Raw genomic sequence first — 918,896 nt, forward strand, 5'->3', positions numbered from 1 at the left:
GTAATCGCCCTGGTGATTCGGCAAGCCGCGGCTGCTGAAAGCGAGCTGCAGTTTAACCCCGCGTTTCTCAACGGCGAAAGCGCAAACGGCGCCGATCTCGCCTGGGTGAACGCCGGCAGCGCGCTGCCTCCGGGCGATTACAACCTCAACGTGTATATCAACACCCGGTACGCCTTCACAGGGAATGTCACGTTCCGCGCTGCTGAAAACAGATCGGGCGAAGCGCTGCCGTGCCTTACGCCAGAGCAGTTCGCCGCGCTTGGGATTGAAAGCCGTCAGGAAAAAGGGGATGCGCCTTCGCCTGCCCGGGGCTGCATTTTTGTCACCCGGTCAGTTGCCGATGCCCGGTTCGATTTTGACCAGAAGACCCTCACCCTCAGCTTCACCGTGCCGCAAAGCGCGATGCGCAACGTGCCACGCGGGTACGTCAGCCCCGAGAGCTGGGAATCAGGAATCCCTGCCGCATGGCTGAACTACGTGGTCAACGGCGCGAATAATGAATACCGGGGCGAGACGCGCACGCGGGAACAGCAGCTGTTCGTCAGCCTCAACAGCGGCGCCAACCTTGGCGCATGGCGGCTGCGTGATTTCACCACGTGGACCAAAGAGGGTAACGAACTGACCCACGTGCAGACCTGGCTACAGCGGGATATCCGCGCCCTGCGCGCTCAGGCCTATGCGGGGGAAACGTACACCTCGTCGCAGGTGTTCGACGCCGTTGGCCTGCGTGGGGTAGCCCTGAAGACCGATGACAATATGCTGCCCGCCAGCCTGAGCGGGTACGCCCCTGAAGTGCGCGGCATCGCGCGCAGCAACGCCACGGTGACGGTTCGCCAGAACGGTAACATCATCTATCAAACCTCCGTTCCGCCGGGGGCCTTTGTGCTGAAAGATCTCTATCCGACCTCTTCCGGCGGCGATCTCGCGGTCACCATTCAGGAGAGCGACGGCAGCCAGACGCGGTATACCCTGCCCTTTGCCAGCGTGCCAAATCTGGTGCGTAACGGTCAGGTGAAATATGCCCTGGGAGCGGGGAAATACCGTCCGGTGGGCAATCAGATCTCGCCCTCCTTCGGCCAGGGCGAGCTGTTTTTGGGCTGGCGATATGGCCTCACGTTTTATGGCGGGGCGCAGTTTTCCGATCGCTATCGCGGCCTGGCCTTCGGGATCGGGCAGAACCTCGGCCGCTTTGGCGCGTACTCTCTCGATCTGACCCATGCCAGGAGCCAGCTTGCCGATAATCAGCGCTACACCGGCGATTCGGTGCGCCTGCGGTACAGCAAGCTGCTGAACAATACCGGTACGCGGATCAACTTCTTTTCGCTGCGGTACTCAACGGAAGGGTTTTATACCCTCAGCGATACCGCGTGGAAGAGCATGGCGGGGGGAGCGCCGAAGCAGACCGTGGAAGCGGATGGCACCGTCACCACCCACTACGATTCGGTGTACAACCTGCATATGGCGCGTAAAGCCAAAAACCAGCTGCTGGTGTCGCAGCCGATGGGCGAGTACGGCTCGCTGTCGCTGTCATGGGATCAACAAACCTACTGGAACACGTCGAAAACCACGCAAAGTTTGCAGTTCGCGTGGAACGCTACGTTTCGTAACCTGTCGCTTGGCATCAGCGCTCAGCGAAGCTCGAGCCTGTACGACAGCAGGAAAGATAACCTCCTGGCGCTGTCCCTTTCGGTACCGCTGGGCAACCCGGCGCTGTCGACGCGTCTTCGCTTTACCGCCACCCATGCGGACCCGGCCGGCACTACCGCCAGTACAGGCGTGAGCGGATATCTGCCGGGGCAGGAGAACCTCTTTTATAGCGTCAACCAGCGCTACAGCGCGCAGCAGCACTACGGCGGCGATGCCGCGCTGCAGTATGAAGGCGCATGGGGAGACTATAACCTGGGCTACAGCTACGCCGGCGACTCCCGCAACCTCAGCTACGGAATGAGCGGCGGCGCGGTACTGCATGAAGATGGTCTGACGCTAAGCCAGCCGCTCGGGAACACCAATATTCTGGTGAAAGCGCCGGGAGCCGGCAACGTCACCGTGCTCAACCACAGGGGCATTAAAACCGACAGCCGGGGCTATGCGGTGATCCCCTACGCCACGCCGTATCGCGTCAATCAGGTTGCGCTGGATGTCACAACCGTTGGCAGCGACGTGGAGCTGGAGAACGCCATCGTCAACAAAACGCCGACCGACGGGGCACTGGTTCGCGCCACCCTCACCACGCGTCAGGGGGCTAAAGCGATGCTGATCGTGCGTCATGCGAAGGACGTGCTCCCGTTCGGCGCGCTGGTCTCATCAGAGGATAACTACGCCAGCGGTATCGTCGGCGATGGCGGCAGCCTGTATCTGACCGGCCTGTCAGCAAAAGGAACCTTAAACGCCGCGTGGGGACGCGGCAGCGGCCAGCGCTGCACCATTCACTACGCGCTGAACGCGCAGAATTATAACGCCCGCACCGGGCTTTATTCACAGGAGGTGGTATGTCAGTAACCGTCCGGTTTATTTATCTGGCCCTGCTGCTGCCGATCGCCGTTCCGGTGCGCGGCTATGACGTGCTGGTCTCCGTTACCGGCAGCGTCATCGGTAATACCTGCATCGTCGCGGAAGCGTCGAAGGAGCAAAACGTGCCGCTGGGCACTCCCGGCATCAAACAGTTCAGCGAGACGGGCGCGGTCAGCAACGTCAAAACGCCCTTCGCGCTCAGGCTTGAGGAGTGCGGGCCGACCTTTGCCGGAGTAAAAATTCGCTTCAGCGGCAGCCCGGATAGCGAGAACCCGCAGCTGTTGAAGATTGCCGACGGCGGCGCGACCGGCGTGGCGGTGCAGATCCTCGACCGCGACGGCGTACCGATCCCGCTGGACGCGCAAACCCGCACCTACGGCGCGGCGGGCGATGAGAACGTGAACATGACGTTTTATGCACGGCTGGTCGCGACCGGCGCCCCCGTAACGGTCGGCGACGTTTCCGCCGTGGCTACCTGGACTACGGAGTATCAATAATGCGTATTTTTCTGACGATCGGCTGGCTGCTGGCGTCGACCAGCGCGCTCGCAATGGAGTGGAAATCAGATATCGTGCTGTCACCCCAGCCGATGACCTACAGCGGCCCGGCAGACTCCATCACGCCGGGTAAAATCATCGGCTCAACGTGGAGCGCCACGGCGAATGTCCAGGAGGTCTTCTGGTGTGGACTGGTGTTTACCTGCAATAAAGGCACGCTGGAGCCGGGAAGTAGCGCCATATCAAGCGGCATGACGGTTACCCTGGACGGGGTAAATTACACCATTTTTGAAACCGGCGTGCCCGGCGTGGGGTACATCATCGGGCTGAAGGACTTCAACGGTACCACCTGGGTACCGCTGCAAACCGGCGTCACCCAGAGCTATCCCGCAGACGGCACCAACGGCTATGCCACCTCTTTGGGCTGGTCGGCAAAAGTGACCTTTATCAAGACCGGTACCGCCCTGAAATCCGGCGTTTATCAGACCGGCACCCTCAACGCGGCGATCCTGACGGCTTACAACAACGAAGTGAAAACCGCGCAGGTGATCATCAACCCTACCACCATCACGGTGACGGCAAGCGGCTGCACGGTGGGGGCAAAAAGCGCCAACGTTGAGCTGGGCGCCATTGACGTCCATACCCTGCCCGTGGTTGGCAGCACCTCGCCGTCGGGGGAGTTTACCGTCAGCCTGAGTTGCGATGAGAACGTGGCGGTTAACGCCGTCATGACCGATCAGACCACGCCGTCAAACACCTCATCGGTCGTGTCGTTGACCGGGGACTCCACGGCCTCCGGCATCGGGGTGCAGTTTTACTATAACGGCACCGGGCCGCTGACGATGGGGCCGGACAGCTCGGCCGCGGGCACGGGGGGGGCAGTTTTATATCCAGACCACCGGTGCGGCACAAACGCTGTCGCTGCCGTTCCAGGCGCAGTATATCCGAACCGGAGAACTGGTCCCCGGCTCGGCTAACGCGCTGGCGAGCATCACCTTTTCGTATCAGTAGGCTTAGTGCTTAACCCACACCAGCTGATCGACCCGGAAGCCCAGACTGCGTGCGGTATTCAGGTAGTCCTGTTTTACCGCATCCGGGATGGTCGGGGTGCGCGATAAAATCCACAGGTAGTCGCGGTTCGGGCCGCTGACTAGCGCATACTGGTACTTATCGTCCAGCCTGATCACGTTATAGCCGCCGTAGAACGGGCCGAAGAACGATACCTTCAGCGCGGCCGTGGTCGGCTCGCCGGTAAAGTAGGCTTTACCTTCGCTCTCGTTCCACTTGTTCTTCACCGGATCGTAGCCGCGGTTAAGCACGCTGATGCCGCCGTCGCTGCGCTTGCCGTAAGTCGCAGTGACCTGTTCCAGACCACGCTCGAAGCGGTTTTCCAGTCGGGCGACTTCATACCATTTGCCGAGATAGCGGCTGGCATCGAAGCCTGAGATGGGCTGCACGCCTTTCGGCGGCGTGGGAGATTTACAGGCAACCAGCGTCAGCGCAATGGCGACACCGGTAACAACAGGCCATAGCCTCATGAGAGCTCCTTTCTTTTACGCGGTTGGAAGTTAAGTGTAGTGCACCGGTGAGGTGCTTCATCTCATCATCAAATATTCGTAGTATATTGAGATTATTCCTTCTCTTCGGATGCAGACATGGCTTACTCCATCGGCGAATTCGCCAGACTCAGCGGCATCACCGCCACCACGCTGCGGGCGTGGCAGCGCCGCTATGGTTTACTCAAGCCAGAGCGCACGGACGGCGGCCATCGCCAGTACAGCGATGAGGACGTTCAGCAGGCGTTAAAAATCCTCGACTGGGTGAAAAAAGGCGTCCCCATCGGCCAGGTAAAATCGCTGCTGGAGCGCCCCGTCCCGCGTCGCGCCAACAACTGGCAAACCCTGCAACAGACCATGATGCAAAAATTGCAGGAGGGAAAAATCGAATCCCTGCGTCAGATGATTTACGACGCCGGACGCGAATACCCTCGGCCGGAGCTGGTGGCTAACGTGCTGCGTCCGTTGCGCAGCCAGATATCAGCCAACGTCGCCGCCGCCATGACCCTGCGCGAGATCCTCGACGGGATTATCATCGCCTACACCTCGTTTTGCCTTGAGGGCGACAAAAAAGCGCCGGGCGATAACGTTCTCATCAGCGGCTGGTACCTCAACGACCCGTGTGAAATCTGGCTCGAAGCGTTAACGCGCACCGGCCAGGGCCACCGCATCGACATCCTGCCGGTTCCCCCTGCCGCGCTGGCGCCGGAAATTTTCCCGGATCGCAAATGGCTGCTGGTCACCAGCGGCAAACTCACCGCCGCGCGGAAAAAACAGGCCTCGCAGTGGCAACAGCAGGTTTCCCTTGAGGTAATTATCCTCTGATTATTTTCTGCTGTGGCAAACTTCACGAAAAGTTGAATATTTTTCCGCGCAGCGAGTGCTAACGTTTTCCTGTCACCCATTACACACAACAGGAAAACGCGATGAAAAAAACACTCCCACTGCTGATGCTCTCCACCCTGGCCTTCGCCCCTGCCGCCTTCAGCGCCCCGGCAGGCACGCTCAGCGTGCACGTCCTTGACCAGCAAACCGGTATGCCGCCATCGGACGTTACCGTCACGCTTGAGAAGCAGCAGCAGGACAAGTGGACCCCGATTGCCAGCGGTAAAACCGACCACGACGGGCGTATCAAATCACTCTATCCGCAGGATCGGGATATGGAGCCTGGCGTGTATAAAGTGACCTTCAAAACCGCCGATTACTTCCACGGTAAAAAGCTGGAAACGTTCTTCCCGGAAGTTCCGGTTCTGTTCACCGTGACGCGTACTAACGAAAAGCTGCACATCCCGCTTCTGCTCAGCCAGTACGGTTACTCGACCTACAAGGGAAGCTAATTGCCTTTGATTTTAAAGACTATTAAAAAATAATTCCGCCAATACTTGGACAAATACTCATTGTTGTGTAACTTTTAGATATGAGATCGGGAGGTGCACACCATGACAACAAAACCTGTGCTGGGTATTAGCGGATGTTTGACCGGCTCCGCCGTTCGCTTTGACGGCGGGCATAAGCGTATGGGCTTTGTAATGGACGAGCTGGCCCAGTGGGTCACTTTCCGGCCCGTTTGCCCCGAGATGGCCATCGGTCTGCCTACGCCTCGTCCGGCGCTGCGCCTGATCATGACCACTAGCGGCGAGACAGAAATGCGTTTTAGCAAAGCGCCGCACGATGACGTTACGCAGAAAATGGCCGACTTCACGCGCGATTATCTGCCAAAAATCGGCGATTTGTCCGGTTTTATCGTCTGTGCAAAATCACCGAGCTGCGGCATGGAGCGCGTGCGGCTGTATGATGAAAACGGCAACCGGGGCCGCAAGGAGGGCGTCGGGCTGTTCACCGCCGCTCTCCTTGAATCCTGGCCGTGGCTGCCCGTAGAGGAGGATGGTCGACTGCACGATCCGGTGCTGCGGGAAAACTTTGTTGAGCGCGTCTTCGCCCTCCACGAGCTGAACGTGCTGCGTAAAAATGGCCTGACGCGCCGCGCGCTGCTGGACTTCCACAGCCGCTATAAGCTTCAGCTTCTGGCGCATCATCAGGCAGGCTACCGTGAAATTGGCCCGTTTGTGGCATCGCTGCACGAGTGGGACGATCTGGACGCGTTTTTCGTGGCGTATCGCGAAAAGCTGATGACGATCCTGAAAAAGCCCGCGTCGCGGAAAAATCACACTAACGTGCTGATGCACATTCAGGGCTATTTCCGTAACCAGCTGAACAGCCGCCAGCGCGGTGAGCTGCGTGACGTGATCCTGCACTACCGCGACGGACTGCTGCCGATCCTCGCGCCGCTGACGCTGCTGAAACATTATCTGGCCGAATACCCTGACCGGTATCTGATGACGCAAAACTACTTTGATCCCTATCCTGATGATTTGGGTCTGCGTCTGGCCGTAACCTGATAATAAAGAAGCGAAGGCCCCGTTGACCCACAGAGGCCCAAAGCCGTACCCCGTTTAGACGACACCTCATTGTCGTCTTTTTTTGCACTCCGCGCAAAACACTGTAACTATATACAGGTTAAGACAGCACCGCGGAGTAAACCAATGATCAACACCCTGCATATTCAAAACTACCGCTCGATTCGCGACATGTCGCTGGAGCTGGAACAGCTCAACATTGTTTTCGGCCCCAACGGCACCGGGAAATCCAATATTTATAAGGCCATTTACCTGATGCACAGCGCGGCGCAGGGGCAATTTTCCCAGGCACTGGCGAACGAGGGGGGCATTTTGAAGGTGTTCTGGGCGGGTCAAACCCGTAGCGATCGGCTGCGGCGCATGAACCTGGCGGTGGAAACCGAAACCTATGAGTACGAACTCCAGGTCGGGTTTGTGGAAAAGCTGCCCTACCCCTCACAGTTTCAGCTCGATCCGGTGATCAAAGAGGAGTCTATCTGGCTGAGCGGCCAGCACCGTCGCCCGTCGTCACAGCTGATGAAGCGCAGAAATCAGGCGGTCTTTCTCAATAACGTTCATCATGAAAAAGTGACCCACAGCGGCACGCTGTATGAGAACGAATCGGTATTCGGGCAGCTCGGTGAACCGCACCTCTACCCGGAAGTGTCGCAGATGCGAGAGTCCCTGCGTAACTGGCGCTTTTATCATGAGTTTTCCGTCTCATCCGGCTCGGCGATCCGCGCGCCGCAGGTGGGCTTCCGCTCCCCGGTGCTGGCCAGCGACGGCGCGAACCTTGCCGCCGCGTTTCAGACCATTGTCGAAATCGGCGACGAACTGCTCCTGATGCGCATCCTCGACCAGGCCTTCCCCGGCTGTGTGTTTTACAGCGACAACACCGGCGGACGCTTTCGCATGATGATGCAGCGCGAGGGCTTAAGCCGCCCGCTGGAACCGGCAGAGTTCTCCGACGGCACCCTGCGCTTCCTGTGCCTGGCGGTGGCGTTACTCAGCCCGCGGCCACCGGCCTTTATCGCCCTCAACGAGCCGGAAAACAGCCTGCACCCGCAGATGCTGCCCGCGCTGGCAAGCCTCATTGCCGAGGCCAGCCGCTACTCGCAGATCTGGCTCACCAGCCACTCGCCGCAGCTGGCACAGTTAATTGAAAAGCACCGGTCGTTTTCGCTGTATCAGCTGTCGATGGTGGAGGGCGAAACGCGGATGGAGCGGTTGGGGTAGTTGCCAGGAGACGTTACATTGACCTGGCCTACAGGCGAGTGCGGAACGTCTTACGCCACTCCGCCGGACTGACGCCAAAGCGCGCCTTAAACTGCTGCCGGTACGTCACCGCGGATAAAAACCCTACCTGCTCGGCGACGTTTTCGATGGGCAGATTGCCGGACTCCAGCAGGATCTGGCTGCGCCGCAGGCGCTCGGCGGTGAGCCAGTCGGCCACGCTCATCCCCGTGGCCTTGCTGAAATGGCGGGTCAGCGTCCGGCGGCTCATCGAGACGATTTCCGCCAGCGAATCCAGATTGTGCGGTTCGGCAATGTGCTGCTGGAGGTAGTCAATCAGACAGTTGATCCGCCCGTCGCGGGTATCCTTCGGCACCGGCTGCGCAATGAACTGCGCCTGCCCGCCCTCGCGGTGCGGCGGCACAATCATCCGGCGGGCAATCTGATTGGCGGCCACGCTGCCAAAGCGCTGGCGGATGATATACAAACAGCAGTCCAGCGCGGCGGCGGTACCCGCAGAGGTAATAATATTGCCGTCAGCAACATAGAGGGCGTTGATATCCAGCCGGACCTGCGGAAAGAGCGACTGAAACTGGCGTTCAAACTCCCAGTGGGCGGCGGCCCGCTTGCCATCAAGGATGCCCGTATAGCCCAGCACGAACGCGCCCAGGCACAGCCCAACGATTTCCGCCCCGTTGTTTCGGGCCTGAATCAGGCTGTCGATCAAGGCCTGGGGCGGACGTTCAAAAACGTGCTGCCAGTAAGGCACCACCACGATATCCGCTTGCCCCAGGGCAGTAAAATCCTGCGTCGCATTCAGTGCAAAACCGTCATTTGAGGTCAACATGCCGGGTTTTTCGGCGCAGATTGTCACGTTAAAGCGCTTTTCACCCGACACCGTATCGCCGAACAGAATGCAGGGAACGGAGTAGTGGAACGGGCTAAACCCGTCCACCGCGACGATAGCAACGTTGATGAGTGGCATCTGTCTCTCCTTTCCCTTCAGAGGCTCAGAATATAACGGTTTCGCCGTCCTGGGGAATGCTTACCGCGTCACCGATCTGATTGGCTTCAGCGTACTCACGCAGCGCGCGGCGGGTCAGCAGACAATGGTTAATGGCCTCCATATGGGTCGCCACAATTTTCGCCTGAGGCAGCAGGAAATGCACGTTAAGCAGGTCTTCCTGCCCCATGATGATCGGCCCAAAGCCGATGACGTGGGCATAACCGGCGTTGAGCACGACGACATCCGGCCGGTGCTTTTGCAGATCGGCCGCAACCTCATCGCGCCAGATCGTATCTCCGGCAATATAGAGCGTTTTTTCGTCGAGATGGCGTAATACCACTCCGCAGGCTTCGCCCAGCCGTTCCGCCAGTTCCGGAACGGCGTAGGCGCGATCGGTTCCGTGCTGGCCGCCGTGGGTTTTCGCTATGCGGATATCGCCAAACGACGTTTCATCGGTCATGACCGTCAGGTTGTTAAATCCCTGGCCGCGCAGCAGCGCGGCGTCGCTATCATTTTGCACGTAGATCGGCTTATCTTTGGCGATCAGCTCAACGGCGTGCCGATCCCAGTGATCGTCATGGGTATGGGTGACGATCACGGCGTCGGCATCCAGCAGCGTATGAACGTCGACCGGAAGCTCGACCATCGGGTTGCGAATATCCGCGCGCGCCGTGCCGGGAAAGCCCGGATAAGCGCCCTTCGGGGCCAGCATCGGATCGATTAAAAAGCGTTTTCCCGCATAGGTAATCAGCTGGGTGGCATTGCGTATTTGGGTGATGTTCATGGGCTATCCTCCGGTTGGTATGAGAAGGAGAATAGCCGCATGCTGTCGTTTAAAATGTGGGTTACAGGGCGATGATCGATGAAATCGGGTCAATCGATAAACCGCTTGCGCACCCTTTCCAGCGGAGCAATCAGCAGGTTGATAAGCGGCTTACGATCGATAACGATATCGGCGTTAACCGTCATCCCGCCCATCAGCATGCGCTTTTTCTTGTCCGGATCGGTAAACCAGGAGGGAACGCGCACTTTGGCCAGGTAGTAGTTTTGCCCTTCCTGCAGCGGGATCAGCGCCGAATGGGCATCAATGTTTACCTCATAGAAATCGGACAGCGTTGCCTCCACCGATCCGTATTTGTCCACGGGCCAGGAGTCAAAGCGCAGCTTGACCTTATCGCCTTTCGCCACGCGCCCCACCCCCGTTGCCGGAACATAAAGGTACCCTTCCATCGTGGCCGCGGTATTTTTACGGATCACCACCACCACCTCGCTGTTTTGCGTAATGGCCCGGCCGGGCGGGAAGTTAATCGCCACCACGTAGCCATCCGCAGGGGCAAGCATGGCCATGGTCGAACTGCCCCGGCTGGACAGGTTACGGTCGATTTCGCTGATGCGGTTTTTCACGTACAGCTGCTCCTCGCTCAGGGAGTCGATTTGCGACTGGGTGCTGTCGGTCAGGCTGGTTTTGCGCGCCTCAAGCTCAAGGATCGTGCTCTCCTCCAGCGTCAGGTTGAGCTGCGCGTTGAGCACATCGTTGTGGCTTTTATCGAGGTCCACTTTAGAAACATAGCCCTTTCCGGAGACAGATTTCCACGCCTGGTAGGTGTCGGTGCTGTTTTTAAGCAGCGCGCGCAGCTTTTTCACCTTATCGCGGGAAACGGCTATCTGCCGGTCGGTAAGGCTCAGCTGCTGGGCCAGGTTTTTGCGGTACGACGCAATAGAATCCTCAATAGCCTGAATGCGCTGCTCGCTGCGCTTTTTCTCGGCTTCCATCTGCTGGCGGTCAAACTGCACCACCGAGCCCTGCTTGCCGCCGTAGTCCTGCGACACGGTGAACAGCGGATCGTTTTCCTTCACGTACTGGCCCGGGCGCACGGCAAAATCAACCAGCGTACCGGACTCCCGGGCGCGCACTTCGACATCGCCCTGCGCCGGGATCAGCACACCGCGAGCCAGCGTGGTTTCCGAAAAATTAAAGACAATCGCAAAGACCAGCAGGCAGAGGAAAAAGGAGATGAACAGCGCCAGCACGGTTTTCAGCCGCGGCGCGTTGATGTGGTAACTTTTTGAGAAGTGGTGCGGGATCAGCGCCCGACGCTGTCGGCTTCGGTTTTTTAATTTCACGATATGTCATCCATGATAAATCACTGAAAGATCGTCCCAGGCACTCCAGAGCGTGGGGGTTTTGCGCAGCGCGTTTAGCGTGTCGGTGGCCGCCTGACGGTAATCCTCCGGCGCATACGCCTGGCTTTCCAGCGCAAATTCCGCCGAGTGCAGCGAGCAGACGGGCAGAAGCGTGCGGATACGGTAGCCATAGCGCGATAAAAAGCGCGTTGAGACATCCGTTAACCCTGCCTTTTGATCGCCCGCCTGAGTCATAAACAGCGGCACGTCCGGCAGGCGTTCGTCCATCAGCAGCACCGTCACCAGGCGATGGGGGGCGAAAAACGAACCGGCGCGCCGTTCTTCATGTGCCGCCATGAGCTTATGCAGCGCGGGGTGGCGGGTAATAAACTGAAAGCGTACATCCTCTGGCGCGGTGGCGAGCAGCGCATCCACGATCAGACCAAAGCCCGCCCAGCGCATCCCCAGAAGCAGGGTGCGGGGCGAGCTGTAGAACCCCTGCGCCTGCGTCCACCGCGCGACATAGGCGTGCAGATCGAAGCGGACGTTGCGCCGCCATAGCGCGGGCGGAAAGATCTGCTCCACGAAGTTAAAACCGCTCAGCTCATGGGCGTTCTGATGCAGGAAATCAGCCGGGACGTCGGCCTCCGGGCAGCGCATAAACTGGCTGTAGTTTTGGGCGATCCGGTTTGCCAGTAGGGTGCGCCCGGCCTGGCGCGCGCAGAGCCGGGCATAGAGGCGCGGCAGAAACATCATTGCTCACTCTCCCGCAGGGTTCCGTTTTCCATGGTATAGAGACGCCCGTGGCAGCCCACCACATCCGGCGAGTGGGTGACAAACACCAGGCCAATCCCCAGGCTTCGCAGGTTCGCCAGCACCTTTTGCGCGGTCGTCTTATCCAGGTTCGCCGTCACTTCGTCGCAGAGCAGCAGCTTCGGCTGGCTGTACAGGGCGCGCGCCAGAACCAGCCGCTGCATCTCCCCGGCGGAGAAAAAGGTGTTCCCCGGCAGCATTTCCGTTTCGTAGCCGTGCGGCAGGCGGGCAACGACGTGGTCCACCTCAGCCAGCCGGCACGCGGCAATGACCTGATCTTTATCCGGCGCGCTGTCAAAGCAGGCGATGTTGTCCAGAATCGAGCCGGTGAAGAGAATATCGTCCGCATGTACGATGCGGATATGCTGGCGCAGCGAGGAGAGATCGCACTCCTCAACGGGGATCTTATTGATCCGCAGCGTGCCTGACGACGCCAGCAGCATGCCGGAGATCAATCGCAGCAGCGTGGTTTTCCCCGACCCGCTCTGGCCGACAATGACCGCCTCTTCGCCCTGCTGCAGGATCATGTTGATATGCTGTAGCGTGGCCTCCCGGCCAGGATAGGCAAATGACACGTCCTCAAACTGCAGACAGACCGGCGAGGTCACTATCCGCTTACCAAACTGGCTGGTCTCTGAAGGGGCGAACAGCAGGTCGCCCACGCGATCCAGCGGCCCCTTCAGGGCATTTTTGTCCAGCAGCTTTTGCGCCACCTGCACCATGGCGTCTGAAAAATAGCGTTTGTAGCTGATGTAGGCGTACAGCATCCCGATACTCATCTGCCCTTCCAGGATCAGCCACGCGCCAAAGCACACCACCAGCAGCTGCTCGGCATTGATCACCAGCAGCGAGGCCACGTCAAAGCGGGCCAGCAGCCGCTCTTTTCGCATCAGCCCGGCGATGTGTTCGCGCTGGGATTTGTCCATCACCGCGTCCCGGGCCTGCTCCATGTTGTTCGCCTTGAGCGTGATGATCCCTTTCTGCGTCTCCACCAGCAGGGATTCATACTGGGCGGTGCGCTCGATGGAGTCATCCACCGCGCGCTGGTACGGGCCAATCAGCGAAAAGCGGATCAGGAAAAACACGCCCATCAGCAGCATCGTCAGCACCGCAATTTTGACGTTATAGAGCAGCATAAACAGCAGGCTGGTCACGGCGATCAGGCTGGAAAAGAGAATTTGCACGTAGCCATTGCTGATGAACTCCGCGCAGGCGTGGAGCGATTTTTCAATGGCCAGCACGATGCCCGGCGGACGCGAGCGGAACCAGCTGGTCTGGGTGCGTAGCATGTAGTGCCGGACGGACTGGCTCAAGTCGTCATAGGCAATGTTACGCATCAGGATCTCAAGCAGCTGCTTGAGGAATTTACCGATGACTTCAAAAATAAAGACGATAGCGAAGATCGCGGTGAGCAATATCACCAGATCGCTGTCGCTGCGGGAAATAGCCTCGTCCATGATCAGCTGTACGTAGGTGGGGCTCGCCAGCATGGTGATGAGGGTAAAGATACAGAGCACAAACAGCAGCAGCTGGCGCTGGAACAGGCTCGGAGATTTATTGGCCAGGCGCCCGAGGGTCAGCTTTTCATCCGGAGATTTCTTTTCGAAACACGGCGTGGGCTTAAGCTCAAGGACATAGCCGGAAAAGAGTTTTTCCGCCTCTTTCAGACGGTAGCGGCGCACGCCGCTGGCGGGATCGTGGACGGTCACGCTGCGGCTGTCGATCTTCACAATCACCACGAAATGGTTGCCGCGCCAGAAGGCGATGAGCGGCAGCTCAGACGTTTCTATTTCAGTGATTTCGCCTTTTAGCACCCGGCCGGACATATTCTTATCGCTGGCAAGGGTCATCAATTCCGCCATTGAGGTTCCCGCATCGGCGGAAACGGAAATCTCCCGGCGCAGCTGGCTGACAGAGACATGGTGCTCGTAGTGCCCCAGCACCATCGCCAGGCAGGCCAGCCCACATTCGGTAAATTCATGCTGGCGAATAACAGGAGTCTTACCCTGCTTTTTATACTGAAAGAGCGAAAACATAATTATCCGTGGCTGAAATAAAAAAATGGCCCGGCAATGCGGGCCATGCGTACAACGTTCTTCACGCTTATGCGCTGAAGAAACCGCCGATGAAGCCGCCCACCAGGCCGAATACGCCGCCGATGGTGCCGCCCAGCGCGCCTAACATCTGGCTGCCCGCGTTATAGCCTGCGCTTGCACCCTGAATAGCGGCCGCAAACGGATCCCAACCACCGATGATGTCCTGTGCTTTTTTGAAATCGATAACTTGCATGATACTTTTCCTGTAAACGTGAATTAGTTGTAGCTACCAACCAGCGCGCCCAGGAAGCCCATTGCGCCACCCAGAATTCCGCCAACCACACCGCCAACCATGCCCATGATGCTCGCGCCGGTGTCGCAACCCAGCTGTGCACCCTTAACCAGACCAGCGAACGGGTTTAACGCGCCACCGATAATATCTTTCGCTTCTACGAATGAAATCGCTTTCATTTTTTTCTCCTGTAGTTATGGATCTTTAGCATGTTGCTAAAGGCTAATTTCCTTTTATGAAGGAAAGCGGTTGCTACGGGCAGGTGGTAAGCGGAATGATTTTATTTCCATAAATAATCATCCGCTTTGCGGCCTGTCCGGCATTATCTATTTCCAGCCGGTGCCCCGGCGGAATATATTTTGAATTGTTATATTGCGTGCTGCATCCGACCGAGGAAACATATTTAAAATAGGTATTCCCGGTATTACTCACCACCCCGTTGCTAAACGCATAATCAAAATGTCGGGTCCATGGACGAACAATCAAAATCGCCTCAAGCGAGACCACCACATCCGACTGGATGCGCTGGCCTTTGCGCGTGACAACCTTTGCCTGGAGCGGCGTCTCGGTGAATTTTACGCGATAATATCGCTCTTTATTGTCGTGCGGGCCGGTATAGTAAAATTTAAACCCTGCCCGCTCGCCGCTCCCCAACGTTAATTGCTTTGGCGAATACATGACTTCGCCATCTTTTATTTCAGTTTCTTTTCCCTTCTCTTTAGGAACGTCTACCTGGATAAGCGAGACGGTATAATTCTGGCGCTCGCTGGTATCATTTTTTATGGGCTGAAAAACAACTTCTTTCTCAGGCAGAAAATCAATATTCAGACTTTCGATAATTAAAGCATTTGCCCCTGTGGAAATGAAGCAATTTATTGCAAAAATAGCCAGGAATTTTGCAGTCATGGTTGATTAATTCCAGGATGCACTAACATCTATTCTTCCCTGCGCGGTAACTTCGCCAAACCAGCTATTTCCGTCGTAGGTAGTTTTCGAGACCGGGTTATCCATAACAAACTGCAACACCAGCGGCGTTTTCCATAGCCACATATCGGTCACGCCGGAGCTCATTTTGTCCCACTCTTCCGGGTGCGTAGCAGGCGCGGGGATCGGCAGCACTTCGCCCTTACAGTTATGCGCCATGCTCGCCTGGCTTTTCCCCACCAGCACGTTGCCCGGAATGGGAACCGTAAAACCGTTGCCGCTGAAGGCGCAGTAGTCCACCCCGTTCAGGCTTTGGGTTGGCCCGGTTACTTTTACCGTGACCGCGATCGCCGCATCTTTTTGCGCGCCGCTGTAGGTGATGGTGTAGGGGATCTCAATCGGCGTTTCGCCTATGGTGCCTTTTCCGGAGCCACCCAGACCGTCAGGATCGAGGGTGTAGTCCGGGTTATCGGGCACAATTTCCAGACCCGGCTCGATAGGGTTAATCACCAGTCCGCCGCCGGGCTGGAAGCAGAAGTCCGCCGCCAGCGAGCTGTTGCCCGGCGTCAGGCACAGGCTGACGATATTGCCGATGCTGCTGCCGTCCCCCGCCTGCGCCACGCTCAAAATCAACGCCTTTGGCAAAAAGATCTTAAGGTACGCTTTGCCGCCGTTTTTCTGCGGCGCCGCGAGGAACGTGTTCGCCAGCACGCGCGTATCGCTCAGGATGCCGCCGGAGATGCTGTACCAGGTGTTTTCATCGAAGGTCAGCTCCGCGGCAAGCCCGGTACCGCCGTTCATGTGCGTTTGCAGCACGCTGTTTACGCGGGAGGAGGTAAGCGCCAGCCCCCCCGTTGTAGCCGGAGATATCTTCACCAATAAAGGTGTACTCGAGCAGGTCGCACAGCACGCCAGACACCGTGTTACGCGTGTATTTTGTGCAGGTGGCCCCCGTCGATCCGTCAATAATCGTCACTTCGCCGCTGATCGGGTCAATCCCCAGGTTAAGCGCCCTGGAGTTGGTCATCGTCAGCGTGCCCACCTTGTGAAGCGTATTGGTGGTGGTGACCTTGTTGATCGAGCTGATTTGCGGCGTGGAGGTGATGGTCACCTCATCGCCTGGCGCGGCGTTAAGCAGATAGTTGAAGAACGGATCGCCCAATACCCAGCGTCCATAAGACGTGCCGGACTCCATCACCGGAGGCTTCACCACCATCGACGTGTCGGTATAGCTGGTCGTCGGGGTGTAGCCCGCGGTGCCGCAGGACGAACACGCTGTCCCCTTAAAGAACGGCGAGGCGCTTGAGCCGGTCACCGAAAAGTCGATGGTCAGCGCGCTGCCTGCCGGGCCGTTGAAGCTGTTGTCCGGTATATAGGTGGCGATCCCGTTATTCGTTTTCGCGCTCAGCGTCGGCCACTCGCGCGAACCGTGTAAAAACGCGGTCGAGGTGCTGTTCAGGCTAAACAGCCCGGCGCTGTTTCCCGTGCCGTCGTTATCCGGGTTATTGATGGCGAAGTAGGGCAACTCCTGCGCACAGGCCGCCGCGCTCATCAGCAGCAAATTAAGAGCGAATATCTTTTTCATCGTCACGTTCCAGCGTTCCTTTTGCTTCCTGCCAGACGAAATCGCCTTTATTACAGGAGATGTCCCCGAGCCACAGCGCGCCGCGGTTAGACTCAATATCCAGACGCACCTCGCAGACGCTGTCGTCCGGCGTGGCAATACTCAGGACAGGGTTATTCTTATCAACGTCAATCACAAAGCGTCCGTCGTTTTCTGTACGGGTCAGACCGACGTGGTTTTTGATTTGCGTGGCGCCAATCGGGTTACCGTTTGCATCAACGAGACGACCAAACAGGGTGACGATTTTCTTCACCTGCGGCTTCATCACCACCGTATTGCCCGGATAGACGGTGATATGGCGACGCGCGTTCGCGCCAATCTCATAGCTTTCCGTACCGGTTTCACTGTTCATCACCTCCAGGTCATAAGCCTGGTATGCCGGCAGCGACAGCCAGGTTTTATCCCCTTTGATGCGTTCCGCACGCCCATTAAGCTTCAGCGTCAGGGCTTCATCCGACTTAAGGCCGGTGCTGACGATCACCCCTGCGCTTTCGGTGCCTTTCCCGGCGGCGATCGCCTCTTTGGACCAGCCCACGCTGCCGTCGCTGGTCAGCGTGGAGTTCCAGCCTTTGCTCATGCCGCTCTGGACGCTGAGAATGTTGCTGTTCCACGGCGTGTCGAAATTCACGCTGCCGCCGCCGCTTACGCTGCGATCCTGGCGGCTGTTGAAGGCCTTCGAGACGTTGGCCGTGGCCGACTTCAGGTAATCGCCCTCAAACTGGCGGCTGGCGCTGACGTTCAGCGCCGTACCGGTATCACGATTGTGGGAGACCCCAACCGACACGGTGTTTCCGATCGGTATGGCGAAATCGAGCATCACATAACGATCTTTCTCCTCGTAATAGCCGTCGTATTTGTTCCGCGACATCCCCACGCGCAGGCGCGCCGTGCCGTAGCGACCGGCGTAAAGCCCCTGGGAGTAATCCAGCTGGTAGCGTTTATAGCGATAAAGGTCGTCTTCCTGGCGCATCACGCTCAGGTTGCCCGCAGAGGGCAGCCCGAACGACGGCAGGCTGAACGAGGCGCCCCAGGTGTTGCCCTTGCTCTCATAGATGTCGAGGAACTTACCGCTGGAGAGCTGTTCATGGGAGTACCAGACCGAACCGATCTGCCACGGCAGGCTGAGGTTCGCGCCGTAGTTGGCGCGGTACGTCCCGTCGGACGCGGCCATGGTCTGGGTATTAACCGAGAAATAGCCCGTCAGGTTCAGGGAGGCCCACATCTCGCCGACGATGTGTTCCCGCATCATGTAGGTGGAGGCGTTCCAGTCGACCATCCCGCTGCGCTTGCTGAACGAGGCCCCCACCAGCGACATGGTGTCTTTATGTTTGGTGTCGTAATCGTAGTAGTACGTGTTGTCCTGCTCGTTTTTGCGCTTCGCGTATTTTTTATAGTTAACGACGGACTTATCGCGGCTATACATCCCGCCCCACATCTGCCAGCGCAGCGTTTCCGACACGTTGCTGGAGAACGGCTTATTTACGGTGTACATGCTGCGCGACACGGTGCGGCTGCCGCTTACCACTTCGACTTCGATGCTGTAGATCCCGTAGGGCAGGCTGCTGGTGTCAATTTCATGGTTGCCGACGTCAAAGCGCTGGATGCCGATAAGCTGCCCGTCCCGACGAATGCGGGCCTCCCCCGCCGTAGGGAAGTAGACCACTACCGGCGTCAGGGAGAGCGTGTTATCGCGCTTGCGCGAGTTGGCCTGGTTGCCCATGGAGACGCCGTAGACCTCACCGCCGGAAATACCGCTGACGCTTGCCAGGGACTGCATCGCCCAGCCGTTCAGCATGCCTGCGGCGTAGCGCATCCCCTGATAGTCGCGCTCCCACATGACCGCGTTCATCTGGGTGTCGCTGCTGCTCTCGTTGACGTAGCCAGAGCCGTCGATCAGCAGGTGATCGACGCCCATCGAGATCCAGTTTTTGGCATTCAGATAGCCGGATGACCAGCTTTCGCCGTAGCCGCTCTCGGTGTGATACGCCCCAAGGTTGTAGGAGAATGTCCCGCTCAGGTCGTCGGGCGTCGGGGCATCAGTATCCACCTCACGCGGACGAATATTCACCCCGTAGTCGCTCTTCGACAGGTTCAGCAGCAGGCGCATTTTTTTCTGATCCAGCTGGAACGCTGAACCCGCGCTTACCGGAATGCGCATCTGGTCATCAAACTGCTTATCGTTAATGCTTTGCAGCAGCGTCCGCATCTCTTTTGACAGGCGGATGCCGTTATCGGACTCCTGAACCTGAACGTCCCTCAGCCCCAGCTTGCGATCTTTTGCAAAGAGCGTCACGTCACCGATACGAACGTATTCGCTCGCCGTGCCTTCGCGATTCCCTTGTTGCGCTGCATGAGGACGCGCATTCACCAGATAGACGGGAATTTTGATCCCCTGCTCCAGCAATCCATAAAGCGAGTCGGGAAAACGGTAATTAGCGATAACCACGGAGCTTGAGGCTGCGTACGCGAGCGCGGGCAGCGTGCCGGATGCGCAAGCCATCATTACCGGCAACACTAATTTATTTTTCACCATGCATCCTTACTTAACAGGAATGAACTGTTTCAGGTCCCATATTCCGAGATGAAAATGGTTATCCGTAATGTTGATATCCTCGATAGCGCGCGAGGTTTCCGGCATCAGGTAGAAGTTTTTGGTACACGGCGTTGTCGGGGATTCCGGGTTCGGCTTCAGGCAGGTCCCGGTCGCGTTGACGCGAAAAGAGGTGTTACCTTTATTGGTTATTTTTCCCGCCACGTAGACGAAATCGATTTTCTTATCCCGGGGCTGTACCACCAGAATGGTGCTCACCACCGCGCGCGTCATGCCCGTGCCGTATTTTGGCGAACCGTTGTCCACCTCTTCGCTCACCCCCTCATCCGTGAAGGTGATACGGTAGTAACGCTCTTTATTGTCGGCATTACCGTGATAGTAAAATTTGACAATATTGCTGGTACCGGCGGGCATCACCATGCGTGTCGGCGTCAGCAACAGCTCGTCCACTTTCTCCGGGTTAATCACAACACCTTCATCCATCGGGCTGCTGATCCGCTGTGCGCGAACAGAAACAATACGCACGCTGTCTGCTTCGTTTTTTATTTCCTTGGCGGTGGAGTCAGCGTTCGCTGGAATAATGGTGGTGACTTTTCCCACATTAATGGCCAGCGCGGAGGAAGAAATAAACAATAAAAATAAGAAGGCGGATTTGAGGTTAAACATGCTATTTCCCTAAACAGGGGCTTGCGCCCCTGGATCGATCAGGCCTTAGCCCCAGGTTGCGCGGAACGCAACAGAAACGGTACCTTCCCACAGGCTGTTGGTCAGGTCTTTGAACTCTTTCGCGGTACCCGCGTTGTCCTGAGCGGAGTCAACGTAGAAGACGAATTTGTCCTGGCCGGTAATTTCGGTATTTGCCGCAGCACCTGCACTGGTGGTCAGGTTCCACAGGCCAGAAGACACGCCGGTGTTGGAAGAAGAATCAACCAGCGTGGTCCATGAGGTAGATTTTGCGCCCACGGTGCCACCGATAGAGCCCAGGTCGTTACCGCCCCAACGCGCGCCCACTTTCAGCTTGGTCGCTTCACCGCCCACGCTGAACAGGGTGTTGTTTGAATCGTCGAGGATAGCTTCGAGCTTAAAGCTGGTCGCCGTAGAGTGATCGCCACGGATAGCCACGTCAAAAAGACCGGTATCGGTGTTGAAAGATTTGGTATTGGCGCTGTAAACAAAGTTCAAAGCACGCGTTGGCGTAACCACCAGATCGGATTCGCTGTCTTTGGTTGCGGTTGCCTGCCAGGTGGCAGAAGCGGTCGTTTCTGCAGCATTAACTGCACTCAGGGCAGAAACAGACAGCAGGGAGCCCAGAACGATAGCGTTCAGTTTGTTCATTTATTTAGTCCTTCAAAAAAGAATCCACATGTATAAAAAGGGGAGCCCCTTTTTCGAGGCGGAGTATAGACAGCCGCAAAATAACGAGGCAATACAGAAAAATTCACTCGGCGATAAGCAACAATAAAAAGAGAAATAAATTCCCCGTATCTTATTGTTACATATTGAGTAAATTAGTCTTTTTTTTGGCGATAGATAAATATCGATTTTTTCATCGAAGCGAAATATCAGGATGTTGGCACGGCCACGCACATCATTACAGGTAAAACCAGCCCCTTAATTAACCACGCTTGTTTTTTGACGCTGGTAATATAGAAGAAGTTGATATTATCAAGTAACATTTCGTTTACAACACCGTCAGGTGCCATATCGTCTTCAGATTTATTCAGCTTTTTATCCTTGATATAAAAAATATTACTCCCGTCGACCTTTTCCACGCTGAGCGTGTAATTCCTGTCGATCAGATAGCTTTTGCCCTCTTTCTTCAGTACGCCTTTATGGATAACCGTCACCATATCTTTACTGTTAAACAAGAAGAGCGTGGTTAATGACATATCGGTTGAATCACCCGTGGAATAGGTTTTCCAGGAAATCGTATCTGACTGGCAGCCAAATCCTTCGTCCTGGGTTCTCGTTAAATAGACCCATACCAGCGTGATAACAGACAGCAGTAGTACGATACCGAACATTACACTCATTTTAGTCCTTGACATATTTTAACTCCCGGTCAGGCTTCTGTAAGAAATGCAATTCTTATAATCGTCGATACTGTCCTGTTGATAACAGATAGCCAGAAAATAATTTTCCATCTGCGACTTTTTAAACCTGGAATAGTAAGCGTCCGCAACTTGATGCTGGCAGTCGATATGCTGCTTCGCAATGACCTCTTTTACGTGATTAAAGTAGTGCTGTCGCGGCTGGAACATATTCTTATCGATAAGGTATACCGTACACCGGTCCACTTTACCGAGCAGATGCATATCAGAATCATTCATGCTGTCGGCATAGGACACGCGCTGGTGCAGCAGTAATATGACGGCGCCGATAACCAGCACCAGCAACAGCATTCCCAGCGAAATTAAGAGCGCGGGCACCGTTATTATTCGCTTAGGCGGATCCGCGTCTTTCTTATGCAGTAAAGCGTCGTTCACTTCAGATGCAGATTGTTCGTTAAGAGCGGGAACAACCGGCGGCCTGACCGTGTGATGCTCAATATACGCGGCAAGGCTGAAGCCCTTGCCGCGTATGGTTTTTATCAGTAAAGGATCGCACCCTAACGTACGAAAGGCTTTTCTGATTTCACTTATGGCAACATTCAGGCTCACTGAAGAGCCGGAGAAACCGTGATCCTCCCAAACCTTTTTTATCAGGTCGTCTCTGTCGAGCGTTTTACCATTATTGATAATAAGTTCATAAAGCAGACGTCCCGCCTGGTTAGATAACTTAATGGAAGACTCCTCTTCTCCATTAATCATGATCATGCCGGTGTCTACTTCATAAAGCATTGTGAGATCAATGAGATACTTCATATTATTATTACGCCATTGTTAAATTTTTGTGCATTTGCCAGGCAATAATAAGTCTAAAGTTTGTGTGGTCAAGTCGCGTGATATTAATTGAGAGAGGAATTCATAAAGCTTCATTAATTAACGATTATTAAATCATTAATAAATTTCTTCCAACATGAACATTTAGGTTAAAACTTTAAGAAAAACGAATACTCAAGATTATAATCTTAAATATTAGAATATGTTGGAATAATGTTTCGCTATGTACATTTTTAGTGCAACATAATATCGTCAAAGCATCCTCCCGAGTCGCTAAGCGTCTGGCCGGTGTGTCAGGGAGATGTGCAGCCGATGAACATTCTTTTTAAATAAAACAAATCTTTATGGAGTTTATCATGTTCAAATCGATCATGACCGTATCTATGCTGGCCGCAGCAATCGCTTCTACCAGCGCTGTGGCTGCAGACAATTCTGCGGGTGGTGTCATTAACTTTACCGGCGCAATTACCGATACAACCTGTACCATTAACGGCGGAAAAAGCGCGGACTTCACCGTTGCGCTTTCTCCTATTTCGGTAAAAGATGCCGGTACGACGGTTGGCCTGATCACTAAAAATAAAAAATCCATCGCGCTGACGTTCTCAGGTTGTTCACCTGCCGCGGGCACCACCGGCACGCCGCTGAAAGTCTATTTCTCAAGCGCGGATAATATCTCTACCGACGGCAAATACCTGCTGAATAACACGGTTAACGAAAACGATACCAGCGTTGCGCGTAACGTTGGTTTTGCGTTAGTGAAGCCAGGGTCGTCTACGCCTATTGCCCTGAACCAGGCTTACACCACCGATATTATGGGTACGGCGACCGCGCCGGATTCTGAAACCCTGACGCTGGACGTTTATTACTACAAAACCAACGCGGCTGCCGCAACGGTGGGTGAATTAAGCTCCAACGTTACCTATACCATTTCCTACCTGTAATATTAATTATTCAGGCTCTGTTTTCGCAGAGCCTGTATTGAAGGTTGCAATCATGCGTAAGGCAATTTTGCTGGCAGGCCTGCTGCTCAGCACGGGTCACTCATGGGCCAATATTGTCATTAATGGCACCCGTGTCCTTTATCCAGAAAATAATAAAGAGGTAATTGTCCAGTTAATGAATACGGGCGATGCGCCCGCTCTGGTACAGTCCTGGATAGACGATGGCGATATTAATTCAACGCCGGAAACAGCAAACGTGCCGTTTCTGCTTTCGCCACCGGTAATAAAGGTCAGCGAACATAATGGTCAACAGCTTCGCATTAAGAAGCTTCCGTCCAGCTTGCCTGCGGATCGCGAATCCGTCTTTTTCCTGAACGTTCTCGACATTCCGCCAAAGCCTGAAAATTTGCAAAATCAGAATACCGTACAGCTGGCCATTAAATCACGCATCAAGCTGTTTTATCGGCCCGCTGCGCTCAACGGCACGCTGGAAGACGCGGTGGCAAAACTGACGCTCGCCGCCGACGGGGATCGCTTCCGCATTACGAATAACAGTCCGTACCATATTACCATCGCCAATATTTCACTGGGTAAAACGAAATTACTCCAGGAGTCCCCGATGGTTTCCCCGTTCGGGCAGCTGACGGTTACCGCAAAGCAGACGGTTAAGCGCGGACAGCGCTTCCAGCTGATGTATGTAGACGATCTCGGCGCGTATAAAACCCGGACTATCACCAGTCAGTGATCGGAAAGACTCACCATGAAAATGAAACAAAACAGACTCTGTCTGCTGGCAGTCTGCTCGCTTCTGCTTACGCATAAATCAGGGGCCGTCTCGTTTGATCCCTCCCTGCTTGCTGGCGCATCCGGTGAGTCCGATCTGTCTCGCTTTTCCGAAAACAACGTCATGCCTGCCGGCAATCAGGAGATGGATATCTACGTGAACGGCAGCTGGAAGGGGCGATATACCGTGGTCTACGGCGAGCAGCGTGATGACATCCGCCTCGCCTGGAAAGATGCCCGGACGCTTGGCATCAACACCGCGTCCGTTCCCGCGCCCGCCATTGCGAATGGGCAGGTCCAGCTGCGCGATTTGGTTCAGGGCGGCGACGTGAAAACCGATACCGGCACCCTGAGCCTGGCGCTCACCGTTCCCCAGGCGGCGGTACTACATACTGAAGAAGGGTACATTGCCCCGCAATTCTGGGATGAGGGGATACCGGCGCTGATGCTGTCGTGGAACACGACCTGGTACAACACCCGCGCCAAGGGCGCGGCGAAAGACACAAACGATGATTTTTATGCCGGGCTGGATTCCGGCGCCAACCTGTTCGGCTGGCAGTTTCGCGACAGCAGCACCTGGCGGAAAACGGCCAGCGGAGAGAGCAGCTGGCAGAACAATACCCGCTATCTGCGCCGTCCCCTGGCCTCGCTGAAGTCCAACCTGACGCTGGGTGATTTTTATATTCCGGGCGATCTGTTTGATTCGCTTCGCGTACGCGGCGCGTCGCTGGCATCGGACATGAAGATGCGCCCAAATTCACAGCAGGGATTTTCGCCGGTGGTCCACGGCGTTGCGCGGACTAACGCCCTGGTGAAGGTTATCCAGAACGGCAACGTGATCTATCAGGAAAACGTTCCGCCGGGCCAGTTTACGCTCGACAGCATTCAGCCTACCGGTTCCGCGGGCGATCTGCTGGTCGTGGTACGCGAAGCCGATGGTTCCCGGCAGTCCTTCACGGTGCCGTTTTCCGCCGTGCCCGGCATGCTAAAAGAGGGCGTGAGCCAGTACAGCGTGGTGGCGGGCAAGGTGCATCAAAACACGCTCGACGCCGAACCCGCCTTTCTGCAGGCCACGCTGCGCTACGGGTTTAACAACCTCATCACCGGGTATACCGGGACGATTTTTAGCGATAACTACCAGGCCGGGCTTGTCGGTACCGGGTGGAACCTTCCCTTTGGTGCCGTCTCGTTCGACGTCACCCACGCAAAAACGACCCTACAGGATCGCTCCAGCAGCGGTCAGAGCTATCGCGTGTCGTACAGCAAATTTATCGATACCACCGCCACCAACTTCACGCTGGCGGCCTATCGCTATTCCACTAAAGGCTATTACAGCTTCAGCGACGCGCTCTATTCACGTGAAGGTTATCAGCGCCTGAGAGAACAGTACGACAATTACGAAGAGCGGTTTGGCGTTGCGCCCGACATGTCGCTGAGCACCTGGGATGCCCTGCGCGCGGCGCAGCCCAAAAACACCTTCACGCTTAACCTTAACCAGCGCCTGCTCGATAACTGGGGCACGGTGTTTATCTCCGGCACGCAGCGCGATTACTGGAATTCGCAGCAAACCTCACGCGAATATCAGATGGGCTATTCCAACGCGATTGGCCGCGCCAGCTACACCGTGTCGGCCAGCCGGGTACGTAATAATGATAGCGAACAAGAGACCCGCGTTTACCTCTCCCTCAGCCTGCCGTTCTCGCTGTTTGATAACAATGCGTGGATCACCTCCAGCCTGACGGCCAGCGATTCGCATTACGAGCAGAGCAATATCAGCATGAGCGGAAACGCGATGGCGTCGAACCGCCTGAGCTATACCCTCTCCGGCAGCAACGCGCGCGGTGGAAAAAACGCGGCGAGCGTGAACGCGGCGTATCGTTCTAACTTTGCGACGCTGGGCGGCTCTTACAGCGAATCTTCCGACTATCGCCAGACCGGGCTCAGCGGGCGCGGAAGCCTGGTGGCCTTCCCGTGGCACGTTCTCGCCTCAAACGAAACCGGCACAACCATGACTATTGTCGATGCGCCTAAGGCCGAGGGGCTGATGGTGAACGGCGATGAAAGTATTGTGACCAACCGCGACGGCGTGGCGCTGGTGCCTTACGCCACCCCGTATCGTAAAAACGCCATTACGTTAACTGAAACGGAAAACAGCGCTGGCGCGGAAGTGATCGGCAACATGGCGAACGTGGCTCCCTACGACGGGGCGGTGAGCTATGTCCGCTTTGAAACCGACAAACGCCAGTCGTGGGTGCTTCGCGCGGCGCGTGCCGACGGTAAGCCCCTGCCATTCGGAACCGAAGTCCTGGACGAGCACGGTGGATCCGTCGGGTATGTCGGCCAGGCCAGCGTGCTTTATATCCGCGCTGAACAGCCGCCACGCGCGCTCAACGTGCATCTTCGCGGCGGTAAATGCGAAATTTCCGCGCCGGCATGGGGGCTGGACGGCTCGCCATCGGTCTGCCAATAATTACGGGTTATCAATATGATACGTTTATTTGTTTTCCTGCTTCTTTCCAGTATCAGCGGGTTGAGCTATGCCACCTGCTCCGGCAGCAGCATCGTCTATGGCACGCCCATTTCGGTCGATTTATCGGATAAGCTGAGCCCCGCCACGCCGACCTGGACCGGAAGCTTTACCACGCAGTACAGCGGCACGTTCAACTGCACGACGGGCAACAGCCAGTTTTCATACACGCCTATCCTGTCGACCGACAGCCAATACGCCACCATCCTCGGGTTCAGCAATAACAAGTATATGGTGCGGGCGGAGATCACCAATCCTCCGGCCAATAAAACGCTGGCCGCCAGCGGAAGCCATACGGCGGCTGAGCTGAACACGCCGTTTACGGTTCGCTTCACCCTCGTTAGCCAGAGCGGCACCACGCTTACGGGCGATACGGCGAACATGAGCGACGTTCTGTTCGTCAGCGATATGAGCGGATTGTCGTTTCTGGAAATCGTCCTCTGGCCAATCAATCAGGTCATCAAAATCGCCCAGTGGTTATTCAGCGGGTTCAAGTGGCCTTACGACAACCGCGATATGTTCGGTCAGCCGATGATCATCAAATATGCGCCGAAGCTGACCACCTGTTCGTTTGATAACGCGGGACTGACCGTGGCGCTTCCGACGCTCGGCATTCCCCAGCTCAGCGCATCCTCCCAGCCGGGGCTGACGCCTTTTTCACTCAACATGAGCTGCCAGAACGTGGGGGTTAACGGGAATTCCGACCGGACAATCGAGATGTTCCTCTCCAGCACGCAGCTGCTGTCAACCGACAATTCGGTGCTGATTGACGGCAGCAGCGGCGCGGCGCAGGGCGTTGGGCTACGGCTGATCAAACGTGATGCCCCACAAACGCCGGTCACCTTCTCCACCTCCACCACCAGCCGCGGTAACGCCACGATGCTTTTCAGCGTGGCGGCCGGCGCGGCCCTGAGCGAACATTTCACTATACCTATGGCGGCGTACTATTACGCGTGGGCACCCGCTCAGGCAAGCCAGGGCAAGATCAATACCTCGGCTACGCTGAATATTATCTATCCCTGACGGGACCCGTGCGGGCAGGCTACTCCTCCATTTTTCCAACCATATGCAGATACTTAATCAGTTCGCTATGGTTGGAAAGATTCAGCTTTTTCATCGCATTGTGCTTCTGCGTGGCAATAGTGCTGACGGAGCGGTTGCGATGACGTGCAATTTCAGTCGTTGAAAAACCCTCCACGATAAGATGAAGTACCTCCCACTCTCTGGCTGAAAGAATGGAACGCGATCGCGAACCTGCCCGCATTGCCTGCCTGAGCCAGGAAGAGATCAGCGGTTTTGGCATTTCCGTCATGAGTAACGCGGGTATCTCCTTCTTCAGTTCTGAAAACTCATCCTGCTGGCTAATGGTCAGCTCAAATTTCATCTGTAGCACTTTTTTTAACAGCCCGTACGGCAGTTCGGGCACCAGAAGCACCCGCCTGACGTTATGCGTTTTGCATAAGGCGGTGAAACGGCTGCTGACTTCAGTGCTCCACTCCTTATGATTCAGCAGATAATTAAATTCGGTTAAAAAAATATCCACACCATTATCAGCAACGGCTGCCAGTGCCTGTTCAGTGGAATCGACCAGATTAATTTTCAACACGTACTCGGGTAAAAGGTCATGCAGCGCCTGGAATATTATCTCTTTAAAGATATTTATTTTGTAAAACACCATTACTCTTACGATACGTTCAGTATTAATCATGTCATGTCTAAATTATCGTGACCGGAGGAAAAGGATAATAGTTTATGTCCTCACCACTCTCAACCTCTACGCGCCAGGATTTTATCCTTCTCGTGACTAAAATTCTGAACGAGTACATTAAATTTATAGAAAATATTCTATTTTATTCTGCAAGCTTCTCATGCCTGAATGGCCAGACCTGCAAATAATCCTGCCGGGATCACAGAACCACGTACAAGGACGGTATCAAAACCGTTGAAAAACCGTGGGTTACCCACATTAAAAACCACCCCAATGGTTATTAAGCTCTAATTTTCAGAATAAAAAGCTGCCGTGAATATTATTAGAAGATTAAAAGAATTACATTTATCATTAAAACCGCTTTTCAATTTTATCTTTTGTTAATAACAGGCAGTAGCTTTACTCAACAGTTTGTATTGGCTTACATTGATGCCATCGCACAACACTATTTAAACGGTGTTCACTACTCTTTGTGTAATAAGAAATTGCGCGTCCGCCAGTTTCTCTTATACGGACTGTTTACTCAGCGAAAGGAGAATGCCAATGCAAAATAAAAAAACAATTCATGTTGCTGTTGTCGACAGCTGCGAATTCACGATGATTGGCCTGCAATCGCTTGGAAAGCGTGAGCCTGATGAAAAGCACGATGTTATTTTCCATGGATTCACCCATATCGAAGAGCTTGCAAATTGCGAACAGCTTTTTGATATCATCATTTATGATCCATTGAATACGCGTCATTTCAGGGTGACAACCAATGACGACATTCTCTGTATTAAACAACAGCAAAAAACGGCGAAGATCTATATTTATTCGCTGTCTGCGGGCTATTTAAAATTCAAGCACGTTGATGGCGTCATCAGCAAAAGGGTTTCCCTGGGCGATATCAAAGCGCTGTGGCAAATACTGATGAGCCAGACGCCGCAGGAATCGGGCCGCTATAACGTCGGCATGACAACCCGTTTACGCACGCCGGCAAGGCTGTCCAGCGAGGAAGCCAGCGTACTGCGCGGCTACTCCTGTAATCTTAAAACCAAGCAAATTGCCCGACAGCTGGGCTGCAACGTCAGGCTCGTTTATTTTTATAAAAACAATGCCATGAATAAGCTGAAAGCCGTGCGCGGCCCGTCTTTTTATCAAAGCATTCGCTGGATCCTGAATTAAGTGTGTGACCGTGTGTCGTTTGCCTTTTGTTCCCGTGTCCGCGGGAACCTTTTTTGTTTCTGAAGGCTGCTCCATGTATACCGTTCTTCCCTCCCCCGTATTGCAACGTATCTCAGGGCTGCGATTCCAGCCGCTTGTCGATCTCCGGTCGGGACAGGTTGTTGCGCATGAAGTTCTCGTGGAGATCCCGAACGTCAATCTTGAGGTGTTGTTTGCCTCGCTGCCTTCGCGCAGCGCGCTGCAAATCTTCTTCTGGCAGGCCAGTACCCTTTTACAGATACCCGGCCGGGACGCCTACTGGCTTAACCTCCCGGCAGAACATCTTCTCGACGAACGCGCCATCCGGCTATTGCTCGCGTTACGTCATCAGCAGCGGTTAACGATTGAAATTCAGGATCCCCTTACCCCCACGCGGCTGAGTGAGGCGGAGCAACGTCGCCTCTGTGCCACGCTTGTTCGGCTAAAAGAGGCGGGCTGGAAAATCTGGCTGGACGATCTGACCCGGGACCTGGCAGAGGAGTACCGGCGCCTCGCCCTTCCGCTGGACGGCGTGAAGATCGACCGCTCAGCGCTGAGCGGTGATGCACCGCTTGCCCCGCTGGTGAAGGACATCAGGGCCGGTATCGCTCGGTCTGTACTTATTGAAGGCATTGAGAACTCGCGGGATCTGGCGCGCGCCCGCGCGTCCGGTGCGCAGCTTGGACAGGGTTTTCTGTGGCCCGAAGGCCGAACGGACGCCAGCGTAACGCGATGAAGGCCAGCGGATCGCGGGCCTTCAACTCGCGCATTACCAGCCCGGCACCGCTCCGCCGTTGAAAATCGTCTCTGCCGCTTTTGCCACTTCAGGCGACTGATAGGACTGAATAAACGCCTTCACGTTCCCGGCATCTTTGTTGTCTTCACGCGTGACGATGATGTTCACGTAAGGCGAGTTTTTATCTTCAATAAAGACGCTGTCATGCACCGGAGAAAGCCCGGTTTGCTGGAGATAGGTGGTGCTGATGATGGCCACATCCACCTTCGGATCGTCCAGCACGCGCGGCAGCTGCGCCCCTTCCAGCTCCATAATGTTCAGGCGCTTAGGATTCGCGGTAATATCCAGCGCCGTCGGCAGCAGGCCCACGTCCGGCTTCAGGCTAATCAGCCTCTCTTTTTGCAGCAGCAGCAGCGCGCGGCCAAGGTTTGTCGGATCGTTGGGAATGGCAATGGTTGCGCCGTCCTTCAGTTCAGAAACCGATTTAATCTTGCGGGAATAGCCTGCCATCGGAAAGACAAAGGTGTTCGCCACGGCAACCAGCCTGTAGTTATGCGCCTTATTATCTTGCGCGAGGAACGGGCGATGCTGAAAGACGTTGGCATCCAGTTCCCCCTGACTGGTGGCATCGTTGGGCAGCAGCGAGCCGCTAAAGCCTACCAGCTCCACGTCCAGACCGTATTTCTCTTTCGCCACCTTTTTGGCGACTTCCGCCACGTCCTGCTCGGCGCCGTTAATTACGCCGACCTTAATGTGTCTGGCATCACTGCTGCTTTGATCGCAGCCCGCGAGCAGCAGGCCAGCCAGGATAAGCGCACCCAGTCGAAGTTTCACGAGACAGTTCCTTTTGATAAACGTTTTAAAGACTATATCGACAACGAGGCGGCAGGCTAAAAAACGAAAAGGAATCAGTAAGAGGGATAAGTTATATATGTTTTTGCAACGTATTCGGAAGGATGCAGGCTCGGTAAGCGTAGCGCCTCCGGGCGATGACGCTTACGAAGCTACCGTCCAGTCTTCTACGGTAAGGTTTTGCACCATCCCGAATGCGCGGTCGTTCGTAACAATCGTTGTGCCACGGCTGATGGCATGTGCCGCAATAAGCTGATCCAAATCGCCCATTACTTTCCCTTTTTTTTCCATTGCTGCACGAAGTTCACCGTAGGTGGCCGCGGCTGCGCTATCCCAGTCGCAGATAGTGATGGTTTTAAGAAATTCCATTATGGTTTCGTGCAGCTTGTTGTTTTGCTTTTTGGCTACGCCATAAAGCAATTCAGCCTCCGTTACGCTTGAAATACACATCTTTTCTGGCGTGATGTGCGAATATCGGTTTACAACCTCAGGATGCTGCCTCACCAGATGGCTTACGATGTTAGTGTCCAGCATATGCAGCATCTTCTACAGCCCTTCGAGAGGATCTCTTGTCGTATAGCTTTGATTACGCTCCTCTTTACTCAGAAAAGAATCAGGCACATGCGTTTGTTTGAGCATACGCAAAAAGTTATCCCTGTGCCGTTCTTTCTCAGACCTCGCCGTCAAAACCACATTCCCCTCTGCATCCCGTTTGATGTAGACACTCTCCGTTTCAAACGCAAATTCCGTCGGCAAGACCACGACCTAGTTTCGCCCTTTTTTAACGAGTTTCGCTGTGCGCTCCATGGCAACCTCTGTAGGTTTATTGACCAGCCCACAGCATGCGCTAACGTCCCGGGAGGCGACAAGGGAGACATCTCAAATTCAGAAAGCGACTCGCAATAATTAGCGGTATCGCTAACGTTACTGGTCCTTGCGCAGCGGCGCCTCGCGCTGGCCGTGATGGGCAACGGCATCGGCGGCTAAAGGTTTTTCGTCAGATAGTGTCTTTGCATCCCCTCATAAGGGTAGTCCTGCAAAGACATTTGTAGCCGGTAGCCCTGTTTCTCATAGAACGGACGCGCCTGGAAGCTGACCGTATCCACCAGCGCATGCCTGCATCCTTTGCGGCGGGCGTCGTCTTCGGCCGCTTTGATAAGCTGGCTGCCAACGCCGGAACCGCGCACGCTCTCGCTGACCCACAGATAATCAATATTCAGCCAGTCGCCTTTACGCACGCCGATCAGCCCACCCAGCATGACGCCGTTATCGTCTCGTACATAAACGCCTGTATCGCCGCTGAAGTTCGAGAGATCTAAAAACTGCGCGTTATAGGCGCGCAGCCCCGTTAATAATTCTTCTTTTTCTTCAGAAGTAACGTTATCTGTAATACTCAGGTGCATAATACTCTCCTTATTTTCAGCGCAATCTGAATATCTCACAGTTTAAAGTTCATAAAAACTCCTTATTTTCTCCATTGTTTATACCAGGAAATATTTATTCAATATGTAAATAAAAAAAAGCCTTTCCAATAGACTCCTGAAACGTATAATGAGAACGATCATTCTCACTTTTACACGGTAGCACACGATGAGCACAACGCTGGAAGAACGACAAAAACTGCGCCAGGACGAGATCATCACCGCCGCGCGCCGCTGCTTTCGCGCCAGCGGGTTTCACGCGGCCAGCATGTCGCAGATCGCCAGCGAGGCGAAGCTCAGCGTCGGGCAGATTTACCGCTATTTCAGTAACAAAGACGCGATTATTGAAGAGATGATCCGCCGTATCATCGACTCGCGCATCCAGGAGATGCAGGGTAAAACGCTGGTAGAGGGGATGCCGCAGGCACTTGCCTGGCGACAGACGCTCAACGAAGACGACGATGCGCTAATGCTTGAAATGTCCGCCGAGGCCACGCGAAATCCTCATGTTGCCGCCATGCTGACAGAAGCCGAATCACGTATGTTCGCCAACGCCTGTGGGCACCTGAAAAAGCAGTTTCCCCACCTGAGCGATGAACATATTCGCTGCTGCGTGGAGATTACCGCCGTGATGATCGAAGGCACCATTTATCGTCGGCTCACGCCGTTAAAAGTACCGTCAGAACAATTAGAGCCGATTTATCAGAATATTTTAAATATGCTTTTCTCTGCGAAGTAATCGCATGTGAATAATTAAACGAGATAAGTAATTTCTCGTTTTTAACATTTCTGGCTTAGCCAGAGATGCGGTATCGCTGTGCCTTTAAATAGCCCTCCTCCATGTTAAGCGATTAACGGGGCAGGCTTCGTTCACCCTGGAAAAAGATTATGAAAACCATAACAACCTCCATCGCAGCATTACTCCTCCTGACCGGGTGCGATAATGCACAAACGTCTTCTCCCCAGCACCCTTTGCCGGAAGTGGGGATTGTCACGCTCATGAGCCAGCCCGTGTCCGTGGTCAGCGAGCTGACCGGCCGCACTACCGCCGCGATGAGCGCCGAAGTGCGCCCGCAGGTGGGCGGCATTATTCAGAAGCGGCTTTTTACCGAAGGCGATACCGTTAAAGCCGGGCAGGCGCTGTATCAAATCGATCCCTCCAGCTACCGCGCCGCTTACGATGAAGCCGCCGCCGCGCTGAAGCAGGCGCAGGCGCTGGTCCAGGCCGACTGCCAGAAAGCCCAGCGCTATGCGCAGCTGGTGAAAGACGACGGCGTATCGCGTCAGGATGCGGAAGACGCTAAATCCACCTGCGCGCAGGACAAGGCCAGCGTCGCGTCAAAGAAGGCCGCGCAGGAGAGCGCGCGCATTAACCTCAGCTGGACCACCATCACCGCACCGATTGCCGGACGCATCGGGATCTCGTCCGTTACCCCCGGCGCGCTGGTAACGGCCCAGCAGGATACCGCGCTGGCGACCATTCGCGGGCTGGACAGCATGTACGTTGATTTAACCCGCTCCAGCGCCGACCTGCTGCGATTACGCAAGCAAACCCTCGCCAGCAACAGCGATAAGCTGAACGTGTCCTTAATTCTCGAAGACGGCAGCACCTACAGCGAAAAGGGCCGCCTGGCGCTGACCGAAGTGGCAGTGGATGAGTCTACCGGCTCGGTTACCCTGCGCGCCGTCTTCCCGAACCCGCAGCACCAGCTTCTGCCGGGCATGTTCGTCCGCGCCAGAGTGGATGAAGGCATCATGAATGACGCAATCCTCGCGCCGCAGCAGGGCATCACCCGCGACGCCAAAGGCACCGCCACCGCGCTGGTAGTGAACGCCAGCAACAAGGTAGAGCAGCGCCAGCTCGAAACGGGCGAGACCTACGGCGACAAATGGCTGGTGCTGAGCGGCCTGAAGGCCGGTGACAGGCTGATAGTGGAAGGCACAGACAAAGTCACCGCCGGGCAGGAAGTGAAGGCCGAAGAGATGAAAAACGCCGGAGGGAACGCCTGATGTTTTCCCGTTTCTTCGTGCGTCGCCCGGTTTTTGCCTGGGTGATCGCCATTCTCATCATGCTCGCCGGTGTGCTGGCGATCCGCACGCTGCCGGTCGCGCAGTACCCGGACGTCGCCCCGCCGTCGATCAAAATCTCTGCCACCTACACCGGCGCCTCCGCGCAGACGCTGGAGAACAGCGTAACGCAGGTGATCGAGCAGCAGCTCACCGGGCTGGATAACCTGCTCTACTTCACCTCCACCAGCAGTTCGGACGGGTCGGTGAGCATCTCCGTCACCTTCGAGCAGGGAACTGACCCGGACACCGCGCAGGTGCAGGTACAGAACAAAGTCCAGCAGGCGGAATCGCGCCTGCCGACCGAGGTGCAGCAGTCCGGGATCACCGTTGAAAAGTCCCAGAGCAACTTTCTGCTGATCATGGGCGTGTATGACAAAACCGACACCGCCAGCAGCTCGGACATCGCCGACTGGCTGGTGAGCAATATGCAGGATCCGCTGGCGCGCGTGGATGGCGTCGGGAGTTTGCAGGTGTTTGGCGCGGAATACGCGATGCGTATCTGGCTCGATCCGGCAAAACTGGCCTCTTACTCGCTGATGCCTTCAGACGTGCAGAGCGCAATTGAAGCGCAAAACGTGCAGGTCTCCGCCGGTAAGATCGGCGCGCTGCCCTCGTCGAACGCCCAGCAGCTGACCGCCACCGTGCGCGCCCAGTCGCGCCTGCAGACGGTCGATCAGTTTAAAAACATCATCGTGAAGAGCCAGTCCAGCGGTGCGGTGGTGCGCATCAGCGATGTCGCCCGCGTGGAGATGGGCAGCGAGGATTACACCGCCACCGCGAAGCTGAACGGCCACCCGGCGGCGGGTATGGCGGTGATGCTTTCACCTGGCGCGAACGCGCTCAACACCGCGACGGCGGTGAAGGATAAAATCGCCGAGTTCAAAAAGTCGATGCCGGAAGGCTACGACGTGGCCTACCCGAAGGACAGCACCGAGTTCATTAAGATTTCCGTTGAAGACGTGATTCAGACCCTGTTTGAAGCCATTATCCTCGTGGTCGTGGTGATGTACCTGTTCCTGCAAAACATCCGCGCCACGCTGATCCCGGCGCTGGCCGTTCCGGTGGTTCTGCTGGGCACCTTCGGCGTGCTGGTGCTGTTCGGTTACTCCATTAACACCCTGACGCTGTTTGCAATGGTGCTGGCCATCGGCCTGCTGGTGGATGACGCCATCGTGGTGGTGGAAAACGTCGAGCGTATTATGCGCGACGAAGGGCTGCCCGCCCGGGAGGCCACCGAAAAATCGATGGGCGAAATCTCCGGCGCGCTGATCGCCATTGCGCTGGTGCTCTCTGCGGTATTCCTGCCGATGGCCTTTTTCGGCGGCTCGACCGGGGTAATTTACCGTCAGTTCTCGGTCACCATTATTTCGGCGATGTTCCTCTCCGTAGTCGTGGCGTTGACCCTGACGCCCGCGCTGTGCGGCTCAATTCTGAGACACTCGCCTCAGCACAAGAAAGGTTTCTTCGGCGCGTTTAACCGCTTCTACAGCAGGACCGAGCAAGGCTATCAGAACAAGGTGCTGCGCGCCCTGCGACGCTCCGGCGGCATGCTGGTCATCTACGCTCTGCTCTGCGGCGCCATGGGCTTCGCCATGCTGAAGCTGCCGGGCAGCTTCCTGCCGACGGAAGACCAGGGCGAAATCATGGTGCAGTACACTCTCCCAGCCGGCGCAACGGCGGTACGTACTGCCGAAGTTAGCCGTCAGGTGCGAGAGTGGTTCCTCACCAAAGAGAAAGCTAACACCAACGTTATCTTCACCATTGAGGGCTTCAGCTTCAGCGGCAGCGGCCAGAACGCCGGGATGGCGTTTGTCTCCCTGAAAAACTGGTCCGAACGTAAGGGTGATGAAAACACCGCCCAGGCCATTGCCCTGCGCGCCACGCAGGAGCTGAGCGCCATCCGCGATGCCACTATATTTGCGATGACGCCGCCAGCGGTAGACGGCCTTGGCCAGAGTAACGGCTTTACCTTTGAGCTCATGGCTAGCGGCGGCACCGACCGTGACACGCTGCTGAAAATGCGTAATCAGCTGATTGCCAGGGCTAATCAGGACAGCTCGCTGCACGCGGTGCGCGCCAACGATCTGCCGCAGATGCCGCAGCTTCAGGTCGATATTGATAACAACAAAGCGGTGTCGCTGGGGCTTTCCCTGAGCGACGTCACCGATACCCTCTCCAGCGCCTGGGGCGGTACCTACGTGAACGACTTTATCGATCGCGGCCGCGTGAAGAAGGTCTACATCCAGGGCGACAGCGACTATCGCGCCGTCCCGTCGGATCTTAACAAATGGTACGTGCGCGGCAGCGACAGCACCATGACCCCGTTCTCCGCCTTCGCTACCACGCGCTGGGAGTACGGTCCGGAAAGCCTGGTGCGCTACAACGGCTCGGCGGCATATGAGATTCAGGGCGAAAACGCCAGCGGGGCCAGCTCCGGCACGGCAATGAGCAAAATGGAGCAGCTGGCAAACAGTCTGCCGTCCGGCAGCACCTGGGCCTGGAGCGGTTTGTCCTTACAGGAGAAACTGGCGAGCGGCCAGGCGATGAGCCTCTACGCCCTTTCCATCCTCGTGGTGTTCCTGTGTCTGGCGGCGCTGTATGAGAGCTGGTCAGTACCGATTTCGGTCATCCTGGTGATCCCGCTTGGCGTGCTGGGCGCGGCCGTGGCCGCCTCCCTGCGCGGCCTGAACAACGACGTTTACTTCCAGGTGGCGCTGTTGACCACCATCGGCCTGTCGTCGAAGAACGCCATCCTGATTGTTGAATTTGCCGAAGCCAAAGTCGCCGAAGGTTACTCCCTGACGCGCGCCGCCCTGCGTGCCGCCCAGACGCGTCTGCGTCCCATCATCATGACCTCGCTGGCGTTTATTGCAGGCGTAACGCCGCTGGCGATTGCCACCGGCGCGGGGGCCAACAGCCGCGTGGCGATCGGTACCGGCATAATCGGCGGAACGCTGGCCGCGACGCTGCTGGCGATCTTCTTCGTTCCCTTATTCTTCGTACTGGTGAAACGTCTGTTCTCCGGTAAGCACGCAAACCGGAGGTCATAATGTTTCGTGTAACCGTATTAACGTTAGCGCTGCTGAGCGCAGGCTGCGTGTCTTTAGATCCAACGTATCAGCGCCCGGACGCTCCCGTTCCGGCAACCTTGCCCGGCGCGCACGGCGAAGCCACCGCCGTAGTAAGCCAGTGGCAGGAGGTGATGAACGATGCGCGGCTGAAAAGCGTGGTAACGATGGCGCTGAACAGCAACCGCGACGTGCAAAAAGCAATTGCCGATATCGACGCCGCCCGCGCCCAGTATGGCGAAACGCGCTCGTCACTCTTCCCGACGGTGGACGCAGGCCTGAGCCATACCCGCAGCCGCACGCTGGCAAGCGGCGTCGCCACAAGCGACGAGGCCAACGGCGCGGTCTCCAGCTTCGAGCTGGATCTGTTTGGCCGTAACCAGAGCCTCTCGCGCGCCGCGCGTGAAACCTGGCTTGCCAGCGAGTTCACCGCCCAGAACACGCGCCTGACGATGGTCAGCGAGCTGACCACCGCCTGGGTGACGCTGGCGGCGGATAACAGCAACCTGGCGCTGGCGAAATCCACCATGGAGAGCGCGGCGAACTCGCTCAGGATTGTGAAGCGCCAGCAGGAGGTGGGCGTGGCGGCCGCCACGGACGTCAGCGAGGCGATGGCGGTTTACCAGCAGGCGCGCGCCAGCGTTGCGAGCTACCAGACGCTGGTGATGCAGGATAAAAACGCCCTCAACCTGCTGGCGGGCGATACGGTGCCGGACAACCTTTTGCCCGGCACGCTGGAAAGCCTGGGCGACAACGCCATCACGCTGATCCCGGCGGGGGTCAGCTCCAGCGCGCTGCTGCGTCGTCCGGATATTCAGGAGGCGGAACATAACCTGCTGAGCGCCAACGCCAGTATCGGCGCGGCGCGAGCCAACTTCTTCCCGTCGATTTCGCTCACCGCCAGCGCGGGCGTCGGCAGCGATTCGCTGTCATCCCTGTTCAGCCACGGCATGAAGGTCTGGTCGTTCGCGCCGTCCATCACCCTGCCGCTGTTTAGCGGTGGCAACAATATGGCACAGCTGCGCTACGCGGAAGCAGAGAAGAAGGGGCTGATCGCCACCTATGAGAAGACCATCCAGAGCGCGTTTAAGGACGTGGCGGACGCGCTGGCGCGCCGTGAAACCCTGAGCGAGCAGCTGGATGCCCAGCGTGAATACGTGGCGGCCGAGCAAAAAACGCTGGACGTGGCGACCCGCAGCTATAAGGCGGGCGCCGGGGATTATCTGACGGTGCTCACCGCGCAGCGGTCGCTGTGGTCGGCGCAGGAATCACTGATTGCCTTACGGCAAACCGATCTGGAAAACCGCATCACGCTGTGGCAGTCGCTGGGGGGTGGGATTGAATAAACCGGATACGCGGCGAGTGGATTATATGGAGGATTATTGAGTTTTCGCCGGGTGGCGCTGCGCTTACCCGGCCTACATCACACGTTTAACGTTTCCGCACGTCCGGAATAATTAAATCCCCGCGCAGCACGTAAGATCCCAGCATCTGCGTTTTTTGATTCAGCCAGGTCACGATGCGCGCCGCCATGGCGTCCATGGAATACTCGATAGCCGGGATCACCGGAATTCCAGGCAGATGCAGCGACCCGGCCAGGCTAAACACCATGATGTCTTCCGGTACCGATTTATTAAACGCCTGAAGCTGCGGGATCACCCTCTGGGCTTCCTGCTCGTCCGCCACCAGCAGCGCGTTGAAGTTCAGCGTCGACGCGTTGTTGAGCAACTCCTGAAGCGCAACGGACGACGAGGTTGCGTCCATGAACACGAGGTTGCGATTAAAGGGCAGGAAGTTTTTCTCCAGCGCGTGTTTGTAACCGAGCAGCACCTGGTCGGCAAACCCGCTGCCGTGGGGGTGGATCAGCGCAATCTGGCGACGCCCCTGGCTGGTGAGGTAGTTACACGCCGTTTCAGCAGCGAAAGCGTGATCGAACTGGATGCTGTTGGCGTTATCGGCTTCCATACAGTCGACCAGAATGACGTTGTCCATGTCGACGTCCAGCGGGAAACGCGCGCCAATGACCAGGATGTCATCGCAGAGCCCGCAGGAGAGCTCTTCAAGGGCGTTCATCACTTCCGTTTTGGTGTGCGCGAAACGCAGCAGCAGGTGTTTTTGATGCTGGCTGAGGTGTTTTTCCAGCGCATACAGGTAACCGGTGGTCTGGTTAATATTTTCCTGCGCGCAAATCACCCCAATGCACCCCGTCGACTGACTGAGCAGCGACTGCGCAATCACGTTAGGACGATAGTTCAGCTCATCCACCGCTTTCAGCACGGCCTGACGGCTGGCCTCTTTTACGCCACGTGACCCACTCAACACTCGCGATACCGTGGCTTTAGACACCCCGGCCAGACGTGATACATCATTGATTGTCGACATCTTTTTCCCCTGGCAGGCCATCCTCGCGCCTGCAAATTCCATAACCGCTACGGCTCACATTATAGCCAGAACGGAGTATATCCGTTTCCGTTTTCCATGGAAACCGATTTTCCGTTTCCACTCAAATTGACGTTAAAACAGCCAAATTATGTGACCCACATCCGGTTAATTAGCGTCATAAGTAGTGGATATTGATGGTTGTCACACTTCTGTCTTTTATGAATGGAAACCGGTTTCCGTATCATGTCCAATCATCCTCGCAATAACTTTTTACATTTTGAGGATGGTTGTCGATGTTCAAGATTATGCTGTGCTGTTCTGCCGGGATGTCCACCAGCCTGCTGGTCAGCAAAATGATCGATGTTGCTAAAGAGCGGGGCTTGCCCGTGAAGATTGATGCGTACGGCGTGTCCGAATTTGATACGCAGTTTCCGCAATACCAGGTGGTTCTTCTCGGACCGCAGGTGAAATACATGTTAAAGACACTCTCAGACAAGGCGGCGACGCAGGGTATTCCGGTGCAGCCCATCGACATGATGGACTACGGCATGCAGCGTGGCGATAAAGTACTGGACTATGCTCTGTCGCTCATCGAAGCGGCACACTAAAAGGTGTTCACATGAGTTCGTTATATCAATCCATGGTCGCGGTTATTGAGCAGTCAATTACCCCGCTGGCCGCAAAGCTTGGCCAGCAAAAGTATGTGATTGCCATCCGCGACGGCTTTACCGCCGCGCTGCCGTTTATGATCATCGGCTCGTTTATGCTGGTGTTCATCTTCCCGCCGTTCTCGGCGGATACCACCAACAGCTTCGCCCGCGGCTGGCTGGACTTCTCCGAGACCTATCGCGAGCAGCTGATGCTGCCGTTTAACCTCAGCATGGGCGTCATGACCTTCTTCATTTCGGTGGGGATTGGGGCGAGCCTGGGGCGCCAGTTTAACCTCGACCCGGTGATGTCCGGCCTGCTGGCCTTTATGGCCTTTCTGCTGGTTGCGGCGCCGTATGCCGACGGCAAGATCTCAACGCAGTATCTGTCCGGCCAGGGCATCTTCACCGCGCTGATTACCGCTATCTACTCCACCCGCGTCTATGCGTGGCTGAAGCAGAACAACGTGACCATCCGCCTGCCGAAAGAGGTACCGACCGGCGTGGCGCGTTCGTTCGAGATCCTGATTCCGGTAATGGTGGTGATCGGCACGCTGCATCCGCTGAACCTGTTCATTGAAGCGCAGACCGGAATGATTATCCCGCAGGCGATCATGCACCTGCTGGAGCCGCTGGTGTCAGCGTCAGACTCCCTGCCCGCGATCCTGCTCTCCGTACTGCTGTGCCAGATCTTCTGGTTCGCCGGTATTCACGGGTCGCTGATTGTTACCGGCATCATGAACCCGTTCTGGATGGCGAACCTCTCTGCTAACCAGGCGGCGCTGGCCGCTGGCGCAGCGCTCCCGCACGTTTATCTGCAAGGCTTCTGGGATCACTACCTGCTGATTGGCGGCGTAGGCTCCACGCTGCCGCTGGCGTTCCTGCTGCTGCGCAGCCGCGCCACGCATCTGCGCACCATCGGCAAAATGGGCGTCGTGCCCAGCTTCTTTAACATTAACGAACCGATTCTGTTTGGCGCGCCGATCATCATGAACCCGATGTTGTTTATCCCGTTCGTGTTCGTTCCGCTGGTCAACGCCTGCCTGGCGTACGGCGCAACAAAGCTCGGCTGGCTGGCACAGGTCGTCTCGTTAACGCCGTGGACCACGCCCGCGCCGATTGGCGCCTCGTGGGCGGCAAACTGGGCGCTCAGCCCGGTGATTATGTGCCTGGTGTGTATGGTGATGTCCGCACTGATGTACCTGCCGTTCCTGCGCGCCTATGAGCGTACGCTGATGAAAAACGAAGAGCAGAAAGCCCAGGCAACCGTCGGTGCAGCTGAAACCGTAAGCCAATAAGTCAAAGAGGAAAGGACATGAAATACGCATTTCCCGATAATTTCTGGTGGGGCAGCGCAAGCTCCGCGCTCCAGACCGAAGGGACACGAGAGGGCGAAACCACGTGGGATTACTGGTTTGCCCGCGAGCCGAACCGTTTTCACAACGGTGTGGGGCCGCAGCACACCTCCACGTTTTATCAGCACTGGAAAACGGATATTCAGCTGTTAAAGCAGCTGAACCACAACAGCTTTCGCACCTCGATTAGCTGGGCGCGCCTGATCCCCGACGGTATCGGTGAAGTGAACCCGGAAGCGGTCGATTTTTACAATCAGGTCATTGATGAGCTGAATGAACAGGGCATCACGCCGTTTATTACCCTGTTCCATTTCGACATGCCGATGGCGATGCAGGAGATCGGCGGCTGGGAAAACCGCGACGTGGTAAACGCTTACGCCCGCTATGCGCAGATTTGCTTCGAGCTGTTTGGCGATCGCGTGCTGCACTGGTTTACCTTCAACGAGCCGATTGTGCCGGTTGAGGGCGGTTATCTGTACGATTTTCACTATCCGAACGTGGTGGATTTTCGTCGGGCAGCGACCGTGGCCTATCACACCGTATTGGCCCATGCGAAGGCCGTTCAGGCTTACCGCGCCGGGCATTACGCGGGGGAGATCGGCATCGTGCTGAACCTGACGCCGTCATACCCGCGTTCGCAGAATCCGGCAGACGTGAAGGCGGCGCACATCGCAGACCTGATGTTTAACCGCAGCTTCCTGGACCCGGTCCTGCGCGGTGAATACCCGGCAGACCTGGTGGCGCTGCTGAAATCCTACGATCAATTACCCGCCTGTAAACCGGAAGACGGTTTCCTGATTGCGGAGGGGAAAATCGACCTGCTCGGCGTGAACTACTATCAGCCGCGTCGCGTGAAGTGTCGCAACAGCGCGGTAAACCCGCAGGCGCCGTTTATGCCGGAGTGGTTCTTCGATAATTACGAGATGCCGGGCCGCAAGATGAACCCGTACCGCGGCTGGGAAATATACGAGCCGGGTATTTACGATATTCTGATTAACCTGCGCGACAATTACGGCAACCCGCGCTGCTTTATTTCCGAAAACGGCATGGGCGTCGAAAATGAGCAGCGCTTTATTGAAAATGGCCAGATTAACGATCGGTACCGCATCGATTTTATTTCCGGTCATTTAGCGTGGCTGCACAAAGGTATTAGCGAAGGCTGCAATTGTCTTGGCTACCATATGTGGACGTTTATAGATAACTGGTCGTGGTGTAATGCCTATAAAAACCGCTACGGTTTTATCCAGCTCGATCTGGAGACGCAGCAGCGCACCATCAAGAAAAGCGGGGAGTGGTTTGCCGCCACCGCCTTAAATAATAGCTTTGATAAAGAGTAACCATGATGATCGCACTAGAAGAAGCCGTAATGGAAATTATCGTCAACGCCGGTCAGTCCCGCAGCCTGTGCTTTGAAGCCCTGCACGCGGCGCGCCAGGGCAACCTTGACGAAGCCAAAAGCCTGCTGCGCGAAGCCGACGGCTACGCGCGCCAGGCGCACAAGATGCAGACAAAACTGATCGAGCAGGACGCGGGCGAAGCCCGCCAGCCGATGACGTTAATCATGGTGCACGCGCAGGATCATTTAATGAACTCCCTGCTGGCGCGTGAATTATCCGAAGAGATTATTCATTTATATCAGAGATAGCCTATGACGAAATAACGTTACCGTAAGACCTCCGTACCTGAAAATATAAATCACTCTGTTTCTGATGATAGCGACATATTCTGTCTAATCGGAACGAGAGGATTATTGTCTGAATAAAATGTAAATTAATAGAGACGACAATGAAAAACAGTAAAAAACTTCCATTAACCATGGCGGTTATCGCCGCGCTTTGCCCAATTTCCGTGCTCGCACAAGAATTCACGCAGGAGCAAATCGACGCCATTGTGGCGAAAGCGGTGGATAAAGCGCTGGCCGAACGGCAGGCGAAAATGGACGCGGCGATCGCGAAAAAAGCGGACGTGGTAACCGAACCGCAAAGCGCGGCGCAGTCCCCGGATATGGCGATCCCGTTCGGGGTTAAATTTACCGGCTACGCCCGCTACGGCGCGCACTTCCAGGCCGCCGATCAGAAATACGTGGCGGTAGACGGCTCCTACAACGGTGCCTCCGCGATTGGTCGTCTGGGTAACGAAGGCAACGGCGGTGAATTCCAGCTCTCCAAGGCCTTCAAGGGTGAAAACGGCGCCGTCTGGGACATCAACGTGATGATCGACCACTGGGGTGACGAAGTTAACCTGAAAAAAGCCTACGCGGGCGTGACCAACGTTATGGCCTCCAACCCGAACGCCTACTTCTGGGCCGGTCGGGACTTCCACCAGCGTCCGCAGCAGGGCATTAACGATTACTTCTGGATGAACCACGACGGCCAGGGCGCCGGGGTGAAGAACTTCGACATCGGCGGCGTGCAGTTTGACGTCGCTGCCGTGGCGGCGGTGGAATCCTGTAGCCCGGAAGTGATGGAGGACGAAGCGAACCCGTCGCGCATCACCTGTACCGGCGGTTCCGGCACGGGCGATAAAGGCAACTACGCCGCCACCTCTAAAATCCACGGCATGAAGCTCGGCCCCATCGACATGGAGCTTTACGCCAACTACGGCTTCGACTCTAAGGCAATCGAGAGCGACGAGCGCCTGAATGCCTGGCAGGGGGGCGTGGTGCTGAGCCACACCAACGACAGCGGCGTGAACAAAGTGATCGCCCGCTACTCTGATAACGCGGACAACAGCGTCTTCAACAAGACCGAGGATCTGACCACGGTCTACGCCAGCTTCGAAGGGCTGTATAAATTCACCCAGGCCACGCAGGTGGAGTACATTCTCGCCTTCCACGACTATGACAACAGCCGCGATGACGCCGACAATCGTAAGAACTACAACGCGATTGTGCGCCCGATGCACTGGTGGAACGACGTTCACTCCACCTGGCTGGAAGCGGGCTGGCAGCACGTTGACTACGATAACGGCGGCGACAACAAGGGCTGGAAGCTGACTCTATCCCAGAACATGTCTATCGCCATGGGGCCGGAGTTCCGTCCGATGCTGCGCTTCTACGTGACCGGCGGCAAGGTGGATAACGAACGCACCGCGCGCGTGAACAACACCAAAGACGAAACGCTCGACGACTTCAACGTCGGCGCGATGTGGGAGGCGTGGTTCTAAGCAAGTTAGAAGCAAAACGGTGTTTCCCCCCTCTCCCCGTGGGAGAGGGTCGGGGTGAGGGCATCAGGCCGCACACAACCATGCTATGCTGTTGGCCAATTAACGACAACATCGCAGGGGAGAACATGGGGTCCACACGTAAAGGGATGCTAAACGTCCTGATCGCCGCCGTTTTATGGGGCAGTTCCGGGGTTTGCGCGCAGTACATCATGGAGAAAAGCCACATTTCTTCGCCTTACCTGACCATGATTCGCCTGCTGTTTACCGGCGTGATCCTCCTGACGCTTTCCTTCGTTCACGGCGATAAGATTTTTTCGGTCATCAAAAACCGTAAAGACGCCATCAGCCTGCTGTTTTTCTCGCTGGTCGGCGCGCTTACCGTGCAGCTCACCTTCCTGCTGACGATTGAAAAATCCAACGCCGCTACGGCGACCGTGCTCCAGTTCCTGTCGCCAACCATCATCGTGGCGTGGTTCGCCCTGGCGCGGAAGAAGCGTCCCGGCGTGTTTGTCCTGTCGGCGATTTTGACGTCGCTGGTCGGCACCTTCCTGCTGGTCACCCACGGCGACCCAACCTCGCTCTCCATCTCGCCTGCCGCGCTGTTCTTCGGTATCGCCTCGGCCTTTGCCGCCGCGTTTTATACCACCTATCCGTCAACGCTTATCGCCCGCTACGGCACGCTGCCGATTGTCGGCTGGAGTATGTTGATCGCCGGCTTAACGCTGACGCCGTTCTACGCCGGACGCGGCACCGCGTTTGTTATAGACGGCAGCCTGCTGCTGGCGTTTTTCTACCTGGTGGTGATCGGCACGGCGCTGACGTTCAGCCTGTACCTGAAAGGCGCGCAGATGATCGGCGGGCCGAAGGCAAGCATTCTGAGCTGCGCCGAGCCGCTGAGCAGCGCGCTGCTGTCGGTGATTTTACTGGGCGTGGCGTTTACCCTTCCGGACTGGCTGGGCACGCTGCTGATCGTGTCGTCGGTAGTGTTGATTTCGATGGATTCGAGAAGACGGGTTCAGACATCGGCATAAGCGAATGTCCCCTCACCCTAACCCTCTCCCCTATGGGGAGAGGGGACGGCCCGGTGCAGTCTTTTCACCCTCGCCCCAGTGGGGAGCGGGCCGGGGTGAGGGGGGAATTTACGACTTCGCCTTCACTTTCCCCGCCACCAGCAGCGCGGTCAGCAGCATCAGCGTGCCGGAAATGACCAGCGGAGACGTCAGCCCCAGGTGGTCGAGCGCAACGCCGCCCACTGCCGCACCGCAGGTGTTCGCCAGCTGGATCACCGCCACCTGAATCGACCCGGCTTTTTCCGCCTGATCGGCAAGCGAGCGGGTGATCCACGTCGACCAGCCCACCGGCACCAGCGCAAAGGCAAAGCCCCAGATAATCGCGATGGCAGACGCCACCCACTTATCGCTGCCCCACAGCACCAGCACCGCCGCGCTTATCGCCAGCACCAGCGGCGCACCGGCCAGCGCCACCTTCAGCGAGCGCTTCAGGAACTGGGACGACAGCGAGGTGCCGACAAAGCTGGCGATACCGAAGCTCAACAGCACCAGCGTCAGGCCGTCCACGTCAAAGCCCGCCATGGTCATATACACCGGGCGAATATAGGTAAAGAAGGCAAACTGCCCGGCAAAGGCCATGAAGATGGCGGTCATCCCCGCCAGCACGCCCGGGCGTTTAAGCAGGCTGAACATGTTCTGTTTGTGGTGCGCCGCCTCACCCGGCAGGGACGGCAGCGCCTTCCACACCCAGATAATGCACAGCACGCCCATCACCGCCGCCGCGTTAAAGACGTTACGCCAGCCGATAATCCCGCCGAGGAAGCTGCCCAGCGGCGCGGCAATCACCAGCGCGATGGAGACCGCACCGAAGATAACGGACAGCGCTTTCGGCACGGTGCGCGCGGGCACCAGGCGCATGGTCAGCGAGGCCGACATCGCCCAGAAGCCGCCAAGCCCAAGACCCAGACAGGCACGGCCGAGCAGCAGCAGGGTGAAGCTTTCAGCGAAGGAGACCAGCAGGCAGGAGAGCGTCAGCAGCACGCTGAACAGAATGACCACCTTACGGCGGTCGATGGTGCCGATAGCCTGGGTAATAAACAGGCTGGCGAACATCGCTACAAACGCGGTGACGGTAACAGACTGCCCCGCCACGCCTTCGGAAATGCCCAGATCCTGCGCCATCGGCGTCAGCAGGCTGACCGGCAGAAACTCAACGGTAATCAGGCAGGCTACGCAAAACGCCACGGAGAAAACCGCCGACCAGTTGGGGCGTGAAACCTCTTTGGCCTGCGGCGGGGTCGTGGGCTGGATATGTTCTGTCATGGCGTCACCTGAGATAAAAACGTGCGGAAAAGTCGCGCAGTTTATCATCAAAAGTGTGACGAATTTAACGTTTCGACAACTTTTCTTGCATCGCTGCATTCGCCAGCCCAACGATCCACTCCTGGTGCCCGTTGATCATCGGATTCGGCACGGTGCGAGCAAGTTCCTGTGCAGGAACGCCTTTCTGCGACTCCTGAGTCAGAATACGGACGCGGTTTCCCGGCAAGTCCTCAAACAGCCAGGCGTGGATCACATCCAGACGCGAGCTGGCATCGCCCTCCACCCAGCCGTGCCAGGCGATCCGTGCGGCTTCGCCGTCAACGGGCGGAACATACTCCGTGACCTGCGCCTCAACCGGGAAGCCAAAGGTCGTGAAGCGGAAGCGGGCGCTGGCGCTCAGTTCCGGACCGCTGCCGTCGTGAAAACGAATATCTTCGGCGTTGCTGTAGTAGTTCGGCCACAGGGTGGTGTCGTTAAGCTGCGCCCAAATCTCTTTTGCGCTCAGCCCGGCGACGATGATTTCGTTGGATGCAAAGTTATCGGTTGTGCCTGGCAGGTAGTCGTTTGGCCAGATAATGGCGGATTGTTTCATGGTTCACCTCATCATCGAGTGGATGAAGTGATGGTGCGCCTGCGGCAGATATAAATCTAATGACGATGCTTTATACTCTTCATCACGTTTCGTGATATCAGTGCAGATAAAATACGCCCTCTTCCGGGAGGAAAAGCTGGTTATAGCGCAGCTGGAAGGCGTTAAGCTCCTGCGGATCGGGCTCTATCTCGCGCATGAAGCCGAGCGCGAGGCGGATTTGCGCATCGGTGATCGGTGCGGCCAGGCGGGCTTTACGCAGCATGCGGTGCCAGGTATGCAGATTCTCCTCGCTCCCGTCGACGATGCAGACCTGCCAGATAAGCAGGACCTGGGCGGCGTTTTGCAGGTGCGCTTCGTCTGGGCGCTCAAGGTAGCGGATAAACTCATTGCCCGGCGTTTTACCGAACTGGTCGATCATCGACTCGACCGGCATCGGGGTGATACCCAGCCGTTCGCTTAAACGTTTGATGGCGCGGCGGGAATCCGAGGTCAGGACACGAAACCCAACCACAAACACCACGGCAAGCGTTGCCAGCATTATCCAGACCATGCGTTCTCCTTAGACTAGCCGCCCATCATAGCGGGAAACGCAACGCGTCGACAGCGGGCAGCGCCATAATAGTGAACGGAAAAGAGGTAGCAAAACACCATGAAAGCGGATCTGCGCACGCTGGATCTAAACCTGCTGAAAACGCTCGACGCTCTGCTGGATGAACGCAGCGTCACCCGCGCGGCGGCGCGTCTTGCTCTGACCCAGCCCGCCGTGAGCGGCATGCTCAACCGCCTGCGGGACTACTTCGACGATCCGCTCTTTATCCGCGCCCCGCACGGCATGGTGCCAACCACGCGCGCGGAAGCGCTGGCCGCTCCGGTGAAGCGCATTCTCGCGGATATCGACGTGCTGCTTCAGCCCGTTGCCTTTGACCCTAATACCGCTCGCCTCACCTTCACTCTTGCCGCTACGGATTATGCACTTCGGGCGGTTGTTGTGCCGTTTATCGCCGCCCTTAAAACACAGGCGCCTGGCATACGCGTGCGCGTGGTGCCCGTTACCCCCGGTAGCCTTGTCAGCCAGCTTGAGCAGGGCGCTATTGACGTAGCGCTTATCACCCCCCCACACCACACCCGATGAGCTTCACAGCCGTGCGCTTTATGATGAACGGTACGTATGCATGATGCGTGCCGATCATCCAAACGCCGGAGAGCCAATGACGTTAGACCGATTTTGCGCCCTTGAGCATGTACTGGTCTCTTACGAGGGAGACGGCTTTCGCGGGGTAACCGATAGCGCGCTGGAGAAAATTGGCCGAACGCGGCACGTGGGACTCTCGGTGAGCCACTTTTTGGTTCTGCCGGACGTGCTGGCCCTCAGCGATATGATTGCCGTCGTGCCGTCACGCATCGCGGAAAATCAGACGGGAATGTTCATCTGCGAGACGCCAGTTCCCGTGCCAGGCTTTACCAAAAGCATGGCCTGGCACGGCAGAACGCACCGCAATCCCGCGCAGGCGTGGCTGCGCGGGCTGTTACTGCAAACCAGTCAGCGGGCCTGAAGCCCCTTAAGCAGCGCCTCGTGGAAGCGCTCAGGATCCTGCATCTGCGGCGCGTGGCCCATGTCGTTAAATTCCACCAGCGTCGCGTGCGGGATGCGCTTCGCCGTCTCCTTCCCCAGCACCGCATAGTTGCCGAGCGTTTTGCGGATCTCAGGCGGGGCGAGATCTTTCCCGATGGCGGTGTTGTCCTTCGTGCCGATCATCAATAATACCGGCATGCTGAGTTCGCTAAATTCGTAGATCACCGGCTGGGTGTAGATCATGTCGTAGAGCAGCGCCGAGTTCCAGGCCACACGTTCTTTTCCCGGCCCGTTGTTCAGCCCGGCGAGCATGGTCACCCAGCGTTCGTATTCCGGCTTCCACTCTCCGGCATAGTAGGTATTTTTCTCGTACTGACGAATGCCGTCGGCGCTGACCTTCAGCTCGCGCTGGTACCACTGGTCGACCGTAATATGCGGCACGCCGCGCGCTTTCCAGTCCTCCAGGCCTATCGGGTTGACCATCACCAGCTGCTCCACCTGCTGCGGCCACATCAGCGCGTAGCGGGTCGCCAGCATGCCGCCGGTCGAGTGGCCGATAACCGTCACGCGATCGACGCCGAGGGTTTTCAGCAAGGCGTGGGTGTTATCCGCCAGCTGCTGGAAGGTGTACTGATACCGCTCCGGCTTGGTGGATTTACAGAAGCCGATCTGGTCGGGGGCGATCACCCGATATCCGCTCGCCGACAGCGCGCGGATAGTACCGTCCCAGGTGCCGGCGCAGAAGTTTTTGCCGTGCATCAGCACCACGGTGCGGCCGTTGGGCTTTTCCGGCTTCACGTCCAGATAAGCCATATCCAGAGACTGTTCTTGCGAGGTAAACGTAAAGTGTTTTACCGGCCAGCCGTAGTCGAAACCTTCCAGCTTCTCGCCGTAGGTGGGGGCATCCGCAGCCATTGCGGGGGTTGACAGCGCCACCAGCAGCGCCAGGCAGGATAATCGTCGGGTCAACATGCAAGCTCTCCAATAGCAAAAAGGGCTAAGGCTGCGCGAAAGGCGGCAGCAAAAACACTGTAGAGCAAGGAGAGGAATGGGTGTGTAAAGCGGGGTAAAGACTGGAGATTCAAAACAAAAAAGCCCGGCATCACACGCCGGGCAAAGAAGTTACCTGCACACTCAGGCCGCTTTTAATTTCTGCTTCTGCGCACGATTCTCACGGCGAATCTTACGTTCTTCCAGCACCGCCACCATCGCCATCAGGACGATACAGCCAATCGCTGCCGCATCCAGCGCCGCGAAGGTGCCCGCCCAGCCGGTGAGGCCGAAAATCGGCGTGCCGTCGGCGATCATCCCCAGGCCCAGCTTGGCGAAGCTGTCGCCGATCAGGTAGGCGAAGGTGCCTTTGATCCCGTCGGCGGCGCCGATCGCTTTTTTCGGCACGAAGCCGACCGCCGCCACGCCAATCAGCAGCTGCGGGCCAAATACCAGGAAGCCGAGCGCGAACAGGGACGCCAGGTAGACGTACTGGTTGCTGGCGTGCTGGTACACGCCGAGCGTGGCGATAATCAGCGCCAGCGCAACGCAGGCCACCAGCGCGCGTCGGCCGTTGGCGAGATCCGAGAGCCAGCCCCACAGCAGGGTGCCGACCAGCGCGCCCACTTCGAACAGGGTGAAGCCCTGAATCGCCACCTCTTTCGAGAGCTTCAGCTCCTGGAAGGCATACACGGTTGACCACTGGTCGATACCGATGCGCACCACGTACAGGAAGATATTTGAGAAGCACAGCAGCCAGATCACTTTGTTTTTCAGCACGTATTCAACAAAGATCTGCCATTTGGACATCTCGTTCTCTTCAGTCTCTTTGTCCTCTTCGCTGATCTCCTCGCCGAACAGCTCTTCGGCTTTGCCGAGGCCGTAAGATTCCGGGGAGTCGCTGCCGAAGCGCAGGCCGATAAAGCCAACGATCAGGGCGATAATCGACGGGAAGATAAACATGCCGATCACGTGGCCGTCGAACAGGACGTTCGCGCCGAACAGCGCCACGCCTGCCGCACCGGCACCGCCGAGGTTGTGGGAGATATTCCACATGCCGAGGTACGACCCGCGCTTGCGCCGCGGGGTCCATTTGGTGATCGTGGAGTAGCTGCACGACCCGCCGGTGCTCTGGAAGAAACCGCTCAGGGCGTAGAAGGCGATCATCAGGAACAGGCTAACGGAGCCTGCGCCCATGCTGGCGCTGAAGCCAAGCATACAGATGGCGGAGAGGATCAGCATAAACGGCAGGAACTGCTTGGTGTTTTTACCGTCCGCGTAGTAGGACACAACCGTTTTCCCCACCCCGTAGGTGATGGAGAAGCCCAGGCCAATCATCCCCAGCTGCGTCATGCTCAGCCCGTAAGTTGAGATCATGTCGTTCTGGGCGATGTTAAAGTTCTTGCGGATCAGGTACATGGTCAGGTAGCCGATAAAGACCACCAGATAAGACTGCATGAACGGTTTGAACCACATCTTGCGCCGCACGTCGAGCGGCAGATCCAGGGTCGGTTTGCGCACCTGATTGAGGAAGGCCAGCATGGTTGGTTTACTCCTGAGCTGATTTTTACCGCATTGTAAAAATCAGCCGGGAGAGATGCCTGAGACAGCGTCCAGGTAAAACCGGGAAAATGTCTTAGTTTTGCGCCTCCCGGCACCAAAAGGTGAAGCGCATCACATCAAGCTGGCTTCACGCGGCGCCTGCGCATGCAAAAACGGCAGCAGCAGCAGGGCCGAAATCCCCGCCGCGATGGCGATCACCGCGAAGAATCCGCTCCAGTGCCAGATGTCGATTATTCGCGCCAGCGGCCAGCCGGAGAGCGACGCCCCCAGGTAGGCGAACAGGCCGACAAAGCCCGTCGCCGCCCCTGCCGCCTCTTTGTGCGAACACTCCGCCGCCGCCATGCCGATCAGCATCTGCGGGCCGAACACGAAGAAGCCGGTGGTGAAGAAGCACGCCGCCTGCATCACGTAGCTGGCGAACGGCATCAGCCACAGCGAGCCGACGGAGAGTAGGATCCCGGCGGCAAAAATGAGGTTCATCGGGCCGCGGTTGCCGTTGAACAGTTTGTCCGAGCCCCAGCCCGCCACCAGCGCGCCGATAAACCCGCCCAGCTCGAACATGGTCACCGCCGAGTTGGCGGTCACCAGATCCACACCCAGCGTCTCGGACATGTACAGATTGCCCCGGTCGTTGATGGCCGCGCGCACCACGTAGACCAGCACGTAGCAGAGCGACAGCAGCCAGATGTACGGGTTTTTCAGCACGTATTTGGTAAGGATCTCCTTGCGGGACAGCCCCGCCCCCTCCTGCTGCTGGGCAATCTCCATCTCGTCGTGCCGCCAGTCGCCTACCGGCGGAAGCCCCACGGTTTGCGGCCTGTCGCGCAGCCGCCAGCAGAGGAACAGCCCGGCGAGGATCGCGAGACAGCCGGCAATCATCATCCCCGCGCGCCAGCCGTAGTGCAGCGCCGCGGCACCGACCACCATCGGGATCAGCGCCCCGCCGACGTTATGCGCGGTGTTCCAGATGGCCCACCAGCCGCCGCGCTCGTTGCGCGAGTACCAGGCGGTGAGCAGGCGGGCACACACCGGCGCGCCCCATCCCTGGAAAAAGGCGTTCAGCGCCCACAGCAGGGCAAAGGCCCACAGCGAGGTGGAGAAGCCAAACAGGATGTTCACCACGCCGGTGGCGATCAGCCCGAATCCCATAAAATAGCGCGCGTTGGAGCGGTCGCTGACGATGCCGGAAAGGAATTTCGACAGCCCGTAGGTGATATAAAACAGCGTCGCCAGCAGGCCGATATCGGTGCGCGCCATCACGCCGCTGGCGAGGATCTCCGGCGCGGCGGCGTTGAAGCTTTTGCGGGTGAAGTAGAACAGCGCGTAGCCGAGCCAGATAGTGACGAGGATATGGCGTCGCCAGTAGCGGTAGCGGGCGTCGATTTCCGCCTTATCGCGTATCGGGGCTGCGTCGACAGGGGTGTTAAACATGGTGACTCCGAAGCGGCAGGCTGACGCTGACGCGCGTCCCGTGGGTGCAGGAGATGTTCAGCGTGCCGCCCAGCGCCTTCACGCGCTCGCGCATGCCCGCCAGGCCAAATCCCTGCTGGCCGGAGCCCGGCGGCAGGCCGCAGCCGTCATCTTCAATTACCAGCATCAGGCGCTCGTCCTGCTGCCAGCCCTGTATCGTCACCGCGCTGGCGCTGGCATGTTTGACGATATTGTTCAGCCCTTCCTGACAGACGCGGAACAGCGTCACGCGCTGGCCTTCGCTCAGCGCAGGTTCATCAATGCGCCAGTCGAGGTGGCTGACGATCCCGCGGCTTTCCAGCTCCATCTCGCGCATCAGGGAGCGCACCGCCTGCGCCAGCGAAAGGTCGTCGAGCTGCCGCGGGCGCAGCCGCCCTAACAGCCGGCGCACCGAGTCATATACGCCTAACGAAAGCTGTTCGATATGCGCCCCGCCCTGCTTCACGCCCGCATTTTCCGCCGCCAGGCGCTGGACGATGCCCGCCTGCGTGCGGATGGCGGTAATGGTCTGGCCGATATCGTCGTGCAGCTCGCGCGCCACCTCCTGCCGCACGCTCTCTTCGGTCTCCAGCAGGCGTTCAGCCAGACGGCGGTTGCGCGCCAGCTCGGTTTGCAGGGAGAGGTTCAGCTCGCGCAGACGCTGAATGCCCGCCCCGAGCAGCAGCCCGGTCAGGCTTTGCGCCAGCAGCGAGAGCAGTAAATCCACCGGATGGTCGTGCCAGGTCTGGCTGGCGATCAGCGCGATGGCGTTCATCAGGGTCGCAATCAGCGCTCCCTGCCAGCCGTAGTGCCAGGCAAGGGCAACGATCGGCAGCGCCAGACAAAACGGCGTGAAGCGCGATAGTTCAGCGGGCAGGCCAAGCTGTAGCCAGAGGCTAACCACAAACAGCAGCAGATACCAGATGAGGTGCCGGGCGCGCCAGTTGACGGGCTGAGACACCAGCGCCGGGCCGAGCGGCTGCCATACGGTGCTGGTGAGGTAGTGCCAGAAAACCAGACAGGTCGGCGCCAGCGTCAGGCCGCCGGTCAGGGTCAGCAGCAGGGCGTTGAGCATCTCCTTGTCGCCCACCCACGGCAGGGACTGCAGCAGCGCGGCGGCAAATAGCGCCGCACCCTGACGCAGCAGCGTGCGCCAGTCGCGCTGGTGGCGGTAGCGGGAGATAAGCGCAACCGGGAGGAGCGTGAGCACGCTTCCGATCGTCAATAACGGCAGATGCGCCAGCGCCACCTCCCGCGCCAGCCAGATCAGCATCAGCCACTCCGCGCCAAGCAGCACCGGCCAGTAGCCGCGCGGGCATTGCAGCATTAATCCAAGACGCAGGCCGAAGGGGAACAGCAGCACCGCCAGCTCCGGGCGCTCCACCAGATGCAGGCTGATGCTCCACAGGCAAAACCACGCGGCGGAGAAGATAAAAAAGCTGGCAACGACGGCGATCAGCCGCGAAATCAGCGGGTTCATTGCCATCCGTCAAACATGCGGCGCGCCAGCTCAACGTCGTTGCTGACGTTCAGTTTTTCCATCAGGTTGGCGCGGTGAACGTGAACGGTTTTTGGCGACAGGCCAAGCTCTACGGCAATCTCTTTCACCGTCATCCCCTGGGCAAGCTTTTCCGCCACCTGACGCTCGCGTTTTGTCAGCGGATCCTGCCGTCCGGCCGCCAGCTTGATGGCGATATCCGGCGTCAGGTAGCAGCCGCCGGTAGAGACGGTGCGCACGGCGGCAATCAGCTCGTCCGGGCTACAGCGTTTGGAAAGGAACCCGCGCGCGCCCGCGTTGAGCGCCTGCTCCACCAGCGCCGGGCTGTCGTGAACCGAGAGCATGATGGTCGCCATCCCTTTCGGCAGCTGGCTTAACAGCTCCAGCCCGGAGAGATCCGGCATGGAGATATCGCAGATACACACCTGTACCCCGCGCCCCGGCAGGCCCGCCAGCGCTTCGCGCCCGGAGCCGAACTCGGCCACCACCTGAAAATCCGGTTCGAGGTTTAAAAGCTGGGCAAATCCGGAGCGGACGATTAGGTGATCGTCGATAAGGGCGATGGTGGTCATGGCGCGTTCCTGGCGGGCGGATAAAAAAACGCGCTTACCTTAACGATAAGCGCGCGGGTGTTCAAGCAATGAGCGATTTATTCGAAGAACACCGCAATTTTGTTAAACATGGTGGGATCGGACTGGTTGCGCACCACTCTGGTGACGTCTTCCAGCTTGTCGATTTGCGCCATCATCTGCTCCAGACGCTGGTCATCGTTGACCAGCAGCCAGATGCGGCTGTGCTCGCTGCCCTGAATCGGCAGACAGAGAATGCCTTCCACGTTAAACGCGCGGCGGGCAAACAGCCCGCAGACGTGCGTCATGACGCCAGGGTGGTTGCGGACGGTGAGTTCCAGAATGACGTTTTCATGTTGTTTCTGCATGGCTTATTCCCCCACCATCTCAGTATTTGCCGCACCCGGCGGCACCATTGGATACACTTTTTGCTGCGCGTCGATACGCACGTGGATCAGCGCCGGGCCAGGGCGGGAGATCGCCGCCTGCAATGCCGCGTGGGCGTCCTCTTCCGCGTTCAGATCGCAGGTGTGCAGGCCAAAACCGGCGGCAATCTGCATAAAGTTGATCGTCCCCGGATAGGTCGCGGCAAACACGCCCTGCTTGTAGAACAGACTCTGCTGCTGGTGCACCAACCCCAGCGCCTCGTTGTTCATCAGAATGATTTTGACGTCCAGCTGGTTTTCCGCCGCGGTGGCCATCTCCTGAATGTTCATCATCAGACTGCCGTCGCCGGAGAAGCAGATCACCTTGCGGTCAGGGTTGGCGAGCGCCGCACCCACGGCGGCAGGCAGGCCAAAGCCCATGGTGCCGAGGCCGCCAGAGGTCAGCCACTGGCGCGGACGGTTAAGCGGATAGGCCTGGGCGGTCCACATCTGGTGTTGCCCCACGTCGGTGGTAATAATTGCGCTGTCGTCCACGCAGGCGGCCACGGCGTTAATCAGCCCGTAGTGGCTCAGCGGGTCGCCTTCGGACGGGATGGCCCCCGGGAACTCGCGCTGCAGATCGGCCACCAGCTGACGCCAGTCGGCGCGGTCAGTTGCGTCCGTTTGCGGGATCAGCTGCGCCAGCACTTCCGCTACGTCACCCTGAATCGCCACGTGCGGCTGCTTGATTTTACCCAGCTCGGCGCGGTCGATATCCACGTGAATGATCTTGGCGTTCGGGCAGAACTGCTCGGTTTTGCCGATCGCCCGGTCATCAAAACGCGCGCCCATCACGATCAGCAAATCAGCCTCCTGCAGAATATAGTTGGTGCTGCGCGCGCCGTGCATGCCCAGCATCCCCAGAGAGAGCGGGTGCGCTTTGGGCAGCATGCCGAGCGCCATCAGGGTCATGGTGGTGGGCAGGTTAGCCTTTTCAGCGAACTGACGGATTTCATCCGCGGCGTTGATTGCCCCGCCGCCCAGATAGAGCACCGGACGTTTGGCTGCGTTAATTATGGCCGCGGCGTCGCGCACGCTCTCAGCGCTGAATTCGGGCGCGGACGCGCGGGCGCCCGGCTCCGGCAGTACGTCGATCTCAATTTCTGCGGTCTGGACATCCTTAGGAATGTCTATCCACACCGGGCCCGGGCGGCCAGACTGCGCAATGCGGAACGCATCGCTGATAACCTGAGGAAGCTCGCTGATATCGCGAACTAAATAGTTATGTTTGGTGATGGGGATAGAGATGCCGTAGGTATCCACTTCCTGGAACGCGTCGGTACCGATCATCGAGGACGGCACCTGACCGGTAATGCAGATCAGCGGAATGGAGTCGAGACGCGCGTCGGCGATGGCGGTCACCAGGTTGGTTGCGCCCGGCCCGCTACAGGCCATGCAGACCGCCGGTTTGCCCTGCGTACGCGCCATGCCCTGAGCGATAAAGCCTGCCCCCTGCTCGTGGCGGGCCAGCACGTGGCGGATCTGCGTGCTCTGGCTTAACGCATCGTACAGCGGCAGCACCGTGCCGCCAGGGATGCCCGCAACCGTGGTAATGCCCTGTCGTTCCAGTAAATGAACAATCAGCTGCGCGCCTGTAAAGCGCGTCTTTGAGGATGTTGTGCCCGAACTTGCCATGCTCCAGTCCTTTTATGGGCCGACTTTCCGGGGAGGGGTCCTAAACGAAAAACCCCGCCCGGTTTGCGCCGGCGGGGTTTTGGATTCGTGTGTTGATCCAGTCCCTACGGCGCATTGCCGACGACCACCACCACACGCACGACGACCACTGCGGCTGGTTGCGCAGTTTTTAGTAGGGTCGCGGTGTTCATGGATGCAGTCATGGGGGACCTGTGTTTAGAATCATTGATTGAATTTATACAAACACAGGTTTTCGTACGTGACAATGGAAATATTTTCATCTGTGCAAAAATGCGTCAGGGATCACGTTTCGTTTGTTGGGTGATGAAACGGCGAGCAGCCGTTTTTTTATTCAATAAACAATGCAGGCGAAACGCCAAAACGGGCCGCCAGTTTTTTAATATGGTTCAGCGTAAGTTGGCGCTGCCCGTTGAGAACCCTCGAAACCATTGATTTACTGCCTATTTCATCCTGAAAGTCTGAGAGCGTAAGTTTGTGCTGATCCATAAGGGTTCGTAAAACTGCAATCCCCACAGGAACAGAATCTATCTCCTGGCGTAACGCGACAATTTCGGGTCGATTCGCTTCGTAACGACTAATTCTTGCACATACGATATCCAGCAGAGGACTGCCGGGCTCATTCATAAGCAGATATTCAACCAGCTCAAGTGCGTCCTGGTAATCCTTCTCGTTCGGATGTTCACCCAGTAAAGGAACAGCCGCGACAAGATCATGCGTAGCCTTCATTGCATCAGCGACGATCATCATTTCTTCCCCTTAGTGCGATGTTTCTCCGTAAAACGGTCATATTCCTTATGAGTAAAAACATGGCGCACATAAAACTTCTGGCTTTCAAAAAATATGAGAGCCACTACTCTGAGATTGTTGTTTGCAATATCAATAACATAATGCTTATCGAGATACTTGAAGTTATCCAGTGTTGGAAAAAGCTTTTTCAGCACGGCGGGCGTTGGGCAATGGCTCTTCTCGATAACTCGTCCTAAAAAGAGGAGCTCTTCCCTGTGTTGCGGAAACTGACTTACCGCATCCAAAATTGCCTTCATCGAGATTAAGTGCATACTGCATGCCTGCCGCGTCCGTTGCCATTATGGCAACGATAACATCCATTGCCAATAAGTCAACGAGAGGCAGCATTTTTACGACAACAGAAAACAAAAAACCCCGCCTAAGCGAGGTTTTTTTCAGAGTTTTGCGGTTGGTCGCCGCAGAACACACTGTGTTACGTCAACGCAAAAAGTATACGCGATCGAACACGAACGCGCAATTCCGGCACGGATTTTGACGTTTTTGAGTATGGATTGCCTTCCACATTTTGTCCACAAAATACTGTTCATACATACAGTATTTATCTATACTGAGTATGTTCGCAGTGAGCGAGGGGGCCGCAGTTCTACCGGCGCAACGAAGTCCTGGCTGAAACGGGTGGTGCCGTCAGTGCCTTAACCCCTGAAGTGAGCACACTGTGTTACGTCAATCCAGGTGCTGGCAACAGGCGGCGGAAAGGTACGCCAGCATCGTGCTCCTTTTAACCAAAAGGAGACGCGTATGAGCGTCGTGGATATGGTCATACTTATCCTCAAACTCATTGTTGCTGTACTGCAACTGCTTGATGCTGTCCTGAAATTCATTCGGTGATTCAGGTTCAAGCCGCACCTGAGAGGGGCGGGTAACCGCCCCTCTTTAATAACGAGGGAATGCTATGTCGCGTCTGTTAATTGAGCCTGTCACACCGGACGAGCCGGGGTATATTGCCCTGAAGGCCGAGAGTATCGCCTTAAATTTCAGCATGCTGCGCAGGCTGGAAGAGAACTGGCAGCGTGGAGAAAATCGTTTTAACGCGCCGGGCGAAAAGCTACTGGGCGCGTTTCTCAACGGCAGGCTGGTGGGCGTGTGCGGCCTTAACCGCGATCCGTTCAGCCAGCAGCCGCGCGCCGGGCGCATTCGACATCTCTACGTCAGCGAGAAGTGCCGCGGGATGGGGATTGGTAAACAGCTTTTAACCGTGGTGATGGCCGACGCCAGCATCTGGTTTGATTTTCTGAATACCCATGCGCCGGACGCTGCGTTCGGGTTCTATCACCGGGCGGGTTTTACGCTGGTCTCGGACGAACCCCGGGTAACGCACCGCCTGTTTTGCGCGGTGTAGACGGGTAGCAGCATCGACGGGTGAATGTTACAGTTGTATGACATTTCGCCATCCGGTACGCCATGACCATCACCGTTTTCTGCATTCTGCTGTTCGCCGCACTGCTGCATGCCAGCTGGAACGCCATTGTTAAAGCCGGAACGGACAAGCTCTATTCCGCCATTAGCGTCAGCGGCTCCGCCGCGCTTATTGCCCTGATTTTACTGCCCTTCTCTGCGCAGCCTTCCGCCGCCAGCTGGCCATATTTGTTCGTCTCCTGTGCCTTACAGGTGGTGTATACGGTTCTGGTGGCAAAAACCTATCAGGTCTCCGACATGAGCCAGACCTACCCGCTGATGCGCGGAACCGCCCCGCTGCTGGTGGCGCTGGCCAGCGTGCTGATGCTCGGGGATAGCCTCTCCTGGCTCGCCTGGACCGGTATTGGCACGATCTGCCTTTCTATTCTGGCGATGTCGATGCATGGGCGCGTGCAGTCACGCAAGGGGATCTGGCTTGCCCTGCTGAACGCCTGTTTTATCGCCGGGTATACGCTGGTGGACGGTACCGGGGTGCGGTTAGCGGATTCCGCGCTGGGCTACACGCTCTGGACCTTCTTCATGAACGGCGCCTGCCTGCTGGGCTGGGCGATGGTGGCGCGCCGCCGTGAAGCGTCCGGCTACCTGCGCCTGCACTGGAAAAAAGGATTGCCCGGCGGCGTTGCCACCATGGGCTCTTACGGCCTGGCGCTCTGGGCGATGACGCAGGCGCCGCTGGCGGTGGTCGCGGCGCTGCGTGAAACCTCGATTCTCTTCGGCACAGCCATTGCATTTGTGCTTTTAAAAGAGAAGGTTAGCGGCCTGCGCGTCGCGGCGGCGCTGGGAATTGCCGCTGGCGCGATCCTGCTGCGCCTCGCGTAATCCACTGGCAACATTAGTTGCCGATCTTGTTTACAAATCCTGCCTTTTCCGCTTTTCCCATTCACCACGACAATGCTTAAATTGTCATCTCTCTGTGGTAGATTCCTCGCGCATTTATGGGAATGCGTAGTCACTTATTCTTCATTTCTCTCTTTTGGCAAAAGTATTCAGCGACATGAAAAAGCAACGGAACGTGAACTTATTGTTGATGCTGGTGTTACTCGTGGCCGTCGGTCAGATGGCGCAAACGATCTACATTCCGGCTATTGCCGATATGGCAAAAGACCTGAACGTTCGCGAAGGCGCGGTTCAGAGCGTGATGGCATCCTACCTGCTGACCTACGGCGTTTCGCAACTCATCTACGGCCCGCTCTCCGATCGCGTCGGGCGTCGCCCGGTGATCCTGGTGGGTATGAGCATTTTCATGGTGGCGACGGTGATTGCCATTTCTACCCATAGCCTGACCGTACTGATTGCCGCCAGCGCCCTTCAGGGCGTGGGCACGGGCGTCGGCGGAGTCATGGCGCGTACCCTGCCGCGCGATATGTACCAGGGCACCCAGCTTCGTCACGCCAACAGCCTGTTAAACATGGGCATTCTGGTCAGCCCGCTCCTCGCGCCGCTGATTGGGGGGCTGCTGGATACCGTATGGTCCTGGCGCGCCTGCTACGCCTTCCTGCTGGTGCTGTGCGTGATTGTCACCTTCAGCATGGCGCGCTGGATGCCGGAAACGCGGCCGCAGGACGCGCCGCGCACCCGGCTCATCACCAGCTACAAAACGCTGTTCGGCAACGGGGCGTTTACGTGCTACCTGCTGATGCTGATCGGCGGTCTGGCGGGTATCGCGGTATTCGAGGCCTGCTCCGGCGTGCTGCTGGGGGCGGGTCTGGGCCTGAGCAGCATGGTGGTAAGCATTCTGTTTATTCTGCCGATCCCGGCGGCGTTCTTCGGGGCATGGTTCGCCGGTCGCCCGAACAAGCGCTTCTCCACGCTAATGTGGCAATCGGTCATTAGCTGCCTGCTGGCCGGGCTGATGATGTGGATCCCGGGGCTGTTTGACGTCATGTCGGTCTGGACGCTACTCGTCCCGGCGGCGCTGTTCTTCTTCGGTGCGGGCATGCTGTTCCCGCTCGCCACCAGCGGCGCGATGGAGCCGTTCCCGTTCCTGGCGGGCACCGCGGGCGCGCTGGTGGGCGGTTTGCAGAACATCGGTTCCGGCGCGCTGGCCTGGCTGTCGGCGATGATGCCGCAGACCGGGCAGGCTAGTTTAGGTTTGCTGATGACCTTGATGGGGCTGCTGATTTTGCTGTGCTGGCTGCCGCTGGCGTCGCGTGTTCCGCATCACGAGCAGCCGGTTTAACCGCACGATGGCCCGGCTTCTCGCCGGGCTTTTCACAGACGGGCGCAATCATCGCCTGCAATAACGGCTCTGGCGCAGGCCGCCAGGCGCCCTCTTCCCCGTCGTAAAACTGGAAATCGGCGTTCAGCGCATACGGAATTTTCGCCTGCTGCAGCTCGCAGGCCATAAACGTTGCGAACGCCATTTGCGAGGCGGTTGGCGTCAGGCTTTGTGATTCTCCCACGCCCCAGCCGCCAACCCAGCTGACGTGGCCGGTTTTTTGCTGCCAGCGCAGCGCGGTAGTGATGCGGTTACGGATCGCCGCTTTCTCCGCCGCCGTGCCGGAGGTCCACGGGTATCTGCCGTTAATTTTCAGCGGCCCCCACGGAAAAATATGCCACTCCGCCAGCAGGTAGTTCTGACTATGGGCAGGCAGCTTCAGGCTGGATAAATCCTCCGGCGCGGCGCGCAGGCGCGGTGCGATGAAGATCATGCGCTGCGGGTCGATGTCGTGGATTGCCTTAATGCTTTTTTCATAGACGCGGTTTAACGACGCGAGGTTGTGGTTCAGCCTGTCGGTTGGCTCGTAAATGAGGTCAAAACCGAGGAGCGGGTAGCTGTGGCTGAAATAGTGCGCCACGGCAATCCACCAGCCGATCGTCTCTTTCTCGGTATCGGCTTTCGGGTCATTTTTATATTCATCGGCCTGATAAGCAACGATTGGGATCACTCCGTACTGCCTGCAGGCCTCCACCAGCTTGCGCAGGTGAATCAGCCGCGCTTCCGTCGGCTCGCCCGCCACACGAATACGCACGTGCGTTATGCCCTTCGCCCGAAAATCGCGGACCACCAGCGGGTCGAACTCGCGGATGCCGCGCTCGGTGCGCGCCCAGTCCACGTCCATCCCCACGCCCAGCAACTGCGCGTATCGGGCAGCCGTGAGGGGCGGCTCAGCGGCACAGGCCCAGCCGGAAGCGATCGCTAACAGGGTGACAATGAAAGCCTTTAGCACGGTTTATCCAGGACACATCAATAGCATTACCTGTATTTAGCACGCTTTTTCACATTTGGTGTAGCGCCAAAGCGTAATAATTCTTCAGCCTGCCAGCTCCCTCAGCCAGCCGATAAAGGCATCGATTTTCGGCCACTGGCGGCCGGGAAGCGTGGAGATGTAATAGTGCTGATGGCATTTGAGAGCCTTGCTGCCAAACGGGGCAATGAGCTCGCCCCGCTCAAGCCGCTTTCTGCCCATCGCCACGCCCAGGTGATTAACGGCCGCGGTAATCGCTAAGTCTGAGCGATCGAAACCCATCCCCGACGATGGCGGCATATTCACCGCAAAATGCTGCGCCCAGCTTAGCCATTCATCCGTGCCGGTATCATTGCTCCAGGCCTGGCGGTCGTGCAGCAGCGTGCAGTGGCCGAGCTGCGCCGGGTTTTCCAGCAGCGCATGCTCGCGGGCATACGTCGGCGAGCAGACGGGCAAAATCTCTTCGTCCATCAAAAAGTGATGGGAGACGTGGTTTGGCGGCGTATCGTCGAAGTAGAGCGCCAGATCGATCCCCGTTCGCTGCATGTTAACGTAATCATTGCCGGTCAGGACGGTGAGCGAAATCGACGGGTAGCGGCGGGTAAAGTCGCCCAGCATGGGTACCAGCCAGCACTGGGCGATAGACGGCCGTGAATAGACCGTCAGCGTGCCGGAGAGCGCCTGGTTTTTAATATCCAGGATCTCCTGATTCAGGGTGTCGAGGGACGATTTAAGGGTCCAGTAAACGCGCTTTCCCTCCTGCGTCAGCTCCACCTTACGGTGCGAGCGGATAACAGCTGAATGCCCAGCTCCTCTTCCAGCAGGCTTATGCGGTGGCTCACCGCGCTGGGTGTCAGGGACAGCTCAGCGGCTGCCAGCGCAAAAGATTCATACCGGGCCGCCGCTTCAAAGGTGTGCATTTTTGACAGCTGCCAGCCGTTTAGCCGTCGCTTATCTTCCTCCATCGCCCTCATCTCTTCGTGGTTGGTTCAATCTGGTTCACCTGAAACGTAATTTATATCATTTGTCAGTACGCCTCTTTTTTTTGCTTAATACCGGATGAAACCCCTTGCGAAGAGATGGACGATGAAAAGCGCAACGATCAACGCGTTAACCGCACAGTTTCCTCTGGTTGAGGACCTGATTGCCCTGAAAGAGACCACCTGGCTTAACCCGAAAACCACCACGCTTGCCGAAGGGTTGCCCTACGTCGGGCTGACCAAAGCCGACGTGGACGACGCGCACGCTCGCCTTAACCGCTTTGCGCCGTATCTGGCGAAAGCCTTCCCGGAGACGGCCGCCACGAAGGGGATTATTGAATCTGAGCTGGTCGCCATTCCGGCAATGCAGGCGCGGCTGGAGAAAGAATCTGGCAAATCCGTTCCCGGCACGCTGCTGCTAAAAAAAGACAGTCATCTGCCGATCTCCGGCTCGATTAAAGCGCGCGGCGGCATTTATGAGGTGCTGGCCCACGCGGAGAAGCTGGCGCTGGAAGCCGGGTTGCTGAGCGTGGAAGACGATTACAGCATCCTGCTGGAGCCGCGCTTTAAGGACTTCTTCAGCCAGTACAGCATTGCGGTAGGCTCAACCGGCAACCTGGGGATGTCCATCGGGATCATGAGCGCGCGCATTGGCTTTAGGGTGACGGTGCATATGTCTGCCGACGCCCGCGAGTGGAAGAAGGCCAGGCTGCGCGGCCACGGCGTGACCGTCGTGGAGTACGAGCAGGATTACGGCGTGGCGGTGGAGCAGGGTCGTAAAGCAGCGGAAAGCGATCCGAACTGCTTCTTTATTGACGATGAGAATTCACGCACCCTGTTCCTGGGCTATGCGGTGGCGGGCGAGCGCCTGAAGGCGCAGTTTGCCGCACAGGGGCGCGTGGTGGATGCGGAGCATCCGCTGAACGTCTATCTGCCGTGCGGCGTTGGCGGCGGCCCGGGCGGCGTGGCGTTTGGCCTCAAGCTGGCTTTTGGCGATAACGTGCACTGCTTCTTTGCCGAGCCGACCCACTCGCCGTGCATGCTGCTGGGGGTTTATACCGGCCTGCATGACGAGATCGCCGTGCAGGATCTGGGCATCGACAACGTCACGGCGGCTGACGGGCTGGCGGTAGGTCGGGCGTCCGGTTTTGTCGGCCGCGCGATGGAGCGCCTGCTTGACGGGTTCTATACCCTGTCCGATCAAAGCATGTACGACATGCTCGGCTGGCTGGCACAGGAGGAGGGGATCCGTCTGGAGCCGTCGGCGCTGGCGGGGATGGCCGGGCCGCTGCGCGTGCAGTCTGATGCCGGCGTTACCCATCTGGTATGGGCAACCGGCGGCGGCATGGTGCCGGAAGGTGAGATGGCGAAATATTTAGCAAAAGGCCGATAATCGCAGGCCCGGTAAGGCATAGCCACCGGGCTTACAGGCTCACTATTTGCTGAATATGCGTCACCGCAAACAGCAGTGACAGCAACAATACCGCCAGCGCGATCAGGAACTTGTCCCGCACGGCTTTCGGCTGCACAAAATCGCTTTGGGCCACATCCATCAGGTTACGGCTGCGGGTGTAGCGCCATAAAATGAGGGCCACCAGCGCCAGCACCACCAGCGCGATCCAGAATGGCCCTCCCGTGCGGTGCCAGTTGTGCTTTATCGCCAGGGCGATGAGCGCGCCATATCCCAGCAGGGTCCGCAACCACGCGAGCGAGGTACGCTCCGGCTGCAGGCCGGGATCGGCTTCGCGGCGCGCTTTGCGGCTATCCGGCATAGAACACCAGCACCATCACTACGCCAGCGACGGCCAGCAGTATCGTACTGATGATGAGCAGGCCTCGCGTATAGGGGAGATCCTGCTTCAGTCGCATCGCCTTTTCATTTCGCAGCCAGCGCAAATAGCCATAAATCGCCAGTACGCCCGCAAACAGGCACAGCAGCAGGGCGAGAACTTCGCGGATCAGCGGGGTAGCAAAATCGGGAGCGAGCTGGTCAAGCCCAACGCCTGCGGCCAGAAAGCCCAGCGACGTGCGGATCCACGCTAAAAAGGTACGCTCGTTTGCCAGAGAGAAGCGATAGTCCGGTGCTTTACCGAGGCGGGAAAGTTTCATGAAGGCTCCTTGTCTTGCTGCGGGCAGGCTTCAGCATAGCGTAAATTGGCAGGGACAAGGAGACCGGCATCGGGCGATGCCGGTCAGCGAAATTAGCCTATTCCCCAGAACAACACCGCCAGTAGCTGCGGGGTGATGATGCGCAGGAACATCACCAGCGGATAGACCGTGGCATACGACAGCGCCGCCGCGCCGCTGGTGGCGTGCAGATTATTTGCAAAAGCCAGCGCGGGCGGGTCGGTCATCGAGCCCGCCAGCATGCCGCACAGCGTCAGATAGTTCATTTTAGCGAACGTTCGCGCCAGTATCCCGACCGTTAGCAGCGGGATAGCGGTGATAAAAATGCCGTATCCTACCCAGCTGATCCCGTCGCCGTTCACCAGGGTATCAACAAAATCGCCGCCCGATTTCAGCCCTACCACCGCCAGGAACAGCACAATGCCTAACTCGCGCAGCGCCAGGTTAGCGCTCGGGGGCATAAACCAGTAAAGCTTACCGATGGAGCCGATACGCCCAAGGATCAGCGCCATTATCAGCGGTCCGCCCGCCAGACCCAGCTTGAGCGCAACCGGGAAGCCGGGCACGTACAGCGGAATGGAGCCAAGCATGACGCCAAGCCCGACGCCGATAAATACCGGCAGCATCTGCACCTGCTGAAGCTTCTGCTGCGCGTTGCCCACCATGTCCGCCACCGCATCAATGGAGGCCGGACGCCCGACCAGGTTGAGAATATCACCAAACTGCAGGCTGGCATCCTGGCTTGCAACCAGCTCGACGCCGGCGCGATTAAGCCGGGAGATCACGACGTCATAGCGCTCTTTTACCTGCAAATCGCGGATTTTCTTACCTAACACTTTCTCGTTGGTGACCACCACGCGCTCCACGCGCATGTCCGTACCGCGGGTAGAGAGCGAGGTATCCACCTCCTGGCCAATCACTAGCCGCGCGTTGTTTAAATCCGCCGGCTGTCCTACCAGGTGCAGGAGATCGCCGTGCTGAATAAGGGTGCCGGGCGAGGGCACCATCAGCGTTTCATCCCGTTTCAGCCGCGAGCAGATAATGGTTGCGCTGTTCAGGATGGGTACGTCCTGAATCGCCATATTATTAAGGTTAGGGTTTTCGACGCGGATGTTTATGGTTTTGATCAGCGTATGGCCGTTGGTCGGCGTGCTTTCATGGTCCTTTGCCTCCTGCTCAACGTTAACGCGAAACAGCACGCGCACCAGCCACATCGAGAGCAAAATGCCGCAGATGCCGAACGGATAGGCCATGGCGTAGCTCATGCCCATCTGATCGACGACGTCGAAAGGGATACCCAAATCGCGCAGAATTTGCTGCCCCGCCCCGAGCGCGGGCGTGTTGGTGACGGCCCCGGAGAAGATGCCCAGCACCACGGGCAGCGGGATGGCAAAGAGCTTATGCAGAATGGCGGTGACCAGCCCACCCATCACGACAATGCCGAAAGCAAAGAGGTTGAGCCGTAAACCGGAGACGCGCAGCGAAGCGAAGAAACCCGGGCCCACCTGAATACCGATGGTATACACAAAGAGGATCAGGCCGAACTCCTGGATGAAATGCAGCATATCGGCGCTGAGCACCCACCCAAGCTGGTCGGCAAAATGGCCGACGAAAATCCCGCCAAACAGCACTCCTCCGATGCCAAACCCGACGCCGCGGATTTTGATATTCCCCAGCCACAGCCCCACTACCGCGACAAGGGCCAACACGCTGACGGTTAACGCGATATCACTCATGATCCACTTCCTGTGTATAACCATAGGTATACTAAGGATTCTCTCAGAGCTGGCGGCGGCTGTATGGGCGATGGCGCACAAAAAAGCCCTGCCGGGGCAGGGCTTTAACTTTTCACCCTCTCCCTGGGGGAGAGGGTTAGTGTGACACAGCTATTAGCTGTTCAGCGCCGGACGCTCGCTAATGGCGATGCGCTGGGGCGCAATGGCTTCCGGCACGTTACGGGTAAGATCGATGTTCAGCAGCCCGTTAGTGAACGTCGCGCCGGAAACTTCCATATGGTCTGCCAGGGTAAAGCTCAGGCTAAACGGCTGAGTTACCAGCCCCTGGTGCAGCCATTTGGTCTCGGTTTCCTGTTTTTCCGGCGACCCTTTCACGGTCAGGCGCGTGCCCTCAAGCTGAATGTCGAGATCTTCCTGACGGAATCCGGCCAGCGCAAGCGTGATGCGGTAGTGGTTATCGTCGCTTTTTTCGATGTTGTACGGCGGAAACGTCTGCTGTTCGGTCGCGCTTTGCAGGGCGTTAGCCAGTTTGTCAAAACCAATCCACTGACGCAGCAGAGGGGAAAAATCATAGTTACGCATACTAAATCTCCTTCTGAGAAGCGAGTTCGGCACAGTTTAATTTTGTGCACAATTGTTCCTGCAAATCCTTATGGATTCGCATATGCTCCCGTTACGGCAAGCAGTTTCAGATGGGCCGCTTTCGCGACCCGCACAATTAGTTGATTTCGATACGGCGCGGTTTTTTCTCTTCCGGAATCACACGTTCCAGTTCAATAAACAGCAGGCCGTTGACCAGGTTCGCGCCTTTAACGTGAATGTTTTCAGCGAGCTGGAACTTGCGTTCAAAGTTGCGCTCGGCAATGCCCTGGTAAAGGTAGGTACGTTCTTTCTGCTCGGCCGTATGGGAGCCTTTCACCACCAGCAGGTTATCCTGCGCGGTGATCTCCAGTTCGCTCTCTGCGAAACCGGCAACAGCGATCGCGATGCGATAGTGGTTTTCGTCAACCAGTTCAACGTTGTAGGGAGGATAGCCGTTGCTCTGGCTCTGATTGTTTTCTAAGTGGTTGAACAGGCGATCGAAACCAATGGCAGAACGGTATAGCGGAGAGAGATCGAAATTACGCATAGATTAAAACTCCTGAAATCAGCGAGAAAATTTAGCCTTCCACCATGGACAGGCTTCTGTTTCCCCGAACACCCATCAGGCGCGTTCGTTATCGGGTTACATTCTTAAAATGGGTCTGGTTACGGGCTTTTCAAGCGTATTTATGTGAGATTTTTTTGCACTTTGCTGGTTGTCGCATAGACTCAGGGGCAACAGCACAAAGGGTTAAATTGCGATGGCCTCCACAGTGCGGACGTTTTGCGCTGTCCATTTTGTACCAGCCTCGCTATAACCCTGAGTTGCAGGTCAATGCCGTGCTAATAATGATGACTGAGTGATGATGAGAAATGTTCTGATTAAGCTGGCGACGTTCAGCGGGGTTGTTTTACTTTGCGGGTGTTCGAGCGTGATGTCTCACACCGGCGGTAAAGAAGGAACATATCCAGGGACGCGCGCCAGCGCCGCAATGATCTCTGACGATGAGACGAACTGGGGCACCAAATCTCTGGCGATTCTTGATATGCCATTTACTGCGGTTGCCGATACGCTTCTGCTGCCGTGGGACATGTTCCGCACCGACAGCTCCGTGCGCTCGCGCGTGGAGAAAAGCGAGCAGGAAAATCTGGCGACCAACTCCGTCATTCCGCCCGCCGCGATGCCTCCACGCTAGTCCCGTGCGGTTTCCGTTAGCCACAGCTGGCGGAAACCCGCTTTATCCTCCATCCACGCGATAAAACGCCCGTCCGGCGAAAACACGACGGCGTCAGCAGACGGCGGGTTGCCATGATCGGACGTCAAAAACGTGACCTCACCGGTCCGCGCATCGCAGCAGGCAATGCGGCCTTCAAGCACAAAACCCAGCGCGTTGCCGGAAGGATGCCAGTTGAACGCCGACTGAATGTCGCTCTCATTGTGGGTTAACTGGCGCGGCTCGCCGCCATCAGGTGCGATAAGCCACAGCTGTACAACGCCGCTATCGTCGCGCATTAAAAACGCAATCTGCGTCCCCTGCGGGTTGCTGCGCACCCAGTGACGCGGCACATTAACCAGCCCCGGATACGCCTTCTGATGGGTGAAGGTTAAGCGGCGCTGCGTTATGCCCGCAGGAGGCGCGGGCATGGTTTCCGGCGTTCCCTGCAATGGCGCATCGCCCGCCCGCTTCCAGCCCTGCTCGTCCTGGGGCAGATCGACAATAAACAGTTCGGGTACCTTTTCGCCTTTCGCAGACAGGGTATCGCCAATAAACGCCAGCCTGCCGTTGCCCACCCAGCCCTCTTCATAGGCGCGGCCGATCTCATCGCTGCCCGGTTTTGGATCCGGCGTGGTGCGGCTCACCAGCACGCTCCAGAAGGTGCCGGCGTATTCCCGTGGATGGTTTCCCTGCGGGTGCACCGGGCCAAAAGGCGTTGCCACCCCGACGTTACGCAAATCCAGCTTCGGATCGCGCTCGTGCAGCACGTGGTCGTTATAGGTAAAGCTGACGAACTGCCCGTTCGGGCTGAAGACGTGGACGTGACTGCCGCCGCGCAGCGCGCCGGCCGTGTAAGGCGCGGTGATATCCATCGCATCAAGGTTGCTCACCTGGCCATTGTGCGCAATCACCCCCTGACGATGATGAAAATCATACTGCCACTCTGCGTCCGGGTTTTTCGGGCCGTGGATAAAAACGTATTTCTCCTGTGCCGGATGAACGGTCACCACGCCAACGTGCGCGCCGTCAGTGGCCCGGTAGATCACGTCAACCTCGCCCGTAAAGACGTTTACCCGCTCGATGGTTTCACCGGTGAACGACGCGCCTGACGGGCGCACATCATAAGCAAGCCACTGGCTGTCCGGTGTCCAGGTATTGGTATTGGTGAGCTGGTGGTTGCGGGAAGCGAAGGTGATTTGTTTCATGGACGTACCCTGATGCGCGGTTTTCGCATCAGGGTAAAACATCCGAAGGGATTAGCCTACTCGTTTCACGTCGCCCACCAGCAGGATATAGGAGAGCGCCCCGATTAGCGCCACGGCGGAGATGTAGACCAGAGCCGGACCAAAGCCGTAGTCCTGCGCCAGGTAGCCGATGACCAGCGGCACGGTGATCCCGCCCAGACCGCCTACGAAGTTGAACACGCCCCCGGTCAGGCCGATCAGACGCATCGGCGCCAGAGACGACACCAGCGACCAGGTGATGGAGGCAAAACCGTTTCCGAAGAACGCCACCGCCATCAGGGTCATAATCCATACCGGATCGTTGGTGTAGTTAGCGCCCATGATGCAGGTAGAGATCAGCAGCCCGCAGATAATCGGCGTTTTACGCGCAACGCCCAGTGAGAAACCTTTTTTCACCAGCTTGTCCGCCAGCCAGCCCGAAAGCAGCACCCCGAAGAAGGCCGCCAGGAACGGCACGGTGGTCATAAAGCCCGCCTTCAGCGCGGTTATCCCCTTCTCCTGGGTCAGGTAGTTCGGGAACCAGGTGAGGAAGAACCACAGCGTCGACGTGACCGCAAACTGGCCCAGATACACGCCCACCAGCTTACGATGGAAGACCAGCTTCCAGTCCGCGCGGGTCAGCGGCTGACGCGCCTCTTTTTTCACCGGGGCATCGCCGTCCACCAGACCGCCACCGTCGCGGATGTAGTCCAGCTCGGCTTTGGTAATGCTTTTGGTCAGACGCGGCGGCTGATAAAACTTAAACCAGATAAGCGACCAGATAATGCCGATCCCGCCGGTGACGATAAACACCCAGTGCCAGCTCAGCAGCTCCTGGATCCAGATTAGCAGCGGCGTCAGGAACGCCAGGCCAACAAACTGCCCGGAGGTGTAGAAGCCCACGGCAGAGGCACGTTCATGCTCCGGGAACCAGCTGGTCACCATGCGGTTGTTGGTCGGGAACGCCGGCGCTTCAAACACCCCGGTGATGGCGCGCAGGCCAATCAGCGACATCAGCCCGGTCGCGAAGCCCTGGAACAGGGTCGCCACGGACCAGCCTAAAATGGCGATGAAGTAGGTCAGACGCGACCCCACGCGGTCCAGGAACCAGCCGCCGGGGATCTGGCAGAGCGTATAAAGCCAGGCAAACGCCGAAAAGACATAGCCCATTTCCGCTTTGGTGATCCCAAACTCTTCCTGAATATGGGCCGATGCCACGGCAAGGTTGGCGCGGTCTACATAGCAAATGACCACGGTAATAAAAATCATAATTAGCGTCAGGTAGCGGCGACGCCCGGTCTTTGTAGCAGTAACTGGAATATCCATCGCAATCTGTCTCCAGATTTTGGGCATAGCGAAGCCGCTCACCATGCCCTGTAATTTACAGAGGGTGTATTTGGTTTTTTTAATTAAAAACGTAAACAGAATGCGCTAAATAATTCGTGCTGGGGTAAGAAAACGCAGCCAACGCATCACCAGCGCGAAGTATGACGCGCATTTACCATTCCGCTACGCTGCCATCCTCATGGCGCCACAGCGGGTTACGCCAGTCCGGCGTATTTTTACTCAGCTCAATGACTTTGGCTTCGTCAACTTCCACGCCAAGGCCCGGCTTCGTTAACGGTTTAAAGAAACCGCCTTCCATGCTGAAGTCTTCTTTGTTTTTCACAAAGTCGAGCAGCTCCGCGCCCTTGTTATAGTGAATACCCATGCTTTGCTCCTGGAACACCGCATTACGGGAGACAAAGTCGACGTGCAGGCAGGCCGCCAGCGCAATCGGCCCGAGCGGACAGTGCGGCGCCAGCGCAACATCGTAGGCTTCCGCCATGCCGGCAATTTTGTAGCATTCTGTGATGCCGCCCGCATGGGAGAGATCCGGCTGCAGGATCGCAACGCCGCCCGCCTCCAGCACGCGTTTAAACTCGAAGCGCGAGAACATGCGTTCACCCGCCGCGATTGGAATGTGCGTCTGTTCTGCCAGTTTCGGGTAGTACTCTGCCTGCTCGGCCAGCACCGGCTCTTCGATAAACAGCGGGCGATACGGCTCCAGCTCTTTGATCAGCACCTTAGCCATCGGCGCGCTGACGCGTCCGTGGAAGTCCAGGCCAAACTCAATCTCGTTGCCGAAGGCCTCGCGGATTTGCGCCACGGTATTCACCGCCCGGTCTACGGCGCGGGAGTTATCGACAATACCCATCTCTTCGCAGCCGTTGAGCTTAAAGGTATCGAACCCGATGCCGCGCAGCTTGTGTATGCCGTCGATCACCTCTGCCGGACGGTCGCCGCCTACCCAGCTGTAGGCCTTGATTTTGTCGCGCACCAGGCCGCCCATCAGCTGCCAGACCGGGGCATTCAGCACTTTGCCTTTGATATCCCACAGCGCCTGGTCGATACCGGCGATGGCGCTCATCAGAATCGGGCCGCCGCGGTAGAAGCCCGCCCGGTACATCACCTGCCACAGGTCGTTGATGCGTGCCGGATCCTGACCAATCAGGTATTCCCCCAGCTCATGCACGGCGGCCTCAACCGTGCGCGCGCGGCCTTCAATCACCGGCTCGCCCCAGCCAACCACGCCTTCATCGGTTTCGATCTTCAGGAACATCCAGCGCGGGGGTAAACGGTACGTGGTGAGTTTGGTTATTTTCATTGCACTGCCTCTCGATACGCTTTCACAAATGCTGCCGCCTGCTGCGCGGTACGCTCCACGGACTGTCCGGCGCGATAGAGATCGCTGCCCAGCCCAGCGCCCGCGCAGCCTGCCTTCATCCACTGCGCCAGGTTTTCTGGCGTTACGCCGCCCACGGCAAAGACCGGCACGCTGGCGGGTAAGACCGCTTTCAGCGCTTTGATGTAATCCGGGCCAAAGGCCGACGACGGGAAAATTTTGAGCGTCTGCGCGCCCGCATCGAGAGCGGTAAAGGCTTCGGTAGCCGTAGCGCATCCCGGGCAGACGGTCATGCCGTAGCCCACCGCCCGGCGGATGACCTCGGGGTTGATGTTGGGGGTGACGATGAGTTTGCAGCCCATCTTCGCCAGCCTGTCCACCTGCTCCGGCTGTAACACGGTTCCCGCGCCAATCAGTGCTTTATGACCAAACGCATCCACCACGGCCGGAATGCTTTTTTCCCATTCCGGGGAGTTGAGCGGGATTTCCACCGCGTCGAAACCGGCGTCGATAACCGCGCCGACGTGGGCAAGCGCCTCATCGGGCGTAATGCCGCGTAAAATTGCGATAAGGGGAAGACTAGTTTGCCACTGCATGAGCGATGCTCCTTATTCCTGCCTGAAATGCCGTGTCGCCTTCCACCGCAGCAACATCCCGACCGACGGCGCGAAACGCCTGCCGGTAACGAGACGTCAGCGATGAGCCCGCGACGAGGGTGATGGTCTGCTGCCCGGCGAACGCGTCGGCCAGGGAGGCGACTTCCGCGCCAATCAGCAGGCCGGACAAAAATTCGCTAACCTCCTCGCGCGGGAGATTTCCCAGCACGTGCGAAGCGCGAACCTCAAAAATCTGTGGCAAAACGGCAGGGGAGGCGATCCCACGCTCAAGCCCGGCGGCAAACGCCTCCGGCGACGGAACCTGCTCAGGTAAACCGGCGCCCACCAGCGAATGCTTAAGCAGCAAATGGTGTAATTCGCCGGTCATTACGGTGCGAAAATCATGAATTTGCCCGGCATCGGTCTGCACCCATTTGCAGTGCGTACCGGGCATAACGTAGACGGAAGAGGGAGAGAGAGCGCGCGCGCCGAGCAGCTGTGTCTCTTCGCCGCGCATCACGTTATGGTTATCGTCGCGAGAGACGCACAGGCCGGGAATAATCCAGACATTGTCGTCAACGGACGTTAACTGCTCGCCAATGGCGGCAAATTGGGCCGGAACAGGCAGATAGGGGGCAACCTTCCAGCCCACGTTACTGCCGACCATTCCCGCCATCACCACCGGCGTAGCGCCGTCGCGCCAGTCTTGCGTCACCTCTGCTAACACCGCCTCCGGGGATTTACCGTTCAGGCGCGTCACGCCCGCCTCTGATTGCCTGCTTTCCAGGCACTGCTCGCCCTGGTACAGCCAGGCGCGCAGGTTGGTCGATCCCCAGTCAATTGCGATGTAGCGTGATGTCATGTGATTTCCTTCAACCTTCGTGTTGAGCTGGCAATCATGGTGAGAGCCGCCTGCTCTGCCGCATCGCCGTCCTGATGCCGTATCGCATCGAACAGCGCTTTATGTTCCTGGAGCGTTTTCGGCATGTTGGCCTCATCGCCCATCCAGGTACGTTCAAATACCGCTCGCTGTAGCGAGCTGATCGCCACGCTAAGCTGCTGTAACACCGGGTTATGCACCGACTGCAATACCGCCTCGTGATAGCGTATATCCGCCTCGTTGAACGCTTCCCGGTTCTGGTTATTGGCGATCATGTCGTTTAAAGCCGACTCAATCTGCGCCAGGTCGCCTGACGTTGCGCGCTCCGCTGCCCATCGGGCGATGGCCGGTTCCACCAGGTTTCGCACTTCACTCATCGCGCCGATAAGCCGCGGGTCGTAGTCGTTTTCCAGCACCCACTGCAGGACATCGGTATCGAGGTAGTTCCACTGGTTGCGCGGCGCGACAAACGCGCCGCGATAGCGCTTCATTTCAATCAACCGCTTCGCCATCAGCGAGCGGAACACTTCCCGGATGATGTTGCGCGAGGTTTCAAACTCTTCGCAAAGTTCGGCCTCCGCCGGCAGCGGCGAACCGGGAACGTATTTACCACCCACAATCTGAGTGCCCAGCGTGATGACAATGCGATCGGTTTTATTGAGTGTCATGGAGAGTCCTTGTGCTCTGTAAGTCCATCACTACTTTACCGCGACCGCTGAATTTCGCCTCACTTTTGCAGTACAAACGTGAAGCCTTTCGCCTTTGCCGTGACGATAATGTAGTACAATCATTTAATGTTGTACTACAATCCAGATCACAAAAAGAACAATTCAATAAATTCAGGGCCAAAAAAAGCCCCGGTTGATAACCGAGGCTGATGATTACGGGCAACTGCTAGGACAGGACAAATTTCTCAATCGCGTAAGCCACGCCGTCTTCCAGGTTAGATTTGGTGACGAAGTTCGCCACTTCTTTCACCGACGGGATCGCGTTATCCATCGCCACGCCCATGCCCGCATACTCGATCATCGCGATGTCATTCTCCTGGTCGCCCAGCGCCATAATCTCCTCAGGCTTGATGCCCAGCGCATCGGCAAGCGACTTCACGCCGGTGCCTTTATTGACGCGTTTATCGAGGATTTCGAGGAAGTACGGCGCGCTTTTCAGCACGGTGTATTTCTCTTTCACCTCTGCAGGAATGCGCGCGATGGCTTTGTCCAGAATCGCCGGCTCGTCGATCATCATTACTTTGAGGAACTGCGTCGCCGGGTCCATTTTTTCCGCTTCGCAGAACACCAGCGGGATGGTCGCAACGTAGGATTCATGCACCGTGTAGTAGCTGATATCGCGGTTAGCGGTATACAGCGTAGTGCGATCGAGCGCGTGGAAGTGGGAGCCCACTTCGCGGGAGAGTTTTTCAAGGAACAGGTAGTCATCGTAGCTCAGCGCAGTTTGTGCCACCGTGCTGCCATCTGCGGCCTTTTGTACCAGCGCGCCGTTATACGTGATGCAGTAATCGCCCGGCTGATTCATGTGCAGCTCTTTCAGGTAGCTGTGCACCCCGGCATACGGGCGGCCAGTGGTCAGCACCACGTTCACGCCTTTTTCGCGGGCGGCGGCGATCGCGTTTTTAACGGCGGGAGAGATGGTGTGGTCAGGCAGCAGCAGCGTGCCGTCCATATCGATTGCAATGAGTTTGATAGCCATGTGTTCCCCAGGATGAATGAGTGCTACCTCATGCTAACGCGATTAAGCACACAAAAATAGAGCTACATTGCGCAACGGAAACACCCCTTTTACGCTTATCCTGGGGAACGACAACTTACTTGCGGGTAAGGACGATTTTACCAAACGCACCGCGATCCAGATGTTCAAGCGCCTGTTCAAGTTCATCAAAGCGGTAGCGATGCTCAATCACGGGCTTGAGTTCCATCACATCCACGGCGCGGACGAAATCTTCCAGCGCACGGCGGTGCCCCACGCCAATGCCCTGAATAACGGGGGATTTCAGCAGCAGTTCGCCAGCAGGCAGGGAAATGTCCGTTCCGGCCAGCACGCCAATGACGGAGATACGCCCGTGAACGGCTACCGCGCGCAGGGAATGCTTCAGGTTCTCCCCACCTACGGTTTCGATAATATGGTCGATGCCGCGATCCTGCGTGAGCGCCAGCGTATCTTCTGCCCAGTCGCCCTTCAGCCGGTTAATACCCTGACTGGCCCCGAGTTCTTTGGCCTGCGCAAGTTTGTCATCGCTTCCCGAGGTGACAAACACCTCCGCTCCGTGCGCTTTTGCAATTTGCAGGGCAAAGATCGCCACGCCGCCCGTTCCCTGAACCAGCACCGATTGTCCGGCTCGCAAGTTCCCGCGCTCCACCAGCGCGAACCAGGCGGTAAGCCCTGCGCAGGGCAGCGTGCTGGCCTCTTCGTCATTCAGCGTCTCCGGGGATGCCACCAGCGCGCTTTCCTTCACAACCACATACTCGGCCAGCATCCCCGGGAAGTACCCTCCGCTCGTTTTATAGGGCAAATTACGGGCGTCCGCCTGCGGCTTACCGTCGATCCACTCCGGGAAGAAGGTTGAGATAACGCGAGCGCCGGGCTGGAACCGCGTCACTCCTTCACCAACGCTGTCCACCACGCCCGCCATGTCAGATGCCGGAGTGAACGGGAAGGAAAGCGGAATCGGCATCGTGCCTTCAATCACCATTTTATCGCGAAAGTTGAGCGCAACGGCATTCACCCGGACGCGCACTTCACCCGGGCCTGGCAGTGGCACCGGCTCCTGAATGAGTTTGAGGCTATCGCGCCCGAGGGCGTTCATAGACCAGCGCTGCATTGTCTCTGTCATTTTTTCTCTCCTGCCATCAAATAAGCTATAGGACTGACAGTCTACCGTTGACACATTGTCGCCAGTGGCGATAACTTTTCCCATAATTGATGACGCAGTGGATACAATCTATGACCGATACGCTGAAGGATATTCCTGTCTTTGTGGCCGCCGTTGAGGCGGGAAGTTTTGCTCAGGCCGCTGTTCGTCTGCACCTGTCGCGCTCTGCGGTAGGAAAAAGCATCGCCCGCCTTGAAGAGCGGCTGGGCGTACGTCTTTTCCAGCGCACCACCCGCAGCCAGAGGCTTACCGACAACGGCGCTCTGTTTTATGAACGCTGCCTGCGTGCGCTGGAGGAAATTCGGGGCGCGGAGTCGCTGCTTGAAACAGGGAAGCAGCAGGTCAGCGGCCGCCTGCGCGTCGCCATGCCGGTACTGTTTGGTCGCCAGTGCGTCGCGCCGCTGCTGATAGAACTGACGCAGGAACATCCCGGGCTTGAGCTTGAAATGTCATTCAGCGATCGCGTGGTGGATCTGGTAGAGGAAGGCTTTGATATGGCGGTACGTAACGGCACGCTACAGGACAGCAGCGTGCTGGTCGCCAGAAGGCTGGGCGAGCACCGCATGGTGCTGTGCGCCGCTCCGGATTACCTGATGAAGAACGGCCAGCCGGAAAACGTTGCTGATTTACCTCACCACACTGCCATTAACTATCTGCGATCGGGCAGAGTGCTACCCTGGCAACTGATGGATAGCGAAGGGAGATCGCACACCTTTACTCCCCGCTCATCGCTCAATATGGATGATTTACAGGCAATCTGCGACGCTGCGCTGGCCGGACACGGCCTTGCGTGGTTGCCCTGCTGGATGGCCCGCAGAGAAATACATCAGGGAAAACTCATCCCGCTTTTAAAGCAGGCACCGGACGTGCGCTTCGACGTTCATGCAGCCTGGCAACAGACGCCGCATCTGCCGCTGAGGGTTAGAATTGCTGTCGATACGCTTGCCAGCCGTTTACCGTCAGTGCTGTCGCTGGATATGCCTGCGCCCATAAAAAAGCCGCGCTAAATGCGCGGCCTGAGTCGTGCAGTATAACAACGATTAAATATCGATATTCGCCGCTTTCAGGGCGTTCTCTTCGATGAAGGCACGACGTGGTTCAACCGCGTCGCCCATCAGGGTCGTGAACAGCTGATCCGCTGCAATCGCGTCTTTAACGGTAACGCGCAGCATGCGGCGGCTTTCCGGATCCATGGTGGTTTCCCACAGCTGATCCGGGTTCATTTCGCCCAGACCTTTATAACGCTGAATAGAGAGGCCGCGACGGGACTCTTTCACCAGCCATTCCAGCGCCTGCTCGAAGCTTGCCACCGGCTGACGGCGCTCGCCACGTTCGATGAACGCATCGTCTTCGATCAGACCGCGCAGCTTCTCGCCCAGGGTGCAGATACGGCGGTATTCCGGACCGGTCACAAACTCGTGCTCCAGCGGGTAGTCGGTGTCGACGCCGTGAGTACGGACGCGAACAATCGGCTCGAACTGCTGCGCCGCGTTCTGCTGAACGTCAAACTTCCACTGGCTGCCGTGCTGCTCTTTCTCGTTCAGCTCGCTCACCAGGATGTTTACCCAGCGGGTCACGGCCTGCTCGTTGCTCAGATCGGCTTCGGTCAGGGTTGGCTGATAAATCAGCTCCTTCAGCAGCGCTTTCGGATAGCGACGCTCCATACGGCCAATCATTTTCTGCGTGGCGTTGAACTCGGAGACCAGACGCTCCAGCGGCTCGCCGGCCAGCGCTGGCGCGCTGGAGTTTGCGTGCAGGGTCGCGCCATCAAGGGCGATCGCGATTTGATACTGATCCATCGCGTCGTCATCTTTAATGTACTGTTCCTGCTTGCCTTTCTTCACTTTGTACAGCGGCGGCTGTGCAATGTAGACGTGGCCGCGCTCAACGATTTCCGGCATCTGACGATAGAAGAAGGTCAACAGCAGCGTACGAATGTGCGAGCCGTCGACGTCCGCATCGGTCATGATGATGATGCTGTGATAGCGCAGCTTGTCCGGGTTGTACTCGTCGCGACCGATACCGCAGCCGAGCGCGGTGATAAGCGTCGCCACTTCCTGAGAAGAGAGCATCTTGTCGAAGCGCGCTTTCTCAACGTTGAGGATTTTACCCTTCAGCGGCAGAATCGCCTGGTTCTTACGGTTACGGCCCTGCTTCGCAGAACCGCCCGCGGAGTCCCCTTCCACAAGGTACAGTTCAGACAGCGCCGGATCGCGCTCCTGACAGTCAGCCAGCTTGCCCGGCAGGCCGGCTAAGTCCAGCGCGCCTTTACGACGGGTCATTTCACGGGCTTTACGCGCCGCTTCTCGGGCACGCGCCGCATCGATAATTTTGCCCACCACGATTTTCGCGTCGGACGGGTTTTCCTGCAGGTAGTCGCTCAGCAGCTCGTTCATCTGCTGCTCAACCGCCGATTTCACCTCAGAAGAGACCAGCTTGTCTTTGGTCTGCGAGGAGAACTTCGGATCCGGCACCTTCACGGAAACAACAGCAATCAGGCCTTCACGGGCATCGTCGCCGGTGGCGCTGACTTTCGCTTTTTTGCTGTAGCCTTCTTTGTCCATGTAGGCGTTCAGGGTACGGGTCATCGCCGCGCGGAAGCCCGCAAGGTGAGTACCGCCGTCGCGCTGCGGAATGTTGTTGGTGAAGCAGTAGATGTTTTCCTGGAAGCCGTCGTTCCACTGCAATGCCACTTCCACGCCGATACCGTCTTTTTCAGTGGAGAAGTAGAAGATATTCGGGTGAATTGGCGTTTTGTTCTTGTTCAGGTACTCAACGAACGCCTTGATACCGCCTTCGTAGTGGAAGTGGTCTTCTTTGTTGTCGCGTTTGTCGCGCAGACGAATCGACACGCCGGAGTTCAGGAACGACAGTTCACGCAGGCGTTTCGCCAGGATGTCGTACTCAAACTCGGTAACGTTGGTGAAGGTTTCCAGGCTCGGCCAGAAACGCACCATGGTACCGGTTTTCTCGGTATCGCCGGTAACGGCCAGCGGGGCTTCAGGCACGCCGTGCTGGTAGATCTGGCGGTGAATTTTGCCTTCGCGCTGGATAACCAGCTCCAGCTTCTGCGACAGGGCGTTTACTACGGAAACCCCTACGCCGTGCAGACCGCCGGAAACCTTATACGAGTTATCATCGAACTTACCGCCTGCGTGCAGAACGGTCATGATCACTTCCGCAGCAGATACGCCCTCTTCCGGGTGAATACCGGTTGGGATGCCACGACCATCATCGGTAACGGACACGGAGTTGTCCGCATGGATCGTGACCACGATGTCTTTACAGTGACCCGCGAGCGCTTCGTCGATAGCGTTATCTACCACCTCGAATACCATGTGGTGCAGACCGGTGCCGTCATCCGTGTCGCCGATATACATACCCGGGCGCTTACGCACCGCATCCAGTCCTTTCAGGACTTTGATACTGGAGGAGTCATAAGAATTCGACATCAACGTTTCTCGCTCATTTCAACTTGGGTTAATCCGTTATTTTACCCTTTTCCACGGTAAACATCTTCGAATTTTCGTCCGACATGTCCATAACGTGTTCAGCGCTGATAGCGCTGACGAAAACCTGCGACTGCGTGGCTTTTAAGCGGCTGGCAAGCAGCCCGCGCCGCGCGTCGTCAAGTTCCGAGGCAAAATCATCTATCAGGTACAGGCAGCGTCGTCCGCTTTCGCGGGTGAGGAACTCCCCCTGCGCCAGGCGCAGCGCGCACATCAGGAGCTTTAGCTGCCCGCGCGACAGCGTGTCTTCTACCGGTGCGCCGTCAGCACGAATGCGGAAATCCGCCTTGTGCGGGCCGTGCGCGGTGTAGGTCAACATGCGATCGCGCTCGAAGCTTCTCTCTAACACCTCGGCATAATCCGTCTCTTTCTCCCAGCCACGCTGGAACGAGAAGGAGAGAGAGAATTCGGGTAAAAACTGTTTGCAGGTGTCGGCCATGTCTTCGGCGATACCCGCGCTGTATTCGGCACGCCAGCGGCTGATTTGTTCCGCAAGAGGAATTAATTCCATGTCCCATGGGCGCAGCTGGGCGTAGCGCGTGACCTGACGCAACGCGGCGTTACGCTGCTTAAGCAGACGCTTCAGGTTGCTCCAGGCGTTAAAGAAGCCGGCTTCGTTGTGAAAGCATCCCCAGTCGAGGAACGCTCTTCTGTATTTGGGGCCGCCGTTGAGTAAAGTAAACCCCTCCGGCGTAATCAGCTGCATCGGCATCAGCAGCGCCAGCTCCGCCACCTTGTGGCCGTCGGTGCCGTCGATGCGTACCTTGCTGTCGCCCTGCTTGTCCTTGGTCAGGCCGATGGCGGTTTCCCGCTCAGCGCCCTGTAAACGCCCGTGCAGAACAAAGGATTCCTGCTCGTGGCGAATCACGCGACCAATCTGCAAACTGCGAAACGCCCGACCGTGGCCGAGCGTATAGATGGCCTCAAGCACGCTGGTTTTGCCGCTGCCGTTTGCGCCAACCAGAAAGTTAAAGCCAGGGGATAAAGCGAGATCCGCGCTTTCGATATTGCGAAAGTCGCGGATCAACAGACGGGTGAGCGACATTACAGTCTCATTGGCATGACAACATAAGCCGCGCTTTGGCTGGCCGCATCTTCAATCTGTACGCTCGAAACGGAGTCAGTCAGCAGAATGCGAACGTTCTCGCATTTCAGTGCATTGAGCACATCCAGCACGTAGCTGACGTTGAAGCCGATTTCCATCTCAGCCCCGGCGTAGGTGACGTCCAGAATCTCTTCTGCCTCTTCCTGCTCCGGGTTATTAGCGGTGATTTTGATCTGGTTTTCACTCACGTACAGACGTACGCCGCGGAATTTCTCGTTAGAGAGAATGGCCGCACGGGCGAACGCCTGCTTGAGGATGTCGCAGCCCGCTTCCAGCGTTTTGTCCGGGTTTTTCGGCAATACGCGGCGATAGTCAGGGAAACGACCGTCAACCAGCTTCGACGTGAAGACAAAATCACCCACGTGTGCGCGAATGTTATTGCTGCCAATCTGCACGCGCAGCGGCGTGTCGCCACCGTCGAGCATACGCATCAGCTCAATCACGCCCTTACGCGGCACGATCACCGAATGGTTTGGCAGTGAATCGCCAATCGGCATAGAACAGACCGCCAGACGGTGCCCGTCGGTGGCCACGGTACGCAGCTCTTCGCCTTCGGTTTCGAACAGCATGCCGTTTAAGTAGTAGCGAACGTCCTGATGCGCCATCGAGAACTGCGTGGCTTCAATCAGACGCTTCATCGTTGCCTGCGGCAGGGTAAATTCAACCTCGCTCTGCCAGTCGTCCAGGTTCGGGAAGTCCGCAGCGGGCAGCGTGGAGAGTGAGAAACGGCTGCGGCCAGAGCGCACCAGCATGCGGTCGCCCTCCAGCTGTACGGCAATTTCAGCACCTTCCGGCAGCCCACGGCAGATATCAAAGAATTTACGTGCCGGAACCGTGGTCGCGCCCGCGTCGTGCGGCTGCGTCAGCGTAACGCGCGCGATCATTTCCATTTCCAGATCTGTGCCGGTCAGCGACAGCGTACCGTCCGCGACCTGAAGCAGCAGGTTTCCGAGAATAGGCAGCGTTGGGCGGCCACCTAATGGGCCACTCACCTGTTGCAGCGGTTTTAATAAATGTTCACGTTCAACGGTAAATTTCATAGCGTCACGATGATAATGTTCTGATTAAATTGGAAAAATCTTCTTTTATGTCGTGGCTTTCTTCGCGTAACTGCTCAATCTTGCGACAGGCGTGCAGCACGGTCGTATGGTCACGGCCACCAAACGCATCGCCGATTTCCGGCAGGCTGTGGTTGGTTAGCTCTTTTGCCAGCGCCATCGCCATCTGACGCGGACGCGCCACCGAGCGGGAACGACGTTTAGACAGTAAATCTGCCACTTTGATCTTGTAGTACTCAGCCACCGTCTTCTGAATATTGTCGATGGTGACCAGTTTTTCCTGCAATGCCAACAAATCGCGCAGCGCTTCACGCACAAAATCGATGGTGATCGCACGACCGGTAAAATTGGCGTTGGCGATAACGCGATTCAGTGCCCCCTCCAGCTCACGAACGTTGGAACGCAGGCGCTTGGCAATAAAGAACGCCACTTCACCCGGCAGGCGAATGTCGTTCTCGTCGGCTTTTTTCATCAGGATCGCGACGCGGGTTTCCAGCTCCGGCGGCTCGATCGCCACGGTCAGGCCCCAGCCGAAGCGGGATTTCAGACGATCTTCAACGCCGTTGATCTCTTTTGGATAACGATCCGAGGTCAAAATGATCTGCTGATTGCCTTCCAGCAGGGCGTTAAAGGTGTGGAAAAACTCTTCCTGCGATCGTTCCTTATTGGCAAAGAACTGGATGTCATCGATCAGCAGTGCGTCAACGGAACGGTAGTAGCGTTTAAACTCTTCGATCGCATTGTTTTGCAGGGCTTTTACCATGTCCTGAACGAAGCGCTCGGAGTGCATATACACTACTTTGGCATTGGGCTTACGCGCCATAATGCCGTTACCCACCGCGTGCAGCAGGTGCGTTTTACCGAGACCCGTGCCGCCATAAAGGAACAGCGGGTTGTAAGCACCACCGGGGTTATCGGCAACCTGGCGGGCCGCCGCGCGCGCCAGCTGGTTCGATTTACCTTCAACGAAGTTATCGAACGTGTGCTTCACGTTAACGTTAGAGCGGTAGGTAGGCTCTGCGGGGGCCGGAACGTTATCCCAGCCCTGACGAGCCGGTGCAACACGCGGTGCAGGAGCGGGCGCCGCCTGAGCAGGGGCTGCCACATTGACAACTTCACGAACGGTTTGGGTGACCGGCTTTGTGCCCACTTCAAAACGCAGCTGTGGGGCATCTGATCCGCAGAAATCGTTCAGCAGTCCATTGATGTTATTAAGGTATTTATCCCTTACCCAATCGAGCACGAAACGGTTTGGCGCATACAAAGCCAGCGTGTTATCGCTCAGTTCCGCCTGCAACGGGCGGATCCACATACTGAATTCTGTGGCTGGTAACTCATCCTGCAATCGGGCAAGACACTGCTGCCAAAGCGAAAGTGACACGGCGGACTCCACTCGAACAATAAAAGAAAACTATTGAATATTCATGATTGTTGGCGCACATCGACATGACCCTGTGCAAAAGGGGGACGTGCGAATTGCTATCTGCAATTAAATCCTGACCAGGATCCTGGGATCCCAATCGGGACCGCGGATCATAGCCTAAACTGAGACAGAGATCTTCTGTTTCTCACAGATTCTTCCCGATTTATCCACAGGAAGATCCGAAACCGGGTAAGTGTAAACGATCCTGACGCGAGTGCCCCGCGATTTAGCGCGCATATTGGAAAATTTAATGAGCACAGACCTTTTTTGGCTTAAATGATCTAACGAAGATCCGGGACGATCCTTGCGCTTTGTGGATGACGCCGTATAATCCTCGACCCGGCGCGTGAGGCTCATCTTCCTGCGTCGTTCGCTGCTCATTTTCCACGCAAAATAGTGCGGAAATACGCAGGAAATAAGGAAAGAGAATTGACTCCGGAGTGTACAATTATTACAATCCGGCCTCTTTAATCACCCACGCTGAGGCGTTAGTCGTTCGAAACTCGTTCGGGTATACGCAAAAGTCAGTGAATTTATTCAAGTTTAGGTAGAAATCGCCATGAAACGCACTTTTCAACCGTCTGTACTGAAGCGCAACCGTTCTCACGGCTTCCGTGCTCGTATGGCTACTAAAAATGGTCGTCAGGTTCTGGCACGTCGTCGTGCTAAAGGCCGCGCTCGTCTGACCGTTTCCAAGTAATAAAGCTAACCCCTGAGTGGTTAAGCTAGCATTTCCCAGGGAGTTACGTTTGTTAACTCCCACTCATTTCACTTTCGTCTTCCAGCAGCCACAACGGGCTGGCACGCCGCAAATCACCATCCTCGGCCGCCAAAATTCGCTGGGGCATCCCCGCATCGGTCTCACAGTCGCCAAGAAAAACGTTAAGCGTGCGCATGAACGCAACCGGATTAAACGTCTGACGCGTGAAAGCTTCCGTTTACGTCAACACGAACTGCCTTCGATGGATTTCGTGGTGGTGGCTAAAAAAGGGGTTGCCGACCTCGATAACCGTGCTCTCTCGGAAGCGTTGGAAAAATTATGGCGCCGCCACTGTCGCCTGGCTCGCGGGTCCTGATAGCCCTCATCAGGGTCTATCAACGCCTGATTAGTCCGCTACTCGGGCCACATTGCCGTTTCACCCCAACATGCTCAAGCTACGGAATTGAGGCATTGCGCAGGTTTGGAGTGATAAAAGGCAGTTGGTTGACGGTGAAACGCGTATTAAAATGCCACCCTTTACACCCAGGTGGAGACGACCCCGTCCCTCCAGGACCCTTTGATACCAGAGAACACTAACGATGGATTCGCAACGCAATCTTCTTATCATCGCTTTGTTGTTCGTGTCTTTCATGATCTGGCAGGCATGGGAGCAGGATAAAAATCCTCAACCCCAGCAGCAGACCACGCAGACCACGACCACCGCAGCGGGTAGCGCCGCCGACCAGGGCGTACCGGCCAGTGGCCAGGGGAAACAGATTACGGTTAAAACCGATGTGCTTGAGCTGACTATCAACACCCGTGGCGGTGATGTTGAGCAGGCGCTGCTGTTGACCTACCCGAAAGAGCTGAAGTCTACCGAACCGTTCCAGTTACTGGAAACCACGCCTGAGTTTATCTACCAGGCGCAGAGCGGCCTGACCGGTCGTGATGGCCCGGATAACCCGGCTAACGGTGCGCGTCCACTGTATAACGTCGAGAATGACACATTTGTGCTGGCTGATGGTCAGAACGAACTGGTTATCCCGATGACCTACACCGACGCCGCAGGCAACACCTTCACCAAAACCTTCACCCTGAAACGCGGTGAGTATGCGGTGAACGTGGGCTACAGCGTACAGAACGCCGGTGAGAAACCGCTGGAAATCTCTACCTTTGGTCAGCTGAAGCAGTCCATCAATCTGCCGTCTCACCGTGACACCGGAAGCAGCAACTTTGCGCTGCATACCTTCCGCGGCGCGGCGTACTCCACGCCAGACACCAAGTACGAGAAATACAAGTTCGACACCATTGCCGATAACGAAAACCTGAACGTCAGCTCTAAAGGCGGTTGGGTCGCAATGCTGCAACAGTATTTCGCAACGGCGTGGGTACCGAATAACGACGGGACGAATAACTTCTACACCGCGAACCTCGGCAACGGTATTGCCGCTATCGGCTACAAGTCTCAGCCGGTTCTGGTGCAGCCGGGTCAAACCGGTAAGCTGGCAAGCACCCTGTGGGTTGGCCCGGAAATCCAGGACAAAATGGCTGCCGTTGCGCCACACCTGGACCTGACCGTAGATTACGGTTGGCTGTGGTTCATCTCTCAGCCGCTGTTCAAGCTGCTGAAGTTCATCCACAGCTTCCTGGGTAACTGGGGCTTCTCCATCATCGTTATCACCTTTATCGTTCGTGGCATCATGTACCCGCTGACTAAGGCGCAGTACACCTCCATGGCGAAGATGCGTATGCTGCAGCCGAAGATTCAGGCAATGCGTGAGCGTCTGGGCGATGACAAACAGCGTCAGAGCCAGGAAATGATGGCCCTGTATAAAGCAGAGAAAGTGAACCCGCTGGGTGGTTGCTTCCCGCTGCTGATTCAGATGCCAATCTTCCTTGCGCTGTACTACATGCTGATGGGTTCCGTTGAGCTGCGCCACGCGCCGTTCGCCCTGTGGATCCATGACCTGTCCGCACAGGACCCGTACTACATCCTGCCGATCCTGATGGGCGTGACGATGTTCTTCATTCAGAAGATGTCTCCGACCACCGTGACCGACCCGATGCAGCAGAAGATCATGACCTTTATGCCGGTCATCTTCACCGTGTTCTTCCTGTGGTTCCCGTCAGGTCTGGTGCTGTACTATATCGTCAGCAACCTGGTGACCATCATCCAGCAGCAGCTGATCTACCGTGGTCTGGAAAAACGTGGCCTGCACAGCCGCGAAAAGAAAAAGTCCTGATTCGGTAAGTTAACGCTAAAATAAGGGCGGTCGATTGACCGCCTTTTTTATTTGTACTGAACGAGAGCAACCATGAGCCATAACGACACTATCGTCGCCCAGGCAACCCCACCGGGACGAGGTGGTGTAGGCATTCTGCGCATCTCCGGCCTGAAGGCGCGCGAGGTGGCCGAAGCGGTGCTGGGTAAACTGCCAAAGCCGCGCTACGCCGATTATCTGCCGTTTAAAGATGCCGACGGCACCCCGCTGGACCAGGGCATTGCGCTGTGGTTCCCCGGCCCGAACTCCTTTACCGGTGAAGACGTGCTGGAGCTCCAGGGCCACGGCGGCCCGGTGATCCTCGACCTGCTGTTGAAGCGTATTCTGACCCTGCCGGGCCTGCGCATTGCGAAGCCGGGCGAGTTCTCCGAGCGTGCCTTCCTGAACGACAAGCTCGACCTGGCGCAGGCCGAGGCGATTGCAGACCTGATCGACGCCAGCTCCGAACAGGCGGCCCGCTCCGCGCTGAACTCGTTGCAGGGGGCCTTCTCCGCGCGCGTAAATCATCTTGTGGAAGCACTTACTCACCTGCGAATCTACGTCGAAGCGGCTATCGACTTCCCGGACGAGGAGATCGACTTCCTCTCTGACGGCAAAATCGAAGCCCAGCTCAATCAGGTGATGAGCGATCTCGACGCGGTGCGTGCCGAAGCGCGTCAGGGCAGCCTGCTGCGTGAAGGGATGAAGGTGGTGATTGCCGGACGCCCGAACGCCGGGAAATCGAGCCTGCTGAACGCCCTCGCGGGCCGTGAGGCGGCGATCGTGACCGACATTGCCGGGACGACCCGCGACGTGCTGCGCGAGCATATCCATATCGACGGCATGCCGCTGCATATCATCGACACCGCCGGGCTGCGCGATGCCAGCGACGAGGTTGAGCGTATCGGTATCGAGCGCGCCTGGCAGGAGATTGAGCAGGCCGACCGCGTGCTGTTTATGGTGGACGGCACCACGACCGACGCCGTCGACCCGGCGGAGATCTGGCCGGACTTTATCGCCCGTCTGCCGGCTAAACTGCCGATCACCGTGGTGCGTAACAAAGCGGACGTGACCGGCGAAACGCTGGGCATCAGCGATGTGAATGGTCACTCACTTATTCGCCTCTCGGCGCGCACCGGAGAAGGCGTGGACGACCTGCGTAACCATCTCAAGCAGAGCATGGGCTTTGATACGAGTATGGAGGGTGGCTTCCTGGCGCGTCGCCGTCACCTGCAGGCGCTGGAAGAGGCGGCTCGCCATCTTGACCAGGGTAAAGCCCAGCTGATCGGCGCCTGGGCGGGTGAACTGCTGGCGGAGGAGCTGCGTCTGGCACAGCAGAATCTGAGTGAGATCACCGGAGAGTTTACGTCGGACGATCTGCTGGGAAGGATTTTCTCGAGCTTCTGTATCGGTAAGTAATTCCCGCTAGCACAGGGTGATTTCCTTTCAGGAAATCACCATTGTCCAAATGGCAACTCGCCTATTTACCGCCATCCCCCTATTCTGCATGCCTGCATCTATGGGGGATATATGGCTCGTTTTCTGTTTTGTAGTTTTGCGCTGGTTCTGCTTTATCCGTCCGGCATTGATATGTATCTGGTGGGTTTACCGCACATCGCACGAGATCTGGGGGCCAGTGAGGCACAGCTGCACATCGCCTTTTCGGCCTACCTTGCAGGGATGGCGTCCTCAATGGTGTTTGCGGGAAAAATCGCGGATAAGGCCGGGCGTCAGCCCGTCGCCATTACCGGTGCGATCGTCTTCGCGCTGGCATCCATACTCTGCTCTGTCGCGCAGGGAAGTCCCCTGTTCCTGACCGGACGTTTTATTCAGGGCGTTGGCGCGGGCGGCTGCTACGTGGTGGCGTTTGCCATTCTGCGCGATACCCTGAGCGCCCAGCGCCGCGCCAAGGTGCTCTCAATGCTGAACGGCATTACCTGCATCATTCCCGTACTGGCACCGGTTATAGGCTACCTGATCATGCTCAAATTTCCGTGGCAGAGCCTTTTCTGGACCATGGCGGCAATGGGCGCCCTCGTCTTTATCCTGTCCGTGACGGTGCTGAAAGAGACCCACCCCGGTTCGCAGCAGTCCCCCCATACCGCAACCATCCATCCGGCTGAAAAATTGTTGAACCGCTTTTTCCTTAGCCGACTGGCAATCACCACGCTTAGCGTGGCGGTGATCCTTACCTATGTAAACGTTTCCCCGGTTTTGCTGATGGAGACGATGGGCTTCGATCGCGGCGAGTATTCAGCGGTGATGGCGCTAACCGCGATGGTCAGCATGGCGGTCTCTTTCTCAACGCCTTTTGCGCTCAATATTTTTCGCCAGCGCACGCTGATGCTGACTTCGCAGGCGCTGTTCCTTGCCGCCGGCGCGATCCTGGCAACCGCCAGTTCGCACGCGCTGATGCTGGTGGGCATCACACTGATTTGCGCCGGGTTTTCCGTCGGCTTCGGCGTGGCGATGAGCCAGGCGCTTGGCCCGTTCTCGCTGCGCGCGGGTGTCGCAAGTTCGGTGCTGGGCATTGCCCAGGTTTGCGGTTCGTCGCTGTGGATTTGGCTGGCGGCGGTGATCGGCCTTAGCGCGCTGAATATGCTGATCGGGGTTCTGATTGGCTGTAGCATACTCTGCATCACCTTACTTTTGGTCATTCAGCCCGCGGCGAACTATGAAGAAGCCCATCCGCAATCTCGATCTTAATCTTTTACTTTGCCTGCAGCTCCTGCTTCAGGAGCGCAGCGTCACCAAGGCCGCGAAGCGGATGAACGTGACGCCCTCCGCGGTGAGTAAATCGCTGGCGAAGCTGCGCGACTGGTTCGACGATCCGCTGTTTGTGAAAACGCCGTTAGGGCTGCTGCCCACGCCGCTGACGGTGAGCCTGGAGCAGGATCTGGCCGACTGGATGCAGATTGGCAATCAGATCCTCGATAAATTCCACCACGATTCGCCCGGCGGCCTGAACTTCGAGCTGGCCGCGGAAACGCCGCTGATGTTGATCCGGTTTAACGATCTGCTGGAGCAGGTTAATCAGCGCTATCCGCAGGCCACGGTGAAGATGCGCCACTGGGATTATGACTCGCTGGACGCCATCACGCGCGGAGAGGTCGATCTGGGCTTTACCGGTCGCGAAACGCATCCGCGCTCGCGGGAGCTGTTAAAGCTGATGCCGTGGTTTATTGACTATGAAATCCTGTTCAGCGACCGTCCCTGCGTCTATTTGCGGGAAGATCACCCGGCGCTTCAGGATGAGTGGAACCTCGAGACGTTTCTGCGCTACCCGCATATCAGCATCTTCTGGGAACGCAGCGATACCTGGGCGCTCGACGAGGTGCTAAGAGAAATGGGCCGGGAGCGCAATATCGCCATGAGCCTGCCCGGTTTTGAACAGTCGATGTTTATGGCGGCGCAGCCCAGCCATCACTATATCGCGACCGCGCCAGGCTACTGCCGCCATTACAACCACCTCCACCAGCGAAATCTGATCTGCCTTCCCATCCCCATCGATGAAGCGCAGGCAGAAAAGCTGACCGTGCCCTTCACGCTGATCTGGCATAAACGGAACAGCCATAATCCGAAAATTCTCTGGCTACGCGAGACGATAAAAGCGCTGTATACCGCGCCAGGTCAGGTTTTCGCCTAAGATAATGTAAAGTTCGGTCCTCAGGCTTCTCATATTTCCATTTACTGATTAAAACAGAAGCTGAGTTAAGCGATAATCATGTAACCGTTTAACCGAATACGACCATTATCAGGGAGCGAAAAATGGCTACGCACTTTGCACGAGGGACATTAACAGAAGGGCATCTCGTATCGGCCAGAGTTTCTTCAGCCTGCCACAGCGAGGCACTCAAGCTACCAGAACACCGCAGGACGCGGTTTTTAGCCTCCAGGGCACTCCTCGCTGAACTGCTTTTTATGCTGTACGGCACCAGCGAACTACCGGACATCATTATCCAGCCAGAGGGACGTCCGGTGTTTGCGGACCCTGCGCTGCCCCGTTTTTCCATTGCTTACACAGGCAATATAGTTGGCGTCGCCCTGACCACGGAAGGCGATTGCGGACTGGATATGGAACTGCAGCGCGTGACGCGCAGCTTCCACGGTGCCAACGCGCTTGATGAATACCCGCTCTCCAGCAATGAAAAGCTGTGGGTACGTAACCAGAACGATCCCGTTGAAGCCAGAGCGCAGCTCATCACCCTTCGCCAGAGCATCCGTAAACTGAGCGGCGCGGCGTCAGACGACGCCAGCCTGTTGCAGCTGCTTCCCGGTTCCGGGCGCCTGCGTGCCGCGAAAGCGTCGCTGGTAGAGGCGCTCAGCGACGCTGAGGACGTGCTGATCTGGTCCGTTGCGGTTACCCCCGCCATCGAACGACTAAAAGTCTGGGAGTTTGACAGTATACGCGGCTGGCGTAGTCTTCCGGATGTACCCGAGCGCGCCAACGAGCCCGCCGCGCGCCTGATACGATTAACCAGTTTACCGGCAGAAAAAGCATATACCCTTAGCTGATCCGTTCAGGGTCATCATGATGAAACAGGAGTAATCATGTCTGATACGTTGAAAGTTGTTACGTTACTGGGGAGCCTGCGCAAAGGTTCGTTTAACGGGATGGTTGCCCGCACGCTGCCGCAGCTGGCACCGGCTGGAATGGAGATTAGCGCCCTGCCATCAATCGGCGACATCCCGCTTTATGATGCTGATGTTCAGCAGGAAGAAGGATTCCCGCAAAGCGTGGAGGCAATAGCCGAGCAGATCCGCCAGGCCGACGGCGTGGTGATCGTGACGCCAGAATATAACTATTCGGTACCGGGTGGCCTGAAGAACGCCATTGACTGGTTATCCCGCTTACCGGAGCAGCCGCTGTCAGGCAAGCCGGTGCTGATCCAGACCAGCTCTATGGGTGCTATCGGCGGCGCGCGCTGCCAGTATCACCTGCGTCAGATCCTGGTGTTCCTGGATGCGATGGTGATGAACAAGCCGGAATTTATGGGTGGCGTAATTCAGAACAAGGTCGACCCGCAGACGGGTGAAGTGGTGGATCAAAGCACGCGCGACCATCTCTCTGGCCAGCTGACGGCGTTTGGGGATTATATCAAGAGGGTGAAGGCTTAAGGTGAGGTGCGGGCTGATGCCCTCACCCTGGCCCTCTCCCACGGGGAGAGGGTACAAACACTAAAGCCCTTTTCGGAGAAAAGGGCTTGCTGTTTATTTGGCGTCGATGAACACAATCTTCAGCACAAACAGCAGCGCCACGATGATGACGCACGGGCTGAGTTCGCGGAAGCGGCCGGTGCCGATCTTCATCACGCAGTAGGAGATAAAGCCCAGCGCGATACCTTCGGTAATCGAGAAGCTGAACGGCATCATTACCGCGGTGATAAACGCCGGAACGGCTTCCGTTAAATCTTCCCACGTCACGCGCGCCAGGCTCGACGTCATCAGCACGCCGACATAAATCAGCGCACCCGCAGCCGCGTACGGAGGCACCATCCCGGCAAGCGGAGAGAGGAAGATCACCAGCAGGAACAGCAGCCCCACGACTACCGCCGTCAGGCCGGTACGACCGCCCACGGACACGCCGGAAGAGGATTCAATGTAAGCGGTAACAGACGAGGTGCCGATGAAAGAGCCGGCGACGGAAGAGACGCTATCCACATACAGCGCCTGCTTCATGCGCGGGAATTTACCTTTTTCATCTACCAGACCCGCTTTATCGGTCACGCCGATCAGCGTACCGGAGGAGTCAAACAGGTTGACCAGCATGAAGGAGAAAATCACCCCTGCCAGGCCCAGGTTCAGAGAGCCAGCCAGATCGACGTGGCCAATCACGGTGGAAACGCTCGGTGGCGCAGAGACGATACCGTTGTAATGCACGTCCCCCAGCATCCAGCCCAGCAGCGTGGTCACAATGATAGAAACCAGCACCGCGGCATGAATGTTGCGCGACGCCAGGATCGCGATAATAAAGAAGCCGAGCACGCCCAGCAGCACGCTGTGGGAGGTCAGGTTACCAATGCTCACCAGGGTTTCCGGGTTCGCCACGATAACGCCGGCGTTTTTCAGCCCCATCATGCCGATGAACAGACCGATACCGCTGGTGATGCCTACGCGCAGGCTCACCGGGATATTGGCAATCATCCAGTAGCGCACGCGGAAGATGGTCAGCAGCAGCAGGCCTACCGCACCCCAGAAAATGGCGCCCATACCGACCTGCCACGGCAGACCCATTGCCTGAACCACCACGAAAGCGAAGAACGCATTCAGACCCATTGCCGGGGCCAGCGCCACGGGCAGGTTAGCGAAAATGCCCATCAGAATGCTGCCAAGGGCCGCGATCAGACAGGTGGTTACAAAGACGGCGCTGGTGTCCATGCCAGCCACGCCCAGAATTTGCGGGTTAACAAAAACGATATAGACCATCGTCAGGAAGGTAGTAAAACCGGCGATCACTTCGGTGCGTGCCGTTGTGCCGTGCTCGCGCAGTTTAAACACGCGCTCAAGCAGACCCTGACCAGACGTCTGGGTAGTGTGTTGTTGACTCATCATCAATTTCCGAACAAGGAGGGAAAATTCGTCGCTATCCTATACCAAAATGCGACAATAGTGGCGGTTACGGGATACTTTTTTCATTGATTTTGCTTATACGGCAACGATTGCGTCTCGTTAAACTGTCGTACGTAAACGTTAAACTTGTTAAAAGGGAAGGGCATGTCCGGAATTGAAGCGGTATTTTTCGACTGTGACGGTACGCTGGTGGACAGTGAGGTCATTTGTTCCCGCGCGTATGTCGCCATGTTCCAGGAATTTGGCATTACGCTCGATCTCGAAGAGGTGTTTAAACGCTTTAAGGGCGTGAAGCTGTACGAGATCATCGACATCATTAACGAAGAGCACGGTGTGGATCTGGCGAAAGCGGATCTGGAGCCGGTGTACCGCGCCGAGGTCGCACGCCTGTTCGATGCCGAACTGGAGGTGATCGCCGGGGCTAACGCGCTGCTGGATGCGATGACGGTGCCGATCTGCGTGGTCTCTAACGGTCCGGTCAGCAAAATGCAGCATTCACTCGGCAAGCTGGACCTGTTGCACCACTTCCCGGAAAAACTGTTCAGCGGCTACGATATCCAGCGCTGGAAACCCGATCCGGCGCTGATGTTCCACGCGGCGAAAGCGATGAACGTCAACGTGCAGAACTGTATTCTGGTGGATGATTCTTCTGCGGGCGCGCAGTCGGGAATTGATGCGGGAATGGAGGTGTTTTACTTCTGTGCCGATCCGCACAACAAGCCGATCGATCATCCAAAAGTGACCACCTTTACCGATCTGGCGCAGCTGCCTGCACTGTGGAAGGCGCGCGGGTGGGATATTACGCGGTAAATGAAAACAGGGCGGGTATGCGCTACGCGCCACCCGCCATAACCCTTACTCTTTCGGATCTTTACCCGCCAGCAGCTTGTCCAGCTCGTCGCCGCCCACGTGTCGGAAATCCTGACCCTTAACGAAGTAGAAGATGTATTCACAAATATTCTGGCAGCGGTCACCGATACGCTCGATTGAGCGCGCGCAGAACAGCGCGGTCAGAACGCTTGGAATGGTGCGTGAATCTTCCATCATGTAGGTCATCAGCTGACGCACGATGCCTTCGTATTCCTGGTCAACTTTTTTGTCTTCACGGTAGATACGAACCGCTTCGTCCAGATCCATACGCGCGAAAGCATCCAGCACGTCGTGCAGCATCTGCACGGTATGGCGACCAAGGGACTCCAGGCTCACCAGCAGCGGCTGGTGCTGCTGAGAGAACTTCTCCAGCGCGGTGCGGCAGATTTTATCCGCAACGTCACCGATACGTTCCAGCTCGGCGATAGTTTTGATGATCGCCATCACCAGGCGCAGGTCGCTCGCCGTCGGCTGACGCTTCGCAATAATGCGCACGCAGGCCTCGTCGATGGCCACTTCCATCATATTGACGTTTTTGTCGCCTTCAATGACGCGCTTCGCCAGCTCGCTGTCCTGGTTATGCATCGCCGTGATCGCATCAGAAAGCTGCTGCTCGACCATGCCGCCCATGGTCATCACCTGGGTGCGAATGCTTTCCAGCTCTGCGTTGAACTGGCCGGAAATGTGTTTATTAAGATTGAGGTTGTCCATGGTTTCTCCACATGCACTGAGGCAAATCAACCGTAGCGGCCAGTAATATAATCTTCGGTTTGTTTCTTCGCGGGCTTGGTGAACAGATCGTCCGTGTTACTGAACTCAATCAGCTCGCCCAGGTACATAAACGCCGTGTGGTCAGAGCAACGTGCAGCCTGCTGCATGTTGTGGGTAACGATCACCACGGTGTAATCCTGCTTCAGCTCGGTGATCAGCTCTTCGATACGCCCGGTTGAGATCGGGTCCAGCGCTGAACACGGCTCATCAAGCAGCAACACTTCCGGGCGAATGGCGATACCGCGCGCAATGCACAGACGCTGCTGCTGACCACCGGAGAGAGAGTACCCGCTCTGGTGAAGTTTATCTTTGGTTTCGTTCCATAATGCGGCCTTGGTCAATGCCCACTGCACGCGCTCGTCCATATCCGCGCGGGAGAGTTTCTCAAACAGACGCACGCCGAAAGCAATGTTGTCATAAATCGACATCGGGAACGGCGTTGGTTTCTGGAACACCATACCCACTTTCGCACGCAGCAGGGCGATATCCTGGGTATTGGTCAGGATGTTGTCACCGTCCAGCAGAATTTCACCTTCTGCGCGCTGCTCCGGATAAAGCGAATACATCTTGTTAAAGGTACGCAGCAGCGTGGATTTACCACAGCCTGACGGACCGATGAATGCCGTCACCTGGTTCTTCGCGATATCCAGGTTGATGTTCTTCAGGGCATGGAATTTGCCGTAGTAGAAGTTCAAATCACGAACCTGAATCTTACCCGGGGCAGTATCAACCATACTCATTGACTCATTTCCTCATTCGGCGCCGCGATGTGCCGCGCCGTAAAAATTTAACCGTGTTTCTTCTTCGCGAAAATGACGCGCGCCAGAATGTTCAGCAACAGTACGCAAAGGGTGATGATCAGCACCCCGGCCCAGGCCAGCTGCTGCCATTCCGCGAATGGGCTCATCGCAAATTTAAAGATCGTCACCGGCAGGTTGGCGATCGGCTGCATCATGTCCGTGCTCCAGAACTGGTTGGAGAGCGCGGTAAACAGCAGCGGTGCGGTTTCACCGGCGATACGGGCGATAGCCAGCAGGATACCGGTCATGATCCCGGAGACGGACGCTTTCAGGGTAATCGCCGAAATCATCTTCCATTTCGGCGTGCCCAGCGCGTAAGCCGCTTCACGCAGGCTGTCCGGCACCAGTTTCAGCATGTTTTCAGTGGTACGAATAACGATAGGCACCTGTAGCAGCGCCAGCGCGATCACACCCGCCCAGCCGGAGAAGTGTTCCATTTGTGCCACCACGATAGTGTAAACAAACAGACCTACCACAATCGACGGGGCAGAAAGCAGAATGTCGTTGATAAAGCGGATGACTTCAGCGATCCAGGACTTACGGCCGTATTCCGCCAGGTAGATACCCGCCATGATGCCCAGCGGCGTACCGAAAACGGTCGCCCACAGGATCAGCAGGCCACTACCCGCCAGGGCGTTTGCCAGACCGCCGCCCGCCGTGTTCGGCGGCGGCGTCATCTCGGTGAACAGCGCCAGGGACATTCCATCAATACCGCGGGTAATGGTGGACATCAGGATCCAGATCAGCCAGAACAGGCCGAATGCCATCGTTGCCATCGAAAGCGTCAGCGCAATGCGGTTTTTAATCCGGCGCTTTGACTGCATTTTACGGCGAGATTCCGCAAGCTGGGCGGTGTTTTGCATGTCGAGAGTCGCCATTAGCGTGCCCCCTCATTTTTAGCCAGACGCATAATCATCAGCTTGGAGATAGCCAGCACGATAAAGGTGATAACAAACAGGATCAGACCCAGCTCCATCAGCGCCGCGACGTGCAGACCCGATTCGGCTTCGGCGAATTCGTTCGCCAGCGCGGAAGTGATGCTGTTCCCCGGCATATACAGCGAAACGCTGTCGAGCTGGTAGGTGTTACCGATGATAAAGGTCACCGCCATGGTTTCGCCGAGCGCGCGGCCTAAACCCAGCATTATGCCGCCGATCACCCCATTTTTGGTGAACGGAAGAACGATGCGCCAGATCACTTCCCAGGTGGTGCAGCCGATGCCGTAGGCCGACTCTTTCATCATCACCGGGGTTTGCTCGAAGACATCGCGCATTACCGCCGCAATGTACGGAATAATCATGATGGCGAGGATCACCCCGGCCGCCAGAATACCGATACCGAACGCCGGGCCTGAGAACAGCGCACCCACAAACGGAACGGCAGAGAGAACGTTACCCACCGGCTCCTGGAAGTACGTCGCAAACAGCGGAGCAAAGATAAAGAGACCCCACATGCCGTAAACGATGCTTGGAATGGCCGCCAGCAGTTCAATGGCGATACCCAGCGGACGTCGCAGCCAGCCGGGTGCCAGCTCCGTCAGGAACAGGGCAATACCGAAGCTCACCGGAACGGCAATCAGCAGGGCGATAAAGGAGGTGACCAGCGTGCCGTAAATCGGCACCAGCGCACCGTAGATATCGTTCGGCGCATCCCACTCTTTGGTCCACAGGAAGGAGAAACCAAATTTCTGAATGCTCGGCCAGGAGGAAAAGATCAGGGACACGATAATGCCGCCCAGCAGCAATAGCACAATCAGCGCAGCCAGTTTGACCAGGGCGCTGAAAATCATGTCACCTTTTTTACCCGGAGGGTTAAATGCAGGCTTGGTTGCAGCCATAAATTACTCTTCTTTTTGAGACGTTTTACGAATATGCCCGGTGGCGCTGGCGCTTACCGGGCCTACAGTCTGAACCGTAGGGCGGGTAGGCGTTAACGCCGCCCGCCATCTTCGTTAACTATATCCTGTTAGTACAGTGCTTTACCGCTGCTGTCTTTCACGTTGGTTTTCCATGCAGCACGAATCTGCTCAACCACGCTGTCTGGCAGGCTGGCGTAATCCAGGTCATTAGCCTGTTTGCCGCCGTTTTTGTATGCCCAGTCGAAGAACTTCAGCACTTCAGCACCCTGCTCAGGTTTCTTCTGATCTTTGTGGACCAGAATGAAGGTGGTGGAAGTGATTGGCCATGCATCATCGCCTTTCTGGTTGGTCAGGTCCTGAGCGAAGGATTTGCTCCAGTCAGCGCCTTTGGCGGCGTTGGCGAAGTTCTCTTCGGTCGGGCTAACCGGTTTGCCGTCAGCAGAGACCAGTTTGGTGTAGGCCAGATTGTTCTGCTTAGCGTAGGCGTACTCTACGTAGCCGATGGAGCCAGGCAGACGCTGCACGAATGCGGCGATGCCGTCATTGCCTTTACCGCCCAGGCCGGTTGGCCAGTTAACGGTAGAGCCGGAACCCACTTTAGATTTCCACTCTTCGTTAACTTTCGCCAGGTAGCTGGTGAATACGAAGGAGGTACCTGAACCGTCGGCGCGGCGAACCACAGCGATATTCTGCGAAGGCAGCTTAACGCCCGGGTTCAGCTTAGTGATGGCTTCGTCGTCCCATTTTTTGATTTTGCCCAGGTAGATGTCGCCCAGGGTTTTGCCGTCCAGCACCAGCTCGCCTGATTTCAGGCCAGGGATGTTAACGGCCAGCACAACGCCGCCGATCACGGTCGGGAACTGGAACAGGCCTTCCTGATTCAGTTTCTCATCAGACAGCGGAGCGTCGGATGCGCCGAAATCAACGGTATTCGCGGTAATTTGTTTTACGCCACCGGAGGAGCCGATACCCTGATAGTTAACCTTGTTGCCGGTTTCTTTCTGGTAGGTATCCGCCCATTTGGCATACACCGGCGCAGGGAAGGTTGCACCAGCGCCAGTCAGGCTTGCTGCTGCGAAGGCAGAGAAAGCGCTCAGAGATAAGGTCGCGGCGACAACAGTTGCGACAGTGGTACGCATAACTTTCATAATGTCTCCTGCAAGGATTTCGTAAATCATTGTTTAAGTGGCTACGATGAGCAAAATAGGACAAACAGGTGACAGATAAATGTACGAATTATGACAGTTTTATGACAAAGAAAATTTCACTTAAAAACAAGTCAAACTCTCTTTATTTATCAAGAGATTACCAGATAACATGACAGCCTGTTTTCAGTAATATTTTCTTTATGTGACACTGATAAAATAGCTGAAAATGACGGATTGTCATAAAAAAGGCCCCACCGGATGGTGGAGCCTGGAAGGATTATTCTACGGTAACGGATTTCGCCAGGTTACGCGGCTGGTCAACGTCGGTGCCCTTGATCAGCGCGACGTGGTAAGCCAGCAGCTGCAGCGGTACGGTGTAGAAGATCGGCGCAATCACCTCTTCCACATGCGGCATCTCGATGATGTGCATGTTGTCGCTGCTGGCGAAACCGGCATCTTTATCCGCGAAGACATACAGAACACCGCCACGGGCGCGCACTTCTTCGATGTTAGATTTCAATTTTTCCAGCAGTTCGTTGTTTGGTGCCACGACAATAACCGGCATATCCGCGTCGATCAGCGCCAGCGGGCCGTGTTTCAGTTCCCCTGCGGCGTAAGCTTCAGCGTGGATGTAGGAGATCTCTTTCAGCTTCAGCGCGCCTTCCAGCGCAATCGGGTACTGATCGCCACGACCCAGGAACAGGGCATGGTGTTTGTCAGAGAAGTCTTCAGCCAGCGCTTCAATGCGTTTGTCCTGAGACAGCATCTGCTCGATACGGCTCGGCAGCGCCTGCAGGCCGTGCACGATGTCGTGCTCAACGGAAGCATCCTGGCCTTTCAGACGAGCCAGTTTTGCCACCAGCATCAGCAGAACGGTCAGCTGAGTGGTAAACGCTTTGGTGGAGGCCACGCCGATTTCGGTGCCCGCTTTGGTCATCAGCGCCAGATCGGACTCACGCACCAGCGAGGAGCCCGGCACGTTACAGATTGCCAGCGAGCCCAGGTAGCCTAGCTCCTTAGACAGACGCAGCGCCGCCAGGGTATCCGCCGTTTCGCCAGACTGGGAAAGGGTGATCATCAGGCTGTTACGACGCACCGCGGATTTGCGATAGCGGAATTCAGAGGCAATTTCCACGTCGCACGGCACGCCAGCCAGAGATTCAAACCAGTAGCGAGAGACCATACCGGAGTTGTAAGAGGTACCGCAGGCCACGATCTGAATGTGCTCAACCTTGCCCAGCAGCTCGTTGGCGTTTGCGCCCAGCTCGCTCAGATCCACCTCACCGTGGCTGATGCGCCCGGTCAGGGTGTTTTTAATCGCGTTTGGCTGCTCGTAGATCTCTTTCTGCATGTAGTGACGGTAGGCGCCTTTGTCGCCCGCGTCGTACTGCAGGTTTGATTCGATCTCCTGACGCTTAACCTGCTCGCCTTTGGTGTCGAATACGGTCACGCTGCGACGCGTAACTTCGGCAATGTCGCCCTCTTCCAGGAAGATGAAGCGGCGGGTAACCGGCAGCAGCGCCAGCTGGTCGGAAGCGATAAAGTTTTCGCCCATGCCCAGACCGATCACCATTGGGCTACCGGAACGCGCGGCCAGCAGCGTGGACGGATCGCGGGAGTCCATAATTACCGTGCCGTAAGCACCGCGCAGCTGAGGGATAGCGCGCAGCACCGCTTCACGCAGCGTACCGCCCTGTGCCAGCTCCCAGTGTACGAGGTGAGCAATCACTTCGGTGTCAGTTTCAGAGACAAAGGTATAGCCGCGCGCTTTCAGCTCTTCGCGCAGCGGTTCGTGGTTTTCGATAATGCCGTTATGCACTACCACAATGTGTTCAGACACATGCGGGTGCGCGTTGCCTTCAGACGGCTCGCCGTGGGTCGCCCAGCGGGTATGCGCGATACCGGTGCCACCGTGCAGGGAATGTTCTTCCGCGGCCTGGGCCAGCATTTGCACTTTACCGAGACGACGCAGACGGGTCATATGACCTTCTGCATCAACAACGGCCAGACCGGCAGAGTCATAGCCACGGTATTCCAGACGACGTAAACCTTCGAGAAGGATTTCAGCAATATCACGCTGCGCAACTGCGCCAACAATTCCACACATAGTTAGATTTCCTGATTATGGCGTTATGCCATGCGTTGTCGCTGACCTGTATTTGCCCTTTCCGGGCGCCCCGAGCCTTGTAGAGAGTGGGGTTATTGTTATGGGTACTGCCTGTGGGGGGAGGATTATATTATCCCCTCACCCCGGCCCTCTCCCCATAGGGGTGAGGGGTGTATATTGTCGTTACTTTTTCTTCACCGGGCGTTTCCAGCCCTGCTTGTGTACCTGTGGCACGCGGCTTAACACTAACTCGTTATCCGCTACGTCGCGCGTTACGGTCGTTCCGGCAGCAATGGTCACGCCATTACCTACAGTGACGGGCGCCACCAGCTGCGTGTCTGAGCCAACAAACACGTCGTCGCCGATGATGGTTTTAAACTTATTGGCACCGTCATAGTTACAGGTGATGGTACCTGCACCAATGTTCACGTTATCGCCAATTTCTGCATCGCCCAAATAGGTCAGATGACCAGCCTTGGAGCCTTTGCCCAGACGCGCTTTTTTCATTTCGACGAAGTTGCCCACGTGAGCGCCTTCCAGCAGCTCGGCGCCCGGGCGCAGACGCGCAAATGGACCGATGGTGCACGCCGCTTCAAGATGCGCATCTTCCACCACGCTGTACGGGCTGATTTCGCAGTCGTCACCGATAATGCTGTTTTTAATCACGCAGCCGGCGCCAATTTTGACGCGATTGCCCAGCGTCACGTTACCCTCCAGGATAACGTTAGTATCAATTTCAACGTCGCGCCCGTGGGCCAGCGTGCCGCGCAGATCGAAACGCGCAGGATCGCGCAGCATCACGCCCGCCAGCAGCAGCTTTTCAGCCTGCTCGGCCTGGTAAATACGCTCAAGGCGGGACAGCTGCAAACGGTTGTTAACCCCGTCCGTTTCGCTGATGCGTGCCGGATGAACGGCGGCAATTTCACGCCCTTCACGGTACGCCATCGCAATAATATCGGTAATGTAGTACTCACCCTGGGCGTTGTTGTTGTCGAGCTTCGACAGCCAGCGCTTCAGATCGGCACCGTTCGCAATCAGGATACCGGTGTTGATCTCCTGAATTTTACGCTGCGCTTCGCTGGCATCTTTATGCTCGACAATTCCCGTCACGTTGCCGTTTTCACGGGTAATACGGCCATAGCCGCTCGGATCGTCCAGTACAACGGTTAGCAACCCAATGCCGCCCTGCGGTTTGGCTTCACGCAGGCGAGTCAGGGTTTCTACAGAAATCAACGGGACGTCGCCGTAAAGCATAAGGATATCTTCGTCATCGGCGAAGAAGGGTGCAGCCTGCTGCATTGCGTGACCGGTACCGAGCTGTTCTGCCTGTAGCACCCAGTTGAGCTTATCGTCATGCAGCGTTTTTTTCAGCAAATCACCGCCATGGCCATAAACCAGATGTACCTGGCTGGCACCTAATTCATTTGCTGCATCAATGACATGCTTCACCATAGGCTTTCCTGCCAGTGTGTGGAGCACTTTAGGAAGATCGGAATACATGCGGGTGCCTTTGCCAGCGGCAAGGATGACCACGCTCATCGCATTATTCAACATACGCGTCCTGACTGTAATTTATGTGAGAAGTTAAACCCTTTGATGTTGAAAATTCTACATATTTTGCGCAAAAAAATGGAGTGGTGTTAAAACGTTCAACATCGGCCTGTAATGGCTATTTGAGGCCATCTTTAGGGGCTGAGTAAACCCCTTTTTCTCTGGAATATAGCATTCCCACGGTAAGTAACCAGCAGCGACAACAGGTTAGCTATTTTTTTGCTGCATGAATAAAGTTCAGCCCCTGGACGGAGCCATAAAAAAAGCCAGCCTGGGAACCAGACTGGCTTTTGTGCTTTTCAAGCCGGTGTTACATCGCTTTTTTGGTCAACTCGATAACGCGCAGTTTGGCGATCGCTTTGGCCAGCTCCACAGACGCCTGAGCGTAATCCACGTCACCATGAGAGCTGCTAATGTGCTCTTCAGCCTTACGCTTCGATTCCAGGGCTCGCGCTTCGTCGAGATCCTGGCCACGAATAGCGGTATCGGCCAGAACGGTCACACTGCCAGGCTGCACTTCAAGAATGCCGCCGGACAGATAGATAAACTCTTCGTGACCGAACTGTTTAACGATGCGGATCACACCAGGCTTAATGGCGGTGAGCAGCGGTGCGTGACCCGGGAAAATACCCAGTTCACCTTCACTACCCGTTACCTGGATTTTCTCGACCAGACCAGAGAACATTTGTTGCTCTGCGCTGACGACGTCCAGGTGGTAAGTCATTGCCATATCACCCTCCGATTAAGGCGTTAAAGTTTTTTGGCTTTTTCCACGGCTTCTTCGATGGAACCAACCATGTAGAACGCCTGCTCTGGCAGGTGATCGTATTCGCCTTCCATGATGCCTTTAAAGCCACGGATGGTGTCTTTCAGGGAAACGTATTTACCTGGAGAACCGGTGAATACTTCCGCAACGAAGAACGGCTGGGACAGGAAGCGCTGAATCTTACGCGCGCGTGCTACCACCAGTTTGTCTTCTTCAGACAGTTCATCCATACCCAGGATGGCGATGATGTCTTTCAGTTCCTGGTAACGTTGCAGCAGGGACTGTACGCCACGCGCGGTGTCGTAGTGTTCCTGACCAACAACCAGTGGATCCAGCTGACGGCTGGTGGAGTCCAGCGGGTCAACGGCCGGGTAGATACCCAGAGACGCGATCTGACGGCTCAGTACCACGGTTGCATCTAAGTGAGCAAAGGTGGTTGCTGGAGATGGGTCAGTCAGGTCATCCGCAGGTACGTATACCGCCTGAACGGAGGTGATAGAACCGGTTTTGGTAGAGGTGATACGTTCCTGAAGAACACCCATCTCTTCCGCAAGCGTTGGCTGATAACCTACCGCAGAAGGTATACGACCCAGCAGTGCGGATACTTCCGTACCGGCCAGGGTATAACGGTAGATGTTATCAACGAACAGCAGAACGTCACGGCCTTCGTCACGGAACTTCTCAGCCATAGTCAGACCAGTCAGCGCTACGCGCAGACGGTTTCCTGGTGGCTCGTTCATCTGGCCGTAAACCAGGGAAACTTTGTCCAGAACGTTGGAGTCGGTCATTTCGTGGTAGAAGTCGTTACCCTCACGAGTACGCTCACCTACGCCCGCAAACACGGAGTAACCGGAGTGCTCGATCGCGATGTTACGGATCAGCTCCATCATGTTTACGGTTTTACCTACACCCGCACCACCGAACAGACCAACTTTACCGCCCTTCGCGAACGGACACATCAGGTCGATAACTTTGATGCCGGTTTCCAGCAGTTCCTGAGAGCTGGACAGCTCTTCGTAGGAAGGTGCCGCGCGGTGGATAGCCCAACGCTCTTCTTCACCGATGTCGCCTTTCATGTCGATTGGCTGACCCAATACGTTCATGATACGACCCAGTGTTGCTTTACCTACCGGGACTTCGATCGGGTGCTCAAGGTCTTTAACTTCCAGACCACGACGCAGACCGTCGGAAGAACCCATGGCGATGGTACGCACGATACCGCCGCCGAGCTGCTGCTGAACTTCCAGCACCAGGCTCTCGTTACCATTCTGTACCTCAAGCGCGTCGTACACGCGTGGTACGGCGTCCTGAGGGAACTCGACGTCCACCACGGCGCCGATTACCTGGACAATCTTTCCAGTAGCCATCTTGAATCCTCTACGTAATTCGTAAACCTGGTTAAACCGCGGCGGCCCCCGAGACGATCTCGGTGAGTTCCTGAGTAATGCTGGCCTGACGAGCTTTGTTGTAAACCAACTGCAGCTCTTTAATCAGGCTGCCGCCATTATCGGTCGCGGCTTTCATCGCCACCATTCGTGCGGCCTGCTCGCTGGCCAGGTTTTCTACAACGCCCTGATAAACCTGAGATTCAACGTAACGACGCAGCAGGGTATCCAGCAGCGGTTTCGGATCGGGTTCATACAGGTAATCCCAGGCTTTCTGTTTCAGCTCGTCATCTTCTGATGCCGGTAAAGGCAGCATCTGAGTGAGCGTTGGCACCTGAGACATGGTGTTAATAAATTTGTTGCTGACAACGTACAGTCTGTCCAGACGGCCTTCATCATAGGCCTGCAACATCACTTTAACCGGGCCGATCAGTTCGGACAGGGACGGGTTATCACCCATACCGGTCACCTGAGCGACAATGTTGCCGCCAACGGAGTTAAAGAAAGAGACGCCTTTAGAGCCAATCAGTGCCAGATCGCACTGAACGCCTTTATCGGACCAGCCTTTCATATCCGCCAGCAGTTTTTTGAACAGGTTAATGTTCAAGCCGCCACACAGACCACGGTCAGTCGACACCACCAGGTAGCCTACGCGCTTAACGTCGCGTTCTTCCAGGTAAGGGTGCTTATATTCCAGATTACCGTTTGCAAGGTGACCAATCACTTTGCGCATGGTCTCTGCATAAGGACGGCTGGCCGCCATGCGATCCTGCGATTTACGCATTTTGGAAGCGGCGACCATCTCCATCGCTTTAGTGATCTTTTGCGTGTTCTGGACGCTTGCGATCTTACTACGTATCTCTTTTGCGCCGGCCATGAGCTTCTCCTCAATGCCAGGCGGCTTGTCCTGAGACAAGCCGCCGGACGATTACCAGGATTGGGTTGCTTTGAAGGAATCGAGGATAGCTTTCAGCTTGCCTTCGATTTCGTCGTTATAGCCACCGGTCTGGTTGATCTCTTGCATCAGCGGAGCGTGATCACGGTCGACGTAAGCCAGCAGAGCGGCTTCGAAGCTACCGATTTTCGCCAGTTCCACATCTTCGAGGTAACCGCGTTCAGCCGCGAACAGTACCAGGCCCTGCTGAGCAACAGACATTGGAGCGTACTGTTTCTGCTTCAGCAGCTCGGTCACTTTCTGACCGTGGCTCAGCTGTTTACGGGTTGCTTCGTCCAGATCGGATGCGAACTGAGAGAACGCAGCCAGTTCACGATACTGTGCCAGCGCGGTACGGATACCACCGGACAGTTTCTTGATGATCTTGGTCTGAGCAGCACCACCAACACGGGATACGGAGATACCCGGGTTAACCGCCGGACGAATACCGGAGTTAAACAGGTTGGTTTCCAGGAAGATCTGACCATCGGTAATGGAGATTACGTTAGTCGGAACGAACGCAGAAACGTCACCCGCCTGGGTTTCAATGATCGGCAGCGCGGTCAGAGAACCCGTTTTACCCTTCACTTCACCTTTGGTGAAGTTCTCGACGTATTCCGCGTTAACGCGGGAAGCACGCTCCAGCAGACGAGAGTGGAGGTAGAATACGTCGCCCGGGAATGCTTCACGTCCTGGTGGACGACGGAGCAGCAGGGAAACCTGACGATAAGCAACGGCCTGTTTAGACAGGTCATCGTATACGATCAGCGCATCTTCACCGCGGTCACGGAAGTATTCGCCCATTGCGCAACCGGCGTATGGTGCCAGGTATTGCAGTGCAGCGGATTCAGAAGCGGTAGCCACAACAACGATGGTGTTAGACAGCGCGCCGTGCTCTTCCAGTTTACGAACCACGTTGGAAATGGTGGACGCTTTCTGGCCGATAGCCACGTACACACATTTGATGCCGGAGTCACGCTGGTTGATGATGGCGTCGATTGCCATCGCGGTTTTACCGGTCTGACGGTCACCGATGATCAGTTCACGCTGACCACGACCGATTGGGATCATGGCATCAACGGACTTATAACCAGTCTGCACTGGCTGATCAACGGACTGACGGTCGATAACGCCCGGTGCGATAACTTCGATTGGGGAGAAGCCATCGTGCTCAACCGGACCTTTACCGTCGATTGGCGCACCCAGGGTGTTAACAACACGACCCAGCAGGCCACGGCCAACCGGCACTTCCAGAATACGGCCAGTACACTTAACCTTCATGCCTTCGGCGAGGTCAGCGTATGGACCCATCACAACTGCACCTACGGAGTCGCGCTCCAGGTTCAGTGCGATAGCGTAACGGTTACCCGGCAGGGAAATCATCTCACCCTGCATACAATCGGCCAGGCCGTGGATGCGGATAACACCGTCACTTACAGAAACAATAGTACCTTCGTTGTGAGCTTCACTCACAACACTGAACTGAGCAATGCGCTGCTTGATCAGTTCGCTGATTTCGGTGGAATTCAGTTGCATGCTCCAGTCCCCTTAAGACTGCAAGACGTCTGCAAGGCGCTCAAGACGGCCGCGTACGCTGCCATCAATGACCATATCACCCGAGCGGATGATTACGCCTGCCATTACAGACTTATCGATTTTGCAATTCAGCTTAACTTTGCGTGACAGACGTTTTTCCATCGCGGCAGTGATTTTCGCAAGCTGTTCGTCACTCAGTTCAGTCGCGGAAGTTACTTCAACTTCAGCGGTTGCTTCACTAAGGGCACGTAAGTGCTCAAACTGCTCGAGAACATCCGGGAGCACACGGAGACGACCATTTTCTGCCATTACCTTAATCAGGTTCTGGCCGTTGGCATCCAGTTGCTCTCCGCACACGGCGATAAACGACGCGGCGAGAGTTTCAGGTGCTAACGCACCGGAAAGCAACTCGGCCATTTGTTCGTTTTTCGTCACCTCAGCGGCAAACGCCAGCATGTTCTGCCAGCGATCGACATTTTGGTGTTCGACAGCAAAGTCAAAAGCTGCTTTGGCGTAGGGGCGAGCTACCGTAACAAATTCAGACATCAGCCCCTCCCTCCTTACAGTTCAGCGACAAGTTTGTCCACGATGTCGCTGTTAGCAGCTTCATCCACGGAACGTTCGATGATCTTCTCGGCGCCAGCAACAGCCAGAATCGCAACCTGCTTACGCAGTTCTTCACGAGCACGTTTACGCTCAGCTTCAATTTCAGCCTGAGCCTGTGTCACGATCTTAGTACGTTCCTGTTCTGCTTCAGCTTTGGCTTCGTCCAGGATCTGTGAACGGCGTTTGTTAGCCTGTTCAATGATTACCTGAGCTTCAGCTTTCGCTTTTTTCAGCTGGTCTGTCGCGTTGGCCTGTGCAAGGTCCAAATCTTTCTTAGCGCGTTCTGCGGAAGCCAGACCGTCAGCAATTTCTTTCTGACGTTTTTCGATGGCAGCCATTAAAGGCGGCCATACATACTTCATGCAGAACCAGACAAAGATAATAAACGCGATGGCCTGGCCGAGGATTGTTGCGTTCATGTTCACAGCACAATACCTCTTAAATTTCTGTGGCTTGGGGTTTTAAAACAACTACTACGCGACAGCAAACATCACGTACAGACCCAGACCTACAGCGATCATTGGGATTGCATCCACCAGACCCATAACGATAAAGAACTGAGTACGCAGCAGAGGAATCAGATCCGGTTGACGCGCTGCGCCTTCCAGGAATTTACCTCCGAGGATGCCGATACCGATCGCAGCACCGATAGCCGCCAGACCCATCATCACAGCGGCAGCCATGTACAGCAGATCCATATTCAGGTTTTCCATGACAGTCTCCAGTTTGTTTCAATTAAAACGTAGTAGTGTTGGTAAAAAATCAGTGCTCTTCAGACGCCATCGACAGATAGACGATCGTCAGAACCATGAAGATAAAGGCTTGCAGCGTAATGATCAGGATGTGGAAAATGGCCCATGGCACATTCAGAATCCACTGTGACCACCACGGCAGAAGACCCGCGATCAGAATGAAAATCAGCTCACCCGCATACATGTTGCCGAACAGTCGCAGACCCAGTGAAACAGGTTTGGACAGCAGGCTAACGCCTTCCAGGATCAGGTTGACCGGAATAAACGCCCAGTGGTTGAACGGCTGCAAGGTAAGCTCTTTCACAAAGCCGCTTACGCCTTTCATTTTGATGCTGTAGAAAAGAATCAGGATAAACACGCCCAGCGCCATCGACAGGGTGATGTTCACGTCCGCAGACGGAACCACGCGCAGAGCAGGCAGACCGAAGACATGCTCGCCGATCCACGGCAGGAAATCGATAGGCAGAAGGTCCATCAGGTTCATCAGGAACACCCAAACGAACACGGTCAGGGCCAGCGGAGCAATCAGCTTGCTCTTACCATGGTACATGTCTTTCACGCTGCCATGAACGAAGCCGATGATCATCTCAACGAACGTCTGGAATTTCCCTGGAACACCGCTGGTCGCCTTTTTAGCAACGCTGCGGAACATGGCCAGGAACAGAAGACCCAAAACCACCGAGAAGAACATGGAGTCGATGTTGATCGTCCAGAAGGTGGCCGGGGGGTGATGTGGATCCACCAGCGAGAATGTACGCAGGTCCAACTGAAGGTTATTCAGATGGTGACCTATGTAATCCTGCGGCGTCATATTTTCTGAAGCCATGATGCCTTTTACCCTTTGTTATTGATTACAGCTGGAGCCAGAACTTGTACCACCAGCACCAAAACCCACGTTGCTATCAGCGGCATGAATACCACTTTCAAAACCGCCAGCGCCATCACCAGCAATGCAAAGGTCAGCAACACCTTACACACTTCGCCGAGAGCGAAGGACCAGGCCACGCGGCCTTTGGCAGGTGTATGCGCCTGATGACGCCAGGCAAAAATCATAAACAACACGTTTGGCAGCACTACCGCCAAACCCCCGCACGCGGCGGAGATGCCCCAGAAGGGGTCTTTGAGGCTAAACAGCAGTCCACTTGCTATCACAGCCAGAAACTGAATGAACAGAAGCTTACGAGCAACGTTTCTACTCAAGAGCGACACAGACATCACGTTTTTACTCCTGCTCCCTTCGAGGTATGCCGCGTGTCGTATAAAACGTCCTTTAAGGCTCAGAGTCAAGCATCAAAAAGCGGTCAAATTATACGGTGCGTACCCGTGATTTCAAACATTAAGTAGCGAAAAGGTGAATAAATGTTTAAATATTTTTCCCCAGCGCTATTTTTCAACTTTTGACCAAAGCGTCGACCTTCAGGCGAAACTGCAAACAGCGCGAAAACGTTGATGATAAAGCGTGCACAAGATCACAAATTGCACATTTGCGATAAAGTTGTATTTATCAAAGACGTAAAACGCTTTATTCCATCTTTATGAAATTCAAGATAAAAATTCGCAACTATTTTTAAAACAGGCTTATCTACAACAAAAACCTTTTATTGACATTCTTAATAAATATTTAACATCACATTCTGGTTGCCAGCACCCACTTTTAGCAGGCTGATATTTTCATTGTTGATTATCTTCATGGTGAATGAATAAGATAAGGTTAACCACAAGAAAATCCATAGTAACAACAAGGTTAAATTAACCAGCGTCCGTTCTGGCTGGAAGTGCTGTTTTTTAACACGATCAGAACAGCACAAATTCCACATTTTTTATTAATTTTTTAAAAAGAGTTTGGCTTAATTATAACCAGATGGCGCTCGCCATCGAGCTGAGGAATCTGGAGTTTCTCAATGGATTCGACAGTATAGCCGTCCGGAAGCAGCTCAATTTCATCACCCGGCAGTTGACCTTTAAGCGCATAAAAACGGCCATTTTCTGCAGGCAGGTGCTTACACCAGCTCACCATATCGTTGAGCGAGGCAAAGGCACGGCTGATAACCCCGTCAAACGGCGGCTCTGCCGGAAACGCTTCTACCCTGCTCTGCACGGGCGTAATGTTTTCCAGCTTCAGTTCATGCTGGACCTGGCGTAAAAAGCGAACGCGCTTGCCCAGGCTATCCAGCAGCGTGAAATGACTCTCCGGACGGACAATGGACAACGGAACCCCCGGCAGGCCCGGACCCGTACCTACGTCGATAAAACGTTCACCGTTAAGATACGGCGCCACCACGATGCTATCGAGAATATGGCGAATCAGCATCTCGTTGGGATCGCGTACGGAAGTCAGGTTGTACGCTTTGTTCCATTTGTTCAGCATATCGACGTAGGCCACCAGCTGGTTTTTCTGGTGATCGGTGAGCGAAATACCTGCCTGTTCCAGCAGACGAGAGAGTTTATTGAGCACGGTGAATACCTGTTGAGATACTTAAGCGGCGGGTGACGCTTCGCTAACCCGCCCTACGGGGTTCAGTAAGCCCGGTAAGCGCAGCGCCACCGGGCAATATTCAGGGCATTACGCACTACGGCGGAGCATGCCCTGCTTTTTCAACCACACCAGCAGAATCGAAATCGCGGCGGGTGTGACGCCGGAGATACGCGAGGCCTGGCCAATCGACACAGGTTTGTGATCGTTCAGCTTAGCGATCACTTCGTTGGAAAGGCCCGTCACCTGACGATAGTCCAGCATTTCCGGCAGCAGCGTATTTTCGTTGCGCTGCTGTTTCTCGATCTCATCCTGCTGGCGCGCGATGTAACCTTCGTATTTCACCTGAATTTCGACCTGCTCAGCCGCTTCAGCGTCTTCCAGGCCCGGCGCGAACGCCGTCAGTTTGACCAGGTTCTCATACGTGACTTCCGGACGACGCAGCAGATCTTCACCGCTGGCCTCACGCGAAAGCGGCGCAGTTAAGTGAGCGTTTACTTCGGCAGCGGTTTCCGCCTGCGGGTTTACCCATGTGGTTTTCAGGCGCTGACGTTCCTGCTCAATGCGTTCCAGCTTCTCGTTGAAGCGCGCCCAGCGTTCGTCATCCACCAGACCCAGCTCGCGGCCCATTTCGGTCAGACGGAGGTCGGCGTTGTCTTCGCGCAGCATCAGGCGATATTCCGCGCGAGAGGTAAACATACGGTACGGTTCTTTGGTACCCAGCGTGCAGAGATCGTCAACCAGCACGCCCAGATAAGCCTGGGAACGCCCCGGTGCCCAGCCTTCTTTCTCGGCAGAGAAACGGGCGGCGTTCAGACCGGCAAGCAGACCCTGCGCTGCGGCTTCTTCGTAGCCGGTCGTGCCGTTAATCTGGCCCGCGAAGAACAGACCCTGGATGAATTTGCTTTCCAGGGTTGGCTTCAGGTCACGCGGATCGAAGAAATCGTACTCAATAGCGTAGCCAGGACGAACGATTTTCGCGTTCTCCATGCCCTGCATTGAGCGCACTATCTGCATCTGCACGTCGAACGGCAGGCTGGTGGAGATGCCGTTTGGGTAAATTTCGTTAGAGGTCAGCCCTTCCGGCTCGAGGAAGATCTGATGCTGGTTACGATCGGCAAAGCGCATCACCTTGTCTTCGATCGACGGGCAGTAGCGTGGCCCGATCCCTTCGATCACGCCTGCGTACATTGGGCTGCGATCGAGGTTATTGCGGATCACGTCATGGGTTTTTTCGTTGGTATGCGTGATGTAGCACGGCACCTGCTGCGGATGTTGCGCCGCATTGCCCATGAACGAGAACACCGGCATCGGATTATCGCCGTGCTGCTGCGCCAGTACGCTGAAATCGATAGTGCGCGCATCAATGCGCGGCGGCGTACCGGTTTTCAGGCGGCTCACGCGCAGCGGCAGCTCGCGCAGACGACGTGACAGCGGAATGGACGGCGGATCGCCGGCGCGGCCACCGCTGTAGTTATCCAGACCGATGTGGATCTTGCCATCCAGGAATGTCCCGACGGTGAGCACCACCGCTTTAGCGCGGAACTTAAGCCCCATCTGGGTCACGGCACCCACAACACGATCGTTCTCAACGATAAGATCTTCAACCGCCTGCTGGAAGATCATCAGGTTCGGCTGGTTCTCCAGCGCGGTGCGCACGGCCTGACGGTAAAGCACGCGGTCTGCCTGTGCACGGGTGGCACGTACAGCCGGACCTTTACTCGCGTTTAGTATCCTAAACTGAATGCCAGCGCGATCGATCGCTTTCGCCATCAGGCCGCCAAGTGCATCCACTTCTTTTACCAGGTGTCCTTTCCCAATGCCGCCAATCGCCGGATTACAGGACATTTGTCCCAGCGTGTCGATATTGTGTGTCAAAAGCAGGGTCTGCTGACCCATTCGCGCTGCGGCCATTGCGGCCTCAGTGCCTGCGTGACCCCCGCCAATGATGATGACGTCAAAAGGATCCTGATAAAACATGGTGGTCTGCCTCGCGTAAAGCGGTATGAAAATGGATTGAAGCCCGGGCCGTGGATTCTACTCAACTTTAGTCTTTCGAGAAAGCATTGGGATCCTGGGCTATTAAAAAGAAGATCTTTTTATTTAGAGATCTGTTCTATTGTGATCTCTTATTAGGATCGCAGACCTTTGTGGATAAGTCCGATCCAATAAATAAGATCATGCAGTTAGGAAGGATCGTTTGCTGTGAATGATCGGTGATCCTGGACCGTATAAGCTGGGATCAGATCGCCACTTTATACACAGGGCGAAAACAGTCTCAGGGTTATACTTTGGATAACTACGGCTTAATACGAGCTTTTAACCAGAGTTATCCACATCTGATCGCGCGATCTTTAATCGTTTTTGAGTAAATTTTTCCATTCACCCAACCAGATCTCGGCTGGATCTTCCGGAATGTCATGATCGAGGATGTTGATCTTCGGCGTTTCACCCAGCTGTTTTGCTCCGCAAGCGGTCACCGCAGCTTCGACTTTCTCTATTGCACCACAGAACGTGTCATATTCACGGCTGCCGATCCCGACTGCGCCAAACCGGACGTTTGACAGATCGGGCTGTTGTTCCAGCAGTTCGTCATATAAAGGTTGCAGGTTATCCGGCAGATCGCCCGCGCCGTGCGTGGAGGTGATCAGCAGCCAGACCCCGTCAGTCGGGAGATCGTCAAGCAGCGGTCCGTGCAGGGTTTCCGTGGAAAAGCCCGCGTCTTCCAGCTTCTCGGCCAGATGTTCCGCTACATATTCAGCACCGCCAAGCGTGCTGCCGCTGATAAGAGTAATGTCCGCCATTGATCGCTCGCTCAGATTAAGAGGCGGACATTGTACGCTGTGAACGAGCTGGGATCTACCTGTGGAAAATGTGGGAATGAATTTGCCCGATCACGGGCGGATAGTACGCATGATCGGGTTTTGCAGGGAGATCAGCGTCTCGGTGGACTGAATTTCATCGATTGTTTGGATCTTGTTGATAAGTACCTGCTGAAGGGCGTCGATGGATCGGCACATCACCTTTATAAAGATGCTGTAGTGCCCGGTGGTGTAGTACGCCTCGGTGACCTCATCCAGCGCGTTCAGCTTCTCGAGCGCGGAAGGGTAATCTTTGGCACTTTTGAGAATAATGCCAATGAAGCAGCAAACGTCGTACCCGAGCTGCTTCGGGCTGACATCAATGCGCGCGCCGGTGATGATCCCTGCCTGCTTCATTTTCTCTACGCGCACGTGAATCGTCCCGGGGCTGACGCCAAACTGTTTCGCCAGTTCGGCATACGCGGTGCGCGCGTTGGCCATCAGCGCTTCCAGGATGCCGCGGTCCAGATTGTCGATCTGATAATTTTCCATAGCTTTTTCTTATGAAGATTAATGAATATGTCTATTCTAGCGCCTTATTTTAACGAATCAAAAGTGAAGGCGCCTTTTTGTTGATGGGTTATTGAATCAGGTGCCGGTTCTGTTGCTTAATCATTACTAACAGGACGCAGGAGTATAAATAATGAAAACCGCTTACATCGCAAAACAACGCCAGATCAGTTTCGTAAAATCCCATTTTTCTCGCCAGCTGGAAGAGAAGCTTGGCCTTATTGAAGTTCAGGCTCCGATTCTGAGCCGCGTGGGTGACGGGACGCAGGATAACTTGTCTGGTTGCGAAAAAGCGGTACAGGTGAAAGTGAAAACACTGCCAGACGCCCAGTTCGAAGTGGTTCATTCACTGGCGAAGTGGAAGCGTCAGACCCTGGGGCAACACGACTTCAGCGCGGGCGAAGGGCTCTACACGCACATGAAAGCCCTTCGCCCCGATGAAGACCGCCTCTCCCCGATTCACTCTGTCTACGTTGACCAGTGGGACTGGGAACGCGTAATGGGTGACGGCGAGCGCCACGTCGGTACGCTGAAATCTACCGTTGAGGCAATTTACGCGGGGATCAAAGCGACTGAAGCCGCCGTGAGCGAAGCGTTTGGCCTGGCACCTTTCCTGCCGGATACGATCCACTTTGTTCACAGTCAGGAATTGCTGAGCCGTTTCCCGGATCTGGATGCCAAAGGCCGTGAACGGGCGATCGCCAAAGAGCTGGGGGCGGTATTCCTGATCGGCATTGGCGGCAAACTCTCTGACGGTAAACGTCATGACGTCCGCGCGCCGGATTATGATGACTGGAGCACCGTGGGCGAGAGCGAGTATGCCGGTCTGAACGGCGACATTCTGGTCTGGAACCCGATACTGGAAGATGCGTTTGAACTCTCGTCTATGGGGATCCGCGTGGATGCCGAAGCGCTGAAGCGTCAGCTGGCCATTACCGGAGATGAAGATCGTCTGAAGCTGGAGTGGCACCAGGCGCTGCTGCGCGGTGAAATGCCGCAGACCATCGGTGGCGGTATTGGCCAGTCTCGTCTGACCATGCTGCTGCTGCAGCTGTCCCACATTGGCCAGGTGCAGTGTGGCGTCTGGCCGCAGCAGGTACGTGAAAGCGTCGGCTCTCTTCTTTAACTAGCGTCGCCAGCGTCTGAGCAGGCGGCTACGCAGCCCGGTATCAAAGCGCCAGATATGATCGAAGATGCGCATGATGCCGGGTTTTCCATGGGCCGACATCGCCACCGCATGAAAACGGTGCTGGTGAACGCGCTGCATCTCCTTCACCTTATTCACCACATCGTCCGGCAGCCGCTGGGCAATAAAATCGGAAATCACCACCGCATCCGCGTCGTACCAGTCGCCGCCCTGCATGCGTTCAATGATGCTGCGAAAACAGCTGGCCAGATCGGTGCCCCCGCGAAAGCGCTGGCTTAAAAAGCGGATCGCCTGCTCCAGTCCCTGTGAGCTGGTCAGTTCGTATCCCACCACTTCGCTGGAAAATAACATGATGTAGCAGCGACGGCGGTCGGCAAGCGCCACGCGCATCAGTGCCAGGCAGAACGCCTTTGCGCACTGTTCATTGAAGCCCCCCATCGATCCGGACGTATCCACGCAGACAATAAAAGGCCCGCGCGGCTGCTCGTCAAAGTCCTGATGCACAACCGGGCGCTGGCCGATCTTCTCGCGCCAGGCTTCGCCATGCAGCCGATAGGTGAGCAGCTGTTTTTCCACCAGCCGACGATAAAACTCGTACTCCAGTTCGGTCATTCCCAGCGTGCCGAGTTCCGTAGGCAGCAGGCGCAGGATGTCATCACCTTGCTGTAATCCATCCACCTGCTCCGGCACGGTGGAGGGTTCGCGTACCAGCGTGCGGAAGGTTTCCATCGGCGCATCTTTCTTTGGGACCGATTTGGCCTCCCGGGAGCGGCCCAGCTGTTCCGCGAGCTTCATCAGCTCCGGCTGCTCTGCCAGAAAGTCGCCGTACTTCACGATCAGCTGATAATCGCCACGCTTTAGCTGCCCGGCACTCATATCCCAGAGCCGTCCGGCAGCGTTTTCATTCTCCACCAGCACCTGTTCCAGCTGGCCGCTTAACGTCATTCGCTCCTGCACTTCGCTGAGCAGCTGTTCGCGCTCCTCCTCCAGCAGCTGCTGGTTAAGGGTCGTGGCCTGCACCACAAGGCTCAGCCGCCAGCGCTGTAAAAAAAGCGTGTGCAGCGCGGGCGTGAAGGTAGGGTTGTCCGTGACCAGCGCTCTGGCCTGGCCGGCAAACGGGGATTGAACGTTATCAAGCAGAGCCAGGGTTTGCTGAAGCCGGGCAATAAACTGCGGCGTAGAAAGCCGCTGGCACTGCTGATAGCCGGCAACTTCCTCTGTCAGCTCCGGCGGAACTTCCGTCTCCTTAAACCGCTGCCGCAGGTTATCGCGCCAGCGTGGGAGATCGTCCGTCATTGCCCTTTTGAGCTTCGGGAATTTTTCAAAGAAGGCCGCCAGCTGCGGTGAAGCAAGCAGGGTGATAACAACCTCTTCGATTAAACCATCCTCGCTAACCGCCAGCATGACGTTGAGCGTGTCCAGCGTTAGCATTGACGCGCCTGTTTGATCTGCGCGCCAACGTCCTGAAGGCTGGCTTCAATGCGGCCCAGCCAGTCGCTATGGATAAAGAGGCATTTCTGCTGCTCGCTGAAGCGCGTGTGCTGCCGGTGCCATTCGGCATCCAGCGCTTCCAGCTGCTGTTTGATCTCCTCCGGGATACTGTCGGAGGCCGTGCCCGGCAGCGCAAGGCGCGATCCCTGAAGGCTGACGTCGCGGATCACCAGATGCTGGCTGCTGTCGACTTCCATCGTCAGCGGCTGGGCAAAGCCAATTCCGTTGAGCTTGCCGCGGATCTCGCCGCCTTTATCCAGCCACTGCGCCAGCGCGACACGTTCGATCGTCACGTGCACTACCTGCATATCATGCAGCTTCAGCTGCTGCTGAAGAAGCAGGGTGAGCGAGTCATCGGTCAGTTCGGCCGGCAGTTCATAGTGCGGCTTACGGGCGAACATCCCGCCGAGGCGGTTCACCTTTAGCGCGGTTTTATCGCTTTGCTGCTGCTGGAGCTGGAGGCGGCGTTGGGCAATCGCTCCCAGCTGGTTAAGCATCGACTGCTGGCCCCACGCGTGTCCGGTCATCAAAACGTCCAGCTGCTGCTGCATCAGGTTCATCCCTTCGGCGTCGTGCCACAGGCAGTCTTTCAGCAGGATCAGATCGACTGGCGCGACGGCATCGCGACCGCTGAACAGCGCGCTTGCCTGAAGCAGGCGAATCGCTTTTTTCCAGCGACGATCGGAGACATACGGCGCGGAAGGCAGCAAATCAAGCTGCTGGCGCAGCATGAAGATAAGCTCAAATACGCTATCCGGCAGCTTTATCTTGCCGATCTCCTCCTGCCACTGGTGGTATTCCTCGTCCGTCACCTGCAATGACGCTGCCACCGGGTTTTCGTTTTCGTCCTGCTGGCTCACCAGCATTGAACGGAAGTTCGACTTGTCCTGCACTTTATCCAGCCACAGGCGGATCAGCATGCGGTCATACAGCGCTTCCAGGCTGCTGTCGTCTTCGGGCAGTTCGTTTGACGCTGCCACCAGCAGGCGCATGGGGATCTTCTCTTCGCTCGCGCCGTTGCGGAACCGGCGTTCGTTGATCGCCGTCAGCAGGGTGTTCAGTATGGCCGGACCGGCTTTCCAGATCTCATCAAGAAAGACGATTTCGGCTTCAGGGAGATAGCCCGCCGTCAGACGCTCATAGCGTCCCTCATCCTTTAACGCCTGAATAGAGAGCGGCCCGAACACTTCTTCCGGCGTGGAGAAACGGGTCATCAAATACTCAAATGCGCGGGCGTTCTGGAATGCGAACTTGAGGCGGCGCGCGATCAGGCTTTTGGCAATGCCCGGCGGTCCCAGCAGAAATACGCTTTCACCGCTCAGCGCCGCCAGTAAACAGAGGCGAATGGCGTGGCTACGCTCGAAAAGGCCTTTCTCCAGCGCGCTGCTGAGGCGGGAAATTCTTTCTGCTAATAAATGTGAGTGAGCCATAATAGTTTTGCATCCTTTCGCCGTCGTGGCGGCTAATTGAAGCGAGTATAGACGTTTCGGTCTGGCCTGATAATAGGCTGAAGTGCGGCGCTATTTTCTTTGCGCTACATTAATGCGGCAGCATTTAGGGGTACGATTTTGCATTGAATCGTGCATACTGTGCGCTTTTTGTGGGCCAAGGGACTAAGCACACATTTGTTATTCAAACGAAAAGACTGGTCTATGAGCACTGATAATAAGCAATCATTACCCGCAGTAACGCTTGCGGCGATCGGGGTTGTCTACGGTGATATCGGCACCAGCCCGCTTTATACGCTTCGTGAATGTTTGTCCGGTCAGTTTGGTTTTGGTGTAGAGCGCGACGCCGTATTTGGTTTCCTCTCGCTCATCTTCTGGCTGCTAATCCTGGTAGTTTCCGTTAAGTATCTCTCTTTCGTTATGCGTGCTGATAACGCGGGCGAGGGCGGTATTCTGACCCTGATGTCCCTTGCCGGACGCAATACGTCGGCAAGAATGACCTCCGTGCTGGTCATTATCGGCCTGATAGGCGGCAGCTTCTTCTATGGGGAAGTGGTGATAACGCCGGCGATTTCGGTGATGTCAGCCATAGAGGGGCTGGAGATTGTCGCGCCGCAGCTTGATACGTGGGTCGTTCCACTCGCTATTATCGTGCTGACACTGCTGTTTGCCATACAAAAACACGGTACCGGTCTGGTGGGCAAGCTGTTCGCTCCTATTATGCTGGCCTGGTTCCTGATCCTGGCGGCGCTGGGCTTGCGCAGCATTATTGCCAACCCGGATGTCCTGCATGCGCTGAACCCGATGTGGGCGGTGCATTTCTTCCTGGAATATAAAGTGGTGTCGTTCGTGGCGCTGGGTGCGGTGGTGCTTTCCATTACCGGCGTCGAGGCGCTGTATGCGGATATGGGCCACTTCGGGAAACTCCCTATCCGCGTAGCGTGGTTTAGCCTTGTCCTGCCTTCACTGGTGCTGAACTACTTCGGCCAGGGCGCGCTGTTGCTTGAACATCCTGAAGCGATTAAAAACCCGTTCTTCCTGCTGGCTCCTGACTGGGCGCTGGTCCCAATGCTGATCCTGGCGACGCTGGCGACGGTGATTGCCTCTCAGGCGGTGATCTCCGGCGTGTTCTCCCTGACGCGTCAGGCTGTGCGTCTGGGCTATCTCTCCCCGATGCGCATTATTCATACCTCGGAGATGGAGTCAGGCCAGATCTACATTCCGTTCGTCAACTGGCTGCTCTATTTTGCTGTGGTGATTGTTATCGTCAGCTTCGAGCACTCCAGTAACCTGGCGGCGGCGTATGGTATCGCCGTGACCGGAACGATGGTGTTGACCTCTCTGCTCTCCACCACGGTGGCGTACCGTAACTGGCACTGGAATAAGTTCCTGGTCGGGCTGATCCTGGCCGGTTTCCTCTGCATCGACGTACCGCTGTTCTCAGCAAACCTCGACAAGATTGTCTCCAGGGGCTGGCTGCCGCTGACGCTGGGCCTGGTGATGTTTATTGTGATGACGACGTGGAAGAGCGAGCGTTTCCGCCTGCTGCGTCGTATGCACGAGCATGGTAACTCTCTGGAAGCGATGATCGCCTCGCTGGAGAAATCCCCGCCGGTGCGCGTGCCGGGTACCGCGGTGTATATGTCTCGCGCGCTGAACGTGATCCCGTTTGCGCTGATGCATAACCTCAAGCACAACAAGGTGCTACACGAGCGCGTGATCCTGCTGACGCTGCGCACCGAAGACGCGCCGTATGTACACAACGTGCGTCGCGTGCAGATTGAGCAGCTATCGCCGACCTTCTGGCGCGTGGTGGCGAGCTACGGCTGGCGCGAAACGCCGAACGTGGAAGAGGTGTTCCACCGCTGCGGCCTGGAAGGGTTAAGCTGCCGCATGATGGAGATATCGTTCTTTATGTCGCACGAGTCGCTGATCATCGGAAAACGCCCATGGTATCTGCGCCTGCGCGGCAAGCTGTACTTGATCCTGCAGCGTAACGCCCTGCGCGCCCCTGACCAGTTTGAAATCCCGCCTAACCGCGTGATTGAGCTGGGGACGCAGGTCGAGATTTAAGCCTCCGTGTGGCCTGATGCGCTTTCCAGAGTAAGAGGGCGCAAACATAAAAAACGGTAACCTCAGGGTTACCGTTTTTGCATTTACCTTCTGCCTCATTTCACTTAGCGAAACGTTTCGACTTCGATCACAAATCCGTTACGTCATGATGGTTTTCTGAACACTCTTGCGGCTACACTGTTTTTAGCGAAACGTTTCGCTAGTGGAGCAAAAAATGAAGAAAGGCACAGTACTCAACTCAGAAATCTCATCGGTTATTTCCCGCCTTGGGCATACCGATACGCTGGTGGTTTGCGATGCAGGCTTACCGGTTCCGCGCAGCACAACCCGTATCGATATGGCGTTAACGCAGGGCGTACCCTCGTTTATGCAGGTACTGGAAGTGGTGACCGCGGAGATGCAGGTTGAGACGGCCATTCTCGCCGCGGAAATCAAACAACATAATCCGCAACTCCACGAAACGTTGCTCACGTTTATTGAGCAACTGCAACAGCACCAGGGAAACACCATTGAAATTCGTTACACAACGCACGAGAAGTTCAAACAACAAACCGCAGACAGTCAGGCGGTGATTCGCAGCGGGGAGTGTTCCCCGTATGCGAATATCATTCTCTGTGCTGGCGTCACCTTCTGAGGCCATCATGGACGCATTACTGCAACTCAAAGGGATCGATAAATCGTTCCCGGGCGTAAAAGCCCTCTCCGGCGCGGCGCTGAACGTTTATTCCGGACGCGTGATGGCGCTGGTGGGCGAGAACGGCGCCGGCAAATCCACCATGATGAAAGTGCTGACCGGGATCTATCAGCGCGATGCCGGTTCACTCGTCTGGCTGGGTAAAGAGACCACCTTCAACGGCCCGAAATCCTCGCAGGAAGCGGGTATCGGCATTATCCACCAGGAGCTAAACCTGATCCCGCAGCTCACCATTGCGGAGAACATCTTCCTGGGCCGCGAGTTCGTTAACCGGTTCGGAAAAATCGACTGGAAAACCATGTACGCCGAAGCGGACAAACTGCTGGCGAAGCTGAACCTGCGCTTTAAGAGCGACCGGCTGGTGGGGGACCTCTCCATCGGCGATCAGCAGATGGTGGAAATCGCTAAGGTGCTGAGCTTTGAGTCGAAGGTCATCATTATGGATGAACCGACCGACGCCCTGACCGATACGGAAACCGAATCCCTGTTCCGCGTTATCCGCGAGCTGAAATCGCAGGGCCGCGGCATAGTATATATCTCTCACCGCATGAAAGAGATCTTCGAGATCTGCGACGACGTCACCGTTTTTCGCGACGGCCAATTTATCGCCGAGCGCGAAGTGGCGACGCTGACGGAAGATTCGCTTATCGAAATGATGGTGGGACGCAAGCTTGAAGATCAGTATCCGCGTCTGGACAAAGCGCCGGGCGACATCCGCCTGAAGGTGGATAACCTCTGCGGGCCGGGCGTAAACGACGTGACCTTTACCCTGCGCCAGGGCGAGATCCTCGGCGTCGCAGGCCTGATGGGCGCGGGGCGCACCGAGCTTATGAAAGTGCTCTACGGCGCACTGCCGCGCACCAGCGGTTACGTCACTCTTGACGGCCACGAGGTGGTCACCCGCTCGCCGCAGGATGGCCTGGCGAACGGCATTGTCTATATCTCCGAAGACCGTAAGCGCGACGGCCTGGTGCTGGGCATGTCGGTAAAAGAGAACATGTCACTCACCGCGCTGCGCTATTTCAGCCGCAGCGGCGGCAGCCTGAAGCACAAAGATGAACAGCAGGCGGTCAGCGATTTTATCCGTCTCTTTAATGTTAAAACGCCGTCGATGGAGCAGGCGATTGGCCTGTTGTCCGGCGGTAATCAGCAGAAAGTGGCGATTGCCCGCGGGCTGATGACGCGCCCGAAAGTGCTGATCCTCGATGAACCAACCCGTGGCGTAGACGTGGGCGCCAAAAAAGAGATTTATCAGCTGATTAACCAGTTTAAGGCCGACGGTCTGAGCATCATTCTGGTCTCTTCCGAGATGCCAGAAGTATTAGGCATGAGCGATCGCATTATCGTCATGCATGAAGGGCATCTCGGCGGTGAATTCACTCGCGAGCAGGCCACCCAGGAAGTTCTGATGGCTGCCGCTGTGGGCAAGCTTAATCGCGTGAATCAGGAGTAAGAAGATGACTACCCAGGCTGTTTCTGGTCGCCGCTATTTCACAAAGGCATGGCTGATGGAGCAAAAATCGCTGATTGCCCTGCTGGTGCTGATCGCGATTGTATCGACCATGAGCCCGAACTTTTTTACCGTTAATAACCTGTTCAACATTCTTCAGCAGACTTCCGTAAACGCCATTATGGCGGTGGGGATGACGCTGGTGATTCTGACTTCGGGTATCGATCTGTCCGTCGGTTCCCTGCTGGCGCTCACCGGTGCGATTGCCGCGTCGATTGTCGGTATTGAAGTCAACGCGCTGGTGGCCGTTGCCGCTGCGCTGGCGACTGGCGCGGCGATTGGCGCGGTAACCGGCGTAATTGTGGCAAAAGGCCGCGTGCAGGCGTTTATTGCCACGCTGGTGATGATGCTGCTGCTGCGCGGCGTCACCATGGTGTACACCAACGGTAGCCCGGTGAATACCGGCTTTACCGAAAACGCCGATCTGTTTGGCTGGTTCGGTATCGGCCGTCCGCTGGGTATCCCGACGCCGGTCTGGATTATGGCTATCGTCTTCCTGGCGGCGTGGTACATGCTGCACCATACCCGTCTGGGCCGTTATATCTATGCGCTGGGCGGTAACGAAGCGGCAACGCGTCTGTCCGGCATCAGCGTTAATAAAGTCAAAATTATCGTTTACTCCCTGTGCGGCCTGCTGGCGTCTCTGGCGGGCATCATCGAAGTGGCGCGCCTCTCTTCCGCGCAGCCAACGGCGGGTACGGGGTATGAGCTGGATGCCATCGCGGCAGTGGTTCTGGGCGGTACCAGCCTTGCTGGCGGTAAAGGTCGCATTGTTGGGACATTGATCGGCGCACTGATCCTCGGTTTCCTGAATAATGGTTTGAATTTGTTAGGTGTTTCCTCCTATTACCAGATGATCGTTAAGGCAGTGGTGATTTTGCTGGCGGTACTGGTAGACAACAAAAAACAGTAACTGACGACACTACAGGACATCTTAGATATGAACATGAAAAAACTGGCTACCCTGGTTTCTGCTGTCGCGCTGAGCGCAACCGTAAGTGCTAACGCCATGGCGAAAGATACCATCGCGCTGGTTGTCTCAACCCTGAACAACCCGTTCTTCGTCTCCCTGAAGGACGGTGCGCAGAAAGAAGCGGACAAACTGGGCTACAACCTGGTGGTGCTGGACTCTCAGAACAACCCGGCAAAAGAGCTGGCGAACGTTCAGGACTTAACCGTTCGTGGTACCAAAATCCTGCTGATCAACCCAACCGATTCCGACGCGGTAGGTAACGCCGTGAAGATGGCAAACCAGGCGAAGATCCCGGTCATCACCCTTGACCGTCAGGCAACGAAAGGTGAAGTTGTCAGCCACATCGCGTCTGATAACGTACTGGGCGGTAAAATCGCCGGTGATTACATTGCGAAGAAAGCCGGAGAAGGCGCTAAAGTTATCGAACTACAGGGCATTGCCGGTACGTCCGCTGCGCGTGAGCGTGGTGAAGGCTTCCAGCAGGCCGTTGCTGCGCACAAATTTAACGTGCTGGCGAGCCAGCCGGCAGACTTCGACCGTACTAAAGGTCTGAACGTTATGCAGAACCTGCTGACCGCGCATCCTGACGTGAAGGCCGTGTTCGCTCAGAACGATGAAATGGCGCTGGGCGCGCTGCGTGCGCTTCAGACTGCGGGTAAAACTGATGTGATGGTTGTCGGATTTGACGGCACTCCGGATGGTGAAAAAGCAGTAAATGATGGCAAACTGGCTGCGACCATCGCTCAGCTGCCTGAGCAGATTGGCGCAACTGGCGTGCAAACTGCCGATAAAGTGCTGAAGGGCGAAAAAGTTCAGGCCAAATACCCGGTTGACCTGAAGCTGGTCATTAAGCAGTAAAAGGCGATTCAGGCAGTCGCTGGCTGCCTGAGGGACACCAAATAAAAGAAAAGTGTGGCATACGCCACCGGGTAATACCGGTGGCGCTCTCAGATGGACAGCTCATACATGAAAACCGCAGGCAACCTCGTCGTCCTTGGCAGTATCAATGCCGATCACATTCTCAACCTTGAAACGTTCCCCACGCCGGGCGAAACCGTCACCGGCAATCAGTACCAGGTGGCGTTCGGCGGTAAGGGCGCAAACCAGGCGGTAGCGGCCGGGCGCAGCGGGGCGAATATCGCGTTTATCGCCTGCACGGGCGATGACGATACCGGCGAGCGCGTTCGCAAACAGCTGGCCAGCGACAATATCGATATTGCGCCAGTCAGCGTGGTTGAAGGGGAATCTACCGGTGTGGCGCTGATTTTCGTCAACGCGGAAGGTGAGAATGTCATCGGTATTCATGCGGGGGCCAATGCTGCGTTAACGACAGAACGCGTCGAAGCGCAGCGTGAAATCATCGCCGGAGCGGCAGCCCTGCTGATGCAGCTGGAGTCGCCGGTTGAAAGCGTGCTCGCCGCCGCGAAAATAGCCCAGGAAAATCATACCTCTGTCGTACTGAACCCTGCGCCTGCCCGTGTATTATCAGACGAACTGCTGGCGCTGGTGGATATCATCACCCCGAATGAAACCGAAGCGGAAAAGCTGACGGGGATCCGCGTGGAAACTGATGACGACGCAGCGCGTGCAGCAAAAGCGCTGCACGACAAAGGCATCGGCACCGTGATTATCACCCTCGGTAGCCGCGGCGTGTGGGCAAGCGTCAACGGCGAAGGCCGTCGCGTACCGGGCTTTAAGGTGAAAGCCATCGATACCATCGCCGCTGGAGATACCTTTAACGGTGCGCTGGTGACGGCGCTGCTGGAAGGGAAAGCGATGGATGACGCGATCCGCTTTGCGCATGCCGCCGCCGCGATTGCGGTGACGCGTAAAGGCGCTCAGCCTTCCGTGCCGTGGCGTAAAGAGATCGATGAATTCTTAAGTCAGCAGGGGTAACGCTTGGCCACAATGAAAGATGTCGCCCGTATGGCGGGTGTTTCTACCTCGACTGTTTCCCACGTTATCAATAAAGATCGCTTCGTCAGCGAGGCGATTCGGGAGAAAGTTGACGCTGCAATAAAAGAACTCAACTATGCGCCGTCGGCGCTGGCGCGCAGCCTGAAGCTCAACCAGACGCGCACCATCGGCATGCTGATCACGGCCAGTACCAACCCTTTCTATTCTGAACTGGTGCGCGGCGTGGAGCGCAGCTGCTTTGAGCGCGGCTACAGCCTGGTGCTGTGCAATACCGAAGGGGACGAGCAGCGCATGAACCGCAATCTGGAGACGCTGATGCAAAAACGCGTCGACGGGCTGCTGTTGCTCTGTACCGAAACGCATCAACCTTCGAAAGAGATCATCCAGCGCTACCCTTCTATTCCCACGGTGATGATGGACTGGGCGCCGTTCGACGGTACCAGCGATCTGATCCAGGATAACTCGCTGCTGGGCGGCGATATGGCGACGCAGCATCTGATCGATAAAGGTCATACCCGCATTGCCTGCATTACCGGTCCGCTGGATAAAACCCCGGCGCGCCTGCGGCTGGAAGGCTATCTCTCTGCAATGCAGCGTGCGGGGCTTGCCGTTCCTGATGGTTATCAGATCACCGGCGATTTTGAATTTAACGGCGGATTCGAGGCGATGCAGAAACTGCTGGCGCAGGAGATTCGCCCTCAGGCGGTATTTATCGGTAACGACGCGATGGCGTTTGGCGCGTATCAGGCGCTGTATCAGGCCGGATTACGCGTTCCGGAAGATATGGCGATTATTGGTTACGATGATATCGAACTGGCGCGCTACATGACGCCGCCGCTGACGACGATTCATCAGCCTAAGGATGAACTGGGCGAGCTGGCCATTGATGTGTTGATCCACCGCATGGCGCAGCCCACGCTGCAACAGCAACGGCTGCAGCTTACTCCTGTTCTGATGGAACGCGGTTCGGTTTAGCCTTTTCCTTGTGACGCTCTTTAATCAGGTTCTGGCCATCTTTCGGTTTTAACAGCACAAAGACCAGCGCCGACACCACCGTAAGCGCGCCCATGGTGATAAAGGTATAGTGGAACTGCTCCACGGTATTGGTACCGTCAAACCCTTCATAAAACCGCAGGACCGCGGCGCTCACGGCGACCCCGAGGCTGATCGACAGCTGTTGGGTCACCGCCAGTACGCTGTTGCCGCTGCTGGCGTTCTCGTCGGTAAGGTCCGCCAGGGTTATCGTATTCATCGACGTGAACTGCGTCGACATCGCCATCCCCAGCACAAACAGCGGCAGGATCAGCATCCAGATGGGTAACGCCGCAGACTGCAGCGAGAACTGCGCAATCATTAATCCAATAAATACCGTTACGCCAACCAGCGTCTTACGATAGCCGAACCAGCGCAGCACCTGCGTAACCGTGGATTTCGCCAGAATCGATCCCATTGCCGTGGGCGCCATCATGCAGCCCGCGATCAGCGCCGGGTAGCCAAAACCGACCTGCAACATCAGCGGCATCAGGAAGGGTACGCAGCCCGTGCCCAGACGTGAGGCAATATTGCCCGCGATCCCGACGGAAAATGTTCGGGTATTAAAAAGGGATAAAGAGATAAGCGGCGTCGGGTGGCGGCGCGCGTGACGTATATAGAGAAGGAACAGCAGAATACCGCTGAGGATAACGGCAAGCGCCAGCCACGTTTCCACGATTTTCTCGCCGAACAACTCCATCCCGCTGGAGAAGAGCACCAGGCTCAGGCCAAACAGGAAAAAGCCGCCCATATCGAAGCTGCGTCGAGGCGTGGTGAAGTTCGGCATGTATTTGCGGGCGTAAATCAGCCCGGCCACGCCAATCGGAATATTAATCAGGAAAATCCAGTGCCAGCTTGCCCAGGTAACCAGTACCCCGCCGAGTACCGGACCAAGTATCGGACCGACCAGCCCCGGCATGGTTACAAAGTTGAGTACCGGAAGCAGTTCGCTGCGCGGATAGGCGCGCAATAACGCCAGGCGAGCGACGGGCATCATCATCGCGCCGCCAATACCCTGCAGCACGCGGAAGATAACCAGCTCCGTCAGGGAGGTGGAGAGGGCGCAGGCCAGCGAGCCAAGCGTAAAGAGCGTGACCGCCACCATAAAAACTTTTCGGGTACCGAATCGATCGGCCAGCCAGCCGCTAACCGGAATAAGCATCGCCACCGTCAGGGTGTAACTGATGATGGCTGACTGCATCGCCAGCGGAGAACGGTTAAGGCTCTGTGCTATTGCGGGAAGTGCGGTATTGAGGATAGTGGCATCCAGTGCCTGCATAAAGAACGCCATGGCTGCAATCCACGGCAATCCGGCCATACTGCGCGCTTTTTTCTCTGTCATTTATTTACCTGCTGGTGGGTTGGCGCGGCCAGCAATGCCTGGCACGCACTCAGGGCTCGCTGCCCGTCGCTCTCCTGAATAGCATCGACAATCGCCTGATGCAGATCCAGCTTCACCACCTCATCCTGCGTAATAGAGGTAAAGTAAGTGTGGTACACCGAATGGAATAAAGAAGCAAAAGACGTCAGAAACGGATTCGCGCTCATATTATAGATATGCTCATGCCAGGCCATATCGACCTCGACCCAGCGTTCGCGGTTAAAGTGTTTTTTCAGGAACACCATCTCTTCCATTAAGGTATTGAGCTGCGCTTTTTGTTCTGCGGTGCCGAGCGTGGCGGCAAGCAGGCAGGCCTGCGGTTCAAGACTGCTGCGCATGACCAGAAAGTGGTCGACGACCTGGTTAAAATTATCTTCGGTCATCCACCAGGTGAGTAACTCCTGATCGAGAAAGTTCCAGTTCCCCTGTGGCATAACGCGGGTGCCAATGCGCGGACGTGGTAACACCATCCCTTTCGCCGATAATGTTTTCACCGCTTCACGAACGGCGGTACGGCTTACGCCAAACCGATCGCCAAGTTCCATCTCGCTGGGCAGGATGCTGCCTGGGGCATATACACCTGCCAGGATCAGCTGAGCCAGCTTCTCTGCCAGCACGTACGACAGGTTTTTTTGGGCTGCCAGCTGTTGTGCGCTTAATGGCATCGCTTTTATTCCTTAACTATTCTTGCCGCTAATTATGCCACCTCAGGTGTGATTGTGGTTGCAGATACATCAAATAGAACAATTTGTAGCTTGATCTCATCGCTTTTGGTGAAAAAAAACACGGTCAGAAACTTTTTTTAAATTACCTCTTGTCACTTCGGAAGAACTCCCTATAATGCGCCTCCACTGACACGGAACAACGGCACGCAAGCCGCCGGGTCAGCAGAGAAAAAGCGAAATAATCGCTTGACTCTGAAGCGGGAAAGCGTAATATGCACACCCCGCGCCGCAGCGAAAAACGAAGCGGCACTGCTCTTTAACAATTTATCAGACAATCTGTGTGGGCACTCAAAGTGACATGGATTCTTAATGTCTTCGGACAATAAATGAATACCAAGTCTCTGAGTGAACATACGTAATTCATTACGAAGTTTAATTCACGAGCATCAAACTTAAATTGAAGAGTTTGATCATGGCTCAGATTGAACGCTGGCGGCAGGCCTAACACATGCAAGTCGAACGGTAACAGGAAGCAGCTTGCTGCTTTGCTGACGAGTGGCGGACGGGTGAGTAATGTCTGGGAAACTGCCTGATGGAGGGGGATAACTACTGGAAACGGTAGCTAATACCGCATAACGTCGCAAGACCAAAGAGGGGGACCTTCGGGCCTCTTGCCATCGGATGTGCCCAGATGGGATTAGCTAGTAGGTGGGGTAACGGCTCACCTAGGCGACGATCCCTAGCTGGTCTGAGAGGATGACCAGCCACACTGGAACTGAGACACGGTCCAGACTCCTACGGGAGGCAGCAGTGGGGAATATTGCACAATGGGCGCAAGCCTGATGCAGCCATGCCGCGTGTGTGAAGAAGGCCTTCGGGTTGTAAAGCACTTTCAGCGGGGAGGAAGGCGGTAAGGTTAATAACCTTGCCGATTGACGTTACCCGCAGAAGAAGCACCGGCTAACTCCGTGCCAGCAGCCGCGGTAATACGGAGGGTGCAAGCGTTAATCGGAATTACTGGGCGTAAAGCGCACGCAGGCGGTCTGTCAAGTCGGATGTGAAATCCCCGGGCTCAACCTGGGAACTGCATTCGAAACTGGCAGGCTAGAGTCTTGTAGAGGGGGGGTAGAATTCCAGGTGTAGCGGTGAAATGCGTAGAGATCTGGAGGAATACCGGTGGCGAAGGCGGCCCCCTGGACAAAGACTGACGCTCAGGTGCGAAAGCGTGGGGAGCAAACAGGATTAGATACCCTGGTAGTCCACGCCGTAAACGATGTCGACTTGGAGGTTGTGCCCTTGAGGCGTGGCTTCCGGAGCTAACGCGTTAAGTCGACCGCCTGGGGAGTACGGCCGCAAGGTTAAAACTCAAATGAATTGACGGGGGCCCGCACAAGCGGTGGAGCATGTGGTTTAATTCGATGCAACGCGAAGAACCTTACCTACTCTTGACATCCAGAGAACTTTCCAGAGATGGATTGGTGCCTTCGGGAACTCTGAGACAGGTGCTGCATGGCTGTCGTCAGCTCGTGTTGTGAAATGTTGGGTTAAGTCCCGCAACGAGCGCAACCCTTATCCTTTGTTGCCAGCGGTCCGGCCGGGAACTCAAAGGAGACTGCCAGTGATAAACTGGAGGAAGGTGGGGATGACGTCAAGTCATCATGGCCCTTACGAGTAGGGCTACACACGTGCTACAATGGCGCATACAAAGAGAAGCGACCTCGCGAGAGCAAGCGGACCTCATAAAGTGCGTCGTAGTCCGGATTGGAGTCTGCAACTCGACTCCATGAAGTCGGAATCGCTAGTAATCGTAGATCAGAATGCTACGGTGAATACGTTCCCGGGCCTTGTACACACCGCCCGTCACACCATGGGAGTGGGTTGCAAAAGAAGTAGGTAGCTTAACCTTCGGGAGGGCGCTTACCACTTTGTGATTCATGACTGGGGTGAAGTCGTAACAAGGTAACCGTAGGGGAACCTGCGGTTGGATCACCTCCTTACCTTAAAGAACCTGCCTTTGTAGTGTCCACACAGATTGTCTGATGAAAAGTAAACAGCAAGGCGTCTTGCGATTGAGACTTCAGTGTCCCCTTCGTCTAGAGGCCCAGGACACCGCCCTTTCACGGCGGTAACAGGGGTTCGAATCCCCTAGGGGACGCCACTTGCTGGTTCGTGAGTGAAAGTCACCTGCCGTCATATCTCAAAACTGACTTACGAGTCACGTTTGAGATATTTGCTCTTTAAAAATCTGGATCAAGCTGAAAATTGAAACGACACACAGCTCATGTGTGTTCGAGTCTCTCAAATTTTCGCAAGTCGACGATGAATCGAAAGAAACATCTTCGGGTTGTGAGGTTAAGCGACTAAGCGTACACGGTGGATGCCCTGGCAGTCAGAGGCGATGAAGGACGTGCTAATCTGCGAAAAGCGCCGGCGAGGTGATATGAACCCTTGACCCGGCGATGTCCGAATGGGGAAACCCAGTGCAATTCGTTGCACTATCGTTAGCTGAATACATAGGCTAACGAGGCGAACCGGGGGAACTGAAACATCTAAGTACCCCGAGGAAAAGAAATCAACCGAGATTCCCCCAGTAGCGGCGAGCGAACGGGGAGCAGCCCGGAGTCTGAATCAGCTTGTGTGTTAGTGGAACGGTCTGGAAAGTCCGACGGTACAGGGTGATAGTCCCGTACACGAAAGCACACATGCTGTGAACTCGAAGAGTAGGGCGGGACACGTGGTATCCTGTCTGAATATGGGGGGACCATCCTCCAAGGCTAAATACTCCTGACTGACCGATAGTGAACCAGTACCGTGAGGGAAAGGCGAAAAGAACCCCGGCGAGGGGAGTGAAAAAGAACCTGAAACCGTGTACGTACAAGCAGTGGGAGCCTCTTTATGGGGTGACTGCGTACCTTTTGTATAATGGGTCAGCGACTTATATTCTGTAGCAAGGTTAACCGTATAGGGGAGCCGAAGGGAAACCGAGTCTTAACTGGGCGTTAAGTTGCAGGGTATAGACCCGAAACCCGGTGATCTAGCCATGGGCAGGTTGAAGGTTGGGTAACACTAACTGGAGGACCGAACCGACTAATGTTGAAAAATTAGCGGATGACCTGTGGCTGGGGGTGAAAGGCCAATCAAACCGGGAGATAGCTGGTTCTCCCCGAAAGCTATTTAGGTAGCGCCTCGTGAACTCATCTTCGGGGGTAGAGCACTGTTTCGGCTAGGGGGCCATCCCGGCTTACCAACCCGATGCAAACTACGAATACCGAAGAATGTTATCACGGGAGACACACGGCGGGTGCTAACGTCCGTCGTGAAGAGGGAAACAACCCAGACCGCCAGCTAAGGTCCCAAAGTCATGGTTAAGTGGGAAACGATGTGGGAAGGCACAGACAGCCAGGATGTTGGCTTAGAAGCAGCCATCATTTAAAGAAAGCGTAATAGCTCACTGGTCGAGTCGGCCTGCGCGGAAGATGTAACGGGGCTAAACCATGCACCGAAGCTGCGGCAGCGACACTATGTGTTGTTGGGTAGGGGAGCGTTCTGTAAGCCGTTGAAGGTGTGCTGTGAGGCATGCTGGAGGTATCAGAAGTGCGAATGCTGACATAAGTAACGATAAAGCGGGTGAAAAGCCCGCTCGCCGGAAGACCAAGGGTTCCTGTCCAACGTTAATCGGGGCAGGGTGAGTCGACCCCTAAGGCGAGGCCGAAAGGCGTAGTCGATGGGAAACAGGTTAATATTCCTGTACTTGGTGTTACTGCGAAGGGGGGACGGAGAAGGCTATGTTAGCCGGGCGACGGTTGTCCCGGTTTAAGCATGTAGGCGGAGGTTCCAGGTAAATCCGGTACCTTTTAACGCTGAGGTGTGATGACGAGGCACTACGGTGCTGAAGTAACAAATGCCCTGCTTCCAGGAAAAGCCTCTAAGCATCAGGTAACACGAAATCGTACCCCAAACCGACACAGGTGGTCAGGTAGAGAATACCAAGGCGCTTGAGAGAACTCGGGTGAAGGAACTAGGCAAAATGGTGCCGTAACTTCGGGAGAAGGCACGCTGATATGTAGGTGAAGCCCCTGCGGGTGGAGCTGAAATCAGTCGAAGATACCAGCTGGCTGCAACTGTTTATTAAAAACACAGCACTGTGCAAACACGAAAGTGGACGTATACGGTGTGACGCCTGCCCGGTGCCGGAAGGTTAATTGATGGGGTTAGCGGCAACGCGAAGCTCTTGATCGAAGCCCCGGTAAACGGCGGCCGTAACTATAACGGTCCTAAGGTAGCGAAATTCCTTGTCGGGTAAGTTCCGACCTGCACGAATGGCGTAATGATGGCCAGGCTGTCTCCACCCGAGACTCAGTGAAATTGAACTCGCTGTGAAGATGCAGTGTACCCGCGGCAAGACGGAAAGACCCCGTGAACCTTTACTATAGCTTGACACTGAACACTGGTCCTTGATGTGTAGGATAGGTGGGAGGCTTTGAAGCGTGGACGCCAGTCTGCGTGGAGCCAACCTTGAAATACCACCCTTTAATGGCTGGTGTTCTAACGTAGACCCGTAATCCGGGTTGCGGACAGTGTCTGGTGGGTAGTTTGACTGGGGCGGTCTCCTCCCAAAGAGTAACGGAGGAGCACGAAGGTTGGCTAATCCTGGTCGGACATCAGGAGGTTAGTGCAATGGCATAAGCCAGCTTGACTGCGAGCGTGACGGCGCGAGCAGGTGCGAAAGCAGGTCATAGTGATCCGGTGGTTCTGAATGGAAGGGCCATCGCTCAACGGATAAAAGGTACTCCGGGGATAACAGGCTGATACCGCCCAAGAGTTCATATCGACGGCGGTGTTTGGCACCTCGATGTCGGCTCATCACATCCTGGGGCTGAAGTAGGTCCCAAGGGTATGGCTGTTCGCCATTTAAAGTGGTACGCGAGCTGGGTTTAGAACGTCGTGAGACAGTTCGGTCCCTATCTGCCGTGGGCGCTGGAGAATTGAGGGGGGCTGCTCCTAGTACGAGAGGACCGGAGTGGACGCATCACTGGTGTTCGGGTTGTCATGCCAATGGCACTGCCCGGTAGCTAAATGCGGAAGAGATAAGTGCTGAAAGCATCTAAGCACGAAACTTGCCCCGAGATGAGTTCTCCCTGAGACTTTAAGTCTCCTGAAGGAACGTTGAAGACGACGACGTTGATAGGTCGGGTGTGTAAGCGCAGCGATGCGTTGAGCTAACCGATACTAATGAACCGTGAGGCTTAACCTTACAACGCCGAAGATGTTTTGGCGAAGAGACAGACACTCAAATTTCAGCCTGATACAGATTAACAGAATTTGCCTGGCGGCTTTAGCGCGGTGGTCCCACCTGACCCCATGCCGAACTCAGAAGTGAAACGCCGTAGCGCCGATGGTAGTGTGGGGTCTCCCCATGTGAGAGTAGGGAACTGCCAGGCATCAATTAAGTGAAGAGGCCATCCGGAAGGATGGCCTTTTTGCGTTTTGGGGTTTTCCCTCCTCCCCTGTGAAAGCGGGCGTCAGACCGCACCGCACCTCAAAATAAACTCCGCAATCTCATCCACATTATTTAAATCCAGAACCGGTACTTCCAGAGGCAAAGCAACATCACTCGCCACTGCAATCACGTGCTCATCAAGCGTTAATTCGCTGACATCATGTCCGGCACCGCTTCTGAACAGCAGGATCTTAGGCACGGCCTCATGCTTAAACCCCTCAACCAGCACCAGATCCAGCCTGGAATGATCCATCCGACTGACCAGATAAGCGAGATCCAGCGGCGCTTCATCCGGTGTTTCTGTCATCAATGCCCAGCGCTGATTACTCGCCACCATCGTTTGCGCAGCGCCAGCCTTGCGTAGCTCATAGCTGTCTTTCCCCGGCTTATCGACATCCATGTTATGGTGCGTGTGCTTAATCAATCCGGGACGAATGCCTTTGGCGCAAAGTGCTGGTATCAGTTTTTTTAGCAGCGTGGTTTTTCCGGTACCACTCCAGGCTGAGATCGCTAAAACGGGTATCATGTCTTCTCCTGCATCATCTGCAAATCTTCCGTGGTGTTCACGTTCACAAACGCAGATTTCATGTCGCTGAAATCAACGGAATGCCCACCGGCCTGGCGCATAAATACCATTACCCGCCGTTCTCCTGCGGCCAGGTAAGCTTCCAGCGCAGCCGTTAACGAGCGGTTCATTAAAGCGATAGTTGGATGATCGCGCTCGCCGTCGTGTACCCATACGACGGGAGCATCACCGCGCCGCTGCACCAGACGTTCAACCAGACAAGACGGGATACAGGGCGTATCGCACGAACAAAAGAGAAACCACTCGCCCCGCGACTGCTGCATAACGGAAAGCATTCCCGCCAGCGGACCGGGGTAATTGAGCTGGTTATCCTGATAAACCGGATATCCACTGCGCTGGTAGATGTCGAGATGCCGGTTAGCGCTGATTGCCATCGACGAGACCCGATCTGCCAGCGTATCAGCAACATGCTGCCATAACGGTTTGTCGTTCAGGAGCTGAAGCCCCTTATCTTTTCCGCCCATTCGCGTTGCTCTGCCACCGGCCAGAACGACCCCGATGATTTCCTGGCGTTGATTCACGAATATCGCCTCTTTTATTGTGGGATTGACCCTGCTAACGTGTCTCTCTAAATGAAAGGAGCACTACCATGAAATGTAAACGTCTAAATGAAGTCATTGAACTCCTCCAGCCGGCATGGCAGAAAGAGCCAGAGCTGAATCTGATGCAATTTTTACAGAAACTGGCCAAAGAGTCAGGTTTTGATGGCGAACTGGCAGACCTTTCTGACGACATCCTGATCTACCACCTTAAAATGCGCGACTCAGCTAAAGATGCTGTTATTCCTGGTATTCAGAAAGACTATGAGGAAGATTTTAAAACCGCACTGCTGCGCGCCAGGGGCGTAATTAAAGAGTAAAAGCTTGTAAGCGGAGCCACCGAAATCGCCACAAGATGATATCCTGAATCATTCGTATAATTTCCGGATGATCGGATGAACGACCAGGCTTTTACTTTCCAGACATTACACCCGGATACCATTATGGATGCGCTGTTCGAGCAGGGTATTCGTGTGGATTCCGGGTTAACCCCTTTAAACAGCTATGAAAATCGCGTCTATCAGTTTCAGGACGAAGAGCGCCAGCGCTTTGTCGTAAAGTTTTACCGCCCGCAGCGCTGGTCCGCAGAACAAATTCAGGAAGAGCATCAGTTTGCCCACGATCTCCTGAATGATGATGTTCCCGTTGCCGCTCCGCTCGCATTCAATAACCAAACGCTGTTGACCCATCAGGGGTTTTACTACGCGGTATTTCCGAGCCTGGGTGGAAGACAGTTTGAGGCGGATAATATCGATCAGATGGAATGGGTCGCTCGCTATCTGGGGCGTATTCATCAGACGGGACGTAAAACACCGTTTATGGCCCGTCCGACCATTGGTGTTCAGGAATATCTCATCGAGCCGCGACATATATTCGAAACGTCGACGCTAATTCCGAAGGCGTTAAAGGATAATTTCCTCGCGGCGACCGATAAGCTTATTGATGCCGTAAAAGCCAGCTGGCGAGAGGAAATTACGACGCTGCGTCTGCACGGTGACTGCCACGCCGGGAATATTCTCTGGCGCGACGGCCCGCTATTTGTCGATCTCGACGATGCCCGTATGGGCCCAGCGGTTCAGGATCTGTGGATGTTGCTCAACGGTGATAAAGCCGAGCAGCGCATGCAGCTTGAGACCATAATTGAAGCTTATGAAGAATTTAGCCCCTTTAATTCAGACGAAATTGCCTTGATAGAGCCTTTACGTGCGATGCGTTTTGTTTATTATCTCGCGTGGCTAATCAGGCGTTGGGAAGACCCGGCGTTTCCCCGAAATTTCCCCTGGCTTACCGGGGAGGATTACTGGCGCAACCAGATATCCACATTTACCGAGCAGGTTAAGATTTTGCAGGAACCACCTTTGCAATTAACGCCGATGTATTAATTGGACACACCCAGGAGAGAGTTAATCATGAAAAAAATTTGGCTGGCGCTGGCTGGTATGATTCTGGCATTTAGCGCATCTGCTGCGCAGTTTACCGACGGCAAGCAGTACATCACGCTGGACAAGCCTGTTGCTGGCGAGCCGCAGGTGCTGGAGTTCTTCTCGCTCTACTGCCCGCACTGCTACGAGTTTGAACAGGTACTTCATGTTTCTGATAACGTGAAGAAAAAACTGCCGGAAGGCACCAAAATGACCAAATATCACGTTGAGTTCCTTGGCCCGCTGGGTAAAGACCTGACTCAGGCGTGGGCGGTTGCAATTGCGCTGGGTGTGGAAGATAAGATCACCGCGCCAATGTTTGAAGCCGTACAGAAAACCCAGACCGTGCAGACCGCCGCAGATATCCGCAAAGTGTTCGTAGATGCCGGTGTGAAAGGTGAAGACTACGACGCGGCCTGGAACAGTTTTGTGGTGAAATCCCTCGTGGCGCAGCAGGAAAAAGCGGCTTCAGACCTTCAGCTGCAGGGCGTTCCGGCGATGTATGTTAACGGCAAATACCAGGTGAATACGCGTGGTATGGATACGACCAGCATGGATATCTTCGTACAACAGTACGCTGATACCGTGAAGTATCTGGTTGAGAAGAAGTAACAGACATAACGAAAACGCCGGTCACTGACCGGCGTTTTTGTATGAAGATTTAATACTCGCTATCTGCTCGTCTTTCTCTTTCCAGAGCGTATTAAGCCAAAGCTGGAAACGACGTTTGAAGTTTTTATCGTTTACGTAATCACCATGCAGTGCCGTGTCGACCGGCACCAGATCAACACGAACAACAATACGCGTCAGCTTGCCGCTCAGCATATCGTAGAACGGCGTCCTGTCGTTCTCGGGATAGCAGAGCGTCACGTTCAGCAGCTTATCGAACTGTGCACCCAGCACGTTGAGCGCCATGGCTATACCCGCCGCCTTTGGCGGCAACAGGTTCTGATAGGGGGAGCGAGTCTGCTGGCGCTTCTCTTCGGTAAAGCGGGACCCTTCAACGAAGTTAACTATCGTGGTGGGATGCGCGCGAAACTTTTCGCAAGAGCGGCGCGTGGTTTCAACATCCTTACCACGGCGTTCCGGATGACGAAGCAAATAGCTGCGCGAATAGCGTTTCATAAACGGCATATCCAGCGCCCAGCAGGCCAACCCAATAAAAGGGACCCAGGCCAGCTGCTGCTTCAGAAAGTACTTATTCATCGATATGCGTTTGCGAAACAGCACGCACAATACAACGATGTCGGCCCAGCTGTGATGATTGCAGATCAGCAGATACCAGTTCTTTTTGTTCAGCATGTCGAGACCCTGAACATCCCACTTAAGCCAGGGGTTAAGGTGCAGCAGGATCGCCAGCCCTTCACACCAGCAATACATCATAAAATTACAAAAAGCAGAAACCGCGCGCCATACCGCAGGAACAGGCAACAGCAGCTTAATTATTCCGGCAATAATGATCGGCACAGAACAGGCGATGGTAACCAGAATGGTTAAAATGACGCTAAGCAATAATGTTATTGCAGCGAGTATTTTCGACATAATCATTTTTTTCAGATAGTTAGCTGTAAATGAGCAGCCGGCTATCCGGTGCTGGGTGCCGATCTTATCAGAAATTCGCTCACAGCAGGGCGCTTTCAAGCGAAGAGGCGGCGGTCCGTGCCTCATGGCAGCGAATTTATCCATGCAGGAAGCGTGTTTACGTCTTATATCCACAAAGACTAAATAACCATCAGCAAGGGGTGATCTCGCTCGATCGTTAATTATTATATTGATTTCATTGGGTAAATTAATATAAAACCTCAAGCTTAAAGAACTGTTATTCACCTGTATTGAAAATATTCACAAACTTATCCACAGTTTGATTTTGCGAGCGATCATCACGATCGCAAAATCTTTTCCGCTATCAGGCGCTAAAACCTGATGTTTTCATCCTTCTGTGGCATCCTTTATCCATAAATTAATTAAAGGCACGGACATTATGGTTCAGATCCCAGAAAACCCACTTATACTCGTCGATGGCTCTTCTTACCTTTATCGGGCGTATCATGCGTTTCCTCCTCTGACCAACAGCGCAGGAGAACCTACCGGCGCAATGTACGGCGTGCTGAATATGCTGCGCAGCCTGATTTTGCAGTATCACCCAACGCATGCGGCTGTCGTCTTTGATGCGAAGGGCAAAACCTTCCGCGACGAATTATTCGAACACTACAAATCTCACCGCCCTCCTATGCCTGACGATCTGCGTGCGCAGATTGAACCGCTGCACGCTATGGTGAAAGCAATGGGGCTGCCTTTGCTGGCTGTCTCGGGCGTTGAGGCTGACGACGTGATTGGCACCCTGGCGCGTGAAGCCGAAAAGGCAGGCCGCCCGGTGCTGATCAGTACCGGTGATAAAGACATGGCGCAGCTTGTGACGCCGGGGATCACGCTGATCAACACCATGACCAACACCATTCTGGGCCCGGAAGAAGTTGTCGCCAAATACGGCGTACCGCCAGAGCTCATTATCGATTTCCTCGCCCTGATGGGAGACACCTCCGATAACATTCCTGGCGTACCGGGCGTGGGCGAAAAAACGGCTCAGGCGCTGCTGCAAGGGCTGGGCGGGCTGGATACGCTATACGCCGAGCCTGAGAAAATTGCCGGGCTTACCTTCCGTGGCGCAAAAACCATGGCCGGAAAGCTCGCCGATAATAAAGAGGTGGCTTACCTCTCCTATCAGCTGGCCACCATCAAAACCGACGTAGAGCTGGAACTTACCTGCGATCGGCTTGAAGTACAGGAACCCGCCGCCGATGAACTGCTTGGCCTGTTCAGGAAGTATGAATTTAAACGCTGGATCACCGATGTGGAAGGCGGTAAATGGCTCCAGGCTAAAGGAGCGAAACCCGCGGCTAAGCCGAAGGAAACCCTCGTCGTAAATGCCGAAGAAGAGGCAGAAGAAGCGGCGACAGCGCTCTCCTTCGATAACTATGAAACCATTCTCGAAGAGTCACAGCTCGTCGCCTGGATTGAAAAGCTGAAAAAAGCACCGGTATTTGCGTTCGATACCGAAACGGACAGCCTTGATAACATTTCTGCCAATATGGTGGGCCTGTCGTTCGCGACGGAGCCGGGTATTGCAGCCTACGTTCCTGTTGCTCACGACTATCTGGATGCGCCAGAGCAGATCTCGCGCGAGCGCGCCTTAGCGCTGCTGAAGCCAATTCTGGAAGACGAGAAAGCGCTGAAAGTCGGTCAGAACCTGAAATTCGACCGCGGCATTCTGCAAAACTACGGTATCGAACTGCGTGGTATTGCCTTCGACACCATGCTGGAATCCTACATTCTGGACAGCGTGGCGGGCCGTCACGATATGGATTCCTTATCGGACCGTTGGCTGAAGCACAAAACCATTACCTTTGAAGAAATTGCCGGTAAGGGCAAAAATCAGCTGACCTTTAACCAGATTGCGCTGGAAGAAGCAGGCCGCTATGCCGCGGAAGATGCTGACGTTACGCTACAGCTGCACCTGAAGATGTGGCCGAAATTGCAGAAGCACGAAGGGCCGCTGAACGTGTTTCAGAACGTTGAGATGCCGCTGGTGCCCGTGCTGTCCCGCATCGAACGCAACGGCGTTAAAATCGATCCAACGGTGCTGCATAACCATTCTGGCGAACTGGCGCAGCGTCTGACGGAGCTTGAACAGAAAGCGCACGAGCTTGCGGGCGAGGCGTTCAACCTGTCGTCACCGAAACAGCTGCAGACCATCCTGTTTGAAAAGCAGGGTATCAAACCGCTGAAGAAAACCCCGGGCGGCGCGCCTTCAACCTCTGAAGAGGTGCTGGAAGAACTGGCGCTGGACTACCCGCTGCCAAAAGTTATTCTGCAATACCGTGGCCTGGCGAAGCTGAAATCGACCTACACCGATAAGCTGCCGCTGATGATCAATCCGAAAACGGGCCGCGTGCATACCTCATATCATCAGGCTGTCGCGGCAACCGGGCGACTTTCGTCGACCGATCCTAACCTGCAAAACATCCCGGTGCGTAATGAAGAGGGCCGCCGTATTCGTCAGGCGTTTATCGCGCCAGAAGATTATCTGATTGTCTCCGCGGACTACTCGCAAATTGAACTGCGCATTATGGCGCACCTGTCGCGTGACAAAGGCCTGCTGACGGCATTTGCCGAAGGGAAGGATATCCACCGGGCGACGGCTGCCGAAGTGTTTGGCCTGCCGCTGGACAGCGTGACAAACGAACAGCGTCGTAGCGCAAAAGCGATTAACTTCGGCCTTATTTACGGTATGAGCGCATTTGGCCTGTCACGCCAGCTCAATATTCCGCGTAAAGAGTCGCAGAAGTATATGGATCTCTACTTTGAACGCTATCCGGGCGTGCTGGAATATATGGAACGTACCCGCGCGCAGGCGAAAGAGAAAGGCTACGTTGAAACGCTGGATGGCCGTCGTCTTTACCTTCCGGACATCAAATCCAGCAACGCGGCGCGCCGCGCTGGCGCTGAACGCGCTGCTATCAATGCCCCGATGCAGGGCACTGCGGCAGACATCATCAAACGTGCAATGATTGCCGTTGATGCCTGGCTGGAAAAAGAGAAACCGCGCGTAAAAATGATCATGCAGGTACACGATGAGCTGGTATTTGAAGTTCATAAAGACGACCTGGAAAAGGTCTCTCAGAAGATCCATGAACTGATGGAAAACAGCATGAAGCTGGACGTGCCGTTGCTGGTGGAAGTGGGTAGCGGCGAAAACTGGGATCAGGCTCACTAAGCGTTATCGGAATAACGCGCGTTTTATGTAAGTAAGCAACATAAGTACGCGCGTTTTGTGACGATCATTAGAATTCCCTATGTAAAGAATGAAAAAAAACTACAAAAAGTGCTTTTTCAGGCGACAAAAAAAGAGTAGAGTTAACGACGTAGGGTACAGAGGTAAGATGTTCTATCTTTCAGACCTTTTACTTCACGTAATCGGATTTGGCTGAATATTTTAGCCGCCCCAGTCAGTAATGACTGGGGCGTTTTTTATTGCGGCAAAGAAAACGTCAGGCAAAAAAAAGCGCGGTCATCGCCGCGCCCATCGTTACTCTGCTTCCGCTTCTGTCGCCGGTTCCAGATCGTTGAACCAGCTGTCGAGTTTCTGACGCAGCTTGTCCACGCCCTGCTTTTTCAGCGAGGAGAACGGCTCAACCTGCACATCACCGTTGAACGCCAGCACCGCTTCGCGAACCATGTTCACCTGCGCTTTGCGCGCGCCGCTCGCCAGCTTATCCGCTTTTGTCAGCAGCACCAGCACCGCAATATCGCTTGCCACTGCCCAGTCAATCATCTGCTGGTCGAGATCTTTCAGCGGATGGCGGATGTCCATCAGCACCACCAGCCCCTTCAGGCACATGCGTTTTTCCAGGTATTCACCCAGCGCACGCTGCCATTTGATCTTCATCTCTTCCGGCACCTGCGCGTAGCCGTAGCCCGGCAGGTCGACCAGGCGTTTGCCTTCAGCCACTTCAAACAGGTTAATCAGCTGGGTACGGCCAGGTGTTTTTGAGGTCCGCGCCAGGTTTTTCTGATTGGTCAGCGTATTCAGGGCGCTGGATTTTCCCGCATTGGAGCGGCCAGCAAATGCCACTTCAATCCCTGTGTCTGAGGGCAGGTGGCGAATATCGGGCGCACTGGTGACAAAATGCGTCTGTTGGTAGTTCCAGGTAGTCACGTGGTCGTCTCCAAAAATCGTAATCTGCGGGGATTATACCTGAATGCGGACAAAAGGCTTTTCCCATCGTCATTGACGTGTGAGCGTAAACCCTGAGAAATGTGAGACATCTGCTCCTGAGGTTATAAGACATTTAAGAGAAATCGCAGGCCTCAAAAATGTCAAACCATTAAAATTCAAAGAGTTGATAGTGAGTAATATTCTGAAAATCCGGTTTTGTACCTTTTCGTTGCTTGTGCGTTTAGTGAAACAAGGTAAAGTGTGCGCCATGGCGAGGATGCCAACAGGATTACGACTTAAGGACAAGGGTCAGGAGCGCCAGGAGGCGAAGACTCAGGATTGTCAGGATGACCGGCGCCTTGGAGGCGTTTTAACAGGAAACGGAACCGTATCACGGACGGTAGCAGCCAAAGGATAAACAGGGTTTGTTGTAGGTAAACAGGGAATGTGTAACCCGTTAAGGGTTGTGAGTCAGGAAAAAAGGCGACAGATTGCTCTGTCGCCTTTTTTCTTTGCTTGCTTTCTGCTAGATTTCGCCGCAATTCTATACTGAAGAAAACGACTTAAAGATAAAACATCATGAAAAAACCGACCTCCGCAGCGGGCGCGAAACGCCCTGCAAAAGCACGCCGCAAAACGCGCGAAGAACTGAATCAGGAAGCGCGCGATCGCAAACGCGATAAAAAACATCGTGGCCATGCTGCGGGCAGCCGTGCTAACGGTGGCGGTGCCGCGGGCGCTTCTGCAAAAGGCAAACAGCAGAAAGATCCTCGTATCGGCAGTAAAACTCCCATTCCACTGGGCGTGACAGACACCCCGGTCACTAAGCAGCACAAACCAAAGAGCGAGAAACCTATGCTTTCACCGCAGGCTGAGCTGGATTTGCTGGAGAACGATGAGCGCCTGGATGCGCTGCTGGAACGTCTTGAAGAGGGTGAAACCCTGACCGCTGAAGAGCAGACATGGGTGGATGCCAAACTGGATCGCATTGACGAACTGATGCAGAAGCTCGGTCTGTCGTACGACGATGAAGAAGACGAAGAGGAAGACGAAAAGCAGGAAGATATGATGCGTCTCCTGAAAGGTGGAAACTAACATTTGCACCCGGCAGGTACGCTTGCCCTGCTTATAACCCTTCCGGTTATATGTTATCTGGTGTGGTTATTCGTTAAACTACGGCGGTTGTCGCGGCGACAGAAGTGGCTGCGCACCCGAATGATGGCCCGCAACGGAGCCAGAACGGGCCGCCGTATACGAACGCGACACCAACGGAAGGAGTGAGCATGTCTGTACCATCTATCGACTGGGATTTGGCCCTGATCCAGAAATATAACTATTCCGGGCCGCGTTATACCTCATACCCCACCGCGCTGGAGTTCTCCGGGGCTTTCGGCGAGGCGGATTTCCAGCAGGCCGTTGCGCGCTATCCGGAACGCCCGCTGTCGCTCTACGTCCATATTCCGTTCTGCCACAAGCTCTGCTACTTCTGCGGCTGCAATAAAATCGTTACCCGCCAGCAGCACAAAGCCGATCGGTACCTCGATGCGCTCGAGCAGGAAATTGTGCATCGCGCACCGCTGTTTAAAGGACGCCTGGTGAGCCAGCTTCACTGGGGCGGCGGCACGCCAACCTACCTGAATAAAGCGCAAATAAGCCGCCTGATGGCGCTGCTGTGCGGCAACTTCACGTTTAACGACGACGCCGAAATCTCGATCGAGGTTGATCCGCGTGAAATAGAGCTGGATGTACTGGATCACTTACGCAAAGAAGGATTTAACCGCCTGAGCATGGGCGTGCAGGACTTCAACAAAGAGGTGCAGCGCCTGGTAAACCGCGAGCAGGACGAAGCGTTTATTTTCGCCTTGCTTAACCATGCGCGTGAGATCGGCTTTACCTCGACCAACATTGATCTGATTTACGGCCTGCCGAAGCAGACGCCGGAGAGCTTCGCCTTCACGCTAAAGCGCGTGGCTGAACTCAACCCGGACCGCCTGAGCGTCTTTAACTATGCGCACCTGCCGACGCTGTTTGCTGCTCAGCGCAAAATCAAAGATGCGGATCTGCCCTCCGCTCAGCAGAAGCTGGACATTTTGCAGGAAACCATCGCATCGCTGACAGAAGCGGGCTATCAGTTTATCGGCATGGATCACTTTGCCCGCCCGGATGACGAGCTGGCGATTGCCCAGCGTGAGGGCGTGCTCCACCGCAACTTCCAGGGCTATACCACCCAGGGCGACACCGATCTGCTCGGAATGGGCGTCTCCGCCATCAGCATGATCGGTGACTGCTATGCCCAGAACCAGAAAGAGCTGAAGCTTTACTACCAGCAGGTAGACGACACCGGCAATGCGCTGTGGCGCGGCATTGCGTTAACCCGCGATGACTGCATTCGCCGCGACGCGATCAAGGCGCTTATCTGCAACTTCCGTCTTGAGTTCAGCGACGTGGAGACGCAGTGGGATCTGACGTTCAGCGATTATTTTGCGGAAGACCTGAAGCTTCTGGCGCCGCTGGCGAAAGACGGGCTGGTGGATGTGTCGGAGAATGCGATTGAGGTCACGCCGAAAGGACGTTTATTGATTCGTAATATCTGCATGTGCTTTGACGCTTACCTTCGGCAGAAAGCGCGTATGCAGCAGTTCTCGCGGGTGATTTAAGGCGCAAAGCCGGGTAAGCGAAGCGCCACCCGGCTTTTCATCTGCAACGCGCTAGCTAAACAGCCCAACCAGCGCCGCGCACAATACCGCAGCTACGGCGGTTTGCGGCGTGTGGCTTTCAGCTGCTCCGCTCGACAGTAAAGACACTAGTGATTCCAGCATGATGGTCCCCCCAAATTTCCGGGCACGATCATACAAAACTCATCGGAACAGTAAAGCGCAAAATAACGACAGTTTGCGCTCAATTAATCATCTTTACACAGCGGTAACGATCACTCCATGCCCAGCTCTTTCAGCTTGCGGGTCAGGGTGTTTCGACCCCATCCCAGCAGGCGAGCCGCTTCCTGCTTGTGTCCCTGCGTATGGCGAAGCGCGGTGGTCAGCAGCGTGCGCTCCATTTCAGGCTGAGCCTCAGAAAGCAGGTTTTGATGACCGGAACGCAGCGCGCGATCCGCCCACTGCGCCAGCAGCGTCGCCCAGCTGTCCGGCAGGGCGTGTCCGGTACTGCTTTCCGGCACGGTGGCTTCAAACAGCTCTGCCGGTAAATCCTGAATCAATACTTCCTGTCCGGCGGCCATCACCGTCAGCCAGCGGCAGGTATTTTCCAGCTGACGCACGTTGCCCGGCCACGCCAGACGGGTGAGGGCAGCATCGGTTTCCGGGTGAAGCTGCTTGGCTTCTACGCCCAGCTCGCGGGCTGCCACCTGCAGGAAGTGGCGTGCCAGGCGCGGAATATCTTCCCGGCGCTCGCGCAGCGGCGGCAGATGAACGCGGATCACGTTCAGGCGATGGAAAAGATCCTCACGGAATTTCCCCTCCTGCACCCGCAGCTCCAGGTTCTGGTGCGTCGCGGCGATAATACGCACGTCCACCTTCACCGGGGCATAGCCGCCCACGCGATAAAACTGGCCATCCGCCAGCACGCGCAGCAGACGGGTCTGGACATCCAGCGGCATATCGCCGATTTCATCGAGGAAAAGCGTGCCGCCGTCCGCCTGTTCAAAGCGTCCCTGACGGATGGTATTCGCCCCGGTAAACGCCCCTTTTTCGTGGCCGAACAGCTCAGATTCAATCAAATCCTTCGGGATCGCCGCCATGTTCAGGGCGATAAAAGGCGCTTTCGCCCGCGGGCTGTGGCGATGCAGGGCGTGAGCCACCAGCTCTTTACCGGTCCCGGATTCGCCATTAATCAATACACTGATGGATGAACGCGACAGGCGGCCGATGATGCGAAACACGTCCTGCATGGCCGGCGCTTCACCGATGATGTCCGTCGTTGGCCCAAAGTCGGGGGCGTTGCGGGGCTGCTGTTGCTCCTGATAGTGGCTGATAGCGCGCTCAACCAGCGCAACGGCTTCGTCAATATCAAACGGTTTTGGCAGGTAATCAAACGCGCCCTGCTGGTACGCGCTGACGGCGGCATCCAGGTCGGAGTGGGCGGTCATTATGATGACCGGAAGCATCGGGTGGCGCTGTTTGATCTGCTTTAAGAGCGCCAGCCCGTCCATCCCCGGCATGCGAATATCCGAGAGCAGCACGTCCGGCGTTTTGGTGGTGAGCGCGTCGAGCACCTCGCTGCCGCTCTCAAACGTCGTGCAGCTTAATCCCGCTCCCGTGAGCGCGCGTTCAAGCACCCAACGGATGGAGCTATCGTCATCGACTACCCAGACTATCCCTCGTTGCATAAACGTCACCTTTATTTTTTAATTGGCAGGAAAACCGAGAACTCGGTATGTCCCGGCCAACTGGTAAATTCAATTTTGCCGGAGTGTTGGTCAATCAGGTTACGGGCAATGGATAAGCCCAGCCCGGTGCCGCCTTCGCGACCGCTGACCATCGGGTAAAAGAGCGTATCCTGCAGCTGCGGCGGAATACCCGGCCCGTTATCTTCCACGTCAATACGTGCCGCCAGGCGATAGCGAACGCCGTGCAGCGTCAGCTGGAACGCGGTGCGGGTACGCAGAATGATTTCGCCACCCTCCGGGCCCAGCGCCTGCAACGCGTTACGCACGATGTTTAGCAGCACCTGCTCAATCTGGTCCGGGTCGTGCGCCAGCTCGGGGAGGCTTGGGTCGTAATCACGCACCAGCGTGACGTTGTCCGGCAGCTCCATCGAGACGAGTTTCACCACCCGCTCAGCGACCTTGTGAATGCTTTCCGATACGTGCATCCCCGGCTGCTGGGGCCCGAGCAGGCGGTCGACCAGATTACGCAGACGGTCCGCCTGCTCAATAATGACGTTGGTATACTCCGCCAGCGCAGGGTCGGGCAGCGCTTTGGTCAGAAGTTGCGCCGCACCGCGTAAGCCGCCCAGCGGGTTTTTGATCTCATGGGCCAGCCCGCGCACCAGGTCGCGCGCCGCAATCTGCTGCGCATGCTGAAGCTGCTCCTGGCTGAGACGACGCTGGTTATCCATCGGCGCCATTTCCAGCAGGATCAGGCCGTCCGGCAGACGCTGTGCCGTGAGGGACAAAATATGAGAGCGTCCGTCGATCACCAGCGTCACTTCGTTATCGGTAAAGCCCTGGCCCGCCTGCAAACTCTCGCGCATCAGGCCGATATTCAGCGAGAAATAGCTCAGCAGTTCCGGCAGCGGCGTGCCAAACAGCTTTCGTGAGCTTTGGGCGAGCAGCTGCTGCGCCGCCGGGTTGGCGTAATGCACCGCCAGCTCGTCGTCGACCAGCAGGATGCTGTTAATCAAAGAATTGAGGATCTGCCCAGCATCGGGCAGCGTGCCAGTTGCCATTCAGCAGTCTCCTGGAGTTGTTGCACTATTTTAGTGCAGTATAGCGTTTTAGAGGTAAAAAGCGCGTGAGATCAGGTTGTTGGTGGAGAAAAAAGCCCATCCGAAGATGGGCTAAAGTTTCCACGGCAACTACCCCCGACGCGAAAGCGCCGGGTAAAACAAATCAATTAAACGCTGTAGTACAGCTCGAACTCAACCGGGTGCGGCGTCATGCGAACGCGGTCGTTTTCTTCGGTACGCAGCGCGATGTAAGCGTCGATAGCTTCATCGGTGAACACGCCGCCAGCGGTCAGGAACTCGCGGTCTGCGTCCAGCGCCTGGAGGGCTTCTTCCAGAGAGCCGGCAACCTGTGGGATCTCTTTCGCTTCTTCTGGCGGCAGGTCGTACAGGTTTTTATCCATCGCTTCGCCCGGGTGGATCTTGTTCTTGATACCGTCCAGGCCTGCCATCAGCAGCGCTGCGAAGCACAGGTATGGGTTAGCCGCCGGATCCGGGAAGCGCACTTCGATACGACGCGCTTTCGGAGATGCCACCACCGGGATACGGATAGAAGCAGAACGGTTACGGGCAGAGTACGCCAGCATTACTGGTGCTTCGTAGCCAGGGACCAGACGCTTGTAGGAGTTAGTGGTTGGGTTCGCCAGGGCGTTGATCGCTTTAGCGTGTTTGATAACACCACCGATGTAGTGCAGCGCCTGCTCGGACAGACCCGCGTACTTGTCGCCAGAGAACAGGTTAGTACCGTTCTTGGACAGGGACATGTGGCAGTGCATGCCGGAACCGTTGTCGCCAAACATTGGTTTTGGCATGAAGGTCGCGGTTTTACCGAAACGGTGCGCAACGTTGTGCACAACGTATTTGTAGATCTGAATCTCGTCCGCTTTTTTTGTCATGGTGTTGAAGCGGGTGGCGATTTCGTTCTGGCCAGCCGTTGCCACTTCGTGGTGGTGCGCTTCAACAACCAGGCCCATCTCTTCCATGATCAGACACATGGTAGAACGGATGTCCTGTGAAGAATCGACCGGAGGAACCGGGAAGTAACCGCCTTTCACGCCTGGACGGTGACCTTTGTTACCACCTTCGTATTTGGTGGAAGAGTTCCATGCGCCTTCGATGTCGTCGATAGCCACGTGGGAACCGGAGATGGTCGCGCCGAAACGGATGTCGTCGAACAGGAAGAACTCTGGCTCTGGCCCGAACAGAACGGTGTCCGCGATGCCGGTAGAACGCAGGTACTCTTCAGCACGTTTTGCGATGGAGCGTGGATCGCGGTCGTAGCCCTGCAGCGTGCCTGGTTCCAGGATATCGCAGCGGATGATCAGCGTAGGCTCTTCGAAGAACGGGTCAATGAGCGCGGTGGTAGCGTCTGGCATCAGAACCATGTCGGATTCGTTAATGCCTTTCCAGCCACCAATGGAGGAGCCGTCAAACATTTTGCCTTCTTCAAAGAATTCGGCGTTCACCTGATGAGCAGGGATAGTGACGTGCTGTTCTTTACCTTTGGTATCGGTGAAGCGCAGATCAACAAACTTCACTTCATGTTCGTTCAGCATCGTCAAAACGTGTTCAGCGGACATACTTAACTCTCCAGATTGGTCATTGTCGTCGTGGTAACGAGGTCTTCAAATCGGCTGGGCTGCCATATTTTTACTGTATTTCTGTAAAGCGAAATCTGTGCCAACTTTTAAAACACCCCCAAAAGGCGTTATCATGCGCACCATAGTGCAGAAGGGCTGCACCACATTGGATTCTTTGCACCATTATAGTGCTTCGATGTGAACATTGAGCACCATATTGGTGCAATTTACGTTAAAGTGCCCTTTTACCGCTCCGTGAAAGCGATCACAAAGCATCTCTGCAATACTTGTTTGCGGGGGATGTTTGTGATCCTGTTTTGTAGTGCGATTAATCCGTGTACAATAACGCGCTATTTCTAAATGCCTGAGGCAAAGTTGTGATCGAAAAATTGCGTAATATCGCCATCATCGCGCACGTCGACCATGGTAAAACTACCCTGGTTGATAAGCTGCTGCAGCAGTCCGGTACGTTTGATGCTCGTGCCGAAACTCAAGAGCGTGTGATGGACTCCAACGATTTGGAGAAAGAGCGTGGGATTACCATCCTCGCCAAAAACACCGCTATCAAATGGAATGACTACCGTATCAACATCGTTGATACCCCAGGGCACGCCGACTTCGGTGGTGAAGTTGAGCGCGTGATGTCCATGGTGGATTCCGTGCTGCTGGTGGTTGACGCATTTGACGGCCCGATGCCGCAAACGCGCTTCGTGACCAAAAAAGCATTTGCCCACGGCCTGAAACCTATCGTTGTTATCAACAAGGTAGACCGTCCAGGCGCGCGTCCTGACTGGGTTGTTGACCAGGTATTCGACCTGTTCGTTAACCTCGACGCGACCGACGAACAGCTGGACTTCCCTATCGTTTACGCGTCTGCGCTGAACGGTATTGCCGGTCTGGATCACGAAGACATGGCTGAAGACATGACTCCGCTGTACCAGACGATTGTTGACCGTGTTCCTGCGCCAAACGTTGACCTGGAAGGCACGCTGCAAATGCAGATCTCCCAGCTCGACTACAACAACTACGTTGGCGTTATCGGCATCGGCCGTATCAAGCGCGGTAAAGTGAAGCCTAACCAGCAGGTCACTATCATCGATAGCGAAGGCAAAACCCGTAACGGTAAAGTCGGTAAAGTACTGACTCACCTGGGTCTTGAGCGTATCGAGAGCGACATCGCTGAAGCTGGCGACATCATCGCCATCACCGGTCTGGGTGAACTGAACATCTCCGACACCATCTGCGATCCGCAGAACGTTGAAGCGCTGCCAGCCCTGTCCGTTGATGAACCAACCGTATCCATGTTCTTCAACGTCAACACCTCTCCGTTCTGTGGTAAAGAAGGTAAGTTTGTTACCTCTCGTCAGATCCTTGACCGCCTGAACAAAGAGCTGGTGCACAACGTTGCGCTGCGCGTTGAAGAAACGGAAGACGCTGATGCCTTCCGCGTTTCCGGTCGTGGCGAACTGCACCTGTCAGTTCTGATCGAAAACATGCGTCGTGAAGGTTTCGAGATGGCGGTTTCCCGTCCGAAAGTTATCTTCCGCGAAATCGATGGCCGTAAACAAGAGCCATTCGAGAACGTGACGCTGGACGTTGAAGAGCAGCACCAGGGTTCTGTAATGCAGGCGCTGGGCGAGCGTAAAGGCGACCTGAAAAACATGAATCCAGATGGCAAAGGCCGCGTACGTCTCGACTACGTGATCCCAAGCCGTGGCCTGATCGGCTTCCGTTCTGAGTTCATGACCATGACGTCCGGTACCGGTCTGCTGTACTCCACCTTCAGCCACTACGACGACGTTCGTCCGGGCGAAGTGGGCCAGCGTAACAACGGCGTACTGATCTCCAACGGTCAGGGTAAAGCGGTTGCGTTTGCGCTGTTCGGTCTGCAGGATCGCGGTAAGCTGTTCCTGGGTCACGGTGCTGAAGTTTACGAAGGCCAGATCATCGGTATTCACAGCCGTTCTAACGACCTGACGGTAAACTGCCTGACCGGTAAGAAACTGACCAACATGCGTGCGTCCGGTACTGACGAAGCAACGGTTCTGGTTCCACCGATCAAGATGACCCTGGAGCAGGCTCTGGAATTCATCGATGACGACGAGCTGGTAGAAGTGACGCCTCAGTCAATTCGTATCCGTAAACGTCACCTGACCGAGAACGATCGTAAACGTGCTATGCGCGGTGCGAAAGAAGAGTAATTCGGTTATGCCGTAGGCCGGGGAAGCGCGTGCGCCACCCGGCAGGTTAAAAAGCCGCTGAGAGATCAGCGGCTTTTTTTATTAAAACGAATAGCGTAATCCCAGGCGAATCCGGTACTGCTCCCGGTTGTAATCTCTCCATCTGTCCAGCCACTGAAGCTCGAGGTACGGCAGCCAGTTTCTGTCGATCCTGTAGCTGAACTTGTTGGTGATTTCCCAGTGATGGTCTTTGCCATTTTTGCTGTGGTAATCATTTACCCGCTGGAAAAAGTGCGGCTCAAAGGTGTAGAAAAACACCTCCGTCACTTTGAAATTCCAGTAGTTAACAAATTCGTGCGTGTCGTTCTTGTCCATCTGCCCGTTATAGTCCGGCGTGTCGTAGTTGTTATGGTTAAAGCGATAGCGGAGCGTCAGGTTGAACCCGTCCGTAAATTTGTAGTTGGTATCTAAATAGACCGCGCCGCCTGAGCCTGCGCTGCTGTCGTTAATCAATCCGCCGGGCTGGAAGGTAAGTTTGTCGGTTGGTTTAAAGAGCGGATACCACCCCTCTATTTCGTTATAGCTGTGCTTTAGCTCATCCCATTTCCCCACGTTATAGGCGTTGGTGAACATCAGCCCCGCGCCCATATCGAAGTTATAGCTGGCGCGCAGGATAACTTCGTGCAGCTCAGAGGCCGTATTGTATGCTTCGCGGGTTTCGACATAAGCCCCGGCAAATACCGGGCAGGACACAGACGACACGATCAGTACAGTGATGATTCTTTTCATAATTTGTCCATGTATCAGGTACAGAAAGGCCTCCCTCCTGATTAACAGGAAGGAAATACTGGCCGGTTTTATTGTTATAAAGTGACTGCTGACGCTTTATTGTTGTTGGTTATCTCAGGGGTATGTGCTGACTCTTTTTTCCGTTTTCCAATCTCCTCAATAATAAAGGCGAAGCGCGCTTCGTTGAGTTTATAAAACAGCCCCATGGTCACGGCGGCAACTATCGCCAGGCCGCACGGCCAGAGGAAAATCAGCTGACGCAGGCCCAGCAGCGTGCCCGCGCTCTGTACCGCATGGGGAACGTAGCCAATCTGGGTCAGCATGATGCCGGGCAGAAAACCGGCGAGCGCCGCGGAGATTTTGCGCGAGAAGGTATAGCCGGTATAAACCGATCCCTCGGCGCGGATGCCGGTTTTCCACTCGCCGTAATCGACGGTGTCCGGCACCAGCGCCCAGTTCAGGCTGTTAACAAACGCGGTGCCGAAAAAGGCCATGCAGGAAAACAGCACGAACAGCAGGGAGCTGGTCCCCCAGAAGAAGTTCAGCACGTCGCCTACCGCCCACAGCGCCAGCCCGCCCAGATAGACCGGCTTCTTGCCAAAGCGCTTCACCGCGCCGGGTACCAGAAACACGCCAATCAGAATGCAGCCCATGCTGAAAAAGCCCATCCACGACAGCAGATGCAGATCGTTCAGCACGTATTGGGTGTAATAGACCTGGATCGCCAGCTTGATGTTAAACGCGGCGAGGGTGCACAGGTTGGCGATACACAGCACCAGCAGCGGCGGATTGCGGAATATCGCGCAAAACGACTTCAGAATACCCGGCTTATGGTGATCGGGCGCGATCTCCACGTAACGCTCTTTTACCCCGCTGTAGCACCACCACATGCAGAACAGGCCGCCGGTGACAAACACCAGCGCGGCCACCAGATAGCCGAGGGAGGGCTGGCTGACGAACAGCGCCTGGATGGGCATAAAGCCGACGGTGCAAAGCAGTAGCCCCACCGTTGCGCCGCCCTGACGCCACGCCGCAAGCTGCGCGCGCTCGTTCGGGTTTTTGGTAATGGCCGGGACCATCGCACCGTAGGCGCAGTTCATCAGGCTGTAGCAGAGGCCAAACATCATGAAGAGCGCGGTGGCGAGGGTCGCTTTCACCGTCAGGCTAAAGTCGTTGGCCATAAACTGCGCCGCGGCGACCAGCGCCACCGGGACGGAGGCGTACAGAATGAATGGCCGGAATTTTCCCCGCGCGCCGATATTACGCCGGGAGTCCAGCAGCACGCCGGTCAGCATGTCGGTGAACGCGGTAAAAAACTTCGCCACCAGGAAAATAATGCCGCCATAGAACGCGGGCATGCCCAGCTCGTCCGTGTAAAACTTCAGCAGATACAACGTGCCAATACAGAGCATCAGATTCGAGCCAAAATCGCCCATCCCGTAGGCGCACTTCTCTCGCAGGCTCAGTTTCAGGGTTAACGGATCAGTATTGTGTGTCATGGTCGATCCTCAGAGCGCCGCGCAGGGGCGCCCTATCACGTCATTTATGCCGTACGTTTGCGCAGTTCGATCTCTTCCACGATGCGCACATACATCTTCTCGTTGAGGTTGTAGAAGCAGCCCATCGCCACAATGGTGATGACCGCCAGCAGGCTCGGATAGATAAAAATCAGCTGCCGCAGCCCCTCAACCGTTCCGGCGGACTGCACCACGTTGGGCACATAGCCGATCTGCGTGAGCATGATCCCCGGGAAGAAGCCCGCCAGCGCCTGCGAGACCTTACGGAAGAAGGTAAAGCCGGTATAGACCGTCCCCTCGGAGCGCACGCCGGTGCGCCACTCGCCGTATTCCACGGTATCGGACACCAGCGCCCAGTTCAGGCTGTTCACGAACGCGGAGCCGAAGAACGCCAGGCAGGAGAACGCCACAAAGCTCACCGAGCCGCCGCCGAAGAAGTAGTTAAGCAGATCGCCCGCTACCCAAATCATCAGCCCGCTGATGTAGACCTTTTTCTTGCCGAAGCGCCGCACCGCGCCGGGCATCATAAAGACGCCGATAAAAATACAGCCCATGCTGAAAAAGCCCATGTATGACAGCAGGATCGGGTCGTTCAGCACGTACTGCGTGTAGTAAACCTGGATGGCGAGCTTGACGTTAAACGCGCCCAGCGTGCACAGGTTGGCGATGCACAGGATAAACAGCGGACGGTTCCCGGCAATGGCGCGAAACGACTGCAGCAGGCCCGGTTTTTGCGCCGGATTAGCAGGCTGCGTCTCGACGTAACGCTCGGTCACGCCCTTGTAGCACCACCACATAAAAAACAGCCCGAACAGCGAGAAAAGCGTGGCGGCAAAGATATAGCCAAGCTGGTCGTTGCCCTCGATAAGGTTCATTACCGGGACAAAGCCCACGGTACAGAGCAGCAGGCCCAGCGTGGCGCCGCCCTGACGCCAGGCGGCCAGCGAGGCGCGCTCGTCCGGGTTTTTGGTAATGGCGGGCACCATCGCGCCGTAAGAGCAGTTCATCATGCTGAAGAACAGGCCGTACAGCATGAACAGCACCGTTGCCATTACCGTTTTGCCGGTTATCTCAAACGGCGTGCCGACGAAGTTGGCAATCGCCAGCAAGGTCACCGGGAAGGCCGCATACAGCACGAACGGGCGAAATTTTCCTTTCGGGCCGATCCTGCGCCGGGAGTCGAGCATGATCCCGGTACCCATATCGGTGAAGGCGGTAAAGAATTTGGCAATCAGGAAGATGATCTCGCCGTAGGCGCCCGGCAGGCCCAGCACGTCGGTGTAAAATTTCAGCAGATACAGCGTGCCGATATCCAGCAGGATGTTAGAGCCGAGATCGCCCATCCCGTAGGCGAGTTTTTCTTTAAACGGCAGGCGCAGGGTTGCCGGATCGGAAGTATGTTGACTCATTATTGTTCTCCGCCTGCCCGCAGGCTTTCCTGCGGGCGAGCCTTATCAGATATGACGCAAGGTGCTAAACAGATCTGCCCATTCGCTTTGCTGGCGATAGAAGACCGGCGGTTTGCCGAGCTGGGCATCAACGGTCACGTCACCGCCCTGGCTGATTTCCCCGGTCCACGCATTCACCCAGCTGTCCTGCGGCAGATAGAGCGTCCAGTCGCGGCGGCCCTCTTCATGAACCGGCGCCACCAGCAGGTCGCGGCCAAACAGATACTGGTATTTCAGCGTGTAGGCGCGCGCGTCGTCCTCGTAGTGCAGGAACAGCGGACGCATCACCGGCAGGCCGCTTTTCGCGTTCTGCGCGACGGCGGCTTTGATATACGGCTTCAGGGTGGTGAATACGTTGGTCATGCGCGCAAAGTGCGCGATGGTTTCAGCGTCGCCGTCGAACTGCCAGTTATCGCCGGGGCGGTTGCCCTCGTGGGTACGCATCATCGGCGTAAAGGCGCTGAAGTCGCACCAGCGCAGCAGCAGTTCCTTGCTGCGCTTCATCTCGAACAGGGTGGTATAGCCGCCGATGTCGCTGTGGTGCAGCCCGTGCCCGGTCATCGCCAGCGACAGCGCCGCCGGTACGACGGACGCCAGACCGTCGTCCAGGCTCCAGTCGACGTTCTGATCTCCCGCCCACATCATTACCGAGTGCTTCTGGCTGCCGGTGTAGCCCGCGCGCATGAAGAACAAAATCTCCCCAAGCTTGCCGGTCTCTTCCAGCGCCTCGTAGTTACATTTCGCCCACAGTGCGGGCCAGGCGTTATGCATAATCTCCGCGCTGACGCCGTTGTGCAGGAAGGTATCGGTCGGCAGATATTCCCCGAAATCGGCCATCCAGCCGCCGCAGCCCAGTTCAATCAGGTTCTTTTTGATGACCTCTTTGTACCAGCCGTAGGCTTCCGGGTTGGTCAGGTCGATAACGCCCGCGTAGAACTCGCCGAATTCGACGTGGTAGTCCTTGCCGTCAGCATCTTTGGTCAGATAGCCGCGTTTGGCCGCCTCTTCGCAAAGGTCTCTGTCGCTGGCGACGTACGGGTTGATATAGGAAAGAAACTGCACGCCTTCCTGCTTCCACTGCGCAATACGCTCGTCGAGCTGCGGATACAGCTCGCTGTTCCACTTCCAGTTCCACATCACGCGTTTACCGAAGGAGGTCATGCGAATGCCCGACCAGTCCTGCGCCCAGATGCCGTTCACCTTTACGCCGCCCTCGCGCATGGCGTCGAGCTTCTGCTGACACACCCCGGTGCCGCCCTGAATACCCAGCGTTACGCCGTCGTAAACCCAGTCCGGCAGCTCTGGCTGTCGCCCCAGCAGGCCGGTAAGTTTTTCCAGCAGATCGACGTAGGTTTCCGCACATTCGAAGCGCAGCGTGGCGTTATTCTCCCAGAACGCCAGCTCGTGAAAGTCCGGCGCGCTGAAGTCGAAGTTCATGTAGCAGCTGTTGTCCACGTGGCAGTAGTACTTCCGGGTGCTCACGAAGGTAGGCTGGGGGAAGAAGGTCCAGTAGTAATCGCCGCCCGCGTTCTCTTTGCAGTCGGCCTGCCAGGTCACGTAGGTCTGCTTATTGCGGCCTACGCCCTGCTCGCTGGTCCACAGCGGGAACGGCTTGCCGCGCAGATCGAAGTACGAGAACTGCTCGCCGCAGCCGTAGATATGCTCCTCCGGCTGCGCCGCCAGCCGCAGCCAGATGCGGTTATGGCAGGTGGCATCATTTTTAAGCTTCAGCTCCAGACGGCCTTCTGCATCCACACCCACCAGCAGCGTGGCGCTCACCGCGTCGCCGCGGGTAAAGCAAATCGCCCAGTCCGCGCTTTGCCGCGTGACGGTCGCGTCCGTCAGGGCAATCTTTTCGTTGAGCTTGTCCTTAATGCTGAAGTTGCCGCGAAACATCTCGATATCGGCCTCGCCCGCGCCGATCCACAGGCAAGGCTCGTCCGTGGTGTGGGACAAAATCAGTCGGTTCTCCCAACTGAGGGTGAAACCATTTTCGTTATTTTTCAGGTCAATATTGTGTAGGGTACGCATAAAAACTCCGTCTTTATTATTTGGCCTGGCTATCCAGTAATCCGGCGGCTACGGCAGGGGCTAAGCCCGGCGCCAGCGGCAGGCGGGGGATCACCAGGCAGTGCAGCAGATGATAAATATCCTGCTTGCCGTCCCAGACTTTGGTGGTCACTTCGTTATTAGTGTCCAGCTCCTGCCACCAGGATCCGTTCTCGTAATCCATCAGGTATTTGATGCAGTAATCCCACCATTTCTGATACCAGGCTTCGTACTGCGCCTCGCCGGTCACGGTGTAGAGGGCGTAGGCCGTACCCATCGCTTCGACGATCGGCCAGCGCACGCGTTCGCGCACGATAGGCTTGCCGTCCCAGCCTACGGAGTAGACAAAACCATCGGCCCCGTCGGGCGCCCAGGCGTCGCGGATGGTGGCGTGGAACAGCCCTTTCGCATCTTCCAGCAGCCACGCCGGCGGGGTTTCAAAGCGCGCCTCCAGCGCGGCGCGCAGGTGCAGCATCAGGCGGCCCCACTCGATCCAGTGCCCCGGCGTGCCGCCGTAGGCGCGGAAGCGGTGGGCGGGGTTATCGATGTTGTAGTCGCGGATCGGGTTCCAGTCGGTGTCGAAATGCTCGTTAACGCGATACTCACCTTTGCGCGCCACGTCGTGAATAATCACCGAGGCGATGCGCAGGGCGCGGTCGAGCCATTTACGATCGTGGGTTACGTCATACACGATGAGGAAGGCTTCCACGGCGTGCATGTTGGCGTTACCGCCGCGGTAATCTTCCGTTTTGCTGAAGGCTTCATCCCATGACTCCAGGCACATCTGCTCCCGTTCGCTCCAGAAGTAGCGCTCAATCACCTCGATGGCGTCGTCCAGCAGCCTTCGCGCCTGCGGATGGCCGGTGGTCACGGCGCTTGCCGCACCGAGCAGCACGAAGAAGTGCTGATAGCCCTGCTTGGAGGCATCCACCACGCCTTCATCGTTAACGCAGGCGTACCAGCCGCCGTGCTGTTTGTCGCGCAGCGGGCCGTTGAGGGCATTGATGCCGTGCTCAACCAGGGCGTACGCGCCGGGACGTCCCATGTTCGCCGCCACCGCGTAAACGTGCAGCATACGGGCGGTGATCCACAGATGCGTGCCCATATCGCTGCGAACCTGTCCGTTATTGCCCAGCCAGCCAAAGCCGGTCGGTACGGCGGCGTTTTTGCCGAAATCAAGAATGCGGTCGGTCTCTTGTTCGAGCCAGCGGTTGTGGCTCAGGGTGTTAAACCATTTCATGTTCGGGTCCTTTCTTAACGGCGAGCCATCATTTCGTCGACGATCTCACCCAGACGCTGCAGTTTTGGTACGGAAATATCGCGGAGCATCAGCCCGGTGTCCGGCAGGCCAATCACCGATGACCAGACGGCGCGTCCGGCTAAAAAGCCCGATGCCCCCGCCTGCATCGCCACGCTCACGGCGCGCGGGAATAGCTTATCGTCCACGCCGGAGGAGAGGATCACCCACGGCATGGCGATGTTCTCGTTCAGCCTCTGCGAGGCCGCCAGCAGCTCCTGCTGCGTGCCTTTGCCAAACAGCGGCATCTCCACTTTGTAGAGGTCGGCACCGCTGTTGCCCAGCTCTTTGGCCGCGTCGATAATCGCCTGCTCGCGGTCAAACGCGGCACCGCGGCGCGGCGGACGCACAACCGGCTCGATAATGCTCAGCAGCCCGCTGTTGTGGCACAGCGTGTTGAACGCCTTCACCATCTCAAGCCGCTGCTGCGGATCTTCATCGCTGCGCCACAGCACCAGCAGCTTCAGCGCCTTGCCGCCGTCGCGTTTCACGGCCTGAGCGTCGATGCTCTTGTCTATCACCACGCTGTCGACGGGAATACCGTTCCCCGGAATAAACTCGTCGGCCGCCACAATCATCGCGCAGCTTTTTGCCACGGCCTGCTGCTCCACAATCTGGCGATAGCAGAACTGCTGGTCGACGAGAATGGCAGAGGCGTACGGGGACAGAATTTTCGCGGCATTGACCTTAAAATCCGTCAGGTGCTGGTCGGTTACCGGCACCGGCGCGCCTGCCGCGGCAAACATCAGGCGCATCGCTTCGCGCTGATCCACGGCCAGCATCGCAAAACCGCCGGAAGGTCGGGTGATATCTTTCAGGGTGTACATCGTCATTCTTCAGTCCTTTCGTATCAGTGTGATTTTTTCAGCCCGGCAGATGCGCGAACCTGTTCAAGAATGGCCGTCCAGTCTTCGCGCCCGCGCCCGGCGGCGCGGGCCTGGCTGTAAACTTCGCGGGAGGCCGCGCCCAGCGGCATCGGCACGTGGAGCTGGTTGGCCACGTCCAGGGCGATCCCCAGATCTTTATGCGCAAGGTCGATCATAAAGGCGGGGGAAAGATCCCCTTTCAGCACCTTATTCGGCCATGAGGTGGTGAAGTGGCCTTTACCCGCCGGCGTGCCGCTCATCACCTTCAGCGCCACCTCAAAGGAGAGGCCGAGGGCTTCACACAGCACGGCCGCCTCGGCGGAGAGGGCGTTCAGGGCGATACTCATGTAGTTATTGATGAGCTTCACGCGGATGCCCATGCCCGGGCCACCGGCGTTAATCAGCTCGTTGCCCATCGCCATTAATAGGGGGGTGGCGCGCTCAACCTGCTGCGCCGTGCCGCCTGCCAGCAGGAGCAGCGTGCCGGCGATGGCATGGTCAGACGTGCGTCCGACGGGCACGTCCATCAGGCTGAAGCCGCGGTCAGCCATGTCGCGGATCAGCGCGTCGGTTTGCAGGGGATGAATGGTCGACATATCAATCACCAGCGCGTCGCGGGATAACCCTTCGCATACGCCGTGCTCGCCGAACAGTACGCTGCGCACCAGGTCGCCGTTGGGCAGCATGGTGATGACGAACTCGGCATCCGTTGCGGCCTGCGCGGGCGTTGCCGCCGCCTTCGCGCCGCTCTCCACCAGGACCTGAACCGCCTGCGGGTTCACATCAAAGACCTGAAGCCGGTGACCTTGCTTCAACAGATTCTTCGCCATTGGCGAGCCCATCTGCCCTAAACCGATAAATGCGATTGCTGACATGCCTCTCTCCTGTCATATCGTGTCAATTTCTGCGCGTTTGTGTTGTCTGTTTTTGATCGTATTTGTAATTTATAGTCAAAAAATTGACAGGGGTCACTTTTTAAACATTTGCTGAAATTAAAATGAAGGCATCAGAAATCGCAGAAGGAATCACCATGACTCGCATTGCTTGTGTCGGCATTACCGTGCTGGATCGCATCTGGTATCTCGATGATTTACCGAAGGTAGGTGGGAAATATGTCGCAAAAGACTATACGGAAGTGGGCGGTGGCCCGGCGGCAACGGCTGCGGTGGCAGCGGCGAAGCTGGGCGCGGAAGTGGAGTTTATTGGCCGGGTGGGGGACGACGATACCGGCCGACGGCTGCTTGCGGAGCTGGGCTCCCTGGGGGTGAATACCCGCTTTACGCGCGTAGTTAAAGGTGCCCGATCGTCACAGTCGGCGGTGCTGGTGGACGCGAGCGGGGAGCGCGTCATTGCGAACTACCCCAGCCCGGATCTCCCTGCTGCGGCAGACTGGCTGCATGAAATCGACTTCTCTCAGTGGGATATTGTGTTAGCGGACGTGCGCTGGCATGACGGGGCAAAACAGGCGTTTACCCTTGCCCGCCAGCGGGGCGTGCCGACCCTGCTTGATGCGGATGTTACCCCGCAGGACATCGCAGAGCTGGTTGCCCTGAGCGACCACGCGGCCTTCTCCGCGCCGGGACTGCGGCGCTTAACGCAGCGGGATGAGGCCGAAGAGGCGCTGAAAAAAGCACAAACGCTCACAAATGGACACGTATACGTCACCCAGGGGCGAGACGGCTGCTTCTGGCTGGAGAACGGCGCGTTATGCCATCAGCCGGGCTTTGAGGTGAACGTCATCGATACCACCGGCGCAGGCGACGTTTTCCACGGCGCGCTGGCGTTCAGCCTGGCCCAGCACTCCGCCGCCGCAGACGCCGTGCGTTTTGCCAGCGCCGTCGCCGCGCTGAAATGTACCAGGCCCGGCGGGCGCGCGGGTATACCCGACTGTGATCAAACCCGCTCTTTTTTGTCACTTTTTGTATAAAATGCGGGGCGTGATGGTTTTCAGAGGACAGCCCATGAGCCTTACCGAACTGACCGGCAACCCGCGCCACGATCGTCTGCTGACGCTGATTGCCGAACGCGGCTATATGAACATTGATGAACTGGCCCAGCTGCTGGATGTGTCGACGCAAACGGTGCGCCGGGATATCCGCAAGCTCAGCGAGCAGGGGCTGATCACGCGGCATCATGGCGGCGCGGGCAGGGCATCCAGCGTGGTAAACACGGCATTTGAGCAGCGCGAAGTCTCGCTTACCGAAGAGAAACGGGCGATTGCCGAAGCGATTGCGGACTATATTCCCGATGGCTCAACCATTTTTATCACTATCGGGACGACCGTGGAGCACGTTGCCCGGGCGCTGCTTAACCATAATCATCTGCGCATCATCACCAACAGCCTTCGGGTGGCGCACATTCTTTATAAGAATCCGCGTTTTGAGGTGATGGTGCCCGGCGGTACGCTGCGCCCGCACAACGGCGGCATTATCGGCCCGGCGGCGACGGCATTCGTGTCCGGCTTTCGGGCGGATTATCTCGTGACCAGCGTGGGGGCGATTGAACACGACGGCGCCATGATGGAGTTTGACGTCAATGAAGCCAGCGTGGTGAAGGCCATGATTGCCCATTCCCGCCACATTTTACTGGCGGCCGATCATACGAAATACCACGCCTCCGCGGCGGTTGAAATCGGCAACGTGGCTCAGGCAACGGCGCTTTTCACCGATGAGCTGCCCGGCCCGGCGCTGCACAACCATCTTAAATCCAGCAAGGTTGAGGTTGTCGAGGTGCATTCAGGAGAAGAGCAGCAGGCTGGCTGATCGTCATATGGCCCGATATTCCGTTTCGGGCCGTTCCTCTCTTTAAGCTGAATCTGGCGCATAGCTAAAGTTTCTCTTTCCCGCTACAGTTAGTTTTCCACGGCGAAAGGAGATAAACATGCTTTATATCTTTGACTTAGGAAATGTAATCGTCGATATCGATTTTAACCGGGTGCTGGGCGCATGGAGCGATTTTAGCCGTGTTCCGCTGGCGACGTTAAAGCAGAATTTCGCGATGGGCGAGACTTTCCACCTGCACGAGCGCGGTGAAATTAGCGACGAAGCGTTCGCTGAACGTTTCTGTCAGGAGATGGGGCTCTCGTTGAGCTACGAGCAGTTTTCCCACGGCTGGCAGGCGGTATTTGTCGCGATCCGCCCGGAAGTGATCGACATCATGCACAAGCTTCGCGCGCAGGGGCATCGCGTCGTTGTGCTGTCGAATACTAACCGTCTGCATACCACCTTCTGGCCGGATGAATACCCGGAAATCCACGCGGCGGCAGATAAAGTGTATCTCTCCCAGGAGATGGGGATGCGTAAACCGGAGGCGCGGATCTATCAGGCGGTGTTGCAGGAGGAAGGATTCACGGCGGCGGATGCGGTCTTTTTCGACGACAACGTCGATAATATAGAGGGAGCTAACCAGACAGGTATCACCTCAATTCTGGTGACCGGAAAAGAGACGATACCGAACTACTTTGCGAAGCAGTTATGCTAAAAACCGTTCATCAAAAAGCCAACCACCACACGCGCCCGCTGAGGGCGTGGCTGAAGCTCCTCTGGCACCGCATCGATGAGGACAACATGACCACGCTGGCGGGCAATCTCGCCTACGTGTCGTTGCTCTCGCTGGTGCCGCTGGTGGCGGTGGTTTTTGCGCTTTTTTCCGCGTTTCCGATGTTTGCCGATGTGAGCATGCAGCTTCGCCACTTCGTTTTCGCGAACTTTATTCCTGCCACCGGCGACGTTATCCAGAACTACATAGAACAGTTTGTGGCTAACTCCAGCAAGATGACGGCGGTGGGGGCGTGCGGGCTTATCGTCACCGCGCTGCTGCTGATGTACTCCATCGACAGCGCGCTCAACGCCATCTGGCGGAGTAAAAAAGTCCGGCCGAAGGTGTATTCCTTTGCCGTCTACTGGATGATTTTAACCCTCGGCCCGTTGCTGGCGGGGGCAAGCCTGGCCATCAGCTCCTATCTTCTTTCGCTGCGCTGGGCGAGCGATTTAAACAGCGTGATTGATAACGTGCTGCGCATCTTCCCGCTGATCCTGTCGTGGCTCTCGTTCTGGCTGCTTTACAGCGTAGTGCCGACTATCCGCGTACCCAACCGGGACGCGGTTATCGGCGCGCTGGTGGCGGCGTTGCTCTTTGAGCTGGGCAAGAAAGGATTCGCGCTTTATATCACCATGTTCCCCTCCTATCAGCTGATTTACGGCGTGCTGGCGGTGATCCCCATTTTGTTTGTCTGGGTCTACTGGACGTGGTGTATCGTCTTGCTTGGTGCGGAAATAACTGTCACTCTCGGGGTCTACCGGGAACTCAAAAAAGCAGCAGAAGCTGAAAAACAACAAGAAGCAGACCAACCATGATTGCATTAATTCAGCGCGTAACCCGTGCCAGCGTCACCGTGGCGGATGAGGTGACGGGTGAAATCGGCCCAGGACTTTTGGTGCTCCTGGGTGTCGAAAAGGATGACGACGAGCAAAAAGCCAACCGCCTGTGCGAGCGCGTGCTGGGCTACCGCATTTTCAGCGATGCGGAGGGCAAGATGAACCTGAACGTCCAGCAGGCTGGCGGCAGCGTGCTGGTGGTCTCCCAGTTTACGCTGGCCGCCGATACCGAACGCGGCATGCGCCCGAGTTTCTCAAAAGGCGCGGCCCCGGATCGCGCAGAAGCCCTTTACGAATATTTTGTTGAGCGCTGTCGCCAACAGGAAATGCCTACACAAACCGGACGATTCGCTGCGGATATGCAGGTATCGCTGGTAAACGATGGCCCCGTCACGTTCTGGCTCCAGGTATGAGCCAACTGGCGGCCTGGCCGCGGGTAACAAGAGAGAGTACAGCTATGTATCACCTTCGAGTACCGCAAACGGAAGAAGAATTAGACGCTTATTACCATTTCCGCTGGGAAATGCTGCGCAAGCCATTACATCAACCGAAAGGATCTGAACGCGACGCCTGGGATGCAATGGCGCATCACCAGATGGTGGTTGATGAAGAGGGTAACCTCGTCGCCGTGGGGCGTCTGTATATCAACGCCGACAACGAAGCCTCTATTCGCTTTATGGCCGTTCACCCCTCCGTTCAGGACAAAGGCCTCGGCACGCTGATGGCGATGACGCTGGAATCCGTCGCCCGTCAGGAAGGGGTGAAGCGCGTGACCTGTAGCGCCCGCGAAGATGCCGTCGAGTTCTTTGCTAAGCTCGGTTTTGTGAATCAGGGGGAAATCGCCGCCCCGCAAACCACGCCGATCCGTCACTTCTTAATGATCAAACCCATCGCCACGCTCGATGACATTCTCCATCGCGCCGACTGGTGCGGGCAGCTCCAGCAGGCCTGGTATCAACACATCCCGCTCAGTGAAAAAATGGGCGTGCGCATTCAGCAATATACCGGGCAAAAATTCATCACCACCATGCCGGAAACCGGCAACCAGAATCCGCACCATACCCTTTTTGCCGGCAGCCTGTTTTCGCTGGCCACGCTCACCGGATGGGGGCTGATATGGCTCATGCTGCGCGAGCGTCATCTGGGCGGCACTATTATTCTCGCCGATGCCCATATCCGCTACAGCGCGCCGATCAGCGGCAAGCCGAGCGCGGTGGCTGACCTGGGCGCGCTGGGTGGCGATCTCGACCGTCTGGCGCGCGGCCGTAAGGCACGCGTGCAGATGCAGGTCGAGCTGTTCGGGGATGAAACCCCGGGCGCGGTGTTTGAAGGCACCTATATCGTGCTTCCCGCTAAGCCGTATGGCGCGTATGAAGAGGGCGGAAACGAGGAGGAGTAATCTCCTCTTTGCTAGCGTCTGGCTTGATTAATTCGCCAGGCGATATCCCGTAAAACATCTCGCGCTGACTGGCTAACCCCGCCAAGCTGAATGAAGCCATGAATAACACCCAGCCATCGCTGAGCGGTACACTTAACTCCCTGCTTCGTGAGGCGCTGAAAAAGCGCCTCACCTTCATCGCATAGCGGATCATACTCAGCGGTAATAATGTGAACCTGCGGCAGACCGCTAAAGTCTTCCCGCCACAGGGGGCTGATTTCAGGATGCTGACGATCGGCTCCAGCCAGATACATTTCATAGCCACTCAGAAGGGTATCGCGCGTAATCACATAATCCATGCCGTTGAGGGTATAGCTTTCAAAGCTGGCCGTGGCGTCGAGCATGGGGTAGATAAGAATGAGCTGCGCCGGCTCCCAGAGACCTTTGGCCTTGAGCCGAAGCGCGGTTACCAGCGCAAGATGGCCTCCCGCACTGTCTCCACAAAGCGTAATCCGGTTATTATCCACGCCTAATTTCTCTGCGTTTTGCCAGACTAGATCCGCCGCTCTTTCTGCGTCGTCATGCGCAGCGGGGAACGTATGTTCGGGTGCGAGTCTGTACTGAACCGCAATGACCCGGCAGTTACCGTAAAACGCCAGCTGACGAAGCTGATTATCATGGGTTTCAAACCCACCGCTAACAAAACAACCGCCATGATAGTAGAGGGCAGAAGGTAACGTTTCAGGAGCATTGAGAGGCGAAAAGATCCTAAAGGTCATCTCCTCAAGAACAAACGTTTCAACCTGAACGCGCGTTTCTGTCTTCCCGGCCAGCGCCGTACTGGCTACATACCCGGCTCTCCGGTCATCAATACTCTGCTTTCGCGATGAAGGCCGCCCTGCTGCAATAAATCCCAGTACAAGCTTATCAATACCCTTTTCCAGAGCCATGGTTATGTCCTTTAGCTGTATGCATACACAGTCTTATAACCTGTATTAATTCGGAAGAAAACAATCAACGTGGGTGAAAACTGAGATCTGGAAAAAGGCTCGCAAAATCCTGCTTCATTCATTGAATTCAATGGATAAGTTACCGAAATCTCAATAACGTATTTCTCACAGGGGTACGTCATTGACGTACATTGGAGATGTGTTACTCTAAGCCAATGGCGTATATTTTATGCTATTCATTGAAACGGATATCTTCACAGAAGACGTCAAAACGTTACTGGATGACGACGAATACCATAAGCTTCAGGTTTTTCTGGCAACGCAACCTGATTATGGCGATCTGATCCAGAATACGGGAGGCCTGCGAAAGATTCGCTGGCTTTCAGGGGGCCGGGGAAAGCGTGGTGGAGTAAGGGTTATTTATTTTCACCGTACGCGCGAGTTTGAAATCAGGCTGCTGCTTATCTACCGCAAAGGGATCAAAGATGACCTGTCCGCGGGGGAGAAAGCCATTCTGAAAAAGATGATTGAGAGGTGGTAAATGGATAAGGCGCTATTTGAGCGATTAACCCATAGCATTGCGCAAATGAACGAGATTGCCGGAGGCCAACGTGCGCCGTCGCGCACCTTTCAAATCGATGCGATGAAAATCAAAGAAATTCGCCAGGCGTCCGGATTGTCGCAGAGTAAATTCGCGAACTTAATCTCGGTCAGCGTTGATACGTTGCGTAACTGGGAGCAAGGCAGACGCTCGCCAACAGGGCCGGCTAAAGCACTGTTGCGCGCCATAGCTAACGACCCTCAACATGTCATCCCTGCGCTATCGCAGTAATTAGCCCGGCTGCACAGAGGCTCACCGGGCTTTGGTGGAGATTACTCCCCTTCACCCGGGAACAGGAACGGGTTGATAGAGCTACGGGCAAAGCCCTCCTGCTCCATTTTGGCGTCCAGAATCAACGAGGCGAGATCGTCGGCCACCGCTTCGACTTTCGGGTCTTTTTCCTGATACAGAATCTTCAGGTAGGTCCCGCAGTCGCCGCAGCTTTCGGCCTTCACCGCCGCGTCTTCATTTTCCAGCGACCAGTAGTTCAGATCGCGAGTCTGCTCGCAGTTGCTGCACTTCACGCGCACCACGTGCCACTCGGTTTCACACAGGTTGCAGTGCAGATAGCGCAGCCCCTGAGTGGTGCCGATCTGTACCATGCTGGAAACAGGCATTGAGCCACACACCGGACAGAACTGGCGCGCTTCGCCGTATTCGGCGCGGGCTTTACCCGGGATCAGGCTCGCCATTTGCGCCCAGTAGAGCGACAGCGCAGCCCAGATGAACGGCGCTTTATCGCTGCTCACCAGCGAGAAGTCGGACGCGAACAGCGCGCTCGCCATCTCTTCCAGCTCCTGATCGGAGGCTTTTTCCAGGTTCTCAATGACCGCCAGCGCCGTGCCGCTCATCTCGGGCTTCAGCTCGGCAATCAGCGAATGCAGCAGCTTATGCCAGTGCTTGTCGCGCGGCAGGACGTGAATGTCCAGCGGCGGCTTGCCCTGCTCGTTGGCTTCTTTGATGCGTGCGGTGAGGTCCATTTGCAGCGGGTGGTCGTACAGCACCACTTCCTGCGCATGGGCTACCAGCGCGGCAAAACGCAGAAAATCGCCCAGCGGGTTGTTCTCTGCCAGCTCGCGCAGGCGCTCTGCGCGGCGGTTGTAGAGGTTCTTGAGTCTGGGGAATAACAACGGCGGAATATACTCCGCCGTACGTTTCTCGCTCGACCCCAGCTCATCTTGCGGGATTATGCGAATACTCATTCAGATGACTTTTCCTGTTTCTGGCGGACTTCACGGTACCAGCGCGGGTGATGTTTCTTCGCCCACGTTTTGGTTACCCATCCTTCCACCATCGCGGTAATGGTGCCTTTCACCCAAAGGGCGGCGTAAATATGCACCATGATAACCACAATTAACGCTACTGCGGCAAATGAATGCAGCATCAGCGCAAATCGGATCACCGGGATTGAGAAAGCAGGCGCAAAATACGGACGCCAGATGATCACGCCGCTCACCAGCAACAGGACCAGGAAGATAATCGCCGCCCAGAATACGCATTTCTGGCCGAAGTTATAGCGCCCGGTATCACCTACTTCCTCGTTGACGACGATCTTACGAATATTCTTCGCCCAAAAGATATCATCCCGATTGATTAGGTTATGGTGCCAGTAGCGGAAAAACATGATGATAAACGAGGCAAACATCACCACACCCACGAACGGGTGAAGGATGCGCGCCAGCTGCGGCGTACCCAGTATCTGCATCAGCCAGTTAAAGGACGGGAAGAAGAACCCCAGCCCGCTTATCGCCGCCAGCATGAAGCAGAAGGCGGTGACCCAGTGGTTGATACGTTCCGGCGCGGTGTAGCGCACGATGGTGTCACGTTTTCTCATTTGCGCACCTCGTCTTTCTCTTCATGCAGGTTATCGTCTTCCTCTTCCGCGCGGTTCGGACCAACACCGACGTAGTGGAAGATGCTCGCTGCGAAGGTGGCAGCAAAACCGACCGCTGCCAGCGGTTTCCAGATGCCTTTCCAGAACTTCACGGTGGCGCTGATTTCCGGATTCTCCGGCAGGCCGTGATACAGATTCGGCTTGTCGGCGTGGTGCAGCACGTACATCACGTGCGTGCCGCCAACCCCGGCCGGATCGTACAGGCCAGCGTTATCGTAACCACGGGTTTTCAGCTCGCCCACGCGCTCGGCCGCCAGCGTCTTCATATCCTCTTTGGAGCCAAAGTGGATAGCGCCCGTCGGGCAGGTCTTCACGCACGCTGGCTCCTGGCCGACGTTTACGCGGTCAACGCACAGCGTACATTTGTAGACGCGGTTGTCTTCCGGGTTCATGCGCGGCACGTCGAACGGACAGCCCGCGATGCAGTAGCCGCAGCCAATGCACTGCTCGGACTGGAAGTCGACGATACCGTTGGCATACTGAATGATAGCCCCTTCTGACGGACACGCCTTCAGGCAGCCCGGATCCGCACAGTGCATACAGCCGTCTTTGCGGATAAGCCATTCCAGTTTGTCGTTCTGCTCCACTTCCGAGAAGCGCATTACCGTCCAGGACTTGGCGGTCAGGTCCGCCGGGTTGTCGTACACCCCGACGTTGTGACCCACTTCGTCACGGATGTCGTTCCACTCCGAACAGGCCACCTGACAGGCTTTACAGCCGATACAGGTGGTTACGTCGATAAGCTTCGCCACTTCCTGCTGATGGTCCCGCGCCTGAGGCGCGGGCGTGAAACCGTTAGTCGCGGAACGACGGATAATATCCTGAGATTGATAAGCCATAAGTCGTCTCCGTTACACCTTTTCCACGTTCACGAGGAAGGCCTTAAACTCCGGCGTCTGCGTGTTCGCATCGCCGACGAACGGCGTCAGGGTGTTCGCAATGAACCCTTTCTTCGCCACGCCCTCATAGCCCCAGTGGATCGGAATACCGATGGTATCCACCTGCTGACCGTGAACGTTCAGCGTGCGAATACGCTTGGTCACCACCGCCTTGGCTTTGATGTAGCCACGGTTGGAGGAGACCTTCACGGTATCGCCATGGGCAATGCCGAGCTTGTTCGCCAGCTTCTCGCCGATCTCCACAAACTGTTCCGGCTGCGCGATGGCGTTAAGCAGCGCGTGCTTGGTCCAGTAGTGGAAGTGCTCGGTCAGACGGTAGGTAGTACCCACGTACGGGAACTTGTCCTTTTTACCCAGCGCTTCAAAGTCGCCCTTGAAGATACGGGCTGCCGGGTTAGAGACCACGTTCGGGTGCAGCGGGTTAGTGCCCAGCGGCGTTTCAAACGGCTCGTAGTGTTCCGGGAACGGCCCTTCCGCCATCTTGTCGATAGCAAAAAGACGGCCCATCCCTTCAGGCTGCATGATAAACGGCCCGACATCGCTGCCCGGTGCGGCAGTGCTGTAGTCCGGAATATCCACGCCGCCCCATTTCGCGCCGTCCCACTTCAGCAGCTGACGCTTCGGATCCCACGGGTTGCCCTGCGGGTCAGCGGATGCGCGGTTATAGAGGATGCGGCGGTTCAGCGGCCACGCCCATGCCCAGCCGAGCGTATTGCCCAGACCCGACGGGTCGGCATTGTCGCGGTTGGCCATCTGGTTGCCTTTCGGCGTCCAGCTACCGGCAAAAATCCAGCAGCCGCTTGAGGTGGTACCGTCATCGCGCAGGTGCGCGAAGGTGCTGAGCTGATCGCCTTTCTTCGCCAGAACCGCACCGGTAGCTGGGTCGATAACGTCCGCCAGCGCCTTACCGTTGCTCTCCATCGCCACTTCTTCCGGCGCTGGGTTTTCTGGCGTCGAGTAGTTCCAGGTCATGTTCAGAACCGGTTCAGGGTTCGCGCCGCCTTCAGCCGCGTACATCTTACGCAGGCGTAAGAAGATACCGGCCAGGATCTCGCCGTCGTTCATGGCGATGCCCGGGGCGTCCGCGCCTTTCCAGTGCCACTGCAGCCAGCGGCCGGAGTTGACGATAGAACCGTTCTCTTCCGCGAAGCAGGTGGACGGCAGACGGAACACTTCGGTCTGAATTTTCGACGGATCGACGTCGTTCGATTCACCGTGGTTCTGCCAGAAGGTCGAGGTTTCGGTATTGAGCGGGTCAATGGTCACCAGGAACTTCAGCTTCGACAGAGACTCGACAACCTTGTTCTTGTTCGGGAACGACGCCACAGGGTTGAAGCCCTGGCAGATGTAGCCGTTGACCTGGCCCTGGTGCATCATCTCGAAGTACTGGAGTACGTCGTAACCTTTGTCCCACTTCGGCAGCCAGTCAAAGCCCCAGCTGTTTTCCGCCGTCGCCTTGTCGCCGTAGAAGGCTTTCATTAGCGAGACGAAGAACTTCGGATAGTTGCCCCAGTAGTTCACCTGGCCTTCGAGCAGCGGTTTTGGCGTGCTGGCCGTCAGGTAGGTTTGCAGGTCGGTCTGTTTCTCGCTTGGCAGGTTCATGTAACCCGTCAGGCTTTGCGACAGCAGGCCGAGGTCGGTCAGACCCTGAATGTTGGAGTGGCCGCGCAGGGCGTTCACGCCGCCGCCTGCCATCCCCATGTTGCCGAGCAGCAGCTGAACCATCGCCATGGTGCGGATGTTCTGCGCGCCGATGGAGTGCTGCGTCCAGCCGAGCGCGTACAGGAACGACGCGGTTTTATCCTTCGCGCTGGTTTCCGCAATCAGCTCGCAGACCTTCAGGAAGTCCGCCTTCGGCGTTCCGCAGATGTTTTCCACAACGTCCGGCGTATAGCGGGAAACGTGCTCTTTCAGCAGGTTCCACACGCAGCGCGGGTGTTGCAGGGTGGTGTCGCGCTTCGCAAAGCCGTTTTCGTCCAGCTCGTAGTTCCAGCTGGTTTTGTCGTATCTGCGTTTTTCGGCGTCATATCCGCTGAACAGACCATCTTCGAAGTGGTAATCCTCGCGCACGATCAGGCTGGCGTTGGTATAGGCTTCGGTGTATTCGCGGTTGTATTTTTCGTTGGTCATCAGGTACAGCAATACGCCTGACAGGAAAGTGATGTCAGTACCTGAACGAATAGGGGTGTAGAAATCCGCCACTGACGCCGTACGCGTAAAGCGGGGATCGATCACAATCAGCTTCGCACCGTTGTGGATTTTGGCTTCCATCGCCCAGCGGAACCCGACAGGGTGCGCTTCAGCGGCGTTACCGCCCATCACCACGATAAGGTTGGCGTTCTTGATGTCGACCCAGTGGTTGGTCATCGCACCGCGACCAAATGTTGGAGCAAGACTTGCTACCGTTGGTCCGTGTCAGACACGCGCCTGGTTGTCGACCGCGAGCATGCCGAGTGCGCGCGTGAATTTCTGGGTTAAATAGCCGGTTTCGTTACTGGACGCTGAAGCACACAGCATCCCGGTGGAGAGCCAGCGGTTAACCGTGACGCCGTCGGCGTTTTTCTCAATAAAGTTGGCATCGCGGTCTTCTTTAATGTGTTTTGCGATGCGGTCAAACGCCTCTTCCCAGCTAATTTGCTGCCACTTGTCGGAGCCAGGCGCGCGGTATTCCGGGAATTTGAGGCGGCTTTCGGAGTGGATAAAGTCCACCAGACCGGCCCCTTTCGGGCACAGCGCGCCGCGGTTGACCGGGTGATCCGGGTCGCCTTCGATATGGAAGATAGATGCTTTGGCGTTTTTCGCACCGTCGCCGAGGCTATACATCAACAGCCCACAGCCGACGGAGCAGTACGTACAGGTGTTACGGGTTTCGCGGGTACGCAGCAGTTTGTACTGCCGCGTTTCCGCCAGCGCTACGCCGGGCGCAAAGCCCAGTGCCGCCGCCGTGGTGCCTGCCATACCGCCAGCGCAGATCTTAAAGAACTGCCTTCTGCTGACCTGCATGGGTCACTCCTTGTTCGACATTGCTTATATATGGAGTTTTTACTTCGCGGTTGAGAATGGACCGCAAAGGAGAAAAATTTGCGTTAATCCCTCATGTCTCCGAGGGATATGCCCAGAATACCACAATGTCGGTACGCCTGTTCCAACGGCGTTAAAACAAAGTGAACGTATTATCACTCCATTGATTATAAAATGTGATATCAATCACAATATTAACCCTGCATGTTAAAGGGGTGTAGCAGGGGGCAGGTTGCACCGCTCCCAAGTGAGTAGGTAAACTTGTCGAAGATGGCTGCTGAAAAGTTGATCCATACTATGCGTATCGCCTGTGATTTATGCTGCAATAGCAGGCTCACTTCCGTGGTTGTTCAGGAATACCGTTGTGTCTAAACAAAACCGTGCTACCCACGCGTCGCCACTGCCTGCGGGCATCGTGGAACTGTCGGTGCACAGACCGCCCCACATTTCGCATGCCACGCCGGATTTTCTGGCGGAAGAAGTTCCCGTTGCCCTGGTGTACAACGGTATTTCGCACGTGGTGATGATGGCCTCGCCGAAAGATCTTGAGCTGTTCGCCATTGGTTTTTCCCTCTCGGAAGGCATCATTGCGCATCCGCAGGAGATCTACGGCATGGACGTCGTGCAGGCCTGCAACGGTCTTGAAGTGCAAATTGAGCTCTCCAGCCGTCGCTTTATGGGGTTGAAAGCGCGCCGCCGCGCGCTGGCCGGACGAACCGGCTGCGGCGTGTGCGGCGTTGAACAGCTTAACGATATCGGCAAGCCCATTGTCCCGCTGCCGTTTACCCAGACGTTTAATCTGGCGCATCTTGACCGGGCGCTCGGGCACCTGAACGACGTGCAGCCTGTCGGCCAGCTCAGCGGCTGTACGCACGCGGCGGCGTGGGTTTTGCCGTCCGGGGATATTGCAGGCGGACATGAAGATGTGGGCCGTCACGTGGCGCTGGATAAGCTGTTAGGCCGCCGCGCACGGGAAAGCACGCTCTGGCAGCAGGGCGCGGCACTGGTTTCCAGCCGCGCCAGCTATGAGATGGTGCAAAAGTCCGCGATGTGCGGGGTAGAGATCCTGTTTGCGGTGTCGGCGGCAACCACGCTGGCGGTGGAAGTGGCGGAGCGCTGCAACCTGACGCTGGTGGGTTTCTGCAAGCCGGGAAGGGCGACGATTTATACCCATCCACAGCGGTTAATAGTTAATCAGTAATTTTGAATGATAATAGCAAATCCTTCCGCTATCAGTTGAACGGGATGAGGACTAATATTTATCTCATCAAGGCACGGTGCCTTACCTAAACAACTTAACGAAAGGGTTTAAATCATGAAAAGCATCAAAACTTTTGTCGCTGTAATCGCTCTGGCTGCTTCATTCGGTTCTTTCGCTGCACAGACCGTCACCGCTTCCGCCTCCACGCTGGATGGTGCAGAAGCGAAAATCGCCGCACAGGCTCAGGAAGCGGGCGCGTCATCCTACAAAATTACCCAGGCGTTCACCGGTAACCGCGTGCACATGACCGCTGAACTGAACAAATAAGCCGTATTGCCACTGTCCCTCGCTCTTCGGAGCGGGGACAGGTGTAAATTAAATATTGCTGCCAAAGGCTTTACCCCTCCTTATTTCCGCTTTATTGTCTCCTCTGTTTATCCTTCGTCGTTAAATAAACCTCTAAAATAATATTTCTAACCGGGTTGGCGATAATATTATTTAAATCTATGCTTTTTCTCACCCGAAGCAATTTTCTTGCTTGTTATATTCGTTTTTTAAATGTTTGATCTTAATAATTAAGGAATTCCTCAGGCGTTAATCCTAAAGATGAAGCAGATAATTGATAGGGGTTATTGATGCTGGTATTTTCCTGCAATTAATATTGATTTTCTAACCCTTTGGTCAAATGTTTGTATTTGGCTTTATTTGTACTTCACCTTAATAAGGAAATTGAATGAACGCGCTTATCAAAAAAGGAGTGCTGGCCACAGCGTTAGCGATGTCGGTTAATACGGCCATGGCTGCACAAAGCATTGATATTAAAGTAACAGGTAAAATTCTTCCGTCATCCTGTACCCCAGCCTTCCCAAGCGGCGGCGGTATTGCTGACTTTGGTACCATGAAGGCGGCATCTCTCAATTCGACCAGCATGACCCCGCTGGCGGACATTAAAGAAATTCCCGTTACCATTACCTGTGAAGAGGCCACGCGTGTTGCGGTGAAGTTTACCGATGCGCGTGACGACTCTTCTCCTACAGAAAGTGTCAAAATTAATAGTAATTTTTCGGGTTCACCATTTTATATGTTTGGCCTGGGATTGTATAACGATAAAAAAATTGGTGCCTATGCATTAGCGTTATCCCGCACGCAAGGTGTTAACACCAACGATACTGGCGAATCGCTTTACCCAATGGCGAGCGTAGATGCTGGTAAAACCTGGGGCACTAAAGGTATCGACTATTTGCAGATTACCAGCAATAACTCTGAAATATATGGATTTAGTACGGAGAGATCGGGTACCGAGCTTTCTGCTCAAAGTAAGATCAACTTCAAAGTTGCTGTAAGCGCCACAATTAACCCAACCAACGATTTAAACGTTACGGATGAAGTGACGCTGGACGGTTTAACCAACGTAGAGCTGGTTTACCTCTGATTATCGCACTGCTGATAATTCACTGCTCCTCTGATTGGGGGAGCAGTCTCCATCAATATTAACGGACTAATATTATGATTCTCTCTAAAAAAACGTTGCTCTGCGTTTGCCTGTTTTCGTCGTTGCAGACGTTTGCCGCCGGTATGGTGCCAGAAACTTCTCTGCTGTTAATTAACGAAGACGAGCGGGGAGCGAGCATGGATGTGAAAAATAGCGACGATACCGCCCAGCTTCTCTATACCCGCATTGTCGATTTACCGGACGATCCAAAACCCGGCGTGGTTGTCACTCAACCGGTGGTGCGCATAAACGCCGGAAAAACGCAGCGCGTACGCTTTGTCTTAAAAGACAGCGCGGAAAAATTAAAAACTGAACACTTAAAGCGCGTCATCTTTTCCACTATTCCGCAACGAGAGCAGAATAAAGTGAAAATGGTTTTCAGCCAGAATCTGCCCGTCATTATTCGCCCGGCAGGTCTCGACGTGAATATGGAGCCCTGGAAAGATCTGCGCTGGCAGATTAAAAACGGCAGCCTGACGGTGGTAAACGATACCCCTTATGTGGTGCGTATGGAGCAACACGCCACGTTATTACCGTCACGAATTAAGGTCAAATTCGATAAAAGCTATATTCTTCCCGGCCAGACGATGATAGCGGCGTCGGATAACAAAATATCAGGGCAGAATAACAAGGTAGAAATGTACCCTGCTACCCGCTTTGGCTATAAAGCCGGTTCTTACGTTGCTGAATTAAAATAATAACAGACGGAGCGGTCATGATAATTTCCACCTGTAAAACAGGCGTGCTGGCATTTTGCCTGAGCGCGGTGGCGTTCGGCATTCGTGCAGAAATTCATCCAGCTACAGCGCCCGCTATAGAGCTGGCAAGAGCCTTTTTCGATACCGAAGCGTTAAAACAGAGTGGTCTCGATCCGGCAATTGCTGACTATTATGCCGTCTCCCCGCGATTTATACCGGGCTATCATAATGTCACCGTGGTAATTAACGGCAAAAAGCGCGGCATTATGCCCGTGAAGTTTAATGACGAAGGTCTTCCCTGTATTGATGGGGAATTTCTGGACGCCGCCGGGTTATATAAAAAAATCAAGCGTGAAACCTGCCCCTTAATTCATCAGTACTGGAAAAACGCGACGGTGGTCACTTCTCCGGACGTCGACGAAATTTCGCTGGTTGTTCCGCCAGAGGCCATTAACCCGGAAAGCGGCCGCCAGGTGGCTGACGTGCGCGGCGGACGCGCGGCTATGCTGAACTACTCCATGTTTGGCACCCATTACGACTTCGATGATGATAAATCCGATCGCTTTCAGTCTTCGTTTGAGTTTGGCTTTAACGCCGGCGACTGGATTGTGCGCAGCTCGCAGTTTATCAGCGACGGCAGCGGCATGGACTTCGAGAGCGAATCGCTTTATACCTATGCACAGCGCACCTTTACCGACTACGGCGTGATGGTTCAGGGGGGGCAAATTAACATCGCCAACAGCCGCTTCAGTATGCCGGGCATTTATGGCGTACAGATGATGCCGGATAACGCCCTTCAGCCTGGCTATAGCAGCGGCATTGAGGTGAGCGGTATAGCCCGTAACGCCCAGGCGCGCGTGGACATTCGCCAGGGCGGACAGCTGATTTTCTCCACGCTGGTGCCGGCCGGGCCGTTCACCTTAAGCGATGTACCCATTGCCAACCTGAATACGGATTTAAGCGTCACGGTGGCGGAAACCGACGGCAGCGAAAGCCATTTCACGATCGCCGCCAGCACCTTTCGTAGCAACCACGTGGGCCGCGCGCCGGGCTTTTCCCTGGCCGTCGGGCGTGCGGAGGATATGGAGACGAGTTTTGCGCAGCCGTGGATTGTCGCCGCGTCAAACGGCTGGTCCATTAACAGCCGGATAAACTTTCTCGCCGGCATGGTGATGGCGGATAACCACTATTACGGCTTCTCCGCCAACGTTGACACCGTGCCGATGCAGCATATGTACGCCTCGCTGGGCTTTCTCGGCTCTATTGATAACCTTTCGCAGACCGATGGCAACAAAACCACGCTGGATGTCGGCTACGCATTGCCGTGGGGGCTCGGCCTGTCGCTTGGCGGGAGCTACGGTACGCCGAAGTACCGGGAAATGCAGGAGCTTTACAGCGACGACGACGATTACTCGACCACGAAATACGACACCAACGTTGGCGTCAGCTGGGCTAACACGACGCTGGGCCGTTTCTCGCTGAGCTATTACAACAACCAGACCTGGAACAGCGAATACGACAGCCGCCGCATCATTTCGTCATGGTCCCGGTCGTTCCGCTATTTCAACGTCAGCGTAAACTGGGAGTCAGACATCAGCCACGGTGATAAGTACGCCAGCGACAGCGATATGTTTTACGTGAACGTCTCTGTGCCTCTGGGCCGCACCGGCGTATCCACCAACAGCTGGTATCGTGAAAACGAGGGCAAAGCCTCTTACGGCACCCGCGCCATGGGGTCACTTAACGATGAAAATACCTACACAGTGGGCGTCTCTCAGGATCGCGACGACAGCGTAACCAGCTGGGATGGTTCGCTGAACAGTAACCTGCACTACACCACGCTCGCGTTAGGGTTTGGCGGTGACAATGAAAGCAACCGTAACTCCTCGATCGCGCTGAGCGGCGGCGTTGTCGCGCACGGTGATGGCGTCACCTTCTCTCCCTATCCGGTGACGGATACCTATGCGGTTGTGGCGCTGGACAAGCCCGTTGCCGGGGTGGCGATCGGCACCCCGCGCGGCAACGTCTGGACGGACAAATGGGGCAGAGCGGTTGTCCCCGCCCTGACGCCGTTTAGCGAAAGTACGGTTGAGATAGATACCCAAAGCCTGCCGGGCAACCTGGACGTCAGCAACGGCCACGCGTCGCTGAAGGCCTCCCACGGGGCATTTGCTCACTGGAAGTTCACCACCCTGAGCCAGCGCCGCGTGCTGCTGAACATTACGCGCGCGGACGGCACGCCGTTACCGAAAGGCGTCTCCGTTGTGAACGGCAAAGGGGAGTACATCACCTCTGCACCGGAGGACGGCATCATCTTCCTGAATGATATTTCCGCCAGCCAGACGCTGTACGCGAAGCTGGATACTGGCCGCTGCACGCTGAGCTTTAGCTTACCGGAAGCGGACCCCACTCAATTCTACGAGGAGATAAACGGAAAATGTCTCTGATTATTCGTCGCACGTTTTTACTGCTGCTGGCCTGCGTCGCCCTCAGCCATGCTCCCTCCGTCCTGGCAGAAGAGGAGTGTCAGGTCGTTTCTTCAGTGAAGAGTATCAATAATGGTCTGCTGCGTCGGGAGACGATGCGCGAGGTCAGCACGGATATTGGCGGAAAAACGTACCGGGGCTACGCCTCGTCAGAGCGTGAGATCCAGGTGTCGGCGATCTGCCCGGACGCGCGCAGGATCCGACTTCAGGTGGACGGCCCGGCCCGTGGAAACAAGGCGTATCGCTTCAGCGACAGCGGCGTGCTGAAAATCGCGGCTAAAGAGGCCCGCATGGATAATGGTGCCGTGCAGCTGGCAGCCGTGCCGCGCGGTTCGGCGCAGATAACCGCGGGCGCGGCGGAGGTCGTGCTGCCGCCGGATATGTCTCTCGTGGCGGTGAACGGCAGCGAGGTGGCGGGCAAACAGCTGGTCGTTACGCTCTCCGTGGTCACTTATCTTAACGATAGCGCGTTTAAGACGGGCAATACGGCGGAGCTCGAAGAAATGCTGACGGTGAATTACGTTACCCTCGCGGCGCAGTAAACGCCGCCTTGCCCGACGGACGCGCGCTGTCGGGCTTTTTTACTCTATTCCTGCCAGGCGCAGCAGCGCCGTCACTACCGCAGCCGCCACGATCACCACAATCAACGGCATTTTGCGCCAGGCCAGAAACACCGCAAATCCCACGCCAAGCACGCGCGCCATCCCGGCAAAATGTTCCCCTTCATAAAACGTTGTCGCCAGCGCGACGGAGAACAGCAGCACCGTGGCCGCATCTGAAAGCAGCGCCTGCGAGCGTTCAGAAAGCGCCAGCCGGCTGCCGAGTTTGGCTCCGCCAAGACGCATCAGATAGGTTCCCGCAGATAAAATGGCGATGCCGAGGATAAAGACCGTCATGTTGTCCATTATTTTTTCCTCGCGGCGAGGCCGAGTAAAGAGAGCAGTACCGGTAAGCCCACCGGAGCGAACGGCACGGCGGCCAGCGACAGCGCCGCGCCGCTGCAGGCGCGGACAAGCGTGGTGCGGTTTTTAAATGCCGGTACCACTAGCGCCAGCAGGATCGCCGGAAACACCGCGTCCAGCCCGATGGTTTCCGGGGCAGGCAGCAGCGTGCCGACCAGCGCCCCCAGCACCGCCCCGAGCGGCCAGACGATCGCCACGCCCAGGCCGCACAGCCAGTAGGCCGCCTTTCGCTGCTCGGCGGTTTTTTGCGACAGGCCGAACACCACGCTTTCATCGTTCATGATATGGCAGCCCAAAAGGCTCAGGCCGCGCTTGCCCACCAGGTCGCGCACCGTTACGCCGAACGGCACGTGGCGGGCGTTCACCAGTAAACCCGCAGCGGCCGCCGCCAGCGGGTTGCCGCCGCTCGCCACGATGCCGATAAACATAAATTCAGACGCGCCCGCCAGCACGGTGAGGGAGAGGACAAACGGCACCCAGAGCGGGAAGCCGTAGGCCATCGCCAGCGAGCCGTAGGACATGCCGACCACGCCCACCGCAAGGCAGACCAGGACAATCGCTTTTATCGTGTCGCCTTTCAGGCAAGAGAGGTGATGTTTCATACCATTTTAGCCATATCGAACGTATTTCCATTATAATGAACGCATCAAAAACGTTTTACAAGACGAACGATTCGTTCGTTATAGAGAGACAGAGGCCGTTTCTATGACGCAGCCAATCAGCGTAATCGCCAAAAGCCTGGTGCGGGAACGCCTGCGAACCGGGCTTTCGCTGGCGGAGATTGCCCGCCGTGCCGGGATCGCCAAATCCACGCTTTCTCAGCTGGAGTCCGGCAACGGCAATCCTAGCCTGGAAACGCTCTGGTCGTTGTGCGTGGCGCTGGATATTCCCTTCGCCCGGCTTCTGGAGCCGCAGCAGCCTGCCACGCAGGTGATCCGCCGCGGCGAAGGAACAAAAGTGGTCGCCGGGCAGGCGAACTACGAGGCTATTTTGCTGGCGGCGTGTCCGCCGGGCGCGCGTCGTGATATTTATCTGCTGCTGACTCAGCCGGGAGCCGACCGTATTTCCCAGCCGCATCCGCCCGGCTCGGTCGAACATATTATCGTGACGCAGGGGCGGGCGATGGTTGGCCTGGTCGACGCGGCGGAAGAGCTTGGTCCGGGAGATTACATTTGCTACCCCGCCGACCAGCCGCATATCTTTAAGGCGCTGGAGCCAGACACGCACGCGCTTCTGGTGGCTGAACAAAATTAACGAAGATACGGAAAAATCATGTCGCTTAAAGCCATTGCTAAAGAACTGGGGCTGTCCGTCACCACCGTCAGCCGCGCCCTCAACGGGTATGATGACGTTTCTGCCGAGACGCGCGCCCGCGTGGAGGCGGAGGCCCAGCGCCGTGGCTACCGGCCTAATACCTTTGCCCGTCGCCTGAAGATGGGCAAAATTGACGCCGTCGGGCTTGTTTTCCCGGTCCATCCCGTTCCGCTCAATAACAGCGTATTTATGGACATGGTCGGCGAAATTAGCCACGAACTGGCGCGACATGAGATCGACCTGCTGCTCATCGCCGATGACGATCTGGCGGACAAGCACAGCTATATGCGCATGGTGCAAAGCCGCCGCGTGGACGCGCTGATTGTGGCGCACACGCTGGATCACGATCCGCGCCTGGAGCAGCTTCAGGCCGCCGGGTTTCCGTTCCTGGCGCTCGGGCGCAGCCAGCTGCCGCAGCCGTACGCGTGGTTCGATTTTGACAACTATGCCGGCACCTATCAGGCCACCCGATGGCTGATTGAGAAGGGCCATCAGTGCATTGCCCTGCTGGGCGAAAGCAACAATCAGGCATTTATTACCCAGCGTCGTCAGGGCTATCTCGACGCGCTGCGTGAAGCGGGGCTTTCCAGCGAGTGGCTGCGCGCCATGCCGCCTTCGCGCCGCGTGGGGTATGCCACCACGAAAGAACTTCTCTCTCTGCCGCAGCCGCCCACGGCCATCATCACCGACTGCAATACCCACGGCGACGGCGCGGCAATGGCGCTGGCGCAGATGGGACGCCTGTCTGGTGAAAACGCCGTCTCGCCGGTGGTCTACGACGGCTTACCGCAGGACAGCATTGTGGATGTCGACGTTGCGGCGGTGATCCAGTCAACCCGTCAGGGCGTCGGGAAACAGATTGCCGGTATGGTGCGCCAGCTGATTAACGGCGACGACATCAGCACGCTTCAGGTGCTCTGGCAGCCTGAATTCTCCCCGGGCCAGACGGCCTAAACTACGCAAAATTCCAAACTCGATCACAGATCCGAAACGTTTTGGTTTGTATCCGAAACGTTTCGGATCAACACTCAGGACATCCCGATGACAGGAGATGTCTGATGCAAGATTCCGTATTTCGACTCGTAAGCAACGCTGTGGACGTGGTAATAAAAACGCGCCCGTTCGCCGAAATTCTCTACTGGGGGCCGCACCTTCAGCACTTTTCGCCGCAGGATGCCGCTACGCTCGCGCGCCCGGTGGCCAACGGCAGGCTTGATGTAGATTCACCGGTTACGCTGATGGCCGAGCTGGGGCACGGCCTGTTTGGTTCCCCCGGCATTGAGGGGCACCGGCAGGGGCTGGACGGCTCCCCGGTTTTCAGCACCACGGACGTGCAGCAGCAGGGACAGACCCTGACGATAACGGCAGAAGATGAACACGCGGGCCTGCGCCTGACCAGCGAGCTGGCGCTGGACGCCAGCGGCGTGCTGGTCGTGCGCCACGGCCTAACCAACCTGAAATCGCAGGCGTGGCAGGTGGATCGTTTCGCCGTTACGCTGCCGGTGGCCGAGCGCGCGCGGGAGGTAATGGCCTTCCACGGACGCTGGATCAGAGAATTTCAGCCGCACCGCGTCATGCTTGAGCACGACAGCTTTGTCATCGAAAACCGTCGGGGTAAAACCTCCCACGAACACTTCCCGGCGCTGATTTCGGGCACGCCGTCGTTCAGCGAAATGCACGGCGACGTCTGGGGCGTTCACCTGGGCTGGAGCGGTAACCACCGCCTGCGCGCGGAGGCAAAAACCGATGGCCGCCGTTATATGCAGGCCGAAGCGCTCTACCTGCCGGGTGAAATGGCGATTGACGAGGGCGAAACGCTCTGGACGCCGCGCCTGTATGCCAGCTACTCCGCGCACGGGCTGAACGGCATGAGTCAGCAGTTCCACCGCTACCTGCGCGACAACATCATCCGCTTCCCGGAAAACAAACCGCGTCCGGTACACCTCAACACCTGGGAGGGGATCTACTTCAGCCACGATCCGGAATGCATCATGCGCATGGCCGACGAGGCCGCGGCGCTGGGCGTGGAGCGCTTTATCATTGACGACGGCTGGTTCAAAGGCCGCAACGACGACCATGCCGCGCTGGGCGACTGGTATCTGGACGAGAAAAAATACCCGAACGGCCTGACGCCGGTGATTAACCACGTTAAACGGCTCGGCATGGAGTTTGGCATCTGGGTTGAGCCGGAGATGATTAACCCGGATTCTGATTTATACCGCGCGCATCCTGACTGGGTTCTGGCGCTGCCGGGATACGCGCAGGCGACCGGACGACACCAGCTGGTGCTTAACCTGAACATTCCGGAAGCCTTTAATTACCTGGTGGAGCGCATGAGCTGGCTGCTGGGCGAACATGCGGTCGACTACGTGAAGTGGGACATGAACCGCGAACTGGTGCAGCCTGGACACAACGGCAAAGCCGCCGCCGATGCCCAGACGCGCCAGTTTTATCGCCTGCTGGACGTGCTGGGCGAGCGCTTCCCGCACGTTGAGTTTGAATCCTGCTCGTCCGGCGGCGGACGTATTGACTATGAGGTGCTGACCCGCAGCCACCGCTTCTGGGCGTCCGACAATAACGACGCGCTGGAGCGCAGCACCATTCAGCGCGGCATGAGCTACTTTTTCCCGCCGGAGGTGATGGGCGCGCATATCGGTCATCATAAATGTCACGCCACCTTCCGCCAGCACAGCATTGCCTTTCGCGGGCTGACGGCGCTGTTTGGCCATATGGGGCTGGAGCTGGATCCGCTCACCGTGGACGCGCAGGAGCGCGAAGGCTATCGCCATTACGCCGCGCTGCACAAGCAGTGGCGCGAGGTGATCCACCGCGGCACCCAGTGGCGCGTGGATATGCCGGACGCCACCACGCTGGCGCAGGGTATAGTGAGTGACGACAGGAAGCACGGACTGTTTATGGTCAGCCAGCTCGCGATGCCGGATTACACCCTGATGATGCCGCTGCGCATGCCGGGGCTGGACGCCAGCGCGCAGTACCGCATCACGCTGCTCGATCACCCGAATATTCAGATTACGGGAGAGGGCGGGCACACCATGCGCAAGCTGCCGGCGTGGATGAACGCGCCGCAAACGGCGAGCGGTGAATGGCTGATGCAGGCGGGTATTGCGCTGCCGATTCTGGATCCGGAGACCGCCATTCTGATTGGCGTGGAACGCGTGTAAGGGTGACGGGCCGGGGAGCCGGCCCTCCGTTGAGGATAAAAATAATGAACACAACAACCTGTACCCACAAAGACAACCCTAACTTCTGGATTTTTGGGCTGTTCTTCTTTCTCTACTTCTTCATCATGGCCACCTGCTTTCCGTTTCTGCCTATCTGGCTGTCGGACATCATCGGCCTGAATAAAACCCATACCGGCATCGTTTTCTCCTGCATTTCGCTCTCGGCTATCGCCTTCCAGCCGGTGCTGGGTGTGATTTCGGACAAGCTGGGGCTGAAAAAACACCTGCTGTGGATTATCTCGGTGCTGCTGTTTCTCTTCGCGCCGTTCTTTCTGTACGTCTTTGCGCCATTGCTGAAAACCAATATCTGGCTGGGCGCGCTGAGCGGCGGGCTGTATATCGGCTTTGTCTTTTCGGCCGGGTCGGGAGCGATTGAGGCCTACATCGAGCGCGTGAGCCGCAACAGCTTTTTTGAATACGGCAAGGCGCGCATGTTCGGCTGCCTCGGCTGGGGGCTGTGCGCCTCAACCGGCGGCATTCTGTTCGGCATCGATCCGTCGTACGTTTTCTGGATGGGATCGGGGGCGGCGCTGCTGCTGATGCTGCTGCTGGTGGTCGCGAAGCCGAAGCCCAACCAGACGGCGCAGGTGATGAACGCCCTGGGCGCGAACCAGCCGCAGATCACCGCCAGAACCGTGTTCAGCCTGTTCCGCCAGCGCAGAATGTGGATGTTTATTCTGTACGTGATCGGCGTGGCCTGCGTGTATGACGTTTTCGACCAGCAGTTTGCCACCTTCTTCAAAACCTTCTTCGCCACGCCGCAGGAGGGCACCCGCGCCTTTGGTTTTGCGACGACGGCGGGAGAAATTTGCAACGCCATCATCATGTTCTGCTCGCCGTGGATCATTAACCGCATCGGCGCGAAAAACACGCTGCTGATCGCCGGGGTGATTATGGCGACGCGCATCATCGGCTCGTCTTTCGCCACCACCGCCGTGGAAGTGATTGCCCTCAAGATGCTGCACGCGCTGGAGGTCCCGTTCCTGCTGGTGGGGGCGTTCAAGTATATTACCGGCGTGTTTGATACGCGTCTGTCGGCCACCATCTACCTGATTGGCTTCCAGTTTGCCAAGCAGTCGGCAGCGATCTTCCTCTCCGCCTTTGCCGGGAATATGTATGACCGGATCGGCTTCCAGGAGACGTATCTGATGCTGGGCTGCTTCGTGCTGGCGGTTACGGTGGTGTCGGCGTTTACGCTGAGCAGCAGGCAGGAGATTGCCGCTGCCGCGGGCGCGGCAGCGTTAACCGGTCAGTCCAGGTAAAACACCTCTTTCAGCCCGGCACTCACCGGGCTGTTGTCGGGGTTCGACGGCATCACATCGCGCATGTGTTTCCACCAGCGCTGGCAGACGTCGGTATTCGCTACCGCGTTCCAGCGCTCCTCCGATTCAATCTCCACGGTGGCAAACAGCAGGCTGCGTTCACCGTCGAGATAAATGGCGTAGCGGTGCGCGCCGTGGTCTTTCAGCACCGATTCCAGCTCGGGCCAGATCGGATTGTGGCGGCGCGCGTACTCCTCGTGCGCGTCCGGGTTAACCTGCATGACAAAGGCTTTGCGGATCATAATGCCTCCAGGTAGAGCTCGCGAATTTCGTCGCGGCTGGCGGTGCGCGGATTGCACGGCGCGCACGGGTCAGCGAGGGCTTTATCCAGCCAGCCTTCGATATCGGCTTTGCTGACGCCAAGCTGGCTGAAGCCGGACGGAATGCCGACGCGGGCGCTCAGGTCGCGAATCGCCTGAATCGCTGACGTGCTGGCCGCCTCGTCGCTCATACCCTGCGTGTCGACACCCATCGCCTGGGCCACGCGGGCAAAGCGGGCTACGGCGTTCGGGCGGTTAAAGTTTTCGACGATCGGCAGCAGGATGGCGTTGCACACGCCGTGCGGCAGGTTGTGCGTCGCGCCCGGCTGGTGCGCGAGGGCGTGCACGAGGCCGAGGCCAGCGCTGTTAAACGCCATGCCCGCCAGGTATTGCCCAAACGCCATCTGCTCGCGTGCTTCCAGGTTATGGCCGTTGTTGACCGCTTCCGGCAGCCAGCGGTTAATCAGGCGAATTGCTTCCAGCGCGTTGGCGTCGGTCAGCGGGTGCGCGCCAACGGAGACGTAGGCCTCAACGGCGTGGGTTAACGCGTCCATGCCGGTGGCGGCGGTCACGGAGGCGGGAATATCGAGCATCACGCTGGCGTCATCCACGGCGATATCCGGGATGATGTTCGGGTCGATAATCACCTCCTTCACCTGGCGCGCGGAGTCAATAATCACCGCGTTGCTGGTCATCTCCGCCGCCGTGCCCGCGGTGGTGTTGATCGCCACCAGCGGCACGCCCGGGTTTTTCACCTTGCCGACGCCGGAGTAGCCCGTGGACGGGCCGGGGTTAGCGGTGAGGATCTTAATGGCTTTGGCGGTATCAATCGGGCTGCCGCCGCCGAAGGCAATTACATAATCACACTCCGCGTCCCGGTACGCTGTGAATCCTTTCTGCACCAGCGCTTCCGTCGGGTTCGGGAACACCTCGTCGAACAGGTGATACGACATCTGATGGGCGTCCAGCGCGGTAAACAGGCTGTCGAGCAGGCCCAGCTTCACCAGCTGGCCGTCGGTGACAATCAGCGCTTTTCCCCAGCGCTTGTTTGCCACCAGCCTGACCATGTCGCCGATTGCGCCCGCGCCGTGCAGGCTGATTTTTGGAAGTGCCAACATAAAGCTCATGATAATTCTCCTTAACTATCGCCAGTACCGTCCGGCCAGCGAGGGGTTACGCGTATAATTCCAGCGCTGACCGTAGCGGGCTCACGCCGAAGCGCTTGCCGAGCGCGATAAGCTCTTCGCGGGTAATGGTTTGCTTCATACCGCCCATGGAATAGACCTTCACCAGCACCTCCGCCGATTTTTCAGCGGTGTCGATCAGGCCAAAGGTTTCATCCAGCGTCGGGCCGCTGCCGAAGACGCCGTGGAACGGCCACAGCACCAGCGAATGTTTTTGCATATCTCTGGCGGTCGCCTGGCCGATCTCGTCGGTACCCGGCACCATCCACGGCAGAATGCCGACGCCGTCCGGGAAGACCACCAGACACTCGGTGCTGCCTTCCCACAGCTTGCGGGTGATAAAGTCCGAGCTGTTTTCCAGCACGTAGGTCAGGGCGATCAGGTTGGTGGCGTGGCAGTGCATGATCGCGCGGTCCTTGCCGTTGGTCGCCTTAATGCGCTCGCAGTGGGAGAGGAAGTGTGCCGGCAGCTCGGACGTTGGCACCGCGTCGTCCGTCAGCCCCCACAGAATGTGGTAGCCCGCGCCGTCGCTGTCCACCTTCACCACGCCGAGGTTGGCCTGCGGGTCGAGCTGGACGTTGCGGAAGAATTTGCCGGAACCGGTGACGATAAACGGCGTATTTGCGAGCAGCGGCATGGGCTGGCTCAGGGCGATATAGCGCGGCTTCTGATGAAAATCGGCGGCGAACGGCTCGATATCCGCGTCGTCCAGGCGCAGCGTGAGGTTGCCGCCGTTACGCTCGTCCCAGCCCTTCAGCCAGGCGTCGGAGGTGGCTTTGATCATGCCCTGGACGAACCAGGAGGTAGTGATGGTCTGCATAGTTTTCTTTTCCAGTTATCGCGGTGAGGTGAAATCCCTCACCCTAACCCTCTCCCCAAAGGGGAGAGGGGATGGTTTGCTCCCTCTCCCCTTTGGGGAGAGGGCAGGGGTGAGGGGGCAGTTACCCGCGCTGACTCAATACGTCTTTTTCATACGCCCGCACGTTTTCCAGCCACTGGCTGCCTGCCGGGGCGTCGTGACGCTGGCAGTACATTTCCCACACCGCCTGCCACGGCAGGGATTTTTGCTCTTCCAGCAGCGCCAGGCGCGCGGTGTAGTCGCCGTTTGCTTCCAGCTGTTTCAGCGCGGCGACTGGCTCCAGCAGGGCGCGCAGCAGCGCTTTCTTCATGTTGCGGGTGCCGATCACCCACGCCGCGATGCGGTTGATGGAGGCGTCGAAGAAGTCGAGGCCAATGTGCACGCGGTCAAACAGGTCATGGCGGATGATTTCGCTGGCAATCGCCTGGGTTTCGTCATCCAGCAGCACCACGTGGTCGCTGTCCCAGCGCACCGGGCGGCTGACGTGCAGCAGCAGGCGCGGCACGAAGAGCATGGCGGCGGAGATTTTGTCGGAGATCACTTCTGTTGGGTGGAAGTGGCCGGCGTCCAGGCACAGGGCGGTCTGGCGGCTGGTGGCGTAACCCATGTAGAACTCGTTCGAGCCGACGGTGTAGCTCTCTGCGCCAATGCCGAACAGCTTGCTCTCCACCGCGTCGATGTGGTGCGCCGGGTTCAGCTTTTCGCTGATGGCTTCATCCAGCGCGGCCAGCAGGCGCTGGCGCGGAGCCAGACGGTCGACGGTGATGTCCTTCATGCCGTCCGGGATCCAGATGTTCATCACCGACGGCGTGCCGAGCTGCTCGCCAAAATACGCCGAGACGCGGCGGCTGGCCTTGACGTGGTCGATCCAGAACTGACGGATGTCGTCGTTGGCGTGGGCGAGGGTAAAGCCGTCCGCGCTCAGCGGGTGCGAGAAGCAGGAGGGGTTAAAGTCCAGGCCCAGCTTGTGAGCTTTCGCCCACTCCACCCAGTTCTTAAAGTGTTCCGGTTTGATCTCGTTACGCGCCACCGGCTCGTCGGACTCCAGATAAATCGCGTGCAGGTTCAGGCGTTTTGGCCCCGGGATCAGGCTCAGCGCCAGCTCCAGATCCGCACGCAGCTCGCTCGCGCTGCGCGCTTTGCCCGGGTAGTTACCCGTCGCCTGAATGCCACCCGTCAGAGAACCGCCCGGGTTCTCGAAGCCGGCCACGTCATCGCCCTGCCAGCAGTGCATGGAGACCGGCAGACGGTCGAGCTGGCGCAGCGCCGCTTCGACATCCACGCCGACGGCGGCGAAACGCTGTTTAGCCAGGTCCCAGGCTTGTTCAAGTTGAGTGGTCATGCGCAAAGCTCCTTAGTCAGTCGTTTTTGCTGAAACTGCGCCCGGTAGCGGGCAATTTCATGGCAGGGATTGGGGGTGAAGGTGGTCAGACGGGTGTTCGCGGCGACCACCGAGCGGAAATCGTCGACGTCTGAAAGTTCGTCCAGGGTCATCAGCTGAATGCCGATATTGCCGAGCGTCGAGGCCTCCACCGGACCCGCCACCACGGTGATGCCGCAGGCGTCAGCGCAGAGCTGGTTCAGCAGCTGGTTCTGACAGCCGCCGCCCACGATATGCAGCTGGCTGAACGGTTTACCGCGAAGGCTCGCCAGCTCGCTCAGGATGTCGGCATAGAGCAGGGCCAGGCTGTCAAAAATACAGCGCGCCAGCTCGGCAGGGCGCGAAGGCACCGGCTGCCCGGCTTCAAAACAGGCGGCCTGGATTTCGGCGCTCATGTGCACCGGGTTGATAAAGCGGTCGTCGTTCGGGTTGATCAGGAACGTGCAGGCCTTCAGCTTTTCGGTTTCTGCGATAAGCGCAGGCAGGTCGGCAATGTGCTGCTCTTTCAGCACCCGCTGGAGCAGCCACAGGCCCATGATGTTTTTCAGCACGCGGTAGCGCCCTTCGGCACCGCCTTCGTTAGTGATGTTCGCCGCCAGTGCGGCGTCGCTGGTGTACGGCGTTTTGCTCTCAAAGCCCATCAGCGACCAGGTGCCGGAAGAGAGGTAGGCCGCGTCTTTATCGGCCAGCGGCGATGCGATCACCGCGCTGGCGGTATCGTGGCTGGCGACGGCGACAACCGGGATGGCGTTCCCCTGCGGGCAAATCCACTGACCGATCACGTTACCCGGATGGGTCGGCGTGCCGAACCAGGAAGGCGAAGCGCCGGTCCAGGCAAGCAGGGTTTCATCCCAGCTATCGGTGTTGATGTTGACCAGCTGCGTGGTGGTGGCGTTGGTGTATTCCCAGTTCTTGTTGCCGGTCAGCCGGTAGCTTAAGTAGTCCGGGATCAGCAGCGCGTGCGCCACCTTTGCGGCCAGCTCCGGCTGCTGCTCAACCAGCGCGCGCAGCTGATACAGCGTGTTAAACGGCAGAAACTGAATGCCGCTGCGGCCGTAGATGCTGTCCTTGCCAAGCTGCGCGATGGCGTGCGCCATCAGCCCGTCGGTGCGGCCGTCGCGATACGAGACGGGCAGGCCGACGCGTTCGCCGTGGCCGTCGAGCAGAACGTAGTCCACGCCCCAGGTATCAATCCCGATGCTGTCGATGCGAATGCCGTCGTTGCAGACGTTGTTCAGCCCGATGCGGATCTCCGCTTCCAGGGCATCAATATCCCAGGTATCAAAGCCGTCCCGTTTTTGCAGGCAGTTGGCGAAGCGGTGCATTTCGCGAAGCGTAAGAGCGCGCTGGCCGCAGTCCCAGGTGGCGAGCATTACGCGGCCGCTGGATGCGCCTAAATCGACAGCCACACAATGGCGAAAAGTCATGGTCAGGTCCCTTCTTAAGTCATTAGCGCTGAGTGTAAAAAAGGGAAGAAAAGACCACCTTCTCGTCACTGACAGCCCAAAACTCGCGCTGGCAAGAAAGCAAAGATGAACGTGAGGGAGTTCACAGTTTCCAGGAATGGCGGGGTTTTCGGGCAGTGTGACGCTGACCGCATTTCCCGATCTTTCCGCCTGTTTCTTGAAAAATCGGCAGCTTTTGCGCGGTTTGCTGTCAAAAATTTAAGGTGAGCGCGAAAGGCCTTAATTACTATTTTGAGAACTTTTCTCATTGGTGGAGGCCGTTATGACCGTACTGCACAGCGTCGATTTTTTTCCTTCGGGAGCGTCTCCGGTCGCGATTGAGCCACGGCTTCCTCAGGCTGCGTTTCCAGAACATCACCATGATTTTCATGAGATTGTGATTGTGGAGCACGGGACGGGCATTCATGTCTTCAACGGCCAGCCGTATACCATCAGCGGCGGCACGGTGTGCTTCGTTCGCGACCACGACAGGCACCTGTATGAACATACCGACAACCTGTGCCTGACCAATGTGCTCTATCGTTCGCCGGATGCGTTCCAGTTTATTTCGGGGCTGAACCAGCTGTTGCCCCAGGAGCAGGACGGACACTATCCGTCGCACTGGCGGGTAAATCAGTCCACGTTGCAGCAGGTGCGCCAGCTGGTGAGCCAGATGGAGCAGGGCGAAGACGGGCAGGAGACGCACGCTATCGTCACCCGCGAGCTGCTGTTCATGCAGCTGCTGGTGCTGCTGCGCCGCGGCAGCCTGGTGGAAGGCCTGGAAAATAACGACGCGCGGCTGAACCAGCTGATGGCCTGGCTGGAGGACCATTTTGCCGAGGACGTGTGCTGGGAGACGCTGGCGGAGGATTATTCGCTGTCGCTGCGCACGCTGCATCGTCAGCTTAAGCAGCGCACCGGGCTGACGCCGCAGCGCTACCTTAACCGCCTGCGCCTGATCAAGGCGCGCCATCTTTTACGCCACACCGACGAAAGCGTCACGGATATCGCCTATCGCTGCGGTTTCGGCGACAGCAATCACTTTTCGACCCTGTTTCGCCGGGAATTCAGCTGGTCGCCGCGCGATATCCGGCAGGGGAAAGACGCGTTGCTTCAGTAACGCGAGGGCAATCACCGTTTTCAGGCCGCAAAAAGGCTAATAATGTCCGGTTATTCACCGTAGAGGTTGTGGTGTGGCCGCTCAGTTAATTCTTCGCAAAGATGATTTTTTCGCCTCCGCGAGTCAGGCCGTCGCGGTGGCGGACCGCTACCCGCAAAACGTCTTTGCCGGGCACACCCACGAGTTCTGCGAGCTGGTGCTGGTGTGGCGCGGCAACGGTTTACACATCCTCAACGACCGGCCCTACCGCATCACGCGCGGGGATCTGTTCTACATCCGCGCCGAAGACAAGCACGCCTACGCCTCGGTTAACGATCTGGTGTTGCAGAACGTCATCTACTGCCCGGACAGGCTCAGGCTGAATATCGACTGGGCGGCCAGCATCCCCCGTTTTCTTGATGCCGGCGGCGAACCGCACTGGCGCTTAAGCAGCAGCGGCATGGCTCAGGTGCGCCAGACGATCTCCCAGCTGGAGCAGGAGAGCCAGAAAAGCGATCCGGTGGCTAACCAGATGGCGGAACTGCTTTTCGCCCAGCTGGTTATAACCCTCAGGCGCCATCGTTACGCCACCGATAACCCCTCCGCTACCGCGCAGGAAGCGCTGCTGGACAAGCTGATCGCCCGGCTCGCGGGCAGCCTGAACAAAAGCTTCGTGCTGGAAAAGTTTTGCGAGCAGGAGCAGTGCAGCGAGCGCGCGCTGCGCCAGCAGTTCCGCGCCCAGACGGGGATGACGGTGAACCACTACCTGCGCCAGCTGCGCATCTGCCACGCCCAGTACCTGCTGCAGCATACGGAGCTGATGGTCAGCGAGGTGGCGATGCGCTGCGGCTTTGAGGACAGTAACTACTTTTCGGTGGTGTTTAACCGCGAGGTGGGGATGACGCCGGTTCAGTGGCGTCATCACAGTCGAAAGGCGGCCTGATCAGCTCGCCATGCCGAGGCCGACAATGTTGGCGGCAATGATAATCACCACGCAGCCCAGGCTCAGCACGCCCACCGGACGACGCCCGGCGTTATTCCACTCCTTCAGCACCAGCCCAACCAGCCCGCCGCACAGGACGTAGAAGCTCATGTGCAGCATCCAGCTTATGTAGTCGTACTGCGGGGGAATGCTGGCGTGGCCCCAGGCGTAGAAAAAGAACTGCAGATACCACATCAGGCCGCCAAGGGCGGAGAGCAGCACGTTGGTGATGATTAAGGATTTTGCCAGCGAGAAGTCGGCTTTTACCGACAGATTTTTCACCTTTGCCAGACGAATAAAGCAGAAGCCAAGGTTTACCAGCGCGCCGCCGCCCATGATCACCACGTAGCTTGGCAGGGCCACGTACAGCGGGTCGACGCCCAGCGCGGCGGCCGCTTCGTGCATGGGCTTCGCCGCGTTCATGGCGAACGACATGCCCGCCGAGAAGATGCCGCACATCACTGCCAGCAGCAGCCCTTTCTTCAGGTTAAAGTCTTCGGCCTTGATGCCCATCCTGCGCTCTTTCAGCTGGCCCGCACGGGTGACGATACCCACGCCGATCACCGCTACCAGCACGCCCAGCAGGGTCATCCGCCCGCCCTGAGTGTTGATCAGCACGTCGAAGTCGCCGTTGAGGATCGGCGTCATCAGCGTGCCGACGATCAGCGTAATGCCAATCGCGATGCCAATCCCCATCGACATGCCGAGGTAGCGCATGGTCAGGCCGTAATTGATATTACCGATGCCCCACATCGCGCCGAACAGAAACACCGGCAGCAGGGTGGAGGCACTGAAGGAGGAGAAGTAGCCCCAGAAATCCGGGAGCAGCATGGCGCTGATGGTCCAGGGCAAAATCAGCCATGAGACCGTACCGCCAACGGACCACATGGTTTCCCATGACCAGCCCTTAATCTTTTTAAACGGGGCATAGAAACAGGCTGCACTGGCCGCGCCTATCAAATGCCAGAAGATACCCATCGTAATCGCATGATTCATTTTTACATCCTCATCGTTTTTATAGTCGGTGGCTTCCCGCCGACCTGATGAGTGTAAAAATTAGGCGGTTCAGTAACCTTGAGAAGGTTGCCGCACTTTTGTTCAGGGTGGCAATTATCACGTTAAGCAGGTGAGCAGACTCACAATTTTGTGATTTATCGAAACGCGAATAACCTTATAAAAACTACGGCATTGATAATCATTTTCAATATCATTTAATTAACTATAATGAACCAACTGCTTACGCGGCATTAACAGCTGTGCCGCCCGACACTAATGGAGAGGATTATGAGTTATACACTGCCATCCCTGCCGTATGCCTACGACGCACTGGAACCGCATTTCGACAAGCAGACGATGGAAATCCATCACACTAAACACCACCAGACCTACGTGAACAACGCGAATGCTGCGCTGGAAAGCCTGCCAGAGTTCGCAAACCTGCCTGTTGAAGAGCTGATTACCAAACTGGACCAGCTGCCGGCAGACAAAAAAACCGTGCTGCGTAACAACGCTGGCGGTCACGCTAACCACAGCCTGTTCTGGAAAGGCCTGAAAACCGGCACCACCCTTCAGGGCGACCTGAAAGCGGCTATCGAGCGCGACTTCGGCTCCGTTGATAACTTCAAAGCGGAATTCGAAAAAGCGGCTGCAACCCGTTTCGGCTCTGGCTGGGCGTGGCTGGTGCTGAAAGGCGACAAGCTGGCGGTTGTTTCTACCGCAAACCAGGACTCCCCGCTGATGGGTGAAGCTATTTCTGGCGCATCCGGTTTCCCAATCCTGGGTCTGGACGTGTGGGAGCACGCTTACTACCTGAAGTTCCAGAACCGTCGCCCTGACTACATCAAAGCGTTCTGGGATGTAGTGAACTGGGACGAAGCAGCAGCGCGTTTCGCCGCTAAAAAATAAGGTTGCATTGACGCCTGTGAGAAGCGAGTCTGATGACTCGCTTTTTTTGTATCTGAAGGAGTAGAGATGCATTACCCGGTGAATGTGTTTACAGGCAAGGTAAGGGAGTACGACGGCAGCCGCCCGAGCGCCATCGCCAAGGTGCAGGTCGACGGCGAGCTGACGCTGACCGAGCTTGGCCTGGCGGGTGACCAGCAGGCTGAAAAGAAGATCCACGGCGGGCCCGAGCGCGCGCTGTGCCACTATCCGCGCGAGCACTATCAGCACTGGAAAACCGAATTTCCTGAACAGGCGGACCTGTTCGTCGCGCCGGCGTTTGGTGAAAATCTGTCGACCGAAGGGCTGACGGAGAAGAACGTCTTTATCGGCGATATTTACCGCTGGGGCGATGCCCTGATTCAGGTGACGCAGCCACGCTCGCCGTGCTTCAAGCTTAACTACCATTTCGGCATTCAGGATATGTCGGCCCAGCTGCAAAACGCGGGTAAAACCGGCTGGCTGTACCGCGTGGTGCAGGCGGGAGAGGTTGCTGCGGATGCGCCGCTGGCGCTCGCCTCACGCCTGAGCGATGTCTCCGTGCATGAGGCCTGCGCCATTGCATGGCATATGCCGTTCGATGACGAGCAGTATCATCGGCTGCTGTCGGCGGCGGGGCTGTCGACAAGCTGGACCAGAACGATGCAGAAGCGGCGGATAAGCGGGAAGATCGAGAGCAGTTCGCGGAGATTGTGGGGTAAATAATGCCCCTCACCCCGGCCCTCTCCCCAAAGGGGCGAGGGTGAAAAGACCGCACCGAGCCGTCCCCTCTCCCCTATGGGGAGAGGGTTAGGGTGAGGGGATTACGAACGCTTATACAGCGGCAGCCACAGCGTTAACCGCAACCCGCCCAGCGGGCTGTCATCGGCCTTCACCCAGCCGCGGTGCTGCTGCATGGCGGTTTCGACAATCGCCAGCCCAAGCCCCGTACCGCCAGATTCACGGTCGCGCGCTTCGTCTGTACGGTAGAACGGACGGAAAATTTGCTCGCGATCTTCCGGGCTGACGCCTGGACCGTCGTCGTCCACGATGATGGTGATCCCGTCTTTATCCACCGAAAACGCCACTTCAATCTTCGTATGGGAATAGCGCAGGGCGTTACGCACGATATTCTCCAGCGCGCTTTCCAGCGTGTTGGGGTTACCGTACAGCGGCCACGGGCCCGGCGGGAAATTGACGGTGAAGGATTTGCCCATCTGCTCCGCTTCAAACGCCGCGTTGTCCAGCACCTCGTGCCACAGCTGATTGGCTTTCACCGTTTCGCTCACCAGCGCGTTTTTCTGCTGATTGCGCGACATCACCAGCAGATCGTTGATCATGCTGTCCAGGCGCTGGGCTTCCGTCTCAATACGCTCCAGCTCTTTGCTCTCGCCGCTGCGGCGACGCAGCAGGGCGGTACCCAGCTGCAGGCGCGTGAGCGGCGTGCGCAGTTCATGCGAGATGTCTGACAGCAGGCGTTGCTGTGCGGTCATCATGCGGTCAAGAGCGCTTACCATCTGGTTGAAGCTGGTTCCCGCGGCCAGAAACTCCTGCGGCCCGGATTCCAGCTCCGGATGCTGCCTCAGGTTGCCCTGTGCCACTTCGTCCGCCGCGTTTTTCAGCTTACGCGCCGGTTTCGCCAGGCTCCATGCCAGCCATAACAGCAGCGGAGAGCTGACCAGCATCGTGACAATCAACAGCAGAAGCGGACGGTCAAACAGCAGGTTGATGAAGTCGGACTGGGAATTGCTCGCTGGGCGAATCAGATAGAGCTGGTAGTTGTCTTCCCCATCCCGTACCGAGAAAGGGCCAACCATCTCTACCCGACCATATTTCTTTTTCTGTGGGTGATCGGCGTTATCCGCCTGGCCAATAAAGTTGCGGATAATCTGCATCTCATTGCGATCGGCCCCAATGACGCGGCCTTCGCTGGTCACCAGCAAAAGGCGTTGTCCGGGGGGCGCCCACTTGTCGATAGCGCGAAACAGCCTGCGCCACCACATTAAATCGTTCGGCGGATCGTTTGCCAGCTCCGCTTCCACGTGCTGCTCGATCATCACGCCCTGACGTTGCTCGCTGTCCAGCAGCTCCGTCATCTGGCGTGAGTCGAGTTTTGGCAACATCAAAACGAGCATTAAAACCAGTGCCAGCGTCAGCCAGAAGATGGCGAAGATGCGGGCGGTTAAGCTGCCTATCATGAAGCGGAAACCATCAGATAACCGCGACCACGCAGGGTTTTAAACCACGGATGACCGTCTTTACGCTCCGGCAGCTTACGGCGGAGGTTCGAGATATGCATATCGATAGCGCGGTCAAACGGCGTGAGGCGTTTACCCAGCACTTCCTGGCTTAAATGCTCACGCGAAACAACCTGGCCGAGATGCTGCGCCAGCAGATACAGCAGGGTGAACTCGGTGCCGGTCAGCTCAAGAACTTCACCGTCGAAGCTCGCTTCCTGACGGCCCGGATTCAGGCTCAGGGAGTCAACTTCCAGCGTTGGTGAGCTGTTGTCGGTATTCTGCTGCTGCTCGCTCCAGTGGGAACGGCGCAGGATGGCGCGAATACGGGCCACCAGTTCACGATCGTTGAACGGCTTAGGTAAATAGTCATCCGCACCCAGCTCAAGGCCGAGTACACGGTCAAGCTCGCTGCCGCGCGCGGTCAGCATGATAACGGGGGTCTGGTGTGTCTGGCGAAGCTCTTTCAGCGTATCAATACCGTTTTTCTTCGGCATCATTACGTCGAGCAAAAGTAGATCGATGCTGTCGTCAAGGAGACTCAGCGCCTGTTCCCCATCATGGGCAACCAGGACGTTGAAACCTTCCATGTCGAGCAACTCCTTTAAAAGGGATGTGAGCTCTCGGTCATCATCAACTAACAGGATTTTATTCATTGTTTAAATACCTCCGAGGCAGAAATTACGACATCAAGGCTATCTAATCCATGACTTTACGTTGTTTTACACCCCCTGACGCATGTTTGCAGCCTGAATCGTAGACTGTCTCTCGTTGAATCGCGACACGAAAGATTTTGGGAGCAAGTGATGCGCAAAGTTACCGCTGCCGTCATGGCCTCAACGCTGGCGTTCAGTGCGTTTAGCCAGGCTGCTGTAGCTATCAACAGCGATAACGGTTCCTCACTGGAGGGCGCAACGCAGCACAGCAGCCAAAGCCATATGTTTGACGGCATAAGTTTAACCGAACATCAGCGTCAACAGATGCGAGATCTGATGCAGAGGGCACGACACGATCAGCCCCCTGTTAATGTTAGCGAAATGGAGACAATGCATCGCCTTGTCACCGCAGAAAATTTTGACGAAAGCGCTGTACGCGCTCAGGCAGAAAAAATGGCGCAGGAACAGGTTGCCCGCCAGGTAGAAATGGCGAAGGTCCGCAACCAGATGTTCCACCTGTTAACGCCCGAGCAGCAGGCGGTTTTGAATACCAAACATCAGCAGCGTATGAACCAGCTGCGTGAGGTTGCACGGATGCAGCGAAGCTCAGATATGACGCTTTTCAGTAGCAATAGCAGTACCCGTAGTAACCAGTAAACCCTGTTTTCCTTGCCATAGACACCATCCCTGTCTTCCCCCACATGATGTGGGGGTTTTTTTTGCCCGTCGTTCAGGTTTGTTAACGCTTTATTCATCCTTTCACTCCACCACCATCCGTTATACTAGCGCCATGGCATGACAGGAGTGTTTATGAATCAATCCTATGGACGGCTGGTAAGCCGGGCCGCAATAGCCGCGACGGTAATGGCGTCGTGTTTGCTGATCATTAAAATTTTCGCGTGGTGGTACACCGGGTCGGTCAGTATTCTGGCGGCGTTAGTGGACTCTCTGGTGGATATCGCCGCCTCGCTGACCAACCTGCTGGTGGTGCGCTACTCGCTGCAACCGGCGGATGAAGAGCATACGTTCGGCCACGGCAAAGCGGAATCGCTGGCCGCGCTGGCGCAAAGCATGTTTATTTCTGGCTCGGCGCTGTTCCTGTTTTTAACCGGCATTCAGCACCTTATTTCGCCTTCTCCGATGAACGATCCGGGCGTTGGCGTGGTCGTAACGGTAGTTGCACTTATAAGCACACTTGTTCTTGTAACGTTCCAGCGCTGGGTAGTAAGAAAAACACAAAGCCAGGCGGTACGGGCAGATATGCTTCATTATCAGTCTGATGTTATGATGAATGGGGCTATTCTTATTGCGCTTGGTCTGGCCTGGTATGGCTGGCACCGGGCCGACGCGTTGTTTGCGTTAGGGATAGGGATCTATATTTTGTACAGCGCGTTGCGCATGGGGTATGACGCGGTACAGTCGCTTCTGGACCGTGCGCTACCCGACGCAGAACGCGATGAAATTTATAACATCGTGACCTCCTGGCCTGGCGTCAGTGGTGCCCACGATCTTCGTACGCGGCAGTCAGGGCCGACCCGCTTTATTCAGATTCATTTGGAAATGGAAGACAACCTGCCGCTGGTTCAGGCGCATATGATAGCTGAACAGGTGGAGCAGGCGATTTTGCAGCGTTTCCCTGGGTCAGACGTCATTATTCACCAGGATCCATGCTCGGTCATTCCCAGGGCGTTTGAGCTTTCGTAATTCGTTGTAAAAAAGTGAGCCAGACCAGCATTTTGTGGATAAATTACCACCATATGGCCTGACCTGAATCAATTCAGCTGGAAGGGATTGATATACTATTTGCAGTATTCGACGGTTGAGCAGTTTCTTCCGGCAGCAGATTTCAATTTTGCATTCCTAAGTTCAGAGGTAGTCATGATTAAGAAAATCGGTGTGTTGACAAGCGGCGGTGATGCGCCGGGCATGAACGCGGCAATTCGTGGGGTTGTCCGTGCAGCGCTGACGGAAGGTCTGGAAGTTTTTGGTATCTATGACGGTTATCTGGGTCTGTATGAAGATCGCATGGTTCAACTCGACCGTTACAGCGTGTCTGACATGATCAACCGCGGTGGTACATTCCTCGGCTCCGCGCGCTTCCCGGAATTCCGTGACGAACACATCCGTGAAGTGGCTATCGAAAACATGAAAAAACGCGGCCTGGACGCGCTGGTGGTTATCGGCGGCGACGGCTCATACATGGGTGCAAAACGTCTGACCGAAATGGGCTTCCCGTGCATCGGCCTGCCTGGCACCATCGATAACGATATCAAAGGCACCGATTACACCATCGGTTACTTCACCGCGCTGGGTACCGTTGTGGAAGCTATCGACCGCCTGCGTGATACCTCTTCTTCGCACCAGCGTATTTCTATCGTTGAGGTGATGGGCCGTTACTGCGGTGACCTGACCCTGGCGGCGGCCATTGCCGGTGGATGTGAGTTCGTGGTGGTTCCGGAAGTGGAATTCAGCCGCGAAGATCTGGTTGCTGAAATCAAAGCCGGTATCGCGAAGGGTAAAAAACACGCGATCGTTGCCATCACCGAGCACATCTGTGACGTTGATGAACTGGCGAAGTACATCGAAACCGAAACCAAACGCGAAACCCGTGCGACCGTTCTGGGCCACATCCAGCGTGGCGGTTCCCCGGGTCCATACGACCGCATCCTGGCGTCCCGCATGGGCGCGTACGCTATCGAGCTGCTCCTGCAGGGGCACGGCGGCCGTTGCGTCGGCATCCAGAACGAACAGCTCGTTCACCATGACATCATCGACGCGATTGAAAACATGAAGCGTCCGTTCAAAGGTGACTGGCTGGACTGCGCGAAAAAACTGTACTGATCGGCATTCAGGATAAATGCAAAACGGTAACCCCAGGGTTACCGTTTTTTTTGTGTGCTCCCTCTCCTGTGGGAGAGGGCTGGGGTGGGAGCATCAGGCCAATCATCCAGTTTTTTATTCCCTCACGTTATAGCCAATCTTTTTTTATTCTTTAATCATCGATTCGCTTTCTGGCACGCTGCATTCATCAAAACACTGCATAAGAGAGCCGGGCGATGAACAAATGGGGCGTGGGGTTAACATTATTGCTGGCATCGACCAGCGTACTGGCAAAGGACATTCAGCTACTGAACGTGTCGTATGATCCGACGCGTGAACTGTACGACCAGTACAACAAGGCCTTCGCGGCGCACTGGAAGCAGGAAACCGGCGATAACGTGGTGGTTCGCCAGTCTCACGGCGGTTCCGGCAAGCAGGCGACGTCCGTGATCAACGGCATCGAAGCCGATGTGGTCACCCTCGCGCTGGCCTATGACGTGGACGCGATTGCCGAACGTGGCCGTATCGACAAAAACTGGATCAAGCGCCTGCCGGATAACTCTGCGCCATACACCTCGACCATTGTCTTCCTGGTGCGTAAAGGCAACCCGAAACAGATCAAAGACTGGAACGATCTGGTTAAGCCGGGCGTGTCCGTCATTACTCCGAACCCGAAAAGCTCCGGCGGCGCACGCTGGAACTACCTGGCGGCCTGGGGCTATGCGCTGCACCACAACAGCGGTGACCAGGCGAAAGCGCAGGACTTCGTCAAGGCGCTGTTTAAAAACGTCGAAGTGCTGGACTCCGGCGCGCGCGGCGCGACCAATACCTTCGTTGAGCGCGGCATTGGCGACGTGCTGATTGCCTGGGAAAACGAAGCCCTGCTGGCAACCCAAGAGCTGGGTAAAGACAAGTTTGAGATCGTGACCCCGAGCGAATCCATTCTGGCCGAGCCGACCGTCTCCGTGGTCGATAAGGTCGTGGATAAAAAAGGGTCCCGGGCGGTGGCGGAAGCTTACCTGAAATATCTCTACTCGCCGGAAGGCCAGGAAATCGCGGCGAAAAACTACTACCGCCCACGGGATGAATCTGTCGCGAAGAAGTATGAAAACGCCTTTCCGAAGCTGAAGCTGTTCACTATCGATGAGGTGTTTGGCGGCTGGACGAAAGCGCAGAAGGAGCACTTCTCTAACGGCGGCACCTTCGACCAGATCAGCAAGCGTTAAGCGTTTCACGACGCACGACACGGTTACCCGGTGTGAGAAATCCACCGGGTTTTTTATTTGGTCATCATTTTGCGTTACTCTTTTGCCTTTATTGAAAACAGGGAACGCGTTGTGAAAAAAATTATCTTATCGATCCTGATTATTATCGCCCTTGCCGCAGGCGGCGTGTACTGGATGAAAGCGGGTAATCCGAATGCGTTGCGCCATATCGTTCTCGACCAGTGTGTGCCCAACCAGCTGCAAAACCATAATCCGGCGCCGTGCGCAGAGGTGAAGCCGGATGCCGGCTACGTGGTGTTTAAAGACCGCAACGGGCCGCTGCAATATCTTCTGATGCCCACCTATCGCATCAACGGCACCGAAAGCCCGCTGCTGACCGAGCCTCAGACGCCGAACTTCTTCTGGCTGGCATGGCAGTCGCGTAACTTTATGAGCATGAAGCGGGGAGCTGAGGTACCCGACAGCGCCGTTTCGCTGACCATCAACTCCCCGACCGGACGCACGCAAAACCATTTCCATATCCATATCTCCTGCCTGCGCCCGGACGTGCGCGAGAAGCTTAACGCGGCGCAGGGGCAAATCAGCACCCAGTGGCTACCGCTTCCGGGCGGGCTGGAAGGGCACGAGTACCTTGCCCGTCGGGTGACGGAGAACGAGCTGGTGCAGCGCAGTCCTTTTATGATGCTGGCGGAGGAACTGCCGGAAGCGCGCGACCATATGGGGCGCTTCGCGCTGGCGATGGCGCAGCAGTCTGACGGATCGTTTGTGCTGCTGGCGACGGAGCGTAACTGGCTTGCCTTCAACCGCGCGTCGGCTGAGGAATTACAGGATCATCAATGCAATATCCTGAAGTGACCCCACCATAAATAGCGTTTACTCGTCCTGCCTGTCGCCGTAGACTTGCTGAAAAATTCTACAGGAGACAGGTATGTCGCTCTGGTTAACGCATCCTCTGCTGCTTCCCTCGCTGATCGTCGGCGTCACCATCGTCCTGTGGGCGACGTCGCTATTGCCGGAATTTATCACCGCGCTGCTGTTCTTCACGGCGGCGATGGCCGCCAGAATTGCCCCGCCGGAAGCGATCTTCGGCGGTTTTGCCTCGTCGGCTTTCTGGCTGGTATTCAGCGGCTTTGTGCTGGGCGTGGCGATCCGTAAAACCGGTCTGGCAGACAGGGCCGCCCGGGCGCTGTCGGCGAAACTCACCGACTCCTGGGTGCTGATGGTGGCGAGCGTGGTGCTGCTGAGCTACGCCCTGGCGTTCGTGATGCCGTCAAACATGGGGCGTATTGCGCTGCTGATGCCGATTGTCGCGGCCATGGCGAAGCGGGCCGACATTCCCGACGGCTCGCGCGCCTGGTTTGGCCTGGCGCTGGCGGTCGGCTTCGGCACCTTCCAGCTCTCGGCCACTATCCTGCCCGCCAACGTGCCTAACCTGGTCATGAGCGGCGCGGCGGAAGGCTCGTACGGCATTCACCTGAACTACGTTCCCTACCTGCTGTTGCACACGCCTGTTCTGGGCATGCTCAAGGGCCTGATTCTGATTGGCCTGATCTGCTGGCTGTTCCCCGGCAGCCCGAAACCGGCGAAGGATCTCACGCCGTCTGAACCGATGGGGCGTGACGAAAAGCGTCTCGCCTGGCTGCTGGCGGTGGTGCTGGTGATGTGGGTGACGGAGAGCTGGCACGGCGTGGGGCCGGCGTGGACGGGGCTGGCGGCCTCGATCATCGTCATGCTCCCGCGCATTGGTTTTATCACCGGCGAGGAGTTCTCGGCGGGGGTAAATATGCGCACCTGTATTTACGTTGCGGGTATTCTCGGGCTGGCGATCGTCGTGACGCAAACCGGTATCGGTTCGGCTGTGGGAGAGGCGCTGCTTCATATCATGCCGCTGGATGCGGACCGACCGTTTACCAGCTTCCTGGCGCTGACCGGGATCACCACGGCGCTCAACTTCATTATGACCGCCAACGGCGTTCCGGCGCTCTATACCACGCTGGCGCAGAGCTTTTCCGACGCGACCGGTTTTCCGCTGCTGTCGGTGATTATGATTCAGGTGCTGGGGTACTCCACGCCGCTGCTGCCGTATCAGGCGTCGCCGATTGTGGTGGCGATGGGCTTAGGGAAAGTGCCCGCGAAGGCGGGAATGCTGCTCTGCCTGGCGCTGGCGATTGCGACGTATCTGGTGCTGCTGCCGCTGGATTACTTGTGGTTTAGCGTGTTGGGGAAAGTGTAGTTCGGTGCGAGGGGTTTCCCCTCACCCCAACCCTCTCCCACAGGGAGAGGGAGGAGAAGAGCGGTGGGCAAGCGCAAGCGCCACCCGCCACAACAGCATTACGCCTGTTTTGCCGCTTCTGCTGCTTTAACGATCACCGCGAAAGCGTCAGCCTTCAGGGATGCGCCGCCAACCAGCGCGCCGTCGATGTCTGGCTGGGTGAACAGCTCGGCAGCGTTGGATGCGTTAACGGAACCGCCGTACTGAATGATAACCTGCTCAGCCACTTTCGCGTCTGCTTTAGCAATGTGGTCACGGATGAACTTGTGCACCGCCTGAGCCTGCGCTGGCGTTGCAGATTTGCCGGTGCCGATCGCCCATACTGGCTCGTAAGCGATAACCGCGCCTTCGAACGCTGCCGCACCCTGAGTTTTCAGCACGGCGTCGATCTGGCGAGCACACACTTCTTCAGTTTTGCCCGCTTCGTTTTCTGCTTCGGTTTCACCGATGCACAGAACCGGGATCAGTCCCTGCTCTTTCAGCACGGCGAATTTCTTCGCGATGAACTCGTCAGATTCTTTGTGGTAGGTGCGACGCTCAGAGTGGCCGATAATGATGTATTTCGCGCCGATATCTTTCAGCATTTCAGCGGAGGTTTCACCGGTGAATGCGCCGGACAGGTTAACGTCAACGTTCTGCGCGCCCAGCACGATGTGGCTGCCGTCAGCGGCACGTTTAGCCAGATCCAGATACATATCCGGCGGAGCGATAGCAACCGCGCAGCCGGTCACGCCAGCCAGCTCTTTACGCAGGTTAGCAACCAGTTCGTTTACCATGTGGCGGCTGCCGTTCAGTTTCCAGTTACCCATCACTAAAGGATGTCGCATTTCAATTCTCCACGCTCAATAAGCGAATTAAGGAATATGGCCACCCTTAAGGGCAGCATGGTCTGTGAATCAGTATAGAGATTTTCCCTCGAAAGGCTTTGCTTTTTGTCATTAATTCGCCCCCTCGAGTGCGTCTGATAGTGCCAGCTTAATCGGTTCAACTGCGAAGGTCAGCCCCTTTTCGCCGTTATCTGCGACAACATAGCGAACGGCACCTTCCGTATCGGCGTAATAGCGTTTGTTTTTACCGGCAGCGAGCAGTTTTTGCAGCTTTTGCTGGCTCTGCGCTTTGGTGAAGGTGGGCGTAAAGGCGTGCAGGATAGCGCTCATATACTCCAGCGCTTTTGCTTTCGCCGCTTTTTGCTCTGGCCCCTGAATCGGCAGCCAGGTGATCTGCATGCTTTTGATTTTCAGCGTTCCGCGCTCCAGGGCGGTGGAGGCATACAGATTCTCGTTAATTTTGCTGGCCGCGCGGGTCAGGGTCGGGGTATCGCGGGCGCTGTCAATCGCACGGAACTCTCCCAGCGGAAGCGAGGGATTGTCTTTGTTAAAGGCCTCGCGGAACTGGCTGATAGACCGATCGAAGGAGGGGGCGCCCGCCAGCAGATAGGGGGCGGTGACCGGGGACGCGTTTTCCGCGGCATGCAGGGTGAAACTGGCGCTCAACATCGCTAAACACATAAAAAGAGAGTGTGCCGAACTTTTCATCAACATTGCCCCTGGCCGTTATTGCCCATGATTAAAACGATATCTGGTCGGCTTGTCAAAAGGTCACAACTCCAGGGTAAAATGCGGGCTAAACGATAATAAGGAACCTTACATGACCATACAGCAGTGGCTGTTTTCATTCAAAGGGCGTATTGGACGCCGTGACTTCTGGATCTGGATGGCAACGTGGGTTATCGCCATGCTGCTTCTGTTTTTTGTTGCCTTCAACGCGTGGCTGAGCACGCAAACCGCGGCGTTTGCGCTGGTCTGTTTACTGTGGCCAACCGCCGCCGTGGTGGTTAAGCGTCTGCACGATCGTGGCCGCTCCGGCGCATGGGCATTTCTGATTATTCTGGCGTGGATGCTGGTGGCGGGGAACTGGGCGATGCTGCCCTCGATCCTTCCCTGGGTGGTAGGCAGGCTGCTACCGACCATTATTTTTGTGATGATGGTGGTCGAGCTGGGCGCGTTTATCGGCACCCAGAGCGAGAACAAATACGGAAAAGATACACTTGAGGTGAAGTACCGCTGATCACCAGTAGTGTTCGGCGGTCATATGGCCCGGCCGGCGGCGAAGGTGCTTCGTCATCTGCCGGGTATCCTTCAGCAGCTGCTGCGTGTCGCGCACCATCTGCGGGTTGCCGCACAGCATCACGTGGCTGGTTTCAGTGTTCATCGGCAAACCAACCGCCTCTTCCAGCGCGCCGCTTTCAATCAGCGCCGGAACGCGGCCGGTTAATGAGCCGGCCGCGTTTTCCCGGCTGACCACCGTCTGAATTTTTAACTTCCCGCCATACCGCTGTTCCAGCGCCTGCATCTGCGGCAGATAGCTCAGGTCTGCGGCATATCGCGCGGCGTGAACCAGCACGATGTTTTTAAAGCGCTCCAGATCTTTACCGTACTGCAAAATAGAGAGATACGGGCCGATGGCCGTGCCGGTCGCCAGCATCCAGAGCGTTTCGCAGTCCGGGATTTCATCCAGCACGAAGAACCCCGCCGCGTCGCTGACAATCTGCACTTCATCGCCCGGTTTCAGCGCGGCAAGGCGCGGGCTGAGCTTACCGTCCGGGACGGTAACAAGGTAGAACTCGAGATCCGGGTTATCAGGCGCATTAACGTAAGAGTAGGCCCGCTGTACGCGTTCACCGTCGATATCCAGCCCGAGCTTGGCAAACTGCCCGGCGGTAAACGGATGAACGGGAGCGTGAAGGGTGAGACTAAATAGCGCATCGGTCCAGAACTGTACCTTTGTGACTTTACCTGTTACCCAGTCCGCCATGATCTTCTCCTGTGCTGTTTCTCTGTTCTATCTTCCGTACTTATGGGAAACATTTCCAGCCCCTTCGGGCCGGAAAGCTCGATCGATCAAACGGTTTTACAGAATGTGCGTCTGCACGTCCGGGTCTTTACGATCCAGATAGTGGATAGACTGAATGCGGCGAATGGTGCGCGATTTACCGCGGATAAGCAGGGTCTCGGTGGTTGCCATGTTGCCCTTGCGCGTAATGCCGTCCAGCAGATCGCCTTTGGTAATGCCGGTTGCGGAGAAGACCACGTTATCGCTGCGCGCCATCTCGTTCAGCGCGAGCACCTTATTGGCTTCGATGCCCATTGCCGCGCAGCGCGCCAGCTCGTCCTCACCGATGCGACGGTTCTCGTCGCTGTCGCCTTTGACCTCATGGCGCGGCAGCAGGCGCGCCTGCATATCGCCGTCCAGCGCGCGGATCACTGCCGCGGAGACCACGCCTTCCGGCGCGCCGCCGATGCCGTACAGCACGTCGACCTCGCTGTCCGGCATGCAGGTCAGAATAGACGCGGCAACGTCGCCATCCGGAATGGCAAACACGCGCACGCCCAGCGTTTGCAGGTATGCGATGGTAGCGTCGTGGCGTGGTTTTGCCAGAATGGTCACGGTGAGCTCGCTGAGCGGCTTGCCCAGCGCCGCCGCGATATTGCGCAGGTTAGCGTCCAGCGGCAGGCTGAGGTCGATAGCGCCCTTCGCGCCGGGGCCGACAATCAGCTTTTCCATATACATATCGGGCGCGTTAAGGAAGCAGCCCTTATCGCCCACGGCGAGCACTGCCAGCGCGTTGGCCTGGCCCATCGCCGTCATGCGCGTGCCTTCAATCGGGTCGACCGCGATATCCACCGCATCGCCTTTGCCGGTTCCGACTTTTTCGCCAATGTAGAGCATCGGGGCTTCGTCGATTTCGCCTTCGCCAATGACGATAGTGCCGTCAATATTGACCTGATTAAGCACAATACGCATGGCATGGACAGCCGCGCCGTCTGCGGTATTTTTGTCGCCACGACCCAGCCACTTATAGCCTGCGAGGGCGGCCGCTTCGGTGACGCGGGAAAACTCGATAGCAAGTTCACGTTTCATGAGGTACTCGTACAATCAAAAGGAATTGCACGAAGTTTATCATAGAGTGGAGAAGGGTGAGGGAACCGGTGCGGCCGGAGCCCCTCACCCCGGCCCTCTCCCCAAAGGGGAGAGGGTGTTTTAAGTCCCCTCGCCCCTTTGGGGAGAGGGTTAGGGTGAGGGGTGAGTCTGTCTTACTCGTCGTGCTCTTCCCACGCCAGGGCGCGTTTCACCGCTTTCTTCCAGCCGCTGTAGCGGTAGTTACGCTCGGTGGTTTCGATGCCGGGGCGGAATTCGCGTTCGATCACCGCTTTTTCCTGAAGCTCGTCGAGGTTCTGCCAGAAGCCTACCGCCAGACCTGCCAGATACGCCGCGCCCAGCGCCGTCACTTCACGCACCTCAGGACGCTCCACGCGGGTACCCAGAATGTCGGACTGGAACTGCATCAGGAAGTTGTTGGCCACCGCGCCGCCGTCCACGCGCAGGGCGTGCAGGCGAATGCCGGAGTCAGCCTGCATCGCTTCCAGCACGTCGCGCGTCTGGTAGGCAATGGATTCCAGCGTGGCGCGAATGATGTGGTTAGCGTTCACGCCACGCGTCAGGCCGAAAATCGCGCCGCGGGCATACGGATCCCAGTACGGTGCGCCCAGGCCGGTAAACGCGGGCACCACGTATACGCCGTTGGTGTCTTTCACCTTGGTCGCGAAGTATTCGGAGTCAAACGCATCGCCGATCAGCTTCATCTCGTCACGCAGCCACTGAATGGACGCTCCCGCCATGAATACCGCGCCTTCCAGGGCGTAGTTCACTTCGCCGCGCGGGCCGCAGGCGATGGTGGTCAGCAGGCCGTTCTCCGATTTCACCGCTTTCTCGCCGGTGTTCATCAGCATAAAGCAGCCGGTACCGTAGGTGTTCTTCGCCATCCCTTCCTTGACGCACAGCTGGCCGAACAGCGCCGCCTGCTGGTCACCGGCGATACCGGCGATAGGAATACGCGTGCCGCCTTTACCACCGATATTGGTCTGGCCGTACACTTCTGACGATTTACGCACTTGCGGCAGCATGGCGCGCGGAATGTCCAGCGCGTCCAGCATCTTGTCGTCCCACTCCAGAGTGTTGATGTTGAACAGCATGGTACGCGAGGCGTTGGTGTAGTCGGTTACGTGGACGCGCCCCTGGGTCATCTTCCAGATAAGCCAGGTATCGACGGTGCCGAACAGCAGCTCGCCGCGTTTTGCGCGCTCGCGTGAACCTTCCACGTGGTCGAGGATCCACTTCACCTTGGTGCCGGAGAAATAGGGGTCAACCACCAGGCCGGTGGCGCTGCGCACGTACTCTTCCATTCCGTCGCGCTTCAGCTGTTCGCAGATCTCTGACGTACGGCGGCACTGCCAGACGATGGCGTTGTAAATCGGTTTTCCGGTTTCACGCTCCCAGACCACGGTGGTTTCACGCTGGTTGGTGATACCGATCGCGGCGATTTCGTCGGAACTGATATCGGCTTTCGCCAGCACTTCCACCAGCGTGGAGCTTTGTGACGCCCAGATCTCCATCGGGTCGTGCTCAACCCAGCCTGGACGCGGATAAATTTGCTCAAATTCGCGTTGAGATACGCTGACAATGTTCGCGTCATGATCCATTACGACAGCGCGGGAGCTGGTGGTGCCCTGGTCGAGCGCAACGATATATTTTTTTTCGGTCATGGTATGTGTCCCGTAGTCAGATTACAGCGAAGCTTTTTGTTGTGTGGTGGAAGTCGTCTCTTTCTCCTCCTCCACACAGGTGTCGCACGGTAAGTGGCGACCAATTAATTTGCGATAGCCGAAGGCGCCCAGCGCAGCCCCTACGATCGGCCCGAACAGCGGAACCAGGAAGTAAGGAATGTCTTTGCCACCGGTGAAGGCGACGTCGCCCCATCCCGCAAAGAAGGCGAAGGTTTTTGGACCCAGATCGCGCGCCGGGTTCATCGCAAAGCCGGTCAGCGGACCCATTGATGCGCCAATCACCGCAATCAGCAGGCCAATCAGCAGCGGCGCCAGCGGGCCACGCGGAATGCCGTTGCCGTCGTCGCCCAGCGCCATAATGACGCCCATCAGAATAGCGGTAATCACCATTTCAACAGCGAACGCCTGCACAAAATTGATGTGCGGATTGGGGTACGTTGAGAAAATGCCAGCCAGATCCAGACTTTCGACACTACCACGCACCATATGATGCGTCTGCTCGAAGTCGATGAAAAGATTGTAATAAAGCCCGTAAACTAACGCCGCTGCGCAAAAGGCGCCGGCAAACTGAGAAATGATGAAGGGAACAACTTTGCGTCCGTCAAAGCACGCGAACAGCCATAACGCGATGGTCACCGCCGGGTTAAGATGTGCGCCGGAAACGCCTGCGGTCAGGTAGATGGCCATTGCCACGCCCAGACCCCAGATGATACTGATTTCCCACTGACCGAAACTGGCACCCGCCACTTTCAGTGCAGCAACACAGCCTACTCCGAAGAATATCAACAACCCGGTACCAAGGAACTCGGCAATGCACTGGCCTTTTAAGGTTGATGTCTGACTCATAATCGGAATCCTGCATAAGAGTAATGTTTATTGTTAGCGTGACTGCCCGTGACGGTCACGATGTCCTGTAGACACAGTGTTAATTTATCGTTAACGAGCAAAAACGAGAAATATCGAAATCAAAATGTGTGGTACGCGTCAATAAAATGAGCGTTTTCGCGTCATAAAGCGCGTTTTTGCATCAACCGATGAAAGCCTGCTGAATCATTTCTTTAACTTATGGGTTAACAACTTAGGGGTATATGCCGCGAACGCACCAGGACGAGGCCGAAAAGTGTTGCAAACCGCGATCTGCGTGGCATGCCGCTGGACAGGGGCGACGGCGCTCCATACAATCGGAACATATGTTGTGCGCGTTTACGTTAAAGCGTCGCCTTGCAATTCAGGAGAGGTAGGATCATGTCTTTAGAAGTGTTTGAGAAACTGGAATCGAAAGTACAGCAGGCGATTGACACCATCACGCTGCTGCAAATGGAAATTGAAGAGCTGAAAGAGAAGAACAACTCCCTGTCTCAGGAAGTTCAGAACGCTCAGCACAGCCGCGAAGAACTGGAGCGCGAAAACAACCAGCTGCGCGAACAGCAGAACGGCTGGCAGGATCGCCTTCAGGCGCTGCTGGGACGTATGGAAGAAGTCTGATTTCCGTTAGGAATGAATTGAGTAGGCCGGGTAAGGCGAAGCCGCCACCCGGCTTTTTTTATGGTTTTCGTCAACTGACAATAACCATAAAAAAGGCCGCCCGAGGCGGCCTTAACGCTACTTGTCCTGCGCTGTCGTAGCAAAAGCAACAAACCCAATAGGTTCATCACTCTTTACAACGAGTACGCTGGCGACAATGAACGCGATACATAAATAGCGTTTCATTATGCGGTCCCTGCAGCTAACCGCTCCACCGTTCACCACCGGTGATAAGTCGGTGGACACAAGCCCTGGTATTAGCCTGTTTTACGGTTGTGAATACACCTTTCCCTGGACCGATGCCCATTTGCGAGATGGCGGAAAGGGACGCTGCATCATAATAAGCAGCAACCGTGGTGTTAAGGAATTCATAAACAATTAGGATTTTATAAAGCTTCTGAGGGGTTGCCCAAGGTTTGGACGAGAGTATGATGAAGATCCCTGGTGTTAGCCTGCAAGTCTTCCCAACGGACCGCGAATCCGGAGGGACAAAAAAACCGCCACATTCCTGTTGGCGGTTTTTTTATGCATCTTGCTTACCGATTAACTACTCAATATCCAGCGCATCCTCGGAAAGGATAATGCCGGTATTGTCAGCGTAAAGGTGGTCGCCGGAGAAGAAGGTCACGCCGCCAAAATTAACGCGCACGTCGCTTTCGCCGATGCCGTCACCCGCCGCGCCTACCGGAATGGCCGCGATGGCCTGAATACCAATATCCAGGTCTTCCAGATCGTCCACCTGCCGCACGGAGCCGTAGACCACAATGCCTTCCCACTCGTTTTGCACGGCAAGGCGAGCGAGGTCCGCATCGATAAGCGCACGGCGCACCGAACCGCCACCGTCGACCAGCAGGACGCGGCCACGGCCGTTCTCTTCGAGCAGATCGTACAGCAACCCGTTGTCCTCGAAACATTTCACCGTAATGATTTGCCCGCCAAACGACGACCGTCCGCCAAAGTTGGAGAACAGGGGTTCAACGACGTTGACATCTTCCTGGTAGATGTCGCAAAGCTCGGAGGTATCGTATTTCATAGGTTTAACGCTCTGTTGCTGCGAATGTGTTCAGTATATCGTGCGAAATGCGTTGTTGGCAAAATCATCAATTGTTAATTGATATTTGTCAGCTAACTGAGCGTCTGGCTTAAGACAATCCCGATGACGAACAGCAGGTTAGTCAGCAATGCGCCTTTTACGGTGCGCTCCAGCATCGGCGGCATGGCGGCCGGGCTGAGTTCACGCATGACAAAGCGGGCCTGTTTAATAAGCAGCGGTGCGGCGAGCACGAACAGCCAGCCCCACAGGCTGTACAGCGAAATCAGGTTAAACAGCGCCAGGCAAACCAGCGCGCCGATGAGCAGGCAGGCGTGATAGCGGCGTGCATTCACCGGCCCCAGACGCACGGCCAGCGTGTTTTTGCCGTTCTCACGATCGCTGTCGATGTCGCGCAGGTTGTTGATGTTAAGTACCGCCGTCGCCAGCAGGCCACAGGCGGTCGCGGGGAGGAACAGGGCAGGGATCACCGTATGCGCCTGTAAATACCAGCTTCCCATTACGCTTAGCCAGCCGAAGAACACCAGCACGGAAATATCGCCCAGGCCAATATATCCGTAAGGGCGCGTGCCAACGGTATAGGTAATGGCCGCGATAATAGCGAGCAGACCCAGCACCAGGAAGCCAATGAAATCGCTGGTGGTTTTCGAGGCGACCGTCACCAGCGCCAGCCCTGACAGACAAATCAGTACCACGGTGATAATCAGCGCGCGCTTCATCTGTGCCTGGGTAATCACCCCTTTTTGCATCCCGCGCAGTGGCCCGATACGGTCAGGCTTGTCGCTGCCTTTTACCGCATCGCCGTAGTCGTTCGCGAGGTTAGAGAGGATTTGCAGAAGTCCTGCGGTAATCAGCGCCAGACCCGCAACCAGCGGATCGAAATGGCCCTGCCACCAGGCAAGAGTGGTGCCGACAATAATGGCGGCAAAAGCCAGAGGAAGCGTTTTAGGACGCAGACTTTCGAGCCAGGCCTGCGTACGGCTGATATCAGTCATAGTTATTTAGCCAATAAAAATGGGGGCCATAGCCCCCATCAACAGTGATGAAAATGCATTGAACGCGATTATAGAATAAAACGGCTCAGATCTTCATCTGCCACTAACGCATCCAGGTGTTTACCCACGTATTCTGCGTCAATGGTAATGCTTTGGCCGTTCAGGTCGCTTGCATCGTAAGAGATGTCTTCCATCAGGCGTTCCAGGACGGTATGCAGACGACGCGCACCGATGTTCTCGGTGGTTTCGTTGACCTGCCATGCGGCCTGGGCGATGCGCTTGATGCCATCGTCGGTGAACTCGATGTTCACGCCTTCGGTCGCCATCAGCGCTTTGTACTGTACGGTTACAGAGGCGTTTGGCTCGGTCAGGATGCGTTCGAAATCTTCGGTGGTCAGCGCCTGCAGCTCAACGCGGATTGGCAGACGACCCTGCAGCTCCGGGATCAGGTCAGACGGGCTGGCAATCTGGAACGCACCAGAGGCGATAAACAGGATGTGGTCAGTTTTCACCATCCCGTGCTTGGTGGAGACGGTGCAGCCTTCCACCAGCGGCAGCAGGTCGCGCTGTACGCCTTCGCGGGAGACGTCCGGGCCGGACGCGTTTCCGCGCTTACAGATCTTGTCGATTTCGTCGATAAACACGATACCGTGCTGCTCAACCGCGTCGATAGCGTCCTGCTTCAGCTCTTCCGGGTTAACCAGCTTCGCGGCTTCTTCTTCAATCAGCAGCTTCATCGCGTCTTTGATTTTCAGCTTACGCGCTTTCTGCTTCTGGCCGCCCAGGTTCTGGAACATGGACTGTAGCTGGCTGGTCATCTCTTCCATGCCCGGAGGGGCCATGATTTCAACGCCCATTGGCGCGGCAGCGAGATCGATTTCAATCTCTTTGTCGTCCAGCTCGCCTTCGCGCAGCTTTTTGCGGAATGCCTGACGCGCAGCGGAAGGTTCAGACTGCTGTTCAGCCTGGCCCCAGTTGTTTTTTGCCGGTGGGATCAGCACGTCGAGAATACGCTCTTCGGCCATCTCTTCAGCGCGATAGCGGTTTTTCTCGATAGCCTGGACGCGCACCATTTTAATCGCGGAATCGGTCAGATCGCGGATGATGGAGTCCACTTCTTTACCCACGTAGCCCACTTCGGTGAACTTGGTGGCTTCTACTTTGATGAACGGCGCGTTAGCCAGTTTGGCCAGGCGACGGGCAATTTCGGTTTTACCGACACCGGTCGGGCCGATCATCAGGATATTTTTCGGCGTCACCTCGTGGCGCAGCTCTTCGTCGAGCTGCATACGACGCCAGCGGTTACGCAGGGCGATAGCCACGGAGCGCTTGGCGTTATCCTGGCCGATGATGTGTTTGTTCAGTTCGCTGACAATTTCGCGTGGGGTCATTTCAGACATGGGCGATCCTTACGCTTTAGACGGTAATTCTTCGATGGTGTGATTGTGGTTGGTATAGATGCAGATATCACCTGCAATATCCAACGCTTTCACCGCGATATCGCGCGCGTTCATGTCGGTATTTTCCAACAGCGCACGGGCTGCAGCCTGGGCGTACGGGCCGCCAGAGCCGATGGCAATCAGGTCGTTTTCTGGCTGAACCACGTCACCGTTACCGGTGATGATCAGTGAGGCGTTTTCGTCGGCCACGGCCAGCAGCGCTTCGAGCTTGCGCAGCATGCGGTCGGTACGCCAGTCTTTTGCCAGCTCAACGGCGGCTTTCACCAGATGGCCCTGATGCATTTCCAGCTTGCGTTCAAACAGTTCAAACAGCGTAAAGGCATCCGCCGTGCCGCCTGCGAAACCGGCGATCACCTTATCGTTATAAAGACGACGCACTTTCTTCACGTTGCCTTTCATGACGGTATTACCCAGCGTGGCCTGGCCATCACCGGCAATTACCACCTGGCCGTTACGGCGTACACTTACTATTGTTGTCACGAGCAGACCCCCTGGTTACAAATTCGGGAAACAGAAGCCCTGAGCCTGTGCTCAGGGCTGAATTAAATGATAGATGGGGGAGATTTTGGGGGTTTCAACCCCCGGAGGCGAGTCGAATGCAGTTTGTGTGGCCAGCCACTTTCAAACGGGAAATGGTGCCATCGGCATTTTCTTTGCCTTTGACCGGGCCAATCACCACGCGATTCCAGCCGTTGTTGGTGGTGATGCGTGAGTCGAATCCTTCAAATGCCAGCTGAGCACGCACCGTTTCTGCCTGCTCTGCGCCTTTAAATGAACCGCACTGAACCATCCAGCGACGTTCATCCTTTTTCTCAGCCGTCTGCTTTGGTGCTTCGGTCTCTCTGGCGACCGGCGCAGCCTGCTGCGTTTTAGGCTGTTGCGCGGTCGTATGCGCAGGCGTCTGCAGCAGATCCTGATACGGCTGAGCCGTTTGCTTTTGCGGCTGCACTTTCGGCTGCTGCTGGACAGGCTGCGTTTGTGCGGTACGCGTCTGCTGCTGCGGTTGCGTGCGCGGCTGTTGTACCGGCTGCGTTTGCGTCCACTGCTGCTGTTGCGTTTGCTGCTGAGCCTGACGCTGGCGCTGCAACGTTTGCTGACGCTGCGCCGGGGTTTGTTCATTCCACGGCACTTCGTTCAGCTGCGTAGGCTGCTGGCGCATGTCCGCCTGCATCTGGGCAAGCAGTTGACGCTGTTCGTCCGTCAGCTGGTCGGCATTCTTCACTTCTCCCCCGGCTGAGGGCTCGGTAGGCGCACGTACGCCAGGCTGGCGGCTTTCCAGCTCTTTAATGTAGCGCCAGCGCTCTTCAGGCTTCGGAGGCAGGCCGTTGCCGACAACCTTATTACCCTGAAGGGCTTCAGACTCTTCTTTTTTATGGTGCGTAATGAAGTAGAGGCCGCCAATAAAGGCCACCAGCACAGCCGCAGCAATGGCGACCATAGCTGGCGAGACAGCAGACAGGCTACGTTGCTTGCTTTTTGAACTACTCTTTTTGCGTCGCGAAGGTGCCGGCTGGCCGCGACGTACATAATCTCGTTGTGCCACTATCGTTTCGCTGTATTTATTCGTTCGTCAGCCCGCCATGTTACTTAAGCGACGGGGCTTTGACCAGATAAGGGTGCCGAAAGGTATTTACTTTAAGTTAATGCCTGGGTAGAGCCACGTACAATTAGCTCACAGTCCAGTAGCCGTGACCCGCTGCTAACTGTTTGACCGTGCAGCTGATCGAGCAAAAGCAGCATCGCTTCCCGGCCGATGTCATACCGCGGTTGTGCGACGGTAGAAAGCGGCGGATCGCAAAATTCCGAAAGTGAAATATTATCAAAGCCGATAATCGACAGATCCTGCGGCACGCGCAGGCCCCGGCGCTTAGCGTACGATAAGGCACCCAGCGCCATCACGTCGCTGTGACAGAAGACCGCGGTAGGCGGCTCCGGCAAGGCCAGCAGTTTTTCCAGCGCCTGTCCGCCTGCTTCAAAGGTGAAATCACCGCGCGCAATGTAGTGCGGATCGACGACAGCACCGGTACGGCGCAGCGCCTGAACATAGCCCTGCAGGCGATAATGGCACAGCGGCATCTCTTCCGGCCCGGCAATACAGCCGATACGCTTATGCCCCAGCTCCTGAAGATAGTTCACGGCGTTAAACGCGGCGGTCAGGTTGTCGATATGCACCGTCGGCAGCTCCAGCTCCGGCGCGAACTCGTTAGCCATTACCATCGGCGGCAAATTGCGCTGTTCCTCGATGCTGGCATCAAACGGCAGGCGTGAGCCAAGCAGCAACATGCCGTCAATCTGCTTGGTGATAATCAGGTCAATGAACGTTTTTTCCTGCTGGTTCTGATGGGCGCAGTCGCCAATCAGCACCAGATAGCCCTGGGCTGCGGCCGTCACTTCAATGCCGCGGATAATTTCACTAAAGAAGGGATCGCAGATATCCGGCACAATCACCAGAATGGTACGGGATTCATTGCGTTTCACGTTGCGCCCCATGGCCTGCGGGAAATAACCGACCTCGAGCGCCGCCTTTTCAACCCGGTTTCGGGTCGCCTGGGAGACTTTGTCAGGGTTCATCAATGCGCGGGACACGGTTGCCGTTGAAACTTGTGCTTTCTCGGCAACGTCTTTCATGGTCGCCGGGGCAACCTCTTTCCTGGACTTCAACGTCTTCTCCTCGCCTGAACACCGAACTGGGGACATCACCATTTTTACAGATAGTTAATGGAATCGGTTACAGAATTTTCATAAAAAGTGTGAGGCGCGTTAAATTTTTCGATCCGCATTCAGCCTTCAATCGGATCGACGTCCAGTACCCACTTTACTTTGCGCGCTTCCGGCAGGGTATTAATCAGCGCCAGCGTGCCGCTGACGATCTGCTGCAAACGGATACGCGAGGGATGCTGAAGTAAAATTTGCCAGCGGAAACGGCCGCCGCGCTTCGGAGCGAGCGCGGGCACCGGGCCTAAAATCCACAGCTGATTGTCCACCAGCGGGCTGGCTTGCAGCAGGTTTCTCAGTTGTTGCAGGAAAAGCGGTGCCTGCTGGTTATTATGGTCTTCCGCGCGGATGAGGACGTGGCTGGTCCACGGGGGGAGCTGCATCGTCTGGCGTTCGGCCAGCGCCTGCTCTGCGAAGGCGTCATAGCCTTTGTGCAGCAGGGTTTGCAGCAGCGGGTGTTCAGGATGGTGCGTTTGCAGCACCACCTCGCCCTGTTTCCCCGCGCGCCCGGCACGACCCGCCACCTGGGTATAAAGCTGGGCGAAACGCTCGGCGGAGCGGAAGTCTGCTGAGAACAGCGCACCGTCGACGTCCAGCAGGGCGACCAGCGTCACGTCCGGGAAATGGTGCCCTTTCGCCAGCATCTGGGTGCCAATCAGGATGCGCGCGCCGCCGCGATGCACTTCCGCCAGCTGCTGTTCCAGCGCCCCTTTACGGCTGGTAGTGTCCCTGTCGATACGGGAAACCGGCACGTCCGGGAAGAAGGGCACGAGCGCCTGTTCAAGCTGTTCCGTGCCCAGACCGACCGGCACGATATGCGTTGAGCCGCAGGACGGGCACTGGCGCGGCACCGGGCGCTGGCTGTCGCAGTGGTGGCAGCGCAGGTGGCGCTGAGCCTGGTGGAAGGTGTAATAGTGATCGCAGCGCGGGCACTCGGCAATCCAGCCGCAGTCGTGGCACAGCAGGGCGGGCGCGAAGCCGCGTCGGTTAAGGAACAGGATCACCTGGTTGCCCGCCTGCAGGTGCTGACGCATGCGGCTAATCAGCGCCGGGGCTAGCCCGGCCTGCACCTGCTGACCTTTCAGATCCAGCACGTGCTGGATCGCCGGACGGGCATTTCCCGCGCGGCGGGTCAGGCGCAGCATATGGTACTTGCGCTGGCGAACGTTGTGCAGCGTTTCGAGCGCGGGCGTGGCGGAGCCGAGAATAATGGGAATTTGCTCGCTGTGCGCGCGGTATACCGCTAAGTCACGGGCGTGATAGCGCCAGCCTTCCTGCTGCTTATAGGAGCTGTCGTGCTCTTCATCTATTACGATAACGCCGAGATTTTTAAACGGCGTAAACAGCGAGGAACGGGTGCCGATCACAATCGCCGCTTCGCCATTTTTTGCCTTCAGCCAGGCGCTGAGGCGTTCGCTATCGTTCAGGCCGGAGTGCAGCACCTCAACGGGCGCATTAAAGCGCTCGCGAAAGCGGGCGATGGTTTGCGGCGTCAGGCCGATTTCCGGCACCATCACCAGCGCCTGTTTGCCCTGCGCGAGCACGTTTTCCAGCACGCTCAGATAAACTTCGGTTTTACCGGAGCCGGTGACGCCCGCCAGCAGCCAGGCGGAAAAATGGTCGGAGGCGCTGTGAATCGCCCCCACGGCGGTGGCCTGCTCGGTGTTAAGACGCAGGCGATCGCCCGAGACGGAAAAGCCGTCGCGCCAGTCGTGAAGGGCGGGTGCTTCGCTGGCCAGCTCGCTCAGCCCCTTCTTTCGTAATGCCTGTAGCGCGGTCTCGCTGACCTCAAGCTCGTCCACCTGATGGCGCCAGATTTTTCCCTGGCGCAGCGCCGCCAGCGCCTGCTGCTGCTTCTGCGAGCGCTTCAGGCTGTTAATGTCCACGGCCTGACCCTGCTCGGTGGCAAACCAGTACCACATCGACGCATGGCTGGCGCGCTTTCCCTGGCGCAGCATAATCGGCAGCGCGTGGAACAGGGCGTCGCCAACCGGATGGTGATAATAGTCTGCCGCCCACAGCAGCAGTCGCCAGACGCTGGAAGTATAAACGGGCTCGCTGTCCAGGACCTCAACAACCGATTTCAGCTCGTTAAGCGGCAGTTCGCTCTGTTCGCTGACGGAAACCACGACCCCTACGCGCTGCTGTTTGCCAAACGGCACGGTCACGCGACAGCCCGCTTTGGCGCTCATGCTGTCGGGCAGCAGGTAGTCAAAGGTGCGGGGAAGCGGAACGGGCAGGGCAACGTGAGCGACGGGCATCGAATCTTCCTGACTTGAAAAGTGGCGCGTTAGTATACACATTAGTGAAAGCGGCGTGCGGTTCAGTTTGCATACGTTGGTCAAATTCTGTATGATTCGCCGCCTTTGGTGTAGTTTACGCCAAAGAACTTACATTCAACATCGCGTGGTGTCTGGCGTTAGGGCTGGAAGAGCGACGCGGCCTTAACTGAGGTTCTCCCATGAAAAAAGATATTCACCCGAAATACGAAATGATTACTGCAAACTGCTCTTGCGGTAACTCTATCCAGATCCGCTCTACCGTGGGTCACGATCTGAACCTGGACGTGTGCGGCAAATGCCACCCGTTCTACACTGGTAAGCAGCGTGATGTTGCAACCGGTGGCCGTGTTGACCGCTTCAACAAGCGTTTCAGCATCCCGGGCGCTAAATAAGTTTCCCGAAAAAAAGGCACCGCGAGGTGCCTTTTTTGTATCCGCTTATCAGTATTCCCACGTCTCCGGGTCGATACCCAGTTCACGCATGATCACCTTCGCCTCTTCCGGGATTTCGTCACTACGCTCTTTGCGCAGATCGTCATCGTTCGGCAACGGTTGGCCGGTAAACGCATGCAGGAACGCTTCGCAAAGCAGTTCGCTGTTGGTTGCGTGACGCAGGTTGTTCACCTGACGACGCGTACGTTCATCGGTGAGGATCTTCAACACCTTCAGAGGAATGGAAACCGTAATTTTCTTTACTTGCTCACTCTTCTTACCGTGCTCAGCGTATGGGCTGATATATTCGCCGCTCCATTCAGCCATGAGATACCTTTAATCCTCTCAGTCATTAATCTAAAGGTGCAAAACCGGTAACTGACGGTTTTGAACCGTAATCTTGCGTAGTTTACCGTAGAGACGATACCGAGGCACGGATATTGCCGCTGCAGCGTGTCCTAAAGCATATAATTTTAACGGCTATTTGCGCATTGCTCAATCTATACGCAAAGAAGTTTAGATGTCCAGATGTATTGACGTCCATACTTTCAATGTTTACTCTGGTGACTGACTTTTCACCTCATTCGCCAGGAAGCCCTCACCATGACGCGTAAACAGGCCACTATCGCAGTGCGTAGCGGATTAAATGATGACGAGCAGTACGGCTGCGTAGTCCCGCCCATTCATCTTTCCAGTACCTATAACTTCACCGGATTTAATGAACCCCGCGCGCATGATTACTCGCGTCGCGGCAACCCTACGCGTGACGTGACCCAGCGCGCGCTGGCGGAGCTGGAAGGTGGCGCAGGTGCAGTATTAACCAATACCGGCATGTCCGCTATTCACCTGGTGACAACGGTTTTCCTGAAGCCGGGCGACCTGCTGGTTGCGCCGCACGACTGCTACGGCGGCAGCTATCGTCTTTTTGATAGCCTGGCGAAACGCGGCTGCTACCGCGTGCTGTTTGTCGATCAAAACGACGAACAGGCGCTAAAACAGGCGCTGGCCGAGCGGCCGAAGCTGGTTCTGGTGGAAAGTCCAAGCAATCCACTGCTGCGCGTCGTCGATATTGCGAAAATTTGTCAGCTCGCAAGGGATGCGGGAGCGATAAGTGTAGTGGATAATACGTTCCTCAGTCCGGCCCTTCAGAACCCACTCGCACTGGGTGCCGATCTGGTGTTGCATTCATGCACTAAATATCTGAACGGCCATTCTGACGTGGTAGCGGGCGTGGTGATTGCCAAAGATCCCGACGTTGTCACGGAACTGGCATGGTGGGCCAATAACATTGGCGTCACCGCAGGTGCGTTCGACAGCTACCTGCTGCTGCGCGGCATCCGTACGCTTTCTCCGCGTATGGACGTGGCGCAGCGCAATGCCCAGGCGATTGTCGATTTCCTGAAAACCCAGCCGCTGGTGAAGAAGCTCTATCACCCGTCGCTGCCGGAAAACCAGGGGCACGAGATTGCCGCGCGCCAGCAGAAGGGATTTGGCGCGATGTTAAGTTTTGAACTGGACGGCGACGAGCAAACGCTGCGTCGCTTCCTGAGCGGGCTGTCATTGTTTACGCTGGCGGAATCCTTAGGTGGGGTTGAAAGCTTGATCTCCCACGCCGCGACCATGACGCACGCGGGTATGGCACCAGAAGCACGTGCCGCCGCCGGGATTTCCGAGACGCTATTGCGTATCTCGACCGGTATTGAAGATTCTGAAGATTTAATTGCCGATCTGGAAAATGGCTTCCGGGTCGCAGCCAAGGGGTAATCATGAGTGTGATAGCGCAGGCAGGGGCGAAGGGTCGTCAGCTGCACAAGTTTGGTGGTAGTAGTCTTGCTGATGTGAAATGTTACCTGCGCGTAGCAGGGATCATGACAGAGTATTCACAGCCGGGGGACATGATGGTTGTCTCCGCGGCGGGCAGCACCACCAACCAGTTGATTAGCTGGCTGAAGCTCAGCCAGACCGATCGCCTCTCTGCGCATCAGGTGCAACAGTCTTTACGTCGTTACCAGAGCGAGCTGATTGCCGGCCTGCTGCCTGCGGACGTGGCGGACGGGCTGATTAGCGCCTTCACGCATGACCTTGAGCGCCTGGCTGCCCTGCTGGACAGCGGGATCACCGATGCCGTGTACGCCGAAGTGGTCGGCCACGGTGAAGTGTGGTCCGCGCGCCTGATGGCTGCCGTGCTGCAACACCTGGGTGTGGACGCGGCCTGGCTCGACGCGCGTGATTTCCTGCGCGCCGAACGTGCCGCACAGCCGCAGGTGGATGAAGGGTTGTCCTACCCGCTGCTGCAACAGCTGCTGGTGCAGCATCCGGGTAAACGTATCGTCGTCACCGGCTTTATCAGCCGCAGCAACGCGGGCGAAACCGTGCTGCTGGGGCGTAACGGGTCTGACTATTCGGCAACGCAGATCGGCGCGCTGGCGGGGGTGTCCCGCGTCACCATCTGGAGCGACGTGGCCGGTGTGTACAGCGCTGACCCGCGCAAGGTGAAAGACGCCTGCCTGCTGCCGCTGCTGCGTCTCGACGAAGCCAGCGAGCTGGCCCGTCTGGCGGCACCGGTGCTGCACGCCCGCACGCTGCAGCCGGTTTCCGGCAGCGACATCGATCTACAGCTGCGCTGTAGCTACACGCCAGATCAGGGTTCCACGCGCATCGAACGCGTGCTGGCATCCGGTACCGGGGCGCGTATTGTTACCAGCCACGATGACATCTGCCTGATTGAGTTCCAGGTGCCCGCGGGCCAGGACTTCAGGCTGGCGCATAAAGATATCGACACGATCCTGAAACGTGCCCAGGTGCGTCCGCTGGCCGTGGGCGTGCATAACGATCGCCAGCTGCTGCAGTTCTGCTACACCGCTGAAGTGGTGGACAGCGCCCTGAAAATTCTTGATGAAGCGGGCCTGCCGGGCGAGCTTCGTCTGCGTCAGGGGCTGGCGCTGGTGGCGATGGTGGGGGCGGGCGTCACCCGTAACCCGCTGCACTGCCACCGTTTCTGGCAGCAGCTGAAAGGCCAGCCGGTTGAGTTTACCTGGCAGTCGGAAGAGGGCATTAGCCTGGTGGCCGTGCTGCGTAAAGGGCCAACCGAAAGCCTGATTCAGGGTCTGCATACCTCGCTGTTCCGCGCGGAGAAACGCATCGGCCTGGTGCTGTTTGGGAAAGGAAATATCGGTTCCCGCTGGCTGGAGCTGTTCGCCCGCGAGCAGGTTACCCTTTCGGCGCGTACCGGGTTTGAATTTATTCTTGCTGGCGTGGTGGACAGCCGCCGCAGCCTGCTGAAATACGAAGGGCTGGACGCCAGCCGGGCGCTGGCCTTCTTTAACGATGAAGCGGTTGAGCAGGACGAAGAGTCGCTGTTCCTGTGGATGCGCGCGCACCCGTACGACGATCTGGTGGTGCTGGACGTCACCGCCAGCGAACAGCTTGCCGATCAGTATCTGGATTTCGCCAGCCATGGTTTCCACGTCATCAGCGCCAACAAGCTGGCGGGGGCGAGCAGCACCGATAAATACCGCCAGATCCACGACGCGTTCGAAAAAACCGGTCGTCACTGGCTCTATAACGCCACCGTTGGCGCAGGCCTGCCGGTTAACCATACCGTGCGCGACCTGATTGAAAGCGGCGACAGCATTCTGGCGCTGAGCGGCATCTTCTCCGGCACGCTCTCCTGGCTGTTCCTGCAATTTGACGGCACCGTACCGTTCACCGACCTGGTGGATCAGGCGTGGCAGCAGGGCTTAACCGAGCCGGATCCGCGCGTTGATCTTGCCGGTAAAGACGTGATGCGTAAGCTGGTGATCCTGGCGCGTGAAGCGGGCTACGACATTGAGCCGGGCCAGGTTCGCGTTGAGTCGCTGGTGCCTGCGGGCTGCGAGGAGGGGTCTGTCGATCGCTTCTTCGAGAACGGTGACGAGCTGAACGAGCAAATGGTGCAACGTCTGGAAGCGGCTAACGAGATGGGGCTGGTGCTGCGCTACGTGGCGCGCTTCGAGGCTAACGGTAAAGCGCGCGTGGGCGTGGAGGCGGTGCGCCCTGAGCATCCGCTGGCGGCACTGCTGCCGTGCGATAACGTCTTCGCCATTGAAAGCCGCTGGTACCGCGATAACCCGCTGGTGATCCGTGGCCCGGGCGCGGGACGCGATGTAACCGCCGGCGCGATCCAGTCGGACATCAACCGTCTGGCTAAGCTGCTGTAATCCACCCCTCACCCTAACCCTCTCCCCATGTACGGTCCGGGGACATAGTGAACACTTGTTCGGGGACATGGTAGACACTTACAACTAAGGCATAAGAACCCGTTTATGGAGTCGCTTATGCCCTGGGATGCGAGAGATACCATGTCATTACGTACCGAGTTTGTTTTGTTCGCCTCGCAGGACGGGGCGAACATCCGTTCCCTCTGCCGTCACTTTGGCATTTCACCTGCGACCGGCTACAAGTGGCTTCGCCGCTGGGGAGAGGAAGGTGCCTCCGGCCTTCAGGACCGCCCGCGCATACCGCACCATTCCCCGAACCGCTCATCTGACGACATCACTGCCCTGCTGCGTATGGCCCATGGCCGCCATCAACGCTGGGGCGCACGCAAGATAAAGCACTGGCTCGAAGACCAGGGGCACACTATGCCCGCCTTCAGCACCGTCCATAACCTTATGGCCCGCCATGGTCTGCTGCCGGGCACTTCACCGGGCATTCCCGTCACGGGACGGTTCGAACATGACGCGCCGAACCGCCTCTGGCAGATGGATTTTAAGGGCCACTTTCCCTTTGGCGGGGGCCGCTGCCATCCGCTCACCCTGCTGGACGACCACTCCCGTTTTTCCCTGTGCCTGGCGCACTGTACCGATGAACGGCGCGAGACCGTGCAGCAGCAGCTGGTCAGCGTGTTTGAGCGTTACGGCCTGCCGGACCGGATGACAATGGACAACGGCGCCCCGTGGGGAGACACCACCGGCACCTGGACGGGGCTGGAGCTGTGGCTGATGCGTCTGGGTATCCGGGTGGGGCACTCCCGGCCGTATCATCCGCAGACGCAGGGCAAGCTGGAGCGTTTTCACCGCAGCCTGAAGACGGAGGTGCTGCAGGGGAAGTGGTTTGCGAACGAGGGCGAGCTGCAGCGCGCCTTCGACCACTGGCGGACGGTATATAACCTTGAACGCCCGCATGAGGCGCTGGATATGGCGGTGCCGGGCTCGCGGTATAAGCCGTCTGTACGGCAGTACAGCGGCAACACACCGCCCCCGGAATACGACGAGGGCGTGATGGTCAGGAAAGTGGATATCAGCGGAAAGCTGAGCGTGAAAGGGGTAAGTCTGAGCGCAGGCAAGGCGTTCAGGGGAGAACGGGTCGGGCTGAAGGAGATGCAGGAAGACGGCCGCTACGAGGTGTGGTGGTACAGCACGAAAGTGGGGGTGATCGACCTGAAGAAAAAGTCGATCACCATGGGTAAAGGATGTTAAAAAGTGTTCACCATGTCCCCGAACACCTGTCTACCATGTCCCCGGACCGTACACCCCAAAGGGGAGAGGGGACTGCTCGGTGCGGTCTTTTCCCCCCATCATGAACTACCTTCATCTTCCCTGAACAATCCTCACCGTTATTGTTGATTATTTCTGTTGACGTCACTCCGCTTTTCCGTCATTTTTACATCTGGACGTCTAAACGTATAGAAGTTCACAACACAACAAACAACGACACGCGAAAGATAGAGGTAAGGTATGAGCTTTTTTCACGCCAACCAGCGGGAAGCACTGAATCAGAGCCTGGCCGAAGTTAACGGCCAGATTAACGTCTCTTTTGAATTTTTCCCGCCGCGCACCAGTGAAATGGAGCAAACCCTGTGGAGCTCTATCGATCGCCTGAGCAGCCTGAAGCCAAAGTTTGTCTCCGTGACGTACGGCGCGAACTCCGGTGAACGTGACCGCACGCACAGCATCATCAAGGGCATTAAAGACAGAACCGGTCTGGAAGCGGCACCGCACCTGACCTGTATCGACGCCACCCGAGACGAACTGCGCGCCATTGCCCAGGACTACTGGAACAACGGTATTCGCCACATTGTGGCCCTGCGCGGCGACCTCCCGCCGGGCAGCGGTAAGCCAGAGATGTTTGCCACCGATCTGGTCGGGCTGCTGAAAGAGGTTGCCGACTTCGACATCTCCGTTGCGGCGTACCCTGAAGTGCATCCGGAAGCGAAAAGCGCCCAGGCAGACCTGCTTAACCTGAAGCGTAAAGTGGAGGCCGGTGCCAACCGCGCCATTACTCAGTTCTTCTTTGATGTGGAAAGCTACCTGCGCTTTCGTGACCGCTGCGTCTCAGCGGGTATTGACGTCGAAATTATCCCGGGCATTCTGCCGGTCTCAAACTTTAAGCAGGCGAAGAAATTCGCTGATATGACCAACGTGCGCATTCCGCTGTGGATGTCCAAAATGTATGAAGGGCTGGACGACGATCCGGAAACCCGCAAGCTGGTGGGGGCCAATATCGCCATGGACATGGTTAAGATCCTGAGCCGCGAAGGGGTGAAAGATTTCCACTTCTATACCCTGAACCGTGCGGAAATGAGCTACGCCATTTGCCATACGCTCGGCGTTCGTCCTGCCCTGTAAGGTAAAAGCCCTCACAGAGATGAGGGTTTTTTAATCGAACCGATAGTTAAAAGGTATTAACTATCGAATCTGTGGATTAATTCAACTATCTCTTATCGCTAGTGGTGTATATCGTAACGGTAACACTGTAAAGGGAGCATAGCGATGAGCACGTCAGACGAGACCAATAACGCGGCATCCGCCGGCAAATGCCCGTTCCACCAGGGCGGCGTCGATCACAGCGCGGGTGCAGGTACCGGCAGCAAAGAGTGGTGGCCTAAACAACTCCGCATCGATCTTTTAAACCAACATTCCAGTCGTTCTAACCCGCTGGGTGAAGACTTCGACTACCGCAAAGAATTCAGCAAGCTCGATTATTCCGCGCTTAAGGGCGATCTCAAGGCGCTGTTAACCGACTCACAGCCGTGGTGGCCTGCCGACTGGGGCAGCTATGCGGGCCTGTTCATCCGTATGGCCTGGCACGGCGCGGGGACTTACCGCTCCGTTGACGGGCGCGGCGGTGCCGGACGCGGTCAACAACGCTTTGCGCCTCTGAACTCCTGGCCTGATAACGTCAGCCTGGATAAGGCTCGTCGCCTGCTGTGGCCAATCAAGCAAAAATACGGACAAAAAATCTCCTGGGCTGACCTGTTTATCCTCGCGGGTAACGTGGCGCTGGAGAACTCAGGTTTCCGTACCTTTGGTTTCGGCGCCGGGCGTGAAGACGTCTGGGAACCGGATCTGGACGTGAACTGGGGCGATGAAAAAGCCTGGCTGACCCACCGTGACCCCGAAGCGCTGGCGAAGCGCCCGCTGGCGGCCACTGAAATGGGTCTGATTTACGTAAACCCGGAAGGGCCAAACGCCAGCGGTGAACCGCTGTCTGCGGCAGCCGCGATCCGCGCCACCTTTGGCAACATGGGCATGAATGACGAAGAGACCGTTGCGCTGATTGCGGGCGGCCATACGCTCGGCAAAACCCACGGCGCAGGTGAAGCGACGCACGTCGGCACCGACCCGGAAGCGTCACCGATTGAAGCGCAGGGCTTAGGCTGGACCAGCACGCACGGTACCGGTATTGGCGCTGACGCCATTACCTCCGGGCTGGAGGTTATCTGGTCACAAACCCCAACCCAGTGGAGCAACTACTTCTTCGAGAACCTGTTCAAATATGAATGGGTGCAGACCCGCAGCCCGGCAGGTGCGATTCAGTTTGAAGCCGTAGACGCGCCTGAGATCATGCCGGACCCGTTCGACCCGTCGAAAAAACGCAAGCCAACCATGCTGGTCACCGACCTGACGCTGCGTTTTGACCCGGAATTCGAGAAGATTTCCCGTCGCTTCCTGAACGATCCGCAGGCCTTCAACGAAGCCTTTGCGCGCGCGTGGTTCAAACTGACCCACCGCGATATGGGGCCAAAAGCGCGCTACATCGGTCCGGAAGTGCCGAAAGAAGATCTGATCTGGCAGGATCCGTTGCCGCAGCCGGTGTTCAGCCCGTCGAAAGAGGATATCGAAAGCCTGAAGGCGGAAATCGCAGCCTCGGGTCTCTCCGTAAGCGAGCTGGTCTCGGTCGCCTGGGCGTCTGCATCGACCTTCCGCGGCGGCGACAAGCGTGGCGGCGCCAACGGTGCGCGCCTGGCGCTTGCGCCTCAGCGCGACTGGGACGTTAACGCCGCTGCCGTGCGCGCGTTACCGGTTCTGGAAGCTATCCAGCGCACCACCAACAAAGCGTCACTGGCCGATATTATCGTGCTGGCGGGCGTCGTGGGCGTTGAGCTGGCGGCAAAAGAGGCAGGCGTTTACGTCAACGTACCGTTTAACCCGGGCCGCGTGGATGCGCGTCAGGACCAGACGGATATTGAGATGTTCAACCTGCTCAAACCGATTGCCGACGGCTTCCGCAACTACCGTGCCGAGGTGGATGTGTCCACAACCGAGTCACTGCTGATTGATAAAGCCCAGCAGCTGACGCTGACCGCGCCGGAGATGACGGTGCTGATCGGCGGTCTGCGCGTGTTGGGCGCAAACTTCGATGGCAGCAAGAATGGTGTGTTCACCAACCGCGAGGGCGTGCTGAGCAACGACTTCTTCGTGAACCTGCTTGATATGAACACCCAGTGGAAAGCAGCCGACGACACAAACGAGCTGTTTACCGGCAGCGATCGCGCCAGCGGTGAGGTGAAATACACCGCGACCCGCGCCGACCTGGTATTCGGTTCTAACGCCGTTCTGCGCGCGCTGGCCGAAGTCTACGCCAGCAGCGATGCACACGAGAAGTTCGTGCGCGACTTCGTTGCCGCATGGGCGAAGGTCATGGATCTGGATCGGTTTGACCTGAAGTAGCCCTTCGCCGGTCAGCGCTAACGCTGGCCAGGCCACAGGCAAAAAAATCCCCGCCGGTGCGGGGATTTTTATTAACGCGGTTTACTCCCACTCTTCCAGGAACCGCTGCCCGTACTGGTCGGCTACCAGCAGCGCCGCGTACACCTGATCCGGCGACACGCCGCCCGGCATGTTGTGGATGGTTTCTCCCTCTGCGCAAGATGCCTCCGCAATCAGACGCATTTTGGCCGGAATATCCTCTTTAATGTTCAGCTGCGCCAGCGTGATCGGCAGCCCAACGCTGTGGCAAAGCGCGGCGACGGTCTCAATTTCCTCAACCGGCGCGTTCTCCAGCACCAGCTGCGTCAGCGTGCCGAACGCCACTTTTTCACCGTGGTAGAAATGGTGTGCATCCGGCACCGCCGTCATGCCGTTGTGAATGGCGTGCGCCGCCGCCAGCCCGCCGCTTTCGAATCCCACGCCGCTCAGATAGGTGTTCGCTTCGATAATGCGTTCCAGCGCGGGGGTGACGACGTGCTGCTCCGCCGCGAGCATTGCTTTCTCGCCCTCTTCAACCAGCGTGTTGTAGCACAGCTCGGCCAGCGCTAACGCTGCCTGGGTGCACTTGCCGCCCGCCATGGTCGTGGCACCGCTGCGCGAGCAGGCGCGTGCTTCAAACCAGGTTGCGAGGGCATCGCCAATCCCGGCGGCCAGCAGGCGCGCGGGCGCGCCGGCAACCACTTTGGTATCGACAATCACCATGTTCGGGTTGTGCGGCAGCATCAGGTAACGGTCGAACTCGCCGCTGTCGGTGTAAATGACGGAAAGGGCGCTGCACGGCGCATCGGTGGAGGCGATGGTCGGCGCAATGGCCACCGGCACGTCCATAAAGTGCGCCAGCGCTTTGGCGGTATCCAGCGTTTTGCCGCCGCCGATGCCCAGCACTGCCAGACAGTCGGCGCTGTCGGCCAGTTTCTTCAGGCGATCGATTTCGTTTTGCGAACATTCGCCGCCAAACGGCGCGATTTCAGCATGAAGTTCAGCTTTTTTAAAGCTCTGACGCAGGGTTTCTTCGGCAAAACCCAGCACAAACTTATCGCCCACCACCAGCCAGCGAGCCGCCAGCGGCTTCAGGTAGTCGCCGAGACGAGTGAGAACATCAGCGCCCTGGATGTACTTCCCCGGCGATTGAATAATACGGTCCATAACATTTCTCCCTTAGAGGTTGAGGTTACCAAACGCGTTTTTCCAGTCCTGCTCGAACTTCTCTATAGCTGACTCTACCGCCGGCGTGCCGAGCATTTGTTGCGCTACGTCTAAGGGAAGCGTGATTGCCTCGCAGCCGGCCAGCAGGCAGTCCAGCGCCTGGCGCGGCGTTTTAAAGCTGGCAGCCAGCACCATGCTCTCTGGCGCATGCAGTTCCAGCAGGGATTGCAGCTCCTGTACCGTGCGAATGCCGTCACCGCCCTGCGCGTCGACGCGGTTTACATACGGTGCGACATACTTTGCTCCAGCCAGCGCGGCCAGTAACCCCTGAGCGGCGCTGTAAACGGCGGTACCCAGCGTGGTAATTCCCTCTTTTTTCAGCGCCTTAATCGCGATGAGCCCCTGCGCGGTGACGGGAATTTTTACCACGATGTCCGGCAGGGCATTGCTCAGCCGTTTTGCTTCCGCCACCATTCCTTCTGCGTCGCGGCTCATGGTCTGGGCAAACAGCCTGCCTTCCGGGCCGATAGCATGCTGCAGGCGCGGCAGTACCTCCCAGACAGATTCGCCGCTGGCGGCTACGATGCTTGGGTTGGTGGTCACGCCCGCAATCGGAAAAATACGTGCAAGGCGTTCAACTTCCGCCACGTTGGCGGTATCCAGATACAGTTCCATCACTCTTCCTCGTTTTAGAGTTCTAATTCGTGTTGCAGCAGGGAAGCGATAGCCTCCTGAGAGCTGGCATTAACCAGAGCACTGCGAAAATCGTCATGCATGATGCGGCGGGCCAGGCGGGAGAAAATGCGCATATGCTGGTCGCCGGCGGCGTGTTTGTTCAGCGTCAGCATGATGATGAATTGCGCCTCCTCGTCCCCCCACATCACAGGCGCTTTCAGGCGGGCGACGCTGATGGTGGATTGTTCAATGTGTTCTGATTTGCTGTGTGGAATGGCGAAACCAAAACCCAGCCCGGTTGAAAATACCGCTTCGCGCGCCCACAGGTCGGCCTCCAGCTTGCGCGGATAGCGGCATCGCCCGGCGAGCAGCAGGTTATCGGTCATGCCTTTCATGACCTCTTCTTTACTGTTCCAGTCGTTATCCAGCGAAATACAGCGTGGCGTGACCAGCGGCGTATCCTGCTGGTTCATGCGGAACTGGGCGAGCAGGTGCTCTACTTCAAGCGAGGTGCGACACGCCATGGCCTGGTTCAGCAGCTGGCGACAGGCGCGGCTATCAAGCTGCGCCAGGCGTGCTTTGGTGGCAGGAATGGCAGGGGAGCCCATGCTCAGTTCGTCCAGCCCCAGACCCACCAGCAGCGGCAGTACCGATCCTTTCGCGCCTAACTCCCCGCAGAGGCCAATCCACTTACCCTGGCGGTGAACGGCCTGCACCGCGTAGTCCAGCGCCCGCAGGAAGGCGGGGTTCAGGCTGTTGTAGTGGCGCGTGACTTTGGCGTTGTCGCGGTCCACGGCCAGCAGATACTGCGTCAGGTCATTGCTGCCGATGCTAAAGAAATCAATCTCTTCGCAGCACTGATCGATGATGAACATCACCGAAGGGACTTCCAGCATAATGCCGAGCGGGATTTTCTCATCAAACGGAATATGTTCAGCACGGAGCTGCTGCTTCGCTTCGGCGAGCTTCTCCTTCACCCACAGGATCTCTTCCATGGAGGAGATCATCGGGATCATGATCTTAAGGTTTCCGTGGGCAGAGGCGCGAAGGATCGCCCGAAGCTGGGTCGTGAAAAGCGGTGAATACTCTTCATATATGCGCACGGCGCGGTAGCCGAGGAACGGGTTGTTCTCGGCCGGGATATTCAGGTACTCCACCGGCTTATCGCCGCCGATATCCATGGTGCGCACAATAATGCTGCGGTCATTTGCACTTTCCAGCGCCTGACAGAAAATGTTGTACAACTCGTTTTCGCCGGGTGCGCTGGCACGATCCATATAGAGCATTTCAGTGCGAAACAGGCCCACGCCTTCGGCACCATTACCAAACGCTGCCTGGGCCTCCACCGCGTGGGCAATGTTGGCGGCAATTTCAATGCGCAGGCCGTCGGCGGTTCTGGCTTCACGGTCAAGCCAGACGCGCTGTTGCTCGCGTATCGCCTGCTGGACGCGCGCTTCCTGCCGATAATAACGCGCCACAGCCTCGCTGCCATTGACGACCACCGCACCGGCATTGCCGTCCACAAATACAGGCTGATTGCGCCATTGCAGCAGGCTTTCGCTGTCGACGCCCACCAGCGTCGGAATATTGAAGGAGCGCGCGAGGATCACGGTATGCGAGGTGGTGCCGCCACTTCTGAGCAGCAGCCCTTTAAGCAGCGTTTTATCAAGTTCAAGGAACTGCCCGGGAGTAAGATCGTCCGCGAGGCAGACGCCCGGCTGCGTCAGCTGGCCGGGAGCCGGGAAACGCGCTTCACCGTAGATATGTTGTAAAAGCTGGTAGCAGACGTCGCGCACGTCCAGCACGCGCTCCTGCAAATAGGCGCTGCTGGAACGGGAGAACGTGTCGCAGAAATGGTTTGCCGTGGCGACGATGGCCTGGGCGCAGCTTAGGCCCTGGCTGACTCCTGACAGGAGGTGCTGACGCAGCGAGGTATCTGTAGCCAGCGAGCGGTGGGCTTCAAGAATAGCGCTGGCGGTGCTGTCGCTGTCCAGCGCGCGCAGCGCAATGTGTTTGACCAGCAGCGTCAGCCCGTTATCCAGCGCCGACTGCTCGGCTTCAACGGTTTGCGCGTCGGGTAAATCGGTCAGGGCGTTGAGGTCCAGCGAGGTCAGTAACGTCAGGATGCCGCGTGCGCTGCCGCTGCATACCGGAGTGGCGCGAAACAGCGTCGGGTTCAGGCGTGTCAGCGATTCCGGCAACGGATCCAGCTCCGTGCTGATTACCCCTTCAAGCGGCGCGTCGCAATGCGGAAACTCCTCTTTTAGCCACCGTTCCAGCTGCTGGCGGGCATGCTGCTCGTCTTCACCATCGATCAGCAGGCGGCAGGCATCGCCCGCCAGCGTATCGGTACCAATCAGCGCCAGCGCGCTTTTGGCATTGCCTTTACGATCCGTACGCAGGTTATGCCACTCAATTTGCGAGATAAACGTATTGCACAGCGTTTCCACATGACTTGCCGGACGCGCGTGAACGCCGTTGGGCAGTTCACAGGTAAATTCCACTACCAGAGCCATACACACTCCTGAAACCAATCGTCAATTATGCGAAACAGCATACGAGCGTGATGATGAGGCGCGCCATGTGACAAAACTGCCAAAAGCTGGACAAATGTAATATCACCTTAAAAGTGAGATTTCACTCACAGGTTGTGACGGTTTGCTTAATGTGAGGTCAGTGCGAAATGTCGAGGCGGATCGCATTTTCATTCCGACATTACAAAAATCCAGTAAATGGCCTTTTTGTCTCCTGTCCGCCGTCTTCCTGATTGCCTATTGTTTGCCACAACATCTTTGTGGATAAAGGCCTGGAGCGGCATATGAAAGCGTTGGTGCATATTCTCAAGAACACGCGGCAGCATCTGATGACAGGGGTGTCGCACATGATCCCGTTTGTGGTCTCGGGCGGCATTCTGCTGGCGGTTTCGGTCATGCTTTACGGCAAAGGTGCGGTGCCCGACGCCGCAACCGATCCCAATCTGAAAAAGCTCTTTGATATCGGCGTGGCGGGTCTGACGCTGATGGTGCCGTTTCTCGCTGCCTATATTGGCTACTCCATTGCAGAACGCGCCGCGCTGGCCCCCTGTGCTATTGCCGCCTGGGTGGGCAACAGCTTCGGTGCGGGGTTCTTTGGCGCGATTATCGCCGGAATTTTCGGCGGCATTGTCGTCTGGTATCTGAAAAAGCTGCCCGTGCCGAAAGTGCTGCGCTCCGTCATGCCTATCTTCATCATCCCAATTATCGGCACGTTTATCACGGCAGGCATCATGATGTGGGGGCTTGGCGAGCCTGTAGGCGCGCTTACCACCGGTCTCACCCAGTGGCTGCAAGGAATGCAGCAGGGCAGCATCGTGGTACTCGCCATCATTATCGGTCTCATGCTGGCGTTCGATATGGGCGGCCCGGTTAACAAAGTGGCGTATGCCTTCATGCTGATTTGCGTCGCGCAGGGCGTCTACACCGTCGTTGCGATTGCCGCCGTGGCTATTTGCATACCGCCGCTGGGGTTAGGCCTGGCGACGCTGATTGGCCGCAAAAATTTTACTGGTGAAGAACGTGAAGCAGGTAAAGCGGCGCTGGTGATGGGCTGCGTGGGCGTCACCGAGGGAGCGATTCCGTTTGCCGCAGCCGATCCGCTGCGCGTGATTCCTTCCATTATGCTGGGCTCCGCCTGCGGCGCGGTCACTGCTGCGGTTATGGGCGCGCAATGCTATGCCGGATGGGGCGGGTTAATTGTGCTTCCCGTGGTGGACGGCAAGCTCGGCTATATCGCAGCGGTTGCCGTGGGTGCAGTGGTGACGGCAGTCAGCGTCAACGTGCTGAAGCGTATTGCCCGTAAGAACACAAAGCAGGTCGAGGAAAAAGAGGATGACCTGGATCTGGATTTCGAAATTAACTGAGTGAGGAAGAGAACATGGCCCGAATTATCGCAGTAACCGCATGTCCGTCTGGCGTAGCCCATACCTATATGGCTGCCGAAGCGCTGGAAAGCGCCGCAAAAGCCAAAGGCTGGGAAGTGAAGGTAGAAACGCAGGGGTCGATTGGTCTTGAGAACGAACTAACGGCGGAGGATATCGCCGCAGCAGATATCGCGATCCTGACTAAAGACATCGGCATTAAATTCGAGGAGCGTTTTGCCGGGAAAACCATCGTGCGCGTCAATATCAGCGACGCGGTAAAGCGTGCCGACGCCATCATGAACAAAATCGATGCCCACCTGGCGCAAACCGCCTGATGCTCTCCCGCCCTTCGGGGCGGGCTGGTTTTTTTCCGTTACAGGAGTTCCCTCATGACGAATCGTATACCGCGCCTGAAAGATGCGCTCTTTGCCAACCCTCGCGAAATCTCGCTTGAGCGTGCGCTGCTCTATACTGCCAGCCATCGGCAGACGGAAGGCGAGCCGGTTATTCTCCGGCGCGCGAAAGCAACGGCGCACATTCTCGACCATGTGGAAATCGCGATTCGTGATGAAGAACTGATTGCCGGAAATCGCACCGTTAAGCCGCGTGCAGGCATTATGTCCCCGGAGATGGATCCCTACTGGCTGCTCAAGGAGCTGGACCAGTTCGCCACCCGTCCACAAGACCGCTTTGAAATCAGCGATGAGGATAAGCAGACCTACCGTGAGGTGCTGTATCCCTACTGGGAAAACCGGTCGATGAAAGATTTCATCAACGGCCAGATGACGGATGAGGTGAAAGCCGCGGTCGGGACGCAGATTTTTAGCGTCAACCAGACGGATAAAGGGCAGGGGCATATCATTATTGATTATCCGCGCCTACTCAATAACGGGCTGGGAGCGCTGGTGGCGGAAATGCGTGAACGCTGCGCTCGCGATGCGCAAAACACGTTCTATGCGGCGGCGCTGATACTGCTCGAAGCGTCCCAGCGCCATATTCTGCGTTATGCAACGCTCGCTGAAGAACTGGCTCAGAGCAGCGATGCGGCACGTCGCGAAGAATTGCTGGCAATGGCCGACATCTCGCGGCATAACGCGCAGCATAAGCCGCAAACCTTCTGGCAGGCGTGTCAGCTGTTCTGGTACATGAACGTTATTTTGCAGTACGAATCCAACGCCAGTTCGCTCTCCATCGGGCGTTTTGACCAGTATATGCTGCCGTTTTATCAGGCCTCGTTAATGCAGGGAGACGATCCGGCGTTTCTGAAAGAGCTGCTGGAATCGCTGTGGGTGAAGTGTAACGACGTGGTGCTCTTGCGCTCGACCAGCAGCGCCCGTTATTTTGCCGGATTCCCGACCGGGTATACCGCGCTGCTGGGCGGCCTGACGGAAAACGGGCGTAGCGCGGTGAACGTGCTTTCGTTCCTGTGCCTGGACGCCTACCAGAGCGTTCAGCTTCCCCAGCCTAACCTCGGCGTACGGGTAAACGAACTGATCGACCGACCTTTCCTGCTGAAAACAGCGGAGACTATTCGCCTGGGCACCGGAATTCCTCAGATTTTCAACGATGAAGTAATAGTACCTGCGTTTTTAAATCGCGGCGTGTCGCTGGAAGACGCGCGTGACTACGCGGTTGTTGGCTGCGTTGAACTGTCGATTCCAGGTAAAACTTACGGCCTGCACGATATCGCCATGTTTAACCTGCTGAAGGTAATGGAAATCGCTATGCAGGAGAACGAAGGCAATAGCGAGCTGACGTACGAGGGGTTAATTGAACACATACGCGGCAGGATTAATCACTACATTGCGCTGATGGTGGAAGGGAGCAACATTTGCGATATCGGCCATCGCGACTGGGCGCCCGTGCCGTTGCTCTCCTCCTTTATCAGCGATTGTCTGGAAACGGGGAAAGACATTACTGACGGTGGCGCGCGCTATAACTTCTCCGGCGTGCAGGGGATTGGCATTGCCAATCTGAGCGACTCGCTTCACGCCCTGAAAGGGCTGGTGTTTGAACAGCAGCGCTTAAGTTTTGACGAGCTGCTGGCGGTGCTAAAAGCGAATTTTGCCACTCCGGAGGGCGAAAAGGTGCGCGCGCGGCTGATCAATCGCTTTGAGAAATACGGTAATGATATCGACGATGTCGACAATATCAGCGCGGAGCTGCTGCGCCATTACTGTAAAGAGGTCGAAAAATACCGCAACCCGCGCGGTGGGATCTTCACGCCTGGCTCGTATACCGTCTCTGCGCACGTGCCGCTTGGCGCGGTCGTGGGCGCTACGCCGGATGGCCGCCTGGCGGGCGAACAGCTGGCGGATGGAGGGCTCTCTCCGATGCTCGGCCAGGATATGCAGGGGCCGACGGCCGTGCTGAAATCGGTAAGCAAGCTGGATAACTACCTGTTATCTAACGGTACGCTGCTAAACGTTAAGTTCACCCCCGCCACGCTGGAAGGCGATGCCGGGCTGCAGAAGCTGGCGGACTTCCTCCGCGCGTTTACGCAGCTTAAGCTGCAGCATATCCAGTTCAACGTGGTCAACGCGGAAACCCTGCGTGAGGCGCAGCGGCGTCCGCAGGATTTTGCCGGGCTGGTGGTGCGCGTTGCCGGCTACAGCGCCTTCTTTGTTGAGCTGTCGAAGGAGATCCAGGATGACATTATCCGTCGGACCGCGCATCAGCTGTGACGTGGTTGAAGCACGCCCCGACGTAGCGCGTATTTTCAATATTCAGCGCTATTCGTTGAACGACGGGGCAGGTATTCGCACGGTAGTCTTTTTCAAAGGCTGCCCTCACCGTTGCCCGTGGTGCGCCAACCCGGAGTCGATCTCGCCAAAAATTGAGACGGTTCGCCGGGAGAGCAAATGTCTGCACTGCGCACCCTGCCTGCGCGATGCGGACGAGTGCCCGTCCGGGGCGTTTGAGCGCATCGGGCGCGACGTGACGCTGGACGAGCTTGAACGCGAGGTGATGAAGGATGATGTCTTCTTTCGCTCATCGGGAGGCGGGGTGACGCTGTCAGGCGGGGAAGTATTAATGCAGGCACCTTTTGCGACGCAGTTGCTTAAGCGTTTGCGCCGCTACGGTATTCGCACCGCTATTGAGACGGCGGGAGATGCGCCCCTGTCCCGACTGCTGCCGCTGGCACGCCAGTGTGACGAAGTGCTGTTTGATCTGAAGATTATGGATCCTGAGCAGGCGCGCGCGGTGACGGCAGTAAATCTTCCCAGAGTGCTGGAAAACCTTACGCAACTGGTGGCCGAAGGCATCAACGTCATCCCCCGCGTGCCGCTTATTCCGGGCTATACGCTAACCGATGCCAACATGGCGCGCGTGCTGGCATTTTTGTTACCTTCAGGGATACGGCAGCTGCATTTATTACCGTTTCACACGTATGGTGAACCAAAATACCGTCTGCTTGGGCAACAATGGTTGATGCGGGAGGTCAATCCTCCGACAGCTGACGAGGTCGCGGCAATGCGCCGTATGGCCGAAGATAAAGGGTTTCATGTCACCACTGGAGGTTAAAAATGACAGTAATAGCAGGGCGTCATCTGGTGGCGGTAACCGCGTGCGTGAGCGGCGTGGCGCATACTTACATGGCCGCAGAACGGCTGGAGCGGATTTGCCAGCAGGAGAAATGGTCAGTGCGCATTGAGACGCAGGGGGCGTTAGGCATTGAAAGTGAACTGACGGAGGACGATATCCGCCGCGCCGATGTCGTATTGCTTATCACGGATATTGAGCTGGCGGGTAACGAACGCTTCGAATCCGCCCGCTATGTGAAATGCGGGATTAATGCTTTCCTGCGGGATCCGCAAAAGGTCATGGCAGCGGTACGAAAAATGGTATCCGCACCGCAGCATACGCAGGTCATTCTGGACTAGCCGCTTTCCCGGTCAGCTGGCTGTGATACTGGCGACGGTATTCCGACGGCGAGCGCTCCGTATTTTTACGGAATAAGCGGCAGAAATAGTTACTGTCGACAAAACCGCAGGCATGCGCCACTTCTTTTACCTTTAAGTCATATCCTTTCAGCAGCTGACGCGCGTGCTCCAGCCGCGTGTGGGTCAGGTATTCATTAAAACCGACCGCGCCGGTTTTCTGGAAAAGATGCGATAAATAGTTCGGAGAGATATAAAACGCCTGCGCTACGGATTCCCGGGTAAGCGGGGTCGCATAATGTTCATCGATATAAACGCGAATGGCTTCAAACAGCGCCTGGCTGCGGGAGGCGGTCTGGATCTGACTACCCAGCAAGTCGACGCAGTGGCTAAGCAGGCTGGCGACAACCAGCCGCGCCGTCTGCTGCTCGTGCGGCTGCATCTGCATTTCATGAAGCGTCTGTAGCAGGAAGGAGCCGATGCGGGGACCCCCGACGGGCGACGTGCTGTTTTGCTAGGTTACGAACGTCTACGCCGTCCCAGTGCAAAAGGCTAAATCCAAGCTGCTGTTTGCCAAACAGGATGCTCAGCGTTGTCGCGGGCGTGTGCCATTGCGGATCGTTCCAGCCGCCAGCCGGGACGTATAAAACGTCACCCTGCTGTAATACGCAAGCCGCCGGGTCTTTCACCGAGCCTTCGAGCACGATCTCCAGACGGGGGAAATCGACCTGCAGGGCGAGCTCGGGTGCGCAGAGGGCGGGGTTGGCGAAATGCACCTGACGCAGCGGCGTCGTGCCGCCGATCAGGTCAGTCAGGATGTGGGTAATATCATGCTGCATGGTGTAAATACCGAGGTATTGCCGGGGGGGCGCTAACGCTTACCTGGCCTGTCTGTCGCAGGCCCGGGCAGGCGTAGCGCCCCGGGGACTGAGCATTAACCGGTGTTACGCATGCCCGCCGCAACGCCCGCAATCGTCACCATCAGCGCCTGCTCAACGCGTGGATCGGGATCTTTACCTTCCTCTTCCGCCAGACGCGAACGGTGCAGCAGTTCAGCCTGCAAAACGTTCAGCGGGTCGGTGTAGATGTTGCGCAGCTGAATTGACTCGGCGATCCACGGCAGGTCTTCCATTAGGTGGGAGTCGTTGGCGATATCCAGCACCACCTTGATGTCGCCCTCCAGCAGCTCGCGCAGCTCTTTACCCAGCGCCCACAGCTCTGGTTTAACCAGGCGCTGATCGTAGTATTCCGCCAGCCACAGGTCGGCTTTCGAGAAGACCATCTCCAGCATGCCCAGACGGGTGGAGAAGAACGGCCAGTCGCGGCACATGGTTTCCAGCTCGCTCTGCTTACCGTCTTCCACCACTTTTTGCAGCGCCGCACCGGCACCCAGCCAGGCGGGCAGCATCAGGCGGTTTTGCGTCCAGGCAAAGATCCACGGAATGGCGCGCAGGGATTCAACGCCGCCGGTCGGACGACGCTTGGCCGGACGTGAGCCCAGGGGCAGTTTACCCAGCTCCTGCTCAGGCGTTGCTGAACGGAAGTAAGGTACGAAGTCTTTGTTTTCACGCACGTAGCCGCGGTACAGGTCGCAGGAGATGTCAGACAGCTCATCCATAATGCGGCACCAGGATTCTTTTGGCTCCGGCGGCGGCAGCAGGTTTGCTTCCAGGATCGCGCTGGTATAGAGCGACAGGCTGCTGATGGTCACTTCCGGCAGGCCGTACTTGAAGCGGATCATCTCGCCCTGCTCGGTCACGCGCAGGCCGCCTTTCAGGCTTCCCGGCGGCTGAGAGAGCAGCGCTGCGTGTGCTGGCGCACCGCCACGGCCAATTGAGCCACCGCGTCCGTGGAACAGGGTCAGCTCAATGCCGGCTTTCTCGCAGGTTTTAATCAGCGCGTCCTGCGCCTGATACTGCGCCCAGGATGCCGCCATCACGCCCGCATCTTTTGCGGAGTCGGAATAGCCAATCATGACCATCTGCTTGCCCTGAATAAAGCCGCGATACCAGTCGATGTTCAGCAGCTGGGTCATCACGTCGTTGGCGTTGTTCAGATCGTCGAGGGTTTCAAACAGCGGTGCCACCGGCAGGGCATAGTCGATGCCCGCTTCTTTCAGCAGCAGGTGAACGCCCAGCACGTCGGACGGGGTTTTCGCCATGGAGATCACATAGGCGGCCACCGATCCTTTCGGCGCATCCACTATCGCTTTACAGGTGTTGAGCACCTCGCGAGTGTCGTTGCTTGGCTCCCAGTTGCGCGGCAGCAGAGGGCGCTTGGAGTTCAGCTCGCGGATTAGAAACGCCTGCTTGTCGGCTTCTGACCAGCTTTCATAGTCACCGATGCCGAGATAGCGGGTCAGCTCGCCCAGCGCTTCGGTATGACGGGTACTTTCCTGACGTACGTCGATACGCACCAGCGGCACGCCGAAACACTTCACGCGGCGCAGGGTGTCGAGCAGTTCACCGTTGGCGATGATGCCCATCCCGCAGGCCTGGAGCGATTTATAGCAGGCGTACAGCGGTTCCCAGAGCTGTTCGTTCTGGCTCAGCAGACCTTCCGGCTTCGGCAGGCGCTGCCCTTTGAGGCGCGCTTCCAGCCAGGCCTGAGTGGCCATCAGCTGGCCGCGCAGTTTTTTCATCAGGAACCGGTACGGCTCGCTGGCGCCTTCTTCACCGGCCAGCGCGCGCAGTTCCGGCGTGGCTTCAACCATCGACAGCTCGGAGATCAGCACCTGAATATCTTTCAGGAACAGGTCGGTTGCTTTCCAGCGGCTCAGCAGGAGAACGTGGCGGGTAATGTCCGCCGTCACGTTCGGGTTGCCGTCGCGGTCGCCGCCCATCCAGGAGGTGAAGCGAACCGGCACAAAGTCGACCGGCAGGCGGTAGCCGAGGTTCTCTTCCAGCTGTTCGTTCAGCTCGCGCAGGTAGTTTGGTACCCCTTCCCACAGGCTGTTTTCCACCACCGCAAAGCCCCATTTGGCTTCGTCGACCGGGCTTGGACGATGCTTACGAATTTCGTCGGTGTGCCAGGACTGGGCAATCAGCTGACGCAGGCGACGCATGAGCTGGTTACGTTCGTAGTCGGCAATGTCTTTGTTATCCAGCTGCTTCAGACAGTTGTTCACTTCCACCATTTTGTGGATCAGCGTACGACGGGTGATTTCGGTTGGGTGCGCGGTCAGAACCAGCTCCAGCGAAAGGGATTCCACCGCTTTTTTGATGGTGTCTTCGTTGAGGTCTGGCTGGTCTTTCAGTTTACGAAGGGTGCGGGCAATGACTTCCGGGTTGCTGGCCGCTTCGCCTTTTGGCGAAATGCTGTGATATTGCTCAGCGGTGTTTGCCAGGTTAAGGAACTGGCTGAACGCGCGGGCAACGGGCAGCAGCTCATCGTTAGAGAGGTTCTGCAAGGTGGTGAGCAGCTCCTGACGGTTCGCCTCGTTACCGGCACGGGAAGATTTGGACAGCTTGCGGATGGTTTCAACGCGGTCGAGGATGTTTTCCCCCAACGCGTCTTTGATGGTATCTCCAAGCACCTTGCCGAGCATACTGACATTACTACGCAACGCGGAATATTGTTCGTTCATAAAAACCCAGTCACCCCATCATTTTTGTTTATGCCCAGGCGAAAATTTTCTGGACAATATTTTGTCATCTCCCTTTATAAAGCCACGTAAAACCCCCGTCGTCAATTGCTGCGAAAACGGTTCAGCAGATGAATAAATGTGGGTAATTTACGAAATTTAATTCGCTTTGCGTCAGATAAGAGATGCTTATGGGAATGTGACGGAGATCGCGGGATTTGTTGCCCTCACCCTAACCCTCTCCCACAGGGAGAGGGGACTCTTCGGTGCGGTCTTAATGCCAGCAGAAGTGATGCACGACCTGGGTAATCAGTTCGCGGGTTGGCTTGATGAAGCGGGTTTCCAGATATTCATCCGGCTGGTGCGCCTGGTTGATCGAACCGGGGCCAAGGACCAGCGTCGGGCACAGGGTCTGAATAAACGGCGCTTCGGTGCAGTAGTTCACCACGTCGGTTTTCTCACCGAGCAGCTTTTCCACCACTTCAACCAGCTGGTGATCCGGCGGGCACTCATAGCCCGGGATCGGCGGATGCAGCTCGGAGACCGTCAGGCGGCCCGGCCAGCGCTCGCTTACCGGGGCCAGCGCTTCGTTCAGCAAGCCGTCGAGATCGCTCAGCGTCATGCCCGGCAGCGGGCGGATGTCCATGTGCAGCTCGCAGCAGGCGCAGATACGGTTGGAGGCATCGCCGCCGTGCAGGCTGCCGAGGTTCAGGGTCGGATACGGCACGGTGAACGCGTCGTAGTGATACCGCTCTTTCAGGTCATCGCGCAGGGTCATGATGCGGCCGATGGCGTCATGCATCAGCTCAATGGCGTTCACGCCGCGCGCCGGATCGCTGGAGTGACCGGACTGGCCGAGCACGCGCACCGCCGTGGAAATATGGCCCTTGTGCGCACGGATCGGCTGCAAAGAGGTTGGTTCGCCGATGATCGCGCAGTCCGGGCGAATCGACGTGTTTTCAGAAAAATAGCGTGCGCCCGCCATGCTGGTCTCTTCATCGGCGGTCGCCAGAATGTAGAGCGGTTTTTTCAGGGTCGTCACGTCCACGTCACGCAGCGCGTCGAGAATAAAGGCGAAGAAGCCTTTCATGTCCGCCGTGCCCAGCCCGTAGAGCTTGTTGTCGTGCTCGGTCAGGGTGAACGGGTCGCGGGTCCAGCGGCCATCGTCAAACGGCACGGTGTCGGTGTGACCGGCCAGCAGCAGGCCGCCCGCACCGGTACCGGTGCTGGCGAGCAGGTTAAATTTGTGACGTGTTCCGGGGACGGGCTGAACCTCAACGTTAAACCCAAGATCGCTAAACCAACCCGCCAGCAGATTGATTAAAGACTCATTGCTCTGATCCAGTGCTTCTTCGGTCGCGCTGATGGAGGGTGTGGCAATCAGGGCGCGGTAAATCTCGATAAATGGCGGTAAGTTCATTTTCATTGTTGACACACCTTAGGTCGTGATAGTATCAATATTCATGCAATAAATGTGAATAAAAATACATTAACGTTGAGCATAAAGGAACCCGATGTTGAATACGCTGATTGTAGGCGCTAGCGGTTATGCGGGCGCAGAGCTTGTAAGCTACGTGAATCGCCACCCTCATATGACCATAACCGCTTTGACCGTGTCAGCGCAAAGCAATGATGCCGGAAAGTTAATTTCTGATTTGCATCCGTGGCTTAAGGGCATTGTCGATCTGCCGCTGCAGCCAATGTCTGACATCAGCGAGTTTACCGACGGCGTCGACGTGGTGTTTTTAGCCACCGCGCACGAGGTCAGCCACGACCTGGCGCCGCAGTTTCTGGCGGCCGGCTGCGTAGTCTTCGATCTCTCCGGCGCGTTCCGCGTCAACGACGGCGCGTTTTACGAAAAATATTACGGCTTCACCCATCAGCACCCGGATCTGCTCGAAAAAGCGGTATACGGCCTGGCGGAGTGGAGCGCGGATAAACTAAAAGAAGCGAATCCGATTGCCGTGCCCGGCTGCTACCCGACGGCGGCGCAGCTCTCCCTTAAGCCGCTGATCGACGCGGGTCTGCTGGATCTGAACCAGTGGCCGGTGATCAACGCCACCAGCGGCGTGAGCGGTGCCGGGCGCAAGGCGGCCATCTCCAACAGCTTCTGCGAAGTGAGCCTTCAGCCGTATGGCGTGTTCAACCATCGCCATCATCCTGAAATCACCACCCATCTGGGCGCGGACGTGGTTTTCACGCCGCATCTGGGCAGCTTCCCGCGCGGGATCCTCGAAACCATTACCTGCCGCCTGAAGCCGGGCGTGACCAAAGAACAGGTAAGTGAAGCCTTCACGCAGGCGTATGCGGATAAACCGCTGGTGCGTCTGTACGACAAAGGCGTGCCGGCGCTGAAAAACGTGGTCGGCCTGCCGTTCTGCGATATCGGCTTTGCCGTTCAGGGCGAGCACCTGATTGTGGTCGCCGCAGAAGATAACTTACTCAAAGGCGCTGCCGCACAGGCAATGCAGTGTGCAAATATTCGTTTCGGCTTCCCTGAAACGCAGGCTCTTATTTAAGGTGTGATGATGAACCCATTAATTATCAAACTCGGTGGTGTGCTGCTGGACAGCGAAGAAGCGCTGGAGCGTCTGTTTACCGCGCTGGTTAACTATCGCGAATCACACCAGCGTCCGCTGGTGATTGTGCACGGCGGCGGCTGCGTGGTGGACGAGCTGATGAAAGGGCTCAACCTGCCGGTGATAAAGAAAAACGGCCTGCGCGTCACGCCTGCCGACCAGATTGACATCATTACCGGTGCGCTGGCGGGTACGGCGAACAAAACGCTGCTGGCGTGGGCGAAGAAACACCGTATCGCGTCCGTTGGGCTCTACCTCGGCGATGGCGACAGCGTAAAAGTGACCCAGCTCGACGAAGCGCTCGGCCACGTTGGGCTGGCGCAGCCGGGTTCGCCTGAGCTGATTAACACGCTGCTGGAAGGCGGTTTCCTGCCGGTGGTGAGCTCTATCGGCGTGACCGAAGAGGGCGCGCTGATGAACGTGAATGCGGACCAGGCGGCAACCGCGCTGGCGGCAACGCTGGGCGCAGACCTGATCCTGCTCTCTGACGTAAGCGGTATTCTGGACGGCAAAGGCCAGCGCATTGCGGAAATGACCGCCGCGAAAGCCGAGCAGCTGATTGAGCAGGGCATTATTACCGACGGCATGATCGTCAAAGTCAACGCCGCGCTGGATGCGGCTCGCACGCTGGGTCGCCCGGTGGATATCGCCTCCTGGCGTCACGCGGAGCAGCTTCCGGCGCTGTTTAACGGCACGCCGATTGGCACGCGTATTCTGGCGTAATCGATTTTCTGTTTTGCAGGCCCGGCAAGCGCAGCACCGCCGGGCAATGACATTCAAAGATATTAAGGAAGCATGTTATGGCACTTTGGGGTGGGCGTTTTACACAGGCAGCGGATCAGCGGTTCAAACAGTTCAATGACTCTTTGCGCTTCGACTACCGCCTGGCCGAACAGGATATTGTCGGCTCTGTGGCCTGGTCCAAAGCGCTGGTGACCGTGGGCGTGCTGACCGCAGATGAACAGCAGCAGCTTGAAGAAGCGCTGAATAACCTGCTGGAAGAGGTGCGGCTGGATCCGCAGCAAATCCTGCAAAGCGATGCGGAAGACATTCACAGCTGGGTGGAAGGCAAACTGATCGACAAAGTGGGCCAGCTGGGTAAAAAGCTGCACACCGGCCGTAGCCGTAACGACCAGGTCGCGACCGATCTGAAGCTGTGGTGTAAAGAGACCGTTGGCGAACTGCTGGCGGCTACCCGTCAGCTGCAGAGCGCGCTGGTGGAAACGGCGCAGAACAACCAGGACGCGGTCATGCCGGGTTATACCCACCTGCAGCGCGCGCAGCCGGTGACCTTTGCGCACTGGTGTCTGGCCTACGTTGAGATGCTGGCGCGTGACGAAAGCCGCCTGCAGGATACGCTCAAGCGCCTGGACGTGAGCCCGCTGGGCAGCGGTGCGCTGGCGGGAACAGCGTATGAAATCGACCGTGAACAGCTGGCAGGCTGGCTGGGCTTTGCCTCTGCTACCCGCAACAGCCTGGACGGCGTGTCTGACCGCGACCACGTGCTGGAGCTGCTCTCAAACGCGTCTATTGGCATGGTGCACCTGTCGCGCTTTGCTGAAGACCTGATCTTCTTTAACTCGGGCGAAGCCGGTTTCGTCGAGCTGTCCGACCGCGTGACGTCAGGCTCTTCCCTGATGCCGCAGAAGAAAAACCCGGACGCGCTGGAGCTGATCCGCGGGAAGTGTGGCCGCGTTCAGGGTGCGCTGACCGGCATGATGATGACCCTGAAAGGGCTGCCGCTGGCGTACAACAAAGACATGCAGGAAGACAAAGAGGGGCTGTTCGACGCGCTCGACACCTGGCTGGACTGCCTGCACATGGGCGCGCTGGTGCTGGACGGCATTCAGGTGAAGCGTCCGCGCTGTCAGGAAGCGGCGCAGCAGGGCTATGCCAACTCTACCGAACTGGCGGACTACCTGGTGGCAAAAGGCGTACCGTTCCGCGAAGCGCACCACATCGTGGGCGAAGCGGTGGTGGAAGCCATTCGTCAGGGTAAACCGCTGGAGGATCTGCCGCTTGCCGATCTGCAAAAATTCAGCGCGGTTATCGGGGATGATGTGTATCCGATTCTGGCGCTGCAGTCCTGCCTGGACAAGCGTGCGGCGAAAGGCGGCGTGTCGCCTAAGCAGGTGGCGCAGGCGATAGCGGACGCGAAGAGCCGGCTGGTTTGAACCGTGCGGGCTGGTGCCCTCACCCCAACCCCTCTCCCTTGGGGAGAGGGGCTCGATCGGTTCCCTCTCCCCGTGGGAGAGGGTTAGGGTGAGGGGAAAAACGAAGCCTGGCGTAACGCCAGGCTTTTTTACGCAAAAAAAAGCGGACCACGGGGTCCGCAAAAGTTCACGTTGGCTTTAGTTGTTCGAGTTTTGAGAGAAACTCGATGACGGTGACGGGTCGTCAAGGGTCAAACACGTTCCGCCTCGTCTGTGTGATGTATTATTCAACAGAATGCTTGATAGGGATAATCGTTCGTTGCTATGCTATCTATCGCCATGAACTATCGTGGCGACGGAGGATGAATAATGAATATTCGTGATCTTGAATACCTGGTAGCGTTAGCCGAGCACCGCCATTTTCGCCGCGCGGCAGACTCCTGCCACGTCAGCCAGCCCACGCTGAGCGGCCAGATCCGCAAGCTGGAAGACGAGCTGGGCGTGATGCTGCTGGAGCGCACCAGTCGTAAGGTTCTGTTCACACAGGCAGGTCTGCTGCTGGTGGATCAGGCGCGCACCGTGCTGCGCGAGGTCAAAGTGCTCAAGGAAATGGCAAGCCAGCAGGGGGAGGCAATGTCCGGCCCGCTGCACATCGGCCTGATCCCAACCGTTGGCCCGTATCTGCTGCCGCACATCATTCCCATGCTGCACCAGACGTTCCCGAAACTCGAAATGTATCTGCATGAAGCGCAAACCCATCAGCTGCTGGCGCAGCTGGACAGCGGCAAGCTCGACTGCGCGATTCTGGCGCTGGTAAAAGAGAGTGAAGCCTTTATTGAAGTGCCGCTGTTCGATGAACCTATGATGCTGGCGATCTATGAAGATCACCCGTGGGCGAACCGCGACCGCGTGCCGATGGCCGATCTGGCCGGTGAAAAGCTGCTGATGCTGGAAGATGGTCACTGTCTGCGCGATCAGGCGATGGGCTTCTGCTTCGAGGCGGGCGCTGACGAAGATACCCATTTCCGCGCAACCAGCCTGGAAACGCTGCGTAATATGGTCGCGGCGGGAAGCGGAATTACGCTGCTGCCTGCACTGGCCGTGCCGCGCGAGCGTAAGCGTGATGGCGTGGTCTATCTGCCGTGCATTAAGCCGGAGCCGCGTCGTACGATTGGCCTGGTGTATCGTCCGGGGTCACCGCTGCGCAGCCGCTATGAGCAGCTGGCAGAGGCCATCCGCGGTGCGATGGATGGCCATTTCGACAGCGCGTTAAAACAGGCGGTTTAAGCCGTTCAGCGCGGCTACCCGATAGGCTTCCGCCATTGTCGGGTAGTTAAAGGTGGTGTTAACGAAGTACTCAATGGTGTTACCGCCACCTTTCTGCTCCATGATCGCCTGGCCGATGTGAATGATTTCCGCCGCGCGTTCACCAAAGCAGTGAATGCCGAGGATCTCTTTCGTCTCGCGATGGAACAGGATCTTCAGCGTACCCACGCTCATTCCCACGATTTGCGCCCGCGCCAGATGTTTAAACTGAGCACGGCCCACCTCGTAAGGCACCTTCATGGCCGTCAGCTGCTGCTCGGTTTTCCCTACGGAGCTGATTTCCGGAATGGTGTAGATCCCCGTCGGAATATCTTCAATCAGATGCGCGGTCGCTTCACCTTTTACCAGCGCCTGTGCGGCAATGCGCCCCTGATCGTAAGCGGCTGATGCCAGGCTTGGGTAACCAATCACGTCGCCTACCGCGTAAACGTGCGGCAGCGCGGTCTGGTACATGCTGTTGACCTTCAGCTGGCCGCGGCTGTCGGTTTCGAGCCCGATGTTTGCCAGCTGCAGGGAATCGGTGTTGCCGGTGCGGCCGTTGGCATACAGCAGGCAGTCCGCTTTCAGCTTTTTACCGGATTTCAGGTGCATAATCACACCGTCGTCGCAGCCCTCGATCTTCTCGTACTCCTCGTTGTGACGGATCACCACGCCGCTGTTCCAGAAGTGGTAGGAGAGGGAGTCTGACATCTCCTGATCGAGGAACGCCAGCAGGCGGTCGCGGGTGTTGATCAGGTCAACTTTGACCTCCATTCCCCGGAAGATAGACGCATATTCACAGCCAATAACGCCTGCGCCATAGATAATCACATGGCGAGGTTCATGGTGCAGGCTGAGGATGGAGTCGCTGTCGTAAATGCGCGGGTGCGAGAAATCCACGTCTGCCGGATGATACGGGCGTGAACCGCAGGCGATCACAAACTTTTCAGCGGTGATTGTCTCAACCGAACCGTCATGACACTCCAGGGCCAGGGTGTGTTCGTCCACAAAATGCGCGTTGCCTTGCAGAATTTCACAGTGGTTACGTTCATAGAAACCCTGACGCATGCGCGTCTGCTGGTTAATGACCGTGTCTGCGTGGTTCAGGATGTCGGCAAAAGAGGAACGAAGAAGTCGGGAGTGGTCGCTGTAAAGAGGGTTCTGGTTAAATTCAATAATGCGGCTAACGGCGTGGCGGAGGGCTTTTGAAGGGATGGTGCCCCAGTGGGTGCAACCGCCGCCGACATTATGGTAGCGCTCAATTACCGCTACTCTGGCTCCCTGTTTTACCAGACCCATAGCAGCACCTTCGCCGCCGGGGCCGGAACCAATAACTATTGCGTCGTAATCGTAGGAATGTGGCATGGCAAGGCTTACCTGTTCTTATACATAAAAGCAACAGAATCATAACATCATTGCCAGGGTAACCCAATTATCGTTGTGCTTTTTTCGGGCAGTGGAGCACAAACCGCGCGTAAACAATCATTCACAAAGCTGAGCAAACAGATTAATTTTATTCTCTGGTATAGTGCCAACGGGCCTTTGGAAGGATTCAACTATCGTGATGGGCGTAAGAGCACAACAAAAAGAGAAAACCCGGCGTTCGCTGGTGGAAGCCGCATTCAGTCAACTGAGTGCTGAGCGGAGTTTTGCCAGTTTAAGCCTGCGAGAAGTCGCACGCGAGGCCGGGATTGCGCCAACGTCCTTCTACCGTCATTTCCGTGATGTGGATGAACTGGGCCTGACCATGGTCGATGAGAGCGGTCTGATGCTGCGCCAGCTTATGCGCCAGGCGCGCCAGCGTATCGCTAAAGGGGGCAGCGTGATCCGCACCTCCGTGTCGACATTTATGGAGTTTATCGGCAATAACCCTAACGCGTTTCGCCTTTTGCTGCGCGAGCGCTCCGGCACGTCGGCGGCGTTTCGCGCCGCGGTCGCGCGTGAAATTCAGCATTTTATCGCGGAACTTGCCGACTATCTCGAAATCGAAAACCATATGCCGCGTGCGTTTACTGAAGCTCAGGCTGAGGCGATGGTGACCATTGTTTTCAGCGCGGGTGCCGAAGCGCTGGACGTCAGCATCGAACAACGCAAGCAGCTCGAAGAGCGGCTGGTATTGCAGCTGCGGATGATCTCCAAGGGTGCGTATTACTGGTATCGCCGTGAACAAGAAAAGTTGGCACATCAAACCGATGAGTGAAGGTGAGTAATGAAACAGTCAGGTCAGGATAAAGGAACGCTGTTGCTGGCATTGATCGCTGGCTTATCCATTAACGGTACGTTTGCCGCTATTTTTAGCTCAATCGTTCCGTTTTCGATTTTCCCGATTATCGCGCTGGTGCTGACGGTGTACTGCCTGCATCAGCGTTATCAGAACCGCACTATGCCTGTCGGGTTACCGGGGCTGGCCGCAGCCAGCTTTATCCTGGGCGTGCTGTTGTACAGCACCGTGGTGCGTGCAGAATACCCGGATATCGGCTCTAACTTCCTGCCTGCGGTACTGTCCGTTGCGCTGGTGTTCTGGATCGGCTCGCGCATGCGTAGCCGCAAGAGCCAGCTGCCGGAGTAATGAAGGTTTAAGGGCAGGTAAGCAAAGCGCCACCTGCCAAAAAATGCCGGATGGCGCTACGCGTGTTCGGCATGCAGATTATCGTGCAGTGAGCAGTACGCCGCACTCCATATGGTGCGTATACGGGAACTGATCGAACAGCGCCAGACGTTCAACCTTGTGCGTCTGGCTTAACATTTCCAGGTTCTTGCACAACGTCTCCGGGTTACAGGAGATGTACAGGATACGCGGGTACGCCTGCACCATCTTCTCGGTTTCGCTGTCCAGGCCACTGCGCGGCGGATCGACAAAAATCGTCTCACACCGGTAGCTCTTCAGATCAATCCCCTGCAGGCGATTAAACTCACGCACGCCATTCATCGCCTGGGTAAACTCTTCTGCCGCCATACGAATGATTTGTACGTTGTCGATGTGGTTAGCGGCGATGTTGTACTGCGCGGCAGCAACCGACGGCTTGGCGATTTCCGTCGCCAGCACGCGCTCGAAGTTACGCGCCAGCGCCAGCGAGAAGTTACCGTTACCGCAGTACAGCTCAAGCAGATCGCCCTGCGATCCTTCCGTCGCGTTCAGCGCCCACTCCAGCATCTGCACGTTCATTGCCGCATTCGGCTGGGTGAAGCTGTTCTCTACCTGACGGTAAACCATCTCTTTACCGGCCACCGGCAGACGCTCGTCAATATAATCCTGGTCGAGCATGATTTTAGTTTTGGTCGCGCGGCCAATCAGGTGCACGTTGATGTTCTGCGCGCGCAGCGCATCGCGCAGGGCTTCTGCCTGCTCGCGCCATTCGTCGGTCAGCGCTTTGTGATAGAGCAGGGAGACAATCGCCTGATTGCTTTGGGTGGTCAGGTAGTCAATCTGGAACAGCTTGTTTCGCAGTACCGGATTGTCGCGCACGCCGTCAATCATCAGCGTCATTAGCTGGTTAATCAGTTCACTCGCCGCCGGGAAGCTTTCCACGCGAATGCGGGATTTCGTCTGCTGATCGAAAATGATGTGATACAGGTCGTCGCCATCGTGCCAGATGCGGAACTCGGCGCGCATACGATAGTGGCTGACCGGAGAACGGAACACCTCGGGAACGGGCGCGTTGAACGGCGTCATCATACTTTGCAGGCGGACAACTTTTTCTGCCAGCTGTGCGTCGTACTGTTCTGTAGGGAGGTGTTCGGGGGTCATGATGCGTCCTGAATGATAAAGAATTACGCGGGGATTGTAGGGATTGTGCAGTGGATGTCCAGATTTAATGGCTAATAGCTGTCTGGACATCTATACGTGTCTAATTGTAGCATTCTGTTTCCGGTCTCCTGAGAGTGAAAAGGGAATCCAGTGTAAATCTGGAGCTGACGCGCAGCGGTAAAGACTGGCGGGATGAGAAGAAGAGACACTGTGAAAATGGGAAGTCTTCATCCGTATAACGCCACCCAGCCCGAAGACCTGCCGGGATCACGTCGCATTTGGTTTCATCATCGCGTGCTATGGATGAGGCCTGCGGCATCCTTCTTATATTGTGGATGCTTTAACAATGATTAAAAAAGTATCGCTGTTGACGGCGTTATCCGTCACGGCATTTTCGGGCTGGGCGCAGGAAAGCGCTGACTCGTTGGTGGTGACAGCAAACCGTTTTGAACAGCCTGTAAAAACCGTTCTGGCTCCGACATCCGTCGTGACCCGTGAAGATATTGAACGCTGGCAATCCACGACGGTACTGGATGTCATGCGCAGACTGCCAGGCGTTGATACGGCGCAAAACGGTGGTATGGGACAACTGTCTTCTCTTTTTATTCGCGGTACCAACTCCAGCCACGTTCTGATCCTCGTTGACGGTATGCGCCTTAACCAGGCAGGTGTCACAGGTTCATCCGATCTTAGCCAGTTCCCCATCTCCCTGGTGCAGCGTATCGAATATGTTCGTGGGCCGCGTTCGGCGATTTACGGCTCAGACGCGATTGGCGGCGTCGTGAACATTATTACTACCCGTGCGAAGGACGGTACGACGCTGACCGCGGGCGCAGGATCGCATGGCTATCAAAATTATGGCGGCAGCACTCAGCAAACGCTTGGCGAAAGCACGCGCGTAACGCTTGCGGGTGATTACACCTATATCAAAGGTTTTGATGTGGTCGCGGACGGCAACAACGGCGGCCTTGCTCAGACCGACCGCGATGGCTTTATGAATAAAACGCTCTACGGCGCACTGGAGCATGCATTCTCAGACCAGTGGAGCGGGTTCGTTCGCGGCTTTGGCTACAGCAACCGTACCGCCTATGACGGTTATTACAGCTCGTTTACGCCTGATGTACTGGTCGACACGCGTCAGCTGTACAGCCAGACCTGGGACGCAGGGCTGCGCTTCAACGATGACATCTTCCATTCACAGCTTCTGACCAGCTATAGCCACAGTAAAGACTATAACTACGACCCACATTCAGGGCGATATGATTCGACTGCCACACTGGATGAAATTAAACAGTACAATGTTCAGTGGGTTAACTCCGTGGATGTGGGCCATGGCAACGTTGGCGCAGGCGTAGACTGGCAAAAGCAGAGCACTGAACCGGGCACTAACTATGTGACGAATGGCTATGATTTGCGTAACACCGGCGTCTACCTCACCGGATTGCAGCAGTTTGGTGATGTCACCCTGGAAGGGGCGGTGCGTAGCGATGATAACTCTCAGTTTGGTCGTCACGGTACCTGGCAAAGTAGTGCGGCCTGGGAGTTCATTGAAGGTTATCGCGTTATCGCTTCGTATGGCACAGCCTATAAAGCGCCAAACCTTGGACAGCTCTATGGCTTCTACGGCAACGAACACCTCGATCCCGAAGAGAGCAAGCAGTGGGAAGGCGCGTTCGAAGGTCTTACCGCTGGTGTGAACTGGCGCGTGTCGGCTTACCGTAACGATGTTGATAACCTGATCGACTTCAACAATAACCTTCAGGAGTATTACAACGTCGGTAAAGCACGTATTAAAGGGGTTGAAGCGACTGCCTCGTTTGATACTGGCCCGGTCATGCATACTCTCGGTTACGACTATGTTGATGCCCGTAATGCGGCAACCAACCAACTGCTGGATCGTCGCGCTAAGCAGCAGGTGAAGTATCAGCTCGATACCCGGATCTATGATTTTGACTGGAGCCTGACATATCACTATCTCGGTACGCGCTACGATACTGACTTCGGCACATATCCGTCAGAGAAGGTGAAAATGGGCGGCGTCAGCCTGTGGGATGTGGCGGTTTCATATCCTGTCACCTCTCACCTCACAGTTCGTGGTAAAATAGCCAACCTGTTCGATAAAGATTACGAGACAGTTTATGGCTACCAAACTGCAGGACGGGAATACACCTTGTCTGGCAGCTACACCTTCTGATCCGCGTCCCACCGTGCTGGTGTTTGATTCCGGCGTCGGTGGGCTTTCGGTCTATGACGAGATTCGGCAGCTCCTGCCGGATCTTCATTACATCTACGCCTTCGATAACGTCGCCTTCCCGTACGGGGAAAAGAGCGAAGACTTTATTGTTGAGCGCGTGGTTGAAATTGTCACCGCGGTACAAAAGCGCTATCCCCTGGCGCTGGCGGTCATTGCCTGTAATACGGCAAGCACGGTTTCTCTTCCTGCCTTGCGCGAAAAATTTCCGTTCCCGGTTGTGGGCGTGGTTCCGGCAATCAAACCGGCTGCACGCCTGACGGCAAACGGCATCGTGGGGCTGCTGGCAACGCGCGGTACGGTGAAACGTCCTTATACGCGCGAGCTTATCGATCGCTTTGCCAATGAATGCCAGATCGCGATGCTCGGCTCCGCAGAGCTGGTGGAGATGGCGGAAGCGAAACTGCACGGCGAGACGGTATCGCTTGAAGAGCTGCGTCGCATTCTGCGTCCATGGCTGCGGATGCAGGAACCACCGGATACGGTTGTCCTTGGCTGCACCCATTTCCCGCTATTGCAGGAAGAGCTGTTAAAGGTTCTGCCAGAAGGTACCCGGCTGGTGGATTCCGGTGCTGCCATTGCGCGTCGGACGGCCTGGCTGCTGGAACATGAAGCGCCGGATGCGAAATCAGCGGATGCAAATATCGCTTTCTGTATGGCAATAACAAAAGAAACTGAACAGCTTTTACCCGTTTTACATCGTTATGGCTTCGAAACGCTCGAAAAACTGGCGCTGTAGCACGGTTTTGAGCAAAAAAGAGACGGTTGAACGTTTTTTTTAAAAGAGGGGTTGTCAACGTCTGAGAACTCCCTATAATGCGCCTCCACTGACACGGAACAACGGCTTACAGGCCGCCGGGACAGCGGGGTTCAGAGATGAACGCCAACAGAGAAAAGTGAAAATATTTGCTTGACTCTGAATGAGGAAAACGTAATATACGGGACCTCGCAACGGTGAGCTGAAAGCCGCGTTGCAACTGCTCTTTAACAATTTATCAGACAATCTGTGTGGGCACTCAAAGTGACATGGATTCTTAATGTCTTCGGACAATAAATGAATACCAAGTCTCTGAGTGAACATACGTAATTCATTACGAAGTTTAATTCACGAGCATCAAACTTAAATTGAAGAGTTTGATCATGGCTCAGATTGAACGCTGGCGGCAGGCCTAACACATGCAAGTCGAACGGTAACAGGAAGCAGCTTGCTGCTTCGCTGACGAGTGGCGGACGGGTGAGTAATGTCTGGGAAACTGCCTGATGGAGGGGGATAACTACTGGAAACGGTAGCTAATACCGCATAACGTCGCAAGACCAAAGAGGGGGACCTTCGGGCCTCTTGCCATCGGATGTGCCCAGATGGGATTAGCTAGTAGGTGGGGTAACGGCTCACCTAGGCGACGATCCCTAGCTGGTCTGAGAGGATGACCAGCCACACTGGAACTGAGACACGGTCCAGACTCCTACGGGAGGCAGCAGTGGGGAATATTGCACAATGGGCGCAAGCCTGATGCAGCCATGCCGCGTGTGTGAAGAAGGCCTTCGGGTTGTAAAGCACTTTCAGCGGGGAGGAAGGCGGTAAGGTTAATAACCTTGCCGATTGACGTTACCCGCAGAAGAAGCACCGGCTAACTCCGTGCCAGCAGCCGCGGTAATACGGAGGGTGCAAGCGTTAATCGGAATTACTGGGCGTAAAGCGCACGCAGGCGGTCTGTCAAGTCGGATGTGAAATCCCCGGGCTCAACCTGGGAACTGCATTCGAAACTGGCAGGCTAGAGTCTTGTAGAGGGGGGTAGAATTCCAGGTGTAGCGGTGAAATGCGTAGAGATCTGGAGGAATACCGGTGGCGAAGGCGGCCCCCTGGACAAAGACTGACGCTCAGGTGCGAAAGCGTGGGGAGCAAACAGGATTAGATACCCTGGTAGTCCACGCCGTAAACGATGTCGACTTGGAGGTTGTGCCCTTGAGGCGTGGCTTCCGGAGCTAACGCGTTAAGTCGACCGCCTGGGGAGTACGGCCGCAAGGTTAAAACTCAAATGAATTGACGGGGGCCCGCACAAGCGGTGGAGCATGTGGTTTAATTCGATGCAACGCGAAGAACCTTACCTACTCTTGACATCCAGAGAACTTTCCAGAGATGGATTGGTGCCTTCGGGAACTCTGAGACAGGTGCTGCATGGCTGTCGTCAGCTCGTGTTGTGAAATGTTGGGTTAAGTCCCGCAACGAGCGCAACCCTTATCCTTTGTTGCCAGCGGTCCGGCCGGGAACTCAAAGGAGACTGCCAGTGATAAACTGGAGGAAGGTGGGGATGACGTCAAGTCATCATGGCCCTTACGAGTAGGGCTACACACGTGCTACAATGGCGCATACAAAGAGAAGCGACCTCGCGAGAGCAAGCGGACCTCATAAAGTGCGTCGTAGTCCGGATTGGAGTCTGCAACTCGACTCCATGAAGTCGGAATCGCTAGTAATCGTAGATCAGAATGCTACGGTGAATACGTTCCCGGGCCTTGTACACACCGCCCGTCACACCATGGGAGTGGGTTGCAAAAGAAGTAGGTAGCTTAACCTTCGGGAGGGCGCTTACCACTTTGTGATTCATGACTGGGGTGAAGTCGTAACAAGGTAACCGTAGGGGAACCTGCGGTTGGATCACCTCCTTACCTTAAAGAACCTGCCTTTGTAGTGTCCACACAGATTGTCTGATGAAAAACAGCAGTAAAAAATCTCTGCAGGCTTGTAGCTCAGGTGGTTAGAGCGCACCCCTGATAAGGGTGAGGTCGGTGGTTCAAGTCCACTCAGGCCTACCAAATTTTTGCTGATGCTGCGTTGCGGCGACACTCACATACTCAGGTATGCTTCGTGTCACCACGCCTTGCCTCAACAAAAATTACCGGTAGAGAGATCACTACGATGGGGCTATAGCTCAGCTGGGAGAGCGCCTGCCTTGCACGCAGGAGGTCTGCGGTTCGATCCCGCATAGCTCCACCATCCTTTACTGCAAAACAAGAAAACTTCAGAGTGAACCTGAAAAGGTGCACTGCGAAGTTTTGCTCTTTAAAAATCTGGATCAAGCTGAAAATTGAAACGACACACAGCTCATGTGTGTTCGAGTCTCTCAAATTTTCGCAATCAGAAGTGAAACATCTTCGGGTTGTGAGGTTAAGCGACTAAGCGTACACGGTGGATGCCCTGGCAGTCAGAGGCGATGAAGGACGTGCTAATCTGCGAAAAGCGCCGGCGAGGTGATATGAACCCTTGACCCGGCGATGTCCGAATGGGGAAACCCAGTGCAATCCGTTGCACTATCGTTAGCTAAATACATAGGCTAACGAGGCGAACCGGGGGAACTGAAACATCTAAGTACCCCGAGGAAAAGAAATCAACCGAGATTCCCCCAGTAGCGGCGAGCGAACGGGGAGCAGCCCGGAGTCTGAATCAGCTTGTGTGTTAGTGGAACGGTCTGGAAAGTCCGACGGTACAGGGTGATAGTCCCGTACACGAAAATGCACTTGCTGTGAACTCGAAGAGTAGGGCGGGACACGTGGTATCCTGTCTGAATATGGGGGGACCATCCTCCAAGGCTAAATACTCCTGACTGACCGATAGTGAACCAGTACCGTGAGGGAAAGGCGAAAAGAACCCCGGCGAGGGGAGTGAAAAAGAACCTGAAACCGTGTACGTACAAGCAGTGGGAGCCTCTTTATGGGGTGACTGCGTACCTTTTGTATAATGGGTCAGCGACTTATATTCTGTAGCAAGGTTAACCGTATAGGGGAGCCGAAGGGAAACCGAGTCTTAACTGGGCGTTAAGTTGCAGGGTATAGACCCGAAACCCGGTGATCTAGCCATGGGCAGGTTGAAGGTTGGGTAACACTAACTGGAGGACCGAACCGACTAATGTTGAAAAATTAGCGGATGACCTGTGGCTGGGGGTGAAAGGCCAATCAAACCGGGAGATAGCTGGTTCTCCCCGAAAGCTATTTAGGTAGCGCCTCGTGAACTCATCTTCGGGGGTAGAGCACTGTTTCGGCTAGGGGGCCATCCCGGCTTACCAACCCGATGCAAACTACGAATACCGAAGAATGTTATCACGGGAGACACACGGCGGGTGCTAACGTCCGTCGTGAAGAGGGAAACAACCCAGACCGCCAGCTAAGGTCCCAAAGTCATGGTTAAGTGGGAAACGATGTGGGAAGGCACAGACAGCCAGGATGTTGGCTTAGAAGCAGCCATCATTTAAAGAAAGCGTAATAGCTCACTGGTCGAGTCGGCCTGCGCGGAAGATGTAACGGGGCTAAACCATGCACCGAAGCTGCGGCAGCGACACTATGTGTTGTTGGGTAGGGGAGCGTTCTGTAAGCCGTTGAAGGTGTGCTGTGAGGCATGCTGGAGGTATCAGAAGTGCGAATGCTGACATAAGTAACGATAAAGCGGGTGAAAAGCCCGCTCGCCGGAAGACCAAGGGTTCCTGTCCAACGTTAATCGGGGCAGGGTGAGTCGACCCCTAAGGCGAGGCCGAAAGGCGTAGTCGATGGGAAACAGGTTAATATTCCTGTACTTGGTGTTACTGCGAAGGGGGGACGGAGAAGGCTATGTTAGCCGGGCGACGGTTGTCCCGGTTTAAGCATGTAGGCGGAGGTTCCAGGTAAATCCGGTACCTTTTTAACGCTGAGGTGTGATGACGAGGCACTACGGTGCTGAAGTAACAAATGCCCTGCTTCCAGGAAAAGCCTCTAAGCATCAGGTAACACGAAATCGTACCCCAAACCGACACAGGTGGTCAGGTAGAGAATACCAAGGCGCTTGAGAGAACTCGGGTGAAGGAACTAGGCAAAATGGTGCCGTAACTTCGGGAGAAGGCACGCTGATATGTAGGTGAAGCCCCTGCGGGTGGAGCTGAAATCAGTCGAAGATACCAGCTGGCTGCAACTGTTTATTAAAAACACAGCACTGTGCAAACACGAAAGTGGACGTATACGGTGTGACGCCTGCCCGGTGCCGGAAGGTTAATTGATGGGGTTAGCGGTAACGCGAAGCTCTTGATCGAAGCCCCGGTAAACGGCGGCCGTAACTATAACGGTCCTAAGGTAGCGAAATTCCTTGTCGGGTAAGTTCCGACCTGCACGAATGGCGTAATGATGGCCAGGCTGTCTCCACCCGAGACTCAGTGAAATTGAACTCGCTGTGAAGATGCAGTGTACCCGCGGCAAGACGGAAAGACCCCGTGAACCTTTACTATAGCTTGACACTGAACACTGGTCCTTGATGTGTAGGATAGGTGGGAGGCTTTGAAGCGTGGACGCCAGTCTGCGTGGAGCCGCCCTTGAAATACCACCCTTTAATGGCTGGTGTTCTAACGTAGACCCGTAATCCGGGTTGCGGACAGTGTCTGGTGGGTAGTTTGACTGGGGCGGTCTCCTCCCAAAGAGTAACGGAGGAGCACGAAGGTTGGCTAATCCTGGTCGGACATCAGGAGGTTAGTGCAATGGCATAAGCCAGCTTGACTGCGAGCGTGACGGCGCGAGCAGGTGCGAAAGCAGGTCATAGTGATCCGGTGGTTCTGAATGGAAGGGCCATCGCTCAACGGATAAAAGGTACTCCGGGGATAACAGGCTGATACCGCCCAAGAGTTCATATCGACGGCGGTGTTTGGCACCTCGATGTCGGCTCATCACATCCTGGGGCTGAAGTAGGTCCCAAGGGTATGGCTGTTCGCCATTTAAAGTGGTACGCGAGCTGGGTTTAGAACGTCGTGAGACAGTTCGGTCCCTATCTGCCGTGGGCGCTGGAGAATTGAGGGGGCTGCTCCTAGTACGAGAGGACCGGAGTGGACGCATCACTGGTGTTCGGGTTGTCATGCCAATGGCACTGCCCGGTAGCTAAATGCGGAAGAGATAAGTGCTGAAAGCATCTAAGCACGAAACTTGCCCCGAGATGAGTTCTCCCTGAGACTTTAAGTCTCCTGAAGGAACGTTAAAGACTATGACGTTGATAGGTCGGGTGTGTAAGCGCAGCGATGCGTTGAGCTAACCGATACTAATGAACCGTGAGGCTTAACCTTACAACGCCGAAGATGTTTTGGCGAAGAGACAGATTTTTCAGCCTGATACAGATTAACAGAATTTGCCTGGCGGCTTTAGCGCGGTGGTCCCACCTGACCCCATGCCGAACTCAGAAGTGAAACGCCGTAGCGCCGATGGTAGTGTGGGGTCTCCCCATGTGAGAGTAGGGAACTGCCAGGCATCAAATTAAGTAGTGAGCCGGTGCATTAATCCGGTGGTTACAGAAGTATTCGGTGGAGCGGTAGTTCAGTCGGTTAGAATACCTGCCTGTCACGCAGGGGGTCGCGGGTTCGAGTCCCGTCCGTTCCGCCACTTATTAAGACATTAAGCCTGCCTTATCGGCAGGCTTAATGGCAAAAAACTTTAGGGGCGTAGCTCAGTTGGTAGAGCACCGGTCTCCAAAACCGGGTGTCGCGAGTTCGAGTCTCTCCGCCCCTGCCATATAGAATCCTTTGCTTCGGCAAAGGATTTTTTTTTTTTCCTGTAAAACAGGCGAAAACCTTCCTGAAATTTGTGCAGCCTGCGTTTCCGCAGGCTTTTGCGTTAATCCAGTATACTGATTTTCAAAAGATCTTTAATCTGCGACTGCTTATCGCTGTTTTGCAGCCAAATGGCATACAGCGGTCTGGAGAGCGTCGTCGAATCGGTGACAACATGGAGCTCAGGTTTATTATCTGCCCAGCGAACGGGTAGCCAGGTACACCCTTTCAGCGAGGGAAGCTGCTGGCAGGCGATCTCCGCAGAGCTTGTCGTGAGCTGCGGGATATCATCACTGGCAATTAACCCAGCCTCATGCTGCTGAAAGTCCGGGCCCCATTCCAGGCGTAAATAATTGAGGTCTGCCTTCATCATTGAAGGCTCTGTTGCATACAGCGCCAGGCTAAACTGCCCTACAATCTGGCTGCTAAATTCGTCCATCTTGGGCGCTTCGGTAGTGATCAGAAGATCCAGCTGGCGCTCGTGGAGTTGCTTTACCAGCGACTGACGTTGCGCAATTCGGGCCTCGAACTGTAGATGGTTATGCGAGCGATACAGTCGCGTAAGCCACTGGCTGAGCATGCATTCCCAAAGAGACGCGCTGGCTCCTATGGAGAATTCATTATGTCGGGAAGTGTGCGCAACCTCCTTTCGCGCCGCCTGCCAGGTATTCATCAAGGTTTCTGCATACGGCAGCAGTTTTTCACCGGCCGGCGTTAAGCGGATATTGTTGCGATGACGGGTGAACAGATTCACACCCAGTTGATTTTCCAGCTGTCGAATACGAAAACTGACTGCTGACTGCGTCAGGTAAAGGGCTTCAGCGGCTCGCCCAAAGTGTCGCGTTCTGCTCACTTCGAGGAAAGTTTTTAGCAATTCCGTATCCACATCTTTCTCCACAAAATTATTTGTCGTTATGATTTAAATGTTTTGTTTTACACTCTGTCAAGCGTAACTAATACTCCGCGCCATAAATAGCTCGGCCAAAGAATTAGGAGCGTGTAGGATGGCGGAAAGCTTTACGACGACTAATCGTTTTTTCGACAATAAACATTATCCGCGCGGGTTCTCTCGTCACGGCGATTTCACTATCAAAGAAGCTCAACTTCTTGAGCGCCATGGTTATGCCTTTAACGAGCTGGATCTGGGTAAACGTGAACCAGCAACCGAAGACGAAAAACAGTTTGTCTCTGTTTGCCGTGGTGAGCGTGAGCCGCAGTCTGATGCAGAACGTGTATGGATCAAGTATATGGCTCGCATCAAGCGTCCTAAGCGTTTCCATACGCTGTCCGGCGGTAAGCCGCAGATGGAAGGTGCTGAAGACTACACCGAGTCTGACGACTAAGAAGAGAAGGGGCTACGGCCCCTTTTTTTATGCCAGCATTTTTTGCAGATGCAGCAGCAAGCGATCTATCGCCCGATAGCTAAGTGCCTCCTGCAAATGTCGCCTCTCAATTCCTGTGCAACCCTCCACGTCGGCGATAGTACGCGCTACTTTTAACAAACGCTGCCATGCGCGAATGGATAGCCCAAAACGCGTCAGCGTTTCTTCCAGCCAGCCTGCATCCTCCGCGGTGAGAGAACAGAATTGTCGGATCCCGGCGTTATCCAGCCGGGCATTCAGCGTGTTCTGACGAGCATACTGCCGCGCCTGCGCCGTAATGACGCGTTCCCGCACGACTGCCGAACTTTCGCCTTTCAAACCGGTTTGCCTCAGCAGGCCGGGAGGAGGCAGAGGGATCTCCAGCGATAAATCAAAACGGTCAAGAAAGGGCCCGGACAGCTTACTCAGGTAACGCAGCGTCTGCTCCGGCGTGCAGCGGTTATGGTTACCCTGATAATGGCCCGTTGGGCTGGGGTTCATCGCGGCCACCAGCTGAAACCGCGCTGGATAGCTTATTTTGGCTCGTGTACGAGAGAGATGGATCTCGCCAGATTCAATCGGTTCCCGCAGCGCATCCAGCACGCGGCGTTCAAACTCGGGTAATTCATCCAGAAACAGGATACCGTTGTGCGCCAGTGAGATTTCACCCGGTCCTGGAATTGACCCTCCGCCCACCATGGCGGTGAGAGACGCGCTGTGATGGGGAGAGCGAAAAGGGCGGCGGCGCCACTGATTATGCAGCGACGTTGCGCTGACCAGGCTGAAAATCGCGGCGCTTTCGAGCGCTTCGTGATTATTGAGGGGCGGCAGCAGGCCGCTTAACCTGCTCGCCAGCATCGTTTTACCCGTGCCTGGCGGACCGATAAGCAGCAGATTATGCCCACCCGCGGCGGTTATCTCTAACGCCCGCTTACCCTGATCCTGACCCATAATATCGCTGAGGTCATCGGGCGAATCTGGCACCGCCTCGTCACTCTCCTGCGGTTCGGCAAGCTCGTGTCGGCCTTCCAGCCAGGCGCAAACCTCCTGTAAATGACCCGCTACCAGACACCCCTTTTCGGCGATAAGGCTGACTTCAGAGGCATTTTCATTGGCTACAATGATTTGTCTCCCTGCGCGTATGGCTTCAAGCGCACCCGAGATAGCGCCGGGAACGCCTCTTAACGCGCCTGTAAGCGCTAATTCACCTACGAACTCGCAGGAGCTTAACGTCGGGGTGTTGAGCTGTTCAGAAGCCGCGAGAAGCGCTATAGCAATAGGTAAATCATATCGCCCGCCCTCCTTTGGTAAATCAGCAGGCGCCAGATTAATGGTGATCTTCTTCGCGGGAAAAGCATAACCGCTATTGATGATTGCACTGCGTACGCGATCCCTCGCCTCTTTGACGGTCGTTTCGGGTAAGCCGACAAGCGTCAGTCCGGGCAGTCCATTACTTAAATGGACCTCCACAGAAATAAGCGGTGCCTTCACTCCGATAGCCGCGCGTGTATAAACAACAGACAGTGACATAAGCACCTCCCTGGCGATGACTATGCCAGTAAGGTTGCGCACTGTTTAGCGTTGAATGACCGAATTACGGCGCGCGTTCCTACTTTTTCGCGACAAACTGCAATCATTGCACGATTGCGGAACTGGCCTCGCAGAAAAGAAATGACGCGCGTTTTGCCTGCGGGAACCAGGCGAAAAAATGAAAAAACTTCATTTCCATTTTTTCCCTATATAAAACAAAGGTTTTAATAGAAATAGTTTGCCTGCTACAGAAATTCGCCATAAAAAAATCTTGTGTCATATGAAATATCTGTGGTAACTCTTTAGGTATTCCTTCGAACAAGATGCAAAAAGAACAGAAAATGACAGCCCTTCTACTAGTGATTAGCCTGGTCGTGATTAGCGTGGTGGTGATTATTATCCCACCGTGCGGGGCTGCACTTGGACGAGGAAAGGCTTAAGAATCAAGCCTTAACGAACTAAGACCCCCGCACCGAAAGGTCCGGGGGTTTTTTTATGACTAAAAAACTTAAATGAGGAGCAGAGAATGACCACTAGCACAAAATTCTGTTTCTCCAGATTTATGACGGGGAACTAACTATGAATGGGGCACAATGGGTAGTACATGCGTTGCGCGCGCAGGGAGTCGAAACCGTATTCGGTTATCCGGGTGGCGCAATTATGCCGATTTACGATGCACTGTATGACGGCGGCGTGGAGCACCTCTTGTGCCGACATGAGCAGGGCGCAGCAATGGCAGCTATCGGCTATGCCCGCGCGACCGGGAAAACCGGCGTGTGTATGGCGACCTCCGGTCCGGGTGCAACTAACCTGATTACCGGCCTGGCTGACGCACTGCTCGACTCCGTTCCCGTGGTGGCGATCACTGGCCAGGTGGCCTCTCCATTCATCGGTACCGATGCCTTCCAGGAAGTTGACGTGCTTGGCTTATCCCTGGCCTGCACCAAACACAGCTTCCTCGTTCAGTCCCTCGAAGAGCTGCCGCGCGTGATGGCCGAAGCGTTCGAAGTTGCCAGCTCTGGCCGTCCGGGCCCGGTTCTGGTTGATATCCCGAAAGATATCCAGGTCGCGCTCGGCGATCTGGAGCCGCACTTCTCCACCGTGGAAAGCGACGATGCGTTTCCGCACGCGGAGGTTGAAGAGGCGCGTCAGATGATGGCGCAGGCGAAGCAGCCGATGCTGTACGTAGGCGGCGGTGTGGGCATGGCCCAGGCCGTCCCGGCGCTTCGCGCGTTTATCGCCACCACGCAAATTCCCGCCACCTGCACGCTGAAAGGTCTGGGTGCGGTAGAGGCGGATTACCCGTACTACCTCGGCATGCTGGGCATGCACGGCACCAAAGCGGCTAACCTGGCGGTGCAGGAGTGCGACGTGCTTATCGCTGTCGGAGCGCGTTTTGACGACCGCGTCACCGGCAAGCTGAATACCTTCGCGCCGAATGCCAAAGTCATCCATATGGATATCGATCCGGCGGAAATGAACAAGCTGCGTCAGGCGCACGTCGCGCTGCAGGGCGATCTCAACGCGCTGTTACCGGCGCTGGCACAGCCGCTGGAGATCGGCGCATGGCGCCAGCACACCGCAGACATGCGCGCTGAACATGCCTGGCGTTACGACCATCCCGGCGAGGCCATCTACGCGCCGCTGCTGTTGAAGCAGTTGTCCGACCGTAAACCGGCAGACAGCGTGGTGACAACGGACGTGGGCCAGCACCAGATGTGGTCAGCCCAGCACATGACCTACACCCGCCCGGAAAACTTCATCACCTCCAGCGGCCTGGGCACGATGGGCTTCGGCCTGCCTGCTGCCGTGGGTGCACAGGTTGCCCGCCCGAACGATACCGTTATCTGTATCTCCGGTGACGGCTCCTTCATGATGAACGTCCAGGAGCTCGGCACCGTTAAGCGCAAGCAGTTGCCGCTGAAGATCGTATTGCTCGATAACCAGCGTCTGGGGATGGTGCGTCAGTGGCAGCAGCTGTTCTTCCAGGAGCGTTACAGCGAAACGACCCTCACCGATAACCCCGATTTTCTGACTCTGGCCAGCGCCTTCGGTATCCCTGGCCAGCACATCACCCGTAAAGACCAGGTTGAAGCGGCACTCGACACCATGCTGTCAAGCGAAGGGCCTTACCTGCTTCATGTCTCAATCGACGAGCTTGAGAACGTCTGGCCGTTGGTACCGCCCGGTGCCAGTAACTCACAAATGCTGGAGAAATTATCATGATGCAACATCAGGTCGCCGTGCAGGCTCGCTTCAACCCGGAAACGTTAGAACGCGTTTTGCGCGTGGTCCGTCATCGCGGTTTTCAAATTTGCGCAATGAATATGGAAACGGCCACCGACGCGCAAAACATCAGTATCGAATTAACCGTTGCCAGCCCGCGGCCGGTCGACTTACTGTTTAGTCAGTTATCAAAGTTGGTAGACGTTGCCCATGTTGCCATCTGCCAGAGCACAACCACATCACAACAAATCCGCGCTTAAGCGTGACAGGACGAAAAAATGACGACAAAAAAAGCTGATTACATTTGGTTCAATGGTGAGATGGTTCGCTGGGAGGACGCGAAGGTCCACGTGATGTCCCACGCGCTGCACTACGGTACCTCCGTTTTTGAAGGCATCCGTTGCTACGATTCTCACAAAGGGCCAGTGGTGTTCCGCCATCGCGAACACATGCAGCGTCTGCATGACTCAGCCAAAATTTATCGTTTCCCGGTCTCTCAAAGCGTGGATGAGCTGATGGAAGCCTGCCGCGAGGTGATTCGCAAGAACAACCTCACCAGCGCCTATATTCGTCCGCTGGTCTTCGTGGGCGACGTCGGCATGGGCGTAAACCCGCCAGCCGGTTACAGCACCGATGTGATCATTGCCGCGTTCCCGTGGGGCGCCTATCTGGGTGCGGAAGCGCTGGATCAGGGGATCGACGCCATGGTGTCTTCCTGGAACCGCGTTGCGCCTAACACCATTCCAACCGCCGCTAAAGCGGGCGGTAACTACCTCTCCTCACTGCTGGTCGGCAGCGAAGCGCGCCGCCACGGCTATCAGGAAGGTATCGCACTCGACGTCAATGGCTACATCTCCGAAGGCGCGGGCGAAAACCTGTTCGAAGTGAAAGACGGCATTCTGTTCACCCCGCCGTTTACCTCCTCCGCGCTGCCGGGCATCACCCGTGACGCGATCATCAGGCTGGCGAAAGACCTCGGTATCGAAGTGCGCGAGCAGGTGCTGTCCCGCGAATCCCTGTATCTGGCCGATGAAGTCTTTATGTCCGGTACCGCGGCTGAAATCACGCCGGTGCGCAGCGTAGACGGGATCCAGGTGGGCGAAGGCCGCTGTGGTCCGGTCACCAAACGCATTCAGCAGGCGTTCTTCGGCCTCTTCACCGGCGAAACAGAAGACAAATACGGCTGGTTGGATCAGGTTAATCACTAAATATAAATTTGGGACGGCTCGCACCGTCCCACTGCATAGTCAGACGGGAGTAAATAAAGCATGCCTAAGTATCGTTCAGCCACCACCACCCACGGTCGTAACATGGCGGGTGCCCGCGCGCTCTGGCGCGCCACCGGAATGACCGACGCCGATTTCGGCAAGCCGATTATCGCCGTGGTGAACTCCTTCACCCAGTTTGTACCCGGCCACGTACACCTGCGCGACCTCGGTAAACTGGTAGCCGAACAAATCGAAGCCTCCGGCGGCGTGGCAAAAGAGTTCAACACCATTGCGGTGGATGACGGTATCGCGATGGGGCACGGGGGCATGCTCTATTCACTGCCGTCGCGCGAGCTGATTGCCGACTCGGTGGAGTACATGGTCAACGCCCACTGCGCCGATGCGATGGTCTGTATCTCGAACTGCGATAAAATCACCCCGGGGATGCTGATGGCCTCCCTGCGCCTGAACATTCCGGTGATCTTCGTCTCCGGCGGCCCGATGGAAGCGGGAAAAACCAAGCTTTCCGACAAAATCATCAAGCTCGACCTGGTCGACGCGATGATTCAGGGCGCGGATCCGAAAGTGTCTGACGAGCAGAGCGACCAGGTGGAACGCTCCGCGTGCCCGACCTGCGGCTCCTGTTCCGGGATGTTCACGGCTAACTCCATGAACTGCCTGACCGAAGCGCTGGGCCTCTCTCAGCCGGGCAACGGTTCGCTGCTGGCAACCCATGCCGACCGTAAGCAGCTGTTCCTGAATGCCGGTAAGCGCATCGTTGAGCTGACGAAACGCTACTACGAGCAGGACGACGCCAGCGCGCTGCCGCGCAACATCGCCAGCAAGGCCGCGTTTGAGAACGCCATGACGCTGGATATCGCCATGGGCGGCTCCACCAACACCGTCCTGCACCTGCTGGCCGCCGCGCAGGAAGCCGAAATCGACTTCACCATGAGCGATATCGACAAGCTCTCCCGCAAAGTGCCGCAGCTGTGTAAAGTCGCGCCGAGTACCCAGAAATATCATATGGAAGACGTACACCGCGCGGGCGGCGTCATCGGCATTCTCGGCGAGCTGGATCGCGCCGGGCTGCTGAACCGTGACGTGAAAAACGTGCTTGGCCTGACGCTGCCGGAGTCGCTGGACCAGTACGACGTGATGCTGACCAAAGACGAAGCGGTTAAAAACATGTTCCGCGCCGGTCCTGCCGGTATTCGCACCACGCAGGCGTTCTCGCAGGATTGTCGCTGGGACACGCTGGATAACGATCGCGCCGAAGGCTGCATCCGCTCGCTGGAACACGCCTACAGCAAAGACGGCGGCCTGGCCGTGCTGTACGGCAACTTCGCGGAAAACGGCTGCATCGTGAAAACCGCAGGCGTGGACGACAGCATCCTGAAGTTCACCGGTCCGGCAAAAGTGTACGAAAGCCAGGACGAGGCGGTAGAGGCCATCCTCGGCGGCAAAGTGGTGGAGGGCGACGTGGTGGTCATCCGCTATGAAGGGCCGAAAGGCGGTCCTGGCATGCAGGAGATGCTCTACCCAACCACCTTCCTGAAATCCATGGGCCTTGGCAAAGCGTGTGCGCTGATCACCGACGGTCGTTTCTCCGGCGGCACGTCTGGCCTCTCCATCGGCCACGTTTCCCCGGAAGCGGCAAGCGGCGGCAACATCGCGATCATCGAAGATGGCGACCTCATTGAAATCGACATTCCGAATCGCGGCATTCAGCTCAGGCTGAGCGACCAGGAAATTGCGGCCCGTCGTGAAGCGCAGGAAGCGCGCGGCGACAAAGCCTGGACGCCGAAAGATCGCCAGCGTGAGGTCTCCTTCGCCCTGCGCGCTTACGCGAGCCTTGCCACCAGTGCAGATAAAGGCGCGGTGCGCGATAAATCTAAACTTGGGGGCTAATGATGGCCGAGTCACAACCCTTATCCGCCGCCCCCGAGGGGGCGGAATATTTAAGAGCGGTGCTGCGCGCGCCGGTCTATGAAGCCGTACAGGTCACGCCCCTGCAAAAAATGGAAAAACTCTCCTCGCGCCTCGACAACGTGATCCTGGTGAAGCGCGAAGACCGCCAGCCGGTGCACAGCTTCAAGCTGCGCGGCGCCTACGCGATGATGGCCGGGCTGACGGACGAGCAAAAAGCGCGCGGCGTGATTACCGCCTCGGCGGGCAACCACGCGCAGGGCGTGGCGTTCTCCTCTGCCCGTTTAGGGCTGAAGGCGCTGATCGTGATGCCGGTCGCTACCGCGGATATCAAGGTCGACGCGGTGCGCGGGTTCGGCGGCGAAGTGCTGCTCCACGGCGCCAACTTCGACGAAGCGAAAGCCAAAGCGATCGAGCTGGCGCAGCAGCAGGGCTTTACCTGGGTGCCGCCGTTCGACCATCCGATGGTGATTGCCGGACAGGGCACGCTGGCGCTTGAGCTGCTGCAGCAGGACGCCCATCTCGACCGCGTCTTCGTCCCGGTCGGCGGGGGCGGCTTAGCCGCGGGCGTGGCGGTGCTGATCAAACAGCTGATGCCGCAGATCAAGGTCATCGCCGTTGAAGCGGAAGATTCTGCCTGCCTGAAGGCGGCGCTGGATGCCGGACATCCGGTGGATCTGCCGCGCGTCGGGCTGTTTGCCGAGGGCGTGGCGGTGAAACGCATTGGCGATGAAACGTTCCGTCTGTGCCAGGAGTATCTCGACGATATCGTCACCGTCGACAGCGACGCAATCTGTGCGGCGATGAAAGATCTCTTCGAGGACGTGCGTGCGGTGGCGGAACCGTCCGGCGCGCTGGCGCTGGCGGGCATGAAAAAGTACGTTGCCCGGCACAACATTCGCGGCGAACGTCTGGCGCACGTGCTGTCTGGTGCCAACGTGAACTTCCACGGCCTGCGCTACGTTTCCGAGCGCTGCGAGCTGGGTGAACAGCGTGAAGCGCTGCTGGCAGTGACCATCCCGGAAGAGAAGGGCAGCTTCCTGAAGTTCTGCCAGCTGCTGGGCGGCCGCTCGGTGACGGAGTTTAACTACCGCTTCGCCGATGCCAAAGACGCCTGTATTTTTGTCGGCGTGCGTCTGAGCCGCGGCGTGGAGGAGCGCAAAGAGATCCTCAGCCTGCTGCATGAAGGCGGCTACAGCGTGGTCGATCTCTCTGACGATGAAATGGCGAAGCTGCATGTGCGTTATATGGTCGGCGGTCGTCCGTCGAAGCCGCTAAAGGAGCGCCTGTTCAGCTTCGAGTTCCCGGAATCGCCGGGCGCGCTGCTCAGGTTCCTGCACACGCTGGGCACGCACTGGAACATCTCGCTGTTCCACTACCGCAGCCACGGCACCGACTACGGCCGCGTGCTGGCGGCGTTCGAGCTGGGCGATCACGAGCCGGATTTCGAAACGCGCCTGAACGAGCTGGGCTATGAGTGTCACGACGAAACCCACAACCCGGCGTTCCGCTTTTTCCTGGCGGGCTAGTGGTTCGGCAGAATGTTCCAGAACGCATCGATAAGCGGCTCATGCAGCCGCTTTTTTTGTGCGCACACGCCAAGCTCGAACGGCGTCTTCTCGTCGCTGCGCTCCAGAATCATCACGCGGTTGCGCACCGGCTCCGGGCTGTTTTCCAGCACCACTTCCGGCAGCAGCGCCACGCCGCAGCCGAGCGCCACCATTGACACCATCGCCTCATGGCCGCTGACCGTGGCGTAAATCGACGGGTTGCTGATCTTCTGACGGCGGAACCACAGCTCAATGCGGCGGCGCACCGGGCCCTGATCGGCCATGATAAACGGCACCGTCGACCAGTCCGGTTTCTCCACCGAGACCTGATTACGCACCGGGCAGGGCAGCGCCGGGGCAATCAGCACCACCGCCAGATTCTCCAGCATCGAGAATGCCACCGCGCCCGGCAGCGTTTCGGGCTTCCCGGCGATGGCGAGATCCGCTTCGCCCGTCACCACTTTTTCCATCGCGTCGGCGGCGTCGCCCGTGGTGAGCTTAATTTCAACCGACGGATGCGCCGCGCGGAAGCGGTCAAGGATGGGGGGAAGATGGCTGTAGGCGGCAGTTACGGAGCAGAAAATATGCAGCTCGCCGGAGAGTGACGGTCCCTGCTGGTCGATGGTGTGCCGCAGCTGCTGATACTGCAGCAACGTCTGCTGGGCAAAGATGCGCAGCTCCTCACCGGCCTCCGTGAGCGTGACGGTGCGGTTATCGCGCACGAACAGCGGCTGGCCAAGGTCTTCTTCAAGGCGCTGGATCTGGCGCGAAAGCGTGGAGGGGCTAACGTGCATCGCCCGGGCGCTGCGGCCAAAGTGACGGCTTTCCGCCAGATGCAGGAACATTTTCAAATCGCGTAAATCCACCGATTCCACTCCCTCTTTTTATATTGCAAAAATTGCAACATGACGTTGTGAATATATCAATTTCCGCAATAAATTTCCTGTTGTAATGTGGGTACATTCTCGCTGAAACGCGAACCGAACAATAAGACACACAACATCACGAGGTATCACCCATGGCTAACTACTTTAATACACTGAACCTGCGCCAGCAGCTGGCGCAGCTGGGCAAATGCCGCTTCATGGCGCGCGATGAATTTGCCGATGGCGCGAGCTACCTTCAGGGTAAAAAAGTGGTCATCGTCGGCTGTGGCGCGCAGGGTCTGAACCAGGGCCTGAACATGCGTGACTCCGGGCTGGATATCGCCTACGCCCTGCGCAAAGAAGCGATTGCTGAGAAGCGCGCTTCATGGCGTAAAGCGACCGAAAACGGCTTTAAAGTGGGTACCTACGAAGAGCTGATCCCGCAGGCGGATCTGGTGGTAAACCTGACGCCAGACAAGCAGCACTCTGACGTTGTGCGTTCCGTACAGCCGCTGATGAAAGACGGCGCCGCGCTGGGTTACTCCCACGGCTTCAACATCGTTGAAGTGGGCGAGCAGATCCGTAAAGACATCACCGTGGTGATGGTGGCACCGAAATGCCCGGGTACGGAAGTACGCGAAGAGTACAAGCGTGGCTTCGGCGTGCCGACGCTGATCGCGGTTCACCCGGAAAACGATCCAAAAGGCGAAGGCATGGCCATTGCCAAAGCATGGGCAGCGGCTACCGGCGGCCACCGTGCGGGCGTGCTGGAATCCTCCTTCGTTGCTGAAGTGAAGTCTGACCTGATGGGCGAGCAGACCATTCTGTGCGGCATGCTCCAGGCCGGCTCCCTGCTGTGCTTCGACAAGCTGGTGGAAGAGGGCACCGACCCGGCATACGCGGAAAAACTGATTCAGTTCGGCTGGGAAACCATCACCGAAGCGCTGAAGCAGGGCGGCATTACGCTGATGATGGACCGCCTGTCCAACCCGGCAAAACTGCGCGCGTTCGCACTCTCTGAACAGCTGAAAACCATCATGGCGCCGCTGTTCCAGAAACACATGGACGACATCATCTCCGGTGAGTTCTCCTCCGGCATGATGGCGGACTGGGCGAACGACGATAAAAAACTGCTGACCTGGCGTGAAGAAACCGGTAAAACCGCGTTCGAAACGGCGCCACAGTTCGACGGTAAAATCAGCGAGCAGGAGTACTTCGATAAAGGCGTACTGATGATCGCGATGGTGAAAGCGGGCGTTGAGCTGGCGTTCGAAACCATGGTGGATTCCGGCATCATCGAGGAGTCTGCGTACTACGAATCACTGCACGAGCTGCCGCTGATCGCGAACACCATCGCCCGTAAGCGTCTGTACGAAATGAACGTGGTTATCTCTGATACCGCAGAATACGGCAACTACCTGTTCTCTTACGCCTGCGTACCGCTGCTGAAAGAGTTCATGACCACCCTGCAGGCTGGCGATCTGGGCAAGGCTATTGCGGAAGGTGCGGTAGACAACGCGCAGCTGCGTGACGTAAACGAAGCCATTCGCAGCCACGAAATCGAGAAAGTGGGCCAGAAACTGCGCGGCTACATGACCGACATGAAGCGTATCGCGGTAGCAGGCTAACAACGACGAATCGGGTGGCGCAAGCCACCCGACTTGCTTTTAGCTACGCAGTATCGCGCCGGGATATCCCAGCTGGCGCCACGCCTCATACACCACCACCGACACCGCATTCGACAGGTTCATGCTGCGGCTGTCCGGCATCATCGGAATACGAATTTTTTGTTCAGCCGGTAAAGCATCAAGAATAGTGGCCGGCAGGCCGCGGGTTTCCGGGCCAAACATCAGATAATCCCCATCCTGATAGCTTACCGCGCTGTGCGCTGGCGTGCCTTTTGTGGTCAGGGCGAACATGCGCTGCGGCTTCTCTGCTTCCAGAAACGCGGCGTAATCGTGATGGCGAACCACGGCGGTAAATTCATGATAATCCAGCCCCGCGCGGCGCAGGCGTTTGTCGTCCCACGTAAAGCCCATCGGCTCAATAATGTGCAGACGAAAACCGGTGTTGGCGCACAGGCGGATGATATTGCCGGTATTGGGTGGAATTTCTGGTTCGAATAAAACGATGTTAAGCATGCTGCCCCCTTAATTGCGGGGGCAGAATAGCAGAAAAGAGAGCGACTAGGCGACGCCGGGTTCATGCGCGCGGCAGCGCAGCATTTTGTAGCAGGTGGCCGCCGCGGCCACGAGGGCGGGCACGCTGAGGATCATTAAAATACTGTCCGCCTGCCACTGCATGGAAAGCAGCTGGGCGCTGGTCATGGTTCCCGCCACGCCGCCAAAGCGGCCGATCCCCTGCATCCAGGCGATGCCCGTCGCGCGGCATTCGGTAGGGTAAAAGGTGGCGGCCAGGGTTTGCATTCCCGACTGTGCGCCGTTCATCGCGATCCCCATCAGGAAAATTAAGCCGCCAAACAGGGCGATATGGTTATGCTCAAGGCCAAGCAAAAGAATGAGGCCCATCGTCAACACGAATCCTCCGGCGACCACCTTGTGTGCTTCCCAGCGGTCCATCATCCAGCCCGCAAGCAGAATGCCTGCGGTACCGCCGAAGGTGAACAGCGAGGTGAGCCAGGCGGATTCCGCCAGCGCATAGCCCATCCCCTGCATCAGCGTCGGCATCCAGCTAAGCAGGACGTAGTAAATGACCAGCCCCATAAAATAAGTCACCCACAGCATCAGCGTGCCGGGAAGCCAGGGCATGGAAAAAAGCTGTGCCACGCTCCCCTTTTTAGCGGCAACCTTTTCCTCCGCCAGGAAAAAGCCCGTGACGCCGTCAAGCGTGCTGCGGGCAAACCGGCCGGCGATGCGGCGAACCTGCACGACGTCTTTCCCGCGCTGCACCAGAAACTTCACCGACTCCGGCAACAGCAGCGCCAGCAGCAGCGTTAAGATCAGCGGAGCAATCGCGCCGGTCAGCAGCACGCTTCGCCAGCCGTGGTGAGGGATAAGCCAGGAAGAGATCGCGCCGCCGCCTGCCGCACCCAGAGGGAAACCGCAGTACATGGTATTAATCGCCATGGCGCGGCAGCGCCTGGGGGCAAACTCTGAGATCAGCGTGATGGCGTTAGGCATCGCGGCGCCGAGCCCCAGGCCCGTCAGGAACCGCCACAGCGTCAGGGTATTCAGGCTTTGCGCCCAGGCCGTGCCCAGGCTCGCAAGGCCGAAGAACAGGCACGAAAAGATCAGCACGCGCTTGCGCCCCATCCGGTCCGATACCGGACCTGCTATAAGCGCCCCGAGCGACAGCCCCAGCAGCGCCGCGCTCAGCACCGGCCCCAGATCCTGTTTTTGTATACCCCACTCCGCCGACAGCGTCGGCGCGATGTAACCCATCGCGGCGGTATCGAAACCATCGATTGCCAGAACCAGAAAGCCCAGCACAATAAGAAGCCAGTGAAACCCTGAAAAGCGACTTTCATCGATCACCTGCTGAATATCCACCCGACCTGAATACGTCATACGCTCCCCTCCGATGTAATGTTGTTTTTGTGTTCTTGTATTTGCTTGTCTATACAATTGCGGAGAGGCGTGGCGTGTCAAATTTTCTTATCCAGAATGTTACGTAGGTGTTATTTTCGACAAAAAAAGCGCCCGAGGGGGAGTCGGGCGCCTGAGAAACGTATATCAACTAAAAACGATCAGGCCGCGTTCTCCTGGGAAAGGGGAGCCAGCGCCGCCGGCAGCTTGCTGAGTTCCTGCACCAGCGAATCCTTGCTGATTTCTTTTATCGTCTTCGCGCCGGTCAGGGTCATCGCCACCTTCATCTCTTTCTCAATGAGGTTCAGCAGGTTCGCCACGCCCGCCTGGCCGCTGGTGGCCAGCGCGTACAGATAGGCCCGGCCCAGCAGCACGCTGTCGGCGCCGAGGGCAATCATGCGCACCACGTCCAGCCCGTTGCGGATGCCGCTGTCGGCCAGGATCGCGATATCGCCCTTCACCGCATCGGCAATGGCGGGCAGCGCGCGGGCGGAAGAGAGCACGCCGTCGAGCTGGCGTCCGCCGTGGTTAGAGACCACGATCCCGTCCGCGCCGAAGCGCACCGCGTCGCGCGCATCTTCCGGATCGAGGATCCCTTTGATCACCATCGGGCCGTCCCAGAATTCGCGGATCCACTCCAGGTCCTTCCACGAGATCGACGGATCGAAGTTATTTGCCAGCCAGCCGATGTAATCCTCAAGCCCGGTCGGTTTACCGAGGTAGGCCGAAATATTGCCCAGATCGTGCGGACGACCGTTCAGGCCTACGTCCCACGCCCACTGCGGATGCGTTACCGCCTGCCAGTAGCGGCGCAGGGCGGCGTTCGGGCCGCTCATGCCGGAGTGCGCGTCGCGGTATCGCGCGCCGGGCGTTGGCATATCGACGGTAAAGACCAGCGTTGAGCAGCCCGCCGCTTTGGCGCGCTCAAGCGCGTTACGCATAAAGCCGCGATCGCGCAGGACGTACAGCTGGAACCACATCGGGCGCTTGATGGTCGGCGCGACCTCTTCAATCGGGCAGACGGACACGGTGGAAAGGGTAAACGGAATGCCTTTGGCATCCGCCGCGGCGGCAGCCTGCACTTCGCCACGACGGGCGTACATACCGCATAGGCCAACGGGCGCAAGGGCCACCGGCATGGAGAGCGTCTCGTTAAACAGTTTTGTCTCAAGGCTCAGGTCAGACATATTCTTCAGCACGCGCTGGCGCAGGGCCACTTCCGAGAGATCTTCCACGTTGCGGCGCAGGGTGTATTCGGCATACGCCCCGCCGTCGATGTAGTGAAAGAGGAACGGCGGCAAAATGCGCTGCGCCGCGGCGCGGTAGTCACTGGCTGCTGAAATAATCATGCTTTGTTCTCCCTGGAAATATCACTGTCGCCGGGCAGACGGGTAATACGCGCCTGTCGGGCCTGATCTTCATCGAATCGTTTAATGGTGGTGTGCACGAAGCCCAGGTGCGCCATCATCGCCTTACGCGCGGCTTCGGCATCGCCGGCCAGAATGGCGTTGAGCACCGCCTCGTGCTGTTCGGTCAGCTGAGCAAACACGGGCGGAACCAGATACATGCGCTGGCGGCTCTGCTTCACGGAGGATTGCAGCAGGTCGAAGAACCCGCGCATGGTTTGCAGCAGCACCACGTTGTGCGACGCCTCGGCAATCGCCAGATGAAAACGCACGTCGGCCTGGGAGGCGATATCGGGGTCGCTGCTTTGCGTGGCCTCGAAGCAGGCTTTGAGCTTCTCTTTGTCGGCCTCGGTTGCCCGCATCGCCGCATGCCATGCGGTACTGGTTTCGATGGCGTGGCGCGCTTCGAGGATGTCAAAGCTGTAGTCCGGGTCGTTTTCCATCAGCGTTTTCAGCGGCTGAACGATGTTTTGCTCGGACCAGTCATCATGCTGCCAGCGCACGAAGGTGCCGCCGCCGCGACGGCTCAGCAGCACCCCTTCGCTGACCAGCGTCGCCAGCGCTTCGCGCAGCGAATTACGCGAAACGCCAAGCTGGGCGGCAAGCTGGCGCTCGGCGGGCAATCTCATGCCCGCCTCCAGCTGTTGTTCTTCAATCAGCGCCCGCACGCGAGTGGCAATCTCGTCGGACAGGCGTCTGGGCATCACTATCATGGGATCATCCAGGTTAAGACATAGGCCTGCAGGGTGGTAATAACGCCCACCATGCAGGTAAATATCAGGCTGTGCTTAACGGTAAAGCGGAACAGATCCGACTCTTTACCCACCAGTCCCACCGCGGCACAGGCAATGGCGATGGACTGCGGGGAGATCATTTTGCCGGTCACGCCGCCGGTGGTGTTCGCCGCGACCAGCAGCACATCCGAGACGCCAATCTGCTGCGCGGCCGTTGCCTGCAGGGCGGCAAACAGGGCGTTTGAGGACGTATCTGAACCGGTCAGGAACACCCCCAGCCAGCCGAGGAACGGCGAGAAGAAGGTAAACGCGTGTCCGGTGTGCGCCAGGGCGAGCGCCAGCGTCGACGACAGGCCGGAGTAGTTCGAGATAAACGCGAACGCCAGCACCATGCCGATGGAGTAAATCGGCAGCATCAGCTCTTTAATCGTCGCCGCAAAGGTCTGCACGGCGGCGGCCGGCTTCATGCGCAGCCACACCACGGAAAGGATAGCCGCAAACAGAATGGCCGTACCGGTTGCCGAGAACCAGTCAAACTTAAACACCGCCGCATACGGCGTGGCGTCGTGCACCACCGGCGGCATGCGGGCGACCATTTTGTCGAGGAACGGCACGGAGATGTTAATCACCATGTCGTACAGCGCGCCGCCCGGGGCGAACAGGGCCTTAAACGGCGGGATGCTCCACAGCGTTACGGTGGCGGTCAGGAACAGGAACGGTGACCACGCGCGGACGATCTGCCCGGCGGTATAACCCGTGCGGGCGAGCGTCTGATCCACGTGCGACGCGCCCATATCGGCAAAGCGGAAGATGCGCACCGGCTGCCAGCGTTTCAGGAACAGCGTCAGACAGACCAGCGACACCAGGGAAGAGATGATGTCCGGCAGCTCAGGCCCAAGGAAGTTGGAGCTGAGATACTGGGCAATCGCGAACGAACCGCCCGCCACCATTACCGCAGGCCAGGTCTCCTTCACGCCGCGCCAGCCGTCCATAATCGCCATGATCCAGAACAGCACGATAATGGTCAGGAACGGCAGCTGGCGGCCAACCATCTGGCCAATCTCAAAGCTGTCCAGCCCGGTCACCTGTCCGGCCACCAGAATCGGAATACCCATCGCGCCAAACGCCACCGGCGCGGTGTTCACGATCAGGCACAGGCCAGCGGCATACAGCGGATTAAAGCCCAGCCCGACCAGCAGCGCGGCGGTGATCGCCACCGGCGCGCCAAACCCTGCCGCCCCTTCAAGGAACGCCCCGAAGGAGAAGCCGACTATCAGCATCTGTAAACGCTGGTCCGGCGTAATGGAGAGAATCGACGAGCGAATGATGTCGAACTGCCCCGTTTTCACCGAAATTTTGTAGACAAAGACCGCGGCGATGATGATCCACGCAATCGGCCACAGGCCGTAGAAGAAGCCATACACCACGGAGGCCAGCGCGCGATCGACCGGCATTTTGTAGAAAAACAGCGCCACCAGCAGGGCGATGGCAACGGTATACGTCGCGGCGAGGTAGCCCTTCAGCTTGAGCTTAATCAGCGCAAAGAAGAAGAACAGGATCGGAAGCGATGCGATCAGGCTGGAAAGCCAGATATTCCCGGCCGGATCGTAGTTTTGTTGCCAGAGGCTCATGCAGGTCTCCTGAGGACCACACGGCTTGCGCTGCGGGTGAGTCTCCGCTCATCTCTGCGTCACACGCTGTGTAAAAGTGGTCCATCCAATATTGTGATGTAGGGGTAATGACAATGAATGGTTAATCAAGTGTTGCTATTCAGCAATACTTTTGTGAAGTGAAGCAGTAAAACTGTGAAGGATGGTTCGCTTTGGAGTCGATTGGTAGGACCAAAAGGCCTGCGCAGATCGTTCATTTATGACGCAGACGTAGGCTGCGGGTTGAGCAGCGTTCCGCCACCGTGGGCGGGCACGGCGGGTAAAATATGATGATAAAAATGCCTGTTTGCGCTATTTACGTTAAGCGCCTAAGATGGATTTGTTTTATTTTAGTTTACGATAAAGGGACAATTTGTAAACTGCATGATTTATTTAAGAGAAATATAAATTTTTTTTAGGTAAAAATGCGAAATATAATATGTAGCAAAAAATTTTAATTAAGATAAATTTCACATATAGATTTTAACAGCGTATTACAAACGATCAATTGCTGATCAATAATGAAAAATTCTGCGTTTAAGCGTTTTTGCAGAATAATCGCAAAGATGTCTCTCCTGCTTTAACTTTTCATCCTAATAATGATCTGAAAAAAATTGATCAAACATTGATCAGTTAACTGTTTTTTTAATTTCATAACGGAACTAGAAGGGAGGGAATAGTTTTGTGGGTAAGCAAATCAGGTAAAAATTGTTACATTTCTGTTAATTCCAAAATGTTTATAAAAATTACTGCACCCTTTTCGATACGTAGACGTTATTAGGTATTTGATTTACTATTTATGTCGATGCTGCGTTACGGAAGAAAATAAATTCCTTTTTAACCTTAAAGTATTCATTGTTATTTTCTGCCTAGGGTATTTCTCTCCTGTGGGATATACATTTATGGCTTAAGGAAAATATATGGATTATCACATCGGGATGGACCCCATGCTTTACTAAGAGGTCGCATCACCAACTCTATTAGTACCCTTTGGTGACGTTTCTAAGTTCTTATAGCGATTATTCGATCAGGTACGACAAATCTATATCTGTTTTATTTACAGAGGGTTTTACTTTCAAATGAAAATCAAAAATGTGGCGCTGGCATTTGCCGCGGCGGGGTTTCTGTTATCTTCTCAGGCGGTGCTGGCAAGCAGTGGTTCAGATGTTACTGCTAATCTGGATACAGGCGCTGGTACGCAGGGCACAGGCGGGGTAATCAACTTTACCGGTAAGATAACCCTTATTTCCTGTGATATTACTCCAGCGTCAAAAAACAAAACCGTAGACCTTGGGGCGTGGGCGAAGAGCTACTTCGATGAGCACGTCGAAACAACGCCGCGTGAGTTCAAAATCAACGTCGAAAAATGCCCGGAAACGGTTGAATCCGTTGCGGTGCTGTTTGACGGAAATAAAGATGCGGAAGATGACTCGCTGTTGCAGGTTACGCCTGGCACGGGCATGGCGACGGGTGTCGGGGTGAAGCTTTATAACAGCGACCGCAGCACGGCTATTAAGCCGGGCACGGTTTCAAAAACCGCCGCACCAGATGAAAAAGGCAATGCAGAATTAACGTTCTATGCCGCACTGGACAAAGATGGAGCGCAAATCCAGGCGGGTGATGTCAACGCCGTGTCCAACTTCCTGATGGTTTATAACTGATTTTTTTCAGCCACCTCCAGAGATAATAGAGATGAAACGTTTATCGTATATTATGCTCACTGCATTAATGGTTAGCTCTGCGTCAGTTTCCGCAGGCGTAGTAATGGGCGGGACACGGATCGTATACCCGCAAAACAGCAAGGAGGTGGCATTTTCTGTTTCTAATATGGAAAGTGCAGTTCCCTATCTGATTCAGTCGTGGGTTGAGAATGACGCCGAAGGGAAAAATCACGCCGCGCCATTTATCGTCACGCCGCCGCTGTTCAGGCTTGATCCGGATCAGACCAATACGCTGCGTATTCAATATACCGGCGCGCCGCTGCCCGCAGATCGCGAATCCGTATTTTGGCTCGATATTAAAGCCATTGCGCCAAAGCCAAAAGAGAGCAGCAACGAATTACAAATTAACGTTAAATCGAAATTTAAAATATTCTACCGCCCTGAAAATCTGAAAGGCGATGCCGCAACGGCCTGGCAAAAGGTGAGGTTTTCACATACGCCAAAAGGGCTTAAGGCCACCAACCCGACGCCGTACTACGTCTCTTTTTATCGCCTCAGCGTTTCTGGGCATAAAATTGAGCAACCGGGCATGATCGGCCCAGGCGAAACCCGCGAATGGCCTGTGACAGCCTCCGGCAGCGTTACCTGGTCGGCTATTAATGATTTTGGCGCGATTACCGCTACCCGGTCGCAGCCTCTTTAAACCATGCCTTCTCGCCTGTTTCGTTATGCGCCACTATCGGTGCTGCTGCTCAGCTTCAGCCGCACAGGATGGGCCGAGGATTATTTCGATCCCGCCGCGCTGGAGCTCTCCTCTGCCGAACAGAAAACGGCGGATCTGCACTATTTCTCCGAAAAGGGCGGGCAGATGCCCGGCACGTGGCTCGTAACGATTGAGGTTAACGGACGCGAGGAACGGCATCAGGAGCTTACCTTCGTTAATGAGAAAGGCAGCCTGCAGCCCGTGCTTAGCGTGCCGCTGCTGGAGGCGCTCGGGGTGAATGTGGGGGCGATCCCGGCGCTTTCCCGGTTGCACGAGGGAAAGACCTTCACGCATATCGCCGATTTTATCCCGGCGGCGCGAACCTCCTATGATTTTAACCAGCAGCGCCTGTTTATCAGCCTGCCGCAGGCGGCGATGACGCACCGCAGCCGTGGCTATGTGCCCCCCTCGCAGTGGGATGACGGTATTCCGGCGGCATTTGTTGATTACAGCCTCACGGGCGGGCAGGCCCATCATCAAAACGGCGACACGACGTCAAGCTACCTCAGCCTGCGTAACGGCGTAAACCTGGGACCGTGGCGGTTGCGTAATACGTCGGCCTGGAGCTACAGCAACGCGGGCGGCGATCGTTTTCAGTCACAAAGCAGCTGGCTGAGCAGGGATATTCGCAGCCTGAACAGCCAGCTGCGGATCGGCGATGCCTGGACCGCAGGCGATCTGTTCGATAGCGTGGCGTTTCGCGGGGTTCAGCTCTCGTCCAGCGAGAGCATGTTACCCGACAGCCAGCGCGGCTTCGCGCCGACAATCCGCGGCGTCGCGCACAGCTATGCCAGGGTTTCCGTTTCGCAAAATGGCTATGTGATTTATGAAACCTGGGTTGCCGCCGGGCCGTTTGTTATTAACGATCTGTTCCCCGGCGCGCAAAGCGGCGATTTGCAGGTGACCATCACCGAAAGCGACGGCTCGAAACGCGTATTTACCCAGCCTTATTCTGCGGTGCCGTTTATGCGGCGCCAGGGCAGCCTGAAATACAGCCTCAATGCCGGACGCTTTCACTCCGGCGCCAGCGATGCCCGGTCGCCGGACTTTGTTGAAGGCGCTTTTTTCTACGGCCTGTTCTCCAGTATGACGGTGTACGGCGGCTTTCGTACCGCGAATAACTACCAGGCCGGCGCCATTGGCGTGGGCAGAGGGTTTGGCGCGTTCGGCTCGCTGGGCGTTGACGATACGCTGGCAAAAAGCCGTTTACCTGACGGCAAAAGCGTAATGGGGCAGGCGTGGCGCATTCAGTATCAGAAGGATTTTAATACCACCGGCACCGCCTTCAACCTGGCGAGCTATCGCTATGCCTCACGCAACTTTTATGAGTTCAGCGAGCTGAATCAGTCTGACAGCCAGCAGCTACGGCTCAATAACCGCCGTAGCCGCTCGCAAATAACCTTCTCACAGACGCTGGGGCAGTTCGGCAGCCTTAGCGTTTCGGCGTGGATGCAGGATTACTGGCACACCTCCGGGCAGGACAAAACCATTCACCTTGGCTGGTACACCAGCTGGCGGGGCATTTCATGGGGAGCGGGGTATGACTACACCGACTCAGCGCGTGAGCAACATCCCGATCGCACCGTGTCGTTTAACATCAACGTCCCGCTCGGTAACTGGCTGCCGGGCAGTTCGGTTAGCTACTTCATCAATAAAAATAACCGTGGGATGTCCACGCAGCAGGTATCACTCAACGGCAGCGCGCTGGCGAACCGCAACCTCAACTACAGCGTTCAGCAGAGTAAAGCCAGCGGGGGACAAGCCGACAGCACCAGCCTGGCGCTGCAATACAACGGCGGCTACGGCAACGTAAGCCTCGGTTACGACCGCAGCCGAAACGGCGATAATGCCAGTCTCGGCCTCGCCGGAGGCGTTATCGCCACCCGGTATGGCGTCACGCTCAGCCAGCCGCTGGGCGATAGCGTCGCCCTCCTGCGCGTGCCGGGCGCGGCCAACGTTGAGCCGGAGGGCTACAGCGGCATCCATACCGACAGCCGCGGCTACGCGGTCATGCCCGCGCTTTCGGCCTATCGTAAGAATACCGTCAATCTTGATACGGCGACGCTTGGCGAAAACGTCGACGTTGAGCAGAGCGGGCTGACGCTCGTACCCACCAGCGGCGCGGTGGTGCTGGCCAATTACGCAACGCACATTGGCTATCGCGTGCTGTTCTCCCTGCGATACCACGGCGAGCCATTGCCGTTTGGCGCGCAGGCCGAGGTGATGGAGCAAAACCGCCGTTCAGCCAACCGAAGCATGGTGGCTGACGGCGGCCAGGCTTACCTGAGCGGAGTACCGGAGCGCGGCACGCTGCGCGTAACCTGGTATGAAGACGGGGAGCCGCGTCAGTGCCAGACGCCGTTCAGGCTGGGGGCGGCTCATATGGCCCCCGGCATCGCTACGCTGTCTCTTGAGTGCCACTAGAGGAATATCATGCGTCACTTTATTCAATGGGTTTTCTATCTCAGTCTGCTTTCTCTTTTTGGCATGCTGAGTTTTCATGCGCACGCTCAGGCCTCACCCTGCCGCACCACGCGCGATCAGTGGGTTGTCCAGGTACCTTACGCCATTGGATATGCTCCCGGCACCGCGGACTGGACGCCGGTTTCCGCGCCGATACAGTCTACCGGGGCGGATTTCTACAGCTGCGATGGCGGTAGTGACCCCTGGCGTAGTATCGGATTTGTCGAGCTGTATAAACCCGTCGGCACCGTGATGGGGGAAGACGGTGCGCCGCGTCACGTCTACAAAACCCAGATTGACGGCATCGGCTACGCGCTCGGGTTCCGCGAGCAGCAGTACTGTGGTGCGGATGCCGTGCGGTATATTGACGGCACCAGCCCGGTAGACGGCAACGAGTCCCGGCGTATCTGCGACGCCTCACAGAACCCTGCCTTTGCCAGCGCCCCAACGTATAAATTGCAGTTCTGGGTGGTGTTTTACAAAATCCCGACGACCAGCCCCATGCCTGACGATAACGCCAACTCCCAGGAGCAAAACGTCGGATCGCTGGTTTTGCAGGCGGGAGAAAACAAAGCCAGCGCGACTAACGTCGCGACGCCGGTGCAGATCCGTCTCGCCAGCTTCACGGTCAGGCATACCAGCTGTTCCGTTGGATCCCGCAGCATTCTGGTACCGATGGGAACCGTAAGCCAGCGTGAATTTCACGGCACAGGCTCCCGCGCCGGGGGGCGGACGCTTCAGCATTCCGGTGACCTGTGAAAATAACACGACGGTGAAGATGGGCTTCTTCGGCGATACCGCGCCGGGCAACGATCGGGCGCTGGCGTTAACGAAGCAGCAGGACAGCGCCAGCGGCGTCGGAATCGAACTGCTTTACGGCGACAATACCGGTGCGGTTCAGGGGCAGGTGGTGCCGTGGAACACCCCGCAGGTATCGGCGCTTGGACAGGTGGGCGATAACCAGACGCAGACCTTCTGGTTTGATGCGCATTATATTCAGACCGAAGAGAACGTGACGGCGGGAAAAGCGGATGCGATGGCCACGTTTAACCTGATTTACAACTGAGTTTTCCCCTGCCGCAGCGGCAGGGGAAGCGGGATCAGAATGCGGTTTTACTAAAACCCGTCATCTCTTTCAGGCCCATTTCGCGGCCAAGCTCGGTCATCGGGTGCACCACCACCAGGCCACGGACGCTTTTCTTCAGCTTGCCCATGTCGGCCTGCTCTTTTTTGGTGATCGCGCGGCGGTGCGGCATGTTCATCAGCTTCTGCGCTTCTTTGCTCAGCTTCTGGCCTTTCACTTCGCGCAGGCGCTCGATTTCCGCTTCCAGCTTCACGGACTCTTTTTCCAGCTCGGCATACTTCTCGGCGGCATCGACCAGAGAGAGGTCGGCCATCTGGTGGCGGATCAGATCCAGGCGGTCGCTCAGGCGTTTAATTTCGTTCTTTTCGACTTCTTTCATGACAAATAACTCTGAAAACGGGGGATTTACAGGGAAGGATACACCAATGTGTGCGGGCTTACTTCTGAAACGCTTTTTTTAAGCTGATTTTAGAAATCAGCTCGGTCAGGGAAAGCACCATGGTGGAGCGGACAACCTGCTGATAACGCTGCTTTTGCATCGCGTACAGCTCAGGGTCGCTGTTATCAAACTGAGGTGCGGGGGGAAGCGCGGATACACAGTGCAGTTCGCCGAAGGGCCCCAGAATCTCGTCATCGGTAAAGGTGTATTCATTACCGTCATGATTCAGCTCTTCGCGCAGCGCCATCAGCAGCTCGGCGTCTTCATACTCTTGTCGGTTCAGCACGCCAAGACCATAGATCAGCTTCAGCCGTACCGACAAATCGCCCAGCGGTCCGTCTCCGTCCAGTAACGGTTCTACAGCATACTTTACCGCGTAGTCGTCTTTGCGAAACACCTGAAGCACCAGAATGTTCACCGCCTCGGTTAACAGCTCGACGGCGGCAATCAGGAAACTTCGTACGGTTTTGCCAGCATTCAGACGCTCAAGCACACGATTTTCAAAGGCCTGGGTTTGTTCCATTATTGCCTGCATATCTGACAATCTGTTATTCGGGCGCAGGCTAGCCTGCGCCGGACTCTGCATCATTTGGTTGCGTTATATGCGCTTACCGCCTCCGCAACCACGTCGCTGCTGGCTTCCAGACCGGAGATCTGCGCCAGCGCAGCCTGCGCGCCTTTGCTGTCAATCAGCTGGGCCAGCTCAATCGCCTGCGGATCCTGCTCGCTGCGGTAGTGCATCGCCGCGGCAATGCCCTTCACCAGGTTAGCGTGCGGCAGGCCGTACTCCAGCGTGCCCAGCAGCGGTTTAATCAGGCGATCGCCCGCGCTCAGTTTACGCAGCGGCTGACGCCCAACGCGCTCAACGTCATCTTTCAGATACGGGTTTTCAAAACGACCGAGGATTTTCTGGATGTATGCTGCATGTTTGTCAGCATCAAAACCGTAGCGTTTGATCAGCACCGCGCCGCTCTCTTCCATTGCCCCTTTGACCACCGCACGGATGTTCTCGTCAAGGATCGCGTCGCGAATAGTCTGGTGACCGGCCAATTTCCCGAGGTACGCGGTTATAGCATGCCCGGTGTTCAGCGTGAAGAGTTTACGTTCGACAAATGCCATCAGGTTATCGGTTAATTCCATTCCCGGAATGGTCGGCAGCGCGCCTTTAAACTGGGTTTTATCGACGATCCACTCGCTGAAGGTTTCCACGGTGACTTCCAGCGGATCGTGAGTGGCGGATTCGGACGGCGGGACGATGCGGTCTACGGCGGAATCCACAAACCCGACGTGCGCTTCAACCCAGGCTTTGTCTTCGTCTGCCACAGCCGCAAGAACGTGGCCTTTCAGCTGCGTCGTGCCGCGCACCATGTTTTCGCAGGCGATGATGTTCAGCGGGGAGTCGATACCCTGCGCCTTACGCTTCGCCAGGCCTTTTGCGATCGCCGGGGCGATACGCTCAAGCACCACCGGACCCACGGCCGTGGTGACCAGATCGACGCTCGCGATGAGGTCAATCACGTCGTCGCCAATGCTGCTGACCGCGTTCACGCCGGAGACCGTTTCAACCTGTTCGTTTTCACCCACCACGTGAACCTGATAGCTATGACGGGCATTCAGGGCATCCAGAACCACCTGATTCACATCGGCGAACGTCAGGGTAATGCCCGCATCTGCCAGCAATTTACCGATAAAGCCACGACCAATATTACCTGCGCCAAAATGTAATGCTTTCATAGTGTTAACCTTCATCAATGTTTTTACCCGAGAGGGCTGGGGTGAGAAACGTTATCCCCTCACCCTAGCCCTCTCCCCGGAGGGGAGAGGGAGGAGACGCTGTTATTTGTTAAGCAGTGCCAGTACTTCTTCCACGCTGGTGGTATTGGCCAGACGCTCAATGACGGTTTCATCGTCCAGGGCGTTGGTCAGGCTGGTAATCACCTGAATGTGCTCGTTGTTGCGAGCGGCGATACCAATCACCAGACGGGCGATGTCGTCCTCTTCTTCACCGAAGCGCACGCCGTCCGGATACTGGCAGAACACCACGCCGGTTTTCAGCACGCGGTCTTTCGCTTCAACCGTACCGTGCGGCACCGCGATGGATTCACCCAGGTAGGTTGGGGTCAGTTTTTCGCGTTCCAGCATGGCGTCAACGTATTCAGGCTGAACGTAGCCGCCTTTCACCAGCTGCTCGCCGGCAAAGCGAATGGCCTCTTCTTTATTGGTCGCGGTGCGGCCAAGGAAGATGTTTTCTGCGCCCAGCCTGAACAGGTGCGCGTTGCTCTCGTCGAAGCTGTCCTGAAGGCTGGTACGCACCTTCACTTCGTTATCTTCATGGCGCTGCGCCGCCACCAGACGTTCGGTCAGGCTGGAGTACAGGCCGCTGTCCAGGAAGTTGGTCAGGGAAATGTGCTGCGCCTGCGGCACCTGACGCATGGCGCGTTCGGTCAGATCGCGGTGCGTGATGACCAGGTCAACGTCCGGCGGCAGGCTGTTAATCGCGCTGTTGGTAACGGAGATGTTGGTCAGACCCGCATCCTGCACTTTCTTACGCAGCACGCCCGCACCCATTGCGCTGGAACCCATACCGGCATCGCAGGCAACGATGATTTTACGCACGTGGCTCAGGTCGTTAGAGACATCACCGGCCGCCAGCGGGGTCGCGCCTTTGGATTCCGCCTTCATGTCATGCATACGACGGGTTGCCGCTTCGATATCGTCGTCTTCTTTCACTTTGCTGGTTTTCAGCAGGATGGCAGAGACAACGAAGGAGACCGCCATGGCCGCACAGATCGCCGCGATATTGGCGAAGTAGGCGCCTTTCGGGGTCATCGCCAGCACCGCCAGGATAGAGCCTGGGGAAGCCGGAGAGACCAGACCGCCGCCCAGCACGCTCAGGGTGAACACGCCGGTCATACCGCCGAGGATAACGGCCAGGATCAGGCGTGGGTTCATCAGCACGTACGGGAAGTAAATTTCGTGAATACCGCCCAGGAAGTGGATGATTGCCGCGCCGCCAGCAGACTGCTTCGCGCTGCCGCGACCGAAGAACATATATGCCAGCAGAACGCCCATGCCCGGACCCGGGTTGGCTTCAATCAGGAAGAAGATGGACTTGCCGAGATCGTGAGACTGCTGAATACCCAGCGGCGAGAAGATACCGTGGTTGATGGCGTTGTTCAGGAACAGGATTTTCGCCGGTTCAACAAAGATAGACGCCAGCGGCAGCATGTCGTGCGCCACCATGAAGTTAACGCCCGCTGCCAGCAGCTTGGACAGCACTTCAACGGCCGGACCAATGCCGAGGAACGCCAGAATCGCGAGGATCATCCCGATGATGCCCGCGGAGAAGTTGTTCACCAGCATTTCGAAGCCGGACTTGATTTTGCCATCAACCCAGACGTCGAATTTCTTAATGGCCCAGCCGCCCAGAGGACCGGCAATCATCGCGCCGAGGAACATCGGCATATCCGCACCGACGATAACACCCATGGTTGTGATGGCACCCACTACGCCGCCACGGTCACCGCCTACCAGACGACCACCGGTATAACCGATGAGCAGCGGCAGCAGGTAAGTAATCATTGGGCCAACAAGCTTCGCCAGCGTTTCGTTAGGCAACCACCCTGTCGGAATAAACAATGCGGTGATAATACCCCACGCGATAAACGCGCCGATATTTGGCATCACCATGTTGCTGAGGAAACGACCAAAGCTTTGAACTTTGATCTTGAAATCGGATGACATAAAACACCCCTTCTTATGTTTACGCTTAGGCTTGCGGCCCGAGGTTTATCGTTAATGTGCGGCGGCAGAGGTAGCCGGGCCCTGTTCTGATGCTGTGAAATCTGGCACTGAATCGTTCAACTGTCCAGACAGCGAAATTTTGTGTGATCGTCGTCACGTAAATGTAGGGGGTGAGGATATTAATGAAGTGATCGTGATCACATATCAGGTGTGTAAAAAAAATACATCGCGCGAAATTTAGTCAGAGCAGGCGCTTTTTTGTGATGATTATCACATTGCCAGGTTGGCGCTTTGTTTTCGAGTTGTGACTGAATTCACAAAATATTTTTATGCAGATTTCTCCCGTATCACCTAACGGCAGGAATGCGATACGCCTGCCTGCCTTTTTTCCCGGCTTGATCCATACTGACCTCTTTGTGGGCATTAAGGATAAGCAATGAAACTCATCGGCAGTTATACCAGTCCTTTCGTGCGTAAAATTTCGATTCTCCTGCTGGAGAAAGGGATCGAATTTGAATTTGTGAATGAACAGCCGTACAGCGCTGAGAACGGCGTTGCGCAGTACAACCCGCTGGGGAAAGTTCCGGCGCTGGTAACGGACGAGGGCGACTACTGGTTTGACTCCCCAATTATTGCGGAGTACGTCGAGCTGCTCGGCGTTGCACCAGCTATGCTGCCAGCGGATCCCAAAGCGGCGCTGGCGATGAAGCAAATCGAGGCCCTGGCGGATGGCATTATGGATGCGGCGCTAGCCTCCGTGCGCGAGCAGGCAAGGCCTGCCGCACAGCAGTCAGAGAACGAACTGCTGCGCCAGCGTGAAAAAATCAGCCGCAGCCTCGATATGTGCGAACAGCTGATCCGCGACGGCAAAATTCAAAGCGATAGCCTGAATCTGGCGACGATTGCCATCGCCTGCGCCATTGGCTACCTCAATTTCCGCCGCGTCTCCCCCGGCTGGTGCGTGGATCGTCCCCTGCTGGTCAAACTCGCGGAGACGCTCTTCCAGCGCGAAAGTTTTGCCCGTACTGAACCACCAAAGGCTTGACGCGGGTTATAACACTTCCTGGCGGGAGGCGGTACAATCCCCCCACATGTTAACTCCCTCTCCCGTTGGGAGGGGGGAAGATATTTACTCGCCAGGCGCATTCATGACTACTCATCATTCCCTCTACAGCCAGATCCCCGCAACCGATCGTCTGCTTCGAGATCCGAACATTGCCGCGGTGCTGGCGCGGTTCGGCCACGCTGCGACGGTCGACATGCTACGCCAGCTTCAGGGCGACGCGCGTCGCCATATTCAGGCTGAAAACGCGCTTCCCGGCTGGTGCGCGGGGTGGGTGCAGGAGGTTGAACGCAGGCTGAGCGAGCACGCGCAAAGCGCCTTGCGCCCCGTTATTAACCTGACGGGCACGGTACTGCACACCAATCTCGGCCGGGCACAGCAGGCGGAAGACGCCATTGAGGCAGTGGCCCAGGCCATGCGCTCGCCGGTGACGCTGGAGTACGATCTGGACGGCGCCGGGCGCGGGCATCGCGATCGCGCGCTGGCGGATCTTCTCTGCCAGATTACTGGCGCGGAAGATGCCTGCATTGTGAATAACAACGCGGCGGCGGTGCTGCTGATGCTGGCGGCCACCGCGAGCGGGAAAGAGGTTGTAGTATCCCGCGGCGAGCTGGTCGAAATTGGCGGGGCGTTTCGTATTCCGGATGTGATGCGCCAGGCGGGATGCACGCTGCATGAGGTGGGCACGACCAACCGCACCCATGCAAAAGATTATCGTGCCGCGGTAAATGAGAACACCGCGCTGCTGATGAAGGTGCATACCAGCAATTACCACATCGAAGGGTTTACCAAAACGGTGGAAGAAGCCGGGCTGGCCGCCATCGGGCGCGAGCTCGGCGTGCCGGTCATAGCCGATCTGGGCAGCGGTTCGCTGGTGGATATGCGCCAGTACGGTTTGCCAAAAGAGCCAATGGTGCAGGAGGCGATCGCCGCCGGCGTGAGCCTGGTCAGTTTCTCCGGCGACAAGCTGCTGGGCGGGCCGCAGGCGGGAATTATTGTCGGCAAGCGCGAGCTGATTGCGCAGCTACAGCAGCACCCGCTGAAGCGCGCCCTGCGTGCCGATAAAATGACGCTGGCCGCGCTGGAAGCGACGCTGCGGCTCTATCTGCATCCGGAAAAACTGGCTGACCGCCTGCCCACGCTGCGGTTGTTAAGCCGTGATGCGGCTTCCATTCGCGCGCAGGCGCAAAGGCTGCTGCCGCAGGTTGCGCCGCATTACCCTGAGTTCGAGGTGCGGAGTGAACCCTGCCTTTCGCAAATTGGCAGCGGCTCGCTGCCCGTGGACCGGCTGCCGAGCGAAGCGCTGACGTTCACCCCGCGCGACGGGCGCGGAAGCCAGCTTGAGGCGCTGTCGGCGCGCTGGCGCGCCTTACCGACGCCGGTCATTGGCCGTATCGGTGATGGTCGCCTGTGGCTGGATTTACGCTGTCTTGAAGATGAAGTGCGGTTTCTGGAGATGATGTTGAAATGATTATTGCCACCGCCGGTCACGTTGACCACGGCAAAACCACGTTACTGCAGGCGATTACGGGCGTAAATGCCGACCGTCTGCCGGAAGAGAAAAAGCGCGGCATGACCATTGACCTGGGCTATGCCTACTGGCCGCAGCCCGATGGCCGCGTGCTGGGCTTTATTGACGTGCCCGGCCACGAAAAGTTTCTTTCCAATATGCTCGCGGGCGTGGGCGGTATCGATCACGCTCTGCTGGTGGTCGCGTGCGACGACGGCGTGATGGCGCAAACGCGCGAGCATCTGGCGATCCTCCAGCTGACGGGAAACCCGCAGTTAACCGTAGCCCTCACCAAAGCGGACCGCGTGGACGACGCGCGTATCGACGAGGTACGCGCTGAGCTGCAGGCGACGCTACGCGAATATGGTTTTATGGATGCTGCACTTTTCGTCACCGTGGCGACAGAAGGGCGCGGTATCGACGCCCTTCGCGACCATTTGCAGCAGATCCCGTCTCGTGAGCATGCCGGCCATCACCGCTTCCGCCTGGCCATCGACAGGGCGTTTACCGTTAAGGGGGCGGGGCTGGTGGTAACCGGCACCGCGCTGAGCGGGGAAGTTAACGTGGGCGATACCCTGTGGCTGACGGGCGTTAGCAAACCCATGCGCGTGCGCGGGCTGCATGCGCAAAACCAGCCGGTAGAGCGGGCCCACGCCGGGCAGCGTATCGCCCTGAACATTGCGGGTGATGCGGAGAAAGAGCAGCTCAGCCGCGGCGACTGGCTGATGGCTGACGCCCCGCCAGAGCCGTCTGAGCGTGTAATCGTCTCTCTTCAGACCCACACGCCGCTGGCCCAGTGGCAGCCGCTGCACATCCACCACGCGGCCAGCCATATCACCGGCCGCGTGTCGCTGCTGGAAAACGATCTCGCCGAGCTGGTGTTCGATTCCCCGCTCTGGCTTGCGGATAACGACCGCCTGGTTCTGCGTGACATCTCCGCGCGCGAAACCCTGGCGGGCGCCCGCGTGGTAATGCTGAATCCGCCCCGTCGCGGCAAGCGTAAGCCCGAGTATTTACAGTGGCTGGCCGCGCTGGCCAGGGCCCATGATGATAAATCCACGTTAGATGCCCATCTTGAGCGCGGTGCGGTGGATCTGACCGCGTTCGCCTGGGCGCGCCAGCTCAGCGGCGAAGGGCTGCGCCTCCTGACGCAGGAGCCCGGCTTTATTCAGGCCGGTAACAGCCTGCTGAATGCGCCGGTGGCGGCGGGCTGGCAGCGCAAAGTGCTGAGCACGCTGGCGAACTACCACGAACAGCATCAGGATGAGCCAGGCCCGGGCCGTGAACGTCTGCGGCGCATGGCGTTGCCTATGGAAGACGACGCGCTGGTGCTGCTGCTGATTGAAAACATGCGCGCCAGCGGGGCGATCGCAAGCCACCACGGCTGGCTGCACCTGCCCGATCACAAGGCCGGTTTTACCGCCGACCAGGAAGCGGTCTGGCAGAAAGTGGCGGCGCTGTTTGGCGATGAACCCTGGTGGGTGCGCGATCTGGCGCGTGAAACCGGTACCGATGAGCAGCTGATGCGTCAGGTGCTGCGCCATGCGGCGCAGCAGGGCATGATTGTGGCGATCGTGAAAGATCGTTATTACCGCAACGATCGGATCGTGGCGTTCGCGAACCTGATCCGGGAGCTGGATCGGGAGCGCGGATCGACCTGCGCCGCCGACTTCCGCGATCGGCTGAACGTGGGGCGCAAGCTGGCGATTCAGATCCTGGAGTACTTCAACCGCATCGGGTTTACGCGTCGCCGGGGCAATGACCATGTGTTACGCGACGCGCAGCTGTTCCCGTAAGCGCTAAGCGCTGCGCGCCTGCTTCTGTTTAGCCAGCCAGACCGCGCCCAGCCTTCCCGCCTGGTTACCCAGCTCGCAGGGGAGGATGGGCACCCGGAGCGCTTCCCACTCCTCGAATCGCTGTAGATATTTGTCCAGCAGGAGATAGATTTTCTCCTGCTCGCTAATGCCGCCGCCAATCAGCACCGCCTGCGGATCGAACATGGAGATCACGCTGTAAACGCCGCGCGAAAGACAGTGCGCCCACTCCTCAATGGCCTCGCGCAGGTGCACGTCGCTGTCCATGCGCTTAAACAGCTCCTCACCGTCAGGCATTTCGTCCTCCGACACGGCCAGCGCGCGGCGGCAGGCTTTCATCAGGCCGCTGGCAGACGCCACTTCATGCATCGGCTCGCCCTCATTGCCCACGGGCAGCACGCCAAATTCACCCGCCCGGTAGTGCGACCCGCGGTAGAGATCGCCCTCCATGACGATACCGCCGCCGATGCCGGTACCGATGGTGATGCAGACGAAATGCTCATAATCTTTACCCGCGCCCTGCCAGCGCTCGCCCAGCGCCGCGCAGTTAGCGTCGTTTTCGATTGTCACAGGGAGATCGGTCAGCTCCGCGAACAGTTCGCACAGGTTTTCCCCGTCAAGGTAATCCAGCGCCCCGGCCTTGGCCGCTTCGCCGGTGTGGTGATTGATATGCCCTGGAAAGCTTACGCCGATTCCGACGATGTCATGTTCCCGGCTGTACTCATCCACCACGGCCTTCCACTTCTGTTTGAAGGTGCTTTCATCGTCAGGCGTATCATATTCATCGGATGTCAGTTCTTCGCCGTTTTCGTTAATTACGCCGTGTTTGATATGGGTTCCACCCACGTCAAAGCCGATAAATAGCTGCATTACATCGTTCCTCATGAGCCCTTGAGCTATTAAGTATGGCTCCGGCGGCAGAAACGAAACGTAAAGTACGGTAATCCGTGATACGGCTCGTAAACCCGTTACCGGCTGGCGAGAAAATCACCAGCCGGAACTACCCTTGTTGTACACCAACAGCAAGGAGACGGACATGACAAACAATCCTCCCTCATCGCGCATCCAGCCTGGCGAGTATGGTTTTCCCCTTAAGCTTAAGCCCCGCTATGACAACTTTATCGGCGGCGACTGGGTGGCACCCGTCGACGGTGAATACTATTCCAACCTGACGCCCGTCACCGGCCAGCCGCTGTGTGAAATTGCCAGCTCGGGCAGGCGGGATATCGATCTGGCGCTGGACGCGGCGCATAAGGTGAAAGATAAATGGGCGCACACCTCCGTTCAGGACAGGGCGGCCATATTGTTCAAAATCGCCGATCGCATGGAGCAGAATCTGGAGCTGCTGGCGACCGCGGAAACGTGGGACAACGGTAAGCCGATCCGGGAAACCATGGCGGCGGACGTCCCGCTGGCGATTGACCATTTCCGCTATTTTGCGTCCTGCATTCGCGCCCAGGAGGGCGGGATCAGCGAGGTGGACAGCGATACCGTGGCGTATCACTTCCACGAGCCGCTCGGCGTGGTGGGGCAAATCATTCCCTGGAATTTCCCGCTGCTGATGGCGAGCTGGAAGATGGCCCCGGCGCTGGCGGCGGGGAACTGCGTTGTGCTGAAGCCCGCACGCTTAACGCCGCTTTCGGTGCTGCTGCTGATGGAGGTGATTGGCGACCTGTTGCCGCCGGGAGTCATCAACGTGGTCAACGGGGCCGGGGGAGAGATTGGCGAGTATCTGGCAACCTCAAAACGTATCGCCAAAGTGGCGTTCACCGGCTCAACGGAAGTGGGCCAGCAGATCATGCAGTACGCGACGCAAAACATCATTCCGGTCACGCTGGAGCTGGGCGGGAAATCGCCAAACATCTTCTTTGCCGACGTGATGGATGAAGAAGATGCCTTCTTCGACAAGGCGCTGGAAGGGTTTGCGCTGTTTGCCTTTAACCAGGGCGAAGTCTGTACCTGCCCGAGCCGCGCGCTGGTGCAGGAGTCCATTTATGAGCGCTTTATGGAGCGGGCAATCAGGCGCGTGGAGTCGATTCGCAGCGGTAACCCGCTCGATAACGTCACCCAGATGGGGGCGCAGGTATCGCATGGCCAGCTGGAAACCATCCTCAACTACATCGATATTGGTAAGAATGAGGGCGCCGACGTTCTGACCGGCGGCCGCCGCAAGATGCTGGGCGGCGATTTACAGGAGGGCTACTACCTTGAGCCGACCATCCTGTTCGGTAAAAACAACATGCGTGTTTTCCAGGAGGAAATTTTTGGGCCGGTGCTGGCCGTAACCACGTTCAAAACGATGGAGGAGGCGCTGGAGATCGCCAACGACACGCAGTACGGCCTGGGGGCGGGCGTCTGGAGCCGTAACGGTAATCTGGCCTATAAGATGGGGCGCGGCATTCAGGCCGGACGCGTATGGACCAACTGCTACCACGCCTATCCGGCTCACGCGGCGTTTGGCGGGTACAAGCAGTCGGGCATCGGACGAGAAACCCATAAGATGATGCTGGAACATTACCAGCAGACCAAATGCCTGCTGGTGAGCTACTCCGATAAACCGCTGGGGCTGTTTTAAACTTCCGGCTCAGGCCGTCCGTGAACGGCCTGAGCTGGCCTACTCCTTCTCCCGTGAGAGAGGGTGAGGGCAACAGGCCGCAGCTGTTCAGCCTTCATTAACCCATATGCGCATTTCTCCTTCTCCCCGGTTTGCCCAGCTAAACCAGGGTATAAAGGTCAACGTCTGGGGCTGACGTTGTACCGGTGAGCGGTCGTATTGCCATAGCGCGTCGGTGTCCTTCGCGTGGTAACCGCTCCCTTCTGCCTGTATCAGTATCTTGTGCGCGAAAATGCCTTTCCCTTCAAACACCCGGAACTTGCTGTCCGAAGGCAAAGAAAGATGGTGCAGACCGGCGCCGTTATCGGCTTCCTCAAGGCAGTACACCAGCGGCCCGCGCTGAATGGCGACCTTCCCCGCCTGCTGGCGCACATGCGGGTTGCCATACACGCGGCGAACCGGCATGGGTAACGTCAGGGTCAGCGTGTCGCCTTCCTGCCAGCGTCGGTTGAGGTAAACGTAACCGCGGGATACCTCGCCTGAAAGGGCTTCTCCGTTCAGCGAAACGGCCGGTTGCGCGCACCAGTCCGGGAGCCTCAGGGCCAGCGTGTGGGTGACCGGAACAGGCGACGTTATCTCGATTTTGACCTGTTCCTGCCACGGATAGTTACCGCTAATTCGCAGCTGCAGGGTCTTATCCCCAACCGGTATGGCGACGTCGTTCCCCACGTACAGGTTGATCAACAGCGCATCCGGGCGAACGGTATAGATATAGTGTCCCAGCGAGGTCAGCACGCGGGCGATATTTGGCGGGCAGCAGGCGCAGCCGAACCAGCGCTGGCGCACCGGTTTTACGTGGTCATAGATATGGTTAAACGCCAGCGTCTTTAGGTGTGCTTCCAGCGGATTCACGTAAAAAAAATGCTTCCCGTCCAGCGCCATTCCACCCAGTACCGTATTGTATAGCGCGCGCTCCATGACGTCGGCGTACCGGCTGTCTGCCTCCATTTCCAGCATCCGCCGGGCAAACATCATCAGGCCAATGGAGGCGCAGCTTTCCGCGTACACCGTATCGTTGGGCAGATCGTAATCGCTGCTGAACGCCTCGCCGCTGCTTTGCGAGCCGATGCCGCCGGTAATGTACAGCTGGCGCTGGGCCATATTGTTCCACAGCCGCAGGCAGTCCTGGCGTTTATCCTCGTCGTTGCTCAGGCGCGCCAGGTGCGCCATGCCCGCCATCAGATAGACAAAACGCACGGCGTGGCCGATGGCCGTTTGTTGTTCCGCAAGCGGCTGATGCGCCTGGCTATAGGCTTTGTCGTTAACCATCCACGCCGGTCCATAGGTGTTCCAGTACGACGTTCTGCCGCGCTTCTCGTATTCGATATCGTAGAAGTGAGGCTGCGCGCCGCGTTCCTCAATAAAATATTTCACCAGATTGAGGTAACGAGGTTCCTGCGTGACGTCGTACAGCCGCATCAGCGCCAGCTCGATTTCCGGATGGCCCGGATAGCCGTGCAGCTGGCTGTCACCAGGGCCAAACACGCTGTCGATATGGTCCGCCAGCCTGCACGCCACGTCCAGCAGGTCGCGCTTACCGGTTCCCTGAAACCAGGCCACGCCCGCCTCAATCATATGTCCGGCGCAATACAGTTCATGGCATTCGGCCAGATTGGTCCAGCGCGCTTCGGGGGCTTTCACCGTAAAGTAGGTGTTGAGGTAGCCATCTTCACACTGTGCCGCCGCGACCAGTTTAATTACCTCGTCGGCGGTTTTTTCCAGCTCTGCGTCGGGCTTCTGGCACAGCGACCACGCCACGGCTTCCAGCCATTTCGCCACGTCGCTGTCCTGAAATACCATTCCGTAGAACTCTCCCTGTTCCAGACCGGCCGCTATGCGGAAGTTGGTGATGGCGTGGCTGGGCTCGGCCTCCGCCACCCGGTCGTTCAGCGCATCCCACTGGTAGGGGATCACCACATCGCGAACCAGGCGTTGATACTGACCAAGAAACGGGTCGTTGATTTTCAGCTTGTGCAGGTCGGCTTCCATTATGGACATATCGTTCTCCTCAGGACGGTACATGACGCTGGCGCAGGTCGGTAGCAATGCGCGACATCATGGGATTGTTAAGCCTGCACCGACGGATAGCGAACGCCAGCAGCAGGTGGAAAAGGGCAGGGAGCAGCGTCTCCATGGCGGTTATGCCCTGCAGTGAGGCTGGCGTCTGGTTGCCGGTGCCTGGCTGGTAGGCCACGGCGATGAAAACCAGGCTGATGATCCCGGCGCTGGATGCCCACGCGAGCTTGATGAAAAACAGGTTGAAGGCGAAGTTCATTCCCGATGAGCGCACGCCGGTTTTCCATTCGCCGTAGTCGTCCGCAAAGGCCATTAGCGAGAAGTGCAGCGGCAGGGTGAAGCCCAGGATCACGCCGTTGCTTAAGATGACGATCAGCCAGAGCGTCTGGTGCGCCGGACCACCCGGCAGGAACCACATACCTGCCGCAAGTGCGGCGAGCACAAGGTTGGTGCGGTAGTAGAGTTTGACGGTATCAATACGGCGCGACAGCGGGTTAACGATCACCGCGCCCAGAATGGCGGCAAACGTCACCATGGTGAAAAACAGCGAGGTATACGCCGTACTGCCCTGGAGAACGTAGGTAATGAAGTACATATACCCGCCGCCTCGAATATTGAAGACGTTAATCAGCAGGAACGACATTACCAGCATCAGCAGCAGCTGATCGTTCTTACGCAGGCCCGCCAGGTGCTCGCGCAGCGTGAATTTACCCATCAGCGCCAGCGGGACGCGCTCGCGCACCCAGCAGAAGCAGCACAGGAACATCACCACGGCGATGGCGCACAGCACGCCAACACCCAGCTGATAGCCCCGAGCGGCATTGCCCTGACCAAGCTCCGCCACCAGCCACGGCAGACCAACGGAGACCAGAAACCCCGCCACGCCGCACAGCACAAAACGCCATGACTGGCAGGAGATCACCTCGTTATGGCGAGTGGTCATGGTGTTGATCAGGGCGCAGTACGGCACGTTGATGGCGGTATAGCCTACAGACAGCAGTAAATAGGTGCCGAACGCCCAGGCGATTTTCACCCCCATGCTGGCTTCCGGAACGGTGAAGGTCAGTACGCCGACGATCCCGATGGGCAACGCAACCCACAGCTGCCAGGGGCGAAAACGTCCCCAGCGGCTCTGGGTGCGGTCAGCAATCACGCCCATCACCGGATCGGAAATAGCGTCGAATACCCGCAGGGCAATGAACAGCGTGCCGACGAGCGCGGGAGTCAGGCCGAAAACATCGGTATAGAAAAAGGTCAGAAAATTCATGATCAGGCAGGTAATTACCGTTCCGCCCGCGTCGCCCAGGCCGTAGCCAATTTTTTCGCGGACTGACAGCCGGTCATCGACCGTCTGTTTGGCAACTTCTGCGTCTGTAATCGGTGTGGAAGTCATGGGGTAACTCCTCGTTAACGATTTTTATCGTATTTGTAGGTACCCCATTTATTCTGCATCCAACGGGCAGACCAACAAGGGAAGGGAAAAGTATAAAAAGGTGACGATTCCGACCTTGTGATAAAAGTGTGAGTTTGATCGAGCCGTTAAGCTGATATTTATTAATAATCAAGGAATAAAGGCAATATTCACCCTCATAAAAGCGGAAAAATGAATATCCATGCTTAATTTATCCATAGCGCTTCCGATTAAGGTACAAAATGGCGGGTTATTTATATCCCGGGGCGTGGGGCGTCATCCTGCCCGGAAATTAACCTCCTGGGAGATTATTTTTGTCGAAAAAGGGACATTAACGATCCAGGAGGAGAATACGCAGTTTCAGGTTAACGCCGGAGAGAGTTTATTGCTCTGGCCGCAGCGACGGCACGTGGGCGTGGAGGATTTTCCCGAGGAACTGAAATTTTACTGGCTGCACTTTGAGGTGGATGAACGATTTCCCGCATTGCCGAACGCGGCGCCGCTGGCGATAGAACAACACTGTAACGTGCGCGATCCCGATTATGTCATAGCGTTATTTCGTCAGTTTTTAAGCGAGCAGGAAAAATTACATCGCAGTCAGGCGCTGGAGATGATGTTGCTGTTAATTTTGCAGCAAATATCGCTCTCGCCGGGATATGAAGACAACGCGGATGACGCGGGAGCGGCAATAGCGTGGAAGGCCAGGCAGCTTATCCGCACGCAATTTCATTTGCCTATGTCTACCTCGCAGCTGGCAAAAGCGCTGCACTGCAATGCGGATTATCTGGGGCGCGTATTTCGCCGGACATTCCATTTAACGCTGACGGAGGCCATCCATCGCCAGCGCGTCAGGGCGGCGGAAAAGCTGTTGCTGAACGATGCGGCCTCGTTAACCGAGGTGGCAGCCCGCTGCGGCTTTAATGACGTGGGCTATTTTCGGCAAATCTTCTCGAAGCATACCGGCTTAACCCCCGCCGTCTGGAAACGACGGTACTGTAAGGAACATATTAATTCCGGCTGAGCGCCTCCTCTTTGACCCATAACACCTTCGCTGCCTCAGACCTTTTGTAAGATGTGCGCAGAACCGGGTTTTACTGCACGCGAGGCGTAACTGATGAACCGATTTATCCTGGCGGATCCTGAAAAATGCATCGGGTGCCGCACCTGTGAAGTGGCTTGCATGATGTCGCACCAGGATGCCGCTGCGCCGGATGCATTGACGTCCCGCATCAGGGTAGTTAAGGGTGGCACTTTCACTACGGCCGTGGGCTGCCATCAGTGCGAGGATGCGCCCTGTGCAAATGTCTGCCCGACGGGGGCAATTCGCCGCACCGCGGGAGCCTGGCTGGTGGATCAGGCGCGCTGTATCGGCTGTAAAAGCTGTATGGTGGCGTGCCCGTTCGGAGCGATGCAGGTTCGGTACGTGGCGGAACGCGCTCGGGCGCTGAAATGTGATTTATGCGCGCATCGCGAGGGCGGGCCCGCCTGCGTTGAAGCCTGTCCTACCCGCGCGTTGAGCTGCGTCGACCCTGCCAGATTACGCGCTGAACGGCTGCGTAATCTGGCCTGAGGTCTGATTAACCGGCCTCGCGCCAGGCGTTTTCAATCTCTTCGGCGAGAATTTTCACGCCCGCTTCAATTTTTTCCGGGTCCGGGACGTAGTTCATGCGCATGCACTGATGCGTGTGCGGCCACGGCTTATCCAGCCCGGGGAAGAAGTAATCCCCCGGCACCATCAGCACGCCACGCTTTTTCAGGCGCTGATAGAGCAGCTCCGTCGTAATCGGCAGATCTTTAAACCACAGCCACAGGAAAATCGCCCCTTCCGGTTTGTGGATCAGGCAGCGCTCTTCCGGTAAATAGCGGCGCAGAATAGCGATGGTTTCCTGAACGCGCTGAGAGTAAAACGGCTTAATCACCTCATTCGACAGGCGCAGCAGGTCGTTACGCTTGATCATTTCGCACATCATCGCCGGGCCGATCCCGCCAGGGGACAGGCTGATAATGCCGTTCATGTTGGTAATGGCGGTGATGATCTTTTCGTTAGCGATAATAATGCCGCAGCGGCTGCCCGGCAGGCCCAGTTTGGAAAGGCTCATGCAGAGGATGATGTTCGGGTTCCACAGCGGGCGCGCGTCGCTGAAGATAATTCCCGGGAACGGGACGCCATAGGCGTTGTCGATGACCAGCGGAATACCGTGCTGATTCGCCAGCGCATCCAGCTTCATCAGCTCCTCGTCGGTGATCACGTTGCCCGTCGGGTTGGTAGGACGCGACACGCAGATCATGCCCGTCTCTTCGCCGATATGCAGATGTTCAAAATCGACGTGGTATTTGAACTGGCCTTCCGGTAACAGCTCAATGTTCGGGCGCGCGGAGACAAACAGGTCTTCTTCGAGGCCGGAATCGGCGTAGCCGATATACTCCGGCGCCAGCGGGAACAGCACTTTTTTCGTGGTGCCGTCGGCGCGGCGTCCGGCGAACAGATTAAACAAGTAGAAAAACGCGCTCTGGCTGCCGTTTGTTAGCGCAATATTCTGTGGTTCAATATCCCAACCCAGCTCTTCCCGCAGCATCGCCGCCAGCACCGTCAGCAGTTCTGTTTTGCCCTGCGGGCCGTCGTAGTTGCACAGCGCATCGGTCGCTTTACCGTTTTCCAGCATGTCTGCCAGCAGCGTCTGGAAGTAAGTATTCATCTCAGGAATCTGAGCCGGGTTTCCGCCGCCGAGCATGATGGCGCCTGGCGTGCGCAGCCCGTCGTTGAGGTCCTCCATCAGGCGGGTAATGCCTGAATGGCGGGTAAATTTGTCGCCGAAAAGTGAAAACGTCATAGCAGGTGATCTGTCGGGCTTATGATGAAAGGCAGTCACCATAACGCCAGCACCGTCCTGGTGCAAATCGGGAGGTGTGGTCGGATTTGTTGTTTTATCTTGTGGGTTTGGATTTGTGTAGTGAATCATTCTGGTGAAAGGCCTCGCCGTGCAGTCCCCTCTCCCTTTGGGGAGAGGGTTAGGGTGAGGGGAGGCGACCTACTGATTCCCCGCCCACACCACCATCACCTTATCGCCCTTATGTTCGCGCACAAAGCCATACCCGTCTTTCAGCGAAAGCGTGGTTTGCTTGCCTTCACCCATCGCCGGATGTCGGGCGCGGAACTGCCCCAGAAGCTGCCAGTGGGCGACGGTCAGGGCCTGTTTACCCGTTACGTCCTGCCAGTTCATATCCGAGCGGGTGCCCTGTAGCGGGTCGGAGCCCGTCGGGCCAAAGGGGCGCTCTGATTCATCGCCGTAAAAGATCTGCACGCTTCCCGGGGCCAGCAGCAGCAGCTCAGCGGCGCGCTGGCCGCCTTCCCGGAACAGGCGCGTATCGTGCGAGGAGAGATAGCTCAGCACGTTAAAGCTTTGCAGCTTTTCGGCCATCTGCTGCCAGGTTAAATCCATATCCGCCAGGCACTCCACCGCCTTCGCGGCCTGCTCCTGATAGTCAAAGTTGATCATCGCATCGAAGCCGTGGCGATAATAATCGCTCTGCATTACGCCGTGGCCCCAGGATTCACCGGTCATCCAGAACGGCGCATTATCGAGTTTTTTGTCGGGGTTGGCGGCTTTCCACGCGGCCAGCGCCTGGCTTGCCTGGTCTTTCAGCTGCTGCCAGGCTCCATGCTCAACGTGTTTTGCCGTGTCGACCCGAAAACCGTCGATGCCGTAATCACGCACCCACTGGCTGAGCCAGTGGGTCAGGTAATCGCGCGGCGTAAACCCGGCTACCGCTTTTGCGCGGGTGTCGGGCTTGCGTTGATAAAAGTTGGGCAAGCCGGATGGCGTGGTCGATTCCGTTTTCAGGTCCGGCAGAAACGCCAGGGACATGGTTAAATCGTCGAAGCCGGGGTTGTCGTAATCGCCGATATCGGTGCGGATCCATTTTTTACCCCACCATTTTTCCCACGCGGCCTTATCACTGAAGTTGATATAGTCGTTGAAGCTGTGCCAGCTTTGTCCCGCGCCTGGCTTCCAGTCGGTCCAGCGCTCGCCGAGCGTTTTTTTCAGCTCATCGCCCTGCACATACAGCGCGCCAAATTGATACTCCTGCATATCCGCAAGCGTCGCATAGCCCGCGTGGTTCATGACGATGTCAAACAGGATGCGGATACCGCGCCTGTGCGCTTCATCAACAAGCTGGCGTAAATCATCTTCGCTGCCCATGTTGGCATCGAGTTTCGTCCAGTCCTGGGTGTAATAGCCGTGGTAAGCGTAGTGGGGGAAATCTCCTTTGGTTCCGCCGCCAACCCAGCCGTGGATCTGCTCCAGCGGAGAACTTATCCAGAGCGCGTTCACGCCCAACTGCTGGAGGTAATCCAGCTTGCTGGTCAGCCCCTTCAGATCGCCGCCGTGGAAGGTGCCAATCTCCTGCATCCCGTCCTTATGGCGGCCGTAGCTGTTGTCGTTGGCGGGATCGCCATTCACAAAGCGATCGGTCAGCACGAAATAGACGGTGGCGTTTTGCCAGCTGAACGGCGCGGGTTTGTCGGTTTCGGCGCGCTCAAGCAGCAGCAGGCCGTTGCTGTTCGCGGCTGGCTGGAGGGTGACTTTGCCATTCAGGACGGTTGCGGTCTGCTTGCTGTAGAAATCACGCACCACCGTTCCTTCCGGGAAGGTGTCAGCCACGTCGAGGGTGAGCGGTTTCCCGTCCCACTTCGGACACTGGCGAATGACGTTTGCGACGGGCTGCCGGGCCGCACTTTGCACCGTCAGCATCAGAGTTGGCGTTCCCGAACGCGTATCGATACGCATCTGGTAATCACCGTCACGGAATACCCGCCACTGAGGAGGCGTGCCTTCGCACGGTTTGAGCGACAGCATTTCATTGAGCTTAATTGCGCCCGTCGGCTGCCAGCACGCGTTGTCAAGACTCAGCGTCAGCGGACGGGTACCCTTCGCAAGCGTTGCCTGACCGGTAAAGACGCCGGTACCTTCAGCGCTAAACGCGTCAAACCCCGGCGATGACCAGCCGGCATGGGCGAGTGCGGGTAACATCAGAAAAGCTAATGCAGTGCGTTTCATTCCATTTTCCTGTCGCGGCATTTTTAACCAGTGTGCCATTCGGCTCAGGGGAAAAACTCCTCCTGCGGCGCTTTCTGCCGGGAGGACGCGAAGGGATGAGTGATCCCGCGCAAATTTAGGCAGTTATCTGCGATATCGCGCACATTTTTTCAGTATTGATGGTTAATTGAGCACGTCCGGGATGACATAGTTTCGGAATTGGACTATTTGTATACGTGCTCTTGAGGACTATTTTTGGTATGATTTGAGATTCCGCTCTCAAATTTTTAAACAAAATAAGGTGTTGGAATGTTTATATCCGACCAGGAGACCTAATGATATCGACTCCCATTCGACGATATGGGGCCGCGATACTCATGTTACTCACCATGGCGTTTTCAGGTGAGGTGCTTGCAAAGACGCACACGGATACAACGAGTAAGAAAGCCCACGTAATAAAGACGACAAGCAGTAAGGTTAGCAGTAAACAAGAGTATTCTCGCAATAGTGCAAAGAGTAGTTCACTTCCTGATTTGCGAAAATACCCTTCCGGGACACCACGAAAAAAAGCGTTTCTCCGGACGGTAATGCCTTACATTAAAAGTCAAAATGCCGCGATTACGGCGGATCGTAACTGGCTGATCTCCAAACAGTACGATAGCCGCTGGTCGCCGTCCGAGCGCACGCGCCTGAAAGACATTGCCAAACGCTATAAGGTGAAGTGGAACGGGAACACGCGTCGCGTGCCGTGGAACTCGCTGTTAGAGCGCGTTGACATCATTCCGGGCAGTATGGTCGCGACGATGGCCGCCGCTGAAAGCGGCTGGGGCACCTCGAAGCTGGCCCGCAGCAACAACAACCTGTTTGGTATGAAATGCGCAAAAGGTCGTTGCACCAATGCGCCAGGCAAGGTGAAGGGCTATTCACAGTTTGAATCGGTTAAAGATTCCGTACATGCCTATGTGGTGAATCTGAACACCCACCCGGCCTACTCTTCGTTCCGTAAGTCGCGCGCGCAGCTGCGTAAGGCGGATCAGGAAGTGACGGCTACGGTGATGATCCACAAGCTGAAAGGTTATTCCACCCAGGGACAGCGTTACAACAACTACCTGTTCTCAATGTACCAGGATAACCAGCGTCTGATTGCCGCGCACATGTAATGAAAAACGCCTTCCATCGGAAGGCGTTCTTATTTCTAAAGCAGGACTTCGCTGTACCGTTCACGGTACTCTTTCGGCGTGGTGTCATACTCTTTCCTGAACACCGAATAGAAATACTGTAACGACGGGTAGCCGCACATCTGTGAAATCTCGTTAATCGACAGTGAGGTGGAGATCAGCAGACTGCGAGCTTTCTCCAGCTTTTCCGCGTGAATAACGGCGTGGATCGTCTCGCCCACTTCCTCCTTGAACCGCTTCTCGAGATTCGAACGTGAAATGCCGACCGAATCCAGCACCTGATCGACCTTAATCCCTTTGCAGGCGTGGTTACGAATGTAGTGCATCGCCTGAATCACGGCCGGATCGTTTAACGAACGGTAGTCGGTTGAACGACGCTCCACCACCCGAACGGGCGGAACCAGCTGGCGCTGAAGCGGAAGGGACTCGTTGTCTAACAGCCTGTGCAGCAGCTTCGCGGCCTGATAGCCCATCTGACGGGTGCCCTGCGCCACTGATGAGAGCGCCACGCGAGACAGATAGCGCGTAAGCTCCTCGTTATCGATACCAATCACGCACAGCTTTTCAGGCACCGGAATGTGCAAATGTTCGCATACCTGCAGTACGTGGCGGGCGCGGGCGTCCGTCACGGCGATAATTCCGGTCTGCGGCGGCAGCGTTTGCAGCCAGTCAGCCAGCCGGTTTTGCGCGTGCTGCCAGTTTTCTGGTGCAGTTTCCAGCCCCTGATACACCACGCCGCGGTACTTCTCCTGAGCCACTAGCTGGCAGAAGGCATATTCGCGCTCCATCGCCCAGCGCTTTCCGCTGGTGGCGGGCAGCCCGTAAAACGCAAAACGATGTACGCCTTTCTCTTTTAGATGGAGAAAGGCGGCCTCGACCAGGGCGTGGTTATCCGTGGCGATGTAATGGACGGGGGGATAATGTTCCGGCGAATGGTAGGAGCCGCCAACGCCCACGATAGGGACGTCGACGCCGTTGAGCAGTTGCTCAATCACGGGATCGTCAAAGTCAGCGATGACCCCATCTCCCAGCCAGTCTTTAATGTTCTCCAGACGGGTGCGGAAATCTTCTTCGATGAAAATATCCCATTCAGATTGCGACGCCTGCAAATATTCACCAACCCCTTCAACCACCTGGCGGTCATAGGCTTTATTGGCATTGAATAACAACGTAATGCGGTGACGCTTTTCAAACATGGTTCACTTTCCCAAATTAGTCACGATACTGTTATCAGGCGCGCCGCTTGGTGGCAGAGTCCATCCAGACTGCCAGCAAAAGAATGGCACCCTTGACGATATACTGCCAAAACGTCGGCACGTCCATCATACTCATCCCGTTATCCAGCGAAGCCATAATAAATGCGCCCATTACCGCCCCCGCCACGCTGCCAATGCCCCCGGCAAGGCTGGTTCCGCCAATCACGCAGGCGGCGATGGCATCCAGCTCGGCAATATTACCGGCGGAGGGGGAACCCGCGCCCAGACGCGAGCTAAGGATTAGCCCGGCGATGGCCACCATCAGCCCGTTAATGGCAAAGACGGCGAGTTTGGTGCGCTCCACGTTGATGCCCGACAGACGCGCGGCTTCAAGATTGCCGCCGATGGCATAAATACGGCGACCGAAGGCGGTACGTGTGGCCATAAACATCCCACCCAACAGCAACAGCGCCAGCAGCAGAACGGGCGTCGGGACACCGCGATAATCGTTCAGCAGCCAGATGGCCCCCAGCACAATTACGGCGGTAAGCGCCTGACGGCCAACAACCGAGGTTGAAGCAGGGGAGGCCAGTCCCAGCGCCTGACGACGCATGCGTCCACGCCATTGCCACGCGATAAACGCCATCATCCCAACCACGCCGATCGTAAAGCCGACCCCGTCTGAGAGGTAGCTTTGGCCGATCTGGGACATGGAGGCGCTGGTGGGGGAGACGGTGGTGCCGTTGGTAATACCAATCAAAATGCCGCGGAAGGCCAGCATCCCCGCTAAGGTGACGATAAACGACGGGACTTTACGGTAGGCCACCCACCAGCCATTCCATGCCCCAAGCAGCAGGCCCAGCACCAGCGTCACCGCAATCGTCAGTGGCAGCGGCCAGCCGAGCCAGACGTCAAAGATGGCCGCCACGCCGCCGAGCAGGCCCATCATCGATCCTACCGACAGGTCAATTTCCGCTGAGATAATGACGAATACCATCCCCACCGCCAGGATGCCGGTGATGGCGGTCTGACGCAGCAGGTTTGAGATGTTACGCGCGCTCAAATAGGAGCCATCGGTCATCCAGGTAAAGAACAACATGATGACGATAATGGCTGCAATCATCACAAAAACTTGCAGATTCAGCGATTTAAGTCCTGCGAACGCACCGGGCGTCGGAACAGCGACTTTGATATCAGACGGGTTGCTTTTCGACATGGCGTTCGCTCCTTAAGGCAGCTTCCATCACCTGCTCCTGCGTCAGGTTCTGGTTGTTCAGGTTGGCTTTGAGTTTCCCTTCGTGCATGACCAGCACGCGGTCGCTCAGCCCCAGCACTTCCGGCAATTCAGACGAGATGACAATAACGGCAATCCCTTGCTGCACGAGCTGGTTGATCAGCTTGTAGATTTCATACTTCGCGCCGATATCGATCCCGCGGGTGGGTTCATCCAGGATTAAAATGCGCGGATTAAGCAGCAGGCAGCGCGCCAGAATGGCCTTCTGCTGGTTGCCGCCGCTCAGGCGCCCTATCGCCAGCTCCGGTGAGGACGTTTTCACCTTAAGCCTGGCGAGCGACTGGAGAATACACTGCTGTTCTGCGGCATCATCCAGGCTGCTCAGCGCGCCGGAAAACTGTCCGAGCGCCGCCAGCGTGATATTTTTTCCCACCGCCATCACCGGCACGATGCCGTCTTTTTTGCGGTCTTCAGGCACCATGGCAATGCCTTTGGCAATGGCCTGCTGGCAGTTGTCGATTTTCACCGGCTGGCCGTCGATATAGATTGTGCCTTCCCAGCGCCCGGGCCAGACGCCAAACAGACACTGCACGGCCTCGGTCCGTCCGGCACCCACTAAACCCGCAATGCCGAGGATTTCGCCGCGGTGCAGCGAGAAGGAGATATTGTTTACGCGCCTGATGTGGCGGTTGACGGGGTGCCACGCCGTCAGGTTTTCCACGCGCAGGATCTCTTCGCCGATGGCGTGCGGTTCGTTGGGGTACAGCGCGGTCAGTTCGCGGCCTACCATCATGGTGATGATGTCATCCTCACTCATGCCTTCCGCTTCACGGGTGCCGATGTGCTGCCCGTCGCGGATGACGCAGATGGTGTCTGAAATGGCCTTGACCTCGTTGAGCTTGTGCGAAATATAGATGCAGGCGATGCCGTGATGTTGCAGGTCGCGGATGATGTTGAGCAGTACGGCGGTTTCCTGTTCGGTGAGCGAGGCGGTCGGCTCATCGAGGATCAGCAGGCGTACCTGTTTATTGAGCGCCTTGGCAATCTCCACCAGCTGCTGCTGGCCCAGACCCAGGTCGCCTACGCGGGTATCCGGTGAAATGGTAAGGCTCACCTGCGCCAGCAGCTTTTCGCAGCGCAGCGTCATGGTGTCGTAATCCAGCACGCCATGGCGCGAGAGCTCGGCCCCGAGGAAGATATTTTCCAGCACGGTAAGGTGCTTCACCAGCGCCAGCTCCTGGTGAATGATGGCGATGCCCTTACGCTCGGTATCGCGAATGTGCGTGGCCTGGAGCACCTCACCGGCAAAAACGATTTCGCCCTCGTAGCTGCCGTGCGGGTAGATCCCACACAACACTTTCATCAGGGTGGATTTCCCCGAGCCATTTTCGCCGCACAGGGAGAGTACCTCGCCAGAGTTCAGGCGCAGGCTTACATTGTCGACGGCTTTCACCGCCCCGAAGACTTTGGTGATGCTTTTCATTTCAAGTAAATAAGACATAACTGCTCCACATAGCCCGACAGATGAACAGGGCAGAACGATGCGCCCCTGCCGGGCAGGGGCTGCGCTGGATTACAGTTCACTCTTCTTATGGAAACCGTCTTTTACCACCGTGGCGTCAATATTCTCTTTGTTGACTTCAATAGGGGTTAACAGGCGAGCAGGCACGTCTTTCAGGCCGTTATTTAACGTTGCATCTGCTTTAGGCTGTTGGCCATTGCCCAGCTCAACGGCAATTTCAGCGGCCGTATTGGCAAGCTCGGTGATGGGTTTATAAACCGTCATGGTCTGGGTGCCCGCGATAATGCGTTTCACACCCGCAAGGTCTGCATCCTGGCCGGAGATAGCGACTTTTCCGGCAAGCCCCTGCGCGCTCAGCGCCTGAATGGCACCCCCCGCCGTGGCATCGTTAGAGGCTACCACCGCGTCGATTTTGTTATTGTTTGCGGTTAGCGCGTTTTCCATGATTTTCAGCGCGTTTTCCGGTAACCAGCCGTCAACCCACTGGTCGCCGACGACTTTAATTTTGCCCTCGTCGATATATGGCTTAAGCACTTTCATTTGTCCCTGGCGGAACAGCTTGGCGTTGTTATCCACCGGCGAGCCGCCCATCAGGAAATAATTTCCCTGCGGCACTTTAGCCACCAGGCTTTTAGCCTGTAATTCACCGACTTTCTCATTGTCGAACGAAATATAATAATCAATATCCGCATTATTAATCATGCGGTCATAGGCCAGAACTTTTATGCCTTCCTGTTTAGCTTCTTTCACCACGTTGCTTAATACCTGGCCGTTATACGGGATAATGACCAGCACATCGACGCCCCGGTTGATCATATTCTCGATTTGCGACATTTGCGTCTCTTCGTTGCCGTTAGCGGACTGAACGAACACCTCCGCACCGAGAGATTCCGCTTTTTTAACAAAGATATCGCGATCTTTTTGCCAGCGCTCCAGGCGTAAGTCGTCAATCGCCATGCCGATTTTGACCTCTTTGGCGTGCCCGGCAAAGCTTGCAAGCAGGAGAGTAGTGCAGAGCGTTAGGGTCAGGTTCTTTATCTTCATAATTATTAGGCCTTTTTGTAGGGTATGTGTAGCTGAGATAAAAGAAACGTTCACTGCTGAGACGCAGCAAATTTTTAACGTGGAAAGGCCTGCTGGCAATTACAGATTTTTATCTTCTCATTACGATATTTGGTTTATTTCTGAATTTATGACCGCGATCGGATTTTAAAAAGCGTAACCTACTAATTACATTTGATTCTGGAATATGCGCCGAAAAATAGTTTGTCTGCACATTATTTTGCGAGCCAGCGCACAGTTGTGCATTCTCTCAATAGCAGTGTGAAATAACGTAATTGAGCAACCCAAAATGTCTATTCACTATTACTCCAGAAGCAATACCACGCCGCATACCCTGATTATGGAGCTCAATATGCAAGCTTATTTCGACCAACTCGATCGCGTTCGTTTCGAAGGCACGAAAACGACCAATCCTTTAGCATTTCGTCATTACAACCCGGATGAGCTGGTGCTGGGTAAGCGCATGGAAGATCACTTGCGCTTTGCCGCCTGTTACTGGCACACCTTCTGCTGGAACGGTGCCGATATGTTCGGTGTGGGCGCTTTTGACCGCCCCTGGCAGCAGCCGGGCGAGGCCATCGAGCTGGCAAAGCGTAAAGCCGACGTCGCGTTCGAGTTCTTCCATAAGCTGAACGTGCCGTACTACTGTTTCCACGACGTGGACGTGTCGCCGGAAGGGGCGTCGCTGAAGGAGTATCTGAACAATTTTGCGCAGATGGTCGACGTGCTGGCTGAAAAACAGCAACAAAGCGGCGTGAAGCTGCTCTGGGGTACCGCTAACTGCTTTACTAACCCCCGCTACGGCGCGGGTGCGGCAACCAACCCGGACCCGGAAGTCTTTAGCTGGGCGGCTACTCAGGTCGTGACCGCAATGAACGCCACGCATCAGCTGGGTGGTGAGAACTACGTTCTCTGGGGCGGTCGCGAAGGCTATGAAACGCTGCTCAATACCGACCTGCGTCAGGAGCGCGAGCAGATTGGCCGCTTCATGCAGATGGTGGTGGATCACAAACACAAAATTGGCTTCCGCGGCACGCTGCTGATTGAGCCAAAACCGCAGGAGCCAACCAAGCATCAGTATGACTACGATGTCGCCACCGTGTATGGCTTCCTGAAGCAGTTTGGTCTGGAAAAAGAGATCAAAGTGAACATTGAGGCTAACCACGCCACCCTGGCGGGCCACTCCTTCCATCACGAAATTGCCTCTGCGATTGCGCTGGGTATCTTCGGCTCGGTGGATGCGAACCGTGGCGACCCGCAGCTGGGCTGGGACACCGACCAGTTCCCGAACAGCGTGGAAGAGAATGCGCTGGTGATGTACGAAATCGTCAAAGCGGGCGGTTTCACCACCGGCGGCCTGAACTTCGACGCCAAAGTGCGTCGCCAGAGCACCGACAAATACGATCTGTTCTACGGCCATATTGGGGCGATGGACACGATGGCGCTGGCGCTGAAAGTGGCGGCCCGTATGATTGAAGACGGAGAGCTGGATAAGCGCGTGGCGAAGCGTTACAGCGGATGGAACAGTGAGCTGGGCCAGCAAATACTGAAAGGTCAGTTATCGCTTGCGGAGATCGCGAAGTACGCTGAACAGCATCAGCTGGCGCCGCAGCATCAGAGCGGACATCAGGAGCTGCTGGAAAATCTGGTTAACCACTATCTGTTCGATAAGTAAAAACACAGGCCCGGCTCGCCGCGCGCTGCCGGGCATTTCTGTCAAAGGAGTCACCGCAATGTATATCGGGATCGATCTTGGCACGTCGGGTGTGAAAGCCATCCTGTTAAGCGAGCAGGGCGAGGTAGTCGCAACGCAGACTGAAAAGCTACAGGTTTCACGCCCGCATCCGCTGTGGTCTGAGCAGGATCCGGAGCAGTGGTGGCAGGCGACGGATCGCGCATTGAAAGCGTTGGGCGAGCAGCACAGCCTGCGCGACGTGAAAGCGCTGGGCATTGCCGGGCAAATGCATGGCGCCACGCTGCTGGATAGCCAGCACCGCGTCCTGCGCCCGGCGATTCTCTGGAATGACGGGCGCTGTGCAGAAGAGTGCACGCTGCTTGAAGAGCGCGTGCCCACGTCCCGCGACATCACCGGCAACCTGATGATGCCCGGCTTCACAGCCCCCAAATTACTGTGGGTGCAGCGCCATGAACCCGACGTTTTCCGCCAGGTGGCGAAGGTTCTGTTGCCAAAAGACTACCTGCGTTTTCGCATGACGGGGGATTTTGCCAGCGATATGTCTGACGCCGCCGGCACCCTGTGGCTCGACGTGGCGAAACGGGACTGGAGCGAGGCGATGCTCGATGCCTGCCATCTGACGCGGGAGCACATGCCTGCGCTGTTCGAAGGCAGTGAAATAACGGGCGCTTTGCAGCCATCCATTGCCGAACGCTGGAATATGCCGGCCGTTCCGGTTGTTGCCGGCGGTGGCGATAACGCGGCGGGTGCTGTCGGCGTAGGGATGGTGGACGCAGGGCATGCCATGCTCTCACTCGGCACTTCTGGCGTCTATTTTGCCGTGAGTGACGGCTATCGAAGTAACCCTGAAAGTGCCGTACACAGCTTCTGCCACGCGCTGCCGGGAAAATGGCATCTGATGTCGGTGATGCTGAGCGCGGCGTCCTGCCTGGACTGGGCGGCGAAGCTCACCGGAATGGCGGACGTCCCTGCGCTTATCGCAGCGGCACAGCAGGCGGATGAAAATGCCGGTGCGGTCTGGTTTTTACCCTATCTTTCCGGCGAGCGGACACCGCACAACAATCCGGAAGCGAAAGGGGTATTCTTCGGTCTTACCCATCAGCACGGCCCGGCGGAGCTGGCGCACGCGGTGCTTGAAGGTGTCGGTTATGCGCTGGCGGACGGAATGGATGTGGTGCATGACTGTGGCCTGAAGCCATCCAGCATTACGCTCATTGGGGGCGGTGCGCGCAGCAGCTACTGGCGGCAAATGCTTTGCGATATCAGCGGACTCACGCTGGACTACCGCACCGGGGGAGACGTCGGCCCTGCGCTCGGTGCGGCGCGACTGGCGCAAATTGCGCTTAATCCGGATAAGCCACTGAACCAGCTTTTGCCGCAGCTGCCGCTTGAACAGCAGCATCTTCCCGATGCGAAAAACCACGCCCGCTATGCCGAAAGACGGGACGTGTTCCGCAAAATCTATCAGCAGCTTTTGCCGCTAATGTCATAAACAGTAGCCGGGTGGCGCTAACGCTTACCCGGCCTGCCAGCCTTCAACCGGGTTAGCTCACAAACCTGCGCGTATCGATGCGTTGCAGCAGCATCGAGAGCAACAGACTAATGGCCAGCGTGGCGGTAAAGATCCAGACAATATCCAGCACCGGCCAGCTCTTAAGCTCAACGCCGCGCGTACGCAGGGCGTGGATCGCCAGCGCGTGAAAACCGTAAATGCCCAGCGAGTGGCGTGAGATAAAACCCAGCACCGGAAGCGGACGTTCGTTCAGGGTGTTTTTCACCAGGGTCAGCAGGGAAACCGCGCAGATAAAGACCATCGGACCGCAGTACAGATACCAGGTATCGGCAAAGTTGCCGCGCCATTGCAGCTCGTGCAGCGTCCCGCGAGAGATAATAAACACGCTGGCGATAAACGCTGCCGCGCAAAGCCAGTTCATTCCCCGCTTTTGCGTGGTCATCATGCCAATGGCGCGCCCCAGCATGCCGTACAGCACGTAGTAGAACGTGTCGCCGTTTATATAGAGATTGACGGGCAGCCACTCAAAGCCCGCTATTTTCTGCGAGACGGTATTCGGGTTCGCCACAATCCCGATGACCACCATCAGCGCCAGCAGCATTTTACCGCTGACGTTTTTTACCTGAATTAACGGTGAAACCAGATAAATGACGATTATCGCGAAGAAAAACCACAGATGATAGAACACGGGTTTTTGCAGCAGGTTGGTCAGGGAAAGGCCGGCGTTAATTGAGGTGAACAGGGTAATGTAGAGCAGAGAAATGGCGCTGTAGAAAAGCAGACACGAGGCGATACGGATGAAATGTCTCGGCTGCGCGCTCCGCTCGCCAAAAAAGAGAAAGCCGGAAATCATAAAGAACAGCGGGACGCTCACGCGGGAGGCCGAGTTCAGAATATTGGCGACATCCCAGTTAACGGGGCTGATACTGTGCGCGTTAGTGACATACCAGGTCGTCGTGTGGATCATCACCACCATCAGACAGGCTATTCCCCGCAGGTTATCAATCCAGTTAATTTTTGACTGCATCAGTTCCTCTGTATTCCTGATAAAGAAAGTGTGACTGCGTTTGGGTAAATCTTTTCCCTTGGAAAATTCTGAGTTTAGCCAGGCTATCTTGTAGGGAGCAGGCGAGATTCGCAGAATGAAGGACTTTACTCTATAAACGTATTGCTACTAAAAATAACAGCCACTGGCCAGGGCGGTAATAAAAATGATGATGAAGCGTGGGGCGTCACTCTTTCTGCTGCTTTTATTAGCGGGATGCAGTGCTTCTGAGGAGGCACCTGCACAAAAAGCGCAGCAGGGAAAAATCAGCCCGGAGCGCTCCCTGAACATGGAGCAGCTGTGTAAAGATCGGGCGGCTCACCGCTATAACGCTGATGCACAGAAAATAAACGTGACCGGCTTTGAGCGCTTTCAGGGCAGCTATGAGCTTAAAGGCTATACTGCACGTAAAGAGGGCTTTGTCTGCTCTTTTGATGCAGACGGCCAGTTTTTACATCTCTCAATGCGCTAAACTGCTCGCATAATCAGCAGCCAGAGCCCTTACAGGTTCTGGCTACGCGCCTTATTCCCCAATTTATCTTAAACAACCCCGTTTCGTACTGTATATCTTGCAGCCAGCGGGTATACTGATCCCTTCCATTTAAAACCACACGTATCCAGCACGAAATACTATGCAAAAGTTTGATACCAAGACCTTCCAGGGCCTGATCCTGACCTTACAGGATTACTGGGCTCGTCAGGGCTGCACCATTGTTCAACCTTTGGACATGGAAGTTGGCGCAGGCACCTCACACCCGATGACCAGCCTGCGCGCGTTAGGGCCAGAGCCAATGGCGACCGCCTACGTGCAGCCATCCCGTCGTCCGACCGATGGCCGTTACGGCGAAAACCCGAACCGTCTGCAGCACTACTATCAGTTCCAGGTGGTGATTAAGCCATCACCAGACAATATTCAGGAACTGTACCTCGGGTCACTGAAAGAGCTGGGTATGGATCCGACCATTCACGACATTCGTTTCGTGGAAGACAACTGGGAGAACCCAACGCTGGGTGCCTGGGGTCTGGGTTGGGAAGTGTGGCTGAACGGCATGGAAGTGACCCAGTTTACCTACTTCCAGCAGGTTGGCGGTCTGGAATGTAAGCCGATCACCGGTGAAATCACCTATGGTCTGGAACGTCTGGCAATGTACATTCAGGGCGTAGACAGTGTTTACGACCTGGTCTGGAGCGACGGCCCGCTGGGTAAAACCACCTACGGCGACGTGTTCCATCAGAACGAAGTGGAGCAATCCACCTATAACTTCGAATACGCGGACGTGGACTTCCTGTTCACCTGCTTCGAGCAGTACGAGAAAGAAGCGCAGCAGCTGCTGGCGCTGGAGACTCCGCTGCCGCTGCCTGCCTACGAGCGTATTCTGAAGGCCGCCCACAGCTTCAACCTGCTGGATGCCCGCAAAGCGATCTCCGTGACTGAACGTCAGCGCTACATTCTGCGTATTCGTACCCTGACCAAAGCCGTTGCAGAAGCTTACTACGCGTCCCGTGAAGCCCTTGGCTTCCCGATGTGCAACCGAAACAAATAAGAGGCGGCCATGTCTGAGAAAACTTTCCTGGTGGAAATCGGCACCGAAGAGCTGCCACCAAAAGCCCTGCGCAGCCTGGCTGAGTCTTTCGCTGCGAACGTCACTGCTGAGCTGGATAACGCCGGCCTGGCGCACGGTAAAATTGAGTGGTTTGCTGCCCCGCGTCGTCTGGCGCTGAAGGTGGCAAATCTGGCGGCATCCCAGCCTGATCGTGAAGTCGAAAAACGTGGCCCGGCGATTGCCCAGGCGTTCGACGCGGAAGGCAAGCCAAGCAAGGCGGCTGAAGGCTGGGCGCGCGGCTGCGGCATCACCGTTGACCAGGCCGAGCGTCTGACAACCGATAAAGGTGAATGGCTGCTGTATCGTGCCCATGTAAAAGGCGAAAGCGCAGAAGCGCTGCTGCCGAACATGATCGCGACCTCGCTGGCTAAGCTGCCGATTCCTAAGCTGATGCGCTGGGGCGCGTCTGACGTTCACTTCGTGCGTCCGGTTCACACCGTGACCCTGCTGCTGGGCGACACCGTTATTCCGGCAACCATTCTGGGCGTGGCGTCCGATCGCGTCATTCGCGGCCACCGCTTTATGGGCGAGCCAGAGTTCACCATCGACAATGCCGACCAGTATCCGCAGATCCTGCTGGAGCGCGGTAAGGTCATTGCTGACTACGAACAGCGTAAAGCCAAAATTAAAGCCGATGCAGAAGAAGCGGCGCGCAAGATTGGCGGAAACGCCGACCTGAGCGACAGCCTGCTGGAAGAAGTCACCTCCCTGGTTGAATGGCCCGTTGTGCTGACCGCGAAGTTCGAAGAGAAATTCCTCGCCGTTCCGGCAGAAGCGCTGGTGTACACCATGAAGGGTGACCAGAAGTACTTCCCGGTTTACGCCAACGACGGCAAGCTGCTGCCAAACTTCATCTTCGTCGCGAACATCGAATCCAAAGATCCGAGCCAGATAATCTCCGGTAACGAGAAAGTGGTGCGTCCGCGTCTGGCGGATGCCGAGTTCTTCTTCAATACCGACCGTAAAAAACGTCTGGAAGATAACCTGCCGCGTCTGCAAACCGTACTGTTCCAGCAGCAGCTGGGTACGCTGCGCGACAAGACCGACCGTATCGCGGAGCTGTCCGGCTGGATTGCCCGTGAAATTGGCGCGGACGTTAACCACGCCACCCGCGCGGGCCTGCTCTCCAAGTGTGACCTGATGACCAACATGGTGTTCGAATTTACCGACACCCAGGGCGTCATGGGCATGCACTACGCGCGTCACGATGGCGAAGCGGAAGATGTGGCGGTAGCCCTGAACGAGCAGTATCAGCCGCGCTTTGCCGGTGACGATCTGCCGTCCAACCCGGTTGCCTGCGCCGTGGCGATTGCCGATAAGATGGACACCCTGGCGGGTATCTTCGGTATCGGTCAGCATCCAAAAGGCGACAAAGACCCGTTCGCGCTGCGTCGTGCCGCGCTGGGCGTGCTGCGTATCATCGTTGAGAAGAACCTGAACCTCGATCTGCAAACGCTGACCGAAGAAGCGGTGCGTCTGTACGGCGACAAGCTGACCAATGCGAAGGTTGTGGATGATGTTATCGACTTTATGCTCGGTCGTTTCCGCGCGTGGTATCAGGGCGAAGGCTACAGCGTCGATACCATTCAGGCGGTGCTGGCGCGTCGTCCAACCCGTCCGGCAGATTTCGATGCGCGAATGAAGGCGGTATCGCACTTCCGTACGCTGGAAGCGGCATCAGCCCTGGCCGCGGCCAACAAGCGCGTCTCGAACATCCTCGCGAAATCCGACGAGACGCTGAACGAGCGCGTAAACGCCGCGACGCTGAAAGAGCCGGAAGAGATCGCTCTGGCGATGCAGGTTGTCGTGCTGCGTGACAAGCTGGAACCGTACTTCGCGGAAGGCCGCTACCAGGAAGCGCTGGTGGAGCTGGCGGAGCTGCGTGACGTGATCGACGCCTTCTTCGAGAAAGTGATGGTGAACGTGGAAGATAAAGAGCTGCGTATTAACCGTCTCTCTATGCTTGAGAAGCTGCGTGAGCTGTTCCTGCGCGTGGCGGATATTTCGCTGCTGCAATAATGCAAAAAACCCGCCCCTGACAGGCGGGAAGAACGGCAACTAAACTCATGCCGGGCGGCAAAAACTGCCCGGCTTTTTTATTACACTCTCTCAAATACCGTTGCGATACCCTGACCCAATCCGATACACATTGTTGCCAGACCAAACTGGGCATCTTTGCGTTCCATCAGGTTAATCAGCGTGGTGCTGATGCGCGCCCCGGAGCAGCCCAGCGGGTGGCCGAGGGCAATCGCGCCGCCGTTGAGGTTAATCTTCTCGTCTACCTGATCCATCAGGCCCAGATCCTTAATGCACGGCAGGATCTGCGCGGCGAAGGCTTCGTTCATCTCAAACAGATCGATATCACTTGCGCTCAGCCCCGCTTTTTTCAACGCCAGTTTTGACGCCGGAACCGGACCGTAACCCATGATGGAAGGATCGCAGCCCACGACCGCCATCGAACGCACGCGGGCACGCGGGGTCAGGCCTAGCTCGCGGGCGCGGCTTTCGCTCATCACCAGCATTGCGGCGGCGCCGTCGGACAGGGCAGACGAGGTGCCCGCCGTTACCGTGCCGGTGACCGGATCAAATGCCGGACGCAGGGCAGAAAGCGCTTCGACCGTGGTTTCAGGACGGATCACTTCGTCGTAGCTGAACTGCTTCAGTACGCCGTCTGCGTCGTGGCCGCCGGTTGGGATAATCTCATTCTTAAACGCGCCGGACTGCGTGGCGGCCCAGGCGCGGGCGTGCGAGCGCGCGGCGAAGGCATCCTGCATTTCACGGCTGATGCCGTGCAGGCGGGAGAGCATCTCGGCGGTCAGGCCCATCATACCGGCGGCTTTCGCCACGTTGCGGCTCATGCCCGGGTGGAAATCGACCCCGTGGCTCATCGGCACGTGGCCCATATGCTCCACGCCGCCCACCAGGCAGGCCTGCGCGTCGCCGGTCATGATCATGCGCGCCGCGTCGTGCAGGGCCTGCATTGACGAGCCGCACAGGCGGTTGACGGTAACCGCCGGAACCGAATGCGGAATTTCTGCCAGCAGGGAGGCGTTACGGGCGATGTTAAAGCCCTGCTCCAGCGTCTGCTGGACGCAGCCCCAGTAGATATCGTCCAGCGCCGCAGGATCCAGCGCCGGGTTACGCGCCAGCAGGCTACGCATCAGGTGCGCGGAGAGATCTTCCGCACGCACGTTACGGAACGCGCCGCCTTTTGAACGGCCCATCGGGGTGCGAATCGCATCAACAATGACAACCTTTTCCATTGTGACTCCTTAAGCCGTTTTCAGCGCGCCAACCGGACGGGCTGGCTCGACTGCTGGATAGTAGGGTTCGTTATGGCGCGCTTTGTTACGCAGACCTTCCGGCACGTCATAAAGCGGGCCGAGGTGCTGATACTGCTGAGCCATATCGAGGTAGCGGGCGCTGCCGAGCGTATCCAGCCAGCGGAACGCGCCGCCGTGGAACGGCGGGAAGCCCAGACCGTACACCAGCGCCATATCCGCTTCTGCCGGGCTGGCGATAATGCCTTCTTCCAGACAGCGCACCACTTCGTTAATCATCGGGATCATCATGCGGGCGATGATTTCATCGTCGGTGAAGTCGCGTTTTGGCTGACTGACGTCGGCCAGCAGGCCATCCACCGCCGGATCTTCTTCTTTCTTCGGTTTGCCTTTGCTGTCTTCCTTATAACGCCAGAAGCCCAGGCCGTTTTTCTGACCAAAGCGGCTGGCATCGAACAGGGCGTCAATCGCGTCGCGATAGTCTTTCTGCATACGCTGCGGGAAGCCGGCAGCCATGACCGCCTGGGCGTGATGCGCGGTGTCGATCCCGACCACGTCCAGCAGGTAGGCCGGGCCCATCGGCCAGCCGAACCGTTTTTCCATCACTTTGTCGATGTTGCGGAAGTCCGCGCCGTCGCGCAGCAGCTGGCTGAAGCCGGCGAAGTACGGGAACAGCACGCGGTTAACGAAGAAGCCCGGGCAGTCGTTAACGACGATTGGCGTTTTGCCCATTTTGCTGGCCCACGCCACCACTTTGGCGATGGTGTCGTCAGAGGTTTTTTCCCCACGGATCACTTCGACCAGCGGCATACGGTGCACCGGGTTAAAGAAGTGCATCCCGCAGAAGTTTTCCGGACGCTTCAGCACGCTCGCCAGTTCGCTGATTGGAATGGTGGAGGTGTTGGAGGCCAGCACGGTTTCCGGACGAACCTTCCCTTCGGTTTCGGCCAGAACCGCTTTTTTAACGTTCGGGTTCTCGACGACCGCTTCAACCACCACGTCAACGCGATCGAAACCGCTGTATTCCAGCACGGGCTGAATGGTGGAGATCACGCCGGAGAGCTTCAGTCCGTCAATTTTGCCGCGCTCAAGCTGTTTATTCAGCAGCTTGGCCGCTTCGGTCATGCCCAGCGTCAGGGATTTTTCATTGATGTCTTTCATCACAACCGGCACGCCTTTCCAGGCGGACTGGTAAGCGATGCCGCCGCCCATAATGCCGGCGCCGAGCACCGCCGCGCGTTTTGGCGTCTCAACGTTTTTGGTCAGCTGTTTAGCCTTTCCCTTCACGAACTGATCGTTAAGGAAGATGCCGACCAGCGCGCGGGCTTCACTGGTGTGCGCCAGCGGGACAAAGCTCTGATTTTCAAGCTTCAGGGCTTCATCGCGACCCAGACGGGCTGCGGCTTCGATGGTTTTTACCGCCGTGATGGGCGCCGGGTAGTGTTTACCTGCCGTCTGCATCACCATGCCTTTGGCGATGGTAAAGCTCATGGTGGCTTCAATTTTACTTAGCTTCAGTGGCTCCAGCTTCGGCTGGCGTTTGGCTTTCCAGTCGAGGTCGCCGTTAATCGCCTGACGCAGAATGGCGACGGCACCGTCGACCAGTTTCTCAGGTTTGACGACGCCGTCCACCAGGCCGATTTTCTGCGCCTGCTCCGCGCCAACGTCTTTACCGGCGGCAATGATTTCCAGCGCGCTGTCTGCACCCAGCATGCGCGGCATACGCACGGAGCCGCCAAAGCCCGGCATAATGCCCAGTTTGGTCTCCGGCAGGCCGATGCGCAGGTCAGGGGTGGCCAGACGGTAATCAGTGGCTAACACACATTCGCAGCCGCCGCCCAGCGCGTAGCCGTTAACGGCGGAAATGGTCGGGACAGGCAGGTCTTCCAGACGATTAAAGACGCTGTTGGCGAAATGCAGCCACTGGCTCAGCTGTTCTTCCGGCACCATAAACAGCGACAGAAACTCGGTGATATCTGCACCAACGATAAAGGCCGCTTTGTTTGAGCGCAGCAGCAGCCCTTTCAAATCTGATTGCTTTTCAAGTACATCCAGCGCCTGGCCAAGACTGGCCACCGTCGCGGTATCAAGCTTGTTCACTGAGCCGGGGGCATCGAACACCAGTTCGGCAATGCCATCTTCCAGCCAGTCTACGTACAGGGTGTCGCCTTTGTAGAGCATGTCGGTCTCCTGAATCCAGCAATTGGATCTGGTCATACCAGATGAGACGGAGTGTGGAATTTATGTTAATAAAATGCAAATTACTCATTAAGAAAATGCTGCGCTGATCACGGTCGGCGGAAATCACGCAGCCGGAGTGAGGTGTGCTAAGATGCGATGACTTGAGGTCAAAAAAACGAAAGGAAGAATGATGGACTCACTGGCTTCGCTCTATAAAAATCATATCGTTACCCTACAGGAACGTACCCGCGATGTACTGGCCCGCTTCAAGCTGGATGCCCTGCTGATCCACTCCGGCGAGCTGATGAATACGTTTCTTGATGACCACGCTTATCCCTTCAAGGTTAACCCGCAGTTTAAAGCCTGGGTGCCCGTCACGCAGGTTCCAAATTGCTGGCTGCTGGTGGATGGCGTGAACAAGCCGAAACTGTGGTTCTACCTGCCGGTGGATTACTGGCACAACGTGGAACCGCTGCCGACCTCTTTCTGGACTGAAGAAATTGACGTGATTGCGCTGCCGAAAGCGGACGGCATTGGCAGCCAGCTGCCAGCGGCGCGCGGCAACATCGGCTACATTGGCCCTGTGCCTGAACGCGCGCTGGGCCTGGATATCCCGGCCGATAAGCTCAACCCGAAAGGGGTGCTGGATTATCTGCATTACTATCGCGCTTATAAGACCGACTACGAACTTTACTGCATGCGCGAAGCGCAAAAAACGGCGGTAAATGGCCACCGCGCGGCGCATGAGGCGTTCCAGTCAGGCATGAGCGAGTTCGATATCAACCTGGCGTACCTGACCGCGACCGGTCATCGCGATACCGACGTGCCTTACAGCAACATCGTGGCGCTCAACGAGCATGCCTCGGTTCTGCACTATACCAAACTGGATCACCAGGTTCCGTCTGAGATGCGCAGTTTCCTGCTTGACGCGGGTGCCGAGTACAACGGCTACGCGGCAGACCTCACCCGTACGTGGGCGGCGAATGCGGATACCGATTTTGCGCACCTGATTAAAGACGTGAACGATGAACAGCTGGCGCTGATCGGCACCATGAAAGCGGGTACCAGCTATGTGGATTACCATATCCAGTTCCATCAGCGCATCGCTAAACTGCTGCGCAAGCATCAGATTGTCAAAGACATGAGCGAAGAGGCGATGGTTGAGAACGATCTGACCGGGCCGTTTATGCCGCACGGTATCGGCCACCCGCTGGGTTTGCAGGTGCACGACGTCGCGGGCTTTATGCAGGACGATACCGGTACGCACCTGGCGGCGCCGTCGAAATATCCTTACCTGCGCTGCACCCGCGTTCTGGCACCGCGCATGGTATTGACCATCGAGCCGGGCATCTACTTTATTGAATCTCTGCTGGCGCCGTGGCGTGAAGGGCAGTTCAGCAAGCACTTCAACTGGGAAAAAATTGAAGCGCTGAAGCCGTTTGGCGGCATTCGTATCGAAGATAACGTGGTTATCCATGAGAACAGCATCGAGAACATGACGCGAGACCTGAAGCTGGCCTGATGGAAAGCTGGCTGATACCGGCTGAGCCGGTCACTTTTGTTGAGGAAATCAAGAAAAGCCGCTTTATCACGCTGCTGGCGCATACCGACGGCGTGGAGGCGGCAAAGGCGTTCGTCGAGTCCGTTCGCGCGCAGCACCCCGATGCCCGCCACCACTGCGTGGCGTGGGTAGCCGGGCCGCCGAACGACTCACAGCAGCTCGGGTTTTCTGACGACGGTGAACCGGCGGGCACGGCCGGAAAACCGATGCTCTCCCAGCTAATGGGCAGCGGCGTGGGCGAGATAACCGCCGTCGTGGTTCGCTACTACGGCGGCATTTTGTTAGGCACCGGTGGCCTGGTTAAAGCCTACGGTGGCGGAGTCCAGCAGGCGCTTAATCTTCTGACAACGACCCGCAAAACGCCGCTAACCGAATATACTTTGTTATGCGATTACGCCCAGCTTTCGGGTGTAGAAACACTGCTTAAACAGTTTAACGGCGTCATCGCGCACAGTGATTATCAGGCAATGGTGCAATTACGCGTGGCGCTTCCTCAGGCGGAACTGGCTGCTTTTTCAGCAAAACTCGCTGATTTTAGTCGCGGTTCATTGCAATTACTGCCGATTGAAGAATAATCCCCACCTCACAATTTTGAATACCTAAGGAAGCGGCAGAGATGCATTTTCGTGCCATTACCCGAATCGTTGGATTACTGGTCATACTTTTTTCCGGAACGATGATCATTCCCGGTCTGGTGGCGCTTATCTACCGGGACGGCGCGGGGCGTGCATTTACGCAAACCTTTTTTGTGGCGCTGACCATTGGTTCGCTGCTGTGGTGGCCAAACCGTCGTGAGAAAGGCGAGCTGAAAGCCCGGGAAGGTTTTCTGATTGTCGTCCTGTTCTGGACGGTGCTGGGAAGCGTCGGTGCGCTGCCGTTTATCTTCTCTGAACAACCGAATCTCACCATCACGGATGCGTTCTTTGAGTCGTTCTCCGGCTTAACGACCACCGGGGCCACCACGCTTGTAGGGCTGGACTCGCTCCCTCATGCGATCCTCTTTTACCGTCAGATGCTGCAGTGGTTCGGCGGTATGGGGATCATCGTCCTGGCGGTGGCTATTCTGCCGATTCTGGGCGTCGGCGGGATGCAGCTTTACCGGGCCGAAATGCCCGGCCCGCTAAAAGATAACAAAATGCGCCCGCGCATTGCGGAGACGGCGAAGACTCTGTGGCTGATCTACGTTCTGCTGACGGTGGCCTGTGCGCTGGCGCTGTGGTTTGCCGGGATGCCTGCTTTTGATGCTATCGGGCACAGCTTTGCGACTATCGCTATCGGCGGGTTCTCTACGCACGATGCAAGCGTAGGCTACTTCGACAGCCCGACGATCAATACCATCATTGCTATCTTCCTGCTGATCTCAGGCTGTAACTACGGTCTACACTTCTCCTTGCTGAGCGGACGTAGCCTGAAGGTGTACTGGCGCGACCCGGAATTTCGGATGTTTATCGGCGTCCAGCTGACGCTGGTTATCATCTGTACCCTGGTGCTGTGGTTCCACGATGTCTATAACTCGGCGGTTACGACCCTGAACCAGGCGTTCTTCCAGGTGGTATCAATGGCGACAACCGCTGGTTTCACCACGGACAGTATCGCGCGTTGGCCGCTGTTCCTGCCGGTACTGCTGTTGTGTTCTGCGTTTATCGGCGGCTGTGCCGGGTCGACGGGCGGCGGCCTGAAGGTGATCCGTATTCTGCTGCTGTTCAAGCAGGGGAACCGTGAGCTGAAGCGTCTGGTTCACCCGAACGCGGTTTACAGCATCAAGCTGGGGAACCGCGCTCTGCCGGAGCGTATCCTCGAAGCGGTGTGGGGGTTCTTCTCTGCGTATGCGCTGGTCTTTATTGTCAGTATGCTGGCCATTATCGCCACGGGCGTGGATGATTTTTCCGCCTTCGCCTCTGTGGTGGCAACGTTAAACAACCTGGGGCCAGGGCTGGGCGTAGTGGCGGATAACTTTGCCAGTATGAACCCCGTGGCGAAGTGGATCTTAATCGCCAATATGCTGTTTGGTCGTCTTGAGGTCTTTACGCTGCTGGTGCTGTTCACCCCAACATTCTGGCGTGAGTAAGGAGACATTAGTGAAAACGTTAATTCTTTTCTCAACGCGTGACGGGCAAACGCGTGAGATTGCTTCATATCTGGCTTCTGAACTCAAAGAGCTGGGCATTTACTCTGATGTGGTGAACCTGAATCGCACGGAGCAAATTTCCTGGCAGGATTACGACCGTGTGGTGATTGGTGCATCAATTCGTTACGGCCATTTCCATCCGGCGCTGGATCGCTTTGTGAAAAAGCATACGGCGGAGCTTGATAAGCTGCCCGGCGCCTTTTACTCGGTCAACCTGGTCGCCCGTAAAGCCGAGAAGCGCACGCCGCAGACCAACAGCTATACGCGCAAGTTTTTGCTGAGTTCACCCTGGCAGCCCGATATCTGCTCTGTCTTTGCTGGCGCGCTGCGCTACCCGCGCTATCGCTGGTACGACCGCTTTATGATCCGCCTGATCATGAAAATGACGGGCGGCGAAACCGATACGCGTAAAGAGGTGGTTTATGCCGACTGGGCTCAGGTTGCCAGTTTTGCCCGTGAAATTGCGCGTTTAACGGACGATTCGCGAGTTAAATAAGCGTTGAGTTTGAAAAGTGAGCGAACGAAAAGTTTTTTGTATTTTGTGCTTGTCACTTCGGAAGAACTCCCTATAATGCGCCTCCACTGACACGGAACAACGGCACGCAAGCCGCCGGGTCAGCAGAGAAAAGCGAAATAATCGCTTGACTCTGAAGCGGGAAAGCGTAATATGCACACCCCGCGCCGCAGCGAAAAACGAAGCGGCACTGCTCTTTAACAATTTATCAGACAATCTGTGTGGGCACTCAAAGTGACATGGATTCTTAACGTCGCAAGACGAAAAATGAATACCAAGTCTCTGAGTGAACATACGTAATTCATTACGAAGTTTAATTCACGAGCATCAAACTTAAATTGAAGAGTTTGATCATGGCTCAGATTGAACGCTGGCGGCAGGCCTAACACATGCAAGTCGAACGGTAACAGGAAGCAGCTTGCTGCTTCGCTGACGAGTGGCGGACGGGTGAGTAATGTCTGGGAAACTGCCTGATGGAGGGGGATAACTACTGGAAACGGTAGCTAATACCGCATAACGTCGCAAGACCAAAGAGGGGGACCTTCGGGCCTCTTGCCATCGGATGTGCCCAGATGGGATTAGCTAGTAGGTGGGGTAACGGCTCACCTAGGCGACGATCCCTAGCTGGTCTGAGAGGATGACCAGCCACACTGGAACTGAGACACGGTCCAGACTCCTACGGGAGGCAGCAGTGGGGAATATTGCACAATGGGCGCAAGCCTGATGCAGCCATGCCGCGTGTGTGAAGAAGGCCTTCGGGTTGTAAAGCACTTTCAGCGGGGAGGAAGGCGGTAAGGTTAATAACCTTACCGATTGACGTTACCCGCAGAAGAAGCACCGGCTAACTCCGTGCCAGCAGCCGCGGTAATACGGAGGGTGCAAGCGTTAATCGGAATTACTGGGCGTAAAGCGCACGCAGGCGGTCTGTCAAGTCGGATGTGAAATCCCCGGGCTCAACCTGGGAACTGCATTCGAAACTGGCAGGCTAGAGTCTTGTAGAGGGGGGTAGAATTCCAGGTGTAGCGGTGAAATGCGTAGAGATCTGGAGGAATACCGGTGGCGAAGGCGGCCCCCTGGACAAAGACTGACGCTCAGGTGCGAAAGCGTGGGGAGCAAACAGGATTAGATACCCTGGTAGTCCACGCCGTAAACGATGTCGACTTGGAGGTTGTGCCCTTGAGGCGTGGCTTCCGGAGCTAACGCGTTAAGTCGACCGCCTGGGGAGTACGGCCGCAAGGTTAAAACTCAAATGAATTGACGGGGGCCCGCACAAGCGGTGGAGCATGTGGTTTAATTCGATGCAACGCGAAGAACCTTACCTACTCTTGACATCCAGAGAACTTTCCAGAGATGGATTGGTGCCTTCGGGAACTCTGAGACAGGTGCTGCATGGCTGTCGTCAGCTCGTGTTGTGAAATGTTGGGTTAAGTCCCGCAACGAGCGCAACCCTTATCCTTTGTTGCCAGCGGTCCGGCCGGGAACTCAAAGGAGACTGCCAGTGATAAACTGGAGGAAGGTGGGGATGACGTCAAGTCATCATGGCCCTTACGAGTAGGGCTACACACGTGCTACAATGGCGCATACAAAGAGAAGCGACCTCGCGAGAGCAAGCGGACCTCATAAAGTGCGTCGTAGTCCGGATTGGAGTCTGCAACTCGACTCCATGAAGTCGGAATCGCTAGTAATCGTAGATCAGAATGCTACGGTGAATACGTTCCCGGGCCTTGTACACACCGCCCGTCACACCATGGGAGTGGGTTGCAAAAGAAGTAGGTAGCTTAACCTTCGGGAGGGCGCTTACCACTTTGTGATTCATGACTGGGGTGAAGTCGTAACAAGGTAACCGTAGGGGAACCTGCGGTTGGATCACCTCCTTACCTTAAAGAACCTGCCTTTGTAGTGTCCACACAGATTGTCTGATGAAAAACAGCAGTAAAAATCTCTGCAGGCTTGTAGCTCAGGTGGTTAGAGCGCACCCCTGATAAGGGTGAGGTCGGTGGTTCAAGTCCACTCAGGCCTACCAAATTTTTGCTGACGCTGCGTTGCGGCGACACTCACATACTCGGGTATGCTTCGTGTCACCACGCCCTGCCTCAACAAAAATACCGGTAGAGAGATCACTACGATGGGGCTATAGCTCAGCTGGGAGAGCGCCTGCCTTGCACGCAGGAGGTCTGCGGTTCGATCCCGCATAGCTCCACCATCATTTACTGCAAAACAAGAAAACTTCAGAGTGAACCTGAAAAGGTGCACTGCGAAGTTTTGCTCTTTAAAAATCTGGATCAAGCTGAAAATTGAAACGACACACAGCTCATGTGTGTTCGAGTCTCTCAAATTTTCGCAAGTCGACGATGAATCGAAAGAAACATCTTCGGGTTGTGAGGTTAAGCGACTAAGCGTACACGGTGGATGCCCTGGCAGTCAGAGGCGATGAAGGACGTGCTAATCTGCGAAAAGCGACGGCGAGGTGATATGAACCCTTGACCCGTCGATGTCCGAATGGGGAAACCCAGTGCAATCCGTTGCACTATCGTTAGCTGAATACATAGGCTAACGAGGCGAACCGGGGGAACTGAAACATCTAAGTACCCCGAGGAAAAGAAATCAACCGAGATTCCCCCAGTAGCGGCGAGCGAACGGGGAGCAGCCCGGAGTCTGAATCAGCTTGTGTGTTAGTGGAACGGTCTGGAAAGTCCGACGGTACAGGGTGATAGTCCCGTACACGAAAGCACACTTGCTGTGAACTCGAAGAGTAGGGCGGGACACGTGGTATCCTGTCTGAATATGGGGGGACCATCCTCCAAGGCTAAATACTCCTGACTGACCGATAGTGAACCAGTACCGTGAGGGAAAGGCGAAAAGAACCCCGGCGAGGGGAGTGAAAAAGAACCTGAAACCGTGTACGTACAAGCAGTGGGAGCCTCTTTATGGGGTGACTGCGTACCTTTTGTATAATGGGTCAGCGACTTATATTCTGTAGCAAGGTTAACCGTATAGGGGAGCCGAAGGGAAACCGAGTCTTAACTGGGCGTTAAGTTGCAGGGTATAGACCCGAAACCCGGTGATCTAGCCATGGGCAGGTTGAAGGTTGGGTAACACTAACTGGAGGACCGAACCGACTAATGTTGAAAAATTAGCGGATGACCTGTGGCTGGGGGTGAAAGGCCAATCAAACCGGGAGATAGCTGGTTCTCCCCGAAAGCTATTTAGGTAGCGCCTCGTGAACTCATCTTCGGGGGTAGAGCACTGTTTCGGCTAGGGGGCCATCCCGGCTTACCAACCCGATGCAAACTACGAATACCGAAGAATGTTATCACGGGAGACACACGGCGGGTGCTAACGTCCGTCGTGAAGAGGGAAACAACCCAGACCGCCAGCTAAGGTCCCAAAGTCATGGTTAAGTGGGAAACGATGTGGGAAGGCACAGACAGCCAGGATGTTGGCTTAGAAGCAGCCATCATTTAAAGAAAGCGTAATAGCTCACTGGTCGAGTCGGCCTGCGCGGAAGATGTAACGGGGCTAAACCATGCACCGAAGCTGCGGCAGCGACGCGTATGCGTTGTTGGGTAGGGGAGCGTTCTGTAAGCCGTTGAAGGTGTGCTGTGAGGCATGCTGGAGGTATCAGAAGTGCGAATGCTGACATAAGTAACGATAAAGCGGGTGAAAAGCCCGCTCGCCGGAAGACCAAGGGTTCCTGTCCAACGTTAATCGGGGCAGGGTGAGTCGACCCCTAAGGCGAGGCCGAAAGGCGTAGTCGATGGGAAACAGGTTAATATTCCTGTACTTGGTGTTACTGCGAAGGGGGGACGGAGAAGGCTATGTTAGCCGGGCGACGGTTGTCCCGGTTTAAGCATGTAGGCGGAGGTTCCAGGTAAATCCGGTACCTTTTTAACGCTGAGGTGTGATGACGAGGCACTACGGTGCTGAAGTAACAAATGCCCTGCTTCCAGGAAAAGCCTCTAAGCATCAGGTAACATCAAATCGTACCCCAAACCGACACAGGTGGTCAGGTAGAGAATACCAAGGCGCTTGAGAGAACTCGGGTGAAGGAACTAGGCAAAATGGTGCCGTAACTTCGGGAGAAGGCACGCTGATATGTAGGTGAAGCCCCTGCGGGTGGAGCTGAAATCAGTCGAAGATACCAGCTGGCTGCAACTGTTTATTAAAAACACAGCACTGTGCAAACACGAAAGTGGACGTATACGGTGTGACGCCTGCCCGGTGCCGGAAGGTTAATTGATGGGGTTAGCGGCAACGCGAAGCTCTTGATCGAAGCCCCGGTAAACGGCGGCCGTAACTATAACGGTCCTAAGGTAGCGAAATTCCTTGTCGGGTAAGTTCCGACCTGCACGAATGGCGTAATGATGGCCAGGCTGTCTCCACCCGAGACTCAGTGAAATTGAACTCGCTGTGAAGATGCAGTGTACCCGCGGCAAGACGGAAAGACCCCGTGAACCTTTACTATAGCTTGACACTGAACACTGGTCCTTGATGTGTAGGATAGGTGGGAGGCTTTGAAGCGTGGACGCCAGTCTGCGTGGAGCCGCCCTTGAAATACCACCCTTTAATGGCTGGTGTTCTAACGTAGACCCGTAATCCGGGTTGCGGACAGTGTCTGGTGGGTAGTTTGACTGGGGCGGTCTCCTCCCAAAGAGTAACGGAGGAGCACGAAGGTTGGCTAATCCTGGTCGGACATCAGGAGGTTAGTGCAATGGCATAAGCCAGCTTGACTGCGAGCGTGACGGCGCGAGCAGGTGCGAAAGCAGGTCATAGTGATCCGGTGGTTCTGAATGGAAGGGCCATCGCTCAACGGATAAAAGGTACTCCGGGGATAACAGGCTGATACCGCCCAAGAGTTCATATCGACGGCGGTGTTTGGCACCTCGATGTCGGCTCATCACATCCTGGGGCTGAAGTAGGTCCCAAGGGTATGGCTGTTCGCCATTTAAAGTGGTACGCGAGCTGGGTTTAGAACGTCGTGAGACAGTTCGGTCCCTATCTGCCGTGGGCGCTGGAGAATTGAGGGGGGCTGCTCCTAGTACGAGAGGACCGGAGTGGACGCATCACTGGTGTTCGGGTTGTCATGCCAATGGCACTGCCCGGTAGCTAAATGCGGAAGAGATAAGTGCTGAAAGCATCTAAGCACGAAACTTGCCCCGAGATGAGTTCTCCCTGAGACTTTAAGTCTCCTGAAGGAACGTTAAAGACTATGACGTTGATAGGTCGGGTGTGTAAGCGCAGCGATGCGTTGAGCTAACCGATACTAATGAACCGTGAGGCTTAACCTTACAACGCCGAAGATGTTTTGGCGAAGAGACAGATTTTCAGCCTGATACAGATTAACAGAATTTGCCTGGCGGCTTTAGCGCGGTGGTCCCACCTGACCCCATGCCGAACTCAGAAGTGAAACGCCGTAGCGCCGATGGTAGTGTGGGGTCTCCCCATGTGAGAGTAGGGAACTGCCAGGCATCAACTAAGTGAAAAGGCCATCCGGAAGGGTGGCCTTTTTGCGTTTTGGGACTTTCCTCGTTTCCATAAACAAATCACCTATCCCCCCGTATATACGGTAAACTATCCCGGTTTTTGCATCAGGATAGCGTCTATGAACCACTCTCTTAAGCCCTGGAATACCTTTGGTATTCAACGAAATGCTAATCAAATTGTACGTGCCGATAATGCTCAGCAGCTGCTGAAAGCGTGGCAGAGCGCAACAGAAAACGGTGAACCCGTACTGATTCTGGGCGAAGGAAGTAATGTCCTGTTTCTTGATGATTTTGCGGGGACGGTAATCGTCAACCGCATCATGGGGATCGAGAGTAAAGAGAGTGCTGACAGCTGGCATTTACACGTAGGTGCCGGCGAAAACTGGCATCAGCTGGTGCAATATACCCTTGAAAAAGGGATGCCCGGACTGGAAAACCTGGCCCTTATCCCGGGCTGTGCAGGATCGTCCCCGATTCAAAACATCGGCGCTTACGGCATCGAACTGAAACACGTCTGTGAATATGTCGACTGTATTGAGCTGGTCACGGGAAAAGCTCAACGCTTAACCGCAGAGCAGTGCCGCTTTGGCTATCGCGACAGTATTTTTAAGCACGATTATCAGGATCGTTTCGTCATTGTGGCCGTTGGGCTACGCCTGGCGAAGGACTGGAAACCCGTTCTGACCTATGGCGATCTGACTCGCCTCGATCCGGCGACCGTCACGCCTCGGGACGTGTTCGATTCCGTTTGCCATATGCGAATGACAAAGCTCCCCGATCCAAAAGTGAACGGAAATGCGGGCAGTTTCTTCAAAAACCCGGTTATCAGCAGCGAAAACGCTAGAGTGCTTCTTGCTGGCTGGCCAACGGCTCCGCATTATCCCCAGCCGGATGGCAGCGTGAAGCTGGCCGCGGGCTGGCTTATCGATCAATGTGAATTAAAAGGCACCACGGTCGGCGGCGCGGCGGTTCATCGTCAGCAGGCACTGGTACTGATCAATCAATGCAGCGCAACAAGCGATGACGTCATCAGCCTGGCGCACCTTGTTCGTCAGCGCGTGGGTGAAAAATTTAACGTCTGGCTGGAGCCTGAAGTTCGCTTTATAGGCCGAACGGGCGAAGTGAATGCCGTGGAGACCATTTCGTGAAGGACAATACAATCCCGTTAACGCTGATCGGCATTCTTGCAGATGGAGAATTCCACTCTGGCGAGCAGCTGGGCGAACAGCTGGGCATGAGCCGCGCTGCAATCAATAAGCATATTCAGACGCTCCGCGACTGGGGTGTGGATGTGTTTACGGTACCAGGAAAAGGCTACAGCCTGCCGGAACCGATCCAGTTGCTCAATGAAGAGACTATCCGCAGCCAGATTGGGCACGGTAATGTCGCGGTATTGCCGGTCATTGATTCGACGAATCAGTATCTGCTGGATCGCCTGAGCGAGCTGACATCCGGCGATGCCTGCGTTGCTGAGTATCAACAGGCCGGGCGAGGCCGACGCGGTCGCAAGTGGTTTTCGCCATTTGGTGCCAACCTTTACCTCTCCATGTACTGGCGGCTTGAGCAGGGGCCGGCTGCGGCTATCGGGCTGAGCCTGGTCATCGGTATCGTGATGGCTGAGGTCCTGCACGATCTGGGCGCGGACAAAGTTCGGGTGAAATGGCCGAACGATCTCTATCTCAACGATCGTAAACTGGCAGGTATCCTGGTTGAACTGACGGGAAAAACGGGCGATGCCGCGCAGATCGTCATTGGCGCCGGGCTGAACATGGTGATGCGAAACGTGCAAAACGACGTGGTGAACCAGGCCTGGACCAACCTTCAGGAAGCGGGGATCGCCATCGATCGCAACACGCTTGCCGTTCGCATGATCAACGAGTTGCGAAGTTCGCTGACGCTCTTTGAGCAAGAGGGTTTAGCCCCGTTCCTGTCCCGCTGGGAGAAGCTGGATAACTTTATTAACCGACCGGTTAAGCTGCTAATTGGCGATAAAGAGATTTACGGTACGTCACGAGGTATTGATGCGCAGGGGGCGTTGCTTCTTGAGCAGGATGGCGTGATTAAGCCCTGGGTAGGCGGTGAAATTTCGTTGCGAAGTGCTGAGTAACCCTCTCCCCACAGGGGAGAGGGTGTAGCAGGCTATCACTGCGGATACGGCACCCAATCCCCGGCATTCAGTCGGACATAAGGTTTGTTCTGGTACTTGATCACAACCGCATTGGCGTTTTCCGATACTTCTGCCGTCTGCGGCAAGCCGCTGGTGAGCTGATCCCAGTTCACGCTATCTTCCACGAACAGCTTACCGTCTACCGCACGGGCGACCAGCTCGGAGATCGCCAGATAGCTGCTTGGCTGAGTTATTTCAAATGGCGCACCCTGATGCGGCGTTTTCATGCCGAAGAACTTAATCCCGGCCGGAACGTTAGTGATGGACGGGCTTGGAATATCGCGCAGACCCGACACCTGCATCCTGTCGCCCTTCAGCGCTCCGCCGTGTTCTGGTACCACTACCACCATCACTTTACGACCTGATTTTTCCAGCTCGTTAAAGAACGCATTCAGCTCGTCAAAGAACTTCTGCGCGCGGGCCTTATAATCGGCCGTTTTGCTCACGCCCGGATAATGGTTCCCGTCGTGAAGCGGCAGCGTGTTATAGAACGTCGCGCTGCGTGTTCCTTCTTCCTTACCAACGGTATCTAACCAGCGCTGAAGCACCGCGGTGTCGTCATACACCGGCGAGCCATCGAAGCCCAGCAGCGTTACCGGCAACCCTTTCTGATCCATCAGCGGGGCCTGCATTCCACCTTGTTCACGCACTTCTTTCAGGAAGTTCCCGAACAGGCCGTTATGGCCCATCATCAGGTGTTGCGTAAAGCCCAGTTTTGCCAGGTTATCAAACAGGTAACACTGGTTTGCGGCTGGCTGATAGAGGTTCTTATGTGAAGGCTGACCGCAGCTCGCGCGCAGCAGGCGGATAGCCGCCGGGCCGCTGTACGAGGTGGCGGAATTGAAGTCTTTAAACTGAATATCGAAATGCGACCACAGCGGATGCGACATTAAGCCAGCCGCATCAACGTCAGCCCAGGACAGAGAGCAGATGTTAATGACCAGCAGCTCAAACGGCTGAGCATCGGCAGGCAGCGCGTCCGGGAATTTCGTCTGACGCTTATCTTCCGCAGCGTAAAAACTGGCCAGCCACGCGTTCAGGTTGGTGGACGTCGGCGGCGCAGTCTGCGCCGGAATATCTCCCACAACGGGCGTATCCCCTGCTGTTGCGACGGTAGCAGCGGCGGAGCCGCCCGTGGTGGCCACGGTTGACGTCGGCTGACCGGCTGGCCACAGAGAGAAGCTCGGGCCCGTCAGCGTCAGGATGTTAAGCCACACCATAATCGCAACGACAAACACCGTCACGCGGATCCACTGGGACAGGAACAGCCACGCCACCAGCAGGACGAAGACGGCACCGATCATTTGCCAGTTAATAAAGCGCTCAACCAGATCGAGCAAATAGTCCGAACTGAAGCCCGCGACCTGAGAGCCCTGGCTCATGATGCTTTCGGGGCCAGGCAGCCAGGTATCATGCCAGAACAGGCCGAAACCGATGGGAATGGCGATCCAGTGGCGAATACGGTGCAGCCTGAGGTTCGGGATGGGCATCAGCAGGAATGCCATAAACACCAGGTTAAGCAGCGGGTGGAAATTCAGGTAGCCTGCCCAGAGCAGGCCAAACTTCACCAGGAAATAGAAATTCCAGCCGGACAGGCCGCGCCAGTATTGCCACAGTGGCGACGGCGCCGACGAGGTATAGGTAGAGTTAGTCATGTTTTCGGTTTGCCTTGACGTTCGGAGCGCGAGTCAGTGTTCCGGCGGGTTTGATATAGCGAGGTTTAACAAACAGTAATCTGACCGTATCGCGAATACGGCGCAGGGAATGGCGCGCATAGTAACCAAGCGGCAAAAAAATCAGCGCACACAGAACGACCAGTTGGATGATATCGCTGATGTTCATAATGGGGCGCTCTCCTCGTTCTCGTCTAATAAGCGCTGCGGCTCGGGAATTCGACGCCAGATTTGGCCGTCATGTTTCGCATTGAGCACCGGTGTAGCGCCGCTTGTTACAGGCAAAGGTTTTGCCCACTGTTCTGGTGCCAGAGTACGCATCTGGACGATTTCAGCAGCGATCAGGTTATCTTCGAACCAGATCATGCGGTTGGAGAAAATATCCCCGGTAGGCAGCGGGAAGATGTGATTCAGCGCAGTATCGAGATCGTTCACCCGGCAGAAGGAGAGGAACAGTACCAGGCGGTTATCGCCAATGGTCATGATATCCCCGACGCGGTTAGGGCGGCACAGCGTGAGCGCCTGCTCAACGCGAATCCCCGGCACGGGACGCAGGGCAACCATCACGCCTTTACCGTCAGCCGGCAGCAGCGTATTGCTCATCATATTGCTGACCGCATCGCAGAAGGTGTCCCACTTCTGGTAGCCACGCAGTTTCATCGGCTGCGTCATTGAGAGCAGGGTGCTGATATCTTCCGGAACATGTCGGCTAAACTGCTGGCCCTGAATGCTTTCGATCAGCGTCAGGCAGCGCGACAGGGGAGCATTCCAGGGGATGACCATATTGGCGCCGCAGCCCAGCAGTAAACGCTCATCGGTGGCACGCAGGCTGGTCGTATTTTCACGCACCACGATTTTTAACGCGCTTCCGCGCTGACGGCGTAGCGTGTGAATGTGCCTCGCCAGCGTTTCGATTTGGTTATTCTGAATCAGCGAGAAAATAATGGTTGCCGCCTGCGTTGTGCGGGCTTCTTCAAATAAGGCTTCATTGGTATCGAACAGTGACCAGTTTTCAGAAAGCGCAGGCGCACCTTCCAGTACCGCAATATGGCTCAGAATGCGTTTTTCATCACTGCGTGGCTGAACCACCGTCTCTTCCTGCTGCGCGAGATGCCACTCGTCCCCGACATGGTTGAGGGTAAGCTGCTGTCGGGCACTCACCCCTTTTTCATTGCACCAGAAAGCAATATCGTAAAGATAGCTGTCTGCCTGAGCGCGGATACTGGCCAGGCCATACAGAGAACGGTATTCACTCATTAAAAGTGAAAAAAGCTTGTCATTATTACTGCCTGGGTTAACAACCAATACGGTGCAGTTTTGATTTTTAGCCCAGCGGTTGATTCTTCCCAGCCATTTTTGCAGTTTTTCAGTTTGAATATTTTGCAGGCCATTATTAGAACATTTAAGAATCAGCAAATAGTGTTCGGGAACAATAGAACACTGAATATCGCGGGGTAAAAAGTATAGACTGTTAGTATCCTCAGGCATGGAAAATAATCGTACTGTCTGGGGTCCACGGTCAGTTTCGAGCCTGATGACAGACTTTGGCTCTTCGCCCATCGTAATGACGGCAACGCGGGAATCCTTACCCTGCGCCGCTATCGTCTGGTTTACCAGACTGATGGCATCAGCATTACGATCCGTATTAACCCACCAGACTCCTCCGACTGGCATGTGGCGCAATTCGTCCCATAATGACTGGATGCCAATAGAAAATATGGAGTCCACGGTGTCCCTCTTTCGTCGAATTTCTATGCCTCTCAGTTTACTAGCGAAAGCGTAGAAATAAACCTAACATTGAAATTAAAGAACATCAGATTTAGCATGTAAATGAAATTTCGTGGGCAGGACGCCTCGCTGCATCTGAATCTTATGATTTTACCCAAAGGGATGAAATAAGAATGCAAAATAACGAACCCGCAACGCCGGTCGATTCAAGCCTGGGTTACACATTCCAAAACGATTTTCTGGCGCTCACGCAGGCCTTTTCTTTGCCAGAAATAGACTACACCGATATTTCCCAGCGGGAACAGTTGGCCGCGGCTATTAAACGCTGGCCGTTATTAGCTGAATTTGCCCAACAACAATAAGGAAGCCATTGATGGCCGTACTAGGATTACAAGGCGTCCGTGGTGGGGTAGGTACAACTTCCGTTACCGCGGCGCTGGCGTGGTCATTGCAGGTATTAGGTGAATCGGTACTGGTCATTGATGCCTGTTCCGATAATTTGTTGCGCATCTCATTCAATGTAGACTTTACGCATTCAAACGGCTGGGGGCGCGCGCTTCTGGACGATAAAGACTGGCGGGATGCGGGTTTACGCTATACCTCCCAGCTCGATTTGCTTCCCTTTGGGCAACTAACCGAAACCGAGCGCGGCAATGAAGCCGCGTTTCAGCGTCTGTTCTCTCGCTTCACCACCGCATTGCAGAGCCTGAAAGAGAAGGGGCACTATCAGTGGATCCTGCTGGACCTGCCGCACGGCGCGGCCTCGCTGACCCGCCAGCTCCTGGCGCAGTGTGACCATGTGCTTTCCATCGCGAACGTGGATGCGAACTGCCATATCCGTCTGCACCAGCAGGCGATGCCCGCGAATGCCCATATTTTGATTAACGATCTGCGCATTGGCAGCCAGATCCAGGACGATCTGTACCAGGTTTGGCTTCAGAGCCAGCGCCGCCTGTTGCCGATGGTTATTCATCGTGACGAAGCGATGGCGGAGTGCCTCGCTTCGAAACAACCGCTTGGGGAATACCGTAGCGATTCGCTGGCGGCGGAAGAGATCCTGACGCTGGCAAACTGGTGTCTGCTGCACTTTGCAAAACGACCGGAGTCTGCCGGGAGTACAGCATGAGTCGCGTTGCCAACTGGTTGCTCATCCCGCCGGTCAGTTCGCGCTTAAGTGAACGCTACCGCCATTACCGCCATCACAACGCCTCCTCGCTGAGCGCTGCGTCAGGCTGCTTCTGGATGGTTCTGGCGTGGATGTTTCTTCCCCTCGAACATCCTCGCTGGCAGCGTATTCGTACGCGCCACGACGAGCTCTATCCGCATATCAACCCGGACAGGCCGCGGCCGCTGGATCCGGCGCGCTATCTTATTCAGTCCATCTGGCTACTGGCGACCTCAACGGGCGCGGAGAAAAAAACGTCCCGCTGGCGCAGCTTCGATCGCGTGCAGCACTTGCGCGAGCGCTATCACCAGTGGCTGGATCGGCTGCCCGACCGCGTCGGCGACCGAACGGGTCATCTGGATCACCATAAAGAGCTCGGGCACCTCCACCCGGGCTTGCGCCGTTTTATTCTCGGCGTGGTTGTGGCGTTCTCGCTCATTCTGGCGCTGGTCTGCATTACCCAGCCGTTCAACCCGCTGGCGCAGTTCACCTTCCTGATCCTGCTGTGGGGCGTGGCGCTGCTGGTACGGCGCATTCCTGGGCGTTTCTCGGCCCTGATGCTGATTGTGCTGTCGCTGACCGTCTCCTGCCGCTACATCTGGTGGCGATACACTTCTACCCTGAACTGGGACGATCCGGTCAGCCTGGTGTGTGGGTTAGTTCTGCTGTTTGCGGAGACCTACGCGTGGATCGTGCTGGTGCTGGGTTACTTCCAGGTCATCTGGCCGCTGAACCGACAGCCGGTACCGCTGCCAAAAGATACGACCCAGTGGCCGTCGGTCGATCTCTTCGTGCCGACCTACAACGAAGATCTGTCGGTGGTGAAAAACACCATTTACGCCGCGCTGGGCATCGACTGGCCGAAGGATAAAATTAAAATCTGGATCCTGGACGACGGTGGTCGCGCCGAGTTCCGCCAGTTCGCAGACGAAGTGGGGGTTGAGTACATCGCCCGTACCACCCACGAACACGCGAAAGCCGGCAACATCAACAACGCGCTCAAATATGCCAAAGGGGAGTTTGTCTCCATCTTTGACTGCGACCATGTGCCTACGCGCTCGTTCCTGCAAATGACCATGGGCTGGTTCCTGAAGGAGAAAGCGCTGGCGATGATGCAGACGCCGCACCACTTCTTCTCGCCGGATCCGTTTGAACGTAACCTGGGCCGCTTCCGTAAAACCCCGAACGAAGGCACGCTGTTCTATGGCCTGGTGCAGGACGGAAACGACATGTGGGACGCGACGTTCTTCTGCGGCTCCTGCGCGGTTATCCGCCGTAAGCCACTGGATGAAATCGGCGGTATTGCCGTGGAGACGGTCACGGAAGATGCTCACACCTCCCTGCGTCTGCACCGCCTTGGCTACACCTCTGCCTACATGCGTATTCCGCAGGCGGCGGGGCTGGCTACGGAATCGCTTTCCGCTCATATCGGCCAGCGTATTCGCTGGGCGCGCGGCATGGTACAGATCTTCCGTCTCGATAACCCGCTGATGGGTAAAGGGCTAAAGCTGGCGCAGCGCCTCTGCTACGTCAACGCCATGTTCCACTTCCTGTCGGGCATTCCACGGCTTATCTTCCTCACCGCGCCGCTGGCGTTCCTGCTGCTTCACGCTTACATCATCTACGCTCCCGCGCTGATGATCGCCCTGTTCGTGCTGCCGCACATGGTTCACGCCAGCCTGACGAACTCAAAGATTCAGGGGAAATACCGCCACTCGTTCTGGAGCGAAATCTACGAAACGGTGCTGGCCTGGTACATCGCGCCGCCAACCATGGTGGCGCTAATCAACCCGCATAAAGGGAAATTCAACGTCACCGCGAAGGGCGGGCTGGTGGAAGAGGAGTACGTCGACTGGGTGATCTCCCGGCCGTATATCTTCCTGGTGCTCCTGAACATCGTGGGGGTAATTGCCGGGATCTGGCGCTACTTCTACGGCCCGGAAAACGAAATTCTGACGGTATTTGTGAGCATGGCGTGGGTGTTCTATAACCTGATCATCCTCGGTGGCGCCGTGGCGGTATCGGTGGAAAGTAAACAGGTTCGTCGCGCGCATCGCGTCGAAATCAGCATGCCGGCGGCCATTGCCCGCGAGGATGGCCATCTCTTTTCCTGCACCGTACACGACTTCTCTGATGGCGGTCTGGGCATCAAGATCAACGGCCAGGCGAAGGTGCTGGAGGGGCAGAAGGTCAACTTGCTGCTCAAGCGCGGCCAGCAGGAGTATGTCTTCCCGACGCAGGTTGTACGCGTGAGGGGCAGTGAAGTTGGCCTGCAGCTGATGCCGTTGACCAAAAAGCAACACATTGATTTTGTGCAGTGTACGTTTGCCCGCGCGGATACGTGGGCTCTCTGGCAGGACAGCTTCCCTGAGGATAAGCCTCTGGAAAGCCTGCTGGATATTCTCAAGCTGGGGTTCCGTGGCTATCGTCACCTTGCAGAATTTGCCCCGTCGTCGGTGAAATTAATTTTCCGGTCACTTACTTCGCTGGTTTCCTGGGTCGTGTCGTTCATTCCGCGCCGGCCCGAGCGAGATGAAGCGAAGCAGGCGGACCCGGTTATGGCTCAACAATGATGATAACGCGATGAAAACAAAACTTTCCTGGTTATGTGCAGTGGCAATGGGGATGAGTGCGCTCCCTGCAACAGTGGTTAACGCAGCGCCTGACAACGCGGCGACCACGCCTGCGCCAACGGTGCCTGTCGTCGCGCAGGCGACCGATCCGGTTGTGACTGCGGCGCCGGGGCAGACGGAAAACGTCACCCCGAATCAGCCGACAGCGGGGAATACGCTGCCCGCCGACAGCCCGGTTGTCGGGCAAGTGATGCCCGGCGTGCCCGGGGCCAGCGCGCCGGTAGTGGCGGAAAATACGCCGTCGCGTGATGTGAAGCTGACCTTTGCCCAGATTGCGCCGCCGCCTGGCAGCATGGTGCTGCGCGGTACTAACCCGAACGGCGGCATTGAATTTGGCATGCGAAGCGATGAGCTGGTGTCGAAAGCGATGCTGAACCTGGAATACACGCCATCGCCGTCGCTGCTGCCGGTGCAGTCCCAGCTTAAGGTTTACCTGAACGACGAGCTGATGGAGGTTCTGCCGGTCACCAAAGAGCAGCTGGGTAAGAAAACCCTGGCGCAGGTTCCGATTAACCCGCTGTTTATCACCGACTTTAACCGCGTGCGTCTGGAGTTTGTCGGCCACTATCGCGACGTCTGCGAAAACCCGTCCAGCAGCACGCTGTGGCTGGACGTTGGTCGTAACTCCTCGTTGCAGATGACCTATCAGCCGCTGGCGCTGAAAAACGATCTCTCTGCCTTCCCGGTGCCGTTCTTCGACCCGCGCGATAACCGCCCGCTGAATCTGCCGATGGTCTTTGCCGGCGCGCCGGACGTAACCGAACAGCTGGCGGCGACCATCGTGGCATCGTGGTTTGGCTCCCGCTCCGGCTGGCGTGGACAGAGCTTCCCGGTGATGTACGACAAAATGCCCGACAAAAATGCCATTGTGTTTGCAACCAACGCCAGGCGCCCGGCGTTCCTGCGCGACCATCCGGATGTGAAAGCGCCGACCATCGAGATGATGAGCCACCCGGACAACCCGTACGTGAAGCTGCTGGTGGTCTTCGGGCGTGACGAAAAAGATCTGGTGCAGGCCGCGAAGGGCATTGCCCAGGGAAATATCCTGTTCCGCGGTAACAGCGTCGTGGTGGATGAGGTGAAACCGCTGCTGGCGCGTAAGCCTTACGATGCGCCGAACTGGGTGCGCACCGACCGCGCGATTACCTTCGGCGAGCTGAAAACCTATGAAGAGCAGCTGCAGTCAACCGGGCTGGAACCTTCTCCGGTGAGCCTGTCTCTGAACCTGCCGCCGGATCTGTATCTGCTGCGCACCAACGGTATCGATATCAACCTGAACTACCGTTACACCGCGCCGCCAACCAAAGACAGCTCGCGCATGGATATCAGCCTTAACAACCAGTTCCTGCAATCGTTCAGCCTGGCCAGTAACCAGGAGACAAACCGGTTGATGCTGCGTCTGCCGGTTCTGCAGGGGCTGCTGGACGGTAAAACCGATGTCTCTATCCCGGCGCTGAAGCTGGGGGCGATAAACCAGCTGCGGTTTAACTTCCAGTATATGAACCCGATGCCGGGCGGTTCGGTGGAAAACTGTATTACCTTCCAGCCGGTGCAAAATCACGTGGTGATTGGCGATGATTCCACCATCGACTTCTCGAAGTACTACCACTTTATTGCGATGCCGGATCTGCGTGCGTTTGCTAACGCCAGCTTCCCGTTCAGCCGCATGGCGGATCTCTCTGAATCGATTGTTGTAATGCCAAAAGCGGCCAACGAAGGTCAGGTTGCCACCCTGCTCGACACCATGGGCACCGTCGGGGCGCAAACCGGCCTGCCGGCCATTAACGTGACGGTGACGGATGACGGTAGTCAGATCCAGGACAAAGACGCCGATATCATGGTCATCGGCAACATCCCGGACAAGCTGAAAGACGAGAAGCGCGTCGATCTGCTGGTGCAGGCGGCCCAGTCCTGGGTCAACACCCCGCTGCGCCAGACCGAGTTCCCGAGCATCATGCCGGACAGCGGCGATCGTCAGGCCAATATCAAGACGACCGTAAGCTCAACGGGCCCGATGGCCGCGATTGTTGGCTTCCAGTCTCCGTACAACGACCAGCGCAGCGTTATCGCCCTGCTGGCGGACAGCCCGCGCGGGTATGAACTGCTCAACGAGGCCATGAACGACAGCGGTAAACGAGCGGCAATGTTCGGTTCCGTCTCGGTTATTCGTGAGTCGGGCGTCAACAGCCTGCGCGTGGGGGATGTTTACTATGTGGGCCATCTGCCGTGGTTCGAGCGTCTGTGGTACGCCCTCTCTAACCATCCGGTGCTGCTGGCCGTGCTGGCTGCGCTCAGCGTGGTACTGCTGGCCTGGGTGCTGTGGCGTCTGCTGCGGATCATCAGCCGCCGTCGACTTAACCCGGACCATGAGTAAGCTGTGATGAAAGTCTTTCGCGGATGTGTACTGGCAGCATTGATGCTGGCGACGACGACGACGCTTCACGCCGCCTGTAACTGGCCTGCATGGGAGACGTTTAAAAAGGATTACATGAGCGAAAGCGGGCGCGTGATCGACCCCAGCGACGCGCGCAAAATCACCACCTCCGAAGGGCAAAGCTACGGTCTGTTCTTTGCCCTTGCCGCAAACGACCGCAACGCGTTCGATCTGCTGCTGACGTGGACGCGCGATAACCTCGCCGGGGGGGATTTAGCGCAACAACTCCCTGCCTGGCTGTGGGGGAAAACGGATGAAGAAACCTGGGCGGTTATCGACGATAACTCTGCGTCTGATGCCGATATCTGGATTGCCTGGTCGCTGCTGGAAGCCGGGCGGCTGTGGAACAATCCCGATTACACCCGCACGGGTAAGGCGCTGTTAACGCGCATTGCCCGCGAGGAGGTGGTGAAGGTGCCTGGGCTGGGCTCTATGCTTTTACCGGGTAAGGTCGGTTTTGCCGACGAGAACGTCTGGCGCTTCAACCCCAGCTACCTGCCGCCGCAGCTTGCGGGCTATTTTACCCGTTTTGGCGCCCCGTGGACGACGCTACGCGAAACCAACCTGCGCCTGCTGCTGGAGACCGCGCCGAAAGGGTTTTCCCCTAACTGGGTGAAATACCAGAAAAAGGGCGGCTGGCAGCTGAAGCAGGATCCGACCCTGATCGGCAGCTACGATGCGATTCGCGTCTATCTCTGGGTGGGGATGATGAACGATAACGATCCGCAAAAAGCCCGGCTTCTGGCGCGTTTCAAGCCCATGGCGACCACGACAATCAGGCAAGGCTTGCCGCCGGAGAAAGTGGATGTGGCAACGGGGAAACGCACCGGCGACGGGCCGGTAGGGTTCTCTGCCTCGCTGCTTCCGTTCTTACAAAACCGGGACGCGCAGGCGGTGCAGCGTCAGCGCGTCGCCGATCGTTTTCCCGATAACAATGCCTATTACAGTTACGTTCTGACCCTGTTCGGACAAGGGTGGGATGAGCATCGTTTTCGCTTCACCGCGCAAGGTGAATTAATACCGGACTGGGGTCAGGAATGCGCACGTTCACAATAAATCTACTCACCTTATCGCTTGGCCTGGCGCTGATGCCCCTGGCCCAGGCCGCCAACTCCCCGCAGCAGAGACAGCTGCTGGAACAGGTCCGTCTGGGGGAATCCACGCAGCGCGAAGATCTGGTGCGTCAGTCGCTTTATCGCCTTGAGCTTATCGACCCCAACAACCCGGATGTTATTGCCGCGCGCTTCCGCTACCTGTTACGGCAGGGCGATACGGCGGGCGCGCAAAAAGAGCTGGATCGCCTGAAAGGGATGGCGCCAGACTCGGACGTGTACCAGTCCTCCCGTAATACCATGCTGCTCTCCACGCCGGAGGGGCGTCAGGCCCTACAGCAGGCTCGCCTGCTTGCCACCACTGGCCATACGCAGGAAGCCATTGCCGCGTACGACAAACTGTTTGACGGTAATCCGCCTACCGGCGAGATCGCGACAGAGTACTGGAACGTGGTGGCGAAAGAGCCTGCCCGCCGTAATTCGGCCATAGGCCAGCTTAAAAACATTAACGCCAGCAGCCCGGGCAACGCCCAGCTACAGGCTTCGCTGGCGCAGCTCCTGTTCCAGGACGGACGCCGCGATGAAGGGTTTGCGGTGTTGCAGGAGATGGCTAAATCAAACAATGGCCGCAGCCAGGCGTCGGATATGTGGTACCAGCAGATCAAGGATCTGCCGGCCAGCAGCGCCAGCGTGACTGCACTGCAAAAATACCTGAGCGTGTTCAGCGATGGCGAAAACGTGACGGCAGCGCGCGCCCAGCTTGAAGCGCAGCAAAAACAGCTCGCCGATCCGGCGTTCCGCGCGAAAGCCGAAGGGTTAGCCGCGGTGGATGCCGGGCAGGGCAGCAAAGCGGTGGCCGAGCTGCAAAAAGCGGTCAGCGCCAACCACGCCGACAGTGAAGCCGTCGGCGCGCTGGGGCAGGCCTATTCACAAAAAGGCGATCGCGTCCGCGCGGTGGCGCAGTTTGAAAAGGCGATCGCCCTCGATCCCCAGAGCGAAAATCGCGGGAAATGGGACAGCCTGCTGAAGGTCAACCGGTACTGGCTGCTGATCCAGCAGGGTGATAACGCCCTGAAGGCCAACAACCCGGCTCAGGCGGAACGCTATTACCGCCAGGCGTTACGCATGGACAGCGGCAACAGCAACGCGGTGCGCGGCCTTGCCAATATTTATCGCGCGCAGTCCCCGGAGAAAGCAACACAGTTTATTCAGTCTCTCTCTGCCAGCCAGCGCCGCAGCATTGATGATATTGAACGCAGCCTGACGAACGAGCAGCTCTCGGCCCAGGCTGAACAGCTGGAAAGTCAGGGGAAATATGCCCAGGCCGCAGAAATTCAGCGCCGCCGCCTTGCGCTTTCGCCGGGCGACGTGTGGATCACCTACCGTCTGTCGCGCGATCTGTACAGCGCGGGCCAGCGCAGCGAGGCGGATAACCTTATGCTCCAGCTGGCAAGCCAGAAGCCGGGCGATCCGGAGCAGGTGTACGCCAGCGGGCTTTACCTGTCCGGTAACGATCGGGACCGTGCCGCGCTGGCACATCTGAATACGCTGCCGCGCGACAGGTGGAACGGTAATATCCAGGAGCTGGCGGAACGTCTGCAAAGCAATCAGGTGCTGGAAACCGCTAACCGCCTGCGCGACAGCGGTAAAGAGCAGGAGGCGGAAGCGCTGCTTCGCCAGCAGCCTGCGTCCACCCGTATCGACCTGACGCTGGCGGACTGGGCGGAACAGCGTGGCGACCGCGACGCCGCGAAAAACGCCTACAGCACCGTCCTGCAACGCGAACCGCAGAACGAAGACGCTATTCTCGGCCTGACCGAAGTGTATATTGCGCAGGGCAACAAGGACGCGGCGCGCGCGACGCTGGCGACGATGCCGGCGGAACAAAACGGCGAACCGCTCTCCATCAATATGCAGCGACGACTTGCCATGGCGCAGGCAGGCCTGGGCGATTCGGCCGCAGCAGAAAAGACCTTCAACGCCATTCTTCCTCAGGCAAAGTCGCAGCCGCCATCTATGGAGAGCGCGCTGGTGGTGCGTGATGCCGCCCGTTTCCAGGCACAAAGCGGTCGGCCTCAGCAGGCGCTGGACACATATAAAGACGCGATGGTCTCCTCGGGCATTACCACGACCCGCCCGTCCGATAACGACAGCTTTACGCGCCTGACGCGTAACGATGAAAAAGATGACTGGCTGAAGCGCGGCGTGCGCAGCGATGCGGGCGAGCTGTACCGTCAGCAGGATCTTAACGTCACGCTGCAACACGATTACTGGGGATCCAGCGGTACGGGAGGGTATTCCGACCTTAAAGCACACACCACCATGCTTCAGGTTGACGCGCCGCTGTCGGACGGTCGAATGTTCTTCCGTAGCGATCTGGTCAATATGAACGCCGGCTCCTTTGATACGGACAACGGCACCTACGATCCAACGTGGGGTACCTGCGCCGAAACGCCATGTCGCGGCAGCACGAATCAGTCGGCCAACGGCGCCAGCGTGGCCGTCGGCTGGCAGAATAACACCTGGGTGTGGGATATCGGTACCACGCCGATGGGCTTTAACGTTGTGGACGTGGTGGGTAGCCTGAGCTACAGCAACGATCTAGGGCCGATTGGCTACACCCTGAACGCCCATCGTCGTCCGGTTTCCAGCTCCGTGCTGGCGTTTGCCGGGCAAAAAGATCCCAATACCGACACCACCTGGGGCGGCGTGCGGGCTACCGGCGGCGGCGTGAGCGTGAGCTATGATAAAGGCGAAGCTAACGGTATCTGGTCAAGCCTGAGCGCCGACAGCCTGACCGGGAAGCATGTGGAAGATAACTGGCGCGTCCGCTGGATGACCGGCTACTACTACAAGCTCATCAACAAAAACAATGAGCGCCTGACGGTCGGCGTGTCGAACATGCTGTGGCACTATGATAAAGACTTAAGCGGCTATTCGCTGGGTCAGGGCGGCTACTACAGTCCTCAGGAGTATGTATCGTTCGCCTTACCGGTGAACTGGCGCAAGCGCACGGAGAACTGGTCATGGGAGCTGGGTGGCTCCGTCTCCTGGTCCCATTCAAAAACAAAAGATGTGATGCGTTATCCGCTGCAGGGGCTGATCCCCGACAATGAGCCAGGCCGTTATACCGATAAAGGGGTGATGGAAACCGGCAGCAGCTCGTCGGGCACCGGTTATACCGCGAGGGCGATTGTTGAGCGCCGCGTGACGTCCAACTGGTTTGTCGGTCTGGGCGTCGATATTCAGGAAGCGAAAGATTATACCCCGAGCCACGCGCTGCTCTATGTGCGCTATTCTGCCGCGGGCTGGCAGGGTGATATGGACTTACCGCCGGAACCGCTGGTGCCTTATGCAGACTGGTAATCGGATTTTCTCTTAATCTAATTGTAAGTCTCTCTTAAAAGTCCAGCTATCGGGTATACTCGGGCGCACCAGGTTTACACCCTGGTGCGCCCTGCGCTTCGAGTTTTGTGGAGAGTCATTTTGCGTGTCAGCCGTTCCTTAACGATCAAACAGATGGCGATGGTGTCTGCCGTCACAATGCTGTTTGTCTTCATCTTCTGCGTTATTTTGCTGTTTCATTCCGTACAGCAGAATCGCTATAACACGGCCTCGCAACTGGAAAGTATCGCCCGCTCGGTGCGGGAACCGCTGTCAGCCTCGATCCTGAAGGGGGATATTCCCGAGGCGGAATCTATTCTGAAACGCATCCAGCCCGCCGGTATCGTAAGCCGCGCAGACGTCGTGCTGCCTAACCAGTTCCAGGCGCTGCGGATGAGTTTTATTCCTGAGCGCCCCGTCCCGATGATGGTGATGCGCATGTTTGAGCTGCCGGTGCAGATTTCGCTGCCCCTCTATTCACTGGAAAGGCCTGCCAACCCGCAGCCGCTGGCGTATCTGGTGTTACAGGCGGACTCGTACCGCATGTATAAATTCGTCATGAGCTGGGTTGCTACGTTAGTAACTACTTACTTACTTCTGACGTTAATGCTGAGCGTGGCGCTGACGTGGTGCATCAACCGGCTGATTGTGCATCCCCTGCGCCGCATCGCCCGTGAGCTGAACGATCTCTCCCCGCAGGAGCACGTCGGGCATCAGCTTGCCCTGCCGCGCCTTCACCACGACGATGAAATCGGCATGCTGGTCCGGAGTTACAATATCAACCAGCAGCGCGTTCTGCGCCAGCAGGAAGAGCTGAGCAACAACGCCACCCGCTTCCCGGTTTCAGACCTGCCAAACAAAGCGTTTTTGATGGCCTTGCTGGAGCAGATCGTGGCCCGCCAGCAGACCACCGCGCTGATGGTGATAGCCTGCGAAACCTTGCAGGACACGGCAGGCGTGCTGAAAGAGAGCCAGCGCGAGATGCTGCTGCTGACGCTGGTGGAAAAGGTGAAATCAGTGCTGTCGCCGCGGATGGTGCTCACCCAGGTGAGCGGCTATGACCTGGTGGTTATTGCTCACGGTGTAAAAGAGCCGTGGCACGCCATCACGCTAGGTCAGCAAGTACTCACTGTCATTAATGAGCGGCTGCCCGTGCAGGGCATCCAGCTACGCCCGAGCGCCAGCATCGGCATTGCGATGTACTACGGTGGCCTGACCGCCGAGCAGCTGTACCGTCGCGCTTTCTCGGCGGCGTTTACCGCGCGCCGTAAAGGGAAAAATCAGATCCAGTTCTTTGACCCGGAGCAGATGGAAAAAGCCCAGCAGCGCCTGACGGAAGAGAGCGACATTCTGACGGCGATGGACAATCGCCAGTTTGCGCTCTGGCTACAGCCGCAGGTGAATTTGAGCACGGGCGAAGTAACCAGCGCCGAAGCGTTACTGCGTATGCAGCAGCCGGATGGCGCGTGGGAACTGCCTGAAGGCATGATCGAGCGTATCGAGTCCTGCGGCCTGATGGTGACCGTGGGTTACTGGGTGCTGGAAGAGTCGTGCCGCCAGCTCGCGGCCTGGCAGCAGCGGGGGATCACTCTGCCGCTGTCGGTGAATCTTTCTGCGCTACAGCTGATGCATCCGACCATGGTGTCGGAGATGCTGGAGCTGATCCAGCGCTACCGCATTCAGCCAGACACGCTGATTCTGGAAGTAACCGAGAGCCGTTGTATCGACGATCCTGACGACGCCGTCGCCATTCTGAAACCGCTGCGCAACGCCGGGATCCGCATTGCGCTGGATGATTTTGGGATGGGCTATTCAGGCCTGCGCCAGCTTCAGCACATGAAGGCCCTGCCGGTAGACGTCCTGAAAATCGACAAAACCTTCGTTGAGGGATTACCGGAAGACAGCAGCCTGGTGCAGGCCATTATCCAGATGGCGCACAGCCTGAACCTGCACGTGATTGCCGAAGGTATTGAAACCGAAGCCCAGCGCGAGTGGCTGGCTGCGGCGGGCGTTAAGAGCGGGCAGGGCTTCCTGTTTGCCCGCGCCGTGCCGTCGGATATTTTCGAACAACGCTATCTCGCCGATGCCGGCAATAACGCAAAAGTGTAATTTTGTTGCTGGCTTGTGCGAGCCAGCTCAAAGTTCTTAACATTTGTGTTTCAAATTTGAACCTCGTTTATTTCTGTCCTGTTATGTGGGTGTTATTTTAAAGCCGCAGGTTAACCATAACCTTACAAAACCTGTGGTTTTTCTTTTCAAGGACACCCTATGAAAACCTCACTCTTTAAAAGTCTTTACTTCCAGGTCCTGACAGCCATCGCAATCGGTATTTTGCTCGGTCACTACTACCCGGAACTGGGCGCGCAGATGAAGCCGCTCGGCGACGCGTTCGTTAAGCTGATTAAAATGATTATCGCGCCGGTAATTTTCTGTACCGTGGTGACCGGTATCGCCGGCATGGAAAGCATGAAGGCGGTCGGTCGTACGGGGGCAGTCGCCCTGCTGTACTTCGAGATTGTCAGTACCATCGCGCTGATTATCGGCCTGATTATCGTTAACGTGGTGCAGCCTGGCGCGGGCATGAACGTTGACCCGGCCACGCTGGATGCGAAGGCGGTGGCGGTTTACGCTGAACAGGCGAAAGATCAGGGGATTGTCGCCTTCCTGCTGGACGTTATTCCGAGCAGCGTCATCGGCGCGTTCGCGAGCGGAAACATCCTTCAGGTGCTGCTGTTTGCCGTGCTGTTTGGCTTTGCCCTGCATCGCCTGGGCAGCAAAGGCCAGCTGATTTTTAACGTCATTGAAAGCTTCTCGCAGGTTATCTTCGGCATCATCAACATGATCATGCGTCTGGCCCCGATTGGCGCATTCGGCGCAATGGCCTTCACCATCGGTAAATACGGCGTCGGCACGCTGGTACAGCTGGGCCAGCTGATTATCTGCTTCTACATCACCTGTATTCTGTTTGTGGTCGTGGTTCTCGGCTCCATCGCCCGCGCGACCGGCTTCAGCATCTTCAAATTTATCCGCTACATTCGCGAGGAGCTGCTGATTGTTCTCGGCACGTCCTCCTCTGAGTCCGCGCTGCCGCGCATGCTCGATAAAATGGAAAAGCTGGGCTGCCGTAAGTCGGTGGTGGGGCTGGTTATTCCTACGGGCTACTCGTTTAACCTGGACGGTACCTCCATATACCTGACCATGGCGGCGGTCTTTATCGCCCAGGCCACCAACAGCCACATGGATATCTTCCATCAGATTACGCTGCTGGTGGTGCTCCTGCTCTCCTCGAAAGGGGCTGCGGGGGTTACGGGAAGCGGATTTATCGTGCTGGCAGCGACCATCTCTGCGGTTGGCCATCTGCCGGTGGCGGGCCTGGCCCTGATTCTGGGTATTGACCGCTTTATGTCTGAAGCCCGCGCGTTAACCAACCTGATCGGCAACGGCGTGGCGACGGTGGTGGTAGCGAAATGGGTGAAAGAGCTGGATCACAAGAAGCTCAACGATACGTTAAATAATCGTCCTTCTGAGGACAAAACCCCGGTTTATCCTCTTAATCCCTCATAAATGCCCGTATTCCCTTGTGGGGATGCGGGCACCTGCGCATAATAACCGCTCATACCTGTCATAATTCGACAAGATTTTTTTTGGGTATATTTCGCTTCCGTCCGTGACGTTTAGCCGAACACGCTGTCTAATCGGATGTTTTCATCGTCATATTTGAGTGCTCACGTCGCGAGACACTCTCTTTAACCAGGAATGTTGATCAGGGGTTCACATGCAGGGCACAAAAATTCGACTCTTAACCGGCGGTTTGCTGATGATGGCAGCAGCCAGTTATGTGCAGGCAGATGCGCTCCAGCCAGACCCGGCCTGGCAACAGGGAACACTGGCGAACGGGTTCCAGTGGCAGGTATTAGCCACTCCGCAACGTCCGAGCGATCGCATCGAAATTCGTCTTTCTGTGAATACCGGCTCCCTCACTGAAAGCACCCAGCAGACCGGCTTAAGCCATTTTATTCCTCGACTGGCGCTCACCCAGAGCGGCAGTTTGCAGGCGGTTCAGGTGCGTTCGCTATGGCAACAGGCCATCGATCCTAAACGCCCGCTGCCGCCGGCTGTTGTCTCGTATGACTACACCATGTTTAACCTGAGCCTGCCTAACAACCGTAACGATCTGCTTAAAGAAGCGCTCACCTACCTTTCCGATGCAACCGGCAAACTGGCGATCACGCCCGAGACCGTTAACTATGCGCTGAGCAACAGCGACATGGTGGCAACCTGGCCTGTGGATACCAAAGAAGGCTGGTGGCGCTACCGCCTGAAAGGCTCAACGCTGCTTGGGCATGACCCGGCAGAGCCGCTGAAGCAGCCGGTTGATGCCGGGCAGGTAAAATCGTTCTACCAGCAGTGGTATACCCCGGACGCCATGACCCTGATTGTGGTCGGCAACGTGGACAGCCGTGCGGTAATCGAGCAAATCAACAAAGCGTTTGGCGACCTGAAAGGGAAGCGTGAAACCCCGGCTCCTGTTCCAACGCTCTCTCCGCTGCGCCCTGAAGCGGTCAGTATCATGACCGATACGGTGCGTCAGGATCGTCTTTCGATGATGTGGGATACCGCCTGGCAGCCGATCCGCGAGTCCTCGGCGCTGCTGCGTTACTGGCGCGCGGACCTGGCGCGTGAAGCGCTGTTCTGGCACGTTCAGCAGACGCTCAGCAAGAACAACGTGAAAGATATTGGCCTCGGCTTTGACTGCCGCGTGCTGTTCCAGCGCGCGCAGTGCGCCATTAACGTGGAGTCGCCGGGCGATAAGCTGAACGCGAATCTCGCCGTGGTGGCAAAAGAGCTGGCAAAAGTGCGGAAAGAGGGGCTGTCTGAAGAGGAGTTTAACGCCCTGGTCGCGCAGAAATCCCTCGAATTGCAGAAGCTGTTCGCCACCTATGCCCGCGCCGATACCGATATCTTAATCAGCCAGCGCATTCGTTCCCTGCAGAATCAGGTTGTGGACATCGCGCCGGAACAGTATCAGAAGCTGCGTCAGGACTTCCTCAGCGGGCTGACCGTTGAAATGCTGAATCAGGATCTGCGTCAGCAGCTCTCGCAGGATATGGCGTTGATTCTGCTACAGCCGAAAGGTGAGCCTGAGTACGACATGAAGGAGCTGAAGGCGACCTGGAGCACCATTATGGCAACCGCGCCGCAGCCAGCACAGGCGGCGGATGATTTGCACCAGGACGCGAGCGATATTCCGCAGGGTCAGTAAGGCCCGAGGTTCTTTATTCCCTCTCCCTGTGGGAGAGGGTTAGGGAGTGCTTAAGCAGGCATCGCCTCGCGCGGAATAATCGCTCCGCGATACTGAATCACCGTGCTGGCCGTTAAATGGCCACGCTGCGCCGCCGCTTCCGGCGTTCCGCCCGTCAGACGTACCGCCAGATAGCCCGCGCTGAAAGAATCTCCCGCCGCGGTGGTATCTATCACTTTCTCTTTCGCCAGCTTCACCGCCGGAACCTCTGTCACGGCTTCACCCGCAACCGCCACGAGGCAAGAGTCTGCCCCGCGCTTGATCACCACTTCGCTGACCCCGGCGGCCTGCGTCCGGGCAATCACCTCATCAACCGGTTTTTCGCCCCACAGCGCGTCTTCGTCGTCCAGCGTCAGGAAGGCGATATCGGTGCATTCCAGCATCTGCCGGTAGACCTGCTGCGTCTCTTCGCGGCTGGCCCACAGGCGCGGGCGGTAGTTGTTGTCGAAAATCACCTTACCGCCATTGGCGCGACATTCGCGCAGCAGTGACAGCAGCTTCTCACGGCTCTCGTGGCTCAGGATCGCGAGGCTGATCCCGCTCAGGTAGAGGTAGTCAAAGGTAGCCAGTTCTTCGCAAATCGCCGCGGCGGCATCGCTTTCCAGCCAGAATTTGGCGGCCGCCTCGTTGCGCCAGTAGTAGAAGGTCCGCTCGCCGGTGCTGTCGGTTTCGATGTAGTACAGGCCCGGCAGACGGTTTTCCATGCGCTGGATCAGCGAGGTATTAACGTTTTCACCCTGCCAGGCTTCCAGCATCTGCTGGCTGAAGCTGTCCGTTCCCAGCGCGGTAACGTAGTTCACGCTTAGCGCGTCGGGAGCAACCTGACGGGCAATATAAACGGAGGTGTTCAATGTATCGCCACCAAAACCGCGGCTGACTTCCGCGCCTTTCTGGGACAGCTCAATCATGCATTCGCCAATCACGGCAATTTTTTTAGACATAGTCGTGAACCTGAACAGAGTAATTAAAGGTAGTGTGCGCTGTGTGTTTTTTACGGTCAACCATATTAAAACGACGTTCCATTATTTTTTTTGAGCCAGCGCGTGTTCCGGTACATTTCTGTCATCTTAATTTCATTTTCCCGGTGAATTGAACATAAAGTTCTCACCTGGTGGGCCGATAACTCAGTGACGAGTCCAGAAAGGCTATCCCCACACAACAGGACATCCGAAATGAAGTCAGAGCAGGTTATCCAGCGGCTGAGCACTACGCCTGAGGCAAGTATTGAGAACTTGCAGGAGCATCGCTACTGGCTGCAATGTGAGCGAGCGTATACCTATCAGCCCATCTACCGTACCGACGGTCGGTTAATGGCGATTGAGGTATTAACGGTCGTCACGCACCCCTCGAATCCGTCACAGCGAATCGCGCCGGACCGCTATTTTGCGGAGGTAGCCGTGCGTCAGCGCATCGACGTGCTGGAAGAGCAGCTGAGAATGCTGGCGACGAAGCGGGCCTTCTTTGAGCAGCACGGTATTCTGGCATCGGTGAACGTGGATGGCCCAACCCTGATGGCGTTACGTCAGAACGCGGCGTTGCAGGCCCTGATTGCCACCCTGCCGTGGATGCGGTTCGAGCTGGTGGAGCATGTTCGCCTGCCGCAGGACTCCTCGTTTGCCTCAATGTGTGAATTTGGCCCGCTGTGGCTGGATGACTTCGGTACCGGTATGGCGAACTTCTCGGCCCTGAGCGAAGTGCGTTATGACTACATCAAAGTGGCCCGCGATCTGTTCATTATGCTGCGCCAGACGCCGGAGGGACGAAACCTGTTTACGCTGCTCCTGCAGCTGATGAACCGCTATTGCCAGGGCGTCATTGTGGAAGGCGTTGAAACGCTGGAAGAGTGGCGCGACGTGCAAAATTCTCCGGCGGCGGCGGCCCAGGGCTATTTCCTCTCTCGCCCGGTGCCTATGGATACCCTGGAAAAGGTAATAACCACGCTCTGATCTGCCCGCTTCCCTTTGTCTGAACTATAGTTTTAGAGGCAAGTTCATCAGGAAAGGGGACAACAATGACAAAAACAACCAGGGTGATTTCCTGGACCGCAGGGATTTTCTTGTTGCTGATTGTGGTCGCAATCATCATTATCGCCACGTTTGACTGGAACCGTCTCAAACCGACCATCAACCAGAAAGTCTCAACCGAGCTGAACCGCCCCTTTGCAATACGTGGCGATTTGGGCGTCGTGTGGGAGCGCCAGAAAGAGGAAACCGGCTGGCGAAGCTGGGTGCCCTGGCCGCACGTTCACGCCGACGACATTATTCTTGGCAACCCGCCGGATATCCCTGAAGTCACCATGATCCACCTGCCGCGCGTGGAAGCCACGCTGGCGCCGCTGGCGCTGTTAACCAAAACGGTCTATCTGCCGTGGATCAAACTCCAGCAGCCCGACGCGCGGCTGATTCGCCTTTCAGAGAAAAACAACAACTGGACGTTCGATCTCGCCAGCAGCGGCGATAAAGATCCGAACGCGCAGCCATCTTCGTGGTCTTTCCGTCTCGACAACATCCTGTTCGATCGGGGGCGGATCGCCATTGATGACAAGGTGAGCAAGGCTGACGTGGAGATCCTCGTCGATCCGCTGGGTAAACCGCTGCCGTTCAGCGAGGTGACGGGCAGCAAAGCTAAAGGCGATAGCGGCAAAGCGGGGGATTACGTTTTCGGCCTGACGGCGAAAGGGCGTTACAACGGCCAGCCGCTGACCGGTAAGGGCAAAATTGGCGGCATGCTGGCGCTCCGGAGCGAGGGCACGCCGTTCCCGGTGCAGGCCGACTTCCGCTCCGGTAATACCCGCGTGGCGTTCGTGGGCACGGTAAACGACCCGATGAACATGGGGGGCGTCGATCTCCAGCTCAAGTTTGCCGGTGACTCGCTGGGTGAACTGTATGAACTGACCGGCGTACTGCTGCCGGACACCCCGCCGTTTGAAACGGACGGGCATCTGGTTGCCAAAATCGACACCGAAAAATCGTCCGTCTTTGACTATCGGGATTTTAACGGACGCATTGGCGACAGCGATATTCATGGCACTCTGACCTACACCACCGGAAAACCGCGACCAAAGCTGGAAGGTGACGTTGAATCCCGTCAGCTGCGTCTGGCCGACCTTGGCCCGCTGATTGGCGTGGATTCGGGTAAAGGGACCCGGTCAAAAGAGGTCAAAAAGGACGTACAGCCCGCGGGTAAAGTGCTGCCGAATGACCGCTTCGAAACCGACAAGTGGGACGTGATGGATGCGGACGTGCGCTTCAAGGGGCGTAAAATTGAGCACGGCAGCACGCTGCCGCTGAGCAACCTCTCGACCCATATCATCCTGAAAAACGCCGACCTGCGCCTGCAGCCGCTGAAGTTTGGCATGGCGGGCGGCACCATCTCATCGAACATCCACCTGGAGGGCGATAAAAAGCCGATGCAGGGACGGGCGGAGATCCAGGCGCGTCGTCTGAAGCTGAAGGAGCTGATGCCGGACGTGGAGCTGATGCAGAAAACCCTCGGCGAGATGAACGGCGACGCAGACATTCGCGGTACGGGTAACTCCGTGGCGGCGCTGCTGGGTAACGGCAATGGCAACCTGAAGCTGCTTATGAACGACGGGCTGGTGAGCCGTAACCTGATGGAAATCCTGGGGCTTAACGTCGGGAACTTTATCGTCGGGCAAATCTTCGGTGACGACGAGGTGCGGGTCAACTGTGCGGCGGCAAACGTGGATCTGGTAAACGGCGTGGCGCGTCCGCAGACATTCGCCTTCGACACGGAAAACGCGGTCATAAACGTCACCGGCACGGCCAGCATGGCGTCCGAGCAGCTGGATTTAACCATCGATCCTGAAAGCAAGGGCATTCGCATTATCACCCTGCGCTCGCCGCTGTACGTGCGCGGAAGCTTCAGCGATCCGCAGGCGGGCGTGAAGGCCGGGCCGCTGATTGCCCGGGGCGCGGTTGCCGCAGCGCTCGCCACGCTGGTGACGCCAGCGGCGGCGCTGCTGGCGCTGATTTCACCGTCAGAAGGTGAAGCGAATCAGTGTCGGACGATTTTGTCGCAGATGAAGAAGTAGACCCGTTTCTCCCTCTCCCTGTGGGCTGAGGGTTCCCCACAAATTAATGCGAGCACTAAGCAATCCCCTCGCCCCTCCGGGGAGAGGGTTAGGGTGAGGGGAACATACGGCGGTGGTGGTGATTCCGTTCACTTTATGTTTCTTGCTACTCTGTAACGACATGACCGGTGAACGTGCCAGGGTGGCTCAGTCGCCACCACCCTGGCGACCCGGGCTCCCGGCGGTAAATCGCCGCTTCGCGGTGCCCTCGGCTTATTCCTTCCGGCTTATCGGGTACGGGCGGATGTAACATCCCTGTAAAGCCGCCCTCTCGGCGCATCCCTGCGCCTCGCCCCGGCCTGCAGGAAACGCCTCAGCGATTTACAGCCGGACCAGGGCATCGCTGACAGCCCTCAGTCATTCAGAAAGCAACATTATTGCTTCTGCTTAAAAAATTACTGGGGAACCCTCTCCCTGTGGGAGAGGGCCGGGGCGAGGGCATCAGGCCGAAGTGAATTACAGCGCCTGATGCTTCGTTTCGTGCGTCAGCAGCAGTGCAATCAGCGTCAGCGCTGCCATGGCTGCCAGATAGACGCCCACATAGAACAGGCCATAGTTCGCCTGGAGCCAGGTGGCGATATACGGTGCCACAGAGGCGCCCAGTATTGACGAAACGTTATACGAGAACGACGCGCCGGTATAACGCACTTCGGTCGGGAACAGCTCCGGAAGCAGCGCACCCATCGGGCCGAAGGTCAGCCCCATCAGGCTCAGGCCAATCAGCAGATATGCCATCACCAGCGCAGGGCTACCTGAACCCAGCAGCGGCGGGAAGACAAACAGCGCGAACAGGATAATCAGCGTGGTGATGACGATCATGCTCGAACGACGGCCAAACTTATCCGCCAGCAGGCCCGCGATGGGCACCATCACGCCAAACCCGATGACTGCCATCATCAGCATCCACAGCACCTCGTTACGCGGCAGGCCCAGCCCAACCGGCGCCGCGGCGGTACTGTAGGTCATGGAGTAAACGGTCATGATGTAGAACAGCGTGTAGGTCGCGAGCATGATAAACGTGCCCAGCACGGTCACGCGGACGTGTTTGGTCAGCAGCGTACCCAGCGGGACCTTGACCTGCTTTTTCGCCGCGGCAACTTTTGCAAAGACCGGCGTCTCGTGCAGCGATACGCGCACGTACAGGCCAATCAGAACAAGGACAGCAGAGAAGACAAACGGAATACGCCAGCCCCAGCTCATGAACTGTTCATCCGTCAGCAGCCAGGAGAGCAGCAGGAACGTGCCGTTAGCGAAGAAGAAGCCAATCGGTGCGCCCAGCTGTGGGAATGAGCCGTACAGGGCACGCTTGCGCGCCGGGGCGTTCTCGGTGGCCAGCAGCGCAGCGCCGCCCCATTCACCGCCCAGGCCCAGACCCTGACCAAAGCGCGCCAGCGCCAGCAGCACCGGCGCCAGAATGCCGATGGTTTCATAGGTCGGCAGCAGGCCGATGGCAACCGTGGAGATCCCCATGGTCAGCAGCGAGGCAACCAGCGTCACCTTACGCCCGACGCGATCCCCAAAGTGGCCAAAGACCGCTGAACCAATCGGACGCGCAACGAAGGCGATAGCAAAGGTGGCTAAAGACTGTAGCGTAGCGGCCGTCGGGTCGCCCTGTGGAAAGAAAATATGCGGAAAGACAATAACCGCAGCGGTGGCATAAATGTAAAAGTCGAAGAACTCAATGGCGGTGCCAATCAGCGATGCGACGACGACTTTATTGCGCGAGTTAACCGGAACGTGTTCCGCCCCTTCGTTAAGTGTGGTGGCTGTTGCTTGCATAATATTTTCTTATTTTTGGACGAACGAAGGGCCATATTAGGCACAGCAAAAGCGACATTTCAATCTGTAACAAAGGCGCGGGATGGTTATAAAAGCAACAAAAAGCGGATAATTTTCAGACCAGCCAAAACACTTCCATGAAATGCTTCACACTTTTTAAATATCAGTCATTAAAACTGGTTTTGAGTTAAATAAAAGTTACGGTCTGGATTTATATGCTGAAATGATGAATCGGGCTGAAATATCAGCCCGGAAGCCGATCAGTGATGGGTTTTTCCCGGCATGCGCGGGTCATCTTTATACTCGGCCGTGGCGATCCACGCGGCGCAGAACAGCGTCAGGCGGGCGAAGAAATAGAAGAAGGCCATCAGCCCCAGCACCGAACCAAAAGCCGCACCGGAGGGGGACTTCACCAGCGACGGCAGCGTATAGGTCATCACGATTTTGATCGCCTCAAAGCCGATGGCGGCAATCAGCGTCCCGCGGATCAGCGCCTTTTTGCGCGGACGATGGCGCGGCAAACGCCAGAAGATCCAGAAGAACAGCAGATAGTTAGCAAAGATGGAGATGGCCAGCCCAATGCCGCGCCAGGCCGGCTTCAGCCACTCAATGTAGTCCAGATAGAGCGCGGAGATAATCATCTGCTGCGCGGAACCGGCGACCGAGGTGATGGAGAGCGTAATGACCAGCGCCACCAGCAGACCAATCAGCGAAATAAAGTCGCGCAAATACTTCACCCATATCTTCTCCTGATCCTGCGGCGTACGCTCCCAGACGTCACGCGACTGGGCGCGAATGGCCTCACGCAGGTTGCCCATCCAGTTAACCCCGGAGTAGAGGGCAATCAGCAAACCGACGATACCCACGGTGGTACGCTGCTGAACGGCGGTGTTGATGGTGCTTTTGAGCGTCGTGGCGAGCGTCTGGTCGCTGACGTTGGCCAGGATCTTATTGAAGATGTCCTGCAGCAGCGTCGGGTGAGAGGCCAGCACAAAACCGGCGGCGGCAAACGACACCATCAGGATGGGGATCATCGACAGGAAAGAGAAGTAGGTGATCGCCGCACCGAACTGATTTCCCATGCGGTCGTTGAAGCGCTCCGCAGCGCGTATCAGGTGCGCAATAGCAGGTATCTGCTGAATTTTTTCAGCTATGCCGGTCACGGTGCCCAGCGCTTTGCTGGCCGTTCCGGGCTCTTTCGGCGCTTCAGGCTCGTTATCCATCTTTTGGATGGGTTCATAATCTAAATGTTGAGTCGGTCGTTGCGGGTTATTTTCCGGCGTCACGCGCATTTTCCTTTTCGTTGAGCTGGATGTTACTGAATTATAGCTTGCGTCTAGTCTACGTAAGCTTTTGTGAGTTCGGTAAGCCACTCCATAAACACATGCACCCGTCGAGAGAGGTTACGGCGGTGGGGATAAATGAGGGAGACGGGCATCGGTTCAGCCCGGTATTGCGGCAGGATCTCAACGAGTTTTTTCGTGCGCAGCGCATCACGTACCCCGACGCGCGGCACCTGAATAATGCCCAGTCCTGCGATACAGGCGGCCTGGTAGGTCTCCGTACTGTTGACCGTCAGTACGCCTCCCGTTTTCACCCACCGGGTCTCGCTGCCGCTGTAAAACTCAAACCCCTGCGGGCGCGTGCCCAGCGTAGTGGAGTAGTGAATGATGGCATGTGAGTCTAAATCTTCCAGCGTTTCCGGATAGCCAAAACGCGTCAAATAATCCGGGCTGGCGCAGTTGATCGCGGAGAGCTTACCGAGCGGTCGGGCGATAAGCCCGGAATCCTTTAACGTGCCCACGCGAACCACGCAGTCAAACCCTTCGCGGATGACGTCCACCAGACGATCGCTGCTGCTCAGCTCCAGCTCAATACCGGGGTACTGCTGTAAAAATGCAGGCAGCTTAGGGATGACTACATTTCGCGCAATGGCAACGGGCATATCCACACGCAGCCGCCCGCTGATGGTGGAGGGATCGTGCAGGAACATGCCGTCCAGTTCGTCCAGGTTCATCAGCAGATCTTTAGCGCGTTCGTAATAGACCATGCCGTCCTGCGTCAGGCTGACGCGGCGGGTGGTGCGGTGCAGAAGCCGGGTGCCGAGCGCGTTCTCCAGCGCCTGGATCTGCCGCGATACGCTCCCTTTCGGCAGGCTTAACGTTTCCGCCGCGCGGGAAAAACTCTCCAGTTCCGCGACGCGGAGGAAAAGCTGCATTGCGTGAATTTTATCCATAGATGTTAGTCATTGTTGTTATTAATGAAACAGTGAAGCGTTAGCGGCAGTATTTATTGATTTTCTACCATCTAATAAGCTCATTCTCAATCTCCATCACAACCGAAACGAGGTGAATCATGACTGAACGCATTGCATTAGTGACGGGCGGCAGCCGCGGATTGGGCAAAAATGCCGTTTTGAAGCTGGCCGCGGAAGGGACCGGCATCATCCTGACGTGGAACAGCAGCCAGCAGGAGGCGCAGGACGTTGTGCAGGAAATCGAGCGAAAAGGCGTTAAGGCGGCTGCATTACAGCTTAACGTCGGCGATACGGCAGGCTTTGAGCGCTTCGCGCAACAGGTTCATGACACCCTTAAGCGCGTGTGGCAACGCGACACCTTCGACTATTTAGTGAACAACGCAGGTACGGGCTTATACGCCCCCTATACCGAGACGACGGAAGCGCAGTTTGATAACGCAGTGAACGTCCATTTCAAAGGGCCGTTTTTCCTGACCCAGCGGCTGCTGCCGTTAATAAAAGACGGCGGGCGGATCCTGAACGTCTCCAGCGGGCTGGCCCGCTTCACTCAGCCGGGCTCAGGCACCTATGCGGCAATGAAGGGGGCGATGGAGGTACTGACCCGCTATCAGGCGAAGGAGTTGGGAGCGCGTGGCATTTCGGTCAATATTATCGCGCCGGGCGCCATTGAAACCGACTTCGGCGGCGGCCGCGTGCGGGATGACGCCGGGCTTAACCAGCTGCTGGCCTCGCAAACCGCGCTGGGGCGCGTGGGCCTGCCCGATGATATTGGTGACGCCATCGCGGCCCTGCTCAGCGATAAGCTGGGCTGGATGAATGCGCAGCGTATTGAAGTTTCAGGCGGTATGTTCCTGTAACGTTCACTCTTAAGGGGGAGGGAGCCCTTTTAAGGAAATCCTTAATCCGGGTGTGTCTAAATGCTGGAAGATATAAAGATAGCCGGGGGTTTTGTAACCGCTCCATTCATTGAGTTTTTTCTTAAATAACGCCTCTGTAGAATCCCCCTTCGCTATTCTCAGAGGGAGTAAAACGATGCGAGTAATCATGTTTGACAGGCAGTCAATATTTATTCATGGAGCGATGTGCAGTCTGCAAAAATTAATTCCGGAAATAGATATGACAGGGACCCGTCAGGCTGATGAATTATGGACGCTTTTATCGGCATCCCCCTCCGCTATCGTGATGATTGACGGATATTTAATTCGCGATACTGGCGTGACTTTACTGGAAGCGATCGTGGATCGCTTTCCAGCGGCGCGCATCGTGCTGGTATTAGCGAAAAAAGAGCCGCGCTGGGTTGAGCAGATGCTTCAGCGCAACGTGGTGGCGATCGTTCCCCGCCATGCGAATCCTGAACGCTTTTCCGCAGTGCTGGATTCCGTATCGCGAGGAATGGTCTGCTTTCCCGGCGAGTGGCTTGAACAGCAGCCATCGCAGGATGAGCTGGCGTCGTTAAGCGAGCGCCAGCGTGAGGTGCTGAAGCTGCTGGCTGCCGGGGAGTCAAATAAGGGGATTGGCCGTAACCTCAACATCAGCGCGGCAACGGTAAAAGCGCATCTGGAAACGCTTTTCCGCCGCCTTGATGTCAAGAACCGGACCCAGGCCGCGATGTACTACACCCGGGCGACGGCCTGAAGGATCGTCTCTGGCACCAGGGATTCATTCCCGAAGCTGAAGAGCGTTAATACCAGAGCATCATGCTGCTGTTGGGGTAAGGGGCGTCCAATCGTTTCCCGCAGCAGCGTTTCATAAAGCTGGATATCCTCGAGAAGCAAGTACTCCGCCTCTGCCGGAGTGATGGGGCCGTTAAACTTTTCCCACTGGCGTATCACGTGACCGTAGCCAATAACCCACATCCCGTTTTCATCACGATATTTTTCCAGGGAAAGACCCTGCTGTTGTTTAATTAAAGCAATTGCAGCAGAAGATATTTGCAGTGCATAACCTGTCATAAGCATTTCCTCTTAACGGCGCGACTATAGAGGAAAAGCAGACCGGGATATATCCGCCAAATGGCCGTGGATCAGGCTTTATTTAACGATATTCCTTTTTTAACAAACCGAATAGCCAGTCGTTATGCCATTGCCCCGAAAGGAAATAACTCTCGCGAAGTTCGCCTTCCAGCAGAAAGCCCGTTTTTTCCAGCAGCCGCCTTGAGGCGATATTTCCCGCCGTCACGGTCGCGGTGAGGCGACGAATTTTGCCCGACGTAAACGCGAAATCGCACAGAGCCTTAAGAGATTCATAGCCGTAACCTTTTCCCTGAGCCGCGGGCGCAAAGAGAAAGCCGACTTCGGCACAATCCGCTTCCCGGTGAACGTAGCCGGTCACGCCCAGCGGCGTCTGGCTGGACGTATCGCGCACGACAAGGCACAGCCAGCGTAAGCAGCCCGGCGTCCAGGGCGTCAGGCGCGCCTCAAAGGCTTCCCGAACGTCTTCCTCGCTGCGATCCTCCGCGACAAAACGCATTACCTCGGCGTTTTGCTGAAGCGCCAGAAAAAAGGGCCAGTCCTGCTCCTGCAGGGGCGAGCAGGTGAGGCGCGCGGTGGTAAAAACAGGCATTAAGATTCTCCTGAGAGATTTCACACGATTAAAGGGTTGTCACTTTATTTCAACAGAAAGTCAGGTATGTTTAACCTCGTATAAATAAAAAGAAAAACGGCCTTTAGCGCCACTTTAGCAGTATTCGTTGTCTCTCAAGGAAAACAATGATGGTTAGCTCATCGCATCATACCCGCGAGCAGTTTGAACACTGCCTGGCGGCGATCCGTCAGGCATCTGTTGAAATCTTACTTCTGCTGAATGTACAGGTTTCCGAAGGAAAAGATCCACGCTGGTTTCTGGAGCAGCTGGACAGCGCCCGCCTGGGGCTGGGCGGCTGGGGAGCCGTTGCCAGAAAGCTGAACCTCAATGATGCGGAAATGACGGCATTTACGCTCCAGCTGCGCTTGCTTCAGCAGCGCGTACCCCAGTATGAAAGCGGGCAGGACGTTAGCGAAAACCAGCTGATTGCGGCGATGCGCTTCGTGACGGCGCTTGAATATCTGCGTCTGCAACAGCCCCTCCTGACGTACGATACCGGAACGGTGCCGGAGAGCGAGAGCCAGCGCCAGGCGCAGAAACAGGTGCGGGCCATTGAGCTGACGATCAAAGGGCTGATTCAGCAGGCGTGGCCCGATCCGGTGCGGCTAAATAATCATCTTAAGACCCTGTTTAACGCCGATCGCGTGCGTCGCTGGCTGAAAAACGGCGAGATTAACGACGTTCTGAGCGGGATGCTGTTCAGCGAGCTGGCCCAGATGCTGGTGGATAAAAAGGAGTTCAGCCGCTACTACTCGTCGCTGTTTAACGCGCCTGACATGTTGACGCTGCTGGTGGAGCCGCGTAAAACCCTGCAAACCTTCCTCGAAGATATCCGTCAAATCCGCAACAGCATTACCGTTCAGCAGCCGTTGAGCAGGGCGCAAATTCAACTGCTCGACAGCTATTACGCGCAGATCGCTCGCCCCGTTCAGCGCGCGTTTGAGGAAGGGCGGACGCGCGTTAACCCGGCGGCGCTGATGGCGGTGGATGACGGTGAGCTGCACGCGTTCTGGGAAAAGGCGCAAAAGATGGACCGCACCACCGGCGGCGATCTCTTTGAAGTGCGCGACAGCATCGAAAAACCGACCCAGCGCGCCCCGCGCACGCCTGAACAGCGCGAACAGCTGATTTCCGGCGCGCTGTGGGGCGCCGTGGGGGTGATGGCTATCGCGATTATCGTGGGGGGAGTCTGGCTGGTGACCGGCAGTAATCCACAGCCGGCCGTTGCCAGCACGGCACCTCCCGCGCCGGTGCAGGAGATGCGGGAAACCCCTTCCTCGCGCGAAACGCTGACGCGTATGGGCGTAACCTGGGATGAAAACAACTTCCGCTCAGCCATCAGCCGCAATGATACCCGCGTGGCGCTTCTGTTCCTGCAGGGCGGGATGGACTGGAAAGTTTCATGGACCGAAGAGGCGCTGTCGGCAGGCTATGACGACGTGCTGGAGCTGATGCTGCGCTACCGCCTGCAAATGACAGAGCCAAAGCCCTGCCGTCGCTTTATCAATACGCTTAGCCACGCGATGGCGAACGGTGAATCACTGACGTCTATGCGCAAGCAGTACCTGAAAGCGTTCTGTACCGTACCCGCGGTGGTGAAGCGCCAGCAGCATGACGCAGAGATGGCCGCGCGCCGCGCGAAGACGCAGCCGGATGCGGGCACGAAAAAATGGCAGTCCATCCAGACCGCCATTTATGAGGTGATTCGCTGATGATTTCTCCCCCTCTCTCCAGAGGGGCGAGAGAGAGAAGGCCGCGCCGTTAAGTCCCCTCTCCCCTCAGGGGAGAGGGTTAGGGTGAGGGGATAAGGTCAAGGCTCCCCATACAGCCCAATCAGCCTGCGCACCACGCCATTCGTCCAGCCGAAGCCATCCTGTAACGGATACTCACCCCCGCCACCCTCGCGCGGCGTGCTGCTGGCGATGTGGTACTTCTCGATCAGCTTGTGATGGGTTTTATAGTAATGGTTCACCGTATGCAGCCAGCTCCAGGCGATCTCATCACCCAGCGAGTCGTTGCCGTACTGCTTGAACCCCTGAATCGCCATCCACTGCAGCGGCGCCCAGCCGTTAGGCTTATCCCACTGCTCGCCGGTTTCATATTCGGTGGCGAGAATGCCGCCCGGCGTAAGCAGGCGTGATTTCACGGCGTCGGACAGCCGCTCCGCCTGCTCGTGCGTCGCCATGCCCACGTACAGCGGCACGATGCTGGCCGCGGAGAACAGCGCCTGGGCTTCGCGTCGCCAGTCATAATCGCGATAACAGCCGTTCTCGTCATCCCACAGGTAGCGGTTCACCGCCGCGCGGCGATCGCTGGCCTTCTGGCGGAACAGATCGGCGGTCTCTTTATCCCCCTTCGACGCCGAAATGTTGGCGATAGCGCTCTCCAGCTTGAACAGGAAGGCGTTCAAATCGATGGGGATAAACTGCGTTGTGCGGATACTGGCCAGCCGCGCCGGATCGCGCAGCCAGCGGGACGAATAGTCCCACCCGGAAGCCGCCCCGGCGCGCAGGTCGCGGTACACCTCATTCGGTGGACGGCCAGAGTGGCGGGCGGTTTCAACGTCCTCAATCCAGGACTCGTCGCGCGGGGTATCGCGGTCGTCCCAGTAGCGGTTGAGCAGGGAACCGTCCGGCATACGCACCGCGCTGCGGTAGGCCTGGTTAAGCAGCAGCGATTCCGCCCCGTCCATCCAGAAGGCGTACTCCATCTTAAGATGCTCAAGGTAGCGCTTTGCGCCGCGCACGCCGTCCTCTTCAAACAGCTCTACCATCAGGGCAAAGACCGGCGGCTGAGAGCGGCTGAGGTAGTAGGTACGGTTACCGTTCGGGATATGGCCGTAGCGCTCGATAAGCCAGGCGAAGTTATCGGCCATGCACTTCAGCAGGTCGTTGCGGCCGCTTTCCGCCAGCCCCAGCATGGAGAAGTAGGAATCCCAGTAGTAAGTCTCGCTGAATCGCCCGCCGGGGACGATATAGGCCTGCGGCAGCGCCAGCAGCGACGACCAGGGAATATGGTCCTGCGGCTCGCGCGTCAGCACCGGCCACAGATTATCAATGTGTTCCTTCAGGGACAGACCGGGGTCAGAAATATACTCTTTGCTGTAATCCTCCGGCAGCCAGAAGTGATTCTCCACGAAGCGCGCCAGGTCAAAATCGCGATGGCGACGCACCTTGCGGTAGCGAATCAAAATATCCAGCGGATCCATTTTGGGCGCACAGTCGGGGAAGGTTTTGCTGTCCGCAAACAGCCGCGACGACTGCACGTGTTCAAACAGTTCAAGGTAGCGGTCTGCGGGCGTCAGGGCATCGGACGCCGGCAGCCCTTCAATCATTTCCGGTTCCGGCTCCGCCTCGATCATCTCATCCAGTTTTAACTCGCAAGGATCGGTTTCATAGCGCAGCTCCTCTGCAATCTCGAACTCGATCTCCTCGGCAGTCTGTAGTTTCTGGTTGAACATGGTGATAAAGACCTCCGGTTGTGTGTTCTCAAAGACTGGTTTTTCCGGGCGTCCTATAAGCGTAGACATTCGCTTCGGTAGATGTGGGGGGATATGTGCGGTAGATCACTATTTTCGGAGCATTCGTTTTGCAACGATTTATGAATGTTAATGAAAAATGCCCCTCCGGGGAGGGGCATCAGGCTTAACGCATGGTAACAAACTCTTCCGCCGCCGTCGGGTGGATCGCCACGGTGTTATCGAAGTCTTTCTTCGTTGCGCCCATCTTCAGCGCCACCGCGAAGCCTTGCAGGATCTCGTCCATGCCGAAGCCAATGCCGTGGATGCCGACAATCTTCTCGTCAGGCCCTACGCAAACCAGCTTCATGCGGCACGGCTGACGGTGCGAGGTGACGGCGGTATACATCGCCGTGAACGCCGATTTATACACTTTCACCTGGTCGTCGCCGTACTGCTCGCGGGCCTGCGGCTCGGTTAAGCCGACGGTGCCGATTGGCGGATGGCTGAACACTACGGTCGGGATATTGCTGTAGTCCAGATGCTCGTCCGGCTTGTTGTTGAACAGGCGCTCGGAGAGACGACGGCCCGCCGCAACGGCAACCGGGGTCAGTTCTACCGCACCGGTGTTATCGCCAACGGCGTAAATGCCCGGTACGCTGGTGTTCTGGAACTTATCGACGACGATATAACCTTTTGCGTTGGTTTTCACGCCCGTCGCGGCCAGGTTGAAGTTGTCGGTTGCCGGTTCGCGACCAATCGCCCAGATCAGGCAGTCGACGGTCTGGCTGCGGCCATCCTCCAGCTCAAGCGTCAGGCTGCCGTCTGCATTTTTCACTACCGCTTTTGGCACGGCGTTGGTGTGCAGGGTTGGGCCTTCGGCGTTCATTACCTCAACCAGGGTCTCGACGATCAGCGGATCGAAGCTGCGCAGCGGCGCGTGCTTACGCACGAACAGGTGCGCTTCCGCACCCAGGCCGTTAATCACGCCGGCCAGCTCAACCGCGATGTAGCCTGCGCCCACGATGGCAACGCGCTCTGGCAGGGCTGGCAGCTCGAAGAAACCGTCGGAGTCGATACCGTATTCCGCGCCCGGAATATTCGGGTGGCTCGGACGGCCGCCGGTGGCGATCAGGATGTGATCGGCGGTGATCGTCTCGCCGTTCACTTCGATCGTTTTCGCGTCCACGAAGCGGGCGAAGCCGCGGATCACGTCGACGTTATTTTTGCCCAGCACGTTATCGTACGAGGTATGGATGCGGTCGATGTAGGCGGTACGGCTGGCGATCAGCTTGTCCCAGTCGAAATGATTGATGGTGGTGTCAAAGCCGTAGTCCGGGCCATACATATGAATAGCTTCACGGATTTGCGCGGCATGCCACATCACTTTCTTCGGTACACAACCCACGTTCACGCAGGTGCCGCCCAGCGCTTTGGCTTCAATCAGCGCACACTTCTGGCCGTACATGGCCGCACGGTTGATGGAGGCGATGCCGCCGCTGCCGCCGCCGATTGCGATGTAGTCATAATGCTTAGTCATAGCTTTTGTCCTTAATCGTGAATTGCCGCGATTGTATACCTGAAATCAATAGTTTCCACCGATGGCTGCGATTACTCCGGCACGATCCAGCTTACCGTGGCGTGCCCCGTTCCGGCAGGCACCAGCGTTTTGTGCAGCCACGGCAGCACGTTGTTCATCTGCGCTTCCAGCTTCCACGGCGGGTTGATAACGATCATGCCGGAAGCGGTCATGCCGCGCTGGTCGCTGTCCGGGCGTACCGCCAGCTCAATTTGCAGGATTTTACGGATGCCGGTGGCTTCAAGGTCTTTAATCATGCGCTTGATCTGCGCGCGCAGCACCACCGGATACCACAGGGCATACGTCCCGGTGGCAAAGCGCTGGTAGCCTTCGTTGATGCCGGTTACCACCGCCTGATAGTCGGTTTTGATTTCGTACGGCGGGTCGATCAGCACCAGGCCACGGCGGGAAACCGGCGGCAGTTTGGCTTTCAGCTGCTGGTAGCCATCGGCTTTGTCCACGCGGGCGCGGTTATCTTTCTGAAACTCAGAGCGCAGCAGCGGAAAGTCGCTCGGGTGCAGCTCGGTCAGCTGGAGGCTGTCCTGCTCGCGCAGCAGCTGGCGGGCAATCAGCGGAGAGCCAGGGTAATAGCGCAGCTGGCCGTTACGGTTGAAATGATTCACCACGCCGATGTACGGCTCCAGTTCGGCAGGCAGATCGTCCTGCTGCCAGATACGGGCGATCCCTTCGAGATATTCACCGGTACGCTCGGCATGCTCGCCGCTCAGCTGATAACGGCCCGCGCCCGCGTGGGTGTCCAGATAGAGAAACGGTTTATCCTTCTCTTTAAGCGATTCGATAATGAGGCTCTGAACGGTATGTTTGAGAACGTCGGCGTGGTTGCCAGCGTGGAAGCTGTGGCGATAACTAAGCATGGGTAATGAAATTCCGCTGAAATGACGATTTGCCACAGTTTACAGCAGAACGGTTCAGATTACCCGCAGGCGCGGTAAGCGCGGCTATTGAAATCCTCTACACTTAACCCCATTACTGAACCATATGCACAGCGCCGGATGCGCGCTACATTCACCTATTTCAACAGGACAGCGTTTATGACCAATCCATTACTGACGCCTTTTTCGTTGCCACCGTTTTCTAAAATCCTCCCCGAGCATGTGGTTCCAGCCGTTACGCAGTCGCTGGAAAACTGCCGCGCGGCGGTAGAAAACGTGGTCGCGCAGGGCGCGCCGTACACCTGGGAAAATCTGTGTCAGCCGCTGGCCGAAGTGGACGACGTGCTGGGGCGCATTTTCTCCCCGGTGAGCCACCTGAACTCGGTGAAAAACAGCCCGGAACTGCGTGAAGCCTACGAGCAGACCCTGCCGCTGCTCTCCGAGTACAGCACCTGGGTCGGCCAGCACGAAGGGCTGTACAAAGCCTACCGCGACCTGCGCGACGGCGACCACTATGCAGGGCTCAACACCGCGCAGAAAAAATCGGTCGATAACGCCCTGCGTGATTTCGAACTGTCCGGGATTGGCCTGCCAAAAGAGAAGCAGGTTCGCTACGGCGAAATCGCGGCGCGCCTGTCCGAGCTTGGCAACCAGTACAGCAACAACGTCCTTGACGCCACCATGGGCTGGACGAAGCTGATTACCGACGAAGCGGAGCTGGCGGGTATGCCGGAAAGCGCGCTGGCGGCGGCGAAAGCCCAGGCCGAAGCGAAAGAGCAGGAGGGCTTCCTGTTAACGCTGGATATCCCGAGCTACCTGCCGGTGATGACCTACTGCGACAACCAGGCGCTGCGTGAAGAGATGTACCGCGCCTACAGCACCCGCGCCTCCGATCAGGGGCCGAACGCGGGCAAATGGGACAACAGCCCGGTGATGGCGGAAATCCTCGCCCTGCGTCACGAGCTGGCACAGCTGCTGGGCTTCGACAGCTACGCGGATAAATCCCTCGCCACCAAAATGGCCGAGAACCCGCAGCAGGTGCTCGACTTCCTCACCGATCTGGCGAAACGCGCCCGTCCGCAGGGCGAGAAAGAGCTGGCCCAGCTGCGCGCCTTCGCCAAAGCGGAGTTTGGCGTCGATGAGCTGCAGCCTTGGGATATCGCGTACTACAGCGAAAAGCAGAAGCAGCACCTCTACAGCATCAGCGACGAGCAGCTGCGCCCGTACTTCCCGGAAAACAAAGCCGTAAACGGCCTGTTCGAAGTGGTAAAACGCATCTACGGCATCACCGCCAAAGAGCGTACCGATATCGACGTCTGGCATCCGGACGTGCGCTTCTTCGAGCTGTATGACGAGAAAAACGAGCTGCGCGGCAGCTTCTACCTCGATCTCTACGCGCGTGAGAACAAGCGCGGCGGAGCGTGGATGGACGACTGCGTGGGCCAGATGCGTAAAGCGGACGGAACCCTGCAAAAGCCGGTCGCCTACCTGACCTGTAACTTTAACCGTCCGGTCAGCGGCAAGCCGGCGCTGTTCACCCACGATGAAGTGATCACCCTGTTCCACGAGTTTGGTCACGGTCTGCACCACATGCTGACCCGCATCGAAACCGCAGGCGTCGCCGGTATCAGCGGCGTGCCGTGGGATGCGGTCGAGCTGCCAAGCCAGTTTATGGAAAACTGGTGCTGGGAGCCGGACGCGCTGGCGTTTATCTCCGGCCACTACGAGACCGGCGAACCGCTGCCGAAAGCGCTGCTGGATAAAATGCTGGCGGCGAAAAACTACCAGGCGGCGATGTTTATCCTGCGCCAGCTGGAGTTCGGCCTGTTCGACTTCCGCCTGCACGCCGAGTTCAGCCCGGAGCAGGGGGCAAAAATCCTCGAGACCCTGGCCGAGATTAAAAAGCAGGTCGCGGTTATTCCAGGGCCTGCCTGGGGACGCTTCCCGCACGCGTTCAGCCATATCTTTGCAGGCGGCTACGCGGCGGGCTACTACAGCTACCTGTGGGCCGACGTGCTGGCGGCAGATGCCTTCTCTCGCTTCGAAGAGGAGGGGATCTTTAACCGCGAAACCGGCCAGTCGTTCCTCGACAACATTCTGACCCGCGGTGGTTCAGAAGAGCCGATGGAGCTGTTCAAACGCTTCCGTGGCCGCGAGCCGCAGCTGGATGCGATGCTGGAGCATTACGGGATCAAAGGCTGATTGCTACGTGAAGATCTGCTTAGTAGATGAAACGGGCGCCGGAGACGGCGCCTTATCTGTTCTGGCGGCCCGCTGGGGGCTGGAGCACGATGAAGACAACCTGATGGCGCTGGTGATGACGCCGGAACATCTCGAGCTGCGCAAGCGCGACGAACCGAAGCTTGGCGGTATTTTTGTCGATTTTGTCGGGGGCGCGATGGCGCACCGGCGCAAGTTCGGCGGCGGCCGGGGCGAAGCGGTGGCCAAAGCGGTCGGCATTAAAGGGAGCTATCTGCCGGACGTGGTTGACGCCACGGCTGGGCTAGGGCGCGACGCGTTTGTGCTGGCCTCGGTGGGCTGCCGCGTGCGGATGCTGGAGCGTAACCCGGTTGTCGCCGCGTTGCTCGACGACGGGCTGGCGCGAGGTTACGCGGACCCGGAAATCGGCTCGTGGTTGCAGGAGCGTTTGCAGCTGATCCACGCGTCAAGCCTGACGGCCCTGACGGACATTGCGCCGCGCCCGCAGGTGGTTTACCTCGACCCCATGTTCCCGCACAAGCAGAAAAGCGCGCTGGTGAAGAAAGAGATGCGTGTGTTTCAGTCGCTGGTGGGGCCGGATTTAGATGCGGACGGCCTGCTGGAGCCTGCACGCCAGCTTGCAACGAAGCGGGTGGTGGTGAAACGGCCTGACTACGCGCCGCCGCTGGCGAACGTTGCCACGACCAACGCGGTGACCACCAAAGGGCACCGGTTTGATATCTATATCCCCTCACCCCAACCCCTCTCCCCATAGGGGCGAGGGGCTCGATCGTTCCCTCTCCCCTATGGGGAGAGGGTTAGGGTGAGGGGAATTTAATGCACTTACTCGTCTTCTTCGTCGCGCAGAGGAACAATCAGCATATCCACATGCACGGTGTTAATCAGCTGGCGCGCTGAAGACATCAGCTTGCTCCAGAAGTCCTGATGATGGCCGCATACCACCAGGTCCATATCGTATTTCTTAATCGCATCAACCAGCACCTGGCCCAGGTCGCCGCTACCGCTTAAGGTTTCGGTGATCGGATAGCCCGCGTTGGTGGAAAGCTCGCTCAGCGCGTGGTGAGTCTCTTCGGAGATGCGTTTCTGCATATCGCCAAGATTCACGTCGATCAGACCGGTGTAAAGGTCGGAGTAATTCACATCAACGTGAATCAGCGAAACTTTCGCGTTGTAGGGACGTGCCATAGAGACTGCTTTATCAACCAGCACTTTGCTCTCCGGGGAGAGGTCTACCGCGATAAGAATGTGTTTGTAAGCCATAGTGTTACTCCTTCCTTAAGTTATCGATGACTAAATGGGAAAGCGTCGTCTGATGCTTTCATTACGGCCCAGTTAAACATATTTTTCAAGCTTTGGTGTTGATAACGATTAACCTTGTGGCAAAAAAATTAACGGATCTCCTACACTATTCAATGAGCCGTTCGGATATCAAAACGCGAACCGGATCGACTTTTAGTCATTCTTTCACTGAACTGTCTGTCAGGGCATTGGTGTGCGGTAGCTCAGGAGCCTCGCTTCGTGGGCGGACGCCGGGGAGGATGTATGATTAGCACCGTCGCATTGTTTTGGGCGTTATGCGTGGTTTGCATAGTGAATATGGCGCGCTACTTCTCATCGTTACGTGCGCTGTTAGTGGTACTTCGTGGTTGCGATCCGTTGCTTTATCAGTATGTGGACGGTGGAGGGTTCTTCACCTCGCACGGGCAGCCCAGCAAGCAGATGCGTCTGGTGGGGTATATCTACTACCAGCGCTACCGCGATCACCACGATGAAGAGTTTATCCGTCGCTGCGAGCGCCTGCGTCGTCAGTTCATTTTGACCAGCGCCCTGTGTGGCCTGGTGCTGGTGAGTATGATTGCACTGATGATTTGGCACTGAGCATAAAAAGGCGAGGGCGTCCTCGCCTTTTTATTATGTAGCTTAAGGCGTAATCGTGAACCGGAGGTCTGAGATATTTTCCTGAATCGAGATAACTTTACCGCTGTAAGATATGCTCACTGCCCCGTTTTTGGTTAAGCTGGCATTCGTAATAGTGCCAGTGCCCTCAATGATGGGAAGTTTCGTTGAGAGTTGCTGAATAATGTCCGCGTCATCGCCCACCAGCTTATTTGACAGATAATAACGGTAAATAGTTGGCACGGTTGCGCCACCGTGATGATTCGCCGTCATGTACAGCCAAACGCTATCCGAAACGTGATAAACATGCTGCAGCTCGTCGTTACTGCGGGGATCGGGCTGTTGGTTTAGCCAGATAAAACCCGTAACCATGATGAGAAGTACAAGCGTGAGAAGCCGATGGAGCCATCTAATAACCGTTCTGAATGGCATAGTCTATTCCTTCTCTGATATTGCGCTGATCGGTTGGGTCGTCACCGTAAGGCGGCTTATCGTACCAATTACCCCATTCAGGTCTTAAGGTACCTGCGCGATGCTGAGCCCAACCTGCGCCCATAAGCAGGATCTTTGCAGGAATTCCTGCAGCAATCCCTGCGGCACCGAAGTTGAAATTACCGAAAGCAGCAAAATACGGATCGAATTTTTTATAATCCCATGGTCCGCCATTTCGGACTTTTTGATAAAACCAGTAATAGGTAGAGGCCGTCGCCATATTTCGTGACATTCCATTTTGTCGCGCTTCACGCATGTTGTTAACTATAACAATTGAACCAGGGCCGGGAGTTGGAACAGAAGCCATACATTCTCCAGTATGCGTTATGAGTCCTGCCGGAGATGATAGATTCTTGTATGGAGATTTTCTGAACATAAAATGTTCAGAATTTCCTAATGAAATGACTGAGTTAACAAATTTTGTACATAAAAAAAGCGGGTCAGTTTCCTGACCCGCTTTTTTGTCGCCTTCAACCGATTAAATCAGCTTCAGCGAAATCCAGTACAGACCGCCAGACAGCAGGATTGACGCCGGGAGGGTAAACACCCAGGCCATCAGAATGTTGGTCACGGTTTTACGCTGCAAACCGCCGCCGTCAACAATCATGGTACCTGCCACGGAAGAGGAGAGTACGTGGGTTGTTGATACCGGCATACCGGTGTAGCTTGCCAGACCGATAGAAACCGCCGCCGTCATCTGCGCGGACATACCCTGCGCATAGGTCATGCCTTTCTTACCGATCTTCTCGCCGATGGTGGTCGCCACACGACGCCAGCCAATCATCGTACCGATACCCAGCGCCAGCGCGACGGCCATGATGATCCAGATTGGCGCGTACTCAATGGTGTTGAGCATATCGCCTTTCAGTTTCTTCAGCAGACGTTTGTCGTCACCAGTCACCTCTGGCAGCTTCGCGACTTTATCGGTCACGTCGGAGATGCAGAGCATGATGCGACGCAGCTGGCCGCGCTGTTCAACAGCCAGTTTGTCGTAGCTTTCGATATCGGCCAGCATGCCCTTCGCACGTTCCAGCGCGTTAATCGCGTTTGCCGGGTGGCAATGGAACTCGCCCGGTGCAGTCAGTGCGCCAGAGTCAGGAGAAGGGATAAGCTGGTCTACGCCGGTTGCTTTCTTCAGCAGATCCGGGTGCTGCTGGAAGTACGTTTCAACGTTGTTCACCGCATCACGGGTACGGGTGATCTCGTAGCCAGAGGCATTCATGTTAACCACGAATCCCGCCGGTGCGACGCCAATCAGAACCAGCATCACCAGACCAATACCTTTCTGACCGTCGTTAGCACCGTGAGAGAAGGCAACGCCGATGGCGGAAACGATCAGAGCGATACGCGTCCAGAACGGCGGCTTTTTCTTGCCGTCTTTCTTTTCACGCTCTGCTGGCGTGAGGTGGATGCGCGCGCGTTTCTTCGTGTTGCTCCAGTAGCGACGCAGAATGAAAATTAATCCACCCGCAACGACCAGACCCACGATAGGGGAGATGATGAGAGAGCCAAAAATGCCCAGCACTTTAGGCAGGTTCAGCGCATCAACAACCGATGTGCCGGTCATCAGGGCATTGGTTAACCCGATACCGATAATCGCGCCGATAAGGGTGTGAGAACTGGATGCAGGCAGGCCGAAATACCAGGTTCCGAGGTTCCAGATAATGGCGGCAAGCAGCATTGAGAACACCATGGCAAGGCCATGACCAGAACTAACGTTAAGCAGCAGATCCGTTGGCAGCATATGCACGATCGCATACGCAACGCTCAGTCCGCCCAGGAGGACACCAAAAAAGTTAAATACCGCCGCCATAACAACCGCAAGCTGCGATCGCATTGCGCGAGTGTAGATAACCGTTGCGACTGCGTTTGCGGTGTCGTGGAAGCCGTTGATCGCTTCGTAAAACAACACAAAAACCAGAGCAAGCAATAATAAAAGCCCGGTATGTAAATCCAGGCCGGCAAACAAATGTAGCATAGGACGTTACGCCATTTTGAGGACATGAACGCGGCGCATTATCCAGGACAAATGCGCAACGGGCAAAGTGAAATATAGACTTTTTTTGACATACCACCTGATTTGAGAAATGTGCCTGAAAGGATAATCTTTAAATATCAATGGAATGGCTTTGTAATATCTTTTTACGCTGGTGCGACCACTGAGGAAACTTTACAATCCGCGGCAGTTAACGAAGAGGATTTTGACGTGGAAAGGTTTGATGCCGTAGTAATTGGCGCCGGTGCGGCGGGTATGTTTTGTGCGGCAATGGCCGGACAGGCGGGTCGTCGCGTGCTGCTGCTGGATAACGGAAAAAAGCCTGGCCGTAAGATCCTCATGTCCGGCGGCGGGCGGTGTAACTTCACCAACCTTTATGTCGAGCCGGCGGCCTATCTGAGCCAGAACCGCCATTTTTGTAAATCTGCGCTGGCGCGATACACCCAGTGGGATTTCATTGAACTGGTGGGTAAACACGGCATCGCCTGGCATGAGAAGACGCTGGGACAGCTGTTCTGCGACGACTCCGCCCAGCAGATTGTCGATATGCTGGTGGCCGAGTGCGAGAAAGGCGGGGTGGTCATGCGCCTGCGCACGGAAGTGCTCGGGGTCGCGCGCGACGAGCAGGGGTACACGCTGCAGCTCAACGGCGAAACCGTCAGCGCCGATAATCTGGTGATCGCCAGCGGCGGCCTCTCGATGCCGGGGCTCGGCGCCTCGCCGTTCGGCTACAAAATCGCCGAGCAGTTTGGCCTGAAGGTGCTGCCAACCCGCGCCGGGCTGGTGCCGTTCACGCTGCATAAGCCGCTGCTTGAGCAGCTTCAGACGCTTTCCGGCGTGTCGGTTCCGTCGGTCATCACTGCCGAAGACGGTACGGTATTCCGCGAAAACCTGCTCTTTACCCATCGCGGCCTCTCGGGGCCGGCGGTGTTGCAGATCTCCAGCTACTGGCAGCCGGGGGAGTTCGTCACCGTGAACCTGATACCGGATTGCGATCTGGACGCGTTCCTTAACGAACAGCGCGCCACGCACCCGAATCAAAGCCTGAAAAATACCCTGGCGATACAGCTGCCGAAGCGTCTTGTGGAGTGTCTGCAGGCGTTAGGGCAGATCCCGGACGTGTCGCTTAAGCAGCTGAACAGCCGCGAGCAGGAAACGCTGGTGGAAACGCTGACGAACTGGCGCGTGCAGCCAAACGGCACCGAGGGCTACCGCACGGCGGAAGTAACGCTGGGCGGCGTTGACACGAATGAGCTTTCCTCGCGCACGATGGAAGCCCGCAACGTGCCGGGCCTCTATTTTATTGGCGAAGTGATGGACGTAACCGGCTGGCTCGGCGGGTATAACTTCCAGTGGGCGTGGGCCAGTGCCTGGGCATGCGCGCAGGCACTCGCTGAGGATAAGTGACAGGCGGGCGCCGTCATTCATCAATGCGCTTACGGGCTGACGGTGGCGTCGTCAGTCACGCGCAAAACGTCCAGAATATTGCTGGCCGCCACGGTTCCCATCTTAATGTAAGACGCTGCGCTGACGCCGCCAATATGCGGCGAGATAATGACGTTTTCGACGTTCTGCCACAGGTTCGGGGCGGTCAGTGGCTCGCTGGTAAAGCTGTCGAGTGCCGCGCTGTGCAACGTTCCCTCCTTCAGGGCGTGGAACAGGGCTTCATCGTTTATTAACCCGCCGCGCGCCGTGTTAACCAGAATAGCGTTACGCTTACAGTGCGCGAGCGTCTCTGCGTTGATCATTCCCCGGTTTTCGTCGGTGAGCGGGCAGTGCAGGGAGATAACGTCGGCACGGGAAAGCAGGTCCGTTAAGGTGTTTGCCCGCTCACAACCTGAAGGCATCGTTTTAGCGTACGGATCGTACGCTACCACCCGCATGCCGAATGCCTGACCTACAGCCGCAACCCGCGAGCCGATAGCTCCCAGGCCGACAAGCCCCAGCGTCATACCTTCCAGTTCGATCGATTTGTGCGTGGCTTTATCCCAGTGCCCGTCGCGCAGGCGCTTATCGAGGGTGACCACGGATTTGGCACAGGCAAGGATCAACGCCCAGGTATGCTCTGCCACCGCAGCCGCATTGGCGCCGGGGGCGGAACGTACGGCGATATTACGCGCCGCTGCCGCTGGCTGGTCTATCACGTCAATGCCGCTTCCGTGTTTCGATATGACCCGTAACGCGGGGGCTGCGTCCATGATCCTCGCGGTTATCCTGCCGTAACGCACCAGGATGGCCACGGGATTGTGCCGCTCGCACAGCGTAACCAGCTCATTTTCCGTAGGCTGACGGCCGGCATACACCACGTCAACGTCCCGCAGCATGTCTACAGCCTGGTCTGCCAGATCGCTCCCGGTGACCAGCACAACGCGTTTCCCTCCCATTACAGCGTCTCCCCGTCAGATAACATGCCCGCCTTGCGCAGCGCGTCGTTAAGCCAGTGCGGACGTAAATCGCCCTCACGAATAGCAGCAAGACGTCTGGTCTCCGTTTCGAGTTTCCCTTTAGCCATGGCGATAACGGCCTGAACTTCATCACGCGGGATCGCCACCACGCCGTCGATGTCCGCTACAACCAGATCCCCGGCTCGTACCGTCGCTCCGGCAATGGAGATGGGATGATTAACCCGGCCAGGAATTGATTTTGTCGGGCCACAGGGGTTAAGGCCGGCGGCGAAGACCGGGTAGTGCCCTTTACTCAGGGTGTCGGCATCACGTACCGCCCCGTCAATGATGATGCCCGCGATACCGCTCGCCTGAGCCTGCGTCGCCATAATCTCGCCGAGCAGCGCGCAGGTCAGGTCGCCTTTTCCGTCAACAACCAGCACATCGCCCGGCTGCGCGACGGCCATTGCGGCATGGATGGCCAGATTATCTCCCGGACGCACCTCCACGGTGACCGCCGGGCCCGCAACGGCCATGTGAGGTGCGAGCGGCTTGATACGGCCATGCAGCGTACCGCGGCGACCGGCAACGTCCGCCAGAATGGCGGCCTGATACTCGGCGGCCTGGTGCACCTCTTCGGTCGATACGCGTTCGAACTGACGGTTAATGAATGATTTTTCTGAAACGGACATGAATGCCTCCATATTGTTTTACTGTGTACAATGCAGGTGTACAATACAAAACAACTATAGCGGTGTAGCTTTCCCTTTAGCCAGATCTGCGACGGCGTTTGTGATGTAAACACGAAGTGACTCACAAAAATTAAGGTACACTCACTGCCGAGCAGAAAAGGAGATGATGATGGGTAATGAAGGCGTTGTAGCGGTCGAAAAGGCGCTGGCTTTACTGGATTGCTTCCGTCCCGGCGATGAGAGCCTGACGCTGACCGCGCTGGCGCAGCTGTCGGGTTATCATAAAACCACGGTTTACCGGTTAATGAATTCGCTTGAACGAATGAACTATGTCGTCAGGCACGAGGACGGCAATTACGCGCTTGGCCCACGTCTGCTTTACCTCGGTAAGCTTTATGAGCAATCTTTCCATCTTTCCCGGGTGGTGCAGCCCGAGCTTCAGGCGTTATCTCTGGCCTCTCAGGAGAGCGCCAGCTGGTATGTCCTGGAAGGCGGGCAACGCTTGTGCCTGTTCCGTGCGGAAGCCTCCCACGGGCTACGCCACAGTAATCTGCCGGGCACTCAGTTTCCGCTGGACGATTCTGCCATCAGTAAGGTGCTTCGCCACTGGGGCCTGAATGACGCGCTCCCGGAGGGGGAACCCGCCGTGCCGCTCTATACCGCAGGCGCCCGGGATCCGCATACCGCGGCGTTTGCGATGCCCGTCTTCGGCGTTAACGACAAGCTGATTGCGGCGCTGGCGCTGACCGGCCCTATTTCCAGACTGACAGAAGATCGGCGTGAACAGGGGATCAGCCAGCTGATGCACGCCACCGCCAGTCGCCTGTCGCAGAAAATGGGGGCGAGTAAGGCTTTCTGCCAGCAGTTTTATGGGGAAACGCAAGACGCTGCGGAAGAGAGCCTCTGAGCATAACGCGGGACGGGCGTCCCGCTTTTTTATGTCTAATGGGTGACCTGCTTTTCATGCAGATGCGAATTGCGCGCCTGCCGTCCCATCACCAGCACCGCGACACCTCCTGCGACGCACAGCGCAGCCAGAGGAAGCATGGCCAGCGTGTGGCTACCGGTCCGCTCGCTGATGATGCCGTAAGCGTTAACCATCACCGCGCCGCCGATAAGGTTCGCGATGGCGCCAATCGCGGCCAGCCCCGCAGCGGCAGACGTGCTGCTCATCCAGCCTGACGCCAGCGCCCAGAACGGCCCCTTCATTGAATACGCCCCTATCAGAATGATGCTCAAAATAATAATCGTGGCAAAAAGGGAGGTGCTCACAAATGCGGCGATTACGCCTGCGGCAATCATGAAAAGGGTCAGAGCGGTATGCCAGCGGCGTTCGTTAGTTCGGTCAGAACTCCGTCCCCAGACAATCATCAGTACGGATGCCAGGCCGTAAGGAATGGCGTTGAACAGCCCGGTCTCCAGATTATCCAGGTGGAACGATTTCAGCAGCTGCGGTGACCAGACGCTGATCGTGGTGCCTGCCGATGACGCGCCTGCGTAAATCAGGGCCAGGAGCCAGATTTGACGATGCCGGAGCAGCTGCCACGTCGTCTGGTGACCGATATTTTTTTGCTGCTGACGCTCGGTTTCAAGCGTCGTTTCCAGCCATTTTTTCTGTTCCGCGCTAAGCCAGTTGGCCTGGTGAGGGCGATCGCGAAGAACAAACCAGGCGGCAATACCCAGCAGAACCGCGGGTAAACCTTCAATGATAAACAGCAGATGCCAGCCGCGCAGGCCCAGCCAGCCATCCAGTGAGAGGATCAACCCGGACAGCGGCGAGCCGATAAAATTGGCCAGCGGGATCGCAACCATAAAGGACGCGATGATTCGCGCGCGGTAGCGGGAAGGGATCCACCAGGTCAGAAAGAGCACGACGCCGGGGAAAAAGCCCGCCTCAGCGGCACCCAGCAGAAAACGCACGATATAAAGCGACGTGGTGTTTTGTACCAGTGCCATGCACATGGATACCACGCCCCAGCTGATCATAATGCGGGGGATCCACAAGCGTGCGCCAACTTTCTGCATCGCCAGATTGCTTGGAACTTCAAACAGAAAATACGCCACGAAGTAGAGGCTACTGGCGAAGCCAAACGCCGCTTTGCTGAGGCCGAGATCCTCATTCATCTGTAGCGAAGCCATACCGATATTGCCGCGATCGATAATGGAAATCAGGTAACTGACTATCAGAAACGGAAGAATACGCCAGATCACCTTGCGCATAGTTTCTCGTTCTATGTCCTCAATGGCGGCAACGCCATTACGAATATGTTCTGTCATGTGTTCCTCGCAGGGTCTGTTCTTGGTTTTATCAGGTACAACTCAGTTTTATTAAACAAAACCACTATAGCGTCCGCGCGTTCTTTTTATCCAGTTAATGGAAGGTTTAAATGATGTAAATAAGACGTGACTCACAGATAATGCGCGCTGCGGAATGTGCCTAAACGACAGATGCACCACCCCACGTTGTGAGGTAAAGTACCTACCTTGCGCGGCCAAAGAGCTGCGGTTTTGTGGGGTATATGCGAATAACACGTTCCCCCATTTCCACTTCTGGTTTACGCCAGCCTGCATGGTGTTGTGTTTTGTCTTCTTAAAAGGGTTGTCTATGTCTGCTGCTCATCTCGGTTTCCCGACGGAAACCGTTGTTGTCTTTGTGGTGATGGCCGTTGGGGCGATGTTTATCGACCTCTTCATGCACCGTCACGATAAACCGATCTCGCTGAAAAGCGCGGCCATGTGGTCCATCTTCTGGGTCATGATGGCCATGGCGTTTGCCGGCTTCTTATACGTGCACCACGGCGCGGAGATGGCGAGCCTGTTCCTCACCGGCTATGCGCTGGAAGAGGTTCTCTCCGTCGACAACCTGTTCGTGATGATGGCGATCTTCGCCTGGTTCGGCGTGCCGGATAAGTATCGCCACCGCGTGCTCTACTGGGGCGTGCTGGGGGCGATCGTGTTCCGCGGTATTTTTGTTGCTATCGGCACCAGCCTGCTGAGCCTGGGGCCATACGTTGAGGTCATTTTTGCGCTGGTCGTTGGCTGGACGGCGGTGATGATGCTGAGGCGCAATGAAGAGAGCGACGAGGTGGAAGATTACTCCGATCACCTGGCGTACCGCCTGGTAAAACGCTTCTATCCGGTCTGGCCAAAAATCAGCAGCCATGCGTTTATCCTGACCCAGAAAGAGGTGGATGCCGAACTGGAGAAGCCTGAAAACAAGGATGTGACGGTAGGCCGCGTGAAGAAGGCGAAGCGCTACGCGACGCCGCTGCTGCTCTGCGTCGCGGTGGTGGAGCTGTCCGACGTTATGTTCGCGTTCGACTCCGTTCCCGCGATCATTGCCGTCAGCCGCGAGCCGCTGATTATCTACAGCGCAATGATGTTCGCGATCCTCGGCCTGCGTACCCTCTACTTCGTGCTGGAGGCGCTTAAGCAGTATCTGGTGCATCTGGAGAAAGCGGTAGTGCTGCTGCTGTTCTTCGTGGCGTTCAAGCTGGGGCTAAATGCCACCGACCACTTCTGGCATCACGGTTACAGCATTGGCGCGACGGCCAGCCTGTTTGTGGTGTTGGGCGTGCTGGCGCTGGGGATTATTGCGAGCGTGATGTTCCCGGGGAAACGTGAGGCCTGATGTACCGCCCGGTGGCGCTTCGCTTACCGGGCCTACGATTTGGTTTTCTCCCTCTCCCTGTGGGAGAGGGCCGGGGTGAGGGCAAAAGGCCGCACTTACCCCTTAATCGGTGAATTCCGGCGCTTGCGCGGATGATGGAAGTGCCGCCAGTGCGGATCCTGCGCCGCTGCCAGCAGCTCGTGGTCGCCTCGCGTGTCGCCCCAGGCGCGCAGGTGATACGCGTTCAGGTCGCCATACACCTTCTCCAGCCTCGCCACTTTCTGCGCGCAGCGGCAGTTGTTGCCGGTGATCCGCCCGGTCAGCTTGCCGTCTTTCACCTCCAGCTGCGTGCCAATCAGCTTAATGCCGAGCTTGTCGGCCCACGGCTGTAATACCAGCGCCGGGGAGGCGGAGCAAATCGTCACTTCCGCACCGGAGTTGACTTCGTTAGCCACGGCCATAACGCCTTCCGGGCGCATCAGCTTGCTCCAGTATTTTTCACAAAAGGCCTCTGCCTGCTGGCGTAACCAGCGCTCATCCACCCCCGTCAGGAAGGTTTTAATCAGCACCTCTTTCAGCTCATCACGCGTCAGCTTGCGGCGCACGCAGTGCAGCGTGGGCAGGGCCATACGCACCAGGCGGCCCGCAAAGTAGCGCTTGCCAAAGGCAAAGCGCAGGAAGGGAATAAAGCTGTCGTGGTGCGTCAACGTACCATCAAAGTCAAAGACAGAGAGCACGCTGGATCTGGCCACGGCTTCGTCGGCAATCATATTGGTCATAAATACGTCTTAGCTTAAATACACATTCTGTTCACTAGTTTACCTGCTTTATCTTCACAGTCCTTATATCAGTCCTCATTTTTTCTCTAACCTGTGACTGACGGGTCAAACTATGTCATCCACCACGCCACCGTCGACGCGCAGCGCCGCGCCGGAGGTAGCGGAGGCCTGCACTGAACAGACATACACCACCATATTGGCCACTTCTTCAACCGTCGCGGCGCGCTGAATAACCGAGCTGGGGCGGTTCGCCATCACAAACGCGTTCGCCAGCTGTTCCAGCGATTTACCGGTTCTCTCCATCTCGTCTTTCATCATCGCGGCGAAGCCGTCCGACATTGTCGGCCCGGGCAGCACGCTGTTCACGGTGACGCCGCTGCCGGCCACGAACTTCGCCAGCCCGCGCGCCAGGGAGAGCTGCGCGGTTTTCGTTACGCCATAGTGGATCATGTCCGCAGGAATATTGCGGGCCGATTCTGACGAGATGAACACCACGCGGCCCCAGCCTTTTTGCACCATGCCCGGCAGCAGGGCGCGGGAGAGCCGCACGCCGGACATCACGTTGGTTTGCCAGTAGCGTTCCCAGGTATCGTCGTCGGTGGAGTAAAAATCCTGCTGACCATAAATCCCGGCGTTATTGACCAGAATATCGACCTGCGAGGCGACCCTGAGCAATTCGTCTACGCCTTCCGGCGAGCTGAGATCGGCGACGGCGGCACGAACCTGTACGCCTGGCACCACCTGCTGCAGCGCCTGAATGCCCTTATTTACCGAGTCGATGCTGCGCCCGTTCACAATCACTTCCGCACCGCTTTCCGCCAGCCCGCGGGCGATGGCGAAGCCAATCCCGCCGGTTGATGCGGTCACCAGCGCCGCTTTCCCCGTTAAATCGATTTTCATCGTTCGCTCCTTGTCGTCTTAACCTTCAGACCTTAAAGCGTAGCAGTTGACGATGACGGCTCCTGCCTAAAAAGGCGCAACAACGTCTCAACCTGCTCGTCCAGCGGGCTAAGGGAGCGCTTAACGATGAGGTGGAGCGGCGTGGCGCGTCGAACGCCGTGGCTGAGGGGCAGGGTTTTGAGTATGCCTTGCTGAAGCAGGGGCTGAATGCGTTCTTCCGGTAGCCAGCCGTACCCAACCTGATACATCACCGCCTCGATCGCGGCATCAATGGTGGAAAAGGTCCACGACTCGCCGCCCGGGCGAACGGCGGGCTGGCTGTCTGCGATCTGAATGCGTGGCCACGGCCGCAGCGTCTCGTCATTTAGCGGCGTGTCCAGCGCAAAAAGCGGGTGCGCATGATGCGCGACGGCGACAAAATCAATGTTCATTAGCCATTCACCCAGCCCGGTAATGTCCTGGCGGCGGGTTAAGACCATCACGTCGGCTTCATCATTGAGCGCATCTTCCCGGCTGTTTTCCAGCACCTCGGTGAGCCGCACCTGCGTTTGCGGATACCGCTGCTGGAACTGGCGCAAAATCGCAAACAGCCGGCCGCGCGGAAAAATACTGTCTACCATCAGATCGATACGGGTTCGCATACCGCTGCGCAGGGTGGCGGCGCGCGTCTCAACGTAGGCGAAGGCTTTCAGCAGCGGCTTCACCTGATTCAGCAATAATTCTCCCGCCGGGGTCAGCACCGCCCGCCTGCCTTCAGTCATTAACAGCGCCACGCCAAGCCGCTCCTGCAAAAGCGACAGGTTATAGCTGACCGAGGACTGGCTGCGGTGCGTCTCCTCCGCAGCTCTGGCAAAGCTGCCAGCCTCAACTACTCTCTCCAGCAGGGCCCATTGTTCTAGCGTCGTCTTATGCATGATCAATCTAAATTTTGGATGAATTTGATTCAAACATAGCGTTATTCATTCATTTTTTGAAGGGGTACGATAGCTTCATCAAAACAAAGGAGACATCTTATGAGCACCTTCGACAAACATGACTTAAGCGGCTTCGTCGGCAAACATCTGGTTTATACCTACGATAATGGCTGGAACTACGAAATTTACGTCAAAAACGAGAACACCCTCGACTACCGTATTCACAGCGGTCTGGTGGGCAACCGTTGGGTGAAAGATCAGCAGGCGTACATCGTTCGCGTCGGGGAGAGCATCTATAAAATTTCCTGGACGGAGCCAACCGGTACCGACGTAAGCCTGATTGTGAACCTGGGCGACAGCCTGTTCCACGGCACCATCTTCTTCCCGCGCTGGGTCATGAACAATCCGGAAAAAACCGTCTGCTTCCAGAACGATCACATTCCGCTGATGAACAGCTACCGTGATGCCGGTCCGGCCTATCCGACGGAGGTGATTGATGAATTTGCGACGATTACCTTTGTACGCGACTGCGGCGCTAACGATGACAGCGTTATTGCGTGTGCCGCCAGCGAGCTGCCGGCAAACTTCCCTGAAAATTTAAAATAAGCTTCGCAGCGCGTTAAGTGCACATCGGCCATTGCGGTTTTACCGGAATGGCCGTTTTTTATGCCGCAGAGGTACCGGAATAAGCGATTAATTCCGCCGTCAGGGTGAAGGGCGTGGGCGTACAGACCGCAAGGCTCAGCGATCCGACGCGTAGCTGGCTGACCGGCAGCGGCTGCGCGGTGCTGTCAATGCTGACAATCTGCCACGCGCTGCCGCCGCGCTGTTTGACGATGGCCTCTTTGCGCGTCCAGATGCGCCAGAAGGCGGAAAGCTGCTCTTCCGGCGCTTCACGCTCCAGCTCGGCATGTTCGGTAAGGCTGAAGACGGCATTCGCCAGCGCCTGCCAGTTCTCGCGCGGGCGGATCGCTTCAATATCGCAGCCAACTTCGCCTTCGTCGCTCAGCAGCAGGGCAATGTCGTCCCCGCTGTGGCTCAGGTTAAACCACAGCGGATGGCCGCTAGCGAAGGCCGGTTTTCCCTGCTCGCCGTAGATTATCTCGGGGAGAGGCGAGGGGGATAAGGTTCTGGCGAGCAGCGTCCGGCCTGCAAGCCAGGAAGCGCGTCGTGCACCCTGAGGTGCCCTGTCAGCGAGCGTTGACGCCAGCGGGTCCGCGCTAAGGGTGGAGATCTTTCCCAGTACAAACTGGTACATAGTTACGCCCAGCGTTTGATGATTATCGAGGTATTGATGCCGCCAAAGGCAAAGTTATTGCTCTGTATAAATTCGCAGTCAATCGGGCGGGCTTCCCCCATAATATAATCTAAAGCGCCACATTGCTCATCCGGTTGTCTTAAATTGAGCGTCGGCGTGAACCAGCCCTCCCGCATCATGTGCAGGCTCAGCAGGGCTTCCAGCGCCCCGCAGGCGCCCAGAGTATGGCCGAAGTAGCTCTTTAAGGATGAAATGGGCACCCCGTCGCCGAAAATGGCGGCGGTCGCCTGGCTCTCGGCGATATCCCCGCGGTCGGTCGCCGTGCCGTGGGCAGAAATGTAGCCGATGTCCTGAGGCTGCAGACCGGCCATCGCCAGCGACTGCTCCATACACACCTGCATGGTTTCACGCTGGGGCTGAGTGATGTGCGCCGCATCGCAGTTGGTGGCAAACCCCACGATCTCGCCATAAATTGTCGCCCCGCGCGCGGTGGCGTGCTCCAGCTCTTCCAGAATTAAGGTGCCAGCCCCTTCGCCAATCACCAGGCCGTCGCGCTGAACGTCAAACGGCGACGGCGTGGTTTTCGGCGCGTCGTTACGCTGGCTGGTGGCAAACAGGGTATCGAAAACCGCCGCCTCCGAGGGGCACAGCTCTTCCGCGCCGCCCGCCACCATCACCGTCTGGTATCCGTGACGAATCGCTTCCCAGGCGTAGCCAATCGCCTGGCTGCCGGAGGTGCAGGCGCTCGACGTGGGGATCACCCGTCCGCGCAGGCCAAAGAACAGCCCGGTGTTGACCGCAGTGGTGTGCGGCATCATCTGCACGTAGGTGGTGCCGGTGATGTTATGGGTGTGCTTTTCCGTGAGCATGGAGGCAAACTCGCTGACCGGCCCGGTGCTGCCTGTCGACGAGCCGTAGGCGATCCCGGTCTGACCGTTGGTGAGCACCGCGTCGTCGATCAGGCCCGCCTGCTCCAGCGCCAGCTCGGTGGCGCGGGTTGAAAGCAGCGACACGCGGCCCATGGCGCGAATGCGCTTGCGGGTGTAGTGAGCGGGGAGGGTGAAGCCTTCAATCGGCGCGGCGAGCAGGGTTTGCAGGCCGTCATACGCCTGCCACTCCGTCATGGTGCGCACCGCATTTTCATACCCGCGCAGGCGGCGCGAAATGGTCGGCCAGTCCTCGCCAAACGCGGTAACGCCGCCCGTGCCCGTAATCACTACCCGGCGGGTCATAGCATGCCTCCGTTAATCGAAATCACCTGGCGCGTCACGTAGCCTGCCTTATCCGACATCAGATAGCTCGCCAGCCCGGCCACCTCCTCGGCCTGGCCCATGCGCTGCATGGGTATCATCGACATCGCCGCGTTCAGCGCGGCCTCGTCCATCTCGATCATGCCGGTATCAATCAGCCCCGGCGCGATGCAGTTGACGGTGATTTTGCGTTTCGCCAGCTCGGTGGCGAGCGCTTTGGTGGCCCCGATAATCCCGGCTTTGGCCGCGCTGTAGTTCACCTGCCCACGGTTGCCCATAATGCCTGACACCGACGACAGGGTGACGATCCGCCCGCCCCTGCGGGTGCCAATCATCGGCATAATGCAGGGGTGAATAACGTTATAAAAACTGTCGAGATTGGTGTGGATCACGCGGTCCCAGTCATCCTCACTGAGCGCCGGAAATGCGCCGTCGCGGGTAATGCCGGCGTTACTTACCACGCCATAAAACGCGCCGCGATCGGCGATCTCCTGCTCCAGCACCGTGCGGCACTGCTCGCGGTTGCCCACGTCGAACGTGAGTAAACGGCCCGCGCCGCCCGCCCGGACAATCGCATCCAGCGTCTCCTGCGCGCCCGCCTCATCACGATGGTAGTGCACGCCGACGGTAAAACCGTCCGCCGCAAGCTGAAGGGCGATGGCGCGGCCAATGCCTTTGCTGGCCCCGGTGACCAGTACGGATCGACTCAGACTCATGATGGTGTTCCCTGGTTGAAAAGTGTGGTTAATTCATCCTCGCTCGGCTGGAAGGTATTCACGCGGCCCGTGGCGAGGGGCACGCCGTCGCACTGAACGGTGCACTCGAAGCTGCCGAAGCGTTCATCCTGCATCAGGCGTTCGATGGTGATGTTCAGCGTGCTGCCTGCGGCAAAATGTCCCGCGGCGCACGCCAGCTCGCGCGCGCCCAGCACCATACCCAGCGCACAGTGCGGCAGCCCTTTTTGCATCCGGTGCCACTCAGACCAGACGCCCACGGTCTGGGCCATCAGCTCCAGCGCAAACCAGCCGGGCAGGTCGCCATTAGCGTTCAGAAAGGGCGCAAGGACGCCCTGCCCGTTTACCGTCACGCGGCAGACGGCGCTGTCGTCGGTGACGCTCTCAACGGTTTCGAGCAGCATCATCGGCGCGTCGTGAGGAAGATAATCGCCTGGCGGTAAATAGCGCATCACACTCTCCCCAGCAGAAGGCTGGCGTTGTTGCCGCCAAACGCGAACGAGTTCGACAGGATCGTCGGCTTTTTCAGCGGCGCGCTGTGGTGCAGCAAGCCGCAGGCGGGGAGCGTGTCGTCCGGCGCGTAGCGGGAAAAATCCTGCGGCGGCAGCGGCAGGCCGCGGGTCAGGATCAGCCAGCTCAGGGCTGCCTCCGTGACCCCGGCGGCGCCCAGCGTGTGGCCGGTTAGGTGTTTCGTCGAGCTGCACGGCACGCGCTCGCCAAAGAGGTCGTGGATCGCCTGCGCCTCGATCCGATCGTTCAGCGGCGTGGCGGTGCCGTGCAGGTTGATATAGCCTACGTCCTCCGCCGTGATCCCCGCCTCGTTCAGCGCCTGGTTGATGGCGCGGATCGCCCCTTCACCCTGCGGATGCGGGGCGGAAATATGGTACGCATCGCTGGATTCTCCCGCGCCCAGAAGCGCAATTTCTCCCGGCTCGCGGGTCAGCACCATGAGCGCCGCCGCTTCACCAATGGTGATCCCCCGACGGTCGCGGCCAAACGGCTCGCACAGGGTCGGCGAGAGTGACTCCAGGCTGTTGAAGCCGTTAACCGGCATGCGGCTCAGGCTGTCTGCCCCGCCGACGATGGCGACGTCCACCAGCCCGGCGTCGATCAGGCGACGCCCGCTGATAATCGCCCGCGCGCTGGAGGAGCAGGCCGTCGAGATGGTATACGCCGGGCCGTCCAGCTCAAGCCAGCTGGCGAGAAAGCGCGACGGATCGCCGAGCTCCTGCTGCGGATATTGCCACTGCGGGCTGCGCTCCCCGCTACGGGAGAGGCGCACGTTTTCATCCCCCTCGTCCAGCCCGGAGGTGCTGGTGCCCAGCACCACCGCCACGCGGTCGCGTCCTGCGCGGTTAATGGCCGCCTCAACCGAGGGCCGGATTTGCGCCAGCGCCGCCAGCAGCAGCTGGTTGTTGCGGCTGCGATGGGCGGAAAAACGCTCGGGTATAGGCGGAAGTTCACCCTCAACGCCTCCCAGCACGGCCTCCGGAAAGCCCTGTAGCCAGCCCGCGCGCGGACGCATCCCGGGCGCCATGCCTGCGTTCAGGTTTGCCGCTATTTCATCAGCCGAGTTGCCCAGGGCGTTGACCATGCCAACCGCAGAAAGGTAAATCATCTCAGTCACCCAGATATTGAATGGTGATGTGGTAGTTAAAAACGTGCTGCACAATGCTGACCGGCTCGCGTTTGCCGCTGCGGTTCAGGTAAACAATTTCCGTAACCAGTTTGCCGTCGGGGTTGCGCAGTTCGCGTCTGGCGTCAGTATCGTTCAGCGTCCAGCCTTTCGGCAACTGCGGCTGCCAGGCGCGGAGCGGCCAGTGGCTAGGCATCACATCGGCCAGAACCTGGCTTGCTGGCGGCAGCTGCGGCATCACAACCGACTGCTCGGTGTGGATCCCGGTCTCGTCGTAGGTGGCGAGGAACAGGCGGATCCCGACGGAGGAGAGGCCGGCGAGCGTCACTTTATGTTCGTCTGCGTTAAGCATTACCAGCAGTGACTGGGTTTGACCCTTAAAGCTGCCGGTCAGAAGCTGCTGCGAACGAATAGCCGGGGTGATGCCCGGCGGCGGTAGCGTGACGCGGGTGCCCGGCTGTAGCCAGGCCTGAGGGCGCGCGTCATCGCGGTTCGTCGTATGGCTACATCCCGCCAGCAGCAGGGCCATCACGACCGTCGCCAGGCGAATAAAACGGGTCATGGTGTGTTCTCTTTGTTAGCGGGCATCGCCAGCGGAGCGAGCAGGAACGCGGTAAAGATACCGCTCACCAGCACAATGCCAAAACTGCTGATGGCCTGGGTGGTGCTGAACACCAGCATCCCCAGCGTCAGCAGGGTAGTCATCATGGCAAGAGTAATTGCCAGCATGGAGGTCAGCGGCGTACCGCGCGGGTTGCTGAAAAACAGCGTGTAGTTGATGCCAATGCCCAGAACCAGCACCAGCGCCAGCAGGGAAAACAGGTTCACCGGGTGGCCTGCCACGGCCAGCGCCGCCAGCCCGCCGCCCAGCGACAGCACGGACGGCACCAGGGCCACCAGCCCTTTGCGCCAGCCGAGACGCACCACCGCGCCGCAGGCAATCACTGCCAGCGCCACGCACAGCAGCCCCGTCAGCAGCGCGCGGTAAAGCGCAAACAGGCTGTCGAAGCTGGCCTTACGGTCGACCCAGACGACCCCTGCATGGCGGGCGGCCAGCTCGCCGAGTGCGGCGCTGTTTCTGACGCCGTCGACCGGAACCAGCACGCCGCTTTTACCGTCCGGCAGCGTCAGCCACAGCAGTCTCCAGCCCTCGCTGGCGGGGCTCGCGAGCCACGTCTCCATGCTGACGGGCATGGCGTTCAGATTCGGCGTCACGGCGTTCATCCCCGCGCTTTGCAGCATGTTCGTTACCGTCGGCGCGGCGCCGCGCAGCAGTCGCAGATCGCTCTCCTGGCGCGTCAGCGAGTTCAGCGGCAGGGTGCGCCAGCGGGAAAACTCGCCGGCTTTTTGCGCCTGCGCCAGCGCCGGGGTAAACGCCTCCAGCCGCTCCAGCGTTTGCTGAGCCGACGCGCCGTACACCACAAACCACTTCTGATCGACGTTCTGCCCGGTCAGGGCGGTGATGGCTTTTTCCTGGGCCAGTATGCCCTGCGGCAGCGCCTGAAGCTGGGCGATATCGTCATCAACCCGCAGGCTGGCGATCCCGATGGCGGAGAGCAGCGCCAGCGCTACCGGCAGCCCGACGGAGAGGGCTCTACCGTTGCGCCAGGCGTCCAGCCAGCGCTGCATCACCCCGCACAGGGGCACCGGGCGAACCGGCATCCCCCGGCACAGCCACGGATGCCAGAAAATCACCGTCAGGCACGAGGCGCTCAGCCCTGCGGCGGCGAACACCGCCATCTGCCGAATGCCGGGGAAGGGAGCCAGCATCATGAAAAGATACGCCACGACGGTGGTCAGCAGCGCCAGCAGCAGCGCGTTACGCACTTTCTCCAGGCTCTGCCAGGGCGTTTGTGTCGCGCCGTGCACCATCCGCTCCGTGAGGTAGTAAATCGTATAGTCCGCCGAGATACCGATGATGCTCATGCTCATCACCAGCGTCATCAGATGCAGCTCGCCGAACAGCAGGAGCGTCGCGACCGTGCCCGCCAGCGCGCCGATGGCAATTGAGAGCAGGCTCAGCAGCAGCGGGCGCACGGAGCGGAACACCGACACAATCAGCAGGATCGCGCCGAGCACCGTGGCGACGCCGAGCGTGGAAATATCCCGTTTGGCCTGCTGGCTGGCGTAATCGCTGTAGAACACCGTTCCGCGCGAGAGCAGCTGCGCCTGTGGATACCGGGCTTTCAGCGTCTGCTGCAACGCGTTAAGGGTGGTCACCAGCCGGTGGGTTTGCTGCATATCAAACGAGGAGCCCGCCAGCTCGCCGTGCAGCAGATACCAGTAGTTTCCGGCCTCATCTTTCGTCACCAGCCAGCCGTCCATCAGCTGCATCTTCTGGCTGTTCTTCGCCAGCGCGAGCTGCGCGCCGCGCGTCAGCATCAGCGGATCGTTTTGCAGCTCCCTGCCGCTCACGCCGGAAAAGGCGGAGTAAAGCTGCGACAGGATCCACCGGGCCTGCGCCTCTCCGCCGTTTTGCAGGCGGGCGCGGGTGGCCGGATCGATCAGACCATTGCGGTGCTGCCAGAAAAAATCCCCCCACGCCCGTTGCCCGGCGGCGTCCAGCGGGCCTTTTACCTCGCTGAGCGCCTGGCTGCGTTGCAGCAGGGTTAACCACTGCTGCGCCACGCGCGGGTCCGGCCGTTTGCCGGGGCTGACCAGCCAGACGAGCTGGCGGTCCAGGCGCTGCATAAACCCGTCGTTGAGGGCCGGAGGAACTGCCCCGAGCGTCTGTTTCGGCAGCATGGCGAGCACGCTGCTGTTCAGCCGCGCGCCGGGCAGCAGCGACAGCAGCACGACGAGCAGGATCAGGCATAACCCAGCCCACAGCAGCGCCGGGCGCAGAGGGTTACGGTGCGGCAAAGCGTTGGCGTTCTGCATCGGTCAGGCGAGCGGGCGTAAGCTGGTGGCGGGAAAGGGTGATATCCGTCGTGTCGCCCTGCCTGTCGTTCAGGCGAATAGACTCCAGATAGAGGGCACCCTGCAAATCAAGGGTGGCGAAAATCTTGTCCAGCGGTGTGGTGACTGGCGTCAGCACCAGCGACCAGCGGCCTTCCCCCCGATCCTGAAAATCGATGCGGAAGTTCTCTTCCAGTACCTTACGGTCGGCCTGGAACAGCGCCCGCAGCAGATGGTTGAACTGGAACATCTGCGGGTTATTGTCGGCGGTGATGGTCTGCGGCGGCTGGCCGCCGATCGCCTGCACCATCCGTTTGTCATCCAGCAGCAGCGTCATCGGGAACGGCGCCTGTTGATCCCACAGCAGGCCGTCGTCACGGGCGATCAGCATCTCCCCCCGCGAGCGCAGCGGCTGGGGCATGCCCTTGATGGTGCGGGTCTGTTCAAAGTGCGCGCGCACGACCGGCTGCTCCGCAAACCGCTGCTGCAGTTCATCCAGCGTCACCGCGCTGACCAGCGGGCTAAGCAGCAGGGCGATAAGAGGTATCCATTTCATGGCGCGATCCCCATGCGTTCGAACAGAATGGCCGGGCTGACAAAGCACATCTCCCGGCTTGCTTCATCCACCGCCACCTGAATGGTGTAGCCGGTGGTGGTGCGTTTCCCGGTTTGCGCGTCAACGATTTGATAGGCGATGCGCAGGCGGTTTTCATACTCTTCAATCCGGGCGCGAACGCGGATGCGCTGCTCGAAGGTCACCGCGTCGCGGTACTTCACGCGGGTATCCACCACGGGCCAGACGTAGCCCGAGGCTTTCATCTGGCGATAGCCGTAGTCAAACTGGTTGAGCAGCGCTTCGCGGGCAATCTCAAAGTAACGGAAGTAGTTGCCGTGCCACACCACGCCCATCATATCGACGTCGTGGAAGGGGACGGTGATTTCAACTTCAGCCGTAAAGCGGGGATCGGTCAGCACCCTTTACTCCTTCTCGTTGACCTCTGGCAGCCGCCAGAAATCGAAAAAATTAAACCAGTCGAGCGGCGACATGAGCGCGTAGTGCTCCAGCCGCTGCGCATAGCGGTCGACGGTCTGCTGTAGCGCCTGCTGGCGTTCGCCGCGCGGCAGCAGCAGCGGGTCAGCGAAGCGCTCGCAGTGCAGGGTCAGTTTTCCCTGCTGGCAGAGGGCAAAAATGAGCACCACCGGGCAGCGTAAGATGGACGCCAGGATAAACGGCCCCTGCGGGAACGGCGCGGGCTGGCCCAGGAACTCGCTCCAGATCACCCGCCAGCTGCCGCCGCGCTGTGGGGTGACGGCGATGCGATCGCCCACGATCGCCACCCATTCGCCGCGATCGAGCTTCTCTTTAATGAGGATGGCGGTATCCGGGCCAATGTCGGTGACGGGCATCAGGTGAATGCCCGCCTGCGGGGCCATCTCCTCCATCACCTGCTTAAACCGTCTGGCGTTATCGCTAAAGACCAGCGCGTTGATGGTTTTTGCGCCTTCACGCTGCGCCAGCGCCCGGCAGGCTTCCACGTCGCCAAGGTGCGATGCCAGCAGCAGTTTACCCTGAGGATCGTCGAGACCAAGCGCCTCCTGCGCTCCCGGCGCAAAGACCAGATCGCGATGCAGCTTCATTTCGCCGCGCCAGCTGGCCACCTTGTTGAGCATGGCATGACCGAAGCGCAGGAAGTGGGAAAAGCTGTTGAGCCGCGCGGGTTTCGGCATTTGCCGCTGCGCCATCACCCGCCTGACGCGCGCCAGCCACTGCCGGGACGCCTGACGCGCAGAGCGGGCGGTGAGCCAGTAGACGGCGGTCACCGGCCACAGCAGGACGGTAAACGCCTTTCGCCCCAGCAGCTGCCAGACGCGCAGCATCAGGCGCATGCCCCACAGCCCTTTCACCTCCTGCTGCCGCGCCCAGTGCTGCGCGCGGCGACGCATCAGCAGCGCGGGCATGCGCGGCAGCATGCCGAGGAACAGGCGGGTATGCATCAGCGAGATGCGCACGTTGTCTCTCAGGGCATCGAAATGGGATATCCCGTCCGGCGGGTAGGTCACGCGGGTGGGCAGAAAATAGCTGGTGTTGCCCTGCCAGTAGAGTCGCACCATCACCTCGGTGTCAAAATCCATCCGCTTACCGAGCGGCACCTCTGCCGCAAGGCGCAGTACCGGTGCGACAGGGTAAACGCGAAAACCGCACATGCTGTCTTTCAGCTGCAGGGAGAGGGTCTCGATCCAGACCCAGACGTGCGTGATCCAGCGTCCGTACAGGCGCGAGCGGGGAATCGAATCATCGTAAACGGGCTGCCCGGAAATTAACGCCTCGGGGTGGCGTTCGGCCAGCGCCAGCAGTTTGGGGATGTCTTCGATAGCGTGCTGGCCGTCAGCGTCCACCTGAACGGCGTGGGTGAAGCCGCGCGCTGCGCAGGCTTCCAGACCCTGCATCACCGCCGCGCCCTTACCGCGGTTTTCTGGCAGGCGCAGCAGCGTGACCCGCGATCGCTCCGCCGCCAGCGCTTCAAGCGTGCGGCGGGTGGGGGCATCGCTGCCGTCGTCCACCACCAGGCAGGGCAGATCGAACGGCGCGAGGCGCGCCAGCACCGAGGGCATCGTCGCGCCGTGGTTGTAGCACGGGATCAGCACGCAGGGGCGGAAGGCTACTGGCATAAGCGAATTTTCCCGCTGCTGGCGGTATGGCGCTCGCCGCCCGCATGGCGCTGATAGCTGAAGGTGAGCATCTGGCGTTCGGGCTGCCAGGCCAGGAGCAGCGACACCGTATTCTCAGGCAGCAGCGGGGCCGCGAACTTCACGTTCTGAATACTGTGAAAGCGATAGCCCGGCGCCAGCGCGGCGGCGTAGTGCATCACCCAGTCGAGCTGCGCCACGCCGGGAAGCAGCGGCTGTACGGCGAAATGCCCCCTGAACCAGACCAGGCCGGGGTCGAGATAGAGCGTTATCTCCAGATGCCCGGGCTCGGGCTGGCGGCGTTCGATCTCATGCATCTTCATGAAATAGCTCCTGTAGCTGCGCGGTCACGCGCTTGTTCATGCTGTTGACCGGAATTTCATCAACGATGCGCCAGCAGCGCGGTACGGCAACCGGCTCAAGCCAGGGACGAAGGGCGCGACGCCAGGCAGATTCCTGAACGTTTTTACCCACTCTTTCTCTGTGCAGACGCGCCTCGTCGCTGAGCACCAGCAGCGCGCCAATGCCCTGACGCCCGCCGCGCGTGACCGCCAGCGCGGCGGCCTCGCGGATGCCGTCCAGCGCCAGCAGGCGGCGCTCGACTTCATCGAGCGAAATACGCTTATCTTCAATTTTCACCACCCGCCCCCGACGCCCGGCGAGGCTGAACCGCCCGTCAGCCGTGAAATGCAGGATATCATCCAGCGCGATCCCCTCCGGCTCGTGGATCAGCGGCGACAAAACGCGGTCGCCGTGAAACGTCACGCCGGGGAAAGGCTCCCAGAGCGTGCTTTCCTCCTGACGGTAGCGCCAGGCCATAACCCCCGTTTCCGTGCTGCCATAAATCTCGTCCGGCCAGACGCTGAGCCAGCCGTGAACCGCGGCGATATCCCGCCAGGGCAGCACGCCGCCGGCGGAGAGAAGGAGGTCGACGGGCGGCGGCGTCAGCGACGGGTCAAGCCGCCTGAGGAACGCCGGGCTGCTGATGAAAAGATAGCGTTTATCGTCGGGCAGGGCAGAGAGCTGTTCGGCATAGCTGAGCAGGCTGGCGTGCAGCGGCAGGCCGAGCGCCATCGGCAGGACGACCCGAAACGTCAGGCCGTACAGGTGGTGCAGAACCACGGAAGCCACGACGTGACGGCCCGCCAGGCGATCGCCAAAATGGTCCGCCAGCAGGCGGGCTTCGCGATCCAGGCTGACCACCGGCTTGCTCACCCGCTGCGGCGTGCCGGTCGAGCCGGAGGTGTAAAGCTCAATCACGCGCGTTTTGTCGATATCGGGCAGCGGTGAAAAGGCGCGGTCCGTCCGCGTTGCGCAAGTCACCCGCAGCTGTCGCCCCTGAACGTCAAGCGCGGTATCGCTCAGGATGCCGCTGAACAGCGCCCGCTGCTCATCAAGCTGCGCGCCGCGGGCGTGGCCGGGAAGAACGGGCGTTTTGCCCGCGTGCAGCGTCGCCAGCAGCGCAACAATAAACAGATAGCCGTCCTCAACGCACAGCGCCCAGCGATCGCCGCCTTCATGACGCAGCGCGTCGACCAGGCGCGTGACGTCGTGGCGCAGGTCGCCGAGCGTCCAGAGGCGCTCCCCGCGCCAGGCAACGGGCGTATCGTCAGGACGGGGCGCGTTGAGCCACTGGCCCAGCGGAAGAGGATTAATCATCGTTTTTCATCACCCGTTGCCGCACCAGCCACTCGCAGATCGCCAGCGTGCCCATCAGGAGATAGGCAATCATCCCGTTCCACAGCGTCCACAGGCGGATATCGCCGTGCAGCACGGTAAACAGCGCAATCGCCCCGTTGATAATAAAAAAGCCGCACCAAACCTGAGTCACCCGGCGCGTGTAACGTACCCCGGCGGGGGAGAGATCCGGTTCACGGAGGCGCGCCAGCCGTTCGACGACAGGCATTGACGTCCACAGCGAGCCGCCAAACGCCGCCAGCATGACCAGATTCACCGCCACCGGATAATACAGCACCCACCGGTGCGCGTGCAGGACATAGCTCGCGGCGCAAAGCACGATGCCCACGAGCGCTACGCCCACGAGCGTATAGCGCAGGGGGCCGTCCTGCCGGCGGGCCTGGCAGACGCGCAACAGCAGCACCAGCGCCATCACGGGCAGGATGCCGTGCAGACTATTATTCGCCAGACCGAAGCCGATCAAAAACGGCCATGCCAGCAGCATCAGCCCCGTCAGGACGGGAAGTACCGGAATTGAACGCACGTTACGCGTCGCGCTGAAGCTGTTCCACAACGTCCACGACGTCCTGCACCGTGCGCACCGCTTTGAAGGTTTCAGGCTTGATTTTATGGCCCGTTTTCTTTTGCAGGTGCACCACCATATCAACGGCATCGATGCTGTCGAGATCCAGGTCTTCGTAAAGCCGTGCCTCTGGCGTAATATCCTCCGGCGCGACTTCAAACAGCGTAATAAGAAGCGCAGAGACTTCCTGATAAATCGTTTTTTGTTCTGTCATAGCGGGTCATTCTCAGGCGCGTTGTTGATGGATAAAAGCAGCGAGCGTGGCAACGGAATAGAAGTGCTGACGCATCTCGTCGCTTTCGGCAGAAAGCACTACGCCGTACTGATTTTTCACCGCCAGCCCCAGCTCAAGGGCGTCGATTGAGTCCAGACCCAGCCCGTCGCCAAACAGCGCGGCGTCTGTATCTATATCCTCTGGGGTAAGTTCTTCCAGATTCAGCGTAGAGATAATGAGATTCTTAATTTCAAGATAGAGCGCTTGCATCTTTCGTTCCTGACAAAGATTGAAGACCGGTTGTTAACTGATGCTGCATATGCCGGTTTAACTGCCTTGCCGCCAGCGCGGGCTCGTGCTGGCTCGCATCATAAAAATCATGAATGTTGATGCGTTCGCGAACATCCACGGTGAAAACAGGTTTATTGGGGGGAACGTTATACCAGCTGCTCTGTTTATCCAGCATCCGTTCGCTACAGTGGATAATAACCACGCGCACGGCGCTGTTGCAGCGAACGGCAATATTCGCCGCCCCGCGTTGCAGGGTAATCCCTTCGCCCACCCGGGTGCGGGTCCCTTCCGGGAAGATGAGCAGCGTGTCGCCCTGGGCCAGACGCCGCTGGCTGGCGGAAAGCAGCGCGTCTGCTTCGCTGTTAATCAGATAATCGGCCGCGCGGATCGCGCCGCTGACGAACGGGTTACGCCGCAACGCGCTTTTCACCAGACAGTCGGTTTCGTTCATCACCGAAGCCAGCAGGACGTAGTCCAGCAGCGAAGGGTGATTCGCAATCACCAGACAGCCGCGCTCGGCGCGCAGCGCGTCCAGGTTCGTGAAGCGGTAATCCAGCACCCCGACCCCGCGTACCACCGCGAGGAACAGGCGAAAGCTGGCGGAGATGCTGCGGCGTGCAAGACGGCGGCGCCTGGTGCGGTCGCGCTGGAAAATCAGCAGCAGGTTAAACCACACCAGCGACAGCATCAGCCCGCCGAAGCCGAACAGCGCGAAGCAGAATCCGGTCATCAGCACGCGCCATAGCCGTTCGAGGCGAGTAAGCAGCCCGCTCACCGGCGCGTCCATTGCCACTCAAGGCGCTCGCCGGGCAGGGTGAAGCGTTGTTCGTCGCTCAGATAATGGCGCAGGAACTGAAGGCTTTGCGGCAGCGCGGGCTCTTCACCTGCGCTTTTACCGTGCGTTTCACAGCTGAGCGCCTCTCCGGCTTCAATCACCAGCGCCAGCGCGTAGGGCCAGACGGGCATCTGGGGCGGCAGCCCGGCGTGGTAAAACGCGGGCAGCAGGCCGTCGAAATCCACCAGCAGCACGCGGGAGTAGCCCGCATGCAGCAGGCTCAGCACCTCGCATAAGCTCTGCTGAAAAGTATCCATACCGGCGGACACCGACGACGAGACGATCGGCTGGCGGGCAGCGATGGTCAAATTACCAACCGCCGAGTTGTGGACCGACATCGCAAAATCGGTAGGTGAAACAGGCTCCTCTGCCGCCAGCGCTTCCAGAATGCGGTAATTGCGTTCCAGTTCGCCATGGCGGCTGGCGTAGACGACGGCGTCGATGCGGTGTTTGCGAAGCATGGCCAGGCCAAGATCGACGGCCTGCCTGCTGCCCGGGTTAAGGCGGCGGGCGGTCATCATCGGCAGATCGGTCAGTTTCGCCAGCGGCGCAGCGGGATCGATGGCGTCAGACCGGCGTGACCACGCCTGCCATGCGTCGGCATCGCTGAGTCCCGGCGCTCGTGCCTGCCAGTCGATAATGGTGAGTGTAAATTTCATCTACGCGCGTCCGCGATAAACCTGTTTCGTTGTCTTTTTGTTCGCCAGCGCGATTTGCTGCGCACATCCTACAATGTTGTCGGCGCGCTGGCGAATAAACGTCACTTTTAACCCTTTGCACCCGGTTATCCCGGCAAACGGCTTTTTGGCCGACCCGGCCCCAGCAGAATGGCGAGTTTACTGCCTCCTTTGGTGGTTTCCATCCAGATTTTACAGACGCTGGTGAGCGGCACGGAGAGCAGCATGCCCACCGGTCCCAGCAGCCATCCCCAGATCAGCAACGATAAGAACACCACCATCGTTGACATGCCCAGGCGGTGGCCCATCATGCGCGGTTCGAGAATGTTGCCCAGCACCATATGCACGACGAGGAACAGCGCCCCCACCAGCATGCACTCATAAAATCCGTTAAACAGGAACGCCTGGATCATCGGCGGGACGGCGGAGAGCACCGCGCCGATATTGGGCACGTAGTTCAGTAAAAACGCCAGCACGCCCCACATCAGCGCGAACTGCACGTCCAGCAATACCAGCCCCAGCCAGACAATGACGCCGGTCCACAGGCTAAGCAGGGTTTTCAGCGCCAGATATTTAGAGACGCCCTTCAGCGCGCGGTGTAAACCGGCAATATGGATCTGCGGATTGTTCAGGGCAAAACGCAGCTTATACGGCACGTGGCGCACTTCGAACAGCATAAACACCACCGTCATCACCAGCAGCAGAATGCTGGCCATCGCCCCGGAAAGCCCCGTCATCAGGGTCGTGGCGTAGGTCATCACCTTCTCGGAATCCATCCGGCGCAGCATCCGTTCCGGTGAAATATGCAGGTTTACGAACGGCAACATTCGCTGGAGATCGACCAGCTTGCGCGTCAGCTCTTTATTGTATTGCGGCAGCATGGTGGAAAATTCGCTCAGCGAGGCGGCGAGCACGCCGAACAGCGCCGTCAGGACAACCAGCATCACCATCACCACGATGGTGATAGCGACCGGGCGGCTGATGCCGCGGCGTAAAAACCATGTCACCAGCGGGTTGAGGACGATAGCGAAAAACAGCGCCAGCAGCAGCTGGACAATGATATCCGCCGCCGCGTGGATACCCGCAAGGATAACCACCAGGCAGGCGAGTTTTAATAAAATATGGAGTCCGGCTTTATCGGGCGGGCTGGCAGTCATAAGAATTCCTTTTTCCGGGGGGGCCTGCTAATTGTAGTGCGCCGGAGTTGCTTCGTCTGGAGCGTTAGTCTGAAAGTCGCGGCAAAAAAATGGCCCCCGGCGCAAGCGACGGAGGCCACGTCATCCTGGTGAAGCGTTACTGGATCACGAGGGTGTTAATGATGTTTTCAGCGGTGGTCTGCGCTTTCTGCTGATCGTCTGCCGGCAGGGTGATCTGCATGGTCAGCAGTTTATTATCGACCTTGCCAAGCACGACGGAGGAGTACGCGGTCTGGCCTTTGGCAGAGATAATGCTGTCCAGCTGCTGCAGCGTGTGGCCTTTCAGTTCAACGGACTTGTTGGTTACCACCTGGAGCTGCGGGTCGCGGCTGCGCTGCTGATCTTCAAGACGTTTGGACAGCACGCCCAGATCTTCGCTGGTATCGTCACCGACAATCACGATCACCGCTTTTTGGCCGGTGGCATCGGAATAGACGTGCATGTTGTTTGCCTGGGTGCCCAGCTTACCGCTCTGGTCGGTCATGTCTGCGGGCAAAGAGAAACTGAGTTTGCCATCCATCAGGCTCACCGGCTGACCGGTGGCGTTGCTTTCTGCTGACGCGCCCTGAGCAGGCGTTTTGGTGTCGCTGTTATCACAGGCTGCAAGGCCAACTACCAGCAGGCCAATCCCGACATATTTAACCAGATTGCGCATTGACTTCTTCCTTTCGATAAACGGCCATAGCGGCTCATTCGTTCATCTTATCACAACTGATAAAGCGAACCCTTAACCTGCCTGCAATGCGGAGATTTCAGATTTATCTGCCAGCCTTTTCAGCAGCATATTCAACAGCACGCCGTACATCGGCAGGAAGAATACCAGGCTGATAAGCACCTTGAAGGCGTAGTCTACCAGGGCGATTTCCATCCAGTGCTCTGCCATGAAGGCGTCCGGGCTGCGCCAGAAGGCGATGAAGAAGAAGGCCAGCGTATCGCTCACGTTTCCGAACAGCGTGGAGGCCGTTGGCGCCATCCACCAGCGATGGTTCTGACGCAGGCGGTTAAAGACGTGAACATCGAGGATCTGCCCCAGGGCATAGGCCATAAAGCTGGCGGCGGCAATACGCGCGACGAACAGGTTGAAATGCGTCAGCGCCTCGAAGCCCTGCCAGCTTCCCATATAAAACAGGGAGGAGATGGCGTAGGAGACAAACAGCGCCGGGATCATCACCGCAAAGATAATCCGCCGCGCCAGCGGTGCGCCGAAAATTCGCACGGTCAAATCGGTCGCGAGGAAAATAAACGGAAAACTGAACGCGCCCCAGGTGGTATGGAAACCAAAAATGGAGATCGGGAGCTGCACCAGGTAGTTGCTGGAGATGATCACCAGCAGATGAAATAGCGAAAGCCAGAACAACGCCTTAACGCGCTGCGATTGTGTAAAGGAGTTCATATTGTACCTTTTTGATTAATATTTGGGGTGAGGGAACCCAATAAAGCCGCCGCATGATACTGCTTTGACGACGCTTTGCAATGGCTAATTTTCACGCAATCGTTAACCTGGTTTGCATTGACGGCGGCGGGGCGTAAACTACAGCCGTTTTTACCTGAACGAGAAGAAAATGACCGACCTGTTTTCCAGCCCTGACCACACGCTTGATGCCCTGGGCCTCCGCTGCCCGGAGCCGGTAATGATGGTGCGCAAAACCGTGCGCAACATGCAGAGCGGCGAAACGCTGCTGATTATCGCTGATGACCCGGCCACCACCCGCGATATTCCCGGTTTTTGTACCTTCATGGAACACGAGCTGGTGGCGCAGGAAACGGAAGCCTTGCCGTACCGGTATATGATTCGTAAGGGCTGAGTGCGGCCTGATGTCCTCACCCGACCCTCTCCCGCAGGGAGAGGGAGATCATCTTTCTAAACCATCGTTTCAAAATTTAGCGCTTTTGTGAGGCGCTTCACCCTCCCTTTTCCAGCCGTAGTCTAATTTTTAAACGTCTAAAACTAAAACACCGTTTTAACGCTTATCTCACTACCCTGGAGCTACTTAATGAAAACGACCCTCAAGCCGTTACTGGCCGCTCTGTGCCTGTCTGCTTTTGCCTGCACCGTCTCCGCCCAAACCATTAAAGCCGCAGACGTGCACCCGGAAGGCTATCCGAACGTGGTGGCCGTGCAGCAGATGGGTGAAAAACTCAAACAACAAACCGACGGCAAGCTGGAGATTAAGGTCTTCCCGGGCGGCGTGCTGGGCGATGAAAAGCAGATGATTGAGCAGGCGCAGATGGGAGCGATTGATATGATCCGCGTCTCTATGGCACCGGTTGCCGCCATCCTGCCGGATATCGAAGTGTTTACGCTGCCCTACGTGTTCCGCGATGAAGACCACATGCACAAGGTGATCGACGGGGACATCGGCAAGCAGATCGGCGACAAGCTCACCGCCAACCCGAAATCGCGGCTGGTCTTCCTCGGCTGGATGGATTCCGGCACCCGCAACCTGATCACCAAAGCGCCGATCGTGAAGCCGGACGATCTGAAAGGGAAGAAAATCCGCGTGCAGGGCAGCCCGGTGGCGCTGGCCACGCTGAAAGCGATGGGGGCTAACTCGATCGCGATGGGCGTCAGTGAGGTTTACAGCGGTATGCAGACCGGCGTAATCGACGGTGCGGAGAACAATCCGCCAACCTTTATCGCCCATAACTATATGCCGGTCGCGAAAAACTACACCCTGAGCGGCCACTTTATCACCCCGGAAATGCTGCTCTACTCAAAAGTAAAATGGGACAAGCTGAGCGCTGACGAGCAGCAAAAAATCCTGACGCTGGCCCGTGAGGCGCAGTTAGATCAACGCAAGCTGTGGAACGCGTATAACGACCAGGCGCTTAAGAAAATGAAGGCCGGCGGCGTGCAGTTCCACGATATCGATAAAGCGGTGTTTATCAAGGCGACGGAGCCGGTGCGCGCGCAGTATGGCGACAAGCATCAGGATCTGATGAAAGCCATCGCTGACGTTCAGTAAGCCGGAGTACGTATGTCCGAACTCTACCTGAAGTGGATGGACCGTCTGTACCTGCTCGCCATGACGGTGGCGGGCGTCTCGCTGCTGGTGATGACGATTGTGATCCCCATCGGCATCTTCTCACGCTACGTGCTCAATCGCGGGGAATCCTGGCCCGAGCCTGTCGCCATCATCTGCATGGTGACGTTTACCTTCATCGGCGCGGCGGTGAGCTACCGCGCCGGATCGCATATTGCGGTCAACATGCTTACCGACCGTCTGCCCGCGTCGCTGCAACGGCTGTGCGCGCGGGTGGTGGATCTGCTGATGCTGCTGATCGCCGGCCTGATGTGCTGGTACAGCTACTGGCTGTGCGTCGAGCTGTGGGATCAGCCGGTGGCAGAGTTTCCGCTCCTGACCTCCGGCGAAAGCTATCTGCCGCTGCCTGTCGGGTCGGCCATTTTGATACTGTTTGTGCTTGAGCGCCTGCTGTTTGGCTCGCAGGAAAACCGTCCGGTCGTGCTGATCGGCAATCACAGTTAAGGGGTGAACGATGGATGCTTTTATTTTGTTATTCACCCTCGCCATTTTGCTGGCGCTGGGTATGCCGGTGGCCTTCGCCGTTGGCCTGAGCGCCGTGGCGGGCGCGCTGTGGATCGACCTGCCGCTGGAGGCGCTGATGATCCAGATCACCAGCGGGGTCAATAAATTCACCCTGCTGGCGATCCCGTTCTTCATCCTCGCCGGGGCGATCATGGCGGAAGGCGGCATTGCCCGGCGTCTGGTGAATTTCGCCTACGTGTTTGTCGGCTTTATTCGCGGCGGGCTGTCGCTGGTGAACATCGTCGCCTCGACGTTCTTCGGCGCGATTTCCGGCTCGTCGGTGGCGGATACGGCGTCTATCGGCAGCGTGATGATTCCGGAAATGGAGAAGAAGGGCTATCCGCGCGAATACGCCGCGGCGGTCACGGCGAGCGGGTCGGTGCAGGCGATCCTGATCCCGCCCAGCCACAACTCGGTGATTTACTCCCTGGCGGCGGGGGGAACGGTCTCTATCGCCACGCTGTTTATCGCAGGGGTATTGCCGGGCCTGCTGCTTGGCGTAAGCCTGATGGTGCTTTGCCTGTGCTTCGCCCGTAAGCGCGGCTATCCGAAGGGGGATAAAATCCCGTTCAGGCAGGCGCTGAAAATTATGCTCGACGCCCTGTGGGGGCTGATGACGGTGGTGATTATCCTCGGCGGGATCTTGTCCGGAATCTTTACCGCCACGGAATCCGCCGCCGTGGCCTGCCTGTGGGCGTTTTTCGTCACCATGTTCATCTACCGCGACTACAGGTGGAGCGAACTGCCGAAGCTGATGTGCCGCACGGTTAAAACCGTCACCATCGTGATGATTTTGATCGGCTTTGCGGCAGCGTTTGGCGCGGTAATGACCTACATGCAGCTGCCGATGCGCATCACCGAGTTCTTCACCTCGCTCTCCGATAACAAGTACGTGATCCTCATGTACCTCAACATCATGCTGCTGCTGATTGGCACGCTGATGGACATGGCGCCGATCATCCTGATCCTGACGCCGGTGCTGCTGCCGGTGACCAACGCCCTGGGGATCGACCCGGTACATTTTGGCATGATCATGATGGTCAACCTGGGGATCGGGCTGATCACCCCGCCGGTCGGGTCGGTGCTGTTCGTGGCGAGCGCGGTGAGTAAGCAGAAGATCGAAACCGTGGTGCGGGCGATGCTGCCGTTTTACGGCATCCTGCTGGTGGTGCTGGGGATGGTGACCTACATCCCGGCGATTTCCCTGTGGCTGCCGGGGGTGTTAGGGATGCAGTGACGCGTGCGGCCTGATGCCCTCACCCCGGCCCTCTCCCGCGGGGAGAGGGGGCAAACACGAGAAACGGCAACCCGGTTGCCGTTTCACTTTTACCTTTGACGCAACAACCGCAGCGCGTTCGCCGTCACCAGCACCGTCGCCCCGGTGTCGGCCAGCACCGCCAGCCACAGGCCGGTCATGCCGAGCAGCGTGGTCACGAGGAATATCCCCTTCAGGCCCAGCGCAATGCCAATATTCTGACGGATGTTGGCGCGCGTGGCCCGCGCGAGGCTAATCATCTGCGCCAGCCCGGTCAGGCGGTTGTGGGTTAGCGCCGCGTCGGCGGTCTCCAGCGCCACGTCGGTGCCGCTGCCCATGGCAATGCCAATGGTCGCCGCCTTCATTGCCGGGGCATCGTTAATGCCGTCGCCGACCATCGCCAGCGGGGCGTGGCGGTTCAGTTCGGTGACGGCGCTGACCTTATCGGCTGGCAGCAATCCGGCCTTAAACGCCAGCCCCAGCTCGTCGGCGATCGCTGCCGCCGCGCGCGGGTTATCGCCGGTCAGGATTACGCCCTGTATGCCTGATTTGTGCAGTGCGTCGACGGCCTCTTTCGCATCATTACGCAGGGTATCGCGCAGCGCCAGCAAGCCCATCGGTACGCCGTCCCGCATTACCGTCACCACCGTTTGCCCGGCCTGCTCCAGCGCCTGAACCCGTGCGGAAGGGGAGTGGCCCGCCGCGGCGATCAGCACTTTTTTTCCGTCGACCACCGCTTCAATCCCTGACCCGACCAGCGCGCGCTGCGCCGTTGCCGCCGGGATCGTTAACCCGCGCGCCTGCGCCTCGCGCACTATCGCCAGCGCCAGCGGGTGGGTAGAGCCTTGCTCCACGGCGGCGGCCAGCGTCAGCAGATCGTCTTCACTGACATCCTGCGGGTACACGCCGGTCACCTGCGGTTTGCCGACGGTGAGCGTTCCGGTTTTGTCGAAGGCGATGTGCCGGATCTGGCTCAGCTGCTCCAGCGCCGCGCCGCCCTTAATCAGCGCTCCGCGACGTGCCGCCGCCGCCAGCCCGGAGGTAATGGCCGCCGGCGTGGAGATCACCAGCGCGCACGGGCAGCCAATCAGCAGCAGCGTCAGCCCTTTATAAATCCAGCCCTCCCACGGTGCGCCGAAAAACAGCGGAGGAACGACGGTCACCAGCAGGGCAACCAGCATGATGGCGGGGGTGTAAATCCGGCTGAAGCGATCGATAAAGCGTTCGACCGGCGCGCGGCGCTCTTCGGCCTCTTCAATCAGCTTCAGGATGCGGTCGATGGCGCTGTCTCCCGGTTCGGACAGCACCCTAAGCTGCACGAGGCGGTCAACGCTGGTGGCGCCGGCGGGCACCTTTTCGCCCATTGCGCGTTCAACCGGAATGGATTCGCCGGTAAGGGCGCTTTCGTCAAAGCCTGCGGTGGCGGTAAGCAGCGCGCCGTCGGCAGGCAGGCGCCCGCCTGCGGGCACTTCAATCACGTCGCCCGGGCGCAGGGTGCTGATGGCCACCGTTTCGCGCTTATCGTTCACAACCCGCGTGGCGGTTTCAGGCTTCAGGGCCATCAGCGCGCTCACCCCCTTACGCGCCCGGCTCGCTGCCCAGCCTTCAAGACGTTCGCCGATCAGAAACAGCAGCAGGACCATGGCCGCTTCCGCCGTCGCGCCAATAAACAGCGCCCCGATGGCCGCCACGCTCATCAGCGTTTCGATGGCAAACCAGCTGCCGCTTCGCATCAGGCGCAGCGCCTGGCGGGCAATCGGGAACAGGCCGACCAGCGTGGTGGCGATAAACGCCAGGTTGCCGAGCGGATGGTTAACCTGCTCCAGCCCCCAGCTCAGGGCCATCATGATGATGAGGGTCACGAGCGGCAGGTTTTCCTTCAGGGAGGAGGTCTTTTCAACAGGCGTCGTTTCGCTGCGCAGGGTATAGCCCGCCTTGCTGACCGCGGCTTCTACCTGTTTGCTGACGTTGCTATCGGCGCTGACCAGCAGCTTTTCGGTGGCGAACAGAACCTGAACGTGGTTCACGCCCGGAACCTGCCTTACCGCGTTTTCAACCTTACGGGCGCAGGCGGCGCAGTCCATACCGTTGACGAGCCAGCTGTAGCGGCTACCGCTTTCCGGCAGGACGTCAGCCTGCGTTTCGCATGCTCCCTCGCAGCAGCAGTCGTCTTTCGGCGGAAACGGGCTGAGCTTAAGCGCCGAGAATTGTGGGACTTTTTTTGGTGCTTCTGGAGTCGACATGGCAGTCTCCGGTAATGATAATTTTCTCATTAACCGCAGCATACACTCTGGAGTCGACTCCAGAGTCAAGCGTTATTTAGATGTACAGCGAACGCACAATCAGGAAGTGTCCGGCAAAGTAACAGGCGGCGGAAATAGCGTTATCCGCGCGGAAGCGGCGGCGATAGTGGCTGCCCAGCCAGACGATATTACCGAGCAACAGCAGCGCCGCGCCGAAGAAGGCGGACATGGCCTGTGAGGTCGGGCGGAAGAACCACAGCTCACCGGCCAGCCACACCATCACCAGCGTCATGGCGATAAAGGTACACACCGGCAGGCGCATCTCTTCCAGGCGCGACCAGATCACCGCAATCAGCAGCGCGCCAATCACCAGCAGCACCAGCGGCAGCGGCCAGAAGATGGAGAGCGTCATCTGGCTGGCAAAGTAGATGGTATAGAGCAGATGGGAGAGGAAGAACGCCCCAACGGCGTACAGCAGGCGCTGACGCGGCAGCAGGGTTAAGGCATCGCCAATCAGGGACGCGCACAGCCCGGCGAGAACCAGATAGCTGATGGCGTTAAACATCGGCGCCTGCCAGGCCAGCAGCAGAAGCAACAGCAGCGTGACGGGTTTAAACAACCAGCGCTGCCAGGCTGGACCGCGATAGGACGCATCGACGTAAAGCCATGTGGAAAAACAGACAGCGATAAATGACCAAAGCATATTAACTCCCTGTAACTGTTGAGGCTGAATAATCAGTTTCTGATCCAGTGTAGTGACGCGAACGGCCGTTTGGCAATGCCGGGGCAGGCGAGGTATCCTGAATTCCGCATAATCTGATGGGACGTTTGAATGAGCAAGATGCCGCTTTTTTTCATTATCGTGGTGGCGATTATCGTTATTGCCGCCTCGTTTCGCTTCGTGCAGCAGCGCCGCGAGAAGGCGGACAACGATGCCGCGCCGCTGGTGCAAAAGCGCGTGGTGGTGACCAACAAGCGCGAGAAACCGCTCAACGATCGCCGTTCACGCCAGCAGCAGGTCACGCCAGCCGGCACAGCGATGCGCTATGACGCGAGCTTTAAGCCGGAAACCGGCGGGCTGGAGATGACCTTCCGCCTGGAGGCGCAGCAGTACCATCGGCTGAAGGTGGGAGAGAAAGGGACGCTGAGCTACAAAGGGTCGCGGTTTGAAGGGTTCAGGGCTGAATAATGCGGTCCCCTCTCCCTGTGGGAGAGGGTTAGGGTGAGGGCATCAGGCCGCACGTTACTTCTTCACCTGCACCTGCGCCTTAAATTTCTTCATCCACACCAGCAGCTCGAACACGCCGAAAATAAACACCCGCAGCTGCTGCCAGCCGGTCATCGGTGGGCTATCTTTCGGCAGGCCGTTTTTCAGCATCACCATCTGCAGGGCGTGCATGAAGGCGGTAAAGATTAGCGCCACGTTAACGAAGATGTTCAGCGGACGCGGGAACGGGTGCACCAGATTCAAAATCAAAAATGCCCAGACGCCCAGCATCAGCAAACGTCCCAGGTTAATCAGTACTGGCATCGGAGCCTCCTTGTGCCTGACGATGATACAGACGATAAGCCACCTGGCCTGCGACCTTTTCGCGGTGCAGATCCCAGTGAACGGGAACGGGTGGCAGACCATTCTCCACCTCGCTTTCAACGTAAATCAGCGCGTCGTCTGCCAGCCAGCCATTTTTTTCCAGCAACAGTAGCGTCTCTTCCAGCAGCCCCTTGCGGAACGGCGGGTCAACAAATACCACGTTATGCGGCGTGCCCGGCTGCGCGAGATAGCTCAGCGTGTTGGTGTTCACCACCTTCGCGTTGTTCGCTTTCAGCGTAGCCAGATTTTGCTGCAACGTCTGCGCGACGCCGCGCTCCATCTCCAGCAGCGTGGCGCTGGCGGCATAGCGCGACAGCGCCTCCAGCCCTAACGCACCGCTCCCGGCGAAGCAGTCCAGGCAACTGGCGTCTACCATTGAGGGGGCAAGCCAGTTGAACAGCGTCTCGCGAACGCGGTCCGTGGTGGGGCGTAAACCGGGGCTATCCGGCACCGGTAATTTCCGGCCTCGCCACTGACCGCCGATAATTCGTATTTGACCGGCCGGGGCGCGGGTGGGTTTCTTCATCTCAGGAAAGCTCTGTTAACAATGCCCTGCGATTGCGGGCGGTGATGTCAATTAAGTAAAGTGTTAGACTATTTCATCATTTTTTTAGCTTCCCTGTATATAGCGCCGCGAGGAGTGTAGTCGCAGATGGCAAAACAAAAAAAACGTGGCTTCTTTTCCTGGTTGGGTTTCGGTGAAAAAGAGCAAGAAACAGAACAGAAAACCGAAGAACAACAGGTTGCAGAAGAGCAGTCACAGCCTGAAACGCCTGTAGAAACCGCTGCGGTTGTCGAGGCGGAAAAAACGGCGCACAGCAAAGAAGAGATTGAAACCTTTGCTGAAGAGGTGGTTGAGGTCACTGAACAGGTTCAGGAGAGCGAGAAGCCCGAGCCGGTTGTTGTCGAAGAGATTGTCCAAACGCCGCAGGCCGCTATCGAACACGAAGCGCTGCCGCTGCCGGAAGAGGTGAAAGCCGAAGAGGCCTCTGCCGAAGAGTGGCAGGCCGAAGCGGAAACCGTTGAAATTGTTGAGGCGGTGGAAGAAGAAGCCGCGCTTGAGCCGGAGCTGACCGACGAAGAGCTGGAAGCGCAGGCGCTGGCGGCGCAGGCGGCTGAAGAAGCGGTTATCGTCGTGCCGGTAGAAGAGCAGGTCGAAGAACAGGCCGAAGAGGAGATCGCCCAGGAGCAGGAGAAGCCGACCAAAGAAGGTTTCTTCGCCCGCCTGAAGCGCAGCCTGTTAAAAACCAAAGAAAACTTAGGTTCCGGATTTATCAGTCTGTTCCGCGGCAAGAAGATCGACGACGATCTGTTCGAGGAGCTGGAAGAGCAGCTGTTGATTGCGGACGTGGGTGTGGAAACCACCCGTAAGATCATCACCAACCTGACCGAAGGGGCGAGCCGCAAACAGCTGCGCGAAGCCGAAGCGCTGTACGGCCTGCTGAAAGACGAGATGGGCGAAATTCTCGCAAAAGTTGACGAACCGCTTAATATTGAAGGCAAAATGCCATTTGTTATTCTGATGGTTGGCGTCAACGGCGTGGGTAAAACCACCACCATCGGCAAGCTGGCGCGTCAGTTTGAGCAGCAGGGCAAATCGGTCATGCTGGCGGCGGGCGATACCTTCCGTGCGGCAGCGGTGGAGCAGCTCCAGGTGTGGGGCCAGCGCAACAACATTCCGGTGATTGCCCAGCACACCGGCGCGGACTCTGCCTCCGTGATTTTCGATGCCATTCAGGCGGCGAAGTCGCGTAACGTGGACGTGCTGATTGCCGATACCGCAGGGCGTTTGCAGAACAAATCGCACCTGATGGAAGAACTGAAGAAAATCGTACGTGTCATGAAGAAGCTGGACGAAGAAGCACCGCATGAAATTATGCTGACTATCGACGCCAGCACCGGACAGAACGCCATTAGCCAGGCGAAGCTGTTCCATGAAGCGGTAGGGCTGACGGGGATCACGCTGACCAAGCTGGACGGCACCGCGAAAGGCGGGGTGATCTTCTCCGTGGCCGACCAGTTCGGCATTCCTATCCGCTACATCGGTGTGGGCGAGCGTATTGAGGATTTGCGTCCGTTTAAGGCGGACGACTTTATTGAGGCATTATTTGCCCGAGAGGACTAACAATGATTCGCTTTGAACACGTCAGCAAGGCCTATCTCGGTGGGAGACAAGCGCTGCAGGGGGTGACATTCCACCTGCAGCCAGGCGAGATGGCATTTCTGACCGGCCATTCCGGCGCGGGGAAAAGTACCCTGCTCAAGCTTATCTGTGGGATCGAACGGCCAAGCGCCGGGAAAATCTGGTTCAGCGGCCATGAAATTAGCCGTCTAAAGAACCGTGAAGTGCCGTTTCTGCGCCGTCAGATTGGCATGATTTTCCAGGATCACCACCTGCTGATGGATCGCACGGTTTTCGACAACGTGGCGATCCCGCTGATTATTGCCGGCGCCAGCTACGATGATATCCGCCGTCGCGTCTCTGCGGCGCTGGATAAGGTCGGGCTGCTGGACAAAGCGAAGAACTTTCCTATCCAGCTGTCCGGCGGTGAGCAGCAGCGCGTGGGCATTGCCCGTGCGGTGGTGAACAAGCCTGCCGTGCTGCTGGCGGATGAACCGACCGGTAACCTGGACGATGCCCTGTCCGAAGGGATCCTGCGTCTGTTTGAGGAATTTAACCGCGTGGGGGTCACGGTACTGATGGCGACGCACGACATGGGGCTTATCTCCCGTCGTTCGTACCGCATGCTGACCCTGAGCGACGGGCACTTGCACGGAGGCCACGGTGAACAAGCGTGATGCAATGAACCAGATTCGGCAGTTCAGCAACCGGTTTGACCGTTTCCGCAAGCCGCAGGGCGGCGGCGACGGCAATCGCAATGCGCCAAAGCGCGCCAGGGCGACACCGAAACCGAACTCCCGCAAAACCAACGTCTTCAACGAACAGGTGCGCTACGCCTTCCAGGGGGCGTTGCAGGATCTGAAAAGCAAGCCGCTGGCGACGTTCCTGACGGTGATGGTGATCGCCATCTCCCTGACGCTGCCGAGCGTCTGCTACATGGTTTATAAGAACGTGAACCAGGCGGCGTCCCAGTATTATCCGTCGCCGCAGATCACCGTTTATCTGGATAAGGCGCTCGACGATAACGCGGCGGCGCAGGTGGTCGGGCAGATTCAGGCCGAGCAGGGCGTGGAGAAGGTCAACTATCTTTCCCGCGACGAAGCGCTGGGCGAATTCCGCAACTGGTCCGGCTTTGGCGGGGCGCTGGATATGCTCGAAGAGAACCCGCTGCCCGCCGTGGCGGTGGTGATCCCGAAGCTCGATTTCCAGGGCACTGATTCGCTCAACACCCTGCGCGACCGCATCACCCGCATTAACGGGATTGATGAAGTGCGCATGGACGACAGCTGGTTTGCCCGCCTTGCCGCGCTGACCGGGCTGGTGGGGTGCGTGTCGGCGATGATCGGCGTGCTGATGGTGGCGGCGGTATTCCTCGTCATCGGTAACAGCGTGCGCCTGAGCATTTTTGCCCGTCGCGATACCATCAACGTGCAGAAGCTGATTGGCGCAACGGATGGCTTTATCCTCCGCCCGTTCCTCTATGGCGGCGCGTTATTAGGTTTTTCTGGTGCATTTCTTTCATTGATTTTGTCAGAAATTTTGGTCATGCGGCTGTCGTCCGCCGTCACTGAGGTGGCACAGGTTTTCGGAACCAAGTTTGATATCAGTGGCTTAGGTTTCGATGAGTGCCTGCTGTTGCTGCTGGTCTGTTCGATGATCGGCTGGGTGGCCGCATGGCTGGCGACGGTTCAACATTTACGCCACTTTACTCCCGACTAATAAAAGCGTGATATAATCTTTCCCTGCACCGAGATGTTCGCTCTGCAGGGAAAGCGTCCCTGTTGTCTCTTCCCCTGTAATCATCTTCATGTCACATTTTGTGCGTAATTTATTCACGGTTGCACCTGGAACTTGTGGATAAAATCACTGTCTGATAAAAGAGTGAATGCTAATCTCGCTGCTCAAACGCTTTGGCATGGTTGTTGCCTGACGGGGACGACCTGGACCAGAAGAAACATTGAGAGGAATGAATGACCAAAGAAATGCAAACTTTAGCTTTAGCCCCTGTTGGTAACCTGGAATCTTACATCCGGGCTGCGAACACCTGGCCGATGTTAACGGCCGAGGAAGAAAAGGAGCTTGCTGAAAAGCTGCATTACCAGGGCGATCTGGAAGCAGCTAAAACGCTGATCCTGTCTCACCTGCGCTTTGTTGTTCACGTTGCTCGTAATTACGCGGGCTACGGCCTGCCGCAGGCGGACTTGATTCAGGAAGGTAACATTGGCCTGATGAAGGCCGTACGTCGCTTCAACCCGGAAGTGGGTGTTCGACTGGTCTCCTTCGCCGTGCACTGGATCAAAGCAGAAATTCACGAATACGTGCTGCGTAACTGGCGTATTGTGAAAGTCGCCACGACGAAGGCGCAGCGCAAACTGTTCTTCAACCTGCGTAAAACCAAGCAGCGTCTGGGCTGGTTCAACCAGGATGAAGTGGAAATGGTGGCGCGCGAGCTGGGCGTTTCCAGCAAAGACGTCCGCGAGATGGAATCCCGCATGGCCGCGCAGGACATGACGTTTGATATGTCCGCCGACGACGACGCCTCTGACAGCCAGCCGATGGCCCCGGTCCTGTATTTGCAGGATAAAACCTCTAACTTTGCCGACGGCATTGAAGAGGATAACTGGGAAGACCAGGCGGCGAACAAGCTGACCTTCGCGATGGAAGGTCTCGACGAGCGTAGCCAGGATATCATCCGCGCCCGCTGGCTGGACGAAGACAACAAGTCCACGCTGCAGGAGCTGGCCGACCGCTACGGCGTTTCTGCTGAACGCGTGCGTCAGCTTGAAAAGAACGCCATGAAAAAACTTCGCGCCGCTATCGAAGCGTAATTTCCGCGAAGTATACCGAGAACCCTCGAATGCAAATTCGGGGGTTTTGTTTTTTTAGCGCCCGCTCTGGCGAATTTCTCCCCCCTGGCAAACACTTACTGATGCGCTAAGCAGGCGACTTTCTCAGGGGGACAGGGTGAAAAATAACGAACTGAACGACCGGCGCGTGCAGGCGACGCCGCGCGGCATCGGCGTGATGTGTAACTTCTATGCCGATAAAGCCGAAAACGCCACGGTGTGGGACGTGGAGGGCAACGAGTACATTGATTTTGCCGCCGGGATCGCCGTGCTGAACACCGGCCATCGCCATCCTGACGTTATCGCCGCCATCGAAAAACAGCTCCACGCCTTTACCCACACCGCTTATCAAATTGTCCCCTATGAAGGCTACGTGACGCTTGCCGAGCGCATCAACCAGCGCGTGCCGATAGACGGCCCGGCAAAAACGGCCTTTTTCTCGACGGGGGCGGAAGCCGTCGAAAACGCGGTAAAAATTGCCCGCGCGTACACCAGACGTCCCGGCCTTATCACCTTCGGCGGCGCGTTCCACGGGCGAACCTTCATGACCATGGCGCTGACCGGCAAAGTGGCCCCCTATAAGCTCGGCTTCGGCCCGTTCCCCGGCTCGGTGTTCCACGCGCAATTCCCCAACGATCTGTACGGGGTCAGCACCGCGGAGGCATTAAAAAGCCTTGAGCGCATCTTCAAAGCGGATATTGCGCCCGATCAGGTGGCGGCAATCATTATTGAACCGGTTCAGGGTGAGGGCGGCTTCAACGTCGCGCCCGCTGATTTTATGCAGTCGCTTCGCGCCCTGTGCGACGCGCACGGGATTTTGCTTATTGCCGATGAAGTGCAGACCGGCTTCGCCCGGACCGGCAAGCTGTTCTCTATGGAAAACCACACCGTAAAGCCGGACCTTATCACCATGGCGAAAAGCCTGGCGGGCGGGATGCCGCTCTCGGCGGTGTCTGGCCGGGCGGAGGTGATGGATGCCCCCGCGCCGGGCGGGCTGGGTGGCACCTACGCGGGTAACCCGCTGGCGATTGCTGCGGCCCATGCGGTACTGGACGTGATTGACGAAGAAGATCTCTGCACCCGCGCGGCGCATCTCGGCCATCATCTGGTGGAAGTGCTGCATAAAGCGAAGGACAGCTGCCCCTGGATCGCCGACATTCGCGCGCAGGGCTCGATGGTGGCGGTGGAATTTACCGATCCGCAAACCGGACAGCCGTCGCCGGAATTTACCCGTCAGGTGCAGGAGCGCGCGCTGAACGAAGGGCTGCTGCTCCTGAGCTGCGGCGTTTACGGCAACGTTATCCGCTTCCTCTACCCGCTCACCATCCCCGAAGCGCAGTTTCGTAAAGCGCTGGATATTATTTCCGCCTCGCTGACACGATAAAGCCAAAAGCCCGGCTAAATGACGGCCGGGCTTATCATATTTTCATTTCAAATTAGCTATTCCAAAATCATAAAAATGGGGTATGTTTTAGCAGAGTATGCTGAAAAAGCGCGAACAGCACGCCTATAACTGAAATAAAGCGCTACACAACAACATCACAACAATCGTAATAACCATAATAATGGGGAATCTCAGGATGAATATGAAGGGTAAAGCGTTACTGGCAGGATGTATCGCGTTGGCATTCAGCACCATGGCGCAGGCCGATATTAAAGTGGCCATGGTGGGCGCGATGTCCGGTCCGGTAGCCCAGTACGGCGACCAGGAATTTACGGGCGCGGAACAGGCGGTTGCAGACATTAACGCTAAGGGCGGCATCAAGGGCGAAAAGCTGCAGATCGTAAAATACGACGATGCCTGTGACCCGAAACAGGCGGTCGCGGTGGCGAACAAAGTGGTGAACGACGGGATCAAATACGTTATCGGCCACCTGTGCTCCTCGTCCACCCAGCCCGCGTCTGACATCTACGAAGACGAAGGCATTCTGATGATCACCCCGGCTGCGACGGCGCCAGAGCTGACCGCGCGCGGCTATAAGCTGATCCTGCGCACCACCGGTCTGGACTCCGATCAGGGGCCAACCGCCGCGAAATACATCGTGGAAAAAGTGAAGCCGCAGCGCATCGCGATTGTTCACGACAAACAGCAGTACGGTGAAGGTCTGGCGCGTGCGGTGCAGGACAACCTGAAAAAAGCGAACGCTAACGTGGTGTTCTTCGACGGCATTACCGCCGGTGAGAAAGACTTCTCCACGCTGGTGGCGCGTCTGAAGAAAGAGAATATCGATTTCGTTTACTACGGCGGCTACCACCCGGAAATGGGGCAGATCCTGCGCCAGGCGCGTGCGGCGGGCCTGAAAACCCAGTTCATGGGGCCGGAAGGCGTGGCGAACGTTTCTCTGTCTAACATCGCGGGTGAATCTGCTGAAGGGCTGCTGGTGACCAAGCCGAAGAACTACGACCAGGTGCCTGCGAACAAACCTGTTGTGGATGCCATCAAAGCGAAGAAACAGGATCCAAGCGGCGCGTTCGTCTGGACGACCTACGCCGCGCTACAGACCTTGCAGGCGGGCCTGAACCAGTCGGCCGATCCGGCTGAGATTGCCGCCTGGCTGAAGGCGAACTCCGTGGAAACTGTGATGGGGCCGCTCTCCTGGGATGAGAAGGGCGATCTGAAGGGCTTTGAGTTCGGCGTGTTTGACTGGCATGCGAACGGTACTGCTACTGATGCCAAATAAAAGCAAAAAGGCAACGTAAGTTGCCTTTTTTTAATGTTTGCCCCCTCTCCCCGTGGGAGAGGGCTGGGGTGAGGGCATCAGGCCGCACAGATCAGGCCGCACGAATCAGGCCGCACACATCTAGCGCTTCTCCCACCCGTTTACCTGTGCCGTAAACCCTAACGCCTGCATAAACGCCGCCATTACGCCGCGATCCTCCACGCCCACGTCGGCCATCCACCAGGAGGTCACGCTCGGGTTGTCGCGGATAATCTCCTCAACCAGGTACTGCCCGGCGCCGCGACGGCGGGTCACGTCGCGCACCCGCAGCGAGTCCAGCGCCCCTTCCGTGCCGCTCAGCGTCACGCGAACGGCAGCCAGCAGGCGCTCGTTGAAGCGTGCGGCATAAATGCGGTGGTTCTCGTCGACGGCCAGCGACGAAGGGGAATATTCCGGCCAGATCTTGCCCAGGTCGATATGATCCTGTTCGCTAAAGGTCACCAGACGAACGATAGTCAGTTTCATTAGCTGCTTGTCCAAATCAATAAAAGTGGGGCCAGTGTACTCAATTTACCTGCCCCGGGGCTTTCTCTTTTTATTCCCGTTTGCCAGGCGATTAGTTTTTTGACAATGCATTGTGTAGTTCGAAAACACATGGATTGAAAAATAAGCAGGATTTTAACCTGAAAGGCAGTGATTTATTCCGTGCATTGTACCGTTATTTTATGCTGCAAAAGGCGCTTTTATTTGTTTATCTCTGCCTGATTTCAGAATATTATCTTTTCTTAATCGCCTGAAAAATAGAGATATTAGTCTGGTTTTTGATATAAACCTGCGCTAAACCATTAAAGGCACTGGTAAAAATAGCGTTGTGCATTAAAAGTACAGAATGCTTTTTAACCATAATAAAACAAAATATAAACATCACTTCACGAATGGGGATTCTGAGATGAAAAGGAACGCGAAGACGTTAATCGCGGGGATAGTTGCACTGTCGATTTCGCAGGCGGCGATGGCGGAAGAGATTAAAGTTGCTGTGGTCGGTGCGATGTCCGGCCCTGTCGCCCAGTGGGGTGATATGGAGTTCAACGGCGCGCGTCAGGCTATTAAAGACATCAACGCCAAAGGCGGCATCAAAGGCGACAAGCTGGTGGGCGTTGAGTATGACGACGCGTGCGATCCTAAACAGGCCGTCGCGGTTGCCAACAAAATCGTTAACGACGGCATCCAGTACGTCATCGGCCACCTGTGCTCATCCTCCACCCAGCCTGCGTCTGACATCTATGAAGACGAAGGCATTCTGATGATCACTCCTGGCGCCACCAACCCGGAGCTGACCCAGCGCGGCTATCAGCACATCATGCGTACCGCCGGTCTGGACTCCTCCCAGGGGCCAACCGCGGCGAAATATATCCTTGAGACCGTCAAGCCAGCGCGTATTGCCATTATTCACGACAAACAGCAGTACGGCGAAGGCCTGGCGCGCTCCGTGCAGGACGGCCTGAAAAAAGGCGGCGCGAACATCGTCTTCTTCGACGGTATCACCGCCGGAGAGAAAGACTTCTCCGCGCTGATCGCCCGTCTGCAAAAAGAGAATATCGACTTCGTCTACTACGGCGGCTACTACCCGGAGATGGGCCAGATGCTGCGCCAGGCGCGCGCTACCGGCCTGAAAACCCAGTTCATGGGGCCAGAGGGCGTGGGCAACGCCTCCCTGTCGAACATCGCGGGGGATTCTGCCGAAGGCATGCTGGTCACGATGCCAAAACGCTATGACCAGGATCCGGCGAATAAGGCTATCGTGGACGCGCTCAAGGCGCAGAAGAAAGATCCGAGCGGTCCGTACGTCTGGATCACCTATGCCGCCGTGCAGTCGCTGGCAACGGCAATGGATCGTACCGGCAGCAAAGAGCCGCTGGATCTGGTGAAAGATTTAAAAGCACACGGGGCGAACACCGTGATTGGGCCGCTGAACTGGGATGAGAAAGGCGATCTGAAGGGATTTGAATTTGGTGTCTTTAAGTGGCACGCCGACGGTTCGTCCTCGGCCGCCAAATAATCATCCCACCGCCCGGACCGCCGGGCGGGTATAAAAAGGTTTGCATATGTCCGAGCAGTTTCTCTATTTCATGCAGCAGATGTTTAACGGCGTCACGCTGGGAAGCACCTACGCGCTGATCGCCATCGGCTATACGATGGTTTACGGCATTATCGGCATGATCAACTTCGCCCACGGCGAGGTGTACATGATCGGTAGCTACGTCTCCTTTATGATCATCGCCGCGCTGATGATGATGGGCATCGACAGCAGCTGGCTGCTGGTCGCCGCCGGGTTTGTCGGCGCGATTGTGATCGCCAGCGCCTACGGCTGGAGTATCGAACGGGTGGCCTACCGGCCGGTGCGCAGCTCCAAGCGCCTGATTGCGCTGATCTCCGCGATTGGTATGTCGATCTTCCTGCAAAACTACGTCAGCCTGACCGAAGGCTCACGCGACGTGGCGCTGCCAAGCCTGTTTAACGGCCAGTGGGTTGTCGGCGCCAGCGAAAACTTCTCTGCCTCCGTCACGACCATGCAGCTGGTTATCTGGGTGGTCACCTTCCTGGCGATGCTGGCCCTGACCGTTTTCATCCGCTACTCCCGCATGGGACGCGCCTGCCGCGCCTGCGCGGAAGATCTGAAGATGGCGAGCCTGCTCGGGATCAATACCGACCGCGTGATTGCCCTGACCTTCGTGATCGGCGCGGCGATGGCGGCAGTCGCTGGCGTACTGCTCGGCCAGTTCTACGGCGTGATTAACCCGTACATTGGCTTTATGGCCGGCATGAAAGCCTTCACCGCGGCGGTACTGGGCGGTATCGGCAGCATTCCGGGGGCGATGATCGGCGGCCTGATCCTGGGCGTGGCCGAAGCGCTCTCCTCGGCGTACCTGAGCACCGAATATAAAGACGTGGTGTCGTTTGCCCTGCTGATTCTGGTTCTGCTGGTAATGCCTACCGGTATTCTGGGCCGTCCGGAGGTAGAGAAAGTATGAAACCGATGCATTTTGCAATGGCGCTGCTCTCTGCCGCCATGTTCTTCGTGCTGGCGGGCGTCTTTATGGGCGTCCAGCTCGGGCTTGAGGGCACTAAGCTGGTGGTGGATACCGCCGCCGACATCCGCTGGCAGTGGGTGTTCATCGGCACCGCCGTGGTGTTCCTGTTCCAGCTGCTGCGCCCGGCGTTCCAGAAGTCGCTGAAAAACGTCTCCGGGCCGAAGTTCGTACTGCCGGCCATCGACGGTACGACCGTGAAGCAGAAGCTGTTCCTCGTGGCGCTGCTGGTGGCTGCCGTGGCGTGGCCGTTTATGGTGTCGCGCGGCACGGTGGACATCGCCACGCTGACCATGATTTACGTGATCCTCGGCCTCGGTCTGAACGTCGTGGTGGGGCTGTCTGGCCTGCTGGTGCTGGGCTACGGCGGCTTCTACGCCATCGGCGCCTACACCTTTGCGCTGTTGAACCACTATTACGGCCTCGGCTTCTGGACCTGCCTGCCGCTGGCGGGGCTGGTCTCCGCCGCGGCGGGCTTCCTGCTCGGCTTCCCGGTACTGCGCCTGCGCGGTGACTATCTGGCGATTGTGACCTTAGGCTTCGGCGAAATCGTCCGTATCCTGCTGCTCAACAACACCGAAGTGACCGGCGGCCCGAACGGCATCAGCCAGATCCCGAAACCGACCTTCTTCGGCCTGGAATTCAGCCGTACCGCCCGCGAAGGCGGCTGGGATACCTTCAGCAACTTCTTTGGCATCAAGTACGACCCGTCCGACCGCGTGATCTGGCTCTATCTGGTCGCGCTGCTGCTGGTGGTCATTACCCTGTTCGTGATCAACCGTCTGCTGCGCATGCCGCTGGGCCGCGCGTGGGAAGCGCTGCGCGAAGATGAGATCGCCTGCCGCTCTCTGGGCCTGAACCCGACCCGCATCAAGCTGACCGCGTTCACCATCAGCGCCGCGTTTGCCGGTTTTGCCGGAACGCTGTTTGCCGCGCGCCAGGGCTTCGTTAGCCCGGAATCGTTCACCTTTGCCGAATCGGCCTTCGTGCTGGCGATCGTGGTGCTCGGCGGGATGGGTTCGCAGTTCGCCGTTATCCTCGCGGCCATTCTGCTGGTGGTCTCGCGCGAGCTGATGCGCGACTTTAACGAATACAGCATGCTGATGCTGGGCGGTTTGATGGTGCTGATGATGATCTGGCGTCCGCAGGACCTCCTGCCGATGACCCGTCCACAGCTGAAGCTTAAGAGTGCGGAAGCGAAAGGAGAGCAGGCATGAGTCAGCCATTATTATCCGTTAACGGTCTGATGATGCGTTTTGGCGGCCTGCTGGCGGTCAACAACGTGAACCTGGACCTGTACAAGAAAGAGATCGTCTCCCTGATTGGCCCGAACGGCGCGGGGAAAACCACGGTCTTTAACTGCCTGACCGGCTTCTACAAGCCGACGGGCGGCACCATCATGCTGCGCGACCAGCACCTTGAAGGGCTGCCGGGCCAGCAGATTGCCCGCATGGGCGTGGTGCGTACCTTCCAGCACGTGCGCCTGTTCCGCGAGATGACGGTCATTGAGAACCTGCTGGTGGCACAGCACCAGCAGCTGAAAACCGGCCTCTTCTCCGGCCTGCTGAAAACCCCGGCATTTCGCCGCACGCAGGAGGAAGCGCTGGATCGCGCCGCCACCTGGCTTGACCGCATCGGCCTGCTTCAGCACGCCAACCGGCAGGCGAGCAACCTGGCCTACGGCGATCAGCGTCGTCTGGAGATTGTGCGCTGCATGGTGACGCAGCCGGAAATCCTGATGCTCGACGAACCGGCGGCGGGGCTTAACCCGAAAGAGACCAAAGAGCTGGACGAGCTGATTGCCGAGCTGCGCGATCGTCACGACACCACCATCCTGCTGATTGAGCACGACATGAAGCTGGTGATGGGTATTTCGGACCGTATCTACGTGGTGAACCAGGGGACACCGCTGGCGAACGGCACGCCGGAAGAGATCCGCAACAACCCGGACGTGATCCGCGCATACCTTGGTGAGGCATAAGATGGAAAAAGCGATGTTAACGTTCGACAAGGTCAACGCGCACTACGGCAAGATCCAGGCGCTGCACGACGTCAGCCTGCACATCAATCAGGGCGAAATCGTTACGCTAATCGGGGCCAACGGCGCGGGTAAAACCACGCTGCTCGGCACCCTGTGCGGCGACCCGCGCGCCACCAGCGGGCGGATCGTGTTCGATGGCAAAGACATTACCGACTGGCAGACCGCCAAAATCATGCGTGAAGCGGTGGCCATCGTTCCGGAAGGGCGTCGCGTGTTTTCCCGCATGACGGTGGAAGAGAACCTGGCGATGGGCGGCTTCTTTGCTCACCGCGATGAATACCAGACCCGCATCAAGTGGGTGTACGAACTCTTCCCGCGCCTGTGGGAGCGCCGCATTCAGCGTGCGGGCACTATGTCCGGCGGCGAGCAGCAGATGCTGGCGATTGGCCGCGCGCTGATGAGCCAGCCGCGCCTGCTGCTGCTGGACGAGCCGTCGCTGGGCCTTGCGCCGATCATCATCCAGCAGATTTTCGACACCATCGAGCAGCTGCGCAAAGAGGGAATGACCATTTTCCTCGTCGAGCAGAACGCCAACCAGGCGCTGAAGCTCGCGGACCGCGGCTACGTGCTGGAAAACGGACGCGTGGTGCTCTCCGATACCGGCGACGCGCTGCTGGCGAACGAGGCGGTGCGGAGCGCGTATTTAGGCGGATAGGTAAAAGCAAAATGGCAACGCACGTTGCCATTTTTAGTGTTTTCTCCCTCTCCCCGTGGGAGAGGGCCGGGGTGAGGGCACCAGACCGCACCCAACCACCCAACCCCCCAACCCCCTTCACACAACCATCATCCCCCTGACGCTTTGCCGTCATTTATCTGTAAGCAAACGGTTATTTTTCTGTCATTCGAGCATGTCATGTTACCTCGCGAGCACAAAACGCGTGATATCGCGCATCCGGCACAATAAGAGAGATGACAATGACATCGTTACGACACACGGCTTTGGGTCTGGCAATCGGTCTGGCTTTTGCGACGAACGCAATGGCTGTGACCACCATTCCGTTCTGGCATTCCATGGAAGGGGAGTTGGGTAAAGAGGTTGATTCTCTGGCGCAGCGTTTCAACGACACCCATCCGGATTACAAAATTGTGCCGGTCTACAAAGGCAACTACGAGCAGAGCCTGAGCGCGGGCATTGCCGCCTTCCGTACCGGTAACGCACCTGCGTTGCTACAGGTGTATGAAGTAGGTACCGCGACCATGATGGCCTCCAAAGCCATCAAGCCGGTGTACGAAGTGTTTAAAGAGGCGGGTATCAGCTTTGATGAATCCCGTTTCGTGCCGACCGTGGCGGGCTATTACACCGATTCTAAAACCGGTCACCTGCTGTCGCAGCCGTTTAACAGCTCCACCCCGGTGCTGTACTACAACAAAGACGCCTTTAAAAAAGCCGGTTTAGATCCGGAGCAGCCGCCAAAAACCTGGCAGGATCTGGCGGAGTACACCGCGAAGCTGAAAGCGGCGGGGATGAAGTGCGGCTACGCCAGCGGCTGGCAGGGCTGGATCCAGATTGAAAACTTCAGCGCCTGGCACGGCCTGCCGGTAGCCACTAAAAACAACGGTTTCGACGGTACCGACGCGGTACTGGAGTTCAACAAGCCGGAGCAGGTAAAGCACATCGCGCTGCTTGAAGCCCTGAACAAGAAGGGCGATTTCAGCTACTTCGGGCGCAAGGACGAATCCACCGAGAAGTTCTACAACGGCGACTGCGCGATTACTACCGCGTCTTCCGGCTCGCTGGCCGATATCCGTCACTACGCCAAATTCAACTACGGCGTGGGCATGATGCCGTATGACGCCGACGTGAAGGGCGCGCCGCAGAACGCCATCATCGGCGGGGCGAGCCTGTGGGTGATGCAGGGTAAAGACGCCGGCACCTACAAGGGCGTGGCCGAGTTCCTCGATTTCCTGGCGAAGCCGGAAAACGCCGCCGAATGGCACCAGAAAACCGGCTATCTGCCGATCACCAAAGCCGCGTATGACCTGACCCGCGAGCAGGGCTTCTACAGCAAGAACCCGGGGGCGGACATTGCGACGCGCCAGATGCTGAACAAGCCGCCGCTGCCGTTCACCAAGGGCCTGCGTCTGGGCAACATGCCGCAGATCCGCACCATCGTTGATGAAGAGCTGGAAAGCGTGTGGACCGGGAAGAAAACGCCACAGCAGGCGCTGGATTCCGCGGTAGAGCGCGGGAATCAGCTGCTGCGCCGCTTTGAGCAGTCGACGAAGTCTTAATTAAAACCTTACCCCTCACCCTAACCCTCTCCCCCTAGGGGAGAGGGGACTGCACGGAGCCGTCTTTTCTCCCTCGCCCCTATGGGGAGAGGGCCGGGGTGAGGGGCGAAAACCTACTTGAGCTAACCTATGTCATCATCCCGTGCGGTGTTCCGTTCCCGCTGGCTGCCGTATCTGCTGGTCGCGCCGCAGCTGGTCATCACCGTTATCTTCTTTATCTGGCCTGCGGGCGAAGCGCTGTGGTACTCGGTGCAAAGCGTCGATCCGTTCGGGCTTTCCAGCCAGTTTGTCGGGCTGGATAACTTCACCGCGCTTTTTCATGACAGCTACTATCTGGACTCCTTCTGGACGACCATCGAATTCAGCGCTCTGGTCACCGTGAGCGGCCTTGTCGTCTCGCTGTTTTTCGCCGCGCTGGTGGATTACGTGGTGCGCGGCAGCCGCCTGTACCAGACGCTGATGCTGCTGCCGTACGCCGTCGCTCCGGCCGTGGCGGCCGTGCTGTGGATCTTCCTGTTTAACCCCGGCCGCGGGTTGATCACCCATTTTCTGGCAGAGCTGGGTTACGACTGGAACCACGCCCAGCACAGCGGGCAGGCGATGTTCCTGGTGGTGTTCGCCTCGGTGTGGAAGCAGATTAGCTATAACTTCCTGTTCTTCTTTGCCGCGCTGCAGTCCATCCCGCGCTCGCTGGTGGAGGCCGCCGCCATTGACGGCGCAGGCCCGATCCGCCGCTTCTTCAGGCTGTCGCTGCCGCTGATTGCCCCGGTGAGTTTCTTCCTGCTGGTGGTCAACCTCGTGTACGCCTTCTTCGACACCTTCCCGGTGATCGACGCGGCGACCGCGGGCGGACCGGTGCAGGCGACCACCACACTGATTTATAAAATCTACCGCGAAGGCTTTGCCGGTCTGGATCTTTCGGCCTCTGCCGCCCAGTCGGTGGTGCTGATGTTCCTCGTCATCATCCTGACGGTGGTGCAGTTCCGCTATGTTGAAAGTAAGGTGCGCTACCAATGATTGAGAACCGTCGCGGGCTGACGATTTTCAGCCATACCATGCTGATTCTGGGCATTCTCGTCATCCTGTTCCCGCTGTACGTGGCGTTTGTCGCCGCCACGCTGGACACCAGGGCGGTGTTCGACACGCCGATGACGCTGATCCCGGGCACGCACCTCTTCGAGAACATGAAGACCATCTGGACCCAGGGCGTGGGCGCCAACAGCGCGCCGTTCTGGCTGATGATGCTCAACAGCTTCATCATGGCGTTCGGCATTACGGTGGGCAAAATTACCGTGTCGATGCTCTCGGCCTTCGCCATCGTCTGGTTCCGCTTTCCGCTGCGTAACCTGTTCTTCTGGATGATATTTATCACCCTGATGCTGCCGGTGGAGGTACGTATCTTTCCCACGGTAGAGGTAATCGCCAACCTGAAGATGCTCGACAGCTACGCGGGCTTAACCCTGCCGCTGATGGCCTCCGCGACCGCCACCTTCCTGTTCCGCCAGTTCTTTATGACCCTGCCGGACGAGCTGATTGAGGCCGCGCGCATTGACGGCGCCTCGCCGATGCGCTTCTTCCGCGACATCGTGCTGCCGCTGTCGAAAACCAACCTCGCGGCGCTGTTTGTGATCACCTTTATCTACGGCTGGAACCAGTACCTGTGGCCGCTGCTGATTATTCAGGACGTCAACCTCGGCACCGCCGTGGCGGGCATCAAGGGCATGATCGCCACCGGCGAAGGCACCACCCTCTGGAACCAGGTGATGGCGGCGATGCTGCTCACCCTTATCCCCCCGGTCGTTATCGTTTTAGCCATGCAGCGTGCGTTTGTGCGTGGTTTAGTGGACAGTGAGAAATAAGATGGCAGGTTTAAAACTTCAGGCAGTCACCAAAAGCTGGGATGGTAAAACCCAGGTCATTCAGCCGCTCACCCTCGACGTGGCGGACGGAGAATTTATCGTGATGGTCGGCCCGTCCGGCTGCGGCAAATCGACGCTGCTGCGCATGGTGGCGGGGCTTGAACGCGTTACCTCTGGCGATATCTGGATCGACCGCCAGCGCGTCACCGAGATGGAGCCAAAAGATCGCGGCATCGCGATGGTGTTCCAGAACTACGCTCTCTATCCGCACATGAGCGTGGAGGAGAACATGGCGTGGGGGCTGAAAATTCGCGGGATGGGCAAAGGCCATATTGAGGCACGGGTGAAAGAGGCGGCGCGCATTCTGGAGCTGGACGGCCTGCTCAAGCGCCGCCCGCGCGAACTCTCCGGCGGCCAGCGCCAGCGCGTGGCGATGGGGCGCGCCATCGTGCGCGATCCGGCGGTGTTCCTGTTCGACGAACCGCTCTCGAACCTCGACGCCAAGCTGCGCGTGCAGATGCGCCTGGAGCTGCAGCAGCTGCACCGCCGTCTGAAAACCACCTCCCTGTACGTAACCCACGATCAGGTTGAAGCCATGACCCTCGCCCAGCGGGTGATGGTGATGAATAAAGGCGTTGCCGAACAGATTGGCACGCCGGTGGAGGTGTACGAAAAACCGGCCAGCCGCTTCGTGGCGAGCTTTATCGGCAGCCCGGCGATGAACCTGCTGGACGGGCGAATCAATAGTGCGGGAACCCACTTTGAACTGGAAAGCGGGATGGCATTGCCCGTCAACTGGTACTATCGTGGCTACGCCGGGCGTAAGATGACGCTCGGTATCCGCCCGGAGCATATTGGTTTAACCTCTCAGGCGGAGGGCGGCGTGCCGCTGGTGATGGACACGCTGGAGATGCTGGGCGCGGACAACCTGGCGCACGGACGCTGGGGCGAGCAAAAGCTGGTGGTGCGTCTGCCGCATCAGGAGCGCCCGAAAGCAGGCAGCACGCTGTGGCTGCATATGCCGGAAAATCACCTGCACTTATTTGATGGTGAAACAGGACAACGAGTATGAGCAACTGGCCTTATCCCCGCATCGTCGCCCACCGTGGCGGCGGTAAGCTGGCGCCGGAAAACACCCTGGCGGCAATTGACGCTGGCGCACGCTTCGGCCACACGATGATCGAGTTTGACGCCAAGCTGTCGAAAGACGGCGAAATATTTCTGCTGCATGACGACAACCTTGAACGCACCAGCAACGGCTGGGGCGTGGCGGGTGAACTGCCGTGGCGCGATCTGCTGAAGGTGGACGCCGGAAGCTGGTACAGCAGCGAATTTAAGGGCGAGCCGCTGCCGCTGCTGGCGGAAGTGGCGGACCGCTGTCGTCAGCACGGCATGATGGCCAATATCGAAATCAAACCGACCACCGGCACCGGGCCGCTGACGGGCAAAGTCATCGCGCTGGCCGCGCGCGAGCTGTGGGAAGGGATGACCGCGCCGCTGCTGTCATCGTTTGACGTTGACGCGCTGGCAGCGGCGCAGGAAGCGGCACCGGAGCTGCCCCGCGGGCTGCTGCTGGACGAGTGGCGCGAGGACTGGCGCGAGCTGACGACCCGCTTAGGCTGCGTGTCGATCCACCTCAACCACAAGCTGCTGGATGAGGCGCGCGTGACGGCGCTGAAGGCGGCCGGTCTGCGCATTCTGGTGTATACCGTCAACAAACCCCAGCGCGCGGCCGAACTGCTGCGCTGGGGCGTGGACAGCATCTGCACCGATGAGATTGATCGGATCGGGCCGAACTTTACTTATTAAGCATGCTGCCGTTCTGCTGGGTCGGCAGCATATGCTGCTGACCGCCGCTTTGCGACATTCCGCCTCCTAACATCCCGCCGTTTGAATTGGGCAGCGGCTGCTCGCGCATCTGGCCCTGCTGGACGCGCTGGGTGTTGGCGTTCATCTGGCTTTGCAGGTGCTGCTGCTGCACCTGCGTCTGCGTTTTTAACTGCTGATTGAGCATTCCTTTCTGCTGCTGTTGCTGGTTCATCATCTCGGTCTGCATGCGCTGCTGGCTCGGGATCACGTAGCCCGGCTGGTTCGGGTTGTTCAGCGTGTTGAGCGGCTGTGCGAGCGCGGCGAACGGGAGCAGCACGATCAGGATCGGTAATCGTTTCATGGTTATCTCCTCCTTTGAGGCTTCTCTTAAGTTTACTCCGATTCCACCATAACGATGATTTTTTAGGAGTTGTGAACCAGGCTTAAGCGGGGAATATGGGCCCCTTCACCTGGAGAACAATAATGATGAAACCAACCTTTTTGCGCTGGGTTGCCATCGCTGCGCTGATGGCAGGGGGTACATTTACCGTGGCGGCCAATCCGCCCGCCGCGCCTCCGGTGTCGTACGGCGTGGAGGAGGACGTTTTCCACCCCGTGCGGGCGACGCACGGCATGGTGGCCTCGGTTGACGCGCTGGCGACGCAGGTGGGCGTTGATATTCTTAAGCAGGGGGGCAACGCGGTGGATGCGGCGGTCGCGGTAGGGTACGCGCTGGCCGTAACGCACCCGCAGGCGGGGAATCTGGGCGGCGGCGGGTTTATGCTGCTGCGCACCAAAGACGGCAAAACCACGGCCATCGACTTCCGCGAAATGGCGCCCGGCCAGGCCACGCGCGATATGTTCCTCGACGATCAGGGCAACCCTGACAGCAAAAAATCCCTGACCTCGCACCTTGCGTCCGGCACGCCGGGCACCGTTGCGGGCTTCTCGCTGGCGCTGGAAAAATACGGCACCATGCCGCTGAACAAGGTGGTCCAGCCTGCCATTAAGCTGGCGCGCGACGGCTTCGTGGTCAACGACGCGCTGGCGGACGATCTCAAAACCTACGGCAGCGAAGTCATTCCGAACCATGAAAACAGCAAAGCTATTTTCTGGAAAGACGGCGAGCCGCTGAAGAAGGGCGACAGGCTGGTGCAGAAGAACCTGGCAACCAGCCTGGAGCGCATTGCGGAGCACGGCCCGGACGCCTTCTATAAAGGGGCGATAGCCGACCAGATTGCCAGTGAAATGCAAAAGAACGGCGGGCTGATTACCAAAGCGGATCTGGCGGAATACAGGGCGGTGGAGCGCGAGCCGATTAGCGGCACCTATCGCGGGTATGAGGTGTTCTCCATGCCGCCGCCGTCGTCCGGCGGTATTCACATCGTGCAGATCCTCAACATTCTTGAAAACTTCGATATGCACAAGTTCGGCTTCGGCAGCGCGGACGCCATGCAGGTAATGGCCGAGGCGGAAAAACGCGCCTACGCGGACCGCTCGGAATACCTTGGTGATCCGGACTTCGTGAAGGTGCCCTGGCAGGCGCTAACCAACAAAGCCTATGCCAAATCCATAGCCGATGGGATCGACATCAACAAGGCGAAGCCGTCGAGCGAGATCCGCCCCGGCAAGCTGGCACCGTATGAAAGCAACCAGACCACGCACTTCTCGGTGGTGGACAAAGACGGTAACGCGGTAGCGGTGACCTATACGCTCAACACCACGTTCGGGACCGGGATAGTGGCGGGCAACAGCGGTATTCTGATGAATAACGAGATGGATGACTTCTCCGCCAAGCCGGGCGTGCCGAACGTGTACGGACTGGTGGGCGGAGACGCCAACGCCGTGGGGCCGAAGAAACGTCCGCTGTCGTCCATGTCGCCCACCATCGTGGTGAAAGACGGCAAAACGTGGCTGGTGACGGGCAGCCCTGGCGGCAGCCGTATTATCACCACCGTGCTGCAAATGGTAGTGAACAGCATTGATTTTGGCATGAACGTGGCGGAAGCGACCAATGCGCCGCGCTTTCACCACCAGTGGCTGCCGGACGAGCTGCGCGTGGAGAAGGGCTTTAGCCCGGATACCCTGAAGCTGCTGGAGCAGCGCGGACAGAAGGTGGCGGTGAAGGAGGCGATGGGCAGCACCCAGAGCATCATGGTCGGGCCGGACGGGGCGCTGTTTGGCGCGTCGGACCCGCGTTCGGTGGATGATTTAACGGCGGGGTATTGAGGGCTCCCCTCACCCTAACCCTCTCCCCATAGGGGAGAGGGGATTGCACGGTGCGGTCTTTTCTCCCTCGCCCCTTTGGGGAGAGGGGTTACTTCATCCGCGCCATATAATACGCGTCCACATACTCACCGTTGCGCAGGGCAAAGCGCTTTCCGGTCCCCTCAATCTCAAAACCGTGCTTTTTGTACACCGCGATTGCCGGTTCGTTATCAACAAACACCGTCAGCTCAATGCGATCGACGCGCAGCCAGTTGTCGCACATATCGATCATGGTGCGCATCAGGGCGCTGGCGACGCCACGGTTTTGCCACTGCGCGCCCACGCTGATGCCAAAATCGGCAACGTGGCTGCGGCGCGGACGTGGCGCAACCGCAAGGCACAGGTGTCCGGCAACGGTGCCGTCGATACAGGCGACCAGCTGTTTAATGCCCGGCTGGTCGGCGAGCCGCTCCTGCCACATCTGCTCTGAGGGATGAGGAACCTGTAGCGTGTTGTGATACACCTCCGGCTGGGCGTGGATCTGACGAATGGCGTCATAATCTTTCGGTTCAGCGTGGCGTATCACTATCTCACTCATTCCTTCATCCTCGGTCAGTTAAAAGTCCCTTCCAACATCAATGACTTTAAATTTCGAGTCAATCGCTATTTTTTGCAAAAAGTGTTGGACAAGTGCGAATGAGAATGATTATTATTGCTCTGCGTTCAGGAAGACCTCTGCGGTAACCTGAAAGCACGACATTGCTCACATTGCTTCCAGTATTACTTTAGCCAGCTTCTAGCTGGCTTTTTTTTGCTTTTTATTTGGCAAGCTCGCACGCTTCAGGTGCGTTAGCAGGGATGTCCTTGATCAGGCCTACGACGTTGTTCTTTTCGATAGCGGCGGGCAGCATCTCGGCAATACCGGAAAAGATCCCCCCTTTTTTAACGGCCAGCGCGCGATAGGAAAGCGTTCCCGTCAGCTCACCGTTTTCGCATATTTCTATGGCGTCACTGTGGCATTCACCGATGACGGTCCCGTCAATAATCAGCTCCCGACAGGTGATGTTTCCCTCAACCCGCCCCCCGCGCATGATTTTGATCAGACTCTGTTCGGAAGCAATGTTGCCGATGAGCTCACCGTGCACGTAGACGTGGCCAGTCGAAACGATATTGCCTTCAACGCGGACGTCAGTCGCAATCACCGTGGTACCGTGCTTCTCGGTGGCGGTAGGTTCTTTCTCCAGGACAGGTGGCGACGGCAGGGGATTTGGCACCTTGATTTCATTCATTTTGTTCTTCTTAAACATAACGTTTCCCAGGTTGATAAGCAGGGGGAGAGTGAAGGCCAGTACAGATAATGCTGCGAAGAGCCATGCGAGTTGCCAGGCGGCATAGCACCAGGCGAGAAGCGCCAGCAGCCAGAAGAGAAGCGCACTGTTTAACGCGAGATATTTCCTTTCCATAGGAATGGGCGCGACTCCCTTCGCGAGCATAGATTTGACCTTCACCTTATCGTGTTTTTTAGCAGCACGGTCAAGGCAACTGCCGCCATTTTAGGATTCTTTAGGTCAAATTTATCGCTATAGTGAAAACAGAAACCTGATAACAAAGGACGGAACCATGACCCTGAACTGTGCATTTATTGGATTTGGTAAAAGCACCACCCGCTATCACCTTCCGTATGTTCTCAACCGCAAAGACAGCTGGCACGTTGCCCATATCTACCGCCGCAGCGCGAAGCCGGAAGAGCAGTCTCCACAGTATTCCCATATTCATTTCACCAGCGATCTTGATGAGGTGCTGGGCGACCCGCAGGTTAAACTGGTCATCGTCTGCACCCATGCCGACAGCCACTTCGACTATGCGAAACGCGCACTGGAAGCGGGTAAAAACGTGCTGGTGGAAAAGCCGTTCACCCCGACCATCGCCGAAGCGAAGGAACTGTTCGCGCTGGCGAAGAGCAAGGGGCTGACCGTCACGCCGTATCAGAACCGCCGCTTTGACAGCTGCTTCCTGACGGCGAAAAAGGCGATAGAGAGCGGCAAGCTCGGCGACATCGTGGAAATGGAAAGCCACTTCGATTACTACCGCCCGGTGGCGGAGACCAAACCCGGCCTGCCGCAGGACGGTTCCTTCTACGGTCTTGGCGTCCACACCATGGACCAGATCATTTCCCTGTTTGGCCGACCGGACCACGTGGCGTACGACATTCGCAGCCTGCGCAATAAAGCCAACCCGGACGACACCTTCGAGGCACAGCTGTTCTACGGTGACCTGAAAGCCATCGTCAAAACCAGCCATCTTGTGAAAATCGACTACCCGAAATTTATCGTTCACGGCACCAGAGGCTCGTTTATCAGGTACGGCATCGACCAGCAGGAGACTAGCCTGAAGGCCAATATCATGCCCGGCGAACCGGGTTTTGCCGCAGACGATTCCGTCGGCGTGCTCGAGTATGTGAACGATGAGGGCGTAACGGTCAGAGAAGAGCTGAAGCCCGAAGCCGGTGACTATGGCCGCGTCTACGATGCGCTGTATGAAACCCTCACCAACGGCGCGCCGAATTACGTCAAGGAATCTGACGTTCTCACCAACCTGGAAATCCTTGAACGCGCTTTCGAACAGGCGTCTCCTGCCACGATAACCCTTGCCAGATAAGCAAAAACGGCTCCTCTGAACTTGTTCACAAATTTTGAACAGAGGAGTCAATTTTCACCCTCTATGATCCCAGACGGTTTGCGTCCACACTTACTCCATCGAAACGAACTGAGGGTGAAAACAATGATCTACTTACGCAAAGCAAACGAACGTGGTCACGCAAATCATGGCTGGCTGGACTCATGGCATTCATTCTCGTTTGCCGACTATTATGACCCGAACTTCATGGGCTTCTCCGCGCTGCGCGTCATTAACGATGACGTGATTGATGCAGGCCAGGGCTTCGGTACCCACCCGCACAAGGATATGGAAATTTTGACCTACGTGCTGGAAGGGGCGGTTGAGCACCAGGACAGCATGGGCAACAAGGAGCAGGTTCCGGCGGGCGAGTTCCAGATTATGAGCGCGGGCACCGGGGTGCGTCACTCCGAGTACAACCCGAGCAAAACGGAAAAACTGCACCTGTATCAGATCTGGATCATTCCGGAAGAAACCGGCATCACGCCGCGCTACGAGCAGCGCCGCTTCGACGCGAAGCAGGGCAAACAGCTGGTGCTCTCTCCGGATGCGAGAGAAGGTTCCCTGAAGGTGCATCAGGATATGGAACTGTACCGCTGGGCGCTGGCGAAAGACGAACAGTCCGTACACCAGATTGCCGCCAACCGCCGCGTGTGGATCCAGGTGGTGAAGGGCGACGTGACCATTAACGGCACCAAAGCCACAACCGCAGATGGTCTGGCTATCTGGGACGAGCAGGCGCTCTCCGTGCATGCCGACAGCGAAAGCGAAATCCTGCTGTTTGACCTGCCGCCGGTCTAAATAATTTCTCAACCTTCCCTTTAAACGGGGAAGGTTGAGCTTTGTCCGTGATAAACTGAGCAAATCTCTCACTTCAAGATTTCTCAGGACGATGAAAAAGAAACGCCCCGTACTTCAGGATGTCGCCGATCGCGTCGGTGTGACCAAAATGACGGTCAGCCGCTTTTTACGTAACCCGGAACAGGTTTCCGTCGCGTTGCGTGGCAAGATTGCCGCAGCCCTTGATGAACTGGGTTATATCCCCAACCGCGCACCCGATATTCTCTCCAATGCGACCAGCCGTGCGGTGGGCGTCCTGCTTCCTTCCTTAACTAACCAGGTTTTCGCCGAAGTGCTGCGCGGTATCGAAAGCGTCACCGATGCGTTTGGTTATCAGACCATGCTCGCGCACTATGGGTACAAGCCGGAACTGGAGGAAGAACGACTTGAATCGATGCTCTCCTGGAACATCGATGGTCTAATTTTAACGGAGCGTACCCACACTGCCCGCACGCTGAAAATGATCGAAGTGGCGGGCATTCCGGTGGTGGAGCTGATGGACAGCCAGTCGCCGTGCCTCGACATTGCCGTTGGTTTCGATAACTTCGAAGCGGCGCGGCAGATGACCGCGGCCATCATCGCCCGCGGCCACCGGCACATCGCTTACCTGGGTGCACGTCTGGATGAACGTACTATCATCAAACAGAAAGGATACGAGCAGGCGATGCTCGACGCCGGTTTGATCCCGTACAGCGTGATGGTGGAGCAATCCTCATCCTACACCTCGGGTATTGAGCTGATGCGCCAGGCGCGACGCGAGTATCCGCAACTGGACGGTATTTTCTGTACCAACGATGACCTTGCGGTCGGCGCGGCGTTTGAGTGCCAGCGTCTGGGGCTGAAGATCCCTGACGATATGGCGATTGCCGGCTTCCACGGCCACGACATTGGTCAGGTGATGGAGCCGCGCCTGGCGAGCGTCCTGACCCCGCGTGAACGCATGGGCCGCATCGGTGCAGAACGCCTGCTGGCGCGCATTCGTGGTGAGGCAGTTACCCCTAAAATGTTAGATTTAGGTTTCACCTTGTCACCGGGTGGATCTATTTAATCCGACAAATTTGAAGTAGCTCACACTTATTCACTTCGCGCACGTTTGGATATTGCTTCTCTTTTGCCCCGGCAGGACAATGTTACCGATAACTGTTACCCGTAACAATTGACTGAGGGACACCCTTTGAGCACGACTAATCACGATCACCACGTTTACGTCCTGATGGGCGTGTCCGGTAGCGGTAAATCTGCCGTGGCGAGCGAAGTGGCGCATCAACTCCAGGCTGCGTTTCTTGATGGCGACTTCCTCCATCCGCGCAGCAACATCACCAAAATGGCTGCCGGCGAGCCGCTGAACGACGACGATCGCAAACCGTGGCTGCAGGCGCTGAATGACGCCGCGTTCGCGATGCAGCGTACCAACAAAGTTTCCCTGATCGTCTGCTCCGCGCTGAAAAAAACCTATCGCGACCTGCTGCGCGACGGCAACCCGAACCTCTCCTTCATCTATCTGAAGGGTGATTTTGAGGTGATTGAAAGCCGTCTGAAGGCGCGTAAGGGTCACTTCTTCAAAACCCAGATGCTGGTGACGCAGTTCGAAGCGCTGCAGGAGCCGGGTGCTGACGAGCAGGATGTCCTGGTGGTTGATATCGATCAGCCGCTGGAAGGTGTTGTAGCCAGCACCATCGAGGTTATCAATAAAAGGCAATAAGTTTTGAGTACATTAACGCTTGTTTTGACAGCAGTGGGTTCCGTTTTACTGCTGCTGTTTTTAGTGATGAAGGCGCGTATGCACGCTTTCGTTGCTTTGATGGTGGTTTCTATTGGTGCAGGTCTCTTTTCCGGCATGCCGCTCGACAAGATCGCCGCGACGATGGAAAAAGGGATGGGCGGCACGCTGGGCTTCCTGGCCATTGTGGTCGCGCTGGGCGCGATGTTTGGCAAGATCCTGCACGAGACGGGCGCGGTCGACCAGATTGCCGTCAAGATGCTGAAATCCTTCGGCCACAGCCGCGCGCATTACGCGATTGGCCTCGCTGGCCTGATTTGCGCGCTGCCGCTGTTCTTTGAGGTGGCCGTGGTGCTGCTGATTAGCGTAGCGTTCTCCATGGCGCGCCATACCGGCACTAACCTTGTGAAGCTGGTCATTCCGCTGTTTGCGGGCGTGGCGGCAGCCGCGGCGTTTCTGCTGCCGGGGCCTGCGCCGATGCTGCTGGCTTCCCAGATGCACGCCGACTTTGGCTGGATGATCCTGATTGGCCTGTGCGCGGCAATCCCGGGGATGATTATCGCCGGTCCGCTGTGGGGCAACTTCATCAGCCGCTACGTCGAGCTGCACATTCCTGACGACATCACCGAGCCGCACCTGGGCGAGGGCAAAATGCCGTCCTTCGGCTTCAGCCTGTCGCTGATCCTGCTCCCGCTGGTGCTGGTAGGGCTGAAAACCATTGCCGCCCGCTTTGTGCCTGAAGGCTCTACCGCCTATGAATGGTTTGAGTTTATCGGTCATCCGTTTACCGCGATCCTGGTGGCGTGTCTGGTGGCAATTTACGGCCTGGCGATGCGTCAGGGCATGCCAAAAGACCGCGTGATGGAGATTTGCGGTGCTGCGCTCCAGCCTGCGGGCATCATTCTGCTGGTGATCGGTGCCGGTGGCGTGTTCAAACAGGTGCTGGTGGATTCCGGCGTGGGTCCTGCTCTGGGTGAAGCGCTGACCGGAATGGGCCTGCCGATTGCGGTCACCTGCTTCGTGCTGGCCGCGGCGGTACGTATCATTCAGGGCTCCGCGACCGTGGCCTGCTTAACGGCCGTAGGCCTGGTGATGCCGGTGATTGAACAGCTGAACTACTCCGGTGCGCAGATGGCGGCGCTGTCTATCTGTATCGCGGGTGGTTCGATTGTGGTATCCCACGTGAACGACGCAGGCTTCTGGCTGTTCGGTAAATTTACCGGCGCGACCGAAGCGCAAACCCTGAAAACCTGGACGCTGATGGAAACCATCCTCGGCACGACGGGTGCGATTGTCGGGATGATTGCGTTTACGCTGCTGAGCTAACCCGGTTTTCTCCCTCTCCCTGTGGGAGAGGGGTGGGGTGAGGGCAACAGGCCGCAGAGATCTTATTTTGTCGGGTGGCGGCTTCGCCTTACCCGACCTAAAAGTCACTCCGGTTTTCTCCCTCTCCCACGGGGAGAGGGAGCAACCACTAAAAACGGCAATCAAGGATTGCCGTTTTGCTTTTACCTAGCCCTTCATCCACGCCCGTATCCCGTCCAGGAACATCTGCGTCGCCATCATCACCAGAATCAGCCCCATCAGACGCTCCAGCGCGTTCACCCCTTTTTCGCCCAGCAGGCGCAGGAACAGCGACGACTGCAGCAGGATGATAAACGTGCCGCCCCAGGCGATCAGCAGGGCAATGACCAGGTGGCTCATCTGATTCGGGTACTGATGCGACAGCAGCATCAGCGTCGCCAGAATCGTTGGCCCTGCAACCAGGGGAATCGCAAGCGGCACGATAAACGGCTCTTCACCCGCAGGCAGGCCGCTGCTGCTGCCTTCCGCGCTCGGGAAAATCATCTTAATGGCAATCAGGAACAGAATAATCCCGCCGGAAATCGAAACCGTTTCAGCGCGCAGGTTCAGGAACGCGAGGATTTTTTCACCGGCGAACAGGAAGATGAACATCACCACCAGGGCGATGAGCAGCTCGCGGATCATGATCGCCCGGCGGCGCTTCGGCTCGGTGTGTTTCAGCACCGACATGAAGATCGGCAGGTTTCCGAGTGGATCCATAATCAGGATCAATAAAACCGCGGCGGAAATGATTTCACTCATCTTTAAATTATCCCTGAGTCTTAGTAGTGTTATTCCGATGATTAGCACTTTTTCTGATAGCCGGGCAATCATCGATTAATTTCGCTTGCGACTTTGGCAGCATTTTGTAATGTGAAGCATATCCCAGTTCAATACTGGCTTGCACAATCAGCACACACCCCTTGCAGGAAAAAAATGCTATGAAAAACGTTGGTTTTATCGGCTGGCGCGGTATGGTCGGCTCTGTACTCATGCAACGCATGGTTGAAGAGCGCGATTTCGACGCCATCCGCCCGGTCTTCTTCTCTACTTCACAGCTCGGCCAGGCTGCACCGTCCTTTGGTGGTACCACAGGCACGTTGCAGGATGCTTACGATCTGGAAGCGCTGAAGGCACTCGACATTATTGTGACCTGCCAGGGCGGCGATTATACCAACGATATTTATCCGAAGCTGCGTGAAAGCGGCTGGCAGGGCTACTGGATTGACGCGGCCTCTTCGCTTCGCATGAAAGACGATGCCATCATCATTCTCGACCCGGTTAACCAGGACGTCATCACCGACGGCCTGAACAACGGCGTGAAAACCTTTGTCGGCGGTAACTGCACCGTCAGCCTGATGCTGATGTCCCTCGGCGGCCTGTTCGCCCAGGATCTGGTGGAGTGGGTCTCCGTGGCGACCTACCAGGCGGCATCCGGCGGCGGCGCGCGCCATATGCGCGAGCTGCTGACGCAGATGGGCCAGCTGCACCAGAGCGTTGCGACCGAGCTGGCCGATCCGGCTTCCGCGATTCTGGACATCGAGCGCAAAGTCACCCAGCTGACCCGCAGCGGCGAGCTGCCGGTCGATAACTTTGGCGTACCGCTGGCCGGCGGTCTGATCCCGTGGATCGACAAACAGCTGGATAACGGCCAGACCCGCGAAGAGTGGAAGGGCCAGGCTGAGACCAACAAAATCCTCGCTACCGCGAACGCCATTCCGGTTGACGGCCTGTGCGTGCGTATCGGCGCGCTGCGCTGCCACAGCCAGGCCTTCACCATTAAACTGAAAAAAGATGTGTCTATTCCGACCGTGGAAGAGCTGCTCGCCGCACACAACCCGTGGGCGAAAGTGGTGCCAAACGATCGTGATATCACCATGCGCGAACTGACTCCGGCAGCCGTCACCGGCACGCTGACCACGCCGGTTGGCCGTCTGCGTAAGCTGAACATGGGCCCGGAGTACCTCTCCGCGTTCACCGTTGGCGACCAGCTGCTGTGGGGTGCCGCCGAGCCGCTGCGCCGCATGCTGCGCCAGCTGGCGTAATACTTTGTTAAACACGGGGGGTGATTATCGCCCCCCTTTTTGTGCGTACTACATGGAGTAAAACGCAGATGTCTTATTTTTTATCAGGAGGAACCTCGTCGTTGGCTATGCTTTAAGGAAGATTTATTTCTCACCTGAGGGTAGGACGGAGCAGAGAGGATGAGCTGCACCGTTTAGGTCACATTAAAAGTCGTCCCGGAGCGAGTAAAAAGGGCGACATAAAAAAACAGGATGAATACCATGTCCGATCGTATTTCGAGAGACGTGATTAATGCGCTTATTGCGGGTCATTTTGCCGACCCCTTTTCTGTGCTAGGGATGCACCGTACAGAGGCCGGGCTGGAAGTTCGCGCGCTGTTACCGGATGCAACAGAAGTATGGGTTATCGAACCCAAAACCGGCCGCAAGGTGGGTAATCTGGAATGCCTCGACTCGCGTGGCTTCTTCTCAGGCGTCATGCCTCGTCGTAAAAACCCCTTTCGTTATCAGCTTGCCGTCATCTGGCACGGTCAGCAGAACCTGATTGACGACCCCTATAGCTTTGGTCCGCTCTTAAAAGAGATGGATGCCTGGCTGCTGTCCGAAGGCACCCATCTGCGGCCTTATGAAACGCTGGGTGCCCATGCGGATACCATGGATGGTATTACCGGCACGCGGTTTGCCGTATGGGCGCCAAACGCCCGGCGCGTCTCCGTCGTCGGGCAGTTCAACTACTGGGACGGCCGCCGCCACCCCATGCGCCTGCGCCGGGAAACCGGCATCTGGGAGCTGTTTATCCCCGGGGCGCATAACGGTCAGCTCTACAAGTTCGAGATGATCGATGCCAACGGCAAGCTGCGTATTAAATCTGACCCGTACGCCTTTGAAGCGGAGCTGCGCCCGAATACTGCCTCGCTTATTTGCGGCCTGCCGGAGAAGGTGGTCCAGACGGAGGAGCGCAAGCAGGCCAACCGCTTCGACGCGCCGATCTCCGTTTATGAGGTGCATCTCGGCTCCTGGCGCCGCCACACCGATGACAACTTCTGGCTGAGCTATCGTGAGCTGGCTGACCAGCTGGTACCGTACGCCAAATGGATGGGCTTTACCCATCTGGAGCTGCTGCCGATCAACGAACACCCCTTCGACGGAAGCTGGGGCTATCAGCCCACCGGAATGTACGCGCCTACCCGCCGCTTCGGCACGCGCGATGACTTCCGCTATTTCGTTGATGCCGCGCACGCCGCTGGCCTGAACGTCATTCTCGACTGGGTGCCGGGCCACTTCCCGTCGGATGATTTTGCGCTGGCCGAGTTCGACGGCACGAAGCTGTACGAGCACAGCGACCCGCGCGAAGGCTATCACCAGGACTGGAATACGCTGATCTACAACTACGGGCGGCGTGAGGTAGCGAACTACCTGGTCGGGAACGCGCTCTACTGGATCGAGCGCTTCGGCATTGATGCCCTGCGCGTGGATGCGGTGGCGTCGATGATCTATCGCGACTATAGCCGCAAAGAGGGCGAGTGGATCCCGAACGAGTATGGCGGTCGCGAGAACCTGGAAGCGATTGAGTTTCTGCGCAACACCAACCGCATTATCGGCGAGCAGGTCGACGGTGCCGTGACCATGGCGGAAGAGTCCACCGACTTCCCGGGCGTTTCGCGTCCGCCGTCAACGGGCGGCCTGGGCTTCTGGTACAAGTGGAACCTTGGCTGGATGCACGACACGCTCGACTACATGAAGCTCGATCCGGTTTATCGTCAGTATCATCACGACAAGCTCACCTTCGGGCTGCTCTACAACTACACCGAAAACTTCATGCTGCCGCTGTCGCACGATGAAGTGGTGCACGGCAAAAAATCCATTCTCGACCGCATGCCGGGCGACGCGTGGCAGAAGTTTGCCAACCTGCGTGCCTACTACGGCTGGATGTTTGCCTTCCCGGGCAAAAAGCTGCTGTTTATGGGCAACGAGTTTGCCCAGGGGCGCGAATGGAACCACGACTCCAGCCTCGACTGGCATCTGCTGGAAGGCGCTGACAACTGGCACCACGGCGTGCAGCGTCTGGTCCGCGATCTGAACCTGACCTACCGCCATCACAAAGCGCTGCACGAGCTGGATTTCGATCCGTATGGCTTTGAGTGGCTGGTGGTGGACGACCACGCGCGCTCGGTGTTTGTCTTTGTGCGTCGTGACAAAGCGGGTAACGAGATCGTCGTTGCCAGCAACTTCACGCCGGTGCCGCGTGAGCACTACCGCTTCGGCATTAACCAGCCGGGCAAATGGCGCGAAATTCTCAATACCGACTCCATGCACTACCACGGCAGCAACGCCGGTAACGGTGGCCTGGTGCAGAGCGACGCCATCGAAAGCCACGGTCGTCCGAACTCCCTCAGTCTGACGCTGCCGCCGCTTAGCACCATCTGGCTGGTGCGGGAGGGAGAATGACGCAGCTTACGGCAGGTAAACCCGAACCGCTCGGGGCGAGTTTTGACGGAAAGGGGGTGAACTTCACGCTCTTTTCTGCTCACGCGGAGCGGGTGGAACTCTGTGTGTTTGACGGGGAAGGTAACGAGCATCGTTACGATTTACCGGCGCGCACGGGAGATACCTGGCATGGCTACCTGGCCGGAGGACGGCCGGGGATGCACTACGGTTTTCGCGTTCACGGTCCCTGGGCGCCTTCTCAGGGGCACTGGTTTAACCCGGCGAAGCTGCTGATTGACCCGTGTGCCCACCGCGTGGACGGCGAGTTTAAAGACGACCCGCTGTTCCACGTCGGCTACGGTGAACCCGACCACCGCGACAGCGCGTCCGTCGCGCCCAAAAGCGTGGTGGTGCACGATCTCTACGACTGGGAAGACGATGCCCCGCCGCGCACGCCGTGGGGCAATACCGTCATTTATGAAGCTCACGTCAAAGGGCTGACGTATCTGCACCCGTCGATCCCGAAAGAGATGCGCGGCACCTATAAGGCGCTTGGGCATCCGACGATGGTCGCCTACCTGAAGCAGCTGGGCATTACCGCGCTGGAGCTGCTGCCGGTGGCGCATTTCGCCAGCGAGCCGCGCCTTCAGCGTCTTGGGTTAAGCAACTACTGGGGCTACAACCCGCTGGCGATGTTCGCCCTTGACCCGCGCTACGCCGTGCATCCGGAGAAGGCGGGGGATGAGTTTCGCGACGCGGTGAAGGCGCTTCACGCGGCGGGAATTGAGGTCATTCTCGACGTGGTGTTAAACCACAGCGCGGAAAGCGATCTGGACGGCCCGACGCTCTCACAGCGCGGAATCGATAACCGTAGCTATTATTGGATCAGGGAAGACGGCGACTACGAGAACTGGACCGGCTGTGGTAACACCCTCAACCTAAGCCATCCGGCAGTCACGCATTACGCGTACGAGTGCCTGAAGTACTGGGTTGAGACGTTCCACGTGGACGGCTTTCGTTTTGACCTGGCGCCGGTGATGGGGCGTACTCCGGCATTCAGCCAGCAGGCGCCGCTGTTTGAGGCGATAAAAAACTGCCCGGTACTTTCACAGGTGAAGCTCATCGCGGAGCCGTGGGATATCGGCGAGGGCGGTTACCAGGTGGGCAACTTCCCGCCGCTGTTTGCCGAGTGGAACGACCACTTCCGCGACGCCGTCCGCCGCTTCTGGCTGGCGCGCGATCTGTCGCTGGGAGAGTTCGCCAGCCGCTTTGCCGGCTCCAGCGATCTCTTTAAGCGTGACGGAAAACGTCCGTCGGCCACCGTCAATCTGGTGACGGCGCACGACGGTTTCACGCTGCGCGACTGCGTTTGTTTCAATCAGAAACACAATGAGGCAAACGGCGAGGAGAATCGCGATGGCACTAACAATAACCATAGCTTCAATCATGGTATAGAAGGGTTAGGCGGAAGTCTGGACGTGATCGAGCGGCGACGCGCCAGCGTTCATGCGCTGCTGACGACGCTTTTGCTGTCGCAGGGCACGCCGATGCTGCTGGCGGGCGATGAGCACGGCCATAGCCAGCACGGCAACAACAACGCCTATTGCCAGGACAACACCCTGACCTGGCTCGACTGGGGAGAAGCGAACAGCGGGTTGATCCATTTCACCGCGGCGCTGATCCATCTTCGCCAGCACATTCCCGCGCTTACCGCCGACAGCTGGTGGGAAGAGGGCGACGGCAACGTTCGCTGGCTGAATCAAGACGCGCAACCGTTAAGCGCGCAAGAGTGGCAACACGGCGTACCGCGCCTGCAGATCCTGCTTTCGGATCGCTGGCTGGTCACGCTCAACGCGACGGATGACGTCGCAGAGATTGTTTTACCTGACGGGGAATGGCGAGCCGTTCCTCCCTTTGCCGGAGCGGATAATCCGGTAGTTATGGCTGTCTGGCACGGGCCTGCGCACGGAGTGTGCGTATTCCAAAGATGATAAAAAAGGAGTTAGTCATGGTTAGATTAGAGAAGAACGATCCGTTAATGTTGGCACGCCAGCTACCATTAAAAACAGTTGCCCTGATACTCGCGGGCGGGCGCGGTACCCGTCTGAAAGATTTGACCATCAAGCGCGCCAAGCCGGCTGTTCACTTTGGTGGTAAGTTTCGTATTATCGATTTTGCACTCTCCAACTGCCTGAACTCAGGCATTCGCCGTATTGGCGTCATTACGCAGTATCAGTCGCACACGCTGGTGCAACACATTCAGCACGGCTGGTCATTCTTCAGCGAAGAGATGAACGAGTTTGTCGATCTGCTTCCCGCTCAGCAGCGCGTTCACGGGGAAAACTGGTACCGCGGCACGGCGGATGCCGTAACCCAAAACCTCGACATCATTCGCCGCTACAACGCGGAATACATCGTGATCCTCGCGGGTGACCACATCTACAAGCAGGATTACTCCCACATGCTGATCGACCATGTGGAAAAAGGGGCGCGATGCACCGTGGCGTGTTTGCCCGTGCCCGTTGCTGAAGCAACCGCCTTTGGCGTGATGCACGTGGATGCGGACGACAAGATTATCGACTTTGTCGAAAAGCCGTCGAACCCGCCAACCATGCCGGGGGACGACACCAAATCGCTCGCCAGCATGGGGATCTATGTCTTTGATGCAGATTATCTTTATGAGCTGCTGGAAGAAGACGACAAAGACGAGAACTCCAGCCACGATTTCGGCAAAGACATTATCCCGAAAATCACCAAAGCTGGCATGGCGTATGCACACCCCTTCCCGCTGTCCTGCGTGCAGTCCGATCCTAATGCGGAACCTTACTGGCGCGACGTGGGAACCCTGGAAGCGTACTGGAAAGCCAACCTCGATCTGGCATCCGTAACGCCCGAGCTGGACATGTACGACCAGAACTGGCCGATTCGCACCCATATGGAATCGCTGCCGCCCGCGAAGTTCGTGCAGGACCGTTCCGGCAGCCACGGCATGACGCTGAACTCGCTGGTTTCTGGCGGGTGCATTATTTCCGGTTCGGTGGTGGTGCAGTCCGTGCTGTTCCCGCGCGTGCGTATAAACTCATTCTGTAATATCGATTCGGCCGTTCTGCTGCCGGATGTCTGGGTAGGACGCTCGTGTCGTCTGCGTCGTTGCGTAATCGACCGTGCCTGCGTCATTCCTGAGGGGATGGTGATTGGCGAAAACGCGGAAGAAGATGCGCGTCGTTTCTACCGTTCGGAAGAGGGGATCGTGTTAGTAACACGGGAAATGTTGCGGAAGCTGCAAATCAAACAGGAGCGATGATGCAGGTTTTACACGTATGTTCTGAGATGTTCCCGTTGTTAAAAACGGGCGGACTGGCGGATGTTCTTGGGGCACTACCGGCGGCGCAAATTGCCGGAGGGGTAGATACCCGCGTGTTGTTGCCCGCTTTTCCGGATATCCGACGCGGTATTCCTGATGCAAAGGTTGTTAGCCGCCGTGAAACCTTCGCGGGACGTATCACCCTGCTGTTTGGACACTACAATGGCGTAGGGATTTACCTGATTGACGCGCCACATTTATACAACCGACCGGGCAGCCCGTATCACGATACCAACCTGTTCGCCTATACCGACAACGTGCTGCGCTTTGCGCTGCTCGGCTGGGTGGGCGCAGAGATGGCGGTCGGGCTGGATCCGTTCTGGCGTCCTGACGTGGTGCACGCGCACGACTGGCATGCCGGGCTTGCGCCCGCGTATCTGGCGGCGAAAGGCCATCCGGCCAGGTCGGTGTTTACGGTGCACAACCTGGCGTATCAGGGCATGTATTACGCCCATCATATGAATGACATCGATCTGCCATGGTCGTTCTTTAACATGCACGGGCTGGAGTTTAACGGGCAGATTTCGTTCCTGAAGGCGGGGCTGTACTACGCCGACCACATTACGGCGGTTAGCCCCACCTATGCGCGAGAAATCACCCAGCCGGAGTTTGGCTACGGCATGGAAGGCCTGCTGCAGCAGCGCCATCGTGAAGGTCGCCTGTCGGGCATCCTGAACGGCGTGGATGAGCAGATCTGGAACCCGGAAACCGATCTTCTGCTGGCGGCGCGCTACGGGCGCGACTCGGTGGAAGATAAAGCGGAAAACAAGCGTCAGCTGCAGATTGCGATGGGGCTGAAGGTCAACGACAAGGTGCCGCTGTTTGCGGTGGTCAGCCGCCTGACCAGCCAGAAAGGGCTGGATCTGGTGCTGGAGGCGCTGCCGGGGCTACTGGAGCAGGGCGGCCAGCTGGCGCTGCTCGGCGCGGGCGACCCGGTGTTGCAGGAAGGCTTCCTGGCGGCCGCGGCGGAACATCCGGGGCAGGTGGGCGTACAGATTGGCTATCACGAAGCGTTTTCCCACCGCATCATGGGCGGTGCGGACGTCATTCTGGTACCGAGCCGATTCGAACCCTGCGGCCTGACGCAGCTCTATGGCCTGAAATACGGCACGCTGCCGCTGGTGCGGCGCACGGGCGGGCTGGCGGATACGGTGTCGGATAGTTCTCTGGAGAACCTGGCGGACGGTATCGCCAGCGGGTTCGTCTTTGAGGACAGTAATGCCTGGTCGCTGCTACGTGCGATCCGGCGCGCTTTCGTCTTGTGGTCCCGTCCATCCCTCTGGCGTTACGTGCAGCGTCAGGCGATGTCCATGGACTTTGGCTGGCACGTTGCGGCGCAGTCCTACCGCGACCTTTATCAACGCTTGATGTAACGAGGCGAAGTTACTGATATGAATGCTCCATTTACCTACTCTTCACCCACGCTCAGCGTTGAGGCGTTAAAGCACTCCATCGCCTATAAGCTGATGTTTACCATCGGAAAAGATCCCGTTATTGCCAACAAGCACGAATGGCTGAACGCCACGCTGTTTGCGGTGCGTGACCGTATGGTTGAACGCTGGCTGCGCTCCAACCGCGCCCAGCTGTCGCAGGAGACGCGACAGGTGTACTACCTGTCGATGGAATTTCTGATTGGCCGCACCCTCTCCAACGCGCTGCTGTCGCTCGGTATTTACGACGACGTTAAAAACGCGCTGGAAGAGATGGGGCTGGATTTAGAAGAGCTGATTGACGAAGAGAACGACCCGGGGCTGGGTAACGGCGGTCTCGGGCGTCTTGCCGCCTGCTTCCTTGATTCGCTGGCGACGCTGGCGCTGCCGGGACGCGGGTACGGTATTCGCTACGACTACGGCATGTTCAAGCAGAACATCGTTGATGGCCGTCAGAAAGAGTCGCCGGACTACTGGCTGGAATACGGTAACCCGTGGGAGTTCAAGCGCCACAATACGCGCTATAAGGTGCGTTTTGGCGGGCGCATTCAGCAGGAAGGGAAAAAATCCCGCTGGGTGGAAACCGAAGAGATCCTCGCCGTTGCCTATGACCAGATCATCCCCGGCTACGACACCGACGCGACCAATACGCTGCGTCTGTGGAACGCGCAGGCCAGTAGCGAGATCAACCTGGGTAAATTTAACCAGGGCGACTACTTCGCGGCGGTTGAAGATAAAAACCACTCCGAGAACGTCTCCCGCGTGCTCTACCCGGATGACTCGACCTACTCGGGCCGCGAGCTGCGCCTGCGCCAGGAGTATTTCCTCGTCTCGGCAACGATTCAGGATATCCTCAGCCGTCACTATCAGCTGCACAAAACCTACGCGAATCTGGCAGAGAAAACCGCTATTCACCTCAACGACACCCATCCGGTGCTGTCGATCCCCGAGCTGATGCGCCTGCTGATTGACGAGCATAAGTTCAGCTGGGATGACGCGTTTGAAGTGACCTGTCAGGTGTTCTCGTACACCAACCACACGCTGATGAGCGAAGCGCTGGAGACGTGGCCGGTGGACATGCTCGGCAAAATTCTGCCGCGCCACCTGCAGATCATCTTCGAGATCAACGACTACTTCCTCAAGACCCTGCAGGAGCAGTATCCGAACGATACCGGCCTGCTGAGCCGCGCCTCGATCATTGATGAATCCAACGGCCGTCGCGTACGCATGGCCTGGCTGGCGGTGGTGATTAGCCACAAGGTGAACGGGGTGTCAGAGCTGCACTCGAACCTGATGGTGCAGTCGCTGTTCGCGGACTTCGCGAGGATCTTCCCGACGCGTTTCTGCAACGTGACCAACGGCGTTACGCCGCGCCGCTGGCTGGCGCTGGCGAACCAGCCGCTCTCCGACGTGCTGGATGAGAACATTGGCCGCACCTGGCGCACCGATTTGAGCCAGCTGAGCGAGCTTGAGCAGCACATTGATTTCCCGACGGTAAACAAAGCCGTGCGGGAAGCCAAGCTGCTGAACAAAAAGCGTCTGGCAGTCTGGCTGGCGATGCACCTCAACGTGGTCGCCAATCCGAAAGCGCTGTTCGACGTGCAGATCAAGCGTATCCACGAGTACAAGCGTCAGCTGATGAACGTGCTGCACGTTATTACCCACTACAACCGCATAAAGGCCGATCCGACGGCGGAGTGGGTGCCGCGCGTGAAAATCTTTGCCGGCAAGGCGGCGTCCGCCTACTACATGGCGAAGCACATCATTCACCTCATCAACGATGTGGCGAAGGTCGTCAACCAGGATCCGGACATCGGCGACAGGCTGAAGGTGGTGTTTATCCCGAACTACAGCGTGAGCCTGGCGCAGCTGATTATTCCGGCGGCGGATCTCTCTGAGCAGATTTCCACGGCGGGAACGGAAGCGTCCGGCACCAGCAACATGAAGTTTGCCCTGAACGGCGCGCTGACCATCGGCACGCTGGACGGCGCCAACGTTGAGATGCTGGACCACGTGGGGGCGGAGAATATCTTTATCTTCGGCAATACGGCGGAAGAGGTGGAGGCGCTTCGCAAGAAGGGCTACTCGCCGCGCGAGTATTACGAAGAGGATGAGGAGTTACGCCAGGTGCTGACGCAAATCGCTACCGGGGTATTTAATCCTGAGGAGCCCGGCCGCTACCGTGACCTGGTGGATTCGCTGATTAACTTTGGCGACCACTATCAGGTGCTGGCGGATTACCGCAGCTACGTGGATTGTCAGGATAAGGTGGACGAGCTGTACCGGCATCAGGAGAAGTGGACCAGCGCCGCGATGCATAATATCGCCAACATGGGTTACTTCTCGTCGGACAGAACCATCAAGGAGTATGCCGAGAATATCTGGCATATCGATCCGGTGCGGTTATAAAAGCAAAGCGGCAACCCTGGTTGCCGCTTTTAGCGTTAGTTACCTCTCTCCGAAGGGGGGAGGATATTAAAGTCCCCTCTCACCTTCGGGGAGAGGGTTAGGGTGAGGGGGACAGCCCGCACCGATCGCATCAAGACGCCAACGACAGCTCACGCTTTCCCGCATGCTGCGCCAGCCACTGCGCCACGCGAGACTGCTGCTCGGCGTTGAGCCACATCCCTTCTTTCGTACGGCGCCAGATGGCATCTTCCAGGCGGCGAACCCACTCGTGTTCAACCAGGTAGCGCAGCTCCGCTTCGTACAGCTCGTGGCCGAAATGCTCGCCCAGATCGGCAAGCGCTTTCGCGTCGCCCAGGAACAGCTCGGTATTGCTGCCGTAGGTGCGGGCATAGTGGCGCGCCATACCTTCGGTGATGAACGGGTAGCGACGGCGCAGCTTCGCGGCGTAATCGTCGCGGTTTCCGCCGATATCACCGCCAGGCAGCACCGCCTCTTTGGTCCACGCCGGGCCAATGCCTTTATAGTACGGCGCCAGTTTTTCCAGCGCGTGCTCGGCCAGCTTGCGGTAAGTGGTAAGTTTGCCGCCAAAGACTGACAGCAGCGGCGCCTGACCGCCTTCGTCGTGGATATCGAGCGTGTAGTCGCGGGTGATCGCCTGCGGTGAATCAGATTCGTCATCGCACAGCGGACGCACGCCGGAGTAAGTCCAGACCACGTCATCGCGCGCAAGCTGCTTTTTAAAGTGCGCGTTATACACCTTCAGCAGGTAGCTGACCTCGCTTTCGTCGATCTCCACGTTTTTCGGATCGCCCTTGTACTCCACGTCGGTGGTGCCGATGATGGAGAACTCGTCCATCCACGGGATCACGAACACGATGCGCTTGTCTTCGTTTTGCAGGATATAAGCCTGCTTCTGGGTATGCACGCGCGGCACCACGATGTGGCTGCCCTTAATCAGGCGGATGCCGTACGGTGAAGGCAGGTGCATGCCGTCGTCGAAGAACTGTTTCACCCACGGGCCGGTGGCGTTCACCAGGCCGCGCGCTTTCCAGCTGAACTTCTCGCCGGTATCCACGTCTTCCGCTTCCACGATCCACAGGCCGTTTTCACGACGCGCGGCGGTCGCGCGGGTGCGGGTTTTCACCTCGCCGCCCTTCTTCTCCACCATCTGCGCGTTAGCCAGAACCAGACGCGCATCGTCAACCCAGCAGTCGGAATATTCGAAACCGCGCACGATTTCAGGCTTAAGGACCGATTCTGAGCCAAAACGCAAACCGTTCGAACCCGGCAGGCTGGTGCGTTTGCCGAGATGATCGTACATAAACAGGCCAATGCGGATCATCCACGCCGGACGCAGGTGCGGGCGGTGGGGCAGGCGGAAGCGCATCGGGATTGCCAGATGCGGCGCCATCTTCAGCAGCACCTCGCGTTCGGCCAGCGCTTCGCTGACCAGGCGGAATTCGTAGTGTTCCAGGTAGCGCAGGCCACCGTGGATCAGCTTGGAGCTGGCGGACGACGTCGCGCAGGCGAGATCGTTAGCTTCCAGCATCAGCACGGATAAACCGCGTCCTGCGGCGTCGACCGCAATACCGGCACCGTTGATGCCACCGCCTATCACAATCAGATCTTTGGTTTCCATAACACCCTCATGCACTTTCGTTAAAGCTCAAAAATGTTCGATATCGCTCATAATAGCAAAGGAACGCGCTTTTGGTAACATCAAAAAAACAATTTAGAGTGATATGGATAACATAATGGCGTTTACCCGCCGCCAGGACGTACACTACGGGGTAAAATAGTGCGACTAACTTTTCTCCCTCTCCCCGTGGGAGAGGGCTGGGGTGAGGGCATCAGAGCGCACCCAACCTGAACAACAGAAAGAGAACACCATGGATCAGTTTGAATGTATTAACGTAGAAGAAGCCCACCAGAAGATGCATCAGGGAACAGCGGTGCTGGTGGATATCCGCGATCCGCAGAGCTTTGCGATGGGCCACACCCCGGGCGCGTTCCATCTGACCAACGACACGCTGGGGGCGTTTATGCGCGATAACGACTTCGAAACTCCGGTGATGGTAATGTGCTACCACGGCAACAGCAGTAAAGGCGCGGCCCAGTATCTGATCCAGCAGGGCTACGATGCGGTCTACAGCGTCGACGGCGGCTTCGACGCCTGGCATCGTCATTTCCCGGCAGAAGTTGAATACGCGTTCGAGCGCTGATCCCGCTATACTGTCCCCTTTTGTGTGGAAATAAGCGACCGCTGCCCATGTTGATGATCACCTCTTTTAGCAACCCGCGCGTCGCCCAGGCGTTTGTCGACTATATGGCGACGCAGGGCATTATCCTGACTATTCAGCAGCATACGCAAACAGACGTCTGGCTGGCGGATGAAAGCCAGGCCGATCGCGTTAACGCCGAGCTGGCGCGCTTCCTGGAAAATCCTGGCGACCCTCGCTATCTGGCGGCAAGCTGGCAGTCCGGCCATACCGGTAGCGGACTGCATTATCAGCGTTTTCCGTTCCTTGCCACGATCCGCGAGCGCGCAGGCCCGTTTACCCTGCTGCTGATGGCGGCCTGTATCCTCGTTTTCATTATTATGAACGTGGTGGGCGACCAGAGCGTGATGCTGGCCCTGGCATGGCCGTACGATCCCTCCCTGGAGTTTGACGTCTGGCGCTACGTCCCCCATGCGCTGATGCACTTCTCGGTAATGCATATTCTCTTTAACCTGCTGTGGTGGTGGTATCTCGGCGGCGCGGTGGAGAAGCGGCTCGGCAGCGGCAAGCTGATTGTAATCACCATCATTAGCGCCCTGCTGAGCGGCTACGTGCAGCACAAATTCAGCGGCCCGTGGTTTGGCGGGTTATCCGGCGTGGTGTACGCCCTGATGGGTTACGCCTGGCTCAGAGGCGAGCGCGACCCGGATAGCGGCATCTATTTACAACGCGGCTTAATAACCTTTGCGTTAATATGGCTTATTGCCGGATGGTTCGATCTGTTTGGTATGTCTATCGCCAACGGTGCGCACGTCACCGGGCTGGCGGTCGGGCTGGCGATGGCGCTTGCCGACACGCTCCATGCGCGAAAACGAACATAATTCCCAGGGATATTTCATGAAACAAACACAACGTCATGACGCCATTATCGAACTGGTAAAAAAACAGGGATACGTCAGCACCGAAGAGCTGGTGGAGCAGTTTGCCGTCAGCCCGCAAACCATCCGTCGTGACCTGAACGACCTTGCCGATCAGAACCGTATCCTGCGACACCACGGCGGCGCCGCGCTGCCGTCCAGCTCGGTGAATACCTCGTGGCATGACCGTAAGGCCACGCAAACGGCAGAGAAAGAGCGTATCGCCCGCAAAGTGGCGAGCCAGATCCCGAACGGCGCAACGCTGTTTATTGATATCGGCACCACGCCGGAAGCGGTCGCCCACGCGCTGCTCAACCACGAGAACCTGCGCGTGGTCACCAACAACCTGAACGTGGCCAACACCCTGATGCAGAAAGATGATTTCCGCATCATTCTCGCAGGGGGCGAACTGCGCAGCCGCGACGGTGGCATTATCGGCGAGGCGACCCTCGATTTTATTTCTCAGTTTCGTCTCGATTTCGGCATTCTGGGGATCAGCGGCATCGACACCGACGGCTCGCTGCTGGAGTTCGATTATCACGAGGTGCGCACCAAGCGCGCGATTATAGAAAACTCGCGCCACGTGATGCTGGTGGTGGACCATTCCAAGTTTGGCCGTAACGCGATGGTGAACATGGGCAGCATCAGCATGGTCAACGCGGTTTACACCGACGTGATGCCGCCGGCGGGGGTACTGCAGGTAATTAAGGATAATAATGTGCAGTTAGAGTTATGTTGAGAAGCCATTCTCCCTCTCCCTGTGGGAGAGGGCCGGGCTGAGGGCATCAGACCCCGTACCCCATCATCTTCAGCAGCTGCTGCGCATGCTGCACGGCGTCCTGACGGTGCGCCACGCCCAGCTTCTGATACAGATTGCGAATGTGCGTTTTGATGGTGGTCGCCGCCACCGCCAGCTCGCCAGCAATCTGCTCGTTGCTGTAGCCGGAATAGATTAGCCCCAGCACCTGCCATTCACGCTGGGTGAGCGGGCTGGTGCGGATAAGCTCCGGCACTTCCGGATGGTTCAGCAGTCGTTCAACAAAGTTCTCATCGAAATGCGCAAACTTGTGGCGGTGGTGCTGGTTGATCTCGCGCAGAATGCGCTGGGCGCGATGCTGGTCGAGTTCCGGCAGCGTGTTGAGCTGAATCAGCTGGCGCAGCTGCTGCGCCATCACTTCACCCTCAATCACAAAGTGGCTGATAAACCCGGTGCGGTTCGCCAGCTGCAACGCTTCCAGCAGCACGCGCTGGGCGTCGCTTTTACGTCCCGCCTGCCAGTAAAGCTGGTTTAACAGCAGCAGGTTACGGTTCAAATCACTCATCAGGCGCAGGCTGCGGGCGTTTTCATTTAACTCTTCCAGCACGATCTCGGCAGGCTCAAAGTCGCCCAGCAGGATCTGCACGCGGGCGATATTGCGCCACTGGCTTTGCAGGAAGTGGTTATTGGCAAACGCCGGTTTTGGCGTCTGACGCAGCCAGTTGGCGGCGGATTTTTTATCGCCGGTCATCTGCCAGTAAATCACCCGGACCTTATCGGCGTTGGATACCCAGTCGCTATGGTACTGACCGTTGCCGAGCAGGTTTTCAAGGCGGTTAAGATGGTTACGGGCATTATCCAGATCGCCGCGCGCCAGCGAGCACTGCACCAGCAGGGCCAGGCACTGCAATTGCTGCTGCGGCTGGAAGCTGGAAAGCACGTTCACACCCTGACGGGCGCAGCTTTCGGCTTCATCCAGCCGCGACCACGCCCACAGCAGCTGGGCGCGAATGCGCAGCAGGAACTCATGCATCGGCAGCTGCTCAAGATGCTGGTCGCGGATTAGCTGGAACGCTTTTTCCTGGTTTTCCCAGGCGGCCTGCAGGAACCCCTGAGCAAACAAAATCTCGCTCTGCTGGATCAGGCTCCACAGCGCGTAGTGCCAGACATCGTGGCGGCGCGCCATCTGTTCGGTTTGCTGCATCAGTGAAAGCGAACGCGTGAGGTCGCCTTTACAGTGCAGGACTTCGCCGTGCACCGAGGTGGCTACAATGCGGCTGTAGAAGTTCGCCAGCGGCAGCTCATCCAGGGCGACCATGGCCAGCCGTTCAGCTTCGTCCGGATCGCCGTCATTAATCGCCACCTGCGCACGCAGGGCGTTAAATTCGCCGTGCAGGGTGGCATCCATCTCGCTTTCCATCTCCTGCTCGGCGCGCGCCAGCAGGGTGTTCACTTCGCTGTAGCGATGCTGGCTCTGCATCAGCCAGGCCTGGAGCAGCACCAGGCGCGGGTTCTCCAGCAGGCTCTCCCACGGCAGCGCTTTTAGCGACTCCTCCAGCAGCGTCAGCTCGCTGTGGTTGAACAGCCCCCACGCGTGGTTGAGCAGAATATCGCGCAGCATACCGGCATCACCGGCGGCCAGCGCGTGGTGGATAGCCTCGCTCGGAAAACCTTGCGCCATCCAGCTTTCGGCGGCGGCGCGGTGTATTTCAGGCAGCTCAGCGGCCAGCTCCCACTGGCAGCGCTGGCGCAGGAAGCTGCCAAACAGCGGGTGGTAGCTAAACCATTCGCCGGGATCGTCCATCCGCGTCAGGAACAGGCCCTGACGTTCAATCTCTTCAAGCTGAAGCTGACCGTTTTCAATGCCGGTGACGCGCACAATCAGCGCATCGTTCATGGAGCGCAGCAGGGAGCTTTTCAGGAGGAAGTGGCGGGTAGTGAGATCGACGCTGTCGAGGACCTCGTCAACCAGATAATCCGACAGGTGGCTGGCGTTGATTCCCGCCAGGCGACGCGCGGACTGGTGCGTCGGGCTGTTGTTTTGCCGCGTGGACAGGGCAATCAGCTGAAGCGCCGTGGCCCAGCCAGCAACATCATCACACAGGCGGCTGCTTTCAGACGCTTCAATCGGAGAGGTCAGACGGCAGTCAAAGAACTGCTTCGCTTCCTGATGGGTAAAAGCCAGCTGCTGGCTGCCGATTTCGAGCAACTGATCGCGCACGCGCAGGTTGGCAATGCCCAGCTGCGGCAGGTTACGCGACAGCACGACCAGCGTCAGATTTTCCGGCTGGTGGCGCAGGAAGAAACGCATCGACTCGTGAATAACCGGGTTAGTGATCAGATGGTAATCATCAATCACCACGTACAGCGGACGGTGCCATTCGGCCAGCTCGATAAACAGCTGTGAGAAAAGGGAGGACAGGCTGGCGTACTGGCGCTTTTGCACCATCACTTCGCTGGTGACGCAGTGTCCGTTGGTTGCCTGCTGAATAGCGGCAATTAAATAGCTGGCAAAACGCTCCTGCTGGTTATCCCCCTCGTCAAGGGAGTACCAGCCGAGATCGCTCTTGCCCGCCGCCCATTGTGAAATGAGCGTTGTCTTTCCATAACCTGCAGGGCTCGTAACCAGCGCCAGTCGGAAATTATGCGCGCCGGAAAGTTTAGCCAGCAGGCGCTCGCGGACCACAGTATGGTCAAGACGAACCGGGCGACTTAATTTGGACGGAATCAACATAGTTTTCACTTCACTGTGGGGAACGAGAGAAATTATTTTTTTTGCGCTTCGTAATTAATGCCTATAAGTTCGGCCAATAAAGGAACTATTGCAAGTTATGTCTGGGTTTTGTACCCGTGAATTTGCACTGTGTCACAAAACATTATCCGGAATGTTGGAACTTTCTCATTCAGGGCTGGATGCCGCGCCGCTGCTGGTTTGAATGCGTGGAGAAAGGCTTCGCTGAAACTGGTTTCAGAAAGAGATAATGACGGAAAAGTTAATAAAGTCAGGGTAACGTTTCAGGGACTTCATCGCGGTACTTAATTATCCTCCGCGTCCGAAAATATTATTCCAGGTAAGTAATCATTTCAGGGAGGATTAATTTCCCCCGAAACCGCATTTCATTTTTTTGACACGCTCCGGGATATCTTTTTCCCCGCAAAGCACACTCACAGAGTGGCCTCGATCACACTTTTATGCTCATCCCCGCTACTCCTCCCTGCCTAATCCCCGACAGGAGGAGGAAGAGGCGCAATGAGCCAGGCACACTAGCGCCAAATGTGTTTTCTCTCTACAGGATGCCGATTCCCTATGTCACAGCCTACTTTCAACAAAGCTCAATTTCAGGCTGCCCTGACGCGTCAGTGGCAGCGTTTTGGCCTTCAAGCTGCAAGCGAGATGACGCCGCACCAGTGGTGGCAGGCGGTGAGCGGGGCGCTCGCAGAGCAGCTGGATGCTCAGCCCGTGGCGAAGCCCGTTAAAGGCCAGCGCCACGTCAACTACATCTCGATGGAGTTCCTGATTGGTCGCCTGACGGGCAATAACCTGCTGAACCTTGGCTGGTATCAGGACGTCGGTGATGTGCTGAAAGAACACGACATTAATTTGACCGATCTGCTCGAAGAAGAGACTGATCCGGCGCTGGGCAACGGTGGTCTGGGACGTCTGGCAGCCTGTTTCCTGGACTCCATGGCTACGGTGGGCCAGTCCGCCATTGGCTATGGCCTGAACTATCAGTATGGCCTGTTCCGTCAGTCGTTTGCCGACGGTCACCAGATGGAAGCGCCGGACGACTGGCACCGCAATACCTATCCGTGGTTCCGCCACAACGCGCAGCTGGACGTGCAGGTAGGGATTGGCGGTAAAGTCACGAAGCAGGGCCTCTGGGAGCCGGCGTTCACCCTCACCGGCGAAGCCTGGGATCTGCCGGTGCTCGGTTACCGTAACGGCGTGGCGCAGCCGCTGCGACTGTGGCAGGCGAAGCACGCGCATCCGTTCAACCTGACCAAATTCAACGACGGTGATTTCCTGCGCGCCGAGCAGCAGGGTATTGACGCCGAGAAGCTGACCAAAGTGCTCTACCCGAACGACAACCATCTGGCGGGCAAAAAGCTGCGTCTGATGCAGCAGTACTTCCAGTGCGCCTGCTCCGTGGCGGACATTCTGCGCCGCCACCACCTGGCGGGCCGCACGCTGGCGCAGCTGCCTGACTTCGAGGTCATCCAGCTGAACGACACCCACCCAACCATCGCCATTCCGGAACTGCTGCGCGTGCTGATCGACGAGCATCAGCTGAGCTGGGACGACGCCTGGGCAATCACCAGCCGCACCTTCGCCTACACCAACCACACCCTGATGCCGGAAGCGCTGGAGTGCTGGGATGAGAAGCTGGTGAAAACGCTGCTGCCGCGCCATATGCAGATCATCAATAAGATTAACGATCGGTTCAAAACGCTGGTGGAGAAAACCTGGCCGGGCGATAAGGCCGTCTGGGCGAAGCTGGCCGTGGTGCACGACAAGCAGGTACGCATGGCGAACATGTGCGTGGTGAGCGGGTTTGCGGTAAACGGCGTGGCCGCGCTGCACTCGGATCTGGTGGTGAAGGATCTGTTCCCGGAATATCACCAGCTGTGGCCGACCAAATTCCACAACGTGACCAACGGCATTACGCCGCGTCGCTGGATCAAGCAGTGCAACCCGCTGCTGGCCGGTCTGCTGGATAAAACCCTCAAGAAAGAGTGGGCCAACGATCTGGACCAGCTGATTAACCTGGAAAAATACGCTGACGACGCAGCGTTCCGCGAAGAGTACCGCGCCATCAAGCGGGAGAACAAGGTTCGTCTCGCGGAGTTTGTGAAAATGCGTACCGGGATTGTCATCAACCCGAATGCGATTTTCGACATCCAGATCAAGCGCCTGCACGAGTACAAACGCCAGCACCTGAACCTGCTGCACATCCTCGCGCTGTATAAAGAGATCCGTGAGAACCCGCAGGCCGACCGCGTGCCGCGCGTGTTCCTGTTCGGTGCGAAAGCGGCGCCGGGCTATTACCTGGCGAAAAACATTATCCTCGCCATTAATAAAGTGGCGGCGGCGATCAACAACGACCCGAAGGTGGGCGACAAGCTGAAGGTGGTGTTCCTGCCGGACTACTGCGTCTCTGCGGCTGAGATGCTGATCCCGGCGGCGGATATCTCTGAGCAGATTTCGACCGCCGGTAAAGAAGCGTCCGGTACCGGCAACATGAAGCTGGCGCTGAACGGCGCCCTGACCGTCGGCACGCTGGACGGCGCGAACGTTGAAATCGCGGAGAAGGTCGGTGAAGAGAACATCTTTATCTTCGGCCATACTGTTGAAGAAGTGAAAGCCATCAAAGCCAAAGGTTACGACCCGGTGAAATGGCGTAAAAAAGACAAAGTGCTGGATGCGGTGCTGAAAGAGCTGGAAAGCGGTAAGTACAGCGATGGCGACAGGCACGCGTTTGACCAGATGCTGCACAGCATGGACAAACAGGGCGGCGACCCGTACCTGGTCATGGCTGACTTCACGGCTTACCTTGAAGCGCAGAAGCAGGTCGACGTGCTCTATCGCGACCAGGAAGCGTGGACCCGCGCGTGCATCCTGAACACCGCGCGCTGCGGCATGTTCAGCTCTGACCGCTCAATCCGTGATTATCAGGCCCGTATCTGGCAGGCAAAACGCTAAGGAAGCGCGATGGAGAGTAAACGTCTGGACAGTGCCGCGCAGGCGGCGGGAATTAGCCTCAGTTACATCAACGCGCACGGCAAACCGCAGTCAATTGGTGCGGATACCAAACGACGTTTGCTGGATGCCATGCACAAAACCGACGCGAAAGCGTCGGCTGCGCCGGTGCCGAACGTGAAGGTCTTTACCGCAGGCAAAAAGATGCCGCTGGCGGTGGAAGGGCGCGGCGAGTTCAGCTGGCTGCTCACTACCGAAGAGGGGCATCAGCACAAAGGCCAGGCCACCGGCGGCAAAACGCTTAACCTTCCGGCGAAGCTGCCGGAGGGCTACCACACCTTAACGCTCACCCGGGACGACCAGCGTTTTCACTGCCGGGTGATCGTGGCGCCAAAGCGCTGCTATGAGCCGCAGGCGCTGCTCGAAGGCAAAAAGCTGTGGGGGGCCTGCGTGCAGCTCTACACCCTGCGCTCGGACAGCAACTGGGGCATCGGCGATTTCGGCGATCTGAAAAAGATGCTGGTGGACGTTGGCGAGCGCGGCGGGGCATTTATCGGCCTTAACCCGATCCACGCGCTCTATCCGGCCAACCCGGAAAGCGCCAGCCCGTACAGCCCCTCTTCCCGTCGCTGGCTGAACGTCATTTACATCGACGTTAACGCGTTAGAGGATTTTAAAAACAGCAAAGAGGCGCAGGCCTGGTGGAAGCTTGAGACCACGCAGCACATGCTGAAACAGGCTCGCGACGCGGACTGGGTTGATTACGCCACCGTTACCGCCCTGAAAATGGCGGCCCTGCGTCTGGCGTGGAAGGGCTTTGCGAAGCGTGACGACGAGCAGATGGCAGCCTTCCGCCAGTTTGTGATGCAGGAAGGCGAGAGCCTTTACTGGCAGGCGGCGTTTGATGCGCTGCACGCTTATCAGGTGCAGGAGGACGAGATGCGCTGGGGCTGGCCGGTATGGCCGAAAGCGTATCAGTCCGTTGATACCCCGGAAGTGAAGGCGTTCTGTGAAACGCACGCCGACGAGGTGGATTTCTATCTCTGGCTGCAGTGGCTGGCGTACAGCCAGTTTGCCGCCTGCTGGCAGGTGAGCCAGGGCTATAAGATGCCGATCGGGCTGTATCGCGATCTGGCCGTGGGCGTGGCGGAAGGCGGCGCGGAAACCTGGTGCGATCGTGAGCTTTACTGCCTGAAGGCCTCCGTCGGTGCGCCGCCGGATATCCTTGGCCCGCTCGGTCAGAACTGGGGCCTGCCGCCGATGGATCCGCACGTCATGGCGGCGCGCGCCTACGAGCCGTTTATCGACCTGCTGCGCGCTAACATGCAGAACTGCGGCGCGCTGCGTATCGACCACGTGATGTCCGTGCTGCGTCTGTGGTGGATCCCGTATGGTGAAACGGCAGACCACGGGGCGTACGTGCAGTATCCGGTTGACGATCTCCTGTCGATCCTCGCGCTGGAGAGCAAACGTCACCAGTGCATGGTGATCGGTGAAGATCTCGGTACCGTGCCGGTGGAGATTGTCAGCAAGCTCCGCGACAGCGGCGTCTACTCCTACAAAGTGCTCTATTTTGAAAACGACCATGAGAAAACCTTCCGCGCGCCGAAAGCGTACCCTGAGCAGTCAATGGCAGTCGCGACGACGCATGACCTTCCTACGCTTCGTGGCTATTGGGAAAGCGGCGATCTGACCCTTGGCAAAACGCTGGGGCTTTATCCTGATGAAGAGGTCCTTCGCGGCCTGTATCAGGATCGCGAGCTGGCGAAGCAGGGGCTGCTGGACGCGCTGCACAAGCATGGCTGTCTGCCGAAGCGCGCCGGGCATAAGGCGTCGCTGATGTCGATGACCCCAACGCTTAACCGTGGCTTACAGCGCTACATTGCCGACAGCAACAGCGCCTTACTTGGTCTGCAGCCGGAAGACTGGATTGATATGGCGGAGCCGGTGAACATTCCGGGAACCAGCTATCAGTACAAGAACTGGCGCCGCAAGCTGTCCACAACGCTTGAGAAGATGTTTGCCGATGACGGGGTAAACAGGCTGATTAAGGATCTGGATAAGCGCAGAAGGGCGGTGGGCAAGAAGCGGTAATTTGCCCCTCACCCTAACCCTCTCCCCAACGGGGAGAGGGAACCGATCGAGTCTCTGTGAGGGAAGTCAGACCACCATATTCAACAGCAGCACCCCGACCAGACCACACACCGAAATAATGGTTTCCAGCGCGGACCAGGACTTGATGGTTTCACCGATGGTCAGGTTAAAGTACTCCTTGAACAGCCAGAAGCCCGGATCGTTCACGTGGGAGAAAATCACGCTACCGGAACCTACCGCGATAACCATCAGCTCAGGGCTGACGCCCGTTGTAGCGATCAGCGGCGCAACGATACCGCCTGCGGTGATTGCCGCAACGGTTGCAGAGCCCAGCGCGATACGCAGAACCGCGGCGATAGACCAGGCCATCAGGAGCGGCGACACGTTGGTTTCATGCATCATGGCCGCGATGTATTTATCCACGCCGCTGTCGACCAGCACCTGCTTGAACGCACCGCCACCGCCGATAATCAGCAGCATCATGGCAATGATTTTGATGGATGAGGTCAGCGTGTCGTTGATCTGATCCATGGAGCGACCGCGGTTAAGCCCGAAGGTGAACATGGCGATCAGCACCGCAATCAGCGTTGCCATCACCGGGTCGCCCAGGAACTCGGCAACGGCCAGGAACGCGTGGCCTTTTGGCAGAACCATCTCCGCTACGGCACGCATCGCCATCAGGATCACCGGCACCAGCGAGGTCCAGACGCTGACGCCAAAGCCAGGCATCTCTTCTTCGGTGAAGGTTTTGGCGCTGTACAGCCCTTCCGGGATTGGCTTATCAATGCCTTTCAGGAAGCGGGCATAAACGGGGCCTGCCAGGATAACCGTTGGGATCGCCAGAATCGTACCGAACAGCAGGGTTTTACCCATATCGGCATGGAAAATGGTGGCGATAGCGGTTGGGCCCGGGTGCGGCGGCAGGAAGCCGTGGGTCACGGACAGCGCTGCTGCCATTGGTACACCCACGAACAGCAGCGGGATGTTGGCGGCGGCGGCGATGGTAAACACCAGCGGCAGCATCAGCACGAAGCCCACCTCATAGAACAGCGCGAAGCCGACGGTAAAGCCGGTTAACACCACCGCCCACTGAATGTGCTGCTTACCAAATTTCTCAATCAGCGTGGTGGCGATACGCTGCGCGCCCCCGCAGTCCGCCAGCATTTTACCGAGCATGGCGCCGAAGCCCATGATCAGCGCCAGGCTGCCGAGCGTACCGCCGACGCCGGCTTTGATGGAGCTGATAACCTTAACCAGCGGCATTCCCTGCATCAGACCGACTGCAAGTGCCACCAGAACCAGAGCGATAAATCCGTTCATTTTGAAGCGGATCATCAAGAGCAGTAATAACACAACACCGATAGCGACGATGACTAATGGCATGATTGACCTGGCCTTTGAATTGTTATGGGTAACGTCATTGTTTCAACGACAAATTCCGGTTGTCCCAACTGGGAACAGAGCGATAACGGCACTCATACTGATGCCTGCGAAACCGTTAAGTTTAGTCGGCTGTTATAAGGGTGTTGAGTGCCCATGGGAATGATACGGGTAACATAGAGCGGTTGAGAATCACCCAGGATGGCAAAATTTAAATTATGCGACGCAGGTCAACATATAGAGGCGGGAGGCAGGAGGAGGGTCGGCCCGGTAAGCGTAGCGCTACCGGGCAATACGGACGGGCACGGAATCAGTAGTAAGAGTGCTCGCCGCGCTGGTGTTCGGTCAGATCGCGTACGCCCTTAAGCTCAGGGAATTCGTTCAGCAGCTGCTTCTCGATCCCTTCTTTCAGGGTGACATCGACCATGGAGCAGCCGTTACAGCCGCCGCCGAACTGCAGGATAGCCAGACCGTCTTCGGTGATTTCCATCAGGGAAACGCGACCGCCGTGGCCCGCCAGCTGCGGGTTGATCTGGGACTGCAGCAGATACTCCACGCGCTCCATCAGCGGCGCATCGTCAGACACTTTACGCATTTTCGCGTTCGGTGCCTTCAGGGTCAGCTGAGAACCCAGCTGGTCGGTGACAAAGTCGATTTCCGCATCTTCAAGATACGGCGCGCTCAGTTCATCGACGTAAGCGGTGAGCTGCTCAAATTTAAGGGCAGTGTCGGTTGCTTCCACAGCGTCCGGAGGACAATACGAGACACCACATTCTGCATTCGGAGTGCCTGGATTGATCACAAACACGCGGATCTGCGTCCCTTCTTCCTGATTTGCCAGCAGTTTGGCAAAGTGCGCTTGTGCAGAATCGGAAATACGGATCATAGCTTTGGCCTAATAGTTGACTAAATTACCTGGGTATAATCATACGCCCATTGAAGAAGGGCTACAAGGTACGGCACAGACACCATACCTGAACTGACGCGGCGCCGCTTTGCAAAAGCAGTCGGGAAAGTTCAGCAACGGTACTGCCCGTCGTGACGACATCATCCACAATCGCGATATGGAGGCCGCTAACCGGCAATTCAAGGCGAAAGGCGTTTTTCAGGTTCCTTTTGCGCGACCGGGCGTTGAGCCGGTGCTGAAGGGCGGTGGCGTGGACGCGCGTCAGCGCAGAGGCTGGGTAGCGGCAACCCAGCCAGCGGGCGAGCGGACGGCACAGCAGGTCGCTCTGATTGTAGCCGCGCCGCCAGTGGCGACGCTGAAAGAGGGGCACGTTCACGATCGCGTCGACCTGCGGCAGCCCGCGCGTTCGCCGCGCCTGAAGCACCGCCAGTAACAGGAGGCGTGCCAGCGGCTGCGCCAGCGCGCTCTGGCTGGAAAACTTGAACTGATGAATCAGACGGCTCAGCGGTAAAACGTAATCATCCACCGCCACGAGCGCACTCCACGGCGGCGCTTTTTTAAGGCATCGTCCACAGGGGAGCGTCTGGCTGACGGCAGGCAAGCCGCACTGCGGGCAGCCCTTCAGGCAGCCCACAGCTCGCGTGCAGACGGAACAGACGCCCCACGCGCTTAGCGCAAGCGGCATTCGGCATAGCCAGCACAAGCCGGGCACTGTTAGCATACGTAACCTCCATGTGAAAAAAGAGAACGTTAACTGATGAAGACGCTGTGGTGGCAGACCGTAGGGACGGGAAATTGTCATCTTGTGCTGCTGCACGGATGGGGACTGAACGCCGAAGTGTGGCGTTGCATAAGTGAGGAACTGGCCTCGCAGTTCACGGTACATCTGGTCGATCTGCCGGGGTATGGCCGCAGCCACGGCTACGGCGCGATGACGCTCGACGAGATGGCGGAGCAGGTTCTGGATGCCGCGCCGCAAAAAGCCGTCTGGCTCGGCTGGAGCCTGGGCGGGCTGGTGGCAAGCCAGATTGCGCTGAACCATCCTGAGCGGGTTCAGGCGCTGGTGACGGTGGCGTCATCACCGTGCTTCAGCGCCCGCGAGGCGTGGCCGGGCATCAAGCCTGAGGTGCTGGCCGGATTCCAGCACCAGCTGAGCGAAGACTTCCAGCGGACGGTGGAGCGTTTTCTGGCGCTACAAACTATGGGGACGGAGACCGCCCGGCAGGACGCGCGGACGCTGAAACAGACGGTGCTTTCCCTGCCGATGCCGGAAGTTGACGTGCTGAACGGTGGGCTGGAGATCCTGAAGACGGTCGATCTGCGCGAGCCGCTGGCGTCGCTGGCGGTACCGCATCTGCGTATTTATGGCTATCTGGATGGGCTGGTGCCGCGCAGGGTGGTTCCGCTGCTGGACGCGCTGTGGCCGGAGAGCCAGTCGCTGGTGGTTGCCAAAGCGGCACACGCGCCGTTCATCTCTCATCCTGCTGAGTTTTGTTCGGCGCTGTGCTCCTTTACTGGCGAAGCGTCCACCACTCCCTGAGGCAGGCTTTACCTTCCGGACAACTTTTACAACTGCCGGACAGACAACCGTCCGGCTCTTCCTGAATGCGCACGGCTTTTCCCATCGCCTCCAGCCTTTCCAGCATGGCATCGATCATCGGCTGCGGCGTATGCAGGCTGAGGCTGAGCTGCTTCGCCTCCATTCGTCCCTGTAGCGCCAGCAGGTCACGTACCTGAATCAACGTTGCCATCCGTTTGCCCCTTAGTGACAGTCGCCCGCAGGGCTGCTGCAGCAGGTGGTTGGGGTTTTGCGCGTCGCCAGCAGGTTGACGTCAACGCGGCTACGCGCCCGGCGCAGCAGGCCAATCACCATCACGTTAAACAGGATCACCGCCAGGATACAGACCAGGCTGTAGCGCGGATGCTGCCCGTAGTTAACGGCCTGGTAAAACACGGTCGCCAGCGAGTAGGCAATGTTCAGCCCCCACAGAATGGAGAAGCCCATCCAGCCGCGGCTGGACTCGCGGGCGATGGCCCCCATCACCGAGATGCACGGAATATAGAGCAGGACGAAGATCAGGTAGCTGTAGGCCGCCGACGCGCTGCCGAATTTCTGGCCCATCACGCCCATTGCCCCGGTCGCCATTTCGCCGTCGCCCTTGCTGGCTTCAATCGGGTTCGCCAGCACGCTCAGGCTGAAGGTGTCTTTCAGGCTCTGCCAGGTCTCTTCCGCCGCGCCGAGCAGTTCATCACCGAGGTGGAACGCTGCCGGATTAAACTCCTCGTCCTGAATATTCTCAGCGGTGTAGAGCGTGTTCAGGGTGCCGACCACCACTTCTTTTGCCATCGCGCCGGTGAACAGGCCCACGGTTGCCTGCCAGTTGTCCTCCTGAACACCAATCGGTTTGAAGATCGGGGTAATAATCCGGCTGACGGAGGCAAGCGCAGAATCATTAATGTTATCTGCCGCCTGGCCGCTCAGGGTGAAGCTGTTAAGGGCGCTCAGGAAAATGCTGACCACCACAATCACCTTACCGGCGCGCAGCACAAAGCCTTTCAGGCGCTGCCATGTCTGAATTACCAGGCTCTTCAGATGCGGAACGTGGTAAACCGGCAGCTCCATCACGAACGGCGACGCTTCGCCGCGCATGATGGTGTGCTTCAGCATCAGGCCGGTGAGGATAGCCATCACGATACCCAGCACATACAGGGAGAAGACGGCCAGCGCCCCTTCCTGACCAAAGAACGCCGCGGCAAACACCGCGAAGATCGCCAGACGCGCGCCGCAGGACATGAACGGTGCCATCATGATGGTCATCAGGCGTTCACGCGGTGCGTCCAGCGTACGGGCGCCCATTACCGACGGCACGTTACAGCCAAAGCCGACAATCAGCGGCACGAAGGATTTGCCCGGCAGCCCCAGCGCCTGCATCAGGCGATCCATTACGAAGGCCGCGCGCGCCATGTAGCCGGAATCCTCAAGGAAGGAGAGGAACAGGTACATCATGCCGATTTGCGGCACCAGCGGCAGGACGGTGTTGATACCGCCGCCGATCCCCTGGGCAAGGAAAATGGTCAGCCATTGCGGGAAGTGGAGGGTGTAGCCCAGCCACTGAATGCCGTGCACGAAAATAGCGACAGAGCCGCCATCAAAGATCGGCTGCAGTGCACCGCCGATGTTAATGGCGAGCAGGAACATCACGTACATTACCAGTAAAAAGACCGGCAAACCGAGGAACCGGTTGAGCACGATTTTATCCACTGCGGCGGTAAAGCGGCTGGGCTCCGCGGTTAACGCGTTGCTGACCACGTCGCAGATCGCGGCGATGGCCTGATAGCGGGCATCCGCAATATGCAGAGCGGGATCGTCCAGCTCGTCGCTCAGGCGAGCCAGCGCAGCGTCCAGCTTATCCGCCGCATCGCCTGCGTAGGCGCGGCTGTAGATATCCCCTTCCAGCATTTGCAGGCCAAGCCACAGGCGCTGTCTGGCAGGCATGGCGTTGTCCATCGCCTGCGCCAGCTGGCCGGCTTCGCGCAGCAGCGGCTGCGCGTAGTGCACCAGCTCAACGTTGGCGTTGCCCGTGTGGCGGTCAATTGCCAGCTTCAGGGCGTCAATGCCGCGCGCGCGGGTAGAAACCAGCGGAACCACCGGGCAGCCCAGACGGGCGGAGAGGGCATCGACGTCGATGCGCAGCTTTTGCTTCTCTGCGATGTCGAGCATGTTAAGCGCCACGATGCAGGGAATGCCCAGCTCCAGCAGCTGTAACGTGAGATAGAGATTTCGCTCGAGATTGGAGGCATCTACCACGTTGATTAACAGATCCGCGTCGCCGCTCAGAATATAGTGGCAGGCGATCTGCTCATCGAGAGAGGTCTGGGAAGAAATGGTGGTGAGTGAATAGGTTCCCGGCAAATCAACCAGCGTGACCTGATTGTCTGTCGTCGTGAACTGGCCTTCTTTACGTTCAACCGTTACGCCTGCCCAGTTTCCCACTCGCTGGCGCGCGCCGGTTAATTGATTGAATAATGTTGTCTTGCCGGAATTAGGATTGCCAATTAAGCCAATAGTTAATTTTTTCATTGTATTAGACCCACCAAAACCGCTGGCTTGTTAACGGGATAGAGATTCAACTTCAATTAATGCGAGGTCTTTTTTACGCAGAACCAGATTTACGCGTCGGGTTTCGATATGAACAGGATCGCCCAACGGCGCCACGCGCACCACCTGGAACGATGAGCCGGGCAGCATGCCCAGTGACAGCAGCTTCTGCCGGTAGGCCGGGCTTATCTCACGGGTAAAACCGATAATTTTCCACGCACTGTCTGGAGTGAATTGCATAGCGCCTGATTCCACGAGAGGTTAAATAATCTACACTGCGATGATAATGAGAATAGTTTTTATCAGCAATAATAAAAATGTGACGGGATGTTGTTAAACGTATTAATTTGCGGTCAGATTGACCTTGCTCAATATTTACGGAATTACGCGGAAGGGGATAATAAATTTATTTGTTAACGGAGTGATAACTAGTGGTTTAAATATGGATATGCAATCGGTTTCATATATTTCGAGATGATTTATTCCCCTCACCCTAACCCTCTCCCCAGAGTGGAGAGGGGACTTTAACACCCTCTCCCCTCTGGGGAGAGGGCCGGGGTGAGGGGAGAGGTCAGCGTTTCTTACCCATTGCCGCCGCCAGCGCATCCATCATGGCGCTGTTGCCGGCCGGCTGTGCGTCACGTCCACGCGGCTTCGCGGCCTTCGCTGCCGGACGCTGCTGTTCGCGGCCACCGCCGTTACCGCCTCGGCGCGCGTTGGTTTCACCCGGCTGCTCGTCCAGACGCATGGTCAGGGCGATACGCTTGCGCTGGAGATCCACTTCCAGCACCTTCACCTTCACGATGTCGCCCGCTTTGACCACGGTATGTGGATCTTCCACGAACCTGTCGGCGAGGGATGAGATATGCACCAGACCATCCTGATGCACCCCGATATCCACAAACGCGCCAAAGTTGGTGACGTTCGTAACTGCGCCTTCCAGCACCATGCCCGGCAGCAGGTCGTTCATGGTTTCCACGCCGTCAGCAAAGGTCGCGGTTTTAAACTCGGGACGCGGATCGCGGCCCGGCTTTTCCAGCTCTTTGATGATGTCGGTGACCGTCGGCACGCCGAACTGTTCGTCGGTGAAATCCACGGCTTTCAGGTTACGCAGCGCGCTGCTGTCGCCCATCAGATCTTTCAGCGCCTGCTGGGTGGCGGCCAGAATACGCTCTACAACCGGGTACGCTTCCGGGTGAACGGTAGAGGCATCCAGCGGGTTATCGCCGTGGTTAATGCGCAGGAAGCCCGCGCACTGCTCAAACGCTTTTGGCCCCAGGCGGCTAACCTTAAGTAACTGCTGGCGGTTCTGGAACTGACCGTTTTCATCACGCCAGGCGACGATGTTCTGCGCCATCATGCGGGTCAGGCCTGCCACGCGGGTCAGCAGGGGTACGGACGCGGTGTTCAGGTCCACGCCGACGGCGTTTACGCAGTCTTCCACCACCGCGTCCAGCTTACGCGCAAGCTGCGTCTGGCTCACGTCGTGCTGATACTGGCCCACGCCGATGGATTTCGGGTCGATCTTCACCAGCTCCGCCAGCGGATCCTGCAAACGACGGGCGATAGAGACCGCACCGCGCAGGGAAACGTCCAGATCCGGGAACTCCTGTGCCGCCAGCTCGGAGGCGGAATAGACCGACGCTCCCGCTTCGCTGACGATCACTTTCTGCGCCGTTACCTTCGGGAACTGCTTCTGCACGTCGAGGTAGAAACGCTCGGTTTCGCGGGAGGCCGTACCGTTACCGATGGCGACCAGCTCAACGTTATATTTTTCACACAGCGCAGCCACGACCGTCGCCGCCTTCGCTGCCTGGCCGGTGTGCGGGTAAATGGTGTCGGTGGCAACCAGCTTGCCGGTACCGTCAACCACGGCCACCTTCACGCCGGTACGCAGACCCGGATCGAGACCCATGGTGGCGCGCAGGCCAGCGGGGGCGGCCATCAGCAGGTCGTGCAGGTTACGGGCGAAGACGTTAATCGCTTCGTCTTCGGCGCGCTCGCGTACGGTGCCCATCAGCTCGGTTTCGAGATGCATCAGCACCTTGATGCGCCAGGTCCAGCTCACCACGCCTTTGCGCCAGCTGTCCGCCGGAGCGTTGTTCAGGCGCAGGCCGAGGTGATCGATAATGATCTGCTCGCAGTGGCTCTCTTTTGGCGGCTCGTCAAACTGCGGATCGGCATTCAGGGAGAGTTGCAGTACGCCCTCGTTACGGCCGCGGAACATCGCCAGCGCGCGGTGAGACGGTACGGTTGAAATGGGTTCGTGATGATCGAAGTAGTCGCGGAATTTCGCGCCTTCTTCCTCTTTGCCGGCCACCACGGTGGCGACGATATGCGCGTTCTTCCACAGATAGTCACGCACTTTGGCCAGCAGCGCGGCGTCTTCGGCGAAGCGCTCCATCAGGATGTAACGTGCACCGTCCAGCGCGGCTTTGGTGTCCGCCACGCCTTTGTCGGCATCGATAAATCTGGCGGCTTCGGTTTCCGGGTCGTGAGACGGATCGTTCCACAGCAGGTCGGCCAGCGGCTCAAGGCCTGCTTCAATCGCAATCTGCCCGCGCGTGCGGCGCTTCGGTTTGTACGGCAGATAGAGATCTTCGAGTTCGGTTTTGCTGAGGGTACCGTTAATGGCTTGTTCCAGTTCACTGGTCAGCTTGCCCTGCTCGCCGATAGACTTGAGGATCGCCTGACGCCGGTCTTCCAGTTCGCGGAGATAGCCCAGACGCGTCTCCAGGTTACGCAGCTGCGTGTCATCCAGACCGCCGGTGACTTCCTTACGATAACGTGCAATAAACGGCACGGTGTTCCCTTCATCAAGCAGGCGAACGGCAGCTTCTACCTGTTCGGCTCTGGCCTGAATATCACCCGCAATAATGCGGCAGAGCGACTCTTTCATCATGGTCAGTTCATCTTGTGGATCGAAAATCAGGGGGATAGTTATACGGGCTGACACCGAAAAATGCCAGCCGGGGAGGGCGCTCTCGGACTATTTAACATACTCGATTTCGTTGACGTACCAGCTTGCTTCACCCGCGGGCGTCTGGACGATGGCTAAATCGCCCACCTCTTTTTTCAGCAGGGCGCGGGCCATCGGCGAATCGATAGAAATGTAATCCTTACGACCAAAAATTTCATCGTAACCGACGATGCGAAAACGCAGGGTATTGCCGTCATCATTTTCGATCTCCACCCAGGCGCCGAAGAACACTTTACCTTCCTGCTGCGGGGAGTAATCGACGATTTTGAGATTTTCGAGGCATTTGGTCAGGTAGCGCACCCGGCGATCGATTTCGCGCAGGCGCTTTTTATTGTACTGGTAGTCCGCGTTCTCGCTGCGATCGCCCAGGCTTGCCGCCCAGGTGACTTTTTTGGTCACTTCAGGACGCTCTTCGCGCCACAGGTAATCCATCTCTTTTTTGAGTTTCTCATACCCTTCACGGGTGATCAGGGGCGTTTTCATGGTGCAGCCTTTAATGCCGGTTAACTGTCTTTGCGCACAATACGTAGCGCACAGTGTAACAGACAAGATTAATAATGATTTATGTGATGAAATGAACAGATAAGCTGCTGTTAAATATGCTTTGTAACAATTTCGTCTAGAATTTATACCAGAATTTGCTGGTCGAACACGTGCACTTTTTTAGAATACGCTGTTCCAGGCCTATCCGAACCTTTGGGAGTACACACAATGCAAGAGAACTACAAAATTCTGGTCGTAGATGACGACATGCGCCTGCGTGCGCTGCTGGAACGTTATCTGACAGAGCAGGGCTTCCAGGTTCGTAGCGTCGCGAACGCGGAACAGATGGATCGTCTGCTGACGCGTGAATCCTTCCACCTGATGGTGCTGGACCTCATGCTGCCGGGCGAAGACGGGCTCTCTATCTGTCGCCGCCTGCGCAGCCAGAGTAACCCGATGCCGATCATCATGGTGACGGCGAAGGGTGAAGAAGTTGACCGCATTGTCGGCCTTGAAATCGGCGCTGACGATTACATTCCAAAACCGTTTAACCCGCGTGAGCTGCTGGCGCGTATTCGCGCCGTGCTGCGTCGTCAGGCGAACGAGCTGCCTGGCGCGCCGTCTCAGGAAGAGGCGGTGATTGCATTCGGTAAGTTCAAGCTGAACCTCGGCACCCGTGAGATGTTCCGTGAAGATGAGCCAATGCCGCTCACCAACGGCGAGTTCGCGGTACTGAAAGCGCTGGTCAGCCACCCGCGCGAACCGCTCTCCCGTGACAAGCTGATGAACCTCGCGCGCGGTCGTGAATATTCCGCGATGGAGCGCTCTATCGACGTACAGATTTCCCGTCTGCGCCGCATGGTGGAAGAAGATCCGGCGCACCCTCGCTATATTCAGACCGTATGGGGTCTGGGCTACGTGTTCGTCCCGGACGGCTCTAAAGCATGAGGCGAATGCGCTTCTCGCCGCGAAGCTCGTTTGCCCGCACGCTGTTACTGATCGTCACCCTGCTGTTCGTCAGCCTGGTGACGACCTACCTGGTGGTGCTGAACTTTGCGATCCTGCCGAGCCTTCAGCAGTTTAATAAGGTGCTGGCATACGAAGTGCGTATGTTGATGACCGATAAGCTGCAGCTGGAGGACGGCACGCAGCTGGTCGTTCCCCCGGCGTTCCGTCGGGAAATCTACCGCGAGCTGGGCATTTCACTGTATTCGAACGAAGCGGCGGAAGACGCGGGCCTGCGCTGGGCGCAGCACTATGAATTTCTCAGCCAGCAGATGGCACAGCAGCTTGGCGGTCCGACGGAAGTACGCGTTGAGGTCAACAAAAGCTCGCCGGTTGTCTGGCTGAAAACCTGGCTGTCACCCAACATCTGGGTGCGCGTTCCGCTGACCGAAATCCATCAGGGCGACTTCTCGCCGCTGTTCCGCTACACCCTGGCGATTATGCTGCTGGCCATCGGCGGCGCGTGGCTGTTTATCCGTATCCAGAACCGACCGCTGGTCGACCTGGAGCATGCGGCCCTACAGGTCGGTAAAGGCATTATTCCTCCGCCGCTGCGTGAATACGGCGCGTCGGAAGTGCGCTCGGTAACGCGTGCGTTTAACCATATGGCCGCAGGCGTCAAACAGCTGGCGGACGATCGTACGCTGCTGATGGCGGGCGTCAGCCATGATTTACGCACGCCGCTGACGCGTATCCGCCTGGCGACGGAGATGATGGGCGAACAGGATGGCTATCTTGCCGAGTCCATCAACAAGGATATCGAAGAGTGTAACGCCATCATCGAGCAGTTTATCGACTACCTGCGCACCGGGCAGGAGATGCCAATGGAGATGGCGGATCTGAACGCGGTGCTGGGGGAAGTGGTCGCCGCCGAAAGCGGCTACGAACGTGAAATTGCCACCGACCTTCAGGCGGGTGAGATTCAGGTACGTATGCACCCGCTCTCCATCAAACGCGCGGTCGCGAATATGGTGGTCAACGCGGCGCGCTACGGCAACGGCTGGATTAAAGTCAGCAGCGGTACGGAACTTAACCGCGCGTGGTTCCAGGTGGAAGACGATGGCCCGGGCATCAAGCCCGAACAGCGTAAGCACCTGTTCCAGCCGTTCGTGCGCGGCGACAGCGCGCGCAGCACCAGCGGCACCGGCTTAGGCCTGGCGATTGTGCAGCGTATTGTTGATAACCATAACGGACTGCTGGAAATTGGCACCAGCGAGCGGGGTGGTTTGAGTATTCGCGCGTGGTTACCGGTGCCGGTGATGCGGGGGCAGGTTAAGGAGGGTTAAAAAAGGGTGGCTTTAGCCACCCTTTTTCGTAGGTCGGGTAAGGCGAAGCCGCCACCCGACAAGGTACGTTCTCTGCGGCCTGATGCCCTCACCCCAACCCTCTCCCACAGGGAGAGGAAGAAGGGCTACAGCTTCGGCCCCGCACTCACCAGCGCAGCACCCGCCGGGGTATCGGTATACTTCTCAAAGTTCTCAATAAACAGCTTCGCCAGCGATTCTGCCTTTTCACGCCACTGTTCCGGTGAACCGTAGGTATTGCGCGGGTCAAGGATACGGGTATCCACGCCCGGCAGCGCCGTTGGGATCGCCAGGTCGAACATCGGCAGCGTAAAGGTCTCGGCGTTATCCAGCGAACCGTCCAGAATGGCGTCAATGATGGCGCGCGTATCTTTGATGGAGATACGTTTGCCCGTACCGTTCCAGCCGGTGTTCACCAGGTAGGCCTGCGCGCCGGATGCCTGCATGCGCTTCACCAGAACTTCCGCGTACTGCGTCGGGTGCAGCGACAGGAATGCCGCGCCGAAGCAGGCGGAGAAGGTTGGCGTTGGCTCCGTCACGCCGCGCTCGGTGCCCGCCAGCTTGGCGGTAAAGCCGGAGAGGAAATGGTACTGCGTCTGGCTGGCCGTCAGGCGAGAAACCGGCGGCAGGACGCCGAAGGCATCTGCGGTCAGGAAGATCACCTTCGTGGCGTGGCCCGCCTTCGACACCGGCTTCACGATGTTGTCGATGTGGTAGATCGGGTAAGAGACGCGGGTGTTTTCCGTTTTGGACGCATCGTCGAAGTCGACAGAACCATCGGCGCGCACGGTGACGTTTTCCAGCAGCGCATCGCGGCGAATGGCGTGGTAGATATCCGGCTCTGCCTCTTCAGACAGGCGAATGGTCTTCGCGTAGCAGCCGCCTTCAAAGTTAAACACGCCGTCGTCGTCCCAGCCGTGCTCGTCGTCGCCAATCAGACGGCGTTTTGGATCGGTGGACAGCGTCGTTTTACCGGTGCCGGAAAGGCCGAAGAATACCGCCACGTCGCCTTTTTCACCGACGTTGGCCGAGCAGTGCATGGAGGCGATACCGCGCAGCGGCAGCAGGTAGTTCATGACGGAGAACATCCCTTTCTTCATCTCGCCGCCGTACCAGGTCCCGCCAATCAGCTGGATGCGCTCGGTCAGGTTGAAGGCGATGAAGTTTTCGGAGTTCAGACCCTGCTCTTTCCACTGTGGGTTAGTGCATTTCGCCCCGTTCATGACGATGAAATCCGGGGTAAAGTCCTGCAGCTCTTCGTCAGTCGGACGAATGAACATGTTCTTCACGAAATGCGCCTGCCAGGCCACTTCGGTGATAAAGCGTACGGAGAGGCGGGTGTCGGCGTTAGCGCCGCAGAAAGCATCGACGATAAACAGACGCTTTCCGGAAAGTTGATGGGTGACGAGCCCTTTCAGATGCTGCCAGGTTTCGGGAGAGAGCGGTTTGTTATCGTTCTTCCCTTTGCCTTTATCAGCCCACCACAGCGTATCGCGGGTGGTATCGTCTCGGACAATATACTTATCTTTCGGCGAACGGCCGGTAAAGATACCGGTATCGACGGCGATAGCTCCAAGGTTCGTCAACACACCTCGCTCGTATCCTTCCAGCGCTGGATTGAGCTCTTCCTGATACAGCGTATCGTAATCGGGGTTGTAGACCACTTCCTGAACGTCGTGAATACCATAAGCCTTGAGATCTTGCGGGGTTAAACCATTAACACGCATATCACTGCTCCTTAGCCAATATGTACTGCCTGAAATTGTAGGGTTTTTCTGGGGATGTTAACCGCGACGGGGCTCATAGATTTACGTATCTGGTCAAAACCCTTACTAACGGAAAACCCTGCGACTCCAGCCACAGGGCGGGCAGATTATCGCAGGAATCGCTTTTTGGTTGGGGAAAATGTTCTTAAAAGGTTAATTGATGGTGAATTTAACCGGAAGAATGTGAATGTAATCGCATACATGTAGGAAAATTACGTAAGGGTTACATTGAGAAAACGATTCATGTCTCCCGCAGCTATGATTTCAGATATTGCCGTTGACGCCCTGTTATCGCTTTAATGGGGCACTATGCTTTTCGTAAACAAGGGATGAAAGATGGACAACAGTGAAACGTTATCCCCTTCAACGCGCCTGGCCGTCGTGCTGGCGGGCGCCTTACAGGGAGTGCTCTGCTATGCCATTACCTGGTACATCGGGTATGCGAAATTGCCGACCGATACGCTGTGGTTGATGTGCGTTATTCCTGCCACCGTGGTAATGACGACCACGATGTCGCTTGCTGTGACATCGTTCCGAAAGCCTTTTTTGTGGCTGGCGCTCGGGATGACCGGCGCGGCCGTTGCGGCCATGGGCGGCTGGCTTAAGTGGAGCGTAGCGGGGCTCGAAAGCTGGAGCATCAGGGATGAGATGCTCGTTTTCGGCTTTCACCTGCTGCTGATGACGCTGTTCATACTGCCATGGCTACAGCGGCGTCTGGATCCCGTCCCGACTACCTCCTTTTACAGCGACTTTTATCAGCGAAACTGGCATAACGCGCTGACGCTGCTCGTTATTTTTGTTTCAAATGGCCTCTTCTGGCTGGTGCTTTTCCTGTGGGCCGAGCTTTTCGAACTTATCGGCATACGCTTTTTTGATCGGCTTTTCTTCCATTCTGACGGGTTTATTTCAGTGGCGACTGGCGTAGTTTCAGCCAGTGCGGCCGTGCTCACGCGCGTGCAGGTACGGTTACTCCTTGCCCTGCAAAACCTGCTCACCCTGATCGCCACCGGTCTGCTACCCCTGATGGCGGCGCTGGCCCTGCTCTTTATTGGCGCGCTGCCTTTCGTCGGCTTCGAAACCATTTCGGCCAGGATATCCGCCGCGGGCTTGCTCACTACCCTGGCGCTGCTGCTGCTATTCCTGGTGACGATAGTGTGGCATCCACAGCGTCAAACGCTGCCTTACTATGCCCCGCTGCGAGGGATGATTCGCCTTGCCGTGGCTATCGTACCCGCATATCCGGTTCTGGCGGGGTGGGCGCTTTGGCTACGCATTTCGCAATACGGCTGGTCACCCGAGCGTCTTTACGGCGTGTTGATAACCATCGTGGCGCTGGTCTGGGCGGTCGGATTTTGTGCCAGCGTCCTGATACAGCGTCGTGAGCCGCAGCAGATCCATACGTACGTCATCCCGGCGACCGGGCTGCTTTCCCTCGTCTTCCTGATGTTGATCCATACCCCCGTGCTGGATCCGTGGCGAATAAGCGTCGCAAGCCACATGGCCCGCTATCAGACCGGAAAAATTACCGCGGATCGGGTAAGCCTCCACATGCTCAGCCACGCCGGGCGCAAGGGGCGTGAGGCGTTACAAACGCTGCAAAACGATCCGCAGTTTATGTCTAACCCGAAACGCGCGCGTGAAGTGAAAGGGTTGCTCGCCGGCAGCCCCCGGGGAGCGGGACAAATGACGGCCACCATGCTGGAGAAAGCGATCCAGCTCGCGCCCGGCATGCCGCGTCCCGATAGCGCGCTATGGCAAGCGATGCTCAGGGAGCAGTATCGGTTTGAATCCTGCAGCAGGGCGCAGAGAAACTGTTTGCTCATGCCGCTGGACCTGAATGCTGACGGTAAACCTGAGGCCGTGCTGTACCAGTTTACCGATCGCGCCATCATGGCCTATACGCATACCGGTACGGGCTGGCAGCACGTGGGGGATGGTTGGACAATGCCGGAAGGACTGACGCGCGAGGAGCTGGACCGTGCCTTACAGCAGGGAAAGGTTAAGCCGGTCGTGAAGCCCTGGGCAGATATTGAAATTTTCGGGGAACGCGTAGATATGCTTTACGGCAGTGGCGCTAGCTTACGGCGCCCATAACGAATAACGGCTCCGTAAGGAGCCGTTTTGCCATGCTTAGTGAACCTGCGGGTCCGCCGGAGAGGCGTTATTGCGGATCTCCGCGATATCCATCGAATTGAACACGTAGTGCGTACCGCAGTAGTCACAGTGCATATCGATTTCACCGTCTTCCGCCATGATGCTGTCGATCTCTTCGTCCGGCAGCGTTTTCAGGGCGCCAGCACAACGCTCGCGGGAGCAGGTGCACTTAAATTCCACCGCCTGCGGATCGTAGACCGTCACCTCTTCTTCGTGGTACAGACGCCACAGCACGTCGGTCGCCGACAGGGTGAACAGCTCTTCCGCTTTGATGGTTTCCGTCAGGGTTGCCAGATGCTCGAAATCATTGGTCTGCGCATCCTGCGCTGGCAGAACCTGCAACAGCATGCCGCCGGCTGCCGGCTGGCCATCCACTTCACCGGTACGGATGAACAGGCGGGTTGGCAGCTGTTCGGAACGCATGAAGTAATCTTCCAGGCAGGCGGCAAGCGTATCGCCTTCCAGCCCGACAACGCCCTGATAGCGCTCGCCCTCTTCAGGGGAGATGGTGATCACCAGGTAGCCGTTGCCGACCAGCGTTTTCAGATCGGCATTTTCAGGCACATCGCCCTGAACGCGCGCCACGCCGCGCATCTGCTGCTGGTTGTTGCCGTTGATCACCGCCAGCGACATCGGGCCATCGCCCTGAAGCTGAACGGTAATATCGCCCGCGAACTTCAGCGTGGCGGTCAGCAGGCTGGTGGCAACCAGCAGTTCGCCCAACAGGGTTTTCACCGGCAGCGGGTAGTTGTGGTTTTCCAGAATCTGTTTCCAGGTTTCGGATACGGTGACCGGCTCGCCGCGCACGGCGAATTGTTCAAACAGATAGCGGTGTAATTGGTCGTGTTGGGCCATTTTCATCTCTCGTGCAGGTGAGGGTTACTCGTTCTCACCGTGTTTAAATTTCATCAGATCGCGGCGCTCCTTTTTATCCGGTCGCCGGTCCGGGTGAGGCATGGTCAGCGCATTCATTTTGCGCGCCAGCGCGGTTTTCTCGCGCTTCGCTATGCTTTCCGCCGTCTCTTCATAAAGCAAAACGGCTTCCGGGGCGGGCCGCCGCTGTTCGGTAATGGCTTTCACCACTACCGTTTTCTCATCGTTGCCCTGGCGAAGCGTCAGCGTGGCATTCAGCTCAACCAGCTTGCTCGGTTTGCTGCGCTGGCCGTTGTAATGCACCTTACCGCCGTCAACCATTTCACGGGCAAGGGCGCGCGTTTTGTAAAAACGGGCGGCCCACAGCCATTTATCCAGTCTTACCCCATCAGAGGGTTTTTCTTTCATGGCGTCTCCTTCACGGTGAGTGAGGGGATCATCCGGCGATAGTCGTTCAGCCCCGGATGTCGCAGATAGCTTTTTTCAGCCAGGCCGGAATCAGGATTGGTCACGCCAAGGCAATAGCGAATGCCAAACGCTGCCGCAGAATCCAGAATCGGCTCGCTGTCGTCAATGAACAGCGTCCTTTCCGGCTGTAAACCGGTCTCTTCCACCACCGCATGCCACAGCCGCTGATCCTCTTTCGGATAACCAAATGTGTGGGTGGAAAGTAATAAATCAAGGTGTGAAGCAAGACCGGTATGTTCCAGCTTCACGGCCAGGTTATGGGGATGCGCGTTCGTCAGCAGAATACGGCGCTTGCCGCAGGCTTTCAGCGCGTCCAGGAACGGGACCGTATCGTCGCGCAACACGGCGCGCGCGCCCTGGGCGGTGGTCATGGCGCAAATATCCAGACCGAGTCGCTCGCTCCAGTAGTCAAGACAGTACCAGTTTAGCGTATGCTGCACCGCACTATACTGCGAACGAATGAATTCCTGCGCTTCTGCCGGGGAGATCCCCTGCTGTTCACCGTACGTTTCCGGGACCAGCTTTTGCCAGAAATAGTTATCAAAGGCGAGATCGAGCAGCGTGCCGTCCATATCAAGCAGGACGGTATCGACCGCCTGCCAGTCGATGTCAAGATGCATAAGGGGGAACTCCAGCCAGAAGAAACGTGCGCGACAGGGTATCACAACTTGTCGCGCGGGGACGTTATCCGATCAGGCGCTAAGGGGTGGAGATCAGATTCGGATTGAGGCAGTTTTCGTAGTAGGCCTGGATTTCAGCCAGTCGCGTACGGGACCGCTGGTAGCGGCGTACGGCCTGATAACCGTTCCAGACGATGCAGGCCAGCATCGCCATCAAAAGCAGGGACGTTCCCACGTAGCGCCACAGGCCAGCGCTATCCGGCATCCGGTGCAGCCCAATATGGCGCGTGCCGTTGGCGTCGGTAACGATGCTGGTGACGATCCCTTCCGCGCTGAACGGCGTCTGCATCAGCATCTGCGCCAGGCGCTGAAACTCGCTCCACTGTTCCTGAGCCGGATAGTCGTAAAGCGAAACCTGCGGGTAGGGTTGATCTACCAGGTCGCTGCCTTCATCGCTGGCGATTACAAAACCGCCCGGCGCCGGGCTGTTAAGCGCCTGGGCCGCACGGGTGGTTTCACGCATCACGAAGGGGGCGGTAGAGGTCGCCACCAGGTTATCCAGCGACTCGGCGCTGACCGGACGCAGAAGCACGTTCACCCCGTCCAGGCGTCCCGCTTCGGCGCGCTTCACCAGCGCTTCCCAGTCTTTACTGTTGCCGAGGTTCACCAGCGCGTTCTTAAGGCGAACGCAGTCGTCCTGCGCTGAACAGAGGTCTTCTGTTTTCAGAACGATTTCGCCAAAGTCATCCAGCAGCACCATGCCCGATTTCTGAATAGCCGAGCGCAGGGCAGGGCTTACGCGAGAATCATCGTCCGGTTTCGGATGGAGCTGGCGGTTTATCGTCTGGGTAAGCGCGGTAGCTTTATTGACCACATCCGATTCCGGCAGCGGCAGCGGCGAGGCGTCGTTCCAGATGATCTGTGAGCAATCGAACGGCGAGAACGGCGAGTTCTGGCGCGTGTTCCAGGCTCCCGGCGCGTGGATATTACACATGCCGGTGCCTTTCAGACGCAGCGTATCCCCCACGCGGACGCCCGCTTCTTCAAGCTGCTTCACGCTGGTGGCTTCTACGGTTTGCGCCCCTTTTATCCACGACAGGGTAAATTTGATCGGCATATCCAGCGGCACGAAAAGCAGCAGCATGATGAAGACCAACGCGGCGCCACCGGCAATTACCGCGCTGCGCAGCCAGTGCTGAAGCGGGAAGTTTTTCACCTCATCGTGCAGGGATAAATAACGCCCCTGGCGGACGACGTGGCGATCGAGGTAGATATCAATATCCGTTTTGTGGCCCAAATCCTGGGCGATCCACGGCTGCCAGTGGCGCGGATAAATGAGGTCGATAATCCCGAGCGAGATATTGTTGATATGCTCCTGATCGTTCTCCCCAAACAGGCCCCAGCGTTTTGGCGTGCCGCGCAGGCAGTGAATTTCACGTAGTGAGGTTTTTGCCGGCGGGGCAAATATGCCCCACAGCCCGGCGGCCAGCAGCAGCACCGCGCCGCCCGCAAGCCACGGAACAAACACGTCCGGCGTCAGCAGGCAGATGAAAAAGAGCAGGAACGAGGCGACAATCAGCACCGCTTCGCGAATACCATCGGGGCGGCTCAGGACATACTCTTCATGCGTCTCCTGACGGATGTTAAGCAGTTCGATTTGCTCCGTTTCTTCACCGCGAATAGAGGCCTGCGTTCCGCTCGCGCGTTCCAGCGCAAAGCGTGGCGCTTCCTGAACATATTCGCTCAGGGTATGACCATTAAGGGAAATAACCAGCGGCAGCGTGTCGGTATGGATCAGCTCAACGCTGTTCTCATCGTTAATGTACTGCTCCCAGAAGGGAGGCAGGTGGACTTCAACCGAATCGAGATAGTAGCGCCATTTGTTGGGATCGTCGGTCGTGATGCCGTAGCGGGTGATCGAGCGCGTCACGCACAGAACGGTATCGCTTTGTGCATTCAGGTTGAGCGACACGGGGGCGGTGCTGGCACCGGTAGGTCCAGGCGAGAGCCGGGATCGGTTCAGCGTGTCGAGATACTGCTCAACGGTGCTGCGTTCTTCAGGCGACAGCTTGCGCGTGCTTGCCCCGGCGAACGCGTTTAAAAAGGGCAACCGGTAACGGCGATGTACGCGGCGCCTGAATACCCACACCGCAATCGACGCGCAGGCCAGCACAGCAGCGAGAAAAATCAAAATGGTGCTCATGCTTTCCCCATCTTACTTATCTTCTTACAGGTGTTGTCGGTCGCACCTTTTGTACAATGAATGAGATCTGTGGTCGGCTATCGGCAAGTATGGAGTCTAACTTGAGCATGTTGACGCGTATCCCAGTGACCGATAATGATATCAAAGCCTGTACCGGCGCGATATCAGCAAATTCCTGGAAACATTTCAACCTCTTGACATTTGATTTGAAATGCGAATCAACCTCAGTTACGTTGCATAAATGTAAATAAAGAGCAATTGACATTGCCGAAACCGTGCGGCGTATCGCACAATAAAGCCAGTTCCCCCAGCATAGACCCGTCAAGATGACCAAACCCTTACAAAAACCCACCATTCTGAATGTTGAAACCGTCGCAAAATCGCGTCTGTTTAATGTTGAAAGTGTGGATCTGGAGTTCAGCAACGGCGTGCGTCGTGTTTATGAACGTATGCGCCCCTCCTCGCGCGAAGCGGTAATGATTGTGCCCGTCGTCGACGAGCATCTGATCCTCATACGTGAATACGCCGTGGGGACCGAATCTTACGAGCTGGGCTTCTCAAAAGGGCTAATCGATCCGGGCGAAACGGTTTTTGAAGCGGCAAACCGCGAGCTGAAAGAAGAGGTCGGTTTTGGCGCGAAGGAGCTTACGTTCCTGAAAAAGCTGAGCATGGCGCCGTCCTACTTCTCCAGCAAAATGAATATCGTGGTGGCGGAAGATCTCTATCCTGAGTCGCTGGAAGGAGACGAGCCGGAACCGCTGCCGCAGGTTCGCTGGCCGCTGGCCCACCTGATGGATTTGCTGGAAGACCCCGACTTTAACGAGGCGCGCAACGTGAGCGCACTGTTCCTGGTGCGGGAGTGGCTGAAGGGGCAGGGGCGCCTGTAGCGGCCTGAATCCCTCTCGTGTGAGAGAGGGTGCAAACGTAAAAACGGCAACCCGAGGTTGCCGTTTCGATTTTAGAACAGCTCGTGCGTCTCGCCGTTATCAATTATCTCTGTACCCACCTCATGCACCGCCTGCGTGGTTGGCTGCGTGCCCTCGATGAAATACTCTGCGCGGCTGTTGCCGCCGTTGGCGAGCTGCCCGGTGCTGCGGTCAATATTGACCGTAACAATGCCCGGAGGAGGCGTTAACGGCTCCTCCGGCACGCCTTCGAGAGCGGCTTTCATGAAAGCATCCCAGGCCGGTTGCGCACTCTTCGCCCCGCCTTCATAGCCGGAGATCTGATCTTTAATCGCGCCAGAAGCGGTTGTGCGCCCCAGCGTGCGGCGGTGATCGTCAAAGCCAATCCAGACGGAGGTGACTACGCCCGGGCCGTAGCCTGAGAACCATGCATCTTTTGAGCTGTTGGTCGTGCCGGTTTTGCCGCCGATGTCGCGGCGCTGCAAATCGCGGCCCGCGCGCCAGCCGGTACCCTGCCAGCCCGGTTCGCCAAAGATATTGGTGTTCAGGGCGCTCTTGATCAGGAACGACAGCGGGGTGCCGATCACGTGCGGGGCATACTCCTGAGCGCCGCTCTGGGCGACCAGCGCCTGATTGGCCTGCTCCAGCTGAGGCTGAGGTACCGCCAGGTTCCGACGCTCCTGTGAGATGGCAACGTCTTCCATATCCTTGTTTTCAAGAACGTTTGATTTTGGCGTATCGCCGTAAATCACCGGAAGATCGCATTCAGGGCAGGCAATTTTCGGTTTCGCTTCAAACAGCACGCCGCCCTGATCGTTCTCGATTTTGCTGATGAAGTACGGGTCGACCAGGAAGCCGCCGTTCGCCATCACCGAGTATCCACGGGCCACCTGGAGCGGCGTAAAGGACGCGGAGCCCAGCGCCAGCGATTCGGTATGAACGATATTCTGCGCCGGGAAGCCGAAGCGTTGCAGATATTCTGCCGCATAATCTACGCCCATCGCCCGCATCGCACGCACCATAACCACGTTTTTCGACTGGCCAAGACCCTGACGTAGACGTATAGGGCCGGCATATTGCGCCGGAGAGTTCTTCGGCTGCCAGTCGGAACCGGCACCGGCATCCCAGCGGGAGATTGGCACGTCGTTGAGAATGCTGGCGAGCGTCAATCCTTTATCCATCGCTGCGGTGTAGAGGAACGGCTTGATGTTGGAACCCACCTGCCGCAGCGCCTGGGTTGCGCGGTTAAATTTGCTCTGGTTGAAATCGAACCCGCCGACCAGCGCCATGACGGCACCGTTTTGCGGATTGATGGAAACCAGCGCGGAGTTCACGTCCGGCACCTGGGCCAGCCACCAGGCATCATCTACCTGACGCACCCAGATTTGCTGTCCGGTTTGTACAACGTCGGTCACTTTACGTGGGGTAGGCCCCTGAAGGGTGTCGGAACGGTACGGACGCGCCCAGCGCATGCCGTCCATGCGCAGCGATACGGATGTGCCATCGGCCATCATCGCCACCGCTTCCTGCGGATCGGCCTGGGTTACTACCGCCGGTCGCAGCGGGCCGTAGGTCGGGAGCGCCTTCAGGGAATCAACGATCTTTTTGCTGTCCCATGCGCCTTCGCCCACTCTCCACAGCACGTTGGACGGGCCGCGGTAGCCGTGACGCATATCGTAATTCATGACGTTGTTACGCACCGCCTGCTGGGCAGCCTGCTGCACCTTGCGGGTCACGGTGGTATAGACGCGATAGCCATCTTCATACGCTTTATCACCGTAGCGACTCACCATCTCCTGGCGAACCATTTCAGTGAGATACGGCGACGAGAAGGCGATTTCCGGCGCGTGATAATTGGCGTCGATAGCCTCGCTGCGCGCCCGATCGTAGTCAGCCTGGCTGATGTAGCCTTCGCTCAACATGCGCGACAGCACCACGTTACGACGCGCGGTGGCGCGGTCCAGCGAATAGAGCGGGTTAAAGGTGGATGGCGCTTTCGGCAGGCCGGCAATGGTCGCCATTTCGCTCAGCGTGAGCTGTTCGACCGGCTTGCCAAAATAGACCTGTGCCGCTGCCCCGACGCCATAGGCGCGGTAGCCGAGATAGATCTTGTTGAGGTAAAGCTCAAGGATCTCGTCTTTGCTCAGCAGCTGCTCAATGCGGATCGCGAGGAATACCTCTTTGATCTTACGTATCAGCGTCTTTTCCGGGCTGAGGAAGAAGTTACGCGCCAGCTGCTGGGTAATGGTACTTGCCCCCTGAGAGGCATGACCGGAGAACAGCGCCACGCTTGCCGCACGGAAAATACCGACCGGATCCACACCGTGGTGCTCGTAAAAACGGCTGTCCTCGGTGGCGATAAAGGCCTTCACCATTACGGGTGGAATTTGGTTTAAGGTCAGAGGGATACGACGTTTTTCGCCGTATTGCGCCATCAGTTCACCATCGGCGCTATAGACCTGCATAGGGATCTGGAGCCGCACATCACGAAGCGTGGCGACATCAGGTAGCTGTGGCTCGACATATTTGTACAAACCAATAATCGAGCCTGCTCCCAGCAGAATGAAACAGACTGCAAGGATCAATAAATACTTTACGAACTTCACCGGAGATTTCCCATTTGGTTTAGCCTGGGCAGTTTCTAAACAATCGCGCGGTAGTATAAAGGCAAGCCTGATTCATTGATATAGCCGTCACTCCGACGGGCGATAAGGAGATCGTGAAGCATGGCTTTTAAAACGTGGCAAACGGGCGTTCATATTCAACAGGATAAGGTGGTTGCGGTTGCGCTAACCAGAGAGCGGGCGGGCTGGCGTTTACGGCGCTGGTGGGCCGTGCCGGTTGCGGACGGTATTATCCGGGACGGGAAGATTCTTCAGCCAGAACAGCTGGTTAATGCGCTGCGCGCCTGGCGGAAGACGCTGCCGCACTCGCATCGGGTATTTCTCTCATTTCCGGCGGCGCGCGTTCTGCAACGCGCTTTGCCCCGACCTTCCGTTGCCCTGCGTGACAGCGAACAGCTCACCTGGCTAGGGTCCGCATTATCACGCGAGCTGGAGATGCCTGCCGATACGCTGTGTTTTGACTACGCGCAGGACACGTTCAGCAACACATTTCACGTCACCGCGGCGCAGAACAGGGAGGTCGATACCCTGCTGTCGCTGGCGAAAGCGCTGCGTTTGCGCCTGGCGGCAATCGCTCCGGATGCCGGCGCGCTGGCAAACCTTCTTTCTGCGGTTGCGCCCGCCCGGTGCGTAGCCTGGAGGGATAAAGACCAGTGGCTGTGGGCGATGCGGCACCAGTGGGGGCGACGCTACGCCACGGAAGCGGCAGATGCGAATGCGCTGGCGGCGCTGCTTGCGCTTTCTCCTTCCGATATTGCCGTTTTTGATGCTGAACACGATCCCTGGGAAACGGTGTCGCTATGCCAGCCGCCGCTGCCAGAATGCGGCGCCGATTTCACCGTCGCCCTGGCGCTGGCCATGAGCGAGGCGCCTTAATGAGCATGCCGAATCTCTTACCGTGGCGCCGGGAACGGCGCATTCAGCAGCTGCGGTTCTGGGGCCTGCTGTACGCCGCCTCGCTGCTGTTGATGCTGGCGGGAGGCGTCAGCCTGCGTGTGGCGCAGAGCCTCGCGTCACAGGCGTTGCAGAGCGATCTGGCGGGAACGCGTGCGGTTCAGAAGGTATTGAAAGCGCGGCAGCCGCAGCCTGCGAAAGCGAGCTCCCCTTCGCAGCCGCCGGAGCCGGTAGCATGGCAACCCGCGCTGGAATCCCTTGCCAGCGCGATGCCGCAGCAGGCCTGGCTGACGACGTTACGTTATCAGCCCCCCTCACTGATCCTGAGCGGCTACGCCACCTCTTTCACGGCACTCACCGCCATGACCGATGCGCTGGAGCGGATAAAGGGGTTTATCCCCGGTCCGGCAGGCGCATTGCAGCAGGATAGCCGGGGGCGGTGGATGTTTACGTTTCAGCTTCATAGCCGGAGGTAGGCGATGAATATGTGGTATCAACGCTGGGCCGACGCGCCTCCTTCCCGGCGCGTGCTTTGCTGGTCGATCGCCTCGGCTATTGTTGCGCTTGCGATCTGGGGGCTGCTGCTGAGACCCGCTTATATCCACTTCGCCCGCATTCAGGCGCAGGTCCTTAGTGCCGGGCGCATCAACGCGTCGCTGTGGCCACGGGCTCTGCGGCAGCCGGTGGTAGCGCAGGTGAGAGGCGCGCATTCGGCTGAGCCCTTTTCCCCGCTGGCGCTTCAGGGAGAGGGCGCCAGGCTGGTGCACTGGAAACCGCGGCAGATCGGGGGAGAGCTGGCGCTTGACGCTTCATGGCAGGCGGTCCCGGCGCTCTTTTCCCGTCTGGCGCGTAAGGACGTGCGGGTAAGCGCGTTTGATATCGCCCCTCAGGGCACGCAGCTTCGCCTCAGCCTCCAGCTGGAGACCGGCCATGCCCGGTAAAGCACGCGTACTGATCCTGCTTTCTTTGCTTTTCCTGACGGGGATGCGGGACCCCTTCTCCGCGCCGGAAGACCTTTGCGCCGCTGGTCAGCTCGGCCAGTGGCGGTATCGGGGAGTTATCAGCGGCAGCAGCGATATCGGCCTTATGCAGGACGGGCAGAAACGCTGGCACCGGGTTAAGCGACAGATGCGGTTAACGCCAGGGTGGCGGGTAAGCGCGATAGATAAACAACAACTGACCGTTGACGTCGGCGAGAGGTGCGAGCCGCAGCAATGGACATGGCAACGAGAAGGATCGAAAAAAAGTGAAGATAAGGATATTGCTGTTGCTGATGGCGCTCAGCCAGCCCCTGTTGGCCGCCGCGCCAAAGCTGGTCACCCTGCTGGTGGATGAGGTGCCGGTGGTTCAGGTGCTGCAGGCGCTGGTCGCGCAGGAGGACCGCAACCTGGTGGTATCGCCGGACGTTAGCGGCTCGCTTTCGCTGAATTTAGCGCGGGTGCCCTGGCGGCAGGCGCTTCAGACGGTAGTCAACAGCGCCGGGCTGGTACTGCGGGAAGAGGCTGGCATTTTTTATGTGCATACGGCGGCCTGGCAGCGGGAGCAACAGGCGCGTAAGGAGCAGGAGCGGGCCCAGCGTCAGCTCAACGCCCCGTTAATCGCTCACAGCATTCCATTTTCTTACGCAGACGCCGGCGAATTGCAAAAAGCGGCGGAAAAGCTCTTAAGCCCGAAGGGCAGCTTATCCGTCGACAGGCGCACCAACCGTCTTCTGGTAAGGGATAACAAGACGGTGGTGGACGTGCTGCAGCGCTGGGCGGCGCAGATGGATCTGCCCGTCGAGCAGGTGGAGCTGGCGGCGCAAATCGTAACAATCAGTGAAAAAAGCCTGCGCGAGCTGGGCGTGAAGTGGAGCCTTGCCGGGGCAACTGGGACCGAAAAAATCGGACAGGTCACGACGCTTGGCGCAGACCTGGCGGCGGCGGGCGCGACCGCCCACGTTGGCTTTAACATCGGGCGCATCAACGGCAGGATGCTGGATCTGGAACTGTCGGCGCTTGAGCAAAAGCAGCAGGTGGATATCATCGCCAGCCCGCGGCTGCTGGCGTCCCACATGCAGCCAGCAAGCATCAAACAGGGCAGCGAAATTCCGTATCAGGTCTCGAGCGGCGAGAGCGGGGCAACCTCGGTTGAGTTTAAAGAGGCGGTACTGGGGATGGAGGTCACGCCGGTGGTGCTGCCGGGAGGCCGCGTTCGCCTTAAGCTGCATATCAGTGAAAATATGCCCGGCCAGGTGCTGCAACAGGCAGACGGCGAAACGCTGGCAATTGATAAGCAGGAGATTGAAACGCAGGTTGAGGTAAAAAGTGGAGAAACGCTCGCGCTGGGCGGCATTTTTTCGCAAAAGAATAAAACCGGACGCGATAGCGTGCCCGTGCTGGGAAACATCCCGCTGCTGGGCCAGCTGTTTCGCCATGACGGAAAAGATAATGAACGACGCGAGCTGGTGGTGTTTATCACGCCACGTCTGGTCAGTATTGATTAATGGGTAACGATCCCCGCAATGATTTTGCATTCAGTTTGTTGCAGATGTTTGACGTGGGGCATGAATTAGCATACAAGGAGTACCGATTTGAGTTGGACTTACGTCTTATTTCCCAGTGCACCGGGTACGGTGATTTAATCAGTTGCCAAACAAGCCGGAGTATTGAGATAATTTTTCGTCTGACTCTCGCTCTATTGCATATGAGGTTTCAGTTCATGTCCTGCTACGCCAGGTGTCTGCGCAGCGGGGATTACCATTAACGAATAGTCTTAGTAGTACCGAAAAAATGGCAGAGAAACGCAATATCTTTCTGGTTGGGCCTATGGGTGCCGGCAAAAGCACTATTGGGCGTCAGTTAGCTCAACAACTCAATATGGAATTTTACGATTCTGATCAAGAGATTGAGAAACGAACCGGAGCGGATGTGGGCTGGGTCTTCGATGTAGAAGGCGAAGAAGGTTTCCGTGACCGAGAAGAAAAAGTGATCAACGAACTCACGGAAAAACAGGGCATTGTGCTGGCAACAGGCGGCGGCTCTGTAAAATCTCGCGAAACCCGCAACCGTCTCTCCGCCCGTGGTGTAGTGGTCTATCTTGAGACGACCATCGAAAAACAGCTGGCACGCACGCAGCGTGATAAAAAGCGCCCGTTGCTGCAGGTTGAAACGCCGCCACGTGAAGTTCTGGAAGCGTTGGCCGATGAACGCAATCCTCTGTACGAAGAGATTGCTGATGTGACCATTCGTACTGACGATCAGAGCGCTAAAGTGGTTGCAAACCAGATTATTCATATGCTGGAAAGCAACTGATTCTGGCTTTATATACACTCGCCTGCGGGTAATAAGCATTTAAGGTGGATGTCGCGTCATGGAGAGGATTACAGTTACTCTCGGGGAACGTAGTTACCCTATCACCATCGCGGCTGGTTTGTTTAACGACCCAGCTTCCTTCTTACCACTGAAAGCGGGTGATCAGGCGATGCTGGTCACCAACGAGACGCTGGCTCCGCTTTATCTCGACCGCGTACGTCACCTGCTTGAGCAGGCGGGCGTAAAGGTCGACAGTGTGATTCTGCCCGACGGCGAGCAGTATAAAAGCCTGACGGTGCTTGATACCGTCTTTACCGCACTTCTGCAAAAACCGCACGGTCGTGATACAACGCTGCTTGCCCTGGGCGGCGGTGTTGTAGGCGATCTGACCGGTTTTGCAGCCGCCAGCTACCAGCGCGGCGTGCGCTTTATTCAAATTCCAACCACGTTGCTGTCACAGGTCGATTCGTCTGTAGGCGGTAAAACGGCGGTGAACCATCCGCTTGGCAAAAACATGATTGGCGCGTTCTACCAGCCTGCATCGGTGGTGGTGGATCTCGACTGTCTGAAAACCTTGCCAGCGCGCGAGCTGGCTTCTGGCCTTGCAGAAGTGATCAAATACGGCATTATTCTTGACGGTGAGTTTTTTAACTGGCTCGAAGAGAATATGGATGCGCTGCTGCGCCTCGATGGGCAGGCAATGGCCTACTGTATTCGCCGTTGCTGTGAGCTGAAAGCAGAAGTCGTTGCCGCAGATGAGCGTGAAACCGGCTTACGTGCTTTACTGAATCTGGGGCATACGTTTGGCCATGCGATCGAAGCCGAAATGGGCTACGGTAACTGGCTTCACGGTGAAGCCGTCGCTGCCGGGATGGTCATGGCAGCGCGTGCCTCTGAACGTCTGGGTCAGTTCAGGCCGGAAGAGACCGCGCGTATCATCGCGTTGCTTAAACGTGCGGGGTTGCCGGTGAGCGGACCGCAGGAAATGGCTGCGCAGGCGTACCTTCCCCACATGATGCGCGATAAAAAAGTATTGGCAGGCGAGATGCGTCTGGTGCTCCCGCTTGCAATAGGGAAAAGTGAAGTGCGCGGCGGAGTGCCGCACGACGTCGTACTTGGCGCTATTGCTGATTGTCAGCAGGCGTAACAACTAGAAAGGTCAGACCGCTCTAACGGGTGGTCGTTTAGCTTCAGGTAAATGCAGAGTCGTTGGCATAAGCCTTTGAGTGGGGTGTTAAATGGATGAATTCAAACCAGAAGACGAGCTGAAACCCGATCCCAGCGATCGTCGTACTGGTCGTTCTCGTCAATCTTCAGAACGTGATAACGAGCCGCAGATCAATTTTGACGATGTCGATCTGGATGCAGACGATCGTCGTCCTTCGCGCAGCCGCAATGCGCGAAATGAGCGTGAAGATGAGGAGTACGAATCCGAAGAAGCGTTAATGGATGAACAGCCCGTCGAACGCCGACCGCGCAAGCGTAAAAAAGCGGTAGCGGCAAAACCGGCTTCCCGACAGTACATCATGATGGGTCTTGGCGTTCTGGTACTGATATTGCTGATTGTCGGCATCGGTTCCGCGCTGAAAGCACCTTCTACAAATTCTGGCGAGCAGACCGCGTCTGCTGAAAAGAGCATCGACCTGTCTGGTAACGATGCGAGCAATCAGGCGAACGGCGCACAGCCTGCGCCGGGCATGACTTCTGCAGAGCAGACTGCCGGCAACACCAGCGCCGGTCAGGATATCTCTCTGCCGCCTGTTTCTGCTACCCCGACTCAGGGCCAGACCCCTGCTGCGCCTGAAGGCCAGCAGCGTGTCGAAGTCCAGGGCGATCTGAACAACGCGCTGATGCAGCCGCAAAATCAGGAGCAGGTTAACAATGCCGTGGTGAACTCCACGCTGCCAACTGAACCTGCCACCGTTGCGCCAGTTCATGGCAGTACTGCCCAACAGCAGGCTGCGGCAACGGAAACCAAACCGCGTCAGACGCAGACTGCACCGCGTCAGGAACGTAAGCAGGCCGTGATTGAGCCGAAGCGTGAGGCTAAACCGCAGGCCGTAGTAAAAGCGCCTGAAGCGAAAGCGCCAGCGCAGACAAAATCTGCGGTGAGCCAGCCGGTTAAAGCGCCAGCGCCAGCGCCAGCAGCAACCGCTGCTCCGAAAGCGACGGCGACCACAGCGGCGCCTGCTGCGACAGCGGCACCGGCTGCAACGCCAACCGCTAGCGCATCCAGCACCGCGGCAGGTAAAACGACGGGCAACGTAGGTTCTCTGAAGTCGGCGTCATCCAGCAACTACACGTTGCAGCTGAGCAGTTCGTCTAACTACGACAACCTCAACGCCTGGGCGAAGAAATCGAATCTGAAAAACTATGTGGTTTATCAGACGACCCGTAACGGGCAGCCGTGGTACGTGCTGGTAAGCGGCGTTTATGCTTCTAAAGATGAAGCAAAACGCGCCGTGGCGTCACTGCCAGCGGACGTACAGGCGAAGAACCCGTGGGCGAAGCCGATCCATCAGGTGCAGGCCGATCTGAAGTAATGTTTAAAGCGCAGGATGCTGTCGGAGCTTTCTCCACAGCCGGAGAAGGTGTAATCAGTTAGTCAGCATGAAAAAAAATCGCGCTTTTCTGAAATGGGCAGGGGGGAAATACCCCCTGCTCGACGATATTAAAAAGCACCTGCCGAAAGGCGAGTGTCTTATTGAGCCCTTCGTGGGCGCGGGATCGGTGTTTCTGAATACCGATTTTTCTCGTTATATCCTGGCGGATATCAACAGCGACCTCATCAGCCTCTATAACATTGTTAAGCTGCGTACCGACGAGTATGTGGAAGAGGCACGCAAGCTGTTTACGCCAGAGAACAACAGCCCGGACGTTTACTATCAGTTCCGCGCTGAGTTTAACCAGAGCCAGGATCCGTTCCGCCGCGCGCTGTTGTTCCTCTATCTCAACCGTCATGGCTATAACGGCCTGTGCCGGTATAACCTGCGTGGCGAATTTAACGTGCCGTTTGGCCGCTATAAGCGCCCCTATTTCCCGCAGGCCGAGCTGTATCACTTTGCTGAAAAAGCGCAGAATGCCGAGTTCTACTGCCTTTCGTATGAAGCGTGCATGGAGCTGGCTGGCGTAAACTCGGTGGTCTACTGCGATCCGCCTTACGCGCCGCTTTCGGCCACGGCAAATTTTACCGCCTACCACACCAACAGCTTTAGCCCGGCCGAGCAGGCCCGTCTGGCAGAGATGGCGGAAAAGCTGGTCAGCAAAAGAATTCCGGTGTTAATTTCGAATCACGACACGCCTGATACGCGCGAATGGTACAAAGCCGCGAAGCATTTTCAGGTAAAAGTGCGTCGTAGCATTAGCAGCAACGGCGGCACACGTAAAAAGGTGGACGAACTTCTGGCGCTTTATCGACCCTGAGCCTTTGCCCGCCGGTAAACACATTTCAAGGAGATGCGGATGAAACAGTTTTTGATTGCTCCCTCAATTCTGTCGGCCGATTTTGCCCGCCTGGGTGAAGACACAGCCAAAGCTCTCGCGGCTGGCGCGGACGTCGTCCATTTCGACGTTATGGATAACCACTACGTTCCCAACCTGACCATCGGCCCGATGGTGCTTAAAGCGCTGCGTAACTACGGCATCACCGCGCCCATTGACGTGCACCTGATGGTGAAGCCGGTTGATCGCATCGTGCCTGATTTTGCCGCGGCGGGTGCCAGCATCATCACGTTCCATCCGGAAGCCTCCGAGCACGTCGACCGCACCCTGCAGCTTATCAAAGAGAACGGCTGTAAGGCGGGGCTGGTGTTTAACCCGGCGACGCCGCTGAGCTATCTCGACTACGTGATGGACAAGCTGGACGTGATCCTGCTGATGTCCGTCAACCCGGGCTTTGGCGGCCAGTCGTTTATCCCTCAGACCCTCGACAAGCTGCGTGAAGTGCGCCGCCGTATTGACGAGTCTGGCTATGATATTCGCCTGGAAGTGGACGGCGGCGTGAAGGTCAGTAACATCGGTGAGATTGCGGCTGCGGGGGCAGATATGTTCGTTGCAGGCTCTGCCATCTTCGACCAACCGGATTACAAAACCGTCATTGATGAAATGCGCCGTGAACTGGCGAAGGTAAGTCATGGATAAATTGCAGGCTATTCGGGGTGTAGCATTTGACCTCGACGGCACGCTGGTCGACAGCGCGCCAGGATTAACCAGCGCCGTCGATCGTGCGCTGTATGCGCTTGAACTACCCGTTGCGGGCGAAGAGCGCGTCGTGACGTGGATTGGTAACGGTGCGGACGTGCTGATGGAGCGCGCGCTGACCTGGGCTCGTCAGGAGCGCGCCTCTCAGCGTTCCGCGCAGGGAAAGCCGGGCGTTGACCACGCGGATATTCCCCAGGACGAGCAGCAGCGTATTCTGCGCAAGCTGTTCGACCGCTTCTACGAAGAGACCGTTGAAGAGGGCAGTTTCCTGTTCCCGGACGTGGCTGAAACCCTGAGTGCGCTGCACGCGAAAGGTATTCCGCTGGGGCTGGTCACCAACAAGCCGACGCCGTTTGTTGCGCCCCTGCTGGACGCGCTGGATATCGCGAAATACTTCTCCGTGATTGTGGGCGGCGATGACGTGCAGAACAAAAAGCCGCATCCCGAGCCGCTGCTGCTTGTGGCAGGAAAATTATCCTTATCGCCTGCGGAGCTGCTCTTTGTCGGCGATTCACGCAATGATATTCTGGCCGCCAGAGCGGCAGGTTGCCCCTCTGTTGGGTTGACCTATGGCTACAACTACGGTGAGGCCATCACGCTGAGTGAGCCGGACGTCGTGTTCGACCACTTCAAAGATTTGTTGCCCGCACTCGGGCTCTCGCACAGTGAACATCAGGAATTGAATAATGACTAAGCCCATCGTTTTTAGTGGCGCACAGCCTTCAGGTGAACTGACCATTGGTAACTATATGGGTGCGTTACGTCAGTGGGTGAGCATGCAGGATGACTACCACTGCATCTATTGCATCGTGGATTTGCATGCCATCACCGCCCGTCAGGATCCCGAGAAGCTGCGTAAAGCGACGCTGGATACGCTGGCGCTGTACCTGGCGTGCGGCATCGATCCTGAGAAAAGCACCATCTTCGTTCAGTCTCACGTGCCTGAGCACGCGCAGCTGGGCTGGGCGCTGAACTGCTACACCTACTTTGGTGAGCTGAGCCGCATGACCCAGTTTAAGGATAAGTCTGCCCGCTACTCTGAAAACATCAACGCCGGCCTGTTTGACTATCCGGTGCTGATGGCGGCAGACATTCTGCTGTACCAGACCAACCAGGTGCCGGTGGGTGAAGACCAGAAGCAGCATCTGGAGCTGAGCCGCGATATCGCCCAGCGCTTTAACGCCCTGTACGGTGACGTATTCAAAGTGCCTGAGCCGTTTATTCCGAAATCCGGCGCGCGCGTGATGTCGCTGCTGGAGCCGACCAAGAAAATGTCCAAGTCTGACGATAACCGCAACAACGTTATCGGCCTGCTGGAAGATCCGAAATCGGTGGTGAAAAAGCTGAAGCGTGCGGTGACCGACTCCGACGAGCCGCCTGTTGTGCGCTACGACGTGCAGAACAAAGCCGGCGTTTCCAACCTGCTGGATATCCTCTCCGGCGTAACCGGACAGAGCATCCCTGAGCTGGAAAAACACTTCGAGGGCAAGATGTACGGCCACCTGAAAGGCGAAGTGGCAGAAGCGGTTTCAGGAATGCTGACCGAGCTGCAGGAGCGCTATAACCGCTTCCGCAACGACGAAGCCTTCCTGCAAAAAGTGATGAAAGACGGTGCGGAAAAAGCCAGCGCGCGCGCATCCGAAACGCTTAAAGCGGTATACGAAGCAATCGGGTTTGTCGCTAAGCCATAGCTAAAAGCAAAACGGTAACCACGTTACCGTTTTTAGAGTTTATTCCCTCTCCCTGTGGGAGAGGGCCAGGATGAGGGCATCAGGCCGCACCACCCAAACTAAAAAACCGGGAAACCCCCGGTTTTTTTACGCCTGAAAAACGCTTACTGCTGTGCTGCCGGGCCGCAGCCACCAATGATCTTCGAAATGGAGATCGCCGGGTGCAGCAGGTAATCATAGCTGCAGTTATTTTTGGTGTTTTGAACGTGACCGGTGCAGGCAGTCAGAGTCGATAACAGGCCAACCAGAACGGCGGCTTTTGCCAGTTTGAACATACGCATTCCTTGTCTAAATATCGAAAAATGGATGTAACACGAGGGAATAAATGGAAAAGTTCCACTATGCGGACGGTATGTTATCGACTGCGGTAAGAAGGGAGTAGTCCGCTTAAAGACTACTCCCGGACAAGAGAATATGCGTTAGTGGTTTGAGAACCAGTTCAGCTTTTCGCGAAGCTCAACCACGCGGCCAACGACGATCAGCGCCGGGCTTTCAACCTGCTGCGCCAGCTCGCCCAGCTGCGTCAGCACGCCATCGACCACGCGCTGGGTAATAGCGGTACCGTTTTCCACCAGCGCGACCGGCATATCTGCCTCCATGCCGTGCTCCAGAAGCCTGGCCTGAATGGTCGCAGCCTGATTAAGCCCCATGTAGAACACCAGCGTCTGCTTTTCAGCGGCCAGATTATGCCAGTCCAGCTCGCTGCCGGTTTTCAGGTGGCCCGTCACCAGGCGCACGCTCTGGGCATAGTCGCGATGGGTTAACGGTATGCCGGAATAGGCAGAGCAGCCGGATGCCGCCGTAATGCCCGGCACCACGGAGAACGGAATGCCCGCGTTGCACAGGGTTTCCAGCTCCTCGCCGCCGCGGCCAAAGATAAACGGATCGCCGCCCTTCAGGCGCACCACGCGCTTACCTTTCTGCGCTTCCCGCAGCAGGATCTGGTTAATTTCTTCCTGCGGCACGCAGTGGTAGCCCGCCCGTTTGCCGACGAAAACCCGGTCAGCGTCGCGGCGCACCAGGTTCATGATGTCATCGGAGACCAGTCGGTCATACACCACGATGTCGGCCTGCTGGATCTGCTGCAGGCCTTTCAGCGTCAGCAGACCCGCATCGCCGGGGCCTGCGCCTACCAGCACCACTTCGCCACGATGATCCAGCGGTTCAGAGAGCAGCTGCTCGGTCGTCTCTTCAACGGCCTTCGCGTCCTGATTTGCCAGCGACTGCGCCAGCCTGTCGTTGACGAAGAATTTCTCCCAGAAGCGGCGGCGCTCGCCCACGGTCGCGAAGGTTTGCTTCACGCGTGAACGCAGTTGACCTGCATAGTGGGCGATCTGGCCGAGATGCTGCGGCAACACGGCCTCCAGCTTTTCCCGCAGCAGGCGGGCAAGAACGGGCGAGCGGCCGCCGGACGACACCGCAATCATCAGCGGTGAGCGGTCGATAATCGACGGCATGATAAAGCTGGCCTCTTTCGGCGCATCCACCACGTTACAGAAGATCCGGCGCGCTTCGCAGGCGTCGCTGACGCGCTGGTTCACCCCGTCGTCGTCCGTGGCGGCAATCGTCAGCCAGCAGGTTTCCAGCAGGGATTCGTCAAACTCACCCTGTACCAGCGCGAGCATCCCTTCCTGCGCCCAGACGTGAAACTGCGGGGCAAAGGTGAGGGCGTTGACGGTCAGTCGGGCGCCAGCCTCAAGCAGCAGGCGCGCCTTGCGTTCAGCCACATCGCCGCCGCCCACGAGCAGGCAGTCGCGGTTGCGTAATTGACAAAAAATCGGCAGGTGATCCACGACGTTACCTCACAGCATGGGTGGCGGGGGAAGAATTGACGTCAGGATAACAGCAGGAATCGTACAGAACATACGGTTTTTCCTGCCGTTACCCATAAGGGGTCATAAGCCTTTCCTATTGAAAAGGCGGGGCGTTACGCTTTCAGCTGCACCTCGCCGTCCTTCACGCGAACGTCGTAGTGCTTGACCGAGAAGCTTTCATCTTCCATGCAGTAGCCGTCGGTTAAGCGGAAACGCTGCTTTTTCAGCGGGCTGGCGACCCACAGCTCGCCCTGGTGCTCCGCAATAAGTCCGCGTGAGAGCACGCTGGCCTCGAAGAACGGGTCGATATTGCTGATGGCAAAGACCTGTTCGTCGTGGCGAGGACGGAAAATCGCGACCTGCTCGTTACCCAGCAGCGCGCAAACGCCGGTCGCTGGCAGAATGTCGTTAATGTTGCAGATGTTTACCCACTGGCTCATGCGTTTTCCTCCACCAGCATCACCGGAATGCGTTCATACGGTGTTGCAGGACGATGCTGTTCGCGCTCTGGCACCACCTGCACGTTCGGGTCGCGCTGGGTGCTGTTGATAAAGTGTTTGAAGCGAGTCTGCGCCGCTGGCGTGTTCACGGTTTCGGTCCACTCGCAGATCACCGCCTCGCGCAGGCGAGCCATCTCGGACTCCAGCTGTTCATTCAGGCCCAGCTTGTCGTCGATGATGACCGATTTCAGGTAGTCGATGCCGCCTTCCAGGTTATCCAGCCAGGACGCGGTACGGGTCAGCTTATCGGCGGTGCGAATGTAGAACATCATGAAGCGGTCGAGATACTTGATCAGCGTATCGCGATCGAGATCCGCAGCCAGCAGGTCGGCGTGGCGTGGCTTCATCCCGCCGTTACCGCATACGTACAGGTTCCAGCCTTTCTCGGTGGCGATAATACCCACGTCTTTACCCTGCGCTTCCGCACATTCACGGGTACAGCCGGAGACGCCGAACTTCATTTTGTGCGGCGTACGGATGCCCTTGTAGCGGTTTTCCAGCTCTACGCCGAAGCCCACGCTGTCGCCCACGCCGTAGCGGCACCAGGTGCTGCCCACGCAGGTTTTCGCCATGCGCAGCGCCTTGGCGTACGCGTGACCCGTTTCGAATCCTGCTTCAATCAGCTGACGCCAGATTTCCGGCAGGTCATCTTTTTGCGCGCCGAACAGGCCGATACGCTGGGAACCGGTAATTTTGGTGTACAGGTTAAACTCGCGGGCGATTCGTCCCACGGCGACCAGGCCTTCCGGGGTAATTTCCCCACCGGCAGAACGCGGGATCACCGAGTAAGTACCGTCTTTCTGGATATTGGCCAGGAAGTTATCGTTGGTGTCCTGCAGCGGCGTGTGCTCAGGTTTGAGCACGTATTCGTTCCAGCAGGACGCCAGCAGGGAACCGACGGTCGGCTTACACACTTCACAGCCGTAGCCCTGGCCGTGTTTCTCCAGCAGTTCGTCGAAGGACTTAATGCCTTCCACGCGGATCAGGTGGTACAGCTCCTGGCGAGAGTAGGCAAAGTGCTCGCACAGGTTGTTGTTTACTTCGATGCCCTGTTTTGCCAGCTCAGCGTTCAGCACCTGCGTTACCAGCGGAATACAGCCGCCGCAGCCGGTACCGGCTTTGGTTTCGGCCTTCAGCGCCGCAACGGTGTGGCAGCCTTTGTTGATGGCGGAGATCAGCATGCCTTTGGTCACGTCGAAGCAGGAGCAAATCTGCGCGCTGTCCGGCAGTTTATCCACGCCGATAGACGGTTTGCCGCTGGACGCGTGGGCCGGAAGGATCAGCGCGTCCGGGTTTTCCGGCAGCTCAATGGCGTTCAGCACCAGCTGGAGCAGGTTGCCGAAGTCGCTGGTATCGCCTACCAGCACCGCACCGAGCAGGGTTTTGTTGTCCTGGCTGACGATGAGACGTTTATAGACTTCTTTGCTTTCGTCCAGATAGACGTAGCTGCGGGAGTTCGGGGTACGGCCGTGCGCATCGCCGATACCGCCCACGTCTACGCCCAGCAGCTTCAGCTTGGCGCTCATGTCTGCGCCGGTGAAGGCGTTTTCGCTGCCGAGGATATGGTCAACGGCGACCTGCGCCATTTTGTACCCTGGCGCTACCAGACCATACACGCGGTTATTCCAGCTGGCGCACTCGCCGATGGCGTAAATATCCGGATCGGAGGTCTGGCAGGTATCGTTGATCATGATCCCGCCGCGCTGCGCAACGGCCAGGCCGCACTGAGTGGCCAGCTTATCGCGCGGGCGAATACCGGTAGAGAAGACGATAAAGTCCACTTCCAGCTCGCTGCCGTCGGCAAAGCGCATGGTTTTACGCGCTTCGGTGCCTTCCTGAACGATCTCTTTGGTGTTTTTGCTGGTGTGAACCTTCACGCCCATGCTTTCAATCTTGCGGCGCAGCTGATCGCCACCCATGTGGTCCAGCTGTTCGGCCATCAGCATCGGGGCAAATTCGATGACGTGGGTTTCAATGCCGAGGTTTTTCAGCGCGCCCGCTGCTTCCAGGCCCAGCAGACCACCGCCGACAACCGCACCGCGTTTGCTGCGGCGCGCGCAGGATTCAATGGCGTTGAGATCTTCAATGGTGCGGTAAACGAAGCAATCCTGGGTGTCCGAACCTTTAATTGGCGGGATCCACGGATACGAGCCAGTCGCCATAATCAGCTTATCGTAAAAAACCGTACGCCCGGCGCTGGAGTGGATCACTTTCTCCTGACGGTTGATGGTGATAGCGCGTTCGCCCACCAGCACTTTTACGCCATGCTTCTCGTAGAACCCTTCGCGCACCAGGGATAGCTCTTCGGCGGTATGGTGGGAGAAGTAGGAAGACAGGTGCACACGGTCGTACGCCTTGCGGGGTTCTTCACAGAACACGGTAATATCGAACTGGTCAGCATCGGCTTTATCAAGAAGATCCTCAATAAAGCGGTGGCCGACCATGCCGTTACCGATGATAGCGAGTCTGACTTTGCTCATTTTTGCCTCGATTTCTTTTCTATTACTGCCTACCTTAACGATTCAGCAGGGGCACTTATTGATGCAAATCAAATACGCCTTCACCTACCCCTTAGGGGGTATATGTATGATTTGTCAGGATTTTTATAAGTGGCGGATATTGTTCGATTTTTGTGCTTGCTGGTTTTTTGCACAAATTTGTGTGGATTTTGAGAACGCGGCGGGCAGGGCGGGCGAGGCGGGGAATCACCCCTTTGCAGGCGCAAAGGGGTGATGGCGATTAATGGGTAGCGGTTGCCGTATTGTGCTGGCGATGGCGGGTCACGAAGCCGAGCACGAAGCACATGATAAATACCACCGCGTACAGACCGTTAGCGGTATGCAGCGCCGCCAGCGGGCCGCTGTGCGCTACGATCGGGCCAGTGACCACGAAGGTCAGCATGGTGCCGATGGTGCCGCAGGTCAGCACGAAGTTCACCAGCTTCGGTGAGGCCACTTTGGTCTGGAGCGAGCCAAGGGTGATGATCGAGGTATAAATCGCGCTGGAGAAGAAGCCCAGGGTGAGGATGAACCATGGCATATGCTCCGGAGAGCCGTTGATGAACAGATACATCAGCACGGTCGCCAGACCCGCCAGCACGGTCAGAATACGTTGCAGGTCGAAGAAGCGCAGGATGAAGCTAAACGCCCACATGCCGAACATGTAAGACATCCAGAAATCGCTCACCAGTTTGCCCGCGTCGTTCAGGCTCATGCCCAGACCTTTCGCGTATTCCGGTACCCACGAGATAAAGCCCAGCTGGCCCAGGATGTAGCACAGGGCGGCGATGGAGAGGAACAGCACGCCGATACCCCATTTTTCCTTCGCAACCGGCTCTGAGGCAGCCTGCGCTTTTTTGCCCAGCACCGGGAAGTCACAGCCGAAGGTCAGAATGAAGATCGCAACATAGACCAGACCAATGCAGGCGTACACCCAGTACCATTCGATGCTGCGCGCGATAAGATACGCGGCGACCATCGGGAAAATCATCCCGGCCATGCTGAAGAAGGAGTCGGTAAACAGCAGACGCGCGCCGCGCTGGCGGCCTTCATACATATGGGTGATCAGGAACGTACCGATCGACATGGTGATACCGCTCACGAGGCCCAGCACGAACATGGCGGCAGAGAACAGGGCGATGCTGTGGCTCAGCATCAGGCCCGCCACGGCGGCAACCATCAGCACAAAGCCGAAACGCAGCTGCGTTTTCAGCGGCACGATTTCCATCAGCCAGGCATTAAGGAAAATAGAGATCAGGATCCCCGCGTTCAGGAAGGTAAAGGTGTTACTCATGCTGGAAACGGGCAGCTGGAAGTAGTCTGCGATATTTCCCATCACCATTCCGGTGACGATCACCAGCGCGCCGGTCAGGGCGTAAGAGAAGAAGCTGATCCATGTGAGCTTGATGCGGTTGCTGTTAGTCATGTCTGGCCTGTTAAAAGTAAAGAAAAACGCAGTGAGTGCGTTTGAGCGGGCAGATTTTAGTCTCGAAAGTGATCTAATTAAATCTTTTCAGAAAATTTTGAGCACAATTGCAGGCTTTATCGTGATAAAGATCACATTAAACCGCGTGATGGACAATCGTTTGCGCGGTAATAATTGTTTCAATTTCGTAAAATTAGGTAAAAGACTGGTCTGGGTTCATACTGCTCTTTAGAATCAAGCCATTCGCTTTTTATACTGCGCTTTGTTAAGGAATTCTCATGCTCAAATCAACACTGGCGGCTGTCGCAGCTGTGTTTGCTCTTTCTGCCGTTTCCCCTGCTGCGCTGGCAGCAAAAGGAGACCCCCACGTCCTGCTGACAACCTCTGCGGGGAATATTGAGCTGGAGCTGGATAGCCAGAAAGCCCCTGTTTCTGTGAAAAACTTCCTCGACTATGTGAACAGTGGTTTCTATAACAACACCACGTTCCACCGCGTCATCCCGGGCTTTATGATTCAGGGCGGCGGTTTTAACGAGCAGATGCAGCAGAAACAGCCTAACCCGCCAATTAAAAATGAAGCAGACAACGGCCTGCTGAACAAGCGCGGCACCATCTCCATGGCGCGTACGGCGGACAAAGACAGCGCCACCAGCCAGTTCTTCCTCAACGTGGCGGACAACGCCTTCCTGGACCACGGCCAGCGCGACTTCGGCTACGCGGTGTTCGGCAAGGTGGTGAAAGGCATGGACGTTGCGGACAAGATCTCTCAGGTGCAGACCCACGATGTTGGTCCTTATCAGAATGTGCCGTCAAAACCGGTGGTGATCCTCTCCGCGAAAGTGCTGCCGTAACCCTTCACACGCGGGCAGATCCTGCCCGTGTGAAACTGCCCTCCCTGCGAAAGCGCGTTTTGCTGCTTATACTTGTGGCAAACGGACTATTCAGGGAGGCGTTTAGTGAAAAAACTCACCGACAAGCAAAAATCCCGTCTCTGGGAGCGACAGCGCAATACCAATCTACAGGCGAGCAGCCTCCTTGAAAAAGGTCATGGTCCTGCTGAACCCCACATTGATACGCTGGAGCTTGGGCCTTCAGCACCCGGTTTGCCCCATCTGTGCCACATTCACCGCCATCTGTATCGCAGCGAGATGAAGCGGGCAGGCGAGTTCCGTACCGACGATATTTTTAAAGGTGAGATCCCTTTCTGCCATTTCGAATACATCGAGACGATGGGAAATGAACTGATGGCGGCGCTGGAAAGCGACAGGTATCTGGTTGGCCTTCAGAAAGAGGCGTTTATCGAACGCATAAGTCATTACTACTGTGAAATCAATATGCTACATCCGTTCTCGAGCGGTAACGGCATTGCGCAGCGCGTATTCTTTGAACAGCTGGCAATCCATGCCGGCTACATCCTGGACTGGCGCGATATCGATCCTGAGCAGTGGGTGGCGGCAAACCAGAGCGGTGCAACCGGAGATTTGACCGACCTGAAATCCATCTTTGCCAAAGTAGTGAGCGAAGCGCGGGAATCTGAGTAGAATAGGGCGGCATTTTTTTCGGGAGCCGCCATGATTTTGCTGATTGATAACTACGATTCCTTCACCTGGAACCTTTACCAGTATTTTTGTGAGCTGGGTGCAGAGGTGGTTGTCCGTCGCAACGACGACATCGCGCTGGCCGACATTGAAACGCTGGCTCCGCGAAAAATAGTGATATCGCCGGGGCCGTGCACCCCGTCCGAGTCCGGTATCTCCTTGGACGCTATCCGCCACTACGCGGGCAGGCTGCCGATTCTGGGCGTCTGCCTGGGGCATCAGGCCATTGCGCAGGCGTTTGGCGCAACCATTGTCCGCGCCGCGAAGGTGATGCACGGCAAAACCTCACCGGTCTCCCACACCGGCGCGGGCGTATTCGCGGGGTTAAATAACCCGTTAACCGTCACGCGCTACCACTCTCTGGTCATCGACCCGCCAACGCTACCCGCCTGTTTTGAGGTTACCGCCTGGAGCGAGACGCAGGAGATCATGGGCATCCGCCACCGGGAATGGGATCTCGAAGGCGTGCAGTTCCACCCGGAAAGTATTCTCAGCGAGCAGGGGCACGCGCTGCTGGCTAATTTCCTCAATCGCTGAATATCAGTTGCCTTGCTGTGATTTTTTATGCATATTTTGTGATTATATTTTCACAATCACTGTGACATAAAAATGGATGGTCATGACATGGCAACTGAACAACCAGCAATTACCCGCGCGACATTCGATGAAGTGATCCTGCCGATTTATGCACCGGCTGAGTTTATCCCGGTGAAAGGGAAAGGCAGCCGCGTCTGGGATCAGCAGGGTAACGAGTACGTTGATTTCGCGGGCGGTATTGCGGTGACGGCGCTGGGCCATTGCCATCCTGCGCTGGTGGAGGCGCTGAAAACCCAGGGCGAAACCCTGTGGCACACCAGCAACGTTTTCACCAACGAACCGGCGCTGCGTCTCGGGCGTAAAATCATCGATGCGACCTTTGCCGAGCGCGTGCTGTTTATGAACTCCGGCACCGAAGCCAACGAAACGGCCTTCAAGCTGGCGCGCTATTACGCCACTACGCGCCACAGCCCGTACAAAACCAAAATCATCGCGTTTCATAACGCCTTCCACGGCCGTTCCTTCTTCACCGTTTCCGTGGGCGGCCAGCCGAAGTATTCCGACGGCTTTGGTCCGAAACCTGCGGATATCATCCACGTGCCGTTTAACGATCTGCACGCGGTGAAAGCGGTGATGGACGACCACACCTGCGCGGTGGTGGTTGAGCCAATCCAGGGCGAAGGCGGCGTGACGGCGGCCACGCCGGAATTCCTGAAAGGGCTGCGCGAGCTGTGCGATGCGCACCAGGCGCTGCTGGTGTTTGATGAAGTCCAGTGCGGGATGGGGCGTACCGGGGATCTGTTCGCCTATATGCACTACGGCGTAACGCCGGATATTCTGACCAGCGCCAAAGCGCTCGGCGGCGGTTTCCCGGTCAGCGCGGTGCTCACCACCCAGGATATCGCTTCCGCGTTCCACGTCGGCTCGCACGGCTCTACCTACGGCGGTAATCCGCTGGCATGCGCCGTGGCGGGCGCGGCATTCGACATCATTAATACGCCGGACGTTCTGAACGGCGTGAACGCGAAGCGCGAACGGTTTGTGAAGCACCTTCAGCAGATTGACGACCAGTATGACGTCTTCAGCGAGATCCGCGGGATGGGGCTGTTGATTGGCGCGGAGCTAAAGCCGCAGTACAAAGGCCGCGCGCGCGATTTCCTGCACGCTGCCGCGCATGAAGGCGTTATGGTGCTCAACGCGGGGCCGGACGTCATGCGCTTTGCGCCGTCGCTGGTGGTGGAAGAGAAAGATATTGAAGACGGGTTAAGCCGTTTTGCAGCGGCGGTCGCGAAGATTGTAAAAGGTTAATACGCCGTCCGCTTCAGCCTGCGGGTTAACCAAATCCCGTGATGCGGACGCTGGCGCCATGCCACCGACGAAATGGTGTGCATGGTGTTCAGATGCCCCAGCACGCGCTGCAAATGCTGCTCCAGGGTGCTCATCGGCCCGTGGGTCAGCGTCTCCGGCGCTTCCAGTATATTCGTTTCTCCCGACTCGCCCGGCGCGTCATACTCCAGACGCTGCTGGCAGCGCTGCAGCGCAATTTCACACGACTGCAAATAGCGCTGCGCCAGATCCGGCGTCAGCATCGTGTGCTCGCGCGCCAGCGTGGTCATGGCGTTAATATGCTCGACGATGAACTGGCTGTGCGTTACCCACAGCTTCATGTCCGCCAGATAGTGTGCGTTAAAGCCCGGCTCCTGCATGGCCTGGTTGAGGGAGTTGAACAGGGCGTTATGCGCCTGGTTGACCTTCATCCGCTCGTAGGCCAGCGGGGAAGGCTGCGGATCGTCGCTCAGGATCAGGCGAATCGCCCGCTGGTCGGCCTCCAGCGCGTCGTGGGCGTTCTGCCTCAGCAGCCCGCTCTGCCACTGCGGCCACAGCCAGACCATGCCGCCAAAGGCGATCAGGCAGCCAATCAGCGTATCGACCAGCCGGGCGATAATAAACTGTTCCCCGTTTAGCGTGAGCAGCTGCAGGGTATATACCGCCGTCACCGTAAAGCCCACCATCGCCCAGCCGTAGTTTTTGCGGATAATCAGGTAGCTCACCAGGGTAATGGCCAGCATGCCGGCCAGCGTGTAGCCCTCCGGCACGTGGAAGTGCAGCGTCACGCCCGCGATAATCAGCCCCGCCATGGTGCCTCCCGCCCGGTGCAGAATACGTACCCGCGTGGCGCCGTAGCCGTTCTGGGTGACAAACAGCACGGTCATTAAGATCCAGTAGGGTTTCGGCAGGTGCAGTGCCATGCCCATCAGGCTGGCGACGCTCAGCATCACGCTTATCCGGGCGGCGTTACGCAGGGCGGCTGACTTCAGCGACAGATAGCTTTTCAGGGCGGGCAGCAGCGGGAGCCGCTTTTGCTTATCCGCCATCAGGTCACGGGCGTACAGCGGGCGCTGGGTGCGCAGCACCCGGGCGATACGGCTGAAATGCCAGGCGGCAAACTGGCCGACCGGGTTATCCGGGTGCTGACGCGCAATCTTCTCCAGCGCGCCGAGCTGTTTGTCCATGGTAAAGCGCGTCGGGTAGCGGTGATAGAGAATATCGTCCGCCAGCACCCGCAGGCGCGCCGCAACGGTCTGCGCGTTCCAGCGGATCACCGCCTCCGCGTGGCTGCGCTCCACCAGCTTTTGCACCTCTTCCGGGTGGTGAAGGCTGACGGAGATATGCTCCTGCAAATCCAGCCCGACCTGGAAGATACGCAGCAGCCGCTTGTATTCCTGGTTTTGGCTGGCGGCGAGCATGTGCAGCTGCTGGTAGCACTGGCTTATCAGATCCACCACCTTTTGCTGGCGCTCCAGCAGCGGCGGCAGCGATTTTTCCGGATCGGTGTGCTGCGTCAGCAGGGTATATTTCGCTTCGCAATACTCCGCCAGCTGACGGTAGAGCAGGCTGAGGGATTCGCGCATCGGCTGTTCCCGCCACAGCCAGAACCAGAACCAGTTAAACAGCCCGTACCATAGCGTGCCGAGGGCGTAGATCAGCAACGGCTCCCACACCGGCATATTGCCCGCCAGGCTTAAGGTGAAGATGGCGGCGATCAGCGACGCGGGAAGGAGGCGGGCGTGCAGCGAGCTGATTTCGGCGGTCACGCCGAGGGTCATCGCCAGCACGGTCAGGATCAGCGGCAGGGGAATGTCCCGGGCCAGCAGGAGCTGGACGGCAAGGCTACAGCCGGCAAACAGGCAGCCGCCGACGATCAGGCGTTTGAAAAAACGTTTATGCGGCGTGTCCAGACCGGCAATGTTGCAGCAGGCGGGAACGAGGGAAAACAGCAGGCCCTGCTGTAGATGTCCGAGGATCAGGCCCACGGCCACGGGAAGACACAGCACCAGCGTTTGTCGCAGTGCGTAGTTAACTTCCGGGTGATAGATCAGCCTGCGCCACATTAGGAGTAGAGACAAAAACGGCGTGCCACCCTGCGGCGGCACGCCGTTTGGCCGGAATTAACGGGTTCCGTAGACCACGATAGTTTTACCGTGGGCAGAGATCAGGTTCTGATCTTCCAGCATCTTCAGGATACGGCCCACTGTTTCACGGGAACAACCGACGATCTGACCAATTTCCTGGCGGGTAATTTTAATTTGCATGCCGTCAGGGTGGGTCATGGCGTCTGGCTGTTTCGCCAGGTTCAGCAGGGTCTGCGCGATACGGCCGGTCACGTCCAGGAAGGCCAGGTTGCCTACCTTCTCAGAGGTCACCTGCAGACGGCGAGCCATCTGGGAAGAAAGACGCATCAGGATGTCAGGGTTAACCTGAATCAGCTGACGGAATTTCTTGTAAGAAATTTCAGCCACTTCACATGCTGTTTTTGCACGAACCCAGGCGCTACGTTCCTGGCCTTCTTCAAACAGGCCCAGTTCACCGATAAAATCACCCTGGTTCAGATAAGAAAGGATCATCTCTTTCCCTTCTTCATCTTTGATCAGCACGGCCACCGAGCCTTTAACGATGTAATACAACGTTTCCGCTTTTTCACCCTGGTGAATCAGCGTGCTCTTTGATGGGTACTTATGAATGTGGCAATGAGACAAGAACCATTCGAGAGTCGGGTCTGTTTGCGGTTTGCCAAGCACCATGCGCTGTTATCCTCTGTTATAAGCTGTCACCAGAGTCATAAGATGCATCCGGACTCTGGGGTTGCAATCGAATTCTTACCCATACCTGGGAAGTCGGCTGTTGTAACGTTTCGCAGCCAGTAAAGTTTGATGTCCTCTGCATACATGTGTAACGTCAATGTATTACTGTAGCATCCAGAGTGTTTTAGCATAGCTTTCGCCGCGTGTCTCCTGGTGTCTCGCTTCAGCATGACGCAGGTCGCCTTCCGTTGCGAGAAATGTAACGTACACGTAATCTGTCATAAAAAATGCAACGTTGGAGTGAGTGAATATGCAAGCGCGCGTGAAATGGGTTGAAGGGTTAACGTTCCTGGGCGAGTCCGCTTCCGGGCATCAGATTTTGATGGATGGCAACTCCGGCGATAAAGCCCCAAGCCCTATGGAAATGGTGCTGATGGCCGCGGGTGGATGCAGCGCTATCGACGTGGTGTCGATCCTGCAAAAAGGCCGTCATGACGTGACCGATTGTGAAGTGAAGCTGACGTCAGAACGTCGTGAAGAGGCGCCACGCCTGTTTACGCACATCAATCTGCACTTTGTGGTCACCGGTAAAGCGCTGAAGGACGCGGCGGTGTCCCGCGCGGTGGACCTCTCCGCGGAGAAGTACTGCTCGGTGGCGTTAATGCTCGAGAAAGCGGTAAACATCACGCATTCGTATGAGGTGATCGAGGCGTGAGTGAGGGGGTATCTGCGTGTTGATGCCCTCACCCTAACCCTCTCCCACAGGAGAGGGGATATGATTATGCGATCTGCTTCCCTTCCATCAACCGCTGTACCAGCGGCGTCATGATCAGCTCCATCGCCAGCCCCATTTTTCCGCCCGGCACCACTAACGTATTCATATGCGAAATAAATGAACCCTGCAGCATCGCCAGCAGCCACGGGTAGTCGATGCCTTCCAGATTGCGGAAGTGGATCACCACGAAGCTCTCGTCCAGCGACGGAATGCTTTTTGCGGCGAACGGGTTTGAAGTGTCTACGGTAGGGACGCGCTGGAAGTTGATATGGGTTCGGGAAAACTGTGGCGTCAGGAAGTTGATGTAATCTTCCATGGAACGTACTACCGAGTCCATCACCGCCTCGCGAGAGTGCCCGCGCTCGCTGATGTCACGCGTCAGCTTCTGGATCCACTCAAGGTTAACAATCGGCACCACGCCCACCAGCAAATCCACATGGCGCGCCACGTCGTGCTGTGGCGTGACCACGCCGCCGTGCAACCCTTCATAAAACAGCACGTCAGTCGGTTCCGGGAGAGGCTGCCAGGGCGTGAACGTGCCCGGCACCTGATTCCAGGGCACGGCTTCATCGTAGGTGTGCAGATACTTGCGGGACTGTCCGGTACCGCTCTGCCCGTATTCACGGAAGGTTTGCTCCAGCAGGCCGAAGTCATTGGCCTCCGGTCCGAAGTAGCTAATGTGTTTACCCAGATCGCGCGCCTTGCGGATGGCCATGTCCATCTCCGGGCGCGTGTAGCGGTGAAAGCTGTCGCCTTCCACCTCTGCCGCCCGTAAATTCAGCTGTGCGAAGATCTTGCGAAAGGCGAGGCTGGTGGTGGTTCCCGCCCCGCTCGAACCCGTAACGGCAATAACCGGATGTCTGGCAGACATAGCAACTCCCTGACTGGAAAGGTTTAAAGATCAGCCATGAAACGCGTTGCGGGGCATAATATTGACCGTCTCATGCAGTTCGGACCATACCAGCACCACGTCGCCGCTCTTAAGCTGGCGCTTAACATCGTTGACCTTTTGTTCAAGCGAACGTTCATGTTCACCATAATCGGTGCCTTCGCGCAAGACAAAGCTTTCAATCAGGTTATCGAGCGTTTCGGGAGAGAGATCCTGCCAGGGAATAATCATTTTTTACCGTCCAGATAGGCCGTTAACCAGTCGGGTATACGCGTCTCAAGCCACATTTTTGGCCGACGCAGCGTGCCGCCAACAAAGCCCACGTGGCCGCCAAACTCGGTGAGCTGATACTCCACGTTATCCGGCAGATAGTCAGGGGCGGGGATCGAGTGATGATCCATAAACGGGTCATCTTTGGCGTGGATAATCAGCGTGGGTTTCGTGATTTGATTCAGCAAAGGCATGGCGCTGCACTGACGGTAATAGTCAATTGCATCGGCAAAACCGTGGATCTTTGAGGTGATCAAATCATCAAACTCGCGCAGGCGCTTCACGCGTTTGAGCTGTTGCAGCGTGACGGGCAGCGTGTCCGGATAGGCCTTCAGCTTGCGCGCGGCGTTAGCCTTCAGCAGGTTGAGCAGATACCGCTGATAAACCCGCGAAAACCCCTTTTCCATATGATAGCTGCACTGCTCCAGCATAAACGGCGCGGAGACAATAACCGCCGCGTCCAGCGGCACCGCGTCGCTCTCCTTCGCCAGCAGGCAGGCCAGCATGTTACCCCCCAGCGAATACCCCACCGCCGCCGTAGGCGCCGCGCCAAAATTGTCTCTCAGCCAGTGCAGGAACCAGGTGCCGTCCTCGGTTTCACCCGAGTGATAAATGCGTTTTTGCCGATTTGGCTCGCCGCTGCATCCGCGAAAGTGCATCACCACCCCAAGCCAGCCGCGGGCCTTTGCCGCCTCGATGAGGCCGTGCGCGTAAGGGCTGTGCAGGCTGCCCTCCAGACCGTGAAACACCACGAGACGGGGTTTATGCCTGGCCTGCTCTGGCGCTTCGCTCCAGGCGAGATCCAAAAAGTCACCGTCCGGCAGGTCAATGCGCTGCCAGTGGGGGTTGAACTGCACCTTGCGGCGGATCAGGCGCGGGAGCATGGTTTGCAGGTGGGGGTTAGCCACACCGCGCATGGGCACGAACTCGGCGCTCTCTTCGGCTGCAATGTCGAAGTCTGAGGGAATGATTTGGGTCATAAGGGCGATGCTGATTCTTGTCAGAAATTAACTATACCTTCCGAATTGTACCCCGTTTAGCCCGTTTTTCCGAAACATGAACTGATCCCGATCACATTTCCTTACCTTGTTTATTACTCTCAAGCTAATGATTCACTCCTACGCTTAATTGATGCCTTTATCACCAGAGCGCACACTTTACTCAACGTTAAGCAAATCAGAATGATGTGCTGAATCAGGAGGTTAATAATGTTATCTGGGCAAACACCCACCCGGCAATGGAACACCCGACGCAGCGAGAAAGCGCGTCGTCTGGCATCCGTACCGGTGCAGGGCAAGGTACTGCCAACCGGCGATCTTGTCGCCATGCTGGAAAAACTGATCGCACCAGGCGACAAAGTCGTTCTGGAAGGCAATAACCAGAAGCAGGCGGATTTTCTTTCCCGTTCACTGGCTGAAGTGAACCCGCAAATTGTTCACGACCTGCATATGATCATGCCGAGCGTCGGGCGCAGCGAGCATCTGGATATCTTCGAGAAAGGCATCGCCCGCAAGCTGGACTTCTCCTTCTCCGGTACCCAAAGCCTGCGCATTTCGCAGCTGCTGGAAGATGGCCAGCTCGAAATCGGTGCGATTCACACCTACATCGAACTTTACTCACGCCTCTACGTCGACCTTTCGCCAAACGTGGCGCTGATTGCCGGGTTTAAAGCGGACCGCAAGGGTAACCTCTACACCGGGGCGAGTACCGAAGATACCCCGGCGCTGGTGGAAGCTGCCGCGTTCCACGACGGCATCGTCATCGCACAGGTGAACGAGCTGGTGGACGACGAGTGCGACCTGCCGCGCGTCGATATTCCGGGCTCGTGGATCGATTACGTGGTTGTGGCGGACAAGCCCTTCTTCATTGAGCCGCTCTTCACCCGCGACCCGCGCCTGATTAAACAGGAACACATCCTGATGGCGATGATGGCGATTAAAGGCATCTACGCTGAACACCAGGTGCAGTCCCTCAACCACGGGATTGGCTTTAACACCGCGGCGATTGAGCTGCTGCTGCCCACCTACGGCGAACAGCTCGGCCTGAAGGGCAAAATCTGTAAACACTGGATGCTGAACCCGCATCCGACGCTGATCCCGGCAATCGAAAGCGGCTGGGTGGAAAGCGTGCACTGCTTCGGCGGCGAGCTGGGGATGGAAGAGTACATTCGCGCCCGTCCGGACGTGTTCTTTACCGGTGCCGACGGCTCCATGCGGTCCAACCGCGCCTTCTGCCAGCTGGCAGGCCAGTACGCGGTAGATATGTTTATCGGCTCTACGCTGCAGGTTGATGGCTACGCTAACTCCTCAACCGTCACCCGCGGTCGCCTCTCCGGCTTCGGCGGCGCGCCAAACATGGGCCACGATCCGCACGGCCGCCGCCACGCCACGCCGGCCTGGCTGAACATGATCACCGAGCCTGACCCAATGCAGCGCGGTAAAAAACTGGTCGTGCAGATGGTGGAAACCTTCCAGGCAGGCGTGAAGCCAACCTTCGTGGAAAAACTGGACGCCGTTGACGTCGCGAAAGCCTCCGGCATGCCGCTGGCGCCGGTCATGATTTACGGCGATGACGTTACCCACGTGCTGACGGAAGAGGGGATTGCTTACCTCTACCGGGCGAAAGATCTGGAAGAGCGTCGCGCCATGGTCGCCGCCGTGGCGGGCATCACCGATATCGGTCTGGGCGTGGATGCCAAACGCGTGGCGGAACTGCGCCAGAGCGGCAAAGTGGTCTATCCGGAAGATATGGGTATTCGCCGCACCGATGCCACCCGCTCTCTGCTGGCGGCGGGCAGCGTGGCCGACCTCGTTGAGTGGTCCGGCGGCCTGTACAACCCACCTGCGAAATTCCGGAGCTGGTAATGAAACTTCTGCCCCGGATCCAGGTTGAAGGCGGTGCCGAATGGCTGGCGCGAACCGCCACGCAGTGTCTGATTGACGAAGCACGTTTAAGCCCGAAACCCGGTCTGGTGGACAGTCGGGGGAACGGCGCGCACCACGATTTATCGCTTGCGCTGATGGAGCGCTCCGCGCACAGCCTGACTCCCACGTTTCAGGCGCTGGCGCAGCAAAGCTGGCAGCGTCCGGCGGATATTGCCCTCCGGCAAACCGTTGGGCGCCTGGGGCGCGACGGCGAGCGGCAGATGATGGCCGCTACCGACGGCGTAAACACCCACCGTGGCGCGATCTGGGCGCTGGGGCTGCTGGTGAGCGCGGTGGCGATGCTGGGCGGTGATGCCAGCGCGCAGGCCGTCGCTAACACCGCCGCCCGGCTGGCAAAACTCCCGGACGATGCGGCACCGAAGGTGTTCAGCAAGGGGTTACGCGCCACGCACCGCTACCGCGTGCCCGGCGCGCGTGAAGAGGCGCAGCAGGCGTTTCCGCACATCATGCAGCGCGCGCTGCCGCAGCTTCGCCTGAGCCGCCTTAACGGCAGCAGCGAAACGAACGCCAGACTCGACGCGCTGATGGCAATCATGACCTCGCTCACCGATACCTGCGTGCTGTCGCGCGCCGGAATGGAGGGGCTGGACGCCATGCAGAACGGCGCCCGGGCGGTGCTGAACGCCGGTGGATGCGCAACGCTCGCGGGGCAGCAGGCGCTGGCGCAGTTAGACCGCCAGATGCTAACGCTTAACGCCTCACCGGGCGGCGCCGCAGACCTGCTTGCGGCCACGCTGTTTCTCGATCGCGTCGAAACGCCATATTCAAAGCATTAAGAGGATGTTATGGAAAAAATTACATTGACCGTGCCCGCCCGCCGCGAAGTAAGCGGCAGGGCGCTGGCAGGCGTCGTCGGCTCCGGGGATATGGAGGTGCTCTTCACCGCCGAACCGGGCCAGACCTTGACCGTTGATATCACCACCTCCGTCGACAACAGCCGCGGACGCTGGGAGGCGTTGTTCAGCCGCCTGGAAACCGTCAGCAGCCTGCCCGCAGGCAAACTGACCATCCACGACTTCGGCGCGACGCCGGGCGTGGCGCGCATTCGTATTGAACAGGTGTTTGAAGGGGTGAGCCATGCGTGATGACAGCAGCTTTATCGAATTAAAAGCGCGCCAGCGTGCGCAGGCGCTGCTCGACGAGGGCAGCTACCGCGAACTGCTGGATCCGTTTGAAGGCATTATCTCTCCGTGGCTTGGGCCACAGGGGATTGTTCCGCAGGCCGATGACGGCATGGTGGTCGCGAAAGGGACCATCAACGGCCAGCCAGCGGTAGTCGTGGCGATTGAAGGTACCTTCCAGGGCGGCAGCATGGGCGAAGTTTCCGGCGCCAAAATGGCGGCGGCGCTGGAGCTGGCGGCGGAAGATAACCGCAACGGCATTCCAACGCAGGCGGTACTGTGCCTCGAAACCGGCGGCGTGCGCCTGCAGGAAGCGAACCTTGGCCTGGCGGCGATTGCCGATATCCACGCCGCGATCGTTGACCTGCGTCGTTATACCCCGGTCGTCGGGATTGTGGCCGGAACCGTGGGCTGCTTCGGCGGGATGTCTATCGCCGCGGCGCTGTGCAGCTACCTGATTGTGACCCGCGAAGCGCGTCTCGGCCTCAACGGCCCGCAGGTTATCGAGCAGGAAGCGGGCATTGAAGAGTACGACTCCCGCGACCGTCCGTTTATCTGGAGCATGACCGGCGGCGAAGTACGCTATGAAAGCGGGCTGGTGGACGCGCTGGTAGGCGACGGCGTGAACGCGGTGAAAGCCGCGATGAACGAGGCCATCGCGAAAGGCGTACCGGCGAAGCATCGCACCGATAACTATGACGATTACCTGAGCCGTCTGACGAATTTCGACACCCGCAAACAGGCCGATGCCGAACAGATTAAAGCGCTTTTTGCCCGGGAGGTGAAATGATGAATAACGCAATAAGCCGTGGCGAACGCTGGCTGGAAACCCTCGCCCCGAACGCCAAACGTATTGAGGGGCTGTGCCCGTCCGTGCAGGCGGCAGACGGCGAGCTGAACGGTGAAACGGTGCGTTTTGTCGCCGTGGTGCCGGATGCCAACAACCACTTCCCGCGCGCGGCGAAAGGGGAAGTAGGTCTGCTGGAAGGCTGGACGCTGGCAAAAGTGGTCAGCGAAACCGTAGCCGCTGACGCTGATAAAGCCGTTAAGCGCCCGATTGTGGCGGTGATCGACGTCCCAAGCCAGGCCTATGGCCGTCGCGAAGAGGCGTTTGGTATCCACCAGGCGCTCGCGGGAGCCGCGGCCGCCTACGCCAACGCGCGTCTGGCGGGTCATCCGGTGATTGGTCTTATCGTCGGTAAGGCAATGTCCGGCGCGTTTCTGGCGCACGGCTACCAGGCTAACCGTCTGATTGCCTTTAACGATAAAGGCGTGCTGATCCACGCGATGGGCAAAGAGTCTGCGGCGCGCATTACGCTGCGTACCGTCGACGCGCTGGAAAAACTGGCGGCAACCATTCCGCCAATGGCGTACGACATCAGCAACTACGCCACGCTGGGGCTGCTTGCCGACCTGCTGGATATCAGCAACCCGGATGCCCCATCCGATAACGATCTGACGCTGGTGAAAACCACCCTGCAACAGGCCATCAGTGACGCTCGTCAGGACACCACGCTGAAAAGCCGTCTGGGTGCTGACAACCGCCGCAGCTCGGCGCTCGTACGCGAACGTATGCGAGCCAGCTGGTAAGTAAAAAGAGACCTGCCAGATGCACCATCCCGTGGGCGCGCCCGCTGCGCCCGCGTGGGTGCCTGCATCCTGAAAATAATAAACATCGCGTCAGTGCTTAAACTTTTTTACTACAGGTGATTTATGACTTACGTAATTGTTCATGCTCTTGCACCGATTTTCGTCATCATGCTGCTGGGATTCTGGGCCGGTAAGGCAAAGATGGTCGATAACAAAAATGTTTCCCTGCTGAATATTTTCGTCATGGATTTTGCGCTTCCGGCCGCGCTGTTTAGCGCCACCGTGCAAACCCCGTGGACCGGCATCGTGGCGCAGTCGCCGCTGATCCTGGTGCTGACGCTGGCGATGTGGATCACCTATGCGGCTATCTACTTCCTCGCGACGAAAGTATTTAAAAAATCCCCGCAGGATGCGGCCGTGCTGACGCTCACCGTCGCGCTGCCAAACTATGCGGCGCTTGGCCTGCCGATTCTGGGCAGCGTGCTGGGCGAAAGTTCTTCCACCTCACTGTCCGTGGCGGTCTCTATCGCCTGCGGTTCCGTGCTGATGACCCCGTTCTGCCTGCTTATTCTGGAGCGTGAAAAAGCGCGCGCCGAGGGCAATAGCTCCGGCTCAACGCTCTCCATGCTGCCGGTGCTGATGTGGCGCTCCATTAAAAAACCGATCGTGATGGGCCCGCTGCTGGGTGTGATCCTGTCCGCTATCGGCATCAAAATGCCGGAACTGGTGCTGGCGGCAATTAAACCGCTGGGGCTGTCCGCGACCGCGGCGGCGCTGTTCCTGACCGGCGTGATCCTCTCTGCCCGTAAGCTCCAGATCAACACCATGGTGATCACCTCCACCGTCGCCAAGCTGCTGATCCAGCCGGCGATTGCCTGGGGTATCGTTTTAATCTTCGGTCTGCACGGCTCCGTGGCGATCACCGCTATCCTGATGATTGCGCTGTCCGCGGGCTTCTTCGGCGTGGTGTTCGGTAACCGCTTTGGCGTGCAGTCGCCGGATGCAGAAGCCGTGCTGCTGTTAAGCTCCGTACTGTGTATCCTGTCGCTGCCGCTGTTTATCTCGCTGACTTCAGGAATGTAATTATGACCACAACATTACGCCCCCACGACCTCATCTGGCTTACCTCGCGCGACGCGCTGGAAGGTATTACCGAATCCTGGGTTGAATCTGCCTGGCATGCCGGCCTGCCGGTGGTGGTACGGCGTGATGTTGATAACGACGGCCGTATTCCCGTTGGCGTGCGCGGACTGCGCCGCGACCAGCGGGCGGCCGGATGGGTGAAGCCCGGGAACGTGCTGCACGTGGTTTCACCTGAAGACCTGTGCGTCACCGCCGATCTGCTGCGTTCGCCGTTTGTAACCCAGCCGCCGGTACAGGTGGCGCTTCAGCTTGCTCAGCAGTCGTGGCCGTGGACGTGGGGCATTACCGGCAGCACCGGCTACGCGCTGGCGACCGGTATTCCGGTGATCCATGCCGACAGCGATCTTGATCTGCTGATCCGCGCTCCGCACGCCGTTTCCCCTGACGCTTTTGCTGGCTGGCAGCTTCAGCTCGGCCGCGCGCTGTGCCGGGCGGATACGCAGGTGGATACGCCGGAAGGCGGATTCGCGCTGGCGGAGTGGCTGCGCGACGGTAAAACGCTGCTGAAAACCCGCCGTGGGCCACGCCTGGTGGCAGATCCATGGCGCAGGGAGGAGTGATGAAAATACTGTTTACCTTTCCGGGCCAGGGCACGCAGCATGAGGGTATGCTGCAAAACCTGCCGGGAACGGAGCTGGAACAGGCTCGTGGCGTGCTGGGGGCGGAAGTCGATACGCTGGACAGCGCAGCCTCGTTAACCCACACCCGCGCGGTGCAGCTTTCGCTGTTAATTGCCGGCGTGTCCTGGGCGCGCGAGCTGGAGCGACGCGGCGTGTCGCCTGACATCGTTAGCGGTTTATCGATTGGCGCTTATCCCGCGGCGGTGGTGGCGGGCGCGCTGGAATTTACGGACGCGCTGAGGCTGGTGGCGCTGCGCGGCGATCTGATGGAACAGGCCTGGCCGCACGGCTACGGCCTGACGGCAATCATGGGCTTAACCCTGCCGCAGGTGGAACAGCTTATCGAGGGTAGCGGAACGTACATTGCCAACCTGAATGCCGAAACGCAGATCGTCATTGCCGGATCCGATGAAGGGATGGCGCAGGTGGCAAAACGCGCCCTGGAAAAGGGCGCGAGCAAAGCGAAGCGGCTGGCCGTTAGCGTGCCGTCGCACTGCGAGCTTCTGGCGGAGCCGGCGCAGAAGCTGGTGGCGGCGTTTAGTTCGGTCACGCTTTCACGCCCGCGCTGCGCGTACCTGAGCGGCAGCACGGGGCGCGTGCTCTGGCAGCCGGAAAGCATTGCCGACGATCTGGCGATAAACATGGCGCGCACCGTGCGCTGGCAGGAAGCGGTGATTTCGGCTAACGAGCGTGACGCAAGGCTGGCGATTGAAATGCCTCCCGGCGGCGTGCTGACCTGCCTGACGCGACAGGCTTCGTGGGAAGGGGAGTCAATTTCGCTGGAGCGCAGCGGCGTGGACGTGGCGGTGCATCTGGCGGGACGGCTTCAGCGGTAAGTTTTTGCCCGGCAAAGCGCGGCCGGGCAATACGTCACGCATCCTCCTGCAGGCTGCGCGCATACATCCGCCCCTCGGCGGCTAATGCCCGCAGGCTCGGATCCTGCTCGCGGTTGCGGGCAAAGACGATCGCAATCAGCTGCTGCATCTGGTACGGCTGCGCCAGCTTCAGCAGCTGCACCGAATTTTCGTACACCTTCTTCATCCTGCCCGGCATCAGCGTAAAGCCAACCCCCGCCTGCACCAGGCTCAGCATCGAAAATATGTCGTTCACGCGCGTCACAATCTCCGGTTCGAATCCGGCGATATGAAACGCCTCCTGAAACCCCGCATACGTGGCAAACCCTTCCGCGAGGGCAACAAACTTGCGGTCTTTATAGTCGCGCAGATCGGCGGGGCCGCTGGTATCGAGCGTGGCAGAGGCAGGCGCGGCAAGGAAAATATCGTCGTGGAACAGGGGCAGCACTTCGAGGCTGTTGCGGTCGATATCGCTCTCGGAGATGGAGATTAAAATGGCGTCCAGCGTGCCGTCGTCCAGCATGTGCAGCAACGTTTCATTAGAGCCCATGGTCAGATCCATTTCCAGATCCGGACGGCGCAGCTTCATGCCCATTATCAGGCGCGGTACGGTTTCCAGCGTCAGCGAGTAGAGCGTGCCGACGCGTAACCGGCCCTGACCGATGCCGGCGACCTTGCGCGACTCTTCCAGCCCGCGCTCCATCACCTGCATTACTTCCTGGCAATACTCCAGCAGCGTCCACGCCGAGGGAAGGGCAATCAGGTTACGCCCTTTGTGGGTAAAGAGGGGGCAGCGGACATTCTCTTCCAGGGTATGCAGCGCCCGGTGTACGCTGACGCCGCTCAGGCTCAGCGTTTCGGCGGTACGCGCGATATTGCCCTTCTCCATAAACGTCATGAAGATGCTGAGCTTGCGGAATGTAATCTCGCTCGTGGTATCGAAACGCATAGCCCTCCCGGCGTGTTAGTCGGCCTGCAGCATGGCTTCCAGCTGTTCCTGCGCGTCCAGCCACGCCATCTCACACGCTTCGAGGCTGGATTTGGCTTTCGCCTGGGTTTGCAGACAGTCGGTCAGCTCGGCTTTACGGCTCTGGTCATACAGTTCGCTGTCGCCCAGCTTCTCTTCAACGGTAGCGAGCGTGGTGTTGAGCTTTTCCATCTCTTTTTCGAGACGGGCAATCTCTTTACGCAGCGGCTGAGTCTGGGTGCGCAGCTCGGCCTCGCGGCGCTTCTGGTCTTTACGCGCCTGGGCGCTGTTGGCGTTGTCTTTCGCCGCTTCTTCCGGCTGGTTTTCCTGCTTCTGCACGTCCGTCAGCCACTGCTGGTAATCCTCCAGATCGCCGTCAAACGGCTCCACCTTGCCGCCGTGCACCAGATAGAGATCGTCGGTGGTGGAGCGGATCAGGTGGCGATCGTGCGAAACGACAACCAGCGCGCCTTCGAACTCAATCAGCGCTTCGGTCAGCGCCTGACGCATGTCGAGATCCAGGTGGTTTGTAGGTTCATCGAGCAGCAGCAGGTTCGGACGCTGCCAGACGATCAGCGCCAGCACCAGGCGGGCTTTTTCACCGCCGGAGAAACGCGCGGTATTTTCGGTGACCTTATCCCCCTGGAAGCCGAAGCCGCCAAGGTAGTCGCGCAGCTTCTGCTCCATCTCCTGCGGCGCCAGGCGCGCCAGGTGCTGAATCGGAGATTCATCGGCGCGTAAAAATTCCAGCTGATGCTGGGCGAAGTAGCCAAGCTTGATGCCCTTCGCCAGCCCGATTTCGCCGCTGACCGGGTTAAGCTCGCCCGCCAGCAGTTTGATGAGCGTTGACTTACCGGCGCCGTTGCGCCCCAGCAGGCCGATACGCGAGCCCGGTACCAGGTTGAGCTTGATGGAGTCGAGAATAATGCGATCGCCATAGCCCGCGCTCACTTTTTCCATCTTCAGCAGCGGGTTCGGCAGGCTCTCCGGCTCGCGGAAGCTGAAGTGGAACGGGTTATCCACGTGCGCGGGGGCGATCATCTCCATGCGTTCCAGCATCTTGATGCGGCTCTGGGCCTGCTTGGCTTTTGACGCCTTAGCCTTGAAGCGATCCACAAAGCTCTGCAGGTGCGCCACGCGCTGCTGCTGGCTTTCATACATCGCCTGCTGCTGGGCGAGGCGCGTCGCGCGCTGGCGCTCGAACGAGCTGTAGTTACCGGTGTACTCGAACATGCTTTGCTGTTCGATATGAATGATTTTATCCACCACCGGGTCGAGGAAGTCGCGGTCGTGGGAGATCAGAATCAGAGTGCCCTGATAGCTCTTAAGCCACTTCTCCAGCCAAATAACCGCATCGAGATCGAGGTGGTTGGTCGGTTCATCGAGCAGCAGCAGGTCAGAGCGGCAGATCAGCGCCTGCGCCAGGTTAAGGCGCATACGCCAGCCCCCCGAGAAGTCGCTGACCGGGCGCTCAAGCTGTTCGTTGCTGAAGCCCAGACCGTGCAGCAGGCTGGAGGCGCGGGAGCGAATGGTCCAGGCGTCGATGGCGTCGAGCTTGCCGTGGACGGTCGCGATGGCGTGACCGTCGTTGCGCTCGTTGGCGGCGTTGAGCTCCGCCTCCAGCCTGCGGTATTCGCGGTCGCCGTCGATAACATAGTCGAGCGCGGGTTCGCTCAGCGCGGGCGTCTCCTGGTTCACCCAGGCGAGCTGCCAGTTGCCCGGGAAGGTAAAGTTCCCGCCATCCGCGCTTATCTCGTTTTTCAGCAGCGCCAGCAGGGTGGATTTACCGCAGCCGTTTTTACCGACCAGCCCAACTTTCTGGCCCGGGTTGATGGTAGCAGTCGCGTTATCCAGCAGGACGCGCACGCCGCGACGAATTTGTAACGAGGAGAAAACAATCATAGAAGCGCCGTATGTTCCGACTATGTTAATTTGTCATTATGATAATGTAAGGTGTGGGCCATTTTCCCCACCGGGCCGCCATGGTAGCCCAAAACGACAACAATACACAAAAACAGAACCGGGAGGGGAGTGATGTCTCAGACAGCGAAAGTGCTGCTGCTGTATGCCCATCCGGAATCACAGGACTCGGTGGCGAACCGGGTACTGCTTAAGCCGGCCACACAGCTCAGCAACGTAACGGTGCACGATCTCTACGCGCACTATCCAGATTTCTTTATCGACATTCCTTACGAGCAGGAGCTGCTGCGTCAGCATGACGTCATCGTGTTCCAGCATCCGCTTTATACCTATAGCTGTCCGGCGCTGATGAAAGAGTGGCTGGACCGCGTGCTGAGCCGGGGCTTTTCCAGCGGGGTGGGAGGCAACCAGCTGGCGGGAAAGTACTGGCGGAGCGTCATTACCACCGGTGAGCCGGAGAGCGCTTACCGCCATGACGGGCTGAACCGTTATCCCATGAGCGATATCCTGCGGCCGTTCGAGCTGACGGCAGCGATGTGCCGCATGCACTGGATGAGCCCGATTATCGTCTACTGGGCGCGGCGGCAGGATCCGAAGGCGCTGGCGAGCCACGCCAGAGCCTATGGCGAATGGCTGGCATCACCAATTCCGGCGGGAGGACGTTAATGGACGGTTCGAATTTACTCCTTGCCGGCGTGCTGTTTTTATTTGCCGCGGTTGTCGCGGTACCGCTTGCCGCACGGCTTGGCATTGGCGCGGTGCTGGGCTACCTGCTGGCGGGGATTGCCATAGGCCCCTGGGGGCTTGGGTTTATCAGCGATGTGGATGAAATTCTCCACTTCTCCGAGCTGGGCGTGGTATTCCTGATGTTCATCATCGGGCTTGAGCTGAACCCCGCTAAGCTGTGGCAGCTGCGGCAATCCATTTTTGGCGTCGGGGCGGCGCAGGTATTGCTCAGCGCCGCCATTCTCGCGGGCCTGCTGATGCTGACGCAGTTTTCCTGGCAGGCCGCGGCGATTGGCGGGATAGGGCTTGCGATGTCGTCGACGGCGATGGCGCTACAGCTGATGCGCGATAAGGGAATGAACCGCAACGAGGCGGGGCAGCTGGGCTTTTCGGTGCTGCTGTTTCAGGATTTAGCGGTGATCCCGGCGCTGGCGCTGGTGCCGCTGCTGGCAGGCTCCGGAGACGATCATTTCGACTGGATGAAAATCTCCATGAAGGTGCTGGCCTTCGCGGGCATGCTGATCGGCGGACGGTTTTTACTGCGTCCGGTGTTCCGCTTTATTGCCGCATCCGGCGTGCGCGAGGTATTTACCGCCGCAACGCTGCTGCTGGTGCTTGGCTCTGCGCTGTTTATGGATGCGCTGGGCCTGTCGATGGCGCTCGGTACGTTTATCGCCGGGGTGTTGCTTGCTGAAAGCGAGTACCGGCACGAGCTGGAGACGGCCATCGATCCGTTCAAGGGGCTGCTGTTAGGGCTGTTCTTTATTTCGGTGGGCATGGCGCTCAACCTTGGCGTGCTCTATACCCATCTTCTGTGGGTAGTGATGAGCGTGGCGGTGCTGGTGGCGGTGAAAGCGCTGGTGCTGTATGTCCTGGCGAGGATTTATGGCCTGCGCAGTTCGGAAAGAATGCAGTTTGCCAGCGTGTTAAGCCAGGGCGGAGAGTTTGCGTTTGTGCTCTTTTCTACCGCGTCGTCACAAAAGCTGTTCAAGGATGACCAGATGGCGCTGCTGCTGGTGACGGTGACCCTGTCGATGATGACTACGCCGCTGCTGATGAAGCTGGTGGACAAACTGCTGTCGCGCCGCCTGAACCCGGCAGACGATGAAGACGAAGCGCCGTGGGTAGAAGACGATAAACCGCAGGTGATCGTCGTGGGCTTTGGCCGCTTCGGGCAGGTGATCGGGCGACTGCTGATGGCGAACAAAATGCGCATCACGGTGCTGGAGCGCGATATCAGTGCGGTCAACCTGATGCGCAAATATGGCTATAAGGTGTACTACGGCGACGCGACCCAGCTTGAACTGCTGCGCTCGGCGGGCGCGGAGGCCGCGGAGTCTATCGTCATCACCTGTAACGACCCGGAAGACACGATGAAGCTGGTGGAGCTGTGCCAGCAGCATTTCCCGCATCTGCATATTCTGGCGCGGGCCCGCGGACGTGTTGAAGCTCACGAACTTTTACAGGCAGGTGTGAAACACTTCTCCCGTGAAACCTTCTCCAGCGCGCTGGAGCTGGGTCGTAAGGCGCTTATCTCGCTAGGGATGCATCCTCACCAGGCGCAACGCGCCCAGATGCATTTCCGCCGGCTGGATATGCGAATGCTGCGTGAACTGATGCCTGTGCACAGCGATACGGCGCAGATATCCCGCGTGCGGGAAGCGCGCCGCGAACTGGAGGAGATCTTCCAGCGCGAGATGCAGCAGGAACGACGCCAGCTCGACGGCTGGGATGAATTTGAATAAAGGGTAACGAAAGATGGCTGTACGTAAACGCTTTATCGCGGGCGCAAAATGTCCGTCCTGCCAGGCACAGGATACGCTGGCCATGTGGCGCGAAAATAATATCGATATAGTTGAATGCGTTAAGTGCGGACACCAGATGCGTGAGGCCGACAAAGAAGCCCGCGATCACGTTCGCAAAGAAGAGCAAGTGATCGGCATTTTTCATCCAGACTAGCGATATGCTCTGAGTTTTTTTAAGCTTAAGGGTACACGGGTGCAGATTTCCGCTACAATCTGCGCCAGCAATTTTCCCACGCTCAGGAGATATCATGAAAGTAGCAAAAGACCTGGTGGTCAGCCTGGCCTATCAGGTACGTACAGAAGACGGTGTGTTGGTTGATGAGTCTCCGGTGAGTGCGCCGCTGGACTACCTGCATGGTCACGGTTCCCTGATTTCCGGCCTGGAAACTGCGCTGGAAGGTCATGAAGTTGGCGACAAATTTGACGTAGCTGTGGGCGCGAACGACGCTTACGGCCAGTATGATGACAACCTGGTTCAGCGCGTTCCTAAAGACGTGTTTATGGGCGTTGACGAGCTGCAGGTTGGCATGCGCTTCCTGGCTGAAACCGACCAGGGGCCGGTTCCGGTTGAAATCACTGAAGTTGAAGACGACCACGTTGTGGTTGACGGCAACCACATGCTGGCTGGCCAGAACCTGAAGTTCAACGTGGAAGTTGTTGCCATCCGCGAAGCAACCGAAGAAGAGCTGGCTCATGGCCACGTTCACGGTGCGCACGGTCACGACCACGATCACGAACACGGCCACGATGGCTGCTGCGGTGGTCACGGCCACGACCATGGTCACGACCACGGTAAAGGTGGTTGCGGCAACGGCGGCTGCGGTTGCCACTAATTCCGTAAGACGGAAAATAAAAAAGCGGGATAATCCCGCTTTTTTTACGCCTCAATAGTGAGGTGGTGGCGTCTCTTCAGACTGAGAGGCAATGTTCGACGGCTGCGTCGCCTTCAGCTTTTCCGTCAGCAGGCGCATATGATCCCGCAGTTTTGCCATTTCAAGCTCATGTGCCGTCACGGTCTGGTTTAGCTCTTCGATGGTGATGTCCTGAAAAGCCAGGCGGCTTTCCAGCTCAGCCAGTCTCGCTTCCATCATTGTATCCTTCATCATTCACCTCGTTCATCTCTCATGGGCCATCAGGGGCCTGCGGCGGCGAAGTTTAGCTGACTTTTCCCTTAAGTACAGTATCCATCTCCCTGACAAGAAACTTATTTAAACAAAAATAGTCTGAAAAGAAGAGACATTCGGGGGAGTCTGTCTGTAGATTTCTTCCACAACGTTTTATAGTACGTCACTCATTTACGTTTAACACTGGGGTGAGAGACCTCAGGTCCTGGAGATATGGATGAAATCACTGTTTAAAGTTACGCTGCTGGCGACCACCATGGCTGTAGCGCTCAACGCGCCGCTGTCTTTCGCTGCTGATACTGCTGCGAAGCCTGCTGCGACTACAGACAGCAAAGCGGCATTCAAAAATGACGACCAGAAATCCGCCTACGCACTGGGCGCGTCTCTGGGTCGCTACATGGAAAACTCTCTGAAAGAACAAGAGAAGCTGGGCATCAAACTGGACAAAAACCAGCTGATCGCAGGTGTTCAGGATGCGTTCGCAGACAAGAGCAAACTGTCTGACCAGGAAATCGAGCAGACTCTGCAGGCGTTTGAAGCGCGCGTGAAAGGCGCCGCTCAGACCAAGATGGAAGCTGACGCTAAAGAAAATGAAGCGAAAGGCAAAGCCTACCGCGATACGTTTGCTAAAGAGAAAGGCGTTAAAACCTCCTCTACTGGCCTGATCTATAAAGTTGAGAAAGAAGGTACCGGTAGCGCGCCTAAAGACAGCGACACCGTTGTCGTTAACTACAAAGGTACGCTGATCGACGGTAAGGAGTTCGACAACTCCTACACGCGCGGTGAGCCTCTCTCCTTCCGTCTGGACGGTGTGATCCCGGGCTGGACTGAAGGCCTGAAGAACATCAAGAAAGGCGGTAAAATCAAGCTGGTTATCCCACCGGATCTGGCTTACGGCAAAACGGGCGTTCCGGGGATCCCGGCTAACTCCACGCTGGTATTTGATGTAGAACTGCTGGACATCAAACCGGCACCGAAAGCGGATGCGAAAACAGACGCACCGGCTGACGACAAAGCCGCAGCAGCGAAGAAGTAATGCTGAAAAAAAACGCCGCCTTTCAGGCGGCGGTTTTTTTTATTGTGGGGCAGATATAATTAACACTGGAAAGCGTTATACGCGCTGTATTAATTTAGTTGTCCGTGTAGATAATGAGCCTGCCCTGAAAACCTAACGACAGGCTCCTGAAAAGGAGTGTTTTTTTCATGTCCAGGTCGCTTTTAACCAACGAAACCAGTGAACTTGATTTGCTGGATCAACGTCCATTTGACCAGACCGACTTCGATATTCTGAAATCCTACGAAGCGGTAGTGGACGGGTTAGCGATGCTCATTGGTTCCCACTGCGAAATCGTATTGCATTCCCTGCAAGATCTTAAGTGTTCCGCTATCCGCATTGCGAATGGTGAGCACACTGGCCGTAAAATTGGTTCGCCAATCACCGACCTTGCATTGCGTATGTTGCATGACATGACCGGCGCGGACAGCAGCGTCTCAAAATGCTATTTCACCCGCGCCAAAAGCGGCGTGCTGATGAAGTCTGAAACTATCGCAATCCGTAACCGCGATCAGCGGGTTATCGGCCTGCTGTGCATCAACATGAACCTTGATGTGCCATTCTCCCAAATCATGAGTACCTTCGTTCCGCCAGAAACGCCGGACGTAGGCTCGTCGGTGAACTTTGCTTCTTCTGTTGAAGACCTTGTGACCCAGACGCTGGAGTTCACCATCGAAGAGGTGAATGCCGATCGCAACGTATCCAACAACGCCAAGAATCGTCAGATCGTGCTGAACCTCTATGAGAAAGGGATTTTTGATATCAAAGATGCCATCAACCAGGTGGCCGATCGTCTTAACATCTCTAAGCACACGGTTTACCTCTATATTCGCCAGTTCAAAAGCGGCGACCTCCTGGGGCAAGAGAAGTAATGCGTTTTGCGTTAATGGTGACGGGCCCGGCGTACGGCACCCAGCAGGCCAGCAGCGCGCTCCAGTTTGCCCATGCCCTGCTTGAGGCCGGTCATGAACTGGCAAGCGTCTTTTTCTATCGTGAAGGGGTCTATAACGCGAACCAGTTTACGTCTCCGGCGAGCGATGAGTTTGACCTTGTGCGCGCCTGGCAAAAATTAAACGAGACGCAGGGCGTTGAGCTGCACATCTGCGTGGCGGCGGCACTGCGGCGCGGTGTAGCGGATGCGGCCGAAGCCGAACGCCTCGGTCTGTCGGGGGCTAACCTGCAGCCGGGCTTTTCGCTCAGCGGCTTAGGCGCCTTAGCACAGGCTGCGCTGACCTGCGACAGGGTGGTACAATTCTGATGAAGCGCGTAGCGTTTGTTTTTACTTCTGCGCCGCATGGCAGCGCGTCAGGTCGGGAAGGGCTGGATGCATTGCTCGCGATGTCGGCATTGACGGAAGACATCGGCGTGTTCTTTTTGGGCGATGGCGTATTCCAGCTTCTGGCGGGTCAACAACCGCAGGCTATTCTTGCGCGCGATTACATCGCGACGTTTAAAGTGCTGCCGCTCTATGACATTGAAATCTTCTACGTGTGTGCCGACTCGCTGGCGGCGCGGGGGTTAAACGAGAAAACGGCATTCGTGCTGGACGTGACGATCCTTGCATCCGGCACCCTGCGCGAACATCTCTCTCACTACGATACCGTTCTGACTTTCTGAGGCTGTCATGCTCCATACCCTGAGCCGTTCACCGTGGCAATGCGATATCGACACCTTACTGAGCATGCTGCGCGAAGGCGACGATCTGCTGCTGATTCAGGACGGCGTGCTGGCGGCGCTTGAGGGCAGCCGTTTTGTTGAAATCCTCAGCAATGCCGCCATAATAGTCTCTGCGCTGAAGGACGATCTGGAGGCGCGGGGTCTTTCTGGTCAAATTTCAGCCAAAATTGACGTGGTTGGCTATACTGATTTCGTCAATCTTACTGTGACGCACGCCAGTCAAATGAACTGGTGATTTGAGATTGCTGTATATTTCTTGACACCTTTTCGACGTAGCCCTAAAATTTCGCGTCCTCATATTGTATGAGGTCGTTTTATTACGTGTTTACGAAGCAAAAGCTAAAACCAGGAGCTATTTAATGGCAACAGTTAACCAGCTGGTACGCAAACCACGTGCACGCAAAGTTGCAAAAAGCAACGTGCCTGCGCTGGAAGCCTGCCCGCAGAAACGTGGTGTATGTACTCGTGTATATACCACCACTCCTAAAAAACCAAACTCCGCACTGCGTAAAGTATGCCGTGTGCGTTTGACTAACGGTTTCGAAGTGACTTCCTACATCGGTGGTGAAGGTCACAACCTGCAGGAGCACTCCGTGATCCTGATCCGTGGCGGTCGTGTTAAAGACCTTCCGGGTGTTCGTTACCACACCGTTCGTGGTGCGCTGGACTGCTCAGGTGTTAAAGACCGTAAGCAGGCTCGCTCCAAGTACGGCGTGAAGCGTCCTAAGGCTTAATGGTTCTCCGTTAAGTAAGGCCAAACTGATTTATCTTAATGTCAAACTAAACTCGTAGAGTTTTGGACAATCCTGAATTAACAACGGAGTAATCCCATGCCACGTCGTCGCGTCATTGGTCAGCGTAAAATTCTTCCAGATCCGAAATTCGGATCAGAACTGCTGGCAAAATTTGTAAATATCCTGATGGTAGATGGTAAAAAATCTACTGCAGAAGCAATCGTATACAGCGCGCTGGAGACCCTGGCTCAGCGTTCTGGTAAAAATGAACTGGAAGCTTTCGAAGTCGCTCTCGACAACGTGCGCCCGACTGTAGAAGTTAAGTCTCGCCGCGTTGGTGGTTCTACTTATCAGGTTCCGGTTGAAGTTCGTCCGGTTCGTCGTAATGCTCTGGCAATGCGTTGGATCGTTGAAGCTGCTCGTAAACGCGGTGATAAATCCATGGCTCTGCGTCTGGCGAACGAACTTTCTGATGCTGCAGAAAACAAAGGTACTGCAGTTAAGAAACGTGAAGACGTTCACCGTATGGCAGAAGCCAACAAGGCGTTCGCACACTACCGTTGGTAATCCCTTCGGAGTCGTAGTCACCAGGCGGGCGCTTCAGAGAAGCCGCCCGCTCTGGGTAACTTAACTGAACGCCTAAAGATATAAACGAGGAATCAAATGGCTCGTACAACACCCATCGCACGCTACCGTAACATCGGTATCAGTGCGCACATCGACGCCGGTAAAACCACTACTACCGAACGTATTCTGTTCTACACCGGTGTAAACCATAAAATCGGTGAAGTTCATGACGGCGCAGCCACCATGGACTGGATGGAACAGGAGCAGGAGCGTGGTATTACTATCACCTCCGCAGCGACTACTGCATTCTGGTCAGGTATGGCTAAGCAGTACGAACCGCATCGCGTAAACATCATCGACACCCCAGGGCACGTTGACTTCACCATCGAAGTAGAACGTTCCATGCGTGTTCTTGACGGCGCGGTAATGGTTTATTGCGCAGTTGGTGGTGTTCAGCCACAGTCTGAAACCGTATGGCGTCAGGCAAACAAATATAAAGTTCCACGCATCGCGTTCGTTAACAAAATGGACCGTATGGGTGCTAACTTCCTGAAAGTTGTTGGTCAGATCAAAACCCGTCTGGGCGCGAACCCTGTTCCGCTGCAGCTGGCAATTGGTGCTGAAGAAGGCTTCACCGGCGTTATCGACCTGGTGAAAATGAAAGCCATCAACTGGAACGAAGCAGATGCAGGCGTTACCTTCGAATACGAAGATATCCCGGCTGAGATGCAGGACCTGGCTGACGAATGGCACCAGAACCTGATCGAATCCGCGGCTGAAGCATCTGAAGAGCTGATGGAAAAATACCTGGGTGGTGAAGAACTGTCTGAGCAAGAGATCAAATCTGCTCTGCGTCAGCGCGTTCTGAACAACGAAATCATCCTGGTAACCTGTGGTTCTGCGTTCAAGAACAAAGGTGTTCAGGCGATGCTGGATGCGGTAGTTGACTACCTGCCATCCCCGGTTGACGTTCCTGCGATCAACGGCATCCTGGACGACGGTAAAGATACTCCGGCTGAGCGTCACGCAAGCGACGACGAGCCATTCTCTGCACTGGCGTTCAAAATTGCTACCGACCCATTCGTGGGTAACCTGACCTTCTTCCGCGTTTACTCTGGTGTGGTTAACTCCGGTGACACCATCCTGAACTCCGTGAAAGCGGCGCGTGAACGTTTTGGCCGTATCGTACAGATGCACGCTAACAAACGTGAAGAGATCAAAGAAGTTCGTGCGGGCGACATCGCTGCAGCTATCGGTCTGAAAGACGTGACCACTGGTGACACCCTGTGTGACCCGGATCACCCGATCATTCTGGAGCGTATGGAATTCCCTGAGCCGGTAATCTCCATCGCGGTTGAACCAAAAACCAAAGCTGACCAGGAAAAAATGGGTCTGGCTCTGGGCCGTCTGGCGAAAGAAGACCCATCATTCCGCGTATGGACTGATGAAGAATCTAACCAGACCATCATCGCCGGTATGGGTGAACTGCACCTGGACATCATCGTTGACCGTATGAAGCGTGAATTCAACGTTGAAGCGAACGTGGGTAAACCTCAGGTTGCTTACCGCGAAGCGATTCGCGCGAAAGTTACCGATGTTGAAGGTAAACACGCTAAGCAGTCTGGTGGTCGCGGTCAGTACGGTCACGTTGTGATCGACATGTACCCACTGGAGCCGGGCTCTAACCCTAAAGGTTACGAGTTCATCAACGACATCAAAGGTGGTGTAATTCCTGGCGAATACATCCCTGCCGTTGATAAAGGTATCCAGGAGCAGCTGAAAGCTGGTCCTCTGGCTGGTTACCCGGTTGTAGACATGGGTGTTCGTCTGCACTTCGGTTCTTACCACGACGTTGACTCCTCTGAACTGGCGTTTAAACTGGCTGCGTCTATTGCCTTTAAAGAAGGCTTTAAGAAAGCAAAACCAGTTCTGCTTGAGCCAATCATGAAGGTTGAAGTAGAAACTCCTGAAGAGAACACCGGTGACGTTATCGGTGACTTGAGCCGTCGTCGCGGTATGCTGCGTGGTCAGGAATCCGAAGTAACTGGCGTTAAGATCCACGCTGAAGTTCCGCTGTCTGAAATGTTCGGATATGCAACTCAGCTGCGTTCTCTGACCAAAGGTCGTGCATCATACACTATGGAATTCCTGAAGTATGATGATGTGCCGAACAACGTTGCTCAGGCCGTTATCGAAGCCCGTGGTAAGTAATCCACAGGATTAAAACCTAAGTCCCGTGCTCTCTCCGAAGGGGAGAGCACTATAGTAAGGAATATAGCCGTGTCTAAAGAAAAATTTGAACGTACAAAACCGCACGTCAACGTTGGTACTATCGGCCACGTTGACCATGGTAAAACTACCCTGACTGCTGCAATCACTACCGTACTGGCTAAAACCTACGGCGGTGCTGCTCGTGCTTTCGACCAGATCGATAACGCACCAGAAGAAAAAGCTCGTGGTATCACCATCAACACCTCTCACGTTGAGTATGACACCCCGACTCGCCACTACGCGCACGTAGACTGCCCAGGCCACGCCGACTATGTTAAAAACATGATCACCGGTGCTGCGCAGATGGACGGCGCGATCCTGGTTGTTGCTGCGACTGACGGCCCAATGCCTCAGACCCGTGAGCACATCCTGCTGGGTCGTCAGGTAGGCGTTCCTTACATCATCGTGTTCCTGAACAAATGCGACATGGTTGATGACGAAGAGCTGCTGGAACTGGTAGAGATGGAAGTTCGTGAACTGCTGTCTCAGTACGATTTCCCAGGCGACGATACCCCAATCGTTCGTGGTTCCGCGCTGAAAGCGCTGGAAGGCGAAGCAGAGTGGGAAGAGAAAATCATCGAACTGGCTGGCTACCTGGATTCTTACATCCCAGAACCAGAGCGTGCGATTGACAAGCCATTCCTGCTGCCAATCGAAGACGTATTCTCTATCTCCGGTCGTGGTACCGTTGTTACCGGTCGTGTAGAGCGCGGTATCATCAAAGTTGGTGAAGAAGTTGAAATCGTTGGTATCAAAGAGACTGCGAAGTCTACCTGTACTGGCGTTGAAATGTTCCGCAAACTGCTGGACGAAGGCCGTGCTGGTGAGAACGTAGGTGTTCTGCTGCGTGGTATCAAACGCGAAGAAATCGAACGTGGTCAGGTTCTGGCGAAGCCAGGCTCAATCAAGCCACACACCAAGTTCGAATCTGAAGTGTACATTCTGTCCAAAGACGAAGGCGGCCGTCATACTCCGTTCTTCAAAGGCTACCGTCCACAGTTCTACTTCCGTACAACTGACGTGACCGGTACCATCGAACTGCCAGAAGGCGTAGAGATGGTAATGCCAGGCGACAACATCAAGATGGTTGTGACTCTGATCCACCCAATCGCGATGGACGACGGTCTGCGTTTCGCAATCCGTGAAGGCGGCCGTACCGTTGGCGCGGGCGTTGTTGCTAAAGTTCTGGGCTAATTAATTATCCCTGAAATAAAAAGGACGCTTCGGCGTCCTTTTTTTTGTGCCCTTTTTCTTGTCACAGCATGTCGCATTTTTTGTCTCCTCCCGCGCCGCATACAGGCGTATGTGCTATTGTAATCATAAGCATTCTCACTTACACTTTGCGCATATTTTGAACGGGAGTCTTTATGTACGTTTGTTTATGTAATGGTGTAAGCGACAAAAAAATTCGTCAGGCCGTTCGCCAGTTTCAGTCACAGTCTTTTCAGCAGCTTCGCAAGTTCGTTCCGGTGGGAAATCAATGCGGTAAATGCGTGCGCGCGGCGCGTGAGATTATGCAGGACGAATTGATGCAGATCCCGGAATTCAAAGAGATCGCGTAAGCTACCATCTTTTTTTTGACATCCCTGTAGCCCGTTCTACGCTTCAATGAGTGGAAGCGGAGGGACTATATAATGAAAGGTGATGTTAAAATCATAAGTTATCTCAATAAATTATTGGGAAATGAGCTTGTCGCAATCAACCAGTATTTTCTCCATGCAAGAATGTTCAAAAACTGGGGACTGACTCGCCTCAACGATGTTGAATACCATGAGTCCATTGATGAGATGAAACACGCCGATAAATACATCGAGCGTATTCTCTTCCTTGAAGGCATTCCTAACCTGCAGGATCTCGGAAAGCTTGGCATCGGAGAAGATGTCGAAGAGATGCTGCGTTCTGATCTCCGGCTTGAACTGGAAGGCGCGAAAGATCTGCGTGAAGCTATCGCCTATGCGGACAGCGTTCATGACTATGTCAGCCGCGACATGATGATCCAGATCCCGGCCGATGAAGAAGGTCACATCGACTGGCTTGAAACAGAACTGGATCTCATCAGCAAAATTGGCCTACAGAACTATCTTCAGTCTCAGATCAAAGTGGAAAATTAATCAGGTTTTCCCAACCGACGCATAAACCCGCTGCCGCCAGAAATGGCCCAAAAGGCAGCGGGTTTTTTAATGTTTGCTTATCAGGGGTAAGCAACGAGAGACACAGGAAGGAAAGTAGCGCTAACAGCGCCGCTACCAATGCCAGCATCGGCAGTACGCACCAGCCATGCCACGCGCCGAGCGCCGCCAGATATTTAATATCGCCGTAGCCCATCCCTTCACGCCGGCAGAGTAGCCGATAGCCCCAATAGACAGCGGCAAACCCGGCATATCCCGCCATCGCACCCACCACTGCACTCGGCAGAAAATCTGGGTGGAGACAGAGCTGATAGAGCAGGCCCACCCAAAGCAGCGGGCAGAGAAATTTATCAGGAAGAAGCCCGGTGCGAATGTCTGCACGTATAAGGACAGCCGTCAGTGAAAAATAGGTCAGCAGAAAGGGGAGGGTCATAACCATGGAAAAGGCCTCAAAAGGGTTTGCACGCATACTCGCCATAATCTGCATGTCCGACAATTTACAAAAACCGCAATTGCGTAGCGGCGTCCGATAAAGCCTTGAGAAGGGATCGATTACATAAAAAAGTGCGTGACCTTACGCATCGTGCGTCTTTAGCGCTTAATTTCTAAACGGCACTTGCGTCTTGTCCAGATTTACGTATAATGCGCGGGCTTGTCGTAATTGACGGCGGGTTCAATCTGAACCAGAGTAGCTCACTTTGTTACTCAACAATGCTCCCAATTGGGGAGCTACGTAAGAACGGTTACACTCTCCCATCAATCGTAATGGGTTTGAGGAGTAATCATTTTCGTTTATAAAATAATTGGAGCTCTGGTCTCATGCAGAACCAAAGAATCCGTATCCGCCTTAAAGCGTTTGATCATCGTCTGATCGATCAATCAACCGCGGAAATCGTCGAGACTGCTAAGCGCACTGGTGCGCAAGTCCGTGGTCCGATCCCGCTGCCGACCCGCAAAGAGCGCTTTACCGTTCTGATCTCTCCGCACGTTAACAAAGATGCGCGTGATCAGTACGAAATCCGCACTCACAAGCGTCTGGTTGACATCGTTGAGCCAACTGAGAAAACCGTTGATGCTCTGATGCGTCTGGATCTGGCTGCCGGTGTAGACGTGCAGATCAGCCTGGGTTAATCAGGTCATCGAGCGATTGAGAGGTTGAAACAATGATTGGTTTAGTCGGTAAAAAAGTGGGTATGACCCGCATCTTCACTGAAGATGGCGTTTCTATCCCAGTAACCGTAATCGAAGTTGAAGCAAACCGCGTTACTCAGGTTAAAGATCTGGCTAACGATGGCTACCGCGCTATTCAGGTTACCACTGGTGCTAAAAAAGCTAACCGTGTAACCAAACCAGAAGCGGGTCACTTCGCTAAAGCTGGCGTTGAAGCTGGCCGTGGTCTGTGGGAATTCCGTCTTGCTGAAGGCGAAGAGTTCACCGTAGGTCAGGACATTAGCGTTGAGCTGTTTGCTGACGTTAAAAAAGTTGACGTAACCGGTACCTCTAAAGGTAAAGGTTTTGCTGGTACCGTTAAGCGCTGGAACTTCCGTACCCAGGACGCTACCCACGGTAACTCCTTGTCTCACCGTGTTCCGGGTTCTATCGGTCAGAACCAGACTCCGGGCAAAGTGTTCAAAGGCAAGAAAATGGCAGGTCAGCTGGGTAACGAACGTGTAACCGTTCAGAGCCTGGACGTAGTACGTGTTGACGCTGAGCGCAACCTGCTGCTGGTTAAAGGTGCGGTCCCGGGTGCAACCGGTAGCGACCTGATCGTTAAACCAGCTGTGAAGGCGTAAGGGGATAGCAATGGAATTAGTATTGAAAGACGCGCAGAGCGCGCTGACTGTTTCCGAAACTACCTTCGGTCGTGATTTCAACGAAGCGCTGGTTCACCAGGTTGTTGTTGCTTATGCAGCTGGTGCTCGTCAGGGTACTCGTGCTCAGAAGACTCGTGCTGAAGTAACTGGTTCTGGCAAAAAGCCATGGCGCCAGAAAGGTACCGGCCGTGCGCGTTCAGGTTCTATCAAGAGCCCGATCTGGCGTTCAGGTGGCGTGACCTTCGCTGCGCGTCCACAGGACCACAGTCAAAAAGTTAACAAAAAGATGTACCGCGGCGCGCTGAAAAGCATTCTGTCCGAACTGGTACGTCAGGATCGTCTGATCGTTGTCGAGAAGTTCTCTGTTGAAGCGCCTAAAACTAAGCTGCTGGCACAGAAACTGAAAGACATGGCTCTGGAAGATGTGCTGATCATCACCGGTGAGCTGGACGAGAACCTGTTCCTGGCCGCGCGTAACCTGCACAAGGTTGACGTACGCGACGCGACTGGTATCGACCCGGTTAGCCTGATCGCCTTCGACAAAGTCGTAATGACTGCTGATGCTGTTAAGCAAGTTGAGGAGATGCTGGCATGATTCGTGAAGAACGTCTGCTGAAGGTGCTGCGCGCACCGCACGTTTCTGAAAAAGCGTCTACTGCGATGGAAAAAACAAACACCATCGTTCTCAAAGTTGCTAAAGACGCGACCAAAGCAGAGATCAAAGCTGCTGTGCAGAAACTGTTTGAAGTCGAAGTCGAAGTCGTTAACACCCTGGTAGTTAAAGGGAAAGTTAAACGTCACGGACAGCGTATCGGTCGTCGTAGCGACTGGAAAAAAGCTTACGTCACCCTGAAAGAAGGCCAGAACCTGGACTTCGTTGGCGGCGCTGAGTAAGTCGGAGGAGTAATACAATGGCAGTTGTTAAATGTAAACCGACATCTCCGGGTCGTCGCCACGTAGTTAAAGTGGTTAACCCTGAGCTGCACAAGGGCAAACCTTTTGCTCCGTTGCTGGAAAAAAACAGCAAATCCGGTGGTCGTAACAACAATGGCCGTATCACCACTCGTCACATCGGTGGTGGCCACAAGCAGGCTTATCGTATTGTTGACTTCAAACGCAACAAAGACGGTATCCCAGCAGTTGTTGAGCGTCTTGAGTACGATCCGAACCGTTCCGCGAACATCGCGCTGGTTCTGTACAAAGATGGCGAACGCCGTTACATCCTGGCCCCTAAAGGCCTGAAAGCTGGCGACCAGATTCAGTCTGGCGTTGATGCTGCAATCAAAGCAGGCAACACCCTGCCGATGCGCAATATCCCGGTTGGTTCTACCGTTCATAACGTAGAAATGAAACCAGGTAAAGGCGGTCAGCTGGCGCGTTCCGCTGGTACTTACGTTCAGATCGTTGCGCGCGATGGTGCTTATGTCACCCTGCGTCTGCGTTCTGGTGAAATGCGTAAAGTCGAAGCAGACTGCCGCGCTACTCTGGGCGAAGTTGGCAATGCTGAGCATATGCTGCGCGTTCTGGGTAAAGCTGGTGCTGCACGCTGGCGTGGTGTTCGTCCTACCGTTCGCGGTACTGCGATGAACCCAGTCGATCACCCACATGGTGGTGGTGAAGGTCGTAACTTTGGTAAGCACCCGGTAACTCCGTGGGGCGTTCAGACCAAAGGTAAGAAGACCCGCAGCAACAAGCGTACTGATAAATTTATCGTACGTCGCCGTAGCAAATAATTTTAGAGGATAAGCCATGCCACGTTCTCTCAAGAAAGGTCCTTTTATTGACCTGCACTTGCTGAAGAAGGTAGAGAAAGCGGTGGAAAGCGGAGACAAGAAGCCCCTGCGCACTTGGTCCCGTCGTTCAACGATCTTTCCTAACATGATCGGTTTGACCATCGCTGTCCATAATGGTCGTCAGCACGTTCCAGTCTTTGTTACCGACGAAATGGTTGGTCACAAACTGGGTGAATTCGCACCGACTCGTACTTATCGCGGCCACGCTGCTGATAAAAAAGCGAAGAAGAAATAAGGTAGGAGGAAGAGATGGAAACTTTAGCTCAACATCGCCATGCTCGTTCTTCTGCACAGAAGGTTCGCCTTGTTGCTGACCTGATTCGCGGTAAGAAAGTGTCGCAGGCCCTGGACATCCTGACCTATACCAACAAGAAAGCTGCGGTATTGGTCAAGAAAGTACTGGAATCTGCCATTGCTAACGCTGAACACAACGATGGCGCTGACATCGACGATCTGAAAGTCGCGAAAATTTTCGTAGATGAAGGCCCAAGCATGAAGCGCATTATGCCGCGTGCGAAAGGTCGTGCAGATCGCATCCTGAAGCGCACCAGCCACATTACTGTGGTTGTGTCCGATCGCTGAGACTCTGGAGACTAGCAATGGGTCAGAAAGTACATCCTAATGGTATTCGCCTGGGTATTGTAAAACCATGGAACTCTACCTGGTTTGCGAACACCAAAGAATTCGCTGACAACCTGGACAGCGATTTTAAAGTACGTCAGTACCTGACTAAGGAACTGGCTAAAGCGTCTGTATCTCGTATCGTTATCGAGCGTCCAGCTAAGAGCATCCGTGTGACTATTCACACTGCTCGCCCTGGCATCGTTATCGGTAAGAAAGGCGAAGACGTAGAAAAACTGCGCAAGGTCGTAGCGGATATCGCTGGCGTTCCTGCACAGATCAATATCGCTGAAGTTCGTAAGCCTGAACTGGACGCTAAATTGGTTGCTGACAGCATCACTTCTCAGCTGGAACGTCGTGTTATGTTCCGTCGTGCTATGAAGCGTGCTGTACAGAACGCAATGCGTCTGGGCGCTAAAGGTATCAAAGTTGAAGTTAGCGGCCGTCTGGGCGGCGCGGAAATCGCACGTACCGAATGGTACCGCGAAGGTCGCGTACCGCTGCACACTCTGCGTGCTGACATCGACTACAACACCTCTGAAGCGCACACCACTTACGGTGTAATCGGCGTTAAGGTATGGATCTTCAAAGGTGAGATCCTGGGTGGTATGGCTGCTGTTGAACAACCGGAAAAACCGGCTGCTCAACCTAAAAAGCAGCAGCGTAAAGGCCGTAAATAAGGAGCGTCGCTGATGTTACAACCAAAGCGTACAAAATTCCGTAAAGTGCACAAAGGCCGCAACCGTGGTCTGGCGCAGGGTACGGATGTTAGCTTCGGCACTTTCGGTCTGAAAGCTGTTGGCCGTGGTCGTCTGACTGCACGTCAGATCGAAGCAGCACGTCGTGCAATGACCCGTGCAGTTAAGCGTCAAGGTAAGATCTGGATCCGTGTATTCCCGGACAAACCGATCACCGAGAAGCCACTGGAAGTTCGTATGGGTAAAGGTAAAGGTAACGTGGAGTACTGGGTTGCCTTGATCCAACCGGGCAAAGTCCTTTATGAAATGGACGGTGTTCCGGAAGAGCTGGCCCGTGAAGCCTTCGGCCTGGCAGCAGCGAAACTGCCTATCAAAACCACCTTTGTAACTAAGACGGTGATGTAATGAAAGCAAAAGAGCTGCGTGAAAAAAGCGTTGAAGAGCTGAACGCTGAGCTGCTGAACCTGCTGCGTGAGCAGTTCAACCTGCGTATGCAGGCTGCAAGTGGCCAGCTGCAACAGACTCACCTGCTGAAGCAAGTGCGTCGCAATGTTGCGCGCGTTAAGACTTTACTGACTCAGAAGGCGGGTGCGTAATGACCGATAAAATCCGTACTCTGCAAGGTCGTGTTGTTAGCGATAAAATGGAGAAATCCATTGTTGTAGCTATCGAACGTTTTGTGAAACACCCGATCTACGGTAAATTCATCAAGCGTACGACCAAACTGCACGTACATGACGAGAACAACGAATGTGGTATCGGCGACAAGGTTGAAATCCGTGAATGCCGTCCACTGTCCAAGACTAAGTCCTGGACGCTGGTTCGCGTTGTAGAGAAAGCGGTTCTGTAATAGAGTACGCATTCTCAATACGAATAAACGGCTCAGCGATGAGCCGTTTATTTTTTCTACCCATATTGCAGAAGCGGTGTTATAATGCCGCGCCCTCGATATGGGGCTTTTTAACGGCTCTGATTTTAGAGTCTCAGGTAGTAGTTGACATTAGCGGAGCACTAAAATGATCCAAGAACAGACTATGCTGAACGTCGCCGACAACTCCGGTGCACGTCGCGTAATGTGTATCAAGGTTCTGGGTGGCTCGCACCGTCGCTACGCAGGCGTAGGCGACATCATCAAGATCACCATCAAGGAAGCAATTCCACGTGGTAAGGTCAAAAAAGGTGATGTGCTGAAGGCGGTAGTGGTGCGCACCAAGAAGGGTGTTCGTCGCCCTGACGGTTCTGTCATTCGCTTCGATGGTAATGCATGCGTTATTTTAAACAATAACAGCGAGCAGCCTATCGGCACGCGTATCTTTGGGCCGGTAACTCGTGAACTTCGTACTGAGAAGTTCATGAAAATTATCTCTCTGGCACCAGAAGTACTCTAAGGAGCGAATCATGGCAGCGAAAATCCGTCGTGATGACGAAGTTATCGTGTTAACCGGTAAAGATAAAGGTAAACGCGGTAAAGTAAAAAATGTTCTGTCTTCCGGCAAACTCGTCGTTGAAGGTATCAACCTGGTTAAGAAACATCAGAAGCCGGTTCCGGCCCTGAACCAACCAGGCGGCATCGTTGAAAAAGAAGCTGCTATTCAGGTTTCTAACGTTGCAATCTTCAATGCGGCTACCGGTAAGGCTGACCGTGTAGGCTTTAGATTCGAAGACGGTAAAAAAGTCCGTTTCTTCAAGTCTAACAGCGAAACTATCAAGTAATTTGGAGTAGTACGATGGCGAAACTGCATGATTACTACAAAGACGAAGTAGTTAACAAACTCATGACTGAGTTTAACTACAATTCTGTCATGCAAGTCCCTCGGGTCGAGAAGATCACCCTGAACATGGGTGTTGGTGAAGCGATCGCTGACAAGAAACTGCTGGATAACGCAGCAGCTGACCTGACAGCAATCTCCGGTCAAAAACCGCTGATCACCAAAGCACGCAAATCTGTTGCAGGCTTCAAAATCCGTCAGGGCTATCCGATCGGCTGTAAAGTAACTCTGCGTGGCGAACGCATGTGGGAGTTCCTTGAGCGCCTGATCACTATTGCTGTTCCACGTATCCGTGACTTCCGTGGCTTGTCCGCTAAGTCTTTCGACGGTCGTGGTAACTACAGCATGGGTGTCCGTGAGCAGATCATCTTCCCAGAAATCGACTACGATAAAGTCGACCGCGTGCGTGGTTTGGATATTACCATTACCACTACTGCGAAATCTGATGAAGAAGGCCGTGCTCTGCTGGCTGCCTTTGACTTCCCGTTCCGCAAGTAAGGTAGGGTTACTGAATGGCTAAGCAATCAATGAAAGCACGCGAAGTAAAGCGCGTAGCTTTAGCTGATAAATTCTTCGCTAAACGCGCTGAACTGAAAGCGATCATTTCTGATGTGAACGCTTCCGACGAAGATCGTTGGAATGCGGTTCTCAAGCTGCAGTCTCTGCCGCGTGATTCCAGCCCGTCTCGTCAGCGTAACCGCTGTCGTCAAACAGGTCGTCCACATGGTTATGTGGGCAAGTTTGGGTTGAGCCGTATCAAACTGCGTGAAGCCGCCATGCGCGGTGAAGTACCAGGCTTGAAAAAGGCTAGCTGGTAATTACCAATTGAATCACGGGAGTAAAGACAGATGAGCATGCAAGATCCGATCGCGGATATGCTGACCCGTATCCGTAACGGTCAGGCCGCGAACAAAGTTGCGGTCACCATGCCTTCCGCCAAGCTGAAAGTGGCAATTGCCAACGTGCTGAAGGAAGAAGGTTTTATCGAAGATTTTAAAGTTGAAGGCGACACCAAGCCGGAACTGGAACTTACTCTCAAGTATTTCCAGGGTAAAGCTGTTGTAGAAAGCATTCAGCGTGTCAGCCGCCCAGGCCTGCGCATCTATAAGAAAAAAGATGAGCTGCCAAAAGTTATGGCTGGTCTTGGTATCGCAGTTGTTTCTACCTCTAAAGGTGTTATGACTGATCGTGCAGCGCGCCAGGCTGGTCTTGGTGGCGAAATTATCTGCTACGTAGCCTAATCGGAGGAAAGAATGTCTCGTGTTGCTAAAGCACCGGTCGTTATTCCTGCCGGCGTTGATGTAAAAATCGACGGTCAGGTTATTACGATCAAAGGTAAAAACGGCGAGCTGACTCGTACCCTCAACAAAGCTGTTGAAGTTAAACATGCAGATAACGCTCTGACCTTCGGTCCACGTGATGGTTTCGTGGATGGATGGGCTCAGGCTGGTACCGCGCGTGCCCTGCTGAACTCAATGGTTGTTGGTGTTACCGAAGGCTTCACTAAAAAGCTTCAGCTGGTTGGTGTAGGTTATCGTGCAGCTATCAAAGGGAATGCAGTAGGCCTGTCTCTGGGCTTCTCACACCCTGTTGAGCATCCGCTGCCGGCCGGTATCACTGCAGAATGTCCGACTCAAACTGAAATCGTGCTGAAAGGCGCTGATAAGCAGCTGATCGGTCAGGTTGCAGCAGATCTGCGCGCCTACCGTCGTCCTGAGCCTTACAAAGGCAAGGGTGTTCGTTACGCCGACGAAGTCGTGCGTACCAAAGAGGCTAAGAAGAAGTAAGGTAACACTATGGATAAGAAATCTGCTCGTATCCGTCGTGCGACCCGCGCACGCCGCAAGCTCAAAGAGCTGGGTGCAACTCGCCTGGTGGTACATCGTACCCCGCGTCATATTTACGCACAGGTAATTGCACCGAACGGTTCTGAAGTTCTGGTAGCTGCTTCTACTGTAGAAAAAGCTATCTCAGAACAATTGAAGTATACCGGTAACAAAGACGCCGCTGCAGCTGTAGGTAAAGCTGTTGCTGAACGCGCTCTGGAAAAAGGCATCAGCAATGTTTCCTTTGACCGTTCCGGGTTCCAATATCATGGTCGTGTCCAGGCACTGGCAGATGCTGCCCGTGAAGCTGGCCTTCAGTTCTAAGGTAGAGGTGTAAGATGGCTCACATCGAAAAACAGGCTGGCGAACTGCAGGAAAAGCTGATCGCGGTAAACCGCGTATCTAAAACCGTTAAAGGTGGTCGTATTTTCTCCTTCACAGCTCTGACTGTAGTTGGCGATGGTAACGGTCGCGTTGGTTTTGGTTACGGTAAAGCGCGTGAAGTTCCAGCAGCGATCCAGAAAGCGATGGAAAAAGCCCGTCGCAATATGATTAACGTCGCGCTGAACAACGGTACCCTGCAGCACCCAGTTAAGGGTGTTCACACGGGTTCTCGTGTATTCATGCAGCCAGCTTCCGAAGGTACCGGTATCATCGCCGGTGGTGCAATGCGCGCCGTTCTGGAAGTTGCTGGAGTTCATAACGTTCTGGCTAAAGCATATGGTTCCACCAACCCGATCAACGTGGTTCGTGCAACTATTGATGGCCTGGAAAATATGAATTCTCCAGAAATGGTCGCTGCCAAGCGTGGTAAATCCGTTGAAGAAATTCTGGGGTAATTGACCATGGCAAAGACTATTAAAATCACTCAAACCCGCAGTGCAATCGGTCGTCTGCCGAAACACAAGGCAACGCTGCTTGGCCTGGGTCTGCGTCGTATTGGTCATACCGTTGAGCGCGAGGATACTCCTGCTGTTCGTGGTATGGTCAACGCGGTTTACTTCATGGTTAAAGTTGAGGAGTAAGAGATGCGTTTAAATACTCTGTCTCCGGCCGAAGGCTCTAAAAAGGCGGGTAAACGCCTGGGTCGTGGTATCGGTTCTGGCCTCGGCAAAACCGGTGGTCGTGGTCACAAAGGTCAGAACTCTCGTTCTGGCGGTGGCGTACGTCGCGGTTTCGAGGGTGGCCAGATGCCACTGTACCGTCGTCTGCCGAAGTTCGGCTTCACCTCTCGCAAAGCAGCGATCACAGCGGAAATCCGTCTGTCTGACCTGGCGAAAGTTGAAGGCGGCGTTGTAGACCTGAACACGCTGAAAGCAGCAAACATTATCGGTATCCAGATCGAGTTCGCGAAAGTGATCCTGGCTGGTGAAGTTTCTACTCCGGTAACTGTTCGTGGCCTGCGTGTTACTAAAGGTGCTCGTGCTGCTATCGAAGCTGCTGGCGGTAAAATTGAGGAATAAGTAGCAGATGGCTAAGCAACCGGGATTAGATTTTCAAAGTGCCAAAGGTGGATTTGGCGAGCTGAAACGCAGACTGCTGTTTGTAATCGGCGCGCTGATTGTGTTCCGTATTGGCTCTTTTATTCCGATCCCTGGTATTGATGCCGCTGTACTTGCCAAACTGCTTGAGCAACAGCGAGGCACCATCATTGAAATGTTTAACATGTTCTCTGGTGGTGCTCTCAGCCGTGCTTCTATCTTCGCATTGGGTATCATGCCGTACATTTCGGCATCGATTATTATCCAGTTGCTGACGGTCGTTCATCCGGCCCTCGCAGAACTGAAGAAAGAAGGGGAGTCTGGACGTCGTAAGATTAGCCAGTACACCCGTTACGGCACTCTGGTGCTGGCAATATTCCAGTCAATCGGTATTGCTACCGGTTTACCGAATATGCCTGGTATGCAGGGCCTGGTGTTAAACCCAGGCTTTGCATTCTACTTCACCGCTGTTGTAAGTCTGGTCACAGGGACTATGTTCCTGATGTGGCTCGGCGAACAGATTACTGAGCGTGGTATCGGTAACGGTATCTCAATCATTATCTTCGCCGGTATCGTTGCGGGTCTCCCGCCGGCCATCGCCCATACTATCGAGCAAGCGCGTCAAGGCGACCTGCACTTCCTCCTGTTGCTGTTGGTTGCAGTATTAGTATTTGCAGTGACGTTCTTTGTTGTCTTCGTTGAACGTGGTCAACGCCGCATTGTGGTGAACTACGCTAAGCGTCAGCAAGGTCGTCGTGTCTATGCTGCACAGAGCACACATTTACCGCTGAAAGTGAATATGGCGGGGGTTATCCCGGCTATCTTCGCTTCCAGTATTATTCTGTTCCCGGCAACCATCGCGTCATGGTTCGGGGGCGGTACTGGTTGGAACTGGCTGACAACAATTTCGCTGTATTTGCAGCCTGGGCAACCACTTTATGTGTTACTCTATGCGTCTGCGATCATCTTCTTCTGTTTCTTCTACACGGCGTTGGTCTTCAACCCGCGTGAAACAGCAGATAACCTGAAGAAGTCCGGTGCATTTGTACCAGGAATTCGTCCGGGAGAGCAAACGGCGAAGTATATCGATAAAGTAATGACTCGCCTGACTTTGGTTGGTGCGCTTTATATTACTTTTATCTGCCTGATCCCGGAGTTCATGCGTGATGCAATGAAAGTACCGTTCTACTTCGGTGGGACCTCACTGCTTATCGTTGTGGTCGTGATTATGGACTTTATGGCTCAAGTGCAAACTCTGATGATGTCCAGTCAGTATGAGTCTGCATTGAAGAAGGCGAACCTGAAAGGCTACGGCCGCTAACTGGTCGCCTGAGAAGTTACGGAGAGTAAAAATGAAAGTTCGTGCTTCCGTCAAGAAATTATGCCGTAACTGCAAAATCGTTAAGCGTGATGGTGTCATCCGTGTGATTTGCAGTGCCGAGCCGAAGCATAAACAGCGCCAAGGCTGATTATTTCGCATATTTTTCTTGCAAAGTTGGGTTGAGCTGGCTAGATTAGCCAGCCAATCTTTTGTATGTCTGTACGTTTCCATTTGAGTATCCTGAAAACGGGCTTTTCAGCATGGTGCGTACATATTAAATAGTAGGAGTGCATAGTGGCCCGTATAGCAGGCATTAACATTCCTGATCAGAAACATGCTGTGATCGCATTAACTTCGATCTACGGCGTCGGCAAGACCCGTTCCAAAGCCATTCTGGCTGCAGCGGGTATCGCTGAAGATGTTAAGATCAGTGAGCTGTCTGAAGAACAAATCGACACGCTGCGTGACGAAGTTGCCAAATTTGTCGTTGAAGGTGATCTGCGCCGTGAAATCAGCATGAGCATCAAGCGCCTGATGGATCTTGGTTGCTATCGCGGTTTGCGTCATCGTCGTGGTCTGCCAGTGCGCGGTCAGCGTACTAAGACCAACGCACGTACCCGTAAGGGTCCGCGCAAACCGATCAAGAAATAATCGGGGTGATTGAATAATGGCAAAGGCACCAGTTCGTGCACGTAAACGTGTAAGAAAACAAGTCTCTGACGGCGTGGCTCATATCCATGCTTCTTTCAACAACACCATCGTTACTATTACTGATCGTCAGGGTAACGCATTGGGTTGGGCAACAGCCGGTGGTTCCGGTTTCCGTGGTTCTCGCAAATCCACTCCGTTCGCAGCTCAGGTTGCAGCAGAGCGTTGCGCTGAAGCCGTAAAAGAATACGGCATCAAGAATCTGGAAGTTATGGTTAAAGGTCCGGGTCCGGGTCGTGAATCTACTGTTCGCGCTCTGAACGCCGCTGGTTTCCGCATCACTAATATTACTGATGTGACTCCGATCCCTCATAACGGTTGTCGTCCGCCGAAAAAACGTCGCGTATAACGCTCGTTTTTTAGGTTAGTTGGAGATAGAAAATGGCAAGATATTTGGGTCCTAAGCTCAAGCTGAGCCGTCGTGAGGGCACCGACTTATTCCTTAAGTCTGGCGTTCGCGCGATCGATACCAAGTGTAAAATTGAACAAGCTCCTGGCCAGCACGGTGCGCGTAAACCGCGTCTGTCTGACTATGGTGTGCAGTTGCGTGAAAAGCAAAAAGTTCGCCGTATCTACGGTGTGCTGGAGCGTCAGTTCCGTAACTACTATAAAGAAGCAGCACGTCTGAAAGGCAACACAGGTGAAAACCTGCTGGCTCTGCTGGAAGGTCGTCTGGACAACGTTGTATACCGTATGGGCTTCGGCGCGACTCGTGCTGAATCACGCCAGCTGGTTAGCCATAAAGCAATCATGGTAAACGGTCGTGTTGTTAACATCGCTTCTTATCAGGTTAAAGCGAATGACGTTGTTAGCATTCGTGAGAAAGCGAAAAAGCAATCTCGCGTGAAAGCCGCTCTGGAGCTGGCTGAGCAGCGTGAAAAGCCAACCTGGCTGGAAGTTGATGCTGGCAAGATGGAAGGTACGTTCAAGCGTCAGCCAGAACGTTCTGATCTGTCTGCGGACATTAACGAACACCTGATCGTCGAGCTTTACTCCAAGTAAAGCTTAGTACCAAAGAGAGGACACAATGCAGGGTTCTGTGACAGAGTTTCTAAAACCGCGCCTGGTAGATATCGAGCAAGTGAGTTCGACGCACGCCAAGGTGACCCTTGAGCCTTTAGAGCGTGGCTTTGGCCATACTCTGGGTAACGCACTGCGCCGTATTCTGCTCTCATCGATGCCGGGTTGCGCGGTGACCGAGGTTGAGATTGATGGTGTACTTCATGAGTACAGCACCAAAGAAGGCGTTCAGGAAGATATCCTTGAAATCCTGCTCAACCTGAAAGGGCTGGCGGTGAGAGTTCAGGGTAAAGATGAAGTTATTCTTACTCTGAATAAATCTGGCATTGGCCCTGTGACTGCAGCCGACATCACCCACGACGGTGATGTTGAAATCGTCAAGCCGCAGCACGTGATCTGCCACCTGACCGATGAGAACGCAGCTATTAGCATGCGTATCAAAGTTCAGCGCGGTCGTGGTTATGTGCCGGCTTCTGCCCGAATTCATTCGGAAGAAGATGAGCGCCCAATCGGCCGTCTGCTGGTCGACGCATGCTACAGCCCTGTAGAGCGTATTGCCTACAATGTTGAAGCAGCGCGTGTAGAACAGCGTACCGACCTGGACAAGCTGGTCATCGAAATGGAAACCAATGGCACAATCGATCCTGAAGAGGCGATTCGTCGTGCGGCAACCATCCTGGCAGAACAACTGGAAGCTTTCGTTGACTTACGTGATGTACGTCAGCCGGAAGTGAAAGAAGAGAAACCAGAATTCGATCCGATCCTGCTGCGCCCTGTTGACGATCTGGAATTGACTGTCCGCTCTGCTAACTGCCTCAAGGCAGAAGCTATCCACTATATCGGTGATCTGGTACAGCGTACCGAGGTTGAGTTGCTGAAAACGCCGAACCTGGGTAAAAAATCTCTTACCGAGATTAAAGACGTGCTGGCTTCACGTGGTTTGTCTCTGGGCATGCGCCTGGAAAACTGGCCACCAGCAAGCATTGCTGACGAGTAACCGGATCACAGGTTAAGGTTTTACTGAGAAGGATAAGGTCATGCGCCATCGTAAGAGTGGTCGTCAACTGAACCGCAACAGCAGCCATCGCCAGGCTATGTTCCGCAACATGGCAGGTTCACTGGTTCGTCATGAAATCATCAAGACGACCCTGCCTAAAGCGAAAGAGCTGCGTCGCGTAGTTGAGCCGCTGATTACTCTTGCCAAGACTGACAGCGTTGCTAATCGTCGTCTGGCATTCGCCCGTACTCGTGATAACGAGATCGTGGCAAAACTGTTTAACGAACTGGGCCCGCGTTTCGCGAGCCGTGCCGGTGGTTACACTCGCATTCTGAAGTGTGGCTTCCGTGCAGGCGACAACGCGCCGATGGCTTACATCGAGCTGGTTGATCGTTCAGAGAAAGCAGAAGCTGCTGCAGAGTAATCTGCAGTAACGTAAAAAAACCCGCTCCGGCGGGTTTTTTTATATCTGTCGAATACCCACTTATCTACAATACCTGTATCAATTTTGTTCATCCCCTGGAGAACATAATGTGGTTGCTTGATCAGTGGGCAGAACGCCATATTCGCGATGCCCAACACAAAGGCGAATTCGATAATCTCCCAGGCTGTGGGAAGCCCTTAGTACTGGATGATGATTCGCACATTGCGCCCGAATTACGGGCCGGTTATCGCTTGCTGAAGAATGCCGGCTGCTTACCGCCTGAACTTCAGCAACGTAATGAAGCGGTTGAGCTTTCAGATTTGCTTAAAGGCATTCATAAGAACGACCCACGATATGCAGAACTCAGCCGCCGGCTGGCGCTCATTGAGCTAAAGCTTCGCCAGGCGGGCATGAATACTGACTTCTTACACGGTGAGTATAGTGAAAGATTGATGCAGAAAATGAATGAGGAGTGATGATGTACCGCATAGGTGAACTCGCGAAACTCGCTAACGTAACGCCGGATACCATCCGCTATTACGAGAAGCAGCAGATGATTGACCATGAGATCAGAACAGAAGGTGGGTTTCGCCTTTATACGGAAAACGATCTTCAGCGCCTTCGTTTTATTCGCTATGCGCGTCAGCTCGGCTTCACGCTGGAATCGATCCGCGAGCTGCTGTCGATCCGTATCGATCCTGAACATCATACCTGTCAGGAATCCAAAAGCATCGTTCAGGCACGTCTGGAAGAAGTTGAAGCTCGTATTCAGGAATTGCAGACTATGCAGCGTTCTCTGCAAAGGTTAAATGATGCGTGCTGCGGTACCGCTCACAGCAGCGTTTATTGCTCTATACTGGAAGCGCTTGAACAGGGCGCCAGTAGTGAAACTCAGGGTTGTTGATTTTTTAGCAGCCAGGGTCTAGACTCCCGCCGTCATTAACTTGCTCAGGAGAAATTATGAGCCGCTATCAGCACACTAAGGGACAAATTAAGGATAACGCCATAGAGGCACTGCTTCACGACCCGCTCTTCAGACAGCGTGTTGAAAAGAATAAAAAAGGAAAAGGAAGTTATCTGCGTAAGGGAAAACATGCACAACGGGGTAACTGGGAGGCCAGTGGCAAGCAAGCGAATCGCTTTTTTACCACTGGCCTTCCTGTTTCGGTCTTCTGATTAAACGCGGTTGTTCTGCTCTTTTAACAGATCGCGAATTTCAGTCAGCAAGACTTCTTCTTTAGATGGTGCTGGCGGAGCAGCAGCCGGTTCTTCTTTTTTACGGTTGAGTCTGTTGATGAGTTTGATGGCCATGAAAATGGCAAACGCTACGATAACGAAATCAAATACGTTCTGAATGAATACGCCATAGTGCATTACAACCGCAGGAATATCGCCCTGAGCTTCCCGAAGCGTGAAGGCAAATTGTTTAAAATCAATACCTCCAATCAACAGTCCCAGCGGCGGCATAATAATGTCTGCTACTAAAGATGAAACGATCTTACCGAACGCTGCACCAATAATGACACCCACTGCCAAATCTACCACATTCCCGCGCATCGCAAATTCGCGAAATTCTTTAATAAAACTCATTATGTTCTCCTTGTGCCAGCTGACGCCTATAAGTTTAACAAATGATTAGCCAAATGCCATTGGGGATAATAATCGTCACGAAAAATAAAAGGCATGGAAATTAAAAGGTTAATAAAAGGGTGCTCTTCTGAGCACCCGATCCATTACAGGAAGAATGGGCTTGGCTGGAATAAACGCTCTACGTCGGTAATAAACTTTTTATCCGTAAGGAACATAATAACGTGATCGCCCTGTTCAATACGTAAATTATCATTGGCGATCATGACATCATTACCGCGGACTACGGCACCAATAATAGTGCCTGGCGGCAGTTTAATTTCGTCGATAGCGCGACCAACGACCCGCGACGTCGTTTCATCCCCGTGGGCGACGGCTTCAATGGCCTCCGCTACGCCGCGGCGAAGTGACGAAACGCCAACAATATCTGCTTTACGAACATGGCTTAGCAGGGCAGAGATGGTGGCCTGCTGCGGTGATATGGCAATATCAATCACGCTTCCCTGTACCAGGTCGACGTAAGCCTTACGCTGGATAAGCACCATCACTTTTTTTGCCCCCATGCGTTTAGCGAGCATCGCGGACATAATATTCGCTTCGTCGTCGTTGGTGACGGCAATAAAAAGATCGACCTGATCGATATGCTCCTCGGCCAGCAACTCCTGATCTGAGGCATCGCCATAAAACACGATCGTATTCTGAAGCTTTTCTGCCAGCTCCGCCGCACGCTGCTGATCTCGCTCGATCAGCTTCACGCTGTAGTCTTTTTCCAGCCGTCTCGCCAGGCCTGCGCCAATATTACCGCCGCCTACAAGCATAATACGCTTATACGGTTTTTCGAGACGCTGTAGTTCACTCATCACTGCGCGGATGTGCTGGGAAGCTGCAATAAAGAAGACCTCATCGCCGGCTTCAACAATGGTGGAACCCTGCGGACGAATGGGTCGGTCGTGACGGAATATGGCCGCAACGCGCGTATCGATATGGGGCATATGCTCGCGCATGGTGGACAGGGCATTACCAATCAGCGGGCCGCCATAATATGCCTTCACGACCGCCAGGCTCACTTTCCCTTCAGCAAAGTTCACCACCTGCAGTGCACCCGGGTATTCAATCAGACGATAAATGCTGTCGATAACCAGCTGTTCTGGCGCAATAAGATGATCGATAGGTACCGCTTCTGAGTTAAACAGCTTTTCCGCATCGCGGACATAGTCTGGGGAGCGAATACGAGCGATACGGTTCGGAGTGTTGAAAAGGGAGTAGGCCACCTGACACGCAACCATATTGGTTTCATCAGAACTGGTTACTGCTACCAGCATATCGGCATCGTCCGCACCCGCTTCGCGAAGGACGCGCGGGTGGGAACCGTGCCCTTGCACAACGCGAAGGTCAAACTTGTCCTGCAAAACGCGCAGCCGATCGCCGTTGGTATCCACAATGGTGATATCGTTGTTTTCACCAACGAGGTTTTCGGCCAGCGTTCCACCAACCTGACCCGCGCCCAGAATGATAATTTTCATCTTTCGTGACCTGTTCTCAACATCACTCTTTGATTAGCTTAGCGTAAAAGAAGCCATCACCCTCTTCTGCACCCGGCAGGTTTTGCAGGCCCGGACGTTCAGGCGTGCCCGTATCGTGCAGGGCAGCGTCAGGGGTACGTTTCAGGAAGGCTGCAATTTGCTGGCTGTTCTCCTCGGGGAGTACAGAGCAGGTTGCATACACCAGCGTTCCGCCGGGTTTGAGATGTGGCCAGATGGCATCCAGGATATCGGATTGCAGCTGTGCCAGTTCGTTAATATCGCCATCGCGACGCAGCCACTTGATATCCGGATGACGACGGATGACGCCGGTTGCAGAGCAGGGGGCGTCCAGCAAAATGCGATCGAACCGGGTTTCACCACACCACTCTGCGGGTTTGCGCCCATCGCCTTGCTTAACCTGCGCCTTCATCCCCAGACGCTTAAGGTTGTCGTAGACGCGTGAAAGGCGCTGCTCATCAACGTCCACGGCCATTACGCTGGCCTGTGGCGCCACTTCGAGGATATGCGTTGTTTTACCGCCTGGCGCAGCGCACAGGTCGAGGATCTGTTCTCCATCCTTCGGTTCAAGCCAGGTCATGCAGCCCTGTGCGGAAGCGTCCTGTACCGTTACCCAGCCCTCTTCAAAACCGGGTAAAGCATGTACTGGCGCGGGAGAGGCTAAACGTACAGCATCAGGATAAGCATCGTGCGTGAAGCCGCCCATTCCTGCTTCCTCCAGCAGGGCCAGCCACGCGTCGCGAGTATGATGGTTACGATTTACGCGCAACCACATCGGCGGACGTTGATTATTGGCTTCAGCAATCTCTTGCCACTTCTGCGGATAGGCCTTTTTAAGGCGTTTGAGCAGCCATTCCGGATGCAGGAAACGCGCTTCACTTTGGGCAAACTCTGCCAGCAGTTCGTCCTGCTGACGCTGGAACTGACGCAGCACGCCGTTGATCAGTCCTTTGAGCTGGGGACGCTTAATCGCAACGGCGCCTTCCACTGTCTCAGCCAGCGCAGCATGAGGTGGAATGCGGGTGTGAAGAAGCTGGTAGAAACCGACCATGATTAAATAATGTACGGTACGTTGCTTGCCGCTCATCGGGCGTGACATCAGCTTATTGATTAACCACTCAAGCTGAGAGAGGGTGCGCAAAACGCCAAAGCAAAGCTCCTGAAGCAGGGCTTTGTCTTTATCGGAGACTTTCTGTTGCAGGGGCGGCAGAACATTACTCAATGACTGGCCCTGCTCGATAACCTGCTCAACGGCCTGAGCCGCCATAGTGCGTAGATTTTGTCTTTTCATAACCGTAAAAATAAAAATGCCCGGAAACACCGGGCCTTAAGAAGAAAGTTGTTCAGGCAAGGCGATTGCCAGGAATAAACCATTCACGACGAGAGTTTAAGAGATCCTGAGCGCTCATTGCCTTTTTACCGGCCGGCTGTAGCGATTCCAGATTCAAAATCCCTTCCGCGGTTGCAACCTGAATACCGTTCTTGCTGGCATCGATAATCGTACCGGGTTCAGCCTTCGTATTGCCGCTTATCACTGAAGCCTTCCAGATTTTTACCGGCTGCTCATCAATCACCATCCAGCTCATCGGCCATGGATTGAAGGCGCGGATGCAGCGTTCAAGCTGGGCCGCTGACAGGGACCAGTCGATCCGGGCTTCTTCTTTACTCAGCTTTTCAGCATAGGTCACCAGCGCGTCGTCCTGAACTTCAGGTTTAGCCGTATTGTCAGCAAGCTGCTGTAACGTCTCAATCAGCCCCTGCGGGCCGAGTTCCGCCAGCTTGTCATACAGCGTGGCGCTGGTATCTTCGGTAGTAATTGGACACGCCAGTTTAAGCAGCATGTCGCCAGTGTCTAAACCTACGTCCATCTTCATAATGGTGACGCCAGTTTCAGCATCACCCGCCCACAGAGAGCGTTGAATTGGCGCCGCGCCGCGCCAGCGCGGTAGCAGGGAACCATGGACGTTAATGCAGCCCAGGCGCGGCATATCAAGTACCGCTTTTGGCAGAATGAGGCCGTAAGCCACAACCACCATCACATCTGCATTCAGGTCAGCCACCAGCTGCTGGTTTTCCTGAGGACGTAATGACGCTGGCTGAAACACCGGTAATCCATGCGCCTCTGCCAGGGCTTTTACCGGACCTGGCATCAGCTTCTTACCGCGGCCAGCCGGACGGTCTGGTTGCGTAAATACGCCAACAATCTGGTGTCCAGACGATAACAGCGCGTCAAGATGACGCGCTGCAAAATCAGGAGTACCCGCGAAGATTATACGTAGTGATGTAGACACGTTATTCCTTGTATCTGGGGGGACGTTATGCGCGAGAGCGCAAACGGTCCAGTTTCTCTACTTTCTGACGAATGCGCTGTTGCTTCAGTGGCGAGAGGTAATCGATAAACAGCTTACCGACCAGGTGGTCCATCTCATGCTGAATGCAAATCGCCAGCAGATCGTCGGCTTCCAGTTCAAATGGGTTGCCGTCGCGGTCCAGTGCGCGGATTTTCACTTTTTCGGCACGCGGCACCAAAGCGCGCTGTTCAGGAATAGACAGGCAGCCTTCCTCAATGCCCGTTTCGCCGCTTTTTTCGAGCAGCTCAGGGTTGATCAGCACCAGACGCTCATCGCGGTTTTCAGAAACGTCGATCACGATAATACGCTTGTGAATGTCTACCTGGGTCGCCGCAAGGCCAATGCCTTCTTCAGCGTACATGGTATCGAACATATCATCGACGATACGCTGAATTTCTGCATTCACTTCTTTAACCGGTTCCGCGACGATGCGAAGGCGCTCGTCAGGAATATGTAACACTTGCAAAACTGCCATAAATTTCCAGAGTCGTGTTCAGGAGTTGATAAGAATATTACTTCTATTCTAGACAAATCCCCGGTCGATTGACAGCATCAGTGACCAATCGCAAAGATTGCTGAGGCTGCTTATGGCAGGGAAAAGGATGACGCCCACAGAGATATGGTTAAGGCTTATAAACATCGGATCGTTATGTGGTGATGCGATGCTGGCAACCGCCCAGCGGCTGCTTCGCCAGACGTGTGTTGATGCCGACGCTGTCAGAGACGCAGGGCTGTCGGCCAAACAGGCCGGAAAGTTTTTTTCATTTAGTGAGGGTGAACTTGAACGTAGCCTTAAATGGCTGGACCAGGCGGAGAATCACCTGCTGACGGCTGATGATCCTCGCTTTCCGCCGTTGTTGCGAACTATCCCCGACTTTCCGGGGGCGCTATTTGTGCGAGGCAGCGTCGACGCGCTCAATAGCGTGCAGCTTGCGGTTGTGGGCAGCCGTGCGCCCTCGTGGTACGGCGAGCGGTGGGGGAAAATTCTGAGTGAACAACTCGCACAATGTGGATTTACCATCACCAGCGGCCTGGCTTGCGGCATCGATGGCGTGGCGCATCACGCGGCGCTGTCGGCAAAAGGGCGAAGTATTGCCGTGCTGGGGAATGGTCTGTTCAGTCTCTACCCGCATCGCCATCAAATGCTGGCTGAGCAACTTATTGCCGCAGAGGGGGCAATCGTCTCTGAATTTTCGCTCTCAACCTCTCCCTGGCCGGGCAACTTTCCCCGGCGTAACCGGATCATCAGTGGGTTAAGCCTGGGCGTGCTGGTGGTAGAGGCCGCGATTCGCAGCGGATCGCTGGTTACCGCAAGGTGCGCGCTGGAGCAGGGGCGGGAGGTCTTTGCGTTACCCGGCCCGATTGGCAACCCCGGCTGCGAAGGCCCGCACTGGCTGATAAAGCAGGGGGCGACGCTGGTTACCTGTAAAGAGGATATCCTGGAAAATTTGCAGTACGGATTGCATTGGCTGCAGGATGAACCTCAAAAGCGACATATTTCATCAGATCAGGAGGCAGTAGCATTGCCATTTCCCAAGCTCCTGGCTAACGTAGGAGATGAGGTAACACCTGTTGACGTTGTCGCTGAACGTGCCGGCCAACCTGTGCCAGTAACGGTAGCACAGCTACTCGAACTGGAGTTAGCAGGGTGGATCGCAGCTGTACCCGGCGGCTATGTCCGATTAAGGAGGGCATGCCATGTTCGACGTACTGATGTATTTGTTTGAGACTTACATCCACAACGAAGCAGAAATGCACGTGGATCAGGACAAATTAACACGGGATCTGACCGACGCAGGTTTTGGGCGGGAAGATATTTATAATGCGTTGATGTGGCTGGATAAGCTGGCTGATTATCAGGACGGCCTCGCCGAACCGATGCAGCTTGCTTCTGACCCATTGTCTGTGCGCATCTATACAGCTGAAGAGTGTGAAAGGCTGGATGCCAGCTGCCGGGGATTTATTTTATTCCTTGAGCAGATTCAGGTGCTAAACCTCGAAACGAGAGAAATGGTGATAGAGCGCGTTATGGCGCTGGATACAGCAGAATTTGAACTGGAAGATCTGAAATGGGTGATCCTGATGGTTCTGTTCAACATTCCAGGCTGTGAAAACGCCTATCAGCAAATGGAAGAATTACTCTTTGAAGTGAATGAAGGTATGCTGCATTAATTCAACGTGCAGCAACAAGAGTTGTTATGGCCAAATCAGCACTCTTCACGGTGCATAAAAACGAGCCCTGCCCACAGTGTGGGGCTGAACTTGTTATACGGTCCGGGAAACACGGTCCGTTTCTCGGTTGTTCACACTATCCGGAATGTGATTATGTTCGTCCCCTGAAAAGCCAGGCGGACGGACATATTGTTAAAATTCTGGAGGGTCAGCTCTGTCCGCTCTGTGGAGGGGAACTTGCGCTGCGGCAGGGACGTTTCGGGATGTTTATCGGATGCAGTCGTTACCCGGAATGTGAACATACGGAACAAATTGATAAGCCAGATGAGACGGCAATTGCCTGCCCTCAGTGCCAGCGTGGGCAACTGGTGCAGCGCCGCTCCCGTTATGGTAAGACCTTCCATTCATGCGATCGCTATCCTGAATGCCAGTTCGTTATCAATTTCAAACCAGTAGCGGGTGTCTGCCCTCATTGCGATTATCCGTTACTTATAGAGAAGAAAACGGCGCAAGGCTTGAAACGCTTTTGCGCCAGTAAACAATGTGGAAAGCCGGTTTCGGCGGATCAAATCAGTGAATAATAACCTGCCATCAGGCTCCATCGCGCAGGCGGTGGAAGTTCTGAAAAAAGAAGAAGTCATCGCCTATCCAACAGAAGCCGTTTTTGGGGTCGGGTGCGATCCTGACAGCGAAGTCGCCGTAAGCCGGTTGCTGGCGCTTAAACAGCGGCCTGTGGAAAAAGGATTGATTTTGATCGCTGCGAATTACGAGCAGCTTAAGCCTTATATTGATGATTCCATGCTGACGCCTGCACAGCGGGAAACCATTTTCTCTGCGTGGCCTGGTCCCGTGACGTTTGTTTTTCCTGCGCAACCGACTACGCCGCGCTGGTTAACGGGCCGTTTCGATTCGCTCGCGGTACGTGTAACCGACCATCCGCTGGTGGTGGAGTTATGTCAGGCGTTTGGCAAACCGTTGGTTTCAACCAGCGCCAACCTGACCGGTCTTCCTCCTTGCCGTACTACGGAAGACGTTCTGGCGCAGTTTGGGAATGATTTCCCGGTCGCCGTGGGTGAAACCGGTGGTCGTCTTAACCCGTCGGAAATTCGCGACGCCTTAACCGGCGAACGTTTTCGCCAGGGGTAATATGATGGAAACCTATGCTGTTTTTGGTAATCCGATTGCACACAGCAAGTCGCCTCTGATTCATCAGCTGTTCGCCGGGCAGTTGCAGATAGATCACCCGTATGGCAGGGTCCTTGCGCCCGTTGATGCATTTATACCGACGCTGAACGCTTTTTTTGATGCTGGCGGTAAAGGTGCGAACGTTACGGTGCCTTTTAAAGAAGAGGCTTTCGGGCGTGCGGATGAACTGACCGAGCGGGCGTCGCTCGCAGGCGCCGTCAATACGCTTAAGCGGCTTGAAGATGGTCGCCTTCTGGGTGATAACACCGATGGCATAGGTTTACTTAGCGATCTGCAAAGACTGTCGTTTATCAAACCAGGCTTTCGGATCTTGCTGATCGGCGCGGGGGGAGCGTCGCGCGGCGTATTGCTTCCTCTCCTTTCACTGGACTGCGCGGTAACAATAACCAACCGTACCTTCTCCAGAGCAGAAGCGCTGGCGACATTGTTCGAACATACGGGCAGCGTAACCGCGGTAGCGCTGGATGATCTCGCGGGGCACGAATTCGATTTGGTCATCAATGCCACTTCCAGCGGTATAAATGGAGAGATCCCGGCAATTCCCGCGAGCCTGATACATTCCCATATCTACGCCTATGACATGTTTTATCAATCAGGAAAGACGCCTTTTCTGACCTGGTGTGAGCAACAGGGTGCAAAACATCTGGCTGATGGCCTCGGTATGCTGGTGGGGCAGGCGGCACATGCGGTGCTGCTGTGGCACGGCGTGTTGCCAGCCGTAGAACCGGTTATCGAAAAGCTGAAACAGGAACTGACAGCGTGAATCAGGCGATTCATTTTCCCGACAGAGAAATCTGGGATGAGAGCAGGCAAGCGGTCTGCTTCCCGGTGCTGGTGCATGGAATGCAGCTGACCTGTGCAATTAAAAGGGACACGCTGCTCCAGCGCTTTGATGGTTCAGATCCGTTGGCGGTGTTTTGCGAAAATCGCTGGGATCTTGAAGAGGAAGCCAGCGATTTAATCCGCGATGGGCAGGAAGACGATCAGGGCTGGGTCTGGTTATCCTGATCCAGATAGTCATTCTTCCATTTTACGTAATTGTTCGCTGAATATTTCAAACCTTCGATTTCCGCCTCTTTTAAGGGGCGGATCTGTTTTACCGGGCTGCCTAAATAGAGATAGCCACTTTCCAGGCGTTTGTTTTGCGGAACAAGGCTTCCAGCACCAATCATGACGTCATCTTCTACCGTCACGCCATCCAGCAAAATCGATCCCATCCCAACGAGAACTCTGTTACCGATCGTGCAGCCGTGGAGCATCACTTTATGGCCGACGGTGACGTCTTCCCCGATGATGAGCGGATTGCCTTCCGGGTTGTAGGACGATTTATGCGTGACGTGCAGTACGCTGCCGTCCTGAATATTGGTGCGTGCACCGATAGCTACATAGTTAACATCGCCGCGGATCGCCACGAGCGGCCAAATGCTGACATCATCGGCCATGCGAACATCACCAATGACCACGCTGCTGGCATCGATCATCACGCGATCGCCTTTCTGTGGGAACAGATCTTTATAGGGACGTAATACTGAAGACATATCTACCTCGATACAGATGAACGCTATAAAGAAGACTTTGATCGTATTCGGGGATCGAGGCAAGGCAAAATGCGTCAATTTTTAAGCGGATCGGGCGGGATTTCAGCGAAAAGCACGGAAAATCATCAGTTGGAAAAAAAGATCTAAAAAGTACTTGTGCTAAAAACTGGGATCCCTATAATGCGCCTCCATCGACACGGCGGATGTGAATCACTTCACAAACAACCCGGTCGGTTGAAGAGAAAAAATCCTGAAATAACGGGTTGACTCTGAAAGAGGAAAGCGTAATATACGCCACCTCGCAACGGTGAGCGAAAGCCACGTTGCACTGCTCTTTAACAATTTATCAGACAATCTGTGTGGGCACTCAAAGTGACATGGATTCTTAACGTCGCAAGACGAAAAATGAATACCAAGTCTCTGAGTGAACATACGTAATTCATTACGAAGTTTAATTCACGAGCATCAAACTTAAATTGAAGAGTTTGATCATGGCTCAGATTGAACGCTGGCGGCAGGCCTAACACATGCAAGTCGAACGGTAACAGGAAGCAGCTTGCTGCTTCGCTGACGAGTGGCGGACGGGTGAGTAATGTCTGGGAAACTGCCTGATGGAGGGGGATAACTACTGGAAACGGTAGCTAATACCGCATAACGTCGCAAGACCAAAGAGGGGGACCTTCGGGCCTCTTGCCATCGGATGTGCCCAGATGGGATTAGCTAGTAGGTGGGGTAACGGCTCACCTAGGCGACGATCCCTAGCTGGTCTGAGAGGATGACCAGCCACACTGGAACTGAGACACGGTCCAGACTCCTACGGGAGGCAGCAGTGGGGAATATTGCACAATGGGCGCAAGCCTGATGCAGCCATGCCGCGTGTGTGAAGAAGGCCTTCGGGTTGTAAAGCACTTTCAGCGGGGAGGAAGGCGGTAAGGTTAATAACCTTGCCGATTGACGTTACCCGCAGAAGAAGCACCGGCTAACTCCGTGCCAGCAGCCGCGGTAATACGGAGGGTGCAAGCGTTAATCGGAATTACTGGGCGTAAAGCGCACGCAGGCGGTCTGTCAAGTCGGATGTGAAATCCCCGGGCTCAACCTGGGAACTGCATTCGAAACTGGCAGGCTAGAGTCTTGTAGAGGGGGGTAGAATTCCAGGTGTAGCGGTGAAATGCGTAGAGATCTGGAGGAATACCGGTGGCGAAGGCGGCCCCCTGGACAAAGACTGACGCTCAGGTGCGAAAGCGTGGGGAGCAAACAGGATTAGATACCCTGGTAGTCCACGCCGTAAACGATGTCGACTTGGAGGTTGTGCCCTTGAGGCGTGGCTTCCGGAGCTAACGCGTTAAGTCGACCGCCTGGGGAGTACGGCCGCAAGGTTAAAACTCAAATGAATTGACGGGGGCCCGCACAAGCGGTGGAGCATGTGGTTTAATTCGATGCAACGCGAAGAACCTTACCTACTCTTGACATCCAGAGAACTTTCCAGAGATGGATTGGTGCCTTCGGGAACTCTGAGACAGGTGCTGCATGGCTGTCGTCAGCTCGTGTTGTGAAATGTTGGGTTAAGTCCCGCAACGAGCGCAACCCTTATCCTTTGTTGCCAGCGGTTAGGCCGGGAACTCAAAGGAGACTGCCAGTGATAAACTGGAGGAAGGTGGGGATGACGTCAAGTCATCATGGCCCTTACGAGTAGGGCTACACACGTGCTACAATGGCGCATACAAAGAGAAGCGACCTCGCGAGAGCAAGCGGACCTCATAAAGTGCGTCGTAGTCCGGATTGGAGTCTGCAACTCGACTCCATGAAGTCGGAATCGCTAGTAATCGTAGATCAGAATGCTACGGTGAATACGTTCCCGGGCCTTGTACACACCGCCCGTCACACCATGGGAGTGGGTTGCAAAAGAAGTAGGTAGCTTAACCTTCGGGAGGGCGCTTACCACTTTGTGATTCATGACTGGGGTGAAGTCGTAACAAGGTAACCGTAGGGGAACCTGCGGTTGGATCACCTCCTTACCTTAAAGAACCTGCCTTTGTAGTGTCCACACAGATTGTCTGATGAAAAGTAAACAGCAAGGCGTCTTGCGATTGAGACTTCAGTGTCCCCTTCGTCTAGAGGCCCAGGACACCGCCCTTTCACGGCGGTAACAGGGGTTCGAATCCCCTAGGGGACGCCACTTGCTGGTTCGTGAGTGAAAGTCACCTGCCGTCATATCTCAAAACTGACTTGCGAGTCACGTTTGAGATATTTGCTCTTTAAAAATCTGGATCAAGCTGAAAATTGAAACGACACACAGCTCATGTGTGTTCGAGTCTCTCAAATTTTCGCAAGTCGACGATGAATCGAAAGAAACATCTTCGGGTTGTGAGGTTAAGCGACTAAGCGTACACGGTGGATGCCCTGGCAGTCAGAGGCGATGAAGGACGTGCTAATCTGCGAAAAGCGCCGGCGAGGTGATATGAACCCTTGACCCGGCGATGTCCGAATGGGGAAACCCAGTGCAATTCGTTGCACTATCGTTAGCTGAATACATAGGCTAACGAGGCGAACCGGGGGAACTGAAACATCTAAGTACCCCGAGGAAAAGAAATCAACCGAGATTCCCCCAGTAGCGGCGAGCGAACGGGGAGCAGCCCGGAGTCTGAATCAGCTTGTGTGTTAGTGGAACGGTCTGGAAAGTCCGACGGTACAGGGTGATAGTCCCGTACACGAAAGCACACTTGCTGTGAACTCGAAGAGTAGGGCGGGACACGTGGTATCCTGTCTGAATATGGGGGGACCATCCTCCAAGGCTAAATACTCCTGACTGACCGATAGTGAACCAGTACCGTGAGGGAAAGGCGAAAAGAACCCCGGCGAGGGGAGTGAAAAAGAACCTGAAACCGTGTACGTACAAGCAGTGGGAGCCTCTTTATGGGGTGACTGCGTACCTTTTGTATAATGGGTCAGCGACTTATATTCTGTAGCAAGGTTAACCGTATAGGGGAGCCGAAGGGAAACCGAGTCTTAACTGGGCGTTAAGTTGCAGGGTATAGACCCGAAACCCGGTGATCTAGCCATGGGCAGGTTGAAGGTTGGGTAACACTAACTGGAGGACCGAACCGACTAATGTTGAAAAATTAGCGGATGACCTGTGGCTGGGGGTGAAAGGCCAATCAAACCGGGAGATAGCTGGTTCTCCCCGAAAGCTATTTAGGTAGCGCCTCGTGAATTCATCTTCGGGGGTAGAGCACTGTTTCGGCTAGGGGGCCATCCCGGCTTACCAACCCGATGCAAACTACGAATACCGAAGAATGTTATCACGGGAGACACACGGCGGGTGCTAACGTCCGTCGTGAAGAGGGAAACAACCCAGACCGCCAGCTAAGGTCCCAAAGTCATGGTTAAGTGGGAAACGATGTGGGAAGGCACAGACAGCCAGGATGTTGGCTTAGAAGCAGCCATCATTTAAAGAAAGCGTAATAGCTCACTGGTCGAGTCGGCCTGCGCGGAAGATGTAACGGGGCTAAACCATGCACCGAAGCTGCGGCAGCGACGCTTATGCGTTGTTGGGTAGGGGAGCGTTCTGTAAGCCGTTGAAGGTGTGCTGTGAGGCATGCTGGAGGTATCAGAAGTGCGAATGCTGACATAAGTAACGATAAAGCGGGTGAAAAGCCCGCTCGCCGGAAGACCAAGGGTTCCTGTCCAACGTTAATCGGGGCAGGGTGAGTCGACCCCTAAGGCGAGGCCGAAAGGCGTAGTCGATGGGAAACAGGTTAATATTCCTGTACTTGGTGTTACTGCGAAGGGGGGACGGAGAAGGCTATGTTAGCCGGGCGACGGTTGTCCCGGTTTAAGCATGTAGGCGGAGGTTCCAGGTAAATCCGGTACCTTTTTAACGCTGAGGTGTGATGACGAGGCACTACGGTGCTGAAGTAACAAATGCCCTGCTTCCAGGAAAAGCCTCTAAGCATCAGGTAACATCAAATCGTACCCCAAACCGACACAGGTGGTCAGGTAGAGAATACCAAGGCGCTTGAGAGAACTCGGGTGAAGGAACTAGGCAAAATGGTGCCGTAACTTCGGGAGAAGGCACGCTGATATGTAGGTGAAGCCCCTGCGGGTGGAGCTGAAATCAGTCGAAGATACCAGCTGGCTGCAACTGTTTATTAAAAACACAGCACTGTGCAAACACGAAAGTGGACGTATACGGTGTGACGCCTGCCCGGTGCCGGAAGGTTAATTGATGGGGTTAGCGGCAACGCGAAGCTCTTGATCGAAGCCCCGGTAAACGGCGGCCGTAACTATAACGGTCCTAAGGTAGCGAAATTCCTTGTCGGGTAAGTTCCGACCTGCACGAATGGCGTAATGATGGCCAGGCTGTCTCCACCCGAGACTCAGTGAAATTGAACTCGCTGTGAAGATGCAGTGTACCCGCGGCAAGACGGAAAGACCCCGTGAACCTTTACTATAGCTTGACACTGAACACTGGTCCTTGATGTGTAGGATAGGTGGGAGGCTTTGAAGCGTGGACGCCAGTCTGCGTGGAGCCAACCTTGAAATACCACCCTTTAATGGCTGGTGTTCTAACGTAGACCCGTAATCCGGGTTGCGGACAGTGTCTGGTGGGTAGTTTGACTGGGGCGGTCTCCTCCCAAAGAGTAACGGAGGAGCGCGAAGGTTGGCTAATCCTGGTCGGACATCAGGAGGTTAGTGCAATGGCATAAGCCAGCTTGACTGCGAGCGTGACGGCGCGAGCAGGTGCGAAAGCAGGTCATAGTGATCCGGTGGTTCTGAATGGAAGGGCCATCGCTCAACGGATAAAAGGTACTCCGGGGATAACAGGCTGATACCGCCCAAGAGTTCATATCGACGGCGGTGTTTGGCACCTCGATGTCGGCTCATCACATCCTGGGGCTGAAGTAGGTCCCAAGGGTATGGCTGTTCGCCATTTAAAGTGGTACGCGAGCTGGGTTTAGAACGTCGTGAGACAGTTCGGTCCCTATCTGCCGTGGGCGCTGGAGAATTGAGGGGGGCTGCTCCTAGTACGAGAGGACCGGAGTGGACGCATCACTGGTGTTCGGGTTGTCATGCCAATGGCACTGCCCGGTAGCTAAATGCGGAAGAGATAAGTGCTGAAAGCATCTAAGCACGAAACTTGCCCCGAGATGAGTTCTCCCTGAGACTTTAAGTCTCCTGAAGGAACGTTAAAGACTATGACGTTGATAGGTCGGGTGTGTAAGCGCAGCGATGCGTTGAGCTAACCGATACTAATGAACCGTGAGGCTTAACCTTACAACGCCGAAGCTGTTTTGGCGAAGAGACAGACACTCAAATTTCAGCTCTGATACAGATTAACAGAATTTGCCTGGCGGCTTTAGCGCGGTGGTCCCACCTGACCCCATGCCGAACTCAGAAGTGAAACGCCGTAGCGCCGATGGTAGTGTGGGGTCTCCCCATGTGAGAGTAGGGAACTGCCAGGCATCAAATTTAGCGTGCTGATATGGCTCAGTTGGTAGAGCGCACCCTTGGTAAGGGTGAGGTCCCCAGTTCGACTCTGGGTATCAGCACCACTTTATACTTAGGTTAAAGTTCGGCAAGAAGTAAAAGAATTTGTCTGGCGGCTTTAGCGCGGTGGTCCCACCTGACCCCATGCCGAACTCAGAAGTGAAACGCCGTAGCGCCGATGGTAGTGTGGGGTCTCCCCATGTGAGAGTAGGGAACTGCCAGACATCAAACAAGTAGAAAGGCCATCCGAAAGGATGGCCTTTTTGCGTTATAGCTTCCGTTAATCAACCTCTTCCTCCTCTATTTACCCGCAATGTTAATACCGTGCGGGTGTATTAAAGCCTTTTAATCAGCCTGTATTGCAGAGATAAAATGCTGCACGTCAGCGCCCGGTGAACTGAATATCCAGGCGTGAGAATAAGGGAAGTGGCGGAAAATAATATAGGCTAAAGAATAGCGTTGATATCAGAAAAGCCCTGACGAAATACAGAAAACGAATACATCAGAAAAAATAAAAGCGCGGACGGTGCCGCGCTTTTAAAGGCTGATTTATTTGGTCAAAGCGACAATACCCAGCGTCAGACCTGCTATTGCAGCGGCGCCTCCGGCAATCGCACCTGCGGTTTCCCAGTTATCCTGGGTGGTGCCCTTCATACAGGTATTGGTGTGAACCAGTCGGCCCTGATCGTCGTATACCGGTACACATGGAGAGTCGTGCGCGCATCCAGCAAGTAGCGCAGCGAGAAGTGCAACGGAAATGAATCTTTTCATGATGTTACCTCAAAATAATCGCTTATTCGCTATAAAGCCGATGCGGCAATTAACGAACTGGTTGATATTTTACCACCGCAACAATCCCGTGCAGCACGGGGAATAATCTCAATTTGTGTGAATTGTAAAAATCATGGAGAAAAAAGAAGGATGGACATTATTAATGGAGGAAATGTGGAGAGGCGGTTTTTTTATTTCCAGAAAACAATGGAATAAAAAAGGCACCCGAGGTGCCTTTATCACTTCTTAATCCCTGTGCTTTGTAAACCGTCTTCGGACTACTACAAAGAAAACAGGAACGAAGAATATAGCCAGCAACGTTGCTGACAACATTCCTCCCATAACGCCCGTCCCGACGGCATTTTGTGCACCGCTACCTGCACCACTACTGATTACCAGCGGCATAACGCCAAGGATAAATGCGAGAGAAGTCATCAGGATAGGCCGCAGACGCATCCGCGAGGCTTCCAGAGTAGCTTCAATAATCCCTTTACCCTCTTTATCCATCAGATCTTTGGCGAACTCCACGATCAAAATGGCGTTCTTGGCGGATAAGCCAATTGTCGTGAGCAGCCCAACCTGGAAGTAAACGTCATTGTTAAGGCCGCGCATGGAGGCCGCCAGAAGCGCACCAATTACCCCCAGGGGCACAACCAGCATAACCGAGAATGGAATTGACCAGCTTTCATAGAGCGCTGCCAGACACAGGAACACCACAATCAGTGAAATGGCGTACAGTGCCGGAGCCTGATTACCGGAGAGACGTTCCTGGTATGACATCCCCGTCCAGTCGTAGCCGATGCCCGCAGGCAATTTCGACGCGAGGCTTTCCATCATTGCCATCGCCTCACCGGTACTTTTACCTGGCGCTGACTCACCGAGGATCTCCATAGATGGCATACCGTTGTAGCGCTCCAGACGCGGTGAACCGTAAATCCAGTGAGAGCTGCTGAAGGCGGAGAACGGCACCATTTCGCCGTTAGCGCTACGCACATACAGGCCGTTAATGTCTCCAGGCAACATGCGGAAGGGTGCATCAGCCTGAACGTAGACTTTTTTCACACGTCCGTGATCGATAAAGTCGTTTACATAGGTGCCACCCAGCGCTGTTGAAATCGTCTGATTGACGTCAGACACGCTCACCCCCAGCGCCTGTGCCTTCTCCTGGTCGACATCCAGCTTGAACTGTGGCGTATCTTCCAGGCCGTTAGGGCGAACGCGGACCAGTAATTCAGGATGTTCCCTCACCAGGCCAAGCAGCTGGTTACGCGCCTGCGTTAGCTGTGTATGCCCCAGGTTTGCCTGATCGATCAGTTCGAAATCGAAGCCAGTTGCGGTGCCCAGTTCAATAATAGCGGGCAGGTTAAACGGAAATACAAGGCCATCTTTAATCTGGCTAAACGCTTTCGTCGCGCGGCTGACGATGGCTCCAACGCCGTTTTCATGGCCCGGACGTTCTTCCCACGGCTTCAGACTGACAAACGCGATACCGGAGTTCTGGCCCTGACCGCTGAAGCTAAACCCGTTTACGGTAAAGACCGATTCGACGTTCGCTTTCTCTTTCGTCAGATAGTAGTCCTGAACCTGGTCGAGCACCTGCTGGGTACGCATCTGCGTCGCACCTGCCGGTAACTGAACCATCGTCATAAACACCCCCTGATCCTCTTCCGGCAGGAAGGAGGTAGGTAAGCGCAGGAACAGTACCGCCATGCCGCCGACTATGATGACGTACACCAGCAGATAGCGCCCGGTTTTACGTAATATGCCGCTCACGCTGTTGCTGTAGTGCTCCACGCTCTTATCAAAAAGCGCGTTAAACCAGCCGAAGAAACCACCTTTCTTTTCATGATGCTCGCTGGATATGGGTTTGAGCAGCGTTGCACAAAGAGCAGGGGTTAAAATCAATGCCACCAGTACCGACAAAGCCATTGCGGAGACGATAGTGAGTGAAAACTGGCGATAGATAGCCCCGGTTGAACCACCAAAAAACGCCATCGGTATAAACACCGCCGAAAGCACCATGGCTATGCCCACCAGAGCGCCCTGGATCTGCTCCATCGACTTCTGCGTCGCCTCTTTTGGCGGCAGCCCGTCTTCAACCATGACGCGCTCAACGTTCTCGACCACTACGATGGCATCATCGACCAGCAGGCCTATCGCCAGTACCATCCCGAACATCGTCAGCGTGTTAATGGAGAAGCCGAACGCAGCCAGTACCGCAAAAGTACCAAGTAACACCACCGGCACGGCAATTGTCGGAATCAGGGTCGCCCGCAGATTTTGCAGGAACAGGTACATCACCAGGAACACGAGAACGATCGCTTCAAACAGCGTCTTCACCACTTCATGAATTGAAATCTTCACGAAGGGAGTAGTGTCGTATGGATAGACAACCTTCAGACCCTGAGGGAAGAAAGGCTGTAATTGCGCCAGTTTGCTCTTGATGGCGGCAGCGGTATCCAGCGCGTTTGCACCCGTTGCCAGCTTGATCCCCAGTCCCGTTGCGGCCTGACCGTTAATTTTGGTGACCATGTTGTAGTTTTCGCCACCCAGCTCGATGCGGGCCACATCTTTCAGGTGGACCATTGAGCCGTCCTGGTTCACCTTCAGCGTGACCCGGCCAAACTCTTCCGGCGATTTCAGGCGCGTTTGAGCAATAATTGAGGCGTTGAGTTGCTGTCCAGGTACAGACGGCGTCCCCCCCAGCTGGCCCGCAGCAATCTGATCGTTCTGCGTTTTCAGCTGGTTAATGATATCCAGCGGCGTCAGCTGGTATTTATTCATCGCGTTACTGTCCAGCCAGATGCGCATTGCATACTGCGCACCGAAAAGCTGCACGTCGCCAACCCCGGAAGTACGGCTAATCGCATCTTTTACGTTAGAGGCAACATAGTCGGAGATATCGTCCTGAGTGAGGCTTTTATTATCCGAAACGAAACCAGCCACCAGCAGGAAGCTGCTGCTGGATTTTTCCACGCCGATCCCCTGTTGCTGCACTTCTTGCGGCAGAAGCGGCATGGCGAGCTGAAGCTTGTTCTGAACCTGCACCTGCGCAATATCAGGATCCGTACCCGATTCGAATGTCAGGGTAATGGTGACGTTACCGGCAGAGTCGCTGGTAGATGACATGTACATCAGATTATCGATGCCGTTCATGTTCTGTTCGATAACCTGCGTCACGGTGTCCTGAACCGTCTGGGCATCAGCGCCAGGATAGGTGGCCGTCACGGCAACTGCCGGGGGGGCAATAGTGGGATATTGCGCGACAGGCAGCTGTAAGATGGCCAGCCCGCCCGCAATCATCAGAATGATGGCGAGTACCCAGGCGAAAACAGGCCGTTGAATAAAGAAAGTAGCCATGTCGTTATCCCTTAACTGGCCGGTGTGGCGGCGGTATCAGGAATAGCCACAACGGTGACGCCCGGGCGAACTTTTTGCAGGCCGCTGGTAATGACGCGGTCGCCGTTTTTCAGCCCCTCCGTCACCAGCCAGCGATCGCCAATGGCCTGCGGTGCAACAACAGTGCGAGACTCCACCTGGTTTTTATCGTTTACCACAAGGACGGTTGCATCTCCGCGCGGTGTACGGGTTACGCCCTGCTGCGGAACAAGAATGGCGTTCGGCTGCGTACCTTCATCAATGCGCGCACGGACAAACATACCCGGTAACAGCATATGCTGCGGGTTCGGGAAGATGGCGCGAAGGGTAATGGAGCCGGTGCTTTCATCTACCGTGACATCCGAAAACTGTAGGGTTCCTTTCAGCGGATAAGGCTGGCCGTTTTCCATCAGCAACTCGACGCTGCTGGCATCCCCCTTTTGCAGGCTTGTCTGCTTCAGACGCATAAAATCGCTGCTGGATTGCGTCACATCGACATAAATGGGATCGAGCTGCTGAACCGTTGCCAGCGCCGTTGACTGGCCGTTAGTGACCAGCGCCCCTTCGGTGACGCTGGATTTGCCAATCCGCCCGTTGATTGGCGAGGAGACTTTCGTATAGGCAAGGTTGATCCGCGCGCTTTCGACGCCAGCCTTTGCGGCAACGACGCTCGCATCCGCCTGCCGGGCGGTTGCTACCGCCCGATCGTATTCCTGCTTGCTCACGTACTGCGTACCGACCAGCGGGACGTAGCGTTTCACCGTCAGATGGGCAATGTTTGCCGCCGCCTGCGCTTTTACCAGCTCACCTTTTGCGCTGTCATAGGCTGCCTGATAGGTAGCAGGATCGATTTGATAAAGGGATTCACCCGCTTTGACATCGCTGCCTTCGGTAAAATTACGGTGCAGAATGATACCACTAACCTGAGGACGAACCTCCGCAACGCGAAACGCGTCCGTTCTGCCCGGCAGTTCGGTGGTTACCGCCAGTGGCGCGCTTTTAACAATATGAACACTGACCTGAGGAGCCTGGCGATGCTGCTGTGGATTTTCTTGTCCATCGCACCCGGCGAGCAGCGCGGCGCAGACAATTAAACCGGATAAGGGTAATCGGCTGAAATAATTCGTCATTACTGTTCCTTAAACCACCCTTAAGCCGATACTGGCCGTGAATCGGTAAAAGGGCGTGAGGCAAAGATAAAATGTAGTGGCGTATAATAATGAGGGTAATTAATGTTTTTTAATTTATACGTGCTGAGAAAGGCATCGAAAAGTACACGCGGCATCTGTTTGCGTGTATTCAACGCTATATTTCTGCCAGGATAGCCAACAAAAATATTTTTGCTGGCTACATTTATATGCCTTGTGAATTTAATGCGTTCAATTCATTTGCCAGAATTATAAATTAAAGAGACTGACCTTTTTTGTGCAAACTCGATACGGACGATGGTGAATACTTTAACTTATACGGTCCATTTATTTTGGTTTGATAATGTATTAACCGCATGAGTAATGAGTAGCAGAGTATGGCGCGTAAAAAGAAAGAAGAGGCTCAAAAGACCCGTCAACAGCTGATTGAAGCCGCTATCGGGCTGTTTGCGGCGCGCGGCGTGGCTAACACTACGCTGACGGACATTGCCGATGCTGCGCGCCTGACTCGTGGGGCGGTTTACTGGCATTTTTCCAGTAAATCAGAAATATTTAACGCAATCTGGGAGCAACAATTACCGCTGCGCGAGGTTATTCGCGACAGGCTGTTACTGTCGGAAGGGGACGATCCGCTGTTAAAGCTGCGTGAACAGTTCATCGTTACGCTACAGTATATTGCGCGGGAGCCTCGACAGTGCGCTCTTTTACAAATCCTGTATCATAAGTGTGAATTTCATGACGATATGATTTCAGAATATGAAATACGCAGGCGCATTGGGATAAACGACGATTTTCTTCGTACGAGACTGGAGCAATGCATTGCGGGGAACGCGATCTCCTCAGAGATAAATATCGATCTCACGCTGATTGTTTTTCACGGCTTTTTTAGTGGGATAATCAAAAACTGGTTAATGAACAGCAACAGTTTTAATCTGTACAAACAGGCGCCGGCGCTGGTGGATCATATTCTGGCGACGCTGCATATTACGCGGGTGCCGCCGATGCGTTACGATACAGCCTCATGACGGCATCCGGGGTGGCGACATGTCGCCGTGCCGGCACTGTTCCTCAATGGCTTGCGCGGTGATCGGTTTACCCAGCAGATAACCCTGAAGCGTATTACACCCCAGCTGTGTCAGAAATTGCTGCTGCGCCTCGGTTTCAACCCCTTCCGCCACAACCTTCAGGTTAAGCGTTTTTGCCAGGGCGACAATCGCCGAGACAATCGTCGCATCTTCACTCTCTCCACTTAATTCTTTGACGAAAGCGCGGTCGATTTTCAGCTCACAGGCGGGGAGACGCTTAAGATAGAGAAGGCTTGAGTAGCCCGTTCCAAAATCATCTATCGACGCTTTGACGCCGGCATCCGTCAGCGCCGTCAGGAGGCGAACGCTTTCGTCCGGATTGCTCATCGCGGTGGTCTCGGTCACTTCCAGAATGAGCATGTCGGGCGGAACCTTATGGCGCGCCAGACAGTCGAGGACCGTTTTCACCAGCGACGGCTGTTCGAACTGCAGCGTTGAAAGATTCACCGCCATTGACCAGTCCGTATGACCCTGAAGATGCCATTCACGCAGCTGGCGGCAGGCCTCGTCGATAACCCAGTTACCCATCGGAATAATCAGCCCGGTTTTTTCCGCCAGCGGCAGAAACAGGTCGGGAGACAGTAAGCCCTGTTTTGGGTGCTGCCAGCGTAACAAGGCTTCAAATCCGAGAACCGGCCCGGCAGGAGCGTGGAATTTTGGCTGATAGAGCAGACGCAACTCGTTACGGGCGATGGCCTGCCACAGGTCATTCATCAGCTGAAGATGCGTCTGCGCCAGCGTATTCATCGACGGCTGGAAAAAGTGATAGCCGTTGCGGCCCATATGCTTCGTGTGATACATCGCAGCATCGGCGTTAAACATCAGTTCACGATCGGTTTTGCCATCGTGCGGATAAAGCGCGATGCCAATGCTCAGCGTGACCATCAGTTCGTAAGGATCGAGATGGAACGGGCTGTCGATGACGCGCACCAGCGAATTGGCCAGTGAGGCCGCATCGTCCGGGCTGCTGGCTTCGGCCAGCAGAACGAATTCATCCCCGCCAATACGCGCCAGCGTGTACTGGCCCTTTAGCTGCAACAGCAGACGCTGCGTCACCGCGACCAGAAGCTTGTCGCCGACGTCATGACCGTAGGCATCGTTAACGGTTTTAAAGCCATCCAGATCCATAAACATCAGCGCGAAATGGTTTCCCTCACGATCGGCCTTGCTGATGGCCTGATCGAGCCGATCCTCCAGCAGGACTCGATTGGGCAAGCGAGTCAGCGTGTCATGTAACGCCAGCTGCGCGAGTTCACGGTTAGCTTCTGCCAGTGAAGAGGCCAGCAGCGAAGTACGAGCCTGAAGGCGGGCATCGAACATCGACACCAGTAAAGTGATCCCCAGAATCGCGAGCGCGACCACGCTCACCAGTACCGCCAGCCAGCTACCGTTAATGCCGTGATGGTGAACCACCGTTGACATCGGAAATTGTGCGGCCTTCATGCCGGCGTAATGCATACCGGCGATGGCGATCCCCATGGCAATCGCCGCCCCCAGCCGCATCAATGCCATTCGCGCGGCTTCATGCCGTAAACGGAACGTCAGCCACAGAGCGGCCAGTGACGCCGCCAGGGCAATAACCACGGATATGGCTACCCATGTTTTATTCCAGATAATATCCGGCGTAACGTTCAGTGCCGCCATGCCGGTGTAGTGCATAGCGACAATACCCGTTCCCATCACGGCTGCGCCGGGAAGCAGCCGGCGTAAACGCAGCTGCTCGCAGCTGACGAGCCACAGGGCGAACATTGACGAGCAGATGGCGATAACCATTGAGAACACGGTCAGGGCGACGCTGTAGCTCATGCTCATGGACAGGTCCATCGCCAGCATGCCGATGAAGTGCATTGCCCACACGCCAATACCCATCGAAACACCGCCACCCGCCAGCCAGACGCGTGCAGCCATTCCCCGGCTTCCGGCGACGCGCGCCGCCATATTCAGGGCGGTATAGGCAGCAAGTATGGCGACCACAAAGGAGATGGCTACAAGGATTTGGTTGTATTGGCTAACCAGCATGGTCTGTTCACTCGCTGAGGGACGTTAAGCATGAGCGGTCGGAAAGGGCACAGACATTATCATCGTCATGAAATGACGAAAAGTGATTTAAACCCCTGTTTTTATTGGGTGTAACAGGTTTCAAACCCGGTAGAGAAATTATTCCAGCTCTGAGCAGTTCACCAGTTTGAGCGGATTCACGGAATTCATATTGCGACATTTATCGGTTTCGGTGCTCATCAGCTCAATCCACTGCATGAGCAGCGCATCGAAAATGAAAACAGAGACAGCAAAAACGACCAGCCACCAGTATTTACGAATCATGCGTCATTCCGGGAAAAGAGAGCTTTCAGGTGGTGGAAATATACACGAAAAGCGGGCGTTGAAAAGTGGGGAAAGAGAAGGTTTACAAAGCGTTGACGCTTACGGATCCGGGCGATAAAAAAGGCGCTTCCCCATGCCGAGTAGCGCCTTTTTAAACAAGCATTTAGCTAATCGAAATTAGTTCATGCCGTATTTTTTCAGTTTCTTACGCAGGGTACCACGGTTGATGCCCATCATCAGGGCAGCGCGGGTTTGGTTACCACGGGTGTATTGCATCACCATGTCCAACAGTGGCTGTTCAACTTCAGCCAGTACCAGCTCATACAGGTCATTAACATCCTGACCGTTCAGTTGAGCAAAATAGTTCTTCAGTGCCTGTTTAACCGAGTCACGCAGGGGCTTTTGAGTTACCTGATCCTGAGAGTTAACGGTAGAAACGGTCAGTACGTCAGAATTTACGCGTTGTTCGAACATAGTTCTGTCAGCTCTTTATTTCATTACGCAAGATTTTCGAAGTATGCCTCCAACGCCTCCAGCTGTTCGCTGGCATCCTCAATGGCGTTGAATGTGCGCCGAAACTGGTCATCTGGAGCGTGCTCCTGGAGATACCAGGATACGTGTTTACGCGCAATTCGGTACCCTTTTGCCTGACCGTAGTGGTCGTGCAGTTCCCGAACATGCGAACAAAGCAAGCGCTTTACCTCTGCCAGAGGCAGCGGGGCAAGCAGCTCCCCAGTGTCCAGATAATGCTGGATTTCCCGAAAGATCCAGGGTCTTCCCTGAGCGGCACGTCCTATCATCAGAGCATCAGCTCCCGTATAGTCGAGCACAGCTCTGGCTTTAAGCGGGTCAGTAATGTCGCCATTCGCGATAATCGGAATGGAAACTTTCTGCTTAACTGCCCGAATGCTGTCGTATTCAGCTTCTCCGTTGAACAAACAGGCGCGAGTGCGTCCATGAATGGTCAGGGCCTGAATGCCACAGTCTTCGGCCAGTTGGGCAATCTCTACACAGTTACGGTGTTCCGGCGACCAACCCGTGCGAATCTTCAACGTAACAGGAACGTCCACTGCGCTGACAACCGCCGTCAGGATTGACTTCACCTGATCGGGGTATTGCAGAAGGGCTGAACCTGCAAGCTTGCGATTCACCTTTTTGGCCGGGCAACCCATATTGATATCAATAATCTGGGCGCCACTTTCCACGTTAATACGCGCGGCATCTGCCATCTCTTCAGGCACGCTTCCGGCAATTTGCACGGTGCGGATACCTGGCTCATCAACGTGCACCATCCGAAGGCGGGACTTATCGCTTTCCCAAACCTGCGGGTTAGACGACATCATCTCGGAAACGGTCAGACCTGCTCCCATCTCGTAACACAGCGTCCTGAACGGCCGGTCGGTAATACCTGCCATTGGGGCTGCAATCAGGCGATTTCTGAGCTGGTGGTGTCCGATGCGCATGAGTTAAGAAATGACCATACTGTGACTGCAAGGCGGCGTATATTACGCATTTTTTGCACGAGATGAAAGGCCAAACTTTGAACAATCCTCTGTTGTAGATCAAGGAATCGCCAGTCAAACTTTTCGGATAGGATTATTCGCTATTTAAATCATTGTGTTATGAATAAATGAATATTTTATAGGCGCTTACAATTTCCCGTAACTTCTCATCATTTCTGAATAAATGAACCTCTTGTCCGGGATAATCTGCTGCTATATGCAGCAGATTATGGTGCTTCTTTGCGATCTGCGTCGCATTTCAGCACAGGATATCAGGGCGATAAATCGACCTATTCAACAACCACCCGGCCATGAAGCGGCTGAACCGGTCGGCTGTTTTCATGATGCAGGGTATGGGTGAATTTTTGCAGCTGTTCGGCAGAAACGGTCAGCGGGTGCTTGAGCACCAGCCACGTAACCCCTTCTGAGCAGGGTGGCGTGGTCAGAGAGCCGCTGAAGCGCCAGTAGGTTTTATCCGCAGGGAGTAATTTATTCATATCAAGGTGTGGCTTAATCGTGACGTCCTGGTCAACCTGTCCCGGCATCACGCCCCAGAGCTTATCCAGCTCGGGGTTTGCTGCGCCCCGATCGAACATAACGGCAACGACCGCCAGTTCGCCGTTGGCATTTTTGTGCACCAGATGCATTTCCATTGCGTATTTTTTTCCGTGCACCGTGTTTTCGGATGGCGCGTGGAAATGAAACTGCTGTAACGTCCAGGTCTGCTTATCAAGCGTGATGCTATCCCGCGTGTCCGCCTTTTCACTTGCCTGGATAGTATGGCCGTTGTTCGTCAGGGTGATTGGGCCGTCGATGTAGCGCGTTTCCAGCGGAGCAATGTGGCCTTTTGTGGTGGTATCGATGTTTATGGGCGACTGGTACATTCCGCTTTTACACGTTCTGTACGCCTCGTCCAGCTCGCCCCAGTGCTCCGGTGCGGCTTCCCCCTGATAGCTCCAGTGTGATGCGTAAGCCGAAGCCGGGATCATGCTCAGCGCCAGCAGCGCTGCCTTGCCTGCAATGTGTTTCATCGTATTCTTCCTGTGAATTTTATTATTCAAATCGATGGATTCCGCCATGATTTGTAGGGGTATTTTATCGGGGAAGAGACGAGGGCGGGAGAAAAATCGTAGGGGAAAGGCGTGGTCAGAGGACCACGCCAGACGCTTATTTTTTACGACCGGTAATGCGGCACCACTCTTCTTTCTCGACCACCGGGTCGAGGGTAAAGCGATCCGCGTAGGCTTCGCAGACGCTTTCTGCCTGGCTGGCAAGGATACCGGAAAGCCCCAGCAGGCCGCCCTCAACCGGCAGTACGCTGATTAACGGCGCCAGTTCGCGTAGCGGGCCAGCCAGGATATTGGCGACCACCACATCGGCTTTCATGGCCTCTGGCTGCGCGTCGGGCAGGTACAGCTCAAGGCGATCGGAAACGCCGTTACGCTCGGCGTTATCGCGGCTGGCCTGAATGGCCTGCGGATCGATGTCGATCCCGATGGCTTTTGCGGCTCCCAGCTTCAGCGCCGCGATAGCGAGGATCCCGGATCCGCAACCGAAGTCGATCACGGTTTTGCCTTCCAGATCCAGACCATCCAGCCATTGCAGGCACAGGGACGTGGTCGGGTGAGTACCGGTTCCGAACGCCAGACCCGGATCCAGCATCACGTTGACCGCGTTTTCATCGGGAACGTCGCGCCAGCTTGGGCAGATCCACAGGCGCTTGCCAAACTGCATCGGATGGAAGTTATCCATCCACTCGCGCTCCCAGTCTTTGTCTTCGAGCTGTTCGATTTTATGCGCGAAGCCTGCGCCCAGCAGCGGATGGTTTTCCAGTATTGCCACCACCTCTTTCATGTCGGTTTCTGCATCAAACAGGCCGATAACGTCGGTATCGCCCCACAGGCGTGTTTCGCCCGGCAGCGGCTCAAAGACCGGCGTGTCATGCGTGTCCTGGAAGGTGATAGAGACCGAACCGGCCTCCATCAGCGCATCACTCAGTTCTTCGGCGTTGGCGCCGGTTGTGTTCAGTTTTAATTGGATCCACGGCATGGCAAAACTCTTTATTTATCAGTAGAAATCAGGACAGTTTGCGGAAGCGGGCGACCGAAACGGTTTCCCACCACAAACGCCAGTAAACTTAACAGTAACGAAGGCACAATGGGATGGAAGCCCAGGTACTGCACGTTAAGCGTGGCGAGAACGGCATACAGAACGCCCCCGACGATCATGCCGCTCAACGCGCCCGCGGCATTCGCTCGCTCCCAGTACAGGCCCAGCACCAGCGGCCACAGGAATACGGCTTCCAGCCCGCCAAAGGCGAGCAGGTTCAGCCAGATGATCATCTCCGGTGGACGCCACGCGGCGAGCAGCAGCAGCGCCCCGAGCGCCAGCGTAATGACGGCCGACATCCGCTTCAGACGTCGCTCATTCTCGACCTGCTCAGGGCGCAGGTTAAGATAGAGATCTTTAATGATCGTAGCGGAACTTTGCAGCAGCTGAGCGTTGATTGTCGACATAATAGCCGCCATTGGCGCGGCCAGGAAAATCCCGGCGGCAAACGGCGGAAGCACTTTCACCATCAGCGTCGGAATGACCAGATCCGGCACGGTAAGGTCAGGGATCACCGCCCGCCCCAGCGCGCCCGCCAGGTGCATGCCAAACATCAGGATCGCCACCACAATCGTTCCGATAATAATCCCCCGGTGCACGGCTTTGCTGTCTTTATAAGAGATGCAGCGCACGGCGGTGTGCGGCAGGCCAATAACCCCAAAGCACACCAGCACCCAGAACGAGGTCATAAAGGTTGGGGAGAGAATATCATCCGCCCCCTGCGGCGAGATCAGTTTCGGGTCGATCGCTTCCAGGGTTTCAACCGCATGGCTCAGGCCACCTGCGGCATGAACGATGCCCACCAGCAGAACGATGGTGCCAATGAGCATGACCATTCCCTGCATGGTGTCGTTCAGCACGCTGGCGCGGAACCCGCCAAACGCGGTATACAACGCGATGCTGACGCCGAAGATAATCAGACCCGTCTCGTAGGGGATCCCGGCCGCCGTCTCCAGCAGACGCGCGCCGCCGATAAACTGCACCGTCATTGCCCCAATAAAAGCCACCAGCAGGCTCAGGCTTGCCAGCCATACCAGCAAGCGGCTCTGATAGCGGGCAAACAGCATATCGTTCAGCGTCACGGCATTATAGCGGCGCGCCAGAATGGCAAACTTTTTACCCAGTATGCCAAGAGAGAGCCAGATGGCGGGAAGCTGGATCATTGCCAGCAGTACCCAGCCCAGACCGTACTTATAGGCGGCTCCGGGGCCACCGATAAACGAGCTGGCGCTGATGTAGGTGGCGGTCAGCGTCATGGCCAGCACCACGCCACCCATCGAGCGGCTGCCGAGAAAATACTCGTTCAGGAAGGTGCCGGTCGAGCGTTTACGCATCGCATAAACCGACAGGCCAAACACCAGGAACAGGTAAGCGATAAGGGGCAGAATGACTTCAAGCTGCATCATCGTCCTCCAGTGAAATATCGCGATAGATGAATTTCACCATCGCCCAGCACAGCACGATAAACACCAGCGGCAGCAGCAGGCAGGCCATTTCGAACCAGTGCGGGAGGCCGGTTATGCCGATAGCGGAATCAGGTAAGTAAGCAGTTACTAACCATGCAGCAAGATAGAGAAGGGTCAGCCACAGCGCCCAGCGCGCTTCTTTATGGGCCTGAACAAAACGTTTGTCCATTTTTTGTCCCTTGTGGATGAAGAAAGCGGGGATTGTACATGATGGGGCCTGGCGATCCCCAGAAATAAAAAAGGCCGGATTATCCGGCCTTTTAGCAACACAGGTCTCTTACTTCTCGTTCAGACCCAGTTTTTTCTCCAGGTAGTGGATGTTAGTCCCACCATTCTGGAAGTGCTCGTCGCTCATAATGCGCATCTGAAGATCGACGTTGGTTTTAATACCGTCGATGATCAGCTCCTGCAGGGCGTTTTTCATGCGGGCAATTGCCACGTCACGGTTTTCGCCGTAGCAGATAAGCTTACCGATCATTGAGTCATAGTACGGCGGTACGGTGTAACCGGCGTAGATATGGGACTCCCAGCGCACGCCAAAGCCACCCGGCGCGTGGAAACGCGTGATTTTACCCGGGCTTGGCAGGAAGGTATTCGGGTCTTCGGCGTTGATACGGCATTCAACCGCATGGCCTTTCACCACAACTTCTTCCTGTTTGATGGACAGAGGCTGGCCGGCTGCGATACGCAGCTGTTCTTTGATCAGGTCAACGCCGGTGATCATTTCGGTAACCGGGTGTTCAACCTGAATACGGGTGTTCATCTCAATGAAGTAGAACTCACCGTTTTCGAACAGGAACTCAAAGGTACCCGCCCCGCGATAGCCGATATCAACACACGCTTTGGCGCAACGCTCGCCGATGTAGCGACGCAGTTCCGGGGTAATGCCCGGCGCTGGCGCTTCTTCGACGACTTTCTGGTGACGGCGCTGCATGGAGCAGTCACGTTCTGCCAGATAGATCGCGTTACCCTGACCGTCAGCCAGCACCTGAATTTCGATGTGGCGTGGGTTTTCCAGGTATTTTTCCATGTACACCATGTCATTGCTGAAAGCCGCTTTCGCTTCCGCTTTGGTCATGGAGATGGACTGCGCCAGTTCAGCATCGCTGCGCACAACGCGCATACCGCGACCGCCGCCGCCGCCGGACGCTTTGATGATCACCGGATAGCCAATGCGTTTAGCATGGGCACGGTTAGCATCCATATCGTCGGTCAGAGGGCCGTCAGAACCTGGTACGGTTGGAACACCGGCTTTTTTCATTGCGGTGATTGCAGACACTTTGTCACCCATCAGGCGAATAGTGTCGGCTTTCGGGCCGATGAAGATAAAGCCAGAACGTTCAACCTGCTCGGCAAAGTTGGCGTTCTCTGAGAGGAAACCATAACCCGGATGAATCGCGACCGCGCCAGTAATTTCGGCGGCGCTGATGATCGCCGGGATGTTCAGATAGCTTTTTACGGACGGAGCCGGGCCAATACAGACCGTCTCATCCGCCAGCAATACGTGTTTTAAATCGCGATCCGCGCTTGAGTGCACGGCCACGGTCTTGATGCCCAGTTCTTTACAGGCACGAAGAATACGCAGTGCAATCTCGCCACGGTTGGCGATAACAATTTTATCCAGCATGTTCGCCTCGTTACTCGATGACGACCAGCGGCTCGTCAAATTCTACCGGCTGACCACTTTCGACCAGGATCGCTTTCACAGTACCTGATTTGTCTGCTTCGATCTGGTTCATCATTTTCATGGCTTCAACGATGCACAGGGTATCGCCTACGTTGACTTTCTGACCCACTTCGATGAACGCTTTCGCGTCCGGGCTCGGGGTGCGGTAGAAAGTACCAACCATTGGGGAACGTACGATGTGACCACTGATTTCTGCTGCAGCCGCAGGTGCCGCTTCTGCTGCTGGTGCGACGGCTGCGGAGAGCGCAGGCTGTTGCACTGGCGCAGCATAGGCTTGCTGCATTACCGGGAAGCTAGCGGCTGGGGCTGCACGACTGATGCGTACAGACTCTTCGCCTTCAGAAATTTCCAGTTCGGAGATGCCTGATTCTTCAACCAGCTCGATCAGTTTTTTAATCTTACGAATATCCATGAGTGGGTTCCGTACTCTTGTTTAGTGTGATTGTGACAAGCGTTTTACCGCTGTCTGTAAAGCGTATGAATAGCCGTCTGCACCCAGCCCACAGATAACGCCAGCGGCGATATCCGACAGGTAAGAATGGTGGCGGAACGGCTCTCGGGCGTGCACGTTGCTCAGGTGGATCTCGATAAACGGGATACTCACCGCGAGCAGTGCGTCGCGAATAGCTACACTGGTGTGCGTAAACGCGGCCGGATTGATCAGGATATAGTCCACAGAGTCTTTAGCCTGATGAATACGGTCGATGATTGCGTACTCCGCATTTGACTGAAAATGGTCCAAATCCACATTCAGCGATCCTGCTTCCGTACCCAGACGGTTAACAATTTCGCCTAATGTTAGCGTGCCATACTTCTCTGGCTCACGGGTGCCGAGCATGTTCAGGTTCGGTCCGTTCAAAACTAAGATTCGGAATTTCTCCGCCATTGTGTCGCTATCTCCTGCGATTCTCGGGTAAAAACCAAAATATACCTTCGAAACGCGAAAGTCACCTGATGACTTTCCTAAAATTCATTCAGGAAAACCAAAGTCGCACATTATAACGATTTCGTAGCATTTGGCAGCTAAATACTGGTCTTATCAGGGAAGATTATCAACCGCTATCCGAAAAAGATTCGCGGTTGATAAATAATCTGCGGGAAAACGCACAATTTCGCGAACTATCGCAGCCACTGGCGGAACTTCTTGTAACGCCACGCTAAAAGGGCCAGTGCCAGCAGGGCGTAGATGACCGGTTGAGGGGATAAAATCTTCACCGACCACAGGTAATGAATGGGGGCGAGGATCGCGACAAGATAGACGAAATTATGCAATAGCTGCCAGCGCCTGCCCAGCTTTCGCTGCGCATATTGCGTTGAGGTCAGCGCCAGCGCCAGTAAAACCAGCCAGCTGACAACGCCGAGCGTCAGATACGGACGCGTAATCAGCTCGCTGCCTAACAGTGCCAGATTATTAATGCCCAGTTCCAGCAGCGCATAGCTGGTAAGGTGCAGCGTCGCCCAGGCAAAACACCATAGCCCCAGTAACCGGCGAGTGCGTATCAATAATGGCTGTTTAGCGTAACGCGCCAGCGGCGAGACGAGCAAGGATGCCAGCAAAAATTTCAGAGCCATCCGACCCGTAAAATGCTGGATATCTTTTGCCGGATCTGCACTGAACTGCCCCTGACTGGCTGCCCAAAAGAGCCAGAGAAAGGGCAGCAACCCCGCCAGGTGCAGGAGCACTTTCAGCCAGGTTATCTGTTTTGCAGTCAAACGCACCTAGAAGTTCTCCCGTAAATTCAGCCCACGGTAAAGCGACGCGACGTCATCCGCATAGCCGTTAAACAGCAGGGTTGGCTGGCGCTTAACGTCCAGCGCGCCGCCGGAACCGATAAAACGCTCCGTCGCCTGCGACCAGCGCGGATGGTCAACGCGCGGGTTAACGTTGGCAAAAAAACCGTACTCGTTGGGCGCCGCCAGGTTCCACGTGGTTGGCGGGCGTTCGCGGGTGAGCTTGATGCTGACGATCGACTTAATGCCTTTGAAACCGTATTTCCACGGTACGGTTAAGCGAATGGGGGCCCCGTTTTGCGGCGGCAGCGCTTTACCGTAAACCCCTACGGTTAACAGCGTTAGCGGATGCATGGCTTCGTCGAGACGTAACCCTTCCACATAGGGATACTCCAGCCCGCCGCCGATAAACCGATCCTTCTGGCCCGGCATCTCGTCCGGGGCGTAGCGCGTCTGGAAGGAGACATATTTCGCATTGCTGGTGGGCTCAACCAGCGCCAGCAGTTTATGCAAAGGGAAGCCGACCCAGGGCACCACCATTGACCAGGCCTCCACGCAGCGCATACGGTAAATGCGTTCTTCGAGGGGAAAGCGTGTGGTGAGGTCGTGATGATCGAGGGTCAGCGGCTTTGCCACCTCGCCGTCAATTTTGAGGGTCCACGGATCGGTTTTCATGCTGCCCGCGTTGGCGGCCGGATCGGCCTTATCGAGACCAAATTCATAAAAGTTGTTATAGCCGGTGACCTTATCTTCCGGCGTCAGCGTCAGCTTATTTTGCCACCGGGCGGGTTTGGTGAAGTCGAGCGGTGCGCCGGAGGGCGCTTTCGGACGATCGTTGCCCTTAAACCAGTCGAGCAGGTCGGCGTGGGCCGCAGGCGTAAGCGTCAGGGCGGTAGCGCTGATGCCAAGCATCTTCAGGATCTGGCGGCGCTGTAGCATAAAGACAGATTCAGACGTTACGTCGGCTTCCGTCAGTTTTCGGGTTTTCATGGCATCCTCCGTCGGGCGTTTTTCTAAGCATGACGGAGGAGGTGGTTTAGCGCGAATATGTCACGAAAATTTGAAGATTAGGCAATTTTGACCAGCGCGCGGCCGTGGAACTGGTTGTCCATGATTTTATTCGCGAACTCCGGCGCCTGGCTCAGGGTAATCTCGGTGGCGCTCCGATCGTAGAACGAGGCCGGCAGATCCTGCGCCAGACGCTCCCAGGCTTCCGCGCGCCGCTCGGCTGGAGTCATAACCGAATCGACGCCCTGAAGACGCACGTTACGCAGGATAAATGGCATTACCGTTGTCGGCAGAGCAAAGCCGCCCGCCAGCCCACAGGCTGCCACGCAGCCGCCATAGTTCATCTGTGCCAGCACCTTCGCCAGGACTTTGTCACCGACGGTATCAACCGCTCCCGCCCAAACCTGCTTTTCCAGCGGGCGCGTTTCGGCAAACTCGTCGCGGCCGAGGATGCGGCTTGCGCCCAGCTGGCGCAGATAGTCGTGGGTGCTTTCGCGGCCAGAGACGACGGCGACCTGATATCCCAGCTTGTGAAGAAGCGTGACGGCCGTGCTGCCCACGCCGCCGCTGGCGCCGGTCACAACAATTTCGCCGGATTCAGGGCGGATACCCGCCTCTTCCAGCGCCATCACGCAGAGCATGGCGGTAAAGCCAGCCGTGCCGACGATCATCGCTTTGCGGCCGTCCATACCTTTCGGCATGGGTACCAGCCAGTCGCCCTTCACGCGAGCCCGTGCCGCCAGCCCGCCCCAGTGGTTTTCGCCCACGCCCCAGCCGGTGAGCAATACCTCCTGCCCGGCATGAAAACGTGGATCTTCACTCGCGTGCACGCGGCCCGCAAAATCGATGCCCGGCACCATCGGGAAATTTCGGATGATTTTACCTTTTCCCGTGATGGCCAGCGCGTCCTTATAGTTCAGGCTGGACCAGTCGATATCAACGGTCACGTCGCCTTCCGGCAGGCGGCTCTCCTCGATAGCTTGTACCGAGGCAACGGTTTTGCCGTCCTGCTGTTCTAAGATCAAAGCCTGCATAGGGGGTCCTCACCAGGTTTAGTAATGGGAAAATATGTTCCGAAGACTATACTCGCTCAATGAAACTCAGTGCCGATTTAACGCAATAAATTGCCAGATACATCAGGTTTGGTAGTATGCCGCATTTGAAATGCAAGTTAGCGCTCACTTGCTACCCCTTTCAACCCACGGAGTAATCTCAAGGATGCGATTAACGACGAAGTTCTCAGCTTTTATCACCTTGCTGACAGGGCTGACCATATTTGTCACGCTAATTGGCTGCTCTCTGAGTTTTTATAACGCCATTCAGGACAAGCTGATAAATCGGGTTGAATCGGTGGCATCGGTTATTGATACCCGCCTCATTACGACGTCCTTCCCGGCGCTTTCGCGCGAGCTGGATGAGTTAATGGTGCCGGTAGATATCGTCAAAATCGACATTAAGCAGGGGAAGCAGACCGTATTTAGTCATACCCGGCAGGGCAGCTATCGGCCAGCCGGCACGGTAGATCAGTATCGGGACGTAACGGTGCACTCCCTTAAGCATCCTGGAATGTCGATTCATATGACCTATCAGGATCCGATGAGCAACTATCTGCGCTCGCTCATGACCACCGCACCGCTAACCATCGCCGTTGCCTTTATCGTACTGCTGATTTTCCTCGCCGTTCGCTGGCAGCGTCGCCAGCTTTCCGGTCAGGAACTGCTGGAGACACGCTCCGTACGGATACTCAATGGTGAACGCGGCCCGCAGGTGCGGGGGTCGGTATATGAATGGCCGTCACGTACCAGCAGCGCGCTGGACGTGCTGCTCTCAGAAATCCAGTTTGCCAGCGATCAGCGTAGCCGTATGGACACGCTGATCCGCTCCTACGCCGCGCAGGATAACAAAACGGGCCTCAACAACCGTCTCTTCTTTGATAATCAGCTGGCTACGCTTCTTGATGACCCTGAAAAGGTGGGCACGCACGGCGTGGTGATGATGATTCGCCTGCCCGATTTCGACCTCCTGCGCGATACGTGGGGACAGCGCGTGGCGGAGGAGAATCTCTTCACGCTGATTAACCTGCTGTCGACCTTTATCATGCGCTACCCCGGGGCGTTACTGGCACGCTATCACCGCAGCGATTTCGCCGTCTTACTGCCTCACCGCACGTTAAAAGAGTCTGAAAGTATCGCCAGCCAGCTTCTGAAGGCCGTCGATGCGCTGCCGCAGAGCAAAATGCTCGACCGAGACGACATGGTGCATATGGGCATCTGCGCATGGCGCGGCGGCCAGTCGACGGAGCAGGTCATGGAGCATGCGGAAGCGGCCACGCGTAACGCCGTGTTGCAGGGGGCGAACGGCTGGGCGGTCTATGACGATACGCTGCCGGAAAAAGGGCGCGGTAACGTGCGCTGGCGAACGCTGATCGAGCAAATGCTGAGCCGCGGTGGACCGCGCATTTACCAGAAACCGGCGGTCATGAGAAATGGTCACGTTCATCACCGAGAGCTGATGTGCCGTATTTTTGATGGGGCGGAGGAGGTTATTTCCGCTGAGTATCTGCCCATGGTGCTGCAATTTGGCTTATCTGAAGAGTACGACCGTCAGCAAATCTCCCGCCTCATCCCGTTTTTATCGTACTGGCCTGAAGAAAATCTGGCTTTACAGGTGACCGTCGAGTCGCTGATTCGCCCGCGCTTCCAGCGCTGGCTGCGCGATACGTTAATGCAGTGCGAAAAATCGCAGCGTAAACGCATTATTTTTGAACTTGCAGAGGCAGATGTTGGTCAACACATCAGCCGGTTGCGCCCGGTGGTGCGATTAATCAATGCGCTGGGGGCTCGCGTCGCGGTCACGCAGGCGGGTCTGACGCTGGTGAGCACCAGCTGGATCAAGGAGCTGGATGTTGAATTATTGAAGCTGCATCCTGGTCTGGTCAGAACGATTGAAAAACGCACGGAAAACCAGCTGCTGGTACAGAGCCTGGTGGAAGCGTGCAAAGGAACGCAAACGCAGGTATTTGCCACAGGCGTACGTTCACGCAGTGAATGGCAGATGTTGAAAGAGCGCGGCGTAGCGGGCGGTCAGGGGGATTTTTTTGCCGCCTCTCAGCCGCTTGACACCAACGTGAAAAAATATTTGCAAAGATACTCTGTTTGACCTGCCGTTTACTTTGTTTTCACGTAGAATATCGCGCCTGTAGCTTTGAGTACGACGAGCATAAAAGCCAGTGAACGACCTTTAGTGGGTTACAAGTGAAAGTGAGGGACGCTGCTGTTTACTCAGCCCTGAGGGATTCAGGGGATGAATTTGTAACAAAGGAAACGTGCTGCACTAATTTTCACCGTAGCAGACGATTTTTGCGCCTTGTCGCTGCTGCGTGTGGTTGGTAAAGTAAGCGGATTTTGTTTTCCGCCCCAGCTTTCAGGATTATCCCTTAGTATGTTGAAAAAATTTCGTGGCATGTTTTCCAATGACCTGTCCATTGACCTGGGTACCGCGAATACCCTTATTTATGTTAAAGGACAAGGCATCGTATTGAATGAGCCTTCCGTTGTGGCCATTCGTCAGGATCGTGCCGGCTCGCCAAAAAGCGTGGCCGCAGTCGGTCATGATGCGAAGCAGATGCTGGGCCGTACTCCGGGCAACATCGCCGCGATCCGCCCAATGAAAGACGGTGTTATTGCTGACTTCTTCGTGACTGAAAAAATGCTTCAGCACTTCATCAAGCAGGTTCACAGCAATAGCTTCATGCGCCCAAGCCCGCGAGTGCTGGTGTGTGTGCCCGTTGGCGCAACGCAGGTAGAACGCCGCGCAATCCGTGAATCCGCGCAGGGCGCTGGTGCACGTGAAGTGTTCCTGATTGAAGAACCGATGGCGGCGGCAATTGGCGCGGGCCTGCCGGTTTCTGAAGCAACCGGTTCTATGGTGGTGGATATCGGTGGCGGTACCACTGAAGTGGCCGTTATCTCCCTGAACGGCGTGGTGTACTCCTCTTCCGTGCGTATCGGCGGTGACCGTTTCGACGAAGCCATCATCAATTACGTTCGCCGTAACTACGGCTCTCTGATCGGTGAAGCAACCGCAGAGCGTATCAAGCATGAAATCGGTTCTGCTTACCCGGGTGACGAAGTGCGCGAGATCGAAGTTCGCGGCCGTAACCTGGCAGAAGGCGTTCCACGCGGCTTTACCCTGAATTCCAACGAAATCCTGGAAGCGCTGCAGGAGCCGCTGACCGGCATCGTGAGTGCGGTGATGGTTGCGCTGGAACAGTGCCCGCCAGAACTGGCCTCCGATATCTCCGAGCGCGGTATGGTTCTGACTGGTGGTGGTGCGCTGCTGCGTAACCTCGACCGCCTGTTAATGGAAGAGACAGGTATTCCTGTCGTAGTTGCAGAAGATCCACTGACTTGCGTCGCCCGTGGTGGTGGCAAGGCGCTGGAAATGATCGACATGCACGGCGGCGACTTGTTTAGCGAAGAGTAGTCGGGTGTGAGAGGGTAGCAATTTGCTACCCTTTCTCTCTGACGCGAGAATACGCATAGCCTATGAAGCCAATTTTTAGCCGTGGCCCGTCGCTACAGTTTCGCCTGATCCTGGCGGTTCTGGTGGCGCTCGGGGTCATTATTGCCGATAGCCGCCTCGGTACGTTCAGCCAGATCCGAACGTACATGGATACCGCCGTCAGTCCTTTCTACTTTATATCAAATGGTCCCCGTGAACTGCTCGACTCCGTGTCGCAAACGCTCTCATCGCGTGACCAGCTCGAACTCGAAAACCGTGCGTTACGCCAGGAACTGCTGCTGAAAAACAGCGAATTGCTGATGCTGGGGCAATATAAGCAGGAAAACGCGCGTCTGCGTGAACTGCTTGGCTCGCCGCTGCGCCAGGATGAACAGAAAATGGTCACCCAGGTGATCTCCACCGTTAACGATCCGTACAGCGATCAGGTGGTGATTGATAAAGGCAGCGTGAACGGCGTATACGAAGGTCAGCCCGTTATCAGCGATAAAGGCGTTGTGGGCCAGGTCGTGGCGGTAGCCAAACTGACCAGCCGCGTGCTGCTGATTTGTGATGCCACCCATGCGCTGCCGATTCAGGTGCTGCGTAACGACATCCGCGTGATTGCCGCCGGTAACGGCTGTACGGACGATCTGCAGCTGGAACATCTGCCCGCCAACACGGACATCCGCGTGGGCGACGTGCTGGTGACATCCGGGCTGGGCGGCCGTTTCCCTGAAGGTTACCCGGTTGCGGTTGTCTCTTCCGTGAAGCTCGATACTCAGCGTGCCTACACCGTTATTCAGGCGCGTCCAACGGCCGGACTGCAGCGACTGCGCTACCTGCTGCTGCTGTGGGGTGCCGATCGAAACGGCGCTAACCCGATGACGCCGGAAGACGTGCATCGCGTGGCGAACGAGCGCCTGATGCAGATGATGCCGCAGGTGCTGCCTGCGCCTGACGCGATGGGGCCACCTGCGCCCGTACCGGCTCCGGCGACAGGCTTAACGCAGCCGCTGCCGGATGCGCCGCCACCGCCGCAAGTCTCGGGTGGAGGGCAGTAGTGGCAAGTTATCGTAGCCAGGGGCGCTGGGTAATCTGGCTCTCATTTCTCGTTGCACTGCTGCTGCAAATCATGCCCTGGCCGGACGACATCCTCGTTTTCCGGCCAAACTGGGTATTGCTCATTTTGCTCTACTGGATCCTTGCCCTGCCGCATCGCGTAAATGTCGGCACAGGTTTTGTGATGGGTGCCATACTGGATCTGATCAGCGGCTCTACGCTTGGCGTGCGCGCCTTATCCATGAGCATTATCGCGTATCTTGTTGCACTCAAATTCCAGCTCTTTCGTAACCTTGCGCTCTGGCAACAGGCGCTGGTGGTGATGTTGTTGTCGCTCGCTGCGGATATCGTTGTTTTCTGGGCAGAGTTTTTAGTGATCAACGTCTCTTTCCGACCGGAAGTGTTCTGGAGTAGTGTAGTAAACGGTGTGCTCTGGCCGTGGCTGTTCCTGCTGATGCGTAAAATCCGCCAGCAGTTTGCCGTGCAATAAAAGGTTTCTATGACGTCTCTGTATCTTGCCTCCGGTTCTCCGCGTCGCCAGGAACTGCTCGCGCAGTTGGGCGTGTCCTTCGAACGCATCGTTACCGGTATTGAAGAAAAACGCGCTGAGGGCGAAAGCGCTCAGCAGTACGTTTCCCGTCTGGCGCGCGAGAAAGCGCAGGCGGGCGTTGCCTGTGTGCCGCGTGACCTGCCGGTGCTGGGTGCAGACACCATCGTTATTCTTAATGGTGAAGTGCTTGAGAAACCCCGCGACGCGGCCCACGCGGCGCGGATGCTGCGCAAAATGTCCGGACAAACGCATCAGGTGATGACGGCGGTGGCGCTGGCGGATAGCCAGCACGTGCTGGATTGCCTGGTGGTTACGGAAGTGACGTTCAGAGTCCTCACCGACGAGGAGATCGCCAGCTATATCGCTAGCGGTGAACCTATGGATAAAGCAGGTGCATACGGTATTCAAGGGTTGGGTGGCTGTTTTGTCAGGAAGATAAATGGCAGCTATCACGCCGTAGTCGGCTTACCGCTGGTGGAAACGTATGAGTTGCTGAGCAATTTTAACTCACTGCGTGAGGGAAGGGATAATTATGACGGCTGAATTGTTGGTAAACGTAACGCCATCGGAAACCCGTGTGGCCTACATTGATGGTGGCATTCTTCAGGAAATCCATATTGAGCGTGAAGCGCGGCGCGGAATCGTAGGCAATATCTACAAAGGTCGTGTCAGTCGTGTACTACCGGGTATGCAGGCGGCTTTTGTAGATATTGGGCTCGATAAGGCGGCGTTTTTACATGCCTCCGATATCATGCCGCACACCGAATGCGTGGCAGGCGAAGAGCAAAAACAGTTTGCCGTGCGCGACATCTCTGAGCTGGTGCGTCAGGGCCAGGATCTGATGGTGCAGGTGGTGAAAGATCCGCTGGGCACTAAAGGCGCGCGTCTGACCACCGACATCACCCTGCCTTCACGCTACCTGGTGTTTATGCCGGGCGCGTCGCACGTTGGCGTCTCACAGCGTATCGAAAGCGAAAGCGAGCGCGAGCGCCTGAAAAAGGTGGTTAGCGCCTACTGCGACGAGCAGGGCGGCTTTATTATCCGTACCGCGGCTGAAGGGATCAGTGAAGACGATCTGGCCTCTGACGCGGCCTACCTGAAGCGCGTCTGGACCAAGGTGATGGAGCGTAAAAAACGCAACCAGACCCGCTATCGGCTTTACGGTGAGCTGGCGCTCGCCCAGCGCGTATTGCGTGATTTTGCCGACGCCCAGCTTGACCGCATCCGCGTGGACTCCCGCCTGACGTACGAAGCCTTGCTGGAGTTCACCGCCGAATACATCCCGGAAATGCCGGGTCTGCTGGAGCATTACACGGGCCGCCAGCCGATATTCGACCTTTATGATGTTGAAAACGAAATTCAGCGCGCGCTGGAGCGTAAGGTTGAGCTGAAATCGGGCGGTTACCTGATCATCGACCAGACCGAAGCGATGACCACCGTTGATATCAACACCGGCGCGTTTGTCGGCCATCGCAACCTTGATGACACCATCTTCAACACCAACATCGAAGCGACGCAGGCCATTGCGCGCCAGCTTCGCCTGCGCAATCTGGGCGGCATTATCATCATCGACTTTATCGATATGAATAATGAAGATCACCGCCGTCGCGTGCTGCACTCGCTGGAGCAGGCGCTGAGTAAAGATCGCGTGAAAACCAGCATCAACGGCTTCTCGCAGCTGGGTCTGGTGGAAATGACCCGGAAACGGACCCGCGAAAGCGTGGAACATGTGCTCTGCAATGAGTGTCCAACCTGCCATGGACGCGGAACGGTAAAGACGGTGGAGACGGTCTGCTACGAAATCATGCGTGAGATTGTGCGGGTTCATCACGCCTACGACTCGGACCGTTTTCTGGTCTATGCTTCCCCTGCTGTGGCGGAGGCCCTGAAAGGGGAAGAGTCGCACGCGCTGGCGGAAGTGGAAATCTTTGTCGGCAAACAGGTAAAAGTGCAAATTGAGCCGCTCTATAACCAGGAGCAGTTTGACGTCGTAATGATGTAAGCGCAGTTTTCGCTGCGAGAATAAAGGCTGACAAGGAGAGACGCGTGAGGCGATTGCCGGGGATTTTACTGCTTACAGGGGCAACGCTGGTCGTGATTGTCGCGTTGCTCGTGAGCGGGCTGCGTCTCGCCTTACCGCACCTGGACAGCTGGCGTCCGCAGATCCTGGCCAAAATCGAATCCGCCACCGGAATGCCGGTGGACGTGAGCCACATCGAAGCAAGCTGGCAGAACTTCGGCCCGACGCTCGATGCGCGGGATATCAGTGCCGGCCTGAAAGATGGCGGCCATCTTAAAATCAAACGCGTCACCCTGGCGCTGGACGTCTGGCAAAGCCTGCTGCATATGCGCTGGCAGTTTCGCGATCTCACCTTCTGGCAGCTACAGCTAATAACCAACACGCCGCTGCGAAGCGGTGACGGCAATCAGGGGCTGGAAGCCAGCCGTATCAGCGATCTCTTCCTGCGTCAGTTCGATCACTTCGATCTACGCGACAGCGAAGTGAGCTTTATTACCCTTTCCGGGCAGCGCGCTGAGCTGGCTATCCCGCAGCTGACATGGCTTAACGGGAAAGATCGCCACCGCGCCGAGGGACAGGTGAATCTCTCCAGCCTGAACGGGCAGCACGGCGTTATGCAGGTGCGGATGGATCTGCGCGACGACAACGGCCTGCTGAACAACGGCAGGGTCTGGCTACAGGCGGACGACGTGGATGTGAAGCCGTGGCTGGGGGAATGGCTGCAGCAAAACATGCAGCTCGAAACCGCGCGCTTCAGCCTCGAAGGCTGGATGACGCTGACAAACGGCGCGTTCGCCAGCGGAGATATCTGGCTGAAGCAGGGGGGCGCGAGCTGGAAAGGGGAACGCCGTCAGCATCAGCTCTCCGTCGATAACCTCACCGCGCACGTTACGCAGGAAAAAGGCGGCTGGCAGTTCGCTATTCCCGACACGCGGATATCCATGGATAACAAACCCTGGCCGCGCGGCGCGCTGACGCTGGCGTGGATGCCGGAGCAGGACGTGGGCGGGATAAGCAGTAAACGCAGCGACGAGCTGCGTATCCGCGCCAGTAACCTGGACCTGACGGCGATCGAAGGGCTGCGTTCAATGGCGGCAAAACTCTCCCCGGAGCTGGGCGAAATCTGGCTGGCGACGCAGCCGAGCGGGCAGATAAACCGGCTGGCACTGGATATTCCGCTACAGGCTACGGAAAAGACACGCTTCCAGGCGTCATGGAAAAACCTCGCGTGGAACCAGTGGAAACTGCTGCCGGGTGCTGAACACTTCAGCGGCAAGCTGGAAGGAAGCGTGGAGAACGGCAGGCTGACGGCAGAAATGCATGACGCCAACATGCCGTACGAAACGGTCTTTCGAGCACCGCTGGAAATCGAAAAAGGCAACGCTACGCTCAACTGGCTGAAGAATGGCAACGGTTTTCAGCTGGATGGCCGCGACATCGATGTAAAAGCCAAAGCGGTACATGCGCGCGGAAACTTCCGTTATCTACAGCCTGAAGGCGATGAGCCGTGGCTGGGTATTCTGGCGGGCATCAGCACCGATGATGGTTCGCAGGCGTGGCGCTACTTCCCGGAAAACCTGATGGGCAAGGCGCTGGTGGACTACCTCAGCGGCGCCATTCAGGGCGGTCAGGCTGATAACGCCACGCTGGTCTACGGCGGTAATCCGCACCTGTTCCCCTATAAACATAACGAAGGCCAGTTCCAGGTGCTGGTGCCGCTGCGCAACGCCACCTATGCCTTCCAGCCGGGCTGGCCCGCGCTGAAAAATCTGGATATCGAACTCAACTTCCTGAATGACGGCCTGTGGATGAAGACCGACAGCGTTGCGCTGGGCGGCGTGACCGCCAGCAACCTGACGGCAAACATCCCGGATTGCTCCAAAGAGAAATTGCTGATTGATGCGGATATTCAGGGGCCGGGTAAAGCGGTTGGTCCGTACTTTGAGGAAACGCCTCTGAATGACTCCCTGGCAGCTACCCTTCAGCAGCTACAGTTAGATGGCGATGTGAATGCTCGCTTACATCTGGATATTCCCCTCGACGGCGAGATGACTACCGCCAAAGGCGACGTGCGCCTTAACAACAACAGCCTCTATATCAAGCCGCTGGACAGCACCCTGAAGAACCTCAGCGGACAGTTCAGCTTTGTTAACGGCAATCTGAAAAGCGAGCCGCTGAAAGCGACCTGGTTTAATCAACCCGTCAATATCGATTTCTCCACTACCGAGGGCGATAAAGCCTATCAGGTGGCGGTAAATATGGACGCGAGCTGGCAGCCGTCACGCATGAATGTTCTGCCGAAGCCGATTGAGAACGCGGTGGACGGTGCGGTGTCATGGAATGGCAAGGTCGCCATCGACCTGCCTTATCACGCCGGGGCGCGCTACAGCGTCGATATCACCGGCGACCTGAAAAATCTCAGCAGCCAGCTTCCCGCGCCGCTGAATAAGGAAAGCGGTGAACCACTGCCTGTTAACGTAAACGTTGCGGGTAACCTCAACAGCTTTAATTTAACCGGTAACGCTGGCGGAACGAACCACTTTAACAGCCGCTGGCTGCTCAGCCGCAAGCTGACGCTGGACAGGGCGATCTGGACGACGGACAGCCGAACCCTGCCGCCGCTGCCGGAGCAGGCGGGTGTTGAGCTGAACCTCCCGCCGCTGGACGGCGCGCAGTGGCTGGCGCTGTTCCAGAAAGGGGTAGGACAAAACGTCGATCAAACGGCGCAGTTCCCGCAGGCCATCACCTTGCGCACGCCGGCTTTGACGCTGGGGGGGCAGCAGTGGAATAACCTGAGTATTGTTTCCCGGCCAGTGGCTAACGGCTCGCGCGTGGAGGCGAAGGGGCGGGAAATTAACGGCACGTTGACGATGCGCGATAACGCCCCGTGGCAGGCGGCAATTCGCTATCTCTATTACAACCCGACCTTTGCGGCAGCTAACGCCCAGCCGACGACTGCCTCGCCGCTGAGTGGCTCCACGCGCGTGGATTTCAGCGGCTGGCCCGATCTCCAGCTTCGCTGCGCGGAGTGCTGGCTGTGGGGGCAAAAATATGGCCGTATCGACGGTGATTTTGCTATTAAGGGCCATACGCTGAGCCTCTCCGGTGGGCTGGTGGATACTGGCTTTGGACGCCTTACCGCCGCAGGCGAATGGGTAAATAAACCGGGTGAACAGCGCACCTCGCTGAAAGGGGATATTAAAGGGAACAAGCTCGATGCCGCGGCTAATTTCTTCGGTATCAGCACGCCGCTTCGCGGATCGTCCTTCGATGTAAATTACGATCTGCACTGGCGCGCCGCGCCGTGGACGCCGGATGAGGCCTCGCTCAACGGTATTCTCAGAACCCGCTTTGGTAAGGGTGAAATAGCCGATGTCAGCACCGGTCATGCGGGGCAGATATTGCGCCTGCTGAGCTTTGACGCGTTGCTGCGCAAGCTGCGCTTCGATTTTAGCGACACCTTTAACGAGGGTTTCTATTATGACTCCATTCGCTCAACGGCCTGGATCAAGGATGGCGTTATGCATACCGACGATACGCTGGTGGACGGCCTGGAAGCGGATATCGCCATGAAAGGGTCGGTGAACCTCGTGCGTCGTGAGCTGGATATGGAAGCGGTCGTCGCCCCGGAAATTTCAGCCACCGTGGGCGTGGCGACGGCTTTCGTGGTCAACCCGATTATCGGTGCAGCGGTATTTGCCGCCAGCAAAGTGCTGGGGCCGCTATGGAGCAAAGTCTCGATTCTGCGCTACCGCATTACGGGCCCAATCGATAAACCGCAGATTAATGAAGTGCTGCGCCAGCCGCGCAAAGAAGCACAGCAATGATTTGACGTGGGCAGGTAATTGCCTCACTCTCAATAAATACGATCTTTATACCGCCACGGGCGGCAACGAACGAGTAGCAATACGATGAGTCTGAACCTGGTAAGTGAACATTTGCTCGCAGCGAACGGCCTGAGCCATCAGGACCTGTTCTCCATTCTTGGTCAACTGACCGAACGCCGTCTCGACTACGGCGATCTCTATTTCCAGTCGAGCTATCACGAATCCTGGGTTTTAGAAGACAGCATCATTAAAGATGGCTCTTACAACATCGACCAGGGCGTCGGCGTACGCGCCGTCAGCGGCGAAAAAACCGGTTTTGCCTATGCCGACCAGATTAGCCTGGCCGCACTTGAGCAGAGCGCGCAGGCCGCGCGAACCATTGTGCGCGATACCGGCGACGGTCGCGTAAAAACCCTGGGTGAAGTACAGCATTCTGCGCTCTATACCAGCATCGATCCGCTGCAAAGCATGAGCCGCGAAGAGAAGCTGGACATCCTGCGCCGCGTGGACAAAGTGGCACGCGCAGCGGATAAACGGGTGCAGGAAGTGTCTGCCAGCCTGAGCGGTGTCTATGAGCTGATTCTGGTGGCGGCGACAGACGGTACGCTGGCCGCCGACGTGCGTCCGCTGGTCCGTCTCTCCATCAGCGTTCAGGTAGAAGACGACGGCAAGCGCGAGCGCGGCTCAAGCGGTGGCGGCGGACGTTTCGGCTATGACTGGTTCCTGGGCGATGTTGACGGCGAAGCGCGCGCGGATGCGTGGGCAAAAGAGGCCGTGCGCATGGCGCTGGTCAACCTGTCTGCCGTGGCAGCCCCCGCCGGTACGCTACCGGTGGTGCTGGGCGCCGGCTGGCCGGGCGTGCTGCTGCACGAAGCGGTTGGGCACGGTCTGGAAGGCGATTTCAACCGTCGCGGTACGTCGGTATTCAGCGGCCAGATGGGGCAGCTTGTCTCCTCCGAGCTGTGTACCGTGGTGGATGATGGCACCATGCTCGACCGTCGCGGCTCGATTTCTATCGACGACGAAGGTACCCCGGGCCAGTACAATGTGCTGATCGAGAACGGCGTGCTGAAGGGTTACATGCAGGACAAGCTCAACGCGCGTCTGATGGGCGTTGCGCCAACGGGCAACGGTCGTCGAGAATCTTACGCGCACCTGCCGATGCCGCGCATGACCAACACCTACATGCTGCCGGGCAAATCCACGCCGCAGGAGATTATCGAATCCGTTGATTACGGCATCTTCGCGCCAAACTTTGGCGGCGGCCAGGTGGATATCACCTCCGGCAAGTTTGTCTTCTCGACTTCAGAAGCGTATCTGATTGAGAAAGGCAAAGTGACCAAAGCGGTAAAAGGGGCGACGCTGATCGGATCCGGGATTGAAGCAATGCAGCAGATCTCCATGGTCGGTAACGATCTGAAGCTGGATAACGGCGTGGGCGTCTGCGGTAAAGAAGGTCAGAGCCTGCCGGTAGGCGTGGGCCAGCCAACCCTGAAGGTCGATAACCTGACGGTGGGCGGTACGGCGTAATTTTTCATTTTCCCCCTCACCCTGACCCTCTCCCCGACGGGGAGAGGGGACTGCTCCGTGCGGTCTTTTCGCCATCGCCCCTTTGGGAGAGGGCCGGGATGAGGGGGAAGGCCTACTCTTTCCTTCTTCCCCGCATGCCCTGAAACAGCTCCGCCACTTCCACAAAATAGTCCGTCAGATAGTTAATACAGACCTGCACCTTCAGCGGCAGCTTGTCCTTTTCGGTATAGAGCGCATAAACCGGACGCGGATCGGACTGGTACCGGGGGAACAGGATCTCCAGCTCGCCGGAGTTGATCTCGTTGATCACCCACATCAGCGGCACGTAGGCGATCCCGGCGCCGGCAACCAGCCAGCGCGAGATGGTCATCGGATCGTTAGTGACGAACCGGCCTTCCGGCAGCAGTTTGGTTGAAAGCCCTTCCGGTGCGATCAGTTCAAACTCATTGTCCGGGCGCACGCTGTATTCCAGCCATGAATGGTTGCCGAGATCGGCGGGTTTTTCCGGCACGCCATACTGCGCCAGATAGCTTTTCGAGGCGCAGACCACCATCGGCATGCTGCCCAGGCGACGCGAGAACAGGCTTGAGTCCTGCAGGGCGCCAACGCGGATCACCACGTCTAACCCATCGGCAATCAGGTCCGGTGCGGGAATGCCCGTCACCAGATTGACGCTTAAGCCGGGATACTCTTTCAGCATTTCCGCCGTCATGGCAGCGAGAACATTTTGTGCCATAGTTGAAGAACACCCAATGCGCAGCGTGCCGATCGGCGTGTTGTTAAAAGCATAGAGCTGTTCGTGTACATCCTGCACTTCATGCAGCATCCGGCGGCAGCCCTGGTAGTAAATCTTACCGGCCTCCGTCAGCCCGATGCTGCGGGTGCTGCGGTTAAGCAGCTTTACCTGGAGTTCATCTTCCAGTTTTGACACCGTCTGGCTAATGGATGAGACGCTCATTTGTAGCTGACGAGCTGCGGCGGTAAAAGAGCCCTGTTCAACCACTTTGGCAAACACCGACATGCGTTTTAGACGTTCCATTATTCACTCTGGCTTAAAAGTGATTTAGATCACATATGATAGATAACAGCATAACAGTTACGTTAATATACTATTAATTACATAACGGCTGCGCCACTTTCGCCCGGCATTTCCTGCTCTCCTGCGGCGGCGCGTGCTTAACAATCCAGTAGCCTGCACTCTCTCTAATCAAGGTCAACATGAGTCTGTTTCCCGTTATCGTGGTGTTCGGTTTGTCGTTCCCACCGATATTTTTCGAGCTTCTTTTATCACTGGCGATCTTCTGGCTGGTGCGCAAGGTGCTGGTCCCCACCGGGATTTATGATTTCGTCTGGCACCCTGCATTGTTTAATACCGCGCTGTATTGCTGCCTGTTCTACTTAATATCGCGCATGTTTGTCTGAGGTTGATGTGAAAACGCTAACAAGAAAAATCTCCCGCACCGCCATCACTATGGCGCTGGTCATCCTGGCGTTCATCGCTATTTTTCGCGCCTGGGTCTATTACACTGAGTCACCGTGGACGCGCGATGCGCGTTTTAGCGCCGAAGTGGTCGCCATCGCGCCAGATGTCGCCGGGCTTATTACGGCCGTCAACGTCCACGATAACCAGCTGGTAAAAAAAGATCAGGTGCTGTTCACCATCGACCAGCCGCGCTATCAAAAAGCGCTGGAAGAAGCAGAAGCCGACGTGGCGTATTACAACGCGCTGGCCTCGGAAAAACGCCGTGAAGCAGGACGCCGTAACAGGCTGGGCATCCAGGCCATGTCCCGAGAAGAGATTGACCAGTCCAACAACGTGTTGCAAACCGTGCTGCACCAGCTGGCAAAAGCCCAGGCGACGCGCGATCTGGCGAAGCTCGATCTGGAGCGTACCGTGATCCGCGCCCCGTCCGATGGCTGGGTGACCAACCTTAACGTCTATGCGGGCGAGTTTATCACGCGCGGCTCAACCGCCGTGGCGCTGGTGAAACAGAACTCCTTCTACGTCCTCGCCTATATGGAAGAGACCAAGCTGGAAGGCGTACGTCCGGGCTATCGCGCCGAAATCACGCCGCTCGGCAGCAACCGGGTTCTGAAAGGGACCGTGGACAGCATTGCCGCGGGGGTAACTAACGCCAGCAGCTCCAATGATGCGAAAGGGATGGCGACCGTAGACTCCAACCTTGAGTGGGTGCGCCTGGCGCAGCGCGTGCCGGTACGCATTCGTCTGGATGAGCAGCAGAGTAACCTCTGGCCCGCAGGCACCACCGCGACGGTGGTGATCACCGGTGAAAAAGACCGTGATGCCAGCCAGGATTCGCTCTTCCGTCAAATCGCCCATCGCCTGCGCGAGTTTGGTTAATCGGTATGGGCATTTTTTCCATCGCCAGCCAGCATATCCGCTTCGCCGTGAAGCTGGCATGCGCCATTGTGCTGGCGCTGTTCGTTGGCTTCCACTTCCAGCTTGAAACGCCGCGCTGGGCCGTTCTGACCGCCGCGATTGTCGCCGCCGGTCCCGCCTTTGCTGCCGGCGGTGAACCCTACTCAGGGGCAATCCGCTATCGCGGGATGCTGCGCATTATCGGGACCTTTATCGGCTGTATCGCCGCGCTGACCATAATCATACTGATGATCCGCACCCCGCTGCTGATGCTGATCGTGTGCTGTATCTGGGCCGGTTTCTGTACCTGGGTCTCTTCTCTGGTGAAGGTTGAGAACTCCTACGCCTGGGGTCTGGCCGGGTATACCGCGCTGATTATCATCATCACTATTCAGACCGAACCGCTGCTCGCCCCGCAGTTCGCCGTGGAGCGTTGCAGCGAAATTGTCATCGGTATCGTCTGCGCGATTGTCGCGGATCTGCTTTTCTCTCCGCGATCCATCAAGCAGGAAGTCGATCGGGAGCTGGATGCGCTCATCGTTGCCCAGTACCAGCTCATGCAGCTGTGCATTAAGCATGGCGACAGCGAAGAGGTCGACAAAGCCTGGAGCGGCCTGGTGCGTCGTACGCAGGCGCTGGAGGGGATGCGCAGTAATCTCAATATGGAGTCTTCCCGCTGGGATCGGGCAAACCGTCGCCTGAAAGCGATCAATACCGTGTCGTTAACGCTGATCACCCAGGCCTGCGAAACCTACCTGATTCAGAACACTCGTCCTGAAGCGGTAACGGATACCTTCCGCGAGCTGTTTGACGAGCCGGTAGAGACGGTGCAGGACGTGCACCGACAGCTTAAGCGCATGCGTCGGGTTATCGCCTGGACAGGGGAGCGCGATACCCCGGTGACCATTTATACCTGGGTCGGCGCGGCGACGCGCTATCTGCTTCTGAAGCGCGGCGTGACGGGCAACACCAAAATCAGTGCGGCGGAAGAAGAAGTGTTACAGGGCGAAGTGGTGATTAAACCAGAATCCGCCGAGCGCCATCATGCGATGGTCAACTTCTGGCGTACCACCCTGGCCTGCATACTCGGCACGTTGTTCTGGCTGTGGACCGGCTGGACGTCCGGCAGCGGCGCGATGGTGATGATTGCCGTCGTTACCGCCCTGGCGATGCGTCTGCCCAATCCGCGCATGGTCGCCATCGATTTTCTGTACGGCACCATTGCTGCATTACCCATTGGCGCGCTCTACTTCCTGGTGATTATCCCCTCGACGCAGCAAAGCATGCTTTTACTCTGTATCAGCCTGGCGGTAATGGCGTTCTTTATTGGCATAGAGGTTCAGAAGCGCCGCCTGGGATCGCTGGGGGCGCTGGCGAGCACCATTAACATCATCGTGCTGGATAACCCGATGACCTTCCATTTCAGCCAGTTCCTGGACAGCGCATTGGGGCAGCTGGTGGGCTGTTTCCTGGCGATGATGGTGATCCTGCTGGTGCGGGATAACTCCCGGGCGCGGACAGGGCGCGTGCTGCTGAATCAGTTCGTGTCGGCGGCCGTCTCTTCCCTGACCACCAATACCGCACGGCGCAAGGAGAACCACCTGCCGGCGCTCTATCAGCAGCTTTTCCTGCTGCTGAACAAATTCCCGGGCGATATTGCGAGGTTCCGCCTGGCGTTGACCATGATTATTGCGCACCAGCGTCTGCGAAACGCGCCGGTGCCGATCAACGACGATTTATCCGCCTTCCACCGCCAGCTTCGGCGCACGGCGGACCACGTGATTTCTGCATCCAGCGATGACAAGCGTCGCCGCTACTTTAGGCAGCTGCTGGAGGAGCTGGACGTTTACCAGGAGAAGCTGCGGATCTGGGAAGCCCCGCCGCAGGTCACCGAGCCGGTAGAGCGGCTGGTATTTATGCTCCACCGCTACCAGAATGCGCTGACGGACAGCTGATGAAGAGAAAACCGACGCCAAAAGCGTCGGTTTTTTTGTGGCTATACTTATTCCTGCAGGTTCAAACATTCAGGAAGGGAGGACACATGACAACCCAGGCTCTTCAGGACAGTATTCTTTTTCAGAACGGGTATCTGGTTAACGGTATCTGGAAAACCCTCGACACCACGTTTGACGTGCTGAACCCCGCCACGGGCGAGACAATCGCCAGGGTGGCGAAAGCGGGGAAAGCCGAAACCGAAGAGGCCATTGCGGCCGCGACCAAAGCCTTTCCCGCATGGCGCGCAAAAACGGCAAAAGAGCGCTCTGCGATCCTCTACCGCTGGTATGAACTGATTATTGAGAACAAAAGCTGGCTCGGACGGCTGATGACCACCGAGCAGGGTAAGCCGCTGAAAGAGGCTGAGGGCGAAGTAGAATATGCCGCCAGCTTCATTCAGTGGTTTGCCGAGCAGGCCAAGCGCGCCAACGGTGAAATCATCCCTCCGGTTAAGCCCGGCTCCCGTATTCTGGCAACCCGTGAACCCGTCGGCGTGGTTGCTGCCATCACGCCATGGAATTTCCCGATGGCTATGCTCACCCGCAAGCTCGGTCCGGCGCTGGCGGCAGGGTGTACCGGCGTCATTAAGCCAGCAAACAACACGCCGCTGAGCGCCTTTGCGCTGCTGACGCTGGCGAAGCAGGCCGGCGTGCCGGATGGTGTGCTCAATGCGGTCGCGGGAAGTACCTCAGAAATCAGCGACGCCATTATGGCCAGCCGCGACGTGCGCAAAATCTCCTTCACCGGCTCAACCGCCGTCGGGAAAACGCTGGTACGCAACGCTGCGGAAACGATGAAAAAAGTGTCGATGGAGCTGGGCGGCAACGCGCCCTACATCGTTTTCGAGGATGCGGATATTGATGCCGCCGTTAAGGGCGCGATTGCCAATAAGTTCCGTAACGCCGGGCAGGTCTGCGTCAGCGTAAACCGCTTCTATATTCAGGAAACGGTCTACGACAAGTTTGTGAATCAGCTTGCCGACGCGGTGAAGGCGCTGAAGGTCGGTAACGGCCTGGAGGAGGGAGTCGTTGTCGGCCCGCTGATTGAACCTTCGGCTGTCGATAAGGTACGTGAGCACGTCGAGGATGCGGTAGCGAAGGGCGCCACCGTGCTGGCTGGCGGTAAGCCGCACGAGCTTGGCGGTAACTTCTGGATGCCAACCGTGCTCGGCGACTGTCATGAAGGGATGAAGCTGGCAGAAGAGGAGACCTTTGGTCCCGTAGCCGCCTGCTTCCGCTTCACCTCGGAAGATGAGGTGGTCATGCGCGCCAACAATACGCCATGCGGGCTGGCGGCCTACTTCTATACCCAGAATCTGTCGCGCGTGTTCCGCGTGTCGCAGGCGATTGAGAGCGGCATGATCGGCATTAACGAATGCGCGGTATCGACCGAGCTGGGACCGTTTGGGGGGGTAAAAGAGTCCGGGCTGGGCCGTGAGGGTTCCGTGCTGGGGCTGGAGGAGTTTCTCGAAGTTAAAACCCTGCATATCGGGGGATTATAATAGACAGGGCGGCATCTGCCGCCCGCCTGTACCGGGTGGCTGGCAATGAAAATTTATACCTTTGATTTTGATGAAATCGACAGTCAGGAAGACTTCTATCGCGAGTTTATTCGGGCGTTCGACCTGGAGCGGGACAGCGTGAGCAATCTGGATATGCTGTGGGATTTGGTTACCGGCGATCGGCTGCCGCTACCGCTGGAAATCGAGTTCACCCATCTGCCTGAAAAACAGCGCAGACGCTTCGGTGCCTTGATTTTGTTGTTTGATGAAGCGGAAGAGGAGCTGGAAGGGCAGCTACGCTTCAATGTGCGTCACCCATAAAAAAGCCCCTGACCGGGAGGCCAGGGGCAAGTCGTATGATGAGATACGACGAGGGTTTACTTGTACAGTTCTGCGGTAGCGTGCCAGTGGTCGCCGCTGCGCGCTTCGATGATGCGATAGGCTGACGCACCCTGTTCTTCCGCTTTTTTGTTCAGCATTTCGTGCATGTCCATCGGAGAAGTACCGATGGCACCGACAGAAACCGTCCCGATAGCCTGACGGGATTGTGCCTGCTCGGCGTTAATAGTGTCGGCTGCGAAGGCACCGAATGACAGGACAGAGAGTACGCTCAGGGCAGCAACAGTGGTTTTGATTTTCATGATTATTTACCTCGTCAATTATTTTACTGGGGTCTTTGTTCTGTGACCCTCATCACAAAATCAAGTATACACTAATCACCCAAAAAATTAATACCAGACTAATGGTTGCGCTTGTTATTACGCGTTAAAAAAGTTGGTTTTAATAACCGTATTGCATAAAAAAGGGCGCTATCGCGCCGCAAAAGCTGCATTTTGTAATTAAAATCAACAGGATATGAAAATTTGATTTTTTGTGCGATTTTGCGGCAGATTATTCACTGAATGAATGTTAACAGACGGTAAAAAGCACTAAATGCAAAAGTGACAGGCAGAGAAAAGCAGGGTGAAACGAGGCAGTGGCAGCATTATCCCCGCAGCCGAATGCTGCGGGGCAGGCAATTACAGTTCCTGTTCGAACAGAACCAGAATAGCTTCGTAGAGGTCTTTAACAGAGAAACCGTTAGCAGGTGTGGTAAAGATGGTGTCGTCACCGGCGATGGTGCCGAGGATCCCCTCAGCTTTACCCAGCGAGTCCAGCAGGCGGGCAATCAGCTGTGCGGCACCGGGGCTGGTATGGATCACCACCACAGCATCGTTATAGTCGATGTCGAGAACCAGGTTCTTCAGCGGGCTGGAGGTGGTCGGCACGCCAAGTTCAGCAGGCAGGCAATAGACCATTTCCATTTTAGCGTTACGCGTACGCACCGCACCAAACTTGGTTAACATGCGGGAGACTTTCGACTGGTTGATGTTGTCGAAGCCTTGTTCCTGCAACGCCTGAACAATTTCTCCCTGAGAACTGAATTTCTCTTCTTTAAGTAGCGCTTTAAACGCCCTTACTAATTCTTCTTGCTTAGACGAGCTTCGCATAAGTCACCCGGAATATGACGGTAGAAACAACATTATTATGCATGTGGATGAATTTTTATGCAAACAATCTGCCAGCGGGTAGGCTGAAATAATGTTATGAAAGGGAGTGATTTTATCAGATTTCGTTATCGGAAAACATGCCTGGGTCACGCCGCGCAAATAAGCTTAAAAGTAAATTAAATGTTATCAAAATGATGTTGTTTTGGTGGTGTGGCAGGGTGTATTGTAACCCCCTCTTAATTCGTTGCTGCCCGCAGCCCGATAGTATTCAGGTGAAGGCGAAAGACGCGCGACCTCAAATTCTTTAGCTACGAAAATTGTAATTAATGACTTGCTGAATTATGGTCGCCGCAACGGAGTTACAGATACTTAAAGTTAACCATAATAAGGAGTTTAGGATGAAAGTTGCAGTCCTCGGCGCTGCTGGTGGTATCGGCCAGGCGCTTGCCCTACTACTGAAAACCCAACTGCCTTCAGGCTCAGAACTCTCCCTGTACGATATTGCTCCGGTAACCCCAGGCGTGGCGGTTGACCTGAGCCACATCCCGACAGCTGTGAAAATCAAAGGCTTCTCCGGTGAAGATGCGCGTCCTGCGCTGCAGGGTGCCGACGTCGTGCTGATCTCCGCTGGCGTTGCGCGTAAACCGGGTATGGATCGTTCAGACCTGTTCAACGTCAACGCGGGCATCGTGAAAAACCTGGTTCAGCAGATCGCTGAAACCTGCCCGAAAGCGTGCATTGGTATCATCACCAACCCGGTGAACACCACCGTTGCCATCGCTGCGGAAGTGCTGAAGAAAGCGGGTGTTTACGATAAGAACAAACTGTTCGGCGTGACTACGCTGGATATCATCCGTTCCAACACCTTCGTGGCTGAGCTGAAAGGCAAGCAGCCAACGGAAGTGGAAGTGCCGGTTATCGGCGGACACTCTGGTGTGACCATCCTGCCTCTGCTGTCGCAGATCCCGGGCGTGAGCTTCACCGAGCAGGAAGTAGCCGATCTGACCAAACGTATTCAGAACGCGGGCACCGAAGTGGTGGAAGCGAAGGCGGGTGGCGGTTCTGCAACCCTGTCTATGGGCCAGGCGGCGGCGCGTTTCGGCCTGTCTCTGGTTCGCGCGCTGCAGGGCGAGAAAAACGTGGTTGAATGCGCTTACGTAGAAGGCGACGGCGAGCACGCGCGCTTCTTCTCTCAGCCGCTGCTGCTGGGTAAAAACGGCGTTGAAGAGCGTAAGTCTATCGGCACGCTGAGCGCGTTTGAGCAAAACGCGATGGAAGGCATGCTGGATACGCTGAAAAAAGATATCACCCTGGGCGAAGAATTCGTTAACAAGTGATCTTGTCCCGGTAAAAAAAACGGAGCGCTATGCTCCGTTTTTTTATGCCCGTCAGTTAGTGGCCGGGTATTCCTGAATGGTGACCTGAATCGTCAGCTTCTTGTCATTACGCATAACTTCGACGGGGATGATAGAGCCCGGTCGAATTTCAGCCACCTGGTCCATCGTTTCAAGCGCAGAGACCGCTGGCGTACCGTTGACGGAAAGGATGACGTCGTTCACCTGAATGCCCGCATTGGCCGCCGGGCCGCCGGGCGCGACTTCGTTAACCACAATCCCCTGGATCTGATCGATACCACCGCCCTGCGTATGCAGCGGCGCGATTTCACGCCCGCCGATACCAATGTAGCCACGGATCACGCGGCCATCGCGGATCAGCTTGTCCATAATTTTGGTCGCCAGCTGGAACGGAATGGCAAAGCCAATCCCTTCCGGTGTTTCACCATCGTTGCTCTTGTCGAAGGAAAGGGTGTTAATGCCCATCAGTTCGCCCAGCGAGTTCACCAGCGCGCCGCCGGAGTTACCGTGGTTGATTGAGGCATCGGTTTGCAGGAAGTTCTGTCGCCCTGACGGGTTCAGGCCGATTCGGCCGGTTGCGCTGATAATCCCCTGAGTGATGGTCTGGCCCAGGTTATACGGGTTACCAATTGCCAGCACCACGTCACCAATGTGCGGGGTTCGTTTGCGATTGATCGGGATAGTGGGCAGACCGCCCGTAGCGTTGATTTTCAGCACCGCCAGATCGGTCAGGCTGTCCGACCCCACCAGCAGGGCTTCAAACACGCGACCGTCCTGCAGGGCGACAATGATCTGGTCGGCATCGTTGATCACGTGCTTGTTGGTAATGATGTAACCCCGGTCATCCATGATCACCCCGGACCCGAGCGTGCGAATTTCCAGCTGATTATGAGCGGAACTGTTAAGCCCGCGGTTATAGACGTTAACCACGGCGGGGGCGGCACGGCGTACCGCCTGATTGTAGGTTGCAGGCGTTTCATCCGCGCTGTCGAACTGGGGAGCCGACAGTTTGTTGAACTGGCGTAAAGACGGCATAGCCACTAACAGCAGACCGGCAACGATCAGACCAATGACAATTGAACGAAAGAGCTTTAAAAGCATGATGCGTGTGTCGTTAATAAAGGAACGGTTTGCAGCATAACATGAGTTATCCGGACATCACACGCGGCGGCGATGCCCGGAGTCGCAAATGGTTAACGCAGTAAAATGTAGAGGGTGTCGTTGCCGCGGATAATTTGCAGGGCAATGACCGCCGGCTTACTCTCCAGCACTTTGCGCATTTCGGCGATGGACTGCACGCGGGTGCGGTTCACGCCAACGATCACGTCGTCCTGGTGTAACCCCGCCTGCGCGGCCGGGCTACTCTTCTCAACGGCCGTGACGGAAATGCCTTTTGTCCCGTTCTTAAGCTGGCCGTCGCTCAGCGTTGCGCCCTGTAGCGCCGGGGAGATCTGTTCTGCGCTGGCGGAAGAGGAGGTGCTCTTATCCAGCGTCACTTCCACAGTGAGCGGTTTGCCCTCGCGGATCAGGCCCAGCTTCACCTTAGCGCCAGGCTCCGTGGTGGCGATACGCGATCGCAGCTCCGCGAAGCTGCTCAGCGGCTTATCGTTCAGGCTAACAATGACGTCTCCGGATTTCACGCCCGCTTTCGCCGAACCGGAATTTGGCAGCACTTCACTGACAAACGCCCCGCGCTGGACGTTAATGTTAAAGGCTTTGGCGATATCTGCGCTCATCTCCATGCCTTTGATGCCCAGCAGTCCGCGCTTAACCTCGCCAAACTGAATCAGCTGTTGCGACAGCGTTTTGGCCATGTTGCTCGGGATGGCAAAGCCAATCCCGACGCTGCCGCCGCCAGGGGCAAGGATGGCGGTATTAATGCCGATCAGCTCGCCGTTCAGGTTAAGCAGCGCGCCGCCGGAGTTGCCCCGGTTGATGGAGGCATCGGTCTGGATAAAGTTTTCCAGCCCTTCCAGGTTCAGGCCGCTGCGCCCCAGCGCGGAGACAATCCCGGATGTCGCGGTCTGGCCCAGGCCGAACGGGTTGCCGACCGCGACGGCAAAATCACCGACGCGCAGCTTATCGGAATCGGCGATAGCGATTTGGGTCAGGTTGCTGGGCTTTTGCACCTGCAACAGGGCGATATCGCTCTGATCGTCGCCGCCGATCAGTTTTGCGTCGAACTCCCGGCCGTCATTCAGCTGGACGCTGATTTTGTCGGCCTGGCTGATCACATGATTATTGGTGAGGATATAGCCCTTGGCCGCGTCGATAATCACCCCTGAACCCAGGCCTTCAAACGGCGTTGCCTGCTGATCGGGCGCGTCATCGCCAAAGTATTTCTTAAGCTCCTCGGGGATGCGCTGGCTTTGGCGCGCCGTCCCTTCCACCTGAACGCTGACCACCGCAGGCAGAACTTTTTCAAGCATTGGCGCGAGGCTTGGGATAGCGTTTTGTCCCGGCACCTGCGAAGGCAGTGCCGCACCGGCAGGGAAGGACGCCGAGAGAGATAACCCGACACTTAACGCTAAGGCGCTCAACAGCTGGTTTTTTTTCTTCATCGATGCTGACTCTCGTATCCTGGAATGAAAAAGAACGGCCCCAAAAACATCTTGATGTTATTGAATTTTCAACCGCTGAACAATGAGGTGTTTGACTAAATAATAGCTGGGGACGGGAAGAAAGGACGGGCGCATAAGGTGCGCCCGTTAAATTTATTCAGCTTGTGCGATTAATCGCGTTTTACGCCACCGCGCAGCAGGCCGGACGCGCCGTCAGAATAGTCGCGTGGCATCTGCACCGGCGCCTGATCGTTACCGGCTTCTGAATCCGCCAGGCGATTGCGGAAGGGGTTGCTTTCCGCGGTCATTTCCGGCAGCAGGCTGCTGGAGCTTTTTGCCATGTGCTGGTAGAGCTGGCGATAATCTGTCGCCATGTTGTCCAGCAGCTCGGCGCTACGGGCAAAGTGGCTGACCAGCTCTTCGCGGTATTCTTCCAGTTCGGCTTTGTTCTTTTCCAGTTCGTATTGCAGTGACTGCTGCTGACGCAATTTGCGGTTACCGAAACGCATGGCCACGGCACCGATAATGATGCCGACGACTAAACCGATTAGCGCATATTCCCAGGTCATGAACTTCTCCCGTTGTCTTGTTGTTCCGTAGGGTGTTGGCTCGGCTCCTGCCTGTGCCTGATTATGCCACTATAACCGCTATTTCCGCAGAAGTGGAATCCTGACGTATCATCGCGTAGTGTAGAACGGCCTTTTTTTCATCAGCCACGACCGCTGATGAGGTTTAACTAAAGGAATAACAATAACATCATGCAAAACCTGTCCCCGTCATCGCGTTACCAGCTGGCCCTGAGTGAGGGCACGCATCAGCCGGATGATGTCCAGCGTGAGGCGGTTAACCGCCTGGACACTATTTACCATGAACTCCAGGCTAAACCCGCCGAAGCGGTGCAGAGCAGCGGGCTGAAGGCGGCATTCGGCCGTTTGCTGGGCAAAAAAGAGCCGCAGGTAAACGCACCGGTTCGCGGCTTATATATGTGGGGCGGCGTAGGGCGCGGTAAAACCTGGCTGATGGATATGTTCTACCAGAGCCTGCCCGGCACGCGTAAGCAGCGTCTGCACTTTCACCGTTTTATGCTGCGGGTCCATGAGGAGCTGACGGCGCTGCAGGGCGAAACCGATCCGCTGGAAATCGTAGCGGACCGCTTCAAGGCTGAAACGGACGTGCTCTGCTTTGACGAGTTTTTTGTTTCCGATATTACGGATGCCATGTTGCTGGGGGGACTCATGAAAGCGCTGTTTGCGCGCGGAATCACCCTGGTGGCGACCTCCAATATCCCGCCGGATGAACTGTATCGCAACGGCCTTCAGCGGGCGCGTTTTCTCCCCGCCATTGATGCCATCAAGCAGCACTGCGACATTATGAATGTCGATGCCGGTGTCGATTATCGTCTGCGCACGCTGACGCAGGCGCACCTGTGGCTTTCGCCGTTGAACGACGACACGACCCGGGAGATGGAGAAACTGTGGCTGGCGCTGGCGGGCGAAAAGCGGGGTAACGCGCCCGAGCTGGAAATTAACCATCGTCCGTTGCCGACGCTGGGCGTCGAGAACCAGACGCTGGCCGTCTCTTTTGCCACGCTGTGTGTGGATGCACGCAGCCAGCATGACTACATCGCGCTTTCGCGGCTGTTCCATACCGTCATGCTGCTGGATGTGCCGGTGATGACGCCGCTGATGGAGAGCGAAGCGCGCCGCTTCATCGCGCTGGTGGATGAATTTTACGAACGCCACGTCAAGCTGGTGGTCAGCGCCGAGGCGCCTTTATATGCGATCTACCGGGGCGAGCGCCTGAAGTTTGAGTTCCAGCGCTGCCTGTCGCGTTTGCAGGAGATGCAAAGCGAGGAATACCTGAAGCTTGAACATATGCCGTAAAAGCCCCCCTTTCCCGGTGGGAGAGGGGCTGGGGGTGAGGGCACCAGACCGCACAAACTTGCCCCCCGAAAAACCCATTCCAAATCACATTTAAGGGTCGATCTTTGACCTCAACTTCTCTATAATCTTGCGACCCCACGTTACGAGAAGGTTTTTTTCCCGAAACTTTCTATGTGTCGGCATGTGCTATTCGAAGGGGTAGGTTTGCCGGACTTTGTCGTGTGAACCTCAACTGACTAAACGTTTGGGTGTTCACCAACGTGTAACTTATTATTTGGGTAAGCTTTTAATGAAAACTTTTACAGCTAAACCAGAAACCGTACAGCGCGACTGGTATGTTGTTGACGCGACCGGTAAAACTCTGGGCCGTCTGGCTACTGAACTGGCTCGTCGCCTGCGCGGTAAGCATAAAGCGGAATACACTCCGCACGTTGATACCGGTGATTACATCATCGTTCTGAACGCTGACAAAGTTGCTGTTACCGGCAACAAGCGTACTGACAAAATGTACTACCACCACACCGGCCACATCGGTGGTATCAAAGAAGCGACCTTTGAAGAGATGATTGCTCGCCGTCCTGAGCGTGTGATTGAAATCGCGGTTAAAGGCATGCTGCCAAAAGGCCCGCTGGGTCGTGCTATGTTCCGTAAACTGAAAGTTTACGCAGGCAACGAGCACAACCACGCGGCACAGCAACCGCAAGTTCTTGACATCTAATCGGGATTATAGGCAATGGCTGAAAATCAATACTACGGCACTGGTCGCCGCAAAAGTTCCGCAGCTCGCGTTTTCATTAAACCGGGCAGTGGTAAAATCGTAATTAACCAGCGTTCTCTGGAACAGTACTTCGGTCGCGAAACTGCCCGCATGGTAGTTCGCCAGCCGCTGGAACTGGTTGATATGGTAGAAAAACTGGATCTGTACATCACCGTTAAAGGTGGTGGTATTTCCGGTCAGGCAGGTGCGATCCGTCACGGTATCACCCGCGCTCTGATGGAGTACGACGAATCCCTGCGTTCTGAACTGCGTAAAGCTGGCTTCGTTACTCGTGACGCTCGTCAGGTTGAACGTAAGAAAGTGGGTCTGCGTAAAGCACGTCGTCGTCCACAGTTCTCCAAACGTTAATCCCTTCTGCTCACGCAGAACGATTGGCGAAAAACCCGCTTCGGCGGGTTTTTTTATGGATAATGCGCAGGTTATCCACAGTAACAATTCATATATCTTCTCTTTTTCCACATTTCCGGCATCCCCTCACCACAAAGCCATCAAAATCTGGTAAACTATCATCCAATTTTCTGCCCAAATATCGGTGAATACTCGATTTTTGTTCGATTCTTGAACAATGTGTCTTCTCTGGGATGGGCGATACTTCATCTGGCTGGCCCCGTTGGGCTGGTAGCAGTAAAAATTCTGAATATACCTGGAGGTTTTCATGGCTGTCGCTGCCAACAAACGTTCGGTAATGACGCTGTTTTCTGGTCCTACTGACATTTATAGCCATCAGGTTCGTATCGTGCTGGCCGAGAAGGGTGTCAGTTTTGAGATCGAGCATGTGGAAAAGGATAACCCGCCTCAGGATCTGATCGATCTCAACCCGAGCCAAAGCGTACCGACGCTGGTGGATCGCGAGCTGACCCTGTGGGAATCCCGTATCATTATGGAATACCTGGATGAGCGTTTCCCGCATCCGCCGCTGATGCCTGTTTATCCTGTTGCGCGTGGCGAAAGCCGCCTGTACATGCAGCGTATCGAGAAAGACTGGTACACGCTGATGAACGTTATCGTTAACGGTTCCTCTTCAGAAGCGGATGCTGCACGTAAACAGCTGCGTGAAGAGCTGCTGGCGATTGCGCCGGTATTTGGTCAAAAGCCGTTCTTCCTGAGCGATGAGTTCAGCCTGGTAGACTGCTACCTGGCACCGTTGCTGTGGCGTCTGCCAACCCTGGGCGTTGAGTTCAGCGGCCCTGGCGCGAAAGAGCTGAAAGGCTACATGACTCGCGTATTTGAACGCGACTCTTTCCTGGCATCCTTAACTGAACCGGAACGTGAAATGCGTCTCGGCCGAGGCTAATGACTGTGGAAATGTCACAACTTTCACCACGCCGTCCGTATCTGCTGCGCGCCTTCTATGAATGGCTGCTGGATAACCAGCTCACGCCGCACCTGGTTGTGGATGTGACGTTGCCGGGCGTGCTGGTTCCAATGGAATACGCACGCGACGGACAGATTGTACTGAATATTGCGCCACGCGCCGTCGGTAACCTCGAGCTGGCAAACGACGAAGTGCGCTTTAACGCGCGTTTCGGCGGCGTGCCGCGTCAGGTTTCCGTACCGCTGGCCGCGGTACTGGCTATCTACGCCCGTGAAAACGGTGCAGGCACCATGTTTGAGCCGGAAGCGGCGTACGATGAAGACGTTGCCAGCCTGAACGATGACGATGCAGCCGAGGCGCGCGAAAGCGACACGGTGATGTCCGTTATTGACGGTGACAAACCCGATACTCAGGATGATAACGATCCGGATGACGATCCGCCGCCACGCGGGGGGGCGTCCTGCTCTCAGAGTGGTAAAATAACGACTCATCCCTTATAAAATCCAGCCCTCGTCAGTCGGCTGGATTTTTTTATGGATAAAGACAGTACGTTACCCGTTGGGAGAGTATTTTTATCATGTATAGGTTTGTTGAAAATTAAGACAATGCAATGCATTATTCCATATAAGAGAGGTGATGGAATAAAGATATAATCTTTATAAGCTCGCTTAATCAATAAATATTATGAATAAAAATGGGCTATAAAGAGCTTGAGGGTGCTTTTTTATATATCCTACCTATTGTTTGAGAAAATCTAAAAAGAATAATTAATAAACCTAAATTGCATGTATTTAAGATTTCTATATTATCGCGGCATGCTTTCTGCATAGGGGATGATAACGACAGGCAGGGATGGTTTACGTCGATATTGTATTGGCTATATCTCATAAGTTAAGGATTAACTCATGAAAAAGATTCTATTGGCAGCAACATTCTTCCTTTGCGTAAATTCGACGTTTGCCTCTGAAACCGCGATACTGAAAATCAAAGGTACGCTGACGAGCTCGGCCTGTACCCCCGAATTTAGCAATGGCGGTGTGGTGGACTACGGCAACATCCGCTTAGGTGAATTGTCATCTACAACCGTTAACCAGCTTGGTCAAAGGAATATCGATCTTACTATTACCTGCACGGCAGCAACAAAAGTTGCCTGGAATATGATAGACGATCGAGCCGATTCTAACGCGGGTTTAACCGTGTCTGCCGGGACATTCACGGGAGGCGCGCAGAGTGCAATTAACCAGACCTACGGTGTCGGAAAAGCGGGCACGGTAAACATTGGCTCTTATGCCATGTTCATGAAGGTGAACAGCATTACTGCAGACGGCAAATCGGTGGATCCCATATATCAGCAGAATGGTTCATCAACCTGGGCTAAAAGTACTGACGGCTCCAGCCAGGGCGAAAATAATCGCAATATTACCGTCGCATTATCAGGAACTGTTGACCCGCTCGCTTTTCAGACAGCAACATTTCCGCTGGTAACGTCTCTGGCTATTCAAAATACCGCAACGCTTGCCATTACCGATGATACCCGACTGGATGGCCAGCTAACGATTAGCCTTAAATATCTCTAATCCCTTCGAATTTAAAGTGAGTTAAATTTAATGCAGAGGGAAAGCTTTTTCTCTCATAAAGAAGCGCCATAAACACGGAGTGTTAAGTAGTGCTTTCAAGGAATATACCTATGACATGCTCTAAAAATGTTTTATTTAAAACGCTCGCCGTAGCCGCCTTATTCACGGCACAGTTTGCTGCGCACGCCGCAGGCATGGTTCCAGAAACCAGTCTGCTGGTTATTGATGAAGCGACCCACAGCGGCACCATCAACGTTAAAAATACCGACAGCCATCCTTCGCTGTTGTACACCGACGTGGTGGATCTGCCAGATGACAAGGGCCTCAAACTCGTCACCACTCAGCCCGTGGTGCGACTCGAACCCGGTCAGACTCAGCAATTGCGCTTCATCCTGCAAACCAGCAAACCGCTAGACGTTGAGCACTACAAGCGTGTGACCTTTGAAGGTATCCCGCCGAAGAGCGATGACAACAAAGTGAAAATTGGCATCAATATTCGTCAGGACCTTCCCGTGCTGATTCGCCCGGCGAAGCTGGCAGTGGTGACCGATGCCTGGAAGTTCCTCGACTGGACCGCCTCCGGCACCTCCGTCACGGTAAAAAACCCGAGTAAGTATGTTGTACGCCTGGCCCAGAACGTGGTGCTGCAACCATCGGGTATCAGCGGCGTGCTGGCTAAAACCTACATTTTACCTGGCGAAACCATGACGGTTTCGATGGGTAAATCCGTCAGCGGCAATAACAAAGTGAAATTTTTCCCTGCCAGCCGCTATGGCGTTGAAGTCCCCAGTTTTATTGCGGATCTGAATAAATAAAGGATTATGGCAGTGCGTAAAAAAAGCCAACTTGCACTTTTTGTGCGCGCTGTGATTTATAGCGCAATACCTCTGATGCTTCTTGATGCCCCCTCCCTCCACGCGAGGGAGGTAACGTTTGATACCGATATCCTCAAATCCCGTGGGCTGGGCACCGATCTGAACCGCTACTTTGCTGAAGCCCCACGCTTTTTACCGGGGACGCACTCCGTTTCGGTCAAAGTGAACGGCAACAATCGCGGAACGGCAGCCGTACGCTTCAGTGAAGACGGTACGATGTGCGTTGATAACGACTTCCTGGAATTCGCTGGCCTCATGCCGGTTCCCATAAAGGCAAACGAAACCTGCCACGATCTTCGCAGCGATTATGCTCAGGCGGTGATTAACCCTTTGCCAAACCAGGAGACGGTCGAGCTTTATCTGCCACCGGAAGCGCTTAACAGCCTGAGCGCTGATGTGAAAAACTTCCAGCATGGCGGCACGGCAGGCATGCTTAACTACTCGTTATTCAGCACCAAAAGCGACTACAGCGGCAGCGATGGCAGCAGTAACCGTTACTCACAGGCAAGCCTGGAGGCGGGATTTAACGCGATGGACTGGTCTCTGCGCAGCCGCTATATCCTGACGGACGATGACGGCAACCGAAACGCAGAGAGTATTTACACTTACGCCGAACATGTATTTGTTCCCCAGCGCCTGACCATGCAGGTGGGGGAAGTTAACGCCATGTCAGATGTGCTAAGCGGCATTCCCATCACGGGTGTGCAGTTAATGCCGACCAGCGGTTTACAGAAAGACAGTACCGGGGTGAGCGTATCCGGTATTGCCCGTACCTCCCAGGCGCGCGTTGAGGTTCGCCAGAATGGACGGCTTATCTTTAACACCCTGGTGCCAGCGGGACCGTTTACCCTTGATGATGTGCCCATGGTGCGCAATAACGTCGATCTGGACGTCACCGTTGTCGAGTCTGACGGTTCGAGCAACCACTACATTGTTCCCGCCGCATCCGTAAAAGCGCGAAACCTGTCAAGACCAAACGGGCTGACCGTTTCGGCAGGCCAGGTACGCGACATTGACAGCGACTACAGCGATCCGCTGGTGTTCAACGTATCCGATGGCTGGCGAATTTTCCCCTGGATGAACCTCCTTGCCTCCGGCGTGGTGGCGGAGGATTACCAGGCGGCAGGGGCGCGCACGGAGTTTATGGTCACCGATGGCTGGAACGTCTCCACCAGCATGGCCGCCAGCAAGGCGCACTTTGGTGACAGCGATAACGGTATCAAAAACGAATTACAGAGCGATTACTCGCTGACCGAGAACGTAGGCCTGTCTGCCAGCGTGGCGCACTACAGCGGTGATTACCGCGAACTGGCGGATGCGATGGACGATGATTACGAGGGTTACGACAACAGTTATTCGGGCAACGTGCGTTGGTCTACTCAGCTTGCCGGGGCTTTTAGTGCTGGTCTGAGCTACAACCAGGCGGCAGGAGAGGGCGAGGATTCTCGCTATTTACTGCTTACATGGGGGAAAACCTTCAAATACGCTTCGATCAACGTGAACTGGCAAAGCGCAGTGGGCAGCACCGATGATGACCAGGACGACGATCTGCTCTACATCAACCTCAGCATTCCGTTAGGCGGTTCGCAGAGCCTGAGCTCCTATATGCGCAAGCAGGGCGACAGCACCAGCTACGGCCTGGCAAACAGCGGCTCGCTGGGTAGTGACACCAACTACTATATTTCTGCCGATCGTGACCAGGAAACGAAGGAAAACAGTTTTAACGGTAACGTCAATACCAACCTGCATTACACCCAGCTGAGCGTAGGTGGGGGAACCAGCGGTGATAACCAGCGTAACTACAGTGCCACCCTGTCCGGCGGCATTGCAATGCATAAAGACGGCGTCACCTTCTCGCCGTATTCCATCAAGGATACCTTCGCGATTGCCAGACTGAGCGAGCCGAAAGCGGGTGTGGAAATCACCACGCCGCAGGGTACCGTCTGGACCGACCGCTGGGGTCAGGCTGTTATTCCTGGTTTGACGGAGTGGCGTAACTCGCGCATCGAAGTAGACGCGAACAAGTTACCGCAAAGCATGACCCTGGCAAACGGTACCAAATATATTGCTGCTGCACATGGTTCGGTAAGCGAAGTGAGCTTCAAGGTACTGAACAGCCGCCGCGTGATGTTACGCATCAAACAGGCGGACGGTAAGCCGCTGACGAAGGGGCTGTCCGTAGTGGATGACAAAGATAACTACATAGTGACGGTCGTTGATGACGGGCATGTCTTCCTGAACGATGCCGACCGGGTCGCTGCACTGTATGCCATCAATGATGACAACCAACGTCTGTGCAGGCTTGAGTTCGCACTTCCTGAAAAGCATGACGAAGACGCGTTTTATGAGGAAGTGAACGGAGTATGTCGATGAACCTTCAACGTCTGGCTGCGCTATTGCTGCTTGCTTTACCAGGGCTTTCTTATGCTGAAGAGTGCCAGTTAACGCTCTCTCAGCAGATTGTGGATTACCATCAGATGCGGCGTGACAACATCATTTCCAGTCAGCAAAGCTGGAACAAAATGCCGGAAAAAGACATTAACGTCAGCGTTTATTGCCCGGAAAAGCAGCAGATGGCGACCCTGTTGCAGGGGGCTTCTGGCCAGAAAGGGCGTTTTCAGTTCGGTCAGAACGGCGGTGTGGCGATTAAAGTCAGCAACCTGACGCTTGATGGTAAAAGCTACAGCGTAGGGAAAACAACGGATCAGGTGAACTTTACGCCGGATAATGATAGTGGATCATCACTGTTTATCCGCAATAACGAGGCCGTCGTGGCGGTTGAGAACGGTCAGGTTCCCGTTGGACAGCAAATGAATTTTACCGTAACCATTTTCCCGGTGCTGAATGACAGCGCGTTTAGCCATATTGCGGATCAAACCGCGCTCGAGACTGACCTGGCGTGGCAGCTTCTTAAGAAATAATCCAAAAAAAAAGCCCGGCTTATCACCGGGCTTTTTTATTACACTTCCAGGTAGTTCAGAATACCGTCAGCCGCTTTACGACCTTCGGCAATCGCCGTTACCACAAGGTCAGACCCGCGAACGATATCTCCACCGGCGAAGATTTTTGGATTGCTGGTCTGGAACGCATTGTCGCTGCCTTCTGGCGCAATAATGCGGCCCTGTGAATCCAGCTCAACGCTGTGCTTCGCCAGCCACTCCATGCTGTGAGGACGGAAACCGAACGCCATTACCACGGCATCGGCCGGGATCACATGTTCGGAGCCTGCGACGATCTCCGCGCGACGACGGCCTTTTGCATCCGGCGCGCCCATCTCGGTACGCGCCATCTTCACGCCGCTTACTTTGCCGTTAGCATTCACTTCAATACCGAGAGGCTGGATGTTGAACTGGAACTCGACGCCCTCTTCACGCGCGTTCTTCACTTCGCGTTTAGAGCCCGGCATGTTCTCTTCGTCACGACGATAGGCGCAGATCACGTGTGCCGCATTCTGACGAATGGAGGTACGCACGCAGTCCATTGCGGTATCACCGCCGCCCAGCACCACCACGCGTTTGCCTTCCATGCTGACGAACGGCTCGTCGGCAGTTTCGCCGTAGCCCATGATTTGCTTAGTGTTGGCGATAAGGAACGGCAGGGCATCATACACGCCTGGTGCCTCTTCGTTTTCCAGACCGCCGCGCATCGACTGATAGGTGCCCACGCCGAGGAACACGGCGTCGTAATCCTTCAGCAGATCGTCGAGCTGCACGTCGCGGCCCACTTCCACGTTCAGCTTGAACTCGATGCCCATGCCGGTAAAGATTTCACGGCGGCGGGTCATCACCTCTTTCTCCAGCTTGAAGGCCGGGATACCGAAGGTCAGCAGACCGCCGATCTCCGGATGACGGTCAAAGACCACCGCCTTCACGCCGTTACGGGTCAGGACGTCCGCGCAGGCCAGGCCAGCAGGGCCTGCACCGATAATCGCCACGCGCTTGTCGGTTTGACGCACGCCGGTCATATCCGGGCGCCAGCCCATCTCAAACGCTTTATCGTTGATATAGCGCTCAATATTACCGATGGTCACCGCGCCAAACTCGTCGTTCAGCGTACAGGAGCCTTCACACAGACGGTCCTGCGGACACACGCGGCCGCACACTTCCGGCAGGGTGTTAGTCTGGTGAGAGAGCTCGGCGGCTTCGAAAATACGTCCTTCGTTAGCCAGCTTCAGCCAGTTCGGGATGTAGTTATGTACCGGACATTTCCATTCACAGTAAGGGTTACCGCAGGACAGGCAGCGGTCTGCCTGCGCTTTGGCCTGGCCTTCTGAAAACGGCTCGTAGATTTCTACAAATTCAATTTTACGGATCTTCAGCGGTTTCTTTGGCGGATCAACACGCTGCAGGTCGATAAACTGGTATACGTTCTGGCTCATCTGAATTCCTTACTGCGCCTGCACGCGCAGCTCTGCTGCGCTACGACTACGGTGACCCAACAGGGCTTTAACATCGCTGGACTTCGGCTTAACCAGCGCGAATTTCGCTGAGAACGCCGGCCAGTTCGCCAGGATCTCTTCGCCGCGCGAAGAACCGGTATGCTGCACGTGTTCGGTAATCAAACCGCGCAGATGTTCTTCGTGGATGGCCAGCGTATCAACGTCCAGCACTTCCACCAGTTCCGGGTTCACGCGTTTGCGGAACTCACCGTCTTCATCCAGGACGTATGCAAAACCGCCCGTCATGCCAGCGCCGAAGTTCACGCCGGTTTTACCCAGGACGCACACAATTCCGCCCGTCATGTATTCACAGCCGTTATCGCCAATGCCTTCCACCACGGTGATAGCACCGGAGTTACGCACCGCAAAACGTTCGCCCGCGCGGCCCGCGGCAAACAGGCGACCGCCGGTTGCGCCGTACAGACAGGTGTTACCGATGATGCTGGCCTCGTGACTGCGGAATGCCGAACCGACCGGAGGACGCACCGCCAGCAGACCGCCCGCCATGCCTTTACCGACGTAGTCGTTGGCATCGCCGGTAAGGATAAGCTCAACGCCGCCGGCGTTCCACGCGCCGAAGCTCTGACCCGCCGTACCGCTGAAGTGCGCGGTGATCGGATCCGCTGCCAGCCCCTGATCGCCGTGCGTTTGCGCGATGTAGCCGGAGAGCGATGCGCCCACGGAGCGGTCGGTATTGCGGATATCAAACCAGAACGTTTTGCTCTGCTTCTCGTCAACATACGGCTTTGCCTGCTGCAGCAGCTGCGCGTTCAGCACGCCGTTGTCGAACGGCGGGTTTTTCTCGGTGCAGTAGACCGCTTTGCCTGGGTGCGGCTGCGCGGTTTCCAGCAGCTTGCTCAGCTCAAGCTTCTGCTGCTTCGCCGTGAAGCCTTTCAGCTCTTTCAGCAGGTCGGTACGGCCGATCAGATCCACCAGACGCTTCACGCCCAGCTGTGCCATCAGCTCGCGGGTTTCACGGGCGATGAAGTCAAAGTAGTTGGTCACCTTGAACGGCAGGCCGTGATAGTGGTTCTTACGCAGCTTCTCGTCCTGGGTTGCAACGCCGGTTGCGCAGTTGTTCAGGTGGCAAATACGCAGGTATTTACAGCCGAGCGCGACCATCGGGCCGGTACCGAAGCCGAAGCTTTCCGCGCCCAGAATCGCTGCCTTGATGATGTCGAGGCCGGTTTTCAGGCCGCCGTCCACCTGCAGACGGATCTTGTGACGCAGGCCGTTAGCGACCAGCGCCTGCTGGGTTTCCACCAGACCAAGCTCCCACGGGCAACCCGCGTATTTCACGGAGGAGAGCGGGCTTGCGCCGGTACCACCGTCGTAGCCAGCAATGGTGATCAGATCCGCATAGGCTTTTGCTACGCCGGTCGCAATGGTGCCGACGCCCGGCTCGGAAACCAGCTTCACGGAGATCATCGCTTTCGGGTTGACCTGCTTCAGGTCGAAAATCAGCTGCGCCAGATCCTCGATAGAGTAAATATCGTGGTGCGGCGGCGGAGAGATCAGCGTCACGCCCGGTACCGAGTAGCGCAGTTTGGCGATGTACGGGGTGACTTTATCACCCGGCAGCTGGCCGCCTTCGCCCGGTTTAGCACCCTGAGCGACTTTAATCTGAATGACGTCGGCGTTAACCAGGTACGCAGGCGTTACGCCAAAGCGACCGGATGCCACCTGCTTGATACGCGACACTTTGTTGGTGCCGTAACGCGCCGGATCTTCACCACCTTCGCCGGAGTTCGAGTTGCCGCCGATGCTGTTCATGGCTTCCGCCAGCGCTTCGTGGGCTTCCGGGCTCAGGGCGCCGATTGACATCGCCGCGGTATCGAAGCGTTTAAACAGCTCAGAGGCAGGCTCAACGTCGTCGATGCTGACAGCCTCGTCACCCGGGTTCAGGGCAATGAGATCGCGCAGCGTCGCCGCCGGACGGTTGTTTACCAGCTCAGCGTACTGCTGATAATCGCTGTATTCGCCGCTCTGCACCGCCTGCTGCAGCGTGCGCACCACGTCCGGGTTGTAGGCGTGATACTCGCCGCCGTGAACGTATTTCAGCAGACCGCCCTGATCCAGCGGCTTGCGTGCCAGCCAGGCGCGTTTAGACAGGTTCACCAGATCCTGCTGGAAGTCAGCAAAACCGGCGCCGCCGATACGGCTGATCACGCCCTGGAAGCAGAGGTTGGCCACATCGTCATGCAGACCCACCGCTTCAAACAGCTTCGAGCAGCGGTAGGAGGCAATGGTCGAGATGCCCATTTTGGACATGATCTTGTACAGGCCTTTGTTGATGCCGTTACGGTAGTTCAGCATCACCGCGCGGTAGTCTTTATCGATGGCGCGGGTATCCACCAGGCGGGCCAGCGTTTCGTAGGCCAGGTACGGGTAGATCGCCGTGGCGCCAAAGCCTAACAGCACGGCAAAGTGGTGCGGATCTCGGGCGCTCGCGGTTTCCACGATAATGTTGGCGTCGCAGCGCAGGCTCTTATCCACCAGACGCGTCTGGATAGCGCCTACCGCCATTGGCGCAGGCACCGGCAGACGATTTTTTGCGATATTGCGATCGGACAGCACCAGCAGAACGGTACCGTTACGTACCATCTGTTCGGCTTTGTCGCACAGCGCGTTTACCGTCTCTTCGAGGCTGGTTTCGGTCACGTCGAACGTAATGTCGAGCGTGTCGGCACGGTAGTGCTCCTCGGTCATGGTAGTGAGCTGTTTGAAGTCAGAGTAGAGCAGGATCGGCGACTTAAAGGTCAGACGGTGCGCCTGGCCTTCGGCTTCGCAGAAGACGTTCATTTCGCGGCCGATGCTGGTGGCCAGCGACATGACGTGGGCTTCACGCAGCGGATCGATCGGCGGGTTGGTTACCTGCGCAAACTGCTGGCGGAAGTAGTCGTAAATAATACGCGGCTGGCTTGAAAGCACGGCAAACGGGGTATCGTCACCCATGGAGCCGACCGCTTCCTGGCCGTTTTCACCCAGAACGCGGATAACCGAGTCCAGCTCTTCCGCGCTGTAGTTGAACTGCTTCTGGAAGCTCGCAAGCGTATCATCGTCCATTTCACGGCTGCCCACCTCTTCGTCCGGCAGATCTTCAAACGGCACCAGGCGACGCACGTTTTTCGCCATCCACTCTTTGTATGGATGACGGCTTTTCAGATCGTTATCGGTTTCCGCAGAGTGCAGAATACGGCCGCCGCGGGTATCGATAACCATCAGCTCGCCCGGACCGACGCGGCCTTTTTCAACCACTTCGTCAGGCTGGTAATCCCAGATCCCCACTTCAGAGGCGCAGGTGATGAGCTTATCTTTGGTGATCACGTAGCGCGCCGGACGCAGGCCGTTACGGTCCAGGTTACAGGCAGCGAAGCGACCGTCGGACATGACGATGCCCGCCGGACCGTCCCACGGCTCCATGTGCATGGAGTTAAAGTCGAAGAACGCGCGCAGCTCCGGATCCATGTCCGGGTTATTCTGCCAGGCCGGTGGCACCAGCAGACGCATCGCGCGCACGATGTCCATCCCGCCTGCCAGCAGCAGCTCCAGCATGTTATCCATGGAGCTGGAGTCAGAGCCGGTTTCGTTCACGAACGGCGCGGCATCGTGCAGGTCCGGGATCAGCGGGGTCTGGAACTTATAGGTACGGGCACGGGCCCACTGGCGGTTACCGGTGATGGTGTTGATTTCGCCGTTGTGCGCCAGATAGCGGAACGGCTGAGCCAGCGGCCAGCGAGGTACGGTGTTTGTGGAGAAGCGCTGGTGGAACAGGCAAATGGCCGATTCCAGACGCAGGTCCGCCAGGTCCAGGTAGAAGCGCGGCAGATCGGCCGGCATACACAGACCTTTATAGATGTTCACCAGGTTCGAGAGGCTACAGACGTAGAACTCTTTATCGTCCTGAAGACGTTTTTCAATGCGGCGGCGGGCGATGAACAGACGGCGTTCCATATCACGCGGACGCCAGCCCGCAGGCGCGTTAACAAAAATCTGTTCAATACGAGGCAGCGAGGAGAGGGCGATTTCACCGAGTACCCCTTCGTTAGTTGGCACATCGCGCCAGCCGACAATGGACAGGGTTTCACGCTGAAGTTCTTCTTCGACGATGCGGCGTGAGGCGGCCGCTTTTTCAGGATCCTGATTCAGGAACAGCATGCCGACAGCGTAGTTTTTGGCTAAACGCCAGCCGCGCTCTTCCGCCACGATGCGGAAGAAACGATCGGGTTTTTGCAGCAGCAGGCCGCAACCGTCGCCGGTTTTACCATCGGCAAGGATGGCGCCACGGTGCTGCATACGGGCCAGTGCGTGAATAGCGGTACGCACCACCTTGTGGCTAGGTTCGCCTTCTATGTGGGCGATCAGGCCGAAACCACAGTTATCCTTCTCAAGGGATTTATCGTACAACATATCAGTGAACCTCCCCAGGCTCGTCGGGCTTCCCACTGAACGTAACCGTGGCGCACAGGCACAGAAAGAGCGTGGCGACGGGGCTGGCGTTTCATACGCGGACCTCGCATTCGCCCTCTTTTTCATCCTTTCGCGCAGGTAAACAAGTTTGAGGACTTGCTTCAGAGGGAATCTCAATTACTGCATAAATATGATGAGCAGGCCGCTCATCCAGAAAGCTTCCAGCGGATTTCCAACTTATCGGGAATTGGTACACAGGTCAAATGGCAATCTTATTTATACAAAATTGTGCTAAAGAGTATTTATTATATTGATTTAAAAAGATATTTAACTATTTTTACAAGCACCGAAAGCGTTGGGAAGCGACTGAAGAGTGTGATCTGACTCACTGTATGAAAGCGGTATTATCGATGTAGCGTGCTGAAATGCTGATTTATAGCAGAATAATACGCTGGTGATCTGTTCGGGCCCGCATAAAATCACTGTTTTTCAGTGTTGGCGCTATAAATGAAAAAAACAATCAGAACATAAGGAAAAGTAATTACGCGCTGGGTGAATTAAATCTCGGTTATCGTGATTATTTATTCATATAGATAAAGGCCGTCCAGGGCGATTGATCCAGGTCATCGCCGACGGAGGCTAAAAATGGCAGGCTTGTCCCCTTTCTTCGGGACGGTCTATCAGATTATGCAGTTACAGAAATTAGTCAATATGTTTGGTGGGGATCTTTTGCAGCGCTATGGGCAAAAGGTTCATAAGCTGACGCTGCACGGCGGCTTTAGCTGTCCGAACCGCGATGGCACCATCGGACGTGGCGGCTGTACGTTCTGCAACGTGGCCTCGTTTGCGGACGAGGCCCAGCAGCATAAATCCATCGCGGAGCAGCTCGCGCATCAGGCCAGCCTTGTAAACCGTGCAAAGCGGTATCTGGCCTATTTCCAGGCCTATACCAGCACATGGGCGGAAGTGCAGGTGCTGCGTTCGATGTATCAGCAGGCGGTTGCTCAGGCGAACATTGTCGGGCTGTGCGTCGGTACGCGCCCGGACTGCGTGCCCGACGCGGTGCTGGATTTACTCAGCGAATATAAAGAGCAGGGCTACGAGATTTGGCTGGAGCTGGGCCTGCAGAGCGCGCACGACAAAACCCTGCACCGTATTAATCGCGGCCATGATTTTGCCTGCTACCAGCGTACCACGCGCCTCGCCCGCGCGCGTGGGCTAAAAGTCTGCTCGCATCTGATAGTCGGCTTGCCCGGCGAAGGGCAGCAGCACGGCCTTGAGACGCTGGAAAAAGTCGTTGAGACAGGCGTGGACGGTATCAAGCTGCATCCGCTGCATATCGTGAAGGGCAGCATAATGGCGAAAGCGTGGGAAGCGGGGCGCTTAAGCGGCATTGAGCTCGACGACTATACCGCGACGGCGGGGGAGATGATTCGCCACACGCCGCCGGAGGTTGTTTACCACCGACTCTCAGCCAGCGCGCGCCGCCCAACGCTGCTGGCACCGCTCTGGTGCGAGAACCGCTGGACGGGAATGGTAGAGATCGACCGCTATCTGCATGAGCACGGCGTGCAGGGGTCGGCGCTGGGAAGGCCGTGGGTTCCTCGTCTACCGTCGACGGCCGCCTAACAGGCTTCCCAGCATGCCGCGCACAATCTGATTCGTGACCTGCCGCGCTGCGCTCTTCGCCATGGTTTGCACCACGCCATCGCGCTTGCCGCCGCGCGGTCCGGTGGTGCCAAACAGAATATCTTTTAGCCCGCCGAGAATGCCGTCATCCACGGCGACAGACTGCCCTTTGGCCGCGGGAGCATCCTGGGCATCTGTAGTTGCCTGCACCCCTTTTTGCAGCATCTCAAACACGGATTCGCGATCCACCTCGTCTTCATACTTTCCGTAAACGGGGGAGTGGTTAATCAGGCCGTTGCGTTCGTCATCAGTGACCGGGCCCATGCGTGAACAGGGTGCTATCACCATCGCACGTTCCACAACGGTTGGGCTGCCCTTCGCGTCCAGGAAGGAAACCAACGCTTCACCGGTGCCCAGCGCCTGAATCTCGGCTTCGGTATCAAACGCCGGATTGGCGCGCATGGTTTGAGCGGCGGCTTTGACGGCTTTCTGATCTTTGGGAGTATAGGCGCGAAGGGCGTGCTGCACCCGGTTACCCAGCTGTCCCAGCACGTTGTCAGGAATATCGGACGGGTTTTGCGACACAAACCAGACACCGACGCCTTTGGAACGGATCAGGCGAATAACCTGCTCAATTTTGTCCAGCAACACCTGCGGCGCATCGTTGAACAGCAGGTGCGCTTCGTCAAAGAAGAACACCAGTTTTGGCTTCTCAAGATCGCCTGCCTCAGGCAGTTGCTCATAGAGCTCGGAGAGCATCCACAGCAGGCTGGCAGCGTAAAGCTTCGGCATCTGGTAGAGCTTCTCTGCGCTCAGGATATTGATGATGCCTTTGCCGCTGCTGTCGGTGCGCATCCAGTCTTTGATGTCCAGCATGGGCTCGCCGAAGAAGTGCTCGGCACCCTGCTGCTCCAGCGTCAGTAACCCACGCTGAATGGCGCCGACTGAGGCGCTGCTGATATTGCCGTACTGGTTCTGGAACGATTTAGCGTTATCGCCGATATACTGGGTAATGGCCCGCAGGTCTTTGAAATCGAGCAGCAGCAGACCCTGGTCATCGGCAATGCGGAAGATAATATTCAGCACGCCGGACTGCACGTCGTTGAGGTTCAGGAGACGGGCCAGCAGCAGCGGACCGAGATCGGAGACGGTGGCACGCACCGGGTGACCTTTTTCACCAAAGATATCCCATAGCACTACCGGATTGCCGTGCGGCGTCCAGTCCGTAACGCCGATGTTTTTCAGGCGTTCGAGCAGTTTTTCCGACGCCGTACCCGCCTGAGCCACCCCGGTTAAATCGCCCTTCACGTCAGCCATAAAGACCGGTACGCCAGTCTCCGACAATGACTCCGCCAGCTTTTGCAGGGTGACGGTTTTCCCCGTCCCGGTTGCGCCTGTGATCAGGCCATGACGGTTTGCCATTGCGGGCAGTAAAAACAGCTCTTTTTCCAGCGTCCTGGCGATTAACAATGGTGTACTCATGATGCACGTCCTCTCTTAGTCCTGGGTGGAGTATAGGCAACCTGACGGCGAAATGTCTGCGTAAATTCCTTACTTTGCGGCGCATTATCCAGTGCGGACTATGCTTTTGCATACGGTAAACAAATTTTTGGGAAACTATGTCCAGATTCTTTTTTAACGACCGCAAACAGCTTGTCAACGATGCCATTGAAGGCATACTCCTCTCCGCGCCGCACGGTAATCTCGTCAAACTTGATATCGATCCGGCCATCCGCGTAGTGGCGCGCGGCGACTGGGATAAAAGCCGCGTAGCGGTCATCTCCGGCGGTGGTTCCGGTCACGAACCGGCGCATGCGGGATTCGTCGGTAAAGGGATGCTTACGGCGGCAGTGTGTGGCGATCTGTTCGCCTCTCCGAGCGTGGATGCGGTGCTGAACGCCATCGTTGCGGTCACGGGCGACCGTGGCTGCCTGCTGATTGTGAAAAACTATACCGGCGACCGTCTTAACTTTGGTCTGGCCGCTGAAAAAGCCAAACGCTACGGCCTGAAGGTGGAGATGGTTATCGTGGCGGATGACATCGCCCTGCCGGACAACAGGCAGCCGCGCGGCATCGCGGGAACCGCGCTGGTGCACAAGATTGCCGGGTACGCGGCAGAACAGGGGAAGTCATTAAGCGAAGTGCGGGATATTGCGCAACAGGCCTGCGATAACCTCTGGAGCCTGGGGGTGGCGATGCAAACCTGCAACCTGCCGGGTAGCGATGAAGAAGAAGGAAGGATCAAACAGGGCCATGTGGAGCTGGGGCTGGGCATTCACGGCGAGCCTGGGGCATCCGTGGTGGATACGCAGAACAGCAGGGCGATTATCGACACGTTAATTACGCCGCTGAAGGCCCAGGCGGGAACGGGGCGCTTTGCGGTACTGATCAATAACCTCGGCGGCGTGTCGGCGCTGGAGATGGCTTTGCTGACCAAAGAGCTGGCGCACTCGGCGCTGAAAGACGAGATTGCGTGGCTGATTGGCCCCGCGCCGCTGGTCAGCGCGCTGGATATGAAAGGCTTTTCGCTGACGCTGCTGAAGCTTAACGATTACTTCGAAAAGGCGATCCGCTCCGAGGTAGAAACGCTGGGCTGGCAGAAACCCGTCGCGTTTGCGCCGCTGCGTACCGTCCCGCATAGCGCCATCCACGACCGCGTGGAATACGCCCCGTCGGACAATCCGCAGGTGCGGGCATACGTTTCCGCGGTAACGAAAACGCTGAGCCAGCTGGAAAACCGCCTGAATGCGCTGGATGCGAAAGTCGGCGATGGCGATACCGGCTCTACCTTTGCGCAAGGCGCGCGGGATATTGCGCAGCGTCTTGAGGAGAACGCCCTTCCTCTTAACGAGGTATCGACGTTACTCCTGCTGGTGGGCGAACGGCTGGCAACCGTAATGGGCGGATCGAGCGGCGTATTAATGTCGATCTTCTTCACGGCGGCCGGGCAAAAGCTTCATGACGGACAATCGCTTGCGGATGCGCTGCTGAGCGGGCTGGCGCAAATGAAGCAGTATGGCGGGGCAGATCTCGGCGATCGCACGCTGATCGACGCGCTGCAGCCGGCGCTTGAGGCGTTGCAGAAAGGCGATGTTCAGGCAGCAGCGCAGGCCGCGCAGCAGGGGGCGGAGTCAACGGCGAAAATGGAGAAAGCCGGTGCGGGGCGCTCGTCGTATGTGAACAAAGAGAATCTGGACGGCGTGATGGATCCGGGGGCGGTTGCGGTGGCAGAGGTGTTTAAGGCCATGGTGGAAGCAAAACGGTAACAGCCGTTACCGTTTTTAGTGTTTGCACCCTCTCCCACAGGGAGAGGGTTGGGGCGAGGGCTCCAGGCCGCACATACCCCAGCACCGTCAGATTAAAAATCCGCTTTCAACACCACGCGGTAACGGGCTTTACCGTCACGCACGTGCTGGATGGCTTCATTGATTTTTGACATGGGATACAGCTCGGTGGTTGGCGCCACTTTGGTGCGTCCGGCAAACTTCATCAGCTTGCGCAGTTCGTATGGCGTACCGGTTGCAGAGCCGGATACGCTGCGATCGCCGCCGATCAGGGTAAATGCCGGAACCGGCAGCGGCTTCATCACCGCACCTACGGTGTGGAAGTTACCGCCATAGGCCAGCGCTTCAAAGTACGGCTGCCAGTTAAGATCGACGTTCACGGTGTTGATGATCAGATCGAACTGGCCCGCCAGCGCGTTCAGCGCGTCAGGATCGCGGCTGTTCACCACTTTATCCGCGCCCATCGCCAGCACTTCTTGCTCTTTTGCCGGGTTAGAGCTGAACGCAGTAACTTCACAGCCCATCGCATGCAGCAGCTTGATGGCGATATGGCCCAGTCCGCCAATACCAATCACGCCTACGCGGCTGGTGGCGGTGACGTGGTGCATCAGCAGCGGTTTAAAGACGGTAATACCGCCGCACAGCAGCGGGCCGGCGGATTCAATATCGATGCTGTCCGGCAGCGGGATAACCCATTGCCAGTCGGCGCGCAGCTTATCGGCAAAGCCGCCCTTGTTCAGAATGGTTGGAACAGCGCCTTCCGTGCAGTTAACCTGATTACCGCTGATACAGGCGTCGCAGTGGCCGCAGCTGCGTGCCGTCCAGCCAATGCCCACGCGCTGGCCAACCTTCAGCCCTTTGTCCTGCGCGGCGCTACCGAGCGCTGCAACGCGGCCAATGACTTCGTGCCCGGCAACCAGCGGATAGCTGGAGAAGCCCCATTCGTTGTCGATCATGGAGAGATCGGAGTGGCAGATCCCGCAGTAATCAACCTGTACCTCGACGTCTTCCGCTTTTAGTTCGCCCGCATCATATTCGTACAGCTCAAGCTCTGCACCCGCCTGCGGTGCGGCGTAGCTTTTTATCTTCGACATCGCGTTTCCCCTGTTTTGGTGTGAACTGTGAGTGTAGAGCATTCAGTTTACAGCCGCTTAACAGAAGAGGGCAGGAACAAAATTTACAGACTTTTCAGCATTCTGACTTCGCAGTCGACGTGGCCAGTGCAGCCCAGCGGCGCATCGATATGCTCAAAGCCGAGACGTTCATACAGGCCAATGGCCTCTTTAAGGAAGGCGGTGGTTTCTAGATAACAGCGTTTAAAGCCCTGCGAGCGCGCCTGTTCCAGGGCAACCAGCGCCAGCTTTTTCGCCAGGCCCTGGCCGCGTATCGTCGGCAGGAAATACATTTTCTGTAGTTCACAGATATCCGGCTCGCTGCAAAGCAGGGGCGCAATGCCGCCGCCGCCCACCACCCGGCCGTCCTGCTCGATGACCCAGTAAGCATGGCCTGGCTGGCTATAAAGCTGGAAAAGTTCGTCCAGATTGGGATCGGCTACGGTATAGCCTTTGTCGGCGGTCAGGCCATACTCGGCAGAGACCGTGCGGATAACGGCGGCGATTGACGGGTTGTCTTGCACAGCGATCCGACGCATTGTCGTCGCGACGGGGGTAATCACGCTCATAGCATTACTCATGACAAAAATTGACACACAGCTGCTGTTAATAGCACCGCAGGAAGGGGAGTGCAAGCGAGGAGTTTTCAGGAAGAAAACCCCTTACGCCCTGAAGCGTAAGGGGTAAAGCATTACAGGGCTGCGATAACGGCCTGCTGCTCGATCAGTTTGGTTTTCGCATCGGCGAAGGCAACCAGGCGCTCACGCTCTTTGGCGATGACCGCTTCCGGCGCGCGGGCCACAAAGCCTTCGTTCGCCAGCTTGCTTTCGATTTTGCCAATTTCCACATCGACTTTCGCCACTTCTTTCGCCAGGCGAGCCAGCTCAGCGTCTTTGTCGATCAGGCCTGCCATCGGGATCAGCAGCTCGGCGCCGTCGATGATTTTGGTTACGGAAACCGGACCTTTGTCATCCGCAGGCAGCACGGTGATGTTTTCCAGACGCGCCATGGTTTTCAGGAAGGTGTTGTTCTCGTTTACCCGACGAACGGCAGCCTCGCTGCAGCCGCGCAGCAGCAGCTCAAGCGGTTTACCTGGCGCGATGTTCATTTCAGCACGGATGTTACGTACCGCAACGATTGCCTGTTTCAGCCACTCGGTATCCGCTGATGCGGCTTCATCGACCTTAGCCGCATCGAATTCCGGGAACGGCTGCAGCATGATGGTATCGGCGTTGATGCCGGCAATCACCTTCACGCGCTGCCAGATGGTTTCGGTGATGAATGGAATGACCGGATGCGCCAGGCGCAGCAGACCTTCCAGAACGGTAATCAGCGTGTTGCGCGTGCCGCGCAGCTCTGCTTCAGAACCGCCGTTCATTACCGGCTTCGCCAGCTCCAGGTACCAGTCACAGAACTGGTTCCAGGTGAATTCGTACAGGATGCCCGCCGCGATGTCGAAGCGGTAGCTGTCCAGCGCGTCGCGGAACGCTTTCACCGTCTGGTTAAATTCCGCCAGGATCCAGCGGTCTGCCAGAGACAGCGTCATTTCGCCGCCGTTAAAGCCGCAGTCCTGATCTTCGGTGTTCATCAGCACGAAGCGGCTGGCGTTCCACAGCTTGTTACAGAAGTTACGGTAACCTTCCAGACGCTTCATGTCCCAGTTAATGTCGCGGCCGGTGGAGGCCAGCGCCGCCAGGGTGAAGCGCAGGGCGTCGGTACCGTGAGCCTCAATACCGTTCGGGAACTGCTTCTCGGTGCGCTTGCGGATTTTATCAGCCAGCTGCGGCTGCATCATGTTGCCGGTACGTTTTTCCAGCAGATCTTCCAGAGAGATACCGTCAACCATATCCAGCGGGTCAATCACGTTACCCTTGGATTTGGACATCTTCTGGCCTTCATCGTCACGGATCAGACCGGTCATGTAGACGGTATGGAACGGAACCTGCGGTTTACCGTCTTCGTCTTTAATGAAGTGCATGGTCATCATGATCATGCGGGCGATCCAGAAGAAGATGATGTCGAAGCCGGACACCATTACGCTGGTTGGGTGGAACTGACGCAGCGCGTCGGTGTTCTCTGGCCAGCCGAGGGTTGAGAAGGTCCACAGCGCGGAGGAGAACCAGGTATCCAGCACGTCTTCGTCCTGACGCAGCGCCACGTCGGCACTCAGGTTATTTTCCTGACGCACTTCGTCTTCACTGCGGCCAACGTAAACGTTGCCTTCGTTGTCGTACCATGCCGGGATTCGGTGACCCCACCACAGCTGACGGGAGATACACCAGTCCTGAATATCGCGCATCCAGGAGAAGTACATGTTTTCGTACTGCTTCGGCACGAACTGAATGCTGCCGTTCTCAACCGCTTCTACGGCCGGTTTCGCCAGCACGTCGGCACGCACGTACCACTGGTCGGTCAGCATTGGCTCGATCACCACGCCGCCACGGTCGCCGTACGGCACGGTCAGATCGTGAGGTTTGATCTCTTCGAGCAGGCCGAGCGCGTCAACGGCGGCCACGATGGCTTTACGCGCGGCAAAGCGCTCCAGCTTCTGGAACTCAGCCGGAATGTCGCTTGAGTAAACGTCGGATTCGTTGCCTTTGGTGTCGTACACTTCTGCGCTTTCACGGATATCGCCGTCGAAGGTCAGAATGTTGATCATCGGCAGGGCGTGGCGGCGACCCACTTCATAGTCGTTGAAGTCGTGCGCCGGGGTGATTTTCACGCAGCCGGTGCCTTTTTCCATGTCGGCGTGTTCGTCGCCCACAATCGGAATACGGCGGTTTACCAGCGGCAGCACCACAAATTTGCCGATCAGATCTTTATAACGCGGATCTTCCGGGTTGACGGCCACGCCGGTATCGCCCAGCAGGGTTTCCGGACGAGTGGTCGCGACGACCAGGTAATCTTTACCGTCTGCGGTTTTTGCGCCGTCGGCCAGCGGATAGCGGATGTGCCACATGGAGCCTTTAGACTCGCGGTTTTCCACTTCCAGGTCAGAGATCGCGGTGCGCAGTTTCGGGTCCCAGTTTACCAGGCGCTTGCCGCGGTAAATCAGGTCTTCTTTGTACAGACGGACGAAAACTTCTTTCACGGCATTGGAAAGGCCTTCGTCCATGGTGAAGCGCTCGCGCTCCCAGTCCACGGAGTTGCCAAGGCGGCGCATCTGACGGGTAATGGTGCCGCCGGATTCCGCTTTCCACTGCCAGATTTTATCGATGAACGCGTCGCGACCGTAGTCGTGGCGGGTTTTACCTTCTTCAGCGGCAATTTTACGCTCAACCACCATCTGGGTTGCGATACCCGCGTGGTCGGTCCCCGCCTGCCACAGGGTGTTTTTGCCCTGCATGCGCTGGTAGCGGATCATGGTGTCCATGATGGTCTGCTGGAAAGCATGCCCCATATGCAAACTGCCGGTGACGTTCGGCGGCGGGATCATGATGCAGAAGGACTCTTTGCTTTCGTCGCCGTTAGGCTTGAAATAGCCCTGCTGTTCCCAGTGCTCGTAAAGCGGCTGTTCGATATCGCGTGGGTTATATGTCTTTTCCATTATTTCCAGGTTGCCGTATTCAGGTTAAAACCGGCCAGGCGGTACGCTTTATAGCGTTCGCGCGCCAGTTGTTTCAAAGATTCTTCGTAAGGGACAAAGTCTACCACTTCTGTGAAAGCGGTGGCAAAATCTGCAAAGTCTGTGCGCAGGCTAATGAGAATGTCGCGCGCGCTGCTGTTACGCTTTTGCGGCCAGGCAATTTCAACCGGCGCTCCGCCGCGCGGACCTTCGCCCGAGAGGTTATGCGGAACAAAACTCTCCGGCGGGCGGGCCCATAGCGCTTCATCAAGGCGAATCGCCTGCTGCTCATCTTCACAGGCAATCAACACGCGTTTACCCGCGCGCCAACGTTCTGCGGCAATTTCACACACCAGCTGTTCTACGGCGCTGAGGCCGTCCTGATGGGTGTCGTTGTCCAGAAGGTAGAACGTTGCATTCTTCATATGTGGGGCTTCTTGTGCTCATTTTAAATGCTTAAGCCGGGCGGCGGCTGCGCCTTACCCGGCCTGCGGTTTACTGCCGTACCGTGTTACTCGTCGCCGTTAAAACCCGCACGGTTCAACAGGAACTGCGACAGCAGCGCAACCGGACGGCCGGTCGCGCCCTTGGCTTTACCGGAGCGCCATGCAGTGCCGGCGATGTCCAGGTGCGCCCAATTGTATTTACGGGTGAAGCGCGCCAGGAAGCAGCCCGCGGTGATGGCCCCGCCAGGGCGACCGCCGATGTTCGCCATGTCCGCGAAGTTAGACTCCAGCTGTTCCTGGAACTCATCGCCCAGCGGCAGGCGCCACGCGCGGTCCCCAGCCTGTTCAGACGCGCCGATAAGCTCGTGCGCCAGCGGATTGTGGTTCGACATCAGGCCGGTGATGTGGTGGCCCAGCGCAATCACGCAGGCACCGGTCAGGGTGGCAACGTCGATTACCGCTTCAGGGTCGAAGCGCTCAACGTAGGTCAGCACGTCGCACAGCACCAGGCGGCCTTCGGCGTCGGTGTTAAGCACCTCGACGGTCTGGCCTGACATGGTGGTCAGCACGTCGCCCGGACGATAAGCGCGCCCGCCAGGCATGTTTTCGCAGCCAGCCAGCACGCCGACCACGTTGATTGGCAGCTGAAGCTCTGCAACCATGCGCATGACGCCGTATACCGCCGCCGCGCCGCACATGTCGTATTTCATCTCATCCATGCCCTCAGAAGGCTTGATAGAGATACCGCCGGAGTCGAAGGTCAGGCCTTTACCGACGAGCACGATCGGACGCGCATCTTCAGACGGATTCCCTTTGTACTCGATGACCGACATCAGGGATTCGTTCTGAGAGCCGTTACCGACCGCCAGATAAGAGTGCATCCCCAGCTCTTTCATCTGCTGTTCGCCGATAACGCGGGTGATGACGTTTTTGCTGTAGGAGTCAGCCAGCTGGCGCGCCTGAGACGCCAGATAGGCGGCGTTACAGATGTTTGGCGGCATATTGCCGAGATCTTTCGCAGCTTTAATACCGGCAGCAATCGCCAGACCGTGCTGGATGGCGCGCTCGCCGCTGGTCAGCTCGCGACGGGTTGGCACGTTAAAGACCATCTTGCGCAGCGGGCGACGCGGCTCGCTTTTGGTGGTCTTCAGCTGATCGAAGCTGTAGAGGCTCTCTTTTGCGGTTTCGACAGCCTGGCGCACTTTCCAGTACGTGTTGCGGCCCTTAACGTGCAGCTCGGTCAGGAAGCAGACGGCTTCCATCGAACCAGTATCATTCAGTGTATTAATCGTTTTCTGAATAACCTGCTTGTACTGGCGCTCATCAAGCTCACGTTCTTTACCGCAGCCAATCAGCAGAATACGCTCGGACAGGACGTTCGGAACATGGTGCAGCAACAGGGTCTGCCCTGGTTTGCCTTCCAGTTCGCCACGGCGCAGCAGGGCGCTGATATAGCCGTCGCTGATTTTATCGAGCTGCTCGGCGATCGGGGAGAGTCGGCGTGGTTCGAAGACGCCCACAACGATGCAGGCACTCCGCTGTTTCTCCGGGCTACCGCTTTTTACACTGAACTCCATGCACTACGCTCCTGAATCTTAAAGACAACGGCGGCGGCTACGGATAGAATTGAAACCTTTCGTAACTCATGTCCGCCGTTGTGGTGACTTCGTGTTAATCTTACGTTACTACGGTTTCGACACGTCAAAAAATGTCATGAAGCGCGAATCCGCCGGGTTTTTTAATCTTAGCGATGATTTCGACGACTCAAGAGAATAAATGACGTTTAAGCCATGAAACAAGCTAAATTCCTGCATAAGACGAGTTTTAACGGGCGTATTTAAAGTGATAATCATAAGATATCTGGTTCGGGAGACGCTGAAGAGCCAACTGGCGATCCTCTTTATCCTCCTTCTGATCTTTTTCTGTCAGAAGCTGGTCAGGATCCTCGGCGCGGCGGTCGATGGCGAAATCCCAACGAATCTGGTGCTTTCCCTGCTCGGGCTTGGCGTGCCGGAAATGGCGCAGCTGATCCTGCCGTTAAGCCTGTTCCTCGGTTTGCTGATGACGCTGGGTAAGCTCTATACCGAAAGTGAAATCACCGTGATGCACGCCTGCGGCCTCAGTAAAGCCGTACTGGTGAAAGCCGCCATGGTGCTTGCGCTGTTTACGGGCATCGTTGCTGCTGTCAACGTGATGTGGGCAGGGCCGACCTCTTCCCGTCATCAGGATGAAGTGCTGGCAGAAGCGAAAGCGAACCCCGGCATGGCGGCGCTTGCGCAGGGCCAGTTCCAGCAGGCGACCGACGGTAACTCTGTTTTGTTTATCGAAAGCGTTGATGGCAGCCGCTTTAACGATGTGTTTCTTGCTCAGTTGCGCCCGAAAGGCAACGCTCGTCCTTCCGTGGTGGTGGCGGATTCCGGCCAGCTGGCGCAGCGTAAAGATGGCTCTCAGGTTGTCACGCTAAACAAAGGAACGCGTTTCGAAGGCACGGCAATGCTGCGTGACTTCCGCATTACGGATTTCCAGAACTACCAGGCTATTATCGGTCACCAGGCCGTTGCGCTCGATCCTACGGACACCGAGCAGATGGATATGCGCACCTTGTTTAACACCAATACCGATCGTGCGCGTGCCGAGCTGCACTGGCGTATTACGCTGGTATTCACAGTATTTATGATGGCGCTGATGGTCGTGCCGCTGAGCGTGGTCAACCCGCGCCAGGGCCGCGTGCTGTCCATGCTGCCGGCGATGCTGCTGTATCTGGTGTTCTTCCTGCTGCAAACCTCAATCAAGTCTAACGGCGGGAAAGGCAAAATTGACCCGATGATCTGGACCTGGGTCGTGAATGGTTTGTATCTGCTGCTGGCAGTAGGACTCAACTTATGGGACACGGTGCCTGTGCGTCGTATTCGTGCCCGGTTTACGCGTAAAGGAGCCATCTAATGCAGGCGTTTGGCGTACTTGACCGCTATATCGGTAAAACCATTTTTACCACCATCATGATGACGCTGTTTATGCTGGTGTCGCTCTCCGGCATTATCAAATTTGTCGATCAGCTGAAAAAAGCCGGGCAGGGCAGCTACGACGCGCTGGGCGCCGGAATGTATACCCTGCTCAGCGTACCAAAAGATGTGCAGATCTTCTTCCCGATGGCGGCCCTGCTGGGTGCGCTGCTGGGGCTGGGCATGCTGGCACAGCGAAGCGAACTGGTGGTGATGCAGGCGTCGGGCTTTACCCGTATGCAGGTAGCGCTGTCGGTGATGAAAACCGCGATCCCGCTGGTGCTGCTGACCATGGCGATTGGCGAATGGGTTGCGCCGCAGGGCGAACAGATGGCGCGTAACTACCGCGCTCAGGCCATGTACGGTGGTTCACTGCTTTCCACGCAGCAGGGGTTATGGGCCAAAGATGGCCAGAACTTCGTTTATATCGAACGCGTGAAAGGGGATGACGAGCTGGGCGGCGTGAGTATTTATGCCTTTAACGATCAGCGTCGTTTACAGTCCGTGCGCTATGCCGCCTCTGCCAAATTTGATGCGAATAACAAGCTGTGGCGTTTATCGCAGGTTGATGAGTCTAACCTGACCGACCCGAAACAGATCACCGGCTCGCAGACGGTGAGCGGCACCTGGAAAACCAACCTGACCCCGGACAAACTTGGCGTGGTGGCGCTTGACCCGGATGCGCTCTCCATCAGCGGTCTGCATAACTACGTGAAGTATCTGAAATCCAGCGGGCAGGATGCGGGACGTTACCAGCTCAACATGTGGAGCAAAATCTTCCAGCCGCTGTCCGTTGCGGTAATGATGCTGATGGCGCTGTCGTTCATCTTTGGTCCACTGCGTAGCGTGCCGATGGGCGTACGCGTGGTAACCGGTATCAGCTTCGGCTTCGTCTTCTACGTCCTCGATCAGATTTTTGGCCCGCTGACGCTGGTGTATGGCATTCCGCCGATTATCGGTGCGCTGCTGCCGAGCGCCAGCTTCTTCCTGATCAGCCTCTGGATGCTGCTTAAACGTTCCTGATATTTTATTTTCCTCGCTCCCGGCACCCCGGGGGCGAGGCTAATCTCCTGTTTCACCCCGCACTTTTTCTCACAACCTGCAACGCCTCGCTCTGAATTTGAGTATTATTGAGCGATAAAGTCGTGAAGGGATCCTCTATGAAGCAAATTCGAATGCTGGCCCAGTACTACGTAGACCTGATGATGAAGCTCGGGCTGGTGCGTTTTTCCATGCTGCTGGCGCTGGCGCTGGTGGTTCTGGCGATAGTGGTACAGATGGCCGTGACCATGGTCCTGCATGGTCAGGTCGAGAGTATCGACGTGATCCGTTCCATCTTCTTTGGCCTGCTGATCACGCCCTGGGCGGTCTACTTCCTCTCCGTGGTGGTCGAGCAACTGGAAGAATCCCGACAGCGCCTGTCGAGGCTGGTGGAAAAGCTGGAGGAGATGCGCGAGCGCGATCTCAAGCTCAACGTCCAGCTCAAGGACAATATTGCCCAGCTGAATCAGGAAATCTCAGATCGTGAGAAGGCCGAAGCCGAGCGTCAGGCCACGCTGGAGCAGCTCAAAATTGAGATGAAAGAGCGCGAAGTCACGCAGATCCAGCTTGAACAGCAGTCCTCTTTCCTGTGCTCGTTCCTGGATGCCTCTCCGGATCTCGTTTTCTATCGTAATGAAGATAAAGAGTTCTCCGGCTGTAACCGGGCTATGGAACTGTTGACCGGAAAAAGCGAAAAGCAGCTGATCCACCTGAAGCCTCAGGACGTCTATTCCGAAGAGGCGGCGGCAAAAGTGATGGAGACGGATGAAAAGGTGTTCCGTCATAACGTCTCGCTGACCTACGAGCAGTGGCTGGATTATCCCGATGGACGCAAGGCCTGCTTTGAGATCCGCAAAGTGCCTTATTGCGACCGCGTCGGCAAGCGTCATGGCCTGATGGGCTTTGGCCGCGATATCACCGAGCGTAAGCGCTACCAGGACGCGCTGGAGCGCGCCAGCCGTGACAAGACCACCTTCATCTCTACCATCAGCCACGAGCTGCGCACGCCGCTTAACGGCATTGTGGGGCTGAGCCGGATCCTGCTGGATACCGATCTGACCAGCGAGCAGGAAAAATACCTCAAAACGATCCACGTTTCAGCGGTTACGCTGGGGAATATCTTCAATGATATTATCGACATGGATAAGATGGAGCGCCGTAAAGTTCAGCTCGATAACCAGCCTGTTGATTTTACCGGCTTCCTCGCGGATCTGGAGAACCTGTCAGGTTTGCAGGCTCAGCAAAAAGGGCTGAGCTTCGTGATGGAGCCGACGCTGCCGCTGCCGCATAAGGTGGTGACGGACGGCACGCGTCTGCGTCAGATCCTGTGGAACCTCATCAGTAACGCCGTGAAGTTTACCCAGAAGGGGCAGGTTGCGGTGCGCATTCGCTACGACGAAGGGGACATGCTGCACTTTGAAGTTGAGGATTCGGGTATCGGCATTCCTCAGGAGGAGCAGGATAAGATCTTCGCCATGTACTATCAGGTCAAAGACAGCCACGGCGGTAAGCCGGCAACGGGCACGGGTATTGGCCTGGCGGTATCGAAACGGCTGGCGAAAAGTATGGGCGGGGATATCACCGTTGCCAGCCAGCCGGGTAAAGGCTCAACCTTTACGCTTACCATGCACGCGCCTGCCGTAGCTGAAGAGGTGGAAGATACCTTTGAGAACGACGATATGCCGCTGCCAGCCCTGCACGTTCTGCTGGTGGAAGATATTGAGCTGAACGTTATCGTCGCGCGGTCGGTGCTGGAAAAACTCGGCAACAGCGTGGATGTGGCGATGACCGGCAAAGCCGCGCTGGAGATGTTCACGCCGGGCGAGTACGACCTGGTGCTGCTCGATATTCAGCTACCGGACATGACCGGGCTGGATATCTCCCGTGAGCTGACGCGCAAATATGCCCCTGACGAGCTGCCGCCGCTGGTGGCGCTGACCGCGAACGTGCTGAAAGATAAAAAAGAGTACCTCGATGCCGGCATGGACGATGTGCTCAGCAAGCCGCTGGCGGTACCTGCCCTGACGGCGATGATCAAGAAGTTCTGGGATACCTGTGATGAAGAGGAGAGCACCATGACGTCAGTTGACAGCGCCAAAGCCCAAACGATACTGGATACCGCCATGCTGGAGCAGTATATCGATCTGGTGGGACCAAAACTGATCACCGATGGCCTTGCCGTGTTCGAGAAAATGATGCCGGGCTATCTGAACGTACTGGAGTCAAACCTGACGGCGCGTGACCAGAAGGGCATCGTAGAAGAGGGGCATAAAATCAAAGGCGCCGCCGGTTCCGTCGGGTTACGCCATCTCCAGCAGCTGGGCCAGCAGATCCAGTCGCCTGATTTACCTGCCTGGGAAGATAACGTCGGTGATTGGGTTGAGGAGATGAAGCAGGAGTGGCAAAACGATGTGGCGGTGCTGAAAGCCTGGGTCGAGTCCAGAAAAAAATGACCCCGGCTATACCGGGGTGCGCGAATACTGCGCCAACACCAGGGAAATCGTGGCTGCGCCTGATTTTTATGGGTGGTTTTCGCATGGGCGCCGCCTGAAATTTGAGGCCGCACGCAGATAAGATAGCAAATCTTAAACAGTTTGTTACATGAATCAGTGAAATGTGTGAAGCATAGCGTTTTAATCAGAATTTTTAATGTGCTTCAGCGGGTTGCATAGAAGGATCGACAGAATGAAAAAGATTGGTGTCGTGCTGAGCGGATGTGGTGTTTACGACGGGTCAGAGATACATGAGGCCGTATTAACGCTGCTGGCCTTATCCCGTCGGGAGGCTGACGTGATCTGCTTCGCGCCGGATAAAGCTCAGGCAGACGTGATTAATCATCTTACCGGCGAGCCGATGGCCGAAAGCCGTAACGTGCTGGTTGAAGCAGCGCGTATTGTGCGCGGCGACGTTCATCCGCTGGCGCAGGCCGATGCCGCTGAACTCGATGCCCTCATCGTGCCGGGCGGCTTTGGCGCGGCAAAAAACCTGAGCACCTTTGCAGCGGAGGGCGCGGCCTGTCAGGTCGATCCCGATCTGCAAGCGCTTTCGCAGGCGATGCATGCGGCAGGTAAGCCGCAGGGCTTTATCTGCATCGCCCCGGCCATGCTGCCGAAAATTTTTGATTTCCCGCTGCGGCTGACGATCGGAACCGACATCGATACCGCTGAGGTTATCGAGGATATGGGCGGTGAACACGTGCCTTGCCCGGTAGACGACATCGTGGTGGATGAGGATAACAAAATCATCACCACGCCGGCGTATATGCTGGCGCAAACCATCGCCGAGGCTGCCACGGGCATTGAAAAGCTGGTGGACAGAGTGCTGGTTCTTACCGAATGAGCCGTAAATTTACCCCCGCCGGGTGGTTAAAACGGCTTCTGTTGCGGATAGTGATGGTCCTGGCGGTTTTCTGGGGCGGAGGCATTGTGCTGTTCAGCTTCGTGCCCGTCCCGTTTTCCGCCGTGATGGCGGAGCGTCAGGCGAGTGCCTGGCTCTCGGGTGATTTCGGCTACGTTGCCCATTCAGACTGGGTGAGCATGGATGCGATCTCCCCGTGGATGGGGCTGGCGGTCATTGCCGCAGAGGACCAGAAGTTCCCGGAACACTGGGGCTTTGACGTGGCGGCCATCGAAAAGGCGCTTGATCACAACGAGCGCCATGAGAATCGCGTACGCGGCGCGTCGACGCTTTCCCAGCAGACGGCAAAAAACCTGTTCTTATGGGACGGTCGCAGCTGGGTGAGAAAAGGGCTGGAGGCCGGGCTGACGCTGGGGATTGAGACGGTGTGGAGCAAAAAACGGATCCTGACCGTCTATCTGAATATCGCGGAGTTTGGCGACGGCGTTTTTGGGGTCGAAGCCGCGTCGCAGCGCTATTTCGGCAAGCCCGCCAGCAGGCTGACGATGTCCGAAGCGGCGCTGCTTGCCGCCGTTCTGCCGAACCCTATCCGTTTTAAAGCCAGCGCGCCGTCAGGCTACGTGCGTAGCCGCCAGGCGTGGATCATGCGCCAGATGCAGCAGCTAGGTGGGCAAGGCTTTATGGAGAGAAAGGCGTTGATGTAGGGCGGGTACGCGGTGCGTTACCCGCCAGCAAAGCAGACGTTAGTCTTCGTCAAACCCGGCATTAAACAGCGCAATCACCGCCGCCAGCGCCTCTTCTTCCTGCGGGCCGGTGGCTTCAACTTCAATCTGGCGACCTTTGGCAGAATCCAGCATCAGCAGCGCAATCACGCTGTTGGCTTCTGCCTCGGTTCCCTCGTCATTGCGCAGCAGGACTTCAGCATCAAAACCCTGCATCAGCTCAAAAAGCTTCATCGCCGGGCGCGCGTGCATGCCCAGCTTATTGGTGATTTCGACGGTCTGCTTTACGGTCATGTTTTACGTTTTTCCAGCGTGCGATGACGGGACTGGACGTTCTTCCCGCGCGAGCGGAAGTAATCGGCCAGCTGTTCGGCAATGTACACCGAACGATGTTTACCGCCGGTACAGCCAATCGCCACCGTCAGGTAGCTGCGATTGTTTGTTTCCAGCATAGGTAACCATAGCTCAAGGTAGCTTCGCGTCTGGTAGATAAAATTGTGTACTTCTGTGTGTCGGTCAAGGAACGCCGCCACCGGTTTATCCAGGCCGGTCATAGGACGCAGTTTTGGATCCCAGTGCGGGTTCGGCAGGAAACGCACGTCGAAAACGTAATCCGCATCGATAGGAATACCGTGCTTAAAGCCGAAGGATTCAAACACCATCGTCAGTTCGCGCTCGCGCTTGCCGAGTAAACGGGTACGCAGCATTTCCGCCAGTTCATGGACGGACATTTCAGAGGTGTCGACAATCAAATCGGCGCGGGAGCGCAGCGGCTCCAGCAGATCGCTCTCTTTATCAATGGCGCTTTCCAGCGACAGATTTTTACTCGAAAGCGGGTGCAAGCGACGCGTATCGCTGTAGCGGCGGATCAGCGTATTGCGGTCAGCATCAAGGAACAGTAGCTGAGGCGAGAAATAATCTGGCAGGTTGTTCATCGCCTGCTCGAAGATCTCCGGTGATTCCGGCATGTTACGAACGTCGATACTGACGGCGGCAGAGATTTGTCTGTCCGCAAGCGTTCGCGCCAGGTCAGGTAACAACACTACCGGTAGGTTATCTACACAGTAAAAACCCATGTCTTCCAGCGCGCGCAGGGCCACGGACTTTCCGGATCCCGAACGACCGCTGACGATCATCAGCACCATATTCCGTTTCTCCTCAGGGCAGCAGTTCTGAAAGCCATCTCCCGATTATGCCTCATCCTGATTGCCTTCTGCTTCAGTGATAATTTGATAGAGCTCCTCATCACTTTGCGCGGAGCGCAGACGGCGACAAATGGTTTTATCCGCCAGACGTTTGGCAACCAGCGACAGCGTGTGCAGGTGGGTTTTGGTCTGATCAGCTGGAACCAGCAGCGCGAAGAGCAGATCGACAGGCTGGTTATCGATAGCGTCGAAGGCAATCGGCGTTTCCAGTTGCACAAACACGCCCACGGCACGCAGCGTATCTTCTTCCAGCTTGCCATGCGGGATCGCAATGCCGTTGCCGATGCCGGTACTGCCCATTTTTTCGCGGGTCAGAATGGCTTCAAACACGATCTGCGGCGGCAGACCCAGCTGTTTTGCGGCCAGTTCACTGATAATTTCCAGCGCACGTTTTTTGCTCTGGCAGTGAACGCCACTGCGGGTACATTCCTGGTTAAGGACGTTGCTCAGTTGAAGAGCGGAATCGTTGTTTATCATAATTTCACCTAAGCGCTAACCGTACAAATGGCCTGTTGTGTTTCACAACAGGCCGTCCTGCACCCGTTAACTGCCCGGACAATTAGTGTTGTTTCAGTTTATCTTTATGTTTATTGAGCTGTCGCGCAAGCTTATCAATCAAGCCGTCGATAGCCGCGTACATGTCTTGCCCTTCCGCACTGGCATGGAGTTCCCCTCCGTTGACGTGCAGGGTCGCATCCGAGATATGAGTCACTTTCTCCACTTTCAACACAACGTAGACCTGATTGATTCTCTCGAAATACTGCTCAAGTTTCGCGAACTTCGCGTTCACAAAATCGCGTAAAGCCTCAGTAATCTCGACGTTGTGTCCGGTGATATTGAGCTGCATAGTGTCTTCCTTATCGGTTGTGTCAAACCAGTTGTTTACGCTGGTTAGACGGCGGAATGGATAAAGACTCTCGATACTTCGCGACAGTACGACGTGCCACCATGATACCCTGATCGGACAGCATGGTGGTTAACTTACTGTCACTTAGTGGCTTCGCGGGGTTCTCCGCGGCGATCAACTTCTTCACCAGTGCGCGAATGGCCGTTGACGAGGCTTCGCCGCCGCCTTCGGTACTCACGTGGCTGGAGAAGAAATACTTAAGCTCAAAAATGCCGCGTGGACTGTGCAGATACTTTTGCGTGGTCACGCGGGAAATGGTTGATTCATGCATCTCGACGGCCTGGGCAATGTCTGCCAGCACCATCGGTTTCATAAACTCTTCGCCCTGTTCAAAGAAGGCCTGCTGTTGTTCAACAATACAGCGGCTGACGCGCAGCAGCGTGTCGTTACGGCTCTCCAGACTCTTGATCAGCCAGCGTGCTTCCTGCAGGTTGCTGCGGATGTACTGATTATCGGCATCGTTACGCGCGCTGGTGCACATGGAGGCGTACTGCTGGTTGATTTGCAGGCGAGGAATACTGTCGGAGTTCAGTTCAACGACCCAGCGGCCGTTGTGTTTTCTCACCAGCACATCAGGAATGACATACTCCGGCTCGCTGGTCTGAATCGACTGCCCCGGACGCGGATCGAGCGACTGGATCAGGTTCACCGCTTCCTTCAGCACCTCTTCTTTCAGGCGCGTGACGCGCATCAGCGTGCGGAAGTCGTGATTCGCCAGCAGATCCAGATGATCGCTGATAATGAGCCGCGCTTCGTCAATCCACGGCGTCTCTTTGGCAAACTGCGAGAGCTGGATCAGAAGGCAGTCGCGCAGATCTTTTGCGGCGACGCCAATCGGGTCGAAACGCTGAACGCGTTTCAGAACGGCTTCGATCTCTTCCAGTTCAATCTCGTCGTCGCCGATGCTTTCCAGAATATCGTCCAGCGTCACGGTCAAATAGCCCGTGTCGTCAACGGCATCGACAATCGAGGTGGCAATCGCGCGATCGGTATCGGAGAAAGGGGTCAGCTCTACCTGCCACATCAGGTAGTCCTGAAGTGACTGGGTGGTTTCGCCCTGATAGACCGGAAGTTCATCGTCCTGATAGTCTGCACGCGTACCGGAAGGAGTGCCTGCGGTGTAGATTTCATCCCAGCTGGCGTCCAGCGGCAGCTCGTCCGGCATCTCTTTTTGTTCGAGCGCGTCGACGGTATCGAGCGTTTCAGTGTCCTGCGTTTGCTGGGTATCTACCTCGTCATGAAGATCGGTTTGCTCCAGCAGCGGATTGCTGTCCAGCGCTTGCTGGAGCTCCTGCTGGAGTTCTAACGTGGACAACTGCAACAGACGGATCGCCTGCTGTAGCTGCGGCGTCATTGCCAGTTGCTGGCTGAGCCTTAATTGCAAACCTTGCTTCATGTTCAGCGCGTTTTTCTCCGGTTCGGCGTGATTTAACCTCTACCCTATCAGAGTCTGAAGTCTTCCCCAAGGTACACGCGCTTAACATGCTCATCTTCGAGGATTTGCTGCGGCGTACCGTGGGCAATCAGATGGCCCTGGCTCACGATGTAGGCGCGTTCACAGACGGCCAGCGTTTCACGAACGTTGTGGTCCGTGATCAGTACGCCAAGCCCGCTGTCGCGCAGATGCTCAATGATGCGTTTGATATCAATAACGGAGATGGGGTCAACGCCCGCAAAAGGTTCATCCAGCAGGATGAATTTCGGGTTTGCTGCCAGGGCGCGCGCAATCTCGACGCGGCGGCGTTCACCGCCAGACAGCGCCTGACCGAGGCTATCGCGCAGGTGTTCGATATGGAACTCTTCCATCAGCTCGTTCGCACGGTCAGTGCGCTGCTCGTTGGTCAGATCGTCACGGATCTGCAACACGGCCATCAGGTTATCGAAGACGCTTAAGCGGCGGAAAATGGATGCTTCCTGCGGAAGATAGCCGATGCCGCGGCGCGCGCGGGCATGCAGCGGCAGCAGGCTGATGTCTTCATCATCGATGATGATGTTGCCGGCGTCACGCGGAACAATGCCTACCACCATGTAGAAGGTGGTGGTCTTGCCCGCACCGTTAGGACCAAGCAAACCCACAATTTCGCCGGAGTTGACGGTCAGACTGACATCTTCGACGACGCGGCGGCCCTTATACGCTTTCGCGAGGTTTTTTGCAGTTAATGTTGCCATAGCGAATTAGTTACTCTTTTTCTGTGCCGGAGCCTGACCGTTGTTTTTGTCCTGCAACTGCGAAGGAACAAGCACGGTGGTGACGCGTTTGCCTTTCTCGCTGGAGGCCTGCATTTTCTGCTCTTTCACCAGATAGGTGATCTTGTCGCCTTTGATATTGCTGTCCAGCTGTTCCAGGTAAGCATTACCGGTAAGGATGACCAGGTCCTTCGCCAGCTCATAGTGCATATGCGAGGCATGGCCTTTTACCGGCTTGCCGTTATCCTGCATCTGGTAGAAGGTGGCCGGATTACCATAACCATCAATAATTTCTTTGCCCTGCTCGCCGCCCGGACGGGTCACGACAACTTTGTCGGCATTGATTTTAATGGTGCCCTGGGTCACAACGACGTTGCCGGTGAAGGTGACGACGTTACCCTGCATATCCAGAGACTGCGTATCAGATTCAATATGAATCGGCTGTTCGGTATCGCCAGTCACAGCAAGCGCGGGAAGACTGGCCGCCAGCAGCGCGCTGGCGATAACAACTTTAAGGCTGAGTTTGTTTGTTTTGAATTTCATAGGAGGTTCTAACCTTTTCAATCAGCTCGGCGTTTTTGCTGCGTAAGTTCCCGCGCATTCTTAGACCGCTGGAATTAAATGTTGTGCCATACAGGGTGACTAAATCCTGCGACGTGACATCCTGGGTGACCAGGTTGATCTGGGCGTTATCCGTCGTAATTTTGCGCAACTGAGCGTCCGCAGTCAGGGCGTTGACTTCAACGTGACCATACAGATAGAGCATACGGTCATTCGTCAGTTTTGCCCGGTCAGACTTGATTGACCACGTCGGCACTTTGTCCGTATCAAAGGTGGTCAGGACCGGCTGGGTAAACCACGAGGTGCCGTCATCTGAAAAATATTCTACATGCTGAGCAATCAGGCGATAGTTCAGCGCGCCTTCGGGGCTATAGACCACGGTATCGCTGTGATCGCTTTTGTAGGTAGGGTCACTCGTGTTGACCACGTCCGTTTGCGCATCATCGCGGTCGGCGAGGTTCACGCCAATCAGTATCAGGACGGCAAGCGAAAGCAGAATGATAACCCAACGTCTGGTTTTACTCATATCGATTGCCCTTTCGCCTCATCAAGCTTGCCCTGCGCCAGCAGAAGCAGATCGCAGACTTCACGGACGGCACCACGGCCACCCTGAATATGGGTAACATAATCAGCACGCGGGATCAGCAACGGGTGCGCGTCAGCCACGGCGATGCTCAGACCGACCTCCGCCATTACCGGCCAGTCGATCAAATCATCCCCGACGTACGCCACATTCTCTGGCGCAATAGCCAGTTTTCCCAGCAGGTCCCGGAAGGCAACCATCTTATCAGATTGCCCCTGATAGAGATGAGTAATGCCCAGCGTTTCACACCGATCCTCTACCAGTTTAGCCTTCCGCCCGGTGATGATCGCCACGTCAATGCCGGAGGTGAGCGCACAGCGGATACCGTAACCGTCACGAACGTTAAAGGCTTTCAGCTCTTCGCCGTTATTGCCCATATAAATCAGACCGTCGGAGAGCACGCCGTCCACATCGAGGATCAGCAGACGGATATTTTCCGCCTTTGCCATCATGTGGGCGCTCACCGGGCCATAACAGGTTGCAAGGGATGCACCCGCATTACTCATTGTCTTATCCTTCATTACACTACGCCTGCGCGCAGCAGATCATGCATATGTACCACACCCAGCAGTTGGTCGCCATCGGCAACCATCACTGAGGTAATATGGCGGGACTGCATCAGGTTCAGCACATCTACCGCCAGCGTGCCCGGACGGACGCGGATCCCGCCAGGCGTCATCACATCAGCGATGCCCAGCGTGCGGACATCCACTCCCATATCGAACACCCGGCGCAGGTCACCGTCGGTGAAGATGCCCTGAATCTTCATCAGATCGTCGCAGATTACCGTCATACCCAGATTTTTACGGGTGATCTCCAGTAACGCATCGCGCAGAGAGGCCTCTTTGCTGACGTGCGGGATTTCATCGCCGGTGTGCATAATATCGTTAACCCGCAGCAGCAGTTTGCGCCCGAGCGCGCCGCCAGGGTGAGAAAGGGCGAAATCTTCTGGCGTGAAGCCCCGGGCTTCCAGCAGCGCAACGGCAAGGGCATCGCCCATCACCAGCGCGGCGGTCGTGCTGGAGGTAGGCGCCAGCCCCAGCGGACACGCTTCTTTAGGCACCTTCACGCAAAGGTGGATATCCGCCGCGCGGGCCATGCTGCTTTCCGGGCGGCTGGTCATGCAAATCAGCGGCACCTGAAGGCGCTTGAGCACCGGGATCAGCGCCAGGATTTCATTCGATTCCCCGGAGTTGGACAGGGCGATAACCACGTCCTGCGGCGTAACCATGCCCAGATCACCGTGCGCCGCCTCACCCGGGTGCACGAAGAATGACGAGGTGCCGGTACTGGCAAACGTCGCCGCCATCTTGCGCCCAATATGGCCGGACTTACCCATCCCCATCACCACGACTTTACCGGCACAGTAGAACATCTTCTCACAGGCCAGACTAAAATCCTGATTAATGTACTGATCTAACTGCGCCAGACCTTCACGTTCAATCTCCAGAACGTCTTTGCCTGCTTTCTGAAAGTCAAAACCCGGCTGCAATTCTATTTGCGACATAATGCGTTTCCGTTTACCCAGAGAGAAGAGGCGAGAGCCAGTACAGCATCGCCATCCATACGATAAATCCACCCGTCAGCAGCGCGCCTGCGCCTTTGCCAATCTGCTCTTTTCGCCGCCAGCAGAGCAGGGCGAAAATTACGCTGACCAGCAGCATCACACCGTAATCGCGCGTGAAGACCATCGGGTTAAACGGCCCCGGCGAGATTAGCGCCGGCAGCCCCGTCACGATCGCGATATTGAAAATATTCGAGCCGATAATATTGCCGATGGCGATATCATCTTCCCCTTTACGCGCTCCGGCGATGGCGGTGGCCAGCTCGGGCAGGCTGGTGCCGATGGCAATCACCGTCAGACCGATTGTCAGTTCGCTCATCGCAAACGCGTTCGCCAGCACCGTTGCGTTGTCGACGACCATCCGCGTGGCCATCGGCATGATGATCAGCGCCACGCCCAGCCACAGCAGGGCGACGGGTAAGGTGCCCTCCCGGGGCAGCTCGGCGAGATGCTCACGCGTGAGGCTATCGTTGCCCTGTTTTTCCGCCAGGCGAGCGATTTTAACGCTATAAAGTAACCAGATCCCGGCCAGGGCGAGGAGGAATATACCGTCTCCGACGCTCAGTATCCCGTCGTAAAGCACGCAGCCTGCCAGCAGACTGACGACTAACATTAGCGGCAATTCGCGGCGCAAAACATCAGAATGCACGCGAAATGGATGGAGTAATGCGGCTAAGCCTAAAATCAGTAATATATTGACGATGTTAGAGCCAATCGCGGTACCAATAGCGAGGTCGACCTGGCCATGCAGCGATGCTGAAACAGAAACGATGATTTCAGGAAGCGAAGTGCCTACACTAACCACCGTCATCCCAATAATGATGGGCGGCATGCCGATGAGTCGACAGAGAATTGATGCGGCAAAGACCAAACGGTCAGCACTGTAGACCACCAACAGTAAACCAATTATTAACAGTGCTGTTGCTAAAAGCATCAAAAGTCCTTTCTTCAGGTATACTCGCTGGTCCACTGCGCACGAATATTGGCGCCAGATGAAGTCTGAGACGTAACGAATTCCTAATTTTGACTTTATGCGCCGGAAAAGTAAAACAAATGCCAGCTTTAGCTAACCCCAATAGCGAATATTCTGTAAAAATGCGGGGTTTAGGGCTGATTTACGCTTCATGCCAGCCGTGAAGCAAGGTAAGAAAGGAACCATAAATGAGCCAAACGATGGCGAATATAGTCGATGTCCGGGGCGTCAGTTTTTCTCGCGGCAACCGGTTAATATTTGATGATATTTCGCTGACCGTGCCGCGTGGTAAAATCACCGCCATCATGGGGCCGTCAGGGATCGGTAAAACGACGTTGCTGCGTCTTATCGGTGGGCAAATCCCCCCTGATAGCGGCGAAATACTCTTCGACGGCGAAAACGTCCCGGAGATGTCTCGCTCGCGCCTCTACACGGTTCGCAAACGGATGAGCATGCTCTTTCAGTCGGGCGCGCTGTTCACTGACATGAACGTTTTTGACAACGTGGCCTATCCATTGCGCGAGCACACCCATCTTCCGCCTGCGCTGCTGCAAAGCACGGTGATGATGAAGCTTGAAGCCGTAGGGCTGCGGGGCGCTGCGAAGCTTATGCCGTCTGAACTCTCGGGTGGGATGGCGCGCCGCGCCGCGCTGGCGCGCGCTATTGCACTGGAACCCGATCTCATCATGTTCGACGAACCGTTCGTCGGGCAGGACCCTATCACCATGGGCGTGCTGGTGAAGTTAATTTCAGAGCTGAACAGCGCCCTTGGAGTCACCTGCGTGGTGGTTTCTCACGACGTGCCGGAAGTGCTGAGCATTGCTGATTACGCCTACATTGTGGCTGATAAAAAGATCGTCGCCCACGGCAGCGCCCAGGCGTTGCAGGAGAATGGCGATCCGCGCGTGCGGCAGTTCCTGGACGGCATCGCGGACGGGCCTGTGCCTTTCCGCTATCCGGCGGGTGACTATCATGACGATTTACTGGGAATAGGGAGTTAAGCCACTCATGCTGTTAAATGCGTTGGCTGGTCTTGGACACCGTGGCCTAAAAACCATCAGTACGTTCGGGCGTGCCGGATTAATGTTGTTCAACGCGCTGGTGGGCAAGCCGGAGTTCCGCAAGCACGCGCCGTTGCTGGTGCGGCAGCTTTATAACGTCGGCGTTTTGTCGATGCTTATCATCATCGTGTCGGGCCTGTTTATCGGCATGGTGCTGGGGTTGCAGGGGTATCTGGTGCTGACTACCTACAGCGCGGAAACCAGCCTTGGCATGCTGGTGGCGCTCTCGCTGCTGCGTGAGCTTGGGCCGGTCGTGGCCGCGCTGCTGTTCGCCGGTCGCGCCGGGTCGGCGCTGACGGCGGAAATCGGCCTGATGCGCGCAACCGAGCAGCTCTCCAGCATGGAGATGATGGCGGTCGATCCGCTGCGCCGGGTCATCTCTCCGCGCTTCTGGGCCGGGGTAATCTCCTTACCGTTACTGACTATCCTGTTTGTGGCGGTAGGTATCTGGGGAGGCGCGCTGGTTGGCGTTAACTGGAAAGGGATTGACGCCGGATTCTTCTGGTCTGCCATGCAGGACGCTATCGACCTGCGGATGGACTTGATTAACTGTCTGATCAAGAGCGTGGTTTTCGCTGTGACGGTTACCTGGATTGCGTTGTTTAACGGTTATGATGCCATTCCAACGTCGGCGGGCATTAGCCGTGCAACGACACGTACTGTTGTACATTCGTCGCTGGCCGTTTTGGGTCTGGATTTTGTGCTCACCGCACTGATGTTTGGGAATTGAGTTCATGCAAACGAGAAAAAATGAAATTTGGGTCGGCGTGTTTCTGCTTCTGGCGCTGCTGGCCGCGCTGTTTATCTGCCTGCGTGCGGCGGACATTACCTCTGTCCGCACCGAGCCGACGTACCGCATCTACGCGACCTTCGATAACATCGGCGGCCTCAAGGCGCGCTCACCGGTTCGTATTGGTGGCGTCGTTATCGGCCGGGTCTCAGACATTACGCTGGATGAGAAAACCTATCTGCCGCGCGTCGCGATGGATATTGAAGAGCGCTACAACCACATTCCGGACACCAGCTCGCTTTCCATCCGCACTTCCGGCCTGCTGGGGGAGCAATACCTGGCCCTTAACGTTGGTTTTGAAGATCCTGAGCTGGGAACGACTATCCTTAAAGACGGTAGCGTAATCCAGGATACCAAGTCAGCGATGGTGCTGGAAGATATGATTGGTCAGTTCCTTTACAACAGTAAAGGGGATGATAAAAAGTCTGACGATGCCCCTGCGCAGAGTGAAGACCACACCAACGTCGAACCGACGCCAGGCGCGACGAATTAATTTCAGGAGAAGTCCATGTTTAAACGACTGTTAATGGTTGCCATGCTGGTCATTGCCCCTCTTACCGCGGCGCACGCTGCGGATCAGAGCAATCCGTACAAGCTGATGAATGAGGCCGCGAAGAAAACCTTCGACCGTCTTAAAAATGAACAGCCTAAAATCCGCTCTAACCCTGACTATCTGCGCGATGTGGTAGACCAGGAGCTGCTGCCGTACGTGCAGATCAAATATGCGGGCGCGCTGGTGCTGGGGCGTTACTACAAAGATGCGACCCCGGCGCAGCGTGAGGCTTACTTTGCCGCGTTCCGTGAATACCTGAAGCAGGCTTACGGCCAGGCGCTGGCGATGTACCACGGCCAGACCTATCAGATTGCCCCTGAACAGCCGCTGGGCGATGCCACCATCATTCCTATCCGCGTAACGATCGTCGATCCAAACGGCCGCCCACCGGTTCGTCTGGACTTCCAGTGGCGTAAGAACAGCCAGACCGGGAACTGGCAGGCGTACGACATGATCGCCGAAGGCGTCAGCATGATCACCACTAAACAGAACGAGTGGAGCGATCTGCTGCGCACCAAAGGCATTGATGGCCTGACTGCACAGCTTCAGTCTATCTCTCGTCAGAAAATTACGCTGGACGAGAAGAAGTAATGTCGCAGCAACTTAGCTGGGCGCGCGACGGCGAGACGCTGGCGCTGACGGGGGAGCTGGATCAGGATCTGCTTAACCCGCTGTGGGAGGCTCGCCATAACGCGATGCAGGGCGTGACGCGGATTGACTTACATGGCGTCACGCGGGTGGATACCGCCGGTATTGCCCTGCTGGCGCATCTGGTTGCCACGGGTAAGAAGCAGGGGAGCAACGTTACCCTGGCGGGGGTAAGCGATAACGTCGTTACCCTTGCAAAGCTTTACAATTTGCCTGAGGACGTATTACCTCGCTAACTTTTTCAGTACGTTACTTCCGAAAGCCCCGTCAGTTTACTCGTCGGGGCTTTTTGCTTGTTTAAGACCGCGTCACTTTGCTCTAAGATGTTGGGCTTGTTTTCACTATCAGATGATGTAGACCCCATGGAAAATAATGAAATCCAGACTGTGCTGATGAATGCACTCTCCCTTCAGGAAGCCCACGTCTCTGGCGATGGCAGTCACTTCCAGGTTATTGCTGTGGGTGAGATGTTCGACGGAATGAGTCGCGTGAAGAAACAGCAGGCTGTGTACGCGCCGCTGATGGAATATATTGCGGATAACCGCATCCACGCCCTGTCGATTAAAGCGTTCACCCCACAGGAGTGGGCTCGCGATCGCAAACTAAACGGTTTTTGAGCTGAGGGCGAAACGCCCGCAGCACGGTTGAATTTATAAGAGAGCAAACGATGGATAAATTTCGTGTACAGGGACCAACGCGTCTCCAGGGCGAAGTCACAATTTCTGGCGCTAAAAACGCCGCGCTGCCCATTCTTTTCGCTGCGCTGCTCGCAGAAGAGCCGGTAGAGATCCAGAACGTACCGAAGCTGAAAGATATCGACACGACCATGAAGTTGCTCGGCCAGTTGGGCACCAAAGTGGAGCGTAACGGTTCCGTCTGGATCGATGCCAGCAACGTGAACAACTTCTCAGCACCGTATGAGCTGGTGAAAACCATGCGCGCATCCATCTGGGCGCTTGGCCCGCTGGTGGCACGTTTCGGTCAGGGACAGGTTTCACTGCCGGGCGGTTGTGCCATCGGCGCGCGTCCGGTCGATCTGCACATCTTCGGCCTGGAAAAGCTGGGCGCAGAGATCAAGCTGGAAGAGGGTTACGTTAAGGCGTCCGTGAATGGCCGTCTGAAAGGCGCGCACATCGTCATGGACAAGGTGAGCGTGGGCGCAACGGTCACCATCATGTCGGCTGCTACGCTGGCGGAAGGCACCACCATCATCGAAAACGCCGCACGCGAGCCTGAAATCGTTGATACCGCGAACTTCCTGGTGGCGCTGGGTGCGAAAATTAGCGGACAGGGTACTGACCGCATTACCATCGAAGGCGTTGAGCATCTGGGTGGCGGCGTGTATCGCGTACTGCCAGACCGTATCGAAACCGGTACCTTCCTGGTGGCCGCGGCTATTTCTGGCGGTAAAATTGTCTGCCGCAATGCACAGCCTGATACGCTGGATGCTGTTCTGGCTAAACTGCGCGATGCGGGTGCGGATATTGAAATCGGTGAAGACTGGATCAGCCTGGACATGCATGGCCAGCGTCCTAAAGCCGTTAATGTGCGCACTGCGCCACACCCGGCATTCCCGACGGACATGCAGGCGCAGTTTACCCTGCTGAACCTGGTGGCTGAAGGCACGGGCTTTATCACGGAAACCATCTTCGAAAACCGTTTCATGCACGTACCGGAACTGATCCGTATGGGTGCGCATGCTGAAATCGAAAGCAATACGGTAATCTGTCACGGCGTTGAAAAACTGTCCGGTGCGCAGGTCATGGCGACCGATCTGCGCGCGTCTGCGAGTCTGGTACTGGCAGGCTGCATTGCGGAAGGCACTACCGTTGTCGATCGTATCTACCACATCGATCGTGGTTACGAGCGTATCGAAGACAAACTGCGCGCGCTGGGTGCAAATATTGAGCGTGTGAAGGGCGAGTAATCTTTCCGGCACCCCCCTGCCAGACCAGGCCGGGGGATTGCTGTTCCTGCCAGTCCGGGTGCATCAGTCCTGATGTGCTTTCTTCACTTTGCTCTGGCGCATCATGCGCGTTCTGTCGATAAATTCATGGGTAACGGGATCGTGGTAGCGTGACGGCCAGATTATCCATGGATGCGTTTCCAGCGCCGTTGCGATAATCAGCTCCCCCTTCGGCCATGGGCGGGTCAGCGCGTTTGCCAGCGTCGACGAGCTCAACCCATTACGACGTGATTCGGCAGCCAGCGATGTCCCTTTTTTACGCAGCGCCGCAATAATGTCAGCAGAATGCCAGTCGATGAATTTTGTATCCATAATGCTGTCCTTGTGTTCGTTATCGTCCACGCCTTTTCGTGTGAAAAGACAGCATTACTATACCCACTTCGAACATGCGATTTAAAAAGTTCATGTTACGAGAAGCAATATTCAGAATAAGGCACGGCTTTATGCATGCGGCCTGTAACCGGATGAATTTACACGAATATGGAATTTACTGGAGCATACTAAAATCTCCCTGCGGGGCGCAGGGAGAGGAGGGAGGAATTAACGATCGCGCTGAACGGCGATGTGAGCAAGGCCTATAAGCGCATCACGCCACGGGCTGTCAGGGATCACCTGAATCGCGGCGATGGCTTTATCCGCTTCTTCTTCAGCACGCTGACGCGTCCATTCCAGCGAGCCGCAGATTGCCATTGTTTCCAGTACTGGTTCCAGAAGATGGCGACCATTTCCCTGCTCGATTGCTTCACGGATCATCTGCGCCTGTTCCGGCGTGCCATTGCGCATGGCGTGGAGCAGCGGCAGCGTTGGTTTGCCTTCGTTCAGGTCATCACCGACGTTTTTGCCGAGCGTTTCGCCGTCTGCGCTGTAGTCCAGCAGATCATCGATCAGCTGGAACGCCGTGCCGAGGTAACGGCCGTAGTCCTGAAGGCCTTTTTCCTCCGCTTCGCTACAGCCTGCCAGAATGCCAGAGCACTGCGCGGCCGCTTCAAACAGGCGCGCGGTTTTGCTGTAAATCACGCGCATGTAGTTTTCTTCGGTGATGTCCGGGTCGTTGACGTTCATCAGCTGCAGGACTTCACCCTCAGCAATAACGTTGACGGCCTCTGACATCACTTCCAGCACCTTCAGCGAGCCCAGGCTGGTCATCATCTGGAAGGCGCGGGTATAGATAAAATCCCCCACCAGGACGCTTGCCGCATTGCCAAACGCCGCGTTGGCGGTGGCTTTACCGCGGCGCATGTCCGACTCATCCACAACGTCGTCGTGAAGCAGGGTGGCGGTGTGGATAAATTCGATCAGCGCTGCGATCGTGACGTGAGCATTTCCCTGATAGCCAACCGCGCGAGCGGCCAGAATGGCAATCATCGGACGAATGCGTTTGCCGCCGCCGCTGACGATGTAATAGCCCAACTGATTGATCAGCTGAACGTCAGAGTTGAGTTGCTCCAGGATTGCTGCATTTACACCCGCCATATCTTGCGCGGTTAACTCATTGATTTTTTCTAAATTCATCGCAAAAGCCGGGCTTTTTATCCTGTTTATCCCACACGATATGGGTTCACAAAGGGTTTCGGTTTATAAATAGTATTGCTGATTGTACTGAAAAAACGGCGCAGATAAACGTTACCGTACGTGTTGTGTTTTTTTTCTTCATGTATTGATGCTAGCACTTGTCAAAGGCTCGCGTTTTGCGTAATATTCGCGCCCTATTGTGAATATTTATAGCGCACTCTGAATCATACGAGGATGTGCGCGGAAGCGGAGTTTATATGTACGCGGTTTTCCAAAGTGGTGGTAAACAACACCGAGTAAGCGAAGGTCAGACCGTTCGCCTGGAAAAGCTGGACATCGCAACTGGCGAATCTGTTGAGTTCGCTGAAGTTCTGATGATCGCAAACGGTGAAGAAGTCAAAATCGGCGTTCCTTTCGTTGATGGCGGCGTTATCAAAGCTGAAGTTGTTGCTCACGGTCGTGGCGAGAAAGTTAAAATCGTTAAGTTTCGTCGTCGTAAACACTATCGTAAGCAGCAGGGCCACCGTCAGTGGTTCACTGATGTGAAAATTACTGGCATCAGCGCCTAAGACCTGAGGAGAGATTTAAATGGCACATAAAAAGGCTGGCGGCTCCACACGTAACGGTCGCGATTCAGAAGCTAAACGCCTGGGCGTTAAGCGTTTCGGTGGCGAATCCGTTCTGGCGGGTAGCATCATCGTTCGTCAGCGTGGCACCAAGTTCCGCGCGGGTACCAACGTAGGTTGCGGTCGTGACCACACTCTGTTTGCTAAAGCAGACGGTAAAGTGAAATTTGAAGTTAAAGGCCCGAACAACCGTAAATACATCAGCATCGTTGCTGAGTAAGGTTTTCTCGGTCCGGTAACGGATTAAAGCCCCGCAACGTGTTGCGGGGCTTTTTACATTGGAAACCCGGAAAATTTTCTGTAGGGAAAACGGGCATGAAGCAGCAGGCCGGCATTGGTATTCTTTTGGCGCTCACCACCGCAATGTGCTGGGGTGCGCTGCCAATTGCAATGAAGCAGGTACTCGAAGTGATGGAGCCGCCTACGGTGGTGTTTTATCGCTTCCTGATGGCAAGCATCGGCCTGGGCGCCATTCTGGCTGTCAAAGGTAAGCTGCCACCGCTGCGCATCTTCCGTAAGCCGCGCTGGCTGGTGTTACTGGCTATCGCGACGGGCGGTCTGTTCGGTAACTTCATCCTGTTCAGCTCTTCCCTGCAATATCTTAGCCCCACGGCGTCACAGGTGATTGGTCAGCTTTCACCGGTCGGCATGATGGTCGCCAGCGTATTCATCCTCAAGGAGAAGATGCGCGGGACGCAGATTATCGGGGCAAGCATGCTGCTTTGCGGTCTGGTGATGTTCTTTAACACCAGCCTGATCGAGATATTCACCCGCCTGACGGATTACACCTGGGGTGTGATTTTTGGGGTGGGTGCAGCAACGGTCTGGGTGAGTTATGGCGTCGCGCAAAAGGTGTTATTGCGCCGTCTTGCCTCACAGCAGATCCTCTTTTTGCTGTACACTTTGTGTACACTGGCATTATTGCCGTTAGCGAAGCCGGGTGTTATCGCCCAGCTCAGCGACTGGCAGCTGGCGTGTCTCATTTTTTGTGGGCTTAACACGCTGGTCGGTTATGGCGCGCTGGCCGAAGCAATGGCGCGCTGGCAGGCAGCACAGGTGAGCGCCTTAATCACGCTTACCCCGCTGTTTACGCTGTTATTTTCAGATTTGTTATCAATGGCCTGGCCCGATGTCTTCGTCAAGCCGATGCTCAACCTGTTGGGCTATCTCGGTGCGTTTGTCGTGGTTGCGGGCGCGATGTATTCCGCCATTGGTCATCGTCTCTGGGGACGTTGGCGCAAAAATGAAGCGGTCCCCGCTCAGGCGAATGAGTTACGGAGAGTAAAATGAAGTTTGTTGATGAAGCGACGATTCTGGTCGTGGCAGGTGATGGCGGTAACGGTTGTGTAAGCTTCCGCCGTGAAAAATATATTCCTCGTGGCGGCCCTGACGGCGGTGACGGTGGAGACGGTGGTGACGTGTGGCTGGAGGCGGATGAGAACCTCAACACGCTGATCGACTACCGTTTCGAAAAATCTTTCCGCGCCGAGCGTGGCCAGAACGGCCAGAGCCGCGACTGTACCGGTAAACGCGGTAAAGACGTGACGATCAAAGTGCCGGTGGGTACGCGTGTGATCGACCAGGGCACGGGCGAAACCATGGGTGATATGACCAAACACGGTCAACGCCTGATGGTGGCGAAAGGCGGCTGGCACGGTCTGGGCAACAGCCGTTTCAAATCCTCCGTTAACCGTACCCCGCGTCAAAAGACAATGGGTACCCCGGGCGATAAGCGCGATCTGCAGCTGGAACTGATGCTGCTGGCAGACGTGGGCATGCTGGGTATGCCAAATGCCGGTAAGTCGACGTTTATCCGCGCTGTCTCTGCTGCGAAACCAAAAGTGGCGGACTATCCGTTTACGACGCTGGTTCCGAGCCTCGGCGTTGTCCGTATGGATAACGAGAAGAGCTTCGTGGTGGCTGACATCCCGGGTCTGATTGAAGGCGCAGCAGAAGGCGCTGGCCTGGGTATTCGCTTCCTGAAGCACCTTGAGCGCTGCCGCGTCCTGCTGCACCTCATTGATATCGATCCAATCGACGGCTCCGATCCGGTTGAAAACGCCCGGATCATCATCGGCGAGCTGGAAAAATACAGTGAGAAACTGGCGGATAAACCACGCTGGCTGGTCTTCAACAAGATCGACCTGATGGACAAAGCGGAAGCCGAAGCGAAAGCTAAAGCGATCGCTGAAGCGATGGGCTGGGAAGATAAGTACTATCTGATCTCTGCCGCGAGCCAGGTTGGCGTGAAGGATCTCTGCTGGGATGTGATGACCTTTATCATCGAAAACCCGGTGGTTCAGGCGGAAGAAGCGAAACAGCCGGAAAAAGTCGAATTCATGTGGGATGACTACCACCGCCAGCAGCTCGAAGAGCTGGAAGCGGAAGAAGATGATGAAGACTGGGACGACGACTGGGATGAAGACGACGAAGAAGGCGTCGAGTTCATCTACAAGCACTAAATCCCGCATAAAGCCCCTTAACGGGGCTTTTTTTATCCTATCTTCGCGGGTAGCCAGCAGCTGGCGATTAGGCCGCCCTCGGTGCCGTTCTCCAGCGTTAAACGACCATGATGGAGCTGCACGATGCGCTGTACGATGCTCAGCCCAAGGCCGCTGCCACCGTAGCGCTGATCGAGGCGTCGGAAAGGTTCGGTGATCGACTGTCGGTGCGCATCGTCAATACCCGGACCCTGGTCTATAACGCTGACCCGGGTACCGTCCTCCGTCTCTGCTAACGTCACTTCAATCGTCGTTCCTGCCGGGCTGTAGCGGGCGGCGTTCTCCAGCAGATTCCTTAACATCAGACGCAGCAGGACGGCATCGCCCTGCACCGTCAGCGGGCTGTGAGCAGGCCATATCACCATATGCTCTCTGGCTTCATGCTCCAGGCTGAGCGGTGCAATGATCGTCTCCGTCCAGTTAACGGTTTCGTAGTGACCGCTTGCCATCGCCTGTCCGGCACGCGCCAGCATCAGCAGCTGTTCCACCGTATGCATAAGCTGATCGATGCGGCTTACCAGCGGGGCGGCCTGCGGCGATCCGGACTGAGCCATCAGTTCAAGATGGAGCCTGATACCCGCAAGCGGCGTTCGCAGCTCGTGCGCCGCGTCGGCGGTAAACAGGCGCTCCTGTTGAATAGTATGATCCAGCCGGGCGAGAAGCTGATTCAGCGAGGTAGTCACCGCGCCAATCTCTTCCATGTCGGAATACATCGGCAGGGGAGTGAGGTTATCCGCCGAGCGGTTCGCAAGGCTGGCCCGCAGCTTATTGAGGGGGCGGGTGATCCAGGTTACCGCCCAGAATGAGAAGAACAGGGTAAAACCGACCATCACCAGAGAAGGAACCAGCAGGGAGGCAATGGCTTCACGGATCTCTTTTTCGACATGGTTGTTGCGCGATTTCGCGGACAACGTTTCGTTCACCAGAAAACCGATTTGCTCGCGGCTCTCATGCCACAGCCAGATCACGCTAATCAACTGGAAAAATAACAGAATAACCGCCAGCAACACCATCAACCGCCGGCGCATACTGTTCATTTCTGGCTCTCCAGACGGTAGCCCACGCCGCGGACGGTTTTAATGCGATCTTTACCGAGCTTGCGCCGCAGATTATGGATATGAACTTCAAGCGTGTTTGATCCCGGATCGTCCTGCCAGGAGTAAATGTCCTGCTGCAGCGTTTCACGGTGCACCGTCTGCCCGCTGCGCATGATCAGGCGCGTAAGCAGGGCAAACTCTTTTGGCGTCACTTCCACCGGCTGGGACTGGCGCAGCACCTGCTGGGTTTGTAGATTAAGGGTAATATCCCCGTCCGTAAGCAGGTTGTCACTGTGGCCCTGATAGCGGCGGATCAGCGCCCGCACGCGGGCCTGTAGCTCGGCAAGGGCAAAGGGTTTTACCAGATAATCGTCAGCGCCAGAATCCAGCCCGTTAATTCTGTCCTCTATGGCATCGCGGGCCGTGAGGATCAGTACGGGGTTATCCACTCCGCGACGACGCCACTGGCTCAGCAGCGTCGCCCCGTCTTTATCCGGCAGGCCCAAATCCAGGATCACCAGGCTGTATTCGCCGCTCTGGATCAGGGCATCCGCTTCAGCAGCCGTGGCGGCACAATCCAGGGCGTAGCCTTCGTTCCCCAGCGCCAGCGCTAACCCTTCCTGCAATAACAGATCGTCTTCAACTATAAGTAGTTTCATCGCTAGTTATTCTGGTAGATATCCTTATAGAGCCTGCTTTCGAAGCGTACCAGTGGAATACGACGATTGCGCTGGTCGGCCGGTTCGACGGCATAGCCGGAAAGATACTGCACAAATGCCATACGTTGCCCGCTGGCTGTCGTGATAAAACCAGCAAGGTTGTAAACCCCTTGCAGGGAGCCGGTTTTGGCTGACACTTTGCCATCCACGCCCGCGGCGTGAAGCCCCGCGCGATACTGAAGGGAGCCATCGTGCCCCGCAAGCGGCAGCATCGTAATAAAGTTTAGCTCAGCGTCGTGCTGCGCAATGTACTGCAGCACCTGCATCATGGTGGCCGGAGAAATCAGGTTATGGCGCGATAGGCCGGACCCATCGACGGCGATCGTATTGCCCAGATCGATACCCGCCTGCTGGCGCAGGATCTGGCGCACGGCATCAGAACCGGCACGCCAGGTTCCCGGCACGCCAAAGCGTGCATGCCCAATCATGCGGAACACCGTGTCGGCAATCATGTTATCCGACTTTTTCAGCATAATCTTAAGCAAATCATGCAGTGGCGCGGACTGCTTGCTGGCGATCACTGTACCTGGCTCGTTCACCTGCGTCTGGCGCAGCAGCGTTCCGGTGTAGGTTATGCCCGCCTGCTTGAGTTCGTCTTTGAAAATCGCGCCGGCATACCCTGCACCGTCCTGAATGGCGAAGGCCAGCGGCAGGGGTCGGCGCGCTGGGAAAGGCATCCCGTTAGCGTATAGCGGTTAAGATCGCCCGGTACCACGTCCAGCTCGCAATACTGTGCCTCCGGTGAGCCTTTCGCCAGCGTACGAACCTGGCTGAACATCGTGACCGGATAGTAGGACGCAACGCGGATGAAGGCTAAATCGTTCGGTTTTGGCGCACTGTAAAGCGAGACGGAGAAGCAGTTACGGTCGACGATCGCGGCGGCTGGCGGGGCGCTAAAGCACTGCGTCATGTCGTTCCAGGGCCAGCCCGGCGCTTTATCGTGGCTGGCGAAAATAGAGGTGTCGATCAGCACGTTGCCATCGATTTTTGTCACGCCGGATTTTTTCAGCGCCGCCACCATGTTGCGGACATCCTGGCGCTTAAAGGTGGGATCGCCACCAAAACGGGCGATAAGATCGCCTTTCAGTTCACCGCCCTCGACGTTACCTTTGGTTTCAAGGGTGGTGATAAAACGGAAGTCTGGCCCGAGCTGGAGCAGGGCGGCGAGGGCGGTGATCACCTTCTGGGTACTGGCAGGCAGCGCCATCTGTTGACTGTGATAGTCAATTGCGGGAGCCGGCGCGCCAACCTTCTGCACCATCAGGGCAAGGTTCGCGCCAGCGGGCAGCTGATTAATGTACTCTTCAACATTCGCGGCCTGAACGGTGAACGTTATACTGGTAGTCAATCCGATGATAAAACTGGAAAATCGCATAATCTCGCGCTAACAACCCGAAAACAAACCGTCATACTACGGTGCATGGCACCGTAAAGTAAACGATGACCCATAGTGAACTTCGCGGTAAAATACGTATCAAATTGAAAAATTGCTGCTGACCTGGGGCGTTGCTCCCGGGTCGGTTTTCTTTTTGCTTCTGGCCTGTTCAGGTGGGCTGGAGCAGGGAACACTGCTCCCAACAGGAATGTTTAAGAGGTATAACAAATGCAAGCTATTCCGATGACCTTACGTGGTGCTGAAAAACTGCGCGAAGAGCTGGATTTTCTGAAGTCCGTACGTCGCCCTGAAATCATCGCCGCTATCGCAGAAGCGCGTGAACATGGCGACCTGAAAGAAAATGCTGAATACCACGCGGCGCGTGAGCAGCAGGGTTTCTGTGAAGGGCGCATTAAGGATATCGAAGCGAAACTGTCCAATGCACAGGTAATCGATATCACTAAAATGCCAAACAATGGCCGCGTGATCTTTGGTTCTACCGTTAGCGTCCTGAACCTCGATAACGACGAAGAGCAGACCTATCGCATCGTGGGGGATGATGAAGCAGACTTCAAACAGAATCTGATTTCAGTGAATTCACCGATTGCTCGCGGCCTGATTGGCAAAGAACAGGACGATGTAGTCACCATCCGCACGCCCGGCGGTGAAGTGGAATACGAAATTATTAAGGTTGAATACCTGTAATTCGCTTCTCTACTAAGATGTTGATACATTGTAAAGAAAAGAAAAAGGCCGCATAGCGGCCTTTTATCAACTCAAGGAGCATGGCATTTTGCTCGCCTGCTGAAAGAAATCCCTCGTTTCACACACAAAATGTGTTCGATTCAGGATATCCTTAGCGTGGCAGCGAGATTTTACGCTCTTTAGATGGGCGATAGAGCACCAGCGTTTTACCGATGACCTGTACATTACAGGCGCCGGTTTCGCGCACGATGGCTTCCACGATCAGGTTTTTAGTGTCTCTGTCTTCAGAGGCGATTTTCACCTTGATCAGCTCGTGGTGTTCCAACGCTTGTTCAATCTCGGCAAGCACCCCTTCGGTCAAACCATTGTTGCCAAGCATCACTACAGGCTTGAGCGGATGTGCCAGACCTTTAAGGTGCTGTTTTTGTTTAGTACTCAGATTCATCGTATATTTTTGCTTACGTTGGGATTGAAAACGGTTCATTCTACCGCCATCTCCCTTATATCGCCAAATAGCTGCGTAGAAATTTACGTCACAGGCAAGCAACGATGAACCAGGACGGAAATGTTAAATGACAGGTAAAAAGCGTTCTGCCAGTTCCAGCCGCTGGCTTCAGGAACACTTTAGCGATAAATATGTTCAACAGGCGCAGAAAAAAGGGTTGCGTTCCCGCGCCTGGTTTAAACTTGATGAAATACAGCAAAGTGACAAACTTTTTAAACCGGGAATGACCGTAGTCGACCTCGGTGCGGCACCTGGCGGATGGTCCCAGTATGCGGTAACGCAGATCGGCGGAACGGGCCGAATCATCGCATGCGATCTTTTACCAATGGATCCCATTGTCGGTGTCGACTTCCTTCAGGGCGACTTTCGTGATGAATTAGTGCTTAAAGCGTTACTTGATCGTGTAGGTGACAGTAAGGTCCAGGTTGTCATGTCGGATATGGCACCAAATATGTGCGGAACACCGGCGGTGGATATCCCCCGCGCCATGTATCTGGTGGAGCTAGCGTTAGAAATGTGTCGTGATGTACTAGCGCCTGGTGGTAGTTTTGTTGTGAAGGTGTTTCAGGGCGAAGGTTTCGAGGAGTATCTTAAGGAAATTCGCTCCCTGTTTGCGAAGGTCAAAGTTCGTAAGCCGGACTCTTCCCGGGCCCGTTCCCGAGAAGTGTATATTGTAGCGACCGGGCGAAAATGATAACCGGTAGATTTCAGGCGAAAGTTTGAATGAAACTGGATATAGAGTATCCTGACGCTGTTTTTAACACAGTTGTAATATGAGGTTAATCCCTTGAGTGACATGGCGAAAAACCTAATACTCTGGCTGGTCATTGCCGTTGTGCTGATGTCAGTATTCCAGAGCTTTGGGCCCAGCGAGTCGAATGGCCGCAAGGTGGATTATTCTACCTTCCTGCAGGAGGTCAATCAGGACCAGGTTCGCGAAGCGCGTATCAACGGACGTGAGATCAACGTTACCAAGAAAGATAGTAACCGTTACACGACTTACATCCCGGTGAACGATCCTAAGCTGCTTGATAACCTTCTGACCAAAAACGTCAAAGTGGTAGGCGAGCCGCCAGAAGAACCAAGCCTGTTGGCTTCTATCTTCATTTCCTGGTTCCCGATGCTGCTTCTTATCGGCGTCTGGATCTTCTTTATGCGCCAGATGCAGGGCGGCGGTGGCAAAGGTGCCATGTCGTTCGGTAAGAGCAAGGCGCGTATGCTGACGGAAGATCAGATCAAGACCACCTTTGCTGACGTTGCAGGTTGTGACGAAGCAAAAGAAGAGGTGGGTGAGCTGGTTGAATACCTGCGCGAGCCGAGCCGTTTCCAGAAGCTGGGCGGTAAGATCCCGAAAGGCGTGCTGATGGTTGGCCCTCCGGGTACCGGTAAAACCCTGCTGGCGAAAGCCATCGCGGGTGAAGCGAAGGTGCCGTTCTTTACTATTTCAGGTTCTGACTTCGTTGAAATGTTTGTCGGTGTCGGTGCATCTCGTGTGCGTGACATGTTCGAACAGGCCAAGAAGGCAGCGCCGTGCATCATCTTTATCGATGAAATCGACGCCGTTGGCCGCCAGCGTGGCGCAGGCCTGGGCGGTGGTCACGATGAACGTGAGCAGACCCTGAACCAGATGCTGGTTGAGATGGACGGCTTCGAAGGTAACGAAGGTATTATCGTTATCGCGGCAACTAACCGTCCGGACGTACTCGACCCTGCGCTGCTGCGTCCAGGCCGTTTCGACCGTCAGGTTGTGGTCGGTCTGCCGGACGTTCGTGGTCGTGAACAGATTCTGAAAGTGCACATGCGTCGCGTACCGCTGGCGCCAGACATCGACGCGGCAATCATTGCGCGTGGTACGCCGGGCTTCTCCGGTGCCGATCTGGCTAACCTGGTCAACGAAGCCGCACTGTTCGCCGCTCGCGGCAACAAGCGTGTGGTATCAATGGTGGAATTCGAGAAAGCGAAAGACAAAATCATGATGGGTGCGGAACGTCGCTCCATGGTGATGACGGAAGCGCAGAAAGAGTCCACGGCATACCACGAAGCAGGCCACGCCATTATCGGTCGCCTGGTGCCGGAACACGATCCGGTACACAAGGTAACGATTATTCCACGTGGTCGTGCGCTGGGTGTGACCTTCTTCCTGCCTGAAGGCGACGCGATCAGCGCCAGCCGTCAGAAGCTGGAAAGCCAGATTTCAACCCTGTACGGCGGTCGTCTGGCAGAAGAGATTATCTACGGTGCGGAACATGTTTCCACCGGTGCGTCGAACGACATTAAGGTGGCGACGAACCTGGCGCGTAACATGGTGACGCAGTGGGGCTTCTCCGACAAACTCGGTCCGCTGCTGTATGCAGAGGAAGAGGGTGAAGTATTCCTGGGCCGTTCTGTGGCGAAAGCGAAGCATATGTCCGATGAGACGGCTCGTATCATCGACCAGGAAGTGAAAGCGCTGATTGAACGTAACTACGCTCGCGCTCGTCAGATCCTGAACGACAATATGGACATCCTGCACTCGATGAAAGATGCGCTCATGAAATATGAGACCATCGATGCACCGCAGATTGACGACCTGATGGCTCGCCGCGAAGTGCGTCCGCCAGCAGGCTGGGAAGACCCAGGTGCTTCCAATAATTCTGACAACAATGGCACCCCGCGTGCGCCGCGTCCGGTCGATGAACCGCGTACGCCGAACCCGGGTAACACCATGTCAGAGCAGTTGGGCGACAAGTAAGCACGACTGTTGAAGCGTTTGTCTGTACCTCAAACCCTGGAGCTTGCTCCGGGGTTTTTCTTATCTGTTAAACCATATCTATACCAGGGATTTCGTCATGAAACTATTCGCCCAGGACTCGCATCTCGACCTTTCACATCCCCATGTGATGGGGATCCTGAACGTCACGCCTGATTCCTTCTCTGACGGCGGCACGCACAACTCGCTCATCGACGCGGTTAAGCACGCGAATTTGATGATCAACGCGGGGGCCACCATCATTGACGTTGGCGGTGAATCAACGCGTCCTGGCGCGGCGGATGTTTCGGTGGAAGAGGAGCTGGCGCGCGTGGTGCCGGTGGTAGAAGCTATTGCTCAGCGCTTCGAAGTGTGGATCTCGGTAGATACCTCTAAGCCTGAGGTAATCCGCGAAGTTGCGAGAGTGGGCGCTCACATTATCAATGATATCCGCTCGCTGACCGAGCCAGGCGCTCTTGAAGCCGCTGCGGAAACCGGGCTGCCGGTGTGTCTGATGCATATGCAGGGACAGCCTAAGACGATGCAGGAAGCGCCAAAATATGATGATGTGTTTGCCGACGTCAGCCGCTTCTTTACTGAACACATCGCTCGCTGTGAGCGTGCGGGTATCGCAAAAGAGAAATTGCTACTCGACCCGGGCTTCGGTTTCGGTAAAAATCTCTCTCACAATTACGCGTTGCTTGCGCGCCTGTCAGAGTTTCATCAGTTCGGCCTGCCGCTGCTGGTAGGGATGTCGAGAAAATCGATGATTGGGCAGTTGTTGAATGTCGGGCCGGGCGAACGCCTGAGCGGCAGTCTGGCCTGCGCGGTGATAGCCGCAATGCAGGGCGCGCATATAATTCGTGTCCATGACGTAAAAGAAACAGTAGAGGCCATGCGCGTGGTGGAAGCCACACTGGCAGCGAAGGGAAATAAACGCTATGAGTAATCGTAAATATTTTGGCACCGATGGCATCCGCGGGCGCGTAGGCGACGCGCCAATCACACCTGATTTTGTCCTGAAACTGGGCTGGGCAGCAGGTAAAGTACTGGCGCGTCATGGCTCCCGTAAAATCATTATTGGTAAAGACACCCGTATTTCAGGCTATATGCTGGAGTCTGCGCTGGAAGCCGGGCTGGCAGCGGCGGGGCTTTCTGCTTCCTTTACGGGGCCAATGCCTACCCCTGCTGTTGCGTATCTGACCCGCGCCTTCCGTGCTGAGGCCGGTATCGTTATTTCGGCTTCTCATAACCCGTTCTACGACAACGGTATCAAATTCTTCTCCATCGACGGCACCAAGCTGCCGGATGACGTGGAAGAGGCGATTGAAGCGGAAATGGAAAAAGAGATCACCTGCGTTGACTCGGCTGAGCTGGGTAAAGCCAATCGCATTGTCGATGCTGCGGGTCGCTACATCGAGTTTTGCAAAGGCACCTTCCCGAACGAACTGAGCCTGGCCGACCTTAAAATTGTCGTGGACTGTGCAAACGGTGCGACTTATCACATTGCGCCGAATGTTTTCCGCGAGCTGGGCGCAAAAGTGATTACTATCGGCTGCGAGCCGGATGGCCTGAACATTAACGAAGAAGTCGGGGCAACCGACGTTCGTGCCCTGCAGGCGCGCGTGCTGGCCGAAAAAGCCGATCTGGGTATTGCCCTGGACGGCGACGGTGACCGCGTGATCATGGTTGACCATGAAGGCAACAAGGTCGATGGCGATCAGATCCTCTACATTATTGCCCGTGAAGGCCTGCGTCAGGGTCAGCTGCGCGGCGGTGCGGTTGGCACGCTGATGAGCAACATGGGCCTGGAGCTGGCGCTGAAGCAGCTGGGGATCCCGTTCGTGCGCGCGAAAGTGGGTGACCGCTACGTGCTGGAAAAACTCCAGGAGAAAGGCTGGCGTATCGGCGCGGAAAACTCCGGTCACGTGATCCTGCTCGACAAAACCACCACCGGCGACGGCATTGTGGCGGCGCTGCAGGTTGTTGCCGCGATGGCGCGTAACCATATGAGCCTGCACGATCTTTGCAGCGGCATGAAAATGTTCCCGCAGATCCTGGTGAACGTGCGTTTCACCGCGGGTAAAGGCGATCCGCTGGAAAATGATAACGTCAAAGCAGTGATGGCAGACGTTGAGGCTGCCCTCGGTAACCGTGGTCGTGTTCTGCTGCGTAAGTCCGGTACTGAACCGCTGATCCGCGTGATGGTGGAAGGTGAAGACGAAGCGCAGGTGACTGAATTTGCTCACCGCATTGCGGACGCCGTTAAAGCTGCATAATTTTTCAGAGTAAGTGTTTAAAAAGGCGGCGTTTGCCGCCTTCGTTTTAAGCAATAAATGGCTTTTTGCTGTTTTTTTCCGCAGTTGATACAATGCGTCGAAAATGCCCTTGCGAAGGTGATTCGCTTTGGTTAGTATTCACACCCGCTTCAGTGGGAAACAAAATCCTGCTAATTGGTCGAAGCATTGGTATGCGGCAAATCCGCAAGGAACAGGTTGATTATGTACGAAGCTCTTTTAGTTATTTTCCTTATTGTAGCCATCGCTCTCGTAGCGCTGATTATGCTGCAGCAAGGTAAAGGCGCTGATATGGGAGCCTCCTTCGGAGCAGGCGCTTCCGGTACGCTGTTCGGTTCAAGTGGTTCTGCGAACTTCATGACCCGCACAACGGCGATTCTGGCTACGCTGTTCTTCATCATCAGTCTGGTGCTGGGCAATATCAATAGCAACAAGACCAGTAAAGGAAGCGAGTGGGAAAACCTGAGCGCGCCAGCGAAAACTGAGCAGACTCAGCCAGCTGCACCGGCTAAGCCGACCAGCGATATCCCGCAGTAAGTATTCCGTACCGAGGTGGTGGAATTGGTAGACACGCTACCTTGAGGTGGTAGTGCCCTAACGGGCTTGTGGGTTCGAGTCCCATCCTCGGTACCAATATTCCAGAAGAAAGACGTCGCAAGACGTCTTTTTTTTCGTCTGTAGATCGTGTCTGGTATTTGTCCGCCTGGTGGCGCCGCGCTTACCGGACCGGTGCAAGCCCCAATAAAAAAGGCGCCATCAGGCGCCTTCTGCATTTCTGGTCAGCGTTACTTCTTATCGCTGTGTTCCAGGTTCTCAACCTGCGGCAGCCCGTTACCCGAGCTTGCAGAGAGCAGTCCGTTCTCAACGTAGTTGAACAGCTTCTCACGGGTATCGGTGATGTCCAGGTTACGCATGGTCAGCTGACCAATACGATCGTCCGGGGAGAATACAGAATCACCTTTCTCCATGGTCAGACGCTCTGCTTTATAGGTCAGGTTGTCAGACACGGTATTCAGGAGGGAGTAATCGTTACCGCGACGCAGTTCCAGCGTCACTTCGCCGGTAATCGCGCTTGCCACCCAGCGCTGCAGGGCATCACGCAGCATCAGCGCCTGCGGATCGAACCAGCGGCCCTGATACAGCAGTTTGCCCAGCTGACGACCGTGAGAGTGATACTGTTCAATGGTGTCTTCGTTGTGAATGCCGGTCAGCAGACGCTCATAAGCGATGTGCAGCAGCGCCATCCCCGGAGCTTCGTAAATGCCACGGCTTTTCGCTTCGATGATACGGTTTTCAATCTGATCGCTCATACCCAGACCGTGACGACCGCCGATGCGGTTTGCTTCAAGCATCAGCTCAACATCGTCAGAGAAGGTTTTGCCGTTCAGGGCAACCGGATGACCGCGTTCGAAACGCACGGTCACTTCTTCTGCCGGGATCTTCACGCTCTCGTCCCAGAACTTCACGCCCATGATCGGGTTAACAATTTTTACGCTGGAGTTCAGGAATTCCAGATCTTTCGCTTCGTGCGTTGCGCCCAGCATGTTGGAGTCGGTTGAATAGGCTTTCTCAACGGACATCTTGTAGTCAAAACCGCAGGCAATCATAAACTCGGACATTTCATGACGGCCGCCCAGCTCGTCGATGAAGTCGGTATCCAGCCACGGCTTGTAAATCTGCAGCTCGGCGTTGGTCAGCAGGCCATAACGATAGAAGCGTTCAATATCGTTGCCTTTATAGGTACTACCGTCACCCCAGATGTTCACGCCATCTTCTTTCATGGCGGCAACCAGCATGGTACCGGTGACTGCCCGGCCCAGCGGGGTGGTGTTGAAATAGGTCAGGCCGCCGGTCGTGTTATGGAATGCACCGCACTGGATAGCGGCGATACCTTCTGCAACCAACTGCTTACGGCAGTCAATCAGACGTGCGTTCTCTGCGCCATATTCCATGGCACGACGAGGGATCGCGTCATAATCTTCCTCGTCCGGCTGACCCAGGTTCGCTGTATATGCATAAGGAACCGCTCCCTTCTGGCGCATCCACAGCAGTGCAGCGCTGGTATCCAGGCCGCCAGAAAAAGCGATGCCAATACGTTGTCCTACCGGGAGATGCTTGAGAATCGTCGTCATATAATAAAACCCTGCTTGATTGACTGATAAGAGACCGCTTTCGCTCTCGATGCATGTTTATGCAAAATAAGTGAGTATTCATTTAATCATCTTTTATCGATGACCGAAAGAGACGCGTGCGTTTTTTGTCAAAATTTCCCTTTGATTGCCCTGGCAGATGTTGGGTTGACAGGTGGGGTCAACTATCAATATACTGAACGCCGATTTTACGTCCCGTCTTCGGTACCAAATCCCAGCATTATTTGCAAATTCTGTCCAAAACGCGTAGAATTTGCCACGTTTCAGGCGCGGGGTGGAGCAGCCTGGTAGCTCGTCGGGCTCATAACCCGAAGGTCGTCGGTTCAAATCCGGCCCCCGCAACCACTTTCCCATAAAGTTCTTTTTCAAATATACTGTGAAGACTTAGAGCCTTCGTAGCTGGATTTGAAAAAATTCTTTCGGAGAGTGCTCCAGGCCACAGTTGTGGCTATAGGGTTCAGTTATCTAAAGCCCCGATTTATCGGGGTTTTTTGTTATCTGACTACAGAATAACTGGGCTTTACGCCCTTTTTTTATGTCTTGGGGGTGGGCTTGTCCACATTAGAGCAAAAATTAACAGAGATGATTACTGCACCGGTCGAAGCACTGGGCTACGAACTGGTCGGCATCGAATTCGTTCGCGGCCGCACATCGACGCTGCGCATCTATATTGATAGTGAAGATGGCATCAATGTTGATGATTGCGCTGATGTTAGCCACCAGGTGAGTGCGGTTCTTGACGTTGAAGACCCAATTACCGTTGCGTACAACCTGGAAGTTTCCTCACCTGGCCTCGATCGCCCGATGTTCACGGCCGAGCACTATGTGCGCTTTACCGGTGAAGAAGTGGCTCTCGTTCTGCGTATGGCCGTACAGAACCGCCGTAAATGGCAGGGAATTATCAAAGCCGTTGATGGTGAAATGATCACGGTTACAGTCGAAGGCAAAGATGAAGTGTTCGCGCTGAGTAATATCCAGAAGGCGAACCTGGTTCCCCACTTTTAACAGTCTGGATTGAGGTGAAAAGCCCGCGATGAACAAAGAAATTTTGGCTGTTGTTGAAGCCGTCTCCAACGAGAAATCACTGCCGCGTGAGAAGATTTTCGAAGCGCTGGAAAGTGCACTGGCTACAGCAACCAAGAAAAAATACGAACAAGAGATCGATGTTCGCGTAGAAATCGATCGTAAAAGCGGTGACTTCGATACATTCCGTCGTTGGGTAATCGTTGAAGAAGTGACCCAGCCGACCAAAGAGATCACCCTGGAAGCGGCACGTTTTGAAGACGAAAGTCTGAACGTGGGTGACTACGTTGAAGATCAGATTGAATCTGTTACCTTCGACCGTATCACCACCCAGACCGCGAAGCAGGTTATCGTGCAGAAAGTTCGCGAAGCCGAGCGCGCGCTGGTTGTCGATCAGTTCCGCGATCAGGAAGGCGAAATCATCACCGGCGTGGTGAAGAAAGTGAACCGCGACAACATCTCTCTGGAGATCAAATCCGAAGGGATGCCGGGGAACGCAGAAGCCGTGATCCTGCGCGAAGACATGCTGCCGCGTGAAAACTTCCGCCCAGGCGACCGTATCCGTGGTGTGCTGTATGCCGTACGCCCTGAAGCGCGTGGCGCACAGCTGTTCGTGACCCGTTCTAAACCAGAAATGCTGGTTGAACTGTTCCGTATTGAAGTGCCGGAAATCGGCGAAGAAGTTATCGAAATCAAAGCGGCGGCCCGCGATCCGGGTTCTCGTGCGAAAATTGCGGTGAAAACCAACGACAAGCGTATCGACCCGGTCGGTGCTTGCGTCGGTATGCGTGGTGCACGTGTTCAGGCGGTTTCTACCGAACTGGGCGGCGAGCGCATTGATATCGTTCTGTGGGACGACAACCCGGCACAGTTCGTGATCAACGCAATGGCACCGGCTGATGTGGCGTCTATCGTGGTTGACGAAGACAAACACACCATGGATATCGCTGTAGAAGCGGGCAACCTGGCGCAGGCGATTGGCCGTAACGGTCAGAACGTACGTCTGGCGTCACAGCTGAGCGGCTGGGAACTCAACGTGATGACCGTTGATGACCTGCAGGCCAAGCATCAGGCTGAAGCCCACGCGGCGATCGATACCTTCACCAAATACCTGGACATTGACGAAGACTTCGCCACTGTGCTGGTTGAAGAAGGTTTCTCTACGCTGGAAGAACTGGCCTACGTGCCAATGAAAGAGCTGCTGGAAATTGACGGTCTGGATGAACCAACCGTTGAAGCCCTGCGTGAACGCGCTAAAAACGCACTGACCACCCTGGCACTGGCTCAGGAAGAAAGCCTTGGCGATAAGAAGCCGGCTGATGACCTGCTGAATCTGGAAGGTCTTGATCGTGCGATTGCGTTCAAGCTGGCTGCCCGTGGTGTTTGTACGCTGGAAGATCTCGCTGAGCAAGGCGTTGATGACCTGGCCGATATCGAAGGTTTAACCGACGAGAAAGCCGGCGAACTCATCATGGCCGCACGTAATATTTGCTGGTTCGGCGACGAAGCGTAATAAACTGTAGCAGGAAGGAACAGCATGACTGATGTAACTGTAAAATCGCTGGCTGCTGAGATTCAGACCTCCGTGGACCGCCTGGTACAGCAATTTGCTGATGCAGGGATCCCGAAGGCCGCTGATGACTCGGTGACCGCGCAAGAAAAACAAACCTTGTTAGCGCACCTGAACCGTGAACACGGCTCTACGCCTGACAAGTTAACGCTGCAGCGCAAAACGCGTAGCACGTTGAACATCCCTGGTACCGGTGGCAAAAGCAAATCGGTACAAATTGAAGTCCGCAAGACGCGCACCTTTGTAAAACGTGATCCGCAAGAGGCAGAACGCCTTGCTGCGGAAGAGCAGGCACAGCGTGAAGCGGAAGAACAAGCTCAGCGTGAGGCAGAAGCCACTGCCAAACGTGAAGCAGAATTAAAAGCTGAACGTGAGGCCGCAGAAAAAGCGAAACGCGACGCCGGTGAAAAAGCGAAGCGTGACGCTGCGGAAAAAGACAAAGTGAGCAATCAACAGACCGACGAAATGACCAAAACTGCCCAGGCTGAAAAAGCCCGCCGTGAAAATGAAGCTGCCGAGCTGAAGCGTAAAGCGGAAGAAGAAGCCCGCCGCAAGCTTGAAGAAGAAGCTCGCCGCGTCGCCGAAGAAGCGCGTCGCATGGCAGAAGAAAACGAGAAGAACGGTGTGAATACCGCTGAACCAACTGAAGACAACAGCGATTATCACGTCACCACTTCTCAGCATGCGCGCCAGGCAGAAGACGATAACGACCGTGAAGTTGAAGGTGGTCGTGGCCGTACTCGCAGTACAAAAGCGGCGCGTCCTGCGAAAAAAGGTAATAAGCACGCTGAATCTAAAGCTGACCGTGAAGAAGCACGCGCAGCGGTTCGCGGTGGTAAAGGCGGTAAGCGTAAAGGTTCCGCTCTGCAGCAGGGCTTCCAGAAGCCAGCTCAGGCCGTCAACCGTGACGTTGTGATCGGCGAAACCATCACCGTTGGCGAACTGGCTAACAAGATGGCGGTGAAAGGCTCTCAGGTCATCAAAGCGATGATGAAGCTGGGCGCAATGGCCACCATCAACCAGGTCATCGACCAGGAAACCGCACAGCTGGTTGCCGAGGAGATGGGCCACAAAGTTATCCTGCGTCGTGAAAACGAGCTGGAAGAAGCAGTAATGAGCGACCGTGACACAGGTGCTGCGGCTGAACCGCGTGCACCGGTTGTAACCATCATGGGTCACGTTGATCACGGTAAAACCTCTCTGCTTGACTACATTCGTTCTACTAAGGTTGCCTCCGGCGAAGCGGGTGGTATTACCCAGCACATCGGTGCTTACCACGTAGAAACTGAAAACGGCATGATCACCTTCCTGGATACCCCGGGCCACGCAGCGTTTACCTCAATGCGTGCTCGTGGTGCTCAGGCAACGGATATCGTTGTACTGGTTGTTGCTGCCGACGATGGCGTGATGCCACAGACCATTGAAGCTATCCAGCACGCGAAAGCGGCGCAGGTGCCTCTGGTTGTTGCGGTCAACAAAATCGATAAGCCAGAAGCCGATATGGATCGCGTGAAGAATGAACTGTCCCAGTACGGCGTTATGCCGGAAGAGTGGGGCGGTGAAGCGCAGTTCATCCCTGTATCTGCAAAAGCGGGTACCGGTATCGACGACCTGCTGAACGCTATCCTGCTTCAGGCTGAAGTTCTGGAGCTGAAAGCGGTTCGTAAAGGTATGGCAAGCGGCGCGGTGATCGAATCCTTCCTGGATAAAGGTCGTGGTCCGGTTGCAACCGTTCTGGTTCGCGAAGGTACTCTGCACAAGGGCGACATCGTTCTGTGTGGTTTCGAATACGGTCGCGTTCGTGCGATGCGTAACGAACTGGGTCAGGAAGTGCTGGAAGCTGGTCCGTCCATTCCAGTGGAAATCCTTGGTCTGTCCGGCGTGCCGGCTGCGGGTGACGAAGTGACCGTCGTTCGTGACGAGAAGAAAGCGCGTGAAGTGGCTCTGTATCGTCAGGGTAAATTCCGTGAAGTTAAGCTGGCTCGTCAGCAGAAATCTAAACTCGAGAACATGTTCGCCAACATGACCGAAGGCGAAGTTCACGAAGTGAACATCGTTCTGAAAGCGGACGTTCAGGGTTCTGTGGAAGCGATCTCCGACTCCTTGCTGAAACTGTCTACCGACGAAGTGAAAGTGAAGATCATCGGTTCTGGCGTAGGTGGTATCACCGAAACCGACGCCACGCTGGCAGCAGCGTCCAACGCTATCCTGGTTGGCTTCAACGTTCGTGCTGACGCTTCTGCGCGTAAAGTTATCGATGCTGAAAGTCTGGATCTGCGTTACTACTCCGTCATCTATAACCTGATCGACGAAGTGAAAGCGGCGATGAGCGGCATGCTGTCTCCTGAGCTGAAACAGCAGATCATCGGTCTGGCTGAAGTTCGTGACGTGTTCAAATCACCGAAATTCGGTGCGATCGCGGGCTGTATGGTTACCGAAGGGACCATCAAGCGTCACAACCCAATCCGCGTACTGCGTGACAACGTGGTTATCTATGAAGGCGAGCTGGAATCCCTGCGCCGCTTCAAAGATGACGTTAACGAAGTCCGTAACGGCATGGAATGTGGTATCGGCGTGAAGAACTACAACGACGTTCGCGTTGGCGATATGATCGAAGTGTTCGAGATCATCGAAATTCAGCGTACCATCGCTTAATCTTCGTCAACGGAAGATTGACTGACGTAAGCCGGGATCGCCTCGCGCCACCCGGCAATAATTTTAAAAGGGGCTTTAGCCCCTTTTTTGTCTGGAGAATTTATTATGGCGAAAGAATTTGGTCGCCCTCAGCGCGTCGCGCAGGAGATGCAGAAAGAGATCGCACTCATTCTGCAACGTGAAATCAAAGATCCACGCGTGGGTATGATGACCACCGTGTCTGGCGTGGAAATGTCCCGCGACCTGGCGTACGCCAAGGTGTTCGTGACGTTCCTGAACGACCAGGATGAAGACGCGGTTAAGAACGGTATTAAAGCGCTGCAGGAAGCCTCTGGTTTCATCCGCTCTCTGCTTGGCAAAGCGATGCGCCTGCGTATCGTGCCGGAGCTGACCTTCTTCCACGACAACTCGCTGGTCGAAGGTATGCGCATGTCCAACCTGGTGACCAGCGTGGTGAAACATGACGATGAGCGTCGTGTTAACCCGGCGGACGACAGCAAGGAGGACTGATGAGTCGTCCTCGTCGTCGCGGTCGTGACGTGCATGGCGTGCTGCTGCTGGATAAACCGCAGGGTGCATCCAGCAACGACGTGCTGCAAAAAGTAAAGCGTATTTATAACGCCAACCGCGCGGGCCACACCGGCGCGCTGGACCCGCTGGCAACCGGCATGCTCCCGATTTGCCTGGGTGAAGCGACAAAGTTTTCCCAGTATCTGCTGGATTCAGACAAGCGCTACCGCGTGATTGCCCGGCTTGGCCAGCGCACGGATACCTCCGATGCGGATGGTCAGGTGGTGGAAGAGCGTCCGGTGACCTTCGGCGCAGAGCAGCTTGATGCGGCGCTGGAAAGCTTCCGTGGCGACACGCTACAGGTGCCGTCGATGTATTCGGCACTGAAGTACCAGGGCAAGAAGCTCTACGAATATGCGCGTCAGGGCATTGAGGTTCCGCGCGAAGCCCGTCCGATTACCGTGTATGAGCTACTGTTTATTCGCCATGAAGGTGATGAGCTGGAGCTGGAGGTCCACTGTTCGAAAGGGACCTACATTCGTACCATCATCGATGACCTCGGCGAAAAGCTGGGCTGCGGCGCGCACGTGATCTATCTGCGTCGTCTGGCGGTCAGCACGTACCCGGTCCAACGCATGGTGACGCTTGAGCATCTGCGCGCGCTGGTTGAACAGGCAGAAGCGCAGGGAATCGCGTCAGCAGAGTTGCTGGATCCGCTGCTGATGCCAATGGACAGCCCGGCGGCGGACTTCCCGGTTGTTAATCTTCCTTTAACGTCGTCCGTTTACTTTAAGAACGGAAACCCGGTACGCACAGCGGGGGCACCGCTTGAGGGCCTGGTGCGCGTGACGGAAGGTGAGGAAGGCAAGTTTATCGGTATGGGCGAAATGGACGGTGAAGGGCGCGTAGCGCCGCGTCGTCTGGTCGTCGAATATCCGGTCGACGCTTGACGGTGATTACGCCTCACCTTGCGATAAGCAGGGGAGACGAGTAGAATATCGCCGCTTAACGCCTGGTAAATTGTTTAACAATCTGCGGGGCGTACATGGGATAGCTGAATTAGAGATCGGCATCCTTACATTCTTTATACTTTGGAGTTTGAAAATGTCTCTAAGCGTTGAAGCTAAAGCTAAAATCGTTTCTGAGTTTGGTCGTGGTACTAACGACAGCGGTTCTACCGAAGTTCAGGTTGCACTGCTGACTGCACAGATTAACCACCTGCAGGGTCACTTTGCAGAGCACAAAAAAGATCACCACAGCCGTCGTGGTCTGCTGCGTATGGTTTCTCAGCGTCGTAAACTGCTCGACTACCTGAAGCGTAAAGATGTTGCACGCTACACCGCGCTGATCGAGCGTCTGGGTCTGCGTCGCTAAGTCTTGCGAGTTTCAGAAAAGGGGGCCTGATGGCCCCTTTTTTCAACCAGACGGCAGCAATTCAATGGAAACTATTGTATTGTTGCTATAAATGATCTTCATTGCAGAGGTTCGCGCGGCTAATGAGAGGCTTCACCCATGGGGGTGTCGGTTGTCATTAGTCGCGAGGATGCGAAGAAGGTCGGGTTAAATCGTCAGCACACCTGTGGTGTGCTGACAATCATTTGAGAAAGGACAGAATTTTGCTGAATCCGATCGTTCGTAAATTCCAGTATGGTCAGCACACCGTCACGCTGGAAACCGGCATGATGGCACGTCAGGCTACTGCTGCCGTTATGGTAAGCATGGATGACACTGCTGTATTCGTTACCGTAGTTGGCCAGAAAAAAGCTAAACCAGGTCAGGACTTCTTCCCGCTGACCGTTAACTACCAGGAGCGTACCTACGCTGCCGGTAAAATCCCGGGTGGCTTCTTCCGTCGTGAAGGCCGTCCAAGCGAAGGCGAAACCCTGATCGCGCGTCTGATTGACCGCCCGGTTCGTCCGCTGTTCCCGGAAGGCTTCGTAAACGAAGTGCAGGTTATCGCGACCGTTGTTTCCGTTAACCCACAGGTTAACCCGGACATCGTAGCGATGATCGGTGCATCCGCAGCCCTGTCACTGTCTGGTATTCCATTTAATGGCCCAATCGGTGCTGCCCGCGTCGGTTACATCAACGACCAGTACGTGCTGAACCCAACTCAGGAAGAGCTGAAAGAGAGTAAGCTGGACCTGGTTGTTGCCGGTACTGAAGCCGCGGTTCTGATGGTTGAATCTGAAGCGGAACTGCTGAGCGAAGACCAGATGCTGGGCGCTGTGGTATTTGGCCACGACCAGCAGCAGGTTGTTATCCAGAACATCAACGACCTGGTGAAAGAAGCCGGTAAACCACGCTGGGACTGGCAGCCAGAAGCGGCAAACGACGCGCTGAACGCACGTGTTGCAGCTCTGGCAGAATCTCGTCTGAGCGATGCTTACCGCATCACTGACAAACAGGAGCGTTACGCTCAGGTTGACGCGATCAAATCTGAAACCATCGCGACGCTGGTTGCTGAAGATGAAGCGCTGGACGCTAACGAGCTGAGCGAAATCCTGCACGCTATCGAGAAAAACGTTGTTCGTAGCCGCGTGCTGGCAGGCGAGCCGCGTATCGATGGCCGTGAAAAAGACATGATTCGTGGCCTGGACGTGCGTACTGGCGTTCTGCCACGTACCCACGGCTCTGCGCTGTTCACCCGTGGTGAAACGCAGGCGCTGGTTACCGCGACTCTGGGTACTGCACGTGACGCACAGATCATCGACGAACTGATGGGCGAGCGCACTGACAGCTTCCTGTTCCACTACAACTTCCCTCCGTACTCTGTGGGCGAAACCGGTATGGTTGGCTCACCGAAGCGTCGTGAAATTGGTCACGGTCGTCTGGCGAAGCGCGGCGTGCTGGCAGTTATGCCAGAAGCAGACAAATTCCCGTACACCGTACGTGTTGTGTCTGAAATCACCGAATCCAACGGTTCTTCTTCCATGGCTTCCGTGTGTGGTGCCTCTCTGGCGCTGATGGATGCAGGCGTGCCAATCAAAGCCGCCGTTGCGGGTATCGCAATGGGCCTGGTGAAAGAAGGCGACAACTACGTTGTGCTGTCTGACATTCTGGGCGATGAAGACCACCTGGGTGATATGGACTTCAAAGTGGCGGGTTCCCGCGACGGTATCTCTGCCCTGCAGATGGATATCAAAATTGAAGGTATCACCAAAGAGATCATGCAGGTTGCTCTGAACCAGGCTAAAGGTGCACGTCTGCACATCCTGGGCGTGATGGAACAGGCGATTAACGCGCCGCGTGGCGACATTTCTCAGTTCGCACCACGTATCCACACCATCAAGATCAATCCAGACAAGATCAAGGATGTTATCGGTAAGGGCGGTTCCGTAATCCGTGCGCTGACCGAAGAAACTGGCACCACCATTGAAATCGAAGATGACGGTACTGTGAAGATCGCAGCAACCGACGGCGAGAAGGCGAAATTCGCTATCCGTCGCATCGAAGAGATCACCGCAGAAATCGAAGTGGGCCGTATCTATGCGGGTAAAGTAACCCGTATCGTTGACTTTGGCGCGTTCGTTGCCATCGGTGGCGGTAAAGAAGGTCTGGTACACATCTCTCAGATCGCTGACAAGCGCGTTGAGAAAGTGACCGATTACCTGCAGATGGGTCAGGAAGTACCGGTGAAAGTTCTGGAAGTCGATCGCCAGGGCCGTATCCGTCTGAGCATCAAAGAAGCAACCGAGCAGTCTCAGCCTGCTGCGGCACCGGAAGCTCCGGCTGCTGAACAGCAAGGCGAGTAAGGTTGCCGTTTGCCCTCCGCGATAGCGGAGGGCTTATTATCAGGCAGGACGCCTTGTTAAGCCGCCGGGGGACAGGACGTTCATCCAATAGTTGTCTTCGGGAGTGGGAAATGAAGCCTTTTTTGCGCTGGTGTTTCGTTGCGACAGCTTTAACGCTGGCAGGATGCAGCAACTCTGCCTGGCGTAAGAGCGAAGTCCTCGCAGTGCCACTGCAACCGACTTTGCAGCAGGAAGTGATTCTGGCACGCATGGAACAAATTCTTGCCAGTCGGGCTTTAACCGATGACGAACGCGCACAGCTTTTATATGAGCGCGGAGTGTTGTATGATAGTCTCGGTCTGAGGGCATTAGCGCGAAATGATTTTTCACAAGCGCTGGCAATCCGACCTGATATGCCTGAAGTATTCAATTACTTAGGCATTTACTTAACGCAGGCAGGCAATTTTGATGCTGCCTATGAAGCGTTTGATTCTGTACTTGAGCTTGATCCAACTTACAACTACGCGCACTTGAATCGCGGTATCGCATTGTATTACGGCGGTCGTGATAAGTTAGCGCAAGATGATCTGCTGGCGTTTTATCAAGACGATCCTAATGATCCTTTCCGCAGCCTGTGGCTTTACATCGTTGAGCAGAAGCTCGATGAGAAGCAGGCCAAAGAAGCACTACAACAGCGCTTCGAAAAATCGGATAAGGAACAGTGGGGATGGAACATTGTCGAGTTCTACCTGGGCAACATTAGCGAAGCAACGCTGATGGAACGCCTCAAGGCGGACGCAACGGATAACACCTCGCTCGCTGAGCATCTCAGTGAAACCAACTTCTATTTAGGTAAGTACTACCTAAGTCTGGGGGATATGGACAGCGCTACGGCACTGTTCAAATTAGCGGTTGCTAACAACGTACATAACTTCGTTGAGCACCGTTATGCATTGTTGGAATTATCGCTCTTGGGCCAGGAGCAAGACGACCTGGCAGAATCGGACCAGCAATAGCTGACGACATAAACATCAGCCCGTAATCTTTTTGATTGCCATCACCTTCACTGGTGAGGGCGTTGTTGTTCGTCAATACACCTAATTTGAGCCGGTTCACACTTTTCAATGAAAATTGCTAATCATTTTCACGATGAGCTAAGTAGACTGGCCGCCATTAATATCGAGGCACTTGTACTACATGGCTGAATTCGAAACCACTTTTGCAGATCTGGGCCTGAAGGCTCCTATCCTTGAAGCCCTTAACGATCTGGGTTACGAAAAACCATCTCCGATCCAGGCTGAGTGTATCCCACACCTGCTTTCTGGTCGTGACGTGCTGGGCATGGCCCAGACCGGTAGCGGTAAAACTGCAGCATTCTCGCTGCCGCTGCTGAACAACATCGATCCGGACCTGCGTGCACCGCAGATCCTCGTCCTGGCTCCAACCCGTGAACTGGCTGTTCAGGTTGCTGAAGCAATGACGGAATTCTCTAAACATATGCGCGGCGTAAACGTGGTAGCCCTGTACGGCGGCCAGCGTTATGACGTGCAGTTACGCGCCCTGCGCCAGGGCCCACAGATTGTTGTCGGTACGCCGGGCCGTCTGCTGGATCACCTGAAGCGCGGTACCCTGGACCTCTCTAAGCTGAGCGGCCTGGTACTGGATGAAGCAGATGAAATGCTGCGTATGGGCTTCATCGAAGACGTTGAAACCATCATGGCGCAGATCCCGGAAGGTCATCAGACCGCTCTGTTCTCTGCAACCATGCCAGAAGCGATCCGTCGCATTACCCGCCGCTTCATGAAAGAGCCGCAGGAAGTGCGTATTCAGTCCAGCGTGACCACTCGCCCGGACATCAGCCAGAGCTACTGGTCTGTATACGGCATGCGTAAAAACGAAGCGCTGGTGCGTTTCCTGGAAGCGGAAGATTTTGATGCGGCGATTATCTTCGTACGTACCAAAAACGCGACCCTGGAAGTGGCTGAAGCGCTGGAGCGTAGCGGCTACAACAGCGCAGCGCTGAACGGCGACATGAACCAGGCGCTGCGCGAGCAGACGCTTGAGCGTCTGAAAGACGGTCGTCTGGATATCCTGATTGCAACCGACGTGGCAGCACGTGGTCTGGACGTTGAGCGTATCAGCCTGGTGGTAAACTACGACATTCCAATGGACTCCGAGTCTTACGTTCACCGTATCGGCCGTACCGGTCGTGCAGGTCGTGCGGGCCGCGCGCTGCTGTTCGTTGAGAACCGCGAGCGTCGTCTGCTGCGTAACATCGAACGCACCATGAAGCTGACTATTCCAGAAGCTGAGCTGCCAAATGCAGAACTGCTGGGCAAACGCCGTCTGGAAAAATTCGCCGCGAAAGTACAGCAGCAGCTGGAAAGCAGCGATCTGGATCAGTACCGTGCGCTGCTGTCACAAATTCAGCCAACCGCTGAAGGCGAAGAGCTGGATATGGAAACCCTGGCCGCAGCACTGCTGAAAATGGCGCAGGGCGAACGTAGCCTGATCGTGCCACCAGATGCACCGATGCGTCCTAAGCGTGAGTTCCGTGACCGTGACGATCGTTTCGAACGTCGTGGCGACCGTAACGATCGTGGTCCACGCGGTGACCGTCCAGAGCGTGGTGGCGAAGACCGTCCACGTCGCGAGCGTCGTGACGCTGGCGAAATGGAGCTGTATCGCATTGAAGTGGGCCGTGATGATGGTGTTGAAGTTCGTCACATCGTTGGCGCGATCGCTAACGAAGGCGACATCAGCAGCCGTTACATCGGTAACATCAAGCTGTTTGGCTCACACTCTACCATCGAGCTGCCGAAAGGTATGCCGGGCGAAGTACTGCAACACTTTACCCGCACCCGCATCCTGAACAAGCCGATGAACATGCAGCTGCTGGGCGATGCACAGCCACGTCCTGACCGCGGCGGCGAACGTCGTGGCGGCGGTCGCGGTTTCGGTGGCGAACGTCGTGAAGGCGGTCGCAGCGAAGGTCGCACTGGCGAACCTCGTCGTTTCTCCGGCGAGCGTCGTGAAAACCGTGGCCCACGCCGTGAAGAAGGCGCCAGCCGTCGTCGTTTCGGTGACGCATAAGCCTTTCGCTTCTGACGTAAAGTAAAATATACAGCCCCGATAGTCGCTATCGGGGCTTTTTTTATTCCTTTTGTACTCTTGTACTGGTACAGTGCATCGCATTAAAATGTAAACCACATTTTTGACTGGAGATAAGGCTGTATGGCGACACTAACCACCACCCAAACGTCACCTTCGCTGCTTGGCGGCGTGGTGATCATCGGCGGAACCATTATTGGTGCCGGGATGTTCTCCCTGCCAGTGGTTATGTCCGGTGCGTGGTTCTTCTGGTCGCTGGCGGCGCTGGTCTTCACCTGGTTCTGTATGCTGCATTTCGGGCTGATGATCCTTGAAGCCAACCTCAACTACCGCATTGGCTCCAGCTTCGACACCATCACCAGGGATCTGCTGGGCAAAGGCTGGAACCTGGTCAACGGTCTCTCCATTGCGTTTGTGCTGTACATCCTGACCTACGCCTACATTTCGGCGAGCGGCTCGATTCTGCATCATACCTTCGCGGAGATGTCGCTGAACGTGCCCGCGCGTCTGGCAGGATTGTGCTTTGCGCTGGGCGTGGCGTTTATCGTCTGGATGAGTACCAAAGCGGTGAGCCGCATGACGGCAATCGTGCTGGGCGCAAAGGTCATTACCTTCTTCCTGACCTTCGGCAGCCTGCTCGGGCACGTCACGCCCGCCACCCTGTTTAACGTCGCGGAAGTGAACACCTCCTACACGCCGTACCTGCTGATGACCCTGCCGTTCTGCCTGGCGTCGTTCGGCTACCACGGTAACGTGCCGAGCCTGATGAAGTACTACGGCAAAGAGCCGCGCACCATTGTGAAATGCCTGGTTTACGGCACGCTGCTGGCGCTGGGGCTGTACGTGATTTGGCTGCTCGGGGCGATGGGCAATATCCCGCGTCCGGAATTTATCGGCATTGCGCAGAAGGGCGGTAATATCGACGTGCTGGTACAGGCGCTGAGCGGCGTGCTGAACAGCCGCAGCCTGGATCTGCTGCTGGTCATCTTCTCCAACTTTGCCGTGGCGAGCTCTTTCCTTGGCGTGACGCTGGGCCTGTTTGACTATCTGGCGGACCTGTTTGGCTTCGATGACTCGGCGGCGGGCCGCTTCAAAACCGCGCTACTGACCTTCCTGCCGCCGGTTGTGGGCGGCCTGCTGTGGCCGAACGGCTTCCTGTATGCCATCGGCTATGCGGGACTGGCGGCAACCATCTGGGCGGCGATTGTGCCGGCGCTGCTGGCACGTAAATCACGTAAACGCTTCGGCAGCCCGACCTTCCGCGTCTGGGGCGGCAAGCCGATGATTGCGCTGATTCTGGTGTTTGGTGTGGGAAACGCGCTGGTCCACGTGCTGTCGAGCTTTAACCTGTTGCCTGTTTACCATTAAACCGTGCTGCCTGATCCCCTCACCCCGCCCCTCTCCCGAAGGGAGAGGGAGAAAACCGTAGGCCGGATAAGGCGAAGCCGCCATCCGGCAAAAAAACTACCCCAACAACTCTTCTTTCACCTGCATCGCCAGATCAAAGGAATGCAAACGCGCCTGGTGATCGAAAATCTGGCCGTTAACCATAATCTCATCCGCCTGCGTTTCGCGCAGTACCGCTTCAAGCCCGTGACGGATTTTCGTCTTATCGCCTACCAGCGACATGCTCAGCGCCTGCTGCACGCCATACTGCTCGGAGGCGGACCACAGCTGATGCATATTCTCCACCGGTGGCGGCAGCTGGCCCGTCTCGCCGCGACGCAGCTTCACAAACGCCTGCTGCATGGAGGTAAACAGGAATTCCGCATCGCGATTGCTGTCGGCGGCAATGATGTTGATGCACACCATCGCATACGGTTTCTCCAGACGTGCAGACGGTTTAAAGTTCGTGCGGTAGAGATGCAGCGCCTGGTGCAGCATATCCGGTGCGAAGTGGGAGGCGAACGCGAACGGCAGGCCCAGCTGAGCGGCGAGCTGCGCGCTGTAGAGGCTTGAGCCTAGCAGCCACACGGGGATTTGCTCGCCGTAGCCCGGAACCGGGCGCACGTGCGGGTTCGGATCCCGCGCGTCGAACCAGTCCACCAGCTCCGCCACGTCGCGCGGGAAGTTATCGATATCGCCGTTCATGTGGCGGCGCAGGGCGCGCATGGTCGGCTGATCGCTGCCAGGCGCACGGCCAAGCCCCAGATCGATTCGGCCCGGATAAAGGGTATTCAGGGTCCCAAACTGCTCGGCAATTACCAGCGGAGCGTGGTTCGGCAGCATGACGCCGCCAGAGCCAAGGTGCAGGGTGGTGGTATTCGCCGCCAGATAGCCAATCAGCACCGAGGTGGCGGCGCTGGCGATACCCACCATGTTGTGGTGCTCCGCCAGCCAGTAGCGGTGATAGCCACGCTTTTCGGCAAGCTGAGCGAGATCGAGAGAGTGCGTGAAGGCTTCTCTTGCCGAGGAGCCTTGTGGGATCGGCGCCAGATCCAGCACCGAAAACGGAATGGTTTTATCAGTCATAACAGCTCACTTTGTCGACGGTGAATCTTTAATACTGCATTAAAGTTTACTAACCGTTGTTAACAAAGTGAGCCTTTTTTAGGCCTGAAGTTCCAGCCCGGCCAGACGTTTCCAGTAACCGTTACAGTCGCTGTTTGCCGTCAGCGGCAGCGGCGACGCGCCGTTTTCATTGGCGCGGAAGGCGTCCAGCATCGCGAACACGCTGGTATCCAGCGGTGAAAGACGCACTATATCCACCAGCCCGTCCATCGACGCCAGCTCGTTACCGAGGTTGTAGACGTAGCCGCTCATGGTCTGAATGCCGTTGAGGACAAATACCTGCTGGTTCTCCTGCGACAGCATGCTGCGCCCGTTAGGGTACTTAATGCAGCAGGTTTCACACTCGTCTTTCGGGCGATCTTCAGAACGCGCGGTGAAGCAGCGGGCAGAATAGGCCAGCGGGAGATGGCCGTAGCTCAGCACTTCCACTTCAAACTGATTGCGAATGCCAAGCTCTTCACACTGAGCGAGCAGGTTTGCCAGCCAGTCGCGGGAGAGTTCCACCGGCATACACCAGCGCGTCATCCCCTGCTTGAGCAGCAGGCGCAGGGTCACCGCGTTATAGCAGTTCAGCGCATGGCCGGCGACAAACGGCAGCTTGCGTTCGGCGCACATGTTCACCACGCCGAGATCGCTCGCCTCCAGCAGAAACTCGCCGTTTTCCACGTAGCGCTTCAGCTCGCCCAGTTCCGAAGACGCCTGAACCAGCGCCAGCGTGGAGAGCACCACCTGCTTGCCGCTGCCTGCCAGGCTTTTTGCCATCTCCAGCCAGTCGCCTACTTTGGTGGCGCGGCGCTTGCTGCACACCGCTTCGCCGAGGTAAATCACGTCGGCGCTGCTGGTCGCCGCCTGTTGATAAAAATCTTCCAGCGTCTCTTTTGGCCAGTAGTAGAGCACCGGCCCTAATGAATATTTCATGGTTATCTCACTGCCATTTACGGTGATACGCGCCGAGCGTGGTTTGCGTGCCTTCAGACATTGCGCCGAGGGTCTCCATCCACGCCGGCTGCGCGGCGTAATTCTGCGGGTCCGCCATGCAGCGGTCGATGGCCTGACGCCACACCTTCGCAACCTGGCTCACGTAGGCCGGGCTGCGCTGGCGGCCTTCGATTTTCACCGAGGCAATATTGGCGGCCAGCAGTTCCGGCAGCAGCTCCAGCGTGTTGAGGCTGGTGGGCTCCTCCAGCGCGTGGTAGCGCTCGCCGTCCACCAGATAGCGGCCTTTGCACAGCGTCGGGTAGCCCGCGTTTTCCCCGTCCTGATAGCGGTCGATTAACACTTCGTTCAGGCGCGACTCCAGCCCCTGCGGCGTTTGCTGCCAGCGAACGAAGCGGGCAGGCGAGCAGGCGCCCACGGTATTTGGCGATTCCCCGGTTAAATAGGAGGAGAGATAGCAGCGGCCTTCGGCCATGATGCACAGGCTACCGAAGGCAAAAACTTCCAGCGGTACTGGCGTGACGCGCGCCAGTTGCTTAACCTGATGAATAGAGAGCACGCGCGGCAACACCACGCGAGCCACGTCAAAATGTCGATGGTAAAAACGCACCGCCTCTTCGTTCGTCGCGGATGCCTGAACCGAGACGTGGCGCTCAATGTGCGGGTAGCGTTCTGCCGCATACTCAAGCATGGCAAGGTCGGCCAGGATCAGCGCATCGGCGCCCAGCTGGGCGGCCATATCCACGGCGCGCTGCCAGCGGGCATAGCCATCAGGATGGGCGAAGGTGTTGATGGCGATATGCAGCTTGCGGCGGTGCTGGTGAACGAAGTTAACGGCCTCCTGGAGCTTCTTCTCCGTAAAGTTAAGGCCAGCAAAATGGCGGGCGTTGGTATCATCTTTCAGCCCGATATAGACCGCGTCGGCCCCATTTTCGATGGCCGCCTTAAGCGCCGGAAGGTTTCCGGCAGGGCAGAGCAGCTCCATAATTTATCCCGATGTTGTCGATCGCAGGGATCGTAAAAAATGTTAACGAGCTGGGATTTTAATTAACCCATACGCGACAATTTTTGATTTAAGGCAGCTAATGGCGTATTGATGGCACCAATAATGAGGAGCACAGGACTACGGTTTGTTGATTTACGCCGCTATCTTCTTGTCGGGATATGGCAAAATAGCAGGATTATAGCTATCAGGGAGTAAACTCGTGCTGGATAAACTGCGTTCACGTCTCGTACAATTTGGTCCATTAATGCTGAGCGTGCCGGTAAAGCTGGCGCCGTTCGCGCTTAAGCGCCAGGTGCTGGAACAGGTATTGACCTGGCAGTTCCGTCAGGCGCTGCAGGACGGTGAGCTGGAGTTTCTGGAAGGCCGCTGGTTAAGCATCGAAGTGCGCGATATCGGGCTGCGCTGGTTTACTTCCGTTGAGAACGATCGGCTGATCGTTCGTGAGTCCGCCGAGGCGGATGTAAGCTTTAGCGCCGACGCCAGCGATCTGCTGATGATTGCCGCGCGCAAGCAGGATCCCGATACGCTGTTCTTCCAGCGTCGTCTGGTGATTGAGGGCGATACGGAGCTTGGCCTGTACGTCAAAAATTTAATGGATGCCATTGAGCTTGAGCAGATGCCGAAGGCGCTGCGCGTGATGCTAATGCAAATGGCAGATTTCGTTGAGGCCGGGCTGAAAACCCCGCCGGACAGTAAACACACTTCAGTAGGTGAGCCATGCTGATTCGAGTCGAAATTGGGATTGATGCGCCGGGCATCGACGCGTTGTTACGCCGCTCTTTTGCGGGGGACGGCGAAGCGCAGCTGGTTCACGATCTTCGCGAAGATGGCCTGATTACCCTGGGTCTGGTTGCCACCGATGATGAAGGGCAGGTGGTCGGCTACGTGGCGTTCAGTCCGGTGATTGTTCAGGGCGAAGAGTTGCAGTGGGTTGGCATGGCGCCGCTGGCGGTGGATGAAAACTACCGCGGCCAGGGCCTGGCACGTCAGCTGGTTTATGAAGGGCTGGATTCACTGAATGAATTTGGCTATGCCGCCGTCGTGGTACTGGGCGAACCGGCATTCTACGAACGTCTGGGGTTTGAGCCGGCGGCCAAACACGATCTGCACTGCCGCTGGCCGGATACGGAAGCGTCCTTCCTGGTCCATCCTCTGGCGGACGACGCGCTCGATGGCGTTAACGGCCTGGTTGAGTATCACGATCGTTTCAATCGCTTTTAAGCAGGCTGTCGCGTAGCGCCTCAAAAGAGCCATCCCCGTTGACGAGACGCTCTTTCTGGCGCTTCGTCAGCTGTTTGATGCGGTACTCCAGCCTGAGCGCCAGCGATCTGTCGCCCACGGCGGCTGAAAAAGCCAGCTTAAGCTCACCTTTCCCCCGCAGCGCTTTTGCCCCTTTTCCCGTTTGATGTTGTAAAAAACGCCGTTCCACATCGGTGGTGATCCCGGTGTAGAGCGCGTTATCGGCGGTTCGGACAAGATAGAGAAACCAGCACACGGTAAGCAGATTCAGTATGTTAAGGTGAACGCACCATAGCATGAGAGAGAGCGAAAATGGAAACACTGGCCGCCATTAGCCGCTGGCTGGCAAAGCAGCACGTCGTCACCTGGTGCGTCTGTAAAGACGGGGAGATGTGGTGCGCGAACGCGTTTTATTACTACGACCCCGAGCGCGTCGCCTTTTACGTGATGAGTGAAGATAAAACGCGGCATGCGCAGATGTCGGGCCCGCAGGCAAACGTGGCGGGCACGGTAAACGGTCAGCCTAAAACCGTTGCGCTGATCCGCGGGGTTCAGTTCACGGGCGAAATCCGTCGTCTGGAAGGGGAGGAGAGCGACGCGCAGCGTAAACGCTACACGCGCCGCTTCCCGGTTGCCGCTGCGCTAAAAGCCCCGGTGTGGGAAATCCGCCTCGATGAGCTGAAATTTACCGACAACACGCTGGGCTTTGGCAAGAAGCTGCACTGGTTACGCGCCGAGCAGGCGTAACGCTTCGCGGTTAAACGCCGGAAGATCGTCCGGCGTACGGCTGGTGATCAGCTGGTCGTTGTCGTTAACCACTTCCTGGTCGTAAAACTCGGCGCCGGCGTTTTTCAGGTCAATGACGATCGGTTTCACCGCGGTCAGCTTGCGTCCGCGCACCACCTCCGCGCTGATCAGCAGCTGCGGGCCGTGACAGATGGCAAAGACCGGCTTACCGGTGCCGACGAAGTCACGGGTGAAGGTGACGAAACGCTCGTCTCCGCGCAGGGAATCCGGTGAATGGCCGCCCGGTAGCAGCAGGGCGTCGAAATCAGACGGGCTGACGTTATCAATAGATTCGTCAATGGTCACGCTGGCTTCGCCCTTGTGGCCCTTCACGGTTTTACCCGCTTCTTTCTCGATGGTGACCACCTCGTGGCCCGCCTTGCGGAATGCCTCTGCTGGCGACGTAAACTCTGAATCTTCAAACTCGTCGGTAATCAAGACTGCGATTTTTTTACCCATGCTTCCTCCGTTGTTTTCGCTTCAGACTGTTTTTTTCCCGTTTGTGGTAAATACTTACCGGTAACAGACTTTTAAGTGTGGTAGAGCAGGCCCAGATCGCAAACGGACAATTCTGTAAAGGGGAAAAGATGAGTCAGGTACTGATTACCGGTGCTACCGGGCTGGTGGGTGGACACCTGCTGCGGCTGCTGATCCAGGATCGTCATATCAACTACATCGCCGCGCCGACGCGTCGGCCGCTGCTGGACGTCACCGGCGTCTTTAACCCGCACGATCCACAGCTCACCGACGCCCTGGCGCAGGTGCAGGATCCTGTCGATATCGCCTTTTGCTGCCTGGGCACCACCCGACGGGAAGCGGGCAGTAAAGAGGCGTTTATCCATGCGGATTACACGCTGGTGGTGGATACCGCCCTGACGGCGAAAAAGCTGGGGGCAAAGCATTTTCTGGTGGTCAGTTCCCACGGCGCCAGCGCCGGCTCGCCGTTTTTTTACAACAGGGTGAAGGGCAAAATGGAAGAGGCGCTGATTGCGCAGAAGTGGGAGCGCCTGACCATCGTGCGGCCTTCCATGCTGATGGGCCACCGTGACGAGCGGCGTTTTAACGAGTCTTTTTTCGCTCCGCTTTTTCGCATCCTGCCGGGTAACTGGAAGTCCATCGAGGCGCGGGACGTCGCGCAGGCCATGCTGAAAGAGGCGCTGGCTCCGTCGCAGGAGGGCGTAAATATTATCCCGTCGGCAAAACTGCGTGAAATCGCGCAGGGCGAGGCGTAAACTTCCCCGGCTTATTAAATAACACCTTCCGGGGAATGGTATGACTGGTCAGTCTTCATCTCAGGCGGCAACACCCGTTCAGTGGTGGAAGCCCGCACTTTTCTTTCTCGTGGTCATCATTGGCCTCTGGTATGTGAAATGGCAGCCGTACTACGGTAAAGCCTTCACCGCCGCCGACACCCACAGCATTGGCAACTCAATTCTCGCTCAGCCAGATTCCAGCCCGCTAAAGGCGGCGTGGGATTACGCAATGGTCTATTTTCTCGCGGTGTGGAAAGCCGCTGTGTTGGGCGTGCTGCTGGGGTCGCTGATTCAGGTACTTATCCCGCGTAACTGGCTGGTGAAAACCTTAGGACAGCCGCGCTTGCAGGGGACGCTGCTGGGGACGATTTTCTCCCTGCCGGGCATGATGTGCTCCTGCTGCGCCGCTCCGGTGGCGGCGGGCATGCGCCGTCAGCGCGTGTCGATGGGCGGCGCGCTCGCCTTCTGGATGGGTAACCCCCTGCTGAACCCGGCGACGCTGGTGTTTATGGGCTTCGTGCTCGGCTGGCACTTCGCGTTTATCCGGCTGGCGGCTGGCCTGCTGACGGTGGTGCTTGTCGCTACGCTGGTACAGCACCTGGTGAAAGACAACGAGGCCGGGCCTGCCTCCGTTGAGCTGGACGTCAGCGAGCCGCAGGGCAGCTTCTTTGCTCGCTGGGGCAAAGCGCTGTGGCAGCTGTTCTGGAGCACCATTCCGGTTTATATCCTGGCTGTACTGGCGCTGGGGGCGGCGCGCGTCTGGCTGTTCCCGCACGCGGATGGCGCTATCGACAACACGCTGATGTGGGTGATTGCGATGGCGGTGGCCGGGTGCCTGTTCGTGATCCCAACGGCGGCGGAAATCCCGATTATTCAGACCATGATGATGGCCGGGATGGGTACCGCACCGGCGCTGGCATTGCTCATCACGCTGCCGGCGGTGAGCCTGCCGTCGCTTATCATGCTGCGTAAGTCATTCCCGGCAAAAGCGCTGTGGCTGACGGCGGGGCTGGTGGCGTTGAGCGGGGTGATCGTGGGGAGTATGGCGCTGGTATAAAAAAAGCCCGGTGGCGCTACGCTACCGGGCTTACCGTCAGGTTCAGCTTACTTGATGTAGGTAAAGGCGGTGGTGACGTGCTTCACGCCGCTCACCCGGCTGGCGATATCCGCTGCCGCTTTCCCTTCACGCTCTGTCACCAGGCCCAGCAGGAACACTTCGCCGTTCTCCGTGGTCACCTTCACGTTTGAGGATTTCACCTGGTCAGTACCCAGCAGCTGGGAACGCACCTTGGTGGTTATCCAGGTATCAGATGACGCGGTGCCGAGGCCAATCGGCTGGCCCTGGCGGATCTCGTTAAACACTTCCGCCGTGCCTTCTACGCCCATCGCGATCTGCTTGGCGCGTGACGCCAGTTCAGGATTTGGCGCCTGGCCTGCCAGCAGCACTTTGCCCTGATAGGCCGTCACGTTGATGCGTGCTTCCTTCTTGATCTGTTCGTCTTTCGACAGCGCGCTGTTCACGCGCAGCTCAAGCGTACCGTCATCCACCTGCGTTCCAACGGTACGCGGATCGGTCGCTGCTTTGGTGCCAACCGCTGCGGTACCGACTACAGCGGCGGCGATGCATCCCTGAAGCAGTAATGCAGACATCACGACTGCAAGGGCCGATAAAACCTTCATGAGAACTCCTTAGTCATCCTGGTGAGGGAAAAGCGTGTTATCGATCAGATCGCATAAGCAGTTCACCGTGAGCATATGCATCTCCTGGATGCGGGCGCTACGGTGCGAAGGAATGCGGATCTCCACATCCTGCGGCCCCAGCAGGCCAGCCAGCTCGCCGCCGTCGTAACCGGTCAGGGCGACAATCGTCATGTCCCGGGTCACTGCCGCTTCAACCGCCTTAACGATATCCCGGCTATTGCCGCGCGTGGAGATCGCCAGCAGCACGTCTCCGGCATGGCCTAAGGCGCGCACCTGCTTGGCGTAAATTTCGTCATGCAGACGATCGTTGGCAATCGCAGTTAAGACCACGTTATCGGTGTTAAGTGCAATGGCCGGTAAACTCGGTCGCTCGGTTTCGAAGCGGTTGATCATGCTGGCAGCAAAATGCTGTGCGTTGGCGGCGGACGTGCCGTTGCCACAACAGAGGATTTTGTTGCCGTTGAGCAGCGACTGAACCAGCGTCATCGCCGCGCGGGAGATCGCGTCCGGAAGGGCTTCCGCCGCGGCGATCTGCGTTTGAATGCTTTCTGTGAAGCACACTTTAATTCTTTCGAGCACGGTATCCCTTTAAAATCTTATTTAAGCGTCTTCGCCAAACGCGTTTTTAAGCCATTCGATCGCATTTCCGGTGAAGGCTACCACATCGAAACGGCAATCCACAGTATCAAAACTCCCATTATGGCGGGCAAGCCACAAGTGGGCAGTCTGTAATAATTTATGTTGTTTGGCGAGCGTCACGCTGGCGGCAGCACCGCCAAAACGGGACGACTGTCGGTAGCGTACTTCAACAAACACGGTGGTCTGACCGTCTTTCATGATCAGATCAATCTCGCCGCCGCGCCCGCGAACGTTGGCGGCGACAAAGCGCAGTCCTTTGCCTTCAAGCCAGCGGCGCGCCTTTAACTCCCACGCGTCGCCGGTCTGTTTGCGGCTTAACTGGCCGGGATAATCTGCCCCTGCTGGTATTTGAGCCATGATAACTTCCTGTTAATCACACAATCCTGGTTGGCGGTCAGATCGCCGGTATTACCGTTAAGCTCAAAGCCCGGTACCTGACGCATCTGGGTGAAGTGGTTCGCCAGCGCCCAGGCATCGACGCCCATCGCGTACAGGCGCGCCAGGGAGTAATCATTGCGCACCGCGCCCAGCGCCTGCTGCATCAACTGCGGGTTGCTGCCTGCCAGCATTGGGATCTCGCTGTATTGCAGCCCTTCCATCTCCAGACGGAAGTCCGGGCCAGCGGTACCCTGCGCGCTGCGCGAGCTGGCGTAAAGGGTTGCGCCGCTCTGGCTACCGTTACGCATGGCGATCATGGGTTTGATAAAGGCGATCTCTTCAGGCGTGGCGACGATGTAGGCCGAATCCACTTTACCGCCGCCGCTGATTTGCGCGTCGGTTGGCGGTGCCGGGATCGTCAGGCCGCCGATGGTAACGCTCTGCTGCTGCGGCAGGCTGGCAGACACCGGGCTACCGTTGAGGGCAATACCGGCACCGCCGTTCACGCCCGCTCTCAGTTCGGAAGCGGAGCCAAATTTCTGCTGCAATACTACGCCGCCGCCGAGGGACTGCCACTCTTCAGCAAACGCGTTGGCTACGCGGTCTCCCAGCGTGCTGCGCGGGATCAGCAGCAGCGGCGCCTGCTTGCCCTGCTCGTGAATATGACGCGCCGCATCGCGGGCTTCATCTTCCGGTGAAAGGGCGAAGTAACAGATATTGGCGCGGTTCTGAACCTGCTCAGGCTGGTTAAGCGCCAGCACGTTCAGCGTGGTATTGCTCTTCATCAGCGTTTCCACGTTGTTTTTCAACAGCGGGCCGACAACGATGCTGGCGCCGTCCTGCTGAACCTGCGCCAGCACCTGGTCGAGCGGCTGAGCGCTGGTGTCGTAGATTTTCAGCTCTGCGCCCGGGTTAGCGCTGGTGGTTGCCACCGCCTGCTGCTGCGCTGCGGGCTGCTGTTCCGGCTGTACTGTTTGCGGCTGAGGCTGTTCGGCCGTGACGGGAGCCGGGGTTTCAGCCGGTGCCTGCGTCGCTACGGGCGCTGGCGTGGCGGCTGGCTGCGTGGCTGGCGCAGTGACCGGATTCTGCATCGTACCCTGCGCAGGGGTTTGTGCGGTGGTCAGGTCGTCGGTTTCAGCAGCCGACGGGCTGACAACGTCGTTCACGTTTGCCGCCTGCGCCGCTTGTGCAGGCACCGCGCTGCCGGTGACGGCGGTGGTGCCGTTTTTCGCCGCTTCAAAACCCTGCTGAATGGCGCGACCAAACACCGCCGCCTGGCCGTTTAACGGCAGCAGCAGGGCGATTTTGCTGGTGGAGGCGGGCTTAAAGTTTTGCACGTTCACCAGCTGCGTTGGCAGCATTTTTGCTCCCGGGTTTTGCGGGTAGCGCTTTTGCCAGTCGGTAATGCCGGCTTTCAGCATGTTCGGATCGCTGCGGTTGTTGAACCACATCTGCTGAAGATCAAGCCAGCCCTGCAGGACGTTTTCATCGGCGTTAATGACCAGCGCCCGTGCCTGCTCCTGGGTCATGGAGGCGAGCGCCTGCCAGGTCGCATCAATATTTTTCTGCTTGTCCGCACCCGCGAGCAGAGGCTCCTGAGCAATCAGCGCCCGGAGCAGCGTCAGGGAAGGGCGGCCCTGCTCAGCGGTGATGCCGGCCTGCCAGAAACGGGCCTGCTGGTTTTTATCCAGCGCGCTCAGATCGATATTGCCGAGGATCTTTTTCGCCCCGTCGTAATCTTTCTGCGCCACTTTCAGCTCTGCCGACAGCAGCGTCTGCTCACGACGCTGCTCGTCGTTGAGCGACTGCGGCAGCTGGCTGAACAGTTCGGCGGCCTGCTGGGTTTTCCCTTCTTTCAGCAGTGCACGAATGGCGAGTAATTGCCAGTTGGTCTTGGTATCATTTGAGCTCTGCGACATTTGTTGCAGATAAAAGCCAGAATCAGCCTGAGCGGATCCCTGCATATGAGCAGTGCTCTGGTCGGGTGCCTGGGTGCCACAGCCTGAGAAGATCAGGGCTGCGAGCAGAAGCGGCACGCCGCACGTGGCTTTTTTTCGAAGAAACGTTAACGGTACCATACTGTATCCAGTGATTTTTTTTACGCAATGCTCAATATTAAATCGGCAATACGGACGAAACAATGAAACAACACGAAACGGCAGATAATTCTCAAGGCCAGCTTTATATTGTACCTACTCCTATCGGGAATTTGTCTGATATTACCCAACGTGCACTCACTGTATTGCAAGCTGTTGATTTAATTGCTGCTGAAGACACGCGCCATACCGGTTTACTGCTGCAACATTTCGCGATTAACGCCCGTTTGTTTGCCCTTCACGATCACAATGAGCAACAAAAGGCCGAAACGCTGGTGGCGAAGCTTAAAGAGGGGCAGAACATTGCGCTGGTCTCCGATGCGGGCACGCCGCTGATTAACGACCCCGGCTACCATCTGGTGCGCACCTGCCGTGAAGCCGGGATCCGCGTTGTGCCGCTGCCGGGGCCGTGCGCCGCGATTGCTGCGCTGAGCGCCGCGGGCCTGCCGTCCGACCGTTTCTGCTATGAAGGTTTCCTGCCCGCCAAATCCAAAGGCCGCCGTGACGTATTAAAGGATCTTGAAGCTGAGCCGCGTACCCTGATTTTCTACGAATCCACTCACCGCCTGCTGGAAAGCCTGGAAGATATGGTCACCGTCTGGGGCGAAGGCCGCTACGTGGTGCTGGCGCGTGAACTGACCAAAACCTGGGAAACCATCCACGGCGCGCCTGTCGGCGAACTGCTGGCGTGGGTGAAGGAAGATGAAAACCGCCGCAAGGGTGAAATGGTGCTGATTGTCGAAGGCCATAAGGCGCAGGAAGACGCGCTCCCTGCCGATGCGCTGCGCACCCTGGCCCTGCTACAGGCCGAACTGCCGCTTAAGAAAGCGGCGGCACTGGCGGCGGAAATCCACGGCGTGAAGAAAAATGCGCTGTATAAGTATGCGCTGGAGCAGCAGGGGGGGGTGATCCCTGCTGCTGTTTTGCCGGGGTACGGTTTCGCCTTACCCGGCTTTGCGCCTGTTACTTTACAGGCGTCGCTTCAAAAACCAGCGTTTCCAGCGGCTTCAGGGTAATCACCACCGCGTTTTTATACTGTTCCGGTACGCTATCGTTACTGCCGTACACCGCTTTTAAACCGAAGTGCGTCGTGCCGTCCATCGGGACCTCAAAGTCTCTGGCAAGATCCAGATAGTAGCTTTGCGGCTTATCCGACGGGTTACGCAAGCCGATAATCGCTTTGTCCTTGCTCCACGACGCCCAGCCGTAAACCTCAAGCGCCGTTGGATCTCCGCCGATCCAGTGGGTATCGACCAGCACGCTGGCGTTATCCCGGGACCACTTCGCGGCCTGCGCCAGGACATCCCACTTCGCCTTGTTGAGCATTGATGGAGTGATGTACAGCTCCTGCAACTGGGTGCCGGTGGCGAAATAGCTCCATACCTGGTCGGCAAAGTCGCTGTCCGTTTGCACCTTCTCCAGGCCGTAATACGCGTTCTCCGCGCTGACGATCCCGTGATACATCAGGGAGTTCTGCGGGAAAAGCGGACCTTTACGCACGATGGAGCGATACGTTTCCGCATCGCGGTAGGTCATCCACTGCTGAACCGGCGTGCCGGGGCCGTACAGGTTGATATCATCTCCCTGACGCCAGATGGAATCGGCGTAGAACAGCCAGGAGGGGCTGGCGTTGGTACCTGTCGTCAGGTTAATAAACAGATTCGGATTGGCGCTGCGCATGTTATGCAGCAGAGCGATAGAGGCGTCAAAATCCGAGGCGAACGGGCTGCCCTTAATATGCGAATTGGCATTGCCCATCCCGTCGAGCTTGAACGAGGTTATGTGCTCGTTTTTGATAAGCTTAACGATCTGCTCATTAAAGTTTTTAAAGTAGTTCGGGCCCGACAGCGCCAGCTTCCCGTCTACCGTTTCGAAACCGTACTCTTTTGCATGCGAGACGCGCGTGTCGCGCGGTTTGTTATATCCGCCCCACGGCGAGAGCCACAGGCCGACGGAGCTATGCAGGCTGTCCGCTTTCTCCCGTACCTTGCCAAAACCGTTGCTGAAAGCCGGGCCAAACAGCCAGCGACCGGTCAAATCATCCCAGCCATCATCCAGCAGGAAAGCATCCAGCGCCACGCCGCGCCCGGTAATAAATTCCTTATTCCATTCGTCCATGCGCCCCAGCACATCCTGCTCGGAGTAGGGGGTAAAGAAGCCAATATCCATCCAGCTGTTGTAGTGTAAATAAGGCTTATACGGACGCGGACGGACGGCATTAATAAACTGGTTTACGCTGCGGCGCAGCTGGCTGGTCTCCGGGAAGGTGCCAAAGTACGTGGTGTAGCTGACCGGGGCGTCTGGCTGAACAGGGGTTTTCAGCTCCACGCTGAGGTTGGTCGTCGCCTCATAGGCGTAGGTGTTAACAATGGGTTTATTCGGCAGGATAAAGAACGAGTCTGCGACGATCGGCGAGCTATTAATTGCCCCGTCTACATAAGGTGCCTGAGACTGCTTTTTGGTCGGGAAGAAGGTAATTTTCGCTACATCCCGCGGCTGCCCAACGGCGGCGATGGTGTAGTCGATGCTGGCGTATTTGCCCTTCACCAGTTTCAGCTTCACCGTCACGTTGAATTGCGGATGGGTGAAATCGATAACTATCCCGCTGTCCTGCTTTTCGACATGCCTGATTTTAAAATCCGCCGTGTGGATCTTACTCTCGTCCGGCAGCGTCAGAAAAAACAGCTCCTGCGGCTGGAGCGGACGTTGAGTTCTGGTGTCTTTAACCACTACCGTCGAGTTTGCATCATCAAACGACAGGGCAATATTGTCGTTATTGAGCGTGTAGTTCGCTGCCGCCGCGCTATGGGAAACGCACAGGGCAAGCATGGAGAGTGTGAGGATTTTTTTCATCAGCGTAAGCTCCTTTTTGATCAGGCTTCTGCCGGAAGCAGCAGGCGGTTAGCCGAACCGCAAACGGTAATTTTGCTTCTGACCACCTCTTTCATGGCGTCCATACCGACCCGCATATAGAAGCGCGGATCGTTACCCTGCGGGTTTTGGGCAAACCAGGCTTTAACCGCGTCAGAAAAGGCGATTTTCAGCTCGGTAGCCACGTTGACTTTGCACACACCCAGCTCAATGGTGCGACGAACATCTTCATCCGGCACGTCGCTCGCGCCGTGCAGCACCAGCGGCACGGTGACCACTTCGCGGATCTCGGCCAGCCGCTGGAAGTCGATTTTGGGACGCCTTGTATACAGGCCGTGCGCGGTGCCGATGGCGACGGCGAGGCTATCGACGCCGGTCAGTTCGACAAAGCGTTTCGCTTCCTGCGGGTCGGTGAGAAACGCGCTTTCGGCGTCGACGCTCATGTCATCTTCCACGCCGCCCAGTCGGCCCAGCTCGGCCTCGACGCTACAGTCGTTAAGGTGGCAAAAATCAACCACCGACTTCACCAGCTTCACGTTTTGTTCAAACGGATAGTGGCTGCCGTCGATCATCGCGCTGCGCACGCCTGCGTTGACCTTACGACGAATATCGTCGAGGGACTCGTGGTGATCGAGATGCAGCGCCAGCGGCATGTCGTAGGTTAACGAGTACGCGCTGCACAGGGCGTAGATCTCTTCCAGGGCAATGTGCTTAAACGTGCCCGGCGTGCCCGCGAGGATCACCGGCGATCGCATTTCGCTACAGACTTCGAGGATCGCCTGGATCGTCTCCGCGTTGTGGATGTTGAACGCCGGCACGGCGTAGCCTTTTGCCTGCGCGTCCTGGAGGAGATACTTCGTTGAAATAATGCTCATGGTGCGATCCTCTTAAGCCTGCCACGGATGAATAACAACGCCCTGCACTACGCGGTTAACCGTTCCGCTGGCAGATGGCGTATCGGGCGTATTTCCCACGCTGAGGGACTGGGAAAGCGCAAAGACCTGGGCGTACATCAGGAAGCAGAACGCCTGTTCCATATCAATAAACGGGCGGGAAGGCGGCAGCAGGATGTGCGGACCCGCTTCAATCACCGGATCGTTTTCGGCGGCGACGGCGACAACGCGAAGAGCCTGACGATCGCGGCGCAGTTCGGCCAGCAGATCGAGATCGTACTGACGGGTATACGGATGGCTGGAGACAAACACCACCACCAGCGTTTCGTTATCCACCAGCGATTTGGGCCCGTGACGGAAGCCCGTTGGGGAATCATAGAATGCCGCCAGCTTGCCCGCCGTCAGTTCCAGCACCTTCAGCGCCGCTTCACGCGCCGCGCCCTGCAGGCCGCCGCTTCCCAGGTAGACGATCCTTTTCCACGGTTCGTTACCAAATACGCCCTGACGAAAATCGCCGAGAGAGGTGAGGATCGCCTGACAGCGATCGGCCACGTCGCGGAAGCTGCGGCTGCCGATCGCGTCTGGCGCGAATACCGCCAGGCAGCTCGCCATCATGGTGGTAATACTGCTGGTCATCGCGAAGCCGCGATCGTGCGTTTCGGCAGGCATCAGAAGGGCATAAGCGTTATCGCTATTAACGGCATTCTGATACAGGCTGCCCGCCTCGTTACAGGTGATAGACAGGTGATAGCACTCCGGCACGAACTGATTGGCCAACTCTACCGCCGCCACGCTCTCCGGGCTGTTACCGGAACGGGCAAACGAAACCAGCAGCAGCGGATGTGCCGGGCTGAAGTAATCCATCGGGTTCGTGACCAGATCGGTTGTCGGTATGGCGGAAACGTTTTTCCCGGTGTGGCTCGCAAGCCATGGCGCAATGATATCGCCTATAAACGCGGAGGTGCCCGCGCCGGTCAGCACGATCCGCAGATTGGGCTTGCGCAGCAGCGGCGTCAGGAAACCGTCAATCGAGGAGCGCAGATTATCGATATTGGTGAGCGAGCGGATCCAGCTGGCAGGCTGCTGGCGGATCTCTTCTTCGGTCCAGGTGCCGGTTGTGGCGGCGGGAGTGATTTGTGGCATAACTCAGTCCTTAGTCGTGTGAATTCCACATCAGACGCTGGCAAACGTGTCGCTATCTTTCGTTTCGTTTCACTTGTTCACTTAAACAGTTAAATAAAATCTATAGAAAAGAAATCGAAAGTTCAATGAAAGAAAAGAAATAAAACGAAAAGTGTGATCGTGAAAGGAAAGGGCAGATTTAAGGAAAGGAAAAGAAAGGCCTTACGGTTGAGGCCGTAAAGCCACAAGGTGACGCAATGAAAGGGCTAAAGGGGGAGAGCCTGGCCCTGAATCCAAATCTGCTGAAGGTGCAGGCCGCCATCCAGCGCAATAATATTGGCGCGTTTACCCGCTGCTAAGGATCCGAGTTGACGATCGATCCCCAGCAGGCGGGCAGGGTGCAGCGAGGCCATATGAATAGCCTCTTCGGCCGTCACGCCTGCGTGCTCTACCATATTCCTGACGGCGGCATCCAGCGACAGCGTGCTTCCTGCCAGCCCGCCGGAGGCGGTTTTTACCACGCCGTGGTGCATCGTGACCTCTTCGCCACATAGCGTATACCGCCCGTCCGGCATGCCTGCCGCCTGCATGGCATCGGTAATCAGCACCACGCGGTCCCTGGCGCAGCAGCAGCATAAACGTATGGCTCCCGGATGGACGTGGTGGCCGTCGGCAATGAGCTCAAGCCACGCCCGTTTGTCCGTAAGCCCCGCGCCGACCATTCCCGGCCCCCGGTGATGCAGCCCCGTCATGCCGTTATAGCAGTGCACCAGCCCGTCCGCGCCGGCGTCAAAGGCGGCAAGGGTTTGCTCGTACGTGGCGGCACTGTGGCCCAGCATCACACGTATACCTCGCTGCTTCAGGTGGCGAATGGCTCGTAGCGCACCGGGTTTTTCCGGCGCCAGCGCCACCACCCTCAGCGTGTTTTGCGAGAGCGTAATTAACGCGTCCAGCTCGGCGAGATCCAGTTCCCGAAACAGCGCTGGCGGATGGGCCCCTTTGTTCTGCGGGGTAAAGTACGGGCCCTCCAGATAGCTGCCAAGGATCTGCGCCCCAGGGCCGCCCGACCGACAGCGTTGGGCGATCCGCGTGAGTGCCCCGTCAATCGCCTCCAGCGGCGCGGTGACGGTAGTGGGCAAAAATGCCCCCACCCCTTCACGTGCCTTATGAATGGCTAAAACGTCCAGCGTATCGGGGGCCTCATCCATCACATCCACACCCATGCCGCCATGAACGTGAGTATCGATGAACGCCGGGCAAAGTAGCCCGGCATCACGGGCGACAACGCCCGCAGGGACAGGCTCAATCGCCGCGATAACGCCGTTCTCGATACGAAGCTGGTGGTCATCCAGCCAGCCCTGTTCGGTGAGCACCCGACGCGCGCGCAGCAGCTGGCTCATATCCCTTCCTCTGCGGGCGATTCCTCACGACAGCGGCCAAGCTCGTCCACCAGGCTCGTCAGGCCGCGGTGGCCACACTCCAGCGCCTGCAGACGAAACGCTTCGCTGCTCAGACCTTCACGTTCGAGCACCATCTCCAGCAGCAGTTGCAGGTTGGTGCCGGTAATCACCTCGCTGCCCGGTCTTTTCATGGCGAGCGTAGACGCGACGCGAAACGGCGTGCCGCCCAGCAGATCGGTGAGAAACACAATATCCTGCTGTGCGTCGAGGTCGCTCACCGCCTGCTCAAGCTGAGCGGTCAGCCGCGCCGTGGTGGACGTTTCAGGAAAATCGATGGCGATAAACTGCGGCTGCTCGCCGAGGATCTGCTTCATTGCCTGCTCAAGCCCGCTGGCAAACCCACCGTGACCCGTCAAAATAATGCCTAACATCGCAACCTCTTTGCATTTACAGGAAGTGACAGAATTTACCGACAACGCCCAGCACCACGGTGATACCAATCAGCCGCAGCGGGCTCCAGCCACGACGCACCAGCCAGAACATGGTCAGGGTATAGACCAGCGGCAGAAACGCGGGCATCAGCTTATCGATGACGTCGGCCTGTAGCTTAACGACCGCATCGCCGGCTTTGATTTCAAGCGTGGTATTGAGACGGACATAGGTTGCCGCCAGCGCGCCGATCACCGTCATCCCGACGATGGAGGCCGCATGACCGACCTTTCTGGTGTTGGCCTTGATCAGCGGAATGGCCGCAACGCCCATCCGGTAGGCGTAGTGCGCCAGACCAAAACGCAGGCCGAGGTGCACCACGTTAAACAGCACGAAAAAGACCACGGCCCCCAGAATCGATCCCTGCAGCGCCAGGCTGGCGCCAATACCGCCGCAGATAGGCAGGAGGGTAAGCCAGAACATGGCGTCACCAATCCCACCAAGCGGCGCACCGACGGCAATTTTGGTGCTCTGGATGCTGTTCACATCCTGTTTTGAGCGCTCCATCGCCAGAATGATGCCGATAACAAAGGTCACCAGGAACGGGTGAGTATTAAAGAAGCCCATATGGCCTTTCATTGCTCGTGCAAGGTCCCGCTTGTTGGTGTGGATCTTTTTCAGCGCGGGCAGCAACCCGTACAGCCAGCCGGAGGCCTGCATACGTTCATAGTTGAACGAGGCCTGTAGCAGCATCGAACGCCAGGCGACGCGGTTAATATCCTTTTTCGTCAGCTCGGCACCGATGCTCTGGTCTTCGTAGACGTTCTCGTTGACGCCGGTCAGCAGGGTCTCTTCAGCTTCAGACACGCCCGGTAACGAGGTTTGATTAGATGCCATCTTCGAATTCCTCTTTCTGGGCCGCTGGAGCCGTCGGTTCAGGTGATTTACGCATCAGGTCGATCAGCGCCATTGCCAGCGCGGCGGCCGCAATCGCGAGTACCGGAAGCTTGAGCCAGGCCGCCGCGACAAAGCCGATAATGAAGTAAGGGATGTAGACGTTTTTCATCATGATCTTCAGCAGCACGGCGAAGCCGATAGCTGGCATGATGCCGCCCGCGACGCCGAGGCCGTCAATCAGACGCGCCGGCAGAACATCAATAGCCGTTTTCGCGTGTTCCGCACCGAAATAGATGGGCAGAAATGCGCACAAGAAGTAGAAGATGCCGAGCGCCAGCATGGCCAGATAGTTAACCCTTTCTATACCGCTGGTATCAGCATTGGCCGCCATGCGGTCGCAGCGGGACATCACGCCGGACATCACGGAGAACAGGAAGGTAATCCCCATCTGTACCGCGACAGCAAACGGCACGGCGACCCCGACGGCGACATCCGGCTTGACGCCCGTGGTGATGGCAAACGTGGTTCCGACAATGGTGCCGATAATCACGTTTGGCGGCTGTGCGCCCGCGAGCGGTGCCAGACCCATCCAGACCAGTTCTAACGTCCCGCCGGTCAAAATCCCGGTATGCAGATCGCCGAGAATCAGGCCAACCAGCGGACCGAGAACGACCGGGTGGTGCATGTGCGTTAACCCGTTAAACATATCCAGACCCGCGATGAAGGCGAGAAGTCCCAGCGCGAATGCCTGCAACAGACTGATTTCCATTTTGAAACCCTCAGAGCAGTTTAAAGAGATCCAAAGCAGCCTCTGTCGGAACGCCCTGAACGAAGCATTCCACCCCGGCCGATTTCAGGCCGTTAAACGCGGCGATGTCGTCAGCGTCTACGGATACCGTTTTGGCAATTTGCTGTTTGCCGCTGGCGTAGTGCATGTTTCCTACGTTGATACGGGTGATGGGCACGCCGCCTTCAACCAGCTTCAGAAAATCGGCGGGAGATTTACAGACCAGCAGAATTTTCTGGCGGTCGGCGGCGCGGTGAATGTTGTCGATCACCTTTTGTAACGACCAGAAACGCACGGCGATCCCCTCCGCGAGCACCATTTCCATCAGGTTCTGTTGAACCGGATCTTCTGCCACCTCGTCATTCGCGACCAGCACCAGGTTCGCCCCCGCGAACCCCACCCATTGCACGCCCACCTGGCCGTGGATCAGGCGTTCATCAATGCGGCATAAGACAATATTTGGCATAGCCTTTTTCCTCTTTTTAATTATGCATGTTGAGTCGTTACGCCTTCGCAGGCGGCGTCGTATTGCTGGAGTATGTCCTGAATGTGGTTGATGATGAGTTCTCGCGGTGTCGGCTTGAGAGCGCCCTCGCGAACTTTGCTGTACTGCACCGGCAGGTACTGGCTGATCAGCGGCAGCGGGATGGGTTCGTCTGCCAGATTGCGCACCATACGTTCAAAGGCATCGTCAATCTGGCTGTCCGGCCAGTAATAGCGAACGCGGTCAGAGTAGCTGTAGCCGCGCGCCAGGCGACGCGCGTTGCGGTCGCCATGGTAGTGGCTTTGCCAGTATTCCGGCCGATCGAGCATCACGTTTTCCAGCACGTGACGCAGTCCCGAGCTGGCTTTCGCTGGCAGCAGTTCCTCCTCGATGGCTGCCAGCGCAAAGAGTGCCTCGCGCAGGGCGAAGGTGACGGCCGGGCCGACTTTTAAGATGGCGAAGTGATCGTTTACCAGCTGGCGAAGCGCCTGTGGCGTCTGGTAGTCGGTGGAGTGAGCTTCAAAAACCAGCGTATCGTAAGCTTCTACCATTTCGCTCAGGGCGATGGCTTTTTGCGGCTGGTAGTCACAGACGTGCGCGTGGTCAAACTCCACGCCGGGCTGAACCACCAGGCCAATAATGCGCGGCCAGATGTCGCTTAATCCTTCCTTTTCGAACGCGTGGCGATGCGCTTCAAGCGTTGCGCGCGCCGCGTCTGGCGTGGTCACCTCAAGCTCGGTGAGCGTGTCGTGCGCGCCACCCGGAACCGGAACCTCCGTGCCGATAACGTAGACCAGATCGGATTCACCATACTGTTTCAGGCAGGTTGTTTCGGCAATTTTTGCCAGACGTGCGGCGCGTTCGGCGACGATCGCGTCGGTCAGAGGAACCGGATCGTCCTCGCAGGACATGCTACAGTCGAGGTGGATCTTTTTGAATCCGGCCGCGACATAGCATTTAATGAGATCGTCGGCCCTGGCCATCGCTTCCTGCGCGGGCAGGTGTTGCCAGCGGTTTGGCCCTAAGTGATCGCCGCCGAGGATAAGCCCTGACGCCGGGAATCCGAGGGAATTTGCCAGCTTGCAGACGTACCCGTGAAAGTCGGCGGGCGTCATGCCGGTGTAGCCGCCAAACTGATCGACCTGGTTAGAGGTGGCCTCAATCAGCAGAGGCGTCTGTTGCGTATTGGCGTAACGAATTGCGGCTTCAAGTACCAGCGGGTGTGCGGAACAGACGGCATAAATTCCGTTCATCTTACCTTGTTTATGTTGCTCCACCATTTCTGTCAGATATTTCACTTTCCTCTCCATGTCGGATGGTAATGATGCTTATCTTTCGTTTTGTTTCATTTAATCCTGCATCATGGTGATTTAAAAATAAAACGAAAGATAATAGTTTTCCGATCTGTTTCACAAAAGAAACATAATGAAAGGTTTCAGCGCAGCGTAAGCGAGTGAATGGCAGGCTTTCAGGGCTTGCATTCCCCCAAAAGAAAGGCGTTAATAGGTAAAACGAAATAAAACGAAAGTGATTTTACTAAGGAGCTCGCATGAGCAGCACCGATCCATCCGCAGAAAAGCGCGTCACCGGCACCAGTGAAAGGCGAGAGCAGATCATTCAGCGGCTCCGGGCGCAGGGAAGCGTACAGGTTAACGATCTTTCTCAGTTATATGGCGTATCAACGGTTACGATCCGCAACGATCTGGCCTTCCTTGAAAAGCAGGGCATTGCCGTGCGCGCTTACGGTGGCGCGCTAATCTGCGAGGGCAATGCACCGGGTGCTGAGCCTTCAGTGGAAGACAAAAGCTCGCTTAATACGGCGGTGAAGCGCAGCATTGCGCAGGCCGCCGCCGCGCTGGTGAAGCCCGGACACCGCATAATTCTGGATTCCGGCACCACGACGTTTGAAATTGCCCGCATGCTGCGCCAGCACACGGATGTGATTGCCATGACCAATGGAATGAACGTCGCGAATGCGTTGCTGGAAGCGGAAGGGGTAGAACTCCTGATGACCGGCGGGCACCTGCGCCGCCAGTCACAGTCCTTCTATGGCGACCAGGCGGAGCAGTCGTTACAGAATTATCACTTTGACCTGCTGTTCCTCGGCGTTGACGCCATCGATCTCGATCGCGGCGTGAGTACGCATAACGAGGACGAAGCCCGCCTCAACCGCCGGATGTGTGAAGTTGCAGAACGTATTGTTGTTGTGACCGACTCCAGCAAGTTTAACCGCTCAAGCCTGCATAAAATCATTGATACGCAGCGGATTGATATGATTATCGTTGACGAAGGCATTCCGGCGGAGAGCCTGGACGGGTTGCGCAAAAGCGGGATCGATGTGGTGCTGGTGAAGGGGTAACGTTCATCCCCTCACCTTAACCCTCTCCCCACAGGGGAGAGGGAACCGTTCGGTGCGGTTGGGTAGGTGCATCACGTCACCGGCGCCGGGTTAAACACCGCCAGCTGATTATGCAGCCCCCACTGGTCCGAGAAGGTTTTCTTCCGGCCGCTGGCGACATCCAGAATGAAGTGGAACAGCTTCCAGCCCACGTCCTCAATGCTCTCTTCCCCGGTGGCGATAGTGCCCGCGTTGATATCCATTAAGTCATACCAGCGGTTTGCCAGCTCGGTGCGGGTTGCCATTTTGATCACCGGTACCGCCATCAGGCCGTACGGCGTGCCGCGCCCGGTGGTAAAGACCTGTACCGTAATGCCGGATGCCACCTGCTGGGTGCCGCAAACGAAATCGCTGGCGGGCGTTGCCGCGTAGATCAGGCCGCGCCTGGTTGGCCGCTGGCCCGGAGAGAGCACTTCTACAATCGCGCTCTGGCCGGATTTGGCGATTGAACCGAGGGCTTTTTCCACCACGTTTGCCAGGCCGCCCTTCTTGTTGCCCGGTGACGGGTTGGCGCTGCGGTCGGTTTTGCCCATATCGAGATAGTTATCGTACCAGGCCATCTCCTCCAGCAGGCGTTTGCCCACCTCCTCGTTGACCGCGCGCGGCGTGAGCAGGTGGATAGCATCGCGCACTTCGGTCACCTCGGAGAACATCACCGTGGCGCCGCAGCGCACGAACAAATCCGACGCGTAACCCACCGCCGGGTTGGCGGTGACCCCGGAAAACGCATCGCTGCCGCCGCACTGTGTTCCCACCACCAGCTCAGAGGCCGGGCAGGTTTCACGCTGGCGTCTGTTCAGCTTGTCCAGATGGCGCTCTGCCACCTGAAGAATATCGTCGACCATTGAACGAAAACCAACGTGATGCTCGTCCTGCAGACGAACGATGCTGGCATCGTCAACCGGAATGGCTTTCACATCCTCAGTACCCTGCAGCAGGCGTTCTGGCTGTAATTTTTCGCAACCGAGGCCAATCACCATTACCTCGCCGCCAAAGTTCGGGTTGAGGGCGATATTGTGGATGGTTCTGATCGGTACGACCGCCGCCGGCGCGTTGATCGCCACGCCGCAGCCGTACAGGTGGTTCAGGCCCACCACGCCGTCCACGTTGGGGTATTTCGGCAGCAGATCGCGCTCGATGATTTTCACCACGTAATCCACCACGCCCGCCACGCAGTGCACGCTGGTGGTGATGCCGAGCAGGTTTTTGGTTCCCACGCTCCCGTCCGCGTTGCGGTAGCCTTCGAAGGTATATCCCTCCAGCGGAGGCAGCGGCTCGGGTACCCGGGTCGCCAGCGGCAGCGTCTCCAGCGGCGGGGCCGTGGGCAGCTCAACCAGCGACTCATCAATCCAGCTGCCCTGCGGGATAGGGCGCACCGCATAGCCGATGACTTCGCCGTAACGCACGATTTCGCCGTGCGCCGGGATATCGACCAGTGCCACCTTATGCCCTTGCGGAATGTGCTCAATCAGCTCCAGCCCATCCGGGAACCGGGTTCCTGCTGTTAAGCCATTGTCGTTGACGATAATCGCCACGTTATCGGTGTCGTGCACTTTAATATAGAACGCCGTCGGCGATGCCTGTCGAATTTCAATATCGGCCATTGTTCACGGTTCTCCAGCAAAATATCTGATTCTAAATATAGCCAGATGGTTAATAGTTTCTTATCTGAGAAATAAAGAATGTCAGGAGAGGAAAAGTGAGAATGTGATCGCGATCGCTCCCGAATCACTAATCCTTGATTCTGTGCATCAGCGCCCACTGCATTGTGCAAATGCTCAAAATAGTGTTCATGCAATGCCTGATAATTGAGCATTAAAACAATGTGCTGGCGTGAGGTGACGATTATACTGAATGACGATTTTATAACGCCGGAATTCAGTCAGAAAAATAAATATAACGCTGACGCTGCGTCGGAATAAATAAAAAGATACTGGCTAAAGCTGCGGAATTAAAAAGGTATAAGAAATGAATAACGATATCTTCCCGAATAAGTTTAAAGCGGCCCTCGCGGCGCACCAGATCCAGATTGGCTGCTGGTCCGCGCTGGCAAACCCCATCAGCACCGAAGTGCTGGGCCTGGCCGGGTTCGACTGGCTGGTGCTGGACGGCGAACATGCGCCAAACGATATCAGCACGTTTATTCCGCAGCTGATGGCGCTGAAAGGCAGCCACAGCGCGCCGGTAGTGCGCGTGCCGACTAACGATCCGGTAATCCTCAAGCGTCTGCTGGATATCGGTTTCTACAACTTCCTGATCCCGTTTGTTGAAACGCAAGAAGAAGCGGCGCTGGCCGTGGCTGCTACCCGCTATCCGCCGGAAGGGATCCGCGGCGTCTCCGTCTCGCACCGCGCCAACATGTTTGGCACCGTGCCGGACTATTTCGCCCGGTCCAACAAGAACATCACCATTCTGGTTCAGATTGAGAGCCAGCAGGGAGTCGATAACGTCGACGCCATTGCCGCAACCGAAGGCGTGGACGGTATTTTCGTCGGCCCGAGCGATCTGGCTGCCGCCTTTGGCCACCTGGGCAATGCCGGCCACCCGGACGTGCAGCGCGCAATCCAGCATATCTTTGCCCGCGCGAAAGCGCACGGTAAACCGTGCGGCATTCTGGCGCCGGTCGAAGCCGATGCCCGCCGCTACCTGGAGTGGGGCGCAACGTTCGTTGCCGTGGGCAGTGACCTTGGCGTATTCCGCGCGGCGACGCAGAGATTAGCGGACGCTTTTAAAAAATAACCATCATTGAGGAAACAGATTATGACGCTGAAAGTAGGTTTTATTGGCCTGGGTATCATGGGCAAACCAATGAGCAAAAACCTTATTAAAGCAGGTTACTCGCTGGTGGTTTTAGATCGTAATTCAGACGCGGTGGCAGAGGTAATTGCGGCTGGCGCGGAAGCGGCGTCAACCGCAAAAGCGATTGCCGAACAGTGTGATGTCATCATCACCATGCTGCCTAACTCCCCGCACGTAAAAGAGGTCGCGCTGGGCGAGAACGGCATCATCGACGGCGCGAAGCCGGGCCTGGTGGTGATCGACATGAGCTCTATCGCACCGCTGGCGAGCCGTGAAATCAGCGAGGCGCTGAAGGCGAAGGGCGTGGACATGCTGGATGCGCCGGTCAGCGGCGGCGAGCCAAAAGCCATCGACGGCACGCTGTCGGTGATGGTGGGCGGCGATAAGGCCGTGTTCGACAAATACTACGACCTGATGAAGGCGATGGCCGGCTCCGTGGTGCATACCGGCGAAATTGGTGCGGGTAACGTCACCAAGCTGGCAAACCAGGTGATCGTGGCGCTGAACATTGCGGCCATGTCGGAGGCGCTGACGCTGGCAACCAAAGCGGGCGTTAATCCGGACCTGGTCTATCAGGCTATTCGCGGCGGTCTGGCGGGCAGCACCGTGCTGGATGCCAAGGCGCCGATGGTGATGGATCGTAACTTCAAGCCGGGTTTTCGCATCGATCTGCACATTAAAGATCTGGCGAACGCGCTGGATACCTCCCATGGCGTGGGCGCGCAGCTGCCGCTGACCGCTGCCGTCATGGAGATGATGCAGGCGCTGCGTGCGGATGGCCTGGGCACCGCCGATCACAGCGCGTTAGCGTGCTATTACGAAAAACTGGCGAAGGTTGAAATTGCTCGCTAATGACGTCCTGCCCGGTGGCGCTGCGCTTACCGGGCCTACGGTCCAGGCATACCACTATGAAAATCGTAATCGCGCCAGACTCATATAAAGAAAGCCTGTCTGCTACCGAGGTTGCGCAGGCGATAGAAAAAGGATTTCGGGAAATCTTCCCCGATGCCCACTACGTTTCTGTCCCTGTTGCCGATGGCGGGGAGGGGACGGTTGAAGCGATGATCGCCGCCACGCAGGGTACCCGGCAGCAGGCGGTCGTTACCGGCCCGTTGGGTGAGAAGGTTAACGCCTGCTGGGGGATCTCCGGGGATGGCACAACCGCCTTTATCGAGATGGCCGCCGCCAGCGGTCTGGTGCTCGTTCCTCCCGCGCAGCGTAATCCCCTTGTTACCACAACGCGGGGCACGGGGGAGCTGATCCTCCGTGCGCTGGATAAAGGCGCGCGCAATATCATTATCGGTATCGGCGGGAGCGCAACCAACGACGGGGGCGCTGGCATGATGCAGGCGCTGGGCGCGCGGTTTTCGGATGCCAATGGAACGGAGATCGGCTACGGCGGCGGTAGCCTGATGGCGCTTAATAGCATTGATATTTCGGGGCTCGATCCGCGGCTAAAGGGATGCGCGATCCGCGTTGCCTGTGACGTGACAAATCCGCTGGTGGGCGAAAGCGGCGCGTCGCGTATCTTTGGCCCGCAAAAAGGGGCCACGGAGGCGATGATCCTTGAACTCGACGCCAGCCTTAGCCACTATGCCGACGTTATCGGGAAATCGCTGCGCATCGACGTCAACCAGGTGCCGGGCGCGGGGGCGGCGGGCGGTACGGGCGCGGCGCTGATGGCCTTTCTGGGGGCCGAGCTGAAAAGCGGGATTGAGATCGTCACCCAGGCGCTCAACCTCGAGGAACATATTCACGACTGCACCTGGGTGTTGACGGGCGAAGGGCGCATCGACAGCCAGAGCGTTAACGGCAAAGTGCCCGTTGGCGTGGCGAGCGTTGCCAAAAAATACCACAAGCCGGTGATTGGCATCGCCGGAAGCCTGACGCAGGACGTGGGCGTGGTACACCAGCACGGCATTGACGCCGTGTTCAGCGTGCTGACCAGCATCGGCTCACTGGATGAGGCGTTTCGCGGCGCGTATGACAACATTTATCGCGCCTCGCGCAATATCGCCGCGACATTGCAGGTGGGCATGCGCAGCCAGGGGTGACAGCGGGGCGCAAACCCTCTATACTGCGCGCCGAAGCTGACCAGACAGTCGCCGCTTCGTCGTCGTCCCTTTCGGGGGAGACGGGCGGAGGGGAGGAAAGTCCGGGCTCCACAGGGCAGGGTGCCAGGTAACGCCTGGGGGGGAAACCCACGACCAGTGCAACAGAGAGCAAACCGCCGATGGCCCGCGCAAGCGGGATCAGGTAAGGGTGAAAGGGTGCGGTAAGAGCGCACCGCGCGGCTGGTAACAGTCCGTGGCACGGTAAACTCCACCCGGAGCAAGGCCAAATAGGGGTTCACATGGTACGGCCCGTACTGAACCCGGGTAGGCTGCTTGAGCCAGTGAGCGATTGCTGGCCTAGATGAATGACTGTCCACGACAGAACCCGGCTTATCGGTCAGCTTCAACTTCTTAAGAAACCCCGCTTCGGCGGGGTTTTTGCTTTCCGCCACCTGCTGGCCTTGCAGGCGCTGGGCGACATCAATTCCCGGTTTTGCGACGCTAAGCACATTTCACTATTAATCAGGCATCTTCTTTTATTCATCTTCCGCAGACGATCTCAATCACAAAATTTAACGCTATAAAATTCGAAAATTTCAGTGTTGATGGCATGTTGCGGTTGTTGTCGGTGTGATAAATAGTCTTTTCTCATTTGATAATCAGATATTGAATTCAAAAACATTTTCCTGGTGAATGTGTGACATGCCCCTCTCTTTCATCCTGGACACACTAAATATTCCTGCCGAAGTTGATAAACCACAAAAATGTTTTAAAGAAATAATGATGCTTTATTAACCTTTAATTGTCTGAAAGATAGTCTTTATTAATATTTATAATGCGAAAAACGTCTTCAAGGTTATTGCCATAAAATAAATTTATTCGGCCTGTTTTTGTTGATCGATATCAGCGGAATAGCGTATTTTCATAAGGTTAAGATATTGATTTATATGATGATAAATGCGTTTTCAGGAGTCAGAAAGAAAGGCGTTCTGGCAAATTGTGAGTAACAGCACATACCCCCTGAAACAATATTGGGTAGAATTCGCAGCGTCACAGGGAAATAAGCGCAGAATATTATGAATACTATTATTCTACCGAAAACTCAGCACCTCGTAGTATTTCAGGAAGTCATTAAAAGTGGCTCGATAGGTTCTGCTGCAAGACAACTGGGCCTGACGCAACCCGCGGTCAGCAAAATCATCAGCGATATCGAATCCTACTTCGGGGTGGAAGTGATGGTGCGCAAAAATACTGGCGTAAAGCTCACTGCCGCAGGCCAGGTGCTGCTGTCCTACGCTGAGTCAATCACCCGCGAAATGAAAAACATGGTGAGCGAAATCAACAGCCTCAGCTTCAGCACCGTCATGGACGTCTCCTTTGGCTATCCGTCGCTGATTGGCTTCACCTTCCTGTCCGAGATGATCAAGAAATTCAGGGAAGTGTTCCCGAAAGCGCGCGTCTCGATGTATGAAGCGCAGCTCTCGTCGTTCCTGCCCGCCATTCGCGACGGCCGCCTGGATTTCGCCATTGGGACGCTGAGCGACGGCATGCTACTTCAGGATCTTCACGTCGAGCCGCTGTTTGAATCCGAGTTTGTGCTGGTGGCGAGTAAATCACGAACGTGCACCGGCCCGACAAGGCTGGCATCGCTCACGCATGAACAGTGGGTGATGCCGCAAACCGATATGGGCTACTACAAAGAACTCCTGAATACCCTGCAAGACAACCACATCAGCATCGAAAACATCGTCCAGACCGATTCCGTCGTCACCATCTATAACCTTGTCCTTAACGCCGATTATCTGACGGTGATCCCCCGTGACATGATTGCACCATTCGGTTCGGATCAGTTTATCGTTCTGCCGGTTGAGGATGAATTACCCGTGGCGCGTTATGCCGCCGTGTGGTCGAAAAATTACAGTATTAAAAAATCGGCGTCGGTTCTGGTTGAACTGGCCAAACAATATTCGTCGATGAATATCGAAAGACGACGATAAAAATAATGACGTTTTAAAACACCCGGAGCGACGCTTTTTAACGCTCTGATACCCTGACTTTGCCTGAAAACAATGAATTATTATAACGAGGATATTATGCACATTACCTACGATCTCCCGGTGACGATTGACGATATTCAGGATGCCAGAAAACGACTGGCGGGAAAAATATATAAAACCGGTATGCCGCGCTCAAATTACCTGAGCGAACGCTGTAAGGGCGAGATATTCCTGAAGTTTGAAAATATGCAGCGTACCGGTTCGTTTAAAATACGCGGGGCGTTTAATAAGTTAAGCTCGTTAACGGACGCTGAAAAACGTAAAGGCGTGGTAGCCTGCTCCGCAGGAAACCATGCGCAGGGCGTGTCGCTCTCCTGCGCCATGCTCGGTATCGACGGCAAAGTAGTGATGCCGATGGGGGCACCGAAATCCAAAGTCGCCGCCACGCGCGACTACTCGGCGGAAGTGGTGCTGCACGGTGAGAACTTCAACGACACCATCGCCAAAGTGAGCGAAATCGTCGAGATGGAAGGCCGTATATTTATCCCGCCTTACGACGATCCGAAAGTCATTGCCGGCCAGGGCACCATCGGCCTCGAAATTCTCGAAGATTTATACGACGTGGATAACGTCATTGTCCCCATCGGCGGCGGCGGATTAATTGCCGGTATTGCAACGGCCATTAAGTCTATTAACCCGACCATCAATATTATCGGCGTGCAGTCCGAAAACGTTCACGGGATGGCGGCATCGTATCAGGCGGGTGAAATTATAAACCATCGCGTCACCGGCACGTTAGCCGACGGCTGCGACGTTTCTCGCCCGGGTAAATTAACCTTCGAAATCGTTCGTGAGCTGGTCGACGACATTGTGCTGGTCAGCGAAGACGATATTCGCAACAGCATGATTGCCCTTATTCAGCGAAATAAAGTGGTGACGGAAGGCGCAGGCGCGCTGGCCTGCGCGGCGTTATTAAGCGGCAAGCTTGACCACTATATTCAGGGCCGAAAAACCGTCTGCATTATCTCCGGCGGCAATATCGATCTCTCCCGTGTTTCCCAAATTACCGGCTTCGTTGACGCATAAAGGATGACTTATGAGCAACACAGAAAGCATTATTGTTGGCCAGTCAAAAACCTCCTCCTGGCGTAAATCGGACACCACCTGGACGCTGGGCCTGTTTGGTACCGCCATTGGCGCAGGCGTGCTGTTCTTCCCAATCCGTGCGGGGTTTGGTGGCCTGATCCCTATCCTGCTGATGCTGGTTCTTGCGTTCCCGATTGCCTTTTACTGCCACCGGGCGCTGGCGCGCCTGTGCCTGTCCGGCAGTAACGTCTCCGGCAACATCACCGAAACGGTGGAAGAGCACTTCGGTAAAACCGGCGGGGTGGTGATCACCTTCCTCTACTTCTTTGCCATTTGCCCGCTGCTGTGGATTTACGGCGTCACCATTACCAACACCTTCATGACCTTCTGGGAAAACCAGCTCCAGATGCCCGCGCTCAACCGCGGCGTGGTGGCGCTGTTCCTGCTGCTGCTGATGGCCTTTGTGATTTGGTTCGGTAAAGACCTGATGGTGAAGGTGATGAGCTACCTGGTGTTCCCGTTCATCGCCAGCCTGGTCCTGATTTCCCTGTCGCTGATCCCGTACTGGAACTCGGCGGTGATCGACCAGGTTAACCTGAGCGATATCGCCTTTACCGGACATGACGGCATTCTGGTCACGGTGTGGCTGGGGATCTCCATCATGGTCTTTTCCTTTAACTTCTCGCCGATCGTCTCTTCATTCGTGGTCTCCAAGCGCGAAGAGTACGAGCCGGAGTTCGGTAAAGATTTCACCGAGCAGAAATGTTCAAAAATCATCGGCCGCGCCAGCATGCTGATGGTCGCCGTGGTGATGTTCTTCGCCTTTAGCTGCCTGTTTACGCTCTCTCCGCAGAACATGGCGGACGCCAAAGCGCAGAACATACCGGTGCTCTCGTACCTGGCGAACCACTTCGCGTCGATGTCAGGCAGTAAAACCACGTTTGCCGCGGTGCTGGAGTATGGCGCGTCGATCATCGCGCTGGTCGCTATCTTCAAATCCTTCTTCGGCCACTACCTGGGCACGCTGGAGGGGTTGAACGGCCTGATCGTCAAGTTTGGCTACAAGGGCGATAAGACGAAAGTCTCCGTGGGCAAGCTGAACACCATCAGCATGGTCTTCATCATGGGCTCCACCTGGGTGGTGGCCTACGCGAACCCGAACATTCTTGATCTTATTGAAGCCATGGGAGCGCCAATCATCGCCTCTCTGCTCTGCCTGCTGCCGATGTACGCCATCCGCAAGGCACCGGCGCTGGCGAAGTACAAAGGCCGGACCGAGAACGTCTTCGTTACCGTGGTCGGTCTGCTGACCATTCTGAACATCGTCTACAAACTGTTTTAAACCACAGCTCAGGAAGAGCGGAGCCATAGCATGATTGAGTTTCCGGTAGTACTGGTTATTAACTGCGGATCGTCCTCCGTTAAGTTTTCAGTGCTGGACGCGGCAGGCTGCGATGCCCTGATGACGGGCATTGCAGACGGCATCAACACTGAAAAAGCCTTTATTTCCGTGAACGGGGGTGAGCCGGTCAGGCTGGCTCACCAGGACTATGAAGGGGCGCTGGCCGCCATCGCCCTGGAGCTGGAGAAGCGCGACCTGATGAGCAGCGTGGCCTTCATTGGCCACCGCATTGCTCACGGTGGCGATCTCTTCAGCGAGTCGACTCCGATCACGGAACAGGTGATTGAGCAGATCCGCCAGGTGTCGCCGCTGGCGCCGCTGCACAACTACGCCAACCTGAGCGGCGTGGAAGCGGCGGAGCGCCTGTTCCCCGGCGTGCAGCAGGTGGCGGTGTTTGATACCAGCTTCCACCAGACGCTGCCCCCGCAGGCCTATCTGTACGGTCTGCCGTACCGCTATTTCGAAACGCTGGGCGTGCGGCGTTACGGTTTCCACGGCACCTCTCACCGCTACGTCGCCGGGCAGGCGCACGCGCTTCTCGGGCTGTCCCCCGATGACAGCGGTCTGGTGATTGCCCATCTCGGCAACGGGGCGTCCATCTGCGCGGTGCGTAACGGCGAAAGCGTTGATACGTCCATGGGCATGACGCCGCTGGAAGGGCTGATGATGGGCACGCGCTGCGGCGACGTGGATTTTGGCGCGATGGCGTGGATCGCCCGGCAGACCGGCCAGTCATTTGACGATCTGGAGCGGGTGGTCAACAAAGAGTCAGGACTGCTGGGGATCTCCGGTATCTCCTCAGATCTGCGTGTGCTGGAGAAAGCCTGGCACGAGGGCAACGAGCGGGCGCAGCTGGCGATACACACCTTTGTTCACCGCATTGCGCGGCATATTGCCGGTCACGCCGCATCCCTGCACCGTCTGGATGGGGTGATCTTTACCGGCGGCATTGGCGAAAACTCAACGCTTATCCGCGCGCTGGTAGCGGAACGCCTGAGCGTCTTTAGCATCGCGCTCGACGAGGCAAAAAATGCCCTGCCGGGCAGCGCGGGTGAGCGCGTGATATCCACCGTATCGTCCCGCGTGGCCTGCGCGGTGATCCCTACCAACGAAGAAAAAATGATCGCGCTGGACGCCCTCCGTCTTGGAAAGGTTACCCCGGCAGCGGCTTACGCCTGATAAAGCGAGAAACTGATGAAAGTAACAATCGATACGAGCGTCGCGCCATACAGCGACGCATGGGCCGGGTTTCGCGGTGAAGAGTGGAAACACGCCGTTAACGTGCGCGATTTTATTCAGCATAACTACACCCCTTATGAAGGCGATGAAGCTTTCCTCGCACAGGCGACGCCAGCAACGACGGCGCTGTGGCAGAAGGTGATGGTCGGCATCCGCCAGGAGAACGCCACTCACGCCCCGGTGGATTTTGACACCAATATTGCTACTACCATTACCGCGCACGGACCGGGCTATATCGACCGGGAGCTTGAGACGATCGTCGGCCTGCAAACCGACAAACCGCTCAAGCGCGCGCTGCATCCGTATGGCGGGATCAACATGATCCGCAGCTCCTTTGAAGCCTACGGTCGCGAGATGGATCCGCAGTTTGAATATCTCTTTACCGACCTGCGCAAAACCCACAACCAGGGCGTATTTGACGTCTACTCCCCGGAGATGATGCGATGCCGCAAATCCGGCGTGCTCACTGGCCTGCCGGACGGCTACGGGCGCGGGCGCATCATCGGCGACTATCGCCGCGTGGCGCTCTACGGCATCAGCTACCTGGTGCGCGAGCGCGAACTGCAGTTTGCCGATCTGCAGGGCAGGCTGGAGCGCGGAGAAGATCTTGAAGCGACGATCCGCCTGCGCGAGGAGCTGGCGGAGCACCGGCGCGCGCTGCTCCAGATCCAGCAGATGGCGGCGAACTACGGCTTCGATATTTCACGCCCGGCGATCGACGCGCGGGAAGCGGTGCAGTGGGTCTACTTTGCCTATCTTGCCGCTGTAAAATCCCAGAACGGCGGGGCGATGTCGCTGGGGCGCACGGCGTCGTTCCTGGATATCTACATTGAGCGCGACATGCTGGCCGGGCGGCTAAATGAAGTTCAGGCGCAGGAGCTGATCGACCACTTCATCATGAAGATCCGCATGGTGCGCTTCCTGCGCACGCCGGAGTTCGACACCCTCTTCTCCGGCGATCCGATCTGGGCGACGGAGGTGATCGGCGGCATGGGGCTGGACGGCCGTACGCTGGTAACCAAAAACAGCTTCCGCTATCTGCATACCCTGCACACCATGGGGCCCGCACCGGAGCCTAACCTGACGATTCTGTGGTCTGAACAACTGCCGATCGCGTTCAAGAAATACGCCGCGCAGGTGTCGATCGTTACCTCGTCGCTGCAGTATGAGAACGACGATCTGATGCGCGCCGACTTCAACAGCGACGACTACGCCATTGCCTGCTGCGTCAGCCCGATGGTGATCGGCAAGCAGATGCAGTTCTTCGGTGCCCGCGCCAACCTGGCGAAAACGCTGCTGTACGCGATCAACGGCGGGGTGGACGAGAGGCTGAAGATTCAGGTTGGCCCGAAAACCGAGCCGCTGCTGGATGAGGTGCTGGATTACAATACCGTGATGGCGAGCCTCGATCACTTTATGGACTGGCTGGCGGTGCAGTACATCAGCGCGCTGAACCTCATTCACTTCATGCACGATAAGTACAGCTACGAAGCTTCGCTGATGGCGCTCCATGACCGGGACGTTTATCGCACCATGGCCTGCGGCATTGCCGGGCTGTCGGTGGCAGCGGATTCTCTCTCCGCCATTAAATACGCCACGGTGAAACCGGTGCGCGACCACACCGGCCTGGCGGTCGATTTTGTGATTGAAGGCGACTACCCGCAGTACGGCAACAACGACGACCGCGTGGACGGTATTGCCTGCGATCTGGTGGAGCGCTTTATGAAGAAAATTCAGGCGCTGCCAACCTACCGCAACGCGGTGCCGACCCAGTCGATCCTGACCATCACCTCCAACGTGGTGTACGGCCAGAAGACCGGTAACACGCCGGACGGACGCCGCGGCGGCACGCCGTTTGCGCCGGGCGCCAACCCGATGCACGGACGCGACAGGAAAGGAGCGGTGGCGTCGTTAACCTCGGTCGCTAAGCTGCCGTTCACTTACGCCAAAGACGGGATCTCCTATACCTTCTCCATCGTGCCGCAGGCGCTGGGCAAAGATGAGCGGGTGCGCAAAACCAACCTTGTGGGGCTGCTGGACGGGTACTTCCACCATGAGGCGGCAATTGAGGGCGGGCAGCACCTGAACGTTAACGTCATGAACCGGGAGATGCTGCTGGATGCCATTGAGCACCCGGAAAATTACCCGAACCTGACGATCCGCGTTTCAGGCTACGCCGTGCGCTTTAATGCCCTGACGCGGGAGCAGCAGCAGGACGTGATTTCAAGGACGTTTACGCAGGCGATGTAATTCAGGCTAAGGCTGAGCCTCCCCCCTTTGGGGAGGCTTTTAATTTCGTGAATAGCATCACGTTTAGAAAATATCCTCCTTATTGAGTATTTCAAAAGCAAATCTTCCTCCGGCATAAGAAAAACCCTATTTATTTTGTGACTTTTTTCTCCCTCTCTCCGGCTATGATTTTCTCACGCTAACAACACGCACCTGCACCCTCTGACTCGCCATCGCTGGCGAACAGAAACATATAAAAAATAAACACTTACCCTACAAATTAAGCGAGTGCCCAATGGATACGGCAACAAAAAGCAGTGTGATTGTGAGTGATTCCCCTGCGGCAAGGCGGGCGGGAATGAGCGAAAGCGAATGGCGAGAGGCGATTAAATTCGACAGCAGCGACACGGGCTGGGTCATCATGAGTATTGGAATGGCCATCGGCGCGGGAATTGTTTTTCTCCCGGTGCAGGTGGGATTAATGGGGCTGTGGGTCTTTCTGCTCTCGTCGATAATTGGCTATCCGGCAATGTATATGTTCCAGCGCCTGTTTATTAATACGCTGGCGGAATCCCCGGAATGCAAAGACTACCCGAGCGTGATTAGCGGTTACCTGGGTAAAAACTGGGGTATCTTATTAGGCGCGCTTTATTTCGTGATGCTGGTGATCTGGATGTTTGTTTATTCCACGGCTATCACCAACGACAGCGCATCCTATTTACACACCTTTGGCGTAACGGACGGTTTGCTGTCGGAAAACCCGTTCTACGGTTTATTCCTGATCTGCATTCTGGTCGCCATTTCTTCACGCGGCGAAAAGCTGCTGTTTAAAGTCTCCAGCCTGATGGTGCTCACAAAACTGTTTGTAGTGGCCGCGCTGGGGCTGTCGATGATTGGCCTTTGGCATTTAGCAAACGTGGGTATGCTTCCGCCGATGGGGCTGCTGATTAAAAATGCCATCATCACGCTGCCCTTTACCTTAACCTCTATTCTGTTTATTCAGACATTAAGCCCGATGGTGATCTCTTATCGCTCGCGGGAAAAATCCGTTGAGGTCGCGCGACATAAGGCGCTGCGGGCGATGAACATTGCCTTTGGCGTACTGTTTGTAACCGTCTTCTTCTATGCCGTCTCCTTTACCCTCGCGATGGGCCACGACGAGGCGGTAAAAGCCTATGAGCAGAATATTTCCGCCCTGGCGATTGCCGCACAGTTTATCAGCGGCGAGGGGGCGGGCTGGGTCAAAATCGTCAGCGTTATCCTGAATATTTTTGCGGTGATGACCGCTTTCTTCGGCGTTTATCTGGGCTTTCGCGAGGCGACGCAGGGGATTGTCATGAATATCCTGCGCCGCAAAATGCCGGCTGAAAGCATCAATGAACGCACCGTCCAGCGCGGCATCATGCTTTTCGCCATTCTGCTCGCCTGGAGCGCCATTGTCTTAAACGCGCCGGTGCTGAGCTTCACCTCCATCTGTAGCCCTATTTTCGGGATGGTGGGCTGCTTAATTCCGGCGTGGCTGGTCTACAAAGTGCCCGCACTTCACAAATATAAAGGCGTTTCGCTGGTCATTATTGTGATTACCGGGCTGCTGCTTTGTGTTTCTCCTTTCCTCGCCTTCTCATGAGGTTAAATAAGGTCGTAACGATGTCTGAGCAAATTAATCCTTTATGGAACCATTTTATTCGCGCCGTGCAGGAAGAGGTAAAGCCCGCGCTGGGATGTACTGAACCCGTCTCGCTGGCGCTGGCCTGCGCTATGGCTGCCGGGCAGCTGTCCGGTGAGGTGACGCGAATTGAGGCGTGGGTATCGCCAAACCTGATGAAAAACGGGCTTGGCGTAACGGTGCCCGGCACCGGCATGGTCGGGTTGCCCATCGCGGCGGCGCTAGGCGCGCTCGGCGGAAATGCACGGGCCGGGCTGGAGGTGCTGAAAGACGTATCGGCCGATGCGCTGGCGCGCGCCAAAGCGATGCTGAAAGCGGGCCTGGTGCAGATTAAATTGCAGGAACCCTGCGATGAGATCCTCTATTCACGCGCCTGCGTTTATGCCGGAGAGTCCTCGGCCATGGTAACCATCGCGGGCGGGCATACCCGGGTGGTAGAGGTGGTTTGCCAGGGGGAAACCCGCTTCACGCTTGACGATCGTCAGAGCCAGGCTAAGGATGACCCGCTGGCGGTGCTCGCGAACGCCACGCTGTCGCAAATCCTGGAGTTCGTGGAGCAGGTGCCGTACAGCGCGATCCGCTTCATCCTTGATGCTGGGCGCCTGAACGATGCGCTCTCCCGGGAAGGTTTACGTGGCCGTTGGGGGCTGCGCGTTGGCGCGACCCTCAACAGGCAGCGCACGCGCGGATGGGTGGCGCAGGATCTGGGCTCAGATATTGTTATCCGCACCAGCGCGGCCTCGGATGCCCGTATGGGCGGCGCGACGCTGCCGGCCATGAGCAACTCGGGCTCCGGGAACCAGGGCATCACCGCCACCATGCCGGTGGTGGTGGTGGCTGAGCACGTTCAGGCTGATGACGAACGGCTGGCGAGGGCGCTGATGCTCTCGCATCTGTCGGCAATTTATATCCATTATCAGCTTCCGCGCCTGTCCGCACTGTGCGCGGCGACGACGGCAGCAATGGGTGCAGCCGCAGGGATGGCATGGTTGATGGGCGGAAACTACCGAACGATAGCAATGGCGATCGGCAGTATGATCGGCGACGTCAGCGGGATGATCTGCGATGGGGCGTCCAACAGCTGCGCGATGAAAGTGTCGACCAGCGTGGGGAGCGCCTGGAAGGCCGTGATGATGGCGCTGGACGATACTGCCGTGACGGGCAATGAGGGCATTGTGGCGCACGACGTGGAGCAGTCGATCTCGAACCTGTGTGCGTTAGCCTGCCGATCAATGCAGGCAACGGATCGGCAGATTATTGAGATTATGGCGAGTAAGGTGTAAAAATTTCCCCTCACCCCAACCCCTCTCCCCAAAGGGGCGAGGGGCTCGATCGTTCCCTCTCCCCTATGGGGAGAGGGCTAGGGTGAGGGGCGAGTCTGTTCTTTAAACCGGCAAATCAATCAGCAGCGCGCGCAGCGGCGTATCCGCCTCCAGGGTGATATTCGCCTCATCGCGAATAAACGCCCCGTCGCCGCAGGTGAGCGCTTCTTTCTCTTCCGCGTGCGTTACCGCATGCACCGTACCGTGAATGGACTGTAAGTAGGCGCGCGGGCCGTGCAGCTGGAAGCTCGCCTGTTCGCCTTTCTTCAGCTCAATATGGTGCAGCCACACCTGCTGACGCAGCTGCAGGCTGCCTTTGCTGCCGTCAGGCGACGCAATCAGCTGCTGTTTACCGCCCTTCAGATCGATCTTTTGCACCAGCGGGTTTTCCCGCTCGGGGCAGGCGTCCAGCCACAGCTGCATGCGGGTCAGCGTTTTGTCTTTGCTGAGGTTATGCTCGCTGTAGCTAATGCCCGGCTGCGTGGAAATTAATAGCGCCTCGCCAGCCTTTGCCTGGACATGATTGCCCTCGCTATCGCGGTATTCTGCCTCGCCTTCCAGGATCAGGTTCAGGATATCGACTTTCGGGTACGTGCGCGGCTGGAAGGACGCGCCCGGGGCGAGCACTTCCTGGTTCAATACGCGCAGTGAAGCGTAACCGAGGAGTTTAGGGTCAAAGTAGTGTCCAAAGGAAAAGGTGTAGCGGGCCTGCAGCCAACCGAAATCGGCTTGTCCGCACTGTTTAGCTGTTCTTGTCGTAATCATAAACTTGACCTCTCTTTACACTAAATCAATGGTAAAGGTATGGACGCTGCATTGTTAGCCAGATATTCTGCCCGGTATGTTCAAATTTCCTGAATGAGAACGAGATGGCTAAAGAGAGAGCATTGACGCTTGAGGCGCTTCGTGTCATGGACGCAATTGACAGGCGTGGCAGCTTTGCCGCGGCGGCAGATGAACTGGGGCGCGTTCCGTCTGCGCTGAGCTACACCATGCAGAAGCTGGAGGAAGAGCTGGACGTGGTGCTCTTCGATCGCTCCGGTCATCGAACTAAATTCACCAACGTTGGCCGGATGCTGCTGGAGCGCGGGCGCGTGCTGCTGGAAGCGGCGGACAAGCTGACGACGGATGCTGAAGCGCTGGCCCGCGGCTGGGAAACCCATCTGACGTTAGTTACCGAAGCGCTGGTGCCCACCGAGGCGCTGTTCCCGCTGGTGGACAGGCTGGCCGCAAAAGCCAATACCCAGCTGTCGATCATCACCGAGGTGCTGGCAGGAGCGTGGGAGCGTCTGGAGACGGGCAGGGCGGATATCGTCATTGCGCCGGACATGCACTTCCGCTCCTCGTCGGAAATCAACTCCCGCAAGCTCTACAGCGTCATGAACGTCTACGTTGCCGCCCCGGATCATCCTATCCATCAGGAGCCGGAGCCGCTCTCCGAGGTCACGCGCGTGAAGTACCGCGGCGTGGCGGTCGCGGACACCGCCCGCGAGCGTCCGGTACTGACGGTTCAGCTGCTCGATAAACAGCCTCGTCTGACGGTGACCTCGCTGGAGGATAAGCGGCAGGCGCTGCTGGCGGGGCTGGGCGTGGCAACCATGCCGTACCCGTTTGTGGAAAACGATATTGCGGAGGGGCGGCTGCGGGTCGTCAGCCCGGAGTACACCAGCGAAGTGGATATCATAATGGCGTGGCGTCGCGACAGCATGGGCGAAGCCAAATCGTGGTGTTTGCGTGAAATTCCAAAGCTCTTTGCGCATAACAACAAATGAGCGGGCAGGCCCGGTAAGCGTAAGCGCTACCGGGCAATAATTTACGCGCCGACCTTAGGATCCGGACCAAAGCGGTTTTCGCCCGGCGTCCCGCTCTGACAGTGGAAAACCAAAATCACGAGCCAGCCGATAATCGGAATCAGCAGCAGCAGCAGCCACCAGGCAGAACGATCCGTGTCGTGCAGGCGTCGGAACATCACGGCCCATGACGGTATCAAAACCAGCACGCTATAAATTGCAGTAAGGATCCCTTTTCCGTCAGAATCCTCCCAGCCGAGAATCTTATCCATAATGCCCAGCACCATCATAAGTACAGCGTTCACCAGAATGAACATCCAGTACTCTTTGCGGCGGGCGCGGCCACCAAAACCAAAATAATTGCGCAGTACTTTTAAATACCAGTCCATTTTCCTTGCCTCTTTAATCAGTCAATCACTTGTTTTCTAAGCGATCGAGGTAAGGATAGATGCATGGTGTGAATTAAAAAAGGGAATCTATTGATTCCCTAAATAATTATCCAAAACGAACGTCGCGCCCGTGCGGTTCATCCAGATCCTGCCAGGGCCCAACAGAGATAATGCCCGTTGGGTTGATGGTCTTATGGCTGCGGAAATAGTGGGTGCGAATATGATCGAAATCGACCGTTTCCGCGATCCCCGGCGTCTGGTAGATATCGCGCAGGAAACCGTGCAGGTTCAGGTAGTCGCTGATGCGGTGTTTATCGCACTTGAAGTGTGTAACGTAAACCGGATCGAAGCGGATCAGCGTAGTCCACAGGCGGATGTCCGCTTCCGTCAGGCGATCGCCCGTTAAATAGCGGTGCTGGCCGAGGATCTGCTCCAGGCGCTCCAGAGAGGCAAAGACGCTGCCGACCGCTTCGTCGTAGGCTTCCTGGCTGGTGGCGAAGCCGGCTTTATAGGCGCCGTTGTTCACGCTGTCGTAGATCCAGCCGTTCAGCTCGTCAATTTTCTCGCGCAGCTCAACCGGATAATAATCCCCGGCGCGGGCACCGTGCGCGTCAAACGCGGTATTGAACATGCGGATGATTTCCGCAGACTCATTGCTGACGATCGTCTGGTTTTTCTTGTCCCACAGCACCGGCACGGTCACGCGCCCGGTGTAGTGCGGATCGGCGCGCAGGTAGAGCTGGTAAAGGAAATCGTGGTGGTAAAGATCGTCGCCGGTCGCGGCAGGGAAATCACTGTCAAAAGTCCAGCCGTTCTCCAGCATCAGCGGGTTCACCACCGAAACCGGAATTAACGATTCGAGACCCTTGAGTTTGCGCACAATCAGCGTGCGGTGCGCCCACGGACAGGCGAGAGAAACGTACAGATGATAACGGTCTTTCTCCGCCGCAAAACCGCCTTCGCCACTCGGGCCGGGGGCACCGTCGGCGGTCAGCCAGTTACGGAAGGCCGAAACAGAGCGCTTAAAGCGTCCGCCGGTGGATTTGGTGTCATACCAGACATCCTGCCAGACGCCGTCTACGAGTTGTCCCATTCTTTTCTCCTCCGTCAGATAGCAAAAGCGAGGAGAGATCTCCTCGCTTTCAGTTCAGTCAGTATAGCGTGCTTACCACTTCTTATTCAGAAGGCGGTCGATGCTGTATGCGCCCGGGCCAGTGATGGCCAGCAGCAGGAAGCCGCCTGCGATGGTCATGTTTTTCATGAACATCAGGGAGTTCACGCCTTCCGCAAAGTTGCTGTGGAACAGGAACGCGGTCAGCAGGGTGAAGCCGGCGGTGAACAGCGCCGTGGTGCGGGTCAGGAAACCGAACAGTACCGCCAGGCCGCCGCCAAACTCAAGCAGAATGGTCAGCGGCAGCAGGAACCCCGGCACGCCCATGGCTTCCATATACTGCTGTGTGCCAGCATAGCCGGTGATTTTGCCCCAGCCTGCCACGATAAACAGAACAGGCATCAGGATACGCGCTACCAGTACACCAACATCTTCTAATTTTTTCATTTTACTCTCCAGGGAACCACATCAGCGGCTTAACTTTATTTATGTGCAAATTCGGGTAGATACCGCGTCTTTGCTGTCGATGGAGAGGAGTGTAAACGGGGCGGGTAGCAATTGTTAGCAAGGAAAACTGTCAATCTTCTTCAAAGATATTGAGTAAGGGAGTGCGCGCTGTTGCCTTCACGCCAGCACTGTCCTGAAGAGAGAGGGCGCAAAAACAAAAAACGGTAACCTGAGTTACCGTTTTGCTTTTTACCGCAGCTGCTGCTGACGAATCGTGGCCTTCACCAGACGCCATGCGCTCCAGACGCCGAAGCCGCGGCGCGCCCAGCGAATCAGCATATTTGGATGACGAATCGTCCAGATAGCCATCACGCTGCTGCCAACCAGCGCCCACGAACGCAGGCTCAGGATGGTATTCCAGCCGCGGTCGTAACGCTGGGTCAGCTCCAGCCAGTCGCGACGGCTGGCGGACAGGTCCAGCCGCTGCTGTTGGATCTGGCTCAGCAGATACGCTTTTCGCTTCTGACGTTCGGCTTTGTCGCTCACGGCTTGTCATCCTCCAGCAGGGCGCGATCGTTGGCCAGCTCCTGACGCGTATGGCGCAGGAAGGTCGACGTACGCGCTTTACGCAGAGTCCAGATACCGCCTATCAGAGCGGCAACCAGCAGAACCACCGTGGTCGCAATCATCGCGTTCAGACGATACTGCGGGTCAATAGCCCAGATGATTAACACCATCAGGCTCATCAGCCCGAACGCGGCAAAGAGCATCGTAAGCCCAAGCATGAGCAGCATCTGGAAGAGATTGGCTTTCTCCTCTTCCAGCTCCACTACCGCCAGCCGGACGCGCGTTTCGGCAATCCCGACCAGCGTCGTAAGAATACGCTGGCCGATGCCGAGGACGTTTTTAGCAGGCCCTTGTGCGTGACGAGGATCTTCCATAATCAACGACGCGTCAGCAGAACGCCCAGCACCACACCTACTGCGGCACCAATACCTACGCCAGTCCATGGATTATCACGTACATATTCGTCTGCGCGCGCTGCTGCTTCGCGGGTCTGTTTCGCCAGCGCATCACCGGTTTCACCCAGACGATAACGGCTCTCTTTCAGCGCCTGCTCCGCTTTACTGCGCAGCTTGCTCACTTCTTCTTTCGATTTATCGGCAGAGGAGTTCAGCACCTCTTCCAGGGTGTCCGCCAGGGATTTCAGTTCAGCGCGCAGATTTTCTGAAGTTGTATCTTTTGACATGATTCTCTCCTGTTGAGATTTCCGTTAACTCAATAATCGCGAGCTTCCAGCGCTTTCAGTTCGTCCTGCGCCTCTTGTAACTTCCTCTCGCGCTTGGCAATCTTTTCCGCATCCCCTTTCTCTTTCGCTTCCTGCAGGTCTTGACGGCGCTCGGCTATCTCGTCCTTCTGTTCAGCGATTTTTTCCTGATGTTCGGCACGCAGCTTGCTGTCGGAACAGTTGGCTTTCACTTCGCTCAGCGCTTTTTTCAGACCGTCGATCCGGTGCTGGTTGTTATGCTTTTCGGCATAGCTGATTTCGCGCTGGATATCCTGTTCTTTCTCCTGACAAAGAGACATTGCGAAGGAAGTTGTGCTTAACGAAAAAAGGGCCAGAGCCAGGGTGATGCGGTATTTCATTATAGAAACCTTCCATTGTGTTACGGCGTAAGCCGTGTTCCAGAACTATGCGGAGAACATCTGAGGGGTGCTCCGCGTACTTAAGCATAGTAAGTAAACGGGAGTTTCACCAAAGTAGGTGAAAATATTCGGAATAGTAGTCGTTAACCAAATCGATGCGACGTGTCGCGTAACCGTGACATCCAGGAGGCCACGTGGCTGTCATCGTCCTGCTGCGCGATGATATAACCATGAGGCAGCGTTCGGTCCAGCACGGCTTTTGCCGCGGCGCTTTGCGCACTGGAGTCAAATTTTATCAGCAGCACATCGTCTTGCGGCGTGATGCTTTTAAAGCGGATCCCGTTTGCGTCCAGATGATGCCAGATGGAAAAACCATCCGGCACGCTGGCTCCCTGACTCACAGGGCGGATAGCCAGCGTCGACTCCTGATGCTGTAGCGCAGACCACAGCAGGATGAGCGTGCTTAACATCATCAGCGCGACGATAGCATAAGAGAAGCGGCGGAGGGCGAGCGGGGAGATAACCATCGTTAACCCCTGGCTCCGTATTTCTTCTTCCACAGCACAACCAGTGAACCTACCAAACCAAACACCAGCAGGACGACCGGCAGCAGCATCAGGCAGGACATGAGCTGATCTTCATACTTCATAAATACCGGCGTTTTGCCGAGCGCGTAGCCGAGCGTGGTCAGGATCAGAACCCACAGCAAGCCGCTCATCCAGTTAAAGAACTGGAAGCGCGCGCTGCTCAGGCCAGACAGGCCCGCAATGGTGGGCAGCAGGGTGCGAACAAACGCGATGAAGCGGCCAATCAGCAGCGCGGAAAGCCCGTGCTTGTGGAAAAGGTGGTGCGCCCGCTGGTGGTAATGTGCCGGAAGATGCGAAAGCCAGTTCTGGACGATACGCGTGTTGCCCAGCCAGCGCCCCTGAATATAGCTCACCCAGCAGCCCAGGCTGGCGGCAATGGTTAACAGCAATACCGTTTGCGGGAAGGCCATCGCCCCTTTTGCACAAAGTACCCCGACCAGCACCAGCAGACTGTCGCCCGGTAAAAAGGCGGCAGGCAACAAACCGTTCTCAAGGAACAGGATCATAAATAAGACAAAATAGAGCATGCCAATCATGGACGGGTTGGCCAGCGTTTCGAAATCCTGAGCCCAGAGGGCGTTCAGTAGTTGGGTCAAAAGTTCCATTCAGTGTTCCTGGAAATCGGTTAACGTCACGCCTGTCATTCGGGAAAAACAGCACGGCGACATTGTAGTGATTTCATTATGGTCGCTCGCGGACACATTGATGCGTGGCCAACACTGTTCCCTGTTAATTGGCTGGTTAGCAAGCACTAACTTACAAAATAACGAAGTGAATCCAATTGTAACAAAGCCCGACGTTCTGCGTCACAGAATTTGAGGGGAAACGTGATTTTGGCGTAAGCCATGAAGGGGAGCGAGAATTTTTACAAAGGCTGACACTATAGAGGTTTTCTTACCCTGCGTCGCCGGAAGGCGCAGCGGTGCGCCTGCCGGCAGGCCAGTGGCTTATTTTGCGAGATTGGCCGCAGTATCGAGATGAACGACCGGATTATCGGCAAAAAGATAGCGGTCTGCGTTAAATTCAAAGTCATCACTGGTTTCATTAAAGAGCATCTGTTTGGTGTTTTCCAGATGCTGCCACATCGCCAGCTTCGCCGCGTGCGGGTCTTTACGAATCAGTGCTTTAAGAATCTGATCGTGGTCGTCGCACCAGTTATCCACCGTGCGGGAATCGATGTGATCGTGCAGTTTCTTCCAGTACGGGTTGTGAACGCGCTGAGTCCACATTTTTTCTACGATTGCCGCCAGCGCCGTATTCTGGGTTGCAAGGGCGACCTGGACGTGGAACTGCAGGTCCCATTCGGAATCGCGGAAACATTTTTCCTTACGCGCGTGATCCTGAATTTCCATCAGCTTCATGATGTCCTGCTTGGTCACCTGAGTCGCCGCAAATTCCGCGATATTGCTTTCGATCAGCTGGCGAGCCTGGAGAAGCTCGAACGGGCCGTAGCTGGCAAACTCCAGGCTTTCGTCCGGGGCCGGAGAGTGCTTTGCCTGGCTGGAAATCACGTGAATGCCGGAGCCTTTTCGCACCTCAACGTAGCCTTCCACTTCCAGCATGATGATGGCTTCGCGCACCACCGTGCGGCTGACGCTTTTCTCGTCCGCGATAAAACGCTCGGCGGGAAGTTTATCACCGACAAGATAGACACCTTGCTCGATGCGATCTTTCAGCTCGGCAGCAAGTTGTTGATATAAACGACGAGATTCGGTGATTTCCATATACGCTCCAGGCAGGGTACCGCGAATGATTTGTTATACCACTTTTACGTGCCAGTCTCCAGATTTTGCCATCAAAAAAGCCGCCCGGAGGCGGCTTCTGCGAAGATTTTCCCGGGTGGTGGCGCAGCGCTAACTCTGCGTCGCCGGCCCTCCAAGGGACTCTTTCGCCAGTTCGTCGGCGGATTTACTTTTCAGCACCGTCCAGATCACCACCGCGCCCAGCAGGTCGAAGATAGCCAGCACCGCGAACAGCGGGCTGAAGCCGATGGTGTCTGCCAGCGCGCCGACCACCAGGGCGAACATGGTGCTTGCTGTCCAGGCGGCCATGCCGGTCAGGCCGTTGGCGGTGGCAACTTCGTTACGGCCAAACACGTCGGAAGAGAGCGTAATCAGCGCGCCGGAGAGAGACTGGTGAGCAAAACCACCGATACACAGCAGCGCGATAGCAACGTAAGGGCTGGTGAAAAGACCGATCATGCCCGGGCCGATCATCAGCAGCGCGCCCAGGGTGACCACCATCTTACGGGAAACAATCAGGTTCACGCCAAACCAGCGCTGGAACAGCGGTGGCAGGTAGCCGCCTACGATACAGCCCAGGTCCGCGAACAGCATTGGCATCCAGGCGAACATCGCGATCTCTTTCAGGTTAAAGCCGTAAACTTTGAACATGAATAGCGGGATCCAGGCGTTGAACGTGCCCCAGGCCGGTTCTGCCAGGAAGCGTGGCAGGGCGATACCCCAGAACTGACGGGTGCCGAGGATCTGCCAGACTGACATCTTTTTACCGTTATCGGTCTGATGCTGCGATTCCTGACCATTAATAATGTAGTCGCGTTCTTCGGTAGACAGCTTTTTCTGATCGCGCGGGTGTTTATAGAAGATCAGCCACGCCATCGCCCAGGCAAAGCTCAGTACGCCCGAGATGATGAACGCCATCTGCCAGCTGTGCATCACGATGGCCCATACCACCAGCGGTGGCGCAATCATCGCCCCGATGGACGAGCCCACGTTGAAGTAGCCCACCGCAATGGAGCGCTCTTTTGCCGGGAACCACTCGGAGCTGGCCTTCAGCCCCGCCGGGATCATCGCCGCTTCGGCGGCACCAACCGCACCACGCGCCAGCGCCAGCCCGCCCCAGCTCCCTGCCAGTGCGGTCGCGCCGCAGAAGACGGCCCAGGCAACGGCGAAGAAGGCGTAACCAATTTTTGTACCCAGAATATCAAGAACATAACCTGCAACAGGCTGCATTACGGTGTAAGCGGCAGAGTACGCCGCGATGATGTAAGAGTATTGCTGCGTGGAAATATGTAACTCTTCCATCAACGTTGGCGCCGCGGCTGCCACGGTGTTACGCGTCAGGTAGCCCAGCACGGTGCCGAGCGTCACCAGTGCAATCATGTACCAACGTAACCCTTTAATTTTACGCATGTAAAACCTCATCGTTATGTTATTTCCGTGTCGGGACACGGCAACAGCTCAACCGTTATCGGGAGCTGTTCTGTAACGGGAGGGGCGTAACCGGGAGCGTGTCCCGGAACGGCCCGAACCTTGCCATAAGTAATCGTGCTTAAGTCGGTTTCCGTACCGTTAAATCCGGTGTGAAGCACCGGTAATGCATTCCGTCGGCATAGTGTTTGCGACGGCGAAACGATAACTTGTCATACAACTTTAAAAGGTGAGTGACATCACAAAAGTGTGAATCTTTGTAGGGATATTCTGCGGCGCGGATAAAGCCAGTGCTGGCGCGGTCTGCGAGAGGGTTTACCCCTTTGAGGGTAATTTATTTGTCGACGTTTATTGATCTAACTCACGAAAAAAACGTCGGCCTCTGGAAATTGGTGTGATAACTTTGCAGCATCTGAACATAAGCTTTCTGCCGCTCCCGTAATGAGGAAGACGATAATGACGCCGTTTATGACCGACGATTTTCTGTTAGATACCGAATTTGCCCGCCGCCTGTACCACGACTACGCAAAAGACCAGCCGATTTTCGACTACCACTGCCATTTACCGCCGCAGCAGGTTGCCGAAAATTACCGCTTCAAAAACCTGTATGATATCTGGCTGAAGGGTGACCACTATAAATGGCGAGCGATGCGCACCAACGGCGTGGCCGAGCGCCTGTGTACCGGCGACGCCACCGACCGCGAGAAGTTTGACGCCTGGGCCGCTACCGTTCCGCACACCATCGGTAATCCGCTATACCACTGGACGCACCTTGAGCTGCGTCGTCCGTTTGGCATCACCGGCAAGCTGCTTTCTCCAGCCACCGCGGATGAAATCTGGGACCAGTGCAACGACCTGCTCGCGCAGGACAACTTCTCCGCGCGCGGCATCATGAAGCAGATGAACGTGAAGATGGTGGGGACGACCGACGATCCGATCGACTCCCTGGAGCACCACGCGGTGGTCGCCAAAGACGCCTCGTTTGACATCAAGGTGCTGCCAAGCTGGCGCCCGGATAAAGCCTTCAACATCGAGCAGGCAACCTTTAACGACTACATGGCGAAGCTGGCGGAAGTCTCCGATACCGACATCCGTCGTTTCGCCGATCTGCAAACGGCGCTCACCAAACGTCTGGATCACTTCGCCGCGCACGGCTGTAAGGTCTCTGACCACGCGCTGGACGTGGTGCTGTTCGCGGAATCTAACGAAGCCGAGCTGGACAGCATTCTGGCGCGCCGTCTCTCCGGCGAACAGTTAAGCGAGCATGAAGTCGCCCAGTTTAAAACCGCGGTGCTGGTGTTCCTCGGTGCGGAATATGCCCGTCGCGGCTGGGTTCAGCAGTATCACATCGGCGCGCTGCGCAATAACAACCAGCGCCAGTTTATGCTGCTGGGCGCGGACGTCGGCTTTGACTCCATCAACGACCGTCCGCTGGCGGAAGAGCTGTCTAAGCTGCTGAGCAAACAGAACGAGCAAAACCTGCTGCCAAAAACCATCCTCTACTGCCTGAACCCGCGCGATAACGAAGTGCTGGGTACCATGATCGGCAACTTCCAGGGGGAAGGGATGCCGGGCAAGATGCAGTTCGGCTCCGGCTGGTGGTTTAACGACCAGAAAGACGGCATGGAGCGTCAGATGACGCAGCTGGCGCAGCTTGGCCTGTTAAGCCGCTTTGTCGGCATGCTGACCGACAGCCGCAGCTTCCTCTCCTACACTCGCCACGAATATTTCCGCCGCATTCTGTGCCAGATGATTGGCCGTTGGGTGCACGCGGGCGAAGCGCCAGCGGATATCCAGCTGCTGGGCGAAATGGTGAAAAACATCTGCTTTAACAATGCGCGTGACTACTTCGCCATTGAACTGAACTAAGGCCGCTTGAGGTTGATATGCAATACATCAAAATCCATTCGCTGGATAACGTTGCCGTCGCGCTGGCAGATTTAGCCGAAGGGACGGAAGTGACCTTCGACAGCCAGTCGGTGACGTTACGCCAGGCCATTGGGCGTGGCCATAAGTTTGCCCTGATCCCCATTGGGAAAGGGGAGAGCGTGGTGAAGTACGGCTTGCCCATCGGTCACGCGCTGGCGGATATTGCGCCGGGTGAATACATTCATTCCCACAATACCCGCACCAACCTCAGCGATCTGGACGAGTACAGCTATCAACCTGACTTTCAGACGGAAGAAGCCCAGGCGGCCGATCGTGAGGTGCAGATTTACCGCCGCGCCAGCGGCGAGGTGGGGATCCGCAATGAACTGTGGATCCTCCCGACCGTCGGCTGCGTGAACGGGATTGCGCGTCAAATCCAGGCGCGCTTCCTGAAAGAGACCAGCGGTGCCGAAGGCACCGACGGGGTGCATCTGTTCAGCCACACCTACGGCTGCTCCCAGCTGGGTGACGACCACATCAACACCCGCACCATGCTGCAAAACATGGTGCGTCATCCGAATGCGGGCGCGGTGCTGGTGATTGGCCTCGGCTGCGAAAACAACCAAGTGGATGCCTTTCGCGAAACGCTGGGCAACTTCGATCCCGGGCGCGTGCGCTTTATGGTGTGTCAGCATCAGGATGACGAAGTGGAGGTGGGCGTTGAACAGCTGCATCAGCTGTATGAGGTGATGCGTCACGACAGGCGCGAGCCGGGCAAGCTGAGCGAACTGAAGTTTGGCCTGGAGTGCGGCGGATCTGACGGGCTTTCCGGCATTACCGCCAACCCGATGCTGGGTCGCTTCTCGGATTACGTGATTGCCAACGGCGGCACCACGGTGCTGACCGAAGTGCCGGAGATGTTCGGCGCGGAGCGTATTCTGATGAGCCACTGCCGCGACGAAGAGACGTTTGAAAAGACCGTCACCCTGGTGAACGACTTCAAACAGTACTTTATAGCCCACAACCAGCCGATTTATGAGAACCCGTCGCCGGGTAACAAAGCGGGGGGGATCACCACGCTGGAAGAGAAATCCCTCGGCTGCACCCAGAAGGCGGGCGCCAGCCAGGTGGTGGACGTTCTGCGCTACGGCGAACGCCTGAAAACCCACGGCCTGAACCTGCTGAGCGCGCCGGGTAACGATGCGGTCGCCACCAGCGCGCTGGCGGGAGCGGGCTGCCATATGGTGCTGTTCAGTACCGGCCGCGGTACGCCGTACGGCGGGTTTGTGCCGACGGTTAAAATTGCCACCAACAGCGAGCTGGCGGCAAAGAAAAAGCACTGGATCGATTTCGACGCAGGACAGCTGATCCACGGCAAAGCGATGCCGCAGCTGCTGACCGAGTTCGTGGACGCTATCGCAGAGTTCGCCAGCGGCAGGCAGACCTGTAACGAGAAGAACGACTTCCGCGAGCTGGCGATTTTTAAGAGTGGTGTGACGCTCTAAGCTGGGTGCGGGCTGGAGCCCTCACCCCAACCCTCTCCACTGTACGGTCCGGGGACATAGTGAACACTTGTTCGGGGACATGGTAGACACTTACAACTAAGGCATAAGAACCCGCTTATGGAGTCGCTTATGCCCTGGGATGCGAGAGATACCATGTCATTACGTACCGAGTTTGTTTTGTTCGCCTCGCAGGACGGGGCGAACATCCGTTCCCTCTGCCGTCACTTTGGCATTTCACCTGCCACCGGCTACAAGTGGCTTCACCGCTGGGCGGAGGAAGGGGCCGCGGGCCTTCAGGACCGCCCGCGCATACCGCACCATTCCCCGAACCGCTCATCTGACGACATCACTGCCCTGCTGCGTATGGCCCATAACCGCCATCAACGCTGGGGCGCGCGCAAGATAAAGCACTGGCTGGAAGACCAGGGGCACACTATGCCCGCCTTCAGCACCGTTCATAACCTGATGGCCCGCCATGGTCTGCTGCCGGGCACTTCACCGGGCATTCCCGTCACGGGACGGTTCGAACATGACGCGCCGAACCGGCTCTGGCAGATGGATTTTAAGGGCCACTTTCCCTTTGGCGGGGGCCGCTGCCATCCGCTCACCCTGCTGGACGACCACTCCCGTTTTTCCCTGTGCCTGGCGCACTGTACCGATGAACGGCGCGAGACCGTGCAGCAGCAGCTGGTCAGCGTGTTTGAACGCTACGGCCTGCCGGACCGGATGACGATGGATAACGGCTCACCGTGGGGAGACACCACCGGCACCTGGACGGCGCTGGAGCTGTGGCTGATGCGTCTGGGTATCCGGGTGGGGCACTCCCGGCCGTATCATCCGCAGACACAGGGTAAGCTGGAGCGTTTTCACCGCAGCCTGAAGGCAGAGGTGCTGCAGGGGAAGTGGTTCGCGAGCGGGGGTGAACTACAGCGCGCCTTCGACCACTGGCGGACGGTCTATAACCTTGAACGCCCGCATGAGGCGCTGGACATGGCGGTACCGGGCTCGCGGTATAAGCCGTCTGCACGGCAGTACAGCGGCAACACACCGCCCCCGGAATACGACGAGGGCGTGATGGTCAGGAAAGTGGATATCAGCGGAAAGCTGAGCGTGAAAGGGGTAAGTCTGAGCGCAGGCAAGGCGTTCAGGGGAGAACGGGTCGGGCTGAAGGAGATGCAGGAAGACGGCCGCTACGAGGTGTGGTGGTACAGCACGAAAGTGGGGGTGATCGACCTGAAGAAAAAGTCGATCACCATGGGTAAAGGATGTTAAAAAGTGTTCACCATGTCCCCGAACACCTGTCTACCATGTCCCCGGACCGTACACCACGGGGAGAGGGGGGGCAAATACTAAAACGGCAACCTCAGGGTTGCCGTTTTGCTTTATCCGCGCAGGGCGTTCTTCGCTAAACGCGCATCTTCCGCCTGGCAGGCCGCCGCGGTGAACAGCACGTCCGTTGAGGAGTTCAGCGCGGTTTCGCAGGAGTCCTGCAGGACGCCGATAATGAAGCCGACCGCAACAACCTGCATGGCAATTTCGTTCGGAATGTCAAACATATTACAGGCCAGCGGGATCAGCAGCAGCGAACCGCCCGCCACGCCGGATGCGCCGCAGGCGCACAGCGACGCCACCACGCTCAGCAGCAGCGCCGTTGGCAGATCGACCGGAATACCCAGCGTATGCACGGCCGCCAGCGTCAGCACGGTGATGGTAATCGCTGCACCCGCCATGTTGACGGTCGCACCCAGCGGAATGGAAACCGAGTAGGTGTCGCGATCCAGGTTCAGCTTCTCAGCCAGCGCCATGTTTACCGGAATGTTCGCCGCCGAGCTGCGGGTAAAGAAGGCATATACGCCGCTTTCGCGCAGGCAGGTCAATACCAGCGGATACGGGTTGCGGCGGATCTGCCAGAACACCAGCAGCGGGTTGATCACCAGCGCCACCAGCAGCATGCAGCCTACCAGCACAAACAGCAGCTGTGCATAACCCCACAGCGCGTCAAAGCCGGTTGTCGCAAGCGTAGACGACACCAGACCAAAGATACCGACCGGCGCAAAGCGAATGACGACCTTCACGATAAAGGTCACGGCGTTGGACATATCGTTGACCAGGTTTTTTGTCGTTTCGTTGCCGTGACGCAGGGCGAAGCCAAGCCCGATTGCCCAGACCAGGATGCCAATGTAGTTTGCATTCAGCAGGGCATCAATCGGGTTTGTCACCATGCTCATCAGCAGGCCACGCAGAACCTCCACGATGCCGGAAGGCGGCGTGATGTCGCCCGCCGCAGAGGTCAGATGCAGCGTGGACGGGAAGAGGAAGCTAAAGACCACCGCGGTCAGCGCAGCAGAAAACGCGCCCAGCAGATATAAAAAGAGAATCGGACGAATGTTGGTTTTTTGTCCGTGCTGGTGATTGGCGATGGAAGCCATGACCAGCATCAGAACCAGCACCGGCGCAACGGCCTTCAGCGCGCCCACGAACAGGGTGCCGAGTAACCCTGTCGCTTCCGCGGCAGGTTTTGACACCAGCGCCAGCAGGATCCCCAGAACCAGCCCTATCAGGATTTGTTTAACCAGGCTGCCCTGCGTGATACGCGCCAGCAGGCCTTTAGATTGTGTGCTCATACTAAATTCCTAAGTGAAATTGCGTTCCATCCTGGATGTGCTCTAAGTCACATTTATTTCAGGATGTAAATATTTGTTTGCCTGGTTGAGTATCACGGAAAGCGGGGAAAGGCGGAAGCGTAAAATGCTGGATTTTGCGTGTTGCGTCATATTTTTTAACTATTGCGTTACAAAAGTGTGTTCACCCTCTCCCCTGTAGGGAGAGGGCCGGGGAGAGGGGATTACTCCGCCTGCTGCTTTTTATCGTGCTGGCGGTTAACCCAGGTATTAATAACCAGCGTCACCAGCAGAATGCCAAACACCACGCTGAGCGAAATGGCGATCGGGATATGGTAGAAATCGACGATCAGCATCTTGATACCGATGAAGACCAGAATCACCGACAGGCCGTATTTCAGCATCGAGAAACGCTCCGCCGCGCCCGCCAGCAGGAAGTACATCGCGCGCAGGCCGAGGATCGCGAACAGGTTAGAGGTCAGCACGATGAACGGGTCGGTGGTGACCGCGAAGATAGCCGGGATACTGTCTACCGCGAAAATCACGTCGCTCAGCTCGACCAGAATCAGCACCAGCAGCAGCGGGGTGGCAAACAGCAGGCCGTTCTTGCGCACGAAGAAATGCTCGCTTTCGATCTTGTCCGTCATGCGCAGATGACCGCGGATCCACTTCACCAGCGGCTTATCGCCGATACCGGTATCGTCTTCTTTCGCCAGCGCCATTTTGACGCCGGTGAACAGCAGGAACGCGCCGAACACGTACAGCAGCCATTCAAACTGGGTAATCAGCCAGCTGCCGGCGAAGATCATGATGGTACGCAGGATGATGGCACCCAGCACGCCGTACACCAGCACACGGCGCTGCAGAGCCGCAGGCACGGCAAAATAGCTAAACAGCATCAGCCAGACGAAGACGTTATCCACCGCCAGCGCTTTTTCAATCAGATAACCGGTGAGGAAGGCGAGAGCCTGAGGATCGGCCACCGCGCGGCCTTCGGTCGAGGCCAGATACCACCAGAAGGCGGCGCAGAAAAGGAGTGAGAGGGATACCCACACCAGCGACCAGACGGCGGCTTGCTTAACGCTCATGCCGTGCTCGCCGCGGCGGCCCTGCAAAAAGAGGTCGATCGCCAGCATGATGAGCACGACAACCGCGAATCCGCCCCACAGCATTGGAGTGCCGACAGAATGCATACTATTTTCCTTACACATAAAAAAACAAAAACGGCTATGGTCAGAAGACGATAGCCGTTAGCTTTTTATGCATAGACCTCGCCTTCCGGCAAGGTCTCACTTACAACCATGAAGGTTGCCCGGCGACCGGATGCGGTTTTGCACGCATCGTAATGACGATCCACCGGCGAAGAAGTTACTCCCCTTTGCAGGTAACAAAATATGTCAGAACATTGATTTCGTCAATGCTCTGCACGGTTTCATTACACAGCTTTACGCGATAGCTTCCGCATTCACGCCGTCTGCGGGGAAGACCACGCCGGTCTGTCGGCGGATCTCCGTTTGCAGCTTCGCTGTGGTGCGGCTTATCGCAAGCCCCGGGTGGTTCACTTCATTGTCTTCTACCAGACGGGCGAAGACCTCTGCCTCATAGAGCATAGTGTTAATATGCTGAGGCTGCGTCAGCTCCTGCGCTTTTCCGCCGCGCGGGACGATACTCAGCTTCTGGCATTCGGAGATTTTTTCGATCACCAGCGAGCCGTCTTCGCCCTGAATTTCGCTTGGCAGCACGGAGTCGCTGACCTTCGAGTGCTGCAACGTCACGCTGAAATCACCGTAGTCGAGCACCACGATACCGTGAGCGTCCACGCCGCTGTCCAGCAGGCTGGCGGTGGCCGTCACGCCGTGTGGTTCCCCCCACAGCGCAACCGCAGAGGCCAGACAGTAAAAACCGATATCCATAATCGAGCCGTTCGAGAAGGCCGGGTTAAAGGTATTCGGGTTTTCGCCGTCCAGATAGCGCTGATAGCGCGACGAATACTGGCAGTAGTTGATAAAGGCTTTACGCACTTTGCCAATTTTCGGCAGGGACTGCTGCAGCAGCAGGAAGTTGGGCAGGCTGGCGGTTTTAAACGCTTCGAACAGTACCACCTGGTTTTCGCGGGCGAGCGCAATGGCGGCTTCCACTTCCTGACTATTCGAGGCAAGCGGCTTCTCGCAGATCACATGCTTTTTGTGGCCGAGGAACAGCGCCGTTTGCGGGAAGTGCAGGGAGTTCGGGCTGGCGATATAAACCGCGTCAATAGCGTCACTTTGCGCCATCTCGTCGAGCGAGGTGAACAGGTGTTCGACCAGGTAATCGTTCGCGAAGCTCTGCGCCTGCTCAAGGCTGCGGGAATAGACTGCGGTGAGCTTATATTTGCCGGTTTCGTGGGCGGCGTCGACGAACTGGCGCGTGATCCAGTTCGTACCGATGACTGCGAAACGTATCATAAACGTTTACGTACTCCGTAGCAGGGAACCTGAAGCCACTGTAGCACGTCATCATGACATTTCGCGTGCGCTACTGCGCATTACTCTTTAACGATAAATGCGTCAGCCACAAACGGGTATCAAACTCCAGCTGGTGGTACTGCGGCTCCATATGGCAGCAAAGGGCATAAAACGCTTTGTCGTGCTCCTTCTCCTTGAGGTGGGCAAGCTCGTGCACCACAATCATCCGCAGAAACGCTTCGGGCGCGTTACGAAATACGGTCGCCACGCGGATCTCCGCTTTGGCCTTCAGCCTGCCGCCCTGCACGCGGGAGACGGCGGTGTGCAGGCCGAGCGCGTTTTTCAGCACGTGGATCTTGCTGTCGTACATCACCTTGTTGACCGGCGGCGCGCTCTTCAGATACCGGTTTTTCAGATCCTGCGTATACTGCCAGAGCGCCTTATCGGTCGCGAAATCGTGCGTGCCGGGATAGCGTTTTTCCAGCACCGCGCCCAGCTTTTGATCGGCAATTAACGTCCGGACCTGGGAAAGCAGATGCTCCGGGTAGCCCTGGAGATAAGTCAGCTGGTTCATCAAAACCCCAAAATAAGTTGAAAACGGGTATACTCACGCACCCTTTTCAGGGATAACGCCGAAATTTTACCATTCAGGAGGGCCGATGAGCCACTTAGACAACGGTTTCCGTTCACTCAACCTTAAACGTTTCCCGGAAACGGACGACGTTAACCCGCTTCAGGCGTGGGAAGCGGCGGATGAATATCTGCTGCAACAGTTGGATGACGCTGAAATCAGCGGCCCGGTGCTGATCCTGAATGACGCGTTTGGCGCGCTGGCCTGCGCGCTGGCGGCACACACGCCTTACAGCATCGGCGATTCTTACCTGAGCGAGCTGGCGACGCGTGAAAACCTGCGTCACAACGATATCGAAGAGTCCAGCGTGAAGTTCCTCGACAGCACCGCGGACTACCCGCAGGCGCCTGGCGTGGTGCTGATTAAGGTGCCAAAAACCATGGCGCTGCTGGAGCAGCAGCTGCGCGCGCTGCGCAAGGTCGTGACGCCAGAAACCCGCATCATCGCGGGTGCCAAAGCGCGCGACATTCACACCTCGACGCTGGAGCTGTTCGAGAAGGTGCTGGGCCCGACCACCACTACGCTCGCCTGGAAAAAAGCGCGCCTGATCAACTGTACCTTCAGCGCGCCGGAACTGGCCGACGCGCCAGAAACCCTGAGCTGGAAGCTGGAAGGCACAGACTGGACCATCCATAACCACGCGAACGTCTTCTCCCGCACCGGTCTGGACATCGGCGCGCGTTTCTTTATGGAACACCTGCCGGAAAATCTGGAAGGGGAAATTGTCGACCTGGGCTGCGGCAACGGCGTGATTGGCCTGACGCTGCTGGCGAAGAACCCGGACGCCAGCGTGGTGTTCAGCGACGAATCGCCGATGGCGGTGGCGTCGAGCCGTCTGAACGTGGAAACCAACATGCCTGAGGCGCTGGACCGCTGCGAGTTTATGATCAACAACGCGCTGTCCGGCGTGGAGCCTTTCCGCTTCAACGCCGTGTTCTGCAACCCGCCGTTCCACCAGAAGCACGCCCTGACGGATAACGTCGCCTGGGAGATGTTCCACCACGCGCGCCGCTGCCTGAAGATCAACGGCGAGCTGTACATCGTGGCGAACCGCCACCTGGACTACTTCCACAAGCTGAAGAAGATTTTCGGCAACTGCGTCACCATCGCCACCAACAACAAGTTCGTGGTGCTGAAGGCGGTGAAGCTGGGACGTCGTCGCTAAATAGCCAGCGCAAGCTGGGTGCCCTGCGCAATGGCCCGCCGCGCATCCAGCTCCATCGCCACGTCACACCCGCCGATCAAATGCACCGTTTTACCTGCCTCACGCAGCGGATCCGCCAGATCCCGCTTCGGCTCCTGCCCGGCACACAAAATCACATGATCCACGCGCAGCAGCTGCGGTTCGCCGCCGATCGTGACGTGCAGGCCCTCGTCGTCGATCTTCTGATAGCTCACCGCCGGGATCATCTTCACCCCGCGCGACAGCAGGGTGGCGCGGTGGATCCAGCCCGTGGTTTTGCCCAGCCCTTCGCCCGGCTTGCTGGCTTTGCGCTGTAGCATGACGATCTGACGCGGGCTTTTCGGCAGCTGTGGCCCTTCAGGCCGCAGGCCGCCGGGCTGACTCAGGCTGGTATCAATTCCCCATTCCACGCAAAATTCGGCGATATTCTGGCTGGTGGCCTCGCCCGGCTGGCTCAGGTACATGGCGGTATCAAAGCCGATACCGCCGCAGCCGATAATAGCCACCTTCTCCCCCACGGGCGCTTTATCGCGCAGTACGTCCAGATAGCTCAACACCTTCGGATGATCGATGCCCTCGATCGCAGGCGTGCGCGGGGCGATCCCGCTTGCCAGGATCGCCTCATCGAACGCCAGCAGATCGGCCGCCGTCACCCGCTGGTTAAGCCGCAGATCTACGCCCGTCAACTCGATCATCCGCCGGTAGTAGCGCAGGGTTTCATAGAACTCCTCTTTGCCGGGGATCTGTTTGGCGATATTAAACTGCCCGCCAATCTCACCGGCGGCATCAAACAGCGTCACGCTGTGCCCGCGCGAGGCGGCATTCACCGCGAACGCCAGGCCCGCTGGTCCAGCGCCCACGACGGCCAGGCGTTTTTTATTGACCGCGGGAACGACAGGCATTGTGGTTTCATGGCAGGCGCGCGGGTTGACGAGACAGGAGGTAACCTTGCCGACGAAGATCCGATCCAGGCAGGCCTGGTTACAGCCGATGCAGGTGTTGATCTCATCCGCGCGTCCGCTTTGCGCTTTGGACAACAGTTCTGCATCCGCGAGGAACGGGCGCGCCATTGACACCATATCGGCATCGCCGCGTGATATCACGTCGTCCGCCACCTGCGGATCGTTAATACGGTTAGTGGTGACCAGCGGAACAGACACTTTTCCCTTCAGCCTGCGCGTTACCCAGCTGAACGCCGCGCGCGGCACCGGCGTGGCGATAGTTGGAATGCGCGCCTCGTGCCAGCCGATGCCGGTGTTGATGATGGTGGTGCCCGCGGCTTCAACCGCCTTCGCCAGCTGCACGGCTTCATCGAACGTCCCGCCGCCCTCCACCAGGTCGAGCATCGACAGGCGGAAGATGATGATAAAATCCGCCCCCGCGCGCTCACGCACCGCGCGCACCACCTCCACCGCAAAGCGCATGCGGCGGGCATAGTCGCCGCCCCATTCATCCTCGCGCTGGTTGGTGCGCGCGGCGAGAAATTCGTTGATCAGATAGCCCTCGGAGCCCATCACCTCCACGCCGTCATAGCCCGCTTCACGCGCCAGCGCGGCGCAGCGGGCGAAGTCCTCAATCAGCGCCAGGATCTCGTCGTGGCTGAGGGCATGCGGCCTGAAGCGGTTGATGGGGGCCTGGATGGCCGACGGCGCGACCAGATTTGGCTGATAGCTGTAGCGCCCGGTGTGCAGGATTTGCAGGGCGATTTTGCCGCCCTCGCGGTGAACCGCGTCGGTCACAATGCGGTGGTGCGGCAGCTGGCTCGCGTTATTTAGCACCGCGCCGCCCTCCATCGTCACGCCCGTGGGCGCGGGCGATACGCCGCCGGTGACGATCAGCGCCACCCCGTGACGCGCGCGCTCGGCATAGAACGCCGCCAGACGCTCGGCCCCGTCCGGGCGCTCCTCCAGCCCGGTATGCATCGAGCCCATCAGCACGCGGTTTTTGAGGGTGGTGAACCCCAGATCGAGAGGGGCGAATAACGACGGGTAGCGGCTCATAGTCTCTTCCAGTGTAAAATTATTGTTATGTGGTCGGATGAGTTACTAATTTAGCCAGCGGGGAGTAAAAGGGAAAAGGGGAATGCGGTGAATGTGATGGGATTCAAATAATGCCCCTCACCCTAACCCTCTCCCCGAAGGGGAGAGGGGACTAGCCGGTGCGATCTTAAAGAGTTAGCTCGATCTGGTCTTTTCCCTCTCCCCTTTGGGAGAGGGACAGGGTGAGGGGTGTGGGTTTTAACTAACCCTGGTGCCTCCCACATCGACGTCGTCAGCCCGCAGTCTACCAGCCCGAGCTGGTCCGCATACACCGCCTGCCACTTCTGCATCATGCCGTCGTACAGCTCGCGGTGCGCCGGGTTCGGCGTGAACTCCCGGCTCCACTTCACCAGCCGCTCGCCCGTCGAGGCCATATCCGCGAACAGCCCCGCGCCCGTTCCGGCCGCAATCGCGCAGCCCAGCGCCGTGGCCTCCTTCACTTCCGGGACGCGCACCGGCAGGCCGGTGACGTCGCTTAAAATCTGGCTCCACAGGGCGCCTTTCGAACCGCCGCCCGCAAACACCAGGCTCTCAAACTTTACGCCGGAGAAGCGCGAAATCTGCGCCAGGTTACAGGCAGAGACTATCGCCGCGTTCTCCTCCAGCGCGCGGAACAGCGTCGCTTTGTTGCACTTTTCCGGGTCAATGGAGAGGTTAATAAACGACGGTGCCGCGTGGTACCACTGCTTAAAATGCATTGCGTCGGAGAAGATGGGCATCACGCCGTGGGAGCCAGCGGGCACGCGGCTCGCCATCTCTTCGAGCAGGGAATAGGTGTCCATCCCCATCCGGTCGGCAATCAGCTTCTCTTCGGCGCAGAACGCGTCGCGGAACCAGCGCATGGTCAGCCCGGTAAAGAAGCTGATCGACTCCGCCTGCGCCATGCCGGGGACAACGTGCGGGTTCACGCGGATATTCATGTCAGGGTCGGTGCGCACCTGCGGCAGGTTGACCACCTGCTGCCAGAAGGTGCCGCCCAGCACCGCCGTTTGCCCGGCGCGGACCACGCCCAGCCCCAGACAGCCCAGCTGCACGTCGCCGCCGCCCATCACCACCGGCGTGCCCTCGCGCAGGCCGCTCTGCAGTGCGGCGTCATGGGTAACGGCACCCAGCACGGTGCCGGTCTCCTTCACCGGGGAGAGGATATCGGCGCGCAGCCCGGCCATGTCCAGCAGCGCCGGCCGCCAGTCGCGGGAGAAGAGATCCAGCATGCCGGTCGTGCCCGCGTTGGACGGGTCAACCGCCAGCTCGCCGGAAAGCTTCGCCGCCAGCCAGTCGCTGATCATGGTGATGGTGGCGGCCTTGCGGTAGATATCCGGCCGATGGTGCGCCAGCCACAGCAGGCGCGGCATCGCGCTCAGGGCAAGGGTTTGCCCGGAAACCTCATACACCTCGGATTCAAAGCGGTCGTCGTGGATCTCCTTGAGTTCGGCAACCTCGCGGCTGGCGCGGGCGTCGACGTTGGCGCAGGCCCAGATGGCCTCGCCGTTGCGGTCATACAGCACGATCCCTTCGCGCATCGAGCAGCAGGCGACGGACTGAATATCCGCCTCGCTCAGGCGCGCGCGCTCCAGCGCCTGATGAATGCACCGGCAGGCCAGCCGCCAGTTGGTGTCGAGGTCGAACTCCATCGACCCCGGCACGTTCTCCACGCTCAGGTGCTTCCACTCGGCCTGGCCGACGGCAACCTGGCTGCCCTGTAAATCGAAAATAACGGCGCGAACGCTGCCTGTCCCTGCATCTAACGCTAAAAGGTAACTCATGAGCTTGCCTCGCTGTTAGCGCAGGGCATCCCCCGTTACGTCAGGGCCAGCACCGCGCGGGCTGTCGTCTCTTCCGTCACCAGGCCATTGATACGGCGACCCTTCAGTGCGGCGTAAATCGCATCGGCTTTCTCTTCTCCTCCGGCCACGCCAACGATGGTGGGCAGCTGCGCCAGTTCATCGAGCGTGACGCCCAGTAATTCTTTGTGGATCTCCAGCTCCCCGACGCATTCGCCATCGGCATTGAGGAAATAGCCGAGGATGTCGCCGACCGCGCCCTTGCGGGCGTACATCAGCTGTTCACCTTCGCTGATATAGCCGGAGCGCAGGATGGTGGCGTCACGGCGCTGGTTCACCGAACCAATCCCGACCACCGCCACGTCGGCCGCGGTGGCGGCGAGGATCACGTCCCGCACGCTGGTTTCGCGCTTTAGGATCCCGGCCACTTCTGCGGATGAGACGCGAAGCGGGGCGGGGATCATGCTGACGCTGCAGGCCGCGTCCAGCTGGCCGATACCGGTCATATACGGCCCCACGCCGCCGGAGAGCGTCACCAGGCGGATCTGCTGCGAGCTGATAAAGCCGCTCAGGTGCTGCAGGCTGCTCATGGTGGTTTCACCAAACCCCACCGCTAACAGCTGGCCGGGCTCCAGCACGCCCATCAGCGACTGCGCGGCGCCAATGCCTAACCGCACGTTCATCGGCGGGGTATTAAGGGCGGGCATCACGCGCACCAGCTTCAGGCCAAAGCGCTGCTGGAGCTCGGTTTCCAGCGCCAGGCACCCCTCGTAGCGGGAGTTGATCTGCACGCGGATCACCCCGGACTGACGGCCCTTCTCCAGCAGGCGGGAGATCTTCAGGCGCGGCAGCCCGAGCCGTTCGCCAATATCGTTCTGGGTCAGCCCGTCGTGGTAGTAGCACCAGGCCACGCGCGCCACCAGCTCCTCTTCCGCCAGCGCCAGCCCGGCAAACCGTCCTTCTTCCGCAGTGCGTTTATCGCTCATAGTTGAACTCTTATAAAAATTTAGATCATATGTTCGTGATGGCGCGACGTGAAAATGTGAGCCACGCGACAAAACGGATCTTTAAGATGGTTTCTGTTTTATCTGGATCTTAATCGATAAAACTGTGATCCCTGCACGGTTGTAAATATAGTTCACCGTCTACGCTTTTGAACATTATTAAATCTAAAAATCATTTGTTCAATAGCGGAGCGATGATGACACCACTTCTCGAGGCGCGGAATATCAGCAAGCAGTTCTCAGGCGTGCCGGTTCTGAAAGGCATTGATTTCACGCTGCTTGCGGGGCAGGTGCACGCGCTGATGGGCGGTAACGGCGCGGGAAAATCGACGCTGATGAAGATCGTCGCCGGGGTCGAAACGCCGGATCGGGGTGAACTGTCGGTCGCCGGTGAGTCTTTTGCACGGCTTACGCCCGCGCAGGCGCACGGGCTCGGCATTTACCTGGTGCCGCAGGAGCCGCTCCTGTTCCCCAACCTGACGGTGCGGGAAAACATCCTGTTCCGCCTGCCGCGCGGGCGCGATCGGGATAAACGCCTCGCCGCGAAGCTGGAACAGCTGCGGTGCCAGCTTAACCTCGACGCCGCTGCCAGCACCCTGGAGGTGGCGGATCAGCAGATGGTGGAGATCCTGCGCGGGCTGATGCGCAACGCGACGATCCTGATCCTCGACGAGCCTACGGCCTCCCTCACGCCCGGTGAAACCGAACGGCTATTCTCCCAGATCTGCGCCCTGCAGGAGCACGGCGTTGGCATTGTCTTCATCTCGCACAAGCTGCCGGAAATCCGCATGCTGTCGAGCCACGTCTCGGTAATGCGCGACGGCGCGGTGGTGCTCAGCGGCGAAACCGCGCAGTTTGACGATAACGCCCTGATCGCCGCCATGACGCCGGTGGGGCGCGATAAATCCCTGAGCGATACGCAAAAGCTGTGGCTGGCGCTGCCGGGCAACCGCCGCACCCAGCCGCAGGATTTCCCGGTGCTGCGGGTTGAGGATCTCACCGGGGAAGGGTTTATCGATCTCAGCCTTGAGATCTACGCCGGGGAGATCGTCGGTCTCGCCGGGCTGGTGGGATCCGGGCGCACCGAGTTTGCGGAAACGCTCTACGGCCTGCGCCCCGCGCGCGGGGGCCGCGTCTGGCTGGAAAATCAGGATATCAGCCATGATGCCGTTTCGGCGCGGCTGGCCAAAGGGCTGGTCTACCTGCCGGAAGACAGGCAGGTGTCCGGCCTGTTCCTCGACGCGCCCGTCCGCTGGAACACCGTGGCGCTGAACGAGCCTTCGATCTGGCAGCAGCGCGGGCGGGAGTCTGCGGTGGTGGAGCGCTATCACCGGGCGCTGGGGATCAGGCTCAACCACGCGGATCAGCCCGTGCGTACGCTCTCCGGCGGCAATCAGCAGAAGGTGCTGCTGGCGCGCTGCCTGGAGGCCAATCCTCTGTTGCTGATCGTCGATGAACCCACGCGCGGCGTGGACGTCTCGGCGCGCGCCGATATCTACCAGCTGCTCAAAAGCGTGGCGGCGCAGAACGTGGCGGTATTAATGATCTCAAGCGATCTTGATGAATTCCCCGGCCTCGCGGACCGCGTGCTGGTGATGCATCAGGGCGTACTCAGCGGTGAACTACCGCGCCACGCCGTCAGCCTCGACCGGATGATGGCGCTGGCGCTTGGAGGGCAGTCATGAAGATCTTACTGAAGAACCGCGAGCTGAGCGCCTTTCTCGCCATCCTTGCGCTGTTTGCCGTGCTGGTGGCGCTTAATCCGTCCTACTTCAGCCTGCAAACGTTGGGGATGATCTTCGCCAGCTCGCAGATCCTGATCCTGCTGGCAACCGGTGCCGCGCTGGTGATGCTGACCCGCAATATTGACGTGTCAGTTGGCTCGATCGTCGGGCTCTCCGCCATCGCCGTTGGCGTGGCGCTGAACAGCGGCTACAGCCTGCCCGTTTCCATTCTCTTCGCGCTGTCGATTGGCGCGCTGGCGGGCGCGTTCAACGGCTTTCTGGTGGTAGGGCTGCGTATTCCGGCCATAGTCGCCACCCTCGGCACGCTTGGGCTGTACCGCGGGGCGATGCTCCTCTGGACCGGCGGAAAGTGGATTGAAGGGCTGCCGCTGGGGCTGAAATCCCTCTCTGAGCCAGCCGTCATCGGCGTTTCACCGCTCGGTATTGCGGTGATGCTTATTGTGGCCACCGGCGCGTGGACGCTTTCGCGTACCGCCTTCGGGCGTGATTTCTACGCCGTGGGCGACAATCTCGCCGCCGCGCGGCAGCTGGGCGTGGCGGTCAACCGCACGCGGATGCTCGCCTTCACCCTCAACGGCATGCTGGCGGCCTGCGCCGGGATTGTGTTTGCCGCGCAGATTGGCTTTGTTCCCAACCAGACCGGCAGCGGGCTGGAGATGAAGGCCATCGCCGCCTGCGTGCTCGGGGGCATCTCGCTGCTGGGCGGCACCGGCACGCTGATCGGCGCCTTCCTCGGCGCGTTCTTCCTCACCCAAATCGACACCGTGCTGGTGCTGTTCCGGCTGCCGGCCTGGTGGAATGACTTTATCGCCGGGCTGGTGCTGCTGGGCGTGCTGGTGCTCGACGGGCGGCTGCGCCAGGCGCTTTCAAGACACCAGCGGGGGCTGAAGTACGGCCGCTTCCAGCCGGGTAATAAAGGGGGAAAGCACGTCGCTCCGTTTCCCGAACGCAAAAAAGAGGTGGCATAAATGAAGCTTAGCTGGGAAAGCGCGCTGCTGGTTTTGCTGGTGCTGGAGATCCTGCTCTTTGGGGCCATCAACCCGCGGATGCTCGACGTCAACATGCTGCTGTTCAGCACCAGCGATTTCATCTGCATCGGCATCGTGGCGCTGCCGCTGACGCTGGTGATTATCAGCGGCGGGATCGACATTTCGCTGGGCTCAACCATTGGCCTGTGCGCCATCGCGCTGGGGGTGATGATGCAGGCGGGGTGGCCGATGGCGCTCGCCGTTCCACTGACGCTGCTGCTCGGCCTGCTGTGCGGGCTGGTGAATGCGGCGCTGATCCACTACACCGGCATCAGCCCTCTGGTGATTACCCTCGGCACGCTCTACCTCTACGGCGGCGGGGCGCTGCTGCTCTCCGGCATGGCGGGCGCGACGGGCTACGAGGGCATCGGCGGCTTCCCGGACGGCTTCACCGCCTTCGCTAACCTCACGGTGCTGGGGCTGCCGATCTCGCTGGTGCTGTTCGCGGCGATCGCTCTCTTTTTCTGGCTGATAACCCACCGCGGGCGCTTTGGCCGGCATCTGTTTTTAATGGGCCAGAATCCGCGCGCGGCGCGCTACGCGGGGCTGTCGGTCAACGGCATGCCCTACGCCCTGTACGGCCTGGTGGGCGTGGCCTCTGCCATTGCCGCGCTGGTGATGGTCTCCTATTTCGGCTCCGCGCGCTCGGATCTGGGGCGCGATCTGCTGATGCCCGCGCTTACCGCCGCCGTGCTCGGCGGGGCGAATATCTACGGCGGGTCCGGTTCGGTTATCGGTACGGCGCTGGCGGCGCTGCTGGTGGGGTACTTGCAACAGGGTTTACAGATGGTCGGCATCCCCAACCAGGTGTCCAGCGCGCTGTCAGGGGCGCTGCTGGTTGTGGTGGTGATGGGACGTTCGCTGAGCCTGCACCGCGAATGGGTGCGATCTCTCTTTAGAAAACTATCCGGAGCGTAAGATGAAAACAAAACTGATAGTCCTGGCAATGGCCCTCAGCTTCGCCTCGGCGCAGGCGGCGGACCGCATTGCCTTTATCCCGAAGCTGGTGGGCGTGGGCTTCTTTACCAGCGGCGGCAACGGCGCGAAAGAGGCGGGGAAAGATCTTGGCGTGGACGTGACCTACGACGGCCCGACCGAGCCGAGCGTCTCCGGCCAGGTGCAGCTCATCAATAACTTCGTCAACCAGGGCTATAACGCCATTATCGTCTCCGCCGTGTCGCCGGACGGGCTCTGCCCGGCGCTGAAGCGCGCGATGCAGCGCGGCGTCAAGGTCCTGACCTGGGATTCCGACACCAAACCGGAGTGCCGCAGCATTTACATCAACCAGGGCACGCCGGAACAGCTGGGCGGCCTGCTGGTGGAGATGGCGGGCAGGCAGGTCACCAAACCGAATGCCAAAGTGGCATTTTTCTACTCCAGCCCCACCGTCACCGACCAGAACCAGTGGGTGAAGGAGGCGAAGGCTAAAATCGAAAAAGACCATCCCCAGTGGCAGGTCGTCACCACGCAGTTTGGCTATAACGACGCCACCAAGTCCCTGCAAACCGCCGAGGGGATCTTAAAAGCCTACCCGGATCTGGATGCGATTATCGCGCCGGACGCCAACGCGCTGCCAGCCGCCGCGCAGGCGGCGGAGAACCTGAAGCGGGAAGGGGTGGCGATCGTCGGCTTCAGCACGCCTAACGTGATGCGCCCGTACGTCGAGCGCGGCACGGTGAAAGCCTTCGGCCTGTGGGACGTGGTGCAGCAGGGCAAAATTGCGGTCAACGTCGCCGATCGCCTGCTGAAAAAAGGCGATCTTAACGTCGGCGACAGCGTGGAGGTCAAGGACATCGGCACGCTGAAGGTCGAGCCGAACAGCGTGCAGGGCTATCAGTATGAGGCGAAGGGCAACGGCATCGTGCTGCTGCCGGAGCGGGTGGTGTTCACTAAAGAGAACATCAGCAAATACGATTTCTGACGGGGGAGCACATGGCTGATTTAGACGACATCAAAGACGGCAAGGATTTTGGCATCGGCACGCCGCAGGTGAACGCGCCGTACACCCTGAAGGGCTGCGGCTCGCTGGACTGGGGCATGCAGTCCCGGCTGGCGCGCATCTTTAACCCGCAAAGCAACCGCACGGTAATGCTGGCCTTTGACCACGGCTACTTTCAGGGGCCGACCACCGGGCTTGAGCGTATCGATCTCTCTATCGCCCCGCTGTTTGGCGAAACCGACGTGCTGATGTGTACCCGCGGCATCCTCAGGAGCCAGGTACCCGCCGCCGCCAATAAGCCGGTGGTGCTGCGCGCCTCCGGCGGTAACTCGATTCTGGGCGAGCTGTCGAACGAGTGCGTAGCTGTGGCGATGGAGGACGCGCTGCGCCTGAACGTCTGCGCGGTCGCGGCGCAGGTCTACATCGGAAGCGAGTTTGAGCATCAGTCGATCGGCAACATCATCAAGCTGGTCGATGCGGGCGCGCGCTACGGTATGCCGACGCTGGCGGTGACGGGCGTGGGCAAGGAGATGGCGCGCGACGCGCGCTATTTCTCGCTCGCCAGCCGCATCGCCGCCGAAATGGGGGCGCAGATCGTCAAAACCTACTACGTGGACGAGGGGTTCGAAAAGGTGACCGCCAGCTGTCCGGTGCCGATTGTTATCGCGGGCGGCAAAAAGCTGCCGGAGCACGAGGCGCTGGAGATGTGCTGGCGCGCGATTGACCAGGGGGCATCCGGCGTGGACATGGGGCGCAACATCTTCCAGTCCAGCGCGCCGCTCGCCATGCTGAAGGCGGTGAAGAAAGTGGTTCACGAGAACATGAACGCCCGGGAGGCGTTCCAGTTCTGGCAGGAAGAGAAACAGGGAGAAGCGAAATGAACGTGACGTTAGTGGAGATCAACATCAAGCCCGAACGGGTGGACGAGTTTCTCGAGGCGTTTCGCGCCAACCACGAGGGGGCGATCCGGGAGCCGGGAAACCTGCGTTTTGACGTATTGCAGGATCCGAGGGTGAAAACTCGGTTTTTTATCTACGAAGCCTATAAGGACGAAGAGGCGGTGCTGGCGCATAAGCAAACCCCGCACTATCTGGCCTGCGTGGATAAGCTTGAAGACCTGATGTCGGAGCCGCGCAAAAAACGCAGCTTTATCGGGCTGTTGCCGGAGTAGCGTTTTGCCCGGTGGCGCTGCGCTCACCGGGCGGTTGTATCGATTTTGTACGCCGGGTAAGCGTTAGCCACCCGGCGTTTTTTTACGCCTCTTCCACGCTCACGCGCAGCGCCGCCAGCGCTTTACGTGCCGCCTTCAGCACCTGCTCGCACTGCTCAACGGTCAGCGTTAGCGGCGGCTCAATGCGGATGGTTTTTGAGTTGTTGAGCGTGCCGGCCACCAGCACGCGCTGGCGGAACATCTCGCTCGCGAAGCTGTAGCCGATTTCGTTGTCAACAAACTCAATGGCCATCAGCATTCCCTTACCGCGCGCCTCCTGTACCAGGTCCGGGTACTCCCGGCCCAGCTGGCGGAAGCCGTCCAGCAGCATGTCGCCTTTCTGCTCCGCCTGCGCGGGCAGGTTTTGCTCCAGCAGCACGTTGATGGTCGCCAGCGCGGCCGCACAGGCCAGCGGGTTACCGCCAAAGGTGGTGGTATGCAGGAACGGGTTGTCGAACAGCACCGAGAACACCTCTTCTGTCGCAACCGTCGCGCCAATCGGCATCACGCCGCCGCCCAGCGCTTTCGCCAGGCACAGAATGTCCGGCTGCACGTTCTCGTGCTCGCAGGCGAACATCTTGCCGGTGCGCCCCATGCCGGTCTGCACTTCGTCGAAGATCAGCAGCGCGCCGAACTCGTCGCACAGCTGACGCACGGCGGGCAGATAGCCCTGCGGCGGCAGGATCACGCCGCCTTCACCCTGAATCGGCTCCAGGATCACCGCCGCCACGTCGTCGCCGGTTTTACGGCATTCGCTCAGCACCGTGCGCATGGCGTTAATGTCGCCAAACGGCACGTGGCGGAAGCCCGGCAGCAGCGGCATAAACGGTTTGCGGAAGGTGGATTTGGCGGTCGCCGACAGCGCGCCCAGGGATTTCCCGTGGAACGCGCCGCTGGTGGCGATAAAGGTGAATTTCCCACGCGGCGACTGATACGCTTTGGCGAGCTTAAGCGCGGCCTTAACCGACTCGGTGCCGCTGTTGCAGAAGAAGCTGTATTTCAGCTTGCCGGGCGTGAGCGCCGCCAGCGTTTTCGCGAGCATGGCGCGAAGCGGGTCGAGCAGCTCCTGGCTGTGAAGAGGTTGTTTCGCAAGTTGATTCTGTACGGCGGAAACCACTGCTGGATTACGGTGCCCCACGTTGAAAATACCGAAACCACCCAGGCAATCGATAAATTCCTGTCCCTGGGTGTCGACAAGCGTGTTCAGACTTCCCGCTTGCCACTCTACGGCTCCGTAATCCCCGCCGGCGGTAACAGATTTGCGATACTCAAGAAAACCAGGATTGACGTGCTCCTTAAAGTAATCAATGACCTCTCGGTTAAGTTGTTTCATCTCCTCATGATCGAGCGTTTGCTTCTCTATGAGATTCAGTGCGTGCGCGGTACAGGCAAGAGCCGAGGCGCTGGAAGGTAACCTGTTCAAAATATGCTCCCGGGGATCGCGTATCACATGATACTGAGTTAAGTATTGCAGGGATTACGCCACCTCAGATGCCTTAACAAAAATCGGGATAAACGCCAGGTTAAATTAATGTTGCGCAAAATTTAATCATGCCATTGCGCGCCGGACGGGATAAGGGATAGCGCGCCGGAGACGGGGCAGGGGCTGCGTTTCGTCAACTGCACCGGCGTGGGGCAGAGGATGCGACTTAAGGGTGCGCTACGGGATCATGCTTTAGGAGTAGTTTCAACTCGAAAGTATTTTAAATCAATCAATTAGAAAAGCGTACGAAAAGTGCGGTTTAACCAAGATTTGCGATCTCAATCATATTTAACAACTAAAGATAAATTTTTTATCGCCGAAAAAACATAAGCCACAAAATTAACATTCAAATAACCTGCAAGGGATGCTCACTATGTCCTCTCCTGACTATGTCACCCAGAATGAATACCCGCTGGACGATGACACCACGCTTATGTCGACGACCGACCTCCACAGCTACATGACCCACACCAACGACACCTTTGTGCAGGTGAGCGGCTTTACGCTCCAGGAGCTGCTCGGGCAGCCGCACAACATCGTGCGCCACCCGGATATGCCCAAAGCGGCCTTTGCCGACATGTGGTACACGCTGCAAAAGGGCGAACCCTGGAGCGGGATCGTCAAAAACCGGCGTAAAAATGGCGATCATTACTGGGTCCGCGCGAATGCGGTACCGATGGTGCGTAACGGCCAGATGACGGGCTACATGTCGATTCGTACCCGCGCCACGGAGGACGAGATTGCGTCCGTGGAGCCGCTTTATAAGGCGCTCAACGAAGGGCGCTGTAAAAAACGCATTCATAAAGGGCTGGTGGTGCGCAGGGGCTGGCTCGGCAAGGTGCCGTCAATGCCGCTGCGCTGGCGCGTGCGAAGCGTAATGGCGGCGCTTTTTGCGGTGATGGCCGGGACCCTGGCTGCCAGCGCTGCGGGCTGGGCTTCGCTGGGGGCTGCTGCCGTGGTGATGCTGCTTGGCACCGTGCTGTTTGAGCAACAGATTGTCCGTCCGGTGGAAAACGTGGCGCGGCAGGCGCTGAAGGTCGCTACCGGAGAGCAAAACAGCGTTCAGCACCTTAACCGTAGCGACGAGCTGGGCCTGACCCTGCGTGCCGTCGGGCAGCTGGGGCTGATGTGCCGCTGGCTGATCAACGACGTGTCCAGCCAGGTGGTGAGCGTGCGTGACGGCAGCGACAGGCTGGCGCAGGGCAATGAAGATCTCAACGACCGCACGCGTCAGACCGTGGCTAACGTGCAGCAGACCGTGGCAACGATGAACCAGATGGCGGCGTCGGTGCAGAGTAACTCTGAGACCGCGGCCGAAGTCGATAAGCTGTCAGTAGCCGCCAGCAGCGCGGCCACGCAGGGCGGCACCGTGATGCAGACCGTGGTGAAAACCATGGATGACATTGCCGACAGCACCCAGCGCATTGGCTCTATTACCTCCCTTATCAACGACATCGCCTTCCAGACCAATATTCTGGCACTGAACGCCGCTGTTGAGGCGGCACGCGCGGGCGAGCAGGGCAAAGGCTTTGCGGTGGTTGCCGGCGAGGTGCGTCATCTTGCCAGCCGCAGCGCAAACGCGGCTAACGATATCCGCAAGCTGATCGACGCCAGCGCCAGCAAGGTGCAGTCGGGGGCCGATCAGGTGCACGCCGCGGGGCGCACCATGGACGATATCGTCGAGCAGGTGAAAAACGTCACGCAGCTTATCGCGCAGATCAGCCACTCTACGTCCGAGCAGGCGACAGGGCTGTCAGAGCTGACCCGCGCCGTGGCCGAGTTGGACAGCATTACCCAGAAAAACGCAGACCTGGTCGAAGAGAGCGCCCATATCTCCGCGATGGTGAAACACCGGGCCGGACGCCTGGAAGATGCGGTCACCGTGCTGCATTAAGTCAATTTATCCGTCGATAAAGCCGTTTATTCCTCCGGGAATACGCGGCTTTTTTGATTTCTGAAAAGCAGAGTTGTTAAGGAAATATTAAATAACTAAAAAAAGCGCCATTCTTTTTTTATTTCATCATCCAGGCTTTACGGCCTGTAAAAATAAAAAAACGATCAAAGTCATAAAGTTAGGGTGTTTTTTACCGATAACAGCGATCGTCTGAGAAATAATCACATCGATGGAGTAAATATGTTTATACATGACGTAAAGATCGGCACGAAATTATTTCTGGCGTTTGGATTATTTATTGTCCTGATGGTTGTTAGCGCAAGTTTGTCTCTGCTGAGCCTGAATCGGGCAAACAACGGAATGCAGGCCATCATTTCGAGCGACTATCCCACCACCGTAAAAGCCAACCAGCTAATCGACAATTTCCAGGAATTTATAGGTACACAACAGCTCATGCTGCTTGACGAGCAGGGGGCGTATACGGCGCAATCGCAGCAGCGCCTTAAGGCCATCAGCGAGCGCATCACCGCGATCCTGAGCGAACTTGACGGCGCTCTGACCGATAAGCAATCCCGACAGGTGCTGGAGGAAATTCACGACGTACGCCAGCAGTACCTAAACTCGCGCTACCGCATCTTACAGGCCGTGCAGAATAACGATCGCGCGGGCGCAATTCGCGAGATGATGTCCAGCACCCTGAGCCTGCAACAGTCCTACAAAGCGAAAGTGCAGGCGCTGATCGCAATCCAGGACCGTGAAATGCAGGGCGCGGGGGCGCAGGTGGAAGCGGATTTCCACACCAACCGCCTGCTGCTGATCCTGATTACCCTTTTCAGCGTCGCGGCGGCCAGCCTGATTGGCTGGTTCATTGTGCGATCCATTACCCGCCCGCTGAACGATGCGGTGCATTTTGCGGAAGCCATTGCCGATGGCGATCTCACGGGCAGCATTACCTCGCACGGTAAAGACGAAACCGGCCTGCTGCTTGCGGCGCTGATGGAGATGAAAACGCGCCTGCTGGAAATTGTGCAGCAGGTGCAGACCGGCTCGGAAAACATCTCCAGCGCCGCCGCGCAGATTGTCGCCGGCAACCAGGATCTGGCCGCGCGCACGGAGGAGCAGGCCAGTTCCGTTGAACAGACGGCCGCCTCGATGGAGCAAATCACCGCCACGGTGAAGAACACCGCGTCGCACACCGGGGAAGCGACCACGCTTTCGGCAGACGCCGCCGCGGTGGTGAAAAACAACGGCGAGATGATGAAGCAGGTCACCAGCAAAATGCGCCTGATAAACGAAACGTCGAACCGGATGTCCGACATTATCGACCTGATCGACGCCATTGCCTTCCAGACCAATATTCTGGCGCTGAACGCGGCGGTGGAAGCGGCGCGCGCGGGCGAACACGGCCGTGGCTTTGCGGTGGTGGCGGGCGAAGTGCGCCAGCTGGCGCAGAAAAGCGCGACATCCGCGAGCGAAATCCGCCAGCTGATCGAAAGCTCGACAAGCCAGACGCAGGACGGCATGAACCTGGTTGAGAAGGCCAGCGGGCTTATCAACGGGATGGTGGGCAACGTGGAGGAGATGGACGTCATTCTGCGCGAAATTCGCCAGGCCAGCCATGAACAGACGGAAGGCATCTCGCAGATCAACAGCGCGATTGGCCTGATAGACTCCACCACTCAGCAGAACTCGGCGCTGGTGGAGGAGTCCGTTGCGGCGGCGGCATCGCTGAACGAGCAGGCGATGCACCTGAAGGAGCTGGTACGCGTCTTCCGCGTGAGCGAGCACGCGCCGGCTTAATCCAGCTGGGAGATCTCCAGCGCCGCGCGGTCAATCACGCCGATTATCTGCTTAAGCTGCGCGTCGCTGAGCTCTCCCTGGTTTACCTTCAGATCCAGTACCGCTTTGAAGTTATCCAGCGCCCGCTTCATCTGCGGGTTTTTGCGCAGCTGGAAACCCACCGAGCGGGCCTTGATTCGCGCCTGGATCTGCGCCAGCTGTTCCCGGTTTTCATCCAACCACTGCTGCCCGGCGGCGTTAATCGCAATCCGCTTCCGGCCATTCTCTTCTTCGGTAATGGTGATAAGCGCCTGATCCTGTAAATAGTCCAGCGTCGGGTAGATCACGCCAGGGCTTGGCGTGTAATGGCCCTGCGTCAGGTTCTCGATCGCCTTAATCAGCTCGTAGCCGTGGCTCGCGCCGTGCGTCAGAATATCCAGAATGACCAGCCGCAAATCGCCATGACCAAAAAATCGTGGCCGACGTCCGCCCCCTTCGTGCTCGTGTCGCATGCTTTTTCCTCAATTTGATATATCTAAACTATATCTTAGATATATTCAGATGCAATCTAAAAGATCTTGCTTTCTGGGTGAATAGCAATCATTATCATTAAAAACTGATTTAGATATATCGTATTCACCTGAGAAGGGCATCAACATGGCATCTACCCGCTATCCTCAACGCGTTCGCAACGACCTGCGCTTTCGCGAGCTGAACGTGCTCCGCGCTGAACGAATCGGCGCAGGGTTCCAGCGCATTGTTTTAGGCGGCGAGGCGCTGGAGGGCTTTAGCTCTCGCGGCTTCGACGACCATACCAAAGTCTTTTTCCCGGCACCGGGGACGGCCTTCGTGCCGCCTGTCGTTACGGATGAAGGCATCGACTGGGGCGACGGAGTGCGCCCGCAGGCCCGCGACTATACGCCGCTGTACGATGCAGAAAATCACGAGCTGGCGCTCGATTTCTTCATTCATGATGGCGGCATCGCCAGCAGCTGGGCGCTGGAGGCGAAGCCCGGCGATAAGCTGACCATCGGCGGTCCGCGCGGATCGCTTGTGGTCCCGGAAGATTATGCCTGGCAACTGTACGTGTGCGACGAGTCCGGCATGCCCGCGCTGCGCCGCCGCCTGGAAGGCATCGCAAAGCTGCCGGTGCGCCCGGAGATCCACGCCGTCGTTACCGTGGGCGATGCGTCATTCAGGGACTATCTGGCACACCTGAGCGGGTTCAACATCACCTGGGCAATCGGCCACGACGAGCAGGCGGTGGCGGAGCATCTGGCCGCGCTGACCGTGCCGGAAGAGGACTACTTTATCTGGCTGACCGGGGAAGGGAAGGTGGTAAAACGCCTGAGCAGACAGTTTGAAACCAACGCGATTGATCCGCAGCTGGTGCGTGCCAGCGCGTACTGGCACGCCAAATAATCAGGCTGCGGGATCCAGCCGCGCTTCGCTCACCTGAAGTTCGAGCGAGGCGCGGACGTCGTGCAGCGCTTTCTCCTGCTGGGCAAAATAGGCTTCCATATTGCTGAGCGACGAAACCAGCAGCCAGGATTCCTCCTTCTCAAGCTCGGCCAGCTCGTTCACTAAGGTGTCGATTTGCTCACGCACCTGCGTCATCTTTTTGCGGATGCGCTCCAGGTCGTTCAGCCTGTCGCTCGCCATCAGCGGCTCAAAGCCCTGCTGCAGACGGGCGACCAGCGAGCGAATGGCTTTGACGTCGCCGCGCTGTTTGGCCTGGTTGAGCTGAACCATCATCGCGTTGGCTTCCTCTTTTAAATCGTCCGCAACCAGGTCCGGGTGGCAAAGCTTGCTCGCCTGGCGCCACAGGCGCTTAAGCTCGCTCCGATCTTCTTCAGAAAGATTTTTGCCTTTGCGCAGCCGCACTTCGGCATCGTGGTGCTGCTCGCGATACTTCTCATACTCGTCGCTGGCCTCGTCGCGCGCCTGACGCGCCGGCTCTTCCTCGCGCGTTAAGCCGCTCTCCAGCTCCAGCGCTTCGGCCAGCAGGGTGGCAATCAGATGATTTTGCTGCTGAAGCTGCTTGCGTGCCTCCGCCGCCTGAACGGAATCCGCCGGTAGCTCGCGCCAGCGCTGGGTGAGCGTCGACAGTACCTCCACGGCCTGCGCCATGTAGCGCTGGCAGCGACGGTAATCTTCTGCCCTGCGGCGCGCCTCCGCCTGCTGACGCCGCAGGTTCAGCTCCGCGAGCGTTTTGCGCAGGGCGAGGATCTGCTGCATCAGCGGCCCGAGGCGGGAGAAATAGAGGTCGTTAAACTCATCAAGCTGCTGCACCCGGGCGTTACGCCGGTCAATCAGATCGCGCAGGCGCTCTTCCAGGGCTTTCAGCTCCAGCTTGCTGGCCGCCAGCTGCGGGTCGCGCCACTGCGTCACTGCGCGCTGGCGTTGCAGCCAGTCGGTGATGGCGCGCAGGGCCGCGGTGTAATTTTTTTGCTCAAGCGCCACGACGATGGCCAGCAGATCTTCGTCAAACGCTTCGTCTTTAAGGCGTTTCAGCTGGCTAAGGATGATGTCGTCATCTTCCAGCTCAATGGCATTTTTAATGATTTCTAGCCGTTTAATCGGTGTGCTCATGATGCCTTTCGCTATGGCGCTTAAGTAGTTGAGATAAGGTTAATTGTTGTAAACGCTACGGGAAATAATACACATGGATGATGATCGGCGCGACGGGGGATTTCTTTAATAGTGCCCCAGATTTAACCCTGCAAAATTCTGAAAATGCGCCAGAAATATCCTTATTCTCTTTATTGATATTTACACTATTTACTTTTTGAAATAAGTTGCTCGTTTTTTAACAGTCAAGTTTGAAACCGGACTTTGAGCGGAGAGTAAATAGTGTTAGGGAAAACATCAGCACGCACCCTGCTGGCTGCCATCCTGCTGCTGGCGCCAGGCATCGCTCTCGCCGCCCTGCTGTCACCGGCCGACCGTAATACCATTCAGCAGCAACAGCAGCAGCTGCTGGACGAGAACCAGCGTCAGCGCGAAGCGCTGGAGCGCAGCGTGGTATTACCGCGTCCCGTCAGGCCAGACGATACCTCTGCGTCAAAGGGGCCGTGCTTCTTCATCAGCCGCATCGAGCTTTCTGGCGCAACCCTGCTTTCGCCTTCTGCTAAAAAGCGGCTGGTCGCGCCGTGGCTGAATCAGTGCCTCGATATTGCCCGCCTTAATACCCTGACTAACGCCGTGTCGGACTGGTACATCAGCCGGGGCTATATCACCAGCCGCGCGTTTCTGACGGAGCAGGACCTCTCCGGCGGCGTTCTCCGGCTTGCGGTTCTGGAAGGCAAGCTCCAGCAAATACGCCTTGAAGGCGTTCCGGCGCGCACCCTGACGATGACCTTCCCCGGCCTTGAAGGCAAGATCCTCAACCTGCGCGATATCGAGCAGGGCATGGAGCAGCTCAACCGGGTGCGCCAGAGGCCGGTTGAAATTGAAATTTTGCCCGGCGACAGGCAGGGCTACTCTGTCGTCAATTTGACGGCTTCGCCAGAGTTCCCGCTAAGCGGATCGGCCAGCTTCGATAACAGCGGGCAAAAGAGCACCGGTACCGGTCAGCTCAGCGGCGCGCTGTACGGCAATAACCTGCTGGGTCTGGCGGATAAGTGGTTTGTCAGCGGCGGGCGCAGCAGTGATTTTTCGAACAGCCACGATGCGCAAAATTTTGCAGCCGGTATCAGCGTGCCCTACGGCTACGGGCTGCTGGACTACAGCTACAGCTGGAGCAACTACCTCAGCACAATCGATAATAACGGTTATCTCTGGCGTTCGACGGGGGATACCGAAACCCACCGGCTGAACGGCTCCTGGGTGCTGTTCCGCAATGGCGATATCAAAACCGGCGTGTCGGCGGGCATCACGCACCGCATCAACCATAACTACCTCGACGATGTTCTGCTGGCCACCAGCAGCCGCAAGCTCTCCAGCTTCTCACTGGGTCTTAACCACACGCAAAAAATCGCCTCGGGCGTGGCGACCCTGAACCCGACCTTCACTCAGGGAGTACCGTGGTTTGGCGCAGAAGACGATAACGACAAGCATGGCGATGTCCCGAAAGCCGAGTTTCGTAAATGGAGCGTGAACGGCAGCTTCCAGCGCCCCGTGGCGGACAGGCTGTGGTGGCTGACCAGCGTCTACTTTCAGTGGTCGCCGGACCGGCTGTACGGCAGCGAGCGGCTGACGCTGGGCGGCGAAGCCTCCGTGCGCGGCTTTAAGGAGCAGTATATTTCCGGCGATAACGGCGGCTACTGGCGAAACGAGCTTAATTATTCGCTCTTTACGCTGCCGTGGGTGGGCGACGTTGGCGTGCTGGCCGCGCTCGACGGCGGCTGGCTGAAGAAGGACGGTTTTGACCGCTATGCCTCCGGCACCCTTTGGGGGACCGCGCTGGGCATCACCACGGCTAACCGATGGTTAACCAGCCAGTTTAGCGTGGGTACCCCCGTGGATTATCCGGACTGGCTGGCACCGGATCGCCTCACGATCTATTACCGCGTATCAGTGGCTTTCTAAGGGACAGGGATGATGAAACAGGATCAGGTTCGTTTTTCGCAGCGCGCGCTGAGCGCCTTACTGAGCGTGCTGCTGGCGACGCAGCCGCTGCTGCCCGCGATGGCCGCAACCATCACCCCGTCCGGCAACACGCAGATGGACAGGGCGGCCAACGGCGTGCCGGTGGTGAATATTGCCACGCCGAATCAGTCCGGTATTTCCCATAACAAGTACAACGATTACAACGTCGGGAAAGAGGGGCTGATCCTCAATAACGCCACCGGGCAGCTCAACCAGACCCAGCTTGGCGGAATCATTCAGAATAACCCCAACCTGAAAGCCGGGCAGGAAGCCAAAGGCATCATCAACGAAGTCACCGGGACTAACCGATCGAATTTGCAGGGCTATACCGAAGTGGCGGGCAAGGCGGCCAACGTCATTGTGGCGAACCCCTACGGCATTACCTGTAACGGCTGCGGGTTTATCAACACGCCGAATGTAACGCTCACCACGGGTAAGCCGGTGCTCGATGCCGGCGGTAAGCTGCAATCGCTTGACGTGACCAAAGGCGCCGTCACCATCGAGGGCGCCGGGCTGGACGGCAGCCAGAGCGATGCGGTATCAATCATTTCTCGCGCCACCGAGATTAATGCCCGGCTGCATGCGAAAGCGTTAACGGTTATCGCCGGGGCAAACCGCGTGGCGGCGGATGGCAGCGTGAGCGGGCTGAAAGGTGAAGGTGAAGCGCCAAAGGTCGCCGTAGACACCGGTGCGCTGGGCGGTATGTACGCCAACCGCATTCGTCTTGTCTCAAGCGAAAAGGGGCTGGGCGTTAACCTTGGCAACCTGAACGCGCGCCAGGGCGATATTGCGCTCAACAGCGCCGGAAAAGTGGTGCTTAAAAACACCCTTGCCAGCGGCAGCACCACGGTTACCGCGTCGGAGGTGACGTTAAGCGGCGACCATAAAGCGGGTGGCGACATCAATGTTTCCGGCCAGCAGGCCGTGACGCTCGCTCAGGCCCGTCTTGCCGCCGATAAAAACCTCCAGTTAACCACCAGCGGCACGCTGGCGCAGAACGGCGGGTCGTTCATGGCGGCAGGTGACGCGACGCTTGCGGCAAAAAGCCTTACCCAGAGCGCAGATGCTCAGGCGGGCGCCGGCCGTCACCTTGCCGTGAACAGTGCTGAAAACGCGGTACTTAACGGCTCTGCCGCCGCAGGCCAGCGGCTGTCGGTTAAGGGCGGCGAGCTGGTGCAGCGCGGAAATCTCAGTGCCTCAGAGATTGCGCTCAGCGGTAAAACGCTGACGCAGGCGAGCAGCAGCACAACCAGCGCCAGCGGAAATATCACGCTTACCACGTCCGGCCATAGCCAGCTGAACGGCAGCAATGCCGCCGGACGATCCCTCGCCGTCAGCGCGGGCAGCCTCGCTAACCACGGCACGCTTGCAGCCGTTGCGGATAACCGGATTAACACCGGCACGTTCAGCAATACCGGCACCGTTCAGGGTAACGGCCTGACGGTTTCAGGCACCGATATCGCCAGTACCGGCACGCTGAGCAGCGCCTCCACGCTGGACATTACTGCCCGCAATATCACCCTTTCCGGCGACACCGGCGCGAAGGGCAAAACTACCGTGACCGCGAGCGGTAAGCTGGACAACGGCGGCAACCTTCTCAGCGACGACGAGCTTACGCTGAAGGCGGCGCAGATCGTCAACCGCGGCACGCTCTCCGGCACCCGGGAGCTCAGCGCCTCAGCAGGGACATTCACCGCCAGCGAACGGTCGGTTACCCACAGCGATGGGGATCTGACGCTGAACAATACCGATACCGCGCTTGCCGGTGAAACCAGCGCCGGCGGCACCGTAACCGTGCTGGGTGACAGCCTGAAAACCGCTGCCACCGCGCAGACGCAGGGCAGGAACGTCAGCGTGGACGTACAGCGCGCGCAGCTTGAGGGAACTCAGGCCGCGAAAGACAACCTGATCCTCAGGGCTACTGGCAGCCTCAGCCACGCGGGGAAATCGTCGGCGTCAGGGCTTAAGGCTGACGTCGGACATCTCGACAACAGCGGAACCCTGACGGCCTCCTCCCTTACAATTGACGGCGCTGACGTCATTAACGGTGGCCTGATCCACGCCGAAAAAACGCTTTCACTGGTCACCCGCCTGCTGGATAACCGCAGCAGCGGGGTGCTGTACAGCCCGGCGGCGCTGTCGCTTTCGCTCCCTGAACTGAAAAACGCCGGCATTATCACCAGCGACGCCGCGCTTTCCCTGTCTGGCTCAACCCTGACCAACAGCGGCGAGCTGAGCGGCGCTTCACTTCTCGTTGACTACGACGCGCTGAATAACGCCGCGGGTGGTCTGCTGCTGGCTCAGGGGACAAACCGCATCACCGCGCGGTCTGTGTCCAGCGCGGGCAGCATCGTGGGCAGCACGCTGGCCGTGAATGCCGGACGCCTCGAAAGTGCCGGTCTGTTACAGGGCGATACCGGACTGTCCCTGACTGGCGAAGAGATGGATTTACTGGCAGGCTCCCGCACGCTTGCGGCCGGAGATCTCAGCCTTTCAGGCACCACGCTCACCACCGCAGGCCAGCTGCAGGGAGAGAACGTCAGCCTCCGCGGTCGCGACTGGAATAACAGCGGAAGCACACTTGCCACCGGCTCGCTTGACGTCTCGGCCAGCGGAACGCTCAGCAATACCGGCGATCTGATGAGCCAGGGCGCCACCGCGCTGAATGCCGTCAATACCGTGAATAACGGCAGCCTGCTGTCGGCGGGCGATCTCTCGCTCGCGGGGAATACGCTGCGCAACAGCGGTACGGTTCAGGGAAACCGGGTATCCGCTCATCAGGACAGCATCGCGAACAGCGGAACGATCACCGGGATTGCCGCCCTGACGCTGGCAGCCCGCCTGGAGATGGCGGCGCCGCTGCTGTCGCTGGTCAATGACGCGTCTGGATCGTTGCTGACCGCGGGCGAGCTGTCCGTGACGGGCGGCGATCTGCGCAACGCGGGGCAATGGCAGGGGAAACGGGTATTTATTGATGCACAGACGCTTACGAACGGCGGTGCGATCCAGGCGGCAGATTCACTGGATGCGCACATCAGCGGCACCCTTACCGGCACGGCCGGGAGCAAAATTACCTCCAATGGTGAACTGACGCTCTCAGCGCTGACGCTGGCAAACAGCGGACAGTGGATTGCGAAGCACCTCACGCTGAAGGCCGGTTCGCTGACCAACGGCGGCGAAATTACCGGTGTCGATGCGCTGTCTGTCGCCATGAAACAGGATCTGAACAATCTGGCCGGTGGAAAACTGCTGAGCGCAGGCGCGCTGACGCTTGATGCGGACAGTACGACCAACGCCGGGCAAATCCAGGGGAAAGCGACCGCCGTTACCGCCGGGCAACTTATCAACAGCGGGCGGCTTCAGGGTGAAGGCCTGACCCTGAATGCCGCCGGGACGCTGAGCAATACCGCCGGCGGCGTGCTGCTGAGTGAGAAGGCGCTGAAGGTGTCGGCTGCCACGCTGAATAATCAGGGGACGATACAGGGCGGCGGGGAGTCCGCGGTGAAAGCCACCACCCGCGTGCAGAACGACGGCAAGGTACTCTCCGGTGGCAGCCTCACGCTGACCGCGCCGGAGCTGGCGAACGGCAGCAGCGGGCTGGTTCAGGCGGTGAGGCTGCTGCTGGATGTGGTGAATGCGGTGAATGGCGGAAATATACTTGCAACCGGAAACGCCGAACTGCGCGGCAGCACGCTTGATAACAGCGGCACGCTTCAGGGTGCGGGTTTACAGGCAAATTACCAAAACGTTACCAACAGCGGAACGGTATTTGGCGCCACTTCGCTTACGGTAAACGGTGACGCCTTTGATAATACCGGAAGCGGTAAGCTCTACAGCGGGGATAATTTGCTGCTGGACGTGCGTAATTACAGCGGCAGTGGTGCTGTGGTTTCCCTGGGCGACGCCACGCTGAAACTGATTAACGCGTTCGCTAACACCGGCACCCTGGCAGCAGGTAAAACGCTGTCTGTCTCATCGCAGAATGACATGACGAACAGCGGCGTAATGCAGGGCAATGTTATTGCCCTCAGTGCGGGCGGCGCGTTCACGAACAGCGGTACGCTCACCGCCGGAAACGGCAGCAGTACCTTCAGCGCGCAGAGCCTGTTGCTCAACGCATCCGGCTCGCTTCAGGCGGGCGGAGATGTGCAGCTTACCTCACGTGAAAATATCACCGTTAACGGCTTCACCGGCACGGCGGGCAGTCTGACGATGACGGCCGCCGGTACACTGCTGAACACGGCGCTGATTTATGCGGGCAATAATCTCTCTCTGTTTGCTGCACGTATCCACAACATATACGGCGATATTCTTGCGGATAACAGCCTCTGGATGCAGAAGAATGCTGTCGGGGAGGCAAACGCTGAAGTTATTAACCGCTCCGGTACGATTGAGACCACACGCGGTGATATCACCGTTAATACCGGCCATTTAATCAATGAAGCCGATGGCCTGACTGTCAGCCAGTCTGAACGGGAATACCCGGATGCCATTCCTGCCGCAGATGAACACTACTTTAGTTATGACCTCAACGGCAGACGTTCGGATTTTGTTCTCCTTCTTGAAGACTGGAAAAACGATGGCGGTCAGGTTGTGTATGACTGGTATGAGCATTGCGCCGGAAGTGGCGCAAATGGTAGCGGGCAGTGTGGTGACAGAGTGGATTATCGCCTCACAGGGGAAGATATTCGGCAATTCCTGCTGAGTGAATCTGTTGTGTCCGTATCGGCCACCGGCAGTTCCGCCCGAATGGCTGCCGGACGTGATATTACGATTAATGCAGGCACGCTGGACAACCGTGCCAGTCATATTCTTGCTGGGCGTAATGCCGTGCTTGCGGGGGAAACACTGAATAACCTTTCTGCTGAAGGTGGACGCCGCGTTACGTACGTTCAGGCTGAATACCGTTGTGAGTGGTTTTACCGGGACTGCAATGACAGTAAATGGAAACCTCTGACGCAATATGCAGATGGAAGTTGGGGCTGGTTTGATGAGGACTACGGCTGGTATGGCTGGGTGCCTTACATTCTCGGTGAACGCACGACAGAATTTGTGGCCGATGGCGGTGTATACCGGTCAGTTATCAGTGCCGGTGGTAGCGTCAGTGCAAGCTTTACGAGTGATATCGGCAATACTAACGTCACCGCAAATACGGGTGAGTTCAGTAATACGATTGATGCCCCAACGCTGAATTCATTCTCGCCTGAAGCTATTGGTAAAGGCCTTAGCAGTGAATCACTGGCACAAGCTGGCAGTACGGACATTCGTCTCCCTGAGCTACTGGGCAATATCACTGACGCCCTGAAAGACATCTCCGGCGGTTCATCACTTTCCGATCAAAACGGCAGCAGCGGTAACTACCCGCTACCGTCCGGCAATAGCGGCTATTTCGTGCCGTCCACCGATCCCGACAGCCCGTATCTGATTACGGTAAACCCTAAGCTTGATGACCTCGGCAATATGGACGACAGCCTGTTTGACGGACTGTATGGCCTGCTCGGCATAAAGCCCGGCGATGCACCGCGTGAAACCAACACCGCGTACACCGATCGGAACCAGTTCCTCGGCTCGGCCTATTTCCTCGACAGGCTCGGCCTGAACCCGGATCGCGACTACCGCTTCCTCGGCGACGCGGTGTTTGATACCCGCTACGTCAGCAACGCGATTCTGAACCAGACCGGCAGCCGCTATATCAACGGCATCGGCTCCGATCTCGATCAGATGCGCTACCTGATGGACAGCGCCGCAGAGCAACAGAAAACGCTGGGGCTGAAATTTGGCGTGGCGCTCACGGCGGCCCAGGTTGCCGCGCTTGACCACAGCCTGCTGTGGTGGGAAGCGGCAACCATCAACGGCCAGACGGTGATGATCCCGAAAGTGTACCTGTCGCCGAAGGATGTCACCGTTCACAGCGGCAGCGTCATCAGCGGCAATAACGTCCAACTGGCGGGCGGCAACGTTATCAACAGCGGCAGTACGATCGTGGCGCAGAATGGCCTGTCCATTGATAGCAGCAACAGCCTGAGCAACCTCAACGCCGGGCTGCTGAGCGCAGGCGGCGGGCTGAACCTGAGCGCGCTGGGGGACATCAACAACATCGGCTCCACCATCAGCGGTAAAACGGTAGGGCTGGAGAGCGTCACGGGCAGCATTAACAACGTTACCCGCGCGCAGCAGTGGAATGTTGATGCGGGCAATGTGCGTTTTAGCGGCACGGATGTGGGCAGGGCGGCCTCTATCGCCGCCACCGACGGGCTGACGATGCGCGCCGGACAGGATATCAACGTGACCGGCGCAAACGTGTCGGCGGGCGGCAGCCTGGCCATGGCGGCGGGGAATGATATCAACATCACCGCCAACGAGATTGCGACGAGCGAGGGACGAGCCGGGCGCAACCGCGCGACAACGGAGACGGCGTCCGTCACGCATCAGGGCAGCACCCTGAGCGCTGGCGATGACCTGACGTTGCAGGCGGGCAACGACGTGAATGCCCGGGCGGCGGCGATGGCGGCGGAAGGCGATGTGGGGATTCAGGCCGGTCGGGACGTGAACCTGCTGGCGGAAGCCAGCTCGCAGAGCGCGAGCCGCCGTGAGAAGAAAAAAACCGTTATCGACGAATCCGTACGCCAGCAGGGAACGGAGATTGCCAGCGGCGGCAACACCACGATCCTTGCAGGGCGTGACGTGTCCGCGCAGGCGGCTGGCGTGACGGCGCAGGGCGATATCGGCGTGGCGGCAGGCCGCGACGTGAATCTGACGACGGCAACGGAAAGCGATTACCACTTCCAGGAGCAGACGAAGACCAAAAAAGGGTTCCTCAGCAAAAAGACCACCCACACCATCGAGGAAGACAGCGCGACGCGGGAGAAGGGATCGCTGCTGAGCGGCGACAACGTGACGGTGTCGGCGGGCAACAACCTACGGGTGTCAGGCTCGGCGGTCGCCGGAGACGGCGACGTGGCGCTGTCCGCAGGCAACAACGTGGACATCGTGGCGGCCACCAACACCGACACGTCATGGCGCTTTAAGGAGACCAAAAAGTCCGGCCTGATGGGCACGGGCGGCATCGGCTTCACCATCGGCAGCAGCAAGTCTACCCACGATCTTCGCGAGCAGGGTACAACCCAGAGCGAGAGCTTCAGCACCGTCGGTTCAACGGGCGGCAGCGTCAGCATTACGGCAGGCAAACAGGCGCATATCGGCGGGGCGGATATCATTGCGCAGAAGGATATCAGCCTGACCGGCGACAGCGTGGTGATTGAGCCGGGGCATGACAAACGCACCCGCGATGAGAAATTTGAGCAGAAGAGTAGCGGGCTGACGGTAGCGCTGTCCGGGGCGGCGGGGAGCGCGGTGAATAATGCGGTCACCACGGCACAGAGCGCGAAGCAGAGCAGCGACTCACGTCTGGCGGCACTGCAGGGTACGCAGGCGGCGCTGTCCGGCGTACAGGCCGGTCAGGCCGTGGCGCTGGACCAGGCGAAGGGCGACTCTGACAAACGCAATAACAACACCATCGGCGTCAGCGCGTCGATTGGGTCACAGTCGTCCAAATCCTCATCGCATATGGAGAGCGAGACGACGACAGGCAGCGCCCTGAGCGCGGGCAATAACGTCACGATAAAGGCTACCGGAAGCGACATCACCGTGGCGGGCAGCCAGATTAAGGCCGGGAAGGACGTACGGCTTGATGCAGCGCGGGACGTCAACCTGATAGCCTCGCAGGATACGCAGCAGACAACGGGTAAAAACAGCAGCAGCGGTGGCAGCCTGGGGGTCGGGGTGGGTGTCGGCTCCGGTGGGGCGGGCATCAGCATCTCGGCGAACGCCAACAGCAGCAAGGGGCACGAGAAGGGTAACGGCGTCTGGCAGAACGAGACCACGGTGGATGCGGGTAACCGCGTGACCATTAACAGCGGGCGCGACGCGACGATTGCCGGTGCGCAGGTGAGCGGCGAAGCCGTGGTGGCAGATATCGGGCGCGATCTGACCATTGCCAGCACCCAGGACAGCGACCACTACAACAGCAAGCAGAACAGCGTCAGCGGCGGCGTGGGGTACACCTTTGGTGCAGGCACGGCATCCGGCAGCATCAATGTCAGCCGCGACAAAATGACCAGCGACTTTGACTCGGTGCAGGAGCAGAGCGGGCTGTTTGCAGGCAGCGGCGGTTTTGATGTGACGGTAGGCAACCATACGCAGCTCGACGGCGGGGTGATTGCCTCCACGGCGACGGCGGATAAAAATCGCCTCGAAACGGGGACGCTGGGCTTCAGCGATATCCATAACCAGGCGGACTTTAAGACGGAGCACCAGGGCGCAGGCATCAGTTCGGGCGGCAGCATCGGCGAGCAGTTTGCCGGGAACATGGCGAACGCTCTGTTGGCCGGAGGCGGTAACAGTGGCCATGCGGAAGGTACGACGCAGGCGGCGGTAAGCGAGGGGACGCTCATCATCCGCGATAAGGAGAACCAGAAGCAGGATGTGGCTGGCCTGAGCCGCGATGCGGAGCATGCGAACGGCAGCATCAGCCCGATATTTGACAAGGAGAAGGAGCAGCAGCGCCTGCAGGAAGTGCAATTGATTGGTGAGATAGGCTCGCAGGCGGTGGATATTGCGAACACGCAGGGGGAGATAAACGGGCTGAATGCAGGCAGAAAAGAGCTTGCAGATAAAGGGATAACCGAGCCGGGGGCGGATGCCAGCGACGAGGCTAAAGCTGCATATCAGAATGCCCTTCGCGCGACCGGTGCGTATAAGACCACGACGGCGAAATACGGCTCGGGCAGCGACCTGCAGCGGGGTATCCAGGCGGCGACGGCCGCGCTTCAGGGGCTGGCGGGCAGCGACCTGACGGCTGCGCTGGCGGGGGCATCGGCACCGGAGCTGGCAAACTATATCGGACATGGTTCCGGGCTGAGCGATGAGGCTGCGGTGGTGGCGCATGCCATCCTGGGCGGCGCGGTTGCGGCGCTGCAGGGGAATAGCGCGGCAGCGGGTGCGGCCGGAGCAGCGACCGGTGAACTTGCGGCGAAGGCGATAGCGGGTATGCTGTACCCTGACGTCAAAGATTTGTCGACGCTGAGCGAAGATCAGAAGCAGACGGTCAGTGCGCTGGCGACGATATCGGCCGGGATGGCTGGCGGGCTTGCTGGAGACAGTACGGGTTCGGCGGTGGCCGGGGGGCAGGCAGGGAAGAATGCGGCTGAGAATAACTCGCTGGCTGGAGATAAGGCCCGTGAAGCGGCTAAGCATGCTGCTGAATCCCTGAAAAATCAGGTCAGGGAAAAGATGGGTGAAGGTACAGCCTCCTCCATCGCAAATGGCATAATCAATGCTCTTGCTGATACCGGCGATGCGGCTTTGGGTTCAGCGGACTATGCTGCTGATGCGGCAATGGCGCTGGCATCGTGTGCCGTTGGTGACAGTTATTGCAGTAAAGCCATGAGCGACCTGGCTGGGAAGAATCAGGCGGTGGCGGATAGTGTTAGCGCCCTGATGCAAGGCGAAACCTGGTCAACTGTTGCGGATACGGTTAAACAGGCGGCGGGAGGAAATCAGGCGGCGCTTGAAGCCACTGGCGGGTTACTGGCAGGTATTATGTTGCCGGGTAAGAAATTGCCGAATGCAACATCTTTAGAAACAGCATTAAAAGCTTCAGTTGTTGACAAAATTCTTAACGCAGACCGAGTTGGTAGTGGGTTAAAACCAGACCCTACTCATAGAGGTGCCAGTTACCTCAGCCGTGAACAGTTGATGGATGGCGAGGTTTTCACTATCAAAGGTGGTGATGGTATAGAAAGAAAATTGCTTCAAGCTGAAGGCTCATTTAATGATAAGAAAGGAATATTCGAATATATTTATGATGATAAAGGACATATAACGCACCAAAGATTTATCGAGGGTGGTAGTATCACTGGTGCTCCTAATCAAAAGCAATCGAAGGTAAAATGAGATGAGTATATATCCAATACCATTTGAGTTTATTGAAGGTAAAGTCAAGTTATCTTGGTGTGATATTAAATGGGCTTATGAGCATAATCTTATAAAAGCATATGTTCCTGTAAAAGAAGCAGAAAAAAAAGTTCTGACGAGGAATTACTCTGATGCTGAGCTTAACTTATCATTTCTTTCACCGGAACAAAAAGAGGATATAATGTCTTGTTTGAATGTAATTTGTTCAAAAGTAGAGGGGGAGGACGAGTCAATAATTAAGCGGAAATGGTTGTTTATAACGCTTGGTTGGCTTTGGGATAACAGAAGTAGCTTTTCAGAACCATTGGGAGAAGTTGAGAATGTCTATTCGGATTTTGGCTATCCAGTCGAAATGGAATCATTCATTAAATATATGCCGCCTTCTGATGGATATGATCCATCTATTCACACTTACGAGGAAAACATTGAAAGATTGATGTGTAACTGGGAGTTTTATTTGAAAAAAGAATCCGCTATATTTAAATGTTAAATATGTTGGTGATTAAGATGAAGGAGTTGAGGTTAATAAGGATGGGATGTATTAATATTCACTTTGTTGTTGCTTTGATATTTATAATTACTGCCTGCACACCCGGGCCTGTTGGTACAAAGCGTTACCAGCCCTATACTGGTGTCGATTCAGCAATAATATATACACAAGTTAATGAACGTCATCGGGGATTAGTTTTTTTACAACGTTTTGAGAAAAATGGTGACTGTTTTGAAGAGGCTGATATGATATATATCAGCAATAACTTCATGGATGGAGGATTACATCATTTTATGGAAAGTCGTATTCAAGCTAATAAATACTGGTCGCTCTACGTACTGGATAATTCAAGCGGAAGGCAAATATTAAGGAGAACAGCATTCATTCCTGAAGCTGGAAAGCGTTATGTTGGCATTGATTATCAAGGAGTAGTTGAAATTCCACAAGAATTAAAAATTTCTAGCGAAGATGATTTAGATGAGATTTATACAAAATATAAAAATAAAAAAGCTATGGCATGGAACTTGCGCAGCGGACAATGTAAAACTTGGATCGGTAAACTAATGGAACCATTAATTTCTAGCAGGAATTAAGAGGGCAAGTATTTCAGGTTAGGCTAGTTATTGGAAACTATATTGACCCTCAGACAGGAGCATCCACACCTATTACAAATGGCATAGTCCACTATGGTAAAAACGGTGTTCATATTGTTCCTGCAAGACCTTCAGAATAATAAGGGGGAGTAATGGTTTTATCTGATTTAAGTGTATACCTGAGACTTTCATTGCAGAGGGCTTTGTTGGGAAACGTTACCCCTAACATTAGAGCCGTTATTGCTGAATTATCTGGTAAGAACATTAGCTTACTTTTTTATTTTGAAGGTGAAGTTGATGTCGACGACGAAGAGCTTGCATCGGTAATAGAAACGGAAATTATTGCCGATTTTGATGATGATTTTACTGTATATACAACAGTTCAGCGTCTTGATTATCCACAGATGATAAAGAATAAAAATGGTTTACTGGTATATCTAAGAAAAGAGTAGCAACAAAGATCCCGGCCCCTGCGCAGGGATCGTTTTATCAATAATTCCTAAAAATGCCCGTTATCCCGTTTGTACGCGGGCAGGTTGTCCGCATTTAACGGCCGTGGATAATGCAGAATGCAGGGAAACGCCAAATTAGGCCTGAACTAAGTATGAAAGAGCGGTAAGCGTAAGCAAGTAGAAAGATATTCTCCTTCATTATTTTATCTCAAGGAAAGAAAATGAAAGTAACAACATTCACAGTAACTACTTTACTATTCGTTGTAGCGCTAACGGGTTGTGCCAGCAAAATAAAACCTGAAACAGTAACCTCTAACAATGGTAGTTCAATTGAGATTATGGCTGTATCAGCACAGGCAGATCTTAACAATAATCGTATTGCAGATAATTCACTGCGCGTAGTTACTCCGAATCATAACGCTGTTGGAAAAGGGTTGGCCGTTTTATCTGTGTTAACCGGAAATATAAACCCCAGCAGTTTTGATAAAGAAAATTATAAAGGGGAAAGCATCGAGTCGCTCAAAAACCCTACTGATACCTATCTCATGCAAGGTGCAAAGAAAAGTATCAGTAAGTGGATGGACTCCCAATCTAGCGGGTATGTTTATAAAGAACAACTTTATATTGGCCATGCTACCTGGGCATTGATTTTTAAAGATGCCACAGCAGCAAATCCCGTTTATCAGCTGAAATATAAGGTAATTTTCTATAAGAAACCTGAGGGTGGAAGTATGTTTTCTGCATATACTGTAGCTGAATGTTCTCCAGTTCCTGTGGAAGCGAGTCTTTCAGAATGGGAAAGCGAGAATTATAAGAAGGTGACTGTTGAAACCCAGAAATATATGGATGCGTGTATCCTTGAGCTAAATAACCAACTCCCGCGTTTGCTGAAAAAGTAGCATATGTTTTAAAAAACATCCCGGTTTTAACGCCGGGATGTTATCTCTTAAACGTCATTTATTCCTTCTTAATCACCGGTGCATTTCTCAAATCACTCAGCGCTCCTGAAAATTTTTTAACACCGTGCCACTTTATTTTTTATTGATATCATCACGCTCATGACTTCAAGGTATCCCGTTGATCGAACGTGCATGTGCGAGTCACCTGGTTCTAAAAAATAATTATGGGAATGGCGAAGTGGCTTCGAAAAATATCATTGAATGAATGTTCCTGCGTACGCGCTGAAATCTCTTTATTAGCTGTTACACATACTCTCATTACCCGTTGCCGCGTTGTCCGCAGGTGTCTTTCAGCTTACCCAGCCCGCTACGCCCTTTTGCCATAAAATTCCTAAAATGTGTAATTTGCCAGCGACATCACTTTATCCTGTACTTGATTATTCATCTTCCATGTTAAAATACGTAGCAAACAACATTGTTAAAGGACAAACGATGAATATGAAGCTTTCCCTTTTTTGCGAAGATACGGGTTACAGTAAAAAGGATTCTCCTTTATGGACAGATGTCTGCGATGCGCTTCACCAGCTCAGGACAAATACTGGAAGCATCAATATTGAAGACGTTGTTAATCAAAAAACGCTCAGCATACATTCTGATGGTAAGCATTTTCTGCTCTCCTTAATTGATGGTAAGGACGATAAAACAAATATTAAAACCATTCAAAGTGACTGTTTTTAAAGGAAAATAAGCTTTTCTTCGCCTGTCTCCTGGAACCGTCCTCGTGACCTGACGGGGGATTTCGATTTTGTGGCGGATGTGTCCAGAACCTTTTTTACTACGGGACAGGTTTAGTGGTTTTTCGCATTAAAAACAGCCCGTTTATATCAGTTTTTTTTATTTTGAGCGCATTGCTGAGATTATTATGAATAATGCGCAATTGATAACGATTTTGTATTAGTTGAGACTGCAATACTGCATCATCCCACCATTCGCCGTATCGGTAGCTTACCTCTTCCTCGGATTTTCTGAATTATTCTCAAACCAGACAAACCTTCTCCGGATTCATCACATGATAGGCTATGGTATACACCGCGTTATGGAGCCGTTAGTGCCTAAGGAAAGAATAAACAATAATGACGAAAATACTGCTCGTGGATGACCATCCGGCAATCTGCTTTGCCCTCAGGGTGCTGCTGGAAAAAAATCCGGATTTTACCGTGACGACATCCTCCGGCGAGAACCTGCTGGCGCTGCTGCACCGGGAGCAGCCGTCGCTGTTGATCCTCGACCTGGAGCTCAAAAATGCCGACGGGCTGGATCTTCTTCCGCGCATCAAGCACCACTTTCCTGCGCTCAGGGTGCTGGTTTACACCAACCAGCCAGCGGGGGTCTACGCGCTGCGTACGCTGAGGGCCGGGGCGAGCGGGTTTATCAATAAAAGCCTGGCGCTGGAGCGCGTCGAGCCTGCCTGTCAGCTGCTGCTGGACGGCTATCACTGTTTCCCGGAAGAGACGTTCGCGAAAGCCGCAGAGGCTACTGAGGTAAAACCTGACGCCCGGGCGCTGCTGTCGCGTTTCTCCGATCGTGAAATTGCGGTGCTGAACTATCTGAAGCAGGGGAGTAGCAACAAGGAGATTGCCGACCGGCTGGCGCTCAGCAATAAAACCATCAGCACCTATAAGGCGCGAATGATGAAAAAAAGCGGCGTTGCCCATTTTGAACAACTTTTCGATCTTCTTGATACCCCAGGGTCAGAGACGTGAGAGCCGTTACCTTTATCCTGCTTTTTTGCCTTGCATTCACCGCGTGCGCCGCGCAGCAGGAAGCAACTCTTCGCCTGCTGGCACGTAGCCATGAAAAGGTGATCGAGCCGGGACTCAGCGGCAGCGAATGGCGCTGGGTGCGCGAGCATCGCAAAATCCGTATGGCGGTCTGGGAGCCGATGATGCCCCCTTACGACATCACCACCGGGCTGAACGATTACGGCGGTATCAATGCGGATTTCACCGGGCTGGTGGCGGAAAACCTCGGTATCGAGATTGACGTTGTGCGCTATCCGACCTATGACGATGCCCTGGCCGCGCTGCGGGCAGGCAAGGCCGATTTTATGCCCCAGGCCGGGAGGCAACAGCAGAAACAGGGGCTGATGCTGAGCGTGCCCTACAGCGACAACATTGCGGTTGAAGTGATTAACACCGATGCTTCGCCCGATGAGCCGGTGAAAAGGATCGCCGTTTCCCCTGTCTACAGCAGCAGCGAGGTGCTGGCCCGCTATCCGGGCGCCAGCATCGTTAAATTCTCCTCCACCCGGCATGCGCTGGAGGCGCTGGCCTTTCGCAAAATCGATCTGTTCTTCAGCGATGCCATCACCGCGCGCTACCTGGCGAGCCAGTCTGCTTTAAGCAATCTCAGCATTCGCCCGGTGGCGGACACGTTCGATGCCCCGGGTTTCTCTTTCGCCGCGATGCCGAAGATGGCGGTCTGGATCGCGATTCTCGACAAGATGCTGATGGCGCTGCCGGAGAACGCGGGCGTGGAGATCCACCGTCGCTGGAGCGGAGGGATCCCGCTCTCACTCAGCGAGGAGCCACCGCCCTATACCTCGCTCGAACATAAATGGATCAAAGAACATTCCCGGATCCGCGTCGCGGTGGCGCAGGATAATGGCCCGATAGCCTTTTTCAACGAGCGCGGGCAGCTGCGCGGCATCCTGGCGGATCTTCTGACCGCGCTGCGCCTGCGCACCGGGTTTACCTTTGAAATCCGCCGTTATCCCAGCCAGGAAGCCGCCTTCAGGGCGGTTAACCGGGGGGAGGCCGAGCTGATTGCCGGCGTGACTCAGGAGGGGATCTGGCAGGCGGATCTCCTGACTACCCGAACCTGGCTGTATAACTCCTGGGTTATGGTTGGGCGCGCGCTTCCCGGAAAGGAGGTGCTTCAGCCACGCGTGGTGAGCCTGCGCGGTGAGGCGCCGGACGGCTGGCTTGGCAGGCAAAACAGCGGGCAGACGGCGAAGGTCGATACCTGGTGGCAGGGGTTTAACAGCGTGCTGAATGATAAAAACGACATGATGGTTGTGCCGCTTATCATTGCAAATGCCCAGCTCAGCCGTAAAGAATTTGCCTCACTGAAAATATTAGCCAGCATTGATGCCGAGCCGCTGCGCTTTGCGTTTGGCGCGTCGCGGGAGGCCTGGCCGCTGATCGGCATTCTGAATAAAGCGCTGATCAACATCCCGCCCGAGGATCTCCATGCCCTGACGCGTGGCGGCAGTACGGGCAATGTGTTTGCCTCTGTGTCGGCGTCCGCGCTGTCGAAAGCGTGGGCGGTGACGTTCATCCTCGCAGGCACGGCGCTGCTGGCGCTGGCGGCAGGGTGGATTTATCGTCGGCGGCGAATCCGGCAGGCGCGCATCCGGAAGCTTATTCAGACGCTGCGCGCGGCGAAGCATCGCGCAGAGCGTGCCCGTCGCGGAAAAAGCGCATTTCTGGCCACCATGAGCCATGAAATCCGCACGCCGGTCAGCGCCATCATCGGCATGCTGGAGCTGGTGATGAAACGCCCCGACAATGCCCCGCAAAACCCGCAGTCGATACGGGTTGCCTGGGACGCGGCGCAGTCGCTGTTGCTGCTTATCGGGAATATCCTTGATGTGGAGCGGATTGCGTCCGGCCGTCTGGTGCTCCGCCCGGAGCGCGCTTCGCTTCGAAACCTGATAGAAGGTACCGTGTCGCAGTTTGAGGGGCTGGCCGCCCGGAAATCATTGAAGCTGCTGCTGGAAATAGATGCGGCCCTGAAAGGGGACGTATTGACAGACGTGATGCGTTTTCGCCAGATCGTCACCAACCTGCTGGGTAACGCCATAAAATTCACCGACCGCGGTCAGGTGATGCTGCGCGCGCAGCCGCAATGGCAGAACGGCGAGTTTATGCTGCTGGAGCTGACGATTGCAGACACCGGCGAGGGCATGGACGACGAGACGCAACGGCGCCTGTTCCGGCCTTTTAGCCAGGGAGAGAGCCGCAACAGGGCTCAGGGCAGCGGGCTGGGGCTCTATATTTGCCGCCAGCTCGCGGACATGATGGAAGGGGATCTCACGCTGAACAGCGTGCCGGGCGAGGGGACTACGGTCACGGTAACGCTCAGGCTGCCCGTCATGGACGCACTGCCAGAGAAAGAGGCTAAGGCTTCTGCGCCGCCCGACAAACGCGCTGCGTTGAGCGTTATGGTGGTAGACGATAATCCGGCTGGGCGGATGCTGCTTGCCCAGCAGCTTGAGTGGCTGGGGCATGGCGTCATCCAGTTCGACAGCCCGAAAATGCTGATCGAGAGCCTGGCAACCCGACGGCCGGACGCGGCGATCGTGGACTGCAATATGCCGGAAATGAGCGGCTATGCCCTGTCGCGCATCATCAGTGAACGTTACCCGGACGTCGCGGTGTTTGGCATGACGGCGGACGCGCGCGAGTCCGTCCGGGATGAGGCCCGGGAAGCAGGAATGCGCGACTGTATCTTCAAACCGGTCACGCTCGCGGCGCTGGAAAACCTGCTCGCCTCCCTGAACCCGTCCGGGAATTCCCCTGCGGTTGCTCATCCCTCCCTGACGCTGCCCGCGGCGCTGCTGGACGGCGAGCATCTGACGACGTTTCTGGATCTTCAGATAACCGTGCTGGAGGAGACGCTGCGCGATATCGCGCTGTGGCGAGACGATCCCGGCACGCCATTGACCGAAACGCTGCACCGGCTGCGGGGCGGTATTCAACTGCTCGGAATGCCGGCGCTGGAAGCTCGCTGCCTTGAGCAGGAGCAGGCCGTTAGCCGTGACGGTATCCGTAAGCTTGAGGAGGATATTCAGGCCCTGAAGGGCGCATTACAGCACTGGCGCGAGACGGGACTACAGCCGGGCAAGACCGTCCTACAGCAGAATGAGGACGGGCGTACAGCGTAAGCGTCCCGCCCGCCGGGGTACGCTTTGATTCGAGGACATTCACGCATAAAGGAGATATCCCAATGAAAAAACTCGTATCCGCGCTGGCCGTTATTGCCGCTGTTGGCATGTTCACCTCCGCACAGGCGGCAGAAAGCTGCTCCGCGAAAGCCGCCGCGCTGGAAAAAGAGATCCGTATTGCCCAGCAGTACGGTAATACTTACAAGGTTAACGGCCTGAAAAAGGCGCTGGCTGAAGTTAAAGCGCACTGTACCCCGGCAAGCGTGCTGGCTGACGCGCAGAAGGACGTGAAGAAGCTGGAGAAAAAGCTGGCCGAGAAGCGTGAAGATATTGCCGAGGTTCAGGCTGACCTGCGTGAGGCGAAAGCCAAAGGTGACAGCAAGAAAGTGGCAAAATATCAGCGCAAGCTGGCAGAAAAACAGAGCGATCTGAGCAACATTCAGCAGGAGCTGAACCGCGCACGCGCCGCGCTTGCATCCCTTCAGAAATAACGTTTTTATCTGAAAAAGGTGAGGAGGCTTCTGCCTCTTCACCTTTTTGCGCTGCCTGCCACCATGACGTTACTCCGTCTTTTCTGCTTTATGCTGCTGTTCGCGATGGCAGAAAGTCGCGCGGGCAGCCAAAAGACGTGGGTGATCCTCAATAACCTCTATAAGGGCGCGATTTCGCTTGATGTTGCAGCCTCCGGCCCTTGCCTCAGCCAGCCGCTGCTGGAGGAGTGGGGCGTGCGTAACGCGGTGCTTGCGCGTCTGGGCTGGGATGCCAGAGGTTGCCTGACGCCGCAGTCTGCGGAGCAGTTTAACCTCAAATACTGGTATCGCCCGCAGGCGCAGCTCCTGACGCTCCTGTTCCCGAACGAGGCCATCAGCCCTCAGCAGAATGGCGTCAGCACCAGCCGCTGGGATGACGGCATCAACGCGCTGTTTATCAACTATCGTCTGGATGCGGACAATAGCCTGGCGCAGTACGACTGGGAGCGTTCCGGCACTGACGCCACGCTGAGCCTGGACAACGGCCTTAACGTGGGGCCCTGGCGGCTGCGTTATCAAAACACCTTCTGGCGTGAAAAAGGGGGCCACCACGGCTCGTACAGCAACGCGATGTCGCTCTGGCGCAGCATTACGCCGCTGCGTTCGCGGTTGACCTTTGGCGACGGCAATACCTCTTCAACCCTCTTCGACAGCCTGCCGTTTCGCGGTGCGTCACTCGCCAGCGACGAGGCGATGTACCCCGACAGCTGGCGACCCTATTCGCCCTGGATCAACGGCTATGCCCGCACGGAGGCTGAAGTGACCATCCATCAGAACGGCGTACGCGTTTACCGTATTCACGTTCCGCCCGGGCCGTTTACCATTCGTGATTTTTATCCACCGGACCCGGACGGCAATCTGGAAATGACGATTCAGGAGAGCGACGGAACGGAGCGTACCCGCCTGCTGCCCTATTCGAGCATGCCCAATCTGGTGCATCACGGGCTCTTTAGCTACGAGCTGGCCGCCGGCCGCTACAGGCCTTTTCGCGGTATCGACAGGGATAAGGACCGCTTCTGGCAGAGCACACTCTCGTGGGGGATTGCCCCGCATGTCACCGCGTTTGCCGGGCTACAGCAGGGAGAGCACTACTTCAGCCATGTCGCAGGCTTTGGCGGAAACTTGGGGCTGTGGGGCGCCTTTTCCGGCGATGTCACCGCGGCTCGCTACACGCAAAATGAAGCCACCCTGCGCGGCAGGGTCTGGCGCCTGCGCTATGCCAAAGCCTTTTTCACGACCGAAACCAGCCTCACCGCTCAGCTCCAGTGGTATCCGCGCGGCGGGCAGTACCGTTCGCTGGAAGAAAAAATCGCGCGGGCTGAACTGCTCCGGTACGGCTGGGATGATGACCTCACCCGGCGGGCGCTTCGCGGGCAGCTGGAGCTCAATCAGAATTTTGGCGAGGACGCGAGCATGAGCCTGTCGTGGCACTGGCTAAAGTCACGCGAGCCTGACGCGGGCAGCGCGGGAGTGACGCTGAGCCTGGACGCAACCTTGCGCAACGTGGATTTCAGCGTATACGGCGGCTATGAGCGCTACGGCAAAAACCCGGATGAAGCCACGGTGGGGATTAACATCAGCGTGCCTTTATCCCTGTGGGGCGCGACGAGCAATGTCGGCTATATCACCGAGCTCGCCAGCCGGGGGGAAGATAGCCATGGGGTGAACGTATACGGGTCGGCGCTGAGTGATTACAGCCTGCGTTACGATCTCCAGGCGACACATACCGTACACCGCAATGACGAACTCTCTGCGAGCCTGGGCTATCAGTACAACGCGGGCGAGCTGAATCTCAGCATGGTGCGCGGGGGAACGCGCCGTGATTATCATGCCGACGCCAGCGGCAGCATTCTGGTACACGCTGACGGCGTAACGCTTGGGCAGCAGCTCGGCAGCACCGCAGCGCTGGTGGACGTGCCGGACACGCCGGGAATTGGCTTCTATAACCAGTTTGGCTCAACAACCAATGCCAGCGGCGAACTTCTGGTGAGCTACCTGACGCCATGGCGGGTAAACCGGATTACGATCGATAGCCTGAGCCTGCCGGAAAATACCGCGCCGGATGTGACGGAGCTGGAATCAGTCCCGACCGATGGCGCGATCGTTCTGCTGCGTTTCCCTCAGCCTGTTATGCATTCAAATAAAGCTGAATGACATCAGGAACGGGTCAAATATCTAGGTAAAACTACCAGGTCATGCACGTATTCATCCCAATAGTTTGCCCTTTCGGGACTGCTTATGATTCGTCTCACTGACTGTTTTTCCTCGCATCGGCGAACGAGGGTTCGACGAGCGGAATATTTTTTCAACGGAGCGTAGATGAATATGAAAGCTATCCTGGTCGCCCTGCCGGTTGCGATGATGCCGGCTACCGTTCTGGCGGCAAACGCTGAGGAAGGGTATTACGGTTCGGCAAAATACCTGCAAACTGAACAGCGCGCAAAGGAGATGGATACCAGCGCGCGTCCGGGCGTCGGCCAGTTTGTGGGCGGTAAGGAGAAAGAGCACCTTGATGGCGCGGCGATTGCCGCAGGCTATCAGTTCGGTAACGGCTGGCGTGCAGAAGGTGAATACACCTTTAAGCAAAAGACGGAGTACACCAGCGGCTCCAGCACGTTCGCGAACAGCTACAACCATCTGCAAACGGAAGCCGAACGTCTGATGCTCAACGTTTATCGCGATTATGAACTGGGCTACGGCGTCTCTGTTTACGGTACCGCAGGGCTTGGCGTGAGCAAGATTAAAGCGGGCGGCTGGCAGGGCAACCCTGGCCGTGAATACGGCTCAACCACCCAAAGCAACCTGACCTACGCGTTAGGGGCGGGGATAAGCTACACGCCGGTTGAGCGTCTGTATGTCGATCTGGGCTATCGCTATATCGATATGGGGAAAATCGAAAGCGGATATAACAATTTTACAAACGCGCGAGGCTTAAAAGATGAGCAGATGAAAGCGCATATTGTCTCTGACGAATTTACGCTGGGTATGCGTTACGTGTTTTAACCGGGTGCGGCAAAACAGGGCCAACGCCGTAGAAATGCGGGGTTGGCTTTTTTATGGCGAGCAGGTACCTGCTCGCCATCAGTTAACCTCGCTGTAAACACCCACCACGCGACCTACCGTTTTGATCTCGCCAATCACGCATTCAAATGGAATCTTTCCACCCGCGACGTGGAGTTTTTTCCCCGGCAGCAGCGTCAATTCGCGGATGCTGGCGGTGCCTTCAATCTCGACCAGCCACAGCCCGTCGGTTAACGACGCGTCTTTTTCAACGAAGTGAAGTTTTCCCTCCGCCCGGACGGCGACGCCCCGAGTGAGCGGCTTGCTGAAGAAATGGGAGTCGATACTCAAAGTAGTATTTTCTTCCAGTCGACCATCACTAAGAGTGTATAGCGCAACCGATAAGGGATCCCCCTCGGTTGGCTGACCTTCAAACTGTGCGCCTTGCCCGGTCATCAGCCAGCGAAGGCTGGCGCCGGTATCCAGCGCGCACTGAACCGCAAAATCGTAAGAGACTGTGCCGCGCGCGTAGCGGTTCTGAAGCGAGCTGGCAGCGATATTAAAGTGCCGGGCAAGCTGGATTTTCTGCGTGAAACCATATACCTGACAGATTCTATCGAGTAACTCTTCATTATTCACTTGAGAATCCAAGATCAAAATATATTCCTTTGGGTGTTTACTAATACTCATTTGGGTATTAGTATCATTACAAATTCGGGCAATCAGCGGCAGACGTTGGCAAACAGAGGCTAATGATTGCAGACAGTATCAAAATGGGAATCATGCAGCATGGCTTCTGAAATCGCAATCATCAAACGGCTGAAAAAGCCGTGCTCTGCCCGTTTTCAGCGCAAAATTATGGGTGAATTTACGCGAGGGGAGATATGGCGATAGAAGCTGCCCGTGCAAGGGTTCCACTTAGCGTGGGAGCGCGTCTTCGCGGGCTTAACCACGTTGCTGAACTGCGCGCCCGATACGGGAGCGATAGCGGAAAAGAGCTGGCGCGGTTTATGGCCGAACTGCGCGATAAGCGCGATCCCTGTTTTGAGGAGAACAGCAGGGCGCTGGCCGCCATCTTTTTCCTGGCGAGGTTGCCCGTCGCCCGCCATGAGTGCGATATCAGCGAGCTGACGACTGAAGAGAAAAGGGCGCTGATTACCGCCATGAACCATTTTCGTGCTGTTGTGAGTTTATTTCCTGAACGGCTGACCATGCCGGTGTAACCCAACCAAAAACCAAATGGCGTAAACCCGCCGGGCATTCTGTTGCCTGAAATCAAGGAGACGCGTGATGCGAAACAGTGAAAACCGCTTTTATTCAACCGGAAGTGAAGAACTGAAACGCCTGCTGATGGAGGCAAAAACTGAGGAACGATGCGCGCGAGCCCGCGCGGTCTCCCTGCGCCTGGAGGCGCTGGCGAGCCATATCTTTAAAACCGGTATGAGCGGAGAAGACGTTGCCGAACTTCTGTGCCACGAGGCGGCCCGCTACGAGCGCGAAGCCCAGGAGATGCACTGATGGCCGATTTTATCGATCTTGCGCAGGCGCGCGAGCAGGAAGACAGAGAGCGGCACATACATCACGCCCGCAGACGGCCCGCATCGCCTTCGCGTTTCCTCTGCGAGGACTGCGAGGCCCCGATACCGGAGGCGCGTCGTATGGCGGTGCCCGTCGTGGCCCTGTGCGTCACCTGCCAGGAGATCGCGGAGATGAAAAATAAACACGTCCGGGGAGGATGAGTTGGCTACGTCATTTGCGTATCCGTGGAACGCTCCGCGGTCGGCCATTGCCAGCCCTTACCTTACCCATGCCCAGCTGCAGCGTCGCGATCGCCTTTTCGCGGCGCTACAGCAGGCAAGAAATGCCCTCTCCCGACAGCCTGGCTGCGTGCGTGTCGACGTCTGGCGCACGGTTGACGCCCTCGAACAGCGTCACGGTAGCCCTCAGGCCAATGCTTTTTTGATCCGCTTCTGCGACAGGATGTTACCCCGCCTGCAGCGCGTCTCTGAACGCTATGCCTGCGCGGGCCTGCACGACGCGGTCTCCAGGGCCGTGTTTGACGGCCATTTCGACACCCGGCTTCTGCAGTACCTTGCCTCGCGCATGGTGGAACTGGTTGCCCGCTATAACCGTCTTCCCGATATGTCCCGCGCCGATGTCGACCTGCTGGCCGCCGATATCGCCAGCTTTATTCGCGGCGAGCTGGCGAATATTAACGATGCTGACATGGGCGAATACCAGACGCTGTACGTCTGGTATCAGCGCGCCGGACTGATCGCCCGGCAGTTCAACGTGTCGCCTCCGCACTGGGAGCGGGTGTCGAAGACGTTTTTCAACAAAGATGATGTTGCCGCGGCGGTGATCCGCCTGTTTTCCGAGGCGTGGTGGCGCGGGCGATTGCGTCGGATCGCGGCCGCCTGGCGCGAGCATGTGCAGATTGCCCTCGGCAACGTCAGCAAAAAGAGAACGGCGTATGCGAGCAAGCGCTGCGTGACGGAATGGCGCGAGCAGAAGCGCCGCACCCGTGAATTTCTCAAGGGCATGGAGCTGGAAGATGAAGAGGGCAACCGCATCAGCCTGATTGATAAATACGACAGCTCGGTGGCCAATCCGGCGATACGTCGCTGTGAACTGATGACCCGCATTCGCGGGTTTGAAAATATCTGCCAGGCGCTGGGCTACGTGGGCGAGTTCTATACCTTAACCGCCCCCGCGCGGTATCACGCGACCGTGAAATCGGGCTACCCCAACGCGAAGTGGAACGGGGCCAGCCCGGCGGATACGCAACGCTACTTCACCCGCCTGTGGGCGCGCATTCGCGCAAAGCTGCACCGGGAGGGGCGGCGCATTTTTGGTATCCGCGTTGCGGAACCCCATCACGACGGTACGCCCCATTGGCACATGCTGATGTTTATGCTGCCGGAAGACGTCGAATGCGTACGCCAGATTATAGGGGACTACGCGCGGGAGGAGGATGCCGCTGAGCTGCAGAACGAAAGTGCCAGACAGGCGCGCTTTCACGCGGACGCGATCGATCCGCAAAAAGGCAGTGCTACCGGCTATATCGCCAAATACATCTCAAAGAATATCGACGGCTATGCGCTTGATGGCGAGACCGATAATGAAAGCGGCGGGCTGCTGAAGGAGACGGCGTGCGCCGTGTCGGCCTGGGCAGGGCGCTGGCACATTCGCCAGTTTCAGTTTATCGGCGGCGCGCCGGTAACGGTCTACCGCGAGCTGCGCCGACTGGCGGACACCGAGGCCGCGCGCGGGTTGAGCGTCGAGTTTGCCGCCGTCCATGACGCTGCGGACGCCGGTGACTGGGCGGGCTACGTCACCGCGCAGGGCGGGCCTTTTGTGCGTCGCGATGATTTACAGGTGCGCACGCTGTATGCGCCGCGTGCCGGATTCAACCAGTACGGCGAGGAGACCGTTTGCATCCGCGGCGTGTACGATTCCGCCGTCGGTGCGGGCAGCCCGGTATTAACCCGGCTTACGCAGTGGAAAATTGTGCCGAAGCGTGCCGTTGAGCTGAAGGATGTACCTGCGCCTCCTCGGAGTTCTGTCATTAACTGTACGGTGAGCGATCTCTCTCAACCTCTTAACCGGCGTGCGCGACGGGCATTAACCGAGCGCATCAAACGCATCCGGCCCGGCTCATCGGCACCCTTTGTCTATGAGGGGGATCCGCAGAACGGGGTCCCGGAGAGGGTGATTGACGAAATACGGCTCGCTACGGGCATTGCGATCGGCCGTGGGGAGGCCCTGCATCTGATGGCGGGCGGCGTGAGCCGTTTTAACGACAAATGGTGCCGGGGCGCAGCTGACGGATCGCTCTTTCCGGCGTCGCGTTCTTATCAGGAAAAGGCGCGGAAAATCCTTGAACGTATTGGGCATTTAACGGAGCTGCTCACCCAGCGTGCACGCTAATCTCCATCGATATCATGCACATACCGCACGCGGTTCTGATTTTTTGCTTCACTCTTTTTATGATTACGTGCTACTGTATGTTTATACAGTATCTCGTGGTGGAGGTTGTGTGGACAGAGAGTTGAATGAGCAGGTCATGATTGAACGAGTCGAAATGATCGCGCGGCTGACGACGGAAGGAACGTGTCAGGAGAGAGATCGTGAAATTGCCCTGAATTTGATTGCTGAGATTGCGAGAGGGAACTTAATCAAAAACAGCGCGTTTACCGTTGTTTTTTCCGCATCGCCCGTTCCAGAACGAATCAAAAAAGAAGGCACCGTGCGGGTCAACATTACGCTGGACAAGGATCAGCACATTGGTCCGTCCGTTGTGGAAGCATTTCAGTGCGAGCTTACTCGCCGGATCAGGCCCCTGTTTCCCTCTACGCGGGTGACGGTGAAGGAGGGATCCATGACGGGCGTCGAGCTGCTTGGCGTTAACGGCGAGGCCGAACGCGAGGCGTTAGATAATATTCTTCGGGAAGTCTGGGAAGACGAGAGCTGGCGCTAGCCCTGCATCGTTTTCCGGCATTACGCGCTTTATTCTGATTATTGCTCCAGCCAGTCCGCGCCTCGTTGCTCGCGGTCAGCCTGTTGTGTCCGCGATCGTCCATCCGCCAGCGGTAGCGGAAAGGGCGCCGGCTCAGGAAACTCTACAGTACCTGGAAATCCGGATGTTGGAGCGTCTGATGAAGATCTATGCAATGCAGGGGGATACGCTTGATGCCATCTGTGCCCGTTATTACGGGCGCACGGCGGGCGTAGTTGAAACCGTTCTGAAAGCCAATCCTGGCCTTGCCGGGTGGGGCGTTGTCTTACCTCACGGTACGGCAGTGGACATGCCCGAGGTGGATAGCGCGCCCGGAAAAGAATCCGTGAACCTATGGGACTGAGTCTGGAGAAGGTCACCACGTTTATTGCCTACTGGCTGGCCGTGGCGCTGGCCTGGTTCGGGGCGATGTCTCCTGAAAAAGTGGCGCTGTACGTGGGAAGCCTCTGCGCCATCTTTACCGCGCTGACGAATTACTGGTTTAAGCGAAAAACCTGGCGCTATCTCAAATCGTTGGGCCTCGATAAGAAGAGTATTCGTGAACTCAATCATTAAGCGTTGCAGCATCGCCAGCGTGCTCGCTCTGGCGGTGCTGTTGCCTGACTTTCGATTACTGCAAACCTCGCCCGAGGGGCTGGCGCTAATCGCCGATCTGGAAGGCTGCCGTCTGTCGCCCTACCGGTGCAGCGCGGGCGTATGGACGTCAGGCATTGGCCACACGGCAGGCGTCGTGCCGACGAAGGAGATCACCGAGCGCGACGCGGCGGCGAACCTGATTGCCGACGTCCTGAAGGTTGAAAAACGGCTTGCCGCATGCGCGCCGGTGGAGATGCCGCCCCGCGTCTATGACGCGCTGGTCAGTTTTGCCTTTAACGTGGGAACCGGTGCAGCCTGCCGTTCGACGCTGGTGTCGCTTATCAATCACAAGCAGTGGCCGCAGGCCTGCGATCAGCTGACCCGCTGGGTGTACGTCAACGGGAAGAAGAACGCCGGGCTTGAAAACCGTCGGGCCCGCGAAAAGGCCTGGTGCATGAAGGGGGCAGAATGAGAGCTCTCCTGCTGATGCTGGCCACGCTGGCGGCCATTACCCTGTGGTTTCGTCATGAGAATCTCAACCTGTCCCGCTCCTTTGCTAAAGCCAGCCAGATCGCCGGTGAACAAAAAAACACCATTAACGCGCTGAACCATCAGCTCACCGTAACGCAGCGGATGGCCAGAGAAAATGAAAATGCGCAGGTCAGGCTCCGCGATGCGCTTGCCGCTGCCGGTGAGGAGATGGCAAGGCGCGAAGCGGCTATCGGGAAACTGGTAAATGAAAATGAAGAGTTACGCCGCTGGTATCACGCTCAGCTGCCTGATGCTGTCCGCAGGCTGCACGTCCGCGCCGCCTGCGCCTCCGCCGCACGCTGTTTACCACGCTTGCCCGAAGGTGAGCCTCTGCCCGATGCCGGCAAGTAAGCCTGTTACCAACGGCGATCTGAGCGCCGATATTCGCAGGCTTGAGCATGCCCTTATCGCCTGCGCGTTGCAGGTTGAAACCATTAAAGACTGTCAGGATAAACTCGATGCACAAACTCAAGAGCCTGCGTCAGGCATTAATTGACGCTGTTCCACAGCTGCGCGCAAACCCGGAGCGCTTACAGATGTCCGTCGGGAGCGGCAATATCGACGCGCGCCTCGCGTCCTCGCTCTCGTTCGAAAAGCAATATGAGCTGAAGGCAAAAGTCAGCGGTTTTTCCGGGTACAGCGAGGGGATTTTCGTCCCGGTGCTGGCCTGGCTTCGGGAAAACCAGCCGGATATTTTTACCCTCGATGAGGGGCGAAAAAATGGGTATCTCTTTCAGATTGTCTTAAATGACGATGAAACGGCGGATATCAGCTTTAGCCTGCAATTGACCGAGCGGATCCTGGTTTCCCAGAATGAGGGTACCTTGCTCGCCACCTATTCCCCGGAGCCGCCGCTGCCGGAACCCGTCACGCGTCCGATGGAGCTATACGTCAACGGTGAGCTGGTAGGCCGCTGGGAGGCGTAACCTTACCGCGCTGATGGCCAGCCCGCAGCCCCGTCGGCTGTCCATTCGGCAATACCGCTTGTTGTTTCATCCCGCATAAAACCCCACCTCGTTGCTGCCGCTCGCCCCGAGCGGCATTCTCTTCTTATGAATACGCTAACTTCCATGCACGGCATCGCTCGCGCGATCCGCAACCTTATCCGTATCGGCGTTGTGACCGATGTCGACCTCAAACGAGGGCTCTGCCGCGTCCAGTCCGGAGGGATGAAAACTACCTGGCTGAACTGGCTGACCTGCCGCGCAGGCCGCTCGCGCGTCTGGTGGGCACCGTCCGAGGGTGAGCAGGTTTTGCTGCTGGCTATCGGCGGTGAACTGGATACCGCCTTCGTGTTGCCAGGCATTTTCTCTGACGACCATCCGGCACCGTCTGAGTCGCCTGACGCCCTCCACGTTTCGTTTCCTGATGGGGCGGTTATCGAATACGAGCCCGGCAGCGGTGCGCTGACGGCAACCGGCATCAAAACGGCAGCCATCACCGCGTCTGATTCACTGATCGCGACCGTTCCGGTGGTACTGGTTAAATCAGAAACCCGCATCACCCTTGATGCGCCTGAAGTGGTGTGTACCAACAGGTTAATTACCGCCTCTCTGGAGGTGCAGAAGGGCGGGGTGATGGCCGGGAATATCGAACACGCCGGCGGTACGTTCACCTCCAATGGGGTACAGGTGGATAACCATGCCCACGGCAGTGTGCAAAGCGGCGGAAGCTGGACTAAGGGGACGCAATGACGGTGCGCTACACGGGAATGAACAGACAGACCGGGCTCAGCATTACAGAGGCTGAACACATCAGGCAAAGCGTGCGCGACATTCTGGTTACGCCAGTTGGCTCGCGGGTTATGCGCCGGGAGTATGGCTCCCTGCTGGCGGCGATGATCGACAGGCCCCAGAGCCCGGCGCTGCGCCTGCAAATTATGGCCGCATGCTACTCCGCGATCCAGAAATGGGAACCGCGGATTAGCCTGACGGCGATCGCTTTCGAACGGTCGGAGAATGACGGGACGTTGTATGTCGATATCACCGGCACGCGATCGGCTTCCGACAGCTCCTTTTCTATCACCATTTCACTGAGTTAAACGCTATGGCTATTGTTGATCTGAGCCAGCTCGCCGCGCCTGATGTCGTGGAAGAGGTGGACTATGAGACGCTGCTGGCAGAACGAAAGGCCACCTTTGTCTCGCTGTATCCTGAGGCGGAGCAAGAGGCGATCGCGCGCACGCTGACCTTAGAGTCAGAGCCGATTGTGAAGCTGCTTCAGGAAAACGCGTATCGGGAAGTTATCTGGCGCCAGCGCGTTAACGAGGCCGCACGAGCGGTCATGCTGGCCTACGCCGCGGGCAGCGATCTCGACCAGATTGGGGCAAACGCTAATCTTGAGCGTCTGGTGATTACCCCTGCCGACGACACTACGTTCCCGCCCACGCCTGCCGTGATGGAGTCCGATACCGATTTTCGTCTGCGCATCCAGCAGGCGCCGGAAGGGTTGAGCGTGGCCGGTTCGACAGGGGCCTATCAGTTCCATGGCCGCAGCGCGGACGGGCGGGTGGCGGACATTTCCGTTATTAGCCCCCAACCCGCGAACGTCACGGTTTCCGTACTCTCCCGGGAGAATAACGGCGTGGCGTCTGAAGAGTTGCTCACCATTGTGCGTAACGCGCTGAACGATGAGGACGTCAGGCCCGTCGCCGACCGGGTGACCGTGCAGTCAGCCAGGATTGTCGACTACACCATTGTGGCCTCGCTGTACTTGTTCCCGGGGCCTGAAAGTGAACCGGTGCTCAACGCGGCCAGAGCCCGGCTGCAGGCCTATATCACGGCGCAGCACCGGCTGGGGCGCGATATCCGCAAGTCTGCCATTTACGCGGCACTTCACGTTGAAGGGGTGCAGCGCGTGGAGCTGACCGCACCCGCAGCCGATATCGTGCTCGATGCAACTCAGGCCTCATGGTGCAGCCAGTACAGCGTAACCGTGGGAGGGAGCGATGAGTGACGCCCGTCTTTTGCCGGTTGGCTCGTCGCCTCTTGAGGTGGCGGCCGCCCGCGCCTGTGCGGAGATAGAAAAAACGCCGGTACCGCTGCGCCATCTCTGGAGTGCGGATACCTGCCCGGCAAATCTGCTGCCGTGGCTGGCGTGGGCGTTGTCGGTCGATCGCTGGGATGAGAGCTGGCCGGAAGCCACCAAGCGGGACGTGATCCGCGCGGCGTGGTTTATCCATGCCCACAAGGGAACGATTGGCGCCGTTCGCCGCGTGGTGGAGCCGCTCGGCTATCTCATTAACGTCACCGAGTGGTGGCAAACCAACGATCCGCCCGGCACCTTCCGCCTTGATATCGGGGTATTAGATACCGGTATCACCGAAGAAATGTATTACGAGATGGAGAGGCTTATCGCTGATGCAAAGCCTGCCAGCCGCCACCTTATCGGCCTGAATATTATCCAGGACATTCCGGGTTACCTCTATACCGGAGCCCTGAGCTATGACGGCGACATCATCACGGTTTACCCCGGATAAGCGAGAGCACAATGACAGTGAAATATAAAACGGTTATCACCAAAGCCGGTGCAGAAAAACTGGCGGCAGCAACCGTCCCGAACGCGAAGAAAGTTAACTTTACCGCAATGGCGGTCGGCGACGGCGGCGGTGCGCTGCCCGTTCCTGATGCCAGCAAGACAAAGCTGGTGAACGAAGTCTGGCGCCACGCGCTGAACAAAATTAGCCAGGACAAGAAGAACAAAAACTACGTTGTGGCGGAGCTGCTGATCCCGCCCGAGGTCGGCGGTTTCTGGATGCGCGAGATGGGGCTTTATGACGATACCGGAACGCTAATCGCGATGGGGAATATGGCTGAAAGCTATAAGCCCGCCCTGGCGGAGGGGTCAGGCCGCGCGCAGACCGTGCGAATGGTTATCATGGTGAGCGACATCGCCTCCGTTGAGCTCACAATTGACACCTCAACGGTGATGGCCACACAGGACTACGTCGACGGGAAGCTTACGGAGCATGAGCAGTCTCGCCGTCATCCGGACGCCACGCTCACGGCGAAGGGCTTTACGCAGCTCAGCAGTGCAGTCGACAGCACCTCGGAGGTGCTTGCTGCAACGCCGAAAGCGGTAAAAGCGGCGTATGACCTGGCGAACGGGAAATATACCGCAGCGGACGCCACTACGGCGCGCAAGGGGATTGTTCAGCTGAGTAGCGCAATCGACAGCGTGTCTGAGGTGCTGGCGGCAACGCCGAAGGCGGTGAAGGCGGCGTACGACAGCGCTACTGCAGCCAATAAAAATGCCAGTGAGCGAGTCAGTAAAGCTGGCGACAGTATGTCAGGAACGTTAAATCAGGACTCTGTAGTCCAGGCTACCTATAACTTAACGGCACTTTCCAACGCTACAACAGGCAATAAAAATTATTTGCGTAAAATGCGCGGCGGAGCAGCGGACACTATCTGGCATGAAACCGTGCAGGGTGTTGAGTATCGTCTGGCTACAGGCAATACAGATGCGCAGGAGGAGTTGGCAATTAGCGCGAGTACAGGCCTGAGAGTGAGGGGAAATATTACCTCGCAACTAGGTGGGTTCTATTCGGGAAACACGAAAAAGCTTTCCTTTGTTTCAGCTAATACCTCTGACAGGAATGCAGTCTTGCGCCTTTGGGGGAATGTAGATCGGCCAACTGTCGTTGAACTGGGGGATGACACCAGCTACCACTTCTACTCTCAGCGAAATAAAGATGGCTCGTTATTGTTTCAGGCTAACGGCGCAGGACAGTTTAGCGGTTATTTACGTTCCAATGGAGAAGTACAATCCATTTCAGCAAATAGCTATCGAATAGCATATGGGAACTATGGATGTTTCTGGCGTAATGATGGTAATAATTTATATCTGATGCTAACCAATAAGGGAGACGCGTACGGCAACTACAACGCATTGCGTCCATTACGTGTTAGCCTTGAAACCGGGGCACTGCAATCTGAAACACCTTTAACGGTAGATAATACCATTTACGCCACTAAGGAAGTTACCGCCGGTTATAGCAATTCATTTGCATGGGTAGAGCAGTACAAAACAAAAGCACCATTTTATAACTCATATTCAACAAGTGGAGCGAGTGAATACCATCCTGCTTTAAAACAACAGGCAAGTATTGCCGGAGTTAACTCATGGGCTTTTTCAATGGGGTCTCTGGTATCCGGGACTGCTCTTTCATGGCATCTGCACATGAAAGGAAGCGGCGCACAGGATATAAACTACAAATGGGACACCAGCGGTAATTTTAGCGCGCCGGGCCAGATCATTCCTGGAAGCTTTGCTAATTTCGACACTCGCTATTATACCAAAGCACAATCGGATGCGGGTTATATGGCGAAAGCGGGGGCCTATACCAAGGCAGAAAGCGACGGGCGTTTTCAGCCTAAAGGTAATTACACCCCTGCTGGCCAGGCTTATACTAAAGCGGAGAGTGACGGACGATATCAGCCTAAAGGAAACTATACCCCCGCAGGACAGGCCTATACCAAAGCTGAATCGGATGCACGTTACGGGGTGGGTAAAACAACGACCGGCAACAATAACGCCTACTATACGCACGGCAATGGCGCTGTTTTCATGCAGGCGGTTAGGGGGATTTCAGTAGGCAATAACACTGCTGTCACCGTGACTCTGCCTACCTCCTTCCCTAATGGTATTTTGGGAATAGGTGCCAGTTATTGGGGGGCCGGGGGTAATAACTCTGACTCGTTTTATCTTTGCACTCCGGTGGGTAAAAATCAGGTAAAAATTGAAACCCATAACTGTAACGGCGCATTTTCATTAATTGTCTCGGGTTATTGATATGAATAAATATTTTAGCAATGAAGAAAATAGTTTTTACCTTGAGGAAACGGTTCGGGTATACGAAGCACAAGGTATTCCCGTTCCCTCAGATCTCGTGAAAATAACCGACTCAGAATATGAAGAATTCATGGTTTCTCCGGACAGAAAAACACCTCGTTTCAATGTGAATCGTAACTGCATGGAATGGGTCGATATTGCCCCACCCTCGAAAGAAGAGTCCGTTGACAATGCTGATTCACTGAAATCACGATTAATGTCTGTTGCTACTCAGGCAATTTTGCCGCTGCAGGATGCTGTTGATTTAGAAATGGCTACAGAAAAAGAGAGCACGTTACTGACTGAGTGGAAGAAGTATCGTGTACTACTTAGCCGTATTGACGTCAACAATGCACCGGATATTGAATGGCCTGAGACACCGCTCAGCGAGTAAATAAACCCTGATTCTCTGCTGCACCCCAATCTTTGGATACTCCAGAGAGTAAGGTGCATTTTTTTTAACAGTACACCCATCCTCTTGCTGCCAAATCGTCATTACTCCTGATTTTACCTGAACACCTCTCCTCATTATTGAGGAGAGCATCGATATTCGCTCAGCTATCCAGTGAATACATTCGATGGCGATTGTTTCTTCTGAATCGATCGCTAAAACTAATTAATTCTCGTTTTAATTCTGCTCAACCGCCCACTGTGCGTTGTGCTGCCATCCCTCCAACGGCATTACGTTTCAAGCCTTCTCTACTCAAGTGAAAATAGCCTCACCACTAAACCACGGAGTTAAACGGATGGGCGACTATCACCACGGCGTGGAAGTCATCGAAATCAACGATGGCACGCGCACCATTTCTACCGTCTCGACGGCAATCATCGGTATGGTCTGTACGGCCAGCGATGCTGACGAACAGACATTTCCTCTTAACGAGCCAGTGCTCATTACCAATGTACAATCCGCCATTGCGAAAGCCGGCAAACAGGGGACGCTCTCTGCCTCCCTGCAGGCTATCGCTGACCAGTGCAAGCCGGTCGTTGTGGTTGTGCGCGTTGCCGAAGGTATCGACAACCCGGAAGATCCTGATGCAGCACAGAAGCAGACTATCTCTAACATCATCGGTACCACCGACGAAAACGGCAAATATACCGGCCTGAAGGCGCTTCTCACCGCCAAAACGGTGACCGGCGTTAAGCCACGCATTCTCGGCGTACCGGGGCTGGATTCGCAGGAAGTGGCGACCGCGCTGGCAGCGACGTGCCAGAGCCTGCGCGCGTTTGGCTATGTCAGCGCATGGGGCTGTAAAACCATTCCTGAGGCTATCAACTATCGCAAAAACTTCAGCCAGCGCGAGCTGATGGTGATTCACCCGGATTTTCTGGCGTGGGATACCGCAACGAACGTCACCAAAACGGCCTGGGCGACCGCTCGCGCGCTTGGCCTGCGCGCTAAAATCGACCAGACCACCGGCTGGCATAAAACCCTGTCCAACGTGGGCGTCAACGGCGTTACCGGCGTGAGCGCCTCTGTCTCCTGGGATCTGCAGGAACAGGCTACCGATGCAAACCTGCTGAACCAGGCTGGCGTGACCACGCTGATTCGCAATGACGGTTTCAAATTCTGGGGCAACCGTACCTGCTCTGACGATCCGTTATTCCTGTTTGAAAACTACACCCGTACCGCACAGGTACTGGCCGACACCATGGCAGAAGCGCACGCATGGGCGATGGATAAACCCATTACCCCAACGCTTATCCGCGACATCATTTCCGGTATCAACGCCAAATTCCGTGAGCTGAAAACCAATGGCTACATCGTTGACGGCTCCTGCTGGTATGACCCGGAATCGAATGACGTGTCGACCCTCAAAGCGGGGAAACTGTATATCGACTACGACTACACCCCTGTTCCGCCGCTGGAGAATCTGACCCTGCGCCAGCGCATCACCGATACCTATCTGGCAGACCTGTCAGATTCGGTTAACAGCTAAGGAGCTGAAGCATGGCGTTACCACGCAAACTTAAATATCTGAATATGTTCAACGATGGCCTGAGCTATATGGGCGTTGTTGAGTCTGTCACCTTACCGAAGCTCACCCGCAAGCTGGAGAAATATCGCGGCGGCGGTATGCCGGGCTCGGTCTCCGTCGACCTCGGCCTGGACGATGACGCCCTGGCGCTGGAGTGGACTATTGGTGGTCTGCCGGACGTCGCGCTGTGGGCACAGTATGCCTCTCCGGGCGCGGACAGCGTGCCGCTGCGTTTTACCGGATCCTTCCAGCGTGACGATACCGGCGAAATCTCTGCGGTGGAGATCGTGATGCGCGGCCGTCATAAAGAGTTCGATGGCGGCGAGAACAAGCAGGGCGAAAGCGGCACCACCAAGATGTCGACCGAGTGTGCCTACTACCAGCTCACTATCGATGGCAAAGAGGTCATCGAGATTGACATCATCAACATGGTGCTGAAGGTTGACGGCGTCGATCGTCTGGCGGAACACCGTAAGGCCATCGGCCTGTAACCCTTAACCGGCCGCAGCTGCTGGCCGGTTACTTCCCCTTTTTGAGAGTAACGAAATGGAAAATATCAACGAGACCGTTATCAACGAAAGCGAAAACCCAAACACCGTCACGCTTGATAGCCCCGTTCTGCGCGGCGAGCAAAAAATCGAAAAAGTGACCGTCGCAAAACCCAATGCGGGCACCCTGCGTGGCGTTTCGCTGGCGTCGCTGGCGCAATCCGACGTGGATGCCCTGATTAAGGTGCTGCCGCGAATGACCTCTCCGGCGCTGACCGAACATGAGATTGCGCGTCTGGATGCCTCCGACCTGCTCTCGTTTGCCGGTAAGGTGGTCGGTTTTTTGTCACCGACTTCGGCTCGCTGAGATTTCCCGAAAACCTGTCGGTCGACGATCTGATGGCGGATATCGCGGTGATTTTTCACTGGCCGCCGTCAGAGCTGTACTCCCTGAGCGTGACCGAGCTCCTCATATGGCGCGAAAAGGCGCTACAGCGAAGCGGAAACCACCATGAGTAATAATGTCAGACTTCAGGAGCTGCTGAATGCAGTCGACCGGGCAAGCCGACCGCTTAAGGCTATCCAGAATGCCGGCCTCTCTCTTGAGAGCGCGATCCGTGATTCGCAGGCGGCTCTGCGCGCGCTCGACGAGCAGGCGGCCCGCGTTGATGGGTTCAGAAAAACAGGCAGCCAGCTTGCCGTCACGGGGCAGGCGCTTGCCCAGGCGAAACAACAGACGGCGGCGCTGGCGCTCGAACTACGAAACACGCAAAACCCGACCCGCGAGCAGAGCGAGGCGCTGGCGGCAGCACGACAATCCGTAGCCGCCCTGAAGCTTGAGTACAACACGTTGCGCCAGTCCATGCAGCGTCAGCGAGGCGAACTTGCACAGGCGGGGATTAACACGCGCACCCTGGCATCAGATGAACGTCGTTTAAGAAAGAGCATCAGCGAAAAAACGCTGCACCTCAACGAGCAGAGAGAGGCGCTTGCCCGGGTCAGTCAGCAGCAGGCGCGGCTCAATGCCGTTCAGAGCCGCTACGAGTCCGGCAAACGTGTTGTCTCGCGCGTACATCAGCTTGCCGGCGCGGGCGTGGGTATGGCAAAAGCGGGGTTCGACCAGACGTCCCGTTTTATGGCGCCGGGTATCAGCCTTGAAAAGCAGATGTCTGCCATTCAGGCAAATCTGGGGCTGGAGAAGGGCGACGCCAGGCTTGAGGCCATACGCCAGCAGGCGAAGGACGTCAGCGTCAGTACGGGAACCTCAACGGATACTATCGTTCTGGCGCAGCGCGAGCTGGTGCGCTCAGGATATGACGCCGATGGGGTGCTTGCGGCTACGGCTCCCGCGGTCAACCTCAGCCTTGCGGGAGATGTTGATGCAGCAAAAGCGGCCGACATCATCAGCGATGCACAGACCGCGTTTAATCTGGCGAGCACCGATGCCGGGCGTATCGCAGACGTTCTCACCCGCGGATTTACCACGTCTGGTACCAGCCTCACCGAGCTGGGGACTGCCGTTGCCTCTGCCGCGCCAGCCGCCAGCAGCGCAGGCGTCAGCCTTGAAGAGACCACGGCACTGCTGGGCATTCTGATGGAAAAGGGGGTAAAAGGGACCGCTGCCGGCGCCGGGGTCAGCGCTGTGCTGAGCCAGCTTCAGCTGCCGAACAGCCAGCGCTCTGCGGCGCTTGGTGAACTCAACGTGCAGACCCATGACGGGCAAGGCAATCTGCTACCGGCGGAAAATATCCTTAAGGCTATCTCCGACTCTTTCGAAAAGAGCAAGCTCGGCACGGCGCAGCAGACGGCGTACCTGAAGGCCATCTTCGGCCAGGGTAACGCGCGGGAAGCAGGGATACTGGTTTCGGCTGCGGGCAACGGAACGCTCGCTGAGAAAAGCCAGCAGCTTCAGGGGGCTAATGGCAGTTCCGCGCGGCTGGCGTCCATTCGGACTGATAACCTCGACGGCGATGTTAACAAGCTCCAGGCGGCGTGGAGCGGCCTGAAGATTGACATCTTTGATAAGGCGGATGGCGCGTTGCGCACCCTGACCACCACCGCGACCGGATGGCTCAGTACGCTCTCGCTTTGGGTGAACGCCAACCCTGAGCTGACGCAAGGCCTGGTCGGCGTTGTTGTCGGCGCGCAGGCGTTTGCCGGCATAGTGGGCGGGTTAGGTATGGTCGTCGCACCGATTCTGACGGGCCTGAACCTGGTCATAACCGCCGCGGGAATGTTAGGCACCACCTTTAGCGTGGTCGGCGGCAGCATTATGACGATCCTCGGTGCCCTCAGCTGGCCCATCATTGCCATTGGTGCGGCGATTGCTGCGGGTGCATTACTGATTTTTAAATACTGGGAACCCGTCAGCGCCTTCTTTGCCGGAGTGGTCGAAGGCCTTGCCGTGGTCTTCGCGCCACTGGGGGAGCTGTTTTCTCCGCTTCTGAAGGCGTTTGATTACATCTCGGAAAAACTGAGCGGGATCTGGCAGTGGTTCACCGACCTGATTACGCCTGTCAAAGCAGCCCAGCAAACCCTCGACAGCTTTAAAAACGCGGGTGTGGCGTTCGGCCAGGCGCTGGGGGATGCGTTGATGGCGCCGCTTAATCTGTTTAACAGCCTGAGCGGCAAGGCGACCTGGCTGCTGGATAAACTCGGTCTTATTAAAAAAGAGTCGGACAATATTGAGCCCGCTGCGGCGAAGGCAGAGTCAGCGTCCTCTGCGTCGGGGAGTTCTTATATTCCGCCGACATCGATCTATGGTGGCTACCAGAAATATCAGCCAGCCATCGCCACGGGCGGTCGCTCTTATGTCGATCAGAGCAAGAACGAATATCACTTCACGCTGCAGGGTGACATGGCATCCGGCGCGAGTCTCAGCCGGCAAATTCAGGATGCCCTGGATAGCAGAGAAAATCAGAGAGCGGCGGATCGGCGATCCAGCTTTATGTATGGTTAGGGAGAGAGAAAATGTTAATGGTGCTGGGGCTGTTTGTCTTCGAACGACGAACCTTACCGTATCAGTCAATGCAGTTTTCAAAGGATTACCGCTGGGCCTCTAACGATCGCATCGGAAAGCCGAAAGCCTGGCAGTATCTGGGGGAGGGTGACACATCCCATACGCTCTCCGGAACGCTTTATCCTGAAATCACCGGAGGGCGATTGTCCCTGAAAGCTATCGAGCTGATGGCGAATGAGGGGCGAGCCTGGCCGCTGATCGACGGGACGGGCATTATCCATGGCATGTTTGTTATCGAAAAGGTGACTCATGTCCATACGGATTTTTACAGCGATGGTACGGCGCGGAAAATCGATTTTACGCTTTCTCTGAAGCGGGTGGACGAATCGCTGATGGCGATGTTTGGCGACCTGAGAACGCAGGCTGAAGAGCTGGTGACAAGCGCGCGTAACGAAATCGGAGGGCTGCTGGGATGATCGCGGAAATGAATATCCAGGCTGGAGGGAAAATAGCCCCCGATTTTATGCTCAAGCTTGATGGCCGTGATATTACGCAAAATTTTAGCAACCGCCTTATCCGCCTGACCATGACTGACAACCGCGGACTGGAAGCCGATCGGGTGGACATCGAGCTGGATGATTCCGACGGTCTGTTAGACCTGCCGGCTCGCGGCGCGTTTATTACGCTATGGCTGGGCTGGCAGGGTATCCCTCTGGAGCCGAAAGGGAGTTTTACGGTCGATGATATTGAATTTCGGGGGGGCGCCGGACCGGTTAACCATTCGGGGGCGCAGCGCCGATTTTCGTGGCAAGCTCAACGTTCGCCGCGAACAGTCATGGCATGACACCACCATTGGCGCGATAGTTGATGCCGTCGCACAGCGCAACCAGCTTAGCGCCAGCGTGGCGGCGGAGTTTTCGTCCGTAGCCATTGCCCATATCGACCAGTCTCAGGAGACTGATGCCGCGTTCCTCTCCCGCCTGGCTGAACGTAATGGCGCGTTTGTAGCCGTTAAGGAAGGAAAGGTGCTTTTCATGAAGGCGGGCAGTGCCGTGACGGCCAGCGGCAGGCCTGTATCGTTAAAGGTGATTGAACGCGCCGATGGAGACAGGCACAGTTTTTCCATCGCCGATCGCGAAGCGTATTCCGGCGTGACGGCCAAATGGCTGCAAACGAGCGACCCCAAAAAGCAACACCCCACAGTCAGTATTAATCGCCTGCCGCCGGCAGCAGCGTCATTCGCGTTACCCCATCCCGACGCCGCCGTGACGCCCGACAGCACTGCGCAGGCGCCGCAGGAGAAGCTGGTTGGTGCCGCAGACAACGTCTTTGAGCTGACCACGATTTTTGCCTCAGAAGAGCAGGCGCTCAGGGCGGCTGAGGCGAAGTGGCGCGCGCTCCAGCGCGGGGTCGTGAAATTTTCAATCCTGCTGGCGCTGGGGAAAGCCGATCTCTTTCCCGAAACCCCTGTCCTGGTGAAGGGCTTCAAGCGTGCCATTGACGAGCAGGCATGGATCGTCAGCCGGGTTATACATAACCTTAACGAGAGAGGCTTTACGACCGAGCTGCAGCTTGAACCTGACATCTCTGACGAAAAATTTTCTATCGATGGTGAGTAATAAGCTTCCAATTAATCCCTTTTGGGGTATTATGAATTCACATTACGTGAATTTTACGGAGGCATTATGTTTCATTGTCCTAAATGCAAACACTCGGCACATGCTCGCACCAGCCGCTATTTAAGTGAAAATACCAAAGAGCGTTATCATCAGTGCACCAATGTCGATTGCAGCTGTACGTTTGTCACGATGGAGTCCGTCGAACGCCTGATTGCTGCCCCAGGAATGCCAGAACGCGCCCGGGGGCCATCGGCAAACGGCAGGTAGCGCTGGCCGCTTCACTAAAAAACCGCCTTGTGCGGTTTTTTTATTGCTATGAGAACCCCTCAGTACCGCCATTTCATCGCCACGGTAAATTCAGGCAACAAAAAAGCCACTCGCGAGAGTGGCTTAAATGGATGATTCTAAAGCTAAAATTTGGTGGCCCCTGCTGGACTTGAACCAGCGACCAAGCGATTATGAGTCGCCTGCTCTAACCACTGAGCTAAGGGGCCGTGGCGGTGAATTATAAAGTAACTCCCCTCAGCAATCCAGCCATTCACACCTGCCTGCTGTTTTTATAAACAATGCATAATCAATCCTTTATACTTCTCATATGATGCATAGACAGGAGTAGAGATGATCAACGATATTCTGGCCCCTGGGCTGCGGGTGGTGTTCTGCGGTATTAATCCGGGCAAGTCTTCGGCACACACCGGTTTTCACTTTGCCCATCCGGGGAATCGCTTCTGGAAGGTTATCTATCAGGCCGGGTTTACCGACCGGTTACTTAAGCCTGAAGAGGAGCAGCATCTGCTGGATACGCGCTGCGGGATCACCATGCTGGTGGAGCGGCCCACCGTGCAGGCGAGCGAAGTGAACCTGCACGAGCTGCGCACCGGGGGCGCGAGCTGGTCAAGAAAATAGAGGATTATCAGCCGGCCGCGCTGGCGATCCTCGGCAAGCAGGCCTACGAGCAGGCGTTCAGCCAGCGCGGCGCAAAGTGGGGTAAGCAGAATATCACCATTGGGGTGACGCAGGTCTGGGTGTTGCCGAATCCGAGCGGGCTGAACAGGGCGACGCTGGATAAGCTGGTGGAGGCATACCGCGAGCTGGACGAGGCGCTGGTGGTGCGGGGGCTTTAGGATCCTCTGCGGTATGATGCCCTCACCCTGACCCTCAACCACAGGGAGAGGGAATAAGCAAAAAAAAAGCTCCCGATTGGGAGCTTTTTGCTGTTTATTTGGATTAGTCGTCCAGGAAGCTACGCAGTACTTCAGAGCGGCTCGGATGGCGCAGCTTACGCAGCGCCTTCGCTTCGATCTGACGGATACGTTCGCGGGTTACGTCGAACTGTTTACCCACTTCTTCCAGCGTGTGGTCGGTATTCATATCGATACCGAAACGCATACGCAGCACTTTTGCTTCACGCGCGGTCAGGCCAGCCAGAACGTCGTGCGTGGCGGCACGCAGGCTCTCGGTGGTGGCAGAGTCCAGCGGCAGCTCGAGGGTGGTATCCTCGATGAAATCCCCCAGATGCGAATCTTCATCATCACCGATTGGTGTTTCCATGGAGATAGGCTCTTTGGCGATCTTCAGCACTTTACGGATCTTGTCTTCCGGCATCAGCATGCGCTCGGCCAGCTCTTCCGGCGTCGGCTCGCGGCCCATCTCCTGCAGCATCTGGCGGGAGATACGGTTGAGCTTGTTGATCGTCTCAATCATATGCACCGGAATACGGATGGTGCGCGCCTGGTCTGCGATAGAGCGGGTGATCGCCTGACGGATCCACCAGGTAGCATAGGTGGAGAACTTGTAACCACGACGGTATTCAAACTTATCTACCGCTTTCATCAGACCGATGTTGCCTTCCTGAATCAGATCCAGGAACTGCAGGCCACGGTTGGTGTATTTCTTGGCGATAGAGATAACCAGACGTAAGTTCGCTTCAACCATCTCTTTCTTCGCACGGCGGGCCTTCGCTTCACCGATGGACATACGACGGTTGATGTCTTTCACCTGCTCGATGGTCAGGCCGGTCTCTTCTTCAATCTGGTGCAGTTTCTGCAGGCCGCGCTGCACGTCTTCTTTCACGTCGTGCAGTTTTTCAGACCACGGCTTGTTCATCGCGATAGCGGCGTTGAACCAGGTTTCGCTGGTTTCGTTGCCGGTGAAGAGGGTGATGAAGTTCTTCTTCGGCATTTTGCACTGCTCAACGCACAGCTTCATGATGATGCGTTCCTGGGTACGTACGCGATCCATCATCACGCGCATGCTGTTTACCAGGTAGTCGAACTGTTTTGGCACCAGGCGGAACTGTTTGAACACTTCAGACAGTTTCAGGATCTCTTCCTGAGCGGCGGCATGGCTGCGGCCTTTCGCTTTGATGGTGTCACGCGTCACTTCGTACTGGGTACGCAGCTCGGCAAATTTCTCACGCGCCAGCTCGGGATCGATGCTGTTGTCGTCATCGCTGCTGTCGTCGTCTTCTTCTTCATCTTCGTCTTCGTCGTCATCCATCTCTTCCTGAGACAGCTCAGAACCGACGTGAGTGGCGGTAGGCGCCATATCTTCTTCAGCGTTCGGGTCGACAAAGCCGGTGATCAGATCGGACAGACGCGCTTCTTCCGCTTCAACGCGATCGTACTGCTCCAGCAGATAGGTAATCGCTTCCGGGTATTCGGCAACAGAGCACTGAACCTGGTTGATCCCGTCTTCGATGCGTTTTGCGATGTCAATTTCGCCTTCGCGGGTCAACAGTTCAACGGTACCCATTTCGCGCATGTACATGCGGACCGGGTCAGTGGTACGCCCGATTTCAGATTCCACGCTGGACAGTACCTGTGCAGCAGCTTCTTCCGCATCTTCGTCAGTGTTGTTGGAGGTTTCAGCCAGCAACAGATCATCGGCATCCGGTGCTTCTTCCATCACCTGAATGCCCATGTCATTGATCATTTGGATGATATCTTCGATCTGATCTGAATCGACGATATCTTCCGGCAGATGGTCATTGACCTCGGCATAGGTCAGATAGCCTTGCTCCTTACCGCGTTGGACAAGAAGTTTCAGCTGTGACTGCGGGTTTTGCTCCATAAGACGGTATCCACACTTAATTCGTTTGATTGGTGTCGGCGATAGGGCTGCCAACCTTTAAAGCGAGGGCGTACTTATATTTTTGCCGCTGCCTCTCAGTGCGGCTGCCGGGGGCTTCCCGATCGATATTCGGCACTTAAGCCGTTAAATACGTCATCCTTCACGTTGTCTGACAACGTAAAGGATTTATTTCTTCGCCAGTTCCTGGTTAATCATCCAGAGTTCCCGGCGCTCTTCGCTGCTTAAGCCATGGGTGCGCTCGCGAGCAATCAACTCTTCCTGGCGCAACTCAAGCATCGAATCAAACATATGGTTGAGTGAGTCGGTGAACGTTTTTTCTGCGATATCCTTATCTGCTATATCGTCCCACATCGACAGTTTTTCAAGGGTAGCGGCCTCTTTTGTGCCGCGATAGTGTTCTAAAAGTTGTCCGGTGGTCAGACCTGGCTGAGACAAACAAGTGTTGACCAATTCTGAAAATAAGCCAAGTCCCGGCAATTTTTCGTGGTTCAAACCCGCCAGTGACGGCACTTGCGGAGCAAGTTCGGGGTTCTGCACCAGTAACCCTATCAGTATACGCATGGTTGTGCGTTTTAGCTGAGGCGCGGGGCGAACCGTGCCGTTTTCAGCCTGTTTCGGCATTAAACGCTCAAGCTGGCTGTCGTCCAGAATACCGAGCTTATTGCCCAACTCCTGACGCAGATAGATGCGCAGCGTTTCGCCGGGCACCTGGCTGATTAACGGCAGCGCCAGCGTACTGAGCTGCGCGCGCCCGTCAGGGGTACTTAGGTCGACCTGCGGCATCAGGCTGTTAAACAGAAACGTGGAGAGCGGCTGAGCCTGCTCCATCCGCGCTTCAAATGCCGCTTTGCCCTCTTTACGCACCAGCGTATCCGGGTCTTCACCGTCGGGCAGAAACATAAAGCGCAGCTGACGTCCGTCGGTCATGTACGGCAGCGCGGTTTCCAGCGCGCGCCACGCGGCGTCGCGTCCGGCGCGGTCGCCGTCGTAACAGCAAATCACGTTGTTAGTGACGCGAAACAGCAGCTGGATATGGTCCGCCGTGGTGGACGTACCCAGTGACGCAACGGCGTAGTTAATGTCGTATTGCGCCAGCGCAACGACGTCCATATAACCTTCGACGACCAGAAGCCGCGGAGGTTCCGCATTATCCTGCTGCGCCTCATAAAGACCGTAGAGCTGGCGGCCCTTATGGAAAATATCGGTTTCCGGGGAGTTGAGGTATTTCGGCAGGGCATCACCCAGCACGCGACCACCAAAACCAATTACCCGGCCACGCTTGTCGCGGATCGGGAACATCACCCGTTCACGGAAGCGGTCGTAGCTTCGTCCCTGGTCGTTAGTGACCAGCATGCCTGCGTCGATGAGGGATTTACGATCTTCGCTATTGCCGCCAAAACGCTTTAACACGTTGTCCCAGCCGGGCGGGGCGTAACCAATAGCGAAACGCGCAATCACATCGTCGCTCAGTCCGCGCTTGTTCAGATACTGACGCGCAGGCTCAGCCGCAGAGTGCTTTAGAGACTGTTGGTAAAACGAATTCAGGCCATCCATCAGTTGATACAGCGTTTGCCGCTGATGGCGCTCGATCTGACTTGGCCCACTGCCCGCTTCATACGGCACTTCAAGGTTATGCATCGCCGCCAGCTCTTCGACGGTTTCAACGAACTCGAGTTTGTCGTAGTTCATCAAAAAATCGACGGCATTACCGTGTGCGCCACAGCCGAAGCAATGGTAGAACTGCTTTTCACCGTTTACGGTGAAAGAGGGGGTTTTTTCGTTATGGAACGGACAGCACGCATGGTAGTTCTTGCCCTGCTTTTTTAGCTTTACCCGCGCGTCGATGAGATCGACGATGTCGGTTCTGGCAAGCAGGTCATTGATGAAAACGCGTGGGATTCTTCCGGCCATATGCCCCAAAAATTTAAGCGACTTATAAACGAAAACAAGCCGCGCATTCCTTCCGGAAGCACGGCCTTACGACTACAACTCTGTCTGTCAATTGAGGGCTTTAGCCCTCAACAGATTAGTACAGACGAGTACGGCGTGCGTTTTCGCGAGCCAGTTTCTTCGCGTGACGTTTCACAGCGGAAGCTTTAGCGCGCTTACGTTCGGTCGTTGGTTTTTCATAAAACTCACGACGACGAACTTCAGCCAGAACACCTGCTTTCTCGCATGAACGTTTGAAGCGACGCAGTGCTACGTCGAACGGCTCGTTTTCACGTACTTTAATTACCGGCATGTAACTCTCACCTTTAATAAATTCGGTTTGCCGCTGGCATCAACGCCAGCTTATTTCAAAATGGTGCGGAATTTTACTGCAAATGCTGCTGCTTTGTAAAGCACCGATGCGATTTTGAAAGGGACTTTTATAAGGGGGAAGAGTATACACGAGCGTATGTCCCGGGGCGAACAAAGTTTTACATCAACCCGCCCAGGCTCTACACTGCGCGGTACTGAAACGAGGTAAAACAAGTCATGCGTGTACTGGGTATTGAAACATCCTGCGATGAAACCGGCATCGCCATTTACGACGACGAAAAAGGCCTTCTGGCCAACCAACTGTATAGTCAGGTGAAATTGCACGCTGACTACGGCGGCGTCGTGCCTGAACTGGCCTCTCGTGACCACGTGCGTAAAACGGTTCCCCTGATTCAGGCGGCGCTGAAAGAGGCCGGACTGAACTCAAAAGATATTGATGCCGTAGCCTACACGGCAGGCCCGGGCCTGGTCGGCGCGCTGCTGGTCGGTGCCACGGTGGGGCGTTCGCTGGCCTTCGCGTGGGATGTTCCGGCCATTCCGGTTCACCATATGGAAGGGCATCTGCTGGCGCCGATGCTGGAAGAGAATCCGCCTGAGTTTCCGTTTGTGGCGCTGCTGGTCTCTGGCGGCCATACCCAGCTGATTAGCGTGACGGGCATCGGCAAGTACGAGCTGCTGGGCGAGTCGATTGACGACGCGGCCGGAGAAGCCTTCGACAAAACCGCCAAGCTGCTGGGTCTGGATTACCCTGGCGGCCCGATGCTGTCCAAAATGGCCTCGCAGGGCACGGAAGGACGCTTTGTCTTCCCGCGTCCGATGACCGATCGCCCGGGGCTGGATTTCAGCTTCTCTGGCCTGAAGACCTTCGCGGCCAATACGATCCGCAACAATGACGACAGCGAGCAGACCCGTGCGGATATCGCCCGTGCGTTTGAAGATGCGGTGGTTGATACGCTGATGATCAAGTGCAAGCGCGCGCTGGATCAGACCGGCTTTAAGCGTCTGGTGATGGCAGGCGGCGTCAGCGCTAACCGTACGCTGCGCGCGAAGCTCGCCGGGATGATGCAAAAGCGTCATGGGGAAGTGTTCTATGCGCGTCCGGAATTCTGTACCGATAACGGGGCGATGATCGCCTATGCCGGTATGGTACGCCTGAACGCCGGCGCAACGTCCGATTTGAGCGTGTCCGTCCGTCCACGCTGGCCGCTGGCGGAACTGCCGGAGGCGTGATTGTCTCTCCCGCCGTAGCGGCGGGGGAGTGCTACATCCTGATGTCAAACATCTGGTTCTTGATGATGAGAGAGTAGAGCTGGCAGTCATTTTTCACATCCAGCTTTTCCATCGCCCGCACCTTATGCGCGCTGACCGTTTTAATGCTCAAGTGCATATGGTGTGCAATTTCCTTCAAATTTAAACCGTTGCAAATCAGGCGCAGCACGTCAATTTCCCGCGGCGAGAGTTTCTCCACGTCCGTCTTTTCATGACGAAAAAGCATATTAACCAGCTGGCTTTCGATATAGATCTCGCCTTTCAGGACGGTGGCAATCGCCTGGCTTAAGGTTTTCTCGTTGATATCGCGCGACAGATACGATCGGGCTCCTTCCTTTAGCGCCTGACGAATAAGCGTGGCGTTTGCATAGGGCGAGAGCAGGATAACGTTGAGCGCAGGATAGGTCTGATTAAGCCATCTCAACAGCTTCAGACCATCCATGCCCGCAAGCGGAGCACGGTTAAGGCTGGTTGTCAGCGAATAGCCCAGAATAGCGATATCCGGGTGATGCTGGCCAAGAAGCGACTGAAGCTCAGCGGAAGAGGCCGCCTCGCCGGCCAGAATGCACTGCTGGTTCATGCCGAAGGCGGGTAACGACAGCGCTTGCATCATTGAGGATAGGCCGCGACGAATCAATGAAGATTCTTCAGCGATAACAATTTTAATGTCCATAATGATGCGTCGTATTACCCCTTTTATGATAGCGGCGGGGCCAACGGCGGTTGGAACACCTCGCAAGATATAACGTTATTAAAATCCAGTTTTCGGTAAAGTAGCAGCAGCGATGAGAATATTTTTAGCGTAGGCGGATCTTGATTATTTCATTATGCGTAATCTTTACGGTTTTTGTATCCAGGTGTATCCTTTGCTTGCGAAATATAAATTAACAGGATGTGGACTTTTCTTATCTAATAAAAGAAATGTCTTTCACTCAGATTAGGCTGCTCTTATTCTTCGCGGTTCGTTCGCCTGTGATACTGAAAAAGGAGAAATTTCAATTCACACAGGAACCGTGATCGTCATGAAAAAAAGCGTCTTATCCCTTTTTATTTGCGCAGCAATTTCATTTTCTGCTGCGGCTGAAAATCTGGTGCAAAATGAATTTGCACAGGATAGTGCCACCTACACAGCTATAGTTCTGAAGCTAAAACCCTCTACAGGTTTGTTGAAGGCGACAAACAATAAAATTACCCTGAGCGACGCTTCCCTGACGGCAACAAATATGTTCCGTCCGACTAATTTGCGGAGCTCAGCCCAATCGTCCGAGTTGACGGAACTCAATAAACGCTATGGCTTTGACCGTTATCTGCGCATCGAGTTACCGAAAGATAAAAGTCAGGATAAAGCGTATATTAACCATATTATTACCGAACTTGAGCAGAATCAGAACGTAGAGTTTGTTTATCCCGAGGCCGAACCGGTATCGCTGGATGAGATTGCCCTTACGCCACAGTTAAAGTCATCATTAAATGATAATTTAACCTTTGCCGCCGTTCCGGATTTCCGTAATAAGCAGGATTATCTTAAAGCGCCGGACGTTAAGCGTGCCGGTTATTATATGGGCGGCGTTAACCGCGATAGCGTAGATGGCTATGCAGGCAGCGCGGGGGAAGGAGTGACGCTTATTTCGACGGAGATTGATGCCTGGAATACCAGCCATATGAACTTGCCGCCGATGAGCCTCAGCTCTGGCAAGACAACGTATGTTGCAAACCACGATCACGACACGGCTTCAGTGGGGATTATGGCGGCGAAAGATATGGGCACCGGTATTCGCGGTTTAGCCTGGAAAAGCCGGATGGGGTATGCGGCCTCTGCGAGTAATAACCTCTATAATTTGATCCCCCAGCTAAAAGCGGGCGATGTGGTGCAGATCGGCATCCACGTCGCGGGCGGATATCCAGCGGGTTGTCAGAAGGATTGCTGGGTCGCAATGGAATCCCAGACCGCCTACTACGATATTATTAAGGCGCTGACGGATAAGGGTGTTCACGTTATTGAGGCGGCGGGTAACGGGAATATCAACCTGGACAGCCCTGGCTTCCAGGGGCGGTTTGACGTGCATGTTCAGGACTCCGGGGCTATCCTGGCGGGTGCATTTTGTGCGAAAGACGGTAAAAAAGCGTCGTTCAGCACCTATGGCACCCGCGTTACCAGCTCCGCATGGGGCTGCTGGGACGTGGTGACCACAGGCTATGGCGATCTGTATAAAAATTCTGGCGTTAACGATTCTTATACCGCGACTTTTGCCGGAACCTCTTCTGCTAACCCGATTATTGCGGGTGTGGTAGCAAGCCTGTCCGGCATCGCCAAAGCCAACGGTATTACCGTGACACCGCGTCAGATGCGTCAGATTCTGGCGGAAACCGGTACGCCGCTGGCGAACGGGGATTCGGCAAAGGTGGGGACTCAGCCTGACATGGCGCGTGCGGTAGCCCGTATTATGGCGCTGAAGGACGGCAGCACGCCTGCCGCTCCGGCCCCAACGGCTGCGGCAGGTGCGGATTACACCATGGTTTCCCCGACGTCGGGCGTGAGCACCTACCCGCTGGACGGCAGCAAGAGCCTGAATGCGGCATCCTATAACTGGAGCGTGACGAAAGGGGCGGAAACCTTCTCCCTGGAGGCAAAACTGAACGGCACGCTGGTGAAGAGCGTGGACAGCGCGCATGCCTATGCCGTTATTCCCGCCAACAGCGAGGGAGAAGCGGTCTTCACGCTGACCACGACCGGCGTGGATGGACGGACCGCGACGGACAGCATGACCATTAAAGTCACCAGGCCTGCGGTGCCGGCGAAGGATGACACCCCGGCTTCGGACGATACGCCGGCGAAGGATGACACCCCGGCTTCGGACGATACGCCAGCAAATGACGATACGCCGGTTAAACCTGCAGCACCGGCCTACAACGCCAAAATCGCCTACCCGACCAAGTGCACCAAAGTGTCTTACAACGGTAAGGTTTGGCTCAACCAGTGGTACGTTAACCCGGGTCAGGAAACGCCGGGAACCGGCGGCCAGTGGGGCGCGTGGCGCGAACAGGGATCGTCCAATAACGGCTGTAAATAACCCTCACGGCCTGGCGTTATGCCAGGCCTGTTTCAGATCCGCAGCATCCCTTTCTCTTCCAGAAACGCAATAATCGTTCCCAGACCGTCGCCCGCCTTCAGGTTGGTAAAGGTCCACGGACGCTCGCCGCGCATGCGGTTGGTATCGCGCTCCATCACCTCCAGCGAGGCTCCCACGTACGGCGCGAGATCGGTTTTATTGATCACCAGAAAATCGGATTTGGTGATCCCCGGCCCGCCCTTGCGGGGGATCTTTTCCCCTTCGGCGACGTCAATCACGTAGATGGTCAGATCCGCCAGCTCCGGGCTGAAGGTCGCGCTCAGGTTGTCGCCGCCGCTTTCGACGAAGATAAGATCCAGGTTGCCGAACTTCTCGCTGAGCGCTTCCACGGCCGCCAGGTTCATCGAGGCATCTTCGCGAATGGCCGTGTGCGGGCAGCCGCCCGTCTCCACGCCCACAATGCGCTCCGGCTCCAGGGCACCCGCCTCGGTGAGGATGCGCTGATCCTCTTTGGTGTAAATATCGTTCGTCACCACCGCCAGATGGTACGTGTCGCGCATCGCCTTGCAGAGCGCTTCCAGCAGGGCGGTTTTGCCCGACCCCGCCGGGCCACCTACGCCAACGCGCAGGGGATGTTTGTAATCAGCCATGTTGACTCCTCAGGAACGGAATAACCGTGAGTATTGTGTTTCGTGGCGTGCAGAGGCGATGGCGGAGAGCGGCGTGGCAGCCCCCAGCGCGTCGTCGTCACGTAAAAAGGCCTGTTCAAACCCGGCGGCAAAATGGTTGCTGAGTTCGATAATCAGCTGCTGCGCCGCCTGCTGCCCGAAGGGAACCAGCTTGACGCCCGCCATCACCGCGCTCTCAATCCAGCTATAGCCGAGGCTCAGCGCCAGCTCGCGCGCGTCAATGCGCCAGCGCACGCCAAGCCACGCCATGCCGCAGAGCTGGCTCTGCATAAACAGCGGGAACCACTCTGCCGGGCAGTCTGGCTCCCAGCTTTTAATGAGGCGCGTAAACGCCGCGCCACGATTGCGTTCTTCATCGCGCAGCTCGCGCGTTTCCCGACAGGCGAGCAGGTACGCCGTCCAGCGTTTTGCTGCCAGCCGATCCTGCTGCTCGCAGGCACGGTACAGGCGAATAAAGAGCGGCAGATCGACGCAGAAAAAGCCCTGCTCCATCTGCTGGATTTGCCAGCGCCTGAAGGCCTCGACGTCGGTGACCCAGCCTGCCTCCACGGCCCACTCCAGCCCCTGCGACCAGGTAAACGACCCGACCGGCAGGCTGCTGCTGGAGAGCTGCATCAGGCGCAGCCGCTGGCGGGCGTATTCCATCAGCTCATCAGCGCCAGCAGGGCAGAGACGATCAGCCCGCCGCCGAAGGTTTTACGCAGACCGTCGTGGCGGCGCAGCAGCAGTCCCGCCGCGAAGCTGGCGCACAGCACCGTAGCGCTGGCCACCATAAAGCCGCCGGTAAACAGCCAGAAGCTGTGTCCGGACATCTCCACGCCGTGCGCCCAGCCGTGGAACATTGCCAGGGCCGGCACCGCCAGCAGCAGGCGATTTTCGGTTTTAAACATCATCACGCCGCTGAACGCCAGCGAGGCGATAATCAGCATCTCCATGCCGCTAAAGCCGCCGAGCAGGCTGCCCACAATGGCGCCGACGAGCATCATCCCAAGGGTAGCCAGCGGCAGCAGGAGCTTGCGGCCGCTCAGCGCCGAGAGCACGCCCGCTCCGGTGAGCATCAGCAGGTGATCGAGCCCGGTCAGCGGGTGAAGAAAGCCGGCCTGGAAGCTGTCGGTACCGTGTCCGGGATGGGCGAACGCCGGAACGGAAAAGGCCAGCAGTAACAGGGGAAGAAACGTGCGCATGATGAGTCCTTAATGTGAGTGGGCGTGAGCGTGGCTATGGCCGTGGGCATTGCTGGCGTAAGCGCCCGCTTCCGGTTCAAACGGCAGGCTGGCGAAGGTCACCTCCAGCCCGAACTGGCGCAGCATGTCGTCAAGTACGTGGTCGTGGTGGTAGCGCAATTCGCCGGGCATAACCTGCAGCGGCACGTGGCGGTTGCCCAGGTGATAGCAGGCGCGGGCGAGGAGGAACGGATCGGCGCAGCGCACCACGGAGACGGACTCCGGGGCGGCGATCACTTCAACCACGTGGCTGCCGTCGTCGGTGGTCAGCAGATCCCCGCCGCGCAGCAGCAGGCCGCGCGGCAGCATCAGCCCGGCTTCGCGGCCGTCGTTCAGCGCCACGCGGGCGCGGCTTTTCACCCGCACGTCAATCGGCAGCGTGACGCTGGCGGTGACGGGGCGGGCACGATCGAGGCGTTGGGTTAAATAGATCATCATCACTCCTCAAAACAGGAAATAGCGTTGCGCCATCGGCAGAACCTCTGCCGGTTCGCTGGTCATCAGTTCGCCGTCGACGCGTACCTCGTAGGTTTGCGAATCGACGGTAATGTTCGGCTGTAAATCGTTGTGGATCATGTCGGCCTTTTTCACCGTCCGGCAGCCTTTCACCACCGCCGTGGCGCTTTGCAGGTTGAGCTGCTGCGCAATGCCGCTGGCCTGGGCCGCCTGTGAGATAAACGTCAGGCGCGTGGCGTGGCGTGCGGCGCCCAGCGAGCCAAACATCGGGCGGTAATGCACCGGCTGCGGCGTCGGGATAGAGGCGTTGATATCGCCCATCGGCGCGCAGGCGATCATCCCGCCCTTGACGATGGTGGCGGGTTTTACGCCGAAGAACGCCGGGGACCAGACCACCAGATCCGCAAGCTTGCCCGCCTCAACCGAACCCACCTCGTGGGCAATGCCGTGGGTCAGCGCCGGGTTGATGGTGTATTTGGCGACATAGCGCTTCACGCGAAAGTTGTCGTTATCGCCGGTTTCTTCCGCCAGCGCGCCGCGCTGGACCTTCATGCGGTGCGCTACCTGCCAGGTGCGGATAATCACTTCCCCCACGCGGCCCATTGCCTGTGAATCTGACGAGGTGAGCGAGAACGCGCCGATATCGTGCAGCACATCTTCGGCTGCAATGGTTTCCCGCCGAATGCGCGACTCGGCAAACGCCACGTCCTCGGCGATATCCGGGTCGAGGTGGTGGCAAACCATCAGCATATCGAGGTGCTCGTCGATGGTGTTCACCGTGTAGGGCAGCGTCGGGTTGGTGGAGGAGGGCAGGATATTGGGGTGCGCGCAGGCGGTGATGATATCCGGCGCGTGGCCGCCGCCCGCGCCTTCGGTGTGAAAGGTGTGGATGGTGCGCCCGCCGATGGCCGCCAGCGTATCTTCCACAAAACCGGATTCGTTCAGGGTGTCGCTGTGCAGCGCCACCTGTATATCCATCTCTTCAGCCACCTCCAGCGAGCAGTTGATAGCCGCAGGCGTGGCGCCCCAGTCTTCGTGGATCTTAAGCCCGATAGCCCCCGCCGCGATCTGCTCGCGCAGGGCGTCCGGGCTGGAGCCGTTACCCTTGCCGAGCAGGCCGATATTCACCGGGAGGGCATCGGCAGCCTGTAGCATCCGGGAGATATACCACGGACCCGGCGTGCAGGTGGTGGCGTTGGTGCCCGCCGCCGGGCCGGTGCCGCCGCCGATCATGGTGGTAACGCCGGAGACCAGCGCCTCTTCCGCCTGCTGCGGGCAGATCCAGTGGATGTGGGTGTCGATCCCGCCTGCGGTAACGATCTTCCCTTCGGCGGCAATCACTTCCGTTGCGGCACCGATCGGGATCGTTACGCCGGGCTGAATATCCGGGTTGCCGGCTTTACCGACGGCAAAGATCCGCCCGTTCTTCACGCCGATATCCGCCTTCACGATCCCCCAGTGATCGACAATCAGCGCGTTGGTCAGCACCAGATCCACACAGTCTTGCGCGGACATCTGCCCCTGGCCCATGCCGTCGCGGATCACCTTCCCGCCGCCGAATTTGACCTCTTCGCCGTAGACCGTCAGGTCGTCCTCCACTTCGATCCACAGCTCGCTGTCCGCCAGCCGGACCTTATCGCCGACGGTGGGGCCGAACATATCGGCGTAAGCCCGGCGTGAAATCTCAGCCATGCTTCACCTCGCCCATCACCTCACCGCGAAAGCCGAAAATGCGCTGCGCCCCGGCAATCTGTACCAGCGTTACCTCCCGCTTCTGGCCGGGCTCGAAGCGCACGGCGGTGCCTGCCGGAATGTTCAGCCGGTAGCCCCGGGTGGCTTCGCGATCGAACTTCAGCGCCGGGTTGACCTCGTAAAAGTGGTAGTGCGATCCGACCTGAATCGGCCTGTCGCCGTGGTTTTCGACAATCACGCTTTGGGTGTCTCGCCCGACGTTGATCGCAATAGTGCCGGGCTGGATCTGGTATTCGCCTGGGATCATCACGCGCTCCTTAAACGATCGGGTTGTGGACGGTGACGAGCTTGGATCCGTCCGGGAAGGTCGCTTCCACCTGAATATCCGGGATCATCTCCGGCACGCCCTCCATCACCTGATCGCGCGTCAGGACGTGGCGGCCCGCCTCCATCAGCGAGGCGACGGTTTCGCCATCGCGCGCGCCTTCCATGATAAAGGCGCTGATCAGCGCGACCGATTCCGGATAGTTGAGCTTTACCCCGCGCGCAAGGCGGCGTTCGGCAACCAGTGCGGCGGTAAACAGCAACAGCTTGTCTTTTTCTCTGGGGGTCAGTTCCATATCGTTTCTCTTATGTCTGCCAGATGCGCGGTGAACAGGCGGTTCTGGCGGTGAGAAGCGGGCGAAGCGACTGCCAGATATCGCGCATCACCCGCTGGCAAATCAGGTTATCGTGGGAGAGAAAACGCACCGACAGCAGATCGTCGGTGAGCGTTGCGCCCGCAAAATGTTCCAGAGGCGTAAGCCGCTCGCGCACCGCGTCGAGATGCTCTTCCCTTGCCGGATAGCACAGCAGCGTGCCGACCCACGGATGACCGGCGACGGGGGAGAGATCGCCGCCGCTGAGATGCTGGCGCTCAATCAGCCGCGGCTCGTCATCAATCCATACCTCAAGACGGCTCTCCAGCGTGCCGTGGCTAAAGGTTTCGTTAATCACCGGGCGGCCCAGGCAGTACAGCTCCCAGGCCAGCAGCGTGCTGGTAGCGCGCAGGTGAAAGACGGAACGCAGCGCGGCATGTGCGCCGGGAAAGATAATGGTGTCCTGCGGCAGCCACTCCAGCGTGGCGTCTTCGTCCAGGTAAAAATGCTGGTTCAGGCGAGCCTGCGGGCCGCTGCTGCGATAGAACTTGCTGGCGCCGGGCATGGTGATAAGCGCATGGCATTTGGCGTCCAGGCGCGCGGTGATATCCAGCCTGTCACCGCCCACCACGCCGCCCGGCGGGTGCAGCAGATAGAGATGGCAGGTTTCCCCTTCGGGGTAGAACGGACGCTGAACCGTGAGCGGCCCGACGTGGTGCGCGGCATGGAGGAGGGTTTTCTCAGGCGTGTGGCAAAACCGCAGGTCAAGCGAGGCCTGCCAGCCTTTGTACGAACTATCAGTGACCTGAGTTGCTAACATGGTGCTTCCATTCGCGCGCCCGGGAGATACGTTTCAGTATGCCCTGGCGGAAATGAAGGCTGTCATATGAGTCGCTTATGGATAAGGCTTTGTCGTTCCCGGCGCGCGCAGGCGCGGCGCTGCCGGGATAAACGAGGGGCGCTGCGCTTTATTCAGGATCTTTTTTCTTTCTTTTGAGCTTCGTCCAGATTTTGGTCTCCTGACGACGCCACAGGCGCTGAATATTGTCGTGATGGCGCAGCAGGATAAGACACGAGAGCATCGACACCGGGAAGGTAAACTGCGGCTTGAACCACCAGACGTAGAATGGGGCAATCAGTGCGCTGACGATGGCGCCCAGCGACGAATAGCCGCTCAGAAGGATGGTCAGCAGCCAGGTGCCCGCCATCACGCCGGTGAGGTCCCAGCCGATAGGCGCAATCGCACCAAACGCGGTGGCCACGCCTTTCCCGCCCTTAAAACCAAAGAAAACAGGCCAGATATGGCCAACGCAGGCGGCGATGGCAATCAGCCCCAGCCAGAACGGCGTGACGCCCAGCGCATACGCGCCCCATACGGGAAGCATCCCTTTCAGAACATCAAAAATCAAAACCGCTACGGCTGCTCCCTTGCCGCCAATTCGTAGTACATTGGTCGCCCCCGGATTCCCGGAACCACTTTCACGCGGGTCAGGTAACCCGGCGATGCGGCAGACCAGAATGGCGCTGGAGATTGAGCCGCAAAGGTAGGCGAGGAGAATCATTCCAGGCGCGATTGCACTCATAACGCTGTTCCGTTTTGAAAATGTATCTGTATTCTCAGCATCTGTGGATAATACGCATAATTCGCCGGAAGTGGTATCCGGTTTAGCCAAAAAGCAGGCAGGTCGTGATGGATATTGTATTTATAGAGCAACTTTCGGTAATCACCACAATTGGTGTTTACGACTGGGAACAGACCATCGAGCAGAAGCTGGTGTTCGATATCGAAATGGGCTGGGATAACCGCAGGTCAGCAAAAAGCGATGATGTGAACGACTGTCTGAGCTACGCCGACATCAGTGAAGCGGTTATCGCGCACGTTGAAGGGCAACGTTTTGCGCTGGTAGAACGAGTGGCGGAAGAGGTGGCCGAACTGCTGCTGACCAAATTCAATTCGCCGTGGGTACGCATTAAGCTGAGCAAGCCGGGCGCGGTGGCGCGCGCGACCAACGTGGGCGTCGTCATCGAGCGTGGCACAAATCTGAAAGGGAAGATTTAACGTCATAATAGCTAAACCATTTTAGATTATACCGGTCTTAAAACCGTGTCTTTCACGTTAGCCGCTGTGGCGAGCGTTTTTTAATATCTTTTTAGGGGTTTATAGATGAGCGATATGCACTCGCTGCTGGTGGCGGCAATACTGGGTGTGGTCGAAGGATTGACGGAATTTTTGCCGGTTTCCAGTACGGGCCATATGATTATCGTTGGCCATCTGCTGGGCTTTGAGGGTGAAACCGCAAAGACGTTTGAGGTGGTGATTCAGCTGGGCTCTATCCTGGCGGTGGTCGTAATGTTCTGGCGTCGTCTGTTTGGCCTGATCGGCATCCACTTCGGGCGTCTGCCGCAGCGTGAAGGAGAGAGCAAAGGCCGCCTGACGCTGATTCATATTCTGCTTGGGATGATCCCGGCGGTGGTGCTGGGGCTGGTGTTCCACGATACCATTAAATCGCTGTTTAACCCGATTAACGTCATGTACGCGCTGGTGGTCGGCGGCTTCCTGCTGATTGCCGCAGAAATGCTGAAGCCAAAAATCCCGCGTGCGGAAGGTCTGGACGATATGACCTATCGCCAGGCCTTTATCATTGGCTGCTTCCAGTGTCTGGCGCTGTGGCCGGGCTTCTCCCGTTCAGGCGCAACGATTTCCGGCGGGATGCTGATGGGCGTAAGCCGTTACGCGGCATCTGAGTTCTCGTTCCTGCTGGCGGTGCCGATGATGATGGGCGCCACCGCGCTGGACCTCTATAAAAGCATTGGCTTCCTGACCGTGGGCGACATTCCGATGTTCGCCGTGGGCTTTATCACCGCCTTTATCGTGGCGCTGATTGCCATCAAAACCTTCCTGCAGCTGATTAAGCGTATCTCGTTCATTCCGTTCGCGATCTACCGCTTTATCGTCGCGGCTGCCGTGTACGTGGTCTTCTTCTGATGACCAACCGCCCTCAGTCTTTCGGCTGAGGGCAACGTTTTTCCTTCCACGCCGCAACCGCGTCAATCCGCCGCTTCGTCAGCTCTTCGCGAATTTCCGGGCCCTTAAACCCTGCTTCTACCACCGCTTTCGTTGGTACCGCCTTAGCCACTTCCCACGCTTCGCGCAGCAAACGCCCCTGCGGATAATCGGACGCTTCAAACCCGGTACGGCCGCGCACGTCCGCTTCGCTGGTAAGCGCAATCTGCTCCACGCGCTGCGGCTTGCGCCAGGCGTCGATGTTATCGAACAGCTTCACAATGGTGGCAGGCTTCAGGATCGGGAAGGTGTGGATCAGGTCGTGGAACTCGGCGACCAGCTTCGCCAGGTCGCGGATGTCATTCGGCACGCGCAGGCGCTGGCATAGCCCTTCGACCAGCTTCACCCCTGCCGGGCCATGCCCGTGGTGGCGCGGCCAGAGCGCTTTTGGCGTTAACCCTTTGCCGAGATCGTGGCAGAGGGTGGAGAAGCGCACGTCCACCTCAGGACTGAGCATGGCGGCCATGCTGAGCGTCATCAGGGTATGAATACCGGTATCAATTTCCGGGTGCCATTTTGCCGGTGCCGGAACGCCAAACAGCGCGTCTATTTCCGGGAACAGCACTTTCAGCGCCCCGCAGTCGCGCAACACCTGGAAAAAAACCTGTGGATTGCGGGTGGTCAGGGCGTTTTCCGTCTCTTTCCAGACGCGCTCCGGCGTCAGGTGTGCCAGCTCGCCGGCTTCGGTCATGGCCGTCATCAGCGCCATCGTCTCGTCGGCGATGCGGAAGCTGAGATGGGCATAACGGGCGGCGAAACGCGCGACGCGCAGCACGCGAAGCGGATCTTCCGAAAAGGCAGGGGAAATATGGCGTAAAAGACGGTCGCGCAGATCGTTCTGCCCGCCGTAGGCGTCGATGATATGGCCGTTTTCGTCCTGAGCCAGGGCGTTAATGGTGAGATCGCGGCGCAGTAGATCCTGCTCCAGCGTCACATCCGGGGCGGCGTAACAGGTGAAGCCGGTATAGCCGGAACCCGATTTTCGTTCAGTACGCGCCAGGGCGTACTCTTCCCGGCTTTTCGGGTGCAGAAACACGGGAAAATCGCGGCCTACCTGCTGGTAGCCCGCGTCAATCATCGCTTTGGGCGTGGCACCGACCACCACCCAGTCTTTATCTTTGACCGGCAGACCTAACAACGCATCACGTACCGCACCACCGACCAGATAACTCTTCACGCACCACTCTCCCGTTTCTTCTTGTCGCAAGATAATACGTAAGTGTGGCAGAGAAGACGAGTTAGTTCATCCAGCGGTCTTTACGCTTGCGGCTTGGGATGAGGTGAGGAAGCACCAGACCCAGCACCAGGCCTACGCCCAGCACGCCGCCGCCATACATAAACCACTGCATGATGATGGTACGCTGTTTGTCATCAAGCTGAAGATTGGCGGCGTTGACTTTCTTCTGCGCGACAATCAGTTCGTTTTTCAGCTTCTGGTTTTCGTCCTTCAGACCGGCGATCACGCTGTCGCTTTGCGCCACCTTCTGCTGCATCTCCGCGGTACGCTGGTTCCAGGTGCCGTCAATGTTGTTCAGCTTATCGGTCAGGGTTTTCACCTGATTTTCCAGATCCGGCACGCGGGTGCGCAGGCTTGGTACCGTGCTCAGCTCCTTCAGCGGGATCCAGGAGGTGCGGCCAGAGCTGTCACGAACCTGACCGTAATTGGTGTCTGCATTCGTTTGCAGCAGAGTCACTTCCTCGCCGGCATTTACCGTACCCACGAGGCGATAATTGTCTCCGGGGCCGCTGCGTACCCAGGTGTTCAGTTCATCAGAAACGTAACGTTTCTCTTCAGCGTGGACCGCGGTTGCGGCGCTAAAAGCGAGTAAAGTAAGTCCAATCAGGCGTAATTTAAGCATATCAGTCGTTATTTTCATAAAAAGTGGAACGATAGTAGTGGTATCAGTGTCGCTACGCAAAGGATTCATCATCAATCGGAATCATCTGTGTCATGATTTCCACCGCTTTTAACTTTTACGCCCGTCAAATTGCTCATTGCGTGGCAATTTGGCGCAAAATACTATGTACTGACAAACAAATGGCGAGGAAGTTCGCCCTCATCGACGCGTCTGTGACGCACGCAAAAGTACAAGGCTATGGCACAAGAGATCGAATTAAAGTTTATCGTCGAAAAAGAGAGCGCTGACGCGCTTCGCCAGCATCTGAATACGCTGTCCGGCGAGCACCATGAACCCGTACAGCTGCTCAACATCTATTACGAAACGCCGGACAGCTGGCTGCGTAACCACGATATGGGCCTGCGCATCCGCGGCGCGAACGGGCGCTACGAGATGACGATGAAAATTGCCGGTCGCGTGGTGGGCGGTTTGCACCAGCGCCCGGAATACAATATCGACATCAGTAAGCCAGAACTTGAGCTGGAACGTTTTCCGGCGGAAGTCTGGCCGGAAGGCACGCTGCCCGCAACGCTGTCGGCAGAGGTAAAACCGCTGTTCAGCACCGATTTCTGGCGCGAGAAGTGGCTGGTGACGGAAGGCAAAAGCCGCATTGAAATCGCGTTTGACCGGGGTGAGGTTAAGGCTGGCGAAGAGCAGGAGCCCATCTGCGAGCTGGAGCTTGAACTGCTGGAGGGTGAAGCGAGCGACGTGCTGAAGCTGGCGCGTAAGCTGGTGAACCAGCCGGGCTTACGCCAGGGCAGCCTGAGCAAAGCGGCGCGCGGCTATCATCTCGCTGCCGGGAATGCACCCCGCGTGCTGCGAGAAACCCCCATTCTGCGCGTTGTGCCGAAAGCCTCCGTTGAGCAGGGCATGGAAGCGGCGCTGGAGCTGGCGCTCTCCCAGTGGCAGTACCACGAGGAGCTGTGGGCGCGTAACGTGAAAAATGCCAAAAAACAGGTGCTGGCCGCCATCGGCCTGGTGCGTCATACCCTGACGCTGTTCGGCGGTATCGTGCCGCGTAAAGCCAGCGCTCATTTGCGTGATTTGCTGACCCAGACCGAAACGCTGATGCTTTCCGACGTATCGGCACAAACGGCGATCTACAGCCCGCAAAACGCCAGCGCAAAACTGGCGCTGACCGAGTTTCTGGTGACCCGCGGCTGGCGCACTTTCCTTGATGCGAAAGGGCAGACCAAAATCGCGGAAAACTTCAAACGCTTTGCGGATATCCATCTTTCCCGCCACGCCGCCGAGCTGAGAACGACCTTCGCGCATCCGCTGGGCGACCAGTATGGCGACCAGCTTCCCCGCCTTGCGCGCAACATCGACAGCATGCTGCTGTTGTCCGGCGCGTATGAGGGCGTAAAAGCGCAGGCCTGGCTGGAGAACTGGCAGGGGCTGAAGCATGCCATCGAGACCCGTCAGCAGATTGAGATCGAGCATTTCCGCAACGAGGCCATTTCGCAGGATCCGTACTGGCTGCACAGCGGAAAACGTTAATTCTGGCAAGGAACCCCTGATATGCCGCTTTCTTCGCAGTTACAGCAGCACTGGCAGACCGTTTGCGAACGCCTGCCCGAGTCGTTACCCGCGTCATCGTTAAGCGAGCAGGCGAAAAGCGTGCTCACGTTCAGTGATTTTGTGCAGGAGAGCGTCAGCGCCAACCCGGACTGGCTGGCAGAGCTGGAAAGCGCGCCGCCGCAGGCTGACGAGTGGCGGCATTATGCTGGCTGGCTGCAAGCCGCGCTGGCAGAGGTGGCGGATGAAGCCACGCTGATGCGCGTTCTGCGTCAGTTCCGCCGCCGGGTGATGGTGCGCATTGCCTGGGCGCAGGCGCTGGAGCTGGTGAGCGAAGAGAGCACCTTGCAGCAGTTGAGCGAGCTGGCGCAGACGCTGATTATCGCCGCGCGGGACTGGCTCTACGCCGCCTGCTGTAAAGAGTGGGGCACGCCGTGCAGCGAAGAAGGGGTTCCGCAGCCGCTGTTGATTCTGGGGATGGGGAAGCTGGGCGGTTGCGAGCTGAACTTCTCTTCGGATATCGACCTGATTTTTGCCTGGCCGGAGAACGGCTCCACGCGCGGCGGTCGCCGCGAGCTGGACAACGCCCAGTTCTTCACCCGGCTGGGGCAACGGCTGATTAAGGCGCTGGATCAGCCCACGCAGGACGGCTTTGTCTACCGCGTGGACATGCGCCTGCGCCCGTTTGGCGACAGCGGTCCGCTGGTGCTGAGCTTTGCCGCGCTGGAGGATTATTACCAGGAGCAGGGCCGCGACTGGGAGCGCTACGCGATGGTGAAAGCGCGGATCATGGGCGACAGCGATGACGCTTACGCCAACGAGCTGCGCGCCATGCTTCGCCCGTTCGTATTCCGCCGCTACATCGACTTCAGCGTGATCCAGTCCCTGCGAAACATGAAAGGAATGATTGCCCGCGAGGTGCGCCGCCGTGGCCTGAAGGACAACATCAAGCTCGGCGCAGGCGGTATTCGTGAAATCGAATTTATCGTGCAGGTCTTCCAGCTGATACGCGGCGGGCGTGAGCCCTCTTTGCAGTCCCGCTCGCTGCTGCCGACGCTGAGCGCTATCGACCGGCTGCATCTGCTGCCGGAAGGCGACGCGCAAACGCTTCGTGAGTCTTACCTGTTCCTGCGTCGTCTGGAAAATCTGCTGCAAAGCATCAACGACGAACAGACCCAGACGTTACCGGGTGATGAGCTGAACCGGGCGCGTCTGGCCTGGGGCATGCGCGTGGAGGACTGGGCAACGCTGATCGAAAAGCTGGACGCTCACATGGCGGGCGTGCGCCGTATCTTTAACGATCTGATCGGCGATGACGAAAGCGAATCGCAGGACGACGCGCTCTCCGAACACTGGCGCGAGCTGTGGCAGGACGCGCTCCAGGAAGATGACACCACGCCGGTGCTGGCGCACCTAAGCGACGATGCCCGCCATCGCGTGGTGGCGTTAATCGCCGACTTTCGCCTCGAACTGAACAAGCGCGCCATTGGCCCGCGCGGTCGTCAGGTGCTGGATCACCTGATGCCGCATCTGCTGAGCGACGTCTGCTCCCGCGAGGATGCGCCGGTACCGCTGTCGCGCATGATGCCGCTCCTGAGCGGGATCGTCACGCGTACCACCTACCTTGAGCTGCTGAGCGAGTTTCCCGCCGCGCTCAAGCACCTGATTTCCCTCTGCGCCGCCTCGCCGATGGTGGCCAACAAGCTGGCGCGATATCCGCTGCTGCTGGACGAGCTGCTCGATCCAAATACGCTTTATCAGCCGACGGCGACGGACGCCTACCGCGACGAGCTGCGCCAGTATCTGCTGCGCGTGCCGGAGGAGGACGAAGAGCAGCAGCTTGAGGCGCTGCGTCAGTTCAAGCAGGCGCAGATGCTGCGCGTGGCGGCGGCAGATATCGCCGGTACGCTGCCGGTGATGAAAGTGAGCGATCACTTAACCTGGCTTGCGGAAGCGATTATCGACGCGGTGGTGCATCAGGCGTGGGTGCAGATGGTGGCGCGCTACGGCCAGCCGAAGCACCTTGCTGACCGCGAGGGGCGCGGTTTTGCGGTGGTGGGTTACGGAAAGCTGGGCGGATGGGAGCTGGGCTACAGCTCCGATCTGGATTTGATTTTCCTGCACGACTGTCCGGCAGACGTGATGACCGACGGCGAGCGCGAAATCGACGGGCGGCAGTTCTACCTGCGCCTGGCCCAGCGCATTATGCACCTGTTCAGCACCCGCACCTCGTCCGGTATTCTGTATGAAGTGGATGCGCGCCTGCGCCCGTCCGGCGCGGCAGGCATGCTGGTCACCTCGACGGACGCTTTTGCCGACTATCAGAAGAACGAAGCCTGGACGTGGGAGCATCAGGCGCTGGTGCGCGCCCGCGTGGTGTACGGCGATCCGCAGCTCAAAACGCAGTTTGATGCAATTCGCAAGACGATCATGACGACCCCGCGCGAGGGCAGCACGCTGCAAACCGAGGTGCGGGAGATGCGTGAGAAGATGCGCGCGCACCTTGGCAACAAACATCGCGATCGCTTTGATATCAAGGCCGATGAAGGCGGCATTACCGATATTGAATTTATCACGCAGTACCTGGTGCTGCTGCACGCGCACGATAAGCCGAAGCTGACCCGCTGGTCGGATAACGTGCGCATTCTGGAACTGCTGGCGCAAAACGACATCATGGACGAGCAGGAGGCGCAGGCCCTAACCCGTGCCTATACCACGCTGCGCGACGCGCTGCACCACCTGGCGCTGCAGGAGCAGCCGGGCCATGTGGCGCTGGACTGTTTCGCCGAAGAACGCGCGCAGGTGACCGCCAGCTGGCAGAAGTGGCTGGTGGAACCGTGCGTAACAAAACAAGTGTGATATTATCGCGCGCAAATTGTGAATCTTTCTGGAGTCAGGAATGAAAGTAACACTGCCAGAGTTTGAACGTGCTGGGGTTATGGTTGTCGGTGATGTGATGCTGGATCGCTACTGGTATGGGCCGACCAGCCGTATCTCACCGGAAGCGCCGGTGCCGGTGGTTAAGGTCGATACCATTGAAGAGCGTCCGGGCGGCGCGGCAAACGTGGCGATGAACATTGCCTCTCTGGGCGCGCAGTCGCGTCTGGTGGGCCTGACCGGCATCGACGATGCGGCGCGCGCGCTGAGCCAGTCGCTGGCGGACGTGAACGTGAAGTGCGACTTCGTTTCGGTTCCGACGCACCCGACCATCACCAAGCTGCGCGTGCTGTCGCGTAACCAGCAGCTGATCCGCCTCGACTTCGAAGAAGGTTTCGAGGGCGTCGATCCTGAGCCGCTGCACGAGCGCATCAGCCAGGCGCTGGGCCATATCGGCGCGCTGGTGCTGTCGGACTACGCCAAAGGCGCGCTGGCCAGCGTGCAGACGATGATCCAGCTGGCGCGTAAAGCCGGCGTACCCGTACTGATCGACCCTAAAGGCACCGACTTTGAGCGCTATCGCGGCGCAACGCTGCTGACGCCAAACCTCTCCGAGTTTGAAGCGGTGGCGGGCAAGTGCAAAACCGAGGAAGAGCTGGTTGAGCGCGGGATGAAGATTATCGCTGACTTTGAGCTGTCCGCGCTGCTGGTGACCCGCTCCGAGCAGGGCATGACGCTGCTCCAGCCGGGCAAAGCGCCGCTGCATATGCCAACCCAGGCGCAGGAAGTGTACGACGTGACCGGTGCCGGTGACACGGTGATCGGCGTGCTGGCGGCGACGCTGGCCGCGGGTAACGCTCTGGAAGAAGCGTGTTACTTCGCGAACGCCGCGGCGGGCGTGGTGGTTGGCAAGCTCGGGACCTCTACCGTTTCGCCAATCGAGCTGGAAAACGCGGTGCGAGGCCGTGCCGATACCGGCTTTGGCGTCATGACCGAAGAAGAGCTGAAGGTGGCCGTTGCCGCCGCGCGTAAACGCGGTGAAAAAGTGGTGATGACCAACGGCGTATTCGACATTCTGCACGCGGGCCACGTCTCTTATCTGGCGAACGCGCGCAAGCTGGGCGATCGCCTGATCGTGGCGGTTAACAGCGATGCCTCAACCAAACGTCTGAAAGGCGAAACGCGTCCGGTGAACCCGCTGGAGCAGCGCATGATAGTGCTTGGCGCGCTGGAAGCGGTGGACTGGGTTGTGCCGTTTGAAGAAGACACGCCGCAGCGCCTGATTGCCGGGATCCTGCCAGACCTGCTGGTAAAAGGTGGGGATTACAAACCAGAGCAAATCGCGGGGAGCGAAGAGGTCTGGGCAAACGGCGGTGAGGTGATGGTGCTCAACTTTGAGGACGGGTGTTCAACCACCAACATCATCAAAAAGATCCAGAAAGACAGCCAGTAAAAAACGGGCCGGTTGGCCCGTTTTTTTTCACCCTCTCCCCGTGGGAGAGGGCTGGGGTGAGGGCATCAGGCCGCACTTACTCCTGGTCATCCACCGGTGGAATGGCCGGTGCCGGCTTCACTTCTTCCGGCGAATTACGGTTTTCCAGCTCGCTCAGACGCTGTTCCAGCAGCGCCAGCTTCTCACGGGTGCGCAGCAGAACCTGGGTCTGCACGTCAAACTCTTCACGGCTAACTAAATCAAGGCGAACCAGCTGCGCCTGCAGCGTCTGGCGGATTTTCTTCTCAACGTCATCACCAAATTCACGAATGCCCTTCGGCATGGACTCATGAACCTGACGCGCGATCTGCTCAATTTTCTTTGGGTCAATCATAATGGCTTCCCTTGATAAGTCGGTGTTGATGAACATTGTAGCGCGTCCTGCCCGGGGTAAACAAAATTGTTTGAAGCTTATGCATTGCCCAGGTTAATCAATAGCGTTATAGTTATCTCGCTTATTCTCAGGGCGGGGCGAAATTCCCCACCGGCGGTAAATCAGCGTGACGCTGAAAGCCCGCGAGCGCTTTGGGTGAACACTCAAAGGTCAGCAGATCCGGTGTAATTCCGGGGCCGACGGTTAAAGTCCGGATGGGAGAGAGTAACGATCCAGTCGGGCATGGCCCGCTCACGTTATTTTTTTGCCGCTTGTACGGCGCTCCTAAGACTGCCCTGATTCTGGTAACCATATTGTTAATGAGGTTTTTTTACCATGAATCAGACGCTACTTTCCTCTTTTGGCACTTCAACTGAACGTGTTGAACACGCACTGGATGCACTGCGCGAAGGCCGCGGTGTGATGGTGCTTGACGATGAACACCGTGAAAACGAAGGCGACATGATTTTTGCCGCCGAAAACATGACCGTTGAGCAGATGGCGCTGACCATCCGTCACGGTAGCGGCATCGTATGCCTGTGTATTACCGAAGACCGTCGCCAGCAGCTCGATCTGCCGATGATGGTCGAAAACAACACCAGCGCCTTTGGTACCGGCTTTACCGTGACCATTGAAGCCGCGCACGGCGTGACTACCGGCGTGTCGGCGGCTGACCGTCTGACTACCGTACGTGCAGCGATCGCCGATGGGGCGAAACCCTCCGACCTGCACCGCCCGGGCCACGTCTTCCCGCTGCGCGCGCAGCCGGGCGGCGTGCTTACCCGTGGTGGTCATACTGAAGCGACCATCGATCTGGTGACGCTGGCTGGCTTCAAGCCGGCGGGCGTGCTGTGCGAGCTGACCAACGATGATGGCACCATGGCGCGCGCGCCGGAGTGCATCACCTTTGCGCGTCTGCACAATATGCCGGTGGTGACGATTGAAGATCTGGTGGAGTATCGCCAGGCGCACGAGCGCAAAGCCAGCTGAAATTGCTGATGTAAAAAAGCCGGGGAAACCCGGCTTTTTTGTTTTTAGTGGTAGTTAATTTTGAACAGCACGACGGTTTCAAGCGGGCCTGATTCAATGCGCGAGCCTTCGGCATGAGAAAGCTCAGCGGTGTAGTGCGTCTCAAAATGCAGCACTGAGCCGGTAAAATCGGCATATTCGTCATACTGGTTAAAGGCGTAGGGCTGCGTGCCGTTGAGAATACGCAGCTTTAAGCCGTTGCCGATCAGCAGCGCGGTATCGTTGGCCGTGAGTTCGTTATCGGTATAGAACGACGAGTCGATCTTAAAGCCGTCTGAACACTGCGCGTCCTGCATTTTGCTGGTTTTAACCGTGAACGTTCGCGTACGCGTTCCCTTGTTCACAATATCGCGCGCGCTGAAGGTGCCAAAATCAATCTCCTGATTTTCAGGGTAAATGCTGAACGTTGCCCCGCAGTCCAGAACCTTGATATTTTCCAGCCCGTTGATGTGGTATTTGAGGTTTTTCGCATCCCAAAGGGCATTTACGCCGCCTTTGCCGTCAAACTGCACGACGATATAATCCCCAAGCGTGCTGACGTAACCCTGAGGCGGTATCGCTTTGAGCTTAACGTAGAGCCTGAAGCGCGCTGCAAAGGTGCGTGAGGTATGGACGTCCGACGCGTTTCCTGAACAGATGTTCTTCTCCCAGCCCATCGCCTTAAGCTGTTCAGCTGAGTATTTGCTCAGGCTATTGTTATCCAGACACTGGCCGGTATCCACGCCGAAGGTGTGTCCGGTGGCATCGTAATCTGCCCCCTCGTAGGTGACGCCCAGCTCATAGTAAGGATCTGATACCGACGGGTAAGGATTCACCCAGGCGAACACGTTTTCGTTCTCATGGTTTGAGGCGGTATTCCTGTCGCAGTAAACCGGGATCTTTATATCGCTGGATTCCCAGATTTTTTGCCCGACTTTTGCGTTGCTGGGGATCGAAAATTCCGACACCGTTTTGGTTTGCTCGACCGGACCGTTTTGCGTGCCCAGGTAACAGTTCAGGGCGAGGGCATGCTTAAGCGGCAACATCATCAGCAGCAGAAAGAAAAGCTTAACAGGATGTCGCATGTTGCCCTGCCTTGCGCGGCGTCAGCGCGCACCGGGTTGACCGTGAACAGGTCAGATCGACCTTGCGTAGCGCACCGTAATCATCAATGTAACCAATGCTGTAGCCGCTCCCTTCCGGTTCACTTAGCGTGAGGGTGCGGGTGTCGAATGGGCTAATCATCAGGCTATCGAATCCCGGGAGCATGGTTTTTCCGTTGTTGCTCAGCCAGGCCAGGGTGATGAAATAGGGCGTGGGGTTTTTCAGCGTCATGGTTTTGCCCGCCACAGTCACCGCCAGCCGCATTTCCGCATCGTCACCCGCCTTCTTGCGGATGGCTTCTGGTCGCCAGAACAGCTTGATGCGGCTCTGCATGGCCACCTGCATGACGCTGCGCGCTTCTTTCGGGCTTGCGCTTTTGGGCGGAACCTCACGCAGGTTGAAAAAGAACAGCGTCTCGCGATCGCCGGGAAGCTGCTGCGCCGCGGGCTGCCTGACGATCCGCACCTGTGACGACGTGCCGGGCTCAAGGCGCTGGATGGGCGGCAGGGCCATAAAATGGCTGTCTTCTTTGCGTCCGTCCGCATCCTCCACCCAGGCGAGGGCAAGGTAGGGGAGCGATTTGCTCTGATTCTCGATGGTCACACTGCTGGCCTTATCGCTTTCCGGGAAAACAATGCGCGTCCGATCGAGGTTAACGGCGGCGTGCGAGAAGCCGAAGCTGCAAATACAAAGTGCTGCAAATAACGTTTTTGATTTCATAGTGATAACTCACTGGCAGGGCAGGATGAGCTGCGTAACGTTTTCCAGGGTGGCTGGCAGGGAGAAATGGCACCGCTGGCTATCTCCCCACGTGACCGTAAAGTGTTGTCCGGCTTTTACCGCGCCCAGCCAGATATGTCCGTCCTGCGCGACAATCCCCATCTCCTGCCCCGAATCACGTTGACGAACCAGCGCACCAAGCGGCGGCGCGCCGGTAGCGGTGTGCAATACCCCAACCACGTCCTGCCCCTGGCGGGTGGCAATCAATCGATAGCCTATTGCCCCCTCGGTCCAGGCAGAGCGGAGCACGCGGTTATCAACGTCTACGCCCTCCGGCAGGCTGTTCAGATTGACCTGCACGCTGGCGGGTATATAGCTGGAAAAGGCGGGCAGCACGCCGATGCCAAACGCATTTGTGGTATCGCGTGACTGGTTTAGCGGGATGTTGCCGATACCTTCCGTACTGACCATCACGCGCGGCTCGTTGCCATAGCTTCGTCGGTGAAAGGCCGCTCCCTGAGCGGTTGCGGTGAACGAACCGTTCCAGCTCGCACTGACCGAACGGTATTTACTGGCCTTATAGCTGCCTGAAAGGTTCAGGTCACCCGTTCCGGCATAATGCTGGTAGTTAGCGCTCACTTGCGCACCGGCATCGGGTGCTTCACTCTCGGTTCCTGCGGAGATTCCCCAGGTGTTGTTCCTGTCAGAGGAGTCATACCAGGAGAGCGTCTGGCGCATGCTGTCGTTGTGCCGCACGTCGTAATTAAGACGACGATCCGAATCGAGAGGAACGCTGAGCGAAACGTAGATCTGCGTATCATCGCTTTGATCCGGGTAGTGCGTTTTACTCCACGAAGCCGTTACGCCAAGGTTTTTCCAGCGGCCAAGATCGAAGTTATAGCCTGCCGTCAGGGTGCCCGTCGTGGACGCTTCTCTGTCCCACCAGGTCTGGCGCAGAATGCCGAGGTAGAGGTTAAGCGACAGGGCAGGAATATACTGGCTGGCGGTGATGCTGAAGGTCTGCTTCTCCGTTTCTGCGTCGTCCTGGTCTTGTTCAAGATAGCGGGCGTAGCTGAGATAGCGGCTGTCGGAATAGCGGTAGCTGGCAAGCGTAAGCTGGCTGCCGGTGGTATCGAAGCGTTTGCTGTAGTTGATTCGGTAACTGTATCCGGTCCGCTTATCCTCCCCGAGCCGCCGGCTGGTGGCCTGGGTGACATCTAACGACAGCGCTCCAAGCCAGTCCATGTTTTGCCCTATACCCGCCGCCAGCGCGCGATAGTCACTGCCGCTGCTGAGCAAGCCGCCGTAAAGAGACGTCCGGGAAAGCATACCCCAGGAGAATTCGCTGCTTAAAAAAGCCTCGCTTTCTACGCTGTGCGAGCTGTCCTGACGGGCTTTCCCGCCCGCGACCTTATAGCGAACCTGGCCTTTACGCGTCAGGAAAGGGACCGAAGCGGCTGAAACCTGAAAGGTGCTAAAGCGGCCGTCTTCTTCAGTGACGTTGACGTCGAGGGTGCCCTGCACCGATTGGTTAATATCCTGGATAACGAACGGGCCGGGTGGGACCCTGGTCTGGTAGATGATCCTGCCAGCCTGGCTGACCGTCACGGTCGCGTTGGTTTGCGCGATACCGGATACCTGGGGCGCATAGCCGCGCAGCGACCAGGGCAGCATACGTTCATCGCTGATAAGCGAGGCGCCCGTATAGGAAAAACTATCGAAAATATCGGACTGGAAATCAGATTCACCCAGCGTCAGCTTTGATCCGAGCGTGGGTAGCGGACGAAAAATGTAAGCGCGGGATAAGCGCCCCTCGCTCTGCGAACCATCATCCGTTCTATTGAACGCGTACTGGTAATCCCCGCGCAGGCGCCAGGCGCCCAGGTTAGCCCCGGCAGTACCGTAGGTGTTGAGGCTATCGCTGGCCGTACCCTCGTCAGGCTGGTAGCGGCTGGCAAAAAGGTTGTAATCCAGCAGCGCGCCGGAGACGCCGTTGTCCCAGGTGGCTGGCGGCATCCAGTTGGTGGCGCGATACTGTAGCCAGGCCTGAGGCAGGGTTATCTCCAGCGTTTGGGTTGCCTGGATAAACGCGAAGTGAACCTGTGATAAGCCGCTAAAATCGACGCAGCCTGCTTTATCAGGTAGCGTACTGCGGATCTTGTCGTCCAGGCCGAAGGTATCTGCCAGCGCTGCCGGAATACACGCTTCCGTGGTTTCGCCTTTACGCCTCCAGGCTAATTGCCAGCCGTTCGCAAGGGGCGTGTTATTTACCGAAACAGTAACAAAATAGTTTCCCGGTGCGACGTGGTTCTTATCATTAAACTGTGAAATATCAATATTACCGCGCTGGTCTTTATCGATTGCGTTAATGTTAAACTCAACGGCGGGCAGAGGGGAGGAGATAAGAAAGCCTGCGATGATCATTCCGGGTGAACTGTATTTCATCATTCAGCTCTCAAATAAAATAGCGTCAATGGCTGGCAAATATATTGCCAGCCGAAATAGAACTAACGATATTTGCTTATTTGTACAGCAATACATAATTCGCGGTTGATTCAACCTGACCGGCCGTTGCCGTTTTACCGCTGACCGTTTCCATCTGTGCTTTAAAGTGCAGCGTCTGAGTGGAGGAACCTGCCGAGAGGTCAACGCTGTTTGCGGAGCCCAGAGTGATTGGTGACTCCGCGTTATCCAGTAAACGAACGCCGACGTTCTGCGCGCCCCCTGCATAGGTGTTGCTCATCAGGCTGGTATCGGTGCCGTCGGTTGCGGTGCTGCTGAAGGTCACTTCCACTTTAGAGACGGGTGTTGCCGTTTCGTCTCCAGCGTCAAGCTGGCAGTTTTCCAGATTGATATCAACCGGTACCGCCGAAGATTTTTTATTCGCATTCATCATCGCCGTTGTGACCTGGCCGAGCTCGATCTCTTTATCAATACTGTCTGGTGCAATATTGCATGGTGCGTCAATAATAACGCCCTTAAAGGTGATTTTACCGGAGCCCTGATCGCTTGCCAGCGCGGTGCCGGCGATTAAAGAGGTTAACGCAACCGCCAGGAGTGCTTTTGAAATATTTGGCATGAAATATCCTTTTTCTAAATAAGATTGGTGAAGTATTTAAGGTCGAGGCGGGCGCATTCTAAGACTAATTGTAACAATCCGTGATTAATAAAAATTTAAAGTCTAATTAAGTTTTTATTTATTAATTATTGAAGTGAATAGCTTATGAATAACAAGAGAAAGGCGAGGGGATAAGTAACCGAAGCATCAGACGCGGTTGGTCTGCTTTTTGATCGTTTATATATGGTTAACGTCGCTAATAATATCTTTTCTGAATAACCCGACAGTAACGCCTTTGCCAGTTTTGCGCGTTAGCTCACTCTTATAATAGTGGGTCCGCGTCGTGCTTTATATTATTAATAATGATAGCCGGAGAGCACCATACGCTATAAAAATGGCGCTCCCTCAAAAAGGGAGCGCCATTGTTCAGCCAAGACCTGCCGTTTGCAGCAACACCAGGCTTAAACCCATCACCGACATGCCGCAGAGCACCCCGTAGCTCGGGTTGTTGTTGGGGTCGATCTCTTTTGCCAGCGGCATCAGTTCATCTACCGACAGGGCGACCATGATCCCCGCCACGGCCGCCATAATCGCCGCCATCACGACCGGGGATACGAGGCTACCGAGGATCAGCCACGCCAGCACGCCGCCGAGTATTTCCGCCATCCCGGAGATACCCGCCCAGAAGACGGCCGTACGCTTTGAGCCGGTCGCGGCATAAACCGGCCCGGCTACGGCAAGTCCTTCAGGAATATTGTGCAAGGCAACGGCCAGCGCGACGCCAAAACCCATCTCCAGATTGCTGCTGGCCGTAACATACGTGGCGACGCCTTCCGGGAAGTTATGCAGGCTGATGCCCAGCGTCAGCAGAATAGCGGTGCGTTTGATATTGCCGGGTATTGGGGCAACGCTTTTCTGCATCAAATCCTGAGGGTGCGCGTGCGGCAGCATGCGGTCGAGCGCAAAATAGCCCAGCAGCCCGGCAATGAACATGCCGTAGCCCAGCACCGGGGACATTCCCTCGGTGTGAAGTGCGGCGGGCAGCATCTCCATCAGCGAAATAAGCAGCATGATCCCGGCGGCGAAGCCCAGCGAGAAGGCCAGCACGCGATTAGACGGTTTTTGCCCGAGCACGCCGAGGAACGCCCCGATAAAGGTCGCGGCGCCCGCGAGTATGGTCAAAATCAAGGGTACTGACATGCACTCTCCTTAAGCTGTTTCTGACATTCAAATTTCCTGATGATGATCTTCACGGTTATCTGCGTTCATCTTCACCTGAATGCGCGTAATGTAGAACCATCAAACTGACACCTCCTCTAAGGATATCACCATGTCTTCTTCTCGTATGCCAGCACTGTTTTTAGGCCACGGCAGCCCAATGAACGTTCTGGAAGATAACGTCTATACCCGCGCCTGGCGTCATCTGGGTGAGACGTTGCCGCGTCCGAAGGCGATTGTGGTGGTGTCCGCGCACTGGTTTACCCGCGGCACCGGCGTGACGGCCATGGAAACGCCGAAAACTATCCATGATTTTGGCGGCTTCCCGCAGGCGCTGTATGACATGCATTACCCGGCTCCCGGCTCTCCTGAGCTGGCGCAGCAGCTGGTCGATCTGCTGGCGCCTGTTCCGGTAGCGCTGGATAAGGAAGCCTGGGGCTTTGACCACGGCTCGTGGGGCGTGCTGATGAAAATGTATCCGGATGCCGATATCCCGATGGTGCAGCTGAGTCTCGACAGCACGAGGCCTGCTGCCTGGCACATGGAGATGGGCCGTAAGCTGGCTTCGCTTCGTGATGAGGGCGTCATGCTGGTTGCCAGCGGTAACGTGGTACACAACCTGCGCACGGTACGCTGGCACGGTGAAAAAACCCCGTATCCGTGGGCGACATCCTTTAATAACTACGTGAAAGACAACCTGACCAGGCAGGGGCCGGACGAGCGGCACCCGCTGGTGAACTATCTGGATCACGAAGGCGGTTCGCTCTCTAACCCAACGCCGGAACACTTCCTGCCGCTGCTGTACGTGCTGGGCGCGTGGGATGGTCAGGAGCCGGTTACGATCCCGATCGACGGAATAGAGATGGGAAGCTTGAGCATGCTGTCGGTGCAGGTGGGGTAATAAAAGTAAAACGGCAACCTGAGGTTGCCGTTTTTAGCGTTGGCGCCCTCTCCCGTGGGAGAGGGCAACAGGCTGCACGCTACTCCACAAAAATATGCGGATAGAACCGTGACAGGTCCTGCGTAATCAAGGCGCGATCTTCGCGAATGCCAATCCCGGCAGGCTTATCGTTAATCAGCCAGCTGCCGATCAGCGTATAGCTGTCGCCAAACTTCGGCAGCTGATAAAACGCCTGGACGATCATCCCTTCTTCACCGTACGGCCCTTCAACCGCTTCCAGCGTTTTACCGTTTTCGATAATCGATACGTTCGCCCCTTCGCGGGAGAAGATCGGCTTAACGACGTATTTCTCCATCGGCGGGAAATCATCTTCGGCAAAGTACGCAGGCAGCAGGTTCGGGTGGTTCGGGAACATCTCCCACAGCATCGGCAGCAGGGCCTTGTTGGAGATAATGCTCTTCCATGCCGGCTCCAGCCAGCGGACGCCAGCATCTTCCAGCTTGGTGGAGAACATCTCGCGCAGCATATATTCCCACGGATACAGCTTGAACAGGTTGCTGATCACCTGATCCTGCATGTCCGTAAACTGGCCTTTTTCACCCAAACCGATGTCTTCGATATAGAGGAATTCCGTCGCCACTTCCGCTTCGGCCGCGCAGTCCTGCAAATACTGAACCGTACCGCGATCTTCTTCGGTATCGCGGCAGCAGGCGAGGTGCAGCAGGTTAAAACCGTGCTGTTCGCGCAGTTCGGCGAAACGCGCAATCAGCTTTTCCTGCAGGCTGTTGAACTGGTCGCTGCCTTCCGGCAGGTTTCCGGCGTTCGCCTGATCTTCCAGCCAGATCCACTGGAAAAACGCGGCTTCGTACAGGGAGGTTGGCGTATCCGCGTTGTTCTCGAGAAGCTTCGGTTCACCCACGCCATCCCAGGCCAGATCGAGGCGAGAGTAGAGCGAAGGCTGATTCGTTTTCCACGATTGACGGACAAAGCTCCAGGTGTGCTTCGGAATGCGGAATTTGGTCATCAGCGCATCGCTGTCGATGACTTTCTCAACCACCTTCAGGCACATCTGGTGCAGCTCAGCGGTCACGTCTTCAAGCTTTTCAACCTGAGCAAGCGTGAGCCTGTAGTAAGCATCTTCACACCAGTACGGCTCGCCGTACATGGTGTGGAAGTTAAAGCCGTATTCGGTAGCCTTTTCGCGCCAGTCCGGGCGCTCGACAATACTGACTCGTTCCATGATCAGCCGCCCATTGAGCGAGTCGAAGAGCCGGTCGCGCTACGCTGCATGGTGGTTTGTTTGGCAACAGACTCGCCGAAGCCGCCGCGGGTAATGGTGCTGGTGGTTGCAGGTTTCGGCGCCATGGCGGTTTTCGGTACGGTCATGGTACGGCCTGGCGTTGCGGCACCGTAACCCTTGCCGGTGGCATCGGTATATTTACCGTACGCCGGGCTGTTCGGGTTTTTGGAGCTGAACAGCGGCTGCTGCTGGTAGCCCGCGCCGCCGCTCATCAGGCGGCCCATCATATAGCCCGCCATCAGCGGCATCCAGAAGCTGCCGCTGGACTGCGCCTGCGCCTGGTTTTCCGGTGCCATACCCGCCTGAGCCGGTGCCTGCTGGCACTGGCCTTCACCGAATTCAGCTACACAGTCTTCGCGTGAGGCGTATTTTGGCGCGGTACGTTCCGCTTCTTTCAGGGCGTTGTTGTAGGCCGTTGTACATTCGGCGGCTTTACCGGTTGCGCTCGCGCAGTCGTCGGCGTTTTGATACAGCGAAACCGTTTCGTCGCTTTGCTCACAGCCTGCCAGCATAAAGACGGCGGTGACCGCCAGCGCGACAGGCGTCAGGTGGCGTGCGTTCCAGCTTTTGCGGAACGACGCGTGATTCATCGTTTTTGTCCGTTTCATAATTGTCTTCCAGGACCCAGTGGTAATAACGCTCAGGATAGAGGATGACTGGTTGAAAATGAAGCGAGGAGGGGCGGAAACAGGGAGATCTTTACGTTGGCTTACGTTCGGAGGGGATTTATGTGCTCCCTCTCCCACAGGGAGAGGGCAGGGGTGAGGGCATCAGGCCGCAGTGGGCCTGATGACACTCTTAGTTACGGAACGGATTGCTACCGCTGCTGGCAGGTGCGGTGCTGCGCGCTGCCGCCGGCTGCGCAACTGGCGCGCTGCTGTTAGCGGTGAAATTATCAACGGCGGCATCCTGCTGCGGATTTTCCGGCGCGACGCTTTCAGGCGACGTGGAAACCGGTTTGCCCAGCGTGCTGTTCAGCATTTGCAGATCCTGCTCGTTCAGCGTACCCAGCGCCTGCTTGATGTTCAGCTGGTTAATCAGGTACTGGTAACGCGCGCTGGAGAGCTGCTGTTTCGCGTTGTACAGCGTGGTCGTTGCGTCTAACACATCAACGATAGTACGCGTACCGACGGAGTAACCCGCTTCCATCGCGTCCAGAGAGCTTTGCGCAGAGACAACGGCCTGTTTGTAGGCGTTGATGCTGCTGATGGACGCGTTCACGTTGTTGAAGGAAGAACGCACGGTCTGGACCACGTTGCGGTGCGCGCTTTCAAGCTGCTCGCTCGCGCCTACGAAGTTGTACTGTGCCTGCTTAACCTGAGAGTTAACCATCCCGCCCTGGTACAGCGGCAGAGAGAAGCTCAGGCCAACTTTGTTCTGGCCCATGTTGTTGTCGTCATACTGGGCTGTGTTGGTTTTAGAACCGCTGTAGCTGGTATCCGATACGCCGGTAGAGGCGCTCAGGCTCAGGGTTGGCAGGTGACCGTCCTGTGCAAGACGGATCTGCTCGCGCGCCAGGTCCTGGCTCAGGCGTGCCTGCAGCAAGGTCAGGTTACGGTTTTCCGCCTCTTTCAGCAGGGCGTTAACCGCCTGCGGCTTGTCCGTTTTGAAGCTGTCCACGTTCAGAGAGGCCAGTTCAGGATAGTAGTTACCGGTGACCTGACGCAGTGATTCCAGCGCGTTGTCGAGGTTGTTACGTGCGGTCACTTCGTTTGCCAGTACGGTATCGTACTGTGAACGGGCGTTCTGTACGTCAGTGATGGCGACCAGGCCCACGTTGAAGCGCTGGGTGGTTTGATCTAACTGACGATAAATCGCCTGTTTCTGCGCTTCGGTGTAGGAGAGGGCGTCAATCGCGCTCAGTACGTTGAAGTAGGCGGTCGCGGTATTCAGGATCAGCGTCTGCTGATCGGTCTGATAGGTCACATCCTGGATGCCCGCGCTCTTTTCCTGCAAGCTCAGCTCACGCCATTTGGACATGTCGAACAGGGTTTGCGTTAACTGTAAAGAGGCGCTGGTGGCGTTCGAGTTGATGCCGTTATTATCGCGAAAACCGTTAGTGTAGGTATAATCTGCACCTAAGCCCAGCTGCGGCAGCAGTGGACTACGTGCTTCGTTAATTTTTTCAAACGCAGCATCACGATCGGCCGCTGATTTACGTAAATCAGGGTTGCCCAGACGTGCCTGCTGGTAGACCTGTAACAGGTTCTCTGCCTGGCTCATTGCACTGAAGCCCGTCAGGCTCAGGCCGATAAGGATGGGGAGCAATTTCTTCATTTGCATTCCTTGTTGTGAAGCAGTATTAGCGCTGATCTAATTAAAAATAATTGCCGATTCTAACAGAATCATCCACACCAAAAGGTTGGCGTAACGTGCCATCTGGCGGTAATTTGCTCCAATCTACCATATAGCCATACAAACGGCAGCCAAACAGCCTTGAAATTCACAATTTCATCACCATTGCTACCAGGACTCGACCGATGCAAAAACCAGAAAACGTGCCTGTCACCTTCGCCAAAAACGATGTAGAAATTATTGCACGAGAAACGCTTTATAGCGGTTTTTTTTCAATGGAACTTTACCGTTTCAGGCATCGCCTGTTTAACGGTGAAATGAGCGGTGAAATCAAACGCGAAATATTTGAGCGCGGGCATGCGGCAGTCTTGCTACCCTTTGACCCAGTGCGTGATGAAGTCGTGCTGGTCGAGCAGGTCCGTATTGCGGCGTATGATACCAGCGAAACCCCGTGGTTGCTGGAGATGGTGGCCGGGATGATCGAGGAAGGCGAGTCGGTCGAAGACGTCGCCCGCCGCGAGGCGCTGGAAGAGGCGGGCCTGGTGGTCGGCCGCACGAAACCGGTGCTGAGCTATCTGGCAAGCCCGGGCGGGACAACGGAACGCACATCTATTATGGTGGGCGAAGTGGACGCCACGACAGCGGAAGGGATCCACGGTCTGGCAGATGAAAACGAAGATATTCGGGTTCATGTGGTAAGTCGGGAGCAGGCTTACCGGTGGGTAGAAGAGGGGAAAATCGACAACGCAGCGTCTGTCATCGCCCTGCAATGGCTACAGCTGCACTATCAGACTTTACGACACGAGTGGAAAAAATGAAGCGTTATACACCTGACTTCCCAGAAATGATGCGCCTGTGCGAAACCAATTTCGCACAGTTGCGCCGCCTGCTGCCGCGAAACGACGCACCCGGCGAAACGGTGAGCTATCAGGTGAGCAACGCCCGGTATCGGTTAACGATAACAGAATCAACGCGCTACACTACGCTGGTAGAGATTGAGCAAACGGCGCCGAGCATTAGCTACTGGAGCCTGCCGTCCATGACGGTGCGTCTTTATCACGATGCGATGGTCGCTGAAGTGTGTTCAAGTCAGCAGATCTTTCGCTTTAAAGCGCGGTATGATTATCCGAATAAAAAGTTGCATCAACGCGACGAAAAGCATCAAATTAACCAGTTTTTAGCCGACTGGCTAAGGTATTGTTTAGCACATGGAGCAATGGCGATTCCGGTTTGTTAGCATCATAAACCTACCTAAGGACACCATTTGGAAAGCCTGTTGAACCTGACTGTTGCTGGTGGGGCGCCAGTCAGGATATTACAAATCACCGACACCCACCTTTTTGCCGAAAAGCATGAGACGCTTCTGGGCGTGAACACCTGGGAGAGTTATCAGGCGGTTCTGGACGCGATCCATGCTGAAAATCGGCCATGCGATTTGATCGTCGCAACGGGCGATCTGGCGCAGGATCAATCCTCCGCAGCCTATCAGCATTTCGCTGAGGGGATTGCGAGCTTTAGCGTGCCTTGCGTCTGGCTACCGGGCAATCACGATTTTCAACCTGCGATGTACAGCTCGCTTCAGGACGCGGGGATTTCACCGGCTAAATGTGTCTTTGTAGGTGAGCAGTGGCAAATCCTGCTCCTCGACAGTCAGGTGTTTGGCGTTCCGCACGGTGAGTTGAGCGACTATCAGCTCGACTGGCTGGAGACAAAACTGGCCGCCGAACCGGATCGCAATACGCTGCTGTTACTGCACCATCATCCGCTCCCGGCGGGCTGTAGCTGGCTCGATCAGCACAGCTTGCGCAATTCTGCGGCGCTGGACAGCGTACTGGTAAAATTTCCGCGCTTGAAAAATCTGCTTTGTGGGCACATTCATCAGGAACAGGATCTCGACTGGAACGGTCGCCGCCTGCTCGCGACGCCATCCACCTGCGTGCAGTTTAAGCCCCACTGCGCTAACTTCACGCTGGACACCATCGCACCGGGCTGGCGCTGGCTGGAGCTGCATGCCGACGGCACGCTGACCACCGAAGTATGCCGTCTGGCCGGCGCGCAGTTCCGCCCGGATACCGCTTCAGAAGGCTATTGATGTCGACGCTTCTCTATCTGCACGGGTTCAACAGCTCTCCGCGCTCGGCGAAAGCGACGCAGCTTCGCGAGTGGCTGCATGCGCATCATCCCGACGTGGAGATGATTATTCCGCAGCTTCCCCCTTATCCGGCGGACGCGGCAGAAATGCTGGAATCGATTGTGCTTGAACACGGCGGCGAATCGTTTGGCGTTGTCGGGTCGTCCCTCGGCGGCTACTACGCCACCTGGCTGTCGCAATGCTTTATGTTGCCTGCTGTCGTCGTCAACCCGGCGGTCCGGCCATTTGAGCTGTTAAGGGACTTTCTTGGCGAAAACGAGAACCCCTACACCGGCCAACAATATGTGCTAGAGTCACGCCATATTTACGATCTCAAAGTTATGCAGGTCGACCCGCTTGAAGCGCCCGATCTTATCTGGCTGCTGCAACAGACGGGAGATGAAGTGCTGGATTACCGCCAGGCAGTGGCGTATTACGCATCCTGCCGCCAGACTGTAGAAGAGGGCGGAAACCATGCTTTCACGGGCTTTGAAGATCATTTCACCCAGATTGTCGATTTTCTTGGACTGCACAGCCACTGACAATCAATGCGAATTGCTAGCTTAAATCATGACGCAAACCTATAACGCTGATGCCATTGAGGTACTCACCGGGCTTGAGCCGGTTCGCCGCCGCCCGGGGATGTACACCGATACGACGCGCCCAAACCACCTGGGCCAGGAAGTAATAGATAACAGCGTGGACGAAGCGCTGGCAGGCCATGCCAAACGCGTCGACGTTATCCTGCACGCCGATCAGTCGCTGGAGGTCATCGACGACGGCCGCGGCATGCCCGTGGATATCCACCCGGAAGAGGGTGTACCCGCCGTTGAGCTGATCCTCTGCCGTCTGCACGCGGGCGGTAAGTTCTCCAACAAAAACTACCAGTTCTCCGGTGGTTTGCACGGCGTGGGGATCTCCGTGGTTAACGCCCTGTCGAAACGCGTGGAAGTCAACGTCCGCCGCGACGGCCAGGTGTATAACATCGCGTTCGAAAACGGCGAAAAGGTGCAGGAGTTGCAGGTTGTCGGGACGTGCGGCAAACGCAACACCGGCACCAGCGTCCACTTCTGGCCTGACGAAAGCTTCTTCGACAGCCCGCGCTTTTCCGTTTCTCGCCTGACGCACCTGCTGAAAGCCAAAGCGGTGCTGTGCCCGGGCGTGGAAATCACCTTTAAAGATCACGTTAACAACACCGAGCAGAGCTGGCGCTACGAGAAGGGTCTGAACGACTATCTGTGTGAAGCGGTAAACGGCCTGCCGACCCTGCCGGAAAAACCGTTCGTCGGGAATTTCGAAGGCGACACCGAAGCGGTGGACTGGGCGCTGCTGTGGCTGCCTGAAGGCGGCGAGCTGCTGACGGAAAGCTACGTCAACCTGATCCCGACCATGCTCGGCGGTACGCACGTGAACGGCCTGCGTCAGGGGCTGCTGGATGCCATGCGCGAGTTTTGCGAATACCGCAACATTCTGCCGCGCGGCGTGAAGCTGTCCGCAGAAGATATCTGGGACCGCTGCGCCTACGTGCTTTCCGTGAAGATGCAGGATCCGCAGTTTGCCGGTCAGACCAAAGAGCGCCTCTCGTCGCGCCAGTGCGCGGCGTTCGTCTCCGGCGTGGTGAAAGATGCGTTTACCCTGTGGCTGAACCAGAACGTTCAGGCGGCAGAAATGCTGGCTGAAATGGCCATCTCCAGCGCCCAGCGCCGTCTGCGTGCCGCGAAAAAAGTGGTGCGTAAAAAGCTCACCAGCGGCCCCGCGCTGCCGGGCAAGCTGGCGGACTGTACCGCGCAGGATCTCAACCGCACCGAGCTGTTCCTGGTGGAAGGGGACTCGGCGGGCGGATCGGCCAAGCAGGCGCGGGATCGTGAATATCAGGCGATCATGCCGCTCAAGGGTAAGATCCTTAACACCTGGGAAGTCTCGTCTGATGAAGTGCTGGCCTCGCAGGAGGTACACGATATCTCCGTTGCGATCGGCATCGATCCGGACAGCGAGGATCTGAGCCAGCTGCGCTACGGCAAGATCTGCATCCTCGCGGATGCGGACTCCGATGGTCTGCACATCGCCACGCTTCTCTGCGCGCTGTTCGTGAAGCACTTCCGCACCCTGGTGAAAAACGGTCACGTCCACGTGGCGCTTCCGCCGCTGTACCGTATCGACCTCGGCAAAGAGGTTTACTACGCGCTGACGGAAGAAGAGAAAGCGGGCGTGCTGGAGCAGCTTAAGCGCAAGAAGGGCAAACCGAACGTTCAGCGCTTTAAAGGGCTGGGCGAGATGAACCCGATGCAGCTGCGCGAAACGACGCTGGATCCGAATACCCGCCGCCTGGTACAGCTGACCATCAGCGATGAAGATGAACAGCAGACCAACGCCGTAATGGATATGCTGCTGGCCAAGAAACGTTCGGAAGACCGACGTAACTGGCTTCAGGAGAAAGGCGACATGGCGGATATTGAAGCCTGATAAACGCTTTGCGGATCTGTTTTTGTGCCCGGCGGCGCGACGCCTGCCGGGCCAAAAAAGCAGCTCAGCAAGATGAACGCTTTTTCCGGTACTGTAACGGCGTCTCGCCAATCCCCTTCTTAAACGCGCTGATAAACCACGTCACGTCAGAAAACCCCGCCCGGGATGCAATCTCGCGCACGCTTGCCTCGCTGTGCAGCAGCCACTCGCACGCCTTACGCAGCCGCAGCGTATTCAGGTAGTCGTGGATCTTTTCGCCCGTTTCCGCATGGAACTTTCGCGACACGTAGCTGCGTGATTTTCCCAGCTCCCCGGCCAGCGCATCCAGACGAAATTTCTCCTGATAATGCTCGTCGAGCCAGAACATCACCCGGCTGGCGATCCCCTGGCCGTTGCCCGGCTCGCCCTCGCTATCGTCAGGAAGCATCGCAAACAGGCTAATCAGCAGGCTGGCAATACTCTCGCCGTTCATCGGCGGCCTGTAGCAGCCAAACAGATGATCGATATGGTGATGGCAGTGGGCTAAATCGGCGACCCACGCCTCGCCGCCGCGGCGTGAAAGCCGCTCCAGCCGCTGCCGGGCCTGGGGAAAATCCCGCAGCACTTTCAGCACCGCGTGCCGATCGAGATGCACGATCGTGCGTCGGTAAATCGCCTCCGCCCGTTCGTCCACCATCACCTTATGCAGCGTAAACGGCGGGAAGAAAAACAGCCGTCCGGGGCGCATGGTGTAATGGCGATTATCAACAATCGCCACGCCAAAGCCCTCCTCCACGTAGAGGATCTCCAGACACTGATGCCAGTGATGGTAGCGTACAGTATTGGCAAACAGGCGGCTGAACGAGGCCACGGTATCGTTCAGGGTGATCGGTTCCAGAAGATCGGATGTCGGCGTGTCGCGCATAGTGCAATAAAACTCAACTTTTTCCCGTCTGACCGTCTTTATAAACCACCTTTTTAAATTTTCTCAACTGGAGGTTTATTCATCGTTCCTGCCTGTGACATGGCTAACATTTCTGGCCCGTACGGATTCACTATGCTTGGCCGCAGTTGATTACGAGGGCATGGCTATGTGCGCGGCAAACAAAGAAAAATCAAATCCGTTGTCTTCCCGCCGGGATGTGGTGGCGTCGTTGAATGTGCTTCTGGAAGCGCTGGATAAACAATTTCCGGCAAACCGATCACGATTCTCGCTGGGCGATACCTGTGCCCACTACGCAACGGACGTTGCGCAGATGGAGGGGCTCTCCCGTGCCCTGTGGGGGCTGTTTCCGCTGATGGCGTCCGGGGAAGGCACGCCGTTTTGCGAAAAGTACCTAACCGCCATTAAGCTCGGCACCGACCCGCAGAGCGCGGACTACTGGGGGGAAACCGGCCCGTACGACCAGCGCCTGGTCGAGATGGCGGCATACGGTCTGGGGCTTGCTCTGCTGGGGGATAAGCTCACCGCCCGCTTTACCGGGCGCGAAGTCATGAACCTGCACGCGTGGCTTAACCAAATCACCGACGCGCAGATGCCGGACAGCAACTGGAACTATTTTGCCATTATGGTCCAGCTCGGCTTCCGGCGCGCCGGGCTGCCGTATGACCAGGCCGCCATCGATCGCCGCTTTGCGCTGATGGACGCCTACTACCTCGGCGACGGCTGGTATTCCGACGGCCCGGGCCGCCCGAAAGACTATTACATCTCCATGGCCTTCCACTTCTACGGCCTGATCTACGCCACCCTGAGCGACGACGAGGCGAGGGCCGAGGTGCTGCGCGAGCGCTCGCGTCTGTTCGCGGCAGACTTTATCTACTGGTCCGCCGCCGATGGGGCCTCGGTGCCGTTTGGCCGCAGCCTGACCTACCGCTTCGCGATGGTTGCCTTCTGGAGCGCGGTCGCCTTTTCTCAGCTGGACGTCTTCACGCCGGGTATCGTGAAGGGCATTGTGCTGCGCCATCTGCGCTGGTGGCAGCAGCAGCCGATTACCGATCGTGACGGCATTCTGACCCTCGGATTTGCCTGTCCGAACCTGGCGATGTGCGAGGACTATAACTCCCCCGGCTCGCCGTACTGGGCGCTGAAAACGTACCTGATCCTGGCGCTGCCGGAGACGCATCCGTTCTGGCAGGCCGACGAGCAGCCGCTGCCCGCGCTGGCCGAGAAGCGCGCGATCCCGCACGCGCAGCAGATAACGATGCACTCGAAGGGCTCCCGGCACGTCACCATGCTCACCGCCGGCCAGCTGGAGCTGAACAACTACGTTAATACCGAAGCGAAATACACCAAGTTTGCCTACTCCAGCCGCTTTGGATTCACCATCGAGCGCGGGCGTTTTGGCCTGAAGCATGCCGCCTGCGATTCCATGCTGCTGCTGTCAGAGGGAGATAACTATTTCCGCGGCCGTCGCGAGTGCGAGGCGGTCCGGGTGGATGAAAATTACATTTGCTCGCGCTGGTCGCCGTGGCGCGACGTGCAGATTGCCACCTGGCAAATTCCGTTCGGAGAGTGGCACCTGCGTCTGCACCGTATCAGCAGCGCCCGCACGCTGCAAACCGTGGAGGGCGGCTTTGCGGTGATGAAAACGGACCACCAGCTGCGCGAGCGGGGATGTTATCTGAGTGCAGAAAACGGCAGCAGCGTGATTGTCGATCTCTCTCCCGCCATATCGCGCCAGCCGGACAGCATCGTCACGCCGCCGAACAGCAGCGTGATGTTCCCGGCGTGCGCCTCCATTCCGCTCTTAAAAACCGACATTCCACCAGGCGAGAGCTGGCTCTGTTGCGCCGTCCTGGCCTGCGAAAAACCGTCATCTGCGGCCGCGCCGCAGCTGGACATAGCCCATAACCAGGTCGTCATTTGCGAGCCCGGAAGCGAACGTAAGCTGTCGTTCACATTATAAAAATCTGACCCCTACACGTCGGCGAGGATGTTATGAAAAGTACATCGACAACAAGCAGAACTGAATATTACAAAATTAGCAGCTTTATCTTTCTCTATTTCTTTACCTGGTCTGCCAGTATTGGCCTGCTGGCGATCTGGCTCGGCCAAAAAGCCAATCTTAGCGGGTCGGTGATTGGAACCGTCTTTGCGGTGAACGGGATATTCTCCGTTATTCTCAAACCGATCTACGGCTATATTCTCGATAAAATCGGCATGAGCAAATACCTGCTCTATTTTGTGGTTATCATGTCGGCCCTGATGGCGCCGTTCTTTATTTACGTATACCAGCCGCTGTTAATGTCTAACACCATGCTGGGGATAATTATCGGCGCGCTCTATTTAAGCTTTGCCTGGTATGCGGGCGTGGCGGCGTGTGAATCCTATTCTGACCGCTTCAGCCGCCTGAACGGCATGGAGTTCGGGCAAATTCGCATGTGGGGATCGCTCGGCTGGGCGGTAGCTTCGTCCTTCTCCGGCCTGCTGTTTAACCTTTCACCGGCGTATAACTTTATTCTGGGCAGCGTGGCGTCGGTAGTAATGCTGATTGTCCTGCTGAGCCTGAAAGTGAACACTAACTCCGCCCACGCGGGCGACGTGCTGACGAAAGAGAAAATCGCTCCGGCGGACGTATATGCCCTGCTGCGTAACCGTAAATTCTGGGCCTTCTGCCTGTACGTGGCGGGCGTGGCGTGGATGATGTTTATCGCCGAGCAGCAGTTCTCGCGCTATTTCGTCACCTTCTTCGACGATATTCATGAGGGCAACGCGGTATTTGGCTATCTCGGTACCGTTCAGTCTGGCATGGAATTTGTCATGTATATGGTGGTCCCGCTGTTTGTGAACTTTATTGGCGCCAAGCGCGGGCTGTTAATTGTCGGGCTGGTTGTCGGGGCGCGTCTGATTATTTCCGGCATGTGTGATTCGCACCTGCTGATTTCAGTACTCAAGCCGCTGTACGGCCTGGAAATATGCCTGCTGCTGGTGTCGGTATTTAAATATATCGCCGAGCATTTCGACAAGCGCGTAAATGCCACCATGTATTTACTCGGCTATCAGGCGATGCTGTACGTCGGTAACGTGGTGGTCTCTTCACCGGCCGGCTATATGTACGACCACATTGGCTTTGAGCACACCTATATCATCATGGGCGCTACGGCGCTGACCTTTACCCTTATTTCTGCCTTTACGCTATCCGCCTGCCAGAGCAAGTGGCGCGGAGCCCGCGCGCTGAACGTAGCAGAAACGTCAACCCGATAATTACGCCGTCAAAGAAGGAACAGAAATATGTTAAGTCGTATCAAAGAGGAACGTCTGTCCGTTATCGCCGCGCCCGTTGACGCCCGCGCATTCCGCGATGAACTCTATTCGGCGCGCGGCCATGTCCTCGAACTGATTAGCCGTCATTTAACGGCGTTCGGTGAGCGGTTTCCGGCAGAAACCTGCCAGCAAGGCTTTTATCCGCTGACGGACAACGTGGAGTGGACCACCAGCTTCTGGACCGGCCAGCTGTGGCTGGCGTGGGAGATGAGCAGCGATACAAGATTCCGCGAGATGGCGGAAAAACACGTCCGCTCGTTTGGCCTGCGCATCGCCGGGCGCAACGACACCAACACCCACGATTTAGGCTTCCTGTACACGCTCTCCTGCGTGGCAGCCTGGCGGCTGACAGGCAACCGCGAGGCGCGCGGCTTCTCGCTGCTGGCGGCCGAAGCGCTGCTGGAGCGCTTCCATGAGAAGGCGAAGATCATCCAGGCGTGGGGCGATCTCTCGGATCCGGAACAGGCCGGGAGGATGATCATCGACTGCAACATGAACCTGCCGCTGCTCTACTGGGCAACGGAGCAGACGGGCGATCCGCGCTTCGCCGCGGCGGCAAAAGCGCACGTGATGCAGGCGGCGACGTACCTCATTCGTGACGATGCGTCCACGTTCCACACCTACTATATGGACGTATCGACCGGCGCGCCGCGCTACGGCAACACCCAGCAGGGATATGCGGACGATTCCTGCTGGTCGCGCGGGCAGGCGTGGGGAATTTACGGCTTCCTGCTGAGCTATATCTATACCGGCGACGAGACGATGATTGCCCTGTCCAAACGGCTGGCGAACTACTTCCTCAACCGCCTGCCGGAAGATTACGTCTGCCACTGGGATCTGGCGCTGGTGGGCACCGATGCGCTGCGCGACGCCTCCTCGGCGGCGATTGCGGTGTGCGGACTGCTGGAGCTGGTAAAGCACCTGCCGGTTACGGATCCGGACCGGGAGCATTATCTGGAGTGGGCCAAAGGCATTATGTCATCGCTGACGAAGCACTACCTGATGGGCAAAGAGGAGAAGGGCAACGGGCTGCTGAAGCACTCGGTCTATCATCTTGCGAGCAACAAAGGCGTGGATGAGTGCGCAAGCTGGGGAGATTACTTCTACGTTGAGGCGCTGGTGCGTTTCACCCAGAGCTGGAAGCTGTACTGGTAACAGGCTGGGGCGTCACCACCCCATGACCTCTTTAATGACGCGCCGGTAGGGGGTGTCGAGCTGTGCCGGTACGCGGCGCATGTAGTCCTTCGCATGGCTGTGCGTCTGTCCGCTGAGGCTGTCGAGATAAGCGATAGCCTCTTCCACGGCCGGAATGCGGCCTTCCTGTGCGGCGCTTCTCGGCGGCAGGCCGGTCCAGATGAGCGCCTCGATTCCTCGCTCCCTCGCCCATGACGACAGCACACCCGCGCTGCGTTCGGTTATCAGCAGCGAGCCGATGCCATCGCAGCGATCGTCAGGAATGCCCTCCCGCTCGTGCAGGGCCTCAGAGGCCACGCTCAGCGTTGTGGCGTCCAGCCATACCCAAAGCACCGGTACGGCGGGAGCATTCATGCAGATGGCGGTCGCCAGTTCGCCGCCATCGCTTACGCGGCAAAACTCGACGGGCAGCGACGGCCCGTCGGTGTGCCACTCACCGGCAATCGGTAACGCGCCGCTTTTCCAGATTAACGAACCCCAGCCAAGACAGGCTATTTTCATTCTGTTCCCCTGCGCGACGTGAACCAGTAGCCTCAGACGTTACGCCTTAGGAATACGCAGCGTCTGGCCGGGATAGATTTTATCCGGGCTGGAGAGCATCGGGCGGTTAGCCTCGAAAATCTTGTTGTACTGGTTGGCATCGCCGTACACGGTTTTGGAGATGGCGCTCAGGGTATCGCCGGATTTCACCGTGTAGTAGGTCGCTTCATCTTTGGCATCCGTGGCGGTGATGTTGTTCTCCACCTCGCTGACGCCTGCGATGTTGCCGACGGCAACCTGGATTTTTTCTTTCTGCTCCTGGGTCAGCCCGTCGCCCGTCACGCTGGCTTTGCCGTCGGTGACGTTTACCTGAACCTTATCTGAACCGGGAATGTTGAGTTTCTTGAGGTGCTCGGTGATTTTGTCGCTCTGGCCTTTATGATCGGTCAGGTTATCCCACAGCTTTTCGCCTGCTTCTTTTACGAAGTTAAAAAGTCCCATTCCATCCTCCTGTTAATCATGAAGTCAGAATAAGCATAGCAGGTCAGAGAGATTTCCCTCTCCGAAAGGAGAGGGAAGGCAGGTTTTACACCCCTTGCTCCAGAATACGGATGTGGGTGTCCAGCACGCCACCCTTCACCGCGTCGCTCCACGCTTTCATGTGCGCGGTCTGCAAGTGGGCTTCAAGGTGCGCGACGGTTTCCCACTGCTCAACCATGATGATTGGGTCTGGCGCGGTCGCCTGGAAGCTTGCGTCAGTCGCGGCATCCACCATCGGCGCGTAGCCGTGGCAGCCTTCTTCCTTCAGAACGGTCGGGATAATCTTCGCGAATTGATCCAGCACCGCCTGGCGGTGATGTTGGCCAGGACGCGTACGGATTTCAGCAATAACGGTAAGCATAATTAACTCCTTCTAATTCCAGGCTACCAGTTAAGCAAAAATTTCCGCGAGATGCTTGCGATATTCTGCGATATAGCGCGGGACGTCCGGCATTTTAATCACGTCGTTGACGATGAAGGTCGGCAGCGGGTCCATGCCCAGGAACTGGTTAGCCTTGTGGAACGGCAGGTACGCGCCGTCTACGCCCACGCCTTCGAAGAACTGATCGTTCTCGGTGAACGCTTCCAGAGGGGCGTTCCAGGTGAGGGAGAGCATATATTTTTTGCCCTGAATCAGGCCGCCCGAGCCGTATTTTTTAGACGCGTCGGAGCGGGTGCGGCCATCGCTGGCATACAGCGAACCGTGACCTTCGGTAAACACATCGTCCATGTATTTTTTCACGGTCCACGGTGCGCCCATCCACCAGCCCGGCATCTGCCAGATTACCACGTCGGCCCACAGGAAGTTCTGCACTTCGGCCTTCACGTCGTAATCGCTGTCCGCGCGCACGACCTTAACATCATGCCCGGCGTCGCGCAGGAAACCGTCCGCGACCTCGGTCAGGGTGTCATTCAGCTGGCCTTTAGAGTGCGCAAATTCTTTTGCGCCGTTGATAATCAGAATGTTGCTCATTATTTGTCCTCGATGCTGAGAGTATGCCGGGTATTCTACGCGCGAGGACGGAGCGGAAAAATGAGCAAAATGTGCAAAGTCTTTTGCGTTAAGCGCAATAATCCCTACCAGCTGACGGCCACCTCAAAGCCGCCTTCCGGGGCGTTGCCCAGGGAAACGCGCATCCCGTGTAACGCCGCGATGCGCTTAACGATGGATAACCCCAGCCCGCTACCGGTGGCGTCCTGACCCGGCGGGCGATAAAAACGCTCGCCGATGCGCGCCAGCGCATCAGGAGAAATTCCCGCCCCGTTGTCGCGTACGGTAAAGCCCTGGGTATTCAGCGTTACGTCCACCACGCTGCCGCGCGGGCTGTAACGCACGGCGTTGTCCAGCAGGTTGCGCACCAGCAGGCTCAGCAGCAGCGGCTGCCCGTGGCGCATAACGTCCGGCGCGTTGACGTTAAGCCGAATATCAATGCCCGCCTGCTGCGCCGGGTGCCAGATATCCAGCACCGCAGATTGCAGTAAATCAGCCATCACAACGGGCTCTGCGTCATCCAGGTTATCCAGCGAATCCAGGCGCGACAGGGTGAGAAGCTGATCCACCAGCCGGGAGGCGCGGTCGATGCCCGCATGCAGCTGCCCCAGCGCTTTCGACTGCGCCTCGGGATCGTCGAGAGAGAGCTGCGCCACGTCGGTTTGCACCTTCAGCGCGGCCAGCGGGCTGCGCAGTTCGTGGGCGGCATCCGAGGTGAAGCGGCGCTCGCGGGCCATCATCTCCTGCGTACGGGCAAACAGATGGTTAAGCGCATCGAGCAGCGGGCGAACCTCCGTCGGCACGCCGCGCGTGGGCAGCGTATCGGTAGCATCCGGCGAACGCGAGCGCAGGGTTTGCGCCAGGTTTTTCAGCGGCTTCAGCTCCCGGCTCAGCAGAACAATCAGCAACAGCAGCATGACGGGCAGCGCCACCAGCCATGGCGTCAGCTGCGAGCTGACCACGTCCAGTGCCATATCCTGCCGGTACTCCCACTCCTGGCCGACCGCCACGCGGTATTTTCCGTCCGGTGAGGTGAGCCACAGAAAACGCCACGTGTCGTTATCATCCTGCAGCCGGCCGTCATCAAATCCATCGCGGCGGTAGTGATAAGGAATGTCGCGCCCGTTCTCACCGTCGTTAAGCACCATGTGGCCGTCGGCGGTGAAGATCGCAAAGGCCAGCGCATCGTCGTCGAGATGGCCGTGTCGGGCTTTTTTCGGCACCTCGCGCATGCGTTCCGGCGCGCGGAGCTCGTCCACGTCCATCGTCAGCAGCCGTTTGGCAAACAGCATCTGCTGGGTATCAAACAGCTTATCCAGCTTTTCAGCGGTTTGATGCCAGGCCACCACGCTTGCAGCAAACCAGGCCGCCAGGGAAAGCAGCAAAAAGAGGAGCGTCAGGCGCAGCTTCAGGCTCAGGCGTTCGGTCAGTTTCATGCGTCACCCAGGGTATAACCGATGCCGTGCACGGTGCGGATAAACTCGCTGCCGAGCTTGCGGCGTAAATGATGTACGTGGACTTCGACGGCGTTGCTGGAGACGTCATCGTCCCAGCTGTAGAGCTTCTCTTCGATGGCCCTGCGCGGCAGCACGCGCCCCGCGTTGCGCATCAGCAGCTCCAGCAGGGCGAACTCTTTCGGCTTAAGCACCAGCGTTTCGCCATCCAGCCTGGCGACGAGGCTTGTCGGATCGAGCGTAACCCTGCCGTGACGCAGCTCGCTGCGCGTCTGGCCGTGGCTGCGGCGAACCAGCGCCTCGAGCCGGGCCGCCACCTCAATCAGCGCGAACGGCTTACACAGGTAATCGTCCGCCCCCAGGCGCAAACCTTCGACCCGCTGGTTCAGCGCGTCCCGCGCCGTCAGGATCAGGACCGGTTCGCTGCGCCCGCTTTCGCGCCAGGCGCGCAGGACGGCAAGCCCGTCGATTTCCGGCAGCGTCAGATCCAGCACCACCGCATCATACGGTGCGCTATACAGGGCTGCCTGTCCGGTTTTACCGTCGCTGAACCAGTCCACGCTAAAGCCCATTTTGCTTAAGCCTGCTTTAATACCGTCGCCAATTAGCCTGTCGTCTTCTACCAGTAAAATGCGCATATTCCCTCCCTGATGCCGTCAGTAAACCCTCCGCAGGCGCGCGCTGTACAGTAAAAATAAATAAATTTTTCCCTTAAGAAGTTGTTAAGGTTTACCCTGTTTAATGGATTGTGAAACGACATTAAAGGGAGATATTAATATGAAAAAATACGCTGCACTTGCCGCTATCATGATGATGACCACTGCCCCTGTATTTGCTGCACAGGGTGGCTTTAGTGGCCCATCTGCGACACAGAACCAGACGCAAACCCAGCAGGGTGGCTTTGTCGATAACAACGCCAACCTTACCACCGCGGCTAAAGTTAAGGATATGAAGGACGACAGCTGGGTGAAGCTGCGCGGTAACATTACCGAGCGCCTGTCCGATGACCGTTACACCTTCCGCGATGAAAGCGGTACGGTGGTGGTTGAGATTGACCACAAGAACTGGAACGGCGTGACCGTAACGCCTCAGGATAAGGTTGAACTCCAGGGTAAAATCGACAAAGACTGGAACGAGTTTGAAATCGACGTGAAGCAGGTTATCAAGCTGAACAAATAACCCATAAAGGGCCGCCGATGCGGCCCTTTTTCTTTGTGACTCAACTCGCCAGATGAGGTAGTATCTGCGGCAATATTGCCTGAAACCCATCGGTTTCTGAGTTGAGGAATCACACGTAATGAGCGATATGGCAGAGCGCCTCGCGCTACATGAATTCACGGAAAACGCTTACCTGAACTACTCCATGTACGTCATCATGGACAGGGCGTTGCCGTTTATCGGGGATGGCCTGAAGCCCGTTCAGCGCCGCATCGTCTATGCGATGTCCGAGCTGGGGCTGAACGCCACCGCCAAGTTTAAGAAGTCCGCCCGTACCGTCGGTGACGTGCTGGGTAAATACCATCCGCACGGCGACAGCGCCTGCTATGAAGCGATGGTGCTGATGGCGCAGCCGTTCTCTTACCGTTATCCGCTGGTGGACGGTCAGGGGAACTGGGGGGCACCGGACGATCCGAAATCCTTCGCGGCGATGCGTTATACCGAATCCCGTCTGTCTAAATATGCCGAAGTGCTGCTGGGCGAGCTGGGGCAGGGCACGGTCGACTGGGTACCTAACTTTGACGGCACCCTGCAGGAGCCGAAAATGCTGCCTGCGCGTCTGCCGAACATCCTGCTGAACGGGACGACCGGTATTGCCGTCGGCATGGCGACGGACATCCCGCCGCACAACCTGCGTGAAGTGGCGAAAGCCGCCATCACCCTGATTGAACAGCCGAAAACCTCGCTGGACGAGCTGCTGGATATCGTGCAGGGGCCGGACTACCCGACCGAAGCCGAGATCATCACCTCGCGCGCTGAAATCCGCAAAATCTACCAGAACGGTCGCGGCTCCGTGCGCATGCGCGCGGTGTGGACCAAAGAGGACGGCGCCGTAGTGATCACCGCGCTGCCGCACCAGGTCTCCGGCGCGAAGGTGCTGGAGCAGATTGCCTCCCAGATGCGCAATAAAAAGCTGCCGATGGTGGACGACCTGCGCGACGAATCGGACCACGAGAACCCGACCCGTCTGGTAATTGTGCCGCGCTCCAACCGCGTGGACATGGAGCAGGTGATGAACCACCTGTTCGCCACCACCGATCTGGAAAAAAGCTACCGCATCAACCTGAACATGATTGGTCTGGACGGTCGTCCGGCGGTGAAAAACCTGCTGGAGATCCTCACCGAATGGCTGGCCTTCCGCCGCGATACGGTGCGCCGTCGTCTGAACCATCGTCTGGAGAAGGTGCTGAAGCGCCTGCATATCCTCGAAGGTTTGCTGGTGGCGTTCCTCAATATCGATGAAGTGATCGAAATCATCCGTACTGAGGACGAGCCGAAGCCCGCGCTGATGTCGCGCTTTGGTATCAGCGAAACCCAGGCCGAAGCGATCCTCGAACTGAAGCTGCGCCATCTCGCTAAGCTGGAAGAGATGAAGATCCGCGGCGAGCAGAACGAGCTGGAAAAAGAGCGCGATCAGCTGCAGGCGATCCTCGCGTCCGAGCGCAAGATGAACACCCTGCTGAAGAAAGAGCTGCAGGCCGATGCCGACGCGTTTGGCGACGACCGCCGCTCTCCGCTGCACGAGCGCGAAGAGGCGAAGGCGATGAACGAGCACGACATGCTGCCGTCCGAGCCGGTGACCATTGTCCTTTCCCAGAGCGGCTGGGTGCGTAGCGCCAAGGGCCACGATATCGACGCGCCGGGCCTGAGCTATAAATCCGGCGACAGCTTCAAGGCGGCGGTGAAGGGCAAGAGCAACCAGCCGGTGGCGTTTATCGACTCCACGGGCCGCAGCTACGCCATCGATCCGATCACGCTGCCGTCCGCGCGCGGCCAGGGCGAACCGCTGACCGGCAAGCTGACGCTGCCGCCGGGCGCCACGGTTGACCATATGCTGATGGAGGCCGACGAACAAAAACTGCTGATGGCTTCTGACGCTGGCTATGGCTTTATCTGTACCTTTAACGACCTGGTGTCGCGCAACCGGGCCGGTAAAGCGCTGATCAGCCTGCCGGATAACGCGCACGTTATGCCGCCGCTGATCATTGAGGACGAAAGCGACATGCTGCTGGCGATCACCGCAGCCGGACGTATGCTGATGTTCCCGGTCAGCGATCTGCCGGAGCTGTCGAAAGGGAAGGGCAACAAGATAATCAGCATCCCTTCAGCGGAAGCGGCAAAAGGCGAAGATGGCCTGGCGCATCTCTTCCTGCTGCCGCCGCAGAGCACGCTGACCATTCATGTCGGCAAGCGTAAGATCAAACTGCGTCCGGAAGAGCTGCAGAAGGTGGTTGGCGAGCGCGGACGACGCGGCTCGCTGATGCGCGGCCTGCAGCGAATCGACCGCGTGGAGATCGATTCACCGGCGCGCAGCGCGGCGGGTGACAGCGAAGAGTAACCTGTTTTCTCCCCCTCTGTTCCGGAGGGGGCATTTCCATAAAATTTCCCGTAAAAACGTTGTTAATTCGTGCGTTGCGATTAACAATACGCGCTCGTAATAAAGTCCTTACCTGGCCACAGGTGAAGTATAATTGTCAGCTGTCAGGGCTTCAGAGGTCGCTATGCTATACATTGTTCGTCTCATTCTTACCGTTATCTACTGCATTCTGGTCTGCATTTTCGGATCTATTTACTGCCTGTTCAGCCCGCGTAATCCAAAGCATGTCGCGACGTTTGGCCACATGTTTGGTCGCCTGGCCCCGCTGTTTGGCCTGAAGGTTGAAAAGCGTCTGCCTGAAGGGGCGGAAAATTTTGGTAACGCCATCTATATCGCTAACCATCAGAACAACTACGATATGGTGACGGCCTCAAATATTGTTCTCCCGCCGACCGTGACCGTCGGGAAAAAGAGCCTGCTGTGGATCCCGTTTTTTGGCCAGCTGTACTGGTTAACCGGTAACCTGCTGATCGACCGTAATAACCGCGCAAAAGCGCATGGCACTATTGCGGAAGTCGTGGATCAGTTTAAAAAGCGTCGGATCTCAATCTGGATGTTCCCGGAAGGGACGCGCAGCCGCGGGCGTGGCCTGCTGCCGTTCAAGACCGGTGCGTTTCATGCGGCAATTGCGGCGGGTGTTCCAATTATTCCCGTGTGCGTTTCCAATACATCGAATAAGATTAATCTTAACCGCCTGAAGAACGGACTGGTGATTGTCGAAATGCTGCCGCCGGTGGATACCACCAAATACGGTAAAGATCAGGTGCGCGAGCTGGCCACGCACTGCCGCGAGCTGATGGCTCAGCATATTGCGCAGCTCGACAAAGAAGTTGTAGAGCGAGAAGCCGCCGGTAAGATTTAACCCGGCGTTGTAGAAGGGAAAACGAATTCCCGCGTTGTTAGTCGTTTCAGATGGAGCTTATATGTCACTCAGTCGGCGTCAGTTTATTCAGGCTTCGGGTATCGCCCTTTGTGCGGGTGCGATGCCGCGGACAGCCAGCGCCGCCGGGCAGCAGCAGCCGCTGCCCATTCCGCCGTTGATTGAATCCCGTCGCGGACAGCCGCTGTTCCTCACGCTTCAGCGTAGCCACTGGTCCTTTACCCAGGGAACGCGCGCGCCGGTATGGGGCATTAACGGGCGCTACCTTGGACCGACCATTCGCGTGTGGACTGGCGATGACGTTAAGCTGATTTACAGCAACCGTACGACTGAAAATGTTGCTATGACCGTCAGCGGGCTTCAGGTGCCGGGGCCGCTGATTGGCGGCGCGGCGCGCATGATGTCGCCGAATGCTGACTGGGCGCCTGTTCTGCCTATCCGTCAGAGCGCCGCGACCCTGTGGTATCACGCCAATACGCCGAACCGTACCGCCCAGCAGGTGTATAACGGCCTGGCCGGGATGTGGCTGATTGAAGATGAGGTCAGCAAAACGCTGCCGATCCCGAACCACTACGGTGTCGATGATTTCCCGGTGATTATTCAGGACAAGCGCCTGGATAACTTTGGTACCCCGGAGTACAGCGAGCCGGGCAGCGGCGGCTTTGTGGGCGATACGCTGCTGGTTAACGGCGCGCAAAGCCCGTATGTCGAAGTGTCGCGTGGCTGGGTGCGTCTGCGTCTGCTGAATGCCTCCAACTCGCGCCGCTATCAGCTCCAGATGAGCGACGGCCGTGCCCTGCACGTTATTTCGGGCGATCAGGGGCTGCTGCCTGCGCCGGTGTCGGTTAAACAGCTGTCGCTGGCCCCGGGCGAGCGTCGCGAAATCCTGGTGGATATGACCAACGGGGATGAAGTCTCCGTGACCTGCGGTGAAGCGGCAAGCATTGTCGACCGTATTCGCGGCTTCTTTGAGCCGTCGAGCATTCTGGTCTCGACGCTGGTGCTGACGCTGCGACCGACCGGCCTGTTGCCGCTGGTCACCGACAGCTTGCCGATGCGCCTGCTGCCGCAGGAGATCGTAACCGGACCGGCGGTGCGCAGCCGCGATATCAGCCTGGGCGACGATCCGGGCATCAACGGCGCGCTGTGGGACGTTAACCGCATTGATATTACCGCTCAGCAGGGAACCTGGGAGCGCTGGACCGTCCGCTCGGACATGCCCCAGTCGTTCCATATTGAAGGTGTGGCATTCCTGATCCGCAACGTGAACGGCGCCATGCCGTTCCCGGAAGACAGGGGCTGGAAAGACACCGTCTGGGTGGATGGGCAGGTTGAGCTGCTTGTTTACTACGGTCAGCCTTCATGGCCGCACTTCCCGTTCCTGTTCCACAGCCAGACGCTGGAGATGATGGACAGGGGATCGGTAGGGCAGATGCTGGTTAATCCGGCGCCGTAAATTGCTTTTCTCCCTCTCCCTGTGGGAGTGTACGGTCCGGGGACATCGTGAACACTTGTTCGGGGACATGGTAGACACTTACAACTAAGGCATAAGAACCCGTTTATGGAGTCGCTTATGCCCTGGGATGCGAGAGATACCATGTCATTACGTACCGAGTTTGTTTTGTTCGCCTCGCAGGACGGGGCGAACATCCGTTCCCTCTGCCGTCGCTTCGGCATTTCACCTGCCACCGGCTATAAGTGGCTTCACCGCTGGGCGGAGGAAGGGGCCGCGGGCCTTCAGGGCCGCCCGCGCATACCGCACCATTCCCCGAACCGCTCATCTGACGACATCACTGCCCTGCTGCGTATGGCCCATGGCCGCCATCAACGCTGGGGCGCGCGCAAGATAAAGCGCTGGCTGGAAGACCAGGGGCACACTATGCCCGCCTTCAGCACCGTTCATAACCTGATGGCCCGTCACGGCCTGCTGCCGGGCACTTTACCGGGCATTCCCGCCACGGGGCGGTTCGAACATTACGCGCCGAACCGGCTCTGGCAGATGGATTTTAAGGGCCATTTTTCCTTTGGCGGGGGCCGCTGCCATCCGCTCACCCTGCTGGACGACCACTCCCGTTTTTCCCTGTGCCTGGCGCACTGTACCGATGAACGGCGCGAGACCGTGCAGCAGCAGCTGGTCAGCGTGTTTGAACGCTACGGCCTGCCGGACCGGATGACGATGGATAACGGCTCACCGTGGGGAGACACCACCGGCACCTGGACGGCGCTGGAGCTGTGGCTGATGCGTCTGGGTATCCGGGTGGGGCACTCCCGGCCGTATCATCCGCAGACGCAGGGTAAGCTGGAGCGTTTTCACCGCAGCCTGAAGGCAGAGGTGCTGCAGGGGAAGTGGTTCGCGAGCGGGGGTGAACTGCAGCGCGCCTTCGACCACTGGCGGACGGTCTATAACCTTGAACGCCCGCATGAGGCGCTGGATATGGCGGTACCGGGCTCGCGGTATAAGCCGTCTGCACGGCAGTACAGCGGCAACACACCGCCCCCGGAATACGACGAGGGCGTGATGGTCAGGAAAGTGGATATCAGCGGAAAGCTGAGCGTGAAAGGGGTAAGTCTGAGCGCAGGCAAGGCGTTCAGGGGAGAACGGGTCGGGCTGAAGGAGATGCAGGAAGACGGCCGCTACGAGGTGTGGTGGTACAGCACGAAAGTGGGGGTGATCGACCTGAAGAAAAAGTCGATCACCATGGGTAAAGGATGTTAAAAAGTGTTCACCATGTCCCCGAACACCTGTCTACCATGTCCCCGGACCGTACAGGGAGAGGGGTGGGGTGAGGGCAACAGCCCGCACAATACCCCTTCAATTCCCCCAACGATCCAGCGTATAATTCCGCTCCTTTTGTCTATTTTTTCTTCGGAAGCATTATGAGCGCAATTTCCCTGATCCAGCCGGATCGCGACCTCTTCTCCTGGCCCCAGTACTGGGCAGCCTGCTTTGGACCGGCGCCTTTCCTGCCGATGTCCCGTGAAGAGATGGACCAGCTGGGCTGGGACAGCTGCGATATTATTCTGGTGACGGGCGATGCGTACGTCGATCACCCGAGCTTTGGCATGGCGATCTGCGGCCGTATGCTTGAGGCCCAGGGCTTCCGCGTGGGGATCATCTCCCAGCCTGACTGGAACAGCAAAGACGACTTTATGCGTCTGGGCAAGCCGAACCTGTTCTTCGGCGTGACCGCAGGCAACATGGACTCCATGATCAACCGCTACACCGCCGACCGTAAGCTGCGCCATGACGATGCCTACACCGCAGATAACGTGGCCGGTAAACGTCCCGATCGCGCGACTCTCGTCTACACCCAGCGATGCAAAGAAGCATGGAAAGACGTGCCGGTGATCCTGGGCGGCATTGAGGCGAGCCTGCGCCGTACCGCGCACTACGACTACTGGTCCGATACCGTGCGTCGTTCGGTGCTGGTGGATTCGAAAGCCGACATGCTGATCTTCGGCAACGGCGAGCGTCCGCTGGTGGAGGTGGCGCACCGTCTGGCCCAGGGCGAGCCTGTCAGCGAGATCCGCGACGTGCGTAACACCGCGATCATGGTGAAAGAGGCCCTGCCGGGCTGGAGCGGGGTGGACTCCCGCATCATTGATATGCCGGGCAAAATTGACCCGATCCCGCACCCGTACGGTGACGATCTGCCGTGTGCGGATAACAAACCGGTTGAACCGAAGAAAGCCGAAGCGAAGGCCGTGGTGGTGCAGCCGCCGCGTCCGAAGCCGTGGGAAAAAACCTACGTGCTGCTGCCGTCTTACGAGAAAGTGAAAAGCGATAAGGTGCTCTACGCCCACGCGTCGCGCATTTTGCATCACGAAACCAACCCGGGCTGCGCGCGCGCTGATGCAAAAGCACGGCGAGCGCTATATCTGGGTTAACCCGCCGGCGATCCCGCTCTCTACCGAAGAGATGGACAGCGTCTTTGCCCTGCCGTACAAGCGCGTTCCGCATCCATCCTACGGCAACAGCCGCATTCCGGCGTACGAGATGATCCGCTTCTCGGTTAACATCATGCGCGGCTGCTTCGGCGGATGCTCCTTCTGCTCGATCACCGAGCACGAAGGCCGCATCATCCAGAGCCGCTCCGAAGAGTCGATCGTAAACGAGATCGAAGCGATTCGCGACACGGTGCCCGGTTTTACCGGCGTGATCTCCGACCTGGGTGGTCCAACCGCGAACATGTATATGCTGCGCTGCAAGTCGCCGCGCGCGGAGCAGACCTGCCGTCGTCTCTCCTGCGTCTATCCGAGCATTTGCGAGCATATGGACACCAACCACGAGCCGACGATCAGCCTCTACCGTCGCGCGCGCGATCTCAAAGGCATCAAAAAGATCCTGATCGCATCGGGCGTGCGTTACGACATCGCCGTGGAAGATCCGCGCTACATCAAAGAGCTGGCCACGCACCACGTTGGCGGCTATCTGAAGATCGCCCCGGAGCACACCGAGGAAGGCCCGCTGTCCAAAATGATGAAGCCGGGCATGGGCAGCTACGATCGCTTTAAGCAGCTGTTCGACACCTACTCAAAACAGGCGGGCAAAGAGCAGTATCTGATCCCCTACTTCATCTCCGCGCACCCCGGCACGCGTGATGAGGACATGGTAAACCTGGCGCTGTGGCTGAAGCAGCGTCGATTCCGTCTGGACCAGGTGCAGAACTTCTATCCGTCACCGCTCGCCAACTCGACGACCATGTATTACACCGGCAAGAACCCGCTGAGTAAGATCGGCTACAAGAGCGAAGACGTGGTGGTGCCGAAAGGGGATAAGCAGCGCCGTCTGCATAAAGCGCTGCTGCGTTATCACGACCCGAAAAACTGGCCGCTGATCCGCCAGGCGCTGGAGGAGATGGGCAAAAAGCACCTGATTGGCTCACGCCGCGACTGCCTGGTGCCGGCGCCTACGCTTGAAGAGATGCGCGAAGCGCGCCGCCAGAACCGCAATACGCGCCCGGCGCTGACCAAGCACACGCCGATTGTGCATCAGCGTTCGAACGGTGGGGCGGGGACGAAAAAAGCGGGAAAACGTAAGATCGGATAACGATGACCCCCTCACCCTAACCCTCTCCCCAAAGGGGAGAGGGAACTTGAACACCCTCTCCCCTTTGGGGAGAGGGCAGGGTGAGGGGAAAAACCTACCCGCCAAACTGATCCGGATCCGGCCCTAAACGCTTACCCTGATCCAGCTTCGCAATTTCTCCCAGCTCGTCTTTATCCAGGCGGAAATCCCAGGCGTCGAAGTTCTCGGCGATGCGCGACGGCGTTACTGATTTCGGGATCACCACCAGGCCGCTGTCCAGGTGCCAGCGAATAACAATCTGCGCCGGAGTTTTGCCGTACTTATCCGCCAGTTCGCGGATGATTTTCTGGTCGAACACCCCTTCGCCGCCCTGCGCCAGCGGGCTCCAGGATTCGGTCTGGATCTTGTGCGTGGCGTTCCAGGAGTGAAGCTGGCGCTGCTGCATCAGCGGGTGCAGCTCAATCTGGTTAATCACCGGTGCGACGCCCGTTTCATCTATCAGGCGCTGGAGGTGATGAACCTGGAAGTTACAGACGCCGATGCTTTTTATCAGCCCCTCTTTTTGCAGCTCAATCATCCCTTTCCAGGCGTCAACGTAATGGTCGATAGCCGGAACCGGCCAGTGCATCAGATAAAGATCGACGAAATCGAGCTGGAGCTTCTCCAGGCTTTCGTGCAGGGCTTCGCGGGGGCGCTTTTGATCGTCGTTCCACAGTTTGGTGGTAATGAATAACTCTTCGCGGGGAACGCCGGCGCTGGCGAGTGCCGCACCTACGCCGTCCTCGTTTTTGTAGGCGGCAGCGGTATCAATGGACCGATAGCCGACTTCCAGGGCTTTATGAATGGCGGAGACGACCTCGTCGTTACCGGCTTTCCATACACCTAGCCCCAACTGGGGCATCACGTTGCCATCCTGCAGCTTGATTACGGTTTGGTTTGCCATTTTTCCTCCTTCAGGTGCTCATCGCCGGAGGGAACCTCCGACGATGTGGTGTGCATTAAGTCTGGACGAAATGTCAAAAAACGAAAGTCAGGATCCTAAAAACGCCTAGCGTGCCGCTTCGTAAATGCGACGGCTAACGTCAAGGGTGATATCGCCGTGCTCGCCGATCTGAGTCATGCCGTGGGCTTCCAGCTTCGCCAGCAGGGCAGGGATGGAGCTACCGTCCAGGCCGTAGTCTGAGAGACGGGTTGGCACGCCCAGGCTTTCAAAGAAGTGACGGGTTGCTTCAATTGCGGCATCGATGCGTGCATCGTCATCACCTTCAGTGATGTTCCATACGCGCTCGGCGTATTGCAGCAGCTTAGCGCGTTTGGCGTCACGTTTTTCGTTCCACAGCGCAGGCAGAACTACCGCCAGCGTCTGGGCGTGATCCAGACCGTGCATCGCCGTCAGCTCGTGGCCGAGCATGTGGGTTGCCCAGTCCTGCGGCACGCCGGCACCGATCAGGCCGTTCAGCGCCTGCGTGGCTGCCCACATCACGTTGGCGCGCACGTCGTAGTTTTCAGGCTCTTTGAGCGCTTTCGGACCTTCTTCAATCAGGGTCAGCAAAATGCCTTCCGCGAAACGATCCTGAATTTTGGCATTGACCGGGTACGTGACGTATTGCTCAACGGTATGCACAAAAGCGTCGACCACGCCGTTCGCCACCTGGCGCGCGGGCAGGGTGTAGGTGTAAACCGGATCCAGGATGGCGAACACGGGCTGAACGTGTTCGTTCATAAAGGCCTGCTTGTCGCCGGTGGTTTTACGGGAGATCACCGCGCCTTTGTTGGACTCTGAACCGGTGGCCGGCAGGGTCAGCACTGAACCCATCGGGATTGCGCGGGTAATGTCGCTGCCGCCCGTTTCCAGAATGTGCCACGGATCGACGCCGTCAGCGTAATGCGCCGCCGCCGCGATAAATTTGGTGCCGTCCAGGACGGAGCCGCCGCCCACCGCCAGCAGGAAGGTGATCTGCTCGTCGCGGGCGATTTTCACCGCGTTCATCAGCGTTTCGTAAGACGGGTTTGGCTCGATACCGCCGAACTCGCGCACGTCCAGACCTTCGAGGGCGCTGTAAACCTGATCCAGCACGCCGGTTTTTTTCACGCTGCCGCCGCCGTAGGTAATCAGCACGCGGGCATCCGTCGGGATCTGCGCGCGCAGCTCAGCGATAGCGTTTTTACCAAACAGAATGCGGGTTGGGGTGTGAAGGTTAAAGTTGTTCATTGCTCGTTCCCTTTAGTGGGTGAAAAATCGTGGTGGCGCAGAAGGCAACCTGATGCTGCACATTGTGGCGGGCAGGCGCTATCCTCTCAATGCACATTCCTGCCGATGTCTTGCCCATTTCTACAGCGCGCTGGAGAAACGGAACGAAAATGCGCACACTGATAGCGTCGGAAACCGTACCCGGAGTAACTAAAAATGAACCGTGATGCCATCTGCCGTCAGCTAACGTCGCAGATTAAGAAACTGATAGATAATGAAAATAATGCGTCCGAACTGCTGCCGGATATCCGGCTGCTCTACGGCACTCAGCCCGGGACGCGCACCCCGGTGATGTATCAGCCAGGCATCGTTTTTCTCTTTTCAGGCCATAAGATTGGCTATATCAACGAGCGCGTGTTCCGTTACGACACCAATGAATATCTGCTTCTTACGGTACCTTTACCCTTCGAATGTGAAACTTTCGCGACGGAGGAGGTGCCCCTGGCAGGCATTCGCGTCAACGTCGACATTCTCCAGCTGCAGGAGCTGCTGATGGAAATAGGGGAAGATGAGCTTTTCCGGCCGTCGATGGCGGCAAGCGGCATCAACTCGGCAACGCTGTCGGATGAGATCCTCTGTGCCATCGAGCGTCTGCTGGACGTGATGGACAGGCCGCTGGATGCGCGTATTCTCGGGAAGCAGATTATCCGCGAAATTCTTTATCACGTGCTGCTCGGGCCGGGCGGCGGGGCGCTGCTGGCGCTGGTAAGCCGCCAGACGCACTTTAGCCTGATTAGCCGCGTGCTGAAGCGCATCGAGAGCCAGTACACGGAAAACCTCAGCGTTGACCAGCTGGCGGCGGAAGCCAACATGAGCGTCTCGGCGTTTCACCACAACTTTAAATCCGTTACCAGCACGTCGCCGTTGCAGTATCTCAAAACCTACCGTCTGCATAAGGCGCGCATGCTGATGATCCACGACGGCATGAAGGCCAGCGCGGCGGCGATGCGGGTTGGGTATGAAAGCGCCTCGCAGTTCAGTCGGGAATTTAAGCGCTACTTCGGCGTTACGCCGGGGGAGGATGCGTCGCGCATCAGAACGATGCAGGGCGCTTAGGCTTTTGATTCTCTCCCCACGGGGAGAGAATCAGGATGGGGAATCAGGCGCTGCAATACTTCTTCTTAATCACCACCGCGATTGTGCCGACCAGGCCCGCAACCAGCAGGAAGATCGGCAGCACCATCAGGAACGTCATCACCTGGTCTTCATGGCGCTTAACAAACGGGATCATGTTCAGCGCGTAGCCGAGCGTGGTTACCACGCCCACCCAGAGCAGGGCGCTCAGCCAGTTGAAGAACTGGAAGCGGCGGTTGGACAGGCCCGATATGCCCGCCATCGTAGGCAACAGGGTGTGAACAAACGCCAGAAAACGCCCGGCGAGCAGCGCCAGCAGGCCGTGGCGGTCAAACATGCAGGTGGCGCGCTGGTGATATTTATGCGGCAGCTGTGCCAGCCAGCCTTTCACCGCGCGGGTGTTTCCGAGCCAGCGCCCCTGAAGGTAGCTCAGCCAGCAGCCGAGGCTGGCCGCCGAGGTGAGGATCACCATTGTCGGGGCGAAGTCCATCACCCCCTTGCCGATCAACGCCCCAGCGAGCAGAAGCAGGCTGTCGCCGGGTAAAAATGAGGCTGGCAGTAGTCCATTCTCCAGAAACAGCGTCGCGAACATCACGAAATAGACAATCCCGACGACGTGCGGGTCCGCCAGCGCGGCAAAATCGTGTTGCCAGAGCGCCGTGATGATATTTTGAATAACAGCCATGGACTTTCCTGTGGAACAGCAGATATAACGCTATTGTACTCCCAAATTGGCCTGTCGGGGTTGATCGCAGGTGCATCTCATACAGACTTTTCCGCTTGCGGTGTTCAGAATGGCGTCCGGGGCGTACATTTCAGCCAGCACTTTACACGATGCGCTCAAATCCTGCCGATAAATCCGCAATTAAATCGTCCACATTTTCCAGCCCGATATGCAGGCGGATCAGGGTTCCTTCGAAGTCCACTTCGCCGCCCGGGCGCAGTGCCGCAATCTGTTCCGGCTGGTTAGGCAGGATCAGGGATTCGAATCCACCCCATGAATAGGCCATGCTGAAGAGGGTAAAGTTATCCAGATAGCGTGCCAGCTCGGCGTCATTGAGCCGCTTTTTAAGAACAAAAGAGAACAGCCCGCTGCTGCCCGTAAAGTCACGTTGCCAGTATTCGTGTCCTTTGCTGCCCGCCAGCGCCGGATGGTTAACGCGCTCCACCTGCGGGTGCAGGGCCAGCCACTGCGCGATTTGCAGGCTGCTCTCATGATGCTGGCGCAGGCGCACGCCGAGCGTGCGGATGCCGCGGCTGGTCATGTAGGCGGTATCGGCGTCCACCATCTGCCCCATCAGGTAGGCATTTTCACGCAGCTGGTCCCAGCAGCGGGCGTTGGAAACCGCCGTGCCAATCATGGCGTCGGAGTGACCAATCAGGTATTTGGTGGCCGCCTGAATGGAGATATCAACGTCAAACTCCAGCGCTTTAAACAGCACGCCCGCCGCCCAGGTGTTGTCGATCATCACGATCGCCTCCGGAGCTTTACTGCGCACCGCCTTCACGATGGCCGGGACGTCATGGACTTCCATGGTGATGGAGCCGGGAGATTCCAGAAACACCACGCGCGTGTTGGGCTGAATATGGTCGGCAATACCTGCCCCAATCAGCGGATCGAACCAGCTGGTAGTGACGCCGAGCTTGCTGAGGATTTTGGTGCAGAAGTCCTGGCTTGGCTCGTAGGCGGTATTGGTCATCAGGACATGGTCGCCCTGTTCCACAAACGCCAGGATGGTATTGGCGACCGCCGCCGCACCGCACGGGAACAGCGCGCAGCCCGCGCCGCCCTCCAGTTCGCACATGGCTTCCTGCAGCGAGAAGTGGGTTAGCGTGCCGCGACGACCGTAAAACAGCCCGCCCTTTGCGCGATTGCGCGTTGCGATTTTTTTATCCTCAACGGTATCAAACACCAGCGACGAGGCGCGCTGTATCACGCTGTTGACCGAGCCCTGGGTGTATTTTTTGCTGCGTCCTGCCTGCACCAGCGTGGTCTCAAGCTGCTTCTTAGTCATGTTCGCTAACCCTATTTTTATACGTCTGGACGTCCAGACTACCACGATTGCAAAAATGTGCATCCGCATGCTTATCGAATAAGCAGAAAATATTATTAAAAATACGCATAAAAAATTTTTACTGCGTAAGCGCAAGGAAAGTGAGCGAAAATTACGGCACTATGTAAATACTAATGAGAACTACTATCAATTCGACGACGTTTTGATATTATTACGTTCAGATTTTGTGATTTGCGTCCTGGAGATACAGAGTGGGTAATAATTTGATGCAGACGGATCTCTCCGTTTGGGGCATGTATCAACATGCTGACATCGTAGTTAAGATTGTGATGATCGGCCTGATTCTGGCGTCCGTGATCACCTGGGCTATCTTCTTCAGCAAGAGCGCCGAACTTCTTTCACAAAAGCGCCGCCTCAAGCGTGAGCAGAAGCAGCTGGCAGAAGCCCGCTCTCTGGATCAGGCTTCTGATATAACCTCGTCCTTTCATGCGAAAAGCCTGACCACACTGTTAGTGAACGAAGCTCAGAACGAGCTGGAACTCTCCGCAGGCAGTGAAGATAACGAAGGCATTAAAGAGCGTACCGGCTTCCGTCTGGAACGTCGCGTTGCTGCCGTTGGCCGTCATATGGGCCGCGGTAACGGCTATCTGGCGACTATCGGCGCGATCTCCCCGTTCGTCGGCCTGTTCGGTACCGTCTGGGGCATCATGAACAGCTTTATCGGCATCGCCCAGACGCAGACCACTAACCTGGCGGTGGTTGCGCCGGGTATCGCAGAAGCGCTGCTGGCAACGGCTATCGGCCTGGTCGCCGCTATCCCGGCGGTCGTTATCTATAACATTTTTGCCCGCATGATTGGCAGTTACAAAGCCACCCTGGGCGACGTTGCTGCGCAGGTTCTGCTGCTGCAAAGCCGCGATCTGGACCTGAACGCCAGCGCCGTTAAGCCGGTGCATGCGGCGTCCAAACTGCGCGTAGGTTGATTGTATGGCAATGCGTCTTAATGAAAATCTGGACGATAACGGCGAAATGCATGAAATCAACGTGACGCCGTTTATCGACGTTATGCTGGTTCTGCTGATTATCTTTATGGTTGCCGCGCCGCTGGCGACGGTGGACGTGAAGGTGAATCTGCCCGCGTCCTCCAGCCAGCCGCAGCCGCGTCCGGAAAAGCCTATCTACCTGTCGGTGAAGGCGGATAAATCCATGTTCCTCGGCAACGATCCGGTGACGGATGCCTCCGTTATTCCGGCGCTGGACCAGCTGACCGGCGGCAAGAAAGACACCACCGTCTTCTTCCGCGCGGATAAAACCGTCGACTATGAAACCATGATGAAGGTTATGGACACGCTGCATCAGGCGGGGTACCTGAAGATTGGTCTGGTCGGCGAAGAGAAAGCGGCCGCGAAATAAAACGAAGAGCTGGCGAAAGCCAGCTTTTTTTTGCGCGGTTAAGCGTGAGCGTCCGGGGATACCGCCGGTGCCTCTTCATTGAGCGCCACGCAGGTGACGTTTGATGTGCGGTAACGGCCTTCTGAAAGCCTGCGGGTCAGGCGCAGGGTAGCGGTCTCGCGGGCCAGCAGGTATTGATAGTTCGCCTCCAGCCGGCCGAGGAGCTTCTCCTTAAGCTCAGGACGCTGGTCGATAAGGGCGTTCATCACCGCGCCATAAATCTCCTCTTTGACCTGCAAGGGATAGATTTCCCGACGATTGTGCCATTTCAGGCGCACCAGCGCGGCCGGGATCGAAATCAGATCCTGGGTGATTCGCGTCATCTCGTCATTTTTTATCTTTTTTAGCGCGTCTAGATTCTGCTTTAAGATAAATTCATCGCTTTTTTTATCATCTAAAGTCAAATAAACGTTATTGCCGCTCTCATTATTCACGCTATTCTTCCCCCAGGTTATAAAAAATGGGACCGTTTTTTTCTCGGGTGATTAAATTAAGCCAAATTTCATTTCCGGCTTCATTTATTTGCTGGGTTTTTTCGGCCATTATTTGACTTAGAGCCTGGGCATCTATTTCCCCTTCGGCCTGCAAATCATTTAGCAGATGAACAAACGCTTCGATCTTGATGGCCCGAAATAAGCGGTCTTTTAAATGGCGGTCGTGCTCTTCCAGCACCATATTACGGGATTTCCCGGTACGCGAAACGCCAATTAATATGTCGGCTTCATAGTCGGAGAGTTTTCTTTTTCCTTGAGTGAAATTCGCCTCTTTATCTGCTTCCGTCGTAGGCTGTTCCACAGGCGTAATGTGGTACTTTGCCGGGACAAGATTGTCGGGCAGCATTTTAATTTCCTTTAATTTCAAAAAGGTGGGAATGGAAAAAGGGTGAGATTCGTTGACAATAACATGAGGCAATTTTAAAATCAAAAAAAATGGAGCCTACCCATGAACAGCATTTTCTTTACGGTTATAACGTTACTGTTACTGACCGCTGGCGTGCTTTTATTGATGCGAGAGTTTAATAAGCCGAAAGTGTCGAAAGATGCCGGTGAAGCACCGCAGCCAGAATTGATGTCCAAAGAAGAGGGCGAAGATCATTTCTCCCTGTTGATGAACGCCGTGACGCCGGTCTGGTACTGGCGGGTCAATCACGAATATATCGATTTTCTTCATGCGACAATAAAGCGCATGAAAATGTCCGACATTAATGATACGCCGGGGCTGTTCGACGCGCAGCGCCGGTGTAGCGACCTTAATTCGGCCGTTTATAAATATTATGACAATATCAAAAAGCGCTGTCTGAATGGCGAGAAGGTCTCATATTCCGATTTAGACGTATTAAACCTGCGCCAGTGTTTTCGCGAGTTTAGCCTGGAGGCCTACCCGGAGCTGGTGGGGCTGGTCTGGCCGGAGTACGCGCGCCCGCAAGTGGATCCTGATGAGGTGTAAGCGACCTCCTGGTTAGTTGTTGCAAACAGCCAGCGACGTTGAGATATACTGGACGCTGGTTTCGTTTGCAGACAGGATTTTATGGAACGCTTCTTTGAAAACGCAATGTATGCCTCTCGCTGGCTGCTCGCACCCGTCTATTTTGGTCTCTCCCTGGCGCTGGTCGCCCTGACGATCAAGTTCTTCCAGGAGATTTTCCACGTCCTGCCAAACATTTTCTCGGTGGCGGAAGCAGACTTAATTCTGGTGCTGCTGTCGCTGGTGGATATGACGCTGGTGGGCGGATTACTGGTGATGGTGATGTTCTCCGGCTATGAGAATTTTGTCTCTCAGCTGGATATCGCCGAGCACAAGGAAAAGCTCAGCTGGCTCGGTAAGATGGACGCGTCATCGCTGAAGAATAAGGTTGCGGCGTCGATTGTGGCGATTTCGTCTATCCACCTGTTACGCGTATTCATGGACGCCAAGAACGTCCCGGATAACAAGCTGATGTGGTATGTGATTATCCACCTGACGTTCGTGCTGTCGGCGTTTGTGATGGGGTATCTGGATAAGATCAGCAAGAAGTGATTTTACCGCGGCCCTCACCCTAACCCTCTCCCCGGAGGGGAGAGGGGACTGTCCGGTGCGGCCTTTTACCCTCTCCCCTTTGGGGAGAGGGACAGGGTGAGGGGTCAGGGAAACAGGCCGCACTATTTATCCGACGAGGCCTGCCACAGGTTCAGCTCACCATCCGCAACGTGCTGGTCAATCCGCGTCAGTTCATCTTCGGTAAAGCGCAGGTTAGACAGCGCCTGAACGTTCTCCTCCAGCTGTTCCGGGCGACTCGCGCCAATCAGCACTGACGTTACTCGCTCATCCTTCAGCAGCCAGCTCAGCGCCATCTGCGCCATCGTCTGCCCGCGCGCGTGCGCCATCTCATTCAGCAGACGAAGGCTGCTCAGGTTGGCTTCTGTCAGCATGTTCTCCGTCAGGCCGCGCACTTTCTTGCCTTCGCGCTGCATGCGTGAACCGTCAGGAATACCGTTCAGGTATTTTCCGGTCAGCAGGCCCTGAGCCAGCGGGGTGAAGGCGATACAGCCCGTCCCGTTTTCCTCCAGCGCATCCAGCAGGCCGGTCTTGTCGACCCAGCGGTTCAGCAGGTTGTAAGACGGCTGATGGATCAAAAGCGGGATTTTCCACTCGCGCAGCAATTCGGCCATCACCTTCGTGCGTTCCGTGGAGTAGGACGAAATACCCACATACAGCGCTTTTCCGCTCTGCACCGCGTGTGCCAGCGCGGAGGCGGTCTCCTCCATCGGCGTGTTTTCGTCCACGCGGTGAGAATAGAAAATATCCACATAGTCCAGGCCCATGCGTTTCAGGCTCTGGTCGAGGCTGGCGAGCAGGTATTTACGAGAGCCGCCTGAACCATACGGGCCTGGCCACATGTCATAACCCGCTTTGGTGGAGACGATCAGCTCGTCGCGATAGCCGGCAAAATCTTCCCGCAGCAGCCGACCAAAGTTCTCCTCAGCGCTGCCCGCAGGGGGGCCGTAGTTATTGGCAAGGTCAAAATGGGTAATGCCGAGATCGAAGGCTTTACGCAGCAGCGCGCGCTGTGAATCGAGCGCCTGTACGTGGCCAAAGCTGTGCCACAGGCCCAGCGACAGCGCCGGCAGGCGCAGGCCACTTTTACCGCAGTAACGGTACTGCATATTCTCGTATCGGCCGGTGTAAGGGTGCCAGGACATGATGTCTCCTTTCGTGTCGATGAATTTTCGAAACAGCGTTTTCATTCTATGCTTATCAAACCATAAATCGTGGAGATAAGCGATGACGCGCCTGACTGCCAAAGATTTTCCACAAGAGCTGCTCGATTACTACGACTACTACGCCCACGGTAAAATCAGCAAACGAGAATTCCTTAACCTCGCGGCACGCTATGCCGCTGGCGGCGTGACGGCGCTGGCGCTGTTCAATATGCTTAAACCCAATTACGCCCTCGCAGAGCAGGTCAAATTTACCGACCCGGATATTCTCCCGGAATATATTTCCTATCCCTCACCTGAGGGGCATGGCGAGGTACGCGGTTACCTGGTGAAACCCGCTAAGGCCCGCGGAAAAATACCTGCCGTGGTGGTGGTGCATGAAAACCGCGGCCTGAACCCGTATATCGAAGATGTGGCACGCCGCGTGGCAAAAGCCGGTTATCTGGCCCTGGCACCGGATGGCCTCAGTTCGGTGGGCGGTTATCCAGGCAACGACGAAGAGGGGAAGGCGCTACAGCAGAAGGTGGATCCGACAAAGCTGATGAATGACTTCTTTGCCGCCGTCGGGTTCATGAAGGATCGTCCAGATGCGACCGGCAAAGTGGGGATAACCGGCTTCTGCTATGGCGGCGGCGTATCTAATGCCGCAGCAGTCGCTTACCCGGAGCTGGCGTGCGCGGTGCCGTTTTATGGCCGACAGCCGCCGATGTGGCGAAAATCAACGCGCCGCTTCTGCTGCACTATGCGGAGTTCGATAAAAATATTAATGAAGGATGGCCTGCGTACGAGGCGGCCCTTAAGGCCAATAATAAGGTGTATGAAGCCTACATCTACCCCGGCGTTAACCACGGCTTTCATAACGACTCCACCCCGCGATACGACGAGCCCGCAGCCGGGCTCGCCTGGAAACGCACGCTGGGGTGGTTTGAGAAATACTTGAGCTAACGCTCTGCGTTGGGCCAGCGGATTGCCGGGCAGGGGGAACTGCCGCCCGGCAATCCGTCCGAGCTTAGAAGCTGTAGCTCATACCCGCCTGCACGCTGGCATCGTTATCCACGTCTCCCGTGCCAACATACACGCCGGTATTGAGCGTGAAGTTATGCGCGATGCTGGCGTTAATGCCTGCCCCAAAGATCCCCATGCTGTTGTTGTGACCGGCGGTGTTGTGGTAATCCGCTGCCTTAATGTCCGTATCATCGCTGAACTCTTTCTGGAAGCGGGCATCCACCCACGGCATTACCGTCACGTTTTTGTTCAGATCGGTAAGCATGGTGGTCAGACGTACCCCGGCGCCGCCGTTCCAGGAAGAGACCTGACTGTCGGCAAAGGTCACTTCGCTGTCGGAGAACCCGTTTGCTTTTGTCTCATCCCAGCCTAAGGTGGCGTAAGGTTGCAGCAGGGTCTCACCAGGCAGCAGTACGTTAACACCGGTGCGGGCCTGCGCCAGATACAGGCTACCGTCCGTCGAGCCGCTCAGCGCCTCGGTCATGCCGCTGGTATCGCCGGTGACGTTGCTGGCGGAGAGGGAGTAACGCATATCGCCATAGCTGAAGCTGCCGTCAGCGAACAGGCCCCAGGTTCTGCCGTTCAGCGCCTGCTGCCAGCCGCCGTAAAGGCTGTAGTAGTTACCGTAAACGCTGTCATTGAAGCTATCTGCGCCGTTGCTGGTGTCCTGCACGCGGCTGCGCGTCCAGGCCAGGGCAATACCGCCGGTAACGCTGTCGCCGTTGCTCAGGTGAGCCGTCCAGTCAACGCCGCCCTGCGCGCCCTGGGTAATGCTTTTATAGTCCACGTCGTTGCTGAAGTTGCCGTTCTGGTAGAGGAAATCGCCCCACACCTGCGCGCCGTCCTGCTCGTCGCCCAGCATATTCGCGAGATGAACCTGGTTCATATGGTTGCTAATGTCATCCGCAACCTGATGCCCGGCCTGCTCGGCGGCATCCAGACCCGCAACCAGCCCCTGGACGTCGCTGGCGAGGCTTCCCTTCTGGCTGTTAAATTCAATATTCCAGCTCTGGCTATTATCGGCTGCCAGCATCGTCTGCGGTGCCGCGTCGGCAGCAACAATATTCAGGCTGTTATCGTAGTTATAGGCACCGCTGCGGTTTTCAACCTCCTGCTTGCCGTTGGTGAAGGTTGCGGCGGCATAATGTTGCGGTGCGCTGCTGCCTGCTGTGGTGAAGGTGCCGAGGATGACGCCCTGCTGATTCATCGCGGACGGGGTAATGCTGTTTACGATGACCGCATTATTGGCCCCGGTAATAGTGCCGAAGTTCACAAAGCTGTCGGTACTCATCGTAACCATCGCATTGCTGCCGGTGGTGGCGGCAATGAGCGTGGAGCCGTTTTGCAAACTCCAGCTGGTCGCATCGTGAATTTTATCAATGGCGATGCTGTTATCGCTGGTGGTATTTACCGTCTCGAACTGGCTTATTTCGCCGGAAATAGCGCTGCCGGCGTCCATTGAAAGCGTATCGCTACCGTCACCGCCGTCAACGTCGCCGTTAACGTGGGAGTTATTGGTGAGCACAACCGTGTCATCACCCGCGCCGGTGGTAATATCGCCATTCACCGTGGCGTTATTTTGCAGGGTGATGGTGGTGTTACCGCTGTTCTGGCTGGTATTCACTGCGCCGTTAATTGTGCTGTTATCCACCAGAACCGAATTGGCTGAATTTCCGCCCAGCGTAATATTGCCGTTCACCACGCTACGGTTATTCAGCGAAAGGGTGGTTGTGCCTTTTTCGTTAATCACGCCGATATCACCCGTCACGGTGCTGTTATTGAGTGTCAGCGAATCGGCTTTTGTGCCGTACATGGCAACGGCGACGTCGCCAAACGCATCCAGATTCAAATCGCTGAAGGGCTGATATTCGCTAAGTTTTTCCGCCAGCGTATCGATATTTTGGGCAATCTCGCTTTGAGATCCGTCTACCGTGGCGTTGGTCAGGGTAATGGTGGTATCAGATTTATCGCTACCCGCGTAAATGCCACCTTTATCCATCGTGCTGTTGCTGATGTTAATGTTTTGCACACCCGCGCCCGCGCTTACAATACTGCCGTGCAGAACGCTACCGTTCTGGATATTCACGTTATGGTAGCCTTTATCCATCGGGTCAAGATAAATGGCGGAGCCCATCATATAAGCTTTATCTCTGTCGTAATCACCCGCGCTGTTTTCACCGTTCAGCGTCGAACTATCGACCGTTATCGTCGTATTGGTTGTTTTAAATTCTGAACCGGTCTCAATCATATCCACGGTTGCGCCGTTGTTCAGGTTGATATTCACTGTGCCGCCGTTGCTGCCCTGAATATAATGACCAGACATATCCGTGCCGGAGACGGTCAACGTTTGGGTATCACCCTCTTTACGATGGCCATCCATATAAATATTGGTTGCCGTAGCGTTCGCCATAACGGCATTGGTTACTCCTGGATCCTCAAAGTAATTACCATGGTCATATATAGATAATCCGCAGGTTTGGGTTGTCGCGCCATCTTTGCAATCCGGCGTGGATGCGGCAGGCGTGATGGACGCATGGGCGCTGAATGAGGCCAATGCCATTACAATACTCTGCGAAAGCAGGGTCAGGTTCGTTAATTTGCGCATTTGAATTTCTCTGAATAAAAAAGTCGGCTTTTTTTTTAAACCACTTCATGCAAATTCAGAACTTTCTTAAGCAGGTGGGGTGTAATGAAATTTTAAACATCAGAACAGGCTTAAGATGCCGGAAAAATAGATTTGTGTGATAAATAATTTAAAACATATTTATTGTATAAATCTGGCTGAATGATTAGCACGCAAATTAAGGGGTTTCTTACTAAAGCTGGCGCTATCTATCGATCTTATCTGTGAGTGAGGTAAGCCTTCCGAATTTTAAGGTTAATTTTATGTGTAACTGTTTTACATTTTCTTATCAGCCGTAATGTAAAAACACACATTTTTCCGGACAGGATTTCCGCGCCGACGATTATCGTTATCGCTCGTAAACCGGCCCAGTAAAAAATTTTATAAAATTACGCGCGAAAGATTATAACTTCGTCTTTTCCTGCCGATAACGAGGAAAGTACTCGCCTATGGGCGAATTCACCCTCACGGCAAGGAATACTTAATGAATATGCTTCGTAATTTCACCATCCGTTTCGTCCTGTTGGCGATACTGGGGATCTTTTGCGTCATGTGGGCAGGCGTGGGGCTTTACAGCACCTGGTCGCTGTCCCGTGTTTCTGATGGTAATGAGGTCGACCGCCAGCTGGTCAGGCAGATGACGGTGCTGAGCCAGGGTAACGATCAGTACTTCCGCTTCGTCACCCGCCTGAGCCGTGCGATGGAGGTCAAAGCGGCAGGCGGCACGCCGGACCTGTCCTCCGCCCAGCAGGCGCTGGATAACATGGGGAAAAAGCTGGCGGAGATGAAGGCTATCTCCCCGGGGCCGATGGATGAAAAAGTCTCTGCGCAGGTGATTTCCACCTGGCAGGCGCTGCTTGACCAGGGCGTAACGCCGCAGATGGCGCAGGCGAAGCAGGCGACGCTCGAAGGCTATCGTCAGCACGCTAACAGCGTCACGCCACCCCTGAGCCGTGCATTCGGGGCAGCGGCTGAGAACTTCAACGATACCGCCGCGAAGGCGCTCGACAGCACGCGCGTTATCGTCGACGGCCTCACCAGCATGACCCGGACGGTGATTATCACCGCCACGATCGCGGGTCTGCTGATCCTGCTCTTCACTGACCGCTACCTGGTGGCGATGCTGGTAAAACCGCTGGAACGCATCCGCCAGCAGTTTCGTCAGATTGCGCAGGGCGATCTCAGCCAGCCGATTGAGCCCTTTGGCCGCAACTGCGTGGGTCAACTGGTGCCGCTGCTGAGCGCCATGCAGGACAGCCTGCGGGAGGCGGTCAGTACTATCCGTTCCGGCAGCGAAAATATCTGGCGTGGCGCAACGGAGATCTCCAGCGGTAATAACGATCTCTCTTCGCGTACCGAAGAGCAGGCCGCCGCCCTGGAAGAGACCGCTGCCAGCATGGAGCAGCTCACCGCAACGGTGAAGCTGAATGCCGAAAGCGCGCGTCAGGCCAGCCAGCTGGCGGACGTGGCCTCCGGTACGGCCAGCCGTGGCGGCTCGCTGGTGGAGGACGTGGTGACGACCATGAGCGGCATCTCGGACAGCTCGAAGAAAATTGCGGAAATTACCACCGTGATTAACAGCATCGCCTTCCAGACCAACATCCTGGCGCTTAACGCCGCGGTGGAGGCGGCCCGTGCGGGAGAGCAGGGGCGCGGTTTTGCGGTAGTTGCAGGGGAGGTGCGTAACCTTGCCAGCCGCAGCGCGAACGCCGCGAAAGAGATCGAAGGGCTGATTGCCGATTCCGTTGCCCGCGTGGAGCAGGGAGCGCGGCTTGTGAACGATACCGGCACCACCATGGAAGCTATCCTGCGCGACGTGACCGAAGTGACCGTCATCATGAAGCAGATCGCCACCGCGTCGGAGGAGCAGAGCAAAGGGATTTCCCAGGTAGGCGTTGCCATCACGCAGATGGACGGCGTAACCCAGCAGAACGCCTCGCTGGTGGAGCAGGTTTCCGCCGCCGCCGCCGCGCTGGAACGCCAGACAGAAGAGCTCCAGCGCTCGGTGCAGAAGTTCCGCCTTACCGCGTAACGTCCGTGCGTCAGGCCGGAATGCCCGGCCTGACGCCCTTATCGCTTCCCGCCCTCGCTCTGAATAACCTCCGTGACCTGCGACAGCTGGCCGACCTTCACCTCGCTCGACCGCTTAAATTTACTTTTGTCGATGAGCAGCAGCGACTGGCTGGCGCGGCTTAACAGCAGCGCTTTATAGGCCGCGTTGTGCCCGGAGGGATCCCAAAGCACGCCCTGCTCGTCGACGCCCTCGCAGGAGAAGATGAACAGGTCTATCTCCAGCCCTTTAATCTGCGTCACCAGCGCCGGATTAACATAGCAGCGATACTTGCGCTCAAGGGTTCCGCCGGAGCAGATTAACGTGGTTCGCTTGCGCTTCGCCATCTCCTGGCAGATGGGCAGGCTGTTGGTAAAAACGGTGAGTTCGATATCCGGTAGCTGGCGCGCCAGATGAAAGCAGGTCGAGCTGGCGTCAAGGGCGATGGTCATCCCTTCGCCGATCCAGCTCAGCGCGTGGCGGGCAATATCGGCTTTGTCGGCATAATGGCTTTTCAGCCTCGCGCCAAAAGGCTCTCCGCTGTCGCGGCTGTCCAGACGAATCAGGCGCGCGCGTCCATGCTGGCGCAGGATCTTGCCCTGCTGCTGCAGGGCTTTCAGATCCCGGCGGATCGTCTCTTTGCTGACGGAAAGCTTATCCGCCAGCGCCTCCGTGGTCAGCCAGTCGCTTTTACTCATCAGGTTGAGGATGTCCTGCTGTCGGGTCTGCCTGAGCGTCTGGTCTGACATAAAAGATCCTTGCGAAGGAAACAGAATAAGCGGAAGTATGAATTTTTCAGGCCGTAAACCGCAACATCACGCAAAAAAAAACCAGCGCGCAGGCTGGTTTCGATCGTGATTTATCGCGTGTTGCTTCACCCGTTCGGGCGCCCGGCCACTTATCAGGCCTGACGTTTATCTTCCGTCTGGGTATCAAAGTCGCTTGCTGAATGGCGTTCATGCAGCTGCTCGTTCAGCTCGCCGCTGGTGCGGTTAACGATGCGTCCGCGCTTCACGGCCGGGCGATTCGCCACGTCTTTTGCCCAGCGCTGCACGTTGGTGTACTTCTCTGCATCGAGGAACTCGGCGGCGTTATACACGCTGCCCAGCGCCACGCAGCCAAACCATGGCCAGATTGCCATGTCGGCGATGGTGTACTCTTCGCCTGCCACGTAGCGCCCGCGCGCCAGCTGCTTGTCCAGCACGTCGAACAGGCGCTTGGCCTCCATGGTGAAGCGATCGATGGCGTACTCAATCTTCACCGGCGCATAGCTGTAGAAGTGGCCGAAACCGCCACCCAGGAACGGTGCCGCGCCCTGGAGCCAGAACAGCCAGTTCAGGGTCTCCGTGCGTCCCGCCGGATCTTTCGGCAGGAAGTGGCCAAACTTCTCGGCCAGATACAGCAGGATACTGCCGGACTCAAAGACGCGCGTCGGCGGGGTGGTTGAGTGGTCGCGCAGCGCCGGAATTTTTGAGTTCGGGTTCACGTCCACAAAGCCGCTGGAGAACTGATCGCCCTCGCCGATGCGGATTAACCATGCGTCGTACTCCGCGCCCGTCACGCCCAGCGCCAGCAGCTCTTCCAGCATGATGGTGACTTTCTGCCCGTTCGGCGTGCCCAGCGAGTAAAGCTGGAGCGGGTGCGCGCCCACGGGCAGATCTTTCTCGTGCGTGGCGCCTGAAACGGGGCGGTTGATATTGGCGAACGCGCCGCCGTTATTCTTTTTCCATTCCCACACTTTTGGTGGCTGATAGGTGTTCTCTGACATGTTGGCCTGCCTTTTTGGTGTTGTGTTGAGGCAGTGTAGCAGGAGATGGGAGGGGCGTTTAACGATGTGAGCGTAATGGTCGGGGCGGGTGTATGATAACGGCACCTCTGTCAGTTAATTACAACGTGCAGACGACGACAAATCCCACAAAAAATTGCCGCCTGCCTGTTTTAGGTTGGACACATGCGTAAAGGAACGTTAAGCAGTGATGCACCCTTCGGGACGTTATTAGGCTACGCGCCGGGTGGCGTGGCGATTTACTCTTCGAATTACGGCAGCCTCGATCCGCGTAACTACCCGGAAGACGCGGAGTTCCGCAGCTATATTGGCAATGAATACATGGGCCATAAATGGCAGTGCGTTGAATTTGCGCGCCGCTTCCTCTTCCTCAACCACGGTTTTGTCTTTACCGACGTCGGCATGGCGTGGGAGATCTTCTCCCTGCGTTTTTTACGCGAGGTGGTGAACGATAACATCCTGCCGCTCCAGGCCTTTGTCAATGGTTCAAAGCGTCCGCCGCAGGCCGGCGCGCTGCTCATCTGGCAAAAGGGCGGGGAGTTCCACGAGACCGGCCACGTTGCCGTCATTACCCAGCTGCTGGACGACAGGGTGCGCATAGCCGAGCAGAACGTGATCCATTCTCCTCTGCCTATGGGGCAGCAGTGGACGCGCGAGCTGCGCCTTACCGTAGAGAACGGCTGCTACACCCTTCACGACACCTTCAGCGATACCGAGATCCTCGGCTGGATGATCCAGACGGCGGATACTGAACACAGCATTCCTCAGCCGGAGATCGACGGCGAGCTGCTGAAGATCCGCGGCGCGCGGCTGAAGAACAACCGCCAGTTCGACGGAAAGTGGCTCAACGAAAACGACGCGCTGCAGCAGGCGTACGTCCGCGCGAACGGTCATGTCATCAACAGCGATCCGTGCCACTACTTCACCATCACCGGGAGCGCCGAGCAGGAGCTGATCAAAGCCACCAACGAGCTGCATCTGATGTACCTCCACGCAACCGACAAAGTGCTGAAGGACGACAGCCTGCTGGCGCTTTTCGACATCCCGAAAATACTCTGGCCGCGCCTGCGCCTCTCCTGGCAGTGGCGTCGTCACCATATGATCACCGGCCGTATGGATTTCTGCATGGACGAGCGCGGCATAAAGGTTTACGAGTACAACGCGGACTCCGCGTCCTGCCATACCGAGGGGGGCCTGATCCTCGAAGAGTGGGTGAAAAACGGCTATCGCGGCAACGGCCATAACCCGGCGGAAGGGCTGCTGGAGGAGCTGACCGGCGCCTGGAAGCACAGCCACGCGCGGCCGTTCGTGCACATCATGCAGGACAACGATATCGAAGAGGATTACCACGCGCTCTTTATTCAGCGCTCGCTGATGCAGGCCGGGTTTGAAACCAAAATCCTGCATGGGCTGGGCGCGCTGGGCTGGGACGCTGCCGGACAGCTGATTGATGACGAAGGCCGTCACGTTAACTGCGTGTGGAAGACCTGGGCGTGGGAAACGGCGATAGAGCAGATCCGCGAGGTGAGCGAAACCGAATACGCCGCCGTGCCGATCCGCACCGGGCACCCGCAAGGGGAAGTGCGCCTGATTGACGTCCTGCTGCGCCCGGAGGTGCTGGTCTTTGAACCGCTGTGGACGGTGATCCCCGGCAACAAGGCGATCCTGCCGGTGCTGTGGCAGCTGTTCCCGAACCATCGCTATTTGCTCGACACCGATTTTGAGGTTAACGACCTGCTGAAGCAGACCGGCTATGCCGTTAAGCCGATCGCCGGACGCTGCGGCAGCAATATCGATCTCATCAGCGCTCGGGACGAACTGCTGGACAAATCCAGCGGCAGGTTTGTCGATCGTAAAAATATCTATCAGCAGCTGTGGTGCCTGCCGAAGGTCGACGGCAAGTACATTCAGGTCTGTACGTTTACCGTGGGCGGAAACTACGGTGGGACCTGCCTGCGCGGCGATGAATCGCTGGTGGTGAAGAAAGAGAGCGATATTGAACCGCTGATCGTGGTGAAAGATAACTAATTCGTACCAGCGATAAGAAAGCCCCCGGCGGTTAACCTGCGGGGGCTTTTTCTTACTGTTCTTCCTCGTCCTCCTGCTCGCTAATCTTCAGATCGATGATGCGGCCGATCTGGTCATGATAGACCGTCAGCAGGTTGTACTGGCTCATCTCCGAGATCAGCTGCGGTGAAACGTCAAAGCTTCTGGCAAGCTCGTCATGGTGCAAATAGCCCGCACGGCGGCGCCTCACGTGGGTACATCGACGATTGTACTGATACCACAAAATCAGCAGCCAGCCGTTGAGCGCGGCGAGCAGCAGATAGATCAGCACCGTGTTAAAGGAAGCAATGATGTCTCCCCACCGGTACTCGCTCTCCTCGGTTAACTGCATCCACAGCCTGGCATACAGAAAAAACAGAAATCCACCCCACGCCAGCAGGGTTAGCGCGGTATCGAAAAGGCGCGGCAGTAGCCGGTGTTCGGTCAAAATTAAGGTATTTTCGTTCATTGAAGACGTCCTTTTCCCCGGTCCGGGCTGATCCAGCGCGCGCGGGCGCGCTGGCGCTTAAGCATGACTTTTGGAAATGCAACGAGGGTGGTGAACAGGCCGATCATCCAGTAGACCATCGGGAACCAAATCACCCAGAAAAGCGAGCCTGCCACTTTTCGCTCGTACCGCCGCTCGATGTACAGGCTGACAAGGAACTGCATCAGGCACATCAGGCCCAGCAGCAGCCCGGTAAACGCCGGTGGAAAGAGGGTTTCAACGGTCAGGTTGGCGGGCACCGGCGCGACATGGCTGATGATGAATAACAGTACCGTCACCGCGTAGGCAAACGCCCACAGCGTAGACAGCGCGTACTCCAAAAACAGGGGCCGCATGCGATGGTGTTCCCAGCGCACGATCCGGCGAAGGTTGACCAGAAATACCTCCGCGCCGCCCTGCGCCCAGCGCAGGCGCTGTTTCCACAGGCCCCTGAGCGTCTCCGGCATCAGGATCCAGCACAGCGCCCGCGGCTCGAAAAAGATATCCCAGTGGCGCAGCTGGAGCTTCCAGCTGATGTCGATGTCTTCGGTGATCATGTCCGGGCTCCAGTACCCGACGTCCGCCAGCGCCTGGCGGCGAAAGGCGGCGATAACGCCCGAGACGGTAAAGACCCGTCCGTAGATCCGCTGCGTCCGCTTGATAAGCCCAATGATGGATGAGAACTCGCCCACCTGAATACGGCCTATCAGCGTCGAGCGCGTGCGGATCCGCGGGTTGCCGGTGACGGCCCCAACGTGGGGATACTGGATCAGCGGCGCCACCAGATACGCCGCCGTGTCGCGGTCGAGCAGGGCATCGCCGTCAATGCAGACCAGCAGATCGCCCCGGGCCGCCGCCGCCCCGGCCTTGAGCGCTACGGCCTTCCCCTGGTTCTCCGTGAGGTTAATCACCCGCAGGCGCGGCTGCTCCAGCGCGAGCTGGTGCAGCACCCGGGCGGTATTGTCGGAAGAGCCGTCGTTAATGGCGATAACTTCAATATTTTCGTACCGCTGAGCCAGCGCGGCGCCGATGGTCTCTCTGGCATTCCTTTCCTCGTTGAAGCAGGGAATAAGGATGGAAATTAACGGCTCACCGGCGAGCGTCGGGGCTGGCGTTTCTTTGCCCCACGGCCAGCGTCGTTCGAGCTGAAACCAGAAGTAGAGACCGCCGGTTATCCACAGTACGGACATGAACAGCGGCCAGAAGAACACAAAGTCCAGGATCAGCTCGCCGGTAAACAGGGCGGCAACGCCTAATGGCAGCCCGAACACCAGGCATAAAATAGAGAATGCGATAATGCGATCAGTCATTGTCAGGATACCAGTAGGAAGATAATTCAGGCCTGATACGGGACATAGCAGGCTGGTTGTTAATGAAATCGTCGGGGTAGTAGCCGTAGTTTTTGACGCCGTTCAGCTGGAGCACGCGCATCCACTCCACCAGACGCTCGTCGGAAACGGGGCGCTGCGGTTTTTGCGACCAGTCTCTCGCCTGTAGTTCAAAAATGGTCTTATTGAGCGCGCCGGGCCGCGCGGCGACGGCCTTAACCAGGCGCGTCAGCCATGCATTGCTCTCCTCTGCCGGGACGGACTCCATCAGGGGCATTGCCATCGGCACCGTCCAGTCATAGGCCGCCAGAAAATCGTCAAGATTCTGCGCAAACCACGCTTCGCTTTCGGGTTGCAGAATGGGCAGGACGAACATATTGCGCGCGGTTTTGGTTTGCGGGCCGCGGATGTCCTTTACCGCCCGGCTCAGGGCCTGGGTAAACCCAATAAGCAGCTGGCTCCTCTGGCGCGCGGTATTCTGCCCGGCATCGTCAACGTCCGTCAGCACCGCGTCGTCATGGAACACAATCCCGTTGAAGCTGGCATGCCGGGCTAAATCTTCATAGATTTCCGTCACCTGCTGGCGAACCCGCGGGTCCCATGGCGAAAGCCTGATGTAGGGGTCGGTGGCGTCGAGCAATGTACCTGCCTGACGGTCCCGACGCTGAACGCGAGGCAGGGAAGGATCGAGATCGAACGAGAGCACCGGCATCCACGCGAAGACTTTTACGCCCGCCCGGGTCTGGAGCTGCCAGGAGACAAAATTAAAGAGATCGGCCCGGACCGGCAGCCGGCGGTTGGGGAAATAGAGCGCTTTGATTTTGCCGTCGCCCTGCGGGTCGGCAAACGCCTGGAGGAAAACATGGCTTATTTTCATGTCGTAGACCCGCTGGACTAGCTTGTTGATATTCCGGGTCTGCTGGGCCGGGTCGGGATCGTAAACGTAGTCGAGATCGACGTGCATGACGCGCACGGGATCGTGCTCCTGGATCTGGCTGACCGTACTGGCAAAGGTTTTGAGCGAGGGATTTCCGGCAATCAGCAGGCGGGGAATGCTGCTGAGGTTGCGCACGTCCCCCAGCCCGTCCTCCAGGGTAAAGGCCAGCCGGTAGCCCTGTTTTTCGGCAATGGAGAGCGACGTGCCGTTGGCAGCACCGTACGGCCAGACCCAGGCGCGCGGCGCTTTTCCGGTTACCCGGGTGATTTTATCCGTCACCTTGCGGACGTCATCGCCTATCCGCTGGCTGAACTGCGCGTCAGTTTCATAGCGTCCCGTCGCCTTATCGTAAAAGCGGCTGGCGATGGCCGGTTCGCGGCTGCCCTGCGGGTTGGCCGGGATGCCGTAATGTGAGGCCCAGGTATGCGAGCCGATTTCAACCAGCGGGGAGCGGCTTAACTCGCGCACCATGTCCCACGTCGCGAACCGATCGCGGGGCGTCATCAGCCCCCCGAAGTTAACCTTTTGATTTTCCGGCGTATCCACCCAGCTGCCCACCGGCGCCCACAGCGCAGGAACGTTCCATGCCTGAAGCAGCGGCCAGACCCGGGTATAAAAGCTGCTGTAGCCGTCGTCAAAGCTGAGCAAAATGGCTTTCGGCGGCAGCGTTTTCTTTCCGTCATGGGCATCAAGAATGTCCTGCACGCTGATGGCGCGATAGCCGTTATGCAAAAGCCAGCCGATCTGCTCGTTTAGCGCGCTGGTGCGAACGGAGAGGTAGCGCTGGTCGGCGGCATCATCCTCTACGTCGTGATAGGCGAGAACCAGAAACTGGTTTTTCGGCCAGGGCTTGCTCGCCTCCTGCTGCGGCCTCTCTTTGGGCGCAATAAACGAGATCGCCTGCGCGCAAACGCTCGCGCTGAGGCAGAGGCAGGCGATGAGTAACAGTCTCACGGAAAAACGTGTGTTCAGCATATTCATCCTTAAAAGCGTAAAGTCGCATCAAACGAGACGGAAAGATTGCTTTCGCGTTTGCCGTCGTAAGGGCGTTTATCCCAGTTCAGCATCACCCCGGTATCAATGACGTTATTCCACTGAACGCGCTGCCCGTAGCCCAGCAGGGTAACGGCGCCAGGCGACTGATTTTTCTGCCAGTATCCGCCGCCGCCGGCCACAATCTGCTGGCTCCAGAGGGTGTCGTAGTGGCGGTACATCTCATGGTCAACGGACAGGGCTGCCGTGACGGAGAGATCCCGCTCGGGGTTGTAATAGAGCGTATCCCGCAGGCTGTTTTTGCTGGCGGCGATCCCCGGTTCGAGATCCAGCGTCAGGGAGGGGCTTTGCCAGAGACGCTCTTTCCCCGTGAGGGCGTATTCCTGACGGCGGTTATGGTCTGAGAAGCGGCTAACGGCGGCGCTGAGCCGATACTCCCGGCGCTCGTTCTGGTACCAGCGCACTCCGCCTTCGCCCCGGTTCGCGCCGATCCCATTGCGGAGCGCCCGTAATGGCGTGGTGCGGGACAACCGCTCGAGGCTACCGCTGGCCTGCCAGCTATCGTTGAGGCTGTAAGTTGCTGACAGCCGGGCACCCGGCGTGCTTTTACCGTGATAGCGGTTGCTGGAGAGCTCGGCCTCGAGCGTGAGGTCGCGGGGCCGCCACTCAACGCCGCCCAGCAGGTGGCGGCTGATGCCTTTACCTTCGTCAAAATTGCCCTGCGCATAGCGGGCGCCGGCAAACAGCCGCCAGCTATCCGCCATGGGCGGGCCATAGAGCGTGGCGTCCCAGCTCATGTCGTGGCTGCCGCTGACGGGATTGTCCGAGTGCAATCCTTTACCCGCGTTCAGACGCAGTTCAGACATGTGGTGGACCGCTCTGAGCCTGTCCAGACGGCGGGCGCTGCGATCGTCGGGCGCGCGGGCTATCACGTCCTCAGTCAGTAAATCCATCTGTCGCCACTCCTGAAGGTCCATTGCGACGTAAGCCTGCTGTTTCTCAAGCTCCAGATTCGAAGGTTCTAGCGCCTCCGCTCGCTTAAGCTTTTGCTCGGCCGCGCGCGGCAGGCCCCTGGCCTGAAGCAGGGCGGCATAGTCAATCTGTAACCCCTGATTGCCCGGCGCCGTTGACGCCAGACGATGCGCCAGCCTTTCGGCCTCCGGCAGGGCGTTGGTCGCCAGCAAATAGTTAAATGTGAGCGACTGCCCGGTAAGCCACCGATCGTTCGGCTGAGCGGTCGGGGACCCGAAGTCGTAGCGGATCCAGGGGACGCTGCGGGTCTGGCGCTCAACGTAGCGGCGGGCGGCCTGGTACTGCCCCGTATCCAGCCAGGCGTAGAAAAGCGCGTGCTCCTCGTCCTGCGGATCGGAGGCGTACCGTGGATAGCGCTGCAGAAGCGAGAAGGCGGCGGCGGTGTTTTTCTCCTGCAAATAGGCGGATATCGCCCAGCCGATGGCCCACTCCGGCACCGGATGCCGTGCGGCTGTCAGCGCCTGGTATTCGCTAATGACCTGCCGGTAATCACCGTGCGCATACAGCGCGCCAAGCCGATCGATACAGGCAAGGATGACGTCTTCTGCCGCCTGCGGTTCGCTTTGCCAGCGGGAAAGCAGGGCGTAGTAACGATCTAACGCGTTTTGCGCCAGCCGCAGGCGCTCTTTCTCCGTTCTGCCGGGCACGTCCGCCAGGCGAACCATTTCGGCAGCGGCGTTACGTTCAAGGCGGCGACGCTCCGCGGGGGACAGCGCCGCGCTTCGTGACAGCCAGAGCGCGGGCGTGCTTACCCTGTTATCCGCTAGCGCATCGATCGTCTCGCGAAGAAGGGCTGTATTCCCCGGTGCGGCGTTCAGCGCGCGCATGTCCGCCAGCAGCCGATCCCAGCTTTTTCCCTGACGCATCCAGACATAGGAGAGCGTCTCAAGGTGCGCGGGAGAAGGATCGTCCTTAACCATCTGCCGGGCTTCCCGAAGCGCGAGGCGATCCATGCGGGCGTCGGCCAGGGTCTTAACGTAGCCGATGCGGTAATCGTCGTTATCCGGCGCAAGGCTGCGCGCCTCTTTCCACAGCGTTAAGGCGGAAGGCCAGGCTTTTTGGTTTCTTCTTGACTGCGCGACGGCAGCGATGGCGCGAGCGGGCAGCGGCATATAGATGCCATAACGCTGCCAGACCTGAATAACCTCGTTATCGCGGCCCGCCCAGGAGGCTACCTGTAACCAGTCCGCAACCCGTTCGGGCGTTAAAGCATGCTGCTGCTCGTAGCGCTGTACATAATCAAGAAACAGAGCGTAATTACCGTTACGTGCCTGTTGAATCTGATGCTCATAAACGGATTCATCAGCCTGAACCAGAACAGGAAAGAGTAATACCAGGAACAATAATATTGTGGTGCGATAAAAGAATAACGTAGTGAAGCGAAGCGATCTTTCCATATCTATTTGCCATTTGTTTATCATGAATCCATTGCATAACACGGCCGCCTTTTAACTCAGCGTTAAAGGCCATAAAGGAAAACATTAAATCTGAATGATGTTACGTTATGGGGTACTTACCTAAAGGTAATTATGAGCCCTCCGCACAGTGGTTCGGTTGGGGGTAATGTACACCTGATGTGTTGGGGGATAAATAAGCTGAAAAGCGGGGTGGAGGTTTTGAGATAATTCTGGAAGCAAGCGGTTTTTTAGATAATTAAATACAAGGTGTTTGTTTTTAAGTTACTGATAGTATTTGATTTTTCTTTCTTGCTTTTCCTTTTGGCTATATTCGAAATGAAGTTCTGTGCAGTTAATTAAAGAACTTTCCGGTGCATGTTTGGGAAGTTTCATGACAAAAATTCTTAATGTTCAGGGAAGTGACTTTTCTGAAATTCTTTTTTATTTATAATTAACGCAAGCCATTGAGTGATAGTCTGCAAAAAGTCTGGCTCACCAATGCGCATATTGAGGGATGATCAAAGCCAGAATACATTTGCCGTTAATGTAAAGCGCTATAAACGAAAGCGTTCTTCTTTCTTAAGAGGCGGGCTTGCTATAATCTAAAAGGGATGGTTAGTGGCGACTTCAATAGTGTTAGTGACTCAGGATTGTTTCCTTGTCAGGGGGATGCGGCTATTTTTCCCGGATATAATTTGCCTCAGTTCGATTGACAGAAACATATTTGATACCGGTGCAGATGAATATACTGTACTGATTGATAGCCGTACGCCGCTCCGTTTATATGATTACCTGATACGCCATCCGGCCAGAACGAGAAAAACGATCTGCTGCGTTATGCTGGATATGGGCCATCGGGATGAGGATCTGCTCAGTATGAAGCTGTTTATGAACACGTCGCTTACGGCTCCGGATATGGCGTCGTTATTCAATCTGGTGCTCGATATGAAAGGCAGGCGTCTGACAACCAAATGGCTGCTTAACTTACGGCTGAGCAGACACGAAGCGATAATGCTGCGGTTGCTGAAGGCAGGGAGGTCGATGGAAGAGATTGCAGAGAAGCTGAATATGTCGGTCAAAAGCCTGTACCGCAAGCGAACGATGCTGTCGGAGCGGCTAGGGGCGGGGAACTTCAACGAAGCGTGTTTGTTTATCTTTAAAAACAAACTGCTGGACGCGGTTGGGAACGATCCCTAGCTTTGTCAGAAGCCAAAAGCAAAAACCCGCCACGAGGGCGGGTTCGTTAAAGGGAAATCCTTCAGAACGACCAGCGCAGATTAGCGTTAACCGAGTTGACGCGGGTGTCCGCACCATATTGTCCCTGATAACCCACATCCAGCGTCGCAGCACGGGACAGCTGTACGCTCACGCCGATATCACCCACCATCACGTCCTCATCCACGGCCTGCCCCTGAGTAATGAACGCGTCGCTGCCCGCAAACGCCATGCGCGAAGAGGTATTCTTATCGCCATACGCGTGCTGCCATCCCAGCGAACCGTAGAGGTTAACGTTCTTCGGCAGTTCGGTCATACCGCGCACCCCGAGGGTGGAATAGAAGGTGTTCATCGTTTCGTTACGTACGCTCAGCGCGGCGGCACCGCCGTCCTCCCTGAAGCTGTCGGTATGCAGTCGAATGTACGATAAATTGACGAACGGCTCGAGATTCATATCAGGCTGGCCGAAACGGTAGCCCGCTTCGGTGAACGCCAGCAGAGAGTTGGCGTCGTAATCCGACTTCAGCCGATCCGAGAAGCCGCTGAAATCAACGTTGCGCTCGCCTTCGATCTTGTGCCAGGTGTAACCCAGCGCGCCGCGAAGGGAGAACGCATCCTGTTGACCAGCCGCATACAGGCCAAGGTGATAGTTGTCGGTATCCGTTGAGGAACGACGGCTGTCGACGTCGTAATCACCGCGGCTGTAACCGAAGTAGCCACCGACGCGCACGTTATGGTCCGCCAGCTTGCGATCTGCCCCCAGCAGGAAGCCGGTGGTGTTGCCGTCCAGCTTGCCCACGTTACCGTCGCCGCTGTTTCGGCTCCAGGAGCTGAAGGTCTGGCCCCAGACGCCACTGTTTTGCGGCTCCGGCTGCTGCACCAGCGACATCGCTAGCGGTGGTATCGGCAGGCTGTCGTTATCAAACGCGCGCTGCATACGCTGGTTTAAGACGTTAACCACCTGCGTGCTGCCGGCGATAAGACTGGACTGCACGGACGGATAAACTTCACCGGACAGCTGGTTGAACGCCTCGCGCGCTTCCGGCGCGCTCAGCACCAGCAGCGAGTTATACAGCGCCAGCGACGGGCCGCTTTGCGTCAGCGTGGAGAGCGCACCGGCGGTATTCCACTGGTTGCTGCTCCTGGCCACGGTCTGGAAAATCCCCGGCTTGCCGCTGCCCGGGTTTTCACCGCCAGGATCCTCACCGCCCGGGTTTTCTCCACCTGGGTTCTCACCACCTGGGTTCTCACCACCCGGGTTCTCACCACCCGGGTTTTCGCCTCCGGGGTTCTCTCCTCCTGGATTTTCACCGCCAGGGTTTTCGCCTCCAGGATTCTCACCGCCGGTCTCTTTCTGCGCGATGGTCAGATCGACGGCGTTGGTGCTCTGCCTGAGCGCCACGTCCAGGAAGGCGGATTTAGATATCGCCGACGCAAACTCGCCGTCAATCCCGCCGTTCGACGTCAAAATGCGGTAGCTTTGGCCCGTTTTGTAGCTGGTTTGCGGGTCCAGCGCGGTGACCTGTACTTTAGCCAGATCGCTGATGGTCGTTTTGCCCGATACCAGCAGCTGGTCGCTGCGGCCATCTCCCGCGATATCTACGTCATAGAAAGATTCGCCGATAAAGTTCAGATAGCGTTTCAGCGTCAACGTGCCGATATTGCCGTCGCCGGGCGAGATATGCCCGCCGGACAGGATCTCGGTCTGGCCCAGCGTGCCGTTCCCGCCCAGCGTGCCGCCGGCCTTGATTGACGCGGCGCTGCTGTAGCCCAGCCCGTTGCTGACGTCTGAACCCGCCGTCGCGTTGAGGATCAGCGTGCCGCCGTTCTCCGCGCTTAGCGTCTGGACGTCAAAAATATCGTCTTCTGGCCGGGTGTTAATATTGCTGGCAATGATGACTTTACCGCCCCGCGCGGTTACGTTCGCCTGAAGGGCTGAAAGATCGCCGTTCAGCGTCGTCTGCCCGGAGGTGTTGATCACATCCCCTTCGCCGCTCATCGTGTTGCTGAAGACGTAATCGTCGTCGGTATGGTTGAAGTAGACATAGCTGCCGAACAGCCCGCCGCGCAGGCTGATTGCCGTCTTCGCATCAAGGGTTCCCGCGCCGCCCGCCGTGCCAGGCGTTGGCTCCGTTATACCCGTGCCGGTATCCATGTTGCCGCGGCTGCCGATGATGAGCGCACCCCGGTTCGAGCCGGAACCCGATGTCCCCACGATCAGCGTATTGCTGCCTGCGGAAAATGAACCGCCGTCAATAACCGACAGCACGCCGTTGCCATAATCACCCACGCTAACGCTGCTGTCGCTGGTAAAGCGCGAGTCTTTGCCCGCAATCACCAGCTCAGCGGTTTTCCCTGCCCCGGAGACGCCCGCCACCTGCACGCCGCCAACGTTAACCGCTCCGCCGTCCAGTACGTCCAGGTCGCCATTAAGCGTCAACGTACGGCCAACGTTCCACTGTGAGCCGCTCCCGGTGACGGTGGCTTTCGGGCTCAGCGTGTCGGCTTCATCCGGCCCGGTACCATTACCGATGCGCGCATCGTAGGCGGTATTGAGCGCCGCACCGTCCTCAATTGCCAGCGTGGAGCGTGCGCCCAGATCGGGGCCTACGCTCAGAAAATTACTGGTCACGCGAGAGCCGGCACCCGTGGCGATAAGGTGGCTGTCGTAGCCCCGGGTGGTGCCGACAACGATCTCCTTTGCGCTTGCCAGCGCGCCCTCTTCGACTCGCAGGGTGCCGAGCCCGAGATTCAGGTCGCCGCGCAGGACGTACCGATCGTTCACCGCGTTAAGCTCCGCGTTTGGCCCACGGACCGTGACCACGCTTTCATAAATCTGGCCGTCGAACAGCCGACCGATATTGATGTTATAGGCGGTGATTTTGCCATTATCGATCAGCAGGTTTCCGCGTTGAGTACGTCCAACGTAAACATCGCCGGTGTAACCCAGCGTTTCGGTAATACGCGAGTCGCCGTCAAAAAATGCATCGGCTGCACGCGCGACGTCGGCAGGTAAAAGCAATAACAGCGGCGCGGAAAATAGGGCGAGGTAAAGTCTGGAAAGCGGCGTCTTAACCGCTAAAGAATGCGATGTAGAGTTATTCACGGGCTATCTCCGTACTCATTAGCGTGATGTCGGGAAAATCGTTTTTATATGAAAACTCAGATACGTCAGATAACGTAAAAGGCGTTATTTATGTACGCCTTTTGCTGTGGCATTAATTATTTATGTGTGACAACAGGTGTACAGGTTGGCGCGCTCAGCGTCGGTGCGGATCCTAAAATTCCCGGCATCATCATCGATGAGCAATCGAAAATACGCCCTTTTTCCGTCGTCGCGCGATAAGAGAGTTTTTGTCCTCCCAGCGCGTCCGGCTGGGCGCCATTAACGTTGGTCACGGTTATTTCATCCGATGAGCCCAGCCCCAGCATTTTAGCGGTCTCCGCCTGCAGGAGTGGAATAGCCTGATCGGTTTTTAGCGTGGAACAACCGGCTAGCATCAACGTAATGGTTAAAAAGAGCAGCGATTTTTTCATAAATTATCCTTTATATCCAATCAGTTAATTTCACTGATTGTATTTAAGTTCTCAATTACCCAAATCAGCGAATAATATATTTCTCTTTCCTAATCGAAAAAACCCTCCTAAAGTAGGGTGGGTAGATAATAATTCATCCGTACTCTCAGATATGCGAAGGTCAAAGGAGGACCCTTTGGGACAGAATTATGCGCTGGTCGTTGATGACCATCCATTGGTAGCAAGCGGCATCGCCAATTTTCTGATTACACATTGCCAGTTTAAGCAGGCGTGCGTGGTGACGAATGAGGAAGATTGCTACCGTCAAATTAGGGATACCGGCCCGCCACGCTTGCTGGTAATCGATTTTTGGCTCTCGTCCGGAACGGCCCTGAAATTACTCAAAGAAATAAAACAACTTTACCCACAGGTACGACTCCTGGTGGTCAGCGGGGATGACAATAATGATCTCTGGCGGAAAGTGCATGCCGCCGGTGGGCACGGTTTTGTATTGAAAAGCGAGCCGCCTGAAATGTTCTCACGGGCCGTTTTCGCACTCGCTGATAATTTAACCTGGTTTCCTGAGGGAGACGAAATTCCCGTTAAGTCGACCAGTGAGAAGTTAAGTAAATTTAACTTAACGCCGCGACAAATTGACGTGTTAAATATGATTATGCGCGGCCTGCCAAATAAAAGAATCGCCGCACAGCTTTCAATTTCTGAGCCCACGGTTAAAGAACACATCAGCAATATTTTGAAAAAGATAGGCGTTAACAGTCGGGTCGAAGCCATCACGCTTTTGCATGGCAAACAGGAATCATCGGAATGAGGTTTTTCCAGCGTTTACAAAACGATGTTATCTCTGCTCCGGCGCAGATCCGTTTGCTAAACAATACATTTCTACGGCTGGTATTCAGCTTTAGCGCGGTACCCTTTGTCGGTATTCCTTTCGCCATCTGGATTTATATGCTTGGGGACAGCCTCGGCCCAACCATTACCTGGATAATCATTTATCTGCTATGTGCTGTGGCGATACGAATATTGCACCGGCGCTATCAGCGCGAAGCGAAAGAAAATGTTGAAAAGGACGTCCTGCGGCGCTGGCTTCCGCGTATTAATAATATCGCCTTTATTCACGGGCTGGGCATTTCATCACTCTATTTAATTACGCCACAGACGCAGAACTTTGACTTTTTCCTGCTGCTTAATATCAGCATTGCCGCCATCGTTGCCGCCAACGCAACGCATCTGACGCCGGTCATCAGCACCTTTACGCGTTTTTTCTTCGCCTCGTGGGGCGTGCTGAACCTCGGTATTATCTGGCGGCTGGATGAGCTGATGTTCATTGTGCTTATGCTGAACCTGCTTTACGGCTTCGCGATTTACCGCCATGCGTTAACGTCACATGCGTTCTTTATTCAGCAGGCGCTGCTTGAGGAAAAAAGCTCACGCCTGGCGGAGCAGTTTCGTCAGGCCAAAGAGGACGCGGAGCAGGCGCTGCTGGATAAAAATCAGTTTCTGACAACCGCCAGCCACGATCTGCGCCAGCCCGTGCACGCTATGGGCTTTCTGATCGAAGCCATCCTCCACCGAAACCGGGACGACAGCCTGACGCCGCAACTCCTTGACCTGCAGCAGAGCGTTCGCTCGGTACATTTGATGCTCAATTCTCTGCTCGATCTCAGCAAAATAGAATCCGGGAATGTACTCTCTGTCCCTACCAGAGTGGATATCGGCGCTCTGCTCGACTCGGTCATCACGCTGTTTCGCGAAGAGGCCAACAGCCGCGCACTTAGGCTGTGCACCCGGCGGCCCAAACGCCGCATCTGCGTGACAGGCGATCCGCTTCTGGTGCGACAGTCCCTGATTAACCTGATTCAAAACGCCCTCCGCTACACGCTCAAGGGCGGCGTGCTGGTCGCCATCCGACCGCGCGGCGAGGAGTGTATGGTGGAGGTGTGGGACACGGGGGTCGGTATCGCCGATGATGAGAAAGGCAAAATCTTTTCACCTTACTACCGCCCCGAGCTGGCATGGAAGATCGACAGCGCCGGACACGGGCTGGGGCTGGCCGTAGTCGCCCGCTGTGCCAAGCTGATGAAGGTGAAGTACGGGATGCAATCCATTGAAGGTAAAGGCTCACGCTTCTGGATGCGCTTCAACCAATATGCTGGCGAAGACATCGCGCCGGATATCCCGCCCGCCAGCGACAACACCGCCACGCCGGTACGCTATGCGCCGCTGCACGGCTCCTGCCTGGTCGTCGATGACGACCCGCTGGTGACGTCTGCCTGGGAGAGCCTGATGAGCGTCTGGGGAATCAACGTGCGCTGTGCGGCCTCCGCTGAAGAAGCGTTTGCCATAATCGACGACGGCTTTACGCCGTTCGCCGTGCTGTGCGACCAGCGTCTGCGATCCGGCGAAAGCGGCTTCGACATCCTGAAGGCGCTTTTTGAACGCCTGCCGGATATGAGCGGCGCGATAGTCAGCGGCGAATTTAATTCACCGGTTCTGCTGGAGGCGGAGCAGGAGGGGTACCTGGTGCTCCGCAAGCCTCTCGAGCCGGCTAAACTGCATGCGCTGCTGACGCAGTGGTCGGGGGGGAATGGATAAAAACGTGGCTGCGGGATTACGTTGATTGAGCGGGGGCAAGTTAAGGCATTACGGAAGGATTGGCGGGCTTAGAAAGCAAAAACCCGCCACGAGGGCGGGTTCTTTAAATAGTGGTGCCCGGACTCGGAATCGAACCAAGGACACGGGGATTTTCAATCCCCTGCTCTACCGACTGAGCTATCCGGGCAACGGGGCGCATTAAACCCGATTCATCCTCCGTCGTCAACGAAATTTGTTGTTTTCGTTGCAGACTGCACACTCTCTCACCATTTCGCCGCAAACTTAAGCGAAAAAGTGCGTCCAGAGCGCGGAAAGGGGCATTGCGAGCAGCAGGGCAGGGAGCATATTCACCACCGCGAACATTTTGATCCCGCAGATGCGCAGCCCCGTCGCCAGCAGCAGCAGGCCACCGACGGCGGTAAAGTCCGCCATCATCGCGGGCGTCGTCAGCGGCAGGATCAGCGCGGCGCAGGCGGCAAGCGCCAGCTGGATAAGCAGCATCGGCACACTAATCGCGGCGACGGCGATGCCGAGCGTGGTGGCAAAAATCGTGGCGGTGAAGAAATCCAGAAATGCCTTCGCAATCAGGATGCTGGGGTCACCGGTCATCCCTTCCTGCATCGAACCGAATATTCCCGTCCCGCTGGCGCAGAACAAAATAATTATCGCGACGTAGTTCTGAATAAACGATTCATGGGTGCCGTGTTTCGCCTTGCCCGGCCGGGCAATCAGGTTTTTGGCCTTGCCTACCGCGCTGTTGATGCCTTTTTCCAGATAGCAAAACTCGCCTATCAGGGCGCCAAGCAGCGTTGCCAGCACCATCACCGGCAGGTTGGCGCATTTAATCACTAACAGGATGCCGATCCCCAAAGATGCCAGTCCAAAAATAGAGGGCATAGAGACCCGAATACGCTCCGGCAATCGCTGACTGAGCACCGCTCCGAGTACGCCGCCCAGCAGTACGGCTCCCGCGTTGATAAAGGGTCCAATAACCACGTTTAACTCCTGTTATTTAAGCATTGGCATTGCATGATTATGGCACGTCTGTGCCTGATTACGCTTAGCTTTGGGAGGCGAAATGCATACTGATTCCTTGTTGCACCTGAAAATAAAAGGTGACATGATTGCGCGAATTTTCTCCTCCCTGTCTCACCGTTCGGTGAGGGTACTTGCGCTTATGAAAACCATGAAAATTGCCGTCAGCCGCGAGCTGGTATCCACAGTATCTACCCACCGCGAAAAGGTGACGCTGGATAACACCGATTTTACCGATGTGGCGGCAGTCGTCATGACGGTCGCGGAAAGCGGGAGCGGCATTCTTGCGCTGCTGAAGCGAACCGGTTTTCAGCTACCGGTGTTTATGTTCTCGCCGGAGCCCGGAGAGGTACCAGATGGCGTCACGGCGGTTATCTCGGGTAAAGCACAGGAATTCCTGGAAGTAGAATCTGCCGCCTGCCGGTATGAAGAGAACCTGCTGCCGCCTTTTTTTGACACCCTGAGCCAGTATGTTGCGATGGGCAACAGCACCTTTGCCTGTCCGGGACACCAGCACGGCGCGTTTTTCAAAAAGCATCCCGCCGGGCGGCAGTTTTATGATTTCTTCGGTGAGAACGTGTTTCGCGCCGATATGTGCAACGCCGACGTCAGGCTCGGGGATTTGCTGATCCACGAAGGGTCCGCCAAGCACGCGCAGAAATTCGCGGCGAAAGTCTTTAATGCGGATAAAACCTACTTCGTGCTCAACGGCACCTCCGCTGCCAACAAGGTGGTGACCAACGCGCTGCTGACCCGCGGCGATCTGGTGCTGTTCGATCGTAACAACCACAAGTCCAACCATCACGGCGCGCTGATCCAGGCCGGGGCAACGCCAGTCTATCTTGAGGCGGCGCGTAACCCGTTTGGCTTTATCGGCGGGATTGACGAACACTGCTTTGACGATGCTTACCTGCGCAATCTGATCCGCGACGTTGCGCCGGAGAAGGCAGGCGAGACCCGCCCGTTCCGCCTGGCCATTATCCAGCTCGGCACCTACGACGGCACGATCTACAACGCCCGTCAGGTGATCGACAGGATCGGCCATCTTTGCGATTACATCCTCTTTGACTCCGCCTGGGTTGGCTACGAGCAATTTATCCCGATGATGGCGGAAACGTCTCCGCTCCTGCTGGAGCTGAACGAGAACGATCCGGGCATTTTCGTGACCCAGTCGGTGCACAAGCAGCAGGCCGGGTTCTCGCAAACCTCGCAGATCCATAAAAAGGATAACCACATTCGCGGTCAGGCGCGCTTCTGCCCGCACAAGCGGCTGAACAACGCGTTTATGCTGCACGCCTCCACCAGCCCGTTTTATCCCCTGTTCGCCGCGCTGGACGTGAACGCCAAGATCCACGAAGGTGAAAGCGGGCGCAGGCTGTGGGCGGAGTGCGTGGAGCTGGGCATCGAAGCGCGCAAGGCGATCGTGGCGAACTGCCATATGATCAAACCGTTTATTCCGCCGACGGTGGCGGGGCGTCCGTGGCAGGATCATCCGACTCACGCCATCGCCAGCGAGCGTCGCTTCTTTAGCTTTGAGCCGGGCGCAAAATGGCACGGGTTTGAGGGCTATGCCCGCGAGTAGTACTTCGTCGATCCGTGCAAGCTGCTGCTGACCACGCCGGGCATTGATGCGGAAACGGGGGCGTACGCGGATTTCGGTATCCCGGCGACCATTCTGGCGCACTATCTGCGTGAAAACGGCATCGTACCGGAGAAATGCGACCTCAACTCGATCCTGTTCCTGCTGACGCCGGCCGAGAGCGCCGGGAAGATGGCGCAGCTGGTGGCGATGCTGGGGCAGTTTGAACAGCATATTGAAGACGACACGCCGCTCGCGGACGTGCTGCCGACCATCTACCAGAAATACCCGGTGCGTTACCGCGACTACACTATCCGGCAGCTGTGCCAGGAGATGCACGATCTCTACGTCAGCTTTAACGTGAAGGATTTGCAGAAGGCGATGTTCCGCCGGGAGAGTCTGCCCGCCGCGGTGATGAACCCGCAGGACGCCAACCAGGAGTACATTCGCGGAAACGTGGAGCTGGTGCGCATTCGCGACGCGGAAGGGCGCATCGCCGCCGAAGGCGCGCTGCCGTATCCGCCGGGCGTGCTGTGCGTGGTGCCGGGCGAAGTCTGGGGTGGCGCGGTGCAGCGCTATTTCCTGGCGCTGGAGGAGGGCATTAATATGCTGCCGGGCTTCTCGCCGGAGCTGCAGGGCGTGTACAGCGAGAAGGACGCCGACGGGATTAAGCGGCTGTATGGGTATGTGTTGAGATAGTGCGGGCTGTTGCCCTCACCCTAACCCTCTCCCACAGGGAGAGGGAACTTTTCTTCAAACCGCACTACGTTTATACATCCTCCTCGGATGCCCAATCTTCCCGTACAGCATCTCCACGCTCAGAAAGCCCACCTCCACGCAGTGCTCCAGGTAGCGTCGGGTGGTGGTTTTACTCAGCCCCGTCTCGCTCACCACCTCATCCACCGTAAAACAGTGCGCCGCCTTGTTGTTAAACAGCGTCTGCACCCGCGCCAGCGTATTCTCCTCAATTCCTTTGCTGCCGTTGTCCAGGCGGTAGTTTTTCGCCTGTAACTGATAGAGTGAATCCGCGTTCTGCTGATCGACAACTTTCCACACGCGCTGCTGTTCGGCAAACTGTACGAAGCGCTCCAGCGACTGGCTGAGACGCTTCCAGGAAACCGGCTTGAGGATATAGTCGAACGCGCCGTTACGAATAGCCTGGCTACAGGTCCCCATATCGCTGGCGGCGGTGATGAAAATCACCGAGCAGTTGGCGCGTGCCAGCATGGGGTCGCTGACTAGCGTGATGCCCTTACCGTCGGGCAGGTAGTTATCCAGCAGCATCAGCTGCGGCCGTTTGCTCTCCAGCTGAATCTGCGCGTCGGCCAGCGACGAGGCAATCCCCACCAGCCTCAGGCGAGGGTGTTTACCGATCAGCTCCGCGTGCAGTTGCGCCAGTTCGTTCTCGTCTTCAACAATCAGTACGTCGATAAGTTCATGTTGCATAGTCGGTATCTTCCAGTTCCTGTGCGGGGTGCCGGGCCGTTCCCGTGGCGGGAATAAACAGTGAGAAAATGGCACCGCGTGGGGTGTTATCGGCAACTTCGATTGCGCCGCCAGCCTGTGTGACATAGCTTTCAATCAGATACAGGCCAATACCGTGATCGCCGCGCGTTTTGGTGGTGATGCCGCGCTCAAATATCCTGTCGCGGATCTCCGGTCTGATGCCGACGCCCTGGTCGGCGACTTCGATAATCAATTCCTGCGCGCTGAGCTTTATCAGCACTTCAACCGGCGCATGGGGAAGCGGGGCCCGCTGGGTTGCCTCTATGGCATTATCCAGCAGGTTACCGATGATCGAGATAAGCTCCGATTCCGGCAGCGGCAGGAACGGCTTATCCATCCGGCAGGCCGGATCGAAACTCAGCTCAACGCCCTTCTCGCGGGCGCGGGCGGCCTTGCCGAGCAGCAGCCCGCACAGCGTTGGGGAGCTAAAGCGGGACGAGATAAAGTCCAGAAGCTCCTGGGCATGTTCCGACTGCGCCTGAATGTAGCGAATCGCCTCTTCATAGCGGCCCATGTGCAGCAGGCCAGAAAGCGTGGTCATGCGGTTCAGCTGCTCGTGACGCATGATGCGCAGGTTATCGACGTAGCGTTTTACCTGGCTGAGCTGGGCGCTGAGGGAGTCGATCTCGTTGCGATCGCGGAAGGTGATCACCCAGCCCTGCAAAGCATTCTCCAGCATGATCCGCACCCGGCTGGCAATGACCGTGAGATCGTTAAAGCGGCAGATCTCATCGTGGGTGTCTTTCGCGAGCATGGTCTGCGGGTTGAAGAACGGGACGGGCGCGATCACCCGGCCGATGGGCTGGCCGCGCAGCTCGCGCGCGGGCTGGCTTAGGCCTAACAGCTTGCGCGCCGCCTGGTTGATCACTTCAATGCGCAGATCGTCATCTATGGCAATCACCCCTTCATAAATGGATTCCATCATCGCTTTTTGCTGGCGCACCAGCAGGCCGATTTCGCGTGGCTCAAGGGAGAAGATCTGCTTCTTAATACTGCGGGTGAAGAACCAGGAGAAGACAAACAGAGCGATAAGCAGCAGGACGGCGGCAATCAGAATATTAACCACCTTGTTGACGGTGATGGTGTCGAGATAGCTCGTGAGATACCCCACCGAAACAATGCCCACCACCTGTCCGGCATCGTTGAAAATGGGGGCCTTGCTGCGCAGTGAAATGCCTAAACCGCCCTTGCGGATGGTGGTGGTGCTTTTGCCGTGCAACACCTCGTCGTTATCCCCACCCACCAGGGTGGTGCCTACGCGGTCGGCAAAGACGGAGTGAAAAAGATGCAGCCCTTTATTGTCACCTACCACAATAAAACTGGCATCGCTGTGGGCCGCTATTTTCTGCATAAAATTCCGGATGCCCTGGATATCCTTTTGCTCAACCTCTTTTCGCAGCGTAGGAATAAGCGCAATTTCTTCTGCCTGTATTTTTGCGCGCGCACTCATTTCCTGATAAAGCTGCCTGCCGACATCGATATAATAATATCCGCCCAGCAACGCAAACAGCACTGAGAAAAAGACGACCAGCGAAATAAACAGCTTGATCTGAAACGATACTTTCATAACTATCACGCGAGGTATCAACAGGTCGGCCCAATATATCACCTTTTAAGGCGAGGGCGCCCGCTTTGCCGAAAACTTGTGATCCCTTGCACAGCACGGTCTGTGCAAGAATTTTCCTAAAAAGGTGAACTGCTTAAGGCAAAATGAATAAATGTTATTTGTTTGTGCATTTAGGAAAAGAAACCATAAAAACCACGGCAATAAATAAGGCGTAAATCACATTAAATAAAAGAAACCATTAAAACCATAGCTGCCATTAAAACTTCGCTTTTAATATGCCATTCCTCACATAAAGTAAGCCTTTGTGACTCTAAGCTGAACGCACAAAATAACTAAGGGGCTTATTATGAGCACAACTGACGATTCATTCTCTGTTACCCACGACCCGATTGATATTCAGCGGCCAACGCTTAAAGAGCGCTGGTGGCATATTATGGATACCTGGAAAGTCGGGATTATTCCTCTGCCGCTGTTCGTGCTGGCGGGCGCGCTGATTGCGATTGATTGCCTGGGCGGAAAACTGCCGAGCGACATTGTGGTGATGGTCGCAACGCTCGCCTTCTTCGGCTTTGCCTGCGGCGAGTTCGGCAAGCGCCTGCCGATTGTCGGCAAGCTCGGCGCGGCGGCGATTTGCGCCACCTTTATACCTTCCGCACTGGTCTATTACGGCCTGCTGCCGGACGTGGTGGTCGAGTCCACCACTAAGTTCTACAAATCCACCAACATTCTCTATCTCTACATCTGCTGCATTATTGTCGGCAGCATCATGAGCATGAACCGTACGGTGCTGATTCAGGGCTTCCTGCGCATCTTCTTCCCGATGCTGTGCGGCGAAATTGTGGGCATGGTGGTAGGGATGGGTGTCGGCCTGGCGCTGGGCCTAGAGCCGTTCCAGATCTTCTTCTTCATCATCCTGCCGATCATGGCGGGCGGCGTCGGCGAAGGGGCGATCCCGCTCTCCATCGGCTATGCCACCCTGCTGCACATGGATCAGGGCGTGGCGCTCGGCCGCGTGCTGCCGATGGTGATGCTCGGCGGTCTGACGGCAATCATTATCTCCGGCTGCCTGAACCAGCTCGGGAAACGCTACCCGCACCTGACCGGCGAAGGCCAGCTGATGCCGAACCGCGCGAACGCGGATGCCACCGTTTCTCAACCTGCGTTTTCCGGTAAAGCGGACGTCACCACCATCGCCTCCGGTGCGCTGCTGGCGGTGCTGCTGTATATGCTCGGCATGCTCGGCCACAAGCTGATTGGCCTGCCCGCGCCGGTTGGGATGCTGTTTATGGCGGTGCTGGTGAAGCTCTGCAACGGCGCCTCGCCGCGCCTGCTCGAAGGCTCCCAGGTGGTCTACAAATTCTTCCAGACATCCGTGACCTACCCAATCCTCTTTGCCGTCGGCGTGGCCATCACCCCGTGGCATGAGCTGGTCGCGGCGTTCACCGTCAGCAACCTGCTGGTGATTATCAGCACCGTTTCCGCGCTGGTGGCGACAGGCTTCTTCGTCGGCAAAAAGATCGGCATGCACCCGATTGACGTCGCCATCGTCTCCTGCTGTCAGAGCGGGCAGGGCGGTACCGGCGACGTGGCGATTCTGACCGCAGGCAACCGCATGAGCCTGATGCCCTTCGCCCAGATTGCTACCCGTATCGGCGGCGCGATTAACGTCTCTGTCTCGCTGCTGATTCTGGGCAACTTCCTCGTTTAAGTATTCAGGGAATAACAATGAAACTCGCAAGCTTTTTATATCAGGGAAAACGCAGCTACGGCATCGTCCAGGCCGACGGCGTGATTGATTTAGGCCGCCGTCTCGGCGACCGCTACGGCGACCTCAAGGCGCTGCTGCAGGGCAACGGGCTGGCGCAGGCCACCCGTTATCTGAACGACGCGGTGGACGTGCCGATGAGCGCCATCACCTACTTGCCGGTGATCGTGCAGCCGGAAAAAATCCTCTGCGTGGGCATGAACTACGCCGACAAGCGCAAGGAGTTTGACCAGCATAACCCGGCCCCGACGCTGTTTGTCCGCTTCCCGGATTCCCAGACCGGCCATAACGAGCCGGTGCTCAAGCCGCGCCACTCCAGCGAGTTCGACTACGAAGGCGAGCTGGCGGTGATCATCGGCAAGGGCGGGGAGAACATCAGCCGCGACGACGCCCTGCGCCACGTGGCGGGCTATAGCTGCTACATGGACGGCTCCGCCCGCGACTGGCAGCACACCTGGTTTACGGCCGGTAAAAACTGGCGCCAGACCGGGGCGTTTGGCCCGTGGATGGCGACGGCGGATGAGATCCCGGACCCGCACCAGCTGGCAATCCGCACCTGGCTGAACGGCCGCATGGTGCAGGAAGACAACACCAGCAGCATGATCCACAAGGTTGCTGAGCTCATCGAGTACATCAGCACCTTCACCCGCCTCAGCCCGGGCGACGTGATCATCACCGGCTCCCCCGGCGGCGTGGGTAAAAAGCGCAACCCGCCGCTGTTTATGAAGGAGGGGGATCGCATCGAGGTAGAGATTGAGCATATCGGTCATCTGAGCAACGTGATCGTGGAAGCGCCGGCCGTCGGGCTCGCGGCGGCACACTGAGCAAGGCGGCAGCATGAAATCGCACCCCATCGATTTTCGCCACACGCTGGTGGCGAAACACCCGGAGCGCTTAAGCCAGATCCGTTATCTGCTGGCAGACAGCGGCCTTGGCCTGGACAACGACATTACCCTGTTTGTCGAAGCCTGGTCCGGCCCGCAGCTGGTGGGCTGCGCAGGGCTTGCCGCCAACGTCATCAAATGCGTGGCGGTCAACGAGCAGCTGCGCGGGGAAAACCTCAGCGCGCGGCTGCTGGCAGAGGTGGAAAACGCGGCGCTGGAGCGCGGCCATTTTCACCTCTTTCTCTGCACTCGACCGTGCAACGGCGAGCGTTTTGCCCGCAGCGGCTTCTGGCCGATTGCCCGGAGCGGAAACAACGCCGTGCTGATGGAGAACACCCCGCAGGGGATCGAGCGCTACTGCCGTTCCCTGCGCGCGAAGCGCAGGTGCGGGGAGAACATTGGCGCGATAGTGATGAACGCCAATCCGTTCACCCTCGGCCACCGTCATCTGGTGGAGCAGGCGGCGACGCGGTGCGATGCGCTGCATCTGTTCGTGGTGCGTGAAGACGCGTCGTTCTTTCCGTTCAGCGCCCGCCTTGAGATGGTGCGCGCGGGCGTGGCGCATCTGCCGAACGTGGTGGTGCATGAAGGCTCGCAGTACATCATCTCCCACGCCACCTTCCCGGCCTATTTTCTGAAGGAGACCGGCAAAGTGCAGCAGGCGTGGAGCGAGATCGACGTGCTGATCTTCCGGGACTTCATCGCGCCGGCGCTGGGCATTACCCATCGTTTTATCGGTTCAGAGCCGTTCTGCGACATCACCCGCCAGTACAACCAGACGCTGCACGACCTGCTGGCTTCGCATATTGAGGTGGTGGAGTTGCCGCGCATCAAGGCCGCCGGGAACGCCATTTCAGCCTCAGAAGTGCGCCGCTTGCTCAAGACGCAGCAGTTTTCGCGGATCCGGGAGATCGTCCCGGACTCCACCTTCGCGCACCTCGAAACGCATTACCGTGCGAGTGCGGAAGTCGCATAACTATCAGGAATTTATCATGAAAATTGTAAGGGAGGCGCTGGCCGGAACGCAGGAGTCCAGCGACCTGATGGTAAAAATCGCTCCCGCTCACGGCGAGCTGGAGATTGTCATCCACAGTGAAGTGATTAAGCAGTTTGGCGAGCAGATTCGCCAGGTGGTCAATGAAACATTGCGCGCCATGAACGTACGCCAGGGGCTCATCATTATTGAAGACAAAGGGGCGCTGGACTGTGTGATCCGCGCCCGCCTGCAGAGCGCGCTTCTGCGTGCCGCCGATGAACAGGCCGTTAACTGGGAGGCGCTGAAATGAGCAAGCTCCGCCGCAGCATGCTGTTCCTGCCGGGCGCCAACGCCGCCATGCTTTCCACCGCGTTTATCTACCGTCCTGACTCCATCATGTTCGACCTGGAGGACGCCGTCGCCCTGCGCGAGAAGGATACCGCGCGCATGCTGGTGTTCCACGCGCTGCAGCACCCGATGTATCAGGATATCGAAACCGTAGTGCGCATTAACCCGCTCAGCACGCCGTTTGGCCTGCTGGATCTGGAGGCCGCCGTGCGGGCGGGCGTTGACGCGATCCGCCTGCCGAAGACCGACACCCCGGAGGATATTGACGAGCTGGAAGGCCACCTGGCGCGCATCGAGCGCGAGTGCGGCCGCGAGGTCGGCTCCACCCGCGTGATGGCGGCGATTGAATCGGCCATTGGCGTAATAAACGCCGTGGCGATTGCCCGCAGTTCCCCGCGCCTGATCGGCATCGCGCTGGCCGCCTTTGACTACGTGATGGACATGCAGACCGAGCGCGGCGACGGCACCGAGCTGTTCTACGCCCGCTGCGCCGTGCTGCACGCCGCCCGCGCCGCGGGCATTGACGCCTTCGACGTGGTCTGGTCAGACGTTAACGACGAGGCCGGATTCCTGCGCGAGGTCGACCTGATCCGCAGGATGGGCTTTAACGGCAAATCCCTCATCAACCCGCGCCAGATCGACCTGCTGCACAACGCCTACGCCCCGACGCAGGAAGAGGTGGAACACGCCAAAAGGGTGATTGAAGCGGCAGAAGAGGGCGAGCGTAACGGCCTCGGCGTGGTGTCGCTCAACGGCAAAATGGTGGATGCACCGATTATTAACCACGCGCAGGTGGTGCTCGAACGCGCGGCGGCCTCCGGCGTGCGTCGGTAAGGATGACAACATGAATCAGACAGAACTTCTTCACGTGAATTTCCCCCATCTTCGGGGCCTGAAGCCCTTTGAAGCCGCCCACAGCGCCACGCCGTGGCTGGCGGACGGCGAGGCGAAGCACAATCGTAAACTCTGCGCCTCCATTGAAGAGGCGGTGGTGCGCAGCGGCCTGCGGGACGGGATGACCATCTCTTTCCACCACGCGTTTCGCGAAGGCGACCGGGTGATCAACACCGTCGTGGGGCTGCTGGCGCGGATGGGCTTTAAAAACCTGACGCTGGCATCCAGCTCGCTGATGACCTGCAACGACGCGCTGATCGAGCATATCGAAAGCGGCGTTATCACCCGGATTTATACCTCCGGGATGCGCGGCAGGCTGGCGGAGGCCATCTCCCGCGGGCTGATGGACGAGCCGGTGCAAATCCACTCCCACGGCGGGCGCGTGAAGCTGCTCCAGGACGGCGAGCTGAATATCGACGTGGCGTTCCTCGGCGTGCCGTGCAGCGATGCGTTTGGCAACGCCAACGGCACGCGCGGCAAGTCGTGCTGCGGTTCGCTGGGCTACGCGATGGTGGACGCCCACTTTGCCCGTAAGGTGGTGCTGCTGACCGAAGAACTGGTGCCGTTCCCGAACATGCCCGCCAGCCTGGCGCAGGATCGGGTGGACTACATCGTGCAGGTGGAGAGCGTGGGCGACCCGGCGAAAATCAGCGTCGGCGCGGCGCGCGTCACCAGCAACCCGCGCGAGCTGACGATCGCCCGCTATGCGGCGGACGTGATTGAACACTCGGGCTATTTCAAACCGGGCTTCTCGATGCAGACCGGCTCCGGCGCGGCGGCCACCGCCTGCACCCGCTTTATGGAAGAGAAAATGGAGCGCAGCGGCGTGAAGGCGCGCTTTGCGCTCGGCGGCATCACCGGCAGCCTGGTGGATCTGCACGAGAAGGGGCTGATCGAAAAGCTGCTGGACACCCAGTGCTTTGACGGCCAGGCGGCGGCCTCGCTGGCGCGCAACCCGAACCACGTGGAGATCTCCACTAACGTCTACGCCAACCCCGGCAGCAAGGCGGCAAGCTGCGACCAGCTCGACGTGGTGATCCTCAGCGCGCTGGAAATTGACGTCGATTTCAACGTAAACGTCATCACCGGCTCCGACGGCGTGATGCGCGGCGCGTCCGGCGGGCACTGCGACGTGGCCGCCGCGGCGAACCTGACCATCGTCGTTGCGCCGCTGCTGCGCAGCCGCATTCCGACGGTGGTGAAGCGCGTCACAACGCGCCTCACGCCGGGGGAGAGCATTGACGTGCTGGTCACCGATCACGGCATTGCGGTCAACCCGGCGCGCCCGGAGATCCGCGAGCGCCTGCTGGCGGCCGGGCTGAAGGTTGTGGATATCAACGCGCTGTACGAGCGGGCGATCTCGCTGACGGGCGTACCGAAACCCATTGAATTTACCGATAAGATCGTCGGGGTGATCCGCTACCGCGACGGCAGCGTCATCGACACCGTACGGCAGGTGAAGGAGGATCTATGATTTCAGCGACGCCCGTGCGGGCGGGTGTCGGCCTGGACGAACTGCTGGCGGCGAAGGAGCGCCGCGCGGCACGCCAGGCTGACATGCTTACGCACTATCAACAGCCGGCGATCTCCCTCACGCTGGTAACACCCGGGGAGATCAAAGACAGCCTGCGCTACCGCAACACCATGGGCGTGGCGCTGCAGATGTGCGACCAGCTGCTGTGGGAAAACCGCTGGCAGGTGCTGGACCGCCAGGTGCTGTGGCTGCCGACCGGGCCGGAAGCCCTGTGGTGCGTGGCCCATCCCGCGGCGGAAATTAAAGCGCACTGCGCGGAGCTGGAGCAGACGCACCCGCTCGGCAGGCTGTGGGATTTGGACGTCATCTGCCCGGAAAACGGCCACGTCGGGCGTCAGTCTCTGGGCGCGCACCTGCGCCGCTGCCTGATTTGCGATGAACCTGCCCACGCCTGCTCCCGCTCGCGGAATCACCCTGTGGAGCAGGTGGTTGCCCGCGTGGAGAAGATGATTGATGACTGGTTTGCTCGCGACTAAGCCGCGCCCGGCGGACGTTCCCGCGCTTGCCGAAGCGGCGCTGTGGCAGGAGCTGGAGCTGACGCCCAAGCCGGGGCTGGTGGACAGGCTCAATAACGGCTCCCATCGCGATATGGATCACGCGCTGTTTGTCCGCAGCATTGCGGCGATAGCGCCGTGGTTTATGCGTTTTGCGGAGCTGGGTAACGCCCATGCAGATAAGCCCGCTGGCGAACAGCTGCGGATCCTCCGCCCGATGGGGATGGCGTGCGAGCAGGCCATGTATGCCGCAACCGGCGGGATAAACACCCACAAAGGCGGCATTTTTGCCCTCGGGCTGCTGTGCTTCGCTGCCGGACGCGTGAAGGAGGCCTGCGCCGATAGCCTCTGCCTTGAGGTAAGTAACGTCTGTCGTGGGCTGGTTTCGCGGGAGCTGGCCGGGCGCAGCGGGCAGGCGACGGCGGGGGAGCGGCAGTACCAGCGGTACGGCTTGACCGGCGCGCGCGGCGAGGCGGAGAGCGGTTTTGCGACGGTGCGTAACGCGCTGGCGCGGTGGAACGGACGGTCGCTTCACGGCCTGCTGTTACGCCTGATGGCGATAAATCAGGACAGCAATCTGGTGTCGCGCGGCGGCATTGAGGGGTTGCGCTACGTGCAGGGTTACGCACGGGAGCTGCTGGCTAACGGCTGGGACCGCGAGGCGTTGCGTAGAATGGATAATGCATTGATCGAACGGAATTTAAGCCCTGGAGGCAGCGCGGATTTGCTGTCAGTGGGGTGGGTACTTGCTGCAATAAAATAGCCGGGCGGCGGTTTCGCCTGCCCGGCACAACAATTAATGCACGACTGGCTGTGCGCCGTGCGGTTCGCGTACATGCTTGTACTGGAACAGCACGATAAACGCGAAGAACAGCACCAGCGAGTACGCCGCGAAGATGAGCCACACGGGCTGCCAGTTGGTGATGCCGTTCGTGGTGTACATCTCAACCACTTTACCGCTCACCACGCCGCCCAGAATACAGCCGAAGCCGTTGGTCATCATCAGGAACATGCCCTGCGCGCTGGCGCGGATTTCAGGCTTCACCTCTTTTTCCACAAACACCGAACCGGAGATGTTGAAGAAGTCGAAGGCGCAGCCGTAAACAATCATCGACAGAACCAGCAGCACGGTGCCGAACGCGCTAGGGTCGCCGTAGGCGAACAGGCCGAAGCGCAGCATCCATGCGGCGATACTGATCAGCATAACGTTCTTGATGCCGTAACGGCTCAGGAAGAACGGGATGGTCAGGATGAACAGCGTCTCGGAGATCTGCGAGATAGACATCATCACCGAGGCGTGTTCAACGATAAAGCTTCCGGCAAACAGCGGATCGTTATCGAAGCTGTGCAGGAAGGTGTTGCCGAACATGTTGGTGATTTGCAGCTCCGCGCCCAGCAGCATGGAGAAGATAAAGAAGATCGCCATGCGCTTGTTCTTGAACAGCGCGAATGCGTCCAGGCCGAGCATGGTGCTCCAGCTCTGGTTTTTCTGCTGGTTAGACACCGGAATATGCGGCAGCGTCAGGGTAAACAGCGCCAGCAGTACGGAGAGCGCCGCACCGATATACAGTTGCATATGGCTCAGCTCGAAGCCTGCGAAGCTCACGCCCCACATCGCCATGATAAAGCCGATGGTGCCCCAGATACGGATTGGCGGGAAGTCGGTAACGATATCCAGACCGGCAGACTTCAGGCGGTAGTAGGAGATGGTGTTGATCAGCCCAAGCGTTGGCATGTACGCCAGCGAGTTAAGCAGGATCACCATAAACATTGCCCCCGGCGTCGTCACTTCGGCCGCCATGAACAGCGTCCCCGCGCCCACCAGATGGCAAAGCATGTACAGCCACTTCGCGCTTAACCACTTATCCGCCACGATACCGAGCAGCGTTGGCATGAAAACAGCCGCGATGCCCAGCGAGCTGTAGACGGCACCGATTGACGCACCATCGAACTTGAGCGTCACAAACATATAGGAGCCGAGTGTAGTCAGCCAGCTTCCCCACAGGCAGAACTGCAGAAACGACAAGATTTTAAGCTGCAGCTTAAGGTTCATGTTACTTTCCTCACAAGTGAGCGGGAGATATGTTGTTATAGGAACATTCAGGGTTGTAATTTGATGCAATTCTATCAGCTGACGGGGGCAGGTTTTGTTACCTCCCGCAAAAAAATGCAATCCATATTAATTTGCAGTCTGGATTGTGATGCAAATAGTATTTTTGTATGGGTGGGGATTGGGTGCGGTTTGTTCCGCTCACCCTGCCCTCTCCCCAAAGGGGAGAGGGTGTTCAAGTTCCCTCTCCCCTTTGGGGAGAGGGTTAGGGTGAGGGGGTGTTATTTTCTAGCGGCGACGGTAGTTCTTCTGCGCCGTATTCACCTTATACAGATAGCGGCGGGATTCCGCTGACGGGTGGCGGGTGGTGAGGGTGGTGTACACGTCCCCCGGCGCCATGCTGTTGATGATGTTCGCGGCCTGCACCTTGTCGTTCGAGAAGACGCGGAGCACGCTGCCCGCGCCGCCGTTATAGGCGGTAATAACCGCATAGCGACGTGAAGTCGGGTTATCAATCCCGCCAAGATAGACATTGTTCAGCATGGCCAGATAGGCCGTTCCGGTATCAATGTTGCTTTGCGGGTCGAACAGGTAGCTGCGGCTTGGCGTGCCGGATTTCCCCTGCGAGCGGAACACGTCTTTACCGGCGCTGTGCTGCACAACCTGCATCAGCCCCAGCGCGTCGGAACGGCTCACGGCGTAGGGGTTAAATGACGATTCGGTCTGCATAATCGCCAGGATCAGCGACTCGTCCACGCCGTACTTGCGCGATGCCTGACGCACCATGCCCAGATACTTATGCGCTCGCTTATCGAGGTGGTTTGGCACCAGGTTAATCGTGACGCTGTAGATTACCTTCAGGCCGTTGGTGCGGCTTTTCAGGCGCGTTTGCAGCAGGTAGTCGGCAAATTTCGTGGCGCGGCCTTCCCAGCGGATAGGCTGACCGGTCTGGTCCACGACCTGCCCGTACAGGAACGGCTCTTTGGAAATGGTAATGTCATCGGCATCAGAGTAGAGGTCGATAGATCCCGGATCGTCGCCCATCAGCAGGGTCTTGATGATGGCCTGCCGTAAATGCGCCGCAGGTTCGGTCCCCGCGATGGTTTCAACCGTGATCGTACCGTCATCGAAGTTGATGTGGCTACGGGTCTGATAGGCGTCGGTGTACTTAACGTAGTCCTTCGGTCCGGCGATAAGAACTTCGTTAAATCCCCATATATTTTCGATGTTGTGGGCAAACTGCCCCATCAAAATGTCAAAACCGTTAGTGTCCTTAACCCAGGCTTCGTTATAGCTATCGCCCTTTTTGGAAGAACAAGACACAAGCAACGGCGCAACAAGTGCTAGCGCTAAAAGTTTTTTCATCATTCCGGGAGTGCGTGTTGTGTTTGCTGTAACGGCGGGGGTAACCCCGCACGCTGTTATTTTTCCGGCGGCGTATAGCCTTCGATGTGTACGTCTTTACCTTCGAACAGGAAGTTCACCATCTCCTGCTCCAGCAGCTTGCGGTGCTCCGGGTTCATCATGCTGAGCTTTTTCTCGTTGATCAGCATGGTCTGTTTTTGCTGCCACTGTCCCCAGGCTTCTTTGGAGATCTCGTTATAGATGCGCTTACCCAGGTCGCCCGGGTAGAGCTGGAAATCCTGGCCCTCAGCGTCGCGCTGCAGGAAAGTACAAAAAATGGTTCTGGCCATACTCATTCCTCTTTGTGTTGCCGATGCTAAACCATTGCACCGACACGTAATTGCTGTAACAGGCGCTCCACGGGAGCCGCCAGCCCGACTGATGGCGGTTGCGCTAAGTTATACCAGAGAGCGGTGCCTTCATCCATGCACGAGGTGAATGAGGACACGGGAAGCCACATAGGCACAATATCCAGATGGAAATGGCTAAAGGTATGGCGGAACGCGTTCAGCTGCGTCAGCGTATCGGCGGCAATGCCGCGTTGCTTAAGCCATTCCCGAAGCGAGGCTTCATCCTCAAACTGTGGGAAGCAGTATAGACCACCCCACAGGCCACTCGGTGGACGCTGCGCAAGGAACACCTCATCGCCGTGCTGCATCAGCAGCATGTACCCGGTGCGCTCCGGCAGCGTCTGCTTCGGTTTTTTCCCCGGATACTGCGCCCATGACTGGTTGGCGTAGGCGACGCAGAGGTTATTTACCGGACAGAGTTCACACTTCGGTTTTGAACGGGTGCAGACCATCGCGCCCAGATCCATCATCGCCTGGTTAAAACGCTCCACGCCTTTCGCCGGGGTGACCGCTTCAGCGATCTCCCACAGGCGCTTTTCAACGTCCTTCTTGCCCGGCCAGCCGTCAACGGCGTAACAGCGGGCGAGCACGCGCTTCACGTTGCCGTCGAGGATCGGGAAATGCTTGCCTAACGATAGCGAGAGAATAGCGCCCGCGGTTGAGCGCCCAACGCCGGGTAAATCCGCCACCTCGTCGAAGGTTTCCGGGAATTTACCGTTGTGCCGCGTGGCCACCTGCTGGGCGGCTTTGTGCAGATTACGCGCGCGGGCGTAGTACCCAAGCCCGGTCCACAGGTGCAGCACTTCGTCCAGAGGGGCGTTTGCCAGGTCGGTCACCGTCGGGAAGCGCGCCATAAAACGCTCGAAGTAAGGGATCACGGTGGTAACCTGCGTTTGTTGCAACATCACCTCGGAGAGCCATACTTTGTAAGGCGTTTTTTCAATTTGCCAGGGCAGGGTTTTACGCCCGTATTTGTCGTACCAGTCCAGCACCTGGGCTGAAAATTGAGAGGCTTGCATGGTCATCGATTCGCATAATCAGGGACGCAGATTGCAGCACAGCGTCAATCTGCTGTAAACCGGATCTTTCCCATGCTTGCATAGAAGCCCTAACTTTGGATAATGCCCGTTTCCCGAACACTCTCACAAGCAGACAACTCTTTTATGAAAAACGACGTCATTTCACCGGAATTTGATGAAAACGGTCGCCCGCTGCGCCGTATTCGCAGCTTTGTCCGCCGTCAGGGCCGCCTGACAAAAGGGCAGCAACACGCGCTGGACAACTACTGGCCGGTGATGGGCGTTGAGTTCAGCGAGCAGCCTCTCGACTTTACCGAACTGTTTGGCCGCGATGCTCCCGTCACCCTGGAGATCGGTTTTGGCATGGGCACGTCGCTGGTGACCATGGCGAAAGCGCGCCCGGAACAGAACTTCCTCGGCATTGAGGTGCACTCCCCGGGCGTCGGTGCCTGTCTGGCTACGGCCCATGAAGAGGGCGTTGAGAACCTGCGCGTAATGTGTCACGACGCGGTGGAAGTGCTGCACAAAATGATTCCTGACAATTCTTTGAACATGGTTCAGCTCTTTTTCCCTGACCCGTGGCACAAAGCGCGTCATAATAAACGCCGTATCGTTCAGGCACCGTTTGCCGAGCTGGTGAAAAGTAAGCTGAAGCTGGGCGGCGTCTTCCACATGGCGACCGACTGGGAACCTTATGCGGAACATATGCTGGAAGTGATGTCGTCTCTGGACGGGTATAAAAACCAGTCTGAAAGCAACGACTACGTACCGCGTCCGGATTCACGTCCGGTGACAAAATTTGAACAGCGTGGCCATCGTCTTGGTCACGGCGTATGGGACTTAATGTTCGAGAGGGTGAAATAATGGCAAAGAATCGTAGCCGTCGTCTGCGTAAAAAGATGCACATCGAAGAATTCCAGGAAGTAGGTTTCTCCGTTGCCTGGCGCTTTCCGGAAGGCACCAGCGTCGAACAGATCGACCAGGACGTTGATGCGTTCATCAACGAGGTGATCGAGCCAAACAAGCTGGCCTTCGACGGTAGCGGCTATCTGGCGTGGGAAGGTCTGATCTGCACCCAGGAAGTGGGGAAATGCACCGAAGAACATCAGGCGCTGGTACGCAAATGGCTTGAAGACCACAAGCTGGAAGATGTTCGCGTCAGCGAACTTTTCGACGTTTGGTGGGACTAATAAAGAAGTCAGGGGCCAGCATTAGCTGGCCCATTTTGTCTGAGGGAGTGTTAAAGATGCGCAAAACGTTGCTGGCTGTTGCTTTACTGGCAATCGGTTCCACCGCCCATGCGGAGTATAAATGTAGCGTCACCCCGCGTGACGACGTGGTGTTAAGCCCGCAAACCGTGCAGGTTAAAGGCGAGAACGGCAATCTGGTGATTACGCCGGAGGGTAACGTCACCTTTAACGGCAAGCCGCAAAACCTGACGGCCGCCCAGCGTGAACAGGCGAAGGATTACCAGGCCGAGCTGCGTACCGCGCTGCCGTGGATCAACGACGGCGCGCTGACCCGCGTTGAGAAGGGGCGCGTGGCGCTGGATAAAATCATCACCAAAGAGGTGGGTGAAAGCAGCAATATGCGCACCCGCCTGACGAAGCTGGATAAGCAGCTGAAAGAGCAGATGAACCGAATTATCGAGACCCGCTCCGACGGCCTGACGTTCCACTATAAGGCGATCGACCAGGTGCGCGCCGACGGCCAGCAGCTGGTGAACCAGGCGATGGGCGGCATTCTCCAGGACAGCATTAACGAGATGGGCGCCAAAGCGGTGCTGAAAGGCGGCGGTAACCCTTTGCAGGGCGTGCTGGGCAGCCTGGGCGGACTGCAAACCTCGATTCAGAACGAGTGGAAGAATCAGGAAGCCGATTTCCAGCAGTTCGGCAAAGACGTGTGTAAACGCGTGGTGTCGCTGGAAGATAGCAGAAAGGCGCTGGTGGGGACGCTGAAGTAGCACCTCTGCGCGCAGGGCCCCTCACCCCAGCCCTCTCCCCATGGGAGAGGGAGTAAGCGTTCCCTCTCCCTGTGGGAGAGGGTTAGGGTGAGGGCATCAGGCTCTGCAGTCGTTGAAGAATGATATGCAACGCTTCCTCTTCGTTAACGCGAAACTCATTATTCCAGAACCGTACGACTTCCCAGCCGTTCGCATTCAAAAACGCGGTACGATGCGAGTCATATTCCACTTTATCCTGATGTTGCCCCCCGTCCAGCTCAACTATTAGCTTTGCCTTAAAGCAGGCAAAATCCACGATATACGCACCAATCGGCATCTGACGGCGAAACTTATAGCCAAAGAAGCGACGACCTCTGAGCAAATACCAGAGGCGTAACTCTTCGGGCGTCATCTTTTTGCGGAGTTGTTTTGATCTTTCCATCCCCACACTCTGCCAGCCTTTCCCTCAGCCGGCAGAACGGGATGCAAAATCCTGAATCAGCCTTCAGATTCTTCGGCGAGGAACAGCTCAAGAAGGGAGTTTAAGAACAGCTTGCCGTGCTCGGTGATCTGCCAGTATTCCTCACATTCCGTGAGATACCCCTGCGCCAGCGCCTCGTCAATTTGTGGGCGAATCACCGATTCCGGCAGTCCGGTATAGCACGCAAACTCTTTCCGCGGTGCGGCTTCCAGCAGGCGGAAGCGGTTCATAAAGAACTCAAACGGCTTGTCCGCCGCCTCGACGTCGTGCTGACGTTCGAGATTACGACCTTCCATATACCCGCGCGGATGGCGCGTTTTGGCGGTGCGCAGAATTCGCCCGTCCGGGAAGGTCACTTTGCCGTGCGCGCCGCAGCCAATCCCCAGATAGTCGCCAAATCGCCAGTAGTTCAGGTTGTGCTGACACTGATATCCCGGCTTCGCATAGGCAGACGTTTCATATTGCTCATAGCCCGCAGCGGTTAACAGCCGGTGGCCCTGCTCGAAGATATCCCACAGCGCGTCGTCGTCCGGCAGCACCGGAGGACGGGAACCAAACAGGGTGTTCGGCTCAATGGTCAGCTGATACCACGACAGATGCGGCGGCGCCAGCGCAATCGCCTGGCGCAAATCGTCCAGCGCCTCTTCCAGCGACTGATCCGGCAGACCGTGCATCAGATCGAGGTTAAAGCTGCGCAGGCCAAGCCCTGTCGCCAGGTTTGCCGCGCGCTTCGCCTCTTCCGGGCCGTGAATGCGCCCCAGGCGCTTCAGCTTTGGCTCGCTAAAGCTCTGCACGCCGATGGAGATACGGTTCACGCCAGCGCGCTGATACTCGACAAAACGGTCGGCCTCAACGGTGCCGGGGTTGGCTTCCATCGTAATTTCAGCATCCGCTGCCAGATTCAGGCGCGACCGCACGCCGTCCAGCAGCGTCTGCATCGCCGGGCCTGAAAGCAGGCTCGGCGTACCGCCACCAATAAAAATGGTCTTTACTTCACGTCCCTGCGCGTACGGTACATCGGCATCCAGGTCGGCCAGCAGATGGGCAACGTAGTCATCATGCGGCACTTCGCCCTTCAGCGCGTGCGAGTTGAAATCGCAGTACGGACATTTCTGCACGCACCACGGGATATGAATATAAAGACTCAGAGGCGGCAAATTAGCCATTACGCAGTGCTTCCAGTAACAGTTTCAGGGCGCGTCCACGGTGGGAAATCGCGCTTTTCTCTTCGCGGGTCAGTTCCGCAGCGGTTTTGCCCTCGGTGGGGACAAAGAAAATCGGGTCGTAGCCAAAGCCGCCGCTGCCTGCCGCCTCACGGGTAATCACGCCCGGCCAGCTGCCGTGGCAGACGATCGGCGTTGGATCTTCCGCGTGACGCATGTAGACCAGCACGCAGTGGAACTGCGCGGTACGCTGTTCGTCAGGCACGTCCTTCAGGGCAACGAGCAGCTTTTCCAGGTTTTGCCGGTCGGTAGCGTCCACGCCGGAGTAGCGGGCGGAGTAAATGCCCGGCGCACCCCCCAGAAAATCCACCGCCAGGCCGGAGTCATCGGCAATTGCAGGCAGCCCCGTGATTTGCGCGGCGTGGCGCGCTTTCAGAATGGCGTTTTCGATAAACGTCAGGCCCGTCTCTTCGGCGGAATCGACGCCCAGCTCGGTCTGAGCCACCACGTCCAGCCCAAAATCATTTAATAGCGAGGCCAGCTCGCGCACTTTACCGGCGTTACCGGTGGCGAGAACAACTTTCTGCATGGTTTAGTCCTGTTCTGTCAGAGCCGCGACTTCCGTCGGGATAGATTGCGGATTGAGGATTTTTACCTGTTTATGCCGCCCAAGTTCACCTTTTTCAATGATGACCTGGCTTTTAGCAACGCGAAACTGTTTAGCCAGATATTTGGTCAGATGCGCATTCGCCTGACCGTCTACCGGCGGGGCGGTGATGGCGACCTTTAACTCGTCGCCATGCAGCCCCACAATGCTGTCGCGGCTGGCTTTCGGCTGAATGTACAGCCGTAAGACCAGCCCGTCGGTGCAGGTGCTTACCGCACTCATAACGCCATCCACAGCCCCGGCAGCAGCATATTGCCCGTTGCCTGCAGCAGCTCCGCAATGCCCATATTGAGCACGTACAGCAGCAGCACGAGAAGCATCGGCGAGAAGTCGATACCGCCCATCGCCGGCAGCAGACTGCGAATCGGACGCAGCAGCGGTTCAGTGAGCTGAATCAGCGCGTATTCCACAGGGCTGCGGCCCCGGCTCACCCAGCTCATGATTGCCATGACCAGCAGGACCCAGAAGATCAGCAGGCCGACGGTTTTCACGAGGATCAGGACGGCAGAAATCCAGATAATCGGCTGGAAGGTAATGACCATAAACAGCACGATCGCTTTGATAACGCTCAGAATAAACGCCATCAGCAGAGATGAGCTGTCAATCGGCCCCATTGCCGGAATAACGCGGCGAAGCGGCCCCACAACAGGCTGCGTAATTTTCACGATAAATTGTGAGAACGGGTTGTAAAAATCACAGCGGGCCCACTGCATCCAGACGCGCAGTAACAGCGCCATCGTGTACAGCTCAATCACCGTTGAGAGCAGGAAAGTCAACGTCTTCATGGCGTTCCTCAGTTTTCCTTATTATTGGGTGTAATCGCGCGCACCGAAAATTGCCGTGCCGATGCGCACCATGGTACTGCCTGCCGCGATGGCGGCTTCCATATCGTCCGACATGCCCAGAGAAAGCGTGTCTACCGTGTCATAGCGCGCTTTAAGCGCCTCAAATGCTACAGCCATTTGCTGTGCCACGGCAAACTGCCTTTCATAACTTGACTCAGGCGCCGGAATTGCCATCAGCCCGCGCAGGGTCAGGCGCGGCAGCGCCGCCACCTCAGCCGCCAGCGCATCCAGCTCGCTCAGCGCAATGCCGGACTTGCTGTTTTCATCACTGATATTGATTTGAATCAGCACGTTAAGCGCGGGCAGCTCCGCCGGACGCTGGTCGTTCAGACGGGTAGCAATGCGCAGGCGATCGAGGGTGTGGCACCAGTCGAAGTGCTCTGCCACCAGACGGCTTTTGTTCGACTGTAGCGGACCGATAAAGTGCCATTGCAGGTCCGTATTACCCTGTTCCCGGAAATAGCGAATTTTATCCACGCCTTCCTGCACGTAGTTTTCGCCAAACGCGCGATGGCCGGCGGCAATCGCTTCTGCGATGGCGCTCGCAGGCTTGGTTTTGCTGACTGCAAGCAAGGTAATTTCTTCTGAAGTACGGCCGCAACGCGTTGCAGCGGCTGAGATTTTGTCCCGGACCTGTGCCAGGTTATGCGCAATGTCGTTCATTTTCCGAGGAGTAGTCTATGGATGTGGAAGAAATTGTGGCCCTTAGTGTAAAGCATAACGTCTCCGATCTACACCTGTGCAGTGATTCGCCGCCGCGCTGGCGCAGAGCGGGGCGCCTTGAACCCGCGCCGTTTCCGCCCCCGGACGTGGAGGCGTTATTGAAAGCGTGGCTCAACGACGAGCAGCAGGGCACATGGTGGGCGAGCGGGCAGGTGGATTTTGCCGTTACCGTTGCGGGCAATCAGCGTCTGCGCGGCAGCGCGTTCAGGCATATGCAGGGCGTTTCGATCGCGCTGCGGCTGTTGCCGCTGGCGTGTCCGCAGCTCTCCACGTTAGGCGTGCCGCGAACGATCCCGGCGCTACTGTGCAATGACGATGGTCTGATTCTGGTCACCGGCGCAACCGGCAGCGGGAAGTCAACGACGCTTGCAGCGATGGTCGATTTTCTCAATCACCATACGGACGGCCATATTCTTACCCTGGAAGATCCGGTGGAGTTCAGGTACCAGAGCGAACGCTGTCTGATTCAGCAGCGGGAGATAGGCCAGCACAGCCCGTCCTTTGCCGAGGCGCTGCGCAGCGCGCTGCGTGAAGATCCGGATGTCATTTTGCTTGGCGAGCTGCGCGACAGCGAAACTATCCGCCTGGCGCTGACGGCGGCTGAGACCGGGCATCTGGTGTTAGCCACGCTGCATACGCGCGGTGCGGCTCAGGCAATTGAGCGCCTGGTGGATATCTTCCCGGCGCAGGAGAAAGATCCGGTGCGTAATCAGCTGGCGGGAAGCCTGCGTGCGGTGCTGGCTCAGAAGCTGCGTCAGGACGTTCAGGGCGGGCGCGTGGCGCTGTATGAGCTTCTGGTGAATACCCCGGCGGCGGCAAACCTGATCCGCGAAGGCAAAACGTGGCAACTGCCGGGCATTATTCAAACCGGACAGCAGGCGGGGATGCAGAACTTTGAGCAGAGCCTGGCGGAGCGACGGGCGCAGGGGCGGCTGTAGGCCCCGGCGCTCAGTAACCCTGTTCGAAATAGCTTTCGAGGATGATGACGGCAGAGGCCGAATCAACGCTGCCTTTGTTCAGCGCCCGGAAACCGCCGTGCTCGAATAGGCCCGCACGCGCTTCGACGGTGCTCAGGCGTTCGTCGTGCAGCTTTACGGAGACGCCGAAGCGGCCATGAATTTTGTTCGCGAACTTGCGCGCGCGGGCGGTGAGCGGCTGCTCGGTGCCGTCCATGTTCAGCGGTAGCCCAACAATTACGTCGTCCGGCTGCCACTCCTTGAGCAGGCGCTCAATGAGGTTCCAGTCC

At 56.9% G+C, this 918,896-nt stretch carries 833 protein-coding genes, 13 tRNA genes, 13 rRNA genes, 1 other RNA gene, 14 pseudogenes, 2 riboswitches and 1 other annotated feature (2 of these 877 running past the window's edge); of the genes and pseudogenes, 479 read left to right on the forward strand and 395 right to left on the reverse strand.

Translation table 11 applies throughout. The features are described from left to right. From HWQ14_RS04620 to HWQ14_RS04630, 3 genes and pseudogenes are all read left to right on the forward strand, one after another. On the forward strand, positions 1-2,499 hold the 3' portion of the coding sequence (locus HWQ14_RS04620; protein ID WP_176609084.1) for a fimbria/pilus outer membrane usher protein. It extends 27 nt beyond the left edge of the window; the window shows 2,499 of its 2,526 coding nt (coding positions 28-2,526); its start codon lies beyond the left edge, outside the window; its stop codon occupies positions 2,497-2,499. Further along, positions 2,490-3,008 (forward strand): fimbrial protein, encoded by a 519-nt coding sequence (locus HWQ14_RS04625; protein WP_176609085.1) that lies wholly within the window; start codon positions 2,490-2,492, stop codon positions 3,006-3,008. Before HWQ14_RS04620 ends, HWQ14_RS04625 begins: the two co-directional genes overlap by 10 nt. Next, positions 3,008-4,019: pseudogene (locus tag HWQ14_RS04630) on the forward strand (fimbrial protein). Before HWQ14_RS04625 ends, HWQ14_RS04630 begins: the two are co-directional and overlap by 1 nt. A 2-nt stretch (positions 4,020-4,021) precedes the next feature. Here the strand turns inward: HWQ14_RS04630 and HWQ14_RS04635 are convergent. Beyond that, entirely contained in the window at positions 4,022-4,546 is a 525-nt protein-coding gene (locus HWQ14_RS04635; protein ID WP_148420422.1) for a lipocalin family protein, read from the reverse strand. Positions 4,547-4,663: 117 nt separating this feature from the next. Here HWQ14_RS04635 and HWQ14_RS04640 point away from each other — a divergent pair, with 117 nt between their 5' ends. The 4 genes from HWQ14_RS04640 (at position 4,664) to HWQ14_RS04655 (ending at position 8,196) form a co-directional block, all read left to right on the forward strand. After that, on the forward strand, positions 4,664-5,389 hold the full coding sequence (locus HWQ14_RS04640; RefSeq protein WP_176609086.1) for a MerR family transcriptional regulator: 726 nt from the start codon (positions 4,664-4,666) through the stop codon (positions 5,387-5,389). Positions 5,390-5,490: 101 nt separating this feature from the next. Further along, positions 5,491-5,901: a hydroxyisourate hydrolase gene (uraH, locus tag HWQ14_RS04645; protein WP_148420420.1), complete on the forward strand. Its 411-nt coding sequence runs from the start codon at positions 5,491-5,493 to the stop codon at positions 5,899-5,901. A 102-nt stretch (positions 5,902-6,003) separates the two neighbouring features. Next, a complete protein-coding gene (locus HWQ14_RS04650) occupies positions 6,004-6,963 on the forward strand; it encodes a YbgA family protein (protein WP_176609087.1) in 960 nt (319 codons plus the stop codon). Positions 6,964-7,107: 144 nt separating this feature from the next. Continuing rightward, positions 7,108-8,196: an AAA family ATPase gene (locus tag HWQ14_RS04655; RefSeq protein WP_176609088.1), complete on the forward strand. Its 1,089-nt coding sequence runs from the start codon at positions 7,108-7,110 to the stop codon at positions 8,194-8,196. Between the two features lie 28 nt (positions 8,197-8,224). Here HWQ14_RS04655 and HWQ14_RS04660 read toward each other — a convergent pair whose 3' ends face one another. From HWQ14_RS04660 to HWQ14_RS04725, 15 genes are all read right to left on the reverse strand, one after another. After that, entirely contained in the window at positions 8,225-9,178 is a 954-nt protein-coding gene (locus HWQ14_RS04660; protein ID WP_176609089.1) for a GlxA family transcriptional regulator, read from the reverse strand. 25 nt (positions 9,179-9,203) lie between these two features. Beyond that, positions 9,204-9,983 (reverse strand): MBL fold metallo-hydrolase, encoded by a 780-nt coding sequence (locus tag HWQ14_RS04665; RefSeq protein WP_176609090.1) that lies wholly within the window; start codon positions 9,981-9,983, stop codon positions 9,204-9,206. Positions 9,984-10,072: 89 nt separating this feature from the next. Further along, the gene (locus HWQ14_RS04670) at positions 10,073-11,323 is read right to left on the reverse strand and encodes an HlyD family secretion protein (protein WP_148420415.1); all 1,251 of its coding nucleotides are present in this window, start codon (positions 11,321-11,323) and stop codon (positions 10,073-10,075) included. Between the two features lie 6 nt (positions 11,324-11,329). After that, the gene (locus tag HWQ14_RS04675) at positions 11,330-12,079 is read right to left on the reverse strand and encodes a hypothetical protein (protein ID WP_176609091.1); all 750 of its coding nucleotides are present in this window, start codon (positions 12,077-12,079) and stop codon (positions 11,330-11,332) included. Then, positions 12,076-14,172, reverse strand: coding sequence for a peptidase domain-containing ABC transporter (locus HWQ14_RS04680; protein ID WP_176609092.1), 2,097 nt, complete (start codon positions 14,170-14,172; stop codon positions 12,076-12,078). Before HWQ14_RS04680 ends, HWQ14_RS04675 begins: the two co-directional genes overlap by 4 nt. 67 nt (positions 14,173-14,239) lie before the next feature. Further along, positions 14,240-14,425 carry a hypothetical protein gene (locus HWQ14_RS04685; protein ID WP_148420412.1) on the reverse strand — a complete coding sequence of 62 codons (186 nt, stop codon included), beginning with the start codon at positions 14,423-14,425 and terminating at the stop codon, positions 14,240-14,242. 23 nt (positions 14,426-14,448) lie between these two features. After that, positions 14,449-14,643, reverse strand: coding sequence for a hypothetical protein (locus HWQ14_RS04690; RefSeq protein ID WP_176609093.1), 195 nt, complete (start codon positions 14,641-14,643; stop codon positions 14,449-14,451). A 73-nt stretch (positions 14,644-14,716) separates the two neighbouring features. Continuing rightward, on the reverse strand, positions 14,717-15,370 hold the full coding sequence (locus HWQ14_RS04695; RefSeq protein ID WP_148420411.1) for a hypothetical protein: 654 nt from the start codon (positions 15,368-15,370) through the stop codon (positions 14,717-14,719). A 6-nt stretch (positions 15,371-15,376) separates the two neighbouring features. After that, complete coding sequence (locus HWQ14_RS23210; RefSeq protein WP_245166439.1) at positions 15,377-16,189, reverse strand: hypothetical protein; 813 nt, start codon at positions 16,187-16,189, stop codon at positions 15,377-15,379. Then, positions 16,146-16,973 (reverse strand): hypothetical protein, encoded by an 828-nt coding sequence (locus HWQ14_RS23215; RefSeq protein WP_245166440.1) that lies wholly within the window; start codon positions 16,971-16,973, stop codon positions 16,146-16,148. Before HWQ14_RS23215 ends, HWQ14_RS23210 begins: the two co-directional genes overlap by 44 nt. Beyond that, the gene (locus HWQ14_RS04705) at positions 16,951-19,545 is read right to left on the reverse strand and encodes a CS1-pili formation C-terminal domain-containing protein (RefSeq protein WP_176609094.1); all 2,595 of its coding nucleotides are present in this window, start codon (positions 19,543-19,545) and stop codon (positions 16,951-16,953) included. Before HWQ14_RS04705 ends, HWQ14_RS23215 begins: the two co-directional genes overlap by 23 nt. A 6-nt stretch (positions 19,546-19,551) precedes the next feature. Beyond that, the gene (locus HWQ14_RS04710) at positions 19,552-20,229 is read right to left on the reverse strand and encodes a pilus assembly protein (RefSeq protein ID WP_176609095.1); all 678 of its coding nucleotides are present in this window, start codon (positions 20,227-20,229) and stop codon (positions 19,552-19,554) included. A gap of 45 nt (positions 20,230-20,274) precedes the next feature. Continuing rightward, positions 20,275-20,898 carry a common pilus major fimbrillin subunit EcpA gene (locus HWQ14_RS04715; protein WP_176609096.1) on the reverse strand — a complete coding sequence of 208 codons (624 nt, stop codon included), beginning with the start codon at positions 20,896-20,898 and terminating at the stop codon, positions 20,275-20,277. Between the two features lie 227 nt (positions 20,899-21,125). Then, positions 21,126-21,596: a hypothetical protein gene (locus HWQ14_RS04720; RefSeq protein ID WP_148420406.1), complete on the reverse strand. Its 471-nt coding sequence runs from the start codon at positions 21,594-21,596 to the stop codon at positions 21,126-21,128. An 18-nt stretch (positions 21,597-21,614) separates the two neighbouring features. Continuing rightward, the gene (locus HWQ14_RS04725) at positions 21,615-22,427 is read right to left on the reverse strand and encodes a winged helix-turn-helix domain-containing protein (protein ID WP_176609097.1); all 813 of its coding nucleotides are present in this window, start codon (positions 22,425-22,427) and stop codon (positions 21,615-21,617) included. Positions 22,428-22,801: 374 nt separating this feature from the next. Between HWQ14_RS04725 and HWQ14_RS04730 the strand changes: the two genes are divergently transcribed. The 4 genes from HWQ14_RS04730 to HWQ14_RS04745 are packed head-to-tail and all read left to right on the forward strand — an operon-like array spanning position 22,802 to position 27,719. Beyond that, positions 22,802-23,386 carry a fimbrial protein gene (locus tag HWQ14_RS04730; protein ID WP_148420404.1) on the forward strand — a complete coding sequence of 195 codons (585 nt, stop codon included), beginning with the start codon at positions 22,802-22,804 and terminating at the stop codon, positions 23,384-23,386. 52 nt (positions 23,387-23,438) lie between these two features. After that, positions 23,439-24,131, forward strand: coding sequence for a fimbrial biogenesis chaperone (locus tag HWQ14_RS04735; protein WP_176609098.1), 693 nt, complete (start codon positions 23,439-23,441; stop codon positions 24,129-24,131). A gap of 15 nt (positions 24,132-24,146) precedes the next feature. Beyond that, a complete protein-coding gene (locus HWQ14_RS04740; protein ID WP_176609099.1) occupies positions 24,147-26,639 on the forward strand; it encodes a fimbria/pilus outer membrane usher protein in 2,493 nt (830 codons plus the stop codon). Positions 26,640-26,654: 15 nt separating this feature from the next. After that, a complete protein-coding gene (locus HWQ14_RS04745; RefSeq protein WP_176609100.1) occupies positions 26,655-27,719 on the forward strand; it encodes a fimbrial protein in 1,065 nt (354 codons plus the stop codon). A gap of 19 nt (positions 27,720-27,738) precedes the next feature. Here HWQ14_RS04745 and HWQ14_RS04750 read toward each other — a convergent pair whose 3' ends face one another. Continuing rightward, entirely contained in the window at positions 27,739-28,374 is a 636-nt protein-coding gene (locus HWQ14_RS04750; protein WP_176611155.1) for a response regulator transcription factor, read from the reverse strand. A gap of 573 nt (positions 28,375-28,947) precedes the next feature. Here HWQ14_RS04750 and HWQ14_RS04755 point away from each other — a divergent pair. Together HWQ14_RS04755 and HWQ14_RS04760 are read left to right on the forward strand one after the other, a co-directional pair. After that, a complete protein-coding gene (locus HWQ14_RS04755; RefSeq protein ID WP_148420400.1) occupies positions 28,948-29,568 on the forward strand; it encodes a LuxR C-terminal-related transcriptional regulator in 621 nt (206 codons plus the stop codon). 73 nt (positions 29,569-29,641) lie between these two features. Then, positions 29,642-30,322, forward strand: coding sequence for an EAL domain-containing protein (locus HWQ14_RS04760; protein ID WP_176609101.1), 681 nt, complete (start codon positions 29,642-29,644; stop codon positions 30,320-30,322). Between the two features lie 33 nt (positions 30,323-30,355). Here HWQ14_RS04760 and nlpA read toward each other — a convergent pair whose 3' ends face one another. The 3 genes from nlpA to HWQ14_RS04775 form a co-directional block, all read right to left on the reverse strand. Further along, the gene (nlpA, locus tag HWQ14_RS04765) at positions 30,356-31,156 is read right to left on the reverse strand and encodes a lipoprotein NlpA (protein WP_176609102.1); all 801 of its coding nucleotides are present in this window, start codon (positions 31,154-31,156) and stop codon (positions 30,356-30,358) included. Between the two features lie 162 nt (positions 31,157-31,318). Next, complete coding sequence (locus HWQ14_RS04770; protein WP_176609103.1) at positions 31,319-31,717, reverse strand: type II toxin-antitoxin system VapC family toxin; 399 nt, start codon at positions 31,715-31,717, stop codon at positions 31,319-31,321. Positions 31,718-32,157: 440 nt separating this feature from the next. Beyond that, on the reverse strand, positions 32,158-32,577 hold the full coding sequence (locus HWQ14_RS04775; RefSeq protein WP_148420396.1) for a GNAT family N-acetyltransferase: 420 nt from the start codon (positions 32,575-32,577) through the stop codon (positions 32,158-32,160). Between the two features lie 187 nt (positions 32,578-32,764). On the opposite strand from HWQ14_RS04775, the gene HWQ14_RS04780 reads away from it, so the two are divergent. The 4 genes from HWQ14_RS04780 to HWQ14_RS04795 all read left to right on the forward strand — a co-directional run bounded on the left by HWQ14_RS04780 (position 32,765) and on the right by HWQ14_RS04795 (position 39,079). Next, the gene (locus HWQ14_RS04780) at positions 32,765-33,334 is read left to right on the forward strand and encodes a TetR/AcrR family transcriptional regulator (protein WP_148420395.1); all 570 of its coding nucleotides are present in this window, start codon (positions 32,765-32,767) and stop codon (positions 33,332-33,334) included. A gap of 149 nt (positions 33,335-33,483) precedes the next feature. After that, complete coding sequence (locus tag HWQ14_RS04785) at positions 33,484-34,605, forward strand: efflux RND transporter periplasmic adaptor subunit (RefSeq protein ID WP_176609104.1); 1,122 nt, start codon at positions 33,484-33,486, stop codon at positions 34,603-34,605. Next, the gene (locus HWQ14_RS04790; RefSeq protein ID WP_176609105.1) at positions 34,605-37,715 is read left to right on the forward strand and encodes an efflux RND transporter permease subunit; all 3,111 of its coding nucleotides are present in this window, start codon (positions 34,605-34,607) and stop codon (positions 37,713-37,715) included. The genes HWQ14_RS04785 and HWQ14_RS04790 overlap by 1 nt, the downstream gene beginning before the upstream one ends. Next, positions 37,715-39,079 carry an efflux transporter outer membrane subunit gene (locus HWQ14_RS04795; protein WP_176609106.1) on the forward strand — a complete coding sequence of 455 codons (1,365 nt, stop codon included), beginning with the start codon at positions 37,715-37,717 and terminating at the stop codon, positions 39,077-39,079. The genes HWQ14_RS04790 and HWQ14_RS04795 overlap by 1 nt, the downstream gene beginning before the upstream one ends. A gap of 85 nt (positions 39,080-39,164) precedes the next feature. Here the strand turns inward: HWQ14_RS04795 and HWQ14_RS04800 are convergent, their stop codons facing one another. Further along, positions 39,165-40,115, reverse strand: a complete 951-nt coding sequence (locus HWQ14_RS04800; protein ID WP_148420391.1) for a LacI family DNA-binding transcriptional regulator — start codon at positions 40,113-40,115, stop codon at positions 39,165-39,167. Between the two features lie 293 nt (positions 40,116-40,408). On the opposite strand from HWQ14_RS04800, the gene HWQ14_RS04805 reads away from it, so the two are divergent. The 6 genes from HWQ14_RS04805 (at position 40,409) to HWQ14_RS04830 (ending at position 46,313) form a co-directional block, all read left to right on the forward strand. Next, positions 40,409-40,723: a PTS sugar transporter subunit IIB gene (locus tag HWQ14_RS04805; RefSeq protein ID WP_148386083.1), complete on the forward strand. Its 315-nt coding sequence runs from the start codon at positions 40,409-40,411 to the stop codon at positions 40,721-40,723. 11 nt (positions 40,724-40,734) lie between these two features. Further along, a complete protein-coding gene (locus HWQ14_RS04810; protein ID WP_176609107.1) occupies positions 40,735-42,060 on the forward strand; it encodes a PTS sugar transporter subunit IIC in 1,326 nt (441 codons plus the stop codon). A 17-nt stretch (positions 42,061-42,077) separates the two neighbouring features. Beyond that, entirely contained in the window at positions 42,078-43,454 is a 1,377-nt protein-coding gene (locus tag HWQ14_RS04815; protein ID WP_176609108.1) for a glycoside hydrolase family 1 protein, read from the forward strand. A 5-nt stretch (positions 43,455-43,459) separates the two neighbouring features. Continuing rightward, positions 43,460-43,762, forward strand: a complete 303-nt coding sequence (locus HWQ14_RS04820; protein ID WP_014168006.1) for a PTS lactose/cellobiose transporter subunit IIA — start codon at positions 43,460-43,462, stop codon at positions 43,760-43,762. A gap of 140 nt (positions 43,763-43,902) precedes the next feature. Continuing rightward, positions 43,903-45,282 (forward strand): carbohydrate porin, encoded by a 1,380-nt coding sequence (locus HWQ14_RS04825; RefSeq protein WP_176609109.1) that lies wholly within the window; start codon positions 43,903-43,905, stop codon positions 45,280-45,282. 125 nt (positions 45,283-45,407) lie between these two features. Beyond that, the gene (locus tag HWQ14_RS04830) at positions 45,408-46,313 is read left to right on the forward strand and encodes an EamA family transporter (protein ID WP_176609110.1); all 906 of its coding nucleotides are present in this window, start codon (positions 45,408-45,410) and stop codon (positions 46,311-46,313) included. Positions 46,314-46,421: 108 nt separating this feature from the next. Here HWQ14_RS04830 and nepI read toward each other — a convergent pair whose 3' ends face one another. The 3 genes from nepI to HWQ14_RS04845 all read right to left on the reverse strand — a co-directional run bounded on the left by nepI (position 46,422) and on the right by HWQ14_RS04845 (position 48,757). Beyond that, on the reverse strand, positions 46,422-47,615 hold the full coding sequence (gene nepI / locus HWQ14_RS04835) for a purine ribonucleoside efflux pump NepI (protein ID WP_148420386.1): 1,194 nt from the start codon (positions 47,613-47,615) through the stop codon (positions 46,422-46,424). A 64-nt stretch (positions 47,616-47,679) separates the two neighbouring features. Beyond that, positions 47,680-48,207: an SRPBCC domain-containing protein gene (locus tag HWQ14_RS04840; protein ID WP_148420385.1), complete on the reverse strand. Its 528-nt coding sequence runs from the start codon at positions 48,205-48,207 to the stop codon at positions 47,680-47,682. A gap of 97 nt (positions 48,208-48,304) precedes the next feature. After that, positions 48,305-48,757: a DUF1198 domain-containing protein gene (locus HWQ14_RS04845; protein WP_063452074.1), complete on the reverse strand. Its 453-nt coding sequence runs from the start codon at positions 48,755-48,757 to the stop codon at positions 48,305-48,307. Positions 48,758-48,856: 99 nt separating this feature from the next. On the opposite strand from HWQ14_RS04845, the pseudogene HWQ14_RS04850 reads away from it, so the two are divergent. After that, a pseudogene (locus tag HWQ14_RS04850) lies at positions 48,857-49,760 on the forward strand (LysR family transcriptional regulator). On the opposite strand, the gene HWQ14_RS04855 reads toward HWQ14_RS04850, so the two are convergent. From HWQ14_RS04855 to HWQ14_RS04900, 10 genes are all read right to left on the reverse strand, one after another. Further along, positions 49,748-50,752: an alpha/beta fold hydrolase gene (locus HWQ14_RS04855; protein ID WP_176609111.1), complete on the reverse strand. Its 1,005-nt coding sequence runs from the start codon at positions 50,750-50,752 to the stop codon at positions 49,748-49,750. The pseudogene HWQ14_RS04850 and the gene HWQ14_RS04855 sit on opposite strands and share 13 nt — an antisense overlap. Positions 50,753-50,914: 162 nt before the next feature. After that, on the reverse strand, positions 50,915-52,312 hold the full coding sequence (uhpT, locus tag HWQ14_RS04860; RefSeq protein WP_176609112.1) for a hexose-6-phosphate:phosphate antiporter: 1,398 nt from the start codon (positions 52,310-52,312) through the stop codon (positions 50,915-50,917). A 132-nt stretch (positions 52,313-52,444) separates the two neighbouring features. Further along, a complete protein-coding gene (locus HWQ14_RS04865) occupies positions 52,445-53,764 on the reverse strand; it encodes an MFS transporter (protein WP_176609113.1) in 1,320 nt (439 codons plus the stop codon). Then, positions 53,757-55,262, reverse strand: a complete 1,506-nt coding sequence (gene uhpB, locus HWQ14_RS04870; protein WP_176609114.1) for a signal transduction histidine-protein kinase/phosphatase UhpB — start codon at positions 55,260-55,262, stop codon at positions 53,757-53,759. Before uhpB ends, HWQ14_RS04865 begins: the two co-directional genes overlap by 8 nt. Beyond that, positions 55,259-55,852, reverse strand: a complete 594-nt coding sequence (gene uhpA / locus HWQ14_RS04875) for a transcriptional regulator UhpA (RefSeq protein ID WP_176609115.1) — start codon at positions 55,850-55,852, stop codon at positions 55,259-55,261. Before uhpA ends, uhpB begins: the two co-directional genes overlap by 4 nt. Before the next feature lie 77 nt (positions 55,853-55,929). Further along, positions 55,930-56,217: an acetolactate synthase small subunit gene (ilvN, locus tag HWQ14_RS04880; RefSeq protein WP_148420378.1), complete on the reverse strand. Its 288-nt coding sequence runs from the start codon at positions 56,215-56,217 to the stop codon at positions 55,930-55,932. A gap of 3 nt (positions 56,218-56,220) precedes the next feature. Then, the gene (gene ilvB / locus HWQ14_RS04885) at positions 56,221-57,909 is read right to left on the reverse strand and encodes an acetolactate synthase large subunit (protein WP_176609116.1); all 1,689 of its coding nucleotides are present in this window, start codon (positions 57,907-57,909) and stop codon (positions 56,221-56,223) included. Positions 57,910-58,013: 104 nt separating this feature from the next. Then, the gene (gene ivbL, locus HWQ14_RS04890; RefSeq protein ID WP_071830013.1) at positions 58,014-58,112 is read right to left on the reverse strand and encodes an ilvB operon leader peptide IvbL; all 99 of its coding nucleotides are present in this window, start codon (positions 58,110-58,112) and stop codon (positions 58,014-58,016) included. Between the two features lie 145 nt (positions 58,113-58,257). After that, positions 58,258-58,677 (reverse strand): helix-turn-helix domain-containing protein, encoded by a 420-nt coding sequence (locus HWQ14_RS04895; protein ID WP_176609117.1) that lies wholly within the window; start codon positions 58,675-58,677, stop codon positions 58,258-58,260. Next, positions 58,674-58,988, reverse strand: a complete 315-nt coding sequence (locus HWQ14_RS04900; protein WP_176609118.1) for a type II toxin-antitoxin system HigB family toxin — start codon at positions 58,986-58,988, stop codon at positions 58,674-58,676. Before HWQ14_RS04900 ends, HWQ14_RS04895 begins: the two co-directional genes overlap by 4 nt. 487 nt (positions 58,989-59,475) lie before the next feature. On the opposite strand from HWQ14_RS04900, the gene tisB reads away from it, so the two are divergent. The 4 genes from tisB (at position 59,476) to emrD (ending at position 62,332) form a co-directional block, all read left to right on the forward strand. Further along, on the forward strand, positions 59,476-59,565 hold the full coding sequence (gene tisB, locus HWQ14_RS04905; RefSeq protein WP_047347446.1) for a type I toxin-antitoxin system toxin TisB: 90 nt from the start codon (positions 59,476-59,478) through the stop codon (positions 59,563-59,565). A 64-nt stretch (positions 59,566-59,629) separates the two neighbouring features. Then, positions 59,630-60,076: a GNAT family N-acetyltransferase gene (locus HWQ14_RS04910; RefSeq protein ID WP_176609119.1), complete on the forward strand. Its 447-nt coding sequence runs from the start codon at positions 59,630-59,632 to the stop codon at positions 60,074-60,076. 62 nt (positions 60,077-60,138) lie between these two features. Beyond that, entirely contained in the window at positions 60,139-60,972 is an 834-nt protein-coding gene (locus HWQ14_RS04915) for a DMT family transporter (RefSeq protein WP_176609120.1), read from the forward strand. Positions 60,973-61,147: 175 nt separating this feature from the next. Further along, positions 61,148-62,332 carry a multidrug efflux MFS transporter EmrD gene (gene emrD, locus HWQ14_RS04920; protein ID WP_176609121.1) on the forward strand — a complete coding sequence of 395 codons (1,185 nt, stop codon included), beginning with the start codon at positions 61,148-61,150 and terminating at the stop codon, positions 62,330-62,332. Here emrD and HWQ14_RS04925 read toward each other — a convergent pair. Both HWQ14_RS04925 and dsdC read right to left on the reverse strand, forming a co-directional pair. Beyond that, positions 62,235-63,323, reverse strand: coding sequence for a cellulase family glycosylhydrolase (locus HWQ14_RS04925; protein WP_176609122.1), 1,089 nt, complete (start codon positions 63,321-63,323; stop codon positions 62,235-62,237). The genes emrD and HWQ14_RS04925 overlap by 98 nt on opposite strands. An 84-nt stretch (positions 63,324-63,407) precedes the next feature. After that, positions 63,408-64,315: pseudogene (dsdC, locus tag HWQ14_RS04930) on the reverse strand (DNA-binding transcriptional regulator DsdC). Positions 64,316-64,427: 112 nt separating this feature from the next. Here dsdC and dsdA point away from each other — a divergent pair. After that, positions 64,428-65,714 carry a D-serine ammonia-lyase gene (gene dsdA / locus HWQ14_RS04935; RefSeq protein ID WP_176609123.1) on the forward strand — a complete coding sequence of 429 codons (1,287 nt, stop codon included), beginning with the start codon at positions 64,428-64,430 and terminating at the stop codon, positions 65,712-65,714. A 31-nt stretch (positions 65,715-65,745) separates the two neighbouring features. Here dsdA and HWQ14_RS04940 read toward each other — a convergent pair whose 3' ends face one another. The 5 genes from HWQ14_RS04940 to ibpA form a co-directional block, all read right to left on the reverse strand. Continuing rightward, positions 65,746-66,093 carry a DUF202 domain-containing protein gene (locus HWQ14_RS04940; protein WP_176609124.1) on the reverse strand — a complete coding sequence of 116 codons (348 nt, stop codon included), beginning with the start codon at positions 66,091-66,093 and terminating at the stop codon, positions 65,746-65,748. Next, positions 66,083-66,430: a YidH family protein gene (locus tag HWQ14_RS04945; RefSeq protein ID WP_176609125.1), complete on the reverse strand. Its 348-nt coding sequence runs from the start codon at positions 66,428-66,430 to the stop codon at positions 66,083-66,085. Before HWQ14_RS04945 ends, HWQ14_RS04940 begins: the two co-directional genes overlap by 11 nt. A 92-nt stretch (positions 66,431-66,522) precedes the next feature. Further along, positions 66,523-68,184 (reverse strand): putative transporter, encoded by a 1,662-nt coding sequence (locus tag HWQ14_RS04950; protein ID WP_176609126.1) that lies wholly within the window; start codon positions 68,182-68,184, stop codon positions 66,523-66,525. Between the two features lie 153 nt (positions 68,185-68,337). Next, on the reverse strand, positions 68,338-68,766 hold the full coding sequence (gene ibpB, locus HWQ14_RS04955) for a small heat shock chaperone IbpB (RefSeq protein ID WP_176609127.1): 429 nt from the start codon (positions 68,764-68,766) through the stop codon (positions 68,338-68,340). Positions 68,767-68,902: 136 nt separating this feature from the next. Then, the gene (ibpA, locus tag HWQ14_RS04960; RefSeq protein ID WP_006177605.1) at positions 68,903-69,313 is read right to left on the reverse strand and encodes a small heat shock chaperone IbpA; all 411 of its coding nucleotides are present in this window, start codon (positions 69,311-69,313) and stop codon (positions 68,903-68,905) included. Continuing rightward, positions 69,307-69,380 (reverse strand) — a sequence feature (ROSE (Repression Of Heat Shock gene Expression) occurs in the 5'-region of heat shock genes and acts as an RNA thermometer to modulate expression.). Its footprint overlaps the gene before it by 7 nt. Positions 69,381-69,629: 249 nt before the next feature. On the opposite strand from ibpA, the gene HWQ14_RS04965 reads away from it, so the two are divergent. Continuing rightward, a complete protein-coding gene (locus HWQ14_RS04965) occupies positions 69,630-69,962 on the forward strand; it encodes a YceK/YidQ family lipoprotein (RefSeq protein WP_148420365.1) in 333 nt (110 codons plus the stop codon). Here the strand turns inward: HWQ14_RS04965 and HWQ14_RS04970 are convergent. The 8 genes from HWQ14_RS04970 to HWQ14_RS05005 all read right to left on the reverse strand — a co-directional run bounded on the left by HWQ14_RS04970 (position 69,959) and on the right by HWQ14_RS05005 (position 78,195). Beyond that, on the reverse strand, positions 69,959-71,188 hold the full coding sequence (locus HWQ14_RS04970) for a DUF3748 domain-containing protein (RefSeq protein ID WP_209007153.1): 1,230 nt from the start codon (positions 71,186-71,188) through the stop codon (positions 69,959-69,961). The genes HWQ14_RS04965 and HWQ14_RS04970 overlap by 4 nt on opposite strands. A 51-nt stretch (positions 71,189-71,239) precedes the next feature. Further along, positions 71,240-72,577 carry an MFS transporter gene (locus HWQ14_RS04975; protein WP_176609129.1) on the reverse strand — a complete coding sequence of 446 codons (1,338 nt, stop codon included), beginning with the start codon at positions 72,575-72,577 and terminating at the stop codon, positions 71,240-71,242. A 127-nt stretch (positions 72,578-72,704) separates the two neighbouring features. Beyond that, a complete protein-coding gene (gene dgoD / locus HWQ14_RS04980) occupies positions 72,705-73,853 on the reverse strand; it encodes a galactonate dehydratase (protein WP_176609130.1) in 1,149 nt (382 codons plus the stop codon). Beyond that, entirely contained in the window at positions 73,850-74,467 is a 618-nt protein-coding gene (locus HWQ14_RS04985; RefSeq protein WP_176609131.1) for a 2-dehydro-3-deoxy-6-phosphogalactonate aldolase, read from the reverse strand. The genes dgoD and HWQ14_RS04985 overlap by 4 nt, the downstream gene beginning before the upstream one ends. Continuing rightward, complete coding sequence (locus HWQ14_RS04990) at positions 74,451-75,329, reverse strand: 2-dehydro-3-deoxygalactonokinase (RefSeq protein ID WP_176609132.1); 879 nt, start codon at positions 75,327-75,329, stop codon at positions 74,451-74,453. Before HWQ14_RS04990 ends, HWQ14_RS04985 begins: the two co-directional genes overlap by 17 nt. Further along, a complete protein-coding gene (gene dgoR / locus HWQ14_RS04995) occupies positions 75,326-76,015 on the reverse strand; it encodes a D-galactonate utilization transcriptional regulator DgoR (RefSeq protein ID WP_003861109.1) in 690 nt (229 codons plus the stop codon). Before dgoR ends, HWQ14_RS04990 begins: the two co-directional genes overlap by 4 nt. Before the next feature lie 226 nt (positions 76,016-76,241). Beyond that, positions 76,242-77,054, reverse strand: a complete 813-nt coding sequence (gene yidA, locus HWQ14_RS05000) for a sugar-phosphatase (RefSeq protein WP_148420360.1) — start codon at positions 77,052-77,054, stop codon at positions 76,242-76,244. A gap of 115 nt (positions 77,055-77,169) precedes the next feature. Continuing rightward, on the reverse strand, positions 77,170-78,195 hold the full coding sequence (locus HWQ14_RS05005) for a zinc-dependent alcohol dehydrogenase family protein (RefSeq protein WP_176609133.1): 1,026 nt from the start codon (positions 78,193-78,195) through the stop codon (positions 77,170-77,172). A 110-nt stretch (positions 78,196-78,305) separates the two neighbouring features. On the opposite strand from HWQ14_RS05005, the gene HWQ14_RS05010 reads away from it, so the two are divergent. Beyond that, positions 78,306-79,241 (forward strand): LysR family transcriptional regulator, encoded by a 936-nt coding sequence (locus HWQ14_RS05010; protein ID WP_176609134.1) that lies wholly within the window; start codon positions 78,306-78,308, stop codon positions 79,239-79,241. Positions 79,242-79,274: 33 nt separating this feature from the next. Here HWQ14_RS05010 and gyrB read toward each other — a convergent pair whose 3' ends face one another. From gyrB to dnaA, 4 genes are read right to left on the reverse strand one after another with little or no spacing between them, the layout of a single operon-like run. Then, on the reverse strand, positions 79,275-81,686 hold the full coding sequence (gyrB, locus tag HWQ14_RS05015; protein ID WP_176609135.1) for a DNA topoisomerase (ATP-hydrolyzing) subunit B: 2,412 nt from the start codon (positions 81,684-81,686) through the stop codon (positions 79,275-79,277). A 28-nt stretch (positions 81,687-81,714) separates the two neighbouring features. After that, a complete protein-coding gene (gene recF / locus HWQ14_RS05020) occupies positions 81,715-82,788 on the reverse strand; it encodes a DNA replication/repair protein RecF (RefSeq protein WP_069733401.1) in 1,074 nt (357 codons plus the stop codon). Further along, a complete protein-coding gene (dnaN, locus tag HWQ14_RS05025; RefSeq protein WP_003861122.1) occupies positions 82,788-83,888 on the reverse strand; it encodes a DNA polymerase III subunit beta in 1,101 nt (366 codons plus the stop codon). Before dnaN ends, recF begins: the two co-directional genes overlap by 1 nt. A 4-nt stretch (positions 83,889-83,892) precedes the next feature. After that, on the reverse strand, positions 83,893-85,287 hold the full coding sequence (dnaA, locus tag HWQ14_RS05030) for a chromosomal replication initiator protein DnaA (RefSeq protein ID WP_003861124.1): 1,395 nt from the start codon (positions 85,285-85,287) through the stop codon (positions 83,893-83,895). A 601-nt stretch (positions 85,288-85,888) separates the two neighbouring features. On the opposite strand from dnaA, the gene rpmH reads away from it, so the two are divergent. The 9 genes from rpmH to HWQ14_RS05075 all read left to right on the forward strand — a co-directional run bounded on the left by rpmH (position 85,889) and on the right by HWQ14_RS05075 (position 93,408). Beyond that, positions 85,889-86,029 (forward strand): 50S ribosomal protein L34, encoded by a 141-nt coding sequence (gene rpmH, locus HWQ14_RS05035; protein WP_000831330.1) that lies wholly within the window; start codon positions 85,889-85,891, stop codon positions 86,027-86,029. A 16-nt stretch (positions 86,030-86,045) separates the two neighbouring features. Next, a complete protein-coding gene (gene rnpA / locus HWQ14_RS05040; protein WP_003861126.1) occupies positions 86,046-86,405 on the forward strand; it encodes a ribonuclease P protein component in 360 nt (119 codons plus the stop codon). Further along, positions 86,369-86,626 (forward strand): membrane protein insertion efficiency factor YidD, encoded by a 258-nt coding sequence (gene yidD, locus HWQ14_RS05045; RefSeq protein ID WP_001307474.1) that lies wholly within the window; start codon positions 86,369-86,371, stop codon positions 86,624-86,626. The genes rnpA and yidD overlap by 37 nt, the downstream gene beginning before the upstream one ends. A 2-nt stretch (positions 86,627-86,628) precedes the next feature. Then, entirely contained in the window at positions 86,629-88,272 is a 1,644-nt protein-coding gene (yidC, locus tag HWQ14_RS05050) for a membrane protein insertase YidC (protein WP_176609136.1), read from the forward strand. A gap of 72 nt (positions 88,273-88,344) precedes the next feature. After that, positions 88,345-89,709: a tRNA uridine-5-carboxymethylaminomethyl(34) synthesis GTPase MnmE gene (mnmE, locus tag HWQ14_RS05055; protein WP_049137086.1), complete on the forward strand. Its 1,365-nt coding sequence runs from the start codon at positions 88,345-88,347 to the stop codon at positions 89,707-89,709. Positions 89,710-89,820: 111 nt separating this feature from the next. After that, positions 89,821-90,996 (forward strand): MFS transporter, encoded by a 1,176-nt coding sequence (locus HWQ14_RS05060; RefSeq protein WP_176609137.1) that lies wholly within the window; start codon positions 89,821-89,823, stop codon positions 90,994-90,996. Beyond that, positions 90,965-91,936: an HTH-type transcriptional regulator YidZ gene (gene yidZ, locus HWQ14_RS05065; RefSeq protein WP_176609138.1), complete on the forward strand. Its 972-nt coding sequence runs from the start codon at positions 90,965-90,967 to the stop codon at positions 91,934-91,936. The genes HWQ14_RS05060 and yidZ overlap by 32 nt, the downstream gene beginning before the upstream one ends. A 122-nt stretch (positions 91,937-92,058) precedes the next feature. Then, positions 92,059-92,805: a 4'-phosphopantetheinyl transferase family protein gene (locus HWQ14_RS05070; protein WP_148420352.1), complete on the forward strand. Its 747-nt coding sequence runs from the start codon at positions 92,059-92,061 to the stop codon at positions 92,803-92,805. Between the two features lie 36 nt (positions 92,806-92,841). After that, the gene (locus HWQ14_RS05075) at positions 92,842-93,408 is read left to right on the forward strand and encodes an NADPH-dependent FMN reductase (protein WP_003861147.1); all 567 of its coding nucleotides are present in this window, start codon (positions 92,842-92,844) and stop codon (positions 93,406-93,408) included. A gap of 93 nt (positions 93,409-93,501) precedes the next feature. On the opposite strand, the gene adeP is transcribed toward HWQ14_RS05075, so the two are convergent. Further along, positions 93,502-94,839, reverse strand: a complete 1,338-nt coding sequence (gene adeP / locus HWQ14_RS05080; RefSeq protein ID WP_176611156.1) for an adenine permease AdeP — start codon at positions 94,837-94,839, stop codon at positions 93,502-93,504. 165 nt (positions 94,840-95,004) lie between these two features. On the opposite strand from adeP, the gene yieH reads away from it, so the two are divergent. Next, on the forward strand, positions 95,005-95,670 hold the full coding sequence (yieH, locus tag HWQ14_RS05085; protein ID WP_148420350.1) for a 6-phosphogluconate phosphatase: 666 nt from the start codon (positions 95,005-95,007) through the stop codon (positions 95,668-95,670). 45 nt (positions 95,671-95,715) lie between these two features. On the opposite strand, the gene phoU is transcribed toward yieH, so the two are convergent. The 20 genes from phoU to asnC all read right to left on the reverse strand — a co-directional run bounded on the left by phoU (position 95,716) and on the right by asnC (position 115,770). Continuing rightward, the gene (phoU, locus tag HWQ14_RS05090; protein WP_008500182.1) at positions 95,716-96,441 is read right to left on the reverse strand and encodes a phosphate signaling complex protein PhoU; all 726 of its coding nucleotides are present in this window, start codon (positions 96,439-96,441) and stop codon (positions 95,716-95,718) included. Positions 96,442-96,467: 26 nt separating this feature from the next. Continuing rightward, entirely contained in the window at positions 96,468-97,241 is a 774-nt protein-coding gene (gene pstB, locus HWQ14_RS05095) for a phosphate ABC transporter ATP-binding protein PstB (protein WP_015961095.1), read from the reverse strand. 47 nt (positions 97,242-97,288) lie between these two features. Further along, positions 97,289-98,179 (reverse strand): phosphate ABC transporter permease PstA, encoded by an 891-nt coding sequence (pstA, locus tag HWQ14_RS05100; protein ID WP_003861156.1) that lies wholly within the window; start codon positions 98,177-98,179, stop codon positions 97,289-97,291. After that, on the reverse strand, positions 98,179-99,138 hold the full coding sequence (gene pstC, locus HWQ14_RS05105) for a phosphate ABC transporter permease PstC (RefSeq protein WP_148420349.1): 960 nt from the start codon (positions 99,136-99,138) through the stop codon (positions 98,179-98,181). Before pstC ends, pstA begins: the two co-directional genes overlap by 1 nt. A 128-nt stretch (positions 99,139-99,266) precedes the next feature. Beyond that, positions 99,267-100,307, reverse strand: a complete 1,041-nt coding sequence (gene pstS, locus HWQ14_RS05110; RefSeq protein ID WP_063452042.1) for a phosphate ABC transporter substrate-binding protein PstS — start codon at positions 100,305-100,307, stop codon at positions 99,267-99,269. A gap of 277 nt (positions 100,308-100,584) precedes the next feature. After that, entirely contained in the window at positions 100,585-102,414 is a 1,830-nt protein-coding gene (gene glmS / locus HWQ14_RS05115; protein WP_148420348.1) for a glutamine--fructose-6-phosphate transaminase (isomerizing), read from the reverse strand. Between the two features lie 183 nt (positions 102,415-102,597). Beyond that, positions 102,598-103,968 (reverse strand): bifunctional UDP-N-acetylglucosamine diphosphorylase/glucosamine-1-phosphate N-acetyltransferase GlmU, encoded by a 1,371-nt coding sequence (gene glmU, locus HWQ14_RS05120; RefSeq protein ID WP_176609139.1) that lies wholly within the window; start codon positions 103,966-103,968, stop codon positions 102,598-102,600. A gap of 307 nt (positions 103,969-104,275) precedes the next feature. Then, positions 104,276-104,695, reverse strand: coding sequence for a F0F1 ATP synthase subunit epsilon (locus HWQ14_RS05125; protein ID WP_176609140.1), 420 nt, complete (start codon positions 104,693-104,695; stop codon positions 104,276-104,278). Between the two features lie 20 nt (positions 104,696-104,715). Next, positions 104,716-106,098 (reverse strand): F0F1 ATP synthase subunit beta, encoded by a 1,383-nt coding sequence (gene atpD, locus HWQ14_RS05130; RefSeq protein WP_176609141.1) that lies wholly within the window; start codon positions 106,096-106,098, stop codon positions 104,716-104,718. A 31-nt stretch (positions 106,099-106,129) separates the two neighbouring features. Then, on the reverse strand, positions 106,130-106,993 hold the full coding sequence (gene atpG / locus HWQ14_RS05135; RefSeq protein WP_003862364.1) for a F0F1 ATP synthase subunit gamma: 864 nt from the start codon (positions 106,991-106,993) through the stop codon (positions 106,130-106,132). A 51-nt stretch (positions 106,994-107,044) separates the two neighbouring features. Next, on the reverse strand, positions 107,045-108,586 hold the full coding sequence (gene atpA / locus HWQ14_RS05140; protein ID WP_006808751.1) for a F0F1 ATP synthase subunit alpha: 1,542 nt from the start codon (positions 108,584-108,586) through the stop codon (positions 107,045-107,047). A gap of 12 nt (positions 108,587-108,598) precedes the next feature. Continuing rightward, positions 108,599-109,132, reverse strand: coding sequence for a F0F1 ATP synthase subunit delta (atpH, locus tag HWQ14_RS05145; protein WP_003862369.1), 534 nt, complete (start codon positions 109,130-109,132; stop codon positions 108,599-108,601). A gap of 14 nt (positions 109,133-109,146) precedes the next feature. Continuing rightward, positions 109,147-109,617: a F0F1 ATP synthase subunit B gene (gene atpF / locus HWQ14_RS05150; protein WP_013099406.1), complete on the reverse strand. Its 471-nt coding sequence runs from the start codon at positions 109,615-109,617 to the stop codon at positions 109,147-109,149. Positions 109,618-109,665: 48 nt separating this feature from the next. After that, positions 109,666-109,905: a F0F1 ATP synthase subunit C gene (gene atpE / locus HWQ14_RS05155; RefSeq protein WP_000429386.1), complete on the reverse strand. Its 240-nt coding sequence runs from the start codon at positions 109,903-109,905 to the stop codon at positions 109,666-109,668. Positions 109,906-109,954: 49 nt separating this feature from the next. Next, positions 109,955-110,770: a F0F1 ATP synthase subunit A gene (gene atpB, locus HWQ14_RS05160; protein WP_148420346.1), complete on the reverse strand. Its 816-nt coding sequence runs from the start codon at positions 110,768-110,770 to the stop codon at positions 109,955-109,957. Positions 110,771-110,778: 8 nt separating this feature from the next. Further along, the gene (gene atpI / locus HWQ14_RS05165; RefSeq protein WP_003862375.1) at positions 110,779-111,159 is read right to left on the reverse strand and encodes a F0F1 ATP synthase subunit I; all 381 of its coding nucleotides are present in this window, start codon (positions 111,157-111,159) and stop codon (positions 110,779-110,781) included. Positions 111,160-111,775: 616 nt separating this feature from the next. After that, positions 111,776-112,399, reverse strand: coding sequence for a 16S rRNA (guanine(527)-N(7))-methyltransferase RsmG (rsmG, locus tag HWQ14_RS05170; RefSeq protein WP_148420345.1), 624 nt, complete (start codon positions 112,397-112,399; stop codon positions 111,776-111,778). Between the two features lie 108 nt (positions 112,400-112,507). Next, positions 112,508-114,397, reverse strand: a complete 1,890-nt coding sequence (mnmG, locus tag HWQ14_RS05175) for a tRNA uridine-5-carboxymethylaminomethyl(34) synthesis enzyme MnmG (RefSeq protein ID WP_148420344.1) — start codon at positions 114,395-114,397, stop codon at positions 112,508-112,510. 374 nt (positions 114,398-114,771) lie between these two features. Further along, positions 114,772-115,221, reverse strand: coding sequence for an FMN-binding protein MioC (gene mioC / locus HWQ14_RS05180; protein ID WP_176609142.1), 450 nt, complete (start codon positions 115,219-115,221; stop codon positions 114,772-114,774). A gap of 90 nt (positions 115,222-115,311) precedes the next feature. Beyond that, the gene (asnC, locus tag HWQ14_RS05185; RefSeq protein WP_003862383.1) at positions 115,312-115,770 is read right to left on the reverse strand and encodes a transcriptional regulator AsnC; all 459 of its coding nucleotides are present in this window, start codon (positions 115,768-115,770) and stop codon (positions 115,312-115,314) included. Positions 115,771-115,921: 151 nt separating this feature from the next. On the opposite strand from asnC, the gene asnA reads away from it, so the two are divergent. Beyond that, positions 115,922-116,914: an aspartate--ammonia ligase gene (asnA, locus tag HWQ14_RS05190; RefSeq protein ID WP_176609143.1), complete on the forward strand. Its 993-nt coding sequence runs from the start codon at positions 115,922-115,924 to the stop codon at positions 116,912-116,914. Here the strand turns inward: asnA and viaA are convergent, their stop codons facing one another. Both viaA and ravA read right to left on the reverse strand, forming a co-directional pair. Then, positions 116,915-118,366 carry an ATPase RavA stimulator ViaA gene (viaA, locus tag HWQ14_RS05195; protein ID WP_176609144.1) on the reverse strand — a complete coding sequence of 484 codons (1,452 nt, stop codon included), beginning with the start codon at positions 118,364-118,366 and terminating at the stop codon, positions 116,915-116,917. Further along, positions 118,360-119,856: an ATPase RavA gene (gene ravA, locus HWQ14_RS05200; protein ID WP_176609145.1), complete on the reverse strand. Its 1,497-nt coding sequence runs from the start codon at positions 119,854-119,856 to the stop codon at positions 118,360-118,362. Before ravA ends, viaA begins: the two co-directional genes overlap by 7 nt. Before the next feature lie 222 nt (positions 119,857-120,078). Here ravA and kup point away from each other — a divergent pair, with 222 nt between their 5' ends. The 7 genes from kup to rbsR all read left to right on the forward strand — a co-directional run bounded on the left by kup (position 120,079) and on the right by rbsR (position 128,016). Further along, on the forward strand, positions 120,079-121,947 hold the full coding sequence (kup, locus tag HWQ14_RS05205) for a low affinity potassium transporter Kup (protein ID WP_176609146.1): 1,869 nt from the start codon (positions 120,079-120,081) through the stop codon (positions 121,945-121,947). 214 nt (positions 121,948-122,161) lie between these two features. Then, a complete protein-coding gene (gene rbsD, locus HWQ14_RS05210) occupies positions 122,162-122,581 on the forward strand; it encodes a D-ribose pyranase (protein ID WP_148420339.1) in 420 nt (139 codons plus the stop codon). A 7-nt stretch (positions 122,582-122,588) separates the two neighbouring features. Further along, positions 122,589-124,094: a ribose ABC transporter ATP-binding protein RbsA gene (rbsA, locus tag HWQ14_RS05215; RefSeq protein ID WP_176611157.1), complete on the forward strand. Its 1,506-nt coding sequence runs from the start codon at positions 122,589-122,591 to the stop codon at positions 124,092-124,094. Between the two features lie 4 nt (positions 124,095-124,098). After that, complete coding sequence (rbsC, locus tag HWQ14_RS05220; protein WP_176609147.1) at positions 124,099-125,064, forward strand: ribose ABC transporter permease; 966 nt, start codon at positions 124,099-124,101, stop codon at positions 125,062-125,064. 27 nt (positions 125,065-125,091) lie between these two features. Next, positions 125,092-125,982, forward strand: coding sequence for a ribose ABC transporter substrate-binding protein RbsB (gene rbsB, locus HWQ14_RS05225; RefSeq protein ID WP_148420337.1), 891 nt, complete (start codon positions 125,092-125,094; stop codon positions 125,980-125,982). Positions 125,983-126,090: 108 nt separating this feature from the next. Then, complete coding sequence (rbsK, locus tag HWQ14_RS05230) at positions 126,091-127,020, forward strand: ribokinase (protein ID WP_176611158.1); 930 nt, start codon at positions 126,091-126,093, stop codon at positions 127,018-127,020. A gap of 3 nt (positions 127,021-127,023) precedes the next feature. Further along, complete coding sequence (rbsR, locus tag HWQ14_RS05235; protein ID WP_148420336.1) at positions 127,024-128,016, forward strand: ribose operon transcriptional repressor RbsR; 993 nt, start codon at positions 127,024-127,026, stop codon at positions 128,014-128,016. On the opposite strand, the gene mdtD is transcribed toward rbsR, so the two are convergent. Together mdtD and HWQ14_RS05245 are read right to left on the reverse strand one after the other, a co-directional pair. Then, a complete protein-coding gene (mdtD, locus tag HWQ14_RS05240) occupies positions 127,982-129,415 on the reverse strand; it encodes a multidrug transporter subunit MdtD (RefSeq protein ID WP_176609148.1) in 1,434 nt (477 codons plus the stop codon). The two genes, rbsR and mdtD, sit on opposite strands and share 35 nt — an antisense overlap. After that, positions 129,412-130,119 carry a FadR/GntR family transcriptional regulator gene (locus HWQ14_RS05245; RefSeq protein WP_148420334.1) on the reverse strand — a complete coding sequence of 236 codons (708 nt, stop codon included), beginning with the start codon at positions 130,117-130,119 and terminating at the stop codon, positions 129,412-129,414. Before HWQ14_RS05245 ends, mdtD begins: the two co-directional genes overlap by 4 nt. A gap of 454 nt (positions 130,120-130,573) precedes the next feature. On the opposite strand from HWQ14_RS05245, the gene HWQ14_RS05250 reads away from it, so the two are divergent. From HWQ14_RS05250 to rrf (HWQ14_RS05265), 4 genes are all read left to right on the forward strand, one after another. After that, positions 130,574-132,116: ribosomal RNA gene (locus HWQ14_RS05250) — 16S ribosomal RNA — on the forward strand. An 85-nt stretch (positions 132,117-132,201) separates the two neighbouring features. Further along, positions 132,202-132,277: transfer RNA gene (locus tag HWQ14_RS05255), tRNA-Glu, on the forward strand. A 192-nt stretch (positions 132,278-132,469) separates the two neighbouring features. After that, positions 132,470-135,373, forward strand: a 23S ribosomal RNA gene (locus tag HWQ14_RS05260). Positions 135,374-135,444: 71 nt separating this feature from the next. Continuing rightward, positions 135,445-135,560: ribosomal RNA gene (gene rrf / locus HWQ14_RS05265) — 5S ribosomal RNA — on the forward strand. The 16S, 23S and 5S rRNA genes sit together here with 1 tRNA gene alongside, the layout of an rRNA operon. Positions 135,561-135,641: 81 nt before the next feature. On the opposite strand, the gene mobB is transcribed toward rrf (HWQ14_RS05265), so the two are convergent. Then, positions 135,642-136,145, reverse strand: coding sequence for a molybdopterin-guanine dinucleotide biosynthesis protein MobB (mobB, locus tag HWQ14_RS05270; RefSeq protein ID WP_176609149.1), 504 nt, complete (start codon positions 136,143-136,145; stop codon positions 135,642-135,644). Next, positions 136,142-136,726, reverse strand: a complete 585-nt coding sequence (gene mobA / locus HWQ14_RS05275; protein WP_176609150.1) for a molybdenum cofactor guanylyltransferase MobA — start codon at positions 136,724-136,726, stop codon at positions 136,142-136,144. The genes mobB and mobA overlap by 4 nt, the downstream gene beginning before the upstream one ends. Before the next feature lie 68 nt (positions 136,727-136,794). On the opposite strand from mobA, the gene HWQ14_RS05280 reads away from it, so the two are divergent. The 3 genes from HWQ14_RS05280 (at position 136,795) to dsbA (ending at position 138,777) form a co-directional block, all read left to right on the forward strand. After that, a complete protein-coding gene (locus HWQ14_RS05280) occupies positions 136,795-137,064 on the forward strand; it encodes a YihD family protein (protein ID WP_003861904.1) in 270 nt (89 codons plus the stop codon). Positions 137,065-137,139: 75 nt separating this feature from the next. Then, complete coding sequence (locus tag HWQ14_RS05285) at positions 137,140-138,126, forward strand: serine/threonine protein kinase (protein WP_176609151.1); 987 nt, start codon at positions 137,140-137,142, stop codon at positions 138,124-138,126. 27 nt (positions 138,127-138,153) lie between these two features. After that, positions 138,154-138,777, forward strand: coding sequence for a thiol:disulfide interchange protein DsbA (gene dsbA, locus HWQ14_RS05290; protein WP_176609152.1), 624 nt, complete (start codon positions 138,154-138,156; stop codon positions 138,775-138,777). A 21-nt stretch (positions 138,778-138,798) separates the two neighbouring features. Here the strand turns inward: dsbA and HWQ14_RS05295 are convergent, their stop codons facing one another. Next, positions 138,799-139,707, reverse strand: a complete 909-nt coding sequence (locus HWQ14_RS05295) for an acyltransferase (RefSeq protein WP_176609153.1) — start codon at positions 139,705-139,707, stop codon at positions 138,799-138,801. A 439-nt stretch (positions 139,708-140,146) separates the two neighbouring features. Between HWQ14_RS05295 and polA the strand changes: the two genes are divergently transcribed. After that, positions 140,147-142,939: a DNA polymerase I gene (gene polA, locus HWQ14_RS05300; protein WP_176609154.1), complete on the forward strand. Its 2,793-nt coding sequence runs from the start codon at positions 140,147-140,149 to the stop codon at positions 142,937-142,939. Between the two features lie 312 nt (positions 142,940-143,251). Here the strand turns inward: polA and yihA are convergent, their stop codons facing one another. Continuing rightward, positions 143,252-143,881, reverse strand: a complete 630-nt coding sequence (yihA, locus tag HWQ14_RS05305; protein WP_148422550.1) for a ribosome biogenesis GTP-binding protein YihA/YsxC — start codon at positions 143,879-143,881, stop codon at positions 143,252-143,254. 579 nt (positions 143,882-144,460) lie between these two features. On the opposite strand from yihA, the gene yihI reads away from it, so the two are divergent. Together yihI and hemN are read left to right on the forward strand one after the other, a co-directional pair. Continuing rightward, positions 144,461-144,976: a Der GTPase-activating protein YihI gene (gene yihI / locus HWQ14_RS05310; protein WP_148422548.1), complete on the forward strand. Its 516-nt coding sequence runs from the start codon at positions 144,461-144,463 to the stop codon at positions 144,974-144,976. Positions 144,977-145,164: 188 nt separating this feature from the next. Further along, positions 145,165-146,538: an oxygen-independent coproporphyrinogen III oxidase gene (gene hemN, locus HWQ14_RS05315; protein WP_176609155.1), complete on the forward strand. Its 1,374-nt coding sequence runs from the start codon at positions 145,165-145,167 to the stop codon at positions 146,536-146,538. Positions 146,539-146,589: 51 nt separating this feature from the next. On the opposite strand, the gene HWQ14_RS05320 is transcribed toward hemN, so the two are convergent. The 4 genes from HWQ14_RS05320 to glnA all read right to left on the reverse strand — a co-directional run bounded on the left by HWQ14_RS05320 (position 146,590) and on the right by glnA (position 150,861). Further along, positions 146,590-146,700, reverse strand: coding sequence for a YshB family small membrane protein (locus tag HWQ14_RS05320; protein WP_148422545.1), 111 nt, complete (start codon positions 146,698-146,700; stop codon positions 146,590-146,592). A gap of 110 nt (positions 146,701-146,810) precedes the next feature. Beyond that, entirely contained in the window at positions 146,811-148,223 is a 1,413-nt protein-coding gene (gene glnG / locus HWQ14_RS05325; protein WP_148422544.1) for a nitrogen regulation protein NR(I), read from the reverse strand. 11 nt (positions 148,224-148,234) lie between these two features. Next, on the reverse strand, positions 148,235-149,284 hold the full coding sequence (glnL, locus tag HWQ14_RS05330; RefSeq protein ID WP_148422543.1) for a nitrogen regulation protein NR(II): 1,050 nt from the start codon (positions 149,282-149,284) through the stop codon (positions 148,235-148,237). Between the two features lie 167 nt (positions 149,285-149,451). Beyond that, positions 149,452-150,861, reverse strand: coding sequence for a glutamate--ammonia ligase (gene glnA, locus HWQ14_RS05335; RefSeq protein WP_040077943.1), 1,410 nt, complete (start codon positions 150,859-150,861; stop codon positions 149,452-149,454). 377 nt (positions 150,862-151,238) lie between these two features. On the opposite strand from glnA, the gene typA reads away from it, so the two are divergent. After that, positions 151,239-153,062: a ribosome-dependent GTPase TypA gene (typA, locus tag HWQ14_RS05340; RefSeq protein ID WP_006808726.1), complete on the forward strand. Its 1,824-nt coding sequence runs from the start codon at positions 151,239-151,241 to the stop codon at positions 153,060-153,062. An 81-nt stretch (positions 153,063-153,143) separates the two neighbouring features. Here typA and ompL read toward each other — a convergent pair whose 3' ends face one another. The 7 genes from ompL to yihU form a co-directional block, all read right to left on the reverse strand. Further along, on the reverse strand, positions 153,144-153,830 hold the full coding sequence (gene ompL / locus HWQ14_RS05345; RefSeq protein ID WP_176609156.1) for a porin OmpL: 687 nt from the start codon (positions 153,828-153,830) through the stop codon (positions 153,144-153,146). 74 nt (positions 153,831-153,904) lie between these two features. Continuing rightward, the gene (locus HWQ14_RS05350; RefSeq protein WP_176609157.1) at positions 153,905-155,329 is read right to left on the reverse strand and encodes an MFS transporter; all 1,425 of its coding nucleotides are present in this window, start codon (positions 155,327-155,329) and stop codon (positions 153,905-153,907) included. Between the two features lie 44 nt (positions 155,330-155,373). Continuing rightward, a complete protein-coding gene (locus HWQ14_RS05355; RefSeq protein WP_176609158.1) occupies positions 155,374-156,756 on the reverse strand; it encodes an MFS transporter in 1,383 nt (460 codons plus the stop codon). Between the two features lie 45 nt (positions 156,757-156,801). Next, entirely contained in the window at positions 156,802-158,826 is a 2,025-nt protein-coding gene (locus HWQ14_RS05360; RefSeq protein WP_176609159.1) for an alpha-glucosidase, read from the reverse strand. A gap of 16 nt (positions 158,827-158,842) precedes the next feature. Continuing rightward, positions 158,843-160,084, reverse strand: coding sequence for a sulfoquinovose isomerase (gene yihS / locus HWQ14_RS05365; protein ID WP_038985317.1), 1,242 nt, complete (start codon positions 160,082-160,084; stop codon positions 158,843-158,845). A gap of 14 nt (positions 160,085-160,098) precedes the next feature. Beyond that, positions 160,099-160,974 carry a sulfofructosephosphate aldolase gene (yihT, locus tag HWQ14_RS05370; protein ID WP_176609160.1) on the reverse strand — a complete coding sequence of 292 codons (876 nt, stop codon included), beginning with the start codon at positions 160,972-160,974 and terminating at the stop codon, positions 160,099-160,101. Between the two features lie 17 nt (positions 160,975-160,991). Then, positions 160,992-161,882 (reverse strand): sulfolactaldehyde 3-reductase, encoded by an 891-nt coding sequence (gene yihU, locus HWQ14_RS05375; protein WP_176609161.1) that lies wholly within the window; start codon positions 161,880-161,882, stop codon positions 160,992-160,994. A gap of 155 nt (positions 161,883-162,037) precedes the next feature. On the opposite strand from yihU, the gene HWQ14_RS05380 reads away from it, so the two are divergent. The 6 genes from HWQ14_RS05380 to fabY all read left to right on the forward strand — a co-directional run bounded on the left by HWQ14_RS05380 (position 162,038) and on the right by fabY (position 166,782). Beyond that, positions 162,038-162,934: a sugar kinase gene (locus tag HWQ14_RS05380; protein WP_176609162.1), complete on the forward strand. Its 897-nt coding sequence runs from the start codon at positions 162,038-162,040 to the stop codon at positions 162,932-162,934. Between the two features lie 34 nt (positions 162,935-162,968). Next, positions 162,969-163,769, forward strand: a complete 801-nt coding sequence (locus HWQ14_RS05385; RefSeq protein ID WP_176609163.1) for a DeoR/GlpR family DNA-binding transcription regulator — start codon at positions 162,969-162,971, stop codon at positions 163,767-163,769. A gap of 118 nt (positions 163,770-163,887) precedes the next feature. Further along, complete coding sequence (yihX, locus tag HWQ14_RS05390; RefSeq protein WP_148422534.1) at positions 163,888-164,487, forward strand: glucose-1-phosphatase; 600 nt, start codon at positions 163,888-163,890, stop codon at positions 164,485-164,487. Continuing rightward, positions 164,481-165,362: a virulence factor BrkB family protein gene (locus HWQ14_RS05395; protein WP_176609164.1), complete on the forward strand. Its 882-nt coding sequence runs from the start codon at positions 164,481-164,483 to the stop codon at positions 165,360-165,362. Before yihX ends, HWQ14_RS05395 begins: the two co-directional genes overlap by 7 nt. Then, on the forward strand, positions 165,359-165,796 hold the full coding sequence (dtd, locus tag HWQ14_RS05400) for a D-aminoacyl-tRNA deacylase (RefSeq protein WP_148422532.1): 438 nt from the start codon (positions 165,359-165,361) through the stop codon (positions 165,794-165,796). The genes HWQ14_RS05395 and dtd overlap by 4 nt, the downstream gene beginning before the upstream one ends. 44 nt (positions 165,797-165,840) lie before the next feature. Continuing rightward, positions 165,841-166,782, forward strand: coding sequence for a fatty acid biosynthesis protein FabY (gene fabY, locus HWQ14_RS05405; RefSeq protein WP_176609165.1), 942 nt, complete (start codon positions 165,841-165,843; stop codon positions 166,780-166,782). 11 nt (positions 166,783-166,793) lie between these two features. On the opposite strand, the gene HWQ14_RS05410 is transcribed toward fabY, so the two are convergent. Then, positions 166,794-167,711, reverse strand: a complete 918-nt coding sequence (locus HWQ14_RS05410) for an alpha/beta hydrolase (RefSeq protein ID WP_176609166.1) — start codon at positions 167,709-167,711, stop codon at positions 166,794-166,796. Between the two features lie 229 nt (positions 167,712-167,940). Between HWQ14_RS05410 and HWQ14_RS05415 the strand changes: the two genes are divergently transcribed. Together HWQ14_RS05415 and nadS are read left to right on the forward strand one after the other, a co-directional pair. Beyond that, positions 167,941-168,252 carry a type II toxin-antitoxin system RelE/ParE family toxin gene (locus tag HWQ14_RS05415; RefSeq protein WP_176609167.1) on the forward strand — a complete coding sequence of 104 codons (312 nt, stop codon included), beginning with the start codon at positions 167,941-167,943 and terminating at the stop codon, positions 168,250-168,252. Continuing rightward, positions 168,253-168,543 (forward strand): NadS family protein, encoded by a 291-nt coding sequence (gene nadS, locus HWQ14_RS05420; protein WP_148422528.1) that lies wholly within the window; start codon positions 168,253-168,255, stop codon positions 168,541-168,543. It abuts the gene before it with no gap. 41 nt (positions 168,544-168,584) lie between these two features. Here the strand turns inward: nadS and fdhE are convergent, their stop codons facing one another. Genes fdhE through fdnG form a run of 4 tightly spaced genes read right to left on the reverse strand, consistent with a single transcriptional unit; the run spans position 168,585 to position 174,108 of the window. Further along, on the reverse strand, positions 168,585-169,514 hold the full coding sequence (fdhE, locus tag HWQ14_RS05425; protein ID WP_022652077.1) for a formate dehydrogenase accessory protein FdhE: 930 nt from the start codon (positions 169,512-169,514) through the stop codon (positions 168,585-168,587). Beyond that, positions 169,511-170,146 carry a formate dehydrogenase cytochrome b556 subunit gene (fdoI, locus tag HWQ14_RS05430; RefSeq protein WP_015569914.1) on the reverse strand — a complete coding sequence of 212 codons (636 nt, stop codon included), beginning with the start codon at positions 170,144-170,146 and terminating at the stop codon, positions 169,511-169,513. Before fdoI ends, fdhE begins: the two co-directional genes overlap by 4 nt. Beyond that, complete coding sequence (gene fdxH, locus HWQ14_RS05435; RefSeq protein ID WP_003861960.1) at positions 170,143-171,045, reverse strand: formate dehydrogenase subunit beta; 903 nt, start codon at positions 171,043-171,045, stop codon at positions 170,143-170,145. The genes fdoI and fdxH overlap by 4 nt, the downstream gene beginning before the upstream one ends. Positions 171,046-171,057: 12 nt before the next feature. After that, on the reverse strand, positions 171,058-174,108 hold the full coding sequence (gene fdnG, locus HWQ14_RS05440; RefSeq protein ID WP_148422527.1) for a formate dehydrogenase-N subunit alpha: 3,051 nt from the start codon (positions 174,106-174,108) through the stop codon (positions 171,058-171,060). 382 nt (positions 174,109-174,490) lie between these two features. Between fdnG and fdhD the strand changes: the two genes are divergently transcribed. From fdhD to HWQ14_RS05470, 6 genes are all read left to right on the forward strand, one after another. Then, positions 174,491-175,327, forward strand: coding sequence for a formate dehydrogenase accessory sulfurtransferase FdhD (fdhD, locus tag HWQ14_RS05445; protein WP_148422526.1), 837 nt, complete (start codon positions 174,491-174,493; stop codon positions 175,325-175,327). 114 nt (positions 175,328-175,441) lie between these two features. Then, entirely contained in the window at positions 175,442-175,654 is a 213-nt protein-coding gene (locus HWQ14_RS05450) for a DUF1471 domain-containing protein (protein ID WP_015569916.1), read from the forward strand. Between the two features lie 406 nt (positions 175,655-176,060). After that, on the forward strand, positions 176,061-176,759 hold the full coding sequence (locus tag HWQ14_RS05455) for a DUF1120 domain-containing protein (RefSeq protein WP_176609168.1): 699 nt from the start codon (positions 176,061-176,063) through the stop codon (positions 176,757-176,759). A gap of 74 nt (positions 176,760-176,833) precedes the next feature. Then, entirely contained in the window at positions 176,834-177,517 is a 684-nt protein-coding gene (locus tag HWQ14_RS05460; RefSeq protein ID WP_176609169.1) for a fimbria/pilus chaperone family protein, read from the forward strand. Positions 177,518-177,534: 17 nt separating this feature from the next. Beyond that, positions 177,535-179,964, forward strand: a complete 2,430-nt coding sequence (locus HWQ14_RS05465) for a fimbrial biogenesis outer membrane usher protein (protein WP_176609170.1) — start codon at positions 177,535-177,537, stop codon at positions 179,962-179,964. Beyond that, on the forward strand, positions 179,955-180,545 hold the full coding sequence (locus HWQ14_RS05470) for a hypothetical protein (RefSeq protein ID WP_176609171.1): 591 nt from the start codon (positions 179,955-179,957) through the stop codon (positions 180,543-180,545). The genes HWQ14_RS05465 and HWQ14_RS05470 overlap by 10 nt, the downstream gene beginning before the upstream one ends. 39 nt (positions 180,546-180,584) lie before the next feature. On the opposite strand, the gene HWQ14_RS05475 is transcribed toward HWQ14_RS05470, so the two are convergent. Both HWQ14_RS05475 and HWQ14_RS05480 read right to left on the reverse strand, forming a co-directional pair. Continuing rightward, complete coding sequence (locus HWQ14_RS05475) at positions 180,585-180,908, reverse strand: AzlD domain-containing protein (RefSeq protein WP_176609172.1); 324 nt, start codon at positions 180,906-180,908, stop codon at positions 180,585-180,587. Beyond that, positions 180,908-181,567, reverse strand: a complete 660-nt coding sequence (locus tag HWQ14_RS05480) for an AzlC family ABC transporter permease (RefSeq protein ID WP_148422520.1) — start codon at positions 181,565-181,567, stop codon at positions 180,908-180,910. The genes HWQ14_RS05475 and HWQ14_RS05480 overlap by 1 nt, the downstream gene beginning before the upstream one ends. Positions 181,568-181,670: 103 nt before the next feature. Between HWQ14_RS05480 and HWQ14_RS05485 the strand changes: the two genes are divergently transcribed. The 4 genes from HWQ14_RS05485 (at position 181,671) to HWQ14_RS05500 (ending at position 186,783) form a co-directional block, all read left to right on the forward strand. Then, entirely contained in the window at positions 181,671-182,219 is a 549-nt protein-coding gene (locus HWQ14_RS05485) for a helix-turn-helix domain-containing protein (RefSeq protein WP_148422519.1), read from the forward strand. An 18-nt stretch (positions 182,220-182,237) separates the two neighbouring features. Continuing rightward, complete coding sequence (locus tag HWQ14_RS05490; RefSeq protein ID WP_176609173.1) at positions 182,238-183,233, forward strand: LacI family DNA-binding transcriptional regulator; 996 nt, start codon at positions 182,238-182,240, stop codon at positions 183,231-183,233. A 104-nt stretch (positions 183,234-183,337) separates the two neighbouring features. Next, positions 183,338-185,461, forward strand: a complete 2,124-nt coding sequence (locus HWQ14_RS05495; RefSeq protein ID WP_176609174.1) for an alpha-galactosidase — start codon at positions 183,338-183,340, stop codon at positions 185,459-185,461. A 44-nt stretch (positions 185,462-185,505) separates the two neighbouring features. Then, positions 185,506-186,783 (forward strand): MFS transporter, encoded by a 1,278-nt coding sequence (locus HWQ14_RS05500; RefSeq protein WP_176609175.1) that lies wholly within the window; start codon positions 185,506-185,508, stop codon positions 186,781-186,783. On the opposite strand, the gene rhaM is transcribed toward HWQ14_RS05500, so the two are convergent. The 5 genes from rhaM to rhaB form a co-directional block, all read right to left on the reverse strand. Further along, positions 186,771-187,085 (reverse strand): L-rhamnose mutarotase, encoded by a 315-nt coding sequence (gene rhaM, locus HWQ14_RS05505; protein ID WP_176609176.1) that lies wholly within the window; start codon positions 187,083-187,085, stop codon positions 186,771-186,773. The two genes, HWQ14_RS05500 and rhaM, sit on opposite strands and share 13 nt — an antisense overlap. Beyond that, positions 187,082-188,230 (reverse strand): lactaldehyde reductase, encoded by a 1,149-nt coding sequence (fucO, locus tag HWQ14_RS05510; RefSeq protein WP_176609177.1) that lies wholly within the window; start codon positions 188,228-188,230, stop codon positions 187,082-187,084. The genes rhaM and fucO overlap by 4 nt, the downstream gene beginning before the upstream one ends. 46 nt (positions 188,231-188,276) lie before the next feature. Next, positions 188,277-189,107, reverse strand: coding sequence for a rhamnulose-1-phosphate aldolase (gene rhaD, locus HWQ14_RS05515; protein ID WP_176609178.1), 831 nt, complete (start codon positions 189,105-189,107; stop codon positions 188,277-188,279). 121 nt (positions 189,108-189,228) lie between these two features. After that, positions 189,229-190,488, reverse strand: a complete 1,260-nt coding sequence (gene rhaA, locus HWQ14_RS05520; RefSeq protein ID WP_176609179.1) for an L-rhamnose isomerase — start codon at positions 190,486-190,488, stop codon at positions 189,229-189,231. Further along, on the reverse strand, positions 190,485-191,954 hold the full coding sequence (gene rhaB / locus HWQ14_RS05525; RefSeq protein ID WP_176609180.1) for a rhamnulokinase: 1,470 nt from the start codon (positions 191,952-191,954) through the stop codon (positions 190,485-190,487). Before rhaB ends, rhaA begins: the two co-directional genes overlap by 4 nt. A 301-nt stretch (positions 191,955-192,255) precedes the next feature. On the opposite strand from rhaB, the gene rhaS reads away from it, so the two are divergent. After that, entirely contained in the window at positions 192,256-193,092 is an 837-nt protein-coding gene (gene rhaS, locus HWQ14_RS05530) for an HTH-type transcriptional activator RhaS (RefSeq protein WP_148422510.1), read from the forward strand. A gap of 73 nt (positions 193,093-193,165) precedes the next feature. Continuing rightward, positions 193,166-194,014: an HTH-type transcriptional activator RhaR gene (gene rhaR / locus HWQ14_RS05535; protein ID WP_176609181.1), complete on the forward strand. Its 849-nt coding sequence runs from the start codon at positions 193,166-193,168 to the stop codon at positions 194,012-194,014. Here rhaR and rhaT read toward each other — a convergent pair whose 3' ends face one another. After that, positions 194,015-195,049 carry an L-rhamnose/proton symporter RhaT gene (gene rhaT / locus HWQ14_RS05540; protein WP_148422508.1) on the reverse strand — a complete coding sequence of 345 codons (1,035 nt, stop codon included), beginning with the start codon at positions 195,047-195,049 and terminating at the stop codon, positions 194,015-194,017. Between the two features lie 288 nt (positions 195,050-195,337). On the opposite strand from rhaT, the gene sodA reads away from it, so the two are divergent. Both sodA and yiiM read left to right on the forward strand, forming a co-directional pair. Further along, entirely contained in the window at positions 195,338-195,958 is a 621-nt protein-coding gene (gene sodA, locus HWQ14_RS05545; protein WP_003861999.1) for a superoxide dismutase [Mn], read from the forward strand. A 66-nt stretch (positions 195,959-196,024) separates the two neighbouring features. Beyond that, on the forward strand, positions 196,025-196,699 hold the full coding sequence (yiiM, locus tag HWQ14_RS05550) for a 6-hydroxyaminopurine reductase (RefSeq protein ID WP_176609182.1): 675 nt from the start codon (positions 196,025-196,027) through the stop codon (positions 196,697-196,699). Between the two features lie 98 nt (positions 196,700-196,797). Here the strand turns inward: yiiM and cpxA are convergent, their stop codons facing one another. Together cpxA and cpxR are read right to left on the reverse strand one after the other, a co-directional pair. Beyond that, positions 196,798-198,171 (reverse strand): envelope stress sensor histidine kinase CpxA, encoded by a 1,374-nt coding sequence (cpxA, locus tag HWQ14_RS05555; protein WP_148422766.1) that lies wholly within the window; start codon positions 198,169-198,171, stop codon positions 196,798-196,800. Beyond that, positions 198,168-198,866: an envelope stress response regulator transcription factor CpxR gene (cpxR, locus tag HWQ14_RS05560; RefSeq protein WP_148422767.1), complete on the reverse strand. Its 699-nt coding sequence runs from the start codon at positions 198,864-198,866 to the stop codon at positions 198,168-198,170. The genes cpxA and cpxR overlap by 4 nt, the downstream gene beginning before the upstream one ends. A 150-nt stretch (positions 198,867-199,016) precedes the next feature. Between cpxR and cpxP the strand changes: the two genes are divergently transcribed. The 6 genes from cpxP to HWQ14_RS05590 all read left to right on the forward strand — a co-directional run bounded on the left by cpxP (position 199,017) and on the right by HWQ14_RS05590 (position 205,145). Continuing rightward, a complete protein-coding gene (gene cpxP / locus HWQ14_RS05565; protein ID WP_148422768.1) occupies positions 199,017-199,523 on the forward strand; it encodes a cell-envelope stress modulator CpxP in 507 nt (168 codons plus the stop codon). A 153-nt stretch (positions 199,524-199,676) separates the two neighbouring features. Further along, positions 199,677-200,570: a CDF family cation-efflux transporter FieF gene (gene fieF, locus HWQ14_RS05570; RefSeq protein WP_176609183.1), complete on the forward strand. Its 894-nt coding sequence runs from the start codon at positions 199,677-199,679 to the stop codon at positions 200,568-200,570. A gap of 174 nt (positions 200,571-200,744) precedes the next feature. After that, positions 200,745-201,707, forward strand: coding sequence for a 6-phosphofructokinase (pfkA, locus tag HWQ14_RS05575; protein ID WP_028014852.1), 963 nt, complete (start codon positions 200,745-200,747; stop codon positions 201,705-201,707). Between the two features lie 215 nt (positions 201,708-201,922). Next, a complete protein-coding gene (locus HWQ14_RS05580; protein ID WP_176609184.1) occupies positions 201,923-202,912 on the forward strand; it encodes a sulfate ABC transporter substrate-binding protein in 990 nt (329 codons plus the stop codon). Positions 202,913-203,023: 111 nt separating this feature from the next. Beyond that, a complete protein-coding gene (locus HWQ14_RS05585) occupies positions 203,024-203,767 on the forward strand; it encodes a CDP-diacylglycerol diphosphatase (protein WP_176609185.1) in 744 nt (247 codons plus the stop codon). 73 nt (positions 203,768-203,840) lie between these two features. Continuing rightward, on the forward strand, positions 203,841-205,145 hold the full coding sequence (locus HWQ14_RS05590; RefSeq protein ID WP_176609186.1) for an SLC13 family permease: 1,305 nt from the start codon (positions 203,841-203,843) through the stop codon (positions 205,143-205,145). A 98-nt stretch (positions 205,146-205,243) separates the two neighbouring features. Here HWQ14_RS05590 and tpiA read toward each other — a convergent pair whose 3' ends face one another. Both tpiA and HWQ14_RS05600 read right to left on the reverse strand, forming a co-directional pair. After that, a complete protein-coding gene (gene tpiA, locus HWQ14_RS05595; RefSeq protein ID WP_006808674.1) occupies positions 205,244-206,011 on the reverse strand; it encodes a triose-phosphate isomerase in 768 nt (255 codons plus the stop codon). A gap of 111 nt (positions 206,012-206,122) precedes the next feature. Further along, entirely contained in the window at positions 206,123-206,719 is a 597-nt protein-coding gene (locus tag HWQ14_RS05600; protein ID WP_176609187.1) for a DUF1454 family protein, read from the reverse strand. A 112-nt stretch (positions 206,720-206,831) separates the two neighbouring features. On the opposite strand from HWQ14_RS05600, the gene HWQ14_RS05605 reads away from it, so the two are divergent. Then, positions 206,832-207,251: a DUF805 domain-containing protein gene (locus HWQ14_RS05605; protein WP_148422774.1), complete on the forward strand. Its 420-nt coding sequence runs from the start codon at positions 206,832-206,834 to the stop codon at positions 207,249-207,251. On the opposite strand, the gene fpr is transcribed toward HWQ14_RS05605, so the two are convergent. The 4 genes from fpr to HWQ14_RS05625 form a co-directional block, all read right to left on the reverse strand. Next, positions 207,252-207,998, reverse strand: a complete 747-nt coding sequence (gene fpr / locus HWQ14_RS05610) for a ferredoxin--NADP(+) reductase (RefSeq protein WP_176609188.1) — start codon at positions 207,996-207,998, stop codon at positions 207,252-207,254. Between the two features lie 96 nt (positions 207,999-208,094). After that, positions 208,095-209,105: a class II fructose-bisphosphatase gene (gene glpX, locus HWQ14_RS05615; RefSeq protein WP_148422776.1), complete on the reverse strand. Its 1,011-nt coding sequence runs from the start codon at positions 209,103-209,105 to the stop codon at positions 208,095-208,097. A 173-nt stretch (positions 209,106-209,278) separates the two neighbouring features. Next, positions 209,279-210,787, reverse strand: a complete 1,509-nt coding sequence (glpK, locus tag HWQ14_RS05620) for a glycerol kinase GlpK (protein WP_176609189.1) — start codon at positions 210,785-210,787, stop codon at positions 209,279-209,281. A gap of 21 nt (positions 210,788-210,808) precedes the next feature. Continuing rightward, positions 210,809-211,654 carry an MIP/aquaporin family protein gene (locus tag HWQ14_RS05625; RefSeq protein WP_003862030.1) on the reverse strand — a complete coding sequence of 282 codons (846 nt, stop codon included), beginning with the start codon at positions 211,652-211,654 and terminating at the stop codon, positions 210,809-210,811. 399 nt (positions 211,655-212,053) lie between these two features. Between HWQ14_RS05625 and zapB the strand changes: the two genes are divergently transcribed. After that, positions 212,054-212,293: a septal ring assembly protein ZapB gene (gene zapB / locus HWQ14_RS05630; RefSeq protein ID WP_022649799.1), complete on the forward strand. Its 240-nt coding sequence runs from the start codon at positions 212,054-212,056 to the stop codon at positions 212,291-212,293. A gap of 586 nt (positions 212,294-212,879) precedes the next feature. On the opposite strand, the gene rraA is transcribed toward zapB, so the two are convergent. The 7 genes from rraA to priA form a co-directional block, all read right to left on the reverse strand. After that, complete coding sequence (gene rraA, locus HWQ14_RS05635; RefSeq protein ID WP_023304635.1) at positions 212,880-213,365, reverse strand: ribonuclease E activity regulator RraA; 486 nt, start codon at positions 213,363-213,365, stop codon at positions 212,880-212,882. Between the two features lie 92 nt (positions 213,366-213,457). Beyond that, positions 213,458-214,378 carry a 1,4-dihydroxy-2-naphthoate polyprenyltransferase gene (gene menA / locus HWQ14_RS05640; RefSeq protein WP_176609190.1) on the reverse strand — a complete coding sequence of 307 codons (921 nt, stop codon included), beginning with the start codon at positions 214,376-214,378 and terminating at the stop codon, positions 213,458-213,460. A 68-nt stretch (positions 214,379-214,446) separates the two neighbouring features. Then, on the reverse strand, positions 214,447-215,778 hold the full coding sequence (gene hslU, locus HWQ14_RS05645; protein ID WP_148422560.1) for an HslU--HslV peptidase ATPase subunit: 1,332 nt from the start codon (positions 215,776-215,778) through the stop codon (positions 214,447-214,449). A gap of 9 nt (positions 215,779-215,787) precedes the next feature. Then, complete coding sequence (gene hslV / locus HWQ14_RS05650) at positions 215,788-216,318, reverse strand: ATP-dependent protease subunit HslV (RefSeq protein WP_003862036.1); 531 nt, start codon at positions 216,316-216,318, stop codon at positions 215,788-215,790. 94 nt (positions 216,319-216,412) lie between these two features. Continuing rightward, a complete protein-coding gene (ftsN, locus tag HWQ14_RS05655) occupies positions 216,413-217,381 on the reverse strand; it encodes a cell division protein FtsN (RefSeq protein WP_176609191.1) in 969 nt (322 codons plus the stop codon). 92 nt (positions 217,382-217,473) lie between these two features. Then, positions 217,474-218,499: a DNA-binding transcriptional regulator CytR gene (gene cytR / locus HWQ14_RS05660; protein WP_176609192.1), complete on the reverse strand. Its 1,026-nt coding sequence runs from the start codon at positions 218,497-218,499 to the stop codon at positions 217,474-217,476. A gap of 119 nt (positions 218,500-218,618) precedes the next feature. Further along, positions 218,619-220,814, reverse strand: coding sequence for a primosomal protein N' (gene priA, locus HWQ14_RS05665; protein ID WP_176609193.1), 2,196 nt, complete (start codon positions 220,812-220,814; stop codon positions 218,619-218,621). 200 nt (positions 220,815-221,014) lie between these two features. Between priA and rpmE the strand changes: the two genes are divergently transcribed. Continuing rightward, entirely contained in the window at positions 221,015-221,227 is a 213-nt protein-coding gene (rpmE, locus tag HWQ14_RS05670; RefSeq protein ID WP_003862040.1) for a 50S ribosomal protein L31, read from the forward strand. A 48-nt stretch (positions 221,228-221,275) separates the two neighbouring features. On the opposite strand, the gene metJ is transcribed toward rpmE, so the two are convergent. Further along, positions 221,276-221,593, reverse strand: a complete 318-nt coding sequence (metJ, locus tag HWQ14_RS05675) for a met regulon transcriptional regulator MetJ (protein WP_003862042.1) — start codon at positions 221,591-221,593, stop codon at positions 221,276-221,278. Positions 221,594-221,869: 276 nt separating this feature from the next. Between metJ and metB the strand changes: the two genes are divergently transcribed. From metB to katG, 5 genes are all read left to right on the forward strand, one after another. Then, positions 221,870-223,030 (forward strand): cystathionine gamma-synthase, encoded by a 1,161-nt coding sequence (metB, locus tag HWQ14_RS05680; protein WP_126304437.1) that lies wholly within the window; start codon positions 221,870-221,872, stop codon positions 223,028-223,030. Between the two features lie 2 nt (positions 223,031-223,032). Next, on the forward strand, positions 223,033-225,465 hold the full coding sequence (locus tag HWQ14_RS05685; RefSeq protein ID WP_176609194.1) for a bifunctional aspartate kinase/homoserine dehydrogenase II: 2,433 nt from the start codon (positions 223,033-223,035) through the stop codon (positions 225,463-225,465). A gap of 117 nt (positions 225,466-225,582) precedes the next feature. Next, positions 225,583-226,725: an IS481 family transposase gene (locus tag HWQ14_RS05690; RefSeq protein ID WP_432418025.1), complete on the forward strand. Its 1,143-nt coding sequence runs from the start codon at positions 225,583-225,585 to the stop codon at positions 226,723-226,725. A 258-nt stretch (positions 226,726-226,983) separates the two neighbouring features. Continuing rightward, positions 226,984-227,874 (forward strand): methylenetetrahydrofolate reductase, encoded by an 891-nt coding sequence (gene metF, locus HWQ14_RS05695; RefSeq protein ID WP_176609195.1) that lies wholly within the window; start codon positions 226,984-226,986, stop codon positions 227,872-227,874. A 144-nt stretch (positions 227,875-228,018) separates the two neighbouring features. Next, positions 228,019-230,199: a catalase/peroxidase HPI gene (gene katG / locus HWQ14_RS05700; RefSeq protein WP_176609196.1), complete on the forward strand. Its 2,181-nt coding sequence runs from the start codon at positions 228,019-228,021 to the stop codon at positions 230,197-230,199. Between the two features lie 81 nt (positions 230,200-230,280). Here the strand turns inward: katG and gldA are convergent, their stop codons facing one another. Genes gldA through ptsP form a run of 3 tightly spaced genes read right to left on the reverse strand, consistent with a single transcriptional unit; the run spans position 230,281 to position 234,575 of the window. After that, positions 230,281-231,384, reverse strand: a complete 1,104-nt coding sequence (gldA, locus tag HWQ14_RS05705; RefSeq protein ID WP_176609197.1) for a bifunctional L-1,2-propanediol dehydrogenase/glycerol dehydrogenase — start codon at positions 231,382-231,384, stop codon at positions 230,281-230,283. A gap of 12 nt (positions 231,385-231,396) precedes the next feature. Continuing rightward, positions 231,397-232,059 (reverse strand): fructose-6-phosphate aldolase, encoded by a 663-nt coding sequence (gene fsa, locus HWQ14_RS05710; protein WP_176609198.1) that lies wholly within the window; start codon positions 232,057-232,059, stop codon positions 231,397-231,399. A 14-nt stretch (positions 232,060-232,073) separates the two neighbouring features. Then, complete coding sequence (gene ptsP, locus HWQ14_RS05715; RefSeq protein WP_176609199.1) at positions 232,074-234,575, reverse strand: phosphoenolpyruvate--protein phosphotransferase; 2,502 nt, start codon at positions 234,573-234,575, stop codon at positions 232,074-232,076. 302 nt (positions 234,576-234,877) lie between these two features. Here ptsP and HWQ14_RS05720 point away from each other — a divergent pair, with 302 nt between their 5' ends. From HWQ14_RS05720 to HWQ14_RS05740, 5 genes are read left to right on the forward strand one after another with little or no spacing between them, the layout of a single operon-like run. Then, a complete protein-coding gene (locus HWQ14_RS05720; RefSeq protein WP_020686915.1) occupies positions 234,878-235,957 on the forward strand; it encodes a PTS fructose transporter subunit EIIC in 1,080 nt (359 codons plus the stop codon). Between the two features lie 14 nt (positions 235,958-235,971). Then, positions 235,972-236,292: a PTS fructose-like transporter subunit IIB gene (locus tag HWQ14_RS05725; protein ID WP_148422570.1), complete on the forward strand. Its 321-nt coding sequence runs from the start codon at positions 235,972-235,974 to the stop codon at positions 236,290-236,292. A 54-nt stretch (positions 236,293-236,346) separates the two neighbouring features. Next, entirely contained in the window at positions 236,347-238,641 is a 2,295-nt protein-coding gene (locus HWQ14_RS05730) for a formate C-acetyltransferase (RefSeq protein ID WP_176609200.1), read from the forward strand. Beyond that, positions 238,607-239,482: a [formate-C-acetyltransferase]-activating enzyme gene (locus HWQ14_RS05735; RefSeq protein ID WP_176609201.1), complete on the forward strand. Its 876-nt coding sequence runs from the start codon at positions 238,607-238,609 to the stop codon at positions 239,480-239,482. Before HWQ14_RS05730 ends, HWQ14_RS05735 begins: the two co-directional genes overlap by 35 nt. Positions 239,483-239,484: 2 nt before the next feature. After that, the gene (locus tag HWQ14_RS05740) at positions 239,485-239,841 is read left to right on the forward strand and encodes a PTS fructose-like transporter subunit IIB (RefSeq protein ID WP_029882885.1); all 357 of its coding nucleotides are present in this window, start codon (positions 239,485-239,487) and stop codon (positions 239,839-239,841) included. On the opposite strand, the pseudogene HWQ14_RS05745 reads toward HWQ14_RS05740, so the two are convergent. From HWQ14_RS05745 to argE, 3 genes and pseudogenes are all read right to left on the reverse strand, one after another. After that, a pseudogene (locus HWQ14_RS05745) lies at positions 239,828-240,677 on the reverse strand (helix-turn-helix transcriptional regulator). The gene HWQ14_RS05740 and the pseudogene HWQ14_RS05745 sit on opposite strands and share 14 nt — an antisense overlap. Positions 240,678-240,772: 95 nt before the next feature. Next, complete coding sequence (ppc, locus tag HWQ14_RS05750) at positions 240,773-243,424, reverse strand: phosphoenolpyruvate carboxylase (protein ID WP_176609202.1); 2,652 nt, start codon at positions 243,422-243,424, stop codon at positions 240,773-240,775. 271 nt (positions 243,425-243,695) lie between these two features. Next, complete coding sequence (argE, locus tag HWQ14_RS05755; protein WP_176609203.1) at positions 243,696-244,847, reverse strand: acetylornithine deacetylase; 1,152 nt, start codon at positions 244,845-244,847, stop codon at positions 243,696-243,698. 88 nt (positions 244,848-244,935) lie between these two features. On the opposite strand from argE, the gene argC reads away from it, so the two are divergent. The 4 genes from argC (at position 244,936) to oxyR (ending at position 249,440) form a co-directional block, all read left to right on the forward strand. Next, the gene (gene argC / locus HWQ14_RS05760; RefSeq protein WP_176609204.1) at positions 244,936-245,940 is read left to right on the forward strand and encodes an N-acetyl-gamma-glutamyl-phosphate reductase; all 1,005 of its coding nucleotides are present in this window, start codon (positions 244,936-244,938) and stop codon (positions 245,938-245,940) included. Between the two features lie 6 nt (positions 245,941-245,946). Next, on the forward strand, positions 245,947-246,723 hold the full coding sequence (gene argB / locus HWQ14_RS05765) for an acetylglutamate kinase (protein WP_176609205.1): 777 nt from the start codon (positions 245,947-245,949) through the stop codon (positions 246,721-246,723). Between the two features lie 77 nt (positions 246,724-246,800). After that, positions 246,801-248,174: an argininosuccinate lyase gene (argH, locus tag HWQ14_RS05770; protein WP_176609206.1), complete on the forward strand. Its 1,374-nt coding sequence runs from the start codon at positions 246,801-246,803 to the stop codon at positions 248,172-248,174. Positions 248,175-248,522: 348 nt separating this feature from the next. After that, a complete protein-coding gene (oxyR, locus tag HWQ14_RS05775) occupies positions 248,523-249,440 on the forward strand; it encodes a DNA-binding transcriptional regulator OxyR (protein WP_025758848.1) in 918 nt (305 codons plus the stop codon). On the opposite strand, the gene sthA is transcribed toward oxyR, so the two are convergent. Next, the gene (gene sthA / locus HWQ14_RS05780; protein WP_148422579.1) at positions 249,423-250,823 is read right to left on the reverse strand and encodes a Si-specific NAD(P)(+) transhydrogenase; all 1,401 of its coding nucleotides are present in this window, start codon (positions 250,821-250,823) and stop codon (positions 249,423-249,425) included. The genes oxyR and sthA overlap by 18 nt on opposite strands. 196 nt (positions 250,824-251,019) lie before the next feature. On the opposite strand from sthA, the gene fabR reads away from it, so the two are divergent. Then, positions 251,020-251,658, forward strand: a complete 639-nt coding sequence (gene fabR / locus HWQ14_RS05785; RefSeq protein ID WP_125915679.1) for an HTH-type transcriptional repressor FabR — start codon at positions 251,020-251,022, stop codon at positions 251,656-251,658. Between the two features lie 9 nt (positions 251,659-251,667). Beyond that, positions 251,668-252,027 (forward strand): YijD family membrane protein, encoded by a 360-nt coding sequence (locus tag HWQ14_RS05790; protein WP_148422580.1) that lies wholly within the window; start codon positions 251,668-251,670, stop codon positions 252,025-252,027. 78 nt (positions 252,028-252,105) lie between these two features. Here HWQ14_RS05790 and trmA read toward each other — a convergent pair whose 3' ends face one another. Further along, on the reverse strand, positions 252,106-253,206 hold the full coding sequence (gene trmA / locus HWQ14_RS05795; RefSeq protein ID WP_176609207.1) for a tRNA (uridine(54)-C5)-methyltransferase TrmA: 1,101 nt from the start codon (positions 253,204-253,206) through the stop codon (positions 252,106-252,108). A gap of 104 nt (positions 253,207-253,310) precedes the next feature. Next, a riboswitch (cobalamin riboswitch) is annotated at positions 253,311-253,486 on the forward strand. 66 nt (positions 253,487-253,552) lie between these two features. Here trmA and btuB point away from each other — a divergent pair. The 9 genes from btuB (at position 253,553) to HWQ14_RS05840 (ending at position 261,964) form a co-directional block, all read left to right on the forward strand. Further along, positions 253,553-255,400 carry a TonB-dependent vitamin B12 receptor BtuB gene (btuB, locus tag HWQ14_RS05800; protein ID WP_176609208.1) on the forward strand — a complete coding sequence of 616 codons (1,848 nt, stop codon included), beginning with the start codon at positions 253,553-253,555 and terminating at the stop codon, positions 255,398-255,400. After that, positions 255,345-256,196: a glutamate racemase gene (murI, locus tag HWQ14_RS05805; protein WP_176609209.1), complete on the forward strand. Its 852-nt coding sequence runs from the start codon at positions 255,345-255,347 to the stop codon at positions 256,194-256,196. Before btuB ends, murI begins: the two co-directional genes overlap by 56 nt. A gap of 383 nt (positions 256,197-256,579) precedes the next feature. Beyond that, a 16S ribosomal RNA gene (locus HWQ14_RS05810) occupies positions 256,580-258,121 on the forward strand. 70 nt (positions 258,122-258,191) lie between these two features. Then, positions 258,192-258,268: transfer RNA gene (locus tag HWQ14_RS05815), tRNA-Ile, on the forward strand. 105 nt (positions 258,269-258,373) lie between these two features. Beyond that, a tRNA-Ala gene (locus HWQ14_RS05820) sits at positions 258,374-258,449 on the forward strand. Between the two features lie 169 nt (positions 258,450-258,618). Further along, positions 258,619-261,522: ribosomal RNA gene (locus tag HWQ14_RS05825) — 23S ribosomal RNA — on the forward strand. A gap of 65 nt (positions 261,523-261,587) precedes the next feature. After that, positions 261,588-261,703: ribosomal RNA gene (rrf, locus tag HWQ14_RS05830) — 5S ribosomal RNA — on the forward strand. A gap of 55 nt (positions 261,704-261,758) precedes the next feature. After that, positions 261,759-261,835 (forward strand) — tRNA-Asp (locus HWQ14_RS05835). Positions 261,836-261,888: 53 nt separating this feature from the next. Next, positions 261,889-261,964 (forward strand) — tRNA-Trp (locus HWQ14_RS05840). Positions 261,965-262,066: 102 nt separating this feature from the next. Here the strand turns inward: HWQ14_RS05840 and hdfR are convergent. Continuing rightward, positions 262,067-262,888 carry an HTH-type transcriptional regulator HdfR gene (gene hdfR, locus HWQ14_RS05845; protein WP_148422503.1) on the reverse strand — a complete coding sequence of 274 codons (822 nt, stop codon included), beginning with the start codon at positions 262,886-262,888 and terminating at the stop codon, positions 262,067-262,069. Positions 262,889-263,006: 118 nt separating this feature from the next. Between hdfR and HWQ14_RS05850 the strand changes: the two genes are divergently transcribed. After that, positions 263,007-263,345 carry a DUF413 domain-containing protein gene (locus HWQ14_RS05850; RefSeq protein WP_006808641.1) on the forward strand — a complete coding sequence of 113 codons (339 nt, stop codon included), beginning with the start codon at positions 263,007-263,009 and terminating at the stop codon, positions 263,343-263,345. Positions 263,346-263,372: 27 nt separating this feature from the next. Here HWQ14_RS05850 and HWQ14_RS05855 read toward each other — a convergent pair whose 3' ends face one another. Continuing rightward, on the reverse strand, positions 263,373-264,893 hold the full coding sequence (locus HWQ14_RS05855; protein WP_148422461.1) for a YifB family Mg chelatase-like AAA ATPase: 1,521 nt from the start codon (positions 264,891-264,893) through the stop codon (positions 263,373-263,375). Positions 264,894-265,234: 341 nt separating this feature from the next. On the opposite strand from HWQ14_RS05855, the gene ilvL reads away from it, so the two are divergent. The 7 genes from ilvL to ilvA all read left to right on the forward strand — a co-directional run bounded on the left by ilvL (position 265,235) and on the right by ilvA (position 271,785). Continuing rightward, a complete protein-coding gene (gene ilvL, locus HWQ14_RS05860) occupies positions 265,235-265,333 on the forward strand; it encodes an ilv operon leader peptide (protein ID WP_023620831.1) in 99 nt (32 codons plus the stop codon). Positions 265,334-265,419: 86 nt separating this feature from the next. Beyond that, complete coding sequence (ilvX, locus tag HWQ14_RS23150) at positions 265,420-265,470, forward strand: peptide IlvX (protein ID WP_166792073.1); 51 nt, start codon at positions 265,420-265,422, stop codon at positions 265,468-265,470. Positions 265,471-265,472: 2 nt separating this feature from the next. Continuing rightward, positions 265,473-267,119 carry an acetolactate synthase 2 catalytic subunit gene (gene ilvG, locus HWQ14_RS05865; protein ID WP_176609210.1) on the forward strand — a complete coding sequence of 549 codons (1,647 nt, stop codon included), beginning with the start codon at positions 265,473-265,475 and terminating at the stop codon, positions 267,117-267,119. Then, positions 267,116-267,379: an acetolactate synthase 2 small subunit gene (gene ilvM, locus HWQ14_RS05870; protein WP_148422463.1), complete on the forward strand. Its 264-nt coding sequence runs from the start codon at positions 267,116-267,118 to the stop codon at positions 267,377-267,379. The genes ilvG and ilvM overlap by 4 nt, the downstream gene beginning before the upstream one ends. An 18-nt stretch (positions 267,380-267,397) precedes the next feature. After that, positions 267,398-268,327, forward strand: coding sequence for a branched-chain-amino-acid transaminase (gene ilvE, locus HWQ14_RS05875; RefSeq protein ID WP_176609211.1), 930 nt, complete (start codon positions 267,398-267,400; stop codon positions 268,325-268,327). A gap of 60 nt (positions 268,328-268,387) precedes the next feature. Continuing rightward, positions 268,388-270,238 carry a dihydroxy-acid dehydratase gene (gene ilvD, locus HWQ14_RS05880; protein WP_148422465.1) on the forward strand — a complete coding sequence of 617 codons (1,851 nt, stop codon included), beginning with the start codon at positions 268,388-268,390 and terminating at the stop codon, positions 270,236-270,238. A gap of 2 nt (positions 270,239-270,240) precedes the next feature. Next, positions 270,241-271,785 carry a threonine ammonia-lyase, biosynthetic gene (gene ilvA / locus HWQ14_RS05885; protein WP_176611159.1) on the forward strand — a complete coding sequence of 515 codons (1,545 nt, stop codon included), beginning with the start codon at positions 270,241-270,243 and terminating at the stop codon, positions 271,783-271,785. Here ilvA and ilvY read toward each other — a convergent pair. Then, positions 271,782-272,672, reverse strand: a complete 891-nt coding sequence (gene ilvY / locus HWQ14_RS05890; protein WP_148422466.1) for an HTH-type transcriptional activator IlvY — start codon at positions 272,670-272,672, stop codon at positions 271,782-271,784. The genes ilvA and ilvY overlap by 4 nt on opposite strands. 152 nt (positions 272,673-272,824) lie before the next feature. Between ilvY and ilvC the strand changes: the two genes are divergently transcribed. Further along, the gene (ilvC, locus tag HWQ14_RS05895; protein WP_148422467.1) at positions 272,825-274,300 is read left to right on the forward strand and encodes a ketol-acid reductoisomerase; all 1,476 of its coding nucleotides are present in this window, start codon (positions 272,825-272,827) and stop codon (positions 274,298-274,300) included. A 39-nt stretch (positions 274,301-274,339) separates the two neighbouring features. On the opposite strand, the gene trmL is transcribed toward ilvC, so the two are convergent. From trmL to lldP, 5 genes are all read right to left on the reverse strand, one after another. Then, positions 274,340-274,813: a tRNA (uridine(34)/cytosine(34)/5-carboxymethylaminomethyluridine(34)-2'-O)-methyltransferase TrmL gene (gene trmL, locus HWQ14_RS05900; protein WP_006808633.1), complete on the reverse strand. Its 474-nt coding sequence runs from the start codon at positions 274,811-274,813 to the stop codon at positions 274,340-274,342. Between the two features lie 45 nt (positions 274,814-274,858). Continuing rightward, on the reverse strand, positions 274,859-276,199 hold the full coding sequence (locus HWQ14_RS05905; RefSeq protein ID WP_176609212.1) for an MFS transporter: 1,341 nt from the start codon (positions 276,197-276,199) through the stop codon (positions 274,859-274,861). 179 nt (positions 276,200-276,378) lie between these two features. Further along, positions 276,379-277,566 carry an FMN-dependent L-lactate dehydrogenase LldD gene (lldD, locus tag HWQ14_RS05910; RefSeq protein WP_148422469.1) on the reverse strand — a complete coding sequence of 396 codons (1,188 nt, stop codon included), beginning with the start codon at positions 277,564-277,566 and terminating at the stop codon, positions 276,379-276,381. Next, a complete protein-coding gene (gene lldR, locus HWQ14_RS05915; RefSeq protein ID WP_148422470.1) occupies positions 277,563-278,336 on the reverse strand; it encodes a transcriptional regulator LldR in 774 nt (257 codons plus the stop codon). The genes lldD and lldR overlap by 4 nt, the downstream gene beginning before the upstream one ends. After that, a complete protein-coding gene (lldP, locus tag HWQ14_RS05920) occupies positions 278,333-279,988 on the reverse strand; it encodes an L-lactate permease (protein ID WP_003860175.1) in 1,656 nt (551 codons plus the stop codon). The genes lldR and lldP overlap by 4 nt, the downstream gene beginning before the upstream one ends. Positions 279,989-281,085: 1,097 nt before the next feature. Between lldP and HWQ14_RS05925 the strand changes: the two genes are divergently transcribed. The 5 genes from HWQ14_RS05925 to HWQ14_RS23225 are packed head-to-tail and all read left to right on the forward strand — an operon-like array spanning position 281,086 to position 285,959. Beyond that, entirely contained in the window at positions 281,086-281,667 is a 582-nt protein-coding gene (locus tag HWQ14_RS05925; protein WP_176609213.1) for a fimbrial protein, read from the forward strand. 31 nt (positions 281,668-281,698) lie between these two features. Beyond that, complete coding sequence (locus HWQ14_RS05930; protein WP_176609214.1) at positions 281,699-282,370, forward strand: fimbrial biogenesis chaperone; 672 nt, start codon at positions 281,699-281,701, stop codon at positions 282,368-282,370. A gap of 3 nt (positions 282,371-282,373) precedes the next feature. Continuing rightward, the gene (locus HWQ14_RS05935) at positions 282,374-284,854 is read left to right on the forward strand and encodes a fimbria/pilus outer membrane usher protein (RefSeq protein ID WP_176609215.1); all 2,481 of its coding nucleotides are present in this window, start codon (positions 282,374-282,376) and stop codon (positions 284,852-284,854) included. A gap of 9 nt (positions 284,855-284,863) precedes the next feature. Further along, positions 284,864-285,652 (forward strand): hypothetical protein, encoded by a 789-nt coding sequence (locus HWQ14_RS05940; RefSeq protein WP_245166443.1) that lies wholly within the window; start codon positions 284,864-284,866, stop codon positions 285,650-285,652. Beyond that, a complete protein-coding gene (locus HWQ14_RS23225; protein WP_245166444.1) occupies positions 285,642-285,959 on the forward strand; it encodes a fimbrial protein in 318 nt (105 codons plus the stop codon). Before HWQ14_RS05940 ends, HWQ14_RS23225 begins: the two co-directional genes overlap by 11 nt. 34 nt (positions 285,960-285,993) lie before the next feature. Here the strand turns inward: HWQ14_RS23225 and HWQ14_RS05945 are convergent, their stop codons facing one another. From HWQ14_RS05945 to HWQ14_RS05960, 4 genes are all read right to left on the reverse strand, one after another. Continuing rightward, on the reverse strand, positions 285,994-286,356 hold the full coding sequence (locus HWQ14_RS05945) for a YibL family ribosome-associated protein (RefSeq protein WP_148422476.1): 363 nt from the start codon (positions 286,354-286,356) through the stop codon (positions 285,994-285,996). Positions 286,357-286,414: 58 nt separating this feature from the next. Beyond that, positions 286,415-287,005 (reverse strand): mannitol operon repressor MtlR, encoded by a 591-nt coding sequence (gene mtlR, locus HWQ14_RS05950; protein ID WP_176609216.1) that lies wholly within the window; start codon positions 287,003-287,005, stop codon positions 286,415-286,417. After that, the gene (gene mtlD / locus HWQ14_RS05955) at positions 287,002-288,150 is read right to left on the reverse strand and encodes a mannitol-1-phosphate 5-dehydrogenase (protein ID WP_148422478.1); all 1,149 of its coding nucleotides are present in this window, start codon (positions 288,148-288,150) and stop codon (positions 287,002-287,004) included. The genes mtlR and mtlD overlap by 4 nt, the downstream gene beginning before the upstream one ends. Positions 288,151-288,252: 102 nt before the next feature. After that, positions 288,253-290,160 (reverse strand): PTS mannitol transporter subunit IICBA, encoded by a 1,908-nt coding sequence (locus HWQ14_RS05960; protein ID WP_148422479.1) that lies wholly within the window; start codon positions 290,158-290,160, stop codon positions 288,253-288,255. Between the two features lie 436 nt (positions 290,161-290,596). Between HWQ14_RS05960 and HWQ14_RS05965 the strand changes: the two genes are divergently transcribed. The 3 genes from HWQ14_RS05965 (at position 290,597) to selB (ending at position 294,529) form a co-directional block, all read left to right on the forward strand. Continuing rightward, a complete protein-coding gene (locus tag HWQ14_RS05965) occupies positions 290,597-291,205 on the forward strand; it encodes a glutathione S-transferase (protein ID WP_148422480.1) in 609 nt (202 codons plus the stop codon). 103 nt (positions 291,206-291,308) lie between these two features. Further along, entirely contained in the window at positions 291,309-292,694 is a 1,386-nt protein-coding gene (selA, locus tag HWQ14_RS05970) for an L-seryl-tRNA(Sec) selenium transferase (protein ID WP_176609217.1), read from the forward strand. Further along, complete coding sequence (gene selB / locus HWQ14_RS05975; RefSeq protein ID WP_176609218.1) at positions 292,691-294,529, forward strand: selenocysteine-specific translation elongation factor; 1,839 nt, start codon at positions 292,691-292,693, stop codon at positions 294,527-294,529. Before selA ends, selB begins: the two co-directional genes overlap by 4 nt. A gap of 3 nt (positions 294,530-294,532) precedes the next feature. Here selB and HWQ14_RS05980 read toward each other — a convergent pair whose 3' ends face one another. Continuing rightward, positions 294,533-295,417, reverse strand: a complete 885-nt coding sequence (locus HWQ14_RS05980; RefSeq protein ID WP_176609219.1) for an ROK family protein — start codon at positions 295,415-295,417, stop codon at positions 294,533-294,535. 166 nt (positions 295,418-295,583) lie between these two features. Between HWQ14_RS05980 and aldB the strand changes: the two genes are divergently transcribed. After that, on the forward strand, positions 295,584-297,122 hold the full coding sequence (gene aldB, locus HWQ14_RS05985) for an aldehyde dehydrogenase AldB (protein ID WP_176609220.1): 1,539 nt from the start codon (positions 295,584-295,586) through the stop codon (positions 297,120-297,122). Between the two features lie 87 nt (positions 297,123-297,209). On the opposite strand, the gene HWQ14_RS05990 is transcribed toward aldB, so the two are convergent. Beyond that, positions 297,210-299,159, reverse strand: coding sequence for a glycoside hydrolase family 127 protein (locus HWQ14_RS05990; protein ID WP_176609221.1), 1,950 nt, complete (start codon positions 299,157-299,159; stop codon positions 297,210-297,212). A gap of 10 nt (positions 299,160-299,169) precedes the next feature. Next, the gene (locus tag HWQ14_RS05995) at positions 299,170-300,570 is read right to left on the reverse strand and encodes an MFS transporter (RefSeq protein WP_176609222.1); all 1,401 of its coding nucleotides are present in this window, start codon (positions 300,568-300,570) and stop codon (positions 299,170-299,172) included. A 220-nt stretch (positions 300,571-300,790) separates the two neighbouring features. On the opposite strand from HWQ14_RS05995, the gene HWQ14_RS06000 reads away from it, so the two are divergent. Together HWQ14_RS06000 and HWQ14_RS06005 are read left to right on the forward strand one after the other, a co-directional pair. Further along, positions 300,791-301,609 (forward strand): helix-turn-helix domain-containing protein, encoded by an 819-nt coding sequence (locus tag HWQ14_RS06000; RefSeq protein ID WP_176609223.1) that lies wholly within the window; start codon positions 300,791-300,793, stop codon positions 301,607-301,609. Positions 301,610-301,702: 93 nt separating this feature from the next. Next, a complete protein-coding gene (locus HWQ14_RS06005; RefSeq protein ID WP_148422486.1) occupies positions 301,703-302,158 on the forward strand; it encodes a 4Fe-4S dicluster domain-containing protein in 456 nt (151 codons plus the stop codon). 7 nt (positions 302,159-302,165) lie between these two features. On the opposite strand, the gene avtA is transcribed toward HWQ14_RS06005, so the two are convergent. Together avtA and HWQ14_RS06015 are read right to left on the reverse strand one after the other, a co-directional pair. Further along, positions 302,166-303,419: a valine--pyruvate transaminase gene (avtA, locus tag HWQ14_RS06010; protein WP_148422487.1), complete on the reverse strand. Its 1,254-nt coding sequence runs from the start codon at positions 303,417-303,419 to the stop codon at positions 302,166-302,168. A gap of 198 nt (positions 303,420-303,617) precedes the next feature. Then, positions 303,618-305,648, reverse strand: a complete 2,031-nt coding sequence (locus HWQ14_RS06015) for an alpha-amylase (protein ID WP_176609224.1) — start codon at positions 305,646-305,648, stop codon at positions 303,618-303,620. Positions 305,649-305,962: 314 nt separating this feature from the next. Here HWQ14_RS06015 and HWQ14_RS06020 point away from each other — a divergent pair, with 314 nt between their 5' ends. Further along, positions 305,963-306,787 carry a protein bax gene (locus HWQ14_RS06020; RefSeq protein WP_176609225.1) on the forward strand — a complete coding sequence of 275 codons (825 nt, stop codon included), beginning with the start codon at positions 305,963-305,965 and terminating at the stop codon, positions 306,785-306,787. A 35-nt stretch (positions 306,788-306,822) separates the two neighbouring features. Here HWQ14_RS06020 and xylR read toward each other — a convergent pair whose 3' ends face one another. The 4 genes from xylR to xylF form a co-directional block, all read right to left on the reverse strand. Next, entirely contained in the window at positions 306,823-308,001 is a 1,179-nt protein-coding gene (xylR, locus tag HWQ14_RS06025; RefSeq protein WP_148422490.1) for a D-xylose utilization transcriptional activator XylR, read from the reverse strand. Between the two features lie 34 nt (positions 308,002-308,035). Beyond that, a complete protein-coding gene (xylH, locus tag HWQ14_RS06030) occupies positions 308,036-309,217 on the reverse strand; it encodes a xylose ABC transporter permease XylH (RefSeq protein WP_148422491.1) in 1,182 nt (393 codons plus the stop codon). Further along, on the reverse strand, positions 309,195-310,736 hold the full coding sequence (locus tag HWQ14_RS06035; RefSeq protein WP_176609226.1) for a xylose ABC transporter ATP-binding protein: 1,542 nt from the start codon (positions 310,734-310,736) through the stop codon (positions 309,195-309,197). Before HWQ14_RS06035 ends, xylH begins: the two co-directional genes overlap by 23 nt. A gap of 72 nt (positions 310,737-310,808) precedes the next feature. Continuing rightward, complete coding sequence (gene xylF / locus HWQ14_RS06040; protein ID WP_176609227.1) at positions 310,809-311,801, reverse strand: D-xylose ABC transporter substrate-binding protein; 993 nt, start codon at positions 311,799-311,801, stop codon at positions 310,809-310,811. A 370-nt stretch (positions 311,802-312,171) separates the two neighbouring features. On the opposite strand from xylF, the gene xylA reads away from it, so the two are divergent. Together xylA and xylB are read left to right on the forward strand one after the other, a co-directional pair. Continuing rightward, on the forward strand, positions 312,172-313,494 hold the full coding sequence (gene xylA / locus HWQ14_RS06045; RefSeq protein WP_148422505.1) for a xylose isomerase: 1,323 nt from the start codon (positions 312,172-312,174) through the stop codon (positions 313,492-313,494). A 58-nt stretch (positions 313,495-313,552) separates the two neighbouring features. After that, a complete protein-coding gene (gene xylB, locus HWQ14_RS06050; protein WP_176609228.1) occupies positions 313,553-315,007 on the forward strand; it encodes a xylulokinase in 1,455 nt (484 codons plus the stop codon). Between the two features lie 52 nt (positions 315,008-315,059). On the opposite strand, the gene HWQ14_RS06055 is transcribed toward xylB, so the two are convergent. Further along, positions 315,060-316,055 carry an acyltransferase gene (locus tag HWQ14_RS06055; RefSeq protein ID WP_176609229.1) on the reverse strand — a complete coding sequence of 332 codons (996 nt, stop codon included), beginning with the start codon at positions 316,053-316,055 and terminating at the stop codon, positions 315,060-315,062. Between the two features lie 184 nt (positions 316,056-316,239). Here HWQ14_RS06055 and HWQ14_RS06060 point away from each other — a divergent pair, with 184 nt between their 5' ends. The 3 genes from HWQ14_RS06060 (at position 316,240) to glyS (ending at position 319,696) form a co-directional block, all read left to right on the forward strand. Then, on the forward strand, positions 316,240-316,545 hold the full coding sequence (locus HWQ14_RS06060; protein WP_148422496.1) for a YsaB family lipoprotein: 306 nt from the start codon (positions 316,240-316,242) through the stop codon (positions 316,543-316,545). A 160-nt stretch (positions 316,546-316,705) separates the two neighbouring features. Continuing rightward, the gene (gene glyQ / locus HWQ14_RS06065) at positions 316,706-317,617 is read left to right on the forward strand and encodes a glycine--tRNA ligase subunit alpha (RefSeq protein ID WP_003860141.1); all 912 of its coding nucleotides are present in this window, start codon (positions 316,706-316,708) and stop codon (positions 317,615-317,617) included. Positions 317,618-317,626: 9 nt separating this feature from the next. Then, a complete protein-coding gene (gene glyS / locus HWQ14_RS06070) occupies positions 317,627-319,696 on the forward strand; it encodes a glycine--tRNA ligase subunit beta (RefSeq protein ID WP_176609230.1) in 2,070 nt (689 codons plus the stop codon). 80 nt (positions 319,697-319,776) lie between these two features. Here glyS and fadA read toward each other — a convergent pair whose 3' ends face one another. After that, positions 319,777-320,940 carry an acetyl-CoA C-acyltransferase FadA gene (fadA, locus tag HWQ14_RS06075; RefSeq protein ID WP_176609231.1) on the reverse strand — a complete coding sequence of 388 codons (1,164 nt, stop codon included), beginning with the start codon at positions 320,938-320,940 and terminating at the stop codon, positions 319,777-319,779. A 9-nt stretch (positions 320,941-320,949) separates the two neighbouring features. Beyond that, positions 320,950-323,139, reverse strand: coding sequence for a fatty acid oxidation complex subunit alpha FadB (fadB, locus tag HWQ14_RS06080; protein ID WP_176609232.1), 2,190 nt, complete (start codon positions 323,137-323,139; stop codon positions 320,950-320,952). A gap of 190 nt (positions 323,140-323,329) precedes the next feature. On the opposite strand from fadB, the gene pepQ reads away from it, so the two are divergent. From pepQ to birA, 11 genes are all read left to right on the forward strand, one after another. Next, the gene (gene pepQ, locus HWQ14_RS06085; protein ID WP_148422506.1) at positions 323,330-324,661 is read left to right on the forward strand and encodes a Xaa-Pro dipeptidase; all 1,332 of its coding nucleotides are present in this window, start codon (positions 323,330-323,332) and stop codon (positions 324,659-324,661) included. Next, positions 324,661-325,275, forward strand: a complete 615-nt coding sequence (locus tag HWQ14_RS06090) for an IMPACT family protein (RefSeq protein ID WP_176609233.1) — start codon at positions 324,661-324,663, stop codon at positions 325,273-325,275. Before pepQ ends, HWQ14_RS06090 begins: the two co-directional genes overlap by 1 nt. Before the next feature lie 41 nt (positions 325,276-325,316). Continuing rightward, complete coding sequence (trkH, locus tag HWQ14_RS06095) at positions 325,317-326,768, forward strand: Trk system potassium transporter TrkH (RefSeq protein ID WP_148422501.1); 1,452 nt, start codon at positions 325,317-325,319, stop codon at positions 326,766-326,768. A 10-nt stretch (positions 326,769-326,778) separates the two neighbouring features. Then, positions 326,779-327,324 (forward strand): menaquinone-dependent protoporphyrinogen IX dehydrogenase, encoded by a 546-nt coding sequence (gene hemG, locus HWQ14_RS06100; protein WP_176609234.1) that lies wholly within the window; start codon positions 326,779-326,781, stop codon positions 327,322-327,324. Between the two features lie 353 nt (positions 327,325-327,677). Next, positions 327,678-329,219: ribosomal RNA gene (locus HWQ14_RS06105) — 16S ribosomal RNA — on the forward strand. 69 nt (positions 329,220-329,288) lie between these two features. Next, a tRNA-Ile gene (locus tag HWQ14_RS06110) sits at positions 329,289-329,365 on the forward strand. 104 nt (positions 329,366-329,469) lie between these two features. After that, positions 329,470-329,545 (forward strand) — tRNA-Ala (locus HWQ14_RS06115). A 179-nt stretch (positions 329,546-329,724) separates the two neighbouring features. After that, a 23S ribosomal RNA gene (locus HWQ14_RS06120) occupies positions 329,725-332,630 on the forward strand. A 64-nt stretch (positions 332,631-332,694) separates the two neighbouring features. Then, a 5S ribosomal RNA gene (gene rrf / locus HWQ14_RS06125) occupies positions 332,695-332,810 on the forward strand. 134 nt (positions 332,811-332,944) lie between these two features. Continuing rightward, a complete protein-coding gene (gene murB, locus HWQ14_RS06130) occupies positions 332,945-333,973 on the forward strand; it encodes a UDP-N-acetylmuramate dehydrogenase (RefSeq protein ID WP_176609235.1) in 1,029 nt (342 codons plus the stop codon). Next, complete coding sequence (birA, locus tag HWQ14_RS06135) at positions 333,970-334,932, forward strand: bifunctional biotin--[acetyl-CoA-carboxylase] ligase/biotin operon repressor BirA (protein WP_063450034.1); 963 nt, start codon at positions 333,970-333,972, stop codon at positions 334,930-334,932. Before murB ends, birA begins: the two co-directional genes overlap by 4 nt. A 35-nt stretch (positions 334,933-334,967) precedes the next feature. Here birA and bcsG read toward each other — a convergent pair whose 3' ends face one another. Genes bcsG through bcsE form a run of 3 tightly spaced genes read right to left on the reverse strand, consistent with a single transcriptional unit; the run spans position 334,968 to position 338,393 of the window. Continuing rightward, positions 334,968-336,647: a cellulose biosynthesis protein BcsG gene (gene bcsG / locus HWQ14_RS06140; RefSeq protein ID WP_176609236.1), complete on the reverse strand. Its 1,680-nt coding sequence runs from the start codon at positions 336,645-336,647 to the stop codon at positions 334,968-334,970. Continuing rightward, a complete protein-coding gene (gene bcsF, locus HWQ14_RS06145) occupies positions 336,640-336,834 on the reverse strand; it encodes a cellulose biosynthesis protein BcsF (protein WP_006808586.1) in 195 nt (64 codons plus the stop codon). Before bcsF ends, bcsG begins: the two co-directional genes overlap by 8 nt. Continuing rightward, the gene (gene bcsE, locus HWQ14_RS06150) at positions 336,831-338,393 is read right to left on the reverse strand and encodes a cellulose biosynthesis c-di-GMP-binding protein BcsE (RefSeq protein ID WP_176609237.1); all 1,563 of its coding nucleotides are present in this window, start codon (positions 338,391-338,393) and stop codon (positions 336,831-336,833) included. Before bcsE ends, bcsF begins: the two co-directional genes overlap by 4 nt. 173 nt (positions 338,394-338,566) lie before the next feature. On the opposite strand from bcsE, the gene bcsR reads away from it, so the two are divergent. The 9 genes from bcsR to HWQ14_RS06195 all read left to right on the forward strand — a co-directional run bounded on the left by bcsR (position 338,567) and on the right by HWQ14_RS06195 (position 354,324). Beyond that, positions 338,567-338,755 (forward strand): cellulose biosynthesis protein BcsR, encoded by a 189-nt coding sequence (gene bcsR, locus HWQ14_RS06155; RefSeq protein WP_003861175.1) that lies wholly within the window; start codon positions 338,567-338,569, stop codon positions 338,753-338,755. Between the two features lie 11 nt (positions 338,756-338,766). Beyond that, a complete protein-coding gene (gene bcsQ / locus HWQ14_RS06160) occupies positions 338,767-339,519 on the forward strand; it encodes a cellulose biosynthesis protein BcsQ (RefSeq protein WP_176609238.1) in 753 nt (250 codons plus the stop codon). Continuing rightward, positions 339,516-342,131, forward strand: coding sequence for a UDP-forming cellulose synthase catalytic subunit (gene bcsA, locus HWQ14_RS06165; protein WP_176609239.1), 2,616 nt, complete (start codon positions 339,516-339,518; stop codon positions 342,129-342,131). The genes bcsQ and bcsA overlap by 4 nt, the downstream gene beginning before the upstream one ends. A 10-nt stretch (positions 342,132-342,141) precedes the next feature. Beyond that, complete coding sequence (gene bcsB / locus HWQ14_RS06170) at positions 342,142-344,565, forward strand: cellulose biosynthesis cyclic di-GMP-binding regulatory protein BcsB (RefSeq protein WP_176609240.1); 2,424 nt, start codon at positions 342,142-342,144, stop codon at positions 344,563-344,565. A 6-nt stretch (positions 344,566-344,571) separates the two neighbouring features. Continuing rightward, positions 344,572-345,681, forward strand: coding sequence for a cellulose synthase complex periplasmic endoglucanase BcsZ (gene bcsZ / locus HWQ14_RS06175; protein ID WP_176611160.1), 1,110 nt, complete (start codon positions 344,572-344,574; stop codon positions 345,679-345,681). Further along, positions 345,663-349,043 carry a cellulose synthase complex outer membrane protein BcsC gene (gene bcsC, locus HWQ14_RS06180; RefSeq protein ID WP_176609241.1) on the forward strand — a complete coding sequence of 1,127 codons (3,381 nt, stop codon included), beginning with the start codon at positions 345,663-345,665 and terminating at the stop codon, positions 349,041-349,043. The genes bcsZ and bcsC overlap by 19 nt, the downstream gene beginning before the upstream one ends. 120 nt (positions 349,044-349,163) lie before the next feature. Then, positions 349,164-351,170, forward strand: a complete 2,007-nt coding sequence (gene hmsP / locus HWQ14_RS06185) for a biofilm formation regulator HmsP (RefSeq protein ID WP_148420496.1) — start codon at positions 349,164-349,166, stop codon at positions 351,168-351,170. 159 nt (positions 351,171-351,329) lie between these two features. Then, a complete protein-coding gene (gene dctA / locus HWQ14_RS06190) occupies positions 351,330-352,625 on the forward strand; it encodes a C4-dicarboxylate transporter DctC (RefSeq protein ID WP_176609242.1) in 1,296 nt (431 codons plus the stop codon). A gap of 211 nt (positions 352,626-352,836) precedes the next feature. Further along, the gene (locus HWQ14_RS06195; RefSeq protein WP_176609243.1) at positions 352,837-354,324 is read left to right on the forward strand and encodes a M16 family metallopeptidase; all 1,488 of its coding nucleotides are present in this window, start codon (positions 352,837-352,839) and stop codon (positions 354,322-354,324) included. A 50-nt stretch (positions 354,325-354,374) separates the two neighbouring features. Here HWQ14_RS06195 and HWQ14_RS06200 read toward each other — a convergent pair whose 3' ends face one another. After that, on the reverse strand, positions 354,375-355,304 hold the full coding sequence (locus tag HWQ14_RS06200) for a sugar kinase (RefSeq protein ID WP_176609244.1): 930 nt from the start codon (positions 355,302-355,304) through the stop codon (positions 354,375-354,377). Positions 355,305-355,535: 231 nt separating this feature from the next. Here HWQ14_RS06200 and pdeH point away from each other — a divergent pair, with 231 nt between their 5' ends. Both pdeH and HWQ14_RS06210 read left to right on the forward strand, forming a co-directional pair. Beyond that, on the forward strand, positions 355,536-356,309 hold the full coding sequence (gene pdeH, locus HWQ14_RS06205) for a cyclic-guanylate-specific phosphodiesterase (protein ID WP_176609245.1): 774 nt from the start codon (positions 355,536-355,538) through the stop codon (positions 356,307-356,309). A gap of 65 nt (positions 356,310-356,374) precedes the next feature. Continuing rightward, positions 356,375-358,417, forward strand: coding sequence for an AsmA family protein (locus tag HWQ14_RS06210; RefSeq protein WP_176609246.1), 2,043 nt, complete (start codon positions 356,375-356,377; stop codon positions 358,415-358,417). Positions 358,418-358,912: 495 nt separating this feature from the next. On the opposite strand, the gene HWQ14_RS06215 is transcribed toward HWQ14_RS06210, so the two are convergent. From HWQ14_RS06215 to HWQ14_RS06225, 3 genes are all read right to left on the reverse strand, one after another. Then, on the reverse strand, positions 358,913-360,235 hold the full coding sequence (locus HWQ14_RS06215) for an MFS transporter (RefSeq protein WP_148420501.1): 1,323 nt from the start codon (positions 360,233-360,235) through the stop codon (positions 358,913-358,915). Between the two features lie 260 nt (positions 360,236-360,495). After that, positions 360,496-361,521: an inner membrane protein YhjD gene (yhjD, locus tag HWQ14_RS06220; protein ID WP_148420502.1), complete on the reverse strand. Its 1,026-nt coding sequence runs from the start codon at positions 361,519-361,521 to the stop codon at positions 360,496-360,498. A gap of 50 nt (positions 361,522-361,571) precedes the next feature. Beyond that, positions 361,572-362,471 (reverse strand): LysR family transcriptional regulator, encoded by a 900-nt coding sequence (locus HWQ14_RS06225; protein ID WP_176609247.1) that lies wholly within the window; start codon positions 362,469-362,471, stop codon positions 361,572-361,574. 119 nt (positions 362,472-362,590) lie between these two features. On the opposite strand from HWQ14_RS06225, the gene HWQ14_RS06230 reads away from it, so the two are divergent. Both HWQ14_RS06230 and HWQ14_RS06235 read left to right on the forward strand, forming a co-directional pair. Beyond that, complete coding sequence (locus tag HWQ14_RS06230; protein ID WP_176609248.1) at positions 362,591-363,349, forward strand: SDR family NAD(P)-dependent oxidoreductase; 759 nt, start codon at positions 362,591-362,593, stop codon at positions 363,347-363,349. A gap of 175 nt (positions 363,350-363,524) precedes the next feature. Further along, positions 363,525-364,127, forward strand: coding sequence for a response regulator transcription factor (locus tag HWQ14_RS06235; protein ID WP_176609249.1), 603 nt, complete (start codon positions 363,525-363,527; stop codon positions 364,125-364,127). Here HWQ14_RS06235 and HWQ14_RS06240 read toward each other — a convergent pair. Continuing rightward, entirely contained in the window at positions 364,106-364,444 is a 339-nt protein-coding gene (locus HWQ14_RS06240) for a lysozyme (protein WP_176609250.1), read from the reverse strand. The genes HWQ14_RS06235 and HWQ14_RS06240 overlap by 22 nt on opposite strands. Positions 364,445-364,526: 82 nt before the next feature. Beyond that, positions 364,527-365,054: a GNAT family N-acetyltransferase gene (locus tag HWQ14_RS06245; protein ID WP_176609251.1), complete on the reverse strand. Its 528-nt coding sequence runs from the start codon at positions 365,052-365,054 to the stop codon at positions 364,527-364,529. Positions 365,055-365,200: 146 nt separating this feature from the next. Between HWQ14_RS06245 and HWQ14_RS06250 the strand changes: the two genes are divergently transcribed. Then, positions 365,201-366,787: an STY4199 family HEPN domain-containing protein gene (locus HWQ14_RS06250; protein WP_176609252.1), complete on the forward strand. Its 1,587-nt coding sequence runs from the start codon at positions 365,201-365,203 to the stop codon at positions 366,785-366,787. Between the two features lie 98 nt (positions 366,788-366,885). Here the strand turns inward: HWQ14_RS06250 and HWQ14_RS06255 are convergent, their stop codons facing one another. The 3 genes from HWQ14_RS06255 to HWQ14_RS06265 all read right to left on the reverse strand — a co-directional run bounded on the left by HWQ14_RS06255 (position 366,886) and on the right by HWQ14_RS06265 (position 370,986). Beyond that, positions 366,886-368,535: an alpha,alpha-trehalase gene (locus HWQ14_RS06255; RefSeq protein WP_176611161.1), complete on the reverse strand. Its 1,650-nt coding sequence runs from the start codon at positions 368,533-368,535 to the stop codon at positions 366,886-366,888. A 184-nt stretch (positions 368,536-368,719) separates the two neighbouring features. Next, the gene (gene gorA / locus HWQ14_RS06260; protein ID WP_176609253.1) at positions 368,720-370,072 is read right to left on the reverse strand and encodes a glutathione-disulfide reductase; all 1,353 of its coding nucleotides are present in this window, start codon (positions 370,070-370,072) and stop codon (positions 368,720-368,722) included. A gap of 71 nt (positions 370,073-370,143) precedes the next feature. Continuing rightward, a complete protein-coding gene (locus HWQ14_RS06265) occupies positions 370,144-370,986 on the reverse strand; it encodes a 23S rRNA (adenine(2030)-N(6))-methyltransferase RlmJ (RefSeq protein ID WP_176609254.1) in 843 nt (280 codons plus the stop codon). A gap of 177 nt (positions 370,987-371,163) precedes the next feature. On the opposite strand from HWQ14_RS06265, the gene prlC reads away from it, so the two are divergent. Next, on the forward strand, positions 371,164-373,206 hold the full coding sequence (gene prlC / locus HWQ14_RS06270; RefSeq protein ID WP_176609255.1) for an oligopeptidase A: 2,043 nt from the start codon (positions 371,164-371,166) through the stop codon (positions 373,204-373,206). 7 nt (positions 373,207-373,213) lie between these two features. Further along, positions 373,214-373,978 carry a 16S rRNA (guanine(1516)-N(2))-methyltransferase RsmJ gene (gene rsmJ, locus HWQ14_RS06275; protein ID WP_176609256.1) on the forward strand — a complete coding sequence of 255 codons (765 nt, stop codon included), beginning with the start codon at positions 373,214-373,216 and terminating at the stop codon, positions 373,976-373,978. Between the two features lie 68 nt (positions 373,979-374,046). Here rsmJ and uspA read toward each other — a convergent pair whose 3' ends face one another. Further along, positions 374,047-374,484 carry a universal stress protein UspA gene (uspA, locus tag HWQ14_RS06280; RefSeq protein WP_003861223.1) on the reverse strand — a complete coding sequence of 146 codons (438 nt, stop codon included), beginning with the start codon at positions 374,482-374,484 and terminating at the stop codon, positions 374,047-374,049. A gap of 282 nt (positions 374,485-374,766) precedes the next feature. On the opposite strand from uspA, the gene uspB reads away from it, so the two are divergent. Further along, positions 374,767-375,102 carry a universal stress protein UspB gene (uspB, locus tag HWQ14_RS06285; protein ID WP_059294351.1) on the forward strand — a complete coding sequence of 112 codons (336 nt, stop codon included), beginning with the start codon at positions 374,767-374,769 and terminating at the stop codon, positions 375,100-375,102. 42 nt (positions 375,103-375,144) lie between these two features. Here the strand turns inward: uspB and HWQ14_RS06290 are convergent, their stop codons facing one another. From HWQ14_RS06290 to pitA, 3 genes are all read right to left on the reverse strand, one after another. Beyond that, on the reverse strand, positions 375,145-375,552 hold the full coding sequence (locus HWQ14_RS06290) for a hypothetical protein (RefSeq protein ID WP_176609257.1): 408 nt from the start codon (positions 375,550-375,552) through the stop codon (positions 375,145-375,147). After that, complete coding sequence (locus HWQ14_RS06295; RefSeq protein ID WP_176609258.1) at positions 375,530-375,919, reverse strand: polymorphic toxin type 44 domain-containing protein; 390 nt, start codon at positions 375,917-375,919, stop codon at positions 375,530-375,532. The genes HWQ14_RS06290 and HWQ14_RS06295 overlap by 23 nt, the downstream gene beginning before the upstream one ends. A 171-nt stretch (positions 375,920-376,090) precedes the next feature. After that, positions 376,091-377,590, reverse strand: coding sequence for an inorganic phosphate transporter PitA (gene pitA, locus HWQ14_RS06300; RefSeq protein ID WP_176609259.1), 1,500 nt, complete (start codon positions 377,588-377,590; stop codon positions 376,091-376,093). A gap of 228 nt (positions 377,591-377,818) precedes the next feature. Between pitA and HWQ14_RS06305 the strand changes: the two genes are divergently transcribed. Then, positions 377,819-379,015, forward strand: coding sequence for an NAD(P)/FAD-dependent oxidoreductase (locus tag HWQ14_RS06305; protein WP_176609260.1), 1,197 nt, complete (start codon positions 377,819-377,821; stop codon positions 379,013-379,015). A gap of 29 nt (positions 379,016-379,044) precedes the next feature. On the opposite strand, the gene HWQ14_RS06310 is transcribed toward HWQ14_RS06305, so the two are convergent. Then, complete coding sequence (locus HWQ14_RS06310; protein ID WP_176609261.1) at positions 379,045-379,992, reverse strand: hydroxyacid dehydrogenase; 948 nt, start codon at positions 379,990-379,992, stop codon at positions 379,045-379,047. Further along, positions 379,992-380,684, reverse strand: a complete 693-nt coding sequence (locus tag HWQ14_RS06315) for an RraA family protein (RefSeq protein ID WP_176609262.1) — start codon at positions 380,682-380,684, stop codon at positions 379,992-379,994. Before HWQ14_RS06315 ends, HWQ14_RS06310 begins: the two co-directional genes overlap by 1 nt. Positions 380,685-380,853: 169 nt before the next feature. On the opposite strand from HWQ14_RS06315, the gene HWQ14_RS06320 reads away from it, so the two are divergent. Next, entirely contained in the window at positions 380,854-381,591 is a 738-nt protein-coding gene (locus HWQ14_RS06320) for an IclR family transcriptional regulator (RefSeq protein ID WP_148420604.1), read from the forward strand. Positions 381,592-381,626: 35 nt separating this feature from the next. On the opposite strand, the gene HWQ14_RS06325 is transcribed toward HWQ14_RS06320, so the two are convergent. Further along, complete coding sequence (locus HWQ14_RS06325; protein WP_176609263.1) at positions 381,627-382,961, reverse strand: MFS transporter; 1,335 nt, start codon at positions 382,959-382,961, stop codon at positions 381,627-381,629. A gap of 328 nt (positions 382,962-383,289) precedes the next feature. On the opposite strand from HWQ14_RS06325, the gene HWQ14_RS06330 reads away from it, so the two are divergent. Then, entirely contained in the window at positions 383,290-384,315 is a 1,026-nt protein-coding gene (locus HWQ14_RS06330; RefSeq protein WP_176609264.1) for a TerC/Alx family metal homeostasis membrane protein, read from the forward strand. 95 nt (positions 384,316-384,410) lie between these two features. On the opposite strand, the gene HWQ14_RS06335 is transcribed toward HWQ14_RS06330, so the two are convergent. The 3 genes from HWQ14_RS06335 to HWQ14_RS06345 form a co-directional block, all read right to left on the reverse strand. Further along, on the reverse strand, positions 384,411-385,073 hold the full coding sequence (locus HWQ14_RS06335; protein WP_176609265.1) for an HAD family hydrolase: 663 nt from the start codon (positions 385,071-385,073) through the stop codon (positions 384,411-384,413). Between the two features lie 105 nt (positions 385,074-385,178). After that, positions 385,179-385,973 carry an SDR family NAD(P)-dependent oxidoreductase gene (locus HWQ14_RS06340; protein WP_148420520.1) on the reverse strand — a complete coding sequence of 265 codons (795 nt, stop codon included), beginning with the start codon at positions 385,971-385,973 and terminating at the stop codon, positions 385,179-385,181. 32 nt (positions 385,974-386,005) lie between these two features. Next, the gene (locus HWQ14_RS06345; protein ID WP_176609266.1) at positions 386,006-386,887 is read right to left on the reverse strand and encodes a LysR family transcriptional regulator; all 882 of its coding nucleotides are present in this window, start codon (positions 386,885-386,887) and stop codon (positions 386,006-386,008) included. Positions 386,888-386,986: 99 nt separating this feature from the next. On the opposite strand from HWQ14_RS06345, the gene HWQ14_RS06350 reads away from it, so the two are divergent. Next, positions 386,987-387,493: a phenolic acid decarboxylase gene (locus HWQ14_RS06350; protein WP_148387039.1), complete on the forward strand. Its 507-nt coding sequence runs from the start codon at positions 386,987-386,989 to the stop codon at positions 387,491-387,493. A gap of 58 nt (positions 387,494-387,551) precedes the next feature. On the opposite strand, the gene acpT is transcribed toward HWQ14_RS06350, so the two are convergent. The 20 genes from acpT to HWQ14_RS06450 form a co-directional block, all read right to left on the reverse strand. Continuing rightward, positions 387,552-388,145, reverse strand: coding sequence for a 4'-phosphopantetheinyl transferase AcpT (gene acpT / locus HWQ14_RS06355; RefSeq protein ID WP_148420522.1), 594 nt, complete (start codon positions 388,143-388,145; stop codon positions 387,552-387,554). Between the two features lie 2 nt (positions 388,146-388,147). Further along, positions 388,148-389,377, reverse strand: coding sequence for a beta-ketoacyl-ACP synthase (locus tag HWQ14_RS06360; protein WP_176609267.1), 1,230 nt, complete (start codon positions 389,375-389,377; stop codon positions 388,148-388,150). After that, positions 389,374-390,105, reverse strand: a complete 732-nt coding sequence (locus tag HWQ14_RS06365; protein WP_148420605.1) for a 3-ketoacyl-ACP reductase FabG2 — start codon at positions 390,103-390,105, stop codon at positions 389,374-389,376. The genes HWQ14_RS06360 and HWQ14_RS06365 overlap by 4 nt, the downstream gene beginning before the upstream one ends. 2 nt (positions 390,106-390,107) lie before the next feature. After that, entirely contained in the window at positions 390,108-390,581 is a 474-nt protein-coding gene (locus HWQ14_RS06370) for a 3-hydroxy-fatty acyl-ACP dehydratase (RefSeq protein ID WP_176609268.1), read from the reverse strand. Continuing rightward, entirely contained in the window at positions 390,581-391,747 is a 1,167-nt protein-coding gene (locus tag HWQ14_RS06375) for a beta-ketoacyl-[acyl-carrier-protein] synthase family protein (protein WP_176609269.1), read from the reverse strand. Before HWQ14_RS06375 ends, HWQ14_RS06370 begins: the two co-directional genes overlap by 1 nt. A gap of 1 nt (position 391,748) precedes the next feature. Beyond that, on the reverse strand, positions 391,749-392,327 hold the full coding sequence (locus HWQ14_RS06380) for a DUF3261 domain-containing protein (protein WP_176609270.1): 579 nt from the start codon (positions 392,325-392,327) through the stop codon (positions 391,749-391,751). After that, complete coding sequence (locus HWQ14_RS06385) at positions 392,324-394,645, reverse strand: MMPL family transporter (RefSeq protein WP_176609271.1); 2,322 nt, start codon at positions 394,643-394,645, stop codon at positions 392,324-392,326. Before HWQ14_RS06385 ends, HWQ14_RS06380 begins: the two co-directional genes overlap by 4 nt. Further along, entirely contained in the window at positions 394,614-395,219 is a 606-nt protein-coding gene (locus tag HWQ14_RS06390; RefSeq protein WP_176609272.1) for an outer membrane lipoprotein carrier protein LolA, read from the reverse strand. Before HWQ14_RS06390 ends, HWQ14_RS06385 begins: the two co-directional genes overlap by 32 nt. Continuing rightward, positions 395,216-395,638 (reverse strand): acyl-CoA thioesterase, encoded by a 423-nt coding sequence (locus HWQ14_RS06395; RefSeq protein ID WP_148420529.1) that lies wholly within the window; start codon positions 395,636-395,638, stop codon positions 395,216-395,218. Before HWQ14_RS06395 ends, HWQ14_RS06390 begins: the two co-directional genes overlap by 4 nt. A gap of 3 nt (positions 395,639-395,641) precedes the next feature. Then, the gene (locus HWQ14_RS06400) at positions 395,642-397,333 is read right to left on the reverse strand and encodes a glycosyltransferase family 2 protein (protein ID WP_176609273.1); all 1,692 of its coding nucleotides are present in this window, start codon (positions 397,331-397,333) and stop codon (positions 395,642-395,644) included. After that, entirely contained in the window at positions 397,324-397,674 is a 351-nt protein-coding gene (locus HWQ14_RS06405; RefSeq protein ID WP_148420531.1) for a hydroxymyristoyl-ACP dehydratase, read from the reverse strand. Before HWQ14_RS06405 ends, HWQ14_RS06400 begins: the two co-directional genes overlap by 10 nt. After that, on the reverse strand, positions 397,661-399,010 hold the full coding sequence (locus HWQ14_RS06410; RefSeq protein WP_176609274.1) for an acyl-CoA synthetase: 1,350 nt from the start codon (positions 399,008-399,010) through the stop codon (positions 397,661-397,663). Before HWQ14_RS06410 ends, HWQ14_RS06405 begins: the two co-directional genes overlap by 14 nt. After that, the gene (locus HWQ14_RS06415) at positions 399,003-399,602 is read right to left on the reverse strand and encodes a hypothetical protein (RefSeq protein ID WP_176609275.1); all 600 of its coding nucleotides are present in this window, start codon (positions 399,600-399,602) and stop codon (positions 399,003-399,005) included. The genes HWQ14_RS06410 and HWQ14_RS06415 overlap by 8 nt, the downstream gene beginning before the upstream one ends. Beyond that, positions 399,574-399,825 (reverse strand): acyl carrier protein, encoded by a 252-nt coding sequence (locus tag HWQ14_RS06420; RefSeq protein WP_176609276.1) that lies wholly within the window; start codon positions 399,823-399,825, stop codon positions 399,574-399,576. The genes HWQ14_RS06415 and HWQ14_RS06420 overlap by 29 nt, the downstream gene beginning before the upstream one ends. Positions 399,826-399,837: 12 nt before the next feature. After that, positions 399,838-400,095 carry a phosphopantetheine-binding protein gene (locus tag HWQ14_RS06425; RefSeq protein ID WP_003861263.1) on the reverse strand — a complete coding sequence of 86 codons (258 nt, stop codon included), beginning with the start codon at positions 400,093-400,095 and terminating at the stop codon, positions 399,838-399,840. Next, positions 400,076-400,903 carry a lysophospholipid acyltransferase family protein gene (locus HWQ14_RS06430; RefSeq protein WP_148420535.1) on the reverse strand — a complete coding sequence of 276 codons (828 nt, stop codon included), beginning with the start codon at positions 400,901-400,903 and terminating at the stop codon, positions 400,076-400,078. The genes HWQ14_RS06425 and HWQ14_RS06430 overlap by 20 nt, the downstream gene beginning before the upstream one ends. Then, entirely contained in the window at positions 400,888-401,610 is a 723-nt protein-coding gene (locus tag HWQ14_RS06435; RefSeq protein WP_176609277.1) for a beta-ketoacyl synthase chain length factor, read from the reverse strand. The genes HWQ14_RS06430 and HWQ14_RS06435 overlap by 16 nt, the downstream gene beginning before the upstream one ends. 125 nt (positions 401,611-401,735) lie before the next feature. Continuing rightward, positions 401,736-402,785, reverse strand: coding sequence for an AI-2E family transporter (locus tag HWQ14_RS06440; protein ID WP_003861270.1), 1,050 nt, complete (start codon positions 402,783-402,785; stop codon positions 401,736-401,738). A gap of 136 nt (positions 402,786-402,921) precedes the next feature. Beyond that, positions 402,922-403,479 (reverse strand): DcrB family lipoprotein, encoded by a 558-nt coding sequence (locus tag HWQ14_RS06445; protein WP_148420537.1) that lies wholly within the window; start codon positions 403,477-403,479, stop codon positions 402,922-402,924. A gap of 72 nt (positions 403,480-403,551) precedes the next feature. Then, complete coding sequence (locus tag HWQ14_RS06450; RefSeq protein WP_022649676.1) at positions 403,552-404,217, reverse strand: 7-cyano-7-deazaguanine/7-aminomethyl-7-deazaguanine transporter; 666 nt, start codon at positions 404,215-404,217, stop codon at positions 403,552-403,554. 169 nt (positions 404,218-404,386) lie between these two features. Here HWQ14_RS06450 and tusA point away from each other — a divergent pair, with 169 nt between their 5' ends. The 4 genes from tusA (at position 404,387) to HWQ14_RS06470 (ending at position 407,609) form a co-directional block, all read left to right on the forward strand. After that, positions 404,387-404,629: a sulfurtransferase TusA gene (tusA, locus tag HWQ14_RS06455; RefSeq protein WP_148420538.1), complete on the forward strand. Its 243-nt coding sequence runs from the start codon at positions 404,387-404,389 to the stop codon at positions 404,627-404,629. A 189-nt stretch (positions 404,630-404,818) separates the two neighbouring features. After that, positions 404,819-405,790, forward strand: coding sequence for a TRAP transporter substrate-binding protein (locus tag HWQ14_RS06460; protein WP_176609278.1), 972 nt, complete (start codon positions 404,819-404,821; stop codon positions 405,788-405,790). 12 nt (positions 405,791-405,802) lie between these two features. Continuing rightward, the gene (locus tag HWQ14_RS06465) at positions 405,803-406,312 is read left to right on the forward strand and encodes a TRAP transporter small permease (protein ID WP_148420540.1); all 510 of its coding nucleotides are present in this window, start codon (positions 405,803-405,805) and stop codon (positions 406,310-406,312) included. Positions 406,313-406,322: 10 nt separating this feature from the next. Further along, positions 406,323-407,609, forward strand: coding sequence for a TRAP transporter large permease (locus HWQ14_RS06470; RefSeq protein ID WP_148420541.1), 1,287 nt, complete (start codon positions 406,323-406,325; stop codon positions 407,607-407,609). A gap of 89 nt (positions 407,610-407,698) precedes the next feature. Here the strand turns inward: HWQ14_RS06470 and zntA are convergent, their stop codons facing one another. After that, positions 407,699-409,870, reverse strand: coding sequence for a Zn(II)/Cd(II)/Pb(II) translocating P-type ATPase ZntA (zntA, locus tag HWQ14_RS06475; protein WP_176609279.1), 2,172 nt, complete (start codon positions 409,868-409,870; stop codon positions 407,699-407,701). 76 nt (positions 409,871-409,946) lie between these two features. After that, a complete protein-coding gene (locus HWQ14_RS06480) occupies positions 409,947-410,573 on the reverse strand; it encodes a lysoplasmalogenase (protein ID WP_176609280.1) in 627 nt (208 codons plus the stop codon). Between the two features lie 129 nt (positions 410,574-410,702). Here HWQ14_RS06480 and HWQ14_RS06485 point away from each other — a divergent pair, with 129 nt between their 5' ends. Further along, positions 410,703-411,059 carry a DUF2500 domain-containing protein gene (locus HWQ14_RS06485; RefSeq protein WP_176609281.1) on the forward strand — a complete coding sequence of 119 codons (357 nt, stop codon included), beginning with the start codon at positions 410,703-410,705 and terminating at the stop codon, positions 411,057-411,059. A gap of 54 nt (positions 411,060-411,113) precedes the next feature. Here the strand turns inward: HWQ14_RS06485 and HWQ14_RS06490 are convergent, their stop codons facing one another. Further along, on the reverse strand, positions 411,114-411,401 hold the full coding sequence (locus HWQ14_RS06490) for a DUF1145 family protein (protein ID WP_176609282.1): 288 nt from the start codon (positions 411,399-411,401) through the stop codon (positions 411,114-411,116). Further along, positions 411,385-411,987 carry a 16S rRNA (guanine(966)-N(2))-methyltransferase gene (rsmD, locus tag HWQ14_RS06495; RefSeq protein ID WP_148420545.1) on the reverse strand — a complete coding sequence of 201 codons (603 nt, stop codon included), beginning with the start codon at positions 411,985-411,987 and terminating at the stop codon, positions 411,385-411,387. Before rsmD ends, HWQ14_RS06490 begins: the two co-directional genes overlap by 17 nt. A 126-nt stretch (positions 411,988-412,113) precedes the next feature. Here rsmD and ftsY point away from each other — a divergent pair, with 126 nt between their 5' ends. The 6 genes from ftsY to livJ all read left to right on the forward strand — a co-directional run bounded on the left by ftsY (position 412,114) and on the right by livJ (position 419,110). Then, a complete protein-coding gene (gene ftsY, locus HWQ14_RS06500) occupies positions 412,114-413,586 on the forward strand; it encodes a signal recognition particle-docking protein FtsY (protein WP_176609283.1) in 1,473 nt (490 codons plus the stop codon). Between the two features lie 2 nt (positions 413,587-413,588). Beyond that, positions 413,589-414,260 carry a cell division ATP-binding protein FtsE gene (ftsE, locus tag HWQ14_RS06505; protein WP_003861525.1) on the forward strand — a complete coding sequence of 224 codons (672 nt, stop codon included), beginning with the start codon at positions 413,589-413,591 and terminating at the stop codon, positions 414,258-414,260. After that, positions 414,247-415,302 (forward strand): permease-like cell division protein FtsX, encoded by a 1,056-nt coding sequence (gene ftsX / locus HWQ14_RS06510; RefSeq protein ID WP_176609284.1) that lies wholly within the window; start codon positions 414,247-414,249, stop codon positions 415,300-415,302. The genes ftsE and ftsX overlap by 14 nt, the downstream gene beginning before the upstream one ends. A 251-nt stretch (positions 415,303-415,553) precedes the next feature. Continuing rightward, positions 415,554-416,411: an RNA polymerase sigma factor RpoH gene (rpoH, locus tag HWQ14_RS06515; protein ID WP_000159624.1), complete on the forward strand. Its 858-nt coding sequence runs from the start codon at positions 415,554-415,556 to the stop codon at positions 416,409-416,411. A 136-nt stretch (positions 416,412-416,547) separates the two neighbouring features. After that, the gene (locus HWQ14_RS06520) at positions 416,548-417,813 is read left to right on the forward strand and encodes a 4-aminobutyrate--2-oxoglutarate transaminase (RefSeq protein ID WP_176609285.1); all 1,266 of its coding nucleotides are present in this window, start codon (positions 416,548-416,550) and stop codon (positions 417,811-417,813) included. Positions 417,814-418,009: 196 nt separating this feature from the next. Further along, positions 418,010-419,110 (forward strand): branched chain amino acid ABC transporter substrate-binding protein LivJ, encoded by a 1,101-nt coding sequence (livJ, locus tag HWQ14_RS06525; RefSeq protein ID WP_176609286.1) that lies wholly within the window; start codon positions 418,010-418,012, stop codon positions 419,108-419,110. 120 nt (positions 419,111-419,230) lie between these two features. Here the strand turns inward: livJ and panM are convergent, their stop codons facing one another. Then, the gene (panM, locus tag HWQ14_RS06530; RefSeq protein WP_176609287.1) at positions 419,231-419,614 is read right to left on the reverse strand and encodes an aspartate 1-decarboxylase autocleavage activator PanM; all 384 of its coding nucleotides are present in this window, start codon (positions 419,612-419,614) and stop codon (positions 419,231-419,233) included. A gap of 424 nt (positions 419,615-420,038) precedes the next feature. Between panM and livK the strand changes: the two genes are divergently transcribed. The 10 genes from livK to ugpQ all read left to right on the forward strand — a co-directional run bounded on the left by livK (position 420,039) and on the right by ugpQ (position 430,119). Beyond that, positions 420,039-421,148, forward strand: a complete 1,110-nt coding sequence (gene livK, locus HWQ14_RS06535; RefSeq protein WP_148420551.1) for a high-affinity branched-chain amino acid ABC transporter substrate-binding protein LivK — start codon at positions 420,039-420,041, stop codon at positions 421,146-421,148. 46 nt (positions 421,149-421,194) lie between these two features. After that, entirely contained in the window at positions 421,195-422,121 is a 927-nt protein-coding gene (gene livH, locus HWQ14_RS06540; protein ID WP_148420552.1) for a high-affinity branched-chain amino acid ABC transporter permease LivH, read from the forward strand. Beyond that, positions 422,118-423,395, forward strand: coding sequence for a high-affinity branched-chain amino acid ABC transporter permease LivM (locus HWQ14_RS06545; protein ID WP_176609288.1), 1,278 nt, complete (start codon positions 422,118-422,120; stop codon positions 423,393-423,395). Before livH ends, HWQ14_RS06545 begins: the two co-directional genes overlap by 4 nt. Then, positions 423,392-424,159, forward strand: coding sequence for a high-affinity branched-chain amino acid ABC transporter ATP-binding protein LivG (gene livG, locus HWQ14_RS06550; RefSeq protein ID WP_148420554.1), 768 nt, complete (start codon positions 423,392-423,394; stop codon positions 424,157-424,159). The genes HWQ14_RS06545 and livG overlap by 4 nt, the downstream gene beginning before the upstream one ends. Position 424,160: 1 nt before the next feature. Then, a complete protein-coding gene (gene livF, locus HWQ14_RS06555) occupies positions 424,161-424,874 on the forward strand; it encodes a high-affinity branched-chain amino acid ABC transporter ATP-binding protein LivF (RefSeq protein WP_023298801.1) in 714 nt (237 codons plus the stop codon). A gap of 260 nt (positions 424,875-425,134) precedes the next feature. Beyond that, positions 425,135-426,451, forward strand: coding sequence for a sn-glycerol-3-phosphate ABC transporter substrate-binding protein UgpB (gene ugpB / locus HWQ14_RS06560; RefSeq protein ID WP_176609289.1), 1,317 nt, complete (start codon positions 425,135-425,137; stop codon positions 426,449-426,451). A 129-nt stretch (positions 426,452-426,580) separates the two neighbouring features. Further along, positions 426,581-427,468, forward strand: coding sequence for a sn-glycerol-3-phosphate ABC transporter permease UgpA (gene ugpA / locus HWQ14_RS06565; RefSeq protein WP_176609290.1), 888 nt, complete (start codon positions 426,581-426,583; stop codon positions 427,466-427,468). Then, positions 427,465-428,310, forward strand: a complete 846-nt coding sequence (gene ugpE / locus HWQ14_RS06570; RefSeq protein ID WP_176609291.1) for a sn-glycerol-3-phosphate ABC transporter permease UgpE — start codon at positions 427,465-427,467, stop codon at positions 428,308-428,310. The genes ugpA and ugpE overlap by 4 nt, the downstream gene beginning before the upstream one ends. Before the next feature lies 1 nt (position 428,311). After that, complete coding sequence (locus HWQ14_RS06575) at positions 428,312-429,382, forward strand: sn-glycerol-3-phosphate import ATP-binding protein UgpC (RefSeq protein WP_176609292.1); 1,071 nt, start codon at positions 428,312-428,314, stop codon at positions 429,380-429,382. Further along, on the forward strand, positions 429,379-430,119 hold the full coding sequence (ugpQ, locus tag HWQ14_RS06580) for a glycerophosphodiester phosphodiesterase (protein ID WP_176609293.1): 741 nt from the start codon (positions 429,379-429,381) through the stop codon (positions 430,117-430,119). Before HWQ14_RS06575 ends, ugpQ begins: the two co-directional genes overlap by 4 nt. On the opposite strand, the gene HWQ14_RS06585 is transcribed toward ugpQ, so the two are convergent. Continuing rightward, positions 430,109-430,480, reverse strand: a complete 372-nt coding sequence (locus HWQ14_RS06585; protein ID WP_176609294.1) for a DUF2756 family protein — start codon at positions 430,478-430,480, stop codon at positions 430,109-430,111. The genes ugpQ and HWQ14_RS06585 overlap by 11 nt on opposite strands. A 122-nt stretch (positions 430,481-430,602) precedes the next feature. Between HWQ14_RS06585 and ggt the strand changes: the two genes are divergently transcribed. After that, positions 430,603-432,348 carry a gamma-glutamyltransferase gene (ggt, locus tag HWQ14_RS06590; protein WP_176609295.1) on the forward strand — a complete coding sequence of 582 codons (1,746 nt, stop codon included), beginning with the start codon at positions 430,603-430,605 and terminating at the stop codon, positions 432,346-432,348. Between the two features lie 88 nt (positions 432,349-432,436). On the opposite strand, the gene yhhY is transcribed toward ggt, so the two are convergent. Next, positions 432,437-432,925 carry an N-acetyltransferase gene (gene yhhY / locus HWQ14_RS06595; protein WP_176609296.1) on the reverse strand — a complete coding sequence of 163 codons (489 nt, stop codon included), beginning with the start codon at positions 432,923-432,925 and terminating at the stop codon, positions 432,437-432,439. Positions 432,926-433,145: 220 nt separating this feature from the next. Next, positions 433,146-433,790, reverse strand: coding sequence for a bactofilin family protein (locus tag HWQ14_RS06600; protein ID WP_176609297.1), 645 nt, complete (start codon positions 433,788-433,790; stop codon positions 433,146-433,148). Positions 433,791-433,947: 157 nt separating this feature from the next. On the opposite strand from HWQ14_RS06600, the gene HWQ14_RS06605 reads away from it, so the two are divergent. The 5 genes from HWQ14_RS06605 (at position 433,948) to gntU (ending at position 438,889) form a co-directional block, all read left to right on the forward strand. Then, the gene (locus HWQ14_RS06605) at positions 433,948-434,985 is read left to right on the forward strand and encodes an oxidoreductase (RefSeq protein ID WP_176609298.1); all 1,038 of its coding nucleotides are present in this window, start codon (positions 433,948-433,950) and stop codon (positions 434,983-434,985) included. Between the two features lie 123 nt (positions 434,986-435,108). Further along, positions 435,109-435,804: a pirin family protein gene (locus tag HWQ14_RS06610; protein ID WP_148420563.1), complete on the forward strand. Its 696-nt coding sequence runs from the start codon at positions 435,109-435,111 to the stop codon at positions 435,802-435,804. A 91-nt stretch (positions 435,805-435,895) separates the two neighbouring features. Beyond that, positions 435,896-436,891, forward strand: coding sequence for a gluconate operon transcriptional repressor GntR (gene gntR / locus HWQ14_RS06615; RefSeq protein WP_148420564.1), 996 nt, complete (start codon positions 435,896-435,898; stop codon positions 436,889-436,891). Positions 436,892-437,017: 126 nt separating this feature from the next. After that, positions 437,018-437,545, forward strand: coding sequence for a gluconokinase (gntK, locus tag HWQ14_RS06620; protein WP_148420565.1), 528 nt, complete (start codon positions 437,018-437,020; stop codon positions 437,543-437,545). Between the two features lie 3 nt (positions 437,546-437,548). Continuing rightward, positions 437,549-438,889 carry a gluconate transporter gene (gene gntU, locus HWQ14_RS06625; protein WP_148420566.1) on the forward strand — a complete coding sequence of 447 codons (1,341 nt, stop codon included), beginning with the start codon at positions 437,549-437,551 and terminating at the stop codon, positions 438,887-438,889. A 186-nt stretch (positions 438,890-439,075) separates the two neighbouring features. Here gntU and HWQ14_RS06630 read toward each other — a convergent pair whose 3' ends face one another. Next, on the reverse strand, positions 439,076-439,669 hold the full coding sequence (locus HWQ14_RS06630) for a YhgN family NAAT transporter (protein ID WP_119937578.1): 594 nt from the start codon (positions 439,667-439,669) through the stop codon (positions 439,076-439,078). Positions 439,670-439,848: 179 nt separating this feature from the next. On the opposite strand from HWQ14_RS06630, the gene asd reads away from it, so the two are divergent. From asd to glgP, 6 genes are all read left to right on the forward strand, one after another. Next, on the forward strand, positions 439,849-440,952 hold the full coding sequence (asd, locus tag HWQ14_RS06635; RefSeq protein ID WP_176609299.1) for an aspartate-semialdehyde dehydrogenase: 1,104 nt from the start codon (positions 439,849-439,851) through the stop codon (positions 440,950-440,952). Positions 440,953-441,192: 240 nt separating this feature from the next. Beyond that, on the forward strand, positions 441,193-443,379 hold the full coding sequence (glgB, locus tag HWQ14_RS06640) for a 1,4-alpha-glucan branching enzyme (protein WP_148420568.1): 2,187 nt from the start codon (positions 441,193-441,195) through the stop codon (positions 443,377-443,379). Beyond that, positions 443,376-445,349 carry a glycogen debranching protein GlgX gene (gene glgX / locus HWQ14_RS06645; RefSeq protein WP_176609300.1) on the forward strand — a complete coding sequence of 658 codons (1,974 nt, stop codon included), beginning with the start codon at positions 443,376-443,378 and terminating at the stop codon, positions 445,347-445,349. Before glgB ends, glgX begins: the two co-directional genes overlap by 4 nt. A gap of 17 nt (positions 445,350-445,366) precedes the next feature. Then, the gene (glgC, locus tag HWQ14_RS06650) at positions 445,367-446,662 is read left to right on the forward strand and encodes a glucose-1-phosphate adenylyltransferase (protein ID WP_176609301.1); all 1,296 of its coding nucleotides are present in this window, start codon (positions 445,367-445,369) and stop codon (positions 446,660-446,662) included. Next, on the forward strand, positions 446,662-448,095 hold the full coding sequence (glgA, locus tag HWQ14_RS06655; RefSeq protein WP_148420608.1) for a glycogen synthase GlgA: 1,434 nt from the start codon (positions 446,662-446,664) through the stop codon (positions 448,093-448,095). Before glgC ends, glgA begins: the two co-directional genes overlap by 1 nt. A gap of 18 nt (positions 448,096-448,113) precedes the next feature. After that, a complete protein-coding gene (gene glgP / locus HWQ14_RS06660; protein ID WP_176609302.1) occupies positions 448,114-450,561 on the forward strand; it encodes a glycogen phosphorylase in 2,448 nt (815 codons plus the stop codon). Between the two features lie 130 nt (positions 450,562-450,691). On the opposite strand, the gene glpD is transcribed toward glgP, so the two are convergent. Further along, a complete protein-coding gene (gene glpD / locus HWQ14_RS06665) occupies positions 450,692-452,200 on the reverse strand; it encodes a glycerol-3-phosphate dehydrogenase (RefSeq protein ID WP_148420572.1) in 1,509 nt (502 codons plus the stop codon). A 250-nt stretch (positions 452,201-452,450) separates the two neighbouring features. Between glpD and glpE the strand changes: the two genes are divergently transcribed. Genes glpE through HWQ14_RS06680 form a run of 3 tightly spaced genes read left to right on the forward strand, consistent with a single transcriptional unit; the run spans position 452,451 to position 454,436 of the window. Beyond that, entirely contained in the window at positions 452,451-452,783 is a 333-nt protein-coding gene (gene glpE, locus HWQ14_RS06670; RefSeq protein WP_114979336.1) for a thiosulfate sulfurtransferase GlpE, read from the forward strand. Between the two features lie 47 nt (positions 452,784-452,830). Beyond that, positions 452,831-453,661 carry a rhomboid family intramembrane serine protease GlpG gene (glpG, locus tag HWQ14_RS06675; RefSeq protein WP_176609303.1) on the forward strand — a complete coding sequence of 277 codons (831 nt, stop codon included), beginning with the start codon at positions 452,831-452,833 and terminating at the stop codon, positions 453,659-453,661. 16 nt (positions 453,662-453,677) lie between these two features. Continuing rightward, complete coding sequence (locus HWQ14_RS06680) at positions 453,678-454,436, forward strand: DeoR/GlpR family transcriptional regulator (RefSeq protein WP_176609304.1); 759 nt, start codon at positions 453,678-453,680, stop codon at positions 454,434-454,436. A 46-nt stretch (positions 454,437-454,482) separates the two neighbouring features. Here the strand turns inward: HWQ14_RS06680 and malT are convergent, their stop codons facing one another. Then, positions 454,483-457,188 (reverse strand): HTH-type transcriptional regulator MalT, encoded by a 2,706-nt coding sequence (gene malT, locus HWQ14_RS06685; RefSeq protein ID WP_176609305.1) that lies wholly within the window; start codon positions 457,186-457,188, stop codon positions 454,483-454,485. A gap of 573 nt (positions 457,189-457,761) precedes the next feature. Between malT and malP the strand changes: the two genes are divergently transcribed. Together malP and malQ are read left to right on the forward strand one after the other, a co-directional pair. Further along, positions 457,762-460,155: a maltodextrin phosphorylase gene (gene malP, locus HWQ14_RS06690; protein ID WP_176609306.1), complete on the forward strand. Its 2,394-nt coding sequence runs from the start codon at positions 457,762-457,764 to the stop codon at positions 460,153-460,155. A 9-nt stretch (positions 460,156-460,164) separates the two neighbouring features. Continuing rightward, positions 460,165-462,246 carry a 4-alpha-glucanotransferase gene (malQ, locus tag HWQ14_RS06695; protein WP_148420577.1) on the forward strand — a complete coding sequence of 694 codons (2,082 nt, stop codon included), beginning with the start codon at positions 460,165-460,167 and terminating at the stop codon, positions 462,244-462,246. Positions 462,247-462,312: 66 nt separating this feature from the next. Here the strand turns inward: malQ and gntT are convergent, their stop codons facing one another. From gntT to gntX, 3 genes are all read right to left on the reverse strand, one after another. Further along, positions 462,313-463,629: a gluconate transporter gene (gntT, locus tag HWQ14_RS06700; RefSeq protein ID WP_148420578.1), complete on the reverse strand. Its 1,317-nt coding sequence runs from the start codon at positions 463,627-463,629 to the stop codon at positions 462,313-462,315. 307 nt (positions 463,630-463,936) lie between these two features. Beyond that, the gene (nfuA, locus tag HWQ14_RS06705; protein WP_003861601.1) at positions 463,937-464,512 is read right to left on the reverse strand and encodes a Fe-S biogenesis protein NfuA; all 576 of its coding nucleotides are present in this window, start codon (positions 464,510-464,512) and stop codon (positions 463,937-463,939) included. Positions 464,513-464,573: 61 nt separating this feature from the next. Beyond that, complete coding sequence (gene gntX / locus HWQ14_RS06710; protein ID WP_176609307.1) at positions 464,574-465,254, reverse strand: DNA utilization protein GntX; 681 nt, start codon at positions 465,252-465,254, stop codon at positions 464,574-464,576. Between the two features lie 36 nt (positions 465,255-465,290). Here gntX and bioH point away from each other — a divergent pair, with 36 nt between their 5' ends. After that, entirely contained in the window at positions 465,291-466,073 is a 783-nt protein-coding gene (bioH, locus tag HWQ14_RS06715) for a pimeloyl-ACP methyl ester esterase BioH (RefSeq protein ID WP_176609308.1), read from the forward strand. On the opposite strand, the gene feoC is transcribed toward bioH, so the two are convergent. The 5 genes from feoC to greB form a co-directional block, all read right to left on the reverse strand. Further along, positions 466,045-466,284: a [Fe-S]-dependent transcriptional repressor FeoC gene (gene feoC, locus HWQ14_RS06720; protein WP_148420581.1), complete on the reverse strand. Its 240-nt coding sequence runs from the start codon at positions 466,282-466,284 to the stop codon at positions 466,045-466,047. The genes bioH and feoC overlap by 29 nt on opposite strands. Positions 466,285-466,295: 11 nt before the next feature. Next, positions 466,296-468,614, reverse strand: a complete 2,319-nt coding sequence (gene feoB, locus HWQ14_RS06725; protein ID WP_176609309.1) for a Fe(2+) transporter permease subunit FeoB — start codon at positions 468,612-468,614, stop codon at positions 466,296-466,298. A 30-nt stretch (positions 468,615-468,644) separates the two neighbouring features. Further along, positions 468,645-468,872: a ferrous iron transporter A gene (gene feoA / locus HWQ14_RS06730; protein WP_003861611.1), complete on the reverse strand. Its 228-nt coding sequence runs from the start codon at positions 468,870-468,872 to the stop codon at positions 468,645-468,647. A 331-nt stretch (positions 468,873-469,203) separates the two neighbouring features. Next, the gene (locus HWQ14_RS06735; RefSeq protein WP_176611162.1) at positions 469,204-471,534 is read right to left on the reverse strand and encodes a Tex family protein; all 2,331 of its coding nucleotides are present in this window, start codon (positions 471,532-471,534) and stop codon (positions 469,204-469,206) included. An 87-nt stretch (positions 471,535-471,621) separates the two neighbouring features. After that, positions 471,622-472,095, reverse strand: coding sequence for a transcription elongation factor GreB (gene greB, locus HWQ14_RS06740; protein WP_148420583.1), 474 nt, complete (start codon positions 472,093-472,095; stop codon positions 471,622-471,624). A gap of 228 nt (positions 472,096-472,323) precedes the next feature. Between greB and ompR the strand changes: the two genes are divergently transcribed. Then, positions 472,324-473,043 (forward strand): osmolarity response regulator transcription factor OmpR, encoded by a 720-nt coding sequence (ompR, locus tag HWQ14_RS06745; RefSeq protein ID WP_176609310.1) that lies wholly within the window; start codon positions 472,324-472,326, stop codon positions 473,041-473,043. Further along, entirely contained in the window at positions 473,040-474,386 is a 1,347-nt protein-coding gene (gene envZ, locus HWQ14_RS06750) for a two-component system sensor histidine kinase EnvZ (protein ID WP_148420584.1), read from the forward strand. The genes ompR and envZ overlap by 4 nt, the downstream gene beginning before the upstream one ends. Before the next feature lie 125 nt (positions 474,387-474,511). On the opposite strand, the gene pckA is transcribed toward envZ, so the two are convergent. Then, the gene (pckA, locus tag HWQ14_RS06755; protein ID WP_176609311.1) at positions 474,512-476,131 is read right to left on the reverse strand and encodes a phosphoenolpyruvate carboxykinase (ATP); all 1,620 of its coding nucleotides are present in this window, start codon (positions 476,129-476,131) and stop codon (positions 474,512-474,514) included. Between the two features lie 375 nt (positions 476,132-476,506). Here pckA and HWQ14_RS06760 point away from each other — a divergent pair, with 375 nt between their 5' ends. Next, positions 476,507-478,264: a DUF4153 domain-containing protein gene (locus tag HWQ14_RS06760; RefSeq protein WP_176609312.1), complete on the forward strand. Its 1,758-nt coding sequence runs from the start codon at positions 476,507-476,509 to the stop codon at positions 478,262-478,264. Between the two features lie 36 nt (positions 478,265-478,300). Here HWQ14_RS06760 and hslO read toward each other — a convergent pair whose 3' ends face one another. From hslO to HWQ14_RS06780, 4 genes are all read right to left on the reverse strand, one after another. Then, positions 478,301-479,185 (reverse strand): Hsp33 family molecular chaperone HslO, encoded by an 885-nt coding sequence (gene hslO / locus HWQ14_RS06765; RefSeq protein WP_176609313.1) that lies wholly within the window; start codon positions 479,183-479,185, stop codon positions 478,301-478,303. Positions 479,186-479,203: 18 nt separating this feature from the next. After that, the gene (gene hslR, locus HWQ14_RS06770) at positions 479,204-479,605 is read right to left on the reverse strand and encodes a ribosome-associated heat shock protein Hsp15 (RefSeq protein ID WP_148420588.1); all 402 of its coding nucleotides are present in this window, start codon (positions 479,603-479,605) and stop codon (positions 479,204-479,206) included. Beyond that, complete coding sequence (yrfG, locus tag HWQ14_RS06775) at positions 479,602-480,285, reverse strand: GMP/IMP nucleotidase (protein ID WP_006812237.1); 684 nt, start codon at positions 480,283-480,285, stop codon at positions 479,602-479,604. Before yrfG ends, hslR begins: the two co-directional genes overlap by 4 nt. 79 nt (positions 480,286-480,364) lie before the next feature. Then, positions 480,365-482,488: an intracellular growth attenuator family protein gene (locus tag HWQ14_RS06780; RefSeq protein ID WP_176609314.1), complete on the reverse strand. Its 2,124-nt coding sequence runs from the start codon at positions 482,486-482,488 to the stop codon at positions 480,365-480,367. Positions 482,489-482,814: 326 nt separating this feature from the next. On the opposite strand from HWQ14_RS06780, the gene nudE reads away from it, so the two are divergent. Then, positions 482,815-483,375, forward strand: coding sequence for an ADP compounds hydrolase NudE (gene nudE, locus HWQ14_RS06785; RefSeq protein ID WP_148420589.1), 561 nt, complete (start codon positions 482,815-482,817; stop codon positions 483,373-483,375). A gap of 71 nt (positions 483,376-483,446) precedes the next feature. On the opposite strand, the gene mrcA is transcribed toward nudE, so the two are convergent. Beyond that, on the reverse strand, positions 483,447-485,999 hold the full coding sequence (gene mrcA, locus HWQ14_RS06790) for a peptidoglycan glycosyltransferase/peptidoglycan DD-transpeptidase MrcA (RefSeq protein WP_148420590.1): 2,553 nt from the start codon (positions 485,997-485,999) through the stop codon (positions 483,447-483,449). A gap of 120 nt (positions 486,000-486,119) precedes the next feature. Between mrcA and pilM the strand changes: the two genes are divergently transcribed. The 12 genes from pilM (at position 486,120) to trpS (ending at position 496,095) form a co-directional block, all read left to right on the forward strand. Continuing rightward, positions 486,120-486,893: a pilus assembly protein PilM gene (gene pilM, locus HWQ14_RS06795; RefSeq protein WP_176609315.1), complete on the forward strand. Its 774-nt coding sequence runs from the start codon at positions 486,120-486,122 to the stop codon at positions 486,891-486,893. After that, positions 486,893-487,387, forward strand: a complete 495-nt coding sequence (locus HWQ14_RS06800; RefSeq protein ID WP_176609316.1) for a PilN domain-containing protein — start codon at positions 486,893-486,895, stop codon at positions 487,385-487,387. Before pilM ends, HWQ14_RS06800 begins: the two co-directional genes overlap by 1 nt. 3 nt (positions 487,388-487,390) lie before the next feature. After that, a complete protein-coding gene (locus HWQ14_RS06805; RefSeq protein ID WP_176609317.1) occupies positions 487,391-487,852 on the forward strand; it encodes a DNA utilization protein HofO in 462 nt (153 codons plus the stop codon). Further along, on the forward strand, positions 487,842-488,246 hold the full coding sequence (locus HWQ14_RS06810) for a HofP DNA utilization family protein (protein WP_176609318.1): 405 nt from the start codon (positions 487,842-487,844) through the stop codon (positions 488,244-488,246). The genes HWQ14_RS06805 and HWQ14_RS06810 overlap by 11 nt, the downstream gene beginning before the upstream one ends. Further along, entirely contained in the window at positions 488,185-489,396 is a 1,212-nt protein-coding gene (gene hofQ, locus HWQ14_RS06815; RefSeq protein WP_245166458.1) for a DNA uptake porin HofQ, read from the forward strand. The genes HWQ14_RS06810 and hofQ overlap by 62 nt, the downstream gene beginning before the upstream one ends. A gap of 286 nt (positions 489,397-489,682) precedes the next feature. Beyond that, complete coding sequence (gene aroK, locus HWQ14_RS06820; RefSeq protein WP_003861630.1) at positions 489,683-490,204, forward strand: shikimate kinase AroK; 522 nt, start codon at positions 489,683-489,685, stop codon at positions 490,202-490,204. A 58-nt stretch (positions 490,205-490,262) separates the two neighbouring features. Further along, positions 490,263-491,351 (forward strand): 3-dehydroquinate synthase, encoded by a 1,089-nt coding sequence (gene aroB / locus HWQ14_RS06825; protein WP_148420596.1) that lies wholly within the window; start codon positions 490,263-490,265, stop codon positions 491,349-491,351. Positions 491,352-491,442: 91 nt separating this feature from the next. Further along, entirely contained in the window at positions 491,443-492,747 is a 1,305-nt protein-coding gene (gene damX, locus HWQ14_RS06830; protein WP_176609320.1) for a cell division protein DamX, read from the forward strand. Between the two features lie 67 nt (positions 492,748-492,814). Further along, positions 492,815-493,627 (forward strand): adenine-specific DNA-methyltransferase, encoded by an 813-nt coding sequence (gene dam, locus HWQ14_RS06835; protein WP_148420598.1) that lies wholly within the window; start codon positions 492,815-492,817, stop codon positions 493,625-493,627. A 39-nt stretch (positions 493,628-493,666) separates the two neighbouring features. Then, complete coding sequence (gene rpe, locus HWQ14_RS06840; RefSeq protein WP_176609321.1) at positions 493,667-494,344, forward strand: ribulose-phosphate 3-epimerase; 678 nt, start codon at positions 493,667-493,669, stop codon at positions 494,342-494,344. Beyond that, positions 494,337-495,098, forward strand: a complete 762-nt coding sequence (gene gph / locus HWQ14_RS06845) for a phosphoglycolate phosphatase (protein ID WP_176609322.1) — start codon at positions 494,337-494,339, stop codon at positions 495,096-495,098. Before rpe ends, gph begins: the two co-directional genes overlap by 8 nt. Then, complete coding sequence (trpS, locus tag HWQ14_RS06850) at positions 495,091-496,095, forward strand: tryptophan--tRNA ligase (RefSeq protein ID WP_176609323.1); 1,005 nt, start codon at positions 495,091-495,093, stop codon at positions 496,093-496,095. Before gph ends, trpS begins: the two co-directional genes overlap by 8 nt. A 143-nt stretch (positions 496,096-496,238) precedes the next feature. On the opposite strand, the gene HWQ14_RS06855 is transcribed toward trpS, so the two are convergent. From HWQ14_RS06855 to tsgA, 5 genes are all read right to left on the reverse strand, one after another. Further along, positions 496,239-496,409: a YhfL family protein gene (locus HWQ14_RS06855; protein WP_008503029.1), complete on the reverse strand. Its 171-nt coding sequence runs from the start codon at positions 496,407-496,409 to the stop codon at positions 496,239-496,241. 144 nt (positions 496,410-496,553) lie between these two features. Further along, complete coding sequence (gene cysG / locus HWQ14_RS06860; RefSeq protein ID WP_176609324.1) at positions 496,554-497,927, reverse strand: siroheme synthase CysG; 1,374 nt, start codon at positions 497,925-497,927, stop codon at positions 496,554-496,556. Positions 497,928-498,061: 134 nt separating this feature from the next. After that, positions 498,062-498,388 (reverse strand): nitrite reductase small subunit NirD, encoded by a 327-nt coding sequence (nirD, locus tag HWQ14_RS06865; RefSeq protein ID WP_176609325.1) that lies wholly within the window; start codon positions 498,386-498,388, stop codon positions 498,062-498,064. Continuing rightward, the gene (gene nirB / locus HWQ14_RS06870; RefSeq protein WP_148422586.1) at positions 498,385-500,928 is read right to left on the reverse strand and encodes a nitrite reductase large subunit NirB; all 2,544 of its coding nucleotides are present in this window, start codon (positions 500,926-500,928) and stop codon (positions 498,385-498,387) included. The genes nirD and nirB overlap by 4 nt, the downstream gene beginning before the upstream one ends. A 259-nt stretch (positions 500,929-501,187) precedes the next feature. Continuing rightward, positions 501,188-502,372, reverse strand: coding sequence for an MFS transporter TsgA (tsgA, locus tag HWQ14_RS06875; protein WP_176609326.1), 1,185 nt, complete (start codon positions 502,370-502,372; stop codon positions 501,188-501,190). A gap of 278 nt (positions 502,373-502,650) precedes the next feature. On the opposite strand from tsgA, the gene ppiA reads away from it, so the two are divergent. The 4 genes from ppiA to argD all read left to right on the forward strand — a co-directional run bounded on the left by ppiA (position 502,651) and on the right by argD (position 505,815). Continuing rightward, positions 502,651-503,223, forward strand: coding sequence for a peptidylprolyl isomerase A (ppiA, locus tag HWQ14_RS06880; RefSeq protein WP_000920483.1), 573 nt, complete (start codon positions 502,651-502,653; stop codon positions 503,221-503,223). 105 nt (positions 503,224-503,328) lie between these two features. After that, complete coding sequence (locus tag HWQ14_RS06885) at positions 503,329-503,913, forward strand: putative adenosine monophosphate-protein transferase Fic (RefSeq protein WP_176609327.1); 585 nt, start codon at positions 503,329-503,331, stop codon at positions 503,911-503,913. A gap of 30 nt (positions 503,914-503,943) precedes the next feature. Continuing rightward, the gene (gene pabA / locus HWQ14_RS06890; RefSeq protein WP_176609328.1) at positions 503,944-504,507 is read left to right on the forward strand and encodes an aminodeoxychorismate synthase component 2; all 564 of its coding nucleotides are present in this window, start codon (positions 503,944-503,946) and stop codon (positions 504,505-504,507) included. 87 nt (positions 504,508-504,594) lie between these two features. Further along, positions 504,595-505,815, forward strand: a complete 1,221-nt coding sequence (argD, locus tag HWQ14_RS06895) for a bifunctional acetylornithine/succinyldiaminopimelate transaminase (protein ID WP_176609329.1) — start codon at positions 504,595-504,597, stop codon at positions 505,813-505,815. Here the strand turns inward: argD and HWQ14_RS06900 are convergent. Both HWQ14_RS06900 and crp read right to left on the reverse strand, forming a co-directional pair. Beyond that, on the reverse strand, positions 505,812-507,899 hold the full coding sequence (locus tag HWQ14_RS06900) for a YccS/YhfK family putative transporter (RefSeq protein ID WP_148422608.1): 2,088 nt from the start codon (positions 507,897-507,899) through the stop codon (positions 505,812-505,814). The genes argD and HWQ14_RS06900 overlap by 4 nt on opposite strands. A 57-nt stretch (positions 507,900-507,956) precedes the next feature. Next, positions 507,957-508,589 carry a cAMP-activated global transcriptional regulator CRP gene (gene crp / locus HWQ14_RS06905; protein WP_000242758.1) on the reverse strand — a complete coding sequence of 211 codons (633 nt, stop codon included), beginning with the start codon at positions 508,587-508,589 and terminating at the stop codon, positions 507,957-507,959. Between the two features lie 310 nt (positions 508,590-508,899). Here crp and HWQ14_RS06910 point away from each other — a divergent pair, with 310 nt between their 5' ends. Further along, a complete protein-coding gene (locus tag HWQ14_RS06910) occupies positions 508,900-509,304 on the forward strand; it encodes an OsmC family protein (protein WP_032644551.1) in 405 nt (134 codons plus the stop codon). 64 nt (positions 509,305-509,368) lie between these two features. On the opposite strand, the gene HWQ14_RS06915 is transcribed toward HWQ14_RS06910, so the two are convergent. From HWQ14_RS06915 to HWQ14_RS06925, 3 genes are read right to left on the reverse strand one after another with little or no spacing between them, the layout of a single operon-like run. Further along, complete coding sequence (locus tag HWQ14_RS06915) at positions 509,369-510,235, reverse strand: phosphoribulokinase (protein ID WP_176609330.1); 867 nt, start codon at positions 510,233-510,235, stop codon at positions 509,369-509,371. Between the two features lie 30 nt (positions 510,236-510,265). Beyond that, on the reverse strand, positions 510,266-510,484 hold the full coding sequence (locus HWQ14_RS06920; protein WP_003861664.1) for a YheU family protein: 219 nt from the start codon (positions 510,482-510,484) through the stop codon (positions 510,266-510,268). Further along, a complete protein-coding gene (locus HWQ14_RS06925; RefSeq protein WP_148422592.1) occupies positions 510,481-511,503 on the reverse strand; it encodes a hydrolase in 1,023 nt (340 codons plus the stop codon). Before HWQ14_RS06925 ends, HWQ14_RS06920 begins: the two co-directional genes overlap by 4 nt. Before the next feature lie 228 nt (positions 511,504-511,731). Here HWQ14_RS06925 and mdcA point away from each other — a divergent pair, with 228 nt between their 5' ends. From mdcA to mdcH, 8 genes are all read left to right on the forward strand, one after another. Further along, a complete protein-coding gene (gene mdcA, locus HWQ14_RS06930) occupies positions 511,732-513,387 on the forward strand; it encodes a malonate decarboxylase subunit alpha (RefSeq protein WP_176609331.1) in 1,656 nt (551 codons plus the stop codon). Continuing rightward, positions 513,387-514,244 carry a triphosphoribosyl-dephospho-CoA synthase gene (locus HWQ14_RS06935; protein ID WP_148422593.1) on the forward strand — a complete coding sequence of 286 codons (858 nt, stop codon included), beginning with the start codon at positions 513,387-513,389 and terminating at the stop codon, positions 514,242-514,244. Before mdcA ends, HWQ14_RS06935 begins: the two co-directional genes overlap by 1 nt. Before the next feature lie 9 nt (positions 514,245-514,253). Further along, positions 514,254-514,553, forward strand: coding sequence for a malonate decarboxylase acyl carrier protein (gene mdcC / locus HWQ14_RS06940; RefSeq protein WP_042286285.1), 300 nt, complete (start codon positions 514,254-514,256; stop codon positions 514,551-514,553). Continuing rightward, positions 514,546-515,379, forward strand: coding sequence for a biotin-independent malonate decarboxylase subunit beta (locus HWQ14_RS06945; RefSeq protein ID WP_176609332.1), 834 nt, complete (start codon positions 514,546-514,548; stop codon positions 515,377-515,379). Before mdcC ends, HWQ14_RS06945 begins: the two co-directional genes overlap by 8 nt. Continuing rightward, entirely contained in the window at positions 515,379-516,179 is an 801-nt protein-coding gene (mdcE, locus tag HWQ14_RS06950) for a biotin-independent malonate decarboxylase subunit gamma (protein ID WP_176611163.1), read from the forward strand. Before HWQ14_RS06945 ends, mdcE begins: the two co-directional genes overlap by 1 nt. 123 nt (positions 516,180-516,302) lie before the next feature. Beyond that, positions 516,303-517,262 (forward strand): AEC family transporter, encoded by a 960-nt coding sequence (locus HWQ14_RS06955; protein WP_176609333.1) that lies wholly within the window; start codon positions 516,303-516,305, stop codon positions 517,260-517,262. Between the two features lie 2 nt (positions 517,263-517,264). After that, positions 517,265-517,882, forward strand: a complete 618-nt coding sequence (locus HWQ14_RS06960) for a malonate decarboxylase holo-ACP synthase (RefSeq protein WP_176609334.1) — start codon at positions 517,265-517,267, stop codon at positions 517,880-517,882. Then, on the forward strand, positions 517,882-518,778 hold the full coding sequence (gene mdcH / locus HWQ14_RS06965; RefSeq protein WP_176609335.1) for a malonate decarboxylase subunit epsilon: 897 nt from the start codon (positions 517,882-517,884) through the stop codon (positions 518,776-518,778). The genes HWQ14_RS06960 and mdcH overlap by 1 nt, the downstream gene beginning before the upstream one ends. Positions 518,779-518,812: 34 nt before the next feature. Here the strand turns inward: mdcH and HWQ14_RS06970 are convergent, their stop codons facing one another. Together HWQ14_RS06970 and HWQ14_RS06975 are read right to left on the reverse strand one after the other, a co-directional pair. Then, complete coding sequence (locus HWQ14_RS06970; RefSeq protein ID WP_176609336.1) at positions 518,813-519,745, reverse strand: LysR substrate-binding domain-containing protein; 933 nt, start codon at positions 519,743-519,745, stop codon at positions 518,813-518,815. Positions 519,746-519,760: 15 nt separating this feature from the next. Beyond that, positions 519,761-521,665, reverse strand: a complete 1,905-nt coding sequence (locus tag HWQ14_RS06975; protein WP_148422599.1) for an ABC transporter ATP-binding protein — start codon at positions 521,663-521,665, stop codon at positions 519,761-519,763. A gap of 132 nt (positions 521,666-521,797) precedes the next feature. Between HWQ14_RS06975 and kefG the strand changes: the two genes are divergently transcribed. The 4 genes from kefG (at position 521,798) to slyD (ending at position 525,047) form a co-directional block, all read left to right on the forward strand. Next, entirely contained in the window at positions 521,798-522,349 is a 552-nt protein-coding gene (kefG, locus tag HWQ14_RS06980) for a glutathione-regulated potassium-efflux system ancillary protein KefG (protein WP_176609337.1), read from the forward strand. Further along, positions 522,349-524,154, forward strand: coding sequence for a glutathione-regulated potassium-efflux system protein KefB (kefB, locus tag HWQ14_RS06985; protein ID WP_176609338.1), 1,806 nt, complete (start codon positions 522,349-522,351; stop codon positions 524,152-524,154). Before kefG ends, kefB begins: the two co-directional genes overlap by 1 nt. Positions 524,155-524,167: 13 nt before the next feature. Then, on the forward strand, positions 524,168-524,368 hold the full coding sequence (locus tag HWQ14_RS06990) for a YheV family putative zinc ribbon protein (protein ID WP_003861689.1): 201 nt from the start codon (positions 524,168-524,170) through the stop codon (positions 524,366-524,368). Between the two features lie 94 nt (positions 524,369-524,462). Then, positions 524,463-525,047, forward strand: coding sequence for a peptidylprolyl isomerase (gene slyD, locus HWQ14_RS06995; protein WP_148422602.1), 585 nt, complete (start codon positions 524,463-524,465; stop codon positions 525,045-525,047). Between the two features lie 51 nt (positions 525,048-525,098). On the opposite strand, the gene HWQ14_RS07000 is transcribed toward slyD, so the two are convergent. Next, positions 525,099-525,317, reverse strand: coding sequence for a protein SlyX (locus HWQ14_RS07000; protein WP_148422610.1), 219 nt, complete (start codon positions 525,315-525,317; stop codon positions 525,099-525,101). 238 nt (positions 525,318-525,555) lie between these two features. Between HWQ14_RS07000 and fkpA the strand changes: the two genes are divergently transcribed. The 11 genes from fkpA to bfr all read left to right on the forward strand — a co-directional run bounded on the left by fkpA (position 525,556) and on the right by bfr (position 533,752). Beyond that, complete coding sequence (gene fkpA, locus HWQ14_RS07005; RefSeq protein ID WP_148422603.1) at positions 525,556-526,374, forward strand: FKBP-type peptidyl-prolyl cis-trans isomerase; 819 nt, start codon at positions 525,556-525,558, stop codon at positions 526,372-526,374. Between the two features lie 167 nt (positions 526,375-526,541). After that, a complete protein-coding gene (locus HWQ14_RS07010; RefSeq protein WP_176609339.1) occupies positions 526,542-527,264 on the forward strand; it encodes a helix-turn-helix transcriptional regulator in 723 nt (240 codons plus the stop codon). Further along, positions 527,264-527,650, forward strand: coding sequence for a sulfurtransferase complex subunit TusD (gene tusD / locus HWQ14_RS07015; protein WP_148422605.1), 387 nt, complete (start codon positions 527,264-527,266; stop codon positions 527,648-527,650). Before HWQ14_RS07010 ends, tusD begins: the two co-directional genes overlap by 1 nt. Beyond that, complete coding sequence (gene tusC / locus HWQ14_RS07020; protein WP_176609340.1) at positions 527,650-528,009, forward strand: sulfurtransferase complex subunit TusC; 360 nt, start codon at positions 527,650-527,652, stop codon at positions 528,007-528,009. The genes tusD and tusC overlap by 1 nt, the downstream gene beginning before the upstream one ends. A 7-nt stretch (positions 528,010-528,016) precedes the next feature. Beyond that, positions 528,017-528,304: a sulfurtransferase complex subunit TusB gene (tusB, locus tag HWQ14_RS07025; RefSeq protein ID WP_176609341.1), complete on the forward strand. Its 288-nt coding sequence runs from the start codon at positions 528,017-528,019 to the stop codon at positions 528,302-528,304. Between the two features lie 124 nt (positions 528,305-528,428). Further along, entirely contained in the window at positions 528,429-528,803 is a 375-nt protein-coding gene (gene rpsL, locus HWQ14_RS07030; protein WP_000246815.1) for a 30S ribosomal protein S12, read from the forward strand. A 96-nt stretch (positions 528,804-528,899) separates the two neighbouring features. After that, positions 528,900-529,370 carry a 30S ribosomal protein S7 gene (gene rpsG / locus HWQ14_RS07035; RefSeq protein ID WP_003861706.1) on the forward strand — a complete coding sequence of 157 codons (471 nt, stop codon included), beginning with the start codon at positions 528,900-528,902 and terminating at the stop codon, positions 529,368-529,370. A 96-nt stretch (positions 529,371-529,466) separates the two neighbouring features. Beyond that, a complete protein-coding gene (gene fusA, locus HWQ14_RS07040) occupies positions 529,467-531,581 on the forward strand; it encodes an elongation factor G (protein ID WP_176609342.1) in 2,115 nt (704 codons plus the stop codon). Between the two features lie 69 nt (positions 531,582-531,650). Beyond that, complete coding sequence (gene tuf, locus HWQ14_RS07045) at positions 531,651-532,835, forward strand: elongation factor Tu (RefSeq protein WP_022651945.1); 1,185 nt, start codon at positions 531,651-531,653, stop codon at positions 532,833-532,835. A gap of 173 nt (positions 532,836-533,008) precedes the next feature. Continuing rightward, positions 533,009-533,203, forward strand: a complete 195-nt coding sequence (bfd, locus tag HWQ14_RS07050; RefSeq protein WP_176609343.1) for a bacterioferritin-associated ferredoxin — start codon at positions 533,009-533,011, stop codon at positions 533,201-533,203. Positions 533,204-533,275: 72 nt separating this feature from the next. Continuing rightward, the gene (gene bfr / locus HWQ14_RS07055; protein WP_176609344.1) at positions 533,276-533,752 is read left to right on the forward strand and encodes a bacterioferritin; all 477 of its coding nucleotides are present in this window, start codon (positions 533,276-533,278) and stop codon (positions 533,750-533,752) included. Here the strand turns inward: bfr and HWQ14_RS07060 are convergent. Next, positions 533,736-534,209, reverse strand: a complete 474-nt coding sequence (locus HWQ14_RS07060) for a prepilin peptidase (protein WP_176609345.1) — start codon at positions 534,207-534,209, stop codon at positions 533,736-533,738. The genes bfr and HWQ14_RS07060 overlap by 17 nt on opposite strands. Before the next feature lie 380 nt (positions 534,210-534,589). On the opposite strand from HWQ14_RS07060, the gene rpsJ reads away from it, so the two are divergent. The 31 genes from rpsJ to HWQ14_RS07215 all read left to right on the forward strand — a co-directional run bounded on the left by rpsJ (position 534,590) and on the right by HWQ14_RS07215 (position 549,418). Beyond that, positions 534,590-534,901 (forward strand): 30S ribosomal protein S10, encoded by a 312-nt coding sequence (rpsJ, locus tag HWQ14_RS07065; RefSeq protein WP_001181005.1) that lies wholly within the window; start codon positions 534,590-534,592, stop codon positions 534,899-534,901. Between the two features lie 32 nt (positions 534,902-534,933). Continuing rightward, the gene (rplC, locus tag HWQ14_RS07070; RefSeq protein ID WP_003863274.1) at positions 534,934-535,563 is read left to right on the forward strand and encodes a 50S ribosomal protein L3; all 630 of its coding nucleotides are present in this window, start codon (positions 534,934-534,936) and stop codon (positions 535,561-535,563) included. Positions 535,564-535,573: 10 nt separating this feature from the next. Next, a complete protein-coding gene (gene rplD, locus HWQ14_RS07075) occupies positions 535,574-536,179 on the forward strand; it encodes a 50S ribosomal protein L4 (RefSeq protein ID WP_000424395.1) in 606 nt (201 codons plus the stop codon). Further along, positions 536,176-536,478 carry a 50S ribosomal protein L23 gene (gene rplW, locus HWQ14_RS07080; protein ID WP_000617546.1) on the forward strand — a complete coding sequence of 101 codons (303 nt, stop codon included), beginning with the start codon at positions 536,176-536,178 and terminating at the stop codon, positions 536,476-536,478. The genes rplD and rplW overlap by 4 nt, the downstream gene beginning before the upstream one ends. Before the next feature lie 17 nt (positions 536,479-536,495). After that, positions 536,496-537,317: a 50S ribosomal protein L2 gene (gene rplB, locus HWQ14_RS07085; RefSeq protein WP_000301859.1), complete on the forward strand. Its 822-nt coding sequence runs from the start codon at positions 536,496-536,498 to the stop codon at positions 537,315-537,317. A gap of 16 nt (positions 537,318-537,333) precedes the next feature. Next, positions 537,334-537,612, forward strand: a complete 279-nt coding sequence (gene rpsS, locus HWQ14_RS07090; protein ID WP_001138117.1) for a 30S ribosomal protein S19 — start codon at positions 537,334-537,336, stop codon at positions 537,610-537,612. Positions 537,613-537,626: 14 nt separating this feature from the next. Beyond that, positions 537,627-537,959 (forward strand): 50S ribosomal protein L22, encoded by a 333-nt coding sequence (gene rplV / locus HWQ14_RS07095; protein ID WP_002919773.1) that lies wholly within the window; start codon positions 537,627-537,629, stop codon positions 537,957-537,959. A 17-nt stretch (positions 537,960-537,976) separates the two neighbouring features. Then, positions 537,977-538,678: a 30S ribosomal protein S3 gene (gene rpsC, locus HWQ14_RS07100; protein WP_000529945.1), complete on the forward strand. Its 702-nt coding sequence runs from the start codon at positions 537,977-537,979 to the stop codon at positions 538,676-538,678. Between the two features lie 12 nt (positions 538,679-538,690). Then, positions 538,691-539,101: a 50S ribosomal protein L16 gene (gene rplP, locus HWQ14_RS07105; protein WP_002919759.1), complete on the forward strand. Its 411-nt coding sequence runs from the start codon at positions 538,691-538,693 to the stop codon at positions 539,099-539,101. Beyond that, a complete protein-coding gene (gene rpmC / locus HWQ14_RS07110; protein ID WP_003863282.1) occupies positions 539,101-539,292 on the forward strand; it encodes a 50S ribosomal protein L29 in 192 nt (63 codons plus the stop codon). Before rplP ends, rpmC begins: the two co-directional genes overlap by 1 nt. Beyond that, a complete protein-coding gene (gene rpsQ, locus HWQ14_RS07115) occupies positions 539,292-539,546 on the forward strand; it encodes a 30S ribosomal protein S17 (protein WP_002438707.1) in 255 nt (84 codons plus the stop codon). The genes rpmC and rpsQ overlap by 1 nt, the downstream gene beginning before the upstream one ends. A 166-nt stretch (positions 539,547-539,712) precedes the next feature. Then, positions 539,713-540,084 (forward strand): 50S ribosomal protein L14, encoded by a 372-nt coding sequence (gene rplN / locus HWQ14_RS07120; protein ID WP_002919748.1) that lies wholly within the window; start codon positions 539,713-539,715, stop codon positions 540,082-540,084. Between the two features lie 10 nt (positions 540,085-540,094). Continuing rightward, on the forward strand, positions 540,095-540,409 hold the full coding sequence (gene rplX, locus HWQ14_RS07125) for a 50S ribosomal protein L24 (RefSeq protein WP_003863287.1): 315 nt from the start codon (positions 540,095-540,097) through the stop codon (positions 540,407-540,409). A 14-nt stretch (positions 540,410-540,423) separates the two neighbouring features. Beyond that, complete coding sequence (gene rplE / locus HWQ14_RS07130) at positions 540,424-540,963, forward strand: 50S ribosomal protein L5 (protein ID WP_003863290.1); 540 nt, start codon at positions 540,424-540,426, stop codon at positions 540,961-540,963. A gap of 14 nt (positions 540,964-540,977) precedes the next feature. Continuing rightward, positions 540,978-541,283: a 30S ribosomal protein S14 gene (rpsN, locus tag HWQ14_RS07135; protein ID WP_003863291.1), complete on the forward strand. Its 306-nt coding sequence runs from the start codon at positions 540,978-540,980 to the stop codon at positions 541,281-541,283. 30 nt (positions 541,284-541,313) lie between these two features. Continuing rightward, the gene (rpsH, locus tag HWQ14_RS07140; protein WP_006178918.1) at positions 541,314-541,706 is read left to right on the forward strand and encodes a 30S ribosomal protein S8; all 393 of its coding nucleotides are present in this window, start codon (positions 541,314-541,316) and stop codon (positions 541,704-541,706) included. Positions 541,707-541,718: 12 nt separating this feature from the next. Continuing rightward, complete coding sequence (gene rplF / locus HWQ14_RS07145) at positions 541,719-542,252, forward strand: 50S ribosomal protein L6 (RefSeq protein ID WP_003863296.1); 534 nt, start codon at positions 541,719-541,721, stop codon at positions 542,250-542,252. 9 nt (positions 542,253-542,261) lie between these two features. Next, complete coding sequence (rplR, locus tag HWQ14_RS07150) at positions 542,262-542,615, forward strand: 50S ribosomal protein L18 (RefSeq protein ID WP_003863297.1); 354 nt, start codon at positions 542,262-542,264, stop codon at positions 542,613-542,615. Positions 542,616-542,629: 14 nt separating this feature from the next. Continuing rightward, positions 542,630-543,130, forward strand: coding sequence for a 30S ribosomal protein S5 (gene rpsE, locus HWQ14_RS07155; protein ID WP_003863299.1), 501 nt, complete (start codon positions 542,630-542,632; stop codon positions 543,128-543,130). 6 nt (positions 543,131-543,136) lie between these two features. After that, positions 543,137-543,316, forward strand: a complete 180-nt coding sequence (gene rpmD / locus HWQ14_RS07160; protein WP_003863301.1) for a 50S ribosomal protein L30 — start codon at positions 543,137-543,139, stop codon at positions 543,314-543,316. Between the two features lie 3 nt (positions 543,317-543,319). Then, a complete protein-coding gene (gene rplO, locus HWQ14_RS07165) occupies positions 543,320-543,754 on the forward strand; it encodes a 50S ribosomal protein L15 (protein ID WP_003863304.1) in 435 nt (144 codons plus the stop codon). A 7-nt stretch (positions 543,755-543,761) separates the two neighbouring features. Beyond that, positions 543,762-545,093 (forward strand): preprotein translocase subunit SecY, encoded by a 1,332-nt coding sequence (gene secY, locus HWQ14_RS07170; protein WP_003863305.1) that lies wholly within the window; start codon positions 543,762-543,764, stop codon positions 545,091-545,093. 31 nt (positions 545,094-545,124) lie between these two features. After that, a complete protein-coding gene (gene rpmJ / locus HWQ14_RS07175) occupies positions 545,125-545,241 on the forward strand; it encodes a 50S ribosomal protein L36 (protein WP_000868187.1) in 117 nt (38 codons plus the stop codon). A 146-nt stretch (positions 545,242-545,387) separates the two neighbouring features. Next, positions 545,388-545,744, forward strand: a complete 357-nt coding sequence (gene rpsM, locus HWQ14_RS07180; RefSeq protein WP_003863308.1) for a 30S ribosomal protein S13 — start codon at positions 545,388-545,390, stop codon at positions 545,742-545,744. A gap of 16 nt (positions 545,745-545,760) precedes the next feature. After that, the gene (rpsK, locus tag HWQ14_RS07185) at positions 545,761-546,150 is read left to right on the forward strand and encodes a 30S ribosomal protein S11 (protein ID WP_003863312.1); all 390 of its coding nucleotides are present in this window, start codon (positions 545,761-545,763) and stop codon (positions 546,148-546,150) included. A 32-nt stretch (positions 546,151-546,182) separates the two neighbouring features. Then, the gene (gene rpsD, locus HWQ14_RS07190; RefSeq protein WP_003863314.1) at positions 546,183-546,803 is read left to right on the forward strand and encodes a 30S ribosomal protein S4; all 621 of its coding nucleotides are present in this window, start codon (positions 546,183-546,185) and stop codon (positions 546,801-546,803) included. 25 nt (positions 546,804-546,828) lie between these two features. Further along, on the forward strand, positions 546,829-547,818 hold the full coding sequence (locus HWQ14_RS07195; protein WP_002919219.1) for a DNA-directed RNA polymerase subunit alpha: 990 nt from the start codon (positions 546,829-546,831) through the stop codon (positions 547,816-547,818). Positions 547,819-547,858: 40 nt separating this feature from the next. Continuing rightward, positions 547,859-548,242, forward strand: a complete 384-nt coding sequence (gene rplQ / locus HWQ14_RS07200; RefSeq protein WP_001216368.1) for a 50S ribosomal protein L17 — start codon at positions 547,859-547,861, stop codon at positions 548,240-548,242. Positions 548,243-548,349: 107 nt separating this feature from the next. Then, positions 548,350-548,718, forward strand: coding sequence for a DUF1992 domain-containing protein (locus HWQ14_RS07205; protein ID WP_176609346.1), 369 nt, complete (start codon positions 548,350-548,352; stop codon positions 548,716-548,718). Positions 548,719-548,720: 2 nt separating this feature from the next. Next, a complete protein-coding gene (zntR, locus tag HWQ14_RS07210; protein ID WP_148422744.1) occupies positions 548,721-549,146 on the forward strand; it encodes a Zn(2+)-responsive transcriptional regulator in 426 nt (141 codons plus the stop codon). A 56-nt stretch (positions 549,147-549,202) separates the two neighbouring features. Beyond that, positions 549,203-549,418 carry an alternative ribosome-rescue factor A gene (locus HWQ14_RS07215; RefSeq protein ID WP_148422740.1) on the forward strand — a complete coding sequence of 72 codons (216 nt, stop codon included), beginning with the start codon at positions 549,203-549,205 and terminating at the stop codon, positions 549,416-549,418. On the opposite strand, the gene mscL is transcribed toward HWQ14_RS07215, so the two are convergent. The 5 genes from mscL to def form a co-directional block, all read right to left on the reverse strand. After that, the gene (gene mscL / locus HWQ14_RS07220; protein ID WP_148422739.1) at positions 549,419-549,832 is read right to left on the reverse strand and encodes a large-conductance mechanosensitive channel protein MscL; all 414 of its coding nucleotides are present in this window, start codon (positions 549,830-549,832) and stop codon (positions 549,419-549,421) included. Positions 549,833-549,975: 143 nt separating this feature from the next. Next, positions 549,976-551,352, reverse strand: coding sequence for a Trk system potassium transporter TrkA (gene trkA, locus HWQ14_RS07225; protein ID WP_148422738.1), 1,377 nt, complete (start codon positions 551,350-551,352; stop codon positions 549,976-549,978). A 22-nt stretch (positions 551,353-551,374) separates the two neighbouring features. Next, positions 551,375-552,661, reverse strand: coding sequence for a 16S rRNA (cytosine(967)-C(5))-methyltransferase RsmB (gene rsmB / locus HWQ14_RS07230; protein WP_176609347.1), 1,287 nt, complete (start codon positions 552,659-552,661; stop codon positions 551,375-551,377). 52 nt (positions 552,662-552,713) lie between these two features. Continuing rightward, the gene (gene fmt / locus HWQ14_RS07235) at positions 552,714-553,661 is read right to left on the reverse strand and encodes a methionyl-tRNA formyltransferase (RefSeq protein ID WP_176609348.1); all 948 of its coding nucleotides are present in this window, start codon (positions 553,659-553,661) and stop codon (positions 552,714-552,716) included. Between the two features lie 25 nt (positions 553,662-553,686). Further along, on the reverse strand, positions 553,687-554,196 hold the full coding sequence (gene def, locus HWQ14_RS07240; protein ID WP_006812188.1) for a peptide deformylase: 510 nt from the start codon (positions 554,194-554,196) through the stop codon (positions 553,687-553,689). A 127-nt stretch (positions 554,197-554,323) separates the two neighbouring features. Here def and dprA point away from each other — a divergent pair, with 127 nt between their 5' ends. From dprA to HWQ14_RS07270, 6 genes are read left to right on the forward strand one after another with little or no spacing between them, the layout of a single operon-like run. Further along, positions 554,324-555,448 (forward strand): DNA-protecting protein DprA, encoded by a 1,125-nt coding sequence (gene dprA / locus HWQ14_RS07245; RefSeq protein ID WP_176609349.1) that lies wholly within the window; start codon positions 554,324-554,326, stop codon positions 555,446-555,448. Beyond that, positions 555,420-555,893 (forward strand): DUF494 family protein Smg, encoded by a 474-nt coding sequence (gene smg / locus HWQ14_RS07250; RefSeq protein ID WP_176609350.1) that lies wholly within the window; start codon positions 555,420-555,422, stop codon positions 555,891-555,893. The genes dprA and smg overlap by 29 nt, the downstream gene beginning before the upstream one ends. Positions 555,894-555,919: 26 nt before the next feature. Beyond that, on the forward strand, positions 555,920-556,474 hold the full coding sequence (locus HWQ14_RS07255) for a DNA topoisomerase family protein (protein WP_017383725.1): 555 nt from the start codon (positions 555,920-555,922) through the stop codon (positions 556,472-556,474). Then, a complete protein-coding gene (gene tsaC, locus HWQ14_RS07260) occupies positions 556,467-557,039 on the forward strand; it encodes an L-threonylcarbamoyladenylate synthase type 1 TsaC (RefSeq protein ID WP_148422732.1) in 573 nt (190 codons plus the stop codon). Before HWQ14_RS07255 ends, tsaC begins: the two co-directional genes overlap by 8 nt. Before the next feature lie 4 nt (positions 557,040-557,043). Further along, complete coding sequence (aroE, locus tag HWQ14_RS07265; RefSeq protein ID WP_176611164.1) at positions 557,044-557,862, forward strand: shikimate dehydrogenase; 819 nt, start codon at positions 557,044-557,046, stop codon at positions 557,860-557,862. Then, positions 557,859-558,107 (forward strand): DUF1488 domain-containing protein, encoded by a 249-nt coding sequence (locus tag HWQ14_RS07270; RefSeq protein WP_148422731.1) that lies wholly within the window; start codon positions 557,859-557,861, stop codon positions 558,105-558,107. Before aroE ends, HWQ14_RS07270 begins: the two co-directional genes overlap by 4 nt. On the opposite strand, the gene HWQ14_RS07275 is transcribed toward HWQ14_RS07270, so the two are convergent. Then, positions 558,083-558,637: a gamma carbonic anhydrase family protein gene (locus tag HWQ14_RS07275; RefSeq protein ID WP_176609351.1), complete on the reverse strand. Its 555-nt coding sequence runs from the start codon at positions 558,635-558,637 to the stop codon at positions 558,083-558,085. The genes HWQ14_RS07270 and HWQ14_RS07275 overlap by 25 nt on opposite strands. 473 nt (positions 558,638-559,110) lie before the next feature. On the opposite strand from HWQ14_RS07275, the gene HWQ14_RS07280 reads away from it, so the two are divergent. The 6 genes from HWQ14_RS07280 to rrf (HWQ14_RS07305) all read left to right on the forward strand — a co-directional run bounded on the left by HWQ14_RS07280 (position 559,111) and on the right by rrf (HWQ14_RS07305) (position 564,348). Continuing rightward, a 16S ribosomal RNA gene (locus HWQ14_RS07280) occupies positions 559,111-560,652 on the forward strand. A gap of 85 nt (positions 560,653-560,737) precedes the next feature. Continuing rightward, positions 560,738-560,813 (forward strand) — tRNA-Glu (locus HWQ14_RS07285). A 192-nt stretch (positions 560,814-561,005) separates the two neighbouring features. Next, a 23S ribosomal RNA gene (locus tag HWQ14_RS07290) occupies positions 561,006-563,911 on the forward strand. 72 nt (positions 563,912-563,983) lie between these two features. After that, positions 563,984-564,099, forward strand: a 5S ribosomal RNA gene (rrf, locus tag HWQ14_RS07295). 14 nt (positions 564,100-564,113) lie between these two features. Then, a tRNA-Thr gene (locus HWQ14_RS07300) sits at positions 564,114-564,189 on the forward strand. Between the two features lie 43 nt (positions 564,190-564,232). Beyond that, positions 564,233-564,348 (forward strand): 5S ribosomal RNA (rrf, locus tag HWQ14_RS07305). 325 nt (positions 564,349-564,673) lie between these two features. Here rrf (HWQ14_RS07305) and HWQ14_RS07310 read toward each other — a convergent pair. The 3 genes from HWQ14_RS07310 to HWQ14_RS07320 form a co-directional block, all read right to left on the reverse strand. Next, complete coding sequence (locus HWQ14_RS07310) at positions 564,674-564,895, reverse strand: lipoprotein (RefSeq protein ID WP_006178893.1); 222 nt, start codon at positions 564,893-564,895, stop codon at positions 564,674-564,676. Positions 564,896-565,141: 246 nt separating this feature from the next. Beyond that, entirely contained in the window at positions 565,142-568,255 is a 3,114-nt protein-coding gene (locus HWQ14_RS07315; protein WP_176609352.1) for an efflux RND transporter permease subunit, read from the reverse strand. A gap of 11 nt (positions 568,256-568,266) precedes the next feature. Further along, complete coding sequence (locus HWQ14_RS07320) at positions 568,267-569,403, reverse strand: efflux RND transporter periplasmic adaptor subunit (RefSeq protein WP_176609353.1); 1,137 nt, start codon at positions 569,401-569,403, stop codon at positions 568,267-568,269. Positions 569,404-569,798: 395 nt separating this feature from the next. Between HWQ14_RS07320 and envR the strand changes: the two genes are divergently transcribed. Further along, positions 569,799-570,446 (forward strand): acrEF/envCD operon transcriptional regulator, encoded by a 648-nt coding sequence (envR, locus tag HWQ14_RS07325; protein ID WP_148422299.1) that lies wholly within the window; start codon positions 569,799-569,801, stop codon positions 570,444-570,446. Here envR and HWQ14_RS07330 read toward each other — a convergent pair. From HWQ14_RS07330 to HWQ14_RS07395, 14 genes are all read right to left on the reverse strand, one after another. Next, positions 570,441-572,525 (reverse strand): putative bifunctional diguanylate cyclase/phosphodiesterase, encoded by a 2,085-nt coding sequence (locus HWQ14_RS07330; protein ID WP_176609354.1) that lies wholly within the window; start codon positions 572,523-572,525, stop codon positions 570,441-570,443. The genes envR and HWQ14_RS07330 overlap by 6 nt on opposite strands. Before the next feature lie 138 nt (positions 572,526-572,663). Continuing rightward, positions 572,664-572,828, reverse strand: a complete 165-nt coding sequence (locus HWQ14_RS07335; protein ID WP_176609355.1) for a DUF2556 family protein — start codon at positions 572,826-572,828, stop codon at positions 572,664-572,666. Between the two features lie 177 nt (positions 572,829-573,005). Next, positions 573,006-573,302 carry a DNA-binding transcriptional regulator Fis gene (gene fis, locus HWQ14_RS07340; RefSeq protein ID WP_000462905.1) on the reverse strand — a complete coding sequence of 99 codons (297 nt, stop codon included), beginning with the start codon at positions 573,300-573,302 and terminating at the stop codon, positions 573,006-573,008. Positions 573,303-573,325: 23 nt separating this feature from the next. Beyond that, positions 573,326-574,291 (reverse strand): tRNA dihydrouridine synthase DusB, encoded by a 966-nt coding sequence (dusB, locus tag HWQ14_RS07345; RefSeq protein ID WP_148422314.1) that lies wholly within the window; start codon positions 574,289-574,291, stop codon positions 573,326-573,328. A gap of 329 nt (positions 574,292-574,620) precedes the next feature. After that, positions 574,621-575,361, reverse strand: coding sequence for a carbonic anhydrase (locus tag HWQ14_RS07350; protein WP_176609356.1), 741 nt, complete (start codon positions 575,359-575,361; stop codon positions 574,621-574,623). Between the two features lie 136 nt (positions 575,362-575,497). Beyond that, positions 575,498-576,379 carry a 50S ribosomal protein L11 methyltransferase gene (gene prmA / locus HWQ14_RS07355; protein WP_148422318.1) on the reverse strand — a complete coding sequence of 294 codons (882 nt, stop codon included), beginning with the start codon at positions 576,377-576,379 and terminating at the stop codon, positions 575,498-575,500. Positions 576,380-576,390: 11 nt separating this feature from the next. Beyond that, positions 576,391-577,842: a sodium/pantothenate symporter gene (gene panF / locus HWQ14_RS07360; protein WP_148422350.1), complete on the reverse strand. Its 1,452-nt coding sequence runs from the start codon at positions 577,840-577,842 to the stop codon at positions 576,391-576,393. Then, complete coding sequence (locus HWQ14_RS07365; RefSeq protein ID WP_022649569.1) at positions 577,832-578,074, reverse strand: YhdT family protein; 243 nt, start codon at positions 578,072-578,074, stop codon at positions 577,832-577,834. Before HWQ14_RS07365 ends, panF begins: the two co-directional genes overlap by 11 nt. A gap of 108 nt (positions 578,075-578,182) precedes the next feature. Continuing rightward, positions 578,183-579,532, reverse strand: coding sequence for an acetyl-CoA carboxylase biotin carboxylase subunit (gene accC, locus HWQ14_RS07370; protein WP_003860388.1), 1,350 nt, complete (start codon positions 579,530-579,532; stop codon positions 578,183-578,185). A 10-nt stretch (positions 579,533-579,542) separates the two neighbouring features. Beyond that, positions 579,543-580,004 carry an acetyl-CoA carboxylase biotin carboxyl carrier protein gene (gene accB / locus HWQ14_RS07375; protein ID WP_010436174.1) on the reverse strand — a complete coding sequence of 154 codons (462 nt, stop codon included), beginning with the start codon at positions 580,002-580,004 and terminating at the stop codon, positions 579,543-579,545. A 21-nt stretch (positions 580,005-580,025) separates the two neighbouring features. After that, complete coding sequence (gene aroQ, locus HWQ14_RS07380; RefSeq protein WP_176609357.1) at positions 580,026-580,478, reverse strand: type II 3-dehydroquinate dehydratase; 453 nt, start codon at positions 580,476-580,478, stop codon at positions 580,026-580,028. A gap of 233 nt (positions 580,479-580,711) precedes the next feature. Beyond that, positions 580,712-581,311 (reverse strand): protein-methionine-sulfoxide reductase heme-binding subunit MsrQ, encoded by a 600-nt coding sequence (msrQ, locus tag HWQ14_RS07385; RefSeq protein ID WP_176609358.1) that lies wholly within the window; start codon positions 581,309-581,311, stop codon positions 580,712-580,714. Then, entirely contained in the window at positions 581,312-582,313 is a 1,002-nt protein-coding gene (msrP, locus tag HWQ14_RS07390; protein ID WP_176609359.1) for a protein-methionine-sulfoxide reductase catalytic subunit MsrP, read from the reverse strand. A gap of 77 nt (positions 582,314-582,390) precedes the next feature. After that, complete coding sequence (locus HWQ14_RS07395) at positions 582,391-583,365, reverse strand: MDR family oxidoreductase (protein WP_176609360.1); 975 nt, start codon at positions 583,363-583,365, stop codon at positions 582,391-582,393. Positions 583,366-583,549: 184 nt separating this feature from the next. On the opposite strand from HWQ14_RS07395, the gene csrD reads away from it, so the two are divergent. The 8 genes from csrD to tldD all read left to right on the forward strand — a co-directional run bounded on the left by csrD (position 583,550) and on the right by tldD (position 595,820). Next, positions 583,550-585,490: an RNase E specificity factor CsrD gene (gene csrD, locus HWQ14_RS07400; RefSeq protein WP_176609361.1), complete on the forward strand. Its 1,941-nt coding sequence runs from the start codon at positions 583,550-583,552 to the stop codon at positions 585,488-585,490. Positions 585,491-585,772: 282 nt separating this feature from the next. Further along, complete coding sequence (mreB, locus tag HWQ14_RS07405; RefSeq protein ID WP_000913396.1) at positions 585,773-586,816, forward strand: rod shape-determining protein MreB; 1,044 nt, start codon at positions 585,773-585,775, stop codon at positions 586,814-586,816. Positions 586,817-586,878: 62 nt separating this feature from the next. After that, entirely contained in the window at positions 586,879-587,895 is a 1,017-nt protein-coding gene (mreC, locus tag HWQ14_RS07410) for a rod shape-determining protein MreC (protein ID WP_003860400.1), read from the forward strand. Beyond that, on the forward strand, positions 587,895-588,383 hold the full coding sequence (gene mreD, locus HWQ14_RS07415; RefSeq protein ID WP_003860402.1) for a rod shape-determining protein MreD: 489 nt from the start codon (positions 587,895-587,897) through the stop codon (positions 588,381-588,383). Before mreC ends, mreD begins: the two co-directional genes overlap by 1 nt. Positions 588,384-588,392: 9 nt before the next feature. Beyond that, the gene (locus HWQ14_RS07420) at positions 588,393-588,986 is read left to right on the forward strand and encodes a Maf family protein (protein WP_176609362.1); all 594 of its coding nucleotides are present in this window, start codon (positions 588,393-588,395) and stop codon (positions 588,984-588,986) included. Next, positions 588,976-590,445, forward strand: coding sequence for a ribonuclease G (rng, locus tag HWQ14_RS07425; RefSeq protein WP_063450998.1), 1,470 nt, complete (start codon positions 588,976-588,978; stop codon positions 590,443-590,445). Before HWQ14_RS07420 ends, rng begins: the two co-directional genes overlap by 11 nt. Before the next feature lie 44 nt (positions 590,446-590,489). Then, positions 590,490-594,290 (forward strand): AsmA2 domain-containing protein YhdP, encoded by a 3,801-nt coding sequence (gene yhdP / locus HWQ14_RS07430; RefSeq protein WP_176609363.1) that lies wholly within the window; start codon positions 590,490-590,492, stop codon positions 594,288-594,290. Between the two features lie 84 nt (positions 594,291-594,374). After that, complete coding sequence (tldD, locus tag HWQ14_RS07435; RefSeq protein ID WP_148422328.1) at positions 594,375-595,820, forward strand: metalloprotease TldD; 1,446 nt, start codon at positions 594,375-594,377, stop codon at positions 595,818-595,820. A gap of 112 nt (positions 595,821-595,932) precedes the next feature. On the opposite strand, the gene aaeR is transcribed toward tldD, so the two are convergent. Continuing rightward, positions 595,933-596,859, reverse strand: coding sequence for an HTH-type transcriptional activator AaeR (gene aaeR, locus HWQ14_RS07440; protein ID WP_148422329.1), 927 nt, complete (start codon positions 596,857-596,859; stop codon positions 595,933-595,935). A gap of 179 nt (positions 596,860-597,038) precedes the next feature. Here aaeR and aaeX point away from each other — a divergent pair, with 179 nt between their 5' ends. From aaeX to HWQ14_RS07465, 5 genes are all read left to right on the forward strand, one after another. Continuing rightward, positions 597,039-597,242: a p-hydroxybenzoic acid efflux pump operon protein AaeX gene (gene aaeX / locus HWQ14_RS07445; RefSeq protein WP_003860416.1), complete on the forward strand. Its 204-nt coding sequence runs from the start codon at positions 597,039-597,041 to the stop codon at positions 597,240-597,242. 7 nt (positions 597,243-597,249) lie between these two features. Next, complete coding sequence (aaeA, locus tag HWQ14_RS07450; protein WP_148422330.1) at positions 597,250-598,182, forward strand: p-hydroxybenzoic acid efflux pump subunit AaeA; 933 nt, start codon at positions 597,250-597,252, stop codon at positions 598,180-598,182. A gap of 5 nt (positions 598,183-598,187) precedes the next feature. Continuing rightward, positions 598,188-600,155, forward strand: coding sequence for a p-hydroxybenzoic acid efflux pump subunit AaeB (aaeB, locus tag HWQ14_RS07455; RefSeq protein WP_176609364.1), 1,968 nt, complete (start codon positions 598,188-598,190; stop codon positions 600,153-600,155). Positions 600,156-600,241: 86 nt separating this feature from the next. Next, complete coding sequence (locus tag HWQ14_RS07460; protein WP_176609365.1) at positions 600,242-601,696, forward strand: NAD-dependent succinate-semialdehyde dehydrogenase; 1,455 nt, start codon at positions 600,242-600,244, stop codon at positions 601,694-601,696. Positions 601,697-601,741: 45 nt separating this feature from the next. Beyond that, positions 601,742-602,017: a barstar family protein gene (locus tag HWQ14_RS07465; RefSeq protein ID WP_176609366.1), complete on the forward strand. Its 276-nt coding sequence runs from the start codon at positions 601,742-601,744 to the stop codon at positions 602,015-602,017. A 56-nt stretch (positions 602,018-602,073) separates the two neighbouring features. Here HWQ14_RS07465 and yhcN read toward each other — a convergent pair whose 3' ends face one another. Together yhcN and argR are read right to left on the reverse strand one after the other, a co-directional pair. Then, positions 602,074-602,337 carry a peroxide/acid stress response protein YhcN gene (gene yhcN / locus HWQ14_RS07470; protein WP_148422334.1) on the reverse strand — a complete coding sequence of 88 codons (264 nt, stop codon included), beginning with the start codon at positions 602,335-602,337 and terminating at the stop codon, positions 602,074-602,076. A 378-nt stretch (positions 602,338-602,715) separates the two neighbouring features. Next, on the reverse strand, positions 602,716-603,186 hold the full coding sequence (gene argR, locus HWQ14_RS07475; RefSeq protein ID WP_148422335.1) for a transcriptional regulator ArgR: 471 nt from the start codon (positions 603,184-603,186) through the stop codon (positions 602,716-602,718). A gap of 398 nt (positions 603,187-603,584) precedes the next feature. On the opposite strand from argR, the gene mdh reads away from it, so the two are divergent. After that, positions 603,585-604,523, forward strand: a complete 939-nt coding sequence (gene mdh, locus HWQ14_RS07480; RefSeq protein ID WP_023298737.1) for a malate dehydrogenase — start codon at positions 603,585-603,587, stop codon at positions 604,521-604,523. Between the two features lie 51 nt (positions 604,524-604,574). Here the strand turns inward: mdh and degS are convergent, their stop codons facing one another. The 3 genes from degS to zapG form a co-directional block, all read right to left on the reverse strand. Then, positions 604,575-605,642 carry an outer membrane-stress sensor serine endopeptidase DegS gene (gene degS, locus HWQ14_RS07485; RefSeq protein ID WP_148422336.1) on the reverse strand — a complete coding sequence of 356 codons (1,068 nt, stop codon included), beginning with the start codon at positions 605,640-605,642 and terminating at the stop codon, positions 604,575-604,577. 92 nt (positions 605,643-605,734) lie between these two features. Beyond that, positions 605,735-607,102 carry a serine endoprotease DegQ gene (gene degQ, locus HWQ14_RS07490; protein WP_148422337.1) on the reverse strand — a complete coding sequence of 456 codons (1,368 nt, stop codon included), beginning with the start codon at positions 607,100-607,102 and terminating at the stop codon, positions 605,735-605,737. 170 nt (positions 607,103-607,272) lie between these two features. Further along, complete coding sequence (zapG, locus tag HWQ14_RS07495; RefSeq protein ID WP_022649554.1) at positions 607,273-607,671, reverse strand: Z-ring associated protein ZapG; 399 nt, start codon at positions 607,669-607,671, stop codon at positions 607,273-607,275. Positions 607,672-607,860: 189 nt separating this feature from the next. Between zapG and zapE the strand changes: the two genes are divergently transcribed. The 9 genes and pseudogenes from zapE to HWQ14_RS07540 all read left to right on the forward strand — a co-directional run bounded on the left by zapE (position 607,861) and on the right by HWQ14_RS07540 (position 616,451). Continuing rightward, entirely contained in the window at positions 607,861-608,985 is a 1,125-nt protein-coding gene (gene zapE / locus HWQ14_RS07500) for a cell division protein ZapE (protein WP_176609367.1), read from the forward strand. Positions 608,986-609,274: 289 nt separating this feature from the next. Then, positions 609,275-609,703: a 50S ribosomal protein L13 gene (rplM, locus tag HWQ14_RS07505; RefSeq protein WP_003860434.1), complete on the forward strand. Its 429-nt coding sequence runs from the start codon at positions 609,275-609,277 to the stop codon at positions 609,701-609,703. 15 nt (positions 609,704-609,718) lie between these two features. After that, a complete protein-coding gene (gene rpsI, locus HWQ14_RS07510; RefSeq protein ID WP_003860436.1) occupies positions 609,719-610,111 on the forward strand; it encodes a 30S ribosomal protein S9 in 393 nt (130 codons plus the stop codon). 307 nt (positions 610,112-610,418) lie between these two features. Next, on the forward strand, positions 610,419-611,057 hold the full coding sequence (gene sspA / locus HWQ14_RS07515; RefSeq protein ID WP_014071978.1) for a stringent starvation protein SspA: 639 nt from the start codon (positions 610,419-610,421) through the stop codon (positions 611,055-611,057). A 5-nt stretch (positions 611,058-611,062) separates the two neighbouring features. Beyond that, positions 611,063-611,561, forward strand: a pseudogene (gene sspB / locus HWQ14_RS07520) (ClpXP protease specificity-enhancing factor). 422 nt (positions 611,562-611,983) lie between these two features. Further along, complete coding sequence (locus HWQ14_RS07525; protein WP_176609369.1) at positions 611,984-612,655, forward strand: DUF1120 domain-containing protein; 672 nt, start codon at positions 611,984-611,986, stop codon at positions 612,653-612,655. Positions 612,656-612,765: 110 nt separating this feature from the next. Then, positions 612,766-613,470, forward strand: coding sequence for a fimbria/pilus chaperone family protein (locus tag HWQ14_RS07530; protein WP_176609370.1), 705 nt, complete (start codon positions 612,766-612,768; stop codon positions 613,468-613,470). A 6-nt stretch (positions 613,471-613,476) separates the two neighbouring features. Beyond that, positions 613,477-615,903 (forward strand): fimbrial biogenesis outer membrane usher protein, encoded by a 2,427-nt coding sequence (locus HWQ14_RS07535; protein WP_176609371.1) that lies wholly within the window; start codon positions 613,477-613,479, stop codon positions 615,901-615,903. Then, positions 615,900-616,451, forward strand: a complete 552-nt coding sequence (locus tag HWQ14_RS07540; RefSeq protein ID WP_148422344.1) for a hypothetical protein — start codon at positions 615,900-615,902, stop codon at positions 616,449-616,451. The genes HWQ14_RS07535 and HWQ14_RS07540 overlap by 4 nt, the downstream gene beginning before the upstream one ends. 38 nt (positions 616,452-616,489) lie before the next feature. Here the strand turns inward: HWQ14_RS07540 and gltD are convergent, their stop codons facing one another. Beyond that, positions 616,490-617,908, reverse strand: coding sequence for a glutamate synthase subunit GltD (gltD, locus tag HWQ14_RS07545; protein ID WP_176609372.1), 1,419 nt, complete (start codon positions 617,906-617,908; stop codon positions 616,490-616,492). Positions 617,909-617,917: 9 nt separating this feature from the next. Next, the gene (gltB, locus tag HWQ14_RS07550; protein WP_176609373.1) at positions 617,918-622,378 is read right to left on the reverse strand and encodes a glutamate synthase large subunit; all 4,461 of its coding nucleotides are present in this window, start codon (positions 622,376-622,378) and stop codon (positions 617,918-617,920) included. A gap of 687 nt (positions 622,379-623,065) precedes the next feature. On the opposite strand from gltB, the gene HWQ14_RS07555 reads away from it, so the two are divergent. Further along, entirely contained in the window at positions 623,066-624,007 is a 942-nt protein-coding gene (locus HWQ14_RS07555; RefSeq protein WP_176611165.1) for a TIGR01212 family radical SAM protein, read from the forward strand. Here the strand turns inward: HWQ14_RS07555 and HWQ14_RS07560 are convergent. Beyond that, positions 623,987-625,489, reverse strand: a complete 1,503-nt coding sequence (locus HWQ14_RS07560) for a helicase HerA-like C-terminal domain-containing protein (RefSeq protein ID WP_176609374.1) — start codon at positions 625,487-625,489, stop codon at positions 623,987-623,989. The two genes, HWQ14_RS07555 and HWQ14_RS07560, sit on opposite strands and share 21 nt — an antisense overlap. A gap of 137 nt (positions 625,490-625,626) precedes the next feature. Between HWQ14_RS07560 and HWQ14_RS07565 the strand changes: the two genes are divergently transcribed. After that, complete coding sequence (locus HWQ14_RS07565; RefSeq protein ID WP_148422348.1) at positions 625,627-627,273, forward strand: glycerone kinase; 1,647 nt, start codon at positions 625,627-625,629, stop codon at positions 627,271-627,273. Positions 627,274-627,365: 92 nt separating this feature from the next. Here the strand turns inward: HWQ14_RS07565 and ahr are convergent, their stop codons facing one another. The 5 genes from ahr to pepA form a co-directional block, all read right to left on the reverse strand. Next, positions 627,366-628,385 (reverse strand): NADPH-dependent aldehyde reductase Ahr, encoded by a 1,020-nt coding sequence (gene ahr, locus HWQ14_RS07570; protein WP_176609375.1) that lies wholly within the window; start codon positions 628,383-628,385, stop codon positions 627,366-627,368. Positions 628,386-628,468: 83 nt separating this feature from the next. Continuing rightward, positions 628,469-628,972 (reverse strand): GNAT family N-acetyltransferase, encoded by a 504-nt coding sequence (locus HWQ14_RS07575; RefSeq protein ID WP_148418298.1) that lies wholly within the window; start codon positions 628,970-628,972, stop codon positions 628,469-628,471. A 122-nt stretch (positions 628,973-629,094) separates the two neighbouring features. Next, complete coding sequence (locus tag HWQ14_RS07580) at positions 629,095-631,950, reverse strand: valine--tRNA ligase (protein ID WP_176609376.1); 2,856 nt, start codon at positions 631,948-631,950, stop codon at positions 629,095-629,097. Further along, positions 631,950-632,393 (reverse strand): DNA polymerase III subunit chi, encoded by a 444-nt coding sequence (holC, locus tag HWQ14_RS07585; protein WP_003861884.1) that lies wholly within the window; start codon positions 632,391-632,393, stop codon positions 631,950-631,952. Before holC ends, HWQ14_RS07580 begins: the two co-directional genes overlap by 1 nt. 86 nt (positions 632,394-632,479) lie before the next feature. Then, entirely contained in the window at positions 632,480-633,991 is a 1,512-nt protein-coding gene (pepA, locus tag HWQ14_RS07590) for a leucyl aminopeptidase (RefSeq protein WP_148418301.1), read from the reverse strand. 265 nt (positions 633,992-634,256) lie between these two features. Here pepA and lptF point away from each other — a divergent pair, with 265 nt between their 5' ends. The 5 genes from lptF to mtgA all read left to right on the forward strand — a co-directional run bounded on the left by lptF (position 634,257) and on the right by mtgA (position 640,518). Next, the gene (gene lptF, locus HWQ14_RS07595; RefSeq protein WP_148418302.1) at positions 634,257-635,357 is read left to right on the forward strand and encodes an LPS export ABC transporter permease LptF; all 1,101 of its coding nucleotides are present in this window, start codon (positions 634,257-634,259) and stop codon (positions 635,355-635,357) included. Then, positions 635,357-636,439: an LPS export ABC transporter permease LptG gene (gene lptG / locus HWQ14_RS07600; protein WP_148418303.1), complete on the forward strand. Its 1,083-nt coding sequence runs from the start codon at positions 635,357-635,359 to the stop codon at positions 636,437-636,439. The genes lptF and lptG overlap by 1 nt, the downstream gene beginning before the upstream one ends. A gap of 137 nt (positions 636,440-636,576) precedes the next feature. Then, entirely contained in the window at positions 636,577-638,910 is a 2,334-nt protein-coding gene (arcB, locus tag HWQ14_RS07605; RefSeq protein WP_176609377.1) for an aerobic respiration two-component sensor histidine kinase ArcB, read from the forward strand. A 232-nt stretch (positions 638,911-639,142) separates the two neighbouring features. Further along, positions 639,143-639,796: an isoprenoid biosynthesis glyoxalase ElbB gene (gene elbB / locus HWQ14_RS07610; protein ID WP_176609378.1), complete on the forward strand. Its 654-nt coding sequence runs from the start codon at positions 639,143-639,145 to the stop codon at positions 639,794-639,796. After that, a complete protein-coding gene (gene mtgA / locus HWQ14_RS07615; protein ID WP_176609379.1) occupies positions 639,793-640,518 on the forward strand; it encodes a monofunctional biosynthetic peptidoglycan transglycosylase in 726 nt (241 codons plus the stop codon). The genes elbB and mtgA overlap by 4 nt, the downstream gene beginning before the upstream one ends. 39 nt (positions 640,519-640,557) lie before the next feature. Here the strand turns inward: mtgA and npr are convergent, their stop codons facing one another. The 11 genes from npr to HWQ14_RS07670 form a co-directional block, all read right to left on the reverse strand. Beyond that, positions 640,558-640,830, reverse strand: a complete 273-nt coding sequence (gene npr / locus HWQ14_RS07620) for a PTS phosphocarrier protein NPr (protein ID WP_003861872.1) — start codon at positions 640,828-640,830, stop codon at positions 640,558-640,560. Further along, the gene (rapZ, locus tag HWQ14_RS07625; RefSeq protein ID WP_148418307.1) at positions 640,827-641,681 is read right to left on the reverse strand and encodes an RNase adapter RapZ; all 855 of its coding nucleotides are present in this window, start codon (positions 641,679-641,681) and stop codon (positions 640,827-640,829) included. The genes npr and rapZ overlap by 4 nt, the downstream gene beginning before the upstream one ends. Positions 641,682-641,726: 45 nt before the next feature. Beyond that, positions 641,727-642,218, reverse strand: coding sequence for a PTS IIA-like nitrogen regulatory protein PtsN (gene ptsN, locus HWQ14_RS07630; RefSeq protein ID WP_148418308.1), 492 nt, complete (start codon positions 642,216-642,218; stop codon positions 641,727-641,729). Between the two features lie 82 nt (positions 642,219-642,300). Next, positions 642,301-642,588 carry a ribosome hibernation promoting factor gene (gene hpf / locus HWQ14_RS07635; RefSeq protein WP_014171818.1) on the reverse strand — a complete coding sequence of 96 codons (288 nt, stop codon included), beginning with the start codon at positions 642,586-642,588 and terminating at the stop codon, positions 642,301-642,303. A gap of 22 nt (positions 642,589-642,610) precedes the next feature. Beyond that, the gene (gene rpoN, locus HWQ14_RS07640; protein WP_148418309.1) at positions 642,611-644,044 is read right to left on the reverse strand and encodes an RNA polymerase factor sigma-54; all 1,434 of its coding nucleotides are present in this window, start codon (positions 644,042-644,044) and stop codon (positions 642,611-642,613) included. 47 nt (positions 644,045-644,091) lie between these two features. Beyond that, positions 644,092-644,817, reverse strand: coding sequence for an LPS export ABC transporter ATP-binding protein (gene lptB / locus HWQ14_RS07645; protein ID WP_148418310.1), 726 nt, complete (start codon positions 644,815-644,817; stop codon positions 644,092-644,094). A gap of 6 nt (positions 644,818-644,823) precedes the next feature. Then, on the reverse strand, positions 644,824-645,378 hold the full coding sequence (gene lptA / locus HWQ14_RS07650; RefSeq protein WP_063451030.1) for a lipopolysaccharide ABC transporter substrate-binding protein LptA: 555 nt from the start codon (positions 645,376-645,378) through the stop codon (positions 644,824-644,826). Next, positions 645,347-645,922, reverse strand: coding sequence for an LPS export ABC transporter periplasmic protein LptC (gene lptC, locus HWQ14_RS07655; RefSeq protein WP_148418311.1), 576 nt, complete (start codon positions 645,920-645,922; stop codon positions 645,347-645,349). Before lptC ends, lptA begins: the two co-directional genes overlap by 32 nt. Then, positions 645,919-646,485 (reverse strand): 3-deoxy-manno-octulosonate-8-phosphatase KdsC, encoded by a 567-nt coding sequence (gene kdsC, locus HWQ14_RS07660; protein ID WP_148418630.1) that lies wholly within the window; start codon positions 646,483-646,485, stop codon positions 645,919-645,921. The genes lptC and kdsC overlap by 4 nt, the downstream gene beginning before the upstream one ends. Before the next feature lie 14 nt (positions 646,486-646,499). After that, on the reverse strand, positions 646,500-647,486 hold the full coding sequence (gene kdsD / locus HWQ14_RS07665; protein WP_148418312.1) for an arabinose-5-phosphate isomerase KdsD: 987 nt from the start codon (positions 647,484-647,486) through the stop codon (positions 646,500-646,502). Positions 647,487-647,499: 13 nt separating this feature from the next. Beyond that, positions 647,500-648,477 (reverse strand): calcium/sodium antiporter, encoded by a 978-nt coding sequence (locus HWQ14_RS07670; protein WP_176609380.1) that lies wholly within the window; start codon positions 648,475-648,477, stop codon positions 647,500-647,502. A 227-nt stretch (positions 648,478-648,704) separates the two neighbouring features. Between HWQ14_RS07670 and mlaF the strand changes: the two genes are divergently transcribed. The 7 genes from mlaF (at position 648,705) to murA (ending at position 653,495) form a co-directional block, all read left to right on the forward strand. Beyond that, positions 648,705-649,517, forward strand: coding sequence for a phospholipid ABC transporter ATP-binding protein MlaF (gene mlaF / locus HWQ14_RS07675; RefSeq protein ID WP_148418314.1), 813 nt, complete (start codon positions 648,705-648,707; stop codon positions 649,515-649,517). A 7-nt stretch (positions 649,518-649,524) separates the two neighbouring features. Further along, entirely contained in the window at positions 649,525-650,307 is a 783-nt protein-coding gene (gene mlaE / locus HWQ14_RS07680; RefSeq protein WP_148418315.1) for a lipid asymmetry maintenance ABC transporter permease subunit MlaE, read from the forward strand. A gap of 4 nt (positions 650,308-650,311) precedes the next feature. Further along, positions 650,312-650,860 carry an outer membrane lipid asymmetry maintenance protein MlaD gene (mlaD, locus tag HWQ14_RS07685; protein WP_148418316.1) on the forward strand — a complete coding sequence of 183 codons (549 nt, stop codon included), beginning with the start codon at positions 650,312-650,314 and terminating at the stop codon, positions 650,858-650,860. A 15-nt stretch (positions 650,861-650,875) separates the two neighbouring features. Continuing rightward, positions 650,876-651,511, forward strand: a complete 636-nt coding sequence (gene mlaC / locus HWQ14_RS07690) for a phospholipid-binding protein MlaC (RefSeq protein ID WP_148418317.1) — start codon at positions 650,876-650,878, stop codon at positions 651,509-651,511. Next, positions 651,511-651,804: a lipid asymmetry maintenance protein MlaB gene (mlaB, locus tag HWQ14_RS07695; RefSeq protein WP_176609381.1), complete on the forward strand. Its 294-nt coding sequence runs from the start codon at positions 651,511-651,513 to the stop codon at positions 651,802-651,804. The genes mlaC and mlaB overlap by 1 nt, the downstream gene beginning before the upstream one ends. Before the next feature lie 126 nt (positions 651,805-651,930). Then, positions 651,931-652,185 (forward strand): BolA family iron metabolism protein IbaG, encoded by a 255-nt coding sequence (gene ibaG, locus HWQ14_RS07700; RefSeq protein ID WP_003861840.1) that lies wholly within the window; start codon positions 651,931-651,933, stop codon positions 652,183-652,185. A 50-nt stretch (positions 652,186-652,235) separates the two neighbouring features. After that, on the forward strand, positions 652,236-653,495 hold the full coding sequence (murA, locus tag HWQ14_RS07705) for a UDP-N-acetylglucosamine 1-carboxyvinyltransferase (protein WP_176609382.1): 1,260 nt from the start codon (positions 652,236-652,238) through the stop codon (positions 653,493-653,495). 63 nt (positions 653,496-653,558) lie between these two features. On the opposite strand, the gene sfsB is transcribed toward murA, so the two are convergent. Both sfsB and ispB read right to left on the reverse strand, forming a co-directional pair. Then, positions 653,559-653,846: a DNA-binding transcriptional regulator SfsB gene (gene sfsB / locus HWQ14_RS07710; protein ID WP_148418319.1), complete on the reverse strand. Its 288-nt coding sequence runs from the start codon at positions 653,844-653,846 to the stop codon at positions 653,559-653,561. A 228-nt stretch (positions 653,847-654,074) separates the two neighbouring features. Next, positions 654,075-655,046 carry an octaprenyl diphosphate synthase gene (gene ispB / locus HWQ14_RS07715; RefSeq protein WP_148418320.1) on the reverse strand — a complete coding sequence of 324 codons (972 nt, stop codon included), beginning with the start codon at positions 655,044-655,046 and terminating at the stop codon, positions 654,075-654,077. A 257-nt stretch (positions 655,047-655,303) separates the two neighbouring features. On the opposite strand from ispB, the gene rplU reads away from it, so the two are divergent. The 4 genes from rplU (at position 655,304) to cgtA (ending at position 658,134) form a co-directional block, all read left to right on the forward strand. Then, positions 655,304-655,615 (forward strand): 50S ribosomal protein L21, encoded by a 312-nt coding sequence (gene rplU / locus HWQ14_RS07720; RefSeq protein WP_003025032.1) that lies wholly within the window; start codon positions 655,304-655,306, stop codon positions 655,613-655,615. 19 nt (positions 655,616-655,634) lie between these two features. Further along, a complete protein-coding gene (gene rpmA / locus HWQ14_RS07725; protein WP_176609383.1) occupies positions 655,635-655,892 on the forward strand; it encodes a 50S ribosomal protein L27 in 258 nt (85 codons plus the stop codon). Positions 655,893-655,987: 95 nt separating this feature from the next. Further along, the gene (locus HWQ14_RS07730) at positions 655,988-656,962 is read left to right on the forward strand and encodes a DMT family transporter (protein WP_148418321.1); all 975 of its coding nucleotides are present in this window, start codon (positions 655,988-655,990) and stop codon (positions 656,960-656,962) included. Beyond that, positions 656,959-658,134 (forward strand): Obg family GTPase CgtA, encoded by a 1,176-nt coding sequence (cgtA, locus tag HWQ14_RS07735; protein WP_148418322.1) that lies wholly within the window; start codon positions 656,959-656,961, stop codon positions 658,132-658,134. The genes HWQ14_RS07730 and cgtA overlap by 4 nt, the downstream gene beginning before the upstream one ends. Before the next feature lie 32 nt (positions 658,135-658,166). Here cgtA and pmrB read toward each other — a convergent pair whose 3' ends face one another. The 3 genes and pseudogenes from pmrB to dacB form a co-directional block, all read right to left on the reverse strand. Then, a complete protein-coding gene (pmrB, locus tag HWQ14_RS07740) occupies positions 658,167-659,210 on the reverse strand; it encodes a two-component system sensor histidine kinase PmrB (RefSeq protein ID WP_176609384.1) in 1,044 nt (347 codons plus the stop codon). Then, positions 659,207-659,869: a two-component system response regulator PmrA gene (gene pmrA, locus HWQ14_RS07745; RefSeq protein WP_148418324.1), complete on the reverse strand. Its 663-nt coding sequence runs from the start codon at positions 659,867-659,869 to the stop codon at positions 659,207-659,209. The genes pmrB and pmrA overlap by 4 nt, the downstream gene beginning before the upstream one ends. A 2-nt stretch (positions 659,870-659,871) precedes the next feature. Then, positions 659,872-661,304, reverse strand: a pseudogene (gene dacB / locus HWQ14_RS07750) (serine-type D-Ala-D-Ala carboxypeptidase). A 228-nt stretch (positions 661,305-661,532) separates the two neighbouring features. On the opposite strand from dacB, the gene greA reads away from it, so the two are divergent. Beyond that, on the forward strand, positions 661,533-662,009 hold the full coding sequence (gene greA, locus HWQ14_RS07755) for a transcription elongation factor GreA (RefSeq protein ID WP_006812122.1): 477 nt from the start codon (positions 661,533-661,535) through the stop codon (positions 662,007-662,009). Positions 662,010-662,160: 151 nt separating this feature from the next. On the opposite strand, the gene yhbY is transcribed toward greA, so the two are convergent. Then, positions 662,161-662,454, reverse strand: coding sequence for a ribosome assembly RNA-binding protein YhbY (yhbY, locus tag HWQ14_RS07760; RefSeq protein ID WP_003861814.1), 294 nt, complete (start codon positions 662,452-662,454; stop codon positions 662,161-662,163). A 127-nt stretch (positions 662,455-662,581) separates the two neighbouring features. Between yhbY and rlmE the strand changes: the two genes are divergently transcribed. From rlmE to HWQ14_RS07790, 6 genes are all read left to right on the forward strand, one after another. Then, positions 662,582-663,208: a 23S rRNA (uridine(2552)-2'-O)-methyltransferase RlmE gene (gene rlmE, locus HWQ14_RS07765; RefSeq protein WP_003861812.1), complete on the forward strand. Its 627-nt coding sequence runs from the start codon at positions 662,582-662,584 to the stop codon at positions 663,206-663,208. A 102-nt stretch (positions 663,209-663,310) separates the two neighbouring features. Further along, the gene (gene ftsH, locus HWQ14_RS07770) at positions 663,311-665,245 is read left to right on the forward strand and encodes an ATP-dependent zinc metalloprotease FtsH (protein ID WP_003861810.1); all 1,935 of its coding nucleotides are present in this window, start codon (positions 663,311-663,313) and stop codon (positions 665,243-665,245) included. Between the two features lie 97 nt (positions 665,246-665,342). After that, on the forward strand, positions 665,343-666,191 hold the full coding sequence (folP, locus tag HWQ14_RS07775; protein WP_176609385.1) for a dihydropteroate synthase: 849 nt from the start codon (positions 665,343-665,345) through the stop codon (positions 666,189-666,191). After that, positions 666,184-667,521: a phosphoglucosamine mutase gene (gene glmM, locus HWQ14_RS07780; RefSeq protein ID WP_148418327.1), complete on the forward strand. Its 1,338-nt coding sequence runs from the start codon at positions 666,184-666,186 to the stop codon at positions 667,519-667,521. Before folP ends, glmM begins: the two co-directional genes overlap by 8 nt. 222 nt (positions 667,522-667,743) lie before the next feature. After that, positions 667,744-668,076 (forward strand): preprotein translocase subunit SecG, encoded by a 333-nt coding sequence (secG, locus tag HWQ14_RS07785; protein WP_003861803.1) that lies wholly within the window; start codon positions 667,744-667,746, stop codon positions 668,074-668,076. Between the two features lie 9 nt (positions 668,077-668,085). After that, positions 668,086-668,172: transfer RNA gene (locus HWQ14_RS07790), tRNA-Leu, on the forward strand. Between the two features lie 152 nt (positions 668,173-668,324). Here HWQ14_RS07790 and argG read toward each other — a convergent pair. Next, a complete protein-coding gene (argG, locus tag HWQ14_RS07795; RefSeq protein ID WP_176609386.1) occupies positions 668,325-669,671 on the reverse strand; it encodes an argininosuccinate synthase in 1,347 nt (448 codons plus the stop codon). Between the two features lie 286 nt (positions 669,672-669,957). On the opposite strand from argG, the gene HWQ14_RS07800 reads away from it, so the two are divergent. From HWQ14_RS07800 to mtr, 12 genes are all read left to right on the forward strand, one after another. Next, a tRNA-Met gene (locus HWQ14_RS07800) sits at positions 669,958-670,034 on the forward strand. 207 nt (positions 670,035-670,241) lie between these two features. Further along, on the forward strand, positions 670,242-670,694 hold the full coding sequence (rimP, locus tag HWQ14_RS07805) for a ribosome maturation factor RimP (RefSeq protein ID WP_014833432.1): 453 nt from the start codon (positions 670,242-670,244) through the stop codon (positions 670,692-670,694). A 28-nt stretch (positions 670,695-670,722) separates the two neighbouring features. Then, positions 670,723-672,225: a transcription termination factor NusA gene (gene nusA / locus HWQ14_RS07810; protein ID WP_014885374.1), complete on the forward strand. Its 1,503-nt coding sequence runs from the start codon at positions 670,723-670,725 to the stop codon at positions 672,223-672,225. 24 nt (positions 672,226-672,249) lie between these two features. Further along, positions 672,250-674,937 (forward strand): translation initiation factor IF-2, encoded by a 2,688-nt coding sequence (gene infB, locus HWQ14_RS07815; RefSeq protein WP_022649517.1) that lies wholly within the window; start codon positions 672,250-672,252, stop codon positions 674,935-674,937. Positions 674,938-675,042: 105 nt separating this feature from the next. Continuing rightward, the gene (gene rbfA / locus HWQ14_RS07820; protein WP_176609387.1) at positions 675,043-675,447 is read left to right on the forward strand and encodes a 30S ribosome-binding factor RbfA; all 405 of its coding nucleotides are present in this window, start codon (positions 675,043-675,045) and stop codon (positions 675,445-675,447) included. Continuing rightward, on the forward strand, positions 675,447-676,397 hold the full coding sequence (gene truB / locus HWQ14_RS07825; protein ID WP_176609388.1) for a tRNA pseudouridine(55) synthase TruB: 951 nt from the start codon (positions 675,447-675,449) through the stop codon (positions 676,395-676,397). Before rbfA ends, truB begins: the two co-directional genes overlap by 1 nt. A gap of 154 nt (positions 676,398-676,551) precedes the next feature. Beyond that, a complete protein-coding gene (gene rpsO, locus HWQ14_RS07830; RefSeq protein WP_003861789.1) occupies positions 676,552-676,821 on the forward strand; it encodes a 30S ribosomal protein S15 in 270 nt (89 codons plus the stop codon). Positions 676,822-677,063: 242 nt separating this feature from the next. Continuing rightward, positions 677,064-679,202: a polyribonucleotide nucleotidyltransferase gene (gene pnp / locus HWQ14_RS07835; protein ID WP_176609389.1), complete on the forward strand. Its 2,139-nt coding sequence runs from the start codon at positions 677,064-677,066 to the stop codon at positions 679,200-679,202. Between the two features lie 110 nt (positions 679,203-679,312). Further along, the gene (nlpI, locus tag HWQ14_RS07840; protein WP_063451051.1) at positions 679,313-680,197 is read left to right on the forward strand and encodes a lipoprotein NlpI; all 885 of its coding nucleotides are present in this window, start codon (positions 679,313-679,315) and stop codon (positions 680,195-680,197) included. A gap of 108 nt (positions 680,198-680,305) precedes the next feature. Next, entirely contained in the window at positions 680,306-680,386 is an 81-nt protein-coding gene (gene yrbN, locus HWQ14_RS07845) for a protein YrbN (protein WP_097397692.1), read from the forward strand. After that, complete coding sequence (locus HWQ14_RS07850) at positions 680,379-682,274, forward strand: DEAD/DEAH family ATP-dependent RNA helicase (protein WP_176609390.1); 1,896 nt, start codon at positions 680,379-680,381, stop codon at positions 682,272-682,274. Before yrbN ends, HWQ14_RS07850 begins: the two co-directional genes overlap by 8 nt. 141 nt (positions 682,275-682,415) lie before the next feature. Continuing rightward, complete coding sequence (mtr, locus tag HWQ14_RS07855) at positions 682,416-683,660, forward strand: tryptophan permease (protein WP_176609391.1); 1,245 nt, start codon at positions 682,416-682,418, stop codon at positions 683,658-683,660. 96 nt (positions 683,661-683,756) lie between these two features. Here mtr and HWQ14_RS07860 read toward each other — a convergent pair whose 3' ends face one another. The 3 genes from HWQ14_RS07860 to ubiU form a co-directional block, all read right to left on the reverse strand. Continuing rightward, complete coding sequence (locus tag HWQ14_RS07860; protein ID WP_176609392.1) at positions 683,757-684,764, reverse strand: luciferase-like monooxygenase; 1,008 nt, start codon at positions 684,762-684,764, stop codon at positions 683,757-683,759. Positions 684,765-684,842: 78 nt separating this feature from the next. After that, entirely contained in the window at positions 684,843-685,721 is an 879-nt protein-coding gene (locus HWQ14_RS07865; protein WP_148418334.1) for a U32 family peptidase, read from the reverse strand. Positions 685,722-685,728: 7 nt separating this feature from the next. Then, positions 685,729-686,724: a ubiquinone anaerobic biosynthesis protein UbiU gene (gene ubiU, locus HWQ14_RS07870; protein WP_148418335.1), complete on the reverse strand. Its 996-nt coding sequence runs from the start codon at positions 686,722-686,724 to the stop codon at positions 685,729-685,731. 220 nt (positions 686,725-686,944) lie between these two features. Here ubiU and ubiT point away from each other — a divergent pair, with 220 nt between their 5' ends. Together ubiT and HWQ14_RS07880 are read left to right on the forward strand one after the other, a co-directional pair. Further along, the gene (gene ubiT, locus HWQ14_RS07875) at positions 686,945-687,469 is read left to right on the forward strand and encodes a ubiquinone anaerobic biosynthesis accessory factor UbiT (RefSeq protein WP_176609393.1); all 525 of its coding nucleotides are present in this window, start codon (positions 686,945-686,947) and stop codon (positions 687,467-687,469) included. Further along, positions 687,463-687,966: a GNAT family N-acetyltransferase gene (locus HWQ14_RS07880; protein ID WP_176609394.1), complete on the forward strand. Its 504-nt coding sequence runs from the start codon at positions 687,463-687,465 to the stop codon at positions 687,964-687,966. The genes ubiT and HWQ14_RS07880 overlap by 7 nt, the downstream gene beginning before the upstream one ends. Here the strand turns inward: HWQ14_RS07880 and HWQ14_RS07885 are convergent. Beyond that, the gene (locus tag HWQ14_RS07885) at positions 687,953-688,282 is read right to left on the reverse strand and encodes a GIY-YIG nuclease family protein (protein ID WP_148418632.1); all 330 of its coding nucleotides are present in this window, start codon (positions 688,280-688,282) and stop codon (positions 687,953-687,955) included. The genes HWQ14_RS07880 and HWQ14_RS07885 overlap by 14 nt on opposite strands. Positions 688,283-688,296: 14 nt before the next feature. Between HWQ14_RS07885 and HWQ14_RS07890 the strand changes: the two genes are divergently transcribed. Beyond that, a complete protein-coding gene (locus tag HWQ14_RS07890; RefSeq protein ID WP_148418338.1) occupies positions 688,297-688,731 on the forward strand; it encodes a YhbP family protein in 435 nt (144 codons plus the stop codon). Here HWQ14_RS07890 and HWQ14_RS07895 read toward each other — a convergent pair. Beyond that, complete coding sequence (locus tag HWQ14_RS07895; RefSeq protein WP_015571965.1) at positions 688,711-689,229, reverse strand: type 1 glutamine amidotransferase domain-containing protein; 519 nt, start codon at positions 689,227-689,229, stop codon at positions 688,711-688,713. The genes HWQ14_RS07890 and HWQ14_RS07895 overlap by 21 nt on opposite strands. 128 nt (positions 689,230-689,357) lie before the next feature. On the opposite strand from HWQ14_RS07895, the gene HWQ14_RS07900 reads away from it, so the two are divergent. Both HWQ14_RS07900 and HWQ14_RS07905 read left to right on the forward strand, forming a co-directional pair. Beyond that, positions 689,358-690,002: an NAD(P)H-binding protein gene (locus HWQ14_RS07900; protein ID WP_176609395.1), complete on the forward strand. Its 645-nt coding sequence runs from the start codon at positions 689,358-689,360 to the stop codon at positions 690,000-690,002. Positions 690,003-690,042: 40 nt separating this feature from the next. Further along, entirely contained in the window at positions 690,043-691,080 is a 1,038-nt protein-coding gene (locus HWQ14_RS07905; protein WP_148418340.1) for a permease, read from the forward strand. Positions 691,081-691,127: 47 nt separating this feature from the next. Here HWQ14_RS07905 and dolP read toward each other — a convergent pair whose 3' ends face one another. The 4 genes from dolP to HWQ14_RS07925 are packed head-to-tail and all read right to left on the reverse strand — an operon-like array spanning position 691,128 to position 694,819. Then, entirely contained in the window at positions 691,128-691,703 is a 576-nt protein-coding gene (gene dolP, locus HWQ14_RS07910; protein ID WP_006812102.1) for a division/outer membrane stress-associated lipid-binding lipoprotein, read from the reverse strand. A gap of 9 nt (positions 691,704-691,712) precedes the next feature. Next, positions 691,713-692,303: a DnaA initiator-associating protein DiaA gene (gene diaA / locus HWQ14_RS07915; RefSeq protein WP_003861754.1), complete on the reverse strand. Its 591-nt coding sequence runs from the start codon at positions 692,301-692,303 to the stop codon at positions 691,713-691,715. Between the two features lie 21 nt (positions 692,304-692,324). Beyond that, positions 692,325-692,720, reverse strand: coding sequence for a YraN family protein (locus HWQ14_RS07920; RefSeq protein ID WP_176609396.1), 396 nt, complete (start codon positions 692,718-692,720; stop codon positions 692,325-692,327). After that, entirely contained in the window at positions 692,678-694,819 is a 2,142-nt protein-coding gene (locus tag HWQ14_RS07925) for a penicillin-binding protein activator (RefSeq protein ID WP_176609397.1), read from the reverse strand. Before HWQ14_RS07925 ends, HWQ14_RS07920 begins: the two co-directional genes overlap by 43 nt. Positions 694,820-694,881: 62 nt before the next feature. Here HWQ14_RS07925 and rsmI point away from each other — a divergent pair. Next, a pseudogene (rsmI, locus tag HWQ14_RS07930) lies at positions 694,882-695,739 on the forward strand (16S rRNA (cytidine(1402)-2'-O)-methyltransferase); the annotation flags it as partial. Positions 695,740-695,800: 61 nt separating this feature from the next. On the opposite strand, the gene HWQ14_RS07935 reads toward rsmI, so the two are convergent. From HWQ14_RS07935 to kbaZ, 9 genes are all read right to left on the reverse strand, one after another. Next, a complete protein-coding gene (locus HWQ14_RS07935) occupies positions 695,801-697,690 on the reverse strand; it encodes an enterotoxin (RefSeq protein WP_176609398.1) in 1,890 nt (629 codons plus the stop codon). A gap of 20 nt (positions 697,691-697,710) precedes the next feature. Continuing rightward, the gene (kbaY, locus tag HWQ14_RS07940; protein ID WP_148418345.1) at positions 697,711-698,583 is read right to left on the reverse strand and encodes a tagatose-bisphosphate aldolase subunit KbaY; all 873 of its coding nucleotides are present in this window, start codon (positions 698,581-698,583) and stop codon (positions 697,711-697,713) included. A 12-nt stretch (positions 698,584-698,595) separates the two neighbouring features. Next, positions 698,596-699,744: an AgaS family sugar isomerase gene (locus tag HWQ14_RS07945; RefSeq protein ID WP_176609399.1), complete on the reverse strand. Its 1,149-nt coding sequence runs from the start codon at positions 699,742-699,744 to the stop codon at positions 698,596-698,598. A gap of 245 nt (positions 699,745-699,989) precedes the next feature. Continuing rightward, entirely contained in the window at positions 699,990-701,123 is a 1,134-nt protein-coding gene (nagA, locus tag HWQ14_RS07950; RefSeq protein ID WP_176609400.1) for an N-acetylglucosamine-6-phosphate deacetylase, read from the reverse strand. After that, complete coding sequence (gene agaF, locus HWQ14_RS07955; RefSeq protein ID WP_176609401.1) at positions 701,120-701,554, reverse strand: PTS galactosamine/N-acetylgalactosamine transporter subunit IIA; 435 nt, start codon at positions 701,552-701,554, stop codon at positions 701,120-701,122. The genes nagA and agaF overlap by 4 nt, the downstream gene beginning before the upstream one ends. A gap of 16 nt (positions 701,555-701,570) precedes the next feature. After that, positions 701,571-702,449 carry a PTS N-acetylgalactosamine transporter subunit IID gene (gene agaE, locus HWQ14_RS07960; RefSeq protein ID WP_176609402.1) on the reverse strand — a complete coding sequence of 293 codons (879 nt, stop codon included), beginning with the start codon at positions 702,447-702,449 and terminating at the stop codon, positions 701,571-701,573. Then, positions 702,439-703,218, reverse strand: coding sequence for a PTS N-acetylgalactosamine transporter subunit IIC (agaW, locus tag HWQ14_RS07965; RefSeq protein WP_176609403.1), 780 nt, complete (start codon positions 703,216-703,218; stop codon positions 702,439-702,441). Before agaW ends, agaE begins: the two co-directional genes overlap by 11 nt. 10 nt (positions 703,219-703,228) lie before the next feature. After that, complete coding sequence (agaV, locus tag HWQ14_RS07970) at positions 703,229-703,702, reverse strand: PTS N-acetylgalactosamine transporter subunit IIB (protein ID WP_148418351.1); 474 nt, start codon at positions 703,700-703,702, stop codon at positions 703,229-703,231. A 20-nt stretch (positions 703,703-703,722) separates the two neighbouring features. Continuing rightward, positions 703,723-705,030 (reverse strand): tagatose-bisphosphate aldolase subunit KbaZ, encoded by a 1,308-nt coding sequence (gene kbaZ, locus HWQ14_RS07975; protein ID WP_176609404.1) that lies wholly within the window; start codon positions 705,028-705,030, stop codon positions 703,723-703,725. Between the two features lie 239 nt (positions 705,031-705,269). Here kbaZ and HWQ14_RS07980 point away from each other — a divergent pair, with 239 nt between their 5' ends. Continuing rightward, complete coding sequence (locus HWQ14_RS07980) at positions 705,270-706,079, forward strand: DeoR family transcriptional regulator (protein WP_176609405.1); 810 nt, start codon at positions 705,270-705,272, stop codon at positions 706,077-706,079. A gap of 71 nt (positions 706,080-706,150) precedes the next feature. Here HWQ14_RS07980 and garD read toward each other — a convergent pair whose 3' ends face one another. After that, entirely contained in the window at positions 706,151-707,722 is a 1,572-nt protein-coding gene (garD, locus tag HWQ14_RS07985; protein ID WP_176609406.1) for a galactarate dehydratase, read from the reverse strand. A gap of 364 nt (positions 707,723-708,086) precedes the next feature. Between garD and garL the strand changes: the two genes are divergently transcribed. From garL to HWQ14_RS08040, 11 genes are all read left to right on the forward strand, one after another. After that, positions 708,087-708,857 carry a 2-dehydro-3-deoxyglucarate aldolase gene (gene garL, locus HWQ14_RS07990; protein WP_148418355.1) on the forward strand — a complete coding sequence of 257 codons (771 nt, stop codon included), beginning with the start codon at positions 708,087-708,089 and terminating at the stop codon, positions 708,855-708,857. A gap of 21 nt (positions 708,858-708,878) precedes the next feature. Next, entirely contained in the window at positions 708,879-709,769 is an 891-nt protein-coding gene (gene garR / locus HWQ14_RS07995) for a 2-hydroxy-3-oxopropionate reductase (RefSeq protein WP_148418356.1), read from the forward strand. Positions 709,770-709,825: 56 nt separating this feature from the next. Next, positions 709,826-710,971 carry a glycerate 2-kinase gene (garK, locus tag HWQ14_RS08000; protein ID WP_176609407.1) on the forward strand — a complete coding sequence of 382 codons (1,146 nt, stop codon included), beginning with the start codon at positions 709,826-709,828 and terminating at the stop codon, positions 710,969-710,971. Positions 710,972-711,003: 32 nt separating this feature from the next. Beyond that, an RNA gene (rnpB, locus tag HWQ14_RS08005) (RNase P RNA component class A) lies at positions 711,004-711,380 on the forward strand. A gap of 667 nt (positions 711,381-712,047) precedes the next feature. Beyond that, positions 712,048-712,968: a transcriptional regulator TdcA gene (gene tdcA, locus HWQ14_RS08010; protein WP_148418358.1), complete on the forward strand. Its 921-nt coding sequence runs from the start codon at positions 712,048-712,050 to the stop codon at positions 712,966-712,968. Positions 712,969-713,064: 96 nt separating this feature from the next. Beyond that, entirely contained in the window at positions 713,065-714,054 is a 990-nt protein-coding gene (gene tdcB / locus HWQ14_RS08015) for a bifunctional threonine ammonia-lyase/L-serine ammonia-lyase TdcB (RefSeq protein WP_148418359.1), read from the forward strand. Positions 714,055-714,064: 10 nt separating this feature from the next. Further along, positions 714,065-715,396 carry a threonine/serine transporter TdcC gene (gene tdcC / locus HWQ14_RS08020; RefSeq protein WP_176609408.1) on the forward strand — a complete coding sequence of 444 codons (1,332 nt, stop codon included), beginning with the start codon at positions 714,065-714,067 and terminating at the stop codon, positions 715,394-715,396. A gap of 30 nt (positions 715,397-715,426) precedes the next feature. Then, positions 715,427-716,635 (forward strand): propionate kinase, encoded by a 1,209-nt coding sequence (gene tdcD, locus HWQ14_RS08025; protein WP_176609409.1) that lies wholly within the window; start codon positions 715,427-715,429, stop codon positions 716,633-716,635. 15 nt (positions 716,636-716,650) lie between these two features. Further along, positions 716,651-718,945, forward strand: coding sequence for a formate C-acetyltransferase (gene pflB / locus HWQ14_RS08030; RefSeq protein WP_176609410.1), 2,295 nt, complete (start codon positions 716,651-716,653; stop codon positions 718,943-718,945). Between the two features lie 274 nt (positions 718,946-719,219). Further along, complete coding sequence (locus HWQ14_RS08035) at positions 719,220-720,551, forward strand: amino acid permease (protein ID WP_176609411.1); 1,332 nt, start codon at positions 719,220-719,222, stop codon at positions 720,549-720,551. Positions 720,552-720,571: 20 nt separating this feature from the next. Further along, a complete protein-coding gene (locus HWQ14_RS08040; protein WP_176609412.1) occupies positions 720,572-721,873 on the forward strand; it encodes a serine dehydratase subunit alpha family protein in 1,302 nt (433 codons plus the stop codon). 102 nt (positions 721,874-721,975) lie between these two features. Here HWQ14_RS08040 and HWQ14_RS08045 read toward each other — a convergent pair whose 3' ends face one another. Beyond that, entirely contained in the window at positions 721,976-722,677 is a 702-nt protein-coding gene (locus HWQ14_RS08045; protein ID WP_176609413.1) for a pirin family protein, read from the reverse strand. A gap of 104 nt (positions 722,678-722,781) precedes the next feature. Here HWQ14_RS08045 and yhaJ point away from each other — a divergent pair, with 104 nt between their 5' ends. After that, positions 722,782-723,684 carry a DNA-binding transcriptional regulator YhaJ gene (yhaJ, locus tag HWQ14_RS08050; protein WP_176609414.1) on the forward strand — a complete coding sequence of 301 codons (903 nt, stop codon included), beginning with the start codon at positions 722,782-722,784 and terminating at the stop codon, positions 723,682-723,684. Positions 723,685-723,725: 41 nt separating this feature from the next. Here yhaJ and HWQ14_RS08055 read toward each other — a convergent pair whose 3' ends face one another. The 11 genes from HWQ14_RS08055 to HWQ14_RS08105 all read right to left on the reverse strand — a co-directional run bounded on the left by HWQ14_RS08055 (position 723,726) and on the right by HWQ14_RS08105 (position 731,035). Next, positions 723,726-724,091: a DUF805 domain-containing protein gene (locus tag HWQ14_RS08055; protein WP_176609415.1), complete on the reverse strand. Its 366-nt coding sequence runs from the start codon at positions 724,089-724,091 to the stop codon at positions 723,726-723,728. A gap of 106 nt (positions 724,092-724,197) precedes the next feature. Beyond that, positions 724,198-725,184: a glutathione S-transferase family protein gene (locus tag HWQ14_RS08060; protein WP_176609416.1), complete on the reverse strand. Its 987-nt coding sequence runs from the start codon at positions 725,182-725,184 to the stop codon at positions 724,198-724,200. A 72-nt stretch (positions 725,185-725,256) separates the two neighbouring features. Beyond that, positions 725,257-725,649 (reverse strand): DoxX family protein, encoded by a 393-nt coding sequence (locus HWQ14_RS08065; RefSeq protein ID WP_148418371.1) that lies wholly within the window; start codon positions 725,647-725,649, stop codon positions 725,257-725,259. 249 nt (positions 725,650-725,898) lie between these two features. Next, positions 725,899-726,195 carry a YqjK-like family protein gene (locus HWQ14_RS08070; RefSeq protein ID WP_148418372.1) on the reverse strand — a complete coding sequence of 99 codons (297 nt, stop codon included), beginning with the start codon at positions 726,193-726,195 and terminating at the stop codon, positions 725,899-725,901. Beyond that, positions 726,192-726,590, reverse strand: a complete 399-nt coding sequence (locus HWQ14_RS08075; protein WP_148418373.1) for a phage holin family protein — start codon at positions 726,588-726,590, stop codon at positions 726,192-726,194. The genes HWQ14_RS08070 and HWQ14_RS08075 overlap by 4 nt, the downstream gene beginning before the upstream one ends. A gap of 2 nt (positions 726,591-726,592) precedes the next feature. Next, positions 726,593-726,898 (reverse strand): DUF883 family protein, encoded by a 306-nt coding sequence (locus HWQ14_RS08080; RefSeq protein WP_003862645.1) that lies wholly within the window; start codon positions 726,896-726,898, stop codon positions 726,593-726,595. Between the two features lie 29 nt (positions 726,899-726,927). Further along, positions 726,928-727,296 (reverse strand): DUF1090 domain-containing protein, encoded by a 369-nt coding sequence (locus tag HWQ14_RS08085; RefSeq protein ID WP_148418374.1) that lies wholly within the window; start codon positions 727,294-727,296, stop codon positions 726,928-726,930. 143 nt (positions 727,297-727,439) lie between these two features. Further along, on the reverse strand, positions 727,440-727,823 hold the full coding sequence (gene mzrA / locus HWQ14_RS08090; protein ID WP_148418375.1) for an EnvZ/OmpR regulon moderator MzrA: 384 nt from the start codon (positions 727,821-727,823) through the stop codon (positions 727,440-727,442). A 2-nt stretch (positions 727,824-727,825) separates the two neighbouring features. Beyond that, positions 727,826-728,488 (reverse strand): DedA family general envelope maintenance protein YqjA, encoded by a 663-nt coding sequence (yqjA, locus tag HWQ14_RS08095; RefSeq protein ID WP_022649475.1) that lies wholly within the window; start codon positions 728,486-728,488, stop codon positions 727,826-727,828. A gap of 342 nt (positions 728,489-728,830) precedes the next feature. Further along, a complete protein-coding gene (exuR, locus tag HWQ14_RS08100; protein WP_148418376.1) occupies positions 728,831-729,607 on the reverse strand; it encodes a transcriptional regulator ExuR in 777 nt (258 codons plus the stop codon). A 129-nt stretch (positions 729,608-729,736) separates the two neighbouring features. Continuing rightward, on the reverse strand, positions 729,737-731,035 hold the full coding sequence (locus HWQ14_RS08105; protein WP_148418377.1) for an MFS transporter: 1,299 nt from the start codon (positions 731,033-731,035) through the stop codon (positions 729,737-729,739). 474 nt (positions 731,036-731,509) lie between these two features. On the opposite strand from HWQ14_RS08105, the gene uxaC reads away from it, so the two are divergent. The 3 genes from uxaC (at position 731,510) to HWQ14_RS08120 (ending at position 735,699) form a co-directional block, all read left to right on the forward strand. Beyond that, complete coding sequence (gene uxaC, locus HWQ14_RS08110; protein WP_148418378.1) at positions 731,510-732,922, forward strand: glucuronate isomerase; 1,413 nt, start codon at positions 731,510-731,512, stop codon at positions 732,920-732,922. 17 nt (positions 732,923-732,939) lie between these two features. Then, on the forward strand, positions 732,940-734,427 hold the full coding sequence (locus HWQ14_RS08115; protein ID WP_176609417.1) for a UxaA family hydrolase: 1,488 nt from the start codon (positions 732,940-732,942) through the stop codon (positions 734,425-734,427). 129 nt (positions 734,428-734,556) lie between these two features. Next, on the forward strand, positions 734,557-735,699 hold the full coding sequence (locus HWQ14_RS08120; protein WP_432418028.1) for an IS481 family transposase: 1,143 nt from the start codon (positions 734,557-734,559) through the stop codon (positions 735,697-735,699). Between the two features lie 110 nt (positions 735,700-735,809). Here HWQ14_RS08120 and sstT read toward each other — a convergent pair whose 3' ends face one another. The 4 genes from sstT to HWQ14_RS08140 all read right to left on the reverse strand — a co-directional run bounded on the left by sstT (position 735,810) and on the right by HWQ14_RS08140 (position 740,066). Then, positions 735,810-737,051 (reverse strand): serine/threonine transporter SstT, encoded by a 1,242-nt coding sequence (gene sstT / locus HWQ14_RS08125; RefSeq protein ID WP_176609418.1) that lies wholly within the window; start codon positions 737,049-737,051, stop codon positions 735,810-735,812. A 221-nt stretch (positions 737,052-737,272) separates the two neighbouring features. Beyond that, positions 737,273-738,241, reverse strand: a complete 969-nt coding sequence (locus HWQ14_RS08130) for a TerC family protein (RefSeq protein ID WP_176609419.1) — start codon at positions 738,239-738,241, stop codon at positions 737,273-737,275. 252 nt (positions 738,242-738,493) lie between these two features. Beyond that, positions 738,494-739,492, reverse strand: coding sequence for a Gfo/Idh/MocA family protein (locus HWQ14_RS08135; protein ID WP_176609420.1), 999 nt, complete (start codon positions 739,490-739,492; stop codon positions 738,494-738,496). Between the two features lie 70 nt (positions 739,493-739,562). Then, positions 739,563-740,066 carry a M48 metallopeptidase family protein gene (locus HWQ14_RS08140; RefSeq protein ID WP_176609421.1) on the reverse strand — a complete coding sequence of 168 codons (504 nt, stop codon included), beginning with the start codon at positions 740,064-740,066 and terminating at the stop codon, positions 739,563-739,565. 85 nt (positions 740,067-740,151) lie between these two features. On the opposite strand from HWQ14_RS08140, the gene rlmG reads away from it, so the two are divergent. Beyond that, entirely contained in the window at positions 740,152-741,288 is a 1,137-nt protein-coding gene (gene rlmG / locus HWQ14_RS08145; RefSeq protein WP_176609422.1) for a 23S rRNA (guanine(1835)-N(2))-methyltransferase RlmG, read from the forward strand. Here the strand turns inward: rlmG and HWQ14_RS08150 are convergent. From HWQ14_RS08150 to lsrR, 3 genes and pseudogenes are all read right to left on the reverse strand, one after another. After that, entirely contained in the window at positions 741,285-743,306 is a 2,022-nt protein-coding gene (locus HWQ14_RS08150; RefSeq protein ID WP_176609423.1) for an NADPH-dependent 2,4-dienoyl-CoA reductase, read from the reverse strand. The two genes, rlmG and HWQ14_RS08150, sit on opposite strands and share 4 nt — an antisense overlap. A 206-nt stretch (positions 743,307-743,512) precedes the next feature. Then, positions 743,513-745,108 (reverse strand): annotated as a pseudogene (gene lsrK, locus HWQ14_RS08155) (autoinducer-2 kinase); the annotation flags it as partial. Positions 745,109-745,143: 35 nt separating this feature from the next. Next, a complete protein-coding gene (gene lsrR, locus HWQ14_RS08160; RefSeq protein ID WP_148418387.1) occupies positions 745,144-746,112 on the reverse strand; it encodes a transcriptional regulator LsrR in 969 nt (322 codons plus the stop codon). Between the two features lie 215 nt (positions 746,113-746,327). Here lsrR and lsrA point away from each other — a divergent pair, with 215 nt between their 5' ends. Genes lsrA through lsrG form a run of 6 tightly spaced genes read left to right on the forward strand, consistent with a single transcriptional unit; the run spans position 746,328 to position 752,013 of the window. Then, positions 746,328-747,815 carry an autoinducer 2 ABC transporter ATP-binding protein LsrA gene (gene lsrA, locus HWQ14_RS08165; RefSeq protein ID WP_176611166.1) on the forward strand — a complete coding sequence of 496 codons (1,488 nt, stop codon included), beginning with the start codon at positions 746,328-746,330 and terminating at the stop codon, positions 747,813-747,815. Beyond that, the gene (lsrC, locus tag HWQ14_RS08170; RefSeq protein WP_176609424.1) at positions 747,812-748,843 is read left to right on the forward strand and encodes an autoinducer 2 ABC transporter permease LsrC; all 1,032 of its coding nucleotides are present in this window, start codon (positions 747,812-747,814) and stop codon (positions 748,841-748,843) included. Before lsrA ends, lsrC begins: the two co-directional genes overlap by 4 nt. Next, positions 748,844-749,821: an autoinducer 2 ABC transporter permease LsrD gene (gene lsrD, locus HWQ14_RS08175; protein ID WP_176609425.1), complete on the forward strand. Its 978-nt coding sequence runs from the start codon at positions 748,844-748,846 to the stop codon at positions 749,819-749,821. It begins immediately after the preceding gene. Position 749,822: 1 nt separating this feature from the next. Next, the gene (lsrB, locus tag HWQ14_RS08180) at positions 749,823-750,824 is read left to right on the forward strand and encodes an autoinducer 2 ABC transporter substrate-binding protein LsrB (RefSeq protein ID WP_176609426.1); all 1,002 of its coding nucleotides are present in this window, start codon (positions 749,823-749,825) and stop codon (positions 750,822-750,824) included. An 11-nt stretch (positions 750,825-750,835) separates the two neighbouring features. Further along, on the forward strand, positions 750,836-751,723 hold the full coding sequence (gene lsrF, locus HWQ14_RS08185) for a 3-hydroxy-5-phosphonooxypentane-2,4-dione thiolase (RefSeq protein ID WP_176609427.1): 888 nt from the start codon (positions 750,836-750,838) through the stop codon (positions 751,721-751,723). Further along, positions 751,720-752,013, forward strand: coding sequence for a (4S)-4-hydroxy-5-phosphonooxypentane-2,3-dione isomerase (gene lsrG / locus HWQ14_RS08190; protein WP_148418392.1), 294 nt, complete (start codon positions 751,720-751,722; stop codon positions 752,011-752,013). Before lsrF ends, lsrG begins: the two co-directional genes overlap by 4 nt. Before the next feature lie 82 nt (positions 752,014-752,095). Here lsrG and ygjG read toward each other — a convergent pair whose 3' ends face one another. Next, complete coding sequence (gene ygjG / locus HWQ14_RS08195; RefSeq protein WP_176609428.1) at positions 752,096-753,475, reverse strand: putrescine aminotransferase; 1,380 nt, start codon at positions 753,473-753,475, stop codon at positions 752,096-752,098. A 433-nt stretch (positions 753,476-753,908) separates the two neighbouring features. On the opposite strand from ygjG, the gene HWQ14_RS08200 reads away from it, so the two are divergent. Together HWQ14_RS08200 and HWQ14_RS08205 are read left to right on the forward strand one after the other, a co-directional pair. Beyond that, a complete protein-coding gene (locus HWQ14_RS08200) occupies positions 753,909-755,429 on the forward strand; it encodes a methyl-accepting chemotaxis protein (RefSeq protein ID WP_176609429.1) in 1,521 nt (506 codons plus the stop codon). A gap of 240 nt (positions 755,430-755,669) precedes the next feature. Beyond that, a complete protein-coding gene (locus HWQ14_RS08205) occupies positions 755,670-757,229 on the forward strand; it encodes a methyl-accepting chemotaxis protein (protein WP_176609430.1) in 1,560 nt (519 codons plus the stop codon). Here HWQ14_RS08205 and HWQ14_RS08210 read toward each other — a convergent pair. Next, positions 757,226-757,720, reverse strand: coding sequence for a PadR family transcriptional regulator (locus HWQ14_RS08210; RefSeq protein ID WP_176609431.1), 495 nt, complete (start codon positions 757,718-757,720; stop codon positions 757,226-757,228). The genes HWQ14_RS08205 and HWQ14_RS08210 overlap by 4 nt on opposite strands. 145 nt (positions 757,721-757,865) lie before the next feature. On the opposite strand from HWQ14_RS08210, the gene HWQ14_RS08215 reads away from it, so the two are divergent. Next, the gene (locus HWQ14_RS08215) at positions 757,866-758,630 is read left to right on the forward strand and encodes a siderophore-interacting protein (RefSeq protein WP_176609432.1); all 765 of its coding nucleotides are present in this window, start codon (positions 757,866-757,868) and stop codon (positions 758,628-758,630) included. On the opposite strand, the gene HWQ14_RS08220 is transcribed toward HWQ14_RS08215, so the two are convergent. Then, complete coding sequence (locus HWQ14_RS08220) at positions 758,631-759,800, reverse strand: DNA repair protein (protein ID WP_176609433.1); 1,170 nt, start codon at positions 759,798-759,800, stop codon at positions 758,631-758,633. A 261-nt stretch (positions 759,801-760,061) separates the two neighbouring features. Between HWQ14_RS08220 and HWQ14_RS08225 the strand changes: the two genes are divergently transcribed. The 13 genes and pseudogenes from HWQ14_RS08225 to HWQ14_RS08285 all read left to right on the forward strand — a co-directional run bounded on the left by HWQ14_RS08225 (position 760,062) and on the right by HWQ14_RS08285 (position 782,688). Further along, positions 760,062-761,738 (forward strand): ShlB/FhaC/HecB family hemolysin secretion/activation protein, encoded by a 1,677-nt coding sequence (locus HWQ14_RS08225; protein WP_148418399.1) that lies wholly within the window; start codon positions 760,062-760,064, stop codon positions 761,736-761,738. Positions 761,739-761,747: 9 nt separating this feature from the next. After that, a complete protein-coding gene (locus tag HWQ14_RS08230) occupies positions 761,748-771,752 on the forward strand; it encodes a hemagglutinin repeat-containing protein (RefSeq protein WP_176609434.1) in 10,005 nt (3,334 codons plus the stop codon). 1 nt (position 771,753) lies between these two features. Next, the gene (locus HWQ14_RS08235) at positions 771,754-772,263 is read left to right on the forward strand and encodes a DUF2247 family protein (RefSeq protein ID WP_176609435.1); all 510 of its coding nucleotides are present in this window, start codon (positions 771,754-771,756) and stop codon (positions 772,261-772,263) included. A 41-nt stretch (positions 772,264-772,304) separates the two neighbouring features. Beyond that, positions 772,305-772,856 carry a hypothetical protein gene (locus HWQ14_RS08240; protein ID WP_176609436.1) on the forward strand — a complete coding sequence of 184 codons (552 nt, stop codon included), beginning with the start codon at positions 772,305-772,307 and terminating at the stop codon, positions 772,854-772,856. Between the two features lie 20 nt (positions 772,857-772,876). Further along, positions 772,877-772,996 (forward strand): annotated as a pseudogene (locus HWQ14_RS23485) (polymorphic toxin type 50 domain-containing protein); the annotation flags it as partial. A gap of 12 nt (positions 772,997-773,008) precedes the next feature. Further along, the gene (locus HWQ14_RS08250; protein WP_176609437.1) at positions 773,009-773,308 is read left to right on the forward strand and encodes a hypothetical protein; all 300 of its coding nucleotides are present in this window, start codon (positions 773,009-773,011) and stop codon (positions 773,306-773,308) included. 221 nt (positions 773,309-773,529) lie between these two features. Continuing rightward, the gene (locus HWQ14_RS08255) at positions 773,530-774,207 is read left to right on the forward strand and encodes a hypothetical protein (RefSeq protein ID WP_176609438.1); all 678 of its coding nucleotides are present in this window, start codon (positions 773,530-773,532) and stop codon (positions 774,205-774,207) included. Between the two features lie 492 nt (positions 774,208-774,699). Beyond that, positions 774,700-774,945 (forward strand): hypothetical protein, encoded by a 246-nt coding sequence (locus HWQ14_RS23230; protein ID WP_245166445.1) that lies wholly within the window; start codon positions 774,700-774,702, stop codon positions 774,943-774,945. A 395-nt stretch (positions 774,946-775,340) separates the two neighbouring features. Beyond that, on the forward strand, positions 775,341-775,970 hold the full coding sequence (locus HWQ14_RS08265) for a response regulator transcription factor (RefSeq protein WP_176609439.1): 630 nt from the start codon (positions 775,341-775,343) through the stop codon (positions 775,968-775,970). Then, positions 775,967-779,155, forward strand: a complete 3,189-nt coding sequence (locus HWQ14_RS08270) for an ATP-binding protein (protein WP_176609440.1) — start codon at positions 775,967-775,969, stop codon at positions 779,153-779,155. Before HWQ14_RS08265 ends, HWQ14_RS08270 begins: the two co-directional genes overlap by 4 nt. Before the next feature lie 62 nt (positions 779,156-779,217). Further along, positions 779,218-779,646: a DUF1090 domain-containing protein gene (locus tag HWQ14_RS08275; RefSeq protein ID WP_176609441.1), complete on the forward strand. Its 429-nt coding sequence runs from the start codon at positions 779,218-779,220 to the stop codon at positions 779,644-779,646. Between the two features lie 63 nt (positions 779,647-779,709). Then, positions 779,710-781,839, forward strand: a complete 2,130-nt coding sequence (locus HWQ14_RS08280) for a fimbria/pilus outer membrane usher protein (RefSeq protein WP_245166446.1) — start codon at positions 779,710-779,712, stop codon at positions 781,837-781,839. Between the two features lie 165 nt (positions 781,840-782,004). Beyond that, positions 782,005-782,688, forward strand: a complete 684-nt coding sequence (locus tag HWQ14_RS08285) for an outer membrane protein (protein ID WP_176609442.1) — start codon at positions 782,005-782,007, stop codon at positions 782,686-782,688. 78 nt (positions 782,689-782,766) lie between these two features. Here HWQ14_RS08285 and HWQ14_RS08290 read toward each other — a convergent pair whose 3' ends face one another. Further along, positions 782,767-783,342, reverse strand: coding sequence for a phage repressor protein CI (locus HWQ14_RS08290; protein ID WP_176611169.1), 576 nt, complete (start codon positions 783,340-783,342; stop codon positions 782,767-782,769). A 227-nt stretch (positions 783,343-783,569) separates the two neighbouring features. Here HWQ14_RS08290 and HWQ14_RS08295 point away from each other — a divergent pair, with 227 nt between their 5' ends. From HWQ14_RS08295 to HWQ14_RS08415, 25 genes and pseudogenes are all read left to right on the forward strand, one after another. Next, a complete protein-coding gene (locus tag HWQ14_RS08295; RefSeq protein ID WP_148418409.1) occupies positions 783,570-783,908 on the forward strand; it encodes a DUF5347 domain-containing protein in 339 nt (112 codons plus the stop codon). Between the two features lie 67 nt (positions 783,909-783,975). Further along, a complete protein-coding gene (locus tag HWQ14_RS08300; RefSeq protein ID WP_148418410.1) occupies positions 783,976-784,203 on the forward strand; it encodes a DUF2732 family protein in 228 nt (75 codons plus the stop codon). Further along, complete coding sequence (locus tag HWQ14_RS08305) at positions 784,203-784,424, forward strand: TraR/DksA family transcriptional regulator (protein ID WP_176609443.1); 222 nt, start codon at positions 784,203-784,205, stop codon at positions 784,422-784,424. Before HWQ14_RS08300 ends, HWQ14_RS08305 begins: the two co-directional genes overlap by 1 nt. Position 784,425: 1 nt before the next feature. Beyond that, a complete protein-coding gene (locus HWQ14_RS08310; RefSeq protein ID WP_176609444.1) occupies positions 784,426-786,615 on the forward strand; it encodes a replication endonuclease in 2,190 nt (729 codons plus the stop codon). Positions 786,616-786,724: 109 nt separating this feature from the next. Continuing rightward, a complete protein-coding gene (locus tag HWQ14_RS08315; RefSeq protein ID WP_148418413.1) occupies positions 786,725-787,165 on the forward strand; it encodes a DinI-like family protein in 441 nt (146 codons plus the stop codon). Between the two features lie 178 nt (positions 787,166-787,343). After that, a complete protein-coding gene (locus HWQ14_RS08320; RefSeq protein ID WP_176611170.1) occupies positions 787,344-787,547 on the forward strand; it encodes a tail protein X in 204 nt (67 codons plus the stop codon). Next, on the forward strand, positions 787,538-787,759 hold the full coding sequence (locus tag HWQ14_RS08325; RefSeq protein ID WP_020689436.1) for an HP1 family phage holin: 222 nt from the start codon (positions 787,538-787,540) through the stop codon (positions 787,757-787,759). Before HWQ14_RS08320 ends, HWQ14_RS08325 begins: the two co-directional genes overlap by 10 nt. After that, positions 787,743-788,252 carry a lysozyme gene (locus HWQ14_RS08330; protein ID WP_176609445.1) on the forward strand — a complete coding sequence of 170 codons (510 nt, stop codon included), beginning with the start codon at positions 787,743-787,745 and terminating at the stop codon, positions 788,250-788,252. The genes HWQ14_RS08325 and HWQ14_RS08330 overlap by 17 nt, the downstream gene beginning before the upstream one ends. Further along, positions 788,249-788,662 (forward strand): Rz-like lysis system protein LysB, encoded by a 414-nt coding sequence (lysB, locus tag HWQ14_RS08335; RefSeq protein ID WP_176609446.1) that lies wholly within the window; start codon positions 788,249-788,251, stop codon positions 788,660-788,662. Before HWQ14_RS08330 ends, lysB begins: the two co-directional genes overlap by 4 nt. Continuing rightward, a complete protein-coding gene (lysC, locus tag HWQ14_RS23235) occupies positions 788,562-788,807 on the forward strand; it encodes an Rz1-like lysis system protein LysC (protein WP_176609447.1) in 246 nt (81 codons plus the stop codon). Before lysB ends, lysC begins: the two co-directional genes overlap by 101 nt. Beyond that, positions 788,770-789,237, forward strand: a complete 468-nt coding sequence (locus tag HWQ14_RS08345; protein ID WP_176609448.1) for a phage tail protein — start codon at positions 788,770-788,772, stop codon at positions 789,235-789,237. The genes lysC and HWQ14_RS08345 overlap by 38 nt, the downstream gene beginning before the upstream one ends. 126 nt (positions 789,238-789,363) lie before the next feature. Beyond that, positions 789,364-790,005, forward strand: a complete 642-nt coding sequence (locus tag HWQ14_RS08350) for a phage baseplate assembly protein V (RefSeq protein ID WP_176609449.1) — start codon at positions 789,364-789,366, stop codon at positions 790,003-790,005. Then, the gene (locus HWQ14_RS08355; RefSeq protein ID WP_148418420.1) at positions 790,002-790,352 is read left to right on the forward strand and encodes a GPW/gp25 family protein; all 351 of its coding nucleotides are present in this window, start codon (positions 790,002-790,004) and stop codon (positions 790,350-790,352) included. Before HWQ14_RS08350 ends, HWQ14_RS08355 begins: the two co-directional genes overlap by 4 nt. A gap of 5 nt (positions 790,353-790,357) precedes the next feature. After that, complete coding sequence (locus HWQ14_RS08360) at positions 790,358-791,266, forward strand: baseplate assembly protein (protein WP_176609450.1); 909 nt, start codon at positions 790,358-790,360, stop codon at positions 791,264-791,266. Next, positions 791,259-791,789: a phage tail protein I gene (locus HWQ14_RS08365; protein ID WP_176609451.1), complete on the forward strand. Its 531-nt coding sequence runs from the start codon at positions 791,259-791,261 to the stop codon at positions 791,787-791,789. The genes HWQ14_RS08360 and HWQ14_RS08365 overlap by 8 nt, the downstream gene beginning before the upstream one ends. A gap of 11 nt (positions 791,790-791,800) precedes the next feature. Further along, entirely contained in the window at positions 791,801-794,104 is a 2,304-nt protein-coding gene (locus tag HWQ14_RS08370; protein ID WP_176609452.1) for a phage tail protein, read from the forward strand. Position 794,105: 1 nt separating this feature from the next. After that, positions 794,106-794,537 (forward strand): tail fiber assembly protein, encoded by a 432-nt coding sequence (locus HWQ14_RS08375; RefSeq protein ID WP_176609453.1) that lies wholly within the window; start codon positions 794,106-794,108, stop codon positions 794,535-794,537. 352 nt (positions 794,538-794,889) lie between these two features. Then, a complete protein-coding gene (locus tag HWQ14_RS08380) occupies positions 794,890-796,083 on the forward strand; it encodes a phage tail sheath protein (RefSeq protein WP_148418425.1) in 1,194 nt (397 codons plus the stop codon). A gap of 11 nt (positions 796,084-796,094) precedes the next feature. Beyond that, positions 796,095-796,613, forward strand: a complete 519-nt coding sequence (locus HWQ14_RS08385; RefSeq protein ID WP_014833332.1) for a phage major tail tube protein — start codon at positions 796,095-796,097, stop codon at positions 796,611-796,613. A 55-nt stretch (positions 796,614-796,668) separates the two neighbouring features. Then, the gene (locus tag HWQ14_RS08390) at positions 796,669-796,977 is read left to right on the forward strand and encodes a phage tail assembly protein (protein WP_038420626.1); all 309 of its coding nucleotides are present in this window, start codon (positions 796,669-796,671) and stop codon (positions 796,975-796,977) included. Beyond that, complete coding sequence (locus tag HWQ14_RS08395) at positions 796,974-797,129, forward strand: GpE family phage tail protein (protein WP_322091054.1); 156 nt, start codon at positions 796,974-796,976, stop codon at positions 797,127-797,129. Before HWQ14_RS08390 ends, HWQ14_RS08395 begins: the two co-directional genes overlap by 4 nt. After that, positions 797,122-799,569, forward strand: coding sequence for a phage tail tape measure protein (locus tag HWQ14_RS08400; RefSeq protein WP_176609454.1), 2,448 nt, complete (start codon positions 797,122-797,124; stop codon positions 799,567-799,569). Before HWQ14_RS08395 ends, HWQ14_RS08400 begins: the two co-directional genes overlap by 8 nt. Before the next feature lie 11 nt (positions 799,570-799,580). Next, positions 799,581-800,045, forward strand: a complete 465-nt coding sequence (locus HWQ14_RS08405) for a phage tail protein (protein WP_148418428.1) — start codon at positions 799,581-799,583, stop codon at positions 800,043-800,045. After that, positions 800,042-801,188: pseudogene (locus tag HWQ14_RS08410) on the forward strand (phage late control D family protein). The gene HWQ14_RS08405 and the pseudogene HWQ14_RS08410 overlap by 4 nt, the downstream one beginning before the upstream one ends. Before the next feature lie 66 nt (positions 801,189-801,254). Continuing rightward, entirely contained in the window at positions 801,255-801,455 is a 201-nt protein-coding gene (locus tag HWQ14_RS08415; protein WP_148418430.1) for an ogr/Delta-like zinc finger family protein, read from the forward strand. A gap of 151 nt (positions 801,456-801,606) precedes the next feature. On the opposite strand, the gene HWQ14_RS08420 is transcribed toward HWQ14_RS08415, so the two are convergent. Beyond that, a tRNA-Ile gene (locus HWQ14_RS08420) sits at positions 801,607-801,682 on the reverse strand. A 124-nt stretch (positions 801,683-801,806) separates the two neighbouring features. Here HWQ14_RS08420 and mug point away from each other — a divergent pair. Further along, positions 801,807-802,312, forward strand: a pseudogene (mug, locus tag HWQ14_RS08425) (G/U mismatch-specific DNA glycosylase). A gap of 103 nt (positions 802,313-802,415) precedes the next feature. On the opposite strand, the gene rpoD reads toward mug, so the two are convergent. The 3 genes from rpoD to rpsU all read right to left on the reverse strand — a co-directional run bounded on the left by rpoD (position 802,416) and on the right by rpsU (position 806,523). Continuing rightward, complete coding sequence (rpoD, locus tag HWQ14_RS08430) at positions 802,416-804,260, reverse strand: RNA polymerase sigma factor RpoD (protein ID WP_006812010.1); 1,845 nt, start codon at positions 804,258-804,260, stop codon at positions 802,416-802,418. A gap of 186 nt (positions 804,261-804,446) precedes the next feature. Then, a complete protein-coding gene (gene dnaG, locus HWQ14_RS08435) occupies positions 804,447-806,192 on the reverse strand; it encodes a DNA primase (protein ID WP_003862574.1) in 1,746 nt (581 codons plus the stop codon). A gap of 115 nt (positions 806,193-806,307) precedes the next feature. Continuing rightward, entirely contained in the window at positions 806,308-806,523 is a 216-nt protein-coding gene (gene rpsU / locus HWQ14_RS08440; protein WP_001144069.1) for a 30S ribosomal protein S21, read from the reverse strand. 236 nt (positions 806,524-806,759) lie between these two features. Here rpsU and tsaD point away from each other — a divergent pair, with 236 nt between their 5' ends. Continuing rightward, positions 806,760-807,773 carry a tRNA (adenosine(37)-N6)-threonylcarbamoyltransferase complex transferase subunit TsaD gene (gene tsaD / locus HWQ14_RS08445; RefSeq protein ID WP_176609455.1) on the forward strand — a complete coding sequence of 338 codons (1,014 nt, stop codon included), beginning with the start codon at positions 806,760-806,762 and terminating at the stop codon, positions 807,771-807,773. A gap of 31 nt (positions 807,774-807,804) precedes the next feature. Here the strand turns inward: tsaD and HWQ14_RS08450 are convergent, their stop codons facing one another. Then, positions 807,805-808,485, reverse strand: coding sequence for a LuxR C-terminal-related transcriptional regulator (locus HWQ14_RS08450; RefSeq protein ID WP_176609456.1), 681 nt, complete (start codon positions 808,483-808,485; stop codon positions 807,805-807,807). 595 nt (positions 808,486-809,080) lie between these two features. Here HWQ14_RS08450 and HWQ14_RS08455 point away from each other — a divergent pair. Beyond that, positions 809,081-810,883, forward strand: coding sequence for a S8 family peptidase (locus HWQ14_RS08455; protein ID WP_245166447.1), 1,803 nt, complete (start codon positions 809,081-809,083; stop codon positions 810,881-810,883). A 32-nt stretch (positions 810,884-810,915) separates the two neighbouring features. Here the strand turns inward: HWQ14_RS08455 and ureG are convergent, their stop codons facing one another. From ureG to plsY, 9 genes are all read right to left on the reverse strand, one after another. Further along, positions 810,916-811,533, reverse strand: a complete 618-nt coding sequence (ureG, locus tag HWQ14_RS08460) for an urease accessory protein UreG (protein WP_176609458.1) — start codon at positions 811,531-811,533, stop codon at positions 810,916-810,918. A 9-nt stretch (positions 811,534-811,542) separates the two neighbouring features. Continuing rightward, positions 811,543-812,217: an urease accessory protein UreF gene (locus HWQ14_RS08465; RefSeq protein ID WP_176609459.1), complete on the reverse strand. Its 675-nt coding sequence runs from the start codon at positions 812,215-812,217 to the stop codon at positions 811,543-811,545. Continuing rightward, on the reverse strand, positions 812,217-812,756 hold the full coding sequence (locus HWQ14_RS08470) for a HupE/UreJ family protein (RefSeq protein WP_176609460.1): 540 nt from the start codon (positions 812,754-812,756) through the stop codon (positions 812,217-812,219). Before HWQ14_RS08470 ends, HWQ14_RS08465 begins: the two co-directional genes overlap by 1 nt. Before the next feature lie 9 nt (positions 812,757-812,765). Next, positions 812,766-813,230 carry an urease accessory protein UreE gene (gene ureE, locus HWQ14_RS08475; RefSeq protein ID WP_176611171.1) on the reverse strand — a complete coding sequence of 155 codons (465 nt, stop codon included), beginning with the start codon at positions 813,228-813,230 and terminating at the stop codon, positions 812,766-812,768. Positions 813,231-813,239: 9 nt separating this feature from the next. Beyond that, positions 813,240-814,943: an urease subunit alpha gene (ureC, locus tag HWQ14_RS08480; protein WP_176609461.1), complete on the reverse strand. Its 1,704-nt coding sequence runs from the start codon at positions 814,941-814,943 to the stop codon at positions 813,240-813,242. After that, a complete protein-coding gene (locus HWQ14_RS08485; protein ID WP_148418437.1) occupies positions 814,936-815,250 on the reverse strand; it encodes an urease subunit beta in 315 nt (104 codons plus the stop codon). The genes ureC and HWQ14_RS08485 overlap by 8 nt, the downstream gene beginning before the upstream one ends. 10 nt (positions 815,251-815,260) lie before the next feature. Then, positions 815,261-815,563 carry an urease subunit gamma gene (locus tag HWQ14_RS08490; protein ID WP_003862556.1) on the reverse strand — a complete coding sequence of 101 codons (303 nt, stop codon included), beginning with the start codon at positions 815,561-815,563 and terminating at the stop codon, positions 815,261-815,263. Between the two features lie 10 nt (positions 815,564-815,573). Continuing rightward, on the reverse strand, positions 815,574-816,401 hold the full coding sequence (locus HWQ14_RS08495; protein WP_176609462.1) for an urease accessory protein UreD: 828 nt from the start codon (positions 816,399-816,401) through the stop codon (positions 815,574-815,576). 148 nt (positions 816,402-816,549) lie between these two features. Then, on the reverse strand, positions 816,550-817,164 hold the full coding sequence (gene plsY / locus HWQ14_RS08500) for a glycerol-3-phosphate 1-O-acyltransferase PlsY (RefSeq protein WP_014833311.1): 615 nt from the start codon (positions 817,162-817,164) through the stop codon (positions 816,550-816,552). A 107-nt stretch (positions 817,165-817,271) separates the two neighbouring features. Here plsY and folB point away from each other — a divergent pair, with 107 nt between their 5' ends. Together folB and bacA are read left to right on the forward strand one after the other, a co-directional pair. Beyond that, positions 817,272-817,640 carry a bifunctional dihydroneopterin aldolase/7,8-dihydroneopterin epimerase gene (gene folB / locus HWQ14_RS08505; RefSeq protein WP_176609463.1) on the forward strand — a complete coding sequence of 123 codons (369 nt, stop codon included), beginning with the start codon at positions 817,272-817,274 and terminating at the stop codon, positions 817,638-817,640. Between the two features lie 105 nt (positions 817,641-817,745). After that, positions 817,746-818,567: an undecaprenyl-diphosphate phosphatase gene (gene bacA, locus HWQ14_RS08510; RefSeq protein WP_148418440.1), complete on the forward strand. Its 822-nt coding sequence runs from the start codon at positions 817,746-817,748 to the stop codon at positions 818,565-818,567. Positions 818,568-818,580: 13 nt separating this feature from the next. Here bacA and HWQ14_RS08515 read toward each other — a convergent pair whose 3' ends face one another. Both HWQ14_RS08515 and HWQ14_RS08520 read right to left on the reverse strand, forming a co-directional pair. Next, positions 818,581-819,822, reverse strand: coding sequence for a multifunctional CCA addition/repair protein (locus HWQ14_RS08515; RefSeq protein ID WP_176609464.1), 1,242 nt, complete (start codon positions 819,820-819,822; stop codon positions 818,581-818,583). Between the two features lie 61 nt (positions 819,823-819,883). Then, positions 819,884-820,504 carry a TIGR04211 family SH3 domain-containing protein gene (locus HWQ14_RS08520; protein ID WP_001303390.1) on the reverse strand — a complete coding sequence of 207 codons (621 nt, stop codon included), beginning with the start codon at positions 820,502-820,504 and terminating at the stop codon, positions 819,884-819,886. Between the two features lie 237 nt (positions 820,505-820,741). Here HWQ14_RS08520 and HWQ14_RS08525 point away from each other — a divergent pair, with 237 nt between their 5' ends. Genes HWQ14_RS08525 through hldE form a run of 3 tightly spaced genes read left to right on the forward strand, consistent with a single transcriptional unit; the run spans position 820,742 to position 826,391 of the window. Beyond that, on the forward strand, positions 820,742-822,043 hold the full coding sequence (locus HWQ14_RS08525) for an inorganic triphosphatase (RefSeq protein WP_176609465.1): 1,302 nt from the start codon (positions 820,742-820,744) through the stop codon (positions 822,041-822,043). 21 nt (positions 822,044-822,064) lie between these two features. Beyond that, positions 822,065-824,920 carry a bifunctional [glutamate--ammonia ligase]-adenylyl-L-tyrosine phosphorylase/[glutamate--ammonia-ligase] adenylyltransferase gene (gene glnE, locus HWQ14_RS08530; protein ID WP_176609466.1) on the forward strand — a complete coding sequence of 952 codons (2,856 nt, stop codon included), beginning with the start codon at positions 822,065-822,067 and terminating at the stop codon, positions 824,918-824,920. A gap of 40 nt (positions 824,921-824,960) precedes the next feature. Then, positions 824,961-826,391, forward strand: a complete 1,431-nt coding sequence (gene hldE, locus HWQ14_RS08535; protein WP_148418444.1) for a bifunctional D-glycero-beta-D-manno-heptose-7-phosphate kinase/D-glycero-beta-D-manno-heptose 1-phosphate adenylyltransferase HldE — start codon at positions 824,961-824,963, stop codon at positions 826,389-826,391. A gap of 76 nt (positions 826,392-826,467) precedes the next feature. Here the strand turns inward: hldE and ubiK are convergent, their stop codons facing one another. After that, positions 826,468-826,764, reverse strand: coding sequence for a ubiquinone biosynthesis accessory factor UbiK (ubiK, locus tag HWQ14_RS08540; RefSeq protein ID WP_148418445.1), 297 nt, complete (start codon positions 826,762-826,764; stop codon positions 826,468-826,470). A 119-nt stretch (positions 826,765-826,883) separates the two neighbouring features. Then, positions 826,884-827,034, forward strand: a riboswitch (FMN riboswitch). Between the two features lie 105 nt (positions 827,035-827,139). Here ubiK and ribB point away from each other — a divergent pair. Further along, on the forward strand, positions 827,140-827,793 hold the full coding sequence (gene ribB / locus HWQ14_RS08545) for a 3,4-dihydroxy-2-butanone-4-phosphate synthase (protein WP_148418446.1): 654 nt from the start codon (positions 827,140-827,142) through the stop codon (positions 827,791-827,793). Positions 827,794-827,837: 44 nt separating this feature from the next. Here ribB and HWQ14_RS08550 read toward each other — a convergent pair whose 3' ends face one another. From HWQ14_RS08550 to zupT, 5 genes are all read right to left on the reverse strand, one after another. Next, the gene (locus HWQ14_RS08550) at positions 827,838-828,896 is read right to left on the reverse strand and encodes a type 1 fimbrial protein (RefSeq protein ID WP_176609467.1); all 1,059 of its coding nucleotides are present in this window, start codon (positions 828,894-828,896) and stop codon (positions 827,838-827,840) included. Continuing rightward, on the reverse strand, positions 828,880-829,635 hold the full coding sequence (locus HWQ14_RS08555; RefSeq protein WP_176609468.1) for a fimbrial biogenesis chaperone: 756 nt from the start codon (positions 829,633-829,635) through the stop codon (positions 828,880-828,882). Before HWQ14_RS08555 ends, HWQ14_RS08550 begins: the two co-directional genes overlap by 17 nt. Positions 829,636-829,644: 9 nt before the next feature. Next, positions 829,645-832,083 (reverse strand): fimbria/pilus outer membrane usher protein, encoded by a 2,439-nt coding sequence (locus HWQ14_RS08560; protein ID WP_176609469.1) that lies wholly within the window; start codon positions 832,081-832,083, stop codon positions 829,645-829,647. 73 nt (positions 832,084-832,156) lie between these two features. After that, complete coding sequence (locus HWQ14_RS08565; protein ID WP_148418450.1) at positions 832,157-832,714, reverse strand: fimbrial protein; 558 nt, start codon at positions 832,712-832,714, stop codon at positions 832,157-832,159. A gap of 405 nt (positions 832,715-833,119) precedes the next feature. Next, positions 833,120-833,893 (reverse strand): zinc transporter ZupT, encoded by a 774-nt coding sequence (gene zupT / locus HWQ14_RS08570; protein ID WP_148418451.1) that lies wholly within the window; start codon positions 833,891-833,893, stop codon positions 833,120-833,122. A 130-nt stretch (positions 833,894-834,023) separates the two neighbouring features. On the opposite strand from zupT, the gene ygiD reads away from it, so the two are divergent. After that, complete coding sequence (gene ygiD / locus HWQ14_RS08575; protein WP_176609470.1) at positions 834,024-834,812, forward strand: 4,5-DOPA dioxygenase extradiol; 789 nt, start codon at positions 834,024-834,026, stop codon at positions 834,810-834,812. Positions 834,813-834,891: 79 nt separating this feature from the next. Here ygiD and HWQ14_RS08580 read toward each other — a convergent pair whose 3' ends face one another. The 3 genes from HWQ14_RS08580 to tolC all read right to left on the reverse strand — a co-directional run bounded on the left by HWQ14_RS08580 (position 834,892) and on the right by tolC (position 838,389). Next, complete coding sequence (locus tag HWQ14_RS08580) at positions 834,892-836,052, reverse strand: glutathionylspermidine synthase family protein (RefSeq protein WP_176609471.1); 1,161 nt, start codon at positions 836,050-836,052, stop codon at positions 834,892-834,894. A 2-nt stretch (positions 836,053-836,054) separates the two neighbouring features. Continuing rightward, a complete protein-coding gene (locus HWQ14_RS08585) occupies positions 836,055-836,720 on the reverse strand; it encodes a DUF1190 family protein (protein WP_006811983.1) in 666 nt (221 codons plus the stop codon). Positions 836,721-836,910: 190 nt separating this feature from the next. Further along, a complete protein-coding gene (gene tolC, locus HWQ14_RS08590; RefSeq protein WP_148418454.1) occupies positions 836,911-838,389 on the reverse strand; it encodes an outer membrane channel protein TolC in 1,479 nt (492 codons plus the stop codon). 203 nt (positions 838,390-838,592) lie between these two features. Between tolC and nudF the strand changes: the two genes are divergently transcribed. Genes nudF through parE form a run of 5 tightly spaced genes read left to right on the forward strand, consistent with a single transcriptional unit; the run spans position 838,593 to position 843,001 of the window. After that, the gene (nudF, locus tag HWQ14_RS08595; RefSeq protein WP_176609472.1) at positions 838,593-839,225 is read left to right on the forward strand and encodes an ADP-ribose diphosphatase; all 633 of its coding nucleotides are present in this window, start codon (positions 838,593-838,595) and stop codon (positions 839,223-839,225) included. Further along, positions 839,222-839,644: a DUF1249 family protein gene (locus HWQ14_RS08600; RefSeq protein WP_148418456.1), complete on the forward strand. Its 423-nt coding sequence runs from the start codon at positions 839,222-839,224 to the stop codon at positions 839,642-839,644. The genes nudF and HWQ14_RS08600 overlap by 4 nt, the downstream gene beginning before the upstream one ends. Before the next feature lie 27 nt (positions 839,645-839,671). Beyond that, positions 839,672-840,499 carry a 3',5'-cyclic-AMP phosphodiesterase gene (cpdA, locus tag HWQ14_RS08605; RefSeq protein WP_176609473.1) on the forward strand — a complete coding sequence of 276 codons (828 nt, stop codon included), beginning with the start codon at positions 839,672-839,674 and terminating at the stop codon, positions 840,497-840,499. Next, positions 840,499-841,080, forward strand: coding sequence for an esterase YqiA (gene yqiA, locus HWQ14_RS08610; RefSeq protein ID WP_148418458.1), 582 nt, complete (start codon positions 840,499-840,501; stop codon positions 841,078-841,080). The genes cpdA and yqiA overlap by 1 nt, the downstream gene beginning before the upstream one ends. 28 nt (positions 841,081-841,108) lie before the next feature. Further along, positions 841,109-843,001 (forward strand): DNA topoisomerase IV subunit B, encoded by a 1,893-nt coding sequence (parE, locus tag HWQ14_RS08615; RefSeq protein ID WP_148418459.1) that lies wholly within the window; start codon positions 841,109-841,111, stop codon positions 842,999-843,001. 64 nt (positions 843,002-843,065) lie between these two features. On the opposite strand, the gene HWQ14_RS08620 is transcribed toward parE, so the two are convergent. Beyond that, positions 843,066-843,905, reverse strand: coding sequence for a helix-turn-helix transcriptional regulator (locus tag HWQ14_RS08620; RefSeq protein WP_176609474.1), 840 nt, complete (start codon positions 843,903-843,905; stop codon positions 843,066-843,068). A 166-nt stretch (positions 843,906-844,071) separates the two neighbouring features. Here HWQ14_RS08620 and HWQ14_RS08625 point away from each other — a divergent pair, with 166 nt between their 5' ends. From HWQ14_RS08625 to HWQ14_RS08635, 3 genes are read left to right on the forward strand one after another with little or no spacing between them, the layout of a single operon-like run. Then, the gene (locus HWQ14_RS08625) at positions 844,072-845,886 is read left to right on the forward strand and encodes a DUF2264 domain-containing protein (RefSeq protein WP_176611172.1); all 1,815 of its coding nucleotides are present in this window, start codon (positions 844,072-844,074) and stop codon (positions 845,884-845,886) included. A gap of 32 nt (positions 845,887-845,918) precedes the next feature. Next, positions 845,919-847,184, forward strand: coding sequence for an oligosaccharide MFS transporter (locus tag HWQ14_RS08630; protein ID WP_176609475.1), 1,266 nt, complete (start codon positions 845,919-845,921; stop codon positions 847,182-847,184). Positions 847,185-847,211: 27 nt separating this feature from the next. Continuing rightward, positions 847,212-848,399 carry a glycoside hydrolase family 88 protein gene (locus tag HWQ14_RS08635; protein WP_176609476.1) on the forward strand — a complete coding sequence of 396 codons (1,188 nt, stop codon included), beginning with the start codon at positions 847,212-847,214 and terminating at the stop codon, positions 848,397-848,399. A 12-nt stretch (positions 848,400-848,411) separates the two neighbouring features. Here HWQ14_RS08635 and HWQ14_RS08640 read toward each other — a convergent pair whose 3' ends face one another. The 6 genes from HWQ14_RS08640 to qseB all read right to left on the reverse strand — a co-directional run bounded on the left by HWQ14_RS08640 (position 848,412) and on the right by qseB (position 852,541). Continuing rightward, the gene (locus HWQ14_RS08640; protein WP_176609477.1) at positions 848,412-848,939 is read right to left on the reverse strand and encodes a hypothetical protein; all 528 of its coding nucleotides are present in this window, start codon (positions 848,937-848,939) and stop codon (positions 848,412-848,414) included. Positions 848,940-848,978: 39 nt separating this feature from the next. After that, positions 848,979-849,419: a peptidoglycan-binding protein LysM gene (gene lysM, locus HWQ14_RS08645; protein WP_003862507.1), complete on the reverse strand. Its 441-nt coding sequence runs from the start codon at positions 849,417-849,419 to the stop codon at positions 848,979-848,981. An 85-nt stretch (positions 849,420-849,504) separates the two neighbouring features. Then, positions 849,505-849,819, reverse strand: a complete 315-nt coding sequence (locus tag HWQ14_RS08650; protein WP_176609478.1) for a putative quinol monooxygenase — start codon at positions 849,817-849,819, stop codon at positions 849,505-849,507. A gap of 30 nt (positions 849,820-849,849) precedes the next feature. Continuing rightward, positions 849,850-850,431 (reverse strand): NAD(P)H-dependent oxidoreductase, encoded by a 582-nt coding sequence (locus tag HWQ14_RS08655; RefSeq protein ID WP_176609479.1) that lies wholly within the window; start codon positions 850,429-850,431, stop codon positions 849,850-849,852. 104 nt (positions 850,432-850,535) lie between these two features. Then, positions 850,536-851,885: a quorum sensing histidine kinase QseC gene (gene qseC / locus HWQ14_RS08660; RefSeq protein WP_176609480.1), complete on the reverse strand. Its 1,350-nt coding sequence runs from the start codon at positions 851,883-851,885 to the stop codon at positions 850,536-850,538. Further along, entirely contained in the window at positions 851,882-852,541 is a 660-nt protein-coding gene (qseB, locus tag HWQ14_RS08665) for a quorum sensing response regulator transcription factor QseB (protein ID WP_176609481.1), read from the reverse strand. Before qseB ends, qseC begins: the two co-directional genes overlap by 4 nt. Before the next feature lie 139 nt (positions 852,542-852,680). Here qseB and HWQ14_RS08670 point away from each other — a divergent pair, with 139 nt between their 5' ends. The 6 genes and pseudogenes from HWQ14_RS08670 to HWQ14_RS08695 all read left to right on the forward strand — a co-directional run bounded on the left by HWQ14_RS08670 (position 852,681) and on the right by HWQ14_RS08695 (position 861,428). Then, the gene (locus tag HWQ14_RS08670; RefSeq protein WP_148418467.1) at positions 852,681-853,082 is read left to right on the forward strand and encodes a YgiW/YdeI family stress tolerance OB fold protein; all 402 of its coding nucleotides are present in this window, start codon (positions 852,681-852,683) and stop codon (positions 853,080-853,082) included. A gap of 118 nt (positions 853,083-853,200) precedes the next feature. Further along, the gene (gene parC / locus HWQ14_RS08675; RefSeq protein ID WP_148418468.1) at positions 853,201-855,459 is read left to right on the forward strand and encodes a DNA topoisomerase IV subunit A; all 2,259 of its coding nucleotides are present in this window, start codon (positions 853,201-853,203) and stop codon (positions 855,457-855,459) included. 163 nt (positions 855,460-855,622) lie between these two features. Continuing rightward, positions 855,623-856,360, forward strand: coding sequence for a 1-acylglycerol-3-phosphate O-acyltransferase (gene plsC, locus HWQ14_RS08680; RefSeq protein WP_176609482.1), 738 nt, complete (start codon positions 855,623-855,625; stop codon positions 856,358-856,360). A gap of 61 nt (positions 856,361-856,421) precedes the next feature. Continuing rightward, on the forward strand, positions 856,422-857,834 hold the full coding sequence (gene ftsP, locus HWQ14_RS08685) for a cell division protein FtsP (RefSeq protein ID WP_148418470.1): 1,413 nt from the start codon (positions 856,422-856,424) through the stop codon (positions 857,832-857,834). A 117-nt stretch (positions 857,835-857,951) separates the two neighbouring features. Further along, on the forward strand, positions 857,952-859,094 hold the full coding sequence (locus HWQ14_RS08690) for an IS481 family transposase (RefSeq protein WP_432418033.1): 1,143 nt from the start codon (positions 857,952-857,954) through the stop codon (positions 859,092-859,094). A gap of 161 nt (positions 859,095-859,255) precedes the next feature. Further along, positions 859,256-861,428: pseudogene (locus tag HWQ14_RS08695) on the forward strand (YgiQ family radical SAM protein). Positions 861,429-861,522: 94 nt separating this feature from the next. Here HWQ14_RS08695 and dkgA read toward each other — a convergent pair. Together dkgA and yqhD are read right to left on the reverse strand one after the other, a co-directional pair. Then, a complete protein-coding gene (gene dkgA, locus HWQ14_RS08700) occupies positions 861,523-862,350 on the reverse strand; it encodes a 2,5-didehydrogluconate reductase DkgA (protein WP_176609484.1) in 828 nt (275 codons plus the stop codon). Positions 862,351-862,455: 105 nt separating this feature from the next. Beyond that, complete coding sequence (gene yqhD, locus HWQ14_RS08705) at positions 862,456-863,619, reverse strand: alcohol dehydrogenase (RefSeq protein ID WP_148418473.1); 1,164 nt, start codon at positions 863,617-863,619, stop codon at positions 862,456-862,458. Between the two features lie 195 nt (positions 863,620-863,814). Here yqhD and HWQ14_RS08710 point away from each other — a divergent pair, with 195 nt between their 5' ends. Further along, positions 863,815-864,714: an AraC family transcriptional regulator gene (locus HWQ14_RS08710; RefSeq protein ID WP_176609485.1), complete on the forward strand. Its 900-nt coding sequence runs from the start codon at positions 863,815-863,817 to the stop codon at positions 864,712-864,714. Positions 864,715-864,757: 43 nt separating this feature from the next. Here HWQ14_RS08710 and yghB read toward each other — a convergent pair whose 3' ends face one another. Both yghB and metC read right to left on the reverse strand, forming a co-directional pair. Further along, on the reverse strand, positions 864,758-865,417 hold the full coding sequence (yghB, locus tag HWQ14_RS08715) for a DedA family general envelope maintenance protein YghB (RefSeq protein WP_176609486.1): 660 nt from the start codon (positions 865,415-865,417) through the stop codon (positions 864,758-864,760). A gap of 142 nt (positions 865,418-865,559) precedes the next feature. After that, positions 865,560-866,747 carry a cystathionine beta-lyase gene (gene metC, locus HWQ14_RS08720; protein WP_176609487.1) on the reverse strand — a complete coding sequence of 396 codons (1,188 nt, stop codon included), beginning with the start codon at positions 866,745-866,747 and terminating at the stop codon, positions 865,560-865,562. A 251-nt stretch (positions 866,748-866,998) separates the two neighbouring features. Between metC and exbB the strand changes: the two genes are divergently transcribed. After that, positions 866,999-867,730, forward strand: a complete 732-nt coding sequence (gene exbB, locus HWQ14_RS08725) for a tol-pal system-associated acyl-CoA thioesterase (RefSeq protein ID WP_003862482.1) — start codon at positions 866,999-867,001, stop codon at positions 867,728-867,730. A gap of 4 nt (positions 867,731-867,734) precedes the next feature. After that, entirely contained in the window at positions 867,735-868,160 is a 426-nt protein-coding gene (exbD, locus tag HWQ14_RS08730; protein WP_001251472.1) for a TonB system transport protein ExbD, read from the forward strand. A 38-nt stretch (positions 868,161-868,198) separates the two neighbouring features. On the opposite strand, the gene HWQ14_RS08735 is transcribed toward exbD, so the two are convergent. Both HWQ14_RS08735 and HWQ14_RS08740 read right to left on the reverse strand, forming a co-directional pair. Then, complete coding sequence (locus HWQ14_RS08735; RefSeq protein ID WP_176609488.1) at positions 868,199-868,633, reverse strand: cytoplasmic protein; 435 nt, start codon at positions 868,631-868,633, stop codon at positions 868,199-868,201. 1 nt (position 868,634) lies between these two features. Then, on the reverse strand, positions 868,635-869,039 hold the full coding sequence (locus HWQ14_RS08740; RefSeq protein ID WP_148418478.1) for a hypothetical protein: 405 nt from the start codon (positions 869,037-869,039) through the stop codon (positions 868,635-868,637). Between the two features lie 102 nt (positions 869,040-869,141). On the opposite strand from HWQ14_RS08740, the gene HWQ14_RS08745 reads away from it, so the two are divergent. Both HWQ14_RS08745 and HWQ14_RS08750 read left to right on the forward strand, forming a co-directional pair. Further along, positions 869,142-869,645 (forward strand): ESA_00282 family adhesion-associated protein, encoded by a 504-nt coding sequence (locus tag HWQ14_RS08745; protein ID WP_148418479.1) that lies wholly within the window; start codon positions 869,142-869,144, stop codon positions 869,643-869,645. 81 nt (positions 869,646-869,726) lie between these two features. Continuing rightward, positions 869,727-870,215: a TIGR00645 family protein gene (locus HWQ14_RS08750; RefSeq protein WP_003862473.1), complete on the forward strand. Its 489-nt coding sequence runs from the start codon at positions 869,727-869,729 to the stop codon at positions 870,213-870,215. A gap of 122 nt (positions 870,216-870,337) precedes the next feature. On the opposite strand, the gene HWQ14_RS08755 is transcribed toward HWQ14_RS08750, so the two are convergent. Continuing rightward, positions 870,338-871,378, reverse strand: coding sequence for an aldo/keto reductase (locus HWQ14_RS08755; RefSeq protein ID WP_176609489.1), 1,041 nt, complete (start codon positions 871,376-871,378; stop codon positions 870,338-870,340). An 82-nt stretch (positions 871,379-871,460) separates the two neighbouring features. Here HWQ14_RS08755 and yghX point away from each other — a divergent pair. Beyond that, a pseudogene (gene yghX, locus HWQ14_RS08760) lies at positions 871,461-872,341 on the forward strand (YghX family hydrolase). 64 nt (positions 872,342-872,405) lie between these two features. On the opposite strand, the gene HWQ14_RS08765 reads toward yghX, so the two are convergent. Then, positions 872,406-875,006 (reverse strand): autotransporter outer membrane beta-barrel domain-containing protein, encoded by a 2,601-nt coding sequence (locus tag HWQ14_RS08765; protein WP_176609490.1) that lies wholly within the window; start codon positions 875,004-875,006, stop codon positions 872,406-872,408. Between the two features lie 502 nt (positions 875,007-875,508). Here HWQ14_RS08765 and HWQ14_RS08770 point away from each other — a divergent pair. Then, complete coding sequence (locus tag HWQ14_RS08770; protein WP_176609491.1) at positions 875,509-877,056, forward strand: methyl-accepting chemotaxis protein; 1,548 nt, start codon at positions 875,509-875,511, stop codon at positions 877,054-877,056. A 38-nt stretch (positions 877,057-877,094) separates the two neighbouring features. Here HWQ14_RS08770 and fucR read toward each other — a convergent pair whose 3' ends face one another. Then, the gene (gene fucR, locus HWQ14_RS08775; RefSeq protein ID WP_176609492.1) at positions 877,095-877,823 is read right to left on the reverse strand and encodes an L-fucose operon activator; all 729 of its coding nucleotides are present in this window, start codon (positions 877,821-877,823) and stop codon (positions 877,095-877,097) included. Between the two features lie 152 nt (positions 877,824-877,975). Continuing rightward, positions 877,976-878,842 (reverse strand): glutathione-dependent disulfide-bond oxidoreductase, encoded by an 867-nt coding sequence (gene yghU, locus HWQ14_RS08780; protein WP_176609493.1) that lies wholly within the window; start codon positions 878,840-878,842, stop codon positions 877,976-877,978. A gap of 183 nt (positions 878,843-879,025) precedes the next feature. On the opposite strand from yghU, the gene gss reads away from it, so the two are divergent. After that, the gene (gss, locus tag HWQ14_RS08785) at positions 879,026-880,888 is read left to right on the forward strand and encodes a bifunctional glutathionylspermidine amidase/synthase (RefSeq protein ID WP_176609494.1); all 1,863 of its coding nucleotides are present in this window, start codon (positions 879,026-879,028) and stop codon (positions 880,886-880,888) included. 52 nt (positions 880,889-880,940) lie between these two features. On the opposite strand, the gene pgaD is transcribed toward gss, so the two are convergent. The 4 genes from pgaD to pgaA are packed head-to-tail and all read right to left on the reverse strand — an operon-like array spanning position 880,941 to position 887,080. Continuing rightward, positions 880,941-881,375: a poly-beta-1,6-N-acetyl-D-glucosamine biosynthesis protein PgaD gene (gene pgaD / locus HWQ14_RS08790; RefSeq protein ID WP_176609495.1), complete on the reverse strand. Its 435-nt coding sequence runs from the start codon at positions 881,373-881,375 to the stop codon at positions 880,941-880,943. After that, positions 881,372-882,703, reverse strand: a complete 1,332-nt coding sequence (pgaC, locus tag HWQ14_RS08795; protein ID WP_176609496.1) for a poly-beta-1,6-N-acetyl-D-glucosamine synthase — start codon at positions 882,701-882,703, stop codon at positions 881,372-881,374. The genes pgaD and pgaC overlap by 4 nt, the downstream gene beginning before the upstream one ends. After that, the gene (gene pgaB / locus HWQ14_RS08800; RefSeq protein ID WP_176609497.1) at positions 882,696-884,633 is read right to left on the reverse strand and encodes a poly-beta-1,6-N-acetyl-D-glucosamine N-deacetylase PgaB; all 1,938 of its coding nucleotides are present in this window, start codon (positions 884,631-884,633) and stop codon (positions 882,696-882,698) included. The genes pgaC and pgaB overlap by 8 nt, the downstream gene beginning before the upstream one ends. An 8-nt stretch (positions 884,634-884,641) precedes the next feature. Beyond that, positions 884,642-887,080: a poly-beta-1,6 N-acetyl-D-glucosamine export porin PgaA gene (pgaA, locus tag HWQ14_RS08805; RefSeq protein WP_176609498.1), complete on the reverse strand. Its 2,439-nt coding sequence runs from the start codon at positions 887,078-887,080 to the stop codon at positions 884,642-884,644. A gap of 669 nt (positions 887,081-887,749) precedes the next feature. Between pgaA and HWQ14_RS08810 the strand changes: the two genes are divergently transcribed. Further along, a complete protein-coding gene (locus tag HWQ14_RS08810; protein WP_148418646.1) occupies positions 887,750-888,277 on the forward strand; it encodes a LuxR C-terminal-related transcriptional regulator in 528 nt (175 codons plus the stop codon). Between the two features lie 61 nt (positions 888,278-888,338). On the opposite strand, the gene HWQ14_RS08815 is transcribed toward HWQ14_RS08810, so the two are convergent. Together HWQ14_RS08815 and HWQ14_RS08820 are read right to left on the reverse strand one after the other, a co-directional pair. Beyond that, positions 888,339-891,401 (reverse strand): autotransporter outer membrane beta-barrel domain-containing protein, encoded by a 3,063-nt coding sequence (locus HWQ14_RS08815; RefSeq protein WP_176609499.1) that lies wholly within the window; start codon positions 891,399-891,401, stop codon positions 888,339-888,341. A 116-nt stretch (positions 891,402-891,517) separates the two neighbouring features. Further along, positions 891,518-891,832: a lipoprotein gene (locus tag HWQ14_RS08820; protein ID WP_148418491.1), complete on the reverse strand. Its 315-nt coding sequence runs from the start codon at positions 891,830-891,832 to the stop codon at positions 891,518-891,520. 175 nt (positions 891,833-892,007) lie between these two features. Between HWQ14_RS08820 and HWQ14_RS08825 the strand changes: the two genes are divergently transcribed. Both HWQ14_RS08825 and HWQ14_RS08830 read left to right on the forward strand, forming a co-directional pair. Continuing rightward, the gene (locus tag HWQ14_RS08825; RefSeq protein WP_148418492.1) at positions 892,008-892,640 is read left to right on the forward strand and encodes a LuxR C-terminal-related transcriptional regulator; all 633 of its coding nucleotides are present in this window, start codon (positions 892,008-892,010) and stop codon (positions 892,638-892,640) included. Continuing rightward, on the forward strand, positions 892,637-894,424 hold the full coding sequence (locus tag HWQ14_RS08830) for a hybrid sensor histidine kinase/response regulator (RefSeq protein WP_176609500.1): 1,788 nt from the start codon (positions 892,637-892,639) through the stop codon (positions 894,422-894,424). Before HWQ14_RS08825 ends, HWQ14_RS08830 begins: the two co-directional genes overlap by 4 nt. A gap of 111 nt (positions 894,425-894,535) precedes the next feature. Here the strand turns inward: HWQ14_RS08830 and HWQ14_RS08835 are convergent. Continuing rightward, positions 894,536-894,611 (reverse strand) — tRNA-Phe (locus HWQ14_RS08835). Positions 894,612-894,706: 95 nt separating this feature from the next. Beyond that, positions 894,707-895,420: a DUF554 domain-containing protein gene (locus HWQ14_RS08840; protein ID WP_148418494.1), complete on the reverse strand. Its 714-nt coding sequence runs from the start codon at positions 895,418-895,420 to the stop codon at positions 894,707-894,709. A 181-nt stretch (positions 895,421-895,601) separates the two neighbouring features. On the opposite strand from HWQ14_RS08840, the pseudogene HWQ14_RS08845 reads away from it, so the two are divergent. Then, a pseudogene (locus HWQ14_RS08845) lies at positions 895,602-897,737 on the forward strand (ornithine decarboxylase). Between the two features lie 54 nt (positions 897,738-897,791). Here HWQ14_RS08845 and HWQ14_RS08850 read toward each other — a convergent pair. Beyond that, complete coding sequence (locus HWQ14_RS08850; RefSeq protein WP_176609501.1) at positions 897,792-898,484, reverse strand: response regulator; 693 nt, start codon at positions 898,482-898,484, stop codon at positions 897,792-897,794. Further along, positions 898,474-900,111, reverse strand: coding sequence for an ATP-binding protein (locus tag HWQ14_RS08855; RefSeq protein WP_176609502.1), 1,638 nt, complete (start codon positions 900,109-900,111; stop codon positions 898,474-898,476). Before HWQ14_RS08855 ends, HWQ14_RS08850 begins: the two co-directional genes overlap by 11 nt. Before the next feature lie 346 nt (positions 900,112-900,457). Here HWQ14_RS08855 and HWQ14_RS08860 point away from each other — a divergent pair, with 346 nt between their 5' ends. The 8 genes from HWQ14_RS08860 to citG are packed head-to-tail and all read left to right on the forward strand — an operon-like array spanning position 900,458 to position 907,769. After that, entirely contained in the window at positions 900,458-901,819 is a 1,362-nt protein-coding gene (locus HWQ14_RS08860) for a 2-hydroxycarboxylate transporter family protein (RefSeq protein WP_176609503.1), read from the forward strand. Between the two features lie 17 nt (positions 901,820-901,836). Then, complete coding sequence (locus tag HWQ14_RS08865; protein ID WP_176609504.1) at positions 901,837-902,700, forward strand: fumarylacetoacetate hydrolase family protein; 864 nt, start codon at positions 901,837-901,839, stop codon at positions 902,698-902,700. Between the two features lie 13 nt (positions 902,701-902,713). Beyond that, on the forward strand, positions 902,714-903,736 hold the full coding sequence (citC, locus tag HWQ14_RS08870; protein ID WP_176609505.1) for a [citrate (pro-3S)-lyase] ligase: 1,023 nt from the start codon (positions 902,714-902,716) through the stop codon (positions 903,734-903,736). Positions 903,737-903,752: 16 nt separating this feature from the next. Next, entirely contained in the window at positions 903,753-904,046 is a 294-nt protein-coding gene (citD, locus tag HWQ14_RS08875; protein ID WP_148418501.1) for a citrate lyase acyl carrier protein, read from the forward strand. Continuing rightward, positions 904,043-904,918 (forward strand): citrate (pro-3S)-lyase subunit beta, encoded by an 876-nt coding sequence (gene citE, locus HWQ14_RS08880; RefSeq protein ID WP_176609506.1) that lies wholly within the window; start codon positions 904,043-904,045, stop codon positions 904,916-904,918. Before citD ends, citE begins: the two co-directional genes overlap by 4 nt. Positions 904,919-904,928: 10 nt before the next feature. After that, positions 904,929-906,452 (forward strand): citrate lyase subunit alpha, encoded by a 1,524-nt coding sequence (citF, locus tag HWQ14_RS08885; RefSeq protein ID WP_176609507.1) that lies wholly within the window; start codon positions 904,929-904,931, stop codon positions 906,450-906,452. After that, positions 906,449-906,988 (forward strand): citrate lyase holo-[acyl-carrier protein] synthase, encoded by a 540-nt coding sequence (citX, locus tag HWQ14_RS08890; RefSeq protein ID WP_176609508.1) that lies wholly within the window; start codon positions 906,449-906,451, stop codon positions 906,986-906,988. Before citF ends, citX begins: the two co-directional genes overlap by 4 nt. After that, positions 906,966-907,769 (forward strand): triphosphoribosyl-dephospho-CoA synthase CitG, encoded by an 804-nt coding sequence (gene citG / locus HWQ14_RS08895; protein WP_176609509.1) that lies wholly within the window; start codon positions 906,966-906,968, stop codon positions 907,767-907,769. Before citX ends, citG begins: the two co-directional genes overlap by 23 nt. A 33-nt stretch (positions 907,770-907,802) precedes the next feature. On the opposite strand, the gene HWQ14_RS08900 is transcribed toward citG, so the two are convergent. From HWQ14_RS08900 to mutY, 4 genes are all read right to left on the reverse strand, one after another. Then, entirely contained in the window at positions 907,803-909,059 is a 1,257-nt protein-coding gene (locus HWQ14_RS08900) for a nucleoside permease (RefSeq protein ID WP_176609510.1), read from the reverse strand. Positions 909,060-909,344: 285 nt separating this feature from the next. Beyond that, positions 909,345-910,421: a membrane-bound lytic murein transglycosylase MltC gene (mltC, locus tag HWQ14_RS08905; protein WP_148418648.1), complete on the reverse strand. Its 1,077-nt coding sequence runs from the start codon at positions 910,419-910,421 to the stop codon at positions 909,345-909,347. Positions 910,422-910,477: 56 nt separating this feature from the next. Beyond that, entirely contained in the window at positions 910,478-910,750 is a 273-nt protein-coding gene (locus HWQ14_RS08910) for an oxidative damage protection protein (protein ID WP_148418506.1), read from the reverse strand. A 26-nt stretch (positions 910,751-910,776) separates the two neighbouring features. Beyond that, positions 910,777-911,829, reverse strand: a complete 1,053-nt coding sequence (gene mutY, locus HWQ14_RS08915; RefSeq protein ID WP_176609511.1) for an A/G-specific adenine glycosylase — start codon at positions 911,827-911,829, stop codon at positions 910,777-910,779. 144 nt (positions 911,830-911,973) lie between these two features. Here mutY and trmB point away from each other — a divergent pair, with 144 nt between their 5' ends. The 3 genes from trmB to HWQ14_RS08930 are packed head-to-tail and all read left to right on the forward strand — an operon-like array spanning position 911,974 to position 913,792. Then, on the forward strand, positions 911,974-912,693 hold the full coding sequence (trmB, locus tag HWQ14_RS08920; protein WP_022649361.1) for a tRNA (guanosine(46)-N7)-methyltransferase TrmB: 720 nt from the start codon (positions 911,974-911,976) through the stop codon (positions 912,691-912,693). After that, on the forward strand, positions 912,693-913,019 hold the full coding sequence (locus HWQ14_RS08925) for a YggL family protein (RefSeq protein ID WP_003862421.1): 327 nt from the start codon (positions 912,693-912,695) through the stop codon (positions 913,017-913,019). The genes trmB and HWQ14_RS08925 overlap by 1 nt, the downstream gene beginning before the upstream one ends. A gap of 56 nt (positions 913,020-913,075) precedes the next feature. Further along, on the forward strand, positions 913,076-913,792 hold the full coding sequence (locus HWQ14_RS08930; RefSeq protein ID WP_148418509.1) for a DUF2884 domain-containing protein: 717 nt from the start codon (positions 913,076-913,078) through the stop codon (positions 913,790-913,792). A gap of 82 nt (positions 913,793-913,874) precedes the next feature. On the opposite strand, the gene HWQ14_RS08935 is transcribed toward HWQ14_RS08930, so the two are convergent. From HWQ14_RS08935 to HWQ14_RS08960, 6 genes are read right to left on the reverse strand one after another with little or no spacing between them, the layout of a single operon-like run. Beyond that, positions 913,875-914,213: an endonuclease domain-containing protein gene (locus HWQ14_RS08935; protein ID WP_176609512.1), complete on the reverse strand. Its 339-nt coding sequence runs from the start codon at positions 914,211-914,213 to the stop codon at positions 913,875-913,877. 56 nt (positions 914,214-914,269) lie between these two features. Then, entirely contained in the window at positions 914,270-915,418 is a 1,149-nt protein-coding gene (hemW, locus tag HWQ14_RS08940) for a radical SAM family heme chaperone HemW (protein WP_176609513.1), read from the reverse strand. After that, complete coding sequence (locus tag HWQ14_RS08945) at positions 915,411-916,004, reverse strand: XTP/dITP diphosphatase (protein ID WP_148418512.1); 594 nt, start codon at positions 916,002-916,004, stop codon at positions 915,411-915,413. Before HWQ14_RS08945 ends, hemW begins: the two co-directional genes overlap by 8 nt. Positions 916,005-916,007: 3 nt before the next feature. After that, positions 916,008-916,304 (reverse strand): DUF167 family protein YggU, encoded by a 297-nt coding sequence (gene yggU, locus HWQ14_RS08950; RefSeq protein ID WP_047364545.1) that lies wholly within the window; start codon positions 916,302-916,304, stop codon positions 916,008-916,010. Further along, positions 916,301-916,867 (reverse strand): YggT family protein, encoded by a 567-nt coding sequence (locus HWQ14_RS08955; protein WP_148418513.1) that lies wholly within the window; start codon positions 916,865-916,867, stop codon positions 916,301-916,303. Before HWQ14_RS08955 ends, yggU begins: the two co-directional genes overlap by 4 nt. Before the next feature lie 21 nt (positions 916,868-916,888). Further along, positions 916,889-917,590 (reverse strand): YggS family pyridoxal phosphate-dependent enzyme, encoded by a 702-nt coding sequence (locus HWQ14_RS08960; protein WP_176609514.1) that lies wholly within the window; start codon positions 917,588-917,590, stop codon positions 916,889-916,891. Positions 917,591-917,607: 17 nt separating this feature from the next. On the opposite strand from HWQ14_RS08960, the gene HWQ14_RS08965 reads away from it, so the two are divergent. Next, positions 917,608-918,588: a type IV pilus twitching motility protein PilT gene (locus tag HWQ14_RS08965; protein ID WP_176609515.1), complete on the forward strand. Its 981-nt coding sequence runs from the start codon at positions 917,608-917,610 to the stop codon at positions 918,586-918,588. Between the two features lie 10 nt (positions 918,589-918,598). Here HWQ14_RS08965 and ruvX read toward each other — a convergent pair whose 3' ends face one another. Further along, positions 918,599-918,896, reverse strand: the 3' portion of a protein-coding gene (gene ruvX / locus HWQ14_RS08970; RefSeq protein WP_114979901.1) for a Holliday junction resolvase RuvX. Its footprint extends 119 nt past the window's final position; 298 of the gene's 417 nt are visible here — the last part of the coding sequence; its start codon lies off the right edge, out of view; it ends in the stop codon at positions 918,599-918,601.

It is taken from the genome of Enterobacter cloacae, from assembly GCF_013375935.1.
GTDB classification, from domain to species: Bacteria; Pseudomonadota; Gammaproteobacteria; order Enterobacterales; family Enterobacteriaceae; genus Enterobacter; species Enterobacter pasteurii.

Bases quoted from the DNA above. Each gene is read 5' to 3' on its own strand.
- HWQ14_RS04625 (WP_176609085.1), top strand. From the start codon at position 2,490: ATGTCAGTAACCGTCCGGTTTATTTATCTGGCCCTGCTGCTGCCGATC.
- HWQ14_RS04635 (WP_148420422.1), bottom strand. From the start codon at position 4,546: ATGAGGCTATGGCCTGTTGTTACCGGTGTCGCCATTGCGCTGACGCTG.
- HWQ14_RS04640 (WP_176609086.1), top strand. From the start codon at position 4,664: ATGGCTTACTCCATCGGCGAATTCGCCAGACTCAGCGGCATCACCGCC.
- uraH (WP_148420420.1), top strand. From the start codon at position 5,491: ATGAAAAAAACACTCCCACTGCTGATGCTCTCCACCCTGGCCTTCGCC.
- HWQ14_RS04650 (WP_176609087.1), top strand. From the start codon at position 6,004: ATGACAACAAAACCTGTGCTGGGTATTAGCGGATGTTTGACCGGCTCC.
- HWQ14_RS04655 (WP_176609088.1), top strand. From the start codon at position 7,108: ATGATCAACACCCTGCATATTCAAAACTACCGCTCGATTCGCGACATG.
- HWQ14_RS04660 (WP_176609089.1), bottom strand. From the start codon at position 9,178: ATGCCACTCATCAACGTTGCTATCGTCGCGGTGGACGGGTTTAGCCCG.
- HWQ14_RS04665 (WP_176609090.1), bottom strand. From the start codon at position 9,983: ATGAACATCACCCAAATACGCAATGCCACCCAGCTGATTACCTATGCG.
- HWQ14_RS04675 (WP_176609091.1), bottom strand. From the start codon at position 12,079: ATGATGTTTCTGCCGCGCCTCTATGCCCGGCTCTGCGCGCGCCAGGCC.
- HWQ14_RS04680 (WP_176609092.1), bottom strand. From the start codon at position 14,172: ATGTTTTCGCTCTTTCAGTATAAAAAGCAGGGTAAGACTCCTGTTATT.
- HWQ14_RS04685 (WP_148420412.1), bottom strand. From the start codon at position 14,425: ATGCAAGTTATCGATTTCAAAAAAGCACAGGACATCATCGGTGGTTGG.
- HWQ14_RS04690 (WP_176609093.1), bottom strand. From the start codon at position 14,643: ATGAAAGCGATTTCATTCGTAGAAGCGAAAGATATTATCGGTGGCGCG.
- HWQ14_RS04695 (WP_148420411.1), bottom strand. From the start codon at position 15,370: ATGACTGCAAAATTCCTGGCTATTTTTGCAATAAATTGCTTCATTTCC.
- HWQ14_RS23210 (WP_245166439.1), bottom strand. From the start codon at position 16,189: ATGAACGGCGGTACCGGGCTTGCCGCGGAGCTGACCTTCGATGAAAAC.
- HWQ14_RS23215 (WP_245166440.1), bottom strand. From the start codon at position 16,973: ATGAAAAAGATATTCGCTCTTAATTTGCTGCTGATGAGCGCGGCGGCC.
- HWQ14_RS04705 (WP_176609094.1), bottom strand. From the start codon at position 19,545: ATGGTGAAAAATAAATTAGTGTTGCCGGTAATGATGGCTTGCGCATCC.
- HWQ14_RS04710 (WP_176609095.1), bottom strand. From the start codon at position 20,229: ATGTTTAACCTCAAATCCGCCTTCTTATTTTTATTGTTTATTTCTTCC.
- HWQ14_RS04715 (WP_176609096.1), bottom strand. From the start codon at position 20,898: ATGAACAAACTGAACGCTATCGTTCTGGGCTCCCTGCTGTCTGTTTCT.
- HWQ14_RS04720 (WP_148420406.1), bottom strand. From the start codon at position 21,596: ATGAGTGTAATGTTCGGTATCGTACTACTGCTGTCTGTTATCACGCTG.
- HWQ14_RS04725 (WP_176609097.1), bottom strand. From the start codon at position 22,427: ATGAAGTATCTCATTGATCTCACAATGCTTTATGAAGTAGACACCGGC.
- HWQ14_RS04730 (WP_148420404.1), top strand. From the start codon at position 22,802: ATGTTCAAATCGATCATGACCGTATCTATGCTGGCCGCAGCAATCGCT.
- HWQ14_RS04735 (WP_176609098.1), top strand. From the start codon at position 23,439: ATGCGTAAGGCAATTTTGCTGGCAGGCCTGCTGCTCAGCACGGGTCAC.
- HWQ14_RS04740 (WP_176609099.1), top strand. From the start codon at position 24,147: ATGAAAATGAAACAAAACAGACTCTGTCTGCTGGCAGTCTGCTCGCTT.
- HWQ14_RS04745 (WP_176609100.1), top strand. From the start codon at position 26,655: ATGATACGTTTATTTGTTTTCCTGCTTCTTTCCAGTATCAGCGGGTTG.
- HWQ14_RS04750 (WP_176611155.1), bottom strand. From the start codon at position 28,374: ATGGTGTTTTACAAAATAAATATCTTTAAAGAGATAATATTCCAGGCG.
- HWQ14_RS04755 (WP_148420400.1), top strand. From the start codon at position 28,948: ATGCAAAATAAAAAAACAATTCATGTTGCTGTTGTCGACAGCTGCGAA.
- HWQ14_RS04760 (WP_176609101.1), top strand. From the start codon at position 29,642: ATGTATACCGTTCTTCCCTCCCCCGTATTGCAACGTATCTCAGGGCTG.
- HWQ14_RS04770 (WP_176609103.1), bottom strand. From the start codon at position 31,717: ATGCTGCATATGCTGGACACTAACATCGTAAGCCATCTGGTGAGGCAG.
- HWQ14_RS04775 (WP_148420396.1), bottom strand. From the start codon at position 32,577: ATGCACCTGAGTATTACAGATAACGTTACTTCTGAAGAAAAAGAAGAA.
- HWQ14_RS04780 (WP_148420395.1), top strand. From the start codon at position 32,765: ATGAGCACAACGCTGGAAGAACGACAAAAACTGCGCCAGGACGAGATC.
- HWQ14_RS04785 (WP_176609104.1), top strand. From the start codon at position 33,484: ATGAAAACCATAACAACCTCCATCGCAGCATTACTCCTCCTGACCGGG.
- HWQ14_RS04790 (WP_176609105.1), top strand. From the start codon at position 34,605: ATGTTTTCCCGTTTCTTCGTGCGTCGCCCGGTTTTTGCCTGGGTGATC.
- HWQ14_RS04795 (WP_176609106.1), top strand. From the start codon at position 37,715: ATGTTTCGTGTAACCGTATTAACGTTAGCGCTGCTGAGCGCAGGCTGC.
- HWQ14_RS04800 (WP_148420391.1), bottom strand. From the start codon at position 40,115: ATGTCGACAATCAATGATGTATCACGTCTGGCCGGGGTGTCTAAAGCC.
- HWQ14_RS04805 (WP_148386083.1), top strand. From the start codon at position 40,409: ATGTTCAAGATTATGCTGTGCTGTTCTGCCGGGATGTCCACCAGCCTG.
- HWQ14_RS04810 (WP_176609107.1), top strand. From the start codon at position 40,735: ATGAGTTCGTTATATCAATCCATGGTCGCGGTTATTGAGCAGTCAATT.
- HWQ14_RS04815 (WP_176609108.1), top strand. From the start codon at position 42,078: ATGAAATACGCATTTCCCGATAATTTCTGGTGGGGCAGCGCAAGCTCC.
- HWQ14_RS04820 (WP_014168006.1), top strand. From the start codon at position 43,460: ATGATCGCACTAGAAGAAGCCGTAATGGAAATTATCGTCAACGCCGGT.
- HWQ14_RS04825 (WP_176609109.1), top strand. From the start codon at position 43,903: ATGAAAAACAGTAAAAAACTTCCATTAACCATGGCGGTTATCGCCGCG.
- HWQ14_RS04830 (WP_176609110.1), top strand. From the start codon at position 45,408: ATGGGGTCCACACGTAAAGGGATGCTAAACGTCCTGATCGCCGCCGTT.
- nepI (WP_148420386.1), bottom strand. From the start codon at position 47,615: ATGACAGAACATATCCAGCCCACGACCCCGCCGCAGGCCAAAGAGGTT.
- HWQ14_RS04840 (WP_148420385.1), bottom strand. From the start codon at position 48,207: ATGAAACAATCCGCCATTATCTGGCCAAACGACTACCTGCCAGGCACA.
- HWQ14_RS04845 (WP_063452074.1), bottom strand. From the start codon at position 48,757: ATGGTCTGGATAATGCTGGCAACGCTTGCCGTGGTGTTTGTGGTTGGG.
- HWQ14_RS04855 (WP_176609111.1), bottom strand. From the start codon at position 50,752: ATGTTGACCCGACGATTATCCTGCCTGGCGCTGCTGGTGGCGCTGTCA.
- uhpT (WP_176609112.1), bottom strand. From the start codon at position 52,312: ATGCTGGCCTTCCTCAATCAGGTGCGCAAACCGACCCTGGATCTGCCG.
- HWQ14_RS04865 (WP_176609113.1), bottom strand. From the start codon at position 53,764: ATGTTTAACACCCCTGTCGACGCAGCCCCGATACGCGATAAGGCGGAA.
- uhpB (WP_176609114.1), bottom strand. From the start codon at position 55,262: ATGAACCCGCTGATTTCGCGGCTGATCGCCGTCGTTGCCAGCTTTTTT.
- uhpA (WP_176609115.1), bottom strand. From the start codon at position 55,852: ATGACCACCATCGCCCTTATCGACGATCACCTAATCGTCCGCTCCGGA.
- ilvN (WP_148420378.1), bottom strand. From the start codon at position 56,217: ATGCAGAAACAACATGAAAACGTCATTCTGGAACTCACCGTCCGCAAC.
- ilvB (WP_176609116.1), bottom strand. From the start codon at position 57,909: ATGGCAAGTTCGGGCACAACATCCTCAAAGACGCGCTTTACAGGCGCG.
- ivbL (WP_071830013.1), bottom strand. From the start codon at position 58,112: ATGACTGCATCCATGAACACCGCGACCCTACTAAAAACTGCGCAACCA.
- HWQ14_RS04895 (WP_176609117.1), bottom strand. From the start codon at position 58,677: ATGATGATCGTCGCTGATGCAATGAAGGCTACGCATGATCTTGTCGCG.
- HWQ14_RS04900 (WP_176609118.1), bottom strand. From the start codon at position 58,988: ATGCACTTAATCTCGATGAAGGCAATTTTGGATGCGGTAAGTCAGTTT.
- tisB (WP_047347446.1), top strand. From the start codon at position 59,476: ATGAGCGTCGTGGATATGGTCATACTTATCCTCAAACTCATTGTTGCT.
- HWQ14_RS04910 (WP_176609119.1), top strand. From the start codon at position 59,630: ATGTCGCGTCTGTTAATTGAGCCTGTCACACCGGACGAGCCGGGGTAT.
- HWQ14_RS04915 (WP_176609120.1), top strand. From the start codon at position 60,139: ATGACCATCACCGTTTTCTGCATTCTGCTGTTCGCCGCACTGCTGCAT.
- emrD (WP_176609121.1), top strand. From the start codon at position 61,148: ATGAAAAAGCAACGGAACGTGAACTTATTGTTGATGCTGGTGTTACTC.
- dsdA (WP_176609123.1), top strand. From the start codon at position 64,428: ATGAAAAGCGCAACGATCAACGCGTTAACCGCACAGTTTCCTCTGGTT.
- HWQ14_RS04940 (WP_176609124.1), bottom strand. From the start codon at position 66,093: ATGCCGGATAGCCGCAAAGCGCGCCGCGAAGCCGATCCCGGCCTGCAG.
- HWQ14_RS04945 (WP_176609125.1), bottom strand. From the start codon at position 66,430: ATGAAACTTTCCCGCCTCGGTAAAGCACCGGACTATCGCTTCTCTCTG.
- HWQ14_RS04950 (WP_176609126.1), bottom strand. From the start codon at position 68,184: ATGAGTGATATCGCGTTAACCGTCAGCGTGTTGGCCCTTGTCGCGGTA.
- ibpB (WP_176609127.1), bottom strand. From the start codon at position 68,766: ATGCGTAACTATGATTTTTCCCCTCTGCTGCGTCAGTGGATTGGTTTT.
- ibpA (WP_006177605.1), bottom strand. From the start codon at position 69,313: ATGCGTAATTTCGATCTCTCTCCGCTATACCGTTCTGCCATTGGTTTC.
- HWQ14_RS04965 (WP_148420365.1), top strand. From the start codon at position 69,630: ATGATGAGAAATGTTCTGATTAAGCTGGCGACGTTCAGCGGGGTTGTT.
- HWQ14_RS04970 (WP_209007153.1), bottom strand. From the start codon at position 71,188: ATGAAACAAATCACCTTCGCTTCCCGCAACCACCAGCTCACCAATACC.
- HWQ14_RS04975 (WP_176609129.1), bottom strand. From the start codon at position 72,577: ATGGTGAGCGGCTTCGCTATGCCCAAAATCTGGAGACAGATTGCGATG.
- dgoD (WP_176609130.1), bottom strand. From the start codon at position 73,853: ATGAAAATAACCAAACTCACCACGTACCGTTTACCCCCGCGCTGGATG.
- HWQ14_RS04985 (WP_176609131.1), bottom strand. From the start codon at position 74,467: ATGCAGTGGCAAACTAGTCTTCCCCTTATCGCAATTTTACGCGGCATT.
- HWQ14_RS04990 (WP_176609132.1), bottom strand. From the start codon at position 75,329: ATGACATCACGCTACATCGCAATTGACTGGGGATCGACCAACCTGCGC.
- dgoR (WP_003861109.1), bottom strand. From the start codon at position 76,015: ATGACACTCAATAAAACCGATCGCATTGTCATCACGCTGGGCACTCAG.
- yidA (WP_148420360.1), bottom strand. From the start codon at position 77,054: ATGGCTATCAAACTCATTGCAATCGATATGGACGGCACGCTGCTGCTG.
- HWQ14_RS05005 (WP_176609133.1), bottom strand. From the start codon at position 78,195: ATGACAGAGACAATGCAGCGCTGGTCTATGAACGCCCTCGGGCGCGAT.
- HWQ14_RS05010 (WP_176609134.1), top strand. From the start codon at position 78,306: ATGACCGATACGCTGAAGGATATTCCTGTCTTTGTGGCCGCCGTTGAG.
- gyrB (WP_176609135.1), bottom strand. From the start codon at position 81,686: ATGTCGAATTCTTATGACTCCTCCAGTATCAAAGTCCTGAAAGGACTG.
- recF (WP_069733401.1), bottom strand. From the start codon at position 82,788: ATGTCGCTCACCCGTCTGTTGATCCGCGACTTTCGCAATATCGAAAGC.
- dnaN (WP_003861122.1), bottom strand. From the start codon at position 83,888: ATGAAATTTACCGTTGAACGTGAACATTTATTAAAACCGCTGCAACAG.
- rpmH (WP_000831330.1), top strand. From the start codon at position 85,889: ATGAAACGCACTTTTCAACCGTCTGTACTGAAGCGCAACCGTTCTCAC.
- yidD (WP_001307474.1), top strand. From the start codon at position 86,369: ATGGCGCCGCCACTGTCGCCTGGCTCGCGGGTCCTGATAGCCCTCATC.
- yidC (WP_176609136.1), top strand. From the start codon at position 86,629: ATGGATTCGCAACGCAATCTTCTTATCATCGCTTTGTTGTTCGTGTCT.
- mnmE (WP_049137086.1), top strand. From the start codon at position 88,345: ATGAGCCATAACGACACTATCGTCGCCCAGGCAACCCCACCGGGACGA.
- HWQ14_RS05060 (WP_176609137.1), top strand. From the start codon at position 89,821: ATGGCTCGTTTTCTGTTTTGTAGTTTTGCGCTGGTTCTGCTTTATCCG.
- yidZ (WP_176609138.1), top strand. From the start codon at position 90,965: ATGAAGAAGCCCATCCGCAATCTCGATCTTAATCTTTTACTTTGCCTG.
- HWQ14_RS05070 (WP_148420352.1), top strand. From the start codon at position 92,059: ATGGCTACGCACTTTGCACGAGGGACATTAACAGAAGGGCATCTCGTA.
- HWQ14_RS05075 (WP_003861147.1), top strand. From the start codon at position 92,842: ATGTCTGATACGTTGAAAGTTGTTACGTTACTGGGGAGCCTGCGCAAA.
- adeP (WP_176611156.1), bottom strand. From the start codon at position 94,839: ATGAGTCAACAACACACTACCCAGACGTCTGGTCAGGGTCTGCTTGAG.
- yieH (WP_148420350.1), top strand. From the start codon at position 95,005: ATGTCCGGAATTGAAGCGGTATTTTTCGACTGTGACGGTACGCTGGTG.
- phoU (WP_008500182.1), bottom strand. From the start codon at position 96,441: ATGGACAACCTCAATCTTAATAAACACATTTCCGGCCAGTTCAACGCA.
- pstB (WP_015961095.1), bottom strand. From the start codon at position 97,241: ATGAGTATGGTTGATACTGCCCCGGGTAAGATTCAGGTTCGTGATTTG.
- pstA (WP_003861156.1), bottom strand. From the start codon at position 98,179: ATGGCGACTCTCGACATGCAAAACACCGCCCAGCTTGCGGAATCTCGC.
- pstC (WP_148420349.1), bottom strand. From the start codon at position 99,138: ATGGCTGCAACCAAGCCTGCATTTAACCCTCCGGGTAAAAAAGGTGAC.
- pstS (WP_063452042.1), bottom strand. From the start codon at position 100,307: ATGAAAGTTATGCGTACCACTGTCGCAACTGTTGTCGCCGCGACCTTA.
- glmS (WP_148420348.1), bottom strand. From the start codon at position 102,414: ATGTGTGGAATTGTTGGCGCAGTTGCGCAGCGTGATATTGCTGAAATC.
- glmU (WP_176609139.1), bottom strand. From the start codon at position 103,968: ATGTTGAATAATGCGATGAGCGTGGTCATCCTTGCCGCTGGCAAAGGC.
- HWQ14_RS05125 (WP_176609140.1), bottom strand. From the start codon at position 104,695: ATGGCAATGACTTACCACCTGGACGTCGTCAGCGCAGAGCAACAAATG.
- atpD (WP_176609141.1), bottom strand. From the start codon at position 106,098: ATGGCTACTGGAAAGATTGTCCAGGTAATCGGCGCCGTGGTGGACGTC.
- atpG (WP_003862364.1), bottom strand. From the start codon at position 106,993: ATGGCCGGCGCAAAAGAGATACGTAGTAAGATCGCAAGCGTCCAGAAC.
- atpA (WP_006808751.1), bottom strand. From the start codon at position 108,586: ATGCAACTGAATTCCACCGAAATCAGCGAACTGATCAAGCAGCGCATT.
- atpH (WP_003862369.1), bottom strand. From the start codon at position 109,132: ATGTCTGAATTTGTTACGGTAGCTCGCCCCTACGCCAAAGCAGCTTTT.
- atpE (WP_000429386.1), bottom strand. From the start codon at position 109,905: ATGGAAAACCTGAATATGGATCTGCTGTACATGGCTGCCGCTGTGATG.
- atpB (WP_148420346.1), bottom strand. From the start codon at position 110,770: ATGGCTTCAGAAAATATGACGCCGCAGGATTACATAGGTCACCATCTG.
- atpI (WP_003862375.1), bottom strand. From the start codon at position 111,159: ATGTCTGTGTCGCTCTTGAGTAGAAACGTTGCTCGTAAGCTTCTGTTC.
- mnmG (WP_148420344.1), bottom strand. From the start codon at position 114,397: ATGTTTTATCAGGATCCTTTTGACGTCATCATCATTGGCGGGGGTCAC.
- mioC (WP_176609142.1), bottom strand. From the start codon at position 115,221: ATGGCGGACATTACTCTTATCAGCGGCAGCACGCTTGGCGGTGCTGAA.
- asnC (WP_003862383.1), bottom strand. From the start codon at position 115,770: ATGGAAAATTATCAGATCGACAATCTGGACCGCGGCATCCTGGAAGCG.
- asnA (WP_176609143.1), top strand. From the start codon at position 115,922: ATGAAAACCGCTTACATCGCAAAACAACGCCAGATCAGTTTCGTAAAA.
- viaA (WP_176609144.1), bottom strand. From the start codon at position 118,366: ATGCTAACGCTGGACACGCTCAACGTCATGCTGGCGGTTAGCGAGGAT.
- ravA (WP_176609145.1), bottom strand. From the start codon at position 119,856: ATGGCTCACTCACATTTATTAGCAGAAAGAATTTCCCGCCTCAGCAGC.
- kup (WP_176609146.1), top strand. From the start codon at position 120,079: ATGAGCACTGATAATAAGCAATCATTACCCGCAGTAACGCTTGCGGCG.
- rbsD (WP_148420339.1), top strand. From the start codon at position 122,162: ATGAAGAAAGGCACAGTACTCAACTCAGAAATCTCATCGGTTATTTCC.
- rbsA (WP_176611157.1), top strand. From the start codon at position 122,589: ATGGACGCATTACTGCAACTCAAAGGGATCGATAAATCGTTCCCGGGC.
- rbsC (WP_176609147.1), top strand. From the start codon at position 124,099: ATGACTACCCAGGCTGTTTCTGGTCGCCGCTATTTCACAAAGGCATGG.
- rbsB (WP_148420337.1), top strand. From the start codon at position 125,092: ATGAACATGAAAAAACTGGCTACCCTGGTTTCTGCTGTCGCGCTGAGC.
- rbsK (WP_176611158.1), top strand. From the start codon at position 126,091: ATGAAAACCGCAGGCAACCTCGTCGTCCTTGGCAGTATCAATGCCGAT.
- mdtD (WP_176609148.1), bottom strand. From the start codon at position 129,415: ATGACAGAGAAAAAAGCGCGCAGTATGGCCGGATTGCCGTGGATTGCA.
- HWQ14_RS05245 (WP_148420334.1), bottom strand. From the start codon at position 130,119: ATGCCATTAAGCGCACAACAGCTGGCAGCCCAAAAAAACCTGTCGTAC.
- mobB (WP_176609149.1), bottom strand. From the start codon at position 136,145: ATGATACCCGTTTTAGCGATCTCAGCCTGGAGTGGTACCGGAAAAACC.
- HWQ14_RS05280 (WP_003861904.1), top strand. From the start codon at position 136,795: ATGAAATGTAAACGTCTAAATGAAGTCATTGAACTCCTCCAGCCGGCA.
- HWQ14_RS05285 (WP_176609151.1), top strand. From the start codon at position 137,140: ATGAACGACCAGGCTTTTACTTTCCAGACATTACACCCGGATACCATT.
- dsbA (WP_176609152.1), top strand. From the start codon at position 138,154: ATGAAAAAAATTTGGCTGGCGCTGGCTGGTATGATTCTGGCATTTAGC.
- HWQ14_RS05295 (WP_176609153.1), bottom strand. From the start codon at position 139,707: ATGTCGAAAATACTCGCTGCAATAACATTATTGCTTAGCGTCATTTTA.
- polA (WP_176609154.1), top strand. From the start codon at position 140,147: ATGGTTCAGATCCCAGAAAACCCACTTATACTCGTCGATGGCTCTTCT.
- yihI (WP_148422548.1), top strand. From the start codon at position 144,461: ATGAAAAAACCGACCTCCGCAGCGGGCGCGAAACGCCCTGCAAAAGCA.
- hemN (WP_176609155.1), top strand. From the start codon at position 145,165: ATGTCTGTACCATCTATCGACTGGGATTTGGCCCTGATCCAGAAATAT.
- HWQ14_RS05320 (WP_148422545.1), bottom strand. From the start codon at position 146,700: ATGCTGGAATCACTAGTGTCTTTACTGTCGAGCGGAGCAGCTGAAAGC.
- glnG (WP_148422544.1), bottom strand. From the start codon at position 148,223: ATGCAACGAGGGATAGTCTGGGTAGTCGATGACGATAGCTCCATCCGT.
- glnL (WP_148422543.1), bottom strand. From the start codon at position 149,284: ATGGCAACTGGCACGCTGCCCGATGCTGGGCAGATCCTCAATTCTTTG.
- glnA (WP_040077943.1), bottom strand. From the start codon at position 150,861: ATGTCCGCTGAACACGTTTTGACGATGCTGAACGAACATGAAGTGAAG.
- ompL (WP_176609156.1), bottom strand. From the start codon at position 153,830: ATGAAAAGAATCATCACTGTACTGATCGTGTCGTCTGTGTCCTGCCCG.
- HWQ14_RS05350 (WP_176609157.1), bottom strand. From the start codon at position 155,329: ATGACACACAATACTGATCCGTTAACCCTGAAACTGAGCCTGCGAGAG.
- HWQ14_RS05355 (WP_176609158.1), bottom strand. From the start codon at position 156,756: ATGAGTCAACATACTTCCGATCCGGCAACCCTGCGCCTGCCGTTTAAA.
- HWQ14_RS05360 (WP_176609159.1), bottom strand. From the start codon at position 158,826: ATGCGTACCCTACACAATATTGACCTGAAAAATAACGAAAATGGTTTC.
- yihS (WP_038985317.1), bottom strand. From the start codon at position 160,084: ATGAAATGGTTTAACACCCTGAGCCACAACCGCTGGCTCGAACAAGAG.
- yihT (WP_176609160.1), bottom strand. From the start codon at position 160,974: ATGACGATGTACACCCTGAAAGATATCACCCGACCTTCCGGCGGTTTT.
- yihU (WP_176609161.1), bottom strand. From the start codon at position 161,882: ATGTCAGCAATCGCATTTATCGGTTTAGGGCAGATGGGCTCGCCAATG.
- HWQ14_RS05380 (WP_176609162.1), top strand. From the start codon at position 162,038: ATGACTCGCATTGCTTGTGTCGGCATTACCGTGCTGGATCGCATCTGG.
- HWQ14_RS05385 (WP_176609163.1), top strand. From the start codon at position 162,969: ATGAGCCTTACCGAACTGACCGGCAACCCGCGCCACGATCGTCTGCTG.
- yihX (WP_148422534.1), top strand. From the start codon at position 163,888: ATGCTTTATATCTTTGACTTAGGAAATGTAATCGTCGATATCGATTTT.
- HWQ14_RS05395 (WP_176609164.1), top strand. From the start codon at position 164,481: ATGCTAAAAACCGTTCATCAAAAAGCCAACCACCACACGCGCCCGCTG.
- dtd (WP_148422532.1), top strand. From the start codon at position 165,359: ATGATTGCATTAATTCAGCGCGTAACCCGTGCCAGCGTCACCGTGGCG.
- fabY (WP_176609165.1), top strand. From the start codon at position 165,841: ATGTATCACCTTCGAGTACCGCAAACGGAAGAAGAATTAGACGCTTAT.
- HWQ14_RS05410 (WP_176609166.1), bottom strand. From the start codon at position 167,711: ATGGCTCTGGAAAAGGGTATTGATAAGCTTGTACTGGGATTTATTGCA.
- HWQ14_RS05415 (WP_176609167.1), top strand. From the start codon at position 167,941: ATGCTATTCATTGAAACGGATATCTTCACAGAAGACGTCAAAACGTTA.
- nadS (WP_148422528.1), top strand. From the start codon at position 168,253: ATGGATAAGGCGCTATTTGAGCGATTAACCCATAGCATTGCGCAAATG.
- fdhE (WP_022652077.1), bottom strand. From the start codon at position 169,514: ATGAGTATTCGCATAATCCCGCAAGATGAGCTGGGGTCGAGCGAGAAA.
- fdoI (WP_015569914.1), bottom strand. From the start codon at position 170,146: ATGAGAAAACGTGACACCATCGTGCGCTACACCGCGCCGGAACGTATC.
- fdxH (WP_003861960.1), bottom strand. From the start codon at position 171,045: ATGGCTTATCAATCTCAGGATATTATCCGTCGTTCCGCGACTAACGGT.
- HWQ14_RS05450 (WP_015569916.1), top strand. From the start codon at position 175,442: ATGAAAAGCATCAAAACTTTTGTCGCTGTAATCGCTCTGGCTGCTTCA.
- HWQ14_RS05455 (WP_176609168.1), top strand. From the start codon at position 176,061: ATGAACGCGCTTATCAAAAAAGGAGTGCTGGCCACAGCGTTAGCGATG.
- HWQ14_RS05460 (WP_176609169.1), top strand. From the start codon at position 176,834: ATGATTCTCTCTAAAAAAACGTTGCTCTGCGTTTGCCTGTTTTCGTCG.
- HWQ14_RS05465 (WP_176609170.1), top strand. From the start codon at position 177,535: ATGATAATTTCCACCTGTAAAACAGGCGTGCTGGCATTTTGCCTGAGC.
- HWQ14_RS05470 (WP_176609171.1), top strand. From the start codon at position 179,955: ATGTCTCTGATTATTCGTCGCACGTTTTTACTGCTGCTGGCCTGCGTC.
- HWQ14_RS05475 (WP_176609172.1), bottom strand. From the start codon at position 180,908: ATGGACAACATGACGGTCTTTATCCTCGGCATCGCCATTTTATCTGCG.
- HWQ14_RS05480 (WP_148422520.1), bottom strand. From the start codon at position 181,567: ATGAAACATCACCTCTCTTGCCTGAAAGGCGACACGATAAAAGCGATT.
- HWQ14_RS05485 (WP_148422519.1), top strand. From the start codon at position 181,671: ATGACGCAGCCAATCAGCGTAATCGCCAAAAGCCTGGTGCGGGAACGC.
- HWQ14_RS05490 (WP_176609173.1), top strand. From the start codon at position 182,238: ATGTCGCTTAAAGCCATTGCTAAAGAACTGGGGCTGTCCGTCACCACC.
- HWQ14_RS05495 (WP_176609174.1), top strand. From the start codon at position 183,338: ATGCAAGATTCCGTATTTCGACTCGTAAGCAACGCTGTGGACGTGGTA.
- HWQ14_RS05500 (WP_176609175.1), top strand. From the start codon at position 185,506: ATGAACACAACAACCTGTACCCACAAAGACAACCCTAACTTCTGGATT.
- rhaM (WP_176609176.1), bottom strand. From the start codon at position 187,085: ATGATCCGCAAAGCCTTTGTCATGCAGGTTAACCCGGACGCGCACGAG.
- fucO (WP_176609177.1), bottom strand. From the start codon at position 188,230: ATGAGCTTTATGTTGGCACTTCCAAAAATCAGCCTGCACGGCGCGGGC.
- rhaD (WP_176609178.1), bottom strand. From the start codon at position 189,107: ATGCAGACCATCACTACCTCCTGGTTCGTCCAGGGCATGATCAAAGCC.
- rhaA (WP_176609179.1), bottom strand. From the start codon at position 190,488: ATGACCACTCAACTTGAACAAGCCTGGGACCTGGCTAAACAGCGTTTC.
- rhaB (WP_176609180.1), bottom strand. From the start codon at position 191,954: ATGACTTTTCGCCATTGTGTGGCTGTCGATTTAGGCGCATCCAGCGGC.
- rhaS (WP_148422510.1), top strand. From the start codon at position 192,256: ATGACCGTACTGCACAGCGTCGATTTTTTTCCTTCGGGAGCGTCTCCG.
- rhaT (WP_148422508.1), bottom strand. From the start codon at position 195,049: ATGAATCATGCGATTACGATGGGTATCTTCTGGCATTTGATAGGCGCG.
- sodA (WP_003861999.1), top strand. From the start codon at position 195,338: ATGAGTTATACACTGCCATCCCTGCCGTATGCCTACGACGCACTGGAA.
- yiiM (WP_176609182.1), top strand. From the start codon at position 196,025: ATGCATTACCCGGTGAATGTGTTTACAGGCAAGGTAAGGGAGTACGAC.
- cpxA (WP_148422766.1), bottom strand. From the start codon at position 198,171: ATGATAGGCAGCTTAACCGCCCGCATCTTCGCCATCTTCTGGCTGACG.
- cpxR (WP_148422767.1), bottom strand. From the start codon at position 198,866: ATGAATAAAATCCTGTTAGTTGATGATGACCGAGAGCTCACATCCCTT.
- cpxP (WP_148422768.1), top strand. From the start codon at position 199,017: ATGCGCAAAGTTACCGCTGCCGTCATGGCCTCAACGCTGGCGTTCAGT.
- fieF (WP_176609183.1), top strand. From the start codon at position 199,677: ATGAATCAATCCTATGGACGGCTGGTAAGCCGGGCCGCAATAGCCGCG.
- pfkA (WP_028014852.1), top strand. From the start codon at position 200,745: ATGATTAAGAAAATCGGTGTGTTGACAAGCGGCGGTGATGCGCCGGGC.
- HWQ14_RS05580 (WP_176609184.1), top strand. From the start codon at position 201,923: ATGAACAAATGGGGCGTGGGGTTAACATTATTGCTGGCATCGACCAGC.
- HWQ14_RS05590 (WP_176609186.1), top strand. From the start codon at position 203,841: ATGTCGCTCTGGTTAACGCATCCTCTGCTGCTTCCCTCGCTGATCGTC.
- tpiA (WP_006808674.1), bottom strand. From the start codon at position 206,011: ATGCGACATCCTTTAGTGATGGGTAACTGGAAACTGAACGGCAGCCGC.
- HWQ14_RS05600 (WP_176609187.1), bottom strand. From the start codon at position 206,719: ATGAAAAGTTCGGCACACTCTCTTTTTATGTGTTTAGCGATGTTGAGC.
- HWQ14_RS05605 (WP_148422774.1), top strand. From the start codon at position 206,832: ATGACCATACAGCAGTGGCTGTTTTCATTCAAAGGGCGTATTGGACGC.
- fpr (WP_176609188.1), bottom strand. From the start codon at position 207,998: ATGGCGGACTGGGTAACAGGTAAAGTCACAAAGGTACAGTTCTGGACC.
- glpX (WP_148422776.1), bottom strand. From the start codon at position 209,105: ATGAAACGTGAACTTGCTATCGAGTTTTCCCGCGTCACCGAAGCGGCC.
- glpK (WP_176609189.1), bottom strand. From the start codon at position 210,787: ATGACCGAAAAAAAATATATCGTTGCGCTCGACCAGGGCACCACCAGC.
- HWQ14_RS05625 (WP_003862030.1), bottom strand. From the start codon at position 211,654: ATGAGTCAGACATCAACCTTAAAAGGCCAGTGCATTGCCGAGTTCCTT.
- zapB (WP_022649799.1), top strand. From the start codon at position 212,054: ATGTCTTTAGAAGTGTTTGAGAAACTGGAATCGAAAGTACAGCAGGCG.
- rraA (WP_023304635.1), bottom strand. From the start codon at position 213,365: ATGAAATACGATACCTCCGAGCTTTGCGACATCTACCAGGAAGATGTC.
- menA (WP_176609190.1), bottom strand. From the start codon at position 214,378: ATGACTGATATCAGCCGTACGCAGGCCTGGCTCGAAAGTCTGCGTCCT.
- hslU (WP_148422560.1), bottom strand. From the start codon at position 215,778: ATGTCTGAAATGACCCCACGCGAAATTGTCAGCGAACTGAACAAACAC.
- priA (WP_176609193.1), bottom strand. From the start codon at position 220,814: ATGCCCGTCGCTCACGTTGCCCTGCCCGTTCCGCTTCCCCGCACCTTT.
- rpmE (WP_003862040.1), top strand. From the start codon at position 221,015: ATGAAAAAAGATATTCACCCGAAATACGAAATGATTACTGCAAACTGC.
- metJ (WP_003862042.1), bottom strand. From the start codon at position 221,593: ATGGCTGAATGGAGCGGCGAATATATCAGCCCATACGCTGAGCACGGT.
- metB (WP_126304437.1), top strand. From the start codon at position 221,870: ATGACGCGTAAACAGGCCACTATCGCAGTGCGTAGCGGATTAAATGAT.
- HWQ14_RS05685 (WP_176609194.1), top strand. From the start codon at position 223,033: ATGAGTGTGATAGCGCAGGCAGGGGCGAAGGGTCGTCAGCTGCACAAG.
- HWQ14_RS05690 (WP_432418025.1), top strand. From the start codon at position 225,583: ATGCCCTGGGATGCGAGAGATACCATGTCATTACGTACCGAGTTTGTT.
- metF (WP_176609195.1), top strand. From the start codon at position 226,984: ATGAGCTTTTTTCACGCCAACCAGCGGGAAGCACTGAATCAGAGCCTG.
- katG (WP_176609196.1), top strand. From the start codon at position 228,019: ATGAGCACGTCAGACGAGACCAATAACGCGGCATCCGCCGGCAAATGC.
- gldA (WP_176609197.1), bottom strand. From the start codon at position 231,384: ATGGACCGTATTATTCAATCGCCGGGGAAGTACATCCAGGGCGCTGAT.
- fsa (WP_176609198.1), bottom strand. From the start codon at position 232,059: ATGGAACTGTATCTGGATACCGCCAACGTGGCGGAAGTTGAACGCCTT.
- ptsP (WP_176609199.1), bottom strand. From the start codon at position 234,575: ATGGCTCTGGTAGTGGAATTTACCTGTGAACTGCCCAACGGCGTTCAC.
- HWQ14_RS05720 (WP_020686915.1), top strand. From the start codon at position 234,878: ATGAAAGCGTTGGTGCATATTCTCAAGAACACGCGGCAGCATCTGATG.
- HWQ14_RS05725 (WP_148422570.1), top strand. From the start codon at position 235,972: ATGGCCCGAATTATCGCAGTAACCGCATGTCCGTCTGGCGTAGCCCAT.
- HWQ14_RS05730 (WP_176609200.1), top strand. From the start codon at position 236,347: ATGACGAATCGTATACCGCGCCTGAAAGATGCGCTCTTTGCCAACCCT.
- HWQ14_RS05735 (WP_176609201.1), top strand. From the start codon at position 238,607: ATGACATTATCCGTCGGACCGCGCATCAGCTGTGACGTGGTTGAAGCA.
- HWQ14_RS05740 (WP_029882885.1), top strand. From the start codon at position 239,485: ATGACAGTAATAGCAGGGCGTCATCTGGTGGCGGTAACCGCGTGCGTG.
- ppc (WP_176609202.1), bottom strand. From the start codon at position 243,424: ATGAACGAACAATATTCCGCGTTGCGTAGTAATGTCAGTATGCTCGGC.
- argE (WP_176609203.1), bottom strand. From the start codon at position 244,847: ATGAAAATGAACTTACCGCCATTTATCGAGATTTACCGCGCCCTGATT.
- argC (WP_176609204.1), top strand. From the start codon at position 244,936: ATGTTGAATACGCTGATTGTAGGCGCTAGCGGTTATGCGGGCGCAGAG.
- argB (WP_176609205.1), top strand. From the start codon at position 245,947: ATGATGAACCCATTAATTATCAAACTCGGTGGTGTGCTGCTGGACAGC.
- argH (WP_176609206.1), top strand. From the start codon at position 246,801: ATGGCACTTTGGGGTGGGCGTTTTACACAGGCAGCGGATCAGCGGTTC.
- oxyR (WP_025758848.1), top strand. From the start codon at position 248,523: ATGAATATTCGTGATCTTGAATACCTGGTAGCGTTAGCCGAGCACCGC.
- sthA (WP_148422579.1), bottom strand. From the start codon at position 250,823: ATGCCACATTCCTACGATTACGACGCAATAGTTATTGGTTCCGGCCCC.
- HWQ14_RS05790 (WP_148422580.1), top strand. From the start codon at position 251,668: ATGAAACAGTCAGGTCAGGATAAAGGAACGCTGTTGCTGGCATTGATC.
- trmA (WP_176609207.1), bottom strand. From the start codon at position 253,206: ATGACCCCCGAACACCTCCCTACAGAACAGTACGACGCACAGCTGGCA.
- btuB (WP_176609208.1), top strand. From the start codon at position 253,553: ATGATTAAAAAAGTATCGCTGTTGACGGCGTTATCCGTCACGGCATTT.
- murI (WP_176609209.1), top strand. From the start codon at position 255,345: ATGGCTACCAAACTGCAGGACGGGAATACACCTTGTCTGGCAGCTACA.
- HWQ14_RS05850 (WP_006808641.1), top strand. From the start codon at position 263,007: ATGGCGGAAAGCTTTACGACGACTAATCGTTTTTTCGACAATAAACAT.
- HWQ14_RS05855 (WP_148422461.1), bottom strand. From the start codon at position 264,893: ATGTCACTGTCTGTTGTTTATACACGCGCGGCTATCGGAGTGAAGGCA.
- ilvL (WP_023620831.1), top strand. From the start codon at position 265,235: ATGACAGCCCTTCTACTAGTGATTAGCCTGGTCGTGATTAGCGTGGTG.
- ilvG (WP_176609210.1), top strand. From the start codon at position 265,473: ATGAATGGGGCACAATGGGTAGTACATGCGTTGCGCGCGCAGGGAGTC.
- ilvM (WP_148422463.1), top strand. From the start codon at position 267,116: ATGATGCAACATCAGGTCGCCGTGCAGGCTCGCTTCAACCCGGAAACG.
- ilvE (WP_176609211.1), top strand. From the start codon at position 267,398: ATGACGACAAAAAAAGCTGATTACATTTGGTTCAATGGTGAGATGGTT.
- ilvD (WP_148422465.1), top strand. From the start codon at position 268,388: ATGCCTAAGTATCGTTCAGCCACCACCACCCACGGTCGTAACATGGCG.
- ilvA (WP_176611159.1), top strand. From the start codon at position 270,241: ATGGCCGAGTCACAACCCTTATCCGCCGCCCCCGAGGGGGCGGAATAT.
- ilvC (WP_148422467.1), top strand. From the start codon at position 272,825: ATGGCTAACTACTTTAATACACTGAACCTGCGCCAGCAGCTGGCGCAG.
- trmL (WP_006808633.1), bottom strand. From the start codon at position 274,813: ATGCTTAACATCGTTTTATTCGAACCAGAAATTCCACCCAATACCGGC.
- HWQ14_RS05905 (WP_176609212.1), bottom strand. From the start codon at position 276,199: ATGACGTATTCAGGTCGGGTGGATATTCAGCAGGTGATCGATGAAAGT.
- lldD (WP_148422469.1), bottom strand. From the start codon at position 277,566: ATGATTATTTCAGCAGCCAGTGACTACCGCGCCGCGGCGCAGCGCATT.
- lldR (WP_148422470.1), bottom strand. From the start codon at position 278,336: ATGATAGTGATGCCCAGACGCCTGTCCGACGAGATTGCCACTCGCGTG.
- lldP (WP_003860175.1), bottom strand. From the start codon at position 279,988: ATGAGCCTCTGGCAACAAAACTACGATCCGGCCGGGAATATCTGGCTT.
- HWQ14_RS05925 (WP_176609213.1), top strand. From the start codon at position 281,086: ATGAAAATCAAAAATGTGGCGCTGGCATTTGCCGCGGCGGGGTTTCTG.
- HWQ14_RS05930 (WP_176609214.1), top strand. From the start codon at position 281,699: ATGAAACGTTTATCGTATATTATGCTCACTGCATTAATGGTTAGCTCT.
- HWQ14_RS05935 (WP_176609215.1), top strand. From the start codon at position 282,374: ATGCCTTCTCGCCTGTTTCGTTATGCGCCACTATCGGTGCTGCTGCTC.
- HWQ14_RS05940 (WP_245166443.1), top strand. From the start codon at position 284,864: ATGCGTCACTTTATTCAATGGGTTTTCTATCTCAGTCTGCTTTCTCTT.
- HWQ14_RS05945 (WP_148422476.1), bottom strand. From the start codon at position 286,356: ATGAAAGAAGTCGAAAAGAACGAAATTAAACGCCTGAGCGACCGCCTG.
- mtlR (WP_176609216.1), bottom strand. From the start codon at position 287,005: ATGATGCAGAGTCCGGCGCAGGCTAGCCTGCGCCCGAATAACAGATTG.
- mtlD (WP_148422478.1), bottom strand. From the start codon at position 288,150: ATGAAAGCATTACATTTTGGCGCAGGTAATATTGGTCGTGGCTTTATC.
- HWQ14_RS05960 (WP_148422479.1), bottom strand. From the start codon at position 290,160: ATGTCATCCGATTTCAAGATCAAAGTTCAAAGCTTTGGTCGTTTCCTC.
- HWQ14_RS05965 (WP_148422480.1), top strand. From the start codon at position 290,597: ATGAAACTCATCGGCAGTTATACCAGTCCTTTCGTGCGTAAAATTTCG.
- selA (WP_176609217.1), top strand. From the start codon at position 291,309: ATGACTACTCATCATTCCCTCTACAGCCAGATCCCCGCAACCGATCGT.
- selB (WP_176609218.1), top strand. From the start codon at position 292,691: ATGATTATTGCCACCGCCGGTCACGTTGACCACGGCAAAACCACGTTA.
- HWQ14_RS05980 (WP_176609219.1), bottom strand. From the start codon at position 295,417: ATGCAGCTATTTATCGGCTTTGACGTGGGTGGAACCCATATCAAACAC.
- aldB (WP_176609220.1), top strand. From the start codon at position 295,584: ATGACAAACAATCCTCCCTCATCGCGCATCCAGCCTGGCGAGTATGGT.
- HWQ14_RS05990 (WP_176609221.1), bottom strand. From the start codon at position 299,159: ATGTCCATAATGGAAGCCGACCTGCACAAGCTGAAAATCAACGACCCG.
- HWQ14_RS05995 (WP_176609222.1), bottom strand. From the start codon at position 300,570: ATGACTTCCACACCGATTACAGACGCAGAAGTTGCCAAACAGACGGTC.
- HWQ14_RS06000 (WP_176609223.1), top strand. From the start codon at position 300,791: ATGCTTAATTTATCCATAGCGCTTCCGATTAAGGTACAAAATGGCGGG.
- HWQ14_RS06005 (WP_148422486.1), top strand. From the start codon at position 301,703: ATGAACCGATTTATCCTGGCGGATCCTGAAAAATGCATCGGGTGCCGC.
- avtA (WP_148422487.1), bottom strand. From the start codon at position 303,419: ATGACGTTTTCACTTTTCGGCGACAAATTTACCCGCCATTCAGGCATT.
- HWQ14_RS06015 (WP_176609224.1), bottom strand. From the start codon at position 305,648: ATGAAACGCACTGCATTAGCTTTTCTGATGTTACCCGCACTCGCCCAT.
- HWQ14_RS06020 (WP_176609225.1), top strand. From the start codon at position 305,963: ATGATATCGACTCCCATTCGACGATATGGGGCCGCGATACTCATGTTA.
- xylR (WP_148422490.1), bottom strand. From the start codon at position 308,001: ATGTTTGAAAAGCGTCACCGCATTACGTTGTTATTCAATGCCAATAAA.
- xylH (WP_148422491.1), bottom strand. From the start codon at position 309,217: ATGTCGAAAAGCAACCCGTCTGATATCAAAGTCGCTGTTCCGACGCCC.
- HWQ14_RS06035 (WP_176609226.1), bottom strand. From the start codon at position 310,736: ATGTCTTATTTACTTGAAATGAAAAGCATCACCAAAGTCTTCGGGGCG.
- xylF (WP_176609227.1), bottom strand. From the start codon at position 311,801: ATGAAGATAAAGAACCTGACCCTAACGCTCTGCACTACTCTCCTGCTT.
- xylA (WP_148422505.1), top strand. From the start codon at position 312,172: ATGCAAGCTTATTTCGACCAACTCGATCGCGTTCGTTTCGAAGGCACG.
- xylB (WP_176609228.1), top strand. From the start codon at position 313,553: ATGTATATCGGGATCGATCTTGGCACGTCGGGTGTGAAAGCCATCCTG.
- HWQ14_RS06055 (WP_176609229.1), bottom strand. From the start codon at position 316,055: ATGCAGTCAAAAATTAACTGGATTGATAACCTGCGGGGAATAGCCTGT.
- HWQ14_RS06060 (WP_148422496.1), top strand. From the start codon at position 316,240: ATGATGATGAAGCGTGGGGCGTCACTCTTTCTGCTGCTTTTATTAGCG.
- glyQ (WP_003860141.1), top strand. From the start codon at position 316,706: ATGCAAAAGTTTGATACCAAGACCTTCCAGGGCCTGATCCTGACCTTA.
- glyS (WP_176609230.1), top strand. From the start codon at position 317,627: ATGTCTGAGAAAACTTTCCTGGTGGAAATCGGCACCGAAGAGCTGCCA.
- fadA (WP_176609231.1), bottom strand. From the start codon at position 320,940: ATGGAAAAGGTTGTCATTGTTGATGCGATTCGCACCCCGATGGGCCGT.
- fadB (WP_176609232.1), bottom strand. From the start codon at position 323,139: ATGCTCTACAAAGGCGACACCCTGTACGTAGACTGGCTGGAAGATGGC.
- pepQ (WP_148422506.1), top strand. From the start codon at position 323,330: ATGGACTCACTGGCTTCGCTCTATAAAAATCATATCGTTACCCTACAG.
- HWQ14_RS06090 (WP_176609233.1), top strand. From the start codon at position 324,661: ATGGAAAGCTGGCTGATACCGGCTGAGCCGGTCACTTTTGTTGAGGAA.
- trkH (WP_148422501.1), top strand. From the start codon at position 325,317: ATGCATTTTCGTGCCATTACCCGAATCGTTGGATTACTGGTCATACTT.
- murB (WP_176609235.1), top strand. From the start codon at position 332,945: ATGAACCACTCTCTTAAGCCCTGGAATACCTTTGGTATTCAACGAAAT.
- bcsG (WP_176609236.1), bottom strand. From the start codon at position 336,647: ATGACTAACTCTACCTATACCTCGTCGGCGCCGTCGCCACTGTGGCAA.
- bcsF (WP_006808586.1), bottom strand. From the start codon at position 336,834: ATGAACATCAGCGATATCATCCAACTGGTCGTTCTGTGTGCGCTGATT.
- bcsR (WP_003861175.1), top strand. From the start codon at position 338,567: ATGCAAAATAACGAACCCGCAACGCCGGTCGATTCAAGCCTGGGTTAC.
- bcsQ (WP_176609238.1), top strand. From the start codon at position 338,767: ATGGCCGTACTAGGATTACAAGGCGTCCGTGGTGGGGTAGGTACAACT.
- bcsA (WP_176609239.1), top strand. From the start codon at position 339,516: ATGAGTCGCGTTGCCAACTGGTTGCTCATCCCGCCGGTCAGTTCGCGC.
- bcsB (WP_176609240.1), top strand. From the start codon at position 342,142: ATGAAAACAAAACTTTCCTGGTTATGTGCAGTGGCAATGGGGATGAGT.
- bcsZ (WP_176611160.1), top strand. From the start codon at position 344,572: ATGAAAGTCTTTCGCGGATGTGTACTGGCAGCATTGATGCTGGCGACG.
- bcsC (WP_176609241.1), top strand. From the start codon at position 345,663: ATGCGCACGTTCACAATAAATCTACTCACCTTATCGCTTGGCCTGGCG.
- dctA (WP_176609242.1), top strand. From the start codon at position 351,330: ATGAAAACCTCACTCTTTAAAAGTCTTTACTTCCAGGTCCTGACAGCC.
- HWQ14_RS06195 (WP_176609243.1), top strand. From the start codon at position 352,837: ATGCAGGGCACAAAAATTCGACTCTTAACCGGCGGTTTGCTGATGATG.
- HWQ14_RS06200 (WP_176609244.1), bottom strand. From the start codon at position 355,304: ATGTCTAAAAAAATTGCCGTGATTGGCGAATGCATGATTGAGCTGTCC.
- pdeH (WP_176609245.1), top strand. From the start codon at position 355,536: ATGAAGTCAGAGCAGGTTATCCAGCGGCTGAGCACTACGCCTGAGGCA.
- HWQ14_RS06210 (WP_176609246.1), top strand. From the start codon at position 356,375: ATGACAAAAACAACCAGGGTGATTTCCTGGACCGCAGGGATTTTCTTG.
- HWQ14_RS06215 (WP_148420501.1), bottom strand. From the start codon at position 360,235: ATGCAAGCAACAGCCACCACACTTAACGAAGGGGCGGAACACGTTCCG.
- HWQ14_RS06225 (WP_176609247.1), bottom strand. From the start codon at position 362,471: ATGGATAAAATTCACGCAATGCAGCTTTTCCTCCGCGTCGCGGAACTG.
- HWQ14_RS06230 (WP_176609248.1), top strand. From the start codon at position 362,591: ATGACTGAACGCATTGCATTAGTGACGGGCGGCAGCCGCGGATTGGGC.
- HWQ14_RS06235 (WP_176609249.1), top strand. From the start codon at position 363,525: ATGCGAGTAATCATGTTTGACAGGCAGTCAATATTTATTCATGGAGCG.
- HWQ14_RS06240 (WP_176609250.1), bottom strand. From the start codon at position 364,444: ATGACAGGTTATGCACTGCAAATATCTTCTGCTGCAATTGCTTTAATT.
- HWQ14_RS06245 (WP_176609251.1), bottom strand. From the start codon at position 365,054: ATGCCTGTTTTTACCACCGCGCGCCTCACCTGCTCGCCCCTGCAGGAG.
- HWQ14_RS06250 (WP_176609252.1), top strand. From the start codon at position 365,201: ATGATGGTTAGCTCATCGCATCATACCCGCGAGCAGTTTGAACACTGC.
- HWQ14_RS06255 (WP_176611161.1), bottom strand. From the start codon at position 368,535: ATGTTCAACCAGAAACTACAGACTGCCGAGGAGATCGAGTTCGAGATT.
- gorA (WP_176609253.1), bottom strand. From the start codon at position 370,072: ATGACTAAGCATTATGACTACATCGCAATCGGCGGCGGCAGCGGCGGC.
- HWQ14_RS06265 (WP_176609254.1), bottom strand. From the start codon at position 370,986: ATGCTTAGTTATCGCCACAGCTTCCACGCTGGCAACCACGCCGACGTT.
- prlC (WP_176609255.1), top strand. From the start codon at position 371,164: ATGACCAATCCATTACTGACGCCTTTTTCGTTGCCACCGTTTTCTAAA.
- uspA (WP_003861223.1), bottom strand. From the start codon at position 374,484: ATGGCTTACAAACACATTCTTATCGCGGTAGACCTCTCCCCGGAGAGC.
- uspB (WP_059294351.1), top strand. From the start codon at position 374,767: ATGATTAGCACCGTCGCATTGTTTTGGGCGTTATGCGTGGTTTGCATA.
- HWQ14_RS06290 (WP_176609257.1), bottom strand. From the start codon at position 375,552: ATGCCATTCAGAACGGTTATTAGATGGCTCCATCGGCTTCTCACGCTT.
- HWQ14_RS06295 (WP_176609258.1), bottom strand. From the start codon at position 375,919: ATGGCTTCTGTTCCAACTCCCGGCCCTGGTTCAATTGTTATAGTTAAC.
- pitA (WP_176609259.1), bottom strand. From the start codon at position 377,590: ATGCTACATTTGTTTGCCGGCCTGGATTTACATACCGGGCTTTTATTA.
- HWQ14_RS06310 (WP_176609261.1), bottom strand. From the start codon at position 379,992: ATGGGAGGGAAACGCGTTGTGCTGGTCACCGGGAGCGATCTGGCAGAC.
- HWQ14_RS06315 (WP_176609262.1), bottom strand. From the start codon at position 380,684: ATGTCCGTTTCAGAAAAATCATTCATTAACCGTCAGTTCGAACGCGTA.
- HWQ14_RS06320 (WP_148420604.1), top strand. From the start codon at position 380,854: ATGGGTAATGAAGGCGTTGTAGCGGTCGAAAAGGCGCTGGCTTTACTG.
- HWQ14_RS06325 (WP_176609263.1), bottom strand. From the start codon at position 382,961: ATGACAGAACATATTCGTAATGGCGTTGCCGCCATTGAGGACATAGAA.
- HWQ14_RS06330 (WP_176609264.1), top strand. From the start codon at position 383,290: ATGTCTGCTGCTCATCTCGGTTTCCCGACGGAAACCGTTGTTGTCTTT.
- HWQ14_RS06335 (WP_176609265.1), bottom strand. From the start codon at position 385,073: ATGACCAATATGATTGCCGACGAAGCCGTGGCCAGATCCAGCGTGCTC.
- HWQ14_RS06340 (WP_148420520.1), bottom strand. From the start codon at position 385,973: ATGAAAATCGATTTAACGGGGAAAGCGGCGCTGGTGACCGCATCAACC.
- HWQ14_RS06345 (WP_176609266.1), bottom strand. From the start codon at position 386,887: ATGCATAAGACGACGCTAGAACAATGGGCCCTGCTGGAGAGAGTAGTT.
- HWQ14_RS06350 (WP_148387039.1), top strand. From the start codon at position 386,987: ATGAGCACCTTCGACAAACATGACTTAAGCGGCTTCGTCGGCAAACAT.
- acpT (WP_148420522.1), bottom strand. From the start codon at position 388,145: ATGTACCAGTTTGTACTGGGAAAGATCTCCACCCTTAGCGCGGACCCG.
- HWQ14_RS06360 (WP_176609267.1), bottom strand. From the start codon at position 389,377: ATGACCCGCCGGGTAGTGATTACGGGCACGGGCGGCGTTACCGCGTTT.
- HWQ14_RS06370 (WP_176609268.1), bottom strand. From the start codon at position 390,581: ATGCGCTATTTACCGCCAGGCGATTATCTTCCTCACGACGCGCCGATG.
- HWQ14_RS06375 (WP_176609269.1), bottom strand. From the start codon at position 391,747: ATGATTTACCTTTCTGCGGTTGGCATGGTCAACGCCCTGGGCAACTCG.
- HWQ14_RS06380 (WP_176609270.1), bottom strand. From the start codon at position 392,327: ATGACCCGTTTTATTCGCCTGGCGACGGTCGTGATGGCCCTGCTGCTG.
- HWQ14_RS06385 (WP_176609271.1), bottom strand. From the start codon at position 394,645: ATGCAGAACGCCAACGCTTTGCCGCACCGTAACCCTCTGCGCCCGGCG.
- HWQ14_RS06390 (WP_176609272.1), bottom strand. From the start codon at position 395,219: ATGAAATGGATACCTCTTATCGCCCTGCTGCTTAGCCCGCTGGTCAGC.
- HWQ14_RS06400 (WP_176609273.1), bottom strand. From the start codon at position 397,333: ATGCCAGTAGCCTTCCGCCCCTGCGTGCTGATCCCGTGCTACAACCAC.
- HWQ14_RS06405 (WP_148420531.1), bottom strand. From the start codon at position 397,674: ATGAAGATGCATGAGATCGAACGCCGCCAGCCCGAGCCCGGGCATCTG.
- HWQ14_RS06410 (WP_176609274.1), bottom strand. From the start codon at position 399,010: ATGATTAATCCTCTTCCGCTGGGCCAGTGGCTCAACGCGCCCCGTCCT.
- HWQ14_RS06420 (WP_176609276.1), bottom strand. From the start codon at position 399,825: ATGACAGAACAAAAAACGATTTATCAGGAAGTCTCTGCGCTTCTTATT.
- HWQ14_RS06425 (WP_003861263.1), bottom strand. From the start codon at position 400,095: ATGCAAGCGCTCTATCTTGAAATTAAGAATCTCATTATCTCTACGCTG.
- HWQ14_RS06430 (WP_148420535.1), bottom strand. From the start codon at position 400,903: ATGGACGCGCCGGTGAGCGGGCTGCTTACTCGCCTCGAACGGCTATGG.
- HWQ14_RS06435 (WP_176609277.1), bottom strand. From the start codon at position 401,610: ATGAAATTTACACTCACCATTATCGACTGGCAGGCACGAGCGCCGGGA.
- HWQ14_RS06440 (WP_003861270.1), bottom strand. From the start codon at position 402,785: ATGACTGCCAGCCCGCCCGATAAAGCCGGACTCCATATTTTATTAAAA.
- HWQ14_RS06445 (WP_148420537.1), bottom strand. From the start codon at position 403,479: ATGCGCAATCTGGTTAAATATGTCGGGATTGGCCTGCTGGTAGTTGGC.
- HWQ14_RS06450 (WP_022649676.1), bottom strand. From the start codon at position 404,217: ATGAACTCCTTTACACAATCGCAGCGCGTTAAGGCGTTGTTCTGGCTT.
- tusA (WP_148420538.1), top strand. From the start codon at position 404,387: ATGACCGACCTGTTTTCCAGCCCTGACCACACGCTTGATGCCCTGGGC.
- HWQ14_RS06460 (WP_176609278.1), top strand. From the start codon at position 404,819: ATGAAAACGACCCTCAAGCCGTTACTGGCCGCTCTGTGCCTGTCTGCT.
- HWQ14_RS06465 (WP_148420540.1), top strand. From the start codon at position 405,803: ATGTCCGAACTCTACCTGAAGTGGATGGACCGTCTGTACCTGCTCGCC.
- HWQ14_RS06470 (WP_148420541.1), top strand. From the start codon at position 406,323: ATGGATGCTTTTATTTTGTTATTCACCCTCGCCATTTTGCTGGCGCTG.
- zntA (WP_176609279.1), bottom strand. From the start codon at position 409,870: ATGTCGACTCCAGAAGCACCAAAAAAAGTCCCACAATTCTCGGCGCTT.
- HWQ14_RS06480 (WP_176609280.1), bottom strand. From the start codon at position 410,573: ATGCTTTGGTCATTTATCGCTGTCTGTTTTTCCACATGGCTTTACGTC.
- HWQ14_RS06485 (WP_176609281.1), top strand. From the start codon at position 410,703: ATGAGCAAGATGCCGCTTTTTTTCATTATCGTGGTGGCGATTATCGTT.
- HWQ14_RS06490 (WP_176609282.1), bottom strand. From the start codon at position 411,401: ATGCCAGTACTGATTAACCTGGGACGTTTGCTGATGCTGGGCGTCTGG.
- rsmD (WP_148420545.1), bottom strand. From the start codon at position 411,987: ATGAAGAAACCCACCCGCGCCCCGGCCGGTCAAATACGAATTATCGGC.
- ftsY (WP_176609283.1), top strand. From the start codon at position 412,114: ATGGCAAAACAAAAAAAACGTGGCTTCTTTTCCTGGTTGGGTTTCGGT.
- ftsE (WP_003861525.1), top strand. From the start codon at position 413,589: ATGATTCGCTTTGAACACGTCAGCAAGGCCTATCTCGGTGGGAGACAA.
- rpoH (WP_000159624.1), top strand. From the start codon at position 415,554: ATGACCAAAGAAATGCAAACTTTAGCTTTAGCCCCTGTTGGTAACCTG.
- livJ (WP_176609286.1), top strand. From the start codon at position 418,010: ATGAATATGAAGGGTAAAGCGTTACTGGCAGGATGTATCGCGTTGGCA.
- panM (WP_176609287.1), bottom strand. From the start codon at position 419,614: ATGAAACTGACTATCGTTCGTCTGGTGACCTTTAGCGAACAGGATCAT.
- livK (WP_148420551.1), top strand. From the start codon at position 420,039: ATGAAAAGGAACGCGAAGACGTTAATCGCGGGGATAGTTGCACTGTCG.
- livH (WP_148420552.1), top strand. From the start codon at position 421,195: ATGTCCGAGCAGTTTCTCTATTTCATGCAGCAGATGTTTAACGGCGTC.
- HWQ14_RS06545 (WP_176609288.1), top strand. From the start codon at position 422,118: ATGAAACCGATGCATTTTGCAATGGCGCTGCTCTCTGCCGCCATGTTC.
- livG (WP_148420554.1), top strand. From the start codon at position 423,392: ATGAGTCAGCCATTATTATCCGTTAACGGTCTGATGATGCGTTTTGGC.
- livF (WP_023298801.1), top strand. From the start codon at position 424,161: ATGGAAAAAGCGATGTTAACGTTCGACAAGGTCAACGCGCACTACGGC.
- ugpB (WP_176609289.1), top strand. From the start codon at position 425,135: ATGACATCGTTACGACACACGGCTTTGGGTCTGGCAATCGGTCTGGCT.
- ugpA (WP_176609290.1), top strand. From the start codon at position 426,581: ATGTCATCATCCCGTGCGGTGTTCCGTTCCCGCTGGCTGCCGTATCTG.
- ugpE (WP_176609291.1), top strand. From the start codon at position 427,465: ATGATTGAGAACCGTCGCGGGCTGACGATTTTCAGCCATACCATGCTG.
- HWQ14_RS06575 (WP_176609292.1), top strand. From the start codon at position 428,312: ATGGCAGGTTTAAAACTTCAGGCAGTCACCAAAAGCTGGGATGGTAAA.
- ugpQ (WP_176609293.1), top strand. From the start codon at position 429,379: ATGAGCAACTGGCCTTATCCCCGCATCGTCGCCCACCGTGGCGGCGGT.
- HWQ14_RS06585 (WP_176609294.1), bottom strand. From the start codon at position 430,480: ATGAAACGATTACCGATCCTGATCGTGCTGCTCCCGTTCGCCGCGCTC.
- ggt (WP_176609295.1), top strand. From the start codon at position 430,603: ATGATGAAACCAACCTTTTTGCGCTGGGTTGCCATCGCTGCGCTGATG.
- yhhY (WP_176609296.1), bottom strand. From the start codon at position 432,925: ATGAGTGAGATAGTGATACGCCACGCTGAACCGAAAGATTATGACGCC.
- HWQ14_RS06600 (WP_176609297.1), bottom strand. From the start codon at position 433,790: ATGGAAAGGAAATATCTCGCGTTAAACAGTGCGCTTCTCTTCTGGCTG.
- HWQ14_RS06605 (WP_176609298.1), top strand. From the start codon at position 433,948: ATGACCCTGAACTGTGCATTTATTGGATTTGGTAAAAGCACCACCCGC.
- HWQ14_RS06610 (WP_148420563.1), top strand. From the start codon at position 435,109: ATGATCTACTTACGCAAAGCAAACGAACGTGGTCACGCAAATCATGGC.
- gntR (WP_148420564.1), top strand. From the start codon at position 435,896: ATGAAAAAGAAACGCCCCGTACTTCAGGATGTCGCCGATCGCGTCGGT.
- HWQ14_RS06630 (WP_119937578.1), bottom strand. From the start codon at position 439,669: ATGAGTGAAATCATTTCCGCCGCGGTTTTATTGATCCTGATTATGGAT.
- asd (WP_176609299.1), top strand. From the start codon at position 439,849: ATGAAAAACGTTGGTTTTATCGGCTGGCGCGGTATGGTCGGCTCTGTA.
- glgB (WP_148420568.1), top strand. From the start codon at position 441,193: ATGTCCGATCGTATTTCGAGAGACGTGATTAATGCGCTTATTGCGGGT.
- glgX (WP_176609300.1), top strand. From the start codon at position 443,376: ATGACGCAGCTTACGGCAGGTAAACCCGAACCGCTCGGGGCGAGTTTT.
- glgC (WP_176609301.1), top strand. From the start codon at position 445,367: ATGGTTAGATTAGAGAAGAACGATCCGTTAATGTTGGCACGCCAGCTA.
- glgA (WP_148420608.1), top strand. From the start codon at position 446,662: ATGCAGGTTTTACACGTATGTTCTGAGATGTTCCCGTTGTTAAAAACG.
- glgP (WP_176609302.1), top strand. From the start codon at position 448,114: ATGAATGCTCCATTTACCTACTCTTCACCCACGCTCAGCGTTGAGGCG.
- glpD (WP_148420572.1), bottom strand. From the start codon at position 452,200: ATGGAAACCAAAGATCTGATTGTGATAGGCGGTGGCATCAACGGTGCC.
- glpE (WP_114979336.1), top strand. From the start codon at position 452,451: ATGGATCAGTTTGAATGTATTAACGTAGAAGAAGCCCACCAGAAGATG.
- glpG (WP_176609303.1), top strand. From the start codon at position 452,831: ATGTTGATGATCACCTCTTTTAGCAACCCGCGCGTCGCCCAGGCGTTT.
- HWQ14_RS06680 (WP_176609304.1), top strand. From the start codon at position 453,678: ATGAAACAAACACAACGTCATGACGCCATTATCGAACTGGTAAAAAAA.
- malT (WP_176609305.1), bottom strand. From the start codon at position 457,188: ATGTTGATTCCGTCCAAATTAAGTCGCCCGGTTCGTCTTGACCATACT.
- malP (WP_176609306.1), top strand. From the start codon at position 457,762: ATGTCACAGCCTACTTTCAACAAAGCTCAATTTCAGGCTGCCCTGACG.
- malQ (WP_148420577.1), top strand. From the start codon at position 460,165: ATGGAGAGTAAACGTCTGGACAGTGCCGCGCAGGCGGCGGGAATTAGC.
- gntT (WP_148420578.1), bottom strand. From the start codon at position 463,629: ATGCCATTAGTCATCGTCGCTATCGGTGTTGTGTTATTACTGCTCTTG.
- nfuA (WP_003861601.1), bottom strand. From the start codon at position 464,512: ATGATCCGTATTTCCGATTCTGCACAAGCGCACTTTGCCAAACTGCTG.
- gntX (WP_176609307.1), bottom strand. From the start codon at position 465,254: ATGCTAACAGTGCCCGGCTTGTGCTGGCTATGCCGAATGCCGCTTGCG.
- bioH (WP_176609308.1), top strand. From the start codon at position 465,291: ATGAAGACGCTGTGGTGGCAGACCGTAGGGACGGGAAATTGTCATCTT.
- feoC (WP_148420581.1), bottom strand. From the start codon at position 466,284: ATGGCAACGTTGATTCAGGTACGTGACCTGCTGGCGCTACAGGGACGA.
- feoB (WP_176609309.1), bottom strand. From the start codon at position 468,614: ATGAAAAAATTAACTATTGGCTTAATTGGCAATCCTAATTCCGGCAAG.
- feoA (WP_003861611.1), bottom strand. From the start codon at position 468,872: ATGCAATTCACTCCAGACAGTGCGTGGAAAATTATCGGTTTTACCCGT.
- HWQ14_RS06735 (WP_176611162.1), bottom strand. From the start codon at position 471,534: ATGATGAAAGAGTCGCTCTGCCGCATTATTGCGGGTGATATTCAGGCC.
- greB (WP_148420583.1), bottom strand. From the start codon at position 472,095: ATGAAAACGCCCCTGATCACCCGTGAAGGGTATGAGAAACTCAAAAAA.
- ompR (WP_176609310.1), top strand. From the start codon at position 472,324: ATGCAAGAGAACTACAAAATTCTGGTCGTAGATGACGACATGCGCCTG.
- envZ (WP_148420584.1), top strand. From the start codon at position 473,040: ATGAGGCGAATGCGCTTCTCGCCGCGAAGCTCGTTTGCCCGCACGCTG.
- pckA (WP_176609311.1), bottom strand. From the start codon at position 476,131: ATGCGTGTTAATGGTTTAACCCCGCAAGATCTCAAGGCTTATGGTATT.
- HWQ14_RS06760 (WP_176609312.1), top strand. From the start codon at position 476,507: ATGGACAACAGTGAAACGTTATCCCCTTCAACGCGCCTGGCCGTCGTG.
- hslO (WP_176609313.1), bottom strand. From the start codon at position 479,185: ATGAAAATGGCCCAACACGACCAATTACACCGCTATCTGTTTGAACAA.
- hslR (WP_148420588.1), bottom strand. From the start codon at position 479,605: ATGAAAGAAAAACCCTCTGATGGGGTAAGACTGGATAAATGGCTGTGG.
- yrfG (WP_006812237.1), bottom strand. From the start codon at position 480,285: ATGCATCTTGACATCGACTGGCAGGCGGTCGATACCGTCCTGCTTGAT.
- HWQ14_RS06780 (WP_176609314.1), bottom strand. From the start codon at position 482,488: ATGAGCACCATTTTGATTTTTCTCGCTGCTGTGCTGGCCTGCGCGTCG.
- nudE (WP_148420589.1), top strand. From the start codon at position 482,815: ATGACCAAACCCTTACAAAAACCCACCATTCTGAATGTTGAAACCGTC.
- pilM (WP_176609315.1), top strand. From the start codon at position 486,120: ATGGCTTTTAAAACGTGGCAAACGGGCGTTCATATTCAACAGGATAAG.
- HWQ14_RS06800 (WP_176609316.1), top strand. From the start codon at position 486,893: ATGAGCATGCCGAATCTCTTACCGTGGCGCCGGGAACGGCGCATTCAG.
- HWQ14_RS06805 (WP_176609317.1), top strand. From the start codon at position 487,391: ATGAATATGTGGTATCAACGCTGGGCCGACGCGCCTCCTTCCCGGCGC.
- HWQ14_RS06810 (WP_176609318.1), top strand. From the start codon at position 487,842: ATGCCCGGTAAAGCACGCGTACTGATCCTGCTTTCTTTGCTTTTCCTG.
- hofQ (WP_245166458.1), top strand. From the start codon at position 488,185: ATGGCGCTCAGCCAGCCCCTGTTGGCCGCCGCGCCAAAGCTGGTCACC.
- aroK (WP_003861630.1), top strand. From the start codon at position 489,683: ATGGCAGAGAAACGCAATATCTTTCTGGTTGGGCCTATGGGTGCCGGC.
- aroB (WP_148420596.1), top strand. From the start codon at position 490,263: ATGGAGAGGATTACAGTTACTCTCGGGGAACGTAGTTACCCTATCACC.
- damX (WP_176609320.1), top strand. From the start codon at position 491,443: ATGGATGAATTCAAACCAGAAGACGAGCTGAAACCCGATCCCAGCGAT.
- dam (WP_148420598.1), top strand. From the start codon at position 492,815: ATGAAAAAAAATCGCGCTTTTCTGAAATGGGCAGGGGGGAAATACCCC.
- rpe (WP_176609321.1), top strand. From the start codon at position 493,667: ATGAAACAGTTTTTGATTGCTCCCTCAATTCTGTCGGCCGATTTTGCC.
- gph (WP_176609322.1), top strand. From the start codon at position 494,337: ATGGATAAATTGCAGGCTATTCGGGGTGTAGCATTTGACCTCGACGGC.
- trpS (WP_176609323.1), top strand. From the start codon at position 495,091: ATGACTAAGCCCATCGTTTTTAGTGGCGCACAGCCTTCAGGTGAACTG.
- HWQ14_RS06855 (WP_008503029.1), bottom strand. From the start codon at position 496,409: ATGTTCAAACTGGCAAAAGCCGCCGTTCTGGTTGGCCTGTTATCGACT.
- nirD (WP_176609325.1), bottom strand. From the start codon at position 498,388: ATGAGCCAGTGGGTAAACATCTGCAACATTAACGACATTCTGCCAGCG.
- nirB (WP_148422586.1), bottom strand. From the start codon at position 500,928: ATGAGCAAAGTCAGACTCGCTATCATCGGTAACGGCATGGTCGGCCAC.
- tsgA (WP_176609326.1), bottom strand. From the start codon at position 502,372: ATGACTAACAGCAACCGCATCAAGCTCACATGGATCAGCTTCTTCTCT.
- ppiA (WP_000920483.1), top strand. From the start codon at position 502,651: ATGCTCAAATCAACACTGGCGGCTGTCGCAGCTGTGTTTGCTCTTTCT.
- pabA (WP_176609328.1), top strand. From the start codon at position 503,944: ATGATTTTGCTGATTGATAACTACGATTCCTTCACCTGGAACCTTTAC.
- argD (WP_176609329.1), top strand. From the start codon at position 504,595: ATGGCAACTGAACAACCAGCAATTACCCGCGCGACATTCGATGAAGTG.
- HWQ14_RS06900 (WP_148422608.1), bottom strand. From the start codon at position 507,899: ATGTGGCGCAGGCTGATCTATCACCCGGAAGTTAACTACGCACTGCGA.
- crp (WP_000242758.1), bottom strand. From the start codon at position 508,589: ATGGTGCTTGGCAAACCGCAAACAGACCCGACTCTCGAATGGTTCTTG.
- HWQ14_RS06910 (WP_032644551.1), top strand. From the start codon at position 508,900: ATGCAAGCGCGCGTGAAATGGGTTGAAGGGTTAACGTTCCTGGGCGAG.
- HWQ14_RS06915 (WP_176609330.1), bottom strand. From the start codon at position 510,235: ATGTCTGCCAGACATCCGGTTATTGCCGTTACGGGTTCGAGCGGGGCG.
- HWQ14_RS06920 (WP_003861664.1), bottom strand. From the start codon at position 510,484: ATGATTATTCCCTGGCAGGATCTCTCTCCCGAAACGCTCGATAACCTG.
- HWQ14_RS06925 (WP_148422592.1), bottom strand. From the start codon at position 511,503: ATGACCCAAATCATTCCCTCAGACTTCGACATTGCAGCCGAAGAGAGC.
- mdcA (WP_176609331.1), top strand. From the start codon at position 511,732: ATGTTATCTGGGCAAACACCCACCCGGCAATGGAACACCCGACGCAGC.
- HWQ14_RS06935 (WP_148422593.1), top strand. From the start codon at position 513,387: ATGAAACTTCTGCCCCGGATCCAGGTTGAAGGCGGTGCCGAATGGCTG.
- mdcC (WP_042286285.1), top strand. From the start codon at position 514,254: ATGGAAAAAATTACATTGACCGTGCCCGCCCGCCGCGAAGTAAGCGGC.
- HWQ14_RS06945 (WP_176609332.1), top strand. From the start codon at position 514,546: ATGCGTGATGACAGCAGCTTTATCGAATTAAAAGCGCGCCAGCGTGCG.
- mdcE (WP_176611163.1), top strand. From the start codon at position 515,379: ATGAATAACGCAATAAGCCGTGGCGAACGCTGGCTGGAAACCCTCGCC.
- HWQ14_RS06955 (WP_176609333.1), top strand. From the start codon at position 516,303: ATGACTTACGTAATTGTTCATGCTCTTGCACCGATTTTCGTCATCATG.
- HWQ14_RS06960 (WP_176609334.1), top strand. From the start codon at position 517,265: ATGACCACAACATTACGCCCCCACGACCTCATCTGGCTTACCTCGCGC.
- mdcH (WP_176609335.1), top strand. From the start codon at position 517,882: ATGAAAATACTGTTTACCTTTCCGGGCCAGGGCACGCAGCATGAGGGT.
- HWQ14_RS06970 (WP_176609336.1), bottom strand. From the start codon at position 519,745: ATGCGTTTCGATACCACGAGCGAGATTACATTCCGCAAGCTCAGCATC.
- HWQ14_RS06975 (WP_148422599.1), bottom strand. From the start codon at position 521,665: ATGATTGTTTTCTCCTCGTTACAAATTCGTCGCGGCGTGCGCGTCCTG.
- kefG (WP_176609337.1), top strand. From the start codon at position 521,798: ATGTCTCAGACAGCGAAAGTGCTGCTGCTGTATGCCCATCCGGAATCA.
- kefB (WP_176609338.1), top strand. From the start codon at position 522,349: ATGGACGGTTCGAATTTACTCCTTGCCGGCGTGCTGTTTTTATTTGCC.
- HWQ14_RS06990 (WP_003861689.1), top strand. From the start codon at position 524,168: ATGGCTGTACGTAAACGCTTTATCGCGGGCGCAAAATGTCCGTCCTGC.
- slyD (WP_148422602.1), top strand. From the start codon at position 524,463: ATGAAAGTAGCAAAAGACCTGGTGGTCAGCCTGGCCTATCAGGTACGT.
- HWQ14_RS07000 (WP_148422610.1), bottom strand. From the start codon at position 525,317: ATGAAGGATACAATGATGGAAGCGAGACTGGCTGAGCTGGAAAGCCGC.
- fkpA (WP_148422603.1), top strand. From the start codon at position 525,556: ATGAAATCACTGTTTAAAGTTACGCTGCTGGCGACCACCATGGCTGTA.
- HWQ14_RS07010 (WP_176609339.1), top strand. From the start codon at position 526,542: ATGTCCAGGTCGCTTTTAACCAACGAAACCAGTGAACTTGATTTGCTG.
- tusD (WP_148422605.1), top strand. From the start codon at position 527,264: ATGCGTTTTGCGTTAATGGTGACGGGCCCGGCGTACGGCACCCAGCAG.
- tusC (WP_176609340.1), top strand. From the start codon at position 527,650: ATGAAGCGCGTAGCGTTTGTTTTTACTTCTGCGCCGCATGGCAGCGCG.
- tusB (WP_176609341.1), top strand. From the start codon at position 528,017: ATGCTCCATACCCTGAGCCGTTCACCGTGGCAATGCGATATCGACACC.
- rpsL (WP_000246815.1), top strand. From the start codon at position 528,429: ATGGCAACAGTTAACCAGCTGGTACGCAAACCACGTGCACGCAAAGTT.
- rpsG (WP_003861706.1), top strand. From the start codon at position 528,900: ATGCCACGTCGTCGCGTCATTGGTCAGCGTAAAATTCTTCCAGATCCG.
- fusA (WP_176609342.1), top strand. From the start codon at position 529,467: ATGGCTCGTACAACACCCATCGCACGCTACCGTAACATCGGTATCAGT.
- bfd (WP_176609343.1), top strand. From the start codon at position 533,009: ATGTACGTTTGTTTATGTAATGGTGTAAGCGACAAAAAAATTCGTCAG.
- bfr (WP_176609344.1), top strand. From the start codon at position 533,276: ATGAAAGGTGATGTTAAAATCATAAGTTATCTCAATAAATTATTGGGA.
- HWQ14_RS07060 (WP_176609345.1), bottom strand. From the start codon at position 534,209: ATGGTTATGACCCTCCCCTTTCTGCTGACCTATTTTTCACTGACGGCT.
- rpsJ (WP_001181005.1), top strand. From the start codon at position 534,590: ATGCAGAACCAAAGAATCCGTATCCGCCTTAAAGCGTTTGATCATCGT.
- rplC (WP_003863274.1), top strand. From the start codon at position 534,934: ATGATTGGTTTAGTCGGTAAAAAAGTGGGTATGACCCGCATCTTCACT.
- rplD (WP_000424395.1), top strand. From the start codon at position 535,574: ATGGAATTAGTATTGAAAGACGCGCAGAGCGCGCTGACTGTTTCCGAA.
- rplW (WP_000617546.1), top strand. From the start codon at position 536,176: ATGATTCGTGAAGAACGTCTGCTGAAGGTGCTGCGCGCACCGCACGTT.
- rplB (WP_000301859.1), top strand. From the start codon at position 536,496: ATGGCAGTTGTTAAATGTAAACCGACATCTCCGGGTCGTCGCCACGTA.
- rpsS (WP_001138117.1), top strand. From the start codon at position 537,334: ATGCCACGTTCTCTCAAGAAAGGTCCTTTTATTGACCTGCACTTGCTG.
- rplV (WP_002919773.1), top strand. From the start codon at position 537,627: ATGGAAACTTTAGCTCAACATCGCCATGCTCGTTCTTCTGCACAGAAG.
- rpsC (WP_000529945.1), top strand. From the start codon at position 537,977: ATGGGTCAGAAAGTACATCCTAATGGTATTCGCCTGGGTATTGTAAAA.
- rplP (WP_002919759.1), top strand. From the start codon at position 538,691: ATGTTACAACCAAAGCGTACAAAATTCCGTAAAGTGCACAAAGGCCGC.
- rpmC (WP_003863282.1), top strand. From the start codon at position 539,101: ATGAAAGCAAAAGAGCTGCGTGAAAAAAGCGTTGAAGAGCTGAACGCT.
- rpsQ (WP_002438707.1), top strand. From the start codon at position 539,292: ATGACCGATAAAATCCGTACTCTGCAAGGTCGTGTTGTTAGCGATAAA.
- rplN (WP_002919748.1), top strand. From the start codon at position 539,713: ATGATCCAAGAACAGACTATGCTGAACGTCGCCGACAACTCCGGTGCA.
- rplX (WP_003863287.1), top strand. From the start codon at position 540,095: ATGGCAGCGAAAATCCGTCGTGATGACGAAGTTATCGTGTTAACCGGT.
- rplE (WP_003863290.1), top strand. From the start codon at position 540,424: ATGGCGAAACTGCATGATTACTACAAAGACGAAGTAGTTAACAAACTC.
- rpsN (WP_003863291.1), top strand. From the start codon at position 540,978: ATGGCTAAGCAATCAATGAAAGCACGCGAAGTAAAGCGCGTAGCTTTA.
- rpsH (WP_006178918.1), top strand. From the start codon at position 541,314: ATGAGCATGCAAGATCCGATCGCGGATATGCTGACCCGTATCCGTAAC.
- rplF (WP_003863296.1), top strand. From the start codon at position 541,719: ATGTCTCGTGTTGCTAAAGCACCGGTCGTTATTCCTGCCGGCGTTGAT.
- rplR (WP_003863297.1), top strand. From the start codon at position 542,262: ATGGATAAGAAATCTGCTCGTATCCGTCGTGCGACCCGCGCACGCCGC.
- rpsE (WP_003863299.1), top strand. From the start codon at position 542,630: ATGGCTCACATCGAAAAACAGGCTGGCGAACTGCAGGAAAAGCTGATC.
- rpmD (WP_003863301.1), top strand. From the start codon at position 543,137: ATGGCAAAGACTATTAAAATCACTCAAACCCGCAGTGCAATCGGTCGT.
- rplO (WP_003863304.1), top strand. From the start codon at position 543,320: ATGCGTTTAAATACTCTGTCTCCGGCCGAAGGCTCTAAAAAGGCGGGT.
- secY (WP_003863305.1), top strand. From the start codon at position 543,762: ATGGCTAAGCAACCGGGATTAGATTTTCAAAGTGCCAAAGGTGGATTT.
- rpmJ (WP_000868187.1), top strand. From the start codon at position 545,125: ATGAAAGTTCGTGCTTCCGTCAAGAAATTATGCCGTAACTGCAAAATC.
- rpsK (WP_003863312.1), top strand. From the start codon at position 545,761: ATGGCAAAGGCACCAGTTCGTGCACGTAAACGTGTAAGAAAACAAGTC.
- rpsD (WP_003863314.1), top strand. From the start codon at position 546,183: ATGGCAAGATATTTGGGTCCTAAGCTCAAGCTGAGCCGTCGTGAGGGC.
- HWQ14_RS07195 (WP_002919219.1), top strand. From the start codon at position 546,829: ATGCAGGGTTCTGTGACAGAGTTTCTAAAACCGCGCCTGGTAGATATC.
- rplQ (WP_001216368.1), top strand. From the start codon at position 547,859: ATGCGCCATCGTAAGAGTGGTCGTCAACTGAACCGCAACAGCAGCCAT.
- HWQ14_RS07205 (WP_176609346.1), top strand. From the start codon at position 548,350: ATGTGGTTGCTTGATCAGTGGGCAGAACGCCATATTCGCGATGCCCAA.
- zntR (WP_148422744.1), top strand. From the start codon at position 548,721: ATGTACCGCATAGGTGAACTCGCGAAACTCGCTAACGTAACGCCGGAT.
- HWQ14_RS07215 (WP_148422740.1), top strand. From the start codon at position 549,203: ATGAGCCGCTATCAGCACACTAAGGGACAAATTAAGGATAACGCCATA.
- mscL (WP_148422739.1), bottom strand. From the start codon at position 549,832: ATGAGTTTTATTAAAGAATTTCGCGAATTTGCGATGCGCGGGAATGTG.
- trkA (WP_148422738.1), bottom strand. From the start codon at position 551,352: ATGAAAATTATCATTCTGGGCGCGGGTCAGGTTGGTGGAACGCTGGCC.
- rsmB (WP_176609347.1), bottom strand. From the start codon at position 552,661: ATGAAAAGACAAAATCTACGCACTATGGCGGCTCAGGCCGTTGAGCAG.
- def (WP_006812188.1), bottom strand. From the start codon at position 554,196: ATGGCAGTTTTGCAAGTGTTACATATTCCTGACGAGCGCCTTCGCATC.
- dprA (WP_176609349.1), top strand. From the start codon at position 554,324: ATGACGCCCACAGAGATATGGTTAAGGCTTATAAACATCGGATCGTTA.
- smg (WP_176609350.1), top strand. From the start codon at position 555,420: ATGTTCGACGTACTGATGTATTTGTTTGAGACTTACATCCACAACGAA.
- HWQ14_RS07255 (WP_017383725.1), top strand. From the start codon at position 555,920: ATGGCCAAATCAGCACTCTTCACGGTGCATAAAAACGAGCCCTGCCCA.
- aroE (WP_176611164.1), top strand. From the start codon at position 557,044: ATGGAAACCTATGCTGTTTTTGGTAATCCGATTGCACACAGCAAGTCG.
- HWQ14_RS07275 (WP_176609351.1), bottom strand. From the start codon at position 558,637: ATGTCTTCAGTATTACGTCCCTATAAAGATCTGTTCCCACAGAAAGGC.
- HWQ14_RS07310 (WP_006178893.1), bottom strand. From the start codon at position 564,895: ATGAAAAGATTCATTTCCGTTGCACTTCTCGCTGCGCTACTTGCTGGA.
- HWQ14_RS07315 (WP_176609352.1), bottom strand. From the start codon at position 568,255: ATGGCTACTTTCTTTATTCAACGGCCTGTTTTCGCCTGGGTACTCGCC.
- HWQ14_RS07320 (WP_176609353.1), bottom strand. From the start codon at position 569,403: ATGACGAATTATTTCAGCCGATTACCCTTATCCGGTTTAATTGTCTGC.
- envR (WP_148422299.1), top strand. From the start codon at position 569,799: ATGGCGCGTAAAAAGAAAGAAGAGGCTCAAAAGACCCGTCAACAGCTG.
- HWQ14_RS07330 (WP_176609354.1), bottom strand. From the start codon at position 572,525: ATGCTGGTTAGCCAATACAACCAAATCCTTGTAGCCATCTCCTTTGTG.
- HWQ14_RS07335 (WP_176609355.1), bottom strand. From the start codon at position 572,828: ATGATTCGTAAATACTGGTGGCTGGTCGTTTTTGCTGTCTCTGTTTTC.
- fis (WP_000462905.1), bottom strand. From the start codon at position 573,302: ATGTTCGAACAACGCGTAAATTCTGACGTACTGACCGTTTCTACCGTT.
- dusB (WP_148422314.1), bottom strand. From the start codon at position 574,291: ATGCGCATCGGACACCACCAGCTCAGAAATCGCCTGATTGCAGCCCCA.
- HWQ14_RS07350 (WP_176609356.1), bottom strand. From the start codon at position 575,361: ATGAAACACATTGCAGGCAAGGCAGCGCTGCTGGCGCTGAGCATGATC.
- prmA (WP_148422318.1), bottom strand. From the start codon at position 576,379: ATGCCGTGGATCCAATTAAAACTGAACACAACCGGCGCCAACGCCGAA.
- panF (WP_148422350.1), bottom strand. From the start codon at position 577,842: ATGCAGCTTGAAGTCATTCTGCCCCTTATCGCTTACCTGTTCCTGGTG.
- HWQ14_RS07365 (WP_022649569.1), bottom strand. From the start codon at position 578,074: ATGGACAAACGTTTTGTTCAGGCCCATAAAGAAGCGCGCTGGGCGCTG.
- accC (WP_003860388.1), bottom strand. From the start codon at position 579,532: ATGCTGGATAAAATTGTTATCGCCAACCGTGGCGAGATTGCACTGCGT.
- accB (WP_010436174.1), bottom strand. From the start codon at position 580,004: ATGGATATTCGTAAGATTAAAAAACTGATCGAGCTGGTTGAAGAATCA.
- aroQ (WP_176609357.1), bottom strand. From the start codon at position 580,478: ATGGCGGAGAAATTCCGAATCTTAGTTTTGAACGGACCGAACCTGAAC.
- msrP (WP_176609359.1), bottom strand. From the start codon at position 582,313: ATGAAAACCCGAAAACTGACGGAAGCCGACGTAACGTCTGAATCTGTC.
- HWQ14_RS07395 (WP_176609360.1), bottom strand. From the start codon at position 583,365: ATGCAGGCTTTGATCTTAGAACAGCAGGACGGCAAAACCGTTGCCTCG.
- csrD (WP_176609361.1), top strand. From the start codon at position 583,550: ATGCGATTAACGACGAAGTTCTCAGCTTTTATCACCTTGCTGACAGGG.
- mreB (WP_000913396.1), top strand. From the start codon at position 585,773: ATGTTGAAAAAATTTCGTGGCATGTTTTCCAATGACCTGTCCATTGAC.
- mreC (WP_003860400.1), top strand. From the start codon at position 586,879: ATGAAGCCAATTTTTAGCCGTGGCCCGTCGCTACAGTTTCGCCTGATC.
- HWQ14_RS07420 (WP_176609362.1), top strand. From the start codon at position 588,393: ATGACGTCTCTGTATCTTGCCTCCGGTTCTCCGCGTCGCCAGGAACTG.
- rng (WP_063450998.1), top strand. From the start codon at position 588,976: ATGACGGCTGAATTGTTGGTAAACGTAACGCCATCGGAAACCCGTGTG.
- tldD (WP_148422328.1), top strand. From the start codon at position 594,375: ATGAGTCTGAACCTGGTAAGTGAACATTTGCTCGCAGCGAACGGCCTG.
- aaeR (WP_148422329.1), bottom strand. From the start codon at position 596,859: ATGGAACGTCTAAAACGCATGTCGGTGTTTGCCAAAGTGGTTGAACAG.
- aaeX (WP_003860416.1), top strand. From the start codon at position 597,039: ATGAGTCTGTTTCCCGTTATCGTGGTGTTCGGTTTGTCGTTCCCACCG.
- aaeB (WP_176609364.1), top strand. From the start codon at position 598,188: ATGGGCATTTTTTCCATCGCCAGCCAGCATATCCGCTTCGCCGTGAAG.
- HWQ14_RS07460 (WP_176609365.1), top strand. From the start codon at position 600,242: ATGACAACCCAGGCTCTTCAGGACAGTATTCTTTTTCAGAACGGGTAT.
- HWQ14_RS07465 (WP_176609366.1), top strand. From the start codon at position 601,742: ATGAAAATTTATACCTTTGATTTTGATGAAATCGACAGTCAGGAAGAC.
- yhcN (WP_148422334.1), bottom strand. From the start codon at position 602,337: ATGAAAATCAAAACCACTGTTGCTGCCCTGAGCGTACTCTCTGTCCTG.
- argR (WP_148422335.1), bottom strand. From the start codon at position 603,186: ATGCGAAGCTCGTCTAAGCAAGAAGAATTAGTAAGGGCGTTTAAAGCG.
- mdh (WP_023298737.1), top strand. From the start codon at position 603,585: ATGAAAGTTGCAGTCCTCGGCGCTGCTGGTGGTATCGGCCAGGCGCTT.
- degS (WP_148422336.1), bottom strand. From the start codon at position 605,642: ATGCTTTTAAAGCTCTTTCGTTCAATTGTCATTGGTCTGATCGTTGCC.
- degQ (WP_148422337.1), bottom strand. From the start codon at position 607,102: ATGAAGAAAAAAAACCAGCTGTTGAGCGCCTTAGCGTTAAGTGTCGGG.
- zapG (WP_022649554.1), bottom strand. From the start codon at position 607,671: ATGACCTGGGAATATGCGCTAATCGGTTTAGTCGTCGGCATCATTATC.
- zapE (WP_176609367.1), top strand. From the start codon at position 607,861: ATGCAAAACCTGTCCCCGTCATCGCGTTACCAGCTGGCCCTGAGTGAG.
- rplM (WP_003860434.1), top strand. From the start codon at position 609,275: ATGAAAACTTTTACAGCTAAACCAGAAACCGTACAGCGCGACTGGTAT.
- rpsI (WP_003860436.1), top strand. From the start codon at position 609,719: ATGGCTGAAAATCAATACTACGGCACTGGTCGCCGCAAAAGTTCCGCA.
- sspA (WP_014071978.1), top strand. From the start codon at position 610,419: ATGGCTGTCGCTGCCAACAAACGTTCGGTAATGACGCTGTTTTCTGGT.
- HWQ14_RS07525 (WP_176609369.1), top strand. From the start codon at position 611,984: ATGAAAAAGATTCTATTGGCAGCAACATTCTTCCTTTGCGTAAATTCG.
- HWQ14_RS07530 (WP_176609370.1), top strand. From the start codon at position 612,766: ATGACATGCTCTAAAAATGTTTTATTTAAAACGCTCGCCGTAGCCGCC.
- HWQ14_RS07535 (WP_176609371.1), top strand. From the start codon at position 613,477: ATGGCAGTGCGTAAAAAAAGCCAACTTGCACTTTTTGTGCGCGCTGTG.
- HWQ14_RS07540 (WP_148422344.1), top strand. From the start codon at position 615,900: ATGAACCTTCAACGTCTGGCTGCGCTATTGCTGCTTGCTTTACCAGGG.
- gltD (WP_176609372.1), bottom strand. From the start codon at position 617,908: ATGAGCCAGAACGTATACCAGTTTATCGACCTGCAGCGTGTTGATCCG.
- gltB (WP_176609373.1), bottom strand. From the start codon at position 622,378: ATGTTGTACGATAAATCCCTTGAGAAGGATAACTGTGGTTTCGGCCTG.
- HWQ14_RS07555 (WP_176611165.1), top strand. From the start codon at position 623,066: ATGCAGTTACAGAAATTAGTCAATATGTTTGGTGGGGATCTTTTGCAG.
- HWQ14_RS07560 (WP_176609374.1), bottom strand. From the start codon at position 625,489: ATGAGTACACCATTGTTAATCGCCAGGACGCTGGAAAAAGAGCTGTTT.
- HWQ14_RS07565 (WP_148422348.1), top strand. From the start codon at position 625,627: ATGTCCAGATTCTTTTTTAACGACCGCAAACAGCTTGTCAACGATGCC.
- ahr (WP_176609375.1), bottom strand. From the start codon at position 628,385: ATGTCGAAGATAAAAAGCTACGCCGCACCGCAGGCGGGTGCAGAGCTT.
- HWQ14_RS07575 (WP_148418298.1), bottom strand. From the start codon at position 628,972: ATGAGCGTGATTACCCCCGTCGCGACGACAATGCGTCGGATCGCTGTG.
- HWQ14_RS07580 (WP_176609376.1), bottom strand. From the start codon at position 631,950: ATGGAAAAGACATATAACCCACGCGATATCGAACAGCCGCTTTACGAG.
- holC (WP_003861884.1), bottom strand. From the start codon at position 632,393: ATGAAGAATGCAACGTTCTACCTTCTGGACAACGACACCCATCAGGAC.
- pepA (WP_148418301.1), bottom strand. From the start codon at position 633,991: ATGGAGTTCAGTGTAAAAAGCGGTAGCCCGGAGAAACAGCGGAGTGCC.
- lptG (WP_148418303.1), top strand. From the start codon at position 635,357: ATGCAGGCGTTTGGCGTACTTGACCGCTATATCGGTAAAACCATTTTT.
- arcB (WP_176609377.1), top strand. From the start codon at position 636,577: ATGAAGCAAATTCGAATGCTGGCCCAGTACTACGTAGACCTGATGATG.
- elbB (WP_176609378.1), top strand. From the start codon at position 639,143: ATGAAAAAGATTGGTGTCGTGCTGAGCGGATGTGGTGTTTACGACGGG.
- mtgA (WP_176609379.1), top strand. From the start codon at position 639,793: ATGAGCCGTAAATTTACCCCCGCCGGGTGGTTAAAACGGCTTCTGTTG.
- npr (WP_003861872.1), bottom strand. From the start codon at position 640,830: ATGACCGTAAAGCAGACCGTCGAAATCACCAATAAGCTGGGCATGCAC.
- rapZ (WP_148418307.1), bottom strand. From the start codon at position 641,681: ATGGTGCTGATGATCGTCAGCGGTCGTTCGGGATCCGGAAAGTCCGTG.
- ptsN (WP_148418308.1), bottom strand. From the start codon at position 642,218: ATGATAAACAACGATTCCGCTCTTCAACTGAGCAACGTCCTTAACCAG.
- hpf (WP_014171818.1), bottom strand. From the start codon at position 642,588: ATGCAGCTCAATATCACCGGACACAACGTCGAGATTACTGAGGCTTTA.
- rpoN (WP_148418309.1), bottom strand. From the start codon at position 644,044: ATGAAGCAAGGTTTGCAATTAAGGCTCAGCCAGCAACTGGCAATGACG.
- lptB (WP_148418310.1), bottom strand. From the start codon at position 644,817: ATGGCAACATTAACTGCAAAAAACCTCGCGAAAGCGTATAAGGGCCGC.
- lptA (WP_063451030.1), bottom strand. From the start codon at position 645,378: ATGAAATTCAAAACAAACAAACTCAGCCTTAAAGTTGTTATCGCCAGC.
- lptC (WP_148418311.1), bottom strand. From the start codon at position 645,922: ATGAGTAAAACCAGACGTTGGGTTATCATTCTGCTTTCGCTTGCCGTC.
- kdsC (WP_148418630.1), bottom strand. From the start codon at position 646,485: ATGAGTAATGCGGGTGCATCCCTTGCAACCTGTTATGGCCCGGTGAGC.
- kdsD (WP_148418312.1), bottom strand. From the start codon at position 647,486: ATGTCGCAAATAGAATTGCAGCCGGGTTTTGACTTTCAGAAAGCAGGC.
- HWQ14_RS07670 (WP_176609380.1), bottom strand. From the start codon at position 648,477: ATGCTTTTAGCAACAGCACTGTTAATAATTGGTTTACTGTTGGTGGTC.
- mlaF (WP_148418314.1), top strand. From the start codon at position 648,705: ATGAGCCAAACGATGGCGAATATAGTCGATGTCCGGGGCGTCAGTTTT.
- mlaE (WP_148418315.1), top strand. From the start codon at position 649,525: ATGCTGTTAAATGCGTTGGCTGGTCTTGGACACCGTGGCCTAAAAACC.
- mlaD (WP_148418316.1), top strand. From the start codon at position 650,312: ATGCAAACGAGAAAAAATGAAATTTGGGTCGGCGTGTTTCTGCTTCTG.
- mlaC (WP_148418317.1), top strand. From the start codon at position 650,876: ATGTTTAAACGACTGTTAATGGTTGCCATGCTGGTCATTGCCCCTCTT.
- mlaB (WP_176609381.1), top strand. From the start codon at position 651,511: ATGTCGCAGCAACTTAGCTGGGCGCGCGACGGCGAGACGCTGGCGCTG.
- ibaG (WP_003861840.1), top strand. From the start codon at position 651,931: ATGGAAAATAATGAAATCCAGACTGTGCTGATGAATGCACTCTCCCTT.
- murA (WP_176609382.1), top strand. From the start codon at position 652,236: ATGGATAAATTTCGTGTACAGGGACCAACGCGTCTCCAGGGCGAAGTC.
- sfsB (WP_148418319.1), bottom strand. From the start codon at position 653,846: ATGGATACAAAATTCATCGACTGGCATTCTGCTGACATTATTGCGGCG.
- ispB (WP_148418320.1), bottom strand. From the start codon at position 655,046: ATGAATTTAGAAAAAATCAATGAGTTAACCGCGCAAGATATGGCGGGT.
- rplU (WP_003025032.1), top strand. From the start codon at position 655,304: ATGTACGCGGTTTTCCAAAGTGGTGGTAAACAACACCGAGTAAGCGAA.
- rpmA (WP_176609383.1), top strand. From the start codon at position 655,635: ATGGCACATAAAAAGGCTGGCGGCTCCACACGTAACGGTCGCGATTCA.
- HWQ14_RS07730 (WP_148418321.1), top strand. From the start codon at position 655,988: ATGAAGCAGCAGGCCGGCATTGGTATTCTTTTGGCGCTCACCACCGCA.
- cgtA (WP_148418322.1), top strand. From the start codon at position 656,959: ATGAAGTTTGTTGATGAAGCGACGATTCTGGTCGTGGCAGGTGATGGC.
- pmrB (WP_176609384.1), bottom strand. From the start codon at position 659,210: ATGAACAGTATGCGCCGGCGGTTGATGGTGTTGCTGGCGGTTATTCTG.
- pmrA (WP_148418324.1), bottom strand. From the start codon at position 659,869: ATGAAACTACTTATAGTTGAAGACGATCTGTTATTGCAGGAAGGGTTA.
- greA (WP_006812122.1), top strand. From the start codon at position 661,533: ATGCAAGCTATTCCGATGACCTTACGTGGTGCTGAAAAACTGCGCGAA.
- yhbY (WP_003861814.1), bottom strand. From the start codon at position 662,454: ATGAATCTGAGTACTAAACAAAAACAGCACCTTAAAGGTCTGGCACAT.
- rlmE (WP_003861812.1), top strand. From the start codon at position 662,582: ATGACAGGTAAAAAGCGTTCTGCCAGTTCCAGCCGCTGGCTTCAGGAA.
- ftsH (WP_003861810.1), top strand. From the start codon at position 663,311: ATGGCGAAAAACCTAATACTCTGGCTGGTCATTGCCGTTGTGCTGATG.
- folP (WP_176609385.1), top strand. From the start codon at position 665,343: ATGAAACTATTCGCCCAGGACTCGCATCTCGACCTTTCACATCCCCAT.
- glmM (WP_148418327.1), top strand. From the start codon at position 666,184: ATGAGTAATCGTAAATATTTTGGCACCGATGGCATCCGCGGGCGCGTA.
- secG (WP_003861803.1), top strand. From the start codon at position 667,744: ATGTACGAAGCTCTTTTAGTTATTTTCCTTATTGTAGCCATCGCTCTC.
- argG (WP_176609386.1), bottom strand. From the start codon at position 669,671: ATGACGACGATTCTCAAGCATCTCCCGGTAGGACAACGTATTGGCATC.
- nusA (WP_014885374.1), top strand. From the start codon at position 670,723: ATGAACAAAGAAATTTTGGCTGTTGTTGAAGCCGTCTCCAACGAGAAA.
- infB (WP_022649517.1), top strand. From the start codon at position 672,250: ATGACTGATGTAACTGTAAAATCGCTGGCTGCTGAGATTCAGACCTCC.
- rbfA (WP_176609387.1), top strand. From the start codon at position 675,043: ATGGCGAAAGAATTTGGTCGCCCTCAGCGCGTCGCGCAGGAGATGCAG.
- truB (WP_176609388.1), top strand. From the start codon at position 675,447: ATGAGTCGTCCTCGTCGTCGCGGTCGTGACGTGCATGGCGTGCTGCTG.
- rpsO (WP_003861789.1), top strand. From the start codon at position 676,552: ATGTCTCTAAGCGTTGAAGCTAAAGCTAAAATCGTTTCTGAGTTTGGT.
- nlpI (WP_063451051.1), top strand. From the start codon at position 679,313: ATGAAGCCTTTTTTGCGCTGGTGTTTCGTTGCGACAGCTTTAACGCTG.
- yrbN (WP_097397692.1), top strand. From the start codon at position 680,306: ATGAAAATTGCTAATCATTTTCACGATGAGCTAAGTAGACTGGCCGCC.
- HWQ14_RS07850 (WP_176609390.1), top strand. From the start codon at position 680,379: ATGGCTGAATTCGAAACCACTTTTGCAGATCTGGGCCTGAAGGCTCCT.
- mtr (WP_176609391.1), top strand. From the start codon at position 682,416: ATGGCGACACTAACCACCACCCAAACGTCACCTTCGCTGCTTGGCGGC.
- HWQ14_RS07860 (WP_176609392.1), bottom strand. From the start codon at position 684,764: ATGACTGATAAAACCATTCCGTTTTCGGTGCTGGATCTGGCGCCGATC.
- HWQ14_RS07865 (WP_148418334.1), bottom strand. From the start codon at position 685,721: ATGAAATATTCATTAGGGCCGGTGCTCTACTACTGGCCAAAAGAGACG.
- ubiU (WP_148418335.1), bottom strand. From the start codon at position 686,724: ATGGAGCTGCTCTGCCCTGCCGGAAACCTTCCGGCGCTTAAGGCGGCC.
- HWQ14_RS07880 (WP_176609394.1), top strand. From the start codon at position 687,463: ATGCTGATTCGAGTCGAAATTGGGATTGATGCGCCGGGCATCGACGCG.
- HWQ14_RS07885 (WP_148418632.1), bottom strand. From the start codon at position 688,282: ATGCTATGGTGCGTTCACCTTAACATACTGAATCTGCTTACCGTGTGC.
- HWQ14_RS07890 (WP_148418338.1), top strand. From the start codon at position 688,297: ATGGAAACACTGGCCGCCATTAGCCGCTGGCTGGCAAAGCAGCACGTC.
- HWQ14_RS07895 (WP_015571965.1), bottom strand. From the start codon at position 689,229: ATGGGTAAAAAAATCGCAGTCTTGATTACCGACGAGTTTGAAGATTCA.
- HWQ14_RS07900 (WP_176609395.1), top strand. From the start codon at position 689,358: ATGAGTCAGGTACTGATTACCGGTGCTACCGGGCTGGTGGGTGGACAC.
- HWQ14_RS07905 (WP_148418340.1), top strand. From the start codon at position 690,043: ATGACTGGTCAGTCTTCATCTCAGGCGGCAACACCCGTTCAGTGGTGG.
- dolP (WP_006812102.1), bottom strand. From the start codon at position 691,703: ATGAAGGTTTTATCGGCCCTTGCAGTCGTGATGTCTGCATTACTGCTT.
- HWQ14_RS07920 (WP_176609396.1), bottom strand. From the start codon at position 692,720: ATGGCTCAAATACCAGCAGGGGCAGATTATCCCGGCCAGTTAAGCCGC.
- HWQ14_RS07925 (WP_176609397.1), bottom strand. From the start codon at position 694,819: ATGGTACCGTTAACGTTTCTTCGAAAAAAAGCCACGTGCGGCGTGCCG.
- HWQ14_RS07935 (WP_176609398.1), bottom strand. From the start codon at position 697,690: ATGAAAAAAATCCTCACACTCTCCATGCTTGCCCTGTGCGTTTCCCAT.
- kbaY (WP_148418345.1), bottom strand. From the start codon at position 698,583: ATGAGCATTATTTCAACGAAGTATCTCCTCCAGGACGCGCAGGCAAAA.
- HWQ14_RS07945 (WP_176609399.1), bottom strand. From the start codon at position 699,744: ATGCCACAAATCACTCCCGCCGCCACAACCGGCACCTGGACCGAAGAA.
- nagA (WP_176609400.1), bottom strand. From the start codon at position 701,123: ATGAGCCAGCTGCTGCGCGCGCGTCGGGTGCTCACCGAACAGGGCTGG.
- agaF (WP_176609401.1), bottom strand. From the start codon at position 701,554: ATGTTAGGCATTATTTTGACGGGTCACGGTGGGTTTGCCAGCGGGCTT.
- agaE (WP_176609402.1), bottom strand. From the start codon at position 702,449: ATGGCATCTAATCAAACCTCGTTACCGGGCGTGTCTGAAGCTGAAGAG.
- agaW (WP_176609403.1), bottom strand. From the start codon at position 703,218: ATGGAAATCAGTCTGTTGCAGGCATTCGCGCTGGGACTTCTCGCCTTC.
- agaV (WP_148418351.1), bottom strand. From the start codon at position 703,702: ATGCCAAATATTGTCTTATGCCGCATTGATGAACGCCTGATCCACGGC.
- kbaZ (WP_176609404.1), bottom strand. From the start codon at position 705,030: ATGGAGAGGAAAGTGAAATATCTGACAGAAATGGTGGAGCAACATAAA.
- HWQ14_RS07980 (WP_176609405.1), top strand. From the start codon at position 705,270: ATGAGCAGCACCGATCCATCCGCAGAAAAGCGCGTCACCGGCACCAGT.
- garD (WP_176609406.1), bottom strand. From the start codon at position 707,722: ATGGCCGATATTGAAATTCGACAGGCATCGCCGACGGCGTTCTATATT.
- garL (WP_148418355.1), top strand. From the start codon at position 708,087: ATGAATAACGATATCTTCCCGAATAAGTTTAAAGCGGCCCTCGCGGCG.
- garR (WP_148418356.1), top strand. From the start codon at position 708,879: ATGACGCTGAAAGTAGGTTTTATTGGCCTGGGTATCATGGGCAAACCA.
- garK (WP_176609407.1), top strand. From the start codon at position 709,826: ATGAAAATCGTAATCGCGCCAGACTCATATAAAGAAAGCCTGTCTGCT.
- tdcA (WP_148418358.1), top strand. From the start codon at position 712,048: ATGAATACTATTATTCTACCGAAAACTCAGCACCTCGTAGTATTTCAG.
- tdcB (WP_148418359.1), top strand. From the start codon at position 713,065: ATGCACATTACCTACGATCTCCCGGTGACGATTGACGATATTCAGGAT.
- tdcC (WP_176609408.1), top strand. From the start codon at position 714,065: ATGAGCAACACAGAAAGCATTATTGTTGGCCAGTCAAAAACCTCCTCC.
- tdcD (WP_176609409.1), top strand. From the start codon at position 715,427: ATGATTGAGTTTCCGGTAGTACTGGTTATTAACTGCGGATCGTCCTCC.
- pflB (WP_176609410.1), top strand. From the start codon at position 716,651: ATGAAAGTAACAATCGATACGAGCGTCGCGCCATACAGCGACGCATGG.
- HWQ14_RS08035 (WP_176609411.1), top strand. From the start codon at position 719,220: ATGGATACGGCAACAAAAAGCAGTGTGATTGTGAGTGATTCCCCTGCG.
- HWQ14_RS08040 (WP_176609412.1), top strand. From the start codon at position 720,572: ATGTCTGAGCAAATTAATCCTTTATGGAACCATTTTATTCGCGCCGTG.
- HWQ14_RS08045 (WP_176609413.1), bottom strand. From the start codon at position 722,677: ATGATTACGACAAGAACAGCTAAACAGTGCGGACAAGCCGATTTCGGT.
- yhaJ (WP_176609414.1), top strand. From the start codon at position 722,782: ATGGCTAAAGAGAGAGCATTGACGCTTGAGGCGCTTCGTGTCATGGAC.
- HWQ14_RS08055 (WP_176609415.1), bottom strand. From the start codon at position 724,091: ATGGACTGGTATTTAAAAGTACTGCGCAATTATTTTGGTTTTGGTGGC.
- HWQ14_RS08060 (WP_176609416.1), bottom strand. From the start codon at position 725,184: ATGGGACAACTCGTAGACGGCGTCTGGCAGGATGTCTGGTATGACACC.
- HWQ14_RS08065 (WP_148418371.1), bottom strand. From the start codon at position 725,649: ATGAAAAAATTAGAAGATGTTGGTGTACTGGTAGCGCGTATCCTGATG.
- HWQ14_RS08075 (WP_148418373.1), bottom strand. From the start codon at position 726,590: ATGGAAGATCCTCGTCACGCACAAGGGCCTGCTAAAAACGTCCTCGGC.
- HWQ14_RS08080 (WP_003862645.1), bottom strand. From the start codon at position 726,898: ATGTCAAAAGATACAACTTCAGAAAATCTGCGCGCTGAACTGAAATCC.
- HWQ14_RS08085 (WP_148418374.1), bottom strand. From the start codon at position 727,296: ATGAAATACCGCATCACCCTGGCTCTGGCCCTTTTTTCGTTAAGCACA.
- mzrA (WP_148418375.1), bottom strand. From the start codon at position 727,823: ATGGTTATCTCCCCGCTCGCCCTCCGCCGCTTCTCTTATGCTATCGTC.
- yqjA (WP_022649475.1), bottom strand. From the start codon at position 728,488: ATGGAACTTTTGACCCAACTACTGAACGCCCTCTGGGCTCAGGATTTC.
- exuR (WP_148418376.1), bottom strand. From the start codon at position 729,607: ATGGAAATCACCGAATCTCGTCGTTTATATCAACAACTTGCTGCCGAG.
- HWQ14_RS08105 (WP_148418377.1), bottom strand. From the start codon at position 731,035: ATGCGTAAAATTAAAGGGTTACGTTGGTACATGATTGCACTGGTGACG.
- uxaC (WP_148418378.1), top strand. From the start codon at position 731,510: ATGACGCCGTTTATGACCGACGATTTTCTGTTAGATACCGAATTTGCC.
- HWQ14_RS08115 (WP_176609417.1), top strand. From the start codon at position 732,940: ATGCAATACATCAAAATCCATTCGCTGGATAACGTTGCCGTCGCGCTG.
- HWQ14_RS08120 (WP_432418028.1), top strand. From the start codon at position 734,557: ATGCCCTGGGATGCGAGAGATACCATGTCATTACGTACCGAGTTTGTT.
- sstT (WP_176609418.1), bottom strand. From the start codon at position 737,051: ATGAGCACACAATCTAAAGGCCTGCTGGCGCGTATCACGCAGGGCAGC.
- HWQ14_RS08130 (WP_176609419.1), bottom strand. From the start codon at position 738,241: ATGCATTCTGTCGGCACTCCAATGCTGTGGGGCGGATTCGCGGTTGTC.
- HWQ14_RS08135 (WP_176609420.1), bottom strand. From the start codon at position 739,492: ATGATACGTTTCGCAGTCATCGGTACGAACTGGATCACGCGCCAGTTC.
- HWQ14_RS08140 (WP_176609421.1), bottom strand. From the start codon at position 740,066: ATGAACCAGCTGACTTATCTCCAGGGCTACCCGGAGCATCTGCTTTCC.
- rlmG (WP_176609422.1), top strand. From the start codon at position 740,152: ATGAGCCACTTAGACAACGGTTTCCGTTCACTCAACCTTAAACGTTTC.
- HWQ14_RS08150 (WP_176609423.1), bottom strand. From the start codon at position 743,306: ATGAGCCGCTACCCGTCGTTATTCGCCCCTCTCGATCTGGGGTTCACC.
- lsrR (WP_148418387.1), bottom strand. From the start codon at position 746,112: ATGAGCGATAAACGCACTGCGGAAGAAGGACGGTTTGCCGGGCTGGCG.
- lsrA (WP_176611166.1), top strand. From the start codon at position 746,328: ATGACACCACTTCTCGAGGCGCGGAATATCAGCAAGCAGTTCTCAGGC.
- lsrC (WP_176609424.1), top strand. From the start codon at position 747,812: ATGAAGATCTTACTGAAGAACCGCGAGCTGAGCGCCTTTCTCGCCATC.
- lsrD (WP_176609425.1), top strand. From the start codon at position 748,844: ATGAAGCTTAGCTGGGAAAGCGCGCTGCTGGTTTTGCTGGTGCTGGAG.
- lsrB (WP_176609426.1), top strand. From the start codon at position 749,823: ATGAAAACAAAACTGATAGTCCTGGCAATGGCCCTCAGCTTCGCCTCG.
- lsrF (WP_176609427.1), top strand. From the start codon at position 750,836: ATGGCTGATTTAGACGACATCAAAGACGGCAAGGATTTTGGCATCGGC.
- lsrG (WP_148418392.1), top strand. From the start codon at position 751,720: ATGAACGTGACGTTAGTGGAGATCAACATCAAGCCCGAACGGGTGGAC.
- HWQ14_RS08200 (WP_176609429.1), top strand. From the start codon at position 753,909: ATGTCCTCTCCTGACTATGTCACCCAGAATGAATACCCGCTGGACGAT.
- HWQ14_RS08205 (WP_176609430.1), top strand. From the start codon at position 755,670: ATGTTTATACATGACGTAAAGATCGGCACGAAATTATTTCTGGCGTTT.
- HWQ14_RS08210 (WP_176609431.1), bottom strand. From the start codon at position 757,720: ATGCGACACGAGCACGAAGGGGGCGGACGTCGGCCACGATTTTTTGGT.
- HWQ14_RS08215 (WP_176609432.1), top strand. From the start codon at position 757,866: ATGGCATCTACCCGCTATCCTCAACGCGTTCGCAACGACCTGCGCTTT.
- HWQ14_RS08220 (WP_176609433.1), bottom strand. From the start codon at position 759,800: ATGAGCACACCGATTAAACGGCTAGAAATCATTAAAAATGCCATTGAG.
- HWQ14_RS08230 (WP_176609434.1), top strand. From the start codon at position 761,748: ATGATGAAACAGGATCAGGTTCGTTTTTCGCAGCGCGCGCTGAGCGCC.
- HWQ14_RS08235 (WP_176609435.1), top strand. From the start codon at position 771,754: ATGAGTATATATCCAATACCATTTGAGTTTATTGAAGGTAAAGTCAAG.
- HWQ14_RS08240 (WP_176609436.1), top strand. From the start codon at position 772,305: ATGGGATGTATTAATATTCACTTTGTTGTTGCTTTGATATTTATAATT.
- HWQ14_RS08250 (WP_176609437.1), top strand. From the start codon at position 773,009: ATGGTTTTATCTGATTTAAGTGTATACCTGAGACTTTCATTGCAGAGG.
- HWQ14_RS08255 (WP_176609438.1), top strand. From the start codon at position 773,530: ATGAAAGTAACAACATTCACAGTAACTACTTTACTATTCGTTGTAGCG.
- HWQ14_RS23230 (WP_245166445.1), top strand. From the start codon at position 774,700: ATGAATATGAAGCTTTCCCTTTTTTGCGAAGATACGGGTTACAGTAAA.
- HWQ14_RS08265 (WP_176609439.1), top strand. From the start codon at position 775,341: ATGACGAAAATACTGCTCGTGGATGACCATCCGGCAATCTGCTTTGCC.
- HWQ14_RS08275 (WP_176609441.1), top strand. From the start codon at position 779,218: ATGAAAAAACTCGTATCCGCGCTGGCCGTTATTGCCGCTGTTGGCATG.
- HWQ14_RS08280 (WP_245166446.1), top strand. From the start codon at position 779,710: ATGACGTTACTCCGTCTTTTCTGCTTTATGCTGCTGTTCGCGATGGCA.
- HWQ14_RS08285 (WP_176609442.1), top strand. From the start codon at position 782,005: ATGAATATGAAAGCTATCCTGGTCGCCCTGCCGGTTGCGATGATGCCG.
- HWQ14_RS08295 (WP_148418409.1), top strand. From the start codon at position 783,570: ATGGCGATAGAAGCTGCCCGTGCAAGGGTTCCACTTAGCGTGGGAGCG.
- HWQ14_RS08300 (WP_148418410.1), top strand. From the start codon at position 783,976: ATGCGAAACAGTGAAAACCGCTTTTATTCAACCGGAAGTGAAGAACTG.
- HWQ14_RS08305 (WP_176609443.1), top strand. From the start codon at position 784,203: ATGGCCGATTTTATCGATCTTGCGCAGGCGCGCGAGCAGGAAGACAGA.
- HWQ14_RS08320 (WP_176611170.1), top strand. From the start codon at position 787,344: ATGAAGATCTATGCAATGCAGGGGGATACGCTTGATGCCATCTGTGCC.
- HWQ14_RS08325 (WP_020689436.1), top strand. From the start codon at position 787,538: ATGGGACTGAGTCTGGAGAAGGTCACCACGTTTATTGCCTACTGGCTG.
- lysB (WP_176609446.1), top strand. From the start codon at position 788,249: ATGAGAGCTCTCCTGCTGATGCTGGCCACGCTGGCGGCCATTACCCTG.
- lysC (WP_176609447.1), top strand. From the start codon at position 788,562: ATGCTGTCCGCAGGCTGCACGTCCGCGCCGCCTGCGCCTCCGCCGCAC.
- HWQ14_RS08345 (WP_176609448.1), top strand. From the start codon at position 788,770: ATGCACAAACTCAAGAGCCTGCGTCAGGCATTAATTGACGCTGTTCCA.
- HWQ14_RS08350 (WP_176609449.1), top strand. From the start codon at position 789,364: ATGAATACGCTAACTTCCATGCACGGCATCGCTCGCGCGATCCGCAAC.
- HWQ14_RS08355 (WP_148418420.1), top strand. From the start codon at position 790,002: ATGACGGTGCGCTACACGGGAATGAACAGACAGACCGGGCTCAGCATT.
- HWQ14_RS08360 (WP_176609450.1), top strand. From the start codon at position 790,358: ATGGCTATTGTTGATCTGAGCCAGCTCGCCGCGCCTGATGTCGTGGAA.
- HWQ14_RS08365 (WP_176609451.1), top strand. From the start codon at position 791,259: ATGAGTGACGCCCGTCTTTTGCCGGTTGGCTCGTCGCCTCTTGAGGTG.
- HWQ14_RS08370 (WP_176609452.1), top strand. From the start codon at position 791,801: ATGACAGTGAAATATAAAACGGTTATCACCAAAGCCGGTGCAGAAAAA.
- HWQ14_RS08375 (WP_176609453.1), top strand. From the start codon at position 794,106: ATGAATAAATATTTTAGCAATGAAGAAAATAGTTTTTACCTTGAGGAA.
- HWQ14_RS08380 (WP_148418425.1), top strand. From the start codon at position 794,890: ATGGGCGACTATCACCACGGCGTGGAAGTCATCGAAATCAACGATGGC.
- HWQ14_RS08385 (WP_014833332.1), top strand. From the start codon at position 796,095: ATGGCGTTACCACGCAAACTTAAATATCTGAATATGTTCAACGATGGC.
- HWQ14_RS08390 (WP_038420626.1), top strand. From the start codon at position 796,669: ATGGAAAATATCAACGAGACCGTTATCAACGAAAGCGAAAACCCAAAC.
- HWQ14_RS08400 (WP_176609454.1), top strand. From the start codon at position 797,122: ATGAGTAATAATGTCAGACTTCAGGAGCTGCTGAATGCAGTCGACCGG.
- HWQ14_RS08405 (WP_148418428.1), top strand. From the start codon at position 799,581: ATGTTAATGGTGCTGGGGCTGTTTGTCTTCGAACGACGAACCTTACCG.
- HWQ14_RS08415 (WP_148418430.1), top strand. From the start codon at position 801,255: ATGTTTCATTGTCCTAAATGCAAACACTCGGCACATGCTCGCACCAGC.
- rpoD (WP_006812010.1), bottom strand. From the start codon at position 804,260: ATGGAGCAAAACCCGCAGTCACAGCTGAAACTTCTTGTCCAACGCGGT.
- dnaG (WP_003862574.1), bottom strand. From the start codon at position 806,192: ATGGCCGGAAGAATCCCACGCGTTTTCATCAATGACCTGCTTGCCAGA.
- rpsU (WP_001144069.1), bottom strand. From the start codon at position 806,523: ATGCCGGTAATTAAAGTACGTGAAAACGAGCCGTTCGACGTAGCACTG.
- tsaD (WP_176609455.1), top strand. From the start codon at position 806,760: ATGCGTGTACTGGGTATTGAAACATCCTGCGATGAAACCGGCATCGCC.
- HWQ14_RS08450 (WP_176609456.1), bottom strand. From the start codon at position 808,485: ATGGACATTAAAATTGTTATCGCTGAAGAATCTTCATTGATTCGTCGC.
- ureG (WP_176609458.1), bottom strand. From the start codon at position 811,533: ATGGCTGATTACAAACATCCCCTGCGCGTTGGCGTAGGTGGCCCGGCG.
- HWQ14_RS08465 (WP_176609459.1), bottom strand. From the start codon at position 812,217: ATGGAATACGCCCGCCAGCGGCTGCGCCTGATGCAGCTCTCCAGCAGC.
- HWQ14_RS08470 (WP_176609460.1), bottom strand. From the start codon at position 812,756: ATGCGCACGTTTCTTCCCCTGTTACTGCTGGCCTTTTCCGTTCCGGCG.
- ureE (WP_176611171.1), bottom strand. From the start codon at position 813,230: ATGATCTATTTAACCCAACGCCTCGATCGTGCCCGCCCCGTCACCGCC.
- ureC (WP_176609461.1), bottom strand. From the start codon at position 814,943: ATGGCTGAGATTTCACGCCGGGCTTACGCCGATATGTTCGGCCCCACC.
- HWQ14_RS08485 (WP_148418437.1), bottom strand. From the start codon at position 815,250: ATGATCCCAGGCGAATACCAGATCCAGCCCGGCACTATTGCGATCAAC.
- HWQ14_RS08490 (WP_003862556.1), bottom strand. From the start codon at position 815,563: ATGGAACTGACCCCCAGAGAAAAAGACAAGCTGTTGCTGTTTACCGCC.
- HWQ14_RS08495 (WP_176609462.1), bottom strand. From the start codon at position 816,401: ATGTTAGCAACTCAGGTCACTGATAGTTCGTACAAAGGCTGGCAGGCC.
- plsY (WP_014833311.1), bottom strand. From the start codon at position 817,164: ATGAGTGCAATCGCGCCTGGAATGATTCTCCTCGCCTACCTTTGCGGC.
- folB (WP_176609463.1), top strand. From the start codon at position 817,272: ATGGATATTGTATTTATAGAGCAACTTTCGGTAATCACCACAATTGGT.
- bacA (WP_148418440.1), top strand. From the start codon at position 817,746: ATGAGCGATATGCACTCGCTGCTGGTGGCGGCAATACTGGGTGTGGTC.
- HWQ14_RS08520 (WP_001303390.1), bottom strand. From the start codon at position 820,504: ATGCTTAAATTACGCCTGATTGGACTTACTTTACTCGCTTTTAGCGCC.
- HWQ14_RS08525 (WP_176609465.1), top strand. From the start codon at position 820,742: ATGGCACAAGAGATCGAATTAAAGTTTATCGTCGAAAAAGAGAGCGCT.
- glnE (WP_176609466.1), top strand. From the start codon at position 822,065: ATGCCGCTTTCTTCGCAGTTACAGCAGCACTGGCAGACCGTTTGCGAA.
- hldE (WP_148418444.1), top strand. From the start codon at position 824,961: ATGAAAGTAACACTGCCAGAGTTTGAACGTGCTGGGGTTATGGTTGTC.
- ubiK (WP_148418445.1), bottom strand. From the start codon at position 826,764: ATGATTGACCCAAAGAAAATTGAGCAGATCGCGCGTCAGGTTCATGAG.
- ribB (WP_148418446.1), top strand. From the start codon at position 827,140: ATGAATCAGACGCTACTTTCCTCTTTTGGCACTTCAACTGAACGTGTT.
- HWQ14_RS08550 (WP_176609467.1), bottom strand. From the start codon at position 828,896: ATGCGACATCCTGTTAAGCTTTTCTTTCTGCTGCTGATGATGTTGCCG.
- HWQ14_RS08555 (WP_176609468.1), bottom strand. From the start codon at position 829,635: ATGAAATCAAAAACGTTATTTGCAGCACTTTGTATTTGCAGCTTCGGC.
- HWQ14_RS08560 (WP_176609469.1), bottom strand. From the start codon at position 832,083: ATGATGAAATACAGTTCACCCGGAATGATCATCGCAGGCTTTCTTATC.
- HWQ14_RS08565 (WP_148418450.1), bottom strand. From the start codon at position 832,714: ATGCCAAATATTTCAAAAGCACTCCTGGCGGTTGCGTTAACCTCTTTA.
- zupT (WP_148418451.1), bottom strand. From the start codon at position 833,893: ATGTCAGTACCCTTGATTTTGACCATACTCGCGGGCGCCGCGACCTTT.
- ygiD (WP_176609470.1), top strand. From the start codon at position 834,024: ATGTCTTCTTCTCGTATGCCAGCACTGTTTTTAGGCCACGGCAGCCCA.
- HWQ14_RS08580 (WP_176609471.1), bottom strand. From the start codon at position 836,052: ATGGAACGAGTCAGTATTGTCGAGCGCCCGGACTGGCGCGAAAAGGCT.
- HWQ14_RS08585 (WP_006811983.1), bottom strand. From the start codon at position 836,720: ATGAAACGGACAAAAACGATGAATCACGCGTCGTTCCGCAAAAGCTGG.
- tolC (WP_148418454.1), bottom strand. From the start codon at position 838,389: ATGAAGAAATTGCTCCCCATCCTTATCGGCCTGAGCCTGACGGGCTTC.
- nudF (WP_176609472.1), top strand. From the start codon at position 838,593: ATGCAAAAACCAGAAAACGTGCCTGTCACCTTCGCCAAAAACGATGTA.
- HWQ14_RS08600 (WP_148418456.1), top strand. From the start codon at position 839,222: ATGAAGCGTTATACACCTGACTTCCCAGAAATGATGCGCCTGTGCGAA.
- yqiA (WP_148418458.1), top strand. From the start codon at position 840,499: ATGTCGACGCTTCTCTATCTGCACGGGTTCAACAGCTCTCCGCGCTCG.
- parE (WP_148418459.1), top strand. From the start codon at position 841,109: ATGACGCAAACCTATAACGCTGATGCCATTGAGGTACTCACCGGGCTT.
- HWQ14_RS08620 (WP_176609474.1), bottom strand. From the start codon at position 843,905: ATGCGCGACACGCCGACATCCGATCTTCTGGAACCGATCACCCTGAAC.
- HWQ14_RS08625 (WP_176611172.1), top strand. From the start codon at position 844,072: ATGTGCGCGGCAAACAAAGAAAAATCAAATCCGTTGTCTTCCCGCCGG.
- HWQ14_RS08630 (WP_176609475.1), top strand. From the start codon at position 845,919: ATGAAAAGTACATCGACAACAAGCAGAACTGAATATTACAAAATTAGC.
- HWQ14_RS08635 (WP_176609476.1), top strand. From the start codon at position 847,212: ATGTTAAGTCGTATCAAAGAGGAACGTCTGTCCGTTATCGCCGCGCCC.
- HWQ14_RS08640 (WP_176609477.1), bottom strand. From the start codon at position 848,939: ATGAAAATAGCCTGTCTTGGCTGGGGTTCGTTAATCTGGAAAAGCGGC.
- lysM (WP_003862507.1), bottom strand. From the start codon at position 849,419: ATGGGACTTTTTAACTTCGTAAAAGAAGCAGGCGAAAAGCTGTGGGAT.
- HWQ14_RS08650 (WP_176609478.1), bottom strand. From the start codon at position 849,819: ATGCTTACCGTTATTGCTGAAATCCGTACGCGTCCTGGCCAACATCAC.
- HWQ14_RS08655 (WP_176609479.1), bottom strand. From the start codon at position 850,431: ATGAGCAACATTCTGATTATCAACGGCGCAAAAGAATTTGCGCACTCT.
- qseC (WP_176609480.1), bottom strand. From the start codon at position 851,885: ATGAAACTGACCGAACGCCTGAGCCTGAAGCTGCGCCTGACGCTCCTC.
- qseB (WP_176609481.1), bottom strand. From the start codon at position 852,541: ATGCGCATTTTACTGGTAGAAGACGACAGGCTAATTGGCGACGGTATT.
- HWQ14_RS08670 (WP_148418467.1), top strand. From the start codon at position 852,681: ATGAAAAAATACGCTGCACTTGCCGCTATCATGATGATGACCACTGCC.
- parC (WP_148418468.1), top strand. From the start codon at position 853,201: ATGAGCGATATGGCAGAGCGCCTCGCGCTACATGAATTCACGGAAAAC.
- plsC (WP_176609482.1), top strand. From the start codon at position 855,623: ATGCTATACATTGTTCGTCTCATTCTTACCGTTATCTACTGCATTCTG.
- ftsP (WP_148418470.1), top strand. From the start codon at position 856,422: ATGTCACTCAGTCGGCGTCAGTTTATTCAGGCTTCGGGTATCGCCCTT.
- HWQ14_RS08690 (WP_432418033.1), top strand. From the start codon at position 857,952: ATGCCCTGGGATGCGAGAGATACCATGTCATTACGTACCGAGTTTGTT.
- dkgA (WP_176609484.1), bottom strand. From the start codon at position 862,350: ATGGCAAACCAAACCGTAATCAAGCTGCAGGATGGCAACGTGATGCCC.
- yqhD (WP_148418473.1), bottom strand. From the start codon at position 863,619: ATGAACAACTTTAACCTTCACACCCCAACCCGCATTCTGTTTGGTAAA.
- HWQ14_RS08710 (WP_176609485.1), top strand. From the start codon at position 863,815: ATGAACCGTGATGCCATCTGCCGTCAGCTAACGTCGCAGATTAAGAAA.
- yghB (WP_176609486.1), bottom strand. From the start codon at position 865,417: ATGGCTGTTATTCAAAATATCATCACGGCGCTCTGGCAACACGATTTT.
- metC (WP_176609487.1), bottom strand. From the start codon at position 866,747: ATGACTAAGAAGCAGCTTGAGACCACGCTGGTGCAGGCAGGACGCAGC.
- exbD (WP_001251472.1), top strand. From the start codon at position 867,735: ATGGCAATGCGTCTTAATGAAAATCTGGACGATAACGGCGAAATGCAT.
- HWQ14_RS08740 (WP_148418478.1), bottom strand. From the start codon at position 869,039: ATGCTGCCCGACAATCTTGTCCCGGCAAAGTACCACATTACGCCTGTG.
- HWQ14_RS08745 (WP_148418479.1), top strand. From the start codon at position 869,142: ATGAACAGCATTTTCTTTACGGTTATAACGTTACTGTTACTGACCGCT.
- HWQ14_RS08750 (WP_003862473.1), top strand. From the start codon at position 869,727: ATGGAACGCTTCTTTGAAAACGCAATGTATGCCTCTCGCTGGCTGCTC.
- HWQ14_RS08755 (WP_176609489.1), bottom strand. From the start codon at position 871,378: ATGTCCTGGCACCCTTACACCGGCCGATACGAGAATATGCAGTACCGT.
- HWQ14_RS08765 (WP_176609490.1), bottom strand. From the start codon at position 875,006: ATGCGCAAATTAACGAACCTGACCCTGCTTTCGCAGAGTATTGTAATG.
- HWQ14_RS08770 (WP_176609491.1), top strand. From the start codon at position 875,509: ATGAATATGCTTCGTAATTTCACCATCCGTTTCGTCCTGTTGGCGATA.
- fucR (WP_176609492.1), bottom strand. From the start codon at position 877,823: ATGTCAGACCAGACGCTCAGGCAGACCCGACAGCAGGACATCCTCAAC.
- yghU (WP_176609493.1), bottom strand. From the start codon at position 878,842: ATGTCAGAGAACACCTATCAGCCACCAAAAGTGTGGGAATGGAAAAAG.
- gss (WP_176609494.1), top strand. From the start codon at position 879,026: ATGCGTAAAGGAACGTTAAGCAGTGATGCACCCTTCGGGACGTTATTA.
- pgaD (WP_176609495.1), bottom strand. From the start codon at position 881,375: ATGAACGAAAATACCTTAATTTTGACCGAACACCGGCTACTGCCGCGC.
- pgaC (WP_176609496.1), bottom strand. From the start codon at position 882,703: ATGACTGATCGCATTATCGCATTCTCTATTTTATGCCTGGTGTTCGGG.
- pgaB (WP_176609497.1), bottom strand. From the start codon at position 884,633: ATGCTGAACACACGTTTTTCCGTGAGACTGTTACTCATCGCCTGCCTC.
- pgaA (WP_176609498.1), bottom strand. From the start codon at position 887,080: ATGGAAAGATCGCTTCGCTTCACTACGTTATTCTTTTATCGCACCACA.
- HWQ14_RS08810 (WP_148418646.1), top strand. From the start codon at position 887,750: ATGCGGCTATTTTTCCCGGATATAATTTGCCTCAGTTCGATTGACAGA.
- HWQ14_RS08820 (WP_148418491.1), bottom strand. From the start codon at position 891,832: ATGAAAAAATCGCTGCTCTTTTTAACCATTACGTTGATGCTAGCCGGT.
- HWQ14_RS08830 (WP_176609500.1), top strand. From the start codon at position 892,637: ATGAGGTTTTTCCAGCGTTTACAAAACGATGTTATCTCTGCTCCGGCG.
- HWQ14_RS08850 (WP_176609501.1), bottom strand. From the start codon at position 898,484: ATGCAACATGAACTTATCGACGTACTGATTGTTGAAGACGAGAACGAA.
- HWQ14_RS08855 (WP_176609502.1), bottom strand. From the start codon at position 900,111: ATGAAAGTATCGTTTCAGATCAAGCTGTTTATTTCGCTGGTCGTCTTT.
- HWQ14_RS08860 (WP_176609503.1), top strand. From the start codon at position 900,458: ATGAGCACAACTGACGATTCATTCTCTGTTACCCACGACCCGATTGAT.
- HWQ14_RS08865 (WP_176609504.1), top strand. From the start codon at position 901,837: ATGAAACTCGCAAGCTTTTTATATCAGGGAAAACGCAGCTACGGCATC.
- citC (WP_176609505.1), top strand. From the start codon at position 902,714: ATGAAATCGCACCCCATCGATTTTCGCCACACGCTGGTGGCGAAACAC.
- citD (WP_148418501.1), top strand. From the start codon at position 903,753: ATGAAAATTGTAAGGGAGGCGCTGGCCGGAACGCAGGAGTCCAGCGAC.
- citE (WP_176609506.1), top strand. From the start codon at position 904,043: ATGAGCAAGCTCCGCCGCAGCATGCTGTTCCTGCCGGGCGCCAACGCC.
- citF (WP_176609507.1), top strand. From the start codon at position 904,929: ATGAATCAGACAGAACTTCTTCACGTGAATTTCCCCCATCTTCGGGGC.
- citX (WP_176609508.1), top strand. From the start codon at position 906,449: ATGATTTCAGCGACGCCCGTGCGGGCGGGTGTCGGCCTGGACGAACTG.
- citG (WP_176609509.1), top strand. From the start codon at position 906,966: ATGACTGGTTTGCTCGCGACTAAGCCGCGCCCGGCGGACGTTCCCGCG.
- HWQ14_RS08900 (WP_176609510.1), bottom strand. From the start codon at position 909,059: ATGAACCTTAAGCTGCAGCTTAAAATCTTGTCGTTTCTGCAGTTCTGC.
- mltC (WP_148418648.1), bottom strand. From the start codon at position 910,421: ATGAAAAAACTTTTAGCGCTAGCACTTGTTGCGCCGTTGCTTGTGTCT.
- HWQ14_RS08910 (WP_148418506.1), bottom strand. From the start codon at position 910,750: ATGGCCAGAACCATTTTTTGTACTTTCCTGCAGCGCGACGCTGAGGGC.
- mutY (WP_176609511.1), bottom strand. From the start codon at position 911,829: ATGCAAGCCTCTCAATTTTCAGCCCAGGTGCTGGACTGGTACGACAAA.
- trmB (WP_022649361.1), top strand. From the start codon at position 911,974: ATGAAAAACGACGTCATTTCACCGGAATTTGATGAAAACGGTCGCCCG.
- HWQ14_RS08925 (WP_003862421.1), top strand. From the start codon at position 912,693: ATGGCAAAGAATCGTAGCCGTCGTCTGCGTAAAAAGATGCACATCGAA.
- HWQ14_RS08930 (WP_148418509.1), top strand. From the start codon at position 913,076: ATGCGCAAAACGTTGCTGGCTGTTGCTTTACTGGCAATCGGTTCCACC.
- HWQ14_RS08935 (WP_176609512.1), bottom strand. From the start codon at position 914,213: ATGGAAAGATCAAAACAACTCCGCAAAAAGATGACGCCCGAAGAGTTA.
- hemW (WP_176609513.1), bottom strand. From the start codon at position 915,418: ATGGCTAATTTGCCGCCTCTGAGTCTTTATATTCATATCCCGTGGTGC.
- HWQ14_RS08945 (WP_148418512.1), bottom strand. From the start codon at position 916,004: ATGCAGAAAGTTGTTCTCGCCACCGGTAACGCCGGTAAAGTGCGCGAG.
- yggU (WP_047364545.1), bottom strand. From the start codon at position 916,304: ATGAGTGCGGTAAGCACCTGCACCGACGGGCTGGTCTTACGGCTGTAC.
- HWQ14_RS08955 (WP_148418513.1), bottom strand. From the start codon at position 916,867: ATGAAGACGTTGACTTTCCTGCTCTCAACGGTGATTGAGCTGTACACG.
- HWQ14_RS08960 (WP_176609514.1), bottom strand. From the start codon at position 917,590: ATGAACGACATTGCGCATAACCTGGCACAGGTCCGGGACAAAATCTCA.
- HWQ14_RS08965 (WP_176609515.1), top strand. From the start codon at position 917,608: ATGGATGTGGAAGAAATTGTGGCCCTTAGTGTAAAGCATAACGTCTCC.